General features: G+C 68.5%; 679 protein-coding genes, 1 tRNA gene and 3 pseudogenes (1 of these 683 cut by a window edge). 301 read left to right on the forward strand and 382 right to left on the reverse strand.

The annotated features are described in order from the left end of the window. The 3 genes from DAT35_RS05145 to DAT35_RS05155 all read left to right on the forward strand — a co-directional run. A protein-coding gene (locus DAT35_RS05145; RefSeq protein WP_108065783.1) for an Ig domain-containing protein crosses the window boundary here: on the forward strand, positions 1-284 show its 3' end. Its footprint begins 784 nt before the window's first position; only the last 284 of its 1068 coding nucleotides appear in the window; its start codon lies beyond the left edge, outside the window; its stop codon occupies positions 282-284. A 148-nt stretch (positions 285-432) separates the two neighbouring features. After that, positions 433-1065: a hypothetical protein gene (locus tag DAT35_RS05150; protein WP_146209571.1), complete on the forward strand. Its 633-nt coding sequence runs from the start codon at positions 433-435 to the stop codon at positions 1063-1065. Beyond that, positions 1062-2999: a S8 family serine peptidase gene (locus DAT35_RS05155; RefSeq protein WP_108065785.1), complete on the forward strand. Its 1938-nt coding sequence runs from the start codon at positions 1062-1064 to the stop codon at positions 2997-2999. Before DAT35_RS05150 ends, DAT35_RS05155 begins: the two co-directional genes overlap by 4 nt. A gap of 108 nt (positions 3000-3107) precedes the next feature. Here DAT35_RS05155 and DAT35_RS05160 read toward each other — a convergent pair whose 3' ends face one another. Together DAT35_RS05160 and DAT35_RS05165 are read right to left on the reverse strand one after the other, a co-directional pair. After that, entirely contained in the window at positions 3108-3377 is a 270-nt protein-coding gene (locus DAT35_RS05160; RefSeq protein WP_146209572.1) for a hypothetical protein, read from the reverse strand. Between the two features lie 89 nt (positions 3378-3466). Continuing rightward, positions 3467-4015, reverse strand: coding sequence for an LOG family protein (locus DAT35_RS05165; protein ID WP_108065787.1), 549 nt, complete (start codon positions 4013-4015; stop codon positions 3467-3469). Positions 4016-4176: 161 nt separating this feature from the next. Between DAT35_RS05165 and DAT35_RS05170 the strand changes: the two genes are divergently transcribed. Next, positions 4177-5577: a cytochrome P450 gene (locus tag DAT35_RS05170; protein ID WP_108065788.1), complete on the forward strand. Its 1401-nt coding sequence runs from the start codon at positions 4177-4179 to the stop codon at positions 5575-5577. 21 nt (positions 5578-5598) lie between these two features. Here the strand turns inward: DAT35_RS05170 and DAT35_RS05175 are convergent, their stop codons facing one another. The 3 genes from DAT35_RS05175 to DAT35_RS05185 form a co-directional block, all read right to left on the reverse strand. Then, the gene (locus DAT35_RS05175) at positions 5599-6531 is read right to left on the reverse strand and encodes a hypothetical protein (RefSeq protein WP_108065789.1); all 933 of its coding nucleotides are present in this window, start codon (positions 6529-6531) and stop codon (positions 5599-5601) included. A gap of 320 nt (positions 6532-6851) precedes the next feature. Continuing rightward, entirely contained in the window at positions 6852-8501 is a 1650-nt protein-coding gene (locus DAT35_RS05180) for a M55 family metallopeptidase (RefSeq protein ID WP_108065790.1), read from the reverse strand. 12 nt (positions 8502-8513) lie between these two features. Next, positions 8514-9815: a c-type cytochrome gene (locus DAT35_RS05185; RefSeq protein ID WP_108065791.1), complete on the reverse strand. Its 1302-nt coding sequence runs from the start codon at positions 9813-9815 to the stop codon at positions 8514-8516. A 278-nt stretch (positions 9816-10093) separates the two neighbouring features. Between DAT35_RS05185 and DAT35_RS05190 the strand changes: the two genes are divergently transcribed. After that, positions 10094-10762, forward strand: a complete 669-nt coding sequence (locus DAT35_RS05190; RefSeq protein WP_108065792.1) for a sterol desaturase family protein — start codon at positions 10094-10096, stop codon at positions 10760-10762. Between the two features lie 28 nt (positions 10763-10790). Here DAT35_RS05190 and DAT35_RS05195 read toward each other — a convergent pair whose 3' ends face one another. The 7 genes from DAT35_RS05195 to mmsA form a co-directional block, all read right to left on the reverse strand. After that, entirely contained in the window at positions 10791-11930 is a 1140-nt protein-coding gene (locus DAT35_RS05195) for a hypothetical protein (protein ID WP_108065793.1), read from the reverse strand. 294 nt (positions 11931-12224) lie between these two features. Then, a complete protein-coding gene (locus DAT35_RS05200) occupies positions 12225-12653 on the reverse strand; it encodes an imm11 family protein (RefSeq protein WP_369945114.1) in 429 nt (142 codons plus the stop codon). A 151-nt stretch (positions 12654-12804) separates the two neighbouring features. Then, positions 12805-14112: an AHH domain-containing protein gene (locus DAT35_RS05205; protein ID WP_108065794.1), complete on the reverse strand. Its 1308-nt coding sequence runs from the start codon at positions 14110-14112 to the stop codon at positions 12805-12807. 48 nt (positions 14113-14160) lie between these two features. Beyond that, on the reverse strand, positions 14161-14799 hold the full coding sequence (upp, locus tag DAT35_RS05210) for a uracil phosphoribosyltransferase (protein WP_108065795.1): 639 nt from the start codon (positions 14797-14799) through the stop codon (positions 14161-14163). A gap of 42 nt (positions 14800-14841) precedes the next feature. Continuing rightward, positions 14842-16032 (reverse strand): URC4/urg3 family protein, encoded by a 1191-nt coding sequence (locus tag DAT35_RS05215; protein ID WP_108065796.1) that lies wholly within the window; start codon positions 16030-16032, stop codon positions 14842-14844. Continuing rightward, positions 16025-17278, reverse strand: coding sequence for a GTP cyclohydrolase II (locus DAT35_RS05220; RefSeq protein ID WP_108065797.1), 1254 nt, complete (start codon positions 17276-17278; stop codon positions 16025-16027). Before DAT35_RS05220 ends, DAT35_RS05215 begins: the two co-directional genes overlap by 8 nt. 63 nt (positions 17279-17341) lie before the next feature. Next, positions 17342-18826, reverse strand: a complete 1485-nt coding sequence (mmsA, locus tag DAT35_RS05225; RefSeq protein ID WP_108065798.1) for a CoA-acylating methylmalonate-semialdehyde dehydrogenase — start codon at positions 18824-18826, stop codon at positions 17342-17344. A 398-nt stretch (positions 18827-19224) separates the two neighbouring features. Here mmsA and DAT35_RS05230 point away from each other — a divergent pair, with 398 nt between their 5' ends. From DAT35_RS05230 to DAT35_RS05240, 3 genes are all read left to right on the forward strand, one after another. Further along, positions 19225-20028 carry an endonuclease/exonuclease/phosphatase family protein gene (locus DAT35_RS05230; RefSeq protein ID WP_233261313.1) on the forward strand — a complete coding sequence of 268 codons (804 nt, stop codon included), beginning with the start codon at positions 19225-19227 and terminating at the stop codon, positions 20026-20028. A gap of 65 nt (positions 20029-20093) precedes the next feature. After that, positions 20094-21635, forward strand: a complete 1542-nt coding sequence (locus DAT35_RS05235) for an alpha/beta fold hydrolase (RefSeq protein WP_108065799.1) — start codon at positions 20094-20096, stop codon at positions 21633-21635. Positions 21636-21703: 68 nt separating this feature from the next. After that, on the forward strand, positions 21704-22246 hold the full coding sequence (locus tag DAT35_RS05240; RefSeq protein WP_108065800.1) for a hypothetical protein: 543 nt from the start codon (positions 21704-21706) through the stop codon (positions 22244-22246). Here the strand turns inward: DAT35_RS05240 and DAT35_RS05245 are convergent. From DAT35_RS05245 to DAT35_RS62060, 8 genes are all read right to left on the reverse strand, one after another. Next, positions 22221-24434, reverse strand: coding sequence for a CHASE domain-containing protein (locus tag DAT35_RS05245; RefSeq protein WP_158501558.1), 2214 nt, complete (start codon positions 24432-24434; stop codon positions 22221-22223). The genes DAT35_RS05240 and DAT35_RS05245 overlap by 26 nt on opposite strands. Positions 24435-24596: 162 nt before the next feature. After that, positions 24597-25775 carry a lipid-transfer protein gene (locus DAT35_RS05250; RefSeq protein ID WP_108065802.1) on the reverse strand — a complete coding sequence of 393 codons (1179 nt, stop codon included), beginning with the start codon at positions 25773-25775 and terminating at the stop codon, positions 24597-24599. A 47-nt stretch (positions 25776-25822) separates the two neighbouring features. Further along, a complete protein-coding gene (locus DAT35_RS05255; protein ID WP_108065803.1) occupies positions 25823-28402 on the reverse strand; it encodes a peroxisomal multifunctional enzyme type 2 in 2580 nt (859 codons plus the stop codon). A 156-nt stretch (positions 28403-28558) separates the two neighbouring features. Continuing rightward, positions 28559-29032 carry a YdeI/OmpD-associated family protein gene (locus DAT35_RS05260; RefSeq protein WP_158501559.1) on the reverse strand — a complete coding sequence of 158 codons (474 nt, stop codon included), beginning with the start codon at positions 29030-29032 and terminating at the stop codon, positions 28559-28561. A 231-nt stretch (positions 29033-29263) separates the two neighbouring features. Then, positions 29264-36337, reverse strand: a complete 7074-nt coding sequence (locus DAT35_RS05265) for a myxosortase-dependent M36 family metallopeptidase (protein WP_146209574.1) — start codon at positions 36335-36337, stop codon at positions 29264-29266. Between the two features lie 316 nt (positions 36338-36653). Next, positions 36654-37202, reverse strand: a complete 549-nt coding sequence (locus DAT35_RS05270) for a DUF2062 domain-containing protein (RefSeq protein ID WP_158501560.1) — start codon at positions 37200-37202, stop codon at positions 36654-36656. A 114-nt stretch (positions 37203-37316) separates the two neighbouring features. Continuing rightward, positions 37317-37703, reverse strand: a complete 387-nt coding sequence (locus DAT35_RS05275; RefSeq protein WP_108065807.1) for a hypothetical protein — start codon at positions 37701-37703, stop codon at positions 37317-37319. Positions 37704-37865: 162 nt separating this feature from the next. Continuing rightward, entirely contained in the window at positions 37866-39083 is a 1218-nt protein-coding gene (locus DAT35_RS62060; protein WP_304466045.1) for a metallophosphoesterase, read from the reverse strand. Between the two features lie 197 nt (positions 39084-39280). On the opposite strand from DAT35_RS62060, the gene DAT35_RS05285 reads away from it, so the two are divergent. Then, on the forward strand, positions 39281-39790 hold the full coding sequence (locus DAT35_RS05285) for a hypothetical protein (protein ID WP_108065809.1): 510 nt from the start codon (positions 39281-39283) through the stop codon (positions 39788-39790). Positions 39791-39800: 10 nt separating this feature from the next. Here the strand turns inward: DAT35_RS05285 and DAT35_RS05290 are convergent, their stop codons facing one another. The 3 genes from DAT35_RS05290 to DAT35_RS05300 all read right to left on the reverse strand — a co-directional run bounded on the left by DAT35_RS05290 (position 39801) and on the right by DAT35_RS05300 (position 42930). Next, positions 39801-40610: a hypothetical protein gene (locus tag DAT35_RS05290; RefSeq protein WP_108065810.1), complete on the reverse strand. Its 810-nt coding sequence runs from the start codon at positions 40608-40610 to the stop codon at positions 39801-39803. A 162-nt stretch (positions 40611-40772) separates the two neighbouring features. Next, the gene (locus DAT35_RS05295; protein WP_108065811.1) at positions 40773-41894 is read right to left on the reverse strand and encodes an MBL fold metallo-hydrolase; all 1122 of its coding nucleotides are present in this window, start codon (positions 41892-41894) and stop codon (positions 40773-40775) included. A gap of 100 nt (positions 41895-41994) precedes the next feature. After that, a complete protein-coding gene (locus DAT35_RS05300) occupies positions 41995-42930 on the reverse strand; it encodes a LysR family transcriptional regulator (RefSeq protein ID WP_108065812.1) in 936 nt (311 codons plus the stop codon). Positions 42931-43029: 99 nt separating this feature from the next. Here DAT35_RS05300 and DAT35_RS05305 point away from each other — a divergent pair, with 99 nt between their 5' ends. Next, on the forward strand, positions 43030-44055 hold the full coding sequence (locus DAT35_RS05305) for an NAD(P)-dependent alcohol dehydrogenase (RefSeq protein ID WP_108065813.1): 1026 nt from the start codon (positions 43030-43032) through the stop codon (positions 44053-44055). Between the two features lie 102 nt (positions 44056-44157). Here DAT35_RS05305 and DAT35_RS05310 read toward each other — a convergent pair whose 3' ends face one another. Next, complete coding sequence (locus DAT35_RS05310; RefSeq protein WP_108065814.1) at positions 44158-45276, reverse strand: 3-deoxy-7-phosphoheptulonate synthase; 1119 nt, start codon at positions 45274-45276, stop codon at positions 44158-44160. Positions 45277-45521: 245 nt separating this feature from the next. Next, positions 45522-46169 (reverse strand): TetR/AcrR family transcriptional regulator, encoded by a 648-nt coding sequence (locus DAT35_RS05315; RefSeq protein WP_108065815.1) that lies wholly within the window; start codon positions 46167-46169, stop codon positions 45522-45524. Positions 46170-46306: 137 nt separating this feature from the next. Between DAT35_RS05315 and DAT35_RS05320 the strand changes: the two genes are divergently transcribed. Beyond that, positions 46307-47317: an aromatic ring-hydroxylating dioxygenase subunit alpha gene (locus DAT35_RS05320; RefSeq protein ID WP_108065816.1), complete on the forward strand. Its 1011-nt coding sequence runs from the start codon at positions 46307-46309 to the stop codon at positions 47315-47317. A gap of 10 nt (positions 47318-47327) precedes the next feature. On the opposite strand, the gene DAT35_RS05325 is transcribed toward DAT35_RS05320, so the two are convergent. Continuing rightward, positions 47328-48410 carry an acyl-CoA dehydrogenase family protein gene (locus tag DAT35_RS05325; protein ID WP_108065817.1) on the reverse strand — a complete coding sequence of 361 codons (1083 nt, stop codon included), beginning with the start codon at positions 48408-48410 and terminating at the stop codon, positions 47328-47330. Positions 48411-48536: 126 nt separating this feature from the next. On the opposite strand from DAT35_RS05325, the gene DAT35_RS05330 reads away from it, so the two are divergent. Further along, positions 48537-49085, forward strand: a complete 549-nt coding sequence (locus tag DAT35_RS05330) for a hypothetical protein (RefSeq protein WP_146209576.1) — start codon at positions 48537-48539, stop codon at positions 49083-49085. Positions 49086-49091: 6 nt separating this feature from the next. On the opposite strand, the gene DAT35_RS05335 is transcribed toward DAT35_RS05330, so the two are convergent. Beyond that, a complete protein-coding gene (locus tag DAT35_RS05335) occupies positions 49092-49592 on the reverse strand; it encodes a hypothetical protein (RefSeq protein ID WP_108066406.1) in 501 nt (166 codons plus the stop codon). Between the two features lie 201 nt (positions 49593-49793). After that, positions 49794-50573: a class I SAM-dependent methyltransferase gene (locus DAT35_RS05345; protein ID WP_108065819.1), complete on the reverse strand. Its 780-nt coding sequence runs from the start codon at positions 50571-50573 to the stop codon at positions 49794-49796. A gap of 75 nt (positions 50574-50648) precedes the next feature. Between DAT35_RS05345 and DAT35_RS05350 the strand changes: the two genes are divergently transcribed. Further along, positions 50649-51944, forward strand: coding sequence for a citrate synthase family protein (locus DAT35_RS05350; RefSeq protein WP_108065820.1), 1296 nt, complete (start codon positions 50649-50651; stop codon positions 51942-51944). A 57-nt stretch (positions 51945-52001) separates the two neighbouring features. Here the strand turns inward: DAT35_RS05350 and DAT35_RS05355 are convergent, their stop codons facing one another. The 14 genes from DAT35_RS05355 to DAT35_RS05420 all read right to left on the reverse strand — a co-directional run bounded on the left by DAT35_RS05355 (position 52002) and on the right by DAT35_RS05420 (position 66917). Beyond that, positions 52002-52676, reverse strand: coding sequence for an HAD family phosphatase (locus DAT35_RS05355; protein ID WP_199242814.1), 675 nt, complete (start codon positions 52674-52676; stop codon positions 52002-52004). A gap of 75 nt (positions 52677-52751) precedes the next feature. Next, positions 52752-54362, reverse strand: a complete 1611-nt coding sequence (malQ, locus tag DAT35_RS05360) for a 4-alpha-glucanotransferase (protein WP_255415153.1) — start codon at positions 54360-54362, stop codon at positions 52752-52754. After that, entirely contained in the window at positions 54334-55701 is a 1368-nt protein-coding gene (locus DAT35_RS05365; protein WP_108065823.1) for an MATE family efflux transporter, read from the reverse strand. The genes malQ and DAT35_RS05365 overlap by 29 nt, the downstream gene beginning before the upstream one ends. 122 nt (positions 55702-55823) lie before the next feature. Beyond that, positions 55824-56768, reverse strand: a complete 945-nt coding sequence (locus DAT35_RS05370) for an extracellular solute-binding protein (protein ID WP_108065824.1) — start codon at positions 56766-56768, stop codon at positions 55824-55826. Positions 56769-56825: 57 nt separating this feature from the next. Beyond that, entirely contained in the window at positions 56826-57404 is a 579-nt protein-coding gene (gene nudK / locus DAT35_RS05375) for a GDP-mannose pyrophosphatase NudK (RefSeq protein WP_199242815.1), read from the reverse strand. 47 nt (positions 57405-57451) lie between these two features. Then, entirely contained in the window at positions 57452-58348 is an 897-nt protein-coding gene (mtnP, locus tag DAT35_RS05380) for an S-methyl-5'-thioadenosine phosphorylase (RefSeq protein WP_108065826.1), read from the reverse strand. Beyond that, complete coding sequence (locus tag DAT35_RS05385) at positions 58345-59466, reverse strand: fatty acid desaturase (RefSeq protein ID WP_108065827.1); 1122 nt, start codon at positions 59464-59466, stop codon at positions 58345-58347. The genes mtnP and DAT35_RS05385 overlap by 4 nt, the downstream gene beginning before the upstream one ends. Positions 59467-59468: 2 nt before the next feature. Beyond that, a complete protein-coding gene (locus tag DAT35_RS05390) occupies positions 59469-60182 on the reverse strand; it encodes an HAD family hydrolase (protein WP_108065828.1) in 714 nt (237 codons plus the stop codon). Continuing rightward, entirely contained in the window at positions 60175-61557 is a 1383-nt protein-coding gene (locus tag DAT35_RS05395; protein WP_108065829.1) for an NAD(P)/FAD-dependent oxidoreductase, read from the reverse strand. Before DAT35_RS05395 ends, DAT35_RS05390 begins: the two co-directional genes overlap by 8 nt. Continuing rightward, complete coding sequence (locus tag DAT35_RS05400; RefSeq protein ID WP_108065830.1) at positions 61547-62674, reverse strand: DegT/DnrJ/EryC1/StrS aminotransferase family protein; 1128 nt, start codon at positions 62672-62674, stop codon at positions 61547-61549. The genes DAT35_RS05395 and DAT35_RS05400 overlap by 11 nt, the downstream gene beginning before the upstream one ends. Continuing rightward, positions 62671-63150 carry an NUDIX hydrolase gene (locus DAT35_RS05405; protein ID WP_108065831.1) on the reverse strand — a complete coding sequence of 160 codons (480 nt, stop codon included), beginning with the start codon at positions 63148-63150 and terminating at the stop codon, positions 62671-62673. Before DAT35_RS05405 ends, DAT35_RS05400 begins: the two co-directional genes overlap by 4 nt. 15 nt (positions 63151-63165) lie before the next feature. Next, complete coding sequence (locus tag DAT35_RS05410; protein WP_108065832.1) at positions 63166-64272, reverse strand: DegT/DnrJ/EryC1/StrS aminotransferase family protein; 1107 nt, start codon at positions 64270-64272, stop codon at positions 63166-63168. Continuing rightward, positions 64265-65326 (reverse strand): Gfo/Idh/MocA family protein, encoded by a 1062-nt coding sequence (locus DAT35_RS05415; protein WP_108065833.1) that lies wholly within the window; start codon positions 65324-65326, stop codon positions 64265-64267. Before DAT35_RS05415 ends, DAT35_RS05410 begins: the two co-directional genes overlap by 8 nt. Positions 65327-65645: 319 nt before the next feature. Continuing rightward, positions 65646-66917, reverse strand: coding sequence for an IS3 family transposase (locus tag DAT35_RS05420; RefSeq protein ID WP_158501561.1), 1272 nt, complete (start codon positions 66915-66917; stop codon positions 65646-65648). 403 nt (positions 66918-67320) lie between these two features. On the opposite strand from DAT35_RS05420, the gene DAT35_RS05425 reads away from it, so the two are divergent. The 3 genes from DAT35_RS05425 to DAT35_RS05435 are packed head-to-tail and all read left to right on the forward strand — an operon-like array spanning position 67321 to position 69730. Then, complete coding sequence (locus tag DAT35_RS05425) at positions 67321-68541, forward strand: MFS transporter (protein WP_158501562.1); 1221 nt, start codon at positions 67321-67323, stop codon at positions 68539-68541. Positions 68542-68563: 22 nt separating this feature from the next. After that, entirely contained in the window at positions 68564-69403 is an 840-nt protein-coding gene (locus DAT35_RS05430; RefSeq protein ID WP_108065836.1) for a D-hexose-6-phosphate mutarotase, read from the forward strand. A 48-nt stretch (positions 69404-69451) separates the two neighbouring features. Continuing rightward, the gene (locus DAT35_RS05435; protein WP_108065837.1) at positions 69452-69730 is read left to right on the forward strand and encodes a hypothetical protein; all 279 of its coding nucleotides are present in this window, start codon (positions 69452-69454) and stop codon (positions 69728-69730) included. A gap of 85 nt (positions 69731-69815) precedes the next feature. Here the strand turns inward: DAT35_RS05435 and ychF are convergent, their stop codons facing one another. From ychF to DAT35_RS05475, 8 genes are all read right to left on the reverse strand, one after another. Beyond that, complete coding sequence (gene ychF, locus DAT35_RS05440) at positions 69816-70925, reverse strand: redox-regulated ATPase YchF (RefSeq protein WP_108065838.1); 1110 nt, start codon at positions 70923-70925, stop codon at positions 69816-69818. A 46-nt stretch (positions 70926-70971) separates the two neighbouring features. Continuing rightward, a complete protein-coding gene (gene atpF, locus DAT35_RS05445) occupies positions 70972-71511 on the reverse strand; it encodes a F0F1 ATP synthase subunit B (protein WP_108065839.1) in 540 nt (179 codons plus the stop codon). A 147-nt stretch (positions 71512-71658) separates the two neighbouring features. Then, a complete protein-coding gene (locus DAT35_RS05450; protein ID WP_108065840.1) occupies positions 71659-71886 on the reverse strand; it encodes an ATP synthase F0 subunit C in 228 nt (75 codons plus the stop codon). 144 nt (positions 71887-72030) lie between these two features. After that, positions 72031-73146 (reverse strand): F0F1 ATP synthase subunit A, encoded by a 1116-nt coding sequence (gene atpB, locus DAT35_RS05455; protein ID WP_108065841.1) that lies wholly within the window; start codon positions 73144-73146, stop codon positions 72031-72033. Next, on the reverse strand, positions 73146-73544 hold the full coding sequence (locus DAT35_RS05460) for a hypothetical protein (RefSeq protein ID WP_108065842.1): 399 nt from the start codon (positions 73542-73544) through the stop codon (positions 73146-73148). Before DAT35_RS05460 ends, atpB begins: the two co-directional genes overlap by 1 nt. Then, the gene (locus DAT35_RS05465; RefSeq protein WP_108065843.1) at positions 73541-73804 is read right to left on the reverse strand and encodes an AtpZ/AtpI family protein; all 264 of its coding nucleotides are present in this window, start codon (positions 73802-73804) and stop codon (positions 73541-73543) included. The genes DAT35_RS05460 and DAT35_RS05465 overlap by 4 nt, the downstream gene beginning before the upstream one ends. A gap of 145 nt (positions 73805-73949) precedes the next feature. Next, positions 73950-75356: a putative metal-binding motif-containing protein gene (locus DAT35_RS05470; protein WP_108065844.1), complete on the reverse strand. Its 1407-nt coding sequence runs from the start codon at positions 75354-75356 to the stop codon at positions 73950-73952. 5 nt (positions 75357-75361) lie between these two features. Then, positions 75362-76321, reverse strand: a complete 960-nt coding sequence (locus DAT35_RS05475) for a hypothetical protein (protein ID WP_146209577.1) — start codon at positions 76319-76321, stop codon at positions 75362-75364. 64 nt (positions 76322-76385) lie between these two features. Here DAT35_RS05475 and DAT35_RS05480 point away from each other — a divergent pair, with 64 nt between their 5' ends. Further along, positions 76386-77366 (forward strand): CPBP family intramembrane glutamic endopeptidase, encoded by a 981-nt coding sequence (locus DAT35_RS05480; RefSeq protein ID WP_108065846.1) that lies wholly within the window; start codon positions 76386-76388, stop codon positions 77364-77366. On the opposite strand, the gene DAT35_RS05485 is transcribed toward DAT35_RS05480, so the two are convergent. Further along, positions 77348-77866, reverse strand: coding sequence for a GNAT family N-acetyltransferase (locus DAT35_RS05485; RefSeq protein ID WP_158501563.1), 519 nt, complete (start codon positions 77864-77866; stop codon positions 77348-77350). The two genes, DAT35_RS05480 and DAT35_RS05485, sit on opposite strands and share 19 nt — an antisense overlap. 156 nt (positions 77867-78022) lie before the next feature. On the opposite strand from DAT35_RS05485, the gene DAT35_RS05490 reads away from it, so the two are divergent. The 4 genes from DAT35_RS05490 (at position 78023) to DAT35_RS05505 (ending at position 83468) form a co-directional block, all read left to right on the forward strand. After that, entirely contained in the window at positions 78023-78544 is a 522-nt protein-coding gene (locus DAT35_RS05490; RefSeq protein ID WP_108065848.1) for a YbhB/YbcL family Raf kinase inhibitor-like protein, read from the forward strand. A 58-nt stretch (positions 78545-78602) separates the two neighbouring features. Next, positions 78603-80744, forward strand: a complete 2142-nt coding sequence (locus DAT35_RS05495; RefSeq protein WP_233261315.1) for an ATP-binding protein — start codon at positions 78603-78605, stop codon at positions 80742-80744. Between the two features lie 229 nt (positions 80745-80973). Then, complete coding sequence (locus DAT35_RS05500) at positions 80974-82002, forward strand: hypothetical protein (RefSeq protein ID WP_108065849.1); 1029 nt, start codon at positions 80974-80976, stop codon at positions 82000-82002. Between the two features lie 35 nt (positions 82003-82037). After that, positions 82038-83468 (forward strand): hypothetical protein, encoded by a 1431-nt coding sequence (locus DAT35_RS05505; RefSeq protein WP_199242816.1) that lies wholly within the window; start codon positions 82038-82040, stop codon positions 83466-83468. 6 nt (positions 83469-83474) lie between these two features. Here the strand turns inward: DAT35_RS05505 and DAT35_RS05510 are convergent, their stop codons facing one another. Both DAT35_RS05510 and DAT35_RS58780 read right to left on the reverse strand, forming a co-directional pair. Further along, positions 83475-86018 (reverse strand): PAS domain-containing sensor histidine kinase, encoded by a 2544-nt coding sequence (locus DAT35_RS05510; protein ID WP_108065850.1) that lies wholly within the window; start codon positions 86016-86018, stop codon positions 83475-83477. Between the two features lie 131 nt (positions 86019-86149). Beyond that, a complete protein-coding gene (locus tag DAT35_RS58780; protein WP_158501564.1) occupies positions 86150-93616 on the reverse strand; it encodes a CARDB domain-containing protein in 7467 nt (2488 codons plus the stop codon). 189 nt (positions 93617-93805) lie between these two features. Here DAT35_RS58780 and DAT35_RS05560 point away from each other — a divergent pair, with 189 nt between their 5' ends. Continuing rightward, a complete protein-coding gene (locus DAT35_RS05560) occupies positions 93806-94279 on the forward strand; it encodes an ankyrin repeat domain-containing protein (protein WP_108065851.1) in 474 nt (157 codons plus the stop codon). A 213-nt stretch (positions 94280-94492) separates the two neighbouring features. Continuing rightward, on the forward strand, positions 94493-95047 hold the full coding sequence (locus DAT35_RS05565) for a DUF2378 family protein (RefSeq protein WP_108065852.1): 555 nt from the start codon (positions 94493-94495) through the stop codon (positions 95045-95047). Position 95048: 1 nt separating this feature from the next. On the opposite strand, the gene DAT35_RS05570 is transcribed toward DAT35_RS05565, so the two are convergent. From DAT35_RS05570 to DAT35_RS05580, 3 genes are all read right to left on the reverse strand, one after another. Then, positions 95049-95696, reverse strand: a complete 648-nt coding sequence (locus tag DAT35_RS05570; protein ID WP_108065853.1) for a cupin domain-containing protein — start codon at positions 95694-95696, stop codon at positions 95049-95051. A 4-nt stretch (positions 95697-95700) separates the two neighbouring features. After that, the gene (locus DAT35_RS05575; RefSeq protein WP_108065854.1) at positions 95701-96222 is read right to left on the reverse strand and encodes an RNA polymerase sigma factor; all 522 of its coding nucleotides are present in this window, start codon (positions 96220-96222) and stop codon (positions 95701-95703) included. Positions 96223-96380: 158 nt separating this feature from the next. After that, positions 96381-97322 carry a hypothetical protein gene (locus DAT35_RS05580; RefSeq protein ID WP_108065855.1) on the reverse strand — a complete coding sequence of 314 codons (942 nt, stop codon included), beginning with the start codon at positions 97320-97322 and terminating at the stop codon, positions 96381-96383. A gap of 162 nt (positions 97323-97484) precedes the next feature. Between DAT35_RS05580 and DAT35_RS05585 the strand changes: the two genes are divergently transcribed. Then, complete coding sequence (locus tag DAT35_RS05585) at positions 97485-97751, forward strand: hypothetical protein (RefSeq protein ID WP_146209578.1); 267 nt, start codon at positions 97485-97487, stop codon at positions 97749-97751. Between the two features lie 120 nt (positions 97752-97871). Beyond that, on the forward strand, positions 97872-98729 hold the full coding sequence (locus DAT35_RS05590; RefSeq protein ID WP_146209579.1) for a hypothetical protein: 858 nt from the start codon (positions 97872-97874) through the stop codon (positions 98727-98729). Between the two features lie 42 nt (positions 98730-98771). On the opposite strand, the gene DAT35_RS05595 is transcribed toward DAT35_RS05590, so the two are convergent. The 3 genes from DAT35_RS05595 to pip all read right to left on the reverse strand — a co-directional run bounded on the left by DAT35_RS05595 (position 98772) and on the right by pip (position 103151). Then, positions 98772-100643 (reverse strand): protein kinase, encoded by a 1872-nt coding sequence (locus tag DAT35_RS05595; RefSeq protein WP_108065858.1) that lies wholly within the window; start codon positions 100641-100643, stop codon positions 98772-98774. 122 nt (positions 100644-100765) lie between these two features. Continuing rightward, the gene (locus DAT35_RS05600; RefSeq protein ID WP_199242817.1) at positions 100766-102136 is read right to left on the reverse strand and encodes a right-handed parallel beta-helix repeat-containing protein; all 1371 of its coding nucleotides are present in this window, start codon (positions 102134-102136) and stop codon (positions 100766-100768) included. 55 nt (positions 102137-102191) lie between these two features. Continuing rightward, positions 102192-103151 (reverse strand): prolyl aminopeptidase, encoded by a 960-nt coding sequence (pip, locus tag DAT35_RS05605; RefSeq protein WP_108065859.1) that lies wholly within the window; start codon positions 103149-103151, stop codon positions 102192-102194. Positions 103152-103412: 261 nt separating this feature from the next. Between pip and DAT35_RS60505 the strand changes: the two genes are divergently transcribed. The 6 genes from DAT35_RS60505 to DAT35_RS05635 all read left to right on the forward strand — a co-directional run bounded on the left by DAT35_RS60505 (position 103413) and on the right by DAT35_RS05635 (position 109794). After that, positions 103413-105101: an ATP-binding cassette domain-containing protein gene (locus tag DAT35_RS60505; RefSeq protein ID WP_108065860.1), complete on the forward strand. Its 1689-nt coding sequence runs from the start codon at positions 103413-103415 to the stop codon at positions 105099-105101. Continuing rightward, a complete protein-coding gene (locus DAT35_RS05615; RefSeq protein ID WP_233261365.1) occupies positions 105007-105741 on the forward strand; it encodes an ABC transporter permease in 735 nt (244 codons plus the stop codon). The genes DAT35_RS60505 and DAT35_RS05615 overlap by 95 nt, the downstream gene beginning before the upstream one ends. A gap of 63 nt (positions 105742-105804) precedes the next feature. After that, a complete protein-coding gene (locus DAT35_RS05620; RefSeq protein ID WP_108065862.1) occupies positions 105805-106821 on the forward strand; it encodes an ABC transporter substrate-binding protein in 1017 nt (338 codons plus the stop codon). Between the two features lie 187 nt (positions 106822-107008). Beyond that, positions 107009-107470 (forward strand): STAS/SEC14 domain-containing protein, encoded by a 462-nt coding sequence (locus tag DAT35_RS05625; RefSeq protein ID WP_146209580.1) that lies wholly within the window; start codon positions 107009-107011, stop codon positions 107468-107470. Between the two features lie 25 nt (positions 107471-107495). Beyond that, positions 107496-107960, forward strand: coding sequence for a hypothetical protein (locus tag DAT35_RS05630; protein WP_108065864.1), 465 nt, complete (start codon positions 107496-107498; stop codon positions 107958-107960). A 133-nt stretch (positions 107961-108093) separates the two neighbouring features. Further along, a complete protein-coding gene (locus DAT35_RS05635) occupies positions 108094-109794 on the forward strand; it encodes a vanadium-dependent haloperoxidase (RefSeq protein WP_199242818.1) in 1701 nt (566 codons plus the stop codon). Positions 109795-109799: 5 nt separating this feature from the next. Here DAT35_RS05635 and DAT35_RS05640 read toward each other — a convergent pair whose 3' ends face one another. Further along, a complete protein-coding gene (locus DAT35_RS05640) occupies positions 109800-110108 on the reverse strand; it encodes a hypothetical protein (protein WP_108065865.1) in 309 nt (102 codons plus the stop codon). 246 nt (positions 110109-110354) lie between these two features. On the opposite strand from DAT35_RS05640, the gene DAT35_RS05645 reads away from it, so the two are divergent. The 3 genes from DAT35_RS05645 to DAT35_RS05655 all read left to right on the forward strand — a co-directional run bounded on the left by DAT35_RS05645 (position 110355) and on the right by DAT35_RS05655 (position 115252). Continuing rightward, positions 110355-111056: a hypothetical protein gene (locus tag DAT35_RS05645; RefSeq protein WP_146209581.1), complete on the forward strand. Its 702-nt coding sequence runs from the start codon at positions 110355-110357 to the stop codon at positions 111054-111056. A 91-nt stretch (positions 111057-111147) separates the two neighbouring features. Then, positions 111148-114279 carry an ABC transporter substrate-binding protein gene (locus tag DAT35_RS05650; protein ID WP_108066412.1) on the forward strand — a complete coding sequence of 1044 codons (3132 nt, stop codon included), beginning with the start codon at positions 111148-111150 and terminating at the stop codon, positions 114277-114279. A gap of 10 nt (positions 114280-114289) precedes the next feature. Next, a complete protein-coding gene (locus DAT35_RS05655; RefSeq protein WP_108065867.1) occupies positions 114290-115252 on the forward strand; it encodes a ketopantoate reductase family protein in 963 nt (320 codons plus the stop codon). Positions 115253-115330: 78 nt separating this feature from the next. On the opposite strand, the gene DAT35_RS05660 is transcribed toward DAT35_RS05655, so the two are convergent. Beyond that, on the reverse strand, positions 115331-117400 hold the full coding sequence (locus DAT35_RS05660; protein WP_108065868.1) for a lipoxygenase family protein: 2070 nt from the start codon (positions 117398-117400) through the stop codon (positions 115331-115333). 193 nt (positions 117401-117593) lie between these two features. Between DAT35_RS05660 and DAT35_RS05665 the strand changes: the two genes are divergently transcribed. Continuing rightward, positions 117594-118322, forward strand: coding sequence for a hypothetical protein (locus tag DAT35_RS05665; protein WP_233261316.1), 729 nt, complete (start codon positions 117594-117596; stop codon positions 118320-118322). Between the two features lie 93 nt (positions 118323-118415). Here the strand turns inward: DAT35_RS05665 and DAT35_RS05670 are convergent, their stop codons facing one another. Then, entirely contained in the window at positions 118416-118676 is a 261-nt protein-coding gene (locus tag DAT35_RS05670) for a hypothetical protein (protein WP_108065869.1), read from the reverse strand. A 38-nt stretch (positions 118677-118714) separates the two neighbouring features. After that, positions 118715-119560, reverse strand: coding sequence for a lipoxygenase family protein (locus DAT35_RS05675; RefSeq protein WP_233261317.1), 846 nt, complete (start codon positions 119558-119560; stop codon positions 118715-118717). 110 nt (positions 119561-119670) lie between these two features. Here DAT35_RS05675 and DAT35_RS59815 point away from each other — a divergent pair, with 110 nt between their 5' ends. From DAT35_RS59815 to DAT35_RS05710, 7 genes are all read left to right on the forward strand, one after another. Next, entirely contained in the window at positions 119671-120195 is a 525-nt protein-coding gene (locus DAT35_RS59815) for a hypothetical protein (RefSeq protein ID WP_108065871.1), read from the forward strand. Positions 120196-120432: 237 nt separating this feature from the next. Beyond that, positions 120433-121074, forward strand: a complete 642-nt coding sequence (locus tag DAT35_RS05685; protein WP_108065872.1) for a hypothetical protein — start codon at positions 120433-120435, stop codon at positions 121072-121074. A 44-nt stretch (positions 121075-121118) separates the two neighbouring features. Then, positions 121119-121724: an HD family hydrolase gene (locus DAT35_RS05690; RefSeq protein WP_108065873.1), complete on the forward strand. Its 606-nt coding sequence runs from the start codon at positions 121119-121121 to the stop codon at positions 121722-121724. Between the two features lie 50 nt (positions 121725-121774). Further along, positions 121775-123577, forward strand: coding sequence for an OPT family oligopeptide transporter (locus DAT35_RS05695; protein ID WP_158501566.1), 1803 nt, complete (start codon positions 121775-121777; stop codon positions 123575-123577). A gap of 5 nt (positions 123578-123582) precedes the next feature. After that, on the forward strand, positions 123583-127455 hold the full coding sequence (locus tag DAT35_RS05700; RefSeq protein WP_108065875.1) for a serine/threonine-protein kinase: 3873 nt from the start codon (positions 123583-123585) through the stop codon (positions 127453-127455). 144 nt (positions 127456-127599) lie between these two features. Continuing rightward, entirely contained in the window at positions 127600-128997 is a 1398-nt protein-coding gene (locus DAT35_RS05705; RefSeq protein WP_146209582.1) for a hypothetical protein, read from the forward strand. A gap of 15 nt (positions 128998-129012) precedes the next feature. Next, positions 129013-130401, forward strand: coding sequence for a serine/threonine-protein kinase (locus tag DAT35_RS05710; RefSeq protein ID WP_108065877.1), 1389 nt, complete (start codon positions 129013-129015; stop codon positions 130399-130401). Here DAT35_RS05710 and DAT35_RS05715 read toward each other — a convergent pair. Continuing rightward, positions 130391-131767, reverse strand: coding sequence for a sigma 54-interacting transcriptional regulator (locus tag DAT35_RS05715; protein WP_108065878.1), 1377 nt, complete (start codon positions 131765-131767; stop codon positions 130391-130393). The genes DAT35_RS05710 and DAT35_RS05715 overlap by 11 nt on opposite strands. Positions 131768-131882: 115 nt before the next feature. Between DAT35_RS05715 and DAT35_RS05720 the strand changes: the two genes are divergently transcribed. Then, positions 131883-132986 (forward strand): alpha/beta fold hydrolase, encoded by a 1104-nt coding sequence (locus DAT35_RS05720; protein WP_108065879.1) that lies wholly within the window; start codon positions 131883-131885, stop codon positions 132984-132986. Between the two features lie 11 nt (positions 132987-132997). Here the strand turns inward: DAT35_RS05720 and DAT35_RS05725 are convergent, their stop codons facing one another. Then, complete coding sequence (locus DAT35_RS05725) at positions 132998-133684, reverse strand: endonuclease V (RefSeq protein ID WP_108065880.1); 687 nt, start codon at positions 133682-133684, stop codon at positions 132998-133000. Positions 133685-133879: 195 nt separating this feature from the next. Here DAT35_RS05725 and DAT35_RS05730 point away from each other — a divergent pair, with 195 nt between their 5' ends. Then, positions 133880-134245 carry a hypothetical protein gene (locus tag DAT35_RS05730; protein ID WP_108065881.1) on the forward strand — a complete coding sequence of 122 codons (366 nt, stop codon included), beginning with the start codon at positions 133880-133882 and terminating at the stop codon, positions 134243-134245. Positions 134246-134299: 54 nt separating this feature from the next. Here the strand turns inward: DAT35_RS05730 and DAT35_RS05735 are convergent, their stop codons facing one another. From DAT35_RS05735 to DAT35_RS05745, 3 genes are all read right to left on the reverse strand, one after another. Next, positions 134300-134728: an imm11 family protein gene (locus DAT35_RS05735; protein ID WP_369945125.1), complete on the reverse strand. Its 429-nt coding sequence runs from the start codon at positions 134726-134728 to the stop codon at positions 134300-134302. 415 nt (positions 134729-135143) lie between these two features. Continuing rightward, positions 135144-135707, reverse strand: coding sequence for an imm11 family protein (locus DAT35_RS05740; RefSeq protein ID WP_199242819.1), 564 nt, complete (start codon positions 135705-135707; stop codon positions 135144-135146). A gap of 15 nt (positions 135708-135722) precedes the next feature. Continuing rightward, positions 135723-137024: an AHH domain-containing protein gene (locus DAT35_RS05745; RefSeq protein WP_108065882.1), complete on the reverse strand. Its 1302-nt coding sequence runs from the start codon at positions 137022-137024 to the stop codon at positions 135723-135725. A 175-nt stretch (positions 137025-137199) separates the two neighbouring features. On the opposite strand from DAT35_RS05745, the gene DAT35_RS05750 reads away from it, so the two are divergent. Continuing rightward, positions 137200-139581, forward strand: a complete 2382-nt coding sequence (locus tag DAT35_RS05750; protein ID WP_108065883.1) for an FdhF/YdeP family oxidoreductase — start codon at positions 137200-137202, stop codon at positions 139579-139581. 3 nt (positions 139582-139584) lie between these two features. On the opposite strand, the gene DAT35_RS05755 is transcribed toward DAT35_RS05750, so the two are convergent. After that, a complete protein-coding gene (locus DAT35_RS05755) occupies positions 139585-140340 on the reverse strand; it encodes a PP2C family serine/threonine-protein phosphatase (protein ID WP_158501567.1) in 756 nt (251 codons plus the stop codon). 146 nt (positions 140341-140486) lie between these two features. Next, entirely contained in the window at positions 140487-142199 is a 1713-nt protein-coding gene (locus DAT35_RS05760; RefSeq protein ID WP_108065885.1) for a dipeptidase, read from the reverse strand. Positions 142200-142338: 139 nt separating this feature from the next. On the opposite strand from DAT35_RS05760, the gene ligA reads away from it, so the two are divergent. After that, complete coding sequence (gene ligA, locus DAT35_RS05765; RefSeq protein ID WP_108065886.1) at positions 142339-144417, forward strand: NAD-dependent DNA ligase LigA; 2079 nt, start codon at positions 142339-142341, stop codon at positions 144415-144417. 33 nt (positions 144418-144450) lie between these two features. On the opposite strand, the gene DAT35_RS05770 is transcribed toward ligA, so the two are convergent. Together DAT35_RS05770 and DAT35_RS59820 are read right to left on the reverse strand one after the other, a co-directional pair. Further along, positions 144451-144912, reverse strand: coding sequence for a hypothetical protein (locus DAT35_RS05770; protein ID WP_108065887.1), 462 nt, complete (start codon positions 144910-144912; stop codon positions 144451-144453). Between the two features lie 100 nt (positions 144913-145012). Beyond that, complete coding sequence (locus DAT35_RS59820) at positions 145013-145357, reverse strand: hypothetical protein (RefSeq protein WP_199242820.1); 345 nt, start codon at positions 145355-145357, stop codon at positions 145013-145015. A 226-nt stretch (positions 145358-145583) separates the two neighbouring features. Between DAT35_RS59820 and DAT35_RS05780 the strand changes: the two genes are divergently transcribed. Further along, complete coding sequence (locus DAT35_RS05780) at positions 145584-147215, forward strand: fumarate hydratase (protein ID WP_108066416.1); 1632 nt, start codon at positions 145584-145586, stop codon at positions 147213-147215. 51 nt (positions 147216-147266) lie between these two features. Here the strand turns inward: DAT35_RS05780 and DAT35_RS05785 are convergent, their stop codons facing one another. The 10 genes from DAT35_RS05785 to DAT35_RS05825 form a co-directional block, all read right to left on the reverse strand. Next, complete coding sequence (locus tag DAT35_RS05785) at positions 147267-147662, reverse strand: hypothetical protein (RefSeq protein WP_108065888.1); 396 nt, start codon at positions 147660-147662, stop codon at positions 147267-147269. Between the two features lie 146 nt (positions 147663-147808). Continuing rightward, complete coding sequence (locus DAT35_RS05790) at positions 147809-149698, reverse strand: M4 family metallopeptidase (RefSeq protein WP_108065889.1); 1890 nt, start codon at positions 149696-149698, stop codon at positions 147809-147811. A gap of 509 nt (positions 149699-150207) precedes the next feature. Next, entirely contained in the window at positions 150208-150618 is a 411-nt protein-coding gene (locus tag DAT35_RS05795) for a helix-turn-helix transcriptional regulator (protein ID WP_108065890.1), read from the reverse strand. Next, positions 150615-151709: a protein kinase gene (locus DAT35_RS05800; protein ID WP_158501568.1), complete on the reverse strand. Its 1095-nt coding sequence runs from the start codon at positions 151707-151709 to the stop codon at positions 150615-150617. Before DAT35_RS05800 ends, DAT35_RS05795 begins: the two co-directional genes overlap by 4 nt. Positions 151710-152326: 617 nt before the next feature. Then, positions 152327-152491: a hypothetical protein gene (locus DAT35_RS58790; protein WP_158501569.1), complete on the reverse strand. Its 165-nt coding sequence runs from the start codon at positions 152489-152491 to the stop codon at positions 152327-152329. Between the two features lie 14 nt (positions 152492-152505). Further along, positions 152506-153354 (reverse strand): hypothetical protein, encoded by an 849-nt coding sequence (locus tag DAT35_RS60510; protein WP_233261318.1) that lies wholly within the window; start codon positions 153352-153354, stop codon positions 152506-152508. Next, positions 153351-154043 (reverse strand): hypothetical protein, encoded by a 693-nt coding sequence (locus tag DAT35_RS60515; protein WP_233261319.1) that lies wholly within the window; start codon positions 154041-154043, stop codon positions 153351-153353. Before DAT35_RS60515 ends, DAT35_RS60510 begins: the two co-directional genes overlap by 4 nt. Before the next feature lie 170 nt (positions 154044-154213). Continuing rightward, positions 154214-155140 carry a DUF2381 family protein gene (locus tag DAT35_RS05815; protein ID WP_146209584.1) on the reverse strand — a complete coding sequence of 309 codons (927 nt, stop codon included), beginning with the start codon at positions 155138-155140 and terminating at the stop codon, positions 154214-154216. Positions 155141-155254: 114 nt separating this feature from the next. Continuing rightward, on the reverse strand, positions 155255-155557 hold the full coding sequence (locus tag DAT35_RS05820; protein WP_108065893.1) for a hypothetical protein: 303 nt from the start codon (positions 155555-155557) through the stop codon (positions 155255-155257). A gap of 77 nt (positions 155558-155634) precedes the next feature. Continuing rightward, positions 155635-157077, reverse strand: a complete 1443-nt coding sequence (locus tag DAT35_RS05825) for a serine/threonine-protein kinase (RefSeq protein WP_108065894.1) — start codon at positions 157075-157077, stop codon at positions 155635-155637. A 390-nt stretch (positions 157078-157467) separates the two neighbouring features. On the opposite strand from DAT35_RS05825, the gene DAT35_RS05830 reads away from it, so the two are divergent. From DAT35_RS05830 to DAT35_RS05840, 3 genes are all read left to right on the forward strand, one after another. Continuing rightward, positions 157468-161238 (forward strand): hypothetical protein, encoded by a 3771-nt coding sequence (locus DAT35_RS05830; RefSeq protein ID WP_108065895.1) that lies wholly within the window; start codon positions 157468-157470, stop codon positions 161236-161238. Then, the gene (locus DAT35_RS05835; RefSeq protein ID WP_108065896.1) at positions 161235-162014 is read left to right on the forward strand and encodes a hypothetical protein; all 780 of its coding nucleotides are present in this window, start codon (positions 161235-161237) and stop codon (positions 162012-162014) included. The genes DAT35_RS05830 and DAT35_RS05835 overlap by 4 nt, the downstream gene beginning before the upstream one ends. Before the next feature lie 209 nt (positions 162015-162223). Then, positions 162224-163009, forward strand: coding sequence for a hypothetical protein (locus DAT35_RS05840; RefSeq protein ID WP_108065897.1), 786 nt, complete (start codon positions 162224-162226; stop codon positions 163007-163009). Between the two features lie 92 nt (positions 163010-163101). Here DAT35_RS05840 and DAT35_RS05845 read toward each other — a convergent pair whose 3' ends face one another. Both DAT35_RS05845 and hemL read right to left on the reverse strand, forming a co-directional pair. Further along, the gene (locus DAT35_RS05845) at positions 163102-164496 is read right to left on the reverse strand and encodes a serine/threonine-protein kinase (protein ID WP_233261320.1); all 1395 of its coding nucleotides are present in this window, start codon (positions 164494-164496) and stop codon (positions 163102-163104) included. Continuing rightward, a complete protein-coding gene (hemL, locus tag DAT35_RS05850; RefSeq protein WP_108065898.1) occupies positions 164480-165775 on the reverse strand; it encodes a glutamate-1-semialdehyde 2,1-aminomutase in 1296 nt (431 codons plus the stop codon). The genes DAT35_RS05845 and hemL overlap by 17 nt, the downstream gene beginning before the upstream one ends. A gap of 382 nt (positions 165776-166157) precedes the next feature. On the opposite strand from hemL, the gene DAT35_RS05855 reads away from it, so the two are divergent. Then, a complete protein-coding gene (locus DAT35_RS05855; protein WP_108065899.1) occupies positions 166158-167087 on the forward strand; it encodes a hypothetical protein in 930 nt (309 codons plus the stop codon). Here DAT35_RS05855 and DAT35_RS05860 read toward each other — a convergent pair. The 11 genes from DAT35_RS05860 to lspA (DAT35_RS05905) form a co-directional block, all read right to left on the reverse strand. Then, on the reverse strand, positions 167084-167527 hold the full coding sequence (locus tag DAT35_RS05860; protein ID WP_108065900.1) for an EVE domain-containing protein: 444 nt from the start codon (positions 167525-167527) through the stop codon (positions 167084-167086). The two genes, DAT35_RS05855 and DAT35_RS05860, sit on opposite strands and share 4 nt — an antisense overlap. Further along, the gene (locus DAT35_RS05865; protein WP_199242821.1) at positions 167524-167868 is read right to left on the reverse strand and encodes an antibiotic biosynthesis monooxygenase; all 345 of its coding nucleotides are present in this window, start codon (positions 167866-167868) and stop codon (positions 167524-167526) included. The genes DAT35_RS05860 and DAT35_RS05865 overlap by 4 nt, the downstream gene beginning before the upstream one ends. 53 nt (positions 167869-167921) lie before the next feature. Then, a complete protein-coding gene (locus DAT35_RS05870; RefSeq protein WP_108065901.1) occupies positions 167922-168431 on the reverse strand; it encodes a MarR family winged helix-turn-helix transcriptional regulator in 510 nt (169 codons plus the stop codon). Between the two features lie 96 nt (positions 168432-168527). Next, a complete protein-coding gene (locus DAT35_RS05875) occupies positions 168528-169463 on the reverse strand; it encodes a tetratricopeptide repeat protein (protein WP_108065902.1) in 936 nt (311 codons plus the stop codon). After that, positions 169463-169720, reverse strand: coding sequence for a hypothetical protein (locus DAT35_RS57985; protein ID WP_146209585.1), 258 nt, complete (start codon positions 169718-169720; stop codon positions 169463-169465). Before DAT35_RS57985 ends, DAT35_RS05875 begins: the two co-directional genes overlap by 1 nt. 107 nt (positions 169721-169827) lie before the next feature. Further along, positions 169828-170217, reverse strand: a complete 390-nt coding sequence (locus tag DAT35_RS05880) for a hypothetical protein (RefSeq protein WP_199242822.1) — start codon at positions 170215-170217, stop codon at positions 169828-169830. Between the two features lie 179 nt (positions 170218-170396). Further along, the gene (locus DAT35_RS05885; RefSeq protein ID WP_108065904.1) at positions 170397-170906 is read right to left on the reverse strand and encodes an HAD family hydrolase; all 510 of its coding nucleotides are present in this window, start codon (positions 170904-170906) and stop codon (positions 170397-170399) included. 11 nt (positions 170907-170917) lie between these two features. Continuing rightward, on the reverse strand, positions 170918-171991 hold the full coding sequence (locus DAT35_RS05890) for an MXAN_5187 C-terminal domain-containing protein (RefSeq protein ID WP_233261321.1): 1074 nt from the start codon (positions 171989-171991) through the stop codon (positions 170918-170920). A gap of 41 nt (positions 171992-172032) precedes the next feature. Next, entirely contained in the window at positions 172033-173349 is a 1317-nt protein-coding gene (locus DAT35_RS05895; RefSeq protein ID WP_108065905.1) for a prolipoprotein diacylglyceryl transferase, read from the reverse strand. Between the two features lie 112 nt (positions 173350-173461). Beyond that, positions 173462-174079, reverse strand: coding sequence for a signal peptidase II (gene lspA / locus DAT35_RS05900; RefSeq protein ID WP_108065906.1), 618 nt, complete (start codon positions 174077-174079; stop codon positions 173462-173464). Positions 174080-174089: 10 nt separating this feature from the next. Further along, the gene (gene lspA / locus DAT35_RS05905; RefSeq protein ID WP_108065907.1) at positions 174090-174710 is read right to left on the reverse strand and encodes a signal peptidase II; all 621 of its coding nucleotides are present in this window, start codon (positions 174708-174710) and stop codon (positions 174090-174092) included. A gap of 135 nt (positions 174711-174845) precedes the next feature. Here lspA (DAT35_RS05905) and DAT35_RS05910 point away from each other — a divergent pair, with 135 nt between their 5' ends. From DAT35_RS05910 to DAT35_RS05935, 6 genes are all read left to right on the forward strand, one after another. Beyond that, positions 174846-175193: a hypothetical protein gene (locus tag DAT35_RS05910; RefSeq protein WP_108065908.1), complete on the forward strand. Its 348-nt coding sequence runs from the start codon at positions 174846-174848 to the stop codon at positions 175191-175193. Between the two features lie 19 nt (positions 175194-175212). Further along, positions 175213-175965 (forward strand): Mut7-C RNAse domain-containing protein, encoded by a 753-nt coding sequence (locus tag DAT35_RS05915; protein WP_108065909.1) that lies wholly within the window; start codon positions 175213-175215, stop codon positions 175963-175965. Positions 175966-176123: 158 nt separating this feature from the next. Beyond that, positions 176124-181451, forward strand: coding sequence for an ATP-binding sensor histidine kinase (locus DAT35_RS05920; protein ID WP_108065910.1), 5328 nt, complete (start codon positions 176124-176126; stop codon positions 181449-181451). A 122-nt stretch (positions 181452-181573) separates the two neighbouring features. Beyond that, entirely contained in the window at positions 181574-182005 is a 432-nt protein-coding gene (locus DAT35_RS05925) for a CBS domain-containing protein (protein ID WP_108065911.1), read from the forward strand. Positions 182006-182100: 95 nt separating this feature from the next. Then, a complete protein-coding gene (locus DAT35_RS05930) occupies positions 182101-183600 on the forward strand; it encodes a glycosyltransferase family 39 protein (RefSeq protein WP_108065912.1) in 1500 nt (499 codons plus the stop codon). Between the two features lie 151 nt (positions 183601-183751). Further along, positions 183752-183928: a lmo0937 family membrane protein gene (locus tag DAT35_RS05935; protein WP_108066422.1), complete on the forward strand. Its 177-nt coding sequence runs from the start codon at positions 183752-183754 to the stop codon at positions 183926-183928. Positions 183929-183948: 20 nt separating this feature from the next. Here DAT35_RS05935 and DAT35_RS05940 read toward each other — a convergent pair whose 3' ends face one another. The 4 genes from DAT35_RS05940 to DAT35_RS05950 are packed head-to-tail and all read right to left on the reverse strand — an operon-like array spanning position 183949 to position 186367. Next, on the reverse strand, positions 183949-185424 hold the full coding sequence (locus DAT35_RS05940) for a PLP-dependent aminotransferase family protein (RefSeq protein WP_108065913.1): 1476 nt from the start codon (positions 185422-185424) through the stop codon (positions 183949-183951). Between the two features lie 11 nt (positions 185425-185435). After that, positions 185436-185612 carry a hypothetical protein gene (locus DAT35_RS58795; protein ID WP_158501570.1) on the reverse strand — a complete coding sequence of 59 codons (177 nt, stop codon included), beginning with the start codon at positions 185610-185612 and terminating at the stop codon, positions 185436-185438. Then, the gene (locus DAT35_RS05945; protein WP_108065914.1) at positions 185612-185872 is read right to left on the reverse strand and encodes a hypothetical protein; all 261 of its coding nucleotides are present in this window, start codon (positions 185870-185872) and stop codon (positions 185612-185614) included. Before DAT35_RS05945 ends, DAT35_RS58795 begins: the two co-directional genes overlap by 1 nt. 27 nt (positions 185873-185899) lie before the next feature. Then, positions 185900-186367, reverse strand: a complete 468-nt coding sequence (locus tag DAT35_RS05950) for a rhodanese-like domain-containing protein (RefSeq protein ID WP_108065915.1) — start codon at positions 186365-186367, stop codon at positions 185900-185902. A 233-nt stretch (positions 186368-186600) separates the two neighbouring features. Between DAT35_RS05950 and DAT35_RS05955 the strand changes: the two genes are divergently transcribed. Together DAT35_RS05955 and DAT35_RS05960 are read left to right on the forward strand one after the other, a co-directional pair. Continuing rightward, the gene (locus DAT35_RS05955) at positions 186601-187176 is read left to right on the forward strand and encodes a histidine phosphatase family protein (protein ID WP_108065916.1); all 576 of its coding nucleotides are present in this window, start codon (positions 186601-186603) and stop codon (positions 187174-187176) included. Positions 187177-187346: 170 nt separating this feature from the next. Next, complete coding sequence (locus tag DAT35_RS05960; RefSeq protein ID WP_108065917.1) at positions 187347-189362, forward strand: sulfatase-like hydrolase/transferase; 2016 nt, start codon at positions 187347-187349, stop codon at positions 189360-189362. Between the two features lie 115 nt (positions 189363-189477). On the opposite strand, the gene DAT35_RS05965 is transcribed toward DAT35_RS05960, so the two are convergent. The 8 genes from DAT35_RS05965 to DAT35_RS06000 form a co-directional block, all read right to left on the reverse strand. Then, complete coding sequence (locus DAT35_RS05965) at positions 189478-191874, reverse strand: glycosyl hydrolase family 18 protein (RefSeq protein ID WP_108065918.1); 2397 nt, start codon at positions 191872-191874, stop codon at positions 189478-189480. A 461-nt stretch (positions 191875-192335) separates the two neighbouring features. Beyond that, the gene (ileS, locus tag DAT35_RS05970; RefSeq protein ID WP_108065919.1) at positions 192336-195227 is read right to left on the reverse strand and encodes an isoleucine--tRNA ligase; all 2892 of its coding nucleotides are present in this window, start codon (positions 195225-195227) and stop codon (positions 192336-192338) included. Between the two features lie 120 nt (positions 195228-195347). After that, a complete protein-coding gene (locus DAT35_RS05975) occupies positions 195348-195623 on the reverse strand; it encodes a hypothetical protein (protein ID WP_146209586.1) in 276 nt (91 codons plus the stop codon). 68 nt (positions 195624-195691) lie between these two features. Next, a complete protein-coding gene (locus DAT35_RS58800) occupies positions 195692-196441 on the reverse strand; it encodes a hypothetical protein (protein WP_158501571.1) in 750 nt (249 codons plus the stop codon). After that, the gene (locus DAT35_RS05985; protein WP_108065921.1) at positions 196432-197388 is read right to left on the reverse strand and encodes a hypothetical protein; all 957 of its coding nucleotides are present in this window, start codon (positions 197386-197388) and stop codon (positions 196432-196434) included. Before DAT35_RS05985 ends, DAT35_RS58800 begins: the two co-directional genes overlap by 10 nt. Further along, positions 197382-198974, reverse strand: coding sequence for a pilus assembly protein TadG-related protein (locus DAT35_RS05990; protein WP_108065922.1), 1593 nt, complete (start codon positions 198972-198974; stop codon positions 197382-197384). The genes DAT35_RS05985 and DAT35_RS05990 overlap by 7 nt, the downstream gene beginning before the upstream one ends. Continuing rightward, complete coding sequence (locus DAT35_RS05995; protein WP_108065923.1) at positions 198974-199789, reverse strand: TadE/TadG family type IV pilus assembly protein; 816 nt, start codon at positions 199787-199789, stop codon at positions 198974-198976. The genes DAT35_RS05990 and DAT35_RS05995 overlap by 1 nt, the downstream gene beginning before the upstream one ends. Before the next feature lie 67 nt (positions 199790-199856). Beyond that, the gene (locus DAT35_RS06000; protein ID WP_108066423.1) at positions 199857-201305 is read right to left on the reverse strand and encodes a sigma 54-interacting transcriptional regulator; all 1449 of its coding nucleotides are present in this window, start codon (positions 201303-201305) and stop codon (positions 199857-199859) included. 69 nt (positions 201306-201374) lie between these two features. On the opposite strand from DAT35_RS06000, the gene DAT35_RS06005 reads away from it, so the two are divergent. The 4 genes from DAT35_RS06005 (at position 201375) to DAT35_RS06020 (ending at position 205664) form a co-directional block, all read left to right on the forward strand. After that, positions 201375-202394, forward strand: coding sequence for a RimK family alpha-L-glutamate ligase (locus tag DAT35_RS06005; protein WP_108065924.1), 1020 nt, complete (start codon positions 201375-201377; stop codon positions 202392-202394). 137 nt (positions 202395-202531) lie between these two features. Next, complete coding sequence (locus tag DAT35_RS06010; protein ID WP_108065925.1) at positions 202532-203203, forward strand: DsbA family protein; 672 nt, start codon at positions 202532-202534, stop codon at positions 203201-203203. 132 nt (positions 203204-203335) lie between these two features. Continuing rightward, positions 203336-204622 (forward strand): hypothetical protein, encoded by a 1287-nt coding sequence (locus DAT35_RS62065; protein WP_108065926.1) that lies wholly within the window; start codon positions 203336-203338, stop codon positions 204620-204622. A 184-nt stretch (positions 204623-204806) separates the two neighbouring features. After that, positions 204807-205664, forward strand: a complete 858-nt coding sequence (locus DAT35_RS06020; protein ID WP_108065927.1) for a hypothetical protein — start codon at positions 204807-204809, stop codon at positions 205662-205664. 2 nt (positions 205665-205666) lie between these two features. On the opposite strand, the gene DAT35_RS06025 is transcribed toward DAT35_RS06020, so the two are convergent. The 5 genes from DAT35_RS06025 to DAT35_RS06045 form a co-directional block, all read right to left on the reverse strand. Continuing rightward, positions 205667-206296 carry a hypothetical protein gene (locus tag DAT35_RS06025; RefSeq protein ID WP_146209587.1) on the reverse strand — a complete coding sequence of 210 codons (630 nt, stop codon included), beginning with the start codon at positions 206294-206296 and terminating at the stop codon, positions 205667-205669. Further along, entirely contained in the window at positions 206293-206808 is a 516-nt protein-coding gene (locus DAT35_RS06030) for a hypothetical protein (RefSeq protein WP_108065929.1), read from the reverse strand. Before DAT35_RS06030 ends, DAT35_RS06025 begins: the two co-directional genes overlap by 4 nt. Before the next feature lie 228 nt (positions 206809-207036). Then, positions 207037-208182, reverse strand: a complete 1146-nt coding sequence (locus DAT35_RS06035; RefSeq protein ID WP_199242823.1) for an LpqB family beta-propeller domain-containing protein — start codon at positions 208180-208182, stop codon at positions 207037-207039. Between the two features lie 12 nt (positions 208183-208194). After that, positions 208195-209802 (reverse strand): N-acetylmuramoyl-L-alanine amidase, encoded by a 1608-nt coding sequence (locus tag DAT35_RS06040; protein ID WP_108065930.1) that lies wholly within the window; start codon positions 209800-209802, stop codon positions 208195-208197. Positions 209803-210038: 236 nt separating this feature from the next. After that, on the reverse strand, positions 210039-211643 hold the full coding sequence (locus DAT35_RS06045; RefSeq protein WP_108065931.1) for an N-acetylmuramoyl-L-alanine amidase: 1605 nt from the start codon (positions 211641-211643) through the stop codon (positions 210039-210041). A 237-nt stretch (positions 211644-211880) separates the two neighbouring features. Between DAT35_RS06045 and DAT35_RS06050 the strand changes: the two genes are divergently transcribed. Further along, the gene (locus DAT35_RS06050) at positions 211881-212615 is read left to right on the forward strand and encodes a metallophosphoesterase (RefSeq protein WP_108065932.1); all 735 of its coding nucleotides are present in this window, start codon (positions 211881-211883) and stop codon (positions 212613-212615) included. Positions 212616-212654: 39 nt separating this feature from the next. On the opposite strand, the gene DAT35_RS06055 is transcribed toward DAT35_RS06050, so the two are convergent. From DAT35_RS06055 to DAT35_RS06065, 3 genes are all read right to left on the reverse strand, one after another. Next, positions 212655-214952 (reverse strand): HYR domain-containing protein, encoded by a 2298-nt coding sequence (locus DAT35_RS06055; protein ID WP_108065933.1) that lies wholly within the window; start codon positions 214950-214952, stop codon positions 212655-212657. A 252-nt stretch (positions 214953-215204) separates the two neighbouring features. After that, positions 215205-215948, reverse strand: a complete 744-nt coding sequence (locus DAT35_RS06060; RefSeq protein ID WP_108065934.1) for a hypothetical protein — start codon at positions 215946-215948, stop codon at positions 215205-215207. After that, on the reverse strand, positions 215945-217276 hold the full coding sequence (locus tag DAT35_RS06065; RefSeq protein WP_108065935.1) for an AAA family ATPase: 1332 nt from the start codon (positions 217274-217276) through the stop codon (positions 215945-215947). Before DAT35_RS06065 ends, DAT35_RS06060 begins: the two co-directional genes overlap by 4 nt. A gap of 184 nt (positions 217277-217460) precedes the next feature. Between DAT35_RS06065 and DAT35_RS06070 the strand changes: the two genes are divergently transcribed. After that, positions 217461-218312 (forward strand): class I SAM-dependent methyltransferase, encoded by an 852-nt coding sequence (locus tag DAT35_RS06070; RefSeq protein ID WP_108065936.1) that lies wholly within the window; start codon positions 217461-217463, stop codon positions 218310-218312. On the opposite strand, the gene DAT35_RS06075 is transcribed toward DAT35_RS06070, so the two are convergent. After that, complete coding sequence (locus DAT35_RS06075) at positions 218313-220229, reverse strand: potassium transporter Kup (RefSeq protein WP_108065937.1); 1917 nt, start codon at positions 220227-220229, stop codon at positions 218313-218315. It lies immediately after the preceding gene. Between the two features lie 296 nt (positions 220230-220525). Between DAT35_RS06075 and DAT35_RS06080 the strand changes: the two genes are divergently transcribed. Together DAT35_RS06080 and DAT35_RS06085 are read left to right on the forward strand one after the other, a co-directional pair. After that, a complete protein-coding gene (locus tag DAT35_RS06080) occupies positions 220526-223783 on the forward strand; it encodes a GAF domain-containing protein (RefSeq protein ID WP_199242824.1) in 3258 nt (1085 codons plus the stop codon). 111 nt (positions 223784-223894) lie between these two features. Next, positions 223895-224170, forward strand: a complete 276-nt coding sequence (locus tag DAT35_RS06085) for a DUF378 domain-containing protein (RefSeq protein ID WP_108065939.1) — start codon at positions 223895-223897, stop codon at positions 224168-224170. Between the two features lie 80 nt (positions 224171-224250). On the opposite strand, the gene hflX is transcribed toward DAT35_RS06085, so the two are convergent. Further along, a complete protein-coding gene (hflX, locus tag DAT35_RS06090; RefSeq protein WP_108065940.1) occupies positions 224251-225687 on the reverse strand; it encodes a GTPase HflX in 1437 nt (478 codons plus the stop codon). A 208-nt stretch (positions 225688-225895) separates the two neighbouring features. Between hflX and DAT35_RS06095 the strand changes: the two genes are divergently transcribed. Continuing rightward, entirely contained in the window at positions 225896-226804 is a 909-nt protein-coding gene (locus tag DAT35_RS06095; RefSeq protein WP_108065941.1) for an RluA family pseudouridine synthase, read from the forward strand. Positions 226805-227207: 403 nt separating this feature from the next. Next, positions 227208-228101, forward strand: coding sequence for an MliC family protein (locus tag DAT35_RS06100; RefSeq protein WP_108065942.1), 894 nt, complete (start codon positions 227208-227210; stop codon positions 228099-228101). Positions 228102-228288: 187 nt separating this feature from the next. Here the strand turns inward: DAT35_RS06100 and DAT35_RS06105 are convergent, their stop codons facing one another. Both DAT35_RS06105 and DAT35_RS06110 read right to left on the reverse strand, forming a co-directional pair. Then, a complete protein-coding gene (locus DAT35_RS06105) occupies positions 228289-229788 on the reverse strand; it encodes a heme peroxidase family protein (protein ID WP_108065943.1) in 1500 nt (499 codons plus the stop codon). 470 nt (positions 229789-230258) lie between these two features. After that, complete coding sequence (locus tag DAT35_RS06110; RefSeq protein WP_108065944.1) at positions 230259-230981, reverse strand: hypothetical protein; 723 nt, start codon at positions 230979-230981, stop codon at positions 230259-230261. Between the two features lie 203 nt (positions 230982-231184). Between DAT35_RS06110 and DAT35_RS06115 the strand changes: the two genes are divergently transcribed. From DAT35_RS06115 to DAT35_RS06125, 3 genes are all read left to right on the forward strand, one after another. After that, the gene (locus DAT35_RS06115; protein WP_108065945.1) at positions 231185-231544 is read left to right on the forward strand and encodes a hypothetical protein; all 360 of its coding nucleotides are present in this window, start codon (positions 231185-231187) and stop codon (positions 231542-231544) included. Between the two features lie 536 nt (positions 231545-232080). Beyond that, entirely contained in the window at positions 232081-233319 is a 1239-nt protein-coding gene (locus DAT35_RS06120; protein ID WP_108065946.1) for an AAA family ATPase, read from the forward strand. After that, positions 233316-233909, forward strand: coding sequence for a DUF4276 family protein (locus DAT35_RS06125; protein ID WP_108065947.1), 594 nt, complete (start codon positions 233316-233318; stop codon positions 233907-233909). The genes DAT35_RS06120 and DAT35_RS06125 overlap by 4 nt, the downstream gene beginning before the upstream one ends. A gap of 398 nt (positions 233910-234307) precedes the next feature. Here the strand turns inward: DAT35_RS06125 and mtnC are convergent, their stop codons facing one another. The 4 genes from mtnC to DAT35_RS06150 are packed head-to-tail and all read right to left on the reverse strand — an operon-like array spanning position 234308 to position 238201. Then, positions 234308-234985 carry an acireductone synthase gene (gene mtnC, locus DAT35_RS06135; protein WP_108065948.1) on the reverse strand — a complete coding sequence of 226 codons (678 nt, stop codon included), beginning with the start codon at positions 234983-234985 and terminating at the stop codon, positions 234308-234310. Positions 234986-234991: 6 nt separating this feature from the next. Further along, the gene (locus DAT35_RS06140; protein ID WP_108065949.1) at positions 234992-235534 is read right to left on the reverse strand and encodes an acireductone dioxygenase; all 543 of its coding nucleotides are present in this window, start codon (positions 235532-235534) and stop codon (positions 234992-234994) included. After that, positions 235531-236151 carry a methylthioribulose 1-phosphate dehydratase gene (locus tag DAT35_RS06145; protein ID WP_108065950.1) on the reverse strand — a complete coding sequence of 207 codons (621 nt, stop codon included), beginning with the start codon at positions 236149-236151 and terminating at the stop codon, positions 235531-235533. Before DAT35_RS06145 ends, DAT35_RS06140 begins: the two co-directional genes overlap by 4 nt. Positions 236152-236176: 25 nt before the next feature. Then, positions 236177-238201, reverse strand: a complete 2025-nt coding sequence (locus DAT35_RS06150) for an alpha/beta fold hydrolase (RefSeq protein ID WP_108065951.1) — start codon at positions 238199-238201, stop codon at positions 236177-236179. Between the two features lie 94 nt (positions 238202-238295). On the opposite strand from DAT35_RS06150, the gene DAT35_RS06155 reads away from it, so the two are divergent. Next, positions 238296-239033, forward strand: coding sequence for a 2OG-Fe dioxygenase family protein (locus DAT35_RS06155; protein ID WP_108065952.1), 738 nt, complete (start codon positions 238296-238298; stop codon positions 239031-239033). 45 nt (positions 239034-239078) lie between these two features. On the opposite strand, the gene trxA is transcribed toward DAT35_RS06155, so the two are convergent. From trxA to DAT35_RS06175, 4 genes are all read right to left on the reverse strand, one after another. Next, positions 239079-239480, reverse strand: coding sequence for a thioredoxin (gene trxA, locus DAT35_RS06160; RefSeq protein ID WP_108066425.1), 402 nt, complete (start codon positions 239478-239480; stop codon positions 239079-239081). Between the two features lie 168 nt (positions 239481-239648). Beyond that, on the reverse strand, positions 239649-243311 hold the full coding sequence (locus DAT35_RS06165) for a hypothetical protein (RefSeq protein WP_108065953.1): 3663 nt from the start codon (positions 243309-243311) through the stop codon (positions 239649-239651). Positions 243312-243389: 78 nt separating this feature from the next. Continuing rightward, positions 243390-243848 (reverse strand): group II truncated hemoglobin, encoded by a 459-nt coding sequence (locus DAT35_RS06170; RefSeq protein ID WP_108066426.1) that lies wholly within the window; start codon positions 243846-243848, stop codon positions 243390-243392. Positions 243849-243941: 93 nt separating this feature from the next. Further along, complete coding sequence (locus DAT35_RS06175; protein ID WP_108065954.1) at positions 243942-244829, reverse strand: 5'-3' exonuclease H3TH domain-containing protein; 888 nt, start codon at positions 244827-244829, stop codon at positions 243942-243944. Between the two features lie 129 nt (positions 244830-244958). Between DAT35_RS06175 and DAT35_RS06180 the strand changes: the two genes are divergently transcribed. Next, positions 244959-245543: a GNAT family N-acetyltransferase gene (locus tag DAT35_RS06180; RefSeq protein ID WP_108065955.1), complete on the forward strand. Its 585-nt coding sequence runs from the start codon at positions 244959-244961 to the stop codon at positions 245541-245543. Here DAT35_RS06180 and DAT35_RS06185 read toward each other — a convergent pair. From DAT35_RS06185 to DAT35_RS06195, 3 genes are all read right to left on the reverse strand, one after another. Further along, positions 245506-249099, reverse strand: a complete 3594-nt coding sequence (locus DAT35_RS06185) for a PAS domain S-box protein (protein WP_146209589.1) — start codon at positions 249097-249099, stop codon at positions 245506-245508. The genes DAT35_RS06180 and DAT35_RS06185 overlap by 38 nt on opposite strands. A 210-nt stretch (positions 249100-249309) precedes the next feature. After that, complete coding sequence (locus DAT35_RS06190; protein ID WP_108065957.1) at positions 249310-249909, reverse strand: TetR/AcrR family transcriptional regulator; 600 nt, start codon at positions 249907-249909, stop codon at positions 249310-249312. A 13-nt stretch (positions 249910-249922) separates the two neighbouring features. Beyond that, positions 249923-250447 carry a PaaI family thioesterase gene (locus tag DAT35_RS06195; RefSeq protein ID WP_108065958.1) on the reverse strand — a complete coding sequence of 175 codons (525 nt, stop codon included), beginning with the start codon at positions 250445-250447 and terminating at the stop codon, positions 249923-249925. 233 nt (positions 250448-250680) lie between these two features. Between DAT35_RS06195 and DAT35_RS06200 the strand changes: the two genes are divergently transcribed. Further along, positions 250681-251397 carry an SDR family NAD(P)-dependent oxidoreductase gene (locus tag DAT35_RS06200; protein ID WP_108065959.1) on the forward strand — a complete coding sequence of 239 codons (717 nt, stop codon included), beginning with the start codon at positions 250681-250683 and terminating at the stop codon, positions 251395-251397. Here DAT35_RS06200 and DAT35_RS06205 read toward each other — a convergent pair. The 5 genes from DAT35_RS06205 to DAT35_RS06225 all read right to left on the reverse strand — a co-directional run bounded on the left by DAT35_RS06205 (position 251394) and on the right by DAT35_RS06225 (position 255904). Beyond that, positions 251394-252149, reverse strand: a complete 756-nt coding sequence (locus tag DAT35_RS06205; RefSeq protein ID WP_108065960.1) for a DUF1338 domain-containing protein — start codon at positions 252147-252149, stop codon at positions 251394-251396. The two genes, DAT35_RS06200 and DAT35_RS06205, sit on opposite strands and share 4 nt — an antisense overlap. A 47-nt stretch (positions 252150-252196) precedes the next feature. Then, the gene (locus tag DAT35_RS06210) at positions 252197-253006 is read right to left on the reverse strand and encodes a hypothetical protein (protein WP_108065961.1); all 810 of its coding nucleotides are present in this window, start codon (positions 253004-253006) and stop codon (positions 252197-252199) included. Positions 253007-253014: 8 nt separating this feature from the next. Further along, positions 253015-254304, reverse strand: a complete 1290-nt coding sequence (locus DAT35_RS06215) for an AAA family ATPase (protein WP_108065962.1) — start codon at positions 254302-254304, stop codon at positions 253015-253017. 81 nt (positions 254305-254385) lie between these two features. Further along, positions 254386-255123 carry an alpha/beta fold hydrolase gene (locus DAT35_RS06220; RefSeq protein WP_108065963.1) on the reverse strand — a complete coding sequence of 246 codons (738 nt, stop codon included), beginning with the start codon at positions 255121-255123 and terminating at the stop codon, positions 254386-254388. A gap of 526 nt (positions 255124-255649) precedes the next feature. After that, positions 255650-255904 carry a GlsB/YeaQ/YmgE family stress response membrane protein gene (locus tag DAT35_RS06225; RefSeq protein WP_108066427.1) on the reverse strand — a complete coding sequence of 85 codons (255 nt, stop codon included), beginning with the start codon at positions 255902-255904 and terminating at the stop codon, positions 255650-255652. A gap of 202 nt (positions 255905-256106) precedes the next feature. On the opposite strand from DAT35_RS06225, the gene DAT35_RS06230 reads away from it, so the two are divergent. After that, entirely contained in the window at positions 256107-256361 is a 255-nt protein-coding gene (locus DAT35_RS06230) for a phage tail protein (protein WP_108065964.1), read from the forward strand. A 33-nt stretch (positions 256362-256394) separates the two neighbouring features. On the opposite strand, the gene DAT35_RS06235 is transcribed toward DAT35_RS06230, so the two are convergent. Both DAT35_RS06235 and bioA read right to left on the reverse strand, forming a co-directional pair. Beyond that, positions 256395-257528, reverse strand: coding sequence for an NIF family HAD-type phosphatase (locus DAT35_RS06235; RefSeq protein ID WP_108065965.1), 1134 nt, complete (start codon positions 257526-257528; stop codon positions 256395-256397). A gap of 59 nt (positions 257529-257587) precedes the next feature. Continuing rightward, positions 257588-258925, reverse strand: coding sequence for an adenosylmethionine--8-amino-7-oxononanoate transaminase (gene bioA, locus DAT35_RS06240; RefSeq protein ID WP_108065966.1), 1338 nt, complete (start codon positions 258923-258925; stop codon positions 257588-257590). Positions 258926-259093: 168 nt separating this feature from the next. Here bioA and DAT35_RS06245 point away from each other — a divergent pair, with 168 nt between their 5' ends. Together DAT35_RS06245 and DAT35_RS06250 are read left to right on the forward strand one after the other, a co-directional pair. Further along, positions 259094-260620: a hypothetical protein gene (locus DAT35_RS06245; RefSeq protein WP_108065967.1), complete on the forward strand. Its 1527-nt coding sequence runs from the start codon at positions 259094-259096 to the stop codon at positions 260618-260620. A 14-nt stretch (positions 260621-260634) separates the two neighbouring features. After that, positions 260635-261009, forward strand: coding sequence for a cytochrome c (locus tag DAT35_RS06250; RefSeq protein ID WP_158501572.1), 375 nt, complete (start codon positions 260635-260637; stop codon positions 261007-261009). 12 nt (positions 261010-261021) lie between these two features. On the opposite strand, the gene DAT35_RS06255 is transcribed toward DAT35_RS06250, so the two are convergent. Beyond that, entirely contained in the window at positions 261022-266442 is a 5421-nt protein-coding gene (locus tag DAT35_RS06255; RefSeq protein ID WP_108065969.1) for an AAA family ATPase, read from the reverse strand. A 130-nt stretch (positions 266443-266572) separates the two neighbouring features. On the opposite strand from DAT35_RS06255, the gene DAT35_RS06260 reads away from it, so the two are divergent. Beyond that, the gene (locus tag DAT35_RS06260; protein ID WP_108065970.1) at positions 266573-267775 is read left to right on the forward strand and encodes a GNAT family N-acetyltransferase; all 1203 of its coding nucleotides are present in this window, start codon (positions 266573-266575) and stop codon (positions 267773-267775) included. Between the two features lie 9 nt (positions 267776-267784). Here the strand turns inward: DAT35_RS06260 and DAT35_RS06265 are convergent, their stop codons facing one another. From DAT35_RS06265 to DAT35_RS57990, 3 genes are all read right to left on the reverse strand, one after another. Next, positions 267785-268426: a glutathione S-transferase family protein gene (locus tag DAT35_RS06265; protein ID WP_108065971.1), complete on the reverse strand. Its 642-nt coding sequence runs from the start codon at positions 268424-268426 to the stop codon at positions 267785-267787. Positions 268427-268494: 68 nt separating this feature from the next. Then, on the reverse strand, positions 268495-269037 hold the full coding sequence (locus DAT35_RS06270; protein WP_108065972.1) for a hypothetical protein: 543 nt from the start codon (positions 269035-269037) through the stop codon (positions 268495-268497). Positions 269038-269076: 39 nt separating this feature from the next. Then, a complete protein-coding gene (locus DAT35_RS57990; protein ID WP_146209591.1) occupies positions 269077-270060 on the reverse strand; it encodes a hypothetical protein in 984 nt (327 codons plus the stop codon). A gap of 269 nt (positions 270061-270329) precedes the next feature. Here DAT35_RS57990 and DAT35_RS06285 point away from each other — a divergent pair, with 269 nt between their 5' ends. Next, complete coding sequence (locus DAT35_RS06285; RefSeq protein ID WP_108065975.1) at positions 270330-271016, forward strand: suppressor of fused domain protein; 687 nt, start codon at positions 270330-270332, stop codon at positions 271014-271016. A gap of 71 nt (positions 271017-271087) precedes the next feature. On the opposite strand, the gene DAT35_RS06290 is transcribed toward DAT35_RS06285, so the two are convergent. The 3 genes from DAT35_RS06290 to DAT35_RS06300 all read right to left on the reverse strand — a co-directional run bounded on the left by DAT35_RS06290 (position 271088) and on the right by DAT35_RS06300 (position 274459). After that, positions 271088-272431, reverse strand: coding sequence for a Fic family protein (locus DAT35_RS06290; protein ID WP_108065976.1), 1344 nt, complete (start codon positions 272429-272431; stop codon positions 271088-271090). Positions 272432-272744: 313 nt separating this feature from the next. Next, the gene (locus DAT35_RS06295; protein ID WP_108065977.1) at positions 272745-273668 is read right to left on the reverse strand and encodes a neuraminidase; all 924 of its coding nucleotides are present in this window, start codon (positions 273666-273668) and stop codon (positions 272745-272747) included. Positions 273669-273718: 50 nt separating this feature from the next. Next, positions 273719-274459, reverse strand: coding sequence for a hypothetical protein (locus DAT35_RS06300; protein ID WP_108065978.1), 741 nt, complete (start codon positions 274457-274459; stop codon positions 273719-273721). A 307-nt stretch (positions 274460-274766) separates the two neighbouring features. Here DAT35_RS06300 and DAT35_RS06305 point away from each other — a divergent pair, with 307 nt between their 5' ends. The 3 genes from DAT35_RS06305 (at position 274767) to DAT35_RS06315 (ending at position 277235) form a co-directional block, all read left to right on the forward strand. Further along, positions 274767-275234, forward strand: a complete 468-nt coding sequence (locus DAT35_RS06305; RefSeq protein WP_108065979.1) for a ferritin-like domain-containing protein — start codon at positions 274767-274769, stop codon at positions 275232-275234. Between the two features lie 160 nt (positions 275235-275394). Continuing rightward, positions 275395-276468 carry an AmmeMemoRadiSam system radical SAM enzyme gene (amrS, locus tag DAT35_RS06310; RefSeq protein ID WP_108065980.1) on the forward strand — a complete coding sequence of 358 codons (1074 nt, stop codon included), beginning with the start codon at positions 275395-275397 and terminating at the stop codon, positions 276466-276468. Positions 276469-276617: 149 nt separating this feature from the next. Then, positions 276618-277235, forward strand: a complete 618-nt coding sequence (locus tag DAT35_RS06315) for a TIGR02265 family protein (protein WP_108065981.1) — start codon at positions 276618-276620, stop codon at positions 277233-277235. A gap of 50 nt (positions 277236-277285) precedes the next feature. On the opposite strand, the gene DAT35_RS06320 is transcribed toward DAT35_RS06315, so the two are convergent. Beyond that, positions 277286-278518, reverse strand: coding sequence for a cytochrome P450 (locus DAT35_RS06320; protein ID WP_108065982.1), 1233 nt, complete (start codon positions 278516-278518; stop codon positions 277286-277288). A 339-nt stretch (positions 278519-278857) separates the two neighbouring features. On the opposite strand from DAT35_RS06320, the gene DAT35_RS06325 reads away from it, so the two are divergent. The 7 genes from DAT35_RS06325 to DAT35_RS06350 all read left to right on the forward strand — a co-directional run bounded on the left by DAT35_RS06325 (position 278858) and on the right by DAT35_RS06350 (position 286264). After that, positions 278858-280273 (forward strand): prenyltransferase/squalene oxidase repeat-containing protein, encoded by a 1416-nt coding sequence (locus DAT35_RS06325; RefSeq protein ID WP_108065983.1) that lies wholly within the window; start codon positions 278858-278860, stop codon positions 280271-280273. A gap of 2 nt (positions 280274-280275) precedes the next feature. Further along, a complete protein-coding gene (locus DAT35_RS58805; protein WP_158501573.1) occupies positions 280276-281286 on the forward strand; it encodes a terpene synthase family protein in 1011 nt (336 codons plus the stop codon). A gap of 1 nt (position 281287) precedes the next feature. Further along, positions 281288-282658 (forward strand): cytochrome P450, encoded by a 1371-nt coding sequence (locus DAT35_RS06330; RefSeq protein WP_158501574.1) that lies wholly within the window; start codon positions 281288-281290, stop codon positions 282656-282658. 53 nt (positions 282659-282711) lie between these two features. Continuing rightward, positions 282712-283350: a response regulator transcription factor gene (locus DAT35_RS06335; RefSeq protein WP_108065985.1), complete on the forward strand. Its 639-nt coding sequence runs from the start codon at positions 282712-282714 to the stop codon at positions 283348-283350. Positions 283351-283458: 108 nt separating this feature from the next. After that, positions 283459-284355, forward strand: a complete 897-nt coding sequence (locus DAT35_RS06340) for a S1C family serine protease (RefSeq protein ID WP_108065986.1) — start codon at positions 283459-283461, stop codon at positions 284353-284355. A gap of 15 nt (positions 284356-284370) precedes the next feature. Then, positions 284371-285285 (forward strand): S1C family serine protease, encoded by a 915-nt coding sequence (locus DAT35_RS06345; protein ID WP_108065987.1) that lies wholly within the window; start codon positions 284371-284373, stop codon positions 285283-285285. 22 nt (positions 285286-285307) lie between these two features. Continuing rightward, complete coding sequence (locus DAT35_RS06350) at positions 285308-286264, forward strand: ketopantoate reductase family protein (protein WP_108065988.1); 957 nt, start codon at positions 285308-285310, stop codon at positions 286262-286264. Positions 286265-286862: 598 nt separating this feature from the next. On the opposite strand, the gene DAT35_RS06355 is transcribed toward DAT35_RS06350, so the two are convergent. Continuing rightward, positions 286863-287546 carry a Crp/Fnr family transcriptional regulator gene (locus tag DAT35_RS06355; protein ID WP_108065989.1) on the reverse strand — a complete coding sequence of 228 codons (684 nt, stop codon included), beginning with the start codon at positions 287544-287546 and terminating at the stop codon, positions 286863-286865. A 334-nt stretch (positions 287547-287880) separates the two neighbouring features. On the opposite strand from DAT35_RS06355, the gene DAT35_RS06360 reads away from it, so the two are divergent. The 7 genes from DAT35_RS06360 to DAT35_RS06390 all read left to right on the forward strand — a co-directional run bounded on the left by DAT35_RS06360 (position 287881) and on the right by DAT35_RS06390 (position 299074). After that, positions 287881-288378 carry a hypothetical protein gene (locus tag DAT35_RS06360; protein ID WP_108065990.1) on the forward strand — a complete coding sequence of 166 codons (498 nt, stop codon included), beginning with the start codon at positions 287881-287883 and terminating at the stop codon, positions 288376-288378. Between the two features lie 137 nt (positions 288379-288515). After that, a complete protein-coding gene (locus tag DAT35_RS06365; RefSeq protein ID WP_108065991.1) occupies positions 288516-289730 on the forward strand; it encodes a hypothetical protein in 1215 nt (404 codons plus the stop codon). After that, positions 289727-291685 (forward strand): serine/threonine-protein kinase, encoded by a 1959-nt coding sequence (locus tag DAT35_RS06370; RefSeq protein ID WP_108065992.1) that lies wholly within the window; start codon positions 289727-289729, stop codon positions 291683-291685. The genes DAT35_RS06365 and DAT35_RS06370 overlap by 4 nt, the downstream gene beginning before the upstream one ends. Positions 291686-291708: 23 nt before the next feature. After that, positions 291709-293241, forward strand: coding sequence for an Hsp70 family protein (locus DAT35_RS06375; RefSeq protein WP_108065993.1), 1533 nt, complete (start codon positions 291709-291711; stop codon positions 293239-293241). Between the two features lie 15 nt (positions 293242-293256). Further along, complete coding sequence (locus DAT35_RS06380) at positions 293257-294189, forward strand: DnaJ domain-containing protein (protein WP_108065994.1); 933 nt, start codon at positions 293257-293259, stop codon at positions 294187-294189. Positions 294190-294617: 428 nt separating this feature from the next. Beyond that, complete coding sequence (locus DAT35_RS06385) at positions 294618-297749, forward strand: TonB-dependent receptor (RefSeq protein ID WP_158501575.1); 3132 nt, start codon at positions 294618-294620, stop codon at positions 297747-297749. Positions 297750-297832: 83 nt separating this feature from the next. Further along, the gene (locus DAT35_RS06390) at positions 297833-299074 is read left to right on the forward strand and encodes a phosphatidylserine/phosphatidylglycerophosphate/cardiolipin synthase family protein (protein ID WP_146209592.1); all 1242 of its coding nucleotides are present in this window, start codon (positions 297833-297835) and stop codon (positions 299072-299074) included. A 41-nt stretch (positions 299075-299115) separates the two neighbouring features. On the opposite strand, the gene DAT35_RS06395 is transcribed toward DAT35_RS06390, so the two are convergent. Further along, a complete protein-coding gene (locus tag DAT35_RS06395) occupies positions 299116-299772 on the reverse strand; it encodes a 2-hydroxychromene-2-carboxylate isomerase (protein WP_108065997.1) in 657 nt (218 codons plus the stop codon). Between the two features lie 42 nt (positions 299773-299814). Continuing rightward, positions 299815-300672 carry a hypothetical protein gene (locus DAT35_RS06400; RefSeq protein ID WP_108065998.1) on the reverse strand — a complete coding sequence of 286 codons (858 nt, stop codon included), beginning with the start codon at positions 300670-300672 and terminating at the stop codon, positions 299815-299817. Between the two features lie 90 nt (positions 300673-300762). Here DAT35_RS06400 and DAT35_RS06405 point away from each other — a divergent pair, with 90 nt between their 5' ends. Beyond that, a complete protein-coding gene (locus tag DAT35_RS06405) occupies positions 300763-302175 on the forward strand; it encodes a DHA2 family efflux MFS transporter permease subunit (RefSeq protein ID WP_108065999.1) in 1413 nt (470 codons plus the stop codon). Between the two features lie 15 nt (positions 302176-302190). Here the strand turns inward: DAT35_RS06405 and DAT35_RS06410 are convergent, their stop codons facing one another. Further along, the gene (locus tag DAT35_RS06410; protein ID WP_146209593.1) at positions 302191-303204 is read right to left on the reverse strand and encodes a phosphatase PAP2 family protein; all 1014 of its coding nucleotides are present in this window, start codon (positions 303202-303204) and stop codon (positions 302191-302193) included. A 184-nt stretch (positions 303205-303388) separates the two neighbouring features. On the opposite strand from DAT35_RS06410, the gene DAT35_RS06415 reads away from it, so the two are divergent. Further along, the gene (locus tag DAT35_RS06415) at positions 303389-304033 is read left to right on the forward strand and encodes a TetR family transcriptional regulator (protein WP_108066001.1); all 645 of its coding nucleotides are present in this window, start codon (positions 303389-303391) and stop codon (positions 304031-304033) included. Positions 304034-304087: 54 nt separating this feature from the next. Here DAT35_RS06415 and DAT35_RS06420 read toward each other — a convergent pair whose 3' ends face one another. The 3 genes from DAT35_RS06420 to DAT35_RS06430 all read right to left on the reverse strand — a co-directional run bounded on the left by DAT35_RS06420 (position 304088) and on the right by DAT35_RS06430 (position 308719). Continuing rightward, complete coding sequence (locus DAT35_RS06420; RefSeq protein ID WP_108066002.1) at positions 304088-307036, reverse strand: DEAD/DEAH box helicase; 2949 nt, start codon at positions 307034-307036, stop codon at positions 304088-304090. Positions 307037-307137: 101 nt separating this feature from the next. Further along, a complete protein-coding gene (locus DAT35_RS06425; protein ID WP_146209594.1) occupies positions 307138-308067 on the reverse strand; it encodes a hypothetical protein in 930 nt (309 codons plus the stop codon). Between the two features lie 13 nt (positions 308068-308080). Then, complete coding sequence (locus DAT35_RS06430; RefSeq protein WP_108066004.1) at positions 308081-308719, reverse strand: hypothetical protein; 639 nt, start codon at positions 308717-308719, stop codon at positions 308081-308083. 389 nt (positions 308720-309108) lie between these two features. Here DAT35_RS06430 and DAT35_RS06435 point away from each other — a divergent pair, with 389 nt between their 5' ends. From DAT35_RS06435 to DAT35_RS06450, 4 genes are all read left to right on the forward strand, one after another. Beyond that, on the forward strand, positions 309109-310365 hold the full coding sequence (locus DAT35_RS06435; RefSeq protein ID WP_108066005.1) for an ATP-binding protein: 1257 nt from the start codon (positions 309109-309111) through the stop codon (positions 310363-310365). An 8-nt stretch (positions 310366-310373) separates the two neighbouring features. Beyond that, entirely contained in the window at positions 310374-312305 is a 1932-nt protein-coding gene (locus tag DAT35_RS06440) for a response regulator (protein ID WP_108066006.1), read from the forward strand. Positions 312306-312481: 176 nt separating this feature from the next. Beyond that, the gene (adh, locus tag DAT35_RS06445; protein ID WP_108066007.1) at positions 312482-314011 is read left to right on the forward strand and encodes an aldehyde dehydrogenase; all 1530 of its coding nucleotides are present in this window, start codon (positions 312482-312484) and stop codon (positions 314009-314011) included. A gap of 21 nt (positions 314012-314032) precedes the next feature. Then, positions 314033-314425 carry a DUF779 domain-containing protein gene (locus DAT35_RS06450; RefSeq protein WP_108066008.1) on the forward strand — a complete coding sequence of 131 codons (393 nt, stop codon included), beginning with the start codon at positions 314033-314035 and terminating at the stop codon, positions 314423-314425. Positions 314426-314537: 112 nt separating this feature from the next. On the opposite strand, the gene DAT35_RS06455 is transcribed toward DAT35_RS06450, so the two are convergent. From DAT35_RS06455 to DAT35_RS06465, 3 genes are all read right to left on the reverse strand, one after another. Continuing rightward, a complete protein-coding gene (locus DAT35_RS06455) occupies positions 314538-314972 on the reverse strand; it encodes a hypothetical protein (RefSeq protein ID WP_108066009.1) in 435 nt (144 codons plus the stop codon). Between the two features lie 185 nt (positions 314973-315157). Further along, positions 315158-316105: a hypothetical protein gene (locus DAT35_RS06460; RefSeq protein WP_146209595.1), complete on the reverse strand. Its 948-nt coding sequence runs from the start codon at positions 316103-316105 to the stop codon at positions 315158-315160. A 107-nt stretch (positions 316106-316212) separates the two neighbouring features. Then, positions 316213-316572 (reverse strand): DUF488 domain-containing protein, encoded by a 360-nt coding sequence (locus DAT35_RS06465; protein ID WP_108066011.1) that lies wholly within the window; start codon positions 316570-316572, stop codon positions 316213-316215. A 149-nt stretch (positions 316573-316721) separates the two neighbouring features. On the opposite strand from DAT35_RS06465, the gene DAT35_RS06470 reads away from it, so the two are divergent. The 5 genes from DAT35_RS06470 (at position 316722) to DAT35_RS06490 (ending at position 327424) form a co-directional block, all read left to right on the forward strand. Further along, positions 316722-318053: an amidohydrolase family protein gene (locus DAT35_RS06470; RefSeq protein ID WP_108066012.1), complete on the forward strand. Its 1332-nt coding sequence runs from the start codon at positions 316722-316724 to the stop codon at positions 318051-318053. A 470-nt stretch (positions 318054-318523) separates the two neighbouring features. After that, positions 318524-319744 (forward strand): MdtA/MuxA family multidrug efflux RND transporter periplasmic adaptor subunit, encoded by a 1221-nt coding sequence (locus DAT35_RS06475; protein WP_158501576.1) that lies wholly within the window; start codon positions 318524-318526, stop codon positions 319742-319744. Then, entirely contained in the window at positions 319745-322855 is a 3111-nt protein-coding gene (locus DAT35_RS06480; protein ID WP_108066014.1) for a multidrug efflux RND transporter permease subunit, read from the forward strand. It begins immediately after the preceding gene. Further along, on the forward strand, positions 322852-325950 hold the full coding sequence (locus DAT35_RS06485; RefSeq protein WP_108066015.1) for a multidrug efflux RND transporter permease subunit: 3099 nt from the start codon (positions 322852-322854) through the stop codon (positions 325948-325950). Before DAT35_RS06480 ends, DAT35_RS06485 begins: the two co-directional genes overlap by 4 nt. Beyond that, on the forward strand, positions 325901-327424 hold the full coding sequence (locus DAT35_RS06490; protein ID WP_199242825.1) for an efflux transporter outer membrane subunit: 1524 nt from the start codon (positions 325901-325903) through the stop codon (positions 327422-327424). The genes DAT35_RS06485 and DAT35_RS06490 overlap by 50 nt, the downstream gene beginning before the upstream one ends. A 4-nt stretch (positions 327425-327428) precedes the next feature. On the opposite strand, the gene DAT35_RS06495 is transcribed toward DAT35_RS06490, so the two are convergent. Further along, entirely contained in the window at positions 327429-328859 is a 1431-nt protein-coding gene (locus DAT35_RS06495) for a hypothetical protein (protein ID WP_108066017.1), read from the reverse strand. A 377-nt stretch (positions 328860-329236) separates the two neighbouring features. Here DAT35_RS06495 and DAT35_RS06500 point away from each other — a divergent pair, with 377 nt between their 5' ends. From DAT35_RS06500 to DAT35_RS06510, 3 genes are read left to right on the forward strand one after another with little or no spacing between them, the layout of a single operon-like run. Further along, a complete protein-coding gene (locus DAT35_RS06500) occupies positions 329237-330727 on the forward strand; it encodes a spermidine synthase (protein ID WP_108066018.1) in 1491 nt (496 codons plus the stop codon). Positions 330728-330741: 14 nt separating this feature from the next. Then, on the forward strand, positions 330742-331188 hold the full coding sequence (locus DAT35_RS06505; protein ID WP_233261322.1) for a hypothetical protein: 447 nt from the start codon (positions 330742-330744) through the stop codon (positions 331186-331188). Continuing rightward, positions 331185-331667, forward strand: coding sequence for a hypothetical protein (locus DAT35_RS06510; RefSeq protein WP_108066019.1), 483 nt, complete (start codon positions 331185-331187; stop codon positions 331665-331667). The genes DAT35_RS06505 and DAT35_RS06510 overlap by 4 nt, the downstream gene beginning before the upstream one ends. 35 nt (positions 331668-331702) lie before the next feature. On the opposite strand, the gene DAT35_RS06515 is transcribed toward DAT35_RS06510, so the two are convergent. The 4 genes from DAT35_RS06515 to DAT35_RS06530 all read right to left on the reverse strand — a co-directional run bounded on the left by DAT35_RS06515 (position 331703) and on the right by DAT35_RS06530 (position 335071). Then, positions 331703-332239 (reverse strand): hypothetical protein, encoded by a 537-nt coding sequence (locus DAT35_RS06515; RefSeq protein ID WP_108066020.1) that lies wholly within the window; start codon positions 332237-332239, stop codon positions 331703-331705. 125 nt (positions 332240-332364) lie between these two features. Further along, on the reverse strand, positions 332365-333654 hold the full coding sequence (locus DAT35_RS06520) for a hypothetical protein (RefSeq protein WP_146209596.1): 1290 nt from the start codon (positions 333652-333654) through the stop codon (positions 332365-332367). A 408-nt stretch (positions 333655-334062) separates the two neighbouring features. Beyond that, positions 334063-334470 carry a hypothetical protein gene (locus DAT35_RS06525; RefSeq protein WP_146209597.1) on the reverse strand — a complete coding sequence of 136 codons (408 nt, stop codon included), beginning with the start codon at positions 334468-334470 and terminating at the stop codon, positions 334063-334065. Between the two features lie 121 nt (positions 334471-334591). Then, positions 334592-335071, reverse strand: a complete 480-nt coding sequence (locus DAT35_RS06530) for a GNAT family N-acetyltransferase (protein ID WP_108066023.1) — start codon at positions 335069-335071, stop codon at positions 334592-334594. A 416-nt stretch (positions 335072-335487) separates the two neighbouring features. On the opposite strand from DAT35_RS06530, the gene DAT35_RS06535 reads away from it, so the two are divergent. After that, positions 335488-336981, forward strand: coding sequence for a sensor histidine kinase (locus DAT35_RS06535; RefSeq protein WP_233261323.1), 1494 nt, complete (start codon positions 335488-335490; stop codon positions 336979-336981). A gap of 58 nt (positions 336982-337039) precedes the next feature. Here the strand turns inward: DAT35_RS06535 and DAT35_RS06540 are convergent, their stop codons facing one another. Both DAT35_RS06540 and DAT35_RS06545 read right to left on the reverse strand, forming a co-directional pair. Further along, on the reverse strand, positions 337040-337627 hold the full coding sequence (locus tag DAT35_RS06540) for a thioredoxin family protein (protein ID WP_108066025.1): 588 nt from the start codon (positions 337625-337627) through the stop codon (positions 337040-337042). 47 nt (positions 337628-337674) lie between these two features. After that, positions 337675-339954, reverse strand: coding sequence for a protein-disulfide reductase DsbD (locus DAT35_RS06545; RefSeq protein ID WP_108066026.1), 2280 nt, complete (start codon positions 339952-339954; stop codon positions 337675-337677). 175 nt (positions 339955-340129) lie between these two features. On the opposite strand from DAT35_RS06545, the gene DAT35_RS06550 reads away from it, so the two are divergent. Further along, positions 340130-340318 carry a hypothetical protein gene (locus DAT35_RS06550; RefSeq protein WP_108066027.1) on the forward strand — a complete coding sequence of 63 codons (189 nt, stop codon included), beginning with the start codon at positions 340130-340132 and terminating at the stop codon, positions 340316-340318. 131 nt (positions 340319-340449) lie between these two features. Here the strand turns inward: DAT35_RS06550 and DAT35_RS06555 are convergent, their stop codons facing one another. From DAT35_RS06555 to DAT35_RS59825, 3 genes are all read right to left on the reverse strand, one after another. Then, positions 340450-341691, reverse strand: coding sequence for a VWA domain-containing protein (locus DAT35_RS06555; protein WP_108066028.1), 1242 nt, complete (start codon positions 341689-341691; stop codon positions 340450-340452). A 109-nt stretch (positions 341692-341800) separates the two neighbouring features. Next, positions 341801-343210 carry an AAA family ATPase gene (locus tag DAT35_RS06560; protein WP_108066029.1) on the reverse strand — a complete coding sequence of 470 codons (1410 nt, stop codon included), beginning with the start codon at positions 343208-343210 and terminating at the stop codon, positions 341801-341803. A 171-nt stretch (positions 343211-343381) separates the two neighbouring features. Further along, positions 343382-343543, reverse strand: coding sequence for a hypothetical protein (locus DAT35_RS59825; protein ID WP_199242826.1), 162 nt, complete (start codon positions 343541-343543; stop codon positions 343382-343384). Between the two features lie 570 nt (positions 343544-344113). Here DAT35_RS59825 and DAT35_RS06570 point away from each other — a divergent pair. Continuing rightward, on the forward strand, positions 344114-346309 hold the full coding sequence (locus DAT35_RS06570) for a (Fe-S)-binding protein (protein WP_108066030.1): 2196 nt from the start codon (positions 344114-344116) through the stop codon (positions 346307-346309). A gap of 112 nt (positions 346310-346421) precedes the next feature. Here the strand turns inward: DAT35_RS06570 and DAT35_RS06575 are convergent, their stop codons facing one another. The 4 genes from DAT35_RS06575 to DAT35_RS06590 form a co-directional block, all read right to left on the reverse strand. After that, positions 346422-347408, reverse strand: coding sequence for an LpqB family beta-propeller domain-containing protein (locus DAT35_RS06575; protein ID WP_108066031.1), 987 nt, complete (start codon positions 347406-347408; stop codon positions 346422-346424). A gap of 136 nt (positions 347409-347544) precedes the next feature. Further along, positions 347545-348072, reverse strand: a complete 528-nt coding sequence (locus tag DAT35_RS06580; protein WP_108066428.1) for a non-proteolytic archaemetzincin-like protein — start codon at positions 348070-348072, stop codon at positions 347545-347547. Between the two features lie 41 nt (positions 348073-348113). Continuing rightward, a tRNA-Gln gene (locus tag DAT35_RS06585) sits at positions 348114-348187 on the reverse strand. 130 nt (positions 348188-348317) lie between these two features. Continuing rightward, complete coding sequence (locus tag DAT35_RS06590; RefSeq protein ID WP_158501577.1) at positions 348318-350465, reverse strand: MASE1 domain-containing protein; 2148 nt, start codon at positions 350463-350465, stop codon at positions 348318-348320. Between the two features lie 74 nt (positions 350466-350539). Here DAT35_RS06590 and truB point away from each other — a divergent pair, with 74 nt between their 5' ends. Further along, positions 350540-351439 carry a tRNA pseudouridine(55) synthase TruB gene (gene truB, locus DAT35_RS06595; RefSeq protein ID WP_108066033.1) on the forward strand — a complete coding sequence of 300 codons (900 nt, stop codon included), beginning with the start codon at positions 350540-350542 and terminating at the stop codon, positions 351437-351439. A 30-nt stretch (positions 351440-351469) separates the two neighbouring features. Here the strand turns inward: truB and DAT35_RS06600 are convergent, their stop codons facing one another. Further along, positions 351470-355303, reverse strand: a complete 3834-nt coding sequence (locus DAT35_RS06600; protein WP_108066034.1) for a serine/threonine-protein kinase PknK — start codon at positions 355301-355303, stop codon at positions 351470-351472. A 298-nt stretch (positions 355304-355601) separates the two neighbouring features. On the opposite strand from DAT35_RS06600, the gene DAT35_RS06605 reads away from it, so the two are divergent. The 6 genes from DAT35_RS06605 to DAT35_RS06630 all read left to right on the forward strand — a co-directional run bounded on the left by DAT35_RS06605 (position 355602) and on the right by DAT35_RS06630 (position 362380). Further along, on the forward strand, positions 355602-356342 hold the full coding sequence (locus DAT35_RS06605) for an energy transducer TonB (RefSeq protein WP_108066035.1): 741 nt from the start codon (positions 355602-355604) through the stop codon (positions 356340-356342). A 38-nt stretch (positions 356343-356380) separates the two neighbouring features. Then, complete coding sequence (locus DAT35_RS06610; protein WP_108066036.1) at positions 356381-357136, forward strand: MotA/TolQ/ExbB proton channel family protein; 756 nt, start codon at positions 356381-356383, stop codon at positions 357134-357136. Further along, positions 357120-357530 carry a biopolymer transporter ExbD gene (locus DAT35_RS06615; protein WP_108066037.1) on the forward strand — a complete coding sequence of 137 codons (411 nt, stop codon included), beginning with the start codon at positions 357120-357122 and terminating at the stop codon, positions 357528-357530. The genes DAT35_RS06610 and DAT35_RS06615 overlap by 17 nt, the downstream gene beginning before the upstream one ends. A 12-nt stretch (positions 357531-357542) precedes the next feature. Continuing rightward, positions 357543-357983 carry a biopolymer transporter ExbD gene (locus tag DAT35_RS06620; RefSeq protein WP_108066038.1) on the forward strand — a complete coding sequence of 147 codons (441 nt, stop codon included), beginning with the start codon at positions 357543-357545 and terminating at the stop codon, positions 357981-357983. 98 nt (positions 357984-358081) lie between these two features. Next, entirely contained in the window at positions 358082-361027 is a 2946-nt protein-coding gene (locus DAT35_RS06625; RefSeq protein ID WP_108066039.1) for a TonB-dependent receptor, read from the forward strand. 27 nt (positions 361028-361054) lie between these two features. Beyond that, positions 361055-362380 carry a hypothetical protein gene (locus DAT35_RS06630; RefSeq protein ID WP_108066040.1) on the forward strand — a complete coding sequence of 442 codons (1326 nt, stop codon included), beginning with the start codon at positions 361055-361057 and terminating at the stop codon, positions 362378-362380. Between the two features lie 141 nt (positions 362381-362521). Here DAT35_RS06630 and DAT35_RS06635 read toward each other — a convergent pair whose 3' ends face one another. From DAT35_RS06635 to DAT35_RS06645, 3 genes are all read right to left on the reverse strand, one after another. Continuing rightward, positions 362522-363103, reverse strand: coding sequence for a hypothetical protein (locus tag DAT35_RS06635; protein ID WP_108066041.1), 582 nt, complete (start codon positions 363101-363103; stop codon positions 362522-362524). Next, positions 363100-364350 (reverse strand): AAA family ATPase, encoded by a 1251-nt coding sequence (locus DAT35_RS06640; RefSeq protein ID WP_108066042.1) that lies wholly within the window; start codon positions 364348-364350, stop codon positions 363100-363102. Before DAT35_RS06640 ends, DAT35_RS06635 begins: the two co-directional genes overlap by 4 nt. A gap of 142 nt (positions 364351-364492) precedes the next feature. After that, complete coding sequence (locus tag DAT35_RS06645; RefSeq protein ID WP_108066043.1) at positions 364493-365014, reverse strand: hypothetical protein; 522 nt, start codon at positions 365012-365014, stop codon at positions 364493-364495. Positions 365015-365271: 257 nt separating this feature from the next. Here DAT35_RS06645 and DAT35_RS06650 point away from each other — a divergent pair, with 257 nt between their 5' ends. After that, positions 365272-366081, forward strand: coding sequence for a hypothetical protein (locus DAT35_RS06650; protein WP_108066044.1), 810 nt, complete (start codon positions 365272-365274; stop codon positions 366079-366081). A 28-nt stretch (positions 366082-366109) separates the two neighbouring features. On the opposite strand, the gene DAT35_RS06655 is transcribed toward DAT35_RS06650, so the two are convergent. Both DAT35_RS06655 and DAT35_RS06660 read right to left on the reverse strand, forming a co-directional pair. Further along, the gene (locus DAT35_RS06655; protein WP_369945164.1) at positions 366110-367213 is read right to left on the reverse strand and encodes a metallophosphoesterase; all 1104 of its coding nucleotides are present in this window, start codon (positions 367211-367213) and stop codon (positions 366110-366112) included. Beyond that, entirely contained in the window at positions 367210-368400 is a 1191-nt protein-coding gene (locus DAT35_RS06660; RefSeq protein WP_108066045.1) for a hypothetical protein, read from the reverse strand. The genes DAT35_RS06655 and DAT35_RS06660 overlap by 4 nt, the downstream gene beginning before the upstream one ends. A 211-nt stretch (positions 368401-368611) precedes the next feature. Here DAT35_RS06660 and DAT35_RS06665 point away from each other — a divergent pair, with 211 nt between their 5' ends. Further along, entirely contained in the window at positions 368612-371335 is a 2724-nt protein-coding gene (locus tag DAT35_RS06665) for a protein kinase (protein ID WP_108066046.1), read from the forward strand. Positions 371336-371680: 345 nt separating this feature from the next. Here DAT35_RS06665 and DAT35_RS06670 read toward each other — a convergent pair whose 3' ends face one another. The 3 genes from DAT35_RS06670 to DAT35_RS06680 all read right to left on the reverse strand — a co-directional run bounded on the left by DAT35_RS06670 (position 371681) and on the right by DAT35_RS06680 (position 375944). Next, positions 371681-372688, reverse strand: a complete 1008-nt coding sequence (locus DAT35_RS06670; protein ID WP_108066047.1) for an NAD(P)-dependent alcohol dehydrogenase — start codon at positions 372686-372688, stop codon at positions 371681-371683. Between the two features lie 219 nt (positions 372689-372907). Continuing rightward, positions 372908-375361 (reverse strand): DNA topoisomerase (ATP-hydrolyzing) subunit B, encoded by a 2454-nt coding sequence (gene gyrB, locus DAT35_RS06675; protein WP_108066048.1) that lies wholly within the window; start codon positions 375359-375361, stop codon positions 372908-372910. Between the two features lie 124 nt (positions 375362-375485). Next, positions 375486-375944, reverse strand: coding sequence for a hypothetical protein (locus DAT35_RS06680; RefSeq protein WP_108066049.1), 459 nt, complete (start codon positions 375942-375944; stop codon positions 375486-375488). A 98-nt stretch (positions 375945-376042) separates the two neighbouring features. On the opposite strand from DAT35_RS06680, the gene DAT35_RS06685 reads away from it, so the two are divergent. After that, positions 376043-376804 carry a GNAT family N-acetyltransferase gene (locus tag DAT35_RS06685; protein ID WP_108066050.1) on the forward strand — a complete coding sequence of 254 codons (762 nt, stop codon included), beginning with the start codon at positions 376043-376045 and terminating at the stop codon, positions 376802-376804. Positions 376805-376808: 4 nt separating this feature from the next. Here DAT35_RS06685 and DAT35_RS06690 read toward each other — a convergent pair whose 3' ends face one another. The 4 genes from DAT35_RS06690 to DAT35_RS06705 are packed head-to-tail and all read right to left on the reverse strand — an operon-like array spanning position 376809 to position 380693. Next, positions 376809-377177, reverse strand: a complete 369-nt coding sequence (locus tag DAT35_RS06690) for a response regulator (protein WP_233261324.1) — start codon at positions 377175-377177, stop codon at positions 376809-376811. Beyond that, complete coding sequence (locus DAT35_RS06695; RefSeq protein WP_108066052.1) at positions 377177-378823, reverse strand: ATP-binding protein; 1647 nt, start codon at positions 378821-378823, stop codon at positions 377177-377179. Before DAT35_RS06695 ends, DAT35_RS06690 begins: the two co-directional genes overlap by 1 nt. Beyond that, entirely contained in the window at positions 378820-379272 is a 453-nt protein-coding gene (locus tag DAT35_RS06700) for a response regulator (protein ID WP_108066053.1), read from the reverse strand. Before DAT35_RS06700 ends, DAT35_RS06695 begins: the two co-directional genes overlap by 4 nt. Beyond that, complete coding sequence (locus tag DAT35_RS06705; protein WP_199242827.1) at positions 379269-380693, reverse strand: CHASE3 domain-containing protein; 1425 nt, start codon at positions 380691-380693, stop codon at positions 379269-379271. The genes DAT35_RS06700 and DAT35_RS06705 overlap by 4 nt, the downstream gene beginning before the upstream one ends. Before the next feature lie 319 nt (positions 380694-381012). On the opposite strand from DAT35_RS06705, the gene DAT35_RS06710 reads away from it, so the two are divergent. After that, positions 381013-383130 carry a serine/threonine-protein kinase gene (locus DAT35_RS06710; RefSeq protein WP_108066054.1) on the forward strand — a complete coding sequence of 706 codons (2118 nt, stop codon included), beginning with the start codon at positions 381013-381015 and terminating at the stop codon, positions 383128-383130. 737 nt (positions 383131-383867) lie between these two features. Here DAT35_RS06710 and DAT35_RS06720 read toward each other — a convergent pair. The 8 genes from DAT35_RS06720 to DAT35_RS06755 form a co-directional block, all read right to left on the reverse strand. Then, positions 383868-384338, reverse strand: coding sequence for an NUDIX hydrolase (locus DAT35_RS06720; RefSeq protein WP_108066056.1), 471 nt, complete (start codon positions 384336-384338; stop codon positions 383868-383870). A 22-nt stretch (positions 384339-384360) separates the two neighbouring features. Further along, entirely contained in the window at positions 384361-384831 is a 471-nt protein-coding gene (locus DAT35_RS06725) for an NUDIX hydrolase (protein WP_108066057.1), read from the reverse strand. 22 nt (positions 384832-384853) lie between these two features. Next, a complete protein-coding gene (locus DAT35_RS06730; RefSeq protein ID WP_108066058.1) occupies positions 384854-385321 on the reverse strand; it encodes an NUDIX hydrolase in 468 nt (155 codons plus the stop codon). Between the two features lie 21 nt (positions 385322-385342). After that, on the reverse strand, positions 385343-385813 hold the full coding sequence (locus tag DAT35_RS06735) for an NUDIX hydrolase (RefSeq protein ID WP_108066059.1): 471 nt from the start codon (positions 385811-385813) through the stop codon (positions 385343-385345). A 21-nt stretch (positions 385814-385834) separates the two neighbouring features. Then, complete coding sequence (locus DAT35_RS06740; protein ID WP_108066060.1) at positions 385835-386305, reverse strand: NUDIX hydrolase; 471 nt, start codon at positions 386303-386305, stop codon at positions 385835-385837. Between the two features lie 22 nt (positions 386306-386327). Continuing rightward, positions 386328-386798: an NUDIX hydrolase gene (locus tag DAT35_RS06745; RefSeq protein ID WP_108066061.1), complete on the reverse strand. Its 471-nt coding sequence runs from the start codon at positions 386796-386798 to the stop codon at positions 386328-386330. Continuing rightward, a complete protein-coding gene (locus DAT35_RS06750) occupies positions 386795-388303 on the reverse strand; it encodes a DUF2380 domain-containing protein (RefSeq protein WP_108066062.1) in 1509 nt (502 codons plus the stop codon). Before DAT35_RS06750 ends, DAT35_RS06745 begins: the two co-directional genes overlap by 4 nt. 190 nt (positions 388304-388493) lie before the next feature. Continuing rightward, positions 388494-389642 (reverse strand): alanine--glyoxylate aminotransferase family protein, encoded by a 1149-nt coding sequence (locus DAT35_RS06755; protein WP_108066431.1) that lies wholly within the window; start codon positions 389640-389642, stop codon positions 388494-388496. Between the two features lie 521 nt (positions 389643-390163). Here DAT35_RS06755 and DAT35_RS06760 point away from each other — a divergent pair. Together DAT35_RS06760 and DAT35_RS06765 are read left to right on the forward strand one after the other, a co-directional pair. Continuing rightward, on the forward strand, positions 390164-390550 hold the full coding sequence (locus DAT35_RS06760) for a VOC family protein (protein ID WP_108066063.1): 387 nt from the start codon (positions 390164-390166) through the stop codon (positions 390548-390550). A gap of 12 nt (positions 390551-390562) precedes the next feature. Next, entirely contained in the window at positions 390563-393286 is a 2724-nt protein-coding gene (locus DAT35_RS06765) for a M1 family metallopeptidase (protein ID WP_108066064.1), read from the forward strand. Between the two features lie 19 nt (positions 393287-393305). On the opposite strand, the gene DAT35_RS06770 is transcribed toward DAT35_RS06765, so the two are convergent. Next, positions 393306-396458, reverse strand: a complete 3153-nt coding sequence (locus DAT35_RS06770; protein WP_233261325.1) for an adenylate/guanylate cyclase domain-containing protein — start codon at positions 396456-396458, stop codon at positions 393306-393308. Between the two features lie 396 nt (positions 396459-396854). On the opposite strand from DAT35_RS06770, the gene DAT35_RS06775 reads away from it, so the two are divergent. Further along, positions 396855-397799 carry a hypothetical protein gene (locus DAT35_RS06775; protein WP_233261326.1) on the forward strand — a complete coding sequence of 315 codons (945 nt, stop codon included), beginning with the start codon at positions 396855-396857 and terminating at the stop codon, positions 397797-397799. Between the two features lie 36 nt (positions 397800-397835). Here DAT35_RS06775 and DAT35_RS06780 read toward each other — a convergent pair whose 3' ends face one another. The 4 genes from DAT35_RS06780 to gnd form a co-directional block, all read right to left on the reverse strand. Continuing rightward, entirely contained in the window at positions 397836-398579 is a 744-nt protein-coding gene (locus DAT35_RS06780; RefSeq protein ID WP_233261327.1) for a class I SAM-dependent methyltransferase, read from the reverse strand. Positions 398580-398655: 76 nt separating this feature from the next. After that, a complete protein-coding gene (locus DAT35_RS06785) occupies positions 398656-399237 on the reverse strand; it encodes an HdeD family acid-resistance protein (RefSeq protein ID WP_233261328.1) in 582 nt (193 codons plus the stop codon). A 75-nt stretch (positions 399238-399312) separates the two neighbouring features. Beyond that, complete coding sequence (zwf, locus tag DAT35_RS06790) at positions 399313-400788, reverse strand: glucose-6-phosphate dehydrogenase (RefSeq protein WP_108066067.1); 1476 nt, start codon at positions 400786-400788, stop codon at positions 399313-399315. Positions 400789-400791: 3 nt separating this feature from the next. After that, the gene (gnd, locus tag DAT35_RS06795; RefSeq protein ID WP_108066068.1) at positions 400792-401811 is read right to left on the reverse strand and encodes a phosphogluconate dehydrogenase (NAD(+)-dependent, decarboxylating); all 1020 of its coding nucleotides are present in this window, start codon (positions 401809-401811) and stop codon (positions 400792-400794) included. A 150-nt stretch (positions 401812-401961) separates the two neighbouring features. Between gnd and DAT35_RS06800 the strand changes: the two genes are divergently transcribed. Genes DAT35_RS06800 through DAT35_RS06810 form a run of 3 tightly spaced genes read left to right on the forward strand, consistent with a single transcriptional unit; the run spans position 401962 to position 405421 of the window. After that, the gene (locus tag DAT35_RS06800) at positions 401962-403893 is read left to right on the forward strand and encodes a glycoside hydrolase family 15 protein (protein ID WP_255415143.1); all 1932 of its coding nucleotides are present in this window, start codon (positions 401962-401964) and stop codon (positions 403891-403893) included. 48 nt (positions 403894-403941) lie between these two features. Continuing rightward, positions 403942-404637, forward strand: coding sequence for a TIGR02269 family lipoprotein (locus tag DAT35_RS06805; protein WP_108066070.1), 696 nt, complete (start codon positions 403942-403944; stop codon positions 404635-404637). 25 nt (positions 404638-404662) lie between these two features. Next, entirely contained in the window at positions 404663-405421 is a 759-nt protein-coding gene (locus DAT35_RS06810; protein WP_108066071.1) for a double-CXXCG motif protein, read from the forward strand. Between the two features lie 28 nt (positions 405422-405449). On the opposite strand, the gene DAT35_RS06815 is transcribed toward DAT35_RS06810, so the two are convergent. Beyond that, positions 405450-405980 (reverse strand): hypothetical protein, encoded by a 531-nt coding sequence (locus DAT35_RS06815; protein ID WP_108066072.1) that lies wholly within the window; start codon positions 405978-405980, stop codon positions 405450-405452. A 36-nt stretch (positions 405981-406016) separates the two neighbouring features. Further along, on the reverse strand, positions 406017-406787 hold the full coding sequence (locus DAT35_RS06820) for an SDR family NAD(P)-dependent oxidoreductase (RefSeq protein WP_108066073.1): 771 nt from the start codon (positions 406785-406787) through the stop codon (positions 406017-406019). Positions 406788-407137: 350 nt separating this feature from the next. On the opposite strand from DAT35_RS06820, the gene DAT35_RS06825 reads away from it, so the two are divergent. The 4 genes from DAT35_RS06825 (at position 407138) to DAT35_RS06840 (ending at position 410367) form a co-directional block, all read left to right on the forward strand. Next, positions 407138-408685, forward strand: coding sequence for an ELWxxDGT repeat protein (locus DAT35_RS06825; protein WP_158501578.1), 1548 nt, complete (start codon positions 407138-407140; stop codon positions 408683-408685). Positions 408686-408860: 175 nt separating this feature from the next. After that, positions 408861-409184: a hypothetical protein gene (locus DAT35_RS06830; protein WP_108066075.1), complete on the forward strand. Its 324-nt coding sequence runs from the start codon at positions 408861-408863 to the stop codon at positions 409182-409184. Positions 409185-409267: 83 nt separating this feature from the next. Beyond that, positions 409268-409510 carry a hypothetical protein gene (locus DAT35_RS06835; RefSeq protein WP_108066076.1) on the forward strand — a complete coding sequence of 81 codons (243 nt, stop codon included), beginning with the start codon at positions 409268-409270 and terminating at the stop codon, positions 409508-409510. Between the two features lie 152 nt (positions 409511-409662). After that, positions 409663-410367 carry a hydrolase gene (locus DAT35_RS06840; RefSeq protein WP_108066077.1) on the forward strand — a complete coding sequence of 235 codons (705 nt, stop codon included), beginning with the start codon at positions 409663-409665 and terminating at the stop codon, positions 410365-410367. A gap of 1 nt (position 410368) precedes the next feature. On the opposite strand, the gene DAT35_RS06845 is transcribed toward DAT35_RS06840, so the two are convergent. The 4 genes from DAT35_RS06845 to DAT35_RS06860 form a co-directional block, all read right to left on the reverse strand. After that, positions 410369-411604, reverse strand: a complete 1236-nt coding sequence (locus DAT35_RS06845) for an MlaD family protein (RefSeq protein WP_108066078.1) — start codon at positions 411602-411604, stop codon at positions 410369-410371. Next, entirely contained in the window at positions 411601-412422 is an 822-nt protein-coding gene (locus DAT35_RS06850) for an ABC transporter ATP-binding protein (protein ID WP_108066079.1), read from the reverse strand. Before DAT35_RS06850 ends, DAT35_RS06845 begins: the two co-directional genes overlap by 4 nt. Positions 412423-412429: 7 nt before the next feature. Continuing rightward, positions 412430-413167, reverse strand: coding sequence for an ABC transporter permease (locus tag DAT35_RS06855; protein ID WP_233261366.1), 738 nt, complete (start codon positions 413165-413167; stop codon positions 412430-412432). Between the two features lie 107 nt (positions 413168-413274). Next, positions 413275-413793, reverse strand: a complete 519-nt coding sequence (locus tag DAT35_RS06860; protein ID WP_199242844.1) for a hypothetical protein — start codon at positions 413791-413793, stop codon at positions 413275-413277. Positions 413794-413986: 193 nt separating this feature from the next. On the opposite strand from DAT35_RS06860, the gene DAT35_RS06865 reads away from it, so the two are divergent. Next, entirely contained in the window at positions 413987-414352 is a 366-nt protein-coding gene (locus DAT35_RS06865; RefSeq protein WP_108066082.1) for a hypothetical protein, read from the forward strand. Positions 414353-414422: 70 nt separating this feature from the next. On the opposite strand, the gene DAT35_RS06870 is transcribed toward DAT35_RS06865, so the two are convergent. Further along, positions 414423-414782: a hypothetical protein gene (locus DAT35_RS06870; RefSeq protein ID WP_108066083.1), complete on the reverse strand. Its 360-nt coding sequence runs from the start codon at positions 414780-414782 to the stop codon at positions 414423-414425. Between the two features lie 356 nt (positions 414783-415138). On the opposite strand from DAT35_RS06870, the gene DAT35_RS06875 reads away from it, so the two are divergent. Further along, complete coding sequence (locus DAT35_RS06875; protein ID WP_108066084.1) at positions 415139-415597, forward strand: DoxX family protein; 459 nt, start codon at positions 415139-415141, stop codon at positions 415595-415597. Positions 415598-415731: 134 nt separating this feature from the next. On the opposite strand, the gene DAT35_RS06880 is transcribed toward DAT35_RS06875, so the two are convergent. Together DAT35_RS06880 and DAT35_RS06885 are read right to left on the reverse strand one after the other, a co-directional pair. After that, entirely contained in the window at positions 415732-416703 is a 972-nt protein-coding gene (locus tag DAT35_RS06880) for a hypothetical protein (RefSeq protein WP_108066085.1), read from the reverse strand. A gap of 349 nt (positions 416704-417052) precedes the next feature. After that, positions 417053-417931 (reverse strand): LysR family transcriptional regulator, encoded by an 879-nt coding sequence (locus DAT35_RS06885; RefSeq protein ID WP_108066086.1) that lies wholly within the window; start codon positions 417929-417931, stop codon positions 417053-417055. Between the two features lie 111 nt (positions 417932-418042). Between DAT35_RS06885 and DAT35_RS06890 the strand changes: the two genes are divergently transcribed. From DAT35_RS06890 to DAT35_RS06900, 3 genes are read left to right on the forward strand one after another with little or no spacing between them, the layout of a single operon-like run. Beyond that, positions 418043-418342, forward strand: coding sequence for a YiaA/YiaB family inner membrane protein (locus tag DAT35_RS06890; protein ID WP_108066434.1), 300 nt, complete (start codon positions 418043-418045; stop codon positions 418340-418342). A 53-nt stretch (positions 418343-418395) separates the two neighbouring features. Further along, the gene (locus DAT35_RS06895) at positions 418396-419964 is read left to right on the forward strand and encodes an AAA family ATPase (RefSeq protein WP_108066087.1); all 1569 of its coding nucleotides are present in this window, start codon (positions 418396-418398) and stop codon (positions 419962-419964) included. 3 nt (positions 419965-419967) lie between these two features. Next, complete coding sequence (locus DAT35_RS06900) at positions 419968-420684, forward strand: hypothetical protein (protein ID WP_108066088.1); 717 nt, start codon at positions 419968-419970, stop codon at positions 420682-420684. 10 nt (positions 420685-420694) lie between these two features. On the opposite strand, the gene DAT35_RS06905 is transcribed toward DAT35_RS06900, so the two are convergent. From DAT35_RS06905 to DAT35_RS06920, 4 genes are all read right to left on the reverse strand, one after another. Next, entirely contained in the window at positions 420695-421159 is a 465-nt protein-coding gene (locus tag DAT35_RS06905; RefSeq protein ID WP_199242828.1) for a response regulator, read from the reverse strand. A 5-nt stretch (positions 421160-421164) separates the two neighbouring features. Beyond that, positions 421165-422430, reverse strand: a complete 1266-nt coding sequence (locus DAT35_RS06910; RefSeq protein WP_108066090.1) for an ATP-binding protein — start codon at positions 422428-422430, stop codon at positions 421165-421167. Between the two features lie 212 nt (positions 422431-422642). Then, positions 422643-423767, reverse strand: a complete 1125-nt coding sequence (locus DAT35_RS06915) for a DNA replication/repair protein RecF (protein ID WP_108066091.1) — start codon at positions 423765-423767, stop codon at positions 422643-422645. Positions 423768-423806: 39 nt separating this feature from the next. Then, a complete protein-coding gene (locus tag DAT35_RS06920) occupies positions 423807-425024 on the reverse strand; it encodes a hypothetical protein (protein ID WP_108066435.1) in 1218 nt (405 codons plus the stop codon). A 222-nt stretch (positions 425025-425246) separates the two neighbouring features. Between DAT35_RS06920 and DAT35_RS06925 the strand changes: the two genes are divergently transcribed. From DAT35_RS06925 to DAT35_RS06960, 8 genes are all read left to right on the forward strand, one after another. Beyond that, a complete protein-coding gene (locus tag DAT35_RS06925; protein WP_108066436.1) occupies positions 425247-425798 on the forward strand; it encodes a Uma2 family endonuclease in 552 nt (183 codons plus the stop codon). A 31-nt stretch (positions 425799-425829) separates the two neighbouring features. Further along, positions 425830-426768 (forward strand): LysR family transcriptional regulator, encoded by a 939-nt coding sequence (locus DAT35_RS06930; RefSeq protein WP_108066092.1) that lies wholly within the window; start codon positions 425830-425832, stop codon positions 426766-426768. 70 nt (positions 426769-426838) lie between these two features. After that, a complete protein-coding gene (locus tag DAT35_RS06935; protein ID WP_108066093.1) occupies positions 426839-428410 on the forward strand; it encodes an aromatic amino acid hydroxylase in 1572 nt (523 codons plus the stop codon). Between the two features lie 177 nt (positions 428411-428587). Continuing rightward, a complete protein-coding gene (locus tag DAT35_RS06940; protein ID WP_108066094.1) occupies positions 428588-430111 on the forward strand; it encodes an NAD(P)/FAD-dependent oxidoreductase in 1524 nt (507 codons plus the stop codon). Then, on the forward strand, positions 430104-431216 hold the full coding sequence (locus DAT35_RS06945) for an alpha/beta hydrolase (protein WP_108066095.1): 1113 nt from the start codon (positions 430104-430106) through the stop codon (positions 431214-431216). Before DAT35_RS06940 ends, DAT35_RS06945 begins: the two co-directional genes overlap by 8 nt. Next, complete coding sequence (locus DAT35_RS06950) at positions 431213-432061, forward strand: SDR family oxidoreductase (protein ID WP_108066096.1); 849 nt, start codon at positions 431213-431215, stop codon at positions 432059-432061. Before DAT35_RS06945 ends, DAT35_RS06950 begins: the two co-directional genes overlap by 4 nt. Then, positions 432058-432768, forward strand: coding sequence for a QsdR family transcriptional regulator (locus DAT35_RS58810; protein WP_158501579.1), 711 nt, complete (start codon positions 432058-432060; stop codon positions 432766-432768). The genes DAT35_RS06950 and DAT35_RS58810 overlap by 4 nt, the downstream gene beginning before the upstream one ends. Beyond that, positions 432765-433610, forward strand: coding sequence for a metal-dependent hydrolase (locus DAT35_RS06960; RefSeq protein ID WP_158501580.1), 846 nt, complete (start codon positions 432765-432767; stop codon positions 433608-433610). Before DAT35_RS58810 ends, DAT35_RS06960 begins: the two co-directional genes overlap by 4 nt. Here DAT35_RS06960 and DAT35_RS06965 read toward each other — a convergent pair. From DAT35_RS06965 to DAT35_RS58815, 3 genes are read right to left on the reverse strand one after another with little or no spacing between them, the layout of a single operon-like run. Then, positions 433599-434381: a DUF1571 domain-containing protein gene (locus tag DAT35_RS06965; protein ID WP_108066099.1), complete on the reverse strand. Its 783-nt coding sequence runs from the start codon at positions 434379-434381 to the stop codon at positions 433599-433601. The genes DAT35_RS06960 and DAT35_RS06965 overlap by 12 nt on opposite strands. Before the next feature lie 27 nt (positions 434382-434408). Beyond that, positions 434409-435824 carry an OmpP1/FadL family transporter gene (locus DAT35_RS06970; protein ID WP_158501581.1) on the reverse strand — a complete coding sequence of 472 codons (1416 nt, stop codon included), beginning with the start codon at positions 435822-435824 and terminating at the stop codon, positions 434409-434411. Continuing rightward, a complete protein-coding gene (locus tag DAT35_RS58815) occupies positions 435821-439663 on the reverse strand; it encodes a hypothetical protein (protein WP_158501582.1) in 3843 nt (1280 codons plus the stop codon). Before DAT35_RS58815 ends, DAT35_RS06970 begins: the two co-directional genes overlap by 4 nt. Before the next feature lie 215 nt (positions 439664-439878). Here DAT35_RS58815 and DAT35_RS06975 point away from each other — a divergent pair, with 215 nt between their 5' ends. The 4 genes from DAT35_RS06975 to DAT35_RS06990 all read left to right on the forward strand — a co-directional run bounded on the left by DAT35_RS06975 (position 439879) and on the right by DAT35_RS06990 (position 443759). Then, positions 439879-440649 (forward strand): MerR family transcriptional regulator, encoded by a 771-nt coding sequence (locus DAT35_RS06975; RefSeq protein ID WP_158501583.1) that lies wholly within the window; start codon positions 439879-439881, stop codon positions 440647-440649. A 172-nt stretch (positions 440650-440821) separates the two neighbouring features. Continuing rightward, positions 440822-441814, forward strand: coding sequence for a hypothetical protein (locus DAT35_RS06980; RefSeq protein ID WP_146209601.1), 993 nt, complete (start codon positions 440822-440824; stop codon positions 441812-441814). Between the two features lie 54 nt (positions 441815-441868). Beyond that, complete coding sequence (locus tag DAT35_RS06985) at positions 441869-442675, forward strand: hypothetical protein (protein ID WP_108066103.1); 807 nt, start codon at positions 441869-441871, stop codon at positions 442673-442675. Between the two features lie 10 nt (positions 442676-442685). Continuing rightward, complete coding sequence (locus DAT35_RS06990; RefSeq protein ID WP_255415144.1) at positions 442686-443759, forward strand: cysteine synthase A; 1074 nt, start codon at positions 442686-442688, stop codon at positions 443757-443759. Between the two features lie 42 nt (positions 443760-443801). On the opposite strand, the gene DAT35_RS06995 is transcribed toward DAT35_RS06990, so the two are convergent. Beyond that, a complete protein-coding gene (locus DAT35_RS06995; RefSeq protein ID WP_108066104.1) occupies positions 443802-444020 on the reverse strand; it encodes a hypothetical protein in 219 nt (72 codons plus the stop codon). Positions 444021-444432: 412 nt separating this feature from the next. Here DAT35_RS06995 and DAT35_RS07000 point away from each other — a divergent pair, with 412 nt between their 5' ends. After that, positions 444433-446166, forward strand: coding sequence for a hypothetical protein (locus DAT35_RS07000; protein WP_108066105.1), 1734 nt, complete (start codon positions 444433-444435; stop codon positions 446164-446166). A gap of 63 nt (positions 446167-446229) precedes the next feature. Here DAT35_RS07000 and DAT35_RS07005 read toward each other — a convergent pair whose 3' ends face one another. From DAT35_RS07005 to DAT35_RS07025, 5 genes are all read right to left on the reverse strand, one after another. Then, entirely contained in the window at positions 446230-447264 is a 1035-nt protein-coding gene (locus DAT35_RS07005) for an aldo/keto reductase (RefSeq protein ID WP_108066106.1), read from the reverse strand. Positions 447265-447434: 170 nt separating this feature from the next. Then, positions 447435-448124, reverse strand: a complete 690-nt coding sequence (locus DAT35_RS60525) for a protein-S-isoprenylcysteine O-methyltransferase (protein WP_233261329.1) — start codon at positions 448122-448124, stop codon at positions 447435-447437. Between the two features lie 308 nt (positions 448125-448432). Continuing rightward, positions 448433-449317 carry a sigma-70 family RNA polymerase sigma factor gene (locus tag DAT35_RS07015; protein WP_108066107.1) on the reverse strand — a complete coding sequence of 295 codons (885 nt, stop codon included), beginning with the start codon at positions 449315-449317 and terminating at the stop codon, positions 448433-448435. Next, positions 449317-449775: a carboxymuconolactone decarboxylase family protein gene (locus DAT35_RS07020; protein WP_108066108.1), complete on the reverse strand. Its 459-nt coding sequence runs from the start codon at positions 449773-449775 to the stop codon at positions 449317-449319. The genes DAT35_RS07015 and DAT35_RS07020 overlap by 1 nt, the downstream gene beginning before the upstream one ends. A gap of 142 nt (positions 449776-449917) precedes the next feature. Then, a complete protein-coding gene (locus DAT35_RS07025; protein WP_199242829.1) occupies positions 449918-451090 on the reverse strand; it encodes an aspartate aminotransferase family protein in 1173 nt (390 codons plus the stop codon). Between the two features lie 165 nt (positions 451091-451255). Here DAT35_RS07025 and DAT35_RS07030 point away from each other — a divergent pair, with 165 nt between their 5' ends. Together DAT35_RS07030 and DAT35_RS07035 are read left to right on the forward strand one after the other, a co-directional pair. After that, positions 451256-451507 (forward strand): hypothetical protein, encoded by a 252-nt coding sequence (locus DAT35_RS07030; protein WP_108066110.1) that lies wholly within the window; start codon positions 451256-451258, stop codon positions 451505-451507. 57 nt (positions 451508-451564) lie between these two features. Continuing rightward, complete coding sequence (locus DAT35_RS07035) at positions 451565-452275, forward strand: TetR/AcrR family transcriptional regulator (RefSeq protein WP_108066111.1); 711 nt, start codon at positions 451565-451567, stop codon at positions 452273-452275. Here the strand turns inward: DAT35_RS07035 and DAT35_RS07040 are convergent. From DAT35_RS07040 to dnaN, 4 genes are all read right to left on the reverse strand, one after another. Next, a complete protein-coding gene (locus DAT35_RS07040) occupies positions 452263-453144 on the reverse strand; it encodes a hypothetical protein (protein WP_108066112.1) in 882 nt (293 codons plus the stop codon). The genes DAT35_RS07035 and DAT35_RS07040 overlap by 13 nt on opposite strands. A 140-nt stretch (positions 453145-453284) precedes the next feature. Continuing rightward, positions 453285-456425 carry an ATP-binding protein gene (locus DAT35_RS07045; protein WP_108066113.1) on the reverse strand — a complete coding sequence of 1047 codons (3141 nt, stop codon included), beginning with the start codon at positions 456423-456425 and terminating at the stop codon, positions 453285-453287. A gap of 78 nt (positions 456426-456503) precedes the next feature. Continuing rightward, positions 456504-457616, reverse strand: coding sequence for a heparan-alpha-glucosaminide N-acetyltransferase domain-containing protein (locus DAT35_RS07050; protein ID WP_108066114.1), 1113 nt, complete (start codon positions 457614-457616; stop codon positions 456504-456506). A 28-nt stretch (positions 457617-457644) separates the two neighbouring features. After that, positions 457645-458751, reverse strand: coding sequence for a DNA polymerase III subunit beta (gene dnaN, locus DAT35_RS07055; RefSeq protein WP_108066115.1), 1107 nt, complete (start codon positions 458749-458751; stop codon positions 457645-457647). Positions 458752-459020: 269 nt separating this feature from the next. Between dnaN and msrB the strand changes: the two genes are divergently transcribed. The 7 genes from msrB (at position 459021) to DAT35_RS07090 (ending at position 468051) form a co-directional block, all read left to right on the forward strand. Continuing rightward, positions 459021-459458, forward strand: a complete 438-nt coding sequence (gene msrB, locus DAT35_RS07060; RefSeq protein WP_108066116.1) for a peptide-methionine (R)-S-oxide reductase MsrB — start codon at positions 459021-459023, stop codon at positions 459456-459458. A gap of 81 nt (positions 459459-459539) precedes the next feature. Next, positions 459540-460040, forward strand: coding sequence for a DUF6748 domain-containing protein (locus tag DAT35_RS07065; protein WP_108066117.1), 501 nt, complete (start codon positions 459540-459542; stop codon positions 460038-460040). Between the two features lie 116 nt (positions 460041-460156). Beyond that, on the forward strand, positions 460157-462403 hold the full coding sequence (locus DAT35_RS07070) for an invasin domain 3-containing protein (RefSeq protein WP_108066118.1): 2247 nt from the start codon (positions 460157-460159) through the stop codon (positions 462401-462403). Between the two features lie 15 nt (positions 462404-462418). Next, positions 462419-464431: a hypothetical protein gene (locus DAT35_RS07075; RefSeq protein ID WP_108066119.1), complete on the forward strand. Its 2013-nt coding sequence runs from the start codon at positions 462419-462421 to the stop codon at positions 464429-464431. A 10-nt stretch (positions 464432-464441) separates the two neighbouring features. Beyond that, positions 464442-466319 carry an ATP-binding protein gene (locus DAT35_RS07080; RefSeq protein WP_146209602.1) on the forward strand — a complete coding sequence of 626 codons (1878 nt, stop codon included), beginning with the start codon at positions 464442-464444 and terminating at the stop codon, positions 466317-466319. Between the two features lie 100 nt (positions 466320-466419). Further along, positions 466420-467160: a hypothetical protein gene (locus DAT35_RS07085; protein ID WP_233261330.1), complete on the forward strand. Its 741-nt coding sequence runs from the start codon at positions 466420-466422 to the stop codon at positions 467158-467160. An 87-nt stretch (positions 467161-467247) separates the two neighbouring features. After that, entirely contained in the window at positions 467248-468051 is an 804-nt protein-coding gene (locus DAT35_RS07090; protein WP_108066121.1) for a hypothetical protein, read from the forward strand. Between the two features lie 23 nt (positions 468052-468074). Here the strand turns inward: DAT35_RS07090 and DAT35_RS07095 are convergent, their stop codons facing one another. Beyond that, positions 468075-468470 (reverse strand): hypothetical protein, encoded by a 396-nt coding sequence (locus DAT35_RS07095; RefSeq protein WP_108066122.1) that lies wholly within the window; start codon positions 468468-468470, stop codon positions 468075-468077. 207 nt (positions 468471-468677) lie between these two features. On the opposite strand from DAT35_RS07095, the gene DAT35_RS07100 reads away from it, so the two are divergent. Then, complete coding sequence (locus tag DAT35_RS07100; RefSeq protein WP_108066123.1) at positions 468678-470033, forward strand: family 16 glycosylhydrolase; 1356 nt, start codon at positions 468678-468680, stop codon at positions 470031-470033. Between the two features lie 72 nt (positions 470034-470105). Here DAT35_RS07100 and DAT35_RS07105 read toward each other — a convergent pair whose 3' ends face one another. Then, the gene (locus DAT35_RS07105; RefSeq protein ID WP_108066124.1) at positions 470106-470525 is read right to left on the reverse strand and encodes a hypothetical protein; all 420 of its coding nucleotides are present in this window, start codon (positions 470523-470525) and stop codon (positions 470106-470108) included. Positions 470526-470731: 206 nt separating this feature from the next. After that, positions 470732-472201, reverse strand: coding sequence for a carbohydrate-binding protein (locus DAT35_RS07110; protein ID WP_158501584.1), 1470 nt, complete (start codon positions 472199-472201; stop codon positions 470732-470734). A 488-nt stretch (positions 472202-472689) separates the two neighbouring features. On the opposite strand from DAT35_RS07110, the gene DAT35_RS07115 reads away from it, so the two are divergent. Then, on the forward strand, positions 472690-474222 hold the full coding sequence (locus DAT35_RS07115) for a ricin-type beta-trefoil lectin domain protein (protein ID WP_108066126.1): 1533 nt from the start codon (positions 472690-472692) through the stop codon (positions 474220-474222). A 199-nt stretch (positions 474223-474421) separates the two neighbouring features. On the opposite strand, the gene DAT35_RS59830 is transcribed toward DAT35_RS07115, so the two are convergent. The 4 genes from DAT35_RS59830 to DAT35_RS07125 all read right to left on the reverse strand — a co-directional run bounded on the left by DAT35_RS59830 (position 474422) and on the right by DAT35_RS07125 (position 478101). Further along, a complete protein-coding gene (locus DAT35_RS59830; protein WP_199242830.1) occupies positions 474422-474574 on the reverse strand; it encodes a hypothetical protein in 153 nt (50 codons plus the stop codon). An 87-nt stretch (positions 474575-474661) separates the two neighbouring features. Beyond that, positions 474662-474805, reverse strand: coding sequence for a hypothetical protein (locus DAT35_RS58820; RefSeq protein WP_158501585.1), 144 nt, complete (start codon positions 474803-474805; stop codon positions 474662-474664). Between the two features lie 198 nt (positions 474806-475003). After that, positions 475004-477319 carry a caspase family protein gene (locus DAT35_RS61760; protein ID WP_108066127.1) on the reverse strand — a complete coding sequence of 772 codons (2316 nt, stop codon included), beginning with the start codon at positions 477317-477319 and terminating at the stop codon, positions 475004-475006. Beyond that, positions 477316-478101 carry an ActD-like protein gene (locus DAT35_RS07125; protein ID WP_108066128.1) on the reverse strand — a complete coding sequence of 262 codons (786 nt, stop codon included), beginning with the start codon at positions 478099-478101 and terminating at the stop codon, positions 477316-477318. Before DAT35_RS07125 ends, DAT35_RS61760 begins: the two co-directional genes overlap by 4 nt. Positions 478102-478319: 218 nt before the next feature. On the opposite strand from DAT35_RS07125, the gene DAT35_RS60535 reads away from it, so the two are divergent. The 4 genes from DAT35_RS60535 to DAT35_RS07135 all read left to right on the forward strand — a co-directional run bounded on the left by DAT35_RS60535 (position 478320) and on the right by DAT35_RS07135 (position 481235). Then, positions 478320-478583: a histidine kinase dimerization/phospho-acceptor domain-containing protein gene (locus tag DAT35_RS60535; RefSeq protein WP_233261331.1), complete on the forward strand. Its 264-nt coding sequence runs from the start codon at positions 478320-478322 to the stop codon at positions 478581-478583. A gap of 3 nt (positions 478584-478586) precedes the next feature. Then, the gene (locus DAT35_RS60540) at positions 478587-478727 is read left to right on the forward strand and encodes a hypothetical protein (RefSeq protein ID WP_233261332.1); all 141 of its coding nucleotides are present in this window, start codon (positions 478587-478589) and stop codon (positions 478725-478727) included. After that, entirely contained in the window at positions 478721-479008 is a 288-nt protein-coding gene (locus DAT35_RS60545) for a hypothetical protein (RefSeq protein ID WP_233261333.1), read from the forward strand. The genes DAT35_RS60540 and DAT35_RS60545 overlap by 7 nt, the downstream gene beginning before the upstream one ends. 541 nt (positions 479009-479549) lie before the next feature. Then, a complete protein-coding gene (locus tag DAT35_RS07135) occupies positions 479550-481235 on the forward strand; it encodes a methyl-accepting chemotaxis protein (protein ID WP_108066129.1) in 1686 nt (561 codons plus the stop codon). Positions 481236-481344: 109 nt separating this feature from the next. Here the strand turns inward: DAT35_RS07135 and DAT35_RS07140 are convergent, their stop codons facing one another. The 6 genes from DAT35_RS07140 to DAT35_RS07165 form a co-directional block, all read right to left on the reverse strand. Continuing rightward, the gene (locus DAT35_RS07140) at positions 481345-482100 is read right to left on the reverse strand and encodes an energy transducer TonB (RefSeq protein WP_108066130.1); all 756 of its coding nucleotides are present in this window, start codon (positions 482098-482100) and stop codon (positions 481345-481347) included. Between the two features lie 107 nt (positions 482101-482207). Further along, entirely contained in the window at positions 482208-486365 is a 4158-nt protein-coding gene (locus DAT35_RS07145) for a TIR domain-containing protein (protein WP_108066131.1), read from the reverse strand. 610 nt (positions 486366-486975) lie between these two features. Then, a complete protein-coding gene (locus DAT35_RS07150; protein WP_108066132.1) occupies positions 486976-487659 on the reverse strand; it encodes a hypothetical protein in 684 nt (227 codons plus the stop codon). 32 nt (positions 487660-487691) lie between these two features. Next, complete coding sequence (locus DAT35_RS07155; RefSeq protein ID WP_108066133.1) at positions 487692-490823, reverse strand: TonB-dependent receptor; 3132 nt, start codon at positions 490821-490823, stop codon at positions 487692-487694. A 125-nt stretch (positions 490824-490948) separates the two neighbouring features. Continuing rightward, the gene (locus tag DAT35_RS07160; protein ID WP_108066134.1) at positions 490949-492469 is read right to left on the reverse strand and encodes a long-chain fatty acid--CoA ligase; all 1521 of its coding nucleotides are present in this window, start codon (positions 492467-492469) and stop codon (positions 490949-490951) included. A gap of 29 nt (positions 492470-492498) precedes the next feature. Further along, a complete protein-coding gene (locus DAT35_RS07165; protein ID WP_108066135.1) occupies positions 492499-493716 on the reverse strand; it encodes a GAF domain-containing sensor histidine kinase in 1218 nt (405 codons plus the stop codon). A gap of 200 nt (positions 493717-493916) precedes the next feature. Between DAT35_RS07165 and DAT35_RS07170 the strand changes: the two genes are divergently transcribed. Further along, complete coding sequence (locus DAT35_RS07170; protein WP_233261334.1) at positions 493917-495263, forward strand: serine hydrolase; 1347 nt, start codon at positions 493917-493919, stop codon at positions 495261-495263. A gap of 9 nt (positions 495264-495272) precedes the next feature. Here the strand turns inward: DAT35_RS07170 and DAT35_RS07175 are convergent, their stop codons facing one another. Beyond that, positions 495273-496304 (reverse strand): medium chain dehydrogenase/reductase family protein, encoded by a 1032-nt coding sequence (locus DAT35_RS07175; protein WP_108066136.1) that lies wholly within the window; start codon positions 496302-496304, stop codon positions 495273-495275. Positions 496305-496341: 37 nt separating this feature from the next. Then, complete coding sequence (locus DAT35_RS07180; protein WP_108066137.1) at positions 496342-497256, reverse strand: hypothetical protein; 915 nt, start codon at positions 497254-497256, stop codon at positions 496342-496344. 158 nt (positions 497257-497414) lie between these two features. Between DAT35_RS07180 and DAT35_RS07185 the strand changes: the two genes are divergently transcribed. Next, positions 497415-499232 (forward strand): acyl-CoA dehydrogenase, encoded by a 1818-nt coding sequence (locus DAT35_RS07185; RefSeq protein ID WP_108066138.1) that lies wholly within the window; start codon positions 497415-497417, stop codon positions 499230-499232. 25 nt (positions 499233-499257) lie between these two features. On the opposite strand, the gene DAT35_RS07190 is transcribed toward DAT35_RS07185, so the two are convergent. Further along, positions 499258-500712 carry an ATP-binding protein gene (locus DAT35_RS07190; protein WP_158501586.1) on the reverse strand — a complete coding sequence of 485 codons (1455 nt, stop codon included), beginning with the start codon at positions 500710-500712 and terminating at the stop codon, positions 499258-499260. Between the two features lie 89 nt (positions 500713-500801). Then, complete coding sequence (locus tag DAT35_RS07195) at positions 500802-501362, reverse strand: hypothetical protein (RefSeq protein ID WP_108066140.1); 561 nt, start codon at positions 501360-501362, stop codon at positions 500802-500804. Between the two features lie 186 nt (positions 501363-501548). Here DAT35_RS07195 and DAT35_RS07200 point away from each other — a divergent pair, with 186 nt between their 5' ends. After that, positions 501549-503318 carry a family 43 glycosylhydrolase gene (locus DAT35_RS07200; RefSeq protein ID WP_233261335.1) on the forward strand — a complete coding sequence of 590 codons (1770 nt, stop codon included), beginning with the start codon at positions 501549-501551 and terminating at the stop codon, positions 503316-503318. A 12-nt stretch (positions 503319-503330) separates the two neighbouring features. On the opposite strand, the gene DAT35_RS07205 is transcribed toward DAT35_RS07200, so the two are convergent. The 3 genes from DAT35_RS07205 to DAT35_RS07215 form a co-directional block, all read right to left on the reverse strand. After that, entirely contained in the window at positions 503331-506057 is a 2727-nt protein-coding gene (locus DAT35_RS07205) for a beta-L-arabinofuranosidase domain-containing protein (RefSeq protein ID WP_108066141.1), read from the reverse strand. Between the two features lie 161 nt (positions 506058-506218). Beyond that, positions 506219-507460: an amidohydrolase family protein gene (locus DAT35_RS07210; protein WP_199242831.1), complete on the reverse strand. Its 1242-nt coding sequence runs from the start codon at positions 507458-507460 to the stop codon at positions 506219-506221. Positions 507461-507590: 130 nt separating this feature from the next. Further along, the gene (locus tag DAT35_RS07215; protein ID WP_108066143.1) at positions 507591-507782 is read right to left on the reverse strand and encodes a hypothetical protein; all 192 of its coding nucleotides are present in this window, start codon (positions 507780-507782) and stop codon (positions 507591-507593) included. Positions 507783-507974: 192 nt separating this feature from the next. Here DAT35_RS07215 and alr point away from each other — a divergent pair, with 192 nt between their 5' ends. Next, positions 507975-509180, forward strand: a complete 1206-nt coding sequence (alr, locus tag DAT35_RS07220) for an alanine racemase (RefSeq protein ID WP_108066144.1) — start codon at positions 507975-507977, stop codon at positions 509178-509180. Positions 509181-509184: 4 nt separating this feature from the next. On the opposite strand, the gene DAT35_RS57995 is transcribed toward alr, so the two are convergent. Continuing rightward, the gene (locus tag DAT35_RS57995; RefSeq protein ID WP_158501587.1) at positions 509185-509829 is read right to left on the reverse strand and encodes a hypothetical protein; all 645 of its coding nucleotides are present in this window, start codon (positions 509827-509829) and stop codon (positions 509185-509187) included. Here DAT35_RS57995 and DAT35_RS58000 point away from each other — a divergent pair. Then, on the forward strand, positions 509828-510148 hold the full coding sequence (locus DAT35_RS58000; protein WP_158501588.1) for a hypothetical protein: 321 nt from the start codon (positions 509828-509830) through the stop codon (positions 510146-510148). The genes DAT35_RS57995 and DAT35_RS58000 overlap by 2 nt on opposite strands. A gap of 495 nt (positions 510149-510643) precedes the next feature. Here the strand turns inward: DAT35_RS58000 and DAT35_RS07230 are convergent, their stop codons facing one another. Then, complete coding sequence (locus DAT35_RS07230; RefSeq protein ID WP_158501589.1) at positions 510644-511552, reverse strand: DUF2381 family protein; 909 nt, start codon at positions 511550-511552, stop codon at positions 510644-510646. A gap of 329 nt (positions 511553-511881) precedes the next feature. On the opposite strand from DAT35_RS07230, the gene DAT35_RS07235 reads away from it, so the two are divergent. Together DAT35_RS07235 and DAT35_RS07240 are read left to right on the forward strand one after the other, a co-directional pair. Continuing rightward, positions 511882-512934 carry an alpha/beta fold hydrolase gene (locus DAT35_RS07235; RefSeq protein WP_108066147.1) on the forward strand — a complete coding sequence of 351 codons (1053 nt, stop codon included), beginning with the start codon at positions 511882-511884 and terminating at the stop codon, positions 512932-512934. A 109-nt stretch (positions 512935-513043) separates the two neighbouring features. Then, positions 513044-514975, forward strand: coding sequence for a triacylglycerol lipase (locus DAT35_RS07240; protein ID WP_233261336.1), 1932 nt, complete (start codon positions 513044-513046; stop codon positions 514973-514975). Between the two features lie 359 nt (positions 514976-515334). On the opposite strand, the gene DAT35_RS07245 is transcribed toward DAT35_RS07240, so the two are convergent. Genes DAT35_RS07245 through DAT35_RS07255 form a run of 3 tightly spaced genes read right to left on the reverse strand, consistent with a single transcriptional unit; the run spans position 515335 to position 518609 of the window. Continuing rightward, on the reverse strand, positions 515335-516882 hold the full coding sequence (locus tag DAT35_RS07245; RefSeq protein WP_108066149.1) for a class I adenylate-forming enzyme family protein: 1548 nt from the start codon (positions 516880-516882) through the stop codon (positions 515335-515337). A 48-nt stretch (positions 516883-516930) separates the two neighbouring features. Then, positions 516931-517926 (reverse strand): 3-oxoacyl-ACP synthase III family protein, encoded by a 996-nt coding sequence (locus DAT35_RS07250; protein ID WP_108066150.1) that lies wholly within the window; start codon positions 517924-517926, stop codon positions 516931-516933. Continuing rightward, positions 517923-518609: a TetR/AcrR family transcriptional regulator gene (locus DAT35_RS07255; RefSeq protein ID WP_108066151.1), complete on the reverse strand. Its 687-nt coding sequence runs from the start codon at positions 518607-518609 to the stop codon at positions 517923-517925. Before DAT35_RS07255 ends, DAT35_RS07250 begins: the two co-directional genes overlap by 4 nt. 111 nt (positions 518610-518720) lie before the next feature. Here DAT35_RS07255 and DAT35_RS07260 point away from each other — a divergent pair, with 111 nt between their 5' ends. Continuing rightward, entirely contained in the window at positions 518721-519467 is a 747-nt protein-coding gene (locus DAT35_RS07260; RefSeq protein WP_108066152.1) for an SDR family oxidoreductase, read from the forward strand. 478 nt (positions 519468-519945) lie between these two features. On the opposite strand, the gene DAT35_RS07265 is transcribed toward DAT35_RS07260, so the two are convergent. Both DAT35_RS07265 and DAT35_RS07270 read right to left on the reverse strand, forming a co-directional pair. Further along, positions 519946-520344 (reverse strand): hypothetical protein, encoded by a 399-nt coding sequence (locus DAT35_RS07265; RefSeq protein ID WP_233261337.1) that lies wholly within the window; start codon positions 520342-520344, stop codon positions 519946-519948. Between the two features lie 55 nt (positions 520345-520399). After that, entirely contained in the window at positions 520400-521821 is a 1422-nt protein-coding gene (locus DAT35_RS07270) for a S8 family serine peptidase (protein WP_108066153.1), read from the reverse strand. A 449-nt stretch (positions 521822-522270) separates the two neighbouring features. On the opposite strand from DAT35_RS07270, the gene DAT35_RS07275 reads away from it, so the two are divergent. Together DAT35_RS07275 and DAT35_RS07280 are read left to right on the forward strand one after the other, a co-directional pair. After that, on the forward strand, positions 522271-523077 hold the full coding sequence (locus tag DAT35_RS07275; RefSeq protein WP_108066154.1) for a prolipoprotein diacylglyceryl transferase: 807 nt from the start codon (positions 522271-522273) through the stop codon (positions 523075-523077). 56 nt (positions 523078-523133) lie between these two features. Then, a complete protein-coding gene (locus DAT35_RS07280) occupies positions 523134-523709 on the forward strand; it encodes a class I SAM-dependent methyltransferase (RefSeq protein ID WP_233261338.1) in 576 nt (191 codons plus the stop codon). Positions 523710-523769: 60 nt separating this feature from the next. On the opposite strand, the gene DAT35_RS07285 is transcribed toward DAT35_RS07280, so the two are convergent. Beyond that, positions 523770-525062, reverse strand: coding sequence for an NAD(P)/FAD-dependent oxidoreductase (locus DAT35_RS07285; RefSeq protein WP_108066155.1), 1293 nt, complete (start codon positions 525060-525062; stop codon positions 523770-523772). 135 nt (positions 525063-525197) lie between these two features. Here DAT35_RS07285 and DAT35_RS07290 point away from each other — a divergent pair, with 135 nt between their 5' ends. Together DAT35_RS07290 and DAT35_RS07295 are read left to right on the forward strand one after the other, a co-directional pair. Next, complete coding sequence (locus DAT35_RS07290; protein ID WP_108066156.1) at positions 525198-526139, forward strand: alpha/beta fold hydrolase; 942 nt, start codon at positions 525198-525200, stop codon at positions 526137-526139. A 50-nt stretch (positions 526140-526189) separates the two neighbouring features. Continuing rightward, positions 526190-527473: an MFS transporter gene (locus DAT35_RS07295; protein ID WP_108066157.1), complete on the forward strand. Its 1284-nt coding sequence runs from the start codon at positions 526190-526192 to the stop codon at positions 527471-527473. A 31-nt stretch (positions 527474-527504) separates the two neighbouring features. On the opposite strand, the gene DAT35_RS07300 is transcribed toward DAT35_RS07295, so the two are convergent. The 4 genes from DAT35_RS07300 to DAT35_RS58825 all read right to left on the reverse strand — a co-directional run bounded on the left by DAT35_RS07300 (position 527505) and on the right by DAT35_RS58825 (position 530715). Beyond that, positions 527505-528119: a hypothetical protein gene (locus DAT35_RS07300; protein ID WP_108066158.1), complete on the reverse strand. Its 615-nt coding sequence runs from the start codon at positions 528117-528119 to the stop codon at positions 527505-527507. Positions 528120-528250: 131 nt separating this feature from the next. Further along, complete coding sequence (locus DAT35_RS07305) at positions 528251-529186, reverse strand: hypothetical protein (RefSeq protein ID WP_108066159.1); 936 nt, start codon at positions 529184-529186, stop codon at positions 528251-528253. 290 nt (positions 529187-529476) lie between these two features. Then, the gene (locus DAT35_RS07310) at positions 529477-530466 is read right to left on the reverse strand and encodes an NAD(P)H-quinone oxidoreductase (RefSeq protein WP_108066160.1); all 990 of its coding nucleotides are present in this window, start codon (positions 530464-530466) and stop codon (positions 529477-529479) included. 108 nt (positions 530467-530574) lie between these two features. Next, positions 530575-530715: a hypothetical protein gene (locus DAT35_RS58825; protein WP_158501590.1), complete on the reverse strand. Its 141-nt coding sequence runs from the start codon at positions 530713-530715 to the stop codon at positions 530575-530577. On the opposite strand from DAT35_RS58825, the gene DAT35_RS07315 reads away from it, so the two are divergent. Both DAT35_RS07315 and DAT35_RS07320 read left to right on the forward strand, forming a co-directional pair. Continuing rightward, the gene (locus DAT35_RS07315) at positions 530709-531341 is read left to right on the forward strand and encodes a hypothetical protein (protein WP_108066161.1); all 633 of its coding nucleotides are present in this window, start codon (positions 530709-530711) and stop codon (positions 531339-531341) included. The two genes, DAT35_RS58825 and DAT35_RS07315, sit on opposite strands and share 7 nt — an antisense overlap. 110 nt (positions 531342-531451) lie before the next feature. Beyond that, positions 531452-532747, forward strand: coding sequence for a DUF2254 domain-containing protein (locus DAT35_RS07320; protein ID WP_108066162.1), 1296 nt, complete (start codon positions 531452-531454; stop codon positions 532745-532747). 23 nt (positions 532748-532770) lie between these two features. On the opposite strand, the gene DAT35_RS07325 is transcribed toward DAT35_RS07320, so the two are convergent. Beyond that, positions 532771-533052, reverse strand: coding sequence for a rhodanese-like domain-containing protein (locus DAT35_RS07325; RefSeq protein WP_108066163.1), 282 nt, complete (start codon positions 533050-533052; stop codon positions 532771-532773). Between the two features lie 64 nt (positions 533053-533116). On the opposite strand from DAT35_RS07325, the gene DAT35_RS07330 reads away from it, so the two are divergent. The 6 genes from DAT35_RS07330 to DAT35_RS07355 all read left to right on the forward strand — a co-directional run bounded on the left by DAT35_RS07330 (position 533117) and on the right by DAT35_RS07355 (position 543594). Continuing rightward, a complete protein-coding gene (locus DAT35_RS07330) occupies positions 533117-533635 on the forward strand; it encodes a GreA/GreB family elongation factor (protein ID WP_108066164.1) in 519 nt (172 codons plus the stop codon). An 89-nt stretch (positions 533636-533724) separates the two neighbouring features. Next, entirely contained in the window at positions 533725-535395 is a 1671-nt protein-coding gene (locus DAT35_RS07335) for an ATP-binding protein (RefSeq protein ID WP_158501591.1), read from the forward strand. A 99-nt stretch (positions 535396-535494) separates the two neighbouring features. Next, the gene (locus DAT35_RS07340; RefSeq protein ID WP_108066166.1) at positions 535495-538002 is read left to right on the forward strand and encodes an ATP-binding protein; all 2508 of its coding nucleotides are present in this window, start codon (positions 535495-535497) and stop codon (positions 538000-538002) included. Between the two features lie 129 nt (positions 538003-538131). Further along, entirely contained in the window at positions 538132-540975 is a 2844-nt protein-coding gene (locus DAT35_RS07345; RefSeq protein WP_108066167.1) for a PAS domain S-box protein, read from the forward strand. Positions 540976-541080: 105 nt separating this feature from the next. Then, positions 541081-542484 carry a VWA domain-containing protein gene (locus DAT35_RS07350; RefSeq protein ID WP_108066168.1) on the forward strand — a complete coding sequence of 468 codons (1404 nt, stop codon included), beginning with the start codon at positions 541081-541083 and terminating at the stop codon, positions 542482-542484. A 12-nt stretch (positions 542485-542496) separates the two neighbouring features. After that, a complete protein-coding gene (locus tag DAT35_RS07355; RefSeq protein WP_108066169.1) occupies positions 542497-543594 on the forward strand; it encodes a hypothetical protein in 1098 nt (365 codons plus the stop codon). Between the two features lie 22 nt (positions 543595-543616). On the opposite strand, the gene DAT35_RS07360 is transcribed toward DAT35_RS07355, so the two are convergent. Beyond that, positions 543617-544357, reverse strand: a complete 741-nt coding sequence (locus tag DAT35_RS07360) for a hypothetical protein (RefSeq protein WP_108066170.1) — start codon at positions 544355-544357, stop codon at positions 543617-543619. A gap of 176 nt (positions 544358-544533) precedes the next feature. On the opposite strand from DAT35_RS07360, the gene DAT35_RS07365 reads away from it, so the two are divergent. Then, positions 544534-546237: a lamin tail domain-containing protein gene (locus DAT35_RS07365; RefSeq protein ID WP_369945191.1), complete on the forward strand. Its 1704-nt coding sequence runs from the start codon at positions 544534-544536 to the stop codon at positions 546235-546237. 113 nt (positions 546238-546350) lie between these two features. On the opposite strand, the gene DAT35_RS07370 is transcribed toward DAT35_RS07365, so the two are convergent. The 4 genes from DAT35_RS07370 to DAT35_RS07385 all read right to left on the reverse strand — a co-directional run bounded on the left by DAT35_RS07370 (position 546351) and on the right by DAT35_RS07385 (position 548673). Then, complete coding sequence (locus DAT35_RS07370) at positions 546351-546962, reverse strand: SRPBCC family protein (RefSeq protein WP_108066172.1); 612 nt, start codon at positions 546960-546962, stop codon at positions 546351-546353. 106 nt (positions 546963-547068) lie between these two features. Next, complete coding sequence (locus DAT35_RS07375; RefSeq protein ID WP_108066173.1) at positions 547069-547500, reverse strand: YciI family protein; 432 nt, start codon at positions 547498-547500, stop codon at positions 547069-547071. Positions 547501-547536: 36 nt separating this feature from the next. Continuing rightward, positions 547537-547962 (reverse strand): YciI family protein, encoded by a 426-nt coding sequence (locus DAT35_RS07380; RefSeq protein ID WP_108066174.1) that lies wholly within the window; start codon positions 547960-547962, stop codon positions 547537-547539. Between the two features lie 261 nt (positions 547963-548223). Further along, positions 548224-548673, reverse strand: a complete 450-nt coding sequence (locus DAT35_RS07385; RefSeq protein WP_108066175.1) for a hypothetical protein — start codon at positions 548671-548673, stop codon at positions 548224-548226. Positions 548674-548825: 152 nt separating this feature from the next. Here DAT35_RS07385 and DAT35_RS07390 point away from each other — a divergent pair, with 152 nt between their 5' ends. The 3 genes from DAT35_RS07390 to DAT35_RS60550 all read left to right on the forward strand — a co-directional run bounded on the left by DAT35_RS07390 (position 548826) and on the right by DAT35_RS60550 (position 550989). Further along, positions 548826-549614 carry a crotonase/enoyl-CoA hydratase family protein gene (locus DAT35_RS07390; protein ID WP_108066176.1) on the forward strand — a complete coding sequence of 263 codons (789 nt, stop codon included), beginning with the start codon at positions 548826-548828 and terminating at the stop codon, positions 549612-549614. Between the two features lie 132 nt (positions 549615-549746). Then, positions 549747-550310, forward strand: a complete 564-nt coding sequence (locus DAT35_RS07395) for a Wall-associated protein precursor (RefSeq protein ID WP_108066177.1) — start codon at positions 549747-549749, stop codon at positions 550308-550310. Further along, on the forward strand, positions 550300-550989 hold the full coding sequence (locus tag DAT35_RS60550; protein WP_233261340.1) for a hypothetical protein: 690 nt from the start codon (positions 550300-550302) through the stop codon (positions 550987-550989). The genes DAT35_RS07395 and DAT35_RS60550 overlap by 11 nt, the downstream gene beginning before the upstream one ends. A gap of 90 nt (positions 550990-551079) precedes the next feature. On the opposite strand, the gene DAT35_RS07405 is transcribed toward DAT35_RS60550, so the two are convergent. From DAT35_RS07405 to DAT35_RS07420, 4 genes are all read right to left on the reverse strand, one after another. Beyond that, entirely contained in the window at positions 551080-553359 is a 2280-nt protein-coding gene (locus DAT35_RS07405) for a hypothetical protein (protein ID WP_146209605.1), read from the reverse strand. Then, positions 553349-554005 (reverse strand): hypothetical protein, encoded by a 657-nt coding sequence (locus tag DAT35_RS07410; RefSeq protein ID WP_108066179.1) that lies wholly within the window; start codon positions 554003-554005, stop codon positions 553349-553351. Before DAT35_RS07410 ends, DAT35_RS07405 begins: the two co-directional genes overlap by 11 nt. Positions 554006-554177: 172 nt before the next feature. After that, positions 554178-554831 (reverse strand): response regulator transcription factor, encoded by a 654-nt coding sequence (locus tag DAT35_RS07415; protein WP_108066180.1) that lies wholly within the window; start codon positions 554829-554831, stop codon positions 554178-554180. Then, positions 554809-558153, reverse strand: coding sequence for a two-component regulator propeller domain-containing protein (locus DAT35_RS07420; protein ID WP_233261341.1), 3345 nt, complete (start codon positions 558151-558153; stop codon positions 554809-554811). Before DAT35_RS07420 ends, DAT35_RS07415 begins: the two co-directional genes overlap by 23 nt. Before the next feature lie 117 nt (positions 558154-558270). On the opposite strand from DAT35_RS07420, the gene DAT35_RS07425 reads away from it, so the two are divergent. Beyond that, positions 558271-559125, forward strand: a complete 855-nt coding sequence (locus DAT35_RS07425; RefSeq protein ID WP_108066181.1) for a hypothetical protein — start codon at positions 558271-558273, stop codon at positions 559123-559125. 15 nt (positions 559126-559140) lie between these two features. Here the strand turns inward: DAT35_RS07425 and DAT35_RS07430 are convergent, their stop codons facing one another. Beyond that, positions 559141-559509 carry a hypothetical protein gene (locus DAT35_RS07430; protein WP_108066182.1) on the reverse strand — a complete coding sequence of 123 codons (369 nt, stop codon included), beginning with the start codon at positions 559507-559509 and terminating at the stop codon, positions 559141-559143. A gap of 534 nt (positions 559510-560043) precedes the next feature. On the opposite strand from DAT35_RS07430, the gene DAT35_RS07435 reads away from it, so the two are divergent. The 3 genes from DAT35_RS07435 to DAT35_RS07445 all read left to right on the forward strand — a co-directional run bounded on the left by DAT35_RS07435 (position 560044) and on the right by DAT35_RS07445 (position 562481). Next, complete coding sequence (locus tag DAT35_RS07435; protein WP_108066445.1) at positions 560044-560976, forward strand: transposase; 933 nt, start codon at positions 560044-560046, stop codon at positions 560974-560976. 86 nt (positions 560977-561062) lie between these two features. Continuing rightward, positions 561063-561299, forward strand: coding sequence for a hypothetical protein (locus DAT35_RS07440; protein WP_108066183.1), 237 nt, complete (start codon positions 561063-561065; stop codon positions 561297-561299). A 243-nt stretch (positions 561300-561542) separates the two neighbouring features. Next, entirely contained in the window at positions 561543-562481 is a 939-nt protein-coding gene (locus DAT35_RS07445; RefSeq protein WP_108066184.1) for a DUF4382 domain-containing protein, read from the forward strand. 365 nt (positions 562482-562846) lie between these two features. On the opposite strand, the gene DAT35_RS07450 is transcribed toward DAT35_RS07445, so the two are convergent. From DAT35_RS07450 to DAT35_RS07465, 4 genes are all read right to left on the reverse strand, one after another. Beyond that, positions 562847-564037: a phage capsid protein gene (locus tag DAT35_RS07450; protein ID WP_108066185.1), complete on the reverse strand. Its 1191-nt coding sequence runs from the start codon at positions 564035-564037 to the stop codon at positions 562847-562849. Positions 564038-564181: 144 nt separating this feature from the next. Continuing rightward, positions 564182-565597: a cytochrome P450 gene (locus DAT35_RS07455; RefSeq protein WP_108066186.1), complete on the reverse strand. Its 1416-nt coding sequence runs from the start codon at positions 565595-565597 to the stop codon at positions 564182-564184. A 20-nt stretch (positions 565598-565617) separates the two neighbouring features. Continuing rightward, positions 565618-566241, reverse strand: a complete 624-nt coding sequence (locus DAT35_RS07460) for a MarR family winged helix-turn-helix transcriptional regulator (RefSeq protein WP_108066187.1) — start codon at positions 566239-566241, stop codon at positions 565618-565620. A 176-nt stretch (positions 566242-566417) separates the two neighbouring features. Next, on the reverse strand, positions 566418-566822 hold the full coding sequence (locus DAT35_RS07465; RefSeq protein WP_108066446.1) for a GFA family protein: 405 nt from the start codon (positions 566820-566822) through the stop codon (positions 566418-566420). Between the two features lie 151 nt (positions 566823-566973). Here DAT35_RS07465 and DAT35_RS07470 point away from each other — a divergent pair, with 151 nt between their 5' ends. The 6 genes and pseudogenes from DAT35_RS07470 to DAT35_RS62305 all read left to right on the forward strand — a co-directional run bounded on the left by DAT35_RS07470 (position 566974) and on the right by DAT35_RS62305 (position 574741). After that, positions 566974-567369, forward strand: a complete 396-nt coding sequence (locus DAT35_RS07470; protein ID WP_108066188.1) for a BlaI/MecI/CopY family transcriptional regulator — start codon at positions 566974-566976, stop codon at positions 567367-567369. Then, positions 567366-569468, forward strand: a complete 2103-nt coding sequence (locus DAT35_RS07475) for a M56 family metallopeptidase (RefSeq protein WP_108066189.1) — start codon at positions 567366-567368, stop codon at positions 569466-569468. The genes DAT35_RS07470 and DAT35_RS07475 overlap by 4 nt, the downstream gene beginning before the upstream one ends. Before the next feature lie 114 nt (positions 569469-569582). Beyond that, entirely contained in the window at positions 569583-570551 is a 969-nt protein-coding gene (locus DAT35_RS07480) for a 4-hydroxy-3-methylbut-2-enyl diphosphate reductase (protein ID WP_146209606.1), read from the forward strand. 36 nt (positions 570552-570587) lie between these two features. Continuing rightward, positions 570588-573158, forward strand: coding sequence for a DUF5916 domain-containing protein (locus DAT35_RS07485; RefSeq protein WP_108066191.1), 2571 nt, complete (start codon positions 570588-570590; stop codon positions 573156-573158). A gap of 88 nt (positions 573159-573246) precedes the next feature. Next, on the forward strand, positions 573247-573810 hold the full coding sequence (locus tag DAT35_RS07490; RefSeq protein WP_108066192.1) for a type IV toxin-antitoxin system AbiEi family antitoxin domain-containing protein: 564 nt from the start codon (positions 573247-573249) through the stop codon (positions 573808-573810). Positions 573811-573926: 116 nt separating this feature from the next. Next, positions 573927-574741: pseudogene (locus DAT35_RS62305) on the forward strand (nucleotidyl transferase AbiEii/AbiGii toxin family protein). 14 nt (positions 574742-574755) lie between these two features. On the opposite strand, the gene DAT35_RS07500 reads toward DAT35_RS62305, so the two are convergent. Beyond that, positions 574756-576438: a DUF885 domain-containing protein gene (locus tag DAT35_RS07500; RefSeq protein ID WP_233261344.1), complete on the reverse strand. Its 1683-nt coding sequence runs from the start codon at positions 576436-576438 to the stop codon at positions 574756-574758. 172 nt (positions 576439-576610) lie between these two features. On the opposite strand from DAT35_RS07500, the gene DAT35_RS07505 reads away from it, so the two are divergent. The 4 genes from DAT35_RS07505 to DAT35_RS07520 all read left to right on the forward strand — a co-directional run bounded on the left by DAT35_RS07505 (position 576611) and on the right by DAT35_RS07520 (position 583647). Continuing rightward, on the forward strand, positions 576611-578215 hold the full coding sequence (locus DAT35_RS07505; RefSeq protein ID WP_108066194.1) for a hypothetical protein: 1605 nt from the start codon (positions 576611-576613) through the stop codon (positions 578213-578215). Positions 578216-578321: 106 nt separating this feature from the next. After that, positions 578322-579977, forward strand: a complete 1656-nt coding sequence (locus DAT35_RS07510) for a hypothetical protein (RefSeq protein WP_146209608.1) — start codon at positions 578322-578324, stop codon at positions 579975-579977. Between the two features lie 125 nt (positions 579978-580102). Continuing rightward, entirely contained in the window at positions 580103-580648 is a 546-nt protein-coding gene (locus tag DAT35_RS07515; RefSeq protein WP_146209609.1) for a hypothetical protein, read from the forward strand. Between the two features lie 287 nt (positions 580649-580935). Further along, positions 580936-583647 (forward strand): AsmA family protein, encoded by a 2712-nt coding sequence (locus DAT35_RS07520; RefSeq protein WP_108066197.1) that lies wholly within the window; start codon positions 580936-580938, stop codon positions 583645-583647. A gap of 42 nt (positions 583648-583689) precedes the next feature. On the opposite strand, the gene DAT35_RS07525 is transcribed toward DAT35_RS07520, so the two are convergent. From DAT35_RS07525 to DAT35_RS58010, 8 genes are all read right to left on the reverse strand, one after another. Then, positions 583690-584331 carry a hypothetical protein gene (locus tag DAT35_RS07525; protein ID WP_146209610.1) on the reverse strand — a complete coding sequence of 214 codons (642 nt, stop codon included), beginning with the start codon at positions 584329-584331 and terminating at the stop codon, positions 583690-583692. A 243-nt stretch (positions 584332-584574) separates the two neighbouring features. After that, complete coding sequence (locus tag DAT35_RS07530; RefSeq protein WP_108066199.1) at positions 584575-585582, reverse strand: alpha/beta hydrolase; 1008 nt, start codon at positions 585580-585582, stop codon at positions 584575-584577. A gap of 63 nt (positions 585583-585645) precedes the next feature. Then, complete coding sequence (locus DAT35_RS07535) at positions 585646-586638, reverse strand: glutathione S-transferase family protein (protein WP_108066200.1); 993 nt, start codon at positions 586636-586638, stop codon at positions 585646-585648. A 203-nt stretch (positions 586639-586841) separates the two neighbouring features. Then, positions 586842-587114: a hypothetical protein gene (locus DAT35_RS58005; RefSeq protein ID WP_146209611.1), complete on the reverse strand. Its 273-nt coding sequence runs from the start codon at positions 587112-587114 to the stop codon at positions 586842-586844. A 473-nt stretch (positions 587115-587587) separates the two neighbouring features. Then, on the reverse strand, positions 587588-588718 hold the full coding sequence (locus DAT35_RS58830; protein WP_158501592.1) for a hypothetical protein: 1131 nt from the start codon (positions 588716-588718) through the stop codon (positions 587588-587590). A gap of 465 nt (positions 588719-589183) precedes the next feature. Continuing rightward, positions 589184-593356: a protein kinase gene (locus tag DAT35_RS07560; RefSeq protein WP_108066205.1), complete on the reverse strand. Its 4173-nt coding sequence runs from the start codon at positions 593354-593356 to the stop codon at positions 589184-589186. Positions 593357-593469: 113 nt separating this feature from the next. Beyond that, positions 593470-597594, reverse strand: a complete 4125-nt coding sequence (locus DAT35_RS07565; protein WP_108066206.1) for a protein kinase — start codon at positions 597592-597594, stop codon at positions 593470-593472. Between the two features lie 211 nt (positions 597595-597805). Then, the gene (locus tag DAT35_RS58010) at positions 597806-598330 is read right to left on the reverse strand and encodes a hypothetical protein (RefSeq protein WP_146209613.1); all 525 of its coding nucleotides are present in this window, start codon (positions 598328-598330) and stop codon (positions 597806-597808) included. Positions 598331-598348: 18 nt separating this feature from the next. Between DAT35_RS58010 and DAT35_RS58015 the strand changes: the two genes are divergently transcribed. After that, a complete protein-coding gene (locus DAT35_RS58015; RefSeq protein WP_146209614.1) occupies positions 598349-598753 on the forward strand; it encodes a hypothetical protein in 405 nt (134 codons plus the stop codon). A 224-nt stretch (positions 598754-598977) separates the two neighbouring features. Here DAT35_RS58015 and DAT35_RS07575 read toward each other — a convergent pair whose 3' ends face one another. Beyond that, positions 598978-603114 (reverse strand): protein kinase, encoded by a 4137-nt coding sequence (locus tag DAT35_RS07575; protein WP_108066208.1) that lies wholly within the window; start codon positions 603112-603114, stop codon positions 598978-598980. Between the two features lie 340 nt (positions 603115-603454). On the opposite strand from DAT35_RS07575, the gene DAT35_RS07580 reads away from it, so the two are divergent. The 8 genes from DAT35_RS07580 to DAT35_RS07615 all read left to right on the forward strand — a co-directional run bounded on the left by DAT35_RS07580 (position 603455) and on the right by DAT35_RS07615 (position 612034). Next, positions 603455-604732 (forward strand): FAD/NAD(P)-binding oxidoreductase, encoded by a 1278-nt coding sequence (locus DAT35_RS07580; RefSeq protein ID WP_108066209.1) that lies wholly within the window; start codon positions 603455-603457, stop codon positions 604730-604732. 103 nt (positions 604733-604835) lie between these two features. Further along, positions 604836-606191 (forward strand): sigma-54-dependent Fis family transcriptional regulator, encoded by a 1356-nt coding sequence (locus tag DAT35_RS07585; protein WP_108066210.1) that lies wholly within the window; start codon positions 604836-604838, stop codon positions 606189-606191. A gap of 155 nt (positions 606192-606346) precedes the next feature. Beyond that, positions 606347-607045, forward strand: coding sequence for an MBL fold metallo-hydrolase (locus tag DAT35_RS07590; RefSeq protein ID WP_108066211.1), 699 nt, complete (start codon positions 606347-606349; stop codon positions 607043-607045). A gap of 29 nt (positions 607046-607074) precedes the next feature. Beyond that, positions 607075-607695, forward strand: a complete 621-nt coding sequence (locus DAT35_RS07595; RefSeq protein ID WP_108066212.1) for a rhodanese-like domain-containing protein — start codon at positions 607075-607077, stop codon at positions 607693-607695. Then, positions 607692-608609 (forward strand): sulfite exporter TauE/SafE family protein, encoded by a 918-nt coding sequence (locus DAT35_RS07600; protein ID WP_108066213.1) that lies wholly within the window; start codon positions 607692-607694, stop codon positions 608607-608609. The genes DAT35_RS07595 and DAT35_RS07600 overlap by 4 nt, the downstream gene beginning before the upstream one ends. A 40-nt stretch (positions 608610-608649) precedes the next feature. Then, positions 608650-609465, forward strand: coding sequence for an AraC family transcriptional regulator (locus tag DAT35_RS07605; protein WP_108066214.1), 816 nt, complete (start codon positions 608650-608652; stop codon positions 609463-609465). Between the two features lie 34 nt (positions 609466-609499). Further along, positions 609500-609841, forward strand: coding sequence for a DUF3703 domain-containing protein (locus DAT35_RS07610; RefSeq protein ID WP_233261345.1), 342 nt, complete (start codon positions 609500-609502; stop codon positions 609839-609841). An 87-nt stretch (positions 609842-609928) separates the two neighbouring features. Beyond that, a complete protein-coding gene (locus tag DAT35_RS07615; RefSeq protein WP_108066216.1) occupies positions 609929-612034 on the forward strand; it encodes an ATP-binding protein in 2106 nt (701 codons plus the stop codon). Positions 612035-612048: 14 nt separating this feature from the next. Here the strand turns inward: DAT35_RS07615 and DAT35_RS07620 are convergent, their stop codons facing one another. Both DAT35_RS07620 and DAT35_RS07625 read right to left on the reverse strand, forming a co-directional pair. Further along, the gene (locus DAT35_RS07620) at positions 612049-613638 is read right to left on the reverse strand and encodes a methyl-accepting chemotaxis protein (RefSeq protein WP_108066217.1); all 1590 of its coding nucleotides are present in this window, start codon (positions 613636-613638) and stop codon (positions 612049-612051) included. Between the two features lie 254 nt (positions 613639-613892). Then, entirely contained in the window at positions 613893-614969 is a 1077-nt protein-coding gene (locus tag DAT35_RS07625) for a trans-acting enoyl reductase family protein (protein WP_108066218.1), read from the reverse strand. 295 nt (positions 614970-615264) lie between these two features. On the opposite strand from DAT35_RS07625, the gene DAT35_RS07630 reads away from it, so the two are divergent. The 4 genes from DAT35_RS07630 to DAT35_RS07645 all read left to right on the forward strand — a co-directional run bounded on the left by DAT35_RS07630 (position 615265) and on the right by DAT35_RS07645 (position 618348). Further along, entirely contained in the window at positions 615265-616005 is a 741-nt protein-coding gene (locus DAT35_RS07630) for a hypothetical protein (RefSeq protein ID WP_233261346.1), read from the forward strand. Between the two features lie 87 nt (positions 616006-616092). Next, entirely contained in the window at positions 616093-616899 is an 807-nt protein-coding gene (locus DAT35_RS07635) for a hypothetical protein (protein WP_108066219.1), read from the forward strand. Positions 616900-616941: 42 nt separating this feature from the next. Then, positions 616942-617487, forward strand: a complete 546-nt coding sequence (locus tag DAT35_RS07640; RefSeq protein WP_108066220.1) for a hypothetical protein — start codon at positions 616942-616944, stop codon at positions 617485-617487. Between the two features lie 132 nt (positions 617488-617619). After that, a complete protein-coding gene (locus DAT35_RS07645) occupies positions 617620-618348 on the forward strand; it encodes a GNAT family N-acetyltransferase (RefSeq protein ID WP_108066221.1) in 729 nt (242 codons plus the stop codon). 6 nt (positions 618349-618354) lie between these two features. Here DAT35_RS07645 and DAT35_RS07650 read toward each other — a convergent pair whose 3' ends face one another. Continuing rightward, a complete protein-coding gene (locus DAT35_RS07650; RefSeq protein WP_146209615.1) occupies positions 618355-618717 on the reverse strand; it encodes a hypothetical protein in 363 nt (120 codons plus the stop codon). Positions 618718-618889: 172 nt separating this feature from the next. Here DAT35_RS07650 and DAT35_RS07655 point away from each other — a divergent pair, with 172 nt between their 5' ends. Further along, a complete protein-coding gene (locus DAT35_RS07655; RefSeq protein WP_108066223.1) occupies positions 618890-620281 on the forward strand; it encodes a sigma-54 dependent transcriptional regulator in 1392 nt (463 codons plus the stop codon). Between the two features lie 25 nt (positions 620282-620306). On the opposite strand, the gene DAT35_RS07660 is transcribed toward DAT35_RS07655, so the two are convergent. The 13 genes from DAT35_RS07660 to DAT35_RS07720 form a co-directional block, all read right to left on the reverse strand. Next, positions 620307-620969 (reverse strand): DUF3575 domain-containing protein, encoded by a 663-nt coding sequence (locus DAT35_RS07660; RefSeq protein WP_158501593.1) that lies wholly within the window; start codon positions 620967-620969, stop codon positions 620307-620309. 201 nt (positions 620970-621170) lie between these two features. Beyond that, positions 621171-623036 (reverse strand): ATP-binding protein, encoded by a 1866-nt coding sequence (locus DAT35_RS07665; RefSeq protein ID WP_108066225.1) that lies wholly within the window; start codon positions 623034-623036, stop codon positions 621171-621173. Beyond that, positions 623033-624196: a sensor protein KdpD gene (locus tag DAT35_RS07670; RefSeq protein WP_108066226.1), complete on the reverse strand. Its 1164-nt coding sequence runs from the start codon at positions 624194-624196 to the stop codon at positions 623033-623035. The genes DAT35_RS07665 and DAT35_RS07670 overlap by 4 nt, the downstream gene beginning before the upstream one ends. 61 nt (positions 624197-624257) lie before the next feature. Then, on the reverse strand, positions 624258-624872 hold the full coding sequence (gene kdpC, locus DAT35_RS07675; protein ID WP_108066227.1) for a potassium-transporting ATPase subunit KdpC: 615 nt from the start codon (positions 624870-624872) through the stop codon (positions 624258-624260). A 15-nt stretch (positions 624873-624887) separates the two neighbouring features. Then, entirely contained in the window at positions 624888-626948 is a 2061-nt protein-coding gene (gene kdpB / locus DAT35_RS07680; RefSeq protein WP_108066228.1) for a potassium-transporting ATPase subunit KdpB, read from the reverse strand. A gap of 2 nt (positions 626949-626950) precedes the next feature. Further along, positions 626951-628672, reverse strand: coding sequence for a potassium-transporting ATPase subunit KdpA (gene kdpA / locus DAT35_RS07685; RefSeq protein WP_108066229.1), 1722 nt, complete (start codon positions 628670-628672; stop codon positions 626951-626953). Between the two features lie 9 nt (positions 628673-628681). Beyond that, the gene (kdpF, locus tag DAT35_RS07690; protein ID WP_108066230.1) at positions 628682-628771 is read right to left on the reverse strand and encodes a K(+)-transporting ATPase subunit F; all 90 of its coding nucleotides are present in this window, start codon (positions 628769-628771) and stop codon (positions 628682-628684) included. A 108-nt stretch (positions 628772-628879) separates the two neighbouring features. Beyond that, positions 628880-630040 (reverse strand): porin, encoded by a 1161-nt coding sequence (locus tag DAT35_RS07695; RefSeq protein ID WP_108066231.1) that lies wholly within the window; start codon positions 630038-630040, stop codon positions 628880-628882. Positions 630041-630248: 208 nt separating this feature from the next. Next, positions 630249-630758 carry a PTS sugar transporter subunit IIA gene (locus DAT35_RS07700; protein ID WP_108066232.1) on the reverse strand — a complete coding sequence of 170 codons (510 nt, stop codon included), beginning with the start codon at positions 630756-630758 and terminating at the stop codon, positions 630249-630251. Between the two features lie 12 nt (positions 630759-630770). After that, the gene (locus tag DAT35_RS07705) at positions 630771-631124 is read right to left on the reverse strand and encodes a hypothetical protein (RefSeq protein ID WP_108066233.1); all 354 of its coding nucleotides are present in this window, start codon (positions 631122-631124) and stop codon (positions 630771-630773) included. 231 nt (positions 631125-631355) lie between these two features. Further along, the gene (locus DAT35_RS07710) at positions 631356-631730 is read right to left on the reverse strand and encodes a hypothetical protein (protein ID WP_146209616.1); all 375 of its coding nucleotides are present in this window, start codon (positions 631728-631730) and stop codon (positions 631356-631358) included. Between the two features lie 179 nt (positions 631731-631909). Beyond that, positions 631910-632641 (reverse strand): M90 family metallopeptidase, encoded by a 732-nt coding sequence (locus tag DAT35_RS07715; RefSeq protein ID WP_108066235.1) that lies wholly within the window; start codon positions 632639-632641, stop codon positions 631910-631912. A gap of 54 nt (positions 632642-632695) precedes the next feature. Further along, on the reverse strand, positions 632696-633262 hold the full coding sequence (locus tag DAT35_RS07720) for a TetR/AcrR family transcriptional regulator (protein WP_108066236.1): 567 nt from the start codon (positions 633260-633262) through the stop codon (positions 632696-632698). 95 nt (positions 633263-633357) lie between these two features. Between DAT35_RS07720 and DAT35_RS07725 the strand changes: the two genes are divergently transcribed. The 3 genes from DAT35_RS07725 to DAT35_RS07735 are packed head-to-tail and all read left to right on the forward strand — an operon-like array spanning position 633358 to position 635526. Continuing rightward, positions 633358-634137 (forward strand): crotonase/enoyl-CoA hydratase family protein, encoded by a 780-nt coding sequence (locus tag DAT35_RS07725; RefSeq protein WP_108066237.1) that lies wholly within the window; start codon positions 633358-633360, stop codon positions 634135-634137. A 28-nt stretch (positions 634138-634165) separates the two neighbouring features. Then, entirely contained in the window at positions 634166-634657 is a 492-nt protein-coding gene (locus tag DAT35_RS07730; RefSeq protein ID WP_108066238.1) for a tautomerase enzyme, read from the forward strand. Continuing rightward, positions 634654-635526, forward strand: a complete 873-nt coding sequence (locus tag DAT35_RS07735) for an alpha/beta fold hydrolase (protein ID WP_108066239.1) — start codon at positions 634654-634656, stop codon at positions 635524-635526. Before DAT35_RS07730 ends, DAT35_RS07735 begins: the two co-directional genes overlap by 4 nt. Before the next feature lie 39 nt (positions 635527-635565). Here DAT35_RS07735 and DAT35_RS07740 read toward each other — a convergent pair whose 3' ends face one another. Genes DAT35_RS07740 through DAT35_RS07755 form a run of 4 tightly spaced genes read right to left on the reverse strand, consistent with a single transcriptional unit; the run spans position 635566 to position 638708 of the window. Then, complete coding sequence (locus DAT35_RS07740) at positions 635566-636144, reverse strand: imm11 family protein (RefSeq protein WP_233261347.1); 579 nt, start codon at positions 636142-636144, stop codon at positions 635566-635568. A gap of 27 nt (positions 636145-636171) precedes the next feature. Beyond that, a complete protein-coding gene (locus DAT35_RS07745; protein WP_233261348.1) occupies positions 636172-636747 on the reverse strand; it encodes an imm11 family protein in 576 nt (191 codons plus the stop codon). A 12-nt stretch (positions 636748-636759) separates the two neighbouring features. Continuing rightward, positions 636760-637338, reverse strand: a complete 579-nt coding sequence (locus tag DAT35_RS07750; protein ID WP_369945205.1) for an imm11 family protein — start codon at positions 637336-637338, stop codon at positions 636760-636762. Further along, entirely contained in the window at positions 637335-638708 is a 1374-nt protein-coding gene (locus DAT35_RS07755; RefSeq protein ID WP_108066240.1) for an AHH domain-containing protein, read from the reverse strand. The genes DAT35_RS07750 and DAT35_RS07755 overlap by 4 nt, the downstream gene beginning before the upstream one ends. A 218-nt stretch (positions 638709-638926) precedes the next feature. On the opposite strand from DAT35_RS07755, the gene DAT35_RS07760 reads away from it, so the two are divergent. Then, positions 638927-639847, forward strand: a complete 921-nt coding sequence (locus DAT35_RS07760; RefSeq protein ID WP_108066241.1) for a DMT family transporter — start codon at positions 638927-638929, stop codon at positions 639845-639847. 18 nt (positions 639848-639865) lie between these two features. Here the strand turns inward: DAT35_RS07760 and DAT35_RS07765 are convergent, their stop codons facing one another. From DAT35_RS07765 to DAT35_RS07780, 4 genes are all read right to left on the reverse strand, one after another. Continuing rightward, positions 639866-640408, reverse strand: a complete 543-nt coding sequence (locus tag DAT35_RS07765) for a DUF6232 family protein (RefSeq protein ID WP_108066242.1) — start codon at positions 640406-640408, stop codon at positions 639866-639868. After that, positions 640398-640787 (reverse strand): hypothetical protein, encoded by a 390-nt coding sequence (locus DAT35_RS07770; RefSeq protein ID WP_108066451.1) that lies wholly within the window; start codon positions 640785-640787, stop codon positions 640398-640400. The genes DAT35_RS07765 and DAT35_RS07770 overlap by 11 nt, the downstream gene beginning before the upstream one ends. 293 nt (positions 640788-641080) lie before the next feature. Beyond that, the gene (locus tag DAT35_RS07775; RefSeq protein ID WP_146209617.1) at positions 641081-643372 is read right to left on the reverse strand and encodes a right-handed parallel beta-helix repeat-containing protein; all 2292 of its coding nucleotides are present in this window, start codon (positions 643370-643372) and stop codon (positions 641081-641083) included. A gap of 81 nt (positions 643373-643453) precedes the next feature. Further along, positions 643454-643972, reverse strand: a complete 519-nt coding sequence (locus tag DAT35_RS07780; RefSeq protein WP_108066244.1) for a hypothetical protein — start codon at positions 643970-643972, stop codon at positions 643454-643456. Positions 643973-644086: 114 nt separating this feature from the next. On the opposite strand from DAT35_RS07780, the gene DAT35_RS07785 reads away from it, so the two are divergent. Beyond that, positions 644087-645463, forward strand: a complete 1377-nt coding sequence (locus tag DAT35_RS07785; RefSeq protein WP_108066245.1) for a hypothetical protein — start codon at positions 644087-644089, stop codon at positions 645461-645463. A 7-nt stretch (positions 645464-645470) separates the two neighbouring features. Here DAT35_RS07785 and DAT35_RS07790 read toward each other — a convergent pair whose 3' ends face one another. From DAT35_RS07790 to DAT35_RS07805, 4 genes are all read right to left on the reverse strand, one after another. Continuing rightward, complete coding sequence (locus DAT35_RS07790; RefSeq protein WP_146209618.1) at positions 645471-645770, reverse strand: hypothetical protein; 300 nt, start codon at positions 645768-645770, stop codon at positions 645471-645473. 150 nt (positions 645771-645920) lie between these two features. Next, entirely contained in the window at positions 645921-647273 is a 1353-nt protein-coding gene (locus DAT35_RS07795) for a VCBS repeat-containing protein (protein WP_158501594.1), read from the reverse strand. A 52-nt stretch (positions 647274-647325) separates the two neighbouring features. Continuing rightward, positions 647326-648696 carry a sigma-54 dependent transcriptional regulator gene (locus tag DAT35_RS07800; protein WP_108066248.1) on the reverse strand — a complete coding sequence of 457 codons (1371 nt, stop codon included), beginning with the start codon at positions 648694-648696 and terminating at the stop codon, positions 647326-647328. Beyond that, positions 648686-650803: a nitrogen regulation protein NR(II) gene (locus DAT35_RS07805; RefSeq protein ID WP_108066249.1), complete on the reverse strand. Its 2118-nt coding sequence runs from the start codon at positions 650801-650803 to the stop codon at positions 648686-648688. The genes DAT35_RS07800 and DAT35_RS07805 overlap by 11 nt, the downstream gene beginning before the upstream one ends. Before the next feature lie 233 nt (positions 650804-651036). On the opposite strand from DAT35_RS07805, the gene DAT35_RS07810 reads away from it, so the two are divergent. Both DAT35_RS07810 and DAT35_RS07815 read left to right on the forward strand, forming a co-directional pair. Further along, on the forward strand, positions 651037-652194 hold the full coding sequence (locus DAT35_RS07810; RefSeq protein ID WP_146209619.1) for a hypothetical protein: 1158 nt from the start codon (positions 651037-651039) through the stop codon (positions 652192-652194). Beyond that, on the forward strand, positions 652191-652625 hold the full coding sequence (locus DAT35_RS07815; protein WP_108066251.1) for a hypothetical protein: 435 nt from the start codon (positions 652191-652193) through the stop codon (positions 652623-652625). The genes DAT35_RS07810 and DAT35_RS07815 overlap by 4 nt, the downstream gene beginning before the upstream one ends. A gap of 148 nt (positions 652626-652773) precedes the next feature. Here DAT35_RS07815 and DAT35_RS07820 read toward each other — a convergent pair whose 3' ends face one another. Further along, complete coding sequence (locus DAT35_RS07820) at positions 652774-654063, reverse strand: serine hydrolase (RefSeq protein WP_158501595.1); 1290 nt, start codon at positions 654061-654063, stop codon at positions 652774-652776. A 129-nt stretch (positions 654064-654192) separates the two neighbouring features. Here DAT35_RS07820 and DAT35_RS07825 point away from each other — a divergent pair, with 129 nt between their 5' ends. From DAT35_RS07825 to DAT35_RS07845, 5 genes are all read left to right on the forward strand, one after another. Then, positions 654193-654663 carry a MarR family winged helix-turn-helix transcriptional regulator gene (locus DAT35_RS07825; protein ID WP_108066253.1) on the forward strand — a complete coding sequence of 157 codons (471 nt, stop codon included), beginning with the start codon at positions 654193-654195 and terminating at the stop codon, positions 654661-654663. Positions 654664-654667: 4 nt separating this feature from the next. Next, complete coding sequence (locus tag DAT35_RS07830; RefSeq protein ID WP_108066254.1) at positions 654668-655378, forward strand: hypothetical protein; 711 nt, start codon at positions 654668-654670, stop codon at positions 655376-655378. Between the two features lie 115 nt (positions 655379-655493). Further along, positions 655494-656828 carry an ATP-binding protein gene (locus DAT35_RS07835; protein ID WP_108066255.1) on the forward strand — a complete coding sequence of 445 codons (1335 nt, stop codon included), beginning with the start codon at positions 655494-655496 and terminating at the stop codon, positions 656826-656828. Then, positions 656818-657366 carry a response regulator transcription factor gene (locus DAT35_RS07840; RefSeq protein WP_108066256.1) on the forward strand — a complete coding sequence of 183 codons (549 nt, stop codon included), beginning with the start codon at positions 656818-656820 and terminating at the stop codon, positions 657364-657366. Before DAT35_RS07835 ends, DAT35_RS07840 begins: the two co-directional genes overlap by 11 nt. A gap of 141 nt (positions 657367-657507) precedes the next feature. Continuing rightward, positions 657508-657975 (forward strand): hypothetical protein, encoded by a 468-nt coding sequence (locus DAT35_RS07845; RefSeq protein WP_108066257.1) that lies wholly within the window; start codon positions 657508-657510, stop codon positions 657973-657975. 15 nt (positions 657976-657990) lie between these two features. Here the strand turns inward: DAT35_RS07845 and DAT35_RS07850 are convergent, their stop codons facing one another. The 4 genes from DAT35_RS07850 to DAT35_RS07865 all read right to left on the reverse strand — a co-directional run bounded on the left by DAT35_RS07850 (position 657991) and on the right by DAT35_RS07865 (position 660879). Beyond that, positions 657991-658716, reverse strand: coding sequence for a DJ-1/PfpI family protein (locus DAT35_RS07850; protein WP_108066258.1), 726 nt, complete (start codon positions 658714-658716; stop codon positions 657991-657993). A 245-nt stretch (positions 658717-658961) separates the two neighbouring features. Then, the gene (locus DAT35_RS07855; RefSeq protein WP_199242832.1) at positions 658962-659861 is read right to left on the reverse strand and encodes a hypothetical protein; all 900 of its coding nucleotides are present in this window, start codon (positions 659859-659861) and stop codon (positions 658962-658964) included. 102 nt (positions 659862-659963) lie between these two features. Further along, positions 659964-660371 (reverse strand): hypothetical protein, encoded by a 408-nt coding sequence (locus DAT35_RS07860; protein WP_108066259.1) that lies wholly within the window; start codon positions 660369-660371, stop codon positions 659964-659966. A gap of 10 nt (positions 660372-660381) precedes the next feature. Further along, positions 660382-660879 carry a helix-turn-helix domain-containing protein gene (locus DAT35_RS07865; protein ID WP_108066260.1) on the reverse strand — a complete coding sequence of 166 codons (498 nt, stop codon included), beginning with the start codon at positions 660877-660879 and terminating at the stop codon, positions 660382-660384. A 165-nt stretch (positions 660880-661044) separates the two neighbouring features. Here DAT35_RS07865 and DAT35_RS07870 point away from each other — a divergent pair, with 165 nt between their 5' ends. Continuing rightward, the gene (locus tag DAT35_RS07870; RefSeq protein WP_108066261.1) at positions 661045-661722 is read left to right on the forward strand and encodes a cytochrome b/b6 domain-containing protein; all 678 of its coding nucleotides are present in this window, start codon (positions 661045-661047) and stop codon (positions 661720-661722) included. Next, positions 661715-662425, forward strand: coding sequence for a molybdopterin-dependent oxidoreductase (locus DAT35_RS07875; RefSeq protein ID WP_108066262.1), 711 nt, complete (start codon positions 661715-661717; stop codon positions 662423-662425). Before DAT35_RS07870 ends, DAT35_RS07875 begins: the two co-directional genes overlap by 8 nt. A 1-nt stretch (position 662426) precedes the next feature. Here DAT35_RS07875 and DAT35_RS07880 read toward each other — a convergent pair whose 3' ends face one another. Both DAT35_RS07880 and DAT35_RS07885 read right to left on the reverse strand, forming a co-directional pair. After that, positions 662427-662849, reverse strand: a complete 423-nt coding sequence (locus DAT35_RS07880; RefSeq protein WP_108066263.1) for a hypothetical protein — start codon at positions 662847-662849, stop codon at positions 662427-662429. Positions 662850-662863: 14 nt separating this feature from the next. Further along, positions 662864-663646, reverse strand: coding sequence for an alpha/beta fold hydrolase (locus tag DAT35_RS07885; protein ID WP_108066264.1), 783 nt, complete (start codon positions 663644-663646; stop codon positions 662864-662866). A 512-nt stretch (positions 663647-664158) separates the two neighbouring features. On the opposite strand from DAT35_RS07885, the gene DAT35_RS07890 reads away from it, so the two are divergent. Continuing rightward, complete coding sequence (locus tag DAT35_RS07890) at positions 664159-666519, forward strand: isoamylase (RefSeq protein ID WP_108066265.1); 2361 nt, start codon at positions 664159-664161, stop codon at positions 666517-666519. 364 nt (positions 666520-666883) lie between these two features. Here the strand turns inward: DAT35_RS07890 and DAT35_RS07895 are convergent, their stop codons facing one another. Next, positions 666884-667339 (reverse strand): immunity 26/phosphotriesterase HocA family protein, encoded by a 456-nt coding sequence (locus DAT35_RS07895; RefSeq protein WP_108066266.1) that lies wholly within the window; start codon positions 667337-667339, stop codon positions 666884-666886. 3 nt (positions 667340-667342) lie between these two features. Further along, positions 667343-668221, reverse strand: a complete 879-nt coding sequence (locus tag DAT35_RS07900; RefSeq protein WP_146209620.1) for a hypothetical protein — start codon at positions 668219-668221, stop codon at positions 667343-667345. 606 nt (positions 668222-668827) lie between these two features. Between DAT35_RS07900 and DAT35_RS07910 the strand changes: the two genes are divergently transcribed. The 3 genes from DAT35_RS07910 to DAT35_RS07925 all read left to right on the forward strand — a co-directional run bounded on the left by DAT35_RS07910 (position 668828) and on the right by DAT35_RS07925 (position 671506). Next, the gene (locus tag DAT35_RS07910; RefSeq protein WP_233261350.1) at positions 668828-670228 is read left to right on the forward strand and encodes an AHH domain-containing protein; all 1401 of its coding nucleotides are present in this window, start codon (positions 668828-668830) and stop codon (positions 670226-670228) included. After that, positions 670225-670797, forward strand: coding sequence for an imm11 family protein (locus DAT35_RS07915; RefSeq protein WP_233261351.1), 573 nt, complete (start codon positions 670225-670227; stop codon positions 670795-670797). The genes DAT35_RS07910 and DAT35_RS07915 overlap by 4 nt, the downstream gene beginning before the upstream one ends. A 337-nt stretch (positions 670798-671134) precedes the next feature. After that, the gene (locus DAT35_RS07925; RefSeq protein WP_146209621.1) at positions 671135-671506 is read left to right on the forward strand and encodes a hypothetical protein; all 372 of its coding nucleotides are present in this window, start codon (positions 671135-671137) and stop codon (positions 671504-671506) included. An 86-nt stretch (positions 671507-671592) separates the two neighbouring features. On the opposite strand, the gene DAT35_RS58835 is transcribed toward DAT35_RS07925, so the two are convergent. The 3 genes from DAT35_RS58835 to DAT35_RS07935 all read right to left on the reverse strand — a co-directional run bounded on the left by DAT35_RS58835 (position 671593) and on the right by DAT35_RS07935 (position 674790). Further along, the gene (locus tag DAT35_RS58835) at positions 671593-671757 is read right to left on the reverse strand and encodes a hypothetical protein (RefSeq protein WP_158501596.1); all 165 of its coding nucleotides are present in this window, start codon (positions 671755-671757) and stop codon (positions 671593-671595) included. A 431-nt stretch (positions 671758-672188) separates the two neighbouring features. Next, the gene (locus tag DAT35_RS07930) at positions 672189-673595 is read right to left on the reverse strand and encodes a beta-xylosidase (protein WP_108066269.1); all 1407 of its coding nucleotides are present in this window, start codon (positions 673593-673595) and stop codon (positions 672189-672191) included. Between the two features lie 172 nt (positions 673596-673767). Beyond that, entirely contained in the window at positions 673768-674790 is a 1023-nt protein-coding gene (locus DAT35_RS07935) for an AraC family transcriptional regulator (protein ID WP_108066270.1), read from the reverse strand. A gap of 112 nt (positions 674791-674902) precedes the next feature. On the opposite strand from DAT35_RS07935, the gene DAT35_RS07940 reads away from it, so the two are divergent. The 4 genes from DAT35_RS07940 to DAT35_RS07955 all read left to right on the forward strand — a co-directional run bounded on the left by DAT35_RS07940 (position 674903) and on the right by DAT35_RS07955 (position 679001). Next, on the forward strand, positions 674903-675739 hold the full coding sequence (locus DAT35_RS07940; RefSeq protein ID WP_108066271.1) for an SDR family oxidoreductase: 837 nt from the start codon (positions 674903-674905) through the stop codon (positions 675737-675739). 18 nt (positions 675740-675757) lie between these two features. Continuing rightward, positions 675758-676057, forward strand: a complete 300-nt coding sequence (locus DAT35_RS07945; RefSeq protein ID WP_108066272.1) for an STAS domain-containing protein — start codon at positions 675758-675760, stop codon at positions 676055-676057. Positions 676058-676382: 325 nt separating this feature from the next. Beyond that, the gene (locus tag DAT35_RS07950) at positions 676383-677204 is read left to right on the forward strand and encodes a DUF2381 family protein (RefSeq protein WP_233261367.1); all 822 of its coding nucleotides are present in this window, start codon (positions 676383-676385) and stop codon (positions 677202-677204) included. 12 nt (positions 677205-677216) lie between these two features. Further along, positions 677217-679001: a serine/threonine-protein kinase gene (locus tag DAT35_RS07955; RefSeq protein ID WP_108066274.1), complete on the forward strand. Its 1785-nt coding sequence runs from the start codon at positions 677217-677219 to the stop codon at positions 678999-679001. On the opposite strand, the gene DAT35_RS58020 is transcribed toward DAT35_RS07955, so the two are convergent. The 5 genes from DAT35_RS58020 to DAT35_RS07975 form a co-directional block, all read right to left on the reverse strand. After that, positions 679002-679265 carry a hypothetical protein gene (locus DAT35_RS58020; RefSeq protein ID WP_146209622.1) on the reverse strand — a complete coding sequence of 88 codons (264 nt, stop codon included), beginning with the start codon at positions 679263-679265 and terminating at the stop codon, positions 679002-679004. A gap of 381 nt (positions 679266-679646) precedes the next feature. Continuing rightward, complete coding sequence (locus tag DAT35_RS07960; protein WP_108066275.1) at positions 679647-680138, reverse strand: hypothetical protein; 492 nt, start codon at positions 680136-680138, stop codon at positions 679647-679649. Positions 680139-680141: 3 nt separating this feature from the next. Beyond that, positions 680142-680513: a hypothetical protein gene (locus tag DAT35_RS07965; protein ID WP_108066276.1), complete on the reverse strand. Its 372-nt coding sequence runs from the start codon at positions 680511-680513 to the stop codon at positions 680142-680144. Between the two features lie 226 nt (positions 680514-680739). Continuing rightward, complete coding sequence (locus DAT35_RS07970; protein ID WP_108066277.1) at positions 680740-681693, reverse strand: hypothetical protein; 954 nt, start codon at positions 681691-681693, stop codon at positions 680740-680742. Positions 681694-681760: 67 nt separating this feature from the next. Then, on the reverse strand, positions 681761-683380 hold the full coding sequence (locus DAT35_RS07975) for a GMC family oxidoreductase (protein WP_158501597.1): 1620 nt from the start codon (positions 683378-683380) through the stop codon (positions 681761-681763). A 214-nt stretch (positions 683381-683594) separates the two neighbouring features. Here DAT35_RS07975 and DAT35_RS07980 point away from each other — a divergent pair, with 214 nt between their 5' ends. Then, positions 683595-684560 (forward strand): hypothetical protein, encoded by a 966-nt coding sequence (locus tag DAT35_RS07980; protein ID WP_108066279.1) that lies wholly within the window; start codon positions 683595-683597, stop codon positions 684558-684560. A 27-nt stretch (positions 684561-684587) separates the two neighbouring features. Continuing rightward, on the forward strand, positions 684588-684872 hold the full coding sequence (locus DAT35_RS07985; protein ID WP_108066280.1) for a hypothetical protein: 285 nt from the start codon (positions 684588-684590) through the stop codon (positions 684870-684872). 7 nt (positions 684873-684879) lie between these two features. Here DAT35_RS07985 and DAT35_RS07990 read toward each other — a convergent pair whose 3' ends face one another. Further along, on the reverse strand, positions 684880-686202 hold the full coding sequence (locus DAT35_RS07990) for a DUF4032 domain-containing protein (protein ID WP_108066281.1): 1323 nt from the start codon (positions 686200-686202) through the stop codon (positions 684880-684882). Positions 686203-686347: 145 nt separating this feature from the next. Between DAT35_RS07990 and DAT35_RS07995 the strand changes: the two genes are divergently transcribed. The 5 genes from DAT35_RS07995 (at position 686348) to DAT35_RS08015 (ending at position 692707) form a co-directional block, all read left to right on the forward strand. Continuing rightward, entirely contained in the window at positions 686348-687109 is a 762-nt protein-coding gene (locus DAT35_RS07995; protein ID WP_108066455.1) for an SDR family oxidoreductase, read from the forward strand. A 40-nt stretch (positions 687110-687149) separates the two neighbouring features. Continuing rightward, a complete protein-coding gene (locus DAT35_RS08000) occupies positions 687150-687881 on the forward strand; it encodes an SAM-dependent methyltransferase (protein WP_108066282.1) in 732 nt (243 codons plus the stop codon). Between the two features lie 248 nt (positions 687882-688129). Then, complete coding sequence (locus tag DAT35_RS08005) at positions 688130-689323, forward strand: serine/threonine-protein kinase (protein ID WP_255415149.1); 1194 nt, start codon at positions 688130-688132, stop codon at positions 689321-689323. Positions 689324-689398: 75 nt separating this feature from the next. Continuing rightward, positions 689399-690532 (forward strand): PEGA domain-containing protein, encoded by a 1134-nt coding sequence (locus DAT35_RS62070; protein WP_108066284.1) that lies wholly within the window; start codon positions 689399-689401, stop codon positions 690530-690532. A gap of 210 nt (positions 690533-690742) precedes the next feature. Further along, on the forward strand, positions 690743-692707 hold the full coding sequence (locus DAT35_RS08015) for a TonB-dependent siderophore receptor (protein WP_108066285.1): 1965 nt from the start codon (positions 690743-690745) through the stop codon (positions 692705-692707). Positions 692708-692797: 90 nt separating this feature from the next. On the opposite strand, the gene DAT35_RS08020 is transcribed toward DAT35_RS08015, so the two are convergent. The 5 genes from DAT35_RS08020 to DAT35_RS08040 form a co-directional block, all read right to left on the reverse strand. Beyond that, positions 692798-693637: an SDR family NAD(P)-dependent oxidoreductase gene (locus DAT35_RS08020; protein ID WP_108066286.1), complete on the reverse strand. Its 840-nt coding sequence runs from the start codon at positions 693635-693637 to the stop codon at positions 692798-692800. 92 nt (positions 693638-693729) lie between these two features. Continuing rightward, positions 693730-694968: a tetratricopeptide repeat protein gene (locus tag DAT35_RS08025; RefSeq protein ID WP_108066287.1), complete on the reverse strand. Its 1239-nt coding sequence runs from the start codon at positions 694966-694968 to the stop codon at positions 693730-693732. A 140-nt stretch (positions 694969-695108) separates the two neighbouring features. Further along, positions 695109-695981: an alpha/beta fold hydrolase gene (locus DAT35_RS08030; protein ID WP_108066288.1), complete on the reverse strand. Its 873-nt coding sequence runs from the start codon at positions 695979-695981 to the stop codon at positions 695109-695111. Next, entirely contained in the window at positions 695978-696880 is a 903-nt protein-coding gene (locus DAT35_RS08035) for a halocarboxylic acid dehydrogenase DehI family protein (protein ID WP_108066289.1), read from the reverse strand. The genes DAT35_RS08030 and DAT35_RS08035 overlap by 4 nt, the downstream gene beginning before the upstream one ends. A gap of 123 nt (positions 696881-697003) precedes the next feature. Continuing rightward, complete coding sequence (locus DAT35_RS08040) at positions 697004-697339, reverse strand: hypothetical protein (RefSeq protein ID WP_108066290.1); 336 nt, start codon at positions 697337-697339, stop codon at positions 697004-697006. Between the two features lie 443 nt (positions 697340-697782). On the opposite strand from DAT35_RS08040, the gene DAT35_RS08045 reads away from it, so the two are divergent. The 5 genes from DAT35_RS08045 (at position 697783) to DAT35_RS08065 (ending at position 701499) form a co-directional block, all read left to right on the forward strand. Further along, complete coding sequence (locus DAT35_RS08045) at positions 697783-698661, forward strand: Dyp-type peroxidase domain-containing protein (RefSeq protein WP_158501598.1); 879 nt, start codon at positions 697783-697785, stop codon at positions 698659-698661. After that, positions 698658-699017 carry a response regulator gene (locus DAT35_RS08050; RefSeq protein WP_108066292.1) on the forward strand — a complete coding sequence of 120 codons (360 nt, stop codon included), beginning with the start codon at positions 698658-698660 and terminating at the stop codon, positions 699015-699017. Before DAT35_RS08045 ends, DAT35_RS08050 begins: the two co-directional genes overlap by 4 nt. A gap of 75 nt (positions 699018-699092) precedes the next feature. Beyond that, the gene (locus DAT35_RS08055; protein WP_108066293.1) at positions 699093-699407 is read left to right on the forward strand and encodes a hypothetical protein; all 315 of its coding nucleotides are present in this window, start codon (positions 699093-699095) and stop codon (positions 699405-699407) included. 17 nt (positions 699408-699424) lie between these two features. Next, a complete protein-coding gene (locus DAT35_RS08060; protein WP_108066294.1) occupies positions 699425-700777 on the forward strand; it encodes a sensor histidine kinase in 1353 nt (450 codons plus the stop codon). Continuing rightward, a complete protein-coding gene (locus DAT35_RS08065) occupies positions 700774-701499 on the forward strand; it encodes a hypothetical protein (RefSeq protein ID WP_108066295.1) in 726 nt (241 codons plus the stop codon). Before DAT35_RS08060 ends, DAT35_RS08065 begins: the two co-directional genes overlap by 4 nt. A gap of 16 nt (positions 701500-701515) precedes the next feature. Here the strand turns inward: DAT35_RS08065 and DAT35_RS08070 are convergent, their stop codons facing one another. Beyond that, positions 701516-702229, reverse strand: coding sequence for an alpha/beta hydrolase (locus DAT35_RS08070; protein ID WP_199242833.1), 714 nt, complete (start codon positions 702227-702229; stop codon positions 701516-701518). Positions 702230-702541: 312 nt separating this feature from the next. Here DAT35_RS08070 and DAT35_RS62075 point away from each other — a divergent pair, with 312 nt between their 5' ends. Next, the gene (locus DAT35_RS62075) at positions 702542-703303 is read left to right on the forward strand and encodes a hypothetical protein (RefSeq protein WP_108066297.1); all 762 of its coding nucleotides are present in this window, start codon (positions 702542-702544) and stop codon (positions 703301-703303) included. 18 nt (positions 703304-703321) lie between these two features. On the opposite strand, the gene DAT35_RS08080 is transcribed toward DAT35_RS62075, so the two are convergent. Then, positions 703322-704728: a PLP-dependent aminotransferase family protein gene (locus DAT35_RS08080; RefSeq protein ID WP_108066298.1), complete on the reverse strand. Its 1407-nt coding sequence runs from the start codon at positions 704726-704728 to the stop codon at positions 703322-703324. Positions 704729-704830: 102 nt separating this feature from the next. Here DAT35_RS08080 and DAT35_RS08085 point away from each other — a divergent pair, with 102 nt between their 5' ends. Then, entirely contained in the window at positions 704831-706288 is a 1458-nt protein-coding gene (locus DAT35_RS08085) for a pyridoxal-dependent decarboxylase (RefSeq protein ID WP_108066299.1), read from the forward strand. Between the two features lie 60 nt (positions 706289-706348). On the opposite strand, the gene DAT35_RS08090 is transcribed toward DAT35_RS08085, so the two are convergent. After that, positions 706349-708277, reverse strand: coding sequence for a hypothetical protein (locus tag DAT35_RS08090; RefSeq protein WP_146209624.1), 1929 nt, complete (start codon positions 708275-708277; stop codon positions 706349-706351). Between the two features lie 431 nt (positions 708278-708708). Here DAT35_RS08090 and DAT35_RS08095 point away from each other — a divergent pair, with 431 nt between their 5' ends. Beyond that, positions 708709-709044, forward strand: coding sequence for a DUF4180 domain-containing protein (locus DAT35_RS08095; protein ID WP_108066301.1), 336 nt, complete (start codon positions 708709-708711; stop codon positions 709042-709044). Between the two features lie 54 nt (positions 709045-709098). Here the strand turns inward: DAT35_RS08095 and DAT35_RS08100 are convergent, their stop codons facing one another. The 4 genes from DAT35_RS08100 to DAT35_RS08115 are packed head-to-tail and all read right to left on the reverse strand — an operon-like array spanning position 709099 to position 715022. Next, positions 709099-712020 (reverse strand): Ig-like domain-containing protein, encoded by a 2922-nt coding sequence (locus DAT35_RS08100; RefSeq protein ID WP_146209625.1) that lies wholly within the window; start codon positions 712018-712020, stop codon positions 709099-709101. A 40-nt stretch (positions 712021-712060) separates the two neighbouring features. After that, positions 712061-713638 carry a caspase family protein gene (locus tag DAT35_RS08105; protein ID WP_199242834.1) on the reverse strand — a complete coding sequence of 526 codons (1578 nt, stop codon included), beginning with the start codon at positions 713636-713638 and terminating at the stop codon, positions 712061-712063. After that, positions 713638-714417 carry a hypothetical protein gene (locus DAT35_RS08110; RefSeq protein ID WP_108066303.1) on the reverse strand — a complete coding sequence of 260 codons (780 nt, stop codon included), beginning with the start codon at positions 714415-714417 and terminating at the stop codon, positions 713638-713640. Before DAT35_RS08110 ends, DAT35_RS08105 begins: the two co-directional genes overlap by 1 nt. Beyond that, on the reverse strand, positions 714414-715022 hold the full coding sequence (locus DAT35_RS08115; RefSeq protein WP_233261353.1) for an RNA polymerase sigma factor: 609 nt from the start codon (positions 715020-715022) through the stop codon (positions 714414-714416). The genes DAT35_RS08110 and DAT35_RS08115 overlap by 4 nt, the downstream gene beginning before the upstream one ends. A gap of 383 nt (positions 715023-715405) precedes the next feature. Here DAT35_RS08115 and DAT35_RS58840 point away from each other — a divergent pair, with 383 nt between their 5' ends. Next, complete coding sequence (locus DAT35_RS58840) at positions 715406-715549, forward strand: hypothetical protein (RefSeq protein ID WP_158501599.1); 144 nt, start codon at positions 715406-715408, stop codon at positions 715547-715549. 144 nt (positions 715550-715693) lie between these two features. On the opposite strand, the gene DAT35_RS08120 is transcribed toward DAT35_RS58840, so the two are convergent. After that, positions 715694-716554, reverse strand: coding sequence for a haloalkane dehalogenase (locus DAT35_RS08120; protein WP_199242835.1), 861 nt, complete (start codon positions 716552-716554; stop codon positions 715694-715696). Between the two features lie 166 nt (positions 716555-716720). Between DAT35_RS08120 and DAT35_RS08125 the strand changes: the two genes are divergently transcribed. The 3 genes from DAT35_RS08125 (at position 716721) to DAT35_RS08135 (ending at position 720122) form a co-directional block, all read left to right on the forward strand. Beyond that, positions 716721-717632, forward strand: a complete 912-nt coding sequence (locus DAT35_RS08125) for a LysR family transcriptional regulator (protein WP_108066305.1) — start codon at positions 716721-716723, stop codon at positions 717630-717632. Positions 717633-717779: 147 nt separating this feature from the next. After that, positions 717780-718862 (forward strand): SMI1/KNR4 family protein, encoded by a 1083-nt coding sequence (locus DAT35_RS08130; protein ID WP_108066306.1) that lies wholly within the window; start codon positions 717780-717782, stop codon positions 718860-718862. Between the two features lie 291 nt (positions 718863-719153). Beyond that, positions 719154-720122 carry a polysaccharide deacetylase family protein gene (locus DAT35_RS08135; RefSeq protein WP_108066307.1) on the forward strand — a complete coding sequence of 323 codons (969 nt, stop codon included), beginning with the start codon at positions 719154-719156 and terminating at the stop codon, positions 720120-720122. 204 nt (positions 720123-720326) lie between these two features. Here DAT35_RS08135 and DAT35_RS08140 read toward each other — a convergent pair whose 3' ends face one another. Continuing rightward, the gene (locus DAT35_RS08140; RefSeq protein WP_108066308.1) at positions 720327-721166 is read right to left on the reverse strand and encodes a dienelactone hydrolase family protein; all 840 of its coding nucleotides are present in this window, start codon (positions 721164-721166) and stop codon (positions 720327-720329) included. Positions 721167-721328: 162 nt separating this feature from the next. Between DAT35_RS08140 and DAT35_RS08145 the strand changes: the two genes are divergently transcribed. Beyond that, positions 721329-722909 carry a hypothetical protein gene (locus tag DAT35_RS08145; protein ID WP_108066309.1) on the forward strand — a complete coding sequence of 527 codons (1581 nt, stop codon included), beginning with the start codon at positions 721329-721331 and terminating at the stop codon, positions 722907-722909. A 25-nt stretch (positions 722910-722934) separates the two neighbouring features. Here the strand turns inward: DAT35_RS08145 and DAT35_RS08150 are convergent, their stop codons facing one another. Further along, on the reverse strand, positions 722935-724299 hold the full coding sequence (locus DAT35_RS08150; protein ID WP_108066310.1) for an MFS transporter: 1365 nt from the start codon (positions 724297-724299) through the stop codon (positions 722935-722937). Next, on the reverse strand, positions 724296-724841 hold the full coding sequence (locus tag DAT35_RS08155) for a hypothetical protein (protein WP_108066311.1): 546 nt from the start codon (positions 724839-724841) through the stop codon (positions 724296-724298). The genes DAT35_RS08150 and DAT35_RS08155 overlap by 4 nt, the downstream gene beginning before the upstream one ends. Before the next feature lie 144 nt (positions 724842-724985). On the opposite strand from DAT35_RS08155, the gene DAT35_RS08160 reads away from it, so the two are divergent. Continuing rightward, a complete protein-coding gene (locus tag DAT35_RS08160) occupies positions 724986-725909 on the forward strand; it encodes a LysR family transcriptional regulator (RefSeq protein WP_108066312.1) in 924 nt (307 codons plus the stop codon). Here DAT35_RS08160 and DAT35_RS62310 read toward each other — a convergent pair. Beyond that, positions 725906-726295 (reverse strand): hypothetical protein, encoded by a 390-nt coding sequence (locus tag DAT35_RS62310; RefSeq protein ID WP_199242836.1) that lies wholly within the window; start codon positions 726293-726295, stop codon positions 725906-725908. The two genes, DAT35_RS08160 and DAT35_RS62310, sit on opposite strands and share 4 nt — an antisense overlap. A 50-nt stretch (positions 726296-726345) precedes the next feature. On the opposite strand from DAT35_RS62310, the gene DAT35_RS08170 reads away from it, so the two are divergent. The 3 genes from DAT35_RS08170 to DAT35_RS08185 all read left to right on the forward strand — a co-directional run bounded on the left by DAT35_RS08170 (position 726346) and on the right by DAT35_RS08185 (position 732425). Next, the gene (locus DAT35_RS08170; RefSeq protein WP_233261354.1) at positions 726346-726621 is read left to right on the forward strand and encodes a transposase; all 276 of its coding nucleotides are present in this window, start codon (positions 726346-726348) and stop codon (positions 726619-726621) included. 432 nt (positions 726622-727053) lie between these two features. Then, positions 727054-731127, forward strand: coding sequence for a glycoside hydrolase family 19 protein (locus tag DAT35_RS08180; protein WP_146209626.1), 4074 nt, complete (start codon positions 727054-727056; stop codon positions 731125-731127). 2 nt (positions 731128-731129) lie between these two features. Then, positions 731130-732425: a sugar-binding protein gene (locus DAT35_RS08185; protein WP_108066315.1), complete on the forward strand. Its 1296-nt coding sequence runs from the start codon at positions 731130-731132 to the stop codon at positions 732423-732425. A gap of 65 nt (positions 732426-732490) precedes the next feature. Here the strand turns inward: DAT35_RS08185 and DAT35_RS62315 are convergent, their stop codons facing one another. Beyond that, positions 732491-732679: an SRPBCC domain-containing protein gene (locus DAT35_RS62315; protein ID WP_108066316.1), complete on the reverse strand. Its 189-nt coding sequence runs from the start codon at positions 732677-732679 to the stop codon at positions 732491-732493. Positions 732680-732684: 5 nt separating this feature from the next. Here DAT35_RS62315 and DAT35_RS60580 point away from each other — a divergent pair, with 5 nt between their 5' ends. Then, on the forward strand, positions 732685-733494 hold the full coding sequence (locus DAT35_RS60580) for a DUF4424 family protein (RefSeq protein WP_233261355.1): 810 nt from the start codon (positions 732685-732687) through the stop codon (positions 733492-733494). A gap of 126 nt (positions 733495-733620) precedes the next feature. Here DAT35_RS60580 and DAT35_RS08205 read toward each other — a convergent pair whose 3' ends face one another. Both DAT35_RS08205 and DAT35_RS08215 read right to left on the reverse strand, forming a co-directional pair. Continuing rightward, positions 733621-734433, reverse strand: coding sequence for a hypothetical protein (locus tag DAT35_RS08205; RefSeq protein ID WP_108066317.1), 813 nt, complete (start codon positions 734431-734433; stop codon positions 733621-733623). A 371-nt stretch (positions 734434-734804) separates the two neighbouring features. Then, complete coding sequence (locus DAT35_RS08215; RefSeq protein WP_108066319.1) at positions 734805-735296, reverse strand: hypothetical protein; 492 nt, start codon at positions 735294-735296, stop codon at positions 734805-734807. A 159-nt stretch (positions 735297-735455) separates the two neighbouring features. Between DAT35_RS08215 and DAT35_RS08220 the strand changes: the two genes are divergently transcribed. The 4 genes from DAT35_RS08220 to DAT35_RS08235 all read left to right on the forward strand — a co-directional run bounded on the left by DAT35_RS08220 (position 735456) and on the right by DAT35_RS08235 (position 748338). Continuing rightward, the gene (locus DAT35_RS08220; RefSeq protein WP_108066320.1) at positions 735456-738182 is read left to right on the forward strand and encodes a hypothetical protein; all 2727 of its coding nucleotides are present in this window, start codon (positions 735456-735458) and stop codon (positions 738180-738182) included. Positions 738183-738185: 3 nt separating this feature from the next. After that, positions 738186-744668: a HEAT repeat domain-containing protein gene (locus DAT35_RS08225; protein ID WP_108066321.1), complete on the forward strand. Its 6483-nt coding sequence runs from the start codon at positions 738186-738188 to the stop codon at positions 744666-744668. After that, entirely contained in the window at positions 744665-746509 is a 1845-nt protein-coding gene (locus tag DAT35_RS08230) for a hypothetical protein (protein ID WP_108066322.1), read from the forward strand. The genes DAT35_RS08225 and DAT35_RS08230 overlap by 4 nt, the downstream gene beginning before the upstream one ends. A 404-nt stretch (positions 746510-746913) precedes the next feature. Continuing rightward, positions 746914-748338, forward strand: a complete 1425-nt coding sequence (locus tag DAT35_RS08235; RefSeq protein ID WP_108066323.1) for a reverse transcriptase family protein — start codon at positions 746914-746916, stop codon at positions 748336-748338. A gap of 58 nt (positions 748339-748396) precedes the next feature. Here DAT35_RS08235 and DAT35_RS08240 read toward each other — a convergent pair whose 3' ends face one another. Then, on the reverse strand, positions 748397-749116 hold the full coding sequence (locus DAT35_RS08240; protein ID WP_199242837.1) for a hypothetical protein: 720 nt from the start codon (positions 749114-749116) through the stop codon (positions 748397-748399). A 59-nt stretch (positions 749117-749175) separates the two neighbouring features. Beyond that, complete coding sequence (locus DAT35_RS08245; protein ID WP_146209627.1) at positions 749176-749517, reverse strand: hypothetical protein; 342 nt, start codon at positions 749515-749517, stop codon at positions 749176-749178. A 175-nt stretch (positions 749518-749692) separates the two neighbouring features. On the opposite strand from DAT35_RS08245, the gene DAT35_RS08250 reads away from it, so the two are divergent. Next, positions 749693-751180, forward strand: coding sequence for a S28 family serine protease (locus tag DAT35_RS08250; protein ID WP_108066326.1), 1488 nt, complete (start codon positions 749693-749695; stop codon positions 751178-751180). A 231-nt stretch (positions 751181-751411) separates the two neighbouring features. On the opposite strand, the gene DAT35_RS08255 is transcribed toward DAT35_RS08250, so the two are convergent. Both DAT35_RS08255 and DAT35_RS58025 read right to left on the reverse strand, forming a co-directional pair. Continuing rightward, entirely contained in the window at positions 751412-752044 is a 633-nt protein-coding gene (locus DAT35_RS08255; RefSeq protein WP_108066327.1) for an ankyrin repeat domain-containing protein, read from the reverse strand. A 3-nt stretch (positions 752045-752047) separates the two neighbouring features. Beyond that, complete coding sequence (locus tag DAT35_RS58025; RefSeq protein ID WP_158501600.1) at positions 752048-752674, reverse strand: hypothetical protein; 627 nt, start codon at positions 752672-752674, stop codon at positions 752048-752050. Positions 752675-753233: 559 nt separating this feature from the next. On the opposite strand from DAT35_RS58025, the pseudogene DAT35_RS62320 reads away from it, so the two are divergent. Continuing rightward, positions 753234-753503, forward strand: a pseudogene (locus tag DAT35_RS62320) (hypothetical protein); the annotation flags it as partial. On the opposite strand, the gene acs reads toward DAT35_RS62320, so the two are convergent. From acs to DAT35_RS58030, 3 genes are all read right to left on the reverse strand, one after another. Beyond that, positions 753448-755367, reverse strand: a complete 1920-nt coding sequence (gene acs, locus DAT35_RS08270; protein ID WP_233261356.1) for an acetate--CoA ligase — start codon at positions 755365-755367, stop codon at positions 753448-753450. The pseudogene DAT35_RS62320 and the gene acs sit on opposite strands and share 56 nt — an antisense overlap. 147 nt (positions 755368-755514) lie before the next feature. Next, positions 755515-756138 carry a hypothetical protein gene (locus tag DAT35_RS08275; protein ID WP_108066331.1) on the reverse strand — a complete coding sequence of 208 codons (624 nt, stop codon included), beginning with the start codon at positions 756136-756138 and terminating at the stop codon, positions 755515-755517. 112 nt (positions 756139-756250) lie between these two features. After that, the gene (locus DAT35_RS58030; protein WP_146209630.1) at positions 756251-756433 is read right to left on the reverse strand and encodes a hypothetical protein; all 183 of its coding nucleotides are present in this window, start codon (positions 756431-756433) and stop codon (positions 756251-756253) included. Here DAT35_RS58030 and DAT35_RS08280 point away from each other — a divergent pair. Next, positions 756432-757247 carry a hypothetical protein gene (locus DAT35_RS08280; RefSeq protein ID WP_108066332.1) on the forward strand — a complete coding sequence of 272 codons (816 nt, stop codon included), beginning with the start codon at positions 756432-756434 and terminating at the stop codon, positions 757245-757247. The two genes, DAT35_RS58030 and DAT35_RS08280, sit on opposite strands and share 2 nt — an antisense overlap. Positions 757248-757482: 235 nt before the next feature. Here the strand turns inward: DAT35_RS08280 and DAT35_RS08285 are convergent, their stop codons facing one another. Next, the gene (locus tag DAT35_RS08285) at positions 757483-758367 is read right to left on the reverse strand and encodes a CPBP family intramembrane glutamic endopeptidase (RefSeq protein WP_108066333.1); all 885 of its coding nucleotides are present in this window, start codon (positions 758365-758367) and stop codon (positions 757483-757485) included. Positions 758368-758415: 48 nt separating this feature from the next. Further along, positions 758416-758934 (reverse strand): MarR family winged helix-turn-helix transcriptional regulator, encoded by a 519-nt coding sequence (locus DAT35_RS08290; RefSeq protein WP_108066334.1) that lies wholly within the window; start codon positions 758932-758934, stop codon positions 758416-758418. An 811-nt stretch (positions 758935-759745) separates the two neighbouring features. On the opposite strand from DAT35_RS08290, the gene DAT35_RS08295 reads away from it, so the two are divergent. The 4 genes from DAT35_RS08295 to DAT35_RS08310 all read left to right on the forward strand — a co-directional run bounded on the left by DAT35_RS08295 (position 759746) and on the right by DAT35_RS08310 (position 766526). Next, positions 759746-760810 carry a DUF4062 domain-containing protein gene (locus DAT35_RS08295; RefSeq protein WP_158501601.1) on the forward strand — a complete coding sequence of 355 codons (1065 nt, stop codon included), beginning with the start codon at positions 759746-759748 and terminating at the stop codon, positions 760808-760810. Further along, positions 760791-762344, forward strand: a complete 1554-nt coding sequence (locus DAT35_RS08300; protein ID WP_108066336.1) for a tetratricopeptide repeat protein — start codon at positions 760791-760793, stop codon at positions 762342-762344. Before DAT35_RS08295 ends, DAT35_RS08300 begins: the two co-directional genes overlap by 20 nt. Then, complete coding sequence (locus tag DAT35_RS08305) at positions 762341-764005, forward strand: hypothetical protein (RefSeq protein ID WP_108066337.1); 1665 nt, start codon at positions 762341-762343, stop codon at positions 764003-764005. The genes DAT35_RS08300 and DAT35_RS08305 overlap by 4 nt, the downstream gene beginning before the upstream one ends. 349 nt (positions 764006-764354) lie before the next feature. Next, a complete protein-coding gene (locus DAT35_RS08310) occupies positions 764355-766526 on the forward strand; it encodes a hypothetical protein (protein ID WP_146209631.1) in 2172 nt (723 codons plus the stop codon). A gap of 70 nt (positions 766527-766596) precedes the next feature. On the opposite strand, the gene wecB is transcribed toward DAT35_RS08310, so the two are convergent. Together wecB and DAT35_RS08320 are read right to left on the reverse strand one after the other, a co-directional pair. Beyond that, positions 766597-767805 (reverse strand): non-hydrolyzing UDP-N-acetylglucosamine 2-epimerase, encoded by a 1209-nt coding sequence (wecB, locus tag DAT35_RS08315; RefSeq protein WP_108066339.1) that lies wholly within the window; start codon positions 767803-767805, stop codon positions 766597-766599. 78 nt (positions 767806-767883) lie between these two features. Continuing rightward, positions 767884-769194, reverse strand: coding sequence for a glycosyltransferase family 2 protein (locus tag DAT35_RS08320; RefSeq protein ID WP_233261358.1), 1311 nt, complete (start codon positions 769192-769194; stop codon positions 767884-767886). A 193-nt stretch (positions 769195-769387) separates the two neighbouring features. Between DAT35_RS08320 and DAT35_RS08325 the strand changes: the two genes are divergently transcribed. Then, positions 769388-770200, forward strand: coding sequence for a hypothetical protein (locus tag DAT35_RS08325; protein WP_108066340.1), 813 nt, complete (start codon positions 769388-769390; stop codon positions 770198-770200). Between the two features lie 10 nt (positions 770201-770210). On the opposite strand, the gene DAT35_RS58035 is transcribed toward DAT35_RS08325, so the two are convergent. Both DAT35_RS58035 and DAT35_RS08335 read right to left on the reverse strand, forming a co-directional pair. Continuing rightward, complete coding sequence (locus tag DAT35_RS58035) at positions 770211-771107, reverse strand: hypothetical protein (protein ID WP_146209632.1); 897 nt, start codon at positions 771105-771107, stop codon at positions 770211-770213. Next, the gene (locus DAT35_RS08335; RefSeq protein ID WP_158501602.1) at positions 771104-772207 is read right to left on the reverse strand and encodes a hypothetical protein; all 1104 of its coding nucleotides are present in this window, start codon (positions 772205-772207) and stop codon (positions 771104-771106) included. Before DAT35_RS08335 ends, DAT35_RS58035 begins: the two co-directional genes overlap by 4 nt. A gap of 552 nt (positions 772208-772759) precedes the next feature. Between DAT35_RS08335 and DAT35_RS58845 the strand changes: the two genes are divergently transcribed. Both DAT35_RS58845 and DAT35_RS08345 read left to right on the forward strand, forming a co-directional pair. After that, positions 772760-774082 (forward strand): GON domain-containing protein, encoded by a 1323-nt coding sequence (locus DAT35_RS58845; RefSeq protein WP_158501603.1) that lies wholly within the window; start codon positions 772760-772762, stop codon positions 774080-774082. 173 nt (positions 774083-774255) lie between these two features. Next, positions 774256-775359: a kelch repeat-containing protein gene (locus DAT35_RS08345; RefSeq protein WP_108066344.1), complete on the forward strand. Its 1104-nt coding sequence runs from the start codon at positions 774256-774258 to the stop codon at positions 775357-775359. Positions 775360-775558: 199 nt separating this feature from the next. Here DAT35_RS08345 and DAT35_RS08350 read toward each other — a convergent pair whose 3' ends face one another. Next, entirely contained in the window at positions 775559-776362 is an 804-nt protein-coding gene (locus DAT35_RS08350; protein ID WP_108066345.1) for a hypothetical protein, read from the reverse strand. Positions 776363-776759: 397 nt separating this feature from the next. On the opposite strand from DAT35_RS08350, the gene DAT35_RS08355 reads away from it, so the two are divergent. After that, positions 776760-778064, forward strand: a complete 1305-nt coding sequence (locus DAT35_RS08355) for a phytochrome sensor protein (RefSeq protein ID WP_108066346.1) — start codon at positions 776760-776762, stop codon at positions 778062-778064. Positions 778065-778185: 121 nt separating this feature from the next. After that, complete coding sequence (locus DAT35_RS08360; protein ID WP_108066347.1) at positions 778186-778437, forward strand: hypothetical protein; 252 nt, start codon at positions 778186-778188, stop codon at positions 778435-778437. An 83-nt stretch (positions 778438-778520) separates the two neighbouring features. Here DAT35_RS08360 and DAT35_RS08365 read toward each other — a convergent pair whose 3' ends face one another. After that, the gene (locus DAT35_RS08365) at positions 778521-779846 is read right to left on the reverse strand and encodes a hypothetical protein (RefSeq protein WP_158501604.1); all 1326 of its coding nucleotides are present in this window, start codon (positions 779844-779846) and stop codon (positions 778521-778523) included. Next, positions 779810-780691 carry a hypothetical protein gene (locus DAT35_RS08370; RefSeq protein ID WP_108066349.1) on the reverse strand — a complete coding sequence of 294 codons (882 nt, stop codon included), beginning with the start codon at positions 780689-780691 and terminating at the stop codon, positions 779810-779812. Before DAT35_RS08370 ends, DAT35_RS08365 begins: the two co-directional genes overlap by 37 nt. A gap of 553 nt (positions 780692-781244) precedes the next feature. Here DAT35_RS08370 and DAT35_RS08375 point away from each other — a divergent pair. Continuing rightward, positions 781245-781466: a hypothetical protein gene (locus DAT35_RS08375; protein ID WP_108066350.1), complete on the forward strand. Its 222-nt coding sequence runs from the start codon at positions 781245-781247 to the stop codon at positions 781464-781466. 209 nt (positions 781467-781675) lie between these two features. Here the strand turns inward: DAT35_RS08375 and DAT35_RS08385 are convergent, their stop codons facing one another. Then, positions 781676-783577 (reverse strand): ATP-binding protein, encoded by a 1902-nt coding sequence (locus tag DAT35_RS08385; RefSeq protein WP_158501605.1) that lies wholly within the window; start codon positions 783575-783577, stop codon positions 781676-781678. Between the two features lie 645 nt (positions 783578-784222). On the opposite strand from DAT35_RS08385, the gene amrB reads away from it, so the two are divergent. Together amrB and DAT35_RS08395 are read left to right on the forward strand one after the other, a co-directional pair. Further along, positions 784223-784615, forward strand: a complete 393-nt coding sequence (gene amrB / locus DAT35_RS08390; protein WP_255415154.1) for an AmmeMemoRadiSam system protein B — start codon at positions 784223-784225, stop codon at positions 784613-784615. A 70-nt stretch (positions 784616-784685) separates the two neighbouring features. Beyond that, positions 784686-786698 (forward strand): SIR2 family protein, encoded by a 2013-nt coding sequence (locus DAT35_RS08395; RefSeq protein ID WP_108066354.1) that lies wholly within the window; start codon positions 784686-784688, stop codon positions 786696-786698. A 16-nt stretch (positions 786699-786714) separates the two neighbouring features. Here DAT35_RS08395 and DAT35_RS08400 read toward each other — a convergent pair. Beyond that, positions 786715-787510 (reverse strand): IS5 family transposase gene (locus DAT35_RS08400; RefSeq protein ID WP_199242838.1). Its coding sequence is split into 2 segments (ribosomal slippage): positions 786715-787183 and positions 787182-787510, totalling 798 coding nucleotides; the frame shifts between segments, so codons are not numbered across the junction. 735 nt (positions 787511-788245) lie between these two features. Next, positions 788246-789112: a hypothetical protein gene (locus DAT35_RS08410; RefSeq protein WP_108066357.1), complete on the reverse strand. Its 867-nt coding sequence runs from the start codon at positions 789110-789112 to the stop codon at positions 788246-788248. A gap of 419 nt (positions 789113-789531) precedes the next feature. Here DAT35_RS08410 and DAT35_RS58850 point away from each other — a divergent pair, with 419 nt between their 5' ends. From DAT35_RS58850 to DAT35_RS08445, 7 genes are all read left to right on the forward strand, one after another. Continuing rightward, a complete protein-coding gene (locus tag DAT35_RS58850; protein ID WP_108066358.1) occupies positions 789532-789786 on the forward strand; it encodes a hypothetical protein in 255 nt (84 codons plus the stop codon). Positions 789787-790543: 757 nt separating this feature from the next. Continuing rightward, the gene (locus DAT35_RS08420) at positions 790544-791035 is read left to right on the forward strand and encodes a hypothetical protein (protein ID WP_233261359.1); all 492 of its coding nucleotides are present in this window, start codon (positions 790544-790546) and stop codon (positions 791033-791035) included. A 135-nt stretch (positions 791036-791170) separates the two neighbouring features. Continuing rightward, the gene (locus DAT35_RS08425; RefSeq protein ID WP_108066359.1) at positions 791171-792511 is read left to right on the forward strand and encodes a cytochrome P450; all 1341 of its coding nucleotides are present in this window, start codon (positions 791171-791173) and stop codon (positions 792509-792511) included. Continuing rightward, complete coding sequence (locus tag DAT35_RS08430) at positions 792508-793134, forward strand: TetR/AcrR family transcriptional regulator (RefSeq protein ID WP_108066360.1); 627 nt, start codon at positions 792508-792510, stop codon at positions 793132-793134. The genes DAT35_RS08425 and DAT35_RS08430 overlap by 4 nt, the downstream gene beginning before the upstream one ends. A 138-nt stretch (positions 793135-793272) precedes the next feature. Next, positions 793273-797391, forward strand: coding sequence for an adenylate/guanylate cyclase domain-containing protein (locus tag DAT35_RS08435; RefSeq protein ID WP_108066361.1), 4119 nt, complete (start codon positions 793273-793275; stop codon positions 797389-797391). A gap of 92 nt (positions 797392-797483) precedes the next feature. Further along, positions 797484-798746 (forward strand): oxygenase MpaB family protein, encoded by a 1263-nt coding sequence (locus DAT35_RS08440; protein WP_158501607.1) that lies wholly within the window; start codon positions 797484-797486, stop codon positions 798744-798746. A 2-nt stretch (positions 798747-798748) separates the two neighbouring features. Continuing rightward, entirely contained in the window at positions 798749-799495 is a 747-nt protein-coding gene (locus tag DAT35_RS08445) for a hypothetical protein (protein ID WP_108066363.1), read from the forward strand. A gap of 7 nt (positions 799496-799502) precedes the next feature. Here DAT35_RS08445 and DAT35_RS08450 read toward each other — a convergent pair whose 3' ends face one another. The 6 genes from DAT35_RS08450 to DAT35_RS08475 all read right to left on the reverse strand — a co-directional run bounded on the left by DAT35_RS08450 (position 799503) and on the right by DAT35_RS08475 (position 808408). Further along, positions 799503-801608, reverse strand: a complete 2106-nt coding sequence (locus DAT35_RS08450; protein ID WP_233261360.1) for an alkaline phosphatase — start codon at positions 801606-801608, stop codon at positions 799503-799505. A 420-nt stretch (positions 801609-802028) separates the two neighbouring features. After that, positions 802029-802523: a GNAT family N-acetyltransferase gene (locus DAT35_RS08455; RefSeq protein WP_108066365.1), complete on the reverse strand. Its 495-nt coding sequence runs from the start codon at positions 802521-802523 to the stop codon at positions 802029-802031. A gap of 18 nt (positions 802524-802541) precedes the next feature. Beyond that, on the reverse strand, positions 802542-804713 hold the full coding sequence (locus DAT35_RS08460; protein ID WP_108066366.1) for a S9 family peptidase: 2172 nt from the start codon (positions 804711-804713) through the stop codon (positions 802542-802544). An 86-nt stretch (positions 804714-804799) separates the two neighbouring features. After that, positions 804800-806146 (reverse strand): ATP-binding protein, encoded by a 1347-nt coding sequence (locus DAT35_RS08465; protein ID WP_108066367.1) that lies wholly within the window; start codon positions 806144-806146, stop codon positions 804800-804802. After that, positions 806143-807966: an ATP-binding protein gene (locus DAT35_RS08470; protein ID WP_233261361.1), complete on the reverse strand. Its 1824-nt coding sequence runs from the start codon at positions 807964-807966 to the stop codon at positions 806143-806145. Before DAT35_RS08470 ends, DAT35_RS08465 begins: the two co-directional genes overlap by 4 nt. 223 nt (positions 807967-808189) lie before the next feature. Further along, entirely contained in the window at positions 808190-808408 is a 219-nt protein-coding gene (locus DAT35_RS08475; protein WP_108066368.1) for a DUF2378 family protein, read from the reverse strand. 151 nt (positions 808409-808559) lie between these two features. Between DAT35_RS08475 and DAT35_RS08480 the strand changes: the two genes are divergently transcribed. Next, the gene (locus DAT35_RS08480) at positions 808560-808886 is read left to right on the forward strand and encodes a ubiquitin carboxyl-terminal hydrolase 14 (RefSeq protein ID WP_108066369.1); all 327 of its coding nucleotides are present in this window, start codon (positions 808560-808562) and stop codon (positions 808884-808886) included. A 9-nt stretch (positions 808887-808895) separates the two neighbouring features. Here DAT35_RS08480 and DAT35_RS08485 read toward each other — a convergent pair whose 3' ends face one another. Then, complete coding sequence (locus DAT35_RS08485; RefSeq protein ID WP_108066370.1) at positions 808896-810143, reverse strand: triacylglycerol lipase; 1248 nt, start codon at positions 810141-810143, stop codon at positions 808896-808898. 278 nt (positions 810144-810421) lie between these two features. Between DAT35_RS08485 and DAT35_RS08490 the strand changes: the two genes are divergently transcribed. After that, complete coding sequence (locus DAT35_RS08490; protein ID WP_108066371.1) at positions 810422-810841, forward strand: M48 family metallopeptidase; 420 nt, start codon at positions 810422-810424, stop codon at positions 810839-810841. A 10-nt stretch (positions 810842-810851) separates the two neighbouring features. Here the strand turns inward: DAT35_RS08490 and DAT35_RS08495 are convergent, their stop codons facing one another. The 11 genes from DAT35_RS08495 to DAT35_RS08545 form a co-directional block, all read right to left on the reverse strand. Further along, complete coding sequence (locus tag DAT35_RS08495; RefSeq protein WP_108066372.1) at positions 810852-811715, reverse strand: N-acyl homoserine lactonase family protein; 864 nt, start codon at positions 811713-811715, stop codon at positions 810852-810854. A gap of 59 nt (positions 811716-811774) precedes the next feature. Next, complete coding sequence (locus tag DAT35_RS08500; RefSeq protein ID WP_108066373.1) at positions 811775-812353, reverse strand: TetR/AcrR family transcriptional regulator; 579 nt, start codon at positions 812351-812353, stop codon at positions 811775-811777. Between the two features lie 141 nt (positions 812354-812494). Further along, positions 812495-816529 carry a discoidin domain-containing protein gene (locus tag DAT35_RS08505; RefSeq protein WP_158501608.1) on the reverse strand — a complete coding sequence of 1345 codons (4035 nt, stop codon included), beginning with the start codon at positions 816527-816529 and terminating at the stop codon, positions 812495-812497. Between the two features lie 192 nt (positions 816530-816721). After that, positions 816722-817438, reverse strand: coding sequence for a double-CXXCG motif protein (locus DAT35_RS08510; RefSeq protein WP_108066375.1), 717 nt, complete (start codon positions 817436-817438; stop codon positions 816722-816724). Between the two features lie 16 nt (positions 817439-817454). Next, complete coding sequence (locus DAT35_RS08515; RefSeq protein ID WP_108066376.1) at positions 817455-818174, reverse strand: TIGR02269 family lipoprotein; 720 nt, start codon at positions 818172-818174, stop codon at positions 817455-817457. A 163-nt stretch (positions 818175-818337) separates the two neighbouring features. Further along, positions 818338-819102 carry a double-CXXCG motif protein gene (locus tag DAT35_RS08520; RefSeq protein WP_369945235.1) on the reverse strand — a complete coding sequence of 255 codons (765 nt, stop codon included), beginning with the start codon at positions 819100-819102 and terminating at the stop codon, positions 818338-818340. Further along, complete coding sequence (locus DAT35_RS08525) at positions 819071-819790, reverse strand: TIGR02269 family lipoprotein (protein ID WP_108066378.1); 720 nt, start codon at positions 819788-819790, stop codon at positions 819071-819073. The genes DAT35_RS08520 and DAT35_RS08525 overlap by 32 nt, the downstream gene beginning before the upstream one ends. Positions 819791-819870: 80 nt before the next feature. Then, positions 819871-820632 carry a double-CXXCG motif protein gene (locus DAT35_RS08530; protein ID WP_369945237.1) on the reverse strand — a complete coding sequence of 254 codons (762 nt, stop codon included), beginning with the start codon at positions 820630-820632 and terminating at the stop codon, positions 819871-819873. After that, positions 820601-821317 (reverse strand): TIGR02269 family lipoprotein, encoded by a 717-nt coding sequence (locus tag DAT35_RS08535; RefSeq protein WP_108066380.1) that lies wholly within the window; start codon positions 821315-821317, stop codon positions 820601-820603. Before DAT35_RS08535 ends, DAT35_RS08530 begins: the two co-directional genes overlap by 32 nt. A gap of 128 nt (positions 821318-821445) precedes the next feature. Continuing rightward, on the reverse strand, positions 821446-823737 hold the full coding sequence (locus tag DAT35_RS08540) for a DUF4157 domain-containing protein (protein WP_108066381.1): 2292 nt from the start codon (positions 823735-823737) through the stop codon (positions 821446-821448). A gap of 198 nt (positions 823738-823935) precedes the next feature. Continuing rightward, the gene (locus DAT35_RS08545; protein ID WP_108066382.1) at positions 823936-825435 is read right to left on the reverse strand and encodes an alpha/beta fold hydrolase; all 1500 of its coding nucleotides are present in this window, start codon (positions 825433-825435) and stop codon (positions 823936-823938) included. Positions 825436-825500: 65 nt separating this feature from the next. Between DAT35_RS08545 and DAT35_RS08550 the strand changes: the two genes are divergently transcribed. The 3 genes from DAT35_RS08550 to hutH all read left to right on the forward strand — a co-directional run bounded on the left by DAT35_RS08550 (position 825501) and on the right by hutH (position 829523). Next, positions 825501-826418 carry a LysR family transcriptional regulator gene (locus DAT35_RS08550; protein ID WP_108066383.1) on the forward strand — a complete coding sequence of 306 codons (918 nt, stop codon included), beginning with the start codon at positions 825501-825503 and terminating at the stop codon, positions 826416-826418. A 202-nt stretch (positions 826419-826620) separates the two neighbouring features. Beyond that, on the forward strand, positions 826621-827976 hold the full coding sequence (locus tag DAT35_RS08555; protein WP_108066384.1) for a class I adenylate-forming enzyme family protein: 1356 nt from the start codon (positions 826621-826623) through the stop codon (positions 827974-827976). Continuing rightward, complete coding sequence (gene hutH, locus DAT35_RS08560) at positions 827973-829523, forward strand: histidine ammonia-lyase (protein ID WP_158501609.1); 1551 nt, start codon at positions 827973-827975, stop codon at positions 829521-829523. The genes DAT35_RS08555 and hutH overlap by 4 nt, the downstream gene beginning before the upstream one ends. Here the strand turns inward: hutH and DAT35_RS08565 are convergent. After that, positions 829492-831486: a glycosyltransferase gene (locus tag DAT35_RS08565; protein WP_233261368.1), complete on the reverse strand. Its 1995-nt coding sequence runs from the start codon at positions 831484-831486 to the stop codon at positions 829492-829494. The two genes, hutH and DAT35_RS08565, sit on opposite strands and share 32 nt — an antisense overlap. Positions 831487-831610: 124 nt before the next feature. On the opposite strand from DAT35_RS08565, the gene DAT35_RS58040 reads away from it, so the two are divergent. The 3 genes and pseudogenes from DAT35_RS58040 to DAT35_RS59840 form a co-directional block, all read left to right on the forward strand. Next, on the forward strand, positions 831611-832798 hold the full coding sequence (locus DAT35_RS58040) for a DUF2062 domain-containing protein (RefSeq protein ID WP_158501611.1): 1188 nt from the start codon (positions 831611-831613) through the stop codon (positions 832796-832798). Then, the gene (locus tag DAT35_RS08580; RefSeq protein ID WP_108066387.1) at positions 832788-834002 is read left to right on the forward strand and encodes an NAD(P)/FAD-dependent oxidoreductase; all 1215 of its coding nucleotides are present in this window, start codon (positions 832788-832790) and stop codon (positions 834000-834002) included. The genes DAT35_RS58040 and DAT35_RS08580 overlap by 11 nt, the downstream gene beginning before the upstream one ends. A gap of 13 nt (positions 834003-834015) precedes the next feature. After that, a pseudogene (locus DAT35_RS59840) lies at positions 834016-835249 on the forward strand (hypothetical protein); the annotation flags it as partial.

Below are 835249 nucleotides of genomic sequence, written 5' to 3' on the forward strand. Positions count from 1 at the left end.
GACTCCAGCTCACCGCAGTCTCGTGCCCTACCCTGACCGTATGCATCCGCAGCAGCGCACTCCCCGATGGGCGCGTGGGCCAGGCCTTCGCCTATTCCCTCCAGGTCACTCCCAGCTCCGCCACCTGGAGCTTGGATGCGAGCAAGCTGCCACCGGGCATCACCCTGAATGGCAACGTCCTCTCCGGTACGCCCACGAAGACGGGCGTGTATGAATTCACTGTCACCGCAGCCGCGCTATTGAGCAGTAGTGATCAGAAGACCCTGACGCTGACCGTGTACTGAGCGCTCCGGCCGGACCGGGGGATCCACCCGCGGGACCCTCCCTCAATACCCCTCGTGGCATTGCTTCAGGAGGGGACACGCCATCGACACGCCACGTGAGCAGAGGAGGGGGGATTGGCGGAGCTGGCGGGCACTCGTCGCGGGACTGGTGGCGGCCGGAGCAGCGGTGGCGGGCATCACCCGGACCGAGCCCCCCTGCGCCTATGTGCTGCGCCAGGCCGGAGGCATCACCGTGGCCGCGCCCGCCGTCGTCATCCTCACCCCGCCCGAGGAGGCCCAGGAGCAGCCCATCCGGATCCGCCTCGATGCGGAGGGTCAGGTCGTCCAGGACTCGAGCGACGGGGGCCGCACCTGCGAGCACCTCGGGGTGAGCACGCCAGCCGTTTCCATCCGGCTCTCCACCTCGGCGTTCGCCATCCCGGGCGCCCTCGTGGCGACCCCCACCATCGCCATCCAACTCTCGGAGCACATCTGGAGCGCACCGGGACACGTCCTCCAGCTCCGAGGGGGAAGCCTCCTCCTGCCCGTGCAACGGTTGCAGGACGCAGCACCCCTGTCGCCCATCACCGAGCCGAGCCTCTTCGTCGACATCGACGGTGAGCTGCGGACGGCCCGCTTTCTCGTGCCCCGCGCGGAGTCAGAGACGCAATCCGGGTCTTTCCCGCCCATCCAGATTACGGGTGATCCAAATAAATCCGCCCGCATCAATCCCCAGGAGAAGGAGCGGTCCAGGTCGCCAGGCACTCCGAGCGCTCCACCATCCGCAGGGAGAAAGACATGACACCGCCGTTCAAGACGTTGGGCCTCGCCCTCACCACCACCGCGCTCATCACCGGTTGCGGCACGTCCGCGTCGGATGCGGGTAGTGCCCAGGACTCGACGGTGGAGGCCCATGCCACCCGAGCCGCGCTCCAGGGCAGCGGGAAGAAGCCCATCGTGGAGACCACCGCGGCCACCGCCGCCGCCCCGAGTGCCTGTACCGCGCTCTACGCCACCCCGCAGGCGCAGGCGGCCATCACCCAGGCCGTGGTGGACCCGGGGCTGACGTCCGACGGGATGGTGAAGACGCTCATCCTGTCCTTCAACACGCAGGAGGCGGTGGCGCCCGCGGTGGACCTGCTCAAGAGCACGCTCGGCCTGTCCCTGGGAGAGAAGCTCGGAGCGTTCAAGGCACTGCCCATGGTGGCGCTGAAGGTGCCCGTGACGCCGCTGCTGCTGAGCACGCTGCGCACCACGCTGCAGCCGCTGGGCCTGCTGTCCATCTACCAGGACCGGCCGCTGCACTACTTCCTGGACCAGAGCGTGCACTACATCCAGGCGGACACCGCGCGCACGGCCTTCAACGTCACGGGCGCGGGCGTGGGCGTGGGCATCATCGACTCGGGCGTGGACGGCACGCACGGGGACTTCCCCAACCTGGTGAAGAACGTGAAGGTGGTGGCCCCCATCGTCGACCTGGGCGTGAGCGGCGCGCTCTACGTGGACGTGCCCAACAGCGACCTCACTAGCGGCCACGGCACGCACGTGGCCAGCACCATCGGAGGCTCGGGCGCGAGGTCCGGCGGCAAGTACAAGGGCGTGGCCCCGGGCGCAAGCCTCATCGCCGTGGGCGCGGGCGAAGCCATCAGCATCCTCTACTCGCTCCAGGGCTTCGACTTCCTGCTCAACCCGGACATCCGCGAGACGTACAACGTCCGCGTCATCTCCAACTCGTGGGGCAGCAGCGGCAGCCACTTCGCGCCGTTCGACCCCATCAGCATCGCCTCCAAGCGCGCCTATGACGAGGGCATGGTGGTGGCGTTCGCCGCGGGCAATGACGGTCCCGGCGCGGACACGCTCAACCCCTACAGCGCCTCGCCGTGCGTCATCTCGGTGGCGGCGGGCGCGGCCAAGGACACCAGCGCGGCCACCAACCCGCTCATCACCAAGGGCGTACCGGGCCAGCTCGCCGACTTCTCCAGCCGCGGCATCCCCGGTGACGCCAACCACCACCCGGACATCACCCTGCCCGGCGTGGCCATCGTCGCGGCGCGCGCCACCACCGCCACCGTGGCCCAGCCCTACCTCGGCCTGGACGGCCTGCACCCCGAGCCCTTCTACGCGGCGCTGGATGGCACCTCCATGGCCACCCCGCACCTGAGCGGCCTCGTCGCGCTGATGCTCGAGGTCAACCCGGCGCTGAACCTGGACGGCGTGCTGGCGGCGCTGACGTCCACGGCCCGGCCCATCTACGAGCAGAACGCCACCACCGGCGCCACGCGCAAGCTCGAAACGTGGGAGGCAGGCGCGGGCTACGCGGACGCCTACGCCGCCGTGCGCGCCGCCTCCGAATCCGCCGGCACCCGCACCACCACCGTCACCACGGCCCTGCCCGGCTGGAGCGGCAACGTGGGCCTGACGGTGAAGGTGCCCATCCTGGACCTCTCGCTCGTCCAGGCCTCGCACGAGCACACCCTGTCCGTGCCCGCCGGCGCCAACGCCCTGCGCGTCACCACCTCCTGGGGCAACCCGGCGCTCGACCTGGACCTGTACGTGTATGACCCGAGCGGCAACCTGGTGGCCAGCGGCGGCACCGGCACCTCGGCCTCGGAGTCGGTGTCCATCCCCCGTCCGGTGGCGGGCACCTGGCGCGTGCAGCTCAAGGGCTACCTCAACACGCCCACCAGCTACACGGGCACCGCCGAGGTGGACAAGCTCGTCCCCGTCTCCCAGTAACGCGCGCTCCCAGCACTTCCAGCGCGCCGCCCACGGCGCCGGGCAGACCCCTCCCTCCCGGCGCCGTGGGTGCCTCTCTTTCGGCTCCCGAGCCTCGGCGGTGGCGGGTCAGACGCCGAAACAGTCGTCGATGCAGCTCTTGATCACCTCGGAGCACACGCGCGCCGAGACACAATCCGCGCACTCCTGTGCCTTGTCCGCGTGGTCCTTGTTGTCGTCGGACTTGTCCTGGCAATTGTCCGTGCACGAGTCCACGTCCAGGCCCGAAGTGAAACACTCCTGCGACCGCTCACAGACGACGCGACAGTCGCTCTTGCAGCCCCCCAGCATCAGCGAGAGGCCCACGGCTGCCACCAACGTCCAGGTACGACTCTTCATGCTGCCCTCCATCATGATGCAGTGCATCATGCACAGGGATGGGCATGTCGAGAACGAAGAAGATCTTCTGCTGGGGGCCCACCTCGCGCTCAGACCGGCCCCGGAGGCCCCGGGCGCACCGCGGACAAGAGGAATTCGCACACACGCTCCAGCGCCTGCGTGCGCTCGAGCTGCGGGGGGAAGGAGTGGAAGGCCTCGAGCGGACCCAGGAGGATGAGCGGCTTGTGGTAGCGCAGCGCGAGCACCGCCTCGGACACCGTGCCCGCCCCACCCGGCAACGCCACCAGCGCGTGCGCGGTGAGCACATTGAGGTGGTTGCGGCTCATCGGCTCCGTCCCCTGCTCTCCGCTCAGCGGCAGGTGTGTGAGGATGGGCACCTCCACCGCCGCGTTGGGGTAGCCGGGCTTCGGGCTCCATGCGCCGTCCACCACCGCCCCCGGCACGATGCCGAGCGACAGTCCCTCACGCCCCTCCACCGCCACGAAGGCCTCCGCCGCCGCCCGCATCACCCCGCCTCCCGCGCCCGTCAGCAGGTGGAAGCCCTGCTCCGCCACCCACCGCGCCAGGGGCTCCACCCACGCCCGGTGCTCCTCCCTCCCCGAGCCCAGGATGCCGATGATTTCACGTCGCGTATGCATGGCTTCGCTCCCGGCGCGGACGTATGGGAAAGGTGGCCCGCCCTGGCCCCCTGTCAGGGGAACGGGGATTCGCCACGTCCCGTCAGGCGGCCTCTGTACGCTGGCTCCTCCCTGTCGCGGCGTCCACAATGCCGCTGTCTTTTCGACCCTGCCTGGAAACCATGACGACCTCCGCACCGCTGCCCCCCATGCCCCCGGGCCACTGGCTCCTGGGCCACCTGCCCGAGCGCGCGAGTGATCCGCTCGGCCTGTACCTCAAGAGCCGCGAGCGGCTCGGGGACGTGGTGCGCTACCGCATGGGCTACGTCTTCGTGGAGCAGCTCACGCACCCGGACCACGTGAAGCACGTGCTCGCCGACGCGAACGCCCGCTACACGAAGGGCACCGTCTTCGACAAGACGCGCCCCCTGGTGGGCAATGGCCTGCTCACCGCCGAGGGCGACTTCTGGAAGCGTCAGCGCCGGCTCGCCCAGCCCGCCTTCCACCGCGAGCGCCTGGCCGCGCTCGGCACGATGATGACGGACACCATCTCCGAGACGCTCCAGGCCTGGGAGCCCTCGGTGAGCGGGGGCCGGCCGCTGCCCGTGTTCCAGGAGATGATGAAGCTGACCCTCACCGTGGCGGTGCGGGCGCTCTTCGGCGTGGACGTGGGCGAGCACACCCGCACCGTGGGCGAGGCCTTCACCACCGCGCTCGAGGTCACCAACGAGCGCATCATCTCTCCCCTGCCCTACCTGCCCTGGCTCTACCGGCTGCCCACGCGCAAGAACCGCGCGTTCCGCCGGGCGGTGGACACGCTGGACGCCATCGTGCGCGGCATCATCTCCCAGCGCCGCGCGAAGGGAGCCGGGGCGGCGGGGGGAGATCTGCTCGGCATGCTGATGGAGGCGAGCGACGCGGACACGGGCGACTGCTTCGATGACGCGCAGCTGCGCGACGAGGTGATGACGCTGCTCTTGGCCGGCCACGAGACGACGGCCACGTCGCTCGCGTGGACGTTCCACCTGCTGGAGCAGCACCCCGAGGTGGAGGCCCGGCTGTACGAGGAGGTGGACGCGGCGCTCGGAGGGCGGGTGCCCACGGTGGCGGATCTGCCGAAGCTGCGCTACGTGGGCTGCGTCTTCGAGGAGGCGATGCGGCTCTACCCGCCCATCTGGGCCATCCCGCGCGTGCCCCAGGAGGACGACGAGGTGGGCGGCTACCGGATTCCCAAGGGGGACATCGTCATCCTGGTGCCCTACGTCACCCACCGCCACCCGGACTTCTGGCCGGAGCCGGAGCGCTTCGACCCGACGCGCTTCCTGCCGGAGAACAGCAAGGACCGGCCCCGCTGGGCCTACCTGCCCTTCGGTGGCGGGCAGCGCCAGTGCATCGGCAACAACTTCGCGATGATGGAGGCGCAGCTCGCGCTCGCCATGGTGGCCCAGCGCTTCCGTCTGCGAGGGGTGCCGGGCGTGCCCGTGGAGCCCGAGCCCCACGTCAGCCTGCGGCCCAAGGGCCCCATGCCCATGCACGTGGAGCGCCGCGAGGAGACGGCCCGGGTACGGGCTCGCACGGCGTGAGCCCCGAAGGGGCTGGCGCGCTCAGGGGGCGGGGCTGCCGCAGTCCAGCAGGCAGCTGTCGGCGGTGATGCCCCAACCCGGACGCTCGCCCTGCTGGCACACGCCGTCGCCGCAGTGGTGGATGTCCTCGGCGCGCAGGCGGGTGGTGAGCGGCTTGTACTGCACGCCGTTGACGGTGCACTTCGTGTAGTACGTGCCGTTGGGGTCCAACGTGCAGGACTGCTCGCACTGGCCGATGCGCTTCACCTGCGTGCACTCCGCGTTGGAGAGCGCCCCGTAGCCCCGCAGGCCGCACGGGCGCGAGGTGCTCTCGTCCGCGGCCAGCGAGTTGCGGTCGTTGCCGGCGAAGAGCCCCTCGTTGGTGAAGACGTTGCCGAAGAAGCACGACTCGCGCTTGGGGTAGCTCGCCAGCTCGTCCGTGGTGAAGGAGATGTTGGCCCCGTTCGAGTCGCGTCCCAGCACGGAGATGGAGACGTGCAGCCCGTAGTTGTTGGCATGGGCCGCCAGGCACGCGGAGATGATCTGCTGCTCCACCACGGTGGCCGGAGCCCCGCCCGCCCAGGCCGGCGCCAGGCCCAGCCCGCCCTGCCAGGTGTAGAGAGCGCCCGTGGCCGGGTTGACGAAGCTCCGGGTCTCGTTGGCGCCCACCGCGCAGCGGACCATGTAGCGCATCAGTTGCTCATTGCCGGCCGGGTTGCTGTTGAACCAGTTGGCGAAGTCCGTGGTGGACAAGCCATTGAGCGACAAGCCATTGAGCGACAGGCCATTGAGCGACAAGCCATTGAGCGACAGGCCATTGAGCGACAGGCCATTGTTCTCCACGAGCGCCTGCTCCTGCGTGCGCGGCGCCAGGTCCTGCTCCTCGGCGGACAGCTCCTCGACTCCGCAACCCGTGGCACCCACCAGCGAGAGCGTCGACGCGAGCACCCACCGCACCACGCTCCGACCCGCCATACGCCCGGCCATCCCGTTCCGCAGACCTTCGAAAGACATAAAACCCATGGCTCACCTCTGGCTCGTGGCGACCTGGGGCTCACCAGGTGCCGAAAGTCAGGGTGGGGATGCACCGGGTTCCCTGCATGGGCCGGAAGTCGAGAAAAGCCGTAGAGGTCTGCCGCCCGACAAGCAGCCCGTATGGCGATCGACGTTCAGCTCATCCGGACGTGGGGCGCTCAACACCTCGCAGGCCCTACGCACATCCACCGACAGGCCCGCCGTGGAAAGTCATTTCCCCATCTGGGGAAGATGACGCCCCCACGGCTGTCATCCGGTCATCAGCGTGGGAAGAGTTGGCGCTCCTCGGCGCCCGAGAAAGCCAGGAGCGCGCCCGCGGTGGCATGCGCATCACCCAGGTCTCCCTCGGGCCCCTGGTGTTCAGCGAGCAGCGACAGGAGCACCGCGTGGGCCCCGCCTCCCGCCTCGCCCGCGCACTGGAGACAGAAGAGCAGTTCCGCCGCCAGGTCCACGTTGCCCTGCTCCACCACCCAGGGCGTGGCCACCAACAACTCCTCCGTCCACGCCGCCGCGCCCGGGTCGCTCGGGGGGAGGCGCAGGTAACGGGTATCCAACAGGTACAGGTGCGTGAGCCAGTAGAGGTCCACCAGACGCTCCGCGTCCCGGAAGGCCCGTTCGGGGATGGACAGACGCACGTCCAGGCCGCACGTGGCGGCCATCTCCCCCAGCAGCCACGCGTAGAGGCCATGGCCCTCGCCGTCGAGGTGCTCCAGGTAGGCCCGGAGGACGTAGGGCCCCAGCAAGGCATGGGGCAGACCCCGCTCGCGGCGCACGTACCAGGCGTCGACCCGGGCCATGCCCACGTCCGGAGGCAACCCGGCGGGGAGCTCCAGGGGCACCTCCGCGAGCGCGGCCACCGCCGCCTCCAGCGTGGGCCCCAGCTCCCGCCGTGAGAAGGACCCGGGCGCATGGCCCTCCAGCATGTGCAGCGTCAGCGCGCGCAGCGCCCGTGCCTCGTCGTCCGGGCCCTCCGTGAGAGACAGGAAGGCCCGCAGCGCGCGGTCCACCACCTCCGGCCTCGGGGAGGCCAGGTGCGCGGGAGGCCCCGGCAAGAGGAAGAGGGCCGAGGCGTCGCGGGTGAAGGCGGGACTGCCGGGGATGTCCGCCACCGCGTCCGCCAGTACCGCGCTCGCGGCCGACGCCGCGCGCAGGGCCCGCGTGTAGCGCTCGCGGAAGGTGCGCCCCTCCACCTCCACGCGGTAGCGGTCCACCCGCCGGGCCCCGGCCTCCGCGGCGAGCGCCGCCTGGTGCCCGCTCTTGAAGGTGAGGACGAGCGGCGCATCCGGGAGCGGCTCCACCTTCTGGCCCGGCAGCGCGGCGGCGCGGGTCAGCTCCGGCAGCACCGCTTCGGGAGCACGCGAATACGCCTGGGTGACGGAGAGGGCCACCTTGGTGCGCACGTAGCCCACGCGCCCACCGAGCCTCGCCTCCAGCACGTCATCGCCAGAGACGAACACCCCCGGCACTCCGGCCTCCGCCGCCAGCGCCAGCACGAGGTCCGCCTCCGACAGCTCGCGGCCGGCGCACGCCCACGCGCCCAACACATCCACGGTGTGCGCGCCGAAGCCCGCCGTGCCGGCAGACGCGTGCATGCCCACGCAGGCCACCGCCTGGACGTCCTCGAAGAACCGGGGCGCGTACGCGTCCTCCTCGAGGAAGCACGGCTCGGCGGCGGGGTGCAGCGCCTCGAGCACCAGGTTGGACTCACCGGAGCCGGACAGGTGGCTGTCGCTCACCCGCACCCGCTGGAAGCCCGCGGCGAGCAGCCCCTCCACCGCGGCATTCACCTCGGCCGTCATCAGGACCCGGGCTCGCTCATACTCGGCAGTCCCGGAGATGAGCGCGGCCACGGAGTCAACACCGGCCACGCCCTCGAGGTCCACGACGAGCAGCGCTCGACGCCCGTCCATGCGACGTGCCTCCTACTTGCCCGAGCTGGGACCGCCCGCCTTGATCCACTTCGCCAGCGCGAGCGCCGTGGGCTCGTCGACGAGTGAGGCATACGTGGGCATGGTGGTGCCGGGGACGAACTGCTCGGGGTTGCGGATCCACTTCGCCAGCTCCTGCTCGGACTTGCCGGCGGCCTTGGCGATGCGGTCGTGGTAGCGCGCGCCCGGGGCGTGGCACAGCGTGCAGCCCAACCGGGCGAAGAGGGCGGCGGGGTCCACATCCTTCTTGGGCTCGGCCTGCGCGAGCACGAGCTCCGCGAGCCGGGCGGGCGCCGAGGTACGCACGGGCGAGCCCGGCTCCAGAGCCTGCGTGGACGTGGAGGCCGGCACCACCCGGGCGGACGGAGCACCGGGCGCCGGGACGGAGTGGGGCCGGGCGCCGGGCACCTCGTGGCGACGCAGGGGCAGCGAGCGGAGGAATTCGTACATGGCCTGCATGTCCACATCATCCGCGCCGCGGTAGCGGGGCATGGGGTAGCGGACGATGGCACCGGGAGCGAGCCCGTCGCGCACGGCGCGGGTGAAGTCCTCGAGGCTCCAGCCCTGGAGGCCGGTGGCGTCGAAGGTGATGTTGGCGGAGCGGATGGGCTTGCCATCAGCGCCGAGGAACTCGCGGCCACCGGAGTAGCCCTTGGAGCCGTTGGCGGCCTCCGGGTCGAGGCTGTCCGTGTGACACCCGCCACAGTCGAGCACGCTCGCCATGTAGCGGCCGTACTCCACGGTGGGCCCCTTGGGAGGCACGGGCATGCCCGAGGCGGGATGGTCGGGCACACGGGTCACCAGACCGAAGGCCAGCCCGCCCAGGAAGGAGAAGTCCGTGCGGGGAGCCACGGTGGCATCGGGCTCGAAGAGCGGGTGCTGGGAGCGCATGAAGCCCAGCACGGCCGCGAGGTCCTTGTCGCCCATGATGGAGGAGGGCATGGGGATGAGACGCCCGTCGCGGCTGACGCCGTAGCGGATGACGCGGGCCAGCTCCTCGTCCTTCGCCGAGCCGATGCCGGTGGTGGGATGAGAGGTGAGGTTGGCGGTGTAGAGCGTACCGAGCCACCCGGGCGCGTCCTTCATGGGCGCCCCGGTGACGCGCTGGGAGTCGGGCCCACGGTGGCAGCCCTCGCAGGCGCCACGGAAGATGCTCTCGCCGCGCTTCAGCGCTTCGGGGGTGCGGTCCGCCTGGATGGGCGGATAGGCGGTATTGGCGACACTGGCGCACCCGGACAGCAGAGCGCTGCCCACCAGCAAGGTGCCATACACGGCGCTCAAGACTCGTCGGCGCATCCGTTCGCGACCTCCAGAGAAATCCAGAATGCCGCAACTCCTGGTTAAACGGTAGACACCGCCCGTCCGTTCCCTCCCCGGGCAGGCACGCCTGGAGCGTGGGGGAGGGAGCAGAAGTCCGGGGGTGGGAAGACCCGGAATTTTCGTGGAGCCCGCGTCTGGACCCGGGGGTATATAGGGGCCGCGGCGGCGTATCCGCCGTGTCCGTCAGGCAACGCCTCTGTTGCCCTTCCGGGGGCCGGCCCCGACCGACACCCCGCATCTAGGCTGGTACGGCCATGAAGACCCAGTACGAGCGCCATTCCTCCGCGCGGATGTTCGAGAACAACTTCCTCGAAGCCGCCTCGAAGATCCACCCTGTCGTTCCCTTCGTCTTCTACATCCCGATCATCACGGCCATGCTGGGCTGGGGGCTGTGGAGCGGGACGACGAGCCTGGGAAAGGCCGCCCTGTTCGCCCCGCTGGGGTACCTCACGTGGTGCTTCATGGAGTACACGCTGCACCGCAACCTCTTCCACTGGGAGGGGAACGGGCCGCTCACCCGGCGTTTCCACGCCATCATCCACGGCTACCACCACACGTACCCGGATGATCCGCAGCGGCTGGTGATGCCGCTGGGGGCGAGCATCCCGTTGGCCATCGTCATCGGCGGGCTGCTGTGGTGGGTGGGCCGGCCGGACGCCACGATTCCGTACTTCGTCGGCATCGTGACCGGCTACCTCGTCTACGACTACCTGCACTGGGCGGTGCACTACAAGAAGCCGTGGACCAACTGGGGCAAGGCGATGCGCTCGCACCACATGGCGCACCACTTCGCCTGCCCGGACAAGAACTTCGGAATCAGCCACCGGTGGATCGACGTCGTGATGGGCTCGATGCAGGTGCGCGGGCAGGCGGCGCGCGACGCGGCGACGAAGCAGGACACCGGCACTGACGCGGCGGAGTAGTCCCCACCGCGCCGCACCGGCGCCCATCTCACGGGTGCGAGGCCGGGGCCGCCCATTGCCAGGCGGTGCCCCGGTGCAGGGCGGCGTAGATGGAGTCGCGCAGCTCGTTGCACTCGGCGTGGGTCAACGAGCGGTCGAGCGCACGCAGCACCACGCGCAGCAGCACGTTCTTCTGCCCGGGTGAGATGCCGAGCCGCCGGACGGCGGTGGACGGCAGCACCTCGTAGGGCGTCTCCGAGAGCACCTCGACGGACTCCACCACCTCGGCGCGCGAGCCGAGCGCGGCGCGCACCGCGTCTCCGAGGTCTTCGGAGGTGGCATCACCCTCGAGCACCAGGGACAGGTCCCTGCGCACGGCGGGCATGGAGGAGACCTCGCGGTAGGGCTCCAGGTCGAGCAACTGCGAGGCGATGCGAGGCTCCTCGGCGCGCAGCAGGCGGATGTCGTCCAGGCCCTTGCGCAACATGAGGATGCGGTCCAGCCCGAGTCCCATGGCGAGCCCCGAGATGCGTGCCGTGTCGAGCCCGCTGTCCGCGAGCAACGCCGGGTGGGCCAGACCGCACTCGCCGATCTCCACCCACTCGTTGCCAGCGCGGACATCCATCTGGAGCCCGTCCGTGGTGTACGGGTGCTGGGAGGGAGAGGTGCGCAGGGGGAGCCCGGGGAGCAGGGTGTGGACCACGGTCTCCACCATGTGGAGCAGCTCCCTGACGCCGAGCGGCGCTCCATACCGGATGCGCCAGAGGTCCATCTGGTGGGGCTCGCCGGTGTGGAGCCGGTCGATGCAGTCGCGCCGGTAGACGAGCCCAGGACAAGCGAGCAACACATCTCCGGGAACCCGGGGAGAGGCGGCGAGCTGGCGCAACAGCAGGGGAATCATGGCCGAGGTCTGGGTGCGCAGCAGCGCGGTGTCACAGACGTAGCGGGTGTAGCGCGCATCGCGAGCGGCACCGTCGGGCGGATAGCGGAGCCGGTCGTAGTTGTCGGAGACGGAGACGATGGGGCTGCTCCGGTGCAGCCGCACGTCACAACGCCACGCCTGGCGGAGGGCCGCGAGCGCGTCGTCGACGAGGCGCTGCATGGCATGGGGGCCGGAGGAGGGGTCAGTCAGGTCACGGATGGACAGGGCACGGCGGACAGCGTCGGAGCTGAGGATACGGACGGACATGGAAGGGCTCTCTCGGAGTGGAGTGGAAGGAGACGACTCCAGGCAGCGCCTGGTGCTCGGAGACCCCCCGAACCCCTGGTCCAGGTGGGCGTCACGCCGAGAGGCGATCTGCCGAGGGAGAGAGCGGGCTAGCGACGCAGCACGGCCTCCCGGCACCTGGTGGGGCTCGGGGGGCGGCTAAATCGACGCTGGCACGTCAGGAGAACCATCGCTCAAAGAAGGTAAACGCAGTCCGGGCCGGATGCAATCCGGGACCTCACGAAAACCTCGGGAGCAGGAGGGCCGGCCGCCCGCTCACACCTCGACGAACCGCGCGCCGGTGAGACCTTCCGCCTCCATGGCCTGCTTGAGGTCCTCGGAGATGATGAGACCCAGGGACCAACCCCAGGTGCGGAAGATGCGCGCGTCCCCCACCTTGGACGGGTCGATGCGCATGCCTGCGACGGACCGGTACCGTCCCACCTTCTCCGGCTGACCATCCTCCGGCTGCCAGTACAGAGCCTCCTCGCACCGGGCGTCGTCGATGCAGCGGATGGTGCGCAGTGTGTTGAGGATGAAGAAAGACCCGGCGTGGCCCTCCACCTGAACGGGGATGAACTGCACGTCCTGGACACCCAGGCGCTCGAAGAGACGGACGAAGCGACCGTGGACCACGGGAATGGCAAAGGCGGCCCAGCAGAAATCCAGCTCATGCCCAGAAACATCGAGAGGAAACCGAGGCACGCACTCCAGTTCGAGACGCCTGCCCTTGAAGAACTGCCAAGGACTGATGTCTTCGCCCTTTTCGTCGATAGGGCCACCAAGATGCCACCGCCCTGGATGGTACCTGTCGTCCATCAAATCGTAGTACCTGGACATGTCGTCTGCTCCGGTATCAGTCCTGAGACTGCGTTGCCAACCGATGGAGCCGTGAGCCCGGAGTGCATACCTCTTCAGCGATTTTCCGGAGAGCCTCCGCCAGCTTGCTTCTACATTGAGAGACGGTTTCGCAGTCTTCAATCGCCGCGCTGAGCTTCCTGAATATCTCTCGATGATACACCTCGGGATGAGGACCTTTGTGTCCCTTGAGGTAGACGAGGTTCTCCGCCGCATCCAGGCTCATCCCCGCCTTCGCGAAGAGCCTCTTGAACAAGGGCGTCCAGGGTCCGCCGGTGACCGTCGAGACTTCGTTCTTGTTCGTGGCGAGGTGGTGCCAGTGGTAGCCGGCCTTTGTCTCGGAGCCATCTGTGCAGGCGCTGCCCACCGCAGCGGCCACTGTGCCCACCGCGACTCCCGTGACAATGACGGTGCCGTCGGCCGCCATCTGCACCGTCGTCGCGCCGCCCATCGCCATGCCTCCGGGCAACGAGAACCGGGGCGCACGCAGCAGCGCGCCAAGTCCTCCCGTGGGGACCTCTGGCAACCCCCTGGCCACTCCCATGCTGGCCACCAGCATCAGCACCCGAAGTCCTGTTCCTCCCATCGCCTTGCCAAAGCGCTCCGCCGCTGCTTCGAGCTCCTCCACCGTCCTCGCCGCCTCCACCTCCCGGTACAACTGCACACAGGCTCGCGCCAACCGGGTGAGCTCCAACACGCCTACCGCCAGCGACAGCCTGAGCGTGAGTGTCGCCACGAATGCCTTGCTGAAAATGGGCTCGGGCACCAGCCACGCCGCGAAGTAGACGAGCACCGACAGCGCCACGCTCGCGACGAAGATGCGCGAGTTGAAGAGCTCCCGCGCTGCTTCGCGCACGCCCTCGCCCATGTAGCGGTGCGAGAGCTTCAAGGCCATGAAGAGGCGGCTCGTCTCCAGTGACTGTGGCAGGGGCAGCAGCGGAGGGCCGTACCGGGAAACATACTCCTCCCTCAAACGCAGTTCCCACTCCGCCGGCTGGCCTTGTTGCCCCGTCCCTGTCGATGCCAGGACGAGCTGGAGCTGGGACTTCTCCCTCGGAGGCAGGGACTCGTACAGCATCGCGAGCACCGCCCGGGCCTCTTCCACCCGGAGCCGCTCCAGGTTCGGGTCGGAAGCCACCGGTTCGAAGGAGAGCCTCAGCGAACCACCGGGCAGCGCGCTCGTCCGCACCACCTTCGGCTCCGCTCGCGACTCACCCGGAGCAGCCACCTCCGACGACGTGGCGCACGAGACCGTCAGGACCCACGACAAGACCATGGCCGCGCGTGCCAGCACAGGAGCTCTCATGCGCCGGCAGCATGCCCGTCCCCGGGTGGTCCCACCACCGCACGCGCGCTACCGCGTGCCGAAGAGCCGATCGCCCGCGTCGCCCAGGCCCGGCAGGATGTAGCCGTGCTCGTTGAGCTTCTCGTCCACCGCGGCGGTGAAGACGTGCACGTCCGGGTGGTGCTCGCGCAGGTTGGCCAGGCCCTCGGGACATGCCAACAGACACACGAAGCGCAGGCTCCCGGGCTTGCTCCGCTTGATGCGGTTGAGCGCCGCCACCGCCGAGTTCCCCGTCGCCAGCATCGGGTCACAGACGATGACATCCCGGTCCGCCAGCTGGTTCGGCACCTTGTAGTAGTACTCCACCGCCGCCAGCGTCTTCGGATCCCTGTACAGACCGATGTGACCCACGCGGGCGCTCGGCACCAGGTGCAGCATGCCGTCCAGGATGCCCTGCCCCGCCCGGAGGATGGCCACCAGCACCAGCTTCTTTCCTTCCAGCACCGGTGCCTGCATCTCCATCAGCGGCGTCTCGATGGTCTCCTCGGTCAGCTTCAAGTCCCGCATCGCCTCGTAGGCGAGCAGCAGGGAGATCTCCTGCAACAGCGCGCGGAACGAGGCCGTGCTCGTGTCCTTGCGCCGCATCAGCGTCAGCTTGTGCTTCACCAGCGGGTGGTCCACCACGGTGCAGTTGTCCGAGTAGTTCACGCCTGCCTCCTCATTCCTTCGGCTCGAGTGAAAAGAAGACCCTCAAAACACCGTCCCATCGCTCTCGATGCGGATGGGCGGTGTGCCCCCCGGGCGCTTCTCCGCGGCGATGCGTCTGCCCGCGCTCCACGTCCCGCCCTGCAGCACCTTCGCCAGCGGAAGCTGCTCCGCCGTCATCCCCAGCCGCTCACGCACCCGCTTCGCCACCTCGTCCAGCAGCGCCACCGTCAGCGCCCGCCACTCGACGATGGGCTCCGCTCCCGGCGCATAGGCGTCCGTGAGCAGCCGCGCGTCCCTCGGCACCAGCACGCCCCCGTCCACCAGCAGGCCACCGTTGCGGTACTCGGGCAGCCCGGTGAGCGCGTCCAGGTCCGTCACGGTGATGCCGCCTTCCTCCAGCGGCTCCAGCAGCGAGTACGTCAGCCACTGGGACAACTTGTGGAAGGGAACCAGCGATTCCGGGCTGCCCTCGGGCCCCAGCGCGGAGTGCGTCCACACATCGCCCAGGTTCACGCCCTCCAGCGTGATGCGTCCCGGCCAGATGGGGCCGAGCGACTCCAGCACCCGCCCGAGCACCTCCGTGGCGGGCACGCGAGGCCCCTTCCCCACCAACCGGTCATACAGCGCCCCGGGCCTCGGCAGCGCCCGCCCCAGCCCGTGCAGCAGCGCGAGCCGCCCCTCCAGGCCCGCCAGCGGGTTGGACTCCGTCACCTGGAAGCCCCGCGCGAGCGCCTCGAGGCTCAACCGCCTCAACCCCTCGGCATCGGCCCGCAGCGGCTGGCTCGGGTCCGAAGAGAACGCTCCCGCGAGGAACATGCGGAAGCTGGCCACGGCCAGGCCCTCGGAGCGCGCATACGTTCCACCGCCGGGCTCCACGTACTTCCACGAGGGCCCACTGCCCGCATCCAGCAGCACGCTCGTGACGACCAGGTCCAGCTTCGCCCGGGCCCGCTCGGCGGGCGGCAGCGAGGCCAGACGCGCATCCAGCTCCGCGTTGCGCCGCACGCCGCCCACGTCGAAGTGACCCCAGCGGCTGTGCACCGGAATCTCCAGCGTGGGGTACGACGCCCGGGTGACGTCCAGCACGTAGTCCGCCAGGGCCGGCAGCCGCTCGAGGTCCACGCGGAAGTGCTTCAGCTTGCCCGCGAGCCCCAGCTCCAGCAGGGCCCGACAGCGCTCGCGGATGGCCCGAGTGCTGAGCAGGTACGCGACGGTCGAAGAGACCTCAGGCATCGAGCGCCCTGCCCTTCACCTCCACGAGCTCCTCCTTCGTGGCCACCTTGCCCGTGGTGAAATAGCCGGCGGCCTTCTTCGCCTCCATCTCCACCTTGGCGTCGGCGGGGACGAGCTCCTCCGGAATCGGCACGCGCTCGAGAATCTCGATGCCCGAGCGGACGATGGCGTCGTGCTTCATGTCGCTCATGGACACGAAGCGGTGGATGCGGGTGATGCCCAGCCAGTGCAGCGCGTCCGGCATCAGTTCCTGGAAGCGCATGTCCTGCACGCCGGCCACGCACTCGGTGCGGTGGAAGTAGGTGGCCGCCGAGTCCCCACCTTCCTGGCGCTTGCGCGCGTTGTACACGAGGAACTTCGTCACCTCGCCCAGCGCGCGGCCCTCCTTGCGCGAGTAGACGATGACACCCGCGCCGCCGTCCTGCGCCGTCTGGATGCACACCTCGATTCCGTGCGTGAGGTAGGGCCGGCACGTGCAGATATCGCTGCCGAACACGTCCGAGCCATTGCACTCGTCGTGCACGCGCACCGCCAGCGGGATGTCGGGGTTGGAGATGGTGTCCATGTCCCCGAAGAAGTAGAGGGTCAACCCGCCAATCGGCGGCAGGAACACCTCCAGGTCCGAGCGCGTAATGAGCTCGGGGAACATGCCGCCGGTCTGCTCGAAGAGCCCGCGGCGCAGCGCCGCCTCGGTGAGGCCGAAGCGCTTGGCGATGCCCGGCAGGTACCACACCGGCTCCACCGCGGCCTTCACCACGCTCACGTCGCCGTTGGCGCAGAGAATCCTGCCATCCGGCTTGAGGCGCCCGGCGGTGATGGCATCGCGCAGCTCGGGCATGTTGATGTGCGCGCGGGTGATGGCGATGGTGGGCCGGATGTCCATGCCCTGCTCCATGTGGGAGCGGAAGACCTGCGGCGCCACAGCGCCCCACGGGTCCATCGACACGATGCGATCCGGATCATTCCAGGCCTTGTGGGGGCCAATCTGGACGGCGGGCGCGGTGTTGGTGAGGTCCGCGCGGTGGTCCTGCGTGAGCTGTCCGGCGGCCACGGCAACGGCCCGGTAGATGGCATACGAGCCCGAGTGCGTGCCGATGACATTGCGGTGCGCGGGCTCGGTCAGCGTGGCGATGACGGGACCCCGGCGCGACGACTCGGAGTCTCCCCACTTGATGGGGATGACCTGGCCATCACTGTCCGGGTGAGAGGTGAGACGGATGTGGTTGACGGGCTTCTTGTCAGACATTGAGGCGCCCTCCTCGGAGTGCGCGCTACGGGGGAAAAAGAAAGAACGGGGGGAGGGAAAGCGTCAGCTCATCCAGCTGCCATCGGTGCGGGTGGTCCACTTCCGGGTGACCTTCTTGAGGTCCGTCCAGAAGCCGAGGCTGGCCACGCCCGTGATGTCGCCGTGGCCGAACTTGGACTCGCCGGTGCCGCCGAAGGAGAAGGGCTCTCGAGGCACGGGCACGCCCACGTTGACACCCACCATGCCCACGCGCGCCCCTTCCACCACGGCCTGTGCCACCGCGCCATTGGTGGTGAAGACAGACGCCGCGTTGCCATAGGGCGAGGCGTTCTCCACCTCGAGCGCCGCCGACAGCGTGGGCACGCGGATGATGGACATCACCGGGCCGAACAGCTCGCGCTGCGCCGCCTCCATGTCCGGGCGCACGTTGTCGAGAATCGTGGGTCCGAGCCAGTAGCCGCCCGCCCACTTCTCACCCACGGGCTTCTTCCCGCGCCCATCCAGCAACACCCGCGCTCCGGCCCGCTCCGCCGCGGCGATGGCTGTCTCCAGACGGTTGAGGCTCGCCCGGTCGATGATGGCGCCCATGCCCGGCCCCACCTCCAGCCGGGAAGCGCGCTCCACCAGCTGATCGACGATGTGCTGCACATTCCCCACCGCGAGCAGCACGCTGGCCGCCATACAGCGCTGGCCGGCGCACCCGGTGAAGGAGTCCATCACGGCCTGCGCGGTGAGGGCCTCGTCCGCATCGGGCACGACGATGAGGTGGTTCTTCGCCCCGCCGAGCGCCAGCACGCGCTTGCCCTGGGCACTGCCCTCCGAGTACACGCGCCGCGCCACGGCGGACGAGCCCACGAAGCCCACCGCGCGCACGTCCGGGTGGGCCACCAGCGCCTCCACCGTCTCGCGCCCGCCGTGCACCACGGAGAAGATGCCGCGCGGAATGCCCGCCTCCACCATGAGCTCGCCGAGCGCGCACGCGGTGAGGGGCACCTTCTCCGAAGGCTTGAGGATGAACGCATTGCCCACCGTCAGCGCGATGGGAATCATCCACATGGGCACCATGGCGGGGAAGTTGAACGGGGTAATCCCCGCCACCACGCCGAGCGGCTCGCGCCGGAACTCGCACGTGACGCCGCGGCTCACCTCCATCGCTCCGCCCACGTCGAGGTTCTGCAGCGAGAGCGCGAAGTCACACACCTCCAGGCCCTTGAGGAGACCCGCTCGCGCCTCGGCCACCGTCTTGCCGGCCTCGCTCGCGGCCAGATGAGACAGACGATCCAGGTTGGACTCGAGCAGCGCGCGGAAGCGGGCCATGAGCGTGGTGCGCTCGCGCAGGGGGGTGGCGCGCCAGCCGGGCGCGGCGGCCCGTGCGGCCTCCACCGCCTGGGCCACTCCCTCGGCGGGCGTCAGCGGCACGCGGCCGATGACGCCTCCGGTGTACGGGCTGTGCACATCGAGAAGAGAGGCATCTCGCGGGACGAGCCACTCTCCTCCCACGAGGTTTCGGCAGGTGGTAACGCTCTCGGGCAACTTGACAAAGGACACTCGCGCTCCCCCACGGTAACGACTGCGTCACGCGCAAGCATACCAAGCATTCTCAAGAACCCGGTAATCCCGTGGGAACGGAAGGAGGGGAAAAGTAGGTCTGTTTCCAGACACTTGCACCGTGCGACGCGGCGCGCAGTGACAAGGGCCTCGGACTGCTCGTAGCCGAAGAAGGCGCCCGCCAGGGGAAGGACCAGGCTGCCCATTCTCAGGACGCTTGCCGGGTTGTCGGGCACGTGCTCCGTCAGGAGGAACGTCTCCATCGACTGGAGTGCCCAGGCGCCTTCACCGCGTTTGCCGGGCCACACCTCCGAGTCCCCGCGACCACGGGCCTCGTCCCCCTCCAGCCACGTTCGCACCGCGAATCCCCTGGCCTCCGCCCTGCAACCAGACGGGGCATGCACGCCCCCCTGCTCGCGGTGCTCTCCCTCTTCTCCACCGGCGCGGACACCTCGCCTCCCCCTCCGGCCTTCAAGGCCATGACCTACAACGTCCTCTACGACGCACCCGCCGAGGACGTGGAGAAGTCGCTCGACGTCATCGAGAAGGAGAAGCCAGACATCCTCTGCCTTCGCGAGCTGACGCCGGGCTTCGCCAAGGCTTTCCGGAAGCGGCTCGGCAAGGAGTACCCGCACACCGTGCTCGCGCCACGCGGTGGCACCTGGGGCGTGGGCATCGCGAGCCGGCATCCCCTGCTCCGCACCGAGCGCTTTCCCGAAAAGCCCCACCGCCTGCCCGCCATGGAGGCCGACCTGAAGCTCGACGGGCGCGAGTTGAAGGTGGTGTGCGTGCACCTCATGGCGCCCGGGGCGAAGCACACCCGCTCAGAGAGTCTGCTCGAGTCCCTGGAGAAGAACGAGAAGCTGCGCGAGAAACAGAGCAAGGCGCTGATGTCGCGCTACGAGGACGAGAAGAAACCCCTCCTGCTCCTCGGGGACATGAACGAGGGCCGCCGGGCCCCCGCGATGAAGGCCTTCGCCGCCGCGGGCTTCGTCCACTCCTGTGACGGTCCCGTTACATCTTGTGGCAACACCTGGCCCGGCGCGAACACCGCCCTGCTCTCGGTGGTGGAGATCGACCACATTCTCGGGCGTGGGCTCACCTTCTCGGAGGCCCGGGTGCTCCGCTCGGGGGGCTCGGACCACTACCCCGTTCGCGCGCTCTTCAGCATCCAGCAGGACGCTGTCCCACGAAACAAGTGACACGCGCACGGGCGCGTGGTGTTCATCCCGCGCGGCGTCCTCGTTGCCTCTCCTGGAGACACCTCATGATCCCGAAGCCCTCTCGCCTGGCCGCATCGCTCGCCGCCGTGACGGCGCTCACCACCGGATGCAGTGGCAAGGAACCGCCTCCCGCTCCTCCTCCCGAGGTCTGCACCGGTACCACCGCGCTCGACGTGCTTCCGGGGACGTATCCGAATGCCTTGGAGCTGTCGGGCACTGGCGCACTCGAAGTGGCCATCCTCGGGGATGCCACGCTCGACGCTCGCACGGTGGATCCTTCCACCGCCTTCCTGTCCGACCCGGATGGCTCCGCCCCGAGCGTCTCCGCGGAAGCCACGCTCCGCGAGGAGGACGTGAACGGCGATGGTCAGGTGGATGCGGTGCTGCGCTTTCCCCTGCCCACGCTGGTGGAGCAGGGCGTCCTCCATGCCGAAGTGAGCCGCCTGAAGCTGGACGCGAAGACCCGCTCCGGCACCGAGATGAGTGGCTGCAACCGGGCACATGCCTCGGGCCACCTCCTCGCCCGGATGCCAGCCCCCACCGGCCCGTACGCCGTGGGCACCACCACCTTCGACTGGGTGGACCCCTCGCGTGACGAAACCTTCACCAAGGCCAAGAAGGACAAACGCGAGCTGATGGTGCGTGTGTGGTACCCCGCCTCGCCATCTTCCCGGGCCCAGCCCGCGCCCTACTTCCTCGTGCGCCGCGAGGGCATCGCGACACTGCAAGGCGGCGGCTTCGACATTCCACCCGGTCTGCTGGACTTCGTCCACGCGCACGCCGTAGCCGAGGCCCCACTCGCCGCGGGTGAGCGATTCCCCGTCATCCTCTTCTCGCCCGGCGCTGGCTACTCGCCCACCTTCTACACGTCGCTGCTGGAGGAGCTCGCCAGTCACGGCTACGTGGTGGTGGCCACCTCGCACACGTACACCACCGGCGCCGTCATCTTCCCCGACGGCCGCTATGCCCCCAACACCGAGGAGCCCACCGGTCTCTTCGGCACACCGTACTTCGACGTCCTGGTGGAGGACCTGCGCTTCGTCCTCTCCCAAGTGCGCGCGCTCGACGCGGAAGACGCCCAGGGCCGGTTCACCGGTCGGCTCGACCTGGAGCGGGTGGGCGTGTTCGGCCACTCCATCGGCGGCGCCGCGGCGACCCTCGTCTGCCAGCAGGACTCGAGCGTCCGCGCATGCTCCAACCTGGATGGCACATTCCAGGGCTCCTGGGAGAAAGGCATCACCCAGCCGTTCCTCCTGGTGCACACCCAATCCAACAAGGATGGAACCCATCGCTCCTTCATCAAGGACAGACGCGGCCCCGTCTACGAGGCCTCGGTCTCCCAGGCCGGACACCTCACCTTCTCGGACATGCCACTCCTCCAGGAGTTGATGAGCACCTACGACCCGAAGGTGACCGCCGACGCCCTCGACACGGGAACACTGGCGCCGGAGCGCGCCGCGGCCCTCACTCGCGCGTGGGTGCTCGCCTTCGCGGACGAGTCCGTGAAGAACAGCGGCGAGTCTCCACTGCTCCAGGGAGGCTCGGGGGACTACCCGGAAGTGACGCTGACGCGACATCCCCACTAGCCGAGCGGCCGGGCGGACAACCCTTGGGGTTGACCCTCGAGGACACTTGCCGCAAAACGTGAGGTGGGATGCGAACCACCTCCTTCCGAGCGCTCAAGTGGTGGCTGCTGGCCCTGGCCCCAGCCTTCGTGGCCGTGCTGGGAGTGGCAGTCCCATGGCTGCGGCGTGGGCACACACATTCCCCGAATCCGTACACGCTGGAGGTGGTGGTCCGTCACTCGGGACACGAGCACCGCGTGCCGCCCGGTGGACCCGTCCCTCCTGGAGAGAAGCTCGGCTTCCAGCTCTCCACGGAACGCTCGGGCTACTTCACGCTCCTCGAGGTGGGCTCGGTACTCGGGGTGACGCACGTGCTCCCCAAACGGCACGAGCCGTTGGCCATCCCCGCGGGCCGGGCGCAGAAGCTCAACGGAGACGTCCGCCTGGACGCGGCATTGGGCCCCGAGCGCTTCATCGCGCTCGTCTGCGACACGCCCCTTCCGGAGGAGCGGGCACGCGAGGCGGCCGAGCACGAGCTGACGGAGGCCAGCGGCAACCCGGCGCAGATGGGCCCCCTGGACGTGCCCTGCCAGCAGACCATGTTCCTCATCGAGAAGGTGGCTCCCCTGTGAGCCACTCCGGGCGGTAGCGCACCTCCACGGAAGGAGCGTCGGCCACCAGCGCGCGGACCCTGTCGAGCTCCACGGGCTTGACGAGGTGCGCGTCGAAGCCCGCCTCGCGCGAGCGCTGGCGATCCGTGGCCTGCCCGTAGCCGGTGATCGCCACCAACCGAAGGCCCTCGCCCCCCGGCCCTTGTCGGATCCGTCGCGCCACCTCGTACCCATCCAGCCCTGGCAGGCCGATGTCGAGGAAGACCACCTCGGGCTGGAGGGCCTCCATGCACTTGAGCGCCGTCGTGCCGTCGTGGACCACCGTCACATGGTGTCCATCCATCTCCAGCACCTCGCCGAGCAGCTCCGCGGCATCCACGTTGTCGTCCACCACGAGCACGCGGCGACCCTTCGAGGGCACCTCCTGCTCGGGCCGCACATCCTCCGTCACCACCGGGACACGCTCCTGGGTCAGCAACGGCAGGCGCACCGTGAAGACACTGCCCTGCCCCACCCCGCCGCTCTCCACCTCCACGCACCCGCCGTGCAGCTCCACCAGCCGCTTCACCAGCGTCAGCCCCAGGCCCAGGCCGCCCTGCGCCCGGTCGAGCGTGCGCGCCACCTGCATGAAGGGCTCGAAGAGGTGGGGCAGCGCCTCGGAGGGAATGCCCATGCCCGTGTCCGCCACCCGCACCACCGCCTCGTCCGCCTCGCGCGCCAGCGTCAGGGTGATGCGGCCCCCGGGCTCCGAGTACTTGGCCGCGTTGTGCAGCAGGTTGGTGAGCACCTGCTCGAGGCGCACCGGGTCCGCCTCGGCCCACAGCGGGCCGTCCGGGAGCTCCAGGCGCAGCGAGTGCCCACGCGACTCGGCGAAGGGCCGCGTCATCTCCAGCGCACGTCCCACCGCGGCCACCAGCTCCAGCGGACGCTTCTGGAGTTGAATCTTGCCTCGCGTCACCCGCGACACGTCGAGCAGGTCATCCACCAGGCGCCGCATGTGGTGCACCTGGCGCTCCACCACGTCACGCTCCCGGTGGGTGTCCTGGCCAGACTGCTCCTTGCGCTCCATGAGCTGGACGGCGGTGAGCACCGGCGCCAGGGGATTGCGCAACTCGTGGGCGAGCATGGCGAGGAAGTCATCCTTGCGCCGATCCGCTTCGCGCAGCTGTGCCTCCACACAGTCCCGCTCGGCGAGCGCCATGCGCAGCCCGTCCGCGCTCCGCTCCGCCTCCCCATACGCCCGCACCTGGGCGAGCGTCAGGAAGAAGAAGACCAGGCTCACCAGCGCGCCCACACACAGGACGGGCAGCACCGCCCTTCCGGAAGCCGTCTCGTCGAAGGCCGGCAACGAGGAGAAGGTGAGCGTCCAGGGATGCCCGGCCACGGTGAGCGTCTCGGTGGTGGTGAACAGGGGCGCGTGCGGCAGGGCTCCGATGTCATGCGAGCTGTGCATCAGATACTCGGGACCCACCGCCGAGCCGTCGTAGAGCTGGAAGGCCACACGTGGCTGACGCTCGGTGCCGAAGATGCTTCGCAGCAGGTCGCCCGTGCGGAAGGGGCTGTAGACGAAACCCACGAGCGACTCGCGCCGCTGCTCCTGCGTGGCCGGCACATGGCCGCCGCGGTAGACGGGCAGGTACAACAGGAAGCCGGCCTGCTTCTCGCCGTGGATCTCCTGCTTGAGTGTCACCTTCGCGCTGAGGGCGGGCAGTCCGGTGTCACGGGCGCGCTCCATGGCCTCGCGGCGGCGGGGCTCGGAGTTCATGTTGAAGCCCACGGCCGCGAGGTTCCTCTCATCGTGCGGCTCCAGGAGGACGACGGAGTAGATCTCATCATCGGTGCTGGGCGCTGGCCAGACGTGGAAGCCCGGCAGTCCCATCTTCGTCCGCGCCTGGCGCTCGAACTCGGGGAGCTGCGCGCGAGACAAGCGCTGGGTGAAGCCGATGCCCTGGATGCCCGGGTAGTGGGCCTGGACATCCAGGATCTGGACGAACGAGACGAACTCATCCGGCGTCACCTCCTGCTGGGTGGCGAACAGGCCCTCGGTCCCCTGAAGGAGCGCGATATAGGTATCCAACCGGTGCTGGATACGGTCCGAGGTCGCCTGCACCAGGTTCTCGAAACGAGCCTGGTCCCTCGCCCGTGCGTTGGCCTTCAGCAGCAGGCCCGCACACACGGTGAGTAGCAGCGAGAGGACGAGCACACTCACGGGCACGAGGTGCCGGGGGAATCGGATGAGATGAGGAGGGCGCAGGAGTTTCGTCACGAAAAGGGGAAGGAGCGCGGAGCCTGACCACAACCCATCAGAGGCCCCTGCTCCATCCCCGGACCCGCACTCCGCGAGCAGGAGGGCGAGCGCTCCACCCGCCGGCTAGTCGCGACGGTACATCGTCACCACGCACGCACCGCCGAGGCCCAGGTTGTGCTGCAGCGCCACGCGCGCCCCCTCGACCTGGCGCTGCTCGGCCTGCCCACGCAGCTGCCATACCAGCTCCGTGCACTGCGCCAGGCCCGTGGCCCCCAGCGGGTGTCCCTTGGACAGCAGGCCGCCCGAGGGGTTGGTGACGAACTTCCCGCCGAAGGTGTTGTCACCGTCCCAGATGAACTTCTCCGCCTCGCCCTCCTTGCACAGGCCGAGCGCCTCGTACGTGAGCAGTTCGTTGGCGGTGAAGCAGTCGTGCAGCTCGACGACATCCACGTCCTCGGGGCCGAGTCCGGACTTCTCGTACACCTGCTTCGCGGCGAGGGCGGCCATGTCGAAGCCGACCATCTTGATCATGCTGTCGCCGAAGCTGGAGGGCATGTCCGTGGTCATCGACTGGGCGGCGATGTACACGGGGTTGGAGTGGCCCAGCTTCCGAGCGAACTCATCCGAGCACACGATGGCCGCGGCGGCGCCGCACGTGGGCGGGCAGCACTGGAAGCGCGTGAGCGGATCAAACACCTCGTCCGAGGCGAGGATTTCCTCCACCGAGAGCGTCTGGGTGAAGAGCGCGTAGGGGTTCTTGCTGGCGTGCTTGCGGGCCTTCTCCGAGATTTTCGCGAAGGTCTCGCGCTTCGTGCCGTACTTCCAGCGGTACTCGCGGCCGGCGCCGCCGAACATCTGCGCGGCGAAGGGCGACTGGTTCATGCCCTGGGCGCGGTTCATCGTGTCCACGTGGCGCTCGAGCGGGTTGGCGCGGTCGTCGAACTTGGAGGCGAGCGCACCCTTCTCCATCTTCTCGAAGCCGAGCGCGAGCACGCACTCGGCCATGCCGCCCTCGACGGCCTGGCGCGCGAGGTAGAGCGCGGTGGAGCCGGTGGAGCAGTTGTTGTTGACGTTGAAGACGGGGATGCCGGTGAGGCCCACCGAGTAGACGGCGCGCTGGCCGCAGGTGCTGTCACCGAAGACATAGCCGGCATAGGCCTGCTGGATGTCGCCATAGGTGATGCCCGCGTCCTTGATGGCCGCCTGCGCCGCCTTGGTCGCCATCACGTCGTACTCCTCGCTGGCGCCCGGCTTGGCGAACTTCACCATCCCCACTCCGATGACATTGGCTCGACGTCCCATGGTTGCTCTCTCTTTCTCTTGGAGCGGTGTGATGACCCAGCAGTGGACTACAGGAGGAAGCGCACTCGCCTGGCGGCCAGCACATCCCCATCCACACGCAGCTTGCCCTGCATGTAGAGCCGCGTGACGGACTGAGGGTCCTGCTGCAAGGTGACCAGATCCTCGTCGGCGATGCGCACCGTGGTGTCGGGCTTCTCCACGGTCCCCTCGCGCACGCCCGGCGAGCCCTTGGCATCCACCACCCAAAAGCCCTTGGGCTCGGTGACGTGGAACTGGATGACGGCATCCACCTCGCGGGCCAGCTCGGGCTTCTGCGCCAGCCGCTCGCCGAGAGCCTTGAAGATGCCTGGAGCGCGGCCGTTGCCCACGCTCCCCCCGCTGCCCCCACTCGAGGCCGGAGCCGCGGATGCCTTCGCGGCGGGAGCGCCCTCAGCGGAGGGGCCCACCTTCGCGAGGAACCCGAGCTTCTGCGAGGCCATCACGTTGCCGGTAATCTTGAGCTTGCCGCCGAAGTAGAGCTTCTGCGGATCCGCCTTGCCGGAGGTCATCGCGAGGAAGTCCGCGTCGGTGAGCTCGAGCGTGCAGTCGGCCTTGCCCTGGGCGCCCTCCTGCACCGCGCCGGCGCCGTTCTTGAGATCCAACGTCCACGCGCTGTCCGGCTGGAGCAGCTTGAAGTGGTAGACATTGGCCACCTTGCCGACGAGCTCGGGGTGCTGAGCCACGTAGCCCCGGAGGGTCTCGAAGACGCGGGCGCTGGCGGAGCCACCACTGGACTGCGCGGGAGCACTCGCCTGCGCGGGAGCGGCGGGCTTCGCCTGGGAATTGGGTACTTCCTTGTGGAGCTCCACGACGGCATTGCTGATGACGACCTTGTCGCGCTCGACGACCTTGCAGCGGATGATGATGCGCTCGCCGTCCTTCCACATCTCGGTGCGGAGCGTCTCACCGGGCAGCACGCTGTCGGCGAAGCGCACGCGGATGCTCTTGAAGAGGCGCGGGTCGCCGTTGGCGAAGGCCTTGATGACGTGGCGGCCCACGTAGCCGAAGGTGCACAGGCCGTGGAGGATGGGCCTCTGGAAACCGAAGTTCTGGGCGAACTCCGGGTCGGCGTGCAGCGGGTTCCAGTCGCCGGACAGACGGTACAGGAGCGCCTGGTTCTCGTGCGTCTTCTCGGTGATGACGGCGTCGGGCTCGCGCTGCGGGGGAGCGATGTCCGTCGAAGGCCCTCGGTCTCCTCCCCAACCCCCGGCGCCGCGCACGAAGGTGGTGATCTCATTGCGCACGAGCGGCTCGCCCGTCTGCGCGTCGTAGCTGGTCACCTCGGTGACGACGAGCGCGTTCTTGCCCTTGTCGAAGATGTCCTTGATGCGGCCCTTGTGGCGCAACGAGGCCTTGGCGGGCAGCGGACGGAGCAGCTCGGTGTACTGCTCGCCGTGGAGGACGCGGTCCAGGCCGTAGTTGAGACCCGGGGCCTGCTTGCCCTCGGCCGCCAGCTTGAGGACGGTGTTGAGGGCGGGAATGACGCCGTAGGTGGGCAGCGGACGGAAGCCGTCGCCGTGGAGCTCGTAGACGTACTGGAGCTCCTTCGTGTCGAGCGGATCCTGCGCGGCGCCCACGCCCAGCGCGTAGAGCGAGAGGTCGCGCTCGTCATAGGACGAGGTTGCCTCGGGGAACTGGTAGCCGAGCGCGGCGTCGACGTCGATGAACTCGTTGCCGCCCTTGCTCTGGGAGGTGAGGTTGTCCATCACCGGCTGCATGCCGGCGGCCACGTCGGTGGGGTGGGTGGCGTCGGTGAAGTCGGTGACGGCCTCCCATGACTGCTGGACGGCCTCGGGGGTGATGGAGCGGCCGAGCTTGAAGACCTTGCCGCGGGTGCGCTCCCACCGGAGCTTCGCCATGAAACCGCCACCCACCTCGAACAGGGCGCCGGACTCCTGGCAGTCCTCGTGACAGAGCCAGGCGGCGAGCGGGCTGACGTACTCGGGCTTGAGCACGTCCACCACCTCCTTGGGCAGCACGGTCTCGGTCATGCGGCTGCCGGCGATGGGGGCGATGGCGTTGACGAGGATGTTCTTCTTGCGGCCCTCGATGGCGAGCGTGTTGGCGAAGCCCACCAGGCCCAGCTTGGCCATGCTGTAGTTGGCCTGCCCGAAGTTGCCGTAGATGCCGGCGGCCGAGGCCGTGAAGAGGACGCGGCCGTAGTTCTGGTCACGCAGGTGGGGCCAGGCGGCCTGGGTGACGCGGAAGGCGCCGAGCAGGTGGACGCGGTAGATGAGCTCCCAGTCCTGCTCGGTCATCTTCTGGAAGCTGGTGTCGCGGAGGATGCCGGCGTTGTTGATGACGATGTCCAGGCGCTTCCACGTGTCGAGCGCGCTCTGGACGATCTTCACGCCGTCCTCGACGGAGTCGTAGTTGGCGACGGCCTCGCCCCCGGCGGCCTTGATCTCCGCGACGACCTTGTCGGCGGCCTCGGAGCCACGGCCACCACCGGTGCTGGAACCCCCGAGGTCATTGATGACCACCTTCGCGCCACGGCTCGCGAGCAGCAGCGCATGCGAGCGGCCCAGGCCATTTCCGGCGCCAGTGACGATGGCGACCTTCCCGTCGAAACGAAGCTCGTTGCCCATTCGGTCTCCTTGCGGACCGGGAGCAGACGACGGGACGAGGACTTTGACAAGTGAGTCAATCGCCCCCTGACCCACCGATGGGAGATGGGGGGATGAGGGGATGACGCACCCTGGCGTGGACTCCGTGTGTGCCCCGCCGACGCAGGGAGAGAGGCCTCAGCCCTTGAGTCGCTTGCCCTCGGTGAGCATCACCACGGACTTCGCGGCGCGGGCCAGGCGCGTCTCGGGGCGTTTCGCCTCGCGGACGAAATCGGCGTACTCCCGCCGGTGCGAGTAGGACAGCGCCTCGAAGGCTCGGCGCGCGGCGGTGTTCTTCTTCAGCGCGGCCTGGAGCTCCTCTGGCACCTCGACGGTCCGCTCTTGCGTGTCGGGCTCCAGGGAGATCTCCAGCGTGTCGCCAGGAGACGCGCCTGCCTCTTTCTGAAGCGTCTTGTTCACCACGAGGAAGTGCGAGCCATCCCCCACGGGCATCGCCGAGCCTCGGAAGGGCACACCGTTGACCGTCCCCTTCACCGCCACCCGGGCCCTGCTTCCGAAGAGCTTCTCCACGTCGAACGGGATGCGGACCGTGGACCAGGTACCGGGAACCCCGCTGTGCTCGAGCTTCGCCTTGAACGCCTTGGGAGCCATGGCCGCGCAAGTTGACCCAGAAGCCGGTCCCAACGCCAGGGCACCCTCCTGCTTCCAACCCATCCACCTCAGAAGGAAGACATTCCCCGCAAACAGACCGGCGGCCGGCACCCAGGTGAAAGGGGGCCGGCCGCCGGAGCACGACAGTTCAGATTCCAGCCCGGTCCATCCAACAGTCCGGGCCGGCGGAGCCCTCCCCCTTCAGCACAGAAGGAGGAGGGCTTTCACATCTCAGTTCAGCCAGCGACGACGGCGCAGCAGGCTGACGAGCGCGAGGCCGAGCATTCCGACCGGCGCGCCAGCACCGGTGGAGGAGCAGCCTCCACCCTCGCCACCGCCACCGCCGCCACCACCGCCGTTGTCAGGCGTGGCCGTGGCTTCCACGACGGTGCTGTGCGAGGCGTGGTGGGAATCCGTCACGGTGAGACGGAAGGTGTACGTAGCAGCCTCGGACACGTCCACGCTCAGCACCGCCTGGGCGGCGTCGCCGAGCTCCAGGGCCGGACCGCCCGTCTGCTCCCACTTGTAGGTGAGCGCGTCACCATCCGCGTCGCTGGAGCCCGAGCCGTCGAGCGTCATCGACGTCTGCTTGCCAGAGAGGATGATGCGGGCCTTGGCCACCGGGGCATGGTTCTCACCACCACCGCCGCCGCCGTTGTCAGGCGTGGCCGTGGCCTCCACGGTGGTGCTGTGCGAAGCGCCATGGGCATCCGTCACGGTGAGACGGAAGCTGTACGTGGCGGCCGCGGACACGTCCGCGCTCAGCACCGCCTTGGTGGTGTCACCAAGCGCCAGAGCCGGACCACCCGTCTGCTCCCACTTGTAGGTGAGCGCGTCACCATCCGCATCGCTGGAGCCCGAGCCGTCGAGCGTCAGCGACGTCTGCTTGCCAGAGAGGATGATGCGAGCCTGGGCCACCGGGGCATGGTTCTCACCACCGCCGCCGCCGCCGTTGTCAGGCGTGGCCGTGGCCTCCACGGTGGTGCTGTGCGAGGCGCCATGGGCATCCGTCACGGTGAGACGGAAGCCATACGTGGCGGCCGCGGACACGTCCACGCTCAGCACCGCCCGGGTGGCGTCGCCGAGCGTCAGGGCCGGACCGCCCGTCTGCTCCCACTTGTAGGTGAGCGCGTCACCATCCGCGTCGCTGGAGCCCGAGCCGTCGAGCGTCAGCGACGTCTGCTTGCCAGAGAGGATGATGCGGGCCTGGGCCACCGGGGCATGGTTCTCACCACCACCGCCGCCGCCGTTGTCAGGCGTGGCCGTGGCTTCCACGGTGGTGCTGTTCGAGGCGCCATGGGAATCCGTCACGGTGAGACGGAAGCGATACGTGGCGGCCGCGGACACATCCACACTCAGCACGGCCTGGGTGTCGTCACCGAGCACCAGGGCCGGACCGCCCGTCTGCTCCCACTTGTAGGTGAGCGCGTCACCATCCTGATCGCTGGAAGCCGAGCCGTCGAGCGTCAGCGACGTCTGCTTGCCAGAGAGGAGGATGCGGGCCTGGGCCACCGGGGCATGGTTCTCACCACCAGGCGTGGCCGAGGCCTCCACGGTGGTGCTGTTCGTGGCGCCATGGGCATCCGTCACGGTGAGACGGAAGCCGTACGTGGCGGCCTCGGACACATCCACGCTCAGCACGGCCTGGGTGTCGTCGCCGAGCACCAGGGCCGGACCGCGCGTCTGCTCCCACTTATAGGTGAGCGCGTCACCATCCATATCGCTGGAAGCCGAGCCGTCGAGCGTCATCGACCGCTGCTTGCCAGAGAAGAGGATGCGGGCATGGGCCACCGGGGCATGGTTCTCACCACCAGGCGTGGCCGAGGCCTCCACGGTGGCGCTGTTCGTGGCGCCGTGAGCATCCGTCACAGTGAGACGGAAGCGGTACGTGGCGGCCGCGGGCAGGTCCACGCTCAGCACGGCATGGGTGTCGTCGCCGAGCACCAGGGCAGGACCACCCGTCTGCTCCCACTTGTAGGTGAGCGCATCGCCATCCGGATCGCTGGAAGCCGAGCCGTCGAGCGTCAGCGACGTCTGGTTGCCAGAGAGGATGATGCGGGCCTGGGCCACCGGGGCACGGTTGGAGGAGGGATCGGCGGGCGTGATGGAGACGTGCACCGTGGCGGCGCTGGAGAGCGAGCCGTCGCTCACCGACAGGCTGAAGACGAGCTCGGTGGCCGTCGTCACGTCGGGCGCGGTGAAGGACGGAGTGGCGGTAGTCGCCCCCGTCAGCGTCACCCACGGGCCACCCACCTGCGTCCACTGGTACGACAGGGTGTCGCCATCGATGTCCGCGCTCGCGGTGCCATCGAGGCTGACCGAGGTACCGGACCTGGCGGAGCTCGCGGAGCCCGCGTTGGCCGTGGGCGCGCGGTTGACCTGACGCACCGTCACCACCACGTCGTGGCTGGCGCTGGCGCTCCCGTCGCTCACCGTCACGCGGAAGGTGAGCTGGGTGTCGGCGCTCACCTCGCCGGCCACGAAGGTGGCCGTCGCGGAGTTCGCACCGTCGAGCGTGACCGGCGTGCCGGACACCTGCGTCCAGCTGTAGGTCAGGGCGTCACCGTCCGCATCCGAGGCAATGGCCACGAGGGAGGCGGTGCTCCGCTCGTCCACCGTCACGGGGGCCGCCGTCACCGACGGCGCGCGGTTCACGGGGTTGACCACCACGTTCACCGTGTCGCTGGTGCTCGCCTTGCCGTCGCTCACCGTCAGCACGAAGGAGAGCGTCTCGCCGGAGACCGTCTCCGGGGCGGTGAAGGTGGCGTGCAGCGTGGTGGCACCGGACAGCGCCACCGGGGTGCCGGACACCTGCGCCCAGGAGTAGCTGAGGGTGTCACCATCCGCGTCGCTCGCGGAGCCGTTCAGCGTGAAGGACTCACGCTCGTTCACGGCACCATCCAGGCCGGCGTTCACGGTGGGCGCGCGGTTGATCTCACGCACCGTGACCACCACGTCCTGGCTGGCGGTGGCCTTCCCGTCGCTCACCGTCACGCGGAAGGTGAGCACGGAGTCGGCGCTCACCTCGCCCGTCGAGAAGGAGGCGTTCGCGGTGTTGGCCCCCGAGAGCGTGACCGGCGTGCCGGACAGTTGCGTCCAGCTGTAGGTCAGGGCATCACCGTCCGCATCCGAGGCGATGGCCTTGAGGGTGGCGGTGCTCCGCTCGTCCACCGTCACGGACGAGGCCGTCACGATCGGCGCGCGGTTCACGTTGCGGATGACCACGTCCACCGTGTCGCTGGCGCTGGCGGAGCCATCGCTCACCGTCAGCCGGAAGGTGAGCGTCTCGTCGAGCGTCACCTCCGGGGCGATGAAGGTCGCGGTCGCGCTGTTGTAGTTGCGCAGAGCCACCGGCGTGCCGGACACCTGCGTCCAGAGGTAGCTGAGGGTGTCACCATCCGCGTCGCTGGCGGAGCCGGACAGCGTGACGTTGCTACGCTCGTCGACCGTGGCGTCCAGGCCCGCGTTCACGGTGGGCGCGCGGTTGACGTTCTTCACGTGCACGGTCACGGTGTCGCTGGCCGAGGCGGTGCCGTCGCTGACGGTCAGCTTCAGCACGACGTCGCTGTCGCTGGTCACGTTCGGAGCGGTGAAGAACGGCGTGAGCGTGCTGGCGCCGGACAGGGTCACCGCCGGGCCGGACACCTGCGTCCAGCTGTAGGTCAGCGTGTTCCCATCCGCGTCGGACGCGCTACCGGCGAGGTCCACCCGCGCGCGCTCGTCCGCCGTCACATCCGCGCCGGCGTTGGCCACGGGAGCGCGGTTGGAGCACACGTTGTCATCCGCGACGATGCTCGTGAACGGCTTGCTGGTGATGCCGGAGAAGGAAAGGTCGTCCAGCACCCAGCCCGTGAACGCGGCACCGTTGTCGGAGCCGATGCGGAAGCGGATCTGCACCGACTTGCCCGCGTAGGTGGTCCCCAGGTTCAGCGTCGTGGTGATGAAGGTGGGGAAGCCCGCGGTGGTGCCCACGAAGGCGCTGCGGCCCGCCAGCGGGTTCAGGTTGCCCGTGTACGCCAGCAGCGTGCCGGTGTAGGCGGAGCTGCCGATGTCCACCCACGTCGCGCCACCATCCTGGGTGAGCTCGATGACGGCGCCATCGTAGTTGCCGCCGGAATCGGCCTCGAAGTCATAGGCGTGCTTGAAGGTGATGATGAACGGCTCGGTGGTGCTCACGCTGAGCGCCGGGGTGGTGAGCCGGATGTCGCTCGGGCCACCCAGGTCCGGACCGAAGAAGGCCCGGTTGAGGGTGGAGGAGAACTGGACGATGTCGAAGTACCCTGCGGACAGCGTGCCGTCGTAGTCGGTGCTCCACGGCACCTGGTTGGCCTCCACGGTCTCCGTGGTGCTGGTCCCGGGCGCCTCGTCGTAGTTCGCCTTGAAGGACAGCGACTCGATCTTGTCACCGGCGGTCACCTGCTCGTCGTCACGCAGGGCCATGGTGAAGGTGAGGATCTGGCCCGTCGTCGCTCCGCGGAGCGTCACGGGCACGGACACCTCGGCGGCCCCGCCGACGGGGATCGCCGGGAAGCGCACGAAGCCACCGCCGCCCACCGTCACGCCGCGCGAGGAGGAGAGCACGGTGATGCTGGTGGCGCTGGCCGTCTTCGAGCCCGTGTTGCGCACGGTGATGCGCAGGCGGCCCGTCTCACCGTTGTCGAAGATGCCGTCCTTGTCGCAGGAGCCGGCCGGGAGGTCGTCAGCGAAGTAGGCGGAGACGAGCTCCACTTCCGCACCCACCGAGAAGCTCTCCACCACACCGGCGTGGTTGGTGGAGTACCGGTCGGGAGCCACCGCGCCCACACCCGCGCCGCGCCGGGCGAAGGCCGCCCAGAGACGCTCGCCGTCGGCCGGGTCGTTGGCGTAGGCCGCCGCGATGACCGCGTCACGCGCCTCCAGGAAGGTGGGCGCCGTGGGCGTCATCTTGTACCCGTTCACCACGTAGCTCTTCATGCGGTTCTGCGCCTCCTGGAACGGATGCGCACGCAGGAGCGACACGTAGCACTCCCACAGCATGGTGGCCCAGATCTCACCCGAGTTGTGGACCTCGGAGTTGACGCCACCCGGGGACGTGGGCGTGGAGGGCAGCGCCACGCCGTCGGTGATGTGGCGGAACATCAGGCCGTTCTTGGACAGGTCCGTCGAGTACGGCACGCGGCGGATGCCGAAGTACGAGGAGTCCGCGGAGATGCCACGCGTCGCGTACTCGGCCGCGGCGTAGACACCGTTCCAGTTCGCGTTGGACGGAACGTTGATGTCCTCCGCGCGCGTCATCATCAGCAGCGCGTTGAAGTCACCCCAGCCCTCGCCCATGGAGCGGCCCTGGTTGTTGACCAGACCGGCCGAGTTCTGGATGAGGCGGTTGCTGATGTAGTGACCCCACTCGTGCGCCACGATGGCGTTGTCCACCGTGCCGTCCAGGCTGAGGGTCGGCCCGCGGAACAGGCGCACGTTGAGCCCGGGGATGGTGGCGCGCAGCTTGTTGCCGTCCGTGAGCGTGATGCGCAGCGTGGGGATGGTGATGGTGGTGTCCGTGCCACCGATGTCCGCGACCGGTGCCACCACGTTGTCCGCGACGATGACGCCGACGGCGCCCGCCGCCTGCGCATTCGCCACCTTGATGGTGAAGGCGCACGTCCCACGGTCCACGATGGCGATCTTCCCGGCCACGTCCGCCGCGTTGGTCAGCGCGGTGCACGCGTCGGTGGTGGAGGGGCCGGAAGCATCGGCCGCGTCCTGGGCCACCACCACGTCAGCGGTGGTGTCGAAGGTCTGCGGACCGAAGCCGGAGGCAATACCCACCGCGTAGCTACCCGCGACGGAGCCGGGCGCGTTCGCCGTCAGGCTCGCGTTCCTCTTGCCGGAGAAGAGGTACATCTGCATGCGCGGGGGCGCGCCGTCCGCCGGCGTGGACATGTTGGCGTTGTTGGTGCCGCTATAGTCCTGAGCCTGGGCGCGGATGGCGTCGTTGCCCAGACCGCCGCGGCCGAAGTTGTCCAGCTGCGCGTTGCCGGAGGCCTCGTCGAAGCCGAAGTCGTAGAACCAGTCGTGCAGCCAGTTGTTCATGTAGAACAGGTGCGTGGTGGCTGCGGCGATCTGCTCCGCGTTGGCGTTCGGCTGGATGTCGAACAGCATGGTCCGGTCGAACACGCCCGGCGCGGTGACCGTGGGGCGGAGGTCGCCGGTGTTGTAGCCATCCGGCGCGGTGAGGTCCGCGTACGCGTCCACGTTGTTGCCGTTGGTCTCGGTGGCGCTCGCCGACAGCCAGGGATCGTTCTTGCTGAAGGGGGCGTTCTGGAGGGTGACCAGGGCGGGCGGCACGAACGCCGGGATGAAGCCGGTCGGCGAGCCCGTCGGGTGCGGCGTGGCAGTGTTGCCCGAGGGGCCGTCATGCGGGGTGTACGGAGGCGTGGAGTCCGCGAAGACGCGGTAGCTGAACTGCACGTCCGCCGTCAGGTTGTTGCGCATCAGCAGCCGGCCGTCGACCGCGGACACGACGTAGGAGTAGTAGTCCGACTCCCGGCTCTCCGGGCTCCCCGTGTTGAGCTCCACGTAGTACGCGGGCACCAGCGCGTTCGGCAGCGAGTAGAACACCTGCTTCACGCGCGCCGGGATGATCAGCCCCTGCGCCAGCGGGCGCGCGTACGAGGCCAGCTCGTAGTGCGTGTACTTGCTCCCGGCGTCCTGCTTCTCGTTCGCCTGCGTGAGCAGGCTCCCGTCCAGCATGTTGCCGGTCAGGTCCTGGTACGCCACGGCGATGGCCTGGGTCGCCGGCAACTGGAAGCGCATGCGCGCCGCGGGCAGCTCCGCGGACACGTGCTTGGAGAGCGTGCCGGAGATGGCTACCAGCTCATTGTCCCGGTTGAGCAGGAGGTGAAGCGACTGCCGGAAGACCTCGATACCTCCGGACTCCTGCGCGAGCGTGACTACCTTGACGCCCTGGCTGTTCTTGCTGACGCTCGTCACCCGCGCGCCCGCCGCCTCGAAGGAGCTCAGTCCGTAGAGGGAGGCCTGGTCGGCGATCTGCGCCAGCGCGGCCTGCTCCGGCGCCATGCGCGAGAACTTCGTCCGCAGCACGGCCGGTCCGCCGTTCTTGTTCACCCAGATGAACGTAGGTGAATCGGTCCGCTCGTCCCGGTGGGCAATGCGTGCCCCCTTCGCGTTCACGAGCTTGAAGCCCGCGGTCGCACGTCCCGCGGGCTTCGCATCCTGCAATGCATCGTAGTTCGGCAACGTCCGGGCCGTGGCGCCAGTACCCGACAACACCAGCGCCAGCCCCGACAATGTGGCAAACAGCCTTCTCACGTGGGGGAACTCCCTGTGGCAACAGCGGGGATGGGGTGGGAGACCCTCTCGTGGCCTGAAACGGTGACCCGGCTCATCGCCGGACGGCCACGCAGGTGACTCCCAAGTGACGAATTGTCACCCGGGCGGAAGTTTGTGCTCACATTGATGTAGGTTGAAAGGCGACACGTTCATTTCATGGCTCGCCGGAAACAGAAGCCATGGAACGGTCATTGACGGGCCTGCTGGCGCGCCTCCGCCCCCAGCACCCCGTCATGGAACGCGCGCACGGAGAGGGGGCTCTTCGGGAGCTCGTTGCACCTCTCCCACGCCAGCGCTACGCCTCGGGGGCCATCCTCAGTCCACGCGCCCTGCGGGCCCGGCGCTCCTGGCGGCGGGCCTGGTGGCGGGACACCATGCCGTAGGTGATGTGGTACCCGAGCCACGCGGTGGGTACGCCCAGCAGCACCCCGCCGATGACGAGACCAAGTCCCAGCTCGAGCGCGTCGGGGCCGGAGAAGGAGAGCGAGCCCAGGTCGAGGGCCGCGGCCCCAGCCTCCGCCTGCCGCGGGAGCGGCAGGAGCCGGTGCGCGATGGGGCGGCCAACGAGGTAGCACAGGCCGTACACGGGAGCGGCGGTGACGGGGTTGTTGAGCCACACGCCCGCGGCGGCGGCGACGCGCGAGAGCTGGAAGTGCGTCAGCCGGCGCAGCAGCTCGGCGATGACGAGGGCCAGGGGGAGCTGGAGACCCATGATGGGCAGCAGGGCGATGAACAGTCCGAGCGCCATGCCGCCGGCGATCTCAGCCGGGGCACCCGAGCCGCGCAGCAATCGCACGCGGACCCGGCGGAGCTTCCTCTTCGCGACCTTCCACCACGACGACACGGTGCACCACTCTTCGCTGGCCGAAATTCTTCGCAACCGGCGCCAGGATAATGCGAAGCCCACTCGTTCGCAGGGTGTCGTGAAGAAGCCCGGCCGCCCGCCTGCCACCATCCATCAGATGGCGTGCAGGGTGTTCGGAAAGGGGCGGAAGCCGAGCGCGGCCTCCACGAAGGCACGCAGCTCCCCGGCGGCCCACGGCGAGGCGAGCGCGAAGTGGATGATGCTGGCCTGGCTGAGGGTGGAGGCCTCCTCGGGGCGGAACTTGTTGGACAGGAGGATGCGAGGGCCCGGGTAGTCCCGCTCCACGAGGGTAGCGAGGAAGTCCGCCGCCCCCTTCGCGGCGGCCAGGCCCAGGTCGATGATGACGACGGCCGGAGCCGGCTGGACCTCGAGCAGGGGCAGGGCCAGGTCGAAGGTGTTGGCGGGGAGCAACTCGAAGCCCGGGGACAGCTCCCGGCGGGCGGCGTCACGCAGCGCGGGGGCGTCGGCCACGAAGAGCACGCGGATGCTCCCCGAGGTGGCCCGACCCTGGGAGCGTCCGTCACCTTGCGGCTGTCGGGAAGGGGGCTCGGAAGGCACGGACGCAGCGTACCGCCGGGGAAGAACGGTGGGCAATGAATCGCCCCTCGCAGCGACCGCCAGTAAACCCTGTGCGTACCCGAGCTACGCGCTCACGAGCGTCAGCTCGGTGATTTCGGGCGAGGGCCCCAGGCGCAGCGGCGGGCCCCAGTAGCCGGTGCCCCGGTTCGTGTAGACGCGCACCCCGGCGATGGTGGCCAGGCCCTGGATGACGGGCTGCTGCAGCTTCACGAAGGCCATGAAGGGGAACATCTGCCCACCGTGTGTGTGCCCGGAGAGCTGCAGGTCCACCCCCAGGCCCTTGGCCAGCACCGCCGCGCGAGGCTGATGCGCGAGCAACAAGCGAGGCACCTCCGCCGGAGCCCCCGCGAGCGCCACGTCCGGGCGGCACGCGTGCGACGGGTCCATCCTTCCTCCCTCCAGGTCCGTCACGCCCGCCACCGTCAGGCGCGAGCCCCCGCGCTCCACCACCCGGTGCGCGTTGAGCAGCACCGTGAGCCCCAGCCGAGCCACCTCGGCGGCCCAGGCGGCGCCCCCGTGGTAGTACTCGTGATTACCCGTGACGTAGTAGACGCCCAGCGGGGCGCGCAGGCCCGCCAGCGGAGCGACCTCGTCACGCAGCCGCGAGACGTTGCCGTCCACCAGGTCCCCCGTCACCGCCACGACGTCCGGCTTCAGGGCATTCACCTGGTCCACCACCCGCTGCATGAAGCTCCGGTCCAGGGTGGGACCGATGTGGATGTCCGAAATCTGCACCACCTTCATCCCCGACAGCCCCGGGCCCAGGCCCTTCACCGGAACCGTCACCCGCTCCACGCGAGCCGGGGCCCGCGCAGTGCGGAAGGCGAACAGCATCGCCGGTACCACCAGGCCCACCACCGCCAGCGCCTTGTCCCGCGCCAGCACGCCCGCCTCCGGCGCCGAGCCCACCAGCCGCCACCCCCACCCCACCACGTCCGCGAACACCGTGGCCGGCAACAGCAGCCCGAAGGCACCCATCCACAACATGCCGCCCCAGTGCAGCACCTGCTCCACCCACGAGTGCCGCATGCGCGTGGACGCCATGGCCGCCGGAATGGACGCGAAGCCGAGACCCAGCACCGCCCAGCCGAGCCCCGCCCACGGCTGTGCCAGGCCCGAGTCCGACACGAGCCTCACCCCGAGGTAGACATGCAGTGCCGCCACCAGGCCCACCACCATCGTCAGCGTCAGGATGACTCGCAGGAGCGGCCCCAGGGGAACCCTGCCCGGGCGGACGCCCCGCTGCTGCTCCACGTTCGTGCCCATGGACGGGGATGACACCTTGGCTGGCTCCTTCGCCGGAATGCCCCGGCGGGCTGGGTTCGAAGGCAGTACATAACGCCCTCACCCTCCGCCCGCCCGGCAACCGGGCGAACGCCCGCCATGCCCTCCTGCTGTCTACACACACGGGGGCCCTCCATCCCTATCCTCCCCGCATGAAGCCCTCCTACGCGAAGCCCCTCGGTCGAGCGCTCGGGATGGCCGCCCTGCTCCTCCTCGGGACGGCGACCGCACAGGGTGACGGCCAATACCTCTTCCTGCGCACCCCGAAGGCCGCCATCACGGCCCGGGTGAACGAGGACAGCGTCTCCGGCCCCGACGTGCAGCTCAACCGCGACGGCAAGACAGTGCGCGGGAGGGCCTTTGGCCAGACGGTGTTCCTCGGCCTCAACGGCCAGGAGCTGGGCGGCACCGTGGGCAGCGAGCTCACCCGGATGAGCTTCGAGGACAAGGGCGGTACCACCCGGGCGCGCGGCACCTTCTACGGCAGGCTCGCGGAGCTGAACCTCAGCCCCGAGTCGCTCACCGGCACCGTGGGCAGGTGCGGCTACGACCTGAAGGCCACCCAGGAGGGGTCCTATGTGGGCTCGCGCTCCTGCGGAGGCTCGCCGGAGCGGCCCGTGACGCTCGAAATTCCACCCGCGCTCGCGAAGCAGGGCACCGCGATGACGCTGGCCACGCTCGCGCTCATCCTGGGCACGCCCTGAACCCTCGGGTCTATTCGCAATACCTGGCCACCTGGTCGGCGGGGACCTCGTCAGGAGGGAGGAGTCCGAGGACCAGCTCGTTGTAACGGCTCTTCTCCAGCGGCGTGTTCTCCTTGGGGACCAGGGACGGAGAGTGAGCCGTTCGCAGGGCCTCGAAGAAACGACGGATGACGGCGCCCCCGGTCCTTCCGTACTCGCCGTACACCAGCGCCGTCTTCAATCCATGACACCCTCCCCTCCCGCCGGGTTCATCGAGGACCTGTGGGTAGGACTTGTAGAAATCGAAGTTCTCGCTCGCGTACGCACGGAACCGCTCTGACAGGCGGGTGGACCACTCGAAGCCGCTTGCCGCCGCGATCCGGTCTTCCAGCTCGGCCTCCACGGCATCCCACGAGGAGTGATGGTAGTTCTCCTCGTGCGGGACGCCCGCGCACCGGTAGAGCATGTGGAGCATCTCGTGGCTGTCATAGAGGGCCACCTCGATCGCATCCGGGTCGAACATGGCCTCGGCCTGCTCGAACAGGTAGTCGATGTGGCCCTCCTCCGTATAGGCAGCCGCCAGACCTCTGTCCTCCGGCCGGCGCTCCCGGAACGTGATGGCGATGCGCTCGTAGCACCGCCCGAGCTCCACCCCCGAGAGCTCCTCCAACGCGGGCAGGACATAGCGCCGCTGGTTCTCGACGAACGCCTCGCAAGCGGGCACCAGCCGTGCGTCCGGGAGCACGCTGCAATCTCCCTCCACCTGAACACTCGGGCCGCAGCCCACGAGCCCCACCGCGAGGAGGACTCCGAAGAGGGACATGCATGTCTTCTCGAACATGGCCGCGCGTCCAGCAACGGGTGTGCCACTCGCACGAGCGACTGGGACAGAGGAGGGAACGCGGCGCTCTGCCACGAGGGCGTCAGGCCAATCATGCAACTCCTTGCATGCCGCCATGACAAATTGGCAGGGAGCCGTGCGAGTTGTAGCGAGAACCTCTCTCTACGGAGTGGGCACGGGCATCACGGGGGCGGAGACGCCCACCACCGGAGGCACATCCCGCCCCTCGCCGAAGCCCAGCACCCACCACTCGGGCGCGTCCCGGCCCCGCTCCATCAGCGCACGCCCCAGGTCCTCCACCGGCTCTGCCTCACCATCGTCCGCGAGGTTGAAGGTGCCGTAGTGGATGGGGACGCTGTAGCGCGCGCCCAGGTCCACACTGGCCTGGACGGCCTCCTGCGGCGAGATGTGCACCGGGGACATGAACCACTCGGGCTTGTAGGCGCCGATGGGGAGCACCGCCAGACGGATGGGGCCGAAGCGCTCCCGGGCCTCGGCGAACTGCCGGCCCCAACCGGTGTCTCCCGCGAAGTACGTGGTGCCGTGCGGCCCTCGAAAGGCGTAGCCCGTCCACAGCGTCCCATTGCGGTCGAACAGACCCCGGTTGGAGAAGTGCTGGGTGCGTGCGCTCACCAGCGTCACCTCGGGACTCAGGGGAAACGCCTGCCACCAGTCCACCTCGGTGACGTGGCGCAGGCCCTCGCCCTCGAGGAAGACGCGGTTGCCCAGACCGGCGAAGACACGCACCTCGGGAAACTTCTCCTGGAGCCGCCGCAGGGTGGCCACGTCCATGTGGTCATAGTGGTTGTGGCTGAGCACCACCACGTCGATGGGCGGCAGGTCCTCGAAACGGATGCCGGGGGGCCGGACCCGCTTGGGGCCCGCGAAGGAGACCGGGCTGCAGCGCTCGCTGTAGATGGGGTCGGTGAGGATGTTGAGCCCGTCCAGTTGCAGCAACACCGTGGCGTGGTTGATGAACGTCACACGCAGGCCGCCGCGTCCCACGCGCTCGGGCGGTGGCGGACCATGCGGCACGTCGTTCCACTTCTTCCAGGGACCCGGCTCGCGGTGCAGCTGCCAGTCCAGGAAGCTGCCCTTCTGCTCGCGAGGCTCCAGGTTGACGAAGCGCTCGCCATCGAAGTGATCGCTCCGGGGCCCCTTCCAGGTGGGCGCGGAGAAGATGCACCCTCCCACGCCGACTCCGCTCACCGCGATGGCCAGCACTCCCATCAGGACGGTGAAAAGACGGCGCAGCGGACGTCTTGCCAGAAAGACCCTGTTCATCGTTCACCCATGTCGCGGCAGTCTCGAGTCTCCCTGAGATAGCGCCTCGCGAGGCGTTCAGCACGCGACTCTGCTCTCCACTGTCTCCGCCGCCGGGGATTCACCGCCCGGCCGGGCGCTGAGCCCGCGCCGCCTTCTGACGAAAGCCAGGGGACTGGAACAGTTCCGCGAGGAAGTCGAGGAAGGCGCTCGCCTTGGGGAGCAGGTGGCGGTTGCGCGGGTAGAGCGTGTGAATGGGCCAGCTCACCGAGGGGTAGGCGTCGAGCACGGTGACGAGGGTCCCCTTCTCGAGCGCATCGCGTACGAGGAAGTCGAAGAGCGCGACGATGCCCTTGCCAGCCACGGCGAGTTGGAAGAGCACATCGGAGTCGTTCGCATGGAAGGGGCCGTTGAGGTCCATGGAGCGGTAGGTCCCCTCCTCTTCGAGGAACTCGAAGTAGGCGGGCTGTCCATCCCGCAGGTAGCCGAGACAAGCATGATGCGTCAGCTCCCGGGGATGCTTCGGGACGCCATGCTTGCGGAGATAGGCCGGTGCGGCGCAATGGAGGATGCGGCTCTCGCCGAGCTTGCGGCTCATCAGGTTCGACTCGCCGAGCCTGCCAATCCGCACCAACACATCGAGCCCCTCGGCGATGGGGTCGACGAACTGGTCGCGGAGGGTGAGATCGAGCCGGACATCCGGACAGCGGTCGAGGAAGCGGGGGATGGCCGGAGCCAGGATGGCGCGCCCGAGCGCGATGGGCGCGTCGACGCGAAGCAGTCCCGAGGGCTTCTTGCCCGTGCGAGCCAGGACGTCCCGCGCCTCGTGGAGTTCCTGGAGGATGCGGACACACCGCTCGTGGAAGGCCTCGCCGTCGTGGGTGAGTCGCAGCGAGCGCGTGTTGCGCGCCAGGAGCGGCACCCCGAGCTCCTGCTCCAGCGCCGCGACACGGCGGCTCACCGCGGAGGGCGTCACGCCGAGGCGCCGGGCGGCTGCCGCGAAGCTGCCGGCCTCCACCGTCGTGGTCAGGAACTCGATGCTGTCGAGCATGGGCATGATTCGTTCCTTTTTCTCACGGTAGATGTTCTCCGAGCGGCTCTACCGGACAAATCCGCACGAATCTACCTTCCGTGGCGACCCAAGGAGGGCATCACCATGAAAGCTGTCGTCATCCGAAACCAGGGCAAGGGCCCAGAGGCCTGGAGACTCGTCGAGCGTCCCGATCCTACTCCCGGACCGGGACAGGTCCTGATTCGCGTCCGAGCCGCCTCACTGAACTACCGGGACCTGACGATCGCCCGGGGCGTCTACGGAGGGCCGTTGAAGCAGGACCTCATCCCGCTCGCGGACGGTGCGGGAGAGATTGTCGCGCTCGGGGCGGGCGTGAGCCGCTGGAAGGTGGGCGACCGCGTCTGCGGCTCCTACTTCCAGACCTGGCACGGAGGCCCCATGCGCGCGGAGTACTTCAACCACCAGCTCGGCGCGCTCTCCAACGACGGAATGCTGGCGCAGTACGCGGTGCTCTCGGAGGCGGGCGTGGTGCGAATCCCGCCGCACCTGTCCTACGACGAGGCGGCGACGCTTCCGTGCGCGGCGCTCACGGCGTGGCACGCGCTCTTCGAGGCCCCGGTCCGGCCGAAGCCGGGCGACACCGTCCTGGTCCAGGGAACGGGCGGAGTGTCGCTCTTCGCCGCGCAGTTCGCGAAGGCGGAGGGGCTCCGGGTGATTGCCACCTCGTCGAGCAACGAGAAGCTCGCGCGGCTGCGGAAGCTCGGCATCATCACCGACACCATCAACTACAAGGAGACCCCCGAGTGGCAGCAGGAAGTGCTGCGGCTCACCAATGGCGAGGGCGTGGACCACATCATCGAGGTGGGCGGTGGCGGCACGCTGAGCCGCTCCCTCCAAGCCGTGAGGTTTGGCGGGACGGTGAGTGTGATTGGCCTCCTGACGGGAGTCGGACGAGAGATCGATCCCCTGCCGGTCCTCTTCAGGGCCACCCGGCTCGAGGGCATCGTCGTCGGCTCGACCCACAGCTTCGAGAACATGAATCGCGCGATCGAACGGCTCGGCATCAGACCGGTGATTGACGAGGTCTTCCCGCTGGAGCGCGCGGGCGAGGCGCTGGCGAAGATGGACGCGGCCTCGCACTTCGGCAAGCTCGTCATCCGCGTGGAGTGAGCTCGGCCGGGCTTCGCGACTCCGTCCACCTGGCATGGATGTGCTGGTGGCCGGGGTACAGGCGGGCAGCTTCGTGCGCACCGCCGAGACCCTCGCCTCCAGTCAGCGCCGCCTCGCCTTCACCGCTTCGCTCAGCAACTTCAGCGTCTCGGAGGAGTCCTCCCAGCCGAGGCAGGCGTCGGTGATGCTCTTGCCGTATTCGAGCTTCGCCGGGTCATCCCTGCCAGGCGAGAACTTCTGCGCTCCGGCCACCAGATGGCTCTCCACCATGACGCCGAACACGCGCCGGCTACCACCGGCAATCTGCGACGCGAGGTCTCGCGCGACATCCATCTGCTTCTGGTACTGCTTGCTGCTGTTGGCATGCGAGCAGTCGACCATCAGCGTGGCCGGCAGTTTTGACGTCTCCAGGTCCTGACAGGCGGCCGCGACACTGGTGGCGTCGTAGTTCGGCGCCTTGCCTCCGCGCAGGATGACGTGGCAATCGGTGTTGCCCTTGGTCTCGACGATCGCCACCTGGCCGTTCTTGTGCACCGAGAGGAAGTGGTGCGGCTGTGCGGCCGCCTGGATCGCGTCGGTGGCGATCTTGATGTTGCCGTCAGTGCCGTTCTTGAAGCCGATCGGTGCCGAGATGCCCGAGGCCAGCTCGCGGTGCACCTGGCTCTCGGTGGTGCGGGCGCCAATCGCCCCCCATGAGATGAGGTCACCGATGTACTGCGGCGAGATGACGTCGAGGAACTCACTGCCCGCGGGCATGCCGAGCCGGTTGATCTCCAGCAGCAGGTGTCGAGCGATGCGCAAGCCTTCGTCGATGCGGTAGCTCTCGTCGAGGTAGGGATCGTTGATCAACCCCTTCCAGCCAACCGTCGTGCGCGGTTTCTCGAAGTACACGCGCATCACGAGTTCCAGCGAGTCGGCGTAGCGCTCGCGCTCCACCCGCAGCCGCTTCGCGTAGTCGAGCGCGGCCTGGGGGTCATGGATGGAGCACGGGCCCATGATGACCAGCAGGCGGTCGTCCGTCCCGGCCATGATGCGGCGGATGCGCTGGCGCGTGTCGCCAATCAGCGTTTCCATTGCCGTACCACGCACGGGGAAGAAGCGGATGAGGTGTTGGGGCGGTGGCAGCGGCGTCACGTCGCGGATCCTCTCGTCGTCCGTCTGGCTGGTCTTGTCGACGGGAGCGGACCAACCCTCGGCCGTGGGGGTGGACCTGGCATTCATCGGGAGCTCCTTCATTCGGGTTGCAGAGGTGATGGGCGGGTTTTTGGACAAAAAAAAACCGCCGGGCGGAGCCGGCGGTTTCGGGAGATCTGCTGCGCGCTTTGCCTACGCGTTCGCCTCTCCTCCGCCGGTGCGGTGCGAGAACCAGAACCACGTAAAGGCAAAGCGGAAGAAGCGCATGCGTTCCTTGTAGCACGGACGTCCGGCGCGGCGTCAAGCCAGCCCCCGGCGGCTCGGCGGCCTGCTCAGGCCCGGCGTGCGGGCCGCTCGGGGGACACGGCATGGGCTCGGAGGAACGTGTCCAGATGGTCCTCCAGGAAGCGCTCCACGTCCAACGGACGGCAGCGAGCGCCGGAGAGCTGCACCTGGTGCAGCAGCCCGAGCACCACCGGGCACACCAGCTCCAACGCGGCATGGCGCACGTCACAGCGCCGCAACTCCCCGTCCGCGATGTGGCGGGCCAGACGCGCCTCCGCCGCCTGCAACGTGGGCTCGAGCAACTCCTGCACGTACACCGGCCCGAGCGTCTCGTGGCCCACGCTCGCGGTGAGCCCGAAGGCGTGCGCCGCTCCCACACCCATGCGCCAGCCCACGAGGAGCGATTGGAGGAACCACTGGAGCGACTCGCGCACCGGGCCGTGGAACTCCGTGGCCGCGGCGAGCAGGTGCGGCAGACCCCGCCGGTGCATGTCCGCCATCACCTCCGCCAGCAGCGCCTCGCGCGAGCCGAAGTAGTGGCGCAACGTGGCCACGCTCACCCCGGCCACCTCGGCGAGCTCTCGGAAGCTCGTCTGGGCCCCGTCCGGCGCGAGCAGGCGTACGCGGACCGCCTCCAACAGACGCTCGCGCTCCTTCTCGTAGTCCGCGTTGCGGCTCCCCTTCACCCGGGCCATTCAGCTTGAATAACCCGCATGAGGTAGGAAATCCACCGCCACGCACTCCCTGCGCCCCCACCTCCGGCACTTCGACTTGAAATTGAATAGACCGACGTGAATATTCTATCCCGCGAGCGGTACATCGGGAGGAATTCATGCTGGACGGCTTCGCCAACGAGGGCTTCGCGGACGTGTGGACACCCGTGGCGATGTCCCGGGAAGTGGGCAAGGCGCCCCTCGGGCTGACGGTGGCCTCGGAGCGCATCGTGCTCTTCCGGGACAACGCGGGCCGGCTATCCGCGCTGCACGACCGATGCCCGCACCGGGGCGTGAAGCTGTCCCTGGGGAAGGTGGGCAAGGACGGGTGCTTGGAGTGCCCCTTCCACGGGTGGCGCTTCGCATCGGGCGGGGCCTGCACGCACATCCCGCTCAATCCCATGCCCGAGGAGAAGCGCAAGCGCTTCGCCGCCACCGCCTTTCCGGTACGCGAGCGCGGCGGCCTGATCTGGCTCTACACGCGTCCGGGCGCCGAAGCCCCCGACGAGCCAGCGGTGCCCTCCGTGATGGAGCAGGACGGCATTCACGTGTGGCACTACGCCGAGACGTGGAACGCGCACTGGACGCGGGCGATGGAGAACATGCTGGACTCACCGCACCTGCCCTACGTGCACCGGCGCAGCATCGGCGGGCCGATGTGGCGGCGGATGAAGCCGGACTCGAAGATGGAGATGGAGGTGCACCCCACGCCCACGGGCTTCCGCTCCGCGTGGAGCCTGGACGGAGGGCCCACGTCCGCGGCGCTCGAGTGGCTGCGCCCCAACGGCATGGCGCTGCACATCCCCATCCCGAATCGTATCATGCGCCTGCACATGTACTGCGTGCCGGAGGATGCGACCCACACGCGGATGGTGCTGGTGAGCACGCGCGACTTCCTGAAGCTCCAGCCGCTGGCGGCCCTGCTCGACCGCTACAACAAGCGCATCCTGCGCGAGGACCAGGCGGTGGTGGAGTCGAGCGACCCCATCGAGGCACCGCCGGTCTCCGAGGAACGCAGCGTGGCGACGGACCGAGCCACGCTGGCCTTCCGGCGCTGGTACCTGGAGCGCAAGAAGCGGAGCGAGCGAGAGGCCACCGCCAGCACCGAGACCACGCCGCTGGCGAGCTGAATGGCCCGTTTCAGGCCGGCGGACCCTGGAGCCCCAGCAGGGCCTTGCCGAGGAAGTCGCGGATGACCGCGGGGGACCAGGCCATCAGCGGGCCGCTCATGGCATCCCGGAGGTAGCGCTCGATGGGGCGGCTGCGGAGATAGCCCGAGCCTCCCGCCAACTCCAGAGCGGCGGTGGCGATGGCCACGGCCGCCTCATTGGCCACGACCTTGGCCTGCATCTGGAGGATGGGGAAATCCGGCTCGCGGCGGTCCGTGGCAACGGCCGAGCGCTGGGCCAGCGACCGGGCCGCTTCCAGGCGGATGCTCATGTCCGCCACCGCGAACTGTATCCACTGCATCTCGGCCAGGGGACGGTTGTCCGGGGGAAGCTTGCGCTCGCGCGCGTACTCGAGCGCGAAGGCCATGGCCGCCTCGGCGATGCCGAGGGAGATCCACGGCAGCCCCACGGCGATGGCATTGGGCTGGGTGGGATCCAACACCAGCCGCCGGGACTCCGGCAGCAGCGTGTCATGGAAGTGCACGAGCTGGCTCCGGGTGGCCCGCATGCCCATCGTGTCCCAGATGTCCTCCACCTGGATGGAGGCGTCCTTGTCGATGAGGAAGAAGGCGGGCTGCCCATCACAGACGGCGTTGGTGAGCAGGTAGCTGGCGTGCTCGCAGCCGGAGACGAAGCGCTTGGCTCCGGACAGGCGCCAGCCCCCCTCCACGCGGCGGGCCTCCTGGCGCGGCATGAGGAACATGTTGCCGCTGGTGGGCTCGGACAGGGCGTTGCCGAACCAGACGCCCCGGCGGAACTCGGCCGCGAAGAAGCCCACCTGCGCCGGGTCCGGCAGCGCCAGGAAGCCGCAACCCGAGCCCTGGTGCATCAGCCAGACCGTCCCGAACGAGGCATTGCCACGGGACAGGATGCTGACGATCCGCCCGAAGGTCTGCCACGAAGCGCCATCCAGCAGCGCCGTGTTCAGCGGAGAGCGGGTGATGAGCTCCCGCCCCTCCTCGGGGAACGACGTCTCCCGGTCATGTCTCGCGGCATGCTCCGCCAGCACGGCTTGAAGCCGCTCCGCCTCCGCCAAGAGGTCCGCATCCGTCATGGGTCTCGACTCCTGAGTCCTGATGTTTCAGGCAGTCTAGACCGAGCCCCTCCCTCGGGGGCAGAGGACCCGGGGCTCGCGGGGTGGAGCCCCGTTCGTCCTATGCTCCCGGCTGGAGGTGGCATCGTGGCGAAGTCGGAGGAGCGCCAGCTGAGGGATCTGCTCGAGACGACCCAGGCCGAGGTGAAGCGCCTCAAGGCCGAGCTGGCCGAGCGCGAGAAAGCAGGACCCGTGGAGGCACCGCCACGCGTGGACGCGAAGGAAGTCCAGGCGCTACGGGAAGAGGTGCGGGTGCTGCAACAGGAGAACACCGCCCTTCGCCTGACGCGCACGGAGAACGAGGCGCAGCTCACCGCGCTCAGGACCGAGCTGGACAAGACCCGGCGGGAGACCACCCGGGTGCGCGAGGAGGCCGCCCAGGCGCACAACGAGATAGAACAACTCGAGAAGCGGCTCGAGGCCACGTCCCAGGCACTGGCGAAGTCCAGGGCCAAGGTGCAACGGCTGAGCAGCACGCCGGCCAACAAACGCTCATTGTTGGAACGGATACGCGGACTCTTCGGGGGTGGGGGTGGTGGAGGGAAGGCGGAGGAGCTCGAGCTCGCACAGAAGGAGATCGCCCGGTTGAACCAGCAGCTCAGCCTGGCGCGATTCAATCGGAGGAAGGGACGCTGACAGGGCTCAGCGCTTCTCCGTCATGCGCTCCAGCACGTCGCGGTTCTGGGGCACGAAGAAGCGCTCGCGCAGGAGCTTCGGAAGCGCGCGCTTCTCCACGCACAGGAGCTGGAGTGCGTCATTCCACTCGCCGAGCACGGCGATGGCGCGCACATCGGGACTCTCGCGGTAGAGGTCATTGAGGTTGTGCACGAGCGCCGCGAGGTCCTCCACCTCCCAGCGCTCGGACGTCTCCCCGGCGAGGATGTGGAGCTCCAGCGTGGGGCGTTCACGCACGTCGACGACCTTGAAGCGCCGGGCCACCCCACCCATGGCTTGCGTGAGAGGCCCCACCAGCTCATCGGGCCGCACGCCGAACGACACGGCGAGGCCTCCCTCGAGCAGGCCGGCATCGCACAGGCGCAACAGGGAGACGTGAGGAGGCTCGGCGGGGTTGAGCACCTCCCGGGCCGCCTCCCGGTCCTTGAGGAGGCGCGAGCGTTCGAGAGGGTCGAGGAGGGAGGCCATGATGGGAGCAAGGGTGCCACGGCGCCGGACGCCGCGTGCATGAAACTCCACGGACTCCCCACTGCTCAACCTTCCTCGCCGTCCCATGATCACCGAGCCGCAGCGTGCCGGAGCCCTCGAGGATGAAGAGGGCCTCCTCGTTGGCGAGGTGGTAGTGGCGGGCCACGAGCACTTGCCTGGGAGAGCGCTCGGGCGGAGGTTCTACGGCCGGTGGGCGAGGAGGGCGAAGACGCGGTGGGGAACGGCGAGCGGATTCTGGGGGAAACGCTCGGCGAGGAGCGAGGCGAGCGCGGCATCGAAACGGGCCACCTGCTCGGCGCTCAGGGAAGCGCCCACCTTGGAGCTGGCCCGGACGCGGCCGCGCCAGGACTCATGGGTGTAAGAGGCGGCGACGTCGAAGGAGAAGCTCTCCAGGTCGACGAAACCCGCGCCAGCGACATCCTTGAACCAGGCCGGATAGACGCCGGTGCCGAAACCAAAGTGGACATAGGGTGGGACGGGGCCGGGATTGAATTCGTTGATGAGGTTCTCGGTGGCCTCGATGATGTTGCCGGGCAGGGACACCCAGTCGAAGTGGGCAATGACGAGCCTGCCACCGGGAACGAGCAACCGGGCGGCTTCTCGGGCGGCGGCCTCGCGGTCGAACCAGTGCCAGCACTGGCCAGCGATGACGAGGTCCGCCGAGCCGTCGGGCAACCCCGTGTTCTCCGCGGGGGCGCGCCGGAAGTCGATGGAGAGCCGCTCGTCGGCGGCGAGCCCGCGGGCGCCCTCGAGCATGGAGTCCGAGATGTCCAGAGCGGTGACCTGGCAGCCGTGCCGGGCGAGCCCTCGGGCGACGGTGCCGGTGCCGGTGCCCAGGTCCACGGCGCGCAGACCGGAGCGGAGGACGCCCTCGCGAGCGAGCCGCTCGAAGAACCGCTCCGGGAATCCCGCCCGGTGCTTCACGTAGTCATCCGCCGTCCGTCCGAAATCGACCTGCATGGTTGGCTGCTCCTCGCGTCTCATCTCGACGCGCCGTCGAGTCGAGTCGACAATGCACCCCGGGAGACACGGTGAATGGTTAAGGCGAGGGAGCCCAAGGCTCAATCTCGATTCGACAGTCGAGATGAGGAGCTGCTGTCGGCGGCGGAGGCGGCGGAGTTGCTGGGAGTGAAGCGGGCAACGCTCTACACGTACGTGAGCCGGGGCCTGGTGCGGTGCGTGCCCGAGCCGGGCTCGAAGGAGAACCGGTACGTCCGGGCGGACCTCGAGCGGCTGAAAACGAGACACGACGCACGGTCGGGGCACGCGGCGGTAGCGGCGGGAGCGCTGCGCTTTGGCGAGCCCGTCATCGACTCGGCGGTGTCGCGGGTGGGAGAAGAGGGGCTGGCCTACCGGGGCCATCCGGCGGTGCGGCTCGCGGTGGAAGGACGAAGCCTCGAGGACGTGGCGGAGCTGCTCTGGACGGGGGTACTGCCGGCCCAGCCGGTGCGGTGGCCCTCGCCGGAGCTGCCCCTCCAGCCCTCGGCGGTGGCGGAGTTGTTACCGAAGCGCTCGCCCCCGCTGTCTGTGCTGCTGGCGGTGGTGCCACTGATTGGAGCCTGGGACGAGGCGCGCTTCGCGGCTCCGGCGGAACAGGAGCGGCTGCGAGGCCAGCGCCTGCTGCGGCACCTGGCGGCCTGGGTGTGCGCGACGCACGCGCCCGCGCGAGTGGCCCGGGCGCTGAAGGAGGAAACCGTGGCGGCCTCGCTGGCGGTGGCCTGGGGAGCGACGGCGAAGCGAGCGCCGGAGATGCTGAACCGGGCCCTGGTGCTGTGCGCGGATCACGAGCTGAACGTGTCCACCTTCGCGGCACGGGTCACGGCGTCTTCGGGGGCGGACCTGTACGCGTGCGTGAGCGCGGCGCTGGCGGCGGTCTCGGGACCGAAGCACGGAGGCGCGTGCGATCGTGTCGAGGCACTGCTGCAGGAGGTGGGCAGGCCGGAGCGGGCGCGCACGGTGGTGCACGAACGGCTGCGGCGGGGCGAGACGGTGCCGGGCTTCGGGCACCGGCTGTATCCGGAGGGAGACCCACGCACGCCGCCGCTGCTGGAAGTGGCGTATGCATTCCGACCGGAAACGGTGGGTGTGCGAGTGCTGCGCGCGGTGGTGGAGACGATGCGGGAGGCGGGGCACCCGGGGCCAACGGTGGATTACGGACTGGTGGCGTTGGCATCGGCGCTGGAACTACCGGCGGGAGCGGCGGCGACGCTGTTCGCGGTAGGGCGCACGGCGGGCTGGGTGGCGCACGTGCTGGAGCAGCGAGAACAGGGCCACCTGCTACGCCCGAGGGCTCGCTACGTGGGAGCCCCCGTCATCCCGCCTACGAGCTGAGAGCGCGCAGCCTCGCCTCCCCCACTCCGCCCGAAGAACATCCCTGGCGTGCCGGATTCACACGCTCAATCTCTGGACCATCCAGTCCCGGACCTGACGGTCGTCGAAGTCCTTCACGCTCGCGACCGCTCCCGTCGCGATCAAGTCATCGTGACCAAGACTCGTGGCGATGCCGATCGTGGCGATGCCAGCGGCCGTCGCCGCACGAATACCGGATCTCGAGTCCTCGAACGCAAGCGATGACCCCGGATCGGCGCCCAGCGCGCGCAGACCCTCGAGATACGGCAGGGGATGTGGCTTGCCGTGCGCCAGTTCATCTCCAATCACCAGCGCGCGGAATCGCTTCCTCAAGCCAAGCGCGGAGAGGATCATCTCCGCATTGACGCGCGGCGCGTTGGTCACCGCGGCCATCGGTATTCCCGTCTGGTCCGCCGCATCGAGCAGCGCCATCAATCCAGGCAGCGGGTACAGAGTCTCGCCAGCGAGGTCACGGAACACCGCCTCCTTCTCGGCCATGATGGCGGCCTGCCGCGACGGCTCGACACCGGGCAGGAACCGAGCAGCGATATCCGAGTTCGGAAAGCCTTGCAGCTCCCGGCAGTATCGCTCCCGGTTCAACACGTGCCCGAAGGGCGACAAGACGTGGTTGAACGCGCGCATATGGAGCGCGTCCGTGTCGGTCAGCGTGCCATCAATGTCAAACAAGAGCGCAGCGCCGGGCTTCAATTTCATTCCAGTAGGATCCATGGTGAGGGCGAGCAGATTGCTGCGCGAGGAAGTTCAGACTGCGGGCGGTGGCGGCGTGACCTACGCCGCTGACTTGTCGCGGTGCTGCTGCCCCACCTCGGGCGCACGCCCGTAGGTGCGCGTGAGCGATTCGAGCTGCTCGCTCAACTCGTCCGTCAGCAACTCCCAGCGCAACCGCCAGCTCCAGTTCTCAGGACCCACCGTCCCCGGGCGGTTCATCCGCCCCTCTTCTCCCAGCCCCAGCACATCCTGCAGCGGAGCCAGCGCCCACTGGGCCACCGAGGACCACGCCACTCGCATCAGGTCCCAATGCACCCCACGAGGTCCTGTCGTACCGAGGTACTCCAGCACCGACTGTCCCACGGGCACCGTGAGGGAGCGGAACCACCCCAAGAGGGTCGAGGTGTCGTGAGTGCCCGTGTACATGATGAAACCAGGTTGGCACTTGAAGGGCAGATAGGCGTTGTCCGGGTTCCCATCGAACGCGAACTGCAGGATGAACATGCTGGGGAAGCCACACTCCTCCCGAAGCGCATGAACCTCTGGCGTGATGACGCCCACATCCTCCACGGTGATGGGCAGCTCCCCGAGCTGGCGGCACATGGACTCGAAGAAGTGCGCTCCAGGCCCCTTCTCCCACCGGCCCAGCTTGGGCGAGGGTGCCCCCGCCGGGATGACCCAGTAGGCCTCGAAGGCTCGAAAATGATCGATCCGCACGAAGTCGAACCGCCGGAAGCTCTGCTGCAACCGCTCCGCCCACCACCGGTAGTCATCCCGCGCGAGCCGCTGCCAGTCGTAGACCGGGTTGCCCCAGTGCTGCCCCTCCTCGGAGAAGAAATCAGGCGGTACCCCCGCCTCGACCGAGGGCCGCAGCGTGTCTGGCGTCAGCCGGAAATACTCTGGCCGGGCCCACACATCCGCGCTGTCATGGGACACGTAGATGGGCAGGTCCCCGAAGATGCGAACGCCTCGCTCGTTGGCATACCGCCTCAGGCGGTTCCACTGCCGGTCGAACTCGAACTGCAGGTATTGGTGGTGGAACACCGCGTCGGCCAGCCGGAGCTTCGCGGCCTCCAGTGCCGCGGGCTCCCTTCGCCGCAGCCCCTCCTCCCACTGGCTCCAGGCAACCCCCTGCTCCTCTCGCAGTGCCGTGAAGAGCGCGTAGTCCTCCAGCCAGGCGCGTGATGCCTCCTGGAATCGCGCGAACTCCTCCCGGAGCGCGGGGGATGCACGAGTGCGGAAGGCCCGGCTGGCCTGCGCGAGCAGTCGCTCCTTGAACTCGACGACGCGCGGGAAGTCGACTCGCTCCTCGGGGAACGCCGGCACTCCCTCCAGAGCGCTGGCATCCAGCAAGCCCTGCGCTTGAAGCTGTTCCAGACATAGGAGCAACGGGTTGCCAGCGAAGGCGGAGAACGATGAGTAGGGCGAGCACCAATCCCTGAGACTCGTGGGTCCAACCGGCAGGACCTGCCAGAGTTGCTGGCCACTGGCGGCGAGGAAGTCCACGAAGCGATGGGCTTGCGTGCCGAGATCGCCGATTCCGAAGCGGCCCGGCAGGGAGGAAAGATGAAGGATGATGCCCCCCATCCGGGGCTGGCGGCTCAACAGACGCATGGTGCATTCCTGGCGTGGGTCAGGTGTTTCAAAGAGAGGGGGCCAAGGCGGGCTCAGGCGTGGCCAGCACGTGGAACCAGCGCAGCGTGCGGTAACGGAAGAAGAGGAACGCCAACTTCACCACCTCCTCCGCGAGCCTGCCGATGAAGATGCCTGGCAGCCCCATGTCCAGCACGAAGGCCAGCAACCAGACCAGCGGCAGCCCCACCATGTAGACGGCAATGACATCCACGAACAGGATGAACCGCGTATCCCCTCCAGCCGGCAGCAGGCCATTGCCCAGAATCATGTTCAGGACCTTGGCGGGCTGGAAGAGGGCGTTGAGCATGATGCCGAGGATGGCGAGGCGCAGGGTCTCCTGGCTCACGGTCGGGTAGAAGAAGTGAACCCAAAGGCTCATCGAGGCCAGGACCGCACCAAAGAGAATGGAGGAGCCAAGGCCCAGGGTCATGACCTGCCGCGCCTTGGCCTTCATGTCGTCGAGCGCGCCCGCGCCCAGGGATTGTCCCACCAGGGTCAGCGCCGCGGCCGACAACCCGGAGGAGAACATGAGGAAGAGACCTTCCGTGGCGTTCACCATCTGCGTGGCCACGATGGCTGTCGTCCCCAGCCTCACACCGAGCAACGTGTAGCTGAGATTGCCCACCGCCCACAGGATCTGCGTCATCGCGATCGGAAGGGAGAGCTGGAGGAGCGTCGTCAGCATCAGCCGATCCGGCTCAACCCAATGCCGGAGCTGGAGGAAGGCACGTCCATTGAGAAGCAAGCGCCATGACAAGAAACCCAGACGCAGCACCTGTGACGTCACCGTGGCGCACGCGGCCCCGACCACCCCCAGCGCGGGGATCGGCCCGAGCCCAAACACCAACACGAGGTTGAGCAGGGTATTGCACACCACCACCATGAAGGTGATGAACATGGGCGTGCGCGCGTCCCCCAAGGAGCGCAGCGCCCCCACCATCACGGACCCCGTCACGGACAGCGGCAACGTCAGGGCGATGAGGCGGAAGAACTCACGCCCGCTCTCAGCCACGTCGGGCGCCGCGCCCAACAGCCGCAGCATCTGCTCCGGAAGCACAGCGGCCCCCAGCGCCAGGGGGACCGTCAAGAGCACCGAGACCTGGATCGCGCTCCCGATGGAGCGCGACACCCCCACGCCATCCTGACGCCCCTGGTTGCGCGCCACGAGGATGGCAGTGCCAGCACTGAGAGCTCCCAGCACCAACGTCACCACGAACATGAGGCTGTTCGTCAGTCCCACCGCCGCGAGCGGGGCCTCACCCATCTGGGCAATCACGATCTGGTCCACGAAACCCAGCCCCATCTGGAATACCGCCTCCAGACTGGCCGGCACCGCCAGAGCGAAAATCGCCTTACGAATCTCTCGTGTCTCCATGGCGGCGATCCTCAGGCTGCGTCAGGTGGAAGGGCAGTGCACCGCGTGCGCCACAGCGCAACCGGCACACTCGCGAGCGCGAGGGCCATGGGAGGCAAAGCAAGACACTTCATGGCTATTCCTCAAGAGGTTGATTGCATGACCACGTGCTGCCACATCTCACACACGCGCGCGCGTGAGGCGGCGGCCTGGACTGCGTTGATCGGACGGAGGGGCATCCCCTGCTCCATCGGCAAGGAATCCGCCAGATTCAACAATACCACCTTATGGTATTTACGATAGATGGCACAAGCCTCGGGGGTCATCATCCACTCCAGGGCCCTGGCGGCCGCTGGCTTACAGGAAGAACCCTCGCGCATCGCGAATCCTTCGGGTTCCGAGCCCGCGGCATCCGCCGGAATCACCATCTTGAACGGCAACCCCATCCTTGTCATCCGCTGCGCGGCGATGGTGACGGTGACTCCCACCGACGCTTCATTCGCCGCGACGGCGAGACAGGGAGCGAAGGCGGAGCGCTCGATTCGCGGACGGTTCGCCGCGATCCTGCTCATCACCTCCCAGGTCTTCGGCGCACCCGTCATCTGTATCATGGACGTCAGGTGAAGAAAGCCCGCGCCGGAATAGGCCGGGTCGGGCAGGACGAGCTCTCCGAGGTAGCGCGGGTCCGCCAGATCCTCCCAGCAGGTGGGCGTCGGGAGGCCACGCCGTGCCAGGCGCTCTTCATTGACACAGAATGCAGGCACGAACGCGGAGGGGCAGAACCAGCGCGCGTCGGGATCACGCGCCCATTCCGGCAGGCCAGACATCCACGCCGAGGGGAGGGGCGCGAACCACCCCCGCAGCTCGGGTGCCAGCATGGTCGTCAGTGCCCAGCCCAGGATGATGTCCCATTGGCCGTTGGGCCCTTCCGTCAGGAGCCTGTCCAGCAAGACCGCCGTGGACATGCGTTCAATCCGGATTCGAAGATCCGGATGCGCCGCCTCGATGCCCTGCGCATACTCGGCCAGCTCGTATTCCTCCATGGCGCTGTATGCAACCACGGTCTGCTTGGGATGGGTGTCTTTCATGAGAGTCCGTGATGACAGCGGCACCTGGCAGACCGACGCGCATGGAGATGCCCGTTGCTAGTCCAGGAGGCCCGCCAACTTGGCATGTTGCAACAGCATGATGGTCTTGCCGTCCATGATCTCACCGGTGGAGATCATGCGCAGGGCCTGCTCGAGCGGCAGCTCGAGCACCTCGATGTCCTCGCCGTCCGACTCCAGCCCGCCGCCCTCCCCCTTCTTGTCCCGGTCGGTGTACTCGCCCACGAAGAAGTGGAGGATCTCCGTGACGGAGCCGGGGCTCATGAAGGCCTCGAACACCTTCTTGACGTTGCCGATCAGAAACCCCGTCTCCTCCTCGGTCTCACGCTTGATACACGTCTCGGCGTCGTCGGTGCTCAGCAGGCCGGCACACGCCTCGATCAACATCCCGTGATGGCCGTTGACAAAGGCGGGAAACCGGAACTGCCGCGTGAGGATGACTGTCTTCTTCTCGCGGTTGTAGAGCAGGATGGTCGCACCATTGCCACGGTCATAGGTCTCACGGCTCACCGTCTGCCAGGACCCATTCTTGCGCTGGTAGTCGAAGGTCGTCTTCTTGAGGATGTACCAGTTGTCAGACAGAACGACGACGTCGCGGATTCGGATGCGATCCTTCATGCCCTCGCCACTCATTGAAGCTCTCTCAGTCTTGAAGGCAGGGGGCCTCAGCCTGCCTGATTGAGAATCCGAGGCACTACAAAGCCCAGGTTTCTCAGCATAACAGGGCTTCTGTGGGATGGCGAGGTCATAATGGCGGTGTCGAGCGCACGATTGCATCCACACGAGCACAGTTCCCGATGCCCCGAGAGCACAGCGCACGCCTTCTCCACCAGGGAGTTCGCCTGCCCCGCGATGCGTCCCATGCGCTCACTGACCAGGTCGGCGGTGACAGGCTCATGACTTTCGTACCAACAGTCATAGTCAGTGATCATCGCCACCAATGTGTAGCACATCTCCGCTTCGCGCGCCAATTTGGCTTCTGGCATGGCCGTCATCCCAATCACCGATCCCCCCCAACTCCTGTAGAGATTGGACTCGGCACGCGTCGAGAACTGCGGTCCCTCCATCACGACATATGTGCCACCGTTGACGGCCGGCAGCTTCAGCTCCGCGGCGACCCCCGCCACGAGCGTTCGCATGCGCTGACATGTCGGATCACCAAAAGGAACATGGCCGACGAGCCCGCGCCCGAAGAACGTCTTCTCCCGCTGAATGGTCCGGTCGATGAACTGGTCCACGAGCACGAACGTCCCGGGAGGACAGTCTTCGCGCAGGCTGCCGACAGCGCTCAGCGAGAGCAGCTGCGTGCATCCCACGTGCTTCAGCGCCGCGATGTTGGCACGGACGTTGATCTGCGCGGGGGGAATCTGGTGCCCCGGCCCATGTCGCTGCAGAAACGCGACCTGCGAGCGGCCGAGCGTCCCCAGGACAACCTCATCCGAGGGGCTGCCGAACGGAGTCTCCACCTTCACCCGCTCGACATTGGACAGGGCCAGCAGCTTGCTCAGCCCACTCCCGCCAATGATTCCAATGCGCGCCCCACCTGCTGTCGTTCCCATCATTGCTCCTCTTGGGTATAGAGAGACGATTCAAACCCTGTTTTTGTCACGAGGCGCTCCCTCAGTTCGGAGAGCGCGGATGGAATGCTGTCGCGGAAGAACAGCAGCCCCTGGCTCGCGTGCTCCGTGTAACGCGGCTCATCTACCTTCAAGACGCGATCGATCGCTGGCAGGTAGTTCCAGCGGACACCCGGGTAGAGCGAGTGCGCCAGGTGGTAGGCGTCAGACGTCGGGCAGATGAAGACGCGGACCAGCCAGCCGGTGAAGCCCGGGTAATCCGTGGGCCTGCACATCAGGAACTCCCGCGTCAGCCGATTCTCTGGCCAGCCGGAGACAAACCACCGGTGCTCCGTCAGGAGCGACACCCAGGCGAACAGGGAGTAGCTGGTCATCAGGGGCACGAGCCAACCCCAGGCCACCGCCTTCCATCCCGCGGTCCAGCCCAGCAGCGCGGTGAGCCCCAGGAGGGTCAGCGCCCGGGCGAGCGCCGTCGCGAAGCTGTGGTTGAGCAGGCTGTTGCGCATCATCGTCTTCAAGTTGACCATCAGGCCGGAGAACCTGAGCGGGTAGAGCATGCTCCAGAAGAACTGGGCCTGAGTCATGCCCGGATGCATGCCCCCATCGAAGACCCGCGCACGGTTGGGATCGAGTTTCTCGTGGTTGGGGTTGCGGTGATGCTGCTGGGTGTGGGTGATCTGCCGGCTATGCATGTCCCGCTTGAACGCGGGGAATTGATAGAAGATATCGGACAGCCACCACTGCCAGCCACGAGCGCGGCACAGGGCGAAATGCACCGCGTTGTGCCCAAACTCCTGGAGGGCGCGAAAGCGTCCGCCCACCCAGAGGGTCAAGGCCCCCCACGCCAGCGGATGGTCGATCATCTTCGCGAGCAGCACCGCGATATAGATATCGAGCCACGTCCACAAGAAAGGGAACGGAGCGAACCACTCGTCCAGGGGCGTGTACAGGTCCTCATGTTTCCCATCCTTCCTGGGACGAAGCCGCACGAGGCGCAGGATCCGATCCGGATCCCGATAGTAACCATACACGACCGCGCGAAGCAGAAGGTCCACGCACAGCAGCGCCACAGTCAAAGATGGTACCAGCTCAAGGGGAAGCATGATCACCTCTGCAATGTGTTATCGCCCACCGGGACCCGGACCCCATTCCGGACGACGGGCTGCCATGGCAGGCTTCCGAGCAACGCCCTGATTCCGGGCACCTTCGGAGAGGTGCATGACGCCAGGAGGGTTTCATCCTGATGCCCACACGACAGGATGCAACTGTTCCAACCCAGCGCCTCGGCGATCTCCACGTCGTGCGTGGTGTCTCCCAGGTAGAGGATCTGGTGCCCCGCCAACCCCAGTTTCTCGTTCAGCACGCGCCCCTCGGCGAGCTTGCTCGTCGCACGCTCGTCCCCGAGTCCGCACACGTGGGTGAAGTACCCGCTGAGCCCCTTGGCTTCAATCGTCTCGATCAGCGTGGGCCGATAGGACGCCGAGAGGATCGACAGACCGATGCCATTCTGGCGCAAGCAGTCCAGGAAATCGACCGCCCCATCGTTCAGATCGCAGTACCTGACGCGTGCATCGAAGAAAGACAGGTACTCCCGAATGACCTCGGCGAATGGGACCTGGCTCAGATCAAATCCCAGCGAGGCGTAGAAGTCCGAGATGGGGAACCGGAAGCGGGCACGGTAGTGCTCACGCGTGACGGCCGGGACCTGGAAGCGCGTGCACGCGTGGTTCACCCCCTTCACGGCCAGCTCCACGTCGTCGAGCAACGTGCCGTTCCAGTCCAAGACCACGTGGCGAACCTGGCTCCAGAGCTCACGCATGAGGCTTGCTCCTATCGCCGAATCTCGGACGCAACGAGTTCAACACGACACGAACGGCGATCTCCGGGCGGAAGAGCTCCTTGGGCGGGACCACCAGATTGATGACACCAACCTGGGTCTGCAGCGTCAGGCGGTGTGAGTTAGCCAGCGCGCTGACTCCCGCTCCGTACCAGTGCTGGAACTTCAGCCCCAGCGAGCGTTGGCCTTGCGTTTCAGGGAAACGCATGTCCTCCGCGACCGCCACGTTCCAGGCCGGCTCCATCGCCTTCGCCATCATCGATTGGATGACGCCAGTGGTGACCCGGCCCTGGAGCCAGTCCGAGACGCGCTGCTTCAGCACGTCCGCTTCCAGCGCGCAGATCGTCATGCCCTGGCTGTACAGCGGGTTCAGACTGCAGAGCGCATCGCCCATGACGAGCAGTCCCTGGGGCCACACCGGCAGCTCCTCGTAGTAGCGGCGCTGGCTCCCCGGAATCCCAAAGCACGCCACGTCCGACAGGGGCTCGGCCTCGCGGATGACCTCATGAATGTCCGGCGCCGGCAGCTTCCCGAGGAAGTTCAGGAACTCGTTCGGATCCGACTTGGGGAACTCGCCGAACCAACCACCGGTCGTCACCAGCCAACGGTCTCCTTCGATGGGGCTGATCACCCCCATCGAGCGATTCCGCGGGGACGTCGGCAACACGAGCATGACCTTCCACCGGTTGGCGAACTCGGGCCTCCGCCGGTAGATCCGGGAGGCATAGCCAAGACGGGTCTCGACGAGGACCTTTCTCACCTCACCCAGCTCCGCCTTGGCCAGCCACTCAGACATCCTCGAGCCGCGCCCACTGACGTCGACCACGAGATCGGCGGCGAGCTCCTTCACCGGGGCGGCCCCGTCCAGGAGCACCCCATGGACCTGGGGCAGCCCCTCATGGCGGCGGATCTGGAGGCCCTGCACACGCGTGTTGGAAACGACCGTGATCCGCTCATTCCTGCGGATCCGGTGCCGCACGAGGTTGTCGAGCAACCCCCGGCTGCAGTAGTGCGCGTCGATACCGGTCCGGAAGCGATACCTCCAGCTGCCCTGCTGGAAGCATTTGACGTCGTGCCCCTGATCCGCGCTCTCGGCGCCCGCTTGAGTCAGGTCGGCCAGCAATCCAGGGAAGAACTCCTCCATGAGTTGCTTGCCACGCAGCAGCAGCAGGTGGACGTGCTTCTCCTGTGGAACGCTGCGGCGGTCAACCACCTCATCTTCAAAGTTGTCTTTCTCGATGAGGGTGACGCGCTCGAACGCCGACGACAGCACCTGAGCGGCGATGCAGCCGCCGATACTGCCGCCGATCACCACCGCGTGCCTGGCGCCGGATGAGCCTGGAGCGCTAGCACTCATACGCGTTCACCGTTGAGATGATGTGTTGGAGATCCTCGAGAGACAGGTCCGAGTGGAGGGGAACCGTCGTCAGGGAGCGCAGCAGGGCCGCGGAGTTCTTGCAGTCCCGCTGATAGGCAGCCAGGAGCGGATACTCGTAGAGCGGCCGGTTGTCGTACTTCTTGATGTCGGAGGGGACTCCATGGGTATGCAGGTGCTCGACGAAGCGCCTGCCGTCTCCCCGGACGACCTGCAGGAGCAGCGCGTAGCCGTTGACCACCCCGCCCTCACAGATGGGCAGTTCCCTGACATGGGGGTTCTGGAGCCGCTCCAGGATGTACTGACGGTTCCGCGCACGGGTTTCCACGTGCCTGTCGAGCGCTTCCAACCGGGCGAGCCCCACGGCGGCCTGCAATCCGCCGAGTTTGTAGTTGAGTCCAAAATGGATGCCATCGAGATTCCCGAACCGGGTGTAGGCCCGCATCTTCGCGTCCCGGTCGGCGTCGTTGGTCATCACGAATCCACCCTCTCCGGTGGACATGAACTTACCTTCGTGGGTGCTGAAGCAGGCGATGTCGCCGTATTCCGCCAGCCACCTGCCATTCAGCCGGGTCATATGACAATGGGCCAGATCGAGGATCAGCGGCAGCCCATGAGCCCGTGCGATCTCTCGCAGCTCATCCGCCCGTGACGGGTAGCCCCACATGGGCACTTCGATGATGCCGCGCGTCCGTGGCGAGATGACCCGCGCCAGGTCGTCCGGATCCAGCCCGAAGTTGTGAGGGCGCACGTCGCAGAATACCGGCTTCAGCCCACGCGAGAGGATGGGCAGCACCGTGCAGATCGGGCAGGTCGGCGGGACGATGATCTCATCGCCCGGTTCCCACGTGATGCCGTCCAAGGCAACCGTCACCGCGGCGGCTCCAGAGGAGACCGCCAGCACATGACGCATCCCATACCGCTCCGCGAGCTTCCGCTCGTACCGCTCCACGATGGAGGAGGTTCCGGTCAGGCCCGTCTCCAGGGCCTGCCGCAAATACCTCTCATCGTCGGGATGACGATGACGGAAGGCATCGGTGATCTCCCGCGGCGGCCTGGCGTCCGGCGGGTACTTGGAGGCTTTGCCCGACCTGCTCATAGTGACCTCCAGATCGCATCATCCGCGAACACCCGCTGCAGCAAGACGCGGAAGTTGGGGAACAGCTTCAGGTCCGCGACCTCGTCCTTCCCGAAGAAGCGAGCAGCGTGAACTTCGCTGCTCGCCTTCAGGCTCGTGTCGAGAGGCACGCAGAGGTAGATCATGTCGATGTGGTAGTGCGGCCCCTTCGGGTCGTTGATGCGCTCACACAGAATCCGGTAGGGCGTATGCAGGACATGGACATCCGCCACCGGATCCGCCAACTCCACATCCAGAGAACCCAGGATCCTCGTTTGGATGCCAGTTTCCTCGAGAATTTCTCGCACCACGGCATCGTCCGGTGACTCGTTGGCTTCAACATGGCCACCGGGATACAGCCAGACGCCCAGCTTCTTGTGGTGCACCAACAGGAGCTTGCGCTCCGGGTGGAGCACGAAACCGGACGCCGTCAGTTGTTTCGGCAATCGAGGATCCATGAGCTTCAGGTCCGCCTATCCCTCTCGGTATGCGTTGATGAGCCCCGCCATGTAATCCATGTCCTTTTCAGTCAGGGCAGGATGGACGGGGATGGTGGTCATGGTGTTCAGCAGCCGCTCGCCATTCGGGCAGTTCCGACGGTACTGCGCGACCGCCGGGAACTCGTACAGGCACTTGCAGCCGTAGCGCTTGATGTCCGACGGCACGCCGTTCTCATCCAGGTAGTCAATGAAGCGGCGGTTGTTGGCGAAGCTCGTCCGGAGCGTGAGGAAGTAGTAGTTCGTCTTCCCGCCCGGGATCAGCGTGGACTCCCGCACCGAGGGGTGGGAGAGCTTGGACAAGAAGCGCTCCGCGTTCTTGCGGCGCGCCTCGAGCTGGCGATCGAGGTGCTGAAGGCGGCTGGTTCCAAGCGCGGCGGCGAGCGCCCCCAGCTTGAAGTTCAGGCCGAAATCGCGCCCGTTCAGGTTGCCGAACCGGCTGTAGTCCCGGCAGCGCTTGGCGAGATCATTGTTGTCCGTCAGGATGAAGCCGCCCTCTCCCGTGGCGAGGGGCTTGCGCTCATGGGTGCTGAAGCAGGACAGGTCTCCGTAGGCGGAGAGCGGGCGGCCATGCAGGGTCGAGCCGTGCGAGTGGGCGAGGTCGAGGATGAGCGGAACGCCGACCTTCCGAGCGATCTTCTGCAACTCATCGACCTGGGTCGGATAACCCCACATCGGGATGTCGATGATGGCCCGGGTCTTCGGGCTCAGCACCCGATCCAGATCCGCGGGATCCGCGCCGAACCCATCCACCCGGGTGTCGACGAAGACAGGCTTCGCGCCCGCCGCCATGATCGGATAGACGGTGCAGAGCGGGCAGGTGGGCGTCAACACCACCTCATCTCCCGGCTTCACGCCCGCGGCCTCGAGCGCCACGGAGATCGCCGCGCCGCCAGACGAGATGGCGATCGCGTTGCTGCTCGAGAAGTAGCGGCCCAGCGCGGCCTCGTACTCCGAGACCACATCGGACGTTCCCGACAGACCGCGGTCCAGGGAGGCGGTGACGATGGAGAGATCGTCATCGTAGCGGGAGCGGTACTTGTCGCTGATGACCTGCTTGGGCTGAGTAGAGGGATTAGGCATTGGTGGTGCTCCGGATCTTCTTCTCTTCGATGACGCGCAGTGCCGGCAACCCCGTGTCGCCAACCTGGACTTCTCCCGCGCACACCTGCTCGATCACCTGGTAGGTCGGAATCATGCTGACGAAGTCGGCTTCGAAGGACGTGCCGGTCCGGATGGCGTTGAAGAACCCCGTCAGCTCGCCGTTGTAGCCGCTGCGTGCGTAGCCGGAGTCCAGCGGGCTGGGCTGCCAGCTGTTGCGCCAGCGCTTGTCCCCGCCCACCACCCGCGTCGCGATCTCCGACTCGTGGAGCGTCATGTTCCAGAGGTTGTCGAGCGTGATCATCGAGGACTTCTCGCTGATCACCTTCATGTCGAACTCGAAGTACGGGAACATGCTGCCCGTCAGGATGGAAGCCGTCCGCCCGGAGGAGAACGTCACGTCGATGCGCGCGAGCATCGCGTCGGCGGCCTGCTGGACCGTGGAGTGAACGTCGGTCACCGAGTCCTTGCCGAAGACGGTCGTCAGGTCGATCGAATGGATGGTCTGGGCCAACAAGAACGAGCGGAGCGTCGAGGAGTGCCCCCACAACGGCGCGCGCGGCTTGTTCGCGTAGTGGTTGATCTGCACATGAGCCACCTGGCCGAACTTCTCGCTCGCGGCAATCTTGCGCAGCTGCTGGACAGGGCGGGCGAACCGGAAGTTGAGCCCCACGCCGGTGACCACCTTCTTCCGCGTCGCCGCGTCGATCATCTCCTTCAGCTCACCGAGCGTGAAGCACGGCGGCTTCTCCACGAAGACATGCACGCCACGCTCGATCGCCATCAGCGAGATGTCCCGGTGAGCCTGCGGGGGGCACGCAAGCACCAGCGCATCCAGACCCATGCAGCTCAACATCGTCGCCACATCCTTGAACACCTGGACGTCGCGCACATAGCTCCGCAATGTCTGCGCACGCTCGAAGTCCAGGTCACACCCCGCGACGATCTGTACATCGGGGATCTGCAAGAGAGATGGAAGGAGATTCTCTTTTGTCTGCGCCCCAATGCCGACCAAGCCGACACGAATCAAAGACATTTCTTACTTCTCCTGTTCACATCAAACAAATAAAGCCTCACCTGCCCCACGGCTCGCGAGGAAGGAAAGAGCCCTATTCGAAATGAATTCCGGGGGACACGCAGAGCAAGGTGCCAGCAACCGCACCCGCCCTACCTCTGTACCGGACTGATGTCCCGAAGACGGGCCGGTGCTCCGATCCAGTCTCCTGCAGAAGGAACATTCACTAGGCGACAACAATGCTGCCACCAGGGGTCGTCAACTCCTGGCAAAAGGTACGGTTCCTCCACTGAAGCGTCACCGCCGTGCGGGAGACGGTACGTGTCAAGGAACTTGTCGCTTACCGGGCAATAACCGCTTTTCGCTCTAGACGGTACGTGAGTGTCCTTAGCCATACCCGGGGAGCCTCGGGCGGCAGCCAGCAACGCAGACCGCGGGGCCATCGAACAGGTGAGTGCCTCCAGGCCCGCGCATAGACGGCGCGCCGCGCGGCCAGCACCGACTCCTCCCGTCCAAAATACCTGTCATTGGGAGAGACGAAGCCCAGGCTCCCATGAAGGTGCTCGCCGTTGTACCAGGAGACAAACCGAGCCACCCAGGCACGCGCGGCACTCAACGAGGCGAACGGTGTGGCGGGATAATTCGGATGACGCTTCAAGGTCCTGAAGAGTGCTTCGACATAGGGATTGTCGTTGCTGACCTGGGGACGGCTGAACGAGGGGGTGATTCCCAGCCCCCGGAGGGCACACAGCATCTCGGCACCTCGCATGGGCCGCCCATTGTCCGAGTGCAGCACGAGCCCCGCTGGCTTGATGCTGTTCTGCTCGCACGCCGTGCGGATGAACGTGGCCGCATGCTCCGCGCGTTCCTCCATGTGGACCTGCCAGCCCATGATGCGCCGACTGAAGACGTCCATCATCAAGTACAGATAGAGCGAGGACCCCTTCCTGAGACCCTTGAGGTACGTAATGTCCCAGCTCCAAATCTGGTTGGGGGCCGAGACAATCCGTTCCTGCCCTGGTCCTTTCAATGAGGGTGTGAATTTTTCAACCGGCGCGCGCTTCTGTAAGCGAAGAAGGCGGTACATGGTGGACTCCGAGGCCAGATAGATTCCCTGGTCCGCGAGTCTGGGGACGAGCTCCCGGGGGGAGAGCCCCTTGAAGGGAGGAGAGTGGAGCAGCTCCACCACGAGTTGGCGCTCCTCGTCGCTGAGCCGGTTGGTGGGACGGCGGCGCGCGTTGAGCCTTCCATCCTGGGCTCGCTCCGGTTGGCGCCAACGCTGGATGGTCCGCCCCGAGATTCCCAGCAGCCGGCAGGCCGAGGACTGCCTCGAGCCATCCATCACCGCCTCGGCCACCAGGCGGCACACCCGGAGCCGCACGTCCGAGTCGTGGAGCCTGCCTCTGCCTCCCAACACGAGCCCTTTGGATTTCTGGAGGAGCGCCACCAGCGCCTGCGCTTCCGCGAGCGCTTGTTCCTTGTGGCGCACCTCGCGTTCGAGCGCTTTGACGAGGTCGAGCGTGGTCCTCGCGTCGCGAGGCCGCCCATGCCGCACGCGAGGAGCTCTGATTTTGGAGCCCTCGGCTTGTTTCCGGCCGGCCTTGACTCTCATCCGTACCCTCTCCAGAATTGGCTTACCCCGTTTAAGTGGACAGCAACGGAGGATGCCAAATTCGAAGAGGATGGTAACCAAGGAGCAAGCGGCGAAAGAGCTTGCGGCAGCATACGTCCTGTGGCATCCGCGCGAAGAAAACATGGAAGAGGATGCGTGGGAGTCCAAGCAGCGGCTGCTCGAGGATGGGTCTGCCCGTCCGGCGGGAAGAGACGCCCCGGCTCACCGCAGTGGCTGCTGACGACCCAAGCCTGCTCCAGTCCTCCTCGAAAAATATCACAAGGTCGACGGCTTGAAGGGCGTCCATGTGTGAGGATGACGCCGTCGCTTCACGTCAGAAGATGTCTGAGGAATGTCCATGAACACGAAGGTGTCTTCAGCGCCAGGTGAGCCCACGAGCCAGGTGAATCTGTTCCGCCAGCCCAACGTGCAGTTGGTGTTTCTGGGCCGGTTGTCGGTCCTGATGGCGGATGTCATCCAGGACGTCTCCTTGATCTGGATCGTGTGGGAGCTGACGCACTCGTCAGCCGCCACCGCGGTCGCCAGCATGTCGAGCCGGATTCCGCTCTGGTTGTTCAGCCTGCCCGCCGGGTCCCATGCGGATTCCGCGCCGCCCCGGCGCACGATCATCGCCGCGAATCTCATCTGCGCCGTGCTCGCGTTGCTGTTGGTGGGCTTCGCGAACCTCGGCTGGATGAATGTGCCCCTGTTGTGCCTGGTCGCCTTCGCGATCTCCACCTGTCGAACCTTCGAGGCACCCAGTTTCTACTCGCTCGTGCGAGGACTCTCGCAAGAGGGGGTAGACACCCAACAACTCAATGGGGTCGCCGACACGGCGAAACGCACGGCACGCCTCACTGGGCCGCTGCTCGCGAACGCCCTGCGCAGTGTGATTCCGGTCTTCAACATCTATGCGTTCATCGGTCTGTTCTACGCGGGCATGGCCTACGCGGGACGCCAGCTCAACGTCCGGGAATTTCGAAGTGAGCGCAAGCAGCGCAAAGGGCTGGTCGCCGACCTGCGAGAGGCGATGGTGGTGATTCGCCAACAACCCACGCTGCAGTACATCATCCTGGCCGAGTGTCTCTTCAACGCGTCGTATGGGGCTTGCTATTATGTGTTCCTCCCGCGGCTGACCATGGACACCACGGGTGGAGGAACCGCGGGCCACGCCTCCGCGGTCACGGCCTTCGGACTCGGCGGTCTGGTGGCGGGCTTCTTCTCCACGCGCCTCAAGATGGGCAAGAACGCGCTGAACTTCGCGACGGTTGCGTGGATTGGAATCGGGGCCGCGTTCGGATTGATGTACTTCGCCACGACCTTGCCGATGATCGTGTTTCTGACGGCCCTGGCTGGTGCGGCGATGGCCATCCAGACCATCGCCTTGTGGAGCGGGCTCCATGCCGCATGCCCGCCCGAGCATTCAGGGCGTGTGTATTCGATCTGGCGCCTGGGTGCGGATACGGCGATCACCGTGAGCACGCTGATCGCGGGGGTGGTCGCCGACGCCTTTGGTCCCACCGTCCCGATTGGAGTCGTCGGAGTCTATGTCTTCTTCGCGATCCTCATCGCCCGCCGGTTCACACTGCACCGGAGCGTGGCGCCGGCTCCCACCCTGTCGTGATTGGAAGTGAGAACGAAAGCCCATGCACCCGAACGCTGACGCTTCAACCGATTCACTGTCCACGGTGACGGCCACCGATGGTGCGCGAATCCGGTTCTCCACACACGGCGGACAGATCTGCTCCTGGACGACCGCGGATGGCATCGAGCGGTTGTATTTGAGCCCACGGGCCGACCTGCAGGGCCCCGCCGCGATCCGTGGCGGCGTGCCCGTCATCTTCCCTCAGTTCGCGAATGAAGGGCCCCTGCCGAAACATGGGTTCGCCAGGTCGAGTCTCTGGCGGGTGTCGAGCAGTGAGACCCTTCCCTGTGGAAGTGGCTCGGTCGAGATGCGGTTGTCGGACGACGCGGCGACCCGGCAGGTCTGGCCCCATCCTTTCGAGCTCGTGTTGCGTGCCCGCTTCAAGGGCATGGAGCTGGACCTGTCCCTGGCCGTCATCAATACGGGGAGCGCGCCGTTCGACTTCACCTGTGCGTTGCATACCTATCTGGCCGCGAACGCGACCGAGGCCGTCATCCACGGCTTGCAGGGGCTTCACTACCTCGACTCCGCGGACCATCGCCGGATGGGTGTCCAGCAGGAGGAGCTCCTCCGCATTGATCGGGAGGTGGATCGGTTCTTCTTCGGACTGACCGGTCCCGTCGAGCTGCGAGGGGGCGCCACTTCGATCCGGGTGAAGCAGGAAGCGTTCGCCGATGTGGTGGTCTGGAACCCCTGGAGTGAGCTCGCCAGAAAGCTCGCCGACCTTCCCGATGACGGATTCAGACACTTTGTCTGTATCGAGTCCGGGACCGTGCAGCGCCCCGTCTCCCTCGCGCCTGGGAAAGAGTGGTTGGCCTCCCAGCACTTGCGAGTCGGCTGATACGACAATGCGCTGGACTCCGTCCCGCGCGCGCCTTACCGAGCAGCCATGAGCCCCTTCCTGCGCCTCCAGTTGGTGCTGCTGCTCGGCAACGTCGCCTTCATCGCCGCCTGGGCCGTGGCCCTCACCCGCCCCGCCGGCTGGCAGTGGATCGGCCTCCTGCTGCTCGCGTTCTTCGTCGTCGTGCGCGTGGGCGGCATGTGGCTCCGCGCCCGGAAGTACCCCGACGAGGCCGGCCGCTCCCGCCGCGCCGCCATCCTCTCCACCTTCGTCGCCGCGCTCGCCGTGGCCCTGTGGCTCTACACCGCCCTGCGCGGGCCAGCCTGAGCCCTCTGGCCCGCAAAGCAGAGAGGGTGCCCGGGACCTCTCGGTCCTCCTGGCACCCTCTCGGTGAGCAACAGCGCGCTGCCGGCTACACGTTGAAGCGGAAGTGCATGCAGTCGCCGTCCTGCACCACGTACTCCTTGCCTTCAATCCGCAGCAGGCCCTTCTCCTTCACCGCCGACTCGCTGCCCAGCTTGATGAGGTCTTCCCACCTCATCACCTCGGCCTTGATGAAGCCGCGCTCGAAGTCCGAGTGGATGACGCCCGCCGCCTGCGGCGCCTTGTCACCCTTGTGGATGGTCCACGCCCGGCACTCCTGCTCGCCCACCGTGAAGTACGTCTGCAGGCCCAGCAGCTTGTAGCCCTCGCGCACCACCTTGTGCAGACCCGGCTCGCTCAGCCCCGCGCTCTCCAGGAAGCCCGGACGCTCCTCCTCGGGCAGTTGCTGGATTTCGGCCTCCATCGCCGCCGCCAGCACCACCACGCCCGCCCCCTCCTTCGCCGCCATCTCCCGCACCGCATTCACGAACGCGTCAGCGTCTTCCTTCCCAATCTGCTTCTCGCTGATGTTCGCCACGTACAGCACCGGCTTGTCCGTCAGCAGGAACAGCTCGCGGATGGCCGCATGCTCCTCGGCCGTCAGCTTCTGCCCGCGCACCGTGATGCCCGAGTCCAGCCCGGCCTTCACCCGGTCCAGCAGCGCCAGCTCCGCCTTCGCCTCGTCGCCCGCCTTGCCGCCCATCTTGGCGTTCTTCTGCGCGCGCTCGCGGCGCTTCTCGACCGTCTCGAGGTCCTTCAGGCACAGCTCCGTGTCCACCACGTCCCGGTCCCGCACCGGGCTCACTCCGCCCTCCACGTGCGTGATGTTGTCGTCCTCGAAGCAGCGCAGCACGTGCAGCACCGCGTCCACCTGGCGGATGTTCGCCAGGAACTGGTTGCCCAGTCCCTCGCCCTTCGAGGCGCCACGCACCAGGCCCGCGATGTCCACGAACTCGAGCGAGGTGGGGATCTTCTTGAGCGGCTTCACCAGCGCCGTCAGCTTCTCCAGCCGCTCGTCCGGCACCGGCACCACGCCCACGTTCGGTTCGATGGTGCAGAACGGGTAGTTGGCCGCCTGGGCCCCCGCCGCCGAGAGTGCATTGAACAGGGTGGACTTGCCCACGTTGGGCAGACCGACGATGCCGATGGAAAGCGCCATATTGGGTTCCTGAACAGCGGAAGACGGACCCGGAAATCCGGGAGGACTACGCCCGGGTCTCGGGCGAGCCCTTGACCGGCAGGCCCTGCACGAACTGCTCCGCCAGGGCGCGGTGCTTGGTGTCGTCCAGGCGCTCGTTGAGCAGCTTGCCGGCGACCTCCATGGCCAGGTCCACCGCCATGGCCTTCACCTCGGCGATGGCCTTGGACTTCTGCTCCTGAATCTCACGCGTGGCGGAAGCCTTGAACTCCTCGGCCTCCTTGCGGCTCTTGGCCATCAGCTCCTCGCGGAACTTCTCCACCTCCTGCTGGTTGCGGCGGAGCATCTCCTGGGCCTCGCGGCGGGCCTCGGCGATGGCCGTCTTCTGCTCGGCGAGCAGCTTCTCGGCCTCGGCGCGCTCACGCTTGGCGGCCTCGATGGAGCTGGCGATCTGCTTCTCGCGCTCCTCCACCAGCGCCAGGATGGGGCCCCAGGCCTTCCAGCGCAGGATGACGGCTACGATGATGAAGGTGACGAGGGTCCAGAAGATGAGGCCCGGGCGGACCTCCACGAAGCTGCTGGCGGCGAGAACGTTGGGCAGGAGCATGGCGGCCTTCGCAGGTACGGCGTCAGGGTTGCGGCGGGTACGACGACAACGGGAACGGCTCTACATGTTGCAAGGGCCGGCGCCCCCCGCGTGAGCGAGCGAGCGCCGGACCCAGGGTCCTACTCGACGACGATGACCTGAGTCAGGTCACTTTGTGGCGAGCAGGATGCACACGACCAGCGCGAACAGCGTGGCGCCTTCGATGAGGGCCGCGGCGATGATCATGGTGGTGCGGATGTCACCGCCGGCGGCCGGCTGACGGCCCGTGGCGTCCATGGCGGCGGCGGCCAGCTTACCGATACCGAGGGCGGCGCCGATGATGGCGAGACCGGCACCGAGGCCGGCGGCGAGGAAGGCGAGAGCGACGTTGGTCATGGGAGTGCTTCTTCTTTCTTCGGAGGGGACCCACTTGTGGGGGGGTCGTTGCTGCCCTTTAGGACGACCTCCGGCGACCTTTCGAATCGCCGGGTACTCACCGGGGCCCCGGACGACAGGGCCCCGCTAACTCAATGAAGGACCTCAGCCGGCGACGTGGGCCTTGCCATGGTCGTGGCCGTGGCCCGTGTCCTTGTGGCCGTGCTCCTCGTCATGCCCGTGGCCGTGGTGGCCCATGGCCACGCTCATGCCGATGAAGAGCGCCGAGAGCATGGTGAAGACGTACGCCTGCACGAAGGCCACGAAGAGCTCCAGCAGGTAGATGCCCATGGCGAAGGGCACGCTCACCAGCGCCACCGCCGGGTTGCCGAGCATGAAGATGAGGCCCAGCAGGAAGAAGATGACGATGTGGCCCGCCAGCATGTTGGCGAACAGACGCATGGTGAGCGCGAAGGGCTTGGTGAACAGGCCCAGCACCTCCACCGGAATCATGATGGGCCACAGCAGCGGGTGCACGCCGCCGGTCAGGTGGGCCAGGTAGCCGCCGAAGCCCGCGGCACGGATGCCGGCAACCTGCGTGATGACGAAGGTGCACAGCGCCAGGCCGCACGTGACGGCGATGTTGCCCGTGGCGCTCGCCATCCAGGGGAACAGGCCCAGCAGGTTCATGAAAAGGATGAAGAAGAACGCCGTCAGCAGGTAGGGCGTGTAGCGCGGACCCTCCTCCTTGCCGATGTTCTTGATGGCCAGCTCGTCACGCACGAAGAGGACGAGCATCTCGAAGAGGTTGGCCGAGGCGCCACGGGGCACCAGCTTCGTCTTGTCCCGGTTGCTGAAGAGCAGCAGCGAGCCGATGAGCAGCACCGCCGCCAGCCACATCATCACCGTGTGCTTGGTGATGGACAGGTCCAGACAGCCCTCGGACCAGCCGGGGACGGCCATGCCGTGGCCCGTGTCCCGGGGCTCGCACGAGGCGCCCCCGCGGATGGGGATGCCGAACTGCGGCAGGTGGATGGCCTTGTGGTCGCTCCTGAGCGGGATCTCGATCTCGTACTCCGGCGAGTCGGAGACGTGGTGGAGGATGTAGGCCGCCACATTCTCCTCCTCCTTCTCCACGTGCTCCCCCGCCGCGGTGGCGTGCTCGACAGCCGCGCCGTGCTCACCACCGGTGGCCTCGGAGCCGTGCTCGTCCTGGACGGGGGCGGCGGCGAACGCCACGCCCGCCATCAGCCCGACGAGAAGAACCATTGCCTTGCGCATCACTCGTCTCCGCCCGCCGCGTCCCGGGACGCGGCCATCACGTAGCTCACTTCAATCCACTGCAGCACGAAGTAGGTGCCGAAGAACCCCGCCACGAACGCCACCGAGCCCAACCCTCGTTGCACCACCCACAGCAGCCCCACCACCACGGCCACCGCCCGCATCCCGAACACCACCCCCACCACCTTCAGCGCGGCATTCAAATCCCTGCTCACCGCCCGCCGCTTGAGCAGCAGCGCCACCACCCCCGTCACCGCCGCCAGCCCCACCCCGATGAACGCCGCCTGCCGGGACTCGGCCTCCCTCGGCAGGAAGGCCGCGAGCGCCAGTGCCACCCCCGTCACCCCCGCCGCCAGCCCGGCATGCTTCCGGAAGGCCTCCGCGCCATGCCCGCTCACGGCTTTCGCTTCCCCAACCGCGCCATCTCGCGGAGGAACCCGTAGAAGCCCACGGAGATCCCCGCCAGGCTCAGCCCCACCAACAGCCAGGGAGTCGTCCCCAGCCACTTGTCCAGGAAGTACCCGCCCAACACCCCCACCACCGCCCCGCCCACCAGCTTCCACACCGCGGAGATGTACGGTTCCGCCGCCCGCATCTGCCGGGCCGTGTCCGACAGCTCGCCGCCTTCCTTGTCCTCCCGGGGCTCCTTCTCCGCCATCGCCTCGACAACCCCCGGGAAAACCACGGGTTTGCTTTCCGACCACCCCGCCCTTCCTACGCGCGGGCGCCGCTTAGCATTGAAGGTGCGCGCCGCGCAACCCGTACGCTCCAGGGGGGGCCCTCCCTAGAAGGGGGGCAAATGCCTAGGGCAAGCCGAAGTCCGGTTGGAAATCCGCCTTGAAGCTCCCCGTGGAGCTGGCGGGCTGGACGAGCACCTCCACCCGCTTCACCTGGCGTAGCACCCCCTGGACATCCGGAGTGCTGTTGCTGCCCACCACCCAGGTGCCACCGTCCGGAGGCAGGGGGATGTTCTGCCGGATGAGCTCGGTCCCGGTCGAGTCGAGGATCGGCGAGACGGCCACCAGCCGCAGGAAGCCACCCGGCCCGCACAGGAGCACGATGGGCTGCCTGTGCTGCGCCCAACGGCTCAGCCCTCCATCCGGGTTGGTGGTGGTGCCCGCGTCGCTGGAGACGTCGACGAAGAGCTTGAGGTTGGTCATGGGACGCGAGAAGTCCCAGGTCCCGCCATCGCGCTCGGCCCAGAAGACATGGCTGGTGGCGCCCGAGCCCGTCCACGTACGGCCCGACACGGCGTCCGCCGGGGCGACGTTCCCGTAGGAGGAGTCCTTCAAGCACCCGCCCGGCACCCCCTGGAGGGCCGTGTCCAGGTGCCGGGCGCCGAACACCACCGAGGGGTCCGCGAAGAACTGGGCCGGACCCCCACAGTCGGGCTTCTCGTCCGTGGTGCCGTCGCAGTCGTCATCCTTCGCGTTGCACGTGTCGAGCGGCGCGGGAGTATTGACCTGGCGGCAGGTGTCCTTTCCGGCGACGCAGGCCCGGGCCCCCTCGGCGCACACGCCCAGCTTGCCGGGGACGGTGCACGCCTGGCCCGTCTCGGGGGTGTCGTCCGTCTGCTTGTTGCAGTCGTCATCCAGGCCGTTGCAGACCTCGAGGACACCCGGGTGGACAGCGCCGTTGGCCGGGCCGCAGTCATCCGGGTTGTCCACCCACCCCACCGGCCTCTGGCAGAACGTTCCCGGCTGCGCGGGGTCTCCGTAACCGTCGTTGTCGTCGTCGCGGTAGTAGATGCCTCCATCCAGCCCGTCGTCGGCGATTCCGTCGCAGTCGTTGTCGTAGCCGTCGCACTGCTCGGGAGCGCCCGGGAAGAAGAGCCGGCCTCCCGCGGTGGGGTTGTCGTTGCAGTCGTCACCGTTGGTGGCGGTCGGCACCGACTGCGGTGGCGTGCAGCGGTAGAGCGGCCGGGTGAGGTTGCCGTAGCCGTCCTCGTCCAGGTCCTCGAAGAAGAGCCGCGCCAGGCCGCCATCCAGGCAGGTGCCTCCATCCAGCACCCGGCCGGAACACACCGGGTCCTCCTTCTCGCGGCAGCACACCCCGTCGTCGCAGACGAAGCCGCCGTCACCGCAGTCTGAGGCCTCCTTGCAGGCGTAGTAGTCCCGCACCGAGGGAACCTCGTAGCAGGCGATGGCCACTGCAACACTCGCGCCGAGGGCGAGCAGGCCGAAACGGATGAGGCGGGGGGTTGGAGACATGGGCACTACTCGGACTGGGAGGAGAGGAGATCGAAGACGAAGAGGCCGGCGCCCACCGCAGCCAGGCCCGCGCCCACGCCGAGCAGCACGTTGCCCGTGCGCGCGTAGCGTCCGGCCTGGTCATAGGCGGGGCCCGCCGTGGTGAAGGCCGTGCAGTTGCGCTGGCCGCCCGCGCATGGCTCCAGCCCGGCCAAGGAGCCACGGGACAACCCGCCGGCCACCAACGAGCCCGCCACCGCCAGCGCCCCCACGCTGAAGGTGACGTAGGAGGCCGTGCGCAACCCCTTGCCGCGTGGGGCGGCCCGAGACGCTCCCGCCTCGGGCAGGAAGTCCGGCCTGGGCTCCAGGCGCAGGCGCATGCCCTCCGGAATCTGCTCGCGGGTCAGGGTCGCCTCCCCCGAGGGCTGCAACAGGTCCACCTCGTGCGGCCCCGCCGTCAGCGCCACCACCTCCCCCGGCTCGGCCATCCGCCCGTCCACGCGCAGCCGCGCCGTGCTCGGAGCCACCAGGCCACCCCAGCCCTTGCGCGCGAAGGATGGCACCAGTGCCGCCACCGCCGGCCGCAGCTCCTTCGCGAGCGCCGCCTGCGTGACTCCGCTCAGCGAGCGCCGCGCCACGGTCCCGCGCACCGTGTCCACCCACGCCACGTCCACGTCCATCGTCCCCTGGCGCCGCGGCACCACCACTCCCAGCACCAGCACGTGCTCCGTCCGAGCCTCCGCCGCCACCGCTCGCAGGCACGCGTCCTGTGCGCCACATCGGCCCGACAGCAGCCCCTCCGGAACCCGGGTGACACCCAGGCCCGTCAGCTCCCGGGCCAGCCCCTCGGCGAGGTCCAGCACCCGCCCCGCATCCGCCGCGCTCAGGCTGCCCCCATGCTGCAACCGCACCGCGAGCCGCTCCGCCGCTCCGGCGGGCAGGGACAACAAGGACATGACGAGGAACGGAGCCAGGAATTGCTTCACGGTGGGCACTGTAGCGCAGGTGTTCGGGTGTACCCACCCGGAGACACGTTAGGCTCGCCCCACCATGGACACGGCGTCGGACACGGCTTCGTCCCCACGGCTCGACGCGCGCGGCCTCGCCGCCTTCGTGGCCATCGCCTACGGCTTCTCCTGGCTCTGCGTCCTCGGCTACGTGCTGGCCTTCGGCACCCATCTGGACAAGTCGCCCATCGCGTTCAAGGTCATCGCCGGCCTGTCCATGTTCGGCCCCTCCGTGGCCACCTTCATCGTCGCTCGCAAGGTGTCTCCCCTGCCCTCCCTCAAGCGGGACACGGGCCTGGGACTCGGCCAGCACCGGCTGCGCTTCTTCCTCCTGGCCGTGCTGGGCACCCCCGGGGTGGTGCTCGGCGCCATTGCCCTCTCCGCCGTCTTCTACCCCAGCGCCCTGGACTTCTCCGGGCTCTCCGGCCTGCGCGCCCAGCTCGCGCAGCACTCTCCCCAGGCCGCGCAGGTCATCGACAAGCTCGGCGGGCCCCACGGGTTCCTCGTCATCCAGGTGGTGCAGGCCACGCTGCTGGGCCCCTTCCTCAACCTCCCCTTCACCTTCGGCGAGGAGTGGGGCTGGCGCGGCTACCTCCTCCCCCGGCTGCTGCCGCTCGGACAGTGGCGCGCGCTCGTGCTCGTCGGCGTCATCTGGGGCTTGTGGCACGCGCCCCTCATCCTGCTCGGCTACAACTACCCCCAGCACCCCGTGCTCGGCGTCCTCCTCTTCACCGTCGTCTGCGTGCTGCTCTCCCTCCTCCTCGGGTGGATGCGGCTGGCCACCGGCAGCATCTGGTCCGCGGTGCTAGCCCACGGCTCCCTCAATGGCCTGGGGCCCATCGCCCTCGAGCTCGGCTACGAGGGGAAACCGCCCGACACCGCGCTCGTCGGCATCACCGGCTGGCCCGGGTGGCTGCTGCTCGCCGCGCTCGTGGGTGTGCTCGTGCTCACCCGGCAGCTCCCGGTGCGCAACCCCGGTGACTCCCAGGGCACGCCCGGCACCGCTCACGCCTCCCAGACGTAGGCCACCTCCGCATAGGAGTGGCCGCCGAGCTCAATCCACTGCTCGCCCCCGAGCCGCCCCCCGAGCCGCTCGTAGAATCCCCGGGCCGCGGCGTTGTCCTTCAGCACCCACAGGATGAAGGGCACCAGCCCGTTCTCCCGCAGCCAGCCGGTGCCACGCTGGAACAGCGCCCGGCCCACGCCCCGCCGCTTCACCTCCTCCACCAGATAGATGGCGTACAGCTCACCCCGGTAGCCCGGAAGCGACTCGGGCGGGGGCCGGTTCTTCCCCACCGCGCACAGGCCCACGATGCGCCCGGTGTCCGGCTCCTCGGCGACGAACACCCCCGCGTCCGGGTCCGCCAGTCCCCGGCGCCACCCCGCGAGCCGCTCCTCGAAGTCGAGCCCCTCCAGGTACTCCTGGGGTAACAGGCCCCGGTAGCTGCTCCGCCAGCTCTCGAGGTGCACCCGGGTCATGCCCTCGGCATCCTCGAGGCCCGCGCGTCGGATGGTGATGTCCACGGAACCCTCCTCCTCACTTCCAGGGGAGACGGCCAGCGCAGCGCCCCGGGGGATGACCGCCGCCGCACCCACCCACCGGGCCCTCCTCGCCGCGAAGTCCCTCCGTCTCCAGCTTCCGACTTGGACCTCCTTCCACATCATCAAGAGGAGCACGCCATGCCACTCCAGCTCACCTCGGCCCGCTTCGAGAATGGTGGGCCCATCCCCATCGCCTATACCTGCGAGGGTGATGACCTGCCCCCGCCCCTCCACTGGGAGGGCGAGCCCGGGAACGCGAAGAGCTTCGCACTCGTAGTGGAAGACCCCGACGCGCCAGATCCGAAGCACCCCCAGAGGACCTGGGTGCATTGGGTGCTCTACAACGTGCCTCTCAACGTCCACGACATCCCCGAGTCCATGCTGGCCGACTCCCTCCCCGAGGGTGCCCGTCAGGGCCTCAACGACTGGGGGCGGCTGGGCTACGGAGGGCCCTGCCCCCCGATCGGCTGCCATCGCTACTTCTTCCGCCTGTTCGCCCTGGACACCGTGCTGCCAGACCTGGGACGCATCACCCGGAAGCAGCTCGACCAGGCCATGGCCGGCCACGTGCTCGCCCAGGCGGAGCTCATGGGCACCTACGAAAAGGTGCACCACCAACATGATCCCCACGAAAAGATGCATCCCCACTACCACCCCTGAATGAAGGGTCCGGGCCCGGCCGGGCAACCTCCGGGCCCTTCCCCCCGACGGGCCTGGGGTGACATCCTCGGTCCTCGTGACGACGCCCTACGGATCGGGGGGGGCCCCGTACCAGCACCTGGACACGCTGCCATTCGCACTGGCCGTCGTCCGAGACAGCCGCATCGTCCACGCCAACCCGGCGTTGCTCGAGCTGCTCGGCTTCACGCGCGAGCAGGTGGTGGGCAACTCCTTCGAGATGCTCTCGGTACACCCGCAGCCGCTCCTCGCCGAGCGGCACGCGCGCCTGCTGCGCGGCGAGCCGGTCCCCGACACCTATGAGATGGTGATGCGCACCGCCACCGGTGAGCGGCGCGTGGAGCTGACCCTGTCGGTGAGTGGGCCGGACACCTGGGTGCAGATGCGCGATCTCAGCGGCCGCGTCGTCCACCGCCAGTTGCTCCAGCGCATGGCCACGCTCGGCGCCTCGTTGCCCGGCATCCACACCGAGGACGAGGTGCTGCGCCGCGTCTTCGAGGGCCTGGCCGAGCTGGAGGTGTCCTATGGCTACCTCGTCCCGGACAATGAGCGGGTGTGGCTGGGCCATGCCTTCGTGGCCACCGGAACCGCCGCGGGCGAGACGCGCCTGGCCGGCCAGCACCTGGTGGATGTACCGGGCACCTGGTCCCCGATGATGGAGCAGGCCTGGCGCGAGGGCTCCGCCTACGGGGAGGACTTCGCCTGGGAGGCGGCCCGCTTCGTGGGACCCGAATGGGCCGAGCCGGTACGCAAGCACCTGCGGCGCGTGGAGCCCCTGCGCTCCATCTGCGTCCGCATCGACCTGGAGGGCGGCCCCCGGGCGCTCCTGGTGGTGGCCGCGGACTGGCTGCGCGAGGAGGAGCTGCCGTCGCTGCGCCTCTTCGCCGCGCAGGTGTCCGTCGCCCTTGAGTCCGCACGCACCATCTCCCGGCTGTCCACGCGCAACACCGCGCTCGCCGCGCTCAGCCGGCTGGCCGCCGTGGCCGCCACCGCGCCCGAGCCGCGCGCCTTCTTCGGGCCGGGCACGGAGGAAATCATCGGGCTGCTGCGCTGCTCCGCGGTGATTCTGCTGCTGCGCGCCGAAGGCTCCGATGTGCTGGAGCTGACATGGGCCCACGGCGCCAGCGAGGAGGCGTTGCGCCCCTTCCACCGGCTCCCCGTGCGCGGGAGCATGTCCGGCAAGGTGGTGGAGCTGGGCATGCCCATGGTGCTGCACGCCGATGACTTCCCCAACACAGTGCGCGAGCAACTGCGGCACCACGACCGGGGCTCCCTGGCCATGGTGCCCCTGCAGGCGCGCTCGCGCATGATTGGCACGCTCATCATCACCTTCCACCAGCACCGCCTGATGTCCGCCCTGGAGATGGAGACGCTCCAGGCCATGGGCTCCCACTTCGCCGCGGCCATCGAGTCCCACCGCCTCCTCCAGGAGGTGCGCGGGCGCGCCGAGGAGCTCGCCCGGCTCCACGCGGAGCTGAAGCTCGCTCAGCAGCAGGTGGTGGAGCACGAGCGACTGGCCGCACTCGGCGAGCTGTCCGCCGTGGTGGCCCACGAGGTGCGCAACCCCCTGGGCGCCATCTTCAACGCCGTGGCCACCCTGCGCCGCTTCGTCGAGCCCGCCGTCCCCGCCGCCACCCTGGTGGGCATCCTCGAGGAGGAGGCCAACCGCCTCAACCGGCTCGTGGATGATCTGCTCGACTTCGCCCGCCCCTCCTCGCCCCAGCCCCAGCCCATTCCGCTGGCGCGCCTGCTGGAGGAGGCCGTGCGCACGGCGACGAGCGGCCAGTCCCGCGTCCGTGTGGAGTGGATGCTGGAGGAGGACGTCCCCTCCGTGCCGGTGGACGAGCGGATGATGCGGCAGGCCTTCCTCAACCTCGCCCTCAACGCCGTGCAGGCCATGCCCCAGGGCGGCCTGCTGCGCGTCACCGCCCGCCGTTGCCCCGAGCGCCCCGGCGCCATCATCGAGTTCACCGACACCGGCCCCGGCATCCCCCCGGAGCTGCGCGAGCGCCTCTTCAAACCCTTCTTCACCACCAAGGCCACCGGCACCGGGCTCGGGCTCGCCATCGTCCAGCGCACCCTCAATGCCCACTCGGGCCACATCTCCATCGAGTCGCCTCCCGGTGGCGGCACCACCTTCCGGCTGGTGTTGCCGCTCGGCCCGGAGTTCGTGGCCGCGTAGGCAGGCGCTTGCCCTCTTGCCTGCCAGGGACTGATCACTTCCAATCCCTTGTCATGCCGGGGCTCCGCCCCTCCCTAGCCTTCCGAGCGGAGGCGGAGTAGAACCAAGCGACCCCCAGGTATCGTTCTGTGGCTCGGCGTGGCCGGCGTCTCGTCTCGCGGCCTGGGCGGATTGCATCGCGGAGCCGGACACCCCCCGAGCCCCATCCCGTCATTCGGGAGGTGTCGTGATGCGTCGTCTGCTCGCAGGGAGTGTCGCAGTATCCGCGCTGGCGTTGGCGGGAAGCGCCCAGGCCTCGGGGGAGTGTGGCTCGACGTCCGCCGGTTGGAACGCGCCCAACGGAGCGGTGGTGTTCGACCGGGGCCCCGGGCCCATCCGGGACGTGCTGGACGCCGTGGGCGAGTACCGCACGCACTCGATGCTCTCCCACGGCCCGGGAGCTGGCGTGTCGCACGCCACCATGCGGACACCGGACCAGGCCGACTGGCCCGGCGTCTGTACCAAGCCCATCGTCGGCAGCCAGATTCAGTACGGCCAGCCGGGCCTGGAGCAGGTCAACCAGGGCGGCATCTACATGTACATCTACGGGGACCCCGCCGCCGGCGCCGAGTGGACCGGCTGGCAGCAGGGAGACCCCGCCCAGGCGGCGCTGATCGGCGACTCCATCTGGTACAACCACCCCTACGTCAGCGACGTGTCCAAGTACGACTCGAGCCAGTACGTCGACCGGCCCGTCCGCAACGGCACCCGCATCAACTACTCGCTCTTCCAGTACCGGGACCTGCAGACCACCAACCAGATTCCGGGCGACGGCGTGAACAGCGGCATCGTCTGCTCCACCTTCATGGCCTACGCGCACAACTACGCGGGCCGCGGCGTGGTGACGCCCTACACGTACTCGCACGCGCAGATCGCCAACGCGTCCAACTCGCTCTACACGGGCGTCTACAACGAGTGCAAACAGTCGCTCGGCTGGTTCACCAACGCGCTGCTCACCGTGGCCTGCCCCTTCTACAACGTGTGCGGCAACGCCGGGAACCAGGTGGCCAACTGCATGTCCACCAACATGTGCGACACCAACGACAGCCGCTACTGGAAGAGCGTGCGCGATGACCCCAACTCCACCGCCCGGTCCATCAGCCCGGACCGCGTGGGCGGCTGGGGCGTGCACCCCACCAACAACACCATCTGGGGCCCGGACTACTCGCACCAGCTCCAGTGGAACTCGGGCGGCAACGTCTACGGCTGCTGGCAGTAACCCGTCCCGCTCAACCTGGAGAGGAGCCCCACGCGATGACGCCAACCCCCGAGAACCGTTCCCAGCGGCCCTGGCGATGGGTGCTGATGCTCGCACTCCTCGCCCTCGGGGGAGTCGTGGGCTGGCTCCTCTCCCGGCAGCCGCCGGCACCCGAGGCCCCCGTGGCGGCCCAGGTCCGCACGCGCACGCCTCCCTCCCAGGAGGACGCGCCCCCCCCGGCGCTCGCCGCCACCGCGCAGCCTCCCGAGGCCGCGCAGCCTGACGCCGCCGGGCCCGCCGCGCCCATCGTGGATGAGATTGTCGTGGAGAAGCCGGAGGTGTGCTCGGGCGAGGACAACCTCATCACCGTGCGCGCCCACACCCCGGACGGCAACGACGCGTACCTGCACTACACCGTGGGCGATGGCACCGGCCAGCGCATCCCCATCCGCGTCTGGCGCAACGACGCGGACGGCTCGTATGAGATTCCCCAGGTCACCGTCTTCACCAAGGACAACACCTCCGTCACCGTGCCCATCCCGGCCTACAAGGTGAAGGAGTGCGAGCCCGAGCGGCTCGTGCACGTGATGTCGCGGCGGATGCCCAACGCCGAGGACGACTTCGAGTTCCTCGCCAAGGTGGTGGAGCGGCCCGCCGCTCCCGGCAAGCCCGCGCCCAAGCCCTTCGTCCCCGCGCGCTACGTGTGGACGTTCGACGACGAGGCCCCGGAGACCACCCCGGGCCCCATCGTCTCGCACTCCCTGCTGGGCAACACGGGCGCCGCGAGCATGTACACCCAGCACCTCATCCGCGTGGACGTCTACGACGCCGCGGGCCGCAAGGAGACGGGCCGCTCCTCGCTCCAGGTGCTCAACACCTCCTTCGAGAACTTCGACAAGAAGGGCATCGTCACGATTGTCGCCGTGGGCACACCGCGCTTCCCCGTGGTCGACCCGGACGGCGTGGTGCGGCAGACGTTCCGCCTCTACCACCGCTTCCGCGGGCCGGTGCGCCTCACGAAGGTCACCACCGTCCGCGCATTCCGCGGCACCGACGAAGGGCCCCCTCAGCCCGAGCAGGTGGACGTCGCGTCGCTCCCCGTGAGCGAGGTGCCCGAGGGCAAGGGCACCGAGGTGAAGGTCTCCTTCGACACGAAGGCCGAGCCCGACGTCTTCGCCATCACCTACTCCCTGGAGGGGCTCAGCGCCGAGGGCCACCCGGCTCGCGGCACCTTCTCCGTCATGCGGCCGCCGCCCCGGCCCACCAAGGAGAACAGCACCCCCGTGAACGACCCCGTCCTGCTCGCCAAGATCAAACGCGCCCGCGAGCTGCTCAAGCAGGAGTACGTCACCGACGAGGACATCTTCCGCCTGGAGCGCGAGGGGAAGTTCGCGGACCTCAAGGTCGATGCCTCGCAGAAGCCCTCCGGCACCGTCGCTCCCGCCGGAGGACCCCTCAACGGGCGCCCGCGCAACCCCGGCAGGTAGGGCCGCTCACCCTCCGACGCCGGAATGGAGCGGAGCCCCCCTGGAGTTCCGGGGCAGACGCACGGTGAAGGTGGTGCCCTCCGCTTCGGTGGAGCGCACCTCGAGCGTGCCCTCATGGGCCTGGACGATCTGCCAGGCGATGAAGAGACCCAGACCCAGCCCGGACGTCGGATGTCCCTCCTTCGTGGCCCGCCGGAAGGGCTCGAAGATGTGCGGGAGCAGCTCCGCCGGAATGGGAGCGCCTTCGTTGTGGACCTCCACGCAGACGGTGTCCCCCTCGTCGCGCAGCACGAAGTCCACGGGGCGGTCCTCGGGACTGTAGTCCAGCGCGTTCTTGCCCAGGTTGCCCAGGAGTTGGGCGAGCCGGTCGGCATCCCACTCGCCCCGGCAGTCGCCTCGCATGCACAGCCGGAGCTCCCGCTGGGGATTGCCAGTCTCGAGCTCCTCCAGCACATGCTGGCAGATGTGGCGGAGGTTGGCCGGGCGAGGGTGGATGGGGATGCCCCCGCCCAACCGCCCCCGCGTGAAGTCGAGCAGGTCGGCAATCATCCGCTCCATGCGCCTGGCACTGGTGGCAATGCGGCGGACGCTCTTCTCGTGGTGCTCCACCACGCAATCCGAACGCATCAGCGCGTTGACGGACAGGAGGATGGCATTGAGTGGATTGCGCAAATCATGGGAGACGATGCCCAGGAAGCGCTCGCGAAACTCCGCCGTCCGCCGCAGCTCCTCCTCCACGCGCTTGACGTCGGTGATGTCGGTGTTGACGGCCACGGCACCCACGATGTCGTCCCCGATGCGGATGGGAGCGGCGGCGCAGCGCACCACCACGTCCCTCCCTGACTGGAGGTGACGCGAGCGCACTTCTTGAATGGTCGGTACCCCCCGGAAGGCGCGCATGAACGGCTCCTCTTCCGGCGTGAGCCGATGGTCGTCCTCGATGGAGCGGTTCTGGAGCCGCTCCGACAGGGTGGCCACGTTCTGGTTCAGATCCTCCAGCGATTGAAAGCCCAGCATCTCCAGCGCCGCGGCATTGGCCTGCTTGATGCCCGAGGCATCTCCCACGTACAGGGCATCCGGAATGCTCTGGAGGATGGCCTCGAGGACGGCCGAGTTGCGCGCCACCTCCTCCTCGACGCGCTTGCGCTCGGTGATGTCCAGCCCGGTGCCCAGCAAGCGCACGGGACGCCCCGAGCTATCGAAGTACACCTTCCCCTGCGCGCTCACCCACCGGACCCTTCCGTCCGCCGCGGGGACGGTGCGGTACTCGACGGCAATGGCCCCCGGGCTGCCCGGCGCCAGCACTTCCTGGACGAGCCGGTCCACGCGTGCGCGATCCTCGGGATGGATACGCGCGAGGAAGGTGTCGTAGGTGCCGGGGGCGTCTGCGGGTACCCCCAGGAGGGCGCGCGTATGCTCGTTGCAGACCACCTCGCCTGTCGTGAGGTTCATGTCCCACGTCCCCAACGCCATGGCCTGGGTGGCCAGGCGCAGCCGCTCCTCGGCAGCCCGGCGCTCCTCGGCGGCGAGTGCCTCGACCCGCCGGCGCGCCTGCACCAGCTCCGTCACGTCCGAGGCGACGACGATGACGGCCTCGACCTGGCCCTGGCCATCGCGCATGGGCTCGTAGACGAAGTTGAAGTACACATCCTCGATGGCGCCTCCTTCGAGGCGCGCCAGCCGAGAGGGCAGCTCCGTCCCGACGAACGGCACCCCGGTGGAGCGCACCCGCTCCAGCAGCTCCTCGAACCCCAGGCCCGCCGTCTCTGGCAGGGCGTCGAACAAGGGCTTGCCCAACAGCTGCTCGGGACGGCGGCCCCAGATGCGGCAAATCATGGGATTGGCCAGCTCGATGACGTAACGGGGTCCCCGGAAGATGGCGATGGCGGTGGGGGCCTGCATGAACAGTGAATGGAGCCATTCCCGCTGGCGCTCGGCTTCGGCGCGGGCCTGGGACACCATCACCAGGGACTCGTCGCGCACGCGCACCGCCTCACGGAGCTGCGTGCTGACGACCTTGAGCTCACGCGCTTCTTCGCTCTGGTGGGCCAGACGGAGGACGTCCGTCACGTCCTCCACTCGGTGGAGGAGGTAGCGCACCTCTCCCTCCGCGGAGAGAACAGGGATGTTGATGGGACTCCAGTACCGCTCCTCGAAAGCCCCCCCTTCGGCCACGGGACGCCGGACGTCATATTTCTGCACGGCCATGGTGTCCGCCGTACGAGTGGCCAGGGCCCGCTCGAGCGAGGCGCGCAGGTTGCGCACGCCGTCGGCGCCCGGATCCGCCGGGTTGTCGGGGAACACCTCGAAGAGGGCGCGGCCGAGGATGTCCTCGCGGGCCGTCATGGTGGCGCGCAGGTAGGCATCGCTCACCGCCACGATGGTGAAGTCCGCATCCGGCGTGAGGACGAGCACCGCGCCCGGGCTCTTCTCGAAGAGCTGCTGGAAGTCCGCGGCGGACGGGCTGGAGGGAGGGGACGGCTCGAACGGGTGGCCCGCCCAACGCCAGGCGTCCCTCGAGAACCGAGAGTCGATGACCCGTTCCTCCATGTACTCAACCCCCTGATGGGACGGCTGTCCCCTGCGCGTCCCCCAAGAACCATGGGAGTCAACAGTGGGACAGCCCCGGGGTCTTCCAGGAGAGAAGCCTCCTCCACGAAGGAGGAGGATCTCCCGGCGGACTACGGCTCCACCACCACGGTGTTACCCGCTCGCCCGTTGTTGCTCCAGGTGGACTCCTGCACGGAGCCACGCGGGTTGACGAAGGCGCCCAGCCGCCACGTTCCCACCGGCTGGAACAAGGAGGACACCGGCAGCGTGGTGCACTCGTCCGAGTTGAGGTAGCCCACGTCCACGCGGCCAAGGAACACGTCCGAGCCGGGCGAGGGGCCGCTCGGGATGATGACCTCGTCCTGGGAGAGGTACAGCTCCACCCGCGTGGGGCTGGACGACAGGTAGCCCTGGTTGCACACCGTGACGGACGCCTCGAGGGGCGCGTCCTGCCGCGTGCTCGCCGGGCCGGACACGCTCTGGACGACGAGGTCCGCCAGGCGGCCCACGCTGACCAGGTCCCCCGCGAGCCCGTTGTTGCTCTCGAGCAGCTCCAGCTGCTGGCCGGACGGATCCGCGAGTCCTCCCAGGTACCAGCCTCCCCAGGCCAGGGCGGAGGGCGCCCAGAGCGAGAACGGAATCGTCTGACACTCCTGGGGGAGCAACGTGCCCGTGGAGGCGCTGTCGAGGTGGACATCGCCCGGGAGGGTCCACCCCGAGAGGATGGATGTGTCCGACGAAAGGACGAGCTCCACGATCGTACTGCCCGGCACGTCTCCCTGGTTGCACACGGTCATGGACGCCTTGAAGGGCGTCCCCGCCAGGAGGCGCTTCGGTCCGGTCACCTTCGTGACGACGAAGTCCACACCGCTCCCCACGCTCACCTCGCGGCCCACGTACACGTTGTTGTCCTCGAAGAGCTCCGCCGTGTTGCCGCTCACGTCCACGAGGGCACCTACGCGCCAGGCGCCCTGCAGGTAGGGGACGTTCCCGGACAGCTGGACGGGAGTGCACTGCCCCGCCGGCAGGTAGGTGTACGCACCGGCGAGCCAGAAGTCCCCATCCGGTGGGAACGGCGAGGTGATGGTGCTGTCCTCGGAGAGCACGAGATCCACGTCCGAATAGGTGCTCTCGAAGCCCTGGTTGCAGACGGTCGCGGACACGGTGATGGGGGCCCCTGGCTGCAGGCGCTCCGGGACGGACACCTCCTGGATGACGAGGTCCGCCTGGTAGCCGAACGCCACCCGGCCACCCAGGAACGTGTTGTTGCTCGTGATGAGCTCCGGCGTCTGGATTCCGGCGCTGGTGATGGCCCCCAGGTGGTACAGCCCTTCGGACGCGTAGACCGCGGGTCTCAGCGACACGGTGTCGCACGCACCGGTATCCAGAAACAGGGAGGCGGAGCCCAGGTAGCGGTCATCACCCCCGGGCGAGCCTGGCGGGTCGATGGTGGTGTCCTTCGAGAGGACGAGCGACACGTCCCCACGCCCATACCCGCTCCCCTGGTTGCACACCGTGATGGACACGGGGAGGGACGTCCACGACCACGGCGCCGCGACCTCCGGCCCCGTCACCTTCGTGATGACGAAGTCCGGCCCGGAGCCGATGATGAACAGGCCGCGCACCCTCGCGTTGTTGTCATCGAGGAGCTCCTGCCTCTGGCCGCTCGGGTCGACGATGGCGCCCAGGTGATACACCCCCTCGGGCAGACCCTGGCTCTGGGCGGGCACGGACACCGCGACACACTGACCACGTGGCAGCAGGTCGATGGACGCACCGCCCAGCCAGAGGTCCCCACCCGGCTGGCCTGGGGGCGTGAGGACCTCGTCCTCGGAGAGCAACAGTTGCACGTCCGTGGTGGCGTCCTCGGTGCCCTGGTTGCACACCGTGACGAGGATCAGGAAGGAAGACCCTGCCTCCGCGCTCGCTGGCCCCGTCACCGCCTGGACGGTGAAGTCTGGCCGGTTGCCCAGGAGCATCGTGCCGCCCGCGTACGTGTTGTTGCTCTCGATGAGCTCCTGGACGGAGTGGGCCGGATCCACCACCGCGCCCAGGGTGTACTGCCCCTCGGGCAACACCCCGAAGACGGCCTGCACTGGCACCGTGGCGCAGTGGTCCGGCCCCGGAGCGCTTCCGATGAACAGGGAGCCCACGAGGACGTCATTGGACGACGGGCCCTGCCCGGTGATGACCGGGTCCGGCGACAGGAAGAGCTCCACCTCCGGGAAGCCCCACCCGGTGCCCTGGTTGCACACCGTGACGAATGCGGTGAAGGCGCCCTCCGTCCTCTGGGCGCCAGGCCCCGTCATCGCCGTGATGATGAAGTCCGGATCGTAGCCAATGCCCATCAACCCGCCCGCTCGCGCGTTGTTGCCTTCGAGGAGCTCCCGCACGCCATTGGAAGGATCCACGATGGCGCCCAGGTGGTACGCCCCCTCGGGCACGGAGGGAGTCTGGGCGGAGATGGACACCTGGGTACACTGGCCCGCGTCCAGGGGGCCCACGCTCGTGCCGCCCAGGAACGTGTCTCCGCCCATCCGTGGCCCCAGCGCGGTGATGACCTCATCCGCGGAGAGCAGGAAGGACACGTCCGAGGAGCCGCTCACCGTGCCCTGATTGCAGACGGTGGCGGAGGCGGTGAGGACCCAGCCCGGCTGACGGCTCGCGGGCCCTGTCACCTCCGTGACGACGAAGTCCGGCAACTGGCCGATTCCCATCGCGTCGCCCGCACGTGTGTTGTTGCGCTCGAGCAACTCGGGCTGGGCGTTGGTTGGATCGGCCACGGCCCCCAGGTGGTACTCCCCCTCGGGCACGGAGGGAGTCTGGACAGGCACCTGCAACGTGGCGCACTGCCCCGAAGCCAGCGTGCCGCCACTCGCGCTCCCGAGCACCCTGTCCCACTCCGCGAGCGGCGTGCCCGGAGCGACAATGGCCTCGTCCTGGGACAACACGAGAAGCACATCCGTGGAGCCACTCACCGTGCCCTGGTTGCACACCGTGGCCGAGGCCGTGAAGGCATCCCCCGGCTTCGCGCTCGCCGGCCCCGACACCGCCGTGATGACGAAGTCTGGCAGGCTGCCCAGCCCCACCTGCTCGCCCACGCGCGTGTTGTTGCCCGCGATGAGCTCCCAGTTGGGGGTGAACGGGTTGACGAGGACGCCCAGGTACCACGCGCCCTCCAGCGAGGTGCTGACCTCCATCGACAGGGGGAAGCACTGCCCCGGCTCCAGGTAGCCAAAGGAGTCGCTGCCAAGGAGCACGTCGCTCCCCTCCTGGATAGGTGACGGGAGGGAGATGTCCGCGTCGGCCGACAGCACGAACAGCACCTGTGCGCTGCCGATCCCCACCGTGCCCTGGTTGCACACCGTGGTGGACACACGGAACGGCTCTCCCGGACGAGCGGTCGCCGGGCCCGTCACGTCCCGGATGAACAGGTCTGGAGCGGCGCCGAAGCCCACCAGCTCCGAAAGGGCCGTGTTGTTGGACTCGAGGAGCTCGGGTAGTTGGTGGGAGGGATCCGCCATGGCGCCCAGGTAGAACGCGCCCTGGATCTCGGACGACAGGGCGGTGGACAGCAACTCCGTGGTGCACTGCCCGGGTGCGAGGGAGGGCGGGTACAGCACGCCGAGGAGCATGTCGCCCAACCCATCTGGCGAGATAATCGCATCGGGTGACAACACGATCGCCACGTCCGAGGTGCCCTCCTGGTTGCCCTGGTTGCACACCGTGGCGGACACAGTGAACGGGTTGCCCGGCCACACGCTCGCGGGCGCCGTCACCTCCCGGATGACGAGGTCCGGCCGCTCACCCACGCCCAGCGGCGCACCCACGTGCGTGTTGTTGCCCGGGATGAGCTCGCTCTGGGTGTGGTGCGGGTCCACGATGGCGCCCGGGTACCACATGCCCTCGAGCGCATTCGTGGCCTTCACGGACACCGTGGTGCACTGCCCCACGCCCAGCGTCCCCACGGACACGAGGCCCAGCGACTGGAGCTGGCCACCCGTCGGTTCCGCCGGAGACGGCTCGAGCGGCTCCGAGGAGAGGAGCAACTCCACGTCCGTGGAGCCACTCGCGGTGCCCTGGTTGCACACCGTGGCGGACACCGTGAAGGACTCCCCCGGCCTCGCATTCACCGGCCCCGTCACCCGCGTGACGATGAAGTCCGGCAGCTCGCCCAGACCGATCCGCTCGCCCACGCGCGAGTTGTTGGTCTCGATGAGCTCATAGTGGGGGATGGAGGAGGCGACGATGGCACCCAGGTACCAGGCCACTCCGGACAGAGGGGTGCTGGTCCGCGCCGACACCGTGGTGCACATTCCGGGAGTCAGCGTGCCCACGGACACGTTCGCGAGCGTGAGGTCGGTAGGCGCGAGCACCTCGTCCTCCGAGAGGAAGAAGGTCACCTCGGCGCCATCCTCCCAGGTGCCCTGGTTGCACACGGTGGCGGACACGGTGAAGGACTCCCCCGGCTTCGCGCTCGGCGGCCCGGCCACCTTCGTGATGATGAAGTCCGACCTGAAGCCGATGCCCATCTGGCTGCCCGCGTACGTGTTGTTGCGCTCGATGAGCTCGGCCTGGAGGTTGCCCGGATCCACGGCGGCGCCCAGGTACCAGGGCCCTTCGGCCAACCTGTAAGCAGAGGCCCACGCCGGCCGCGTGACGCACTGCCCGGGAGGAATCAGGCCCGTGAGCACCCGGCCCGCTTCGAAGTCCGGGCTCTCTTCGAACGCCGATGGCACGGAGATGACCGTGTCGGAGGACAGCATCAGCATGACCTCCGTGTCACCGGGCACGGTGCCCTGGTTGCACACGGTGACGAACGCCAGGAAGGGCTGGCTCAGCATCGCGCTCGGAACGCCCCGCACGGCCGTGACGACGAAGTCCGGCGCGTCCCCCACACTCATCACATTCCCCGCGGACGCGTTGTTGTTCTCGAGAAACTCGGCCTGGAGCTGACCCGGGTCGACGAAGGCCCCCAGACGGTACTCGCCCACCGGGAGATTCATGGCGACGGGTACGCTCAGCTGCGCCGTCACCTTGCCGCACTCCCCCGGCCCGAGCGTCCCCACCGAGGCGCCGCCGATGACCACATCCCCATCCGCCTCGGGCGTCCCCGGCACGGTGATGACCTCGTTCCGGGAGAGCAGGAGCGACACGTCCGTGCTTCCCGCGAGGTTGCCCGGGTTGCACACGGTGAACGAGGCGTTGAAGGTGTCACCCGGCCGCGCGCGCACGGGCCCCGACACGTCCTTGACGATGAAGTCCGGCCGGCTGCCGAGCCCCATCTGCCCATCCACACGGGTGTTGTTGGTCTCGATGAGCTCCGGCTGCGTGTCGAACCGGTCGGCGATGGCGCCCAGGTAGTACGTGCCCTCGGGGAGGAAGGCGCTGCCCTCCATCTGGACCTCGGAGCAAGCGCCGGGGAACAAGGTGCCCACGCTCGTCTCCTTCACGATGACCCGCGGCCCGCTCGGCGACGTCGAGCCGAGGTCCGCATCGGACGACAGCAGGAGCGACACGCTCGTTCCCCCGGGCATGGTGCCCTGGTTGCACACGGTGACGAGCGCCGAGAAGGCCTCCCCCGGCTTCACACCCAAGGGCCCCGACACCTTCGAGACGATGAAGTCCGGCCGGCTGCCCACGCCGATGAGCCCACCGTTGCGCACGTTGTTGCTCTCGACGAGCTCTTGCAAATCGTTGAGCGGATCCACGAGGGCCATGAGGAACCACGCCCCCTCATCCATATAGGCGACACTCGAGACCGTGACCGGCCCGCACTGGCCCGGATACAGGTCCCCCGTCTGCACGCGGCCCAGCTCCACATCCTTGTCCTGCGGCAGGAAGCCGGGAAGGGCGATCTCCGCATCGGGAGAGAGCACCAGGCTCACGGACGAACTGCCCGCGAGGTTCCCCTGGTTGCACACGGTGAGGGTCGCGGAGAACGCCTGTCCGCTCAGAACACTCGGAGGCGCGCTCACCGACTGGACGACGAAGTCCGGCCCCATCCCAATCCCCACGCTGTCTCCCGCCCGGGCGTTGTTGCTTTCGAACAGCTCGGCCCGGGCGTTGAGCGGATCCACGATGGCCCCCAGGCGGTACTCCCCATCTCCCTGCGAGTAGGGCAGGGACACCGGGCCCGAGATCGGGAGCGTCTGGCATTCGTCCGGCTTCAGCGACCGGGTGGATGCCTGGGCCAGGAGGACGTCCCCATCACCCGCCACCGGCGCCGCCGGGAGGATGACCGTGTCCTTGGAGAGGTAGAGCCCCACCTCCGCGCTCCCCTCCACCAGGCCCTGGTTGCACACCGTGACGGACGCGGAGAGAGCGCCTCCCAGCTTCGCGTAGGCCGGCCCGCTCACCCCGGTGACGACGAAGTCCGGCAGGTTGCCCACGCCAATCGTTCCGGCCACGGAGGTGTTGTTGCTCTCGACCAGCTCCACCACGACATTGGCGGAGTCCGCGACGGCGCCCAGGTAGAGCTCGCCCTGCAAGGTGGCAGGCACGCTGGCCGTCCACGTGAGCCCCCTGGAAGCGCAGGCTCCGGGTGGCAATATGCCCACGGAGACCCCACCCACGAGGAAGTCCTGGCTCATGGAAATGGTCGCATCCTTGGAGAGGAAGAACTCCACGGAGGTAGCGCTCGGGGCGACGGAAGTGCCCGGGTTGCATACCGTGACACCCAACTCCAGGGGCGAATTGAGCGCCACCTTCGTCTGGGACACCATGATCGGAGAGGAGATGGTCAGGTCGGGCCGGGAGCCCACGCCCAGGAGCGAGCCGAGCCCATTGTTGGTCTCGATGAGCTCCGGCCGCAGGTTGCCCCGGTCGGCATAGGCGCCCAGATACCAGGCCCCCGACGCGACCGAGGGAATGAGGCCCTGGAGGGACAGCGGAATGCACTGCCCCGGAAACAGCGTGCCCGTGGACACCGTGCTTCCCAAGGCAAGGTCCTGCGCCTCGGTGATGACCGCATCCGAGGACAGGAACAGCCCCACGCCCGCGCTATCGGGCAGGGTGCCCTGGTTGCACACCATGACGTTGGCCGTGAGCGTCTTGCCCACCAGCACGCTGGCGGGCCCGCTCACCGACTGGACGACGAAATCAGGCTGGGTGCCCACCCCCACCTGACCGCCCGCCAGGGTGTTGTTGCTCTCATTGAGCTCCGGGGTCGAGCCATTGCGATCGGCGATCGCTCCCAGATACCAAGCCCCCGTCACCTTGGCCGGGAGCATCAGCTCGCGCGTGGCGCATGCGCCGGGCACCAGCCAACCTGGCGAGAAACTCCCGATGGACGGGTCCTGCCCCGCGGCGATGAGCGCATCCTTCGACAGAACGAGCTCCACGGTGCCGGCGCTGCCGCTCTCGCTGCCCCGGTTGCACACCGTGGCGCTCACGCGGAACGCTTCCCCCCACCTCACACTGGCTGCCCCACCCACCACCTGCTTGATGAAGAAGTCCGGGCGGCCGCTCAACGCCTGCTCCACGGACTTCGGTGAGTCGCCTTCCGGCTCCGGCGCGTGGGCGCCTCCACATCCCATCGCTCCCATCCACACGCTCGCGGCTGCGAGCGCGGTGACTCGTATGCTGCTCCGGCTCATTTGGCTCTTCCCCCTCTGCGAGCACCCATCCGACAGCCGGGTGGGTGCATTCATGACATTGAAGTTTTACGCTCCAGGCCCGACCCGGCAGAGTCTCATCAGCAGGGTGACGGAGGTGTGACGGGCGAGGGAGCACCCGCGGTGGCGCGTCGAGAGGGAACACGCCATGCTTTTCCCCGGAGGTAGTTCATGTCTCTTTTCGAAGCCGTGGCGGCCGGGGACCTGGGCCGCGTGGAGGAGCTGCTCGCCGGTGGGGCGGATGCCAACCCCTTCGACGCCGAAGGCCGCACCCCGCTCATGGTCGCCGCCGAGAACGGCTCCGAAGCGCTCGTCCGGGCCCTGCTCGCGGGCGGCGCAGACCCCATCCTCACCGACCGGATGGGCGAGTCCGCCCTCACCAAGGCCGCCGCCCATGGTCACGGCCGGGTCGCCGCCCTCCTCTACCCCCACGCCTCCGAGGACGACCAGGCCATGGCCCGCACGCTCCTGAAGGTGGGCACGGACTTCTTCAACCTCCCACGCACCCAGCCCGAGCCCCCCGACGACTTCCGCCGCAAGCTCGCCTCGGCGGGCGCCTACATCGCCGGCAAGCTCGGTGACTCCTCGCCCACCGAGCGGCTCGAGCGCCTGCGCCGCGCGGAGAAGAACTCCAAGAAGCCCTGAACCCGGCGCCACTGGTTTGAGTGGAGTCAGGCCCCTGCGTCTGGTTTCAAACAGCGCATCCGCCGGGAGCTGAACACCGTCACCGGCCGGTTTCCTGCGCGTCACACCGCTCCGTGCGACACTCCCTACCTACTGTCCAGTGCGGACCTGTGTGCCGCACGGTGCCACTCGGCCCCTCCTGTGTGGGGGGCCCTCGCAGCCGGGGGGACATGCATGATGCTGGCGGATGAGCGTGTGGTGTTCGGCAACACCTTCGATGGACTCTTCCAGATTGCCCTCCACGGAAGGCTCTCCCCGGGAGCCCGGAGCGCGCTCAAGCGCATGGGGCTCTACGTCGACCAGCAGCCGCTCCCCTTCTACCCGGCGTCCATCTGGCGCCCCTCGCTCGACATCGTCGTGCGCGACCTCTTCCCGGAGCTGCACCTCGAGGAGGCCTACCGCCGGCTTGGCCAGAAGATGGTGACGGACGTGAGCGAGACGGTGCTCGGCCGCGGCATGCTGGCGGTGGGCCGGGCGCTGGGGCCGCGCCGCCTGCTGATGCGGATGAACCACAACTTCCGCAACGCCGACAACTACGTGCAGATGCAGCTCACCGAGCTGGCCCCCACCGCCTACGAGGTGCTCATCAACGAGACCCTGGGCATGCCCTCGTACTACCAGGGCATCATCGAAGCGGCCCTGGGAGCCGCCGGTGCGCGCGAGCCCCAGGTGCAGCGCATGCGGGTGGAGGGCAACAGCTGTACGTACCGCGTCGAGTGGCGCTCGTGAGCTAGTGGGGCAGGAGCGACGCGGCGCGTTGCACCATGCCTCGCCAGCCGGAGAACCGCACCGAGCCGTGCTCCTCGCGCACCAGCGTCCAGCACCCCTCCACGGGGTCCGCGGTGAGCTCGTGTCTGGAGCCCGCGGGCGCACTGCGCCAGTCTCCCTGCTCCAGGAAGCGCCCCCGGTCCCATACACCCCCGGCCAGGACGAGCGCCTCCTCCACGCCCCGGTGCGCGTGCCTCGGGAAACGGGCCCCCGCCTCCATGTGCACCAGGTAGAGCTCGCTCCGGCCCGGCTCGTCGCGCAGCAGGCGCACCATCCGGTGGCCCCGGCTCAGCGCCGAGTGCCAGCACCAGCGCTCCGGGGGCGGCAGCTCCGCCAGCAGCGAGGGCGGCAGCGGCAGGCCCGCCACCGGCCGCGGCGGCTCGTGATGGGAAGCCTCCTCCCAGATGCGGTCGAAGAGGCTCACCGGCACGGGCTCCTCGGGCATGGCCTCCAGCACGGCACCGCCGGGGGCACCCAGGCGCCCCACCTGGCGCGCGCAGTCGGGGCAGAAGGACAGGTGCGCCTCCACCAGGAGACGCAGGGGAACATCCGCGGCGCCCGTGGCGTACGCGAGCAACCGCTCGGACTGGGGATGGTTCACGGGATTCATGGTTTCACTCCGTCAGCAGGGCGCGCATGTGCAGCAGGGCCATCCGGACGCGCGACTTGAAGGTGCCCAGAGGGACGGCCAGCGCCACCGCCGCCTCCTCGTGGGTGTAGCCGCCCAGCACGGCCAGCTCGACTGCCTGGCGCTGCTCGGGGCTGAGCCCGTCCAGTGCGCGCTCCAGGCTCATCGACAGCTCGGGGTCCGCCTGGACGAAGTCATGCAGGGGGCGCTCCTCCTCCGAGGGCCCCGGCTCCTCGCCGGGCGTCCGGCGGCGCCACCGGTCCACCAGCTTGTTGCGCGCAATCATATACATCCACGCCAGGGGCGAGCCCTGCTCCGCCCGGTAGCTGGCGGCCTTCTGCCAGACGGACGTGAAGACGTCCTGCACCACGTCCTCAGCGAGCGAGCGGTCCCTCGTCACGCGCAGCACGTAGCCCAGCAGCCGGCCCGCGTGCCGCTCGTAGTAGGACCGGAAGGCCGCCTTGCTCCCCCCGGCGATGGCGCCAAGTAGCGCCCCATCCTCCTCCATGGCACCCACTCCTCCGGACGCACGCGCACCGCGCGCCGCCCGGGCCTATTCAGAGGCCAATACGGAGAAAGGGTGGGTTTGGATGAATCGAAACGACAAGGGGGAGGACGCCTGTCAGCGCCTCCCCCGAGGGACGGACAACCCGCCGTCGCGGATGCCTAGTCGTTGAAGCGGCCGGCGCGCGCCTCGTCGAAGGGCACGCGGTGCTTCAGATACATGTCCTGCAGGCTGTGGTTGCCAACGACGTTGAGACCACCATCACCGAAGCGGTGCACCACCGCGCCCTTGCCCGCGTCCTTCAGGAAGGCGAGCGGGTCCACGCTGCCGCCCAGGCCGGTGAAGGTGGGCACGATGTCCCGGTTGTTGACGTAGTGGACGTACTTGGGACCGTCCGGGTACTTCGTCGACGCCGCCCCGAAGGTCTCCACGCTCAACTTGCTCATCAGCTTCTCGGTATCGCCCTTGGACATCCCATCTTCGATGCGCAGCCTGCGCTCCACGTCGAAGAGGGCCCGCGCGGTGATGAGACCGCCCTGGCTGTAGCCCATCAACTGCACGTCACGGCCGGCCTTCAGCTCCGAGTAGAGGGTGTCCGCCAGCGTGTCCACCGCCGGGTTGGTGCCCTTGTCCAGCTTGTCCTTGACGCACTGCGCCAGGTCCGTGAAGAAGCCCTCGGTGGAGTTGTGGATGCCAACGGCCTTGGCGCCCGTCTTGTCCGCGATGGCCTGGAGGTCGCTCGACTGGCCCGCCTTATCCGTCATGATGCCGTTGAGGTAGATGACGGTCTTGGTGGGGTTGGGGTTGTTGCGCGGGGTGACGCCCGGAATCTGGCTCAGCGGAGTGCCCGGCGGGAAGGTCTGGCCCCCGGCGCCCACGAACTGGCCGTCAAACACCTTGTCCGAGGGCTTGCTGCCCCCCAACAGGCTCGCCGACACCTTGCGAGCGGGGCCCGAGTCGAAACCATCCGCGACCGGCTTCGCGCCCTGAGCCACCGCGTTCTTCACGGGGGTCGCCGCCGTCGTGGCGGGCTGCTGGGCCTTCTCGGTGGTCTGACGGCCCACCTGGGGGAGAGCGCTGCGGTTGCGGTCGATGGTGGTCATGGGGGCTCCTGCGGGGTCTTGTGGAAAATTCGTTGAATCATTGTCCCACGAAGCGGCGCGGAAGTTGCGTCCCCCCCCGCGTTTTTCCAGGCTGACCGGTGGATCAGCTCTCCAGGACGGCTGGAATCCCTACCCTTTCCACCTCCACGAAAAGAGGCATCCATGAGTACGAAGCGTCTGTGGTCACCGGTGTTGCTCCTGTCGGGCCTGCTGGCCCTGACGGCCTGCGGCAAGGCGGAGATCGGCGAGGAGTGCGACAAGACGGGCAGCACCGATGAGTGCGTCGACGGCGGCATCTGCGACACGCTCGGAGGCAGCAGCACCGGCCTGCAGTGTCTGAAGATCTGCACCCAGGACTCGGACTGTCCCTCCACCCAGGCCTGCACCGGCGTCAGCGGCAGCAACCAGAAGGCCTGTCACAACAAGTAGGCTCCGGGAGAGGAAGGCACTCGCGTCTGTCCGGTCCTTGATGCTCGCCTGCGAGGGGCTGGTGTTCTCTGCGCGTCCATGGCTTCTGGATAGCGTCGCGCGCAAGGGAGCCATCGTTACGTGAGAGCCAACCTCGGAAGGACCGCCGTTCAGGGCTTGCGGGTTCTCATCCTGGTCCTGGTGATTCCCTTCGCCGCGCGCGCCGCAGGCGAAGGGGAGATCCGAAACTACATCTTCTCGATCAGCCGCCTGTACGAGAGCCTCGATTACGAACTCGCGCTCAACCGGATCCAACTGGCCCGGCAGCTGCCTCGCGGAACAGACGAAGAGGTCACCCTCTCCCTCTACGAAGGCATCATCCTGTGCGAGATGGGCAAGCAGGAACCGGGGGCCACAGCCTTCAGAGCCGCTCTCTTCCTGCGGCCCGACGCGAAGCTCCCCGTGCTGGTCGCGCCCAAGGTCAAGGCGCTCTTCGACTCCGTGCGGAAGCACGTGAAGAGCGAAATGGATTCCCTTGGTGCACCGCGCGAAAAGGAGTTCCCGCCGAACAAGACCGACCCGGTGCAGAAGAATCCCTCCGCCCCCGCCCCAACCGGACCTGCTGAACGTCAGCAAGTGGATGCACCCCCCAAGGGGGCCGCCACCGCTGAATCCATTGATGCGGAACCACAGCAGAAGGAGCAGCAGCGGGAGGCGAAGCGGCGAGAGACAGAGCGCGACGAGTTGAAGAAGAAAAGACGCGCTGAACTGGATACGTCTATGTGCCAGCCTGTCGTTTGGAGCAACTGCGAACTGCTCATGCAGCGGCTCCGCTTTCTTCAAGAGGCATTCCTCGGCACGGCTCCGCCCTCCAGAGATCTTCCAATCAAGGAACTCAACAGGATTGGCCAGGAGATCCGAGCGGCACGCACCGGAGAGGAATTGAAGGAAGCCGCGCATGCCCTCGACTTCTGGGAGCAGCAGCACCTCCCCCAATGAGACAGCGCTTCCCGGGGTGACGGCGCGGGCTCCCCGTCCGCATCACTCCTCGAGAAGGTTGACCTTGACGACAGTCGTCTTGTCAGGCGTTACCTCGATGCTTCTGAACACCGTCTTCTGAATGCCCTTGTTGACGAGCTTCACGGTGTAGACCCCCACCGGCCACTCCACGGGCTCCATGGGCGTGTCGCCCAACTCCTTTCCATTCACGAAGACAGTGGCATAGGGCCGGACACGAAACTCGATTTTCCCCTTGAGGACGGGCTTGGAGGCGACCTGGGGAGGACTCTTCGGCTTCTTCGCGGGAACGCTGGGGCGGGGCGGGGGAACGGGTATGGGAGAACTTTCCGGAGGTGGGGCCTTCTGCTCCGCGGAGGAACCGCCCGGCGCTGGCGGTACGTCCTGGGACATAGCGGCAACGGAGCCAGCATCGGAATTGTCCTGAGGCCGCACTCCAGAACTGTCAGCGGGCAGCTCAGCAGGTGCTGAGGGGGAAGACCCGGTCGAAGGTGGAGTCACGCTCTGAGGCGTGGTCGACGGTGACGTCCCGCTTGGGGGCGTGGTCGACGGTGACGTCTCGGGCTGAGTCTTGCGCTGGGCCACGAGCGGCTCGGGCTGGGGCTCAGGCGCGGAGAAAGCCGTCCGCCGCAGCAGGAATCCCCCGCCCAGCGCGAGGAGCACGACCCCCACGAGGGCGGGGACCCACCTGCCTCGTCGCGGGTGAGTCTCCACGGGGCTCTCCTGCACGCGTGCTGGCACCTGCGCGGATGGAGGAGTCGCTCGCGGCGGCGGGCCGGCGTCCGGGACCGTCGCGAACTCGGAGAGAGCCTCGTGCGAGCCCTGCGTCGGGCCCTGGGGCCTGCGCGTCTTCACCGTCCCTGGCGCCTGGGCGGTCTCCACATCCGTCTTCGTACTGGAGGGTGCCGGAGTGTGGACGGGAGTGGCCGAGCGCTTCGGCCCACCAGGAGGAGTGCCCGGCTGGAGCATCGGCTGATCGGTGCCCGAGGCGACCTGAGCGATGAGCTGTGCGATCTGCTGCGTCGTCACGGGCTTGCCCGTGGAGAGGATGAAATCCTCCAGGTCCGACTGGAATGCGTGGCAGTCCGGGTAGCGCTGTTCACGGTCCTTGGCGAGCGCCCGGTCCAGGATGTGCCGCAAGGAGTCCGGCAGCTCCGGCCGGAGCTGTGCCGCGGGCGTCGGCGCCTGGGCAAGGATGGCCTGTATCAGGCCAACGTCGCTCTCCGACTCGATCGGCTTGTGGGCCGTGAGAAGCTCGTAGAGGACAACGCCGAGCGCGTACACGTCCGCCCGCCGGTCCAGGGACTCGGCACGAACCTGCTCGGGCGACATGTACGCCAGCTTGCCCTTGATGACGCCGCTGCGGGTCTTGTGGCTCTGACCGGCCGCCTTGGCGATGCCGAAATCCACCACCTTCACCGCGCCTTGCTTGGACAGCAGGATGTTGTCCGGGCTGATGTCGCGATGGATGAGCCCCAGCGCCTCTCCCGTCTCCGGGTCGATGAAGTCATGGGCGAAGGCCAGCCCCTCGCACGCATGGGTGATGAGCCGGGCACAGGCCGCCATCGGCAGGGACATGCCCTGCGCCGCGGCCCGCTTCACGAGCGTGCGCAGGTTGGGCCCGTCGATGTACTCCATGGCCAGGAAGTACGCCCCGTCGGCCTCTCCGAAATCGAAGATCTGCACGATGTGCGGGTGCGTGAGCTGAGCGGCCAGCTTCGCCTCGGAGAGGAACATCTCCACGAAGGCGGGCTCCTCGGCCAGATGCGGCAGGATGCGCTTGAGCACCAGTGTCTTCTCGAAGCCCATGGGGCCAGCGGCCTTGGCGAGGAACACCTCGGCCATGCCCCCAGTGGCGAGCTTGCGAATCAACTGGTACTTGCCGACTTGCTGCATCGCGAACCGTCTCCTCGAGCCGTGCCTGGCTCCCCCGTCAACGTACCACCGGCGAGCGCATACCGTTGCGCGGCGTGACGGTGGCATGACCCCAGGCCCAAGGGAACACCCAACCCGGCCTTTCAACGCGAGCGTCGCCGCGCCCCCATGACCGCCTGCAGCGCAATGAGCGCCAGCGCGCCCAATGCGCTCCCCGACGTGTTGCAGCCGCACCCCTTGTCGGACATCTCGCCGTCGCCGTCGCCGTCGCCAGGGCCCCCGTCGGGCATCCCCGCGTCGCCGGTCCCCGGACCCGCGTCCACGCCGATTCCAGCGTCCGGAGTTCCGCCGTCGTCGACGGGCCCGGGAAGGTTGCCGTACTCGAATGCACCCACGTCCAGCCCGCTGCCCATGGTCCGGCGCGGCTCACTCCCCAGCGGGTGGACATATTGGAACATGGGCGCGAGGAAATCCGCGCCGTCCGACCCTAGAGCCAGGCCCGCGTTGACGGCGGGCGAACCAGCCGTCAGGTGGTAGTCGAAGCCCGCCGGGTCGACCAGGCCTGGAGCGGAGGTGGCCAGATTCGAGCGCTCCGACACCGTGCCACTGATGGGCGTGCCCTTGCCAACGAACAGGTTGTTGGCGACGAGCCCCGATGGCGAGCCCGAGACGCGCACGAAGGTCGCGCCGGCCGTGCGGTCGTTCACGAAGGTGTTGTTGACGACGTACAGCTTCTGCACCGGGTTGCTCGCCCCCTCGGCCGCGAACGAGAGCAGGGTCGAGTTCTCCGCGGCGGTCCCCTGCTGAATCTGGTTGCCCAGCACCAGGGCATCTCCGCCATTGGGCAGTTCAATCTCGTAGCTGGGGTTTCCATCCTCATCGGTCAGCCGGTTGTAGAGGATGGACGTGCTGTACGCGCGGCTCTTCACCAGGTGCCCGGAACGGGCCGCGTGCGAGTAGCTGAAGCGCAACGTGAAGCTCCGCACGTGGTTGATGTACATGTTGTGCGACAGCCCATCTCCCGCACCGTTGTGGGCGAACTCCGACGACTCGATGAGGATGTCACTGTTGGCGCTATCCCCAGCGAGCACCCCGTTCTCGTTGTCATGGAAGAAGCAGTTGCGCACCGTGAGGCCCGCTCCCTCCTGACGGATACCCGCCCCGTTCTTGTCCGGAACACTCGCCCCCGAGAACTCGATGTTCTCGACGGTGGTGTTGCTCCCCTGAATCACCCAGATGGCCTTGCCATTGGAAATGGAGAGCCCCGCCGCGTCCAGGTGAGCCCGAGCACCCCCCACTCCGCGAATCGTGAGGTTGTTGGCCTTCCAGATCGCCACGTCCCGGTAGGTCCCCGCGGCGAGTTCGATGGTATCCCCGTCGCGCGCGGCGGCGGCGGCGGCACTCGGAGTGGTGTAGTCCTTTCCAGGTCCGACGCTGAGCGTGGTGGCGCTCGCGTATCCCGGAACCAAGAGAGGAATGAGCAGTGAGCCCGCAAGGAGAAGGGGATGGTTCATGAGGTGAAGATTCCCCTCCCCTGGCATCGCTTTTCCACTTTTTGTCGAGCGCCGTCTACCCGCGGAACCGGTCCGTGGCCTCCACGAGCGCGGCGGTGATGCCCGGCTCATAGGCCGAGTGCCCCGCATCCGGGATGATCTTCAGCTCCGCCTCCGGCCAGGCCTTGTGCAGGGCCCAGGCGCTCTGCACCGGACACGGGATGTCGTAGCGGCCCTGCACGATGACCCCGGGGATGTGGCGGATGCGCGGCACGTCCTCCAGGAGCTGGGTGTCGCTGCGCAGGAAGGCCCCGTTGATGAAGTAGTGGGCCTCGATGCGGGCGAAGGCGAGCGCGTACGTGTCCTCCCCGTAGTGCGCGACGAGGTCCGGGTTGGGGTGGAGGTAGCTCGTGCGGCCCTCCCAGATGCTCCAGGCCCGCGCCGCCTCCTGCCGCACCCGCGCGTCTCCGCTCATCAGCCGCTGGTGATAGGCCTTGAGCAGGTCCCCCCGCTCCTCGGGAGGAATGGGGGCGAGGAAGTCCTCCCAGGCATCCGGGAAGAGCGCGTGCGCGCCGTGCTGGTAGAACCAGTGAATCTCCTGCTTGCGCAGCAGGAAGATGCCGCGCAGCACCAGCTCGGTGACGCGCTCCGGGTGCTTCTGCGCGTAGGCCAGCGCGAGCGTGCTGCCCCACGAGCCGCCGAAGACCTGCCATCGCTCGATGCCCAGATGGCGGCGCAGCGTCTCCATGTCCTCCACCAGGTGCCAGGTGGTGTTCTCCTCCACGCTGGCGTGCGGCGTGCTCTTCCCACAGCCGCGCTGGTCGAACAGGACGATGCGGTACGCCGCCGGGTCGAAGAAGCGCCGCTGCTTGGGGTCCGTGCCACCCCCCGGGCCACCGTGAACGAAGACGACGGGCTTGCCCTTCGGGTTGCCGGACTCCTCGAAGTACACCTCGTGAAGCGCGGAGACGCGCAGACGGCCGGTGTTGTAGGGCTCGAGGGGGGGATAGAGGGTGCGAGGCGCGGCGAGGGACATGGGAAGCGCCTTCTACCACCCCCCTTGACAGGGATTGCCCACCTTCTGCTCGAAGCCGTGCATGGGCTTCCGCCAGGGGTGTCAATCCCTCCCGGATGCACCAGGAGGGTGCGGGCGGGCTGGCAATCGCCTCGCCCCCAGGTAGGGGACGGGCCCTTCTCCGGCGGCCTGCCCCTCCTTGGCGGTTGAGGGTAGCAGACACACCTTCATCAAGCCTCACCCCCGTCCGCAGGCCCAGACGAGGACGGAAGGAGAGCGACAATGGAACGCAGCCCACCGACCAGATTGCAGGCGATGGACGCTGCTCTCTCGTCCGAGCCCGACGCCTCCATCCCTCCCCGCGCGCTGTCCTTGCGGCAGTTCATCGTCCGACTGCGCGAGGCCTGTAACCGCGGCGGCCCGGCGGCCATCGAGGAGGTACTCCGGCAGGGCAGCCTGCACCGGCGCGCGGTGGAGCCCTACGCCCTGCTGCAGGAGGGGCGCTACACGCGCACGCTCGTGTACCGGGATGAGGACCTGGAGGTGCTCGTGTTGGGCTGGGGACGCCATGCGCGCGCGCCCATCCACGGGCACGACGGCCAGGAGTGCTTCCTGATGACGGTGGCCGGAGAGTTGGAGGTGGCCGACTACCGTCTGGTGGCGGGCGGGCAGGAGCCCGGGTACGCGCTCGTCGAGCGCATGGGCCCACGCCGCACGCTGCTGCCCGGTGCCATGGACCACCGCAGCCCCGAGGCGGAGCTGCACTCGGTGCGCACGGGGGCGCGCAGCGGCTTCGCCATCTCCCTGCACGTCTACTCACGCCCCATCGACGCCTGTCTGATCTTCGACTCCCGCCGCTCCAGTTGCGAGCTGCGCCAACTTCATTACGACCGTGTGATGCGCCTCGCCGACCCGACCTCCCAGCCCTCCTCCCCGTCCGAGCCGGCCAGCCGTCGCCCCGGACGCCTCACCCGCCTCTTCCGCAGCGTCTTCCGGCGCGTACGGGAGGTGAAGGAAACGGTGAAGGAGACGCTGGTCCCCGCCCGGGTGGCCGAGGACGCGGCGAAAATCGCCATCAAGCGGGTGGAGCACCGCTACGGCAACAAAGTGGTGGCGCTTCAAGACGTCAACCTCAACATCCGCTCCGGCGAGTTCGTCTGCCTTCTGGGGCCCTCGGGCTGCGGCAAGTCCACGCTGCTGTACGCGCTGGCGGGCCAGCTCGCCCCCACCGGGGGCCAGGTGCGCATCGACGGCAAGCCCATCGCCGGACCGGGACCGGACCGGCTGCTCATGTTCCAGGAGTCGGCGCTCTTCTCGTGGCTCACCGTGCGGCAGAACATCGAGTTCGTGCTCGCCGCCCGGGGCCTGTCCAAGACCGAGCGCACCCAGCGCACGCGCCGCTACATCCATTACGTGCAGCTGGACGGCTTCGAGGATGCGCTGCCCCACGAGCTGTCGGGCGGGATGAAGATGCGCACGGCGCTGGCGCGGGCCCTGGCGGTGGACTCGCCGGTGCTGCTGATGGACGAGCCCTTCGGCTCGCTGGACGCGCAGACACGCCTGAACATGCACGAGCTGCTGCAGCGCGTGTGGACGGAGACGCACAAGACGATCGTCTTCGTCACCCATGACGTGACCGAGGCGCTGATGCTGGCCAACCGGGTGGTGGTGATGGCGCCCCGGCCCGGCCGCATCCTGAGGGACCTCGAGGTGCGGCTGCCCATGCCGCGAGGCCCCGACGACGTGGCGCTGGTGGGGCTGGCGCGGCAGATCCGCTCCATGCTCCGCGAAAGCGAATCCCTGCGAGGGCCCGGGTCCGGCACCCGGGAGGAACGAGAGACACACCATGAAGGCGTGGCACCTGGGACAGAAGCTGCTGTTCCTCGCGGGGCTCCTGGCGACGTGGGCCCTGCTCGCCCGGTACGGACCGTGGCCCCACCACCTGTTCCCGGGCCCGAAGGCGGTCGCTGAGAGCCTCGCCGCCATGGTGGGCGATGGGCGGCTGTGGGCCGCCGTCACGCGCTCGCTGGGACGGCTCGCGCAGGGCTACTTCCTCTCCGTGCTCATCGGCGTGCCGCTCGGCCTCGCCATGGGACGGCTGCGTCCCGTGCGCCACCTGCTGCGCCCGCTGGTGGTGGGCCTGCAGGCGCTCCCCTCCATCTGCTGGCTGCCGCTGGCGCTCTTGTGGTTCGGCCTCACGGAGACGTCCATCATCTTCGTGGTGGTGATGGGCTCGGTGCTGGCCATCGCCATCGCGGTGGAGGACAGCATCATGGGAGTCGACCCCCTGCTGTTGCGCGTGTCCTCCACATACGGCATCCGCGGTGTGCGCTTCTACGGAGGCGTGCTGCTACCGGCGGCACTGCCCAGCATCATCACCGGGCTCAAGCTGGGGTGGAGCTTCGCCTGGAGGGCCCTCATGGCCGGCGAGCTGCTGTACGTGTCCGGCGGCCTGGGCCAACTGCTCACCATGGGCCGCGAGCTGATGGAGATTCCCCAGGTGGTGGCGGTGATGCTCTGCATCATCATCGTGGGCACCCTCATCGACCGCGTCCTCTTCCAGACGGTGGAGGTGCGCGTGCGCCGCCGCTGGGGACTGGCGACCAGCTGACAGCTCCCTCGTACCCGGGTCCATTGTGCGCCGAGCCCCGACCCGACCCACCCTGATTCACCTATGCGTTCGGGTTTCCTGGTAGCGGGGCTCGCCGCCCTCTGTCTGATGGTGGGCGGGTGCAAGAAGGAGCAGGGTGGGGAGCAGGGGGCGGCGAAGCAGGCCGCCACGAAGGAGAGCCCCCTCCGGGTGGGATTCTTCCCCAACATCACCCATGCCCAGGCCCTGGTGGGCAACGGCTCGGGCGCGTTCCAGCAGGCCGTGCCCGGCATCGAGCTGAAGATGTTCAACGCCGGGCCCGCGGCCATGGAGGCGCTCGCCTCCGGCTCACTTGATGCCTCGTACGTGGGCACGGGGCCCGCCATCAATACCTTCCTCAAGGCGGGGCGCGAGCTGCGCATCATCGCCGCGGCGGTGGACGGCGGCGCGGTGCTGGTGACGAAGACGGCGCGCACTCCCGCGGAGCTCAAGGGAAAGACACTGGCCAGCCCGCAGCTGGGCAACACCCAGGACATCGCGCTGCGCCACTGGCTGGCCCAGCAGGGCTTGAAGGTGGGGCAGGACGTCACCGTCACGCCGCTGTCCAACCCGGACATCCTCGGCCTCTTCCTCAATGGCAAGCTCGAAGGCGCCTGGGTGCCCGAGCCGTGGGGCGCGCGCATGGTGGCCGAGGGCGGTGGCCACATCCTCGTGGACGAGCGTGACCTGTGGCCGGAGCGGCGCTTCCACACCACGGTGCTCGTCACCACCGCGAAGACGCTGAAGGAGCGGCCCGAGCAGCTCAAGAAGCTGCTGCGCGCCCATGTGGAGCTCACCCGGCAGTGGCAGCAACAGCCCGACGCCTTCATCTCGCGCGTCAACGAGGCTTTCGGCAAGGTGACCGGGCACCCCATCTCCGAGCCCGTGCTCAAGGACGCCTTCTCCCGCCTGGAGCCCGCGTTGGAGGCGATGCCCGGCCAGCTCCAACAGGCCGCCGAGCATGCGAAACAGCTCGGCTTCGTCCCCAGCGCCGACCTGTCTGGACTGGTGGATACCTCGCTGCTCAAGGAAGTGATGGGTCAGGACGGGGGGCAGCCGTAAGGAAACCGCGCGGGCCTGAAGGGGCTCGTCTCCCCGCCTGCTGGGTATTCGAGCGGGATGGCACTCCTGTTCCGGGTGAGCCGGCACCCGTCATTCACGATTGACCCGGGACCCGCGAGGACAGTGCCCCGGAACAGGCGGAACGTGTATTGGCCCCCGGCTTGCTCCCGTGTGCCTCGGGGTCTCCATGTCGCCTGCCTCCATTCAGTTCGATGACTCGCTGTGGCCGCTGCTCATCATCCGGTTCGAAGGGACCACGACCATCCGGCAGTACGAGGAGTACCTCGCCCGGAGGACGAGCTACCTCGAGCGGGGCGAGCGCCATGTCGTCATCCTCGACCTGAGCCGGACGAGCGGCCTGGGCCCGCCCGAGCAGCGCCACCTGCAGGTGGACTGGATGAAGCGGCACGACGCGGCCCTGCGCGAGCTGGTGCTGGGCGCGGCCTTCGTCACCGACTCAGCGGCGGTCCGGCTGCTGATCAGCCTCGTGCTCCACCTCAAACCCCTCGCCTCGCCCCACGTGGCGGTGGCGAGCGTCCCCGAGGCGGTTGCATGGGTCGCGGACCGGCTGCGACAGTCTGGGCTCGAAGCGGAGGCCCACCACCTCCGCACTCACCGCGACCTGCTCCCCAGCAGACGCTCCGTGTGAGTGCTTCCGGCGCTTCCGGAACGCCATGCCCTCCGCCTCCCATTTCGAATTCGATGACTCGCAATGGCCCCTGCTCATCATCCGCATTCCGCGCACCCCCACCGCGGATGAGATGGAGGAGTACCTCGCGAGACGGCTCGAATACATGAAGCGGCATGAGCACCACGTCATCCTCTATGACACCCGCGAGCTTCGCCTGGCGTCCAACGCGATGAATCAGCGGCAGGTGGAGTGGCTGCGCAAACACGACGAGCTCATCCTGGAGACGCTGCTGGGCGCCGTCGTCATCATCACCTCACCCCTCAACCGGCTGACGGCGAGCGCCATCATGCATTTCAAGAAGCCCACCACTCCGTACTCCATCGCCTCCAGCATGCCCGACGCCGTGCGGTGGGCAGCGGACTGCCTGCAACAGGCGGGGTACTTCACCGAGGCGCATCGCATCCGCCAGCACTTCGCCTCGAGCGCGAGCGGGCAGAGCGGCGCGTAGCGCACGAACCCCCCGGCCCCTCGTCCGCAGAGAAGTCAGACGCGTCTCACAAAACCCGGAGCCGCCATCCACCTGGGTGGGAAGTGGCGGGAGCCCGACTCCCTCGGGCCGCGCTTCCCGTTGGGAGACAGCGATGAACGACCAAGACGCCATCACCCCCATCAGCCCCAAGGAGCGCCGCGAGAAGGCCGAGAAGATTCGCGAGAGGGCGACAGACATCTCGCAGAGCAAGCCGTTGCCCAAGCACATGAACAACGGCGAGGAAGAGAAGTACCTCGACAAGCTCCAATTCCCCGTCGCCAACTACACCAAGGGGTTGCCGCACGACGACAAGGGCGAGGTGAAGCGCTCGGACTACGAGAAGCTACGCGACGCGCTCCGCAAGGGCGGAGAGGACGACTTCGCGGACATCCCCCTCGACCCGAAGGCGGGCCGCAAGTACACCGCGCCGCAGACCGGTCTGGCGTTCGACCTGGAGGGCCCCGACGCCTGGGCACGCACCATCCCACCAGCGCCACTGGTCGACAGCCTGAAGAACGACACGGAGATGGTGGAGCTCTACTGGATGGCGCTGGTGCGCGACGTGCCCTTCATCGAGTACGGCTCGAATCCGGACGTGGCCGCCACCGCGGCGGAGCTCGACAAGCTGCGCAAGCAGGGCCTCCCCAAGGAGGATGTGCTCGACATGCCGCTGGCGAAGAACATCACCCCCGGCACCGTCTTCCGCGGCCTGACGGAGGGAGACCTGCGAGGCCCGTACGTCTCGCAGTTCCTGCTGCACGACCTCTCCTTCGGCGCGCTGACCATCAACGCGCAGCAGCGCGCCGCGAAGCCGGGCGTCGACTACATGACGACGTTCGACAAGTGGCTCACGGTCCAGCGCGGAGTCAACACGGCCCTGTCCGACGACGAGCGCCTGGAGGACCCCTCCGTGGGCAAGCGCTTCATCCGCAACATGCGGGACCTGGCGCGCTACGTCCACGTGGACCAGTTGCACGAGGCGTACTTCAACGCGGCGATCCTGCTGCTCGGTGCGAAGAACCTCCCGCTCGACGACGGCAACCCCTACGTGGGCAACAACCGGAGCGCGAAGAACCAGGAGGGCTTCGGCGTGTTCGGCGGACCGGCGCTGCTCGCGCTGCTCACGGAGGTGGCCACCCGGGCACTCAAGGCCGTGTGGTTCCAGAAGTGGTTCGTCCACCGCCGGCTACGCCCCGAGGAGTGGGGCGGCCGCATCGAGGCCTTCCGGAGTGGCCGCGTGGCGAACTACCCGGTGACGCAGCGGCTGCTGGGCTCCATGGCGCACCAGCGCATCCTGGCCAAGAACGGCACCTCGCTGCTGCCCCAGGCCTTCCCCGAGGGCAGCCCGATGCACCCGGCGTACGGCACGGGCCACGGCACCGTGGCGGGCGCGTGCGTCACCATCCTCAAGGCCTGGTTCAAGGGCGGCGAGCAGAAGCTGAAGGACCTGGTGGGGCCCGACGGCAAGACGCCCCTGATTCCCATCAAGGTGGCTTCCGCGGACGGCAAGTCGCTCGTGGACTACACCGGCGCGGACATCGGGGAGATCACCGTGGATGGCGAGCTCAACAAGCTCGCGGGCAACATCGCCACCGCGCGCAACGGCGCGGGCGTCCACTGGCGCAGCGACTACACCGCAGCCCTCCACCTCGGCGAGAGCATCGCGCTCGGCATCCTCCAGGAGCAGAGCATCCTCTACAACGAGAAGAACCACTTCACCGTGGTGGACTTCGATGGCAACCACCTGCGCATCGAGGACGGTGACATCAAGGTCACCTCCACCGCGAAGAAGATGGGGCTCGACGCGGCCTGAGCCTCTCAGGTCAGCTTGGGTGGGACGCGGTAGATCTCCTCCACGTCCTCGTGGTTGAAGAGACCCATGGCCTCGCGCTGCACGATGAGCGTCCACTTGCGGTACTCGGCATCGCGGCGCTTCTCGTTGTACTCGACAAGCTTCTTGTCGCGTGCGGGGCTCGGGGCCATGGACCGCACCTGCTGCCCGAGCTGCTGCAACTCGGCGAGCTGCCGCTCAATCCGATGCCCGAGCGCCTTGATGCTCGCGGCTGCCTCGGCACGCAGTTGAACTTCGATGGCGAGCGCACCACCGACGGGTCCCTTGCTCGACATAGGCCTTCGACCTCGTTCCGTGACTCGCCTGAAGAATAGGGAATGAACCGCCGAGGCGCTTGAACGGATGCGACACGTGGACACATGGCGCTGATGGAGCCCATGAGGCACCAGTCCCCGACCCACTTCCCTTCCGAGACACCCATGTCAGGGGCCCCTGCTCTGGAAACCACTTTCTGAGGGTCCCGGAATCCAGCCTCCGAGAGGAGCGCTCCCCAGGCACATCCATTGCTCCGGGCGGCGGGCATGCACGCACTGCTCACCGCACTGGTTCTCGCCGTGTCGCCGGATGTCCCCGTCACTCCGAATCCCGGCCCCAGCCAGGCCGCGGTCCCGCGCCGAAGCTTCTGGGTGCAACCCATCGGCACCGCCGTCATGGGGCTGGCGCTCCGGGAAGACTCCGCCCTCTATCTCCCGCTCGGGGCCAACCTGCCGCTGGGAGAGGACTCGAGCACGAGCCTCGGAATCGAGCTGACCGTGATGACGGGGGCCATGCGCGCCGCCTACGAGCACCAGGTCAGCAGCAACGGGGTGGTGCCGCGCTACTGGCGCGTGCTGGCCGCGGCCGGTCCCGTGTTCTCACTGTCGGGCAGACCGCTCTCGGGCCCCTTCGTGCAGCCGAAGCTGTTCACCAACGTCTCGTACGAGCCGGAGTACGACTCCGACGAAGCCAGACACACCGGGGGCACGAGCGTGGAGCTGCACCTGGGGCTGGACCTGGGGTGGCAGTTCACCGTCGGACCCGTGTACATCGCTCCCGTGCTCGGAGCGAGCGTGGGCTACGGCTTCAACCTGCCCGGCGGGGGCACCTCGACCCTGTCGGGCCGCCCCTCGTTCGAGCCCAGCCGCGTCCTGGCCCCGCGGTTCGTCGGCTTCGAAACAAAACGAGGCTCGTCGCCGGTGGTGGGCGCCAACCTCAACCTGCTGCGGGTGGGCGCGGTCTTCTGAGCGGCACGGCCCCTCGGTGTCCAGGCGCGTCTCCCTCGCGGATTTGGGGTTGGAAAGCGGGCGGGCTACCGTGCGGGCACCCCGCTCCCGCATGGCCGCCCAAAAGCACCTCTTCGTGTTCCCGCTCCTCGGAGGGCTCTCCGCCGCCCTCGTCGTCGGCGGGCTGCTCCAACTCGTCACCGGCCAGCCCCATGAGTGGCAAGGCTGGTCCGTGCTGCTCCTCGGCACGCCGCTGGTACTGCTGCTGCTGACCTACGCCATCCGGTACTTCTGGGAGGCGAACCCCCTCAAGGAGCGCACCCGCCTGCTCACCCGGCTGGCCGAGGGAGACCTCACCGCCACCGCCCACGAGGGAATGGCGGACGAGCTCGAGGTGCGGCGGCTGCTCCTGTCCCTGCGCCGCGCGCTCGGCCAGGTGCAACGGGTGACGGGCAACGTGCGCCGCACCTGCCAGGGTGTCTCCGAGGAGGTGCGCGTGCTGCTCGAGGCCGCGCGCCGTCAGGGCAGCGCCATGGAGCGCTCGCGCGAATCGGTGAATGGCATGAGCCAGAGCCTCCAGGCCGCGGGCAAGCGCGTGACGCAACTGGAGAGCTTCGCCCAGGAGACGAATGGCTCGCTGGTGGAGATGACCGAGCGGCTCGGACAGGTGGCCGAGGCGCTGCTCGCGTTGGACGAGTTCTCGCACCGCACCACCCAGCAGGTGCAGGCCATGAGCGAGCGGCTGCACCACATCGCCTCCTCGGGCGACGAGCTGGCACGCTTCGCCAGTGAGGCCGAGGCCTTCGTCCAGGTGGTGCAGACGGGCATCGATGCGGTGCGCCACCGCGCCTCGGAGACGAACCAACTGGCGCACGCGGTGACAGCCACCGCCGAGCGCGGCGAGGTGCTCGTCAACGACTGCGTCCAGGGCATGTACCGGGTGGAAGAGACGGTCCGCAAGACGGCGGAGCTGGTGGACTCACTCGGCGTGCGCTCCACACAGATTGGCCGCATCGTGGACGTCATCCAGGAGATCGCCGACCAGACGAACCTGCTGGCGCTCAACGCGGCCATCATCGCCGCACAGGCCGGAGAGCAGGGCCGGCCCTTTGGTGTGGTGGCGGACGAAATCCGCAACCTGGCCGAGCGCACCGCACGCTCCACGCGGGAGATCGTGACCATGGTGGGAGGTATCCGCCTGGAGGTGGACACGGCGGTGTGGCTGGTGAACGAGGGCCGCGAGAAGGCCGCCGCGGGCGTGCTGCTGGGAGACCGGGCCGCCGAGGCGCTGATGGAGATCCGCACCATCACCCAGCGCACATTCTCGGCGGTGGAGGCCACGCTGGCGGAGACGAAGCAACTGGAGGCGCAGGGCGCCACGGTGGTGGAGGCCAGCCGGCGGGTGGCTCGGCGCGTGGACGACGTGACCCAGGCGGCCATGGAGCAGGCGGGCCAGGGGCGCGAGCTGGTGCACCAGACGCAGCAGATGGCCCGGCTGGCACAGGAGGCCTCGCAGAAGGCGGAGGGCCAGGCACGCACGGGAAGGGACCTGTCCGGCGCGGTGGTGCGGTTGAGCTCGGCCATCGAGGAGATCCGCGCGGCGCACGACGTGTTGATGCGCGGGGACTCGGCCATTGGCGAGGAAGTGACGAAGGTGGGTGCGGACGCGCTCCAGGTCATCCGCATTGGCGACGGGTTGAGCCGGACCGTGGACCAACTGGCACACGAGGCGGCCAGCCTGGATGGCGAGGTGTTCCGCTTCCGGCTGCCCGTCGCGAAAGAGGGCGGCACGCTGCGCGCGGGCATCCACCAGACGGCGTACCTCAACGCGGTGGGCCGGTTGGATCCCCTCTTCGGCGTGGAAATCCAGCTCGTGGAGATGAGCTGCTGCGTCTTCAACAACCTGCTGCGGACCCAGGACGGCATGCTGGTGCCGGACCTGGCCGAGCATTGGGAGGCAGACCCCTCGGCACGCCGCTTCCGTTTCCAACTCCGCAAGGGAATCACCTTCCATGACGGGACGCCCCTGAAGGCCAGCGACGTGAAGCGCCACTTCGAGCGGCTGTTGGACCCGGCGACGAAGTCACCCGAGCGGGGCCTGCTGGAGGACGTGGCGGGCGCCAGGGCCTTCGCGGCGGGAGAGGTACACGAGGTGACGGGCATCGAGGTGTTGGATGACCTGGTGCTCGAAATCCACCTGGAGGAGCCCAAGGCCTTCTTCCCCTTCCTGCTGGCGCAGACCGCCGCGGGAGTGGCCCGGGTGGACACACAGGGCCGGGTGCTGGGCACGGGCCCCTTCCGGCAGGTGGAGTTCGACTCGGAGCGCATCGTGCTCGAGCGCAACCCCACCTATTGGCGCCAGGGGCAGCCCCTGTTGGACAGGCTCGAGTTCCACCTGCTGGGGTCGCGCGAGAAGGCCATCACGGCGCTGCGGGAGAGGACGGTGGACTTCGTCTCGTACCTGCATGCCTCGCACGCGCAGGTGCCCGAGCAGGAGGGCTTCCAGGTGGTGCCAGGCGTCACCCCGACCACGGCCTTGATGGGCTTCAACCTGCACGAGCCTCCGTTCAACGACGTGCGGGTCCGCAAGGCCCTGCGGGCCGGCCTGGACATCCAGGGGCTGGTGGAGCACTTCCACAAGGGCGCGCGCCTGGCCCGCACGGTGACCCCCCCGGAGCTGCTGGACGGTGAGAGCCCACTTCCCGTTCCCTATCTGGACATCGGTCTGTCCGAGCGGCTGCTGCGCGAGGCCGGGGTCCAGCGGGTGCCGGTGACGCTGTACCAGACCGAGGGACGCGACACGTCCGCCGAGGACGCCATCCTCTTCCGGCCGCTGATGGAGGCCGGACTGGTGGAGCTCAAGCACGTGCAGCTGAGCGCCGAGGAGTTCACCGCGCGGCGGCGCGAAGGGCGGCTGCCCATCTTCCGGATGCATTGGGTGGCCGACTATCCGGACCCGGACAACTTCCTCCACTTCCTGCTGAGCTCGCAATCCCAGACACTGTACGTGCTGCGCTATCGCAACGAGGAGCTGGACGCGCTCACGGCGGAGGCGCGCGTCACCATCGATCCCGAGCGGCGCAAGCAGCTCTACTGGCGCGCGGAGCGCATCGCCCACGAGGACTGCCCCCTCATCCCACTCTTCCACCCCCGCGTGCATGCCGCGGCGAGCTCGCGGGTGCAGGGATTGCGGCTGCACCAGACACCTCCACAAGTGCGCTTCGAGGAGCTGTGGCTGGAATAGAATCGTCCCCATGAGCGAGAACCCCAGGGTCCTGCTGGTCGGCGCGGGAGCCGTTGGCCAGGTGTTCGGGAAGTACCTCCAGGCGGCTGGCTGCGAGCTCTCCTTCCTCCTCAAGGACAGGTACGCGGAGGAGGCGCGCCGGGGCTACACCCTCTATGAGCTCAGCCTCCTCGAGCGCGGCTACGAGCCCGAGGCGTTCTCCGGCTTCGAGGTTCACCTCTCGATGCGGGAGGTGGCGGAGCAGCGCTGGGAGCAGGTCTGGCTCTGCGTCTCGTCGACGGCGCTGCGTGCGGGAGGCTGGGTGGGCGAGCTCGCCCGAGCCACGGGGGAGGCCACCTGGGTCATGCTCCAGCCCGCGCTCGATGACCGCGACTGGCTGCTGCAATGGGTGCCCGCGGAGCGGCTCGTCTCCGGAATGATTCCCTTCCTCAGCTTCCACGCGCCCTTGAAGCCCGGAGACCCGGTCCCCAAGCCGGGCACGGCCTTCTGGATGCCGCCGATGTCCCGAGGCCTGTTCAGCGGCCCCCCGGAGCGCCTCGAACAGGTCGTCCGAACCCTGCGCGCCGGCGGGTATCCCGCCAGCCGCACCCGGGATGTGTCACGCGCCGCGGCGATCCCCACCGCGGTGCTCACCGTCTTCGTGCAAGGATTGGAAGCAGCGGGCTGGAGCTTCGAGCGGTTCCGCCAGAGGGACTCGCTGGAGCGGGTCGTTCCCGCCGCGCGGGAGGCGGTCCAGATCGCGGCATGGCGCACGAAGTGCAGCCCCTCCGCCGTCCTGTCGCTCCTGCGCCCACTGCTGTTCAAGCTGCTCCTGCCGATCGCCTCGCGCGTCGCCCCCATCGACCTGGAGACCTATCTGAGGGTCCACTTCACCAAGGTCGGAGACCAGACCCGGGCGATAATGCGGACGTACGTGGACCTGGGCAGGAGCGCGGGACTGCCGGTCGAGCACCTCCAGTCCCTCTCCCGCTGAGGGGCTTGTCCGCGACTGCATCCCAGCCGGGCCACGAGCACCCACCGGCCTCGTGGCCCACGTGCTGGGAGCGGTGCCTCAGATGTTGATGCTCTGCGGAATCTCCGAGGGCAGCAACGTGCGGTACGGGATGCGGTGCAGGTTGCGCCGCGCGATGATCGACTCCGCCTCCTCGAGCCGCTGCTGGAAGGACTTCAAGGACGCACGCACGCGCGGGTCCTGGAAGTACGACGTGGCCGAGTAGCGGTCGTATGCCCCGAGCCGGGTGAAGTACAGCTTGCCCAGCAGCTCCATCAGGGTCTGCTGCATGAAGGACTGCTGCAGGGGCGGCATGTACGCCAGGAGTGCGTCGACGTTCGCCGGCTGGGACGCCAGCGCCGCGGTGGGCGCGGGAGCATACGCAGCCAGGGGCAGCGAGGGCGTATAGGACATGACGTACGACTGGGGGAAGTTCACCGTGGCGTGCTGCGCGCTGCCGGTGAAGATTATCATCGTCACCAAGTCAGCGAGGTAGGCGAGCGTGCGGATGGCGCCGTCCTGGCCGATATCCTGGAGCCCGCCGCCCTGCTCGGAGGTGAGCTCCGCCAGCCATGCCTGCAGCTCGTAGTCCTGCGCCACGTCCTCATCCGAGCCGTAGTAGAGCGACAGGTAGTCCACGACCCAGCCGTGGATGGAATCCCAGATGAGCTTGCCATCATCGCGGTAGGGGTAGTCTGGGAGCGCCTCGGCGTCGTCCACGCCGCGAGCGGCGAGCGAAAGCGGGAACAGTTCGTGGTTGAACTGGAAGCGCAGCACGGCGTCCACGGCGAGCTGCGTGGAGGCCTGGATGCTGCCCGGCAAAAGCCTGTCGACGAAGCCTTGGGGGGCGATGAGGGACTCGACCGCGGCGTTGTTGATGGCCAGCGTCCCCTGGAAGTGGGGCGTGAGCAGCACGTTGAGCGGGTGCTCCGGCGCGAGCTGCCGCGCGGTGGCCATGACGAAGGCCTCGACGAGCAGGTGGGTCAATCCCAGATGGCTGATCATCTCGTGGTAGTAGCCATCGGCCACCTGGACGAAGAGCCGGGCCACCTGCCAGCCCAGACCATCCTTGGGCGTGAAGATGGGATTGGAGGCGCCGGGCTGCTGCGTGCACTGGATGGCCACTGCCCGCAGCAGGCGATCCGGCGAGCCCGCCTTGGGCACCGCGAAGAGGGCCAGAGGCGAGGTGAAGTACTTCTGCGTCGGGTAGGTGCCCGCCTGCACGCCCTCGAGCACCTGGTAGTCCGCGAGGTACAACCGTCCTTCCTTGCCAGCCACCTCCAGGCTGTCGTCCTCGCCCATCACCAAGCGGTAGTGGGCATCCGTGACGGGGAAGCGCGAGTCCGGAGCCGTGATGCGCCGGATGACCACCGGGTTGGGACCGGCGACCCGCAGACGCGCGAACATCAGGTCATCCAGCGCCACGCCCGCATCCCGAGGGAGTGGGAGGAGCTGGAACTGCGCCTGGTACGAGGACAGGCCCGACGCCTGGCCGTAAAGGCCCACGTACCGCAGGAACAGCTCGAAGATTTCACTCACCAGGAAGTGGAGGAGCTCGCCGAGCGTGGACTTCAGGTTCTCACCAAACTGATCCAGCGACTCGGGGAGCGCCGGGTGGGCACCATGGATGTCGGATGGGGTGAGGTGACTCGCCGAGCCGCCCCCACTCCCACCCGGGCTGAACCGCGCCGTCACCGCGCCCACGGCGGCCTGAACGGTGCTCGCCACTTCGTGGGCCACCGAGGTGTTCTTCGCGGACAGGACGTGCGTCTGGTCGAAGATGCGCGACAGGTTCAGGTGGTGGGCCTTGAGCTGGAGGTAGGCCTCCTCGACCTTGGAGAGCTCCTCGTCCCCGACGCTCGATTCATTCGGCTGGTTCGACGGGCGTGCATCGAAGATGCGCGAGCCGATGGAGATGAGATTGGCGGTGATGCCCAGGGCCTGGTTCAGCGTCCCGAGGCCCCAGATGAAAGAGAAGTTCTGGCCCTTGGGAAGCGGCGCCTGCGCGACACCGAGCGGCTGGACGCGGGTGTCATGGTCGTAGATGTATTGACTCTGAAGAGTGCTCAGCTCCTGCTTCCGTTGCTGCTGCTGGGACGGCGAGTCCTTCTGGGGCAGCGAGGGAATCATTCGGAATTCCAGTGGGCGCTCGAGCGCCCGGAACGACGAGGTGAAGCCCCAGGAGAGTCAACGGCGCTGGGGCGCACGCATTGTGAAGCGCCGCGAGCCTGGGAAGCTAGTCCCCCCTTCCCAGAGTTGTGCTGGTGCCGGGGCCCAGGTAATAGGGCTCCACGAGCGCGAGGCAGCACATAGACTGGGCCCCATGAAGCAGCGACTTCTACCCCTGGTTCCGCTCCTGGTCGGCCTTGCGTGCTCATCGCCCAAGCCCATCGATCCCCGGGTCTGGCGGCCCACGTCCAACGATAGGGCGGAGTACATCCCGGGGCCTCTGAAGAGCTTTGGCTCGTTCGATAACCCCTCGGACGCACTGAAGGCGGCCTGCCCGCTGATCCTCTCGAAACCGAACGCGACCGTCGGCCACCTCCAGGAGAGAGACCCCGAGCTGGCCGTGCGAGTCGCCACCGAATACTGCGCCTGGCTCTACTACACCCCAGAGCACAAGTACGAGCTGAGCATGCTGACGGACCAGGAAGAGCCAGGCGATGCATTACATGGAACAGCCAGCTGCCTGCTCACTCCAAACGTAGATGACCCCCGATACCCGCCAGACGCCATCAAATACATCTTCTTCCTCCACAACCATCCCTTCGCAAGCGACCTCTCCGACAAAGACATCTATACAGCAGCGGCAATGGCCAACGCCCACGAACTGGTTGCAGAAGCTGGAACCAAGAAGATCCCCTTGTCCGCCATAGCATTCTTCTCGAACTCAAAAGACGAACAGCACCCCACATGTGATGGCTTTTATCAATACATCCCGGCGACGAGCGAATTGCTGAAATGGCTCAACGCCGAGGGGGACTGGCGGAAAGAGAAGATTGGCAGAGTCAACTGGATCAGCGCCACGAAATTCATCATCATGAAGGAGTGACATGTTCTCCAAGCGCAACTCTTTCGAGGACACGCCATGAAGATACGCTGGGTCTCCCTCGTCCTCGCCGTTTCGCTACTGGGGTGCGGATACCTACAGGGCCTGTTTTCTCATCGCGAGCCGGTGGAGGACGACAAGTCCATCCTCTTCCCAGAATTCTTCGCGCGTGCTCCTGTTGAGGTCGGTGCACATGGCGAGACATATGAACTGGACGGCGAAATGCTCCGAGCCCTTGTCATTGCCTCCAATGACTATACGCCCCCAGACGCCAAAAACCTGCCATGCGCCGACAGGCAGGAGGCACAGTTCTACCGGGTCATTCGCCAGGGAAACATCATCTTCGTCCTCATCCACGAAAACTTCACATACTGCGGTCGAAAATACCCAGTGCATCATTCCGGCATGAGGTATGCCATCAGTACCGACGGCCGGATTCTCCGACGACTCCTGGAAGAGCAACCCGATCGCCCCATCGAGCCGGAAACGCCAGATGACGGAGGCCGATGGATCAGCGCCGAACCCGGCGTCTCCTCTGAATTCGACGCCATCTGGAACCCGCCGCGGGACGGGGGAACCGTCCCTCCGGCCACAGACGGTGGATCGCCCATCCCAGATGGAGGCTCGTCCGGAGCAGACGCGGGATGACGGCTGGAGCCGATTCTCCAGATGGCGCGGTACGATGGCGGACCACGCAGACCAAGGCCGCTGCTCCCATCTCCCGCCTCCAGGGCCGGCGCACACTCCCGCTCATTGAGGCGTACTTCGAGCTCAACCACCTCAAGCAGCACGTTGAGCGGGTGCTCCGGCACAAGCTGCCGCACGGTGGCCATGACGAAGGCCTCGACCAGCAGGTGGGTCAGTCCCAGATGGCTGATCATCTCGTGGTAGTAGCCATCGGCCACCTGGACGAAGAGCCGGGCCACCTGCCAGCCCAGACCATCCTTGGGCGTGAAGATGGGATTGGAAGCACCGGGCTGCTGCGTGCACTGGATGGCCACTGCCCGCAGCAAGCGATCCGGCGAGCCCGCCTTGGGCACCGCGAAGAGAGCCAGAGGCGAGGTGAAGTACTTCTGCGTCGGGTAGGTGCCCGCCTGCGCGCCCTCGAGCACCTGGTAGTCCGCGAGGTACAGCCGTCCTTCCTTGCCAGCCACCTCCAGGCTGTCGTCCTCGCCCATCACCGAGCGGAACTGGGCCTCGGTGACGGGGAAGCGCGAGTCCGGAGCCGCAGGTTCACGCATTGTGAGGCGCAGCGAGCCCGGGAAGCTAGCCCCCCCTCTCCAGAGTTGCTGGTGCCGGGGCCCAGGTAATAGGGCTCCATGAGCGCGAGGCAGCACATAGACTGGGCCCCATGAAGCAGCGACTTCTACCCCTGGTTCCGCTCCTGGTCGGCCTTGCGTGCTCATCGCCCAAGCCCATCGATCCCCGGGTCTGGCGGCCCACGTCCAACGATAGGGCGGAGTACATCCCGGGGCCTCTGAAGAGCTTTGGCTCGTTCGATAACCCCTCGGACGCACTGAAGGCGGCCTGCCCGCTGATCCTCTCGAAGCCGAACGCGACCGTCGGCCACCTCCAGGAGAGAGACCCCGAGCTGGCCGTGCGAGTCGCCACCGAATACTGCGCCTGGCTCTACTACACCCCAGAGCACAAGTACGAGCTGAGCATGCTGACGGACGTGCCAGCACCAGGGAGCGCTCTGCAAGGAGAAGCAACCTGCCTGCTTCCTCCGAATGTGGACGACCCTCGATACGCGCCGAGCAGCATCAAATACATCATCCTCCTCCACAACCATCCTTTCTCGAGCGAGATCTCCAAACCGGACGTCAATTTCGCCATTGCCATGGCGAATGCACATGCACTGACTGCAGATGCGTGAGGTAGAACAATCCCTCTCTCTGTTGTCGCGTTCTTCTCCAATTCGAAAGACAGCCAGACCCCCACCTGCGATGGCTTCTACCAATACATTCCAGCAACCAGTGAGCTGCTGAAGTGGACAAACACGGCGGGCGAATGGGAGAAAGAGAAGATTGGCACGGTCAGATGGACCAGTGACAACGAGCCCGCCATCATCAGAGAATAGCACCTTCCTACCAAACTCTTTCGAGGACACCACATGAAGATACAAAGGGTTTCTCTCGTGCTCGCCGTCTCGCTCCTGGGATGCGGGTACCTGGGAAGCAGACTCCCTTTCCAGACACCGTCAGAAGACGACGAGTCCATTGCCTTTCCAGAATTCTTCGAACATGTTGCTGTCAAGGTCGGTGCGAAAGGTGAGCCGTACGAACTGGACGGCGAGATGCTCCGGGCCCTTGTCATTGCCTCCAATGATTATCTTCCCTCAGACGACAGGGACCTGCCTTGTCCGAGCAGGAAGGAAGCGTACGTCTACCGGGTCATCCGCCAGGGAAGCATCATCTTTGTCTTGATCAACTGGAACTACGCATATTGCGGCTACCAATACCCACCAGGGCTGGGCGAGGGCATGATGTACGCCATCAGTGCAGACGGCCGCATTCTCCGACGCCTTGTGGAGGGCACGCCCTCGGGCCCCATCGAGCCGGAAACGCCCGATGCCGGACGCCGACGGATCAAAGCCGAGCCCGGCGTCTCCTCTGAATTCGAAGCCATGTGGAACTCACGGCGGGACGGGGGAACTGCTCCCACACTCCCACTGTTCCCGCCCGCTCTACTTCCAGCCAAGGACGGCGGATCCGCTGTCCCGGATGGGGGTTCCTCCGGAGCAGATGCGGGATGACAGCTGGAGCCGCTTCTCCAGTTGGCGCGGTACGATGGTGGCCCATGCAGACCAAGGCCGCTGCTCCCATCTCCCTCCTCCAGGGTCGGCGCACCCTCCCGCTCATCGAGGCATACTTCGAGCTCAACCACCTCAAGCAGCTCTTCCGGCAGGGATGGTTGCGCGTCGGCCTCTCGCGCGAGCGGTGTGAGAGCGTCGCCGAGCACTCGTTCGGCGTGGCGCTGCTGTGCATGTTCCTCGCCGACAGCTACTTCCCCGAGGCGGATGTCACCAAGGTGGTGCGAATCGCGCTGCTGCACGACCTCGGCGAGGCCTATGCCGGAGACATCACCCCTCATGACAAGGTGAGCCGCGAGGAGAAGCTCCAACGCGAGCGCGAGGCCGTGGAGCGCATCCTCGCCAAGTTGCCCCGTGGCGCCGAGTACCTCGCGCTGTGGGAGGAGTATGAGCACGGCACCTCCTTCGAGGCCCGGCTCGTGCGCCAGGTGGACCGGTTGGAGATGGGCCTGCAAGCCACCGTCTACGAGCACCAGGGCGCGGGGGACCTCTCGCAGTTCTTCGCCTCCGTGCACAAGGCGCTCGAGACGCCCGAGCTGAAGGCGGTGCTCGCCGAGCTCGAGACGTTGCGCCCCGTACGACCTGGCGCATAGGGGTCACGTCGAAACACCCGCCCGTCCCGGGGTATCCTGGCGCCATGCGGGTGGGCGCTGCGAGAGACGAAGCCGAGGCGACACCAGTCACCTCCGAGACGAACACGCCACGAGCCGGTGTCCCCCCTCCGGCACTCACCTGGCGCGCGCTCGGGCTCGGCAGCCTCATCGGCGCGCTCATGTGTCTGTCCAACCTCTACGTGGGGTTGAAGACGGGCCTCGCATTCCCCGCCGCCCTCATCGCCTGTGTCGTCGGGCTCGGCGCGCAGCGGGCCCTCCTGCGGCTGAGTCCCTCGCGCTTCGGGCCCGCGCTCAGCCTCCAGGAGACGAGCGCCATGCAGTCGGCCGCCTCCTCGGCCGGCTACTCCACCGGGGGGACGATCGTCACCGCCAGCGTGGGCTACCTGCTGCTCGCCGGCCACCACCCCCCTGCCTGGGCCCTGCTGCTGTGGACGCTGCTCGGCTCGGCGCTCGGCGTCGTGCTCGCCCTGCCCATGCAGCGCGCCTTCATCCGCCGCGAGCCCCTGCCCTTTCCCTCGGGGATGGCCGCGGCCTCGGTGGCGCGCTCGTTCCACGCTGGAGACGAGGCGGGCCGGCGCGGGGCTCGGGCTCTCGGTGTGGGTGCGCTCGGGGCGGGGCTGCTGGCGTTCGCTCGCGACGGGCTCCAGTGGCTCCCCGCCACGCTCGCCCTGCCCGGGGCCCTGCTCGGCGTGCCCATGGCGAGCCTGTCCTTCTCCCTGGACCTGACGCTGATGCCGCTGGGCACCGGGGCGCTCGTGGGATTGCGTGTCGGGGCCTCGATGCTGCTCGGCGCGCTCGTGTGCTTCGGCGGGCTCGCGCCCTGGATGCACCAACACGGGCTGCTTGCTCAGACGGGATTCTTCGGCATCCTCGAGTGGAGCATGTGGCCCGGTGCGGCGCTGGTGACGAGCGCCTCCTTCACCCACCTCCTTCTCCAGCGCGGGCTGCTGCGCCGCACGTTCAGCGCGCTGTTCGGCGCGAGCAAGGCTCCAGACGAGGTGCCCGATGCCGCGGATGTACCCCGCTCGTGGTTCCTCGCCGGGACGGCGCTGCTCTCCCTGGGGCTCGTGACGGTGGGCGCGGTGGCCTTCGGCGTTCCGTTCCCGCTCGGGCTGCTGGGTGTGCTGCTCTCCTTCGCGCTCGCGGCGGTGGCCTGCCGGGCCACGGGTGAGACGGACATGACGCCCACGGGACCCCTGGGACAGGTGGCGCAGCTCGCCTTCGGCATCCTCATGCCAGGCAACACCCTGGCCAACACCCTCGCCGCGGGCCTCTCCGGCAACGTCGCCTCCGCCAGCGCGGACCTCCTCACCGATGTGAAGGCGGGTTACCTGCTCGGCGTTCAGCCCCGGCAGACCTTCCTGGCGCAGCTCTGGGGCTGCGTCGTCGGCTCGGCCCTCATCGTCCCCGTCTTCTACCTGCTGGTGCCGGACAGCTCGGCCATCTCCGAGGACCGCTTCCCCGCGCCCGCGGGATTCTTCGTGGCCGGAGTGGCACGCGTGCTCTCCGCGGGCCTGGGGAGCCTGTCGGAGCCGGCGCGCTGGGGCATCGGGGTGGGCGCACTCCTCGGCGTGGTGCTCGTGCTCCTCGAGCGTTTCGCCCCCGAGCCCACGCGGCGCTTCATCCCCTCGCCCATCGCCCTGGGGCTCGCCTTCGCGCTGCCGGCGTCCATGTCGCTGTCCATCTTCCTGGGCTCGGCGGCCGCGGCGCTCCTGGCCCGCGCGAAGCCGGCGTTCTCCGAGGCCATCACCGTGCCCCTGGCCTCGGGGCTCATCGCGGGAGAGAGCTTCGTGAGCCTCGTCGCCCTGCTCGTCCTCAGCGCGCCTTCCTGAAACCCATGCGCTGCCCCACCTGTCACCGCCGGCTCGGCCCGGGCGCGGCCTGTCCCCTGGATGGACCGTGCGCACCAGAGCCCTCCGACTCGCTGGTCCCGAGCGGAGCACCCCCGCGAGCCCCCGCGGGCTACACACTCGGAGCCCTGCTCGGAGCGGGGGGGGCGGGACAGGTATATGCCGCCCGCCGCGAGGTGGATGGCCGCACGGTGGCGCTCAAGCTCGGAGGCCCCGGCACCCGGGAGCGATTCCTGCGCGAGGCCGAGGCCCTCCAGCGTCTGGGCGCACCGGACGCCCCCGCGTTCATCGACGCGGGTGAGGTGGAGGAGCGCCCCTTCCTCGCCATGGAGCGGCTGGAGGGAGAGACGCTGGCCGAGTGGATGGCGCGTCAGCCCGGGAATGGAGCCGCGCGCCAGGAAGAGGCGCTCGGGTGGGCGCGGCAGGTGGGCGAAGTGCTCGGCCGCGTCCATGCCGCGGGGCTCGTCCACCGGGACCTCAAGCCGGAGAACATCTTCCTGCGCACCGGTGGCACGGTGGCCCTCCTGGACTTCGGTCTCGCCCGGGTCCATGAGGAAGCGGGCGCGCTGAGCCTGACCCGGGCCGGGCAGAAGCTCGGCACCGTGCATTACATGGCACCCGAGCAGTGCCAGGACGCACGCCACGCGGATGCTCGCGCGGATGTCTACGCGCTCGGGGTCATCCTCTTCGAGTTGCTCACAGGCCGCCCTCCCTTCATCGGAGAGGCCACGGACGTGGTCCGAGGGCACCTCACCCTGCGGCCTCCGCGCCCCTCCTCGCTCACGCCCCTGCCTCCAGACGTGGAGGCTCTCGTGCTCCGCTGTCTCGCCAAGGAGCCCCAGGCCCGCTTCGAGGACGGAGCCGCTCTGGTCCGCGCCCTTCGCGAGGTCGAGGAGGTGCTCGCGAGGGGTGAATCGCCTCGCATCGGGCCCGGACCGGTGGAGCCCGTGCCCTCCCCATCCGCCGGGCCCTCCGTCTCCAGCATCCGCCGCGTCGCGCTTCTCGCCGTGAGGCTGCGCACCACGGCCCGCGAAGTGCTCGAGCGAGTCTCCCCCGAGGGCGGTGCCCTGGGCCGACTCCAGGGAGAAGACTGCATCGTCACCTTCCACGAGCACCCCTCTCCCACGGTAGGCCTGCGCGCCGCGGTGCGTGCCGCGCGTGGCCTGCTGGGCGCGGGGCTCGTCCACGGCACGATGTTGCATGTCGCCGAGCTGCGGGTACGCCCCGGCCGCTCGGGGACCCGGCTCGTCGGTGCGGCGCTCGAGAGACCCGAGTCCTGGTGGGAGACTGGCTCGGAACCGGCCGTGCACCTGACGGCCGAGGCCGCCGCGCTCCTCTCGTCCCAGGAGGTGCTCACCTCCAGCCCTGGCCGCTTCACGCTCGCGGAGCGCGCTCCCCCCTCTGATTCGGACGAGGCTTCCCGGGAGACACCGCTTCCGTTGATGGGTCGCGAGGAGTTCCTGGCCGCGCTGTCCACGACCGCGCGCCAGTCGCTCACTGGACGGGTGCCGTGCCTCAGCCTCCTGGAGGGCGATCCGGGCCAGGGCAAGACGCGCCTGCTGGCCGCACTCGCCGACTCGCTCGCGGAGGAGCCGGTGCTCGTGCTGACGCTCCGGGCCCCGGCGCCCGACATCACCCAGGAGCCGCTCTCCATCCAACTCGAGCGCACACTCGAGGGGCTCGGTGTCACCCCATCTCCCATTCCGCGCGGCGGCGAGGCGGCGGTGAGACTCGGGACCTGGCTGAGGGCACTGGCCCGGGAGCGGCCCGTCGCACTCCTCATCGACGATGCGCACCAGACGGACGCCCTCTGTCTGGATGCACTGGAGCGCGCCACGCTCGGAGGTGAGCCGCTGCCGCTGTGGGTCTGCCTCGCCACGCCGCCGGAGCTGCGCATGTTGCGGCCCCACCTGGGTGAGCGCGCCGCTCGCACCACCCTGCACTCGGTGCCGCCGCTGTCCTCCTCCGCCGCGCGAGCGCTGCTGCGCGAGTTGCTGCGGCCCGTGGAGTTCATCGCCGAGCCGGTGCTCGCGCACCTCGAGGCCCTGGCGCAGGGCAACCCGCTGGCGCTCGTCGAGCTGGTGCGCGCCCTGCGCGAAACAGGTGCCGTGAGGCCCGATGCCCGGAGTGGAACCTGGGTGCTCGCCCCGGACGAACTGCCGCGCGACGCCATCACCACCCCCTTCGAGCGCGTGGTGCACCGCGTGCGCTCCACGCTGCCCCAAACCTCGCGCCTGCTGGCCTCGCTGTGCGCCGTACTGGGCGAAGCACTGTCCGTGGAGGAGGTGGAGGCGGCCCAGCACGCGCTGGAGCCAGCGGAGGAGCCGGCGCGGGAGCTCGCGGCGCTCGACGCGGGCTCGGGGCTGGAGCGCCTCACCCGCGCGGGCGTGCTCGAGGCCCTGGGCCACGGACGCTATGGTTTCCGCCACCGCCTGCTGCGAGACGCACTCAAGGCGGACACCTCGGCTCCCCTCCGGCGGGCCCTGCACCGGGCCGCCCTCCAGTCGCTCCTGGCGCGCGGAGCGGCACCGGAAGCCCCGGACCTCCCCGCCCCCCGGTTGCGGCGCCTGGCCGAGCACGCCGCCGCCTGCGGAGAGCACGGCCTCGCGAGCCGGGCCTTCCTCTCGTTGGGCGAGCGCGCCCGGGCCGCCCACCGGGACGTAGAGGCGGAGCAGGCCTACAGTGCCGCGCTCGCGCACCTGCCGGAAGAAGCCCACCCGCTGCGAGAGCAGGCCCTGGGCGGACGAGGCCGCGTACGCAGCCGCACCCAGCGCTTCCGCGAGGCCACCGAGGACCTGGCCGCCGCACGCGCGCTCGCCGATGCGCGGGGGGACGACGCGGCGGTGGTGGACCTGCTGCTCGCGGAGGCGACGCTGCACGACTGGCTGGAGCGGCCCGAGGACTCGCAGCGCGCCGCCGAGCAGGCCTTCCTCCGGGAGGACCGGCTCACCGACGCACGGCTGCGGCTGCGGTGCGCGCTGGCTCGGGGCCGGCACCACGCACGCGAGGGCCGGTGGCCCGAGGCGGTGGAGGTGCTCGTCCCCGCCGTCACCGAGTCCGAGCGGCTGGAAGACTTCGAGTCGGAGGCCATCGGCCGGCTGGTGCTCGGCGTGGCGCTCACCTTCCTTCAACGGGTGGACGAGGCGGCCGCGTGTTTCGAGCGGGTCATCTCCCGGGGACGGGAGCGGGGGGACCTGCTGCACGTGGGCACGGCGCACACCAACCGCGTGCTGCTGTGGTTGAGGCAGCAATCCGTGGAGCGGGCGCTGGAGGACCTGGAGCAGGCGGTGCGGGTGGCGCGCGAGCTGGGCCACGTGCAGCTCGAGCGGTGGGCCTCCTTCAACTTCGCCGAGGTGCTGCACTGGAGTGGCCGGGACGAGGAGGCCCTGCCCCATGCCCGGCGGGCCCAGGCGCTCGGCGAGCGCTTCTTCGGCGAGGCCCCGGTGGCCCTGGACGCGGTGCTCGTCGCCCGCATCGCCGCGGTGCTGGGTGACTCGGCCCTGGCGCGTGAGAGCCTCACGTGGGTGGAGCGCCGCGTCCCGCCCGAGCGCCAGGCGCCGGTGACACGCGTGCAGGTGCGCCTCGTCGAGCGGCTCCTGGCCCGCACCGGACATGCCCCCAGCCCGGAGGAGCTCACCGCCTGGCGGGTGCTCCTCGACGAGGCCGCGCCCGTGGCCTCGGATGACGAGGCCCTGGAGTTCCTCGTACAGGCCCTCGACACCGCCCTCGCCGCGGGCGACCCCGAACAGGCGCGGACGTGGTGGAACGAAGCCCGGCAGCGGGCTGCTGGAGCCCCCATCTGGGCCCCCCGCCTGGCCGCCCTGGAGACCCGGTTCGCTGCAGCCCCCGAGCGGTTGTGAACGGCCAGGCTACAACCGCGGCCGGGGGAGAACGGGGAGGCCACAACGGGGAGGCCACAAGAGAGGAAGGGCTCGCGGGTACCCTCCCATCGAAAGCCGTAGGCCTGGGATTTGCTGGAAGGCCGGGCACGCGGAGGAACACCCATGCCTGACATGAACACGACACCCTCTCTCGGCCGCCTGCTCGCGGCGCTCGCCCTGCTGGGGCTCACCTGGACCGGCGAGGCCCGCGCCGAACCCGACGACTCCGGCAGCGAAATCCGCTGGGGCAACGGAGGAAAGAAGGACGCCTTCCTCTACAACGCGCTCTCCACCAACCACCAGGCCAACCCCGTCATGGTGTCGGTGCCGCTCAAGGACGAGTACTACGCCTCGACGACGCCCGCGGTGGAGTTGCGCTACCAGCTCGAGGATCCGAACGCCCGGGAGTTCATGAAGTACCTCGTGTCCTGCGCGCTCGAGAAGGGCCAGACCTTGAGTTACAAGGACCGGCTCGGTGAAGCCCATACCTGGGAGGGAGCGATCGGCCTGTGCCCCGAGTGGGCCAAGGACAAGGCCTCGGAGTCCTGTCAGAAGTGGGTGTCCGCCTGCATCCTGGCGCGCGTCAATGCGTATGGCTATCGCGTGCAATTGATGATGCGGGGCGAACACCCGTCAGCCCCGGGCCTCACGCCCAGGCCCACGGTCATGACCGACCCCGTCCTGCGCTACACCCGGACCCGCGTCGAGAGCCTGCTGCGCTGCAACGCCGCAGCGCCGGGCGCGTCCCGCGACTGCGGCTACGAGTTGAGTCAAAGAGAGCCCCAGAATCCGCTGGCGGCGGGGAGCGTGGGGAGCTGCAAGCCCGGCATGGACGTGGAGCTGGGCGTCTCCGATTGGAGCGGTTCGAACATGGTGTTCCGGGTCTGCGAGGGACTCAGCGCCTGTGACTCGGCCTCCTCCCTGGCCGAGTCGGAAGACCCCTGGGGCCCTGCGCCCACCGCGCGGTTCTCCTGCCCCAGGACCGGGACCTTCAACGTCATGATGGCCCCCTATGACCCCAGGGCGGGATGGGGAGAACTGAAGCTCAAGTCCCTCACCTCCGCCGCCGAATATCCCGCGCCTGAACCGGAGGTCTTCAAGACTCGCGAAGGAGCCTTCTTCGGGACGCTCTTTGGACCCAACGCGGTGTCGCCCAAGCTCAACATCTATGTGGACGAGGGGGGCAACGTTCACCGGTCGGTCAATTACGTGCAGGGCTCCGTCTATCCAAAGATGTATGCATGCAATGACCCGATGTGGACGAACGCCGAGGCCTACACCACCAACCGGCTGTGCGCCCTGATGGGCCAGAACTGCATGGCGCAGCCGCTCGGCGACTGTGCCAATTTCGCCAAATGCAGCATGGCGAAAGACAACGACCACTACGCGTCGTGCGTGGGCGGAGATGGGAATACCTATCCAGAAGTCATCACGACGTTCCTCCACCGGCCCTGTGACGTCGTGCATGACCCGCAGGCCTGCGGGCACAAGTACTATCCCGCGCCTCCCGCCAACAAATAGGACCCCGAGAACCGGATGATACGCGAGCCCACTCCCCCAGGCGGAAGCCGTCCCCTGTCCCTCTACGGCGAGGAGCTCGCGCCGGGCGCGCGTGTCGGGGGGTTCAGCGTCGAGGAAGTATGGCACCGGGGCGTGGTGGCGGTGCTCTACCGGGCGAGGGACGAGCGGAGCGGGGCGCCGGTGGCGCTGAAGGTGATGCGGCCGCAGTACGCCTCGTCCGAGAGCGCGCTGCGCCGCTTCGACCAGGAGTGCCGGATGCTGGAGCAGCTCGCACACCCGAACCTCGTGCGGGTGTTGGAGTCGGGTGAGCTGCGCGATGGCCGGCCCTGGCTGGCGATGGAGTGGCTGGAGGGACGGGACCTGGAGGCCGAGCTGGCCGCGCGAGGCCCCTTCCCTCCCCGCGAGGCCCTCCGAATGCTCGAGCCAGTGGCCTCCGCGCTCGGGGCGGCGCACGCGCTCGGCATCGTGCACCGGGACATCAAGGCGCAGAACGTGATGGTGCGCCCGGGCGAGGGCGGAGCACCGCACGTCACGCTGGTGGACTTCGGCATCGCCAAACTGCTGGACCCGGGGCAGCGCAGCATCTCGCTGACGACGACCGGGGTGACGGTGGGGACACCGGTGGCGATGGCGCCCGAGCAGATTCTGCGGGGCCCGGTGGACGCGCGCACGGACCTCTACGGGCTCGGGGTGCTGCTCTACCAATTGCTCACCGGGCGGCTGCCTTTCCGCGCCAGCAGCCAGGCCGAGCTCGAGGAGCTCCACCTGCACGCGCCACCGCCCGCGCCCAGCCACATGGCCCCGGTGCCGGGCGCACTGGACGCCGTGGTGAAGCGGTGTCTGGCCAAGCGGCCCGAGGATCGCTACCCGGACACGGCGGCGCTGATGGAGGACCTGCGGCGTGCGATTGAACCGTCCGCGCCACCCGCGGGCCGGACACGGGGACTCGGACTCTACCTGTGCGCCCGCCCCAAGGCCGGTGAGGACGCGGACGACGCCACGCTCGATGCGCTCGACCGGGTACTCGACTCCGCGCGAGACGGGCTCACCCGGAGGGGGCTGGCCCTCATGGTGGAAGGAGCGGACTTCCTGTTGGCCGCCACGCCCCTGCCTCCGGATGCGCCGGCCGCTCGCGCACGGAGGCAGGAGGTGCTCGAGGCGCTCGGCATGCTGTGGCCCGAGCTGGAGCGCCTGGCGGCCGGAGCGAACCTCCACCTCGAGGCGATGCTCCACGTGGCCGAGGCGGTGGTGGAGCCAGGCCTGTCCGGAGAGCCGCGGGTGGTGGACGGGCCGCTGCTGCGCGAGGGCAAGTGGACCGCGGGCGTGGGGCGGGCGGGAGTGTTCGCCACCCACGAGGTGCTCGAAGGGCTCGCGCCCGGGCTGGCCGAGCCCGTCAGGGCTTGAGGTTGTGCCGGCGCATCAACCGGTAGAAATAGACGCGGTCCATCTGCGCCTCGGCGGCGGCCTGGGCCACCTTGCCCTGGTGCCGCTCCAACAGCGACTGGAGGTAGCGCCGCTCGAACTCGTCGATGGCGCGCCGCCGGGCCTCCGGGTAGGGCAGCGCCGAGAGCGAGGGCGGCACATCCCACGCGGTGCCCTCCTCCTCGCTCAGGGGCATGGCCTCCTCGAACACGAGGCAGCGCTCGAGGTAGTTGCGCAGCTCGCGCACGTTGCCGGGCCAGGCGAACTGTTGCAGCCGGGAGATGAACTCGGGGGTGCGCAGCGGCTCGAGCCGCTCCGGGTCCGCGCCCGCGCTGGTGAGGAGCTGCTCGGCGATGAGGGGGATGTCCTCGGGGCGCTCGCGCAGGGCGGGCAGGGAGATGCGCACCACCGCGAGCCGGAAGAAGAGGTCCGAGCGGAAGCGGCCCGCGTTCACCTCGGCGCGCAAGTCCCGGTGGGTGGCGGCGATGATGCGCACGTCCACCGGCACATGGGTGTTGGAGCCCACGCGGCGAATCTGCCGCTCCTCGAGCACGCGCAGCAGCTTGGCCTGGAGCTCCAGCGGTATCTCGCCAATCTCATCGAGGAAGACGGTACCGCCCTGGGCCTCCTCGAAGGCACCGATGCGCCGGGCGGCCGCGCCGGTGAAGGCGCCCTTCTCGTGGCCGAACAGCTCGCTCTCCAGGAGGTTGGCGGGAATGGCACCGCAGTCGACGATGAGAAAGGGCTTGTCGCGGCGGGCACTGGCCTGGTGGATGGCCTGGGCCGCCTGACTCTTGCCGGTGCCCGTCTCGCCCTCGAGCAGCACGGTGGCGTCGGTCCCGGCGGCGCGCTCCATGCGGGCGAAGCAGGCGCGCATGGCCACCGAGCTGCCCACCAGACCCCCGAGCCGCGTCGTCTCGGACAGGGAGAGCTTGTTGCGCTCGGGGCTGAAGTCGAAGCGCACGGTGGCTCGGCCCAGCCGCAGCAGACTGCCTCCGCGCAGGAAGCCCTCCACCACCTGCACCCCATCCACGATGACGCCGTTGAGGCTGTCGAGGTCGCGCACCCGCGCGCCGTCCTTGCCGATGCGCACCTCGCAATGGAAGCGCGACACCGTCTCATCCTCGAGCACCAGGTCATTGAGCGGGTGCGAGCCGATGGAGCAGCGATCCGCGCCGGACTCCCACACGCGGCCGGGTGCCGGGCCCTCGACGACGGTGAGGCGGAAGCGGCGCACCGAGGCGGGCTCCATCCCGCGCCGGACTCCATGAGGGCGGGTGACCTGAAGCCCACCCTCCGGGTTTTCCGCACCGGGTGCCTCTTCCTCCTTGCGGTCCGTCGCGCTCATCGGCGTCAAGGTACCACGGCCTCGCCTCTCGCTCCCTCTTCTGCCCCAGGTGCAAGCCAACAGCGGGATGGGACGGTCTGCTCCGTGACTAGCTTTGGAGCCGAGGAGGAGTGCCATGGAACGTTCGACCCGACGCATCCTCGCCGGGGCGGGAGTGGGACTGCCGCTCATGGCCCTGGGCGCCCGGCTGCTGACCCGTCGGGGCTCCACGCCCCCCATCCAGGATGAGTGGGGACGGCCCCAGCTCGAGGGCATCGCCTCGCTGGAACGCGTCCGGCTGGGAGGCGTGGACCAGTGGCTGCTGATGCGGGGGCGGAGCGTCCACAATCCGCTGCTGCTCTACCTGTCGGACGGACCCGGGTGCTCGGAGATGGCCTTCGTGCGCCGCTTCAACGCGCCCCTGGAGGAGCACTTCCTCGTCGTCCAGTGGGACCAGCGCGGCGCCGCCAGGTCTTACGCGGCCCTGAAGAGCCAGGACGAGCTCACGCTGGAGCAGTTCGTCTCGGATGCCAGCGAGCTGCTCGAGCTGCTGACCAGCCGCTTCTCGCAGGAGAAGGTGTTCCTCGTGGGCCATGGGTGGGGAAGCATCCTCGGGGTGCTGCTGGCCCAGCGCCGCCCCGAGCGGCTCCATGCCTATATCGGCACGGGCCAGCGGGTGAACTTCCTGGAGAACGACACCCTCAGCCACCTGCGCGCGTACGAGCTGGCGCTCCGGTACGGAGACACCCAGGCCATCGAGCGGCTGAAGCGCCTCGGCCCGCCGCCCTACACCGGCCCGGACATGACCCGGCGGTACCTGACCCTCGCGACGCTCGCGAGCCACCACACCGGCCGCAAGAACGCCTCCTCCGAGATGCTCTCCGCGCTGCTCAAGGCGCCCGAGTACTCGCTGCGCGACAAGGTGAACTTCTTCCGGGGGCCGTTGGCGACGTTCCCGAGGGTGTACCCCCAGCTGGCCGACCTGGACCTGGAAGCAGAGGTGCCCCGGCTGGAGGTGCCCGTGTGGTTCCTGCTCGGGCGCGAGGACTACGTGACGCCCTCGGAGATCGCCGCGCGCTACTTCGACAAGCTGGAGGCATCGCGCAAGACGCTCCTGTGGTTTGAGCACTCGGGACACTCCCCGCTCTTCGAGGAGCCGGAGAAGTTCAACGCCATCCTCGACCAGCAGGTGCGCGCCCTGCTGAGTGAGGAGAGGTCCGCGGAGGCCCTGCTCCACTGAGCGCCTCCGCGCTACGCGCGCCGGGCCGAGCGGCGCACGTCGTTCACCAGGCGGTGCGCATGGCGCGTCGTCTCGGGCTCGCGGTAGCGAGAGGTCATGCGCAGCACCAGCGCGACCGCGGTGGGCAGGTCCATCAGGTGCCCGGGTGACACGTAGACAGGCAATACGTTGCGGCGGGTGCGCACCGCCCGGCCGATCACCTCCCCCTCATCGAGGATGTCGACCACCGAGCCGCGCTCCGCGCCCAGCGGCCCGTGCCTGCCCACCAGGAGCGACTTGGCACACCCGATGGAGGGCACGCCGAACAGCAGCCCGCCATGACACGCGAGGCCGAAACGGCGGGGGTGCGCGGTCCCCTGCCCGTCGAAGATGAGCACGTCCGGCCGGACGTCCAGACGGGCCCAGGCCTCGGACAGCACCGGCAGCTCGCGGAAGGACAGCAGACCCGGCACATAGGGGAAGGTGAGCGATACCGCGGCACTCGCCTGGGCTACTGGCGCCAGCGTCCCCGCGTCCAGCACCACGAACCCTCCGTAGGCCGTGACATCCCCACGACCCATGGAGATGTCCGCGCCCGCCACCCGCTCCACCTTCAACCCGGGTGGCGGACGCAACACCAGACGCCCCCGCAGCTCGCGCTGAAGCGCCACCGCCTGCTTCGGTGACAGGTCCCATCGGTGCAGCGGCTCGAGTTCCATTCCATCTCCGAGGCAATGCGCGACCCTCTCTTCGAGGTCAACCGCGCCATATGACCTCGGAGATTATGTCGCCCGGAGGCCGGGGTACATCCAACTCGTCACGAAAGCGCGATTTCGCTGATACTGAGAGTGAACCCCTGGAAACGGTCCCCCGGCAGTGCGGGTCCAGACACGCCCAGATTCCCGGAGCACTCCATGAAGAACGTGAAGCCCGCCGTGCTGGCCGCTGTATTCGTGACGCTCGGACTGCTGAGCGGATGTGGCCCCGCCACCGCGCCGGAGACAGGCGCACCTGGGACACAGCCGGCCGTCGTGGGAGAGGTGTCGCAGCCCATCTGCGAGATGGCGGACTGCTTCACCGACAGCGATTGCCCGCCGTGTCCGGGCTCGAGCGTGAGCTGCAACGGAGGCGTGTGCGAGTCCACCCCGACTGGAGGCGGGGGCGGAGGGGGTGGTGGCGCCTACTGCGAAGGGGCGGACTGCATCGAGGACTCGGACTGCGTCGCTTACTGCCACGGCACGGCCTCTCCGTGGTGCAACAACGGCGTCTGCGCGCCCTGAGCTCCGTGGGGCAGAACAGGTGGCGGGGCCGCTGAGGCCCCGTCGTCTCCCGCCTCACACTTCGATGAAGCGCGTGCCGGTGATGCCTTCCTGCTCCATGGCCTGCTTGAGATCCTCGGAGACGATGAGGGCCACCGGCCAGCCCCAGGGGCGGAAGATACGGGCATCCCCTACCTTCGTAGGGTCGATGCGCATGCCCGCGACGACCCGGTACTCACCCACCTTCTCCGGCTGTCCATCCTCCGGCTTCCAGTACCGCACCTCCTCGCATCTGGCGTCGTCGATGCACCGGATGATTCGTAGGGGATTGAGGATGAAGTAGGGCTCCGGGTGGGCCTCTACTCGAGTTGGGATGAACTGCACTTCTCGGACACCCAACCTCTCGAAGAGCTGGATGAAGCGTTCGTTGACCACGAGGATGCTGAAGGCGGCCCAGCAGAAATCCAGCGAGAGACCGGGAATGTCGAGCGGAAATCGCGGCACGCATCCCAACTCCAGCACTCGCCCCTCCTCAAATTGCCAGGGGTCGAGTTCCTGCCCGTGCTCATCAACAGGGCATCCCAGATGCCACCGCGACTGGAGTCGCCTATCGTCCATCAGCTTGTAGTACCGGGGCATGAGCCTCACCCTCCATGAGTCCTATGTCTTCGTGGCCAGTCGGTGAAGCCGTGATCCGGGAGTGCATACCTCGTCCGCGAGATTCTTCAGGGCCTCCTGGAGACTGCTTTTACATTGCGACACCGTCCGGCATCTGCGAAAGCAGGAGGGACGGAGCACGACGCGCGGCCCATGCTGGCTACCATGGACTCGAAGCAGGCGCACAGATCCCAGTCGAGCTTGTGAAGTTGCGAGGGGGTCATCTCAATAGCGGGTCCCCGAGGCCCGTCGACCCCTCTCTTCACACTTCAATGAAGCGCGTGCCGGTGATGCCTTCCGCCTCCATGGCCTGCTTGATGTCCTCCGAGATGACAAGAGCCACTGTCCACCCCCAGGTGCGGAAGATACGGGCATCGCCCACCTTCGATGGATCGATGCGCATGCCCGAGACCACCCGATACTCCCCCATCTTCTCCGGTTGCTCGTCCTTGGGCTCCCAATACTCCGCCCGTCTGCTCCTGGCATCATCGATACACCGGATGATGCGCAGCGCGTTGAGGATGAAGTAGGGCCCTTGATGCCCTTCGACCTGGACAGGAATGAATTGTACATCCTGGACACCCAGCCGCTCGAAGAGTTGGACGACTCGCCCATGGACTACGGGAATGGCGAAGGCAGCCCAGCAATAGTCTAGAGAGTGTCCAGGGATGTCAGACAAGAACCGCGGAACGCATTCCAACTCGAGGAGCTTGCCCTTGAAGAATTGCCAGGGATCAACCTCTTGCCCATCCACATCCACGGGACTGCCCAGATGCCAGCGCCCAGGGTAGCGCCTGTCGTCCGCCAACTCGAAATACTTAGGCATACATCCGCTCCAGCATCAATCTTGAGACTTTGTCACCAACCGGTGAAGTTGCGACCCGGGGGTGCATGTTTCCTCCGCCAGCCTCTTGAGTGCCGCTATCAGCTTGGATCTACATTCAGCAACGGTTTTGCAGTCTGAAACTACCGCTCGGAGTATCCTGAAAACTTCATCATGGTACTCCTCGGGGTGGGGACCTTTGTGGCCTTTGAGGTAGACGAGGTTCTCCTTTGCATCCAGGCTCATCCCCGCCTTCGCGAAGATTGCCTCGAACAATGGCGTCCACGGGCCACCGTATCGATCAGAGAGCTCATTCTTGTTGGTGGCGAGGTGGTGCCACTGATGGCCCTCCTTGCTCTCGGTGCCATCGGTGCAGGCACTGCCCACCGCCGAAGCCGCCGCGCCCGCCGCCACTCCTGTCACGATGACGCTACCGTCGGCCGCCATCTGCACCGTCGTCGCGCCGCCCATCGACATCCCTCCGGGCAACGCGAACCGGGGTCCCTCCAACAACGCCCCGAGCCCTCCCTTGGGCACCTGCGGCAGCCCCTTCGCCACTCCCATGCTGGCCACCATCACCAGCACCCTCAGCCCCGCCCCTCCCACCGCCCTGCCGAAACGCTCCGCCACCGCCTCCAACTCCTCCACCGTCCTCGCCGCCCGCGCCTCCTGGTACAGCCTCGCGCACGCCCGTGCGAACTGATTGAGCTCCAGCACCCCCACCACCAGCGCCAGTCTCAACGTCAACGCCGTCACGAATGCCTTGCTGAAAATTGGCTCGGGCAACAGCCACGCCGAGAAATACACCAGCACTGACAACGCCACGCTCGTCAGGAACACGGGCGAGCGGAACATCTCCCGGGCCGCGTCCCGGACTCCCGCTCCCATGTAGCGGGGGGACAGTTTCAGCGCCAGGAAGACGGGGCTCTTCTCCAGTGACCCGGGCAGCGGCACCTCGGGCTCGCCGTAGCGGGCCACAAATTCCTCCCTCAGCCGCTGCTCCCACTCCTCGGGCTCCGCTCTCGTCGACGTCCTCACGACCCGGAAGCGGCGCCCCTCCTCTCGCGGAATGCTCTCGAGGAAGGCCCTGAGCAACGCCCGCGCCTCTTCCACCCGCAACTGCTCCAGGCCCGGATCAGGCGCCACCGGCTCGAAGGAGAGCCTCAGCGCCCCTCCAGGCAACTCACTCACCCCCACCGTCTTCGGCTCCGGCCGCGGGCGCACCTCCTCGTCGAGTGCGACTCGGGACGTACTGCACGAGGAAAGCACCACAAGGCACAGGGCCAGGACCAGGCGTGACAACCAGAGTGTTCTCGTCATGTCTCCTACCGTTGTCGGGTGGACTGGAGGGGGCGAGGCGGCGAGCGGCATCCAGGCCGCTCCGTCCTATTCCACCCCACGGCACGACCTCAACGACGACGCTCCCGCGCCCGAGAGGTAGACTCCTGCGGCCCGGCAGCCGCGGCCCCCTCCGCACCCGGGCCAGGAGGAAGTCATGGCGGAAGCAATGCGGCAGGAGCAGGCGGAGGCGGAGTCGGGCAAGGACGCTCCCGCCCGGTCCGACTCGCTCCCGAGCGCCCAGCCCCCCACCACGCCCGAGCCCCTGCGCATCGGCTCGCCCGCGACGTCCGCGGGGGGCGTGGCGGCGGTGGTGTCCGCGATGAAGCACGCCTGGGGCGAGATGGGGCCAGTGCGCGGCTCCCGGACGCTGTTGCAGGTGAACCAGAAGCACGGCTTCGACTGCCCGGGCTGCGCGTGGCCAGATCCCAAGCACCGCTCGGCCTTCGAGTTCTGCGAGAACGGCGCGAAGGCGGTGGCGGAGGAGGCCACCACGGCGCGCGTGACGCCGGACTTCTTCCGCCAGTGGAGCCTGATGGACCTGGCCGCGCAGACGGATCACTGGCTGGGCAAGCAGGGCCGGCTCACCCACCCCATGGTGCTGCGCGAGGGCGCCACGCACTACGCCACCCTCTCCTGGGACGAGGCCTTCACGCTCATCGCCCAGGAGCTGAACGCGCTCGGCTCGCCGGACGAGGCGTGCTTCTACACCTCGGGGCGCACGAGCAACGAGGCGGCCTTCCTCTACCAACTGTTCGTGCGGCAGTTCGGCACCAACAACCTGCCGGACTGCTCGAACATGTGCCACGAGTCGAGCGGCACCGCGCTGATGGAGACCATCGGCATCGGCAAGGGCACGGTGACGCTGGAGGACTTCGAGAAGGCCCAGCTCATCGTCGTCATCGGGCAGAACCCGGGCACCAACCACCCGCGCATGCTCACGGCGCTCGAGGCGGCGAAGCGCCAGGGCTGCCGCATCGTCAGCATCAACCCGCTGCCAGAGCCGGGCCTCCAGCGCTTCAAGCACCCCCAGGCGTTGCGCGGCGTCCTCGGCTCGGGCACGCCGCTGGCGGACCTGTTCCTCCAGGTGCGCATCAACGGCGACGTGGCGCTGCTCCAGGGGCTGGGCAAGGCGCTGCTGGAGCGCGAGGCGAAGCACCCGGGCACGGTGGTGGCCCGGGACTTCGTGGAAGGCAAGACGCTCGACTTCGAGGCCTACGCGACGAACCTCGGCACCGTGTCCTGGGCGGACGTGGTGGAGCAGAGCGGCATCTCCCGCGAACAGATTGAAACCACCGCGGAGTGGCTTGCGGGCACCGACCGCATCATCTGGTGCTGGGCGATGGGGCTCACCCAGCACCGCAACGCGGTGGGCAACATCCAGGAGATCGTCAATCTGACGCTCTTGCGCGGGAGCATCGGCAAGCCCGGGGCGGGCGTGTGCCCGGTACGAGGCCACAGCAACGTGCAGGGCGACCGGACCATGGGCATCTGGGAGAAGCCCCGGCCAGCGTTCCTGGACGCACTCTCACGAGAGTTCAGCTTCGAGCCGCCGCGCCACCACGGACTGGACACGGTGGGCGCCATCCAGGCCATGCACGAGGGCCGGGTGAAGGTCTTCTTCGCCATGGGAGGCAATTTCCTGTCGGCGACGCCGGACACGGAGCGCACCGCCGAGGCGCTGCGCCGCACGCGGCTCACGGTGCACGTGTCCACCAAGCTGAACCGGGCGCACCTCGTCACCGGGAAGCGGGCGCTCATCCTGCCGTGCCTCGGCCGCACCGAGAGCGATGTGCAGGTGGGGGGGCCGCAGTTCGTCACGGTGGAGAACTCGATGGGCGTGGTGCATGCCTCGCGAGGCACCCTTCCCCCCGCGTCGGAGCACCTGCTCTGCGAGCCCGCCATCGTGGCGAGGCTGGCGCGGGCGGTGCTCGGCTCGCGCGTCGCGGTGCGGTGGGAGTGGCTGGTGGAGAACTACGACCGGATCCGCGACCTCATCTCGCGAGTGGTACCGGGCTTCGAGGACTTCAACCGGCGGGTCCGCGAGCCGGGTGGCTTCGTCCTTCCCAACGGGCCTCGCGAGGGCCGCTTCACCACGCAGAGCGGCAAGGGCCACTTCACGGTGCACGAGATGTCACGGCTGAAGCTCGAGCCGGGGCAGCTCCTGATGATGACGATCCGGACTCACGACCAGTACAACACCACGGTGTACGGGCTGGACGACCGCTACCGGGGCATCCGAAGCGGGCGGCGCGTGGTGATGCTCAACGCCGAGGACATGAAGGAGTTGGGCGTGCAGGCCGGGCAGGTGGTGGATCTCACCAGCCACTTCGAGGGCCAGCGGCGCGTGGCGCACAGGTTCGTGGTGGTGGCGTATGACATTCCGCACCGGTGCGCGGCCACCTACTTCCCCGAGGCCAACGTCCTGGTGCCGCTCGACAGCTTCGCGGAGAAGAGCCGCACGCCGACCTCCAAGTCGGTCATCATCAGCCTCGCGTTGTCGAAGGAATCGCCCGCCCTGCCCGCCTCCGTCTCCTGACGGTCAGCCGTTCCCGAGCACCCGGACCACCACGCCCGTGATGTTGTCGGTGCCTCCACGGTTGTAGGCCTCGGCGACGAGCCGCTCGGCCATCTCCTGGGCCGAGCCGCCCTGCGCCAACAAGCGGACCATCAGGTCCGGAGGCACCGGCTCGTACAGGCCATCGCTGGCGAGGACCAGCACGTCCCCCGGCTGCACGGGCAGGCGGTTGCACTCGGCGTCGACGCTGGCCTCCATGCCCACGGCCCCCGTCAGTGAATTGCGGTGCATCACGGCGAAGGGGTTGGTCGTATCGAGCCCCGCCTCTTCCATCTCCGCCAGCACCGTGTGGTCCCGCGTGAGCCGCTGAAACACCCCGCCGCGCACCAGGAACGTGCGGCTGTCGCCGAGGTTGCACACCACCGCCTCTCCGTCCCCCAGCAACAGCGCGGTGATCGTCGAAGCCATCATGGACAGCCTGCCGCTCTGCTGTGCGCGGACGGCCCGGTGGGCCTGGTTCACTGCCTGGATGATGAGGCGCTCGGGCCCCCCGTCCGGCGCGTCTGGTACCGGAGAGGCAGGCTGCGGCTGGGCCACCTGGGAGGTCAGGAAATCAGCCACCGTGCTCAGCACGAGCTGACTGGCGACCTCACCGCCCTCATGCCCGCCCAAGCCATCCGCGACCGCGAAGAGGCCCAGCTCCGGCCGCTGGCAGAAGGAGTCCTCGTTGTTCGGACGGCGGCCCACGTGGGTGGCCGCCCCGCTGTCGGTTCGTGCCATGGCGCGCCCGGGAGATATCGAAGGAAAGATGCGCATCCCTCCGCGCGAGTCTCGACCGACGTGGCCACCGGGCCAAGGAGATAACGCCTCCCCGGCCTCCTGCCCCCCAGGCGCGGAGCCTCTCCGCACCCGGGGACTTCATGGCCTCACGGCGCCGGGGCGACCGTGGGCTTCTGCTCGGGCTTCTGTGCCGGCTTCACCTCGGCGGGCTTCGGCTCCGGCTTCGCCTCGGCGGGCTTCGGCTCGGCGGGCATGGCCAGGCGCGGACCATTGTCCTGGACGATGTGCCGGTACCAGGAGTCCGGGTACTTGGGATGGTTCACCTTGCCCATCTCGTCGCGCACGTTGCCGTCGATGTACTTCACGAGCAGCTGCTCGCCCAGCTTGCGCCAACGGCCGTGGACCTTGTCTCCCTGCTGCGCCGAGTACTCGGTGAGGTAGGTGCGCGCCTGCTCGGGCGAGCTCTTGTACAGCTCGAGCGCGGCCTTCTCGATGTCGGCCTGGTCGGCGAGGAACTGGCCTTCCAGCTCGCCCTGCGTCTTCTGGACGTCGACGATCATGTCGCTCCAGCGCGAGTACGCCTGGTTGGACACCCAGTTGAACACCCAGAAGGACGAGTCCCAGGAGAACTGGCCGCGGCTGGCCACGCCCTGGGCGAAGTTCTTCGGCGCGTGACGGATGCCCGCGTACATGGGCGTGTAGACGGTGGTGAACGTGTCATCCACGCCGAACCAGAGCAGCCCGCCGATGGGGTCCGGCATCCCGGAGCGCATCTGCGCCACGAAGGAGAAGCCCGTCTGCTGCGTGGAGATGGCGCGCTCGTGGACGTACTTCTTGCCATCCACCTCCCAGGTCATCGGGCGCCAGCGGTAGGGCACGGCATAGGGCCCGGCGCCCACGTCCTTGGACATGTCCAGCGGCGTGCCCTCGAAGTGGTCGCGCATCAGCCCCATCACGTCCTGCACGGCCAGCTTCTTGTCTGGCTTTACCCACAGGGGCAGGCGCTTGTTGGGAGAAGAGCCATCCGCGTACTCCACGCCGAGCCCGAGCGACGGTGCCGCGCGGCGGAAGATGCTCCACACGCGGCCCTCGGCGAAGCGCATGCCCTCGAAGTCGAGCGGGTGGTAGGTGTCGGCGAAGCTGAAGTCCTTGTCCGCCCCGGTAAACCAGCCCTTCTCACGCGCGAAGGAGATGACGTCCTTGGCGTAGAGGGCGTTCTCCGCGTCGTTGAGCGGGAACTGGCGGATGCGCGACTGGTTGGCGTGCGCGGAGATGTACCCATCGGGCAGCTTGCGGGCCACCCACACCGCGCCCTTCTGCCCCGTCCCCTTGCCGATCATCTCGAGGATCCACGCCTCCTTGGGGTCGGCGATGGAGAAGGACTCGCCGGTGGAGGCATAGCCATACTCGGTGACCAGGTCGGTCATGACCTTGATGGCCTCGCGAGCGGTCTTCGCGCGCTCCAGGGCGATGTAGATGAGCGAGCCGTAGTCGACGATGCCGGCGGGGCCCTCCAACTCCTTGCGTCCGGTGAAGGTGGACTCGCTGATGGAGAGCTGGTGCTCGTTCATGTTGCCCACCACCGAGTACGTGATGGGGGCTTCCTTGATGCGGCCGAGGAACTTGCCCGTGTCCCACTCGATGATGTCGCGCTGGGCGCCGGGCGGGTTGCGGCGGGCGGGGGTGTAGTACAGCTCGCCGTACAGCTCGTGTGAGTCCGCGGCGTAGGTGATGAGGGTGGAGCCGTCGGAGGTGGCGCCCTTGGAGACCAGCATGCTGGTACAGGCGAGCGCGGCGGGAGCGACCAGTCCCGCCGAGACGGCCAGGGCCGGGAGGAACTTCGAAAGGGGTCGGGTCATGGCGGCGGATGCTACCAGGGCCATTCCGGATGCACCCTTTTCGATTGCCGCTCCGTTGCCGCCCAGCGGGCAGGCAGGCGAGCGGCAGGTGCCTGGCGCGAGGCCACGGCCTTAGCTTGAGGGAAGGTCGGGTAGGCACATGCAACCTGGGCTTCCCACGGAGACACACCCCCTGCGGGGCGACGAGCGGCGGCGCGAGGTGGCCCAGCGCCGGGTCGAGGAGTTGCGCGATCTCATCAACACCCATGACTACCGCTACTACGTGCTCGACAGCCCCGAGGTGACGGACGCCGAGTATGACGCGCTGGTCCGTGAGCTGCGCGGACTGGAGACGGAGTTCCCCGAGCTCGTCATCCCGGACAGCCCCACCCAGCGTGTGGGCGGCAGACCGAGCGTGCTGTTCGCCCCGGTCCCCCACCAGGTGCCGATGCTCTCACTGGACAATGCCTTCTCCGCCGAGGAGCTCGCCGCCTGGGCCTCGCGCGTGGAGCGGCGCGTCAGGAGCTCGCCGGAATGCGTCTGCGAGCTGAAGATCGACGGCCTGGCCGTCTCCATCACCTACGAGAACGGCGTCCTGGTGCAGGCGGCGACCCGGGGAGATGGACAGGTGGGCGAGGACATCACCGCCAACGTCCGCACGCTGCGCTCGGTGCCCATGCGTCTGCGCGGCAAGGAGCTTCCCCGCGTGCTCGAGGTCCGGGGTGAAATCTATCTGCCCGTGAAGGCCTTCGAGCGCCTCAACCAGGAGCTGACGCAGCGCGGTGAGCGGCCCTTCGCCAACCCGCGCAACGCCGCGGCGGGGAGCCTCCGGCAGAAGAATCCGGCGGTGACGGCCTCGAGGCCGCTGCGGCTGTGGTGCTACGGGCTGGGATTCGCCGAGGGCGTCACGTTCTCGAGACACTCCGAGTCACTCGACTACCTCAAGCGCCTGGAGCTGCCGGTGAATCCGGCGGTGAAGCAGGTGCGTACGCTGAAACAAGCGCAGTCCTTCTGCGCGCACTGGCAGGAGCACCGCCACGACGTGGACTATGAAATCGACGGCGTGGTGGTGAAGGTAGACGCGCTCGAGTTGCAACGGGAGCTCGGGGAGACGAGCAGGGCGCCGCGCTGGGCCATCGCCTTCAAGTTCCCACCGGAGGAGCGGACCACCCGGGTGAAGGACATCGCGGTGAACACGGGCCGCACGGGCAGGGTGACGCCCTTCGCCGTGCTGGAGCCGGTGCGGGTCAGCGGCGCCACGGTGACGTACGCCACCCTTCACAACGAGGAGGAGGTGCACCGACGGGACGTGCGCGAGGGAGACACCGTCATCGTCCGGCGCGCCGGCGACGTCATCCCCGAGGTGGTGGGCCCCGTGCTCTCCAAGCGCCCGCCGGACACGCGCCCCTGGCGCTTCCCGAAGAAGTGTCCCTCGTGCGGCACGAAGCTCGTGCGCGAGGAGGGAGAGGCCGACTGGCGCTGTCCGAACCGGGTGGGCTGCCCCTCCCAGGCCATCGAGTGGCTCTTCCACTTCGCCTCGCGCGGCGCGATGGACATCGAGCATCTCGGGTACATCACCGGCACCCAACTGCTGGAGCGGGGCCAGGTGAAGGACCCGGCGGACGTCTTCTTCCTCACCGCGGAGGAGCTCGGGCAGCTCCCCAACTTCGGGGAGAAGTCCGTCCACAACCTGCTGTCCGCCATCGAGGCCGCACGGCACCGGCCCCTCTGGCGGCTGCTCGTGGGCCTCAACATCCGGCACGTGGGGCCGTTCGCCGCCCGGCTGCTGACCCAGGCCTTCCCATCGATGGATGCGCTGCGTCAGGCCTCGCTCGACGAGCTCCAGGGGGTGCAGGGGGTCGGGCCGCGCATCGCGCAGAGCCTCCACACCTGGCTCCAGCAGCCGGAGAACGTGCGGCTCATCGAGAAGCTGAGGCGCGCGGGCGTGCAGCTCCGGGAGGAAGCCCCGGCGCGACGGCCCACCACCAGAGGCCGCCTGTCCGGAAGGACCGTGGTCATCACGGGCGAGCTGGAGTCGATGAGCCGTGAGGAGGCCACGCACGCGGCCGAGGCCGCCGGGGCCCGCGTCACCTCCAGCGTGTCGAAGAGCACCTCCTTCGTGGTCGTCGGGAAGGACCCGGGCGCAACCAAGTACGACAAGGCCCGGGCACTCGGCATCGAGACCGTGGATGAGCGGGAGTTCCTCCGCCGTCTGGGCGAACGGCCCACCGTGCACTGAGCCCATGCCCGGGAAGCCCGCTTCGGGGGCGGCTCAGCCCGTGACTCGCTTCGCGAACAGCCCGAAGTGCGTCCGGACACGCTGGGCATCCAGCGCGAATCCCGCGCTCGCCAGGCGCTCCGCACACCAGCTCGCGGCCTCGGGCAGGGAACGGGCGGCATGGTACGGCATGTGAGCCTGGGAGAACTGGAGGACGATGCTCAGCGTCAGCCGCACGACGGGCGAGGTGATGATGAGGGCGCTGCCGAGCGAGAACTCCTTCATGGGCCCCGCGCGCTCCTTGAGCCAGTTGATCTGCCGCTGGCGCTGCTCGTTCGTCAGCACCCGGAAGCTCACCGTGTCGTAGATGAGCGTGTGCTTCTGCTTCCGCTCCAGGTAGGCCCCCCGCTTCGAGAGGTACTCCTCGAACTGCTGATTCGTCGGCGTGCCCGAGAACCTCACGACGAGCAGCGGCCACAACGAGTCATCGAAGGTGATGTGGCTGGTGGGCTCCATGCCTTACAGCCTGAAGTCGAAAACCCAGACAATCAAGAGGAACCTGATCATTCCACTGGGAGTAGATCGGCCCCCCGTGTCCCAGGCTTCGGCCCGTGGCTCACTTGCGCGGGGTGCGCAGGATGTCCTCCAGCCGCACGGAGTTGAACGCGGCCGAGTGGATTTCGGAGATGCTCCAGTCCTCCAGCGCCTCGGTGTCGATGAGCACCTGGGGCTTGGGCAGGAAGGCCTGGAAGCAGTCCTCGAGCCCCAGCTCCGCCGCGACTCGTCGGGCCTGCTCGGCGCCGTGGCGGCTCCACAGGTACAGGCCCGCCCCCTTCCGAGCGAGCTCGCGCACCCGGGCCACCAGCCGCTCGCGGGGGAGGGGCGCGCCGGCGGTACCGGACACCAGCGTGTCCTCGGCGTCGAGGTAGATGGCAGTGCAGGGAACGGCGGGGGTGCTCATGGCCGCGACACGATGGCACCACCGCGGACGCTGTCCAGCGCACCACCCCCGGCCGCTCCCAGGGCATCCGGGCGGCTCCCTCCACAATCGCTCGTTGCTCGCATGAGGTCAGGTTGTCGGCGTGTTTCCGGGAAGCTCCCCCGAGGGGAAGCTCCCTGCTGACAATCGGGGACTGGAGACCCAGACTCCCCCGTCCAGGTCCAGCCCACCGTTGGAGAAGGCCACGATGAACGACTTCCAGTTCCAGGACATGCTGCCGCTCGGCAAGGACGAGACGCCCTACCGGCTGCTCACGAAGGATTACGTCTCCACCTTCGAGGCCAACGGGAAGACCTTCCTCCAGGTCGCTCCCGAGGCGCTCACGCTCCTGACCCGCGAGGCCATGCGGGACATCTCGCACCTGCTGCGGCCCGGCCACCTGGGCCAGCTCGCCCGAATCCTCGAGGACCCCGAGGCCTCGGCCAACGACCGCTTCGTGGCGCTGGAGCTGCTCAAGAACGCCAACATCGCCGCGGGCGGCGTGCTGCCCTCCTGCCAGGACACCGGCACCGCCATCGTGATGGGCAAGAAGGGCCAGTATGTGATTACGGGCGGCGGAGACGAGGCGGCCATCTCGCGCGGCGTGTTCGACACGTACCGCACCGCCAACCTGCGCTATTCGCAGATGGCGCCGCTCGACATGTACAAAGAGGTCAACACCAACAACAACCTCCCGGCGCAGATCGAGCTCTACGCGACCGACGGCGACGCCTACAAGTTCCTCTTCATGGCCAAGGGAGGCGGCTCGGCCAACAAGAGCTACCTCTTCCAGGAGACGAAGGCGGTGCTCAACCCGCAGAGCCTCCTGAGCTTCCTCGAGTCCAAAATCCGCTCGCTGGGCACCGCGGCCTGCCCGCCGTACCACCTGGCCATCGTGGTGGGTGGCACCTCCGCCGAGTACGCGCTGAAGGTGGCCAAGTACGCCTCGGCCCGCTACCTGGACACGCTGCCCACCGAGGGCAACTCGCTCGGCCGGGGCTTCCGCGACGTGGGGCTGGAGCAGGAGGTGCTCAAGCTCACCCAGCGCACCGGCATCGGCGCCCAGTTCGGCGGCAAGTACTTCTGCCATGACGTGCGCGTCATCCGCCTGCCCCGCCACGGCGCCTCGTGCCCGGTGGCCATCGCCGTGTCCTGCTCGGCGGACCGCCAGGCGCTCGGAAAAATCACGAAGGACGGCGTCTTCCTGGAGCAGCTCGAGACCGACCCGGCGAAGTACCTGCCGGAAACGCAGGACTCGGCGCTGTCCGGCGAGGTGGTGAAGATCGACCTGAACCGCCCCATGGCGGACATCCGCGCCGAGCTGTCGCGCTACCCCATCAAGACGCGCCTGTCGCTCACGGGCCCCATGGTGGTGGCGCGCGACATCGCCCACGCCAAGCTCAAGGAGCGTCTGGACCGCGGCGAGGGCATGCCGCAGTACATGAAGGACTACATGGTCTACTACGCGGGCCCGGCGAAGACGCCCGAGGGGTACGCCTCGGGCTCGTTCGGTCCGACGACGGCGGGCCGCATGGACGCGTACGTGGACCAGTTCCAGGCGCAGGGCGGCAGCTACGTGATGCTGGCCAAGGGCAACCGCTCGCCGGCCGTCACCGAGGCCTGCAAGAAGCACGGCGGCTTCTACCTGGGCTCCATCGGCGGCCCGGCGGCCCGGCTCGCCAAGGACTGCATCAAGAAGGTGGAAGTGCTCGAGTACCCCGAGCTGGGCATGGAGGCCATCTGGAAGATCGACGTGGTGGACTTCCCGGCCTTCATCGTCGTGGATGACAAGGGCAACGACTTCTTCGCGGACATCAACAAGCCCTCGAAGAAGGCCTGAGCGCCCCGTTCCACGCGGGAGGCCCGGTGGCTCCGAGCCTCCCCCGCACGCTCAGTGCTTGAGCCCCGCCACGTGCGTGGTGGTGGGCAGGTTCTCCAGCCCATGGGCGAGCTGGAAGGTGTAGCGCACGCGGGGCGCCGACTTGAGGCCCCCGAGCACCTTGAAGAGGAAGTAGCCGCGCTCCACGTTGTCCGGGTCCGGCGTCACCTGCACCTGAAGCAGATCCGTGGTGTCGAGCACCATCTCTCCCACCAGCCGCTTGCCCAGGATGAGCTGCACCACGGGCGTGCCGTTCTCCTCCGCGAAGAGGACCCAGTGGAGCGCCTCGGCATCGTAGAGCCAGGTCTCCTCCGTGCCGACGCTGAGGATGCAGTTGGTGTGGTCCAGGACCCAGTCCCAGAAGCGGTCGAAGGGGAGCGTGGCTCCCATCTCGGTCTCAATCGCCATACCCCCTCACATAGCGCAGGTCGGGGGTCCGTGGGGAACTGCCCCGGCGTCCTACGCGATGCGGTGGCCCTGAAAGACGAGACCCCCGGGAGGCAGAAGCCTCCCAGGGGTCCGTTCAGCTCAACCTGTCTTCAACGTGCTCGGGACTAGTACGTGCCCTTGAGCGAGACGCCGGAGTAGGTGCTGTAGGCGTTCAGCATCACGTAGATACGGGTGGCCGCGGTCTTGGCGGCGATGCTGCACGACTCGGTGTTGCCGGACACGTAGGGACGGCAGTCGTACGAGGACGAGGTCGGCACCGCGCCCGCCTTCACGTACAGGTCCGCGTCACCCGTGCCGCCGCTGATGGCGAACGTGGACGCCTTGCTGGCCGGCACGTCCAGGTAGTAGTACGCCGCAGAACCCGTGGAGCCGGACAGGCCCGTCTTGGCCACGCCGTTGGTCAGCGCGGTGGCGACGATGGGCACGCCCACGCCGACCGCCTGCCAGGCCGCCGTCACCGCGGCCAGCTCCGCCGAGCCAGCGCCGTAGAGCGTCGTGGCGGCGCTCTCGGTGTAGGTCTTCGCCTGGGCGAAGGTGGTGCTGGGCGTCATCAGGTCCACGTTGGCCTTGTAGAAGATGGCGCCGGCCTTCTGCACGCCGATGCCCGTCACGCTCACGGTCGACTTGCTGCGCGGGTGCGTGCCGCCCTTGGAGAGCAGCGTGAAGGCCAGGTTGGCGATGCCCGAGCTGTAGTGCACGTCCTTGCTGCCAGCGCTGCTCGTCCAGAAGTCGAGCGAGGCGCCGTCCTTGGCGGGGTCGTACATGTAGCGGAGCGCGTCACCAGGGGTGGCCGGGGTCCAGATGTCGTCGCCGACCATGAACACCGCGTTGGTGGTGGCCCAGGTGCCCGAGGCGTAGCTCTCGCAGTAGGCGCCGAAGATGTCGCTCATCGCCTCGTTGAGGCCGCCGGACTCACCCGAGTAGGTGAGGTTGGACTCCTTCTCGGTCACGGCGTGGGTGAGCTCGTGCGTGGTCACGTCGGCGGACAGACCGAGCTGGGTGGAGTTCACGCCGTCGCCATCGCCGTACACCATCTGGGTGCCGTCCCAGTAGGCGTTCACGTAGTTGGTGCTGTAGTGCACCGTGCTGATGAGCGTGGCGCCCGCGTTGTCCAGCGAGTCGCGGCCGAAGTTGTTCTTGTAGCAGTCGTACGTGCCACCCAGCTTGAGGTAGTTCGTGTCGACGTGGTTGTCGCCCGTGGCGGCGCCGCCCTCGGAGCGCTTGAGCGTGCCCGGGGTGGTGGTGCCGTTGTTGGCGCTGTACACCTTGCGGTTGAGCGCGGTGTGGATCTTCGAGTTGCGCTCCAGCAGCGAGCCGTTCTGCGCGCTCACGTAGACCAGGTCGCGGATGGGAAGACCCTCACCCTCGCCCGTCACCGTCACCTCGTAGGCCAGCTTCAGCTTGCTGTCCTGAGAGGAGCGGATGTACACCAGACGCGACCCCTCGGAGGCGAGGTGGCGGCCCGTGGTGCCGTCCAGCGCGGCGACCACGGCGGCCTCGGCGGAGATGGTCGCCTTGGCGGGGGCAAGCTCACCATCGCGCGCCGTGCCGTTGGCGGCGGTGATGGTGCCGTTGGACGCCACGTGAACGATGAGCTCCTCGTTCACCACCGGCAGGCCGTTCTTCGTCTGGGCGTAGCGGATGTGGGTGACGCCCTGCTCGTCCACGCGCGAGCGCTTGGCCACGAGGTCGCTGGCCTGCAGGCGGAATACGGCGGCGATGCCCGGCAGCGCCTGGCTCAGGCCATCACGCCCGGCCGCGAGCCCCTGCACGGAGCTGGCGGTGCCGAGGTTGCCGGTGATCATGAAGGGAAGATCCTTCTCCGAGCCCGCGACCTGGGCGGAGGGCAGCGCCGCGAGCGCCGCCTGGATGTCGCCGAACGACTCGGCGGTGTCGATCTTCTGGGCCCCTTCGGGGAGTTGGGAGTTGTCGACCTCGCACGCGGCGAGGGGAAGCGCGAGCAGAGCAGCTGCAAGGAAACGCGTACGCATCACGGGGGGATACCTTCCTGTCCGGCCAACGGCGAGGTGCCGTGGGACGCCGAGCCATGGAGCAGGATTCAGGCCAAGCTGAAAAGCATTGAAATCCCTGCCTTCATGCCCCTTCCCCGTTTTGTCGTTGGAGCATGGATGTCACATGCGAGACGTCCCGGAATGTACTCCGGCTTTACACCCGGCTCGTCCAACCCGCTGATTTCCGTCGGATTCGCGATGCACTCGAGGGTGTCCTGTCTTGCGACAGCCCCCCCGGGGCCACTGTCTGAAATGACTCCAGGTCAGCTGTTTGAGCCTAGAGTGTTGGACCCGAAAGCGTTTGAGCCCGAATCATTACCTAGTATGAATTAAGAAATATGACTACGCAACATCCTGCCCCCTCCCAGGCGGCGGGAGCGGCGGCGGGAGCTGGTCCAGCAACCGCTCCAGCTCGAGGTGAGTGTTTCTCCTTGCGCGGCGGAGAAGAAGACCTGAACCACTTCACGGAGCCACCGGGGCTCGAGCACCTCTCACCTGGAGAGAGAGGAGCGCGAGGGCGGCCGCGCCGCGAACCGCTGGTTGCTCCGGGAGAACGCGTGGGCGACCTGCGCCACGGTCCTGAGCTGCTCGGGCGGAAGCCTTCGCAGGGTGCGGAGGAGCCGGCGCAGCGGAGGGGGCTCGCGCGGCCCGTGAGGAACGGAGGGCTTCGGCTCGGCGAGGCCCAGGACGGAATCCGAGGAGAGACCCAACGCCAGACAGAGCCGGCGGAGCGTGGGAACACTGGGAGACAACAGTCCGCGCTCGAGCCGCCCATACACCTCTGTCTGGATTCCGACGAGCTCGGCCACGTCCGCCTGGGTGAGTCCCGCGCGCCTCCGGGCGTCACGAGCGAGTCCTCCCAAGCTGGCGCGCAGCTCCCGTAGCACCTGGCCCTCGCTCATGAGGCCTCCTCCGCTCCCGGCAGGGCCCCCGGTTCCACGGTGCTGACGAGCGGCGCGTAGTGTTGACTCCGGTCGCGCAGGGCACGCATCTCCGCCACCGCTTCCTCCGGGCCGTAGTGCACCGGCTGGCCGTGGAGCCAGTCGCGCAGGTCATCCCGCATCCATGCGCCCCGCTGGTAGCGCCCGCCCGGGTCGAGCTGGAGGGCACGTCCCAGAATGGCCACCAGAGTGTCCGAGACCCCTCGCGCCGCCCGCCCCACCGCTTCCGGACCAAAGCCCTTGAGATGCCCGACCAACTCCTCGAGCGGCAGCCACGAGCTCCGCTCGGCCCGAAGGTCGCCACGAGCTCTCATGACCGCAGCGGGCACGTCGAACGGGTAGCGCCCCGTCAGCAATTCCAGCAGCACCATGCCCAGGGAGAAGAAGTCGCTCCGGAAGTCGAGCTGGCAATCCCTCACATACTCCGGAGCGGCATAGGCCAGCTCACCCCGGACGAGATTGGTCGTCGTCAGCCGCCGGCCCACCACGCGGGAAAACGTCACATCGAAGCCTGTCAGCTTCACCTCACCGCCCAGGCCCAGGCGGATGTTCTCCGGATGGACGCCGCGGTGGACGATACCGAGCCACTGGCCCTTCTCGTTCTGGAGGTGGTGGATGTAATCCAGCGCATCCGCCACCGCGGCCCCGACGAAACAAGCGAAGGCGGGCGACGGTGGCTGCCGCACGATGGCGGCGAACGAGAGCACGGATTGCAGGTCGAAGCCCGGGACGTACTCCGACACGACGAGGAGGACGTCCTCGTCCGAATGCACCAGCCAGACCCCTCCGACGTGGGGATGGCGCATGCGCACGGCGAGGCTCGCCCCATCCCAGGCCCGCTGCCGTAGAGGAGCATCCGGAGGGCCTTCCAGACAACGCACGAGGCAGAGCGCTCCGGCATGACCGCCCTCGAGGCATTGAGCGAGCAGCAGCGTCTCGACGGGCGCGGGCTCCTCCGGCATCGGCCTGCACAGGACGCGTTGCACTGTATAGGCCAGCTCTCCCACCAGGAAGGTGTCACCTGGAACCTTTCCTCTAAATACATACGGCACGGCCAGCCCCCAATCTGTGTCGAGGTGGAATCACGACGGGTTTGTTTGAGAGGACACGAGGGGCCAACGCCAGAAGCCGCCCTCGAATACGTGAGACATTACCCGAGACGCTCTCCGGAACGGAACGACCTGGAGAGTCACGAGGGGCTCCACGGGCGCCGCGCGTACTGTCAACGCGCTTTACAGCCAGGTGGTGGGCCCTGGCATTGCGCCAGGCGGGCGAGCACCGGGGGGAGCATGTTCGACATGAAGGAGCGTGGAAGCAGGACGAGGAGCACCTTGGGACTGGCGGGTTTTCTCCTGGTGCTCGTGGCGGCCCTCGGCGCCCAGACGGAGCCGCCCTCCTCCGCGCTCCCTGGACGTAAGCCGGACTCCAAGGAGCCCTGGGCGCGTGCAGCATCCCGCCAACCGCGTCTTCCTCAACACCGTCAGTCTCGCCGACATTGTGAAGGAGGGAACGTTGGGGGATCCCAAGCGTCTTTCAGCGCTCGTGAGGCTCTTGCGCCCGGACATCACCAATACCGGCGCCCTCATACCCGCTGAGGCTCGACTGCATGGATGAAGTACTCTCTCCCTCGCACCCGCTGCGCCAACCGGGAGGCCTCCCTACGGGAACGTCACTCCATCGAGCACCACGCCCCCCGGGCCTCGCTCTTCGTCGCCTCCAACTCCACGGTGATGCTCATGGACTCCCCCGGTGGGATGGGCTTCAGGGACCACACCGTCAGCTTCCACGGCTGTGACATGCGCACGCGGGCGCCGCGAACCTCACTCCGCATCATCGTGAACCGGGAGGCTACTCTTCCTCCCCATCATCCTCTTCCGCAACATCCCGGGCTGCCTCACGCTCGGCGGCCTTCTTCTTTATTTCTTCCCACTCCGTCAGGGTGGAAGCCACATGGTGAAGCGTGTGGCGCTTCAGCCTCTTGTGGTGCACAGCGAAGTAGTGCTCCCCGGCGATGGATACGAAGGTAAAGGGAGAGGCCGGGTGGCTTTCCAGCCATACCTCCGCTTCCGCGCGGGTCTTGAAGGATGGCGCCGTGGGAGGTATTCCCTCCGCAGCGAGCTCTCCTTCGAGGTAGGGCTCTATCAGGTAGCTGCGGCGCATGTAGCGAGCGTTGCTATCACGCCAATACACCATCTCGTAATACTCATCACCAATGAGTATATCCGCCGGGCTGGGTGGCTCTGCGCGGCCTTTCAGCCAAGCCTCCGCCTCCTCTCTCGTCGTGAAATGAGCAATGGCGATCGGAGCATACTCGAGGCGGTTTTCGATGTAGTCCTCGCAAGCATCGAGTTGTCCGGTGTCTGCGATGAAGTTGACCTGGCTGACGAGAACGCCCACGAGCTGCTTTTGCTCAGGCTCAGGTGTCTCGTCGAAAGCCTTCAGGAGAAGCTCCATGACCCTTCGCGAGAGCGAGTCCTGACGTGCATCGAGGGCGGTGCTCACGTAGGGGCGTGGCGCGGGAACGACTCCCTTGAGGTAGTCTTCAAACAGGTAGGCTTGGCCTGTCACGCTGATGAAATCCCTGTACTCGTTAACCCGAATCCAGAGCCGCTGTTCTTCTCTACCTTCGGATCGCGCTGCTTTCCACCGCGACCAAGCAAATTGTGCTGCGATTGCAAGGGGTTCATAGATGCTCACCGGATTGCCTCCGCGATGGAAGGGGCGGCGGGTAACCCCGGGGAGAGTTCCGCGACAAACACGAGCGGCATCAGGAGGAGAGAACCTCCGCCCGAGGCGGCGACCGCGGCAACGAAGGCGACTCCAGCGATGACAATAACAGTGCCCGCGAGAATCTCCTCGCGGTGAGACTTGATCCAATCAACTGCGGGCTCTATTGCATTGAACTCCGCAGCATATTCTTCGGCCCAACTGCCCCTTCCCTTATTGCACGTGACGGCCTGCTCCAGGCAACTCGTCGAACACCACCGCCACTTGGCTTCACGCCACGGCGTTGTCTTGACGTCATCATATACCAAGTGGCCGACCCTGAATGGCCTGCGGCTCGCGAGGCAGTCCTGCTCGCACTGCTTTCGCCGGCCTTCACAGTACGCCTCCAGTCCCGTCTCGGAGACGCGCACGATGCCTTGGTTCGAACTCATCGCGCGCAGGGCGTATTGGAACTTCGTCAGGTCGATGTCCTTGAGCGGCTTCCAGTCGTGCGTCACTTGCCCGTCCGGCATCTCCTGGATGAGAAGCGCGTACTTGGCCAAGTCGTGCGGGCCGGTGGGGCCCTGGGCCACAACCATAGGCCGGGTAGCACTACAGGAAACAAGGAGCAGGCTGAGGCTCGACGCCATGAGCTTCTGGGGGAACGTACTGGTGGTCATGTCAGGATTCTCGGTGTGGCGCACCGAGCACCCCCTCAAAGGGAGCGCATGGAGAGGGGAAGGGGCCAAGCCCCTGCTCTCCTTTCACATCACTCCCAGGCTGTCGAGGACCGAGTGCATGGACAGAGTGCTCGCTCCCTCGCAACCGCTGCGCCAGCCAAGAAACCTCCCTACGGGAACGTCACTCCATCGAGCACCACGCCCCCGGCTCCGCTCTCCGCTCCCCACAGCTTGAGCGTGAAGGTGCCCCGGGCCTCGCTCTTCATTGCCTCCAGCTCCACGGTGATGCTCCCGGACCTTCCCGGTGCGATGGGCTCCAGGGGCCACACCATCAGCCCCGCCAGTTCCTCGTGCCTGGCACCCACCAGCGCCGCCCCCGCCGGCGTCCACGCCACCGTTCCCAGGTTGAACAGCTCCACCTGCACGGCCACCCGTCCCCGCCCTTCAGGTCCGACGGCCCGATAGCTGGTGACCTTGCGCTTGTCGAGGACGTGTCCTGGACGCAAGGTGACGTTGCCGGTAATCACCTGGGCAACGATGCCCTTGTCACCCATCCACTCGTGGGCGATGAGGCCCGTGAGCCCACCCTGGCCGCTGCACTCGGATTGGAGACGCGCGTTCTCCTCCCGGCACTGCTGGGCCTCGGCACGCGCTTGCTGCTCTCCCTGCCGGTAGGAGGCCAGCGTGCGTGTCTGACGGGACACCATCACCTGCCTCTCGGCCCGCGACGGGTGCACCACCAGCAGGAAGGTGGCGCTCACCGGTGCCGCACCGTCCTCGAAGTAGACCGTCACCGGCACGCGCTCGCCATCGCGGAACTCCCCCACGGGAAGCAGCCCGAAGCCCGCCTCCCCCTCCAGCACCCGGAACCGCTGGCGTCCTGGCAATTCCACGCGAGCCACCTTCGCATCGAAGAAGAAGCTGATGCTGAGCTCCGGGCGCATGCACACCTCATATGCCTTGCCGGGGGCATCCGCCGTCAGCTCGATGTAGCGCGTGCCCACCTCGCAAGTGGGGAGCGGCGCCCGCTCGGTGGCATCGGCAGGTGCGGCGAGCACGGTCAGTCCCAGCAGGACGATCATCGGAGAGGCGAACACGGGGTAGAAACCTCCGGGGCGGGGAAGAGACCGCGAACGTCGCCTCTACCACACCTTCCTGCCCGGTCATGCGCGGGCCCAGGGTCCTTCGCCCCACCTGGAGCCCGGGTGCCCCTACTCGAAGCGATCGACTGTCATCACATCCGGCGAGGGGGTGACCCTGACCTCTCCACCGTCGGACCGGATATCCAGGCCACGCTCGAGCTGATGTTCAAATAGCTCCATGCAGACGGTGAATGTGTCCCCGTTGGGGGTGACAGCCTGGATGATGCGGCCGTAGACGCGCTTGTCTCCGAAGCAGAGCTGCCCGGAGAGACGGGTGCCGTGCGGCAGCACCGTTCGCCCGCCACGGCCGAACGCATCGGTATCCACAGCCCAGTCGACTGGCAGCTCAACCGAGAAGGGTCCTTCCTTCACGGGGACAGATCTTTGTGTCTTCCAACCGGGCAGGACAGCTCTTCCACCCACATCCCCAACGGGGAGGCCGAGCCGGCTCATGGTCTCGACGGCACCAGCCGGGCACGCCTGGGGCGCGGGCTCCTTGCGGACCTGGGCACCGGGACAGGCCATGTTGGCGGCGGCGGCCACGGCGAGCAGCGCATGGGCCCCGGTGGAGCCGTTTCCCTTCTCTCCTTCTCCGCCTGTGTACCGGGGACCTTCTTCTTCATGCGGGTTTCTCCCTTGCTGGGCGTCGCGCTGGCGACGGGGACGGGGGTTGCGACCCCTGGGGACTCAGCGCCCTCCCCACCTTCTGGCGGCTTCCACGGGGACGCCACTTCCTGGCCGGGCTCGGCCCACGTGGGCACCTCCCAGACCTCCCGCTCCACCGGGACGGGCTCCACCAGCCCTCGCACCAGCACCTCGGCGGGTGGCGTCCTCTCCGCCGCGAGCAGCCCCACTCCCGCCGCCACAAGCGCTCCCAGGCCCACCACCGCGAGCCCCACCCGGGCCCGCTTCCCTGTCCAGTCCATCTCCCGCCACGCCTGCCGCCACCGCGCCCACGTGCCACCCGCCTCCGTCTCCTCGCCGCCCTCCCGCAGGGGCACCTCCCACGCCGCGTCCGCGCCCCGCAGGGCCTCCTCGAGCGCGGCGCTCAATGCCTTCGCTTCCCGGAAGCGCGCCTCCGGCGTCTTCGCCAGCAGGCGCATGCACACCTCCGAGAGCACCCGGGGCACCCTCGGGTTGAGCACGTCCGGAGCGGCCGGCACCACGGTGAAGAGCTCCCGCATCAATCTGTCCTCCTCCGGCGAGTACGGCGTGCGGCCCGTCAGCAGCCGGTAGGAGATGACGCCCAGCGGGTACAGGTCGTCGGTGGCCGAGAAGCGGTAGCGCGGAGAGCCGGGTTCGCCCAGGTGGTCCTGCCAGAAGCGCACCGCCTCGGGAGTGCGGTACATCCACGAGCCCGGTGGCAGGGGCAGCCGGGTGATGCGCGGGGCCTCCGGGTAGGTGCCCACGCCGAAGTCCACCAGCACCGGCCTCCCGTCCGCCTGCCTCACCAGGATGTTGTCTTCCTTCACGTCCCGGTGCAGCACCCCCGCCGCGTGCGCCACCTCCAGCGCCCGGGAAATCCCCAGCAGCAGTCCGGCCACCTCCCGTGCGGTGCGCGAGGCCTCGCCCCACCTGTCCACCGGCTGACCGGGCACATACTCCGTGGCGAAGTACACCATTCCCTCGGCGGTGTCCGGCCATCGGCCGCACGAGTGGAAGCGCACCAGATTGGGGTGGTGCAGGTGCATGCGCAGGTGGATGGCGAGCTCCCGCTCGGCCCACGCCTTCCAGTCCGGGGACTCGGGGCGGATGAACTTGAGGGCGTAGTCACGTCTCCGCCAGCGCGCCCGGTAGACGGTGCCGTAGCCGCCCCGCCCCAGCAGCCCCTCGACGCGGAACGGCCCCACCCTGGCACCTGGGGACGGCAATTTGTACGAGGGCGGCCTCATGCTCTGGCGCTCGTGCGCGAAGGGGCTCCTGCATCCAGGCGGACCCCACTCCGGACGTGGGAGGGGTGGGCCCACCTTCGCGGTGGGATGCTACCACGAATGTCTGCCGTCCATGCCCGGTAGCGAAAGCACCGCTCGCGAATCTCCTGCGTCACACCCACCACGTCGTTGGGGCCCAGGTTGAGTTGTTCGTGGCCTATCCTTCAGGGTCGTTTCCAATCGGGGGAAAGGCACGACACATGGAGAAAAAGCACCGCGGTTCTGAGGTGGGGACGGGCGCGGTGACACGAGGAGTGGCATGGCCAGCGCGACGGCGAGGTTGGCCGAGCCGGGGGGCGGCGTGTGTGGCGGAGACCAGGGAGGTAGCCGAAGGAGCACAGGGGAGGGAACATGCGTGAAGCCACCTGTGCGAAGAGCATCCAGGCCCTCCTGGTGACGAGCTACCTTGTGGCCAGCATGAGTGCGGCCGGCGGCGAGTTGAGGAGAGAGGGTGTGACGCTCTCGGTGAAAGCGCATCCGCGAAAGGAAGCACTCAGCCCCCGCCCGGAAGACTGGCAGGAGGGAGTGCTCTCCCTGAGGGTGGTGGACCCGGGCCGCCTGGTGGTGAAGGCAGGCGATGACGTCATCGCCGCGGGCGCGCTGGGCTGGGGCGAAGACCGGCGGCTGAGGGTGGATCCTCTCGAGGACTACCCGTCCGAAGCCTTGCCCCGGGTGGTCAGCCGTGAGCCAGGGCGGGAGGAGGTGGAGGTAGCCGTCCCGGCGGGAGCTGGCGCCGGAGGGCTGCTCACCCTCACCTACGAATGGGATTGGGAGCACAAAGGCAAACCCGCCCTGGTGCGTGCCTGGCGCCTCCCCCCCATGGAGGACAACATCCCGCCAGAGTGGCTGGAGGATGAGCCGTCGGAGCCCGAGCGGGAGGGCACACCCGAGGACGAGGAGGACAGCGTGCTGGCCTTCCTCGCGCCCCAGCAGGCCCCGCTCCCCGTCCAGGTGGACCCGGAGCGTCCGGAGTTGCTCTGGGTTCCCGGGTACGCCTCTCGGGAGGAGCTCGCCTCGCGGCTCTTCGGGGATGCGTCCGCGGTGGGCACCTTCGACTTCGAGCCCCGCCCGGCGCCCCCCAACGCGGAAGGGGAGCCACACCAGTGTGTGCGCGTGCGCCATCCACCGGCCTTGCGACCCGAGCTCCTCGCCCAGGTGCGCGGCGCCCTGGACGAACGACTGAAAACGGATGACACGTGGAGCCGCGCCCAGCTCTCGGCGGAGTCCCTGGACAGGCCAGGGGCCGAAGCGCTCGTGGAGCGCGGCCTGCGCTGGTCTCAGCGCTCGGAGATTCCAGACGGCTCCGGCCAGAGCTACTTCGACAGCTACCTCCAGACACTGGCGCCCTGGCGGGACGCGAAGCCACACGGGTCCCTCGGGGACACGCTCGCCCAGGACTGGCACTTCCTGGGCGAGGCCTCCGAGCCCCTGCAGAAGGCCATCGCCCTGCGCTCCCGGCGCTGGAAGACGAGCTACACCGTCACGGATGACTCACCCATCCTCTCACCTGGAGACGTGGTGGGGCGCTTCTATTTCCCGGAAGGCTCCAGCGTCCAGGTGCAACTCCAGAAGCTGCTCCTCGAGGAGCGCTCCCTCGAGCGCGCCGAGCTCCGGCTGCGCAACCTTCCCCGAAGCGGCCCGCGCGTCATCATTCCCGGGGAGGATGGACGCTGGCGTGGTTACAGCGCCGACTTCCGCCTTGCTGCAGGGGCCCCCGAGCCGCTTGAGCACCCGGAGGGTGACTTCTACTGGTACTACCCCGGGACGCTCTTCATCCGCCCGGACGAATGGCGGCTGGGAATGGGAAGCGGCACGGGCGAGCTGTCGGCCCTGCGGCGGGCGATTCTCACGACAGCCCTGGCCACGGCCACACCGGAGGCGCCCGAGCCCCTCCTCGGGCTGGACTACGACGTGCTCTCCCTGCTCACCCGGGACGAGCGCCTGGGCGTCTTCGACACCGTCCTCGAGAGCGCAGCGCTCACATCCGACGGACTGGAGGAGAACGCTGTCCAACTGCTCGGGCGGGTGGTGCTGTCCATGCCCGCCGAGGAGTTTCCCACCCTGGAGCGCAAGCTCACCTCGGGCGGAGTGCTGGAAAAGCTGCTCGGCAGCAATGCGTCGCACAAGGTGCTGCTGGGGCAGGCCTTCACCCAGAAGGCGCTGGCCTCGTTTCCGCTCGTGCTCCGCTCGCTCGACGACCTGCCCACCTTCGACCTGGGACGCGAAGGCGAGACGACATACCTGTTGAACGTGTCCTCCGGGCTGGTGCCCTCGAAGCGGGTGGCGACGGAGGCGTGGGACGTGAAGAAGGGAGTGAGCCTGGAAGCAGAGCCCGCGCTGCCACGGGAGGCAGCAGGGGCCTCCCAGCGCATGGCCCTGTACTTCGAGCCGGTGAAGCACAGCTTCCAGGCCCGATACCTCTCCTCGACGGAACCGGACAAACGTAGCCGCGCCTTTCACCCGCTCGAGTGGGTGCGGGTGGAAGTCCACGGGCCACAGCCGAGCACCCAGCTCATGACAGCCATGGAGCTGGCCCTGCACTCCTCGCTGCCGGACGAAGCGCTTGTCTGGGCGGCGATGGGCCGCATCGGCGAGATGCACATGTTCTACCAAGCGGTGTCGGCATTGACGCGGGCTCCGCTGCTGACAGGCGTGCCGGCCACCGCCGCGGAAGGTGGCACCGTCGCCGCGGCGCAGCGGACGGCGGTACGTCAGTTCTTCGGCCGCATGGCATGGGTGACGACTCTGGCGGTGGTGGACACCTACCGCGACGAGTTGTCGCGGACGACAGAGGGACGGGCCTTCCTCGCGGTGCATGATTTGGCCATGGTGGCACTGGCCGGCAGGGACATCTACAAGCTCGCCACCTCGGGCATCTGGCGCGAGCTGGCGCTCCGGGGAGGGCTGGTGCTGAGCCAGTCTGGCGCACGGGCCTCGGCGGGATTGCGCGAGTCCGTGGAGTCCATACAGGCCCTGGCCAAGACGTTGGAGCGGATGCTCGCCGAGGGCAAGGCCGTTGCGACACCGGACGGACTGCGGTTTTCCCTCTCTGGCGGGGCCGAGGCCTTCAAGCAGGCCTTCTTCGCCATACGAGGGGAGATGGCCGCTGCACGGGCCCTCGGTGGCATTCGTGGCGCGGGGCTCGCGGCCCAGGAGGCCGAGAAGACGCTGGAAGCGCTGAAGCTGCTGGCGGCGGAGAGCCAGGAGATGGCGCTCGCCTACAACGCCGTGGCGAGGCGCGCGGCAGCCCTCCCGGCGGACAGGGCCCATGCCTACCTCGCCGCAGTGGAATCGCTTCGCACCTCCGCCCGCAGTGCGGCGAAGCCGACGCTACCAGGACTGCTGCACCGCTCAGGAGCACCGAGCCTGACGGATCCGCTCGCCTTCCTGAAGGAGGCCGAGTGGCTCGTCAGTCACCCGGAATTGGAAGCCGAGGCAGTGGCGGAGCTGGCGAGGAAAGCATGCAGGGGCCGTGTGGACCTGGGCTGGCTGCGCTCGATAGGGCTGACCATGGACTACCTCAACTTCATGGCCAGAAACGAGAAGACGGCTTGGAGACTGTTCCGACGCGCGGCGGCGGAACCGTGGAATCTAAAGGTGCAACTGCAGGCTCGCGAGCAACTACGAGGCATCGCGGTGGAGATGCTGACAGAACGCAATGCGCAGAAGCTCTTCCCGGGTTTCCGGCTAACCGGTCGGCAAGTAAAAATGAAAGCAGGGCACATCATCGACAACGTACTGACGGCGATGACGGGGTCAAAACTTCAACATGGAGTAGAAGTCAAAGGCTGGAACGAAAACCGATGGCGCAGGGCGCTTGACTCTTGGCTGACCCAAGAGGCTGGCATCAAGCTCAACGAGCAGCAGGCGGCGCTAGTAAAGCAACTCCAGCATCTGCTCAACCAACTCGCGGATGCGGCTAAGGCACCTCACGGACAACCGTTTCTCGTCAGTACAGACAATTTGAGCGGACCGACCAGGGCCAAGCTTTTGGACTTCCTCTTCAAACACTCGCCGGGTACAAAGCTCATTCAAGTAGAGGAGGCTCAAATACTGCAACAGACGAAGCAGTTGCGCGCAGCGCTCAAGCTCCCGGAGGACTTGTCCGGAGGTGCGCCATGAGCCGGTGGCCTCTCTGGGCGGTCCTGACCCCAGGCGATCCCGCCCGGCTGGAGAGCCGTGCCAGGGCCATCGTGATGACGGATTTGGATGAGGAGCTTGGAAAAGAGCCGCCCTTCGAGGTCATCCCGGGCAGTGACCGTTACCATGCCATCGTAGGGACGGACCCCAGCGACGTGGGCGCCGAGATGCAAATCGCTGAGGCCCTGTCGCTCGAATGTAATGAGCCCGTGTACTCGATTGAGCGCGCCAACGACCCGTGGACCGTCATGTCGTGGCGAAACGGCGCGCTAGATGTTGAGGAGGTGGACCCTGAATCACTGGCGGAGTCTCTCGGCTGTCCGCTGCCAGGCCATGAGGAGTCTTCGGACTCGCCCGCCAAGAAACCTCTGCGCAAAGTCGCATTGGTGGAAGGCGTCAGGGCGCAAGAGGCACCTCGCGTGCTGGAGGAGGCCGGCGACCCGTTTCCTCCGGGACACTACCGATTCGAGGACACCCCTCAGGGGCTCCGGATTTCCAGCGAAACAGGCAACATAGGCTTCGCTGACATCACGCTCTCAGAGCGACTTCCACATGTGACGGCCTATGGAGTAGTTGCCTCACCGAGCCTGGATATATTCTTTGTCAACGTCCTGCGCGGAGGAGAATGCATCGGCAACTTTGCGCTGCCGCCACGTGACGATTCTTTTGTGCCAGCTGTCAGTGACATCAAGGGAGAGAGTTCGCCGGAGCGGATTCTCGCGGCGTTGGGCATCCCCGCGGAGTGGTTCCGGAATTAATAAGGTATGCCGGGGTAGTCTCGCCCTGGGCACCCGCCACGCGGGAGTGGAGTAGGCCCCACCAAGCTCCACGCGCCGGGCGGCTCCGAATTCTCCAGGAAAGCGCACTGGGACGCAGCTCCGTCAGGTAGAAGGGCCAACATGCTGGAGGAAACGAAGCCGTTGCTCGCGGCACGTGAGCTGGCCGGGGTGCTGTCTGGAGGCGCGCCATGAGCCAGTGGCCCCTCTGGGCAGTTCTGGCTCCGGGCGAGCCTGCATGGCTGGAAAGCCGTGCCTATGCTGCATTGGGTCTAGAGAAAGGCGAGGAGGACGAAGAAGGGCCGCCCTTCGAGCTGAGCCTGGGAAGTGGCCGCTACCACGCCCTCGTGGGGACAAACCCCATCGACATCGGCGCCGAGATGCAAATCGCCGAGGTCCTGTCGCTCGAATGTGATGAGCCCGTGTACTCGATTGAGCGCGCCAACGACCCGTGGACCGTCATGTCGTGGCGAAAGGGTGCGCTCGATGTCGAGGAGGTGGATCCGGAAGCCCTGGCGGAGTCTCTCGGCTGTCCGCTGCCAGGCAGCGAGGAGTCTTCGGACTCGCCCCCGAGGAAGCCTCTGCGCAAAGTTGCCTTGGTGGAAGGAGTCCGGGCGCATGAGGCAAATCGCGTGCTGGAGAAGGATGATGGCGAGCCACTTGCCCCAGGGAGCTATCGCCTCGAGGACACCCCGAAAGGGCTCCTGATTGCCAGCGGAACAAGAGACATAGGTTACGCTGACCTGACTGTATCGGAACATTTTCCTCGAGCGCGCGTGTATGGAGTGATTGCTTCGCCGAGTTTGGACACGTTCTATGTCAGTGTGCTGCGGGGAGGAGAGTGCACTGGACAGTTCGCGCAGCCGCCTGATGAGTTTCCCCCTTTCCCGGTTGTCAGCGAAATCAAGGGCGAGCGCTCGCCCGAGCGGATTCTGGCGGCACTGGGCATCCCAGCGGAGTGGTTCCGGAATGAGTGAGGGGCACCGGGGCTGCCTCGCCCTGACTCTGGGTCTACTCGCGACTCATTCAATTGGAGGAGGCCCAAATGCATACACCACGGTCGCCCCCTTCACCCCAACAGCCACACCAGCAGGAAGCCCACCACGAGCGCGAGGAGGAACAGCCCGGCGGCAAGCCACCCCTTCCGAGATAGTCCGTGAACCGGAGCAGGCGCGCCCGCGTCACCCCCCTCGATGGCCCGCACCAGTGCGGACTCCGCGCCCGGTTGCGCCACCACGACCTCGCTGGTGATGTCCACGTCGAAGGCCACCCGCACCTCGCGCGAGACCACGGGCGGGGGCAGTGTCCTGGGAGAGACCGGCGGCTCCGGCTTAGCCTCCTCGGACACCAGCAGCACCTCCGCGGAAGGCACGAAGCCCGCGGGCGCATCGAGCGCCCGGTGCTCGAAAGCCAGCGCGGTGGGCGGCGCGAAGGTGGGCAGTTCCTTCTCGGAGATGGGGCGCTGGAGCGAAGTCTCGCCCCGCAGCAGCTCCGCGAGCACGCCATCCTCCACCGCCTTCTCCTTGGCGAACATCTGGCCCATCAGCCGCGCCAGCTCCGCATCCCCCACTCCAGGGGCGTACTTCTCCCGCAGGGCCCGGAGCGCCGCCCCGAGCGCCGCCGCATCCGGAAAGCGCTCCTCGGGCTCGGTGGCCAGCGCCTCGAGCACCACCGCGTCCACCTCCGGCGGCAGGCCCGTGCGGAACCGACCCGGCGGCTCCCACTTCGGGTACGCCGCGCGCTTCCAGCGCTCGACGACGTCTCCCTTCTGCGCCAGCGGTTGCCAGGAGAGCAGCTCCCAGAGCACCACGCCCGTCGCATACACGTCCGCCCGCCGGTCCACGTGCTTCTTGCGCGCATGCTCCGGCGCCATGTACGCGATGCTGCCCATCACCACGCTCGGCGCCGTCTGCGCCTGCTTCAGCGTGGACTGCGCCGCGCCGAAGTCGATGATTTTCACCTCGCCCGCGTAGGAGATGCACACGTTGGCCGGCGACAAGTCCCGGTGCACCAGGTGCAACGGCTGGCCCTGCTCGTCCGTCGCGTCGTGCGCATACGCGAGGCCCTGGCACATCCGCTCGCCGATGAGCAGCGCCAGCCCCACGGGCAGCACGTGCCCCCGGTTGCGCAGCCTCCACGCGAGCCGGTTGAGCGTCTTGCCCTCCACGTACTCCATGGCCAGGTAGAGCTCTCCGGCCACCTCGCCCATGGCCCACACCCGGGCGATGTTGGGATGGGACAGGCGCCGCACCACCCGCGCCTCGTCCCGGAAGCGGGCGAGGAACTGCGCGTTCCCCGCCAGCCCGGGCAGCACCTTCTTCACCACGCAGGCGCGGCCCGGCGCATCCTCGCGCGCCAGGAACACCTCCCCCATTCCCCCGAACCCGATGCGCCGCACCAGGGTGTAGGGACCGAAGGGGATGGGCCCCGGATTCGTGCCCTCCTGCTCAGGCCCCCTGGCCAAGCGCGCGGAACGCCTTGCGAGCCGCCCGGAGGATGTGCGTCACCTCGGGCTCGTTGATGGACAGCGACAGGAACGCCGCCTCGAACTGGCTCGGCGGCAGGTACACGCCCTCCTCCAGCATCTGGTGGAAGAAACGGCCGTAGCGCGCCGTGTCGCTCTTCTTCGCGCTCGGGTAGTCGTACACCGGGCCCTCGGTGAAGAAGACGGTGAACATGCTGCCCACGCGGTTGATGGTGACCGGGACGTTGGCCTCCTTCGCCTCCGCGCGCAGGCCCGCTTCAATCTCCCGGCCAATGAAGTCCAGCCGCTCGTACACGCCCGGCGCGCGCAGCGCCTGGAGGGCCACCAGTCCCGCGGCCACCGCCACCGGATTCCCCGACAGCGTGCCCGACTGGTACACCGGGCCCTCGGGCGCAATCTTCGACATGATGTCGCGCCGCCCACCGTAGGCCGCCAGCGGCATGCCCCCGCCCACCACCTTGCCGAAGGTGCTCAGGTCCGGACGCAGGCCGTACACCTCCTGCGCGCCACCCCGCGCCAGCCGGAAGCCCGTCATCACCTCGTCCAGCACGAGGAGCACTCCGTGCGCGCGGCACAGCGCCTGGAGGCCCTGGAGGTAGCCCTCCTCGGGGATGAGCACGCCCATGTTGCCCACCACCGGCTCGATGATGGCGCAGGCGATGTCCTTGGCCCGCTGCGCGAACAGCCGCTCCACCGCTCCGAGGTCGTTGTACGGCGCCGTCAGCGTGAGGCCCGCCACCTCCTTGGGCACGCCCGGCGAGTCCGGCAGCCCCAGCGTCTCCACGCCGCTGCCCGCCTTCACCAGGAAGGGGTCTCCCGCTCCGTGGAAGCAGCCCTCGAACTTGAGGATGTAGTCGCGGCCCGTGTAGCCACGCGCCAGCCGGATGGCCGCCACCGTGGCCTCCGTTCCGCTGCAGACCAGCCGCACCTTCTCCACGCTCGGCACCGTGGCGCAGATGAGCTCGGCGAACTGCACCTCAAGGTCCGTGGGCGCTCCGAAGGTGGTGCCCCGGCGCGCCGCCTCGGTGATGGCCGCCACCACGGGCGGGTACGCGTGGCCGAGGATGAGCGGACCCCAGCTCCCCACCAGGTCCACGTACCGATTGTCGTCCACGTCCGTCAGCCACGCACCCGAGCCTTCCTTGAAGAAGACGGGCTCACCGCCGACGCCCCGGAAGGCGCGCACCGGGGAGTTCACACCTCCGGGGATGCGCTCCTGCGCTCGGGAGAAGAGGGCCTTACTCTGCGAGTGGTTCATGTGCGCTCCATAGCACGCGGCGTGTGTGCCCACCGGTGGCCCCCATCTCGCCGCCGGCTGGCTGCTTGATTCCCGCGATGCATTCGTCTACACCGCGCCGCACTTTCAGGTTTTACGGCTTATCTGAGGGTGGGAGAACTTTCGCCGGGAGCGGTTTTATACGTTCTCGGGTCCGAAAGCATGCGGGGGCAGACCGGCAGTGGGTGGGCAGGGCGTCCAGAGGGCAAGCCGAGGTGCTCGACGAGGGCCGGAGTGGGGGGTATCCGGGGGGAAGACCCCCACTCCGGCCTCCTCCCAAGGGTGTCCCAAAGGGTGAGACGGTGAAGGCTCAGCGAACGCATCCGGCCCCCGCTCCCGCCGGGACGGGGTTAGGGTGGGGATCATGCTCCGCCTCACCCAGCGCCGGAAACTGACACTGCAGACTCCCGAGACTCCGGACGGCCATGCCCACGTGTCCGCCGCGAGCGGGCTCGTGCGCGCGGGACAATGGATTCACGTCGTCGCGGACGACTCGCTGTTCCTGGCCACCTTCCCGCTCGAGGGAGACGCCCCGGGACAACTCCTGCGCCTCTTCCCGGGCGAGCTGCCGCTGGAGCCCAAGGCCCGCAAGGCGCTCAAGCCAGACATGGAGGCGCTCTGCCTGCTCGGAGGCATCCAGGACGCACCGCATGGAGCCATGCTGGCGGTGCCCTCGGGGAGCACGTCGGTGCGGATGAAGGGCGCGCTGGTGCCGCTGGCGGCGGACGGGAGCATCGGTGGCGCGGTGCGCGAGGTGGACTTCACCAGCGTCTACGCACAGCTCACCCGCGAATTGGGTCCGCTCAACGTGGAGGGCGCCGCGGTGTCGGGCCCGCGCCTGCGCCTGCTCAACCGGGGCAACGGAGACCAGGGGACGGACGCGGTGGTGGACCTGGACGCGGGCCGGGTGCTGCGCGCGCTGGAGGCGGGCGAGCCCCTTCAACCCGACGTGGTGCGCACCGTGCGCCGCTGGGAGTTGGGCCGCTCGGGCAACGTGCGCCTGTCCTTCACGGACGCCGCGCCACTGCCGGATGGCCGCATCGTCTTCACCGCCTCCGCCGAGGACACCCGCGATGCCTACGCGGATGGCGCGGTGATGGGCTCGGCGGTGGGCGTGCTGGCGCCGGATGGCTCGCCGATGTTCCTCGATGGCGTGGACTTGAAGGTGAAGCTGGAAGGCGTGGATGCGCGGGTGGAGCGTGGCCGCATCCACCTGCTGCTCGTGGCGGATGCGGATGACCCCACCCAGGCCGCGCCCCTCTTCGAGACCGTGCTCGATGGAGTGCGGGCCTAGACAGGCGCGGGGAGTTGCTCGCCGCCCAGCATCTCCCGGGACAGCAACTGGAAGTCCGCCTCGGGCAGCTCGAAGTGGCCCCGGCGGAAGATGTAGCCCCAGCGCTGAACGTCCTGGATGAAGCTCAACCGCCCGAGCAACGGACGGATGGGCACCTCGCGGCATGGGAGGAAGGCGATCGCCCGGCGGAAGGGATTGAAGCCTCCCCCCATGTCCTGCTCCACCGGCGCGTCCACCACGCGGCCAATGGCCGTGAACGCCTGGCAGGGCTCCTCGCCCTCGAAGCGCAGGCGCGGCGAGTAGTAGAGCACCCAATCCCCCGGAGCCATGCGCCGCAGCGGCGCCGCCTTCCCGTGGCAGGCCTGTCCGAAACCGCCCTCCACGCCCTTGCGCACGTGGTCGCACGAGGCCACCGCCACCCAGTAGCGAGGTTTCCTCATGGCGCGCTCCGCTGGTGCGTGGAGACCACCTCGTAGAGGTGCGGCTCGAACTTCTCGACCAGCGCCGCCGCGGCCCGCATGTGCTCCTGCGCCCGGGGATTGCGCAGCATGGCCTCGAAGTGCTCGCGGCTCGCCCACTGCGCATAGTTGGCCACGCGGGTGCCATCCAGACCCCGGTGGATGTTCGCCGAGACGAACCCTGGCAGGTACCGCATCACCTGCTCCGTCGCCTCCTCCAGCACCTTCACCAGCTCGCCCTGCCGCTCGGGCGCCACGGTGAAGACGTTGATGAGGGTGCACACCGCGCTTCCCCGCTCGATTCTCGTGGCCATCGCTTCCATGTCATTAGGCTCCTAACCATCCATCCAAAAAAAGAGACTCCGGGGTCTCCCGCTCAGGTGTCCCTCACGTGGGGAATGCCGGCGGCGACCTTCGTGAGCAGAGCCTCGAGCTGCTCGCGCTCCTCGGAGGACAGGCCCCGCATCAGGGCCGCGGTGCGGCGGTAGTGGTCCGGCAGGGTGCCCTCCAACCGCTGGCGCCCCTTGGCGGACAGGCGCACCAGCGACATGCGGCCGTCCTCGGCGTGCGCCCTGCGCAAGATGAGACCCTCCTTCTCCAGCCCGTCCAGCAACCCGGTCATCGTCGGGCGGGTGACGCCCGTGCGCTCGGCCAGCTCGGCCGGACGCAGGCCCTCCTCCTCCCGCTGCAACTGCATGAGGACGATGAAGCGCGCCCGGGACAGGCCATGCCGGGCGAAGTGAGCTTCGTAGGCTGCCTCCACCTCCCCCGCGACATGCAGCAGGTGCAGGCACGTCTCCACAGCCGACCCGTCGGAGTCCGGGTAGCGCCCGGCCTCCTTCTGGAGGGTCTCGTGTCTCGGGAGTCGTTTCAGCTCGAGTGCCATGTCGTTAGGAACCTAACCACATCGGCACGCGCTGGCAACGAAAACATGAGAGGGGTCCGCGTTCAGGCGGGAGGGAAGCGGAGCGGAGGAAGAGCCTCAGTCGCCGTAGTCGCGCTTGGCCTCATCGGCCGAGCCGCCGACGGCTTCCACCGAGTTGCGGTGCTTGAGGTTGTGGTCGAAGGCCGACTTGCGGTCGAGCCCATCCGGCAGCGTCGCGGTGATGCGGCGGCGGGCCCGGGTGATGGCGTCCTGCACCATGGCCGGCTCCGGGTGGGTCTTCAGCGCCTGCACCCACGTCTCGATGGCCTTCTCGTTGTCCCCCGCCTCGGCCTTCAGCTTGCCCATCTCGAAGACGGCGTGCGGCGCCAGCTCCGAGTCCGGAAAGCGGGCGATGAGGTCCGCGTACGTGCGCGAGGCCTCCTGGCGGTAGCGCTGCACCTCGGGCGAGCCGGGCTGCGCCCCCAGCGCCTGCATGTGCAGCGCCTGGGCCTGCAGGTAGATGGCGTCGTCCACGAAGGCGCTGGTGGCGAAGCGCTCGGTCAGCTTGCGCGACTCCAGCACGCACTGCTGGTAGTCCTGCAGCTCGAAGTAGAGCTTGGCCACCTGGTAATGCAGCTCGGCGCCCTGGGGCGGGTTGCGCGCCAGTGCAGCGGTGAGCTGATCGATGGCGCCACGCAAATCCCGGAAGTGCACGCGCAGCAGCTCGGCGAGCACCACGCGGCCCTCCAGGGCCTCGGGAGACTCGGGGCACTGGGCGATGAGCTCCTTGTAGACGCTCGCGGCCTCCTTCACCTTGCGCAGCTCGAGCCAGTACACGTCGGCGGCACCCTTGAGGGCACGGGCCTTGAGCACCTGGGCCTGCGGGGTCTCATCCGTGCGCAGGGCGTCCAGCGCCTTGCGGTACTCCACCAGGGCCTCGTCGGGACGCTTCTCGAAGATGGCGTCGCGGGCGCGCTGCATGTGGTCGGTGGCGCTGTCCCGGGAGCAGCCCGGGGCGAGCGCGAGGGCCAGGACGAGCATCAAACGCCGCACTAGCAGGCCTCCGGGATGACGCGAACACACTCGGTGTTCAGGCAGCGGATGCACTCCTCCTGGGTGCCGGTGTCGCTGACGCACAGCGACACGCGCGAGGAGCGGGGACAATCCTCGGAGGCGACGCAACGGTAGACGGCGCCCTGGCCGTTCATCACCGGCTGAGGAGGGGGGGTACACTCCTCGGGAGGAGTGGCGTTACAGCCGGCGAGCCCGGCCGCGAAGGCGAGGACGAGTGCGACAATCCGGGTTCTCACGGGGCGGGAGTTGTAGCCGGATTTGGCACCTTCGTCACGGAAGCCGGCGCCCGCACGCCCGTCCGCTGTCCTTCGGGGCCGAAGTACATCCTGGAGGCCCGCGGTAGCTAGTTGTTGCTCAGCCGCTCCCGGCTGCCCGAGGTCAACACCGAGGAGTCCACCGACGCCATGCTGCGCCCCTTCTTGAGGCGCCGCGCCTTCTCCTGCTGGTGCTCCAGGTTCTTCGCCATCCCCATCAGGTGCTCGTCCGCCACGCGGCACTGGATGGCCGACACCTCCTGGTGCCTCCGCCCCAGCTCCGCCCACAGGTGCATCATCGACTGGTTACCCAGCAGCCGCGTCTCCACCTCATCGAGCGCCGCGTCCATGCGCTCGTCCTCGGCCTGGAGCTCCGCCAGACGTGCCTCCGCGTCCTCGGGGGGCGCCGCGCACCCGCTCGCCAGCCACAGCACCGCCGCCGCCAGCCCGAGCCCCTTGCGCCGCATCCCGCCTGCCATCGCCCACCTCGAAGTCCGGTGCATGTGCCAGTCCGCGTCCCCGAGCGCCCGGCAGGGGCTCGACGCGTGGGCAAACTAGGGAGCCCCCCCCACCGGGACAACCTCCCTCCAGAGCGGCTTGACGCCTCTCACGTGCAACGGCTTTCAACAGCCAACGTTTGGCTCGTCCTCCGGGGGCCTCAGGGCGCCGGCCGGTGACGGAGAATGAACTCACACACCTCGCGCGCCGCGCCGAAGCCCGCCGGCCGCTGCGCCACATAGTGCACTTGCGAACGCACCTCGTCCGGGGCCTCGGGGGGCGCCGCCGAGAACCCCACCGCCTTGAGCAGCGGCAGGTCCACCAGCTCGTCCCCCATGTACCCACACCGGTCCGCCGTCACCTTCAGGAGCTCCAGCAGCTTCTCGAAGTGCGCCACCTTGTCCTGGCTGCCGAAGTGCACGTGCTTGAGGCCCAGTGACTGCATCCGCATCTGCGCCGACAGGCTGTCGCCGCCGGAGATGGCCGCCACCTCCAGCCCCGCCTCCTGCAGCCGCTTGATGCCCATGCCGTCGCGCACGCTGTACATCTGCGTCCAGCCCGAGTTGGGCACCCAGAAGATGCGGCCGTCGGTGAGCGTGCCGTCGATGTCGAAAATCATCACCGACAGGCGGCCCACCCGCGCCTTGAGCGACTCCAGGTCCTGGTTCATCCGCGCACGCCCTACTTGGGCACGGCCTTGAGCACGGCCTTGCCGTCCTTGATGACGACCTTGAACTCCACCGACTTCGCGCCGTGCTGCTTCATCAGCTCCGGCACCTGCTTGCGCAGCGAGGCGGCGATGGAGTCGTAGCTCATCTTCGACGTGTCTTCCTTGTTGCGGCGCTTGGCGGCGACGTAGGCGTCATAGACACCCTTCAGCTTGTCGTCGGAGAGCTCGCTGGCGCTGGCCGCCGCGGGAGGACGCGCCGCCGCCGCGGGCTTGGGAGCGGCGGGAGGACGGGCCGCCGCCATGGGGGCCACGCGCGGCACCGCGGGCGCCACCACGGGCGCGACGGAGGGCACCAACGGAGCCACGGAGGGCACCAGTGGCGCCACGGAAGGAATGGATGGGACGGCCGTGCCCCGCGCCGGAGTCGCCACCATGGGGGCCACCGGCGGCACCAGCGGCGCCACCGACGGCACGGAGGGCGACATCAGCGGCGCCACCGACGGCACGCCCCGGAAGGGCACCGGCTCCATCGGCGCCATGGACGGCGGCGCGGATGGCTTGCCCACGGACGACAGCACCTCCTCCATGTCGAGATCTTCGTCCGACAGCTCCACCGGCCCCTGGGTGCGAGCCTTGTCGCCGGCCGGCTTCTGCTTGTCGGCCCGGCGCTTCGCCTTGGCGACGTCCCGCTTGTAGGTGCCGTTCTCGATCTCCTGAATCGTGCGCTGCCACAGCCGCTCGTAGGTGACGAACTTGCTGTGGATGGCCTGCACGCGGAACTTGGCCGCGGTGTTGCGCACGAAGCTGCTCTTGAGCCGCTCCAGCCGCTTCTTGAGGTCCTCGTACTGGCGCGTCGGCGGAAGCCGATCGATGCCCATGAAGTAGTGCTCGTAGGCCACCTTCAGGGCCGCGAGCTCGGACTCGATGGCATCGCACTCCTGGAAGGCCACCTCGCTGCCCGACTTCGCGGGCATGCCGGACTGCGTATCGCCCGTGGCCGAGGCCAGCCGGGCGGAGGACTTCGCGGAGGTACCGGCCTTCGCGGCCTGGTTCTTCGATGACGATTTCGAGGGCTCGTACGGCATGCGCCCTCAGAGTGTCCCCAAGACGCGCGCGCGGATCAACCTCATGCAGGGCTCGGTGTCGGCCCTACGCCAGCCGCCTCGCCCGCCCGGCGAATCCGCCGGTACAGCAAAGTGGCGCCAAAAGTGAACATGCACAGGGAGATGAACTGGCTGGTGGAGATGTTGAACCATGCCTCCAGGGGCACGGCGTCGGCCAGCCCCGAGGCGCCCAGCGACTGGAGCAGGCCGTGCAGGGTGCCGCGCTCGGTATCTCCGCGGAACAGCTCCACCGAGGTGCGCAACACCGCGTAGCACATCAACCACAGGGCGAAAATCTGCCCGTGGAAGCGCCGGAAACGCCGGGCGTACAGCAACACCAGGAAGAGGACGAGCTGGCCCACGGACTCGTAGATCTGCGTGGGGAACACCGGGAGCGTGGTGCCGTGCTGCGTCACCCACTCGGAGATGCGCACCGCGCCGGGGGCCGCGTGGTGGAGGATTTCACCGGTGGCCTCGACCACGTAGCGAGCGTCCTGGGCCTGCGACTGGAAGGCGAGGCTGGAGGTGCCCCCGAGCCGCCCGAAGATGTCCTTGGCCAGCCCGGAGCCGGGGAAGTGGGCCATGAAGCGCGAACCGGCGGAGGCAACGTCCCCCCAGCAGCAACCGGCGGAGAAGCACCCCAGGCGCCCCAGGCACTGGCCCAGCGACACCGTGGGGATGGCCAGGTCCGCCAGCCGCAGGAAGTCCATGTCGTTCTTGCGCGCGAAGTAGTACGCCGCCAGCGCCGCGCCGATGAGGCCACCGTAGAAGACGAGCCCGCCGCCCAGCGACAACACCTGCGTCCAGTCGCGGGCGTAGTCCTTCCAGTTGACAAGCACGAAGAGGACGCGGCTGCCCACCAGTCCGCCCACCAGCACGTAGAAGGCCAGGTCCATCACCGCCTCGCGCTTGCGAGGGCCCTCGACGTCCACCCACCGGCCGCCGCCCTGGGCGTCCGGCACCCACGCCAGCTTGCGCCACTCCTCCTGCGCCAGCCGCGACGCCACCGACACCGCGGTGATGAAGCCGCTGGCCAGCAGCACGCCGTAGGTGTGCACGGGGATGCCCTCGCCCTTGCCGTCCGGGATGGCACTCGAGGGCAGCGCATAGCGCAGGCCGAACCACGCCAGGAGCGCCGCGATGGCCCCGTAGCCGAGCGCACGCGACATCCGCTGCTCGGACGTAGGCGGCGCGGGCTTCTCGCCCGGAGCCTTGGGCGTGCCCTCGGCGTTACGCCAACCGTTGTAGGAGATATACGCCACCGCGGCGAGCGCCACCGCGTACAGGAGGACCTGGGACCACAGGGCCGTGAAGGTGAAATGGACGAGGACGGGAAGCATGGGCAGGACCGTGTACGAGCGCGAGGCCGTGCAGGTTACCCGTTCACGGCGCCTCGGGGGTGGGATGGGGCGGCCCCAGAGCCGGACCGCTGGGAGGGCGAGCGGCCCGCCGTCAGGAGCGGACCTCGGCCGACTTCTCCTCCTTGGGCGTCTCCTTGCGCACGAAGGCATCCACCAGGAGCAGCCCCACGCCCAGCACGATGGCCGAGTCCGCCACGTTGAAGGACGGCCAGGTGGCCTTGTCGTACCAGTGGGCCTCGAGGAAATCGATGACGAAGGCCCGGGCGAGCCGGTCGATGTAGTTGCCGATGGCCCCTCCGAGCACCAGGGGCAGGCCCCACAGCGCCCAGCGCTCCTTGGGGTCCTTCCCGCTCAGCCGGGTGAAGTACCAGGTGATGAGCACCACCGCGCCGATGCTCACCACGTGGAAGAGCGGCCCGCGCACGTTGGGCGGCAGGCTGCGGAACAGGCCCCAGGCCGCACCCGGGTTTTCCGCGTAGCGCAGGCGGAAGAAGGACGGGGAGACCTCGATGTAGCGCTTGGACCGGTAGTGCAGTCCGTCGAAGCCCTGGGGCGGGGGCTCGCCATACATCGCCGACAGCCGCTCGCCCAACGTGGGCCGGTCATCGAAGCGGGTGGTGAGCTCGCGGACGACGAGGTACTTCGTCCACTGGTCGAGAACGATGACGCCAAGCGCCACCGTCAGCAGGAGGAGGTATTTGCGGGGCACGGGTGGCGGCTTACACCACCTGCCCCCCCGGCGTCACGGATTCCACGGACCGGCGATCCCTCAGAGAGTCCAGCAGCAACAGACCCACTCCCACGCAGATGGCGGCGTCGGCCACGTTGAAGGTGGGCCAGCGCATGCCCGGCTGGTTGCGCCAGTGCCAATCGATGAAGTCGATGACGTAGCCGCGCAGGAGCCTGTCCAGGAAGTTGCCCAGCGCCCCACCCGCCACGAGCGCCAGCGCCCAGCGCACCATCCGCTGCTCCGGGGTGAGCCGCACGTACATGAAGAAGATGAAGCCGAGCGCCACCAGGCTCACCAGGTGGAAGAAGGGCCGGCGCACGGACTCGGACAGGCTGGCGAAGAGGCCCCAGGCCGCACCCGGGTTCTCGACGTAACGGAAGTGCCAGTAGTCCTCGATGAAACGGTAGGGCCGTGTGGACCTGCGGTGCGCCCCTTCCACGGGCGGGTCGTTGTCCAGGTTCTGCTCGGAGAAGAAGCCCTCCACCCGCGACAAGCCCGTCCGCCCATCGAGCGCCTCCGTCAGGTGGGCCACCGCCAGGTACTTGGTCACCTGGTCGGCGGCGAGGGTGGCGAGGCCCACGAGGATCAGAACGCGGAATCGGTGCACCATGGAACCCCCACCTCTACCTTGCCGGCTGGGAGCCTGACAACCCGGACAGGAATGCAACCGGGCAGTCAGCGGGTTGACTCGCTGGACGCCTCGAAGTGGGGCATGGTGGGGACAATGGAGACTGTTGAGCCGCCTGTGACACCGAATCCGAACGAGACCTCCGCTTCCCAGGCCGTGGCGGCGAAGCCCTCCCTCAAGGAGCGCTTCAAGGCGCTCATGGTGGACTATGGCCGGCTCGCCATCTGGGTCTACTTCGCCATCTTCTTCGCCTGCTGGATTGGCTTCAGCGTGGCCATCCGCCTGGGCTTCCAGGTCGAGGGCGCCGGCGGCACCTCGGGCACCATCGTCGGCGGCTACCTGGCCACCAAGCTCACCCAGCCGGTGCGCATCCTCGGCACGCTCGGCCTCACGCCGCCGCTGGAGCGGGTGCTGCGCGTCATCCCCAAGGTCCACCGCTTCCTGACGGGCCGCACGCCGTCATGACCCCCCGGCGGAACCCGGCATGCTCCAGGTGACGGTCCGCTTCTACGGCTCGCTCAACGACTTCCTCGCCCCCGAGCGCCGCGGCGTCGAGTTCGTCCACCCGCTCAACGGGCCTTGTTCGGTGAAAGACCTCATCGAATCGCTCGGCCCTCCCCACCCCGAGGTGGACGTGGTCCTGGTGGAGGGCCAACCGGTGGACTTCACGCACCGCGTCACGAATGGCCAGCGCGTGGCGGTCTACCCCGCGTTCTCCGCCCTCGACGTGACTGCACTGGTGCGCGTGGGGCCCCCTCCCCTTCCCGAGCCGCGCTTCCTGCTCGACGTGGGGCTCGGAAAGCTCTCGGGCCTGCTGCGCATGCTCGGCTTCGACACGCTGTGGCGCAACGACTACGCCGATGACGTGCTCGCCCGACTCTCGCGGGACGAGCAGCGCATCCTGCTCACCCGGGACATCGGCGTGCTCAAGCGCTCCGAGGTGGTGCACGGGTACTTCCCCCGCGAGACGGACCCCTCGCGGCAGCTCGTGGAGGTGGCGCGGCGCTTCCAACTCACCGCACACATGCACCCCTTCTCCCGGTGCCTCGAGTGCAACGCGCCCCTGGCTCCGGCCTCGCCCGAGGAGGTGCGCGGCCGCGTGCCCGAGCGCGTGCACGCCTCGTTCACCCGCTTCCACCAGTGCCCCGGCTGCAAGCGCGTCTTCTGGGCCGGCTCCCACCACGCGCGCATGCAGGCCCTCATCGACAAGCTGCGCGAGCTGGAGCAGCACCCGTAGCCTGTACGAGGTGTTTGACACCGCCGTACGAGGTGTCTGACACCACCGGCGGTGCGAGTACGAGGTGTTTGACACCTGGACCGCCTGGACCGGGCGTACGAGGTGTTTGACACCTACCGGAGCCCTCCGTATCGGGGAAGAGCGAGTCCCACCACCACATGATTGTCAGCGCCGCCTCCGCCACCAGCATCACGTCGCTCCACCTCCCCGGGTACAAGCTCCTGAGCCCCTTCCAGGAGACGCGCACCAACCTCCTCTACCGGGCGGTACGCGAGGCCGACGGGCTCCCGGTCATCGTCAAGACGCCGCGCTCCCGGAACCCCGGTCCGCGCGATCGCACCCGTTACCAGCGCGAGTACGAGCTCCTGCAGCGTCTGCGAGGCACCCCCGGAGTCATCACCGCCCACGCACTCGAGGTGCTCCACGAGCGGCCCATCCTCCTCCTGGAGGACGTGGGGGGCACGGCGCTCTCGGAGCAGGTGGGCCGTCCCCTCGAGCCTTCCCGCTTCCTCGAGCTGGCGCTCTCCCTCGCGGCCACCCTGGCGGAGGTCCACCGGCGCGGCGTCATCCACAAGGACATCAAGCCCTCAAACATCCTCGTGACGCCCTCGGGCAAGGCCTGGCTCATCGACTTCGGTATCGCCACCCTGCAGCGCGTGGAGCACGTGGAGGCGGTCCTCCAGCACCAGCTCGTCGAAGGCACTCCGGCGTACATGTCCCCGGAGCAGTCGGGGAGGATGAATCGCGCGGTGGACTACCGCACGGACTTCTACTCGCTGGGGGTCGCCTTCTACGAGGTGCTCACGGGGAGGCTGCCCTTCCAGGGGCAGGATGTCCTGGAGTGGTTCCACGCCCATCTGGCCCAGGTGCCCCTTCCTCCACACCAGGTGGAGCCATCCCTTCCGCCCGTGCTCTCGGCGGTGGTGATGAAGCTGTTGGCCAAGGGGGCCGAGGAGCGCTACCAGAGCGCCGAGGGGCTGCACGCGGACCTGGAGCGGTGCCAGGAGGCATTGCGGCGCGGCGAGCGGGAGTCCTTCCCCCTGGGTAGCCGGGACCTTCCCGCCCGCTTCCAGCTCCCCCAGCGCCTGTACGGCCGCGAGGCCCAGGTAAACACCCTGCTGGAGTCCTTCGAGCGGGTGGCTCGTACGCGGCGCACCGAGTGGGTGCTCGTACGGGGCTACTCCGGCATCGGCAAGTCCGCCGCCGTCCGCGAGCTACACCGCCCCGTGCTGCTGCGGCGCGGCTTCTTCCTCAGTGGCAAGTTCGACCAGCTCCAGCGCGACGTCCCCTACTCCACCCTGGCGCAGGCCATTCGTGAGCTGGTGCAGCAGCTCCTGGCCGGCAGCGACGAGGAAGTGGCGGCCTGGCGCCACCGGCTGCTGGAAGCGTGGGAGGGCAACGGCCAGGTGCTGGTGGACCTGGTGCCCCCGCTCGAGCGGGTCGCCGGCACACAGCCCCCCCTCCCCTCACTGCCTCCCGTCGAGGCACGCAACCGCTTCAACCGGGTCTTCCAGCGCTTCCTCGGCGTCTTCGCCACGCCCGAGCGCCCCCTCGTCCTCTTCCTGGATGACCTGCAGTGGGCGGACCTCGCCAGCCTCGAGCTCCTCCAGTACCTCGCCACGCACCCGGACAGTCCCCCCCTGCTGTTGATTGGAGCCTACCGGGACAACGAGGTGAGCCCGTCCCATCCGCTGACGCGGACCCTCTCTGAGGCGCGCAAGGCCGGAGCGAAGCTGGAGGACATCCACCTGGGGCCCCTGACGCTGGAGCAGACGCGGCAACTGGTGGCCGATACCCTGCCTGGTGCCAGCGCGGAGCTGGTGGCGCCACTGTCGTCGCTCGTCCAGGAGAAGACGGGGGGCAATCCCTTCTTCCTCCTGCAGTGGATGCAGACGCTCCACCAGGACGGACTGCTGGAGCGTGCATCGCGAGGCGGCTGGCGCTGGGACGCCGAGGGGGTACGGGCCCGAGGGTACTCGGACAACGTCATCGACTTCATGGCGGGTCGCCTGCAGCAATTGCCGGAGCGGACCCGGCAGCTGCTCCGTCTGGCGGCATGCGTGGGCAATGCCTTCTCCGTGCGGATGTTGTCCCTCCTCTCCGACCAGGAAGTCCCCCAGGTGGAGCAGGGCCTGGAGCCCGCGCTCCAGGAGGAGCTGCTGGTGCGGGTGGATGCCTGGCACTACCGCTTCCTGCATGACCGCATCCAACAGGCGGCCTACAGCCTCATCCCCGAGGAGGAGCGCAAGGCCGTCCACCTGCGCGTGGGCCGCCTGTTGCTGGAGAGCCTCTCACCAGAAGAGCTGCGCGAGCGCCTCTTCGATGTGGTGGCGCACCTCAACTCGGGCGTGGAGCTGATGACGGACGGCGCGGAGCGCTCCCGTCTGGCGCACCTGAACGCCGAGGCGGGCTGGAAGGCCAAGGTCTCCAATGCTCACCGCTCGGCCGTGAGCTGCTTCGCCATGGCCTTCTCCCTGCTGCCTGGCAATCCCTGGCAGACGGAGGGCGCGCTGGCCTTCAAGCTGCGCCTGGATCAAGCGAGCTGCGAGGTGATGTGCGGCAACACCGCCGAGGCGCGCCGGTTGTTGGAGGAGCTGCTGCCCCGGGCGAGCACGCGTGCGGAGATGGCGGCCGCCTATCACTTCAAGGGAGATCTGCTCGTCTTCTCCGGCGATGCCGAGGACGCCGTGGCCTGCCTGCTGGAGTGCCTGGAGAAGTTCGGCATGCCCCTGCCGCAGAACCCCTCGTGGGAGGAGGTGGTGGCCGCCCATGAGGAGGTGTGGTCGCTGCTGGGAGCGCGCCCCATCGAGAGCCTCCTCGAGCTGCCGGCCATGACGGACCCGGACATGAAGGCGGCCATGAGCGTGCTCGTGGCCCTGTTCGCGCCCGCGTTCTTCAGCCACAGGAACCTGCACGCCCTCCATCTCTGCCGGATGGCGACCCTCTGCATCCGCCATGGAAACGTGGACGCCTCCGCGCACGCGTATGCGTGGTTCGGATTCCTGAGCAGCAACGTCTTCAAGCGGTATCGCGAGGGACTGGCCTTCAGCGACATCGCCTGCCAGCTCGCCGAGCGCCAGGGCTTCTCCACCTACCACGCCGAGGCGCTCCACGCCCGGGCGATCAACGGGGTGTGGGTGAGCCCGTTCTCCGCCTCGCGGGAGTTCATCCACAGGGCCTTCGAGCAGTCGGTCCTGGCGGGAGACTTCCGCAATGCCTGCCTCTGCTTCAATCACATCACCCTGCTGCCGCTCGTCATGGGGCGCGAGCTGGCGGACGTGAAACAGGAGGCCCTGGCGGGCCACGACTTCGCCACCAAGGTGGGCTTCTGGGACGTGTCCCAGATGATGCTCGTCTTCCAGCGGTACGTGGAGCAGCTGCGGGGGCGCACCGACTCCTTCTCCACCCTGAACGGAGACGGGTTCGACGAGGCGGCCTTCGAAGCACGACTGGCCGCCGGGAGCCTGATTCCGCTGCGTTGCAGCTATGCCATCGTGAAGATGATGTCGCGCTTCATGTGCGGCGCATATGAAGAGGCGCGTCAGGCGGCCGAGGGCGCGGCGGACTTGCTCTGGTCCAACTTCGGCCAGCTCTACTATTACCTCTATCACCTGTACCGGGCACTGACCCTGGCGGCGTGTTGCCGGGACGCGCCAGCGCCGCGGCGGCGCGAATACCTGGAAGCCATCGAGCAGCACCACCAGCAGCTGGTGGAGTGGGCCGCGCACTGCCCGGAGAACTTCCGCGCGACCGAGAGATTGGTGTCCGCGGAGCTGGCGCGCCTGAACGGCCAACCGGAGAAGGCCCTCCGCACCTACGAGGAGGCCATCCAGTCCGCGCGCGAACAGGGCTCGCTCCAGAACGTGGCCCTGGCATGTGAGCTGGCCGCGCGCTTCTGGAAGGAGCGAGGGATGCCCACCACCGCCACCGTCTTCGCCCGAGAGGCCCGCGAGGCCTGGTGGCAGTGGGGAGCCGAGGGCAAGGCACGGCACATGGACGAGCAGTGGCCGTTCCTGGCCTCGCCGTCCACGAAGGACCAGAGCACCAGCACCCAGACGGACTCCAACCACCTGGATGCGCTCACGGTCATCAAGGCCCAGCAGGCCATCTCCAGTGAGATCGTCCTGGAGCGGTTGGTGGACACGCTCATGCGGGTGGCGTTGGAGAACGCCGGCGCCCAGCGAGGCGCGCTGCTCCTGCTGCGGCACGACACGCTGGAGGTGGCGGCCCACGCCGACACCACCCCGGGCCGGGGCTCGATACCGGACGAGGCCGCCCGGCCGTTGCCCTGGACGCTGCTCAACTACGTGCGGCGCTCGGGCGAGCACGTCCTCATCCATGACACCGCCCAGCCGCACCCCTTCTCCACCGACCCGTACTTCGCCCAGGCCCAGGGCTCGGCGCGCAGCCTGCTGTGCCTTCCCCTCGGGCGCCAGGAGAAGCTGGGCGGGCTGCTGTACCTGGAGAACGACCTCGCCACCGAGGCCTTCTCCCCGAACCGTATCGCCCTGCTGAAGCACATCGCCTCCCAGGCCTCCATCTCCATGGAGAACGCGCGCCTGTACACGGAGGTGCGGCGGGCCGAGACGGCCCTGCGCCAGTCCAATGATGAGCTGGAGCGGCGCGTGGAGGAGCGCACACGCGAGCTGAAGCAGGCCCAGGTCCACCTGGTGGAGACGGCGCGCGTGGTGGGCAAGGCGGAGATCGCCTCCAACATCCTCCACGAGGCGGGCAATGCCCTCACCAGCGTCGTGGTGGACACCGACCTGCTGCGCAGGGCGGTGGATGCCTCGCGCGTCGGCCGGGTGAAGCAGATATCGGAGCTGATGGAAGCACACCGCGGCGACATGGCGGACTTCCTCACCCGGGACCCGCGCGGCAGCCTCCTACCGGACTACCTCGCCGGCCTCGCCAGCGAGCTGCTCAACGAGCAGGCGGTGCTGAAACGAGGCATGGAGACCCTGGACGGACACGTGAACCGGGTGGCGACCATCATCCAGATGCAGCGGACCCACGCCAGGTCCACCCTGCTGACGGACGAGTACGACCTGAGCGGGCTGGTGGAGGAAGCCCTGCGCCTCCAGCAGGTGGCCCTGCAACACCTCCGCATCTCGGTGACGAAGGAGCTCGCCGAGCTGCCCAAGGTGAGGGTGGACAGGCACCGGGTGCTGCAGATCCTCACGAGTCTGATCAGCAATGCCCACAATGCCCTGAAGCCGGTCCCCGAGGGAGAGCGGCGCCTGTGGGTGCGGCTGGCCGCCGAGGGGAGCAAGGTCCGCATCCAGGTGGAGGACAACGGCGAGGGCCTGATGCCGGAAGTCCGCGAGCGCCTCTTCACGCAAGGCTTCAGCACGCACAAGGACGGCCATGGCATCGGCCTGCACAGCAGTGCGCTGGCGGCCCGGCTCCTGGGAGGACAACTGACGCTGGAGAGCGAAGGACCGGGCAAGGGAGCCATCGCCACGCTCGAGCTACCCCTCACCTAGCCCCTTCTCCGCCCCCTTCCTCCCCGAGCCCTCGACGGGTGCAACGCCCCTTCCGGATACCCACCGTAGGTGGAGCGAGATTCCACCCAGCAACCCCGGATCGGAGAAGGGAGCCAGCGGCCATGAAGACGCTCAAGGACGTAATGACGCAGGACGTGGAGGTGCTCGAGCCCGATGCCACCCTGAGGCAGGCCGCGGAGATGATGCGCCAGTTCAACATCGGGCCCGTGCCCATCTGCGAGGGCGGCAGGCTGGTGGGCATGGTGACAGACCGGGACATCGTGGTGCGTGGCCTCGCCCTGGGACACGATCCCAACACCTCGACGGTCTCCGCGGTGATGACCCGGGAAATCGAAGTCATCCACCAGGACGCCAGCTTGAAGGAGGCGGCGGCCCTGATGGCCGCCAATCAGATCCGCCGGCTGCCAGTAGTGGATGACGACGAGAATCTGGTCGGCATCCTGTCCCTGGCGGACCTCACGCGGGCGACGAGCGAGACCGCCTCGGGATGGACGCTGGAGGAGATCTCCAAGCCCTCGCAGCCGGCGTACTGACTCAGGCGCCACGGCTTGACGAGACAGCGAGCCACACCGGGCAGTTGACTCGGGTCCAGGGTTCATGAGGAAGCTGCGCTCCCCATTGGAGTCGCATGCAGCCTGAAGCTTCTTCCCTGCGGACCGGTGACCCCACCCTCGCCGCGAAGTCCCCCTGGGCCCGGCACCTGCCCGCCGCGGTGTGGGTCGTCGCGGCAGCCGTCGTTCTGCTCCTGGCGCCCTCGCTCACGGATCGCCTGGTGAACTGGCGTGAGTCCGACGTGCTGATGGTCGGCCGGAACTTCTGCCGCTCGGGCACCCCGCTGTGGCTCCCGCAGATCGACCAGGCGGGCGACGCCTCCGGCATCACCGGCATGGAGTTCCCCCTCCTCAACTTCATCGGAGGCCACCTCGCGTGTGGTGGCGCGGCCCAGGTCCTCGCGAGCCGTCTGCTCATCCTCGCCTTCGGGCTGCTCAGCCTCTTCAGCCTCGCGTCGCTGGCCAGACGCCACCTCGGGGCCGCTGGCGCATGGACCGCCATCGTCGGCTTCGCCTTCTCCCCCGTCGTCTTCTTCTACGCCCGGACGATCCAACCCGACGTCCCGTCCCTGGCGCTCGGCCTGCTCGCGCTCGACCTCTTCGATCGCTCCCTCCCCGCCGATGCGCCCACGCGCTGGCCGCTCTACTTCGGCTCCGCGGTGGCCATGGCACTCGGAGCGCTCATCAAGCTCCCCGTCATCGTGTATGGGTTGCCGCTGGTCGTCTGGCTTTTCCTCCGCCGGGGAAAGGCGGCACTTCGGCCTTCGGCCTACTGGCTCTACCTGCCCCTGTCCGTCCTGCCGCCCCTCGCGTGGTATGCGTATGCGAAAGCGCTCCAGGACCAGTACGGCATCCACTACTTCTACCTGGGCACCTCGTTCCCGGCACTGGTGGCGAGCTGGTTGGATCCCACCTTCTACAAGCGCATCTACGCGCAGCGCTTGTTCGACTCCTATGCGTGCCCGCTCATCTCGGCGCTCGGGGTCGGGTTCCTCCTCTTCCGGTGGCGTCAGACTCCTGGGTGGATTCGCGCCCTGGCCATCGCCGCCGTCATCTTCTTCTTCCTGGGGGGCGAATCGGCCGCGTGGCATACCTCGTACGGACTCGTGGCCGTTCCGGCGGTGGTGCTGAGCGCAGGGGCCGCGGTCGATGCGCTGCTCTCCCGAGCACGGCGTCCCATTTGGTTCCAGGTCGTGGCCGTGGGCCTGGTCCTCGTGGCCGCGTTCGGCCTCTGGCGGACCCGCTCCTGGTTCTCCCCCTCCAACGCCGCGGCCCCCTTCGAGGAAGCGAAGCAGCGGCTCGACGGGGTGCTCGAGACCGGGGCGCGAGTGCTCGTGCTCTCGGATGGCGATCCCAAGCTGCTCTGGTATCTCGACCGCAAGGGCTGGGTCGTCGGCGCGGACGTCGCCCGGCAGTGGTTCGGCGAAGAGCACTCACAGCCCCTCGCGGCCGCTGTCGACATGACGCGACTCAAAACTCCACAGCTGCGCGAGGCCGCACGCACCGTCCTGACGGAGCACGGCTTCACACCGCTCCTCGAGCACTCCCAGGTCGAGCTCTGGACCCGGGCCCGCTGAAGAGCCCCCCTACGGACTTCGGCCCCTGACCAGATGACCGAGCATCAGGCCGTCGGCCTGGCGCCCCCCGAGGCCGCCCGTGGCCGCGCTTGCCCGACGTGGACCAGACCCCCACCCTTGACGTGCAGGGTCCTGGAAGATGGAGGCGCGCATGAACGCGAAGTCATTGATGTCACTGGCGGCAGTGCTGTTCGTCGTGTGGCTGCTCGCGGTCGTCGCCTTCAAGGTGGCCGGGGCGCTCATCCACCTCCTGCTCATCGCGGCGGCAGTGCTCTTCATCGCCTCCCTGGTGATGAGCGCGGGAGGGCGCCGCCAGGCCCACCCCTGACAAGGGAGCATCCGCCAGAGTCAAAGCACCGACACCAGCGAGGCCGCCGCGGCCCGGAGCGCAGCAGGGCCTACGCCAGAAAACCCCAGCACGAGCCCGCTCGCACGCTTCCTCCCCAGGTAGTGCGCGGACAGGGGACGCGTATCCAGGCCACGGCCGGCGGCCCGCTCGACGAGGGCCACATCATCCCCGCGGCCCGCCAGCTTCACCGCGACATGCATCCCCGCTTCAACGGAGCCCACATGCTGGAACCTGTCCCCGGCGTGGCGGCGAAGCGCATCCAGCAGCGCCTCCCTCCGCTCGGCGTACAGCAACCGCATCTGCCGCAGGTGCGCCGTGAAGTGGCCGCGCTCCATGAAGTCGGCCATGGCGGCCTGAGACAACAGGGGCGTGTGGCCATCCGCCAGGGACTTGGCGCGGCGGAAGGGCTCGACGAGCGGCTCCGGCACTACGAGGTACGCCAGCCGCAGCGAGGGGAACATCACCTTGTTGAAGGTGCCCACGTACAGCACGCGCCCTGAATCATCCAATCCCTGCATGGCGGCGAGCGGCCGCGACGTGTAGCGGAACTCGCTGTCGTAGTCGTCCTCCACCACCCACGCGCCCGAGGCCCGAGCCCATTCCAGCAGTGCCAACCGGCGCGCGAAGCTCATCGTGAGGCCCAGCGGGTACTGGTACGACGGCGTCACATAGGCCAGCCGCGCCTTGGGAGCCCGCGTGAGGCCCGCGTCCACTCGCAGCCCCTCCTCATCCACCGGCACGGGGACGAGCCGGGCACCCACCGAGGAGAAGGCAGCGCGCGCTCCCAGATAGCCGGGCTCCTCCATCCACACCGCGTCACCCTCCTCCAGCAGCAGGCGAGACACGAGATCCAGCGCCTGCTGCGTGCTGGAGACGATGAGCACCTGTTGCCAGCCACAGCGCACCCCGCGCGATGCGCCCACGTACGCGGCCACCGCCTCGCGCAGAGGACGCCAACCGGCCTCCTCGCCGTAGGTCAGCAACCGCGTGCCGAGCTGTCGGCCCTGACGTTGGAGCGAGCGCCGCCAGAGGGACAGAGGGAAGGCATCCAGCGCGGGCATGCACGGGGTGAGAGGAAGGATGCCGGTGGGCTGATCCGGCAAGGTCAGCTCCGCGACCCGCCGAGCTCGTGCGCGCAGCGGCGGAGCGGGCGCGGGCCGACGAGTGGGCGCACGAGGCGAACCATGGGGAGGCCGGGCGTGCTCGGGCAGGGCCACCACGGAGCCAGAGCCCACGCGCCGCTCCAGCAGACCCTCCGCGTCGAGCTGCGAGAAGGCCAGCTCCACGGTATTGCGAGACACACCCAGGTCGGCCGCGAGCGCGCGAGTGGAGGGCAACCGGCTCCGGGCGGGCAGGACGCCCGTGAGGATGGCCTGGCGCAGCCGTTCGTAGAGCTGACGGTGCAGAGGACCCGGCTCGTGGCGCAGCCCCTGGAGCTGGGGCAGGAACAACGCGGCGGAGGCTCCTCGCGGCATGGGTGCGCAGCCTATCGCGCCCGGCCCAACGCCGCCGCCACGGCTGAAGCGAGTCGAGCCTCGGCGCCTGGATGGGTGCCCAGGTAGAGGACGGGCTCGATGAGCTCCAGTTCCATCAGGACGAACCGTCCATCCACCTCACATCCGTCGACCCGAGCGAAGACACACCCCTCGGGCGCGGACTCCATCACCCTCCGCGCGGCGGCGAGAACCTGGGGTGGTGGCACTTCTGGCGCGAGGCGTCCTCCGAACTGGGTCTGAACGCGGAAGTCTCCAGCCGCGGGCCGCTTTCGCACGGCGTGGCTGAATTCAAGTCATAGCGGGAGCGCAGGTGGGCGCGCAGCGCGTCGCGGTCCACCTCGGGGGCCACGGGCAGGTCGCGCAGCTCCAGGCGCAGCCGCTCACTCGCGAGCGCCACCTGCATCCAGGGGGACAGAGGAGGATTCATCGAGAGGACCTCGAGCGCGTAGGTGGCCTAGGTCTCGCCGGTCATACCAAAGACGGGGACACCGCGAGGGAACGTCCCTTCAGTGGGGAAACCCTCCTTCACCCAATACTCGATGCCGCCGATCAACTCCTTCACCCGGAAGCCCAGCGTGGCGAAACGGACCGCGGCCTTGGTGGCGCCGTTGCAGGCGGGGCTCCAGCAGTAGACGACGATGACGTCGTCCTTGGAGAGGGAGGCCGTCGTCTCGGCGTTCACGGTACGGCCCGGGATGTTGAGCGCACCGGGGATGTGCCGGCGCGCGTAGGCCTCGGGCGAGCGGGTGTCCACCACGACGAAGCCCTTGCGGCCGCGCTCCAGGTCGATCTTCAAATCTGCGGGGTCCGTCTCCACCGACAGCTTCGCGAGGAAGTGCTGCCGGGCGGCCTCGGGCGTGGCAGCAGGCGTTTCCAGGACAAAGGAGAAGTGTGGCTCGGTGGATGGGGACGCAGGACGCATGGAGTGGCTCCGTGACGAAAGGAACGAACGAACGCCACGAAGTATGGGTGCGAAGTGGTCCCCTCGAAAGAGCCATTCCCGTCCAGTAACAGGTACCATTTCCCGACGCGCCACGCGCATGCCCGCCCGAGATGTCCCCGTGCATGATGCGATGGAACCTCGGAGACAGCGTACGTTGCCGCCGCCGTTGAGCAACACTCGCGCTCCCCACCCCTCCTGCCAGGAGTCCTCACATGCGAACCGCCACTCCCCGCTTCCTGCTCTGGGTCTGTCTGCTGCCGCTGGCCGCCTGCACCGGCGCTCACTCCACGGGCCCGCGAGCCGAGCCCGAATCTCCGCCCAATGCGTCGACCGTCGTCCTGCTGGTCCGACACGGGGAGAAGGCCACGGACGGGGGAAATGACCCGGCCCTCACTCCCGCCGGACAGAAGCGCGCGGAGGCACTGCTCCAGGTGGCCGGGAGCGCCGGCGTGAACGCCATCTACGCCACGCAGTATCGCCGGACGCGAGAGACGGCCCAGCCGCTGGCGGACCACTTGGGAGTGCCGGTGACCGTGCGTGAGATTTCAGCGGGTGCGCAGGCGCATGCCGCGGATCTGACCCGAGAGCTCCTCACGCAACACCGCGGAGAGACCATCCTGGTGGTGGAGCACAGCAATACGCTCCCGTCCATCCTCGAGGCAATGGCCGGGGTCCGTGTTCAACCCATCTCCGATAACGAGTACGACCGTCTCTTCGTGGTGGTGGTTCCGCCGTCGGGGCCGGCCCGGCTCATCCAGTCGCGGTACGGCGAGCCCTCCGCCCCGTGAGGCGATTCAAGCAGGGCAGAGGCGCGGGTGCTGGAGAACCCGTGGGCCGCGCTGACCTTTCACAGCGGCACCTCCCAGCGCGTCAATGACATAGCAACGTGCGGAATGGCGCTGAGACCCACGGGGTCCTCGCGAGCCACGCGTCCCCTCGACAGGACTGGACCCTGCAGATGACACGTCCCAACCCTCCCAATTCCCGGCCCGCGCCCCGCAACCTGCTGGTCATCATGGTCGACCAGATGCGCTTCCCCCGCTTCCCCTATGGCGCGGAAGCGGGCTTCGCCGAGCCGCTCAAGGAGATCCTCGGTTTCCAGCCGCTGCGCGAGGACAACCCCTATGCCGGGCTGTTCCCCGGCTTCGTGAAGCTGCAACAGCACGGCGTCGTGCTGCGCAATCACACCATCGCTTCCTCGGCGTGCATCCCCAGCCGAGCGGCGCTCATGACGGGCCAGTACGGCACGCGCACCGGCGTGACCCAGACGGATGGCATCTTCAAGAGCGGCGATGCCACCTCCTTCCCGTGGCTGTCGCCGGACGGCATTCCCACGCTCGGCAACTGGTTCCGCGCCGCGGGCTACCGCACGCACTACTTCGGCAAGTGGCACGTCTCCAATCCGCCGGAGCACACGCTGGAGCGCTACGGCTTCGAGGACTGGGAGCTGAGCTACCCCGAGCCCCACGGCTCCAGCCCCAACAACCTGGGCTTCTACCGCGATTATGGCTGCGCGGACCTCGCCTGCACCTTCCTGCGGCGCAAGGCATTGGCCATCGAGGTGGACCGGGCCCAGGCCAACGCGGCTTCGGACGCTCCTCGTCAGCCGGCACCTCCCGCCGAGCAGGCCCCGTGGATGGCGGTGGTGTCCTTCGCCAACCCGCATGACATCGCCACCTACCCGGCCCTGCCGCGCGGGATGGACCCCAACGCACCGAAGGTGGGCCCGCTGACCATTCCCCAGAAGGGCTCGCTGTCCGGAGCGCCGCACGGCGGCACCTTCCGCATCCCCCTCAACCCCGCCGGCATCGACGCGAGCTGCGCCAAGGCGCCTCCCGCATCGGCCATGGCGCTCGGGCCGGACAAGCCTTCGTGCCAGCTCGACTACGCCTACAAGATGGGACTGTCGCTCGCGTCGAAGACGGGTGCCTCCGCGCTGGACAAGCTGGAGGCCGCGGGCAAGACGCCCGAGAATCCCTTCGCTGCCGCGCTCCGCTTCACGCTCGATTCCAACATCCCCTTCGCGCTCGCCCATGACCCGGAGGGCTCCGTCGCGGCCTTCGTGCAGTACTACGCCTACCTGCACCACGTGGTGGACCAGCACATCGCGCGGGTGCTCGAGACGCTCGAGGAGGTGGGCCTGCACGAGGACACCCTGGTCGTCTTCGTGTCGGACCACGGCGAGTACGGCGGCGTCCACGGCATGCTGATGGAGAAGTGGCACACGGCCTACCAGGAGGCGCTGCACGTGCCGGTCGTCTTCCGGCACTCCTCGCTCAACGGAGACACGGCGCCCCGCCAGGTCGACGAGCTCACGAGCCACGTGGACCTGCTGCCCACGCTCCTGGGAATCATGGGCGTGAAGGACGAGGCGCTGGAGAAGGCCCGCGAGGAACTGCGCCTGCGCCGCGTGGTGCCTCCGTTCGTGGGGGCGGACCTGTCCCCGGTGGTGCTCGGCGAGACGTCCGTGGTGCGCGAGCAGGATGGCTCGGAGCGCCAGGGCGTGCTCTTCGCCACCGATGACGAAATCACCCAGCCGCTGCAGGCGGATGGCGACCCGCACTCCGCCGACAACGAGAAGCACTACGCCTTCTTCTGCCGGGTGGTGGACGTGCTGCGCGCGGGAGGGGGCGAGGGCGTGCCGAAACACATGAAGGTGCCCCACGTGCCGCAGCTCGCACCGGGCCCGGTGCGCCAGCCGAACCACATCCGCTGCGTGCGCAGTGGCTCCTGGAAGCTGGCGCGCTACTTCGACCCGCGCGGCCTCGAGTCCGACGAGTGGGAGCTGTACGACCTGGGCGCGGACCCGCTGGAGAACCACAACCTGCTCGACGTGAAGGGGCCCTTCCCGAAGGTGGCGCGGACGGTGCCGCGCGCACGCCACGCGGAGGTGGAGGCCAAGGCCGTGGAGCTCGGCGCGCTGCTCTCGCGCTACGAGGAGGAGAAGCTCGCCCCCTGGCCCGAGACACGGTGACGCGGCACACGTGAGCCCCGGGGCCGAGCGCCTCGGCAAGACCCAGGAGGGCGATACCCAGGCGCTCGAGAACCCCGGTGGAGTGTGCCCCGCGTCAGCGCAACAGGCGCGGTGGCTACTTGATGCTCTGGTTGAGCTGCGCGCACTCCGCGGCGGTCACGTTCTCACCGCAGACCGCGATCTGGTCCTGCGGCTTCGCGTCCGACAGGCTGCTCCCCAGCGCGTTGCCGAGCACGTGATTGAGCGCGTTGAGGTTGTAGCCGTTGTCCTGTTCGATCTGCCACCCGAACACCCCGGCCAGGCCGTTCACCTTCGCGTAGGAAGCCTTCAACGCCACGGTGCGCGGCGTCTCGATAGTGATGAACGAACCGAGCGGGTGGACCAGATAGTCCGCGTTGGAGGCCTTGTCCGTGTAGAGGCGGTAGCCGTTCTTGGGCTTCAGGTCCTTGTCGAGGAAGTTCTGGTACAGGTCATAGCCCTCCACGACACCGGCCTCCCACGAGCCGACGCCGGCAATGCCCAGGACGAGCCCGACGCCGGTGGCGCTCAGGTTGCCGAAGGTGGAGCTCCCCCGCAGGCCGTTGGTGTACTCGGTGATGTCGCTGAGGTTGATGGCCTTGGCGCGGTGGTAGTTGGCAATGCCAATCATGATCTTGTTCGCCGGCGCCCCCTCCTGCTTCAGCGTCTGGACCGCCGCGTCCACGGAGAGGGGCGCAGTGTTCCCCTGGGCATCCCTGAAGTTGGGGTTGGTGAACAGCGGCGTGTGGTGGCTGAACTGACGCTCCCAGGCACCGGAGAAGTCGTACGTCATCAGGTACAGACGGTCGAGGTACTTGCTCGTCTCCGTCCAGTTGATGAGCCTCAGCTTGCTCGGGACCGCCGAGATGGCACTGGAGAGGCGGTACTGCTTGCCGGTCTTCCTGCTCAGCCAATCCAGGCCGGCGCGCAGGTCCTTCAGCAGTTGCAGGTAGTTCTGCGGGTCATCCGGGCGGGACATCCCGGGCACCGCGCCGTCAGCACCCGGGTACTCCCAGTCGATGTCGATGCCATCGAAGTCGAACTGCTCGAGGAAGCGGACCACCGAGTCCACGAACGCCTTGCGCCGCGTGGGGTCATACGCCATCCACGGGAAGCCCTCACTCAAGGTCCACCCGCCGACCGACAGGTCCAGCTTCAGGTGCGGATTCTCCTGGCGCAGCTTGTAGAGAACGCCGAACACGCCCGCCACGTCCTTCGGGTCGAGGTCATACATGGACTCGGTGCCCGTCACCTTGCCTCCGCTCTGGCCCGGCTGAACGCGCAGGAAGGCGGCCTCGAAGTCCGCGACAGCCATCGCACCGTCCGGCAGGTTGCTCTGCTTGCACGTGCGATTGACCGCCGCGGGCGCGGTGGTGGGGAAGCCCGGGTCCTGCGTGTTCTTCGCGGCCGGGTAGCAGATGCCCGCGAACCCGTAGACGAGCCGGTGCACGTTCTTCACCGGCAGCTTGTTGAAGTCGAAGCGGCGGCCATAGATGGCCCAGTCACCGAGATACTCGACAACCTCCTGTCCGGCGCTCAGCTGATACACGTTGTGCTGGAGTGGCAGGGTCCCGGGAGGAAGCTTGGAGACACGCGCGCCTGTGTCCGCGTCGAAGCCGGGGTGATTGCCACCCGGGTCCGTCGAGGGGTCGATGCCGCCCCGAGTGCCGCCGGTGCCGGTGCCGGAGACCGGGTGTGCCGCGCTGATGGGCCCCGAAGGCGTGGCGCTACCCGCGCGCGGGTTGCCCGTCACCACCGACGGCTGGCCGTAGTTGATGTTGTTGGGGATGGACACCGGGCACAGGTTGTCGTCCGGAACGCCAACGAGCTCCCACATGTTGTAGATGGTGTCGTCAGGCTTGATTCCGTGCACGTCGGCCAGAGCGCGGTAGGCCCTGCTGTTGTATCCGACGACCTTCCCCTTCGAATAAATCTTGGTGGCCACCCACGCAGGTGCGCAGAACGGCGTCGTGGGGCCGCCACCGCCTCCCGGGTCGGCCGGCGCCACCTTCCACAGAGTGGGGACGTTGGGCGGCTCCCAGCCCGGCAGGGAGGTGTGAGCGGAGATGCACTGGTACTTCACACCATTGTAGGAAACGACGTCGCCCACCGCGTATTGCTTGTTGGCGGCCCAAGGCGCGGCCGTGCTGGTGCCAGCATCCGTGCCACTGCCCACACCTCCGTCGGAGCCTCCTCCACCGGCATCTGCACCGCCACCGCAGCTACCTCCTGGCAGCCAGAGAGAGGCCGTATCCCTGGGGTTCCAGTTGGCCCCAGGGGCTGCGGTGTGAGCCACCCGAGCGGTGTACGTCGCGCCCAGGTAGGTCACCACCTGGCCGGCCGTGTAGCTCGTCCCTTCGGCCCACTCGGTACAGGCTACCGCCAGCGAGTGCTCGCTCTGCGCCAGCAGGGTGACATCACGCTCACCGCAAGCAGTTCCCAAAAGCAGAATGGCCGCCACCGTGGCGGACAGACCATACGCACGACGTCGCATAACACCCCCAAAATGCACGAGAAGGCGGGGGCGGGAGGCTCTCTCCACGTCCCCAGGATGTCTGGTCGAGCGGTCCTCATCGGGCCGCACCGCCAGGTTCATGCAAGCGGTCTGTTAGGAGATCGGTGGCCTATTTTTCGGGTCATCGCGGGCGGCCGCGCCCAATCTCGCGACGTAAAAGTTCCAGCCCGGTGAAGTAGAGGTGCGCGGTGCAGAACGACAGCAGACACCTCATCCCATCGGTGTGGCGGCTGTCCTCCGTTCGTGACAAACGCGCCAGCGCCAGCGCGCCGTGCGTTCCACAGCTGGATGAGAGAGTCCCCTCGTCTCAGAAATCACTAGCGCACGGAGTGCGCTGTTAGGGGGCCCCACCATGCCAACCGCAAAGGGATGCATGTGCCCGTGGGGGCCATGACCCTGACAATTGATGCCAGGGATTGGCACTCAGGGTTGGGGCGCTCTCAGCCCAGTGCGTCCTGGCACTTCTCGCAGACCGGGGCGCCAGCGGCGACCTTCTCCGAGTACGTCCAGCACCGCGGGCACTTCGCGCCCTTCGCCGGCAGCACCTCCGCCTTCACCTCCTCGCCCAGCGCCTGCGCCACGTTCAGCGCCTGCGCCTTCTCCCCCGCCGTGTCCGCCAGCTCCACCTGGCTCACGATGAGCAGCGACGGCAGCTCCGCCTCGTTCGCCTTCAGGAACTCGCGCGCCTTGCCGCTCGCGCTCAGCACCACCCTCGCCTCCAGCGACGCGCCGATCATCTTGTCCCGCCGCGCCGCCTCCAGCAGGCCCTGCACCGCGCTGCGCACCGCGAAGAGCTTCTCGTACCGCTCCGCCAGCGCCGCATCCACCTTCACCGCCGGCTCCGGGAAGTCCGTCAGGAGCACGCTCTCCGCCTTCTTCCCCGGCAGGTACTGCCACGCCTCCTCCGCCGTGAAACTCATCACCGGCGCCAGCAGTTGCAGCAGCACCGTCGCCACCTCGTGCAGCACCGTCTGCGCGCTGCGCCTCGCGTGGCCCGTCGCCTTCGTCGTGTACAGGCGGTCCTTCAGGATGTCGAAGTACACCGCCGACAGGTCCCCCGCGCAGAAGTCCACCACCGTCGCGTACACCAGGTGGAACTCGTAGGCCTCGTAGGCCTTCTTCACCCGCGCCACCACCTCCGCCAGCCGGCCCCGCGCCCAGCCGTCCAGCGGCAGCAGCTCGCCCGCCTTCACCTCGTCCTTCGCCGGGTCGAAGTCATACAGGTTGCTCAGCGCGTACCGGATGGTGTTGCGGATCTTCCGGTAGCCCTCGCTCAGGCCCTTCAGAATCTGATCCGACAGGCGCACGTCGTTGCGGTAGTCGCTGCTGGCCACCCACAGCCGCAGCACCTCGGCGCCGTACTGTTGGATCATCTTCTCCGGCGCCACCACGTTGCCCCGGCTCTTGGACATCTTCTCGCCCGCGCCGTCCACCACGAAGCCGTGTGTCAGGCACGCCTTGTACGGCGACATGTCGCGCGTCCCCACCGCCACCAGGATGGACGAGTGGAACCAGCCGCGGTGCTGATCGCTCCCCTCGAGGAACAGGTCCGCAGGAATCCGCTGCCGCCGCTCCGACACCGCGCTGAACGCGCATGCCGAGTCGAACCACACATCCAGGATGTCCGTCTCGCGGCGGAACTCCGTCTTGCCGCACTTCTGGCACTTGTAGCCCGCGGGGAGGAACTCCTTCACCGGCGTGCGGTACCACACGCCCGCGCCCTCCTTCTCCACCGCCGCCGCCACCTTCTCCATCAGCTCCGGGGAGATGACCGACTCCTCGCAGCCCTCGCAGTAGGCGATCGGGATGGGCACACCCCACGTGCGCTGGCGGCTGATGCACCAGTCCGGCCGCGTCTCCAGCATGCCCCGGATGCGGCTGTGCCCCCACGAGGGCACCCACTGCACTCGGTCCACCTCGTCCAGCACGCGCTGGCGGAACGTCTTCCCGCCCTCCATCGGCTTGTCCAGCGGGATGAACCACTGGTACGTCGCGCTGAGAATCACCGGGTTGTGGCAGCGCCAGCAGTGCGGGTAGCTGTGCTCGACCTTGTCTGTCTTGTCGTTGAGCAGCGCGCCCTTGTCCGCCAGCACGTCGATGATGGTGGGGTTGGCCTCGAAGACCTTCTTGCCCGCGAGCCATCCGCCCACGCTCTCGTCGTAGCGGCCGTCCTGGCGCACCGGGTTGTAGATGTCGAGCCCGTACTTCAGGCCCACCTCGTAGTCCTCCTGGCCGTGCCCCGGCGCCGTGTGCACCAGGCCCGTACCAGCCTCCAGCGTCACGTGCTCGCCCAGGATGATGCGGCCCTGGCGCTCATAGAAGACGTGCTGGTACGTGCAGCCTTCCAGCTCGTCGCCCCGCGCGTAGGCGAGGATGCGCTCGGGCTCCACCAGCGACGCCGCCGACACCTCACCGCCCGCCAGCTTCACGTTCTTCACCGCGAGCTCGTCCGCCTTCACCTCGGCCAGCACCCGGGGCAGCAGATCCTTCGCCACGCAGATGACGCGCTCGCCGAGCGCGTAGAACACGTACTCGTACTCGGCGTTCATCGCGATGGCCAGGTTGGCCGGCAGCGTCCATGGCGTCGTGGTCCAGATGACGAAGGAGACGCTCTTCCCCTTCAGCGCGGGCACCTTGTCGAACACCTCGGGGCCCGCGGGGAACGCCACGTACACCGACGGGCTCGCGTGGTCCTCGTACTCCACCTCGGCCTCGGCCAGCGCCGTCTGGTCGTAGAGGCAGAAGTACACCGGCTTCTTGCGCCGGTAGAGCATGTCCCGCTTCGCGAACGTGGCCAGCTCGCGAATCTCTTGCGCCTCGTAGGGGAAGTCGAGCGTGCGGTACGGGTGCTCCCAGTCCCCGAGGATGCCCAGGCGTTTGAACTCGGTGCGCTGGATGTCGATGAACTCCAGCGCGTACGCGCGGCACTGCTCCAGGAAGGCCTCCCGGTCCAGCGTGCGCTTGTCGATCTTCTTCTCCTTCAGCCGCTTCTCGACGGCCTGCTCGATGGGCAGACCGTGGGTGTCCCAGCCGGGGATGTAGTCGCACCGGCGGCCCGCGAGGTTGCGGTACTTCACGACGATGTCCTTGAGGACCTTGTTGAGCGCGTGGCCCGCATGGAGGTGGCCGTTGGCGTACGGGGGCCCGTCCGTCAGCACGAAGGGCTCGGCTCCCTGGCGCCGCTCGAGAATCTTCCCCCAGATGCCCTTCTCCGCCCACCAGCCGAGCATCTTCGGCTCGAGCTGGGCCAGGTTCCCCTTCATGGGGAAGTCCGTCTTCGGGAGATTGACCGAGTCCTTGTAGTCCTTGGGGGATGCGCCGGTGTCACTCATGACTTCCGGCCGTAACACGGGCCAGCAAGCCCTTCAATCCGAAGCAAAGCCGGAAGCCTCGCTGGAGACGATTCGCATCCCCCCGGGCGGGCACAGGGGCGAAAGCAGGCCTGCCTCGTGTTACTTGCGCTTCTTCCCGCCGGAGCCCGTCTTCCCACCACACTTCTTCTGGCAGGTCTCGAGCTGGGCGTTGTAGGCGTCCGAGCACCGCTCCGCGCACTTCTGGAAGGGGCGATCCTTGCTCGGGTTCTGCGTCGCCGGGCACCGATCCATGCACGCGGGCAGCGTCGCGGTGGCCTTCGTCTTACAGTCGAGCGCGCACGTCCCGTCCTGTGCCGCCGCCGGCAGGGCCAGCAGCACCACGCTCCACAGCAGCACCCTACCCAGTTGCCTCATGGCTCGTACCTTCCTCCCGGCCTGACCGGTTCCCTCGTCTTCACACCTGGAAGCACCTGGCACCGGACTCAGGGCTTGCCCGCCTCGGACCGGGCCGCCGGCTTTGAACGCTGGGCGGGCGTTGGGCCCTCGCGGACGTCTGGCGACAGCACGTCCTCGACGACGGTGCGGCGCAGGATGATGACCACCACCTTGCCCGGCGCGGCCTGGCGCAGCCCCACCCGGAGCTCCTCGCCCCGGCGGCGCCACGTCCCCGACTCGCTCTCGGCATAGCCCGCCGCGCTCAGCTCCTTCAGGTAGAAGTCCCGCACCTTCGTGGGGTCCGCCTCCGCCACGTACGTCATCGCGAGAGCGCCCTCCAGGTCGCTCTGCATCAGGTCCGTCCCCCCGGGGAAGACGGGCGCGAAGGCGGACTGCTCCTGCCGGGCTTCGGCCAGATTGGCCTCGCCCAACACCACGGTGGTGGTGCCATCCGGGTTGGGTTGCAGGACGAAGGTGTAGGAGATGAGCCGCTCCGTATCGAGCGCGGTGAGCTGCGGCTCCGCCAGCCACTGGGTGCGATGGGAGTCGGGCGGGATGTAGAGGCCAGCGGCCTGGAAGCGGTCCACCAGGTGCTGGAGGATGACCTGGGGTTTCTCGGCGCTCTTCACCGAGCGCAGCCGCACCGGGATGCCGTCGGCCCGCATCACCCCCGGCACCGCCACCGCCTCCAGCACGCGGGGCACATCCCAGGTGAACTCCGGCCGCTGCGCGGACGCGGAGCCCGCGCCACACAGCAGCGCCACTAGCAGCACACCCGCCCGAGCACTCAGTTGCACGTGGTCCCCAGGAAGCAGGTGCCGCGCCGGCTGAAGGAGGTGTCGTACTCCGTGGTGCGGCTCTTCTTGCCCGGCGTCGTCCGCCAGTTGTTCGGATCCCTGTCGCCGCCGCGCTCACTCTCCAGGAACTCGTTGTTCATGCCCCGGAAGCTCATCCAGAACCTGCCTGGATCAATGGGGGCCGTGCCGACAATGGTCTGCGCCAGCCTCTGAGAGGAACCATCCACCGTGTTGTGCTGGTCGTAGACCTCCTTGGCGGAGCGGTAATAGGGCGTGTTGTCGCAACCGGCTCCGTCCAGCACGAGACACTCCTGGGACTCGTCGCGGCCGGCCAGTCCCCAGTCATCCAAGAGGATGCCGAAACCTCCGGCGCAGTTGCCGCCCTTGGCGCGGCCCAGGCCGCACACGGGGATGACCCCCACGGCATAGTGGGGCACGTCGAAGAAGGACCCCGGCCCCTTGTCCAGGAAGCTGCGAGTGAGCGCCCGCGTGGGAGAGAGCACCGCGCGGGCGTTGCAGCTCATCCCTCCCACGTCCTTGTAGACCCGGCCCTGAGTGGAAGCGCTGGGCTTGAAGGAGATGCTCCCGGCGTCGCCACACGTGACCCTCAAGCCCTCGGCCGAGGTGAAGACCTGGACCACCTTCGCCCTGCCCTGCTTCGAGGTGCGCCCATCGAAGTCCTGGTAGCGCTCGGTGGCCTGCTGGCCCGGTTGGTCCGAGCTGATGAGGTTCTCGAGGGGAGTGAACTGCCTCGGCAGCTCATGCATCTTCGCGCTGGTGGTGTCCCACAGGGCGCTGGTGGAGGCCTCCTGCACCTTGAGGGACAGGTAGCCCACCTCGGCGAAGTGGATGCCGAAGATGAGGATGGTGACGAAGAGCAGCAGTCCGAGCGCCAGCTCCGTGGTGCCCTGACCGCGCTGGGAAGACCTGTCGCGGAGCCTCACCATCCCTCGTACCCCTCCCTCTTGAGCGCGCGGTAGGCGTCGGCGGAGAAGGGCGCCGCGGCATTGAGCGCCTGCGCCACGTCCCGCTGCTCCCCCTGTTCATCCACGTGGGCCGACACGAGCGTGGCCCGCCAGAAGGGATTGAGGAAGTTGGGCGGCTCCCGCCAGAAGTTGCCCTCGCGTTTGTAATAGGCGATGCCCGCCGAGAGCGCCGTGGCCTCGGAGATGTCGGTGCCACCGTTGGCCGGGGACAGCTGGATGCCGCGGTTGTCGAAGGTGGTGCCGGCCCTGCTCGGGGAGAAGCGGAAGCGGAAGAGGAGGTTCCACGGATCCGCCCGCTTGTCCGGGCGCTGCTTGTAGTCGCGCTGGATGACGGCGTAGTTCTTGGGCTGGCCCCAGTTGTCCGCGTCCCGCGTCACCAGCTTGTAGTTGTAATCCATGTGCGAGGGCCACATGCCGGGGCACTGCGTGCACGTGCCCATGGTGTGGATCTGCGCGTTCGTGTCGCTGCCCCCGGTCCACTGGTGCTCGTCCGAGGAGTCGCCCTGGTGGTTGCTGCGCACGTGCGCCCTGGCCCCGGACGACCCCGGCAGCACCGGCGGGCATGGCGCCTGGCCACGGGTGAAGAGGATGCTCACGGTGCCGTGATCGTCCCCCCACACCTCGGTGGCGTCGATGGACTGGGCCGAGTGTGTCATCCGCCCCTCGGCAGGGAAGTAGCCGCTGCCGGAGTTGGTGACGCTCGTGACGACGTCTCCCGAGGGCATGACGGTCTGCAGCTTCATCTGGATGAGCCCGCCCTGGCCGCGGCCGGTGACGAAGGCGTAGCCGCGGCTGCCCATGGCGGCATCGACGAAGTGCAGCTTGTGGCCCGCGTCGCGGCGGCTGCAGGCGGCGCCCTCGCCCGAGCAGCCCCACCCGCCTTCGAGCTCCCGCTTGTTGACCCCCACCTCGAGCGCCTTGAGCTCACCGCTGAACCGGGCTCCCTTGTCGGCCTCCTTGACGATGCTCTCGGCGAGCTTCGATTCGATCACGCTCTCGGTGAGCTGCTTGTAGACGTCCTGCTGCTCGGCCGAGATGGTGCCGATCTGCAGCTTCTTCGCCTCGAGGCCCGCCCGCTGATCCAGGCGGTTCCAGTTGTTCCGCAGCCGGCTGTCCGCCCGTCGCAGATCGCTCTGCGCGCGGCTGATGTCAGTCATGGCCTTGGTGGAGCACTGGCACAGCTTGACGCTCGCGGGATTGGGGAGTGGGCAGTTGGTCGCGGCGATCAGCGCGTACACGTCGAAGGGCTGGTCGTAGGCATTGACCGCGGCGTGGATGGAGGCGCGGTAGTAGCTGCTCCAGGAGATGAGGCTCTCCACGCCCGTCATGGCCACCATGTGCCCCATCAGCGCCCGGTTCATCAGCGAGATGGAGTTGAAGGCCCGCGCGGTGGCCACCGCGTTGGAGTAGGCGGCGGCGTCCGCCACCGTCTGCAGCTCCATCTTCTCCTTGGCCTTCATGCCAATGGAGAGGGTCATCGTCACCATCAGCACCAGCAGCAGGAGCGTGAGCGCGAACACCACCAGGGTCTGGCCACGACGTCTCATCACAGGCCCTCCGGAGTGGTGGCGCAGTTCTGCTGCTCGAAGAACGTCTTGCGCGGGGGAGTCATCATCCGCATGCCGTAGGTGGCCTGGATGGGGTAGACGTACTGGCCGGAGCCGACCCGGGAACTCAGCTCGCTGCGAATGAGCGGGTCCAGGTTGATGACGGTGCCGGAGCTCTTCTTCCAGCCCGCTGCCTTGTCGGCCGGGTTGAGCGGGTTGGCGGCGTCGTAGTTCTTCAACCCCAGGTGGGCGAGGAGCATCCGGCTGATGACCCAGTCCGCGAAGGGGATGCGCAGCCGGTACCAATAGATGAGGCGCACCTCCAGGCGCATGGCCTGGGAGCCGTTGCCCTTGGGAGAGTCGAAGTTCAGGTCCTCCTCGGAGTTCCAGGCGGAGGGGCGCGGGGACTCGCGCACCAGCCAGAAGATGGGCCCGTCGTGCTTGCCGTCCATCCCCTGGCCCTGCACGTAGCGCGGGTCCGGATTCCGAGGGTTGTTGCCGATGCGCGCCTTCCAGGCCTCGGCCAGCTTGTCCGCCGCGGAGCCACTGCCCCTGCCGCCCAGGTAGGGCGTCACGCTGGGCAGCAGCCCGGCCAGCGCCGCGTGCACCATGGGCACGCAGTTACCGTGGTTGCGGCTGCCGGCGCGCACCGCCTGGAAGGCCGCGTACTCGGCCATGATGCGGCCCTGCAGCATCATGAAGAGCTGCAGCGTCCCGAGCACGAGGAAGATGACCAACGGCAGCGTCAACGCCGCTTCCACTGCCGCCTGACCGGATTCGCGTCCCTGGGGGGGCTGGGACTCCTCGGTACTCATATTAGTGCCGTTGTCCCACTCTTCCCCCTGACTGTCCAATCGGTCAACTGGACGGCGACGCGTCGCGTCAACGCGGCTTCATGCCCTTGGCGTCGAGCTGGTACTTCTTCACCAGACGCTCGATGGACTTGCGGTGCAGGCCGCTCTCACGAGCAGCGCGGGAGAGGTTGCCCTCGCAGCGGGTGAGGACGCTGGTGACGTACTCGCGCTCGAAGTTCTCCAGCAACTGCTCCTTGGCGTCCTTGAAGGTGAGGTGCTCGTTGAAGGACAGCGGCCCCTCGCGCTCCTGGCCCCGAACGCGAGGGGGCAGGTGCTCGGGCATCACCGCCTCGCCGTCACTGAAGGCCAGCACGTGGGAGAGCACGTTCATCAGCTCGCGCACGTTGCCCGGCCATGCGTAGGCCATCAGCAGGGCCAGGGCCTCGGGGGAGATGTTCTTGCGGCCGTGCTGCGCCAACAGCTCCGGGTCCGCCAGCGCCCGCTTGAGGATCAGCGGAATGTCCTCGCGGCGCTCGCGCAGCGGCGGCAGCTGGAGGTTGATGACGGACAGGCGGAAGAAGAGGTCCTCGCGGAAGTTGCCCGCCGCTATCTCCTTCACCAGGTCGCGGTTGGTGGCGGCGATGACGCGGCAGTCCACCTCGATGATGTCGTTGCCGCCCACGCGCCGCACCTCGCGGTTCTCCAGCACGCGCAACAGCTTGGGCTGCAGGTCCAACCGCAGCTCGCCCAGCTCGTCCAGGAAGATGGTGCCCCCGTGCGCCCGCTCGAAGGCGCCCGGCCTCGCCGTCATCGCTCCCGTGAAGGCCCCCTTCTCGTGGCCGAACAGCTCGCTCTCGATGAGGTTGGGCGGAATGGCGCCGCAGTCCAGCACCACCATGGGCCCCTTCTTGCGCCCGCTCAGCTCGTGGATGGCCCTCGCCACCAGCTCCTTCCCCGTGCCCGTCTCCCCGCCGATGATGACGGAGATGTCCATGGGGGCGATCTTCTTGATGAGCGCGAACACCTGCCGCATCTTCACGCTCTGTCCCACCAGTCCGCACAGCTCGCCCTCGCGGTCCGGTTCAACCGTCACCTCCTCGTCGATGGGGGCGAAGGCGAGCGTGGAGGAGCCCGCGCGGATCTGCGAGCCGCTGGAGAGGTAGGCGCGCTCAATCCTCCGGCCATCCAGGAAGGTGCCGTTGGTGGAGTTGAGGTCCACCAGCAACCAGCCGCGCTCGGTGTTGATGATCTCGAAGTGGTGGCGGCTGGCGGTGCGGTCCTCGGCGAGCACCAGGTCGTTGGTGGGGTGGGCCCCACAGCGCAGGCGCTCCTTGTCGGACACCAGGGACTTGCCGTCGTCCGGCCCGGCCGTCACTTGAATCCGACACTTGCGCAGCTTGAGCGTGGCACGCGTCTCCAGCACCAGGACCTCGGTGCCGGAGCCGACTCCGCCCTCGGGGGGCGCGACGATGGAGTCGAGTCCGTTCTCCCCCGGATTGGTGAGGATATCGTCCGGATGTGGTTCAGGAGGGCTCATCATTTTCCGATGATAGCAAACACGGCCGACGCGGCCCGCCCCCGCTCGTGGTAGTGTCGCCCCCCTTCCATGCCCGCCAAGAAGGTCTCGTCCAAGAAGGCGCCCACCCGGGCCCGCCCGAAGGCCCCCGCGCGTCCCGTCGAGCCGCGGCCGCCCGAGGAGGTCCCGCCCCCGCCAGACTCCCGCCGCCCGAAGGCGAAGAAGACGGTGGTCATCCTCTCGCGCAAGCGCGCCCTGTACTCCACCCGGCGGCTGGTGGAAGCCATCAAGCAGCGCGGCCACCGGCCCCTGGTGCTGGACACCCTGCGCTGCACCATGGTGCTCGCCCCGGGCCAGCCGCGGATGCTCTACCGCGGGGTGGACATCAAGGGCGTGGACGTGGTGATTCCCCGCATTGGCGCCTCCATCACCGGCTACGGCCTGGCGGTGGTGAACCACTTCGAGATGATGGGAGTGCCGGTGCTCAACGGCTCCCTGGCCATCTCCCAGAGCCGCGACAAGCTGCGGGCGCTCCAGCTGTTGTGCCGCGCCGGGCTGGACGTGCCCCGGACGGTGATGGCGCACGACCGCAGCAACGTCCGCAAGCTCGTGGAGGAGGTGGGCGGGCTGCCGGTCATCATCAAGCTCTTGCGCGGCACCCAGGGAGTCGGGGTGATGATCGCCCACTCGCTCCAGGAGCTGCAGACCATCGTCAACACCTTCTGGGACCTGGGGCAGGAGGTGGTGCTCCAGGAGTTCGTCGCCGAGAGTAAAGGCCGGGACGTGCGCGCCCTGGTGGTGGGAGACACGGTGGTGGGCGCCATGCAGCGGCGGGCGAAGAAGGGTGAGTTCCGCTCCAACATCCACCGCGGCGGCGAGGGCCACCCGGTGGAGTTGCCTCCCGCATATATGGATGTGGCGGTGCGGGCCGCGCGCCTGCTCGGGCTGGAGATCGCCGGCGTGGACATGCTCGAGGGGCGCTCGGGGCCGCGGTTGATGGAGCTCAACTCCAGCCCCGGATTCGAGGGACTGGAGCAGGCGACGAAGCAGGACATCGCCGGGGCGATGATCGACCACGCCCTCACTCTCGGTGCGCGCCAGACGGTGTGACACGCGGGAGTGCCGCTCGCGGAGCAGGCGAGCGGACGAGCTTCTTGCCTGGCCCTCTTGGGAATGGGCTCATCTCCAAAGTGTCGGAGGGGATTGGCAGTGGGAGTGCGGCCTTCGTAATCTGTGTGCGCTCGCACATGAAGCTCCCGTCCAAGCCGCTGCAGATCACCGTCTACCAGGATGTGTTGTGCGCCTGGTGCTATCTGGCCGACCTGCGGCTGGAGTCCCTCAAGCAAGAGCTCGGAGATGCCATCCGATGGCGCGTGCGCCCCTACCCGTTGCGCCTGCAGGACAAGAGGCCCACGGAGAAGGAGCTGCGCGGGCTGACGGAGGAGGTACGCCGGGCCCAGCAGGAGCCGGAGCCGGTGGCCAAGCTGCTGACGACGGAGCTGTGGCAGGGCGGAGACGCACCGCGCTCCAGCATCCCCGCACTGGCGGCGCTCGAGGCGGCGCGGCTGCAGGGCCCGACGGCGAGGGCGTACCTCGCGCGAGCCATGCAGCGGGCGGCGCTGGAGCAGGGCGTCAACGTGACGCGCACGGATGTCATCTTCGAGCTGGCCAGCCGCGTGGGCCTGGACATGGGCCCCTTCTCGGCGGCGTACCACTCGGAGGACACGCGCAAGCTCATCCTCGACGAGCACCAGGTGGCGGCCAGCCGGGGCGTGCGCGGAGTCCCCACGCTCGTCATCGCCGGCCGGTGGATGGTGTGCGGTCTGCGCGAGGTGGCCGAGTACCGCCAGCACATCCTCACCTGCCTGGGCAAGCTGTACGCCCCCCGCTCCGGCTCATCCGAGCGCATGGTGCACTAGCCCTCAGGCCCGGAGACTCCACCCGCGCGGAAACAGGAGGTTGAATTTTCCTCCAGCTCCCCCGTCTGCTTGGGTGTCGTCGCCATGATGAAATGGGCGGGCCGGCCTTGCCTCCGGCCCCGGAGAAACTCCATGCGTCGCCTTCTCGTCCTCACCGTCCCGGCCGCCCTGATGATGGGGACCGGCTGTGTCGCCCACTACCACCAGCCGGGCTACTACTCCTCGAACACCACCACCACCTACGAGTACCGGTACTCGGGGCCGCACCCCGACGCATACGGAGGCTGGTGCACCGAGTCGTATAGCCATGTCCATGAGTATGCCCCCTCGGACATCAACACCTACACGTACTCCGACAACATCTACGTGTACCGGGGCCCGCGCGTCGTCTGGTACTTCGACTACCACCCGGTAGTCGGCGGCGGCACCTGCTACCTCCACGGCCGCCACAGCCACGACTACTTCCCGTACACGTACTCGGGCAGCACCTACAGCTGGGACCGGGGTCGCTCGGTGTACGTCTACAACAACTACCGGCCGCCTCCGCCGCCGTCCTCCAACAATGGTGGCTGGGGCAACTCGCACGACGCCTCGCCCATCGGTGGCGGCTATTCGAACCCGCCGCCTCCGCCCTCGAATGGGGGCAGCTGGGGCAACTCCAGCAGGCCGCCTCCTCCTCCGGGAACGGGCTACGGCTCGCGGCCCCCGACCAGCGGCGGCAACCCCAACGGTGGTTGGGGTAACTCGCAGCCTCCCCCCACCTCCGGTGGCGGCTGGGGCACCCCTCCTCCGGGCTCGAGCACCGGCTCGCAGCCCCCGACCAGCGGTGGTGGCTGGGGCAATCCGCCTCCGTCCAACCCGGGTGGCGGCAATGGCGGCCCGAACACGAGTCCTCCTGGACACCACGGCAACGGCGGCGGCTGGGGGAACAACGGTAGCGGCAATCCCGGTCGCGGCCATGATCGGGACCACGATGACGACGACAACTCGCCGCCTCCGTCCCGTGGCGGCGGCTGGGGGAACAACGGTGGTGGCAACAGCGGCGGCGGCAACAGCGGCGGCGGCAACACCACCCCGCCTCCTCCGCGTGGCAATGGAGGCGGCTGGGGGAACAACGGTGGCGGCAACAGCGGCGGCGGTAACAGCACCCCGCCGCCTCCTCCTCGCGACCAGGGCAACGGCGGCGGCTGGGGGAACAACGGTGGCGGCAACAACGGTGGCGGCAACAGCGGTGGCGGCAACAGCGGCGGCGGCTCACCTCCTCCGCGTGGCAATGGGGGCGGTTGGGGCAACGGTGGCGGCAACAGTGGTGGCGGTAACAGTGGTGGTGGCAACTCCACTCCTCCGCCCAACAACAACGGTGGTGGCAACAACGGTGGTGGCAACGGCAACGGAAATGGTTGGGGCCGTCGCCGGTAGAGCGTGACTTCACGTTGTTCGTGACTCGAGGGCCGCTCCCTTCCTCTCGCGAGGCAGGGGCGGCCCTTCGTGTTTTCCACCTGTGAGCACTCGGATGGCGGAGCGTTCCGTCATCCATGGGACGTCTGCGGCCCCAGGGTGGGATTGCCGACGCGCGGGAGCGTGAAGATCTTGGCGCGCAGACATGAAGCGTCCGAGTCTCGTCCTCTGCTGCGCTCTCCTCGGGCTCGTCCCCACTGCCTGTGGCCCGGGTTCTGATCCCGACCCCGGTGTCGATCGCAGTGACAGCTCGACGGTGGATCTCGACCACCTGACCATCACCGTCTCCGGCCGCGCCGAGGTCTTCCCCGAGGCCGCCCGCCTGCTCGACGCCCAGGGCCAGCCGGCGCCCACGCTCGACGGCGTCGCCCTCACCCTGGAGGAGCCCCTGCGTGTCGGCGTGAACGACGCGGACTCCATCCTCGGCCGGGGAGACATCGGCGCCGACGGAGCGTTCTCCGTGCCGGAGGTGCCGGTGCGCGACATCCACCTGAGCCTCGCCGCGAGCCTCGAGCTCGAGGGCTTCGTTCGCAGCTCCACCGTCGTCTTCGACACCGTCTTCACCCGCACCCGGCCGCGCACCGACATCATCGACGCCCGGGCCTGGGCGCTGCCCAACGCCTTCCACGACGCTCTCACCCGCGCTGTCGGCGAGATGGAGATCCGCGCCCATACCAGCGACCGGGCTCGCACCCTGCGCGAGGCCGGCTTCATCCTCGGCCGCGTCGTGGATGCCGCTGGCGCGCCCGTCGCGGGTGCCCGCGTCGTGCTCGACCGCGGAGATCTCGCCAACCGCATCTACTACCCCGCCCCAGACTTCCAGAGCGCCGACCAGACGGGGACCAGCGCCACCGGCCTCTTCCTCTACGTGCACTCCGGCGCGGAGGCGGAGACCTTCAGCCTCTCCATCCAGGGCACCCAGGACTACCTGCCGCGCAACGCGGGAGCCACTCCGGGCATGGGGCTCGTCCTCACCCTGTACCCGGGCAGCTACCCTCCGTAGCGTCACGGGACCGCGGAGTCCTGCTCCTCGAACAGCGGAGGTGCTCGTCCCACGAGCGCTTCCTGGAGGGCCCGGGCGAAGGCATCGAAGCTCGCGTCCCGGGTGCGGATCCGCTCGGGGTCGAGGTACCGCGCTACGCGTTTCTGCTCCCTGGGACCCCACTCACCGAGCAACTCCCGCAGCACCTCCTCGGGCCGGCCCCGCTCGTGCCACAGCTCTTCCGGGACGCGTGTCCCCGAGGCTCGCTCGAGGGCCTTCTCATCCGCGAGCACCCAGCGCTCGATGGAAGGCACCAAGGGAATCAGCGACACCTTGTCCTCGAGCCGCACCCGGACGAGAGGCTCCTGGAGCTCACTGGCCATCAAAGAGATGCGGCGTCTACTGGTGGAGCCCGTGTTGAAGAGGATGAAGAAGCGCTGGTAGTTCTTGGTGAGCAGCAACTCCACCAGGGAGAAGATCCCTTCGCGAGGAGTGTCCGCGAAACGGAGGGTCGCGAAACAGGGCTGAGATGCGAGGCGCTGCCGCGCAACCAGCTTCCACGCCAGCGCTTCCACGAACAGTTTCTCTTTGTCGCCATCGACGAGGAAGGCAATCTTCCGCTGCGCCGACTGCTTCAACGCTCTTCCCCTCATGAGTTCCCCCGGAAGTCCTTGATCGACCGATAGGTCGCATGACACTGCCCGTAGCTCGCCGCGTGCCAGAGCTTCACCTCGAGCACCTCGCGGAACGAGTGCGCGCGCAACAGGGCGTCGTCGAGATCGTGCTCGCTGAACAGCAGGGTGTTGATGCCCTTTCCCCAGGTCATGGCCTGAATGGCTCCCTTGCTGAACTCCGCTCCCAGGTAGAGGAAGACGCCCAGTGTCCCGGCCAGCTTCCCCTCGAGCTTGCCCCGGAACGCGAACACATCCCCCACCGACACCCGCTCCATCCACCGGGCTTCCAGCAGGAAGTGCCGATATCCGTCGGTGAAGGAGATGTCGATCTCCTCTCCGGGCGGACGGGTGTTGCGCCGTGGGCGCAAGGACTCGGACTCGAGCAACTCGTAGATGAGGGCCTCGAGCCGCCAGCCCCGCTCCTGCGCCTCCAGCCGGCCCCTCTTCAGCACCTCGTATTCCCGTCGCAGCTCCACCTTCCGGCGTCTCATGCCCCTCGCCTCCCGTCCCGGACAGGCCCCTGGCCTCTCCGTCACTGAACGTATTCAGTATAGTGGAGGCCCCTGACGTCTCAGGTCAGGCAGTCTGCGGTCTGGCGCCACGAATGGCAAGCCTGCCCCGGGGAGCTCCACGGAGCCCGTCACCCGGGTGTCGTCTCAGGTAGGGCAACCCGAGAGGGGAGATGATCTCAACCCCCCGCTCGCCCTGGGAATGATGGGTCAGTGACCCTCGGCCCGGGTCGCTCCCGCGGGAAGCGGCGCCTTGGGCACGAACCAGCGCGGCAACCAGTCCGCGCCCTTCGACTTCGTCAGCTGCGTCTGGCCGCTTCCATCCGCCCGCGACAGGAACAGCTCCACGTCTCCCGTGCGGTCCGATGCGAACACCAGGTACTTCCCATCCGGGCTCCACGCCGGCTGGTCATCCACGCTCTTCCCATCCGTCAGCGCCACCGCCTCCCCGCCCGCGACCTTCGCCACCCAGACGCGCGCCTTCCCGTTCTGCTCCTTCCCCTTCGCCACGAAGACCAGCGTCTGTCCGTCCGGGCTCCATGCCGGCTCCCGCTCCTCGCCCGTCGTCGCGCTCCCCGACACCGACTTCAGCCCCGTCCCGTCCGGCTTCACCACGAACACCCGCGTGCGCCCCTCGCGATCGCTCAGGAACGCAATCCACTTCCCGTCCGGGCTCCAGCGCGGCGCCATGTCCTCCCGGTAGAAGGCCGTCAACCGGCGCACGTCCGTCCCGTCCGCCTTCATCACGTAGATTTCCGGGTCCCCCTCGCGGCTGGACACGAACGCCACCTGCGTCCCGTCCGGTGACACACTCGGCTCGAAGTTGCCCTCGCGCGCCGTCGCCAGCCGCGTCACCTCCGCGCCCGCACGCGGCGCCTGCCGCACCACGTCGCTGAAGCCCTGCGCGTCCGACTCGGCCACGAACCAGGAACCGTCCGGTGACCAGCTCGGGTTGCGCGCCCGCGCCCGCGGCTCCGTCAGCATCACCACCGGGCCACCCTCCAGCGGCGCCAGCCGGAGCTGCTCCACGTGCAGCCCGCCCACCTCCGCCGCCGCCACCACCAACACCGCCGCGCCATCCGGAGACGGCGCGGCGGGATACTCGTCCTCGGGACCTCGCGTGAGCTGCGACTCCTCGCCCGTGGGCCGCACCAGCCAGACATCCTTCTGGGGCGCCCGCTCCGAGACGAAGGCGATGACTCCAGGCATCCCCCGCCGCTCTTCCGAGGAGAGGGGACCCGAGCCGGAGGCTCCGCCGCCACACATGCCGGCCTTGCACCCCATTCCGAGCAGGGCGAGCACGGCCAGCCGCCGCGCCCCACCCCGCCACGCCTGCTTCGCGAAGTCCCGAGTCATCACGTCACATCATTACCGTACGCGGATGGCGTCCGCGATGACCACGGAGCCCTCGGTCGTCCAGCGGCTGAGCTGCACCTTGTTCCAGCCGGCCGGGAAGCTCCACGTGCCCAGCGTGTTCCAGGCGCCGCCATTGGCCTGCTGGTTCGCGCTCACCGTGGCCAGCTTGTTGCCGTTGGCGTCCCAGATGATGAAGGGCGCCGTGGCCGAGCGGTTGGTGCCCGCCGTCCACCACGCGTCGATCGTCTTGCTGCCCGCCGCCGACATGTAGAAGTAGAACGTCGCCGGGTCGGAGATGGCCTGGGTGCTGGCGTAGAAGTAGCCCGAGCCGTAGTAGCCCGCCGTCGAGGACGTGGAGATCCACGAGTCAGACACCTCGATGTAGCCCTTGGAGGTGTCGTTGTTGGCGTTGTTGCTGTCGATGATCAGGCTGGAGCTGGTGGTGCCGCAGTAGCCCTGCACCTTGCTGATGTACGAGGACCACGGCCAGTTGGGACCCGGGTCCGTGCGGCTGGACGGCTGCAGCCGCCCGTGCGCCACGATGTGGTAGCTGTCACGCACCACGGTCCGGTCCTTCGAGATGTCGCACGTCAGCTTCGCCGACGCGTCGATCTGCCCGGCCGGGAAGGACGTCTGGCTGGCGTAGCCGCCGTGCTCGATGCCCACCGAGAAGTGGTTCACCGACACGGTGTTGAGGCCGCACATCACGTTGCCGTTGAGGCTGCAGTCATAGCTGGCCGCCACGTGCCAGGCGCGGTTCGCCTCGGCCACGAGCTGGGAGATCTCGCTGCCGCTCTCGTTCACCACGTAGTGCGCGCTGGCCTGGGCCGCGGTGTTGGTCAACCAACTCCAGCAGCTCGAGTAGCTGCCCTCACAGGTGTGGATGACGATGAGCTGGATGTCCGTGCCCGAGGGACGCGAGCCGTAGTTGGGCGAGGCGCGCCAGACGGACGCCGCGTAGTCCGGGCCCGCGGCCATCGCGTGCACGCTCGGCGAGGCGAACTGCGCCTGCACCTTCGTCGGCATCAGCGACACCGCCACCGCTCCGCCCGGCGTGCTCGCCACCGCTCCCTTGCGCAGCACGTCGTACACCTGGTTGTGGATGTACTGGGCCTGCGCCTCACTGTTGGTGATGCCGCTGAGCTTCGCGGCCGCAGGCGCCCATGCGCCCAGCTCCGCCCGGTCCACCTTCAGCTCGTCCGCGTACGAGGACAGCAGCGCCGCGGCTCCACGGATGTTGGCCAGCGGCTCGGTGCGTACCGCTTCCTCGGACACTCCGGCCAGACGTGCCGCCTCGGTCACGTTCGCGCCGCGCAGGGCCATCAGGCCGTACGCCGCCGGCATGCCCTCGAACTCCTGCTCGCCCTTCACCATCTCCCACCGGGTCTCGGTGTAGGCGATGGCCTTGAGCAGGTCCGCCGGAACCTTGAACTCGGCGGCGGCCTGGGCAAACGCACTGTCCAGCTCGTACGGGGTGCGCTCGGCCTCGCGCTGGGCGGGGGTACGCGAATCCTCGACGGCGGCGGGAGTCGTGGAGGGGGTGGGCTCCTGCGGACCACACGCAGTCAGCGAGAGCGCAGCAGCTGCGGCGGCCACCAACGGCTTACGGAACGGGTGCATGCACAGCACTCCTTGTGGGGGGGGATACCAAAAGGGCGGAGCAACAGCTCCGACCTTCTCCTCGTTTGGAGGGCCGACAAAATGCACTTTCCCGGACCCCTTGGGAAGCCCGTTTTTCTTGAAATTCCATACTGTTGGAAATGGTTCCGTGACGCGGACGTGACGCGGTCCACGGAGCAGGGCGAGCACGGTCAGTCGCCGCGGCCCACCCTGCCCCGGGTCAACACGTCAGGGGATCAGCGCACGCGGATGGCATCCGCGATGACCACCGAGCCCTCGGTGGTCCAGCGGCTGAGCTGCACCTTGTTCAAACCGGCCGGGAAGCTCCACGTGCCCAGCGTGTTCCAGGCGCCGCCATTGACCTGCTGGTTCACGCTCACCGTGGCCAGCTTGGTGCCGTTGACGTCTGAGATGATGAAGGGCGCCGTGGCCGAGCGGTTGGTGCCCGCCGTCCACCAGGCGTCGATCGTCTTGCTGCCCGCCACCGGCAGGTAGAAGTAGAACGTCGCCGGGTCGGAGATGGCCTGGGTGTTGGCGTAGTAGTAGTCCGAGCCGTAATAGCCCGACGTCGCGGACGCGGAGACCCAGTTGCCGGACACCTCGATGTAGCCCCTGGCGGTGTCATTGTTGGCGTTGTTGCTGTCGATGATGATGGGGTCGCCGCAGTAGCCCTTCACCTTGCTGATGTACGAGGACCACGGCCAGTTGGGACCCGGATCCGTGCGCGTCGCCGGCTGCAGGCGACCGTGCGCCACGATGTGGTAGCTGTCTCGCACGATGCCACGGTCCCTCGTGATGTCGCACGAGAGCTTCGCCGAGGCGTCGATCTGCCCCGTCGGGAAGGACGTCTGGCTGGCGAAGCCACCGTGCTCGATGCCCACCGCGAAGTGGTTCACCGACACCCCCTTCAGGTTACTCAACACACCGCCGTTGAGGCTGGGATCGTAGGTGGCGCCCACGTGCCAGGCGCGGTTCGCCTCGGCCACGAGCTGGGAGATCTCCGAGCCGTCCTCACTCACCACGTAGTGCGCACTCACGCCGGCGTCGGGGTTGATCAGCCAGCCCCAGCAGCTCGAGTACGTGCCCTCGCAGGTGTGGATGACGACGATCTGCACGCCGCCGGTGGAATCGGTGGGACGCGAGTTGAAGTTGGGCGAGGGGCGCCAGATGGCGGCGGCGTAGTCCGGGCCCGCGGCCATGGCATGCACGCTCGGCGAGGCGAACTGCGCCTGCACCCGCGTCGGCATCAGCGACACCGCCACCGCTCCCGCCGGCGTGCTCGCCACCGCTCCCTTGCGCAGCACGTCGTACACCTTGCTGTGGATGTACTCGGCCTGCGCCTCGCTGTTGGTGATGCCGCTGAGCTTCGCGGCCGCAGGCGCCCACGCGCCCAGTTCCGCCCGGTCCACCTTCAGCGCATCCGCGTACGAGGACAGCAGCGCCGCCGCGCCCCGGATGTTGGCCAGGAGCTCGGTACGAACCGCCTCCTCCGACACGCCAGCCAGGCGCGCGGCCTCGGCCACGTTGGCGCCACGCAGCGCCATCAGGCCGTACGCCGCCGGCATGCCCTCGAACTCCACCTCACCCTTCACCATCTCCCACCGCGTCTCGGTGAAGGAGATGGCCTTGAGCAGGTCCGCCGGAACCTTGAACTCGGCGGCGGCCTGGGCGAAGGCACTGTCCAGCTCGTACGGAGTGCGCTCGGCCTCGCGCTGGGCAGGGGTGCGCGAGTCCTCGACGGCGGCGGGAGTCGTGGAGGGGGTGGGCTCCTGCGGACCACACGCGGCCAGCGAGAGCGCGGCGGCTGCTGCGGCCACCAACGGCTTACGGAACGGGTGCATGCATGCACTCCTTGTAGGGGGGGGGAACGGCAGGTGAAGCGCAGGCTCCGCCCCTTCTGGGGGGAGCTTGCCCGACAAGATGCCTTTTCTTGTTGTACTTGAAAAGCCCGCCTATATTTGAATTCAAATAAAACGAGAAATTTAAGGAGAAAGCAGGCACCCAGACGGCCCGGGGACTGGCAGGCGGAGGGCCACGTCGAGGGCGACGCGGGAAGCGGGCTGGGTTAGGAGAGGGGGATGCGTCTCTTCGCCATCGGGGACACCCATCTGCCCTCCACGCGCAACAAGGACATGCACCGGTTCGGGTGGACCGAGCACCCGCTGCCGCTGCAGCGCGCCTGGGACGCGAAGGTGCGTCCCGAGGACGTGGTGCTGGTGGTGGGAGACATCTCGTGGGCCACGCGGCCCACGGAGGTGATGGACGATCTGAAGTGGCTGGACGAGCGGCCGGGCCGCAAGGTGCTGGTGCGCGGCAACCACGACTACTGGTGGGGAGACTCGGCGTCGAAGCTGCGCAAGCTGCTGGAGCCGTACAAGTCGCTGGAGGGCTTCCTGCACAACAGCGCGTTCGTCATCGGGCGGTGGGTGATCGCCGGCACGCGGCTGTGGACGGCGCCCGAGGCTCCGCCGATGCCGGGCGGGGAGATGGGGGACGAGACCGGAGACGCGGGGTACGTGGAGCGGGAGACGCGGCGGCTGACGACGTCCATCGCGGACGCGGAGAAGAAGGAGAAGGAGAGCGCCGAGCCGCTGACGCGCGTGGTGGCGGTGCACTTCCCGCCGATGTACGCCAACGAGAAGCCCACGGCGTTCCTGGGGCCCATCGAGGCGTTCAAGCCGAAGGTGTGCGTGTACGGGCACCTGCACGCCGGAGGCATCCCGGCCGGCTTCACGGGAGAGCGGGCCGGGATTCGCTACGTGCTGGCCTCGTGCGACGCGGCGGGCTTCTCGCCGGTGCTGCTCGACGAATGAGCCCGCCCGGGAGCTCGGCGCGGGGCTGAGTCTCCGGCCCTACTGCGCCAGGGAGATGGGCTTCCACTGAAGCCCACTGCCCTCCGGACGGCAGGAGCGCCAGACCTCGCCACTGTCGTGCACGGGAGCACTCCCATACGCCAGGGGCACCCCCACGGGGCACAGGCCCTGGGTGACATTGCCCGCTGCATCGCGCACCTCGAAGTGGAGCGTGTACGCGCGGCCATCCCCGGCGGCCGAGCGGTCCGCACGAACCTTCACCGTGGTGGCATCCACGAAGACGATGTCCGGCTCGGCGCCACTCTGGGCCTCGTCCGAGGAGACGCAGGAGATGGAGGCCGAGGCTCCCGTCTGCGTGAGGCCACCGCCGCACTGGTCATGCACCACGATGCAGTCCTCGAGGCGGATGGTGCGGTAGCGCTGGTCCGCGGGCCAGAGCGGCTCGGGCGGCGACAGGGTGACCACCGGAGGCGTCTGGTCCACCACGTTGATCGTGGTGGTGCACGACGATTCGTTCCCCGAGGTGTCCCGCGCGGTGTAGCGCACCACGTTGGAGCCGAGCGCGTACCAGTCCGCCATGGGGCCGGAGACCTGGGCCGCGGTGCAGGAATCGGTGGCGGTGGCCACGCCGGGGTCCACGTAGGCGGAGGCGCGGCCGGTGCACTCGGCGACGATGGGCGCGGGGCACTCGACGGAGGGCGGTTGCGTGTCCACCACCGTGACGGTGGGCGCACAGGTCGAGGTGTTGCCAGACGCGTCCACCGCCGAGTACGCGAGCTTGTGCGAGCCCAGCGGCAGCGCCATCGCATCGGGCTGCGTGACCGTGGCCGGGCCACAGTTGTCGGTGGCGGTGGCGGACGGCGGCGACACGAGGGCGAGGCCCTGGCCGGAGCACTCCACGCGGAAGTCCGCGGGGCACACGAGCGCGGGAGCCTCGCAATCACGCACCTTCACCTGGGACCAGCACGAGTCCTGCGTCTGGCCATCCGAGGCGGTGACACAGACGCCGTACTCTCCCGGGGCATACGGACCCTGCGGGTGCAGGTCCCACGAGACCGAGTCTCCATCCGGGTCCGTAGCGGTCGCCAGGTTGGTGACGGTGGCCACGCACACGCCCGGGTCCGTGCACACGGAGACATCGTGGCAGGTGGTCTGGGGCGCGCGGTTCTCCTTCTGGCACGAGGCGCTGCAACCATCCCCGCTCGTCTGGTTGCCGTCGTCACACGACTCGCCAGGGTCCACGCGGCCGTTGCCACACCGGCGCTCCAGCTTGCACGAGGCACTGCACCCATCTCCGTCCTTCACGTTCCCGTCGTCGCACGCCTCACCGGGGTCCACGGTCCCGTTGCCGCACACCTGGCAGTCCGTGTCCTGCCCATCCACCGCGCCGTCCCCGTCGTTGTCGATTCCGTCCGCGCAGTTCTCCGAGGTGAGGATGACGGCGGTACCTCCGAGCATCACCGGCCTGCCCGAGTGCGGGTTGTAGACCTCGTTGTTGTAGGCGAGCACGCGCAGCCCCGAGAAGCCCGCGGGCCCCGTGAAGACGTTGTGGAAGGACTTGTGACTGAGCTCGGAGGCGCTGATGGTGGGCGCGAACATGTGGAGCTCCGCGCTGGGCTCGGCGAAGTCGAACGTGACGTCCGCGGTGTCGAGCGGAAGGGGGAGGAAGCCCCAACCTCCGCGGACCTCGGCCTGCGTGAGCGCGATGAGCGAGCCCCCCTTCTCATTGATGAACCGCGCGAGGTCCCGCTGGCGCGTGTTGAGCGCGGAGATCTGCTGCTCGGTGAGGCCGCCCAGCGTGTGATGCTCCGCCGAGGGCAGGTAGACGAAGGCGAAGCGGTTGAAGTCCACCTTGGAGATGTCCTCGATCGAGCGCACATGGGTGACGCGCGCACCGGGGCCACCGTGGGTGGGCTCGTTCCAACCGTTGAAGGAGTTCAGCGCCTGCCCACCGTTGACGCCGATGGCGAGGATGCCCGTGCCTCTCGAGCGCGAGCGGGAGAGCGCGGCCCGGAAGAGCGAGGGATAGAGGCCGCCGCAGCGAGTCCCCTCGCAGTGCCACAAGTCATCGGCGTCATCGCCCGTCACGACGACGAAGCCGCCGCGGGCAGGACCTCCCGGAGGAGGCTCGGAGGAGGTGGGAATCCCGGGGGGAGGCCTGGACGAGGGTGGCTGGGTCTCCAGCACGGGCGCGGTCTCGTTCAGGGAGGGCGACTCCGAGTCCTCGTCGTAGCCGCCACAGCCTGACACGAGGCCGACGAGCGACAGGACGGACAGACACACACCGAAGCCACGAAGCGTGCTCGGCAAGCGAGCAGTCAGGCAGGTATCGCGCATGAAATTTCCCCAGCGAGGGCAACGCAGCACCCATGCTGGGCAAATCAGTAGTGATGCAGTGGCCTGCGCGAGGAGCGTGCAGGCGGTGCAATGTCCAGCGAGAGACCCCCTGACGTCCGCTCCACGACGAATGCGGCGGTGTCCCTGTCCACCAGTGACGTGGCCTCCGTCCTGGAGGGCTGTAGCACTGTCATCGGCGAACGGTTCTCACGTGGAGACAATCCGAAACGGCGCGAGAGCAGGCAGCCAGGCTCAGAGCCAGCCCCTGATGTCGGGGTACTTGTCGAGAACCGACAGACAGCGTTCATCAATGAACGTCGCCGCATACGGTCCCGACGCGATGTCGAGGAACCAGACGAAGACGCTGGCAAACGGAAAGCGGCAGAGGGTCCGCTGCGTCTCGATGGCACGCACCCAGTCTCTCCGTGAGCAGAGGTCGTCGTAACGCAGCAGGAGCGCCGGAAGGGTGTTCCATGCATCCTGGCGTCCCTTCTCCAGGATATCGCGCCCCAGCCCGAAGACCTCGATGCTCTTCTCGCCCTTGGGACTCTCCCGGCCCTCAATCGTCCTGGGGCGGTACTTGCCGGTCCTGACCGAGAGGACCAGATGCTCGCGAGGCTCCTCTACGGTGGGATCAATCAGAAGCGGAACCCCGGAGCCATCCAGGGGGAACTGCTCGCGCTTGTAGTTGCTGTTACAGCCGCTGCGCGCCAGCAGGTAGTTGGTCCAGGAAAAGGCCCGCTCGGGGAATCTCGACTTCGGCCAGAAGTGCTCGATGTCCGTGGCCGCGCTGTCCTCGCAGTACATGCAGCGCTGGCGCCCCGTCGCCATGGACTCAAGTGTCGCGCGAACCTCCTCGAACGCCTTTTTGTCCTGCAGCTTCCACAGGTGCTGCGCTTCTCTTTTTGGATCTGCAGCGGTACGCACCTGTTGCGTGCGCTCGTCGAGAAAGGCCATCGTCGACGTGCTCAGCGGCTCACGGTTCAACTTCTTCATTTGTCGAGCCCGAGCTTCCGCACCGCGCGATCCACGAGGGCACTCCCTGTGTTTGGGAGTTGCGCGGAGAGGCGGTCCAGTTCCTCGCGCTCCTCGGGGGTAGCTCCACCTTCGAGGACACGTGCCTCCAGTTGCGCCACGCGCTCGCGAAGCCGCTCGGACTCATCGGAGTGGACGTGCTCGAGCCCGAACAACTCGGTCAAGGCTGCCTCATCGACGGTGCCATTGACCACCGTCTTGTACAGCTCGTCGGAAACGTGCTCTGCAGTGCGGTCCTCGCCTGGGGCTGGGAGCCGGATGAGCCCCTTTGGGTCCGCAGCTTGGCAGACGAACGGGCTGTGCGTGGTGACGATGAATTGGATGTTCGGGAACCGGCTCTTGAACCAGAAACCGATGCGCCGCTGCCAGGAGAGATGCAGGTGTAGCTCAACCTCATCAATCAACACGACGCCAGGGTATGACACACACCATCTGCCATCTTGTTGAACCAGCTTGAATTCGCCATAGGTCGCATGGAGCTGGCGGGCGATGTCCATCACGAGAGCAACGACCGTCCGATAACCGTCGCTCATGTCGCGTAGAGGAAGAGACACTTGCCCCTGAGTCACCCACAACCCCTCGGAATCGACCTTGTCGACCTTCGTGGAATCAGGCAACAAACCATCGTTCAGCAACTTCAAGACCCCATCGAGAAGCTCCGCCGCTCCTTCACGCTTCTCCAGACGTCGCAGGTGTAACTCCTTGAGCCACTGGACGCTCTCGATGAGCGCGGAGTCTTCTCTGAAGAGATTTACCAGCCGAGTTACGGAAGGCGGACCTTGCATCAACCCCTGAACGTCAGAACCAGAGCCCGACAACCTTCGGTAAGGTCCATAACCAACCATGAACCATCCGACCGGGTTGATAGCCCAAGGACCACGCTCCTGAAGCTGAGGGCGGAGTTGGACTTTGCGCTCATCATCAAGCGCAAATAGCGCAGGCTCAGATCCACCAGCCATGCGGATCCATGCCAACCCCGTCCACATGCGCTCTTGGGGCACATCATTCGATCCGCTGAAGCGATCTGCTTCGTCAATAGCCAACTCTGTCGAGGCAATAGCCCCATCTTCTCCCTCACGGATCCACCCGACGAAGCTCCGCTGTAACCCACGCATAGCGCCAGGGCCCACAATCGTGAGGGCAATTGCCTTCAGGAGGGTGGACTTCCCGGAGCCATTGCGCCCAGCCAGCACTGTCCAACCCGCGTAGCGCCCATCGGGGCGCTGAAAGTCGATGCCAATATCAGGAAGCCCCCGAACGTCCTTGAGCAGTACTCTACAGATGTACATGCCGTCTGACCTTGGCCCTCTCTCTTACAATCCGCTCCGCACCTTGGGTGTTGTTCCATCCACCCGCCACGCTCGATCACCATCCATACCCCGTCCCCCGCTTTCTCGCACCTGTCCGTCAGGTCTCGGGATGCTGCCGCGTCACGGGGGCGGAACGCGCTGCCCTCCCCCGGAGACCCTCCCCATGCCGAAGAAGGAACTGCACGAGGCCAACCGCCTCTCCTGGAACGCCGCCACCCGCGCCCACAACAGTCACAAGGGCGACCAGGCCCGCTTCCTCCGCGAGGGCGGCTCCACCCTCTTCCCCGAGGAGCTCGAGCTGCTCGGTGAGTTGCGCGGACGCTCGCTCCTCCATCTCCAGTGCAACTCCGGCCAGGACACCCTCAGCCTCGCCGCCCTCGGCGCCCACGTCACCGGCGTGGACATCAGCGACGAGGCCATCGACTTCGCCCGCCGCCTGTCCGCCGGCTCCGGCCTCCCCGGCACCTTCGAGCGCGCCGACGTCTACGATTGGCTCGCCTCCGCCCCACCTGCCCGCTTCGACCTCGTCTTCAGCTCCTACGGCGCCATCTACTGGCTGTCCGACCTCGAGCCCTGGGCCGAGGGCATCTCGCGCGTCCTCAAGCCCGGTGGCCGCTTCGTCCTCGTCGAGTTCCACCCCGTCCTCTGGCTCTTCGACGAGAAGCTGCGCCTCACCTATCCCTATGGCGGCGGCCACCACGTCCCCGAGGCCGTCGGAGTGGGGGACTACGTCGCCCTCTCCGGCAAGGGAATCACACCCTGGGGCTACGAGGAGGGCGTGCGCGACTTCAACAACCCCCACCCGAGCCACGGCTTCCAGTGGGGACTGGGCGACATCATCAACCCCCTGCTGCGCCACGGGCTCACGCTCGAGCGGCTGGAGGAGTACTGCTACACCAACGGCTGGAACGGCCTCGAGGGCATGCGCGAGGCCCCCGGGCGCCGCTACCTGCTCCCCGAGGGCGTCCCCGAGCTGCCGTTGATGTACGGCCTGGCGGCGCGCAAGGCCGGGTGACTACAGCTCCACCTGCGCTCCCAGCTCCACCACCCGGTTGGGCGGAATCCGGAAGTACGACGTCGCGCTGCGCGCGTTGCGCGACATCCACGCGAACAGCGCCTCCCTCCACATCGCCATCCCCGGCTTCTTGCTCGGAATCAACGTCTCCCGCCCCAGGAAGAACGACGTCCCCATCAGGTTGAACTGCAACCCCTTCTCCCGGCCCCGCTTCAGGATGTCCGGAATGCTCGGGTTCTCCATGAAGCCGTAGCGGGCAATCACCCGCACGAAGCCCTCCTCCAGCTTGATGACCTCCACCCGGTCCTCCGCCGGCACGTGCGGCACCTCCTCCGAGGCGATCGTCAGCAGCATCACCTGCTCGTGCAGCACCTTGTTGTGCTTGAGGTTGTGCAGCAGCGCCGGCGGCGTGCCCTCGGGGCTCCCCGTCATGAAGATGGCCGTCCCGGGCACCCGCACCGGCGGATGGTTGCCGAAGCTCTCCAGCAAGTCCTTCAGCGGCATGGTGGTGGCCCGCAGCCGGCTCGCCAGGATGTCGCGGCCCCGCTTCCACGTCGTCATCAGCGTGAACACCACCACCGCCAGCAGCAGCGGGAACCAGCCTCCCGCGGCGACCTTCACCACGTTCGCCCCGAAGAAGCTCAGGTCCACCAGCGCGAAGAACCCCGCGATCGGCAGCGCCACCGCCCTCGACACGTTCCACCGCTCGCGCGCCACCACGTACGCCAGCCCCGTCGTAATCGCCATCGTCGACGTCACCGCGATGCCGTACGCCGACGCCAGGTTCGTGGACGACTTGAAGCCCAGCACCAGGCAGATGACGCCCACCAGCAGCGCCAGGTTCAGGCCCGGCAGGTAGATTTGCCCCCGCTCCTCCGCCGAGGTGTGCACCACCTCCAGGCGCGGGCTGTAGCCCAGTTGGATGGCCTGCTGCGTAATCGAGAACGCCCCCGAGATGAGCGCCTGCGAGGCGATGACCGTCGCCCCCGTGGACAGCGCCACCAGCGGGTAGAGCGCCCACTCCGGCGCCAGCAGGTAGAAGGGGTTGCGCGCCGCGCTCGGATCCCTCAGCAGCAGCGCCCCCTGCCCCATGTAGTTGAGCATCAGCGCCGGCAGCACCACCGTGAACCACGCCCACTTGATGGGCTTCCAGCCAAAGTGGCCCATGTCCGCGTAGAGCGCCTCGCCACCCGTCACCACCAGGAACACCCCGCCCAGCACCAGGAAGCCGTGCCAGTGGTTGTCCATGAAGAAGCGCACCGCCTGCATCGGCGAGAACGCCCACACCACCGCCGGGTACGTCACCATCTCCTTCACGCCCAGCGCCGCCAGCGTGATGAACCACACCAGCATGAACGGCCCGAAGATGGCGCCAATCCCCGCCGTCCCGTGCCGCTGAATCAGGAACAGGCCCAGCAGGATGAGGATGGTCAGCGGCTGGATGTAGCGCTCGAACAGCGGCGTGGCCACGCTCAGGCCCTCCACCGCGCTCAGCACCGAGATGGCCGGCGTAATCAACCCGTCCCCGTACAGCAGCGCCGCGCCGAAGATGCCCAGCGTTATCACCACCGGGCGCACCTTCACCTCCTCGCCTCGCTTGCGCTGCATCGCCAGCGCCATCAACGCGAGAATCCCGCCCTCGCCCCGGTTGTCCGCCCTCATCACGAACACCAGGTACTTCACCGACACCACGATGATGAGCGCCCAGAAGATGAGCGACAGCACCCCGAGCACGTTCTCATGCGTCGGCTGCACGCCGTGCTCTCCGGTGAAACACTCGCGCAGGGCGTACAGCGGGCTGGTTCCGATGTCTCCGTAGACGATGCCCAACGCTCCCAGCGCCATCGTGGCGACGCGTTTGTAGGGCTCCGTGGCTTCCGGAACAGCGGGGGTCGAGGGGGACGACGGTGCACTCATGGGCGCCTCCTCTAGCCCAACCCCGGCCCGGGAACAGCCCTTTGCCACCGTTCTGACACCCCGAATTCCTGGATTCCAGGTTCTCCCTGCAATATTATTCACTGCTCGTCACACCCGGGGAATACACCGGGTCCCACTTGCCCAATGGAGCTCAAACCATCTGGCGAGGGGAAAGAGCATCCGTCCGGAATCCATCGTTTACCCGGGCCTCTGGAGGTTGGCCGACCCCGTGGGGCCTCATCGGGTCACCTTTTCGTGCTCACATGCGCCGCCGGCAAGCGGCTGGCGGAGACCCATTGGGAGCAGGAGCCAGAGAGGCGCGCAGACAAGACGCCGGGGCGCCGGACGCCGAGCGGCTGACGCTCCTCGTCGAGGCGTCCCATCAGCTCGCCGACGCCGGCCTGGAGCCGCACGCCGTGCTGGAGCGCCTGTGTGGGCTGATGGTCCCCCGGCTGGGCACCACCTGCCACGTGCGCCTGCTGTCCGAGGACGGCCTCTGGCTCAACCCGGTGACATCGGCGCACACGGACCCACGGGAGCTCCCGCTGTTGCAGCGCCTGGCCACCCTGCCGCTGCGCGCGGACGAGGCCCCCCACGTGGGCGTCCTGCGCACCGGCCGTCCCATCCTGTGCACCCCGGCGGAGCTGACCCACGGTCAGAACCCGGCGCTGCCCGCCGAGCCGTCGCTCCGCATGGCGGAGCTCGCCACCGTGCACCTGCTGCTGCTGCCCCTGCGGGCGCGCCAGCGGCCCCTGGGCACGCTCGCCATCTTCCGAGGGCCGGACGTGCCGCCCTTCGAGAAGGCCGAGCAACTGCTGCTGCAGGAGCTGGCGGACCGGGCCGGGCTGGCGCTGGAGGTGGCCTCCGCCTACGAGGCCGAGCGCCGCGCCCGGCACGCGGCGGAGGTGGCCGCCGAGAGGCTCGCGCGCCTGCAGCGCGTCACCGAGGCCCTCAGCGAGGCCGTCACCCCCGCGAACGTGGCCCGCGTCGTCGTGGAGGAGATGAGCGCCGCCATCGGCGCGCAGCGGGCCATCGCCATCGCCCCGCGGGCGGATGAGCCCGGGCTGCTCGAGGTGCTGAGCCACCGGGGCATCGCGCCGTCGAGCCTGGCACGCTGGTCCCGGCTGCCCGCCACCGCTCCGGTGCCCGTGGCCAGGGCGTACCAGACGGGCGAGCCGCTGTGGCTGGAGTCGCGAGAGGCGCTCACCGCCTCGCGCCTGGAGTCCATTGTCTCGGACTCGGAGGTGACGCACGCCATGGTCGCCCTGCCACTGCGGGCGCGCGGGCGGACCCTGGGTGCCATCGGCTTCGGCTTCGAGGCGCCCCGGACCTTCGGCACGCACGAGCGCGGCCTGCTGCTGGACCTGGCGAGGCAGAGCGCCCAGGCGATGGAGCGCGCCTGGCTCTACGAGGCCGAGCAGCAGGCCCGCACCCGCGCCGAGCGCGTCGCCGCGCGCACCGCCCGCCTCCAGACGCTCAACGCCGCCCTCTCCCAGGCCCTCACCGCGCCGCGCGTGGCGGAGGTGGTCATCGACCAGGGCGTGGCGGTCATCGGCGCCGAGGTGGCCTGCCTGTGGATGGTGGACGAGTCCGGCGCCCACGCCCAGTTGCTGCGCAGCGTGGGGATCCCACCGGAGGTGACGGCGGTGGTGGGCACCCTGTCCTTCGGCAATGCCATGCCCCTGGACGACGTCATCCAGTCCGGACGGCCCGTGCTGCTCGAGTCGCGCGAGGAGATTGCCCGGCGCTACCCCGGGATGGACGCGCAGCTGCGCACGCTGGCGCCCACCGCGGCCCCGCTCGCCGTGGCGTGCCTGCCCCTGACAGTGGACGGGCACAACCTGGGCATGCTCGTCTTCGCCTTCGCCGGGGTGCACCGCTTCGACGACGACGAGCGCGTCTTCCTCACGCTGCTGGCCCACCATGCCTCCCAGGCGCTCGAGCGCGCGCGGCTCTTCGCCCAGGAGCGCAGTGCCCGCGAGGCGCTGCGCGACGCCCACCACACGCTGGAGGCCATCGTCCAGTCCTCGCCCACCGCCATCACCCTGGTGGAGCTGGACGGCCGGGTGCGCCTGTGGAACCCCGCCGCCGAGCGCATCTTCGGCTGGAAGGCCGAGGAGGTGCTCGGCCGCTTCATCCCCGTGGTCCCCGAGAACAGGCTGGGGGAGTTCCGCGACAACCTGGCACGCATCGCCCGGGGCGAGTCCATCCTCGGCATCGAAACGCGCCGCCACCGGCGCGACGGCACCACGCTCGACGTGGCCATGTGGGCCAGCGCGGTGAGCGTGGCCGGGGACCGGCGGCTGTGTCTCGCCGTGCAGGCGGACATCACCGAGCGCAAGCGCGTCGAGGCGGCCCTGCGATTCCTCGCGGAGGCCAGCAGCGTGCTCGCCAGCTCGCTGGACCATGAGGTGACGCTGGAGCGGGTGGCCCACCTGGCCGTCCCCACGTACGCGGATGGCTGCTACGTGTACCTGGTCGGTGACGCAGGCATGGTGAGCTGCGTGGCCACCGCCCGCGCCGCGGAGCAGCAGCAGTTGCCTCTGGAGCTGGGGCCGCTGGCACCGGGAGAGTCCGCGGTCTCGCGCGTCATCACCTCGGGGCAGCCGGAGCTGTGCGCGGACCGGGGCTCGCTCGCCTCTCTTCCGAAGCACCCGGGGCCCCTGCTGCCGTGCGAACTGGCCGCGCGCTCCTACCTGTGCGTGCCCCTGCTGGTGCGCGGACAGACCATTGGCGCACTGTCCTTCGTCTCCTCGCGGCACAGCTATGACATGCGGGACCTGGCGCTGGCGCAAGACCTGGCCCGGCACGCCGCCCTGGCCATCGACAACGCCCGCCTCTACCGCGAGGCCCGGGACGCCATCCGCCTGCGCGAGGAGTTCCTCTCCATCGCCAGCCACGAGCTGCGCACGCCCATCACCGCGCTCCTGCTCCAGGTGCAGGGGCTGCTCGGGGTGTGCGCGCGCAACCCCGACGGCGTTCCACCCCAACGGCTGCGCCGCGGCCTGGAGATGGTGGACCGGCAGGTGAAGCGGCAGATGCACCTGGTGAATGACCTGCTCGACGTGTCGCGGCTGGGCGCGGGCCGGCTCGAGCCGCGGCCGGAGCCATTGGACCTCGCCGCCCTGGTGCGCGAGGTGACGGAGCGGTTCGAGCAGGAGCTGGCGCGCACGGGCTCGCGCCTCACGCTGCACGCCCCGGCCCCGGTGCCCGGAAACTGGGACCGGATGAGGTTGGACCAGGCGGTGACGAACCTCGTCTCCAACGCGGTGAAGTACGGGCAGGGCAACCCCATCCACATCACCGTGGAGGCCGAGGGCGGATGTGCCCGCCTGGTCGTGCGCGACGCGGGCATTGGCATCGGGCCCGAGCACCTGGAGCGCGTCTTCGGCCGCTTCGAGCGCGCCGTGTCCGAGCGCCATTACGGGGGCTTCGGCCTGGGGTTGTGGATCGCCCGGCAGAGCATCGAGGCCATGGGCGGCCACATCACGGTGAGCAGCCAGCTGGGCGTGGGCTCCACCTTCCGCGTGGAGCTGCCCCGCGCGCTGGAGTGAGCCGGAGGGCAGCCGGCCAGCCGGGCCCGTCCCGGGCCGACCACCGGGCGAAACATTCCCGAGATGGCTCCTCCATCTAGGAGCAGACCTGAATCCGCGAAAGGAAGAGCCATGACAGCGAGAACGCAGTCGACCCTCAGCGCCTTCAGCAAGCTGCTCGCCGTGCTGGTCATCATCGGCGCCCTCAACTGGGGGCTCATCGGCCTCTTCAAATGGAACCTGGTGACCGCCCTCTTCGGGGAAACGAGCGCGTGCGGCCAGTGCCTCTACATCCTCGTGGGACTGGCCGGACTGGCACTCGCCTTCACCTTCCCGTGGAGGAACGAGCGGGTGGGACCCGGCACGGCGGAGCGGAGCCAGGACTCCCCCAGGGAAGTCCGCCCCTGACCTTCTTCAGACTCTGGTTGTGGGCCTTCAGGCGCGACAGTGGGCTTGATCCGGTTACGTGGACAGTTGGGTTATGCTGATCAGGCGCTCGCGAGCGCCCGGCGCAGCCGCGCGATTCCGCCGGGCAGGCCGCGCACGGTCATCCGCCGGCCCGTCTCGTCGTAGGCCTCCTTCACCACGCGCGCGTGCTCGAATACCTCGCCGAGCAGCGCCTGCCGCGCGTACGGGAGGACGAGCTCGTCCTCCACCATCAGTCCGTCGAAGTAGTCGATGATGTGCTGCCGCAGCGCCGCCACGTCCTCGGGCGCCTTCGCCGAGAGCTGGAGGGCATCCGGGAAGCGCGCGGTCAGCGCCGCCCGCTCCTCCGGGGCGACCTTGTCCATCTTGTTGAGCAGCAGCCGGCTCGGCACTGCGTCGGCGCCGATCTCCCGCAGCACCTCGAGCGTCACCTGCAGCTGGCTCTCGAAGGTGGGGTCGGACGCGTCCACCACATGCAGCAGCAGCGACGCCTCGAGCGCCTCGTCGAGCGTCGAGCGGAACGAGGCCACCAGGTCGTGCGGCAGCTTCTTGATGAAGCCCACCGTGTCCGAGATGAGCACCCGCGGCCGCGTCTCGGGATGCAGCGCGCGCACCGTGGTATCGAGCGTCGCGAACAGCTTGTCCGCCACCAGCACCTCGCTCCCGGTGAGCGCGCGCATCAGCGAGGACTTCCCCGCGTTGGTGTAGCCGACCAGCGCCACGCGCAGCTGGTCCCGCCGCGCGTGGCGCCGGTGGTCGTTGTCCTTCTGGATGACCGCGAGCGCCTCGCGCAGCTCCGCGATTCGGTCGCGGATCTTCCGGCGGTCGAGCTCGAGCTCCGACTCGCCCGCGCCCGGGCCCTGCTGGCGTCCGCCGCCCGAGGACTCGCGCATGCGCGGCGCGACGTAGCTCAGGCGGGCGATCTCCACCTGCAGCTTTGCCTCGCGGCTGCGCGCGTGGCGGTGGAAGATCTCCACGATGACGCCGGTGCGGTCGAGCACGCTCGCCGCCGTGGCGCGCTCCAGGTTGCGCGCCTGGCTCGGCGAGATGTCGTGGTCCACCACCACCACCGTGGCCTTCGGCGCGGCGTCCGCGGCGGCGTCGTCGGAGGGTGGCTCCTCGCCGCCCTCGCCCTCGTCCTCGTCCTCGGGGGCGTCCGCGCTCCCGTCTCGGGGCAGCTCCTCGTCCGCGGCCTCGCCCTCCTCCGCGTCCGCCCCCTCGAAGCGGGCGCGCGCCTTCGACTTCTTCGCCGCCACGCCGGAGGGGACCACCCCGGTGCCGCCCGTCAGCTTCGCGAGCTCCTTGAGCTTGCCGCTCCCCAGGACCGCCCCGCCGGCGAGCGCGCTGCGCTTCTGCGAGAGCGTCGCGACGACCTCGTAGCCGAGCGTGTGCACGAGCCTGCCGAGCTCCGCGAGACTGCCCGCGTGGTCCTCATCGGACACACCGGGGAGTTGGACGGCGACGAGGACGGCGCGGGGACGGGGGGCATTGGTTTCCACCGGCGGGTTGCTAACACGAACCCACCCGCACCGCCGCACCTGTCTCCCGGGCTCGCCGAGCAGGCAGGCCGCCTCGGTTCCCGCCGCTTCCAATCGCAGTGACTCTTCTTCGAGTGGGTGAAGGACCTGGAAGGTCCGCGCCCCGCGTGAGATGGTCCAGACCCCCGAGCGTGGCTCTCCAACCCGCTCTTCGAGAGGGGGTAGCGGCGTGGCTTTCAATAAGGGTTATGCCTACCGCGAGCAGCTGGGCACCCGGGCGCGGGGACAGAGCACGCTCTCCTATCTGGTCGCCACCTACCGGCACTCCCCGAGCGCGGTGTGGCGGGAGCGGCTCGCCCGGGGCGAGGTCCTGTTGGATGACCTCCCCGCGACGGGCGAGGAGCGGCTGAATGCCGGCCAGTGGCTCGTCTGGAACCGGCCTCCCTGGGAGGAGAAGGAGACGCCGCACGACTACTCGCTCGTGCACGAGGACGAGGCGATCCTGGCGGTCATCAAGCCGGGCGGCCTGCCCACGGTGCCGGGCGGAGGATTCCTCGAGAACACCCTGCTGCACCTCGTGCGGGAGCACTTCCCGGAGGCGAGCCCCCTGCATCGGCTGGGACGCGGCACCTCGGGCCTCGTGCTCTTCGCGCGCACGCACGACGCGGCGGCGAAACTGTCCCGCGCCTGGCGCGATCACGAGGTGGAGAAGCGCTACCGGGCCCTGTCGAGCCGCGTGGCCACCCAGGAGTGCTACGAGATCAACGTGCCCATTGGCGAGGCGGAGCATCCGGGCATGGGCATGGTGCCCATGGCGACTCCAGGCGGGAAGGCGTCCCGGAGCCTGGCGCGCGTGCTCCAGCGGCGCGCGGCGAGCACCCTCTTCGAGGTGGACATCCAGACGGGCCGCTCCCAACAGATCCGCATCCACCTGGCCTTCATCGGGCATCCGCTCGAAGGAGATCCCGTCTACACCGTGGGAGGTGTGCCGCGCGCCGAGCATCCGGGACTGCTCGGGGATATCGGCTACCTGCTGCACGCGGAGCGGCTGTGCTTCGTGCATCCGCTCACGGGAAAGCGCTTGGAGCTCCACGCCTCCATCCCGCGCGAGCTCCAGGTGGAGGAGAACGCGGGCTGAACGGGCGCGAGTACCGTGCGGCAGCGTGCAGGCGCCAGGGGAGCCCAACCCCTCTGTCCACTGGGTCGGGGCAAGCTCACCCAACACGGCGACCACCGCGAAACCCAGACACAGCATGAGCTTCTTGAGCATGAGGCCTCCTCGGAGCAGGAGTCCTGAATATGGCACACACTTCGAGTGAACTACCGAGCTCCTTCCACGGGCGTGAAGTCTTCATCATCATGCTCATGGAAAGTACCTACCGCTCTGTCAACGTGCCCCCCACCCCCACCCTCGTGCCCAAACAAGCGGGCGTGCAACTCATTGAGCCCCCCGCAAGGCGGGCCTGACGGCACTGGACGCCAAGAAGATCAACAAGCTTTATCAGTGCCCCTGACGAAGTGCCCGTGGGAGCATATGGATCGTGACCCACACAACGCCAACCCGAAGACCCTCGAGCAGACTCACCCCGGCCGCACTGGTGCTGGTGCTCGCGGGCTGTCAGCACGCACCGGAGTCCCAGGCCGTTCCATCGTCGCCAGCGCCTGCCGCGGCGGCGCCCGTGAACCCCGGGCCCGGCATCTGGACCTACGTCTGCGGAAACGGCGAGACGCTCCGGGCGGACTATCCGGGCGCCGACACCGCGGTGGTGGAGCGCGGTGGCCGGCTCCATCCGCTGAAGGCCGCGCGAGCCGCGAGCGGTGCGCGCTACACGGGCTCGGGCCTGCAATGGTGGACCCGGGGCTCCGAGGCCACCCTGAGCCAGCTGAAGCCCGGTGAGGAGCTCGCCAGCGACCCGGGCGTGGTGTGCCGGGTCTCCGTCGACGCACCCGTCTCGCCGCCACCGCCCGGGGCGCCCGGCGGGCTGCCGGACGATCGCACCCCGTTGTCGGAAGCACCCGCGGGGCCGAAGAGCCCGCAGGCCGCGGGCGATGTCGTGCAGACCTATTTCGCGCTGCTCGAAGCCGGGAAGTACGGCGACGCCTGGCGGCTCTGGTCGGATGGCGGAAAGGCCAGCCAACGCACGGAAGCCCAGTTCGCCGCCGACTTCGACCGTTACACCAGCTACCACGCCCAGGTCGGCGCGCCCGGCCGGCCCGAGGGAGCGGCGGGCTCGGTCTATGTCCAGGTCCCAGTGGTCATCTACGGGCGGTTCAAGGCCGGGAACGAGCTCCACCAGTCGGGAACGGTCACGCTCCGGCGCATCAACGACGTCCCCGGTTCGACGGAAGAGCAACGCCGCTGGCACATCACCCGGATCGAGCTCTCACCCGAGACACAAGGGCTGGGCGTGTCCGATACCCGGGGGCCGACCTGACGAAGCCGGAGGCGGAACGGAAGGCGAAGTCCTCGAAGCCCTTGGGCATCGCTCCCACCGGCCGCTGCACGGGCCGGGACAGCTGGGTGGCCAGCGCCGAGGGCGCACGCGTACACGACGGACTGCACCCGGCCGGGGCGCGATGGCGGCACCCGGCCGGGGTTCTTCACTCCACGACCGCCTCACCTCAGGGATTCAGGTTCTTCGGGTCGCTGATCGGCGCCAGGTCACCCACGAAGGAGAGCAGGTCCGTCATGGTGAAGTCGCCCGCCTTGGCCGCGGGCAGGGTGGGCGTCCACTGCGGATTGCTGGCCAGGAAGGAACTCGTGTCCAGCTCGAGCAGGCCCACGAAGACCTCGGACAGGATGCGGCTGCCCACGGGACCCAGGCGCTTGCTGCCCCCGCGCTGCTCGGCCTCCTTGAGGATGTAGTACCAGAGCGGAGTCTCGAGGTGCAGGTTGTTCTTGGCGGCCACCGCGCCATCGGGCCCCGTGGCGATGTCCTTGGGCGAGAGCGGCTGGATGCGCATGCGCCGCGCCACGTTCTGTCCCGAGGGCAGGCCGAGGCTGCGCCCGCGCTTCAGGTTGGCGATGGGCAGGTTGGTGCCCGGCAGCACGCCGTGGTCGGGAATCTCCGAGAGCGTCGGCGAGAGGAACGGGTCGAGCTTGCGGCTGAGGCCCGCCGTCACCCCATCGTTGGGGAACTTGAAGAACCGCCGCCAGTCGATGATCCAATCGCTGGGGATGGGCACACCAATGCCCGAGCGCCCGGAGAAGCGGAACAGCAACTGGAGCGTCGCCGGCACCTTCTTGCGCGGGCCGTCCTTGAAGGTGAAGACCTCGTTGTAGTCGTACGCCTCGCGCACCATGCTGTGCCCCAGGCGGTACGCGGCGGCGGAGAACTCCACCGGGATGAAGGCATCGCCCTCGGGGAGGTAGAACGACCGGCCCTTCTCGAGCACGTCGTCGAGCACGTCATCGTCCACCACGCGCCGCAGGAAGTCGTTCAGGACGATCCACTGGTAGTGCCAGATGACGAGCTTGCGGGCCTGCTCGAACAGGGTGAGCTGGGTGGCGGACGGGGGCGGCGCGATGGTGCCGGCCTTCAGCCCATCGACCACCTTGTTGTGGAAGCGGAGGAAGGCCAGGTGCAGCTGGGCGACGATGAGGTTCTCGTCGTTGCGAGGGTCTCCGATGATGGCCAGGTTCTGCGAGCCACGCGGCAGGTCGAACGGGAGCGCCGTCTTCACCTTCGGATCGCCGATGCCGGGAGTCGTGTTGGTGCGCCCGAGGACGAAGCGCGCCTCGTTGGGAGGGAGCTCGTAGAGATAGGGCTGATCGCCCGGCCCCCGGCCATAGACGCAGTCCAGGTCGAGCGCGGGGGTGCGGAAGTTGTGGAGGGCCAGCGGGTCGACCTGCACCTCCTGGATGGGCGTGGTGTCGAAGGTGATGTCGTGGTCGATGAACTGGCCCAGGTACGTGAAGCCCGCGGGGACGTCCTCGTTGTCACCCTTGGGGTCCGCCGGGGCGGGGTCCTTCATCGCCCGGCCGAGCTCCTCCAGCGCCGCCACCGGCGGCAGTAACGGTTGCAGCGACGGGAAGATCCTCCCGAACTTGCCCGAGGGGACAAACTGCCCCAACGGAGTCCCTTCTCCATTGCGAACCAGAAGACCATGAATGGACGGCATCGCTTTCCCTCCTGTGGGTACTGCGACCGGACAGACAGCGGTCGACGCGTCTGTGAGGGCGCGGGCCTGCCCCATGCTGGGTGGGAAGCTCGGAGAGCTGGCGGCCACGCGCGGCGCATGGATGAGCGCTCGGGCGATGGGCCACAATGTACGAAAGGGCACGTGTCCGGTAGCGCTCCAGCCACTCGGACCACGAGGTGATGCGGGAGGTGCGGCACCCGCCGGGAAGGCTCCTTACTCCTGTGTCAGAGTGCCGCCGACGGGACCGAGGTCGCGGTAGGCATCAAGGGCATTCAGGGCTGGGACTTCTGGTTCGACACCGCCGAGTTCTGCAAAAAGGCCCCGGAGAGCTTCGCGGCCATCGCCGACGAGTTCGACTTCTCTCGTCTCGACGACTGCACGCTACCGCCCTCTTCCGCCTCGCCGAGCGCCAGCTGGAAGAGGGTGCTGGCCGCGAGCTGCGCCGCCGGCTACTTCTGGGTCAACTCTTCCTTCGTGGAGACCTCCGCGAGGACGGCATCGAAATCCGGGGCGGTGAACTGAAGGTCATCCGTGGGGGTCCTTGCGAACCGTGGCAGGCAGCGCTCGAGCTCGTCGCGGAGTCCCTGGCGAACCGCGTCTTTACGCTTCACCGTTGCCTCGTCGGGTCTCGCGCCACTCCGCAACTCCGAGATATCGGTTCGAAGTCGTTGCACGTAACGCGCGGCGACCCTCTCGAATCTACCACCGAGGAGATACCGCTCTGACGCCATCAAGTTCCGTAGTGTCACGAATTCTTCCTTAAACGTCTCGTACCTGGACTTGAACGAGGCCTCCCTGGACTGGTCTGTCGCGTCCCCGCACTTCTCCAACAGCTCGGTCAGCAGAAGCTCCCCGGTAATCTCAACCTTGGATAGCGCAGAGAAAAACCGGTGATACGCGGCGATGCGGGCCTTCGCCAGCTCCGACGCAAGCGCCTGGTCCCGCTTGAAGATCTCCAGCCGCTGCTGAAGCCAGTAGCCCACGCCGGCCGCGGCGACGCCGAGGAAGAGCTTATCCAACACGGAGAGCAGTAGCTTCTCCAAGGACTCGGGCGACCGAGTCGCCACGTACCCCACCATGGCGATGAGAACGGCGAGGAGGAGGACGACGCCCAGGCCGACGAGAATCCTTCGGAGGTTGGCCCCTACTCGGAGTGATGCACTCTGAGCCATCCCCCGAGGCCAACACCCCGGGTCCGCGGCGCCTGCCACAACTCCTGCGCACGACGCCACCCCACCCGCGCGCTCGGGGAGCAGTCAGGTCCGGACGGCTGCGGCGCCCAGGGTTGAGGCGTGCGCAGGCGCGAAGCACGGTGAGGCGTGTGACGCGCTCCCTGCGCCCGCCTAGGCCCTTCGATGGGCTGGAGAATCACATCATGAACCTCAATTCCACCATGCCCCAGCCACTTACCCTGTCCTCCGGCCTCACGGTGTATCTCATCCTCTGTAGGTCCTTCGCCGTCCCCCTCCAGGGTGTCAACCCGACCGAGGCAGACATGGACGAGATCGACAGCATGCTGTCGGGTGGCATCACCTTCCTGCGCCCCCCTCAGGCCGAGGAAGCGATCCTGTCCACGAGCCGTGTCGCGCGAGTTCAAGTCTTCAAGGGCGCGGCGATGCTCTACCAGGGCAGCAACCCAAGGATGACGAACGCAGAGTCCCATGAACTCCGGCACATCATGCGCGGCCGCGGCATCCAAGCGAACTGGTGGTGCGAGAGCGACGACGAGCGGTGACATCCCCGGTTCCGGTCTCGCCACATCCTCGGAAGATGTGGCGACTACCCCATGCCAGGGGTGCTGCACCGCCGCTCCGGGAGAAGGGGCAGGAGGCGCCAGCCCGTGCGCAGCCGCGACGGGGTGGGTCAGTTGAAGGGCGGAGGAGTCTCCGGCGTGGAGACATTCTGGAGATGAGCCTGGGCCTGAAACTACCGGGGCCGGAAACCGCTGAGATTCCAGCAGCTTCCGGCCCCGATTGAAGTGTCCCCGACGGAATTGGAGCCCGTGGAAAAAGGGGGCCTAAACCCGCGACGGCACACGCCTTTCGAGAAGTCGCGAGTGAATCCGGGCACTTCGAGTCCACGAGGTTGTCCTCGCCAGTCGCCCGGAGCCCCCTCCTGTATCGGGGACATTTTGGAGATGGAATCAGAGGCGCACTGTACGACGGGAGTAGGGGCGGGGTTCCGCCGCTCATCAGGTGGAGAAGATGCGTTTTGCCCGCAAGCTTGCGGGCTGCGCACATTCATCTAGGCTCCCTCTTTTAGAGAGCCCTGATGCCATCGCCTGAGACTCCCGGGCAGACCTCCCTCTTCAAAGTGCCGGCGAAACGCGTCCCGTTTCTGACACGGGTACAGCTTCGCAACTACCGCAGCATCGAAGCCTGTGACGTGCGGCTCGGGCCCCTCACGTTTCTGGTGGGTCCCAACGGGTCTGGGAAGAGCAACTTCCTGGATGCACTGAGGCTCACCACGGATGCTCTCCGCACGTCACTTGATCACGCACTGCGTGATCGCGGAGGCGTGCATGAGGTTCGCCGGAAATCGAGCGGCCATCCCACACACTTCAGTATCCGACTCGATTTCCAACTCCCGGATGGCGAGTTGGGGCACTTTTCCTTCGAGGTCGGCGCACGCTCTCATGGTGACTATGCCGTCCAGAAAGAGGAGTGTGCAGTAGGGGGCGCGAAATACCTCGTTCGTAAAGGCCAGGTCGTCGTCAAGCCCACTGCCGTCGCGCCACCAGGCTCGGAAGACCGCCTTTATCTCGTCAACGCTGCGGGTCTGCCGGAGTTCCTCCCCGTGTTCGACGTACTCTCGAACATGGGGTTCTACAACCTGAACCCGGACAAGATTCGAGCGCTCCAGTCTCCTGACAAGGGCGAGCTGCTCGCACGTGATGGATTCAATCTATCGAGCGTGCTTGAGCGCCTGGAAACGCTGGATGACGGCAGCACGAAGCGGCGCATCGAGGAGTATCTCAGCCGCATCGTGCCTGGACTGGAACGCGTGGATCCCAAGCGCGTCGGGCACATGGAGACGCTGGAGTTCCGTCAGCAGGTCGAGGGGGCCAAGGTTCCCCTGCGTTTCCCGGCGATCAACATGTCTGACGGGACGCTGCGCGCGCTGGGTGTTCTCGTCGCACTCCTCCAGGCCCGGGTTGTGGATCGCGTGCGTGTGGTGGGTATCGAGGAGCCCGAGGTCGCGCTACATCCAGCGGCGGCAGGTATCCTGCGTGATGCGCTGCGTGATGGCTCAAGGCATGCGCAGGTAATCGTCACGAGCCATAGTCCCGATCTTCTTGACGCCTCCGATGTCTCCGCTGACGAAATCGTCTCGGTTCTGGCTGAGCAGGGGAAGACCCTCATTGCGCCACTCGACGAGGCCACGCGATCCACACTCAAGGATCGGCTCTACACGGCTGGCGAGCTGCTGAAGACGAATCAACTGACGCCCGATCTCAATCTGGTTCCCGAGCCCAAGCAGCTTCGCCTCTTCGAGCTGGAGACGGAATGAAAGTCGGGCTCATCGTCGAAGGCCATGGAGAGGTTCAGTCTGCCCCTCATCTCGTGCGGAGGATCCTACGAGAGCTGGCGCCGGAATTGAGTCCTTTCATTCTGCCTCCGCATCGTGTTTCCCGAGGGCAACTCACCAAGGAGGAGGGACTCAAGAACGCCATCGAGTTCATGGCGCGGAAGGTAGGGAACGAGGGGCGCATCCTTCTCCTTCTGGATGCCGATGATGATCTCCCCTGTGTACTAGGACCAAGACTCCTTGCCCTGGCGAGAGGATGTCGACCGGATCGCGATATCTCCGTGGTTGTCGCGAAGCGTGAGTACGAAGCATGGTTCCTCACGGCAGCGGAATCGCTTCGTGGCCGCCGGGGACTTCCAGAAGATCTTGCTCCGCCTGCTGCCCCCGAGACCATTCGCGACGCGAAGGGCTGGCTGAGCCAGCACATGTCAGATGGCTACAGAGAAACGATCGACCAGCCTGCGCTGACGAGCGTCTTCGATCTGACCACGGCGCGACGCGCGGACTCCTTCGACAAGCTTTTCCGCGAAGTCGGGCGGCTCTTCGGCCTCTCTGTTCCGCCCCGTTCGTAGGGCCGGACTCAAGGACGCGGGCCATCTTGGGCACTGGAGAGCACAAGCGCGCTGGCTTCGGCGCGCACAAGCAACCGCCACCTGATGGGCGAGCCCCCGCGAGGATGGGGCGCCAGTGTTCCAGCAGACGCTCCGCTCGTGGATGGCCGCTGAGCAGAAGCGGGCGGGGCTCAAGGTGACGGGGGCGCTTCACACTCTCCGCCACACGTTCTGTAGCCACCTCGCCATACAGGGCGTTCCGCCAGGAATTGGCAGGCCACCGGAGCCTCCGCACCACGATGCGGTACACGAACTTGGGGAAGGACGAGAAGCACCGCGCCATCCAGATGATGGAGGAGGGGCCGGAGGCCCCTGTCTCAGGTACTTGACATCTGGGGTCACCTCCAACGGGTGCCCCTCTACGGTTGAATCTTGTCGAAGCTGTGGGCCACCGGGTGGGGCCCCGGGTCGACGGCGGGCCCCTCACCCCGGACCAGACATCCGGTGCGCAGGCCCGACGCGGCGGCCGCATCGAGCTCCTCCCTCACATCCGAGAGGAAGAGGATCTCCGAGGCGGGCAGCCCCAGCTCGCGGACGATCGCCGCGTAGGAGGCCGCCTCCTTCTTGCCCCCGACGCGCGTGTCGAAGTAGTCGCTGAACAGGGGCGTCAGGTCGCCAAAGCGCGTGTGACCGAAGAGCAGCTTCTGCGCCTGCACCGAGCCCGAGGAATAGACATACAGACGCAGGCCTCGGGCATGCCACTCGCGCAGCCGGCGGGGCACGTCCTCGTAGACGTGGCCCTGGAAGTCACCCCGGCGGTAGCCCTCCTCCCACAGCAGACCCTGCAGTCCCTTGAGGGGCCCGAGCTTCCTGTCCTCTTCAATCCACCGCAGCAGCGTGCCCACCAGCCGCTCGTCGTCCGGATTCCCGCCGGCCACCTGACGGGCCTCGTCCAGCAGCTTGCGCACCTCGGGCTCCTGGCCGTGGGCACGCACGAAGCCGGGCAGATGGCTCGCCGAGTAGGGAAAGAGCACCTCCTTCACGAAGGACAGGCTGGAGGTGGTGCCCTCGATGTCGGTGAGGATGACCTGGACCATGTGCGGTTACTCGAACCGGGGGAAGCGCGAGGCGATGTCGCTGCCGGTGTGGTGGGCCACCCAGCCCTCGGTGTTGGTGAAGAGGCGGATGGCGGTGAAGCGCGGCTGCGGCCCCATGTCGAACCAGTGTGGCGTCCCATCCGGCACGCCGATGAGGTCCCCCTTCTCGCACAGGACGTTGAAGACTCGCCCACCCTTGTGGATGGAGAAGAGCCCCTGACCCTCGACGAAGAAGCGCACCTCGTCCTCGGTGTGGGTGTGCTCGTTGAGGAACTTGTTGCGCAGCGCCGCCTTGTCCGGATGGTCCGGCACCATGCTCAGCACGTCCGCCGTCTTGAAGCCCCGCTCCTGCTTCAGCCGCTCCACCGAGTCCCGGTAGGCCTCGAGGATCTCCGCCTGGCTCGCACCGGGCTTCAGCGGCTGGCGCGCCTCCCAGCGCTCGAAGCGGATGCCCACCGAGTCCAGCTCGCGCCGGATGGCATCGAAGTCCCGAGTGCGAATCTGATGACTCTGGCTCTCACCCTCGTTGAATACGGTCAGCTCGCTCATCTCGTCAGTCTCCTCATCTCCAGCTCGCACTGGAACAGGAACTCGAATGCTTCCATATGCCGCCGCGCATCCGCCACCGTCCGGCCCCAGGTGTAGAGGCCATGGCCCTCGATGAGATAGCCGTGAAGGCCGGGGTGCTCGGACATATGGGCGTCCACCCGGGCGGCGAGCCGGGGGATGTCCTGGTCGTTGGCGAAGATGGGCACCTCCACGCGCACCTCGTGGGTGTCCACGCCGGGAAGGGCCTTGAGGACCTCATACCCCTCGAGCACCAGCGCGCCGCGGCTCAAGCGCGACAGCAGCGTGGCCGTGAGCGAGTGCGTGTGCAGCACCGCCCCCACCGAGGGCTCCCTGCGGTAGAGTTGCAGGTGCAGCGCGGTCTCCGCCGAGGGCTTGCGGCCCGGCGAAAGCACCTCGCCCTCCAGCCCCATCAACAGGAAGCCGTCCGCGTCCAGCTCGCCCTTGTGGCGGCCGGAGGCGGTGATGACCAGATGGCTCTCGTCCAGACGCGCCGAGAAGTTGCCAGCCGTGGCCGGCACCCAACCGCGCTCGAAGAAGAGGCGGCCCGCGCGGATCAGCTCATCCACCCGGGCGTTGAGATCCTCTGTACGGTACATGACACCGCATTTTACACGGAGTCCGTCACGGACGTGAGCCACCGGCCGGCGCGGTGGGCGCGCCCAGGTACTTCTCCAGGAAGAGGAAGGTCGCCACGGTGATGGTGTCCCGGTTGGCCTTCTTGCCGAAGCCGTGGCCCTCGTCGAGCGCGAGCAGGTACCAGACGTCCGTGCCCCGGGCCCGCACCGCCTTCACGATCTGCTCCGCCTCGGACTGGGGCACGCGCGGGTCATTGGCGCCCTGCTGGACAAAGAGCGCCGCCTTGATGCGGTCCACCGAGTTGAGCGGGGAGATGCGCTCCTGCACCTTGCGCACCTCGGGGTCGCGCTCGTCACCGTACTCGGCGCGGCGCAGGTCACGGCGGTAGGCCTGGGTGTTCTGCAGGAACGTGGGCAGCGAGGAGATGCCCACCACGTCCACCGCGGCGCGGACCCGCTCCGGGAAGAACGCGGCGGTGGCCAGCACCATGTACCCACCATAGGAGCCGCCGTACACACCCACGCGCGAGGCGTCCAGCTCCGGCCGGGAGGAGATGTAGTCCAGCGAGGAACCGATGTCCGCGAGGCTCTGCTCGCGCTTCACCCCGTCATCCATGGCCCGGTACGCCTTGCCGTAGCCCTCCGAGCCGCGCACGTTGGGCACCAGCACCGCCATGCCCAGCTCCACCGCGAGGAACTGCGTGAAGGTGCTCAGGTTGGGACGGCTCTGTCCCTCGGGGCCACCGTGGAAGATGAGGACCACGGGCACCTTCCCCTCGCGCCCGCGCGGCAGGTAGAGGAACGCGGGCACCTGCACTCCGTCGGTGGACTTGTAGTGCACCAACTCGGGCTCCACGAAGGTGCTCGTGTCCAGGCCCCCTACCTCCGAGCGCGTCCAGCGGGTGCTCTTCTTGGTGCGCAGGTCGGCCTGGTAGACGTCCGTGGGCGACTTCGACGTGGAGATGGCGTAGGTGAGCACGTCCGAGCGGCCCCGCGGGAAGACGAGGTCCGTGATGACGCCGCGGGGCACCTCCACGGGAGAGAGCGCGCCGCGCTTCGTGTCCAGGAGGTACAGCTTGCCGTAGCCGTCCTCGTTCGTCTCCACGGCGAGCGTCTTCCCGTCCGGAGAGAGCGCGATGGACTCCACGTCCCAACGGAGCGAGCCCGTCAGGGACGGAGGCGCGGCGGTGTACGGCGCCTTGTCGAGGTCCAGCTTGTAGAGCGCAGCGAAGTCGCCGTAGCGGTCGGTGACCAGGAAGACGCTCTTCCCGTCCGGCGTGAGGACGGCACGGTTGACGCTGCCCTTGCCCTCCTTGGGGGTGAGCTGGCGGCGCTCGCCCGTCTTCACATCCACCACGTGCAGGTCGCTGTCATCCGCCGCGCGGAACTGCGTGACGAGCAGCTTGGAGCCATCGCGGGAGAAGCCGACCGGATACCAGGTGCCCTCGGACTCGGTGATGCGGCGGGCCTGCTTGGGGTTGTCGGTGGGCGCCACGTAGACATCCGTGTCCTTGCCGTTGCGGCCCGTTCCACCGTACGCGAGCCACCTGCCATCATCGGACACGGCGAGCTCCTCGTGGCGGCTCTTGCCGTCGGTGAGCAGCTCGGAGCGGCCGTTGCGCCGGTCCAGACGGTACACCTGGAAGAACTCGCCACCGCCCACGTCCTGCAGGAAAAAGAGGACGTTGGGGTCGGTGGGGAGGAAGCGCGCGGTGTTGATGGGCTCGGGCGTGAAGGTGAGCTGGAAGCGGGCGCCCATGGGCTGCTCCACCACATGGAGCTGGTTGGTGTCCGCGAAGCGGGTGGAGATGAGCACCTGCTTGCCGTCCTGGCTCACATCCATCAGGTTCGCCGAGCGCGACTCCAGATACTGGAGGACGCGCTTGCGCAGCTCGGGGGGAACCGCGGGGACGCCGCTGGCCAGGAGGTTCGGCTGTCCGGTCAGCGGGGCAATGCCCTGCACCGTGGAGGGAGCCGGGGAGGCGGGCTTCTCCGCGGCCTGTGCGAACACGGACGAGGCGGCGCCCGTCACCAGCGAGACGAGCAGAGGGGTGAGGGTTCGGAGGTTCATGGGGCGCGAACCCTAGCAAAGACGTGGACGCAGGCAGGCACACCCGCCCAGGATTACTTCTACCTGCGTTCTCGCATGTTCGAGACCTTCAACAATGAGCCTCTCGCCTCCCATCATTCCGCCATCCGAGGTCACCGCCGTCCTACGGGACCGTGGTTACGCCATCCTCAGCCGCACGGGTCTGTGCGAGCTGGTGGGCACCCGGGCCGCCGAGCTCGACGCCCTGCGTCCGACCTGGAACGACCTGCCGCCCGACACCTACCTGCGCGACGGAGGGCGCTATCGCTCGCGCCGGCACTCGTGCTTCGTCATCGAGGGCACGACGGTCACACAGGTGCCACACCGGGCGCACTGGCAGCCGGTCGAATACAACGCGCTCCACGGAGGGCTGGAGCGCTGGTTCGAGCCGGTGACGCCAGCGGTCGTCGAGCAGCCGGCCTGGCGGCAACTGCTGCGAGGTCTCGCCGCGTGCTGCTCGGCGCTGAAGGGGCCACGGACGTGGTACGTCGAGGCGCACCAGTTCCGCATCGACACGACGGACGGAATCGGCCGGCCAACGCCCGAGGGTGCGCACCGTGACGGAGTGGACTTCGTCGCCGTGCTGCTCGTCGGGCGCGAGGGCATCAAGGGTGGCGAGACGCGCGTCTTCGAGGCCGCCGGTCCGCACGGCATCCGCTTCACGCTGACCGAGCCGTGGTCGGCGCTGCTGCTCGATGACGAGCGGGTCATCCACGAGAGCACGCCGATCCAGCCGCTGGCCGAGCGGGGGTACCGGGACACGCTGGTGGTGACCTTCCGCGCGAAGGGATTCCAGGGGCCCACAAGTCCTTGAGGTCCAAGGGGCGCCCTCCGTGACAGTAGCCGCTCCTCCCTGTCCTCAGGTCTTGGGGGATTCAGCTTCAGGCTGCTGTTGCTGCTGGGCCTGACGCTCCACCAGCCGCTGACGGATCTCATTCATGTCCAGTGCGCGCACCTGGCGGATGAGATCCTCGAGCGCCTCCGCTGGCAAGGCCCCAGCCTGCTCGAAGAGCATGATGCCGTCGCGGAAGACCATCAACGTGGGGATGGACCGGATCGCGAATGCGCTGGCGAGCTCCGGTTCCTTGTCGGTGTCGATCTTCCCAAAGATGATGTCCGAGTGCTTCTCGCTGGCCTGCTCGAAAATCGGAGCGAAGGACCGGCACGGGGCACACCAGGCAGCCCACCAATCCAGGAGGACGATGCCCTCCTTGGAGACGGTGTCCTTGAAGTTGTCTTTGCCAATTTCGATGGTTGCCATGGCTCTCACCATGTGACTCCTCCACGGAGAGTGCCAGTGCACGCGAGCGCAGGCAGGGGCGCGCACCCGGGAGGGAGCCTTCAAGACGCGTGCGGGGCCGGGTGGGCCTGCCAGTCCCATCGCCCGGGAGGCGTGTGACCATGGACCCGCTCGGCCGATTGCCACTTCTCAGGCCGCGTCCGCGCCCTCTCGTGACGCCGTCTCTTTCGAGCCCTCGGGCTTCCAGGGCCAGGCCAGCGGAGCGATGCGCGCGTAGAGCAGGAACAGCGCCTCTCCGTCGGCGTACTCGCCACAGACGCGGCTGGCCTCGCTCAGCAGCAGCCCCGGCGACAACACCCGGCCGGACTTGCGCAGCTCGGGCCGCAGCGCCTCGGGCACGGCCGCGAGGATGCCCTCCTTGTTGAGCCGCTCGTCGTTGGCCTCCGCGCACAGCTCCAGGTGCCGAGCCAGCTCGGCCTTCAGCCTCGCGTCGTAGCCGAAGACGTACGAGCACATCTGGAACAGCTCCGAGCCCGCCTCCGTCATCAGGTCCGACTGCTCGCGAGCGAAGCCCGGCTCGCCCGCGGCCCGCCACAGGCAGTCCCACCGCGCCTGCGACGCATGACGCGCATACAGCGCCCGGGCCGTGAGGTAGCTCTGCATCGAGTCATGGAAGAAGCGCACGTGCGTGGGCACTGGCCCGGGCCGCGCGTCCGCGGACACCAGCAGCCCCGCGTCCAGCAGCATCCGTAGCTTCGGCTCGTCCGGGCTGTCGCGGAAGACGATGAGCCGGCTGCGGTGCTCCCAATAGCTGCCCAGGCAGAGCGTCTCCGCGAATGTCAGCAGCTCCGAAGTGGCCGCATCGTCCGGGTCCTTCTTCAGCAACCCCGCGAAGACAGCGCGGTAGAGGTTGATGACGCTGTCCACGTCGCTCCCGCCGAAGCGCAGCGCCAGGCGCACCAGGATGGGCACATAGGTCCCATCCGCCGCGCGCCCCCGGCAGATGCGCCGGGAGGACTCGGAGAGCACCGGGGGCTTGCCGTCCGGGCCCGGGTACGCCGCCTGGAAACGCACGAGCCCGGCCTCGTCCAACCGCTTCGGCTCCACCCCCATCCACCGGAGCGCATGGGACATCGCCGCCCGGTACGCCTCGTTGGGCCGGGCCGACAGCAGCACCGGCGCGTGCAGCCCCATCTCCCGCTCCAGGTAGCGGCGCAGCGCCTCCGGCTCCAGCTTCGACTCGGTGAGTCCGTCCAGCACGAGGAAGAAGTCCCCCGACTCCAGCAGCGCGTCCCGCAGCGCCTCGGGCAGCCCGAGGTCCTGCAACGCCTCCTTCGCGGCCGTCTCGAGGTCCTCCGCCGCCGGGTCGATGAAGACGGGCAGCGGCAATGCGGGCTGCTTCTCGAAGCGCTCCAGCGACAGCCGGACGAGCTGCCTCAACAGCGCGCTCTTCCCCCTGCCTCCCGCGCACTGGATGAGCAGGTGCGCGCGCCCGCGCGTGAGCAGCAGGCACAGCTCCTCGGCGGTGCGCTCCGAGGGCGAGGGCGGCACTCCAGGCCCGGAGTACTCGACGACGTTCGAGGAGAGCTCCACGAACACCTCGCCATTGGCCTGGGCGGAGGCGACATCCACCCGGCGGCGCACCTGCCGGACATGGGCGGCGAAGAAGCGGCGCCGGAACGAGGGCCAGCGCAACAGCGGCGCGGCGGCCCAGGAGAACGGGTGGGTGAAGACGAGCCGGCGGAACACGGCTGGCGACAACAGCCCCAGGCCGGCGCACAGCACCAGCTCGGCACACGTCACGGCCAGCACGGTGGGCAGGTGGATGCGCAGTCCGCCCAGCAGACCCATCAGCTCGCCACCGCCCGCGCCCACCAGGGAGGCGACATAGCCGAGGAGCGGCAACCACCGGCGGGGAGCGGCAGAGGGGCGCAGCAGCAACACGGGCAGGAGCAGCAACAGCGTCACCGCCAGACACGCGAGCGCGGTGCGCACCCAGACCCGGTCGAGCAGCGGCACGCCGAAAGGCACATGCTGGAAGGTGGCGGAGAGGCGGGAGCCGTTCTCCACCTCGTGCGCCACCACGGTGCGGTAGAGGTGCTCCGCGCTTCCCGGCGGCGCCATCCACTGGAAGAGGAGGCCCGAGGGCTCCGCCAGATGCCGGAGCCCCTGCCCCACCAGCTCGCCGCTCCCGTCCTCCGCGCGCAGCTCGAGCCGCAGCGTGCGTCCCGCGCCAGCCGCCTGTGCGAGCCCGGGCCAGTCGAGCTCCAACGATTCCAACGGCGCGCCCGCTTCGAGGCGGCCCCGGACCTGGACCTTCCCGCCCGCGTCGCGCTCGATGCCGGCTCCGCCCGCGAAGCCCACCGCCACGCGCCGCACCTCCGAGGCCGGCCCGTAGACGTAGCCGCGAGGAATGCCGGAGATCCAGAAGCGGCCGGTGCCCGGAATGGGGAGCACGTCGCCCATCGCCACGCCCTCGAGCACCGGAATGAGGGAGAGCCCCTCCGGCCCGAGCTCGAGCCGGTGCAGCCGCGTCCCGTCATCCGAGAGCAGCCACCCCCCGTGCGCGTCCCACGCCTTGGGCGTCGCGTCGCGCAGGCCCGTGGCCAGCGAGGCGCTCTCGGTGATGACCGTGCCCTTCACGGACAGCAGATGAACTCCATTGTCCCGGGTCACCGCCCACGCGCGCTCCGCCGAGAGCGGCAGGAGCCGGGCGCCTCCGAGCGCGAGCCCCTCCTCGCTGCGCGCGACCTCGTCCCCCCCATCGCCCAGGAGGTACACACGCTTGTCATCACTGACCCACACGTGCCCATCCGGCGAGTGCTCCAGAGTCGGCTTTCCCTCCACCTCCAGCCCCCGGCCCACCACCTTCCCGTCGTCGACGCCCACCAGCTTCAATGAGGGACCCGAGAACCCCGCGCCCCCCGGGCTCGAAGTCGGAGCCACCACCATCCAGAAGGAACTGCCGCCCCCGTGAGGGATGAGCCGCTGCACCACACCGGGGAGCGGAGCCGAGGTGGTCTTCGCGCCCTCCCGGCCCACGAGGACGAACTGCGAGCCAGACGTACCGGGCTGCTCCGCGAGCACCCAGGCCCGCTGGGGCCGCGCGGTGGGCACCAGACTGCTCACATCCTTCGCCCGCACCATGCTCGGCTTCTGAGGGGTGCTGGAGAAGGAACGTCCCCGCAGGTCCACCTGATAGAGGCTCTGGTCCAGCACGAGCCAACCCTGCTGGCCATCTCCCACGGGTATCGCCTTGCGCACGATGACGCCGGAGAGCGCGCTCGGGTCCACCCGGCCCACCTCGGAGCCCGCGGCATCGAAGACCCGGAGCTGCTTGTTGACCCCGGACACGACCCAGAGCCGCTCATGGCCCTCGGAGGGCACGAGCGTCAGTTGCTGAATGGGGTCCTGGAGCCGCTGCTCGCGGCCCTGGTGGTCCACCCCGTACACCTCGCTGATGTCGTCCACGATGGAGGGCACCTGCACGTGGACCCAGGCACGCTCGGGGTCCGCCGTGGGCACCACGTCCACCACCCGCGCGTCCTTGTCCTTGTCGCTGAAGCTCTTGGAGAGGAGCTCGCGCCCGTCCGCGTCCACGAGCCAGAGCCCGTCCCGGCCCGGCGTCCAGACCCAGGCATGGGAGCCATGTCCGCACGGCACCATGCGGCTGCCTCGGGGAATGGGCCGCAGCCAGTAGCCCTCCACCTGGGCCTCGACGGGCGGCGGTGGCGTATCACTCCGAGCACAGCCCGCCATGCCCTCGAGCAACAGGAGCACGGCGGTCGCGAGGAAGAATCCCGGGGGAATCAGGCTCCGCCGGGGAGACCGGGCACGGGAGGAGGTCATCATGGGAGGTGCACCGGCATTGTGACACAGGTGACCCCGATGGAGCTTTCCCCGCCGTGCGTCCAACCCCGGGGTGAGGCGTCAGCCCTCGACGTTGCGCAGGAAGTCGGCCACCTCGGCGAAACGCTTGTCGAGGAAGCGGCGCACGCCGCCCGTGACGTGCCGGGCCTCCATCGCCCGCTGCATGCTGCGCAGCCAGGCGTCGCGCATGGAGACATCCACGGGGACGTGACCATGGCGCATGCGCAGGCGCGGGTGGCCGTGCTTCTCGATGTAGTGCTGGGGCCCGCCGAGCCAGCCGATGAGGAAGAGGCCGAAGCGCTCGCGCATGCCGCGAGACACCTTGCCGTGCTCATCCAGCTCATGCAGGCGGGCGAGCGCTGGCTCGTTCGCGTCCATGGCGTCGTAGAAGGCCTCGGCCAGGGCGCGCACGCCCTCCTCTCCGCCGAGGCGGTGGAAGGGCATGTCCTCCATGGAGGGGACCCAGTCGTCGTCGGAGCCAGGAATGTTCAGCCCGATGGGCTTCATCTCGGTGGACATATCGGTGTTCAACCCCGAGCCCATCTGCGCCATTTCGAGGCCCCGTGCAACCACCGAGTGGCCACCGTGCGGGCCAGGCCCATGCCCCAGGTGTCAGCCCTCGTCCGCCGCCCAGCGCTTGGGGCGCGTCTTGAGCGTGGTGAGCCCCAGCGAGTCGCACAGGGCCAGGAAGCGCTTGCGGGGGACTCCGGCCCAGGCCAGGTCTTCCAGGGACTCGGCCAGCGGCGCGTTCGTCACCAGGGTGGCCAGTCTCCGGTACAGCAGCGCGTCCTCGCGGTTCTCGCGCAGGGTGGCCGCGAGCTTCTCCGCGCCACGCGGGCGCACCGTCCACGCACTCGCGTCGGCGGGAATCGCCTCCAGGTGGCCGTACGCGCAGAGCAGCGCCGACGCCCCCTTCTCACCAAAGCCGGGCAGGCCGGGGATGCCGTCCGCGTCATCGCCCACGAGCGCCAGCAGATCCGGCACGCTCACCGGGGGCACGCCCAGCTTCGCGCGCACCGCGTCCTCGTCCAATTCCTTCTGCTGCTTGCGGTCCACCTGCACCACCTTGCGGCCGCGCACGCACTGCCCGAGGTCCTTGTCCGGGGTGAGCAGCCGCACCTGCTCCACCTTCCCGGCCCAGCGCGAGGCGGCGGTGGCCAGCGCGTCATCCGCCTCGAAGTCCTTCATGGACCACACCGTGAGTCCGAGCGCCTGCATGGCGTCCTCGGCCAGGTCGAACTGCGCGTGCAGCTCGGGGGGGACGCCCTCGTCGGACTTGTAGCCGGCGAAGAGCGAGTTGCGGAACGAGCGGATGGGGTTGTCGAAGGCGAGGGCCACGTGCGTCACGGCCTCATCGGCGTCGTGCAGCAGGGCGAGCATCGAGGAGACGAGCCCCACCGTGGCCTTCACATCGCGGCCATCCGGCGCGGTGGCCCCGGGCCGGGGCGAGAAGTGGGCACGGTAGAGCTCATAGGTACCGTCGACGAGGTGCAGGCGCATGAGCCCTGTCTAATCCATTCCGGGCCTTCCAACCTCCACCAGTCAACGGGAGCGGCCCGGTCCCGTCGACCCACGACATCCCGGCGCCCGTTCGAGCCCCTGGACGCGCTAGCTTCCGGGCCGCACGTCATGCCCTCGGACACCCCACCGGTCCTGCTCACCACCTCGCGTCTGAACCTGGCCCTGCTGCCTCCGGAGGGCGCCGCGCGCGTGCTGGCCTACCACGAGGCCAACCGGGAGCACCTCGGCCCCGTCTCGCCCGCGCGCCCCGACAACTTCTTCACCGTCACCTGGTGGCGCTCGCGGCTGTCCCAGGACGCCGAGGACTGGCGGCGCGGCTTGGCCCTGCGCCTCTTCCTGCTGCCGCGCGAGTCCCCGCTTCCCTTCGCTCCGGTGCTCGGCAGCGTGTCCCTCACCGACATCCGCCGAGGGCCCCTCCAGTCTTGCGAGATGGGCTTCGGGCTCGACTTCCGCCACCAGGGCCAGGGGCTGATGAGCGAGGCCGTGCTCGCCGTGTGCGACTACGCCTTCGGCCCCCTGGGCCTGCACCGCATCCAGGCCAACCACCTGCCGGAGAACCACCGGAGCGCCGCCGTGCTGCGCCGCGTGGGCTTCTCCGTCGAGGGCCTCGCGCGGGAGCTCGTCCTCATCGACGGCCGCTGGCGCGACCATGTCCTCACCGCGAAGCTGGCGCCCCAGCCACCAGCAGGGTGAAGGAGAAGGTACTGCCCTTTCCGAGCTCGCTCTCCACCTGGACGCGCCCGCCGTGGGCCTCGACGATGCCCTTGGCGATGGTCAGTCCCAGCCCCGCGCCCTCCCTCGAGCCCTTCGCCTGCCAGTAGCGCTCGAAGAGGTGGGGCAGGAACTCCGGCTCGATACCCTTGCCCGTGTCGCTCACGAAGAAGCGCACCAGCTGTCCCTCGCGCCGGGCCCGCACGGTGATGCGCCCCCCGGCGGGCGTGTAGCGCACCGCGTTGCCGATGAGGTTGGAGAACACCTGCAGCACCCGGCTCCGGTCCGCCAGCACCGGCGGCACCGCCATCTCCACCTCGAGCTCCAGCCGCAATCCCCGAGCCTCCGCCAGCGGCCTGTGCAGCTCGACCACCTCGTCCATCAGCCCGCCCACGTCCTCGGGGTTGCGCTCCACCGCCACCCGCCCCGCCTCGAGCTTCGCCACCTCCAGCAAGTCCTGGATGAGGAGAACAGCCCGGTCCGCCGAGCGCCGGATGAGGTCCGCCTGCTTGCGCCATGACGCGGCCTCCGGGCCCTGGGGCAGGTGTTTGAGCAGGAAGGCCGCTCCCAGGGAGATGACGTTGAGGGGGTTGCGCAGGTCATGCGAGACGATGGCGAGCACCTCGTCGCGGGCGTGCGCGGTCTGCTGGGACTCCTTGTAGAGCCGCGCGTTGTCGATGGTGAGGGCGGCGCGAGCGGCCAGTCCCTCGGCGAGCGAGAGGTCCGCCGGGCCATAGTGCCGGCCCGACTCCCGGGTGGAGACGAAGACGAGGACCCCCAGCGTCCGTCCACGCGCCACCAGCGGGACGATCATCAACGAGTCCGGCGACAGCTCGCGGTATCGGACGAAGTGCTCCTCGTCCTCGGAGGCGGCGCGCAGCCAGGCATCCGTCACCTCGGAGACGAGCTCGGGCTCGCCGGTGCGCAGCACACTGGGCACGCCCACGACCGTGTGGGGATTGAGCTTCGTGCGGCCGACCTCGCGCAACACCGGCTCCCGGGTGGGGTCACGAGAAGCGATGGCCACCTGGCTCACCGAGTCCCCCTCCTGCATGGCCACGATGCAGGAGTCCGCCAAGCGAGGCACCACCAGCCGGGCGAGGCTGTGCAGCGTGGCCTCGTACTCCAGCGCGTCCACCAGCACCCGGCTGCTCTCGGAGAGGAACAGCTGCGACTCCTCGGCGCGTTTGCGGTCCGAGATGTCGCGGATGATGGTGGAGAGCATCGCCAACTGCCCTTCCGGCCCCCGGTGGGCGAGCAGCACCTGCGACACGGGCAGCTCGCGCCCATCCGGAGTGAGCAGTGCCGTCTCTCCGGCCCACACGCCCTCGCGCAGCGCGGTGGGCACGCCCTCGGCCAGCAGGCGCCTCGCGGCCCAGGTCGGGTGGGCCGAGGCGATGTTCCACGCGCTGGCGTCCTGTTCCTCCGCCAGTCCCACCATGTGCCGGCCGGAGCGGTTGAGGTAGAGGCCCCGTCCCTGGGCGTCCGTGCTGCCCACGAAGTCCGGGGTGGCCTCGATGATGGAGCTGAGCCGGCGGCGCGCCTCCTCCGCCCGCTTTCGCGCCGTCACCTCGCGCAGGTAGACGGAGACCCCATCCCCCGAAGGACTGGCGTGGCACTCGAACCAGGCCGAGAGCGGAGCGAGGTACAGCTCGCACTCGGAGGCCCCATGTCCCTCCAGCACCTGGCGTACCCCCCTGGCCAGCCCGGCCCACGCCTCCTCCGGCAACAGTCCCTCCAGGGGTTGACCCAGGAGCTGCTCCTGGGTGCGCCCCAGCACCTCGGCCGCGCGGCGGTTGACGAAGGTGAAGCACTGCTCGCGGTCCAGGGCGAAGAAGGCATCGGTGATGCTCTCCAGGATGGCCTCGATGCGCGCATGCGCCGCCTCGGCCGCGGTGCGCGCAGCCTCCTCCCGGACGAGCCGCAGCGCCGCCTCCTCCACGCGCTTGCGCTCGGTCACCTCGCGCGACACCCCCACCCAATGCGTCAGATCTCCCTCCTCGTCCTTCACGGGGACCAGGGAGTTCTCCGTCCAGAGGGTGGAGCCGTCCTTGCGGTAGGCGAGCAGCTCGATGCGGATGGGCTCCTGGCGTCTCAGGGCGTCACGCACGCACTCGACGGCCGCCGGATCCGTCGCCGGCCCCGTCAGCACCATCGTCTCCAACATCTGCAGTTCCTGGAGGCTGTAGCCCGTCATCCGCGAGAAGGCCTCGTTGGCGTAGAGGATGCGCCGGGTGAGGTGCCCATCCACCCGCTGGGGCTCGAGGATGATCACCCCATCGTAGGCGTGCACCACGATGGACTCGAAGAGGCGCAGCCGCTCCTCGGTGCGTTTGCGCTCGGTGATGTCCCGGAAGTAGATGGCGAGCCCCTCCTCGGAGGGGTAGACGTTCATCTCCACCCAGGTGTCCTTCGAGGGGTCATGCTCCTCGAAGCGCACGACCTGCTGCTCGGCGAAGGCCTTGCGGAAGTTCTGATCCGAACGCGAGCCCGTGAAGCGGGGGAACACCTCCAGGGGAGTCCGCCCGAGCATGTCCTCGCGGGAGTGGCGTGAGAGCTCCTCGGCCCGGCGGTTGACGTAGGTGTAGCGCCACGCGCGGTCCAGGGCGACGAAGGCGTCGGTGATGCTCTCCAGCATCCCTCGCACACGCCGTTCCACCTCCTCGGCCTGGGCGCGTGCGGCCTGCTCACGCAGGAGCTGGCGCTCGCGCTCGCCAGCGCGCAGCCGCTCGGTGATGTCGGAGAAGGTGACGACCACGCCGATGATGCGCCCGCCCTCCCGCACGGGGCTGCTGCGGTACTCCACCGGGAAACAGCTGCCGTCGCGCCGCCAGAACACCTCGCTCGCCGAGTGGTGGACCTGGCCATCCCGGAGCGCGGCGTACATCTGGCACTCGGAAGAGGGCATGGGCGTGCCATCCGGGTACGAGTGGTGGATGACCTCATGTTGCACCTGGCCGATGAGCTCCTCCGGCGCCCACCCCAGCATGCGCGACGCGGCCGGATTGACGAAGGTGGCGCGGCCCTCGGTGTCCAGGCCGCAGATGCCCTCGTCCGCGGAGGAGAGGATGAGCTCGCCCAGGTGACGCAGCAGGGCAATGCCGCCCTGCTCCTCGATGGGACGCAGGGAGCAGGAGAACCCCACCCGAGAGCCGTCCGCGTCGTGCAGCGCGGCGAGCACCTGCCGCACCAGGACGCGGGAACCATCGCGCCGCACGAACCAGCGCTCGACCTCGGCGCGGCCGTCCCGCTCGGCCCGGCGCAGGTCCCGCTCCGACTGCGAGTGTTCCTCGGGCAGGTAGAGGGTGGAGAGCGGCTCTCCGAGGAGGTCGACCTTCGCATGACCGGTGAGCTGCCCCGCCCCGGGGCTCCAGAGGAGGATGCGGCCCGCCACGTCCAGACCGGCGAGCGCGCCCCCATCCGCCTGCTCCAACATCAGCAGGGCGAGTCTGCTGCGCAGCCCGAACACCTCATCCGGGTACGGCTCGCTCCTCGGCGGCCCCGGCTCACCGGAAGCGGTGTGGACGGTTGGGGGCAAGCGGCTGGGCCCTCCTTTGGGACCGCGAGTCGGCCCCCGCCCGGCACACGGACAGGAGGCACGGGCCTCCAAGGTGTGTTGAGCACGCGTGGGCGAAGCGCAAGGAGGGCCCGGCCGGACGGACCCTGACTGGCGTGGTGGCGCGGGAACCCTGGGAGCGATCGGTGGCGGTAGCACGAGGCGCGCGCCCCCAATGCACGCACACCCACCCTAGCGGGAGCGGCGGGCCGGCTCCTGGGCTCCGGACAGGAGGAAGGCCCGTGCCGCCAGGAGCAGCTCATCGGACAGTGGCTGGGAGGCCGTGGCCCGCGCGAGCGTCAGCGCCCCGAAGCACAGCGCAATTGTCGCGAGGGCCCGCTGCCGGGCTGTCACGCCCTTCTCCGCCGCCAGCCGAGCCTCCGTCTCTCGCAGCAGGAGTTCCAGCTCCTCCACGAGAACGGCCTGTGTCTCGGGCGGCGCCCGTGTGAGGTCCGAGAGCAACGCCGGCACCGGACAGCCCACCGCGAGGTCGTCCCGGTGCTGGCGGCTCAGGTAGCGCCGGACGAAATGGCTCAACCACTCCGCGCCCTTCAACTCCTCGAGTCCACCGAGCCATCGCTCCCGCTGCTCGGCCAACACGGCCCGGAGCGTCTCGCCGAGCAGCGTCTCCTTCGAGGTGAAATGCGAATAGAAGCCGCCCACCGTCAGACCGGCCGCGCGCATGACCCGCTCCACGCTCGCGCCGCCGAAGCCCTCCTTGCGGAAGAGCTTGCCCGCGGCCTCGAGGATGCGGGCGTGGGTGGCCTGCTTGTGCTCCGGTCCGTACCGCATCGCGGTGCCGCTCCTATCCTTCCCGGCTCCCCGAGGAGGGCCGGAAGATCATGCACGTCGTCGTCCCGTGCGCGTACAGCTTCCCCGCAGCATCCGTCAGCCGGGCCTGCGCCGTCGCCACGCGCCCGCCCACGTGGATGACCTCTCCCGTGCACGTCAGCCGGCCCGTGTCCCGGGTGATGGCGCGCACGTAGTTCACGTGCAGCTCCAGCGTGGTGTAGCCCGCGCCCGCGGGCAGCACCGTGTGCACCGCGCACCCCAGCGCCGAGTCCATCACCGTCGCCGCCAGCCCGCCGTGCACCATCCCGATGGGGTTGTAGTGGTACTCCCCTGGCTGGACGGCGAAGACGGCCCGGCCCTCCTGCACCTCCACGGGCTCGAAGCCCATCAACGCCGCGATGGGCGGCCCGGGGATCTCCCCCGAGAAGATGCCTCGCAGGTACTCCAGCCCGCTGCGCTCCCGGGCCGCGGACAATCCCTCCTCCGGGTTCCTCCACGTCACGGTCCTCGTACGCTGCCCGATGTTCTCCTCGCCCATGGTGCTCCTCCTGAAAGGCGTATGTCCATCATGTCATCCCCTCCAGCCCCATAAGACTCAGAGGGAATGGGCCTTCCGCCTTCATATGATGAGCATAATCCCATGAGTGACGGCAAGCCCGTGACGCTCCCCCGCCCTCCGGGACGGCCTCCCGGCGAGAGCATCCACGTCCGGACAAAGGCACTCACGACCGATGGCGAGGAGCCCCCGCGCCCGTTACGCCACGGGCCCATATGGAGACACCGAAGGTAGCGGCAGTGGTGGGAGCAGGTCCGGGCCTGGGAGCGGCGCTGGCGCGTCGCTTCGCCCGGGAGGGATACGCGGTGGGCCTGTTCGCCCGGAGCGAATCGAACCTGCGCCAGGTGCAGCAGGAGATTGAGAAGGCAGGAGGACGCGCGGCCAGCTACGCGGCGGACGCGACGGACGAGGCCTCACTGAAGTCAGCCTTCGCCCGGCTGCGCGAGGAGCTCGGCGCGCCGGAGGTCTGTATCTACAACGCGGGGGCGTACGCGATGGGGGGCATCCAGGAGCTGACGCCGGAGCAGTTCGAGTCCTCGTGGAGGATTGGCTGCCTGGGCGGCTTCCTCATGGCGCGCGAGGTGGTGCCGGCGATGCTGGAGCGAGGGCGGGGCACGCTGCTGTTCACGGGAGCCACGGCGTCACTGCGAGGCGGAGCGCGGTTCGCGGGGTTCGCGGTGGGCAAGTTCGGGCTGAGGGCGCTGGCCCAATCGCTGGCACGGGAGCTGGGACCGCGAGGCATCCACGTGGCCCACGTGGTCATCGATGGGATGATCGACACGGCGCGGGTGAGGAGCATGGTGCCGGGGCGCGAGGCGTCGACGATGCTGTCGCCGGACGCCATCGCGGAGACGTACTGGCAGCTCCACCGCCAGGAGCCCTCGGCGTGGACGCAGGAGATGGATCTGCGCCCCGCGATGGAGAAGTTCTAGGCGCCCGGGCGCTTCGTCATGTCGAAGAGGGCGCGAGCCTGGGGGCCGAGGAAGCCATCGAAGCCGGGAGCGCGCTGGGCGATCTCGAAGTACGCGTAGGGCCAGCTGCGCGTGCGTCCGTCCTTCAGCTCGATGGTGAGGGGGGCGGCGCGGGTGGCCGTCTGGCGCAGGGGGCTGCCAGGGTCTCCCTCGATGTCGGCCTTCATGGGCACACCAGCCTCGAGCATGCGGCGCTGCCACACCTCCACGTCGTCCACGGAGCCGGTGAAGTGGTTCACCTTGCGGCCGAAGGCGAGCAGCCACGCGCCGTACTGGGACTCCTTCTCCAGGGCGAGCAGCGCCGGCTCCTCGGGCAGGGGCGGAGCACAGAACCAGTCGGCGAGCGCCGGGACGGAGTCAGGGGCCGGAGGATCCGCCGGAAGCGAGGAAAGGATGCGCTGGGCCTCGGCAGAGAGCTTGTCGGCGTGGAGCTCGGAGATGAAGACGCGAGGCAGCCCCGCCGGGTGGGACATGTGGATGGCGGAGAGGTGGGTATCCGGGAAGGTGTACTGGCCCGCGGGCTTCCAGCCGAAGCGCTCGAAGACGCGGGAGAAGAGCGAGATGCCTCCTCCAGGCCGGGCGAGGGAACGCAGCGCGATGTGGTCATTGCGGAAGCTGCCGCCGGAGAGCTGGGCGAAGGTGCGCGCATAGGGCACCTCGGCGGCGTAGCGCTCCCACAACAGGTCCAGGAGTCGGGTGGCGTCAGGGCTCATGGCGCGCAGTCATAGCCGGAAGGCGAGAGCCAGCCCAGGCTCCGGAACTACCAGCCCAGTGCCTCCGGTGCCTTTCGGAACAAGCCTCGAAGCTCGGGATGCTGCCGATGTTGCCTCTGCATCTCCTTCCACACCGTGAAGTGTGGCGCTCTCTGGATGGCATGGATGCATCGACTCAATGCATCATGGGAGACACTCTGCTCCCGCAGCGAGACGTATTCGCGGAGAAGAGCGCGATATCCAATGAAGGCGTTCTCACGCGCCTGGCGGAGGTGCTCGCGCGAATTGAGCCGGAGGAGCCGCAGCGTGTAGTCGGCTCGCGCATGGTTCTTCGTCCCCTTGTGGGCAATGGGCTCGAAGTAGAAGGTGTCCTGAAGTTCGAGCATCAGAAACGCCATCGGGTCTTCATGACGCGGATCGATGAGCGCCGGAGAGCCTTGGGGCGGAGGTCGGACAGGAGTCCCTCGCGGCCTGCTGACCTCCACGGGCTTGCGTGTTCCCCGAGGGAAGACAGCGAAACGGTTGTTCTTGGGCCCATTGCAGGAACCACAGGCATACAGGTAGTTGCGCCAGGCGAAGACCCGCTCGGGGTAGAGGTCCTTGGGCCAGATGTGCTCGACCTCGTCGGCCGCCGAATCTTCGCAATACCCACAGCGCTGGGCGCCCGAGCACATCACCGTCAGCGCGCTCCGCACTTCGGCGAAGGTCCTGTTCCCTGGCTTGTTGCGATGCTCGAAGCTTCGCTGCGCGGCTTCAACCCGGTCGGCGAACCTCGAATGTGCATCCACCTCGGCCTGCCAACGTTCGAGCTGATGCAGCACTGCGGTGGACAACGGAATGTCGGGCAACCGAATCACTCGGGGCCTCACACGTCCGAATCATGGACCGCCATGGACGAGGTGGGCAGGCTCGCACGGAGGGAAGTCTGCTCCTTGCGCTCAGCCGCACTCAGCCCTCGGCGTGTCTCCTTCAGATTCAGCTCCGCCAGCCGCCGAAGTCGCTGTTTCGAGCGCTCCGAGCGCGAGACGTCTTCGCCGAACAGCCCCGTACCGTAGGCATCGAGCACGTTGCCGAAAATGAGCCGGTCGAGTTCCAGGCCCGTCACCTGCCGTGCCTCTTCATCCGTACCGGGCCGGGGAAGCCGCCACACCGTCCCCACCTCCGCGGCCTGACAGACCAGGGGACTGTGGGTGGTGACGATGAACTGCATCCTGGGGAAGTGCTCGCGAAACCAGAGCCCCACCTTGCGCTGCCAGGTCGGATGCAGGTGCGCATCCACCTCGTCGATGAGCACCACGCCCGGCACATCCACCTTCGTGGGGTCCTTCGGATGGAACACACGCTTGGGTCCGTAGGTGGCCGCGAGCTGCCGGATGAGCTCGAAGGTCATGCTCAGGATGGAGCGATAACCATCGCTCAGCTCCTCCACGGGAATGCGATAACCATTGCCGTCCACAAAGAGCACTTCGCGCGAGGTAATCTTCTCCAATCGCGCCTGATGCGGCAGGAACCCCGGCTGATTGATGAACTCCTTCAGCGGGTCGAGCAGGTGCCCCTCCGCGTCCCCCTCGAGCTTTTTGAATTGTAATTGCTGAAGCCACCGCAGTCCCTCTGTCAGGGCGACGCTCTCATCGAAAACAGAGAGATGCCGGGCAAGCCGCGGATCCGTGGAGAAGAGCTTGTCGTAGTCCTCATCGCCACCGGTGAAGCGCCGGAAGGGACCATACGAGGCCGAGAACCAGCCGGTTCTCGCATTCCACGCATGGAACATACTCCTCGGGGTTATCTTCTCCCCCGCGCTGGGGAGCGCCATTGGCTGGGCTCCCAATCCAGGGCGCAGCATCAGGCAGAGCTCCTGCCTCGCAGCCCCCCGAGCTGTCTTTCCGAGCGTTCCGTCGACCCTCGGATCCAGCATCAACTGCAGCCGAATCACTCCCGGCTTGTCGCTCCGCAGCCATCGCGACCAATCCTGCCGGAGTGCACCGGATGCGAAGGGCCCCACGAACCCCAGCGCGATGGAGCGCAGTACCGAGGACTTCCCGGACCCGTTGTCCCCCAGGATGACGTGCCACCCCGGCGCGCTCTTGAGGGGAACCTCCCACTCCAGTTTCTGGATGGCGCGGATGTTCTCGATGACGAATCGCGTCAGGTACATGGCTCGACGTCCACCGTAACCCCATCCTCCGACTGGACCAACGAATCCGACCTGGTGGCAGATACACGCCGACGCCGTGCCCTACTTCCCGCGCCGCTGCGCGAAGAGCCAGGTACTCACCGCCTCGTCGAGGTACACCGTGTCCGAGAGCTCATGGCCCAGGCCGGGCAGCTCGGTATAGCGCACGGAGTGACTGCCCGCGGACTTGAGCAGCTCCAGCAGGGTGCGACTCTCGGAGACGGGAGCCACCGGATCGGCGTCCCCATGCCACATCCACAGGGGCAGGCCCTTGAGCTTCTCCACCACCGAGCGGTCCGGGTAGCGCCCGGACACGGCCACCAGCGCGGCGAAGCGCTCCGGGTAGCGCGCGGCCAGCTGCACCGCACCCCGAGCTCCCATGGACTGGCCCGTCAGGTACACCCGCGCCGGGTCACCGCCGTATTCCGCGAGGGTGCGCTCCAGGGCCGCGAGCGCGAAGTCGGCCACCTCCCCGCTCCACTCCCGCTCGGGAGGGCACTGGGGCAGCACCAGCACGGCCGGGTAGCGCTCGGGGTGCGCCCGGGCCGCCCCCGCCAGGCTCTGCGTCCTCGGCCGCAGCCCATCCGTGCCTCGCGAGTCCGCGCCGTGCAGCGACAGGATGACCGGCCAGGCCAGTCCCCTGCGGTAACCCGGTGGCAGGTACACGGAATAATTGTACGTCTCACTTCGCAGGGTGAGGGTCTTCGCCACGAACGTGCCGGGGAAGCCGCCCGGGAGCGCCTCCGCCTCCGGAGTCCCCGCCAACACCCACGCCACCAGCACCAACGTCACCGAGCCCATGGGCCTCCTCGCGTACCCGCATAGGTCCTGTCGCGGGATCGGGAAAGCCCGGAAACTACCCTTCCATCAGAGGAGACGGGACGTCCTCCTGGAGCACCAGGCGGCCAAGGGTTGCGTTTCCATCACCCGGCGCTTGCATCTGACCGCTCAGGTGGGAAACTGCGGCTGCGCGCGTCCTCGGGGTTCGACCTTGGAGGGGTTTTGCATCCCGAGGACGCGCGCAGTCTTCCGCAACCGGGTGCGACCGCGGATGTGCCTTGGAGGGGTTCTCCCGCGGGCGCTGGCTGCAGGGGTGGAACACGCCAGCCCCACCCAGCATTCGCGGGCGCACATACGGCAAAAACAAGGCGGAACGCCAGTCCCTGGCCCGCAAGACAATGAGCGCCACTTCACGGCGCCCATAAGTCTGACTGATGACACACGGCTGACACATGCAGCCTACACCATGGCGGGCTGTGTGCCTATCGGATTCTGCGGTGGGCTTCCCAGCGACTGAGAAGGCCCATGCCCTACCCGGGAGACCCGCCTAACGGCGGTCGGACATCATCCGTCCGATGGCGAGCAGCGCGATGGCGCCCACGATGGCACCGATGAAGCCGCTGGGCTGCAGCACGTGCCAGTTGCCGCCCCGGAGCACCGAGGCGAGGAAGCCGCCCATGAACGACCCGGCGACGCCCAGCAGGGTGGTGGAGATGAGACCCATGCCCTGCCGGCCGGGCATGACAGCGCGGGCAATCAACCCCGCGAAAAAACCGAAGACAATCCAGGTACACAGGCCCATCGCGCCCTCCGCGCTTGCGCTGGGGTGAGAGGTCCCAGTCTGCATGAACTACGTTCCGGGGCGAACACCATTGCGCTCCGGCCGGAAGACGCCGGGGAAACGGGGGCTGTGAAGCCATTCACACCTTTGGCGTGAACCCGTTCGCTCCGTCTGTCCGGCGGACATGGTCCTGTCGGGTCCAGGAAGTCCTGAGAACGCAGCCATGTCAGACCCCCTTATTGGTGAGATACGTATGTTCGCCGGCGGCTTCGAGCCCCGGGGATGGGCGCTGTGCGACGGCCGGCTGATGTCCATTTCACGGCACTCGGCCCTCTTCTCCGTCCTGGGTACTACCTACGGAGGCGATGGGATGACCACCTTCGCGCTGCCGGACTTGAGGGAGCGGGTGCCACACCCCTCCGGTCCCGGTCCGAGCTTCATCATCGCGCTCCAGGGAGACTTCCCCACCCGGCAATAGCAGCAGGTGGGGTGCTGCCCGGGCGCGAGCGGCTCAGTAGCGGGGATCGACGACCTGGGGATTGTGGCGGACGTAGTCGATGGCCCCCGCGGAGTCGAAGCCGCCGCTGTCGACGAGGAACCGCACGGTGACCTGCCCGAGCGAGGTGTAGGGCAGGAAGGCATCCACGAAATCGCCGCCGTGCGCTTCCTGGTAGCGGACCGAGTCCTCCAGCTCCTGCACGACGGTGGGCAGGGCCTGGTCGAAGGCACGGCGCAGCGCCGGGTCGCGGGTGGTGCAGTAGTGGTCGGCCTCGAACTTCTTGAGGATGCGGGCGTTGCGCATCTGGAAGAGGCGCGTGGGGTTGTCATCGACGATGACGACACGGCGCAGCGACTCGTCGAAGACGCGCAGGTCCTTGGACGGCTCGCGCACGGGGTTGCCCTTCTTGGGGTCGGCCACGCCCTCGGACTTCTCCTGCAGGATGAGGTGGCTGTTGGTCAGGATGCCCGCGATCGCCGGGTGCTCGGTGAGGGCGACCCCGTCGAGCTTCCACTGCGCGAGGTTCTCGAGGGTGGTCGTGTCCACGTTGGCGGAGAAGAGAACCACCGCGCCGCCGAGCGCCTGGATGCGCTCGAAGGCCTGCTTCCAGCCAGGGGTGAGCTTCAGGTACCGCACTCCGCTCTGAAGCGGGACGGCGACATCGTGGCAGCCCTCGCCCACCTGCGCGGGGTAGTACTGGTCGTAGAGCGTCTCGTCGAGATCGAACACGGCGATGAAGCGGGCCTTGCCGAGCTTCTCGGTCTGCAGGCGGCTCTCGAAGTCACCCCGGCGGACGCGCTCGAGCGCGATGTTGAATGCGGCCACCAGCTCGGGAGCCGGCTTGGAGCGGAGCTGGTCCCGGTAGTGGTTCTGCAGCTCGACGGCCTGGGCCCGCGTGAGCTGGAACCGCTCCATCAAGCGGCTGATGTTGAAGAAGCGGCGCTCCTCCTCGTTCGGGCCCGCGTACTTGTCGACCCAGTCGGGCAGCGGCGGGATGGTCAGCGACTCGAGCTCGGCACGCGACGCGATGCCTGTCGTGGTGGTGGCGGCGACGGTGGCGGGTGGCGAATCGGTCCGTTGGACGGAAGGGCTCGCGGCACAGCCGAGCACCGGCATGGCGAGCAGGAGCAGCGCGAAACGGGACATGGGGACTCCGGGGTCGAAAGCGTCGGACTGGTCCGACCATCGGACCAGTCGGGAAGAACTCAGGGCCGGGCGGCCGCCACCTCGCGAAGGCTGGCCTCCACACCCGCGAGCAGTTCGTCCAGCGCGGCATCCGGAATGTTGAGCGCGGGGGCGATGTACACCGTGTCCCCCATGGGGCGCAGGTACAGCCCGCGCCGCCTCGCCGCCTCGTACACGCGCCAGCCTCCTCGCGCCAGGTAGCCGCCACTGCCCAGGTCCACCGCGCCCACCATGCCGACGGCCCTCGGCCGCGTCACCCCGGGAATCGTGCGGGCCATGTGCTCGAAGGCGGCCTTCACCTTCGGCGCCTTGCGCGCCACCTGCCCCAGCACGTCCTCGTCCCGGTACACCGCGAGTACCTCGCGCGCCACCGCCGCGCCCAGTGGGTTCCCGCAGTACGAGTGTCCGTAGTACAGCGCCCGCTCGGAGCCGCCGCCGAATCCCGCGAAGATGCGCTCGGTGGCCAGAGTGACAGCGAAGGGCATCAGCCCTCCGGACAGCGCCTTCGCCAGGCACAGCAGGTCCGGCACCACTCCGGCCAGGTCGCACGCGAAGCGCGCTCCCGTGCGGCCCATCCCCGTGAAGACCTCGTCGGCGATGAGGAAGGTGTCCACCGCCCGCGTGGCCTCGCGCACCGCACGGACGAACTCGGGCGAGTACATGTGCATGCCCGCCGCGCCCTGAATCACGGGCTCGAGGATGACGGCGGCGATCTCATCCGGGTGCTCGCGCAGCGTGGCCTCCACCTGTGCGAAGGCGCGCTCCCAGCCCTCGGGGTCCGCGGGAGATGGTACGTGCACCACGTCGAAGAGCAGCGGCCCGAAGATGTCGCGGAACACCTCCACCCCGCCCACGCTGGTGGAGCCGATCGTCTCGCCGTGGAAGGCCCCCGAGAGCGTGATGAAGCGAGTGCGCTGGCGGCGGCCGTTCTGTGCCCAGTACTGCGCCACCATCTTGATGGCGACCTCCACCGCCGTGCTCCCGTTGTCCGTGTAGAAGACGCGCGAGAGCCGCTCTCCCTCCGCGAGATCCGCCCGCTCGGCGCCCGGGGCCATCGCGACCAGCTCCCGGGCCAGCCTCGCCGCCGGCTCGTGCGTCACGCCCGCGAGCGAGGTGTGCGGCAGGGCGCCGGCCTGCTCGGTGAGCGCGCGCACCAGCCGCGGGTGCCGGTGCCCCAGCGTGGACACCCACCACGAGCCGTTGGCGTCCAGGTAGCGAGTACCGTCCGCGTCGTAGAGGTAGGGCCCCTCGGCGCGGACCACCACCAGGGGGTTCGTCCTCGCGATGTACTCGTCCATCGCGGTGTACGGGTGCCACACGTGCCGCTTGTCCAGCGTGACGATGTCCTCGCGCTTCATCCGGGTCTCTCCTCCGATGCGCGGCCCTCCCTACCACGCGGCCAGCACCCGCGCTCCAGGAGGTTGCGCTCGGCCGCCCGCCCCGCCAGCGAACGCACACTCGGAGCACCCGGGGTGCGTGTGAAGCTTGCCGCTCACCCGAGCCCCGAAAGTAGAGTCGCCCCCCTCATGCTCGGCGCCTCACTCCGAAAACATGTCTGGCCCCTGCTCGCCGCGGGCGTGGCGTTGGCGCTCCTTCTGCCCCTGCTCGCCTCGCTGCTGGACCTGGGCTTCGTGGCCGATGACTTCGTCCACCTCGTGGAGGACCGTCTCCAGCCCTGGTACTTCTCCCAGGACCACCTCTACCGCCCCCTGCGCAACACCCTGTTCCGGGTGCTCCCGGAGCTGCTCGGCCTCGAGCCCGCGCCCTACCGTTTCCTGGTCATCTCCGGCTTCTTCACGTGCCTCGCCCTGCTCTTCACCTTCCTGCGGTTGCAGGGAGTGGGCTTCGCGGGTGCGCTGTCGGCCTGCGTGTTCGCGGCGCTCTACCCGCGCAACCAGCGCGTCCTGTTCTGGTTCGCGGCCTCTCAGGACATCGCGGCGGCCTGCGCGGTGTTGACGGCCCTCATCGGATGGACCCTGTTCCGGGTGCGCGGCTCACGGCTCGGGTATGGCGTGTCACTCCTCGCCTTCATGGTGGGCCTGGGCTTCAAGGAGCCCGCCATCGTCCTGCCCGCGCTCCTCGTCATCCTCGACTGCTGGCGCCAGGGCCTGTCCCGGAAGGTGGTGCTCGCTCCCGCGTTCTGGCGGCCCTACCTGGGCTTCCTGCCCCTCCTCGCGCTCTATGGGTCGTTCCTGTGGGTCTTCCGCGCCGGGCGCCTGCAGACGAACGATGAGCATGGCATCTACGGCTTCAGCTCCCTCCTCCAGTCCGTCCTGGCGCTCGCCCGCACCTGCATCAACCTGGTGCTGCCGTTCGCCCGGCCCCTGGCCCTCAGGGACATGTCCGCGCTCCATCTGGGCTGCGCCGCGCTCGTGCTGCTGGCGGTGGCCGCGCTGGCGCTCTGGACGCGGACGCGCCGATGGTGGTGGGTGACGGCCGCCTGGGTCGTCGTGGCCGCGCTCCCCACCAGCATCTTCGCCCGGACGAACAATGGAGATCAGTACCTGTTCCTCCCCATGCTGGGCCTCACCTTCGGACTGGCCATCAGCCTGGACGAGGTGTTCCGCTCGAAGACGTGGCAGCGGCCCGTGGCCTCCCTGCTGTTGATGGTCTACGCCTTCGCCGGCTCCCGCTACCTGGCCCGCGCCCAGGGAGAATGGAAGACCTCGGGAGAGACCATCCGGCGCACCCTGGAGTCCGCGCGAGCGCTGTCCCTTCCCAAGCAGGCCTCGTCCATCGTCGCCGTCAACATCCCCCACTCGCTCCCGGTCGGCGTGCCCATCATGAACAACGGGCTCAAGGGCGTGTTCATCACCGCCGGCTACCCGCGCTCCCTCTCCCTGGAGGTGAACCACCTCCAGCCCCGTGAGGACCCCGCTCAGAAGGAGTTCGTCCAGCGGCTCCTCGCCTGCCCCGCCGAGCCCGAGCGCCCCACCGGCCGGCGGACGCTCGTCTGGGTCGATGGGGTGTTGCAGGACCACTCGGGCCCCTGCGCCGAGCAGCTCATCGAAGGGGATGAGAAGACGCGTGCCCTGGCGTGGCTCAAACCGTGACAATGTTCTCCGGCATGTCTACCCCCCTGGCGCGCACCGCGCTCCTGTCGATGACCCTCGCCCTCTCCGCCTGCTCGGACAAGCAGGAGAAGGCGCCCTCCGCCCCCAACACGGCCGCAGTCTCGGCCAAGGAGGCCCGGCCTCCCGAGGAGCTCTTCGTCAGCCTGGGCTGCCGTAACTGCCATGGCCCGGGCAGCGCCTTCGCTCCCGCCCTCGAAGCCGTCCGCGGCAAGCCAGCGGAGGTCATCGCCATGTCCATCCTCGACATGCAGAAGGTCCGCCCCGGCTCGATGATGCCCAGCTACACCGGGCGCCTCTCCACGAACGAAGCGCTCGCGCTCGCCAACTGGATCAAGGCCGGCAACCCAACCGCCGCCAACTCCCCGTAGGCACCCGAGCGCCTAAGGCTCCTGCCCGGCGGGGAGCGACCCCACCAGGGGCAGCTCCAGGATGAAGCTCGCGCCCCGCCCACGTCCTTCACTGGCGGCGATCAGGCTCCCTCCCATCTCCTTGGCGGTGTTGGCCGCCCAGTGCAGGCCATAGCCCAGGCTCCCCTGGCGCGTGGTGAAGCCGTGGTTGAAGACGCGCTCCAGGTCTTCCGCGGCGATCCCCACGCCGTTGTCCCGCACCACCAGGAGGAAGCGCCCCGTTGGGCCCGGGCGGGCCTCGATGCGGATGCGCTTTTCGGCCTGTCCCGCATCCAACAGGGCCTGCTTCGCGTTGCTGATGAGGTTGACCAGGATGTGCAGCACCTTGTGCCGCTCGAGCGAGACGGTGGGCAGCCGCTCCATGTCGCGCTCGATGACCACCTGGTAGCGCTTGAGCGAGGACTGCTGCATGCGCAACGCGTCCTCGACGAGCGCCTCCACCTCCACCTGCTCCACCAGCCGGGGACCGTGGGCATACGCCTGTTGCGCCTGGATGGTCGCCCCGACCTGCATCAGGTTGGCCTTCATCGACCGCAGCTCCGCGAGCATCCGGTCCGAGTCCTGCCGCAGCTTGTCGCTCAGTTTGTCGAAGTACTCGGGGAGCAGCCGCCCCCGGGTGTCCTTCTCGATGAACCCGGCGAGGTCTCCCTCCGCGCCCGCGAGCATCTTCGCGCTCTTCTTCAATTGCTCCACGGGCAGATGGGACACCTGCCGGGTCAGCATCTCCGTGGTGACGACGAGCGACGTGAGGGAGTTGCCGATGTTGTGCAGCACCCCGCTGGCGATCTCCGCCATGCCCGCGCGGTGGGCCGCCTCGACGAGCTGCTTGTGGACCACCTCCAGCTCGCTCGTGCGCTCCTGGACACGCTGCTCCAGGCCCCCGTAGAGCGCCGCGTTCTCCAGCGAGAGCGCGACCTGGGAGGCGAGGATCGTCAGGGTCTGCAGGTGTCTGGAGGTGAAGGCGCCCCGGGCCAGGTTGTTCTCGAGGTAGACGACGAGCAGCAGCCGGCCCTGGTGGAAGATGGGCAGTGACAGGACGGAGCGGGGCGACCGGCGCTGGACGTAGGGGTCATCGGCCAGGGAGTCGTCGCGCGACAGGTCCTCCCGCAGGACGGGCTGCTGCGTCCGGATGGAGAGGCGGACGACCGAGGCCGGCACATCCTCGGAGCTGGCGGGCGTGCCGCTCTTGTACCGGCGGGTCTCCCCCGTGAGAGCCGTGTGCTCCATGACGAGGGAGAGCTGCTGCCGCTCCTCCCGCATGAGGACACAGCGCTGGGCCCCGGCGTTCTCGCAGAGGATGACCACCACCCGCTCCAGGAGCCGGTCCAGGTGCATCTCCGAGAAGAACACCCGTGAGGCCGCCAGGATGCTCTGTACATCCAGCAGCGCGAGGTCCGTCCGGAGCTCGCCCGGCGCTCGCGCCTCGAAGCCCGCGATGGGACGCACGGGCAGGCCCTGCCCGGAGTAACGAGCGCTGAGGTGACTCAGCAAGGCGTGCGCGCCCCAGCGCGCATGGGCGTCATACGCATCATGCAGGTGGGGCCGCGCGCGGTGCCCCAGGCCCCACTCGAGGAAGAAGCGAGCGGCCAGCTCGTGGGCGAGCGCCTCGTCGTTGAGATGGTCGTGCTCCCGGGCGAGCGCGATGGCCCGGTCATAATGCTCGAGGGCCTCGGCACGTGCGCCTCGCACCCGGCAGCGCTCGGCCTCCACGAGGTGGTAGGCGTGGAGGAAGTTCATGGGACCCGACCGGGCCCAGCGCTCCATCCGCTGTTGGTTCGCGGCGATCCGCTCCAGCGCCGCGCTCCGCCGCACCTCCTCGAGCTCGGGCAGCACGGCGAGCCGCGCCAGGGAGTCGAAGAAGAAGTAGCGGGGAACGAGGAGCTGGGCCGCCACCGTGGGCAGGTACGGCTCCGCCGCGTCGGCGCTCTCCACCGCCAGCCGATACTGCCCGAAGAGGTAGGCCAGCATCAGCTTGTTCACGTACGCGATGCAGATGGCGGTGCCGTCGTTGTCTCCCACGTAGCGCGGGAGCATCTCGTCCTCGTTCCAGACCTTCCCCACCAGACGCCAGGGTGTCTCCCCCTCGCCCGACAGGTTTAGCGCCGCCTGGTGGTACACCGAGTACTGTCTGAGCGTCACCGGGCGGTGGTGGTGCTCGAGCACCCCGCGGTACTCGTCCATCTCCGCGAGAAGAGGGCCCAGGGGCTTCCCCAGGATGAACGCGTGGTGGCAGTAGAAGTCCGCCGACCATCCCATGAACTCGAGGTCCCCCGTCTCGAGCCCGCTGGCATACGCGTCCAGCAGGGGCTTGAGCGTCTCCCGCACGTGGCGCTTCCAGTGGACCGTGTAGGAGTTGACCACGTAGAGCGTCTTCGACCGGGGCTCCCGGGCGTTGAAGCGCTCGAGGACCTTCAGCGCCAACTGGCCGGCCTGGTAGCCCGCGTCGAGCTCGTCGAATACCCCGCAGAGGATGAGCCCATACATCGCAAAGGTGAAGGCCGCGATGGGCGACATGCCATGCCGCGCGGTCAGCACGACGGTGCGGAAGACAATCAGTGGCAGTAGCGCGGGTCTCGTCTGATAGGCGGGCGGCACCATCAGCGTCAGGACGCGCACCGCCGCGAGGTACCCGGCATCCTCCATCCCAGGCAGTGAGATGAGCCGCTCCAGTGGGCCGTCGCCCACCGCTTCACGGACCTCCTCGAGCCCCCGCTGGATGTCCTCGGGCCGGGGCTCCGCCGGGAGCTCCACGCCCAGCTCCTTCAGCACGCGCAGCCCGGTCTCCAGCGCGAAGGCGAGCCGCTCCTGAGCGATGGCCACCTGGATGCGGATCTCATGCACCCGCACCCGCTCCAGCACCGTGCGCGCATGGGACAGCACGGCGTCCACCAACTCTTCCTGCCGCGCGAAGCGTTTGCTGAGCCAGGCCGCGCTCGCAGCCTCCTCGTGCAGCGCGAGCGTCAGCGCGTACTGCGACTCCCAGCTCCCCGGCGCCAGGAGCGACAACCCCACCTCCAGGTACTCCCGGGCCACGTCATACGCCGTCGACGCCAGGGCCCTCCTGCCGGCCCGCAGGTTCAGCAGCGCGAGCTCGTGGCGCTCCTCCTCGTCCTCCAGGAGCGCCGCGCACACGTTCAGGTGGTTGACGATGTCGAACAGGTGCTCTTCCCGCTCCCGCGGGGAGGCCGTCTCGTACAGGCGTCTGCCAATCTCCAGGTGGGTCCGCTGCCGGTCCGACTCCGGGATGAGCGAATAGGCCGCCTGCTGCACCCGGTCGTGCAGGAAGCGGTAGCGCGCCGGAAGGTGCTCCACGCCGGCCTCTCCGAGCCCCGAGGCGTCCTGGTAGAACTTGTAGACCTCCGACGTGGGCAGGAGCAGCCCCTCCTCCAGCGCGCGCCACAGCGCCGCCGCCGTGTCCGCCTCCGAGCGCCCGTACACCCGGGAGAGCGTCGCCAGCTCGAACCGGTTGCCGATGCACGCGGCGAGCTCGAGCACCTTGCGCGTCGCCTCCGGCAGGCGCTGGAGCTGGCTGGCCATGAACTCGACCACGTCCGAGGACACGGACAGGGCCCGCACCTGGGCCAGGTCGCACTGCCACATGTGCTCCGCGGCGTCGTAGCTCACCAGGCCCTGCTGGAAGAGGACCTTCAGGTACTGGGAGATGAAGAAGGGATTGCCCCGGGTCTTCTGGTAGACGAGCCCCGTCAGCGGCCAGGAGCGCACCAGCGGACACGACAGCGTATCCGCCACGAGCTCATTCACCGCGTCCTCCGGGAGCGGCCCCAGCGTCATCGGTTGGACCGTCGCTCCGGCCTTGCGGATCTCCTCCAGCGTCAACATGAGGGGATGGGCCGGAGTCACCTCGTTGTCCCGGTACGCGCCAATCACCAGCAGCCGCACGGAGCCCAGCTCCGTGGCCAGCAGGTGCAGCATCTTCAGCGACGCCGAGTCCGCCCACTGCAGGTCATCGAGGAACAGGACGAGCGGGTGCTCCTCCGTCGCGAACACGCGGATGAGCCGGCTGAAGAGCAGGTGGAAGCGCTGCTGCGCGGCGGCGGGCGCGAGCTCCGCCACCTCGGGCTGGGGTCCGATGAGGGACTCGAGCTCCGGCAGCACATCCACCAGCACCCGTCCCTCGTCGCCCAGGGCCGTCAGGAGCCGCTGCTTCCAGGCCTCGAGCCGCTCATCGCTCTGCGTCTGGAGTTGCCGCACCAGGCTGGAGAGGGCCTGCACCAGGGCCGAATACGGGATGCTCCGCCCGAGCTGGTCGAACTTGCCCGACACGAAGAAGCCCTTGGAGCGGACGACGGGCTTGTGGATTTCATTGACCACGGCCGTCTTGCCCACGCCCGAGAAGCCCGCCACCACCAGCAGCTCCATCCGCCCCTGGCACACCCGGTCGAACGCTTGCAGCAGCGTGCGCACCTCGTCCTGCCGGCCGTAGAGCTTCTCCGGGAGGTGGAATCGGTCCGACACGTCCCTCCGGGCCAGCTCGAACGCGGGGATGTTCGTCTGCTCCCGCAGCGCCTCGAGGCACGCGCGCAGGTCATGCCGGAGCCCATACGCGCTGGCGTAGCGCTCCTCGGCCGTCTTGGCCATCAGCTTGAGCACGATGCGCTCGACCATCTCCGGGATGGAGGGATTGAGCTCGCGCGGCGGAAGCGGTGGACGTGCGATGTGGCAGTGGGCGAGCTCCAGCGCGCTGGTGGCCTGGAAAGGCAGACAGCCCGTGAGCAGCTCGTAGAGCGTCACGCCCAGCGAGTAGAAGTCCGTGCGGTAATCGATGCCCCGGTTCATCCGCCCGGTCTGCTCGGGAGACATGTAGGCCAGCGAGCCCTCGAGCAGCTCCGGGCTCTCGAGCGCCTGCGTCTCCCGCGGCAGCAGCGACGCGATGCTGAAGTCCGTCAGCTTCACGTCCCGCGTCTCGGGGTGGATGAGGATGTTGTGGGGCTGGATGTCCTTGTGGATGACCCGGTGCTGGTAGAGCCCCTCCAGCGTCTCGGCCAGGGAGATGGCGATCTCCAGCACCTGCCGGGGGGTGAGCGGATGGGTCTCCCGGTAGTGGCTCAGCGAGACATACCCGCTGTCCGCCATGATGATGGCGAAGCCGTTGTGGCAGCGCTCGAGCGCCAGGGGGGTGACGACTCCCGGGAGCCGGAGGTCTCGGGCCAGCGAGTACTGATGGCGGAACTGGAGCAGCTCGGAGAACGAGGGCCGCTCCGCGCGCAGCAGCTTCAGGATGACAGGGGCCTCGTCGCCCGTCCGCTGTCCCCGGTAGAGCAGCGACCTCGCCCCCGCATAGAGCAGTGCACCGACCTGGTATCCAGGAACCGTGGGGACGAGTGCGGGTGGGGCTGCGGCGAGCCGGGACTGCCTCATGGAGGAATTGTCCATTGAACTCCTCGGTACGGCCAATCCGATTCAACACCCCGCCGGAGCTGCTGCATGCCCGGCACCTCGTCCCCCGGCTCGGCGGATGGGACACCAACACTGGCAGGAAGGAAGGTTGCACGGCGAGCGTCCCATGCCAGCGTTAGAAGGTGTCCCCGTGGCCTCCGACCTCCGTCTCCGCATCCTCGAGTCCATTACCGATGTCCCCGCCTCTTCCTGGGACGCCCTCACCGGACCCGATGCCCCTCCCTTCATCCTCCACGCATGGTTGTCCGCCATGGAGGAGAGCGGCAGTGCCCGGCCTGAAACGGGTTGGGAGCCCCAACACATAACGCTCTGGCGCGGAAAGAAACTCGTCGCCGCCTCGCCTGCCTACCGCAAGCACCACAGCATGGGCGAGTACATCTACGATTTTTCCTGGGCCGGTGCCGCCGAGCGTCTGGGCATCGAGTACTACCCCAAGCTCGTCGTCGGTGCCCCGCTCTCCCCCGCCACCAGCCCGCGCTTCCTCATCGCCCCAGGTGAGGATTTCCCCGTACTGCGCCTCGCCTTGATACAGGCCGCCGTGGAGAGCGCTCGGGAGGGGGGCTGCTCCTCCGTCCACTTCCTCTACCCCCGCGAGGACGAGGCGGACCTGCTCGAGGAGCAGGGCCTCGCCCGCCGCATCACCCTTCAGTTCCACTGGAAGAATCCGGGCTATCGCGGCTACGACGACTACCTGGCGCGCTTCGACTCCAAGCGCCGCTCCCAGCTCAAGCGCGAGCGCGGGGCCGCCGCCACCCAGGGCATCGTCATCCGCACCGTGCGTGGACAGGAGTTGAGCCCCGAGCACGCCCGGCGCGCCTTCCGCTTCTACGAGGCCACGTGCGAGACCCGCGGGCCCTGGGGCCAGGTGCAGCTCACCGAGGACTTCTTCCTGCGCGCGTTCCGTTCACTGCCGGACACCGTGGAGCTCGTGCAGGCCGAGCACCAGGGCAAGGTCATCGCCGGAGCCTTCAACCTCGCCACCCCCGAGCGCCTCTACGGCCGCTACTGGGGGTGCTTCGAGGAGCACCCCTTCCTGCACTTCCACGTGTGCCTGTACCACTCGGTGGACGAGTGCATCCAGACGGGCCGCAAGGTGTTCGAGCCCGGCGCGGGCGGCGAGCACAAGATTGCCCGCGGCTTCGAGCCCACCGCCGTGCACAGCGCGCACCTGCTCTTCGACGAGACGCTCGACAAGGCGGTGCGCGACTTCCTGCGCCGAGAGCACGCCCACCTGCGCCCCGCCATCGAGCAGGCCGAGGAGCTCGCCGGGCTCAAGCCCTGGCCGCTCCAGGGCCGTGCCACCGGTTGAGCGCGAGGGTCAGCCGGCCGCCAGCTCGGCTTCCTTCGCCTGCGCCCGCTTCATGGCGTCGCGCTCGACGAGCGCCGCGAGGTAACGCTTCACCGGCTCGTGCGCGGGCAGCTTGCCCCAGGAGTTCAGCCACTGCAGCATCGCGCCAATCATGATGTCCGCGGAGGAGAACTGGTCGCCCAGCAGCCACGGGCCCTTCTCCACCGCGCGGGAGATGCGGGCAATCGTCGCGTCGAACGAAGGCCAGCCGATGGCGCTCGGAGGCGGCTCGGCCTTCCGGGGAAACATGAGGTCGGCGAAGGAGGGCTCGAGCGCGGCCGCGCCGTAGGCCATCCACGTGGCGTACGCGGCCCGCTCGGGCGTGCCCACCGCCGGGGCGAGGCGCGCTTCCGGCAAGGTGTCGGCGATGTACGCGCAGATGGCCGCGCTCTCGGTGATGACCGCCGACCAGTCGCCGCGAGGGCCGCGGTCGACGAGGGCGGGCACCTTGCCGTCGGGATTCACGGCGAGGTAGGCGGGCGACTTGTGCGTCCCCTTCTGGAGGTCGTAGCGCACGAGCTCATAGGGAACGCGCGCCTCCTCGAGCAGCCAGAGGATGCGGAACGAGCGCGAACGCGGAGCGTAGTGGAGGACGAAGCGAGGCGTGGTCATGGCATCGCCCTCCTTAGCGGAAGTCCGGCGGGGACACCACCGGCGAGGTCACGTCGCGTACGGCCCGCTCAATAGCGAACGTCCAGGCTCGGCAGCAGCAGCCGCGCGTCGCCCAGGGGCCGCAACGACTGGCCCAAGTCCAGGTGCACCACCGCGTGGCCGCGCTCGGCGAGGTACGCCACCGGCGCCTCGAAGCGCAGCGGCGCCACCCGCGTGTCGATGACTCCACCGCCCGAGGCCTCCTCGTAGCCGCCGAAGTCGTCGAACTCCACCTCCACCCGCACCCGGTCCACGCCCTCGGGCACCAGGAAGAGGCCGAGCAGGTGCGCCTGCTCCGGCTGCGTGAGGTCCATCGGGAAGCGGGCCTTGAGGCGTACGGGCAGCGGCTGCCCCTCCACGGTGGAGATGGAGACGCGGCGCACCTGCACGAGCGCCGAGGCGTAACCGGGATTGTTCACCCCCTTGAGGCGCAGCTCGAAGCGCTGGCCCTGGGCATCCGCGGGGAAGTCCGGGCGCGGCCCCGGGGACTCTCGCATCCGCGACTCCCCGCCGCAGCCTCCGAGCACGAGGGCGGCCGTGCCCACCGTGAGCAACATCAGCAGCTTCTTCATGACGTGTGTTCTCCTGGAAGGTGTGTGAAGGAAACGGCGCTACGGACGGCCGGGCTCCGTCGGGTCGGCGGCGATGCTGGCGGCATGTGCTGGCGTGGCCCGCCCCGCGTCGAAGCCTCCAGGCAGCGGCTCACGCATGCCCGCCTCGTTGTGGCGCCGCAGCTCCGTGGCGAGCCGCTCCAGGCCCTCGTCCCCCGAGCCACCCCGCAGCGTGAGCAGGGCCTCATCGAGCGCCTGGCCCCGCTTCGCGCTGGCACCGAAGAGGCGCTCGTTGCAGGTGGACACCAGCGCCTCGCGTGCGAGCTCGAAACGCCGCGTGTCCTCCTCACCGCGCACCCCACCGCTGCTGTCGAGGCCGGGGCTGGCCCACAGCATGCCCAGCGCCTGCTCCAGCGACTCCACCCGCGCCACGCCCAGGTCGATGCGCCCCGGCGCCAGGCACTGCTGGAGCGCCTGCTCGTGCACCTTGAAGAAGCCCGCGTTGCGCGAGGCCCCCGGCGCCACGGGGTTCGGCGGCTCCACGCAGTCGGGGTCATCCGGCGGACAGGCCTGCTCGCAGTCCACGAAGGGCTCGCAGCAGGTGACTCGCGCGGCGCACTGCGTCTCGCCCAGGTCCCACTTCACCCGGAGCGCGCTGTCGAAGCTCGAGTCCGCCCTGCCATCACTGGCCGCCAGCGCCTGGCAGGCCTCGGGCGTGGCCAGCGTCAGCTCGAAGGTGGCCTCGCGCGTGCCCCCCACCCCGAGCGCCAGTGGCGTGGGGAACGGGTTGCCAGCGCCGTAGGGGGCCAGCAGCGGGTCCTCGATGAGGTTCGCCACGGACTCCGCCGTCGGGTGGACGTTGCGCAGCGTGTAATGGAAGCGCAGCGTGGCTGGAAACTTCGTCACCCGGGGTGCCTCACCCGGAGTCCCCTGCCCCTCGCCCTTCACCTGGACACGCTTCTCACAGGTGAACTCATGGGCTCCCGCCACCCCCGCCCCCCCCAGTACCGCGACCATGGCCGCGGCCTTCCATCCCCTCTGCATGTCGCTCCTCCCTGTGTGGACCCGAGCGCCCTGGCTGCTCGTCGCGCCGCTCCCCCTTCACGACCCATACCGGGCTCCGGACGACCCACTTCGTCCACCGGCGGGCGCCGGGTGGGTACAGCGTGCGACAGGGATGCCTGCCTGCCTGCCCGGGGCTGTGGAACGGCGCGCCATGGAGTGGGAAGGAGGTTGCCCACCATGGGACCGGACAGTTCCTCGCGAATGAAAAGTGAATCGCAGGGGAACAACCCTTAGAGTCTCTCCTAGCTATGAAAGCGCCTGAGACGGATGAGGCCTTCTGCCAGTGGTACGAGGACTGCTGGGCGGATCGGGACGAGGTGGAGTACCCCAAGCTCTTCGGGGTCATCAGCGAGGAGGTCTACACGCTGGAGCAGAGCGGTGCGTTGGAAGCCTGGCTGGAGAGTGATCTGGCCGAGGTGCAGGAGTTGGATCCCAACTGGGCGGGCATGGGCGTGCGGGTGTCGCCGCCGAGCCCCGAGTACCCCTACTGGACGTACGTGACGAGCGGGTTGTCCAACCCCATCACGGTGGCGCCGGGGCAGGACATCGCGGACGGAGCGCCGAGCGGCCTGGGCTACGAGATGGTCATCCACACGCCGGAGGAGGCGCAGTGGCCGGTGCTCCGGCTGCTGGACATGATGGCCTACAACCTGGTGTGCATGAGGGCGTTCGCGGTGGGGCACCGCTACCCGGTGGAGGGCACGCTGACGGGAGGAGAGTCGAAGCTCAACGGCTTCGTCTTCGTGACGGACCCCTCGCGGCCCTCGCACTTCCAGCTCGAGTCGGGGAAGGTGCAGTTGCTCACGCTGGTGGGCGTGACGAAGAACGAGATGGCCTTCTCGCGCTCCAACGGCATCGACCGGCTGATGAAGAAGCTGGTGGACGCGGGCTCCGGCTACATCACCCACCCGGCTCGAGAGCAGGTGCAGCTCTAGGCCCTGGCCGTTCACCCTCAACCCCCTCTCCTCCCCTGGAGAGGGGCGGAGTGCCGAGTCCCGGCAACCTGTCAGGGACTCCACTCCCGCAGCAGCCGCTCGAGGTCTGGAACGGGGTAGAAATGGAAGGCTCGCCCCACCTGCTTCTTTCGCAGGCAACCCGCCTTCTCCAGCTCGAGCAGATCCTGGCGAGCGGTCTCGTAGACAATGCCGTGCTCGCGGCGATAGGGCTCGATGGAGTACTGCGCTCCCGGGTGACGAAGCGCATGCGCCAGAAGCGCCCGCTGCCGATGATTGAAGTTCTCGCCAGCCCTCAGGAGCAACTCGACCTCCCGCAGTTCCTTGCTCTTGCGGTCGAGATACACGTAGAGGTCCTGCATTGCCCTTCGGATGACGTCCAGTTGGTGCAAGAGGAAGTAGGTGAGGTCGCTTCCGTCCGTCTCGGTGTACAGGAAGGCGCGGCTGTATTGGGTGGGTGCCTTCTGGATGATCCGGGAGATCGAGAGGAACTCCGCGATCCAATAGCCTTGCCGGATCATGCTCCAATAGAAGAGCGCACGCGCGGTACGGCCATTGCCGTCGACGAACGGGTGGTCGTAGGCGAGCATGAAGTGGAGCACGATGGCGCGAACGACCGGGTGGATGAAGGCATCCCCTGCGCTCTCATTCGCAAACGCGCAGAGCGCTTCGATTCGTGAGGGAAGCTCGCGCGCGTCGGGGGGAACGTGGAGGACTTGTCCCTTGCCGATCTCCTGCACCGTGACGGTTTCATCCGGGCACCGCAGCATTCCCGCCTCGCCAGGCTCCAAGGTGCCTTCGGTGATGACCTCGTGCAATTCCAGGAGGAAGGCCGCGGAGAGGGGCTCCTGAGCCTTCCTGCGAAGCAGCTCCATCGCCTGGAAGTTGTTGAAGATCATCCGCTCATCTCTCGTTCGCGGCTGCCGCCCGTTCAGGAGCATGTCCTTTGCGACATGACGGGTCGTCGAAGCTCCCTCCAACTGGCTGGAGGTAATCGCCTCCTCCATGAGCGAGCGGATGATGTACCGGTCTCGAACGTCCTTATTGGCCAACCGTGGGTCGGCCATCTCGAGTCGTCCGCCCATATCGCGGTCGATTTGATGCAACGCGAGGAGGAGGCCGTCGGTTCGCGCGAAGTGGAAGCTGCGCCCTGTGTTGTCAGCGAGGGGCAACCCGGTCCTGAGAACACCCCGGGCGAAGCTGATGCCAGCCCACCACTCCTCGGCTGTCAGCCCCTCTGGAGGACGGTGCCGTCGAAGCTCGTCCCAATGAAGGTACTGACCCTTGATCTCCGGCTTGAATCCCCACGAGAAGAAACGTCCGAAGCGCTCCGCACCCCCTTTGAGGATGGCTTGCAGGGCGGATTGGGGATCCGGAGGAGTCGAGGGAATCCGCACAGGAACTCCGAACTACTAATTCAGGAGCTACTAGTAGTTGAATGGTACTTTGGGGCTGAACCACCGCCACGTCCGACAACTACCAGTCTGGTCCAGATGAGGAGGTCCCTGGTAGTTCCCCAGGAGGGCGGCCCGCCTGCTCCTCGTGAGCGGACCCATCCAGGTTGGGAAGTGCAGAGAGGCGTCCCGGCAAGCAGGGGCCTGGAGCCCTGGTCTCCCGGCCAAGGCATCCGTCAGGACGAGTCGTCCAATGGGACGAGCACCTCGTCAGGCACAAGCCGCCCGGAAGAGCGGCGCTATCGCTAGGACTCGCTCACGCCACGCGGCCGTAGACGCCGCCGCGAATGTCCACGCCGAGGCCCCACCCGGAGCCCGCGATGTCCACCTGCGGCCCGAGCGGCAGCGAGTGACTGGACCACGTCCGCCCGCCGTCCTCGCTCACGTGGAGAGCCGGATCCGCGCCCTTGGAGGGGTCCGCGCCGCGGGTGAGGAGGCGCAGCACGCCCTCGGAGGCCATGAGGCGCAGCGGCTCACGGCCCGCCGGCAGCGGCTCCAGCCAGCGCACCTCGGAGCCCTGACGCTCGCCCACGCGGGCCTGTCCCTGCACCACCGCGGCCAGGAAGGCCCCGTCCACGTCCACCACTCGGGAAGCGCCCACGTCGAGCTGGCTCCAGGTGGCGCCCCCATCCGTGCTGACGGAGAGCCCCTTGCCCAGCAGCGCCACGCCGCCTTCCACGCGCCGCAGCCGCTCGGCGTGCGGGTTGCGCTCGCCCTCCAGCTCCAGCTCCGTCCACGTGGCGCCCCCATCCGTCGTGCGCCCCAGGAACCATGCGCCCAGCACCCAGATCTCCTGGTCGCTGACGGCCAGCACCTGACCGATGCTCGGGGCGCCCACGGGCCCGCGCGTCTGCCACTCGCGGCCACCATCCGAGGACACCAGCAGGTGGTAGTCCGAGCCCGAGCCCGAGGGCTTCAGCGTGGCGCCGATGGCCACGCCCACCGCCCCGTGGCTGTCCAGGGCCTGAATCCATCCCGGACCTTCCCAGGCCCTCGTCACGGACCCGGAGGCGACGCGGTACAGGTGGGCACGGCGCGCCTTCATCCGCTCCAGGAGGCTGCCACCGGGCGGCTCCGACAACGCGCCGATGAGCCCGTAGCCCTCGCGGCTCGCGGCCACCGCTCCGACCTTCAACCCCTCGGACAGCTCTCCCAGCCTCTCCCAGTCTTTCTCCGGCACGCGTCAACCTCGGAATGTCGATTGCGGGGGCGAAGATGCCAGCCCCGCCGCTACCAGGGAAGCGACAGGTGCGGCAGCTTGATGCGCGAGGGGAACTTCGGCGTGAGGTCGTGCACCAGTTCCTTGAAGGACTCCTTGGCCACGTTCACCGCGTCGCCCGGGTTCATCTTGCTGAGCGCGACGGCGACCTGCCTCAGGCCGTCCTTGGTGAACAGGTCCTTGAGGTCCGGCGTGGTGCCAATCTTCATCAGGTCCTGCGCCGGCAGCTTGTAGAGGCCGGAATTCACGTAGGCGTCCGGGTGCGCGTCGTAGGCGAACTTCTTGAAGGCCTCGGGGTCGCGCTCGAGCTGGGCGAAGCCCACCGGGTCCTCCATCCGCTTGGTCTCGATGGACTCCTGGAGCGCCTTGAGGGTGCGGTCACGCCACTCGAGGCCCTGGGGCGTCAGGTCCTTGGGCCCGAGGCTGGAGAAGCGGTCGCAGTACTTCTGCCCGTACTCCAGGTAGTACGCGGGCGGGGTCATCCCCGGGTTGCGGCGCACGAAGTCGTCGTAGCGCTTGCGGTAGTAGTCCTTGGTGCCGGTGGGAATCTCGGCGGGGAGGTTCTGCGCGGCGCTGCTGCGGCCGGGGGTGAGGGCCTTGGCCGTGGCGCGGGTGGACGTCTCGAAGACATCCGCGGAGCGGGCCGGGGCCGCTGGCGAGCGCACCGCGTTCTTCTGCGCGACCGTGGGCTTGGACTCGGTCTGGAGGGCCTGGGGGCGGACGGGGGGGCTACCCGGGCGGTCGATCCTCATTGATGTCTTTCCTCGCGATGCGCCCGGCGCCGAGAACCACGAGTCAGGCCAGGGGGGGCAAACGCGATTATCGCGAGGCACCTTCCAAAGTTTCCATCCACGTGCAGAAAATACCGCCAGTGCGATCTCCGGAGACCCCGGGTGTGGAAGCCCTCGTGGAAGCAACACCCAGCCTCCCCGCTCGCCGGGCGAGCCATCATCCAGGACGTAGGGAAGTGTCCTCCAGGACCGCTTGAGACCCCTCGCCCTCCTCCCCAGCTTTCGGCGGCGCGGAATCCACCGCGCGGATTTTCAGGAGGAGGACGGCATGGCGGCGATGGACCTGAACAGGATGCTCGAGCGGCTCAATGACCTCATCGCGTTGGATATCGACGCGGTGGGGGCCTACGAGGCGGCCATCAACCGTATCGACGTGGAGTCCCTGCGGATGAACCTGCGGGAGTTCCAGCAGGACCATGAGCGGCACATCCGGGAGCTGTCGCAGGTGGTGAAGACGCTGGGCGGCACGCCGAGGCAGAAGCCAGACATCAAGGGCTTCATCCTCAAGGGCTTCACGGCGGTGACGTCGATGATGGGCACCGAGGCGGCGCTCCAGGCGATGCGGGGCAACGAGAACCTCACCAACCGCACCTACCGCAATGCGCTGAACGAGGAATGGAGCGACGAGGCGCGCGCCATCATCGAGCGCAACTACTCGGACGAGCAGCGGCACCTGGCCTTCATCGAGAACGCACTGCGCAACCGCCCCTGGGAGCAGACCCCGGTGCAGCCGTAGGCCTCCTCGGGCCTCGAGGGCCGGAGCGGCCGGGTGGGTGGCCCTGGCCGCTCGACGGCCCGGCCCCGGTGGAGCGGGAGTGGACGGGACGGCGGTCCGCTCCCGCACGTGTTTCCTCTCTGTTGAGCGGCGGGCGATCCCCGCCCCACGGGAGGGAGACATGCAAGAGAGCGAATACCCCGCGCGCTGGTGGCACGCGCTGGAGGACGGGCGCATCCAGTGCGACCTGTGTCCGCGCGACTGCAAGCTGCACGAGGGCCAGCGGGGCATGTGCTTCGTGCGGCAGCGCACGGGCGACAGGATGGTGCTGACGACGCACGGGCGCTCGTCGGGGTTCTGCGTGGACCCCATCGAGAAGAAGCCCCTGGTGCACTTCCATCCGGGCAGCAGCGTGCTGTCCTTCGGGACGGCGGGGTGCAACCTGGCGTGCCGGTTCTGCCAGAACTGGGACATCTCCAAGTCGCGCGAGATGGACCGGCTCACCGATGAGGCGACGCCCGAGGCCATCGCCCGAGCGGCGGAGGTGTACGGGTGCCGGAGCGTGGCCTTCACGTACAACGACCCGGTCATCTTCGCCGAGTACGCCATGGACGTGGCGGACGCCTGCCATGCGCGAGACATCCAGACGGTGGCGGTGACGGCGGGCTACATGCGTGCCGAGCCGCGCCGCGAGTTCTACGCGAAGATGGATGCGGCGAACGTGGACCTGAAGGCGTTCACCGAGGAGTTCTACTTCCAGCTCACGGCCGCGCACCTGAAGCCCGTGCTGGAGACGCTCGAGTACCTCCACCACGAAACGAAGGTGTGGCTGGAGATCACGACGCTGCTGATCCCCGGGAAGAACGACTCGGACGCGGAAGTGGGGGCGATGAGCGAGTGGCTGATGAAGCACCTCGGCCCGGACGTGCCGCTGCACTTCACGGCGTTCCATCCGGACTACAAGCTGCAGGACATTCCGCCCACCCCGCCCGCGACGCTGCGGAGGGCGAGAGACATCGCGCGCAAGGTGGGGCTGCGGTACGTGTACACGGGCAACACGCACGATCCCACAGGCGAGACGACGCTGTGCCCGGACTGCGGCAGAGCACTCATCGTGAGGGACTGGCACGACATCCTACAGTACCAGCTCACGGCGGAGGGCACGTGTCCGGACTGCGGAGCGAAGGTGCCGGGCCACTTCGACGCGAAGCCGGGAGACTTCGGCCGGCGCCGACGCCCGGTGGCGGTGATGTAGGCCAAGGCCCTGTTGCCGTGGACTACCTCAAATGTTCCAATGATCTTCGCTTCGCCTGAGGAACCAGGATCCACTCCCGGCCACCCCTCCGCCACTGGTGCGGAACGGGCATCGGAGTCGCAACACCCCATTGGAGGGAGGTAGTACGAATGGGAGACCAGACTGTCGCTTGGGAATCCCTGGAGCTGGGTTCCAAGGAGGAACTGCAGTTCCGGCTGTCCTTCATCGAGCCGAGCAACGCCATCCGCGGAGTCTTCATCAAGGGCGTGCTGGAGGTGGTCCAGCAGATTGGCGGCAAGGCCGCGGTGGACCACTGCATGGAGGAGCTCGGAGAGACGGAGCTGCTGGACTTCTTCAACTACCCCATGGCCACGTTCATCCGGATGACCTACGCCGCAGCGCACTTCCTGAGCGACAGGTATGGGGGTTTCCAAGGCGCGATGTGGAAGATGGGGCACCAGGCGCTGAAGAACTTCGAAGCGTCCCCCGTGGGTAAGTCCATGTTGCTGATGGCCCACGGAAACCCCAAGCGCCTGCTCGACACCCTGCCGGCAACCACCCAGGCCATGACAGCCGGCGGAGAGAGCTCGGTGATGTCGACCGGCTCCAACAGCGGCGTCTACTCGGTGAAGCGCGATTTCACCCCCCCCGCCTATACGGAGGGGGCGATGCAGGCCTTGTTCGAAGCCACGAAGGCCCGGGGAGTGCAGGTCCACGCGAAGCGGACGGGGCCGTTCGACACGGACTACGAAATCTCCTGGGAGTGAGGGGGAGACGCCGGAGTCGACGGGAGCCATCACCCCGGCATCGAGAGGGCTCACCAGCGCACGTGCAGTGAGTCGAAGCCGCGGAAGAGGAAGTTGGGAGCCTTGGGCCGCGGCGGTTGCTCCTCGTCCAGACGCAGGCCGGGCATGCGCTGCAGGAGCTGCTCGAGGAGTGTCTGGATCTCCCGGCGAGCCATGTTGGCGCCCAGGCAGTTGTGCGGCCCGAAGCCAAAGGTCAGGTGCTTCTGCGGCCCGTCACTCCGAGTCACATCGAAACGATCCGGCTCGGAGAAGACCGAGGGGTCCCGGTTGGCCGCCGCCACGCAGAGGAACACCATGCTCCCCTGGGGAATCGTCCGGCCGTGCAGCTCGAAGGTCTCGGCTGCGAGCCGCAGGATGAAGGGCACGGAGGGGTTGAAGCGCAGCATCTCCTCCACGGCCGACTTCACCAGGTTGGGATCCTCCTGGAGCAGGCGGACCTGATCGGGGTGCTTCAGCAAATCGTGGAGGCCATTGCTGATCTGATCCGTGGCGGTGGTGTGCCCGGCGAAGAGCAGGAGGATGGCATTGGCCAACAACACCTCCTGGCTCGCCCCGGTCTCCTGCTGGGCGAGAATCATCCGGCTGAGCATGTCCGGGCCCGGAGCGTGACGGCGCTCCTCGATGATGGAGCCCAGGTACCCGGACAGCGCCCGGGTCGCCTCCTCGACCCGAAGGGCCAGGGCCTTCAGATCGGTGCCCGGTGAGAAATTGGAGAGGTCGACGAAGGGCTGCGCCCAGGTGATGAACCGCTCGCGATCCGGTGCGGGGATTCCAAGCATCTCGGAGATGACGAGCGGGGGCAGTTGGCAGGAGAGCTCCTTCACCACGTCCATGCGCCCCAGGGGCTGCACCCGGTCCACCAGCTCCGCCGTGATGCGGCGGACGGCCGGCAACATGGCCTCGAGCGCCTGGGGGGTGAAGCCCTGATTGGCCAGCCGACGGGCGCGGAAGTGCTCGGCGCCGTCCTTCATGGACATCTGCCCCTGAAGGAACTGCCGGAAGGCCGGGATGGCCTCCGGACCTACGTCGCGGAACTGGTACTCGTAGAGCTGTAGCCGATTGTTGCTCAGCCGCGGATCCCGGAAACAGGCCACCACGTCTTCGTAGCGGGAGATGAACCAGGCCTGCGCCAGGTCCGACCAGTGCACCGGGTCCTGGTCGCGCAGCTCCCGGTAGAGCGGGGCGGGATCAATCAGCTTCTCAGGACGGACGAGGTCGAGCGGGGCCTTCTGCGAGACAGTCATGCTTCTTCAGGGGAGCGCATCAAGTCAGGGGATTCGGGCCTGATGAGGGGAGGAAGCCTAGCCCCACCTCGCTCGATCTGTCCAAAGTGGGCCAGCGTACGAGGTGTTTGACACCCTCCCGCCCGGCGTACGAGGTGTTTGACACCCTCTCGGCCGTACGAGGTGTTTGACACCCTCCTCGACACCCTCCTTCGCCATGGGTTTTCCAAGGGAGTGGAGGTCGGAATGATCCGACGCTTGCGCTCACCAGGGTACTTCGATCAGATTGTAATATTCTAGTAGCACAGCAGGTCCAGAAGGGCCGTTGCCCGGAGGCCGGCTGCAGCATCAGGCGAACGAATGGTGAGAGAAGCAGTGAAGCTGTTGGAGGGATGCGGGACGAGTGCGGTGAGTGGCTCGCCCTATGACACGGCGTGGGTCTTGCGCAGCCGGCTGCTGGACGAGGGGGACGAGCACGGGCTGCTGCGGGAGCTGCTGCGGACCCAGAAGCCGGACGGAAGCTGGGGAGCAGGTGCGTTCCACATCCATGACCGGGTGGTGAACACGCTGTCGGTGGTGATCGCCCTGGCGGAAAGAGGCCTGGCCCGGGAAGCGAAGGAGAAGGGCAACGCCTTCCTCCAGCAGAACCTGGAGCGCCTGGGAGAGGGCGAGGTGGAGACCATCGGCTTCGAGCTGATCTTCCCCGCCCTGCTCGAAACGGCGCGAGGGCTCGGACTCGAGCTGCCCTATGACTGCCAGGCGGTGCATGAAGCCGAGGAGCTGGGACGCCGCAAGCGGGCGCTCATCCCTCCGGGCATCTTCGCCCGGCAATCGACGCTGACCCACTCCCTGGAGGCCTTCAGCGGCTATCCGGGCCAGGGCGTGTTCCCCAATGGCTCCCTGGGTGGCTCTCCGGCGGCGACAGCGAGCTTCCTGATGCGCCAGGGGACGCGCGAGGACAGCCTGCGCTACCTGCGGCAGTTCGAGCCGAGGGGCTGGAACGTCCCCAGCATCTACCCCTTCGAGATCTTCGAGTACGCGTGGGTCCTCTACAACTTCCTGCATGCGGGCCTGCTGGAGAAGGTGGATGCCCGCCCGGCGCTGGAGGTGTTGTGGCGCCACGTGCAGAGGTTCCGAGGAGCGAGCATCTCGGATGCCTTCCCGGTCATCGACGCGGACGACACGGCGGTGGCGTACATCGTGCTCAAGGAGGCCGGCTACCCGGTCCCGGCGTCGGTGCTGGAGCAGTTCGAGGAGAAGCAGTGGTTCCGCTGCTTCGAGCTGGAGCGCAACCCATCTCTCAGCGCCAACATCCATGTGCTGGAGGCGGTGCGGAGGACTCCGGACTACCCCCGGCGTCAGGAGGTGCTCGACAAGCTGCTCGGCTTCCTGCGCGGCCGGCAGCGCGAGGACGGCTCCTGGCTCGATAAGTGGCACATCAGCCCGTACTACTGCACGGGGCACGCCCTGCTGGCCATCGGTGGGCTGGACGAGGTGATGAGCCGCCGGGCGCTGGACTACCTCGTGCGGACCCAGAACGCGGATGGCGGCTGGGGGCGCGCCGGCAGCTCGGAAGAGGAGACCGCCTACGCACTCCAGGCGCTGGCGAGCAGGAATCGCTCGGGCACCTTCAACGTGCAGCTCGAGACGGGGCGAAACTACATGCGCGCGGGGGCCCGGCCGCCCCCGGAGCTCTGGGTGGACAAGGGGATGTACTGCCCGTTCACCGTGGTCGAATCCGCATGCTTCGTCTGGCGTGCCGGGAGCGTGAGGTGAACATGGCACGACGGTTCGATTGGCGGACGTACGTCCAGCAGAACAAACCCGGAACGGATTCAGCCCTTCAGGCGGCACGGCAGGCCGTGATGCTCGGCATGCTGCCCGGGCTCGAGGCCTGGTCCTCCCGCCATGGCCTCACCGCCTTCGGGAATCGGCTGAAGCCCGGCGCGTATTACGGCAGCGTCTCGATGCCGGAGGAGGTGGGGGCGCGGCTGATGGCCAGCTACTCCCTCTGGCTGTTCGCCCTGGACGCCTGCACCGACGAGAGCCCCTCGCTGGAGGCGCTGGAGGCACGCGCCCGGAAGCTCATCCCGCCCCTGGTGGGTCAGCCCCGAGGAGAGGCGGGAGCTGGCGAGCTGGAGGTCCGGCTGGCGGCGGCCTGGGAGGAGCTGCGCTCGGAGCTGCTGCGGCTGCGAGGGCCCGCGCTCGACGCGGCCTCCCTGGCCTTCAGCCTGAGCACCTTCGCCGCCGAGACCGCGGCCGTCGTCGGGGCGATGTGCTGGGAGCGCAACCAGAGTCTGCGCTACCTCGCGAGCACACAGCGTACCGCGCCCTTCGGATTGGACGAGTACCTCACCGTCTCGCGCTACTCCATCTGCGTGCGCTCGGCCGGCTCGCTGGCTCTCGCTTTCGAGCCCGCCCCGCTGGAGGCCTGGAGCCGGTGGCAGCGGGCCATGGACGCGGGGGCTCGCGTGCTGCGGCTCGTCAACGACATGGCCAACCTCCAGAAGGAGTTCGAGGAGGGCAAGCTCAACGCCGTCTCGCTCACCCTGCTGGGGCTGGGCTGGGATGGGCGGACGACGCCCCCCGCGGACAGCCCGCTGCTGGCCGAGGCGCTCTTCCAGGTCCGCAAGCGCCTGGCGGAGGAGCTGGACCGGTTCAGCGACGAGCTGCGCGAGCTGCCCTCGGAGGGGCCGCTGGCCACCAACGTCCAGGCCAGCGTGGCCTTCACCATCGCCATGTACCAGCACGGCGACTACGAGATTCCTCACGAGCACGGAGCCTTCTGACATGTCGAGCGCAACCCCCTCCGCCCCAGTGGCGAGCGGTACCATCAAGCAGATCAGCGGGCTGCCCCTGCTCGGCAATGCCCTCGAGTTCCAGAAGGATCGCCTGGCACTGCTGTGCCGCGTGGCGCGCGAGTGCGGGGAGATCGGCGGGTTCCGGCTCGGCCCGGTGCCGGTGGTGATGCCCAACTCGGCCGAGCTCATCGAGCAGTTGCTGATCGACAAGGGAGACGAAATCCACCGGGGGCGGTTCTTCGATGCGTTCATCCCCGTGCTGGGCACCCACTCCATCCTGACGCGGGATGGGGAGTACCACCGCCAGCAGCGCAAGCTGCACATGCCGGCCTTCGCGCCCCGACGCCTGCCGCGCTACGCCGAGGCGATGGTGCGCTGCACGCGACAGGTGCTGGACGGCCTCCAGGACGGGCAGGAGGTGGACATGGAGCACGTCATGGGACGGGTGGCCCGCCTCATCGCCGCCGCCACGCTCTTCAGCATCGACGAGGGCCCCCTCGTCTCCCACTTCCAGAAGGCGATCTCCGTGGTCGAGGCGTACGTCGCGCATGCGATGAGCAGCCTGGTGCAGATTCCCCTGAGCTGGCCGACGCCCGCGAACCAGCGTGCCCGGGCCGCCATCTCGGAGTTGCGGCGGCGCGCGGAGGAGATCGTCGCCGAGTACCGCAAGCACGGCGAGGACAAGGGGGACCTGCTGAGCATGCTCCTCCAGGCCCGGGACGAGAACGGGGAGGCCCTGAGCGACGAGCAGCTGCGGGATCACGCGGTGACCATCTACATCGCGGGTCAGGAGACCACGGCGGTCGCCCTGACGTGGATGGCCATCCTGCTCGCCTGGCACCCGGAGATCCAGGCGCGGGCCCGGCAACAGGTCGATGAGGTGCTCCAGGGGCGCGAGCCGACCGCCGAGGATCTACCCCGGCTCTCCTACCTGCTGCAGATCGTCAAGGAGACCCTCCGGCTCTACCCCCCCGCCGCGGCGATTGGCCGGGAGACGCTGGAGGAGGTGGAGCTCGGCGGGTACCGCCTGCCCGCGAAGCAGTTCATCATGATCAGCCCCTACACGCTCCACCGGGTGGCCCGGTACTACCCGGAGCCCGAGCGCTTCATCCCCGAGCGCTTCCGTCCCGAGGAGGAGAAGCAGCGGCCGCGCAACGCGTTCCTCCCGTTCGCCACGGGGGTGCACACGTGCATGGGCAACCACTTCGCCTTGATGGAGATGCAGCTGAGCCTGGCGAGCATGCTGCAGAAAATCCACTTCGAGCTGGTGCCGGGGCAGGACATCCGGCCGAAGCTGCTCATCACCGTGAAGGCCAGCTCCGCGCGGTTCATCATCCGGCACCGGACAGATGTGAGCTGAGCCCATGAGGCTCACCGGGCGAAGCGGATGGGTGCCCGTTAGGCATTGACGCTGTGCTGGACTCCGACGCCTCACCCGTCCGTCTCGCCCTGGTCGCCGAGGACCCGCTCGCCCGGGGTGCGCTCTCCCGAGCCCTCTCGGAGCAGGGGGGCGATCTCGCGGTCATCGCGTCAGGCACGCTCGCGGAGGTGGATGCCTCGCGCTCCGAGGCCGCTCCGGATGTCGTGCTGTGGGATGTGGGCCTGCACCCGGCCGAGCCCGGAGGAAGGCTCGATGCGCCCGACCTCGGGGCCCCCGTGCTCGCGCTCGTCCCGGATGAGTCCGCGGGAGAGGGCGCGCTCTCCGCGGGAGCCCGGGGCCTGCTCTTCCGGGACGTGGCTCCCGCACCGCTGCTCGCCGCGCTGCGGGCCGTGGCGCGAGGGCTCACCGTGTTCGACCCGGCCCTCGCCACGCTGCGAGCCACCCCGCGCGCCTCGACGCCCACCGTGACACCAGAGGGCCTCACGCCTCGGGAGCGGGAGGTGCTCGCGCTGCTCGCCGAGGGCCTGTCCAACAAGGCCATCGCCGACCGGCTCGACATCAGCGAGCACACCGCGAAGTTCCATGTGAACGCCGTGCTCGCCAAGCTCGGCGTGCAGCGGCGCACCGAGGCCGTCGTCCGGGCCGCGCGCATGGGACTCGTGACGCTCTGACCCGGATGGGGAGGGGACCTACCCATTCGGGCAGGTCGCGCCCCCTCCGTCTCGCCGATGTGCCGCCGGAGTGGGCCCTTTAGCTTTTACAGCGAAAGGAAACGCTCCATGTCCGCCGACCTCACCGCCTTCTCCGAGTCCCTCGCCTCCATCGTCGAGCGCATCGCCCCCAGCATCGTGCGAGTCGAAGCCCGCCGCCGCCATGGTGCCACCGGCATCGTCTGGGGCGCGGAGGGCCACATCCTCACCACCCACCACGCCATCGAGCAGGAGAGCGCCATCACTGTGGGCCTAGCCGATGGCCGCACCGCCTCGGCCGAGCTCATCGGGAGGGACCCATCCACGGACCTCGCACTCCTCAAGGCCGACCTGCCCGGCCTCACGCCGCTGGCGCCCGCGCCGCTCGAGGGTCTCAAGGTAGGCCACCTGGTGCTGGCCATCGGCCGTCCCGGGCGCACGGCGAGGGCCACGCTCGGCATCGTCAGCGCGTTCGGCGAGAGCTGGCGCACCTTCGCGGGAGGCCGCATCGACCGCTACCTGGAGACCGACGCGGACCTGCCTCCGGGATTCTCGGGAGGGGCGCTCGTGGACGCGCGGGGCCGCTTCCTCGGGCTGCTCACGGCGGCCCTGTCGCGCACCGCCGCGGTCGTCATTCCCGGGGAGACGCTCAACCGGGTCACCCAGGCGATCCGGCAGCACGGGGGTATCCGCCGGGGCTACCTCGGCGTGGGAGCGCATCCCGTGCGCCTGCCCCAGGGCCTCTGGGCGAAAGCCGGCAGCGAGGCGGGACTCATGCTGCTCACCATCGAGCCCGAGGGCCCCGCGGACAAGGCAGGCCTGACGCTGGGCGACGTGCTGGTGAGCCTCGGTGGCCAGCCGCTGCACAGCATCGAGGAGCTGCTCGGCTACCTCGGAGACGAGAAGGTAGGCACGCAGGTGCAGGCGAAGGTGCTGCGCGCGGGCGAGGTGCGCGAGGTGCCCATCTCCATTGGCAAGCGTTCGTGAAGGGAGGGTGAGACCATGAAGTTCCTCCAACAATTCTCCGACGAGCTCGAATCACTCGTATCGAAGGCGGGGCCGGCGGTGGTGGCGGTGCAGCACGCGCGGGGCCACGGCACGGGCCTCTTCCTCACGCCGGACGGCTATGTCCTCACCAACCGGCACGTGGTGCGCAGCCGGGGCCGGCTCACCCTGGAGCTGCACGATGGCAGCGAGGTGCGTGCCGAGCTCGTGGGCTCGGACCAGCCCACGGACCTGGCGGTGGTGCGCGCCGAGGAGGGCGCGAAGTTCCCCACGCTGCCGCTGGCGGATCCACACGACGTGCGCGTGGGACAACTGGTGATGGCCATCGGCAATCCCTTCCGCCTGGAGCAATCGGTGTCGATGGGCGTGGTGAGCGCCATCAACCGCACCCTGCCGCTGCCGGACGGAGTGATACTCGAGGGCCTGTTGCAGACGGACGCGGCCATCAACCCGGGCAACTCGGGTGGGCCGCTGCTCAACATGCACGGACAGGTGGTGGGCATCAACACGCTGGTGCTGCCATACGCGCAGGGCATCGGCTTCGCGGTGAGCGCCACCACGGCGGCCTGGGTGGCCAGCCTGCTCATCCAGCGAGGCAAGGTGGAGCGGCGCTTCCTCGGCATCGCCGCCACCGCCATCAACCTCCCGCCCCAGAGCGCGCAGGAAGCGGGCCAGCCGCGAGCGGTACGGGTCATGAAGGTGGGCGAGGGCACGCCCGCGGCCAGCGCGGGACTCGAGGCGGATGACCTGCTGCTGGGCATCGACGAGCGGCCCGTCACGAACGTGGACGACGTCCAGCGCCTGCTGGCGCTCGCCACCGAGCCCGAGGTGCGCCTCGAGGTGCTGCGCAAGGGCCGGCGCCGCACCCTGCACGCGCGCACCACGCCGCGCGAGCAGAGCAAGGCGGCGTGAGGCGCGGCTATGCTCCGGCCCCATGAGATTCGCCATCGTGGGTGCCGGGGCCGTGGGGGGCTACTTCGGCGCGAAGCTGGTGCAGGCGGGCCACGAGGTCACCTTCCTCGCGAGGGGCGCGCACCTGGAGGCGCTGCGCCAGAAGGGGCTGGAGGTGCGCGGTGCGGCCGGAGACGCGCGAGTCCCGGTCCGAGCGGAGTCGGACGCGGCCCGGGTGGGCCCAGTGGACGTGGTGCTGCTGGCGGTGAAGACGTACGACATCGCCGGGGCCCTGCCCGTGGTGAAGACGCTGGTGGCGGCGCCCGGCACACCGGCCCTGGGCGGAGCCACGGCGGTGGTGCTCACCCTGCAGAACGGCGTGGACAGCCCCGACGAGGTGGCCTCCGCCGTGGGCCGGGAGGCGGTGCTCGGTGGCTCGGCCTACATCTCCGCGGCCATCACCGAGCCCGGAGTCCTCACGCAGACCGGGACGCACCAGCGCATCACGCTCGGCGAGTTCTTCGGGGACACCACGCGAGTCTCCCCGCGCGTGGCCACCCTGCGCGACGCGCTCGCCGGGGCCGGCATCAACACGGACGCGGTGGCGGATGCCCGCGTTCCGCTCTGGGACAAGCTCGTCTTCCTGGCCCCTTTCGCCGGGCTGACCGGGGCCACCCGCCTGCCCATTGGCGTGTTGCGAACGTGTGCGCCCTCGCTCGACACCTATAAAGAGGCGGCCTCCGAGGTCATCCGGGTCGCCGCCGCCGAGGGTGTGACCGTCAAGCGCACTCCGGAGTCACTCGAGCGGGAGCTTCACGGACTGCCGCCCCAGACACGAGCCTCGCTGCTGGTGGACCTGGAGCAGGGCAAGCGCCTGGAGGTGGAGGCCCTGCTGGGCTCGGTGATGCGCCGGGGCCGGGCCGCGGGAGTGCCCACGCCGGTGCTGGCCACCCTGTACGGAGTGCTCTCCCCCTACGCGAGCGGACAGCCCCAGGGGTGACGGGCTCTCGAGCTCCCGCACGGCAGGTTCCCGATCCTCATCTCTGGAATCCGGGCTCAGCAACCCAACACGGGAATCCTCCCGAGACCCGGGCAGCCATCCAGCCCGCCGAGAGTGGAAAGCACCCCCGCTCCTGGTGTATCCATACCGCCCGCCGGACGAGCCGCCCGGATTCGAACCGCGCGCCGCCGTCCCCCGCCCCACGCACGAAATCCCCACCCGTGTCTGTGAACGGCTTCACACCCCCTGGGTGAGTCGATTCACAGCCCCGGAGGGCCCTGGAGGGGTATCACTCTTCTTGGGAACAGGGACTTGATTCCCGTTGAACCCGAACGCCGCATCCGAGGTGCGAGCGGAGTGATGTCAGGGCGAGGTTGCCGAAGGTCATGTCCTGAGGGGGGATGACCGAAAGCCTCGCCGGGGGGACTCCGCCCCGCTCCGCCTCGGAAAGGCACGTGAGGGCCGCGCCGGGGGGCGTGGCGCTCCACACGGGTTCCGGAGTTGGCGCTGGGGGGTGCCTTCTTCTTCGTCCCAGGTCCCAGCGGGCCAGGGGGCCGCGCCGGGGGGCGCGGCCTCCACCCCTGTTTTCCTTCCCTGCCTAGTCCACGTCGCGGCGCAGTCGCTCGAGGTCCAGGATGGTGATCTGCCCGTTCTCGTACGTGAGCACTCCCGCGCGGGCGTAGTCGCGCAGCCACTTGTTGACACTCTCGCGCGTCATCCCGCACAGGTTGGCCAGCTCCGCCTGGGTGAGCTGTTTGGGGATGACGACTCCGCCCCCGGGGACGGGCTGGCCCAGCTTCTTGGCCAGGTACAGCAACACCCGCGCCAGCCGCGCCCGCGCATCCAGGAAGGCCGAATCATGCACCAACTGGGTGACGCGCCTTACCATGCGGCTGAGCACCGCCAGCAGTCCCATGGCCACCTGCGGGCGCTCGCTCAGGAAGCGCCGGAAGTCCTCCTGGTGGAGGCTCAGCAGGTGCGTCTCCTCGCGCGCCACCGCGTCCGTCGAGCGGGGCTCCCCATCCAGCAGCGCCAGTTCCCCGAAGGATTCCCCCCGGCCCAGCAGCCCCAGGATGACCTCCTTGCCCTCCGACGAGCTCAGGCGGATGGCCACCTCTCCCTTGCGGACGATGAAGAGCGCCGTGCCCACATCTCCCTGGTGGAAGATGACCTCTCCCTTGTTGTAACGCCGCTGCTGCAGCAACCCCGACAGGTTTTCCAGGTCCTCGCTCGCGAGGTGCTCGAACATGGGGATTTGAGCCAGCAGCTGCGAGTACGACATGGGGGGGGCACCTCGGCGTCGAGACGGACGAAGCAGGCGAATGCCGGAAGTCTCCACCTCCTCGCGCCCTGGTCCAAACGTTATTCCTTTCTACTTCGGGTATGGGTGTCCCCTCGCCTGGACACCACTCGTGGAACACACCCTGGCCCCTGGGCGCATTGACCAGGAGTTCTGCTTGCGAAATGATGCATCGATGGTGTAACGCCGAGCCCAGCACGCGTGGATGCCACGGCGGCGTTCCTCGAAGCTCGACGAGCGCATGACCGCAGAGGCTCCCTCATCCGCCATGACGCCCCGCCCCCAGTGCCCACGATGTGGGACGGAGGTGCCGCTCGTGGGCCCGGGGACCCAGGTCATCCGCTGCGCGGGTTGTGGTGCCGCCCTCCAGGTGAGCGCGCGTCCGGTGGAGCCCCAGAAGACTCCCGACACGCCCGCGCCCCCGGCTGCCGAAGGAGGCGCACGTCCCCGCCGCCGTCCCGTGGTGGAGGTCTCCGGTCCCCGGCGCGCGGAGGCCCAGCCCCTCCAGACGTTCACGGTGGAACTCTCCCAATCGGATATCGACACGGGGGCGATCGGCCTGGAGGCCGAGCCCGCTCCCCCCGCCGCCGCGCCAGCCCCCGCGGCGGCCCCCGTCAGTGTCGAGACGCCCTGGTACGCCGAGGACATCGAGCGGCTGCCCGAGGCGAGCGTGAGCCTCGGACAGCTCGCGCTGGAAAACTTCGAGCCCTTCCCCCCGCTGTCGCTGCGGCCCGACCTCCCCCAGGGCTCGCGGACCGGGACAGCCGCGGCACGCCCGCCTGGTGTGCCCACGTCCCATTTGCAGGGGAAATGACAGCAATCCAGTAGGCTGGTGTTCTGACGGCCAGGCTTGTAACCCCATGAAGCCCGGCAAGGGGCCGGTGGGGTATCATGGCCAACGCGCGTGGTTGTGACGACGGCACGCATCGAGGAGGGAGTGGAGGAAGCGCGATGAGGAACGCAACCAGCATGGAGCCGCCGGCGGGCTCCTCGGCGGACCTCCAGGCGGCGCGGCAGGGCTGCATCGAGCTGGGGCGTCAGGCCGAGGGCATCGCCGAGCTGGTGCTCCCCCTGCTGCGCCAGGCGAGCCAGGAGCTCAGCCGCATGGAGGCGCAGCGCGACGAGCTGCGCAAGGCCGCCCGCGAGACCCCGCCCACCGTACTGCCCCGGCTGCTCGAGCGCATCGAGGAGCAGAGCCAGCACGTCAAACGTCTGGAGCGCGCCAGCCGCGGGCTCCGCGAGCTCGGCTCCGCGATCGGTGGATTGGGCGAGCAGTTCCAGAGCGGGCTCACGCGTCGCGACGAGGAGCTGCGCGAGCAGGAGGCCATCACCCGCGAGGAGAAGCGGATGTGGCTCCAGGAGCTCAACACACTGCGCGAGCAGGTGCGCGCCCAGGGCAGCCAGGAGAAGGACACGGGCCCCTCGGCCGCACTGCAGGAGGAGCTACAGCGGCTGCGCGCCGAGGCCGAGGCCATGCCCCGGCTGCGCGCCGAGAGGGATCGGCTCGCCCACCGCGTGGCCGAGCTGGAGAAGAACCTCACCACCCGGGAGCAGACGCTCACGGCCAAGGAGCAGACCATCGAGGACCTGCGCAGGATGATCGTCCTGCTCTCGGGGGACCCGGCCGCCTCCACCCCGTCCTCGCCCACCTCGCCCAAGCCCATTCCGCCTCCCGTCAGCGTCGCTCCGCTCGCATCCCCGGTGGCCCCGCCGAAACCCGCCCGGCCCACCGAGAAGCCACCGGACATCATGTTCGGCAGCAGCACCATGCAACTGGCCAACAGCCTGCTGGAGACGCTGGGCCCGTCCGAGGCCCCGGTCGGCCCGTCTCCGGTGACCCCTCCGCTCGGAATCCCCGAGCGCAAGGTGCCCAGCATGGAAATCATGCTCGGCCCCCTCGACGAGTTGGAGTCGCCGCGGCCCTCACTGCCACCGCCCATCCCCACCGTGCCGCCCGTGCCCGTGGTGTCCCCCTCGGCCGCCAAGGCCCCCATGCCCCGGGCGAGCGCGCGCGTCGCGCCCAAGGGCCCGGCCCTGACGCCCGCTCCGATCGCCGTCCCGCCCCGGCCTCCCCCCGAGCGCCCCGGCACCCTCGTCATCAGCGAGGACATGTTCAACGAGGTGCTCATCGAGGAGAATCCACCCAGGGGAGCCGGTAAGAAATGAGCGCGCCGTCCGAGCTCCCTACCCTGCCGGCCCGCTTCGGCCGTTATGTGCTGCTCAGCCACCTGGGCCGCGGCGGCATGGCGGATATCTTCCGGGGCATCGCGCTGGGTGCCGGCGGCTTCGCCAAGCCGATGGTCATCAAGCGCGTCCTGCCGGAGGCCACCCAGCAAGAGTCGGCGGTGCAGATGTTCATCGAGGAGGCGCGGCTGTCAGCGCTCCTCCAGCACATGAACATCGCGCAGATCTTCGACTTCGGAGAGCACCACGGCGAGTACTTCATCGCCATGGAGTTCATCCATGGCCGCGACCTGCATGACCTGATGCGGCGCGTGGGGACGAAGGGACAGGGGCTCCCCGTCCACATCGCCTGCTACATCGCCATGGAGGTGCTCAAGGGGCTGGACTACGCGCACCGGGCCCGCTCGGCGGCGGGCGAGCCGCTCCACCTGGTGCACCGCGACGTCAACCCCACCAACATCATCATCTCCTTCGAGGGAGAGGTGAAGCTGCTGGACTTCGGCGTGGCGCTGGTGGGCAATGCCGACAGCTCCAACAACGTGCGCGGCAAGCCAGGCTACATCCCTCCCGAGCAGCTCACCCGGAAGAAGGCGGACGGGCGCGGTGACATCTTCGCGCTCGGCATCACCCTCTACGAGATGCTGGCCCGCAGGCACGCCTTCAAGGCCGGCACGATGATGGACATCCTCAAGCAGACGGTGTCGCTGAAGGCCCGGCCGCTGCGGCTGCAGGACGCCGCCCCCTTCGTGCCCGAGGCGCTGTGCACGGTGGTCAACCGGTGCATCCTCGCCAACCCGGACGAGCGCTTCCAGACGGCCGCCGACGTGCTCGACGCCCTGGACGAGTTCCTGCTGTCCGCCGGCCTGCGCGTATCCCAGCGCGACCTGGCCGCGTTGATGGCCGCCTACTACGAGCCTGAGGTGCGCGCACCTCCCGTGCAGCCTCCCATCCCCGAGGGGATGCTGGCCCAGGAGCCGCCCCCCGCCCAGGCCACGACCGCCGCCACCTATACGGTGCGCGAGCCGGGCGGTGGCCTCTACCTCATGCGGCTGGGCGAGGCCGACGTGCAGCTCCTCTTCGCTTCCGGGAAGCTGTCGCCCGAGGCCCAGGTGTCCCAGTCCGGTGGGCCCTTCCTGGCCCCCTCGGCCTTCCCCCGCTTCAGCGCCGCGGCGGCCTCGGCCCGGGAGCGCCTCGAGGCCCGGCGCGCGAAGGCCTCCCCTCCGCGCTTCGCCGGCAACCTGACGCAGGTGCCTCCCCTGCGCATCATGGCGCGGCTCATGCTGGCCAGGGCCACCGGCCGGCTCCACTTCGAGCACAACCGCACCCACAAGGAGCTCTTCCTCAAGGCGGGGCAGATCATCGCGGTGCGCTCGAGCCTGGCCGCGGACCGCTTCGGGCCCTTCCTCCTCAACACGGGCAAGCTGTCGCAGGAGCAGTGGCAGCGGGCCGTGGAGCACACGCCCCCCTTCTCCGGCCGGCTGCTGGACGCGCTGCTCGCGGCACGGGTCCTCTCACCGGCGGAGCTGGCCGAGTGGACGCACGAGCACCGGCGCACCGTGGCGCTCAGCCTCCTGGGCTGGACGGCGGGCCGCTATGCCTTCTTCGAGCGCGAGGCCCCCATCACCGACGGCTCCGAGGAGCGGCTCGGCGGACTGGCCCTGCTCAACGAGGGCCTGCGCGCCCACTACCCGCTGGAGCGGCTGGTGCGCGAACAGGAGGCCCTGCGCCACAAGCCGCTCTTCCGCAACCTGGACGCCCCCGTGGCCGCCAGCGACCTGGCGCTCTCCGCCTCCGAGCTGCGCACGGCCTCCCTGCTCAACAAGCCGGGAAATACCCTGTCCGGCGCCCTTGCGGAACTCAAGCGTCCGGAGGATGAAGTAGCGCTGCGCCGTGTGGCGCTGCTCTTCACCGAGGTAGGGCTCCTGGCGGCGGCCTGAGGCACGCCAGGGGGAGGGGGTGTATGGGAATCGTTCTCGGAATCGACCTCGGCACGACGAACAGCTGCATGGCCGTCGTCGATCCATCCACCGGCCAGGCCCGCGTCCTTCCCAACCGCGAGGGCGAGCGCACCACACCCTCCGTCGTCGGCTTCGATGCCTCGGGCAAGGTAACGGTGGGCAGCACCGCGCACCGCCAGGCCGTGCTCCACCCGCGCGAAACCATCTTCGGCGTGAAGCGGCTCATCGGCCGGCGCTTCTCGGACCCCGCGGTGCAGAAGCTCATGAAGCTGCTGCCCTACGAGGTGGTGTCCGACCCCGCGGGCAACGCCGCGGTGCGCGTGCACGGCCAGGTGATGAGCCCGGCCGAGGTGTCCAGCCACGTGCTGCGCTGCCTCAAGGAGAGCGCCGAGGCCCAGCTCGGCCAGCCCGTGGAAGGCGCCGTCATCACCGTGCCCGCCTACTTCGACGAGGTGCAGCGCCAGGAGACGAAGGCCGCGGGCCAGCGCGCCGGGCTCACCGTGCACCGGCTCATCAACGAGCCCACCGCCGCCATGCTCGCCAGTCGCTTCGACGAGTCGCGCCCGGAAAACATCGCCGTGTTCGACCTGGGCGGCGGCACCTTCGACATCTCCCTGCTCCACGTGGAGGACGAGGTGGTGCAGGTGCTCTCCACCTGCGGCGACAACTTCCTGGGCGGCGACAACTTCGACGAGCTCGTGGTGGAGGCCCTGCGCCGCATCTTCCTCAAGCAGACCGGGGTGGACCTGACCGGCAACCCCGAGGCTCTCTGGCGCCTCAAGGACTCCGCCGAGTCCACCAAGCGCACCCTCTCCGAGCTGGACCAGACGTCCATCGACCTGGCCTACCTCGCCGCCACCCCCCAGGGGCCCCTGCACCTGTCCATCCCCTCCTTCTCGCGCACGCTCCTGGAGAACCTGGTGGCCCGGGAGCTGGAGCGGCTGCGTGCCCCCTGCGAGCAGGCGCTCCAGGACGCGGGCCTCACGGTGAAGGACATCCACCGCGTCATCCTCGTGGGCGGCATGACGCGCATGCCCGCGGTGCGCACCCGCGCGGAGCAGTACCTGGGCCACCCCGGCGAGCGCTCCGTCAATCCCGACGAGGCCGTGGCCATGGGCGCCGCGCTCGAGGCGGACATCGTCACCGGCACCTCGCCCGAAATGCCCAAGGTGCTGCTGCTGGACGTGCTCTCGCGCAGCCTGGGCATCCGCACCGAGGGCGGCCGCTTCAGCGTGCTCATCCCTCGCAACACCACCATCCCCGCGCGGGAGACGAAGGTCTTCGCCACCACCTTCGACCAGCAAACTCACGTGGACATCGAGGTCTATCAGGGCGAGGCTCCCACCGTGGACGGCAACCGCTACCTCGGAGAGCTCCAACTGGCCGGACTGCCCGCCGCGGCGGCCGGGTCCGTGCGGGTGGCCGTGGACTTCACCATCGACGCGGACGGCATCCTCCACGTCACCGCACGGGAGCCCGCCACCGGCCGCAAGGCCGAGGCCACGCTGCGCCCCCCCACCGCCTCCTCTCCTTGAGCGGAGGGTGCTCCCATGTCCCAGGACCCCTCCCCCTTCCACGACAAGAATCCCTTCGAGGTGCTCGGCTTGCTGGGCACGGAGGACCTGCCCGCCATCCGCAAGGCCTTCCTGCGCATCGCCGCGCAGACCCACCCGGACCGGCTCCGGATGAAGTCCCCGGAGGAGAAGGCCCAGTCCCTGGAGCTCTTCCTGCTCGCCAAGAAGGCCTTCGAGGTGCTCTCCGCGCCCGACAAGCGGCGCGAGTGGAGCGACCGGATGGCCCGCGCGAAGCCGGCCTCCACACCAGTCCCCTGGACCCCTCTTGCCCCGGTGACGCCGCCGCCCGAGGCCCCCAGTGCTCCGGCGCCGTCACGCCCGGGGCCCGCACTGACTCCCGTCCATGGCGCACCCATCGCGCGTCCGGGGCCCGCGCTGACTCCCATTCAGGGTGTGCCCGTCGCGCGTCCTGGGCCTGCGCTGACCCCCGTCCAGGGTGTACCCGTCGCGCGTCCGGGACCCGCCGTGACTCCCACGCACGCCGTCCCCACCGCCTCGCCGCCCCCGCGCCCCGGCCAGGCCATCGCCCCCGCCGCACCCCGCACGCCTTCCTCGCCGATGCCGCACATCGCCGAGCCGAAGCCGGCCGCCGCCCCCGCCTCGCGCGGAGGTCCCCTGCCCAATGCCATGGCGCTCCAGCTCTACAAACTCGGCATGCTGGCCATGGAGTCCGCGGACTACGCCAAGGCGCTCGACCTGTTCGCCAAGGCAGCCCGGGTGGCCCCCACGCCCCGCCACCAGGCCATGGAGTTGGTGAGCCGCGGCCACCAGTACCTCAGCACGCGATTCTATGATCGCGCCCGCGAGAGCTTCGAGCGCGCCCTCCAGCTGCTGCCCGAGTGCCGCGAGGCCAAGATGGGCCTCGAACACCTCGACAAGCAGTCCAGCCGCCCCCTCAAGGGACGCTAGCACCGCCCCACACCCCGGAGGAACTGGCTGTCCACACTGCCGGACGGGTCACCTGTGTGAACTCAACGTGAAAATGACCCCCCCGGTTGGAAAATGCTCTCAACTGTTGATACATCGGCGTTCCGGCAGTGGCCGCCGTTCGCTAGGCAACGTCCGTCGTGTCGCGAGCCCAACCCTTACTCTCCCCAGGGAGGTTCTCGTGCACGCGAACGCAGCAGAAGTGGACGCCCCCAGGAGTTGCAACCGACCATGACGGCTCCGCTGCAAATCCGCCGGTCTGCATCGCCGCCGACGGGTTCCTGCTCCCCATCCAGGCCTTGCGAGGTTTCATGACTCCTCTTCGTCCATCCCACCTCAGGCTAATCGTCCTCTTCCTTACGACCGTGCTCGCATCCGGGGCGCTGGCGCAAGGAGTCACGGGTTCGGCGGTGACCGGAACCATCACCGGCCAGGAGAATAAACCGCTCCCCGGCGTGGTGGTCCAACTGCGCAATGCAGCCACCGGAACCTCCTTCACGGCGGTGACTGGCTCGTCGGGAGCCTACCTCCTCGACAACATCCCCCCGGGAGGACCCTATATCCTCACGGCCGCCATCGATGGCTACTACGGGCACACCCGCACGGACATGCGGCTGGTGCTGGGCCAGCGCCTCACCATCAACCTGCAGTTGCAGCCCTTCGAGGAGTTCCAGGAGGAGATGGTGGTCCAGGCCCAGAAGGCCGATGAGCTCCAGGATCAGGGCCGCACCGGCCCCTCGACGACCATGGACTCCACGGAGATGGCCCGCCTGCCGCTCCAGGGACGCAATTTCACCGACCTCATCGCGACCACTCCGCAGGTGAGCGGCAACGCGATGGCCGGCCAGAACAACCGCTTCAACAACATCCAGATCGACGGCGCGGCCTATAATGACCTCTTCGGTCTGGCGAGCTCCGGCACGCCGGGCGGCCAGGCCAACGCCAAGCCCATCTCCATGGAGGCCATCCAGACCTTCGTGGTGCAGGTGTCCCCGTTCGACGTGCGCTACGGCAACTTCGCGGGCGGCATGGTGAACGCCGTCACCAAGAGCGGCACCAACGAGTTCCACGGCTCGCTCTTCGGCTACGGGCAGAACAAGAGCCTCGCCGGGTTCCAGAGCGACCCGACCTTCCTCGGCTACAGCATCTGGCAGTTTGGCGGCAGCCTGGGCGGCCCCATCGTGAAGGACAAGGCGCACTTCTTCATCGCCACCGACCTCCAGGAGCGCACGTCGGCATTCGGCAACCAGTTCCAGATCGGCGGCGTGGACGCGGAAGCCGACGCGACCCGCGCGGGCTTCACCCAGTCGGAGGCCGATCGCTTCACCCGCATCCTCGCCGACAAGTACGGCGTCACCAACGCGGGAAGCGCCCTGGGCACGAACCTGCGCAACCCGGACCGGAACATCTTCGCCAAGGTCAGCACGGGCGTCATCCCGAACAGCTACCTGGAGCTGTCGTACAACTTCGTGGGTGCCCTGCAGGACTCGCTGACCCGCGCGCCGACCTCTCCGGCCGTGACGGGCCGCATGCGCGACGGCTACCAGCTGTCGAACGCCGGCTTCGCCCAGACCACCACCACCCATACCGCCCGGGCCAAGCTCACCTCGACCTTCCTCGAGGGCCGGCTCTCCAACGAGTTCCTGGCGGGCTTCTCCATCATCCGCGACGCGCGAGATCCTGCCTCGAAGCTCCCGCTCATCCTGGTCAAGGCCGGCAAGCTCGGCGCGGCCGACTCGTGGTTGGCCGCGGGCGCCGAGCGCTTCTCCCAGCTCAACGAGCTGGACCAGGACATCTACCAGCTCCAGGACAGCTTGACCCTGGCGCTCGGTAGCCACCAGCTCACCGCCGGAACGAGCACCGAGTTCTTCAAGCTCCGCAACGCCTTCCTGCAGGCGGCCACCGGCGTCTGGACCTTCGACAGCCTGGACGACTTCGAGGCCGGAAATGCCAGCGCCTTCCAGCGCCGCTTCGGAGTCAGTGATAAGCAGGAGGCGGGCACGGCCGCGTTCACCGTGGTGCAGCCGGGCTTCTACCTGCAGGACAACTGGATGGTGTTCCGGGGCCTGACGCTCACTCCCGGTATCCGGCTCGACGTGCCGTTCCTGTCCAAGGCCAACACCAATCCCTCCCTCGTGAACAACGCCGCGCTCCCCATCGACACGAGCCAGGTGCCGAGCGGCAACATCCTCTGGTCGCCCCGGTTGGGCTTCAACTGGGACGTGGACAACACGGCCAACACCATCGTCCGCGGCGGACTCGGCATCTTCTCGGGCCGGCCGCCCTACGTGTGGGTGGCCAATGCGTACGGCGTCAACGGCCTGTCCCAGGTCGAGTTGACCTGCTCCCGGACGTCGGGGAGCAAGCAGGTGCCGGCCTTCACCGTCGACCCCAACGCCCAGCCCTATGACTGCGCCGGAGGGACCCAGACGCCCACCGCGCCCACCAACCAGGGTGAGATCGACTACTTCGACCCGAAGACCAAGTACCCGCAGAACTTCCGCGTGGCGCTCGGTGCGGACCGGCGCCTGCCCCTCGGAATCGTCGCCACCGCCGACGTGCTCTACACGGCGGACGTCAACGGCTGGTACACCACCGACGAGAACCTGGTGGCTCAGGGCCAGAACGGCGAGGGCCGCATGGTGTACGGCAACCTCGCGACGGGTGGCACGGCGAGCGCGCCCCGGCTCACCTCCACGCCGACCCGCGTCGATCCGACCAACCTCACCCAGGCCGTCAAGGTGTTCAACAAGAACGGCGGGCGGGTCCTCAACGCGACCCTCCAGCTGCGGAAGGAGATCCAGGACATCGTGGATGTCAGCGTGGCCTACAGCTACACCGACGCTCGGGACCGCATCTCGCTCACGAGCTCGCAGGCCCTCTCCAACTTCCAGTTCTCGCCCATCGACGGTGACATCCAGGACCGGTACCTCCGGCCGTCGGCGTTCGACCGCACCCACCGCATCACCCTCACCGCCATCGGGACGCTGCCCTACGGCTTCAACGCGGGCGTCATCTACACGGGCCAGTCGGGCCTGCCCTACACCTGGGTCGTCAACGGTGACGTCAACGCGGACGGCATCAGCGGCAACGACCTGGCGTTCATCCCGGCGAACGCCAGCCAGATCTCCCTCCAGGACCCCTCGCAGTACGAGGCCCTGAACAAGTTCATCGACAGCCAGGACTGCCTGCGGCAGGCCAAGGGCCGCCTCGTCCAGCGCGGCGAGTGCCGCAACCCGTGGCAGAACTTCCTCAACCTGCGGCTCGGCTGGAACTCGCCCGAGATCGCCAAGGGGCAGAGGCTGGAGATCCAGGCGGACATCTTCAACGTCCTGAACCTGGTCAACCCCAAGTGGGGCCTCTTCGAGCAGGCGGCGCAGTTCGAGACCCACTCCTCGCAGTTCCTGCGCGCGGTGGGTTACGACAAGGACAACAACCGTCCGATCTACGCCTTCACCGAGCCCACCGCGGTGACGAACACGGTGTACAGCCCCACCCTCTCGCGGTGGCGCATCCAGCTCGGCGCGAGGTACGTCTTCTAACCCGCGCCAAAGCCAGACACGGTTGAACCCGGGGCCCTCCGCGAGCAATCGCGGGGGGCCCTTGGCTTTTGTATACGGTGCGCATGTCCCTCCGACGCCCCGTCTTCCTCCTCCCCCTCGTGCTGTCCCTCGCGTGCGCCGCGCCCGCCCCGGCGGTGCGTGCCTCCGCCTCCGAGTCCGCTTCCGCCCCTGACCTGGTGCTCGTGGAGAGCAGCCCGGTGGAGACGACGCTGGACCACGCGGATGTTCCAGATGCCAAGGACGTGTGGCCGGAGATGATCCACGCCGCCACGCGGACGCTGGACATCGCCGAGTTCTACCTGAGCAACGCGCCGGGCAGCCGGCTGGAGCCGGTGGTGCAGGCCATCGAGGCGGCGGCGGACCGGGGCGTGAAGGTGCGGGTGCTCGCGGAGGAGAAGTTCTACAAGACGTACCCGGAGACGCTGGAGCGGCTGGCGAAGCGGCCGGGCATCGAGATGCGCCGGCTGGACACGGCGAAGTCGATGGGCGGGGTTCTGCACGCGAAGTACTTCGTGGTGGACGGGCGCGAGGCGTACCTGGGCAGCCAGAACTTCGACTGGCGCTCGCTGGAGCACATCCAGGAGCTCGGGCTGCGCATCCGGGTGCCCGAGGTGGTGCGCTCGCTGGTAGATGTCTTCGCGCTGGACTGGGAGCTGGCGGGTGGAGGCAAGGCCCAGGCCGCGACGACGACGGTGGGCGGCCCGTTCCCGGCGCACGTCTCGGGAGGCTCGGTGCGCGTGACGCCGGCGCTGAGCCCCCAGGGCTACCTGCCGGACCCGGCCACGTGGGACCTGCCCCGGTTGGTGAAGCTCATCGACGGGGCGAAGCGCTCGGTGCGGGTGCAGGTGCTCACGTACAAGGCGAAGGGACGGGACGGCAGCACCTTCCCCGAGCTGGAGGAGGCGCTGAAGCGGGCCGCAGCGCGCGGGGTGAAGGTGGAGCTGCTGGTGGCGGACTGGAGCAAGCGCAAGGGCACCATCGAGGGCCTGCAGGCACTGCATGCGCCGCCGGGGCTGACGGTGAAGCTGGTCACCATTCCGCAGTGGTCGGGCGGGTTCGTCCCGTTCGCGCGCGTGGTGCACGCGAAGTACATGGTGGTGGACGGCGAGCAGGCGTGGGTCGGCACGAGCAACTGGGAGCGCGACTACTTCACGCAGACCCGCAACGTGGGCGTCATCGTGGAGGGCGAGGCCTTCGCGCGCCAGCTCGAGCGTTTCTTCGCGGACAACTGGTCGAGCCCCTATGCAGTGGAGGTGGACCCGAAGGCCACCTACACCGCGCCGGACATCAGCGGCACGCCGTGACCCTCTCCCTCACCCCGGGAAGAGGGCCGAAGTGAGGGTCATCAAATCCGCGATGCGGCGACCGGCAGGTTCTTGAGGCGCTCCATTTCCTCGCGGGAGAGAGGATCCTCCCCGCGCAGGAAGCGCTCCAGGTGGCTCAGCGAGTCGACGCCGAAGAAGAGCTCCCCATCGGCCACAATCGTGGGGACACCGAAGCCATCCAGCGCGAGCAACTCCTCCGTGTTGCGACGCACCTGGTCCTTCACGGCGGGCGTCTGCGCGGCCGCGAGCACCGCTTGCGCATCGAGCCCCACCGAGGTCACGACCGCGCCCACGCGCTCCGGCTCCACCAAACCACCGCCCCCGGCCCACACCGCCGAGTAGAGCGCGGTGACGAGCCGGCGCCGGGCCTCCGCGTCCTGCACCGCGGCCGTCACCCGGAGCGCGAGCAACGGGTTGAAGGGGTGCGCCGCGGGCATGACGAAGGGCACCCCGAGCTCGTGGGCGATCCGCAGCGTGTGCTTGTAGATGTAGAACCGCTTCTGCCGGACCTCCGCGGGCCCCGTCGTCCCGAGCGCATTGAGCACACCCGCGAAGAGCACCGGCACGAGCTCCACGGAGCGGCCATGACGCTCGGCCAGCGCCGGGAGTTGCGTCCACGCGAGATACGCGTACGGCGAGATGTAGTCGAAGAAGAAGCGGAGCGGGGCACGGTTCATGGCGCCGACTCTACGCCGCCACCTCGCGGATGAGCACCCCGCTCAAGGGCCCGAAGCCTCCGGATCGCCGAGATAGGTGATGTGAGAGCCCTCCACCCGCCACAGCCCCCGCGTCGTCCTGATGACGAGGGGCAACTGATAGAGCTGGCTCACGAAGACGTGTGCCTCCGTGGGCGCCGGCGTGGCGAGGTGGTTGACGAAGATGCCCGCCACGCGTCTGTTGCCCCCACCTTCATCCCGCGCCGTCATGCACGACTGGGAGAGCGCGAAGCTCTCGCGCACCTGGGTTCCGTCCTCCGCGAGGAGCAGGCGATGATGTCCACCAATCACCCGCTCCGCGGCATCCACGGTCGCAGCCAGGAGGTACACGACCCAGCCCTGCTTCCCCAGGAGCTCGCCGGGCAGCACCACCGGGTTGTACCGGTTCGAGCACGCGCGAAAGCTCGAGCGCAGCGCCGTCTGGCGCGCCAGGAACATGGCCTGGCTCGTCGCGTCGGGCGGACGTGGAGGCTCCAGGGACTCCAACCGCTGCTGCTTCCTCACGTCCTTGCCGAGGTGCACCACGTGGAGCACGCGAGGTCCCTCGGGGAGCTCGCCGAGGAACTCTACCCGGAAGCCGTCCCCCTCTCGCAGGGTGACCCAACCGCGCACGCGCTCATCGAGCGGAATGACGCCCGCCTCGATGAGCACGTCGGTGGCCACCGCCGAGGCATCATCCACTTCGTAGAGGACGTCGCCGAGCTTCGCCGCCCGCTCCACCTCGGACTGGAGCTCCGCGGGAATGGGCTTCTCCGAGACCACTTCCTTCTGGGGTGCTGGAGTGCTCGGGCGGTGGGCACACCCGAGGGCGAGCAGGGCCATCGCGAGGAACGCCAGCAGGTAGCGAGAGAACACATGCATGGGGCGATTAGACGCCACCGCTGTGCACCCGCCAACTTCCAGCATTCACGAGCATGGCCACCGCGCAGGGGACCAGACAGGGTTGCACGCATGGCCCATGCTCTGGAGACCGTCGACTACTCGAGTGGCCGTGGCCGGGGAGTGCTCCTCGCGAGCGTGCTCGGCAGCAGCATGGCGTTCCTCGACTCCACCGCCGTCAACGTCGCGCTCCATGTGCTGGACGAGGAGCTCGGCGCCGGGCTGTCCGGCCTGCAGTGGACCGTGGATGCCTACCTCCTCACCCTGGGCGCCCTCGTCCTCACCGGGGGTGCGCTCGGGGACGCGTTCGGCCAGCGGCGCATCTTCCTCACCGGACTCGGCGCCTTCGCCGCGACCTCCATGCTGTGCGGGCTCGCGCCGAGCGTGGGCTTTCTCGCCGCCGCCCGCGCCGCCCAGGGGCTCGGTGCCGCACTGCTCGTCCCCACCAGCCTCGCCCTCCTGCGCACGTCCTTCTCCGAAAAGGACCGGGACCGCGCCGTCACCGCCTGGGCCGGTCTCTCCGGTGTCAGCACCGCCGTGGGACCCCTCCTCGGAGGGTGGCTCATCGGGCTCTGGTCGTGGCGCGCCGTCTTCTTCCTCAACCTGCCGCTCGCCGTGCTCTCCGCCTGGGCCGGCCGCCGCTTCGTCCCCGCCATCGCACCCGCTCGCTCCGCCCGCGAGCTGGACTACGGCGGCGCTCTGAGCGCCACGCTGGGGCTCGCGGGCATCGTCTTCGCCCTCATCGAAGGCCCCGTCCATGGCTGGTCCCCCCTGTCCCTCTCCGCGGGTGTCGGAGGAGTCCTCTCGCTCGGGCTCTTCGTCCTCCTCCAGGCCCGCGGCCGCCATCCCATGCTCCCCCTCTCCATCTTCCGCTCCCGCGCCTTCGCCGGCGCCAACATCACCACCCTCGCTGTGTACTTCGCGCTCGGTGGTGCCACCTTCTTCATCGTGCTCGCGCTCCAGCAGGAGGTGGGCTACTCGCCCCTGGAGGCCGGTGCCGCCCTGCTCCCCATCACGGCGCTGATGCTCCTGCTCTCCCCGTCCATGGGCGGACTCATGCAGCGGATGGGCGCACGCCTTCCCATGACGCTCGGGCCGCTCGTCTGCGCGGTGGGACTCCTCCTGTTCACCCGCATCGAACGCGGTGGGAGTTACGTGGGCTCCGTGCTCCCGGGTGCCGTGGGGCTGGGGCTCGGGCTCGTGCTCACCGTCGGGCCGCTCACCGCCACCGTGCTCGACAGCGTCCCCGGCAACCAGGCGGGTATCGCCTCGGGGTTCAACAACGCCGTCGCGCGCATCGCCGGATTGCTCGCCGTGGCGCTGCTGCCCGTGGCGAGTGGGCTCGCGACCCACCCCGGGATGGACTTCCTCGTGGGCGTGCACCGCGCGCTGTGGCTCTCCGCCGCGCTGTGCGGGGTGGGCGCGGTGTGCTCCTGGGTGTTCATCCCCGGAAGAAGGCACGGGGACACGTCGAGGCCCGGATGAGCGGAGGAGCCGCGCTCAAAAGCGGAAGCCGGCCGCCACCCCCGCGCCACCCGGTGTCACCATGGGCGACACCGACACCATCAGCAGCGGGCCGACCTTCGCGGGCGCCCCTCGGGAGGCGCGGTGGTGCACCACCCACTGGCCGATGGCGTACCCCATGGCCCCGCCCCAGACGACATCCGAGAGGAAGTGGTAGTCATCCATGACGATGGTGGCCGCGAAGAGGAGCCCGAAGGCGTGCAACGCCACCGCCAGCGGCAGGCTGTCCACGTACGCCGTCGCCACACCGAGTATCGCGTAGAGGCTGGCCGTGTGGCCCGAGGGCGTACCGGCCGGGAAGAGATTGAAGGACTCGGAGGGCCCGAGGATGCGGCCGAGCCCATCACCATCATTCGGCCCCTCGCGGCCCAGCAGCAGCTTGAAGGTGAGGTGATAGGCCTGGGTCACCGCGAAGGCCTCGACCACCAGCGCCGCGAACTGCACGGCCCGCGGTTGGTCCTGCACCAACCCCCAGGCGAGGATGCCGGCCACCGTGCCATAGATGGCCCCGTTCACGAGCACGTCGCCCACCGGCGTCCAGACCTTGAAATGATCCGGCCCGAGCTTGCGGTGGATGGCATCCTGGATGGTCGCATCGAGCGGATGGTCGAGCGGAAACATCAGCGCGCCCGTCATGAGCGTCACCAGGGAGAAGGCCGCCCAGTCGGGAGCCTCCCAGCGCGCCATTCCCGCTGGAATCGCGACGATGTCGGCGAGCACCCGCAGGGGGAGCACCATCCTGCCATAGCGGTACTCATCGCCCAGGAAGAGCCCCGGCCGGGTCCTGCTGTCCGACGTCTCCGGGATGAGTCCACCGGGGCCACCGCTTCCCTCGTGGTCCGGCGCCTGCTTCGACTCGGAGCTCGACTCGGAGGGGGGCGCCTCCTCCGGCGCGGGTTGCGCGTGCGCCAGGGGAGCCAGCAACACCAGGAGCAGGACCGCGGGGAGTCCAGCCAGCCGGGACAGCATTCCTCTTCGTGAAGCACTCACGGTGGGTACCTCTTCTGCTCACAGTCCGCGGCTCGCACACGCAGGTGCCGAGCGCGGCACGGAGTGGGTCTCCCCCCGGCAATTCTCCCGGTTCAACAGGCGTTGATATCCAGGTGCGTCGCTTACTAAAAGCGATGTAATAGGAAGTCAACAGCCGTTGAAAACGCGGAGAGAGCAAGGTCCAATGGCGTTACGCAGCAACCGGGTCAAACGGGTCGCCAAGACCCAGGGTGGGCGCAAGGGCCGTCCAGCGGGTTCCCCCCCCAACCGCGAGGCCATCCTGGCCGCGGCACGCGCGCAGTTCACCGAGCACGGGTACAACAACGCCACCATCCGGGGCATCGCCGCCGACGCGGGGGTGGATCCAGCGCTGGTCCTGCACTACTTCGAGTCGAAGGAGCGGCTCTTCTCCTCGGCGATGGAGCTGGCGATCGTCCCCACGGAGCTCATCCCGCAATTGATCGCGGAGGGAAGCACCCGCCTCGGGGAGCGACTCCTGCGCACGGTGCTCGCCTCCTGGGAGAAGAGCATCCACCCGGTCAATCCCATGGTGGCGCTGCTGCGCTCGGCTACCGGGCACGAGGCCGCCGTCCGGATGCTACGGGAGTACATCAACAAGGCCGTGTCCGGCCGCGTCACCACCGAGCTCGGAGTGTCCCAGCCGCGGTTGCGTGCCGCGCTCATCGGCTCCCAGCTCATCGGTCTGGCGATGGCCCGCTTCGTCCTGCAGATCGAGCCCCTCGCCAGTGCCGACACCGAGCTGCTCGTGGGCTGCTATGCCCCCGTCCTGCAGCGCTACCTCACCGGCCCCCTGCCCGGTGACGCCTGAATCCACCGCCTCCGCGAGCCTCCCGGTTGGGCTCCGGAAGGCCCGGCGCCCGGCTCAGGAGAAGAGCTCGAGCAGGTCGTCGCGGGTGATGGCCGTCGCGGCGGACGCCTCGCTCAGGGCCGCCTCGAAGAGGGCGCGCTTCTTCTCCTGAAGCCCGAGGATCCGCTCCTCCACCGTCCCCTGCGACACCAGCCGGTACACCATCACCGGGCGCTCCTGGCCGATGCGGTGGGCACGGTCCGCCGCCTGCGCCTCCGCGGCCGGGTTCCACCACGGGTCCATCAGGAACACGTGGTCCGCCGCGGTGAGGTTGAGGCCCGTGCCACCGGCCTTGAGGGACATCAACAGCACCGGCGCTCCCTCCGCCGTCTGGAAACGCGAGGTGATCTCCCCGCGATTGGGCGTCGAGCCATCCAGGCGCTCGAAGGCGATTCCGGCGGACTTCAGGTGCGGCTCGATGAGGTCGAGCAGTGACGTCCACTGCGAGAACACCAGGGCCTTGTGTCCCTCCGACACGGCGGTGCCGAGGGCATCCACGAGCGTCTGCACCTTCGACGACGAGCTGGCGTGCTGGCCGGGAACGAGCGCCGAATGGCAGGAGGCTTGGCGCAACCGGAGCAACGCCTCCAGCGCCTTCAGCACGCTGCCGCCCTCGTTCAACAGGGCGACCACCTCCGCGCGGGTCGCCGCCATCACCGCGTCGTAGACGGCGCGCTCGCGCTCATCCAACGACACGTGCATGACGGACTCGGTGCGCGGCGGCAGCTCGGGCGCGACATCCCGCTTGAGGCGCCGCAGGACGAAGGGCCGGATGCGCTTGCGCAACCGCTCGGCCGCCTCGGAGTTGCCCTCGGTGATGGGCCGGGCGAGCCGCTCCTCGAACTGTCTGCGTCCCCCGAGCAGGCCCGGGTTGGTGAAGTGCATCAGGCTCCAGAGCTCCTCCAGCCGGTTCTCGAGCGGCGTACCGCTCAAGGCCAGACGGAAGTTCGCCTTGAGCCCGAAGGCCGAGCGCGCGACCTGGCTGTCCGGGTTCTTGATGGCCTGGGCCTCGTCCAACACGAGCGCGTCCCAGGTGCGTGCCGAGAGCACGGCCGCGTCCAGGCGCAGGATGGCGTACGTGGTGAGCGTCACGTCAGCGGACTCATCCAGGGCACGGCCGGGCCCGTGGTACACGTTCATCTTGAGCGACGGACGGAAGCGCTTGAGCTCCGCGGCCCAGTTGGGAAGTACGCTGGTGGGGCAGACCACGAGCGAGCGCGGGCCGAGCACGCACAGCGTCTGGAGCGTCTTTCCGAGGCCCATGTCGTCGGCGAGGATGCCTCCGAGCCCCGCGCTCCGGAGGAAGCCGAGCCAGCTCACGCCCTGCTGCTGATAGTGGCGCAGCGTGGCGGAGAGGTCCCCGGGCAGAGTCGGAGGCGGAAGCTTCTCGAAGCCCTCGACGAGCGGCGCCAGCCGGTCGAGTCCCGGCGGAGGCGGCTGCTCGAGCGTCTCACACAGCGCGCTCAGCTCCGGCAGGGCGTGATTGGAGACACGACCATCCGCCTGGCGCGCGGCCAGGAGGTCCGCGACGCGCTGTCCATTCTTGTCCAGCCATGCCCGAGGCAGCGGAGCCCAACCGCCCCCATCCAGGGGAACGAGCCCCAACCCTTCCGTCCACGCGCGGATGACCGCCTCGGCGTCCACGGTCCGCGTCGTCGTGCCCTTCTCCCCTTCCACCTGGAACTCGAGCGTGAAGCGCACCTCGGGAACGCCGGGCCCGGTGCCAGTGGACTCCACCTTGAGCAGGGGCCGGAGCCGCACGTCCGGGCTCACCACGCCCGCCGCGTCACCGGAGAGGTCTCCCCGCCAGCGCCGGAGCTTGTCCGCCCAGCGCACCATCTCCTGGCCCTGCACCGTCAGCCGCCGGCCGGGCACCAGGTTCAGCTCGTCGCGCAGTTGGTGGATGAGGCGCTGCTCGGCCGGCTCGTCGCGCAGCGGTACGGCCCCGCGCAGGTAGACCATCCGGCCGTTGTCGATCCGCACCGACGGCGGCGCTCCATAGACGAGCGTGGGCAGGACGGACAGCCCCGACTCGAGCTGGTTGAGCTCCAGCAGGATGCGCGGCTTCAGCTCGCGGTCGAGCGGCGGCAGGCGCTTGCTGCGGACATCAATCGGCATGCGCCGGGCCAGATCCGGGAGCACCTTCGAGGAGATTTCACCCAGTTGCTCGGGAGAGAAGGTGCGGACGACCGGCAGGTTCTGGAGCCATGCTCCGGTCATCGAGGTCTCACCCAGGCGGGCCAGCGCATCACCGACCAGGGCGACGCCGGGGCTCACGACCTCGACGATGCGGGAGTCTCGCGTCACCGACACCACCAACTGCCCGCTCCGGTCCTCGACCACGGCGCGAGGAAGGATGACCTCCTCCGAGACGGCGACGGGCCGCCCATCGAGCAGGACGTTGCGCGCCTGCTGGAGGATCTGGAGCAGCGCATCCAGCCGCTCGGGAGGCAGCGCGCCCCGCGTGCGGCGCTCCAGGAGACGATCCGCGAGCAGGTCCGACTGCTCGACCTGGAGGTTCGCGGCCTGCGCCGGCTTCGCCATCACGGCGGTGAGGCTCTCGAGGGGCTCTTCCTTCCCGTCGGCATGCACGAGCGCACGGTGGAGCTCCAGCCCACCATCCAGGCGCGTGAACCGGTACACCACGCGGGACCACCGCTTCGAGGCCACCTCCAGTGGGGCGTCCTGCTTCTCCGCCTGCTGGAGGGTGATGGCGGCCGCGACGACGTGCTCGCACGGATCCACACGGCTGGGACAGTCACACTCCCAGGCGTCGTCATTGGGATAGAGGGTGACGGTGAGGGCGACCGGGCGTCCGGGGGCGCGCACCCTGAGCTCGATCTCCCCCGGCTTCTGGGACTGGAGCACCACGGCCCCGGCACGGGAGAGGTTCACCCCGGTGGACCAGATACCGGGGCGGGCTTCCTTTCGTACGGCTTCGAGCAGTTGAGCGGTCTCGGACATGGGAGAGGCGACTCCCTACGCTCCATGGGTGCGCCGCGCAACAGGTCAGCGCAAGCCCACTGTCAGCTCCACGAAGCAGGCGGGCGCGGGTCCGCTTCCCATCACTCCACGCCGAAGAACTGACCGTGATGGAGGACGACGGTGCACGAGCCTCCCGGCGCGAGCTGGTGCCACTGCGCTTCGCTCACCGGCGCGGAATACCCCAGCCCGCGCTCGTCCCGCAGGTGGAGGATGTACTTCGCGCTCTTCTCCGTCACCCGCTCGTCCGCCAGGACCTCCGGCCAGCGCGGAGTGAAGTCCTCCGGGCCCTGCGAGCTCTCCGTGAGAGTGCGGGTCGGACCCCACCGCTCGGTATCGACGGGCAACTCATCGCCCGGCTTGAGCTGCCGCCACCGCGACTCGTCCACCTCCAGGGACTGCTCGCCCTCCACGCCCTCCTCCACGTAGAGCACGCGGTACACCGCGCTCGAGGCCCCCTCCCGCTCCCCGGCCCCCAGGGACACCTTGGGCCAGGACGGCTCCCGGTCCTCGCGGTCCTTCCCCACGGCCTTCAGGACCCGGCCTTTCATCCAGACGTTGTACTCGTACTCGTAGGACGTGCGGGTGACGGGCACCTGGATGCAGTCCTTCTCCGCCTTCTTCTTGCGCTCGCGCTTCGAGCCCGCCTTGGTGCAGCTCTCGGTGGTCTCGCGCGAGACGCGCTTGCGGATCAGCTTCGCCCCATCGGGCAGGCTCGAGCCGGTGTCCCGCCCCCGCACCCGCTTCTCGATCTGGATGACCCGCTCCCAGGCGAACCCCCTCACGAGACGCTTGAAGCGCCGTTCGGTCTTCATCTCGCGCTTCCAGAACGCGCCGACCACCTTGACCGGGATGCGCGCTCTCTCCGGCGGCAACATCGAGCGGATGAGCATCGTCCCGGCGACCCCGCCGGAGATGACGAGCGCGGCGAGCAGCAGGCTGAGCAGCCACCCCTCGCGTCCCACTGAGTTGCCCTTCGTCCCGCGGTCCCGGGGCCCTTCCTGTATCGTCATGCTTCGACGCCTTTCAGAGATACTCGCGGAGTTCGCGCACGAGGAACGCGGCGTCCCGCTCACCGACGAAGACATCCCGGACGACACCCTTCCGGTCGATGAGGACGGAGACCGGACGCTGGACGGCATGGCCGCGCAGGAGCTCCGGCATCGACTCGAGCTCGAAGGTGCCGCGCACCACTGCCGGAGGCGGCGGGGGCCTGGCGAGCAACACGTCCCTCGGCTCATCCCAGAGCGTCAACACCGCGAGGTCCGTACCACCGAGCTCGGCCAGCACCTGCTCGAGGTCCTGCATCGGGTGGTTCGCATCCTCGTTCCAGCTCGCCCTGAACTGGAGGAGGACCACCTTGCCGGACCAGGTGTCGAGCGAGCCCTGCGCTCCACTCACCACATCCGCGAAACGCACGTCGAGCCGCTTGCCCACGGGCCCCGCGAGAACGGGCTCCAGCGCCGCCACCACTGAAGAGTACGTACTGACGCCGATGAGGCCTCCCAGCAACATCAGCCCACTCAGCGTGGAGTAGAGCAGTGTCGCCCGGACGTTCTTCCTGAGCACGCCGAACACCAGCACGAAGGGGCTGGAGACGATGAGCGTCCAGGAGATGAACCGGCCCCACCCGATGATGAGCTCGACGAAGGCGATGAGTTTCATGGGTCCCTGAATCCTACCGACTCCAGGCGCTCCAGCTCGATGCAACCTGCGAACGGCGCTGCGCTGTCTTCCCTCGTGGCGAAGTTGCCGGGGAGCTGTACGTCTTCACGCGAAGCACGAGGTCTCTCCGCTCACCGAGCAGGTACGGAGCGGGAAGTGCTCTCCATGCCTCCTCGCCACCATGTCGAGCGGGCACTTTCGAGAACGACTCGAACCCGTCCTTGCAAGCCCCTTTTGTTCAATCTGCCCTACACTTTACATCATCAACGGTCGTGCTACTTCTACTTCGAGGGAGATGTTCTCCTAGATGTGGCCCAGGGCCACACTGGAGGGTCTCTCGCCAGAGGGGACAGGATCTCGTGGAAAAGAGCCGGGGAAACGAGGCGGGCATGCGTCCGGAGGGCGAGGCCTCCGGCACTGCGTCGACCCAGGACACGACAGTCGCGCAGCTACTCGAGATGATTGCGAGGCTGGTGTCCCAGGATCCTCACGCCCGATGCCCCGTGGGCGGTGGACCGCTCGCTCCGGTGGCCGCGGCGCTCAATGACCTGTCCACGCACCTCTCCGCGGGCCGCATGAGCCTGGAAGAGGCCTTCGGCATCCGGGCGCTCGTCGAGCAGTCGCCGAACATCATGTTCACCTGCGACACCGACTCGCGCGTGCGCTACGTCAACTTCAGCGTGCCCGGCCAGCCCCTCTCGCAGGTGCTGGGCACCGACCTGTACCAGTGGATTGCCCCGGAGACGGCCCCGGTGGCTCGCCAGGTCATCCAGAAGGTGCTCGCCACGGGAGAGCCCGGCGCCTACGAGGCCAGGCCCTCCGTCACCACCGGCGCCGAGTGGTTCACCGCCAGGGTGACCCCCATCAAGGTGGGCCATCAGGTGGTCGGCTTCGCGGTCATCCTCACCGACATCTCCGACCTGAAGAAGACCCAGCTGAGCCTGGAGCAATCCAACCGCGAGCTGGAGAGCTTCGCCTACGTGGCCTCGCACGACCTGCAGGAGCCGCTGCGTAAAATCCAGACCTTCGGTGAGCGGCTGAAGTCGAAGTTCTCCGACCCGCTAGGCACCGAGGGCCGCGACTACATCGACCGGATGCAGAACGCCGCGGTGCGCATGCGCCGGCTCATCGACGACCTGCTCGCCTTCTCCCGCGTGTCCTCGCAGGGGCAGCCCTTCACCCCGGTGGACCTCTCCACCATCGCCCGCGAGGTGATGGCGGACCTGGAGATGGCGCTCGAGCAGGCGGGAGCGACCATCACGCTCGGGGAGCTGCCCGCGCTCGAGGCGGATCCCCTCCAGATGCGTCAGCTCCTGCAGAACCTGGTGGGCAATGCCCTCAAGTTCCGCCAGCCCGGCGTGCCGCCCTCCATCTCCATCCGCGGCACGGTGGATGCGCACACCCGCCAGTACGAGCTGGTGGTGGAGGACAACGGCATCGGCTTCGAGGAGAAGTACGTCGACCGCATCTTCAAGGTGTTCCAACGCCTGCACGGGCGCGAGCAGTACGAAGGCACGGGAATCGGCCTCGCCATCTGCCGGAAGATCGCCGAGCGGCATGGAGGGACCATCGGAGCGCGGAGCACACCGGGCAAGGGCTCGACCTTCACCATCACGCTGCCGCTCGAGCAGCGGACGGGCAAGTGAGGGAGCCCATGGAGAGGCTCGAGGCGGACACCCACCCCATCCAGGTGCTGCTCGTCGAGGACGACGAGGACGACTTCATACTGACCCGGGACTGCCTGCGCTCCATCGGGCCCAGGAGGGTGGAGCTCGAGTGGGTGGAGACCTGCGAGCAGGCCCTGGAGGCGCTGGAGTCCAGCCGCCATGACGTGTGCCTGCTGGACTACCGGCTCGGCGCGACGACGGGGCTCGAGCTGCTCCACCAGGCCCAGCAGCGCGGCTGGCGCGTCCCGTTCATCCTGCTGACCGGACAGGACGACGCCACCATCGACCACCTGGCGCAGCAGGCCGGGGCCGTCGATTTCCTCGAGAAGTCCCAGCTCTCTCCCACGGTTCTCGGACGCTCCATCCGCTACGCGCTCCAACACGCGCGCACGATGGAGGCGCTTCGCCGCTCCCAGGACAGCTTCCGCGAGCTCATCGAGCGGCTGCCCGATGGCATCGGCGTGCAGCGGGAGGACCGGCTCGTCTACGTCAACCCCGCGCTCGTCCACATGCTCGGGTGCACATCCGCCGACGAGCTCGTGGGGATGTCGGTCATGACGCTGGGGGAGGAGTTCCTGCAGGCGGAGGTGTGGGCCGCGCTCCAGGCCGAAATCTCCGAGTCGATCCGCACGAGAATGCCCATCCCCTCCCGCGAGCTGCGCATCATGCGCAGGACGGGCGGCCACGTGCCCGTGGAGCTCACCCAGGCGCCCCTGATGTTCGACGGCCAGCCGTGCATGCTCTGGAGCGTGCGCGACATGACCGAGCGCCGGCAGATGCATGCCCGGCTGCTGCACTCCGACCGCATGGCCTCGCTCGGGGTGCTCGCCGCGGGCGTCGCGCATGAGATCAACAACCCGCTCGCCTATACGCTCTCCAACCTCGAGTTCCTGGAGACGAACGTGCTCGCCCGGGCGGAGCTGCCCGACAGCACTCAGGGCGAGGTCAGCGGTCTGCTCTACGAGATCCGGATGGGGGCCATCCGGGTGCGCGACATCGTCAAGCAGTTGAAGTTGTTCTCGCGCATGGACGAGGACGCACCACCCGAGCCCGTGGACGTGCACCAGGTGCTCGGAACGGCCATCGGCATGGCCATGAACGAGCTCAAGCACCGCGCCCGGCTGGTGCGCGAGTACGGCGAGCCGCTCATGGCCCGGGCCCATGAGGGGCGGCTGGGACAGGTCATCCTCAACCTGCTCGTCAACGCCGCGCACGCCATCCCGGAAGGGGACGTGGAGCGCAATGAGATCCGCGTCGTCACGCGACGCGAGGGCTCGGACGTCATCATCGAAGTGCGGGACACGGGCGTGGGCATCGCCGAGGAGCACCTGGAGCGGGTGTTCGAGCCGTTCTTCACCACCAAGCCCGTCGGAGTGGGAACGGGGCTCGGCCTGTCCATCTGCCACGGCATCGTGACCGGCTTCGGTGGACGGATGAGCGTGGAGAGCCGCATCGGAAAGGGGAGCACCTTCCGGGTCATCCTAAAGGCGGCCACGGCCGCGCGGCCCGCCGAGGCCTCCAGACCCCAGGAGGAGCCCACGGCGGCGCGGCGGGGCCGTATCCTGGTGGTGGATGACGAGCCCATGATTGGCGTGGCCATCCGCCGCACGCTCCAGCGCGAGCACGAGGTCCTGACGCTGACGAGCGCGAAAGAGGCCCACGCGCGGCTCCTGGGCGGCGAGCACTTCGACGTCATCCTGTGCGACGTGATGATGCCGGAGATGAGCGGGGTGGAGCTGCATCAGGCGATCGCCAGCTGCTCACCCGAGCTGGCTGCGCGGATGGTGTTCCTGACCGGTGGCGCCTTCACCCCCAACGCCCGTGCGTTCCTGGCCGAGGTGAAGAACCACCGGGTCGACAAGCCGTTCTCCTCCGACGAGCTGCGCGAGCTGATGCGGACGCTGCTGGGGAGTCATTAGCTGGAGTGTGACGGGCGCGTAGCACCGTAAGCCCGGATGCTCGCTGCCCGAGCTGGCATGATCACTTTCCGACGTTCGCGTGTTCGTTTCCGACAATGACGCGGAGCGGCACCTGCCTATCGTCGGTGCCCTCTCCCCTGCCGTTGCCAGAAACATCCACCCAAGCCGAGGTCTGAATGTCGTCGACCATCTACGAAGCTCCGGGGCAGAAGGGCAGCAAGGTGCAGTACCTCCCCCGCTATGGGAACTACATCGGTGGTGAGTTCGTCCCGCCCGTGAAGGGGCAGTACTTCGAAAACATCACCCCCGTCACCGGCAAGCCGTTCTGTGAGGTGCCGCGCTCCACCGCGGAGGACATCGAGAAGGCACTCGACGCCGCGCACAAGGCCAAGGCCGCCTGGGGCCGCACGTCCCCCACCGCCCGCGCGGACATCCTCAACAAGATCGCCGACCGGATGCAGGCCAACCTGGAGATGCTCGCCGTCTCCGAGACGTGGGACAACGGCAAGCCCATCCGCGAGACGCTCGCCGCGGACCTGCCGCTGGCCATCGACCACTTCCGCTACTTCGCCGGCTGCCTGCGCGCCCAGGAGGGCAGCCTCGCCGAGCTCGACGAGCACACCGTCGCGTACCACTTCCACGAGCCGCTGGGCGTGGTGGCGCAAATCATCCCCTGGAACTTCCCGCTGCTGATGGCGGCGTGGAAGCTGGCGCCCGCGCTGGCCGCCGGCAACTGCGTGGTCATCAAGCCCGCCGAGCAGACCCCCGTCACCATCCTCAAGTTCGCGGAGCTGATTGGCGACCTGCTGCCCCCCGGCGTGCTCAACATCGTCAACGGCTTTGGCATCGAGGCCGGCAAGCCCCTGGCCAGCAACAAGCGCGTGGCCAAGGTGGCCTTCACCGGTGAGACGACGACGGGCCGCCTCATCATGCAGTACGCCTCGGAGAACCTCATCCCCGTGACGCTGGAGCTGGGCGGCAAGTCGCCCAACATCTTCTTCGCGGACGTGTTCTCGCAGAACGACGACTTCGCGCAGAAGGCGCTCGAGGGCTTCGCCATGTTCGCCCTCAACCAGGGCGAGGTGTGTACCTGCCCCTCGCGCGCCCTGGTGCAAGAGCGCTTCTACGAGGAGTTCATGCAGAAGGCCATCGAGCGGACGAAGCGCATCGTCCAGGGCAACCCGCTCGACACGGCGACGATGATTGGCGCGCAGGCGTCCAACGACCAGCTCGAGAAGATCCTCTCGTACATCGATGTGGGCCGGCAGGAGGGCGCGAAGGTGCTCACCGGCGGGCGGCGGGCGCACCTGTCCGGCGCGCTGGCCGAGGGCTACTACGTGGAGCCCACCATCTTCGAGGGCCACAACAAGATGCGCATCTTCCAGGAGGAGATCTTCGGCCCGGTGGTGTCGGTGACGAGGTTCAAGGACGCGGAGGACGCGCTGGCGATGGCCAACGAGACGCTGTACGGCCTGGGCGCGGGCGTGTGGTCGCGCGACACGCACACGGCGTACCGCATGGGCCGCGGCATCCAGGCGGGCCGCGTGTGGGTGAACTGCTACCACCTGTACCCGGCGCACGCGGCGTTCGGCGGCTACAAGCAGTCGGGCATCGGCCGCGAGACGCACAAGATGATGCTCTCGCACTACCAGCAGACGAAGAACATGCTGGTGAGCTACGACCCGAAGCCGATGGGCTTCTTCTAGTCTCGAGGTGAGGGACCACCGATGAGCGTCAAGCGCGTTGCCGTCACTCCCGCGGCCGAGACCCTGCTGCGCAAGCTGCAGGGGATTCACGGACCGCTGCTCTTCCACCAGTCGGGAGGGTGCTGCGACGGCAGCGCGCCCATGTGCTTCCCGAGGGGCGAGTTCAAGGTGGGCCAGGAGGACGTCTTCCTGGGCACCATCGTGGACACGCCCTTCTACATCAGCGGTCCCCAGTTCGAGTACTGGCAGCACACCCACCTGACGGTGGACGTGGTGAAGGGGCGAGGGAGCGGCTTCTCCGCGGAGGCGCCCGAGGGCGTGCGCTTCCTCATCCGCTCGCGCGTCTTCAACGACGAGGAGCACTACGCGCTCCAGAAGGCCGGCCCGCCCCCGCGCGGTCCCCAGCACGGCTGAGCCTGCTGGGACGCCGCGACTCAGTGGCGGTGCTTGCGGCGCTTCCCATTCTCCGGGTCAATGCACCCAAGGTCCTCCCCGCAGTCCACGGGCTGCGCTGGAGGCATGCACCTCAGCGCTTGTTCTTGGGCACGGTGGGAGGACGGAGAGGCTCACGTCTTGGCCGGTGGGGAATCTGCTCGCGAGGCAGTTCCTGGAACTCGATGGTGAGTCGTCCCGGCAGGGCCTCAAGAAGGTGGCTGGCATCAACATCCTTCCCGTAGAGCTCGAGCACGTCCCCCTTCGGAGGAATTTTCTCCATCTGGCTGGGGAGGAGAGAAAGGTTGGTCTCCCGCTCCAGCCTGTCCCATTCCTTCGCCAGGTCCTTCCAGGTGTGCTCAGCATTGGCCCTGTCATAGGGGCGGATGATCAACTTCCCCGAGCGAGGGAGTTTGAATTTCAGGGGCTGATCGACCAGCCCGGAAATGTCCCGCCCACAGTGCGTGCACCGCTCCTTGCTGTGCGAGCCATAGCCGCAATACTCACACAGGTACGGTCCTCCGCTCATGGGGCCTCCAACAGATGCGGTCGAGCCTTGCCGTAGCGCTTCAGTAGCCCCTGGTAGCTCATGTGCTCCAGGGTCTGAGGATCGAAGACGACGACGCGCCCAGCAGGTGTCACTCGGCCATATACCACATGGTTGTAGTGACCACCGGACCACCTCGTGAAGATGGCGTAGTGACCGGCAGGAGCTCAAGGCTCAAGAATCGCGACTCCTTCACGGCTGGCTTTCAATCCTGTCGCCCTCTCGATGTAACGCAGAGAATCTTCCGGGCTGAAAGCACGCGCCCTGCCAGTGTGGCCGAACAACCTCTCCAGGTCGTCCGCCGAGTGCTTGAAGTAGCCTTCCAGGCTGTTTCGAATGACCGAGGCCACACAGGCCGTGCAGTTGTCATCCCTCTCAGAGAGATTCCAGGGATTGACCTTTCCGCCCTGTACACCCTCTCGAGCGCCCACATGGGGCTCCGTGCGGCGCAGGGCCTCAGCCGCCGCATCGCCCGCGACCTCCCGCAGCTCCGTCTCACTCGCGACGTACCGAGGCCGTAGCCCCAGCGCCTTCGCATGGTCCACGACATCGTCGACCGTCCTCGCCCGACGCAGCAGGAAGGCCGCTCGCTTGAATGCCATCCCGCCCACCTTCACCACCACGTAGCCCCCCACCGGGATGGCCACCATGAGAACGAGGTCCTCCTCACTCGTGGGCACCCCCAGCATTCCGGCGAGGAGGAGCATGTTCTCCGCGGAGCGTCGTGACTCGCGCACACCCGCGTAGTTCAGCTTCCGCGCATAGACGCGCCCCTCGCTTCCCATCACCACCGGGTTCTGCTCCCGATGCAGTTCGTTCAGCGTACGCCGCAGGGTGGAGGCCAGGAGTTGGCGCTCCTGCGCTTCACGTTCCTCTGCATCGGAGTGCGCATCCACCCAGTCCAGGTTGTCCTGGAGGGCCGCCATGCGCTCTGGAGTCATCAACCCCGCCGAGTGCAGCCGTACCAGCTCGAAGTAGAGGTCCTCGGCCGAGGCCTCCGGCTCGATATCGGACACCTCCAAATCGGCACCTTGTCGGCGCGAAAGCTCACCCGTCGATTCACACGCGACGAGCATCACCAGCAGCCCGACGCAGATGAACTTCCCAAGAGCCATGAGGCACTCCTTCACGTTGGTAGTGCCTCATGAAACTCAACAGGCCTGACATCCATGGTTTCGCGGGAGGATGGGCGCGTGGGAATGCGCTCACCACGGAGGAGCGGCTACCCGCGCAACCTCTTCTCCAGCTCCTGCTTCAGCAGCAGCGCGCTGTTGTGCTCCTCGTCCTTCGAGGCGAAGACCAGCGTGACGGTGCCGTGCCGCGCCCGCTCGAGGAGCTTCATGAAGAGCGAGTGGGCGGGCTCCCGGGTCAGCTCGTGACGGTAGCGCTGCTGGAACTCCGTCCAGCGCTCCAGCTCGTGCCCATACCACTTGCGCAGCTCGGCACTGGGCGCGATGTCCTTGAGCCACTCATCGAGCACAAGCGCCTCCTTCTTCATCCCGCGAGGCCAGAGCCTCTCCACCAGGACCCGATAGCCATCCGCCTGGGAAGGTGGTTCGTAGGCGCGTTTCATGTGGACCATGGGGGTTCCCTCGGACACGGTGACCTCGCCAGTCCTGCTCCCTGCCACGGCGTATGTCAAGGCATCGTGCGCTCGCGGGAACTCACGACGCCCTCACGGGCGAACGGTAGGCTGCGCCCCCTTTGAATCCACCGGATGCAGGAGGGGTCGTGCGTTCCATCGTCGCCAGAAGCCTGTCACTGATCGCGCTCGTCGCGAGCACGAGCGCGGGTGCCCAGCAGGGCGCCCCGAGCACTCCACCCGGGCCTGTCGTCGTCCGTGCCTCGCGGATGCTCGACGTGCGCGGCGGCGGGTATGTGTCCAATCCCGTCATCATCATCGAGAACGGTCGCATCTCCTCGGTGGGCTCGGGGCTGGCGGTGCCCGAGGGTGCGAAGGTCATCGACCTCGGTGGCGCCACGGTGCTGCCGGGATTGATTGACGGCCATACCCACCTGATGGCGCGCTTCTCCGACTCGCCCACGGGCGATGAGTACGAGAAGGACCTGCTCACCAAGTCCCAGGCCTTCCGCACCCTCGAGGGCGCCGCCAACGCCCGGGCCACGCTGCGCGCCGGATACACCACCGTGCGCGACGTGGAGAACGAGGGCACCGGCTACGCGGACGTGGACCTGCGCAACGCCATCCGCCAGGGGCTCGTCGAGGGCCCTCGCATGCAGGTGGCGACCCGGGGCATCGCCGCCGTGGGCAACTACCACCCGTTCGGCATCTCCTCCGACCTGAAGGACTTTCCCTCCGGTGCGCAGATGATCAGCGGCGTCGAGGAGGCACGCCGCGCCGCGAGGGAGCAGCTCGCCCACGGCGCGGATCTCCTCAAGGTCTATGCCGACTGGCACCGCCCCACCCTCACCGTCGAGGAACTGCGCGTCATCATCGAGGAGGCGCACAAGGCCCGCCGCAAGGTCGCCGTCCACGCCACCTCGAGCGAGGGCATCCGCAACGCCCTGGAGGCCGGCGCGGACTCCATCGAGCACGGACATGAAGCGGACCGCGCCGCGCTCGACCTGCTCAAGAAGAAGGGCGCCTGGCTCGTGCCTACGCTCGGCATCCTGGAGACGCTCGCGGAGCAGGCCCCCAACGATGCGGTGCGCAGCAGCATCGAGTCCACGCTCCAGACCGCACGCGGGGTGGTGAAGCAGGCCCACGCGATGGGGGTGAAGATCGTCACGGGCTTCGATGCCAGCTCCCCCCGGGACCAGGGACGCAATGCCGTGGAGATCGCCGCGCTCCAGCATGCCGGACTCCCACCGCTGGAGGCCATCCGCGCCGCCACCTCGCGGGCCGCGGAGCTGCTCGGCCTCCAGGAGCACGTCGGCTCGCTGGAGAAGGGGCACTATGGAGACCTCATCGCCGTCTCCGGCGACCCGCTGAATGACGTGACGGAGCTCCAGCACGTGCGCTTCGTCATGAAGGGCGGAGAGGTCGTCCGCAACGACCTCTCCGTGCCTCCTCCAGCCCCATCCACTGGCAAGCAGAAGTAGGAGCCTCGGGCCCGTGGGCCCGGGCGTTGTGTCTTTCACGATCCCGAGTGTCGACCCTGGAGCGGAGAAACCGTCCCACGGTCGCACCCGGGTCACACCCCAGGCTGGGAATCGAAGCCTCGCGTTGTCAGGCGACACATCCTCGCCGACCGCATGACCGGTTCTGACCAGCACACACCAGGCGTTGAGCTGTCTCGGTTGCACGGCGGCCCGTGACAACCAGCTTTGCAGCGCGCCCGACCCTCCAACCCCTCGTTGCACCTGCCCGGTGGCACGGCGGCGCCCGGCTCCGCCTGCCTCGCTCCTCCCACCCTGCGCGTATGAACATGCCCCCCACCTCCGAGCCAACCGGGACCGAGCCCCACTCGACCGCCCCGACCGGCCCGGGCCGTCCGCCCGCGGGCACGGGAGGCGGTGGACCATCCGGCCCCGAGGGCCCACCGCCGAAGCAGTGGAGACGCCGGCGCTGGGTGTGGCTCGTCCTGTGCCTCATCGTGGTCGCCGCGGCGATCGCCTATGAGCGGCATCGCAACAACGTCGCCTCCGGAAATACGAGCGCGAGGCAAGGGGGACGCGGCCCGGCGCAAGGCCAGCAGCGTGCACAGCCCGTGGTAGCGGCCACCGCAGCGACCCACGACGTGCCCGTCTATCTCACCGGCCTCGGCTCGGTGACGCCCACCGACTCGGTCGTCGTGCGGTCCCGTGTCGACGGCCAGCTCATGCGCGTCATGTTCAAGGAGGGACAGCTCGTCGAAGCGGGCGACCTGCTGGCCGAGATCGATCCCCGGCCGTTCCGGGTCCAGCTCGAGCAGGCGCAAGGCCAGCTCTTCCGAGACGAAGCGCTGCTCGCGAACGCACGGGTGGATCTGCTGCGCTACCAGACGCTCTACGCGCAGGACTCGGTCGCCAAGCAGCAGCTCGATACGCAAGCCGCGCTCGTCCGGCAATATGAGGGGGTCGTGAAGACAGATCAGGCCGCGGTCGATTCCGCGAAACTGAACCTGATCTACACCCGCATCACCACCTCCGTCGGCGGCCGGGTCGGCCTGCGGCAGGTCGACCCAGGCAACATCGTGCACGCCACCGACACGAACGGCATCGTGATCGTCAACGCGTTGCAGCCCATCAACGTGGTCTTCTCCGTGCCGGAGGACCACGTCCCGGACATCCTGGCGAAGCTCGCGGCGGGCCAGACACTGAAGGCCGAGGCCTACGACCGCGCACGCAAGCAGCTGCTCGCGACCGGAACGCTCCTCACGCTCGACAACCAGATCGACTCGACGACAGGCACCATCAAGCTGAAGGCGTCCTTCCCAAACCATGACTTCAGGCTGTTCCCTCAACAGTTCGTCAACGCGCAGCTCCTGATCGACACGTTGCACGGCGCGACCATCATCCCCACCGCGGCCATCCAATACGGCGTGCAAGGCACGTTCGTCTACGTCATCAACGCCAACAAGACGGTTCACGTGCGGCCGGTGACGACGGGCCCCGCCTATGAAGACAACACCGTCGTACTGCGAGGGCTCGAGCCGGACGAACAGGTCGTCATCGAGGGCGCGGACAAGCTCACCGACGGTGCGTCCATCACCCTCTTGGGCCCCCACCAGGCCAGCCAGCCTCCAGGCGTGGGCGGCTCCGGTGCGGTGGATGGAGGACAGGGCGGCCCGCCGCGGGACGGAGGAATGTAGATGTCTGGCCCCTTCATCCTCCGGCCCATCGCCACGTCGCTGCTGATGCTGGCGCTCCTGCTCGCGGGCGCGTTCGCCTACCGGATGTTGCCCGTGTCCGCGCTGCCCCAGGTCGATTACCCGACCATCCAGATCGTGACGTTCTACCCGGGCGCGAGCCCCGACGTGATGGCCTCGTCGATCACCGCGCCGCTCGAGCGGCAGTTCGGACAGATGCCGGGCCTGAATCAGATGACGTCGTCCAGTTCGGGCGGAGCCTCGGTCATCACGCTCCAGTTCACGCTCTCCATGAGCCTCGATATCGCCGAGCAGGAGGTGCAGGCCGCCATCAACGCGGCGTCGAACCTGCTGCCGATCGATCTGCCGAACCCGCCCGTCTACAGCAAGGTCAACCCGGCCGATACGCCCATCATCACGCTCGCGCTCACCTCCGACACCCTGCCGCTGCCGCGGCTCGAGGACCTCGCCGACACGCGGCTCGCGCAGAAGATCTCCCAGTTGCCCGGCGTCGGCCTCGTCAGCATCAGCGGCGGTCAGCGGCCCGCCGTGAGGATTCAGGTGAACTCGACCGCGCTGTCCTCCCAGGGCCTCACGCTCGAGGACGTCCGCACCGCGGTCGGCGCGGCGAACGTGAACGCCCCCAAAGGCAGCTTCGATGGTCCCCGGCAGGCCTACACCATCAACGCGAACGACCAGCTCTCGGCCAGCACCGATTACACCCCGTTGATCATCGCGTACAGGAATGGCGCCCCCATCCGACTGGGCGACGTGGGAGCCGTGCTCGATGGTGCCGAGAATGTCAGGCAGGCCGCCTGGATGAACCAGCAGTCGGCCGTCATCCTCAACGTCCAGCGGCAACCGGGTGCGAACGTCATCCAGGTCGTGGACAGCGTGAAGAAGCTGCTGCCCCAATTGCAGTCCACGCTCCCCGCACCGGTGAAGGTGACCGTGCTGACCGACCGCACGACGACGATCCGCACGTCGGTCCAGGACATCCAATTCGAGCTGATGTTCTCGGTCGCGCTCGTCGTGCTGGTGATCTTCCTCTTCCTGCGGAACCTTCCCGCGACCTTCATCCCGAGCGTGGCGGTCCCCCTGTCACTCGTCGGCACCTTCGGCGCGATGTACCTGCTGGGCTTCTCGCTGAACAACCTCACGCTCATGGCGCTGACGATCGCAACGGGCTTCGTCGTCGATGACGCCATCGTGATGATCGAGAACATCACGCGCTACATCGAAGCGGGAGATCCACCCCTGGAGGCCGCGCTGAAGGGGTCGAAGCAGATTGGCTTCACCATCCTCTCGCTGACGGTCTCCCTGATCGCCGTGCTGATTCCATTGCTGTTCATGGGTGACGTGGTCGGACGCCTGTTCCGCGAGTTCGCCATCACCCTGGCCGTCACCATCCTGCTCTCCGCGTTCGTGTCGCTCACGTTGACACCGATGCTGTGCTCGCGGCTCCTCCGGCATCGCACGCCAGGCGAGATGAGCCGCTTCGAGCGGGTGGTCGGCGACACGTTCGGGCGGATCGTGGACCGCTATGACGTCGCATTGACGTGGGTGCTCGAGCACCGGGGCCTGACACTGCTCGTCGCCTTCGCGACGCTGCTGCTCACGGTGCTCCTGGCCTGGTTCATTCCGAAGGGCTTCTTCCCGGTACAGGACACCGGTGTGATCCAGGGGATCTCCAATGCACCGCCAGGAATCTCCTTCCCGGCCATGGTCGAGCGGCAGCAGGCGCTCGCGCGAGTCGTTCTCCAGGATCCGGCGGTCGAGAACCTGTCGTCGTTCATCGGCGTCGACGGCACGAACACCACGCTGAACAGCGGACGGATGCTGATCACCCTCAAGCCGCTCGGCGAGCGCGATGCATCGGCCATGGGGGTCATCCGCCGACTACAACCCAAGCTCGCCGAGGTGCCAGACATCACGCTGTTCCTGTCGCCGGTCCAGGACCTGACGATCAGCGTCCGCGTGAGCCGCACGCAGTACCAATACAGCTTGAGCTCGCCCGATGCGACCGAGGTCACAGAGTGGGCCGACAGACTGGTCGAGGAGCTGAAGAATCGGCCAGAGCTCACCGATGTCTCGAGCGATCTGCAGAACGGCGGCCTGCGGATGAACATCGACATCGACCGGAACGCCGCGTCGCGCCTCGGCATCACACCGCAGCAGATCGACAACGAGCTGTACAACGCGTTCGGCCAGCGGCAGGTGTCGACGATCTTCACCCAGCTCAATCAGTACCATGTCGTGCTCGAGGTCACGCCCGAGTTGCAACACACGACGCGGGCCCTGGACAGCATCTACCTCCCGTCGGCGAGTGGCGTCCCGACACCGCTGCTGACGGTCGCGCGCGTGTCCCGGGGAGTCGGCCCGCTCGTCATCAACCGGCAGGGGCAGTTCCCCGTTGCGACCGTGTCCTTCAACCTCGCGCCGGGCTCGTCGCTGTCCGATGTGGCGCGCGTGTTCACGCAGACCGAGCAACGCCTCGCGATGCCGGTCTCGGTGCAGACGTCGTTCGAGGGCACCGCGAAGACCTTCCAGGACTCGCTCGCGAACGAGGGCTTCCTCGTGCTGGCGGCGGTCGTCGTCGTCTACATCGTGCTCGGGGTGCTGTACGAGTCCTACGTCCACCCGCTCACCATCCTCTCGACACTGCCCTCCGCCACCCTGGGTGCATTGCTCGCGCTGCTGCTGTGCGGCTTCGACCTCGGGGTGATCGCGCTGATCGGCATCATCCTCCTCATCGGCATCGTGATGAAGAACGCGATCATGATGATCGACTTCGCACTCGAGGCCGAGCGGGTGCACGGCAAGACGCCGCGCGATGCCATCCATGAGGCGTGCCTGCTGCGTTTCAGGCCCATCCTGATGACGACGATGGCGTCGATGCTGGGTGCCGTTCCGCTCGCGCTCGGCACCGGAATGGGGTCCGAGCTGCGGCATCCGCTCGGGGTCGCCATCATCGGCGGGCTTGCCGTCAGCCAATTGCTGACCCTCTTCACGACGCCCGTCATCTACCTGGGCTTCGACACCCTGTCGCGCCAGCTCTCGGATTGGTATGGCCGGCACTTCGGACGGGCCCCGGCGAGCCAGGAGCCGTCATGAACCTGTCCGCGCCTTTCATCGGCCGCCCGATCGCCACCTCGCTCCTCGCGGCGGGCCTCGCGCTCTTCGGCGCGGTCGCCTTCAATCTGCTTCCCGTCGCGCCACTGCCCCAGGTCGAGTTCCCGACCATCATGGTGCAGGCGGGTCTTCCAGGCGCGAGCCCCGAAGTCATGGCCACGTCGGTCGCCACGCCGCTGGAGCGGCAACTGGGCCGCATCGCGGGCATCACCGAGATGACGTCGACCAGCAGCCTCGGCTCGACGAGCATCACCGTGCAGTTCGATTTGTCGCGAGACATCGACGGCGCCGCGCGCGACGTCCAGGCGGCCATCAACGCGGCTCGAGGCAACCTTCCCGCGAACCTCCCGAACAACCCGACCTACCGCAAGGTGAACCCGGCCGATGCGCCCATCATGATCATCGCGCTGACGTCGGATACCTATACGCGCGGGCAGATGTACGACATCGCGTCGACGTACCTGCAACAAAGGCTGGCGCAGACGGCCGGGGTCGGCCAGGTGACGGTGGGAGGCGGCGCGCTGCCCGCGGTACGGGCCGAGGTGAATCCGACCGCGCTCTCCAAATACGGGCTTGGCCTCGAGGCGGTACGCCTGGCGCTCTTCGCGCAGAACGCGAACCGGCCGAAGGGCCAGCTCGAGGACGGGCCGCGCACGTATGCGCTCTACGCGAATGACCAGCTCTTCAAGGCCTACCAGTACCAGCCGATCATCATCGGCTACAGGAACGGCGCGCCGGTCCAACTGCAGGATGTGGCGAGCGTCACCGACAGCGTCGAGGACGTCCACAACCTGGGCCTCGCGAACGGCAAGCAGGCGGTTCTGTTGATCGTCTTCAAGCAGCCCGGCGCGAACGTGATCGACACGGTCGACCAGATACGCGCGCTATTGCCCATGTTCGAGGAGTCCATCCCAGCCGGTATCGACCTGTCGGTCACGATGGACCGCACGACGACCATTCGCGCGTCGCTGCACGACGTCGAAATGACGCTGCTGTCCGCCATCGCCCTGGTGCTCTTCGTCGTGTACGCGTTCCTCGGCAGCGCACGGGCCACCTTGATTCCGAGCGTCGCGGTGCCGCTGTCGCTGCTCGGCACCTTCGCGGCCATGTATTTCCTCGACTATAGCCTCGACAACCTGTCGATGATGGCGTTGACGATCTCCACCGGCTTCGTCGTCGACGATGCGATCGTCGTGCTGGAAAACATCGAGCGGCACATCGAAGCGGGCATGAAGCCGATGCAGGCGGCCCTTCGCGGCTCACGAGAGGTCAGCTTCACGGTGGTGTCGATGAGCCTCTCGCTGATCGCCGTGTTCATCCCCATCCTCCTGATGGGCGGCATCGTCGGCCGGCTCTTCCATGAGTTCGCCGTCACCCTGTCGATGGCGATTCTCGTGTCGCTCGTGGTGTCGCTCACCGTCACCCCGGTGATGTGCTCGCGGCTCCTCCGCGCCCGAGACGAGGAGAAGCCTTCACGCTTCGGTGCGCGCCTCTTCGAGCGGCTGCGAGACGGCTATGGCAGGAGCCTCGGGTGGGCACTCCGGCACCCTGGCCTGCTGCTCCTGCTCACGCTCGCGACCGTGGCGTTGAACGCCTATCTCTACCTCCGCGTGCCGAAGGGCTTCTTTCCCCTCCAGGACACCGGCCGCCTCAACGCGACGATCCAGGCCCAGCAGGACATCTCGTTCACCCAGATGGCGCAGAAGCTGGAGGCCTACATGAAGCTCGTCCGCGAGGATCCCTCCGTCGAGGCCGTGTCCGGTTCCGTCGGCGGGCGCACGTCGAACTCGGGCTCGATGTTCATTTCGCTCAAGCCGCTCGCGGAGCGCAAGGAGGACGCCAGCGCGGTCATCAACCGGTTGCGCCGCAAACTCGCGGTGGTCCCGGGCGCCACACTGTATCTCCAGGCCTCGCAGGACCTGGTGATCGGCGGCCGGCAGGGCCCCGCACAATTCCAGTTCACCCTGGCGGCGGACAGCCTGACCGAGCTGAACACCTGGGCGCCCCTCGTGATGACGCGGATGCAACAGCTTCCGGGGATCGCCGACATCAACAGCGACCAGCTCAACCACGGCCTCGAGGCCTACGTGACGGTGGATCATGACACGGCAGCGCGCTTCGGCATCACGCCCCAACAGGTGGACAACGTCCTGTATGACGCCTTCGGCCAGCGGCAGGTGTCGACCATGTACACCGACCGGAACCAGTACCACGTGGTGATGGTCGTCGACAGACGCTTCTGGCAGCGGCCCGAGAGCCTGAATGACATCTACGTGGTGACACAGAGCGGCCAGCAGGTGCCCCTCTCGGCGTTCGCGCACTTCGCACCGGCGTCCACCCTGCTCTCGGTCAACCACCAGGGGCAATTTCCCTCGGCGACGCTGTCCTTCAACCTGCTGCCGGGCGTCGCGCTCGGTACGGCGGTGGACGAAGTCAACGCGGCGGTCCATCAAATGGGCCTGCCGGCCAATGTGCGCGGCAGGTTCACCGGCACCGCGCAGGCATTCCAGGCCTCCCTGGCGACGGAACCACTGTTGATCTCCGCCGCGTTGCTCGCGGTGTATATCGTGCTCGGAATTCTGTACGAGAGCACCCTCCACCCCATCACCATCCTGTCGACGCTGCCCTCGGCGGGTGTCGGTGCGCTGCTGGCACTGATGCTCTGCGGGCTGGAGCTGTCGATCATCGCGTTGATCGGCATCATCCTCTTGATTGGTATCGTCAAGAAGAACGCCATCATGATGATCGACTTCGCGATCGAGGTGGAGCGAAGCGAAGGCGTCAGCCCGCGTGAGGCTATTCATCGCGCGGCGCAACTGCGCCTTCGGCCCATCCTGATGACGACGATGGCCGCGCTGCTGGGTGCCCTGCCATTGGCGCTCGGTACGGGAGTCGGCTCCGAGCTGAGGAAGCCACTCGGAATTGCCATTGTCGGGGGATTGACCGTCAGCCAGTTGCTGAATCTCTACACCACTCCGGTGATCTACCTCACACTCGACCGCTTCGGCCTCTGGGTGCGACGGCATCGTGCGCGGCTCTTCCCCGGCCGGGCGTCGACGAGACCCACCGAGCGTTGACCCCGAGGAAGGCTCGATGATGATTCATCGCACCTCTTGCCATGACTCGCGAAACGCCAGTCGCCTGCCACTGCTCGCCGCGCTGATGCTCGCCAGCTGCGCGGTCGGCCCGGACTACGTGCGTCCGACCGTCGCGGTCCCCGAGCATTTCAAGGAAGCAGCCGAAGGGTGGAAGGTCGCCCAGCCGAGCGACAGGAAGGACCGCGGCGCCTGGTGGGAGAGCTTCCATGACCCGGAGCTGAATGCGCTCGAGGAGAAGGTCGCCACCTCGAATCAGACCGTCGCGGGCTTCGAGGCAGCCTACCAGCGGGCGCGGACCCTCGTCGCCCAGGCGCGCGCTTCGTTCTTCCCGACGATCGGAGTCTCCGCCTCGGCGAGACGATCGCGCGGAGCGGCGGCTGGCGGTGGTACGAGCACGGGTTCATCTCCCCCCCGAGACGATTTCAACGTGTCACTCGACGCGGCGTGGGAGCCCGACCTGTGGGGCCGCGTGCGCCGGCAGGTGAATGGCGCGAACGCGTCCGCGCAGGCCGCCGCCGACGACCTCGCGAATGCGAAGCTGTCCGCACAGGGGATGCTCGCGCAGAGTTACTTCCGGCTGCGCGCCCTCGACGCGGCACAGAAGCTGCTCGACGACACCGTCGCCGCGTATCAGAAGGCGCTCGAGCTGACCCAGAATCGTCATGCGCAGGGGGTGGTCTCCCGCGCGGATGTGCTCCAGGCCCAGACGCAATTGCTCTCGGCGCAAGCGGCCGCGTTCGACAACGGCATCGCGCGGGCGCAGCTCGAGCACGCCATCGCCGTGCTCGTGGGAGTGCCCGCGTCGATCTTCTCGCTTCCACGCAGGCCCCTCGACGCGACTCCTCCCGAGATTCCCGCGCAGCTTCCCTCGGCACTCCTCGAAAGGCGGCCCGATGTCGCGGCAGCCGAGCGCAGAGCCGCGGCGGCGAACGAGCAGATTGGCGTCGCGATGTCGGCGTTCTTTCCGTCCCTGATGCTGTCGGCGACGACCGGCTTGGAGAGCGCGGCGTTCGCGCAATGGTTCGCGGCGCCGGCACTGGTGTGGTCGCTCGGATCGCAACTGGCGGCGGTCCTCTTCGACGGCGGCCTCCGCGCCGCACAGACGGCGGAGGCGCGTGCGGCGTACGACCAGAGCGCCGCGGCCTATCGGCAAACGGTGCTGGCCGCGTTCCAGGACGTCGAGGACAACCTCGTGTCCTTGCGCATGCTCGAGAAGGAGGCCGACATCCAACAGCAGGCAGTGCGGACCGCCCACCAGGCACTCGAGATCGTCACGAATGAGTACAAGGCGGGCACGGCGACCTACCTCGATGTGATTGCCTCCCAGACGGTCGCGTTCTCCGCCGAGAACAGGCTGATCAACATCTCCAGCCAGCGGATGGTGTCCGCGGTCGGCCTCATCAAGGCGTTGGGGGGCGGGTGGAACGAAGGCGCCACCCGGCCCGGGAAGTGAGGCCTCAGAGCTTGTAGAAGCCGAGTCCCAACCACGGCACGGGGAGGACCGAGCCGTCCTGTTTCCCATCCGAGGTGGGCGGCACGTAGACCCAGAGCGCCGCCAGGTCGATGCGGACCCGCAGCCGGTCGAGGGCCAGGGGTCCGGCAGGCGAATCCGCGCCCAGCAGCCAGCGCACGCCCGTGGTGCCGAACGAGTCCTGGAAGGGCTTGCGCGGGAAGAACTCCATCCCGAGCTCGCTGTGGGGCCCGAGCACGTACTGCGCTCCGATGAAGGCCTGCACCTGAGTGGGGAAGCGAGGAAGCGTGGTGCTCCCGCCCCCGACGCCTCCGTTCCCATCGCTCCCATCCGTACCCGCGACGCCCACCGTGATGACGGCGTTCTGTCCAACGATGTGGTGGTTGTCGAGCACGTAGGCACCCGCGGTGAGATGGAAGTCCCCGAAGTGCTTCCCCGCCACGACGCTGAAGAGGTTGAACTGGAGGTTGGCTCCAGCGGCCCCCGCCGCCCCGGCGGCCCCCACGCCATTGCCGAGAATCACCAGCCCTCCGACGCCCACCGCTCCCGCGAAGAGGTTGAGGAAGTCATAGGAGGCGGCCAGGCCGGGCAGGTAGCGCGACTCATTGAGCAGCCTCACCTTGAGGCCCAGGTCGAAGGTGCCGAGCGCCCCGAGCGCCGCCCCGCCCGCGCCTCCCACCGCGTGGATCAGATAGAGCGGCGCGCCTCCCGCCAACGGGATGGGCAGGCCACCGGCCCACATGTCGAGCTGCACGCGCCGGCCCAGGCCCACGCCCAGACGGAAGAGCAGCACCTCGTCATTGCTCAGCACCACCTCGCCCGGCTCCAGCGTGAGGGGCGTGGGCGTGAAGAACATCCGCTCGTCCGCGGCACGGCGGTTGACGAAGTACCTGCTGCGAAAATCCATCTCCCGGCCGAGCGCCTCACCCGCCTCGAGACCCGCCTGTGACGCCAGCGCCGACGGCTCCCCCTCCGACTCCCATCGCACCAGGCCGAGCCGCTCCTCGCCCTCGGGCGCCAGCAGCAGCCCCTCGAGGGCCAGCCGCCCGCCCGACTTCCCGAGCCCCGCGAGCCCAAACGTCGTCCGCGCCTTCTCGGCGACCTGGTCGGTGGTCGTCGAGGAGGGAGCCTCGGTGGAGGTGGCCTCCACGACGCGTAGCTCGAGCCGCAGGGGCGCTCCACTCGCGCCCTCGGACACGCGGGTCCGGGTCTCCACCCCGCGCTGGAAGGACTCCTGGAGCTCCTTCCTCATCGCGTCGGTCACATCGCCCTTCACTTCGACCGCCACGCCGCGCGCCTCGTCATAGCGGCCGAGCGCGTCCACCTTCACCTGACGCACGCTGCCCAGCGCACAGCCAGTGAGCGGCAATGCGAGCCACGTGGCCAGCCAGCGCCAGTTCTTCGTTCCGGTCTTCACGTACTTCCCCCTCTCGCTCCTCGCGGGACAAGAGGGACATCCTGTTCCAGCGGCGAGCGGGGAGTCACCACCCCCCTCCTGCCCCGGGTGCCAATGCCTCACCAGGCGAAGCCCACCCCGTCGAGTCACGGTCCTCGGGAGCAGACGCTGACACGCGTGTCCTGGCTCCTCCTGTAGCGCGCCCAGGTTCCTTTCCCAGACATGACATGCGTGTCATGTCACGCCCCCCGGCCAGCTCAGGGTCGAGCTCCTGACGCAGCCCGACGAGAGCACCCCTCACATGGGTGATTTCCCTCGAAGACATCCGCGGTCCGCCCCACCTCCGGAAGAAGCCGGACAGGTGCGGAACGCGGATTGCTTTCGCCCGGCGGCACCCCATGAAGCCCTCGCTCACATGGTTGTCCTTCCTCACCGGCACCACCGTCATGGCCGCGGAGATGGCGGCCTCACGCCTGGTGGCGCCCTACTTCGGCAGCAGCACTCCCGTCTGGGCGGCGCTCATCTCCATCGTCCTGGGCGGCATGGCGCTCGGAGCCCATCTCGGTGGCCGCGCCGTGGACAGGTTGGGGCGGCTCGAGCCGCTGCTCGCCGCGCTCTGCGCCGTGGCGGCCCACCTCGCCCTGCTGCCCTTCCTCGCGCGAGTCCTGCTCCCCGGAGTCACCACCTCGGTGCTCGCCGGCCAGCCCCTCGCCGGAGTGGGCCGCGTCCTCCTCTTCACCCTCGCCGCGGTGCCTCCCTTGCTGGTGCTCGGCGCGGTGGGTCCCTTCCTGCTGCGCGTGGGGCTCGGGGGCGTACAGGGCGCTGGAGCACATGCGGGTTCCCTCTCGGCGGCCTCCACCACCGGCAGCATCGTGGGCACGCTCGTGGCCGCCTTCGCCGCGCTCCCGCTTCTGGGGACCGCCCGGACCATGGCCCTCTTCGCGCTGCTGCTGGGAGCCGTCGCCAGCCTCGGACTGCACTGGCGCTGGCGGCTCCTCGCGCTCTGTGTCCCGGCCCTGGCGCTCGCCCTCGGGCCGCTCGCCCTGCCCCATCACCCTCGCGCCCTCGAGGTCGCCGAGTCCCCCTACGCCTATGTGCAGGCCCTCGCGCATCCGGATGGCTCCCGTGAGCTCGTCTTCGACGAGGGCTTCGCCGTGCAGAGCCTCTGGAAGCCGGGCCAGCCGGTGAGCCAGGAGGTCTTCGCCCATTACATGCTCGTCCCCGCCATGGAGCGGGAGACGCCCCATGCGCCGCGCGTGCTGTTGCTCGGCCTGGGCGCGGGGACGAGCGCTCGGGGTCTGCTGGAGACGTACCCAGGAGCCCAGGTGGTAGGCGTCGAGTTGGATCCCGAGGTGGTGCGGCTGGCTCGCGCCCACTTCGCCCTGTCCCCCGAGGTGGAGGTGCACGTGGGCGATGCCCGCGCCTTCCTCGCCGGAGACACACGCCGCTACGACGCCATCATCGTCGATGCCTTCCGCTTCCCCTACGTCCCCTTCCACCTCACCACGCGTGAGTTCATGCAGGCGGTCGCCGAGCACCTCGCGCCCGGAGGCATCGCCTGCTTCAACGTGGGCCGCTACCTCGATGAGTACGCGGTGGTGGACGCGGTGGGAGCCACGCTGGCAACCGTCTTCCCCGAGGTGCGCGCCGCCGATGCTCGCAACCGCAGCAATACGCTCCTCTTCGCCGGGCCACCGGGGCTCGGCCGGCGGCTGGCCGCGAACATCCCCACGCTGCCCGAGCATCTGAGGGCCCTCGCCTTCCGCGTCTCCACCGAGCTGCGTCCGGTGCGGGCCGGAGCGCCCCTCTCCGATGACCACGCGCCGGTGGAGCTCCTCACCGACGGCATCCTGCTGCGCGCGATGCTGCGCGGAGGCGGACCCCTGTGAGGCGATTGCCCCCGATGCCCGAGTTCCTCGCGCCGCTGCCGCTCGCGGCCGTGGCCCTCATGGCCGTCAACGACCGCTGGCTCAAGCCCACCCTCCACAACGCGCTGACGGGCAAGCTGTCGGATGTCGCCATCTGCTTCTTCCTGCCGCTCTACCTCTCCGCCCTGCTCGCCCTGGTGACGCGCTGGCCGCGCTCCACCCGCCTGCACGTGGGCGCAGGGGTGTGCGCGCTCCTCTATACGGCGCTGAAGGTGTCTCCCCTCGCGGTGGAGCTCTTCTGCGCGGCGCTGCGGCAGGTGGGCACACCGCTGGGTCTGACGTCCTTCCGGGCCGTGGCCGACCCCACGGACCTCCTCACCCTGCCGCTCGTCTGGGCCGCGGTCCTCTACGGCCGCCAGCACACCGACTCGCGGCCTTCCCCTTCCCCCCAAGGCGCTCGCGCGCCAGGAGCCACGCCATGAAACACTTCGTGAAGAGCCTCGCCGCCGTCATCATCCTGGGAGTCACCGGATTCCTGCTCCTCGCCGACTCGGCCGAGTCGTGCCCCCATCCGAAGCGGAGCGCTCGCTTCACCGTCAGCGGCGCCTGCGGCCCGACCGGCACCCTTTCCATCACCGCGAACAAGGATGCGTGCGACTTCGACGTGTCCGGCGCGGAGGAGACCCAACTGCCCCCACGTGGGCGATACTTCTGGAGCGGCAACTCTCCCCCCGGCAAACCCACCTACGACCTCTACGAGGGGCATTGGACCCTCTACGAGAACCGCACCTACGCCGGCCCGTCCGATGGGGGCCCGGCACCGACCAGCGGCTATCGCGAGTGCATGGCCAGCCTCGAGAGCGACGTGCTGAAGCTGCGCTGCACGGAGAAGGCCGAGTACGCCTCGGAGCCCGAGCCCCGGGTGCTCTCCACCTGCGAGTCCGTGCTCACCCCGCAGTAGAAGGACGTCCATGCGGGCGGGAGGAGAGCTGCCCTTCAGGCCGACTTCACCCGGGCGAGCCAGTCCTGGTACTCGTCGCCCAGGTTCATGATGAAGTCGAAGCGCCCGGTGGTGATCATCTCGACCAGCCGCCGGTCGCGGGCGATGAGCTCGGGCACTCTGCTGGGGAAAAAAATATCGGGGACGCCGTCCGCCCGGTAACCCTCGTCCACTACCATGATGTCGATGTAGCGCGAGAGGGCGTCGAAGAAGCGATCCACGTCTGAGGCGACGGGCAGGACGTACCTGTCCATATAGGTCTCGAAGTAGATGACCGGTTGGCGGCCCTGCTCGTCGGCCAACCTCGGCACCACGGCGTAGTAGGCGGCGAGTCCGGGAATGCGACCGAAGGTGACGGAGGAGTGGAAGGGTTCCTCCTCGTCGCGAAATCCCTCGGTCGTCAGCACGATTCCGTTCACCTGGTCATCGACATGGTCGAGGAAGAGCTCCCCATGATGCTCCCCGCCAAACCTGGCTCCGCCCAGGCGCTTGTAGACGGCCGCGAGCACGGGATCGAAGGGATGGCCCGCCACGAGTTCTCCAGCCGAGGGTGGGGAGCGCCCCGGCGGCAGGATTTTCACGGGCAGCCCATGTTTCTTGTACACCTCTATCAGCCGATCGAGACCAGGTAGTGGAATATCTGCATTCATGGCCATGCTCATTTCAGGATGAGGTCTACGAGAACCTTCACCTCTTCGATTGCACCCGCCTCGGCCTCAGCAAGCGCGGACGCAGAGCGGCTTGCCTCATAGCGTTGGTTGAACCAGCGGCCAAAGTGCCTATCGACGATGGCAGCCACTTTTCGCACGTCCTCCGCAGTGGCCTTGCCTTTCGCCCGCCGGAATAACGTCCAGACCTTATTGACACTCTTGTGCACAGCAATGTGCACGCCCCAAAGGTTCTCCCGCGCGTTGATGTTCAATCGCTCGAAGAGATGGGCGTGCTCCAGGGGAATGCGATGATGCACGGGGTAGAACCTTCCCCCCTCATCGAGCAGGAGCTTCGCCATGTCAGGGTGGAATTTCTGGTAGAAATCATCCTGAGCCCACCGCCTGAGCTTGTTGAGTGCATCAGGATCCAGCTTGGTATCGAGGAGTTTCTCGAAGCGAGCCATGAGCTTGCTGAACTGCGCCTTCTCCGCGGCGGAGAGCCCCTGGCTCTGGGCCTTCATCCACAAACGCTGGAACTCCTCCCTCTCATACGGACGAACCCGGGCAAGGAAGGAACGGAACCAGGCCACCGTCTCCGAGCCCCCGCGAACCAGGATGGCCGCCAGCCTGGGCGCCACCGCCTCGAAGAGAACGATGCCACCCCGCAAAGCGAGGCTGCCGACGAACCAGGTGGCGATGAACTCGGCGCTGACGACCCCCGCCTCCTGGACGCTTGCCTTTGTCTCCTCCCTCCACTCGCGGAGGATGCGCTCGTAGAGTGCGTAGTGTTCTGCGACAAGGTCGGGCGGGGCCCGCGGCTCCGGGCGCAGCGTCTCGGCCTCCATCACGCGCCAGCGTGCGTTTCTCTCCGTCCGGTGATGGTCCGCCTCCAGCGTCAACCGCACCGTGCGCGGCCCGACGCCGGCGGTAAACGGGAGGAGCGCCTGGGTGATTTGCGAAACCAGGCCCGGTGATGGCAATCGGCTGGGAGAGCCGCCACGGGATTCGTAGCGCACGGTCGCCGCTCCCAGAATCTGGTCGTCATCCAGCATCACATCCGCCACCAGGGAAGCACCGCCGCCCTCGGGTACACGCAGGCCGCTGGCCAGTTGGGAAGCCACCGCCTGCGCCTGGGCGAGTATGTCCGCCGCCACCTCCGTGCGCCGCACCGGCAAGGTCTTGGCTTCCACGGGCCTGGCGTCATCCACGGCGGAGAAGGAATGCAGGCGCCAGCCCTGTCGCTCCCGGCGGAGGGTGAAGACAACCCCTCCCGTGCGCGTCCCCACGTAGGTGGGCATGTGGGCCTCGAGGCCAGGGACGAACGAGTCCACGCCTCCTGTCTGACTCGCGTCTCCGGCTCCTCGCTTCCAGGACAGCAGCGTCAGCGCGCCGTTCTGCACCCAGAAGTGGAAGGCCACCTCGCCCCCCGTCTCCCCCACGTGACTGGCCACGCCTTGCATACCCGCCACGGCCGCCGTGGCCTCGGCCCGCCGCGCTTCTTCGTCCTCCGCCTGACTGCGCGTCTCCCAGGGTGGACGCCGGTCACCTTCGCCCTCCTCCGGAAAGTCCTCCTCGATCCCCAAGCCGCCCGCTGAGCCCGCCGTCGCACACGCCTGGGTCAGCAGGAGCAGAAGGCACATCCACCCCCAGGATCGAACCCATCCAGCTCCCATGAGGGTGGACAAACTACCATGCGCCAGCGCGCTTCATCCGAGCTGCGTGAGCTTGTCTCGCAGCCCCAGCATGAGCGTCTCCACCTCGGGGTCGGGAGTGGATTTCCTGCGCCGAGCCTCCTCGAGCAGCGCGAGCGCATGATGTAGCCGGTGGTCGGCTCCCACGGTGTCCCCACGCTGCTGGAGGAGGTCCGCCTCCGCGCTCACCAGCTTCGCCAGCGCCTTGATCTTCTCCGCGTGCCCGAGCAACCCCGCCACCGAGCCCGCGTCGATGGTGATGAGCATCCGGTACTCCATGCCGAACAGCGACAGGCTCGTCTGCTGGATGAGCTCGAATGCCTCCTCCGGCTTCTTGCCCGCGCCCGCCCTCAGGATGGCCGCGAGCGCCGCGACCAACTGCTCGATCATCCTCGAGATGTAGTCATCGCGGATTCCAGCCATGGGCACACCGGTCCTTTCAGGAAGCCATCAGGAAGAGAAGGCTCCTCAACTTAAGCGGTGTTCCCACGTTCGCAAATCGGGTGAGGAAAAGAGCGTGGGAATGCGCGAGGGAAACGCCCCTTCATTCCGGCCACAGCGTCCACTCCATCGCCGTGGGGTTGGGCTTGAAGCCCATCGACTCATACAGCGGCCGGCCGTCCGGCGTGGCGTGCAGCAACAGCCGTCCCACGCCCAGTTCGCGAGCGAAGCGCACCAGCTCCGTGAACAGTGCCCGCGCGATGCCCCGCCCACGCCATCCGGGCTCCGTGTACATGTTGATGATGTAGGCCTCCAGGCCCACCGCGTTGCCCGGCATCGGCGGCCTCTCGAAGGGCACCAGGCCGCTGCAGGCCACCACCCGGCCCTCGGCCACGGCCACCCACGCGTGAAACTGGCCCGCGGGCAGCGCCCGCGCGAAGTAGCGCCGGTTGGCCTCGACCAGCGACTCCTCGTCCTCCAGCTTCTCCACCCCGCGCGTCGTGCGGTGCAGCGCCAGGCGGAGACGGATCAGCTCGTCCACGTCCTCCACGCTGGCCTTGCGAATGCTCCACCCTGCTTGCATGTGACTCGTGCCTCCGGGCTTCCAGGCTCTTGTACCTCACCCGACAGCCATGGCCAGCGGCACCCGATTCCGGGTCTTGCCACATGTATCAGCACCACTGCGTCTTCCTTCCATGACGCATTCCCTCGAGCGGCGCCGGACTGGAAGCCTCCGCCAGCTGAGCGCTCGACGGCCCTCATCCTCCCCTTGCATCCATGCGTCGTGTGAGCGCTCCACGCCATCCCAGCACGGATGCCCCCTGTGGCGGACGGGCGTGAGAATAAGGCCAACGCTCCAGGCAACCGGCCCTGATTATGTTTCATCAACCGGGACCGCCCACACCGTCCAGTAAGGTGGCACCTGAGATGCCAAGCACGTCCAACGAGGAGGCACGTTCCGCGAAGCCTGCCGCGCCAGTTCTTCCGGGAAGGAGTGCCGTGCGTTTCCTTCATTGGCTGGACGGCTTTCTTTCGAAGGACATGCGCCGGGCACCCCTCAATGAGTTGGGCCGCGCCCGGGTGGTGGCTGGCACGGCCGTCGCCCTCATCGTGCTCGCCGGCGTGGCCACGGTTGTCTTCCTGGTGGCGGGGATGCCCTGGAGCTATAGGGTGGCGGGCGTCGGCTCCATGACCGGCTATGCGGCAACGCTGTGGGGCTTGCGCAGGGTGTCCTCGACTCGCATCCCGGCGCTGCTCCTGAGCAGCATCATGGCTTCCGCGGTCATCCTGACCTCCCTTCACGCGAATGATCCCGACCTCGCCGCGAACGCGGCGATGATGTTGATCACCATCCTCACGGTGTACCTGCTGGGACCGCGGCTGTCGCTCGTCATCCTCGTTCCCGTGGTCGTGAGCGTCGGAGTCATCAGTCCACTCTGGAGCCAGCTCTTTGGCCCCAGGCCTCGAATCATCACCCCAGGCCACCAGTGGGTGATGAATACCGTGGCGACACTCGCCATCCTGTCGGGGTGGCTCGTCGGGTGGCTGTACAACGCCGCGCATGCCGCGACGCATGCCGCACTCGAGCGCGACATCAAGGCGCGGAAGGATGCCGAGGCCAAGCTGGGGGAGCTGCACCGCACCTTGCTGGACGTCTCGCGCCAGGCCGGGATGACGGAGATCGCCACGGGCGTGCTGCACAACGTGGGCAATACGCTCAACAGCGTCAACGTCTCGGTCACCGTCTTGACCGAGCGGCTGCGCGGCTCTCGGGTCTCGAGGCTGGTCCAGGCCACCGACATGCTGAGCGAACACTCCGCGGAGCTGGCGGCCTTCTTCACCTCCGACCCGCGCGGCACGCAGCTTCCGGCCTACCTGTGCGCCCTGTCGAAGCAGCTCGCCACGGAGCGTGAGGAGCTGCTGAACGAGATGCGAGTGCTGGGCGAGAGCGTCGAGCACATCAAGTCCATCGTCAGCATGCAGCAGCAGCACGCGCGGTACGGCGGCGTGGTGGAGCTCGTGCAGGTGCCTCAGCTCATCAACGACGCGCTGCGCCTGGACGCGGGCTCCCTCGAGCCGCTGGGCATCGAGGTGCGGCGCGAATACGCGGAGGTGCCTCCCATCGTGGTGGACCGGCACAAGCTGCTGCAGATCCTCCTCAACCTGCTGAGCAACGCGCGGCATGCGCTCCTGGACAGCCGAGCGCCGGACAAGCGTCTGACCATCCGCGTTGGACACGGCGCGGGAAGAAGGGACCAGCTGCGCATCGAGGTGGCGGATAACGGCGTGGGCATTGCTCCGGAGAACCTGACGCGCATGTTCTCCCAGGGCTTCACCACGAAGAAGCACGGCCACGGCTTTGGCCTGCACATCAGCGCCCTGTCGGCGACGGAGCTGGGCGGCCGGCTCTCCGCGACGAGCGCCGGGCCGCATCAGGGCTCCACCTTCACCATCGAGCTTCCCGTCGAAGGGCCTCCCGTGAGAGCGCCCTGAGAGAGGACTCCCCGGGGCCCTCACGTCCACAGGGACGCGAGGGCCTCACGGCGAGAGCCTAGCTCTTGTACTTCACCGAGCAGCCATACGACTCGGTGGTGGAGGCCGGCACCGGCTTGCCGGACAGGAGCGCGTCCACCGCCGTCTTCACGTAGTTGGTGGTGCCCTCCTTCTTGTTGCCGCGCGGGTCGTCGTCGATGGCGCCCGCGTAGCGCAGCACGCCCTGCTCATCGATGACGTACATGTGCGGCGTCGTCTTGGCGCCGTAGGACTTGCCCACCGTGCCGCTCGGGTCCTGCAGCACCGGGTAGCTGAAGCCCTTCTCCTTCTTCCAGGCCGCGGACTTGTCCGGCGTGTTGCTCGCGGTGGAGTCCACCGCCAGCCACACCACCTTCTTGGCGTCGAAGCCCGCCAGCGTCTTCTGCATGGTGTTGGCCGTGTAGTGGCGCTGCACGAAGGGGCAGCCGGGGTTGGTCCACTCGAGGACCACGATCTTTCCCTTGTACTGCGACAGCGAGTGCTCCTTGCCGGACTCGTCCTTCAGGGTGAAGGCCGGAGCGGGCTTGCCCACCTCGGCGGTATCGGCGGCGAGCGCCACCACGGGCAGCATCACGGCGAGGGCGACTGCGGTGAAGAACGGCTTCATTCGCTCAGCTCTCCTTGTGAGGGGTACTGCGGAAGAAACGCTCTGCGCTACGTCGCGTCGGCCACGCGCTTCGCCGCGCGGCGGACCGCGCCGATGACGGAGTCGGTGGTGAGGAGCTCCGGCAACACCTCGGGCTTGCCGGGCGAGGCGGGGCTCACCACCAGGTACATGGGGACTCCGGCACGACCGAACTCGGCCAGCTTCGCGCTGATGCGCGCGTCCCGTCGCGTCCAGTCCGCGACGAAGAAGGCCACCTTGTGCTCCGAGAAGGAGGCCCGCACGTCCTCACGTGTCAGCACGGTGCGCTCGTTGAACTTGCAGGTGAGGCACCAGTCCGCGGTGAAGTCGATGAAGACGGGCTGCCCCGCCTCCAGCGCCGCGGCCACCGCGGCCTCGTCCCACGGCTGCGCCTCGGCCACCGCCGAGGCCTTGCGGACCGCCGGCCCCGTCTCGTCGAAGCGCAGGGAGAAGAGGCCGCCCACGGCCAGCACGGCCACCACCGCCGCCACGCCCGCCGCCTTGCGCCCACCCGTGGCGCCTTGCGCCAGCCCGTACATCCACGAGCCCAGGCCCACCACCGCGAGGAAGGCGAGCAGCCGCGCCATGCCGTCCACGCCCGTGAGGCCACCCATCACCCACACCAGCCACACCGTGGTGCCCAGCAGCGCGAAGCCGAGCAGCTGCTTGCCGCGCTCCATCCACGCGCCCGGCTTGGGGAGGAACTTCGTGAGTCCGGGCACCAGCACCAGCAGGCAGAAGGGAAGCGACAGGCCGAGCCCCAGCATGAAGAAGGTGGCCAGCACCGTGGCCGGGCCCGCCGCGAGCGCGAAGCCCACCGCGGTGCCCAGGAGCGGCGCCGAGCAGGGCGTGGCCAGCACCACCGCCAGCACACCCTCGCCGGCGCTGCGGGCGAAGCCGTGGCTCGCGTCCACCTTCTCCACCAGGGCGGTGCCGTCCGTGCCCACGGTGAAGACGCCGAAGAGGTTGAGGGCGAAGGCCACCAGCACCGCGGCCACCGCGGCGACGAAGAGCGGCTCCTGGAACTGGAAGCCCCAACCCACGCTGTGTCCACCAGCGCGCAGGGTCAGCACCGCCACCGCCAGCGCCAGCAGCGAGCCCACGATGCCGCCCGCGTAGGCCAGCGCGTGCAGCGCCACCTTGCCGCGCTCGGCGTGCACCGTGCGGGTGAAGCCGTACGCCTTGAGGGCCAGCACCGGGAAGACGCACGGCATGAGGTTGAGCAGCGCGCCTCCGAGGAACGCGAAGAGGAGCACCAACCCCAGCGACAGCGACGACTCGGATGCCACGGCCGTGGCCACCGCCGGGGTGGGCTTTGGCGCGAGCACGGGGGCGGGCTTCACCTCCGGAGCGGCCGAGGCGGTGCCGGGAGCGGCGGCCGCCACGGGCGCGAGCGGCAGGTTCAACGTCAGCGAGGGGTGGCCCACGGCGGCCGGGCCCAGACGCAGCACGCCCACGAACCGGGGCTCCTGCGCGGGAACGTCCGGGGCCGCCGCGCCCTCCAGCTTGAAGGTGCCGGGCTTGCCATCCACGGGCGACAGGGCCAGGCGCGCGATGCCGTGGACGCGCTCGGGCACGAAGAAGTCCTTCTCCACCGCGGGCACCGGCTGGCCCTTCGGCCCCGTCACGGTGAGGGTGCCGGTGAAGGGCTTGCCGGCGGTGAGCGGCTTCGTGTCGAGCGCGAGCGTCACCGCGTAGCCGGCGCTCTCGGGCGTCACGGGCACACGCGCGCGGGTCGCATCGAAGAGGGGCGCGAACTCGGGGTCCGGCCGAGTCTCAGAGCCCAGCGGCACGTTGCGGGTGAGCATGAGCTGCGCGGGCAGGCAGCGCGTCTCGCACACGAGGATGTCCGCCGCGGCCGACAGCTGCGCCGAGCCCGTCAGCTTGTCGGACACATGGGCCTCGGCGAAGAGGAGCACCTCTTCCCCATAGCCGTAGGAGGTGATGAAGCCATCCGGGCTGCGGAAGGTGATGGGCGTGGGCCACTGCAGTTCCCCCACGGTGGTGCCCGGCGTGTCCCAGACGATCTCCGAGGCCAGCCCCGACTCGCCTGGATTCTTCCAGTAGATGTGCCAACCCGGGGCCATGCGGAAGCGCACGCCCACGCGGAAGGAGTCGCCCGGCTTCACCTGTGACACATCCGTCAGGAGGGCGGCTTCCACGCGCGGGTTGCCCTGATCCGGAGCGCCCGTGGACATCGCCGTGGCGGGCAGTTCCGCCCGGGCCAGGCCCGAGCCGAGGAAGAGACCCAGCACCGCGAAGAGAAGAAGTCCCCGCCCGCTCGAACGTCGTAGCCGCTGCTGCTTCATGCGCCTCCCGTTAACCCACCGGAGTGCCGACCGCCAGCCTCCAGGCCGTGGATTGGCGCCCATCAACCCTTCAGGCAGGCAGGCATTCCCGGGCGGCCCTCCCCGGTGGTGCGGGTAGTACGCGGCTGCCCATGCCCAGGTTACAGAGGGATGGAGGGAGCCCTGGTGGACGAGGGTGGAGCGGTTCCAGACCGCCCGGCTGCTCGCCGAACGGCTTGGGGCAGAGGACTTCGAGGCGCTCCGCCGGCTCCTTCAAGAAGCCCGGGTCGCGGCCACATTGGACGGGCCTCTCCCCGATGAGCGCACCCGGCAGTACCTCGACGCCGGTCTGGAGCACCAGGCCCGGTACGACTTCGGCCGATAGAGAAGGTGGGCATGCGCTATGAGCGCGACATCACCCACGCGGGCCTGCCGCACGTCCTCTTCCGCATCACCGCCACGGAGTGGAACCAAAACCCGCTGCGCGAGCGCTTCCCGCTCGTGTGGCCGTAGGCCTCAGTTCCCCGCCTTCCGCGAGGAAGGAGGCACGGGCTGGATGATGCTCAGTCCGGTGCGTGCGTCCGCTGCCCGCGCCCGCCGCACCAGCAGTGCCGGCAGCTCGCCCGCGCGCCGCGCCACCGCCAGCTTCAGGTCCGCCAGCCGCTCCACGTGGCGCTTCGCCGGCACCTCCTCCACCGCCAGCCGCACCAGCTCGTGCAGCGCTTCCTCCGCCTCGGTCAGCGACTTCTCCGCCGCCCCCGGGTTGCGCCGCATCAGCGCCTTCCACGCCGTGGACTCGGCCGCCACCAGGTCCAGCTCCACTCCCACCGCGCGGATGAAGCGGCCCTCGGGGCTGTCCGGCAGCACGCGCTGCACCGGCACCGACACCCGTCGCGTGTCCCCATTCTCCGTCCACGTCGTCGTCACCCCGAGCGACCAGTCCGCCAGCTCCAGGCGCCCCGTGAAGAGCGCCCGGCGCGCGAAGGCGTGCGACAGCGAGCCCAGTCCCGCGCTCAGCGAGTCCCCTTCCACTCGCGCCGGATAGCGGTGACGGCAGAGCAGCTCGGAGAAACCGCTGGGGCGCACGTACAGGCGCGCGTCCGTCCCCACCTCGCCAAAGAGCTCGGCCACCATCGCCGCGGCGGCCATCGGCAGGCCCTCGGCGTCATCCACGTGGGTGAAGCCCGTGCCCGACGGACCGGTCATCGCCTCCAATATCTCCGGCAGGTAGTGCCGCCCCAGTCCCAGCGCGTGCAACGTAATCCCCGACTCGGCCACCTTGGTGCCCAGCGTGCGGAAGTCCGCGAGCGAGCGCGGGCCCACCGAGGGCTCTCCATCCGTGAGCACCAGCATCTTCGGCCGCGCCCCCGGAATGAACAGCCGGCGCACGGCCGCCGCACCGGACTCCACCGCCTCGTGGAGCGCGGTGCCCTCACCGGCCTGCATGGCGGAGAGGCTCTCGGCGAGCTCGGTCCGCGCGTCGGCCTCCATGATACGCAGCGGAACGAGCTGCTCGGGGACTCCGTCGAAGGCGAGCAGCCCGAGGTAGTCCTTCGGCCCGGCGCGCTCGACGAGCAGTTGCGCGGCCTCCACCGCGGCGGACAGGGGCGCGCCCCGCATGGAGGCGCTCCGGTCCAGCACGAGGTTCACCGCCACGGGAGCACGGGGCGCATCCGACTCGGCCTCCACGGTGACGAGCAGATGTACATCCCGGCCGCGCTCACCATCACGCTCGACCGCCCAGGCCGTCAGCTTCATCGCTCCATCCTCCGTGCGGGGCACCCGTGCGGGCCCCGTGCGTTACCGCGTTCCCCCAGTATCGCCGACCTGACCCCGGCGGTCGCAACCCGGACGCCGCGCGAAGTCCTCATGATGACGAGTGGGTCTTCTCCGCCCCATCCAGCACCGCGCGCCCGTCCACCTTCCTCATCCAGGCCACCGCGTCGGGAGGCAGCCCGGCGAGCAGCCCGGGCGACTGCGTCACGACGAGCACCTGGGTCTCCGCCGAGGCCCCCCGGAGCAGCCTCGCGAGCCCCGGCAGCATGCGGGGGTGGAGTCCCAGCTCGGGCCCATCGAGGCCCATGAGCGGCGCCTTGAGAGGAGACAGGCACAGCGCCGCCAGGCAGAGGAAGCGCAGCGTCCCCTCCGACAAGTCCGCCAGCGGCAGCTCGTCCCTCACGCCGGCCTCGCGCCAGACGCCGAGCACCGTGCCCGGCCCGCCCCGGGGTTTCACCGAGAGCGACTGGAAGGACGGAAGGGCCTCGCGCAGGGACGCCTCGAGCTCGCGCCAGCGCTCGGGACACTCCACCATCAGGTGGAAGAGCACGGCGCTCAGGTTGGAGCCATCCGCCGCCAGCACGGGCTCGGGCTCCGAGGGGACGGGCCGCCGGAGCACGGCGCCTCGCGAGACGTCGAAGCCCGGGTAGAAGCGCCAGCCGGACACGAACGCGCGGAAGCTGGAGACGACGGGCGGGGCGGAGTCGAGCCCTCCGCGCAGCGCGAGCGAGTCCGGAGGCAACACGTGGGGCACCGTCAGCACGCGAGGCCTCGGGGGCTCCCAGGTCACGGTGCGGACCGTCCCCTGGCCGTTCTGGAAGTCGAGGAACGCGAACGCCTCCGTCTCCTGGCCACCCGCCCCCGTCTCCACGCAGGCCAGGCGCTCCGAAGTGACGCGGGGAGTGCCCGAAGGTCCCCCGAGGCTCACCGAGTACCGGAGGGCCCGGCCGGAGCCGCTCGAGACGCGCAGGGACAGGTGGAGGCGCTCGGGAAGGCGCGCCTCCCGCCCCGAGGGCAGCGGCTCCACCGCCGCGGAGGAGAGCAGGGCCAGACACTCGAGGAGCGAGGACTTGCCCGAGCCCGGCTCTCCGGTGAGCACGGACAGGGCGCCGGGCCGCACCTCGAGCCCCGCGAGCACCCGGTAGCCCTCCACGCGCAGCTGCGTGAGGCGCACGGGCGCTTCCAACGGACCCTGAGCGGCGAGCCGGGCGCGCACGGACGCGAAGGGCTCCGTCTCCAGCACGGAAGGCGCGAGCTGGATGGCGCCCACGAGGCCCGCGTCATCCCCGAAGAGGACCTCCGCGAGCTCCAGCGCCGAGGCGAACAGCTCCAGGGTGCGAGCCACCTCCGCCGCGGGCAGGCCCGACAGCTCGCCGAGTTCCTCGGCGCTCCACGCCTTGCCCCGGTTGCGCTGGAAGGCCGCCTTCAGCGCGGGCAGCAGCCGGTCGAAGCCCTCGAGCTCCTGCTCGGGAAGCTCCGTGACGAGCCGCCCTTCGGGCATTGCTCCACGGGCACTCGATTCACTCGGAAGACCCACGCGGGTGGGAGGATACACGCAGCGGCGGATTCCATCCCCGGAACGAGTGCCTTGCACCTGCTCGACGGGGAGACGCGCGCCTGCCGCGTCACACTGCCGCCCCCGCGCCACGACCCGGACGCGGGGGCCCGGACGTTACTCGGCGTCGTACCCACCGTAGGCGTCATCCGCGCCCCACAGCCGGCCACCCGTGGTGGTCCGCACCGGCATGATCGACCCCGAATCCTCGTCCTCGCCACCCGGGACGACGTACTCCAGCCCCTCATCATCCATGTACGTCGTTTCGTCGTGCTTCATGGCTCCTCCTGGACGCTCTCCGTGTTTCCCCGGGTCGCCGGCCGACTGGCTCGCCGCCCCCACGGGCGCCCCCCGCTCGGTCTCCTGGGGCCCACCCCATGTGGTGCCCCTTCCCAACCTCATTGACCGATTTACCAACCAGGGTGACCATTGTCGGGCCCGTTGTAAAGTCCTTGGTCATCCAAGGGGCCGGGACCGTCGGGTAGTGCACGCCTGCTTGCATTTACACAGGAGCTTGTGCTTGCCCGCCTCTTCCGAGCGCCGGGAGGACCGGGCGGGGTCTCCACACCCAGAGCCTCATGAAAGAGGCCGCCCGAGGGCCTACCGGGTCAGCGCCCAGAGCCCCCGCCGGGTCCGCCAGGAAACACGGTGGGCGAAGGTCCCGCCGTCCGCGTTCCACACTGCCCGGACGAACGGGCCGCGCCTGGAGTAGAACCCCCACCAACCCGGCCCGGACAGGTGCTTGATTCGGGAATCAACCTTGTTAGGGTTGCAGTGTTACAGCAATGCCGCAGCGCGGCAACCGGTCCTCCCCACCGCGCGGCCCTTCGCGAGGTTCACCGAACCGCCATGAGTCCCATCATCACAGGCCTCCTCCTCGCCGTCGGAGTCTCCGTCTTCGTCATGACCATGGCCGGACGCATTGGCGTCCTGCTGGCGATGAAGCCGGAGAACCGGCTGGACAACATCCCCCAGCGCACCGCCGCCCTGCTCCGCTTCGGCCTGGGGCAGAAACGCATGGTGGACCGGGAGGAGTTCACCCCGGGCCTCATGCACGTGTTCATCTTCGCGGCGTTCATGGTGCTGGCCGTGCGCACCATCATGATGTTCGTGATGGGCTTCTCCGGCACGGCCCTCACGGTGCTCACGGACCTGACCGACCCGTTCTGGGCGGACAAGACGGCGCTGCTCAACGTCTACCGGGTGTACCTGCTGGCGAAGGACGTGGTGGCGGCGGGCGCGGTGTTGGGCTGCGCGTACTTCGCGTACCTACGCGCCTCGGTGAAGCCGGACCGCATGAGCCCCTCGTGGGAGGCCTACCTCATCCTCGGCTTCATCTCCGGCCTGATGGTGACGGAGTTCCTCTTCGGCGGCAGCCACATGGTGCCCCGCGAGCAGACGATGCCGCTGGCCACGAGCAGCATCGTGTGGTGGGAGCCGGTCACCAGCGCGGTGGGCACGCTGATGAGGCCGCTGGGCTACACCCCGGCCCACGTGCTGGGCGTGGCGGGATTCTGGATCCACCTCTCCATCATCCTCGCGTTCCTCAACTTCCTGCCGCTGGGCAAGCACTTCCACGTCATCACGGGTCTGTTCAACGTCTTCTTCCAGCGCGTGGCGCCGGACCAGCGCACCACTCAGAGCGCGAAGCTGCCCACGCCCAACCTGGAGAAGGAGGAGTTCGGCACCGCGACGGTGAAGGACCTCACCTGGAAGCAGGGCCTGGACCTGTACTCGTGCACCGAGTGCGGCCGTTGCCAGACGCACTGCCCCACGTACATCACTGGCAAGCCGCTCACGCACAAGGGCGTGAACCAGGACCTGAAGCACTGGATTTGGGACCACGAGATGTGGGTGGAGGAGGGCCGAGGGCCCTCGGGCACGGTGGAGCCCCTGCCGGAAATCATCGGCAGCGCGCTGAAGGCGGAGACGGTGTGGGCCTGTACGAGCTGCGGCTGGTGCGAGACGGCCTGTCCGGTGTTCATCGAGAACGTGCCGCGCCTCATCGACATGCGCCGCTACCAGGTGCAGGTGAAGGCCGAGTTCCCGCCCGAAATCCAGCGCGTGTTCGAGGGGATTGAACGCCAGGGCAACCCCTGGGGCCTGGGCCAGGACCGGCGCGATGAGTGGGCCGAGGACCTCGCGCTGCCCACCTGGGGTGATGGCGGGACGTACGAGTACCTCTTCTTCGTGGGCTGCGCGGGCAGCTACGACGACAAGCAGAAGAAGGTGAGCCGGGCGCTGGTGAAGATTCTGCGCGAGGCCGGCGTGAGCTTCGCCACGCTGTCCAAGCAGGAGATGTGCAACGGCGACACGGCGCGCCGCCTGGGCAACGAGTACCTGTACCAGACGATGGCCAAGACGAACGTCGAGACGTGGAACTCGATGGGCGTGAAGGCGGTCATCACCCAGTGCCCGCACTGCTTCAACACCATCAAGAACGAGTACCCGGAGTTCGGCGGCGAGTACCGCGTCATCAACCACACGCAGCTCATCAACGAGCTGCTCAAGGAGAAGCGCATCAAGCTCTCCGCGGTGATGAACGAGAAGCTGACGTACCACGACCCGTGCTACCTGGGCCGGCACAACGGGGTGTACGACGCGCCTCGCGAGGTGCTGAAGGCGATTCCGGGGCTCGAGGTGGTGGAGATGCAGCGCAGCCAGCGCGAGGGCTTCTGCTGCGGCGCGGGCGGTGGGCGCATGTGGATGGAGGAGCACATCGGCACGCGCATCAACCACAACCGTCTGAACGAGGCGGCGCTGACGCTCAAGCACGCCGAGGACCCGAGCACGCCGTTCCCGGACGCGACGGACAAGAAGAAGCCGGGTCTGGTGGGCGAGTACAAGGAGCCGGGAGGCAAGGGCATCGTGGCGGTGGCCTGCCCGTTCTGCTCGACGATGCTCAAGGACGCGGTGAACGACACGGGCCGCGAGGAGCGCATCAAGGTGAAGGACATCACCGAGCTGGTCGCGGACGCCCTGGAAGTGAAGACGGGCACCGCCACGGTGGCGCCGAGCGCCGCGGTGAACGCCAAGCCCGAGTAGTCGGAAGCGGCACCGCTGTAGTCCCGGAGGCCCGGAGACCCGAAATGGGGGTCCCCGGGCCTTCGTTCATCAGGACAGGAGCACGAACCCGGTTCCCACCGGGCTCACACGCTCAGCCGCCGTAGGAGGGCTCCGCGGCCTTCGGCACGACGAGCACGAGGTTGCCCGAGCCGCGCACCGACGAGGCGCTCACGCGATAGATGTTGTCCGTGCCACCCTCGTTCGAGAGGAAGCCCAGCTCGGTGTTGCCGCGCCAGCTCGGATAGGTGTCATCCACCCCGAGCTTCCCCGTGACCTGTTTGATGTCGTAGACCTGCTGCTGGCCGTCGATCGTCCCCACGAAGATGCGCGAGCCACTGCTGGTGCGCGCATCGAAGGCCACCTTCGACCCATCCGGAGACACCGCGACTCGCGAGACCACCACCTGCGCCGTCCCATCGGCGCCCTGGACCTCGGCGACCACGTTGGCCAGACCATTCAGCACATTCACGTAGAGCAGGACCTCGAGCTGGTCCTTGGAGTAACGGCTCCCCGCGGCGATCAGACCCAACCCGTCCGCCGTGAAGGAGGTCGGGCCGAAGAAGTAGCCACCGCTGTTGGGGAGGAGTTGGAAGCCGGTGCCATCCGCGTTCACCCGCGCCAGCTGCGTGGAGGCGTTGCTCCTGTCCAGGGTGAAGACGATCGTCCGGCCATCCGGGCTGAAGGTGGGGTAGCGGAAGTTGGTGCAGCCCGAGCAGGCCGAGGTGCTCGTGCTGGAGAACACCGTGGAGGGCTGGCCCTGGCCGGTGGTGGGCACCACCTGCAGCTCGTTGACGGAGCCCACCCTGTGCACGAAGGCCACCTGCCGGCCATTGCGCGACACCGTGGGGGAGAACGCCCCGCCCTGCGTGGTGAGCTGCAGCGGCGAGTTCGGGTCCCCGCTGTCATCCACCGCGAACACGTTGCGCGTGCTGCTGCTGTCCCCGCGCACGAAGACGAAACCACGACTGAAGGCTCCACCTCCCGTACCGCCACCACCCAGATCGATTCCATCAATGGGCTCGCACCCCGCCACCACCGCCACCGCCGCCAGCCCGACAATCCGCGACAACGCCTTCATACGCTCGTGCTCCTGGTTCTTCCGGCCCCGAAGAAAGGCCCCCCATGGTCCGAGGGCGCTGCGCAGGGAGACGCCCCATGCGCGCGCGGCATTCAAGCACGAGTAGGTGGAGGGTGCGCGCCAGCGGCCGGCGCGGCTAGCGGTTGAGCTTGTTCAGCTCATTGCGGCAGTTGTTGCAGAGCGACATCTGCTTGCGATCACAGTCCTGCGGCGCCTGGGCGAAGAACATCACGCACCGGGCGTCCTCGCAGTAGGACAGCCCCAGCAGGTGCCCCGCCTGGTGGACGGCCTCCACCTGCAGCCGGCGCCGCAGCTGGTCTCCATCCACTCCCTGGCGCAGCCGGAACAGGCTCAGCACCGCGCTCCGGGACTCCCGGTCCGCCTCGCCCAGCACGAAGGGCGAATCCGGCACGAACAGGTCCACGTCCGTGATGCCCAGCACCATGGACGGCCCCGGCTCCAGCAGCGTCGCCAGCCGGCGCATGATGGCGTTGCAGTGGTACTGCCCCCGGTCCTTGTTGAAGGCGTATGCGGGCGTGGGGAGGGCCGTCTTGCTCACCACCGCTCGCAGGCCGAGCTGCAACGCGATGGGGTCCTCCAACTCCCGAAGGAGCGCCGGTGGCGGGCTACCTACGGAGACCAGCTGGAGAACCTTCTGCGGCAGCGGCATCGGCCCACCGTCCTTGGGCATCACGGGAAGAAGGGTGGCTGGGGCGCAAGGATTCGAACCTTGATAATCAGATTCAAAGTCTGACGTCCTGCCTTTAGACGACGCCCCAGCAAGAGCACACGGAGACAGCCCGTCCTTGGATTCTATGCCATCCAGTGGGGCTCGGAAACATTTCCGTGCATCGGTTGGCTGGAGGACAGCAAGGAGAGCTGGCGGGTAGGAGCCCGGCGCCCTGCTCTTTACGTCGGGTGTGAGTCGGCGGGGGTTCCGGCCCAGACCGGTGGGGCGGGCGCCAGCGAGGGGGCGTGGACGGAGGTCACCGGAGAGACGGGCAGCTCCAGGACGAAGGTGGCGCCCTCCCCTGGCTGGCTGGTGACCTGGATGGTGCCGCCATGGGCCTCGACGATCTCCCGGGCGAGGAAGAGGCCCAGCCCCAGACCTCCGTACTCCCTCGAGGACACCGCCCGCTCGAAGCGGCCGAAGATGCGCTCCAGCGCCTCCGGTGACACCCCGATGCCGTGGTCCGTCACCACCAGCCGGGCCCGGTCCTCCCGCCGCTCGACCCGGAGCTCGATGGGCCGGCCGGCGCCGAACTTCAGCGCGTTGCCCAGCAGGTGGGTGAGCGCCTGCTCCAACCGGGCACGGTCCCACAGGCCGTTGACGCGTTGCGGAACGAAGACGGACACCCCGCAGCCGGCTCGCTCCAGCTCCGCGGAGTAGCCGTCCACCACGTCCCGCACCAGCTCGCCCAGGTCCAACGGCTCGCGCTCCAGTTGCAACCGCCGGCCGGCGTTGAGGTTCCCCACGTCCAGGACGCCCTCCACCAGCCGCCCCAGGCGGGAGATCTGCCGGGCCGCCAATTGGAAGCGCGCGAGGAGCGGCTCGGGGTCGGGGAGCTGCCGCAGCGGACGCACGAGCCCCTGCATCTGCAGGTTGAGCGCGGTGAGCGGGGTGCGCAACTCGTGGGCGGCGATGGCGATGAACTCGTCACGCGCGTGGATGGCCGCCTGGAACTGACCCAGCAGGCGCGCGTTCTCCAGCGCGAGCGCACAGTGGTGGGCCACGTCCTCGGCGAAAGACTGCGCACGAGCGCGGAACCGGCGGGTGTGCCCGGCACGCACCAGGGCCATCCCCCCCAGCAGGCGGCCCTGGTGCTGGATGCGCGCCAGCACGAAGGACCCCTCCGGGTCCAGCCCTCGCCTCGAGGACTCCGACAGCCGGCTCAGCTCCCCGAGCAGACGGCCCTGCGCCTCCTCCGACACCCCCACCTTCACCAGAGAAGCGAACTGCCCGTCCTCGTCCGCCAGCCACACGACGAGGCCGGTGGCCAACTCCGGCACGACGAGCCGGACCACGCGCGGCAGGGTCTCCCGCGGATCCATCGGCTCGGCGAGCACCGCACCCGCCTCCGCCACCAGCCGCTGGGCCCGCTCCACCCGCCGGCGATCCTCGGTCATCACCGCCAGGAGGAGCGTGGACATGCTCGCCACGGCGAGGAAGATCTGCACCGCGAGCACGCGCTCCGGCAAGGTGCCGGGCAGCACCCCGAAGGGCCCTCGCTCGGCGGCGGTGTGCCCGATGGCGAACGCCCCCAGGACCAGCGTGGCGGTGGCCGCACCCCGAGGTCCCAGCCGCATCGCCGCCCAGAGGATGACGGGCAGGCACAGATAGGGCAGCGAGAGGAGGATGCCCTCGGGCAGGCGCAGCCCGAAGGCGATATGGGCCACGAGCGCCAGCAGCAGCATGGACCCGGCCAGTTCCACGGCCATGCCGGGCCGCCGGAGCCAGCCCTGCCCGGTCCCCCAGGTGAGCAACAGGGGCGCCACCAGCAATATCCCCAGCCCATCGGCGAGGTACCAGTTGAGCCAGCCCCGCCAGAAGTCGCCGACGCCCAGGCCCGAGGAGAAGAGCGCGACGGTCCCCATCCCCAGCGTGGCGCTGAGCAGGGGGCTGAGCAGTCCTCCCGCGACGACCAGCGCCACCACATCCCGGGGCCGGGAGAAGCCCACCGGCGTGTCCAACCAGCGCCGCATCAGCACCGCCCCCACCACTGATCTCAGGCCATTGCCCACGGCCCACAGGACGGCCATGTCCCAGGGGTCCCCGTAGGTGGGCGACAGAGAGAGCTCCGCGAGGAAGGCGGTGAGCAGGTACACGGGCCAGTGGCGCTTCTCCGCCCGGAGGAGGACGGCGAGCATCAACCCGCCCGGGAGCCACACCGTGGCGCCGTCCAGGGGCGGGAAGAGGAAGACCGCGCTGAGCGCCTTCAGTCCGCAGAAGGCCCCGAAGAGCAGGAGGGCGCGGGCCCACACGGACTCAAATGCCACGCGCGCCCGCCCCAGTCCCATCAAAGCCATCGAGTTGCCTTCGGAAATAAGGGTATGCATGAACAACATCCGCCAGTCCGCACGGCCTTCACCCGGGCGGATGTCAGCCGCTACACCCCCAAGGAATTCCACGCATGAAGCCCGGCATCTATCTGGTCCACAAACAGGTGGGAGCGACGAGCTTTTCCCTCGTGCGGGCACTGATGAGCGAGGTAGATGCCGCGGGCCTCACGCGCAAGCAACTCCCCGTCTGTCACGGCGGCACGCTCGACCCCTTCGCGGAGGGCCTGCTGCTGCTGCTGGCGGGCCCGGCCACGCACCTCATGGAATGCCTGCACGCCGTACCCAAGACATACGAGGCCGAGGTCGTCTGGGGCGTGGAGACGGACAACGGAGACCTGCTCGGCCAGGTCACCCACGAGGGAGATGCCACCCACCTCACGCCGGAGGCGCTGGACGCGGCGCTCGTGCCCTTCCTCGGCTGGACGGAGCAGGTGCCCCCCGCCACCAGCGCGAAGAAGGTGGGCGGCGAGCCGGCCTACAAGAAGGCCCACCGTGGCGAGGCAGTGGAGCTGCCTCCCTCGCGCGTCTACCTCCACGAGGCCCGCTGGCTCTCCCATGAGCTGCCCCACCGCAGCCGCCTGCGCCTCACCTGCCGCGGCGGCTACTACGTGCGTGCGCTCGCCCGAGACCTGGGACGGGCACTCGGATGCGGAGCCCACCTCGCCCGGCTGCACCGCACCGCCATCGGCCCGTGGGAGGACCCCGGTCCCGGACAGCGCCTCTGGCTCCACGGCGCCGAGCTGTTGCCCTGGTGCCCCTCCCGAGTCATCGCGGGCGACGAGGTGAACGACCTCAAGCACGGGCGCACCATTCCCCTCGGCGAGGTACGGCCTCCGGACTGGCGCCTGCCCGAGGGCTTTCCAGACCCCCAGGCCCCCGTGCGGGCCCTCCAGCGCGGCCGTCTGGTGGCCCTGCTGCACGAGCAGGACGGGCACCTGCGCACCGCCATGCACCTCTGGTCCGGGCTCTGAGGGTCCGGGCGCTGCGCCCTCGACACTCGCTCAGGGGAGGAGGGACTGACGGGCCTGGAGCGCCTCAGCCTCGCGCAGGAGACCGGCACAGCCCAGGCGCGTGAAGCCTTCCATCGCCTGCCTCAAGGACAGCTCTCGCTCGGGGCTCCCCGGGGCGGCGGCGCGCGCCAGCTCGAACCACGCCTGCGCCTCGTCGTAGGGCATGCCCATCTCCCGGGCCAGCTTCGCGCTGCGCTTCCACGCCGACCGGGCCCGCCACTTCTGGCCCGCCAGCCAGTACATCTTCCCGCTACAGCGCAGCGCCACCGCACGGGCCAGGGGAAACCGCGTCGCCAACGACGACAACCGCGCGCACGCCCGCCGGGCCTCCTCGGCCACGTGCGGCGTGGGCTGCCCGGACACCCGCTCCCGCTCCCACAGCGCCAGGTACACCCGCGCCGCGCCCTCGTAGCCGTGGCTCTCGGTGAACAGCATGGGCGGGTACTGCCGCGCCACCGCCATCACCTTGTCGGCCTCCTCGCGCGCCAGCTCCCACTCCTCGCGCTCCAGGTACGCCATCCCCAGCAGCCCGCCGTTGATGATGTGCGAGAGCGGATCATGCTTCCCCTTCAGCAGCCCGTCCGCCTCGCGCAAGAGCGGCATCGCCTCGTCCAGCCGGCCGAGCGCCAGTAGGCTGCGCGCCATCGTGTACGTGCTCCACACCTCATGCTGGAAGTGGCCGCGCTTCCGGGCCGACTCGCACACGTTGGCGAAGCGCGTCAGCGCCGCCTCGAAGCGGCCCGTGTAGTAGTCCACGTGCCCCAGCAGCACCTCGCTCAGCTCGAGCTCCCCCTTGTCCCCGAGCCGCAGCAGCACCTCCTGCGCCTCGCTCGACTTGCTCGCGGACAGGGTCCAGCGCGCGAAGCTCGCATGGAACATGGACTCGACGATGAGCCCGAAGGACGTGGCGCTCGGGTCCTCCACCAACTGCCCCTCGCCCTGGGCCCGGCGGAAGTAGGCGCGCGCCACGCGGTTGAGACGCCCCAACCCCGCGATGGAGCCGAGCTGCCCGTACAACCGCAGCACCGAGGAATCACGGCCCGCGCGCTCGGCCAGGTTCGCGGCCAGCAGCGCGGTGGCCATCATCCGCAGCGGGTCGTAGCGCCAGTAGTAGCACTCGGCCAGCCGGGTCGCCGCCAGCGCCGAGGCCGCCAGCAGCTCCCGCGTCTGCCGATCCTTCTCCGTCACCCAGCGCCGGGGCAACACCAGGTGCATCACCTGCCGCACCGTCTGCGCCAGGAGGAAGCGTCCCCATCCCCCATCCGTCACGGGCAGGGGCCGGCCCAGGTCCTCCATCGCCCTCAGACAGTGCGAGATGCAGGCCTCGAACTCGGACAGGCCGTGCATGGCCTCGCCCAGCAGCCGCTCCCAGCGCGCGCGCCGGGCCGCGTCCACGCGCACGCCCGTGTCCCGCCCGCGCTGCACATCCAGCTCCAGCGCCCGCCGCAGGTAGCCGGAGGCCTCCACGTTCGAGCCCGCCTTCAGCGCGTGGGCCCCTGCCTTCTCCAGGTACTCGAAGGTCCACACGTCGTCCTGGGCCTGCTCCCAGTGGTGCGCCAGCACCGGGTAGAGCGCCGGTGGCACCCCACCCCAGACATCGTTCGCCTCCAGCGCCAGGGCCGCCGCGCGGTGCAGGGGACGGCGCCGGTCGGGGAGGATGCTCTCGTAGGCAATCTCCCGCAGCTTGTCGTGGACGAAGCGCAGCCGCCCACCGCCCGCGTCCTCCAGCACGTGCCGGGCGCGCAGCTCCTCCAGGGCCTCCAGCTCCTGCAGGTCCTCCAGCCCGGCGGCCGCCGCCAGCACGTCCGCGTCCAGCTCGCGGCCCAGCACCGCCGCCATCTCCAGCAGACCGCGCGCCTGCGGACCCAGCCCGTCCAGCCGGCGGCCCACCAGGTCGTGCAGCGCCCCGGGCAGCGGCAGCGCCTCGTGCAGCCGCTCCATCGCGTCGTCGCCCGCGGCCACCTGCCACGTACCGAAGATGTCGCGGAAGAGCAGCCGCTCGTCGATGGCCGTGCGCAGGTACTCCGCCACGAAGAAGGGGTTGCCCGCCGAGCGCGTGGTGAGGAAGCGCACGAAGGAGGCCGGCGGCGAGGACATCGCCAGCATGTCCTCCACCATGCGCGCCACCATCGGCTCGTCCAGCTGTCCCAGCGCCCGGTGCGTCACCCCCGGGGAGGCGAGCAGCAGCCGCAGCGCCGAGTCCAGTTCCTCGGTGCGGTAGGTGCCCACCACCAGCACGTGCGACTCGCGGAGGAACCCGGCCTGCAGGAAGTCCAGCACGCCCAACGACAGCTCATCGGCCCACTGCAGGTCATCCATGACCAGCAGCACCGCGTCCTTCGCGGAGAAGGCGGCGAGCGTCTCGGCGAGGCAGCGCATGACGCGCTCACGCGCGGCCTGGGGCGGGAGCCGGGGAGGCTCGGGCCAGGCGTCCTGTCCGGGCAGGTCCGCCAGCGCGGGCTCGTAGAGGGCCAGCACCCGTCCGCGCTCGCCCAGCAGCCGATCCGTCTCCTCCTGTCCGAGCTGCCGGCACTCGTCGGCGATGGCCTGCAGCAGCGGCTTGAAGGCATGCAGCGGCTCGCCGTGCATCTGCTCGCCCGAACCGCCACCGGAGAGCGGGAGGCAACCGCCGGTGACGACATGGAACGCATGCCGGCTGGCGGCCACCGCGCACTCCATCACCAGGCGCGTCTTGCCCGCGCCGCTCTCGCCGCCGATGAGCAGGCACCCGCCCTGTCCCTCCCGAGAGCGCTCCAACCGCGTGTTCAACTCCGCGAGGAGCTGCTCGCGCCCCACGAACTCGGGCCGATAGAGGTACGGCCGCGGCGTCCGCGAGGGCGCCCGGGGCAGGTCCTCCGCCCCAAGCCCGGCCAGCACGACGCCCACGTCCGCTGCGTAGCCGATGCGCTCGCGAGGCACCTTCGCCAGCATGCGCAGCACCAGCGTATCCACGTCCGGCGGCACGCCGCGCACCCACCGCGACAGCGGGAAGGGCTTGTCCTGCAGGTGCCGCCGCAGCACCTCCCACCCCGAGCCGGGATAGGGCGGCTGCCCCACCATCAGCTCGTGGAGGATGCACCCCAGCGAGTAGAGGTCCGCCCTCGCGTCCACCAGCCCGCCCTTGATCTGCTCGGGGGCCATGTAGACGTAGGAGCCCTCCATGCTGCCGGAGACCTCGAGCGACTCGCGGCCGAGGTTGCCTCCCACGAGCGAGGCCAGCCCGAAGTCCACCAGCACCGGCGTGCCGTCCGGGCGGATGACGACGTTCTCCGGCTTGAGATCTCGGTGGACGATGCCCTCGCCGTGGAGGAAGGCCAACGAGGAGCACAGGCGGCGCGCCAGGGTGAGCACCTCGTCCAGCCGTAGCATCGCGGCGTCGCGCCGCTGCTCCTCCGGGGGCGGGCCGAACGCGCGGAACGAGATGTCCGGGGCCGCGCCCTTCGGGGGCTCGGACGTGGAGACCACCTGGGTGATGATCTCCGTCGTGGTGCCGGGAGTCCTCTTCCACAGCTCGTCGATGTAGCGCCGGAGGGTGAGCCCCTCGATGAACTCCATCGCGTACCAGGGGAGCCCCTCCTGCACGCCCTCGGCGAGCACGCGCACCACACCCGGATGCTGGATGCGCCGCAGCGCGTGGATCTCCCGGCGGATGCCGCGCAGCATAGGCGCCTCGGGCACCCGCACCGTCTTGAGAGCGGCCAGCTCTCCCGTCTCCTCATGACGGGCGCGGTACACCACTCCCATTCCTCCCGAGCTCAGCTTCCCCAGGAGACGGTAGGGACCGATGCTTCCCTGCTCCGCTGCGCGGAGCTCCGCGGCTGACATGGTGTGACCAGACTCGCACGGTTCAGTACGCCCCACCAAGCCAGCCCTCTCCCGAGAGCCCCGCCCGCCTGTCCGCCTGCTCACGAATGAGCACACGCGTGCGACTCGAAAGGTGGGCCCGCCCCACCTGCCGTGACACCTCCGTTACTTGGGACACAAACGTTGCAGATTCTCCGCGGGCTGTCACGTCGTGACAGTTCCTCGAGCGGCCCGCGAGGAAGCAGCGACAGCCGGCGAGGGGAATTGTTGCGGGGGCTGGACAGGGCCGAGACATGGCGCCGCTATACGGCGAGGCGTCATGTTCGAGACCTTCGACAGCGCCACCGATGTGCAGTCGGCCCGTCGGTTCGCGCTCTCCACCGTGGCGTCCCTCGGGGTGTGTGCCCTGCTGGGCCTGGGCGTAGTGGTGGTGGGCAGTCAGGTGCGGGAGGTCATCAAGGAGAAGCGGGTGGACGTGGTGTTCCGTCCGCCGCCTCCACCGGTGGCCGAGGTGAAGCCGCCACCGCCTCCACCGCCGCCGCCTCCTCCCAAGCCCAAGGCGAAGCCACCACCTCCCGCGCCCACCGTCGCGGCGCCCGCGGCCATGCTGGCGCCCAAGGAGATTCCGGTGGAGAAGCCACCCGAGGCGGATGCGGAGCACGCGGTGGCCGCCGCGCCGATCGCCGTGGGAGGCACGGGCCAGCTCGTGGCGGGCGCCATCGTCACGGGCGTGGACAGCCCGGGAGTGGCTGGAGGCATGCGGCGCGCCGCGCCCATCAACCTCCCCGAGGCCGCCACGCCACCCAGGGAGCTGGAGTCCAACGTCTCGCCCGAGTTCCCCTCCGACATGCGCGCGAAGGGGCAGGAGGGCATGGTCATCCTGAAGGTCGTCGTCGAGGTGGATGGCCACGTCAGCAACATCAAGGTGATGCGCGGCGAGGAGCCCTTCGTCAGCGCGGCCCTCGCCGCGGTGAAGACGTGGCGCTACGAGCCCGCGCTCGTCGACGGCCAGCCCACCGCCGTCTTCCGCATCGTGAAGATTCCCTTCCGTCTCAAGTAGGCGACAGCCCTCACCCACCCACTCACCGGAGCCCCTCGATGAACTTCAATCTGCTCGAGATCTACCAGCACATGGGCTTCTTCGCCCGGTGCATCGCCTACACGCTGGTCCTCTTCGCGCTGTCGTCGTTGATCGTCTTCTTCGAGCGACTCATCTTCTTCTTCCGCTCGAAGGCGGCGGACCGGAAGTTCGCGGCGCGCGCGGGCAAGCTGCTGGAGGCACAGCAGCATGAGCAGTTCGTCACCGAGGCCACGGCGGCCCGGGCGAGCAGCCTGGCGAAGCTGCTGGGCGGTGGCGTGAAGACGTACCTGAGCAAGAAGTCGGCGCCGCAGGGCAAGCTGGGCGCGGTGGAGCTGACGCGGCGGGAGATGGACCGGCTCTACGAGCGCGTCACCGCGGACGTGCGCCGGGGCATGAGCGTGCTGGCGTCGGTGGGCTCGGTGGCGCCGTTCGTGGGACTGCTCGGCACGGTGGTGGGCATCATCGAGTCCTTCGCCGGTATCGCGAAGACGGGCTCGGGAGGACTGGGCGCGGTGTCGGCGGGCATCTCCGAGGCGCTCGTGGTGACGGCGCTCGGCCTGCTGGTGGCCATCCCCGCGGTGCTGATGTTCAACCTTCTGTCCACCCGCGCGGACGCACTGCTGCTGTCGCTGGATCTGGCGCGCAAGGAGTTCATGGACCACCTGGAGGACGTGCACGGCGTGAGTGCACCGGCGGTGCGCGGCGAGGGCGCGGTGGCCCTGGACGTGGAGCGCGCCACGCGCAAGGAGGGCGTCGATGTCCGCCCGGCGTAGCTCGCTCACGCCGGAGATGAACGTGACGCCGCTGGTGGACGTGGTGCTCGTCCTCCTCATCATCTTCATGGTCGTCACGCCCCAGCTCGAGGCCGGTGCCGCGGTGGAGCTGCCAGCGGTGGTGAACCCGGACAAGGGCGAGGACAACTCGCTCACGCCGACCACGGTGAGCCTCACCGCGCAGGGGGCCTTCTTCCTGGACCGCAAGGAAGTGCCGCGCGAGCAGCTCGTCGAGCAACTCCGGGCCATCCACGAGAAGGACCCGGAGGCCCGCGTGGTGCTCAAGGCGGACCGGGCCGTGCGCTACGCCGAGGTGCGTACGGTCTTCAAGACGCTGCAGGACATCGGCTTTCCGGGCATCTCGCTGCAGGTGGTCGACCTGAAGAGGAACTAGGAGCGCACGGCCATGGCCTTTGATCTCGGTGGTGGCAAGGGAGGCATCCGCCCGGCGATGAACGTGACGCCGCTGGTGGACGTGGTGCTGGTGCTCCTCATCATCTTCATGGTCGTCACGCCGCTGATGACGAAGCAGATGTGGATGGACGTGCCGGGCAAGGCGGACGAGCAGACCGAAGTGGCTCCGCCTCCGCCGGGTGCGCTCCCTCCCGTGGTGCTCACCGTCACGAAGTCCGGCGCGGCGCAGATCAACCGCGAGGACGTGCCGCGAGACCAGCTCGTGGCGCGGCTGCAACGGATGCTCAACGCGCGCCCGGACAAGATCGTCTTCTTCGACGCGGAGAACGACGTGCCCTACGGCAGCGCGATGGAAGTGCTGGACATCGCGCGCGGTGGAAACCTCACCGTTGCAGTGGTTCCGGACGCCGTCGCCGAGCCCGCGGCTCCGTGACCTGAAGTCTGCCTTTCGGCCTCCAATCTTTCACATCTCATCCATTCAAACGCTACGGGCCTCGCGTTCTCTACGCGCGTCCGTCGGTGAGGAGTCCCGTGTTGTCTCTCCGCCCTGAATCCATTCGCGCCGCGCTCGCGGCGCTCGCACTGCTGGCCGCGCCGGTGATGGCGCAGACGCCCGCCACCGAGAGGACCGCTCCCTCCGAGAGCCCTGTTGTCTCCACTCCTTCCGCTCCCGCGGCCACCGGGCCCGCTACGCAGGAGTCTTCCTCCACCGCTCCCGTGGCGCAGGATGCGCCGGTGGCTGCTCCCGCCTCCGAGTCCTCCTCCGCCGAGGGCACCGGGGACGAGCTGATGGAGGACTCCGCCACTCCGCCTCCGGGCTTCACCGGCGTCTACGGCCAGGTGACCGACGCGCAGACGAAGGAGACGCTCATCGAGGCCACGGTGAAGGTCGTCACCGGCGCGCAGAAGAGCGTCCTCACGGACGTGGACGGCAACTACAAGCTGGCGCTGCCGCCCGGAAAGTATGACCTGCGCGTCTTCTATGACGTCTACGAGGGCCGCCGGATTACTGGTGTCATCGTGGAGCAGGGAAAGGCCACGAAGCTGGACGTGCAGTTGAGCGCCGACGCGGGCGCCGTGCAGGAAGTCGTCGTCGAGGCCCACGCGGATCGCCGTGCCGAGGGCGCGCTGCTCCAGGAGCGCAAGAAGGCCGCCGCGGTGTCCGACGCCATCAGCTCCCAGGAGATTTCGCGCACACCGGACTCGAGCGCCTCGGACGCGGTGAAGCGCGTGGTGAGCGCCACGGTGGTGGACGGGCGGTTCGTGCTGCTGCGCGGCCTGGGAGGCCGCTACTCGGTGACGCTGCTCAACGGCGCGCTGCTGCCCAGCCCCGAGCCGGATGAGCCCTCGGTGCCGCTCGACATCTTCCCCACGAACCTGCTCGCCAACCTCAACGTGGTGAAGAGCTACACGCCGGACCTGCCCGGCACCTTCGGCGGCGGCGCGCTGCTCATCGAGACCAACAGCTACCCGAGCAAGTTCGAGTTCAAGCCGCGCATCACGTTCGCCGGCAACACCGAGAGCACCTTCCGCCAGCGCAACACGCAGCCGGGCAGCTTCGCCGAGCTGCTCGGGTTCCCGGGAGCCGACCGCCGCCTGCCGTCCGAGGTCCCCACGAGCGGGCCGCTCAAGGCCGACCAGGCCGTGGATGCGGGCAGGGCCTTCCCGGACATCTGGAGCGCGCGCCGCCAGACGTCGCTGCCGGCCATCGGCCTGGGCGCGTCCATGGGAGACACGCTGCGCTTCGGCAACCAGCGCCTGGGCTACCTGGCCAGCGTCAACTACGGGCGCCGCGAGGGCGTGCAGCTCGCCGACACGCAGGACATGTTCGAGGAGAGCCAGGGCACCTTCAAGAGCAGCGATCCGGCGAAGACGGAGCTGGGCTCGGACGCGGTCAGCCTCAACGGCCTGGTGAACGCCAGCTACCAGTTCAGCCGCGACAACGAGCTCACCCTCTTCAGCCTCTACACCCGAGGCACCGAGAGCCGCACCCTCACCGTCGCCGGCTACAGCGAGAACGACGAGAGCAACTTCGAGGGCACGCGCCTGCAGTTCATCAGCCGCTCGCTGTCCTTCAACCAGCTCCGGGGCTTCCACCGCCTCTCCATCCTCAACGACGCCGAGGTGGACTGGCAGGCCAACTACTCGCGCGTGGACCGCAGCGAGCCGGACACGCGCGACACCACCTATTACATCCGCGATGGGGTGCGCATCTTCCGCGACCAGCCGGGCAGCGGTGACCGCTACTTCGCCGACCTGACGGAGCAGTCCACGGGCGCCACGCTCAACCTCACCGTCCCCTTCCAGGGTGTGAGGCTCAAGGTGGGTGGCCTCGGGCAGCTCTCCTTCCGCCACTTCGACTCCCGCCGCTTCCGCTTCGACTACCTCCCCGGCACCGGCAACCCGGACGCGGTGCGCCTGCCTCCCGAGGAGCTCTTCGCCTCGGACCTCATCGGCCGCAACGTGGGCGTCTTCGAGGACACGCGCCTCGAGGATGGTTACAACGCGTACCTCGGCATCTACTCCGGCTATGCCCTGGCGGACGCGCAGCCGCTGGAGAAGCTGCGCGTGGTGGCGGGCGCTCGCTACGAGGTGTCCCAGCAGAAGCTCACCGCGAAGAGCGACTACAACATCACCAGCGCGAAGCCGAAGGTGGGGGACAAGCTCTACTCGGACGTGCTGCCCACGGCGAACGTCGTCTACGCGCTGACGCCCGAGCTGAACCTGCGCCTGGGCTACAGCTACACCCTGGCGCGGCCCACCTTCCGCGAGTTGGCTCCGTTCTCCTTCTACGACCTGGTGCGCCGCCGCTCGGTGACGGGCAACGAGAACCTGGTGGAGACGCGGGTGCACAACGGCGACCTGCGCGCCGAGTGGTTCCCCGGCGAGAACGAGGTGCTCGCCGCCAGTGTCTTCGCCAAGAGCTTCAGCAACCCCATCGAGCGCGTCATCGCCACCGTGTCCGGCGGTGACATCACCTACAAGAACGCGGAGGGCGCCACCGCCTACGGCCTGGAACTGGAGGCGCGCACGTCCCTGGGCCGCCTGACGCCGGTGCTCAATGACTTCCGGCTCGCGGCCAACCTCACCCTCATCCGCTCCCAGGTGCTGCTGGGCGACGGGGCACAGGGCTCGGCCACCTCCACCGAGCGCCCGCTGCAGGGCCAGTCTCCGTACGTGGTCAACGTCAACCTCGGCTACGACCACAAGGAGACCGGCACCGAAGTGGCGCTGCTCTACAACGTCTACGGCGAGCGCATCAGCGAGGCCGGCATCACTCCGCTGCCCGACGTCTACGAGCGGCCCTTCCACCGCGTGGACGTGGCCGTGTCCCAGAAGCTCGCCGGCAACCTCCAGCTCAAGCTGACCGGCTCCAACCTCCTCAACTCGCCCGTCGTCCTGCGCCAGGGCGGGTTGGACCTCGTGAAGTACCGCCCCGGCATCTCCTTCTCCGCGCAACTTGGCTGGTCCCTGTAGTTCCTTCTCCGAAAGGAAGTCACCCTCATGAAGCAGCTCTGGAAGAAGTCCCTGGTGGTTGGCCTGGCCGCCGTGAGCGCCGCTGGCTGTGGCGAGCCGAAGGACGACAACACCACTCCTCCGCCCCAGGGTCAGACCATCGAGGTGGCGGCGAACATCACCGCCGACACCACCTGGGAGAGCGCCAACACGTACGTCCTCAAGCAGCACGTGTTCGTGGAGGGCGGCACGCTCACCATCCAGCCGGGAACCAAGGTGCTGGGCGAGACCGGTACCTCGCTGGTCATCACCCGCAACGCGAAGATCAACGCGGTGGGCACCAAGGACAAGCCCATCGTCTTCACCAGCTCCAAGGAGCCGGGCCAGCGCAAGTCGAGCGACTGGGGCGGCGTCATCCTGCTGGGCAAGGCGAAGCTCAACGTGCCGGACCAGTTCATCGAGGGATTCCCCACCGGTGACGAGCGGCTCAAGTACGGCGGTGGCGAGGCCAACGTGGGCGATGACACCCACGATTGCGGCAAGCTGAAGTACGCCCGCATCGAGTTCGCCGGCTTCAAGATCGCCACGGACAAGGAGATCAACAGCCTGACGCTGGGCGCCTGCGGCACGAAGACCGAGGTGGAGTACATCCAGACGCTGCGCGGCTCGGACGACGGCGTGGAGGTGTTCGGCGGCACCGTCAACCTCAAGCACATCCTCGTGTCGCTGGCCGAGGACGATGGCCTCGACTGGGACTTCGGCTATCGCGGCAAGGTGCAGTACCTGATCGTCCAGCAGGGCCCGGAGATCGGCAACAACGGCATCGAGGCGGACAACTACGAGAAGGGCAACGACAACCTGCCGCGCTCGGCGCCGGAGATCTGGAACGCGACCTTCATCGGCCGTGGTGCGGGTGGCGTCGAGAAGTCCATCGGCATGACGCTGCGCCGCGGCACCGCGGGCAAGCTGAACAACGTCATCGTCCAGGACTTCGCGGATGGCGCCATCGACATCAACGGCACCTCGTCGGCGCAGCAGTTCCGCGATGGAGCGCTCTCCATCAAGAACAGCCTGTTCTGGAACCTGAAGGGCAGCAACACCGCCCTGCCCGCCGAGACCGACAACGACGGTGGACTGGACGAGGCCGCGGAGCTGACGGCCAGCAGCACCAACAACCGCTTCGCGGACCCGAAGCTGGCGGCGGCGGCGAACGTCAAGGCGCCGAACTTCAAGCCGCAGGCGGAGTCGGCGGCGCTGCTGACCACCAATGCCGCCGTGCCTCCGACGGACGGATTCTTCGAGAAGGCGCAGTTCGTGGGTGCCATGGGCACCGATGACTGGACGGCCGGCTGGACGGCGTTCCCGGAGAACTGAATCGAGGTTGAGCGGTACCTGGAATGCCGTCCCTGGGGCTGACGGCCGGGGACGGCCGCATCGCCCGGAGGTGCGTTCTTCTGACGGAGGGGGCTCCGGGAGAAGACGTACCTTCGGGCGGTGTTTTTTGAAGCGTGGGGTCTACCGCGCTTCCTGGACGATCCCCTGACGAAGCAGCTCCTTCGCCAGGAAGGGGCAGTGTTTGCGAAGGTGGCGGAACGTCGTATCGCCGTCCTGCCAGGCCGAGTAATAGCCCTCCCTGGCCCGAACGAACTCATCATCGTTCAGGTCCAGCCGGTCAATGGTCCTCTGGACCTGGACACGCAGTGCCTCGGGCAGCCCTTCGCCCGGGATGACCTCGAGCGTGGATAACTCGAGCGCGAACCACTCGTCCCGCACCTCGAAAGGATCCAGCACGTCCTCGAGGTCGTTCTTGCGCGCGTTCATCCGCACACAGGCGAGCCGGTAGTTGCTCCACTCATAGGCCAGCTCGCGCCGCTTCGACTTGGGAAGAAGATGGTCGACGGAGAGCGCACCCGTGCCACGAGGAATGTGGAGGGAGGAATACGCACAGACGCCCTTGTACGCCTCCCAGAGGTGCGCCGCGCAATGACGCCAGAGCGGCCGAAGCTCACCCTCAGAGGATGCCAGCTCGGCCTGCCCTGGCTGGCGGACTTTCGCATCGAAGTCCGGCGGCTCGGGTTGGGGCTCGACGTGAATCAAGGCTCGATCCCCGCCGCCTCGGCACGCGCGAGCCAGCGCGGCCAGAACGGATCCGTATCCCTGAGGAGCCGGTACAAATCGTTGTGGATCCGCTTCACCTCCTCGATGGGGAGGTGGGGATCCTTGAGCGCGGCCCTGGCGCGAGTGATGGCCTCCTCGGCCTCCACGGAACGCGGCTCCTTGAGGTCGAAGACCTCGGAGGTGAGCCACGCGTTGGCGTCACCCCGAGGCCGCCAATCGGCCTTGGTGACCTTCACCTCGTTGCCAACGAGGTCGAACATGAAGAGCGCGTCCTGGTCCGGATCGAACTGGGGCTCCACCGAGGCGAGGACCAGGGGCGCGTGGGTGACGGCAATCACCTGGACCTTCACATCCGGGCGGAGCTCACGAACGACAGCCAAGAGCGAAGGCAGGATGAGCCGCTGCCAGCGGGGATGGAGGTGCGACTCCACCTCGTCGATGAGCAACACGATGTGATCTGTCGCTTTTCGTTGAAGCAACTCGGCGACCCGCCGGTGTTCCTCCCAGGCCCAGACGAGAAGGTAGGCGAGACCGACGATGCGCCGGATACCAGCGGACGCCTGGGTAATGGGAACGCTGCCATACGGCATCTCCAGCGTCGGAATGTCCCGGGCATCATCGACGCCCAGGCGGGTGGGCTCGCCGGGCTTCAACGTCTCAGCAGCATCCGGAGACAGCCGTGCCAGGACCTTGCACAAAAGCTCGAAGGACTCCGAGCGCCGCAGTTGCCAATAGACCCAATCCCGGATGAGCCCATTACACAAGACACGCCCGTCCTCCACCAACCCGTCCCAGAGCGAGTCCTGTGAGAAGTCGTAGAACCTTGGGCGACCCGCCCCCTCGTACGTGCGCAAGAAGTCATTCCGAACAGGGTCCCAGACGCGGAAGCCGCCATCGACACGAGCATGGAGGATGAGCGCGGAGTGGAGTGGCGCAGGTCGCTTGTAGCCGCCGACCGGGCGCCCATCCCCATGGACTGGGTACTCGAGCTCAGGCGTACGCCCCATCTCCGTCACAAGCGAGTAGGTGACCTTCCCCTGCCGCCCAGCTCTAGGCAAAGCAGGCACCGGATCCACTCCATTGTCGGTCAGCGCCCACCAGGCCAGTTCGAGCACGAAGCTCTTTCCCAGGCCGTTGTCGCCGGTCAGCAGGTTCAGGCGCGGCCCGAACGAGAACGAAAGCCGGGGACCGGGCCCCACTTCCTCCAGCTTCAGCTCACCGAGCATCCGAGTTCCTTCCTCCTCGCGAGGCCAGCAAGCGACTCCTCTTATTTGAGTTCCCGCGCCTCCATCAAAAATTAAGCGGGCCTGGAGCCTCCGAGGAGTTCCAGGCAGGACGGAGCGCGAGTACCTCGGGAATGCCTGGGCCTCAAGCCGCCGCGGGGCGGGCGGCGGGCACGGACGCCTCGGCCACCTCGGTGGCGCTGAGGGCCTCGGGCGAGCTCCCATCCGCGAACAGCGGGGCGCTCGGGCGGGACTTCGGCGGACGGCCCCGGCGGCGCGGCGCGGTCTCGTCGTTCTGCGCGGGCGCCTCGGCCACCACGCTTCCATCCGCACGCACCACCTTGCGCGCCGGCTTCGGCAGGCTGATCGCCTCCAGCTTCGTGCTCAGCTCCGCGTCCTCCTCGGCGAACACCCGCGCGTACGACAGCGCCCGCTGGCCCTTCTGCAACAGCGCCTCCTGGCTCTCCCCCAGCGCCTGGCGCGCCGCCTCCAGCGCCGCCTGCGCCTTCGCCACCGCCTCGGCCTGCGCCCTCACCCGGCCCGCGGCCTCCTCCAATACCTCCGCGTCCACGTCCGGGAACTTCACCTCGGACAGTTCCGTGGAGAACACCTCGAGCAGTGCCCGCATCGCGGGCGAGATGGGATCGTTTTCCGTCGCGTCGAACATGGGCAGGGACTCCCCTCCAGCGTGCAGCGTGGACCCATCATGTGCACAGATGTTCAGTACCTTTTCAAGGGGGTACGCTCCGAGGCCGATTTACCGGCCCCGCATCGCATTCGTGCCTCGCCCCGTCAGCGGCGCGACGCCCGGATGACTCCCCACATGTGGGCGTTGGACCCTACATCCCCGGTCGCATCGGCGTCGGAGCGGAACGGTAGACTTGCCGAGGTATCCGGACAGTCCAGCCCTAGGGGAGCGCGCGCATGCAGCAGGTGAACCTGGAGTTGCTCGCGGACGTGATTCAGTACCTCGCGGTGGTGCTCATCGGAGCGTTCATCGGGATTGGAGAGCTCATCTCCCGCTACAAAGACGATCCCTTCGAGGCCATCGCCAACCGGCATGCGGTCGTCTACACGCTGGTCAACGTGCTGGCCGCTGGCATGGCGCTGCTGGCCCTCAAGACGTTGTCGTGGGACCCCAACACGGCAGCACCGGGCACGGGCGTGGTGGGGGCCCTCACGGGCCACAGCGGGCAGGCGGCGACACGCATCGGCGAGGCGCTGCTCGCGGGCTTCGGCGCCATGAGCATCCTGCGCTCCTCGGCCTTCAACATGCAGGTGGGGAAGGAGACCATCGCCATCGGCCCGAGCGCGCTCCTCCAGGTCATCCTCACCGCGACGGACAGGGCGGTGGACCGGGCGCGCGCCACGGTCCGCGCCGAGCTGATGGCCAAGACGATGCAGGCCATCCCCTTCACGCAAATCCAGGAGTCGCTGCCCCAGCTCGCCTTCTCGATGATGCAGAACGTGACGCCCGAGGAGAAGGACGGCTTCGCCCGGGAGGTCGCGCTCATCCGGGAGAAGAGCATGGACGAGCAGACGAAGAGCATCTGCATGGGGCTGATGCTCAGCAACATCGTCGGGCAGGGCGTGGTGGACGCGGCCGTGACGGCGCTGCGCAAGACGCTGGAGGCGGGAGGAGACCCGAAGCTCGCCGCCGGCCGCGGGCGGGTGGAGCCTCCGCCTCCCGTGGAAGACAAGAAGGCGGGAGCGCCTCCCGCCGGGCCGAAGTGAGGCCTCTCGCGAGGCCTCCCCTGACGCGTCAGTCCACGCGCACCAGCGACACGGTGCGCACACCCGCGGACGGGTCCACCTCCACCGCGAGGAAGTGCCGGCCGATGCCGTCGAACTGCTCGGGGATGGCCCCGCCGCCTCCCGAGATGAACGCCGGAATCCCCGCGTTGGAGAACGAGTAGTACGAGTGCACGTGGCCGTAGAGCGTGAGGTCCAGCTTGCCTCGCGCCAGCTTCGCCAACAGTGCCGCCGCCTCGTTGCGGCTCGAGAAGGCGCCGTTGCGCACGCCGATGGGGTCCACCAGCGGGATGTGCGTCCCGAGGATATGGACCCCGTCGCGCGCCGACTCCAACCACCCGTCCAGTGCCTGCTCGGCCATCGGGTCCAACGTGCCGTTGCCCGAGTCGATCATCGTGAAGTGCACGCCCTGGAAGGTGAAGTGCAGGTTGCCTCGGCCGAAGTAGTCCTGGAAGCGCGGGTCCGGGTTGAGCAGCTCGTGGTTGCCCAGCGTGGCGAAGAGGGGGATGCGCGACTCCTGGAGGCGGGACTGGAACTCCTCCAGTTGCTCCACGGTGCCCCGCTGCGTCAGGTCCCCGGAGAAGAAGATGAAGCGCAGCGTGGGGTCCGCATTGATGCGCCGGTAGATGTCGCCCACGCGCGGCAGGGCCTCCTGCACGTCCGCCAGCGCCGCGAAGCGGAAGGGCATCGGCTGATCCCACAAGGGCGGCGCCACCGTCAGCCGGGCCTCCGCGCCCGCCGGCAGCCGCACCCGCCACATCTTCACCGTGGGCAGCGGTCCGGACAGGGGCTCCACCACCAGCGGCTCGTTGCCCACCAACGCCGTGAGCTCCGCGTCCGGCATGGCGTTGCGCACCACCACCGTCCACGTCTCATTGGCTCCGTCCTTGGACGCCGCGCGCACGCGGAAGGCCGGCGCCGAGCCCCACAGCGTCAGCGTGCCCGCCTCCACCTTGCGCACCACCGCCAGCCCGTCCTCCACGGAGAAGGCCACGCCGCTGGCCTCCACGCGCCCCACCTCCAGGTCCTTGAGCGCGCGCTCCTCGGCCGGCCGCATGCTGCAACCGCCCGCCAGCAGCGCGAGCGCCACGGCCCCCACGCGAACGTTCCTCACGACTCACCTCCCAATGCGTAGACGAGTGACAGCCGGCCCACCAGTGCCGAGCCCACCTGCATGTCCGCGGACACGCCCCACCGTTCGGTGAGGAGCATGCGCCCGCGCAACCCGAAGTACCCCGGCACCCCACCGCCCGCCTTGATGCCGCCCGGGAAGTCGTCCTTGCGGTGGTCGTAATAGAGGAGCGCCTCGCCCCGGAAGGGCCCGCCGCGCCCCAGGTACACGCCGAAGCCGAAGGTGTAGAGGAGCTGCTCGAAGAGGATGTCGTCCACCGGGCCCGAATAGGCGTAGCGCTGCATGGCGTAGCCCAGGCCCAGCTCCGCGAAGGAGCCGGCCATTTTCGGGCTGACACGCGCCATGTCGTAGCGGCCTCGCAGGAAGAGCTCGCCGCCGCCCAGGGTGAAGTCCTCGGTGGGGTAGCGGTGCACGAGCGCCGCGGCCTCCAGGTCCAACGCCGTGCCGTCCGCACCACCTCGCGCCGCCTCAGGCGCGCCCACCAGCCGGTACGCGCCGCCCACGCGCACGCGCAGGTTGCCATCGTCCGGCGACACCTTCGCTCCGGCCTCCAGCCGCACGCGCTCCAACCGAGCCAGCGCGCCCACCGACAGGAAGTGCCGGTACTCGAAGGCCGGATCCATCACGTGCTGGTAGCCCACCTCCAGCTCGAGCGGGGGCAGGCGCTGAGGCACCAGTCCGGGAGGGAACGCGGGCGACACCGCCGCGTAGAGGTTGGACAGCGTGGAGATGGAGAAGAGGCCTACGCCCGTCAACGTCACCGCGTACATCGGGCCGATGATTCGGCGCGAGGCCCCGGACAGCGCGATGGGCACTCCGCCCACGGCCAGCATCCCCAGGCCCGCGCCCTCCATGAGGAAGAGCCGCTTGGCCGTCCCGGTGTCCCCCTCGACGAGCGGCCCCAGTCCGTGCAGCAGCAGGCCGGGCACCACCGACACGGCCATGGGCAGCACCGCGAAGGAAGGCCGGGCCCCGGGCATCACCGGAGGCGTCCCCGCGAGCCCCCCGTCCACCCTCGGGGCCGGAAGGGGCTCCAGGGAGGCCGGTCCCGCCAGGACGGGCACGTCCCCGGCTTTCGCCTCCGCGGCCTCGGCCGAAACCTCGGATGACTGGGCCCAGACCGCGCCCGGCAGCAGAGCCAGAGCGAGCACCACCCACTTTCGCACCATTGTTTCCACCCCTTCTGCTCCAGGCGGCCCGGCCTTTCCGCCCGGCCCGGGCTCCCACCGGGCTCGATTCCAGGATAAAACGTTGGGTGCTGGATTCGCAGGCCCTCCTGCGGAGGCCATCACGCGCTCAACCCAGGGCCCCCCTTCCTGACTTCTGGACGAAGCGAGGTATGCTCCGCCTCTCGTCCTCTAAAACAACGCGACTCGCATCGTGGCCCCCAACGAAGCCCGGGAGTTTGGCAAATACGAACTGGTGTCGAAGCTCGCCGCGGGCGGGATGGCCGTCACCTATCGTGCGCGGATGAAGGGCGCGGCGGGGGTGACCAAGCCGGTGGTCATCAAGCAAATCCTCCCCCACTTCGCCGATGACCCGGCCTTCGTGGAGATGTTCGTCAGCGAGGCGCGCGTGGCCGCGGCGCTCACCCACGGCAACATCGCCCAGGTCTTCGACTTCGGAGAGATCGACGGCCAGTACTTCCTGGCCATGGAGTTCGTGCACGGCCAGCCCCTGTCCAAGCTGCTGCGCCGCGCGCTGAAGGCGGGGCTGCCGTCGCTGCCGCTGCCCCTGGCGCTCTACATCGGCACGCAGATCTGCGATGGGCTGGACTACGCGCACCGGCACGTGGGCGAGGACGGCCATCCCATGGGGCTCGTCCACCGCGACGTGTCCCCGGACAACGTGCTCATCTCCTACGAGGGCCAGGTCAAGGTCATCGACTTCGGCATCGCCAAGGCGACGAGCGTCGTGGAGGCGCGCACGTCGCCCGGCACGCTCAAGGGCAAGTTCCCGTACTTCTCCACCGAGCAGGCCCGGGGCGAGCAGGACCTGGACGCGCGCTCGGACATCTTCGCCGTGGGCGTGGTGCTCTACGAGATGCTCTGCGGCCGGCGCCCCTACGAGGGGGAGTTCGCCGCCGTGCTGCCGCGCATCATCGCGGGCGACTTTCCGCCGCCCTCGTCCCTCAACCCCGCCATCGACCCCGGGCTGGAATCGGTGATGTACACCGCGATGGCGCTGGACCGGGAGACGCGCTACCCCACCGCGCAGGCCTTCTCCGAGGCGCTGCGCGAGCAACTCTACTCGGCGTACCCGCGTTTCTCGCCCGCCATGCTGTCGCAGCTGCTGGGCCACCTCTTCGCCGAGGACCTCGCCGCCGAGGGCCGCCGAGTGGAGGTGACCCCCGGCTTCCTGGAGCAGCTCGCCGCATGGCAGTCGCAGACCGCCGGTGAGACCAGCGGCAGCCATCCACGGCCACCAGCCACGGGCCCGGGCTCGAGCAGCGGCCGCCCCAGCACCGGCTCCGGCGTGCGCGCCGTGCAGCGGCCGGGCAGTGATGGTGGCCGGCCGGTGAGTGGCTCGACGCCGCGTCCCGCCGCCCTCAGACCCTCCACCAACGGTGCCAGCGGACGGCCTCCCAGCGACGGGAGCGGGCGCACCCTCAGCTCCGCCTCCGGACGCCGGGTGACGTCGAGCACGGGCGTGCGCGCCCAGGCCGCGCCGTCCACCATGGCGGCGCCGCCGGAGCTGGGCGAGGAAGAGGCCCCCACGTCCGTGTCGGCACCGCCGGCCGGGGCGAGGGCCGCCGAGCCCGCGCACGACACGCCCGTCGAGGTGCCAGCCGTCTCCGTGCCCGCGAAGGTGACGGATCCCCTGCGCGCCCATCGCGAGACCCAGACCCGGGAGGAGCAGGAGCGCGCCGAGCGGCGCCAGCGGCTGGTGATGCTCATCAGCGTGCCCATCTTCGGGCTCACGCTGGTGCTCGGCGGCCTGCACTACTTCCTCGGTGGAAAGGGCGACTCGTCCCCGGTGGGCTCGCTGTGGCTCACGTCCGCGCCGGCCGGGGCCTCGGTGAAGCTCAACGGCAAGGACGTGCCCGGCGTCACGCCGCTCGTCGTGCCGAACGTCCCCCTGCACCAGGCCAACACCCTCGTCCTCACCCTGCCCGGCTACCGGCCGTGGACGAAGCGCTTCACCGCCAACACCGAAGCCGAGCCCCCTGTCCACGCGGAGCTCGAGCGCGCCGAGCCGGCCCCCACGGCGCCACCGGCTCCGCCCGCTCCCACCGCGGTCGTCACCCCGCCCGCTCTGGAGAAAACGGGTGATCCGCAGCCCGAGGCGGCGGCGGGCACCACGGCCGAGGCGGCAGCGGCGGCTCCCGCGCCCGAGGCGGCGGAGAAGCCGGGCACTCCGGCGGCACCGGACCCGAAGTACAACGTGGTGGACTACCCGACGCGGCTGTTCGTCCTGCGCCCCCAGTACAACGCGTTCCCGGTGGGCAGGTACTCCACCGCGTCGATCGAGCTCAATCCCGGCTCGAGCTACTCCATCAACACGGACGGGGGCGCCTCGGTGGGGGGACGCGGTGGGGCCTCGAGCACACTGGCCTACCTCGCCGAGGGGGACAACCTCGCCACGGATGACACCTTCGGGCTGATCGGCCCCTCCCCGCGCACCTTCAAGGGCGTGCGCCGGCTGTACGTCTTCCTGCTGGACGACGACCTGGCGGACAACAGCGGCTCGGTGCGTGTGCACCTGCGTCAATCCAAGTGGGTGGCCCCGCGCCAGCTCACCTTCGATGCCACCCATGACGCACTGGTGCTCCAGCCCGAACACCAGTTCGTGCTGCGCAGGCTCAATCCGGACGCCACCTACCTGCTCACCGTGCGCGACGACTTCGCGGAGCTGCGCTCGGGAGCCAACGGGCGTACACATCGGGTGCTGTGCGCGGAGAGCAGCACGAAGTCCGCCCGGCGCAACCACCGCCTCCTGGAGGCGGGGAAGCGCTATCAACTGACGGGCGCTGACACCCTGCGTTGCACCTTCCCGGACACCCGGGTGGAGGACAACCAGGGTGCGTTCGAGGTGGACATCGTGGATGTCACGGAGATGTCTCGCCGGGAGCGCGCGGCCGCCCTGCGCGGCGCATCTCGTTGACCCGCGCACACCTCCCGCGCTAGGTAATGGGGGAGCGGACGGTCAGGCGCCGAGCGCCTCCTCCGTCCTACCCATTCGTACTCCCCAGCCGGGCACCAGCAACCATCCCTCCCATGTCGGAGGCGATGCGTACCATGAGTTTCGTCGAGCCCACGTGGGTGGGCTCCAGGGAATACAACAGGTTCCTTCCGTAAGGGCTCAAGGGGGCCGCTGCTGTTCCGCGACCCGGCTCAACAAGGACGGGAAAGGCACGTGGGCGCGGAGCCGCTATCGGCACCGGGCCCACGGGTCTTTTAGGGGTCCGGAGGCCGCCCCAGGGAGCAGCCAGGCAGGGCCCCGGTGGGCTCACAGCTCCAGGACGGCGCGGTAGCGCACCTCATTGCGGGCCACGCGCCCGAGCGCGGCGTTGACGTCCTTGAGGGGGAAGGCCTCGGTGCGAGCGCGGACGCCATTGCGCGCGGCCACCTCCAGCATCTCGCGGAGCTGCCCCGGGCTGCCGATGGTGCTGCCGGTCACCTTCTTGTTGCCGCCCACGAGCGCGAAGCCGGGCAGCGAGAGGGCCGAGGGAGGCACCCCCACCAGGCACAGGGTGCCGCGCGGGCGCAGGGCCGACACGTAGTCCTTCCACGGCAGATCCGCGGCCACGGTGGAGAGGATGAAGTCGAAGGAGTTGCGCACCGCCTTGAGGGCCGAGGACTCACGGGTGGCGATGAAGCGGTGGGCGCCCATGGCGCGCGCCTCGGCCTCCTTGTCGGGCGAGGTGGAGAAAGCCGTCACCTCGGCGCCCATGGCGCGGGCGAATTGGAGGGCGAGGTGTCCCAGGCCGCCCACGCCGATGATGCCCACACGGGAGTGAGCGCCGACACCGGCCTCGCGCAGCGGTGTGTAGACGGTGATGCCGCCGCACAGCAGCGGGGCGGCGTCGCGCGAGGGAAGAGCCTCGGGGACGGGGATGGCGAAGCGGGCGCTCACGCGGATGCGATCCGCGAAGCCGCCGGGGCCGGGGGCACAGGTGGCTTGCAACTGGGCGCAGAGGTTCTCCTCGCCGCCCTCGCACCACTCGCAGGTGCCACAGCTGCCGGACTGCCAGCCCACGCCCACGCGCTGGCCCGGCACGAGGCCGCGCACCGCGGAGCCGGCTTCCGCCACGGTGCCGATGATTTCATGGCCGGGCACCAGCGGGTACCTGCTCATCTTCCAGTCGTCGTTCACCAGGTGCAAGTCACTGTGGCAGACGCCGCAGTGGGAGATGGCGATCTCCACATCACCGGAGCCGAGCGGCCTGGGCTGGAAGGAGAAGGGCTCGAGCGGCTTGCCCGCCGCGGGGGCGGCATAACCATGGAAGGCGGACATGGGGAACTCCTCGACGGGGTTCTCCGCGAGAGGGCGCGGAGAATGAAGCGCCCCTACCTACCACCGGGCCCGGATCAGCTCAGGAAAATCCCTGGCGCTCCGTGAGCCGCACGACGAAACAACGCCCGGTGGGCACACCGGTGCGCCAGCGGGAGGGAAACCCGCCGGGCGCCTCAATGAGCGCCACGCGAGCCCCCTCCTGCCAGCCAGGGCGCTGGCTCAGATGTCCAGGTTCTGCACGTCCAGCGCGTTGCGCTCGATGAACTCGCGCCGCGGCTCGACGGCCTCGCCCATGAGCAGCGAGAAGATCTCGTCGCTCTCCACGGCGTCCTCGATGCGCACCTGCAACAGCGTGCGGGTGGCCGGGTTCATCGTGGTCTCCCAGAGCTGCTCCGGGTTCATCTCGCCCAGACCCTTGTAGCGCTGCAGGCCCAGCCCCTTCTGCGCGTCCTTGCGCACCACGGCCAGCACCTCCTGCGCCGACAGCGCCATCACTTCGCCCTCGCCCACCTTCACCGTGTACGGCGCCCTGCCCAGCGCGCTGAACGCGTCCCTCAGGCCCACCAGCTCCTGGTACTCGGGCGACGACAGGAAGCCATGGTCGAACACCGTCTGGCGCAGGCCTCCGTTGATGTCCGTCTTCACCACCAGCTTGCGCGTGTGGTGCTCCGGATCCACCGGGAAGGAGACCTCGAAGCGGCCCAGCGTGTCCGGCATGCGCGCCTTCAGGTAGGCCGTCATCTTCTCCACCTGCTCGCGCAGCGCGGCCTCGTCGCTCAGCGTGCCCGCCTCCAGCCGGGTCGCCTGCACCAGCGCGTCCACCACCCGCGCGTCCCGCCGCGACGCCAGCTTCTCCAGGCGCTCCTCGTACGTAATCACCTTCTCCAGCAGCGTGCGCAGCTCCGAGCCGCCCAGCTCCCCCGTCGGCGTCATCACCCGCGAGTGCTCGGAGGCGATCCGCAGCAGGTAGTCGTTCAGCCCCCGCTCGTCCTTCACGTACATGTCCTTCTTGTTGCGCGTGACTTTGTAGAGCGGTGGCTGCGCGATGTAGAGGTAGCCGTTCTGGATGAGCTCCGGCATCTGCCGGTAGAAGAACGTGAGGAGCAGCGTGCGGATGTGGCTGCCGTCCACGTCGGCGTCCGTCATCAGGATGATGCGGTGGTAGCGCGCCTTCTCCCAGTTGTAGTCCTCGCGGCCGATCCCCGTACCCATCGCGGTGATGAGCGTCACGATCTCCGCGCTCGTGAGCATCTTCTCGAAGCGCGCCTTCTCCACGTTGAGAATCTTGCCGCGCAGCGGGAGGATGGCCTGGTTGCGCCGGTCCCGGCCCTGCTTGGCCGAGCCACCTGCGGAGTCACCCTCGACGATGTAGAGCTCGCTCTCGCTGGGGTCTCGGCTCTGGCAGTCGGCGAGCTTGCCCGGCAGCGAGCCGCCGTCCAGCACGCCCTTGCGCCGCACCGTCTCGCGCGCCTTGCGGGCGGCGATTCGCGCGCGCGTGGCATCGCCAATCTTCGCGACGATCTTCTTGCTGACGATCGGGTTCTCCTCGAGGAACGTGGCGAGCTGGTCGTTCACCATCTGCTCGACGAGGCCCTTGATTTCGCTGTTGCCCAGCTTCGTCTTCGTCTGCCCCTCGAACTGGGGGTTGGACAGCTTCACGGAGATGACGGCGGCGAGGCCCTCGCGAGCATCCTCACCCGTGGGCGTCTCCTTCAGGTCCTTCCACTGCCCGCCCTTCTCGGCGTAGCTGTTGAGCGTGCGCGTGAGCGCCGCCTTGAAGCCCGACAGGTGGCTGCCACCCTCGTGGGTGTTGATGTTGTTGGCGAAGGTGAAGATGCGCTCGTCGTAGCCATCGTTCCACTGCATGGCGATCTCCAGCGACACGCCCTCCTTCTCCGTGCGGAAGTGGATGGGCTTGTCGTGGAGCGCCTGCTTCGCCTTGTTGATGTACTCGACGAAGGAGACGATGCCGCCATCGAACTTGAAGTCGTGCTCCTTGCCGATGCGCATGTCCCGGATGATGATGCGCAGGCCGGCGTTGAGGAACGCGAGCTCGCGCATGCGCTGGCTGAGCGTCTCGAAGTTGAAGTCCACCGTCTCCATCACGGTGGTGTCCGGCTTGAACCAGATGAGCGTGCCGCGCTTGTCCGTCTCACCGACGACGGATGGCGCGCCATTGGACACGCCGCGCGCGTACGACTGCTCGAACACCTTGCCGCTGCGCTGGACGCGGACCTTGAACCACTCGGACAGGAAGTTGACGCAGGTGACGCCCACGCCGTGCAGGCCGCCGGACACCTTGTAGGCGCCGTTGCCGAACTTGCTGCCGGCGTGCAGCTCCGTGAGCACCACCTCGAGCGTGTCCTTGCCCTTGAACTTGGGATCCGGGTGCGGCCCCACGGGGATGCCTCGGCCGTTGTCCTGCACCGATAGCGAGCCATCCACATGGATGACCACCTCGATGTCCGTGCAGTGGCCCGCGAGGGCCTCGTCGACGGAGTTGTCCACCACCTCGTACACGAGCTTGTGCAGCCCGTACGTCATGGTGTCGCCGATGTACATGCCCGGGCGCTTCCGGACGGCCTCCAGGCCCTCCAGCTTCGTGATGGCACCGGTGTCGTAATCCGCGGGCGATGGCGCCGCGGCGGTGCCGGGGGCGGGGATGTTTTCCATGCGCTAGAAATCCTTGGGAAGACGCGTGGCTGGACCGGTGTGCCTACCACTTCGAGACACACCGAACAAGATTGTTGAGAACACGCAAGGCAGCGAAAAGATTCACGAAATACCCCGCGCGACGCTATGCGTCATAACGCGGTGCGGGCTTCCTTTCTTCCAGGGCGCTCGCCAGCTCGCCATAGGCCGCCCGCGAGGGGAAGAGATGACGGGTCACCAACACACGGCCGCCCTCGTCCAGGAACAGGCCGAGCACGTCTCCCTTACCTCCGAGCCGGCGAACGGAGTCGATCTGCCCCCAGGACAGCTGGAGCTGGCTGCCGGTGAAGGGGCGGGCCACCTGGACGCCCCGGGCGTTGAGGGTGACGCCCCAACCAGGACGCGGGCGCAACCGGTGCCAGGCGAAGACGAAGGCGAGCATCAATCCTCCGGTGAAGCCCGCTCGGACCACGGACAAGGGGGTGTTGCCCACGGCCCGGGCATCCGCCAGAGCCCAGGCGCTGAGGATGGCGAGCGCGCACGCCCCCACGAAGAGGGCCCGGCGCGTCGGACGAGGATCAAAGGCGAAGAAGCGAGGCTCCATGCGAGCAGCCGCACCCTAACCTCCTGGAGGGCCGGCCGGGGATTTTCCGCACGCCGGCTGTCCACCCGCGAGCGCCTGGAAGCGCCTACCCTGGCGCCATGACGGACGCTGAACTCAGCGCGCGCCTGCGCGCCAACATCCTGGGCTTCCGCACCGTGCAGGCATGCCACGGTCCGTTGCGGGTGTGGGAGCTGCCCGGGGTGCGGGCCTTCACCCTGCCCGGACATGCGAACAGCCTCTTCCAGCATCAGGTGCTGTACGAGGACGCCCGGGCGCTCGCCGAGGCCCTCGCGCCCCTGGAGGCGTGGTACCGCGAGCAGGGCGTGCGCGCCTGGCGCGTGCCCGTCTACCCGGGTGACGTGGCCGCGGAGGCCGAGCTGGCCCGCGCGGGATACCGCCCCGATGGCGTCCTCCCCGCAATGGGCCTCCCCCTGGCGCCCCCGCCTTCCCACCTCCCCGCGGGCACCACCCTGGAGCATCCGGAGCACCTGGACGAGCTGCTGACGCTCAACGGGCTCTTCTACGGCGAGGAGTCCGTCGTCCACCTCGAGGCGTGGCGCACGCGGATGCCCCCGGCCCACGTGCACGCCGTGATGGTGCGCGAGGCGGGCCGGGTGCTCGCCGCAGGCCTCACCTTCGAGCAGGAAGGCACCGCGGGCATCTACCTGGTGGCCACCCACCCCGAGGCGCGCCGCATGGGACTGGGCACCCGGGTGATGCAGGGCCTGCACGCGGACGCGCACGCCCGGGGCTGCACCGCCGTCGTCCTCCAGGCCTCGCCCATGGGACATGGCCTCTACCAGCGGCTCGGCTACCGGGACCTGGGCAGGTGGACCAACTGGGTGCGCCGCGCCGACTGAGGCCTCACTCGCGCAGCAGGTGCTGGCCCACCGTCTCCACCAGCACCTCCACGTCCACCGGCTTGCGCAGGTAGGCACACGCGCCCACCTCCCGCGCCACGGCGGCGTTGCTGGCCGAGGCGGAGAAGATGACCACGGGGATGTCCTTCCAGTCAGGCATCGCGTGCATCTCCTGGGCGAAGCCCTGGCCGTCCAGCACCGGCATCATCATGTCCAGCAGCACCAGGCCCGGCAGAGGCCGCGCCTGCGCGAGCACCTCCAGCGCCTCGCGGCCATTGCAGGCCCCCAGCACATTGAAGCCCGCGTCGCGCAGCACCTCCTCGAGCGCCTCGCGTAGGTCCGCGTCGTCGTCCACGACCAGCAGGGGGCGCATCACGCGGGCACCTCTGCCGCCGGCGAGGCGGCTCGCAGGGGCAACTCCAGGGTGAAGCGGGCACCACCGCCCGGGCGCTGCTCGGCCCACACCCGGCCCCCATGCGCCTCCGCCGCCCGGCGCGTCAGGTACAGCCCCAGCCCGAGCCCCCCGTAGGAGCGCGAGGACACCGCCCGTCCGAAGCGCTCGAAGATGCGCTCGAGCTGGTCCTCGGGAATCCCGATGCCCCGGTCCTCCACCACCACCCGCGCCACCTCCGCGCCCGGCACCACCCGCACCTCCACCGGCTGGTGCGGGCCGAACTTGAGCGCGTTGGACACCAGGCTGGACACCCCCTGCTCCACCCGCATCCGGTCCCACTGGCCCACCACGCCCGGGGCCACCTCCAGCTTCAGCGCGCAGCCCACGGCCTGGGCCTCCGCCTCGAAGCGCTCCAGCACCTCGCCCACCAGCTCGCCCAGGTCCACCCGCTCCAGCGACAGGGGCAGCCGGCCTGTGGACAGGCGCGACACGTCCAGCAGCGTCTCCACCAGCGTGCCCAGGCGCCGCACCTGGCGCAGGCCCCGCTCCAGCCGGCCCACCAGGTCCGAGGAGGACTCGCGCCGCGCCCGCTGCACGAGCGTGCCCAGCTGCAACCCCAGCGTGGTGAGCGGGGTGCGCAGCTCGTGGGCGGCCACGGCGAGGAACTCGTCGCGCAGGCGGATGGCCTCCTGGGCCTCGCGGTAGAGGCGCGCGTTCTCCAGCGCCAGGGCGGCGCGGCGCGCCAGCTCCTGGGCCACGGACAGGTCCACCGGGGTGAAGCCCTGCCGGCTCCCGGTGATGCCGAGCGTCATCACCCCCAGCCGCCTCGCGCGCCCCAGCAGGGGCACGTGGATGGCCGAGCGCAGCCCCATCCCCAGCAACGCGCGCAGGTGCTCCGGCGAGCGCGCCAGCACCTCCAGACGCGAGGAGGGAACGTCCGAAACCAGTTGCGACTCGCCGCTGCGCCACACGTACGCGGGGCCCGAGGCGGCGCCCGGGTCCAGCGGGAAGAGCCGGTCCGCCTCGAAGCCGCGCCGCACCCACTCGGGGTCCTCGTGCGCCAGCGCCGCCAGGCGCAGCGCCTTCCCATCCTCGGAGACGTAGACGGCACACCAGTCCGCCAGCTCCGGCACCGGCAGGTGCACCACGTGGTCCAGCGTCTCCTGGAAGTCCAGTGAGCGGGCCAGCACCTCGCTGGCGTTCGCCAGCAGGGCCCGGTCCCGCTCGCCCCGGGCGCGCTCGTGGCGGATGCGGGCCTCCTCCAGCTCGCGCGACACCGCGGCCGGCAGCCGGGTGAGCAGCGACTTGGGGAAGTAGTCGCGCGCCCCGGCCTTCATCACCTCCACGCCCTCCCACTCGCCCACGCTGCCGGAGACGACGATGACGGGGATGTCCAGGCCGCTGTCGTGCACCACGCCGAGCACCGCCGGAGCGTCGAAGCCGGGCAGACGATAGTCGGAGAGGATGATGTCCCAGGGCTCGTTGCGCAGCGCCGCGCGCAGCTCCTCGGCCGTCTGCACGCGGATGCTCTGCACCTCGAAGCCACCCCGGCGCAGCTCGCGCTCCACCAGGACCCGGTCATCCGGGTTGTCCTCCACCAGCAGGGCGCGCAGGGACCGGGTCATTCATACGCTCCCGGCTGCGGCACGCGGTTGAGCATCAGCCAGTAGACGCCGAGCTGACGCGCCGCCTCGACGAACTCGGTGTAGCTCACCGGCTTGCGCACGTAGCTGTTGCAGCCCTGGCTGTAGCTCTCCACCAGGTCCTTCTCCTCGTCCGAGGAGGTGAGGATGACCACGGGGAGGAAGCGGGTGCGTGGGTCGGCGCGAATCCGCTGCAGCACCTCGTGCCCGTCCAGGAGCGGCAGCTTGAGGTCCAACAGCACCAGGGAGGGCAGCGGCTCGCCGGCCCGGTGCGCATACGCGCCGCGAGCGAAGAGGTAGTCGAGCGCCTCCACGCCGTCCCCGGCCACATCCAGCGGCTGGGTGAGACCCGCGCGCTGGAAGGCACGCCGGGTGAGGTCCACGTCGTCGGGGTTGTCCTCCACGAGGAGAATGGAGCGCGGGTCCCTCATGGGAGTGCCTCCTGAAGGGAGAAACGGAAGGTGGCGCCCTCGCCCCGAGTGGACTGGGCCTCGATGACCCCACCGTGCCTGTGGACGATGCGCTGCACCGTGGCCAGGCCGATGCCCGTCCCTGGGTACTCGGTGGCCTTGTGCAGCCGCTGGAAGGGGCTGAAGAGCTTGCCCGCGTACGCCATGTCGAACCCCACGCCGTTGTCGCGGACAGCGTAGTGAGTCACCCCGCCGGCCGTCTCCGAGAAGAACTCGATGTGGGCCCCGGAGCGCTTGCTGGTGAACTTCCAGGCGTTGCCCAGCAGGTTCTCCAGCACCACCCGGAGCAGCCGCGGATCTCCCCGGGCGGAGAGTCCGGGCTGGATGGAGAACGTCGCGTCGCGCCCGGGGTCACGCTGGCGCAGCTCCTGGGCCACGGACGTGGCGAGCGCACTGAGGTCCACCGGCTCGCACTTCAGCTCGGCACGGCTGACGCGGGAGAGCCGCAACAGGTCGTCGATGAGCTGGCCCATGCGCGTGGCGGCCCCCTGCAGCCTCGTGAGCAGCTGGAGGCTGTCGGACGACATGCGCTCGCCCTCGTCCTCGCGAATCGCCTGGGCGAAACCATCGATGGCGCGCAGGGGGGAGCGCAGGTCATGGGAGACGGAGTAGCTGAAGGCCTCCAGCTCGCGGTTGGCGGCGGTGAGCTCGGCGGTGCGCTGGGCGACGCGGGACTCCAACCGGACCTCGCTGGCGCGCAGGGCGTCCGCCTGGGCACGAACCTGGGCCAGACTGGACTCATAGTCCTGGGACAGGGTGAGCAACTGACGGCGGCTGGACCAGGTCAGCAGCACGCCCACGGAGATCGCCCACAGCCCCCCCACGAGCAGCACGGTCCGGCCCGCCCGCCGGGCCTCCACATCCCGCTGGGTGGCGCGCTGGCGCTCCTCCAGGGCGATGGTGTCCAGGGTCTCCCGGACAGCATCCATCCGCACCTTGCCAACGCCCGAGCGCACCAGGACGAGCCACTCGCTCTTCTGCTCGAAGCGCGAGAGCATCTCCGTGGCCACCCGCTCCCACTCCCGCCAGCGCTCGCGCAGCTCCACCATCCAGACCCCCTGCAGGGGCTCACCCGCCAGACCCTGCTCCAGCTCCTCGATGGCCGCGGGGAGCCGTTGCCCGGCCGCATGGTAGGGCTCCAGGAAGACGGGCGCTCCGGTGAGGAGGTAGCCCCGCACGCCGGTCTCCCGGTCGATGAGCAACTGACGCACCCGCTCCACCTGGGTGAGGGTCGCCTGGGTGCGCCGCGCCTTTTCCTGGGAGTGCAGCAGGTTGCCCACCTCCCACAGGAGGATGACGGCCAGCAGGAGCAGCAGCGTCAACGGCAACAGGATGGCGCGCAGCAGCAGGCGGCGGAAGCGTCGAGGGTCGGTCGGAGGCATCGCGCGGGCCGGGGAGAGGGACACGTCCCCGTGAAGGTTGGGGGTGGAATCAGGCCCTTCAACCCGTGCCGCCGAGCCCGGGAACCGAGCAGGGGACGGAGGCTCGCCCGGCTCCAGGCGTCTGACCTCCCAGGAGCCCCCGGCCCGCGAGTCCACCTGACCTGAGCAGTAGCCCTCGGGGTGATTCCGTGAGTAGTGTCGCGCACCATGACTTGTCGACTCATGTGCGGGGCTCGCCAGCCCCAGGTGCTCCGCCACCCGCCTCGAAACAGACGACTCCCGAGGGCATCCGGCCCGCTCCAGCCAGGAGGAGCCACCCATGGCTGAGGACGCCCCGCGCCCGACCCGCTCCAGCCGCCCCGGCAACCGTCCGGGCGCGCGCCGGCAACCCCGGCCCGAGCTGACCGTGGGAGCCCAGGTGGCCGGCTACAGGGTGGAGACCCGGCTGGGAGCGGGGGGCTACGGCACGGTGTACCGGGCGCGCAGCGGCAGGAGCGTCGTCGCGCTGAAGCTGCTGGCCCTGGAGACCTCGGAGGGCTGGGAGGAGCGGGAGGTGGACGTGCTCCGCCGGCTGAAGCACCCCCACGTGGTGCGGCTGCTGGGCTACGTCGACTGGCCGGAGGACGAGCCCTCCTTCCGAGTCCTCCTCATGGAGCACGTGGACGGGCTGCCCGTGGACGAGTGGGCGCGTCAGTACAACCCGTCGGCGCTCGAGGTGGTGGAGCTGATGCTGCCCCTGCTGGAGGCGCTCGGCGCGGTACACGCCGCGGGCGTGGTGCACCGGGACGTGAAGATGAGCAACATCCTGGTGCGAACCTCGGACGGCCGGCCGGTGCTGGTGGACTTCGGAGCGGGGGCCTACCCGGGAGCGCCCACGCTGACCTCCTCGGGACTGCCGCCGGGCACCGCGGAGTACCGCAGCCCCGAGGCCTGGGACTACTTCCGGCGCCACGTGGGAGAGGACGGGGCGCGCTACCGGCCGATGCCCTCGGATGACCTGTGGGCAGTGGGCGTCCAACTCTACTGGCTGCTGACGGACCGGCTGCCGTTCACGGGCGGGGACTTTCTCGCGGTCGGCACGGCCGTGCTCAACAAGACCCCCGAGCCCCCGAGCCAGCACAACCCCCTGGCGCCCGAGGAGCTGGTCCGGGTGTGCCTGCGCATGCTGGAGAAGTCACCCGGGGCCCGGTACGCGGACGCGGACGAACTGCACGCGGAGCTGGCCGCGCTGAAGGCGAAGGCGGACGAGACGTGGCGCACGCCCCTGTTCGAGCCCCATGCCCCCCACAACGTCACCACCCGTCCGCAGGAACCCGAGGCGCAGGGGCAGGATCTGCCATTGCGGCTGGCGAGGCTCGCGAGGCAACAGCGGAGACGAGGCGCCGCGCCGAGGAAGGAGAAGACTCCCGCACCGGAGGACGCCCCTACGCCGGAGCAACCCCTCGCGCCAGAGCAGACCCCCGCGCCAGAACAAACTCCCGCGCTGGAGGGCAGCCCCCCCGGCCTCGAGCATGCTCCGCCTGCGGCCTCCATGCGCTCCGCGACACGGCGCCCGTGGTACCTGCCGGCGCTGGCGCTGGGATGCCTCGTCCTGACCCCGGTGCTGTGGCCGCACCTCTCGCGGATGACGGACATGTCCTCGAAGGTAGTACGTCCGACCCAACCTCCGATGTCACCCAAGCCCTTTCCCATACACTGGGACACTTTTGTCCGAGATGTCGCGTCCGCGCTGAAACAGCCTGATGGTGGTGAAGACGCGGCGCTCAACGGGAAAGTCCTTTCAGCGCCCGTCATCAACGCCAGACACAGCGAGGAAGACATGCGCGTGAAGAAGACTCCACAGAAGGACTCCCCCCCCACCCAGACCGAGAAGGCACCGCCGAAGGACAAGAGAATGCTTTGCCTGAGCCTCGCCGGCGCAGCCGCCGTCGCAGCTGGCTGCACCACGCCCTCGCTCGTCCAGAAGGCCTTCATCGACTACCACGACAGAGAGAAAGGGCCTCAGAAGAGAGCTGTGGAACTGGTGTTGGAATGCAAGCCCGAATGGGCCGAGAACATGAAGAAGAAGGGCATCCCCGTCGGGAGCGTCCACGACAACCCCTTCCACGAGATCATCAACAGAACAAATATGAAAAAGGAGCAGGCAGCGGTCGATCTGGACCAGACATCCCTTGAGCTCCAGACTCAATGGGGGTCATTGCCAGCCAATGGGTTCTTTGGCGGATCGAGCGTCGTCATTGGGAACCGCATCTACACCCGGTTTCACAATTTCGGCCACCCCAATCCGAAAGTCCCAACGCGCGACAAGCTGTGCGTGGAGGTCTGGCACAACGGTGAGCTCGGCGCTCCCTACCTGGGAGTGGATCCGCAAAGACCGAGGACGGGTGTCCTCTCTGTGCCCAACATCCAGCTGAAGGCCGTGGATAAGTTCCACTAGCCCACGCGCTCTCTGCTGGCAAACGGTCCGCACGTGATCCTCGCGCCCCTTCTGACCCTGGCCCTGCTTACGGGAAGTGCTCCCTCCCCGGGAGTGCATGCGTGTGAGCGAATCAGGCACCGCATCGAGCTGACTTCGAGCCCACCGCAGGAACCTCACGATGCCTGCGTCGGCGCGGAGCTTGCCTCCTCCCTGCCTTTGGCTCAACCCCTCCAGCCGGAAGCCATTGAGCCGCATCAAGCGGAACCCGCCTCCCCTCGAGAGAAACATCCTCCAGAGGGCGGCCTCACGGATATGGCTCTCTCAAAAATGACAGGCGAGAGTGATACCTCCGTCCGAGATCTCAGAGGACACGTCATATGGCTACCTGAATGGGGTGCTCTCTTGCGGCTCAACAGCTACCGGAGCACTCCGCCCAAGGACCCATCCAGAGTGCACGTGATGCTCCAGTTAGAGTGGGTTGCCCCTCGTACCAGCGCTTCATGGTCCGCTACACGAGCATCGTTGAAATGCTCTAGCGATGCCTACATCAAGGTTGACGTGTGGCAGGCTCCTGACTCTTCCGATGCCGATGTGCGCATCCTGATGGAGACCCATGTGGATGTTCGTGAGTTCTGCACCCCATATCAGCTCAGATTGGAAATGAGGGAGGGCACCAACGAGATGACCTTGACTCTCGATGACATCACGTTCCCCTGAGCATCTGCCGGACTGGCTCAAACCGTAGGCAGGGGGGGTCAGACTTCTTCGTCGGGCAAGAGCGTTAGCAGCAATTCGTCGTCAGGCCCGAGTGGGCGCCAACCAGGCGGCGGAGGCGTGGCGAGGAGCACGGCCCTGGCCTGCCTTACGCGTTCCTTATGCGTTTCTGGAGTGAAGGAAGTCCACAGGCCGAGAGCCTTGGCAACCTTGAAACGGATTGCGTCGTCCATCTCGGTCGGCCAACCGTCGGGGAGACTCTGGGACAGCTCGCGCACGAGCTGGCCGCGTACCAGTCGTGTGAGCCGATGGGTCCGCTCTGCCTCGTCAACCAGCACGCCAAACACCTGCGCCCCGGCGACGTCATCCTTGCCAAGCTCCTCGGGCAGCGCCACCAGCGAGGCGGTAGGGCGCGACTCGGCGAATGCAGTGACGGAATCGAAACCCCGTTCACGGACCCGCTCATATAGGCGGACCCTCCAATAGCCCTGCCAGGTACGTCCGTCGCTCATCGCCCTCTCCAGGGATGGGGGTTCAGACTTCCTCGTCAGGCAGGAGCGTGCGCAGCAGCTCGTCGTCGGGACCGAGCGGGCGCCACCCGGGCGGCGGCGGCGTGGCGAGGAGCGCATCACCGACTTGATCGGCGCGCTCCTCATGAGTTTCTGGGGTGTAGGTACTCCAACGGGCGAGTGCCACGGCGACCTTGAAGCGGTTTGCATCGTCAAGCACGGCCGGCCAGCCATTCGGGAGTGCTTCGGCCAGCTCGCGCACGAGTTGACTGCGCACCAAACGTATGATCCGACGACTCCGCTCCGCCTCAGCGACCAACCCGCTGAAAATCTGCACTGCGTTGATGTCATCCTCTCCAAGTTCTTCCGCCAGCGTCACCAGCGAGGCGGTAGGGCGCGCTTCGGCGAAGGCCGTGAGCGAATCATAACCGCGCTCGCGCACCCGCTCATACAGGCGGACCCTCCAGTTGCCCCGCCAGGTACGTCCCTCGTTCATCGCCCTCTCCAGGGGGTGAAGTTCAGACTTCCTCATCGGGCAAGAGAGTGCGGAGCAACTCGTCGTCGGGCCCGAGCGGGCGCCAACCTGGCGGCGGTGGTGTTGCGAGAAGCGCATCACCTACCCGATCGACGCACTCCTTGTGGGTCTCTGGGGTGAAGGCAAACCATAAGCCAAGTGCCTTGGCAACTTTGAAACGGTTTGCATCGTCCATCACGGCCGGCCAACCGTCAGGGAGACTCTGGGACAGCTGGCGCACGAACACATCGCGAACCAACCGTGAGACCTGCTTGCGCTGCTCCGCCTCGGCGAGCAACCCCCTCAACACTTGCACCCCTGCGATGTCCTTGCCTAGCTCCTCGGCCAGCACATACAGCGGAACTGCAGGGCGCGCCTCGGCGAAGGTCGTGAGCGAAGCGAAACCACGCTCGCGGACCCGCTCATACAGGCAGACCCTCCAGTTGCCCCGCCAGGTACGTCCGTCACTCATCGCCCTCTCCAAAGGTGGGGTTCAGACTTCCTCGTCGGGCAGGAGCGAGCGCAGCAACTCATCGTCAGGACCGAGCGGGCGCCACCCGGGCGGCGGCGGCGTGGCGAGGAGAGCATCACCGATCCGCCTTACGCGCTCCCTATGAGTCTCTGGAGTGTAGGAGGTCCACAAACCGAGCGTCCTGGCAACCTTGAAACGGTTAGCATCGTCCAGTACGGCCGGCCAGCCGTTGGGGAGACCTTCGGACAGTTCGCGCACGAGCTGGCCGCGCACCAAGCGTGTGAGCCGATGGCTCCGCTCCGCCTCGGCCACCAACCCACTGAACACCTGCACTGCGTTGACGTCGTCCTCGCCAAGCTCCTCGGCCAGCGCCACCAAAGAGGCGGTGGGGCGCGCATCAGCGAAGGCCGTGAGAGAATCATAACCTCGCTCGCGGGCCCGCTCATACAGGCGCACCTTCCAGTTGCCCTGCCAGGAACGTCCGTCAGTCACTTTCCTCTCCAGGGGTGAATTTCAGACTTCCTTATCAGGAAGGAGCGTTAACAGTAGCTCGTCGTCGGGGCCGAGTGGCCGCCAACCGGGCGGAGGCGGAGAAGCACGGAGCGCTGCCTTAGCCTGCTCGACGCGCTCCTGATGAGTTTCTGGGGTGAAGGTGCCCCAACGGGCAAGTGCATGAGCGACGTCGAACCTGTTGGCGTCGTCCAGCACGGCCGGCCAGCCGTTCGGGAGCTGCTCGGACAATTCGCGCACGAGTTGCCCGCGTACCAAACGCGTGACCCGGCGGCTTCGCTCCGCTTCGGCCACCAGTCCGCGGAACACCTGCACCCCGGCAACATCGTCCGGACCAAGCTCCTCGGCCAACGCCACCAGCGAAGCGGTGGGGCGCGCCTCAGCGAAGGCGGTGAGCGAATCGTAGCCGCGCTCGCGGACCCGCTCGTACAGGCGCACTACCCAGTTGCCCTCCCAGGAACGGTCCTCGCTCATTGTCCTCTCCAGGGGGTGAAGTTCAGACTTCCTCGTCGGGCAGGAGCGTGAGCAGCAGCTCATCGTCAGGCCCCAGCGGGCGCCACCCAGGTGGCGGCGGCGTGGCGAGGAGCGCATCGCCAACTTTATCGGCACGCTCCCTATGGGTTTCTGGGGTGTCGGCAAACCACGAGCCGAGCGCCTTGGCAACCTTGAAGCGGTTGGCGTCATCCAGTAAGGCCGGCCAGCCGTCGGGAAGACACTCGGACAGCTCGCGCACAAGCACATCGCGGACAAAGCGTGTGACCTGCTTGCGCTGCTCCGCCTCGGCGAGCAACCCGCTCAACACTTGCACCCCGACGACATCCTCCTCGCCAAGCTCCTCGGCCAGCGCCACCAGCGAGGCGGTGGGACGGGCGTTTGCGAAGGCGGTGAGCGAATCGTAACCGCGCTCACGAACCCGCTCATACAGGCGGACCCTCCAGTTGCCCCGCCAAGCCTGTCCGCCGCTCATTGCCCTCTCCAGCGAGTGAACTCCATCGGGATACCATAGCGCCGCATGCGATACGCGACGATGTCCAAGACCTCATTCCACGTCAGCATCCTGCCTGCCTTGGCCTCGGCTTGATATAGCGCATCCATGATCATCCGGTTCCATTCGCCGGGCCACATGCGACCCAGGCGCCAGTTACCGCCACCATGAATCGCCTCGTGGTGCGCCTGCTCCATCTCGACACAGAACTGGTGGATGTCCATCTCGCCGGTAAAACCACGCTTCTCGAACCACTCACGGAACTCTTGCGGCAGGACATGGTGCTGCGGTGGCTCGGCCATGCCCGCCCCCGCTCTTCCCGTCACTCGCATGCCCCGCACCTCGGGCCCATCGCCCAGCGCGTCGCGCACGCCCTGTGGAAGCTCGTCGTGTGCCTGCGCCATCAGCACCTGGCCGGCGTGTATCCGCACAGCGGCGCTCACGACGGGAATCGAGATGACTCCCGCCCGCACCAGCCGGCGCATCATCTCCACCCACTCGGCAGAGACGACAATCCGCGTCCCCATCATCACCCCGTCGGCGCCCACCACCAGTCCCACTCCCAGCGTGACGGGCGCTGCCGGTGGTAGCCGGGGCAGCGAAAACCTCATCGCCGATACCATGGTGGCCGTCTCCAAGAGCTGCGCCACCAGCACGGCCTTCTCGTACTGCTTCGCCGCCACTCGCACCGCCTCTCGGGTTGCGGCGAACTCTCCGGTGAGGTGCCCTATCAACGCGGGCAGATCGGCCGCCGCTGCCTCTACCTGCCCTGGCTCCCCGGAGGCCAGCGCCGTCATGGTTGGCTCGAGCATCATCCGCAAGCGCTCCATGTCCACGAACAGCCTCTCCACGCTGTAGTAGGGGCACTGCTCGAGCACGACGTCGGCGAGGTTGAGCAAGTCGACCCATACGGCGAGCAGGATGGAGCCCAACATGGCGGCCTCGAGCCTCGGGCCGCTCAGGCGCAGCAGGGCCAGCTGCATGTCCGGGTCATCCACCTCCGAGGCCGTGTTGGACAGCCGGGTGGCGGCAGCGAGCTCGGCGTCAATCCATCGCAGTTGACGTTCGCCTTGGACGACGGAGGAGATGAACAGGCCGTCGTGTCGACCGGCGATGCCCGACTTGCTGGCCTTGAGTCTGGAGAGCTCTCCCGAAATGCGGCGGGTGGAGCCCGACACTTCGAGAACAGCACCGAGGACCGCCTGACGGGCCAGTGTGACGCTCTGCCGCCCGGCCTCTGCGACGTCACGTTCCCCAGAGCCCGCCCCCGTCACGACCTCGCGGGAGCCCCGGCGACGGTGCAGCCTCTCCTCTACCTCGGGCTCCGACAGGGAGGAGGGTGATGGGGCGGCGAGAACGCGCGGAAGCTCCTCGCGCGGCGTGTAGCCCAGGTTTCTCCCCCGCTCCGGCGGTGGCGTCAACGATGCGCAGCCGGTGGTCAGCACGGCCATGATCAGCATCAACACCACCCACGGGTGTGTCCTCATCGTGCGCGCCTCCTGGAAACGCCCCCACGTGGAGGCATGACCAGGTAATACCCGCACAGTCCGACAAAAGAGGCCAAACCGGTGGTGAATGAGTGGCTTCGAGCCGAAGGCAATCGAGAGCCGCGAGGAGAACCCCAGCCCGGGGAAGCATCCGCTCCCCAGGCCAGACGCTTCTCCGGGCCAGCACGTCCTACTTCGCCGCGAGCAGCTCCGCCTGCGCGGCCGCCACCGCCACACCCGGCTCCGTACGATGGCCCGCCGCCACGAGCGCCCGCTCCACCGCGCCCACGGTGGCCAGCACATCGCCCGGGCCCACCACGTTCATGTGCCCAACGCGGAAGTAGCGCGTCTTGAGTTGCGGATGCAGTCCACCCGCCAGCACCACGCCCTGCTCCCGCGCACGGCCGAGCACCGCGGCGTCCAATCCCTCCGGGTAGTAGAGGGCACTGAGCGTATGGGCGGCCAGGGACTCGGACACCGGCAGCATCCGCAGCCCCAGCGCCCGCCACGCGGCGCGGAAGGCATGGGCCATCCGGCGATGCCTCGTGAAGCGCGCCTCCATCCCCTCGCGCAATATCTGTCCCAGGCTCACGTCCAGGGCGCACACCAGGTTGACGGGCGGCGTGGCGAAGTAGGCGGCCCGGCCGGCCTCATAGGCCTCCATGATGGGGAGCCACTCGCCGAAGTCCGCGTACAGCGAGCGCACCGGAGTCCGCCGGGCCTTCCACGCGGCCATGGCACGCGGGCTCACCGTAAGCAATGCCAGTCCCGGCGGCACGCCAATCGCCTTCTGGCTCGCGGTCAGGTACACGTCCGCGCCCCACGCCTCCTGGTGGAACGTCTCCCCCGCGGTGGCGCACACCCCGTCCACCACCGACAACACCCCGTGCCGGTCCGCGGCCTTCACCAGCGGCTCCACCGGCGCCAGCACCCCGGTGCTCGTGTCCACGTGGGTGACCGTCATCACCTTGAAGCGTCCACCCGCCAACACCTTCTCCACCTCCGCCACGTCCGGAGCCTCGCCCGGCGCGCACCGCGCCTGCACCACCTCCGCCCCGTAGCGCTCGAGCAGCGTGGCCATCCGGTCACTGAAATACCCGGTGTTCACCACCAGGGCTCGCTCGCCCGGCTCCACCAGGTTGGCCACCGCCAGCTCCATGGCCAGCGTGCCGCTGCCCGCCACCACGAAGGGCTGCGCCGAGGGCGCCAGGCACACCTCGCGCAACCGCTTCAGCGCCCGGCCGAAGACGGCGATGAACTCGGGGGCCACGTGGCTGGCCGTCTTCGCGCCCAGTACTCGCAGTACCTCCGGGTCGAACTCCACGGGGCCGGGAATCATCAGCAGATCTCGCTCGCTCACGCAGACTCCTCTCTCTCGATTGACGACACGGGGGCGTAGCGTAGCCCGGTCCGGGACTCCACGGCGGATTCAGTGGAAATGGAGTGTCAGGTCCGGCCAGGGTGCCGCGTCTCTTCATGCATAGGCGGCGGCGACGGCGGATTCGCCCGAGCCCCCGCGAACGATTTGAAACGTCCGTCCGGAGAGGTCATACACGCACCTCTGTTGGTTCGAATCCAACTCCCGGCACCATGCGCCGGGATAGCCAAATGGTAAAGGCACTCGACTCTTCATCGAGCATTTCGACGGCTTCCCCACTCGGGCGTTTCATCCCTTTCTGACAGCATTCGCGTCCGGCCGAAGCGGCCCTACAAGCCCATACTCTCGCGGCCGCCGGTTCGAATCCGGCCCTCCCGACTTCACACCGGGAGGTAGCTCAGGGGTAGAGCACGAGCTCCAAGACGGCTTCTTCACTCGGACGCAAACCTTCATCCCTCCGCATCCGGTAGCATGCGGGCCCCATGGCCCCTCCGGTTCGGATCCTGCGGCTGGACCACGTGCAGCTCACCATCCCCAAGGGAATGGAAGACGCGGCGCGTGCCTTCTACTGCGGTACCCTCGGCATGGCGGAGCGCGAGAAGCCGGACGCCCTCAAGGGGCGAGGAGGCTTCTGGCTCCAGCTCTCCGGCTTCCAGGTCCACATCGGCACCGAAGACGGAGTGGAGCGGTTGCGCACCAAGGCGCACCCCGCCTTCGAGGTGGAGGACCTCGATGCGGTGCGGCAAGTCCTCGAGCAGGCTGGCATCGCCACCGAGGACGGCGTCCCCATTCCCGGCATGCGCCGCTTCGAGTGCCGTGACCCGTTCGGCAACCGGCTGGAGTTTCTCCAGATGGAGCCGAGCAGGTAGCCTCCGCGCACCATGCGCTGGCCCCTCATCGTACTCGTCGCACTCGTCTCCCTCCGCTGTACCCACGCTCCCGAGGCCCCAGCGGCCACCCCGGCTCCCGCGCCGGTGGCCGCCACTCCGGACTGGCCCGAGCCCCAACCTCCCACGCTGCGTCTGCCCGACTCCGTACGGCCGGCGCGCTACGCGCTGGACCTGACGCTCCTGCCCGCCGAGCCCACCTATGCCGGCACCGTCACCATCGACGTGGAGGTCCGTGAGCCCGTGCGTCAGGTGTGGTTGCACGCGCAGGACCTCCAGGTGACCTACGCGGGCGTCCTCGCCGGAGGCCGCACGCTGGAGGCCAAGACCGTCACCGCCAGCGAAGGACGGCTCGGCCTGCTGCTCCCCGAGACGCTCGGGGCCGGCACGTATCAGCTCACCCTCGCCTTCATCGGCCGCGCGGACCGCGAGCGCAGCCAGGGCATCTACGCCGTGGAGGAAGGCGGTGAGTCCTACCTCTACACCTTCTTCGAGCCCATCGACGCGCGGCGCGCCTTCCCGTGCTTCGACGAGCCGGGCTTCAAGGTGCCCTGGCGTCTGCGCTTCACGGTGAAGCAGGAGCACGTGGCGCTCGCCAACCACGCCATCGTCTCCGAGGAGCCGCTCCCCGGCGGGCTCAAGCGCATCACCTTCGCCGAGAGCCGCCCCATGCCGAGCTACCTCGTGGCCTTCGTGGTCGGCCCCTTCGACCTGGTGGACGGCGGCCCCATCGGGCGCGCCCACGTTCCCCTGCGCTTCATCGTGCCCCACGGCCGCGGCGCCGAGACGGCCTACGCGGCCAGCGTCACCCCGCGCATCATCACCCTGCTCGAGGACTTCTTCGACCAGACCTATCCCTACGAGAAGCTCGACGTGGCCGTGGTCCCCCGCTACTGGGGCACCATGGAGCACCCGGGCATCGTCGCGCTCGGCCAGCCCCTCACCCTCATCCGCCCCGGCGAGGAGACGGTGCAGCGCCGCAAGAGCTACGCGAACATCGCCATCCACGAGCTGGGCCACTACTGGTTCGGCGACGTCGTCACCTGCCGGTGGTGGGACGACATCTGGCTCAACGAGTCCCTCACCTCCTGGCTCGACCAGAAGATCACCGACCGCTTCGACCCGGCGTGGAGCTTCGCGCTGGAGGGCCAGGCCCGCTCCGCCGCGTTCGCATTCGAGATGGACTCGCTCACCGCCACGCCGCCCGTGCGCAAGCCCATCGCCACCAACGACGACATCGTCGGCTCCTTCGATAATGGCACCACCTACGCCAAGGGTGCCTCGCTGCTGTCCATGCTCGAGGGCTGGCTCGGTGACGAGCGCGTGCGCGACATGCTGCGCATCCACGTGCGCAAGCACGCCTGGCAGGTGGCCACCTCGGATGACCTGCTCTCTACGATGAGCGAGTCGCTGGGGCCCGACGCGGCCCGTGTCTTCCGCGGCTACATCGACCAGCCGGGCGTGCCCCGCGTCTCCGCCGAGCTGCAGTGCAAGGCGGGCACCGCTCCGAGGCTGAAGCTCTCGCAGGAGCGCTTCCTCCCCGCCGGCTCCACGGGCACCACCACGCAGACGTGGAGCATTCCCGTGTGCGTGCGCGCGGGCAAGGGCAAGGACTCCACGCGCGCCTGCACGGTGCTCACCAGCGCCACGGGAGAGATGGAGCTGCCCCTCCAGGGCTGCCCCTCGTGGCTCCTCCTCAACGCGGGCGGCACCGGCTACTACCGTGTGGGCTACTCGCGCGAGCAGCTCGCGGGCCTGCTCTCCACTCCCCAGGGGACGCTGACGACCCCGGAGCGGCTCGCCTTCCTGGCCGACGTGAAGGCCGCCGTGGAGCGTGGAGACGTGCCGCTCGGCGAGGCCCTGAAGCTCGTGCCCGCCACCACCACGGACTCCAACCGGCTCATCCTCCAGCGAGGCGCCGAGTTCCTCTCCTCCATCCACCCGGAGCTGCTCCCCGAGGCCGACCGCGAGCGCTACCGGGCGTGGATCCGCGACCTCTATGGCCCTCGCGCCCGAGCCCTGGGCTGGACACCCAAGCCGGGCGAGGGCGATGACGTGAAGCAACTGCGCTCCCTCGTCGTCGGACGCGCGGCCTTCGCGGGAGACCCGGCCCTCAATCAGGAGGCGGCGCGGCTCGCGCGGGCCTGGCTCGCGGACCGCAAGTCCGTGAACCCCGAAGTCGTCTGGATGGCCATGCAGGTGGCGGCTCGCGGCGGCGACCGGGCCCTCTTCGACACGGTGCTCGCCCAGGCCCGCGCGGCGAAGGACCGCAACGAGCGCTCCCGGCTGCTCGCCATGCTGGGAGCCTTCCGCGACCCGGCGCTCGTGAAGGAGGCGCTCGCGCTGGTGGCCGGGGACGAGTTCGACGTGCGCGAGACGCGCTCCATCCTCGGCGTCACCTTCTTCACCCCCGAGTCACGCGCGCAGGCCTGGGACTTCTACAAGCAGCACTTCGACACGCTCGCCGGAAAGCTGCGCTCCGACGAGCTCAACGGAATCATCGCGATGGTGGGAGACCTCTGCGACGAGCAGCGGCGCACCGAGGCCGAGGCCCTGTTGAGCCCTCGCGTGGCGAAGATCGAAGGCGGGCCGCGCTCGCTCTCCCGCGCGCTCGAGTCCATCCGGCTGTGCATCGAGTCGGAGCGGCGCAACCAGCCGGGCGTGCTGGAGTTCCTCCGCACCCGCGGCAAGGCCGTGAGCAAGACCGCGCCGCGCTGAAGTCCCCGAGGGGCACCGCTCACGCCTGGGCGGTGTCCCCTCCCGCGCCCAGCACGCCCCGGCCGAGCACCCGGAGCGCCTCGCGCAAGTCGGACGAGGCCGCCTCCGCCGGAGCACTCCGCGCCCGCTCCACGCGCCGCCTCGCCTGCGAGAGCGACAGCAGCTCCGCCTCGCTCCCCGGAGTGGCCTTCGCCGCCTCGGCCAGGTCCAGCGAGGCCCTCAGCAGCGAGGACAGCTCGCGCAGCACCGTGTCCCCCGAAATCTCGGGAGAGACCTCCAGCGACGCGAAGCCCTCCCGCGCGGCCGTGAGCTCGCCGAGCGCCGCCTGCACCGAGGCCAGGTGCGCGGTGAAGCGCAGCGCGTGCCAGCGCGACACCCGGTCCAGGATGGAGATGGACTCCCCCAGGCACGTGCGCGCGGACCCGAGCGCTCCGAGCGCCACCAGGGCCCTTCCCAGCTCGCCCCGCGCGACGCCCTCGAGGATGCGCATGCCGAGCTGCCGGCCCATGCACACGGTGGCCTCCAGGTGCTCGCGCGCCTCGGCTGCCCTGCCCGCATCGAGCAGGAAGCAGCCCAGGTTCACCCGCGCCAACGCATGCCCCGCGCGATCTCCCACGCGGGAGGCCTTCTCCATCGCCTCCTCCAGCAGGACCACCGCCTCCGCCGTGCCTCCGCTCTCACCAATCGCCATGGCGTAGTTGGTGAGGAAGCCCACCTCGAACGCCACATCTCCCACGGCGCGGAACAGCTCCAGCGCGGTGCGCAGGTGAGGCAGCGCCGCTCCAGCACCGTGCCGCCCCAGCTCGAGAATCCCCAGGTTGCCCACCGCGTACGCATCCATCCACCGGTCCCCCACCGAGGGCAGCTCCTGGGCCTCCTTCACCAGCTCCCAGGCCGTGCCGATGTCCCCCTCGTCGCGGGCCACGATGCTCAGGTCCACCAGGACGCGCTTCTCCCGGTCCATCGCGCCCAGCTCGCTGAACGCGGAACGGGCCGCCTCCATGTCCCTCCAGGCGGCGGCGAGCTGGCCCGCGCCATGGTGTGTCCGGCCCCGCACCGCGAGCGCCTCGGCCCGCAGCAGCGGCTCCACGTCGACGGTGGCCGACAGCTCCAGCGCCCGGTCCAACCGAGACAGGGTGATGCCCACCGGGCCGCGGGCCGTCACGTCCGGCTCCAACGCCACCAGCGCGCCCAGCGCCCGCTCCAGGGAGCCCTCGGTGGCGGGCACCACCGCCAGCGCGTTGTCACACGCGGCCAGCAGGTTCTCCCGCTCCAGCGCGAGCCGGCGGAAGGCCAGCTCTCCGCCCTCCCCTCTCATGCGCGCGCTCAGCCTGCGGGCCAGCGCCAGGTAGCAGCCCGCGTGACGTGACGCCAGGATGGTCCCCTCGCCCCGCTCCGCCAGCCGCGAAGACGCGTACTGCCGGATGCTCTCGTACATGCCCAGCCGCAGCTCCCCGGAGAGCCCGTCGGGCGCGTAGGCCCGCAGCAACGACTTCGAGCGCAGCGAGTGGATGATCTCCATCACATCCGGCCCGCCGGGAGGAAACAGGAGCACCGCCTCGGCCGCCTCCAGGGAGAAGCCACCGCGAAACACCGAGCACTGCGCCAGCGCCGCGCGCTCCGCCGGCTCCAGCAGGTTCCACGACCAGTCGATGGCGCCCCACAGTGTGCTCTGCCGCGCGGAGCCGTCGCGCCGCCCTCCCCGCAGCAGCTCGAAGCGGCGGGACAGCCGCTCCTGGATTTGAGCCACTCCCAGCAGGTTGGTGCGCGCCGCCGCGAGCTCGATGGCCAGGGGGATGCCGTCCAGCTTGCGCACGATGTCCGCCACCAGCGGGGCCTCCGCGTCCGTCAGCTCGAAGCTCCCCCGCACCGCACGCGCCCGTTGGACGAACAGACGGACCGAGTCGCAGCGGACGAGCCGCTCCGCGTGCGTCTCTCCCTCCTCGGGCACCACCAGCGGCGCCAGGTCGATGACCCGCTCCTCGGGGAGCAGCAGCGCCTCGCGCGAGGTGACGAGGAACCGGGCCCGGGGAGCCAACGCGCGCCAGCGGCCCAACATGGCCGGCATGTGATGAACGACCTGCTCCACGTTGTCGAGGATGACCAGCACCTCTCCGCGCCCGGCCAGCACCCGGCCCAGCCGCTCCGTCGGCTTGTCCTCCCCGCTGCGGTTGAGTGCGACGCCCAGTGCCTGACCCACGGCGTGGCAGATGTCGTCCACCGTCGACGCGTCCGGCAGCTCGCACATCCACACCCCGCCCTCCCAGGTGCACGCCTCCAGCTCCAGGTTGCCGAAGCGGGTGGCCAGCCGGCTCTTCCCCATGCCCCCCGGCCCCAGCAGGGTGACGAGTCGTGCCCCCTCGCCGAAGCTGCGCCGCAGCAGCGCCAGCTCCTCCTGCCTCCCGACGAGCTCCCCCGACTCGCTCGGGACATGGCCGCGCCGCACCCGCTGCACCCGCAGCGCCTCGAACCGCCGCTCCGCCAGCGACGCGGGCAGCACCTCCACCAGCGTGATGGCCTCCTCGATTCCCTTGAGGTGGTACTCACCCATCGCCCGCACCACGGGCTGGCCCAACGACGCCACCTCTCCCTCCACGCGAGCCCAGGTCGGCCCACTCACCAGCACCTGCCCGCCGTGGCCCGCGGACGCCACGCGCGCCGCCACGTTCACCACCCGGCCGAAGTAGTCCACCTGGCCTGTCCGCTCGTCGAAACGGCACTCGGGCTCGCCCAGGTGCACTCCCATGCGCACCCGCAGGCCCCGGTACACCAGCCCGCCGCCCACGCTCCTCTCTTCCGCCGCCTCCGGCTCGACCAGGAGCCCCTCCGGCCAGGGCGCGATCAGCAACGCCTGCTGTACCGCCAGACACCAGCGCACGGCCTCCACCGCCGAGGTGAAGGCCACCATGAAAGCATCCCCCTGCGTCTTCACCTCGTAGCCGCCGTGCGCCTCCAGCAGGGAGCGCAGCACCTCGTCATGGAGTTCCAGCGCCCTCCTCATCTCGGCGCTGCACCGCTCCCACAGCCGCGTGGAGCCCTGCACGTCCGTGAAGACGAGTGCCACCGTCCCGGAGGGCGCCGCCGAGGTGGAGGTCCGCCGCCGCGAGGCTCCCCCCAAGCCGGGGCTCTCGGTGATACTGGCCGGTGAAAACATGCGCAGGACGCTCCCCATCTCCCGCTCTCCCTCTCCTGCGATCATGATGACCGTGTGGCCGTAATCTCGCGCCCCCCGTGTTCGGAATCCGTGCACCAGCACACGGAGCCACCTTCCGCGAGCCGACTCCCACTCCCCCGCACCTCCCACCCTCGGCCTGCCGCGCAGCGGACGCACTCCGGACTTGGTGTGTGTCATTCGACGCGACAAGCCAGAGCGTCCAATGCCTGACAACTCCACCGCGCGCTGTCCTCCACCCCACGCGACATTCGTCCACGGACAACGCTCCGGCCTGAACTGACTCCCAGTTCATGTGCGAATTACAGAAATAGCAGCACTTTCCTGTTGGGGCCCAATTCCGCATCCGAGCACTTCGGGACGATGCGACCACCCGAGGGCTCCGGGGGGAAGACCATGAAGAGCACCTCGTCCGCACACACCCACCATACCCGGCTCACGGCGCCCACCCTGCCGCTGCTCATTGGAGCACTGTTGCTCACCTCCACCGGGGGTTGCGAACCGGTGGAGGAGCCCGCGCAGACGCCACAGCCCATGGAGCTCGGCACGTCCATCCAGGGCCTCGAGAATGACAATGGCTTGACGAGCAATGGACTGACATTCAATGGGCTGGCCTTCAACGGACTGGCCTTCAATGGTCTGGCATTCAATGGCCTGGCCAGCAGTGCCTTCGCCTCCTGGTTCCAGCAGAACGCCATGACCACCAGTCTCTTCATGAAGTACCTGGTCCGTTGCGCCCTGCCGGCCGGGCAGTCGCGCACGTACTGGGATGGCTCCTCCAGCTATACATGGGCGGGGAGCCTGGGGTTGGCGCCGAACTGGGCGGGAGGCTCGCCGGCCACCGTGGCGGAGCAGCAGGTCGTCACCGCGTGCCTGGCGGCCCTCACCAACAAGTTCGGGCGCACGGTCGGCATCTCCGTCCTGGGAGCCAACGCCCAGGGACAGCTCATTCCCTATACGAACGCGGAACTATCGGACTACCCGCTGCGGGAGGCCTGCTTCTTCGGCAACATCTTCAACGATGATGGCCTCTTCGTCGGAAACGATCAGGCGCCCCTGACCCCCTCACAGAGCAGCCTCCGCGCCTGCGCACTCGAGGGAGGCGACGAGTGCCCGCCGCTCGTGCACATCGGCAGTTGTCAGGCGAGCTGCACGCTGGACCCCACGGGGACGTACTACACGCAGTGCACCCGCAACGGCAAAACCTACCGCCCCATCACCACCCGGCTGCGCGCCCAGGAAATCTACGCGTGCGGTGACGGCATCTGCCAGCCCACCGAGTCCTGTGGCAAAAGCAACCGCTACGACGACTGCGCACTGGATTGCGGCCCCTGCCGCTGAGCCCACGGGCCCGCGCGGCCAGGGGCACGGCACCGCTCACCGCCCGCCCTCGCCGAGCACGCGCAGCAGGTAGAAGACATATCCATAGGATGCGCCATGGCGCGCGAAGAGGGAGATCTCCCGCTCCGTCTCCTCGATGGCGGTGGCGAGGTCCACGTCCCGCTGGGCCCGCTCCCGGAGAGCGCTCATGCGCGCCTCCAGCGGATGGTAGTACTCGTCCCACCACGCCGAGGCCGGGAGCACGAAGGTATCCAGCACCTCGAAGCCGGCCTCGCGGGCCTTGGCGCTGTTGACGAAGAGAGAGCCCATGCGGGGATAGGCCTCGCGCCAGAAGTCAGCGGCCTCCGGGGGTGGCGAGTCCGTGAGCCACGTCGCCTCGGTGGCGGCGAGCAACCCCTCGGGGCGCAGCAGCGGACGCCAGCGCCGCAAGCCGTCGGACCAGCCCAGGATGTAGATGGAGCCCTCGGACCAGATGAGGTCCACGCTGCCCGGCTCGTCCTGGAGCGCCCCGAAGTCCGAGCACCGCGTGTGCACGAGGTGCCCGAGTCCCTGGGCCTGGGCCTCGGCCTCGAGCCGCTTCAGGTAGGGAGCGTTCGAGTCCACGGCGGTGATGGGGGTGCCGAGCTCCCGCGCCAACACGAGCGTCTGCCGTCCGGGACCACAGCCCAGGTCCAGCACCCGCGGGGACGTGGCCAGGAAGGGGCGCAGGCGGCCGAGTGCTTCACGGGTACAGGCGTCGCTCCCCGGCCCCTCGCGAGGCAGATCCGTATGCAACAACATGAAGGCGTCACCGAGCATGGCGGCAGCGTATGTCAGGTCCGCCCCGTCCCACCGGCGAACGTGCCTCTCCTCCTCCTCAAGCGGGGAGCTCTCGCACCACTTTGCGGACGGTGAGCGCGCCCGCCATCATGGCGATGCCACGGGAGAGAATCTCCACACCCACCAGGATGCCGGGGGCCCACAGCGAGGAGTAGGGCATCTGCGCGAAGATGATGACGCCCAGCGCCACCGACACGAGGCCGTAGGCGAAGTCCCAGCCCCACCCTTCATACCTGTCGGCGATCGACGTGATGCCCCGGAAGAGCCCGCTGGCGAAGAAGTACCCGCCAATCAACAGTGTCAGCGCCAACAGCCCGGCGCCAGGATTCATCAGCACCAGCGCGCCCACCACGGCGGACAGGATGCCCCCCAGCAGGAACATCAGGAAGGGACCGCTCTTCCGCACGCGGAAGGCGTGGATGACTTCGAAGATGCCTCCCACGAACAACATCGCCCCGTAGAAGACGGCCGTCGCGAGGCTGGTGAAGACAATCGAGGACAGCGCCACCACGCCGAGCAGGGTGATCAACAGCCCCATCACGAAGGGTCCACCCCACACATTGGATTTGAGATTCGTCCTACCACCGGTCGAACCAATATTGGAATCTGTGATTGCCATGACGGGTCTCTCCTGAAACCGGGTCGCCTCAGCACGAACCTGGGAGTGTCCAGGGGTCGCGACAAGCGTGGGCCGCTAATGGATGGCCGCCGGGCCGACACCCTGCACAGCCTCCTCCTGCCCGGCGCGCCGCAGCTCGTCGGGGTGAGCGGCGCGCGGCACCTCCGCCAGCCTCACGGGACTCAACACGGGGCGCCAGTGGCCGTGCGGGGCGATGAGGGTCTCGGCCTCGGGGGGGCCCCAGGTGCCGGGCTCGTATTCGTAGAGCGGGGAGGTGTTGCCCAGGAGGGGCTCCACCACCCGCCACGCCTCCTCCACCGTCTCCTGGCGAGCGAAGAGCGAGACGTCCCCCCGGATGGCGTCGCCAAGCAGCCGCGCATAGGGCTGCATCCTCGCCCCGGGAGACTGGATGGCCACCAGCTCCACGTCCTCGCCCCGCATGAGCCCGCCGGGCTTCTTGGCTCGCGCACCGATGGAGATGAGCACATCGGGGCCCAGGCGGAAGCGCACGAAGTTGGGCGCCAGGGAGGGCTCCTCGAAGATGGGCCGGGGCGGGTGGTAGAGCTCCACGAAGACCTCGGTGGCGTTGGAGGGCAGGAACTTGCCCGTACGGATGTAGAAGGGCACATCCGCCCAGCGCCACGAGTCGATGAACATCCGCACCGCGGCGAATGTCTCCACCTGGGAGGCGGGGGACACGCCAGGCTCCTTCCGGTAGCCGCGGTACTGGCCCCGCACCGCGGCGGCCGGGTCTATCGCGCGCATGGCCTTGAAGATGAGGGCCTTCTCGTCGCGCAGGCTCTCGGGGGCCTTGCAGAAGGGCGCGTCCATCGTCAGCAGCCCCACGATTTGAAGCAGATGGTTCTGCAACACGTCGCGGATGGCGCCCACCTCCTCGTAGAAGGCGCCGCGCCCCCGCACGCCGAAATGCTCGGACAGCGTCACCTGCACCATGCGCACGTGCTCCAGGTTCCAGATGGGCTCGAGGAAGACGTTGGCGAAGCGGAAGAAGAGCAGGTTCTGCACCGGCTCCTTCCCCAGGTAGTGGTCGATGCGGAAGATGGCGGACTCAGGCAGGAAGCGGTGCAGCAACGCATTGAGCGCTCGCGCCGAGGCGAGGTCCCTCCCGAAGGGCTTCTCCACCACCACCCGCGCCTGTGCCAGACAGTTGGACCAGGCGAGGTTCTCCACCACCGTGCCGAAGAGGCTCGGGGGAATGGCCAGGTAGTGCAGCGGGCGCTCCGCCCCATCGAGGGCCTCGTGGACCCGGGCGAAGGTGCTCGTGTCGCGATAGTCCCCGTCCACGTAGCGCAGCAATTGGCACAGGCGCCGGAAGGCCTCCGGGTCGAACTCGCCGGCCGCCTGGAGGCTCTCACGCGCCCGCTGGCGGAACCGCTCCAGTCCCCAGCCCGCGTTGGCCACGCCAATGATGGGGATGGACAGCCCCCCGCGGACCACCATGACCTGCAGGGCGGGGAATATCTGCTTGAACGCCAGGTCTCCGGTGGCACCGAAGAAGACGAGGGCATCCGACAAGGGAGCGTCGGCCATGGCTCACCCGCCTCCCTTCTTTTCCACGTGGCCACCAAACTGGAGGCGCATGGCGGACAGCACCCTGTCCGCGAAGTCGCTCGCCCCCCGGCTGCTGAAGCGCTGGTAGAGGGCACTGCCGAGCACGGGCGCTGGCACGCCCTCGTCGATGGCCGCCGCCAGCGTCCACCGCCCCTCTCCGGAGTCGGCGACGTGGCCGGTATACTCTTTCAACTCGGGGCTCTGCCGCAGGACCTCGGCGGTGAGGTCCAACAGCCAGGAGCCGATGACGCTGCCCCGCCGCCACAGCTCGGTCACCTCGGGCAGGTCGAACGTGTAGCGGTATTCCTCGGGGTTGCGCAGCGGCGCCGTCTCCGCGTCGGTGGCGTGCGGGCGCAGGCCGGCGTCCGCGTGGCACAGGATGTTGAGCCCCTCGGCGTAGGCCGCCATGAGGCCGTACTCGATGCCGTTGTGCACCATCTTCACGAAGTGGCCCGCCCCGTTCGGCCCGCAGTGCAGCCAGCCCTGCTCGGCGGGCGTTGGAGGACCCTCGCGGCCGGGCGTGCGCGGCGCGGCCTGGACTCCGGGCGCCAGCGTGGTGAAGACAGGCTCGAGCCGGAGCACGGACTCCCGCTCGCCACCCACCATCAGACAGTAGCCTCGCTCCACACCCCACACCCCTCCGCTCACTCCCACGTCCACATAGTGGAGGCCCCGCTGGCGCAGCTGTGCCGCGCGCCGCAGGTCGTCGCGGTGAGAGGAATTGCCGCCGTCGATGACGGTGTCACCGGCCTGAAGCAGAGGCACCAGCTTCTCGAGCGTGCCGTCCACCACGGCCGCCGGGAGCATCATCCACACCATGCGGGGGGCCGCGAGCTGGCGCACCAGCTCCTCGAGCGAGAAGGCACCCGCCGCGCCTGCCTTCTGGAGATCCTCCACCGCCTCGCGGCGCACGTCGGCGACGACGCAGCGGTGCCCTGCCCGGAGCAACCGGCGCACCATGGCGGCGCCCATCCGGCCGAGCCCGATCATTCCCAGCTCCATTCCCCTCATTCCTCTCCGGGGATGCGGCCGGCCCGCCCTTGTCCCGAGGGCGAACCGGGGAGGGCCCGGGTGCCCGTCCGGCCCTCCACCCCGTGCGCATGAGCGGCGCACCTGGGGTGTCGTTCTCAACCTGTGCACCAGGCAAGTGGCATGGCAGCACGAAGCACGCCGGGAACAAGCCGAGACCCGCGTGCCCCTGGCCGAGGATGGGACGGCCGAGCGGCCCCGGCTCGCCCGCTTGTCCTTCACCGTCTGGCGTCCCACCTTGCAGGGGCCATGTCCCGGCCCATCGAGGACTACGCTCTCATTGGAGACACCCAGACGGCCGCGCTGGTGAGCACGGAGGGTTCCATCGACTGGCTGTGCCTGCCGCGCTTCGACTCGGGCGCATGTTTCGCGGCGCTGCTCGGCGAACCGGAGCACGGCCGCTGGCTGCTGGCGCCCGCGGGAGGTCCCCCGCCCCAGGTGCGGCGACGCTACCGCGAGGGCACCCTCGTGCTGGAGACGGAGTTCACCACGCCGGAGGGTGTGGTCCGGGTGGTGGACTGCATGCCCCCGCGCGACCGCACGCCGGACGTCATCCGCGTGGTGGAGGGCGTGAAGGGACAGGTGCCCATGCACCTGGAGCTCATCATCCGCTTCGACTACGGCTCGGTGGTGCCCTGGGTCACCCGGGATGGCGCGGAGCTCCACGCGGTGGGAGGTCCGGACGCGCTCAGCCTCTACACCCCGGTCAAGATGCATGGGCGGCACCTCACCACCGTGGCGGACTTCACCGTCTCCGAGGGCCAACGGCTCCCCTTCATCCTGCGGTGGTATCCCTCCCACGAGTCACCACCGGCGCCCCTCGAGCCCATGATGGCACTGGCGGACACCGAGGCGTGGTGGCGCGAGTGGTCCAGCCGCTGCACCTATCAGGGCCCCTGGCGCGAGCCCGTGCTCACCTCGTTGATGACGCTCAAGGCCCTCACGTACGCGCCCACGGGAGGCATCGTGGCGGCGCCCACCACCTCGCTGCCCGAGCGGCTGGGGGGCGTGCGCAACTGGGACTACCGCTTCTGCTGGCTGCGCGACGCCACCTTCACCCTGTACGCCCTGCTGCTCAGCGGCTTTCACGAGGAGGCCAAGGCCTGGCGCGACTGGCTGCTGCGCTCCGTGGCCGGGGACCCCGCGAAGATTCAAATCATGTACGGCGTGGCCGGAGAGCGCCGCCTCACCGAGGCCTCCCTGGACTGGCTGCCGGGGTACGAGGGCTCAGGCCCGGTGCGCACGGGCAACGCCGCCTTCCGCCAGTTCCAGCTCGACGTCTTCGGCGAGCTGATGGATTCGCTGTTCCAGGCAAGACGCGCCGGGATTGCCGCCGAGCGCCATGCCTGGAGCATGACGCTGGTGCTGATGGACTTCCTGGAGGCCGTGTGGAAGCAGCCGGACGAGGGGCTATGGGAGGTGCGAGGCCCGAGGCAGCACTTCACCCACTCGAAGATGATGGCGTGGGTGGCCTTCGACAGGACGGTGAGGATGGTGGAGCGCTTCGGGAATACGGGGCCGGTGGAGCACTGGCGGAAGGCTCGCGACACCCTCCACGCGGAGATCTGCGAGCGGGCCTGGGACGCGCGGCGCGGCGCCTTCACGCAGGCCTATGGCTCATCGGTCCTGGACGCGAGCCTGCTGCTGATGCCACTCGTGGGCTTCCTGCCTCCAACGGATCCGCGAGTGGTGGGCACGGTGCACGCCATCGAGCGGGAGTTGATGCAGGACGGCCTCGTGCGGCGCTACCACACCCACGAGACGGAGGATGGACTGCCACCGGGCGAAGGCGCCTTCCTGGCCTGCACCTTCTGGCTCGCGGACAACTACGTCCTGCAAGGGCGGGTGGACGAGGCGAAGGCGCTCTTCCAGCACATGCTGGAGCTGCGCAACGACGTGGGCCTGCTGGCCGAGGAGTACGACCCGGTGGCGAAGCGCCAGTTGGGAAACTTCCCGCAGGCATTCTCCCACGTGGGTCTGGTCAACACGGCCTACAACCTCACCGAGCATCTCCCGAGCCCGGCCCTGCACCGGCAGGCCTCCAACGAAGAGTAGCGTCAGCGCGGTGAGGGTCCGGACCACGTCCGGAGTAGGATGGTCCGGATGAACCGTCCGAGCTTCAGGCGCGGATTCGCGCTCCTCTGCCTGTTGTTGAGTGCTTGTGCCTCCTCGACGTCCTCCGTGCGCGAGGACGGCGAGACACTCGATGCCGAGTCCTCGTGGGAGGAGGCCCGGGCAGACCCGAGCTGCGTGGTGCCGCTGTGCGACGAGGCGCGCTGTGCCGTGTGGCGCTGCCAGGACCTGGTCGAGGTGGAGGACGCTTCGACCGTGGTGTTGGCTCGTGGGCCCGTGGGTCTTCGTCCGCCCCTGGTGGGCAATCCCAGCCGCTGGTGGGGACGAACGCTGGCCGCTCCCACCTACGAAGAACCCGTCTTCGAGATTCCCTGGCACAACTGGAGGACACGCGAACAGTCCAAGGCCCCGAAGCACCCGCTCTCGTGCATGGGTCCGCCCGAACCGCTCGAGAAGCACCACATCTTCCCGCAGCAGGAACTCTTGGCCGAATGGTTCAAGGAGAAGAAGATCGATATCCACGCATTCACCATTCGCCTGCCCAGAGGCTTCCACCAGTGGCTGCACAGTGGAGGTCCTCAAGGTGGCCAGTGGAATGAGGCTTGGCGGCAATTCCAGAAGAAGTACCCTGACGCCAACGAAGAGAAGATCTGGAGATTCGCCTTCGAGCTCATGGATCGATTCGGAGTGAATGGCCTTCCACTCCTGCCCTACTACTGCCCCTGAAGAATGGGCCACGAAGAACTTACGTATGCGCTACTTCACCGTCGAAGAAGACAGAGCTTCGGGTTACACGGGCGACATTGACGGCTCGCACAAGTGGGGGCTGCCAGGGCTCGACACCTGCCCTGCCTGCAAGTCCACCTGGAGTGACAACTCCCGAGCGTACCCCTCGGTAGACTTGACCTCGGTAGCCGCCCTGGCCGACTTCGAGGAGGCCCGGGCCGAGCCCATCGAGGAGTACGAAAGAATGCGTGAGCTGGTACGCCCCCTGTGCCCCCCAGGGGCCCTGCTGGGACCGGGTACGGACCTGGGCCCATTCGTGGGCAGGGGCCAGGGCCGTTTCGGGCAGTTCGTGACTCCAGTTCCCTGGTTGCTTCTGGTCCGGCGAGAGGCACTCGAGAAGCTCCAGGCCGAGGGACTGCGAGGACTCAAGGGCTGCCCCACACAGATCCGCTTTCGACAGCGCAACGCTCCCGAGCTGCTCGAGTTGGAGATCCTTCCCACGGGCCGCTTGCACACCGACTGCCTGGCCCCAAACCGCGAACCTCGCTGCACTCGCTGCGGTCGCTTTGGTCTCGCCCTGCCCGATGAGCCCCTACTGGACGCCACCACGATTCCCAGTCACGTGGACGTGTTCCGCCTGGAGGACTTCTCCACCGTCATCGTCTGCACCGAGCGCTTCGTCAACGCCAGTCAGCGCCTGGGCCTGGACGGCGTGACCTTCCAGCCCCTGCCCGTCTCTGGCTCCACGGAGCAGGCCCGCACACCGGAGAGGCCCGCCTCATAGCGCGAAGGAAAGACGGGACGCAGTCCGCTCAGACGCGGAAGGGGCCGGAGTGGCCCTGCGGCCAGAGCACTCGAGGCTCCTCGCCCTCGCGAATGACGGCGATGAGGGCCCCCTCCAACACGTCCTCATCGTCGAGCGCCTCGACGACGGTGCGCACGGCGACCTCCGCGTCCATCACGTAGCAGAAGACGTTCATGCGCCCGGGCTGAGTCTCCCCGCCTTCCACCTCGCCATTGCCCGTCCAGCCCAGCACGTCCGTGAGCAATTCCTCCACGGCGTGGCGCTTCTCGAAGTCGTGCCCCGTTCCCTTGCCCTGCAGCGGGTACTGGATAACGAGCGGTGTCATCGCATCCGGGTCCGGCTCGTCGTAGCCCTGGTCCACCAGCGGCTCGGCCGCCTGGGCGATGGCCATGTCCGGGTCCTCGTCGGCGGGGAAGGGCTGCTCCTTCTCCTCTCCCTGCTCGCCGACGACGCCCCAATGCACGGTGACCTTGTCGCCGTGCACCCACGCCTCCCAGTAACGGAGCGTGTCGCCTTCCTTCTTGTAGAGCTTCAGCACGCGCGCACTCTACACGCGAGCCCGCGACAGCCCGAGTCAGAAGGCACGGCCCTGTCCACCATCCACCGGCACGGTGGCCCCCGTCACCCAGCGGGCCCGCTCCGAGCACAGGAAGACGACCACGTCGGCCACCTCCTCGGGGGTGCCGAAACGGCCCCAGGGCAGCGCCTCGCGCACCATCTTCTCCACCTTCTCCGGCGATGCCTGCCTCCGCCGGTCCCAACTGCCTCCGGGGAAGAGGATGGAGCCTGGGGCCACTCCGTTGACGCGGATGCGGTGGCGCGCCAGGTCGAGCGCCATCTCCTTGGTGAGCGCGGTGAGGCCCGCCTTGGCCGCCGTGTAGGGCGCGCTGGTGCCGTACTCGCGGCCGTAGATGGAGTTGATGTGCACGATGCAGCCTCCGCCCTTCGCCTTCATGACCTCCACCGCGTGCTGGCTGCACCACACGGCGGCCATGAGGTTGCGGTCGACCACATCCCGCCACTGCGCGGCCGTGGCCGCCTCGAACGAGCCCGCGCCTCCGCTGCCCCCCACGTTGTTGACGAGGATGTCCAACGCACCGAAGGCCCGCACCGCCGCATCCACCGCCGCCGCCGCGCCCTCAGGAGTGGCCACGTCTCCCGCCACGGTGACCACCTCGGCACCGGACGCGCGGAGCTCCGCCGCCGTCGCCTCCAGCCCCTCCGCCCCGCGAGCGCTCAGACACACCCGCACGCCCTCGCGAGCCAGCGCTGTGGCGATGGCCCGGCCGATGCCCCGGCTGCTGCCCGTGACGAGTGCCGCCTTGCCCTTGAGTTCCAGATCCATGCGTCGCTTTCTACCCTGGCGCCGCGCCGCGCGTGGACCCGCATCAGGGTGGAAGTATCTCCTGCCCGGGGTGGATGACTTCTCCCTCGACCTCAACGTGCGGTGCCGGAAACTCGCACGCATCCCCCGAACAATGGCCGGAGCGGGCGCCCTCGCCAGATTTGCCGCTCCGCGCGGAGCTCGCGCGGCGGAGGGGGAAACAGATGAACCGACGACATTGCTGGCTCCCGCTAGCAGGGGCCTGTGTGCTGTTCACCGCCTGCGGCCCGGCGGAGGCTCCAGAGGAAACGGTTTCAGAGGAAACGGACACTCGCGACACCGGGGAGACGTCCACGCCGGAGGAAGAGGTATTGCTCGAGGCGTCCCACGAGCATCCCGGGTGTGCGTGTCGGCCGCCCGTCCTGACCACGGACCTAACCCCGGGCCCCGAGGGCTCGAACGTCCGGATCATCTTCGACCTGGACGGGACGCCCCTGGTCAGCGTCGAAGACGCAGCCGGCGGCAATGCTCTGTGGAAGCTGGTGGAGCGCAGGGACGGGGGGTGCGAGGACTCCACCTGGGACGCGGTGCTCCTCAAGAGTGGCTTCACCGGGCTGCCGCTGTTCGTCGCCTTCGCCATCACGGACCGGACGCTCTACTTCGCCGCCGACGACGGGATTCACGGCGCCGAGCTGTGGAAGACCGATGGCACGCCCGAGGGCACGGTGCTGGTCAAGGACATCCAACCGGGTAGCGCCGAGTCACTGCCGCTGAACTTCCTCATCGTGGGCAGGACGCTCTACTTCACCGCCGACGATGGCGAACATGGCCGTGAGCTGTGGAAGAGCGATGGCACCGAGCGCGGCACCCGGCTCGTCGAGGACATCTCCCCCGGCCTCCCCGGCTCCGAGCCGCGGAACCTGACGAGGGCGAGCAACCAGCGCATCCTCTTCAACGCCGACGACGGCACCCATGGCCGCGAGCCGTGGAGGAGTGACGGCACTCCGGGCGGCACCCGGCTCGTCGAGGACATCTTCCCCGGCCTGCCCGGCTCCGAGCCAGGCCCACTGCTCGAGGTGAAGGACCACCGGTTCCTCTTCAGCGCCGACGATGGCACCCATGGCCGCGAGCTGTGGAGGACGGATGGCACGCCGGGAGGCACCCGGCTCGTCGAGGACATCCGTCCCGGCGCCCTGGGCTCGGACATCCCCACCAATCCCTTCACCGATCTGGCCGTCGTGGAGCGGAGACTCTACTTCTCGGCGGATGACGGCGAGCACGGTCCCGAGCTGTGGAAGAGCGACGGCACGCCGGGAGGCACCCGGCTCGTCGAGGACATCCGCCCGGGGCCCGAGGGCTCCAGTCCCGGCAACCTGAAACCGCTGGGTGAGAAGGTCTTCTTCTCGGCCGACGATGGCACGCACGGCCGCGAGCCCTGGCGCAGCGACGGCTCCTCGGGCGGCACCTTCCTGCTGGCGGATGTCTTCCCGGGGCCCGACACCTCATTTCCGAGCGGCTTCCCGGCGCGAGGAAAGGTCTACTTCTATGCCTTCAGTCCCGACTTCGGGCACGAGCTCTGGGTGACCAACGGTTCCCGCAGCGGGACACACATCGTGAAGGACATCCAGCCGGGCCCTGGCAATGCCTTCCCTGGAGATCCCAACGACCCCTACGCCGTGGGGAGCGGCCTCATTTTCCAGGCCACCGACGCAACCCATGGCGCGGAGCTGTGGTGGACCGACGGGACCGAGGAGGGAACAATGATGGCGGACATCTTCCCAGGATCGTCGAGCTCGGACCCGTTCAACTTCACGCGCGTCGGCCCATGGGTCTACTTCACGCCCAACGACGGCGTGCACGGCCGGGAGGTGTGGGCGCTGCCCGTGGCGTGCTTCCCAAATACCGGCGGCTCCCGATAACCCGCCGTTGAAGTGCCCAGGGAGCGGGCACCCCAACACCTGACGCATTGACCCCCCACCCCCCGGCCAGAGGACCACCGGGTGGGAGGGGGCTTCGCACCTTCATCACTCGTGGGATTGCCCGCCCCATCGCGGCGCCTCACCTTCGCGGCGAGGGGGGAGAGGAGCACGCGTCATGGCCACCGGCACCACCCGCCCCACCAGCTACTTCACCACCCGGATGTTGGTGGCCTATCTCATCGCCTACGCCATTGCCGCCGTGGGAATCGTGCTCGCGTTCGCGCTCTCCTCCGTGCCCTGGCTCGCATTCGGCATCTGGCTCGCGGCCAGCCTCACCGTGCTCCTCATCGACCGGTCGGTTGGCGAGCGGACGCCCAGGGGAGGGTACGAAGCCACGGAGAGCTTCGGCGCCATCTTCCATGGCAGTCCGGCGGCGCTCACCGTCATCGCCATCATGGGCGTGGCCGCACTGCTCGTCGCCTTCCTCGCGCACTGGTAGGAAGGATTCCCGTCACAACCGTGAGCAGCCCTCCTCTGTGTCTCTGTCTGTGATTGCAGACGCAACGAGACGGAGTGCGCGCCATGAATCCACCACCTGCTTCCAGCGGCAGGAGCCTCACGCTGTACGCCCTGGGCTACGCCCTCGCCATCCTCTCCGTCGTGCTCGACGTCCACGGCGGCGGAGTCCTCTTCGCGTTCCTCGGGCTGATGGGCTCCATCCTGCTGACCACCCTGCTGCTCTACCAGTTGGCCCGTGCGATGGCGTACAGCCCGATGGAGGAGCCCGCTCGCATGCCCTCCGGCAAGCAGCGCCCGCCCGCCTGAGCGCCGCGGCGAGCCTTGTGCCCGGATATTCCTCGGGAAGGGCGGTCTCCCCTCCTCCCTCTCCCGCCCGGAGAGGGGTCATCACCCGCTTGGATTGTGCGCCTCTTCCCGGATGACCACGCTCCACTCATGTCCGCCTTCTGGAGGAGCGCATGCTTCAGGTTTTTCAGCGGAGTGTCCTGCTCGCCGCCCCGGACCGGTTGCTGGAGGGCGATCTGGCCATCCCCGAGAGCGCCTCGGGCATCGCCATCTTCGCCCACGGCAGTAGCGCCCACTTCTACAACGCGCGCCACATGCACATCGCCGGCGCACTCAACCAGAAGGGCATCGCGACATTGATGCTCGACCTGCTCACCGTGGCGGAGGAGCTGAGCGCGGGCTACGAGCAGAACCCGCGCTTCGCCATCGACATGCTGGCCGGCCGCCTGCTCGCCGCCCGGGAATGGCTCCTGGGCGACCAGGAGCTGCGCTACCTCCCCGCCGGCTATGTCGGCTCCCACATCGGCGTCGGCGCCGCGTTCGTGGCCGCCGCCCGCCAGCCCGAGCGCATCGTCGCCCTCGTCTCCCCTGCGGGCCGGATGGACCTGGTCTCGGACATCCTCCCGCAGGTGCGAACGCCCACGCTCCTCATCGTCCCCGGCGATGACGTGGACAGCCTGCTCACCAACCAGAAGGCGCTCGACATGCTGCGCGGGGAGACGTCCCTGCGCATCGTCCCCCACGCCACCAGCCACTTCGACGAGCCGGGTACGCTCGACGACGCAGCCCGGCTCACCTGCGACTGGTTCACCCGCTACTTCCGCCAGGCCACGCAGATGAAATACGGCTGGGCGGATGCCCAGGGCCGCTGGGTGTGAATCAGGGGCCCTGGCTGGGAGGCACGGGCGGCGGAGGGGGCAGGACGGGGAGCGTCGTCCTGGAGTCTCCCGCGCCACCCACGCCGCGCACGTCCTCCTCCTGCTTCGGAGGCTCCAGCGGCCGACCCACGTATTGAACGTTGTCGTTGTTGCCGATGGCGAAGCGCACCAGTGCGCGCAGCACGCGGTTGCGCTTCACGTTGCCCACCACCTCGCGCAGGTCCTCGTACACCGTCGGGTCCCGGATGATGCCGCCCAACGAGCCCTCGCCGCTCGCCACCATGGACGTAATCCGCTTGATGTCCGCCGCGGCACTGCCCAGGTCCGACAGCATGGTGCCCGCGTTCCCGTACACCAACTGGTGCACCGCACCATCGGGGTTCTTCTTCGCGTCCTCGAGGATCCCGGAGAGCTGTTCCGCCGCTTCGCCCAGCTCCTTGAGCGATTGGGCCCCCTCCTGGCCGAAGATGAGCGCATGCGCCGTGCCGTCACCGTGGCGCACCTCGTCGAGCAGCGCATCCACGTGCCCCAACGCCTTGTCCATCCGCAAGGCCACGCTCGAGGTATTCGCCAGGAGCCGCCGCACCTCCCTGCCCGTCTGCTTGTCGTAGATGAGCGCGTGCAGGGCCCCGTCCCCCTTCTCCACTTCCCCGAGCAGCATCCGCAGGCTGCGCATGCTGGCGGCCAGGTCCTCGGCCACCTGGGGATTGGCATACGCATCCACCGCCTTGCGCACCGTGCGGCTCACCGCCACCGAGTCCTCCAGCACCTGTGCCGCGCCGCGCATCAGCGAGGACAGGTCTCCCCCCGGGGTGCTCGGAATCACTCCTCCCGGGGGCACCACGGGCTCCTCCATCGAGCCGACGGTGATGTCCACCGCCATGTCGCCCAGCACCCCCATGCTGGCCAGCCGCGCCACCGAGTCCCTCCGCACCCGCTGCGCGTACTCCGTGCTCAGACTCAGCTGGACCTCCAGGCGCTTCTCTCCGGGCTTGGACGGAAAGCGCACCCCGGAAACCTTGCCCACCTCCAGGCCCCCCAGCCACACCGGCGACTGCGGGGACAGTCCCTGGACGTTCTCGAAGTAGGTATTGTACGTCACCTCCTTCTCGAACAGGCGCGTCTCCTGCCCGATGAGGAAGACGATGAGGCCCGCCAGCGACAGCGCCAGGGCCACGAAGATGCCCACCCGCAACGCCAGGCGCTGCTCCTTCGACGTATTGCCGAAGAGACTCATGGCGCCACCTCCTCCCACGGCTGGAACTCGCCGCGCCGCGCATCCAGGAAGGCCCGCACCTCCGGCACCGTGGAGACCCGCATCTCCTCCGGCGCGCCCACCTGGACGATGCGCCGGTTGGCGAGCATGGCGATCCGGTCGGACACGGTGAAGGCACTCATCATGTCGTGGGTCACCACGATGGACGTGCACCCGAGCTGTTTCTGCATGGAACGAATCATCTGGTTGATGCTCTCGGTGGTGACGGGGTCCAACCCCGTGGTGGGCTCATCCCAGAGGATGACCTCCGGGTTCGTGGCGATGGCCCTCGCCAGGCCCACGCGCTTCTTCATTCCGCCGGACAGATCCGCGGGCCGCATCTCCTCGATGCCCGGCAGGTTCACGAGCGACAGCTTCTCGGCCACCCGCTCCCGAGTCTCCTCGGGCGACATGTCCGGGAAGTGCTCGCGCAGCGGATAGGCGATGTTCTCCCCCACCGTGAGCGAGTCGAACAACGCCGAGCCCTGGAAGACCATGGCCACGTGCCGGCGCACGTCGATGAAGTCCTCCTCGCGGAAGTCCGTGAGGTCCTGCTCCTCGAAGAGGATGCGGCCGGCGTCCGGCCTCAGCAACCCGATGAGGCACTTGAGCAGCACGCTCTTGCCGCTGCCCGAGCCGCCAATGACGGTGAGCGTCTCCCCCGCCGTCACGGAGAGCTGCAGGTCATCGAAGACGCGCTTGGGCCCGAAGGACTTCTGCAGGTGCTCGAAGCGGATGAGCTCCTCGCCGCGAGAGGGCGGGCGGAAGCGCAGGCGGGGCGTGGGGCGACGGAAGAGCATCTGGGGGTCACATGGTGATCTTGGTGATGAAGAAGTCGGCCAGCAGCACCGTGACGGAGGTGATGGCCACGGTCTGGGTGGTGGCGCGGCCCACGCCCTCGGTGCCCCCCTCGACGGTGAGCCCGCGGAAGCAGCCGACGATGCCGACGATGCCCCCGAAGACGAAGCCCTTGAAGACGCCGGAGAGGAAGTCGCTCATCAGCACGGTGTCGAGCGCGCCCTGGAAGAACTGGTTGAAGCTGATGCCATACTGGACATTCACCACGAGGGCGCCGGCCAGCATGCCCACGGTGTCCGCCAGCACGGTGAGCGCGGGCATGAGGACGAAGCAGGCCAGCACCCGGGGCACCACCAGCTTGCGCAGCGGGTCCGCCCCCAGGGCGCGGATGGCGTCCACCTGCTCGGTGACCGTCATGGAGCCCAGCTCGGCGGCGATGCCCGACCCCACGCGTGCCCCCACGGTGAGGGCGATGAGCACCGGGGACAACTCCCGGAACAGGGTGAGCACCACCACCCGGCCCACGGTGTACTGCACGCCGAAGCGCCCCAGGAAGAAGCCGAACTGCAGGGCGATGACGAGCCCGGCGAAGGTGGCCGTCAGCAGGGCGATGGACATGGAGCGCACGCCCAGCGCCTCCACCTGGTAGACGAACGCGGCGGGCGCATAGGGCGGACTCACCGCGCGCGCCATCACCTTGCCTGTCATCACCACGAGCGCGCCCAGCCGCTCCATCCGGGCCCGCATGCGCTCGCGGAGGGTGCCGCCCTCGGCACTGATGGCCCCCGCCTGGGAGGACTCCACCGGCCGGTGGTGGTGATGGGGATGAGAGGGATGCAGCCCGACGCCCGTCGTCATGAGGTGCGCTCCGAGTGGAAACCGCCCACCAGCGACTCGAAGTCCGCGACCCGGTCCTCGAAACGCCCCAGGGGCGCCACGTAGGTGAAGTCGTACACACAACCATCCTTCTTCATCACCAGGAGCAGCAGCTCCACGGGCACGCCGTCCAACTTGGCCTGGTAGTGCGAGCGCAGCGCCTCGCGCTCGTCCAGCACCACCGTCTGGTGCGCCACTTCCTGGCGCTCGGTGAAGCCGATGAGGAGGTGGCGGGTGAGCACATCGAGCGGAGCGTCCTTGCGCTCCTGACAGGTGGCGTTCACCGAGAGCGCGTGGCCGGTGTCCTCGGTGTACCAGGCGAGGTCATTGTTGGAGAGCTTCACCCGCTCCCAGACGGGCGGCAGCGCGCCGACGCGGTAGCGCACCCCGGGCTTGCTGAGCACGTGGTCCTCGAAGCGCACCCCTCGGTGGCAGCCCACGGCGGACGCAAGTAGCAAAGACAACGCGAAGACGTGACGAGTGGCTCCCAGCTCCATCGCCGCGAGGGTAGGCACCCGGGACAAGTCCTGTGAGTTCCAGGGGGGGATGAAAGGTTGACTTCCGGGCCACGCGAGGGGCGAGCGGGCGCGCCGTGCGCATGCCACGCCGAGCGTTCCTCCAATGGTGGACAGATGCGGATGTTAGGGCCTGAACCCTTGCCACTGGGAAACTCGGAGGAGGAGGCACCTCATGGACGGTGGGTTGGGACTGTTCGGATTGGGATTGTTCCTGCTGTCGATTGCCCTCCTGTATGCCCGGGAGGCATACGGGCTGGCATGGCTGCTCCTGGCGATGTCGCTCATCTCCATGGGCTTCGCCATGGCGGAGACGCCGCGGCGCCGGGAGGTGGCGCTGGGCATCGGAGCGGTGTGCATCGTGGCGGCGCTGGTGAGCCTGGCCACCGCGGTGACGTGGTGGTGGGTGGTGGCCACGGCGGTGTTTGGCGTGGCGTACCTGGTGCTGTGGGCGGAGTTCCGCTTCCCCTTCTTCCAGCACATCCCCCAGGAGGCCTCCGGGCCAGGCTCCTCCCCCGCGAGGCGCATGCGCCGACGGTGAGCGGAGAAAGACGACGGCCCGCCGTGGGAGTCCACGACGGGCCGGTGGGGAAGCGGGAAGTGCGCGGGGACTAGAGTTGGCCCTGCTGGTCGAGCACCCAGAGCGTGGCGGCCACGATGTCCGGGCAGTCGTAGACGCGCTGGGCGTCGCTCACGGTGGCCCAGGTGGAGCCGCCCTTGTAGATACGGCCGTTCTCGATGGTGGCCTGGGTGCTGCCACCCACCTCGACGGCGTAGTTGCCGCCGCGCTTGACGGCCTTGCCCCGGGAGCTGCCCCCCTTCTCGATGGTGACGTCCGCGCCCGAGGTGCGCACGGTGTAGTGGGTGCTGCCGCTCTTCTCCACCCGGTTGCCATGGCACTGGTACTCGGCGGCGAAGGCAGGTGCCGAGGCCAGGGCGAGCGCGGCGATCAGCATCGACATCTTGTTCACGGAACTCCTCCAGGGAATGGGACGCACGGTCCCGCGTGCATGGACCCAGCCTGACACCCCGGCCTGACATGCCGCGTCATGACCCAGAAACCTGACCTCGGGACGGAGCAACTCCACGTGAGAAGCCCCTTCACCGGGTGGCGAAGTCCTGGGAGGAAACATCACCCCCTGCCTGGTAGCAGCCGCCCCGACACCTCATCACGAGCGACGGTGCCTCCACGGCCTCTCCACAGCAGGAGGCTCACCGCGCTGACGGAGACGATTGTTCGGCATTCCGAACGATTCGTTCCCGCGTGTCGTCTTCTGCTTTTCGCGTCTCCGAAGCATTCAAAGAGCGTCAAGGAGGCAGCACAAACATGACGCTCGACGAACGGTTCGACAATCCTCGCCTGCGGGACGCAGGCGCCACCTTCCTGCGGCTCGGCCTGGGCCTGGTCTTCCTCGCACACGCCTTCGCCAAGCTCTTCCTCTTCACCCTGCCGGGCACCGTGCAGTTCTTCTCCGCGCACGGCTTCCCCGGCTGGACGGCCTACCCGGTGTTCGCGGCGGAGCTGCTCGGCGGCGCACTCCTCGTCCTCGGCATCCAGACACGCCTCGTGTCGCTCGTGCTCATCCCCGTCATGGTGGGCGCGCTGCTGGTGCACCTGCCCTCCGGGTGGATGTTCACGAACCCGGGTGGCGGCTGGGAGTACGTCGCCTTCCTCATCTCCGCGCTCGGCACGCAGGTCCTGCTCGGCGATGGGGCCTTCGCGCTCGGACGTGTCATCTCGCGTCGCTCGCCCAAGGCGCGGCTCGCCCACGCCGCCGGCGCGTAGGCTCGCGGTCCATTCCAGGGAGCATCCCCGGCAGATGCACACGGGCCCACGCCCCCGCAGCCCCCATCTCGGGAGGGTCGCGGAGGCGTGGGCCTGCATGGACTGAAGAGAGCCGTACCGCCCCTCCCGTCGGATCAGAGGTAATTGTGCAGCACCGTCCCGGAGCAGGTCAGGGAGCCGACATTCTGGACGGTGAGGACATACTCTCGCTCGGCGGTTCCGTCCGAATTGATCACCTGCCGATAGTGGGAGCCCGTCACCTCGAGCTGACAGGTGCTGCTACCGACGGCGCCAGCCGGAGACAGCCCCGTCGCGTAGACGCGGTCGAGCGGGTTGGCGTTGTTCCACGTCCAGGACTTGGACGTACCAGGGGTCAGGGAGCCGGTCGCCCAGGACGAGTTCGCGTTGGTGACCGTCACCAGCTGGATGTCACCCTGGCAGGCGATCGCGCCGACATTCGTCACCGTGAAGTGGAACTCCCGCTCTCCGCCCGGTTGCTGGATGTACCAGCTGCGGGTCACCTCGAGCTCGCAGGGAGTGGTGCTGGTCGACCCGGAGGGCGAGACGCCAACGAAATGCGAGGCCGTGAGGGGGTTGGCGTTGTTCCACGTCCAGCTCTTCGACGCGCCGACATCGATCCCACCCGTCGCCCAGGTATTGGAGCGATCCTGCCAACCGAGCAGGATGTTCGTACCGCAGGCGATACTGCCCGTGTTCTTGATGGTGAAGTGGAACTCGCGCTCCCCGCCGTATTGCTGGACGTCCCAGGAACGAGAGACCTCGAACTGGCACGCGCTCGTGGTGCTCGCGCCCGTTGGCGACAAGCCCACCTTGAAGGCGCCGGTGAGGCTGGAGTTGTTCCAGTACCAGTGCTGGGTGGCACCGGGCGAAACAGAGCCCGAGTACCACGACGACGTGAGCCCCATGAGGCCTGGGCTCAAGGCCATTCCCCTGACGCCCTCGACAGCCGCGGCCGCCCTGCCGTCGAGCGCAGCGGGGAGTGCTTCATCCTTGGAGTCGGCCTGCACCTCCCCTGGCTCCACTCCGCAGCCAGTGAGCAGCGTCGTCCCGAATGCAGCCAGCGCGGCGAGTTTGATGATCTTCATTGACGAGCCTTTTCGTTCTGCCGGATGGGTTTACGACACACCCGCGCAAGTCGGCTCCGGTAACCGACTGCTCGGACGAAACCTGTGATGGAGACGGACCTTTCGCGCTCCAGGTGCGCATTCCGGCCAGCACGAGCCCAGCGGGTGCACCAGACGGCGTCCACCTCATCGGCGGCCGGACGCAGCAGCCTCTAGAGCAACGAAGATGCCAACCCGCGGGGCGCGGAATCGGCCCGGAAATGGCGCGAGGAACGGCAAGGATTGCCGTTCCCCGGCGGCACCCGGCAATCCTTGCCGGCAACGGTTGCAAGCACGCGCGCCGCGAATGCGACGGGCACACGCTGGCATCTCACGGTTTCGGCGCGAGTCCCAACAGCGCATCGATGAGGGGGTTGCGCTGCTTGCCCTTGCGCCAGGCGGCGTAGATGGGGAACTCGCGGGCCGGCTCGGTGAGGGGTTGCGCCACCACGCCAGGGACCTTTGGCCCGCGAGGCAGCAGCGAGGCCAGCAGCGAATAGCCGAGCCCCGCGGCGACGAAGCCGAGGATGGTCTCGGACGAGTCCGCCGCGTACATCCGCTGAGGCACCACGCCGAAATGCGCGAGCGCCGCGAGCTGCAGGTCCCTCAACTGCGGGTCCGAGCTGTAGGTGATGAAGGGCTCGTCCCGGAAGAGGTCGGGGCTCACCGGACCCTTGCGTGCGAGCCGATGGTTGGACGGGAAGACGAGGAAGGGGCGCGTCTTCCCCACCTGCTGCGCCTCGAAGTCCGAAGGCACCTCGGGCAGGTGGTCCACCAGCAGGTCCGCCTCGCCCGAGCGCACGAGCGCCACCGCGGGCACCTTCGCCTCGAAGAGGGCCACCTCGATGTCGGGCCGTTGTCCCTGCAACCGCCGCAGCCAGGGCGGCAGCAGGTGGCGCAGCGTGTGTCCCGACGCGTGGATGCGCAGCCGCCCTCCCACCTCCCCCGTGCGCAACGAGCGCTCCAACGCGGGCAGTCCCTCGTAGAAGGACGCCACGTAGTCGTAGAGCACACGGCCCTGCGGCGTGAGCACGACGCGGTCCTTTCCCACCCGCTCGAAGAGGCGCACGCCCAGCTCGGACTCCAGCCGCTTCACCTGCTGGTGCACACCCGGCTGGGTGATGGGGTACGGGAATGCACGGGCCGCCCGCGCGTATCCCTCGCATCGCGCGACCCAGTAGAAGCCCTCGAGACGCTGGAGCTGAATCATATACTGGAGCTTATCGAAGGACGCTCCATTAGTTCCATGCGGTTTGCGAGGAACGAGGGCATCTTGTGTCCCGTCAACGCGCTTCCACACGCGCTTCCGAACGAGGCCACCATGTCCCGCCAGCCCAACACCACCGCCGTGCAGCCGACCCACAGTGGCGCCTGGGTCATCCAGTCGTGGCTGTCCTTCGCCCTGTCCATTGGCGTGACGGCCATCGGCATCTACCACCTGCCGGTGGACGGCTGGCAGAAGGCCTTCCTGGGCATGGGGCTGCTCTTCAGCATCGGCTCCACCTTCAGCCTGTCCAAGACGGTGCGCGACCAGGCCGAGCAGCAGCGCATCACCGCCCGTATCGACGAGGCTCGCGTCACCAAGCTGCTCGCCGAGGTGGACCCTGTCGTCCTCAAGTAGGCCCGCCTGCCCCCCTGGTGCGCGGGCTCCTCCCGGGCTGGTATACCCGCAGCATGGCGTCCAGCCCCGCGCTCCCCCGTCCCGGGTCTCCGTCCTCCTCCGCTCCGTGGCTGGAGGAGCTCGACATCCTCATCCGCGCCCGCTACCCCCTGCTCTACCTCGTGTCGTGGGAAGAGCACCGGCTCGACACCCTCCTCGCGGACATGGCCCGGGCCCACGGCAAGGCGCTCCTCACCTGGTCCGTCACCCGCGGCCTGCGTCACCAGGGCAACACCCGCGGCCCCGTCCTCCCCGAGGACACGCGCAACCCGCTCGAGGCCATCGCCGCCATCGAAAAGCTCAACGAGCCCTCGCTCGTCGTGCTCAAGGACTTCCATCCCTACCTCGAGGAGAAGTCCGTGGTGCGCGCCCTGCGCGAGCTCGCCCACTACCTCAAGAGCACCTTCACCACCGTCATCCTCCTGTCTCCCACGCTCACCATCCCCACCGAGCTGGAGAAGGAGGTGTCCGTGCTCGACGTCCCGCTGCCCGGCTTCCAGGAGCTGCTCAACCTGCTCAAGGAGATCGTCGCGGTGGTGCGCCGGAGCAACAAGGCCACCATCGAGCTGTCGCGTGAGAACGCCGCACAGCTCATCCAGGCGGCCCAGGGACTCACGCTGACCGAGGCGGAGAACGCCTTCGCCAAGGCCATCGCCTACGACGGCAGACTGGACGCCGCAGACATCCGCCGGGTGCAGGACGAGAAGCGCCAGGTCATCCGCAAGAGCGGGCTGCTCGAGTTCTACCCACCAGAGCAGGACCTGGGAAACGTGGGCGGTCTGCGGAATCTCAAACAGTGGCTCGACCGGCGCACCGCAGCCTTCGGTGAGCGCGCCCGCCAGTTCGGCCTGCCCGAGCCCCGGGGCCTGCTGATGCTCGGCGTGCAGGGCTGCGGCAAGAGCCTCACTTCGAAGGCCATCGCCGCACACTGGAACCTGCCCCTGCTGCGGCTCGACATGGGCCGCATCTTCAGCGGGCTGGTGGGCTCCTCCGAGGAGAACCTCCGCAAGGCCATCCGCGTCGCCGAGAGCATCGCCCCCGTGGTGCTCTGGGTGGATGAGATTGAGAAAGGCCTGTCCGGCGTGGCTTCCTCGGGCACGACGGATGGCGGCGTCACCGCGCGCGTCTTCGGCACGCTGCTCACCTGGCTCCAGGAGAAGACAGCCCCGGTGTTCGTGGTGGCCACCGCCAACCGGATTGAAGGCCTGCCTCCCGAGCTGCTGCGCAAGGGGCGCTTCGACGAGATCTTCTTCATCGACCTGCCGGAAGCCACCGAGCGCCGCGACATCTTCCACATCCACCTGCAACGGCGGAAGCGGGACCCGACCGCGTATGACCTGAGCGCGCTGGCCGAGCTGGCCGTGGACTTCAGCGGCGCGGAGATAGAGCAGGTCGTCATCGCCGCGCTCTACGAGGCCTTCGGAGAGGGAGTGGAGCTGGAGCAGCGCCACCTCACCCGGGCCATCCGGGAGACCTTCCCCATCGCCGTCACCATGCGGGATGAGATCCTCCGGCTGCGCGAGTGGGCCCGGGGACGCACGCGGCCCGCCTCATCGTCCCGAAGTGACGCGGAGAAGGAGTAGACGATGTCCTCCAACAAGTTCTCCCGCTTCCTGCACCTCGAGCGCTCGCGCGGCGACAAGACGCCCCCGGGAGGACAGGTGCGGCTGCAGGACGGCAACCGCTTCGAGTCCGTTGCGGGGCCCGGAGAGACACCCGCCTCGGTGTCCGTGCCCGAGGCCCACGTCGAGCGCTTCAAGCTCCACGGGCAGACACCGCTGGCGCTCGATGACACCTCCGCGCAGGCAGAGCACTTCCCGCGCTGCGTCCGGTGCCAGAGCGAGAACGGCCGCTTCACCCGGGAGTGCACGACGTGCGGCGCGGACCTCCAGGCGTCCGAGCAGCTCGCGTACAACGAGGAGCGTCAGCACGCCCAGGAGCAGGCCGAGCTCCAGCTCCGCGAGCAGATGGAGGCCGTCCAGAAGGCCCGCCAGCACACCGACGCCCAGCGGCTCGCCGAGCAGCAACGGTACATGGAGCAGCTCCACCAGGCGCTGGAGAAGGACCGCTCGTTCCTGAGCAGGCTCCAGCCCTTCGTCACCCCATCCATCGGCGTGGGGCTGCTGCGCCTCATCCCCCATCCGCTCGCGCGGTGGATGACCCTGGCGTGGGCCATCGGTCTGCCCGTGCTGCTCGTGCGCTTCGGCAACACGCCCCTCCGGTTGCTCGGGCTATACCTGGGGGTGCTCGTCTTCCTGAGCTTCATCCCCACCTCGCTCCTGACGGCGGGGCGGCGCTGGTGAGGAGCCCCGCTCAGGGCTCGTCGCCGTTGCGGACGCGGGGCAGCTCGACGAGCTGGAACCAGTGCTGGTCGAGCACCCGCACCACATCCACGAGCCCCTCGAAGGTCACCGGCTTGGTGATGAAGCAGTTGGCCCCCAGGTTGTAGCTGCGCAGGATGTCCTCCTCCGTCTTGGAGGTGGTCAAGACGACCACGGGGATGTGCCGGAGCGAGGGGTCGCTCTTGATCTCCTTCAACGCCTCGCGGCCATCCTTGCGGGGCATGTTCAGGTCCAGGAGGATCAACCCCGGGCGAGGCGAGTCCTTCGGGTTGGTATGGCGGCCACGGCGGTACAGGTAGTCGAGCAGTTCCTCTCCGTCCTCGACACACCGGAAGTCATTGGCGAGCCGGCTCTCCTCCAACGCGGAGCGGGCGAACTGCCGGTCATCCTCGTCATCATCGGCCATCAAGATGGTTACGGGTTTGCGTGGCTCCATGATGTCTACCTGCTCCTGGACTGCACCAGCGGCAGCCTGATGATGAACGTCGCACCATTTCCGGGGGAGCTGCGCGCGCCAATCGTCCCGCCGTGCCGCTCGACAATCTTGCGGCAGATGGCCAGGCCAATCCCTGTCCCCTCGTACTTTCCTCGCCCGTGCAGGCGCTGGAACACATCGAAGATGCGGTCGAGGTACTTCTCCTCGAAGCCGATGCCGTTGTCCGCCACCCGCAGCTCGCACCACCGGGTCGCCGCATCGACCGAGGCCTCGACGGAGATGACCGGAGCCACGTCGTCACGGCGGAATTTGAGGGCGTTGCTCATGAGGTTCTGGAACAACTGCCGCATCTGCGTGGGGTCCGCGTCGAGCGTGGGTAACTCGCCGAGCGTGACGGTCGCCCCCTGCCGCTCGATGGCCGTCTCGAGGTCCTCCTTCACCTCGCGAGCAACCCGGGCGAGGTCCACGGGGACGAAGGGCTGTGCCATCGACGTCACCCGGGAGAAGGAGAGCAGGTCGTCGATGAGGCTGCGCATGCGCGTCGCCGCCTGCAGCATCCGCTCGAGATAGCCGAGCCCCTCGGCCCCCATCGTGGCGGACGCCACCGTCTTCAGCCGCGCCCCGAAGGTCTGGATCTTCCGCAGCGGCTCCTGGAGATCATGCGAGGCCACGGAGGCGAAGCTCTCCAGCTCGCGGTTGGACTGTTCCAGACGGGCCTGGGTCTGCTTGAGGGCCGAGATGTCCGTCATGATCATCGTGAAGCCGATGACCTCGCCCCGGTCCTTGATGGGCCCGACCTGCACCATGTACCACGCGGGGCCAGTAGCCGTGGCGGACGGGGCGTCGAAGGACACGGTCTCGCCATTCTCCAACACCTTGCGGATATAGCCGCGAACCCGCTCCAGCTCCTCTGGAAGGACCCAATCGTAGACGCTCTTTCCAACCACCTCCGCGGGGGAGTAGCCCGGTGTGGTGTAGTTGAAGAAACGGACCTTCGCGTCGACGTCACACGCGAGCATCATGCTCGGCGACTGCTCGACCAGCGCCTGGATGCCAAAGGTCTCGCGATCCACCGTCCGGTGCGACTCGAGTTGCAGCGCCAGTTGGTTGAGCGCCGCGGCCATCGGCGCGAGCGGCCCCTCGCCTACCTGGCATCGGACGTGGGGCTCATTGGCCGCCAGCCGGGCGACCACCTGCAACAAATACTCGAGCGTCGTCTCGCCAGCCGCGGCCGTGCTGGAGGCCTCATCACCACTTCGGGAGCTCACCATGGCCCTCGACTCGCGCCCGGGAGAACCCTCTTGGACAGCGCTCTCTTGGGCGAACAACATGAAGGAAACTGAAACAACGGTGTAAGCAAAGTGATGACTTCGTTACCAACCCATCACCGTGGAAACACGTTCCACTCGCGGTGAGAGTCCCCCCGCCCAGCCAGGATTCATGATTGTCATTCAAACCGACGAGCCGTGCGCGCCAGGGAGGCCTACGCCGCTTCCCGCGTCAGCACCTCGCCTGCCCGGACGCTCAGCCACAGCGAGTCCTGCGCCGCCGCTCCGCGCACCAACGAGGCATCCGTCGTCGTGAGGAAGACCTGCGCGCCGCTCGCCGCCAGGTAGTTCATCAGGTAGGCATTGCGCTCCGGGTCCAGCTCGCTCGACACGTCGTCCAGCAGCAGCAGGGGGAGAAAGCCCATCGCCGTCTCGAGGTTCTCGATCTCGGCGATCTTCCACCCCAGCACGAGCGCCCGTTGCTGACCCTGGCTCGCATAGGCCCTCGCGCTGCGGCCTCCCAGCGTCACCGTCACGTCGTCCGTATGCGGGCCCACCGACGTGAAGCCGCGGTCCAGGTCCCTGCGCGAACGCGCCGTCAGCGCCTCCCGCAGCGCCACCGCCAGCGCCGCCTCGTCCGCCGCCGCGAAGTCCACGTCTCCCAGGTGCGCCGGGTGGTAGCCATACACCGCCGGCTCCGGCGTCCGGCCGATGGACGCGAATGTCGCCTGGGCCCTCGGCGCCAGCTCCGCCATCAGTGCCCGCCGCCTCGCGTACACCCGCGCGCCCGCCTTCGCGAGCGTCTCGTCGTAGGCCTCCAGGTACGCCGGCTCCACCGAGCCCTCGCGCAGCAGCCGGTTGCGGTTCTTCAGCGCCCGCCCGTACTCGCGGCTCTCGCGCAGGAACGCCGGGAAGCGGTTGAACACCGCCCGGTCCAGGAAGGCCCGCCTCGAGTCCGGCCCGCCCTTCACCACCTCCAGGTCGTCCGGAGTGAAGGCCACCACCGACACGCCCCCGAAGTACTCCTCCAGGCTCGACGCCTTCTTGCCGTCCACGAAGGCCTGCCGCACGCCCCCGGACACCTCGACGGAGATCTCCCGCTCCGCCCCCTTGAGCAGGAAACGGCCCGTCACCCGCGCCGAGGAAGCACCCCACCGCACGAGCTCCGACAGGCGGCCGGCCCGCAGCGGCTTGAGCGTCGCCAGGAAGTAGAGCCCCTCGAGCAGGTTCGTCTTCCCCTGGCCGTTCTGCCCCACGGCGATGGTCGCGTGCGGGCTCGGCGTCAGGGTGACCTGACCGAGGTTTCGGAAGTCCTGGGCCTGGAGAGCCAGCAAACGCACGGGAGGCCTTTCTCCCATCCGTTCACGCGAGCGTCCAGGTCAAAGGCCAGTCTGACCCGTTCGAGCCCGCCCGGCTGCCTCCCGGGCCCGCTGCACCAGCCCTGGCAGGTCATCTGGCTCACCGCCCACGTGTCCGGAGGGGAGCCCGGAGAGCGGCTCCCGAGCCGGGGAGAAGAGCCTCGCCGGTGTCTGCCCCTGGCCTCGCAGCCGGATGAAGAGGCGCAGCGACTCGCGCAGCAATTCCAGATCCGGGCCCGTCTCGGCCCTCGCGCGCTGGGCGGCCGCCCACAGCCGCACCCATGCGGCCTCCTCGTTCCACGGGCCCACGGGCCGCGCGTGGGACAGCGCCGCCAGCTCCGCCGCCATCTCCAGCAGGCCCGCCCGACCCTCGCTCAGGACCTCCGAGGCCGCCAGCCGCGCCTCCGCCGAGGAGTGCCGCGCCACGAGCCACCCCAGCAGATCCGGCCACTCCTCCTCGCGGACGGCCACGGGAGACAGGCGCGCTTCCATGAGCGTCTTCAGCCGTGCCCGCGCCAGGCCGTGCCAGAAGGACGCGTGCAGCAACAGCTCTGGCCCGCTGCGCGGTGGACGTACCGGCGCGCGCCTCGCCCGCTTGTCCAGGAAGGCCCTCACCCGGCCCGTGGCATCGAAGCGGTCCAGCCGGGCCCAGAGCGTCTCCAGCGCGGTGTCGGCCACCGGCAACGCCCGCCGGACCTCGTCCGCCTCCGCCGCGTCGAAGGGCAGCGAGCCCTCGGGGACCGGACGCTTGAAGATGCGCTCGAGGACCTCCGCCGCCGCACAGGCGGCCCGCAGCTCCGGAAGGTTGCGCGGCAGCATCTCCACCGCCTGGGCCCACAGGCGCCGCCCGAGCAGCGGCCCCGCGTCCAGCACCTCCTCCTCCAACAACAGCAGGGCCTCACCGAGGAGGGCGGGCTTCTTCTTCGCGATGAGCCGCCGCTCCACCGCCCACGTGACGGCGTTGCGCAACCGCTCCACCTCGGCCAGCAGCACCAGGGGCTCGGAGCCCTTCGGCCAGCCCTCGGCCGCCGCGCGCCGAGCCACCGACTCCAGCGTGGCATCCACCTGCGGCTGGGACAGTGCCACCTCGCGCAGCAGCTCGAGGTTGGCCCGCACCCGGTCCTTCCAGAAGAAGGCTCGCAGCAGCTTCTCCAGCGCCCGGTAGCGCAGGCGCGTGGCTTCGAGCAGATCCGCGCGCTCTTCGAGCCGCGCTCGCAAGGTGTCCGGAGGGGTGGCCACGGTGGCGTCCACTATAAGGGCACCCGGACGGCGTAGCAGGCCCCCGGTGGCCGCTCGGGACGACGAGTGAACGGTGGCGCCTCCGTGGCGCTCGACCTCCGGGCGTGCACATGGGAAGAACAGGACAGCCTGCGGCGATGGCGCCGTGGGCGAGATGTCGGACCCGGGCGACAGGTTCCAGGAATGGAACCTGTCGCTCGGATGGACGTGGATGAGATGGGGATGGGAAAGCGACCCGCTACCTACGCAGACCTGGAGGAGCTCCCCCCGAACATGGTGGGGGAGATCATCGATGGCGAGCTGTATGCGAGCCCCCGGCCGGCGATGCCCCACACGAAGATCACGACGGAGCTCGCCACGGAGTTGCTCGGTCCCTTTCATCGGGGAAGGGGCGGACCCGGAGGCTGGCGCATCTTCATCGAGCCCGAACTGCATCTACATGGGAACGTGCTGGTCCCAGACTTCGGAGGCTGGCGCCGGGAGCGCCTTCCGAAGGCGCTGAAAGGCGCGGCCGTCGCCGTGGCGCCCGACTGGGTATGCGAGATCCTCTCCCCATCCACGGAAGCGCGCGATCGCGCGAACAAGCTGCCGACCTACGCGAGCGAGGGTGTACGTCATGTGTGGCTCATCGACCCGGAACTCCACACGCTGGAGGTCTTCCGCCTGGAAGGCGCGCACTACGTGCTGCTCGCGACGTACATCGGTGACGCCCGGGTTCGCGCCGAGCCCTTCGAGGCCCTCGAGTTGGAGCTGAACGCACTCTGGGGAGAGTAACGCGCCCCCCTCGGTGTAAGGATGAGCCCCGATGCCCCCGCGCAAGCTCCCACGACACCTCGTCTGGCTCGAGTCCTTCGCGGCCGCCGTCGAGTCCGGCAGCATCGAAGGCGCCGCTGAACACCTCGACGTGGCCCGCTCCGTCGTCAGCGAGCACATCCGCGCCCTCGAGGAGGCCCTCGCCGACGGCCAGCCCCTGCTCGAGCGCGGCCCCGGCCGCCGCCTCCACCTCACCGCCCGAGGCGAGAAGCTCTACGAGGGCACCCAGACGCCCCTGCACCAGCTGGACCTCAAGCGACTGAGAGATCTCGCCAGCGCCGAGTCCAACCTCCGCCTGGGCCTCAACCCCACCCTCTCCCACTTCCTCCTCGCGGGCATCGCCGGAGACGTGGCCGGGGCCGGCATCCGGCTGGAGGTCAGCTTCGGCGGCACCTTCGAGCTCGTGCGCCAGGTGCAGACGCACCAGCTGGACCTCGCCGTGGACTTCACCCCGCTGCCTCCCCACCGGGGCGTCGAGGCCGAGTCCCTCCTGCACCTGCCCTTCGTGGTGCTCGCCGGCCCGGGGAACGAGCTGGCCTCCCACCACGCCACCCGCCGCGCGCTCCAGGTGCGCGACCTGGAGGGCCAGCCCTTCGTGGACTGGCAGCGAGAGGACCCCTACGGCAGCGCCAACACCGCCCGCTTCACCACCCATGACGTCACGGTGCGCGAGGTGTCCCGCGCGCAGAGCTTCCTGCACCTCTTCGACCTGCTGCGCGCCTACCGCGCCTGCGCCATCGCTCCCGACCTGCGGCTGCTGCGCTCCTTTCCCGAGGACCTCTGCGTCTGGGCCCTGCGCGAGGAGGACCCCCAGTCCGTCGAGGTGGTGGCCCTGCGTCCCACGGGCGGCCCCGCCTCCGAGGCGGCCCGGCTCGTCATTGGCGGACTGCGTCAAAGACTGACAGCGAGCAAACGACGGAAAAACGAATAAGACGTCGGTTTTTATCGGATTTCCGCCACCGGTCTCCGTGACTAGAATTTTGAGGAAACGGAGGAGAAGGATGACGCCCACGGATCGGACCATCGCCCGTCTGCCTGCCCATCTGCGTCGCTACGTCGTGAGCCAGGACTACGACGCCTACACGCCGAGGGATCAGGCGGTGTGGCGCCACATCCTCCGACAGCTGCGCAGTCATCTGGGCGACAAGGCGCACCCGGTCTACCTCGAGGGCCTGGAGGCCACGGGCATCGGGGTGGAGCGCATTCCCAGCCTGGACGAGATGAACGAGCAGCTGTCCAAGCTGGGCTGGGCGGCGGTGGGTGTGCGCGGCTTCATCCCGCCCGCGGTGTTCACCGAGCTCCAGACACTGGGCGTGCTGGCGATCGCCGCGGACATCCGCACCCACGAGCACATCCAGTACACGCCGGCACCGGACATCGTCCACGAGAGCGCCGGCCACGCGCCCATCATCGCCAACGCGCGCTATGCCGAGTACCTCAAGCGCTGCGGGCTGGTGGGCTTCAAGTCCATCTCCACCGAGGAGGACGAGGCCGTCTTCCAGGCCATCCGCAACCTCAGCGTGGTGAAGGAGGATCCCACCGCGACGCAGGAGGAGATCGCCCATGCCCAGGCGCGTCTGGAGGCCGCCAACCAGAGCCGCCGCTACGTCAGCGAGAGCACCCGCGCCTCGCGGCTCTACTGGTGGACGGCCGAGTACGGATTGATTGGGAGCGTGGAGAACCCGCGCATCTACGGTGCCGGTCTGCTCTCGAGCATCGGCGAGGCGAAGCACTGCCTCACCTCCGCGGTGAAGAAGGTGCCGCTGAGCATCCAGTGCGCGGACACCGAGTACGACATCACCCGCATGCAGCCCCAGCTCTTCGTGGCGCGGGACTTCGAGCACCTCTTCGAGGTGCTGGCGGACTTCGAGGCCACGCTCGCCTGGAAGCGTGGCGGCGATTTCGGCCTGAAGGAAGCCATTGAGGCGCGCACGGTGAACCACCTGGTGCTGTCCGATGGCCGGGAGATCACGGCCCGCGTGGTGGAGACCCTGCCCGGGACTCGTCCCGTGGCCGAGGGCCTCTCCACCGCACTGGTGCGCCTGGAAGGCCCGGTAATGGTGTCGCGCGCGGGCAAGGACGGAAGCAAGCCGTGGCCAGGCCTGGCGCTGGTGGCATTTGGCGCCGGGGAGCTGCCGGACCGGGGGCCCTTCAAGCTGGAGCTCGCCAGCGGTCTGAAGCTCCAGGGCTTCGCCGTGGGCGGAGGCGAGGTGCTCAACCTGCGCGGCGAGCTGAACGGCCGCCCGGTGAAGCTGCCCAACGTGGCGCAGCTCTTCCTCAGCGAGGGCCTGCCCTCGGTGGCCGGCGGCCCGGCGGATCCAGCCGCGTGGGACCGCTGGTTCGGCGAGCTCAACGCCTTCTCCGAGGGCGAGGGCGAGGCGAAGGCCCGTGCGAAGAAGGCCACGGCCCTGCACCCGTCGCTCGCGGCGCTCTACCGCGAGGTGCGCGCCATGCGCGAGTCGAAGTCCCTCCAGCCCGAGCGGTTGGAGCAGATCTCCCGCGCCGCCACCGACTTCTCGGACGACTGGCTCCTCAAGGTCGAGGTCGATGAGATGAAGAAGGCGCGCGCCTAGCGCTCCAACGAGAGCCACCTCCTTCGAGGCACCCAGGGCCTGATTCCCCCAGCGGGAGTCAGGCCCTTCTTCTTTTTCACCCATGCAACGGCTCGCGCAGATGCGTCATGCATGAGTCATATTTGCATTCTGACTCATGTCGCGCCATAATGCGCCCCCGTCCAGTCTGGAGGCCCGATGTCCCCTCGACGTCCACGGCACTTTCACGTCGCCATCGCCGGAAGCGGCTTCAGCGGCATTGGGATGGCCATCCGGCTCAAGCAGGAGGGAATCGAGGACTTCGTCATCCTCGAGCGCGCGCACGAGGTCGGCGGCGTCTGGCGGGACAACTCGTACCCGGGATGCGCGTGCGACGTGCAATCCCATCTCTATTCGTTCTCGTTCGCACCGAATCCGGGCTGGTCTCACGCCTACTCACCCCAGGCGGAGATCCACGCCTACCTGCGCGACTGCGCCAACAGGTTCGGGTTGCGGCCCCACCTCCGGTTCGGCCACGCCGTCCTCGAGGCCCGCTGGGATGACGGCTCGCAGTGCTGGTACATCGAGACCTCGGAGGGGTTCTTCACCGCGGACGTCTTCGTCTCCGCCGCGGGAGCCCTCAGCGACCCATCCATCCCTCACTTGCCGGGTCTCGAGAAGTTCCAGGGCAAGGTGATGCACTCGGCCCAATGGGACCACGCGCATGCCCTCGCCGGACGCAACGTCGCGGTCGTCGGGACGGGCGCCTCCGCCATCCAGTTCGTTCCGCGGATACAGCCCGACGTGGGCAGACTGTTCCTCCTGCAACGCACGCCGCCGTGGGTCCTCCCGCGCAGGGACTGGGCCATCGGTGAATGGCTGAAGTGGATGTTCCAGTGGGTGCCGGGAGCGCAGCGCCTCGCGCGTTGGTTCATCTACGTGGTTCGCGAGCTGTCCGTGCTCGCATTCATGAATCCGTGGCTCCTCCAGCTGGCCCAGCGGCTCGCGATGCGGCACCTGGAGCGCTCGGTTCCGGAGCCCTCGCTGCGCGCGAAGCTCACTCCCGATTACACGATGGGCTGCAAGCGCGTCCTCATCTCCGACGACTACCTCCCTTCGCTCACTCACGAGAACGTCGAAGTCATCACCGAGGGCATCCACGAGATACGGGAGCGCTCCGTCGTCCTGGCGGACGGCACCGAGCGCGAGATCGATACCCTCATCTTCGGCACTGGCTTCAAGGTGCAGGAGATACCGATCGCCCGCCACATCCGGGGACGAGACGGACGAACACTCGCGGAGGCATGGGGCGAGAGCATGAAGGCACACCTCGGCACCACGGTGTGCGGATTCCCCAACTTCTTCATGCTCCAGGGGCCCAATACCGGGCTTGGCCACACCTCGGTCATCCTGATGATCGAGAGCCAGATCGAGCATGTGCTCGGGGCGCTGCGCTACCTCGAAGGCCGGGAACTGGCCGCGGTGGAGCCGACCCTCGAAGCACAGACCGAGTTCGTCCGGCAGATCGATGCCCGGATGCGCGGAACCGTCTGGAACCAGGGCGGGTGCATGAGCTGGTACCTCGACGCCACGGGACGCAACTCCACCTTGTGGCCAGGGTCCACGCCCGCCTTCAAGCGCCGGGTGGAACGCTTCGAGCCCTCTGAGTATGTCGCCATCGCCCGCCACACCCAGCCGGTCGCGGTGAGCTCCGAGCAACCCAGGAGGATGGCCCATGCCTGACACTTCGCTCACACTCAAGGAGCGGCTCGAGCACCGCGTCGCACGCGCCCTCCTGAGCTTGCCGCCGCGCCTCCAGTGCTTCCTCTCGGGGAAGCCGCCGGTGGTGCGGGATGGCCTCACCCTGCACCCGGAGTTGCAGTTGCTGCTCGTGTTGCGAGAGCGCATGGGGGCCGTGGCCATGTCGGCACTGCCTCCGGTGGAGACGCGCCTCCGGGCACGCCGTGAGGCGCTGGTGCACAGGGGCGAACCGATCGAAGTGGGGGCGGTGCGCGAGCTGGTGCTGGAGACGCCGGCCGGTCCGCTCAAGGCACGCCACTACGCCCCGGTGAGCCGTGAGGCACCCAGGCCGCTGCTGGTGTTCTTCCACGGTGGCGGCTTCGTCCTGGGCGATCTGGATACTCACGACTCCGCCTGCCGGCTGCTGTGCCGTCACGCCGACCTGCACGTCCTGTCCGTCGAATACAGACTCGCGCCCGAGCACCCGTTCCCCGCAGGCCTGGAGGACGCGCTCGCCGCGTACGCATGGGCCTGCGCGCACGCGCAAGAACTGGGGGCGGATCCCTCACGGGTCGCGGTGGGCGGAGACAGCGCGGGCGGGAATCTCGCAGCCGTCATCTCCCAGCACGCCGTCCAGAACGGGCTCCCCGCTCCCGCGTTGCAGTTCCTGCTCTACCCAGCGGTGGACCGCACCGTGCACCGGGCGTCGCTGGACCACTTCGCCGAGGGCTTCTTCCTCACTCGGGCGGACATCGCGTGGTTCCAGAAGCAATACACCGGCGCCTCCGTCACCGGCCCGGACCCGAAGACGTCTCCAATGGTGAGCCGCGAGCTGTCTGGCCTGCCCCCCGCGCTGGTGGTCACCGCCGGGTTCGATCCGCTGCGCGACGAGGGCGAGGCCTACGCCCACGCGCTCCGGGAAGCCGGCACGCCGGTGACGCTGCGCCGCTTCGATGCCCTCATCCACGCGTTCGCCAACATGGTCGGCGTGAGCCCGGCCTGCCGCGACGCGGTGGTGGAGATGGCCTCGATGCTGCGTGAAATGCTCGACGAAGCCGCGAGCGGGAACGCCCGAAACGAAGTCCGCCGGATGGGAGCCAACTCATGAAGACGGTGAAGGGAAAGGTCGCGGCCATCACGGGCGCGGGTTCGGGAATCGGCCGCGCGACGGCGGAGCTGCTCGCACGCAACGGCAGCCACGTGGCCCTGTCCGACGTGAACGAGCAGGGACTCGCGGAGACGGCGGAGAAGTGCCGGGGCCTCGGCGTCGAGGTGCGCACGACGCGCGTGGATGTCGCGCAGCGCCAGGCGGTGCACGCCTGGGCCGACGACGTGGCGCGCGACCTGGGGGCCGTCCACATCATCATCAACAACGCTGGCGTCGCCCTGGGCGCCACCATCGAAGACACCCGCTACGAGGACTTCGAGTGGCTGATGAACATCAACTTCTGGGGCGTGGTGTACGGCACCAAGGCCTTCCTGCCCCACATCAAGGCCGCGGGCGAAGGCCACATCGTCAACGTATCCAGCGTCTTCGGTCTCATCGGCGTCCCGACACAGGGCGCCTACAACGCGGCGAAGTTCGCGGTGAAAGGCTTCACGGAAGCGCTGCGCCAGGAATTGGAAGTCGAGACCCGCACCATTGGCGTCACCTGTGTTCATCCTGGCGGCATCAAGACCAACATCGCCCGGAACGCGCGGATGACCGCGCGCAAGGGCTGGGTGGATGAGACATCCGGCGCGGACTTCGAGAAGGTCTTCTCCACCACTCCGGAAAAGGCCGCCGCCAACATCCTCTCCGCCATCCTCGCGAACCGGCGGCGCCAGCTCATTGGCGCCGATGCCGTCCTCATCGACCTCATGCAGCGCGTGATGCCTACCCTCTATCAGCGGCTGCTGGTGGCGGGGGCTCGGAGACGGCGGGAGAAGATGATGCTAGGCCCTACGGCATGAAACGCTCCCGAGAATCCGACCGCCCGGCCGCCCCACGGCGACCGAAACGCCCGAGCCGCACAACCCGACACACGGACGCGGAGCAGAGCGCTCCCGTCACCCCGCTCACCCGGAGGCTGGAAGCGCCTACGCGGGCCACTCCCCAGGAGTTGTTCGCCCTCGCGCTGGACTGGTGGATGAAGGGAGAGCGCTTCGACATCGGGCGCATGGCCCAGGAGCTGGGCGTCAGCCGGGCCACGGTGTTCCGGTGGGTCGGAACTCGCGAGCTGCTTTATGGCGAGGTCATCTCGGCGCAGTTCGAAGCCGCGATGGCCACCGCCCGAGACGAGGCGACGGGCGAAGGCGCCGAGCTCATCGCCAACATCGTCCAGCGGATGATCCACCTCATCGTGGAGAACGAGCCGCTCAAGAAGTTCGTACAGCAGGACGCCGAGTACGCCATGCGCATCCTGATGTCGAAGAGCAGTACCGTGGAGCAACGCAACACCGCATGCGTCCGCAAGGCGTTGGAGGACGGCGTGCGGGATGGCCACATCCGGCCCGAGATGGACCTGGATGCACTGGCCTTCGTGATCATCCGTATTGGCGAGTCATTCCTGTACCGCGATGCCATCACGGGAGATCCGCCAGACATCCAGTCGGCGATCACCGCGATCCGCATCCTGGTCACGGCGGAGAAACGCAACGAAAGGTGGACGATCCCATGACGACGACCGCGGCACTCATCAAGCGTGAAACACCGGAGGTGCGAGACCTCCGTTTCAACCTCTCCGATGTGCCGCGGTTCTGGCATGGCGAAAGACGGGCGGTCACGCTCTTCTTCGACAACCTGTCCATCTTCTTCCCAGCGGGCGAGCGCTTCTTCATGGCGAGCGTGAAGGCGTTCCGCAACCAGGTGACGGATCCGCAGCTCAAGAGCGAGGTGGATGCCTTCTGTGCGCAGGAGGGTCACCACAGCCGGGAGCACGTCCGGTACAACAAGATGATCGCCGCCAAGGGCTATCCGGTAGACGCCATGGAGCGGCGGGTGGAGTGGATCCTCCAGCGAGTGACGAAGTACGCGCCCAGGAAGCGGCAGCTCGCGGTCACCTGTGCGCTGGAGCACTTCACGGCGATGCTGGCGAGCCTCGTCCTCAAGGACCCGAAGATGTTGGAGAACGCCGAGCCCCGGATGGCCGAGCTCTGGCGCTGGCATTCCGCCGAGGAGACCGAGCACAAGGCCGTGGCGTTCGACGTCTACCGCGCCATCGGTGGCTCCTGGCTGATGCGATGCATCGTCATGTTCCTGACGACGCTGGTGTTCTGGGGCAAGGTCTACGAGCACCAGGTCCGGCTGATGCACGAGGAGAAGATCCTCTTCTCAGTGACCGAGTGGTTCAGCCTGGTGCGCTACCTGTTCATCCAGCCCGGAGGGATGCTCGGGCTCGTGGGGCCCTACCTGGACTACTACCGCCCCGGCTTCCACCCCTGGGAGCACGATAACTCCGAGATGCTCCAGCAGTGGAAGGCGGGGCTCACCGCGCCCCAGCCAGCCCGCTTACAGGGATGAGGGAGAGAAGTCGGCGTTGGAGACCGGCTGCACGTCCGTGAAGTCGAAGCGCTCCAACGCCCCGCGCGCATCGTCGATCTCCAGCGCAACCGGCAGGGCCAGCACCGGATCCATACAGATGCGCGCCCGCGTCGCATACAGGTGCTGTCCCCCGGGGGGCGCGGTGAAGGTGACGCAGTAGCGCCCCGCCGCGTCGATGCCCTCGTCCTTCCGGGCATATCCCCCCACCGCCTCGCCCTTGGCGAAGCAGTCCTCCAGGATGCCGATGATGGAGGTGAAGGCGAAGTCCGTGATGGGGTGGTTCGTGTCGCGGCGGGCCAGCCCACCGTTCATGTCGACCCACACCGCCCCGGCGAGGCCGAGGACGCCCGCCTCACGGGCGCGGATCTCGTTCTTCTTCACCGAGGAGTCGTAGATCACCTTGCGGCCCTTGGCGGGACCTTCCAGGACTTCCAGCCGCAGGGCCCGAGGCGACTGCCGGACCGCCAGCTTGATGGTCTGCGGCTTGTGCAGCTCGCCCGAGACCCGCTCGCGCTTCACCACGCGCGTCTCATAGGTGCCCAACTGGGCGGCGGAGACCTTCCCGGCCTCCAGGAGAGTCTTGGGCGACGCGGCCGCGAACAGCTCCGCCAGCGCTTCTTTCGAGAGCGTCTTCACGTGGGCGCGCCGCTCCGCCATCGGGAGCCGTGCGAGGGATGGAAGATCAGAAGAAGGAGCAGGGGTGGTCATCAGCAGACCCGCGAGCAAGGGGGTAAGAAGGGTTGGATTCATGGGGGATGGGCTCGAGTGGTTCGGGCATCAGAGCTGGTAGCGGAAGCCGAAGCCGAGAATGCTCGTCCGCACCTGATAGCTGCCTCCGTTGACAGGGGACACCGGGGCATCCTCGTCCGCCATCGGGTTGATGCGCGGTACCGCAGCCTCCGAGGGTGACACCTCGCGCTGCCCGCCAAAGGCCTGCGAATACACCGCGTCCAGCCGCAGCCTCTGCCCCAGCCGCAGGCCCAGGCCCACCGAGCCCGTCACCTTGTCCGTGTCCACTGTCAGCGGGGCCAGGTACGCGGCGGGAATCGCGCTCTGCTCGTAGCTGAGGCCCGCCCGCACCTCGACCGCGAACGAGCTGCCCACCGACAGGGAGTACTCGCCCCCCAGCCGGAACGACTGGCTGTCCTTGAACCGGCGGGGAATCGAGATGGTCGGCACGGTGAACGGACTCGGGATGCCCGACACGTCGTAGATGCGCACGTCCTCCGCCACGATGTCGATGGACTCGTGCGAGGACCACAGCTCGCGTGCATAGCCCAGCTCCACCCTCAGCGCCTCGAGCGGCCGCACCTCTATGCCCGCCCGGAGAATCGCCGGCAGCTTGAGCTTCAACCGCGCCGAGTCTCCTTCCTGCCGCGCCTGGTCGAACACCGCCGCGCTCGGCAGCCGCACCCGCACCGTGGCCGGCGCATCCAGCGTGTACCCGAGCTGTCCGCTCACTCCCACGCGCAGCCACTTCGCCGGACTCACAATCGCTCCGAAGCTCGCGCTCGGCGCCAGCAGTCCCGTGGCCTTCAACTCCGCCAGCGCGTCGTAGGACGGATCCTCCGGCGCCGAGAGCAACCGCTCCGGAGGGCTCGTGTTGAACACGGTCCGCGTCACGAAGTTGCCCGTCAGCACGTTCACTCCCGCGCCCAGTTGGAGGAAGTCGAAGGGCCGGTACGCCGCGGAGACTCCGGGAATGACCAGCAGCGAGCCCTCCAGCGAGACGAGCGAGTACCGGGACGGAGCGGGCGATCCGTCGTCCAGCGTCAGGGGATAGCTCATCACCGCCATCTGCGGCGCCAGCACGCCCGCGGCGACCACGAGCTGCTTGCGCTCACCGAAGACCCAGGAGCCCGCGATGGTGGGAATGGGCAGGAACTCGGACGAGCCGCTCACGGAAGGCAGCTCGCTCGTCTGCGTGGCTCCCGCGGAGTTCGTCACCAGCACCCGCCGCGTGAAGTCCGTGGAGAAGCGAACCCAGGAGCCGTCCAGCAGCACGCTCGAGCCCGCATCCACCAGGCCCGCCGGGTTGTACCAGAGCGCCCCCAGGTCATCCGCGCCGGCGACGAAGGCGCCTCCGCGCCCGAGTGAGCGGACACCGCGGTCTCCCACGTACAGGCCACTGGCGCTCGCGAGCAACGGGAAGACGAGGGCGGTCAACAGAAACAGGAACCTGGATGTCTTCACTTCGCACCTCCCGCCTTGTTCGCCACCACGTAGAACCGCTCCAGACCGTGCTCCGGATCCAACAGGAACGACACCAGCTCGTAGGAGATGCGCTGGTAGTCCTTCGCCGAGCGGGCCTCCGCCTGCCCCGGCACCACGCGCTGGACGTCCGCCACCGCCTCCGTGAGGACCTCCCACGGAGTCCGAGGCATCGCCTCGCCCGGAATCGCCGTGGGCGTCACCAGTCTGGCGAGCACTCCGGTCATCAACTCATGCGGGTCCATCTCCCGCGAGCACACCTGTGTCTTTCCGTCCTCCGCGTAGGCCTTGGCCGCCACCCGGCGCCCCAGCACCAGGGTCGCATCCACCAGGTCATCGGGCTTCAGCGCCTGCGCGAGCAGGTGCGCCAGCGGCGCGCGGTTCTTCCCCTCCGAGGCCAGCATCTGCACGGCGTCCACGCTCGTCCCGAGCAGTGCCGGCCAGTTCTCCTGAGAGCCGGAATTCAACAGGTAGCCCGCCAGCGCCTCCACCTGGGCCCACAGCGCCGGGTCCTGCCGTGCCGCATCCAGGAAGTCCCACGCCGTGGCGAACAACGGGCCGCCCAGCATGTCCCCGGCTTCCTGGGTCATCTCGTCCCGCATCCAGGTACATCGCGCATACGGAGGCGTGAACGAGTCCGGACAGCGCGCGTACAGTTCCGAGCGCAGCATGTCGATCGCCGGTGGGAGCAACCGCGTCGTCAGCGGGTTCGCGAACGTCGAGGTCTCTCGCTCACCCTGGACCGTGAGGAACTGGTCCGCCAGCCGAGAGAACGCGTCCTTCCAGGCCTCTCGCCGATCCGGCTCGCCAGGGTGCTCGGCCGCGTGACGGTCGAACGCGTCGTCCATCGCCGAGAGCGCATCGACTATCAGCGACAGCGGTGTCACCTGCTCCCGCGTCACTCCGTCCTGCCGCACATGCATGGTGCCGCCGTGCCGGTCCGTCAGGCCCACCGCCTCGGAGCGAGCCGGGTCGATGGCCGTCCGCAACAGCTCCGCCAGCACCTTCACGCCATCCCGCTTCTCAACCTGCTTGCACTGCTTCGTCTTCGCGTCCACGGCCGTGCAGTGCGGCACCTGGATGGCCTGGAGCTTCGGCACCAGCGCCTGGAGGCTCCCCACCGCGTCTCCCTTCAGGAGCTCCACGAGGAACGGCTCGAACCGCACCGCGCCCGCTCGCGAGCACTGCGACAGCGGGTCATCCGGGTTGCTCGACAGCTTGCACTCCTTCGCTGGAGCGCTGTCACTCATCCAGTGCCGGTACATCACGTCGAGCACCTTGATGAACAGGTCCTCCCGGTCGCGGTTCGTGAAGGCGAGCAGCAGAGGCCGCATCGCCTTGAAGAAGCCCTCCGTCTCCAGCATCAACAGCGTGTCCGGGTTGCGGCGAGGGAACCACTCGTCGTCCGCGCAGGTGCGCAGGCCGCGGACCTTCCCATCCGGTGCGGCATCCTCCGCGCCCGGGTCCGGATCGTTGATGACCCGCTCCGGACACACCGCGCTGCCAATGTTCGCGCCCTGCAGGTCCTTCAGGAAGCGATTGGTGATGTAGTTCTTCCCGCTCGAGGTGGGGCTGTCGTTCACCTGGTCGAACATGATCATCCGGTTGAGCCACTCGGTCTTCGGCCGGAAATCCTTGCTGTCACTCGCCGTCCAGAAGCCGGTGATGCCGCTGGACTGCTCCATCACGCTCACCGTCGTGGCACCGATGCCGAGGACTCCATTGCGGATGATGGACGGACGCATGTACAGCTTCGCCTTGCCCACCATGGATTGCAGGTAGAACACCGCCATGTTGTCGACCTTGAAGACCTCGCACTCCTTGTAGGTCCCCCCGAACAGCGGCAGGTCCAGGTTGCCCGCGATGGGCACCCCTCGCGCATGCACCACCGCGCCCGCCTTGTTGCAGAAGGTCACTCCGTTCGAGTCGTGCACGATGTTGATGAAGCGCTGCATCAGGCTCCGGTTCAACCCCGCGTCCGGCTGCGTCCGGTCCACCGGAGTGCGCGGGTTGCCGTTGTCCCCGACGGTCACGTTCTTCGGCGGCCCATTGAGCGAGTTCCGGTCGTAGTCGATGCGATCCCGGTTCGCCATGTAGCTCGCGAACGCCGGCGCCACTCCCGCCGAGTCCGGCTGCGCCAGCGCCTTCAGGATGTCCTCCAGCAACCCTGGCTCACGGGAGATCTCCACCAGCACATCCACCAGGTCGTCCCGCAGCGTGTTGCCTTCCTTCAGCTCCGCCTCCGGGTGCGCGTCCGCTGTGCGCAGGACGAACCGCAGCAGGCTCACCAGCCGCGCCACGTCTCCGGAGTAGTCCGACACCAGCGTGCGCCCCAGAACCAGCGTGTCGTCCGCGGACGGATGTCCCATCACCTGCCCACCCGCGTGCACCAGGTCCAGCAGCGGTGACTCCTCCGTGCGGAAGGCGTCGTATTTCACGGTGACGGGCGGATAGTCGTGGGTGCTCGACTTCGCACCGTCTCTCGGGCCCAGCACCACCGGCAGCCCGTCCAGCAACTGCATCACCGTGCTGCGCGGGTGCGCGCTATCCGAGGTGATCATCGGCCGCACCTCGGAGAGCACCTGCCCCAGCAGCGTGCGCCGGGCATCGACATAGGCATACAGCGGTGGGCCGCCCGGCTTGGAGAGCGCGCGGCCGTCGGCGTCCCGCGCCGCCGAGTCCGGTACGCCCGGCACGGGGAAGGGCGTGGGCACCGGCGCGCTGGAGCCCGGAACGAACCGGCCGAGTTCGTCCACATCCGGCACTCCATCCGCGTTCGCGTCCGAGAAGGGCAACCCCACCGAGGTCACCACCGCCACCCCACGCGCGTCACGCCGCGGGGCGAGCACCGGAGTCCCGGAGGGCGCGGGTCCCGCCTCGGTGAGCAGCAGGGTGGACAGGAACTCCGTGGCCGTGCGCGGGCGCGACAGCACGTCCCGCTGTGTCAGCCCGTCACGGGAGACCGACAACGGCGCGCGGGCCTGCCCCGGCTCCACGGTGCGCAGCTCATGGTGCGCCACTTCCAGCATCGACGTGAACGCGGTGCGCGCGGGCCCGGGCGAGGCGCTGGGAGCCATCACGCGCGTGGCGGTGTCCAGCACGCCCCGCATGCCCGAGTAGGTGAGCAGCGGTCTCAGCGCTCCGAGCGTCCGCTCCGGAGGCTGATAGCCCTGGCGCGCATCCAGCTCGGCCCAGGCCTGCGTGGCCTCGGGCGAGGACTCGAAGGCTTCCAGCCACTCACCCAGGGCCCTCGTCGTGTCCGGCAACGTGCCATCGCCATACATCGCCGTCATGCGCCCGAGGAGCGCCGCCAGTTCCGCGTGCAACCGGGCTCGCTCCGGGCTCGCCGGCTGACATGTCAGCGACGGGTCCGGATTGGACACGTCCCGCACTGGCACCTCCGAGTCCGGGAAGAGCGCATCCAGCGCGGCCACCACGCGCGGGCGCTGCCGGGCCAGCGCCGCCAACCGGGCCAGCGCCTCCGCCCGCTGCGCCTCCTGCGTGGCCACGCTCACGGACTGGCCAGAGGCGTCCACCGCTCCTTCGACCAGGGGAGGCAGACGCGTTGCGTCAACGCCTTGCGCGTATTGGCCATCCGGCCCGGAATGGCAGACACCGTGGAAGGAGGCTCCTGAGAGGTCCTCGGGCAGGAGCAGCGCGCCCATGCGGTCGCACAGGACGCCAAAGAAGTCCTCGCCCAGCGTAGCGGGCGGTGGGGGTTCGCGGGTGGTATCGAACTCGGAAGTCCCGCACGCGGCGCACACCAGCAGCAGGGCACACGCGCGCACGGACCACGACACTCCGGGGGAGAGCGGACGCATGGAATCTCGCGAAGCAGAAGGGGGCGCTGCGGGTTCGAAGAACTACCGGGCTGGTATCAAGTGTCCAGTGACACTTGACACTCTGTCAAGAAAAGGCAGACGCCCCCACTGGATTGTCGTCTGACCAAACTTTTGCCGTGCTCGTCACCCTCGACGGGCAGGTGCTAGCGTGGGGGAACCGGCCCGTAGCGCCGGTCTTGATGGGAGGTATCGACATGGCGGGGCGAGGCGAGCGGCGCCGACCCCAGGTGGCAGAGCGACGGGGACGGACGGCGGTGGACCGCTCCGCCTTCCCGTACCGGATGAAGGACCTGTGCGAGCGCGCGGGCCTGTCCCGGCAGGTGGTGCACTTCTACATCCAGCAGGGCCTGTTGCCGGAGGGGCAGAAGACGGGCCACAACATGGCCTTCTACGGCGAGCAGCACCTGAAGCGGCTCAAGCTCATCCGCCAGTTGCAGGAGGAGCGTTTCATGCCGCTCAAGGCCATCCGCGCCATGTTGGAGGAGCGCGACGACGCCTTCACCCCGAAGCAGCGCGAGCTGATCTCCGAGGTGCGTCAACGGCTGGGACCCACGATTGGAGTCGTCGGCCAGCCGGACACGGTGGGCGCGGCGGAGCTGCTGAAGGAGACGGGGGTGAGCCGCGCGGAGCTGGCGCGCATGGTGGAGATAGGGCTGCTGGTCACGCGCAAGCAGGACGGGCGCACGGTGCTGGCGAGCGACGACGCGTTCCTCGTGGAGCTGTGGGGCCAGCTCAAGAAGGCGGGCTTCACGGAAGCGCTGGGCTTCCAGGTGGACGACCTGCGCCTCTACACGAAGGCCATGTACTCGCTGTTCATGAACGAGGCGCAGCTGCTCAGCGACCGGCTCACCGGCCTGCCACCGGGCCAGGCGGCGGAGATGGTGGACCGGGCCCTGCCGCTCATCAACACGCTCCTCGTCCGCTACCACACCGCCCAGGTCCGTAACTTCCTGGCCGCGAACTGAAGGTTTCTGGCGCGGGCCTGCTCGAGCCAGACGGGGCTCGCGCTCCCTCGTCTTCTTCCCGGCCAGCAGGCCCAGTCCTCGGCTCTCCGCTCCCCAGGGGTTCGCGGGTTGCCCTCTATGCGATTGATACGGGTGGGCCAGTCTCCCTTCATCGGGTAGCTTGCTCCACGCCATGCAACCGACCCGCAGCCACATCCGCGTCCCGTCGCATGCCTACGTGGGCAGGGAACTCTCCCGTCTGGTGGGACTCGTGCTCGTCACCGCCCTGGCGGGACTCGCCTCCGCGGAGCCCCCCGCCATCCTGCCCCCACCGAACAGCGCGGCACCGGGCGGCCGCTCTTCCGCCTGCGAAAACCTCAGAACCCAGGCCCTGCAGGGCTACAAGGTGCCCGGCCGGAAACCTGACTCCCAGGTCCCCTGGGAGTTTTTCCTCGGCAATGCCTCGCACCGGCTCATTGCGTATATCTACCGCACGAGGCACCCGACAAACGATGTCTTCTACAACAAGACCTCCATCAAGCTCATCCTTGACAGAAGAGGCATCGGCGACTCGTCACTCCTGCCCGAAAACGAACAGAAGATGTGTCCGGACATCGCCGATATCACCTTACGCAGCGTCTTCGAAATCAAACCCCATAACGAAAAAGGGCGCCAGGACGGCATGCGGAAGCTTCAAACATACCTCCTCGCGCTGAACCGCACCGTGCCACCCAACAACAGGTTCTCAGGTGGCAAAGAGTTCGAAGGTGAGATTCTGATCCAGTTCGCCCAGGGGCAGTACATCTGGCGTCTGGAGTGGTGTACCACCACACCTGGAGTCACCCAGTATCGTTGGACTCGCAGCCAGGAGCGCTTCGACTCGAATGAGGCCGCGTACCAGGCTGAGCAATGGGTGGAGATTTCCGAGCAGGAACTGAAGCAGTACGGCGGATGGGTATCCCAGGCAGTCGAGGAAGGGGTTGAACGGCGTGAGAGGCTCGCCACGATCAGCGGGGCCATCGGCGTAGCTATCGACATCGTAGGTGAGGTCGCGATGATCGTCATCTCCACCGCAGCCCCCGGTGAGCGCGGCGCCGCTCAGCCGGGAGGAAAAGTCCTCCCTTTCCCCTCAAAGCCCTTGCCCACCGAGCCCCCTGCGCAACTGCCTCGAGCATCGGGCATGTGACTCTTCCAGCTGCGCAACCTGGCACGAAACGGTCGAACCGAGAGAGCCCACACCATGGACACCCTCCAGACAGCCACGCTCCAACTGCCGTCCTTCCTTTACGGCCCCTACATCGCCATCAAGAGCAAGACAAAGGCAGAGGGGCGCCGTTGCGCAAAGCAGTATGAGCTCAGCGGCACCTTTCCCCAGCCACGTGAACTGCGGACGGTCGCCCCCGGCGATGTGGTGTTTACACACGAAGTCGTCGATTTCCAAGACGAGCTCCCAGCCTGGCGGCTTTACGCGTATTGGGAAGCGATCACGAGCATGTGCGATTCACTGAAGAAGAGTTATCGCCACATCAAAAACACGCATGAGACGTTCTTTCGTGAAACGGCATGGGGCGCACTGTTCTTCGCTCTTTCTGGAGCAGCCCCGGAAAGCGCGGAGCTCACCGCGCTGCGCCTCCAGGCCGTGCTTCGCTTCTGGGACTCGCTCCAACACGGGCGCTACCTCTACAAGACGTTGAATACGTTCATGACCCTGGAGGAGCTCATGACCGCCGCTTGCGGTTGGGCCATGGACGCCTGGTGCCCCAAGGGGGGTAGCTCCGTCCGTTCACGTTTCGAAGTAGCCTCGGAGCGCATGGCTCAAGCGACCAGAGAGGAGAGTATCGAGGCCATCCTCCGTCAGTTGCCCCATATCCTCCCGTTCGCTGATCGCAAGCTACTCAACCACCCGGAAGTGGTGATGGATCCCTCCTCCTGGCGTGAGCACCTCTCCACTCTGGATGCCGCGGAGTTCGAGCGCATCTCCGGGGTACGCCCGGGAGAGGTGCTTGGCAGGCTGTATGTGTGGGACAAGGAACTCGACATACACTAGAGGCCGTTGAATGAGCGCCATGCACCTCCATAACGACATCATCTCCGCCATCGGCAACACGCCCCTCATCAAGCTCCGGCGTGCCTCCGAGCTCACGGGCTGCACCATCCTCGGCAAGGCCGAGTTCCTCAACCCCGGCCAGTCCGTCAAGGACCGCGCCGCCCTCTTCATCATCCGTGACGCCATCTCCCGCGGCCTCCTGCGCCCCGGCGGCGTCATCGTCGAGGGCACCGCCGGCAACACCGGCATCGGGCTCGCGCTCGTGGGCAATGCCCTCGGCTACCGCACCGTCATCGTCATCCCCGACACCCAGAGCCAGGAGAAGAAGGACATGCTCCGGCTCATGGGCGCCGAGCTCCTCGAGGTCCCCGCCGTCCCCTACAAGGAGCCCAACAACTACGTGAAGGTCTCCGGCCGCCTCGCCGAGGCCCTCAACTCCCGCGAGCCCCACGGCGCCATCTGGGCCAACCAGTTCGACAACGTCGCCAACCGTCAGGCCCACCTGGAGGCCACCGGCCCCGAAATCTGGGAGCAGACCCAGGGCCGCGTCGATGGGTTCATCTGCGCGGTCGGCTCCGGCGGCACGCTCGCCGGTGTCGGCATGGCCCTCAAGGCGCGCAACCCCAACGTCGTCATCGGGCTCGCTGACCCCCTCGGCGCCGCGCTCTACCACTGGTACGCCCACGGCGAGCTCAAGTCCGAGGGCTCTTCCATCACCGAGGGCATCGGCCAGGGCCGCATCACCGCCAACCTCGAGGGCGCTCCCGTCGACGAGGCCTTCCAGATTCCCGACTCCGAGGCCCTCCCCCTCCTCTTCGAGCTGCTCGAGCACGAGGGCCTGTGCCTCGGCGGCTCCAGCGCCGTCAACGTCGCGGGCGCCATCCGCCTCGCCCGGAAGCTCGGGCCGGGGCACACCATCGTCACCGTGCTGTGCGACTCGGGCAACCGCTACGCGAGCAAGCTCTTCAACCCCGCCTTCCTCCGCTCCAAGGGTCTGCCCGTCCCTCGCTGGCTGGAGCGCGGCCCCGATGCCCCCTCGGCGAGCTCGCTCCTGAGCGAGGTGCTCCTCGCCAAGGCCTCCTGAGCCGGAGCCGTCGCGTCGGGGCCTCTCGCTCCGCCGTGCCGGTTATCTCCGCCGGGGTTCGCGGCGCCTGCGTCTCTGGCGCTGCTCGCGTCTCAGCCGGAGCTCGCGTGGAAGGCTGGGGGCCCCCTCCTCGAGGGCACTGCGACCCATCGCCTCCCATTCCTCCTGGACCTCCCGGTCCTCGTAGGGCTCGTGGAGGTGGCCGTCCGCCTTGTCCACGGACGCGAAGAGCGCCGCTGGGACGTAGTTCTCCTCATCCATTCCTCCTGGCCCGGTTCCGTTCCTCGCGGATCCCTCCACAAGAGAAGGTCGAGCACGGACGGATCGCTCCCCGGGGGCAACAGTCCCAGGAGTGCGTCCTCGTCCGTGTCCCTCTCGCAACCGGAAGAGATGTAGAGGTCGAAGGGCTCGTCCATGGCTTCGGGGCCGCATTCTCGCAGCTCGTCCCCGGCGTCATCACCTCGAGCCTTCCAGCCCAGCATCCCGTTCCCGAGAGGCTCAGCCCCCGCGACAAGGGGATGGGCCATCTCGCGTCGAAGCCGCGAGCCCCGCCAAGTCCCCAGTTCTTTTGTCCATCACAAATCGCTCCAAGGGCATCCATCCAACAGGTCTTTGCTCATCAATCCTGTTGCCATGAATCCGCGTCTTTCTCGCTCTCAAGGAGTGATTCGCCATGTTCAGAAGGTTGTCGCCGTCGAAATTCCGGCTCCTGCTTCCCGTCGTCGTCACCTCGATGCTCACGGTCTGCGGCATCGAACCGACAGCACTGGCGGAGGAGGCGACCCAGGCACCTGGCGCCTCGAAGCAGGCCTCCACTCCGGACGGGCTCGCCGAGGATCCCGCCGATACCCAGGCCGCCGCGTCCCATGGCACCTGGGTCTTCCGGCAGTCGGAGATCACTGGCGGAGGCCTCGTCACGGAGATCGCCGTGAGCCCCTGGACGAGCGGCCACGCCACGGTGGGAGGCGACTCGTGGGGCCTCTACAACACGCGCACTTCGGGCAACCAGTGGCTGCCCGCCATGAAGAGCTCGCCCGGCAACCCCATGACCGGTGAACAGGGCACTTCGTATTATTCAGGGCTCGCCTACTCGAAGAACCCCCACCAGAAGAACGTTGTCTATGGGTTGCTCGGCCGGTGTGGAGGCAAGCCCGGGGAGGGCGGCTTCATCGCGGTCGAAGGCGACACGGTCCTGCGCTTCAACCCGAACGGCCCCAAGGGCACCGAGTCCCACTGCAAGCGGCAACACCACCCCCGCCCCACGGGCAACCGCATCGTCGTGGACTGGGATGCCACCGCGAGCAAGGAATACATCTATGCGGCCGGAGGCAATGGTACCGGGCTCTGGCGTTCCCAGAACGGCGGGGCGGATTGGGTGAACATCGGCCTCGCCAAGAAGAACGAGAAGCCCGTCATCACCGGCATGGCGCTCGTTCCCGGGGACAATGACAGCATCGTCGTCACCACGCGGACCTCCACCATTTACGTCGTGTCCAACATCCGCTCAGCGGCCACGGGCGACGCCAAGGTGCAGACCGTCGACCTCGGCAAAACGCTGGCCGGGCTGCAGTTCGAGGAGGTGACCGATATCGGCGGCACCCTCTACGCCGCGGCTCGCTCCCACGGGATCTATACGTCGAAAGATGGCATCCACTGGAGCCCCACGCGCGGCACCATCCCCTCCACCGTCAATGTGGTGACCGTGGGTGGGAACAGCTCAGGCTCCCTCGTCTTCGCCGGCTGCGTCGCCGATAAAGCCACGCCCCACTGCATCTACCGGACGAAAGATGGCGGCGGCTCGTGGGCTCCTGTCGCCGACAACCCGGACTTCACCGAGTGGGGCTCGAACCAGAAGTGGTGGCACTCGAACCTCGCCTCCGCGATGATCAACGGCCACAGCTACGTCACCTCGCAGATCGCCGTCGACAAGAACGGCACCACCGTCTACGTCGCCGGCCGCGCGGGCGTCTGGAAGTCCGAGCACAGCGGCGACTCGTGGCGGCCCGCCGTCGTGGGACTCGGCGGAACCATGCACCACTTCGTCGAATGGGATGGCACCTTCATCGAGACCGATGACGTGGACTTCTATTGCGAGAAGAGCACCCCCGCGGACCGCTTCCTCGTGTCCAGCGGCATCCAGAATCCTCCCAAAGGGGGGTGCCCGGCCATTGATGCGGGCCCCACCAAATCTCTGACGACGACCTTCAACAACGGCGCCACCACCGTCACGGTCGTGCCTCCCTCCGCCGATGGCACTCCGTCCAAGTTCCTCGTGAATGGCAAGGACGAGGCCACCGACTGGTTCCGCGCCCAGGTCATCCGGCCCTCCGATGTGCTGTTCCACGATGGAACCCTCTACATCGCCCAGTTCGGCGGCGGGCTCGTCGTCGGCCATCAGAAGCAGTAGGTGAGAACCCCGTGAAGGTGTCAAACACTTCGTACCCGGCTCGGTCGCGAGCACGGCGCGGAATCAAGAATTCAGGAAGGTATTGTTCTCGCCGAACCGTTGATGGTGCCAGTAGGGATAGGCAGGGGGCGTGGCGCTCGCCGCGTCGAGCTTCGCCACCTGCTTCGAGGTGAGGTTCCAGCCGATCGCGCCCAGGTTCTGGCGCAGTTGCTCCTCGTTGCGTGCGCCGATGATGACGTTGGCGACCGTCGGCCGCTGCAGCAGCCAGTTGATGGCCACCTGCGGCACCGTCTTGCCGGTCTCCGCCGCCACCTCGTCGAGCGCATCCACGACCCGGTAGAGGTGCTCCTCGGGGATCTGGGGGCCGCCCGCGGCCGTCTGGGAGTTCTGGAGCCGGGTGCCCTCGGGCAGGGGCTGGCCGCGGCGGATCTTCCCCGTCAACCGGCCCCAACCCAGCGGGCTCCAGGCGAGCGCGCTGACCTTCTGGTCCAGCCCCAGCGGCATCAGCTCCCACTCGTAGTCGCGCCCGACGAGCGAGTAGTACGCCTGGTGGGCCACGTAGCGAGCGAGGTTGTGGCGCTCCGACACGGCCAGCGACTTCATCAGGTGCCAGCCCGGGAAGTTCGAGCAGCCGAGGTAGCGGATCTTCCCGGCGCGCACGAGGTCGTCGAGCGTGTTGAGTGTCTCCTCGACGGGGGTGATGGGATCGAAGCCGTGGAGCTGGAAGAGGTCGATGTAGTCGGTGCCCAGGCGGCGAAGGCTCGCCTCGACCGTGCGGATCAGGTGGTAGCGCGACGAACCCGCGTCGTTGGGACCCGGGCCCGCGCGGAGGGTGGCCTTGGTGGAGATGATGACCCGCTCGCGGCGGCCCTTGATCGCCTGGCCGAGAATCTCCTCGGCCATTCCGCCCGAGTACACGTCGGCCGAGTCGAACATGTTCAGCCCGGTGTCGAGGGAGATGTCGACGAGCCTGGTGGCCTCTTTCACGTCGCTGCTGCCAAAGCCCTTGAAGAACTCGTTGGAGCCACCGAACGTCCCCGTGCCGAGGCTGAGGACGGGAACCTTGAAGCCCGAAGCGCCGAGTTGTCTGTATTCCATGGAGTAGACCTGCTTGTTTGGAGCCCGCGTTCGTGCGGAGCGGCCCCCAAGCTACCCAAGCGAACGGGGAAGACTCCATGCTCGGGCGATTTGCCCAAGAACAGCGCGGGAGACCGGCGAGCCCTGTTCCCCATGGGTCGACTCGGTGGAGGCCAGGTCGCCCTTGCCCCTCACCTCCCGAGCCGGGGCAGCAGCCGTCCGGTGCGCGCGGCGTATTCGTCATAGGCCGCGCCGAAGCGGCTCCGCATCATGGCCTCCTCACGTGGCGTGCGCAGGAACCACATCGCGGCGAACGCCGGCACGATGAGGGCGCCGCCAATCCAGTTGTGGACGAGCAGCGGCTGGGCCAGCGTCGACATCCAGATGGCGGCGTACATGGGATGGCGCACGCGCGCGTAGACGCCATTCGTGATGAGCCCATGGTCCTCGCGCACCTCGAGCCCGGGGCTCCAGTTGCGCCCCAGGTCGGCGTGCGAGCGCCAGAACAACCACAGGAACGGCACCTGGATGCCCGCCCCCACCGCCGTCGCCCAGTCCGGCAGCGTGTAGTCAGCGAAGGAGAACCACCGCGTCGCCACCTGCACGAGCGGCAGCACCATCATGGCCAGGAACATGCCGGTCAGCAGCACCTGCTCGATGGGGTCGTTGCGGCTGTCGATGATCTGGTTCGTCCGGTTGCGCAGGGTGTGCGGCACGCGGATGACGTACATGAGCGCCACCACCACCAGCCATACCAGCGCGCCCCACCCGGACTCCCGCCACCTCGCTACCGCCGCTACCAGCAGCGCCATGCCCGCAAGCATCGGCAGCACGGCCGGCAGGCTGGTCATCAAGGAACGTCGTGGAGTGGTCTCGGTCATGACTCCCCCTGGGAACTCGGTGTAACCACCACTGTAATCAATAATGATTATCAGAATCAACTTCATTCGAACCCAAACCCAGGAGGGTGGCGAGCCGCTCGATGGAGGAGCCCTGGAAGAAGGCCGACAGGGGCGAGCAGCGAGCCTGGTCTCGACTCGAAGGCCACCGCAGAGCGCAGGGTGTTGAGCCCAAGGCTTCGGTGAGGGCATCGGCTGGGCTCCGGCCCTCCTGCTTCCGTCAGGCCCCTGCTTCTCCTCTCCTGCCCCTCCCCCTCTCTCCTTCGCCCCAACCGGGACCGCCCTCCCGGTCAGTGGACGGGGCCACCCGCCAGGTGGCGCAGCTTGTCCGGATTGCGCACCACGAAGATCGCGGTGACCTTGCCGTCCTCGATCTGCAGGGCGGTGGTCTGCAAGGTGTCGCCGGGCTCGATGGTGACGAACCCGGGCAGCCCATTGATGAAGCCGTAGCGCACGAGCCGCGAGCCCTGCTTCTCCAGGATGCGCGCGAGCCCCGCGTGCAGCTCCATGACCTTGTCGATGCCGATGATCGGCGCCATCGCCGCAGGCTTCTTGCCACCGCCGTCGGCGTGAACGGTCACATCGGCGGCCAGCAGGGATTGCAGCGTCTGCATGTCGCCGCTCCGCGACGCCGCGAAGAAGGCCGAGGCAATCTCCAGACCCCGCTCCTGGGACATCTGGAAACGCGGGCGATCGGCATGCACGTGGGTGCGGGCACGACTCGCGAGCTGGCGGCAGGCCGCCGGCTCACGCCCGAGGGTCTCGGCGATCTCCTCGAAGCCCACGCCGAATACGTCGTGCAGCAGGAAGGCAGCGCGCTCCAATGGAGACAGCCGCTCCAGCGCCATCATCAGCGGCAGGGTGATGTCGTCGAGCTCCGGGTCGTCATCCGCCTTGGCCACCACCGGCTCGGGCAGCCACGGCCCGACGTAGGTTTCCCGCTGCCTCCGGGCCGACTTCAGGACGTCCAGGCACAGCCGCGTCACGACGCGGCGCAGGAAGCCTTCCGGCTCGAGCACCGCGTCGCGATCGGTCGCGAGCCAGCGGATGAAGGCCTCCTGCACCACGTCCTCGGCGTCCGCCACCGACCCCAGCATCCGATAGGCGACGCGGACCAGCTTGGGCCGCAGGGGGTCGAAGGTGGCCGCGGCGTCCTGTTCGGATGCGGGTGCCATCAGGCCGCCTTCCTCTCGGTGCCAACCGGGTGGCTCAGACGGAAGCCAACGCCGAACCGGTTGAAGCTGTTGATGACGTTGATCAGCAAGGTGAGCTTCACCTGCTCCTCCTCCGTGAACTGCGCCTTGAGCGCCTGGTAGGCCTCATCGGGCGCATGGGTCTGGGCCAACAGGGTCAGGGCGTCCGTCCAGCCGAGCGCCGCGCGTTCACGCTCGGTGTAGAGCGGCGACTCCCGCCAGGCGTCGAGCAGGTAGAGGCGCTCCTCCGTTTCACCCTGCTTGCGGGCCTCCTGGGTGTGCATGTGCAGGCAGATGGCGCAGCCGTTGAGCTGCGAGGCGCGGATCTTCACCAGCTCCATCAGGCTCGGCTCCAGGCCGTTCTGGACCACCGTGGTCCCGAAGTCGATCAGGGGCTTCAGCAGGGCGGCGTTGGCGAAGGGGTTCAGTCTCGGGGTCATGTTCGTTTTCCTCGTCAGGAGATGACTTCCGAGCCCAGGACGAGGCTTCCCGCCGAATGTGACATGGGCATTTCGGCCAGGATTAACGCGCCCGCACAAACCGGGCTGGTGCCTCCAGCCCGGTTGCCCGTTCCCGGGGGGTTCAGCCCTGTGCGCGGTGGGCCGCCGCCAGCTTCTCGAGCAGCTCGTCCACCTGCACCGCGGTGATGATGAGCGACGGCGCGATGCGCAGCGTGTTGTTGCCCGCCACCCCGACGACGAGCCCCTGTGCGAGGGCGGCCTTCACCAGCTCGGCGGGAGGCCGCTGGAGCTGGACGCCCACGAGGAGCCCCTTGCCGCGCACCTCATGGGTGGGACCGAAGATGCGGCGCAGGCCCTCCATGAGCTGAAGGCCTCGCTCCACCACGTTGCCCACGAAGCCCGGCGAGGTGACTTCCTTCATCACCGTCAGCCCCGCCGCGCACGCGAAGGGATTGCCTCCGAAGGTGGTGCCGTGCAGGCCCGGCGTCATCAGCGCGGCCACGGGCTCGGTCGCGAGCACGGCGCCAATGGGGATGCCTCCACCGAGTCCCTTCGCCAGGGACATCACGTCCGGGGTGATGCCTTCATGCTGATGGCAGAACATCCGTCCGGTGCGGCCAATCCCCGTCTGGATTTCATCCGCCACCATGAGGGCCTGGTGGCGCGTGCACAACTCCCGGACCCGGGCCAGGAATCCCGGAGGAGGCACGTGCACGCCGCTCTCGCCCTGGATGGGCTCGAGGAACACACCGGCCACGTCATCCTTCATGGCGGCGGCGAGTGCGTCCGCGTCACCGAAGGGAACGAAGTCCGTGGGAGGCAGGGGCTCGAAGGGCGCGCGGTAGGAGGGCGTGTGCGTGATGCTGAGGGAGCCGAGCGTGCGCCCGTGGAAGCTCCCCTCGAAGGCGATGATGCGGCGCTTGCGGCCCTCATGCGCCACGTTGCCCCACAGGCGCACGAGCTTGTAGGCCGCCTCGTTGGCCTCCGTCCCCGAGTTGCAGAACAGCATCCGTCCCGGAAACGCCTCGGGGACGATGCGCGCCGCCAGTTCCTCCTGTCCGAGCTGCCCGTAGTGGTTCGAGGTGTGGATCAACGTCGCGGCCTGCCGCGACAGCGTCTCCACGAGTTTCGGGTGCGAGTGCCCCAGGGTGCACACCGCCACGCCGGCGAAGGCATCGAGGTACTCACGGCCCGCGCCGTCGTACAGGTAGCAGCCATTGCCACGGACGAAGCTCACGTCCTGGCGGCGGTAGTTCTGGATGAGGAAGGAAGTGGAAGCAGTGGGGCTGTTCAATTCGGTGTGTCCCTCATGACAGGCCATGGGAAAGGGGCGGCCCGTGGCTCGCGTCCCTACCATGCGTGACCCCGAGTGACGAGCCCCACGGCCCGGCGGGCTGCCTCGCGTGCGGCGGCATGGGATAGTGCCCCCTTCGCGGCCCTGGACCGGAGGGAACCTGCCATGGATATCAAGAGCCCTCGGCTTCTCTACCTCAAGGCCTTCTTGTTCGTGCTCCTGGGGCTGCTGGCCTCGAGCCTGCTCCTCGTGGAGAACCCGAGCCTGAGGACCGCCGTGCTGCTGGCGGTGGCCGTCTGGGCTTTCTCCCGGGCGTACTACTTCGCTTTCTACGTCATCCAGCACTACATCGATGGCAGCTACCGGTTCTCCGGACTGGGCTCGTTCCTCCAGTACCTCTTCCGAAAGAAGTCATAGCGGGCACCGGGAGGCGCGCCGGACTCCCTCTGGTGTGGTAGTGCCCCGGCTCCATTCATGCGGCACAAGGACACGAGCGGTGACAAAGAGGTGACGGGGCGCGGGCCACGCGGCGGAGGCAAGGCCGCGGCGCTGGAGCCACGCGAGCGCATCCGCCGGGAGGCCACGCGCCTCATCGCCCTGCGAGGCTTCGGCGCCATCTCCGTCAACGACGTGGCCCAGGCCGTGGGCATCAGCAAGCAGGCCCTGCTCTACCACTACCCCTCCCGCGAGGCGCTGCACGACGCGGTCCTCGACTCCCTCATCGAGCACTCCAACCGCCACCTCCTGGTCCTCGTCGGGGCCTTCACCGGAAGGGGCGAGGAGCGGCTGGAGCGGGCGATGGCGCAGATCCGCGAGTTCTTCGACGCGGACCCCGATGCCGCCCGCGTCATCCTGCGCGAGCTGCTGGACGGGGAACGCGAGCACGTGACGCGCCTGCTCCGGGGCGTGGAGCCGTGGCTGCGCCTCATGGCGGATGCGCTGCGCCAGGGACAGCAGGAGGGCCGGGTCCGCCAGGAGCTGGACCCCGAGGCCGCGGTCGCCCACGTGGGCACGCTGCTGCTCACCACCTTCGCGCTGCTGCCCATGATGGGTTGGACCGGGGCGAGCGACGCGGAGTGGCGCGAGCGGCGGCTCGGGGAGGTGGTGCGCCTCATCGAGCGCTATCTCTTCACCGACGCCGACCCCCAGCGTCCCCGCCCGAGCCCCCGCCGTCAGACGAAGTAGGAGCGGCGCAGCACCTCCTCGGGAAGCTGGTGCAGGTCGAAGGTGTCCAGCTTCCGCAATTCGTTCTCATCCATGCCGAGCGCCCTGTACTCCGGGGTGGAGCCCATCACGCCCCGCAGCACCACGCCCGCCAGGTGGCGCGCCGTGCTCAATCCCACCGGGCCCACCGCCATGCGGTTGAAGGCGACGTGGCCCACCTCGTCCACCAGGATTTCGATGAGCCGCTGCTCCATGGACTCGCGCACCGCGGGCTCGTCCCGGAAGATCTCCCCCACCCGGCGCAGCATCCAGTTGAAGCTGAAGACGCCGGAGACCTCCGCGGCCAGCAGCACCGGGTGGAAGAAGAGGCCCGGCGCGTGCACCAGGGTGCCGATGAGCAGCCGCAGTGGCAGCGGCGGCCTCCACGCGCCTTCCACCTCCACCCCGAAGTGCTGCGTGGCGCCGATGAGGATGCGCGTGTGGTACGTCTCCTCGTAGGCCACCAGCCGCTCCACCTGGTGGAAGAGCTCCGGCGCGTCGTGCCGTTGATGGCGCTCGCGGGTGAGCACCTCCACCCCGTAGGCCTCGCCCGCGTTCGCCTTCACGAAGGTCAGCAGCGCCACCATCGGCGGCGTCAGCCCTCGCACCGCGTCGAAGCTCTCATAGGCCCGGTTGAAGCCCTCTCCGTCCACCGGCCCCGTGAAGCGTCCCTCCCATCCCGCCGCCTCGCGCAGCCACTCCTCGCGCCGGGAGAAGCCCGTGGTGAAGTCCATCGTGCCGTTGCGGCGCTCGAGGAACTCCCGGTAGGCGCGCAGCAGGTCCTCGCGCGGGGAGCCAGCCACGGGTTCATAGAAGCTGGGACGCAGGGCGGTGGGGGCGATGCCATTCATGACACACCTCGAGGGAAGGACTCTTACCAATTGGTCAGTCCTTCCTTTCCTCATGGCAAGGGCTTCGTCCAGGCCCCCGCGCCCCAACGGTGGAAAACCGATGCTCGGAGTGTGTTGCAGCGGACGGCCCGCGCCCTCGCTCAGGCCGCCGACGCCTCCTGCTCGGCCTGGGTGAGCGGCAGCCGCACCCGGAAGCACGCGCCCCGCGGCACGGACGCGTCCAGCTCGAGCGTCCCCCCGTGGTTCTCCGCGACAATCTGCCGGCAGATGGCCAGCCCCAGTCCCGAGCCCTTCCCCACGTCCTTCGTGGAGAAGAAGGGCTCGAAGATCTTCGCCCTCAGCTCCAGCGGGATGCCCGGGCCATCATCGGCCACCGTGACCTCGACCATGTCGTCCCGGACGGCCGTGCTCACCCGCACCTCTCCCTCATTCCCCATCGCGTCCAGGGAGTTGCGCAGCAGGTTCAGCAGCACCTGCCCCAACTGCCCCTTGTGGAAGGCGAAGCGCGGCACCGCCCCGTACCGCACCTCCACCCTCGCGCTCTGGGGCAGCGAGCGCCGGAGCAGCTCGACCGTCTCCTGGACCGTCTGGTTGAGGTCATCGGGCTCGAGGCGCGGGCGCTCGCCGCGCAGGAACGCGCGCAAATCCGCCTGGATGGAGCGGATGCGCTCCGTGGCGTACCGCATCGCCTCCAGCGCCTCGGGCGTGTCCTGGAGCAGGAAGTCGACGTCCCATTCCTTCCACAGCCGCTCGACGAGCTGCGCGTCCTCGGGGTGGCCCGCGAGCAGCTCACGGCACATCCGCAGCACATCCGCCAGCTGCTCGAAGTACTCGCGCACCGGCGGCAGGTTGTTGTGGATGGCGGTGAGCGGATTGTTGATTTCGTGCGACAGCCTCGCCAGCAGCTGGCCCATCGCGGAGAGCTTTTCCGCCTGGATGACCCGCTCGCGCGCCTGCTCGAGCTCCACGGTGCGGGCCGCCACCACGCGCTCCAACTCGGTGTTCCTGCGCCGCAGGGCGAGCCCCCTCCAGCGCACCACGCCCGCCACCGCGCCCCCCAGGACCAGCACGCCCAGGGCCCTCGCCCACCAGGCCGCCCACCACGGCGGATGCACCACCAGGGAGAGCCCCGCCACGGGACCCCAGGGCCCCTGGCCGTTGCGAGCGTGCACCTCCAGGCGGTAGTGCCCGGGCGGGAGCACGCTGTAGCGCGCCGAGCGCCCATGCGCGACGTGCCAGTCGTCCAGCCCCACCAAGCGCGCCTCGTGCACCACCTGCGTCTCGTCGACAATGCCCAGGTCGGCGAACTGGACCTCCAGCGTCGCCTCGTCGTGCCAGGCCTCGAGCCGCTCGGCGGGGGGCTGGGCCCACGCGTGCGTCCCGAGGGTGAGGTCCATCAGGACCACGCGCGGCGGAGCAGCCGGGCCGGTGTAGCGGTTGCTCTCGAAGCGGCCGAGGCCCGTCGAGGTGCCCACCCACACGGTGCCGTCCGCGTCCGCCAGGAAGGAGTTGCCACTGCAGTCGTCGCCCGGAGCGCCCCCTGCCGCGCCGAAGTGCTCGAGCAATTCGTCTCCCTGGAGCACGTCCACCCCGGCCCCGGTCCCCACCCAGAGGCGGCCCGACGCGTCCTCGCCGAGATGGTAGACGACTCCGCTGTGGAGTCCCTTGTTCCGGTCCAGGTGGACCAGGCCGGAGAGGCGCCCCTCCTGGTAGGAGAAACAGCTCAGGCCGATGGGCTCCGTATAGGACACGCACACCCGGCCGTCGCGCCGGGCCACGAGGTAGCGGACGCGGTCATCCCGCAGGCCATCCGCGGCACCCAGGCGCCGGAACACGCCGCCCTCGCGCACGTAGAGCCCGTCGCCCGCGGCCCACAACCGCCCGGCACCGTCCCTCGTCAGGCCCATGAAGGGCGCATTCCGGCTGGGAGGCAGCACCAGCTCGAAGGACCACTCCTCTCCAGCGCGCACCCCGCGCAGCAGGCCGCCCCCGCCGGCGGCCCACAACGTGCCATCGGACTCCCACACCAGCCCGGCGGTGGAGCGCGCCGGGTAGCCTTGCGCCTCGCCGAATGTCTTCAGCTTCCCGCTCCAGGGCTCGTAGCGGTGGAGCCCGGCCGGGCTGCCCGCGGCCCACACGGCGCCCTCCCCATCCACCCTCACGGCCTTGAGCGAATAGCCGCGCAGCCCGGGCACGGGGACCCACGCCCCGGACGTGCCGCTCGCGAGCCCCGCATCGGTGCCGACCCACATCGTCCCATCGGGACCCCGAGTCAGGCCCCAGATGAAACTCGATGGCAATCCGGAACTGGCGTCGTGGAGGGTCCACAGGCCGCGGCCCAGGGAGCGGTGGACGCCCAGGCTGGCTATCCAGAGCGACCCCTCCCTGTCATCCAGGACGTCCTGCATCCGCGCCGCCTGCTCGGAGAGGCCCAACCGGAGGAAGCCCGCGCGCTCGCCCTCCACCTCGAGAATGCCGCGGTAGGTCGGTATCAGGAGCTGTCCCCGGCTCCCCACGCGCAGCCGACGCCCCGCGGCCACCGCGCCCTTGAGGAGCTGGGAGCGATCCTCGAAGGGCGCGCCGTCCCGGGGTTGCATGACGAGCCGCCCCTCCCCGCTCAGCCACAGGCGGCCCTGCCCGTCCCGCACGAGGGTGGAGAGGGGACTTCCCGGCCCCGGCACCTCGCGCACCTGCCAGCGCCCCCTCTTGTCGAGACTCAGCAGGCTCGAGCGCGAAACCACCTGGAGCGTGCCCGAGGCATCCACCCAGAGCGCCGTGACCACTCCCCCCGGCCACCCGGGCACCAGGTGGAAACGCCCCGGCTCCGTCTCGATGAACAGGCCCTGCTCCGTCCCCGCCAGCATCCGCTTGCTGGAGTCCAGGCGGATGCGCCACACCTGAGCGGGGACTCCGTTCATGGGCACGGCGACGAAGCGGCCCCCGTCCCAGCGGACCACGCCCCCCTGGGTCGCCAGCAGCAGCCGGCCCTGGGCGTCCACGGTCGCGTCATTCACGGACACCGACGGCAGGCCGGCTTCCAGGCCGAAGCGCTCGAAGCGCTTGCCATCGAAGCGGTACACCGCGTCCACGGCGCCCCCCCAGACGAATCCGTCCCCGTCCTGCTGGAGCCAGAGCATGCCTGGGTTCTCGAGGCCCGACTCCGTGCCATAGCTCCGGAACCGGATGAGCCCCGAAGGCTCATCGCCTCGCGCCGCGCTCCCCACCAGCAAGGCGAGCAGGCCCAGGGTCAGGAGCAGGGTGTTGCGATACGACGACGGCATGGCTCCTGGGGACTCGCGCAAACGGTGGGACACAGGCAAGGAGCGTCCCAGTATACGAGAAGGAAGGGGTCGCCCGCTTCAGCCAGAGACAGGCGGCTCGGACACGAGCGCCGCCGAAGCGGACGCACCCGCCCCGCGCTCCCGTGCGCGCCATCGGCTGTACCGCTTTTTCGCTGGCAGTGCGATCAGGAGCGACAGCGCCAGGACGGACAGTGCAAGCCCGAGCGCGGGCAGCACCTCCTGCGAGCGCCCCAGCCGCCCCGCCAGGCCCGCGAAGGTGGACCAGCCGTAGGCCAGGGGCAGGTGCACCACGTAGACCCAGAGCGACGCGCGCCCCACCGGGCCCAGCAGCCCGTCCAGCCGCGAAGGCAGCAGCATCGCGAGTCCCGCCACCACCGCGAGCAGCCCCACCCGCCACACCACCAGCGCCAGGTCGCTCGACCTCGGGTCCCCGCCCCACAGCGCCATCACCGCGAGCAGCCCCGTGCCCGGCCCCATCAGGCACAGCCAGTGCGGCACCCGCTTCACCCCCGCGAGCCCCAGCCCCGTGAGGCCTCCCACGAAGAAGTACGCCGCCCACGGGAAGAGCGGGAAGTTGGAGGCGCGGCCCACCAGCACCAGTTCCAGCACCAGGGGCCACCCACCCGCCTCCACCGACGCGCGCAACCCCGGGCTCACCAGGGGGAAGAGCACCGCGAGCAGCGCCAGCGCTCCCATGCGCGCCACCCGGGCCTTGAGCAGCGCCAGCACGCTCGCGCCCATCAGCAGCGCCCCCGCCACCCCGTGCAGCGCATCGAAGGCGAGGAAGTGCCGCCACACCTCCACGTCCCCGGCGAACAGCGCCGGCAGCCCCCAACCGGGCCAACGTAACAGGTAGCCCCAGCCGAGCAGCAACCCCACCCGCGGCACGTACCGGCGCAGCACGCCCGGGCCCCATGCGCCCGTGCGCTGCACCGTCGTCGCGAAGGCCCAGCCCGCCACGAAGAGGAACAGCGGCGCCGTCACGGCCCGCATGGACCAGTACGCCAGCATGCCCGTCCCATCGCGCGCCTCGTCCGTCAGCACCGCATCCAGCGTGTGGCCCATCACCATGGCGATGACGGCCACCGCCCGCGCACGGTCCAGGCCCGTGTTGCGCGGGCTCGGTACCGGGGCGGGCGGCGGTGCAGCAGAGGCCTGCTGGGGACTCATTTCCTCGGGGACGAACCGACGGCCACGCTCAGACGCGCATCGGCATCACCACGGCGGTGAAGCTCCGGTCCCCCGGCGCATGCAGCACGCCCGGGCTGTGCTCGTCACCCAGCTCGAAGGCCACCTCGTCCGTGTCCGTCACCGTGAGCACGTCGATCAGGTAGCGCGCGTTGAAGCCGATGGTGATGGACGTGCCCCGGTATGCGATGTCCAGCGCGTCCTTGGCCTCGCCCAGGTCCGGGTTGTTCGCGGTGATGAGCAGCTGGTTCTCCGCCAGGCCAATCCGCACCGCGTAGCTCTTGTCCGCGCTCAACAGCGCGATGCGCTTGAGGCCCTCGAGCAGCCGCGTCTTGGGCACCAGCACCGCCTTCTCCCCCTCCTTGGGGATGACGCGCTGGTACTCGGGGAACTGCCCGTCGATGAGCCGCATCACCATGGTGAGGCCCGTCTTCTTGAAGAGCGCCGAGTTCTCCGCGAACCCCAGGTGGCACTCCGCGTCCGGCGCCTCGTCCAACAGCCGCTTGAGCTCCAGCAGGCCCTTGCGCGGGATGATGACGCCGCTCTTGAGCTTGAAGTCCCCCTGCAACTCGCGCTCGATGAGCGAGAGCCGGTGGCCGTCCGTGGCCACCATGCGCACCTTGCCGCCCGCCTGCGGCTCGAAGAAGACGCCGTTGAGGATGTAGCGCGTCTCGTCCGTGGAGATGGCGAACTGCGTCTTCTTGATCATCTCCAGCAGCGTGTTGCCCATCACCTGCACCAGCGGCGCGCTCTCCTCGCGCGGCAGCTTCGGGTACTCCTCGGGCGCCGTGCCGACGATCTTGAAGTGCGCCGAGCCGCTCGTAATCTCCACGTAGTTGTTCGCCAGCTTCTTGAGCGTGACGTGGGCGTCCGGCAGGTTCTGGACGATGTCGAAGACGTACTTGGCGCTCAGCGTGACGGCGCCCGGCTTCACCACCTCGGCCGGGTGCTCGGAGACGATTCCAATCTCCAGATCGAACGCCGTGACGGTCACCCCCGTCTTGTGCGCCGTGACGAGCACGTTGGCGAGGATGGGCATCGTCGTCTTGCGCTCCACGATGCCCTGGGCGCGGTAGAGGGCCTTCTTCAGCTCGTCGGCGGCGATGCGGAATTCCATCTCGGGGGGTCCTTGAACAACCAGGGGTACAGGAAAGAATGGCGGCTGCACGGCCGCCCGTGGCGGATGTAGCCCGGGGGGGCACAGCCGTCAACGAACCTGACGTCTGCGGTCATGCTCTCTCGCCGGGCACACGGGGAAACGGGGACTTGGACCATCTCCCCGGGCCCTGGCACACAGGTAGCACATCCGCCTACCGACCAGACGGCCGGTCCCTGCTTCTGGCGAGCCCCGCACACATACCTAAGGAGGGTCGCGGAGGAAGCGTCATGCACGACAGGGTCTACAAGACCGACGAGGAGTGGCGGACGCAGCTCACCTCGGAGCAGTACCAGGTCATGCGCGAGAAGAGCACCGAGCCGCCCTTCACTGGGGCCCTCTGGGACCACCACGGCAAGGGCTTCTACTGCTGCGCCGGCTGCGGTGAGATCCTGTTCTCCTCGCGGGCGAGGTTCAACCCGGGCACGGGTTGGCTCAGCTTCTGGGCCCCCGTCAACGAGAGCCACGTCGCCCACCACGACGACCACACCCTGCGGCAGAACCGGGAGGAGATTTCCTGCTACCGCTGCGGCTGCCACATCGGCCACGTCTACTTCGATGGGCCGGCACCCACCGGGCTGCGCTACTCCATCAACTCGGCCGCCCTGCTCTTCGAGCCCGAGGAACAGGCCATCGAGGAGGGGGTCGGCGCGCCGCCCTACGAATAACCCGGGCTCCGCCCGCACTGGGAAGTGGCATCCCCCCCGGGAGACAGCGAGACTGCCGCCTCCCTACCCGGAGCCCGACCCATGATCCTGCGTCAGCCCCTGCTCACCGCCGCCCTCACCCTGGGCCTGCTCGTCGGCTGCAGCAACCGCAGCAGTCCCGAGCCCCGGCCCGCCGAGTCCGGCGGCACACCCACCACCCCCATGGAAACTCCCCCTGCCAACAAGCCCCTGCCGTCTTCCGCCGCTAACACCGAGGCCCCGTCGGGCGGCACCGCCGCTCCCTCCGCCGATCGCGGCCCCGCCGTCTTCTACGTGAGGGACAGCGGCGTGCGCTGCATGGCCGCCCCCTGCCCGTCCTATATCGCCACCCGCGTGGATCGCCCCGGCGAGGACGGGCTCAAGGTCACCGACGTCGACCTGTCCGCGCTCAACCTCTCCGATGAGAAGCGCAACTCCATCATCGAGGGCACCCACATGGGCTCCGGCATCAAGGTGGAGGCCACCGTGGAGACCGTGCCCAACGCGGGCCCCGCCGGCGCCGCCACCGTGTTGCGCGTGCAGAAGGTGGTCGACAGCAAGTAGCTCCGCCGTCCCACACCGGGGGACCTCGTCCCCCGGGCCGCACCCGAGCCATCCCGCGTCCTCCCGGAAGCAGTATCCTGCCGCCCTCCCGATTCACCGGCAGGAGCGCTTCCACCATGATGGGGCCAGTGGACCTCCCCCCCCAGTCCGCGTGCGCGGCCAGATGGCTCCTCGGAATGCTGGCCCTGCCATGCATCCTGGTTGCCGGTATCGCCCATGCGGCCGCCCCCACACGGTTGGAGGCCTCGCCACGCCAGCTCCTCTCCGGACGCGACACCCGCTCCACCCTCACCGTCTCCGGACTCCCCGCTGACGCGCGCCTCGCGTGCAGCGCGGGCCGTGTCCTCCCGCTCCGGCGCTCGGCCCCCGACACGCTCCAGGCCACCTTCGTCCCGCCCCGCACCGAGGTGCTCGCACCCATCCTCTGCGCCGCGGTGTCCCCTTCCTCGGGCGCCCACGCCACCGTGGTGCTCGAGGTGCAGCGCCGTCAGGTGTTGCCACTCACCGGCCTGCCGCCCCTCGGCCGCGTGGAGGTCCGCATCGGCGAGGCCCTCTACGGCCCCGTCCGCGCCAATGCCACCGGACAGGCCGAGGTGCCCGTGCTCCTCACCCCCACCCTCGCGCAGGCCACCGTGTCGGCCACCGCGCCCGGCCAGCCACCCCAGCAGCGGAGCCTGCCACTGCCCGTGTCCTCCAGGCCCGGAGTGCTCCTGCTCGCCGAGGGCTCCTCCGTCGAGGCCGACGGTGTGCGCGGCGTGCGCGTCTGGGCCTTCGCCATCGACGGGCGCGGCGAGCCGCTGGAGGCTCCTCCCTCCTTCTCTCGCACCGGAGGCACCTTCGAGCCCCAGCGCGTGGCCCCGGGCGTCCACGTGGGCACCTTCGTTCCCACGCCCCGGGCCGCTCCGGGAGAGGCCGTGCTCACCGCCCTCACGGGCACCGGTGAGTCCTCCAGCGTCCGCGTAGCGCTGCGGGCCGGAGTGAAGCCCGTGCTCCGCGTGGAGGCCGCCTCGCCCGAGCTGCTCGCGGATGGGGCCTCCGGCACGGACATCACCGTGAGCGTCCGCGATGCGCAGGGGCGCGCGCTGCCCGGTCAGCCCGTCCGGCTCCAGGCCACGCGCGGCGAGGTGGCGCCCCTCCAGGACCGGGGAGATGGCACCTACCTCGCGCGCTACCGCGCCCCCATCGGCGGAGGCGAGGAGCGGCTCACCGCCCTGCTCGAGGGCGCGCCTCCGGCCTCGCTCGCCCTGAAGCTGCGCCCGCCGCCCCGTCTCACGCTGGAGGCGAGCACGCACGAGTTGCCCGCGGATGGTGTCACACGACTCGTGCTCCAGCTCACGGCCCGCGACACGCGGGGAGCGCTGGCACCGGATGGGACGGAGATCTCCCTCACCACCACGCTGGGCCTGGTGCCCGCCTCCGCGCGCACGCGCGACGGCCGTGCCACCGTCGAGTGGGTGTCCGGCCACCAGGCCGGCGAGGCCCTCATCGAAGCCCGGTGGGAAGACGCAAGCAGCCGCGTCTCCGTGCGGCTCGTCCCCGGCGCCGCCGCCCGCCTGCGCGTGCGCACCGAGGAGCGCGAGGTGCTCTGCGGTGGCACGGACAGCGCGCAGGTCCACCTGCTCGTCCAGGACGCGTACGGCAACCCGCTGGATGGCGTGCCCATCACCTTGAGCGCCGCGGGCACCCAGGCCGAGCGCGGGCACTTCGAGCGCGTGGCGGCGCTCGGTGGCGGCGAGTTCGTCACCCGCTTCCATCCCCCCGCCCGGTGCGAGGGCGGCGTGGCCACCCTGCTCGCCGCGGCGGGCGACGCCCGAGGCGATGCCCGGCTCACCCTCACCTCTCGCATGCCCCGGGGACTCACCGTGCGGCTCGGCGCACAGAGCAACCTCGGCCGGCTGGTGCAGCCCACGTTCGAGTTGGAGGGGGACGTGCGCCCCTATGCACTCGGTGAGCGGCTCGCCGCCAGTGCCTCCCTGCAGGTGGCCTGGGGCCGGCTCTCCCTGCGCGGCGAGAGCGCGACACACGAGCCCTTCGACCTGACCGGTACGGCCCTCACCACCACCGTGTCCGCCGGCGCGCGCTGGCTCGTGCCCCTCACCGGCTCGCTGTCCGCCTATGCCGGTGCCGGGCTGGACGCGCACCTCACCCGCTTCGACTGGCGCATCAGCCTGGACCAGGGCCTCCAGCGCCAGCTCTCCCTCGCGTTCGGCGGACACGCGCGGCTCGGACTGACCTGGTCGTTCGGGCCCGGAGAGCTCGTGCTGCAGGGACGCTACGGGCTCGCCCGGCTCCCCGACAGCGGTACCTTTCAAGGCTCCATCGGCGGGCTCTCCGCCTCGCTCGGCTACCGCTTCCCGCTGTGACGAAAGGAGGCTCGGATGCGCTCGCGTCTCGTGGATGGCTCATCGCTCCCGTACCCGCCCGGCATGCTCCGGCTGACCGTGCTCCTGGCCTGCGCACTCTCCTGCGCCCCCATCCAGGACACGCCGCGCCTGGACAGGGTGTCCCCGAACAGCGCGCTGTACGGCTCGCCCGAGCACCTGCTGCTCAACGGCTCCTTCGCGCCGGACCTCGCGGTGGACCTGGGCTCGGACACGCCTCCCTCGCTGGAGAACCGCTTCGAGGTACGCATCGGCTCCGAGCGCGCCTACGGCGTGCGCTTCCTCTCCCGTGACTCGCTCGAGGCCGTGGCGCCCACCACCCTGCCTCCGGGCCGCCACGACATCACCGTCACCGATGCCCAGGGCCACTCTTCCACCCTGCCCGGAGCCTTCGAGGTCATCGACCGCGATGTGCACCGCCTCGTCTTCGTCACCTCGATGCGCTCGGCCCACCCCGGCGAGTGGTCCGAACCCATCCGCATCGAGCTGAGAGACCCCTCGGGCCAGCCCGCCCCCACCTCCACCCCCCGCACCGTGCGCGTCACCAGTGACTCCAGCACTGGCCGCTTCGCCTGGCTCGGCCACGAGCAGGAGGCCCAGGCCGCGCTGGAGGTGACGCTCGCCCCGGGGGAGTCGGGGTTGGACATCGAATACCAGGACTCCACGCCCGGCTATCACACGCTGGAGTCCAGCAGCCGCGAGCTTCCCCCCATCACCCAGACGGTGGCCGTGGGACGGCTCGGCCCGCCCACCGCGGTGCGCTTCACCTGGGTGCCCTCCTCGCCCCTGGTGGCCGGAGAGCCCGTGGCGATCGCCCTGGAGGTGCTGGACTCCAGTGGCGGCCCCGCCTCCATGCCGGCCACGGGCATCCAGCTCGAGCTGAGCACCAACTCGCCGGCGGGAGGCCTGGCCGTGAGCGGCTCCGAGCCCTACCACCCGGCCCTCTCCCTCATCCTCCAGGCCTCGCAGGGCCGCCTGCCCCTGCTCTACCGGGACATGCGCAGCGCGACGCAGGTGCGGCTGTCGGCCCGAGCCATCAACCGGGACACGCTCACCGCGCTCGAGTCCGATGAAATCAGCCTCGTGGTGGAGCCCGGCCCCACCCGCCGCTTCGAGGTGCTGCGCGCCGGCACCCGGCCCCTGCAGGTGGGCATCCCCGAGCGCTTCCTCGTCCAGGCGCTCGATGCCTTTGGCAACCTCACGCCGTACACCGGGCCGGTGCTGCTGGACACCGTCCCCACCGACCCGGACTTCTCTCCCGGCCGCATCGAGCTCGCCGAGGGCGAGGCGTCCTTCTACGCGGAGTTCACCCGGGTGCAGACGGTGTCCGTGGTGGCGACGGATCCCAACGCGGCCACCGTGAGCGGCACCTCCGATGCGCTGCTCGTCCGCCCGGGCCCACCCGACCACCTGGCGGTGTCCGCCGTGCCCGGGCCCCAGGTGGCCGGTACGTCCTTCGAGCTCACCCTCGAGGCGCTGGACCGCTTCGGCAACCGCTCGGACATGCCCGTGTCCCTGAGGCTCTCCGCCTCCGGAGTCCCTGACAGCGCGCTGAGCCCCACCACCAGCGGCACCTTCACGGGGGCCCTCACCCTCCCGGTGACCATCACCGCGGCGGTGGAGGAGACGCACCTGGAGATCACCGGTGGAAACTCCGAGGCACCGGATGCGCTCCACGCCACCACCGGAGGCTTCGAGGTACGCCCCGGCACCACCCAGCGCTTCGTGGTGGAGGACACGCCGGAGGCGAAGACGGTGGGCGTCCCCTTCCGCGTGCGCATCCGAGCGGTGGACACCTATGGCAACACCACCCGGGACGTGCACGACCTGATGCTCGGCGCCGAGGGCGTCCACGCCCACCTCTTCACCCCCTCCGACTTCGCCGGCTTCCAGGGCCAGGCGGACGTGGCGATCACCATCTCGCAGGCCATCTCCAGCACGCGGGTGACCGTCCTCTCCGGCACCACCAGGGGACAACAGGCGGGCACGTTCGCCGTCAACGCTCTATAGGCCCGTGCCCATGAGAATCCGCTCCCAGCTGCTGCTGCTGCTGCTCGCCATCGCCGCGGTGCCCACCGTGGCGACGGGACTGCTGGCGTGGCGTGGCGCGGAGCGGGCCCTCGCGGAGGCGGTGACGGAACAACACCGGCGCACCGCGCGCGCCGAGGCCGAGCACGCCGCCACCTACGTCCTCTCGCTGGCCACGGAGCTGGGCAGCGCGCTGCTCCACCAGGACCCCACCGCGCTCGGCCCCTCCGAGGCCCAGGAGTTCCTCACCCGCGTCTTCCTGCGGCGCGACCGCATCGCGCAGGTGGGACTCTTCGACGGGCGGACCCACCTGGTGGCCTCCGTCTTCGTGGATGACCCCGAGGCGTTCGCGCGACAGGAGCCCCAGTTCCGCCGGCACGACACCGTCGCCGCCGAGGAGGTGGAGGACTTCCAGCGCCGGGCCGCGGAGCTGCTTTCGCGGATGGACCCGGGCCGCGCGTACGCCGTCTCCGCGCCCTACCTCACCACCGTGCGCCACCGGCCTGCGGTGGTGGTGGCGGCACTCGCACCCGGGACGCGAGGCGGGGGGCTCGCCGCCGAGCTGGGCCTGGAGGAGCTCTCCCAGCATCTGACCACCGGGGGCGAGGGCCTCGAGCGCGTCTTCCTGCTGGATGCTCAAGGCCGACTGGTGCTGGACGGAGCACCCGGGCAGGCCCACTCCGAGGAGGACTTCTCCGCGAAACTGCCTGGAGCGAGGGGCGCGAGACAACCGGGACTGGGCCACTACGAGGAGGACGGCCACGCGTGGCTGGCGGCCTACAGCCCGGTGCCGGAGCTGGGCTGGGTGGCGGTGGTGACCCGCCCGCGCGAGGCCGCATTCGCACCGCTCCACGCCCTGGGCCGGAGCACCTTCGAGGTCCTGGGACTCACCCTGGTGGGAGTCCTGCTGCTGACGCCACTGCTGGCCCGAGCCATGGCCCGCCCCATCGCCCGGCTGGCCGAGGGCGCGCGCGAGCTGGCGCGGGGAAACCTCGGCCACCGGCTCACCCTCAAGCGCCGGGACGAGCTGGGAGACCTGGCGCGCGCATTCAACGACATGGGGCACGCGCTGGAGGTGGCGCACCGCGAGCTGCTGGGCTTCAACGAGCAGCTCGCGGCCCAGGTGGAGGAACGCACCCGCGAGCTGCAACAGACGCAGGCCCAGCTCTCGCGCAGCCAACGCCTGGCGGCCATGGGAGACCTGGCGGCCGGCATGGCGCACGAGATGAACAACCCGCTCGCCGCCATCCTGGGCAACGTGCAGCTGATGCTGATGGACCTGCCGGAGGACGACCCCTCGCGCCGGATGCTCTCCACGGTCCACCAGCAGGCCCAGCGCATCGCCACCATCGTCCGCGAGCTGCAATTGCTCTCCGAACGCCAGCAATTGGGCCGCCATCCCCTGGACCTGCACCGGATGCTGCACCGGGTGCTGGATTCGCGCGGGGCGGAGCTGACGCAGGCGGGGGTGCGAGTGGACTGCCACTTCCACCCCGGAGAGGTGAAGGTGCTCGGCGACACGCAGGCGCTGGGAGATGTCTTCGCCCGGCTGCTGACCAACGCCCTCACGGCATTGAAGGACCGGCCGGAGCGCACCCTCACGGTCGCCACCCACGTGGTGGACACGCAGGTGGTCCGGGTGGAGATGCGCGACACGGGCCGGGGCATTCCCCGCGAGCATTTGGAGCGCATCTTCAATCCCTTCTTCACCACCAAGCAGCAGTGGACCGGGAAGGGCCTGTCACTGGCCATCTGCCACCGGGTCATCGAGAACCACGGCGGCTCCATCACCCTCCAGAGCGACGAGGGAATGGGCACCACCGTGACGCTCATGCTGCCCGCCGCCCCCGTGCAAGGCCCTCTGGTGTGAGCACGGCACTCCCGGTGACAATGATTGCCACGGCCTCGATTGCCCTGGAAATCAATCACCAGCCCAACTTCAATCATTTACTTGGAGATACATGGTGGACATGAAGAAGCGTGGATGCAGGACAAGAAGCATCTGGAGGTTGGCGGGTCTTCTCCTGGGGCTCGTGGCGCTCTGCGCCCAGGCGGAGCCGCCCTCCTTCACGCTCCCTGGCCGTAAGCCGGACTCCAAGGAGCCTTGGGGCGCTTTTCTTGGCAAGGCCGCACATGTGGCCATTGGCCTTGAGTACCGCGTGCAGCACCCCGCCAACGCCGTCTTCCTCAACACCGTCGACCTCTTCAGCATTGTGGAGGAAGGGAAGTTGGGGGACCCCGAGCGTCTTCCGGCGTTCGTGAGGCGCTTGCGCCCGGACATCACTGATACCCGCCGCCTCGTGCTCTTCGAGCTCAAGCCGGACAATGAGGAGTCGCGCAGGGAAGGGAGAGAACAGGCAGGGCGCTACCTGGCGGCGCTCAATGACGCTGTCGAGCCTGACAAGAAGCTCGTGGGAGGCACCGGCTTCGAGGGGTCGCTCTTCCTCGACTTCGAGAACGGGGGAGCACTCTGGCAGTTGTCCTGGCGCACGCCAGAGCCCGGAGTGACTGTGTACCGCTGGAGCTACCGGCGCAAGAAGCCCGGTGCTTCCTGGAAGGAGCGGGCGGCCCAGAAGGAAGAGGAGTTGCCCAGGGAAGAGATTGATCAACACGGTAAGTTGGCCGAGCCGGCGATCCGGGCTGCGTATGACAAGGGCGAACGACCCGAGGGCTTCCAGGGCCAGGTCTACCTGCCTGTGGACTGCCGCTGAGAGGGAGGCAGGCGCCTGCCTCCCTCAGAGCGCGCGAAGTGCCTGGCGCTTGAGGAGCGTCTGACCGCTGTGGTAGGGCGAAAAGCCATGACCACGGAACAGTCCCCTGTGCTCGAGTTTCCAGCGTGGCTCTACGGCACCATCGCCGCCATTCGCCGCAAGGCGAGAGCCGAGGGACGCTGGTGGGCCCGGGAGTACATCAAGACCGGTGTCTTTCCCCAACCCCGGCAGATGCGCCAAGTGCCGTCCTGCGAGGTGCTGGTGATGCACTCGGGGGCCGAAGGTTTCGACTGGGCCAGCCCGCGCTGGCGGATGCACATGTTCAGCGCCGTCTTCATGGACTTGAATGAAGGTGTCCCGAAGGAGGAGCATCAACGCATGAGGAAGGCCTTCGAGTCCTTCTGCCTGAGCACTCCTTGGGGGGCGCTCTGCCATGCCGTGTCCCCCCCCCCGCTGCGGAGCGCGGAGCGCATGGCGAACCGGCTCGCCTCGGTGCTCCGCTTCTGGGACGTGCTCCAGGGCCCTCGCTACGCGTTCTGGCCCGGTAAGAAGTACACGCTGGAAGAGCTCATGGATGATATCTACCGCAAGACCTTGGAGGCATGGTGCCCCGGAGGCCCTGCCTCGGTCCGCGAGCACATGGCCCTGACGGTGGAGCGCATGGCTCGCGCTACCCGCGAGGACTGCCTGGAGGCCGTGCTTCGATTGATGCCTGTCCTGGTGGAGGTGGACCCTGAATTCAAGCACCGCGAGGAGCTCAGCGACCCGGGCTTCCTACGCGAGCGCCTCTCCGCGCTTTCGTCGGAGAGGTTCGAGGATATCTCAAGCGCCTACAAATACACGGTGACCATACAATTGGCTGACTGGGATAGGGAGTTGGGGCGGCATTAGACGCCGCTCTTTCATGCCTGGGATTACTCCCCACGCTGCTGGCGCTCGTGGAGGACCTCGACATAGTCGCGCAGCATGCGGAAGGCGTCGCTGTCGTAGTGCAGGGAACTGCTGGACGTGGCGTGCTCGTCCAAGGCGAACAGGGAGACCGTGAGGGCACGCCAGCCCTCGAGCATCTCCGCGTAGCGGTGCTGTTCGAGCAGGGCACGGAACTCCTTCACGGCGGGGTGGTCCTCGTGGCGAGTCAAGGAGCCCCAGTTCAACGCGCGGGAGAGGATCTCCCCCGTGCCGAGCAGGCGCAGCTGCTCCTTGTGACGACGGCTGGCCTCCTTCTCCCTACGCCAGAGGAAGACGGAGAACACAATCCACCCGACAAGGAACACCCCTCCCAGCAACCCGACCAGCGTGCAGATCCGCATCCCGTAGGGTTACCTGAAACCCGAGCGCGAGGCTCCCTCCGAGACGTGCTCCATGGCTCCCCTCGCACGTCCGCTGAAGTCAGCGAGCGCGCCTCCGACGGGAAGCGCGGAATCAGGGATAAAACCTGGATTTCAAGCTATCCAGCGATTACTCTTCTGGCACGGATGATGCAATGTCGCCCACCTGCATCACACACAGGAGAGAACATGAATCGTCGCAACTTCACCTCGAGCATCGTGGCCATGGGCTGCCTCACCGTCCTCCACGGATGCGTGATGGACGCCTCGGAGCCCGAGGCCGACGCACTTGGGAACCACGAGCAGGCGGAGCTGGGCTACAACCCGGGAGCGGGCTGGAACCTCGCGTGGTCGGACGAGTTCGATGGGACCAGCCTCAACACGGGCAACTGGAACGTCCTGACGAGCAACTACGACCCGGTCACCAACAACTGCAACTTCGGCACGGGCGAGCTGGAGTATCCCCGGGCACAGAACGTCACCGTGAGCGGAGGCAAGCTCATCCTCACCGCCGAGCGCACGAGCGACAACCCGGTGGACTCGCGGTGTACCGGCTACGGTGCGCGCTCGTTCTACTCGGGCCGCATCCACACCAAGGGCAAGGTGGAGAAGCGGTACGGCAAGATTGTCGCCAGCATCAAGGTCCCCTCCGGGTATGGCATGTGGCCGGCGTTCTGGACGCTCGGCGCCAACATCTCCACCACCCCGTGGCCCGCCTGCGGGGAGATCGACATCCTGGAGTGGAACTCCAATGACCCCACCTGGATGAAGAGCGCCACGCACTGGTCCACCGGCGCGCAGGCGGACTGGGGCACCGGCGCCAGCGGGAACTACAACCTCGCCGACTCGTTCCACACCTACGAGGTGGAATGGACCGCCAGCAGCATGGTGTTCCGGCTGGACGGCAACATCGTGGCCAACAGCACGTACTACCACAACGAGACCGAGTTCCAGCAGCCCCACTACATCCTGCTGAACCTGGCGCTGGGTGGGAACTGGTACGGCAACCCGAGCCCCGCCAGCATCGCCCTGCCCTCGGGCACGAAGAAGACGATGGAAGTGGAGTGGGTGCGCTGGTACCAGCAGGGCAGCTCGACGGGCGTCTCGCTCACCAACCCGGGCTTCGAGTCCGGAATGACGGGCTGGACCAACTGGAGCCCCAACGGCACCGAGGCCGCGGGCTTCTCCGAGACGTACAACGGAGGCCACGCGGGCTCCTACCACCTGACGCACTATAACAACGCCTCGCCCTTCGAGGTGTGGACGTACCAGACGAAGAGCGGGCTGGCCTCGGGCAACTACAAGGTCCGCGCGTGGGTGCGAAAGGGCGGCGCCTATGACATCGCGCGCCTCCAGGCCAAGACGTGCGCCTCCTGCGCGCCCGTCTACACGGACCTGGGCACGTACGGCAGCTGGACCCTGGTGGAGACGCCCGCCATCTCCGTCACCGGTGGCTACCTGGAACTGGGCTTCCACACCCGGCTCAGCGCGGGCAACTCGGCCAACTACATCCACATGGATGACGTGGAGCTGATCCGCCTCTAAGCCGCAAAGGGGCACAGCCAGGCTCCAGCATCAGCGACAACTCGCGCGCTGATGCTGGAGCAGGTGCCGCACTCAGAAGACGCAGGCGTGCCCCGTGGTGTTGCAGTACCCCTGCTTTCCGCTGCAGACACAGTCCGCGTCATCGCTGCAGCGGCGCGCCGGGCACGTCGGACCACCACCACCGCCGCCACCACCACCGCCGCCGCCACCACCCGGGTACGTGTACTTGCACCCGTTCGAGACGCAGGTCACGGACGACGCGCTGGGGCATGCATCCCAACAGTCATCTTCGGAGGAACAGCGGACGGCCAAACAGACAAGCCCCGCGACGGACTCGTCCTGGCTCACCTCGGCGCTGAACTGCTCGTCACTGGAATACGAGGCCTCCTCGGACCGCGGCTCGCTGGAAGCAGCGGGCTCGGCGGAGACGGCGGCGGTGAAGGACAACAGGAGGGCGAGGCTCCACGGCAGATAACGGCGATGGGATGACATCTCGGGGAACTCCTTTCGATTCCCGTGACTCCCGCGCGACGGTGCGCGGGAGCTCGCGGGGATGGCAAGAGTAACACGGTTGCCTCGCCGGAAGGCTTCATGGAAGGTCCTGAAGAGAGAAAGTCTGTTCTGGAAAAGAAATGCGCCCGGCCAGCGGGAAGCAGGGCCGGGCGCGGAGTTGTCACGGGAGACGGCTGCGCCGAGGCTCAGCCCGCCGGGCAGAACGTCACGTTGAGCTGCTGCCCGCCGGTGCAGGTGTAGAAGCCGGCCTGGTTGGCCGCCATCGGGTAATCGTCATAGGGGAACGAGTACACGGCGCCGCACTGGTCGTGGACCCACTTCGCGTACAGGTTGTAGGGCTTCCCGGTGTTGTAGTACTGCGACACGGTGGTGCTGTCGGGCGCGTCCACCATTCCGCGGGTCAGCGCCGCGCACCACTTCGCGCTCTGGTCGAAGAACGGCGCGGAGCACGCGTACACCTGCGGCGTCTTCGCCGTCCCCGGGTTGCAGACGCCAGGGTACTTGCTGGCGCAGCGGGCAATCTCACCATCCAGCCGCGAACAGACGGTCCCACGGCGCGAATCGCTCGCATACTCCCCGTCGAGGCAGAAAGAGCGCGGGGCGAGGCAGATGGTCCCACCGCCCATGGTGTAGCGCAGGCTGTCCGGACACTGGGTGTCGATGGCCGACTGCATGGCGCTCGCGGTCTTGTTGCACTGCACCTGCACACAGCTCGAGCCGGTGCCCACGCCGGTGATCTGCATGGGCAGACCCACGTGGTCCACGTACGTGAGGTTGTAGTGCAGGAGCTGCGAGCCACCACTGGGCTTCTCCAGCGTGAACTCGGCCTTCTCCAGCTCGCGGGGCGAGGTCGGCGACGGCAGGACCTTGTATGCGCTCACGCGGCCGCTGGGGTAGTTCTCCGGCGTCGCATAGGTGTAGCTCTGGCCCGATGCCAGGGTGCGGTAGATGGTCTTGCCCGCTGAGTCCCGCTCGAGCCCGACGTCCCCCACGCCCGTCAGCGCCACGCTGAGGGTGAAGGGGCACTTGTTCGTCACCTTCATGGGAATGGTGCCCGGGGGATTCGTCGGAGGCGGATTGGACTCCCCGGTGTCGTACAGCTCGAACCAGTCGAGCTTGAACAGCCAGTCGCCACCCGTCGCCACGCCCTTGAGGTACAGCGAGTGGGTGCCGGAGATCTCCGTGATGCTGACGGTGCGGGTGATGAAGCTGTTCCAGTCAGTGCCGGTGGCGGAAGGGAGGTCCACCGTCCCCACCTTCGTGCCAGAGCCCACCGCATCGGCCCAGATCTCCGCCTTGCCGCCCCCATACGGGGCCGCGATGCGGAACTGCATCTGATCCGCACCGGTGAAGTTCACCGATGGGTAGTGGATCTGCTCGTTGACCTGGAAGCCCGCGACGGACTGCCCCTCGCCGCCGCCCTCGTTGAAGACTCCGCCGGGCGTCGTGCCGCTGGCCGACCAGTTCTCCGCCTGGATCCGGCTCCCGACGATGACCGGCTGCGCCGCCCCCGCCAGGGAGCTGTCTTCAACGGTCTCGCTCGCGCTGCCACAGGCCACACCCGTGGCCATCATCCAGCCCGCGGCGCCCACGCACCACGCGGTCTTCCAACTCCGCCGCACGACTTCCCGCTTCTGCATCTTGGTGATTGGCATGTTGTTGCTCTCTGCTCCTTGCTCAGTGGCACCCCTGCGTGGGGCACCCCCTGCGAACGCCATGAAGCAACATCCCGACCACCCTCCTCACCTCCTTGTTTTCCTCGTTGTCCACGCATTCCCAGTAAGTTCCGTTTATATCAGTTCCGCTAAGGTATGCCAGAGCAATGCCTCACAAGGCCTGGGCGAGGATTGGCCATGACGCACCGAGACATGAAATGGCCCAGATGATGACTCGAGTCACCAGGAGGAGGGACGCCATCGAGGAAGCACCCCCTGGTGACAGGAGTCACCAAGGGATGACCGGAGTCACCAGGGTCCCTGCCCCAAGCCATCCTCCGAAACATCTGGAAGCGCATGTTTATTGGCTCTTTCCGGCAAGACGGGTTCCTTCTCAGACACGCTCGGCCACGGAGCTCCTGGCATGGCTCCTGCTTTGGGCCTCGCTCCGTCTCTCAAAGGCAACCACCCACAAAGGAATGCTCTCGATGATTCGAAAACTCAGCACGCTCTCGACCGTGACGGCGCTGTTCGCCGGACTTGCCCTCCCCGTGGTTCCGGACACCGCCGTGGCCGCCCCCGCCCAGGAGGCCGTTCGCGTACCGGACGCGTCGCCGGAGCTCCTCTCCGCGATGCAGCGTGACTTCGGGCTCACCGCGGAGCAGGCCCGCCGCCGGATGACCTCCGAAGCGGTGGCCGCACGTCTCGAGAAGAGGTTGAGCGAGGACCTGGGCGCCACCTTCGGCGGAGCATGGATGAGCGAGGATGGCAGCAAGCTCGTCGTCGGCGTCACCGACGCGGCGAGCGCCGAGTATGTGCGCGGACTTGGGGCCGAGCCCCGGCGGGTCACCCGGAGCGCACGGCAGCTCGACCAGGTGAAGTCGGCGCTGGACCGCAACGCCCGCCGTGCCGGCAGGACCGTCCACGCCTGGTACGTCGACGTCGCCACCAACAGCGTCGTCGTGCTCGCCCAGGACAAGGCCCTGTCGGGTGCCCGGGACTTCGTCGCCGCCAGCGGCACCACCGACGGTTCCGTGCGCGTGGTGGCCTCGGCCGAGGAGCCCCGCCCGCTGTATGACCTGCGCGGCGGTGATGCGTACTACCCCGGCCCCTATCGCTGCTCCATCGGCTTCTCCGTCAGCGGCGGCTTCGTCACCGCGGGCCACTGTGGCGGCGTCGGCACCACCACCAACGGCGTCAACGGCGCGGCCCAGGGCACCGTGCGCGGCTCGACCTTCCCCGGCAACGACTACGCCTGGGTCCAGGTCAACTCCTCCTGGGCCTCCCAGCCCTGGGTGAACAACTACGCGGGCGGCAATGTCAGCGTCGCCGGCTCCGCGGAGGCCGCGGTGGGCAGCTCCATCTGTCGCTCGGGCTCCACCACGGGCTGGCGGTGCGGTGTCATCCAGGCCAAGAACGTGACCGTCAACTACTCCAACGGCCCCGTCTACGGTCTCACCCAGACCAACGCCTGCGCCGAGGGCGGTGACTCCGGCGGCTCGTGGATCTCCGGCGACCAGGCGCAGGGCGTGACCTCGGGCGGCTCGGGCAACTGCACCTCCGGGGGCACCACGTTCTTCCAGCCGCTCAACCCCATCCTGTCTGTCTATGGGCTCTCGCTCACGACGACGGGCGGCGGTGGCCGGGCCATCGTCTCGAACTTCAACGGCAAGTGCATCGACGTGCCCAATTCGAACGGCGTCGACGGCGCCCAGCTCCAGATGTGGGACTGCAACGGCACCAACGCCCAGAAGTGGACCTTCTACTCCGACGGCACCGTCCGCGCGTTCGGCCTGTGCATGGACGTGGCCTGGGGCTCCACGGCCAACGGCGCCGCCATCCAGCTCGCCAACTGCAATGGCACCGGCGCCCAGAAGTTCGTGCTGAGCGGCGCGGGCGACCTCGTCAATGTCCAGGCCAACAAGTGCGTGGACATCAAGGACTGGAACTCGGCCAGCGGCGCCCGGCTCCACACCTGGGAGTGCTCCGGCGGCTCGAACCAGAAGTGGTACCTCCGCTAGGCAACGCGTCCCCTCGTCCGGGCATGGCCGGTGTGGCCGTGTCCGGGCCGTGGTCCGGATGAAAGTGTGGCAGCCCTCATGCCGCGCTTTCGTGGGCCCGTCTTCCGAGGGACTGACGGTGGGGCTCTTCCGGCCGCGCGGCTAGCGGCCTCGGGCCCATCCGGGCGACCCACCGCCGCCCCTCCTGGCGAGGAGCCGTCTACTTGTCCGTCTTGGGAGCCGCGGCGTTCGCGTCCTTCGGGTTCTCTTCCTTGAGCGTGCCCAGCTTCGAGCTCCACCACTCCGGGCACAGCAGCAGGAAGACGCCGCCAAACGCCAGCATTCCCAGCAGCGACACCATCAGCACTTCCATTCAAGCCTCCGCGCCGCCTCGCATCGAGACGGCCAAATACATCTCCAACAACGGGAACTCGTCGGGAAATCGTCGATCACGCGCCATTCATGGGGGCGCTTCAGGTGGCGAGGGCCCGGCGCGCGTCCGCGCGGGGTGACTGGCTCCGAAGCCCGCCGAGCAGGTGAGCGGCCCGGCGGACGCGATGGCGTGCACGCCGTGCCGGAGCAACTCGGTCTGGATGAGCATCATGCCGTTTGCCTCCAGCTCGACCGATGGGATTTCCCGGGAGCCTGGGCCGCGAACAGGAGCCACCCGGGGCGTCCTACGGATCGGCAGGAAGTGCCGGAACCGCCATCGGAACGCCAAGTGGCTGCAACGGCTGTCACTGTGGCAGGAGTTCGAGCCGGGTGTCAAAGAGCTCGAAGGACTCGAACCTCCGCCTGCTGATTAGAGCCGCAAGCCAATCTGCACGCCGGGCCAGTACTGCATCGTCGAGGTGTCGCTCATGCGATGCTCCCGCAACGGCAACGTGCTGAGCTTGTAGCGCTCCGCCTCGCTCCAGGCGAAGTAGACGTTGTACGTGGGCCCGCCGAAAAGGGCGAACCGGTCGAAGAGCTGCACCCCGAGCATCACGCGCGCCTGCGACAGCAGGTTGGTGCTACCCCCGAACGGGTCCCTCACAGGGTGCACCGTGCTGGCCGCCAGGTCCCCGTCCAGCCACAGGCGATCGCCCCACAGCGGCATGTGGAGCCCCAGCCCCAGGCCGAGGTTGAAGCGCTGCATCCGGTCGTCCGGCCCGATGCCTCCCAGCAGCGTCGTGTACATGTACTTGCCGCCAAACTTCACGCCGAAGTTCACGAGCTGGATGTCGCTCGACCAGAACTCCACGTGGAACTGCCCCTTCTTCTCGAAGGAGAGCAGTCCGATCGGCGCGCCCTTCACCTCCTCGGCGATGTTCACCAGGCCGAGCTGCACGCCCGACACCACTCCGGCCACGTTGACGAGGCCCATCTGCAGACCCGTCACGTCCCCGCCTATGTTCACCAGCGCCGCCTGAAGGCCCGTCACGCCGTTGGCGCGGTTGAGCCCCGACGAAAACTGCACGCCCCTCAGCGAGCCCCCCGCCACGTTCAGAGCCGCCGCGGCCTGAAGGCCCAGGAAGTCTCCCCGCGCCACGTTGAAGCCCGCGGATGACTGGAGGCCCTCGAAGCTCCCGCCCGCCACGTTCGCTCCCGCCGCGAGCTGCACGCCCCACACCGAGCCCGTCGCCACGTTCGCTCCCGCCGCCATCTGCCCCACCCGCACGTCCCCGCCCGCAACGTTCAGGCCCGCCGCCATCTGCATCCCCTCCATCCCCCCGCGCGTGACGTTCCCCGCCACCGACGCCAGCACCCCGCTCGCGCGCCCGCCCACCACGTTGATGCCCGTCGACAGCAGCACCCCGTGGGCCTCCTCGTCGTACCAGTTCGCCAACAGCGACGCCGCGACACCCCGCACCGCGGCACCGCCATTCGCCAGGCCCAACGCCAGCTGGTTCTCCACCCGCTGGCCGGGTGCCCGCAGCGCGTTGGTACTCAGCGGTGGAACCAGGCTCACCGCCACCGGCACCCGCGTGCGTCCCGCCCCGGCCTCCACCAGAGCCCTGGACGCCTCGACGCCCATCGCGGCCCCCGGAGCCGCCGCCGCGACCTCCGCCACCGGTGCATTCCCGCGCGACACGGTGGCCTCCAGTGCCACCGCCTGGAAGTTCGTCGGCGCCAGCGGCGTGCGCTGGCCCTCCACCAGTGAGAACGAGGCCTCCGAGGCCCCGCTGTCCAGCTCGCGCCGCACGTGGTAGCGCCCGGGCGCCAGTCCCAGCTCCGTGGGCCTCCCCGGCAGCTTCTGCAGCTCCACCACCAGCGTGCCCGCCTCGTCTCGCACGAAGAGCCGGCCCTCCAGCGCATCCGTGAGGTACAGCCCCGCCGACGTGGCCCGCAGGTCCGTCATCACCAGGTCGCCCGAGCCCGCCAGTTCGATGTCATACGCGGGGTGCTGCGCGCCGCCGCGCGTCTTCTCCGTGCGGGCCAGCGTCTCGTGGAAGGCGAACTGGTAGGCCTCGTTCAGCGTGACGCGCCCGTCCCGGGTCGCATCCGCCGCGCCGCGCAGGCCCGAGAGCAGGTGGTGGGTGAAGTACGAGCCGCCCAGCCGGTCACTCTCCTGCGAGGCCTCGTCCTCGCTCGAGGAGGTGAGGATGGCGTGGCCCCGCACCTTGTTGCCCGTGTCCACGAGGAAGGCGGGCCGCCGCGTGCCACCCTTCGCGCGCGCGAAGGCGCCCGAGGCGCAGCTGTCCAGCACGGCGATGCGCACGTCCGCGGGCAGGCTCTCCAGGGCGCGGCGCAGCTCGCCGTAGTCCAGCCGCTCGCCCTTGAGCAGCAGGCCCTCCTCGTCCGAATGCCCCGAGTAGTAGACGAGCACCTCCACGCGCGAGGCCCCGGACGCCCGCGCCGCCTCGGTGCGCGAGCGCAGCTCCCCGAGCGCCGCCAGCAGCTCCGCGCGCCCCGACTCCACCAGCAGGCGCCGATCCCCAGCCGCCACGCCGCCCAGCTCGCCCAGCACCTTGTCGAAGGACTTCGCGTCCGACACGGCGTAGCGCAGGCGCACGCGCTCGGGTCCACCGTCGTTGACGCCCACCAGCAGCGCGAGCCGCCGCACCGTGCCCGTCTCCGCGGCGGCGGGAGTGGCGAGCAGGAGGCTCAGGAGGACGAAGGCTCTCGAAACGCTCATGGCGAGGTCTTCTCCAGCAAAAAGGAGGTCTGCGTGTATCGCGAAGGCAGGGGCAGGGGCGAGTTCCGCGCCTCGGGATGCCCCGCGAGCGACCGGGCGGCGGCGAGCACCTCGTCCAGGGCGAAGGGAGTCTCGGCGGTGACGAGGAAGAAGCGCTCGAAGCCGGGGGCGTCGTCCAGGGCGTAGGCGCCGGGCAGCGCGTGGGTGCCCGAGGGCGCGAGCGGCACCGAGGTGGCGCCGGACTCGGGGGCGTGCAGGGTGAGGGTGCCTCGCCCGTCCACGGAGAGGATGACCCCCTGGGCCCGGCCCGCGGCCACATAGGCCAGCTGCACCACGTCCCCGGGGGCCGCGCGTGTCCCCTCCGCGAGCGGCTCGGCGGCATCCTGGTGCTGGCGGTAGAGGGTGAGCCGGGGCTCCAGGCCCTTGATGCGCGTCAGCTCCGTCTCCGGGCCCACCGGGGCGGGGACCTGGGGCCGCACGAGGACGACGAGCGCCGCGGCCGCGAGCGCCGGCACGAGGGTGAGGACGGGAAGAAAGCCCCGGGCCGGGAGCATCCCCCGGGCTCGCGAAACCCGGGCCCGCGAGCCCACCCGGTGGGCCACCTCGGCGGGAGGGTGCCGGGCCAGGCAGGCGGCGGTGTCGGCCTCGAGCGCGGAGAGCCTCGCGGCGCCGTCCGGCTCCTGGAGGAGGCGGGCACGCGCGGCGGCGAGCTCCTCGGGGGGCAGCTCACCCAGGGCGATCCGTTCGAGCAGCCAGTCGGGAGTGCGAGTGGGGGGACGCATGATGCCTCCTGCGAGGAAGGGAACACCGGCCCCCTGCCGGACTGTCACCCGCCTTCTTCCATCCGCTCTCTTTTTCTCACCGTACCCTCCTGCCCGGACTCCGGGTGAGCCGGCGGGGCACCTCCGCTCACCTGGTGTTGTGGGGTTGTGGACTTCACGAGGAGTCCCAAGGCTTCTGCCTTCAAGGAAAGAACCGAGGCAAGAACCGACCCCAGCAGGTGCGGGGACTGGAGGTCGGCGCGGATGCCTACCTCACCGAGCCCTTCGAGAGCGAGGGGCTCATCGCCACGGTGCGCTCGCTGCTGCGCATGTGGCGCGCGGAGCAGGAGCTGCGCCGGCGCACGGAGCTCCTGACGAAAGCGGACCGGCGCAAGGACCTGTTCCTGGCCATGCTCGCGCACGAGCTGCGCAACCCCCTGGCCGCCATCACCACCGTCGCGGGCATCCTTGAGCGCCGGATGCCGGCGGACCCCAAGGACTAGCGGATGCGCTCCATCATCCAGCGCCAGACGAACCACCTGGCGCGGCAGGTGGACGACCTGCTGGACGTGCGCCGGCTGACGCGCGGCAAGGTGGAGCTGTGTCAGACGCGGATGGACCTGAGGGGGTGCTGGAGCAGGTGCTGACGACGTTCCGCCCGCTGGCGGAGGGCCGCCACCTGGAGCTGGAGTCGCACCTGCCAGCGGAGCCACTGTGGATGGAGGCGGACAAGACGCGGCTGGAGCAGGTCTTCACCAACCTGCTGGACAACGCGACGAAGTATACGGACGCGGGCGGCACCATCTCCGTGTGGGCGGAGCTCTCTCAAAAGGAATCTGCACCTGGTGAAGCCGGTGGCTCCCGACGAGCTGAACCGTCTGCTCTCGGAGCTGTAGTCGTCCGGACAACCGCTCCGCCCATTGGGTGACGAGTCGCGAATTCCCCGTTCAACCCCCTTCGCACCGCGACGCGCCATAGGCACATTGGGGCCATCAGGACGAGGCCAACTGCGGTTCTGACCCACCGTCCCGGGCGCGAATCCGGGACTGTGGGATGGGGAGAGTTACGCGATCAGCACGGGGGTGTGGTCGTGAAGGCGATGAGCGTCTGTCTGGCGGTCGTAGCGGGCATTCTCACGAGTGCCCCGGTGGCGGTGGTGACGTCGCCATCCACCGAGCAGGCCCGGCTGGGAGCGGGCTGCGAGCCGGGCTCGAGGGACTGCGGAACCGCGAACCGGCACCAGGACGAAACGGCCCCGCGCGTGTCGGCTCCGGACAGCCATCCCTGTGATTGGGTGGAGACGTGCCAATTGCCCTGCGGTCGCGAGGGCGGCGAGTGCTGCCACGCCGAGTGGGACTGTCCGCCGGACGCGACCCTGCCCCGGTGTTGCGCCTCCGGGCACTCGGGGGCTGGGATGTCCGGAACGTGGGCTCCTGAACATTCCTCCGGTTTGCCCTAGGCTTGGGGGAATGGCGTTCAGGTTCGGACGAAGGCGCAGCCTGCTGACGAAGTTCTACGTGGCACTCCTGATCGCCGTCCTCCCGCTCTTGCTGTTGCAACGGTGGTACGTGTTGCCGGCCATCCGGCGGCAGCTGCGCGAGGATCGGATCCACGCGATGCGCCAGCTGGTGGAGACGGGCCACGGCATCCTCCAGGCGTACGAGGCGCGGGTGCGCGCGGGCGAGCTGTCCCCCGAGGAGGCGCGCCGGGCGGCGGCGGCGCTGCTGGAGGGCCTGCGCTACTCGAACGCCGAGTACTACTGGATCAACGACCTGGACACGCGGCTGGTGATGCACCCCTTCCTCCCGGAGCGCCTCGGCGAGGACATGACGGAGTACCAGGACGTGGCGGGCAAGCGGGTGTTCGTGGACATCGCGGCGCTGGCACGCCAACAGGGAGAGGGCGCGGTGGAGTACCTGGCGACGCGCCCGCACGAGTCCCAGCCGATACCGAAGGTGTCCTACGTGAAGCTGTTCGCGCCGTGGGGGTGGGTGCTGGGAACGGGCGCGTACGTGGAGGACATCGAGCTGGAAGTGGCGGAGGTCGAGCAGCGGCTGTGGGTGGCGCTGCTCCTGGGCGTGGCGCTGGCGGGGCTCGCGGGGGTGTACTTCTCGCGGCGGGTGCTGGCGCCGGTGCGCTCCCTGGTGGACGCAGCGGAACGGGTGGCGCGGGGAGACCTGCACGTGGCGGTGGTGACGCCCTCGCACGACGAGGTGGGAGACCTGGGCCGGGCCTTCAACACCATGGTGGCGAACGTGCAGCGGATGCTGCGGGAGATGGGAGAGGTGTCGAGGGCGACGGAGACGGACGCGAGGCACATCCACCGCTCGACGGACGGATTGAGGCGGGCGGCGCAGGACCAGTCGCGCTCGCTGCAGAGCATGACGGACGCGGTAATGGGGATGACCCAGGAACTCGCGATGGGGGCGCACCAGGCGGAGCTGACGGCACAGACGGCGGAAGCGAACGAGCGTTCGGCGCGCGAGGGTGGCGCGATGGTGAGGGGGACTGGGGAGAAGATGAAGGAGATTGCCCGGGTGGTGGAGCGCTCGGCGCGGACGGTGGACCGGCTGACGGAGTGGAGCGCGGAGGTGGAGCGGGCGGTGGAGCTCATCTCGGACGTGGCGGACCAGACACGGGTGCTGGCGGTGAACACATCCATCGAGGCCATGCGCGCGGGAGAGCACGGAAAGGGCTTCGCGGTGGTGGCGCAGGAGGTGCGCACGCTGGCGGAGCAGGCGCGGGCGGCGGCGGCGCGAATCCGCACGCTGATGAAGGAAAGCCAGACGGAGACGGAGGCGGCGTCGGTGCAGATGCGCCAGGTCCGGGCACGGGTGAGCGAGGGACTGGCGCTCTCGGCGGAGACAGGAAAGGCGCTGGAACGGATTGTCTCGGGGGCGGAGGAGATCCAACGCAGGGTGAAGGACATGGCACGAGCACACGCCACGCAGGCGGAGACGGGCGAGGCCCTCACGCTGCGAATCCACGCCCTGTCGAACCAGGCGGTGGAGTCGGCGGTGGGAGTGGCTCAAATCATGAAGGCGGTGGAGGACCTGGAAGCACGTGCATGCCAGTTGCGAGAGCTGGTGACGTACTTCCACGAGGAGAAACCCGCTCAGTTGGGACGCGTGCAGGAGAGACCGCCCCCCGCGTAGTGCATTCAGTCCAGACCGGCATCCACCCAGAAAGAGGGACGGACCCGCCCACCGTCTCAAAGAAAATGCAGAAAAGACCGGCCCCTCCTCGCGAGAGGCTGAAAACCCCTCACGGCGAGTGGGGCAGGCTCAACCGGATGTTGAAGGTGTAGTCCACCTGGATGGGATGGCCCTCCAGCGTCACGGGTTGGTAGCGCGAGGCATACAGGGCATCCAGCACGGCCTGCTCCATGTGCGGCTGGGGCTTGATGATGCGGCACCGCTCGACCTTGCCCTCGGTGGTGATGACGCACTTGACGATCATCAGGCCCTCGACGCGGGCCGCGAGCGCCTCGCGGGTGTACTGGGGTTGCGGACCCGAAAGCTTCTTCGGGCGAGTCATTCCCGCGCTGAACGAGGGCACGCCCGTTCCCGTACCTCCCACCTGCCCACCGAGCGCCCCGCCAATCACACCACCCACCACGCCACCAATCTCACCGCCGGACACGCCGCCCTCCACCCCACCCTCCACGCCCCCCTCCACCTCCGTGCGAGGCTCCTCTTCCTCCGTGTCCGTTGGAGCAAGCTTCATCTCGGACGGCTTCTCCTGGGGGAACTGCCTGGGCTGGGCGATGACGTCTGGCTTCTTCGCCACCGGCTTCCGGGTGGGCGTCTTCTTGTGCGCCGGGGGCGGAGGCGGGGCGGCCATGGGCGGCCCGCGGGTCTCCAGAAGCGTCACCCTCAATGCCTTCTCCTCCTGGGGGGAACGCGAGGAGAACCAGACAACGAGGACGAGCACCCCGGCGTGCAGGACGATCGAAATCAAGACGCCCAGGCCCATGCGAGACCTGGGACCTTGTCCGCGGTCAAGGACAGACTCGAACATACTCTTCATAGGATGGAGGCCAGCGAGTCCCGCTGTGAGCCCGGCGAGAAGTGCATGCAGGGGAAACACCCGGCGCACACGGCGCCAGGCTGTCTCCCCGCTGCCCCCTACCTGCTCTTCGAGGCCGTGAGCGCCTTCGGCACCGTGAGCCGCCATTCGCTCGTACTTCCGCTGGTGAGGCATTTGCGCTTCTGGTGGAAGTAGAGCACGCGCTCCTCGCAGGTCAGCTCCCGCCCGGCGTTCCAGTGCGAGAGCTGGTCCTTGATGGGCTCCCACAGCTGGTGCATCCAGATGCGGATCGTGCCGTTCCCATCGGCGGTGAAGAGGTGAGAGCCATCGGTGCTGAGACGGGCTCCCTGGAGCAGGCTGGCCTCCCCGAAGGGCCTCGAGAGGAGCTGCCCGGAGGCCGCATCCCAGAGGCATGGGGTGTCATCCGAGTGGGTGGTGATGATGTGCGTGCCGTCGGCGAACAGCGCACGCAACACCAGACCGGAGTGTCCCGAGAGGGTGACGAGCAGCCTGCCCGAGGTCGCGTCCCAGACGCGCGCCGTGCCGTCCTGACTGGCGGTGACGACACGCGTGCCGTCGGGGCTGAAGTCCGCATCCGACACCAGGCCGGTGTGTCCCGAGAGAGTGACGAGCAGCCTGCCCGAGGTCGCGTCCCAGACGCGCGCCGTGCCGTCCATGTGGGCGGTGGCGACGCGCGCTCCGTCGGGGCTGAACCGGGCGTTCCATACCTCTCCCGCGAGCCCCGAGAGGGTGACGAGCCGCCTGCCCGTGGCCGCGTCCCAGACGCGCGCCGTGCCATCCAGGCTGGCGGTGACGATGCGCGCTCCGTCGGGGCTGAACCGGGCATTCCACACCGCCTGGGTGTGCCCCAAGAGGGTGGCGAGGAGCCTGCCCGAGGCGACGTCCCAGAGGCGCACCGTGTCATCATGGCTGGTGGTGACGACGCGCGTCCCGTCGGGACTGAAGGTCACGCTCAACACGGGGCCGGTATGCCCCGAGAGGGAGACGAGGAGCCTACCCGAGGCCGTATCCCAGATGCGTGCCGTGCCATCGTCGCTGGCGGTGACGGCGCGCGCGCTATGGGAGTCGAAGTCCACCACCGTGCCAGGCAGGGTGGTGGATACCTTTCCCGAGGCATTCCAGAGGCGTGCCGTGCCGTCGAAGCTGTAGGTCACGACGGACATGCCATCGGGGCTGAAGGAGGCGCCCTGCACCGCGTCGGTGTGCCCCGAGAAGATGGTGAGCAGCTGTCCGGACGCCACATCCCAGAGGCGCGCCGTCCCATCCTTGCTGGCGGTGACGACGCGCGCTCCATCGGGGCGGAAAGCCGCCTTCACCACGGGACCCGTGTGCCCCACCAAGGTCGCGAGGTGCTCGCCGGAGACCGCGTCCCACAGGCGCGCCGTGCCGTCCTGGCTGGCGGTGAGGATGCGCGTGCCGTCGGGGCTGAAGGAGGCGCCCTGCACCGCGCCGGTGTGTCCCAAGAGGGTGGCGAGGAGCCTGCCGGAGGCCGCGTCCCACAGGCGCGCCGTGCTGTCCTGACCGGCGGTGACGACGCGTGTGCCCTCGGGGTTGAACCGGGCATCGAGCACCGCGCCCCTGTGTCCCGAGAGGGTGACGAGGACGTGGCCGGAGCGCGCATCGCGGATGCGCACCGTGCCATCCCTGCTGGCGGTGATGGCGCGAATGCCGTCAGGGCTGAACATGGCGAACCCCACCTGCTCGGGACTCCTCGCGAGAAGGAGGAGGGGCCTGCCGGAGGCCGCATCCCAGGTGCGCACCGTGCCGTCACGGCTCAGGGTGATGACGCGCGTGCCGTCGGGGCTGAACCGGGCATCCCAGACAACATCGGTGTGCCCCGAGAGAGTAACGAGGAGTCTGCCAGAGGCCGCGTCCCAAATGCGCGCCGTGCCATCCTGGCTGGCGGTGACGACGCGTGAGCCCTCGGTGTCGAAGCGGACACTCCCCACCGCGCCGGTGTGTCCCCTCAAGGTGACCAGGGGCCTGCCCGAGGCCGCGTCCCAGATGCGCGCCGTGCCATCGCTACCGGCCGCGAGGATGCGCGAACCATCGGGATGGAACATGGCCTGGCTGAAGAGCTTGGTGGTGTCTCGCACGACCAGCAGGGCCGGCTCGAGTTGCCACGCGGACAACGCACTCGCCACGTGCTCCGTCGGTGCGATGCGGTAGGCCTGCTGGATGAGGAGGAGGCTGCGCTGTGGATCCTCCTTGAGCCCGAGCAAGGCATTGGCCGTCAGCGCTCGCGACAGGGCCATGTCCCGCTCCTGCCGCGCCTTCGCCCAGAAGGCGAGCACGCCGGCCGAGCCCGCCAGGAGCACCAGCACCAGGACGCGCAGCCGCTGCGTCGCCCTCCGGGCCACCCGCGCGCGTGCCGCCTCGGCCCGTCTCCCCGCCTCGGCCACCCGGGCGAGCTGCTGCGTGCGCTCGAGTTCCTCCTGATGACGGCGCTTCTCCGCGCGCTCCTCCTCGTCGCGCCGCGCCACGCTCGCATCCAGGAAGGCCCGCTCCCCATCGTTCAGGGGCCCGGGCTTCCCCAAGAAGCACTCCTCGGCTTCCAGCAGACGCGAGCCGGTGTACAGGTAGCTGGCGTCATGGTGGTGCTCCATCCACTCATGGGTGGCCTCCGTCAGCCGGCGGTGGATGCCCAGCACCCGGCGGTTCTCGTCCAGCCACCCGCGCAGGGTGGACCACGTCTGGATGAGGACCTCGTGCGCCACCTCCACGGTATCGCCGTGGACGACGATGAGCCGGGCCTCGGGCCCCGACAGCGCATGGAGGACATGCTCGACCTCGGTGGCGTCCACCCCGGGGAAGCTCAGCTCGTCGAGGAGGATGCGCCGCCGCGTATCCGGAGTGCCCTCGCCCAGCGCCGTCAGCCGCAGGAAGAGCCGCTTCGCGATCTCCCGCCGCGGGGGGCTCAGCTTCTCGTAGCAGCACTGCGCGCGCCGCTGGAGCGCTCCCGCCACGCCCCCACTCGCCTCGTAGGCGGCCAGGGTCAACCAGGCGCCACTGCGCGCCCGCCACAGCTCGTAGAGGGCGTGTTCGAGCAGGGGCAGCGAGCCGGGCTCCTGGGACACGTCCTTCAGGATGGCGCTCACCAGCCCCCGCTCCAGGAAGGCCCCCACCGCCTGCGCGGGCCGGAGGATGGCGTCCCGGAGGGCCTCCGGGCCCATGTTCCCCAGCAACACCTCGCGGTCCTGCAGCAGCGCCCGCAGCGTGGGGATGCGCAGGCAGCGCTCGAAGAAGTCCGCGCGCAGGGTGACGATGACCCGGATGGCGCCGCCTCCCCACTCGACGGCGTCCCGTACGTTGGCGAGGAAGTCCGTCGCCGATGGCGAGAGGTTTCCATCCGGGGCATAGGTGAAGAGCTCCTCGAGCTGATCCACCACGAGGAGGAAGGTGCCCGGTCGTTCGGCCGTCAGGGTCGACACCGCCGTCCGGAAGGCCTGTCTGTCCGAGGCGAGCCGCTCGTGGAGCGCCTCGGCGGTGGCCAGGCGGGCCTCGGGAGACCCCAGCGTCGCGAGCTGGTCCGCGAGCGCCCGGAGGGGACGGTCTCCCGGGGTCATCGTCCGGACGTGCAGCGGTGCGTCGTCGCCCATTCCGGAGGACTCGAGGCGAGGGAGGACTCCGCCGAGCACCAGCGAGGACTTGCCCACCCCCGAGGCGCCCACCACCGCGAGGAAGGGGGCTTGGCGCAGCCTGGCGAGCACGGTCTCGATTTCCGGTTCGCGGCCACAGAAGAACCGGGCGTGCCGCTTGCCGAAGGGCAGCAGACCCCGGTAGGGGGCCGGCTCGTCCGGGAGCTGGAAGGTGTCGTGCTCGGGGGCCTGGCCCTTGATTCCCGCCACCAGCCGCGCGAAGGCGGCGGCATCATCCAGCCCCGCCCGGAAGTCCACCCAGGTGCGCTGGGCCAGGAAGCCCGTGACATCCTCGGCCTTCGCACCGGGGAGGAGCACGGGAAGGACGCGGTACTCGTCGCGAGTCCTCACCGCGTTCGCGAGCGCGACCCGCACCTCCTCGTTGCTCCAGGGCGCGACCCCCGAGGGACCGAAGAAGACGGCCACCGCCTGGCTTTTCGCCAGTGCCTCCTCCAGGCGGGGCTGCCACAGGGTTCCTGGCACCAGCTGCCACTTGTCCAGGAAAGGCCGCAGCCCGGCCTCGGATTTCAGACGCCCGGCGAGGGCCTCGACAGAAGCCCTGTCTCGGCTGCTATAGGAAAGGAATACATCGAACATCCCCCACCCGCGCTACACAACTCCAACCGTGTCAGAGTGGCCGTCCGGCCGATGTGATCGCCGTCCGGCTCAGGGCGCCTGCGAAGGGATGGACCGCTGGGCTGCATCGTTCCCCGCATCCATACGGCGAATCGTGAAGTCAAATCCTCTCCTGGCCAGCAGCCCCGCTACCAGGCCCTGTACTACCAATACCGCCGCTGCGCGAAGCACCTGCTGCGGAGGCGGCGGATGGAAGGGAGGAGGCGGCGGTGGCCAAGGAGGAATCGGCCCTTCCGGGCCGGGGTCGAATACTGGCCCCCATCCCCCCCCGCGCAACCTCGACGCTTGAAGGACCGACCTCAAGCCCCGGGTCTCCGACTTCGACTTCCGCTTCTCGAGGAGTGATGCCAGGAGGCCGACGAGCGCCTCGCTGATGAGCCCCCCTATGAGCCAAGGGGCCGCGCTCCCGCCTTTTCGCGAGCCCAGGTCGAGAGAGAAATGGGTGAGTACCTGCATGGCTCATCTCCTGTGAGATTTCGCCTTGAAGGTGTCTACGGGCCGCATCCTCTTTCAAGAGAGGAAAAGGGAAATGGCGCGCTGGCTCTTGTTCTCCCGGGTGGGCAGAGGGCTGCTATGGCGCGGGGGCGCTCCGCAAGGACGGTGGGCGCTGCGCCGGGACGCAGCGCAGCAGGCTGGGATCGCAGGTGACGGCGAAGCTGCGGGGGATGCTCGCGGATTGCTGGCAGAGGTTGTCGTCTGGCTCTTGGGGTGAGTCCCTGCTCGCACAGGGGATGTTCCCGGGCATCATCGCCCAGGCCTCGTACCGGGCGGTGCACCCATCCGCCGTGTACTCCAGGTCCGCGATCAATTGCGTCCCCGGCACCTCCGGCAGCACCACGAGCCGGACGTTGCTCCAATGATAGACGGCATCGGCGGGAAGCAACTGCTTCGGGTCCTTCGGCACGTGCTTCTCCGCGACCGAGAGGGAGGAGACGGTACAGAAGCCGTCCGCATCCGCCTGCGTCGGCAGCGCGCCGAGCGCGTACGGCGGGTGGGAGGGATCCCGCTCATCCGTGGGATCCATGGCATTGAGCGTCCGGGGTTTGAGGGCGAGGAGTGGCTCTCCCGAGGGCTGGGGATACCTCTGGATGCCGAGCGGCTCACCCGGGAGCCCGGGGCAGGTGTTCGTACCCACGGGTTTGTAGGTGACCACCCACTCGAGGCCCTGGATGGGGCAGTCCAGGGAGGGCTGCCGTGTGTCACAGGACGCGACGAGGGCGGCGGCCGTCATCGAACCCAGCAGGTGTCGGCGCATGCGCGCTCTTCTCCTGTCAGCCCCTCGTCCCGCTAGAAGGACAGCCGGGCGGCGAATCGGAAGGAGCGTGGCAATTGGTAGGTGATGGGCTTGCCAAAATTCTTGTTGAGTGCTTCAGGCCCGAGCGGCTCGCCATTCGGGCGCCGCAGCTCCGGCAGATCCTCGGGCGTCCCGTTCTGGATGGGGACGACCACCACGAACGTGTACTCCTGGTCGTAGGCGGTGGCCGCCTGGAAGTTGAAGAGGTTGAACACGTCCACACCGACCGAGGCGGTCAGGTTCTTCGTCAGCTTGTAGGTGACGGCCAGGCGGGTATCGATGCGGTGAGCCCAGGGCAGGCGTCCGGCGGAGCCGCGTGGAAGGATGAAGAGCTCGCGCCGACCATACACCTCGTCCGCCCCCAGATAGTTATAGGGCGTCCCCGAGGCGCCGACATAGGAGAGGCCGAGCTGGAGGCTCAGGTCCGGTTCGAGCACGAGCTCCCAGGCGGCAAACGTTCGAATCAGGTGCGTGCGATCCGCGGGCAGCGGGCCCTCGCGGTTGATGGTCAGCGAAGGCACGTCGAAGTCGGTGGTGTGGTTCGGACTTAGCCGACCGGTCTCGCTGCGGAACAGGCCCTCGTAGTTGCCGCGCAGGGAGGAGAGCGTGTAGCTCACCTGGAGCAGCCAGTGCTCGGCGAAGGTCCGCTGGAGGAAGACGGTTCCCGCGTCGTAGGTCCGCGTGGCCTTCGGGAAATCCTGCCCCAGGCCATATCCCGGATTGCCGATGAAGAACGTCCTCGCCCCGTCCCGGCTCATGTCCTCTACGACCTGGTGGAGGGAGCGCCGCGTATAGGTGAGGCCGAGGCGGAGGTGGGCGAAGAGCTCGTACTCCCCACCAACCACCCACTCATCGGTGGATTGAGGCTGGAGGTCCGGGTCCACGAGGCGGCTGCTCCCCCCCATCACCCGCCACATCCGGCTGGGATCGAGGGGGGACGTCACTTCCTGGTAGGGCAGCCGCGCACGGTCCGAGGAGCACGCCTCCCGTTGCTGGGGATCCAACGGATGGCAGACCTCGGCGCTCTTGCGCGAGAGCACCTGGGGCTGGCTCGGGAAGGCGGTGTCGATGAGGTCCAGCGGGATGTTCTCGAAATAGCGCGCGTAGTTGGCGAAGAACCGGGCCCGGCCGGAGCGGGTGGGGTCGACGATGAAGCCCAGCCGGGGTGACCACTGGTGGGCGAGCACCAGCGCGAGTTGCTCCCCCCCCCACATCCACTGGGTGTCGTAACGCAGGCCCAGGTTGAAGGTGACGAGGTCGTGCACGTTCCAGCTGTCCTGAACGAAGGCGCCGAGGGATTGGGAGCTGGAGAGGGAGCGATAGGAGTCGAGCAGGTTCGCCTGATCGGGGCCGCTCAGGTAGCCGAACTGGGAGGCGTCCTCGAAGTAGTCACCTGCCGCCGACTCGCGCATCAGGCTACCGCCGCTCACGGCCCGGAGGTGGTCGTAGCGCATCCACTCGGCGTCCAGGCCCGTCTTGAGCACGTGCGGGCCCGCGGCCCTCACCAGTAGCGTGCCGATGAGCCTCCCCTGGTACCGGTCCAGCTCACGCTCCTCCAGGACGCTCGGGCCGCCGGTGCGGTAGTCGAAGACCGGGCAGAGCCGCGCCGCCTGCTCCGGAGTCGCGCCACAGACGGACGGGTCCGGCAGCGGCTCGAAATCAAGGAGGGAGTGCGCGTACGGCCTCGTCCGTTGCCAGCTGACATGGGAGATGTCCGACAGCCCTTCCCTGCTGCCCGCCCGCGTGCCATCCGAGGCCCGCACGGCGCTGCCCTGGTGGTGCCAACCCAGCGTGGCGTCCAGGAGCAGGTGTTTGTCGAAGAACGAGGAGGAGCCCTTGAGCCCCAGGTCCAGACCGTTCCTGGGGCGCTGGGTGCTCAGGGCCTCGGGCGCGCCCTGGATGACCACCACTTCCGGAGAACCGATGTCCGTGAGCAGGGAGAAGCGCCCCGGGCCGCCCGAGGTGCTGGGAGTGCCCACCACCGAGAGCACCACGGTGTGGTTCTGGCTCACCTGGTACGTGAGCTTGCCGATGTATTGGAGGCTGCGTTGATCCGCGAAGAAGTGCTGCTGCGTCCCCTCGATGCGCTGCGTCTGGATGAAGCCGTCCTCGTCCACCACCGGTCTCCCGCTCTCGTCGAGCACCCGCACGTGGAGGTTGCGTTCGAGCTGGTACCGGGTGAACGCGGGCGCGATGCCCATGTAGAACCAGAGCTTGTCCCGCAGGAGGGGACCTCCCAACTCGGCGCCGAAGTCCCCCAGGTTCCACAGGTCGCTCCGGCCGGAGATGGTGCCCACCTGCGCCTGGATCTCCTTGCCCTGGGCGGCGAGCGCCCCCGGCGCGAAGTTGCCGAAGACCGAGCCGTGCAATTCATTGGAGCCGGACTTCGTCACCACCTCGACCACGCCTCCCGTGGTGCGGCCGTACTCGGGCAGGTAGCCGCTGGTGAGGACATTCACTTCCTGGACGAACTCGACGCTCAGCGGTGTGCCGTTGACCCCGGTGCTGGGATCGTTCACCGAGACGCCATCGATGAGGTACTGGTTCTCCGGGGAGGTGGCACCGTTGAGGGAGGTGCCGTAGAAGTCCCTGCGCGCACCGGGCGCCAGCTCCACCAATGACTCGAAGGAGCGCTCCGCGGCGTTCTTGCCGCCGGGCGCGATGACGACGACGTCGCGGATGAGCTCCTCGTCGATGTTCAGTCCGGTGGTGGTGGAGCCCACGTCGATGGTGGGGGGGTGCCCCACTACGACAATCTCCTCGGTCAAGGCCGACTCGGGGAGCAGCTCCACGTTCACCCGCACCGCATAGCCCTGCCGGAGGGTGATTCCGTCGCGCGAGAAGGGCCGGTACGCCTCCTTGTCGAACGTCAGCGTGTACACACCAGAGGGCAGCTGCGGGATGCGGTACTGGCCGGCTTCGTCGGTGACGGCCACCTTCTCCCCTTGGAGATTGGGGGAACGGGCAGTCACCACCACGTCCGGGACCGGCTGCTTCGTCGAGGCGTCGATGATGGTGCCGAACAGCACCGAAGCGCCCTGGGCCAGGGCCACGCTTCCCATCAGACAGGAGACCAGCACCAGGCTCCGCGAAACAACAGTGACGGCCTGATGGGAACCGTGCATGGGCTCTTCCTCCCCTGGGGAGAGGTTCGTGACGGAAGAGCCTCAGTAAGCGCCATTCAGGGCCCGGGCATCCATCGCCCCCACGGCAGACCGGGAGGTTGACCCGCCGACGTCCTGCTCCCGCCTCAACCCGGTGTGCCGTGACTGGCCGTGAGCGAACGCCGGTCCACCTTGCCAGCACTGGTGCGCACCAGGGCCTCGAGGAACCGCACGGAGCGCGGCTGCTTGTAGCGGGCGAGCCGGCCCTGGCAGAACTCGAGCAGCTTCGCCTCGGTGAGGTCCGCGCCGGGGCGGCCCACCACGAGGGCCCGGGGCACCTCGCCCCACTTGGGGTCCGGCACGCCAATCACACACACCTCGGCGACCTCGGGGTGCGCGGCGAGCACGTTCTCCACCTCGGAAGGGTAGATGTTCTCTCCGCCGGAGATGATGAGGTCCTTGCTGCGGCCGACGATGGTGAAGTACCCCTCCGCGTCGCGCCGGGCGAGGTCTCCGGTGTGGAGCCAGCCGCCCGCGAAGGTCTTCGCCGTCTCCTCGGGGCGGCGCCAGTAGCCGGCGCACAGGTGGGGCCCGCGCAGCAGCAGCTCGCCCTCCTCGACATCACCCTCGATGCGGGCCTCCACGTGGAACAGGGGCACGCCGACACACCCGGGCTTGCGGCGGGCGTCCTCGGGGGGAAGCCAGAAGTTGTTGGGCCCGGCCTCGGTAAGGCCATAGCCCGTCTTGAAGTCCACGCCGCGAGCGAAGAAGCGCTCGAAGACGGGCTGGGGACACGGGGCACCGCCGCTGATGAGGAGCTTGAGGCGGGAGAAGTCCACCGAGTCGAAGCGCGGGTGGCGCTGCATCTCGATGAACATGGTGGGCACGCCGAAGAAGAGGTTGATGGCGCCGCGGTGGATGAGGTCGAAGACCTGATCGATGGAGAAGGAGCGGGCGACAACGCTGGTGCCGCCCACGTAGACCAGCGGCAGGGTGAAGACGTTGAGGCCTCCGGTGTGGAACAGGGGCGCGTTGAGGAGCGCGGTGTCGTCGGCGGTGAGGCCCCAGCTCACGACGGTGTTGGCGGCGTTCGCGGTGATGGAGCGGTGCGTGAGGATGGCGGCCTTGGGGATGCCGGTGCTGCCTCCGGTGTAGCAGAGCACCCACGGGTCCTCGGGCTCGACATCCACGGGGGGCAGCGGCGCGTCCGAGAGGGAATCCCGGTGGCTGAACGGAATGTCCCCAGGCTCATGAGTGGACGAGTCCTCCAGGTGGACGAAGTGCCGCACCGCGCGAGCGAGCGGGCGGACGGCCTGGACCTGGGACTGGAAGTCGGAGCCATGGACGAGGACGGCGGGCTCGGCGTCGGCAAGGAGGGCGGAGAGCTCGGTGGGGCTCAGGCGCCAGTTGAGGGGCTGGAGGATGGCTCCGAGCTTGCCGCAGGCGAAGACCAGGTCGAGGAACTCGGTGCAGTTCATCGCGAGCACGGCGACGCGGTCACCGCGGCGGACTCCGAGGACATCCCGCAACAACCGGGCAGTGCGATTGGCGGAGGCGTTCCACTCGCGCCAGGAGACGCGGCGGTCACCGCGGAGGGAGTCGATGAGGGCGGTGCGCTCGGGAGCAAGCGCGGCCCTGCGGGCAAGCCAGTCGTGGACGATGGGCATGGACGAGGACCATCATAATGCGGACCTCGTCAGCCGGCGCAGACCATCCGTGAATCGCGCTCGTCCTGGTCCACCTGACGCAGGGTGAACGTGAAGGTCGTTCCCGATTCCTCCGACGAGAACACCTCGATCGTCCCGCCATGGGCCCTGGCGATCTCCGACACGATGTACAGCCCGAGCCCCAGTCCGGTGCGCGGATGGCCGGTGGGCCCACGCCGATAGGGGCGGAAGAGAAGCGGAATCGTCTCGGGAGGGATCGGCTCGCCGCGGTTGGTCACGGACAGCACCAGACGGGCCTCCGTGCACCGGAGCGACACCTCCACTGGCGTCCCGGCAGCCCCATGCTCGAGCGCATTCGCCAGTAGGTTCGACAGCAGCTGTCCGATGCGCTCGCGGTCACAGCGGACCCCCGTGCACTCGTCGGTGGAGAACCGGATGACACGCTCGGGGTGCGCGCTCTCCAGCTCCGAGACGATGTGCCGGAGCGAGACCGCCAGGTCGTCGACTCTCGAGACCGATAGAGCGATGCCCCCTCCCAGCTTCGCCCGGGCGAAATCCATGACGCCGTCGACGAGCCTCGACATCCGCCGGCTGCTCTCGCGGATCCGCCGGACGATCTTGAGCTCCCGCTCGGGAAGCTGACTGCGCGTCAACATCTCCGCGCCCATGATCACGGAAGAGAGCGGATTGCGGAGGTCATGGCCGAGCACGGCGATGAACTGTTCGCGCAGCTCAGCGGCCTCCTGTTCGCTCACCAACTGCTCGCGGGTCTTGTTCTGGCGTTCCTCCGCGTCGAGCTGAAGAGAGATGAGGTTGGCGAAGAGCTTCATCATCGCGACGGTCTTCGGCTCCTTGAGCTGCGTGGGCCGCGGATCCAACGCGCAGAGGTTCCCGAAGTACTCGCCGTTCTTCAAGAAGATCGGCACCGCGATGTAACTCTCGAAGCCGTAATGCTTCGGAGTCGGATGCGTGCAGTAATGCGGATCCTGGCTGGCGTGGTTGATGATGAGGGGCTTGAGGGAGTCGCGGACCACGCCGCACAACGTCGTCGCGACGTCGAGGTTGTCGCCGAGCTTCACGCCCATACCGAACTCATCGTGCACCGCACACGCGGTCCAGGTCTCCCGGGTGACACGCGCGATGACGGAGAAGCGCAGGCCCGTGGTCTCCGTCACGACACGAAGGATGGTGGGCACGGCCTCGAGCCGTGAAATCGCCTCTACGTCGGATTCGATTGACCGGACCATGTGAGCACAAACGGGGAGACATGACCGGAGACAGACCCATCACCCCTGCTTGGCTCAACGCGCGGACGTCAGCTGAAAGTCTCGTCCCGGCGGCGGTTCAGGGGGACGGGAGCACGAATGGTTGGACGCCTGACACAGCCCACCTTGCAGCTGGAAGAGACCGCGAGGTACTTCGTCGCCCTCCCTCTCCGAGAGCCTCGATGCGACTCCTCCCGCTCTGCCTCGCCCTGCTGCTCGCCACGGCCGCCACGGCCGCCTCCCCCACCCTCTCGCCCACTCGCTCGAGGGCTCTGGAGACGGAGCTGCTGCGAGCGGTGCGCGAGGTGGGTTTCGACCAGGTGCGCGACTGGAGACACAGGGGAGAGCGCATCCGGCACATGCCGAACGTGGACGTCGCGGTCATCGAACTGGACGCGGAGGGGCGGCCGGTGGCAGCGGCGAACGTGCTGGTGTCGAGAGACCATCCAAAGGGCCGGGCCGTCGCCATCGATGGGGAGACCCTGGGAGCACGAACGGTCCGCTTCACGAAGTGGGACCTGGACCGCTGGGATGACAAGAAGGGCTGGTCGGACGCACCAGCCGGGGACGACCTGGCGCCCGGGCGCGAGCAGGCGCCGCTGCGCTTCATGGCGCCCTACCCGGCGTCGCTGTTCAAGATTCTCATCGCGTACCGGGTGATGAAGCTGGTGGACCGGGGGGAGCTGACGCTGGACACGCCGTACCGCTTCCTACGGGACACGGTGGACAAGGGTGAGCGCCCGCTGCGGGGCTGGCTGGAGCCGATGATCGTCGAGTCGGACAACGGCTCGACGGAGGCGCTGGTGAAGCTGCTGCACGAGCGGGGAGCGATGGAGGGGCTGAACGCGGAGTACGCGGCGCTCGGACTGGAGACGCTGCAGGTGAACGGGACGTCGCCGGTGACGGGGAGGAACTGGCAGCCGGGGAGCATCCACATGACGGCGCTGGACACGGCGAAGCTGTTCCTGCTCATCAACGGAGGGCCCGGGGTGCTGTGGAGGACGCGGGAGGGCCGAGCGGTGACGGCGGCCGAGCTGTCGGAACCAGCGCGAGGCTTCCTGAAGAAGCTGCTGGCGGACCAGGGGTACGCGGAGGGACTGAGCTCGACGCTGGTGTGTGGAGACCCGAACGTGAGGCCCGGAATCCCCACGGCGGTGCCGGCGAGGTGGCTGGCGGCGGACGGGACGGCGACGGTGGGGACGACGGCATTCAAGCGGGACACGCGGCCGTGCAACGCGGCGGCGGAGGTGGAGTTCCTGCACAAGACGGGGCAGACGGAGAACTACGGGAGCGACGCGGGAATCGTGCGGACGCTGCCGGGGAAGGAGCCGAGGCACTACGTCATCGCGTTCCTGTCGAACCTGGGCTACCGCTACTACGACGAGGGAGTAGCGGGGACAGCGGACTTCGAGGACGAGGAGAACGGCTTTCCCGGGACGGTGACGGCGATCGGCTTCACGCAGAGCATCGCGGAGCTGGGCCGCCGGGTGGACGAGACCCTGAAGCAGCGGGGCCTCGTGAAGCGGTAGCTCCGCCCCTCAAGGCACCAGCACGAGCTTGCCCACGGTGGAGCCGGACTCCAGCGCGCGGTGCGCGTCGGCCACGCGCTCAAACGGGAAGCGCGTGACGGCGAGCGGGGTGATGCGGCCCTCGTCCACCCACCCGAGCAACCGCCCCATGGCCTCCGCGAGCACGTCCTTCCGCTCGAAGAGGTAGGAGAGATTGAAGGCGAGCACGCTCGTGTTGTCGTTGGTGAGCTGGAGCGGGTCGAAGCGCGGCGTGCGCAGGAAGTCCACGGCGAGCTTCACCCAGTTCGGCCGTCCTCCCGCGCGCGGCAACATGGAGTGGAAGCCGTAGATGACGAGCTTGCCGGGCCGGGCGAGGTGCCGGTAGCTCTCGCGCAGCGTGGAGACTCCGTTGGCGTCGAGCACCACGTCATAGCCCCGGGGAGAGGCCTGCTCGGCGGCGCGCCAGAGGTCCTCGCGGCTCTTGTCGATGACGACCTCCGCGCCGAGCGCCCGCGCGGCCTCCACCTTGTGGCTGGAGCCCACCACGCCCACGGTGCGGCACCCCGCGATGCGCCCCAGTTGCAGCAGCGCCCCTCCTACCCCGCCCGCGGCCGAGTGCACGAGCAACGTGCTCCCCGGGCGCGGGTGGGCCAGCTCGAGGAGCGCGTAGTACGCCGTGAGGAAGACGGAGGGAAACCCGGCGGCCTGGGCCATGTCGAAGCGCGCGGGCACGGGGAACACCTGGTGCCGGGGCACGGCGACGTGGGTGGAATAACCCCCGAAGCGCGTGACGCCGAACACCCTGGCACCCGGAGCGAGGTCCGTGACGGAGGCGCCCACCGCGGACACGGTGCCGGCGAACTCGAAGCCGGGGGTGATGGGCCAGCCCACGTACTCCTTCGCCGAGGCGTACAGGCCCATGCGGATGACGCAGTCGGCGTAGTTGACGCCGATGGCCTCGGTGGTGACGACGACCTCCTCGGGAGCGGGAGTGGGGTCGGGCTGCGTCTCGAGCTTCAGCCGGTCGTAACCGCCGGCACGGGGGATGACCACCTTGCGCATGGCCCTGACATACCCCCTCTCCCGGGTGCGATGCCCATCAACCCTGAGCTCCCGGCCCTCCCTCGTCGTCGAACGGGAGCGCCAGGGATGAGGAGGCCTCGGCCTTCTGTGACTCGGTCTGTTGAGCCGGAGCGGCCACCTCCTCCGCGGTGATCACCGAAGGCTCGCTCGCGGCGGCCTCCGCACCACCCGGGCTCACGGCCTCGGGCGCCGACTCGGGAGCGAGGTGGGCGATGTCATCGAGGCTCGCGACGAACGCGTTCGCGTCGGGGTCCTCGAAGTCCGCCCCACCCTCCTCCAGGTTCGCGATGTCATCGAGGCTCGCGACGAACGCATCCGCGCCCGGATCGCTGTAGGCCTCCTCGGCGTCGTCGAGCCCGTCCAGCGCGTCGGCCTCCATCTGGAGCGCGGAGAGCTCCGCCTCCATCCAATTCTCCTCCACGCCCCCCGCCCCGGCCCCGCCCTCCACGGAGGCCGCCGCGGCCTGCTCCCGTGCGGCCCGCTCCGCCTCGGCCTGCTCCAGCGCGGCCCGTTCCGCCGCGGCGCGCTCCGCCCGGGACACCGACTCGTACACATTGGCCCGGGCCAGCTGCGCGAGCGAGACGGCCGGCTTGTCCCCACCGGCCCCGGCGCCCGGGAGCGCCTCCTTCCCGGCCGCGCCGCCCTTCAGATCCACGAGCTCATCCCGTGGGGCGGCCTCGTAACCATCGGTGAGCATCAGCTTCGAGCGCAGCTCCTCGACCTGCTGCTCCCGCTGCGCGCGCTCGGCCTCGAGGGCCTCCAGCTCGGCCTGGTGCCGGGCATTCAAGGCCTCCAGGGCCTGCTCCTCGGTCATCAGCTCCGTATCCTCGGTGCCGGCATGCTTCTCGACCGCATGGATGCGCCGCTGGGCCTCGATGAGGCTGGCGGTCTGGACGGAAGGGTGGAAGCCACCAATCCTTCGGATGCTCATGGAAGGCCCTCTCTGGACGCACGGCAGGTGCTTCGTCCTGGGATTGTCGCAGCAAGGCGGCCAGGGTTGCGAGCCCCCCCGAAAAACGTGGGAGAACGGGCCCGTCACACGCAGTAGCCTGCACCTCCACCCGCCAAACCCGTACCGCCGGAGTCCGAATGTCATCCGCGCCCAGCCACTACAAGCACAACCTGCGCGACCTGTCCTTCAACCTCTTCGAGTTCCTGGACATCGGCCGGGCCTCGCTGGGCAAGGCGCCCTTCGGGGACTTCGACGAGACGGCGGCGCGGCAGACGCTGGAGACGTTCGCCGAGGTCTGCCTCAAGGAGATGTCCCCGAGCTTCGCCGAATCCGAGCACAACCCGCCCCGGCTGGAGAACGGCACGGTGAAGCTGCCCCCGGGCATCCTGAAGGCGCTGGCGGCCTACCACGACTCGGGGATGAGCCAGCTGGAACTGCCGGTACACCTGGGGGGCATGGGGGCTCCGCCCTCGCTGGGGTGGGCCGCCTTCGAGCTGATTGCGGGCGCCAACCCGGCGGTGGCCTTCTACACACTGGGCGGCATCCTCGCGCGCGTCATCGACCGGCTGGGCACGGACTCCCAGAAGAAGCGCTACCTGCCGGCGATGATGGAGCGGCGCTGGGTGGGCACCATGGTGCTCACCGAGCCGGACGCGGGCAGCGACGTGGGCGCGGCGCGCACCAAGGCCCGCCACGTGGGCGGTGACGTCTGGGAAATCGAGGGCGTCAAACGCTTCATCACCAGCGCCGAGTCGGACCACACGGAGAACATCGTCCACATGGTGCTCGCGCGGCCCGAGGGCGCGGGCCCGGGCACCAAGGGCCTCTCGCTCTTCATCGTCCCCAAGCTCTGGGTGGAAGAGGGCGGGAAGCTGGGCGAGCGCAACGGCGTGGTGTGCACGAAGATTGAAGAGAAGATGGGGCTGAAGGGCTCGGTGACGTGCGAGCTGACCTTCGGCGATGGCAAGCCCGCGCGGGGCCTGCTGCTGGGCGAGGTACACGACGGCATCCGGCAGATGTTCCACATCATCGAGCAGGCGCGCATGGCGGTGGGCATCAAGTCCATGGCCACGCTGTCCACGGCGTACCTCAACGCGCTGGAGTTCGCGAAGGAGCGCAAGCAGGGCGCGGACCTGATGAACGCGCGTGACGCCAAGGCCCCGCGCGTCACCATCCTCCACCACCCGGACGTGCGGCGGATGCTGATGTCGCTCAAGGCGCACGCCGAGGGCATGCGGGCACTCGCCCTCTACACCGCCTTCATCCAGGACCAGGTGGAGCTCAAGGGCGGGCACCGCGCGCTGGAGGCCGCCGAGTACGACTCGCTCAATGACCTGCTGCTGCCGATGGTGAAGGGCTACTGCTCGGAGAAGGCGTACGAGCTGCTGGGCGTGGCGCTGCAGTGCTTCGGGGGCTCGGGGTACCTCAAGGACTACCCGTTGGAGCAGTACCTCCGGGACCAGAAGATCGACACGCTCTACGAGGGCACCACGCACATCCAGGCGTTGGATCTGCTGATGCGCAAGGTGGCGCGCGATGGAGGGGCCACGCTGCAAGGGCTGCTCGGGCAGGTGCGCGCGCTGGCGGAGTCGGACGCGGGCGGCAAGGAACTGGAGGCCGAGCGCGCGGCACTGGGCAAAGGACTCTCCGACGTGGAGACGATGCTGGGCACGCTGATGGGGAAGCTGGGCGAGTCCGTCTACCACGTGGGTCTTCAGGGCAACCGGGTGCTGCTGGCGCTGGCGGACCTGATCATCGGCTGGCTGCTGGTGCGGCACGCGGTGGTGGCGCTGGAGCGGGTGAAGGACAACCCGGGCGACAAGGCCTTCTACGCGGGCAAGCTGGCCAGCGCGCGCTGGTTCTGCCACGAGGTGCTGCCGGGACTGGCCCATGCCGCGCGCATGGTGGAGCAGAGCACGTTGGACTTGATGGAGGTGCCCGAAGAGTCCTTCTAAGCCCTCGGGGCGTCCTCCGGGCGCATCACACCGGCGGACCGGCCCTGGGGAGCTGCAAATGAAAGGTCGAGCCCTTCCCCACGGCGCTCTCCACCCAGAGGGTTCCGCCGTGGGCCAGGACGATCTGCCGAGCGATCCACAGCCCCAGGCCGAGCCCTCCGTAGTGCCTTTCCGGCACGGCCCGTTCAAACCGCTCGAAGATGCGGGTCAGGGCCTCGGGAGAGATGCCGATGCCCTGGTCACTCACCTCCAGCTTCGCCCGCTCCTCGTCACAATCCACCTTCACCTCGATGGGCTTGCCTTCGCCGAACTTGATGGCGTTGGACAGGAGGTTGAGGAGGACCTGCTCCAAGCGTGACGCGTCCCATCGCCCCACCGCGGGCCCGCGTGTCTCCAGGACGAGCTTCGAGCCCGACCGGGCGGCCCTCGCTTCATCCTGGGCCACCACCCTGCGCGCGAGATCCTCCAGGTCGACACGCTCCAGGTGCAACTCGGGCCCGCGGGTGGCGAGCCGCGAGACATCCAGGAGCTCATTGATGAGCGCGCCCAACCTCCTGGACTGCGTCTCGGCGAGGTTCAGTTGGGCGAGCGCCTTGCCACCATGGATGCTGACGAGTTCCTGGTGGCGGAGGCCGCGCAGACCCTGCTGGAGGGAGAGCTGGAGCGAGGTCAGCGGGGTCTTCAGCTCATGGGAGGCCACCGCGAGGAAGACATCCCGGGCCCGGATCGCCTCCTGGGCCTGCTGGTAGAGCCGGACCCGTTCCTCCTCGGCCCGCTTGTTCTCGGTGATGTCCTGGAACACGGAGATGAAACACTCGATGCCGCCGGCCGGGTTGCGCATCGCGACCGAGGAGAGATTGGCCCAGACGACGGCTCCATCCTTGCGGACGTACCGCTTCTCCCAGGTCCTGGCGGGCGCTCCGGGCTCCTCCAGCAGCCGCTTCTGGACCAGACTGGTGGCCAGATCCTCGGGGAAGGTGATGCGGTCCCAGGTCAGCTCCCGGAGCTCCTCGGCGGTGTAGCCCAGGATGGCGCACAGCTTCGGGTTGACCAGCGCGAACCGCCCGTCCCGCGCCACCTGCGCAATGCCGACACTGGCCTGCTCGAAGATGATCCGGAACCGCTCTTCGCTCTCGCGGAGCGAGTCCTCCGCGCGTTGCCGTTCCGCGAGCAGCCGGGCGAAAGAGCGCGCCAGACGGCCAATCTCATCCCCGCGCTCCAGGTCGATGGGAGCCTGCTTCCCCGCCAGGAGGGATTCGGCGTATTGCTGAAGCTCCAGCAGGGGCCGGATGAGCAACTGGGCGAGCCCTCCGACGCACAGCAACGCGAGGACGAGCTCGAGGCTCAAGAACAGGGATGGGAGGCTTATTCCCGAGGGATTCTGGCCGCCGTGCCGGGCGATCTCCATCGAGGACAGGGCAATCAGCGGAAGCAGCCCGACGAGCGATAGCCCGAGGAGCAACTTGAGCCGGATGGCCATGTTCTCCAGCCATCGCCGGAACACACTCCCCCAGGCGGCGGACGGGGGGCGTCCGCGAGGAGGGATGTCCGCGAGTGGGTGCGGCTCTTTCATAGCCAGTAGCCACGGACCAGCAGATCCGCATCCTCCCACAAGGGCGTGAGCACCCGGAGTGTCGGCACCCCCAAGAGGAGAGAGGAGAACGTGTTGGCCAGGGCCCAGACGCTCGCCAGCCGGGGGAAGTCCCGGAGGAAGTCCGCCTCTCCAGAGAGCACCAACGCCGTCACGCCCAACAGGGCGCCCATGGCGCTCGGCACGGCGGCCCCCCAGAGCGCATAGAAGGCCAGCCCCCTCCTCCCCGGGATGCGGGGCGACATATGGAAGTGGCGAAAGGCCAGTGCGGGAATGAGCCCCTGGACGAAGTTGGCGGGGATGAAGCCGAGGACGTGCACCGCGCCGCCCCCGGAGAGCAGGTTGACGAAGATGGGGAAGATGGCACCCGCCAACACCCCCCAACCGCCAAACCAGATGCCGCCGACGACCTGCACCATGATGCCGGGCCAGAACTGGCTGATTCCCGAGCCGATGGGCAGTGAGAAGGTGCCCAGGGTCCCCAAAAGGGTACCCGCCAGGAGCAGGCCCAGCATGATGACGAGGAACCTCGGTTTCATCACACCCGTACTAAATGGGGACCCCCCCGCGAGGATTCCAATCGACGTGCGTGAGGGAGCCTGCGGAGCGGCCCGATGAGCGAGCGGTCCACCGACTCCCAAGCGCGGGAAGTTTTGACAGGCTTAGACCTGAAAATGGTGTAAATCCTCCAAATCCCGATTCAGGGAATCAATCGAGAGGACACCATGCGTCCAGCGTTGCAACGGCTCTCACTTCCACTCCTCGCCCTCGCTGCGGTCATCGGGTGCGCTGGCGCGGAGGACGCCAGCCCCGGGTCCGTCCCGAGCAGCGAGACTTCGAGCTCACCGCTGGCCGCGGGCGTCTGTGCCGGAGTCACCTGCAGCGGTCACGGCGTCTGCAAGGACAGCTCCGGCAGTGCGGTGTGCGTCTGTGACGAGGGCTTCGAAGGACCGGGATGCGCCACGCGCGGCGCCAACTTCTATGCGCGCACGCTGCTCGTCCCGGGCATGGCGGACCCGGACATCTACAAGGAGAACGACGATCTGTTCTTCCTCTCAGGCACCGGAAACGGGGCGTCGGTGCCCATCTACGAGAGCAATGACCTCACGAGCTTCCGCTACAAGCTCGGCTACGATCCCTCCGCGGTCGATCCAACCTACGACTACTGCTGGCTCTGGGCGCCGGATCTCACCAAATCCAACGGGGTCTACACGCTCACCTTCTCGGCCCACCGCGTTCCCAATGGCGCGGCGTGCCCGCCCTCGGGTCAGGAGGTGACGACCTTCACGGCCTCGGCGCCCGACCTGAACCTCCGCTTCGGCGTGCCCCAGCCCATCAACCCGAACACGACCTATCCGCGCAGCACCACCGGCACGGCCTGTGTTCCGGAGGGGTGCAACCGGACCGTCCGCATCGACTCGGCCACCTACGAGGACACGACGGGCCGCTGGTTCTTCTACGTCTGGTTCGATCGGGGCAACAACATCTCCTCGTTCAACACGGCCGCCCCTGGCACCGTCTACAACCACGCGGGCCCGGCGCTCTACAGCCTCCCCAGCCGGGAGGAGGGCATCAACGAGGCTCCCGAGCTCTTCAAGCGCAACGGCCTCTACTACCTGCTCTTCAGCAGCGGCTGGTACAACAGCCAGTACGCCATGAACTACATCATGGCGGACTCCGTCCCCCAGCTCACCCGGGCACGCGCGGTGCGGCCGCTCTCCCAGGCGATGCGCAACGCCTCCGGGGCACTCATCCAGAGCCATGGCCACAACGTGGTGGTGGAGCGCCGCGGCGAGTACTTCAACATCTTCCACGTCGGGGCCTTCGAGCCCGCGGGCACCTTCACCTCGCGCAGCACCTACAAGCAGCGCATCGCCTTCAAGCCCGACGGCTCGATGAACTCGCTCAACCAGGTCAACATCCGCTGGACCCAGCTGGCGGGCTACAGCTACTCGCTCGACGTCGTCCTGCGCGATGGAACGGTGCTCGGGCCGTGCATGGCCGTTGGCCTCCTCGGGAGCGCGAACAAGACCATCTTCAACGGCGTGTGCCCCAGCGCGGGCAGCCGCATGGTGAACAAGGGAGACATCGCTGCCTTCCGCATCTACTACTCGAACAACAACACCTGGGGGCCCCACGTCGAGAAGGCCTACGACGGCGTCTCCGACGACGTCTTCCTGGAGCTCCCCGGTGGCACCACGCCCTTCGTGGACCTGAGCTGGAGCGAGGAGGAGACGGGCGCCCAGTACTCCATCGACATCCAGCGGCGTGACACAGGGGCCTGGATTGGCCCCTGCATCGGCGTCAACTCCGTCAATCGCAGCCTCGCGTGGACCTACAGCGGACGCTGCGACACGCCGGGCATCAATGTGCCCATCTCCAACATCAGCACCTTCCGCATCTGCACGGCGATGGGAGGGGACTGGGCCCACGCGCGCTGCGGCTCCACGCCCTACGATGGCAAGGGCATGGATGTGTCCATCGTGATTCCCTGAGCGGCACGCGCCTCACAAGAAGCGCCAGAGATGGTCGGCAGTGCCGCTGTCGCGGTACTGCACGACCCGGGCGCTGTTCGCGGTGGACATCTGGTCCACGCCGAGCACCTTGAGGCTGTTCTTGTTCTCGATGCGCACCCAGCCATCGGAGCCGTAGCGCAACCGCCAGAGGTGGTCGGCGGTGCCAGTGTCACCGAACTGGACGACCTGCGCGCTGTCCGCGGTGGACATGCCATCCACTCCGAGCACCTTGCCACTGTGGACATTGCGGATGCGGAACCACCCGGAGGCGTCGGGCAGGAACTGCCACAGATGGTCCTCGGTGCCGTTGTCCTCGTATTGCACCACGATGGCGCTGTCGGCCGTGGACATGCCGTCCACGCCGAGCACCTTGCCGCTGTTGCGGTTCTGGATGCGGACGGTCCCATCGGGAATCAGCCGCCAGAGGTGGTCGGCGGTGCCGGTGTCGCCGAACTGGACGACCTGCGCGCTGTCGGCGGTGGACATGCCGGCCACTCCGAGCACTTTGCCACTGTTGAGGTTCTGGATGCGCGCGGTGCCATCCCCGTTGTCGAGGAGCTTCCACAGGTGGTCCGCGGTGCCATTGTCCTCGTACTGCACCACGATGGCGCTGTCGGCGGTGGACATGCCATCCACCCCGAGCAACTTGCCGCTGTTCTGATTGACGATCTTGTAGTTCCCACTGCCGTCGGGGACGAGGCGCCAGCGGTGGTCGGCGGTGCCGTTGTCGGCGTACTGCACGACCCGAGCGCTATTCGCGGTGGACATCTGGTCCACGCCGAGCACCTTGCCACTGTTGAGGTTTTGGATCCGGAACCAGCCCGAGCGCGGCCCGTTGAGGCTCCAGTAGACCGTGTAGCGCTGGTGGTGGGTGTCGTAGAACGGCAGCAGGTCGACGGAGGCGCCATCGGCGGTGGCGGTGAAGCGCAGGGGCGTGCCGGTCGAGCTCACCGAGCCCGCCACGAGCGCCGGGGGACTGCTGCCCAGGTCCCGGGTGCCGTAGGCGCCGGCGAGCAGCACCGGGCCATAGAGGATCCCCGCCAGGAAGGCATCGTCCGGGGCGGACTCGAGCCGCACCGACATGGGCAACGTGAGCGTGACCGTGTCCCCGTTGCTCCAGGTGCGGTCAATGGTCGCGTAGGTGCCCGGCGAGGCGGCTACGTTCTGGGTGACACCATTCACCGCGATGCGGGCGTTCGACGTCCAGGAGGGGATGCGCAGCTTCAGCGCGATGTGCCCGGAGCCACCGATGGTGAGCGTGATGGTGTCGCTCACCGGGAACGAGGTCGTCTGCCCCACCGTGAGGCCCCGGCCGGTCCAGGTGAGGTCTGACGGGATGTAGAGGTTGACGTAGAGCGTCTCGCCGGACTGGAAGTAGATGGAGTCCGCGAGCTTGGTGTGGCTCTCCCATCCGGTGTTCACACAACACCAGAAGGTGTCGTAGTCGTTGCTGTATTCCTTGATGGCACCGGGACGCAGCGGAACGGAGTAGCAGACGAAACCGTGCTCGCTGTTCGGGTCCTGCTGACCGAGGATCTGGTTGTAGAGCGCGCGCTCGTAATAATCCATGTACTCGGCGCGCCCGGGGTCGAGGAAGAACAGCCCCCGGGTGAGCTTGAGCATGTTGTAGACGTTGCAGGTCTCGCACGTCTTGTCGGACAGCTGGCTGGCGATGGCTCGAGGCGTCTGGAAGAACTCGTAGTTGCTGTTGCCGCCGTTGACGTAGGTGTGGTCGTGGACGACGAAGTTCCAGAAGTTCTCGGTGATGGTGCGGTAGCGCTGCTCGCCGGTGGCGTAGTACTCGCGCAGCGCACCGTTGAGCTTGCCGAGCTGGGTATTGGCATGCAGCCCGGCGAGCCGGTCCTGGTTGGCGGCGAGCGGGTCGAAGACCACGGCATGCTCGAACCGCCGGGCCACGGTCATCCACCGGTTGTCATTGGTGACCTGGGACAGCAGGGCCAGGGCGTCGTTCATGCCGCCATATTCCGTCTGGAGCACCTGCTGCATCTGGGCATAGCTGAGCCGGGCGGTGCGCCAGTCAATCCACTCGGCCAGACGGAGCGCGACGGTGAGCGCCTGGGCATTGCCGGTGGCCACGTGGTGCTGCACGAGCCCTTGCAGGGTCTTGTGGATCACGTACCAGGGAACGCCCACGTAGCCCTGGCCGGCCTCCAGCTGGTCGAAGAAGCTCTCCGGGAAGGCGGAGAGGTACCCCGCGTGATACCCGGCGGCCGGGGCGGCGTCCTGGATCTTCGCCAGCTCACCAACGATGTAGTCGGCCTTTGTGCGGTACTGGGTATCGCCGGTCGCCAGCCAGGCCTGGTGGAGTCCGATGAGGAAATGGCCGATGGCCTGTCCACGGAAGGCACCATCCGGGCTCTCCCAGCCGCCCACCTGCTGGGCCGAGCCGGTGGAGAGCCCGACGTTGCGCCGCCAGGTCCAGAGCAGCCGGTCCGCGTCGAGGAACCGCAGGTAGCTCAGCATCCGGTTCTGGTTGTCCAGGAACCGGCCGGGGCGCAGGCGCACCTGGTTGAGCGGAAACGGCGAGACGGTGACGCCCGCATCCGGCCGGGTCGCCGCCTCGGCCGAGGCGAAGAACCGCGTGAAGGCGCCACTGGCGGCGATACCCGTGAGGGCACCGGCCGTGCGCAGGAAGCCGCGCCGGGACAGTCCGGCGCCGGCTCGGGGAGGGTGGACAGACGGGTGACGTGAGCGCATGGGCTATTCCCTGGCGGAGGAGGAAATGAAGACAGAATGCCGCTATTACTCGAATAGCAGCTTTTCCTCATCTGAGCCAGGGTTCACCCGGTGTTGCCAATCCAAGACAGTCAGCGCGGATGTCTCCGTGGGTCTTGGAAAGAAAGGCTCACGGTACGAATCTACCGCCGATGAACGGTGCCGCCCTTCATGACGAAGCGCACGCGGCGCAGCGAGGAGATGTCTCGAGTGGGGTCCCCCTCCACGGCCACGAGGTCCGCGAGCAGCCCCTCCTTCACCTGGCCGATGCGGTCCTCCATGTGGAGCATGCGGGCATTGACGGAGGTGGCGGCCTTCAGCGCCTGCACGGGCGTCATGCCGTAGGCGACCAGCATCTCCAGCTCGCGGGCATTGTCCCCGTGGGCGAAGACTCCCACGTCGCTGCCGTTGCAGATGGGGACGTTGGCGGCGAGGGCGGCGCGGAAGCTGGCGCGCTTCTGCTGGATGGCGGGAGGCTCGGGGTCGGTGCCCTTCTTCCAACCCCCGTACTGGTAGATGGCGTCCCCGGCAGCGAGCGTGGGGCATAGGAAGACACCGCGCTCGGCCATGAGCTTGAAGACCTCGGGGGTGCCATTGTCACCGTGCTCGATGGTCTCCGCGCCGGCGAGCACGGCGCGACGCATGCCCTCGGGGGTGCTGGTGTGGACCACGACGGGGCGGCCACCATCGCGAGCCGTCTGGACGATGAGCTTCATCTCCTCGAGGGAGAAGGTGGGGAGCGCCTCGCCCTTGGGCCCCCAGCGGTAATCGCCGTAGACCTTGATCCAATCCGCGCCCTTGCCCATCTGGCCGCGGACGACGCGGATGAGCGCATCGACACCATCGGCCTCCTCGGCGCCCTGGGGGACCTCCCACTCGGGGGCGAAACCCTTGGGGGCATAGGAGCCGGTGGCGACGATGGCGCGGGTGGTGGCGAGCACGCGCGGCCCGGGGATGATGCCCTGCTGGATGGCCTGCTTGAGCCCCACATCGGCGTCGGCGGCGCCCTCGGTGCCGAGATCTCTCACGGTGGTGAAGCCAGCGAGCAGCGTGTCACGGGCGTGGTTGGTGGCGCGGGCGACCCGGAGCGCGAGCGGCTCGCGGAGCACCTGATCATTCCAGGAGGTCTCGTTGTAGGGGTGGAGTAGCAGGTGCGAATGCCCCTCGATGAGACCGGGAAGGAGGGTGGTGTCGGGCAGGTCGATGACCTCGGCGTCGGCCGGGGCCTTCACCTGGGCGGCGGGCCCGGCGGCGGCGATGCGGTCTCCGCGGACGAGCACGACCCAGCCCTCCTGGAGCTTCGCGGAGACGCCATCGAAGACGCGGGCGGGGCGCAGGAGGAACGAGGTCGTGGGAGCCGGTGCAGGAGTCTGGGCGGATGCCATGGGAGGCACGGCACAGAGCAGCGCGACGAGAAGAGCGAGCAGGTGGCGCATGGTGGGCAGGGGGATGGAGGAGGCCAGCGACCTATCACAGGTCCGTCTCTCCCCTCTCCCTCCGGGCGAGCCCACGGGCTCACTCGTCCTCTTCGACCGCCGCCGCGTCCTGGCTGAAGGGAAGGGCACACACTTCGGAGCGCCGCGGTTCCTCGAGCGCCCTGTCACGCTCCAGGCGGGTGGACGCATCGGGGGATTCGGCGGCGGAGCGCCGCGAGTCATCCTCGGAGTGCCTGCGGAAACGCGAGGAGAGCTTCTGCCTGATGCTCATAGTGACCTCCTGCCGGAGAGAATGCGCACGTCCAGACGTCCGGAGGTGAACCGTGGGGACCCCTCCCGCGCGAAGCCACATGCGCTCCCATGCCCGGCCGCTTGGATGGTGCGTGCAAAGCGGCACGCTTTGGCGCAGAACCTCCTTCCAACACAGCGCGCCAGAGTGGCGCGAAGGACGGTCAGGCAGAAGATGCACGAGGTGACTGCGGGAGCATCCGGGCGGGTGGCGTCGTGGCTGGAGCTGTCGGCGGGAGCGCTCGCCGCGAACGTGGCCACGTTGCGCAAGCTGTCCACGGACACGGGGGGCCCCAAGGCCCTGGGCGCGGTGTTGAAGGGCAACGCGTACGGCCACGGCCTGACACAGATGTTGCCGCTGGTGCACCCGCTGGTGGACATCCTGTACTTCATCACGCCGGGGGACGCGCTTTCGGTGCGGGCGCTCGAGCAGTCGCGGGGCCTGGAGCGCAAGCAGGTGCTGGTCCTCGGTGCCGCGGACGCGGAGGAGGCGGTGGCGCTGGCGAGGGCGGGAGTGGACGTGGTGGTGGGGGACGGCTCGTGGAAGGACACGGTGGCGGAGCTGCGCCGCGCGAAGCTGGAGCATCCGCTGCGGGTGCACGTGCACGTGGACACGGGGCTGGGCCGCGAGGGCTTCACACCAGGGCAGATCGCCGGGGGTGAGCTGGACTTCCTGCGCGACGCGGCGGACGTGCTCCAGGTGGCGGGAGTGCTGAGCCACTTCGCCAACACCGAGGACGTGACGGAGCAGACGTATGCCGAGTCCCAGCTCGACATCTTCGAGGGTGGGGTGATGGCGTTGCGCGCGAGCGTGCCGGTGCACGAGCCCTTGCAGCGGCACATGGCGGCGAGCGCGGCGACACTGGTGTTGCCCAGGGCGAACTACGACGCGCAGCGGGTGGGAATCTCTCTGTATGGCCTGTGGCCGTCGACGGAGACGCGGCTGTCGACGCGGCTGGTGTTCGGCCGGGTGCCGGAGCTGAGGCCGGTGCTGTCCTGGCGAAGCCCGAGCCAGACGGTGAAGTGGCTGCCGGCGGGGAGCTACGTGGGCTACGGGTGCACGTACCGGTGCCCCGAAGCAACGCGCGTGGCGGTGCTGCCGGTGGGCTACTTCGATGGCTATCCGCGGTTGCTGTCGGGGAAGGCGCACGTGCTGGTGAACGGGCGGCGCTGCCCGGTGCTGGGGCGCGTGATGATGAACCACATCATCGTGGACGTAACGCGAGCCACCCACGACGAGCGCCCCCTGACGGCGACGCTGCTCGGCAGGGATGGCGACGAGCACCTGCACGCGGAGAACCTGGCGGACTGGGCGCAGACCATCCACTACGAGCTCACGGCCCGGCTGGGAGCCCACCTGCGCCGGGTCGTGGTCCCCTGAACGCCTAGCGGCTCAACTCGGGGCTGCACCCGAACGCGGACATGTCCTCGGTGACGGTGGAGCAAGACCACCCGGGGCCGCAGGCCTTGCCATCCATCGGGTCGCACTTGCGAAAGCAGGTGCTGATGGTCGGGCTCCCCATGCCGCATACCTCGCTGGCTGAACACGAATCCGCGAACATCGGGTTGCAGACCTTCGCGCACCAGAAGACGGCGCGGCCCCGGGACATGCGCATGTTGCAGCGCTCGCCCTCGGGGCACGGGGTGTCGCGGCAGTCCCCCTGGGAGTCCACGAGACATTGATACTGGTCCTCCCGGACACGTGAGCAGTGCTGCCCGTCGGGACAACCCCGCTGCTGACAGTCCGGGAAACACCCCGGGCCGTCGAGGTCCTCGGTACAGACGGTCCCCGCGGGACACCCCACGCTCCCATCGAGTGTGCACGCGGTGGAGCACACCTGGTTGACGCACCGAAGACCCTCGCGGCAGGAGCCCTCGGAGGAGATGGGAAGGGAGTCACAGGGCTCGCCCTCGCCGCGCACGCCATCGAGGAGACAGCGGCGGACGATGGTGCCAGTGGCTCCGGTAGTGACGGCACGACACTCGAAGCCGGGGAGACAGTGCGCGTCCTCTTCACACTCGGAGGCCATGCACTCGAAGCGGCGCGTGTCGCGGTTGGCCACACACCCCTGCCCGGCCGGACAGTCCCCATCGGTGCGGCAGCTTCCGCACTCGATTCCCTCGCCCGAACGGGTACAGCGCATCGCCGAGGCCGGGAGCCCATCCGGCGAGCGCTCCTGCGAGGGGAGGGATAATACGGTGACGGAAGGAGGCGCGGAGGACGCGGAGGGCGGCTCGGGGGCGGGCTCCTCGGAGCGGGAGCGGCGCTGCATCCACGCGGGGACGGCCACCACGAGACGAGACGCGGAAGAGGCCGCGAAGCTCGCATCCAACACCGAGGCCCCTTGAAGAAGGGCTCGGGGCCGGGGCCGGTCCTGGAAGGCCCGGGGTGACTCGGAAGGGGAGTCCCTGTTTCCTAAAGCGGGTGAGGCGGTGGCGAGCTGCCAGAGGAACACCGCCACCCCACCCAACGCGAACGCGAACGCGGCCCGCTTCGGACGTGTCCTGTCACGCCGCATGTGCTGCGCCTCTCATGTCATCCCCTCGTGACGATGGGTATCCCCATCCACGGTGCGATGAGCCCCTGGGGAGGCCCCTTCGCACCAGCATTCACGTCCAGACCCTCACCCGTCAGCAAGCATGGGCATCACAACACATGATGTAGCCCCCATCCCCGGCGCACCCGCAAGGCGAGCACGACCAGCACTCCTTGTTCATCGCATAGGCGGCTCCACCGACAAGAGCGATTGCAGAGCCGATGATCAACATCCAACGCCGCCAGTGGGTCTTCGTGTTCGTTTTCATGACGTCCTCCTCCGGGCACACGACTGCAACCAAGGCCGCTCACAACGCGACGCCCACCGGTGGTGCCAGGGAGGCTCCACTCCGCCCACGCAGCTCCAACTCGAACCGGGCCTGTCCGTCCCGGGGCAGGGCCCGGGTGACGATGACGAGCCACCCCCACCCACCGGGCGGGAGCGACACGGGCCCCATGCGGATGGCCAGCACCTCCACCTCCTGTCCTCCATCCGCTTGACGCACTCGGACGTCGCCGGGCTCCCAGGGCCGCAGCAGGTCCGGATTCCTCACGCGCACCACGAAGCCGGACAGCGCTCCGGCATGAAACAGGCGCCGCCCCATCTCGAGCCCCGTGCCCTCGTGCCAGGCCGTTGGCGCCACGTCCGGGGACACGGCCTCCGAGCGCGCGGCGAGCACCAGCATGGACTCCGCGAGCCGGCCCGCGTGGCCCTCGCCCCGGCGGAAGCGTGGGTGCTCGGGCCACTGCACGCTCCCGGCCCGCAGCTCCCGTACGCGCTCGCGCCACACCGCGGACACGAGCGCCGGCACCTCACCGGAGGACGGAGCCGGGCCGGGCCGGGAGACGCGCACCTGCACGTCCACCTCGGTGGCACTGGTGGCCAGCGCGAAGGGCACCTGCGTCCCATCCGCCAGCACGACATGCAGTGTCACCTGCTCGCTCTCGGAGAGTTCCTCGCGTGGGGTGACGACGAGGAAGCCATTGCCCAACAGCAGGGGCTCAAAGCGCCCGCGCTCGTCCTCCAAGCGCGTGCGTGCCGCGTCCACGGCGGTGTCGAAGCGGATCCGCGTCGCCGTCCTGGCGGCCACGCGTACCTCCTCGACCCGACCCGACACCGTGACAGCGCGCAACCTGGGCTTACGAAACCCCGGCCGCGCCTCCTCTCCCGCCGCGGAGACACGCATGGCCAGGAACAGCATGACGCAGAGAGTCATCTCTGCGATTCCTGACCTCATGCGTCACCCAACCTATGCAGCAAGGCGACATGTGGGGAGGGCTGAAGTCGGTCTTTCGTATACCCGCAGACTCGGACTGAGGGACGGGGAGCGCGTGCAAACCGTCACAATCACGCATTGCGTCAAGAATCAGCGAGCCGGGACGGAGCGGTGAAAATGGAAAGGGATTGTTTGACCGGACCGAAAGGCCTGCGATATCCAATCTGACACATGAATCAGTCGTCATCTTCGCGGTTGGGGGGGCGACTCGTGTTCATCCAGCGGGGCCTGAGGCCTCGCGCAGTCACAACCCGCAAGGAGGGGCGTAGATGACCGACAAGGCCCGAGTCGTGGAGACCCGCAACATCCAGACGAAGCGCCTCACCGTGCACGCGCGCATGGCCGGAGAGGGATTTCCGGTGGTGCTGGTGCATGGCAACTGCTCGTCCTCCGCCTTCTTCGACACGCTGCTCACGCGACTTCCCAAGGGGCTGCGCGGCATCGCCCCGGACCTGAGGGGCTACGGGGACACGGAGCCCAAGCCCATCGACGCCACGCGCGGCATGCGCGACCACAGCGACGACGTGGCGTCGCTGCTGGACACGCTGGGCATCTCGCGAGCGCTCTTCGTGGCCCACTCCGCGGGCGCGGGCGTGGTGATGCAGCTGGCCATCGACCATCCGGAGCGCGTGGCCGGACTGGTGCTGGAGGCGCCCGTCTCCCCGTATGGCTTTGGCGGCACGAAAGACGCGGACGGTACGCCCTGTTGGCCGGACTTCGCGGGCTCGGGCGGCGGCACCGCCAACCCCGACTTCGTGCAGCGCCTGGCGAAGAAGGACCGCTCGACGGAGGCCCAGACGTCTCCGCGCAACGTGATGAATGGCTGCTACGTGAAGCCGCCCTTCAAGTCGGCCAACGAGGAGATGCTGCTGGACTCGGTGCTCTCCACGCGCGTGGGGGACGCGCACTACCCCGGCACCTTCGAGAAGAGCCCCCACTGGCCGGGCGTGGCTCCGGGCACCACGGGGATGAACAACTCCTTCGCGCCCAAGTACTTCAACCTGAGCGCGTTCGCCTCCATCCCCCAGAAGCCGGACGTGCTGTGGATTCGCGGCGCGGATGACGTCATCGTCTCCGACACCTCGCTCTTCGACTTCGGCTACCTCGGCAAGCTGGGCGCCATCCCCGGCTGGCCCGGCGAGGACAAGTACCCGCCGCAGCCCATGATTCTGCAGACGCGCAAGCTCTTCGAGCGCTACGCGGCCAACGGCGGCCGCTTCAGCGAGGAGGTGCTCCCGGACACGGGCCACAGCCCGCACGTGGAGAAGCCCCAGGAGTTCGAGCGGCTCGCCTTCGCATTCCTCCAGGAGCACGCGCGCTGAATCTCTTCCCGGGCGCGCCAGCCCCGCGCGGGCGCGCCCTCCCCGTCTCTCCCCACAAACGTCGTACGAAGAACTCCCTTGATGGGATGGAGGTCGTATGAAGACGTCGTTGAAGTTATCACTCGCGGCGGCGGCGATGCTGTCCGCGCCTCTGGCTGGAGCCGCGCTGCCCACGGACCTAGCGCCCTATTTCGACACCAACTCGGCGCCGACCAACGACTACCGGGTCGTCGGTGCGTACAAGCCCCCGAGCTGGTCCTGGGGTGAGATCGAGCTGCTCGAGGGCAAGCAGCTCTACCGCAGCGAGTACTACAACCGCCGGACGGAGAAGCTGCGCGACCAGGACACGTTCCAGTCCTCGAGCTACCCGGTGCGGACGTACTTTGGTTCGCTCAACCAGCAGCTCGTGAACGCGTTCAACCTCTATTACAACAACAGCTGTGCCACGACGGCGGGGAGCACGTGTCCGGTGCCGGGCCCCACCCGTCCCGAGGCGCGCTTCGTGCTGCTGCACAAGGGCCCGAAGACGGCGGCGCGTACGTGTAACGTGAACCTGACGCCCACGCTGCTGGTGCACGGCGCCATCCAGGACGGCAACGTGTGGATGTTCCCCAACGGCAACGACGGGACGGGCAGCGCGTACGGCGGGGCCTCGCAGGTGACGGGCTTCGTGCAGGACCTGGAGAGCAAGAACCGCTGCGTCTACGCCGTCACGTTCGGCAGCTTCCACGGGGACAACTTCAACCAGGCCATCAACGTGGCGAACGCGGTGAAGCGCATCAAGGCGCTGCACCCGGGCGTGGCGCGGGTGGACGTGGTGGCGTGGAGCAAGGGCGTGCTGTCGGTGGACGCGTGGCTGAGCAACGCGCCCAACTGGACGGGCTTCAGCACCACGCGCTTCTTCGAGCGGATGGCGGCGGAGCAGGCCAAGGCGGTGCCGGCGTATGACGACTCGGTGCGCGTGTACGTGGCGCTGTCGGGCCCGCACAAGGGCATCGACCTGAACTTCCGCCACCCCATCCACACGCTGACCATCGCGAGCACCGAAGCCAACGCGCCGGTGGGCCGCGGCCCCATGCCGTGGACGTACTTCTCCGCCTTCCAGTGCGTGAACTGGGGTCCGGACGTGCCCTGGTACGACAACCCCTACGCGAAGAGCGTGTGCGCGAGCTCGGGCGGCACGTGGCCGGACTACTTCCGCCGCATCTACGTCTCCAACATCTCCAGCCTGGACTCCACGGGCAAGCCCGTCTCCGGCGGCCTGCTGAAGACGCTGAACGTGAACCAGGGCGTGCTCTCGAGCTCGTTCAGCTTCGACGAGTACAACATGAGCCTCTTTGGCAGCGTGGATGACAGCGGCAAGTACGTGAACGCGTACGTGGGCCAGCTCCAGACGGCGGACGACCTGCGCGGCACGTACCCCATCCCGGACCGCAGCGCATCCAGCTGGTCCAGCGTGGACCCGGACGAGAACCGGTACTTCCCGTGGTTGAGCCAGAAGCTGGTCTACAACCCGTACAACCCGTTCGTCGCGGCGGGCTACCTGGACAACACCCATACGCAGTGCAAGTCGACGGCGTTCGACCCGGTGGGCAGCCCCTGCTACGCGTACCACGCGTACAACACGAACCAGAACCGCGAGGCCTACGACGCGCTGGGCTACGGCAAGTACCGCATCATCAACGGCCTGGGCATCGCGGCGGCCAAGGAGATGGGTGGCAAGTTCATCACCCGGCTGTCCGAGCGGGGCCTGGACTCGCGGCTGCCCTCGCTCTACGTGCTCTACGGAACCACGTACGGGGCGAGCACGGACGCGCGCTACGAGACGGACGGAATGACGTGCCCCACCTGCGCGACGAACGGTGACGGCGTGCTGTTCAACTCGAGCATCGCGGCGGTGGACCAGCTGACCCAGGGCTGGACGTCCACGAAGAAGACGGCGGACTCGAAGCTGGAGGGCATGGCCTACGGCCACCTGGAGATGGGCATCACCCCGGCCGTGTGGAACAAGATGACGACCCACTTCACCTCGCGCGACTAGCGAGCGGGCGGTGTGAATCAAAAGGCGGATGCCGGCACGTACCGGCATCCGCCTTCTTCATTTCAGGAGACCCGCCAAGCCCGGTTTCGAGCAACTGGTCCGATGGCAGGGTTGGTCGGAACAGCGGATTGAGCCTGAGCGGCTGGAGGGCATGGCGAATGCCCTTCTCTCTGCCAAGACTGGGGGCTTCCTCGCTCGGCCGCCACTCCCTATCTGTTCTGACCAACCCTGTGGTCGGACCAGTTGATGAAAAGTGCGGCAGGGAGGTCTCTCGGTATGAGGTCGAGGCATGCATATGCGGAGCGAGTGCTCCGGCATTGCTGGTAGCCTCTGACAGGACTGACTTCGAGTGGCTGGGCTCAGCTCTTGTCGGCCGCGATGGCCCGCTCGCGCAGCTCGCGCTTGAGGATCTTCCCCGCCGCGGACACGGGCAGGGACTGCACCAGCTCCACCTGCTTGGGCACCTTGTAGCGGGCCACCCGGCCGCGCAGGTGCTCCAGCAGCGCCTCGCCCGAGGCCGACGCACTGGGCTTGAGCACCACGAAGGCACGCCCCACCTCGCCCCATTTCGCGTCCGGCACGCCCACCACCGCACAGGCCTGCACGGCGGGGTGCTCGTAGAGCGCCGTCTCCAGCTCGAGCGGGTACACGTTCTCTCCGCCGGAGATGAACATGTCCTTCTTGCGCCCGTTGATGAAGTAGAAGCCGTCCGCGTCGCGGTGCGCCAGGTCGCCCGTGTGGAACCAGCCATCCTTGTCGATGGCCTCGGCGGTGGCCTCCGCATTCTCGAAGTAGCCCGAGCTCATGGAGGGGCCCTTGAGGATGAGCTCTCCCGTGGCGCCCTCGGGTACGTCGCGGCCATCGTCATCCACCAGCCGCGCATCGATGAAGTAGTTGGGCCGGCCGATGGAGCCCGCCTTGGACACGGCGAACTCGGGGCCCATGCTGAAGATGCCAGGCCCGAACTCGGTCATGCCGAAGCCCTGCTTGAAGGGCACCTTGTGGACGGCCTGCCACGCCTGCAGCAGCGGCACCGGCAGCGGTGCGCCTCCGCTCGTCACGAAGCGCACGCTGGAGAGGTCCGCCGAGCGGAACCTCGGCGAGTCATACATCTGCTGGTACTGCGTGGGCACGGCGAAGAAGAGCGTCACCTTCTCGCGTTCCACCAGCCGCAGCATCTCATCGGCGTCCCAGCGGCGCATGAGCACCACGGTGCCTCCGCAGGTGAGCAGGGGCACCGTGTACACGAGCAGTCCGCCCGTGTGGAACAGCGGCGTGTGCGTCACCGTGATGTCTCCGGGCCGCACCTCGTGGATGAGCGTGTTGAGCGTGTTCCACGCCACCATGCGGTAGCTGACACGGGCGCCCTTGGACTTGCCCGTGGTGCCGCCGGTGAAGAGCAGGCAGATGATGTCCTCCTCTCCCACCTGCGCGTTCGCCACCTTCGAGGCGGACACGTGCGCGAGCGGCTCGGCGTACGGGCGGCTCTCGGGCAGTCCCTGTCCCTCCAGGTGGACGAGCTTCAGCGTCTCCCCCATCTGCCGGCGGACCACCCCAACGCTCTCGCGGAAGTCGTCGCTGAAGAAGAGCACGCGCGGGCCGGTGTCGCGCACCAGCTCCGTCAGCTCCTGGGCATGCAGGCGCCAGTTGAAGGGGACGAAAACAGCGCCCAGCTTGCCGCAGGCGAAGAAGACATCCAGGTACTCGACACCGTTGTGGGCCACGATGCCCACCCGGTCTCCCCGGGACACGCCGGCCACGTCGCGCAGCCAGCCCGCGAGCGCCTCGGCGCGTGCATTCATCGCCCGGTAGGTGAAGCGGCCGGACTCTCCCTTGGCCACATCCACCACCGCGGTGTGCTCGGGCCAATAGGTGGCCCCCCGGCCCATCCAGTCGCCGATGAACATGCTCTGTCCCCTCCCCTGCGTGCGAAACAGCTCAGGCTGCGAAACAGCTCAGGCGGTCCAGCGGTACAGCGCCGAGGCCATGGCCAGGCCACCGCCGCTGGCGCACAGGGCCACCAGGTCGCCCTTCTTCACCTTGCCCTGCACCACCGCGTCATCCAGCGTCATGGGGATGCAGGCCGAGCCCGTGTAGCCCCACTTGTCCATCGTCCAGTGCGTCTTGGACATGGGCTGCTCGAGCACCTTCATGGTGGACTCGATGGTGCGCAGGTTGAGCTGGGTGAAGACGAACTGATCCACGTCGTTCATCGTCAGCTTCGCCCGCTCCAGCAGCTGCTTGAGCAGCATGGGCCAGCGCTCAGTGTTGAAGGTGGCGGGGAACTTGCGCACGAACTGCACCGCGGGCTTGCCGTTGGTGAGCGCCACCGTCTCCGCCGTGGCCGGCCGGTACGTGCCACCCGTATAGACGCCCAGCGCGTCGTGGTACTCGCCCGCCGCGAGCAGCTTCGCGCCCATGAAGCCCGGCTTGTCACCGGCACCCAGCACCACCGCGCCCGCGCCGTCCGCGAAGAGCGTGCAGGTCTTCTTGTCCTTCCAGTTGATGTACCGGGTCATCCCGTACGCGCCCACCACCAGCACGCGCTTGTAGCTGTCGTCCGCGGCGATCGTCTTGCTCGCCACGTCCAGCGCCGTCACCCAGCCCGCGCACGCGCAGTTGAGGTCGTACGTGCCCGCGTTGCTCGCGCCCAGCTTCGCCTGCACCACCGAGGCCGTCGCCGGGCTCAGGTAGTCCGGCGTGTCCGTGGCGATGACGATGAGATCCAGCTCGCCCGGCTTCACGCCCGCGCGCTCCATCGCCTGCTTCGCGGCGTTCACGCACAGGTCACTCGTCACCTGGTTGTCCGCCATCAGGTGGCGCTGCTTGATGCCCACGTTCTGCTGAAGCCACTCGTCCACCGGCTCACCGATGATGCGCTCCACATCGGCGTTGGTGAGGACCTTCTCGGGGACGTAGCGGCCGGTGGCCAGGATGTTGGCGTATCTCATCGGTTCGTCTTGCTCCGCGGAGCGCGCGTCTTGCGCGGCCCCTTCTTGCTGCCGGTGTCGGCCCCGGCCGGACGCGCGTCCATGCCGTGGCGGATGAAGTCCATCGCGGTGTCCAGCACGTGCTCCAGGCCGCCCTCGCCCTGCCACAGCACCCAGCGCATGCCCAGGAAGTCACTCAGGCCCATCAGGCAGTAGGCCAGCGCCTCCGGGTCCATGCGCCGTACCTCGCCCTCGTCCATGGCGCGCTCGAGCCCCAACACGTAGCCCCGCGCGAAGCGGTCGTAGTAGCGCCGGTAGCACGCCTCGTCGACGAACTCCGCCTGCCTCACAATCCGATACAGGTTGCGGTGTTGGCCCACGAACTGGAAGAAGGTGCGCAGGCCCTCGCGCTCCACCTGGATGCGGTCCTCGCACTTCGCCACCGCCTCGGAGATGAGCCGGCGCAGCCGCGCTCCCAGCTCGTCCACCACCTCCACGAAGATGGACTGCTTGTCCGGGAAGTAGACGTAGAAAGTTCCGAGCGCTACCTCCGCCTCGCGGGTAATATCCGCGATGGAGGCATGCTCGTACCCCTTCTCTCCGAAGACGGCTTCCGCCGCCTGCAGCAGGCGCTGGCGCGTACGCTGCCCTCGCGGGGTCGCTGGAACGATGCGCGCGGCTGGCGAAGTTGAAGACCGATTCATCTTTCAACCTTGCGTAACACTCCCCTCGCGGTATTGTCAAAAACTGTCATCACAGCCGCTGGCGCACGCGCATGCAACGCATTGCGTCAGTCAGTCACGAGAGGTAACCGCATGCAGCTCAAGGACTTGAAGGTCATCGTCACGGGCGGCGCCCAGGGCATGGGCGCTCACTTCGCCACGCGTCTGCACGAGGCCGGCGCCCAGGTCGCCGTGGGCGACGTGAACGAGGAGCGCCTTGCCGCGCTGCCCGCTGGCATCCACCGCCGCCGCCTGGACGTGTCCAAGGAGGAGGAGTGTATCTCCTTCGTGCAGTGGGCCCACGAGTCCATGGGCGGTCTCAACGGCCTCATCAACAACGCGGGGATTCTGCGCGACTCGCTGCTGGTGAAGAAGGACAAGGCCACCGGTGAAGTGAAGAAGCTGTCCACCGCGGACTGGAACGCCGTCATCGGCGTCAACCTCACCGGCGCCACCTTCATGGTGCGCGAGGTGGTGGCGAAGATGGTGCAGACGGATCAGCGCCCCGGTGTCATCGTCAACATGAGCTCCATCGCCCGGCACGGCAACCGTGGGCAGAGCAACTACGTGTCCGCCAAGGCCGCGCTGGCCGCCAACACCTTCACCTGGGCGCGCGAGTTCGCCTCCTTCGGCATCCGCGTGGGCGCCGTGGCCCCGGGCATGGTGGAGACGCCGATGACCCAGGGTATGAACCAGAAGGCCCGCGACGCGCTGGTGGCCAACATCCCCGTGGGCCGCATCGGCCTGCCCGAGGACCTGTGGCTCGCGGTGAAGTTCGTCCTCGAGTGCGACTACTTCAACGGCCGCACCATCGACGTGGACGGCGGCCTCAACATGTAATCCAGGCGACAGGGGCCCTCACGGCCCTGCACGCCAACCAACGGGCCGGTGCGGAGGCGTCAGACCCTTCCGCCCGGCCCGTTCGTTTAAAGGGCATGGCGACGCTCGGAACCCAGATAGCGGCGGCGCTCGGCAGGCAGGCGGGCAACCCATCGGGCCTCCTCTCCCACAGCGGGAAAGAGGGCGGACATGGGTTCGCGCCCGGGGGGCCGGACAAAAACGGAGCAAGGTGGGACTTCTTCGCGCGGCCGCAAGCGCAACAGGCGTTCAGGGGGTTGCCGCTGGGAAGTCAAGTGAGTAAATCATTTCCAGTCGGGAATAGACGGGACGCCAGGAAGGTCGAGCATGGCAGGCGAGGGCCCCCACCCAGGAGGCGGCCCCCGAAGGCCGAGAGCCGGGCGAACCCACCGAAGCACGGGAATCCCGACTGCGAGGGGAACCTCAAGCCCCGCTCAGATGTCGAATCTGAGGGGCTGGCTCAGGTGTACATCTCGAGGCCAGCAGTGCGGCCGGCGTCGAACAGCGGCGAGCGCTGGAGCTGCTCCAACACCCGAGGCGTGCAGTAGAGCGTCACCATGGGCACGGAGCCGGGCTCGCTGATCCACCTGACTGCGCCCATGAGTTGCTGGGCCTGCAGGAAGTTCATCACCGAGTCGCGGAACTGCTTGCTCAGCTCACACGCGGTCTTGTGGATGAGCGAGCGATCACGCTGGACGGACGGCTGCCAGGCCGCCTCGGGCTCTTCCCGAGGCATGACGATCGCCTCGATCCACCCCTGCGCACTCTCCACCCGGGAGCCCGGGAGGGGAGTGACCGCGGAGATCTTCGGAAATCGGCCGGAGGCCCGGCGCGGCGATGTGGCTGTCTTCCTGCTCATCCGACTTCCTCCCGCAGGCCCGGCGCTCGACTGGCGCCGGCCCTGGTAGCCGCCATCACTTATAAACCGCCAGACCCCTACCGATTCGTCCGGCAGACGTCTTGGGCAGCTTCAGCGCATTGTCCAGAATCAAATCCCTGACTTCAGGTGCCGTCAAGTCCGGGGAACGGCAGCGATATAGCGCGGCAAGACCTGCGACGTAAGGGGCGGCCATGCTCGTTCCGCTCATTCGTTCATAGAACGCCTGGTTGTTACACCTTCGTTCTGTGCTCGAGTAAACGTTCACGCCATAACCCATCACGTCGGGAACAGATCGCTGATTCACCACGCCGCTGGCCGAGAAACTGGCCACGCGCCTCGAGAAGTCGACCGCCCCCACGGCCAGGGCCTCCGGGAAGGCCGCTGGGTAGCCTGCCGTCCCAGCGCCTCCGTTGCCGGCCGCCACCACCGGCAGCACGTTGGAGTCCATCAGCCGACGCACCAGCGTCTGCAGCGCCCGGATGTTCAGCCGGTACTCCATGTCGCTGACACCTTGAGGCGGCTGCACGGGGAACCCCAGGGACATGTTCACCACCGCGGGACGGGTGGCGTTCTCGGGACGTGAGAATTGGTGTAGCAGCCATTCCATGCCGGCGGCTACACGCCCCAGGCTGGTCCGTATGGTTTCGGACTCGATGACGGAGGCGACGTAGAGGTCCACCTCCGGAGCGACGCCGTGGTACTGGCCGGCGGCGATACCGCACACGTGGGTGCCGTGGCCGTCCGGGTCGAAGCCGCGCACGTCCCGCGCCGGGTTCTGCGGCGAGTTGGGGAAGAGCGAGACGTAGCGGAACTGGATGAGGCGGTCCTGATGCTCGGGGTGGTCCGCGTCCACGCCGGTGTCGAGGATGCCGAGCATCACGCCCGCGCCCTTGATGCCCTGGGCATGGGCGGCGTTGACGCCGCACTCCTCGGGCCACTCGCGGTTGACGAGCGAGGACAGGCCTCGGTTGCGAGGGCCGAGCTGGCCCGCGGACACCGGACCCGGGAAGGTGAGCTGCACCGTGTCCGGGATGAACTCGAAGTCGCGGCCGAGCTCCTCCTTGGCGATGCGCTCGGCGCTCTCCGAGTTGAAGTGCGCCATGGTGGCGCCAATGAGCGGCATGTGGCGGTAGGTGCCCACGTCCGAGGCGGTAGTGGACGCGGGCTCCGTCACCGGGCCCTCGGTGGCCACCAGCTGGAGCTCGTTCTTGCGGCCCCGGCCCTTCGCCGTCTTCTTCTTGGGCGGGGTGGGGGGAGTGCTTACCTCGGGCAGACGCCCGGGCAGTGTGGCGGAGCGCAACCCGAGGCTCCGCAGCATGTCCGGGGCCCGCCCGCTGATCATGAACTGAAGGGCGGTGGTGCGCTGCAACACGCGCTCTCCCTGCTCCGTGCCCCGCACGCCGGGCTTGGCGCGGGTCTCGATCGACTCCTTCGGAACCAGGAGATAGGACTTCATGGTGGGTTCGCTCCTTTACAGAATACCGACTTCACTCACTGCGCGCGCGAGACCGAGGGTGGGCGCCGGCCGCGCCCGGGCGGTAGGGGTGGGACCGCGTCGTCGTGCACACCATCGGCTCACAGTGTGACTAGAACGGCCCCCCCTGACATGGCCCGCGGCAATCCCCGCACTGGACGTCGTGGGCTCCCCTGGGCGTTCCAGGGGTTGATTTCCCAACGAACGAAACCGGAAAGCATTCACAGGTAGGAAGCGTAATACGAATCGTGACAGGTCAGAAAATAGCGGCCTGGCCGCACCCAGGCCCGAAAACCGGCCTGAGAAGCACCGGTCACCCGCCTGCCTGCCCCTCAGATGCTCCTGGGGAAGGCGCTCCCCCCATGATTTGTTCGCCACCTTGGCGGCAAGGCGGACTATGGCTGTGAGCCATCCGCTCGCCGGAGAGACTCGTGATTCCCTACCTGCACGTCCCCCCCATCAAGCTCGGCCCCCTCACCATCGAGCCCTTCGGCATCTTCGTGGCGCTCGGCATCCTCCTCGCCGCCCGGCTCCTGGCCCGGCAGGCCGAGCGTGAAGGCCTCGATTCCACGCCCCTTCAGGACTACGCCCCGTGGGGTGTGGGCGTGGGTGTCGTCGTCGGCCACCTGTTCCACCTCTTCGCCTACCACCCCGAGGAGCTCTCCAAGAGCCCGTTCCAGATTGTGAAGGTGTGGGATGGGCTGTCGTCCTTCGGCGGACTGATTGGCGGCATCCTCGCCGCCGTCGTCTTCTTCCGGATGCGCAAGCTGCGCTTCCGCGACTACGCCGACGCCTTCGCCCTGTCCGTGGCCCCCGGTTGGGCCGTCGCCCGGCTCGGCTGCTTCGCCGTCCATGACCACCCCGGCGTCCACACTGACTTCTTCCTCGCGGTCAACTTCCCCGGCGGGCCCCGCCACGACCTGGGCATGTATGACGCCCTGTTCCTCTTCGCCATCACCGGCGTCCTGTGGGCCCTGCGCAACGCCGGCAAGCTGCGGGGGAAGCTGCTCCCCCTGCTCTCCATCCTCTACGCCTTCGGCCGCTTCTTCTTCGATTCGCTGCGCGCCACTGACCTGTCCTATGTCGATGCGCGCTACTTCGGCCTGACGCCCGCCCAGTATGGGTGCTTCGCCCTCATCGCCTTCGGCCTCTATGGCCTCGTGAAGTGGCAGGCCCCCGCCAAGAAGGTCCCGTCCGAAGCCGGCTCGGGCAGCAGCGTTCAAGCCCAGGCCCGGTAGAAAAACCCAGAGGCCGAGGCCCCCTCTCCCGGCGGGAGGGGGCGGGAGGGTGTGATGTGAGCAACGTCCGGGCACTCTTCTACGACGCCGTCATGATTCCCGCCGGATGGCTCGGGCTCGACCGCGTCCGGCGCCGGCTCGTCGAGGGACTCTCCGGACGCGTGCTCGAGGTCGGCGTTGGCACCGGGTTGCTCCCCTACCCGCCCACCGTCTCCTCCGCCGTCGCCATCGACATCGACTCCCAGTTGCTCGCCAGCGCCCGCCTCCGCCACCCCGGCGTCACCCTCTTGCAGGCCGATGTCCAGCAGCTCCCCTTCCCCGACGCGTCCTTCGACGCCGTCGTCGCCTGCCTCGTCTTCTGCACCGTCGAGGACCCCGCCCGCGGTCTCGCGGAACTCCACCGCGTCCTCCGCCCCGGCGGCCAGCTGCGACTGCTCGAGCACGTCCGCTCGCCGCACCCCACCGTCGCCTGCATCCAGGACCGGCTCACCCCCGCCTGGAGCCACCTCGCCATGGGGTGTCAGCTCAACCGCGACACAATCCCTCTCGTCGAAGCATCCGGCTTCCGCATCACCCACCGCACCCAGCGGCTGCGCGAGCTCCTCGAGGAGCTCGTCGCCGTTCCCGTGTGACTGGCCGGGAGCCTTTCACGCATGAATGGGGGTGGTGCGCAGGCCCGCGAGCTTGCGCCTTCACGCCGCTCGCGCGCCCACCTCTCTGCTCAACAGCCGGGCCACCGACTCGGCGCTCGCCAGCGAGGCGTCCGCCAGCATCCCCTCCGGCCCCACCCAGTCTCCCACCACGTACAGGCCTCCCAGGTGCGCCACCTCGGGCCCCGGCCTCCCCTTCAGGCCCTTCTTCTTTGTCGGCAGGGCGTTCATCACCGTCAGCCCCGGCAGGAAGCGCCTCGTCACCACGTGCTCCCGCCACCCCGGCTGCACCAGGTCCAGCACCTCCTCCAGCTCCTGCTCGCTCGCCTCCGCCTCCCCCGCTCCGAGGTACTTCGCCACGTGCACCACCGAGCCCCCCTCCGGCGCCAGCCTCGCCCACTCTGAGTGCACCGACGCGTACCACGGACGATCCATCCCGAGCGTGAACAGCGTCCTCGGCCTCGGCAGCCTCGACAGTCCCACATCCAGCGACGCCGCCTTCACCGGCACCGCATCCTCCGCCCAGCCCGCCAGCACCGCGTCCCCCGGCACCAGCGCCGCCACGTCCCTCGGCGCCCCCGCCACCACCACCACCCCCACCTCGTACTCCGTTCCGTCCGCCAGTCGCAGCCCTCGCACCCTCGGGCGCTCCCCTCGCTCGTCCCACTCCAGCGACTCCACCTTCGCCGACGTCTCCACCTCCACTCCCGCTCCACTCGCTGCCGCCGCGAGCGCCTTCACCAGCCCGCTCCAGCCCCCATCCAGGTACCTCACGCCCTTCCTCGCCCTCTGGAACTGCGACAGCGCCGCGTCCGCCCCCAGCGCCTCCGCGTCCGCGCAGTACGTCGACACCCGGAAGAAGGCCGCCATCACCTCGCGCACCTCCGTCCTCGAAACGTGGGCGTTCAGCCACTCGCGCAGGCTCGTGCCCTCCAGCCGCGAGGCGTCCACGCGCATCACGCTCGTCATCACCCGCCCGAACTCCAGCTTGCCCGCCGCTCTCAGCAGATCCGTCGTCAGCAGCGACACCGTTCCCGCGGGCAGGGTGTGCAGCCTCCCCCTCCTCAACGCGAAGCTGCCCTCCCCTCGAGGAATCCGCCCTGGCATCGGCACGCCCAGCCGCCCCAGCACCCTCACCGCCGGGCCTCCCTGGTAGAGCGCGTGCGGCCCCAGGTTGAAGTGGTAGCCCTCCACCTCCGTCGTGTGCGCTCGGCCCCCCAGCTGCTTCGACTTCTCGAACAGCGTCACCCGCCTGCCCCCTCGCGCTAGCAGCGCCGCCACCGCCAGTCCGCCCAGACCTCCTCCCACCACCGCTACATCCGTCGTCTTCTTCATGGTCCGTCCCTTTTCCGAGCCCCTCCTCTTCAGGCTTAACGGGACCACGACCGGGAATTTCAAAAGGCGACAGGGCCCTGTGTCAGGGGCCTTCGTTAGGGTCCCCCCACTCACTTCCTCGAGGGGGTTCTCCACATGAAAGCCCACGCCTACCTGCTCCTCGCCTCCACCGCGCTCGGGGCCTGCGGCGCTCCCGCCGACCCGGCTCCCACCGCGCCAGTCACCACCGAGGCCCTCGCCTCCGAAGCCCTCGCCTCCGAGTCCTCCGACTCCCTCCACCACGGCACCGTCCAGCTCTCCACCGGCGTCCAGCTCCACTACGTCGAGCAGGGCCGCTCGCACGGTCCCGTCCTCGTCCTCCTCCACGGCTACACGGACTCGTACCTCTCCTTCGACCGCGTCCTTCCCCTCCTGCCTCGCTCCCTCCACGTCTACGCGCTCGACCAGCGCGGCCATGGCGACTCGTCCCGCCCCTCCTGCTGCTACTCGCAGTCCGACTTCGCCGCCGATGTCGCCGCCTTCCTCGACTCCCAGGGCATCCAGCGCGCCGTCCTCGCCGGCCACTCCATGGGCAGCTTCATCGCCCAGCAGGTCGCCCTCGAGTACCCCGAGCGCGTCGAGGCCCTCGTCCTCATCGGCTCGGCGCCCACCGTCCACGGCAACCCCGTCGCCACGGACCTGATGGCCTACGTCGACACCCTCTCCGACCCCATCGACCCCGCCTTCGTCCGCGACTTCCAGGCCAGCACCTTCTACCGCCCCATTCCTCCCTCCTTCCTCGACACCGCCGTCTCCGAGAGCCTCAAAGTCCCCGCCCGCGTCTGGCAGGCCGCCTTCGCAGGCCTCATCGCCGAGGACCACTCCGCCCGCCTGGGTGACATCTCCGTTCCCACGCTCGTCGTCGGTGGCGACCAGGACGGCTTCTTCTCCGTCCCCGAGCAGCAGGCCCTCGTCGACGCGCTGCCCCATGGCTCCTTCGCGCTCTACACCGAGACCGGCCACGCCCCCCACGTCGAGCAGCCCCACCGCTTCGTCCACGATGTGAAGCGGTTCCTGCGCGAAGTGCACCGCGAGTAGTGCCGTGCGCCGCTAGTGGGCAAGCACCCCCACGGCTATGCTCCGGCCCCATGTCCTTCAAGACCAGCTACAAGGTCGGGCTCGCCCTTCTCCTCTGCTACCTCGTCGCCTGGCTGGACCGGATGGCCATCAACATGACCATCCCGCTCATCCGCGAGGAGCTCCACGTGGGGCCGGAGCGCATCGGGTGGATCCTCAGCGCCTTCTTCCTGGGGTACTCGCTCTTCCAGATTCCCGGCGGCATGCTCGCCGACCGGATCGGCCCTCGGAAGGTCATCCTCGCCGCCCTCGCCTGGTGGTCCGTGTTCACCGCGCTCACCGGCGCCGTGGGCGGCCTCGCCAGCATGCTCGCGGTGCGCTTCCTCTTCGGCGTCGGTGAGGGCGTCTTCCCCGCCGCCGTCTGGAAGGTCATCGGCAACTGGTACTCGAAGAAGAACCGCGGCACCGCCAACGCCGCCATCCTCTCCTCCATCGCCTTCGGGCCCGCGCTCTCCTCGCTGCTGCTCGCCTGGCTCCTGCCCATCCTCGGGTGGCGCACCAGCTTCTATCTGCTCGGCGTCGCCGGCGTCGTCTGCGTGCTGATGGCCTGGCTCTTCATCACCAACTCCATCCACGAGAACCCCCAGGTCTCCCGCGAGGAGCTCGAGGAGTTCGAGCGCGACTCCCGCTCCCAGGCCGCCACCGCCGAGCAGACTCTGGAGAAGGCCAGCTTCGGCCAGCTCCTGCGCTCCCCCGCCATCTGGGTGCTCTTCTTCGTCGCCCTCATCTACAACCTCACCATGTACGGCTGGCTCAACTGGCTGCCTACCTACCTGCTCGAGGTGAAGAAGCTCTCCCTCACCAAGACCGGCCTCGTCGGCGCGCTCCCGTTCTTCTTCGGGGGTCTCGGCTGCATGCTCGCCGGTTACGTGTCCGACCGTTGGTTCCGTGGCCGCCGCAAGTACCTCGTGTTCGGCTGCCAGGCGCTCGGCGGCGTCTGCCTCTACCTGTTCACGCAGATCGACGCGCCCATCCCCTACATGATTGCCCAGTGCATCGCCGGCTTCCTGCTCTTCATGGCCGCGGGCGCCATCTGGGCCCTGCCGATGATTCTCGTCCCCCCCAAGCTCATGGGCTCGGGCGCCGGCTTCATCAACACCGGCGGGCAGATTGGCGGGTTCGTCACCAACATCCTCATCGGCTACGTCATCAAGTGGAACAACAACGACGCCGCCGCCGGCTTCCATGTCATGCTCGGCGCGCTCGTGGTCGCGGCGCTCCTCGTGCTCGTGGGCATCCGCGAGCAGCCCGCCTCCGCTCCCGCCAAGCCGTCCACGGAGCCCGCGCTGTCCTGAGACTCGCGGCCCGAGGCGCTCGCCGAGGGCCTCACGTGGGCGGAACCAGCAGCCGCTCCACTTCCTCGCCGCGCGCTTGCGGCGAGCCCTCTTCACTGGCCAGCAGCATGCTCCGGGCGATGGGCTGGAAACGTTGCCACTCGGCGCCCAGGTCCACCCCTTCCTTCCGCAACGCCGACACCTCTTCGGCGAGAGGAAAGAGGCTGGAGTCTCCCGGCTTCTCGAAATAGCGGCGGCATAGCAGTACCCACGCGCGCACGAGGAGAGGCCAGCGCTCCGTGGGCTCTTGCCGCAGCCATCGCAGCAGGGTCAGGGCTCCCGTCCATTCGGATCCGACCATCCACCCGGACAGCGCCTTGGAGAGCCTGGGAACCTTCCCCTTCTCCGCGTTGCGGACCAGCTCCGCTTCATCCAACGCCAACGCGGCCCACTCGCCGGCAACCTGCTGGAGGTTCCCGATGCCGAGCGGAAAGACCTCGGCCCAGAAGATGCGCTCGAGGGTGGGCTCGTCGTACCCGGACCGGGCGCACGTCAACGCCAACGACGGGACGAACTCACGTACCTCCGTGTCGAGGAACAGGTCGCTCATCGCGCCCCACAGCGGGCGGCGGCGTTCGAGCTCGGAGCGTGAGAGGCCGGAACTCATTCTGGCGCGCCATTGAAGCCCGGCGCCGGCCTCCCGTCACAAGGCGTACCCTCCGGGGGGACGGGCACTTCATCCAGTTCAGCACCCGCCACGACCCCGTGTTCACCGCGCTCGACTGAGCGGGTCCTGCGTCAGTCCGACTCGCGCCCGAACTTGCGCCAGTTGGAGCCACCGCCCGAACCATCGCCGAGCACATCGGCGCTCTGCTTGTTCTTGTTGGCCAGGTCCTGCTCGGACGTGGTCGCGGCCGCGGCCGAGTTGCCCACAATCATCATTCCACCGGACTGGTGCGTGTTGCGCCCGGTGTCGATGGCGTTGGCCAGCTCCTCGGGCTTCACGTAGTAGCTGGAGCCGTTGCCTGGATCCTTCACCTGGTAGCGGCCCTTGTCGTCCATGCCGTCGACGAGCACCCAGTGCGACTTGCCCGCCGGCTGGGAGGTGCCCCCGGCGATCTTGTTGGAGTCCACCATGAGGGTGGCCTTGTCGCCATTGCGCAGGGCCCCATCCAGCGCGTCCTTGTCGAAGTTGGAGGTGCTCTTCTTCACCTCGATCTTCTCGGCGGCCAGCATGTCGCCCATCTGGTCCGGACGGGTGCCGTCGGCGCTACCAAACCGCGACTTCAGGTTGTTCATCGTGTCCGCAGACCCCGCGCCCGCCACCTGCTCCTTGCCCTGCTTGGCGCCCTTGAGCATGGTCACCACCGCCTCGCCGCAGTTGGCGTCCTCGGTCTGCTGGAGCACCGGGGTGTCGGAGGCCCATCCGCCCTTCTGGAGCTGATCGCCCGCCACGACGTTCTGCTGCTCGTTGATGGTGTTGCTCAGGTCCTTCACACTGTCGAGGACCACCGCGGCCTGCGCATCCACCCCGGGGGCCTGAACTCCCCCGCCGTACTTCGCCACCCAGTCGCGCTGGGCCGACAGCGCTTGCTCGTAGCTGTCGGCGAACTGCTGAAGGGCCTGGGTGGACTGCTCCGGCACCGCGGGTACAGGCTGCTTCGCCGCCGGCGCCGTGGTCTCCTGCAACCGTGACAGGGTTGCACCGACATTGGAGTTGATCTTCAGGCTCATCTGCGCAGTCTCCCAGCCGGGGAATAGGGTTTGCCCCGCGCTTTCATGTATCGCCGTGAGTCACGAAAAGTTTCCTCTTCCGGGCGAACTATTTTGTGCCGAAACGAGCAGGTCATGACCAGGTCCTTGAAATTCTACAACTAAGGTCAGGTCCGCCAAGCCGAGAAGAAGGGACTCACGGGGATGTCGGGGATATACACTGGTGACAGGGGCCCAAACAAGGAAACCGCTTTCACCAGGGTTCCCCGCCAGGCCCCGGTTCACAACAGGGGCCGAGCAGGGGCCGTGGATCACTCCCAGCGAAGGACGAGCTTACCCACGGTCTCATTGCGAGCCATCCGCGTGAGCGCTTCGCGGGCCTCGCGCATGGGGTAGACGGCATCGACCACGGGCGTGAGCGCCCCGGAGCGGAACAGGGGAAGGAGGCTCCTCTCCGCGGCCAGGGTGAGGGCCATCTTCTCCTCGGGGGGCCGGCTGCGGAGCACGGTGCCGGTGAGGTGGAGGCGACGGACGAGGATGACGTCCAGCTCCGCGGAGGCCTCCCGGCCGGCCACGAGGCCCACCAGCAGTACCCGTCCCTGGAGGGCCATGGCGCGGAGCGTCTCGGGCAGGTAGTTCCCGCCGACCAGGTCCAACGCGAGGTCCGCCCCGCGTCCCCCCGTGGCCTCCCGGACGGCGTCCGCGAAGCGGGGCGGCGAGGTGTCGCACAGCACCGTCCTGCCCACGCCCCAGGCGGAGGCACGGGAGAGCTTCTCCGCGTTGCGCCCCGTTCCGATGGTCTGGGCCCCCACGGCGCGGCAGAGCTGCACGGCGGCGGAGCCCACGCCGCTGGCCACGGCGTGGATGAGCACGGACTCGCCCATGCGCAGCCCTCCCTGGAGCACGAGCGCGTCGAAGGCGGTGAGGTACGCCTCGGGGAGCGCGGCGGCCTGGGAGGTGTCGAGGTTCTCCGGCACCGGGAGGGCCTCACGTTCGTGGGTGATGAGCTGCTCGGAGAAGGCACCTCCGCCCACCAGCCCCATCACCCGGTCGCCCACCTTGAAGCGGCGCACGAGCGGGCCCGTGGCGAGCACCTCTCCCGCGTACTCGAGTCCGGGGACATCGGCGGGGACGCCCGGGGGAGCGGCGTACGCACCGTGAATCTGGAGAAGGTCCGCGCGATTGATGGCAGTGGCGTGCACGCGCACGAGGAGGTCCCAGGGGCCGGGGGTTGGCGCGGGACGCTCGTCGAACTCGAGCACTTCGGGACCGCCGGGGCGGGTGATGCGGAGAACCTTCATGAAGGGCACCTCGGAGGGGAGATGGCGATGGGCTGCACAGCGTAGGCGGTCGAAGCATCCGCGGGCAGGGAGATACCACCTGGAGAGCCCCGCCCGGGGACTCGCGCCTCACCGGACGTCCGCGAGGAAACCGTCCAGCGCGGCGTTCAGCTTGGGGCCGTTGTAGCGGAACAACCGGGAGAAGCGCGGCTGACGTGACAGCCGGGGGGCTGTAGAACGGCGCAGGTGCGCCCGGAGGTGATGTGACACGAGGGCTGGGAGTCATCCGAGCGGGCAGCGTGCTCGCGCTGGCCTGTCTGGGCCTGGCCTGCTGGCTGTATGAGGTGCTGGCGGTGCGCGGTTGGGACGGTCTGGCCTGGCTGTATCCCTTTCCCCTCTCCGCCATCCCCGCCTGCTTGTTCGTGGCCCTCGCTTCGTGGCTCCCCGTATGCGGGCAGGGCACCTCGTCCCGCTGGAAGGTGGGGCTCTACCTGGTGCTGGCCTGGAGCGTGGCCCTGGGCTCGTTCACCCTCGCGCGTGACGCCGTGTTCGGACTCCTTGGCTCGAGGACGATGGGCATGTCCGCCGAGGAGATGCGGACCTACCATCTGACGCAGCTCGGCTGGCTCTTCGCCGCGCTGGTCCTGGCCAGCGTTGGGATGGGAGTGGGCCTGCGGTGGCTCGGCTTCCCCGTCCGGCGCCGCACCGTGTTGCTCCTCGCGCTCGCGCTGGTGGCGGTGCCGCCAGCCAGCCTGCTCACCCTCCAGGTGGTGCCAGCCCTCCATGGCCAGAGAGACTTCATCCACGCGGTGAAGATGGGCTACCCGGTGTTCTGGACGGTCCTTCTGGTCGCGGGCGCGGTGGCCCTGGGCCGGCAGCCAGTCCACGGCCGATAGCGCGGGCCGCACGGCTGGAGCGCTGACGGGCCCTCCGCGAGCACCGTTCCCATCCCGGGCAGGCGCTCCCACCTTCTCCTGGGGCGGGACATTCCCCGGGAGCGAGACCCATGCGACGTGTCCTCCGGTTTCGCGCCGCCGAGTGGTGGCGCACCAACCTGTGGCTCATCCCACTGCTGTGCTCCGTGCTGGCCGCGATCCTCGAACGAAACATGGTCAGGCTGGACCAGTCGCTCCAGGTGCCCGAGGCGCTCAGCTTCAGCGAGGGCTCCTCCCTTCAACTGCTCGCGGTCGGCGTGGGGGCGATGATCAGCCTGCTCGGGATCGTCTTCGCGTTCTTCGTGCTCGTGCTCCAGGCAGCGACCGGCCAGCTCTCCCCTCGCATCCTCTCTATCTGGTACCGGGATCGCCCCTTGAAGGCGACGCTGGGCATCATCGCCGCCGCGCTCGTCTACAACTTCCTCCTGATGACCCGGCAGCGGGCGGGCTTCGTCCCGAACCTCTCCATCCTCGTGGGGGCCCTGTTGGTGGTGGCCAGCATCGTGGCGTTCCTCGGGTTCCTCCAACACGTCGTCCGCAACCTCCGCCCCGTCGCCATGGCCGACATCATCACGGACAAGGGATTGCAAGCCATCCAGCAGCAGTCCCGACCCTGGAACGACAAGGCCCCGGTCTCCACCCCCATCACGGCGGACGACGAGGTGGTGCGTCTGCCTTCCCAGGTGGTGACGTACTCCGGCCCGGGCCGGGTATTGGGAGGGCTCGATACCGAGGGGCTCGTGGCCGACGCCCGGCGCGCGGACTGCATCCTCGTGCTCTCCGTGGCGGTGGGAGACTACGTGCACCCTGGTACCCCGCTCGCCCGTGTGTACGGCGCGCGGGCCTCCCTGTCCGAGAAGACACTCCTCCGCCGGCTGGTCCTCGGCAGGGAGCGGCAGCTCAAGCTGGATCCTCTCTTCTCCCTCCGCCTGCTGGTGGACATCGCCATCCGCGCGCTCTCCCCCAGCATCAATGATCCCACCACGGCCGTGGAGATGCTCGATCGCCTCGGGACGCTGCTGCACATGGCGGCCCACCGGCACCTGGGAATGGGAGCCCTCCGCGACGAGAACGGACATCTGCGGCTCCTCCTCCTCGAGCCCCGATGGGAGGACTTCGTGACACTCGGAGTCACGGAGATCCGCCACTACGGCCAGGACGCCCCTCAGGTCACACGCCGGTTGCACGCGCTGCTGCGAGACCTGGAGGAGGAGGTGCCCCCCGAGCGCAGACCCGCCCTCGAGCATGAGCTCGAGCTGCTCGCCGGAAGCGCCAACACCGGCGAGGACGCGGACCTGTCGCGAGAGGAGGATCCTCAGGGATTTGGCCCGTCCCGCTCACCCTCCGTGCCGCCCTCCCTCCATTGAGCCGCGGGTCGGCGCGGGGACGGCTACCAGTTGTTCACCGACTTCAGGTCGAAGATGTCCGCGAAGCCGTGGGCGCGGAGGATCTCCGCCGCCCTCGCGCTGCGGCCTCCCGCCTGGCAGTACACCACCACCTTCGTCCCCGGCGGGCCCACCTCCTTCACCCGCTGCGGCAGCTCCTGCACCGGGATGTTGCGCGCCGCCTCCGGGTGCCCTCCCCGGTACTCCTCCGGCGTGCGCACGTCCAACAGCACCCAACCCTGCCCCACCAGCTCCCGGGCCTTCTCCGACAGTTCTTTCGGCGTCATGTGCGCCGAACTGTAGCCGGAAACTGGAGCCCTCGTGCCGGGACGCTACAGTCCTGTCGCACCCATGCCACTGTTGGACAAGAACGAGCTGCTCGACCAGCTCGCCGACCGTCTCCGCCAGAGCGACAAAGTCGCCCACCGCGCCGAGCTCGAGGCCCGCGAGGCCGCTCGCACGCTCGCCACCGAGTCAGAGAAGAAGGAGGACGGGCGCGCCGTCATCGAGTACGGCAGCCTCGCCACCGGCCAGGCCCAGCGCGCCCGCCGCGTCCAGGAGGACCTCAAGGCCCTCTCCGACTTCCAGGAGACCGGCCTCCCCCGCTTCCCGCGCAAGAGCCCCGTGGCCCTCGGCGCCATCATCGACGTGTCCACCGAGGACGACGACGGTTTCTCCGAGCGCACCTTCTTCCTGCTCCCCGTGGGCGCCGGCACCGAGCTCACCGGCCCCGGCGGCGATGGCTTCCTCTCCGTCATCACCCCCGCCTCCCCCGTGGGCCGTGCGCTCCTGGGACGTCGTGCGGGTGACACCATCGAGGTCACCCTGGCCGGCGAGGTACGCGAGTGGACGGTCCTCGAGGTGGTCTGAGGCCCTCGACTTGATCACCGCCATACATCCCTCCACGCTTAATGGGTAAAGCGGGGCGCTGGGGGGTCCTGCGCCAGAGGAGATGCGCCATGCCCACGCTCCGTGGAGCCACGAAGAGCGTCCTTCCGGAAGAACCGGAGGAGGCCCACCGCGCGCCCTCGTCCCAGGACGAGTGGGAGTTCGCCGCATACCACCCCGATGGCTACATGGCCGTCTCCGCCGTGCGCAATGACTCCGGCGAGCTGGTGGACTTCCGCTGGGTGTACGCCAACCCCGCCGCGGAGGCCATGATGGGCATGAGCCTGGCCTTCGTGCTGGGCCGAGGCATTGTCGAGCTGCTCCCCGACGCGCGCTCGCGCGGCATCCACGCCCACTTCGTGCGCGCGGCGGAGACCGGGGAGCCCTACGTGGACGAGGTGTACTTCCCCCTCGCCAACCGCGAGCGCTGGTTCCGCCTGGTGGCCCTCAAGCGAGGGGATGGGCTCTCCATCTGGTTCAACGACATCACCCGCCGCAAGCGCGAGGAGATGGAGACGAGCTTCCTGGCCGAGGCCAGCCACCTGCTCACCGCCTCGCTGGACGTGGAGGCCGCGCTGCACGAGCTGGCCCGCCGCTGCGTGCCCACGCTCGGGGATGCGTGCGTGCTGCAGGTGATGGACAGCCGCGGCCAGCCGCTCCTGCTCGAGACGGTGGCCACCGAGCCCGCCCAGGAGGCGCTGCTCGCCGAGGTGGTGCGGCGCTACTCCCAGGACAGCGACGAGCCCGGACTGGTGGGGCTGCTGCTGCCCCAGGAAACGCCGCAGCTGCTGCCCGAGGTGACGACGCCCCTGCTCAAGTCCCTCACCCGCGACGCCGAGCACCTGCGGCTCATGCGCGTGCTGGGGCCTCGCTCGCTGCTCGCCGTGCCCCTGCGCGCGCGCGGCCGCACCCTGGGCGCGCTCGTCCTCTTCACCTTCTCCGAGCGCTCCCACGAGCCGGATGACCTGCGCTTCGCCGAGGACCTGGGAGACCGCGTCGCCCTCTCCGTGGACAACATCCTGCTCTTCCGCGAGGCCCGGCAGGCCGTGGCCCAGCGCGACGAGTTCTTCACCGTGGCCGCCCACGAGCTGCGCACCCCCACCACTTCCCTCAAGCTCAACGTGCAGTCACTGCTGCGCGGCGCCCGCCGCGGCGAAACCGGCCCGATGCCTCCCGCCCTCATGGGCAAGCTGGAGAACATCGACCGCAACGCCGGCCGCCTCAACGCGCTCGTCAACGAGCTGCTCGACGTCACCCGCATCCACGCCGGACGGCTGCGCATGGACCTGGAGGAGGTGGACCTCAGCGCGCTCGTCCAGGACGTGGCCGCCCGCTACGAGCTGCCCGCCACCCAGGCCGAGAGCCCCATCCACCTGGAGCTCGCCGGCCCCGCCGTGGGCACCTGGGACAGGCTCCGGCTGGAGCAGGTGGTGACGAACCTGCTCTCCAACGCGCTCAAGTACGGCGCCGGCAAGCCCGTGTCCCTGCGCGTGGAGGCGAGCGCGGGGCTGGTCCGCCTGGTGGTGCGCGACGAGGGCATCGGCATCTCCCCGGAGAGCCTGCCCCGCCTCTTCGGCCGCTTCGAGCGCGCCGTGTCCGACCGCCACTACGGCGGCCTCGGCCTGGGCCTCTACATCACCCGGCAGATTGTCGAGGCCCTGGGCGGGACCGTGTACGTGCGCAGCGCTCCCGGCGCCGGCGCCACCTTCACCGTCGAGTTGCCTCGCCAGGCCAACACCTGACGCGTACTCTGCTTGCCTACACCCGCGCCTGTCAGACGATGGACGATCCACACACCGGTGGTGGATTTGCTCCGGACAAGCTGATTGGAAGGGACTGACATGGAAGCAGAGCCTGCGCGCACTCCATCGATGCCCCTCACCTGGCCTGCCGCGATGTTCGGACTCATGTTCGGCGTGGCGATGACGTACGCGCCATACGAGTTCCACGCCGCCTACTTCCGACCGCTCTACCCGTACGTGCGCCCCATGGGGGTGGCATTCCTGGCGAGCAGCATCGTGCTGCTGGCCACCATGCTCTACCGCCATGCCCCGCGCTGGCTGGACGTACTGGGGCGCGTGGGCTTCGGCGCCGTCACCGGCCTCTATTGGTGGATGCTCAACGTGCGCACCGGGAGCCTCACCGGTGCCATCCTCTACCCGCTGCTTCTGGCGGGCGTGGCGCTGGAGACGTCCCCCTCCTGGCGCAAGCGCGAGGTGTTCCGCGGCGTCGTGGCGCTGGTGGCGCTCAGCTTCGGCCTGCTCATGCTGGTGGCTCGCGAGCACTTCCCCCCCGTCTTCCACGCCTCGCTGTCGCCCCTGTTGGTGCCCCTGGGGCTCGTCTTCCTGGGCTGCGGCGCGGGGCTGCTGGCCCCCCTCGATTCGCGCTGGCCCCCGCTGCCCCGCGTCCTCTTCGGCCTGCTGGCGGTGGCCTTCGCCCTGCACTCCTGGGGACTGAGCCGCATCGGCATGGGGCCGGCCGCCACCGTCTACGTCATCTTCACCCTGTCGTGCGCCGCCGCCTCCGTCGGCTTCCGCCCCCGCGCCCCGCACACCGTGGGCTTCAAGCTGCTGCGCGGACTTGCCTTCGCAGGCCTCGTCCCCCTGCTCGCCCTGGGAGGACTCGCCGCCCGGCTCGCCCAGGGCGCCATCGAGCGCCAGGTGCGCGACGACACCGTGCGCGCCGCCGCCGGCGAGGCCGACTTCCTCGTGCGCTACCTCGACGACGCACGCGAGTCCCTCCAACTGCTGCTCGAGTCCCCCGGCTTCCGCTCCGCCTTCCTCTCCCGGGACCGCAAGCTGCTGGAGCTCTACCTGCGCAACCTCCCCGCCCAGGCGCGCGCCTTCGACGCCGCGCTCGCCGTGGACAAGGAGGGCGCGGGGCTCGCCGCCTCCTACGGCAAGGAGGACCTGGGCAGCTTCTCCCACCGCGACTTCCACGGCGGCGTGCTGAGCACCGGCGCCCCCTACGTCTCCCGTCCCTATATCAGCCAGCTCGGCCTGCCCCACGTGGCCGTGGCCCTGCCCTTCAAACATGACGGCAAGCTGGAGGGCATGCTCGTGGGCCTGCTGTCCCTGGAGCGTCTGTCCGCGGCGGTGACGCCCGCGGCCCAGCGCTTCCGCGTCCAGGTGCTCGACAGGCGCGGCCTGCTGCTGCTGCGCGACACCCAGCCCGGCGCCCCCCTGCTCAGCGAGGCCCACCTGCCCGGCGCCCTGCGCCTGCACCTGTCCAGCAACGACGAGGGCGTGGTGGAGACGTTCGGCCCGGAGGACCAACGCATTCTCCTGGCCGCGGACGCCCCCGTGCCCGGCACCGAGTGGAGCGTCGTCGTCACCCAGGACATGGGCGTGGCCTACCGCGCCATCACCCGCACCAGCGTGGCCTTCATCGCCCTGCTCGCGCTCGGCGTGGTGCTCATGCTGGCCCTCTCCCAGTTCGTCGCCCGCGACATCATCCGCCGCCTGGAGACACTGGTGGAGGCCACCGCCGCCATCGGCCGGGGCGAGCTGTCCCGCCGCGTGCCCGAGGAGGAGAACGACGAGCTGGGCGGGCTGTGCCGCGGCTTCAACGAGATGGCCTCTCGCACGGAGGCCGCCCAGGCCGAGCTGCGCGAAGCCGTGCGCCTGCGCGAGGAGTTCCTCTCCGTCGCCAGCCACGAGCTGCGCACCCCCCTCACCCCCCTCAAGGGCTTCGCCGCCCTCACCCTCAGCCGCATGGAGCGCGGCGGTGACTTCCCCGAGCGCGAGCGCACCCTCAAGGCCCTGCGCTCCATGGCCCGGCAGACAGACCGGCTCACCCGCCTGGTGGATGACCTGCTGGACACCTCGCGGATTCAGGCCGGCCGCTTCGAGCTGGAGCGCGCCCGGGTGGACCTGGTCCCCCTGGTGCGCGAGGTCATCGAGCGCTTCGAGCTGCGCGGCGACGACGGGCTGCGCTTCCTCCTCGAGGCCCCCGAGGTGCCCGTGGAGGGCATCTGGGACGGCCCTCGGCTGGAGCAGGTGGTGACGAACCTGCTCTCCAATGCCGTGCGCTACTCCCCCCACGGCGGCAGCGTGCGCGTCAGCTTCCACCTCACCCCCGAGGCGGTGGAGTTGCGCGTTCGTGACGAAGGCATCGGCATCCCCTCCGAGAGCATCGCCCTCCTCTTCCAGCCCTTCGCCCGCGCCTCCAACGCCACCGCGCGGCACTTCGGAGGGCTCGGCCTGGGGCTATTCATCTGCCGTGAAATCATCCAGCGTCACGGCGGCGCCATCTGGGCGGAGAGCCCCGGCGCCCAGCTGGGCAGCTGCTTCCACGTCCGCCTCCCCCGCGAGCTGCCCGCCCCCTCCACCGCGGCCGCCACCGCGTAGGGGCCGGGAAGCGGGAATACCTGTTTACTTGGAGGCTGATGCAGAAGGGTGTAGGGCACGGTATCGTAATTCTCCAGCAAGGCGGTTTCCTGGGACGCCCCCGCCCGAGGAACCGGAGCCCCCGCCCTCATGCACCCGAAGCCCCAGCCGACCGACACACCTCCTGCCCCGCACGAGCAGCGCTTTCAGCTGGTCGTCGAGACCCTGAGAGAGGTGGTGTTCCAGCTCGACACGCAGGGCCGCTTCACCTACCTGAATCCGGCGTGGACGGAGCTGACGGGCTTCCCGGTCCCCGAGTGTCTGGGCCAGCGGAGCATGGACTACGTCCACCCGGGCGACCAGGAGCTGAGCCTGGAGCTGGGCCGGGAGCTGGTGGCGCGCCACCAGGAGAGCAGCAAGCACGAGATGCGCTACCTCACCCGGGACGGGGGCTTCCGGTGGGTGGAGGTCTACGTGCGCCTGCTGCTGGCCGAGGATGGCTCCTACGCGGGGACGTGCGGCACCATCAACGACATCACCGAGCGGCGGCGGGCGATGGAAGCGCTGGCCCGGCGCGAGCGCTACCTCACCGCACTGGTGGAGATTCAGCAGCGACTGCTGGCGACCTCGTCCTCGGAGAACCTCTTCGCGCGGCTGATGGCGCCGCTGGGAGAGGCCTCGGGAGCCAGCCGCGCCTACGTCTTCGAGGCGCACCGCTCGCCGGACGGCAACCAGCTCTTCAGTCAGCGCGCGGAGTGGTGCGCCCCCGGAGTGCAGCCGGAGCTCGACAACCCGCTGCTGCAGAACATGCAGGTGGAGCAGCAGACGCCCCACCTGTACGAGCGGCTGTCGCGAGGGCAGGTCCTCTCCGGGCTGGTGAAGAACTTCCCACCGGAGGAGCGGGAGATACTGGAGTCCCAGAACATCCTCTCCCTGCTGGCGCTGCCACTGTGGGTGCACGGCACGCTGGCGGGCTTCATCGGCTTCGACAACTGCGCCGAGGAGCGCGAGTGGGACAAGCTGGAGGTGGACCTGCTGTGGGCGGCGGCCGGGGCCATCGCGCTGGCCATGGAGCAGCGCCAGTCCGCTCGGGCGCTGCGTGAGCGGGAGCTGCGCTTCCGGCGCGTGGCGGAGAATGCCTCGGACGTGCTGTACCGCTACCAGCTGGCGGGCACGCGCAGCTTCGCCTTCGTGAGCGGCGTGGTGACGAAGAACCTGGGCTTCACCCCGGAAGAGCACTACCGGGACCCCGAGCTGTGGCACCGCCAGGTGCACCCGGAGGACCTGGAGGTGCTGGAGCAATTGCTGCTCGAGCCCGAGAAGCAGGACACGCCCGTGGTGGTGCGCTTCCAGCGGCGGGACGGGCGCACGGTGTGGCTGCAGCACGTGGTGACGCCGGTGCTGGACGCCTCGGGGCTGTGCGTGGCGGTGGAGGGCATCGCCCGGGACATCACCGAGCGCCGCCAGTTCGAGGAGGCCCTCAAGCTGTCCGAGGCCAGCTTCCGCATCCTCCTGGAGAGCGTGCCGGAGCCCGCGGCCATCCAGCGCGACGGGCGCATCATCTACGCCAACACCTCGCTGGTGTCCGCGCTGGGCTTCCGCAGCCCGCGGGACGTGATGGGAAGGCTCCTGCAGGAGTTCCTCCTGGACGAGCCGCCCACCCCCGAGGGCTCGGTGTCGCTGGTGACGGGCGAGCGGCGTCTGCGGCGGCAGGACGGGAAGGTGCGGGTGGCGGAGTTCGCCTCGCTGCCGCTGCTCTTCGACGGACAGCCGGCCGTGGTGTCCATCGCACGGGACGTCACCGAGCAGCGCCAGTTGCAGTCGCGCCTGTCGCTGGCGGACCGCATGGCCTCCATGGGCACGCTGGCCGCGGGCATCGCCCACGAAATCAACAACCCGCTGGCCTTCGTCATCTCCAACCTGGGCTTCCTCCTGGACGAGACGCGCCGCATGCCTTCGGTCCTGCCACCGGGAGGGATTGCCGCCCGGCCGGAGGTGGACGAGTGGCGCGCGGTGCTGATGGAGGCACGCGAGGGCGCCGAGCGCGTGCGGCAGATCGTCCGCCAGCTCAAGACCTTCTCCCGGCCGGACGAGGAGCGGGTGGAGCCGGTGGACGTGCACGCGGTGCTGGACTCGGCGGTGATGCTGGCCGCCAACGAAATCAAGCACCGCGCGAAGCTCAAGCGCGAGTACGGGCAGATTCCCCCCGTCCGGGGCAACGAGGGCCGGCTGTGCCAGGTGTTCCTCAACCTGGTGGTGAACGCGTCGCAGGCCATCCCCGAGGGCGCGGCGGAGCAGAACGAAATCCGCCTGGTGACGCGCATGGGCTCGGAGGGGCGGGTGGTGGTGGAGGTGCAGGACACGGGCTCCGGCATCCCCGCCGAGGCGCTCGGGCGCATCTTCGATCCCTTCTACACGACGAAGCCCGTGGGGGTGGGCACGGGCCTGGGCCTGTCCATCTGCCACGGCATCATCACCAGCCTGGGCGGAGACATCTCAGTGGAGAGCGAGCCGGGCCGGGGCACCACGATGCGGGTGGTGCTGCGCGCGGCCGAGGAGGGCTTCCGGCTGGAGAAGCCGGCGCCGGCTCCCGTCGTGGCCCCGAGCGCGCGGCGCGGGCGGGTGCTCATCGTGGACGACGAGCCCGCCGTCGGAAAGGCCCTGCGGCGCATCCTGCGCGAGCACGACGTGGAGCTGGCCACCAGCGGGCGGCAGGCGCTGGAGAAGCTGTCGGCGGACACCCGGTTCCACGCCGTCCTGTGCGACGTGATGATGCCGGACCTGGGAGGCAAGGACCTGTACGAGGCCGTACAGCAGGGCGGCTCGGGGCTGGAGCAGCGCTTCGTCTTCGTCTCGGGAGGTGCCTTCACCCAGGGGGCGAGGGACTTCCTGGCTCGGGTGCCCAACCCCACGCTGGAGAAGCCCTTCGACGAGACCGCGGTGCGGCGCGTGGTGCGCGACCTGGTGATGAACCACACGCTGCCAGGGAACTGACGGCATCGGTCGGTTGTCGGACCCTCCTCCGGGTGACGGATGGGGGAGACGGAATGCCCGGGTAGGCTGCGTTCCCGATTTCCCCCCGCTTCCCGAGGCCTCCCGATGAACCGGACACACCTGCTGCTGGCCACCGCCGCGCTGCTCGCCCTCGGGGCGGCCGTGGTGGGACTGCCCCGCCAGAAGGACACCAGCCACACCGTGGCCCGGCCCGGCGAGGCACCCACGGGCGTGGTGCTGCAACCCGTCACGGTGAATGCGGGCGCGCTGACCCTGGAGGGCAAGCTGTCCGGGGCGTACCTGATGGCCGGGCCGAGCGAGGCCTACGCCGCACTGACGGTGCGCGCGCACAAGTCCCGCCAGGAGAAGCGGATGCCGGTGAGCCTGGCGCTGGTCATCGACCGTTCGGGCTCCATGCGCGGGCAGAAGCTGGCGGATGCGAAACAGGCGGCGCGGATGCTCGTGCAGCACCTGGGCGCCGAGGACCGGCTGGCGCTGGTGCACTACGGCACGGACGTGAGCGTCTTCCCGAGCCAGCAGGTGTCAGAGGATTCGCGCCAGGAGATGCTGGCCTTCGTGGACGGCATCGAGGACGAGGGCTCCACCAACATCAGCGGCGGCCTGGAGGCGGCGGCCCAGGCGCTGCGGCCGTACGTGAAGGCCTACCGGACGAGCCGCATCCTCCTGCTGAGCGACGGGGCGCCCACCGAGGGGCTCGTCGAGGACAGCGAGCTGCGGCGGCTGGCGGGCAACTACCAGCGCGAGGGGATGACGGTGAGCGCGCTCGGGGTGGGCGAGGAGATCAACGAGCGGCTGATGCGGGGCATGGCCGAGCAGGGAGGCGGCTTCTACGGCTACATCCAGAACTCGGAGAAGCTGGCGGACATCTTCCAGCGCGAGTTGGAGCAGGCGGCGGGGACACTGGCGCGCGGGGTGGAGCTGCGGCTGGAGCTGCCCGAGGGGGTGACGGACGCGGAGGTGCTGGGGGTGTCGGCGCGGCGCGAGGGCCGCACGGTGGTGGTGCCCCTGTACGACCTGGCGGGCGGGCAGGAGGCGCGGGTGGTGGTGAAGCTGACGCTGGCCCTGGAGACCACGGCGGAGGAGCGCGGGGTGCTGGGCTCGCGGCTGCGGTACTGGGACGTGGAGGCCGCGCGGCAGGTGGAGGTGGAAGTAGGCCTCGCAGCGAAGGTGACGGAGGACGAGGAGTTGGTGCGGACGAACCTGGACCAGGAGGTGCGGGTGTACGCGGTGAGGGCCTTGGGGGCGCAGCAGATGCAGGCGGCGGCCGAGGAGATGAAGCGGGGCAACCGGGAGCGGGCGCTGGGCCTGCTGGACAACACACGTCGCCTGTTCGGCACCTCGGCGGAGGCGCTCGCGGGTGAACTTGCGGAGGTGGACCAGACCCGGGCAGCCTATCTCAACGCGCAGGATGAAACCTCCGTGAGGCGTGAGGCGTTACAGCTTCATCGCAAGTCGTTGAAGACCTTCGGACAGAACAACGCCTATTAGGAAAGGCCGGCCATGCCCCTGTCGGTACAGCTCCAGGAACGCGAGGACTTCGAGGTGCGCACGCTGCGTGCGCTGGGTGGCGGAGCGGCCGTGGGCCTGGCGGTGGCGGCGGCGTCGCGGATGCACCTGCACCTGGACATGACCTTCTTCGCGGTGGCGGGGGCGGCGGTGGCCAGCGCGCGGGCGGACTGGAAGGTGCGACTGGGGATGCTGGTGGGCCTGCCGGTGCTGCTGAACATCCCCGAGGTGCTCAACGTGCCCACGCCGCTGTCCGAGGCATGCATGGGGACGCTGGCGGCCGGAGTGGTGGGCTTGGTGGGGACAAGGTGGAAGCCGAAACCGCTGCAGGTGCTGGCCGGAGCGGTGGGCGCGGGGATGATGGTGCCGCTGGGGCTGTACGTGAAGACGGTGATGGACGCGCGGTTCTTCGACGGGCGCCTGGGGGCGGTGGGAGCGGTGGTGGGCCTCGCGGCGGTGGCGCTCTTCTGGAGCGTGGGCACGCTGGCGGCGCACGTGCGGGTGCACGGCAACGCGGTGGAGGCGCGAGGCACGGCGCTGGAGAAGCAGCTCTCGGGCGAGGCCCAGGGCCTGGTGTCCCGCGCGGTGACGCTCTACGGACAGTGCCAGAAGGAAGCGGCGAGGCTGACGGCGGGACCGGGGAAGACGGAGCTGGTGGGCGTGCTGGAGAAGATGGCGCGCGAGGTGTTCTCCCTGGCGGAGTCGCACGCGCAGCTGGAGGCGCAGCTGCGCGCGGTGCAGCAGGGGGACGTGGACGCGCAGGTGCAGGAGCTCCGGGCGAAGGCGGCGGCGACGACGGACGCGGTGGCGCGGCGGCAGCTCGAGCTGGCGGCCTCGTCGCTGGGCGAGGAGCTGAACCACCTGGACATTCTGGGGCGCAAGCGGGAGCGGATGCTGGCGCAGTTGCACGCGCAGGTGGCGCTGCTGGAGCGGGCTCGGGTGTCACTGGTGGGCGTGCAGGGAGGCGATGTGGCCTCGAAGGGCGAGCAGGCGGCGCAGCTCGCGCGCAAGCTGGCGGCGCTGGGCCAGGAAGACTCGAGCGCACCGGCGGCTCCCGCCCCGCTGCCCGAATCCACCAAGGTGTTGGGCTGAGCGTCCTCCCCGCTCAGTCGTCTCAGTCGTCCAGGTCCTTGGGGCTCCGCAGGAACAGAGAGCTCGCCAGCAGCAGGACGCTCGTGGACAGAAGGGTGGACACCGCCACCGGGGACTCCTTGGCCAGGTACAGCGCCCACGAGAGCAACAGACCCAGCACCCCCATCAACCCGAGTGCCCCGTTGCTGAGTGTCTTCAGCCACCCGAGCCGATACCGCTCCGCCAGAGCCGACAGGAGCACTGGCAGCAACATCACCCCCGAGAGAATCCCCATCACATCGAGGCGATTGAGCAACCACCTCGGGTCGTGCAGTGCGACGGCGACGAGCGGCGCGAGGGCCCCCATCGCGCCCAGTCCCAAGCCCCAGCGCGACATGCGGGACAGCACCCGGGGCGCATTCCCGCGCATCCGGGACAGCACCTCCGGCGGAACCTCGAGCGCGTAGGGGAAGCCCAGCGCCAGGAGCGCCTCCAGCGCCGCGGGACGCACCTCGCGCCCGTCCCCGCCGGTGAGCGCCCCCAGTGCCTCGTCCTGAAGCAGCCGCAGCAGCTGATCCGCCCGCTCGCGCGTGGACTCCCCCTCCACCAGCGGCCCCGACAGCCCCGCCAGCAGCGACTCCACGTCCTCTCGCGTCACGCCCGGCGAGCTCACGATCTCCACCCACTCGCGCAGCGTGAGCTTCTTCGTCGCGGGCTCAACGAACGCGAGCTCCGGCAGGGCACTCTCCTCGGAGGAGGGGTGGACGTCTCGGATTTGCTCCATGATTGTCACATCCTACCATTCCCCTGTTTCCGAATATTTCCGCCGGAAACAGCGCGGGTCCTCTCGGCGATAACCCTACGCGGAGAAGCAGGCTCCGCCCCGCTTCCCAGGAGACGTGGTGTCTCTTCGACTCCCCCACCGCTCCGGCTCCCGGGGCAGGACCTGACCGCATGCACATGACAGAAGCCTCTTCGAGCTTCACACGCCTCGACCGCCGTCTTCTGGCGGCCGTGCTCTCCCTGACACTCGCGGCCTGTGGTGGCGTGCCCGAGGACACGGTGGGCGAGGACACCCAGGTCACCCAGGAGGCCGAGCTCGCCAGCGTCCGGCTGCGCCTGGTGGCCGCCAACATCACCAGCGGCAACGCCCAGAGCTACGACCCGGGCGAGGGCACCCGCATCTTCCAGGGCCTCAAGCCAGACGTGGTGATGATCCAGGAGTTCAACTACGGCGACAACTCGGCGACCGCCATCCGCAGCTTCGTGAACACGGCGTTCGGCACGAGCTACTCGTACTACCGCGAGAGCGGCGCGCAGATCCCCAACGGCATCATCAGCCGCTATCCCATCCTCGCCTCGGGCGAGTGGGACGACACGCAGGTCACCAACCGGGACTTCGCGTGGGCGCGCATCGATATTCCTGGTTCCAAGGACCTCTGGGTCGTGAGCGTGCACCTGCTCACCAGCAGCAGCAGCGTCCGCAACACCGAGGCCACCAACCTGGTCAGCTTCATCAAGGCCAACATCCCCACCGGGGACTACCTGGCCATCGGCGGTGACTTCAACTCCGACAGCCGCTCGGAGAGCCTCTTCAGCACCTTCAGCCAGGTGGTGTCCACGAGCAGCCCCTACCCGGCGGACCGGAACGGCAACACCAACACCAACGCGGCCCGGGCCAAGCCGTATGACCATGTCCTCGTCGACAGCGATCTGCTCGCCTACCAGACGTCGGTGGTCATCGGCTCCAGCTCGTTCTCCGGCGGCCTGGTGGCGGACACCCGCGTGTACTCGCCCATCTCCGAGCTCTCCCCGGCGCTGAGCGCCGACAGCGGCGCCACCAACATGCAGCACATGGCCATCGTGAAGGACTTCCTCATCCCGGGTGACTCCACCACCACGAGCGTCACGGTGACCTCGCCCAATGGCGGCGAGAGCTGGGTGGCCGGCAGCTCGCACAGCATCACCTGGACGTCCTCGGGCGTGACGAACGTGAAGCTCGAGTACACGCTCAATGGCTCCACCTGGACGACCCTCACCTCCAGCACCTCGGCCTCCACCGGCAGCTACACCTGGACGGTGCCGAGCAGCGCCACCACCACCGCGCAGGTGCGCGTGAGCGATGCCTCCAACTCCGCCACCACCGACTCCAGCAATGCGTCCTTCACCATCACCACCTCCGGCGGTGGCGGCGCCGCGAACGTGTTCATCAATGAGATCCTCGCCAACGAGGCGGGCTCGGACGTGAACGGCGAGTTCGTCGAGCTCGTCAACTCGGGAGGCACCGCCGCGGACCTCTCCGGCTGGACGGTGTCCGACAGCACGGGCGTGAAACACACCTTCGCGAGCGGCACCACCCTGGCCGCCGGCGCGGCGATCGCCGTGTTCGGTGGCTCCTCGGGGATTCCCTCGGGAGTGACCAACGCGGTGGCCGCCACCACCGGGACGCTCGCCCTGGGCAACAGCGGCGACACCGTGACGCTGAAGAACTCGGCGGGCACGACGGTGGACACCACCACCTATTCCTCGACGCTCGCCGGCACCGACGGCGTGTCGATGAACCGCAGCCCGGACGCCACCAGCGGCGCCACCTTCGTGCTGCACACCACGCTGTCGAGCCTGTCCTCCTCGCCGGGCAAGCGCGTCAGCGGCTCCGCGTTCTGAGCACTCGCTGACGAGGTCTCCGTCCGGCCGGTGTCAGGGGTTCCCCACCGGCCGGGCGGGGCGCGCGGCTCGACACGCACGCGCCCCGATGAGCCCGAGCCGCCGTCCTCCGGCTAATCCACCGTGTTGCCCACCACCGGTGCGGCCGGAGCAGCGGCCGCCGCGGCCTGCGCGGCCTTCGCCTCGGCGAGCTTCTTCGCCTCGGACTCGGAGAGGTTCTTCAGCGTGACGAGCCCCTTCTCGAAATCCGAGCCCACCATCTTGTCCATGTTCATGAACACGGAGATGGCCTTGCCGATGAAGCCGTTCTCGCCGGTCATCGTCCACGTGACCGTGGTGTCTTTCCCGGCCTGCTTGAACTGAAAGACCGCCTCGTTGAGGGCCTCGAACGGCTTGAAGAACTCGAGCTTGAGGGTGAGCTGCTCGGGCCGGTTGAGCGAGAGGATGGTCATCTTGCCATCGCCAGCCTGGCCGCCAGCCCAGGCGAGCGAGTGGCCCACCGCGGCGGGCGTACCGTCGAAGGTGTCCTTCCGGGCGGGATCGGGCGCCATGAACGGCGACCACGCCTCCATCTTGCGGAAGTCGGCCACCAGCGCGAACACCACGTCGGCCGGCGCGCTCACCGTGATGGAGCGCTCGACCTTGAAGGTGGCCGGACGCGTCGCGACGAAGCCGAGGAACGCGACGAGGACAACGACGGCACCGATCAGGATTTTCTTGAACATGCGGGACCCCTCAATTTGTTTGTGTTGGGAGCCGGGCTTCCGGCTTTCCTCACGCGTCGATCGGGACTTCGCGAAATCGACACGTCGAATCTTTTTTCCGGCACCGTTACGACTTCGAGAACGCCGCGCTCCACGTCGGCGCCGCCTCGGCGATGAGCTCCCGGAGCCGCAACGGGAGGTCATTGGCCCCCGTCAGCGGGCGAATCTCGAGCACCTCGTCGCCCCCCGGACCCTTGGGGCAACGCAGAGCCCATTCGATCGCCTCTTCCCTCGACTTCACGTCGATCAGCCAGAAGCCGGCGATCAGCTCCTTCGTCTCGGCGAAGGGCCCGTCCACCACGGTGCGCTTCTCTCGGGACAGCTTGACGTGCGCGCTCTTCGCGTTGGGATTGAGCCCCTCGGACGCGACCAGCACTCCGGCCTTGTGCATCTCCTCGTTGTATTTCATGTACGCGGTGAAGAGCTTCTCGTCGAAGGGCGCCTCCGCCTCCACCTTCGCGTCGCTGGAGGGGGGCGCCGGAATCAGCAGGAATCGCATCGGGATGTTTCCTTCCAGGGTGTGGAGCAAGTCGTCTCAGTTCTTCGCGGCCACCTGCTGGCGCAGGCGCTCCTCCTGCTCGCGCAGTTCGGGCGTGAACTCGGCCCCGAAGTCCTCCGCCTCGGCGACCTGACGGATCTCAATCTCCGACTCGCCGTTCATGGGGTTGGGGCAGCGCTTGACCCACTCGATCGCCTCTTCCTTCGACTTCACCTGGAACAACCAGAAGCCGGCGATCAGCTCCTTCGTCTCGGCGAAGGGCCCGTCCACCACGGTCCGCTTCGTTCCGGAGAACTTCACCCGCACGCCCTTCGAGCTCGGGAGGAGCCCCTCACCCGCCAGGAGCACGCCGGCCTTCACCAGCTCCTCGTTGTACTTCCCCATCTCAGTGAGGAACTTCTCGTCCGGAAGAACACCCGCTTCCGAGTTCTTGTCGGCCTTCACAATCACCATGAACCGCATCGTCGTGACTCCTTCCAGGTTCGCGTTCGCAGCCTGCGTCCCAGGCTTCAATGAGTCGTCGAACGAGGGTCGGAGAGATCGACACGGCCGCTCATTATTTTTGGGCTGTCGCCAAGTGCGCGAAATGACGGGCCTTTACGTCTGGCCGCGCGCCCTGTCGCTCCGAGGGAAGCGCCTGAATTTCTCGGGCCGGCCCAGGCGGGTGTCGAGCCAGGACGGCCCGCGCCTCCACGCGGGCTCGTCTCGGCTCCAGGCTCGCGCTCAGGGCGACAGGTCCTCGTCACGGATGCGCAGGGTGTGATGGGTGGTTCCGAGGTAACGCGAGTCCTTGCGCTCGCTGACCCAGGCCTCGTCGCGAATCGGCTCCTGCAGGTAGACCCTCCCGCCGGTGTCCACCCGGTAGAGCGCCAGCGACTCGAAGGTATCCGTGGGCCTGGGATTCACGCCGAAGATGCTGTCGGAGAGGAGCTCCTTCACCGTGCCACTCGGGACGGAACCCACATTCTGGGTTTCGCTGCCGAGTTGAACGGTGGTCTTCCACTCGACGCGCAGCACATGGCTTGACTGGTTGTCCAGGAAGTAGGTCGCGGCGCCTACCTCTTCGTGGACGACATTGTCCGAGCCACCACAACCCAAGGACAGGACGACGGGACACAGCAGGAGAATCTGGCGGAGGTTCATGACCGTGCCTTGCAGCAAGGAGTGCGCCACGGGAGCACCGAGGAACAGGCCTCGCGCGCGGCGGTGGGGCGTGTTGGAAATGCGAGGGGACCTGACACTCCCGCCCTGGAGGGAGGAGGAGACCCGCCCGCTCCTTGGCGCTTCGGGAGAAGATGGCTCCCTTCGCCCGACCCGGGAGACCCATGGAAACGACCGACCCCCGCATTACCCTCGACGTGCGTGGTCCCCTCGCCCTCATCGGCATCAACCGCCCCGAGAAACGCAACGCCTTCGACCTCGCGATGCTCCGGGCCTTGTCCACGGCGATGACCCACGCGGACCGTCACCCCGACGTGCGCTGCATGGTCGTCTTCGCCGAGGGCGAGCATTTCTCCGCCGGCCTGGACCTGGCCAACGTCGCGCCCGCGCTCTCCAGCGGAGAGCCGCTCTACCCCGAGGGCTCCATCGACCCGTGGGCCATCCAGGGCGCGGTGCGCACCAAGCCGCTCGTCGTCGCGGTGCAGGGCCTGTGCCTCACACTCTCCATCGAGCTCATCCTCGCCGCGGACATCACCGTGGCCGCGGACAACGCCCGCTTCGGACAGATTGAAATCAAGCGCGGCATCTTCCCCTTCGGTGGCGCCACCCTGCGCTTCCCCCAGGTGGCCGGATGGGGCAACGCCATGCGCTGGCTGCTCACCGGAGACGAGTTCGACGCCCGCGAGGCCCACCGCATCGGGCTCGTCCAGGAGGTCGTCCCGCCCGGCAAGCAGCTCGAGCGCGCCCTGGCCCTCGCGGAGACAGTGGCGAAGCAGGCGCCCCTGGGCGTTCAGGCGACACTGGCCTCGGCCCGGCTGGCGCTGACCCAGGGCCCCGAAGCCGCCGCGCGAGCCCTGCTGCCCAAGCTGCTCGAGCTCGCCGTCTCGGAGGATGCGCGCGAGGGCGTCCTCTCCTTCATCGAGCGCCGCGAGGCCCGCTTCACCGGCCGCTGAGGGCGGAGCACCCGCTGGACTCACTCCCGACGCCCATGGATACCCGGACGACGTCCTTCTTCACACGTCCGGGTGGAACGGGCGTAGTACAGCGAAGGGGGCTGGATCGACTGAGGCTGAAGGAGAAAACCCATGCTCTCGAGTTTGCTGTGGGTGTTGCTAACGCAAATCGTTGCGTGCACGCCTGGTGAGACGTCGCTGGTGTGCAACTGCAAGGCGGGCATGGTGAGTGCCTGCGTGGCGCTCGTTGGTGAGGACGCGCTGAAGGCCGAGCAGGTGTTGGACGAGGTGCAGGAGGGTCTGGAGCAAGCCTCGCAGATGGCGGGCAAGGCGGACGAGAAGAAGCAGCAGCAACTCCAGTCAGCGGCGGAGTCCTTGTCCCAGTCGCTGGGGTCCTCTGAGCCTCCCCAGTGCAAAGGACAGGATCACCACCCCATCTCCCGGCCCATCGCCAAGAGGCTTTCGAGGCACACCACGCTCAAGGGGCTCTACAAACCTCGGGATCCGCGCTTCGTGACTCGGGCCAAGGACGAGCAGTCACATTGCGGCTACCAGCAGTGGCACCGCGATGTAGACCGGGAGGTCATCGACTGGCTCGACAGGAACTCCAAGGCGACGCCCGAGCAGTTCATGGACAAGTTGCGCGAGATCTACAGCCGCCCTGAGATGAGAGCGAGATTCCCCGATGGACTCTGAAACGTCTACCGCCCCGCGTTTCTTCGTCCTGACCGAGGGCGCCATCGGGTCTCGGTACGATACTGCCGTCGACACCGTCGAGCCCGACAATGTCTCGGAGGATGCGCCTCGCTGTTCTCGGTGTGGTGACACGGTTGGCGCGCTGCGCTGGCTCCCTCCCTACCGGGTCGAGTTGGAACTACACGGAGAGGAACTCGGGGACTTCATCCGAGTCCCTGGATACGAGCGGCTCATCTCCGAGCGGTTCGCGGAGGCCTTCCGAGCCGAGGGGCTCACCGGGCTGGAGGGTTTCCATCCTGTAGAGGTCGTTCGGGTGCGCGGCATGAAGAAGAGGCCACGCAAGCCCCTCACCGTGCCTCGCTACAACGTCGTCTGGCCCTGCTTCGGCCGGGGGGCGGTGGACCTGGTGCTCAACCGGGTACGCTTCTCCAAGCCCCCCACCTGCACCGAGTGCCGCTCGACGGGAATCGACGCCATCCATGGCTTTGTCCTGGAACCGGGTACCTGGGGCGGAGAGGACATCTTCCGCCCTCGGGGCATGCAGGGAGACATTGTCGTCTCCGAGCGCTTCAAGGACTTCGTCGAGCGCCACGGGTTCACGAACATGGTGCTCACCCCCACCGAGCAGTACGTGTGGGACCCCTCCAAGCTCGGGCCCGCCCCCCTACCCACCGCCTGAACGACTGACGGCGCAACGAAAACAACGAGGGAGGACGACGCCGGAGCGCCGCCCTCCCCTCGTGTACCCCTGCTCCAGAGTGCCGCTACGTCACGGGAGCACGTACTCGCAGCGGCCCGGGAGGGCGCCCTTCGCGAGCTGCTCGTTCATCCCGTGCGGGAAGCTGACTTCCTTCGTCTTCGGCTTCGACCCCTTCGGGTTCACACACACCGCCACCTTCTTGAGCGTCACCGCCCAGCCCTGCACGCCGAGCGGCCCGAAACCCCAGCCGGTGATGACCTTGCCGTTCGCGCTCATCGCCATGGGCGTGCCGAGGTCCCACTGCTCGACCCCGAACATGCCCTGCTTGAGAAGGAAGTCGCCGAAGTTCACCATGCCCAGCTCCCGCGTCCACAGGAACGGCTCGCGCTGCATGAAGAAGCCCGAGTAGCCCAGGATGACCGAGCCGTCGTCCGACACCACGCTCGCGCCCGCCTGGTTGAAGTAGTCCGGCAGGCCGGGGACGGGAAGCTTCCCGAGCAGCTCCAGGCCCCTGCGATCGTCCCAGCGCCACGCACCGCCATCCGGCGCGCCCAGCCCGGCGATGACGGAGCCGTCCGCACTGACATCCCCCGCCTCACCGACGAGGACGTCCGGGTCCATCAGGTACTGCCGGCCGTGCTCCCAGTAGACGCCGATGCGGCCGGGGTACTGCTCGTTGAGGTCGTTCCACCCGACCACCACGCGGCCGTCCTCGTTGGTCGCGTTCGCCCGCGTCCAGGGCCCCAGGCCCCCGAGGTCCTCCAGCCCGCGCCGGGCCGTCCAGCGGAAGGCGAACGGCGAGCTGCAGCCCTCCGGGCCGTACGCCAGGCCCACCACCGCCTCGCCGTCTCCCGAGAGGTCGAAGGGGCTGGTCTCCACCCCGTCGCACGAGCCCACCAGGCCCTTGCGCACCGGGAGCGCCTTCCAGGACTCGCCTCCGGTCCAGAAGCCCGTGCGGATGATTCCATCCTCGCCGGTGAAGCTGCCGGAGATGACTCGGCCGCTCTTGTCCACCTTCGCGTTGCCGTTGCCACCGAGCACCGTGAAGCCGTCCTTCTCCGTCCACCGCCAGCTCGGCGCGTCCTGCCCCGCGAAGCCGCCGACGATGACCTTGCCATTGGCCGACACGCTGGAGGGCTGGGTGCTGCCCACCGGAATGGCGAAGAAGTTGTCGTCCGCCTCGGCCACGTTGAAGAGGATGTCCGCGATGATGGGCGAGCCCGCCGCCGCCGAGAGCGCCGAGTAGGCGCAGCGGTCGTCCGTCTCCGAGTGACCCGACTCGCCCGCGCCGTTGTAGAACTCCTCTCCACCGGGCAGCGGCGAGGGAGGCGTGGAGAAGCCGCCCTGCACGATGCCGTCCACGTACACCACGTAGCGAGCCCCCGGCGTCAGGCCGTTGAGGGTGTAGCTGCCATCCGGCGTGGTGGACTCGCCCTGGCTGTAATCACCGGACAGCGCGGACACCGCGTCGGCGTAGGGGTTGTCGACGTTGCGCGCGATGACGTTGATGCCGCTCAGGGGCGTGGTGCCATCCGTCAGCAGGATGCGGCCGCGGATGGTGCCTCGGCTCCCGGGCCAGCCGGCCGCGGGGTAGAGGTTGGACAGCGAGGCCACGTCGTCCGGGTGCTCCACCGTGGACTGCGCCTCGCCCGTCTCCGACGGGCTGATGAACGGATACATCGTCTCGATGTCGTTCAGGGTGATGGGCGTCGAGTACGGCAGTTCGCAGCGCTCCGGGCCGGCCGCGTCACCGTAGAAGGCGATGGCGCCGTTCGTCTGCGAGTGGGCCAGGTTGATGGAGTGGCCGAACTCGTGCGTGAAGACGGCCGCGAACCCCGCGCCCTGGGTGTCCGAGGGGTCCACCGCGGCGCCATTCACCACCACCCAGCTCTCGGTGATGGTCGCTCCGTCGGACCACTCGGGGCTGGCGATGCCGAGCACTCCGTCGGGTGCGCCGAAGAAGTCGCGGATGATGGACCCGTCATCGTCGTACATGACGTGGATGCCACCGCCGTTGAAGGTACCGACGATCTGATCCGCGTTCGCCCCGGTGATGTCCGGCAACCCCAGGCGGGCGAAGTCCCCCACCACGGTGGCCGTGAAGTCCGAGGTGGGCACCTTCGTCCACTGGCCGAACGCGAAGGCCGTGAGCCCATCCGCGGTCTCGTTGCTCAGCACGCCCATGGGGCCCAGATCCGTGTACACCTGCACGGGGACGCCGTTGGGCCAGGCGAAGGGGATGTGGCGATCCGGGTCAGCCACGTAGAGCGGGCCGCTGGCGTGGGCCAGCGTGGCCGTGGTGAGCACCGCGGCGGCTCCGAGACGGAGGAAGCGAGTCCTAGCGCACATTCTTCATCCTCCCCTGGCTCACCCAGTTCTCCTTCACCGCGCGGCGCACCAGGCCGAGGAAGGCTTCGGCATCCACGGCGCCCCGCTTCGTCGCCAGCATCGAGGCCTCCTCCTGCTTCAGGAGGCTCGGGGACACAATCACGCCGTCGAACAGGCCCTCGTTGTCCGCCGCGTTGAGCACCCGGTTGTTGGAGATGCGCAGCTTGCCCTGCTGCAGGCCCACCGTCGTCTGCAGGCCCGTGATGCGCGCGGGCGCGTAGAGGAACATCACCACCCGCTCGTCCTTCACGTAGCGCGACCAGCCATCCGGAGTGACGGCCATCAACGTACGACCGTTCGACATCTTCCTCGGCGCCCGCAGGCCGAACTGGCGGAAGGTGTACGTCCCGCCCTCGTGCTTCCCGCGAAGCTTCTCATCCACGCGCAGCGTCACCTCGGTGTACGGCACTCCGCGCGCATCGATGCCGTCGGTGATGTTCTGCACGGCGCCCACGAGGATGCTGTCCGACTCCTGGATGAGCTCCACCAGGTTGCGCTTGCGCGCCGACGAGGCGGAGGCATCCACCGAGAACAGCAGGCACGCCAGCAGCACGAGCACTCCGCGCCACGAGCCTCGGCCCGCCGGGCTCCACTCCGGATACGACATGTCGACCTCCCAGACTTCAGTGAGTGCCCCGGCACACGTCTTCCGGAGCACGTCGCCGAGGGTAGAGACCGCCGGGAGGTGCCACCATCGGGGACTCCCTGAGACGCACTCAGGGAATCCCCGAGCAGATGGAAAAGCTCAGAAGATGAGAAGACTTGGGAGATGAGAAGGCTCAGGTGGATTCGCTCGGCACCAGCCCGTGGCGCATGGCCAGGCGGACGAGCGCGGGCACGTCGTAGATGCCCAGGCGCTCCATGAGCTGGGCCCGGTGCGTCTCCACCGTCTTGACGCTCACGCCGAGCCGCGCGGCGATGCCTCGCGTCCCGTGTCCCTCCGCGATGAGCTGGAGGATTTCGCGCTGGCGGGGGGTGAGCAAGTCCAGCTCGTTCGAGGTAGGCGCTCCCTCGCCGGTGCGCAGGAAGCCCGCCACCACCGCCCCGGAGATGGCGGGGCTGAGGTACGTGCGCCCCTGGTGGACCGACTCCAGCGCCATCTTGAGCTCGTCCACCGCGGAGTCCTTCACGAGGTAGCCAGCCACACCCGCGCGCAGCGCCTGGGCGACGTACTCCGTGGCGGTGTGCATGGAGAGGATGAGCACCCGTGTGGCGGGGCTCAGGGGCGCCAGGCGCCGCGCCACTTCGATACCGTTGAGCCCCGGCAGGGAGATGTCCAGCAGCAGCACGTCCGGCCGCAGGCGCTCGGCCAGCTCGAGCACCTCCTGGCCATCTCCGCTCTCCGCCAGCACGGACACGTCCGGCAGGGACTCCAGCAGGGCCCGCAACCCCGCTCGCACCAGCTTGTGGTCATCCGCCAGCAGTACGCGCACCGTGCTCCTCCTCGTTGGCGAGTGGCACCTCGGCCACGATGCACGTCCCCTCGCCAGGGCGGGACGTCACCTCGAAACGGCCGCCCAGGTCCCTCACCCGCTCCTGCATGCTGAACAGCCCGAAGCCTCGGGAGGTGCCGCCCACCAGTACCGCTTCGGGCGTGAAACCCTTCCCGTCGTCACGCACTTCCAGCCGGACGGCCGCTCCGGCGGGCTCCACCCGGACGTCGATGCGCCGCGCCCCCGCGTGCCGCAGCACGTTGGTGACCGCCTCCTGGATGACCCGGAACAGGACGATCTCCCTCTCCGCCCCGAGCACCGGCAGGTCCGGCGCCGCGTCGAAGCCGAGCTCGACGCCCCCGCGCTGTCCCACGCCTCGCAGGTAGCTCTCCAGGGCCGGCACGAGGCCAATCTCGTCGAGCAGCGGCGGACGGAGGTCGATGGAGAGCGCTCGCACCTGACCGATGAGCCGGTCCACCAATCCAATCGTCTCGGCGAGGCGGTCCGCCCCCGGGCCGGCGGCACGCTGCGCGGCGGTCACGAGGCCCAGGTTGATCTTCACGGCCGTGAGCGCCTGGCCGAACTCGTCGTGCAGCTCCCGGGAGAGGTGCTTGCGCTCCTCCTCCTTCGCCGCCTCCAGCCGCATCGTCAGGCGGCGCAAGCGGGCGAAGGCCTCGCGCTGGCTGTCACGACTGGAGCGGGCCTCCTTGAGCGCCTGCTCCCGCTCCGCCTGGAGCGCCCGGAGCGCCTGGTTGCGCCGCTGCAGCGCCCGCGTCCGCAAGCCCAGGCCCGCGACCACCCCGAGCAGGACCAGCACCAGCGCGCCAATGCGGACCTCGGCACGCCGCCAGAACGGGGGAGCGACATGCAGCGCGAGCGGAGGCGTCTCGCTCCAGTCCCGTCCCGGAGCGCGTCCCCGGATGCTCAACTGGTAGTCACCGGGCGGCAGCGCGTGGAAGGTGAGCTGGCTGCGCGACCCGAGTGGCAGCCAGGCACTATCGGCCGTGAGCCGGTAGGCGTACTCCGCATCGCCCCGGCTGAAGTCGAGCACGGCGAACTCCAGCGAGAAGGGCTGCGCCCAGGGCACCTCCAGGGACGTCAGCTCCCACACGGGACGGTCGGGCGGCGCCTCCATGCCCTCGATGGAGGTGATGAGGATGGGGGGCGTGGGGCCTCGCTGGGGCCGGACGGAGGGGTCCAACGCGACGACGCCCTTCACGGTGCCCCAGTAGAGCCGCCCCCCGTCGAGCGCGACGGCCTTGGGATTGAAGGCGACCGTCGGCAGCCCGTCGGAGGCAGCGTAGTTCTCGAAATGCTCTGACACCTCGTCGAAGCGCGAGAGCCCCGCGCGCGTCGACACCCACAGCGCCCCGTCCGGCGAGCGCGCGAGCGCCATCACATGGTCGTCGATGAGGCCCTCGCCGCGAGTCCAACGCTCCAGCCCCGAGATGGCTCCTCGTGCGTCGAGCACGACGCGCTGGAGCCCCCCACCCACGGTGCCAATCCACACGGCGCCAGAGGGGTCCTCCAGCAGCGAGCTGACGTGGTGGTGGCTGAGCCCCGGCGAGCCGCCTGGGACGAGGCACGTACAGTCCAGGGACGCCCCCTCCACCGTGCAGACGCCGGCCCCTCCCGAGCGCGTGCCCACCCAGAGCCGCCCGCGACGGTCCTCCATCAGCACCGTGATGAAGTCATCGGGGAGCGAGCGAGGATTCGCGGCGGAGTGACGGAAGACGATGAAGTCATCGGTCTCCGGCTGGTAGCGATAGAGGCCGCCCCCTCCAGCGCCCAGCCACACGCGGCCTCTGGCGTCCTGGAGCAGCGAGTAGACGAAGCCCGGCGCCCGGCCCTCTCCCTGGCCCAGTCCCCGGAGATAGAGCCGGAAGTCGCCGGTGACCGGATCGAAGCGCCATGCGCCATCGGAGATGCCGCCCCAGAGAGGGCCCTCGCGGGTGCGCAGCAGGGAGAGGACACCATTCACGTTCACCGCCTCGTGAGAGGGCAGGACCAGCTGCTCCACCGCACCCGTGGCCACGGTCAGTCTCGCCACGCCGTCGCCGTAGTGGCCCAGGAGCAGGCGCCCGTCACCATCGGGCAGCACTGCGTAGATGTCCCCGTGTGCCAGGGCGTTCGCGGCCTCCGAGCCCACCGTGTCGACGCGGTGGAGGACCGGCGGATGGAGGGAGGCCCGGAACAGCCCCGCGCCGAAGGTGCCGACGAACAAGCCCCGCTGTGCGTCCAGCGCCATCGCCCCCTGGTCGATGTGCTGCCCCCCCGCGCCCTCGACGGGGATCGACTCCACGGCCAGCCGCCCGGTCGCCGTGTCCAGGCGGTACAGGCCCGCGCCGTAGGTGCCAATCCAGAGCGTCCCCGCTCCATCCGGCTTCAGCTCGGTGACGTTGAGGAGCGCCGCGGAGAGCTCCGGCGGCGAGAGCACCACGCGGCTCAGGTGCGTGGCGCCAGGCGTCCACCGGTAGAGACCCTCCCGCGCGCCGACCCAGAGCCCACCTCCTTCGGCGGGCGCGAGGCTGAAGACGTCCTGGGCGGCGAGCCCTCCTGACTCCGCGGGAACACGCTCGAAGAAGGGCTCGCCCGCGCGCCGCCGGAACAGGCCCCGGCCGACGGTGCCGGCCCAGAGCGTCCCGGAGTCCTCACGGTGCAGCACCATGACGAACTCGTCCCCGCCCCCGGGCAGCAGCGGGGTCCGCGAGGCATGGCCGGTCGCCGGGTCCAGCAGGCAGAGCCCGGTCGCCGTCCCCACCCACAGCCGCCCCCCCTCCGCGTCCGCGAGCGCGAAGACCCCGCCATCGTTGATGCTCGCTGGATCCGCGGGGTCGTGGCGGAAGTGCTGGAACGACCAGCGCGCCCGGTCGAGCAGGTTCAGCCCCCCCGTGTTCGTCCCCACCCACAGCCGGCCCAGCGCATCCTCATGGAGCATCCGGATGGCACTGCTCGACAGGGAGTCGGGGTGGCCCACCTCGTGCTGGAACTTGCGGAAGCGCTGGCCGTCATGGAGGTAGAGCGCCTCGAGCGTTCCAATCCACAGCAGCCCCACACGGTCGCGGAACACCTCGGTGATCATCTCCGCATCGAAGGAGCGGGAGACACCCACCTCGCGGAAGTCGAGCCGCGGCGCACCGGACGAAGCGCCCGTCAAGAGCAGCAGGAGCAGGGTGCTCCCGAGGAGTCTGACCACACCACGCGAGACAGCGGACACCCCTGGCACCGTACCAGCAGTCCCCCACGGGACGAGCCCCGCGGACCTGGGCGCGCCCGCCTCCAGGTGCCTGCCCGGGTGCTCGGCCCATCGTCGGGTTCCCATCAACGCAGGGCCGCAGGTCCGTTGGACAGCGCACACCCGCCCTCCGGGAGCAGGTGCCGTGCCGGAAGGGCGGACCCATCGTGCGCAGCCCAGGTTGCTTGCTTCCCAGGAGATGTCATGGGCACCCGGTCCCTGCCCCAGTTCCCCGCCCTCTCGAGCCCTCCTCCCGCGGAGCCCTCCACCGACACGGCGCTCGTGGCCCGGGTCGAACCGGCCCCGAGCGGCTCCCCTCTGTTGTTCTCAGGTCTCGCGAGTGTGGTCCTCGGAGTGATGAGGAGCCTCGGGATGGCCGTGAGGTGTCTCGCCTTCGGGATTGGGGGGCTTCTCGTGGGGAGGTTCGCGAGGGGCAGCAACCACCTGCGCCGGGCGGTGATGACGCTCGTGCGATTGCCCCTGGACGTGATGCTGAGCCTCGGGGGACGGCTGCTGAGCGGAGCCCAGACGCTGCTCGGCGTGGAGCCCGTGGGGTGCCGGCTCGCCGCGAAGCAGCTCACCGAGCTGCGCAAGGTGTTCGGTGACGGCCTCGACTACGAACGGGTGCGCCTCAAGGTCGGAAGGCTGGGCCTGCTCGCGCTCGCCGGCCGCCCGTTCGCGCTCGGCAACACGCTCTATGTGCCGCGGGACCTTCCCCGGAAGGAATCGGGGGCGGGCCAGCTCCCCATGCACCTGCTGATGCGGGGCATGGGGCACATCTGGCAATACCAGACGGGTGGCACGGACCACGTGTGCGAGACATTGTGGGCTCGGGGATTCGGAGACGGCGCGGACTGGCGCACGGCGCTGGACGAGGACCGGAGCTGGCGCGAGCTGGACCCCGAACAGCAGGCCCGATTCCTCCAGGTGGCCTATGCGCGCTCCGGCTACTTCCTGGCACCGGGCCAGCGGTTCGTCGATGAGGACACCGGCGTGGACTACACGCGGCAGCTCGAGGCCGCGCTCGAGCAGGTCCGCACGAGGCGGGGAGCACCGTAGTCCCCGCGGTCCTCGCTACTTCGAAGGCCGGGGCCGGCTCGAGTCCTCGCCCTTGCCGCGAAGCTCGGGGCCGAGCGGCTTCACCGCTCGCAGGCGGGCCTTGGCCGTCAGCTTCGTGATGAGCTTGCCGGCCTTGCCCTCGTCCTCCTCATGCAGGCGCCGGTCGATGCGCTGGGTGATGTCCTCCCGGACGCGGCGGGCCTCGGCGAGCGCGGCTTCGATCTGCTCTCTCACCTGCACCGCGTGCTCGTCCAGAGCGGTGCGGCTGTACGCGGCGGTGTCCCGGCGCACCGCGAGGCGCCCCGCGGCCCCACCTGTCGTCCGGCGACGCCTCACCACCGTCCGCTTTGGCTGCCCCGTTCCTTCCTTGCGCTTGTCCGCCATCCGAGCCTCCTGCTGAACACACCAACCTCCCCGGAAGGTGGGGCGTGCACCCATGGGCTGGAAGTCCCCCTCCCGGTGCAGGCCCGGTGCAGCCAGGCAGACAATCGGCTCGTGTGCCCCCTGAATGGTGTCCCTGAATGGTGTCAAAGGACTCGCCTGCCTCCTAAATGGTGTCAAAGGACTCGCCCCCGTCGATGGTGGTCCGTCGATGGTGTCAAAGGACTCGCCCGCCTGAATGGTGTCCGCCGATGGTGTCGAGAATGGCTGTGTCAAAGGTCTCGCCGCCGAGAATGGCAGAATGGCTGTGTCAAAGGTCTCGCCGCCTGCCCCGGAGGTGTCAAAGGACTCGCCCGAGGATGGCTCGCCCGCCCGCCCGCCCGGATTGGTGTCAAAGGATTCGCACGCGAACGGGATTCGGGCGGCTCCTTGGCGAGACAGGTGCCGCCACCAGAAGCCTAGTCCTTCTGCCTACTTGAGGCTGGCCTACGGGGTGCAGAGTGCCCTGTGAGTAACTGCGGTGTGCAGGGGGAGGGGATGGGCTGGCCGCTGAGGATGTTCCAGGAGGAGGGCTACTACTTCGTCACGTCCAGGTGCTTTCAAGGGCGGCTACTGCTGAGACCCAGCCAGGAGGTGAACGAGGTGGTGGGAGGCGTACTGGCACGGGCCGTGTTGCAGAGCGCTGGCACCGTGCGGCTGCATGCCTTCACCTTCGCCTCCAACCACTTCCATCTGCTGGTATGGGCTCGGGGGGCCGCACTCGCATCCTTCATGCAGTACTTGCGCGCCAACCTCTCCAGGAAGGTCGGACGGTTGGTGGACTGGAGTGGCAGCTTCTGGGAACGGCGCTACTCAGCAGAGCCCGTACTGGACGACACAGCACTGGTGGGGCGGCTGCGTTACGTGCTGGCCCACGGGGTAAAGGAGGGCCTCGTGGAGAGAAGTGCCGAATGGCCGGGCCTCACCTGCCTGCCTCAGTTGCTGGGGCCTGCGCGGCGGCTGTTCCGGTGGTTCAACTGGACGAAGCGCTGGAGCAAACGGGGAAGCACGAACATGGCGGCAGGGACGGGGCGCTTCGCGGAGGAATGGGCCGAGCCCGTGGAGTTGGAAGTGGCACCATTGCCATGCTGGGAGGGCTTGGGAGAAGAGCAGAAGCAGCGAGCGGTGCGAGGGCTCGTGGAGGAGGAGGAAGCCGTGGCTCGAGCACGGAGCAAGCCTGTCTTGGGCGCGCAGGCCGTGCAGGCGCAGCACCCGCATACCCGGCCCGAGCGTCTCAAACGCAGCCCTCGGCCCATGGGGCATGCGTCCACGAGCCAAGCTCTACGGGAACTGCGCGAGCAGTACCGTGCCTTCGTCGCAGCGTTCCGAAAGGCCGCAGCGCAGTGGATGCAGGGGGACTTCTCGGCCCGTTTTCCCCCCTTCTCCTTCCCGCCGCGTGTCCAATCGGTTCGCGCCGCTCGACCTTTTTGACCCCCTTCCCGCAACCTTCGCGACGCAGGCGGGTTCATGGGTGAGGCGTGAACCTCACGCATCACCCACTACCTCAGGAGTCCAACATGCGCCGCCCCCTCATCGCCGCCACCGTCGCTTTCTTCCTCGGCTGTGCCGCCAACCACGCCTATGCCGAGCGCCAGCCCCATATGCGGGACGCCCTGAGCCACCTGGAGCAAGCGCTCGGAGAGCTGAAGAACGCCACGGCCGACAAAGGCGGCCACCGAGTCAAGGCCATCAGCCTCACCGAGCAGGCGATCAGCGAGGTCCGGGAAGGCATCCAGTTCGACAACCGCCACTGAGCGCGTACGAGCACGCCAGGCTCCCTGGCGGAGGGAACCGCAGACAAGCCCCACTTCGGGTGGACACCTTCCGGGGATGGAGTCAAAGGTTTCGAAATCGGTTCGTGTCGCTCGACTTCTTTGACACCTATCCCGGACACCTATCCCGCCCGTGGCCGAAGCGCTCGCATCAGGGTCTTTGAGGAGAACGCACGTGAGCGGTCGGGCTCATGTCGCTGTCTCTCGAACCCAGAGCATCCCTCCATGAAGCACATCCAGTTCCTGGCGCTCGGTCTCTTCGCGCTCGCCTTTGGCCTCGTCATCACCTCCTGCGGTGAACTTGGCGAGAGCCGCGTCACCATCAAGCTCACCGACGCCCCCGGCGACTTCAAATCGGCCGTCGTCACCATCTCGGAAGTCTATCTCCAGGGTGACGGGGGCAAGCTGGTCCTCCGCGACACGCCGGTGACCACCAACCTGGTGACCCTGGCCAACGACACTGCGGACCTCGTCAAGGACGCCGTCGTCCCGGCGGGCACCTACAAGGAGCTGCGCTTCGTCATCTCGGGCGCCTACATCGAGGTCGAGCAGGCCGACGGCAGCTCGCTCATCTACGCCACCTCCAACGATTACGCGGGGCTGCCCGCGGGCGCCAAGGTCACCGGCAACCTGCAGACACCGAGCTACAACTCCTCGGGGCTGAAGGTGAAGTTCGACGGCGACGTAGAGGTCTCCGGCGAGCAGAAGGTCATCCTGGTGGACTTCGACGTGTCCCAGAGCTTCGGCAAGGAGCGCGGCCAGGGCGATAAGTGGGTGATGAAGCCGGTCGTCAAGGGCGCGGACATCACCCTCAGCGGCAGTGTGACCGTCACCCTTACCAAGGACGCGACCGTCACCCTGCCCACCGTCGACGGCAAGGCGGTGACGCTGGCGGACTTCAAGGCCACGCTCAAGAGCACCGAGACCAGCGCAGATGGAGCCTCTGCACCTGCCGCCGAGGAGATCGCCCTGACCGACACCAACGGCGATGGCGTGTTCGAGGCACAGTTCAAGTTCCTCGTCCCCGGCAGCTACGAGATCAACTTCACCGCCCCCGCGGGCGTGAGCTTCACGACCAACCCGGCTGTGCCGGCCCCCGTCTCCATCGGCTCGGGCCAGGAGCAGAAGCAGGCATTCACCCTCAAGTCGGCCTCCGCTCTTTAGCGCCATAACGCGGGGATGGGGGAATGGTGTCGGGGGGATGGCGGAGATGGTGTCCGGAGATGGCATCGGAGATGGTATCAAAGGAATCAAACCCAGCCTTCCTCCCCTCTCATTCCCTCCGCGCGTCCAATCGGTTCTCGTCGCTCGACTTCTTTGACACCCGTCGCTCGACGAGACGCGACTTCTTTGACACCGGCACGGTGGTCGCCACGACTTCTTTGACACCTGTCCCGGGCCGGGCGACTTCTTTGACACCGGCACGGGCCACGACTTCTTTGACACCTGTCCCGGGCACGGGCGACTTCTTTGACACCGGCACGGGGCGACTTCTTTGACACCGGCACGGTGACACCGGCACGGTGCGCTCAGCGCAGCAGGACGCGGCTCGTGCCGAGCGCGTCGATCACCGCGATGACGTCATTGGGCGCGCGCTCGAAGAGGCCGGGCGTGTAGTTGCGCGAGGTAGCGGTCCACACGGGGCTCGTACCGGACCAGGTCTCGAAGTTGGTGGTCGTGCTCACGTAGCCGACGTGGCAGTTGCGCTGGTCGACGGGGGCGCTCGAGGAGTCGGGCGCCCCCGCCTTGTCCTCGTCGGTGCAGAACGCGACGCCCACGGGCCCGTTGCCCACGCGGATGGCGAAGGGCACGTAGGCGTTGTAGCGCCGCCCGGAGCCAGGGTCGACCCGCGACGCGTAGACAGTGCGGCGCAGGGATTCGTCCCAGGTCCTGCCTCCGTCCCACGACTGGACGGCGTTGATGACATTGGCGTGGGCGCCGCCGGTGGCGAAGGGCTCGACGCCCTCGACGACGGCCATGAGACGGTCCCCTCCGAGCTGCACGACGGTGGCCATGCCTTCGCGGTTGAGCGCGCCAGCGCGCTTGTCCCAGGAGACGGCCACGACGCCATACGCGTCCCAAGCCCCGGTGGTGCCACGCCGTCCCTGCATGGCGATCCACTGGTGGCCGGGGTAGCCGAGCTGCGCGGCGAGCAGCTCGGAGTCGTAATAGACCTGGAGGTCCCCGTTCGCGCGCTGGAAGAGGAACGGCGCTCCCACGAAGCGGGGGGTCGGCCCGACGACGGTGCTGTCGTAGACCCAGCCGTCGCCATCGTTGTCGCTGCGAGTGACGGTGATGCGCCACTGGCCGCTGGAGAACTCGCGGAAGGCGCAGAAGACGGTGTGAGAGCCCGGGATGGCGAGCATCGTCACGTCGCCGAACTCCACGTTCGGGTTGTTGGCGACCGAGCCGTGGACGTACCAGCTCGCGCCATTGTCGCGGCTCGCCCAGACCGTGATGCCGTGGCCCGTGCTCGCCCCGCCCAGCAAGAGTCCATCGGAGCGGCGAGTAATGGTGCGGATCGGCGCGCCACCGCTGGCCATCAACACCCGCCAGCCCCCGCCGGGCAGCGCCGCTTCATTCCGCGCGAGGGTCTCGGTGCTATCGGGAAGTTCCTCGGGCACGCATGCGGAGAGCGGCACGGAGAGGAGGGCCAGCGCCATCAGGAGCCGGCGATGGAGGCTGGAGGCAGGGCGGCGCGTCAGGGAGGTCGCGGTCATGGCCTCCAGCGTGCCGGGAGAGCCATCCAGGAATCAAGAGATTAAGCAGCAAAACGCGCAAATCACCCAATCACTGACGAACCCGGCCAGGGCGAGCGTCTCCGGCACATCGACCAGGGACGCCGCCCGCGGCCGGGGAGCCGGCTAGAACAGGACGGGAATCCGCTGGAACCCTCTCAGCCCGGAGCCGGTGCCCCACTGCAGTTCCTCGGCGGGAACGGCCAGCCGCAGCTTCGGGAAGCGCTGGAACAGGGACTCGAAGGCGAGCTGCGCCTCGATACGGGCCAGCGGCGCCCCGATGCAGACGTGGATGCCCTTGCCGAAGGCGATGTTCCGGTGGGCATCGGGACGGGTGATGTCGAACGTGTCCGGATGGGAGAAGCGCTCGGGGTCCCGGTTGGCCGAGGCGAGTCCCACCGACACGTTCTCCCCCTTGGGGATGTGCGTTCCGCCCAGTTCGAGTTCCTCCATCACGATGCGGGGCGTGCTGATGTAGTCGACCGGTCCCCAGTAGCGCAGCGTCTCCTCGACCATCCCCTTGGACAGCGCGGTGGGCTCCGCCAGGAAGCGGGCGTGCTGCTCCGGGTGGGTCAGGAGCGCGACGATGCCATTGCCAATCAGGTTGACGGTCGTCACATGCCCGGCGAAGAACAGGATGAACACCATCGACACCATCTCCTGGTGGCTCAGGGTGTCGCCGTCCTCCTGGACGTGGAGCATCTGGCTGATCATGTCCTCGGCCGGCTCACGCCGCTTGCGCTCGAACAGACCGTCCAGGTACTGGGAGAACGCCCGCAGTCCGGCGCGCACCCCCTCCTCCCTCATCGCGTCCTTGCGGTCGGAGCGCAGGAGGGCCTCCGCCCATCCATGGACCTTCTGGCGATCCTCCACCGGGATGCCGAGCATGTCGCTGATGACCGTGACGGGTAGCGGGTACGCGAAGGCCTCGATGAGGTCCATCTGGCGCTCGGGCGCGGACTCACCGTGCTCAACCGCCTTCCGCTCGGCGGCGTCGAGCAACGCATCGACGATGCGCTGGACGCGCGGCTTGAGCACCTCCATGGCGCGAGCGGTGAAGTTGGGCTGGACCAGCTTGCGCAGCCGCGTGTGGTCGGGCGGGTCGAGCATCAGGATACTGTGCGCGATGGGCCGGAACTCCTCGGGCATGGAGGACTCCATCTGCATGCGCTGCTCGGGCGTCATCGCCGAGCGGAAGTCGGACGAGAGGCGCTCGTCGAGAAGCGCGGACACGGCCTCGTCGTACTGGGTCACGAAGAGCCGCTCACGCCCAGGAACCCTGCCGGACTCGCGAGCCCGGGAGCCCACTGGATGAGACCCATCCACGATGCCGCGGCCGAAGGGGCAGCGCACCACGGGCGCCGTGGCCCGCAGGTCCGCATAGGTGGCGTGGGCGGTGGCCAGGAACTCCGGGCTCTCCCTGTCCAGGACCACGGAGTCCACCATCGGGGCTTCCCGGAGGGCCCTCGCGGGGCAGGTTCCGCCCTCGCCCGGCACTGCCATCACTGACTGCTTCTGCGCGTCCGCGGTGTTCGTCGTCATTGCGTCCTCCGTCCTTCGCGTCATTTGCGGCCACTCTTCACGGGCGTCCCCCGCCGCCGATTGGATGTCTTGGGAGCCCGGCCCCCGTTTGCCTTTCGGGAGCTCCGGGCTCGTGGGGAGGCCGGGCGCTGCTCTTCGGAGGCAAGGTCCCACTCCGCCTCGTCCTCCGGACCACTCGCCGGGGCCGTGGGAGTGAGCTTCTCCAGCGCGCCGAGCGAACGCTCCAGGAGGTCCAGCGCGCGGCCCAGCTCCTTCAGCTCCGAGGAGGAGGCACTCGCGAACTGGGCGGCCATCTGCTGGGCCAGCGCCTGCCGGACCTCCTGTCCCACCGCCAATCCGCTCTCCGTCAGCACCATGCGCAGGCGCCGCCGGTCGTCGGGCTCGGTCTCGCGCCGCACATAGCCGCGCCGCTCCAAGCGGTCGAGCAGACCGGTGATGACGGCCGGAGTGACCAGCATCCGCCGCGCCAGTTGCCCGGGCGAGGAGATGCCGTCCCGGATGGAATAGAGCACGGTGAGCTGGCGCAGGCTCAGCTCCCCGCCGAGGTGGTTGGCCTGCACGCTCGCCGCGGCCCACCGGTGGAAGCGGGGAAGCAACCGAAGCGCGCGCAGCGCGTAGTCGATGGTTGGGTCGCTCCTGGTCATCGTTTCCACTCCTGACTCGCGGCCATGCGGGCCGGATTCTTTTCCTTGGTAAACGGTATGCGAAGCAAACAATCATGTAAACCCGCGAGCGTATCCTGCACGCACACACCTCCGGGCCTCTTGGTGCGCACGGAGGCAACAGGAGGCCTGGACGGTTGGATGGACTCCAGCGCGGGTCAGAGGTGGCGGGTTTCCGCGGGAGGCGACTCCCAGTGGTCGTGCCTGCCGTCCTCGTAGCGGACCGGCGCTTGCGCCAATTCCTCGACCGGGGCGTCGTCCAGACACATGACATTAACGGCGTAGAACACCCCTCCGAGCGCGTCCAGGTAGCCTCGCCCGAACGGCTTCACGCCACAGCGGCGGCAGAAGAGGTGGTGGATGGAGTGGCTGCCGAACTGGTAGTCCGACAGAGCGTCCGCTCCGCTCAGCAGCCGGAACTCGCCGGCCTTGACGATGGCCTTCCAGAACCTCGTCTTGGCGCAAATGGAACAGTTGCACCGGCTCGTCCCCTGGGCCAGGTCGAGCTCACATTCGAAGCGGACAGCGCCGCAATGGCAGCTCCCCTGGTAGTTCCTCTTCATCCGGCCCTCATGCCAGAGCGCGCCGCCTCCTTCGCGCGCCGTCTCTCGCCCCTGCTCTCCACCCGACATCCGCCTCATCTACGAAGGCCTTCGTTGACATCTACGAATCCCTTCGTATACTTTCCTCAGTAGGCTGACGGGAGGGAGCGCAATGAGTGAACAGAAGCTGCCGCGTCCAACGGACTCGGAGCTGGGCATCCTGCAGGTGTTGTGGGAGCGAGGCCCGAGCACGGTGCGAGAGGTGCACGAGGCCCTGAACAAGGGCACGGAGGGCACCGGCTACACCACGGTCCTCAAGTTGATGCAGATCATGACGGACAAGGGGCTCGTGCAGCGCGACGAGTCCCAGCGGGCGCACGTGTACACGGCGCGAGCCACGCAGCAGAAGACGCAGCGGCAGCTCGTGACAGACTTGCTGGACCGGGCTTTCGGCGGCTCGCCGACGCAACTCGCGATGCAGGCGCTGTCGACGAAGAGGGCCTCGGCGGAGGAGCTCGCCGAGCTGCGCAAGCTGCTGGACACGCTCGAGGAGGAGGAGACGCCATGAACGGAACCCTGTTGCAGTCCCTGGGCTGGGCGTTGCTGCACCTGCTGTGGCAGGGCGCGCTGGTGGCGGTGGCGCTGGGAGTGGCCCTGCGCGTGCTCGATCGCCGCGCGGCCTCCGTGCGCTACCTGCTGGCCTGTGGCGCACTGGCACTGATGCTCGTGCTGCCCGCGCTCACCGTCTGGCGCACCTATGCCACGCAGCCCGAGCCGCTCCCGCGGTCCCCTGCCCCGGCGCGGACGCACACGCCCGTGGCGATGGCGGCTCCGGTGGCACCGCTCGCACAGTCGGAGGTGCTCTCCCGTGAGACCCCGAATGACTCCGCTTCCACGCCCGTGCTGGAGCAGACGCTGGCCCTGATGGGCGAACACATGCACTGGCTGGTGCTCGCGTGGGGGCTGGGCGTGGCGCTGTCCTCGCTGCGGCTGCTCTCGGGGTGGCTGAAGCTGCGCCGCCTGGTGCGTGAGGCCGAGCCCGCGCCCGCCGAATGGCAGCAGGCGCTGGAGCGGCTGTCCCTGCGCCTGGGCATGACGCGCCCGGTGCGGCTGCTGCGCTCGGCGGCGCTGGACGTGCCGGCGGCGGTGGGCTGGCTGCGGCCGGTGGTGCTGCTGCCCGTGACGGCGCTCACCGGGCTGTCGGCGCGGCAGCTCGAGATGGTGCTGGCGCACGAGCTGGCCCACATCCGCCGCTACGACTTCGCGGTGAACATGGTGCAGACGCTGGTGGAGACGCTCCTCTTCTACCACCCGGCGGTGTGGTGGATGTCGCGCGTCATCCGCGCCGAGCGCGAGCACTGCTGCGACGACATCGCCGTGGGCACGAGCGGCAACGCCGTCTCCTACGCCCGCGCCCTCACCGCGCTCGAGGCCCTGCGCGCGATGCCCCTGGGGAGCACGAGCCCAGCGATGTCCGCGCTCGGTGGCTCGCTCACGGACCGCGTCCGCCGGCTGGTGGGTGCGCCCGCGGCGCGCTGCTCCTCGCGATGGGTGGCGGGTGCCTCGGTCGTCACGCTGATGAGCGGCGTGGCGGTGGCAGCCCCCCTGGCGGCCCTCGTCCTCCCCGAGCGCACCACCGCGACGGCCGAGGTTCCGGCCTCCCCCGCTCCGGTGAGCGCTCCGTCCTCAGCCGGGCTCTCCGTGAGCGTCCCGGGTGCCGCTCCGCAAGTGGCGCAGGCCCTGGCTCCCGTGGCCCGGGATCTGGCCATGACCGTGGCGTCGAGCGTCGTGACCTCGCTGACTTCCGGTGACTCGCTGACGAACCCCCTCCTCGCCCAGGCTCCGGTGCCCGTACCCGTTCCGGTGCCCGTGCCGAAGCTGACGATCGCCAGCAACCCGAACCCGAATCCCAACCCGAACCCGAATCCCGATTCGGACTACGACGAGGACGAGGACACGACCCGCGTGGGTACGAAGCCGCTCTCGGTGGATCAGCTCGTCGCGCTCAAGGTGGCCGGCATCTCGCCCGAGCGCATCAAGGAAGTGGAGTCGCTCGGCTACGAGCCCACGGTGGGCAACCTGGTGCAGTTCGGCCACGCCGGGGTGTCGCCCGAGTTCGTGAAGGAGATGACGGGCGTGCTGGGCCGCAAGCCCACCGCCGAGGAGCTGGTGGAGATGAAGCACCTGGGCGTGACGCCCGAGCGCGTGAAGGCGCTCGCGGCGGCCGGGTACGGCAAGCTCTCCGCGGACGAGCTCACGCAGGCGATGGCGCTCGGCGTGGACGAGCGCTTCATCAACGATCTCCGCTCCGCCGGCTACGACAAGCTGAGCTTCGAAGACCTCGTGGAGCTGCGCGCCCTCGGCGTGAATGGACAGTTCATCCAGGCGATGAAGGCCGCGGGCTACGACAAGCTCTCCGGGGAGGACCTGGGGCAGTTCAAGGCGCTCGGCGTGTCCCCGGAGTACCTGCGCACGCTGCGCGAGTCCGGGCTGGACAAGCTCCCCGCGGAAGAAGTGGTGCAGCTGCGTGCCCTCGGCGTGGACGCGGACTTCATCCGCAAGCTGCGCGACGAGGGGCTCGACAAGCTCTCGGTGGACGAGCTGGTCCGCCTGAAGACCAGCGGCGTGGACGCGGACTTCATCCGCGCGCTGCGCAAGAAGCAGTAACCGGCAGTCCCCTTCCCCTCACCTCCCACGAGCCCACGGCCGCGCTCCCCGCGCGCGCCGCTGGGCCCTCTTTTGCCCGAAACATCCCGAAGTGACTCCGAAGGAATCCGAACCATGAGAACTCCCAGGATGCCGTACCCGCTCTTCGCCGCCGTGCTGCTGTGGACCGTCTCCGCGCTGGCCGCTGCGCCGTACACCGGCACGTGGACTGCCAGGCCGCTCGAGGACGGACTGATGATGAACTTCCAGGTCAAGGAGAACGGCCAGATGGGCCTCACCCTGCCCCGCTCGGCCCTCCAGGGGCTGAACACCGCGGATGGCTCGGACACGAAGTTCCAGCTCGTGCGCGAGGCGGGCACCGTGAGCTTCGAGGGCCGCTTCGCCAACAGTGAGGGCGCGGGCCACTACCAGTTCGAGCCCAACGCCACCTGGCGCCAGGAGATGGCGAAGCTCGGCTACACGGAGGTCACCCTGGAGGAGCAGTTCCATTTCGCCCTCTTCGACATGACCCCGGCGCGGGTGAAGGCGCTGGCGGAGCTCGGCTACACGAAGATTCCGCACGACGAGCTGCTCCAGGTGGCCATCTTCCAGGTGACGCCTGAGCACATCCGTGCCATGAAGGCGGCCGGCTACGACAAGCTCACGCTGGAGGAGCTCATCCAGTCGCGCATCCACAAGGTGACGCCGGAGCACGTCCGCGAGCTCGCCGAGCTGGGCTTGCGCAAGCTGGACTTCGACGACCTGGTGGCCACGCGCATCCACGGTGTCACCGCGCAGTTCATCCGCGAGGCGAAGGGCCTGGGCCTCGGGGAGCTCTCCCTGGAGAACCTGGTGGCCATGCGCATCCACGGCGTCACCCCGGACTTCATCCGCGAGGTCAAGGGCCTGGGTTTCGCCAGGCCCACCCTGGACGAGCTCGTGTCCATGCGCATCCACGGCGTCACCCCTGCGTATGTCCGGGAGATCCGAGAGGCCGGCTATCCGAACGTGACCATCGAGCAACTCGTGCAGATGCGCATTCACGCAATCGACGGGAGCTACGTCCGTTCCCTCTCCAGGAATAAGAACGCGAGCAAGCAGTAGTACAGGGCCAAAGACCACGAGAGGGGGGTCTTTCACATGCTGCGTGAGTGGATTCTGACGGCGGGAGTCGTGTGGGCAGCAACGGCCTCCGCCGCCGTCGAGGGACCTGGCCGCAACCAGTTCCTCCGCGCGGCGCGGGCGAGCGGCCCGGTGGCGGTGGACGGCCGGCTCGACGAGGACGCGTGGGCGAAGGCCCCCGTCTTCGATGGCTTCGTTCAGCGCTTCCCGGAAGCGGGCAAGGACCCCAGCGAGCGCACCGAGCTGCGCGTCCTCTACGATGATCGCAACGTCTACATCGCCGTCACCTGCCACGACTCCCAGCCGGCGCTCATCAACCGCAACCTGGGGCGCCGGGACAGCGACCTGTACTCGGACCGGGTGAAGGTGCTGCTGGACACGACGCACGACCACCGCACGGCGTACGTCTTCACGGTGAACGCGGGTGGAGTGCTGTCGGACGGCCTGTACTACGACGACCGGAACTACACCTCGGACTGGGACGGGGTGTGGGACGCGGCGGTGGACAGCACCCAGGAGGGGTGGGTGGCGGAGTTCGCCATTCCCCTGTCGCTGCTGCGCTTCCCCGAGACGCCGGTGCAGACGTGGGGCTTCTCGGTGCGCCGGGACATCGCCCGCCGCAACGAGGAGCTGGAGACGGTGCTCAACCCGCGCACCAGCAACGCGGTGGTGTCGCGCCTGGGGCACCTGACGGGACTGGAGGAGCTGCGTCCGCAGCGGGCGGTGGAGCTGGTGCCCTACCTGGCGGCGCGCACGGTGGCCCGGCCGCAGTTCTCGGACGAGGCGAGGCCCTGGCCGCGGCTGGTGGACCCGTCGCTGGACCTGGGGTTGGACTTCCGCGCGGCCCTCACCAGCAACCTGGCACTGACGGCCACGCTCAACCCGGACTTCGGCCAGGTGGAGGCGGACCAGCTCATCCTCAACCTGTCCACCTTCGAGGCCTTCTTCCCGGAGAAGCGCACCTTCTTCACGCAGGGCCTGGAGCTCTTCAACCCGGTGGGCGGACAGGGGATGCCGCAGACGCTCTTCTACTCGCGGCGCATCGGACTGGAGACGCCCATCCTCGGGGCGACGAAGCTGACGGGCACGGTGGTCCCGGGCGTGGAGGTGGGCGTGCTGGACGCGGTCGTCACCGGACCGTGGAAGCGGGACGTGGACGAGGAGCGGCCGGACCGGACCGTGGGCATGTACCTGAATCGGCCGCTGCACGTGGGGCCCAACAACGCGCTGCCCACGGACCCGGCGGTGCCCATGAACTACCTGGCGGCGGTGGTGCGCGGGAAGGTGGGCGAGGGCTCGCGCGTGGGCGGCATGGTGACGATGGCCACGCCCCTCGTCAGTGGCTGCACGCGGGAGGACGCGGAGCTCGATGAGGAGCTGCAACCGGCCCCGTGCCTGGCGCGGGGTGGCAATGCCGCGGCGGTGGACTTCGACCTGAAGACGGCGGACGGGGTGTACGGGGTGATGGGGCAGGTGGAGGGCTCACAGACGGTGGGCGGCCTGCCCGAGCGCACCCTGCGGGATGGCACCGTGCTGCGCCAGGGAGACACGGGGTATGGCGGCTACGTGCGCGCGGGGAAGTACGGCGGCGAGGGCTTCCGTTGGGACGTGGGCTATGACTTCACCTCGCCCCGGCTGGACCTGAACCCCAGCGGCTTCCTGCGCACACAGAACGAGCACGCGCCCCGCGTCGGGCTGCGCTACCAGCGCCCCAACGGCATGGGGCCGCTGAAGGCCTACTTCGCCAACCTGTCCGGAGGCACGCGGTGGACGACGGACGGACGGGGCATCAACCGGGGAAGCTGGATCAACTTCAACACGAGCGTGCAGCTGCCGAGCTTCGACGCCATCGGCATGGAGGCGGGCGTGGACTTCGGCGGCTGGGACGTGCGCGCGGTGAAGGGCTCGGGCGTGCCGCTGGAGAACACGAACTCGGCCTTCGTGGACATCTTCGGGGACACCAACCCGAACCGGCCGGTGTCGGCGGGAGGCTACGTCTCGTTGGGGCGCCATACCCAGGCGGCGGGCCCGGTGGACCCGGCATGGGGCTGGACGGTGAACCTGTACGGGACGGCGAGGCCGCACCCGGCGCTGGAGACGCGGCTCGAGCTGCTCCTGGACCGCACCCCCACGGGGCCGCGCTACATCGACGACCTGGGCGACAACCGCTTCCTGCTGAGCCCGCTGCTATCGGACACACTGTCGCTGACGCTGCGGCAACAGTGGGTGGTGACACCGAAGCTGACGCTGCAGGCGTATGCGCAGCTCTTCACGTCGTATGGCGCCTACGGCACGTACTACGAGGGCGTGTCGGACGCGAGGCACACGCCCATCCGCTTCGCCAGCCTGACGCCGGTGGAGCATGAGAACACGGACGACTTCCACGACGTGGCGCTGAACCTGAACGTGGTGCTGCGCTGGGAGTACCGGCTGGGCTCGACGCTGTACGTGGTGTACACGCGCGGGCAGCAGCGCTACCCGGTAGCGGACGGCGTGCGGCCGCCGCACACGCTGATGCCGCAGGGCCTGATGGCGGGCGCGGCCAATGACGCGCTGATGGTGAAGTGGAGCTGGTACTGGGGCGTGTGAGCCCTCGGGAAGGGCACACTCGCCCGCCTGTCCCCTCTCCGACGTCTGGCTTCGTGCACGAATGTTAAATCGGGTTTAACATTCGTGCATGCAGGTGAATCGCCCGGACGCGCCCAGCTGGAGTCGAATCTACGAGGTGGCCGCTGGCCAGGGTGGCTACATCACCACGCAGCAGGCACAGGAGGCCGGCTACTCGCTGCCACTCCTGACCCACCATGTGAAGCAGGGACGACTGCAGCGAGTCCGTCGCGGTGTCTACCGTCTCACCCACTACCCTGCTGGAGAGCACGAGGACCTCATCGTGCTCTGGCTCTGGAGCGAGCAGGCGGGTGTCTTCAGTCACGAGACTGCGCTCTTGCTCCACGATCTCTCGGACGCCCTGCCTGCGGTGTATCACCTCACTCTGCCAGCGGCATGGTCACATCGACGGCTGCGCGTCCCCGAAGGCGTACGGCTGTACTACGCAGACGTCGGCGAAACCGAGCGAACCTGGGTGGGCGGAGTTCCCATTACCTCGCCCCTGCGCACACTCGTGGATTGCATGGCCGCCCATGTGTCTCCCGAGTTCATCCACACGGCTCGCAGGCAGCTCCTCCGGCGGGGTCTCGCCAGTGCAGCGGAGCTGAAGAACATGAAAGGTCATTCCCATTGAGGTGACCTCATGAGTAACCTGCGGGCGTGAGTTCCCATCCATACCGGACCTCCGCGGCCTTCAAACAGGCGCTCGAAGCACGCCTGCGCGCCGCGGCCGCATCCAGCGGAATGCCCATGAATCGGCTCCGCCAGCGACTCATCTTCGACCGCTTTCTCGTACGCGTGTTCGCCATCCTGGGTGAGAACACCCCGCTCAAAGGAGGCATTGCCCTCGAACTGCGCCTCTCTCGAGCACGAACCACCAAGGATGTGGATCTGCGCTGCACCGGGAAGCCGGATGCTTTGTTGGGACAACTCCAAGCCGCGGGGAGAACACCAGCGGAGGAGCCGCTCTTCTTCGAGGTGAGCGCTGGTCCTCAGGGCGACATCATCAACGGCGAAGGAGTGGTCTACGAAGGCCGCCGCTTCCGCGTGCACACCCGGCTGGATGGTCGCCCCTACGGGGAGCCCTTCGGCGTAGATGCCGCGTTTGGAGACGTGCTGGTGGGCACCCCCGAAACCATCGAGGGCAGTGATTTCCTCTCCTTCGCGGGCGTCCCCCGGTCGCGGCTGCGCATCTACCCGCGCGAATCCCACGTCGCCGAAAAGCTGCACGCCTACACGCTCCCGCGAGAACGAGAGAACGAGAGAACTCGAGAGTGAAGGACCTGCCCGACCTCGCACTCCTGGCCCAGACGGGCACCTTCGACAGAAGGCTCCTGCGCTCGGCGCTCGAAGAGACGTTCTCCTTCCGCCGCTCGCATCCTCTGCCGAACGCAGTCCCTCCCCCGCCCTCCTCCTGGAGTCCTATCTACGAGCGCATGGCTCGAAACGATGGACTGCCCTGGACCACACTCGCGGACGTCTACCGCGCCGCGAGCACATTCCTCGACCCCATCCTGGGCAGCGGAGGGGAGACGTGGAAGCCCGACCGTTGGACTTGGGAGTGAGGCCCCCCTCGCTCCTACTCCAGCGAGGGACCGGTGTCCCCGGGCATCAGGGCCTGCCGCGCGAGCGACACGGGCAGTCCGAGCCTCAGGAACCGGTCATGGAAGTCTCGCAGCGAGAACTTCTGTCCTCGTGCCTCCAGGTAGCGCTTGTAGTCCTCGCGCAGCTTGAGGATCTGCATCCGCCCCAGCGCGTAATAGAGATACGTCGGGTTGAACGTGCCGCGCTGTACCTCTCGCAATGCCGGGAAGGGCTCGAAGTACGCAATCTCCGCGTACCGTTTCGCCGCCCCTTCCACCGACTCGCCAAACGCGTGCATCGACAGGCCCGCGTGCCACCGCGCATGCCTCTGCAGCGCCCGCCTCAACTGCCCCAACCTCACCGACGGGTCTCCCCCTCCAAAGCCCTCGTCCACCATCATCTGCTCCACGTAGTGCGCCCAGCCCTCCACCAGTGATGCCGGCGAGAACACCTTGCGCACCTCCGTGGGTATCTGGGCCTCGTACAGCAACTGCACGAAGTGCCCCGGCATCGCCTCGTGCACCGTGACTCCCAGCAGCCCCGCGTGGTTGAAGTACGTCAGGTGCTGCGCCTTCTGCTCCGCCGTCCACCCCGGCTCCACGTTGGTGATGTTGTAGAAGGCCTCCGTCGCCCGCGTCTCAAACGGCCCCGGTGTGTCCATCGATGCGAAGCCCATCCGCGCGTACAGCGGCGTCTCGCGCACCATCGGCAACCGCTCTGATGGCAGCGTCATCAGCCCCTTCTCCAACACGAACCGCTGGCACTCCTCCAATTGCTTGCGCGCCGTCGGAATGAGCTCCTCCGCCGTCGGATGGTCGTGCACCAGCGCGTCCATCACCGCCACCGGAGACTTCGTCGCGTCCACCCGCGCAGCCTCCGCCGCCACCCTCGTCTGATACTCCCGGATGGCCCGCTCGTTGATGTCCCGAAGCTGCCCGGCCGTCAGCTCCACGTGCTCCTCCAGCGCCAGCTTCCGCTCGAAGAGCACCCGCCCCAGCCGGAAGTCTCCGTTCGCCTTCGGCAACAGCTCCTGCTCCTGCCACCGCGCGAAGCCCTCCACCTCGGCCGTGGCCTTCGTCAACGCGGCGGAGAGCTCCTGGCGCAGCGCCGCGTCCACCCGCGACAGCCCCTGTGCCTCCAGCGCCTTCGGCAGGTCCGAGCGCAGGAAGCCCACCGTGCCTCGTGTGTCTCGCAAGGCCTGCTCGGCCCACGGCCTCGGCACGTCGCGCAGGTTGGCCTTCGCCGCCGCCACCACCTCCGCTATCCGCTCCATCCTCGCCATCAGGCTCCGCACCCGCTCCTCCACCGGTGCGAACTCGCGCTGCGACAGCGACGAGAGGCCACTCGCGATGGTGCTGTTGTAGAGCATCGGGTTGCGCTGCCAACCCCGCTCCTCCTCCAACTCCAGCAGCTCCGCGCGGATGGCATTCTCCAGGATGCGCACGTCGAACACCGCGTCCCCGGTGAGCGCCCCCCGGTCCAGCTTCTCCAGCCGCGCGAGCCACCCGTGCAGCTCCCCGGCCCTGCGCTGGAAGGCTCCGGCCGACATGTCCGGCAACCGCGTGTCGTGCTGGTGCAGGCCCAGGTTCGTCGAGCGGACCGGGTGGGCGGCGTAGTACCCGTCGAGGTACTCGCGGGCGAAGCGGGCGTACTCGGCATCTGCGGGAGTGGAGGCCATGGCGGACGCGGAAGCCGCCGCTCCAGCTCCCGAACGCGAAGCGCACGCGGGAGTCAGGAGCAGGGCGGCACAGCAGAGGGTGGTACGAAGAATCACGGCGACTCGCGACGAGGGGTGGAGCCCGCAGTGTCGATCTCCCTCGTGCGGCGGGGAAGCCCCCTGGAGTGAAGCAATGCTTGCGGATGACGTGCCTCCTCCCTCAGCCTCCACCGCCATGCACATTCGCGCGCTGCTCGCGTCCGCCCTCCTCCTGCCCGCCTGCTCGGCGCAGAAGGCCTCGCTCACGCCCACTCCGGAGCCCACGTCCACGTCACCCGCGGCGCCTCCAACCGGCCTCCAGCGCGAGGGAGGCCCTTTCGGCACGCCCCACCCCTTCGTCTTCCAGGCCGCCGCCAGGGATGGGCGCTGGGTCGTCGCCTGCCAGGCCCGCGAGGACACGAATGGCGATGGCAAGCTCGAGGTCCTCTACGGCATGCATGGAGACACCCGGGGTGACGAGCTCGTGCCCTACCTGTTCCTCGAACCCGGCGCGGGCGAGCGCTTCGAGGACTTCCTCACCGCGGACCCGACCGGCCGCTACCTCGTCGTCGTGCGCGATGGCTCGCTCCGGCTATTCGACTCGTACAAGCGCACCGACACCGAGCTGGCCGCGCCAGGCGCCTTCCCCGACAGCAATGCCCCTGGCACGGCCCTGCCCGTGTCCTTCTCACCCGATGGCAAGCGCCTGCTCCAGGTGGTGTTGAACGGGCCGGACAAGAAAGCCTCGGCCGTCCTCATCCACCTGGAGGATGGAAGCAGGCAGGAGATTCCGCACGGTCCCGACGAGCTGGGGCAAGCCGTGCTCCAGCCGGACGGCCGGTGGGTGAAGTTCGGCGTGCTCACACAGGACAGCGATGGCGATGGGAAGCTGGCGTGGCCCCAGATCAACACGTCGCTCTCGCCGCGGCGCTGCCGGGGTCCCATCCTCTCGTATAGCCGGTATGGCATCACCGGGGACAAGCCCACCTTCGTGCTGCGCCGGGTGAACGGAGGTCCGATCGTCCCGGCGGACGACATGCTCGTGCTCGTGGGCAACTTCCTGCTGAAGCGCGGCGCCCAGGGCGAGCTGTCCGCCGAGGATGCCTCGGGCCAGCGCACCGAGTGGGTCCCCGCGAGCTGCGGAGCCCGCATCATCCACGTGGACACCGAGCACGAGCAGCTCCTGGTGGCCTGCACCGCGCAGGGCAACGCGCTCGAGCTGCACGGCGCCCGGGTGCACCAGTCGCTCGGGTTGTCCGTCGAGCCGCCCAGAAGGGAAGACCTCTCCGGCGAGCCCACCCGGCTCTATCCGGTCACTCCCTCTGCTCCGGCTGGAGGCGCGCCGTCCCCGCTGAAGCAGACCCTGGTGGACCTCGAGACACGCACCCTGCACCCGGTCCCCGTACCAGGGGAGGTGCACTACACCGACGGGACTCGCGTCCTGGTGGTGCAGTCCTCCGAGACCAGCCAGGCCAAGACACTGTGGTTCCTGGACACCGCCACCGGAGAGCAGCGCGAGCTCGGTTCGCTCCCGCCGGAGGGCTATGGAATCGAGGCCGCGGGGAACTTCGTCTCCATCCTGGGCGTGCTGGTGGACCTGGGCACCGGACGGATCCTCGGCCCGGTCGATGAATCCCTCGAGATTCTCGACACCCAGGGGCGCACGTTGAGCGCCGGGAACAAGATGGGGCGGCAGGCGCCCCTCGGACCCGTCCAGTGGATACCGGCCGTGAAGCTCGCGCCCGCGCCCGCGAAGTGACGTGGCAACGAGGCCTCGTCGAGCAGAGGACTTCTGACGGCGAAGATGGGCATATCATCGGCTCCTGCGTGAGCCCTGATAGGCTCGCGCCAACATGAGACGGGGAATGGCTCGACCCGCAGGGTGGATATGCCTCCTGGCCCTGATGCTCCAGGCCTGCGCGACTACAGGAACACTGGATGAGCTCGAAGCCGAGGAGGCGCCTCCAGCGGAGGAAGAGAGGAGGGACCTGCCTCCACCGTGGGAAATGCGCACCGCGGAGACGGACGAAGACGCACGCCGGGCCGAGGCCGCGGCGGCCCTGTCGGGCATGAGCGGAGTGGCCAGCCATGTGGAGGCGGCAGGGACCGAGCTGGCCTTCCGCTTCTGGGCACAGAACGGTGTACTGACGCTGCTGTCCTGGAAGCGAGGTGCCGGAGGAGCGGACCTCGCGGGGAAGGTGGACTCGTTCGTCCCGGGCTTCGAGCTCAACCTTCTCACCTACGTGGGGGCTCGCACGGGAGAGGTTGTTCTCACCTTGCGTCAGGAGCGGAGGGGCTGGGGGCTGCGGTCCCTCACCACCATGGAGGGTTCCAGACCCCTGGAGGCCAGGACGTTGCCGGTGCGGCGCACGGGTGTGACGGCGGACACCCTCACCCAGGCGCATGCCGTGGCCGCCCAGCTGACCCGAGGACTGCGGGTCCCTGAAGGAGGCCGTGCCACTGCATCGGCAGATGTCCTGTTGGATGACGACCGGGTTCTCGGGGCAACGCTCGTTCGCTACGAGTCCCAGGGGGGCTCTCCTGCCCGCGAGCCCTCACCGGACCTGGTCGCGCATCTCACCCAGGCGCTCCTGCCCTTCACCCACGGCATCGGGCCGCGCACGGTCCGGCTGACTCTGGAGGCGGAGCATCGCCGGGCCGAGCGCCATGCACGTTGGCGTGTGATGGAGGCCGGGACGCTACGCCCGGACTTGCCGGCCCCACCCGACCTCGTCGCCGAGCACTACGCGCTCTACGAGCGCATCCTTCGCGAGTGGAGGGAGGAGACGAAGGACTCCTTCATCCAGGCGGGGGTCACCAGCACGGAGTTCCTCGCCACCTGGTTCATCAGTGGCCTCGCGCTGCGGGGTGGCCACGTGCTCTTCGAGGCGGTAGCCCCCAGGCTGGCGCCCATCCTGGCGCGAGGAGGCGCGGAGACGGTGGCCTGGTTCCGCTCCTTCCTCGCCCGGATACGCCCGGCGGAGCGGGAGCAGTTCCATCGCTTGTGGACCAAGGCCCAGACGCAGGGACTCTCGACCGCGGAGAAGGAGCAACTCCGCAAGCTCTTGGCCCGCTTCGAGAAGCTCCTCGAAACCAAACTGGACGACTATGCAAGTGGGGAACTCAGGCAGATAGCTCACAATGATTTCTACAGGAAGTTCCATACCGACCTTGCGAAAATCCTGATGGATGAGCGGGGATGGCTTTATCCCGTGCATCATCGCATTCCCCTCGAGCACGCCCATCTCTTCGAGCGGTTGAACATCAACGCGCGGGAGAACCTGTGTGGGGTGCACAAGTTCGTGCACGGGAAAATCAACAACATCTGGACGTCTTTCCGGCGGGCCAAGGGCAAGGCCACCGCGGAAGACGTGCGAAAAGTGGCAGCCATCATCGACCGGCACTTTGGCCGCTGGTTCAACCAACGATATGAGGCGGGTAGCTCCGCATCCGCACTTGCCAGAGCCGAGGCGGATGCACTCGAAGAAGTGAAGATTCTCGTAGACCTCATCCTGAGATGAGCATGGCCATGAATGCAGATATTCCACTACCTGGTCTCGACCGGCTGATGGAGGTGTACCGGAAGCACGGGCTGCCCATGAAAGTCCTGCCACCAGGGCACTCTCCCCCCTCGGCTGGAGAACTCGTGGCGGGCCATCCCTTCGATCCCGTGCTCGCGGCCGTCTACAGGCGCCTTGGCGGTGCTGATTTCGGATTCCTGGATGAATTCAACGGAGAGTTCTCCCTCAACCCGGTCAATGATCAACTCAACGGAATCGTCCTGGACACCGAGGGATTTGGACGCCCGGAGGAGCCCTGGCACTCCTCTGTCTTCTTCGGGGGCCCCCCCGGGTTCGCCTACTACTACGCCGTGGTGCCGAGGCTGGCCGACGAGCGGGGCCGCCAGCCCGTCATCTACATCGATGGCTACATGAACTATGTCCTGCCCATCGCATCCAGCGTCGATCGCTTCTTCGACGCTCTCTCCCACTACATCGACATGCTCGTGGTGGACCAGGGCATCCTGTTCGATGGCATGCGAGGCATCCAGTTTCCGGGGAGCGTGCCCGAGCTCATCGCCCGTGACCGCCGGCTGGTCGAGATGATCGTCACCGGGCGCTTCGACTTCATCATGAACCTGGGCGACGAGGGCCAGTACCAGGACTGGCTCGCCCAGGTGAAGTCGGCCTGAGGGAGAAGCTCCCACCCCAAGGAAGGGCCAGCGGAGCGGGATCCCCATGGCACACGGAGCCCGCCGCCCGGGGGGCGGCCGGACGGGCATGGTCCGTGGGGCCGGAGTGCATATCCGCAAGCCACTGCCCGTCCAAGCCCGTGAATGCCATCTTGAACATCCAGTGCCGAGCCCCCGTGCACGAGGAACGTGCGGGAGGAGTCCTCCTGGGCTAAGGGTTCCCCTGCCTGCCAGCCCGGGCACCGCGCAACCCCCCGAGGCCCGCTCCCTGGAGGAGGTACCAAGAGATGTCCGAACAGCAGCCCAAGAAGAAGCGCTGGCCCTACGTCGTGGGCGGCATCGTCCTGTTCCTGGTGATTGTCGTGGCCGTCGCCCTGTGGCGGCTCGATGCCTTCCTGCTCCAGCGCGCCCGCACCGAGGCCGCGCAGCTCTCACAGACGCTCGGCCGGCCCGTGGAGATTGGTGGCGTCAGCACGCAGCTCATTCCCCATGTGGGCGCCGAGGTGGAGAACGTAGTGGTGGGCGCCGCCGAGGGTGAGCAGGTGCCCCTCGCCGAGCTGAAGAGGGTCGACGTGGCCGTGGCGCTCTGGCCCGCGCTGACCTCGCGCGGCAAGGACATCCAGGTGCAGAACGTCGAGGTCTCCGGGCTCACCGTCAACGTCGTCCGGCTGCCGGATGGCACCACCAATGTCACCCGGCTGCAGGAGAAGCTCGCCCAGCAACAGCCGAAGGAGGAGGAGCCCCCCGCCGAGCAGAAACCTCCTACGGACCTGTCGGCGGTGCGCGTGGACCGGGCGGCGCTCACCGACGCCACCATCCGCTTCATCGACCGCAGCCAGGCGCAGGCGCGCGAGCTGGCCATCTCCGACCTCGACGTGGAGGTGAAGGACCTGCGCGCGGGCAAGCCGCTGGAGGTGGTGCTCCACGCCGCGGTGCTTGCGCAGCAGCAGAACTTCCACCTCACCGTGCAGACGGCGCCCCTGCCGGCCTCGCTCACCCCGGTGCCCGAGCGCGTGGTGCTCAAGTCCGAGCCCATCGACCTCACGCCGCTGGGGCCCTTCCTCGGCCCGGAGGTGGGACTGCAGGCGGGCACGCTGCGCGCGGACTGGACAATGGACCTGGGCGCGGCGGTGCCCGGCGGCGTCGGCCCCACGAAGCTCCAGGGCGGCCTGCGCGCACAGGGCCTGCGCTTCACCGGAGCCGAGGGCGGCAAGGCGCTCGACGTGGTGCTGGACACCGACGTGACGGGCGACATGAAGACGGGAGACCTGTCGCTGCAGAAGCTGCTGCTGGAGCTCGGCCCGGCCCGGCTCACCGGCAAGGGCCAGGTGAAGGGGCTGCTCACCGAGACGCCCTCGGTGCAGGACTTCGAGCTGGTGGGCCAGAACCTGGACCCGGCCGCGCTGGCCGCGTACTACCCGCCGCTGCGCAAGTCGCTGGCCCAGCAGGTGTCGGGCCCTATCGGACTGGTGGTGCGGGGCGGCGGCACGCAACAGGCGCAGGCGCTGACGGCGGACGTGGACCTGACGCCCGTGCGGCTGCGCATCCCCGAGCAGCTCGCCAAGGAGGCGGGCACGCCCATGCGGCTGACGGCCCGGCTCACCGGCGCGGCGGCCAGCGGAGGCCCGCTGCGCTTCGACGCGAAGGCGGACCTGGCGGGCGTGGACATGCGGCCGGGGCTGCTGCTGGACAAGCGACCGGGACAGACCTTCACGGTGGACACAGCGGGCACGTACCAGCCCGCGAGCGCCAAGGCGCCCCTGAAGGTGGACCTGAGCCGGCTGAACGTGGCGCTGCTCGACTCCACGATGTCCGGCACGGCGTCGGTGGCGCTGGCGGGCCAGGGCGCGAAGAAGACGACGGCGTTCTCCCTGGCGCTCAAGAGCCCTCGGCTCAACGTGGACGAGCTGTTGATGACGGATGAGGAAATCGCGGCCGTGACCGGGAGTCCGCCCCAGAAGGAAAAGCCCCAGAAGGAGGAGCCCAACAACCCCAATCGCTTCAACGGCATGCGCGGGGACATGCTCTTCGAGATCGGCGCGCTGCGGATGAACGAGATGGACCTGTCCAACATGGTGGCCGAGCTGAAGATGGTGGACGACCTCGTCACGGTGGAGCGCTTCACCACGGGCGTGTACGGCGGCACGGTGTCGGCGGGAGGGAGCTCGGTGCGGCTGGGGCCCGAGTCATCGCAGCGGCCCTTCGAGCTGAAGGCGGAGGTGCGCGGCATGGACGTGGCGCAGGCGCTGTCCAAGCGGGTGCCGCGCAAGGTGCTGGAGGGGAAGTTCGACGGCCAGATGAACCTGTCGGGCGTGGGCTACGAGACGAAGAGCCTGCAGGAGCGGCTCGCCGGAGCCATCCAGGGCAACCTGCTGGGCGGCGTGTTCTCCGGCATGGACATCCCGGCGGCGGTGTCCGGGCCGCTGGTGAAGGCGCTGCCGTTCACGGGCAAGGCGCTGGACAGTGAGGGCATGACGCGGCTGGCGGATCAGCTGCCGTTCGGACTGACCATCAAGAATGGCGTGGCACAGCTCTCCAAGCCGATCACCTGGACGCGGCCGGAGGCGGCGATGAGCTTCGATGGTGGCATCCGGCTGGACGGGACGCTGGACCTGGCGGGGACGGTGAACCTCGGGCCGCCGCTCATCCAGAAGATCACCCTGGGCCGGGTGAAGCCGACCGAGCCCCTCCCGCTGGCGCTGAAGCTGACGGGCAAGGCGTGGAGCCCGGAAGTGACGGGGCTGGATGTGAAGCCGGCGGCGCTGGCGCTCGCGAAGATGGCGGCGTCGAGCGCGGCGACGGAGCTGCTGGGCGAGAAGGGCAAGGAGGTGGGGAAGATCATCAACGGCGGCACGGACGCGGCGAAGCAGGCCGCGCAGGCCGAGGCGGACAAGCGCCGGAAGGAAGCCGAGGAGCGGGCGAAGCAGGAAGCAGAGGCCGCGCGCAAGAAGGCCGAAGAGGAGGCGAAGAAGCGCCTCAAGGGTCTCTTCGGCCGCTGACCGGTGAGGGAGCCCGCCTCCGCGTCTCCCCCTGGGCTTGGATCACGAAGCCGCGGGGGAGAGGCGCGTGGTGTGCACTCCCGGAGCCACGGGCCCGCGTTGCCGCAGCAGGAACTGCCGGATGGCCTCGGTCTTCGGCGAGCCCTGGAGGAACACGTCCAGCGGCTCGTCGCACAGCAGGCCCACGTTGAGCACGTGCTTGCAGTAGCCCCAGTGCCCCGTGTCCCAGTACGAGATGCGCTCGTTGTACACGCAGCGCCCCCACTCGCCCGGGGCCAGGCGGAACAGCTCCTCGTGCTTCTCGCCCCGCGACAGACCGCTCCACTCGAGCCGCCCCGGCATCCCCATCTGGCCGTAGTCCAACAGCACCCGGACTCCCTCGTCCGAACGCTCGACACGGAAGGCCTCCAGCTCGGCGTGCGTCCTGCCCTTGCGCACCTCCGTCCATTCCCGGGGCAGGAACCGCCGCTGCTCGGAGAAGTACACGTGGTGCAGCAGGAAGGCCGCGTCCCCCGCGTTGCTCCACGCGTCCGGGAGCACCAGGGCCATGGGCGTGGCATTGCGCTGCTGCGCCCCCGGGCCTCCCCGTGACTCCTTCGTCCACTCGGTCGTGAGCAATTGGAGGAACAGTCCGGAGACTCGCGTGTCCGGTCGGGGAGTGCGTCTGCTTCGATGCCGGGCCATGATGTTGCTCCCAGACGGGGCGCGTACTCGGAAACCAACGAGAGGCCCCCAGCCCTCGTGCTTCCCCGGGGACCTACCCACCCGGCCCTCCCATGTAGGACGCAGGTATATCCGTAACACTTGTATTCCCGGCAATCCCTCCCGTTCACTCCCGGACACAGGGGGTACTCAGTGTCGGGGAACCAACACTGTGCACGCCCGGTTCAGGACATCGCGGGCTACCGACGGGCCTCCACCGTCCCTTCAGGCCAGGGAGGACTGCCGTGGCTCCGCCTTCCCGAGGAGGCCCTGGATGTGCTCGCAGAGCTTCGCGGTGCCGCGCACGGCCTCGGGGAAGCCCTCGCCGAAGGTCTGGAAGTTGTGGACCATCTCCGGCCACACCTCCAGGTGCACCTCCACCCCGGCGGCACGTGCCTTCTCGGTGATGCGGACTCCGTCGTCGTGCTGCAGCTCCGCGCTGCCCACGTGGACGAACAGCGGAGGCAGCCCACTCAGGTCCGCGTGGAGCGGCGAGGCGAGCGGCGCCCTCGCGTCGGCGGTGCCAAGGTACCACTTCGCCCAATGCAGCAGCATGGCTCTGTCGCCCCAGTCGTAGCGGGCGTTGCGCTCGACGCTCTCACCGCGGCATTCGAGGTCCACCCAGGGCGCGATGACCACGGCCCCCGCCGGTAGCGGCGTGCCCTCGTCACGCAGGGCCACCAGCGCCGCGATGGCCAGTCCTCCACCCGCCGAGTCCCCCGAGAACACCACCTGCTCCGGCCGGACCCCGGTGGACAGCAGCCAGCGGTATGCGGCCAGCGTGTCCTCCACCGGCGCGGGGAAGGGGTGCTCGGGTGCCAGCCGGTAGTTGAGGCCCAACACCTTCGCCCCCGTGCCGAGCGCGATGCGCGCGATGAGATCCCCATGCGTGCGCGTGGAGCCGAAGACGTAGGAGCCACCGTGCAGGTACAGCACCACGCCGCCGCTGGCGCCCTCGCGGGGGATGAACCATTCGGCGGGGACTCCACCCGCGGACACCTGCTCGCGGCGCACGCGCTCGAGCGCTCGCGAGGGCAGAGTCATCGCCTCCATCTCCGCGCGCTGTGTAACCGCGTCGAGATGGATGATGCGCTCGTTGGTGGCCTTCATGAAGGCCACGGTGGCCTCGAACTTGAAGCTCCACCCGGGCCGCAGTGGCCCCCGCTTCGCGCGCCGGATGCCCGTGGTGATGCCCGTGCCGATCAACGCCGGCAGGAGGGTGAAGAGTCCCATGTGCGTTCCCCCTGGTGCTCGCACTGTGCACCAGGAGGAGGAGCGGGAGGAAGGAGGCGGGACTCAGTGCCGCGTGATGCCCGGAGCGGGGGCCAGCATGCGAGGGCCCAGCCGGTCACGGTCGTGCGGTGCGAGCAGGTCCATCTGCGGCCCCATCGGCACGATGCGCGAGGGATTCACCGAGTCCTGGCTCCAGTAGTAGTGCACCTTGATGTGGTCGACGTTGGTCGTCTCCGCGAAGCCCGGCGTCTGGTACAGGTCCAGCAGGTAGTTCCACAGGTTGGGGTAGTCCTGCAGCCGCGACAGGTTGCACTTGAAATGCGCGTAGTAGACGAGGTCGAAGCGCACCAGCGTCGTGTAGAAGCAGAGGTCCGCCTCGGTGAGCACGTCTCCGCACAGATAGCGCCGCCGGTCGAGCACCTGCTCCCAATACTCCAGCGCGGTGAACAGCTCGCGGCACGCCAGCTCGTAGGCACCCTGGCTCGTCGCGAAGCCCGCCTTGTACACGCCATTGTTCACCGGCTCGTAGAGCGCGTCGATCGTCTCGTCCACCTCTGCGTGCAGTTCCTCGGGCCAGAGCGTCACCGGGTGCTCGGCGAACGCGTCGAACTCGGTGTCCAGCATCCGCAGGAGCTCGCGCGACTCGTTGTTGACGATGGTCCGCTCCTTCGCGTCCCACAGGATGGGCACCGTCACCCGCCCCGAGTAGTGCGGATCCGCCCGCAGGTAGACATCCCGCAGGTAGCGCGCCCCGTTGAGCTTGTCCTCGTCCGAGCGCGGATAGCCTCCGAAGCCCCACCCGTTGCGCCCCATGCGCGGGTCCACCACCGTGAGGCCCACCGCCTTCTCCAGTCCCTTCAGCTTGCGAATGAGCAGCGTGCGCGACGCCCACGGACAGGCATAGGACACATAGAGATGGTAGCGGCCCGCTTCCGCCGGGAAGAGCCCTTCACCGCTCGCGGAGACCCTGTCATGGAAGCGCGTTCGCGGACGCACGAAGCGTCCGGCCTCGTCCGGGGCGTACCAGTCCGTACGCCACTCTCCGTCCACCAGCATTCCCAAGAGAGCTCACCTCCAATGGGTGAACACTCCGCATGCCGCGCTCGGAGGACAACCACCTGGGCTTGCGGATGGACTGGTGCGAACCCGCCCGGTTGGCCCCCCTCGCGCCGAGCGCACCGGGTAATCACGGGCTCGGCTGACAGGCTGCCTGGTAGAACGCCCTGATGCGCTCGAGGAGCGCACCCAGGGGACGTGCGTCAGAGGCGCTCCCGGGCCTGGGCCAGGGTGTACTCCGCATGCGTGGCGACGACCGGACCTGTCTTCTCCACCAGCCACGCGGGTGCGCCCTCCGGCAGGTAGAAGTCCTCCTCGAAGGGCGACAGCCCCAGGTGGCGCAGGTAGTCCTTGAGCATGTCGAACGTGAACCGGTCCCTCACCCGGCGCGCCTGGTACTGCTCCAGCTTCTCGAAGGGAAAGGGCTCACCGGACTGGTCGAAGACCCAGTGGCCCCCGTCATTGGATGCACTCACGACCCGCACGTAGTTAAGCCAGTCCGTCCGGTGTGGGCCGTACACCTCGAGCATCACGGCTCCATAGCGACCTTCACCCTTACGGTAGGTGTGAGGGACCGCGACCACACGCAGGCCCCGACAGCCCACGGTCCTGGCCATGTAGGCCATGGGGCTCGCGGCATCGGTCCCAGTCCACCCGTTGTCGACGTACGCCGTCCAGGGGCTGCGTGTGGGAATGAAGAGGTCCCGCCGCGTCTCCCCACCAGTCAAGGGCAGCAGACTGGAGAGGGCCTGCTCCAGGGTGCCCGAAACGGGGCGCACCTCCACGGAGATGCCACGGGGCGCCATCAGCCTTCCCTGCCATGCCGCGAAGGCGCGGGCAGCGTGCTCCGCAGCGGTCTCCAGGAATCCCATCGTCGAAGTGACAGGCGCCCAGCGGTCATCCAGGAGCAGTCCCTTCATATTCTCAGTCATCGGGTGAGCCTTGCCCGTCAGGGCACAATGAGGAGGAGGGTCTCCGCATCCGGGTCGTTGGACGTGGTGCGCGACTGGTGGCCAGGGCCACGGCCCGACGTGGGCGTGTCGTACTCCACATGGTAGCGGCGGCCGTTATAGTCGAACTGCAGGTCCGGTCGATTGGTTCCTACGCGCTGGCCGTTGTCCAGCTTGAGCTGCTGCTGATTCACCCGAATGTTCCTGGCACCTATGTCCTGCAGGTATTCGATGTCCGCCTGGACCTGCGCATTCTGGGTGGGGCTGGAGCCAATTGGCCGTTTCGTCGACAGTTCCCCAGGCACTTTCGGGCTGACTGCGACATCCTGAGGCAGACGTGGGCCAGGAACTACCAGCCGTGTCGGGTTGTTGCCAGCGAGCGCCTGGACCAGGCCCGGCGATGGCGCGGGTGCTGCTGGCACCGGAGCGGGTGCTGCTGGCGCGGGAGCGGGCGCTGCTGGCGCGGGAACGGGTTCCGGAGCGGGTTCAGTGGCTCGCGACACCGGCTGTCGCGGCGCCGGAGCTTCGCCCCCGAGTCCCTCCTGCCGGGAAAGCGAACGGAGTGCTGGCTCCGAGCCCACCCGAACCACGCGCGAGAACACTCCCTGCAGGACCTTGGTTCCCGTCAGTCCCAACAACAGGACCTTCAGTTCGCGCTGGACCGCCTCCGCCAGGTGCTGCCGCACCTCGAGCATCGTCCGGGCGATATGAGGGGTCGTGGCCGGAGAGATGAGGGTGGGAACGATGAGCGCCCCTCCCGCTCCGCGGTACCAGGCGTACCTCGCGCGTCCTGAGCTGGAGGCATTGGCTGCCACGTCCGCGAGGGCTGTGTCCCGGTCCGGGAAGATGGCTGCATTCAGCGGCTCCGCGCTCGTGAGTCTCAGGTCGACATGGGTCTCCGGGACGAGGACGGGCAGCGGCAATCCCTCGCAATAGAGGAGATACCCTCCCGCGGTGATGCCAAAGCCCACGGCCGTCACTCGGAGGTCGACGAAATCCGGATGCGCTCGGGGGTCTCCCAACTGAGAGGCCCGGGGCAATTCGATGCCGAGCTGGCGCAGTTCCTCTGCCTGTTGAGGCGTGGGGACCTCGAGATCGACCTCGACGGCCTGCGGCCCGGCTCGTGCCACGCCAGGGAAATCCTGAGCTGCGACAGGACTCTTCTGCCCATACCACCGAGGCCCGCCCAGGGAGGGCGTCGCGGCACATCCCGTGAGCAACAACACGAGTGCAAGCCCACCCAACCGATGGAGCCCCCGCACCGTGGAACGGCGACGTGTGACGAGGGGCGTGGTTCGAGGAACGTGCGCGGAGTCCACGGTGGGTCGCATGAAGCAACGATGCAAGACCGGCGTGGAGTCCAGAAGGATGTGAGAGGTCAATGGCAGCAGGCCCAGCAACGGTGGTGAGTGTGTAACTCCGCGCTCTCCCCAAGGGCGACCGTGGCTGCCGTGAGTTCCGCCAGCAGCGCCCGAGCCTCCTAGAGGTCCGTGCACTCACCGCCCGCAGCGAGCCGGGCACACGCCCGCTCCAGCATCCGCCGCGACTCCTCCGGACGACCCATGTCCCGCAGCAGACGGCACAGGCTCACCGTCTCACTCCAAGCGGCCAGGAAGCTCCTTCAGCAGTCGCCGAGCCTCCTCCGCACTCCCCATCTCCCGCAGCTGGCGGCACAGGCTCTCGGTCGTGCGCAGCTCCACCGTGAACTCGTCCAGCAGGGTTCTCGCCTCCCGAAGGTCGAGCATGTCGACGTCCGCGTCGAACCGGGCACAGGCTCGCGCCAGGAGGCGACAGGCTTCCTCCATCCCTCCCTCGTCCCGCAGCAGACGGCACAGGCTCACCGTCGCGCGCAGCTCGAAGAGTCCCGCTCCCTGCCTGCGGGCGACCGCGATGGCGCGGATGAAGCAGGACTTCGCCTCGCGCTCCCTCCTCGCTGCCCACAACAGCTCTCCGTGAAGGCGGTGCAGCTCCGCCTCGCAGCTGCGCTCCCCCGTGGCCTCCCCGAAGCCCAGGGCCTCGTTCACCACGTTCAATCCCTCCTGGATGTGCCCCTGCTCGAGGTGGATGCTCGCGAGCAGGAGGCAGCGATAGGGGACTCCGACACGAAGCCCCCGACTCCACTCGCGCCTGCTCGCCTGCTGGATGAGGGCGAGCCCCTCACGAGGTCGCCCCAGCCTGGCCAGACACCATCCCCGGATGAGCGTCGGCCAGGACATCCACAGCCCATGGTCGGATTCGTGGCAGAGCGCGATGAGCTGCTCCGCCCACTTCAGCGCCTCCTGGACCTCGCCACGAATCTGACAGGACAGGGACGCATACGACAGCACATAGGCCGTGGTCTGGGGATGATCCACGCGCTCGGCCAGCGCCAGTGCCTCCCGGCCATACCCCATGGCCCTCCCGGGCTGGCCGAGCAGGGAGCAGATCGCAGAGGAGAGGGCCAGCGCCGCCGTTCTCGGCTCGAGGCCATGTCGAAGGGCCAATCGCCGCGGGTGTTCGGACTCCAGGGGCATGGTGGCCACCGCCCGCTCGACGTGCTCTCCAGCGGCCCGCACCCGGCCCGCCGTCAAGAGGCTGATGGCCATCATCCGGTGGCCCACGGAGCGCAGTTCCGGACTGTGCTGCCGCATGCCCAGGCTCACGAGCATCCCCGCCAGCTCGAACATCCGCTCGAGCTCCACCCGCGCGTAGAAGTAGACGAACATCCCCAGGGAGCACAGCTCCGCTTGCGGCTGCTCCTCTCCCACCTGGGAGAAGAGCTCGCGCATCCGGGAGGAGAGTCGCTCCATCTCGGGCGAGCCATAGCCATGCAGGTGGGCAGTCGGAATGCTCAGGACGCTCGAGAGCTGCAACTCCGCGCCGAGGCGCTGGCGGGCATCCTTCAATCCAGGCAGGAGCTTCAACGCCGCAGTGAGATGACTCACCGCTTCCTGCATGGACGAGCGGTGGTTGGCGAGCTGCCCGGCCAGGAGCCAGTAGCGGATGGCCGGCTCGGCCTGCCCCGCTTCCGTATGGTGTTGCGCGAGAATCTCCGGCTTCGACGCCACCCGCTCTGCGAAGCGTTCCTCCAGCACCCGCGCGATACGCCCGTGGTGCCGCCTCCGCTCACCGCGCGGCAGGGACTGATACGCCGCCTCCTGGATGAGCGCGTGCCGGAACAGGTACCCGGGTCCCCACGTGGCCCCCGTGTCCTCCTGTAGCAGCCCCGCCTCCACCAGGCCGGCGAGCTCCCGCTCCAGCACCGCGTCCTCCACGTCCATCAGCGCGGAGATGAGGACGCGCGGGAAGTCACGCCCCAACACCGCGCACAGCTGCGCCAGCGCCTTCTGGCGCGACGGCAGCAGGTCCAACCTCGCCAACAACAACTCCCGCAGGGTGACCGGGATGGACGCCGCCCCCCCCTCCAGCACCATGCACGTCATCTCCTCGATGAAGAGCGGGATGCCATCCGTCCTGTGCACCAGCCGCTGGAGCAGCGCCTCCGGCAGCTCACGGCCCCCGGCCACCTCCTTCACCAGCGCCGCGGCGAGTCCGGCCGGCAGCCGCTCCAACGCGAGCGTGTGGAACCAGGGCCATCGCCCCCAGTCCGGTAGGAACTCCGGGCGGGCGCTCAGGGCGACGAGGAACCTCGCCTTCCCCACGCGCTCCAGGAGGAAGCCCAGGAACTCCAGGTGGGTGGAGTCGGCCCAGTGCAGGTCCTCGACGATCAGGAGCACCGGCGCCTCATGCCGGGCCCTGTGCAGGAGGATGCGCGCCAGCGTCTCGAAGATTCGCTCCTTGCGCTGCTCGTGCGTGAGCTGGAACACCGGTGAGTCTTCCGGGATGGGCAGGGACAGGAGCAGCCCCATCAGGTGCATGTCCTCCAGGGACAGCCCCATCTCCCGGAGCTGTGCCTTCAATACCCGCAGACGCTGGGAAGGGGTCTGTTCCGGGAGGAAGCGGACCACGTCCCGCAGCAGCGCCACCGCCGGATGCACGGCCTGGGTACTGAACCGGAACCAGCACTGGACCCGGAGCCGCAGGGCCGGCTCCGAAGCCACCCGCTCGCACAACTCCTGGAGGAGACGGGACTTGCCAATGCCCGCCTCGCCACTCATCAGGACGAAGGCTCCCTGCCCGCCTCGAGCCCGCTCCCAGAGAGAGAGGAGCCGCTCCAACTCGCGCTCGCGCCCCACCAGCGGCGAGAGACGTCCGGTCACCAGCGTCCGCTCGAACCGGGAGCCACTCTCGCGCTCGCGCAGCACACGATGGGATTCCAGGCACATGCTCCCGGAAAGCCCCTCGAAGGTGCGGGACCCGAGCGACTCCGTGTGGAAGGCACCGCGCACCAGCTTCCACGGCGCATCGTCCATCACCACGCTCCCGGGCTCGGCCTGCCGCGCGAGCCACGCGGCCACCTTGGGGGCCTCGCCCAGGAGGAACAGCGAACCTCCGCGCGAGTCCGACCCATGCCCCCCCACCGCCATCAATTCCGTGTGGATGCCGCCCCGCCCGGACAGCTCGGAGAGGACCCGATGCGGCAGCCGGCGGCGCAGCGACTCTCCCAGGCCCTGGGTGAGCTGGAACCCCGCCCGCACCGCGCGCTCCGCGTCATCCTCCCGCCCCTGGAGCCAGCCGAAGCACGCAAGCACCTCGCCCCCGATGGCCAAGGCCACGCAGCCTCCATGCCGCTCGATGACCTCCGCGCAGGTCTCGTGGAAGGCAGCCTCCAGCTCGACCATTTCGTCGGCGTCCAGCGGAGCATCCCTCCCGGTGCGCACCGCGAGCGCGACCGCGACCAGTGTCACCTGCCGACGCTGGGGCATGGCACTCCGCGGTACCTCGGCCATGGGCCGGAGCCGCGCCCGCACCTCGAGCAACTCCTCCCGCAGCTCCAGCGCCGAGCGGAAGCGCCGGGCCGGGTCCTTGGCCAGCGCGGTGGCCAGCAACGCCTCCACCTCCCGAGGGACCTCCGGGTAGCGCGTGCGCACGGGAAGCACGGGTTCGGAGGAGGTCGCCCAGGACTGCTGCTCGTCGCGCCGGCTCCCAGGACACGGAGTCCTGCCGGTGAGCATCTCGTACAACACAACCCCCGCCGCCCATACGTCCGTGCGAGCGTCCTGAGACTCCCCCCGCCACTGCTCGGGCGCCATGTAGGCCGGCGTTCCCGCCAGGGGCAGGCGCCGCGCGGGGCCAGCACTGGCCGCCATGAGCTGGGACACGCCGAAGTCCAGCAGCTTCACCGTCCCCTGCCGGGTGAGGAAGACGTTGGCTGGCTTGAGATCGCGGTGCACCAGGCCCCGCTCGTGCGCGTGCGCCAGCCCCACGCTGATGCCGTCCAGCACCTCCAACGCGCGCTGGACGTCCAGCCGCCCCCGCTTCAGCAGTGCGGCGAGCGACTCCCCCTCCAGGCACTCCATCACCAGGAACGGGATGCCCGGCATGTCGGGGAGGACCTTCCATTCGGCGACGTCGAAGATGCGGACGATGTTCTCGTGGTCCAACCGGGCCACCGCCCGGGCCTCGCGCAGCACCTCCTCGCTGCACACGCGAGGCACGAGGAACTTGAGCGCCACCTCGCGATGCAGCGTCTCGTCCCGGGCCCGGAACACCTGTCCCATCCCGCCACCGCCCATCCACTCGAGAATCTCGTACCGCTCGCCATCCCGCCCCCCGAGCCGCTCCCCGGAGATGGGCAGCACCCGCAACGGCTCCGTCCCGAGCACCTCCTCCATGAACAAGTCCCAGGACCCAGGCTCCGCGCTCACCTCATGGGCATCCTCGCGCATCCCCGCTCCCTCGTCGTGGCCCTCCCCGCCTCAGGGATGGAGCGGCCCCAGGGGAGTCGTGACCGGGGCCTGCCCCGCCGACCTGCTCGGCCCGGGAGCATCCAGGGGAACCCTCATCCCAGTCCGCTCACGGAGGGAGAGGGAACGGCCACGGTCTCCGTGAGCTCCGCCAGCAATGCCCGCGCCTCCTGGAGGTCCGTCCACTCACCGTCCGCCGCGAACCGGGCACACGCCCGCTCCAGTATCCGCCGCGCCGCCTCTGGACGGCCCATGTCCCGCAGCAGATGGCACAGGCTCACCGTCGCGCGCAGCTCGAAGAGGACGGCCCCCTGCTCGCGGGCAAGGGTGATGGCGCGGATGAAGCCATACCTCGCGTCCCGCTCCCGTCCCAGCCGCCGCAGACACTCGCCTCGCATACGGTGCAACTCGGCGGCGACGTCGCGCTCACCCGTCATCGCGCTCCGGGCCAGCCCTTCATGAACCGCCGCCAGGGCTTCCCGGACCTGACCCAGCTTCAGGAGGATCTTCGCCAGTAGGGACTGGTTGACGGGAACAGTCACGAGAATACCGGTCTTCCGCCAGAGCCCGAGCTCATGCCGCACGAGCTCGAGGCCCTCGAGCGGCCGGCCCAGCTCGGACAATGCCCAGCCTCGAAGAACCGCGGCCCATGTGCGCCACACCACGAAGCCACGCTCCCTGGCGAGCGCGAGCACCTGGTCCGCCAGCGGCAACGTCTCGGGGACCTCCCGGCGAAGGGCACAAGCCATGGCCGCATAGACTTGTGTGAAGGCGGTGGTATGGGGATGACCCACGCGCCCGGCCAACTCCAGCGCCTCCCGGCCACACCGCCGCGACTGCTCCATCTGGCCCAGGAACGCGTGCACGATGGCTCCACTGGCCAACGCCGTCGTCTGGGGGTCGACCCCGTATTGCGCGGCCAATGCCCGGTGCTCCTCGAGCGTGAAGTCCGCGCAGTCCAGAGCGAGCTCCAGGTGATGCAAGGCATCGCACGCCCGTCCCCGGTCGAGATGAAGGCCCGCCAGGAGCCGGTAGCCCAGGACCCGAAGCCCCCGATGGTCGTGGCGCACAGCCACGTCCACGAGCCACTCCGCCTGCTCCTGGGCCTGTTGGAATTCAGCTCGCACGATGTAATAGGCAAAAGGTGACCACCAGGCCAGCTCGAGCCCCGGCAATGCCTCGCCCACCTGGAAGATAAGCATCCGGATGCGGGCATACATCCGCTCGACCTCGGGCGCGAAATTGCCATACAGATGCACCATCGCCATCCCCAGGGACATGCGGATGCGCAGCTCCATCTGGAGGCGTTGCTGTTCATCCGCCAGGACAGGCAACAGCTCCAGAGCCCGGAACAGATGACTCACGGCCTCGGGGTAATCTTGACGCTCGAGGGCAAGCCGTCCGGCCTTCTCCCAATAACCGATTGCGGGCGCGTGCTCCCCCGCTTGTGTGAGGTGGCACGCGAGCCCCTCGGGCCGCCTCTCGACCACCTCGGGGAGGCGCTCGGCCAGGACCCGGGCAATGCGCCGGTGGTGGTGCATCCGCGTCCTCCGGGACAGGGACTGGTACGCCACCTCCTGGAAGAGCGCGTGCCGGAACTGGTACCCGGGCATTCCATACCGCTCCTGCTCCTGAAGCAGTCCCGCCTCCATCAGCCCGGCCAGATCTCGACGGAAGGCGGTCTCCTCGCGCTCCGACACCGCCATCAGCAACGCGAGACAGCAAGCCCGCCCCACCACCGCGCACAGCTGCGCCAGGGCCTTCTGTCGCGAGGGCAGCATGTCCAGCCGGGCCAACAACAGCTCGTGCAGGGTGAGCGGAATGGACGCCGCCGCCCCGCCCTCCAACACCATGCGCGTCATCTCCTCGATGAAGAGGGGAATCCCATCCGTCTTCTCCACCAGTGCACGGACCGTCTCCTGCGGGAGCTCGTCGTCCCGGGCCACTTCCCGCACCAGGCTCGAGGCGGACCCGGCGGACAGACGCTCCAACACGAGCCGGTGGAACCAGGTGCGCCGGGGCCAGTCCGGCTGGAACTCCGGGCGGGCGCTGAGGACGATGAGCAACCCCGCGCTCGCGGCCCGCTCCAGGAGCAGGCCCAGCCACTCCAGCAGGGTGGAGTCGGCCCAGTGCAGATCCTCCACCACCAGGAGCCTGGACAGGTCATTGCAAGAACAGCGTGCGAGGACGCACACCAGGAACTCGAAGGTCTTCTCCCGGCGCCGCTCGGGCGTGAGCCGCAGGACCGGGGAGTCCTCGGGAACGGGCAGGCCCAGCAGCAGTTCCAGCAGGTGCGTGCACTCCTGGGGCACGCCCGTCCCTCGCAGATGCGCCTCCAGCTTCTCCAGGCGCAGCGGAGCAGGATCCTCCGGGCGGATGCCCACCACCGTCTGAAGTATCTCGATGATCGGGTGCAGGGCGTCGGCGCTGAACCGGGACCAGCACTGCACGCGGATGGGAGTGGACGCCCCCTCCACCCGCTCACAGAGCGCCTCGATGAGGCGGGACTTGCCAATGCCCGCCTCTCCGCTCACCAGCACGACGGCCCCCTGTCCCCGCCGCGCCTGCTCCCACAGCTCCAGGAGCCGCCCCAGCTCGCGCTCCCGTCCCACCAGTGGCGAGAGACGCTCCGCCACATGGGCCCGCTCGAACCGCGAGGCCGACTCCCGCTCGCCCAGCACGCGGTGGGCCTCCAGGCTCACGCTTCCCGACAGTCCCTCGAAGGTGTGGGACCCGAGCGGCTCGGCCTGGAAGGAGCCGCGCACGAGCTTCCAGGTCCCCTCGCTGATGAGCACCTCACCCGGCCCGGTTCGCCCTGCGAGCCACGCGGCCACCTTGGGCGCCTCGCCCTGGAGCCGAGTCCCCACCGCCATCAACTCCGTGTGGATGCCGCTCCGCACAGACAGCCCGGAGAGGGACAGGGATGGCAACTTGCGTTGAAGCGTCTCCTTCAGCCCACGGGTGAGCTGCAGCCCCGCGCGCACCGCGCGCTCCGAGTCGTCCTCCCTCCCTTGCGTCCAACCGAAGCACGCGAGCACCTCTCCGCCCATGGACAGGACCACAGAGCCACCGTGCCGCTCGATGACCTCGACGCACGCCTCGTGGAAGGCCAATTCCAGCTCGCCCATGTCCTCGGTATCGAGCGGCACTCCATTCCCGGCGAGCCCTGCGAGCTGACAGGACACCAGCGTCACCTGCCGCCGCTGGGGCTCTGCGGTGGGTCCTCGCATCTCGCGCCCGGATTCGAAGAGACGCCCACGCAGCTCGCGCACCTCCTCCCGCAGCTCCAGCGCCGAGGAGAAACGCCGGGCCGGCTCCTTCGCCAGTGCCGTGGCCAGCAGCGCCTCCACCTGCCGGGGCACCTCCGGGTGGCGCATGCGGATGGGTGGAGCCGGCTCCGGGGAAGTCACCCGCCCGCTCAGCTCCGCCAGCGAGGCCCCCTGGAAGGGCGGCTCCCCGGTGAGCAGCTCGTGCAGCACCACGCCAGCCGCCCAGATATCGGTACGCGCATCCTGCGCTTCTCCCCGCCATTGCTCCGGCGCCATGTAGGCCGGCGTGCCTCCACCCAGCTGGAGCGTGGAGCGGACCGGCTCCTCGGCGAGATGGGACAGGCCGAAGTCCAGCAGCTTCACACTGCCCTCCCGGGTGAGGAAGACGTTGCCGGGCTTGAGGTCGCGGTGGACGATGCCTCGCTCGTGCGCGTGCGCCAGGCCCGCGGCAATGGCCTCGAGAATCTCCAACGCACGCCGGAGCCCAGGACGCTCTCGCCTCAGCAGCCCGGCGAGCGTCTCTCCCTCCAGGAGTTCCATCACCAGGAAGGGCACCTGGGTGTGCCCGGATGGGGGGCTCCACTGCGCCACGTCGAAGATTCGGACGATGTTCTCGTGGTCCAGCCGCGCCACCGCCCTCGCCTCGGCGAGTGTCAGCGCCTCGAATCCCTTGCGAGGCAGCAGGAACTTCAGTGCCACCTCACGCTGCAACGTCGCGTCCCGTGCGCGGAACACCTGCCCCATTCCGCCCTGCCCCATCTGCTGGAGGATGTGGAAGCGCTGTCCCTCCGGGCCTCCGAGCCGCTGCCCGGGGACGGGCAACCGTGACGACGGCCCAGCCTGGAGAACCTCCTTCAGGAAGGAGTCGCCGAAATCCGTCCCCTCGGAAGCCTCACTCGCACGCGTGGAAGGCCACGCCTGCCCATCCTCCTGTGGAGCATCCCTGCGCATCTCGCCTCTCCAAGCCGCATCCACGGGTCACACCTCTCCTCGGAGAAGGAGCGTGTGCCATCGAGATGTGAGGGAGCCGGAGGGCCGTGCGCGGCAGGTGCAGTCCGTCCACCGGAGAGGCGTGGGAGCCCCTCACTGCCCGCTGATGTCCTCCAGCTCACGAATGAAACACCGTGAAACACGCTTGTGCAGGATGGCGCAGTTGCAGCGCTCAGTGGAGGTTGCGCAACACCCGGGCCGCGTCATGGAAGACCTTGGCGAGGACCGGGTACTCTGGAGCGTGCGCCTCGAGAAATGCCGCATCTTCAGGACGCCCGGCGATTTCCAGCACGGAGGCAGCCTGAGGGGAGGCGTTTGGGAAGGTTGCCGTGATCATCCTCCGGGCTGCCGTACGGAGCGACTCCCGAGCCGTCTGGGGGAACGAGACGAAGAGGCGCTCCCGGTGCCGGAGAAGGAGCCTGAAGAGGTTGTCGTAGAAGTAGAGCGCTTCACGATCTTGCATCAAGAGCTGTTCGCTCAGGGGCTCGGCTGCGGAAATAAATGCGGGAAGTACCGGCACCAGTGTGTCTGGAACATCCTCCGCGAGCACTGCGAGGGCCCGGGTCTTGTGGCAAAGGGAGACCGTGGGGTCACGCGCCCAGGCAGCCAACTCCACGGGTGACTTCTCCAGCAACACCCACAACCCGTGCAAGCCATGGGGCTCGGGCAGGGAGAGCGTCTCCAGGCTTCGCCGCACGGAAGGGAGCAAATCCGGGTGCCGCTGTTTCCAGAGGACACACGCCAACTCATTCACCTCCGAGCGCTCCGGCGTGCCACGCGCAAGCCGCTCCAGCCTGCGAACGAGGCCTGCTCGTGCGATGCCGCCCTTGATGCGCCCGAGCGCCTGGGTGATATCCTCAATGACGGCCGCACCGTCATGGTCCCCTCGAGACTCCTCAATGGCGAGCTGCTGTTCGAGCCGCCTGGCGCTGGCAACTCCGCCGAGCTCGCCCAGGCCGAAGGCGGCGGCCTGCCGCACCAGCGAATCGGCATCCGCCAGCATCACCTCCAGGACTGCCCGTACCTGCCGAGGCCCAGCGCCAAGCTGAGGGATGAGCGAGCGGGCTCCAGCCTCGTCACCCTCTTTGACGGCCTGAACCAGTTGCGCGCGAATCTGTGACACACCCATTTTGGAGACCATCGCTCGCCCTTGCTCGTGCCTACGGATAGCTCACCCCTGGGGGGACGTACCGCCTGAGCAGTGTTCCGTCGAGCAGGTAGAGTTCATGAGAGGAGAGCGATTCGCACCGCCAAAGCAAGTTTGCTCATGCGCCCGAGCATGCCCGACTTCCAACCTCGTATGGCCCGGCCATGGTGCGATGACGCCCACTGCATGGAGCGTTTCTAGAGTGACCCCGCGCTCTCCTTGAGGGGCACGACCGTGGCTGTCGTGAGCTCTTCCAGCAGCGCCCGCGCCTCCTGGAGATCCGTCCACTCACCACCCGCAGCGAACCGGGCACACGCCCGCTCCAGCATCCGCCGCGCCGCCTCCGGACGGCCCATGTCCCGCAGCAGATGGCACAGGCTCACCGTCGCGAGCAGCTCGAACAGGGCGGCTCCCTGCTCGCGGGCAAGGGTGATGGCGCGGATGAAGCCATACCTCGCGTCCCGCTCCCTTCCCAGCCGCCGCAGGCACTCGCCCCGGAGACGGTGCAGCTCGGCGGCGACGTCGCGATCACCCGTCATCGCGCCCCAGGCCAGCCCTTCATGAACCGCCGCCAGGGCTTCCCGGACCTGTCCTAACTTCAGGTGGACTTCCGCGAGCAGGCTCAGCCTGTAGGGTGTGTGAGGCGTGCCGGCACGAATGCCGAGGGCCCGCCAGTGCTCGAACTCCTGCCGCATGAGCGCGAGACCCTCATGCGGTTGCCCCAGCTCGGACAGGGCCCAGGCCCGGACGAGTGCCGCCCACGAGTGCCACATCACGAAGCTGCGCTCGCTGGAAAGCGCCATGGCCTTCTCCGCCAGCTCCATGGCTTCCGGTACATCACCGCGGATGGCGCAGGCCACGGCAACGCAGACCTGCGTCAACGCCAGGGTGTGAGGATGACCGACGCGCTCGGCCAGCTCCAATGCATCCCGAGCCCACCGCCGGGAGGCATCCATCTGGCCCAGGAATACCTGCACGATGGCACCATGGGCCAGTGCCGCCGTCCTGGGCTCGATCCAATAGTTCACGGCGATCGCTCGATACTCCTCGAGTGGGGGCTCCGGGCCGCCCAGGATGCACTCCAGCTCTTGCACGGATTCCCGCAACCGCCCCCAGCAGAAGAGCAGGACCGCATTCATACGATGGCCCAGGTTGAGCAGCCCCAGCCGCCCGTGGCGCCGCCCCAGGTCCACGAGCCGCTCCGCCAGCTCCTTCGCCTGGGAGTACTCGGAGCGCGCGAAGCAATAGACGAAGAGACCCCAGAAGCACAGGTCGAGCCGCGGCAACGCCTCGCCCACTCGGGGGATGAGCTCCCAGACGCGGGCGAACATCCGCTCCGTCTCGGGCACGTCGTAGCGCTGCACCTGCAGCATCGAAAGGCCCAGGGCCATGCGCAGCTCCAACTCCCGCTGGAGGCGCAGCTGTGCATCCGCCAGGACAGGCAACAGCTCCAACGCCCGGGTCAGATGACTCATCGCCTCGGCGTTGTCTTGACGCTCGAGGGCAAGCCGTCCAGCCTTCTCCCAATAATCGATGGCGGGCGCGTGCTCCCCCGCTTCCGTGAGGTAGTACGCGAGCACCTCGGGCGCCCCCTCCACCACCTGGGGAAGATGCTCGGCCAATACCCGGGCAATGCGCCGGTGGTGGTGCATCCGCGTCCTCCGGGACAGGGACTGGTACGCCACCTCCTGGAAGAGCGCGTGCCGGAACTGGTACCCGGGCATCCCATACCGCTCCTGCTCCTGGAGCAACCCCGCGTCCATCAGCCCGGCCAGATCTCGCCGGAGGGGGGCATCCTCTCGCTCCGACACCGCCGCCAGCATATGGAGACAGAAGGCCCGCCCCACCACTGCGCCCAGCTGAGCCAGGGCTTTCTGGCGCGAGGGCAGCATGTCCAGCCGGGCCAGCAGCAGCTCGTGCAGGGTGAGCGGGATGGGCGCCGCCGTCCCGCCCTCCAGCACCATGCGCGTCATCTCCTCGATGAAGAGGGGAATCCCATCCGTCTTCTCCACCAGCGTCTGGACCGTCTCCTCCGGAAGCTCGCGGCCCCGGGCCACCTCCCGCACCAGGCTCGTGGCGGACCCGGCGGACAGACGCTCCAACACGAGCCGGTGAAACCACACGTACCGGGGCCAGTCCGGCTGGAACTCCGGGCGGGCACTGAGGACGATGAGGACCCTGGCACTCTCCATCCGCTCCAGGAGGAAGCCCAGGAGCTCCAGCAGGGTGGAGTCGGCCCAATGCAGGTCCTCGATGACCAGGAGCTCTGGCGACTCCTCACAAGGGCAGTGCACGAGGACGTGCGCCAGGGACTCGAAGGTCTTCTCCTTGCGCCGCTCGGGCGTGAGCTGGAGCACCGGTGAGTCCTCGGGAACGGGCAGGGCCAGCAGGAGACCCAGCAGATGCGTGTCCTCCTGGGACAGGCCCATCCTCCGCAACCGCTCCTCCAACTTCTCCAGGCGCAGTGGGGGAGGATCCTCCAGGTTGGAGCCCACCACCTTCTGGAGCATCTCGATGATCGGATGCAGCTCGCGGGCGCTGAACCTGGACCAGCACTGCACCTGAATCAGGTGGGCCGACTCCGAGGCCATCCGCTCGCACAGCGCCTCGATGAGGCGAGACTTGCCGATACCCGCTTCGCCATTCACCAGGACGAAGGAGCCCTTTCCTCGCCGAGCCTGCGCCCAGCATTCCAGAAGCAGCCCCAGTTCGCGCTCCCGTCCCACCAGCGGCGAGAGACGCTCCGCCACATGGGCCCGCTCGAACCGCGAGGCAGACTCCCGCTCGCGCAGTACCTGGTGGGCCTCCATGCTCACGCGCCCCAAGAGCCCCTCGAAAACCTGGGAACCGAGCGGCTCGGCCAGGAAGGAGCCACGCACGAGCTGCCACGTCCCGTCGCTGATCACCACACCGCCAGAGCTACCCCACCGCGCGAGCCACGCGGCCACCTTGGGCGCCTCGCCCTGGAGCCGAGCCCCCACCGCCATCAACTCCGTATGCACGCCGCTCCGCACGGACAGCCCAGCGAGGACCAGGTGCGGCAACCTGCGTTGGAGCATCTCCTCCAGTCCACGGGTGAGCTGCAGCCCCGCTCGCACCGCGCGCTCCGAGTCGTCCTCCCTCCCCTGCATCCAGCCGAAGCACGCGAGCACCTCTCCGCCCATGGACAGGGCCACGGAGCCACCGTGCCGCTCGATGACCTCCACACAGGCCTCGTGGAAGGCCAGCTCCAGCTCGCCCAGGTCCTCGGTATCGAACGGCGCTCCGCTCCCGGCGAGCCCTGCGAGCTGACAGGACACCAGCGTCACCTGCCGCCGCTGGGGCTCGGCGGTGGGCCTCCATCCCTCGCACCCGGCGCCGAAGAGACGCCCGCGCAGCTCGCGCACCTCCTCCCGCAGCTCCAGCGCCGAGGAGAAACGCCGGGCCGGCTCCTTGGCCAGCGCCGTGGCCAGCAGCGCATCCACCTGCCGCGGCACCTCCGGGTGGCGCACGCGGATGGGTGGAGCCGGCTCCGGGGAAGTCACCCGCTCGCTCAGCTCCGCCAGCGAGGCCCCCTGGAAGGGCGGCTCCCCGGTGAGCAGCTCGTGCAGCACCACTCCGGCCGCCCATATGTCGGTACGCGCATCCTGCGCTTCTCCCCGCCACTGCTCCGGCGCCATGTAGGCCGGCGTGCCTCCGCCCAGCTGGAGCGCGGAGCGGACCGGCTCCTCGGCGAGATGGGACAGGCCGAAGTCCAGCAGCTTCACACTGCCCTCCCGGGTGAGGAAGACGTTGCCGGGCTTGAGGTCGCGGTGGACGATGCCTCGCTCGTGCGCGTGCGCCAGGCCCGCGGCAATGGCCTCGAGAATCTCCAACGCACGCCGGAGCCCAGGACGCTCTCGCCTCAGCAGCCCGGCGAGCGTCTCTCCCTCTAGGAGCTCCATCACCAGGAAGGGCACCTGGGTGTGCCCGGGTGTGGGGCTCCACTGCGCCACGTCGAAGATGCGGACGATGTTCTCGTGGTCCAGCCGCGCCACCGCCCTCGCCTCGGCGAGTGTCAGCTCCTCGAATCCCTTGCGAGGCAGCAGAAACTTCAGTGCCACCTCGCGCTGCAACGTCGCGTCCTGTGCGCGAAACACCTGCCCCATTCCGCCCTGCCCCATCTGCTGGAGGATGTGGAAGCGCTGGCCCTCTGGGCCCCCGAGCCGCTGACCGGGAACTGGCAACCGTGACGACGGCCCGGCCCGGAGCACCTCCTTCAGGAAGGAGTCGCCGAAGTCCATCCCCTCGGAAGACTCACGCGCACGCGTGGGTGGCCCCGCCTGCCCGTCCTCCTGTGGAGCATCCCTGCGCATCTCGCCTCTCCAAGCCGCATCCACGGGTCACACCTCTCCCCGGAGAAGGAGGGTGTGACATCGAGACGTGAGGGAGCCGGAGGGCCGTGCGAGGCAGGTGCGGTCCGCCCACCGGAGGTGCGTGGAGGCCCCTCACTGCCCGCTGATGTCCTCCAGCTCACGGATGAAACACCGTGAAACACTTTCGAGGACCTCTGACCGCTGCACGACCTCGCGAGAGCCGGGTATCCGACGCTGGCACGCCGTCTGCAAAAACACCCAGGAAGTCCACCTGCCGCCCATGAGAGGGAGTCAGGTGTTTCACGAAACATGGGCAGCCCCTCCGGGGCAGGAGACCAAGATGAGCGAAGCGGTGACCGAGCAGGTCTGCAAGGATCCGGTGATGGTGCCGGTGGCACGGGTACCAGGCACCGAGCGGCACCGGGTCGTCATCATCGGCGGGGGCACGGCGGGAATCAGCGTGGCGGCCCGGCTGGCGCACGCGGGGCAGAAGGACGTGGCCATCCTCGAGCCCAGCGCGCACCACTACTACCAGCCGCTCTGGACCCTGGTGGGTGCCGGCGAGGCCCGCGTCGAGGACACCATCCGCGACGAGGCCCGCTACATCCCTCGGGGCGTGACGTGGCTCCAGGACTGGGCGGAGGAGGTGGACCCCGTAGCCCGCGTGGTGAGCACCCGGGGCGGCAAGCGCATCGGGTACGACTACCTCGTGGTGGCGCCCGGCATCCAGCTCGACTGGGACAAGGTGAAGGGCCTGCGCGAGGCGCTCGAGCAGCGGCCCAACGTCTCCAGCAACTACGACGTGCGCTACGCGCCCAAGACGTGGGAGATGATTCGTGCCTTCCAGGGAGGCACCGCCCTCTTCACCCACCCGGCCACGCCGGTGAAGTGCGCGGGCGCGCCGCAGAAAATCATGTACCTGGCCTCGGACCACTTCCGGAAGCGAGGCATCCAGGACGCGTCCCATGTCGTCTTCGCCTCCGCCGGCAAGGCCATCTTCGGGGTGAAGGAGTACGCCACGGTGCTGGAGCAGGTGGTGCAGCGCTACGGCATCGACACGCGCTTCCAGCACAACCTCACCGAGGTGCGCGGAGACAAGAACGAGGCCGTCTTCACGCGCACGCTGGCGGACGGGGCCACCGAGGAGGTGGTCATCCCCTACGGCATCCTCCACGTGTGCCCGCCGCAGAGCGCGCCGGACTTCATCAAGCGCAGCCCGCTGGCCTGGCAGGACGGAGGCACCCGGGGCTGGGTGAAGGCGAACAAGCACACGCTGCAGCACCCGGACTACCCCGAGGTGTTCGCGCTGGGGGATGCGTCGGACCTGCCCACCTCGCGCACCGGCGCCGCCATCCGCAAGCAGGCCCCCGTGCTGGTGGAGAACCTGCTCGCCGTGATGGCCGGCCGCGCGCCCACCGCGAAGTACGACGGCTATGCGTCCTGCCCGCTCACCACCGGCTACGGCAAGCTGCTGCTCGCCGAGTTCGACTACGACGGCAAGCCCACCCCCAGCTTCCCTGTCATCGACACCCTCAAGGAGCGCCGTGACATGTGGCTGCTCAAGAAGTACGGCCTGCCACAGCTCTACTGGAAGTTGATGTTGCGCGGGCGGGCCTGAGCCCTCCAAAACAGGGAGCCCTGCCGGGCCCGGTTTCGCGCGACTGGTCCGATGGTCGGACCAGTTGGTGAAAAACGCGGCCGGGAGAGGCTATGCCTGCCCCATGCCCGCCTCGCGCGCCACGCCGTCCGCCGACTCCCCGCTCGTGCTCCCCGCCCTGGAGGCCCTCGCGGGCCCCGTCCTCCTCATCGACGCCCAGCAGCGGGTGACGGTCGCCACCCCCGAGGCGCAGGCACGTCTGGGCTCCGCCGCCGTCCGGCCGGGAACACCGCTGGCGGAGGCGCTCCCGCTGACCGAGGGCACCCGGGGGCTCGAGGCGCTGCTCTTCCAGGGACGCCAGGTGGAGGCCCCCCTGCATACCGGTGGGCGCGTGCACGTGATGCAGGTGCGGGCGCTCGCCCTGTCCCAGGGAGCGAGGCGGCTCGGGTGGGTGGTGCTGCTCGGCGCGGAGACGGAGACGGAGGGCTCGGAGGAGAACGACGCCGAGGAGACCTTTCACGGCATGTGGACGCGGGACGCGGGGATGAAGCGCCTGTTCCGCATCGTGGAGAAGGTGGCGCGCACCGAGTCCAGCGTGCTGGTGCGCGGCGAGTCCGGCACGGGCAAGGAGCTGGTGGCCAACGCGCTGCACGCCATCTCCGAGCGGCGCAAGGGCCCCTTCCGCGCCATCAACTGCGCCGCCCTGCCCCCCAGCCTGCTGGAGAGCGAGCTGTTCGGCCACGTGCGAGGGGCCTTCACCGGAGCGGTGCGCGACAGCCCGGGCCACTTCCGGCTCGCCGACAAGGGCACGCTCTTCCTGGACGAGGTGGGGGACATGCCGTTGGAGCTCCAGGGCAAGCTGCTGCGGGTGCTGGAGACGCACACCGTCATCCCCGTGGGCGGCCGCGCGCCGGTGCCGGTGAACGTGCGCATCGTCGCCGCCACCCACCGGCCGCTGCGGCGAGAGGTGGAGGCGGGCCGCTTCCGCGCGGACCTCATGTACCGGCTGCGCGTGGTGCCCCTCTTCCTGCCAAGCCTGCGCGAGCGCCGCGGAGACATCCTCCCCCTGGCCCGGCGTTTCCTCGACGAGCTGGAGCAGAGTGGCACCCGGCGCGTGGAGCGCTTCTCCCCGGGCGCGCGGAGGCTGCTGGAGTCCCACGGCTGGCCGGGCAACGTGCGCGAGCTGCGCAACGTGATGGAGTACGCCTACGTCATCGGCGAGGGCCCCGTGCTGCACGAGGCCGACCTGCCTCCCGAGTTCTCCGAGCCGCGCCCGCCACCGGCCCCCAGCGAGCCGGCCCGGCGCACACCACCCCCCGAGTTCCCGAGCTCCGCCGGAGAGGACCACGACCCGGCCACGCTGCGAGCCGCCCTGGCCCGAGCGGGAGGCAACCGCACGGAGGCTGCCCGGATGCTGGGCATCAGCCGCGTCACCCTGTGGCGCCGCCTCCGGGCCGCTGGAAACACCGGGAAACGGTAGTCCGTTTCAGATTGTTTCACCGTGTTTCACGCAACGTTTCAACTCCCGCCCTTGCCCCTCGGGTGAGGGTCCCCGCCCCCAGGTTCCACTCGGGGCGACCCGGCGCGTCACGAGGCTCGATTCTCCTGGCACGGGGCTCGCAAAGAACCCCCTCGATGATCTTCCGACAGCTCTTCGACCAAGAGACGTGGACCTACACCTACCTCATCGCCGACGAGGCGACGCGTGAAGCGGCGCTCATCGACCCCGTGGACGAGCAGGTGGAACGAGACCTGAGTGTGGTGAAGGAGCTGGGCCTGACACTGAAGCTGGTGCTCGAGACGCACGTGCACGCGGACCACGTCACGGGCGCGGGCCGCCTGCGCGAGCAGACCGGAGCCCGGGTGGGGGCGAGCCCCTCGGGTGCACCGTGTGTGGACCGGCAGGTGAAGGATGGCGAGGTGCTCGCGCTGGGTGGCCTGCGCATCCAGGTCATCGCCACGCCGGGCCATACCGACGACAGCCTGAGCTACCTGGTGGACCGCAAGCTCTTCACGGGTGACGCGCTGCTCATCCGAGCCTGTGGCCGCACCGACTTCCAGAATGGCGACGCCGGCCAGCTCTACGACTCCATCACCGGCAGGCTCTTCACGCTGCCGGACGAGACCGAGGTGTACCCGGGCCACGACTACGCGGGCCTGACGATGAGCACCATCGGCGAGGAGAAGCAGCACAACCCGAGGCTGGCCGGCAAGAGCCGCGAGTGGTTCATCGAGTTCATGAACAACCGCAAGCTGGCGCCGCCCAAGAAGTTGGACATCGCGGTGCCCGCCAACCGCGCCTGCGGCAAGCCCATCGCCCAGGCCCAGTCCTGAAGCCACCGGAACACGGGAGGGGACACACCATGAGCGCACTGTACGAGAAGGGCACGCCGCGAGCGGAGGGCTACCGGGACGTGGAGGTGAGCGCCCTGGCCGTGGCGTTGGACTCAGCCTGGCGGGTGGATGTGCGGGAGCCCGCCGAGTTCGACGGACTCCTCGGCCACATCGCGGGCACGGAGCTCGTTCCGCTGCGCACGGTGGAAACGGCCGCCGAGCGCTGGCCCCGGGACGCGGAGTTGGTGCTGGTGTGCCGCTCTGGAGGCCGCTCGGGCAAGGCGGCCGCGCAGCTCGCGAGCAAGGGCTTCTCCCGGGTGATGAACCTGCGCGGAGGCATGCTCGCGTGGAACGAGGCGGGCCTGCCCGTGGTGCGTGCGGCGCCCGCGCCCCGGCTGGGCGTGACGGACGTGCTCGAGGAGCTGCTCTCCCGGACGCGGGAACTCGGCGGCGGAGTGCCAGCCCCGGCCCTGCACGGGGTGTTGAAGGCCCACGATGGCCCGCCCACGCATGCGCAGGTGCTCTCCCTGCTCGAGCTGCTGCAGGCCGCCGGACAGATGGCGGCGAAGGACGCGGGTGCCTTCGAGCGGGTGCTGCGTGAGTGCAGGGACCTGCTCGCCGTGACCCAGCCGGAGGCGCGCGCCGGATGATGATGGTGCTCGGCATCGCCGCCTCGCTGCTCATCGGGGTGTCGCTGGGGCTGCTCGGCGGCGGCGGCTCCATCCTCACCGTTCCCCTGCTGGTCTACGTCCTCGGTGTCGAGCCGAAGACGGCCATCGCCATGTCGCTGCTGGTGGTGGGAATCACCAGCGCCTCGGCCGCCGTGGTGCATGCGCGCGCGGGCCGGGTGCGCTGGCGCACCGCCTTCATCTTCGGCGCGGGAGGCATGTCCGGCGCCTTCCTCGGCGGACGGGTGGCCCGGCTCCTCCCACCGGAGATGTTGTTGCTGCTCTTCTCCGCCGTCATGGTGGCCGCGGCCGTGGCCATGCTCCGACGCAAGGAAGCCCCGGCCACGCCCCCGGGCACGCAGGAGCCCGTCCCGCAGCCCGTGCACCTCCCCGTCCCGCGCGTGCTGGTCCAGGGTGTGGGTGTGGGCGTGCTGTCGGGGCTCGTGGGCGCGGGAGGCGGCTTCCTCATCGTGCCCGCGCTCGTGCTGGTGGGGCTGCCCACCCAGGTCGCCATGGGCACCTCGCTGGTGGTCATCTCGCTCCAGTGCGGCGCGGGGCTGCTCGGGCACCTGGGCCACGTCCAACTGCCGTGGGCCCTCACCTCCGCCGTGCTGGGCACCGCCGTCGGAGGCAGCTTCCTCGGTGGGCGCCTCGCGAGCCGCGTCTCTCCGGCCACGCTGCGCAAGGGCTTCGGCGTGTTCGTGCTCGGCATCGCCTGCTTCATGCTCGCGTCGCAACTGCCTCCCTCCGTGAAGGAGCGCATCGCTCCGCTGCTTGCCACCTCGTGGCCATGGCTGGGACTCGTGGGTGTGGTGGGAGCCATCGCGCTGCCCTTCGCGCTGCTGTTCCGAAACTCCCGGAGTGGCGCCCGGATGCGCGGGAGCGAGGCGGAGTAGCACCTCCCCCACGGGCGGACGGTTGCGATAGAAGAGCACCGTGGCCGCGACCCGCACGTGGAGAGGGCGTCTCTTCTTCGGGCCCGGGCGCCTGCTCTACGCGGGGCCCGTGGGCGAGACGCGGCTGCATGCCCACCACAGCTTCCAACTGGTGCTCTCCCTCGGCGAGCCCGTCGTCCTGGGAGACTCCCACCAGCGGACCCGGGCCTGCCAGGCGGCCATCATTCCTCCCGATGTCGGGCACGCCGTGGTGGGTATGGCCAGCGCCGCGGTGCTGCTGCACGCATCTCCCGATGACCTCGCCGGACGAAGCCTCCGGGCGCTCGGCACCACTGGGGAGGGCGTGGAGGACTGGCGGCGCGCGGGCGAACACCTCCTCTCCCTCACCTCGGCCGCGCTGCCCCGGAGCTGGCACGAGGCCGAGTCGCTCACCCAGGCGATGCTCGCCGCACTGCGGGTGGACACCGTGAGCCCACGGCCCGCGCACCCGGCGGTGAAGCGTCTGCTCCGCCTGCTACCGGAGTCGCTCGATGGCGACGTGCGCCTCGAAACGCTCGCCCACCAACTGGGGCTCTCCGCCAGCCGGCTGTCCCATCTCTTCAGTGCCGAGGTCGGCCTCCCACTCCGGCCCTACATCCTGTGGCTGAGGCTTCACCGCGCCGCCGAGCACCTGCGCGCGGGGGCGCCTCTCACCTCGGCGGCGCATGCCGCGGGCTTCACCGACAGTGCCCATCTGAGCCACGTCTTCCGCCGCATGTTCGGGCTCTCCCCCTCGGAAATCGCGGGCGTGGTCGAGTGGGTCCTCCCTCCTCGGGATAGCGGGTTCTTACAAGCGCGGGGCGCCCCGCTCGCGTGAAGGTGGCGCGGTCAACGAGGAGGAAGACATGCCGATGAAGCCGAAACTGCGGGCCGCCTTCGAGGCCGAGCTGCGCCAGGCCACTGATGCCGAGCAGGGCGGTGAGCTGCCGCGTGCGTGGCGGCACCTGGAGCGGGCCCACATCCTGAGCCAGGCATACGCCGGGCCCCACGTCCGGGTGCATGGTCTCATGTTCGCTTTCGGGTGGCGGCGAGGGGACGTGCGCGAGGTGCTCGGTCAGCTGGCGAGAATCCTGGTGGCGGGGCCCGGCTCGTGGCTCGGCAGGGCACCGCTCGGCAACACCGGGGGCGCCAACGTGGGCATCCTCACGCCCATGCCCATCCCCGAGGACCTCGCGGCCCTGCTTGAGCGCTGAGGCAGCAACCCCACCGGGGGAACGGGCAGGCGAGGGGTGAGGAATCAACAAGCCCCCGGCGGTGCGGAGCGTTCTCATCTTAGGGCCATGACGCGGCGTGATCTCGAGACGCAGGGGAGAACGCGCCTCTGCGACTTCGTGCGGGAGAATCAGGCCCGCATCCTGGCGGAGTGGGAACAGGAGGCCCGTGCCCAAACCTGCCCCCAGTGCCATTCCCAGCCAGGCCTCCTCGAGCACGTGTCGGAGTTGCTCGCGCTCGTGTCGAACGCAGTGGAGGCGGCCCACCCCGGCGAACACCCGGCATGGGAGGAGATGCCAGAGACGCATGCGCTGGAGCGGCTGGAGCTGGGCTACGAGCTGGAAGAGGTCGCCCGCGCGAACGCCCTGCTGCGCGAGTGCATCCTCCGCCTCTACGAGGCCCACACGGAGCGGGTCGGGGTGGAAGCGCTGACGGTCCTGAGGGAGGTGCGGCGCTTCAACCAGACGTTCGACGAAGCCGTGTCCCTCACGATGTGCGGCTACGCACGGATGCGCGAACAGCAGGTGAGGAGGGAGAGCGAGCGGATGCTGGAGCGCCTGCGGCTCCAGGAGTCTCGGACGGCACGGCTTCAGGAGGTGACGGCCGCTCTGTCCCGGGCGCTCACCGCCGACGCGGTGGCCCAGGTGGTGGTGGAGAAGGCCGTGCGGGCCCTGGAAGCCACGGGTGGCTCCATGGGCCTGCTGTCGGAGGACGGACAGCATTTCGAGATGAGAGCCGCCACGGGTTACTCCCGGGAGATGCTGCATGGCTGGGAACGCTTCCCGGCGGACTCACCGATGATGTTCCGCGAGGCGGTGCGCACCGGCGGCCTCGTCCTCCATGAGACGAAGGAGTCCTTCCTCGCCGACTATCCCCAATGGGCGGAGGACCCGGCCGTGAAGAGCCACAACGCCTTCGCCACCCTGCCCCTCCTCGTGGAAGGCCGGACGCTCGGAGCCCTGGGGCTGACCTTCCGTGAACGACGCTCCTTCAGCAAGGAGGAGCGGGACTTCATGCTCGTGCTCGCCGGACAGTGCGCCCAGGCGCTGGAGCGCGGACGCCTCTATGACGCCGAGCAGCAGGCGCGCGCCGAGTCGCAGCTGGCCCTGGCGCGGCTCAACCTGTTGATGGACACGGCGCCGGTGGGGCTCGGCTTCTGGGACAAGGAGATGCGCTACGTGCGTCTCAACGAACGGCTGGCGGAGATGAACGGAGTCTCCGTGGCCGCGCACCTCGGGCGCAGCGTGAGAGAGGTGCTTCCGGAGCTCGCGGACACCATCGAATCCTTCTTCCGCGAGATACTGAGGACGGGCCGGGCCCTGGTGGACCTGGAGGTGAAGGGGGAGACACCCGCGGCCCCGGGCATCCAGCGCTACTGGCTGGTGAGCTACTACCCGACGCGGGACGTGGATGGCACCCTGCTCGGGCTGGCGGGGGTGGTGTTGGAGATCACCGACCGCAAGCGCGCCGAGGAGGAGCTGCGCCGGGCGGCGGAGTTCCGCGAGCGGCTGCTCGGCATCGTCAGTCACGACCTGCGCAACCCGCTCAACGCCATCCTGCTGTCCTCCAACGCGCTCATCCGCTCCGAGGGCATCCCCGAGCCCCAGATGAAGTCCGTCCGGCGCATCATCACCAGCGCCGAGCGGATGGCGCGGATGATCGCCGACCTGCTCGACTTCACACGCGGGCGGCTGGGCGGAGGCATCCCCGTCGCGCCCCGGCCCGTCAACCTGCGCCTCCTGTGCCGTCAGGTGCTGGAGGAGTTGGAGGCCGGCAATCCCGGGCGGCTCCTGCGGATGGAGGCACAGGGGAACCTCCAGGGAGAGTGGGATCCAGATCGGCTCTCCCAGGTGCTCGGCAACCTGGGCGGCAACGCGCTCGCCTACAGCTTCGAGGACGCGTCCGTGGACGTCGTGCTCCACGATGAAGGAGAGGCCGTCCTCATCGAGGTGCACAACCAGGGCAGGCCCATCCCGGAGGAGCTGCTCCCCCGCATCTTCGAGCCCTTCCGGCGGGCCACGGAGGACTCCGCCGGACAGCACGCCTCCGGGCTGGGGCTGGGGCTCTACATCTCCCGGCAGATCGTCCAGTCGCATGGAGGAACGCTCGACGTGCGCTCCTCCAAAGAGGAGGGCACCACCTTCATCGTACGGCTCCCCCGGCAGCCCCGTTGAGACGGGCGGGGAGACTACACGCGGAAGCTGGCGGCCACCTGCTTGAGCCGCTCCAGTGACGTGTTCACCTGCACCACCGCCTCCTCCGCGTTCATCGTCGACTCGACCACGTCGCCCATCATCTGCGACAGCGTCGTCATCACCTCGGTCATCTGCGCGATGCCCGTGTTCTGCTGCGTCACCGAGGCGACGATCTGCTTCGCCGCCTGGCTGCTCTCGTGCACCACCGTGGTGATTTCCCGCAGCCGGTCCGCCGACGTCAACACCTGGGTGATGCCCGCCTCCATCTGCTGACTGTCCTGCTCGGCGACGGACACCGCCCGGCGGATGGCGTGGTTGATCTCCAGCAATATCTTCCCGATGCGCTGCGTGCTCTGCACCGACTGGCCGCTCAGCGCCCGCATCTCCCGCGCCACCACCGCGAAGCCCCGCCCCTCCTCGCCCGCCCGCGCCGCTTCGATGGAGGCGTTGAGCGCCAACACGTTCGACTGGTCCGCCAGGTCGCGCACACTGCCGATGATTTCCCCCGCCCGCGCCGCCTGCTCGGACAGGTGCGCCACGCTGCGCATCAGCGTCTCCACCCGCGCCCGGAGCTTCTGCAGCCCCTGGGCGCTGCTCTCGATGGAGTTGCGCCCGGACATGCTGAATGCGTCCGCCTGCGCCGCCACCCTCAGCACCATCTCCGCCCGGCTCGCCGCCAGGTTCGACGTCTGGGCAATCTCGCTGATCGTCGAGCCCGCTTCGGACAGGCTGCGCGACTGGTGGCTGAGGAACGCGAGCTGCCGCTGGCTGGCCTCGGTGAGCCGCCCCGCCGCTTGCGTCAGCTCGTCCACCGTGCCCTGCAACGTCACCGGCACGGTGCGTAGCCGCGCCACCAGCGCCTCGATGCCCCGCGCCAGTTGCCCGAGCTCGTCCCGCGAGTCCACGTCGATGCGCTGCGTGAGGTCTCCCTCGGTGGCGATGCGCGTGGTCACCTGTGTGAGCCGGGTGAGCGGCCCCACCACGCCCTGCACCAGCCAGGACGAGAGCACCCCCAGCGCGAAGATGCACATCACCACCAGGGTGATGACCCACTGCTGCCGCCACCGCTGCAACATGCGCATGTCGCCGAAGGACTGCTCCAGCCCGGCCTGGGCCCACTCGCCCGAGCCGCGCAGCAGCAACTGCAACGTCCCATAGCGCTCGAGCGCCTGCGCGAAGGCCGCCTGCGCGCCCGGCTCCTGCCGTACCGCCAGCTCCAGGGCGAGCTGCCCCTGGGTCCAAAACGCCTCGAAGGACTCGCGCAACGACTGGAGCCGCGAGTCCTCCATCACCGGGTTGTTCTCCCCGCGCGCCAGCTCCTCCTCGAAGTCCTTCGCCAGCTCCTGGAGTTGCGCCACGCGGGTCGCGTCTCGCGACTGGCACGCATCCCACAGGTTCCACTTCAGAGAGGACGCCATCGAGTCCAGACTCCGAATCGAGGCGAGCGCCGGCGTGTACCCCTCGACGATGCGCGTGCTCAACCTCGAGGCGTCCCGGCCCACCACCACGGACAGCAGGAGGATGGCCAGGAGGAAGATGGTGGCCACCACCGGCAGGAGCGTGACCTTCTGCTTGAACGTCATCGTCCCCGCCTCCCGCCGACGACTCCGCCGGGGAGGACTCGCTCGACCGGGGGCGCGCAACGCCTGGACATGGCTCTCCTTACCTCCGCGGGCCGGGGCGACTCCGCACGCGAATCACGGGCGGCGGGGTCCGCCGCGCGGGGGCATCAGGATAGCGGATGCGCTCCCCCGGCGCTCAGCCCCCCTCGTGCCCCACTGGCACCTGGGCGGGGGTGCCCCTCCTGGCCGCCCGCTTGTTGGGTAGCCGACCTCCGCTACGAGGCCAGGTCTTCGCGGCGCACCCCCTCGATGGAGAGGACGAAGTCCGCGCCGAAAGCCTGGGCAGGGGTGAAGGCGCCCCGCCGCTCGCCCGCCAACACCTGCTCCACCGCGAGCACGGTGGCCTTCGCGGTGAAGGCATAGGCCTCGGGCGTCTCCAACCCCGCCGCCGCGCGCCGCCCGTCCGGAGCACGCGCCTCGGCCCAGACGTGGCAGCGGCCCGTCTGGCGCAGGGCCTCGTCGGGCCCCCGTACGCGGGCCTCGACGAGCTTCGAGAGCCGATCGCGCACCGCGTCCACGGCCAGTAGCCGCTGGAGGACGGGGAAGGTGACGCGCAGCAGCGGGGCCACGGCCGCCGGTTGGGCCACGTAGGTGGTGATGTTGGGGATGCCGGTGGAGTGCCAGGCCGTCTCCAGGTCGCCCCAGGGAATGGGCATGACGGAGCGCTCCTTGTCGGAGAAGCGCACCCGCCGAGCACCCTTGCCGACGGGCCATGGCCGCAGCTGGCCTCCACGGCGCACGAAACCACCGGAGGGCAGTCCCTCCAGCGCGGACTTGGTGGTGCCGGCGCTGAGCTGGGCATCCGAGGCGATGGCCAGGTCCAGCTCGTGCGCGCCGGGCACCTTGTCCGCGACGTAGCGGGCGAGACAGTCGGTGGGCACCACGTCGAAGCCCACGCCGGACATGAGCACGATGCCACGCCCCCGGGCCTCGGCGTCATGGCGAAAGGTGTTCTCGAAGACGGGAATCTCGCCGGTGATGTCCAGGTAGTGCGCACCGGCGGAGAGACAGGCCTGCACCATGGGCTCGCTGGTGTGGACGAAGGGACCGGCGGCATGCACCACGAGCGGTAGTCCATCCAGGGCGGACACCAGACCGCGAGCGTCATCGAGCCCCACCGCGACCAGGTCCAACCCGAGCCGCGCGGCCAGGGGCGCGAGCTTCTCGCGCGAGCGGCCCGCCAGCACGGGCTTGTGGCCACGGCGCACCGCCTCCTCGGCGATGAGGACACCGGTGTAGCCGGTGGCACCGTACAGCAACCAACGGGGAGCGGAGTTCGTCGAAGGATTCACGGGCGCACCCTATGCCGGAGACCGCGCGGAGTCAGCCCTCCACCGTTGGCCTTCACGGTCACAGATGCATCGAGTTCACTCCCGCCATTGCACGCAACCTGTCCCACTCCACATCGGACACACCGCGCTCCGCACCTCCAGCCCACGCATGACTGGCACAGGCAGCGGGGGCCTATGGACCTGGGAGAATCCCTTCTCATTGACGACGCTCAATCACAAACATATAAATTCATGGTTTTACAGGGCCCGGCTCCTGGCCGTTCCGACCCCCATCACCCGAAGGAGCATGTTGGACATGAAAGAGCGTGGAAGCAGGACGAAGAGCACCTTGGGGCTGGCGGGTCTTCTCCTGGTGCTCGTGGCGCTCTGCGCCCAGGCGGAGCCACCCTCCTCCAAGCTCCCTGGCCGTACGCCGGACTCCAAGGAGCCCTGGGGCGCTTTTCTTGGCAAGGCAGCACATTTCGCCATTGGCAGAGCATACAGCGTGCAGCACCCCTCCAACGTGGTCTTCCTCGACACCGTCAACCTCTACAAAATTGTGGAGGAAGGGAAGTTGGGGGACCCCGAGCGTCTTCCACGGTTCGTGAGGCTCTTGCGCCCGGACATTACCGATACCGACGCCCTCGTGCTCTTCGAGCTCAAGCCGGACAATGAGGAGTCGCGCAGGGAAGGGAGGGAACAGGCGGGACGCTACCTGGCGGTGCTGAATGAGGCCGTCGAACCTGACAAAAAGCTCGCGGGAGGCACCGGCTTCGAGGGGTCACTCTTCCTCGAATTCGAGAACGGGGGAGCACTCTGGCAGTTGTCCTGGCGCACGCCAGAGCCCGGAGTGACGCTGTACCGCTGGAGCTACCGGCGCAAGAAGCCCGATGCTTCCTGGGAGGAGCGGGCGGCCCAGCAGGAAGAGGAGTTGCCCAGGAAAGAGATAGCGCAGCACGGTGAGTTGGCCGAGCAGGCGATCCGGGCTGCGTATGACAAGAGCGAATGGCCCAAGGGCTTCCAGGGCCAGGTCTACCTGCCTGTGGACTGCCGCTGAGCGAGAGAGAGACGCCTGTCGCCCTCGGAGCGAGCGAAGTGCCTGGCGCTTGAGGAGCGTCTGACCGCTATGGTAGGGCAAAAAGCCATGACCCCGGACCAGTCCTCTGTGCTCGAGTTTCCAGCGTGGCTCTACGACACCATCGCTGCCATCCGCCGCAAGGCGAGAGCCGAGGGACGCTGGTGGGCCCGGGAGTACCGCAAGACCGGTGCCTTTCCCCTGCCCCGGCAGATGCGTCAGGTGCCGCCCGGCGAGGTGCTGGTGATGCACTCGGCGGCCGAAGATTTCGACGGGTCCCGCCCGCGCTGGCGGATGCACATGTTCGGCGACGTCTTCATGGACTTGAATGAAGGCGTCCCGAAGGAGGAGCGTCAACGCATGAGGGACGCCTTCGAGTCCTTCTGCCTGGGCACCCCTTGGGGCGCCCTCCATTACACCGTGTCTCCGTCCCCGCCGCGGAGCGCGGAGCGCGTGGCGAACCGGCTCGCCTCGGTGCTCCGCTTCTGGGACGTGCTTCAGGGCCCTCGCTATGTGTACAGACTGCCCGGCACCCACCACACAATCGATGGCCTCATGGAGTACATCTACCGCAAGACCCTGGAGGCTTGGTGCCCCGGAGGCCCTGCCTCGGTCCGCGAGCACATGGCCCTGACGGTGGAGCGCATGGCTCGTGCGACCCGAGAGGACTGCCTGGAGGCCGTGCTCCGAGTGATGCCTGTCGTGGTGGAGGCAAACACCGATCTCAAACACCGCGAGGCGCTCAGTGACCCGGACTTCCTGCGCGAACGCCTCTCCGCGCTTCCTCCGGAGGACTTCGAGGATATCTCCAGCGCCGACAGATACGCGGTGAACGGGCAGTTGTATGTCTGGGACAGGGAGTTGGGGCGGCATTAGCATCAAACGATTGGGACGTCGGCTTGCCTCGAATAAGACTGAATGAACCGCGCCGCGTTGACCGAGCGACTGATCGACCTGGCTGGCCCATTGGGGCCGCTTGGGACAGATGAAGAGCGGGACAAGATCCGCCAGGAGCTGCTGGGTGGAGCACCCATCACCACTGCCGCCGCCATTCTCGACGCCGTGGCAGCCCAGCCGGAGCTTCCGGTCAATGTCTCTCGAGAGGACTTCGAGTTCGCAGCAACCGAGTTGTTGGCCGAGCTCGGCGAGCAGCCAGGGGTTGTGGACCATCTCCTTCGCAGATGGGGGGAGCCCCCCATACGTGTCGCAATACTGGATGCGCTGGCTTTACTGGCTGCCCGGACCGCGGCACCCGCGTTGGCCGCACTCGCGCGAGCCCAGATTCCACACGCATCGCTCGACACCCGGGAACTGGTCAGCCTGGTCTCCGCGCTCGGCTGCGTGGGAGGCGAGAAGGCACTCGCGGCGGTTGAGGAGCTCCGCGCCCGTGGCAACTGGCCAGCGGAGGTCTCTCGTGAGTTGGAGATTGCCCTTGAAGCGCTCACCGGGCGACAGCCCCGATAGTGCGACACGTGTCCCGGCCCCTCAGGCCGGGTGGCCGGAGCCCTGTCCGAGCACCGCCGCAATGCTGGGCAGTGGGAAGTCATGTACGGTTCCACGCGCATCGGGCTCCCGAGTCGGGTAAGGACAGGGGCCATGAGTGAGACGAAGCCCGTGGCGCGCAGGAAGAAGAAGGACCAGCTGGAGGTGCGCGTGCGGCGCATCCACCGCCGCGACCTCAACCGGGCCTGGGAATTCCTCAAGCTCGTCTTCCGCGACGTCAACCGCGAGACGGTCGAGTACCAGCGGCCCCGCTCCAAGCGGCGCTTCCTCGAGGTGTATTCCTCGGAGTGGATAGAGCAGCTCGTCTACGAGGTGAACGGGGAAATCGTCGGCTACTCCGAGTGCGCCTTCGAGGCCACCGGTGACGACAACTGGGTCAACCCGCGCTGGTTCGAGAAGCGGGGCATGCGGCCCCTCTTCGTCGAGGAGCTCGCCGTGCACCCGGACTACCAGGGCCGGGGTGTGGGCAGCTTCATCATGGAGCAGCTCCAGCACCTGGCGCGCACCCGCGGCTGCACCCACCTGGTGCTCGAGGTGGCCGAGAACAACGAGTCCGCGCTCTCGTGGTACCGCACCCGCAACTTCTACAAGCTGGACGCCGCCATCTTCCTCGCCCAGAAGGTACCCGGAGAGCCGGACCTGCTGCCCCCGCGCCGGCTCAAGACCCGCCCCGCCCACGCCAATGGGGGCACTCCCACCACCGGCCTCATGCCCGAGGAGGTCAGCGGCCCCGCGCTCGTCGCCAAGAAGCCCCGGGCCCGGAAGAAGGCGGCCAGCGCCCCCTCCAAGAGCGCACCCGCGCAGAAGCCGGAGCCGGAGTAGCCCCGCTCAGCGCGTCGCACCCCCGAGGTACCGGGACACCTGCTCCTGGCAGGCTCCCACACACTCGGGGAACTGCCGCAGGAAGCGCGCCTGCCGGCGGCAGTCGGACGAGAGGGCGAATCCCGGGTCCTCTCCGCACAGGGACTCGAAGCTCGCGAGACTCTGCTGGAAGACGGCCGCCCGCTTCTCCGGCGCCATGTCCAGGATGGCCCGCCGCTCGGCCCCCTGCATCCACAGCATGCCGGCCACCAGCAGCAGCACCGCCATCACCACCACCATCGCCACCCGGACGCGGAGCCTCGACTTCCGCGCTTCCTGCTCGTCCAGGTCGAGCCATGGCTCGCCCGGGCTCATCGCTCGTGTCGCCATGCCCTACAGATGGGTCCCCCTTCCCTCCCGCGCTACCCTTCGTGCGAACCTGCAACCCGGGCCCCCGGGACATCGTGCAGGATGCAACCCCGGACGAGCCCCGGAGCCGCGTTTCCCCTCTGGAGGCTCCCGCCGCCCGGAATGGCGCGCGGCCTGCACTTAGGATGAAGGCATGGAGACCGGACCTGTCGCGCCCGTGGTGGAGCCCCGCCCGATGCGGGTGCTGGTGGTGGACGACGAGCGGAACATCCGCACCACGCTGCGCATGTGCCTGGAAGGGCTCGGCTGTGAGGTGCGCGAGGCCGCCACGCCCGACGCCGCGCTCGCCGCGCTCGCCCAGTCCCCGGCCGACCTCGCCTTCGTGGACCTGCGCCTGGGCACCTCGAGCGGGTTGGACCTGCTGCCCCGCCTGCTCGCCGAGTCCCCCACCCTGGATGTCGTCCTCATCACCGCCTACGCCACCTTCGACACCGCCGTGGAGGCGGTGAAGCGCGGCGCGCGCGACTACCTGCCCAAGCCCTTCACTCCGGCGCAGATACGGCACTTCGTGGAGAAGACGCGGGCGCACCGGGAGCTGAGCTCGCAGCTGGGCAACCTGGAGGGACAGCTCGCGCAGTCCGTGCCCGAGGCCACGCTGGAGACGGCCTCGCCGGCGATGCATGCGGCGATCGCGCTCGTCACCCGGGCGGCGGCCTCGGACGCGGCGGTGCTGCTGCGCGGGGAGAGCGGGACGGGCAAGGGGGTGCTCGCTCGGGCGCTGCACTCCATGAGCGCGCGGCGCCGACGGCAATTCGTCACCGTCAACTGCCCCACCCTCTCCGAGCAGCTCCTGTCGAGCGAGCTCTTCGGCCACGTGCGTGGGGCCTTCACGGGCGCGGTGAGGGACCAACCGGGCCGGGTGGAGCAGGCCGAGGGCGGCACGCTCTTCCTGGACGAGGTGGCGGAGATGAGCCCCGGGCTGCAGGCGCAGCTCTTGCGATTCCTCCAGGAGAAGCAGTTCGAGCGCCTGGGCGAGGGGCGGACGCGGCGGGCGGACGTGCGGGTGGTGGCGGCCACGAACCGGGACCTGGAGAAGGACGTGACCGAGGGCCACTTCCGGGAGGACCTGCTCTACCGGCTCAACGTCATCGAGGTGAAGCTGCCGGCGCTGCGAGAGCGGCCCGAGGACATCCTCCCGCTGGCGAGGCGCTTCGTGGCCTTCTTCGCGAAGGCGGCGCAGAGGCCACCGCCGGAGCTGTCGCCCGCGACGGAGAAGATGCTGCTGGCGTACCCGTGGCCGGGCAACGTGCGCGAGCTGCGCAACGCGATGGAGCGGGCGCTCATTGTGTGGCCGGCGGAGGTGCTGGAGCCGCAGGCGTTCCCAGACCGGATCGCCGCGGCGACGGGCTCGGTGGTGGCGCTGGGAGGGCCGCACACGCTGGAGGAGGTGGAGCGCGAGCACATCCTCCGGGTGATGGCGAGCGCCCCGACGCTGGACGAGGCCGCGCACATCCTCGGCATCGACGCGTCCACGCTGTGGCGCAAGCGCAAGAAGTACGAGTCCACCCCCGGCGGCACGGGCTGAGCCGCCAGGTGCGCACGCCGCTCCCTCAGAACGCCCAGCCCAGACCGACCGTCATGCGAGGGACCAGCGCCCAGGTGCGGCGAACGAGAACAAAGGATGCCTGTGCTCCAGAAGATGGGCCGAAGGGCGTGTCGGTGGTGGAGAGTGCCGCGAGGCCCGCTCCCACCTGCACGGTCAGACCGGGGGACAGGATGGCGGTGTAGCCCGCGCGCACGCTGCCTCCGTACTGGAGCGTCCGCCAACCCATTTCAACGGTCTGGTACTGGTAAAACTCGCCGAGTCCGAGGACCTGGTTCACGGTGACGTGGTGGGTGACCGACATCTCGAGGTGCGGCCCTACCCAGAAACCCTCGGGAGCGCGGCCAGCGAGATAGACATGCAGGCCCGGATCCACTCCCACGCCCCAGCGCCGGGTGGAGAAGCCGGGCTCTTCGGGGCCGCCATACCGATTCTCGTCGAAGTACACCGTGCCCTGCACCGACCCCGAGATCGCCACGTGCGTGCCCACCGCGTGCTCCACACCGGCTCCCAACAAGCCTGTCCCGCCATAGAGCATCGGCTGCGCCATCACCACCGTGCGCCGCTCCGCTGCTGACTCCACCTGCGGCTCCTCGGCCCGGCCCGTCAACGGCACCAACGCCACACCCACTCCAGCAGCCCAAGCGCCCCATCGCATCCACATCTTCATGACTGTCATTCCCTCCCATTCGCCGTCCGGCCGACGGCGCGCCCAGGAGGTTTGCAGCGCGCATGCCATCTGAAGCGTCAGAGGGAGGAACACGCAACGTGGGGCCCTCGGCTGACAGATTGGCCCGCGCATTCCCCAGACACGCACGACAATCTGTCTCTCTCATGACGGGCAGCGGGGCGCCCGTGGCGAAAGCAACGCTCAGGTCGCCGGGCCGATCTCGGGCCGCTCGCGCGCCTGTTCTCCCTCCTGCGGAAGGGTGAACCAGAACGTGCTCCCCAGGCCGGGTTCACTCGCCAGTCCCATCTCCCCACCGTGCGCCTGGACGATCTCCTGCGCGATGGACAACCCCAGCCCCGCGCCACCCGTGCTCGCGCCGGGCACCCGGTAGAACTTCTCGAAGATGCGATGCTGGTGCTCCGGGGCGATGCCCTCCCCCGTGTCCGCCACCTCGAAGCGCACCCGCTCGCCGTCGCGCCGGGCGCTCACCTTCACGTCGCCCCCATGCGAGGTGTGTCTCACCGCGTTGGCCACCAGGTTGGACAGCACCAATTGCAACCGCTCCGGGTCCGCCTCCACCTGCTCCAGCCCCGGCTCCAGCTCCGACGACAGCCGCACGCCCCGCTCGTCCGCCGCCACCCGGTGCGGGGCGAGCGCCGCCTCCAGCACCGCCTCAGACGACACCGGCCGCACCTCCAGCACCATGCGCCCCGCCTGCAACTTCGACAGGTCCAACAGGTCGTCCACAATGCCCTGCAATCGCTCGCAGTCCTCGCGGGCCGCGTACAGCAGGTCCGCCTGCTTCTCCGTGATGGGCCCCGCCACTCCCTCCACGCACAGGTGGATGGCCATGCGCAGCGACGTGAGCGGCGTGCGGAACTCGTGCGCCACCGTGGCCACCAGGTCGTTCTTCAGCTCGTCGAAGCGGCGCAGCCGTGTCACGTCCTGGAGGAGGACCGTCGCGCCCACCACGCCCCCGCCCTCGCCATAGACGGGGCTGCCTCGCGGCAGCAGCCAGCGGTCCCCCTCCGCGCTCTCCGCACGCACCGCCTCCTCGTAGCCACGCGGCAGGTACGGCCCCTTGCCTCCCAACACGTGCGCGCGCACCCGCTCCAGCACCTCGCGCACCTCGGGCGCCACCTGGCCCAACGGGCCCCCGCCGCCCTCCAATGACAACCGCAGCACCTCCTCGGCCGCGCGGTTGACGTTGAGCACGCCTCCGTCCACGCCGAACACCACCACCGGATCCGGCAGGCTGTCGATCGCCGCCTGCGAGGAGGACTGGGCCTGGAGCAGCTCGCCCAGCGAGCTCTGCCGGTAGCGTTGCAGCGCCTCGGCCATGGCGTTGAAGTCCCGGGCGAGCTGGGCGATCTCATCGCGGCCCTCCACCACCGCACGGGCGGCCAGGTCTCCCTGCCCCAACCGCTGCACCGCCTGCGAGAGCACGGACACCGGCCGCAGCGTCCGCTGCGTCAGCGACGCCGAGGCGAGCAGGCCTCCCACCAGCGCCACCACCACCGCCGTCACCATGAGCGTGTTCACCCGCCGGCTCTGCCGCTGCAGGGCGTCGCTCTTGCGCACCATCGCATCCTGGTTGAGCGCCAGAATCTCCTGCGTGGCCGCCTTGGCTTCCTGGAACTCCGGCGCCAGCGTGTCGAAGTACGCCGCTCGCGCCCGCTCGGACGAGTCCATCGCCAGGAAGGACTCGAAGCCGGAGCGGTAACGCTTCCAGGCCTCGCGCAGCCTCCGGGTGGCCTCACCCTCGCCCGGCTCGGTGATGTTGCCCTCCTGCACCTTCAACTCCATCTCGAGCGGCTGGACGTGCGCGTTCACCTGCTCCAGGCCCCGCTGCCGCTCGCCCGCGACGATGAAGAGGGAGGCGCTGTCCAGACGCTCCAGGTGCTCGATGATGCGCTGCATGGCCAGCACGCTGCGGTAGTTGTCCGCGAGGATCTCCTGCCCCGCGCGTCCCAACCGGCCGAGCGTATTCACCCCCAACACCCCCAGCAGCAGCAGCGCGAGCGCCAACGGAATCTGGGCCCACAGCAGCTTGTCGCGCAGCTTCATGGCCGGCGCTCCTCTTGCGGCGCCTCGAAGGACACCACGTGGATGTCGAAGCCCTCGCCCTCGCGCAGGAGCCGCACGTCCGAGGCCCGCCCCACCAGGCGCTTCCACCACGGCTGCTGGGAGCGCCCGACGATGATGTGACCCACCCCGTGCGAGCGGGCGAAGTCCAGCAGCGCCCCCACCGGATCCCTCCCCTTGAGCCGCACCACCTCGGCGCCCAGCTCGCGGGCCAGCTCGATGTTGGCCAGCAGGTGGCGCTGCGCCTCGGCGTCGATGAGGTGCGGGGCCTCGCCGGGCGTCTCCACGTAGACGACGAACCAGTCCGTGTTGAGCCGGCCGGCCATGCGCGAGCCGCGGCGCAGGAGCGTGGCCGCGTGCGGCGGGTTGCTGGAGAGCGCCACCATCACCCGGCCCCAGCCGCCACCCTTCTGCTGCGGCTCCTCGCCCGGACGGGCACGCGTGCCCGTGGCCCGGTCCAGGCTCTCAGCCACCTCGCGCAGCGCCAGCTCCCGCAGGGTGGAGAGGTTCTCCTGCCGAAAGAAGCTCTCCAGCGCGCTCTGCACCTTGTCCTGCGCGTAGATTTTTCCCGTCTTCAACCGCTCGTGCAGGTCCTCCACCGCCAGGTCCAGGTTCACCACCTGATCGGCGCTCTTGAGGAAGCTGTCGGGAATCGTCTCGCGCACGCGGATGCCCGTGGCGCGCTCGATGAGGTCATTGAGGCTCTCCAGGTGCTGCACATTGAAGGCGCCAATGACGTTGATGCCCGCGGCGAGCAGCTCCTCCACGTCCTGGTAGCGTCTGTGATTGCGGGCCAGCGGGACATTGGTGTGGGCCAGCTCGTCCACCACGGCCACCTGGGGCTTGCGCGCCAGCACCCCGTCCAGGTCCATCTCCTCCACGGAGACGTCGCGGTACCGGTAGACCTTGCGCGGCACCAGCTCCAGCCCCGCCACGAGCGCCTGCGTGTCGGCGCGGCCATGTGTCTCGATGAAGCCGAGCACCACGTCCACCCCACGCTTCTTCAGCGCATGGGACTCCTCGAGCATGCGGTAGGTCTTGCCCACGCCGGCGGCGAAGCCGATGTACAGCTTCAACCGCCCGCGCCGGCCTCGCTCCACCAGCTCGAGGAAGTCCTCCGCCCGGGTGCGTCGTGCGCTCATCGCGTGGCTCTACTCCGGGGGTGGGCCCGCTCGCAACGCCGCCGTGCCTCCGGGACGAGGCTCATCGCGCCCCCGAGGCCGTCTGCGGCTGCGGCGGGAGGCGGCCGAACTGACGATCCAACGCCAGGTTCAGCAGGAGCACGTTGACGCGCGGCTCGCCGAGCACGCCGAGGGTCCGGCCCTCCGCGTTGGCGTCCACCACGGCCTGGATGCGCTCGGGGGCCACGCCGCGAGCCCGGGCGATGCGGGGCACCTGCCAGTGCGCGGCCTCCGGAGACAGGTGGGGATCCAACCCGGAGCCGGAGGTGGTGACGAGCTCGGCGGGCACGGGACCGGGGGCGTCGGGGTTCTCCTGGCGCAGGCGCTCGGCGTCGGCCTGGGCCCGGTCCCTCAGCTTCTGGGCGGTGGGGCCCAGGTTGCTGCCGCTGGAGGCGGTGGCGTCATGGCCGTTGCCGGCGGCGGACGGACGAGGCTGGAAGTAGCCGGCCTGGGAGAAACCCTGGCTGATGAGGGCGCTGCCCACCACCTGGCCGCGCTCATCGGTGACGAGCGAGCCATCGGCCTCGTGGGGGAAGAGGAGCTGCGCCGCGCCGGTGATGGCCAGCGGGTAGAGGATGCCGGTGAGCGCCAGGGTGACGAGGCAGGCGCGCAGGGCGGTGACGAGTGCGGAGACCATGGAACAATTCCTTTCTCAAGCCAGCCCGACGGCGGTGAGCACCACGTCGATGGCCTTGATGCCGATGAAGGGGACGATGACGCCGCCCACGCCGTAGATGAGGAGGCTGCGCCGCAGGAGCGCCGCCGCGCCCAGGGGCCGGTAGCGCACGCCACGCAGCGCCAGCGGGATGAGCGCGATGATGATGAGCGCGTTGAAGATGACCGCGGAGAGGATGGCGCTGTAGGGCGAGGACAGACCCATGATGTTGAGCGGGGCGATCTGCGGGAACACCCCCATGAAGAGCGCGGGGAGGATGGCGAAGTACTTGGCCACGTCGTTGGCGATGGAGAACGTGGTGAGCGTGCCGCGCGTCATGAGCAGCTGCTTGCCCACCTCCACCACCTCGAGCAGCTTGGTGGGGTTGGAGTCCAGGTCCACCATGTTGCCGGCCTCCTTGGCGGCCTGGGTGCCGGTGTTCATCGCCACGCCCACGTCCGCCTGAGCGAGCGCGGGCGCGTCGTTGGTGCCATCGCCCGTCATGGCCACCAGCTTGCCCTTGGCCTGCTCGGCGCGGATGAGCTCCATCTTCGCCTCGGGAGTGGCCTCGGCGAGGAAGTCATCCACACCGGCCTCGCGGGCGATGGCCGCCGCCGTGCGCGGGTTGTCACCGGTAATCATCACTGTGCGGATGCCCATGGCGCGGAAGCGGTCGAAGCGCTCCTTGATGCCGCCCTTCACCACGTCCTTGAGGTGGATGATGCCCAGCACGCGCGCCCCGTCGGCCACCGCCAGCGGTGTGCCGCCCTGGTCTCCGATGCGCGCCGCCGTCTGCCGGAGGTCCGGCGGGACAGCGCCGCCCTGGGCCTCCACGTGCTTGATGACGGCGTCCACCGCACCCTTGCGGATGCTGCGCGGATAGGGGTCCACGAGGTCGCAGCCGCTCATGCGCGTCTGCGCGGTGAAGGGAACGAAGGTGGCCTGGTGCGCCTGGAGCTCGCGAGGGCGCATCTTGTACGTGTCCTTCACCAGCACGACGATGGAGCGGCCCTCGGGCGTCTCGTCCGCGAGGCTCGCGAGCTGCGAGGCCTCGGCCAGGTCCTCCATCCGCACGCCCGGCATGGGCAGCAGCTCCGTGGCCATGCGATTGCCCAGGGTGATGGTGCCCGTCTTGTCCAGGAGCAGCGTGTCCACGTCACCCGCCGCCTCCACCGCGCGGCCACTCATGGCCAGCACGTTCTTGCGCAGGAGCCGGTCCATCCCCGCGATGCCAATGGCGGACAGCAGGCCGCCAATCGTCGTGGGAATCAGGCACACCAGCAGCGCCACCACCGCCGTGCCCGACAGGTTCACCCCCGAGTAGAGCGCCATCGGCACCAGCGTCACGCACGCCAGCAGGAAGACGATGGTGAGACCCACCAGGAGGATGTGCAGGGCAATCTCGTTGGGCGTCTTCTGCCGCGCGGCGCCCTCGACGAGGCCAATCATCCGGTCCAGGAAGGACTCGCCCGGATCCGCGGTGATGCGCACCACGATGCGGTCGGAGAGCACCTTGGTGCCGCCCGTGACGGACGAGCGGTCGCCGCCGGACTCGCGGATGACGGGAGCGGACTCGCCGGTGATGGCGGACTCGTCCACGCTGGCGATGCCCGACACCACCTCGCCGTCGCCGGGGATGATGTCGCCCGCCTCGCAGACGACCTCGTGCCCCTTGCGCAGGCTGGGAGCGGCCACGCGCTCCTCGCGCCCGTCCACCAGGCGCCGGGCCAGGGTGTCCTTGCGCATCTTGCGCAGCGTGCTCGCCTGGGCCTTGCCACGGCCCTCGGCCACCGCCTCGGCGAAGTTGGCGAAGAGGACGGTGAACCACAGCCACAGCGTCACCAGCACGGTGAACCACACCGGCGTGGCCGCCGGCCCCGGCGTCACGAGGTCGCGCACCACCAGCACGGTGGTGAGCAGGCTGCCCGCCCACACCACGAACATCACCGGGTTGCGAGCCACATCCCGAGGGTCCAGTTTGCGCAGGCTGTCCACCAGCGCCTGTTTGACGAGCGCGGGCTCGAAGAGGGACGCGGGCTTGGAAGAAGGGGAAGCCATGGTCAGAACACCTTTCCGGACCGCGCGAGGAAGTGCTCGACGATGGGTCCGAGGGAGAGGGCGGGGAAGAAGGTGAGCGCGCCGACGATGACGACCACGCTCACCAGCAGGCCCGTGAAGATGGCGCCATTGGTGGGGAAGGTGCCGAGGCCCGGAGCCACCACCTTCTTGCCCACCATGGAGCCGGCGATGGCCAGCACCGGGACAATCATCAGGAAGCGCCCGGCGAGCATGGCCATGCCCAAGGAGATGTTCCAGAAGGGCGTGTTGGCGTTGAGGCCGGCGAAGGCGCTGCCGTTGTTGCCCGTGCCGCTGGTGTACGCGTAGAGAATCTCGGACAGGCCGTGAGGCCCCGCGTTGTTGAGCGAAGACACGCCCTGGGGAATCACCGCCGCCACCGCGCCCAGTCCGAGGATGACGAGCGGGAAGATGAGCACGTACAGCATGGCGAGCTTCATCTCCTTCGCCTCAATCTTCTTGCCGAGGTACTCGGGCGTACGGCCCACCATGAGGCCGGCGATGAAGACAGAGAGCACCACCATGACGAGGATGCCGTAGAGGCCGGCGCCCACGCCGCCGAAGATGACCTCGCCGAGCTGGATGTTGACCAGGGGCACCAGGCCACCGAGCGCGGTGAAACTGTCATGCATGGCATTGACCGCGCCGCACGAGGCATCCGTGGTGACGGTGGCGAAGAGCGCCGAGGCGGAGATGCCGAAGCGCGCCTCCTTGCCCTCCATGTTCCCGTCCTGCGCCACCTGGGCGGCGGCCACGGCGGGGTTGGCCTGGGACTCGGCGGCGTAGGCGGCGGCCACGCCCACGAAGAAGAGGATGCTCATGGCCGCGAAGAGGGCCCAGCCCTGCTTCGTGTCCCCGGCCATCTTCCCGTACGTGTACGTGAGGGCCGCGGGGATGGCGAAGATGGAGAGCATCTGCACCAGGTTGGTGAGCGGCGTGGGGTTCTCGAAGGGGTGGGCGCTGTTGGCGTTGAAGAAGCCGCCGCCATTGGTGCCCAGCATCTTGATGGCCTCCTGGGACGCCACCGGGCCCATGGCCAACGTCTGCTTCACGCCCTCGAGCGTGGTCAGCTCACGGTAGGGCGCGAAGTTCTGCAGCACCCCCTGCGACACCAGGAAGAGCGCGTAGACGACGCACAGGGGCAGCAGCACGTAGAGGGTGGCGCGGACGAGGTCCACCCAGAAGTTGCCGAGCGTCTTCTGCCCCTCGGGCCCGGGGCGCCGGGTGAAGCCGCGCGCGAGCGCCAGCGCCACACCGAGGCCCACCGCAGCGGAGATGAAGTTGTGCCAGGCCAACCCCGCCATCTGGGTGAGGTAGCTCATCGTCGACTCACCGGCATAGGACTGCCAGTTGGTGTTGGTGGTGAAGCTGGCCGCGGTGTTGAAGGCGAGCTCCGGTCCCACCGCCGGAAGGCCCTGCGGGTTGAGCGGCAGCACGTGCTGCAACCGCTGGATGCCGTAGGTGATGAGCATGCTGAAGAAGCTGAAGGCCAGCAGCGCGAGCGCGTACTGCCCCCACGTCTGCTCGCGCAGCGCCTCCCTGCCGCCGCACAGCCGCAGCAGGAAGCGCTCCACGGGCCCGAGCACCTTCGGCAGGGGCTGGGTGGGCCCCTCGAAGACCTGGAAGAGGTAGAGGCCCAGCGGCTTCGTCACCGCGAGCACCAGCCCGGAGAAGAGGAGTATCTGCAACCAACCGATGAGCGTCATGGCGGGTCCCTAGAAGCGCTCCGGACGGAGCAGGGCGTAGACGAGGTAGACGGAGAGCAGCACCGCGAGCGCGGCGCCGGCGACGTATTCGAAGGTCATGGGATGTCTTCCGGGTCAGAGGCGCTCGCAGCCGTGGGTGTAGGCCCACGAGAGCGCGAAGAAACCGACGGTCACGAGCACGAGGACGAGGTCCATGGAGGCTCCTGGTTAGAAGTACGCGGTGGCTCCACCCACCACGAGGGTCTGGTTGCGGCGCGGGACGGGGGTGCCCTCGGCGGTCGTCTCGGAACCGCCAAAGACATCCGCGGTGGAGCGGTCATGCCGAGCCTCCAGCTTGAGGACGAGGTGCTCGGCGGGCTTCACCTCGAGGGTGACGGTGCCCTCCACCAGCCGTTGGGCCGTGCCGCTGATGAGGCCGTCCCGGTCATGGAAGACCTCCGCGCGGGCGGCCACCGCCACCGGCTTTGCAATCTGCACACGGGCGTTGAGGCCGGCTGCGTACCAGAGCGCCGCGTCCTGTCCGGGCCGGTGCTGGGTGCCCACGTCCGTGGTGCCCGAGACACTGAAGGCATCCGTCACCTTGTAGGTGGCCACCAGGTCGCCGAAGAGGCGCAGGCCCGTGGCATCTCCCGAGCCCTCCTCGCCGATGAAGGTATTGAAGGAGGCGGAGAGCCGGTCCCCCGAGTACGCCACCTGCGTGCCCAGCGCCTTGCCCCGGTTGTTCTCTCCAATCGTCTGCCAGCCATTGAGCAGGTGGAGCTGCGCGCTCCACGCGTCGGAGAACTTCCAGGTGCCCTTGAGACCCGTCTGGTAATAGGGCGACAGCTCGCCCATCCACGAGCGGGTGTACGTCCAGTTGGCCTGCGACTGGAACGTCTCCAGGCCGATGTGGCTCGGGTAGACGCCGGCCTCCAGCGTGAGCGGCCCGTGCGCGTAGGACAGCGAGGCCTGCTGGAGGTAGCGCCACACCTGGGGCCCGATGGCGGTACCCACCGGCTCGGCCGCGTGCACCACCTCCATCGCGGTGCCAATGCCCACCAGCACGTGCAGGCCCACCGGCGCCGGGTCCAGGCTCAGACCCAGACTGGCCAGGTTGATGGAAAACGCGTTGTCGCGCTTGCCGGTGGTGCCGGTGCCGGGGATGAAGTTGGCGCCATCCGCCGGCCGGTTGAAGTTGTAGCCGTAATAGAAGTCGACTCCGCCCTCGGGCTTCAGCCGCGAGACGAGCGACTCGAGCGGGGAGGAAGAGGGCTCCTCCTCGGCCTCAGCGGCGGGCGGTGACGCGGGCTCCGAGGAGGAGGGCTCGGCCGGAGCCGCCTGGGCGAGCAGCAGGGAAGAAAGCAGGGCTGGAAGTTCGCAAGGGGACATAGCGTGTCCCCTTCCCCAGAGCAGCCGCCGTACCACCCGCGACCCGGGCCAGGGTCAGCGATTCCGCCCGGTTGCATACGCCCTCCCCTCCCCGCGGTTGCAAACTGCACGCTGCCCGCCCCCCGCGCCGTGCTCCTTGAAAGGCGTACACCGCCCCACCCTGGGCAATCTCTTGAGCCGGGTGAAGGCGAGCAGTCGAGCGAGCGGCTCAGGGACCGCCCGCCGGCACATGGATGTCGTGCCGGGACTGCTGGCTGGCGAGGTAGGCGTCCTCGGCCTGCACGAGGAGCGCGCGGATGGCGGCTGTGGAGGGAGCCTCCACCAAGGCCTGCCGCAGGCGGACGTCTCGCAGCAGCGCCGCGATGCGCGCGAGCACACTCAGGTGCGTGCCGGGTGCGTGCGTGGGTGAGACGAGCGTCACGAAGAGGTGCACCGGCCTGCCGTCCCGAGCGCCGAAGTCCACTCCCTCACGGTCCACGGCGACACAGGCGGTGATGTGCCGCATCCGATCGAACCGGCAGTGGGGGATGGCCACCCCGTCACCGATGGCGGTGCTGGAGATGCGCTCGCGGGCCACGAGCTCCTTCTCGAGCTGCTCGCTCGGGGCCCGCGTCGTCGCCGCGAGCACCCCCGCCAGCTCGTGCAACACCTCGTCCCTGTCCCGGGCCTTCAGGTCCGCGACGATGCAATCCTCCGACAGGAAATCGGTGAAGCGCATCCCACACCTCCCTCAGAGCGCGGGAGCCACCCGCTCCCGTCCGGAGAGCACGATGCATGCGGCGAGCACGCGCACGCTGAAGGCGTCCCGCTCCGCATCCTCGAAGGCCCGAGCGAGCGCCGCTGGATCATCATCCAGGAAGAGGGTGGAACCGAGCCGATCGAACATGTGCGCGAGCAGCTCCCTGCAGCAGGTGCAACGCCGGGCGCTCTCCAGCACATGCTCAGCCCGGTGGCGCGCATCGGCAAGTCCCCCCGCGCCCAGGAGGCGGACAGCCCTGGGCATGTTGTCCGCTGGCGCACCGGCCCGGACCTCCGACGAGATGGGGAGCAAGCGCAGCAACCCCGCGAACGATGGAATCCTCATGAGTTCCTCCAACGCGGGGCGGCATGCCCCGGCATCCCGAGGACAGGGCATCGGCCGTGCCAGGAGCCGGGTCCGCCAACCCCGCGACGCCTGGAGCATTCGCCGTGGCCTCGCGGCGCCCATCGTTCGTTCTGCAAGGAGACGCCTTGCAGGATGCGGCGCGCCCTCCCCTCATGCCCCGCCTGCCCGTCTGGACTCACAGCAGTCGCGGTGGGCTGGGACCCGGCACGCTCAGCGCGTCCCGGATGGAAGGAAGGGAGCGAGCCGCTCGCGGCAGGCATCCTGGCACTCGGGGAAGAGCCGGAGGAAGCGGGCCTGCTCGCGGCATGAGGGAAGGAGCCTGGGGTCCGTCCCCCGCAAGCAGAGGGTCTCGAACGACTGCCAGGTCTTGTCGAAGAGTACGGCTCGGGCCGGTGGCTCCATGGCCTCCAGGGCGCGCTGCTCCGCGGTGAGTGCCCATATCACGAAGGTGACCAGGAGGAGCCCCAGGGCCACCAGCACCGGCAGCTCACGCCGCCAGGGGCGGGACAGTGTCTCGTGCTCCCCGGGAGGCGGGCGCGCCTCGGGCTCCGGGTCGACGAGAGGAGAGTGGGGAGGAAAAGGCATGGGGTTCATCGCGTGCGCTCGCTCGGGGAGAGACCCCTCCCCATGGCAAGCCACGCGCCATCCACGAGGACTCTCGCTCCCGAGGGAGGAAGGAGCGCGCGAGGCACGGGGACCTTGCAGGTCGCAAGGTGTGCCCGGTTTTCAACCCGCATGTGGCACGGACGCACGCCGCTCGCGGCTCACCGGCCGAGCGCCGGGTCCCAGCCATAGAAGCGCTTGAGCTCCTCGTAGAGGTCCGGCGTCTTCTCACGCATCTGGAGGGGCTTCTCGAAGAAGGACTCGGTGGCCACGGCGAAGAACTCGGCCTCGTTGACGCCGCCGTAGTCGTCGAGCACCTGACGCTCGAGCCGCTGGCCCTGGCGCAGCTTCAGGAAGTGTTCGCCCATCACCGAGGCCCAGGCCCGGTAATGCGAGTAGCGGCGCAACTGCGGCGTACCATCGAAGGCCCCGTCCTCCCGGTCGAGCACGTGGGCGAACTCGTGCGTGGCGGTGGAGTGGCCGTCGTGCGGGTTGCTCAACCCCGCGAGGACGGACTGCCACGAGAGGATGACGGTGCCCCAGTTCTTCGCCTCGCCGAGCACCACGCCCGTCCTGTCTGGAATGAGGAAGGCATCCGGGTAGACGATGACCTCGCGCAGCCGGTCGTAATACGAGAGGTCCAGGTGGACCACCAGACGCACCGCCGTGGCCGAGACGACGGCGCGCACCTCGTCGGTGATGGAGAACCCACCGGCCCCGATGAACTCCTTCTCCCAGGCGAAGACCTTGAGCTGCTCGAGGAAGCGCTCACGCAACTCTGGCGCGAGCTCCCGGAAGAAGGGGACGCGCTGCTCCAGGTAGCCGAGCCACTCGGGAGGGAACGGGCGGCGCAGCAGACGGCGGCGGTGCAGGGCGCGGAAGAGGCCGGACATGGACGCGAGGGTAGCCCCAGAGCCAATGCCGCCCCAACTTCCTGTCCCAGCCAGTCATTGCCGCTTGCTCGATGCGTTCGCTTGAAGCGCTGAAGTGATGAGCGCGCGTGTGGACTCGAGCACAGAGAGCGCGCTCGCGTCGTCCGGCAGCGCTCGGGCCAGTGCCACAGCCCCGAGCGCGGCCGCGAGGACACCCAGCGCTTCGTCGTGGCTCCCGATCTTCTCGCCGAGAGCGCGAGCGACTCCCTCGAGTCCAGCCTCGAACGCCTGCCGGACCTTCTCGTCGCTGCGCCCCACCTCGGACGTGATCGCAGGAAGCGCGCAGCCCGCAGCGGGGTTGCGTACATGCGCGAGACTGAGATAGCGCGCGAGCGCCTCGTCCAACGTCACGTTCGCCGAAAGAAAGCGCCGTGCACTCGTCCCCAGCTCTTCGCGAAGGACAGTGCAAAGGAAGTCCTGCTTCGACTCGAAGTGCGTGTACAGCGCGGCACCGCTGAGCCCGACGCTGCGGGCGATGCCGTCGACTCCAGCCCCTTGTACTCCACGCTCTTTCACGTGGCGGCCGCCCTCGGCGATGAGGCGTTGTCTGATCTCCTCGGCGTGTTCTTTCCGATACCTCATGCGACCAGCTTGACATCAAGCCCGGCGAATGACAAACGGTCGTTAGCTTAACGACCGTTTAGCCATCGCCTGTCCGCACCCGCTGGAGGCTCTGCATGTCCACGCTCGTCACCGAAGAGACGGATGGATTCGTTCGGAAGATTGGCTTGAACCGCCCCGACAAGCGCAATGCGATGAACATCGCGCTCATCGAACAGCTCTCTGCCGCGTTCGCGCGCGCCGAAGCCGACGAAGCGATTCGAGTGATGCTGCTGTACGCGCACGGGCCGGTGTTCACCGCGGGCCTGGACCTCATGGATGTCTTTCCGCGTCTCGGCGAAGCGGATTCGCTGTTCCGCTCGGCGGGGCTCGACCCCTGGGGAACCCATGGGCCGGTGCGCACCAAGCCGCTCATCGTTGCGGTGCATGGCAAGTGCCTCACGCTGGGGATCGAACTGATGCTCGCCGGCGACATCACCGTCGCCTCGGAAGACGCCACGTTCGAGCAGATTGAGATAGACCGAGGCATCTTCCCGTTCGGCGGCGGCACGGCGCGCTGGATCCAGACGACGGGCTGGGGAAACGCGATGCAGTACCTCCTCACGGGCGATGCGCTGGACGCACGTGAGGCGCATCGCCTGGGCCTCGTTCAGCGTGTCGTGGCGCGCGACGCGCTCATGGACACAGCGATGGGCATCGCCACCCGCGTTGCATCGAAGGCGCCTCTCGCCATCAAGGCGACGCTCGAGAGCGCACGAACCGCGGTGCTCGACGGGGAGCGCGCTGCCGCCGCGAAGCTGCTGCCTGCCATCATGCAACTCGCCGTGACCGAGGATGCGCGGGAGGCCCTCATGGCATTCATGGAACGACGCCCGGCGACCTTCCACGGCCGTTGACTGTTCCTCGCGACGAAAGAAGACACCCATGACTGTCATCACAGTCACCACCCCGGTCGGGCGCCTGTCCCAGGCGCAACGCCGCGTGCTCGCTGAGACACTGACGGATGCGGTGCTCGAACCGGAAGTCGGTCAGCTCGCCCCTGCTGCCCGCGTGGGCTTCCAGGTCCATTTCGTCGAGCGGAGCCTCGACACCATCGCCATCGGCGGCAAGCTGCTCGCGGACTACTCGCCCGCACCGGACGTGATGACGGTCGGCATCGTGGTGATGAACGCAGCCTGGCCGCCGGACGTGCGCCAGCGCGTGATCGAGAACGTCCTGCGGCGTCTCGCCGACGCGTGCGGAATGCAGGCTCCTTCGCCGACCTGGTGGGTTCAGTTCCAGGTCATCGACGAAGGGAGCTGGGGCTCTCGCGGGAGCACGATGTCCATCCTCGACCTGCTCGAGACGGGCGTGTTCTCCCCCGAGCGGGCCGCGGAAATCCGAGCGGTGCTCGCGCGAGCAGGAGTCCCCCGGTGAAGAGGGAGCTGCCCCGTGGCGAACGGACGACGCTCCTCGCATCGGACGGCTATTCGCTCACCGCGACGCGATTCGGAGCGGGCTCTCCACTCCGCGGCCACATCGTCGTGGCCGGCGCGACCGGCGTTCCGCAGACGTTCTACGCGCGCTTCGCCGGGTACGCGGCAAGCCGTGGTTTCACCACGCTCACGTTCGACTATCGCGGCATCGGACAGTCGAAGCCTGCATCTCTCGCTGGCTTTGACGCGTCGTTCGTGGACTGGGCGCGGCGCGATCTCGCGGCGGCTGTGGAGATGATGGCCGACGACACGGTCCCGCTCTTCGTCGTCGGCCACTCGTTCGGTGGGCATGCGATCGGACTGCTCCCGAACGGGGACGACGTCGCCGGACATTACGTCTTCGCCGCGGGCGCGGGGTGGCACGGCTGGATGACGCCGCTCGAGCGAGTGCGCGTGCAGTTGCTCTGGAACATCATCCTCCCGCCATTCGTGCGCTGGAAGGGATACATGCCGTGGAGCCTGCTCGGCATGGGCGAGGATCTACCGCTCGGCGTGTACCTCCAATGGCGGCGCTGGTGCCGGTATCCGCGCTACTTCCTCGACGATCCGACCGCGGCGGAGCTGCGGGAGCTGTGCACGCGAGTGCGTGCTCCGATCGTCGCAGCAAACGCCCTGGATGACGCGTGGGCGCCACCGCGCTCGCGCGACGCGTTTCTCCTCAACGCCTATCGAAACGCCGACGTCGACCGTATCGACATCGATCCGCACGAGTTTGGACCGATCGGGCACATGGGCTACTTCCGGCAAAACGCACGCCCCCTCTGGGATCGCGTGCTCGACTGGTTCGCGGAGCGCCACAAAGAAGGGTGAGCGTTGTCGAGCTCCAGCAACCCTGGTCTCGAGGGTCGCTCAGACTTCCGAGAACCGGGTGCCCGTGATGCCCTCGCGCTCCATGGCCAACTTGACGTGTTCGGAAACGACGAGGGACACCGACCAGCCCCAGAGACGGAAGACGTTGGCGTCCCCCACCTTCGCCGGGTCGATCTTCAGTCCGGTGATATCCCGGTACTGGCCTTCCTTGTCGGGGCGGTTGTCCTCGGGGAGCCAATAGAGCACCTCCTCGCATCGGGCGTCGTCGATGCAACGGATGATTTGCAGCGCATTGAGGATGAAGTAGGGCTCGGTGAAGCCCTCCACGCGGGTCGGGATGAATTGAACCTCCTGGTCGAGGCCCAGCCGCTCGAAGAGAGAAACGACGCGACCATGAACCAGCGGTACCGTCAGGCCGGTCAGGGTGAAATCGAGGGCACGACCCGGGTGGCTCAAATGAAGGAGGGGTGCCGCCTCCAGCTTGACGAGCACACCATCCTTGAATTGCCAGGGGTCTATCTCCCGCCCCGTTTCATCCACATCCGGAGTGCGTAAATGCCACCGCCCGGGAATGTGCAGGTCGTCCCACAACTCGAAATATCTTCTTGGTGCACTCATGGGCTCTTCGTGAGGAGCAAGGGTAGCTCAGACCTCCGAGAACCGGGTGCCGGTAATACCCTCACTCTCCATGGCCATCTTGACGCGCTCGGAAACGATGAGGACGACCGTCCAACCCCAGGGGCGGAAGATGTTGGCGTCCCCCACCTTCGCTGGGTCGATCTTCAATCCCGCGACATTCCGGTACTGACCTTCCTTGTCCGGACGGTTGTCCTCGGGAAGCCAGTAGAGCACTTCCTCGCACCGGGCATCGTCGATGCAGCGGATGGACCGCAGGGCATTGAGGATGAAGTAGGGCCCTGCTTGGCCCTCCACCACGGCAGGAATGAGTTGCGCCTCTGGCTCAAGTCCCAAACGCTCGAGAAGCGTGACGACCCGGCCATTGACGACAGGAATCGAAAAGGAAGCAAGAGTGAAGTCGAGCGGGATGCCCGATGGATTCACAGGGAAGTGAATCACGCGACTGGGCTCAAGAGCGACTCCCTCAGTGAATAGCCAAGGCTCGATGAAGTGTCCCTGCTCATCAACGGGGCTCCGCAAATGCCAGCGGCCTGGAATGCGCATGTCATCCCGCAGCGCGAAATACTGGTGTTGAGCGGTCATGGCTTTCGTAGCTCAGACCTCCGAGAACCGGGTGCCAGTGATGCCCTCGCTCTCCATGGCCAACTTGACGCGCTCTGAAACGATGAGGACGACCGTCCAACCCCAGAGACGGAAGACGTTGGCGTCCCCCACTTTCTCCGGGTCGATCTTCAGTCCGGTGATATCCCGGTACTGACCTTCCTTGTCCGGACGGTTGTCCTCGGGAAGCCAGTAGAGCACCTCCTCGCATCGGGCGTCGTCAATGCAACGGATGATTTGGAGCGCATTGAGGATGAAGTAGGGCTCGGTGAAGCCCTCCACGCGCGTCGGGATGAATTGAACCTCCTGGTCGAGGCCCAGCCGCTCGAAGAGCGAAACAACGCGGCCATGAACCAGCGGTACCGTCAGGCCGGTCAGGGTGAAATCGAGGGCATGACCCGGGCGGCTCAAATGAAGGAGGGGTGCCGCCTCCAGCTTGACGAGCACACCATCCTTGAATTGCCAGGGGTCTATCTCCCGCCCCGTTTCATCCACATCCGGAATGCTCAAATGCCACCGCCCGGGGATGTGCAGGTCGTCCCGTAGAACGAAATACCTTTTTGGTTCTTTCATAGCTGTTTCGTAAGGAGCTTGTTGAGCGTCGACCCGGGTTTGCAAATATCGGCAGCAATCTTGTCGAGTTCCGCGATGAGCCTGGCTCGGCACTCGGCTTGAACTCGGCATCTCCCAAGTGCTGTTTCCAAGCGATCGCTAACCTTCTCATGGTACTCCTCGGGATGGGGTCCCACATGACCGATGAGATAGACGATGTTCGCGGGATCGTTGAGGCGCATCCCCGCTCGCGCGAAGACTTTTTCGAACAAGGGAGTCCAGGGGCCGCCACGGACTTCTGCCGTGTCGTTCTTGTCGGTGGCGATGTGGTGGCCCTTCGCATCCCCCTTGTTGGACTCGTCCCGGCAGGCCCCCGTCGTCCGTGAAGCAGCCACCGCTGCGGAGGCCGCCGCGGCTGTCGTATTCGCGGACACGCCCATGAGCACTACCGTGCCTTCCGCCACGCTCACCTGCGCACGAGTCCCCGCCCCCACCACGAAACCTCCCCGCCCGCCCCCTCCTGCGAATGCGAAGCGAGGCGGCGAAAAGCGCGCCCACATTCCTCCCTGGGGCACCTCCGGCAGGCCCCTGGCCAGCTTCGCTCCCGCCACCGTCACCAGCACCCGCAGCCCCACGCCCCCCATCGCTTTCCCGAAGCGCTCGGACGCAGCCTCCAACTGCTCCTGCGTCGTCGCCGCTTCTGCCTCCCGGTACAGGTTCAGGCAGGCCATCCCCACCGTGTAGAGCTCCGCCGCCGTGTACGTCATCAACAGCCCGACGGTGACCGCCGCAGCCAATGCCTTGGAGAAAACTGGCTCAGGTGCGGCCCACGCCATCATGTAGAGCATCATGGACAGCGCCATCGAATACGCGACAGTGGGTGAGCCGAGCAGCTCGATGGCTGCCTCGCGCACCCCCTGGTGCATGTAGCGCGGCGACAGCTTGAGTGCCTGGAACCACCGGCTGTCTTCCAGGGAGTGTGTCCGCGGCGCGGAGGATGAGCCGAAGAGCTCCTCGTAACCCGCGCGCAGTTTCCTCTCCAGCTCCGAGGGCAGCGTGCTCCCCGGTGGCCCGCAGCCCGGACCTCCCGAGAACAGACACGCCCACACGACCCTCGAGTCGGGCGACCCCGACAACCCGGGTGTCTGTAATGCCGCCTCCATGGCCTCCACGAACGCGCGGGCGTCCTCCACGCTGAGCCGGGCCAGGGCCGGATCTGGCGGCAGTCGCTTGAAGGTGAGCTCGAGTCCACTCCCGTCTGTCGGGCCGTGGTGCTCACTCACCGTGACGGTCTCCAGCGCCGGGAGGCGTGCTCCGCTCTCAGGCGAGGCTGCTCTGACGCAGAGTGACACCAGCAGCAGGTAGAGGGCGAAAACAACGCGCGAAGTCATGCCGATCCACTCTACCCAGCTCACGAGGGCCAGCAACAGGCGAAGACGGGCCGTGCGCAGGCCGCACGGCCGGGCGGGGAATGGGCATGCCCTTCCTACCTCGGGCGCTCGTCTTCCTCTGCCGCCGTGGTATCCGTGCCGCCGTTCAAGCGGCTGGGCCTGGGGCCAGGGCGGGCTACCTCCCCCCTGGCGGGCGCGGTCATCTCTGGAGCCGGGCCATGAGCGAGCGGCGGGGTGCCGATGCATTCTCCTTTCAACTGATGGTCGCCCTCTGCGCGACCTGGGGATTGCAGCAGGTGGCCATCAAACTGGCGGCGGCGGACATCGCGCCGATCATGCAGGCGTCCGCGCGCTCGGGCATCGCCGCGCTGCTGGTGGCCCTGCTGATGTTCTGGCGCGGTGGCTGGGAGGGACTGCGCCAGGGCACCCTGCCCGCGGGCCTGCTGACCGGGGTGCTGTTCGCCCTGGAGTTCCTGCTGATCGCCCTCGGGCTGGGATACACCACCGCCGGGCATATCTCGGTGTTTCTCTACACCTCGCCCATCTTCTCCGCCCTGGGGTTGCACCTGCTGTTGCCCGGCGAGCGCCTGCACCGTCTGCAATGGCTGGGGATCGGCCTGTGCTTCGCCGGCATCGCGGTGGCGTTTGGTGGCGGCGTGTCCTTGGCCAGGTTGGACTCACGGATGCTGCTGGGGGATGCCCTCGGGCTCATGGCGGGCATGGCCTGGGGTGCCACCACCGTGGTGATACGTGCGTCGAAGCTGTCCGAGGCACCGCCGAGCCTGACCTTGTTCTACCAGCTCGCGGCCGCCTTCGTGCTGTTGCTGCTGATCGCCGTCGCGACCGGCCAGGCGCACCGGGTGGAACTGACTCCGCTGGCGGTGGGCAGCGTGCTGTTCCAGGGCGTGGTGGTGTCCTTCATCAGCTATCTCATCTGGTTCTGGCTGCTGCGCCGTTATCTGGCTTCGCACCTGGCGGTGTTCTCGTTCATGACTCCGCTGTTCGGCGTGACCCTGGGTGTGCTGATCCTCGATGAGCCCTTGTCCTTGAACTTCATCGGGGGCGCCGTGCTGGTGCTGTTGGGGATTACCCTGGTGAGTGGCGACGCCTGGTTCCGCCGATGGCTTCAGTCGCGCTGAGTCGACCTCGAGCACGCCTCAGCGCACGAGGGCCAGCCGGCGGGCCGGCACTCCGGGCGAGGGAGTCACGGGCGTTGGCTCGGGGCGCTTCAGCACCTCGCCGAGCGCGTCCACCACGCGGGCGAAAAACTGATGGTCATGGCTGCACAGCACCTGGCGCTCGCCCTCGGCGGTGCGCACGGTGAGCCAGTAGGTGTCCGCCGCCACCACCAGCCGCACGATGGAGGCGAAGACGAGCACCGTGGCCACCACCAGCGCAGCCGTCACCCGGAACGAGCCCGGCTGCAGCAGCAACGCCGGCACCACCACCGCCGCCCCCGCTCCGAGCAGCAGCGGCAGCTTGAGACCCGGAGCCTCGTGCCGCGTGCCGAAACCGCGCAGCTCCTCCAACCGCCATGAGCGGCCCCGCACCTCCAGCCGCTCGCTGGTGAGCAGGAAGCCCTCGGCCGACACCAGCACCCGCTCGCCCGCGGGGGTACATGGCTCCGGCGCCAGAGAGGGAACCAACCTCAGCACGGGCCTCGCTCGCGACTGCGCCACTGGCCAGGACTCACGCTCCATCTTCGTGCCTCCCGCGTTCACCACGCATCCCCAGAGCGTCCGACACGCTCCGCAGCAGTCCCTTCAACAACTCCAGCGGCGTGCCCAGCGCGTAGCAGCCCCGCGCGCCCAGACTCATCGCCAGGCGCCGCAACCGCTCATCCTCGAAGGGCAACAACACGAAGACAGGAGCCTGACCCGCCGCATTCCCGGCCGCCTGCAACACCCGCGAAACACTGTCCTCGCGCTGCACCAGCGCGAGCACCACGTCCGGACGCTGCGCGCCACCGAAAGGACGCAAGGCGATGCCCATGTCGCTCAGCACGTCTCGCAACAGCGAGCTCAGCGACTCGTCCGCGTCTGGCGCGAGGATGACGCAGCACGGCAAGGGGTGGCGCATGGAGGCTCCGTCCGCGCTTCCATGCATCAGCAAGCCACATGCCCGTAACCGCTCCCTCGGAGGCGACTCCGACGCACCGCGGCACAACGTGGCAGCGTGCAAGACCCCCTGGCGGATTGCCACTCAGGTGCCGGACTCGAAGGATTTCCGGAGGGTAGCGATCGGCAGGAACATGCGCTGCGGCCAGTCCGGACGCCAGCCAGGCCAGCCCGAGCAAGCGGGGCCGCCAGCAGGTTCGGTGGGCGATCGGCCGCGAAGACCCCATGGGCTCCCGTCCGGAGCTCGTCAGGGGCTCAGTGGATGGTCTGGCCCTGCGTGGCCGTGGTCAGGCTGCCGCCGGACACCGTCACGGTCGCCACGCCCGGCTGCGAGGACTTGAAATAGAAGGTGGCCTCGGCCTGCGGTTTCGACAGGTCCACGGTGGTGATGGCGGCGCCGGAGCAACCCGAGTCGGCGTGGAAGGTGACACCGGAAGCCGCCGGGCCCGAGGCCGTCAGGGTGAACGGCCCCGCCGAGGGCACGAGGTTGCCGACCGGGTCCTGGCTCTGCACGGAGACCTTGCCGGAGCAGGAGCCCATCGCGAGGTCATACCCGGGCGTGAGGATCGACAGCTTCGCCGCCGGCCGGGTGGTGTACACGTCCACGGCGAGCGTGTGGTCGGGCGTCGTGGAGGGGTCGTAGCCCGTCCCGGAGATCTGGTTCGTGGAGATGACGCTCCCCGTCCCGTAGTAGTCCGAGATGGCGGCCTGGTAGGCCGGATTGGTCTCCGCATCGTTGCGGAGCTCGTTGTGGGTGATTCGTGTGCGCGCTTTGGTGTCGGGCGGGTCGCCCGTGTCCTGGAAGAGGTAGATGCCGACGTCGTTGTCCGTGAGGGTGTTGCCCTCGATGGAGAGCCCCGTGACGAGCGGCTTGCCGGTCCCTCCCGTGACCAGGACCCCTGCGCCCACGGCATCGGCCTTGACATAGGCGTTCCCCGAGACGGTGTTCCTCGTGACGCTCCCCGTGGCTCCGTCGCTGACCTGGATGCCATTGCGAGCGATATGGTTCACCGGCCCCCCACCCTCCACCGTGTTGCTGTCGATCGTCACCCCCACGGCGCCAATGGCCAGGATGCCGCGCTTCTGGTAGCCCGAGACGCGGTTGCGCAGCACGTCCACCCGGAAGGGGCCTCGGCTCGTGTCATCGTTGCGCACCTCGATGCCAATGCCTTCCTGGCAGCCGCTCGTGGTCAACCCCTTGTTGATGTCGTTCACCGTGGTGTCCACGACCTCTCCCGAGGCCCCCTCGAGCAGGATGCCGCGAAGCCTCGCCGGAGCGGATTCACAGACATCCTTCAACCCGCTCGTGGTGACGGTCATGGAGCGCACGCGTGCGGTGCCTCCTCGGTTGCGGACGATGGCCCCGGTGAAGTGGCCAGCCGGAGGGTCCACCGCCGTGATGGAGTGGCCCTGGCCATCGAAGGTGTAGCCGTCCGGGATGAACAGCGACGTGTCCGTGGTGCAATCCGCCGGGAGCGAGAGGCGCCCGTCCTCGAGCGAGAAGAGGCACGCGGGCCGCGTGCAGGCGGGGCCCGTCCAGGTGACCGGCAAGGTGCGTGAGTCGCTGAGCCCCGCCGAATTGGTGACGGTGACCGTCACCGAGGGCGTCACGTCCGCGGGCAGACAGGAGGGAGATACCCAGAGGACATCGCTGTGCACGGCGCTGCTCACCGGCGTGCTCACGGTGCCGGCACTCGCGGTCCACGCGAAGGACAGGGCCCCGCGCGAAACCGTGGCGGTGGCCCCCAGTTGCAACACATCCCCTGGCCCCACGGACGCGGGCGACGCGGAGACCACCTCGATGGCGGGAGGCGTCGCGGGGTGCTCGCGATAGACGGCTCGCACAGGTGCCTCGCGCGAGCTCTGGGACTGGACGTTGAGGGTGAGCTCCAGCGACACCGCGGCGCCGCTCGAGTCGGTGACGGTCACCGTGAGCGTCTGCGGCCCCTCGACCTCGGGCGCCGTCCACACTTCCGAGGCGGAGTGGGTGTCCTTCAAGAAGCCGCTGGTGGCCTCCCACGAAAAGGAGAAGGCATCGCCCAGGTTCGCGTCATGGGCCTGAGCGTGGAACGAGACTTCCCCCCCCGGCTCGATCGTATCCGTCGAAGCCACGAGCGCGTCGATGAAGGGCGCGACATTGCCGGTGGGCGCCGGCGGGGAGGGCTCACGCGCGGTGAGGAGGACGAGCGCCGTGCGCGAATACGGGATGGACACCTCCGAGGCCCGCGCCAGGAAGCGTCGGGCGCCCGAGCCCTCGGCGTCGAACGTATAGCCGTCCACCGCCCGGAGCTGGTCGATCCACCCGCTCCACTGCCCACCCGAGTCGAGCAAGGGCTCGGAGCGGGACTCGCTCTGGGGCCTGGACGAGGTCACCGTCACCCGGTCCACCCCCGCCGTGGACAGCGCCGGCGGGACGACGATGACGAACCGGGCCGAGCCGAGCGGTTCATACGTGACGGGGAGATGGCCTTCCTCGGTGCAGCCCATCCCCGCCAGTGTCAGGCCCACGACGAGGAGCGCCAGGTGCTTCGCATCCACTCGGCTCATGGTCACGCGACTCCCATTCCAGACATGGAACAGGCGTCACGATACCGGCGGCTCCCCGCCCCTCAAACAAAGGTGCACGGCTCAGCGGGGCCGAGTGACCAACTCTGGACGTCCGATGGGACTCACTCCCCGAGCCAGGAGCTGCCTCGCGGCCAGGACGGACACGCAGTCATCCGTGCTGTGGATGTCTCCGTAGAAGGTGAGCAGCGTGGCCGGCTCCACCACGCGCACATCCCCCACACCCACCGAGGGGACGTGCCTCACGAACACATCCAGGATGACCTTGGCCCCCTCGACGTACTTCGCGTAGCGGTAGAAATGTGTGGAGGTAGCGTCGAAGCGGCTCCAGATGCGGTGGAAGCCCCGGTCCGTGAGCAGCTGGACCAGTTCGGGGAAGCGCTCGGGCTCCACGAAGAGGTCCACGTCCTTGTGGTCGTGGAAGATCTTCAGCTCCTCGTGAGGCGGGGCCATGAAGTGCCAGGCCCACCCACCGGAGAGGGTGACCAGCGGGGCGAGCGCTCGCAGCTCGGTCTCTGCGATGCGGATGCGGTCGAGGTTCCAGGGCTCGTCCGCCCGCTTGGGGTTGCGTGGGTCTCCCATGACGTCTCCTCCAGAGGGGCGCGCAGAGGACGCGACCGCTCCCACGAAGCTGACGACCTGGACTTAGATGGGAGGCGCGGGGGACACCTGCACTCGCTGGCCTGGTACCTGGGGATGGTGGGCCTCTTCGGGGCGCTGCTGCGGCGCTTGCTGCCGGGGGCGCTCGGGGCACTCGCGCTGTTCCTCTTCGCCATCGATGGCGCGCACTTCATGGTCGCGGGGTGGATCGCCAACCGCAACGCGCTGGTGGCCGCCGTGCCCGCGCTGTTCGGCCTGTGGATGCACCTCGAGTGGCGCGAGGCGCACCGGCCGAGGGCCCTCCCCCTGTCCGTGGCCGGGCTCGCCATGGGCCTGCTCGGCGGAGAGACCGCGCTGGGCGTCTTCGCCTACGTGCTGGCCTACGAGCTGCTGGGAGACCGGGGCAGCGTGAAGGAGCGGCTGCGCGCCATCGCCCCGGCGGTGCTGCTCGGGCTCGTCTACGTCGGGGTGTACAAGCTGCGCGGCTATGGCTCCTACGGCTCCGGCTCCTACGTGGACCCCGTGGGCGAGCCCCTGCACTACCTCGGAGCCGCGGTGGTGAGGGTGCCGGTGCTGCTCGGTGGGCTGGTGCTGGAATTGCCCGCGGACCTCTGGCTGCTCGCGCAGGCCCGTCCCGTGCTGGTGGGCGGGGGGCTCGTGGGGCTCGGACTGCTCGTGCTCCTGGTGCGCGCCGCATGGCCGTCCCTCGCCGAGGAGGAGCGCCGGCACTGCCGCTGGCTCTTCCTCGGCGCGGCGTTGTCCCTGCTGCCCGTGGCCGCCACCTTCCCCGCCAACCGCCTGTTGCTCGTTCCCGGCCTGGGCGGCTCGGTGGCCGTGGCGGTGGTGCTCGTGTACGCGTGGCGCTCGCGGGCGCGCGGCTGGCGTCCCCGAGGCGTAGCGGTGGGAGCCGGGGTGCTCGCGCTCGCGCACCTCGTGCTCGCTCCCCTCCTCTGGCCGCTGATGACGCTCGCCTTCCTGCAACTGCAGACCCAGACGGAGCCAGTCCTCCAGACGCTGGAGCACGAACTGGACTACCGGCGCCTCCCCGAGCAGCGCGTGGTGGCCCTGACCATGCCGGCTCCGGCCGTCGGACTCTATGTGCCGATGGTGCTGGCCACGCGCGGCATGCCGAAGCCACGCGCCTGGTGGCACCTCTCCCTGTCTCCGGAGCCGCATGTGCTCACCCGCACGGGGCCGGACTCCCTCGAGCTCTCGCTCACCCGGGGCCACTTCCTCACCAGCGAATTCGAGAGGGTGTTCCGCGGCCCGAGCCATCCGCTGCGCCAGGGCGCGCAGGTGAAGCTCAACGGGATGACCGTGACGGTGTTGGAGGCGGAGGACCAGGGCCCCACGCGACTCGGCTTCACGTTCGACCGGCCGCTCGAGGACCCTTCCTTCGTCTTCCTGCGCTGGACGGATGGCGCGATGCACCCCGTCCCCCCACCGCCCGTAGGCGAGCGCCTCTCCCTCTGAGCCGCGCTCAGTTCCTGCCGGAGGTGCCGCCGAACAGCTCCTTCATCATCTCCTGTTGCTCCTCGAGGTAGTGGGGCGAGTGGGTGTCTACCTGGAAGAGGAAGACGGACTCCCGGCCGCAGTCGTCACAGGAGACCTCCAGCCTGTCCAGCTTCAGATGCTCGGGCAGACCAGGGCTGGCGCTCACGGATTGATTCACCAGGGACCATCCGCCGCCACACCCGCACAGGTTGTCCCGGAGCCAGGCGTACTCCTCGGACACGGCCGCCACGGGAATGAGCCCCGGCGCTTCACGGGGAGCAGCCACGGACCGCTCCCTCACTCCGCCTTCACCCTTTCCAAACAGCCGCGAGAGAAAACCCATGGGTGGCCCCCCTTCTCCTGGACTGCGAGTCCGGACCAGGAGGCTAGCCGAAGAGGGCCACCCCAGGCACTCCACGCCCCGCCGTTCCGAGGCCTAGCGGCAGATACCCCACAACATCTGGATGCCGCTGCGGGTGAGGACGGCCAGGTCCTGGGCCTTGTCATTGTCGAAGTCCGACACGGTCAGCCCCTGGAGTCCCAGGTCCTGGGGCCACGCGGTGAGCAGCACTTGCGATGCGAAGGTCCCACCCGGCTGACCGAGCAGCAGGCTCACCTGGTTGCCCGTGGTGCTCATGACGAGCAGGTCCGGCACGGTGTCCCGGTTGATGTCCGCGAGCACCAGCCGCGAGGGCGCCTTCCCCACGGCATACGCGGCCGGCGGGGTGACGAAGGTGCCATCGCCCCTGCCACTGAACACGAGCACCTGGTTGCGGCTCGCATCGGCGACCACCAGGTCCATCCACGCGTCCTTGTCGAGCTTCGCCGCCACGAGACCTCGGGGCGTGCCACCCGTGGCCGTGAGGCGCTGCTCCTGGAACGTGCCGCCCTTGTTCAGCAGCACGCCCACCGACTGGCACGTGGCGTCCGGCGACACACCACAGGTGGCCTCGTGGGAGACGGCGATGTCCTGCGTGCCATCGCCATCGAAGTCCGCCACCGCCATCGCGTAGGGAGTCGAGGCCGCGGGGTAGTGGACCGCGGTCTCCAGCGAGCCGCTGCTGTTCACCTTGTACACGGAGAGCTTCTGGTCCGCGCCGCGCAGGAGGGCGACGCTGCGGCCTCCCCCGCCGAAGTCCGCCACCGCCAGGTCGTTGAGGTTCAGACCGGGGGCCGCGTAGGAGACAGGCGCCTGGAAGCTGGCGTTGCCCTTGGAGCGGTACACCGCGAGCGTGGAGTCACCGCTGTTGGCGACGAGCACATCCAGCTTCGCATCCCCGTCGAGATCCGCGAGCGTCACCGCCGTGGGGTCCTTGCCCGCGGTCCACAGGCTGGGCTTCTGGAAGAGGCCCGTGCCCCGGTTCAACAGGACGGCCACCGACTTGCCATCGTTGTTCGCCGTGACGATGTCGGCCCTGCCATCATCGTTGACGTCTCCGACGGCCACGGCCTTCGGGTCTCCCGGGAACGCGTACTGCACCGGGGCCAGGAAGCCGCAGTTGCCCGTGCAGTTGACGCCACCATCCTCGCAGGCTCCCGCACACGTGCCGGAACCCAGGTTACAGGAGGGCTTCGCCGCGTAGGTCGTCCCATCGCTGGGAATCACGAGCCCTCCATCCGTGCCCCCATCTGGCTTGTTGTTGCTACCACCCGTACCCGGCGGCAGGGGACTTCCTCCGCCCGGCTCAGGGGGCAGAGGGTCCTCCTTGCCGCAGGCGGTCGACAGCACGAGCACCGCGCTCAGTACGCCGAGCAGAACTCGAGACGTGGCGTTTCCTGTCAGGGACACGTTGAGAACCTCCAAAGAAGAGAGGCTCCCACTGTTACCACCGCGCCAGCGGCTATGCGCTGTTTCCACTCCGCTCGCGCTCGCGGCGGTGGATGGTGGAAACGTCAATGCCGAGGATTTCCGCTGCCCTGGTCTTGTTGCCACCGCATTGCGCCACCACGTAGGCAATGTACTCGCCCTCGAGCTGGCGCAGCGGAACCAGGCGGGCCTGGGCACGTGACAGGGGATGGGTGTCCGCGGTCACACCGGGGGCGTGGAGCTGGAGCGTGGGCAGGTCCACCGTCTCCTGCACGGTGACGACGGCGAGGCGCTCGACGAGGTTCTCCAGCTCGCGCACGTTGCCGGGCCACGGAGCAGCGGCGAGCGCGGCGAGGGCCTCGGGAGAGAAGCCGGTGAGGCGGGCGCGGGGATTGCGCTTGCGCGACCAGGCGACGAAGTGCTCCACCAGGAGGGGGATGTCCTCGCGCCGCTCGCGCAGGGGAGGCACGAAGAGGGGCAGCACGTTGAGCCGGTAGAAGAGGTCCTGGCGGAACCGGCCCTCGCGCACGCGCGCCTCGAGTTCCTGGTGCGTGGCGGCCACCACGCGCACGTCCACCTTGCGAGAGGCGTCCGCACCCACCGCGCGCACCTCGCCGTCCTCCAGCACGCGCAGCAGCTTGGCCTGGAGCTCGGGCGCCATGTCGCCAATCTCGTCGAGGAAGAGCGTGCCGCCGTCCGCCTCCAGGAAGAGGCCACGCCGGGGCGTGGTGGCACCGGTGAAGCTGCCCTTCACGTGGCCGAACAGCTCGCTCTCCAGCAGCGCATTGGGGATGGCCGTGCAGTTCACCGCCACGAAGGGACCGGCCTTGCGCGGGCCCTCGAAGTGCAGCGCGCGGGCCACCAGCTCCTTGCCCGAGCCGCTCTCGCCGCGCACCAGTACCGGCGCGGGGGCGTGCGCCACGCGCTCGATGAGCTCGTACAGGGCGCGCATGGGGGCGCTGCGGCCAATCAGCGCCGCGTAGGACGAGCGGTCTCCCACCGCCTGGCGCAGGGCCCGGTTCTCCTCGCGCAGCCGGCGCTCGGCGATGGCGCGCTGCACGTACAGCAGCACCTCGTCCAGACGGAAGGGCTTGGTGAAGTAGTGCGTGGCGCCGCGCCGCATGGCCTCCACCGCGTTCTCCACCCCGCCGAACGCCGTCATGATGAGCACGGGCAGCGTGGGGTCCACCTCGCGCACCGTGGCCAACACGTCGAAGCCGTCCACCTGCTCCATGCGCAGGTCGCACACCACCGCGTCCAGCACGCGCCCGCGCACCACGGCGAGCGCCTCCTGCCCGCTGGTGGCCACGTCCACCGTGTAGCCCGCATCCGTGAGGTGGTCGGCCAGGAGCCGCGCCATCTCCACGTGGTCATCCACCACCAGCACTCGTCCTTCAGACGGCATGTCGCTCCTCGCTCGGCGCGAGCGTGGCGGGCCACCACAACGTCACGCACGTGCCCTGGCCGGGCTCACTCTCCAGCTCGATGCGGCCTCCGTGGTTGCGCACGATCTGCGCCACCATCGTCAGGCCCAGCCCCGTGCCCTGGCCTCGCTTCTTCGTGGTGAAGAACGGGTCGAAGACGCGGTTGAGGCTCTCCGGCGGGATGCCACACCCATCGTCCCTCACCGTCACCCGCACCCCACTCAACGCACCCGGCTCGCCCGGCGCTTCCACATGGGCGGCCAGGCGCACCGTGCCCCCGGGCTCGCACGCATCGCACGCGTTGAGGGCCAGGTTGAGCACCACCTGCTGCAACTGGTCCGGGTCCGCCGACAGCGCGGGCAGCCCCTCGGGCACCTCCAGCTCCACCTTCACCTTGCGCCGCTCCGCCTCGCCATGCAGCAGCTCCTGCGCGCCTCGCAGCAACGGCCCCAGCGCCACCTCCCGCACCAGCGCCGGCTGCACCCGGGAGAAGTCCAGCAACTGGCGGATGGTGCGGCTCACCCGGTCGATCTGCTCGATGATGACCTGGACGCCCGCGGCCTGCGCATGCTGCGCGCCCAGCTTGCCCAGCACGTACTCGGCCCGGCCGCGCACCACGCCCAGCGGAGTGCCAATCTCATGCGCGATGCCGGCGGCGAGGATGCCCACCGTGGCCAGCTTCTCCGCGCGCAACAGCTGCGACTCGAGCGCGTGCACGTTGCTCAGGTCCTCCACCACGAGCAGCACGCGTACCTCGGCGTCCAGCTGCTCCAGGGGCACGGCGTGGACGCGGTACTGGCCCTCGGCGCCAAAGAGGGGCAGCGGCTCGCCATGCAGGCTGAGGACGCGCCCGGAGGTACACGCGCCCTCCACCAGCGAGGCGAGCCGGTCCACCACGGCGGCGGGCGCGTTCGGGAAGGCCTCGGGGAGCGAGGCGCCCACGGCGGTGGGAGGCAGCCGCTCGCGCAGGGCCTGGTTGACGGCGGTGATGCGCCCGGCGGCCGAGAGCGCGAGGACGCCCGTGGGGATGTTGTCGAGAATCTTCTGCGTCTTCTCATGCAGATGGGCCAGCCGGTCCGCGTGACGGCGGCTCTCCTGCAGGGCGACGGCGCGCCGCGAGGCGACGATGACGTAGGCACCGAAGACGACGAGGAAGAAGGTCACCAGGATGGCGCCGAGCGCCACACGGAGGATGACGCCGCGCTCGTGGGCCCGCAGCTCCTCGGTGGTGGCGAGCGTGGCCACGGCCCAGTGGACGCCCCCGCGCATGCGGATGGGGGTATAGGCGGCGATGGCATCGGCCGCCCCCAGACCCAACCGTGCCGCCTCGCCCTCGGGGATGCGGACGGCACCGCGCTCACCCGCGCGCATGTGCCCCACCAGCTCCGCGAAGGCCGGAATGCTGCCCGCCTCCGCGTCGAGCCGCTTGTACCAATCCATGAGGGTGGTGTCGCTGGCCGGGGTGGGAACGCCGTGCGCGCCGATGAGGAGCAGCTTCGCCTCCGGCTCCGTGGAGATGAGCTTCAGGGGCGCGAAGAAGGGCTCGGTGTCCACCAGCACTGCAAGCGCCCCCCCAGGCCCATCCTCCGCCGGCGCGTAGGCCGTGGCGAAGACGCGATACCAGCCGCCGGGCGCGGCGGCCACGGGCGGCGAGGTGAGGATGTCCCCGGGCGTCCGGGTGAGCGCCTCGCGCCCCGCCTCCGTGAGGACGGTGCCCACGGCCCCTCGGACGACAGCCGGGCCGGCGCGGCGGTCCATGATGGTGAAGCGCTGCGCTCCCTCCGAGTCCAGGACGACGATGGCCTTGTACTGCCCCACCACCTCGAGCAGGGCGAGCAATTCACGCCGGTGCTCGGTGACAGAGCCGGGACGGGAGAGCAGCTCCCCGGCGAAGCGGAGGTCATCGGCCGCATCGTCGAGCGCATCGGCGACCTCGCGGGCCGCCGCATCCACCTGGGCCTTGCGGTCCGCGGCGAACTGCTCCACCAGCGCGGCGCGGTCGCGGCGGATGAGGTGCACCACGCCCACCACCACGCTCGCGAGCGCGATGCACAGCAGGAGCACGGAGGCGAGGGCGTTGCGGTTCATGGGGGCTGGACGGGGCAGTGTAGCCCGAGGCTTCGGACCTGGCGGGAATGGATTCAGGCACCCGACCCATCCTGACCGCCCGACAGGCGGGCACGCGCGCCCGACCACCATCGTGGGTCATGCTCGGTGGACCGCGAGATGCGACGCAACAGCCCATGCGGCCACCTCGATGTCCCGAAGCCGTCAGACCCAGGAAGTCTCATGAGGCACTCCGAACGTGACAGGAGATGCCCATGCCTTTGTGGAAGTACTCTCTTGCATTGCTTCTGGCCGCTGCCCTCTCCGGGTGTGGCTCGGCGGATAGGTCCGTGCGTCCCGATGACGCCTCGGCCAGGGTGTACGAAGCCGAAGCGGACGCCTCCCCGGAGGAGCTCTACTTCGAGCTGGTGCGCTTGCACTCAGCCGGACTGCTGGAACCGGGGCGCATGGACGCCATCCGCCGCACTCTGGACGAGTTGGACGGACGCTACGAGGAAGGTACCGAGGCCCACCACGAGCAGATGCGCGTCGCATTGGCCTCCGCCCTCCGCCGCGCGCTGCGGGACATGCGCCGGGGCGAAGACGCAGCCGTAGCGGAAGCCTGGTACGAGGGCCACGCCTATGCCGGAAAGCTGTACCGGGCAGGGGTACGCGAAGCGGAGCGCCACGCCGAGAACACCCTCCTCATCGCCGGCATGATGGGAGTGCCCACCAGCGAGGAGGACCTCGTCCTCATGGTGGCCATTCCCGTCGGCGGCTACGTGGTGGTGAAGGTGGGAGGCATGGCCCTCAAGCATGCCGCCTTCCTGATGCGCAAGCTGCGCTCGGTGGATGACGTGGTGGACCGCGCGAAGGCGCTGGGCCTCCGGGTGAAGTACGCCGCCGATGAAGCCGAGCTGCGACGGGTCGCTGGCGATGAAGCAGCCGAGACCGCCCTGCGCACAGAGCTCCACGTCGGCACCAATGACGAGCCCTTCGTCGGCAAGAAGAACCCCTGGAATCCCTCCAATCGGAAGGACAACTGCACGGCCTGCGTGGCCACTGTCATCCACAACAGCCTGGAGGGATACTTCGAGCATTCAGCCGATGAACTGGAGCGGCTCTTCGGATATGCGGGACGTGAGCGCCAATTCAACCCGGAGAAGTCCTTGCGCTACATCGAAAAAGCCACGGGCCTCAAGGCGAGTTCCAAGCCCGTGGCAATGATTGGAGGCCGGGCTCCCGTCGGCCACTATGCCGTCTTCACTCACTGGAGGGAGGGCAACTATCATCATGTCGTTTACGGGCGAGTGACGCCCACCGGGCGGGTCATCATCTTCGATCCACAGTCCATGACCCACATGAGCTATGCGCAGATGCTGAAGGAGGCTGGAGGCAGAGCAATGCCGTATCTCCTGGAGGCGACGGAATGAGCGATGAACAATTCTTCTGCGAGTACTGCGGCTACTACTCGGACAGCAATGAGCGCTGTACCCATTGCGGAAAGGACATCGCCGACCTCTTCACGAATCCGTCCGGATTCCGCATCCCCCTGATGGGCAAGCTGCTCATCCGCCCCTACGACAGGGCTGATGCCGAGCGCACCTGGACGGCGCTCGCCGAGGTATGGGGCAAGCTGGAACGGGAGACCAACCTCGGCCTGCTTCCCAGCCAGATGAAGAAATTCCCGCCGCCAGGAGACGTCATCGAACTCTACGGCTCCGACTTCGAGGCCAGCATCTTGAGGGATGAGTTACCCGGACGGCTGGTCATCGAATTCCAGGAATTGCCCCGGGAGCAAATACCCCACCGGCCGAAGTACCAGCTTCCCCGCCCGCCCACCGTTCCCCGGAACAAGCGCTGACACCGAGTAATCGGAAGGTGTCAGACTCGACTTTCGCCATTTTGGGCGCCCCCGAGGGAAGAGATTGGAACCGCAGCGGGGCTTTCCGGGCAACCGACTGGATGTGGGCGCTCGGGCGACCGTCCGGCAGCCAGACCGAGCGAGGAAGTCATCGTATGAGCGTTGGCGACGCGTCCACCCTCCCACCACCCTCGGACTCGCAGGGCGGGTGGGGCTCCTCCAGTGCCTGGGGCGACTTCAGCTCGGGCCGGTCATACGGGATGTAAGCGTTCCAGAACCACGGCATGCACGTGGGCCCCAACAGCGCGTCCACCAGGTACTTGAAGAGGCTATCGCCATTCGAGCTGTTGGCGAGGAGCAGGAGGGCGTGGCGCCCCTGGTCGAACGACACCGCATAATTGCGCCACCCGTCCTCGTGCCCCTCCTTGAAGTAGGCCTTCCCGTGGGGCGATTCGAACAGCCCCCAGCCGAGCCCGTAGGCCAGCCCGATGGCCCGGTTGTCCTCCGTCGTCCGCTCCGACGTCGTCGGGAACTGCTGGACGGAGTGGATGGGCACTTGCGCGCGGAGCATCTCCTCCCGCGAGGCCCGGGAGAGCCCCTCGCCCCGCAGCACGCCCGCGAGGAAGCGCGCGTAATCCGTCACGGTCGTGTCCATCGAGCCCGCCGCACGGACGCTCTGCCGGCGCTTGTGGCCGAGCGGCTTGCCCTCCTCGTCGTACCCGACCGCGAAGTCCGTGGCGAAGTCCTCGCGCCACGTCATGCTCGTGCGGGTCATCCCAAAGCGGTCGAAGACGCGGGCCTGCATCAGTGCGCCAACCTCCTGCCCGGTGGCCTGCTCCACCACGAGCTGGAGCAGGTTGATGCCTTCTCCGGAATAGCTGTATCGGCGCCCGGGCTCGAACAGGATTTCCAGCTTCCCTTCGGGGTGGGTGAGGCGCCAGTTCGGCAGTCCGCTCGTATGGCTGAGCAACATGCGCGGCGTGATCAGCCGCCAGCGTGGGTCTGCCGCCAGGTCCTTGTACTTCTCGTACTCGGGCAGTGGCTTGTCGAGCCAGGTGGAGATGGGCCGATCCAGCTCGAGCGCCCCCTCCTGGACGAGCTGCATGACCATGTAGGCGAAGGCTGCCTTGGTCAGTGATGCCCCATACATGACGGTGGAAGTCGTCAGGGGCTGCCGCTCGGCGGTGTCCTTCAGGCCATAGGCCTTCAGGTGGACAATCTGGCCGTCCTGGATGAGCGCCACCGCGAGCCCCGGGACCTTCGCCGCGGCCATCAACCGCTCGACGTGCTGGTCCACCTGCTCGGAAGAAAGCCGGCGGCCATCGAGCCGGCGAACCCCGCTCATCCCCGCGCCGGCACAGCCGGCCAGTCCCAGACAGGAGAGTACGGCGAGGCACACGCCCATCCCGGTTTTGACGCGCCTGCTCCAGCGGCCCATCGTTGCTCCTTGGCATGCGGCACGCATCAGGCGGCCGCCATCATGACAACGGTCGAGACCGCGCCCGATTGCAGGAATGGAGGGTTCGCATCATTTGACAGGAACCTGTCATCATGACAGGTTCCTGTCATGTCGAAGCTGACGCCGTCGGCGCTGTCGTTCAGCGAGCTCCTCATCGAGGTGTTCCACATCAACGGGCTCGCGCTCGCGGCGGGTGAAGTGCTCAGCAACCCGTCGGGGCTGACCAGCGCGCGGTGGCAGGTGCTCGGCGTGGTCGACCACGGTCCGGAGCCGGTCGCCAGTGTCGCTCGGACCATGGGGCTGACGCGCCAGAGCGTGCAGCTCACCGCGGACTCCCTGGAGCGCGACGGCTTCATCGAGTACGTGGACAACCCGCACCACCGCCGCGCCAAGCTCATCGCAATCACCGAGTCCGGACGCAGGGCGCTGCGCGAGGTCGAGGCGCGCCACGCGGCCTGGGCGACCCGGCTCGGCAAAGGCATCGATCTCGCGACGCTGCGTGCCACCGTGGAGGGCCTTCGGCGGGCGCGAGAAGTCCTCGAACAGGACGCCGCAACCCCAGACCCACGAAAGGAGTGAGCCCATGTCGATGACCATCCCCGTGCTGCCGTGCGCCTCGATGCCCGAGACGTTGGCGTTCTACCGGACCCTCGGCTTCGAGGTCACCCATGAGCAGACGAGCCCCAACGTGTACGCGGCGACCCGCCGCGGCGATGTCCACCTGCACTTCATGGGGCTCAAGGGGCTCGAGCCCTCCGAGTCGTACAGCACTTGCCTGGTGATCGTCCCAGAGGTCGAGCAACTCCATCAGACCTTCGTCGACGGCCTGCGCCAGACGTACGGCAAGGTCCCGGTCTCCGGCTTCCCGCGCATCACCCGCATGAAGAAGGGCCAGAGCCGCTTCACCGTGGTGGACGTCGCCGGCAACTCGGTCATCTACATCCGCCAGGACGCGCCGGACGATTATGACGAAGGCGCCTCGGACAACCCGTCGCAGACCCGGCTCGGCAAGGCGCTGCGCGCCGCGGCGCGCCTGCGCGATTTCAAGAACGACGACGCCGCGGCCGCCAAGGTCCTCGATGTGGCGCTGAAGAAGGAGGCCGGTGCTGCGTTCGAACGTGCGCGCGTGCTCGTCGCGCGAGCCGAGCTCGCTGTGGCCATGGATGACTCGGCCCGCGAGACAAGCGCGCGCGCGGAGATTGCCGCACTGGTGCTCAGCGACGACGAGCGGGCACGGATCGATGAGGAGCTCGAGGCCATCGGTGCCCTCCAGCGTCGCGTCGAAGGTGTCTGATCGGCCTGCGTCAGCGGCCCGCCTCCGCTCCTGTGCATGTGTGAGGCCCCGTGCGTCAACTTGACGCATGTGCCTCGGGGAGAGGCTCGCGCTATTCAGGGCCGGAGTGTCCAGCATGCCGACCCATGCCCAGACGGCCCCGCCAGGAGCTCCGCGGTACGGAGAGCCCCCGCGTTTCTCCTTCGTCCGGGGCGTGGCGGAGCGATTGTCCTCCCGCGCGATCGCGCTCGCCTGGCTGGTGCGGCTGCGGTGGCACGCAGTCGCCGGCCAGGCCTTGACGGTGGCCGTCGTCACGTGGGGGCTCGGACTGAAGCTTCCGGTGATGGCACTCCTGGCCCTCATCGTGATGACCGCGCTGTCCAACGCGCTCCTTGCCGTCTGGCTGCGCCGGGCCCCGGAGGTCCGTCCCGCAGTACTCGGAGGCGTGCTCGCGTTCGACACCGCCATCCTGACGGGCCTGCTCGCGCTCTCGGGTGGACCGGCCAATCCCTTTGGCATGCTCTACCTCGTCCAGGTCACGATCGCCGCGCTCGTGCTCGGTCCGCGCTGGACGGTGCTCGTCGTGCTGCTCTCCACCCTGGGGTACTCGAGCCTCTTCGCCGTCCACGTCCCCCTCCCGGAGGCCGCACGGGCCCACGGGCTGCACGGCATGTGGATCGCCTTCGCCCTCACGACCCTGCTCATCGCCTTCGTCGTGGCACGAGTATCCGCGGCGCTGCGAGATCGCCAGCGGGCGCTCGGCCGTGCGCAGCAGCTCACGGCGCGCGCCGAGAAGCTCGCCTCCCTGAGCACGCTCGCCGCTGGCGCGGCCCATGAGCTGGGCACTCCCCTGGGCACCATCGCCATCGCGGCCAACGAGCTGGAGACGCTCATCCTGGAGTCCCCCCAGGAGGCCCTCGAGGATGCCCGCCTCATCCGGGATGAGGTCGAGCGATGCCGGGACATCCTGGAGCGCATGAGCGCACGGGCTGGACAGACGCTCGGAGAGATTCCAGAGCAGACGACGGCCGGCGCCATCCTCGAGAGGCTGCGGGAGCAGCTCGAGGCCACGGACCTCGTCCGCCTCCGGCTCGACGCGGCACCGGATGTGACCCTCCGCTGTCCCATCCGGGGGCTCGTCCAGGTCCTGGCGAACCTCGTGCACAACGCACTCCAGGCGAGCGAGGCCACCCGGTCGGCCGTGACCGTGTCGGCGCGCGCAGACGCCACGCGGGTGTGCTTCCTCATCGAGGACCACGGACCCGGCATCCCGCGCGAGCTCCTGCCGCGCCTGGGGGAGCCGTTCTTCACCACCAAGCCCCCGGGCCAGGGAATGGGACTGGGCCTCTTCCTCAGTCACGCCTTCGCCGAGCTGTGCGGGGGCCGGCTCGAGCTCGTCTCCGAGGAAGGAAGGGGAACGCGCGTGACGTTGGAGCTGCCACGCCGGGTGGAGGTGACCCATGGGCGGTGAGACCCCCTCCGTCGTCCTCCTCGTCGATGATGATGGAATCCATCGCGAGCGGCTGGGGCGGGCGTTCGAGCGGCGCGGCTTCCGGGTCTACGGCGCATCGGATGCGAGGGGAGCGCTCGCAGGAGCCCGCGAGCTGGGCCCCAGCCATGCGGTCGTCGACCTGCGCCTGCCCGATGGCTCCGGACTGGAGGTGGTGCGCGAGCTCAAGGCGCTCGACGAGCGGATGTGCATCGTGGTGCTCACCGGCTACGGCAGCATCGCCACCGCGGTGGAGGCCGTGCGGCGCGGGGCCACGCACTACCTCTCCAAGCCCGCCGACGTGGACGACATCCTGCTGGCCTTCGCCGGGTCCACCATCGCGGCGGGCGAGCAGGCCGCGCTCACCCACCAGGTCCCCTCCCTCGCACGGGCGGAGTGGGAGCACATCCAACGGGTGCTCGCGGACTGTGGGGGCAACATCTCCCAGGCCGCGCGCCTGCTGCGCATCCAGCGCCGGAGCCTTCAGCGCAAGCTCGCCAAGCATCCCGTATCCCGGTGAGGCCCGTCCCGGAGAGCGGGTGGGGGTGCGTCACCAAGACGCACGAGGCGCTCCGCGTGTGGCTTTAGGGTGTCTCCCCAGGGTGGCCATGCGCATGGGCGCCCTGCTGTTCGCCAGAATCCCTCGGAGACGGTGAAAGACATGCTCTATCAGTGGGTCCTCTTCCTTCATTCCTGGCTGCGCTGGGGCGTGGTGCTCCTCGGCGCGCTCACGCTCGGGCGGGCGTTGCAGGGTTGGGCGCGCTGCCGGGATTGGACGCGGACGGATCGGCGCGTGCAGCAACTCTTCGTCGCCGTGCTCGACAGCCAGGTGATGCTCGGGCTGGTGCTCTACTTCGCGCTCAGCCCGCTGACGCCCACGTCCCTGGACGGGTTGCGAGCGGCCATGTCCATCTCCGTCCTTCGCTTCTTCGGCATCGAGCATGCGTTCGCGATGGTGCTGGCGCTCATCGTCGCGCACGGGGCCTCCATCGCGAGCCGCCGGGCCGAGGACTCCACGGCCCGGCACCGCCGGTGGCTGGTCGGATTGCTCATCGCGCTCCTCCTCATCGCGGTGGGAATCCCCTGGCCCGCTCTGCCCTATGGGAGACCGCTGGTGAGGACGTTCTGAAGGGCCCCACAGGGCTCAGTTGCTCGTGGCGCGATTCACTTCCTGAGCGGTTTGCAGCATCCGCTGATTCAACGTCCCGAGAAGGCTCGAGACCTGCTTCACGATCCTGGGCTCGGCGGTTCTTGGAGTTCCCGCGTCGAAGGGAGGCTCAGGGTCGTATTCCATCGCGAGCTGCGTGGCCTTCGCGGCGTCTTCTCCGCGCAACCGGGCCAGGAGCACCAGCCCGAAATCGATGCCCGCCGTCACGCCTCCGCCCGAGAGCCGGTTGCGATCGGCCACCACGCGCGCCTGGACAGCCTCTGCTCCAAATGCCGGAAGAAGCTCGTGCAGGGCCCAATGCGTCGTGGACCTGTACCCGCGCAGGAGACCCGCCGCCCCCAGGATGAGCGAGCCCGAGCACACGGACGTCACGTACCTGGCCCGAGCAGCCCGCTCCTTCAGGAACTGGAGGAGCTCCTTGTCCTCCATGGCCTCGGCCGTGCCCAGACCACCAGGGACGAACAGGATGTCCAGGTCGTCCGGGCAGTCGGCGAAGGTCGTGGTCGGTTGGATGCCGATCCCCGAGTCGGTGGAGACCGTGTCGAGCGTCTTCCAGACGAGGTGGGTCTTGCCGTGCATCCCCAGCACGGCTTGAGGACCGGCCAGATCCAGGAGGGTGAAGCCCGGATAGAGCACCATTCCGATCTGGAGCGGCGGCTGCTGCGGGTCGAACGTCAGCTCAGGATTCTTTGTATTCGTCATCGGTCGTTCCCAATCCTCGAAGGTCCTTCCACGGTGGGTGGAGTCCGCACTGGATGAAAGGAATTGCACCCATGCGTGCGGCGCTCCTGGGAAGACACCTTAACGACACGCATGGAGCACTTCGTGCGTCTTGGTGACGCACCCCCACCCTCTCGCCGATACAGAGAAAGGACTACGTCGCGGCGGGGAGACAGGACACCGCCAGGGGCACTCCGAGCGCTGGGCGGGCCCAGGAACGCCTGGCATCAGTCGACGCGCGTCCACTTCTGCCCATTGAAGGCCATGAGGTCCTTGGCACCGAACGACCACAGGACGCCGTCCGCCACGCTCAGGTGGTAGCAGGTCTCCGGGGCGTCATCGCCGAAATGGATCGGCGTCAGGCGGTCTCCTGACAATGTAAAGAGTTGGCGGTGCGTCGACAGGTAGAGCCGGTCGCCGTACCAGGCCATGTCTTGGATGTCCTCCCTCGGGCCGTCATGTTCGACGACCTCCCAACGGGCGTCTCTGCCTCTGAGCAATAGCCCCTGGCGCCCCGTGGCGTAGACATGGCCATCGCCGGCACAAAGCACGCGGGTCAGGACGACATCGACCGGGCTTTGCTGCTGCGTCCATACGCTGCCGTCGAAATGCCAGATCTCCCCATCCCAACCGACCGCGTAGAGGTTGGATTCGGAGAAGCCGTCGATCGATTCGAACCCCTTCACTTCGCCCGCCACCGGCTGGAGCTGCGGGTCCAGGCAGGTCCAGAGGTTCTCGCCGTCCCGGCGGTAGACCTGGCGGCCCATGCCGACGGCGAAGGTGCGCCGGCCAATGGTGCGAACCTGGCGCAGATGGCCTCGCTTCGAGGGGTCGCTCTGGGCGGTCCCGATCTTCTCATCGCGCTCTTGCCCGCTGCCGAACAACTTCACGTCGCCGTAGGGCGAGATCGCGATCATCTGCTCTACCGGATGCACGCTGATGGCCACACTGCTCGTTGGCCATGTCACGGCACCGATGTATCCCAGGTTTCCCCGATCGATTTCATGAAAATGCGAGTGCTCGATCGAGCGCGGGACATTGTCGTCCTGCGAGACGGTATAGGCGAGGTCGTGGTAACGAACGCTGCCCGACACATAGGTGTGCCTGCTACTGAGGTCTAAAGGCATCTATCGATTCCAATTCACTATCGTCGGCTGCTGGGGTGTTGGACGTCAGCCCCCTCCCAGCGTACCCCAAGTGGGCCGCTCGAATGGGCCGGGGGACGTCCACTACGTCGCGGCGGGGTGACAGGACACCGCCAGGGGCACTCCGAGCGCGGCGATCTCCGTGAGCTCCTCGGGAGAGAGCGCGAAGTCACACTGCCGTTCGTAGGCGACGACCAGGTAGAGCGAGGCCACGGTGGCTCCCAGGGCCCGGAGCTCCGGCAGCCGCGCCCTCAATGCTCGCAGCGGCTCGAGGGACGAGGCACCCGGCTCCAGGTCATCGTCGAGCAGCACCAGCATGGCGCTCCCGTACGGCAGCGGCTTGTCCTCGTAGCGCCCCGAGGGAGCCACCTCTCCGGGCTCGTTCTTGTCCACCAGGACGAGCCCGGTGCGCGCCTCGGCGAGCGACGGAGAGAAGGAGTCGCCCTGGAGGAGGAGGTACAGGAAGCGCCGGGTCGTGGCCTGCGGGCTCATGCCTGTCACTTCACCCCACGTCCACCACGAGCGCCAGCGGTGTGCCCCGCCGCACGAGGAGCAGCGGGACGGCCTCCGCCACCGGGAGCCGCGAGGTCGCCGCCAGCAGGCCCCAGGGCTCTCCCTGCATGAAGGAGAGCACCTGCGGCTGTAGGGGATGGCCCTGGACCGAGGCTGAGGCCCGCGAGGTCGTGCGTGCACGCGAGACACCGGAGCGCGCGGGACGCTTCCGGCGAGGAGGCCGGGAAGCCCGCTCCACGGCTCGCGCGCACTCGGGGCCCAGCAGCGCATCCAGGGAGAGGCACAGGGCATGGCTGAGCTCGCGCAGGGTTCTCACGCCGGGAGACAGGAGTCCGTTCTCGAGGCGCTTGTACGCCGAGAGGCCCAGGCCGAGACGCCGAGCCATCTCCGCCTGGGTGAGCGCCGCGCTCCGGCGGGCGGTGCGGAGGGTCCCCCGGAGGGCCTGGGCCAATTGTTTCCGGACCTCGGGAGGTAGGTGACTTGGCATGGTGGCCGTCACTCTATCTACCCGGGACGTCAAGTCAACCCGCGCGGTCACTTCTCGCTCTCCCACCGTTTCAAGTCATGTGGCGCGGGCTGTCGCATAGAGGACGCACGTCACGGCCGCGGCGTCCGAAACCGTGCGCCTGCCCCGGGAGGCACGAGCGCGGCAGTGGCCACGCATGCTCGGCTCTCCGCCGTGCCTCAAACCCCGCGTCCACAACCCGGGCCCATCCGCCTCGTGCACTGGGCCAACGTGCCCCTGCTGGCCGTCATGGCGATGAGTGGCCTGCAGATTCTCGTCGCCTATCCCATGATGGGTCCGCAGGGAGAGCCCTACAGCTGGTACCCCGTCCAGGGGACGCCCCCTCCCGCGTGGGCCCGGTTGGGCGCATGGCTCGCGGGCGCGCGGCACTGGCACTTCGCCTTCGCCTGGTTCTTCGTCCTCAACGGCCTCGTCTACGTGGCGTATCTGCTCGGCAGCGGCGAGTGGCGCAGGCGCCTCTTCCTCCCGAGGCGGGACGCCCGCAACGCGCTGCACATGGCCGCGTACTACCTCCGGCTGCGCAAGGAGGCCCCGCCGCAGGACCCGTACAACGGCCTGCAACGCTTCGCGTACACGGGCGTGCTGGCGCTGGCGTTCGTCGAGGTGCTCTCCGGGCTCACCCTCTACAAGCCCGTGCAGTTGCACGGACTCACCTGGCTCTTCGGGGGCTACGACCCGGCGCGCGCGGTGCACCTGCTCGTGCTCGCGCTGCTGGCCCTCTTCACCGTGGGGCACGTGGTGCTGGTGCTGCTCCACCCCCGCGCGCTGGCGGAAATGGTGACAGGAGGCAAGCGGCATGAGTGACACGCCAGGCGGCAGGATCCTCACCCGGCGCAAGCTGCTGCTCGGCACGACGGCGGCCGCGGCCCTGGGCGCCTGCGACAGCAGCCGGCCCCACCAGGGATTCCTGGGCACCATGGAGCGCTTCAACCTGCGCTTCCAGGCGGCGCTCTTCGACCCGGAGCGGCTCGCGCCCGAGGAGCCCGAGGAGGCGCTCACCCGGCCCGGCGCCTTCCCGCAGTACTTCGTCTCGAGCGAGATGCCACGGGCTCCGGCCGGCTGGGCACTGAAGGTCGGCGGGCTGGTGAAGCAGCCGCGAGTGCTCTCGCTGGACGACCTCTACCTCCTGCCGCGCACGGACTACCGCATCCGCCACCACTGCGTGGAGGGCTGGAGCGCGGTGGCCGCGTGGCACGGGGTGCGGGTGAGCGAGCTGGCGAAGCTCGTGGGAGCGGATCCACGTGCCCGCTTCGTGGAGTTCCGCTCGTTCGACTCGGGCTATTACTCGTCCTGGGACGGCCCGAGCGCCTTCCACCCGCAGACGATCCTCGCCTACGGGATGAACGGCGGGCCGCTGCCACCCGAGCACGGAGCCCCCCTGCGCCTCTACTCGGCGGTGAAGCTCGGCTACAAGATGGTGAAGTACCTCACCGAGGTGAACTTCCTCCCGGAGCCCACGGGGGGCTACTGGGAGGACCGCGGCTACGAGTGGTTCGCCGGGGTGTGACTCAGACCGCCTTCTTGCCCGTGGACGGAGACTTGCCTCCCACCCCCGAGGCCCGGTCCGCCAACAGCGCCTTGAGGGCCTCGTCGCGCGACTTGTAGACGTTCACCGCCGCGCCGTTGATGACGCCGCTGGTGCTGACGAACATCTTCGTCATCTCGTCGCCGCCGTAGCGGAAGGAGCGCTTGGTGTAGCGCGCCAGCACCTCGGTGCGCTCGCGCCCGAAGACGCGGCCCGCCGTGTACTTGACCACCAACCCGTCCAGGTTGATGAGCAGGTCCACCTTCGAGGGGTAGCGCGACAGGAACCCCTCCACCTCGGTGCGCCAGCGCGCCACGTCCAGTGCGTTGTTGAGGATGCAGTCCTCGAAGGTCGCCGTGACGACGTCGTGCGCCTCGTCGTAGTCGAAGGACATTCTCCAGGCCATGGGGATGCCTCCTACTACCGGCCGAGGCCGGCAAGGAAGGACGTAAGGAGTGCGGCCGTCTCCGCGGGCCGCTCCACCTGCGGGTAATGCCCCGGCCCCGGCAGGTACGCCAGGCGGGCGCCCTTGATGAGGTTGACCACCCTCTCGCGCAGGAAGGCCGGCGGCAGGAACGGATCATCCGTGGCCACCACCAGCGTGGGCGCGGTGATGGAGGCCAGCTTCGCCTCGAAGCCACCGCCCGTCCACGCATCGAAGCAGCCCTTGATGGACGCCTCCGCCACCGCGCCACCCACCTTCAGCAGCCGCTCCAACGACGCCTCCGGGAGCTGCAGGCACGCCAGGCCGAGGATGGTCTTCTGCTTCTGCCTGTCCCCCGCGGAGGTGCGGAACAACCCCGCCGCATCCGGCGGCAGCGGCAGGCCCGAGGCGGGCACCGTGTTGAGCACCACCAGCCCCTCCACGCGCTCGCCCTCCTGCGCGGCCACCCACTGCGCAATCTGGCCGCCCATGCTGTGGCCCACCACGGTGAAGCGCTTGAGGCCCGCGTGGTCCGCCACCGCGAGCACGTCCCGCACGAGCTGCTCCAGCGTGTAGCCGCCCGCCGGCGCCCCGGACTCACCCGAGCCGCGCAGGTCCGGAATCACCAGCCGCAGACCCGTGGTGTCCAGCTTGTCCACGAACTCGTCGAACACCGCCCCTGACATCATCCATCCGTGGACGAGCAGCACGTTGCGAGGCCCGTTTCCGATGACGCGGTAGTGGATGGGCGTCTGATCGCTGGAAGCAACAGTTGGCATGTGAAGATCTCCTCCTTGAGGGAAATCCGCGGAGGGGGGAGCCGCGGCGAGGGACTGCTCTAGGGGGCGCGGATGCTACGCGAGGTCTTCGCCAACAGTGTAGCCCGACTACCATGTGAAGTCGTCAACCCGGGGTCCTACGTGCCCTGACACCGTGCGACATGAAGCGTGTGGGATGGAGCTCAAAGAGGGGGGGGACGCATCCACGGGGCTCCAGGCCCGCGCACCAGGCCCGCGCACCTGCGGCTCACGGCCGCGAGCTTCCAGGTGGAGGTGCTCGCCCCGGCGAAGCCCGTGCCCATGGCCCTCGCGAACTGACACGGCGCGGCATGTTCGCGGCTCCGGACATCTCCGTCTCTGCTCAATAACACTCAGAGTGCCGGAGTCAGGGGGAGTCCGGTTCACCCCGGATTGACTCACAGGTCAGAGCGATGGTGGAAGTTGAAGGAGACGGGTAGGCGCGGGCCCGCCTGTCTGCCCATTCCCCCCCACACCGCGCCGGGAGTCACTCCATGAAGCTTGCTGCCGGAAACCGCCGCCCGTGGCGGGCCCTGCTCACCGCGGGCCTCTTCGCCACCCCGTTCCTCTCCTGTGGCCCCTCACCGGAAGCCGGCGTCCGCGCCATCGAGGGAAGCCAGGAAGCCGTGGGCGACACGCAGCAGGGCGCCATCTCCTGGACGCTCGGTGCCCAGTACGACGCGACGAAGGCCAACATCACCTTCAGCGTCTATTCGTCGCGCGCCACCCGCATCGATGTCTACCTCTACAAGGGACCCTTCGACACGACGGAGTACTTGAAATACCAGCTGACCCGGACGGGCGACGTGTGGTCGGTCAAGGTCCCCGTCAGCGCGTTCGGCACCGGCACGGTGTACTACGGCTATCGCGCCTGGGGCCCCAACTGGCCCTACAGCAGCAGCTGGACCCCGGGCTCCAGCACGGGCTTCATCTCCGACGTCGACACCAACGGCAACCGCTTCAACCCGAACAAGCTGCTGCTCGACCCCTACGCGCTGGAAATCAGCCACGACCCGACCAACGCCACCAACACGAACGGCACGATCTACGCCTCCGGCGCCACGTACCGGAACCTGGACAGCGGCTCCAAGGCGCCCAAGGGCATCGTCCTGGCGGCGGACACCACCAGCTTCGGCACCAAGCCCACGCGCGCACTCAAGGATGACGTCATCTACGAGGTGCACGTGCGCGGCCTCACCCAGGGCGACACGAGCATCACCTCCTGCCGGGGCACCTACGCGGGCGCGGCGCAGAAAGCCGCGTCGCTGGCGGCGCTCGGCGTCACCGCGGTGGAGTTCCTCCCGGTGCAGGAGACGGACAACGACGACAACGACGTCGACCCCAACAGCCCCACGGATGACAACTACTGGGGGTACATGACGCTGAACTACTTCGCGCCGGACCGCCGCTACGCCTGCGACAGAACGCCGGGCGGCCCCACGAAGGAGTTCAAGGCCATGGTGAAGGCCTTCCACGACAACGGCATCAAGGTCTTCATCGACGTGGTCTACAACCACACCGGCGAGGGCGGCGCGTGGAGCGCCACGGACAAGACCACGTACAACGTCTTCTCGTTCCGCGGCCTGGACAACCCCACGTACTACAGCCTGACCAGCGACATGCAGAACAGCTGGGACAACACGGGCGTGGGCGGCAACTTCAACACCCGCAACACGACGGCCCAGAACCTCATCATCCACTCGCTGAAGTACTGGAAGGACGAGCTGGGCGTGGATGGGTTCCGCTTCGACCTGGCCTCGGTGCTCGGCAACACCTGCGAGCATGGCTGCTACAACTACGACAAGACGACTGCTGGGACGGCGCTCAACGGCATCTGGAACAACCTGTCGCCGCGTCCCGCGGGCGGTGGCTCTGGCGCGGACCTCATCGCCGAGCCATGGGCCATTGGTGGCAACAGCTACCAGGTGGGCAACTTCCCCAGCGGCTGGGCCGAGTGGAACGGCTACTACCGCGACACGTTCCGCAAGGACCAGAACCAGATGGGCGTGGCGACGGTGACGCCGGGCGACCTGGCCACGCGCTTCGCGGGCTCCTCGGACCTGTACTCGGATGACGGCCGCAAGCCGTACAACTCCATCAACTTCATGGTGGCCCACGACGGCTTCACCCTGAAGGACCTCTACACCTGCAACAGCAAGAACAACCAACAGCCCTGGCCCTTGGGCCCGTCCGACGGCGGCGAGGACAACAACCTCAGCTGGGACCAGGGGGGCGTGGCGGCGGACCAGCGCAGGGCGGCGCGCAACGGAATCGCCTTCCTGATGCTGAGCGCGGGCACGCCGATGATCACGGGGGGAGACGAGTTCCTGCGCAGCCAGGCCTGCAACAACAACGCATACAACCTGGACTCGAGCGCCAACTGGCTGAACTACGGGCTGAACGCGGACCAGACGGACTTCAAGACGTTCACCCAGCGGCTCATCGCCTTCCGCAAGGCACACCCGGCGCTGCGTCCCGCCAACTTCTTCAGTCCCGTGGACAACAACGGCAACGTGATGGAGCAGATGCGCTGGTTCCAGCCGAGCGGCGCCGTGGCCGACTCCACGTACATGGGCAATGGCAACAACCACGCGCTGGCCTTCCGCATCGACGGCACCGAGTTCGGTGACACGGCCGCCGCCATCTACGTGGCCTACAACGGCTGGAGCGGCGCGGTGGACTTCAAGCTGCCCTGGCCCTTCAATGGCAAGCAGTGGTACCGCGTGACGGACACCTGCAACTGGGCCGAGGGCGCCAACCAGGTGGCCAGCCCCGGCACCGAGGCGGCCATCGGCGGCGAGAACACCAACTACAACGTGTGCGCCCGCGGTCTGATCGTCCTCATCGCCAAATAGAGTTCAGCAAGGGAGAGCTGGACATTCGCGGGGCGCGGTGCCTGGACGGGCCGCGCCCCGCGGTGTTTCCAGGGCCCGGCACCCGGCCCGTCCCGCGCCCCCAAGCAAGGGTTGTCACGAACGCTCGGGGACCCGGTCTTCAGGGCATGATTTCGAAACGGGAACAGCGAGACGTCGTGGTGATCGGCGATCGGGGAGATGACGTGTTCGGCTCGGTCGATTGCAAGCCGCTCTTCAGCGCCCGCGGGTCGGGCTTTGAGGCGGGAGCGGCGTTGGCGCCGACGACGTGGCGAGGAAGTGCTCGGTCAGCGCATTCGAGCGAGGTTTGGCCAGGACCTGGATAGGGAGCGAGCAGGAGGCTCCCCTACTTGAGGCGGACTTTGTGCCGCTCCGCCGTGGCGTTGGGCCGTCCCATGAAGGTGTCGAGAAGGCGCTCCTCCACACCCACCTCTTCCCAAACAGAGGCGCGCTCAAGCCCGATGCACTCTTGCGGTTCCGCACGTCTCTCATTGCCGGCGGTGTCGAAGATCAAGCAGTCGCGGAAGTTTCCCCGGTCCTGCATGAACTGAACGATGGGTTGAGAAAACCGCTCTTCCAGCTTCCTCCTCCCGATGACTTCCCACCCCCTCTCGTCCATATGGCGGACAGCCACCTTGAAAAGGATGGGCATGGAGGCAATCCGGTCCAAGTCTGAATCCGGAGTGCCGGTCCTATAATCGTAATAGGCTTCATGCGGCATGTTCAGCACCCGGCCGTAGCCAAAGGAGCCGTCTGCGAGCGGAATTCTCAAGAACGACCCGGGTTTGTAAAGGCGCGGCATCTGCTAATATCCCGTGTATGGGTGAAGGAGGCCCCACAACTCCGTGGCGGCATCGTGAAACCGTCGGCCTCGCGGATTGTCCTTCGCCACGCCGCGTACGGCATTCTCGGTGCGATAGGGCTCTCCGGTGTCGGAGCGGGCGCCTCCCAGGGAATCAATCAACTGCTGCTCTCTCCCGCGAATCCGCCAATACGCGACGTCATCATATCTCCGGCCATAGTCAATAGCGCTCCCAACATCGAACCTATCCACTTCCGCATCGGCAAACGCAGCGTTCTCCGGCTCGGCGCGCTCATCCATGTGATGGTTTTTATCGCGAAGGAGAATGGCCACTATCGCTTGAAGTGCGAGGGACCGGGTGAGATCAACGATCATGCTGGTCCGCCCCGCGTAGAAGCGGTGGGTTGTCTTGTTGAGCTTCGTGGAGGTGACGTAGATGCGTCCCAGCCGTTTCTTGTCACTCTTGTCGGGCTCTGGCTTGGGCGCCACGCCAGGAGAAGCCTGGGTCGGGTATTGACCTTGGACCCAGCCCTTCACATCGCCGAAGTGCGTACCGTAGTACTCGTCCGCGATGTCGATGGGAGTCTTCTCCCCATTCGCGGCCGCTCTGGCCGTCAACACCAGCAGGCCACTGCCGACCGCCGCCGCCACCGCGCCGCCCACCACCACCACATCTCCCGCCGCGCCGCCAGCCCCGACCTCCGCACCCGGGCCGCCCTCGGGCACGAGCCGGAGCACACCGCGGGGGACGCCATCTCCCAGGCCCTCGCCGGACAGCCCCTCCAGGGGAGGTGCCGAGAGAGGGGTGAGCGGCTCCACGGGAGCAGCACCCGCCGTCGCCGCCACCAGCACTATCCGCATCCCCGCCTGCGGAGCAGTCACCGCCTCCCTCCGTGCTCCGGCAGCACCGTCACGACGCGGGATATAGACGCAGCGCTGGGGCGGCTCCGGGGTACTACGGATGCTCCGAGCCGTGCCGCTACACCCCAACACCACCATGCACAGCAGCACCACCCACCCTCGCGGCACGCAGCGCCTCCGGGCGTTGGCCCTGCTGGGAAGAGTTCGAGTTTACAAGCGGGGCGCGCGTTCCTGTCAACATGAGGTCCTGGGGCAAAGGCTCTACGGTGGTCTTACCGGTGGAAGCGCACTCACCAAGAATTCCAGGCGGCGGATTCGATTCCCGCCGCCTCCACTCTGTACCTCCTGGAAAGGACGCGGCTTTCCGGGAGGCCGAATCGAATCCTCTGACACCTTCGAGAGACACCTTCGAGAGCGTGACGTTCCCATAGATGGTGGACCGGAAGAATCTCCTCCCGCTGTCACGTACGCCAGCACCTGCCGCCTTCCTCCACACCTCGCGCAGACGAACACGTCGAAGTCGAACGTCCTGTCCTGGAAAATGGGGCTTGCCTCCCTACCTCATGGGGGGTGGACAATCACCGGCTCACGCTCCTGGAGTGCTCCGAGGGGCAGGAGGAGCCGGTCATGCGTCAGCTTGTCACCCACGCCCTGTGCCTGGTGCTGATACCGATGTTGGCTCGAGGCGCTCCTGCCGGCCGAACACTCGAGCCTGTCGAAGTGCGAGAGTACGACGGCGGCTGGGGGCGTAAAGGGGTCCAGCTCATCTTCAAGCGACTCCCGCCCGACCGCGAGCAGGGGGCGCTGACCCGGGAGGACGGGCAAGCCATCCGTGCGGCCTTCGAAGAGGTATACGGCAAGCAGGAGCCACTCCCTCCGCCACGGTACCCCGGCGGGACGAGGCTCGCGAGTGTGGGGACGCAATATGTCAGCATGGCCCCTCCAGAGTGGCAGGAGAAGATTCGCAAGGACTATGAAGCGCTTTACAGGAAGGAGCCGTCTGCCCTCTCATTGCCAATCAACCTGGAAAACAGCCGCTTCTTCCAGGCGCTGAGGCTCTCCCCTCAATATATGGGAGAGGGCGCACGCGAGGCGGCCATGGAGCTGTTCAGCTCGCCCGCATTTATCGTATCCATGGCCGCCTCAATGACTTTGTATCTCGCGGCGCTCGCGGCACCTGAGCCCCTTCTGAGTAAGGGTTTTGTGGCGGCTGTCTCGCTATGGCTCCTGGTCACCTATGGCGCTACGGAAATCATGAACGTAGCGATGGCGGTCAAGAAGCTGTACCAGGAGGCCGAGGCGGCGCAGAACTTCGAGCAACTGGACAAAGCCGCCCAGAACTTTGGCCCGAAGATAGGCGGCACGGCGCTGAGAGTCCTTGTGACGGTAGCTCTGGGGCGGCTGGCGGGGAAGCTGCCACAGGTGCCCAAGGCGCCGGGGGGAGGTGGTCTGTGGACAAGGCTCGGCATGCCCCGGTACGCGCTGACGAGAAATGTCACACTGCAGGGGGCACCGGTCGTGCAGGGAGCCGGTGCGCAGGTGACGGTCGTGGTCGGAGAGGCAGCGGCTGCAGAGACCTCCGTGGCAAACGGGACGGTCCTGCTGATGGGGGCTCTGCTGGGCACAGAGGCCTCCGCGGCCAAGGCAGCCATCAAGGCGGCCCGGACAACGGGAGGCTGCCGGGAAGACAACAGCAAGGGAGATGCTCCAGAACACCACATTGCCACCGACAAGAATGGCAAGGCCGAAGTCAGAGGCGGCCCCTGGACACCACTGTTTGAGCCTCTCTTCGAACGAGCCGGCATGAGCCTCAATGATCCAGCGAACAAGCTCTTTGTTATTGACCATAAGGGGCCTCACCCCGAGCAGTACCATCAAGAGGTTTATGATCGTCTGAATGACGCAACCAAGCTGTGCGCAGGGCCAGACGAATGCAGGCGCAAGCTTACCCATGCGCTTGACGAAATTGCGGGCGACATCTGCCGGTCTGGCTCAAGACTCAATAAACTCGCTACAAAGAAGCCATGAGCACTCAGGATAGATATTTCCGTCTGGCGGGCGATGTACACATTCCGGGGCGCTGGTATGTCCAAGGCCCATGGGACGCTGAGGGAAGGAGGATTATTCCCGGGCGGCTACAAGAGGGAAAGGCTTTGAGCTTGGACTGGATGCCCTTCTTCTCTGTGCGTTACCCCGGGCAGGCACTCGATTATACAGAAACAGAGGCCACTGTCGTTGTAAGCCATCGCTTTGTATCCCTGTGCGAGCAGCTAGGCATTCAGAACAACGTGCAGTTCATCCCGGCGCGAGTGGAGAACCAGTCTGAGCGGTATTTCATTCTCAACACACTCCATATCATCAGGTGTATTGATGAGGCTCGATGCGAGGAGGTTACATTTTGGGAGCCCAGGCATGGAGAGCCAGAAAGGGTGGGCGAATACCGGAACGTCGCCGGTCTGAGGATAGACCCGACGAAGGTAGGCGGCGTTAATATCTTCCGTCCTTGGGGCTGGACGGTGGTGCTGATCGTCTCCGAGCGCGTCAAGCTAGCCATGGAGGAAGAAGGCCTCACCGGTGCCAAGTTCATCGAAGTGTGACTGGGGGCCTTCCGCTCGTCGCCTCCTGTGGGAGACGCTCCTGTGCCGGTAGCGCCACTCCGGAACTTGGGTTCCCCCTGCGCACGCACAGCGACCGTGGGGGCGGACACCCCGTGGTAGCGCACCAGAAGTGCTCCAATCTCGCGCGAACCCCAGCGGGGCAGGCGAACACGTCCAATGCAAACGTGCAGCGTAGCAGCCCCGCCCGGTCTACTCGCGGCCTCCTCACCTTCTTCGGCTCCTCCATCGTCGCTGCCAGCGACTGGCTCTCCTCCTCCGCCCTCGGCCCCGGCTTGACGGGAAGCGTCCCTGCCGCCAGAAGTAGTCATGAGCGGTGGTGCAGATAATGAACTCAGGGCCGGCAATGGATATGTTTAGAGAGTTCGCTGGTGTGAGGTATGAGGAGTCTGCGGATCTCTGGGTCGCGGAGGTTCATTCGGGAGGAAGGAGGGTGTTCCACGGCGACTATGGCGATCCCGAAATAGCGGCCGCAGGCCGGGAAATTGCCATTCTTGTCCATAAGTGGGAGGCGGTCAGGAACTTTCCAGAGGAGGACTTGCCGCAGCTGTGTGTGCGGTTTTCGGAGGGGCTGAAGTACAGCTTGAAGGCTCAAACCAAGGACTGGCACCAGTGGGTATTGAACCTCGGGCTTCAGCCAGATGAGTTCCTCCGACTGGCCGGGTTGGAGTTGCCGACGGCCCGAGCGTGACTTCAACACCGGGGAGCAGGACAGCCCGCGCGTCCAGGCCCAGGTGTTCGGGCAGGCTAACGATTCACGAAGCTCAGGAAGGAAGGCTACTTCGTGGGCTTGACGGACAGGCCCATCTCCTTGAGCTCCTTGAGGTGGGAACTGGGCCCGGTGCAGTGCGCCTTCAGCTGCCCCTCCTTGCTGTTGCGAGTCACGTCGACGGAATAAGTGTCGTAGTCCGGACCGATGACCACCAGGTAGCCACGTGGCACCTCTCGCTGCTCGGTAACGTTCCCCTTCGGGCGCCCAGGGGGCGCAGCGCGAGGGCGGCCTTATCCAGGCTGGTGTCGGGCGTGAGCTCGTCCAGCGTCACCACCTTGATGGTGGCATTGAGCTTCACGGAGTCCGCGGAGAGGAGCGTGGCGTAGGACGTACTCCACTCGTCCCGCTTTCCGTAACCGCCCCGGGCACCTTGCTCGTGAAGCCCTTCGGGTCTGACCACTCCACCGCTGGGGTGCTTCTTCCCGCGGTGGACCTACTCGTTCCAGCTCACGCAGGAGGCACCGTAGGCCCCGTTGCCGCGGGGGGAGGAGGAAAGCCGCTCCACCCCCCGGCCCGGTTGTTCGTCGAGCTGCTCCAGCGGGACCGTCACGAAGGGCCGCACGGCTCTACTACCGCGGGCACCTCGCCCAAGGCTCCGTCCCTACTTCAAGCAGTAGAGGCTCGGGCCGCGGGCATAGCTGTCCCACTGGCTGGTGCCGATACTGGTGAGGACCGAGTTGTTGTGCTGCACGGCCTCGATGCAGCTCACCGGCCACAGCCGCCCGTCATCCATGAGGAAGGCACCCGGACGCCCTGTCGCCACATACACCGTATTGCCGGAGAACAGCGAGGCGCCGTAGGGGATGCGATGGTAGATGTCGGACGAGACGCTGATGGAGTTGCGGGACAGGTCGGCCGCGGGGGCGGCCAGCGCGAACTGGAGCCGCAGCCCGTCGCGCACGAGCATCATCGGCAGGCCCGGGGTGCCGAGCAGGTAGCCCTCGTACACGCGCCCGACGGGGATCTGATCGCAGGTGCGCCCCGTCAGCAGGTCCACGCCCACGTGCGCCAGGTCCCACGTCCCCGGCTGGCCGGGAGTTCCCACCGAGCGCAGGATGTCGATGGGCACCGTGCCGCACGTGGACGTCGGAATGGCATGCTTGTCCGGGCGGGACACGATGGACGTGCCCTCGGTCCAGCTCCCGGCGAGGTCGAAGCGGTCCACCAGCCCGTTCAGGGTGTTGTTGTAGAGCAGCACGGTGAAGCTGTTGTGGTTGCCGCTGGACATGGCCACCGCGAAGGTGTCGTTGGTGTCGATGTACTGCCAATCCACGGAGAACGCGGCGAGCAGCGAGTGGCGCGTGTGGTTCGCCGAGGTCATCGGCGCGAAGCCCGAGGCGGTGAGCTCCTCGACACCTGACTGGAAGGTGGGGTCCGCCGAGCGCAGCACGAACTGACCGCCGCCGTTCGCATCCACGCCATAGCCGGTGGTGTCCGTGTAGATGAGATGGAACTTCCCGTTGACGTACGTGACGCTCGGCTGCCCCGCGCCGTACGGGTTGGACACGGTGCGGTAATCGCGCGCGGGCGTGAGGATGGGGTTGCCGCCGTTGAGGCGCGTCCAGTTGAGCCCGTCCGGGCTGGACGCCACGCCAATCATCGTCGTGCCGGTGCCATCGCCGTAGCCGCCGTAATACATGTAGTACGTACCGTCGACCCGGATGACGGACGGGTCACACGTGTGCGCGCCGTCGAACTGCGCGCTGTTGCCCGTGGGGCGGAACACCACGTCGTAGCTGTTGGCCGTGGTGGAGCCCCGCGCGTGCCACGGGCCACTCAGGCTGTTCGCTTCGGCGTAGAGGATGTAATCGCCCGCGACGCCGCCGCACCACCACATGCGGTAGACGCCATCCTTCATCACGCTGGGCACGTAGTCATACGGCGTGCGCGTGAGCACCGGCGTATCGCCGCCACGATAGTTGGCGAGGGTGGCCGCGTGGGCCACCGGTGGTGCCAGACCCTTGAGCAGAATGGTCAGGCCGAGCAGCAGAAGGGATTGTCGGAACATGAGAAATCCTTTTCAAGGAAGCAAGACTTCAAGCGATATGGCATGCGGGTGTTGTCCGCAGTTTTGCGCATATCATCGAGACCCTCTGTCTTTGCGCTGATGGACACACGAAATGTCATCCGTGTAGCAATTGCGAGCGATCGAGCTTGCGGTGGCCGAGAGCAGGGCCTCCTCAGGACGCGCCCGCTCGGGCTGACGAACGCTTCTTCCTCGCGGCCCTGCGGTACTCGAGTGGAGTCACCCCTTCCCAGCGCTTGAAGGCACGATGGAAGGCACTGGAGTCTGAGAAACCGAGCAGGAAGGAGATCTCGGCGACCTCCATGTCCGTGCGAGCCAACTGCTCACGCGCCAGCTCCCAGCGCACCTCTCCCAACAGCGCGACGAACGAGGTGCCCGCCTCGGAGAGCCGGCGCTGCAAGCTGCGCCCACTCGTCCCGAGCGCCTGAGCGACGGCCTCCATGGAGGGCTCGTCTCCGGCGAGCATGCGTCGGAGCGCCGCGCGCACCTGCTCCGCGACGTCCTGGCTGCCGCTCTCCACGAGGAGCTGTTCCGCGCGCGGCCCGATCAACCCGGCCAACTCGGAGTTGCTGCTCGCCAGAGGACGGGCCAGATCGAGCGCGGAGAACACGAGCGCATCGCTCTCCTGGCCATGGTGGATGGGCGCCTTGAAGAAGGACTCCAGGAGAGACTGATACGCGGGAACGGGTCCCCGGAGGTCCACCCGTTGGGGGATGACCTGGGTGCGCGTCATCCTCCGGGCGAACGCCAGCAGGAACACCATCTCCATCTCGGCGCGCATCCGCGCGGTGGGCCCCTCCGGCCGCGCCAGGTAAACCTGCACGCGCGTGGAGTCCCTTCCGGGAGCGAGCCCGATGATGTCCAGGGCCAACAGCCGTTTGTAACGCTCGACGCGAGTCAACGCGACGCCCAGGGTGGGCGCGGCCATGGCGGCCAGCCCCACCACGCCGAAAAGCTCTGGCCGCACATCCATGGCCATTTTCAGCCTGGCCTCATCGGACCCCACCACCGGGAGCGCCAGGTCGAGGAAGGCATCCATCTGGGCCGGGGTGAGTCTCGCGGAAGCCGAGACAGCGCCGACCTTCCGCGCCAGGGACTCCACCTGCACACCGGCCTCCGCCAGCAGGGCGAGCAGGCCGCGAGGCAGTGACAGGGTCCGGGTGGCGCCAGGTGGCATCGCGGGTCAGTCGATTGGCGCCCACGGTCAGGGGTGGACCGGCGCCGAGTGGTACTTACTCCATGACACGACGCCGCACCCCGCGGCGCCTGATCACCGAGGAGAGACTACCATGGCCCCCATCGCGCTCGTCACCGGCACGTCCACAGGTATCGGATTGAGCACGGCCGTCCAGCTGGCGAAGGCCGGCTTCGAGGTCATCGCCACGCTCCGCAACCCGGAGAAGGCCGAGCATCTGCGCGCCCGCGCCGCCGCGGAGGGCGTCCAGCTGGACATCCGCGCGCTGGATGTGGAGAGCGACGAGTCCGTGCGCCAGTGCGTGCAGGGAGTGCTCCAGCGCCACGGCCGCATCGACGTGCTGGTGAACAACGCGGGAGCGGGCTTCCGTGGCTCCATGGAGCAGACGTCTCCGGAGGCGCTGCGACGCACGATGGAGGTGAACTTCTTCGGCGTGTGGCGGGTGACGCAGGCGGTGTTCCCGGTGATGCGAGAGCAGCGCTCGGGCCGGGTCATCTCGGTGAGCAGCCTCGGAGGGCTCATCGGGCAACCCTTCAATGACGCGTACTGCGCCGCCAAGTTCGCGGTGGAAGGCTTCATGGAGAGCCTGGCTCCGGTGGCGGAGAAGCTGGGCATCCACATCTCGCTCATCGAGCCGGGTCCGGTCAGCACGGAGTTCGTGAACAACGTGCTGGCGGCGAACGACGGCATGACGGGAGAGCTGGGCCCCTACCGGCCCCTGCTCGAGGGCTACATGTCCCGCCTGAAGGGCCGCTACGACGGGGCGCAGACGGGGGACGACGTGGCGAAGATCATCGTCGAGGTCGCGACCACCGCCCAGCCGCACCTGCGCTACCTCACTTCGGACGCCCTCCGGGGCATCGCGCGCCACAAGTACGCGGATGTGACGGGTGACGGCGTCCTGGCACTCACCCGCACGGTGATCGGCTGAGAGAGGTTCGAGGGTGCCATGAAGCTTACGCGAACAGACCATGGTGATGAGACGACCATCGTGGTTGAGGGGACTCTCGACATAACCACCGCGCAGGAGTTCAGGGACATGGCGGACAAGGTCACCGCGGACAACCGGAAGAAGGTCGTGCTCGAGACGTCCGCGCTCCATCTGATTGATAGCTCGGGGGTTGCCGTCATCATGTCACTGTACAAGCGGGTCCAGACCTATGAGGGAGAGTTGACCATCTCGGGACTGCAGGATCAGCCGCGCCAAATCTTCCGACTGCTCCGTCTGGACAAGGTCTTCTCCATCTGACCTTCCCCTGAGAGGGGAGTGCGAGCCGACCATGGGTTGGAACCGGTGGGTGCGTCATGGAGGGGCTCCATGGAAGCCCACGCGACTCGCTGTCCGTCAGGAGCAGCGTCGTGCCCGCCCGAAGATGTGCTGGCCGCCTTCGCCGCGGTTGAGGGAGACCCTCTGGGTCGGGCCGGGCGGACAGCCCCCGTGAACTCGGCTCCAACGTCAGGAGTTGAAGGGGGCAACTGGCTGTCCTGGTCCTGGGTGCGACATCTGCTAGGGTGAACTCCGGAGGTATCCCACCCTGACACGACTCCTACCGTGGCTACCGCTCGTTCTCCTCCTGACGGGGAGGGCGGCAGCAGCCCAGACTCAGCCCCCGGCCCGCGAGCAGCAGCAGCGGCAAGTCGTCGTCCCCAGCAGCCCGGACGAGCCGGTGCCAGAGGTGCGGGTGGCGGCCAACACCCTCACCCTCTTCCGTTTCGGGTCCCTCATCGACAAGGCCTCGGTGGAGGTGGAGGGGCGGGCGACGCGCTTCCACTTCGTGGACGTGGGTGAGCGCCTCGTTGCCCTCGAACTTGCCGTGGAGCCAGGCCCCGGAGAGCGGCTCATTGTGCGAGTGCGCTACAGGGACGGCGCCTCGCCGGCGTACGCCACCTTCGCACTCGTCTCCCACCCCACGTTGGTGGACACCCTGGTGGAGGTGATGCGCCGCCCGCGCACGCCAGAGGTGCTGGAGGCGAAACTGGCCCAATACGAGGCGAATGGGCCCGCGATGCTGGTGCTGTCGGGACAGTTGGACAGAGAGGGCGTCCAAGCCACCGAGTTTCAGGCGGTGATTTCCTCAACGAACAAGAGCGGCCTTACCTCGGGCATGGGCATGGGCTACCGGGCGCCCCGCTGGATGGTGGTGGCCGTCCCCATCAACAATCTCCCCGGCCAGAAGCCCTGGGCACCCGGTTCCGCGCGCCTCTTCAGCGCGGAGGGCACTCCACTGCGGGTGCGCCTGGTACAACTCCAGGAGAAGTCGCAACTCCAGCCTGGCGAGTCCGGGCTCGTCGTGGTGCAAGCGGACGCCCCCATGTCCGGCAAGGCCCCTTTCCGACTGGAACTGCTGGATACGGAAGGTGGTCGGTTGCTGTCCATCCATAACGTGGCACTCTAGGAGGACGGCCCCATGACGGAAGCCCTGCACCCAGAGCACCTCAAGAGTGGCGACATGGTGGGACCCTGGCGCATTGTCCAGGTGCTGGGCCGTGGAGGCTCCTCCCGCGTCTTCAAGGTGGAGCGGAAGAGGAAAATCTACTCCCTGAAGATGGGGCTGTGCCCCCTGTCCGACATCCGGGAAGAGCTCTCGGAGGACGAGTACGTGGAGGAGCGGAGCGCCTACCGGCAACTCGCGCGCGAGGCGGCGGCCCTCTTCACCTACTCCTCCCACCCCAACCTGCTGTGCGTGTACGCGGTGGACTTCTGGCCCGACCCCAGCAAGGGCTACCCCTTCATCGTCACTGACTACGTGGACGGGGACGACTGGCACCGGTCGCGCTGGCGCAAGCCTTTTCACGCCGCCGGCCTGGTGGACACCTTCAGCGACGTGGTGCGCACCGTGGACGCCCTGCACAAGCGCGGCGTGTACCACCGGGACTTGAAGGCGGAGAACATCCTCATCCGCCGCACGGACGGCCGCCCCTTCCTCATTGATTTCGGCACGGTCCGCCTGCCCGGAGCCTTCACGAAGACGATGGGGGTGCCCGATGGCGCGCTGCACCTGCTGCCGCCCGAGCTCCTGGCCTACACGCGCTCCGGGGCGTTGGGGCGGGGAGAGCCTTTCCAAGGAGGCGTGCCCGCAGACCTGTACGCCCTGGGGGTGCTGCTCTACCAGGGCCTCACGGACCTGCACCCCTTCAACCCGGAGCTGCCGGACAAGCAATTGGTGGCGGCCATCGCCACCGTTGTCCCCGTCGCGCCCCACGTCCTCAACCCACGGGCGCCGCGCTCCCTGAGCGACATCGCCCTGAAGCTGCTGGAGAAGAAGCCCGAGGAGCGCTACCCCAACACCCAGGCGCTGCTCCATGCGTTGGCGGAGGCCGCCGAGCAGGAGAAGGCATCCCCCGCCTGGAAGGTACCCCTCACCCTTCCGGAGAAGAGCGTGACGGAGGCGCCGCCCGAGCAGGAGCCGGGGGTCGAGCACCCGCGAGCAGCGCCCGAGGTCGAGGAGGCGCAGCCGCAGGAAGAGGCCCCAGGAGAGAAGGCTGCTGGCCCCACAGCGCGCAGCTCGCGGAGGAGGTTGCTCCTCACCACACTGGCCTGCGTTCTCCTCGTGGGTGCCATCGGCCTGCTCATCGGACGAGCCCTGCTCGAGCCCTCACCCGCGGCGCATGGTGCGTCCGCCACTGACCAGAGAGGAACCCCGCCCGTGTCTACCACCCCCCAGGATTCCGCCACTCCCATTCGCGGCATTTCGTTCTCGAGCCTCCTTGCCGCATGGCTGTGCGCCGCAACCGGTCTCGGCTGCCCTGCCGCCCAGGTCAAACCAGAGCCAGCGGAATGCCCCGAGGACGCCCAGCACGCCATGTTTGAGGAGTTGAGGCTGACTCGGGGCAGTTACCTCGCGGCCATCCTCGACATCAACCAGCCTGGTGACAACAGCGAGGAGGGCACCTATCGGGACGGCCCCATTGTTGGGCGCGTAGTGCAGTACGTCAACACGGACCCGGCGTTACCGGTGGGCACCTTGCTTTACGGCCAGCTCTGGACGGGCCCGGGCTTCCACGACAAGATCGGGAGGGAGGCAGTCCACGGCCGCTACACTCAGGCCCTGTTGCCGGATGGTCGCAAGGTGCCGGTGTGCATCGTCGTGGGCGGGACTGATGGACGCTGGGCCAAGTTGCCCGGCTCGAAGGCCGACGCTGCTGTGCTACGGCGTGTGGTTCCAGTGAGCGCTGTCTCGCCCTGGCCCTGATCAGAGCGGAGCAGGTGCCACTGACTCGAGCAGGAGCTGGTCCTTGAACCAGTAGGGCTGGAAGCCACCCGGGGCCGTCGTCTCGACGACGTAGACGTACTCGTACCGGATCCAATGCCACTCCATGGCCAGCACGCAACGTACCCGCTCCGGCCTGCCCTTCAGCCGCACCACGTCACCGACCGCCAGCGCCGGCCGGTCTCCCGCCCCCGGTTCACGAGGCGTGCGGCTCTCTCTTCTGGGAAATTGCTTCCACCACGCCATGGCGTGTCCCCCTACGCCAACCCCGCACCATGCTACCGGAGACACACGGCGACGCGTACCGCCCGCCCGGTGTCAGAGGATTCGTACGCTGCAGACCCCCGAATCGAATCCTCTGACACCTTCGAGGCCTTCGAGGGTGCTCTAGGCGGCCTGATCAAGGAGGTGGCCTGAGGTAGGATGTCATGAGGGAGACGGCTAGTACCTCCTCGCCCCGCCACGGGTCCTGGCGAGCACGTGCGGCCAATCCCGCCGTGTGTCCCAAGCCCGTTGCACTGCCCCCTGCACCGGCGCGGCGCTCGGCCTTGCTCACTCCGGCTGCGGCCCTCCTCGACCCCTTTGCACCAACCCTCCCCCTCAACAAGGCCCTCATTCCGCCATGCGCTAACACCATTCGCCATGCTCGTTCAGGCCAATGGGCCAGTAGGGCATGCACGTCACCAGCGTGACGTAGTCCTGCTTGCCGGCATCGATCAGCCATTTCAGCAGCACGACCTCCGGCGCGATGCGACGGCTGAGCGGGAAGCTCTTGTTGATGCGGTCGCAGCGCAGCCAGAAATGACGGATGAACCAGACGAACTCCGGCGCGGAGGCCGGCCCGGCCGGGCGGTGCTCGAATGCGACGTCCACCGCCTCTTCGCGGGTCCGCTCCCCGGATAGAGCAGCGGCGATGCAGCCCTTCCACCAGCGATCGCAGTGCGGATAGAAGAACTGAAACCCCTCGACATAGTGCTCGAAGAGCTTCTGGAGTTGCTCATCGGCGTCATCCACTCGCCCGCGATAGTCCGATACAGGCGTGCCCCCTTGGATGTCCTTCGGTGCGCTCATGAGCCGGTACACGCCCCTGTCCACGTTGTGCACGACGTCGAGCGGCATGGATCAGCACTCCTCCCCGTCCGGATTGAAGGCGATGGGGATATAGACGAAGCCCTGCATGAGCTCGAAAAGATCGGGCGCGACCGTCGTGAGGTCGTTCACGAGAAGATCGATTGGCTGCACCCGCGACACGAACGCCGTACGGTCGTTGAGTTCCTGGAGCGCGAAGTAGTACTGGCGGAATATCGCGATGACCCGGGGATGCGCGGCCGGTCCCGCCGGCCACCTGCGGTGAAAGTCCGTCATCGCCTCGGTAGGAACCGGTTCCGTCCACGAGTACGGGCAGTGGTCGTTCCACCAGCGGACGATGGCCGGCACCGCGCCGCGCAGCGCATCGATGTATTCGCCGCGGAGTTGCTTGTATGGGTCATTCATGCGTTCGTGTCTGCTGAGTTGAGACGCATCGTGCCGATGATGCATCGCCCCTCCGCGAGGGGTCAGGGCGTGCGGTCGTCGGCCGGGTGCTTGAAGGTTTCCTTCGTGTAGCCGCCGGTCTTCGGGTCGAGCATATAGCGGAGGACGAGCGCGGGGGTTCCGAGTCGTAGCCAAATCGAATCCTCTGACACCTTCGAGGAATCCTCTGACACCTTCGCGGGGACACCTAACCCCGGCCCCAGTGCCAGGAGAAGTTCACCCAGGGCACCGGGAGGTAGAGGCCTCGCGTGTAGGCGGCACCGATATCCACCGCCCAGCGCTCGCCGAGAACCCGCAGCGCGAGCGAGTTGAGAAACACGGGCTCCGACCCCATCATCCCCAAGAGCACCCAGTTCTCGGTGACGCCGGCCAGCCCCTTGGACAGGCGGAGGCCGCCGCTGAGCGAGCCGGCGTAGAAATGCGCCACCGAGGAGAGCCCGCTCGAGGTGAGCTCGAAGGGCACTCCCGCGCTCAAGGTGACATGCGCGTCAGGAGTGCCATAGGTGGCCGCTCCATAGATGAGCCCGAGGCCCGAGGGCGCGAGGGGCATCACGGCCGACTCCACGCCCACGGCCAGGTGGAGGCGCTCCGTGAACGAGGCCCCCACCTTCACTCCGAACGCCACGTTGATCATCCGCTTGTCCAACACCCACATGGGCAGTGCGGAGCCGACCGTCAGCGTGAGGTGGTCGGTCACTCCCAGCGACACCATGGAGAGGAAGAGCTCCCGCTGGCTGAAGAAGCCCTCGCCGCCGCGCAGCATCAGCGCGCTGTTGCCGAAGAGGTAGCGGGTGCGGGCGGGATCGGTGAAGCGCACCGAGCCCCCTTGCGTCACCCGGGCGTCCTGCGCCACCTCCACGCGCTCCACCGCCTCGGGTGGAAGCGTCATCCGCACGCCTCCCGCCACCTCCAGCACCACGCCATCCGCGTCATGGCGCACCACCCGCCCGAGCAGCTCCTGCCCGTCCTTCAGCTTCACCCGTGACAGTGCTGTCTCGGTGGCGGGCGAGGATTCGGCCGCTTGTGTCTCCTCGGAAGGAGCGATGGCGGCGGTCTCGGGAGAAGCGGGCCCCTCCTCGGGCCGGGCAGCGCGGGCCACGGAAGCGAGCAGCAACAGGGCAGCAATGAGTGTGCGGTGCATGGTCCCCCTCTGGGATTGTGGGGACGCCGCCACTGCACGCACCGGGCCAGACGCGGAGGGAGGAGGCTCAGGCCTTCTCGAGGATGAGCCGTCCGCAGCGGTCGCCGACCATCATCGCGGGCGCATTGGTGTTGCCCGAGGTGACGAAAGGAATGATGGCTGCGCTCGCCAGCCGCAGGCCCTGGACACCTCGCACGCGCAGCTGCGGATCCACCACGGCCAGCTCATCCGTGCCCATCTTGCACGTCCCCACCGAGTGGAAGTCGGACTCGGTATACTGGCGGAGGGCCTCCACCAGTTGCGTATCCGTGACGGTGTCGGGGCCCGGCGTGTGCTCCACCTCCTCCACCCAGTCGCGCAGGCCCGGAGACCCGAGGAGCTGGCGGATGAGCTTGTAGCCCTCGAGTTGGTTGGCGATGTCCTCGTCCGTGCTCAGGAAGTTCGGATCGATGATGGGGGCGTCCCGGAAGTCCGCCGAGCGCAGCTTCACGGTGCCGCGGCTCGTCGGATGCAGGTTGATGAGACCCAGCGCGAGCGCCTCGGAGGGATAGGAGCCCCAGCCGTAGCGCATGTAATACGACTGGACCTGGAACTTCGGAGACCCCGAGCGGGGCCCGTTGCCGGCGAAGACGTTCACGTCCATGGTGGTGGTGTGGGAGGCAGGCTCGGGCTGCCGCAGCTTGCGCACCGCCACCGAGACCAGGTGGTCATGCAGGTTCTTCCCCACGCCCGGCACGTGGGCCACCACGGGAATGCCGTGGGCCCCGAGCTCCTCCGAAGCGCCGATGCCCGAGAGCATCAGCAGCTGGGGCGTCTGGATGGTGCCGGTGCAGACAATGACCTCGCGCCGGGCCTTCACGGACATCTCCCCGCCCTGCTGGTCGATGATGACGCGGTCGAGCTTCTTCGAACCATCGAAGGAGAGGCGCTTCACCCAGGCATTCATCATGAGCGTGAGCCGGGGGTTGGCCAGGTGCTGCGAGACGAAGGTGGAGAAGGCATCCTGGCGAATGCCGCCCTCCGCCACGTTGAGCTGGCTATAGGTGGCGCCCAGCTGGTTGTCGCCGTTGTAGTCCTCGTTGAAGGGGTAGCCGAGGTTGACGGCGGCCTGGACGACGGCCTGGGACAACGAGTGACGGGAGGTCAGGGCGTTCGAGGGGCGGATCGGCCCGCTCAGGGCCTGGAAGGAGGGCAGGACGCTGGCGAAGTCCCAGCCGGAGCACCCGGCCGCGGCCCACCCGTCGTAGTCGGCCCGGTTGCCACGAACCCAGACCATGCCGTTGATGGAGCTGCTACCGCCGGCCACCCGGCCACAGGAGTAGGACTGGGCCCTGCCCTTCAACGCCGCCTGCGGCTCGGACTTGAAGGCCCAGTCGGTCTCGGCGCCCGGCTGGGTCAGCCGGTAGGACTGGGTGAAGTCTCGGATTTCCTCGCGGTCGTTCGTGCCTCCCGCCTCGATGAGCAGAACGCGCGCGTCCGAGTCCGTGAGGAGCCGGGCGGCCAACGTACAGCCCGAGGAGCCGGCACCGATGATGATGTAGTCGTACTCGGTGGAGTCCGAGCAGCCGATGAGCGTGGGCATGGCGAGCGCCGCGCCCGAAAGGCCCAGCAGCTTCAGCAGGTCTCGGCGGGAGTACCGGCCGGCCGCCGCCGTCTGGAGGAGCCCTTTCATGTCGGGGGACTTCATGTTCCTACTCATATGAGTTCAACCTTTCTGGGAGACGTGGAGTCGGAGAGCCAGGAAGAGCACCGCGGCGCGCACCGGGACGGAGGTGCGCGGGCCATGCCCCCCCAGCCACGGAAGTACCATCACGCACCGGCCGAGACGATGACTCTCGCTGCTTCTGCCGCTGACCGGCTGCGAATGCTAGACTTGGTGCCCCCTCCGCTGGAGATGCCCGATGTACACCTGCCCGAGCTGTCACCAACAGTTCGTCGTCGATGCATTCCTCGTAGGCACCCAGGAGCTCACCAAGGCATGTCCTCGCTGCAACAAGGGCAGCAAGGCGAGCGTCTTCGTTGGCGAGAAGGGAGGGGTGTCCAAGGCTCGCACGAACCTGGAGAAGTTCGCGAACGACATCGGCGGCACCCTCGTCACCTGGATCGGCCAGGGAGACAATCCGGGGCAACTCCTCAACGAGAAGCTCGTCCAGATCTCCGAGAAGGAGGGCCGCATCGACGAGCTCGGCTACCCCGATGCGCTGGGTGGAGTGTGCAACGCCATCGTCACCGAGTTCCTCCGCGTCCTGCTCACCGGTGGTTCGATCGCCGGCTTTCACCAGGACATGGAGTTCATCACCGACGTCTACCGCCAGCTGCAGACCGACTTCGCGAACACCATGCGCGAGTACCAACTGGCGGCGAAGCTGGCGCAGAAGAACGCCAGGTTGTACGAGAAGTACGAGGCACTCCTCTCCACTGGCGGAGCGGCGACCCCCGCCATCGAGGACTTCTGGAGGTCCGAGCGTGACCGGGCCTACCGGAGCGTGACCGACAACAGCAACAAGGTCCAACGGCTGGCGAGCCTGCTCTATACGACCCGGAACCTGCAACTCTCCGGCATCGACTACACCATGGTCCAGAAGAACAAGGCCCTGGACGAGACCATCATCATCAAAGCGGTGTCGGAGCCCGGGTGCTACCTGTTCGGTCTTCAGGGTGCCAGGGCGGGACACGCGGTGGGGATCTCAACGACGAAGAATTTTTTCGCCGACGACCTCCTGCTGTTCATCGATCCCAACACCGGCGTCTTCGCCTTCCGCGACCGCAACGCGTTCTCCTTCTTCATCACCACCTACTGGAAGAAGATGCTCAAGAGCGACTACAGCACCGGAACGATCTGCAAGTACACGAAGAGGAAGAAATAGCACCGTCCACAAACCCAGGAGTCTGACATGAAGACCAAGACGACAATCGCAGGGCTGATGATGGCAGTGGGACTGCTGGCAACCGGATGCGGCGGGGCTGTCACCGCCGTGGATGAACAGTCCAATCTCGCGACGCGCAAGGACGAGCTGCCGTCGTGCTGGGGAGAAGCCTACGAGCACATCTCCTATAGCGAACCCGAGCTCATCAACGCGATCGGAGGGTGGCACTGCATCTGCGGGAGTCAGGCCATCGTCTATGGAAGATGGCAGAGCCCTTATTACACGGAGACCGAACCCCAAACGTGCCAATAGCAGGCAATCAAGGCAGGGGCGCACCCTTCGGAGTGGGTGGAGGAGTCTCGGCCCGTGAATCCTCCAGGGTGTCCTCGGTGGTCAGCGGGACACTCGCCGAGCGCAGCAATGCCAACGCGGGCTGCTCGCGTCGCAGCGCCACGTAGCCCTTCACCGCCACCGCCAGGCCCACGTCCTTCTTCGCCCGCTCCGACAGGAACCACTTGTGCTCCAGCACCTGGCAGTAGAGCTCGGCCTCGTCCGTCGCTGGCCCGAGCTCCTTCTGCAGCCGGTTCAGCGTCGGCCGGAAGCGCTCGTCCAGCCAGCGGAACGCCGCCACGCTCAAGGCCACGCTCCGATTCACCTCGCGCGTCAGCGTGGCCTTCATCTCGCGAATCTCGTTGAGCAGCAGCCCCGCCTGCCGCTCCTCGGCCACCACCCCCGTCAGGTTGTGGAGCTGGTGCCGGTGGTACTCGCGATCCGTCACGATGGTCCTCATCCGCAGCTGGCTCCCGTCCCCGCTCGCCACCAAGTCCACCTCCCCCACCGAGAAGCCCAGCTCGTTCAGCGCCCGGATGCGCTCGTGGATGCGGTAGCTCTCTCGCGGTGAGATGGAGATCTCCTTGTTGATCTCCGACCACAGCCGCTCGTAGCGCTGACGGATGCTCGGAGCCGTCGCGTACACGTCGAGCGTCGCGGGCAGCTCCACCATCGCCGCCACGTCCGCCAGCCCCCCGGTGACGTTCTCCTCCATGATCATCAGGTCCAGCTCGCGCTGGCCGTCGGAGAGCTTCGCGTGCAGCTCGGAGGTCTCCGCGTCCACCGCGTACGCCTGGAGCTCGCCCGCGTCCCGTCGGAACAGGACGTTGGACAGGGAGCAGTCGCCCCAGAAGAAGCCTCCCACGTGCAGCCGCACCAGCAGGCTCGCCATCGCGTCCAGCAGCCGCTCGCGGTAGCGCTCCAGGCCCTTGTTCATGAAGAGCACCCGGTAGGGCAGCGACGAGGGCAGGTACTGGGTGATGAGCACGCCCAGCTCCTCCCCGTGCTCGTCCTGGGCCCGCACCCGCGCGAACCCCACCGCCGTCACCGCCGGCAGCCGGCGCTCCTCCAGCCCCCGCAGCACCTCGTACTCGCGCTGGCCCACGGGGACGGGCATCTCCTTGAGCGCGTAGATGTCCGCGCCATAGCTGACGAAGACGACCGTGTGCCGCGACAAACCCTTGGGGACCTCCACCAGGCGGGAGCACACCTTCGGGGTCCACTCCTCCAGCGGCAGGTGCCACGGCAGGTCCAGGAAGTCCGGGTGGCCCTGGCGCAGGTGCAGCGCGGTCAGCCCACGAGGTGGCGTCATGGGCGCCATCCTACCGCCTGCCACCTCGGGCGTGGATGGCCCGGCCTCCCGCCCGCGTGTCCGCTTCTCAGTATCATTCATGAAACAGTCCCCGCACCTCCAGCGGGCGTGCACTCCCCCGGCGCCTCAATACAATCCGCGCCCCATGCAAACCCTTCAAGGATGGACGGCCCTCGTCACCGGGGCCAGTTCCGGAATCGGCGAGGCCTGTGCCCTCGCTCTCTCGCAGGCTGGCGCGCGGCTCGTGCTGGCGGGGCGCCGGAGCGACCGGCTCGAGGCCCTGGCCGCGAAGCTCCAGACTCCCTCCCACCCACTCATCCTCGACGTGCGCTCACGCCAGGACGTCGAGGCCTCGCTCGCCGCGCTGCCCCCCGACTTCGCCAACGTGGACGTGCTCGTCAACAACGCCGGCCTCGGTCTGGGGCTCGAGCCCGCCCACGAGGCCTCGCTCGACGACTGGGAGACGATGATCGACACCAACTGCAAGGGGCTCGTCTACGTCACGCGCACCCTGCTGCCGGGCATGGTGCGCCGCAACCGCGGCCACGTGGTGAACCTCGGTTCCATCGCCGCCACCTACCCCTACCCCGGTGGCAACGTCTACGGCGCCACCAAGGCCTTCGTGCACCAGTTCTCCCAGAACCTGAAGGCGGACCTCGTGGGCACGCGCGTGCGGGTCACCGATGTGCAGCCCGGCATGGTCGAAACCGAGTTCTCGGTCGTGCGCTTCAAGGGCGATGCCCAGCGCGCGAACAAGGTCTACGAGGGCATGGAGCCGCTCACCGCCGCCGACATCGCGGACATCGTCCTGTGGACGGTCACCCGCCCCGCCCATGTGAACATCAACGTGGTCGAGGTCATGCCGGCGGACCAGGGCTTCGGCCCCTTCGCCGTCAAGCGCCGCTGACTGTTCTTTCCCCAGGCCGCGTGATAGCCGGATGCGCGGAATGGTCTCGGACGAGCATCGCGTGGAGCAAGCACCCCCTCAGGGGAAGAGGACGGTTCACTGCGCGGACGCCCTGGCGTGGTTGGAGGCCCAGGGTGTGCTCGCCGGGTGCTCGCTCATCACCTCCATGCCCGACGTGTCCGAGTTCCCATCGTTCACGCTCGCCGAGTGGAAGGACTGGTTCGTCCGCACCGCCTCGCTCGTCCTGTCTCGCTGCCCCGACGACGGCGTCACCATCTTCTTCCAGACGGACATCAAGAAGGATGGGACCTGGGTCGACAAGGGCTACCTCATCCAGAAGGCCGCCGAACAGCTGGGGCACTCGCTGCTGTGGCACAAGGTTGTCTGCCGTGCTCCCCCCGGCGGTGTCACCTTCGGACGGCCCGCGTATTCGCACATGCTGTGCTTCTCGCGAGGCCTCCGCGCCGACCTCTCGAAGTCCACCGCCGATGTGCTCCCCCAGGCCGGCGAGGTGACGTGGACCCGCGGCATGGGCGTCCAGGCGTGTCTCGTCGCCTGCCGCTACGTGCTCGACAACACCCCCACCCGCACCATCGTCGACCCCTTCTGCGGCCATGGCACCGTGCTCGCCGTCGCCAATGACCTCGGGCTGGATGCCGTGGGCGTCGAGCTCAGCCGCAAGCGCGCCCGCAAGGCCCGCGCCCTGCGCATGCCGCTCGGCGACTCCGCGCCCGGCTCCGAGCCCGACTCCGAGCCCGACCGCGAGCCCTAGGGCGATCAGGCCCTCGCGCCCATTTCCTCCATTTCAGTCATTCTCACAAAGAGAGAAATCATCTCGCTTTGGGCTCCAATGACATGCGGAGGGCCCTGATCCCAGGAACAGGGAATAACCGGCGCTAATCTTGTGGGAGCTGGACAGCGCCTATATCCTACCGGACTTTCCAAGCTCATCAGATCTTGAGGCCAGCTGTGGACAGGCTCAACGCGTCACCAGCGTCATCCCCATCTCCCGGAGAAGAGGTGTACTTCGGGAAATACCGTCTTCTCCAGCAGCTCGCGTCTGGAGGAATGGCGCACATCTTCCTGGCCTCCATCGATGGTCCTGATGGCTTCTCCAAGACGTGCGTCATCAAGCGAATCCTCCCGGAGTACGCGAGCCTGGAGGCCTTCAGCCGGATGTTCGCCGACGAGGCGAAGGTCGCCGCGCTGCTGACCCACCCGAACATCGTCCAGGTCTTCGACTTCGGGAAGATCGACGGGCAGTACTACCTCGCCATGGAGTGGATTCAGGGCGCGGCGCTGGACCGGGTGCTGCGGCATGCGTGGAGCGCGTCGTTCCCGCTGGGCACGCGCGTGGCCGTGGACGTGGGCATCGCGGTGGCCAGCGCACTGTCCTACGCCCATGCCAAGACGCTGCCGGATGGGACGCCGCTGCGCCTGGTGCACCGCGACATCACCCCGGGCAACATCCTGGTGTCGCGCGACGGCATCATCAAGCTGGCGGACTTCGGCATCGTCAAGAGCACCGTCAACCTCGAGCGCACCGTCGCCGGCGTGGTGAAGGGCAAGTACGCGTACATGTCCCCGGAGCAGATCTCCAACCGGGAGTTGGATCATCGCTCGGATCTCTTCTCGCTCGGCATCGTCCTGTACGAGGCCGCCACCGGGCGCCGCCTGTACAAGCGCGACACCATCGAGGCCACCATCCTGGCCGCCTCGCATGCGGAGGTGCCCCCACCGTCCGAGGTGGTCCCGGGCTTCCCTCCCGCCCTGGAGCGCATCATCCTCCAGTTGCTCGCGAAGGACCCCAACGCCCGCTACCAGAGCGCTCGCGAGGTCCACGAGGACCTGGAGCGCTTCCGCGCGGCGCAGAACTGGACGTCGAGCGGCCGGGAGCTCGCCACGCTGATGGCGACGCTGTTCCCGCCCGACAAGGCGGGCCGCCACTCGACTGCCGTCCCCGTAGTCGGCTCGTTGGCCGGAAGCGGGGTGGGGACGGGCCGGACGCCGAGCGGCGTCTCGGACTCCAAGCCGAAAACCTTGCCGAAGCCCCTGCCGGTGGACCTCGAGGAAGAGGGAACCACCCCGGCCACGAGCATCGAGGGTGGCAGCGCCCCGCAGCGCACGGAGCCGGAAGGGATTCCGTGGGGGATCGCCGCGGCCGCGGGTGTCGCGGCCATTGGAAGCGCCCTGTTCTGGTACTTCGTCGCCTGAGAGGCAACGGCCGTGGCCCCGCTCGAAGCGAGGCGCCGCGGCGGAGTTGCCTCCCAGAGCGGGAGTGAGACGTTGATGAAACAGAAAACGTGGATCGTCGTCATTCTGCTGGGCACCGTCGCCATCAATGCCGTGGCGTACATGGTGATTCGCGGCCGGCGCACTCCGGCTTCCGTGGAGGCCCCGCCCCTCGCCGCCAATTCCGCCAGCGCGACTCCGGTCCCCGTTGCGCCCCCCCAACCCGCCGCGCCGACTCCGACTCCGGCCGAGGAAGCCGCCAAGGCCGCCGCCGCGGAAGAGGCCAACGCTGGACTCGCCCGCGCCCGGCGGGCCGCGGGCCTCGCCGCCCTGGAGGATCGCGACTACAGCAAGGCCGTGGCCGAGTTCACCGAGGCGCTGAGTCTGCGCAAGGACAAGGGAGACCTCGTGGAGCTGCTGCGCATCGCGTCGGATCTCCAGACGCGCGAGCACTCCAAGCCGCGCGATGAGCCAGCGAAGCCGCAGCCCGAGCCCACGCCCGCGGCCAAGCCGGCGGCGAAGGCCAAACCCGTCCGGGTGGCCATGCGCACGCGGGCCACCAAGGAGGAGCCTCCGGAGGCCGCCGAGACGACTCGCAACGGATTGCTGCTCGTGACGTCGACGCCCCCGGGCCTGGTGGTGCTGGTGGATGGAAAGACCATGGACCTCACCCCCGCGCGCCTGACCGTGCGGGCAGGAACGCACCGGGTGGCGCTCGCGCAGGGAGACAAACGGTTGTTCGAGGACACGGTGGAGGTGGCCGAGGACGCGGTCCGGTCGATCAACCGTGACCTGACGGCGGAGCTCGCCCCGCCGAGCGCTCCTCCACCGGCGCCCACCCGGTCGGCGCCCGAGCCCACCACCGCCGCGCCCGCCGTGGCCGCGCCCGCGCAGGCCTCGCCGAGCCCCGCGGCCACCACCACCGCGGCGCCCGAGCCCCGCGCCGAATCGCCAGCTCCCGTCGCGGCTCGCCCCGCGGCGGCCACAGGAAAGGGCGACCTGGATGTCTCGTCTCCCTCCATCTACGGCGAGGTGTGGATCAACAACCGGCCCTATGGCTTCCCGCCCGTCACGGCCCGGGACATCCCGGCGGGCCAGGCCCGTGTGGAGATCCGCGTCAATGGCGAGGTGAAACGGCGGATGACCGTCGAGGTCGAGCCGGGCCGCCGCGCCAGCGTCCGCGTTCGCTGAGGCGTCCACCGCGCGCGCCGGAAACTTCCGCGTGCGGTGAGCGCCAGTACACTGTTCGTCCGCGTGCTGGACCCTCGAGAGGCCGGCGCGCTCCCATGCAGAGAGGTCCGAATGCATCGCAACCGCCGGTTGCCTGGCAGTATTTTCTCATTGGTCTTCCTCCTCCTGTGCGCGGGCCCCACCCGAGCACAGACCGCCTCACCATCCGCCATGGCACCGGCGGCCACGCAGGACAAGCCGGTGGAGGAGGCGCAGGGCACGACCGAGGCCATCGGTGACGAGGAGGTGCATAGCCAGGTCGCATCGTTCGCCATCACCAAGCTCCATGACTCGCCTGCGGTCGTCACCGCCGTGACGGCTGACGAGATTCGCGGCTCCGGCGCGCGGGACTTGATGGACGTGCTGTTGATGGTGCCGGGCTTCTTCTTCGGCGCGGACGTGCAGGGCGCCATCGGGCCCGGCTTCCGCGGACTGTGGGGGCAGGAAGGCAAGGTGCTCCTGCTCATCGACGGCAAGGAGATGAACGAGCAGCTCTACTCGACGTTCCAGCTCGGCCACGAGTTCCCCATCGAGCTCATCGAGCGCATCGAGGTGGTGCGTGGACCCGGCTCGGTCATCTACGGCGGCAACGCCGAGCTCGCCGTGGTCAACGTCGTCACGCGAGGCATCCAGGGCAGCACGGACCTGATGGTGTCGGGCACGTATGGCGAGTATTCGACCGTCAACGGGCGGCGGAGCCTGACCGTCTCCGGGCGCAAGGTCTTCGAGAGCGCGCCGGGACTGAGCGTCTTCGCCTCGGCGTCGGTGGGCCAGGGCCAGCGGAGCGATGCCGTCTTCCAGGACTTCTACGGCAACTCGGTGGGCATGGCAGGAAAGACGAACCTCAATCCCATCACGGCCCAGGCGGGCGTGGGCTACCGCGACCTGCAACTGAGCATGCTGTACCAGCGCTACGCCACCACGGCCGTCGTCGCCTTCGACGAGGTGCTGCCGGCTCCGGCCCCCACGAACTTCGACTCGTTCCACGCCGAGCTCACCGACCGGTTCCGTCCGAGCGACCGGCTGGAGATCATCCCCCGCATCAACCTCACCCTCCAGGAGCCGTACCGCGACGCGGACCCCAACTCGGCGTTCTATTACGACAAGCAGGTGCGGCGTCTGCGAGGCCGCCTGGTCGCGCGCTGGGCTCCCTTCGACATCCTCCAGCTCACCGGCGGCGCGGACGTGGCCTTCGACCAGGGCGTGCTTCAAGGCCCTGCGGGGGTGGGTCTGCAGACCGCTTTCGGGGAAGGGCTCGACCGGGTCTCCTACCAGAACGTCGCGGGCTTCATCGAGGCGTTCTCCGAGAACCCCATCGTCACCGTCGTGGCCGGTGCCCGCTACGAGCGGCACAGCGCGTTCGGTGACTCCTTCGTGCCGCGTCTGGTGTTGCTCCGGTCGTTCGGACCCTTCAGCGGCAAGGCGCTCTTCAGCCGCGCATTCCGCGCTCCCGGCGTGGAGAACATCAGCCTCGGAGCCAATGTCCGGCCCGAGCGCACCACCGTCTTCGAGCTGGAGGGAAGCCTGCGGCTCGGCGAGGGACACGCGTTGAGCGTGAATGCCTTCGACGTGGGTGTGGCGGACCCCATCATCTACTCCTACGACGCCGAGACGAACTCCGAGGCCTACCGGAACCTGGGGCGTCTGGGCAGCCGCGGTATCGAGGTCGACTACCACCTGCGCGGAAGCTGGGGACGCGTGGCGCTCGGCTATTCGTTCTACACCCCGTCCGGCCGCAATGACGTGGAGGACTACCTGGTACCCGGACGCACGGATGCCTTCACGGGTCTGCCGACGCACAAGGCCACGCTCTCGGGCAACGTGAAGCTGCTGCCGTGGCTCTCGGTGAGCCCCACGGCCGTCCTGGTGGGCCAGCGCTATGCCGTCAGCGCGCCGGACGATGCGGGTGTGTCCACGGTGCAGACGCTGCCGACCCAGCTGCTCCTCAACCTGTTCGTGCACGCCCAGAACGTGGGCACGCAAGGGTTGGACATCGGAGCGGGCGTCTACAACCTGCTGGGGACCGACTTCCGGGTCGCGCAGCCCTACAACGGCGGCCAGGCCCCGATGCCCGTGTTCAGCCGCGAGTTCCTCGTGCGCATCACCTACCTCCTGGACCCCGGCCTGACCGAGTAGTCCACCCGGCCCACCGCACGCAGGTGAATGAGAGATTCACCTGCGTCCAGTCGTGACAGATAGGCGTCAGGGCGCGGAGCCATTGCCGCGCTACCGCCTCCTCGCGAGCCGCTCGAGCACGTGCTTTTGTATGAGGTTTCCGCCTCGTACGAAGACCTCGGGCGACAGGCGCTTCAGCCTCCACGCCCACCGGCCACTCGCCATCGGCAGCACGTAGAACGCGCCGTGCTCGACTCCGCGCACGCAGTCGCGCGCTACGTCGTCCGCTTCCACCGCCGCGCCTTCCACCAGCGTCGACGCCAGCTCCTTGAGCCGCCTCCCCGCCTCGTCCTCCACGATGTGCGCCGACGCCGCGATGTTCGTCCGGAAGAACATCGGACAGGCCACCGACACCCCGATGCCGGCCTCCTTCAGCTCCGCCAGCAGCGTCTCCGACAACGCCACCACCGCCGCCTTCGACACGTTGTAGGGCGCCAGGTACGGCGCCGACAGCAGCCCCGCCGCCGAGGCAATGTTCAGGATGTGTCCCCTCCCCTGCTCGCGCAGCAGCGGCACGAAGTAGTGGCACCCGTGGATGACTCCCCACAGGTTCACGTCCAGCACGAACTTCCACTCCGCCAGCGGCAGCTTTCCCACCTCGCCCGCGCCCGCCACGCCCGCGTTGTTCACCAGCAGGTCCACCCCGCCGAACGCCGCCCGGCTCTCCCTCGCCAGCGCCTCCACCTGCTCCGGCTTCGTGACGTCACAGCGCACCACTCGCGCCTCGCCGCCCTCCCGCTCCACTCCGCGCGCCGTCTCCCGCGCCGCGTCCTCGTTCACGTCCGACACCACCACCCGTCCCCGCCGACGCGCCAGCTCCACGCTCAGCGCTCGCCCCAGTCCGCTGCCCGCTCCGGTGATGACCACTCGGGGACGCTCGGGAAGGCCCATCTCGTCGATTCCTCCGCTCCAGGCGTCATGCCCGCGCGAGTGGAGTATGCCCTCCCCCCGGCCCGCCCCCGAGCGTCACGTCCGGCACATGTTCACTCCGAACGGCAGGACAGCTCGCTCGCGCGGGGCGCCAGTCCGCGCACCAGCGTGCAACTCGCCGCGTCTCCTTCCAGACAGGCCCGCTGGAGGAGCTGCATTCCCTCCGTGGCCTCGTTCCCGAAGGAGGGCTGGCTGACCAGGAGCGTTCCAATCACCCCGCAGGCCGCGGCGGCTCCCCCACCGCACTGCTTCCAGGCCGCACGGGAGATGTCCTCCAGGAACTCGCAGGCTTTCGCCTCTCCGAACCGGCACGCGCGCTTCAGCAGCCCCGGCATCTCGAGCGACGTCGCGGAATCCCGCGGCTGGTGCCGGAGCGCATCGTAGAGCGCGAGACACCCCACCGCCGCGCCCCGGTCGCACGCCTGACGGAAGAGCGCCTGTTGCGCGGCATCGTCCTTCACGCGCCCTTGGTGTTCCTGGTTCTCGAGCACGAGGAGCCGGCACGCCTCCGAGGAGCCGAGTGCACACCCGCGAGAGAAGAGGTCTTCGGCGCGCGTGGCGTCCCCGGCCTCTCCTGGCTGGAGGGACAGCACCGCCTGGTTCGCGCACGCCGTGCCATTGCCCGCGTCGCAGGCGCGTGCGTAGAGCTCGAAGGCCTTGCCGATGTCCTGGGAGACGCCCAGTCCCGCGTGGAACGCGTCACCCAGGAGTTGGCAGGAGAGGCCGTCTCCCGCGTCGCAGCCGCGCTGCTCGAACAGGGCAATCCATTCCGGCTCCGGAGCGGCGCCCCGCTGACGCGCATCCGCCGTGAGCCCGAGCGCGGCGATTCCACACGCGGCCCGCGGGTACTTGTCACACGCCTCCTGGAGCTCGGCCCGTCCCGCGGCTTCGTCCCGAGCCACCCCTTCGCCCAGGAGCGTCGAGAGCCCATGCCGGGCGCACCCCTCGCCATCCCCCTGGTCACAGGCCCTCCGGAACAGAGAGCGCGCGGTGTCTCCCTTCTCCATCCGTCCGAGCTCGGTGCAGCCCTCACCCACGCCCAGGGAGCAGGCGCTCTGGGCGATCTCGGCCCGCTTTTGCAGCTCGCACGCCGACGTGGGAAGGACGCCCTTCAGCTCCGCCAGGGCATCCCGGCAGCTCGAGGCGTCCGAGCAGGCCTGCTTCGGCGCCGCATCCTCCGGGGTACTCGCCGGGTGGGTCGCCCCGCTGGAGGTGCCGCAACCCGCGAGGACGAACAGACCCCAGACCAGAGCGCTCCCCAGCAGGGGCGCGTGGATTCGAGGTGGTTTCACAGGACCTCCTTGGCGGCGGGGACGGCGGCCGGCCCTCACGCCGCCCCCGCACACTCGACAGAGTGGACTTCACACCTTGAGAATCTCTTACGGCCCTCTTTCGAGCTCATTGCTCGTTCATGACGAAAGATGACGGGCCTTCACATCAATGGGGCGCCTGCTCCCTCCAGCTCCGGCCGAGCCTCCATTCCAAGGAACTCGTACAGCGCCGTCATCACCGCGTGAGGCTGGTCCCACATGAGGAAGTGCCTCGCACGCTCCACCCGGACCAGCCTCGCTCCCGGAATCTCCCACGCCAGCCGCGCTCCCCACTTCACCGGCAGAATGGTGTCGTCCACGCCCCACACCACCCGCGTGGGCACCGCCACGTGCGACAGCTTCGGCACCAGCTCCTGTGTCTGATTGGTGTTCAGCGCCACCGCGTCGCGCACCAGGGACGTCTCCCCCACGTCCGTCGCGTACGGCTCCAACAGCCCCTCCACCACTCCCTCCGGCGGCGTCTCCGCGAAGCCCGCCCGCTTCAGGGCCACCTTCAACGTCCGATGCACCGCCTGCGCCGACAGCCTCCGCGCGACGCCCGGGTGGCCCAACTGCACCATCAGCTCGAGGGGCCACGCGTCGAAGCAGACGCTGTTCATCAGGCACAGCCTCGACACCCGCCGCGGGAAGCGGAGCGCCAGGTGTTGCGCCACGCCTCCGCCCACGTCGTGCCCCACCACCAGCGCGTTCTCCACGCCCAGCTGGTCCATCCACGCATCCAACGCCTCCGCCTGCCGGGCGATGGACCGGTCGAAGCAGTCCCTCCGGTCCGAGTACCCATACCCCAGCAGGTCCGGAATCAGCACCCGGTGGGTCATGGAGAGCGCCGGCAGCAGCCCGCTCCACAGGAAGCCCCACGTGGGGATTCCATGCAGGAGCACCATCGACTCGCCCCGCCCCTGGTCCACGTAGCTGATGAACCGGTGGCCCAATTCCACCACCCGCTGCCTCGATTGATAGTCGCGCCAGTTCATCGCAACTCCTCCGCCGCCACGAAGTCCGGCACCAGCCGAGGCTCCGCCGGGAAGGGCACCCGCCGCTCCAGGTCCCCCGCGTCCGTCACCTGCGCCGCCATCCCGAGCACCAGCACCGGCAACCGCCACTCGCACTGGTCCGTCACCCGCAGGATGGCCTCCGCGTCCTCGTGCAGTACGTCCAGACGCTCCCTCGACAGCGCCACCTCGTACGGCAGCTCCCTCGCCAGCCTCCGGGATGTGACCAGCAATGCATCACAGGCCCGCGCCCACTCCGAGCTCTTCATCCGCGGCCCCAGCCGCTCCCACACCGCCTCCAGGTACTCCGGCCACAGCGCCAGCCCCCGGTAGTCCCCCGGCAGCGACGGCGGCCCCACCGTCTCGAGGATGTCCTTGAAGAGGCTCCGCAGCCGTGCGTCGTCCGGCCGCTCCGGCACCCACTCCATCGCCATCATCCGCGCCGGAGCCCCCCGCTCCACCCGCTCCGCGCTCCCCAGCGGCTGAAGCGCTCCCACGGCCTCGTCCTGCAACGCCAGCTTCACCGCCGAGGTGAACACCAGCATCTTCGGATTCAGGTAGTGGTACAGCGCCAGGGCCCCTCGCAGTTGGTAGCGCTGGCTCTCCCCCAGCGAGACCGCGTCCCACGCGCCCAGCCGCTCGAAGCGCTCCGCCGCCTCCACCGACTGCGCGCGCACCTCGTCCGCCGCCGACTCGAATGCCCGCGTCTCCGCGTTCGGCCCCATCGCCTCCCACATCCCCACCAGGAAGCGCTCGAAGCCCGCCCACGTGAGCACCGTCACGTCCAGCCCCGTCACCCGCAGCGTCTGCCTCATCTCGTAGAGGACCCGCTCCACCTCTCCGTGCGCCTCGCGCTCGCTCACCTGCCTGGGCCTGGCCATGGACACACCTCCTCCGGTCGGAAGATGGGGTCCTCGTCACGGGCGGACAGAGAATGCACGGTGGGTGGGTTGCTCCCCGGCACGCCGGGCGACGGGGCCCTGTTCCGCTTCCAGGGCGGAGGCTCAGGCGAGCTGGAGCTGCATCCTGGACAGCCGGCGCTTCGGCTTGCGGCGGATGAAGCGGTTCGCGTCCCCGCGCCGGTAGCAGGTGACGAGCCGCTCCTCGTCGCTCAGCAGGAGGATCCACCCACGCGCCTGTCTCGCCAACGCCGAGTCCCTCCAGGTGACCGGCAAATCCCTCTCCAGCACCGTGACATGCGTCATCCCGCTGGCCCGCGCCCGGACGCCGAACTCGAGGATGAAGTCGAGCACGTCGTCGCGGAGCTGCCGGAGCGCACTGCGCTCGAGGAAGTGGTCGGTGAGGGAGAACACGCGGGACATGGGGACCGGACGGCACATGGCGGGGACCTCCTGGTGCGCTCCTCCCTCTACACATGCCGTTCCAACCCGCTCCCGCTCCGGATTCCGGGGACTTGGGCCGGCCCCACCCCTGTCAGCAAGGGACAATCCGTCAATCGCCCCACGGGCCATGTGACAGCGCGGCGCGCGAGCCCGAGCCTCAGGAGAGGACCCCACCGCTCCCGAGTGAAACGGCGGCGGAGATGCCAGGCGGGAGGGGCGGTGCCAGAGAAGAAGTATCACCCTTCAGAGCGTCCCCTCGTGGACAACCCATCAGGGTTCCCCGCCGTTGGCGCGACGCGAAAACGACATTCCACCCGTATGCCGTTTGACTTCACGTGACCCGCCGGGTTCTGCTCCACTTCACGCGGCGGATGAGCAATCTCCGCCAACAAGAAAGCCCTTACACCGGAACATCGGTACGAGGGTGGGGGGAGACAGCGATGCAACCACAGGAAGGGCTCTTCCATTCGCCTGGCGCTTTCAGTGGTGTTGCCGTTCTCCGGCTCAGCCGCAGCGTGGCCCTCCCGCAGTTGCGCGAAGTGGTGTCCTCCATCCATGAAGAGCTGAGCACCACCCAAGGCCTGAACCTGGTGCTCGGACTGGAGCCCGCGCTGCTGCCCGAGGTGCCCGTGCGCCCCGCGCTGCTGCCTCGCGAGGGCCCCACCGCGCGCTTTCCCTCCTCCCAGTCCCATGTGCTCGTGCACGTGAGCACGGGCAACCGCGAGCTGCTGCTGGAGTCCCTGCGGCGCGTCCTCGCGCTCTCCAAGGGGGTGCTCTCCCTGGAGGAGGAGTTGCTCGGCGGCCGAATCGGCGAGGGACGCGATGCCTTCGGCTTCCGCGATGGCCTGCTGCGCCCCACCCGCGAGCACGTGCGGCACGCCGCCATCGTGCCCTCGGGTCCCCTGGCTGGAGCTTCGTGGCTGCTCTACCTGCGCTTCCAGCAGGACCTGGAGCGCTTCGGCCGCCTCCAGCCCCGGGCCCAGGCGAACGTGGTGGGCCGCACCCGCGACGGCGAGCTCGTCGTGGATGCGCCCGCCGAAGCCCACATCCTCCGCGCACGCGCGTCCGGCGCCGGGGAGAACCATCTCCTCATCCGCCGCGGCTTCCCCTTCCGTCAGGGCGGCGAGGAGGGCCTGGCCTTCGTGGCCGCCGCAGCGGATCCGGACTCCTACGCGCGCTCGCTGGACTCGCTGCTGGGCACCGGAGGCCAGACTCCGGATGCCCTGCTGCGCTACGCCACCGCGGTGGGCGGCGGCCTGTACCTCGCGCCTCCCCGCGGCTGGTTCCACACCGTCTCCCTCCAGGAGGCCCTCTCATGAAGGTCCTGGTGCTGGACTGCGATGCCCGTGTCTCGCGCGGGCTGGAGCGCACGCTGCGGGTGCTCGGCCACGAGGTGCGCTGCCCCGGCTCCGCCGCCGAGGCCCGTGCCACCTTGGAGGGGGACCCCGCCGTGGACATCATCCTCGCGGCCCAGCACCTCAACGAGGGCGAGACGGGCACCGGCTTCCTGCGCTGGGCCGAGGCCCATGTGCCGCTCGCCCGCCGCGTGCTCATCTCGGGCACGCACTGCCCTCCGGACTTCGTCGAACAGCCCGGCATGCAGTGGTTCCAGGCCAAGCCCTTCGGGCGCCAGGAGTTGGAGGCGCTGCTCTCCACGCTCCCCACGAGCCCGTGAAACGTCCCCCCCCACACAGCCCCCGATTCACGCAGACAACAGTCCGGCATCCGTGCCGGCGGAGGAAACGCAGCAATGAGCTACAACGACATCCGTGGTCCTCGTGTGGTGGGGTTGACCGTGGCTTCTTCGCTGGGCGAGTACCTGATGCGCATCCAGGAATTGGGAGCCGTGGAGGGCCCCGACGGCGAGCTGCGCATCAGCCCCGAGGTGATGCCCATCCTGGAAGCCATCCACCAGGTGCTGGCCGGCGGCACGGTGGAGGTGAACGTCACACACCGGGGCAATCCAGACATCTTCAATGAGCTGAACCGCCGCGTGCAGCAGGTGGGCAAGGAGGCCAACTCCATCAACAAGGCGGCGGGCTTCTACCTGACCGCCACCCTCTGAGCCCACCACGACCCTCTATGAGCCTTCCCGTTCGCTGGCGCCGACTCGTCCATGACGCCTTCAAGCACTGGGTGCGCTCGCAGGACACCCAGGAGGTGCTGGCCGCCGCGTCGCCGCAGGCCTGGCTGAGCTCCGCGCTCGTCATCCCCGCGGTGCTCGCGCTGGCAACCTGGGCTCCCGGCGCGGAGCGCTTCTTCGGCCTGTCCTTCGGCAGGGCCATGGCCTGTCTGGCACCGGGCCTGGTGCTGGGCATCGGCTTCGCCCTGCTGCACCGGGGGCGCCAACGCATCGAGACGTGGGGCTGGCTGTACCTGGTGACGGGGACGGCGGCCCTGCAGTTCTTCCTGGCGGCGTTGATGGCCCTGGCGGTGATGCCCGGAGCCCTGGTGTTCGCGGCGGTGCTGCTCTTCACCACCGGCTACCACGGCCGGCTGCACCGCGTGGCGCCGACCCAGCCCTTCCTCGCGCTGGGCACCGCGGTGGCGCTGGGGCTGGCGGCGCTGCTGGTCCGCACCGAGGCCCATGTGGCCCTCTTCGCCGTCATGGCGCCGCTGGCCATCATGCTGGAGCTGTACACGGGCACCTTCGCCCTGAAGCACGACCAGGCCCGCGCCGAGGCCGAGCAACTGCGCGCCGCCGTGCAGGCGCAGATGCTGGAGCAGCAGGAGCGCGACGTGGGCCGGCTGTCCCAGGCCATGGTGCAAATCCTCGGCTACAACCATGACATCAACAACGCGTTGATGAGCGTGAGCGCCGCGGCGGACGTGCTCTCCGTCATGGGCGTGCAGCGCAATGCCCTGCCCCGCGCCGAGTTCGAGGAACTGGTGCGCGAGGTCAACGAGGGCCTGGCGCGCATCCGCGAGATGGTGATGGAGATCCGCCAGAAGGGGCGGCGCTCGGTGAGCAGCGATCCGGAGAACGTGCACATCGTCCCGGTGCTGGAGTCGGTGCGCACGAGCCTGGGCTGGCGCTTCCCGGAGGTGCGCATCCAGGTGAAGGTGGAGGAGCAGGCGTCCCACGCCCTGGTGCGAGGGGGCATCACCACGCTGAGGCGGGTGGTGGAGAACCTGGTGCTCAACGCGTGCGAGGGAGACGGCAAGCGGGGAGCCGCGGAGGTGGACATCCTCGCGCGCCCCGAGCCGTACAGCGGGCGGTTGGAGCTGCTCATCGCCGACGACGGCCCGGGCTTCCCGGCGGAGAGGCTGAATGCCCCCATCGAGGGCCTGTCCACCACGAAGCCCAACGGCACGGGCCTGGGCCTCTACACCTCCGAGTGCCTCATCCGCGCGAGCGGCGGCACGCTGGAGCGCAACAACCGGTCTACGGGAGGGGCGCAGCTGCGCATCCTCCTGCCGCGGGAAGTGAGATGAGCGCGGGCGCCGTCTTCCAGGAGGCCCTGCGCGCGCTGCGCCAGCACGGGCTCCCGGAGGAGGCCGAGCGGGACATCCTGGCGGCGCTGGAGGCAGGCCGGCCCGGGCCGCTGGCACTGCTGTACGCGGCGGGAACGGAGGCAGGGCTCGGGCGCGAAGTGCTGCTGCGGCGCGCGGCGGGCCTCTTCTTCTGCGCGTGCGCGGCCAACCTGGCGGACGACCTGGCGGATGGCGAGTGCACGTACCTCGCGAGGCCCCAGCGGGAGGGGCCCGGGGTGCAGTTCGCGTTGCAGTCGCTGTGCTTCGCCACGCTGGCACGGGCGGAGCTGCCGGCGCCGGTGCTGACGGAGGCGGCGGGAGCGATGGTGACGGCGGCGGGGTTGCAGGCGCTCGAGGTGCGCACGGACACGTGGACGGCGCCGCGTTTCAAACAGGTGGCCGAGGGAATCGCCGGAGCGCAGTGGGCGCTGTACCTGCGGGTGCTGTGGGAGGGCACGGCGCTGGCGGAGCGGGCCGAGGCGGCGGGGCGAAACCTGGGCGTGGCGGCGCACGTGGCCGAGGACATCCGCTCGGGGGACGCGCGCTTCCACGGCATGTCCGAGCAGGACCGGCGCGAGGTGGTGTCCTGGGCGAGGGCGGCGGCCGAGGCGGTGCGCCAGGAAGGACTCCAGTGCCTGGACGCCGTGCTGCGCACCGTGGAGCCGGTGCTGGCCTCGGTGTAGTCCGAGGCTCGCCCTTCTACCGTGTGGTGAACCAGGCCAGCGCCTCGCGAGCGATCTCGGGAGGAATGGTGTGTGGCCCGTCGAACTCGCGGTAATGCACCGCGTAGCCCGCCTCCTCCACCAGCGGGAGGATGCTCCGGCTGCACGGCTCGATGTGCAGCACCTCGTCCTCCACCCCATGGCTGAGGAAGACTTTCGGCTCGCCACTCCGTGATGCCAGGGTCAGGAAGCCCGGCGAGAACGCCACCACGTGGGTGAACAGGACCCCATTGGTGAGGCCCAGTGACAGGGCATACGACGCTCCGTCCGAGAAGCCCTCGAGCGCGATGCGCCCCGGGTCCACGGCATAGCGCTCGAAGACATACGCCAGCGACTGGTCGATGAAGGACACGTCCGGCCCATACCCGTCCTCGAGGATGAGATCCCACGACGCTCCCCGGGAGTCCGGCGCGAGCAGGATGAGGCCCACCTCGTCCGCGAGCGTCCGCCATGGGCTCAAGGCGTGGCGTGCGTTGTCCCCCGCTCCGTGGAGCATCACCGCCAGGGGCGCGGGACAGTCCGCCCGGTACTCCCTGGGCACGTAGAGCAGCCCGTCGCGACTGCCCCCGAAGCCCAGCGGCCACAAGCCCCGCTCCGGCGCCTCCATCCTGGGGCGATACGGGCGCGCACGCAGCCATCCTTCCTTCGTCTCATCGCACAGGGTCTGCGCTTGTACTCCCGCTCTGGCCATGTCCCTCGCTTCCTTCGCGAAGAGTAATTCCACCCGCGCGCAGCGGCACGCCGGTCCATGCGGCTCCGCCCGCGGGTGGTTGAAAGAAGCACCGCTGCACTTCATGCAGCCAGAGTGAATCCTTGAAAACCGAGCACACGGCACACGTCTCGTACCGTGCGCCGGGGATGACCGTGGCCGAGCGAACAGGCGGCCACCGGCCCCGGAAAAAAGAGGTCAGCGCACCCGGAATGCGCACTTCCGCTGGCTCGCAGCATGGTGCATTTTGGAGGGCCCCCCGCCGCTCCGAGCGGCGACATCCAGGAGCCCTGCATGTCTCGCGCACTCACCCTGGTGAGCCTCCTGCTCGTTTCCCTCCCTGTGCAGGCACAGGAAGGCCCTCTTCCCACGGCGGATGCCGAGGCGCTCGCGCGGCGGCTCGGTGAGACGACGTGGGGCATGGAGGAGCTGCTCGCCGGCAAGGTGGAGGAGATGACCATCACCCTGCGCGTGGAGGAACTCGACAGGGACGGCAACGTGAAGCACACCCAGGAGCGGGTGGACCGGCTCCGGGTGAAGGACGGCCAGCAGCACCGGGAGATCCTCCAGGCGCGCAAGGACGGCCAGGACGCCACCGAGGCCATGCGCAAGGACCTCGAGGAGCGCCAGCGCAAGGGCGAGGGCCGGGCGGAGTTCAACTCGGTAAACCTACCCTTCGCGGCCTCGTACCTGGGGCAGCACCGCTTCTCCCTGGCGGGCCCGGACCCCAAGGACCCCAGCCGGTTGCGCCTGCGCTTCGAGCCACGTGCCGACAAGGCCCCCTCCGTCCACAAGGGCGAGGCGCTCGTGGACCCGAGCACCGGCCAGCTCATCCGGCTGAACTACAGCCCCACGGAGCTGCCGAACATGGCGGACCGGGTGGATGTGCGCATGGACTTCCGCCCCCAGCCCGGCGTGGGTCAGGTGCTCGACACCCTCCACGTGGACGCCGAGGGCGGCCTGCTCTTCTACCGCAAGCACCTGCGCATCACCGCGCGCTACTCCAACCTGGTGCCCGCGGGCGGCGCCTCGAAGACCTCGACGTCCACACCGTGACGAGCGCAGGGAGGGGTCTCAGAGAGGGTGTGCCAGCTCGGCCAACCGGAGCAGCCCCCGCTCGAGCGGTGCGGTCCAGCGGTTTCCGCAGTTGAGTCGGATGTAGTTCCGGTATGCGCCGCTGGCGGAGAAGAGAATGCCCGGGGAGATGGAGATGCCCTCCTCCAGCGCCCGGCGGTACAGCTCCACGGAATCCACTCGCTTCGGCAGCTCCACCCAGAGCACGAATCCCCCTCGGGGCTGGGTGAGCCGCGTGCCCTCGGGGAAGCTGGACAGGATGAGCCTCGAGAAACGCTCCACCTGTAGCGAGCAGTGCAGCCGGAGATCCCCGAGGTGCCGCTCGTAATCCCTCGAGGCCAGGTAGCTCGCCATCACGTGTTGCGCGAGCGAGCCGGAGCCCATCGTCGAGGAGAGCTGAAGCGCCTTCACCTTCTCGAGGTACCGGCCCGGCGCGAGCCACCCCACCCGGAGTCCCGGCGAGACGGTCTTGGAGAAGGAGGAGCAGGTCAGCACGCGCCCCCGCGTGTCGAACGCCCTCAGCGGCTTCGGGCGGCTGCCCTGGAACGACAGCTCCGCATAGATGTCGTCCTCGATGAGCGGGACGTCGTGCCGGGCGAAGAGCTCGACGAGCGCGGCCTTCTTCTCGTCGCTCATCAGCGCCCCCATGGGGTTGCTGAAGTTGGGGATGAAGATACCCGCGGAGATGTCGAACTTCCGGAGTGCCTCCTCCACCCGCTCCAGAGCGACGCCATCGGTCGAGTGCGCGGGCACTTCGATGACCCGGAGCTGGAGCTGCTGGAGCGCCTGGAGGATGCCGAAGTACTGGGGTGACTCGATGAGGACCGTGTCGCCCGGCGAGCAGGTCGACCGCAGCGCCAGCCCGAGGGCCTCCATCGCGCCGTTGGTCGCGACGAGCCCGGTGGGCTCCACGAAGCAGCCGAACCGCTCGAGCCGGCGGGAGATCTGCCGGCGGTACTCGAAGCAGCCCGGTGGCAACTCATACGTGCCCACCAGACGCGGCTGCTCCCGGACCACGCGGCGCGTGAACCGGTTGATGGCTTCACAGGGGTAGAGCTCCGACGCGAGGCAGGCGGCGCCCAGTTGAATCCACCCCTGTTCCTTCGCCGACTCGAAGACACTCGAGACCATCTCCGGAACGGAGATCTCCTTCGGGAGGGACAGACGCAGTCTCGGCGTCGTGACTGCGGACGCCGTGCGCGGGCCCAGCACGTAGAAACCGGACTGCGGCTTCGCGACGATGAGGCCCCGGTCCTCGAGGAGCTCGAATGCGCGGACCACCGTGTTCAGTCCCACCTTCTTGCGGCGGCTCATCTCGCGGACGGAGTCGAGCCGTTCCCCGGGCCCGACCAGGCCGCTGGAGATCTGCACTTCGAGCTCGGCGGCCAGGCGCTCGTATTTCTTCATGGCTCTCTGAACTGTATCCCACGAAACCCGGATTTCTGCCTCTGTATCCCTCACGGGGGTGCCACTACCTTGCCCGCGGCTGTGAGCCCCTCAGGAGACAACGTGAACCTGGACTTCGATCTGCAACGCTTCCGCCGGCTGCTGGAGCTCTCCAGTGAGCAGGTGCTCTCGCTGTACGGGTCACTCGGCGAGAGAAAGGTCACCCACGCCAGTGGCCCCCAGGTGATTGCAGACAGGTTCTCAGAGCCGCTCCCCATCGAGGGACGGGAGCCCGAGGAGCTCCTCGCGAAGGAGGTCCCGTTCATCTTCGGGCACTCGACGCTCAACATCAGCCCGAGGTTCTTCGCCTACGTGATGTCCGGAGGCAGCCAGGTCGGAATCCTCGCCGAGCTCCTCGGCGCCGCGCTGAACGTGAACCATGCGAAGTGGCACCTCGCCTCCGCGGCGGCGGAGATTGAGCGCGCGGTCATCCGGTGGTTGTCGGAGTTCATCGGCTACCGCACCGGCGCGGGGGGCGCGCTGGTGAGCGGAGGCAGCGAAGCGAACCTGTACTGTCTCCGTGTCGCGAGGGACGAGAAAGCGCCGGGTGTGCGCGAGGACGGATGCCGCTCCGCTCGGCCCCTGACCCTCTACGCGTCGGCCGAGACGCACTCCTGCATCAACAAGTCCGTGGAGATGCTCGGGATTGGCAGCCGGCACCTGCGGAAGATCCCGGTCGATTCCCGCTTCCGGGTCGACGTGCGGAAGCTGGAGGAACACATCGCCCAGGACCTGAAGGCGGGGATGCAGCCCTTCTGCATTGTCGGCAACGCGGGAACCGTCAACTCAGGGGCGGTGGACGACCTCGACGCGCTGGCGGACGTGGCCTCGAGGTACGGGCTCTGGTTCCACGTGGATGGTGCCTATGGAGCCGCCGCGGCGGCGGTGGACGCAACGAGCGAGATGTTCCGGGGACTCGAGAGGGCGGACTCGATCGCCCTGGATCCGCACAAGTGGCTCCAGGTGCCGTTCGAGGCCGGCTGCGCACTGGTCAGGGACTGGGCCAGCATCCGGAACTCCTTCAGCTACGCCGCGCCCTACCTGCGAGCGACGAGCGACAACGCGGAGAGATGGGATTGGATGGGCCACACGTTCCAACTGTCACGCGGCTTCCGCGCGCTCAAGGTCTGGATGCAGTTCCAGGTCTATGGAAGCCGGAAGCTCAAGGCGGTGATCGAGGAGAACGTGTCGCTCATGCATCGGCTGGGGGCGGAGATCGACCAGGCACGAGACTTCGAGCGGATGGCGCCCGTGCCACTGTCCATCGTGTGTTTCCGATACGTCCCCGCGCAGGGGCCCTCGTTGGCCGACGACGAGCTGGACCGGCTGAATGACCGGATCCTCGAGGAGTGCGAACGGCGCGGGGAGTTCTTCCTGACCGGAACGAAGCTGAACGGCCGCACGGCCCTTCGGGCGTGCCTCATCAACCACCGCACGACCGAGGCCGAGACGCTGGGCCTGCTCGCCCACCTCCGCTCGCTGGGGGAGGAGCTCACGGGCGTCGCGGGCGTTCGGCCGTAGCCTCCCGGCGACCAGACGGTGCGCACGGGAGGCCCGAGTCCAGAGCCGGAGTGACTGCGGTCAGTCGTTCCGGTTCTGCGCGGTGATGTCACCCGGGAGCGGGGTGTCGCGGTTCGAGCCCATCCGCAACCGCGCCATGGCATCCCCCATCCAGTTGGGGTCGTCCGAGTACTGCGTCAGGGCATTGGCGACGTCACCCGGGTTCTGGGCCTTGGCCAGGGCGTCGATGAACGCATCGCCCCGGTTCATGGTCCGCCAACCGGTGGAGGAGAGCTGGTCCATCTTCGCCACGTAGTCGCGGGCGCGCTGGGACAGCTGCGTCATCTGGTCCGGGGTGAACGTCAGCTTGATGTCGTTCTCCTTGTCGAACTCGTGCTGATCGACCTTGTAGGCCTGGGCGTAGAGCTCCTCGACGTCGCCCTCCATGCCCTTCATGAACAGGGAGAACTTCTGCTTCGAGTAGTCCTCCTTGCCATTGGCGTCGATGTGGCGCTCGTAGTTGAGCTCGTGTCCGTTGGAGCGCTTGAGATCCAGCGTGGCGTCCTTCGAGCCGTCCGGGTGGGTCGTCTCGACGATGGAGGAGTTGCTCTCGGGGACGACGTCCACGGACCCCTTGAGGGGCCCCAGCGCAGCCTCCAGCGTGGACTTCGAGCTGAGGTCCAGCTTCTCGACCTTCGCCGCGCCGGAGACGCCGTTTCCATCCTTGAAGGGGAGCTCACCCGAGCTGGCGTACTTGTCGAAGGCGGCGCGTCCGTCCTTGTTGGAGAGGTCGAACTCTGCGGTGCGGAGCTTGTAGTGGGTCATCGACGTCGTTCCCGTGAGGGAGACCGAGGCCGGCCCCACGCCGACGCTGACCGAGAGCCCGCTCTCGAGCAGCTCCGTGGGACCGCCTGTCACCTTGACCTTGTCGCCATCGCGCTCGGTCTGGATGGACATGCCCTTGCCACTCTTGTGCTCCTCGCCCAGGCCCAGCTCCACCTTGAGCGCCTCGACGCTGGCCTCGCCGGACCAGCCCTTGAGCTGGGAGGACTCCATCGTCACCGAGGCCTTGTCCGGCACCGTCTCCGGCTTGAGCGGGTGCGGAGGCGGAATCTCGCCCCGCTTGAGCCGCTCGAAGTCCTCGTCCTTCATCTTCACTTCGTACGTCTGGGACTTCCCCGTCGAGACCCCGCCGCCGACGCTCACCTTCTTCATGTCCAGCGAGCCGGAGGCCGACGCCTCCATCTCGGCGGTGAGCTTCACCGTCGTGTAGCCGTCCTTCTTCTCCACCTCCTTCTCGAGCGTGCTGCTGAACTCGACCGAGACGGGCCCCGCCTGGCCCGGGACGTTCACCTCGTACGGCGTGGCGGTGGCGGCGTTGGGCGCGTTCGACGGCACGCCCGGGTCCGCGACCATCATCTGCTGGAGCTCGGGGGACACCTTCGCGTCGGAGAGCGCCTTGGCGCGCTCGGGAGAGCCCGCCTCGGTGGAGAACACCTTCGCGGCCGTCGTCCCGGGAATCGAGCCCGCCTCGCTGTAGTGCGGCTGCTCCTTGAGGTACGACTTCATGTCGTCGTAGCTCTTGCCGCTGCTCGGGTCGAGCACGCGCTCGCCCTGGCGCACCACCACGTGGCCCGTCTGGCCCTCGGCACCGGCGCGCGAGTCCTTGAGGAACACCAGCTCCGAGCGGCTCTGCAGCTCGGGCGAGCTCTTGTTCACCCAGTCCGCCGCCTTGTCGAGGCAGTTGACCTTGCCGTCCTTGCTGTTCTCGGTGAACAGCGACGAGGCGGGCGCGCCGCCCTGGCCGTCCAGGCGCAACGTGTTCTTCTGGCCCGCCGGCTCGAAGGACGACCGCTGAGCCTCCGCCGCACGCCGCGCGGCCTCCGCCGCCGCCTGAGCCTCCGCCGCACGCCGCGCTGCCGCCTCCGCCGCACGCTGCGCCGCCGCCTCCGCTGCACGCTGTGCTGCCACCTCTGCTGCTCTACTGTCACCCACGCGTCCGACGCCCATGGTGCCTCCTCGCACTCGAAGCGATATGGATTGCTGCGAACCTGACTTGATTTCGTATTGTCGGCAGCCGGGATTTCGAGTTGCTTGATTCCTCTCAATCCCAAACGGCCCACCCGGCCAAAGACAATACAACCCCATACACCCGCGCCCAGGGCCTTCCGGGGGCACGAGCGCTCGGTGCATGGGGCCGTAGTGGGGGCCTCGATTCCAGGACACACGCTGGGCCCGGGTGGCGCATTTCGGCCGGGATTATTCCCGGGCCGCGCGCCAACCCCTTGGAATCAGGCCACTTTCCCCAAGACCCAGGCGGCGTACGAAGTGTCTGACACCTCCGGAGGCTCATGCATATCGACCCCCGCGCCCATGCTCCCGGTCAGGCAGACTCCTCTGGTGCGGTCCTTGCGCAAGACCCGTAGCCGAGAGGAAGAACCATGAATGACGAACGCAGAGTCCTCGTTGCCTCCGAAGCAGGCATCTCCATCCGAACCGTCCGGGACGTGACCGACGCCATCGGCGCATGCTTCGGGGCGGAGGGAATCCTCTTCACCGAGGAGGACCTCGCTCCGGAGTTCTTCAACCTTCGCAGTGGGCTGGCGGGCGAGTTTCTTCAGAAGTTCGTGAACTACCGGCTGCGCGTGGCGCTCGTCGTGCCCCACCCGGAAGCCCACGGCGAGCGCTTCAAGGAACTTGCCTACGAACATCGAACGCACCCGCTGGTGCGATTCGTTCATTCCCGGGCGGAAGCCGAAGCCTGGCTCCGTGCCTGACACGTCGGTCCGTCTGCATGGCGCGCGGCTTCAGGCCCCCGTCCGTCCCCCGTGTCAGCGGAAGATGCGCAGGGCGCTGGGGTACTCGCCGTTGGAGTCGACGTGCCGCCAGGTGAGGGTGACGAGGCCGTCAGGCTGGCCGTCGGCGGCCTCCAGGTGCACGTACGAGCTCGGGTCCACCTCGAGCAACCGCACCTCGCCCCAGCCGGTCCCCGCGCGGAAGCGCTGCGCCCAGATGCCCGCGCGCCAGTAGCTGCTCTGGAAGCCCTGGGAGTAGGGGCCGTAGTGGGCATCCCAGAACACCCAGGCCTCGCCCGGGGCGGCCGTGGTCAGCTTCACGCTGTAGGTGCCGAACACCGTCGGGACGGTCACGGTGCTCGACTCCCAGGTACCGCCGGGCGCCCGGTGGCCCACCCACACGGCGGTGCTCCCCGACCCGGTGCCGCCAATCACGGTGTCACCCTCGGGCTCGAGCAGGACGCTCAACTGCTCGAACTCGCGCGGCGCCACCAGCTCCGCGGCCTGCAAGCCCCCCGCGGCTGGGTCGAACCGGCGCAGGGAGGTCCCGGACACGCCGCTGTAGGCGACCCAGCCGCTCCCATGGCGCGTAGTCCCCAGCCGCAGCGCGCCCGTCGCCCCCTCCGCGGGGTCCGACATGGCCCCCCAACCCACGCCCGGCACGAGGGTCCGCGCGCTGTAGCCGCGCTTGTCGTTCCCCAGGTCCTCGCTCCACACCAGGAGCACCTGTCCCCCAGCCGTGAGCGCCCCCTCGAGCCGGGTGTTCGGGGCCACGTTCGCGAGGGTCTCCGAGGTCTCCACGGGGTCGGCTGCCGGCACGCGCGCGCACCACACGCGCTCGATGTCATCCGTGTGCAAGCTGACCCAGCACGCGGTCACGTCCCCGCCCTCGTCGAGCGCCACGGCGACCTGGCCGGTGGGGCTTCCAAGCACGGTGAGTGCGAGCGGCTCGGTCCACGCGCCCGTCCGCGAGTCGAAGCGGACCAGCCGCACCGGGTCCACGCCGACGCTCTCCGTCCACACCACAGCGGCGTCGCCGCGTGCGTTCACCGCGAGCCGCGGCACGCCGTTGTACGCGGCACCCGAGGTGAGCTCGTGCGGCGTGCCCCAGGACGTGCCGTCCCCGGCGCTCGCACGCCGCGCCATCTTCACGCGCACGGGCGCGTACGAGCTGCTGCTCGTCCCCTGGTAGTCGAGCGCGAAGGTGAACCCCTGCTCGTCGTGCGCGAGGTACCGCGGGCCGAACGACAGCTCCTCGCGTGCCCGCCAGCCGGGGGCGCCCGAGGCATGCACGAAGGCGCCGGTCACGGCCACGCAGCCGGACACGTTGCCCACGCCGTCCACCGTGTGCGCGGAGTAGCGCGTCGTGGTCTCGGCCGAGGCCTCCAGCGGGGCCTCGAACCAGGTGGGGTCGGCCGCGGTGGGACCGCGCACCGCGACGACCTCGGCCATCACGGGCCCCTTGCACCCCGTCTGGGAGAAGACCTGTACGCGCGCGTCGAGCGGAGCCGTGCCGAACACACTCACCCGGGTCTCGACCGCCGAGGGCGAGGGAGCCGCGAGCCGTAGCTGTGCAGGCGGTGGGGGCGGGGTGGCGTCGTACACGTAGCGCAGCGAGGCAACATACCGACCCTCGTTGTTGAGCCTGTCTCTCGCGTGCACGAAGAGGGTGCACGCGTCGGCTGGCAACGAGAGTTCGATGCGAAAGGTCCCATCCATGTCCGCCCAGCCAGAGCCGAGCGTCTGGCCGTTGCCTATTCCGCACTCGCTGCCCTCGACGGACACATACGCGTACGGCTCGGTGAGACCCGTCAGCGTCGGCGCGCGGGTCACGTTGTTGGGCGAGGCGGGTGAGGTGGCCAGCTGCGAGACGGTGGGCGGCAGGTCATCGTGGACGTAGTTGCCGATCCACGCGCACTCCGAGACATTGTGCGCCGGGTCCTCCGCATTGACCGAAACCTGGGTGGTGGCGTTGCTCGCCGCCAGGACGGAGAATGACCACCATCCGTCCGATGGAACGACGCCGCTGTCCGACGGGTCTCCGGAGCACGTGGCGTTCAGCCACAGCCTCACGGTGGTGCCGGGCTCCGCCAGGCCGCTGAAGCCCAACGACCGGCTCGTTCCCGTATTGGGCTGCGAGGAGAGCTCCTCGGGGGCGGCGGGCGCCACGTCGTCGTGCGCGTAGCTCGCCGCCACCCCGAAACACGCGCCCTCATTGCCGGCCGCGTCCGTGGCGCGCACGTTCCATCGGGAGAGCTGGTTGGCCAGCGCCTCGGCGACGAAGCTGAAGTCGCCGGCCGCGCTCGCGGCCAGCTCCGCGAGGGGTGTTCCCTCGCAGCGCTCCCCCGCGAAGAGGCTCACGCGCGCCGCCCCCTCGGTCGTTCCCCGGAGCGTGACGGACGTGGCTCTTCCAGTGGGGGCGCCCTCCCGGCTCCAGGCCGACACCACCGGGCTCACGTCATCGTGGTCCACCCAGAGCGCCGACCCATTGCAGGGCGAGGTATTGCCCGCCGCGTCGCGCGCGTTCGCGCTGATGGCGGTGCGCGCGTTGGCCATGACGGTGACGGTCAGCTCGAAGCGCCCTTGTGCGTCCGCGGAGCCCGTCTTCTCCGCGGCGCCGGCGCAGTTGGCGTTGAGGTACACCGACACGGTCGAGTTCGCCTCGGCCGCGCCCTTGATGGTCATGGCCCGCTGGCGCGTGAGCAGTCCGGTCTGCGACCCGGTCAGCTGCGGCATGGCGGGCGCCGTGGTGTCGCGCGGCGTGTTGGGTGTCGGCGTGTCGGGCCCGGCGCAGGACTGGCTCTCGGGTACGCACTGGTTGGCGCAGCAGGTCCAGCCCTCGGAGCAAGGGCAGGGCCGGTTGCCCTCGGGCAGTTCTTTGGCGCAGCCTGCGGCGGTCGTCGCGAGGGCGGCGCACAGCGCCAGCCACAGCATGGGTCGGAGGTGGTTTCGGGTCATGTCGAGGGAGAAACGCCGCTCGGCATGACGGTGGACGAACTCACCATTGCCCGGTGAGGGAGAGGGCGCCCACGCCGGGGCCCACGGTAACGCTGGGCAGCGGGGTGGTGGCAGGCGCGCCCGACCCCAGGAGCAGCACCCCGCCGAGGACGCTCGCCGCCAACCCCACGCCACCGAGCACCACCGTGGCGGTGTTGACGGCGCGGATGTGGGCATTCTGCTCGGCCACCATTGACTGGGAGGCGGTGGACGGCAGCTTGTGGGCGAGCCCCTGCGCGTACACGGAGGTGCCCACCACCCCCACGAGCGAGGCACCGCCCACCACGAGCGCCACCACGCCGCCCTCGAAGCGGGCGTCCGGGCCAGTCTCGGCGGGGCCGGCAGGGGATGGCACGCGCGGCGCCATGGGCGGGGGTGGCAACTTCAAACGCGCCACCTCGTCCGGGCCGAAGGGCAGAGTAAACAGGCGGGTGAAGGACTCGTGCGCGGCGCCGCGCCAGGCGACCTGCGGAGGTCGAGGCTCGAGCGCGGCGAGCTCCACCACGCCGTCCCCCGCCGGCAGCCGGTACTCCTGCTCGTGCTCGCCCACGTGCCGCAGGAAGAGGAGACCGGTGGGACCCGGCCGCACCAGGTGCACCGGCTGGCCGGGGGCGGAGTGGAACTCGGCAAGCCGCACGCCATTGCCGTCCTCGAGCTGGTAGTGGCCGCCGAGCGCGCCTTCCACCTCGAGCCGGCGGCCGAGTCCCGGCCGCAGGTCGAGCAGCACATCACCGCCGGCGGGCGGCCGCGCGTGGACCTGCGGGCGGAAGCGCTCATTGGGGATGGCGGCGTTGGCCTGCGCCACGAACGCGGCCACCTCGCGATAGGACACGCGCCCGTCGTGGTCCGCGTCCGCCGCGCCCATCAGCGCCGAGCGCACCTCGTGGTGGAAGATGCCGGCCTGCACGCCCTCCCACTCGTGGCTCTCGCGCGCGGACGAGGTGGACAGCAGCAGCCCCACGTTGGCCGCGCCAGCCAGGCCCGGCGGCACGGCGAATCCGCTGAGGGCCCGGCGCTCGCCACCGGGGCCGCGGCCGTAGGCCAGGTAGTACGAGTCGCACGCGTCCACGATGACGTGCACGCGGCTGGCGCCCACGGGCTCCACCACGTCGCGCATGAGCTCGCGGCCGGTCAGCGGCCCGTCCTCCAGGCTCACCGAGCCCACCCCGTCGCGCAGCGCACCGTGGCCCGCGTAGACCACGTACAGCTCGGCGGCCACGCCCCGCGCGCGCGCCTGGGCGATGTCGTGCGCGAGCTGGCGCACCTGGGCGCGCAGGGTGGGCAACGTGGGCTCGAGCGCCTCGGCCGCCGCCTGCGGGTGCAGCCTTCGCGTGTTGTCGTCGAGGCGCGAGAGCAGATAGGTGCGCGCGCCCAGCAGGCGGAACAGGTCCAGGTAGCGCGCGGCGTCGTCGTCCGCGAAGCGCAGGGGCTGTTGGTCGTGGTCGTAGCTGCGGTTGACGCCGAGGATGAGCGCGAAGCTGGCCACGCGCGGCGCCTCGCCCTCGGCGGGCGGGGGCGGAGGCGGCTGCGCGCGGGCGAGGGCGGCCACCAGGACCAGGGCGAGGGCCAGCGAGCGCATCACGGTTGGACCTGGAGGGGGATGCGGGTCAGGTGCTCGTCCTCGCCGGCGAGCGGTGCCTGCCGGGCGAGCCGCGCTTCCACCTCGTGTACGGAGAGGGGGGCGCGGGTGAAGAGCGCATGGAGGACGAGCGGCCCCGGGGGCAGCGGGTGGCGGATGGCGTCGGGCAGCTCGAGGGGGTGCTCGCCCTGCCGCGCGGGCACCGAGGTGGGCGAGTGGTCCGGGTCCGTCCAGCTCGGGTAGTACCAGTACACTTGGCCGGCCGCGTCGGTGGCGAAGACCATGAGGAAGGGCAGCCCGTCCGGGTTTCGATAGGCGAAGGCGAGCTCGTCGTCGGCGCGCACGCTCCCATCGGCGGGCTCGGCGTTGCCGTCGCGTACCCGGTACACCTCGAGCGCGGACGGCGGCCCGGCAACCGGGCTGTGGGCCTCGGTGCCGCCGCGCGGGGTAAAGCCCTCATCGGCCGTGGGCGGGACGCCCAGCCGCGGCACGAGCACCAGCGCGACGACGCCCAGCGCGAGCGTGAGGCCGAGCGGCACGGGCCAGGTGCGGGCGCGCGGCGCGGCGGCGAGCCCGAGCCCACGCGCGAGCCGCTCCCGGGCGTCGGGGATGGAGCGGTCCACCTCGGCGAGCAGCAGGTGCCGCTCATAGCGGGCGCGGCAGGTGGCGCACCCGGGCAGGTGCTCGCGCAGCGCGCGCTCGTCTCGAGGGGGCAGGCCACGGCGGCCGAAGTGCGCGTCCACCAGGCGCGTCGAGTCACAGGCAGAGGCGGAGCTCATGGGCCCTCCGAGGCCAGGAAGTACTTCTTGAGCAGGTGCCGCACGCGCAGCTCCTGGTAGGCGAGCGTGGTGCGGCTCAGACCGAGCTCGGCGGCGGCCTCGCGCTGGCTCAGGCCGCGCAGGAAGATGGCCTCGAACACGGGCCTCCATTTGGCGGGCAGCCGCTCGCTGCGGAAACGCTCCACCAGCCGCTGCGCCTCGAGCCGGCGCTCGAGCCGCTCCGCGTCCGGCCCGCTGAACGCCCCGCTCGCCTCATCCGCGAAGCGCGCCACCACGGCGCTCTCGCGGGCGCGCGAGCGGACGAAGTCGAGCGCCTGCCGCCGCGCCACCACGCTCAGCCACGCCTCCAGCGAGCCGCCCTGGAACCCCGAGCGCATGGACGGTTGAGACACGAGGCGCAGGAAGACGTCGTGGACCACCGTCTCGCGGTCCGCCCCGGTCAGCACCGAGCCCACCGCGCGCGACACCGCGTCGAAGTGGGCCTGGTAGCACTCGCCGAGCAGCGCGGGTTCTCCCGCGTGGAAGCGGGCGAGCCAGTCGGGCGGCGTGGCATCGGGAGCGAGCGCGGTCGGACGCATCGGGCTGGGGCGGAATGCGGAAATCACTCTAGAGCCCACAACGCCGCGGGCCCGCCCGGTGGACGAAAGTTTCTTTCGGGAACGCAGCCCGGTGTCTAACGCATCCCGCCACGCACAGGAAAGATGGGCCCCCTTTGGGCACACGCCTGCCCAGGCCACCCTTCCCCGTACGAAATGTCCCGTACGAAGTGTCGTACGAAGTGTCTGACACCTTCGCCGTACGAAGTGTCTGACACCTTCGCCGTACGAAGTGTCTGACACCTTCGCGTGCCTTCGCGTGACACCTTCGCGTACGAAGTGTCTGACACCTTCGCGGGGGCCCGTACGAAGCGTCTGACACTTGGCGAGACCACTTGTACGAAACGTCTGTACGAAACGTCTGACACCTTCGAAGGCGCGACTCCGTCCCGGTGGAGAGCCACTTCGAGCACACCGAGACGGTGGAGCTCGATACTCCCGAGGAAGGCATCTCCGGCACGGGTGTTGCTCTGGCCGCCCGGCGCGGACAGGACGGGCAGGGACAGAGGGAGGAGTGGGCGGTGGCGTTGCGGTGAGGCGGGTCCGCGGGCGATGGGCCGGTGAGGGCGAGGTGGATGGGGCGGGGGGTTCTCGCGAATTTCCCCGCGGATGGGAGGTGGTGCCTTCACCGGCCTGGAGCTTCTGGAGCAACCTTTCTCTGACACCTTCGTCGGCACGAGTCACGGGTGGACGGGATGGCGGTCGAGCCAGCGGGCGATGGTCTGGCCGATGTCGTCGGGCAGATCCTCGCTGGCGTGGTGGCCGGCCGGGCCGAGCGCCACCACCTCGAGTGCGGCGAACGTGTTGCGCGCCCACTCGACGATGGCCGGGGAGCCGAGCGGCGTCGGGCTGTCGAAGGTGAGCAACAGCTTGGGCACCGACGGCGACGCCGCCATCCAGTCGACGTAGCGGTCCACCACCGCCATCACCTCGGCCGGCTGGTTCTCGATGGGAATCTCGCGCGGCCACGCCAGCACCGGGCGCCGCGACGCCGGGTCGGGGTAAGGCGCGTAGTACACAGCGGCCTCGGCCTCGGTGAGGCCTCGCTTGACGCCGGCGCCCAGCGAGCGGACCAGGAACTGGTTCTGCTCCAGCACCAGGGTCTCGCCCACGCCGGGGGTGCGCAGCTTCTTGAACAGCTCGGCGCCCTGCGGCGGGTAGTCGCTCCACTTGAGCGAGCGGAAGAAGGTCTCGAACACGACCAGGCCGCGCACGCGCTCGGGGTGGCGGGTGGCCCAATCCATGGCCAGCGAGCCGCCCCAGTCGTAGCCGACGAGCACGACGTCGTGCAGCTCGAGGGCGTCGAACCATGCGTCGAGGTAGCGGGCGTGGTCGGCGAAGCGGTAGGCGATGTCGGGCTTGCCCGAGTCACCCATGCCAATCAGGTCGGGCGCCAGCACGCGGTGGTTGCCGGCGAGGTGGGGGATGACGTTGCGCCAGACATAGGACGAGGTCGGGTTGCCGTGGAGCAGGACCACGGTGGGGCCATGGCCGGCTTCGCGGTAGGACATGTGGGAATCGAGGACTTTGATGTCACGCATGGAGGTCTCCGGAGGTAGGGGGGCGGGCGGGGTCGCCGCACGCAGACAGGCCGCGAGGGCGACCGGGAGGAGCAAGGGGAACAGCTGCATCGTGCGCATGACCACACCATGGGGCCGACCATCATTTTCGGCCAGTGAGGATTCATGACATGTATCCTCACCAACCGTGAGCCTTGCTGCCCTCGACCTCAACCTGCTCCTGGTGCTCGACACCGTGCTCGCCGAACGCAGCGTGGTGCGAGCCGCCCGCCGCCTCCACGTCACGCCATCGGCCATCAGCAATTCGCTGGCCCGCTTGCGTGCCTCGCTCGGCGACCCACTGATCACCCGCAGCGGCCGAGGCATCGTGCCCACCCCTCGCGCCGCCGAGCTGGCACCGGCGCTGGCCCGCGCCCTGCGCGACCTCGACCACGCCGTGCACGGCACCGCCTTCGATCCCACCACCACCACCCGCCAGTTCTCGCTCGCCATCGCCGACGCCGGCCAGGTGGTGCGGCTGCCTCGCCTCGCCACGCTGATGGCCGCCGAGATGCCGCGTGCCAGCCTGCGGGTGGTCGGCATCGACACCCTGCTCACCGGCGGCGGCCTGGCCAGCACCGAGGTCGACGTCGCGGTCGCGGTAGGCGAAAAGGGCCCCGGCATGCACCTCGAGCCGCTGTACCGCGAGCGCACCGTGCTGGTGGCGCGCCGCGATCATCCCCTGGCCGGAGACCGCATCTCCAAGAGCGTGCTGGCCGACCTGCGCCACGTCGAGGTGCAGGTGGCGCCCGGTAAGGGCTACCGGGAGCTGCCCGGCGCCTATGCCCGCCTCGGCATCACCCGTGACATCGCGTTGATCGTGCCGAACTTCAGCGCCGCCGCCGCGGTGGTCGCCGGCACGGACCTGGTCGCAACCCTTCCCGCCTCGCTCGTCGCCCGCCTCGGCCCGCGGCTCGGCCTGCGCACCGTGCAGAGCCCGGTGCCGCCGCTCACCCTCACCATCAACCTGTGGTGGCACGAGCGCACCGACGCCGACCCGGCGATGATCGCTTTCCGCGACCTCATCCGGCGCGCCGGTGCCCGCAGCCAGACTCATTGATGAGCCTGTTGTCCTTTGCGGGGTCCGCCATGGCGATGAAGGCCCGTACGAAGTGCCTGACACCTTCGGCGGCGCAAGCACGGGCACACTCGCCTGCCACGCTGAAACGAGCACTCGCCGAAGGAGGAGCGTGTAGATTCCGGCGCAATGACGAGCGACCAGCGCCCCAAGGGCGTGCCTCCCGAAGCGACCTTTGATGCCGACGCCAACCTATGGCGAGACGGCGGCCCGAACGACGCGCGTGAGCGCCTGTGGATCCATCCATCGGGCCTCTTGCTGCTCGACGCCACACGCAAGGATGGCAAGCTCGACGGCGAGATCAAGTGGTCGCTCGGCATCCACCAGATGTCCGAGCATGCACCACGCGAGGCCATGCAGGCTGCGCTCGGTCTGCCAAAAGGACCGACCAGCACGATGATCGCAACGTTCGCGGACGGCGCGCTGGTCGAGGTGCGCTTCCGTGTCGGCTTCGACTTCCCGGACACGCTGCGGGTCGAGCTCCGTGACGGCGTGCTCGACGGCGTCGTCGAGTGGGTCATCGGGCCGGCCAACGGTGCGCTGTTCGAGCACGCCAGCACCACGCTGCTGCCCAAGGTCTTCAAGGTTCCCAAGCCGTGGCCCCACCGCCTGACGGCTGTCTTCGTCAAGGGCAAGCTGAAGAGCACGACGTTCTTTGCCAAGGACGGCACGCCCCTCGACGCGAGTCCGACCAAGGTCACCGAGTGGGGAGAGACCGTCGAGGCGAATACCCTCACCGGCTACATCGAGCGCGGCGACTTCGCGGCGGACGCGGCGCGCTTCTTCCCGAAGGAGCGCCGCGTGTCGAAACCCAGCAGCGAGAAGGTTCGCCTCGTGCCTGCGGGTCGCGCGCTCGACGACGCGGTGACCGGCGGTGGCGTGCCGTCGATGACCGTCGCGTTCGACTTCGACAGCTATGGCTTCGACTGCAAGAAGGAGGAGCTGTACGGAGCAAACGACGACAAGTACGTCGGCATTGCGAGTGACGGCTCCGGCGAGATGTTTCTCCTCGATGTCACCACGGGAGAAGTCGTCCGCTACGCGCACGAGGAAGGCTCCGTCGCGCCGGCATTCACGTCACTCGATGAGCTCGCCTTTTCACTCCTCCGCGTCGAGGCGGCCGCCAAGAAGCTGATCCCGAAGGCAAAGCTCTCGGCGCTGTTCAAGAAGCTCGGCCTCACGACGGCCGGCGCTCTGTTGAAGGAATACTGACGTCGAGGCTGCACGCGCGGGTGCTCTCCGAACAGGCGCCTGCGCAGCTCCTCGGCGATGACCACCGACGGGTTGGAGAGGAAGCTCACGCCGAGCACCAGGGCCTCTTGTTCTTCGAGGAGATGAGCGGACTTCAGCGCGCTCCGCGAGCTGGCACGGGTGGGTGCGCAGCACCGGTGCCTCCCTCTCGGGGCTCATCGAAACGCAGAGCGTGAGCCTCTATGCTTCCGGCGGCAGGGAAGGCCCGCGTCTCCGGCGGAGCTTTTGAATCCTTGCACAAGGAGCAACATCATGGATTGGAAACACATCACCCACGTCGTGTCCGCAGCGGCTTCGTTCCTGGCGATGGTCACCGCGCCTCTTTCTGCCCAGGCGCTGCCGAACAATGCTCAGGTTCCGGTGCTGTATTACCACTCGCATCAAACGGGCGGAGCTGGCATTCCCTGCACGTATGCGAATACCGCTGCGATCGCGCTGGAGCAGGACCTGCAGACGATCCGTGCCGCCGGGTTCACGGTCGTCCCTCTCTATTGGGTCGCCGAGTGGGCTCGCGGCCTACGCGATGGCAGCACCCTGCCCAATAAAGTGGTCGCCATCAGCTTCGACGATGGCGCCGACTATGACTGGGTCGACTGGGCCCATCCCAACTGTGGCACCTTGAAGAGCTTCAGGCGCGTCCTCCAGGAGTTCAAGGCGAATACACCGGGACTCCCGTGGTACTCGCCCCATGCATCCTCCTTCGTCATCGCTTCGCCCGTCGCCCGCAGCGTGATGTCCTACGCGACGGGGCTGCCGATGGGAGACTGGTGGTGGGCCGAGGCGCAAAACTCGGGAATCATGGAGGTCTACAACCACTCAACCGACCACGACAATAGCCATATCCAGGGCTCCTACTGGGACTATGCCCTCAGCACCTATATACCGGTGATGGGTGCTCCGGGCAGGGACAACTTCTACCGGATGACGAGCGATGCACAGGCATTCACCGAGGTCGCCAGCGCCGCTGCGTACATCCAGGGGAAGATAGGGGTGTGGCCCGACCTGTTTGCATATCCCAATGGCCTCGGCGCGCCCGGCAGCTTCATCCACAACTGGATGCTCGGGCACGTTGGCCAGCACCAGACGTTGGCTGCATTCTGTGCGAACAACGCCTACGTGAGCAGGAATTCGCCGCCGTACTGCATGCCGCGGTTCGGCCATCCTTCTGCCTGGCCCAACATCTGGTCACTTCAGACCATCCTGCTCGGCTCGGGCCAGTGAACCCGGCCCCGCTGCTGCTCCAGTCGAAGCAGTGACGCCATGTCGGGTGGCGGCCTCCCTCTTCATGTACCGATGACACTTGGCTCCCGGGAAACCGTGGGGCACCCATCGAGAGAGGGAGGCGTGCGGTCATGTCGCGGTACGAAGTGCCGGTACGAAGTGCCTGACACCTTCGTCGCGCAAGGCCCTGGCGGCTCTGGCCGGTCAGCCCGCGAGCAGCCGGGTTCGGAACAACGTGAGCACCTGCTCGAGCGCCGCGTGAGTGGGCTCGCCCGGGGCATCGACGAAGTCGACGGTGAGCACGCCGTGGTGTACCGGAAGCGGCCCCTCGGGATGACCGTCCGCCTGTGCGAGCTCGACGGCCACGAACCCCTCGCCGAGCCGCTCCCGGAGGAAGTCGAAGCGCTCATCGGGGACGAATGGGTCTCCCTTGAAGCGCAGGCCGAGCACCCTCAGTCCCTCGGCGGCGCAGCGGCCAGCGACGGCCTCGAGCGTGGCAGGCTCGCAGTCGATCGACCGCCGTTGCCGCTTCGTGAATGCGAGGGGGAGCGAGGGCTGTGACAGCACCGGGGCGAGTACCCGCGGATCGACGGCCATGGCGAGCGCGAAGCCGCCCGTGAAGCACATTCCCACCACGCCGACTCCCGGCCCCCCGCAGCGTCCATGCTCCTGCGCGGCGAGTGCCCGCAACCACGTGACGATGGGGGAGGAGCGGCCCGTGGCGAGGACCGTGAACTCCCGGCTGATACAGGCCCGCGCCATCGTCGAGAGTCCATAGAGCACCGTACCCACGCCCCCGACGAGCGGGTCACGCCCGGCGGTGCCGAAGAGGTCGGGCAGGACCGCGGTGCAGCCCAGCGCGACCACCCGGTCCGCGAACCCCAGTAATTGGGGAGAGATACCCGGCATATCGGCCATGACCAACACTGCCGGCCCATGACCCTTGCGGAAGACGTCGTGCGAGACGCCCTCGTGGATGAAGACCTCTCGCATGAAGGTGCTCAGGTCTCCCGCGGGTGCGCGGGGCTTCCCGGTGGTGTGCATGGGAGGACCGCACCACGCTCACGCGCGCCGAGTCCAGTCCGTGGACCGGCGATTGCGCCCCCATGGACAAGTCCCCGGGCGAAGGCCGTACGAAGTGCCTGACACCTTCGCCGCGAGCTCAACTGCAGCGCGGCCGCCGCGTGCGGCCAGTTCCTCGCGCTGTTGACCGATGGGCACGTCGCGTTCTTCGACTCCGAACTGCGCGAGGTTGAGCGCTTCAAGGCTCCGGGCAAGAGCCTCACCCCCTGGGGCGACGGCGTGCTGATCAGCGACGAGCGCTCATGGGTGATGTGCAAGCCAGGCGGCGTCGCGTGGACATGGAACGCTCCATCCAGCACCGCCAAGCCCTATGTGATTGGGACGCGCGCGGTCGTTGGCTCGTGGGAAACGCCCAAGGCGTGGGTGCTGGACTCGGGCAGTGGCAAGCTTGCCGAGCTCGGATTGCCCGGCTACTTGACCGGCGCCTGCGCGCTCGGTGGTGGCATCGTCGCCAGCGCGAGCTCGGGACACGCCGCGCTGTGGTGGCAGGCAGAGACCGGGGTGGTCGAGCTTGAACACGACTACAACCCGCAAGTGCTGGGGGCGGTGGCGCAGGGGGCGGCTACCGCAGAGAAGAACATGCTCTACCTCTGGAGCGCCAGCACCGATGGACCCGAGGCGCCTCCAGTGGAGACGAATCTGCCGCTCGGGGTGCCCATTGTCGTGGGCGGCTGCGGTGTAGTGCTCTCGGCGCACGGGCGCTTCGCTTCGCGAGGGCGAGACTTCAAGGGTCGCGCGCAGCGCATCGATCGCCAGCACGCGAGGTGGCGCCCTGCGGTCTCGGCCGATGTGGCGCACACGCTGATCGACTCGCTCGTGCAGCGGCGCACCGACGGCGAACTGCCGGCGGCGGATGAACCTCTTGATGACCCACGTCAGGAACTGCCGCTGCAAGCACGTGCACTCTTTGCGCAGGAGACGCTCGACGAGGAGTTGCGCAGAACCGCCGAGTGGAGGCGCAACGCGTTCTTCTCCGAGCTGGGACAGGCAGTCGGGGTCTCCGCGCGCACGCTGCTCGCCGCTGTGCGTGCCGGCCGTTTTCCGCTCGAGCCGCCACGCACCATCGCCCGCTGGGAATACCTCGGCGCGTTCGAAACCGACGGCAAGGTGACGGTCAGCGATCCTTGCTACAGGAATCGCAAGCCCCACCCCGCCGATGCCGTGCTGCCGCTGTCGCTGAAGCTCAAGGTGCGCCCAGGACGCTGGCATCTCTATCTGCGCCCGGGCACCGCTGACGATGCTGGATACACGGCTGAGCTCGCAACGATTCACGAGGACGGTTTCGACGTTTTTGCAACCACGGAGCTCGGCACGATCGGCATCGACAGTGGCATGGCAGGAGTCTTCGACGCACGCTGCCCCGAATGGGTCGAGAGCGGCGAAGAGGGAGTGCGCGCGGGCCGCAGTGGTGTCGCCCATACAGGGCAGGGTGATGGCTTCTACCCGGTGTTCGGCGGAGAAGTGGGCGGAGAGGTGGTGAAGCTTCGCATCCACTTCCTGTCCCCTCCGGAGCCCAGCATCGACTCGACGTTTGCTTCGCGCGGCAGCACGAGGAAGTACTCGGCGAAGGGGCATTTCGAGCTCGGCGATACCATCGAGCACCCCACCTTCGGCATTGGCACAGTGGTCGGCAAACGCGACAAGAAGATCGAGGTGCAGTTCGCCGACCAGATACGCGTGCTCGTCGCCGCAGGGAAGCCGTAAGACCAGGCACCGCTCTCGTGGATGCTCACGATCCGCCGCGCCCGGCGCTGACCAGACCGGCCGCCAGGGCCAGCACGGCCCCGATCCCCAGGCCGATCCGCGGCGCCGCGTCGACCGGCGCCAGGGCGAAGAGCAGGGTCATGACGACCGCGCCCAAAGTCTGGCCCGCCAGCCGGGCCGTTCCCTGCAGGCCGCCCGCCGCGCCGCTGCGCTCGCGCGGGGCCGCCAGGAACATGTTGCGGTTATTGGGCGTCTGGAAGAGGCCGAAGCCCAGGCCGCACAGCATGACGATCGGGACCAGCGGCCGCGGATCGCCCCTCAGCGGCCAGAGCGCGGCGGCCGCCAGCCCTGTCGAAAGGCACGCGCCACCCGCCGCGCACAGCCAGCCCGTCGGAACGCGGTTGGCCAGGCGTCCCGCGATCGGAGCCGCGACGGCCACGGTCAGCGGCCAGGGCGTGATGTAGAGCCCGGTCGCCAGGGCGCCACGCCCCAAGGCGTGCTGCAGGTAGAAGGGCAGCGCCACCATGCCGGCCGCCTGCCCCGCGAAACAGCAGACCGAGGCGATCACCGACAGGCGAAACGACGCCGCGCGGAGCAGGTCGAGCGGGATCAGCGGCGCGCTCCTGGGCGCTTCCCGCCGGACCAGGGCCGCCAGGCCGAGGACGGCCGCGACCAGCAGGGCGACGGCCAGCGCCGGCCGCTCCGGCGCCAGCTCGGCGCCGACGACCAGCGCCGCGAAGCCGCCGGCGTTCAGGGCCACGCTCAGCAGGTCCAGCGGCCGCCCCGTGCCGGCCACGCGCGGCAGCGCCCGGCCGGCGAGCGCCACCACCGCCACGCCGAGGGGCAGGTTCACGGCGAACAGCCAGGGCCAGCTTCCGACCGACAAGATCGCCGCCCCGACCGTCGGGCCGGCCGCCGAGGACAGGGCGACGGTCAGGGCGTTCCAGCCGATGGCCGCGCCCAGTTGCCCGTGCGGGACGGTGAAGCGCAGCAGGGCGACGCCCAACGCCATGACACCGGCTCCGCCCAGGCCCTGGAGGAAGCGGGCCGCGACCAGCCACGCCAGGGACGGCGCCAGGGCGCACAGCGCCGAGGCGGCCGTGAAGAGCGCGACGCCGCCGGTGAACACCCGGCGATAGCCCAGGCTCTCCCCCAGCGCGGCGCAGGGCAGCAGGGCCATCACCAGCGCCGTCTGATAGGCGATGACGACCCGTACCGACAGGGCGGGCGTCACCTGCAGCGACCGCGCGATCGTCGGCAGCGCCACGTTGGCGACGGCCGCGTTCAGCACCACCATCCCCATGGCGGCCAGCACGGCGGCGATCGCGGCCGCGCGCCAGACGCCCTGCGGCTCGGCGTCCGCCTCGGCCTGGGCGGGAAGCGCGGTCATGCCGCCCCCACGGTCCAGACGCCGTCGCGCTCGACGTAGCGGGTCACCCGGCCCTCTTCCCGATCCTCCTTGCGCAGGTCGCGTTCGGTGAAGCGGTACACCAGCGCCGGCCCGGTCACGCACAGCGTGTCGTGGATGTCGCCGGGCAGGTAGACCTTGACCTCGCCGGGGCGCACCAGGGTGGCGTCGCGCTTCACCAGCCGAGGCCGGCCGTCCGGATCCTCGACCCGGGCGTAGGTCCCCATTTCGACCTCCCCCCGCTGGATCGCGTAGATCACCCAGCCCCGCCCGTGGTCGTGCGGCGGCCGGTAGAGGCCGGCCTGCTCGGCGTGCGCCAGGAGCACGAACCCGTGCTCGCGGTCCCGGTACAGCTCCCGGCTGGCGGGAGCGTCCTCGTGCAGCGACGCCAGCCAGGCTTCCGAGGCGGGAGCCCGCAGAAGCTCTTCCAGAAGCCGGCGGCAGTCCGCCACCACCTCGGTGGACAGCGGCCCCCAGGCCGCCTGCACGCCGTCGACAAACGCTTCGAGAGAATTGTGCGCCATCGTTCTTCCCTTCGGTTCGGGACCGTCCGTCCCAGATTTCGAGCCGAAGGTAGCCAGCGGCCTGGCATGGCGGAACGCGCACCGATCGCACTGTATTCGTGCGCCTGACGCCACATCAGAACCAGGTCGCGCTAGGGTCGGAGCATGTCGACGCCCGATCTGAACCTGCTGGTCACCCTCGACGTGCTGCTGTCCGAGGGCAGCGTCGCGCGCGCCGCCCGACGGCTGCGGCTCAGCCCCTCGGCCATGAGCCGAGCCCTGGCGCGCCTGCGGGAGACGACCGGCGACCCGCTGCTGGTCCGGGCCGGGCGCGGCCTCGTGCCCACGCCCCGGGCGCTGGAGCTGCGCGAGCGCGTCAACCAACTGGTGCAGGACGCCGAGGCGGTCCTGCGCCCCGTCAACGGGCTCGACCTCGACACGCTGGTCCGGACCTTCACGCTACGCGCCAGCGAGGGCTTCGTGGAGAGCTTCGGGGCCGACCTCGTCGCCCGGGTTGCCCGGGACGCGCCCGGCGTGCGCCTGCGCTTCGTGCAGAAGGCGGACAAGGACAGCGCCTCGCTCCGCGACGGGAGCGTCGACCTGGAAACCGGCGTGGTGGGCAAGACGACGGGTCCGGAGGTGCGGGCCCAGGCGCTGTTTCGCGACCGCTTCGTCGGGGTCGTGCGGCCGGGCCACCCGCTGACCAAGGGCAAGCTCACGCCCGCGCGCTACGCCGCCGGCCGGCACGTCTTCGTCTCGCGGCGAGGCCTCGACCATGGCCCGATCGACGAGGCCCTGAAGCCGCTGGGGCTGCGGCGGGACGTCGCCGTCATCGTCGGCGGCTTTTCCGCCGCCCTGGCGCTGGCGCGCGCCTCCGACCTGATCGCCAGCGTGCCCGAGCGGCACACCGAAAGCCTGCGCGCCGGCCTGCGCAGTTTCGCCCTACCCTTCCCCGCGCCGGAGGTCACGGTGTCGCTGCTCTGGCATCCGAGGCAGGAGGGCGACCCCGCCCATCGCTGGATGCGCCGTTGCGTGCAGGAGGCGTGCGGGCGTCCCTCGGCCCGCGAAGACGGCGGCGAGGAAGCCTAGAAGCCGTCCTCTTCCAGGCTGGCCAGACGAGCGGCCTGGTCCTCGGCGATCAGCGGGTTGATCACGTCGTCCAGGGCTTCGCCCTCGATCACCTTGGCCAGGTTGTAGAGGGTCAGGTTGATCCGGTGGTCGGTCACCCGGCCCTGCGGGAAGTTGTAGGTGCGGATGCGCTCGGAACGGTCGCCGCTGCCGACCTGGCTCTTGCGGGCCTCGGCGCGGGCGCGGTTCTGGTGCTGCGACTTCTCCGAGCTCGTCGCGCATAGAGGGATGGGGGCCCTGTTGAGGGGGAGGGAGGGTGCAGAGGGGCCGAGGAGGGCCGCTGACAGGGGCCGCCCGAGCAGTGAGCCCGGTCGGTGGAGAGGCCGCGCAGCCCGCTTGGGGTACACGCCTGCCCAGGCCGCCCTCCCATGGGGTGCGCGGTAGGGGACTGGGCCTGTTGGCTCTGTGGCGGCGTAAGCCTCAACACCACGCGGCGTGGCTGGACGTCCGACCTCCTCCCCGCAAGCAGCCCCGGTGCGCCTTGCTGGAGGGCTTCTCCCTGCACGCCAACACGCACCTGCATGCCCACGACAGGCAGGGGCTAGAGCGGCTGTGCCGCTACGAGGCGCGCGGCGCGCTGGCGCTAGAGCGTTTGTCGCGAGCGGAGGATGGCCGCATTGCCTGGCGGATGAAGCGCTGTAAGCCTCCGATGATGGCCGACACCCTGGGCTGAATCGGAGGCTTACTGCGCAACTACCTGGCGCAGACGGCCATCAAGCGCGCCCAGGCCGGCGACTTCCGCGAGGTGGACCGCCTGCGCGCGCTCCTCGAGGACCCCTTCTCCGAGCACCCCGAGCACGAGGCCTCCGCCCAGCCTCCGCCCACCTGGGGCCGCCACCTCGTGGTGAGCTGCAGTTCCTGGGCGGAGCAGCGGCCCACGCAGGAGGATCCACCCTCTGCCAGCCTCTCACCGTGCGGAACCTCCTCGCTCCCCCAACGGTTTGGGGCACACCCGGAGCAGGTGCGGTGACGGAAAGCCGCTTCCGGGAATATGCTGACAAGGCATCTGCCTACGTCGGTTGAAGGTTCCCGGACCTCGTCATCCTCGTGGCAGGTACGCCGTCTCGCGTCGCCGAGAGCAGAAAGAGGGGGGATAGCCGTGGACGTGAACTTTCCTATTGAAGGAGTGACATCCGAGGACCCGCTCTTCAGCGGCAACGAGACGGGGCCTGATGGCTTCTTCCCCGTGGGTGATAACGGCTTCTGGCACGGGGGCGTACACCTTCGTACCGAGAAACCCCTCATCGCCATACGGGACGGCGTCCTCGTTGCCTACCGTATCAACAAGGATCCACTCGTGGCGGAGGTCGGTGGAGCCAAGATGGAGTACTCCAGCGGCTTCGTACTGCTCCGCCACGAGGTGCAGACGCCGCTGGGCCACAAGGCGACCTTCTACTCGCTGCTGATGCACGTGCTCCCCTGGGCCGCCTATCGCAACAATCCCGCCCTGCTTCCCCCGCGTTTTCTCGCCGAGCGACACCCGAAGAAGATCAAGACGGATCGAGACGGCCGTGGCGTCAACGTCCGGAGCGACGCCTCGTCGTCGATCCTCGTGGGAGTCATCCCTCGGGGCGCGCTGGTCGTTCCGGTTCCGGGGGCCGCACCGGCGGGACACTGGACGACCACTCGGGAGTCCAGAGGCTTCGTGAAGGTCCGCTGGAACGGGCTCGAGGGCTGGGCGAAGATCGACCGGAGCAACTCGCGCGAAGAGCGAGCCTCGACGCAATGGATTGCCACCGCGCTCATTCCGGTCTGGCGTGCCGATGACGCCAGTCAGAAAGTGGGAGACATCCCGGCGAATGCGATGTTCCAAGCATCCCGGGAGAGCCCTTCTCATGCTTCCTGGAGCCGGCACGTCCGGAAGGACGCGCTCTTCAAGGTGGCCTACGGCGCCATCCAGGGCTATGCGGACCTGAAGGACGCGGCCCTGGCGGCGAACATCCGGCTCACCGGTGGCGATGATGCGCCCGCGGACAGGGCGAAGCTGGGGCTCGCGGTCCGGGAGAAGGGCAACAATGACGCCCCCGTCCTCCGCATCCTCCCCAAGGGAGAGTTCCCCCGATTCAAGGATCCGCTCGCCGTCAAGCGGCCCGACCGGAAGTTCTACGAGCTGGAGGATGGCGGCTTCATCTTCGTGGACGAAACGACGATGGAGCTCGATTGGGCCATCATCGAGCCCGAGAAGTTCGACGACGTGGTCGTACCGTCGAGGGCCGTCGAGCTCGAGCGCGGCACTCCACTCGGCTACGCCGGCACATTCCTGCGCGAGTTCGACGAAGCGCCCGCGCCCCCTGCCCCGTCGGCGAACAACCTCGCCCACTTCGAGCTCTTCACCACCGATCCCGAGTTCGCGAAGAATCCCCACAACGAGCACTGGTTCGGAACGAAGTTCCGGCTCCCTGCCGGCACCACCTTCAAGCTCCGCCAGAGCGCTCCCGGCGCCCTGCATCCCAAGGTCGTCGTGGACCTCCGGGCCAAGGACGCGATGCAATTGGTCCGGCAGAACCCGGGGTCCGGGCACGCGCGGTACTTCCGACATGAGGTCGTCGGCTGGAAACGCATCAGCGAGCTCGGGGAGTTCTTCGACAAGGGGTATACGCTCCAAGAGCCCCCGGGTCCGCTGCTCGAAGAAGCCCCAGCCTGCTGGTGCAAGGAGCCCGAGGTGGCAACCCTGGACCCGCGAGCGGGCCGCGGCGATTACCTTGAGGAGGTGACCACGAGAGACGTCGGAGAGACATACAAGAACGTCCGCTACCAGAAGACGGAAGGCACGAAGAGAACCGTCATCGACGGGTGGGCACGGGAGCATGAGCTCGGCGACTTCTATGCGCAGGCGTACTGCCCGGCGGATGCCGTCCCCTCCGCGGTCGCCCGCAAACCCACCGACTGGATCACCCCCCCAGCAGCGGCCGACGTCGTCGTGCTCGACGCCGGACGGTATGTCCGGCACGACGCCGAGCAGCAGATTCCCGAGGTCTTCCGCAAGGTCCGCCTCAACAGGGAGACCGGGTGGACACCGAAGTCACTCCTGGGGAGCCTCGATCCCCTCAAGCACGTCTACAAATCCGCCTCGGCCGTGCCCTTTCTCCCCGCGGCCCCCACCACTCTCGAGGAAATGCGAACGGGCCGCACCGTGCCCGCCGGCTCGGAGTTCGAGGACGCGGGTGAGGAGACCACGTCGAACGAGGCGTGGGTTCAGGTGACCTTCCGCAACGCAGCCGCGGCGGAGGTCGCGGCCTGGGCGAGGAAGGCCGAATTGGGCCCAGCGCTGAGAAATCAGTTCGTGCTCACCCGTGCGCTCCAGACGCTCTTGAGCAAAAAGCCGCGCAAGGACTCGGACACGGAGAAGGAGAAGGACATCCTTCGCATCGATGCGGCAGCCGGCACAGCGCTCCAGTACCTCGGAAACGACGGCGTGGCGACACGCGAGTACAAGAAGGTCCGGAAACATGGGACTGACATCGTGGGCTGGAAGGCAACCCGCGAGCTGAGGAAACACGCCCTCCCCGCCCCCACTCATTTCCGACTCGAAGCCGACCTGTCGAGCCTGCTCCGCGCGGAACCCCGACAGATAGAGCTCGCCGCACCGGCGGGTGCCGAGGTCAACATGACGCAGGAGGCCACGATTGCCGGGACTCCGTACCTGCAGATCTCCCATCACGGCAATAGCGGCTGGTGGCCCAAGGCGGAGTTGGGCGAAGTGCGCGCGGGCAAGTGCACCCTTGCCTCGGAGCGCCGATGGGTCCTCCGGGACAGACCCGCGGACCCACCCGAGGAGGTGAAGATCACGGCGAAGCGAGGCGACGCCGTGATTGTCGAGAAACAGGCCGGAGCCTTCGCGAGGCTCAAGGTCATTGTCACCGAGGACGCGGAGCGCTGCCATGGTTGGTACACGGCCGCGGACTTCAAGGTCATCCGCAAAGCCTCGGTGGAAACGCGGAAGGCCCTGACGGAAGCGCTGACGGATGATCCCGACAGCGCGTTCACCGTCAACGCGGGCGTGAACACCTCACCCATTGAGTTCGAGGCGACGACCGTGCCCGCGGTCTGCACCCAGAAAGGAGAGGGTTGGCACGAGGTTGAGTACGACCCCGGCAAGCGCGGATGGATCAACCTCCACATCAACTCGGCCGATCGCAAGTTCGTGTACCCCGGTGTCACCGCGGTCTCCGCCTACGATTGGGAGGGCTGGCAGAAGCTCGAGGAGGAGGGCGCCGAGGCCCGCTTCAGCGACGACGGCCTGTGTGATGTGCCGACGCTCATGAACCTCCTCGAGAAGGATGAGCGTGGGGCCGCGAGGGACGGAGAGGCCACCAAGAAGGGCTTCCCCACGCCCAGGGCCATCAAGAAGGCGCTCACCGATGAGAAGGTCAAAGGAAAGCTTCGCAAGCTCATCTGCCAGCACCCCAGCGAGTGGGCCTCCGGGGGAGACTGGGAGCGGAAGTTCAATCGGTTGAAGGCATCGCCCTGGCTCCTGGATGATGCCGACTACCAAGCGACGCTGGACTACATCAAGAAGCTCGAGTTCTGGAGTGCGGCCTTCGCGGGGGACCGAACGGCCCCCTCTTCCCCGAAGGTCTGGCACTGGCACCCCATCAATGTGCTCGCGCAGTGGAGAAAGATGCGCGGGGTCACCGCGGACCAACTCAAACGGATCATCCCGAGGGCGACCAATGCCAATATCGCCAGGTACATCGGCTGGCTCAATGTGACGATGGAGCGCTACGAGCTCAACACGCCCCTCCTCCAGGCACATTTCCTGGCGCAGCTCGCACATGAGAGCGCATCGCTCCGGTGTGCGGTGGAGGATGCGTCCGGAGAGCTGTATGAGGCCCGCTTCGACCTGAACAATGTCCGGCCCGACGACGGGAAGAAGTTCAAGGGACGTGGACTGATCCAACTGACAGGTCGATTCAACTACTCGAAGTATGGGGCCTACATCGGCGAGGACCTGACCGCGGACCCGTCGCGCGTGGCCACCGATCCGCAGCTGGCGTGCGATGCTGCGGGATGGTTCTGGCGCTACAATGACAACAAGGATCTGAACACGATCGCAACCCGCGCCGATGATGAGTGCGTCAAAGACGTGACCCACGTGATCAATGGTGGCGAGAACGGCCTGAGCGAGCGGCTGGAATTCTTCTACAACGCCAAGCGTGTCCTGATCGACTGGAGCTGACCATGCGAGGCGTACTCAGATACCTGCTGCCGGTGCTCTTGTTCGGTTTGTCTCCCGCCTCGGCGTCAGGAGGCCGTGCACCGAAACTCCCTCCCCAGGACGAGGTCGTCGAGTGTGCGAAGGGAACAGGGCTGGATCTCGACGGAGATGGGATACCGGACCTCGCCTGCGTCACTCGCCGGGGAGACGAGGATCCGCAGCGCGCCGTCGTGGTGCTCAGCAGCGCTCCGGCCGGCGCACCTCCCGCCCTCGATGCTCCCATCCTCCATTGCCCGTACTGTGGCGGGACAATGCCCATCCAACTCGAACTGATGGCGGACGCAGGTCCTCCGGCCGTCTTCAAAGTCAGTGAGAGCGGCGGCAGTAGAACGACCTGGACATACGAGTACCGCTTCGAGCGAGCCGGGTCACGCTTCCTGCTGGTGCGCGAGCAGAAGGGAATCCTCGACCGCACCTCCGAAGTGGGGGGAGAGCTCATCACGGACTACAAGAACGGCGTCGGCGATTCGTCGCGAACGGTCTCTCGCGATGGTGATTCAGGGGGACAGTGGGCGGAGTTCTTCAATGTCTACGCGATGCCCCGGAAGGGCTCGATCAAGCTCGATGGGAATGGTCGGGAGGCCGCCTGGCGGCAGGCACCGCAACTCCCCGTGGGAAGAGCACGCCACATCCTCCTCCAGCGGAGCATCGTCGAGACGGACGCGGATCTCTCCTACTCCGTGCGTGCGCTGTGGGATGACGGCTTCCTGTATCTGTTGATCGAGCTCACCGACGATGTCGTCGTGCTCGCGCCCCCAGGGAAGAACGGCGTCCGCTACGACCATGTGGAGCTCTGGCTGGATCGCGCGGGCCCAACATGGGACGGAGAGCTCACACCGCGCCTGGAACCCGATCCGGAGAAGACCTTTCAGCTGGGCCTGGTGCCCATCCGGGGAACCAACAAGGTGCAGGTGTTGCGCTGGTTCCCGGACGAGGGCGACCTGCCGGAGGTGACGGCCGCCTGGCGCAAGACCGCGACCGGCTACACGATCGAAGCCCGTTTTCCGCTCGAACTCATCGGCGCGTCGGAAAACTACGCGGACGAGTTCGATGATCGCGACATTCGCAAGGGACTCGTCAACCTGACGGTCGTCGCCTCGGATGCGGATGACCCGGCGGCACCCCGGCAGGAGTCGATGATCGCCACGTCGCGCCTCGAGCACCGCGGAGCCCCCTTCGAGATGGGGCTCCTCCATCTGATGAAGTCCACGACTCCAGACAAGGTGGACGGCGGAGGCGGAGCCAGCGCCTCTCGTTGAGACGGTTGCAGTTCCTGAGCCGGCCCCTCTACCTCCAACGGCTCCACGCCGGAGGTGTCCAACCTCTATGTCCGGGGTCTCAGCACCCCGGCGAGCCCTTCCAGGATCATCGTCCAGCCCTTGGGCACCTCGTTCTTCCACTCCTCCGGCACGCCGGACTGGGTCAGGCTGAGCTCGCAGCCGGTGGCCGTGGGCGTAATCTCGATGGTGACGGTGCTGAAGGCCGGGTCGAACTTCGGCTTGCCTCCAGGGATTCTCCATGAAACGTCTGCTGTCGCTGGCCCTCCTGTGCCTTGTTCCCCTGCCCGCCTTCGCCAACAGCTCCACCGCGGGCTACTCCAACGAGGGGCTCAAGCTCCTCAAGTCCGAGAACATCCGCATGGCGAGCGAGGATCTCTTCGTGTCGACGAAGCGCATCCGCGTGCGCTACACCTTCGAGAACCTGACGCCCAAGCCCATCAAGACCCTGGTCGCCTTCCCCTTTCCCGACGTGGATCTGCTGGCGGACACGGACGTGTCCGAGGTCTCCGAATTCACGCTCACCATCGGGGGCAAGCACCAGACGACACGGCGCGAGACGGTCTACACGGTGCAGGGCAAGAAGTACCGCGACAAGGACCAGGCCCGGAAGCTCATCGAATCGGAGCAGGCCCGACGTGATGGAGGCGAGGAGCCCACCGAGGGCTTCACGGCCAGCGAGCAGCATACCGAAGTCCGCTGGAGGGTCACACTGCGGGCACATGCGGCCCAACCGGAGGTAGCAGCGGAGGTGGTGAGAGCCTGGGAGGAGGAAGGAGGCACGCAGTCGGCCTTCATGCGCAAGCACGGGTTGCCGCGCGAGAGGCTGCGCTTCTGGACGCGGAGGCAAGAAGGGAAGGAGGGTACGCGCACGGCCATGTCCTTCGTGCCCGTGGAGGTGGCGCCCGCCGAGCGGGGCGAGGCGGGGCGGGTGCGTGAAGAGGCGGTGCAGGTGGAGGTGGGAGGGGTGCGCGTGCGAGTGGAGGCGGGAGCCAGCCAGGAGCTGGTGGAGCGGGTGCTGCGCGCGGTGAAGGAGGTGCAGGGGTGCTGAAGCTACCGGAGGGGGTGAGAATCTGGGTGGCGACGGAGCCGTGCGACATGCGCAAGCAGGCCGACGGGCTGTACGATGTGCCTGACACCTCCGCCGGGTGGCGGCTCGGCTCCTTCGTCCGCGGGCTCACGGGTGGAGGGCTTGCGGCTCACGCGGCTTGCGCGAGCGCGCCGAGACCGGCACGTAGCACTTTCCCTGGTACTCGGCGTAGTTCTCCCCGCAGGGCGGACGCTTGGCGAGCTCCAACCAGCAGCCACCGTTGAGTTCCACCTCGTCCAGGTTGGGCTTGCATGGCGCCTTCGCCTGGTCGCTGAAAGGCTTGTCCGGCAAGGGATAGGCGATGGCCGCCGGGCCCATGTCGCCCGTGTCCACCATCGTGGGTGCACGAGTCGCCTCCACGGCTCGCACCGCCATTGCGGCGGCCTCGTGCCGTGCGCCCCGTTCGAGCTCGGTGTAGGCCCGCCAGTGCGCCACCACCAGGTACAGCACCATGGCCAGGACGCTCAGCTCGAGTCTGTACTCCACCCCCAGCCCCAACGCCCGGCGCGCGCCCGCGGCCCACCGCTTCAGCCGTCCCTGCGGCTGTTGCATCAGGTGGCCACGCGCTTCGTCGCTCCACTCCATCCGCTCCACCATGCGGGTGAGCACCTTGAGCATCCCCGCCAGCACCACCAGCCTGCCCGTGGCCGGCGCCTTCTCCATCTGCAGAGCTACGTACAGCGGCCGGGTCTCGACTGTGACACGCACCCGGCAGTCCTCCTCGGTATCCCCGTCCACCGACGGTCCCGGCAGCAGCACCAGCGCGGGCGCATCCGTGTGCACGTTGCGCGCCTCGTAGAGCCGGCCCAGGTCCCCCATCTCCGGGTCCTCGCGCCTGAGCCTCCTGCCGATCCGGAACGGTCCCAGCCGTCCGTCCTTCCCGCGCTTTGCGTCCGTCATGCGTGTGCCTCCTCTCGTCCCTCTTGTACACATCCCATGCGGGCGCGTCCTCCCATCCACCCGGTGGAGCCCACGCATCGTCCTCGCCACATCCACACGGCTTGCGGAGATGACCTATCATGTCACGTTGACCTTAACCATTCCTGAGGTCAGGATGCTCCGGGCATGAGCGGGCCGAAGCGCAGAGCCACCTACGAAGACATGGAGACGGTTCCCCCCAACTGTGTGGGGGAGATCGTCGATGGTGAGTTGTACGTGAGCCCTCGCCCAGCCTCGCCCCATGGCCGGGCCGCCTCTCGACTCGGAATGCTGTTGGGAGGCCCTTTCGATCTGGGCGAGAAGCGATGATGCTCATCCATTGGTGAACCGGACTACCATCCCCAGTCGATCCTGATCTCCGCGTCGCCCGAACACTCGGGCACGGGAACGTGCACGTCGGCATCGGCCACCAGCCGGCCTTGAATCCAGTCCCACGTCGAGCAGAGTGAACGCCGGGACTCCAGCTGCTCGCGGGAGAGACCCCGCGTGTACGCCGGCTGGGCGAGCTCCTCCGAGAGGGTTGTTGCTCGTGCATGCAGCTCGTTGGCGGCGCGTGCGAGGCGTGCGGCATGCATCCGGCACCGGAGCTGCGCGAATCGCTCATAGGCCGCGTGGCATTCCTCGACGTGCAACAGGAGCTGCTGCAGGGTCTCGAGCGTTTCATCCGAGAAGCTGACGCGGGCGAAGGTATTCGGCTCCGTGGCCAATTCAGTGGCCATCTCGAGCAACCGCGCCAGCGAGGACCATGCGAGCCATGCCGTACGGTTCACGCTCTCGACATGCACGTGCACGACCCACTTCGGCTGGATGTCCTTCGAGTTCATGGCGCGCAGGCTGGAACCCTACCCGCTGCGGGCTCGGAAGAAACGCAAGGGTCGAGGGTGGGCTCCGCCGTCAAGTCCCTGGATGCGCCCCGCTACCCCTCCTGATGCCGTTTCACCCTCGCCGTTCGACTGTCCACTTGTGGTAAACCCGTCCGCCCGATGGCCACGAGCGACGAGCTGACGGCAGCAGACCTGGAGCGGTTGTCACGCGCGGAAGCGCCCGACCTCGCGGAGGCCGTTCTGGCCTTCCTCGAGCAGCCCGACAAGGAGCCCGAGAAGCTCCCCCAGGGCGCCCTCGCCTTCGACGGGCTCCTCAACCTCCTGCGCCAGTCCCAGGCCCGCCGCTCCGCCGAGGCCCGTCACACCGGCGCCCGCGACGCCTGGCAGCGCTACCTCGCCCAGAAGGACGTCCCGCTCCCCGCGCGCTTCGCCCTCGCCGACCTGCTCGTCTCCCTCTACGAGCGCAATACCAACTCCTCCCGCGCCGCCCTCTTCGAGCTCGCCCGCCGCGCCGACCTCCGCTTCGGTCTCTGGGGCGGTCTCAAGCGCATCTACAAGCTCGCCGAGGAGCGCCACGACGCCGAGATGTTCGGCGTCCTCGCCTGGCGCTTCGACACCGAGCGCTCCGACTCCTACCGCTCCCGCGACGTCTCCAAGGGCACCCTCACCTACCTCCAGCGCCGCGCCTGGCGCTACCTGCGCCACCTCGGCCAGGCCGTCCCCGAGCTCTACCCCCAGTTCGCCGTCGAGGTCCTCCGCCACTACGGCTCCGATACCTCGTGGCGCTCGTGCTGGGTCTCCAACCACGTCTGGGCCCACGAGACGGACAACTACTCCGCCAACTCCTTCCCCATCGAGCCCCCCAGCGACATGGTGAAGAAGCGCGCCTTCACCGACGCCTGGAAGCGCTCGCCCGATGCGCTCATGCGGTTGCTCGACACCTGTCAGTCGGACCCCGCCGCCCGCTTCGCCATCCAGGGTCTGCGCAAGGACTTCCCCGACACCCTGCGCAGCAACGTCACCCCCGCCTGGCTGGACAGGCTCGCCCGCCGCCCGCTCGCCAGCGCCCACGACTTCCTCGTCGAAACCCTCCAGGGCTCGCCCGAGTTCCACCAGGGCAAGCTGCGCGAGCTCGGGCTCCACGACGCCGTGCTCGCGCTGCTCGTGTCCCCCAGCAACAAGGCCCGCGCCTACGCCATCGAGTATGCCCGCGCCCACGCGCAGGACCTCCCCGCCGAGCGTCTCGCCGAGCTGCTCGAGGCGGACCACTCGGACGTGAATGCCTTCGCCGCCGCCGTGCTCGAGAAGCGCAACCCGCGCGAGCTCGGCCCGGACTTCCTCGGCCGGCTGCTCCTCTTCAAGCAGACCGCGAAGTTCGCCGCCAAGGCGCTCGAGCAGAGCTTCGACCGCGCCGAGCTCACCCAGAAGTTCCTCTTCGACATGCTCCTCAACGGCGAGGACGACCAGTCCGAGTGGGCGACGAAGTACCTCAAGTCCAAGTACGGCAAGGGCGAGCTGCCCGTGTCCTTCTGGAAGTCCCTGCTCGATGACGAGCGGCTGGGCTCGTACGGCGGCGACGTGGAGGAGCTGGCCCTCGACTCCCTCGAGGTCTTCAAGCCCGCAGACATCGGCGCCGACTGGCTGCTCGACCGCACCATCCACCCGAGCTTCGGAGACACCGTCGCCAACTGGCTCACCGAGGCGGATGCGCTGCCCGGGCTCGACGTGGAGCGCGTGAAGGGGCTCGTCTTCAACGCGAAGTACCGCGGGGTGGCGCTCAAGCTGCTCGGCAACCGCAAGCTCTTCGCCCCGCGCGACGTGGGGATTGCGTGGTTGCTGGCGCTCGCCCGGCGCGCGGACCCCACGCTGCACCAGTTCGCCCACCGCTACCTGCTGGAGAACGTGGTGCCCGCGGACTTCAGCGAGTCCGGTGACGCCAACGCGGGCCTCGAGCGCCTCTTCGACCTGGCGCTCGGCGCGAAGCAGCCCGCCCCCGTGCGTGCCTTCGCCCAGACGTACCTGCGCTGCCACCACCCCGTCATCGGCCCCGAGCAGCCCGAGTCCAAGTCCTACCAGCTCAAGCCCAAGGCGCCTCGCAACGCGTACACCCCCGAGCGCCTCTGGCCCGCGCTCTTCGATGCCCGCGACGACGTGCGCCACTTCGCCCTCGCGGTCACCCGCGTGGAGCTGCGCGCCTGGGGCTGGCACACCCGCGTGTACGAGCTCGCCGAGGCCAATGCGAAGGAAGTGCGCAACCTCGCCTATGACGCCCTGCTCGACGCGGGCGAGGAGGGCGCCGACAAGCGCCGCACCCTCACTCCCGACGAGTTGGATCCCGTGAAGGTGTTCACGCTCACCGAGAGCACCAAGCGCTCCACCCGCGAGGTGGCCGTGGAGCTCATCCGCCGCCACTACGCGCGCCTGGGTGGGCCCGAGCGCCTCGCGTGGTTGATGGAGAGCGCCGACCGCGAAGTGGGCCTGTTCGCCATCCGCCTCCTCTGGGAGAAGCACCGCCCGCTGCACCTTCCGGAGGGGTGGAAGCCCTCGGGCGCCACGGCGTCTCCGGTGGGCGCCACCGAGCGCTTCGCCAACGTGGAGGCGCTGCGCACCTTCCTGCGCCGCATGCTGTTTGGTCTGCCCCCGGGGCGCTCCAAGGAGGGCCGCGAGGGCAATGTGGTGCGGAGGGTTTCTGCCAGCGAGGCCAAGCGCCGCGTGATTGAGCTGGTGAGGGATTTGGGACTGGAAGACGAGAGCTTCGCCCGCGTCGTGGCCCCCGTGCTCGGTGAGTTCACCGGCTCGCTGGCCAAGGGCGAGTGGCAGAGCTGCCTGGCATCGCTGGTGAAGCTGCGCGCGGCGCACCCCGGCGTGGAACTCGGAGGATTCTGACGTATGGCTTCACTCGCCATCGGCAATTACGAGAAGGTCCGCGCGCTCGCGGCCAATGCGCGTCTGTTGCTCGTCGGAGGTGCTCGCGCCTCCGCCACCAGCCGCCTTACCGCCTTCGAGCCCTCCACCAACAAGGTGGCCTGGAGCGTGGAGCTGCCTGCCGCCGTGCTGGGGCTCGCCCTCGCCGGGGAGAGCTGGGTCGCCGCCTGCGCGGATGGTGCCGTGCGCATCGGCGCGCTCGGTGATGGAGCCGTGCAGCGCGAGGTGAAGGACGCCCACCGTGGCGCCTGCACCGCCATCGCCGTGAGCCCGGATGGTACCCGCGCCTTCACCGTGGGCACGGATGGTTTTCTGCGAGGCTGGGAGCTCGCCAAGGGCAAGCGCGTGCACGAGTGGCAGGCCTCGCCCCAGGCCCTGCGCACCGTCGCCGTGGACCCCTCCGGCACCTATGCCGCGTGCGGTGGTGATGACTCGGTGGTGCGCTCCTTCACGCTCGCCAACGGGGCCCGCCGCGACATGCCGGGCCACGAGGGCGCGGTGCGGGCGCTCGCCTTCACCCCTCGCGACGGACGTCTCGTGTCCGCCGGCGACGATGGCAAGCTGCGCATCTGGTACCTCGTCGGCGCCGTCGAGTGCGAGGTGCGTGGCGACAAGGACTCCGGCCATGCCGGCGCCGTGCTCGCCCTTCTCTTCCCGCCCACGCCCACTCCCGAGCGCGGGGAAGAGGCCTCGGATCGCATCTTCTCCTCGGGTGACGACGGCAAGGTGAAGGCGTGGCGCCTGGACGAGCGCCGCAAGCCGCGCACGCTCGACTGCGGCAGCAAGCCCGTACACACCCTCGCCTTCGCTCCGCCAGTGAGCGCGCGGCAGGCCAAGGTGCAGCTCGGCTTCGTCTACGCGGGCGGCGAGGACCGCACGGTGCGCCGCTTTGAGCTGGACACCGAGGGCAAGCCCTCCACCGACGCCACGGCCTTCGCCCACGGCTTCGACCTCCTGGAGGAGTCCCGCCGCGGCAACCGCCCCAAGCGCGAGGCCGCCGTCCGCGAGGCCGCCGCGCTCGAGGAGTCCGAGGCGCTCGACTTCGTCCTCGCGCTGCTCTCCTCGGACCGCGAGCAAGAGGTGCGCAAGCTGGCCGCCGAGGAACTGGGCCGGCTCGGCCGCACCGGGGCCCGCGCGAAGCTGCGCGAGAGGCTGGATGACGACAACACGCTGGTGCGCGTCGCCGCGCTGGCGGCCCTGACCGCGCTGGAGAAGGAGTCCCCGCTCGCCGCTCCTCGCGCCGCGCTGGACTCGCGCTACTCGGACACGTGCATCGCCGGATTGCGCCAGTTGGCCTCGCTCGCGGGAGTCTCGCCGCTGGTGCCGGGCCTCATCGCCAGCAAGCTGACGGACTCGGACGCCAGCGTGGGCCTCACCGCGCTGGATGTGCTGGTGGAGGTGTTCCCCAAGGGCAGCACCGAGCCCCTGAAGACCGCGTTCGAGCGCGGCCCCGCCCACTTGCGCACCGAGGTGCTCATCCGTGCCGCCAGCGCCGGTTGGTTGGGCTCTCCGCAGTTGCAGCCCCTGGTGGCGCGTGCGCTCGATGACTCGGACGCCGAGGTGCGCCGCATGGCCTTCACCGTGCGCGTGCTCGAGCGCAGGCCGCTCGCCCACGTGCTGGAGGAGAAGGACGAGGACTTCTCCCGCGCAGCCCTCGACGTCGCCCGGCGCCTCGCCCGCCGCGCCCGTCCCACCGATGACGAGGCCCGCGCCGCTCGTGACGCGATGCCCTCCATCGGCAAGGCCGGAGAGGCCCTCTCCGAGGCCAGCCTGGAGCCGCTGCTCGCCGCCATGGCCTGCCGCACTCCGGACACCGCCGTGCGGGGAGCTCGGGGACTCGCGCAGCTCGGGGATGCCCGGGCGCTCGGCGCGCTGCTGCAGCTCTCCCGCGAGCCCGATGCCGCCATCCGCCGCCAGGCCGCCGATGCCCTCCGCGCCCTCCAGGACGCCCGCGCCCGCGAGCGCCTCGTGTGGATGCTGGATGATGAGAACGTCGACGTGCGCGCCACCGCCCTCGACGCGGTCGTGACGCTCGACACCGAGGCGCCCCTCTCCAGCGCCGAGGCTGCCCTGCGCTCGGCCTTCGAGGACGTACGCGTCCGGGGCCTCGACCGGCTCGTGAAGCTCCCGGGCAAGCGCTCCGAGGCCTCCGTTCACCTGCTCGGTGATGCGCTCGAGGACGAGTCCGCCAAGGTGCGCGACGAGGCCTTCCGCACCCTCTGGGCCTGGAACGAGAAGAACCCCCAGGAGGCGCTGGACCGCGCGCTCTCCGGCCGCTTCCCGGACCTGCGCCGCCGCGCCGTGGACGAGCTCGCCGCCCGCATCAAGGAAGACTGGGCGCTCGAGCGGCTGAAGAAGACCGTGGGCGACCGCGACGCCGGTGTGGCCCAGGCCGCCTATGAGGCGTGGGTGAAGCACGTGGGCAAGGAGAAGGCGGAGCCGCATCTGGCCGCCGTGGACACCGCCCACGCCTCGCTGCGCGCCCTGGCCGCGAAGAACTCCACCCAGGCCCCCGCCGAGACGATGCGCTCGCCGCTCCTCAAGCTGCTGCTGTCCGAGGAGCCCCAGGTCTACATCGCCGCCATCGAGGCGCTCGACAAGCTCATCAAGGACGAGAACGGCCCCCTGCTCGCGGGCCTCGGCTCCGGAGAGCTGCCCCTCAAGGTGCGCGCGGCCGAGCTGCTCGCCGCCCGCGGCGCCGAGGACATCATCGAGCCGATGCGCAACCTCCTCACCGACAAGGAGCTGCAGCGCATCTACCCGCCGGCCTTCCTCGAGCCGCTGCGCCACCGCGCGGCCACGGCCCTGGCCACGCTCGGCTCCCGCCGGCTGCTGTCCTTCTTCGCCACCACCCTGCTCAAGGACGACGCCAGCGGGGTGCGCGAGCAGGGCGCCCGGGGCCTCGCCACCGCCAGCCGCCGGGGCGACGAGGGCTACCTGCTGGACGCGCTCGGGCACGCGGACGTCGCCGTGCGCTCGTGGGCCGCGGATGGCCTGTCGCGCCTCGGAGACATCCGCGCCCTGCCCGTCCTCACCGGCAACCTGCGCCACGAGCACCAGCCCATCCGCATCGGCGCCATCCTCTCCTTCGCGGCGCTCGGGCCGGAGGGGGACAGCGGCCTGCTGCACGGCCTCGAGGACAAGTCCCGCGAGGTGCAGGAGACCGTCTTCGCCATCGTCCTCGCACGCGACTTGCGCGCCTCGCGCCGGGGCGAGCCACCCGACCTGCTCACCAGCGCCCTCTCCAGCGCACGGCCCGAGGTGCGCTACGCCGCCGCCCGCGCCCTGGAGCTGCGCACCGAGACGGAGGCCTCGAACACCCACCTGGTCGAGGTGCTGCAGCCGCCCCGCCCCGAGAAGGCCGGCGACATGAAGGACTGGCCCGACGAGGACGAGCGCGCCCGCCGCATGGTGGGGCTCGCCGAGGCGCTCGCCAGCGACGTGCCCGAGCAGCGCTACGCCGCGGCCCAGGTGCTGCAACTGCGCCACAAGCCGCTCGACTACTTCCGCGAGGCCTCGAAGGTGGCCCGCCCGCGCTCGCTCGAGGCGCCCTGGAAGCCCGAGACGTCCCCCGTGGCCCAGGCCCGGCCCGTGGAGCCGGAGCAGAAGCCCGCTCGCAACTGGCTGCGCCGCCTCTTCTCCTCCGCCACCGGCAAGGTCACCTCCACCGAGCCCTCGGCCGAGGCGCTCGTCTCCGCCGAGAAGCAGCACCTGCGCCGGCTCGCCTTCGGCGCGTACGTGGGCCTCCTGCGCCAGGTGTCCTCGGGTGACGACGAGGGCCACCGCGTGCGCCGCGACGCCGTGGACCGCGTGGTGAAGCTCACCCAGGAGGGCCATGCCGGCACTCCCGCCGCCGTCGCCGCCCTGCTGCGTGCCCTCGAGGATCCGCACCAACTCGTGCGCAAGGCGGCCCTCGCGGGACTCAAGGAGCTGTTCCCCGCGGGCTCGGAGGAGCCGCTGTCGCTCGCCCTGGCCTCGCTCTCGCCGGACGTGGCCCGCGCCGCGCTGGACGAGCTCGCCGCCCGGGGGGAGTCCGCCAAGGGCCGCATCGCCGCCGCGCTCAACTCGCCCCTGGCCGACGTGCGCAAGTACGCCTTCGAGCTCCTCGAGCGCCTCAGTCCTCCGGGCAGCTTGGAGCCCCTGCTGGCCGCGCTCGGCAGCGAGCACGCGGACCTGCGCATCGGCGTCATCGAGCGCCTCGCCGGAGCCAACGACCCGCGCGTCACCGAGGCCCTCGGCCGCGCCGCCGGCAGCGAGCACGAGGACCTGCGCCTGCGCGCCGCCGAGCTGCTCGCCTGGCGCCAGGACGACCGGGCCGTGGAGGTGCTCGCCGCCTTCCTGCGCTCGGAGAACGCCGCCGCCGTGAAGCGCGCGCAGGAGGCGCTGGCCCGGCTCGGCTCGGCCGCCGCGGTGGGAGCACTCGCCGCCCGGCTGCGCACCTCGACGGAGATGAATGAGCGCCTCGCCCTGGTGAAGGCCCTCGGCCGCACCCGTCGGCCCGAGGCCGTGGAAGCCCTGGCGCGGCAGCTCGATGACGAAGCCGCCACCGTGCGCCACGCCTGCGTGGGTGCCGCCATGGACGTGGCCACCCCGCTCGAGAAAGACGAGAAGGGCGAGCGCAAGCGCGACGCGGCCCTGGCGATGCGCTTCCTCCGCGCGGCGGTGCGCAGCGCGGACCCGATGGTGCGCAAGGCCGCCGCCGCCGAGCTGGAGCAGGGTGACGACGTGGGCCAGGACGAGCTGCTCGCCGGCCTCTTCGCGGACCGGGACGTAACGGTGCGCATGGAGTCGGTGGCGCGCTACGCCTCGCGCGTCGTGAACAAGGGCGCGAAGGTAGAGCCGCTGGAGGAGGTGCTGCGCGGCGGTGCCCGCGAGCTGATGCTCCCCGCCGCCGAGGGCGTGGCCTTCCGGGGCCGCACGAGCGCCCTGCGCCCGCTGCTGCTGTACGTGCGCGCGGGCGAGGAGGGCGATCGCGAGCGGGCGCTGCTGGCCCTGGGAACACTGGGTGACGCGCGGGCCCTGTCCGAGCTGGAGGAGGTGGCGGCCGGTGGCACGCCCGAGGCCCCGGTGGAGACGAGCATGGTGGCCGCGGCGCTCGAGGGCCTGGGCCGGCTCGCCCCGAAGCTGCCCGAGGGAGAGGATCGGCGCCGCGTCGAGGAGAAGGTGGAGCTCGCCGCGCTGGAGGGCAAGGACAGCGAGCTGCAGAAGGCGGGCGTCCGGGGTCTGCGCTTCATCGGCGGCGAGCGGGCACGCTCCCGGCTGGAGACGCTCCTGCGCGACGACGACATCGACAACGAGGTGCGCCTCACCGCGGCCCAGGAGCTGGGCAAGCTGGGAGACACGGCGGCCGAGAGCGCGCTGGCCTCGGTGCTGGACGACTGGGATGACGAGCTGCGCCAGGAGGCGCGCAAGGCGCTCGACGCGCTCTTCCCCAAGGACCGCGTCCGGGTGGAGTTCCTCGCCGTGGCGAGCGACCAGGAGGACATCTCCGAGCCCGCCGCCAGCTACCTGGCCACCGAGGCGGACCCGATGCAGCTCCTGCCGCGTCTGGCCACGCTGGACAAGGAGGAGCTGCGGCAGAGGCTGCGTCGCGGACTGGTGCGGCGCGCGTCGTTGCCCGCGGGTGCGCTGGCGATGCTGCTCGGCCACGAGAAGCCCGCCGCGCGAGAGGAAGCCGCGTGGCTGGTGGGCGCGCGCACGGGTGAGCAGGACACCACCCGCGTCTGGTCCACGGAGGACCGCGCCATGCTGGGCCGCGCCATCGCCACCGCCGAGCGCCGCACCGCCTCCGAGTGGGCCTCCACGCCCGCTCCCAAGCGCGAGCCCCTGGCCAACGCCTGGGCCCGGCTGCTGTGGGCGGGCTCGCGGCTGGGCGTGACGGAGCTGGCCAAGGCCGCCAAGGACATCCTCCAGGGCGGTGAGGCCAAGGCTCCTGCCGGAGTGCGCCTCGAAGCGGCCCGGGCGCTGGGCCGGCTGAACACGGCCCCCGAGGCCCTGCGTGCCGCGCTGTCCGACCCGGACGCCGAGGTGCGCGAGGCGGCCACCACCGCCCTGGCCACCATCTCCCCCGAGCGCGCCGCCGAGTGGGCGCTCGCGGTGCAGCCGTTCGACCCGGTGGCCACGGGCCCCGCGGGAGGAACGGTGCGCAGCGCGAAGCAGCTCGCCACCTCCGAGGCCCGCCGCATGGCTCTGCCCTCGGTGCTCGCCGGCAAGGAACTGGAGCCGCTGCGCCCGCTGACCACCCACAAGGACGAGCAGGTGCGGCAGGATGCGTGGGCCGCACTGGGCCGCCTGGGCGGAACCGAGGCCGCGGAAGTGCTGCGCGGCCAGGCCTTCGACAAGTCTCAATCCGTGGAGCTGCGGAAGGCCGCCTACCGCGCCCACAAACGTGCACTCCGCGCCGCCGAGCGCGCCCGGAAGGACCGGAAGGAAGGGAGCCCGTCGTGAGCACCGCCACCCACCACGCCGTCGAGCTGCGCTACGCCACCACGAGTGACGTGGACGCAGGAGCCAACGCCTCGCGCGTCCTGCTGGCCCTGGAGGGCTCTCGGGGCACCGTGGGCGTTCGCGGCCGGGTGCGCGAGCCCGCCCTCTTCCGCGACGCGCTCGCCGCCACCCTCGGCATCCTCGCCAGTGACTTGCGCTACCGGGGCAAGGACCGCACCGCGTACCTCGCCTACCTGATGAAGCAGGGCAAGCGCGCCACCGCGCAAATCTGGGAGGCGCAGAAGGCCTTCCTGGATCAATCCCTGGAGGGCGAGAAGAAGGCGGACGCGGTGCTGGACCCCGTCCTCACCGTGGACCCGGACCAGGTGTCGCTGGAGGTGTTCTCCCGCGACGAGAGCGCGTATGCGCGCCTGTCCTTCGACAACTCGCTCTTCGAGGGCCGCGAGGCCGCGCACGGCTCCACCTTCCTGGACGTGCCGGCGGACCTGCTGGCCAAGGTGGACCGGCTGCGCACCTACGTGCCGGTGGGGCTGGAGGCGCACGTGGCCCTGCCCGCCCCGAGCGCCGAGGCCCGGGCCCCTCGCAACGTGGAGGTGCCCCATGCCTGGCTGCGCGGCTTCCTCCAGGTGCAGTCCGCCGCCACGCTGCCCGCGAGCACCTGCACGCTGGCGCCGATCGACCTGTACAACCTGCTCTTCGCGCTGCGCACCCGGAAGGCGAAGAAGGCGCCGCGAGCGCTGCGCTTCGAGCTCGTCCCCGGTGCACAGCCGAGACTGGTGCTGGAGCCGTGGGAGCTGGTGCTCGAGTGCCACGGGCCGAAGTACCAGGGCAGCGCCCCCGCGGTGGTGCGCACCTTCGGACGGCAGAGACTGGCGGCGCTCGCGAGGCTGCTGCCCCATGCGCAGGGCGTGCGCGTGCAGATGCTCGGGCCGGGCCTGCCGGTGTTCTGGGTCATCGACCTGGGCCCGGCCACGCTGACGCTGGCGCTCACCGGGTGGACGGAGAGCGGCTGGTCCAGCGCGGCGGCCTTCGATGCGCTCATGCCCCGGGCGGTGCCGGACGGACTCGCGGAGAAGCTGCGTACCCGGCTGCGCAAGGAGGGGCCAAAAACATTCGAGGAGCTGGCCTCGGGCACGGACTCGCCGAAGGACGCGGTGCGCGGAGCGCTGCAGCTCGAGTGCCTGCGCGGGCGCGTCCTCTATGACATCGCGAAGGGCACCTACCGGCCGCGCGAGCTTCTCTCCACGCCGGTGGACGAGGCCGTCATCCGCTACGGCAACGAGCGCGAGGAGCGGGCGCACCGGCTGCTGGGCGATGGCGGCCCGGGAGCGGGCGAGGTGAAGCTCACCAAGGTGCACGACGTGGTGGGCGTGGGCACGAGGCTGAGCGGCGAGGTGGTGGACCGCGAGGCGGTGCGCAGCTTCTTCCCCGGCTTCCTGTTGGATCTGGAGGGCCGGGTGCGCGAGGCGAACTGCGGCTGCCCGCACTACCGGCGCTCGGGGCTGCGCGAGGGCCCATGCGAGCACATGATTGCGCTGCGGCTGGCGTACGCGCGGCAGAGGGCGCAGGAGGAGGCACTGCGTCAGACGCCGAAGGGCCGGGCGCTCATCCGCGCGGAGACGCGCTCGTACGTGCGGCGCGACGAGTCGGGCCAGGAGCAGGTGTACCGGGTGTCGCTGGACGGCAAGCTGGTGTCCGTCGAGTGGGGCCCGCGCCTGGGCGAGCAGCGCCACCAGCGGCTGTGGTTCGACACGGACTCGGAGGCGCGCACGGCCTATTTCTCGCGCCTGGAATCACTTACCGCTGAGGGCTTCATCGACTCGGCAAACGGGATGGTGTAGAAATCCCAACGTCATCCGGCCGCGCCACTTGCGGCCGGGAGGGGTGGACGCGACGAAGCACGGCAGACGCGCCAGGTAGCGCGAGTGGTCGAGAGAGGTCCGGAAAGCATCAGCCTTCGCGCCTCGAGCGCGGGAGCGGCGCTGCGCCGCTCTGGAAGCAATGCAGGACACTCTCCGCAAGGTAGCCTGTTCTTGGCTCTCTCCCGGTAGAGGGGTGTAGCCCCCTCGGGGAGCGGAGCCAACGACGCAACCGCCGTTTCCCCAAGGGGGCTACACCCCTCTACCGGGGAGAGCCGGTGAGGCTACCGTGCCCCAGGTGAGCAGGTGGTGGTTCCAGGCCTCTCTCGACCGCTCGCGCAGCCCCGTCCCCCCATGACGACTCCTCGCCTTACCGAGGTGCCGCGATGACCGCGAAGCTCGAGACGTTCGTCCCCGCCGGAGCGCCCGTGGTGGTGCCTGCCCCCGCTCCCGTGCCCGCCTCCGCCAACGTCGTGGCGCAGCGCGAGGTGAACCTGCGCGAGGAGCAGGCGCGGCTGGCGCGCTGGAAGGCGATTGAAGAGGCCGGCGGCCAGGAGGCGTGGGTCGAGGCCGAGCTGAAGACCAAGGGGCTCGCGCCCGAGCACGAGGACGTCAGCGGTCTCTCGGAAAAGGAGAAGACGGCCTGGAAGGAGAAGAAGAAGGCCGAGGCCGCCGAGCGCCGGGCACTGAAGCGGCTGGCGTGGGAGGCGTGGCGCACCGCGCACATCAACCACCTGGGCGCGGGGGTGCACTGGGAGGAGACGGGAGGCCCGGACAAGTTCGACCTGAAGGACCGCGAGGAGCGGGCGAAGGCGAACGGGCTGCCGGAGCTGGAGTCGGCGCAGTCGCTGGCGAAGGCGCTGGGGCTGAGCGTGGCGAGGCTGCGCTGGTTCAGCTACCACCGGGAGGTGGACACGGGGACGCACTACCGGAGCTGGGAGATTCCCAAGCGGGACGGTGGGAAGCGGACCATCACCTCGCCGAAGAAGGAGCTGAAGGAGGCGCAGCGCTGGGTGCTGGCGAACGTGGTCGAGCGGCTGCCAGTGCACGGGGCGGCGCACGGCTTCGTGGCGGGACGTTCCATCGTCACCAACGCGCTGGCGCACAAGAGCGCGGACGTGGTGGTGAAGATGGACATCAAGGACTTCTTCCCCTCGGTGACGTGGCAGCGGGTGAAGGGACTGCTGCGCAAGGGAGGGCTGACGGAGGGCACGGCGACGCTGCTGGCGCTGATGGCCACGGAGGCGCCGCGCGAGGTGGTGCAGTTCCGAGGCAAGACGCTGTACGTGGCGAAGGGACCGCGAGCGCTGCCGCAGGGAGCGCCGACGTCGCCGGGAATCACGAATGCGCTGTGCCTGCGCCTGGACAAGCGGCTGTCGGCGCTGTCGAGGCGGCTGGGCTTCGCCTACACGCGCTACGCGGATGACATGACGTTCTCCTGGAGGCGCAGCCGGGGGAAGACGGAAGCGCCGGTGTCGGTGCTGATTTCCCGGGTGGAGAAGGTGCTGGAGGCGGAAGGCTTCCGGGTGCACCCGGACAAGACGCGGGTGATGCGTCCGGGGAGCCGGCAGGTGGTGACGGGGCTGGTGGTGAACGAGGCGCCGAAGGGCCAGCCGGGAGCGCGAGTACCGCGCGAGGTGATGCGCCAGCTGCGAGCGGCGCTGCACAACCGGGAGAAGGGCAAGCCGGGCCAGGAGGGCGAGACGCTCGAGCAGCTCAAGGGCCTGGCCGCCTTCATCCACATGACGGACCCGGCGAAGGGCCGCGCGTTCCTGGACCGCATCGCCGTGCTGGAGAAGCGTCAGGGATAATCCGAGCAGGATTGTCCCTCAACGTCGCGCAGTGCCCCGGGGAAGTGACCGGGTGGCACTAGTAGCGTGCATGGGCGAATGTCTCCATTCGACTGTTCAGCAGGTCATTGGCAAAGCCACGCACGATGAGGGCTTCCAAGTCTCCTATCATGCCGTCATCAATGCAATACGCACTGAAGTACGCGGCCAGCTCGTGCAGGTAGAGGTGCTGCTGGTATGGCTGTCGATGTTGCTTGTGTTGGGGCTTGAAGATCTGATTGCGACTGGGATGGTCGACCCGGAAGAACATCTGGGTTCCGCGCTCGCGATTGAATGCGTTGTTTATCTCCTTCCAGAGGGTCTGCCTCCTGGCCTTTCCAGCATAGAGCGCGCGCCCGCCCGAGTCGTAGAAGATATATATCCCATAGGTTGAATCCAATTCCTTCCGGAGCCCTTTCAAGTAGGTCGAGTCTCCAGCACGAAAGATTTCGTATCGGGAGTTCCGCGCTGAAGTGGCGCACTGGAGTTTGAAGTGCTCGACGACGGGCTTGATGGTGTGGTGCTGGGCGTGCTGGATCGCTGCAGCCTGGGCCTTGAGCAGGAGACGAGCCAATTGGAGAGGCGTCAGGCGCTTGCGCGTTTTCGTCCAGTTGTTCAGCGTATTGGCAGTAATGCCAAGTTTCTTTGCCAGTTCAATCTGGGAATCGGTCCCTAATTTTGCCTTAAGAGCTGCGAGCAGTTCGTGGGCTTTCATTTCCTGTCGATGATACACCTCCTGGGTCAGGAATTCCTCACCCAATCTCCGACTCGCACCGCGGACATCAGGTGATGCGCGAGCGCATCCCCGAGGTCCACGAGTCAGTGCACGGGCTCCAGCGCGAGCTCCACCCCCTCGGGCTTCTCGAAAACAACGAAGCCGTTGGCCTTCGCCCGCTGCAACGTGAGCGCGTAGAGCGCGGCGCTCCCCGAGTCCTTCTCCGCCTTGCCCTTGAGCTGTCCGAGCCGCTCCTGCCACCACTCCCGCGTGTGGCCCGCTCGCAGCTCGACCACGTCGGACGGTCCCGCGGCCCGCGATGACGCCAGCGTGGCGTCTCCCATGAACACAGCCGATACGCCCGCCGTCGCCTCATCCGCGCTCAGCCCGCCCTCGCTCCACTGCTTCACCACCTTCCCACCTGGCTTGTGGCCTGGAGGTCTCACGACGCCTTCCCTCTCGCCACGACGGAGCCGACGCGCATTGACGGCTCGTCGTACGCGACACAACTGAAACTTCCGCCCGGCAACTATCACCACCGGTTTGCAATGAGGCCGTCCTCCCGACGTTCAACTCGCATCCGGAATCTTCCGGAGCATTCGAACAAGGATTCTCACAACCATGCGGAAGCTCTTTCGACGTCCGTTCACCGCACTGACGTGTGCGATTGCATTGGGACTCCAGGCCTGTGGCGAGGGTCTGCCGCTCGAACAGCGAGAGGCGCCGTGGGTGGAGACCACCGCCCCGGCCGCCCTGGTACAGCCGTCCACCGCCGAGGAGACGGACATCCTGGTCGCGCTGCAGTCCATCCCCGGCCTCGCGGTGGTGCGGGAAGGCACGACGCGCATCCCCGGCACGCGCTTCTTCGTCCTCACCTATGACCAGCCGGCGGACCACCGGCATCCCGAGGGCCAGCGCTTCCAGCAGCGCATGACCCTGCTCCACCGCACCACGCAGGCGCCCATGGTGCTGGCCACCACGGGCTACGGCATCGGCACGAGCGCCGGACAGTTCGAGCCCACCGCGCTGCTCCAGGCCAACCAGCTCCTCGTCGAGCACCGCTTCTTCGGCCCCTCCACGCCCTCGCCAGCCAACTGGGAGCACCTCACGCTGGAGCAGGCCGCGGCGGACCACCACCGCATCGTGGCCGCCTTCAAGTCCCTCTACGGCGCGAAGTGGGTGAGCACCGGTGGCAGCAAGGGAGGCATGGCGTCCCTCTACCACCGCGCCCTCTACCCGAACGACGTGGACGCCACCGTGGCCTACGTGGCGCCCAGCAGCCACGGCCCGCAGGACCCGCGCTACATCCACTTCCTCAGCCGCGTGGGTGACGCCGACTGCCGCGAGCGCATCCGCGACTTCCAGCGGGACGCGCTGTCGCGGCGCGAGGAATTGGTGCCGGCGCTCGCCCTCGAGGCGGCGGCCCAGGGCCTGTCGCTCGACTTCCTCGGCGCGGACAAGGCCTTCGAGTTCATGGTGCTCGAACTGCCCTTCTCCTTCTGGCAGTACGGCGACCCCGCGACGTGCCCCACCATCCCCGAGCCCGGCGCGCGAACGGAGGGGATGCTGAGCGCGCTCGATGCCTTCGTCGGCGTCCTCTCCTTCAGCGACCTCGCCATCAACTACTACGCGCCCTACTACTTCCAGGCGGGCACGCAACTCGGCAACTACCGCTCCGATGAGCGGCACCTGCACGGCCTGGTGCGCTACCCCCGGCAGTACGCGCCGGCCAGCCTCGTGCCCTTCTCCATCGAGCCCTACGGCTTCGACCACGGCTCCATTCCCCGCATCGAGGCGTGGGTGAAGAACCGCGGCGAGCGCATCCTCCTCGTCTACGGACAGCTCGACCCCTGGTCCACCAACGCCTTCGACGTGCGCGAGCGCAATGATTCGTACCGCTTCTTTGTGCCCGGCGGAAACCACGGCTCCTCCATCTTCCAGCTCCCCGAGGCCGAGCGCACCGTGGCCCTGGAGCGGCTGTCCGCGTGGATGGGCCTCCCTCCCGCCGAGTCCGGCCGCGTCGCGATGAAGGCTTCCGCCCTGGCCTCCGGCGAGGAGCCCGTACAGTCGCTCGCCTTCGACCGCCGCCGTCCTCCGCCGCAGGAGTAGCCGTCCCGAAACCTCTCCTTCCGCGAACACCTGAGGAGCGAGACATTCTGGAGATGCGCTGGAACCTGAAAGCACCGGGGCCGGAACTTGAACGGCATCCGCGACGCGATGCCGGAGGAGCATCGAGACCTCGTGCGGTCCCTGTATGGTAAGAGTTTGAGCGCGTCCAAGTGCGCGGGGTTGTCCAGGTCGAGCAGCGCGGCCGTCAGCCCGCGGCACGCGCCCTCCATTCTACAACGGCATGCGGTCCTTCGATCCTCCGAGCAGTTCGAACGCGGCGTCCCATGTCTGGGAATCGGATTCAGCGCGCGGCGGCAGGCGGTAGTGGGCGGGTCGGCCGTCCTCGTCCGGAGCCCTAGGATCGGCGCCCGCGTCGAGAAGCAGCTTGATCATCGGAAGGTCCAGCCGACGTGCCGCATGCCCGAGCGCGGTGTATCCGGTCAGCCCGCCCCAGTCGTTGATCGTCCGAGCCGCCCCCGCGCCCAGGAGGAGAAAGGCGATGCCCAGATCGCCCACGCCCGCGGCCGCCCGCAGTGGCGTGTCCCCTTCGCTGCTACGCACGTTGGGATCAGCCCCCGCCTTCAGAAGCGCTTCGACTGCCCCCTGCTGACCTTCGAAGACCGCCACCAACAAGGGGGTCACGTCCCGCCCGACGTTCCATGCGTTGACGTCCGCGCCGTGCTCAAGGAGCGCCATGAGCACGTCGAGCCCGCCTCGCTCTGCGAGTTCGTTGATGGCCACATGCAGCGGACGCAAACCCGGCCACTGCGCCTGCGGCTCGTTCGGATCGGCACCACCGGCCAGCAGCGCCTTGACCCGGGACGCATCGTGCAGTTCGATCGCTGCGAAGAGTTCTTTCGACATGGCTCACAGCTCCGCCATCGGATGACCAGGGGCGCAATTCTGGTCTTCAAGCATCCTGGTATTCGCGAAGGCCTTCTCTACTTCGGTAATTGCGTTCTCATGGCTCGGGTCGGGATTACCTCCAAAGCATTCTTTTTGAATCTGCCACCGCTTCTCCAGGAGCTTTTTCTGAGCTTCAAGACGCTGCCGGATCCTAGAGCACGGCACCTTGGCCATCTTCTTTTCGTTCCATGATCCGGGCGACTTCGGATCGAGGGGTGGAACTGACCGGGTGAGCAGCTCCTTCTCCTCCTGAAGCTCGTCGAGCCGGCTGTTCTTGCAGGTCTGAGCCGCGTGGCGGGGGACCCGGTCGTACTCCTCCACGCTGGAGTAGTTCCTCCCCGTCGCCGGATTGGTCTTTTTCCGCCAATGGGTGGGAGCTGTGACCGCCGCAACCGGGTCCGAATCAACGTCCGGCACGACCTCCTCTGCTTCCTGACGCTCAAATTCCTCCATGAACCGCCTCGACTCCTCCGCTACGTCCAGCAGCCGCGCCTCGTACTCCCGCTGAGCGTCGACCCACTCCGGGCGGCGGTCTATCTCCGCTGGGGCGGTGCTGGAGGGATAGAGCAGGACGAGGACCGCGAGCAACGGGCCCACACGGGGGAGCGTTTCAGCGACCGTCCTGGCGCGTCCAGCCAACGCGACCCCCTCCGCTCCCCTCGACACCTCGGCAGCTTGCCCGCTCGTCTTCCCGGCTCTGGAGAATCGCTCAAAAGCTCGCTCCGCTGCGGTGAGCCTTCCGTCCAACGCTTCCCATTGACGCGGCTCCAGGTCCGTGCGCGCTCGAAAGAGCAGTGCCCTGGCCTGCTCCAGGTCCGCCTTTCTAATCCGCGACTGTTGATGCACCGGGTCCATCGGCGCGGACACGAGCCGGATGCTCGGTCCCGAGGGACGAGTCGGGACGAAGGCGTGATGCCTTGGCATCGACAGCGGGGCGGGCGCACTCGCGCAGGCGGAGAGAAAAAGCAGAAGTGCGATGCACGCTCGGAAGCGCATGGCTATGTCTTCCAACAAATTCAGGACCTGAAGGGTCCTGGTGAGGCCATTCGGAGTATGGTGCGCAATCTGACAGTGAGGGGTTCCAGGGGGGCCGGGGCGCAGGAAGGGTGTCAGACAATTCGTAGGCACTGTTTGATACCTTCCCCAGGCGGGCACACAGCTCGGCAGCTACCGCTCCGACGAGCGGCACCTGCACGGCCTGCTGCACTACCCCCGGCAGTACGCGCCGGCCAGCCTCGTGCCCTTCTCCATCGAGCCCTACGGCTTCGACCACGGCTCCATTCCCCGCATCGAGGCGTGGGTGAAGAACCGCGGCGAGCGCATCCTCCTCGTCTACGGACAGCTCGACCCCTGGTCCACCACTAGTCCGCCAGTGTCGACAGGTCGCCCGGATCCTGGCCCATCTCCACCGCCTTGAGGTAGCGCCGCACAATCTTCCCGGAGCGGGTCTTCGGGAGCGATGTCCGGATGTCGATGTCGGACGGGGTCGCGATGGGGCCGAGATCCTGCCGCACATGGTCGCGCAGCGACGCGAGAAGGCTGGGGCTCTGGGTGATGCCGCTGCGCAGAACGACGAATGCCTTGATGCGCTCGCCCTTGAGCGGATCCGGCAGGCCCACGACGGCGCTCTCGGCGACAGCGGGGTGGCGGAGCAGTGAGGACTCCACGTCCGCCGTCCCGATGCGATGGCCGGCCACGTTCATCACGTCGTCGGCGCGGCCGAGCACCGCGAAATAGCCGTCCGCGTCCTTCACGGCGATGTCTCCCGCCGTGTAGACGCCCGGAATCTGCGTCCAGTACTTCTCGTAACGGGCGTGGTCGTTCCACACGGTCCGGAGCATGTACGGCACCGGCTTCTTGATGACGAGCAGGCCACCGTACCCGTCCAGTACGGGCTTGCCGTCCGGATCCACGATGGCGGCCTCGACGCCGGGCAGGGGCTTGCCGACCTTGCCCGGGCGCGCGTCGAAGGTGGGGAGCGTCCCGAGCACCGGTGCCGCAATCTCGGTCTGCCAGAAGTTGTCCACCACCAGGCCGCCCGACTGGCCGACGAGGTGGGTCTGCGCCCAGTGGTGCGCCTCGGGGTTGAGTGGCTCGCCCGCGCAGGCGACGAGCCGGAGCTTCTTCAGGTCATAGCGCGCCGGCGCCTCCCCGCCATGGCTCATCCACATGCGCACCGCGGTGGGCGCAGTGAACATCACGTTGATGCCGTACCGCTCGCACAGCTCCCAGGTGACATCAGGCGAGGGGTAGTCGGGGACGCCCTCGCGGCAGAACACCGTCGCGCCGATGGAGAGCGGCCCATACACGATGAAGGAGTGCCCGACGATCCATCCGATGTCGGAGGTCGACCAGTAGATGTCACGGTCGCCAATCTGGAAGAAGGCTCGCGCGAGGTAGGTCGTGCCGACGAGGTACCCGCCATTCGTGTGGACGACGCCCTTGGGCTTTCCGGTCGTGCCGGAGGTGTAGAGGATGAAGAGCGGATCCTCCGAGTCCATGGGCTCGGGTGGGCAGTGGATGGCGCTCCCGCCCTGCACGTCGTAGAAGTCGTGCTCGCGCTCCGACTCGAAGGTGAACGGCGCGTCGCCCGGGCGAGAGCCACGGCGGTGCACGATGACGTGCTCGACCGAGTAGAGGTCGCGGATGGCTTCGTCGACAGTGGGCTTGAGGGGCAGCTTCTTCCCGCGGCGGTACGCGAAGTCCGCGCAGATGACGACCTTGGCGCCACAGTCCTCGACGCGGCTGCGGAGCGCCTGCGTCCCCATGCCGGCGAATACCACCGAGTGGATGGCGCCAATGCGCGCACAGGCGAGCATCGAGATGATGCCCTCGGGGGTGAGCGGCATGTAGATGATGACGCGCTCGCCCTTCTTCACGCCGAGCTTCTTGAGCGCGTTCGCGAACCGGTTCACCTCCCGGTAGAGCCGGTTGTACGTGTACGTCTGCTCCTCGCCGTCCTCGCCCACCCAGATGAGCGCGGCCTTGAGACGCTTGTCACCGAGCGCGTGGCGGTCAATGCAGTTGACCGTCGCGTTCAGTTTGCCGCCAAGGAACCACTGGTGACGCGGCAGGTCGAAGCGGAAGACCTCATCGAACGGCCGCATCCATTCGATGAGCTTCGCCTTCTCGCGCCAGAATCCCTCGGGATCCTGGGTGGCGTGTTGACGCTCGATGGCGTCGTTCGGCAGCTGCGCCTGCTGGGCGAGCCACACTGGAGCCGCGATGATGCGCTCGTCCTTGGAGAGCGCGCTGACCGCGGCGCGCTGGGCTTCAGTCAAGTCGGGGAGTTTCTCGTGAGCCATACGACGCCTTTCCGATCGCGAGGGGGGTAACCATCGCGCAGGTGGGTGTCAGACGAACGAGGTGGGGGGAGAACACATGCTACCCGAACCGGGGGGCCGGTGGGCAAGTGCGGACGACTCGGTTCAGCGCGTGGACTTCGGCGCGTGAAGCCGTAGCAGCAGCGCGCGCAGGGGGCTGTCGCCCACCATGGGCCCGAGCGTGTGGAGGCGATGGGTCACCGCGTGGGCCTGGTCGATGAGCTCCTGGCCGAAGCGCTCGTCCTGGCCCGAGCGCCTCCAGACGCGCAGCCCCCAGCGCAAGCGCTCGCCGTGGGCCCGCGCCTCCACGAGCTGGGGGAGGAGCTCGCTGGCGCCGTGCCCCTGCACCAGCGTCCGCTCGGCGTGCCGCGCGCAGAGCCCCACGATGGAGCCCAGGAACGTCATCAGCCCGAGCACGTCGCGCACCACGCCACTGTGCTCGGAGAGCTGGGTGAGGAACGCGGCGCCCCCGAGCAGCGGCAGGAGCTGTCCGGCGAACTGGAAGTGCTGCGACCACGAGGCCTTCCACCGCAGCGTCTCCAGCCACGTGTCGGAGCGGGACAGGGTCGCCTCAAGCAGCTCCTCCGCCGCGCGGACCCGCTCGAGCGGCGTGTCGGCGCCCTCGGCTCCGTCCACGGGACTGGCCTCGCGTGACGATAGGCCGCGCGGGGTCTTCGGGATGGAGAAACGCTCTCCCTCCCAGGCGGTGAAGAACCCGGGGCTTCCCATGTCTCTTGGCTCGATCACGCAGCCACCTCCGCGTCGGACTTCCCATGAAGATGGAGTCGCGCTCGCGTGCTGTGATGGGCCCGACGGTGGCTCGCCCGGCCGTCCGCGTCACTCAGTGCGTGGTGCGCTTCACCGGACGGGCGTTTTCCCGCGGGCCGGACAGCACGTCACCGGGCGGGCAATCAGGCACGCGCGGAGGGTTGTCCGGTACACGGGAGGTGGCGAGCGGCTCCCCCAAGAGAGCGCAGAGGAGGGGAAGCGTGGCACCCGAGGCCGCGGTAAGATGACGCTCCATGGGAACTTTCCTGGTGTATCTTGTGCTTACGATTCCTCCGTTGGTTTCGAGCCAGGTGAACTCCGGGGTGACTGCGGTGTCGGGTGCAGTCGAAATCAGGTCGCTTTCGCTGCTGGGCGTCGATGTGAATCGCGGCCTCGTTGGCGTCAAAGTCGTTTCGACCGCTAAAGCATACACGGAGACGGATGGCTCGAGCGTTGGAGAAGAACGCTTCGCGCCCACGCGCTGCCACTACGCAGGCATGAACAAGACGCCGTTCGACGGCGTGATGCTCGCACTCCTGCACGCTGGAGCGGACGACGAAGCGTCGTGGGTAATCTATGAGCCCGCGTACGATGAATCGCGTTGTACGGCGCCTGCCGTCTCCAAGGCGCGCCTCGCCCAAGCCAAGGCTGCGTTTGCTAAAGCGAACATCACCATGGACCAAAAGGTCGAGTTCGCGGCAACGCCGGACGCCAAAGGGCAATTGTCCCTGAAGATCGGCGACCGCACGGTCGTGGTTCAGACGAGCAAGAAAACCGACGATTGCGACGCCGAGGCGGATCCAGCGAAGGTCAAGGCGTCGCGCTGCGCCGAAGGATTCGATCGTATCCTCACCGTGACTTTTGCAGTCGACGGTCAGCCGTTTTACCAGAGCTGGGACAGCTACACGGCCGCCTATGCAGGCAGTGCTGAGCTCGAAGTGCTAGGCGCGTTCGTGAGTGGCACGAAGGTTCTCTTCCTCCAGCGTTTGACGACCGCAAGCGGCATGCAGGGCCCATCTTCGGCGCAAACCACCATCAGTGTCTCGCCGGTCTTCGACTTCGCCAAATGAAGCGAGTGCTCGTTGTGTTCGCTAGAGCGACGCTCGTCACTGCACTGATGTTTTGGTCGATACAGCATGAGAACGCGCGTCACAGCTGTATATCGTCGTGACGCGGCGGGGCTTCCCTCCGTCCCCACGGCCCAGATGTCCTGGGAGGTGGCACAGCCCCCCACCCAGGGAGGCCCGTGACGCGGCGCTCAAGACGGGGGAGGTGGGACGGAATGCCCCGGAGCAACGACCGCTCTCAGGCGACCGCCTCGACCCCCGCGCTCGACCGGCGCTCCGCAGGATGAGTGCTGCTGCCCTTCCAGCGCATCAGTGCGACGACCGCCAGTCCCAGAAGCACGACGCTGACGACGGACGCTTCCAGGCCAAAGCCGCCGCCCGTGAGCCATTCCGGGCCACCGTGGTAGACCGGCGTCCACCATCCTTTTGATTCGTTGCCGCTCACGGCGAATCCCAGGCTGCCCATCGCCCAGTTCCACCCCATGTGCACGCCGACCGGAAGCGCGAGGCTGCCCGTGCGCAGGTAACAAAGGCCCAGCATCAACCCCGCCAGAAAGATGTTGAGCATCGCCAGCACCACCGTGCTTCCGCTCATGCCGGGACCAAACGGGTGGGCCAGGCAGAAGGTCACGGCGATCACGAGCTGCGCCCAGACCGGACCGATGCCCTTGATCGCCCGTTGGAACGCATAGCCATGAAATATCGTCTCCTCGAAGAGCGCCACCGCCAGCATCGTCCAAGCATTCTTCAGGAACAGGGTCGCGTAGACATCCGCTGTCCGCACCAGATGAAAGCCGTCGGCCAGCCAGACGACGACGGCCGTCAGTCCAAGGATGCCGGCACCCCCCACCCATCCGAGGCCGAAGTCACGGACGGAACGCCGGCCGACCGTCAGTCCCAGGGAGGCAAGGGGCAGACCCTCGAGACGCAGGCAGATCCAGCTCGCGAGGAATGCGCCGAGGAAGGCAAGGTGCGGCTCCGGCACGAACCGTCTGAACGTGTCCGGCAACGTTCTGCGGGCGAAGATCAGGCCCACGACCATCACGGCCATCAGCGCGAAGAAACCGATGGCTTTCCAGCCGTTGCGCAGACGCTTGTCACCGTCGAAAAAGAAAAACCGCATGGTGATTCCTCTCTGGGTCCGAATCGAAAAGGCCGAGGTGTTGCCAGGTCACGGGCGATGACTCGATGAGCGCCTGCGTCCGTTGCCCGCGCTCTTTCCTTCTTTCGACAGCCGCGCACGTGCCTCGGCAATGCGCTCGCCGAACGACTTCGCCTCGAGCGCCTCGATGGCACTTTCGAGGATTCGCGAGAGGGGCATGGGCAGCTCGGCATCCAGACTGGCCGCGGCGCTCGCGGTGGCTTGCCAGTGCATCTGCAACCGGGGCAATAGCTCGCGCCCCGCGTCGGTGAGGCGGATCAAGCGCTGGCGTCCATCGACCGGTCCCGGTTCCGAGGACACCAGCCCTTCCTTGACCATGAGCGCGAGCGTCTGTGTCACCGCGGGCTGCGTGATGCCGGAGGCCTCGGCAATCTGGCCGATCGTCAAGGGCTCTCGCTGCATCAAGGTGCGTATCACGGGTGTGTAGCGCGGTCGGTAGGGAAGCCCTTCTGCCTCGTAGGCCTGACCCACTGCCCCATCAAGCAGGTCGATCAGGTGCCGCAACTGCGTTCCGAGTCCCCGGTGCATGGGGTAGATATATAAGCACTAATACAAATAGCCAGGAAAAAGGGCTCCGGATGAGCGGCTCCCACCCCGCCAGCGGGCCAAACCAGGCCCGCCGCGAGCGCAGCCTCTCCTCACCCCTTCATGTTCGAGCCGAGCTGGGACGAAGGGTGCGGCACGGCGAAGCCCTGATCGATGACGGACAGGCTCCCCTCGAAGTCGAGAGCGCTCGCGTCGAAGGGCGCGGTGGATGTGTTCGCCTGCGTGCGGTGTGCAGGCAGGCGGCGAGTTGCCCCAGAAGCCCACGCCCCTTGCCGCCCCCCCTCCCAGGTGGGCCGCTTGGGCCGGCGTGTGCATGAAGAGGGCTGCACCTCCTCTCCTCCGGCCCGGCTCTCGGCCCGGGTGGCGCCCGTTGGCGACCCTTCCCTCCCCCTCGGCTCCTGCCTTTTCCCTCAACAGAGCCCCCATCCGTCTATGTGCAACGTCATCTCGAACCCCGGGTTCCACGCGGCAGTTTCAATCGTCGATCAATTGGTAAGCCGAGGTCCAAAAATCGTGAGTGACGTTGGGAATACGCAGCCAATGAGCCGGGAATCCGGAAGAACAAGCGCCGCGGCGGGAGTGTTCCTGGCGGGGAGGTCGTTGTGGGGCGGAGCGCCCCCGCTGCGTCAGGAGTGGGATGCAACCCCGCACTTCCTCCGCCCTGGGAAGCAGATGCATCGCTGGCCGTCCGCTTGATGTGCCGTTCGGCAAGTCCAGATTTGTTTGGATCTGGAAGGCCAGCCGCGGGCGCGGCGGACACAGGGTGAGCAGGCGAGCCACGGAGGGACTGCCGGTGGGCATCCGAAAGGCCGCGATGGTGAGCAGCACCGTGAGGGATCTGGCCGAGCATCGCGACGCCGTGCTCCAGGCGTGTCTCGAGGTGGGCGTGTTCCCCAGGATGATGGAGTACCTGCCGGCGAGCGATGCCGAGGCGGTAAGCGTCTCGACGGAGATGGTCGACCAGTCGGAGCTGTACATCGGCGTCTTCGCGCACCGCTACGGCTACGTGCCTCCGGGCGGCACTCGCTCCGTCACGGAGATGGAGTACGAGCGTGCCGTGCAGCGCGGCATCCCGCGGCTGATCTTCCTGATGAGCGACGACTACCGCGGGCTGCGGGCGAGCGACATCGAAACAGGAGCCGGCGCGGAGCGTCTGAAGGCACTCAAGTCGCGGCTGCAGACCGAGCGCGTGGTCAAGTACTTCACGTCGCCGGAGAATCTCCGCGCGAACGTGGTCGAGGCCCTCGTGAAGTACGTGACGACGGCCGAGCGTGCGCCCCCGGGACCATCCGCCAGTCTCTCCGACCTGAACGTCAGCTCGCTCGACTCGCCCCGCCGGCGCACCCCGCTCGACGGCCATCCGGTGCTCGCCCCGCCGGGTGGGCCGCCCCAGCTCTTCACCGGCGGCGTCCACGTCTCGTTCACCCTGGCGCACAACGGCGAGGGCAAGCACTCCATCAATCTGCACGCGACGGAGCTCGAGGTCGTGCGATTCACTCCCGGCCGGCGTCCGGAGTACGCGTACGAAATCGAGGGCGCGCGCCTGATCGGAGCCGGAGTCGCACAACCTCACGTCTTTACCGTCCTGGTCTTCGGCAACCGCGTCATGCCGGCGCGGTGGGTCATCGACGCCAAGCGGGGCACCTTTCGCGAGGCGAAGAGCGCGAACTTCTTCGACACCGACGACCCCCGCATCCTCACCTTCCCCGCCGGCGGAGCGGACATCGAGGAGCTCAAGGGGACCGTGATGACGTGCGAGCAGGGCCTGTACGAGCTGCGGTTCGTCTTCCACTACAGCGTGGCCGGCGTGGACCGGCAGCGGACCTCGGAGGTGGCCCATGTCTACTCCGACGAGTGAGTACCTGAGTGGCCTCGCCATCCCCACTCCGCCGCGGCGCGACGGGCGGCCACAGCGGGACCCACGGCTCGAGCAACTCGCGGGCTCCATCCTCGCCTTCGAGGCCCTCTCCCAAGGCCTCATGGATTACGCCGGTGACGCGCAAGACCCGAGGCCCTTGCGGCCGCGGAGCCTCTATGACCTCAAGAAGTGGAGCGCCGACTACTTCCCCTACGCGCGCTACCGCGGGGCATTTCCCGACACGACGATCTATCTCGCGTTCTGTAGCGATCGGGCGAAGCTGCCGCTCGACCAGGCCGTGCCGGTCCCTCGCGAGGACCTCTGGTGGCTCGCCGCCTCGAGTGACACGCTGCTCGTCTCTGACCGCCTCACCCACCACTACACAGCCGTGTGGTACGTGGACGAGGACGAGGGCCGCATCCACCTGCTCGACCCGTGGCCCGACCGGATCTTCCTCAAGAAAGGGCTCAACGCCGCCGGAGTGGAGGCACGCATCGAGCCGGTCACGAGCGACGCCAAGCACAGGCGCATCAGCATCACACGCGAGGAGTTCCTGCGAGTCGCCGTGGGCCTGATCACGCGCGATACGCCGGAGCTGATCGAGGACTACCTGGCCGCGCGATCCGGCGGGTGCAAGCGGTTCGACGTGCGACTGGCCTTCGGCCTCGCGCTGATGGACGCGGAGCAGTATGCGCTCGCCCGGTTCGCGACAGTGCACCTGGAGGCGGCCCTGCGCCTGGCCGAGGCGGCGGGACAGGCCGAGAGAGCACAGGACGCGGCAGCGCGACTCCATGTCGCCCTCGTCTCCGCCATCCACTACCAGCGCTGGTCGAAGGACGACCTCGCCCCGAAGCCGTTCGAGGACGCACTGCGCCACCTCACGGCACGCTACGGGGAGGATCGCCTGCTCGCTGCGGCGTGGCTTCGAGAGCTGTGCAGCATTGGCCACGCCGCCGGCATCTCGCGGGACCATGACGCGGCGCTCCACTTTCTCGAGGTCGCGGTCTCCCGCTTCCCGGACGAGGAAGAGCCGTACCGGCTGCGGGCGAAGGTCCGAATGCTCATCGGGGACCCCGATGGCGCGCTCGACGACGCCACCAGGGCACTCGCGCTCAATGCAGCCAGCATTCGAGCGCTGGAGGCACGGAGGGACAGCTGGCATCCGGACGACCGCTTCAGCCGCGACGACGACCAAGCGAGAATCGGCGGCCTGCAGGAGCGCCGGTTCGATGAGCTCGACATGCGCGCCGCCGCGCTCATCGCTCTCCGGCGCCTCGTGGACGCACGTGCGGCAGCCGAGGAACTGGTGGCCCACGCACCGACGAGCTCCGACGGTTACGCGAAGCTGGCCGGGATCGAGCAACTCCTGGGCAACGACGCCGCGGCGGCAAACCACCTGCGCGAAGCGCGCGAGCGGGAGCAGAGCCCGCGACAGCGCGCGCGGCTCGACGCGCTGCTCGCGTCGCTCCAGGCTCCACCCGCCGTTGCCCCCAAGGCCGAAGCACCCAGCGCCAGCTCGGAGGTGCACCCATGAACACCCAGACGTCAGCCGACGAGCACCTGCACGCCGGCCAGGACGCGCTTCGGCGCGCCGTGTCGGCGCACGACGCCGCCGGGCTCCGTTTCGAGGACGTGCCGTACGACCCTGCCCTGCTGCTGCTCGCGCGCGAGCACTTCGAGGCCGCCTCGTCGCTGTTCGACACCGAGGGTCGCGCCACGGACGAGGCACGGGCCCGGCTCGGCGCGGCGGAGGTGTGGCTCAAGATGGCACCGAGTGCGGAGACGTCCACCGCCGCCGAGGCGAGCAGCCGCGCGGCCCTCGCGCTCCTCGATACGGTGACCGACTGGGCGATGAGCATCGACGCGTACCTCCTGCTGGCTGAGGCGATGGCGCCCCCGCTCGAGCACCTCGCGGACGGCGCCGAGAAGGAAGGCCGCATCGACCAAGCGCTCGGCGTACTTCGAGCGGCCGAGTACCTCGCCAGTCAGGAGCCGGATGCGTTCGCGAGGGCGCGCGTGAGCGCGCTGCTCTCGCGCGTGCTCGGCGAGCGCTTCCGAGGCGACCGGGACTCCAATCTGCTGGACGCGATCCGCGCGGGCCAGCGGGCACTCCCGGCACTGCGCGAGCGGCAACGGGAGTCACCCCTGAGCTACCCCGCGCTCCTCGCGCACCTCGGCAACTGCTTCATGAAGCTCGATGGGCCCCGGGAGCGCTGGCTCGCCGAGGGACTCGCCGCCTACCGCGACGGCCTGGCCGCCGCGGACCCGCGGCTCGCGCCACGGCTGCACCACCACCTCGGCGCGCACGTGACGATGGCCGAGTCGCTCATCGCCGCGCACGACGAGTCGCTTCCCGAGAAGGAGATGATGGGGCGCTTCGGTGCGCGGGTACAGGCGGCGCTCGATACGGGCGACATCGACGCCGCGGAGGAGGCGGCGCTGGAGACGCTGCGGTGGGCGTGGTCGCTGCGGCAGGCTCCCAACATCTGGGTGGGCGAGGCCCACAAGCTCCTCGGCAGCCTGTTGCTCCACCACGGCGACGTCGGCGGGGCGCAGAACCACTTCTATTGCGCGACAGTGGTGCTGTCCGCCGCAGCGGAGACGGGCGGGCCGCGCGAGGCGGCGCTCCTTGGCGGCGCCGAGCAACTCCTCGCGAGCGCGATGGACCGGCTGGGGCAGTCGGCGCTCACGGCACAGCTCACCGCACAGGCCCGGAGGGCCCTCGCCGCGGCCCGCTCGAGCTTGGAAGAGGGAATGCAACTCCTGGCCCGCGACCCAGCCGCGGCGCACGCGCACTTCGACCGGGCGCTCTCCCTCTATCCCCGAGACCCGCTCGCCCTGTTCTATCGTGGCGCCGCGGCGATGGGGCAATCGGCATTCGGCGCCGCGCTGCGCGACTTCGACGCCGTGCTCCACCTGCAGCCGTTGAACGTGGCGGCACTGTACAACCGCGCGCTCCTGCGAGCACAGCGCGGCGACGACGAGGGCGCGGTGGCAGACCTCGACAACCTCATCACCCGGTCACCCGGGATGACGGTCGCCTACTGGCAGCGCGCTGCGTGCCTCGAGCGCCTCGGCAGGGCCCAGGGCGCGGCGGCGGATCTGGAGCGCGTGCTGGGTGAGGTGTCGGACGCACAGGAGCGCGCGGCGATCGAAGCCCGCCTCGGTCGACTGCGAGGGGGCGGCGGGCGGTGAGACGGGAGCGGAGGAGACGAGCGTGGCGCCTGAAGCAGTGGCGAGGCAGGAAGCCAGGAAGGAGCGGCCAGCGCGAGCTGCGCGACACCTTCACCCGCCAGGACACCGCATTGTCCGAGGTCTTCCCCTGGGGGTGAGAAGGGCCTGAGCGGGCGTCCTTGTATGCCAGCGCACAGGATGCACGAAGGTGCCAGTGCACTCGGTGGAAACCCGCGCGTATAAGCCGCGTGAACACAAGCGGTACCAAAGGGAGGCTCCAGCTCGCCCTTCGAACTCGTTGGCCTCTCCCGCTGTGTGTGTTCAGCCGAAATTGGGGGGTCCAACCATGCATACCGAATATTCAAGACAAATGGCCGGCGCATCCGAGCCATCGGGGTGGCGTCGTTCATGGAGCGCGGCGCCGCTCGCGCTCGTACTGTTCGCCGGCATCGCCCATGCAATCACTCCGGCGAAACTCGCGTTGTTGCTGCCAGACACGAGCCCCACCGCGCTCCAGCAGCCGGAGATCGCCGCGTGGATTGATGCGGTGAAGGAAGAGGGCTATGCGCTCACGGTCTACAGCAACGCACAGTTCCTCGAAGACGGAGGGAGCGCCCGGCTCAAGTATCGTGGCATCATCGTTCCGGACCAGTCGCAGGTGCGGATGAGCGACGAGCTGGTCGCGGCGTTGAAGCGATACACGAGCGGCGGCGGCCAGTTGATGCTCGTCTACGACGCGGGCGCGCTCACGAGCACCGGGTTCTACTCCATACCGAAGTCGCGTTTCTCCGACATGGTCGGCGTCGATTATGTGCTCTACGACGAGCTGCGGGACTTCACGATCGGCCTGGGACCTGCCGTCGGCAAGCTCCGTGTGATGCGCGCGCTGGACATCCCGCCCGGCAAGTCCTTGGGGTACTCGCCGGAACTGTTGGCGGACTCGAGAATCGCCAGCTCGCGCGGCATCGTGTCGTTCCTGCCCTCGGGCCCGACCAACGTGGGCGGGCTCATCGGCCACGACCATGAAATCTATGCCAACATCCGCCCCACGCCACGGGGCCCTGTCATGGGCAGCTCGGGCCTGCCGTTGGCGACGCGGCACGCGACCGCGGTGGAGGCGAACCCGGTGCGGGGCGCCACTCCGATGAAGCCCACCCCGGCGCCACCGCTCGATCCGGACGACTCCTATCTGGCGAAGGTCGAGCCCGACTACGAAACACCGCATACGGCCGTGAATTACGGGTACAACGTCGTGTCGTATCCATCGTATGTCACACGGGGCTCGTTCGACGGCGAACCGCTGCTGACCTCGCCCTATCACGGGCTGATGGCGGGTACGCGCAACTACGGCGCGGGCCGCGTGCTGTTCGTGAACATGCCGTTGGTCTACCTGAAACTGCGAACCGATGGCATGCCGATGCACGGATTCATCGACTACTTCTCGCGACGCATGCTGAACCTGCCCCAGCTCACATCGGTCCCCGATGGTACGGCCGGGCTGATCCTGAACTGGCACCTGGACTCGAAGGAAGCACAGGCGCCGACGCAGCAATTGAAGGACATGGGCGTCTGGAAGAGCGGCCCGTTCTCCATCCACATGACCGCGGGTCCGGACACGGTGAACTTCGGCGATGGCGACGGATGGGATTTACCGAACAACAGCGTCGCTCAACGGTTCCTGCGGGAGTTCGTCGCGAGCGGTCATGAAGTGGGCAGCCACGGCGGATGGATTCACGACTATTACGGCTTCAACGCCAGCGAGACGAACGGGGAGACCTTCCAACAGTACCTGGCCCTGAACGACGACGCGGTGACCGCGGTGATCGGCCGCCCGAGCCGCGAATACTCCGCGCCCCTGGGCAACAACCCACTCTGGGCCGTCAGCTGGCTCGAGAACAAAGGCATCACCGCGTTCTACTTCCTCGGGCACACCGGCATGGCGCCGACCCGCTCTTGGCGAAATGGCACGCTCACCCACCCGTCCATCTGGACCATTCCGCTGACGACCTACGGGACGACCGCGACCTTCGAGGACTGGCAGGAGCAGAAGGTGCCAAAGGAGATCATCCGGAAATGGCACGAGGCGCTGATCGCCTTCGCCATCAACAACCGTACGACGCGCCTCATCTACGCGCACCCGCCGGGCGCGGTACTCTGGCCGGACGTGCTCAAGCATCTCCTCGACTCCGCTGAGCGGCAGAGCAAGCACCAGCAGTTCCGGTGGTACACGATGGCGCGCATCGCGCAGTTCATGAGCGACCGGCGAGACGTCACCTGGAGCGTGGATGCGTCACCCACCGGCGCGGTGCGGGTGACCGCGTCGCATCCGAGCAGCCTGGCCGGGATGACGTGGTGCTACAGGAAGTCCGCCTACACGAAGCCGCGCCTGCTCAGCGGAAAGGCGCGCATCGCCGATTCCGACACCGACTGGGTGGTGCGGGCGGAAGCGGGCAGCGGCCTCCAGTTCGAGGCGGCTCCCCGCCTCGGTGTACAGGACGACGACCCCAGCTGGAGGGACAACGGTCACTCCGCGACGCCGTGAATCGGGCTTCCCCACGGACCTGGCACCCGCGACCGGGTGCCAGGAACACCGGGGTGCCACACGTGCTCCGTCAGAGACGTACCTCGTGCGCAGCGAGCTCATCCAGCCTCCTGGTACGGCGGCGCGGCGTCTCGTCCTTTCGCACGGACTCGCTCACCCGCTCGGCGGGTGACTGCCAGGGCGCGGGGGACTCGCCCAGGAGGTGGCTGACGATGCGCTCGGCGGCGCGGCCATCTCCATAGGGATTGATGGCCCGTGCCATGTGCTCCTGCTCCTCGGGCTCGCAGAGCAACGTGGTGACGGCCTGCTCGATGCGCTCGGGGTCGGTGCCGACCAGCCGCACCGTGCCGGCCTCGACGGCCTCGGGCCGCTCGGTGACGTTGCGGAGCACCAGCACCGGTTTGCCCAGTGCCGGCGCCTCCTCCTGGATGCCGCCGGAGTCGGTGATGATGAGCTCCGCCTGTTTCATGAGGGCCACGAATGCGTGGTACGGCTGGGGCTCAATGAGGTGGATGCGCGCATGCCCTCCGAGGAGGCGGTGCGCCGGCTCCTGGACATGGGGGTTGGGGTGCACCGGGTACACCACCTCGACGTCCGGGAAGCGCTCCACGATGCGCCGCAAGGCCAGGAAGGTGGCCTCCAGGGGCGCGCCGAAGCTCTCGCGGCGATGCGCGGTGAGCAGGATGGGCCGGTGTCCGGCGGGCACCCGCACCCGGGCATCCTCGGGGCACACTCGCGCGCTCATCTGGAGGAGGGCGTCGATGGCGGTGTTCCCGGTGACGAGGATGCTCTCCGGCGCGACCCGCTCCGAGAGGAGGTTGGCCCGGGAGCGCGGCGTGGGCGCGAAGTGGAGGCTGCCCATCTGGGCGATGAACGCCCGGTTCGTCTCCTCGGGGAAGGGCTGGCGGCGATCATGGGTGCGCAGCCCCGCCTCCACGTGACCCACGGGGACATCCCGGTAGAACGCGGCCAGCGCGGTGGCGAACGCGGTGGTGGTATCGCCGTGCACCAGGACGAGGTCGGGCTTCTCCCGCTCGAGCACGCCGCCCATGGACATGAGGATGCGCGCGGTCAGTTCCTCCAGGCGCTGGCCGGGACGCATCAGGTCCAGGTCGATGTCCACGGGGATGCCGAACAACTCGTTCACCTGGTCGAGCATCGCGCGATGCTGGGCCGTCACGCAGATGCGTTGCTCCACCCCCCGGCGACGCAACTCAGAAACGACCGGAGCCATCTTGATGGCTTCTGGCCGGGTTCCAAACACAGTCAATACGCGCATGGTTCTTCTGCCCCCCGTGGGCTGCTTGAAGCGACAACGTTTCCGCGGCCCCGCTCGTCCGGGCTCACGGCGCCATCCTCATGGGGCCGACGAGCGCGAGGCACTGAGTGTGACCTGGGCTGGCTGCGCCTCGGGCCCGGTCTGGCTGAACACCGCGTCGCCGTCCACCGCGTGCACCTGCTCGATGGAGACGGAGCGCGTGTGCTCGGTGTGTACCCACTCCTTGTTGCGGCTCTTCATCATTCCCAAGAGGGTGATGGGGAGCCACGTCACCGCGAAGAGGAGGGAGCAGGCGTAGTTCAAATACAGCCGCGCGCGCACGCCCTCCAGGTACATGGCGAGCATCGGGTACACCCCGTACGCGCAGAGCAGGAGGGCCCATGCGTGGAGCGGCATGGAGAAGGGGGGGGCAAGCTCCTGGGGTTGAGACAGCAAGCAGGCGCCGAGCACCAGGGCGAGGCCCACCAGGGTGCCCACCACCGCCAGCGCCGGCTGGATGCAATACAAGGCCCCGTCGAACTGCGCCAGACTGTGGTTCAGCAAGGCGCGCTTGAACAACGGGAGGGCGTAGCGCCGGGCCACGTCCCAGTGGCCCTGCATCCAGCGGACACGCTGCCGCCACGACTGGCGCAGGGTCAGCGGCTTCTCGTCGTACGTCACCGCCTCGTGGGCCCAGCCCACCCGGAAGCCCTCCAGGAGCAGCCGCATCTGCAACTCCAGGTCATCGGTGAGGCAGGTGGGGTCCGGCTCGTACTGGCGCAGCAGCTCACGACGCACGCAGTAGCCGGTACCCCCCAACGCATTGCTGAGCCCGAGCCGCGAGCGCGCGAGCTGCCAGAGGCGGTTGGAAATCCAATACGCGGCGGAGATGGCCTTCGTCACCCAGGTGTCGGAGGGGTTCTTCGTGTCCAGGTAGCCCTGGATGATTCGCTCCCCCTGGGCGAGCCGGGTATTCATCACCTGGAGGAAGTTGCGGCTCGCCACGTTGTCGGCATCGAAGACACAGTAGGCGTCTGGCTGGTATTGGCGCTCCACCTGATCTCGCGCCCAGACGAGGGCATGTCCCTTGCCGCGCAGCTCGGAGTCGAAGCGCTCGAGGGCCTCGTCCGCGCCCGCCGTCCGGGCCACGGCCGCGGTGTCATCCGTGCAGTTGTCCGCGATGACGAAGATGCGGAACAGCTCGCGGGGATAGTCCTGTGCGAGCAGCGAACGGATGTTCTCCACGATGACCCGGGCCTCGTTGTGGGCCGGGACGAGCACCGCGAAGGTGTGGCGCGGGGGGCTCGGGGGGGTTGGCCTGGGTTTCGCCAGACCCGCCAATGCCAGAATGAAATTGTATGCCGCGAGAAGGAAGAGAATGAGCGCGACCGCGGTCAGGAGCATCATCATGGCTTTGAGGGAGGACTTCCGCTTTTCGAGAAGCGGGGTGGCGAGGTGCAACTGGTGTCCGCAGGCCTGCTTAATCTGATACGCCTGGAAGAGTGGCGCTCACCAGTACCCTTGGGTAGGACCAAGCGTATGGCGGAGAACGGCGGCCCGCGCGGCGGATGGGTGGAGCCCTCCAGGTGCTTAATGTCGAGGCATGACACCGCTCCTCGTCCTTCTCGTCCTCACCCAGGCGCCGCCCGAGAAGGGCACGGGCCCACAAGGGACCGAACCCGTGGAGCCGTGGGTGCACGTCCAGCTCGAGCAGGGCTTCGAGCAGTACGAGGAGGACGGCCGTCTCTTCCTGAACACCCGCTTGGGCGCGGACTTCAAGGCCAGTCAGCGGGTGTGGCTGCGCACCGACATCTCCCGCGTCGAGAAGTTCGGCAAGTCGGGGTTCGGCACGAGCCTGCTGGCGGACATCCGTGTGGGCGAGACGCTGCGGCTGCTCCCGGGCGTCTCCCTGGGAGACGCGGACGTGCTCGCCGTGGCCACCGCCGGAGTGGGCGCGCTGTACTCCGGGTTGGACCTGTGGCCGGGTTTCGTGCTCACCGGCTGGCTCTCCCTGTACGCGTTCGCGGACAGCCGCGCCGTCGCCACCACCCTGGGGCTCATGCAGTACTACAAACGGTTCTGGCTCCAATACGACCTCCGGTACATGCAGGTGCTGAATGCCCGGGCCTCTGGCTTTTCGAGCTCGCTCAACCTGGGCGCCCGGTTCACCGAGCCGGTGCGGTTCGAGCTGAGCGTGGGCGCGAGCGGGGGCTACGACGCGTACCTCGCGCCCTACATCGCTCCGGACACCCGGGTGGAGCTTCGCGGCATCAATGCCAACGCACACCTCCGGCTCTGGGTGCTGCGCCATGCGGGCATCCAGACATCTGTCTGGACTGGGACGCAGTGGTGGAAGTCAGGCGCTCACGCCTTCACCTGGCAGGGCATGAGCGTGGGGCTGTGGATGGAGCAGTAGCGGAACGAGGTCAGAAGGAGACCGCCAGCCCCAACTCCCAGCCGGGCGAGAGCGCGGGCCGGGGCTGGGAGGGCTCGAACCGCCGGCCCAGCAGGGTCCGCACCTGGACCGCCAGCTCCGGAATCACCGGGACCTCGAGCAGCAAGGAGAGCTCCTCGCGAACCCAGCGGGGGCCGTGCAAGGTATCTGGCGGCTCCTCGGCACGAAGCGCCCGGGTGGCCACGAGGACGCCCTGGGAGCTCGCCCAGCCGAGCTGAAGCAGGTGCGAGGAGCCCTCCAGGCGGACCCGTGTCCACCGCAGCCGGTAGTCATAGCGCAGGGTGAAGGCGCCATACTGGAGCAGCGTCGCCGCACCCATCACCCCATGGGACGCGGAGGACAGGCGCGCCCCGGCCGCGGGACCGGCGAGGAGGGTGAGCGAGCCGAGCCGCCAGGCCCCCATCGCCGTCAGCTCCGCGCCGAGGCCCTCACGGCCGAGCACTTCCCTGTCCAGACTGCCTTCCAGCAGCAGCCCCGGCGCGCTCCGCCAGCTCCCCGCGACCCGGAGCCCGTACACTTCGGGAGACTCGCGGCGGTGGTACACCTCGACGCTCCACCCCAGCCGTGGGGAGGGGCGTCCGCTCAGGCCCGCGCTCCACCGGGCCTGTTTCCCCAGGGTTCCCAGCGACAACGCCCCCCGGAAGGTGTCCGGTGTGGGCCAGCGGGGCGCGATGACGGGGAGCATCTCGGCCGCGGCGGCGTCCTGGGCGGGCAGGGACGGGTCGGCCGCGGGCACATCGCCCTCGGTGGGCAGCTCGTCCGGCCGAGGCATCCGCCGCAGCTCCTCGGGCGTGAGCTCCCGGGCTTCGACTCGAGGCGCCACCCACAGCCCCGCCATCAGCAACAGGCTCGCGGTGATTCGAGTCATCTCGCGCTCTGGACGAAGTCGTGCACGGCCCACAGCCCGGTGAGGGTGGCCAGCTTGGGCTCGACCGGCATCCCGTCATCGGCTCGCACGCCCCAGTACCAGCCCCCGGTCTCGGGATCCTGCAGCCGTTCCAGGAGCCGGTTGCACTGCGCCACGAGCTCGTCGTCGCCCGCCGCCGTCGCGAGGGCGCGCAGCATCCCCGTGCAGACCACGTCGTAGTAGAGGGGATCCTGCTTCAAGAACCGGTCGCGACCCGTCGCCATGCCGAGGTAGCCGGGAACGGCGCCGGACCGGTGCTGGATGAACTTCAAGACGGGCAGCGCCCGCTCCAACTCGCCCAGCCGGACGAAGCCCAGGGCCGCGCGCAGGAGGTTGTCTCCAATGAGCGTCTCGTCGGAGTAGGGCTTCCAGTTCTCCACCGCGTACGGCGTGGGAGGGAAGCCCGGCTCATAGTGGTCCATGATGGCCCCCGAAGGGGTGACGGCCAGCCGATAGAAGGCCACCGCCTTGTGGAAGCGCTCCTCCATCTTGGGTGACTTGATGAGGGCCGCCACATCGGCGAGCGCCTTGAGCCACAGCAGCTCCACCTTGGTGTGGATGGAATTCACCAACGCACCCTTGTCGTGGATGCAGAGCATCGGGGCGCCGTGGTCTTCCTGCCACACGCCCTGGCGCACCCCGTTCATCAGCGAGAGGACCACGAAGGTGCAGGCACCGGCGGCCCCGCTGGCGAAGCGGATGTCCCCGGTGGCGAGGAACAGCCGATGAAGGGCGGTGGCGGCGAGGAGGTTGTCGCCCGCGTAGAAGGCCTCTCCCCTGACCAGTGCGCTCGCCGGGAGCGTCACCTCGGAAGGCATTCCGCCCCGCAGGTGCTTGGGGCCATTCTGGGGAACCTGGCACCGGAGCAGGGCCTCGCCGCAGCGCAGCGCCAGCTCGGGCCGGCCCGTGTCCAGCAGGTAGAGGCAGACCTTGGCGGTCACCGCGAGGGACAGCAGGGTGGGCCCCGTGGCCGGGTTGTCGTAGTAGTAGACGAACCCATCGCCCGGGCCTCGCTCGACGAACATCCGGCCCAGCAACCAGCGATCGAATCTCTCCTGCATGGGGCTCCGTGGCAATGGCGTGGGAGGACGCGGGGCGGTGGTGGGCCCAAGGCTTTCCCCCCGGGTGCTCCGCCTCATGCACGACGAGGCCGCGAGTGCCGCGGCTCCGGTGATGATGGCGCGCCGGGAGAGAGTGCGCGGTGCCTCCGGCTGTTGCTTCAGATGATTCATGCTCCCCCCACTTCAGAGCGCGGCGCCTCAAGCCTTAAGCACGCACGCCCCGGCTGTCACGCGAGCGCGTCCCCTTCGTCATGGAAGGCAACGAAACAGGCCTGGCAAAACTCTCGGAATGGGAGGGGCGCTGTTCGGAAGGGGACGCCGGCCGGCAAGCCGGGCGGCCCCTCTCAGCTCACAAGGGTGGGCCTGCTCCGGGTGCCTCTGGAGCCGCGACGTTTCGCGAATGTCGGCGACATGTCGCCGACAGCCGTTCCCCCCTCTCGGACCCGTCCCCAAGGGGGTTCTCCTCGGAAGAGCCTCATGGGCGTGCTGGCACGCAGCGTGCTCAAGGACCCCCCGAGCTCATTCGAGACTCCCAAAACTCGAGGTCCCACCGTGTACATCCCCCATTGGAAGAAGTTGATGTTCGCCGCCAGCCTCGCCGTCCTCCCGGCCTGCGGGATGGAGGCGCCGGACCCCACGCAACTGAGCCAGACGCGGGCCGGGCTCGACGCACTTGCCCCGGCGAGCTGCCAGGACATCAAAAACGCCCAGCCCTCCGCGGCGGATGGTGCATACGTGCTGTTCGTCGGCGGCGATAGGTCCAAGCCCTGGTCGGCCTGGTGCCACGACATGGCGGGCACTCCCACGGAGTACCTGTCGCTGTCTTCGACGGGCCCCTCGCTCAACTTCTCCCAGTACACCGCGGGCTACAACAACGGTGGGGGCACCAATGTGCGGACCCTCTTCACCAAGGTTCGCGTCGACCCCTCCACCCTGCGCGTGAGCACCGGCGACCGGACCTTCTCCTCCTCCTCCGGGCTGCTCTGGCACGGGGATGCCGTCACCTCGATGGCCTATGCCGCGGCGATGAATTGCGACTTCGGCAATCCCGGACTGGGCAACGTGGACCTGCGGGGCACTCCCTTCTCGGTGGCGCCTGGCGAGTTCGTGGCGGTCGGCTATTACGCCTCGGGCGGGGCCACCTACAGCGCGAACAACCAGGTGGTGGACCTGTGGAACCGGGGGGAGTGCGGCTGGATGTCGGTGCAGGGCGCCGACCACCCCTTCAACGGCCGCGGCGCCCAGCTCCAGCTCGAGTACAGGCGGAGCACCCCGGCGAGTTGCCAGGAGCTCAAGACCGCCCATCCCTCCGCGACGGATGGTGCGTACGTGTTGTACGTCAACGGTGATGAGTCCAAGCCCTGGACAGCTTGGTGCCACGACATGGCGGGCACCCCCGCGGAGTACCTGTCGCTGTCTTCGACGGGCCCCTCGCTCAACTTCTCCCAGTACACCGCGGGCTACAACAACGGTGGGGGCACCAATGTGCGGACCCTCTTCACCAAGGTTCGCGTCGACCCCTCCACCCTGCGCGTGAGCACCGGCGACCGGACCTTCTCCTCCTCCTCCGGGCTGCTCTGGCACGGGGATGCCGTCACCTCGATGGCCTATGCCGCGGCGATGAATTGCGACTTCGGCAATCCCGGACTGGGCAACGTGGACCTGCGGGGCACTCCCTTCTCGGTGGCGCCTGGCGAGTTCGTGGCGGTCGGCTATTACGCCTCGGGCGGGGCCACCTACAGCGCGAACAACCAGGTGGTGGACCTGTGGAACCGGGGGGAGTGCGGCTGGATGTCGGTGCAGGGCGCCGACCACCCCTTCAACGGCCGCGGCGCTCAGCTCCAGCTCCAGTACGCGCCGCCTCCCGCGCAATAGGCCGCTGGCAGCTTCACTTCCAGCGCCTCCAACATCGACCACGCGATGTAGACGCGTCCTCCCCATGCTGGTGCAGCGCCATCGGGTGCCGCGCCTGCTGGAAGGTAGTCCGAAGCCCCCCAGAGCAACCGGGTTCGGAGCTCTGGTGCCAGCAGCCCGAAAGGAACAGGTTCATGCACAAGAAGCGTTGTCTGTATTTGCTCGTGGCGGGGTTCGTGTCTTTCGCGTCCGGCTGTCAGCCCGAGGAGCCCTCGGCGTCCGAGACCCCTTCCCTGGAGACCCGCTCGGCTCCACTCGAGGGAGTGGTGGGCACCTGGAGCACCAATGCCCCCCAGCTGACGGGCACGGGTTGGCGCACGGCGACGCTCCTCGACTCGGGCCTGGTGCTGTCGGTGCGCGACGGCTCGACAGGACTGTACAACCCGTACTCGGACACGTGGCGCAGCCTGGTGGGCCCGTACCTCTTCGGGCGCATCCGCGGCACCGTGACCCGGCTGCCCTCGGGCAAGGTGCTCCTGGCCGGTGGCACCCTGTCGTCCGGCAACCAGAACCAGGCGATGCTGTTCGACCCAGCCACGGAGAGCTGGAGCGATACGGGTTCCATGGCCACGGGCCGCGTCGATCACACGGCGACGCTGCTCGACTCGAACCTGGTGCTGGTGGTGGGTGGCAGTTACAACCTGCGCGGTCAAACGGCGCTCGCGGAGCTCTACGACCCCACCACGGGCACGTGGAGCAGCGCGGGGGTCCTTCCCGAGGAGCTCTCCATGCATACGGCGACCCAGCTCTACTCCGGCGAGGTCCTGGTGACGGGCGGCACCCACTTCGATATCTGGAACCATCCCTTCAGCAACCCGCGCAGCGCGGCGTACGTATTCCAGCCGGCCACGAAGACGTGGACGCCCGCGGGCAACATGTCGAGGACGCGCATGGGCCACGTCGCCGTCCGGCTCTACTCGGGCAACGTGCTGGTCGCCGGCGGCACGGCGGACGCGAACGACACATCCTCCGACGTGTACAACCCGTACAGCCGCCAGTGGCTCCCGGGCCCATCCCTCCCCATCCCCGGCCCCTACGTCAGCGCGACGCTGCTCTACTCGGGTGAGGTGCTGGTGCTCAACAGCTCCGGGCAGGGAGCGCTGTATGACGCGTCGGCGAACGCGTGGCGCCTCGCGGCTTCCGCCCAGCAGGTGCGCGGTGACTTCGTCACCGTGATGCTGCAGACGGGCCATGTGCTGGCATTGGGAGATGGCGCGGTGGAGCGGTACACGCGCTGACACGGAGCAGCAGGGCGTCCGCGGAGCGAGCCGACCACCGACATGGACAGCGCATGCTCGACGCCTGCCCGCTCCATCGGGGACCAATGGCCCTCCAGGGTGTCCAGCGGCGGCTGGAGGGGCCCCCAGCGGCCGCGAGCGTTTCTCGCCCATTCGGCCTTCGGTTCTCACCCGCGAACCCTGAGCGTTGTCTCCTCTGCTACGGCTCGAGCGACTGGGGCGGCGGCTTCGCGCTGTAGGCGGCCAGGTAGCACTTGCCCTGGTACTCGTAGAGCGCGTCCGGGCATGGGGCCTTCAGCTCGTGAGCAGCCCAGCAGGCTCCGTTGATCTCCACCTCGACGTAGCGGGTGCAGGGAGGGCGCTTCTGGCCTTTGAGGGGCTCGCGCGGCAGCGGACGGGCGACGACCATGGGCTCCCCACCGTCCAGGGCGTCCGCGAGAAAACCGCTGCCGAGATCATCACCCGGCGTCCCACCGGCCACCTGTGCATCGTCGCTCGTGAGCACGGGCGGGGTGTCCGCCAGGGGCCCCGAGCCGCTCGGCGGTGGGAACCCGGAGACCAGGCGCACCAGCGCGAAGAGCACGGCGAACACCGCCGCGGCGGCACTCGCCAGACCGAGGCCCTGGCGCCAGAGGGGGCGGGGCTCCTCGGGCTCAGCGAGGGCATCGGTCATGCGCCGTACACTCTCGTGCACCTCCTCGAGCGTGCACAACAGCGACTCCACCGATTGCCTGTCGGCGGCCACGGACCAGGGCGTCTGCTCCACCACCATGGCAACGTACTTCTCCGAGGCCGAGGCACTGAGGTGCACCCGCCAGTCCTTCTGGGGAACCTTGTCCTCCTCGGCGGGCTTGAGCACCAGGGCCGTGGCCCCGCTCTCCTCGTGCGTGGCCCGATAGAGCTCACCCTGACTGCCAGGGGACTGCGGCACCTGCTCCTTGAGCTGATACGGCCCCAGCTGCTCCAATTCCTCGCCGCTCGCCCCGTTCTTCTTGTCGTCCATGCGCGCTCCTCGCTGGCCTCCTCGCCCGCCAGAGGCCTGGTGCACTTGTTCGCATGGAGCCGGGCCCCTGCTCCAGGAGCTACCCGGTGCCTCATGGGCCGTCCTACCCCTCAGGTGCATGGATTTTCGACCCGGGACGACGCGCCACGGGGCCATGTCCTGGAATCGAGACGTGGCCATGGGGAACGACAAATGTAGCGGGTGCGCGTGCGCACCAGCGCCTCACGCACCGCCAGCTGCGCCTTCATGTGCCTCCTGGCGTCCGAAGTGCGGTGCGCCCGCCGGTACGCTCGCTTGCCGACTCGCGGGCGGTCATGGAGCGGAGGGCTCCGGGTTCCCTGTGTTGTTGAGCCCATGACCGGCGCAAATTCGTGCGCGGACTGGAGGACTGGAGCCAATGCTTATCCACCCCCTGGGCACACGAGAAAGAGGGTCAACCACCGAATCCACCCGACGAGCGTGGGAGCGCTACGTCTCCACGGGCCTCCTCGACGGCTCGCTGCTTCGCGAGCCCGTGCTCCGGGCCTGGGAGCGCTCACATGAGCTGGGGGTGAACCCCAAGGCGCTGCAACCGGAGCAGCTCTCGGTGCTGGACACCGAGCGGCTCCTCGAGCAGCAGCAGGCGTTCATCACTGCTGCCCGGCCATACATGGAAGCCCTCTCCAGGGCCGTGGGGCTCGAGCGCCATGCAGTCTCGCTCGCCGACTCCCACGCGGTCGTGCTCTGCTTCGTGGGGGACGAGGCGACCGTAAACGGACCCAAGTGGCTGCCAGGTCCAGGGTCCCTCTTGTCGGAGGAGCTGTGTGGCACCAATGGCCTGGCGACCCCGCTGGCGATGCATGGCTACTTCGAGGCGGTGGGGCCCGAGCACTTCATCAGTCTCTTCCATCTCTACACCGGTCAGGGCATCCCCATCCGGGACGCAAGGGGCGGGGTGGCCGGAGCACTCTGCGTCGGGATTCAACGGCTGGCGGCCTCGAGCCAGCTTCGCGACATGCTGCTCTGCGCGGCCCATGGCATTGAGGCGGAGTTGTTCCTGCACCAGCTCGAGAGTGACATCCGCCAGGTGCTGGCCGCTCCCGGAGACGAGCAGCCCCTCTGCGTGTTGCACCAGGAGGTGAACCGGCTGAGGCAATCCTCACGCGAGGGGTTTCGGATGGCCGCCCGTCAGGGCACGGCAAGCCGTTTCGAGTATGCCCTCCGCCTGATGCAGCTGGCCGAGGAGACCGCTCAGCACATCCGCCACCGGGCGCTCCTCTGGCGTACCCTGGCCTCCTTGGAGGTGGGGCAGCTCCGCCCGATTGCGCTCACCGAGCTGGTGCGGGAGCTGAGCGAGCTGCTCCGGCAAGAGGCTTTCCGCCAGCGAGTCGAGCTGGTCTTCTGCGAGCAGGAGCCGGTGCACGTCCAGGCCGACGCCCTCGTGCTCTCGCGCCAATTGCTCCACGCCGCTCTGCAAGCCCTGGCGCTGGCCGGACCTGGAGGCGCGGTTCGCATCGACGTACGCTTCGACAGCCATCTGTTCGCGGGGAAGGCTACCTTCCTCCCCTTCCCGGCCCCCGAGCAAGCACAGCTGGCCCCGCTACCGCAGAGTGTGACGAGCCCAGCCCTCAGACTCGGAGAGGAGCGTGAGCCACTGCTCTGGCGCTTGCCCGTCCTGGAGTCGGCACCTCACCAGGCGCGCCCGGCGTCAGAACTCGTGTGAACATTGCATCCAGCAGTACGCCTCGGAAAGACGTCTGACCGCCGAATTCCCGTGCTACTGGGAATTCCGCTGACTGGCCGCCAGACTGCGCTCCTCACCCGCTGCACCGAAGGAGTCGGTCATGAAGAAGCTGCTGATGGGGCTGGTCGCGCTGGGCATTCCGGGGCTGCTGTTCGCGGGCAACCTGATGTACACGCCCGAGGCGGAGGCGGAGGCGCTCCCGCTCGGTCCGGAGGCCTGCACGTACACGTACTACGAGGACGAGACGTATACGAACGTGGTGCTGGTGCTGAACTGCTCCTGCTCGAATCCCGCGTGTTACAGCACCGAGGACGTCACGCCATTCTACACCGCGGACTGCTACGCGTGCTGAGCTGAGGAGCCGGATGGGAGGCTGCGGATGTCTCCCATCCGGGATGTATCAGTACGCGGCCCCCTGGGGCTGGCCATGTCCCGTCACTGCTTTGGGGACGAGCTGCTCTTGCCACAAGCCGCCGTGAATCCGTGGCGGCACGCGAGGGTCCTGAAGACGTCGATCGCCGACGGGGGGAGTTCGTCAGGACCGTGGCCGGCCTCGAGGAGATCCGCGGCGCGGGCACAGCCCTCACCGTTCTCGAGGTCGCAGGCTTGAGAGTAGAAAAGGGCCGCGCCGCGGAGGGCGTCTTCGTCCGGCTCCGGGGATGTACGGGCGCCGTCTTCCTCGAGTCGCCCGAGCTCGAGGCACGCGGCACCGTCCTTCCGCTGAGAGCACGCTTCGATGAGTCGCGCGGAGTGAAGGGAGGCGCAGCTCTTCTTGTCACCCGTCGCGCACGCCGTCTCCAAGGCCGTTTCGACCAGTCGCGCCCATTCTTCTTCGCCAACGATGGGCAGTTGCAAACCGGGCAACTCGCACTCTTTCTTGTCGGTCGCCGTTGTGCAGCCCTTCGCCAGGAGTTGTCCTGCTTCGGTGGCGAGCGCTTTGGCGCGGGCGGCGTCGCCGCCGGGGCTCAGGGAGGAGCTCCACAGTGCCGCCGCGGCCATGCACGCCCACGGTCGACCCGCGTGACATGACGCCTCCAGCGTGCCACGTGCCCGAGTCAGCGCCGGGTCGTTGACCTGGCCCCGCTCGCTGAGCCCATGGAAGCTCCAGATGCCTGTTTGCACTTCGCGAATGTCTCGAGACGCGCAGAGATTGGCGGCGTGGTCCCCCGCGCGCGCGGCGAACCATTGTACCTCATTCGGGTCCGCCTTCTTCTCGGTCAACATGGCGGTGGCATCGGAGCAGACCTCGGGGTGCTTCTCGCAACCGGGCCGCATGAGCTGGGCCGCCCGCTCGATGTTCTTGGGGAGTGGATCCTCGGACAGGTATTCGGACCCGAGCTCGTAACAGCCGCGCGCCGAGCCGTCGCGACACGCGCGTGCATAGGCGGGGATGCGCATGAGCTGCTTGATGGTGCCGAGTGAGGCCCTCTCCCACGAATCCGCGGCACGGACACACGCGTCGGCATCACCGCCATCGCACGCGAGCGTGCACTCGGCGACATCGGCGCATGGCGTGGCGATGGGGAATGGGACCGCCGCCCGCGCGGTGGGGGCGGATGGGACGGCCGGTGCGTGCGCGCATCCGAGCGACACGAATACAGAAGCCAGCGCCAGCGAGAGGAAGGACGAACGCATGTTCCCGCGCTCAGGAGATGGATGAGGCATGGCTCGGACAATACGCGAGCAGGGAAACAGGCGGAATGGAGATTTCTCCATCCTCGGGCTCAGGCAGGCCAGAACTTGCGACAACTCACCGTCCATTCGGCGTATCGCGGCCGACCGGACATCCACGACTTGTATTCGTAATCATGGCGAGTCCGCTGCTGGAAGTAGAAGGCCCATTTACGCTGCTCGCGCACACCGAATACCGTGCCGAATTGCAGCAGCTCGTCCTGGTCCACCTTCCAGAAGGAGCGGAAGGCATTGGCCTTGACGTGGTACCACTTCCTGCCGTCCACCCCGTGTTTCTGTCGGAGCTTCGCGAGGCCCGCGTCGTTCAGCATGTCGGGCATGTAGTCCTTCATCGTGGCCGAGGCCATGCCCTCCATGGACACCCCGAGGGCTTGATTGGTCGACTCGAAGCGGGAATTCATCGTCTGGATCTTTTCCTCCTGCGCTGCCGCCTTGTCATCCCAATCGGCGCCAACCTCATTTGCGTTCAGGTGATACACCGTGGGCGACGCGGGATCGCCCGCTACGAAGATGGAGCACCCCCGCAGGGCAGCGGTGATGAAATAGTTCGCATGGCTTTTCAACTGCACGCAATGCGTGCTGTTGTAGTCCCAGTGCAGATAGTAGATGTTGAATGACTGCGCGACCACGGGATGACCGAGCGCCAGGGCCAACAGGTTCCGGTCGCCGTTGTAGACGAAGGTATTGCCGGGCTCTTGGATGGGAAACCGGGTTACCGGCGTGCTGGCGGCGTCCAACAACACGCTACTGAGGACGCAATCCTGGGGCTGGTAGATGTACGCATGGTCCCTGCCGACGAGGACCCTCTTCTCCGAGGGCGGCGGCTCAATACCCTGCGTGGGTGCTGGATAGAGCGCCTGGGTCGATGCCTTCTTGACCAGATCCCGGGGGGTGTAGAGAACGATGGGGGGCATGGGATTCTTTCGAAAACGCGTGGACCCTCAACGGTGCCCGGGAATTCTACCAGAACCCAAGCCCATGGCCGCGGGAAGGGCGTCAGACAATTCGTAGGAGGCATCACCCCTGACAGGCCTGAGCCTCATCGTTCGGCGGCTCCGTCGGGAGAAACTCGGATAAGGTGCGCCGTCTCACTCAACCCACCCGAGGTGTCCCTTGAAGCGTTCCTTCTTTGCGGTAGCGGTCCTGTTCAGTGTCTCCCTCCTGGGCTGTGGAGGGTCCGACGTCGAGGTTCAGTCCGAGGAGCCCGCGACGGCCTCCGTGGAGTCCGCGCTCTGCTCCTCCGGAACGCCGGCTTGCGAGCAACTCGACCTGACCCAGTGCCCCAAAAGCGGTTTGAAGACGAACTGCTGCGCGTTCGGGAACACCTATTCGTGTTCCTGCGCCGCCGGCGTCTGGGCGTGCCCCTGAGGTCTGCTGCCCCGGCACACGGAAGCCCCCTCCGGCAGGTCGACTTCAACAACAGCTCGAACGTGGGTGTTCCCAACGTCGTGCTGGCGAACGGCTTTCATGGACCCCGGCCTGTACGAGTTCTGGCGCCACATGTTCGAGCCGCGTGACCGCGAGGCGCAGCTCGACTCGTGGGGGCTGCACCGCCTGTCCACCGCCCGGGCGCACCTCCCGTACCGCCCCTTCACCAGCCCTCCTCCGCCCGCCGTCACGCATTGCCCGGCGACGAGGGCGGATGCTCGGGCGATGACGAAGAAGGCGAGCTGGACGACTGCGGCGTGAATGATGGACGTCTCGAACTCGCCGGCATGATGCCCCGAGCACTCTGGCCTGACGCCGTGCGCCTTGCTCGCTCCCTGGAAGACGCGCGCCAGCTGTTCATGTACACCCGCTCGAACCCATGCTGCTTGCAGGAGACGAGCAGGTCCGTGAGGACGGCGCTCAACGTGGCGGTGGTGCTCGGAGCCTGAGCGGGCGCCGAGAGCACTGCCTCACGTTGACGGCACGGATGAAGCGCGTGCACGCGCATTGGCTGGAGTGCCCGCCCCGGCCGCCCTTGGCGACCCGACGGAGCGTGAGTACCGTGGAAGCTCCACGATGAACGTCGCCCCGGCTCCAGGAGCACTCCTGACCTGGACCCGGCCCCCGTGAGCTTCGACGATCTGCCGGACCCGACAGAGGCTCAGCCCGAGCCCTCCGAAGTTCCGCGAGGACACGACGTGGCCAAAGCGCTCGAAGATGAGCAGCTGGGCCTCCGGCTCGATCCCGATGCCGTGGTCCTGGACGGATAGCTGGATGCTGCCGAGGCCTCGCTTGAGGGTGATCTCAATGGGTTTGCCCTCACCAAACTTGAGAGCGTTGGAGAGCAGGTGCACCACCATCTGCTCGAGCCGAACCCGATCCCACATGCCGACGACGCTCTCGAGGTTCGCTGTGATCGCCCCGCTGCGCGCGTCGATCTCCGGCCGAAGCTGTCGAAGCGCCGACTGAACCACCTGGGCGAGGTCGACGGGCTCCCGCTGGAGTGTGAGGCCTTCCGCCTGGAACTGCGCCACCTCGAACATGGCCTCCATCAGCTTGTTCAGTCTCTGCACGTGGCGAATGATGCGGGTCGCCAGTTCCTTCTGCCTTTCCCGGGAGAGCGTTCGATCGGACCCCGAAATGGCCGCCACCAGGCGCTGCGTGACCAACTGGAGCACCGTCAAGGGCGTCTTCAGTTCATGGGATGCCAGCGTGAGAAAGTCGTCGCGCAGCGTCAGCGCGTCATGGAGCGCCTGGGCCCGACGGTCCAGGCGCCACGCCATCATCAGTGCGCCGCCGACAGCGAGCAGGAGCAGCCCGAGCACGAGCGCCTGGGCATCTCTCAAGGGTTGAAACGCCTCCGCGACGTCGATCTCTGTCGCCAGCCCCATTCCCAGGTCGTCGTCCCAGATCCACGAGCCCACGACCGGGACGCCACGATAGTCGTTATAGCCCGTGAGATTGTTGCCGGCATTGCCGGTGAGCGCGCTGGCGGCCATCCGGGTGAGTGGCTGTTGGATCCTCGGACGGGTCGGCACGCCACCCTGGGTGAGGTCCGCCCCCGGATCCCGCAACTCGATATTCAGGATGGAGTTCTCACCTGGGTCGAGCAGGCCCACCTCCTGGAGCTGAGCCTCGAATCGGCTGCTGGTGACCATCTGCCCGCTCCGGTTGAAGGCGTAGGTCTCCCCCGTTCCACCGGTGCGGCCCAGGTGGACGACCCGGCTGAACTCCCGCTCGGGAGCCAGCCGGAACACCAGCACGGCGATGACGGAGCCCTGGGCCCCACGGATGGGTGCCGCGACAAACATGATGGGATGCGCCAGGCGCGACCCGGTGTGCGTGGGGACAGAGACGAGCGATCGGTGGGGGGAGTCCATCTGAGGCTTCCCCTTGAGAGCTCCGTCGATCAGTGCGGGGTCGAGCTGGAGGAGCAACTTCAGCCCAACGGCGGCGTCGAGATCCGAGGCGAGTGTCGTCCCGTCCGGCGCGATCACGGCGTAGCCAGAGTAGTCGTGGAGTTGCACCACCGGCAGGAGGATCTGTCGGATCTGCGCCGCGACCGGGCTGGATTTCAAGGGCTCGCTCTCCCGAGGGACGTCCAGCTGAGCCTCCACGGCCTGGCGCAGCTGCTCGGACTGGGCCCAGGAAGCCACGTCCGCCTTCCTGTCCTCGGCCCAGAGCAGAAGCCCTTCGTGGGAGAGGGAGACCACCGCCCCCAGCGTGTCCTGGAGGTTGCGGCGGTAGAACAGCTCGACTCGCTGGAGCGTCCACCACGCGGCCAACCCAATGGGGACGAGAAACGCGAGCAGGAGGAAGACCGTCTTCTGTCGCCGCCCGCCACGGCTCCGCTCTGCCGCAGGCAGGAACATCTTCATTGTCTCCTCGTTTCGCGAATGCCTTGCTGATTCAAGATAGGCACGGGGAGCGGCCCGGCCCCCGCCAGGCGCCACCTGCCGCGCGATGCTCCATTCGAGGGGTGGGGGGGATGGCCCTCTCGCCACCTGCTCAGCCGCCAGGCTGAGCTTGGCGACGCGCCTGACTGGCTCCACCACCAGGTCCAGACGACGAAGAACACCTTCTCCGCCGACCTCCTGCTCCCAACACCAGCGTATTCGCCTTCCGCGACCGCCCACTCGAAGGTTCAGAGGATCCGATTCGGGGCCTGCCGCTTATCGAGGAGGGCATCACTGGCAACGAGTCGGCCCTCCTCCAGTGCAAGGAGGCGCTCCGCGGTTGCGATGCGCTGTACGAATTCTCTGACACCGGGCGGGCACCGGCCTGGAGCTCTGCTCGGGCGGCCCCCTTCATCGGCCCTCCTCATCCCCTCCCCTCCATCCCTCACCCTCTACACGGCCTCTCTTCCGCCTATGCGCCGCCGCATCCTTGGTGCCAGGCACAAGTGCATTGACCGCTGGGTGGAGGAGAGGTTCTCGGGGCCAGCTGAGCAGGCAGCGTAGGCGGTCCCAGGTGCTCCAAAATCGCTGGCACCCTACCGGGGGCCGTCAAGTACGCCTATTGCCGTTCCTCAAGCGCGTGCTGGGAGGTTCACAGTGCTACCGCTGGTGGTGGGCAGCGCGCGCGGCGAGGAGGCGGCGGAGGTGCTCGACGCGCTTTGGGTGCCAGACGTGCTGCCTGTCGTCTCGTCGGACCTGTCGCACGACCTGCCTTACGAGAAGGCGCGGGAGGTGGACCACGAGACGGCGGAGCGGGAACTCATGCTGAAGGGGCCGCTGGATGCGGGGAGCGTCTGCGGCGCGGCGGTGGTCAGCGGGCTACTGCTAGCGGCGCGGAAGCGAGGCCTACGTCCGGAGTTGCTGGACCTGCGTAACTCGGACGATAACGCAGGTGGTCGGGACGAAGTGGTGGGTACGGGCATTCGCGTTCTACTCGCTGGGTGGGGGCGGTAGCACGAAGGCGTGAGGCTTGTCCGGTAAGTGCGCGCTCCGTTGAGTTACACTGCATGGTGGGGAGCCACTGTTGAAGACACCACGAACCTGGACTATCGAGATCGTCCGCGCCAAGGATGCTGGCAACGCGTACGCCTTCGCCTACGAGCGGCAGGACTACGTGTTCGTCGGCAACCACGCCTATGGGAATGCGGAGTTCCCATGGGATGACGAGGTGCTGTCAGCACTGATGCAGCTCCAGCAGGTGCGGGCGCAATCCGAGGTGGTACGGCGCCTCGGGAAGAAGCTCCTTCGCTTCTTGCAGGCTGGCATGCCCGCGACTGAAGGATGGGGCGCTCTTGAAGTAGCCATCCGCCAAGCGAAGGAGGAAGGTCGGCCTCTCCATCTGGTCTTCCGGTTCGGCGCCGCCGAACTCTATAGTCTGCCATGGGAATTGGTCGCTCTCCCGTCCACAGGAGAGTACCTGGGTGAGGTGCCATGGTGCATCATCCACTATGAGTGGCCAGGGGTCTCTGTCGCGCCCACCGCTACCGTTCCCAGGTTGAAGCCAAGTCGGCTTCTGTTTGGCTGGTCCAGCGCGGGTGGTTTGACTCCAGCCATCGCGCACCTGCACGCTCTCGAAGAAGCAGCGCTCCGCGGCGCGTTCGAGTTCGATGCGCAGCATGACACCATCCCTCGACTCTCGGCTTCTGCAATGCAGGACGCGCTCCACCGGGCCGTTGGGGAAGGGCGGCCCTTCACGGCAATCCACCTCCTGTGTCACGGAGTCCAGGATGCAAGCGGCAACTATGGGCTGCTCTGGGATGAGTCGTCCATGGGAGGCGAGGGGGCGCACATCGACTCAGAAAAGTTCACCAGATTGCTGCGCCCCTACACGGACTCGATACGGCTGGTGGTTCTGTGCGCCTGCCACAGCGGCCACACGGGCCCGCCGGGCAACGTTCTTGGAAGCGTGGCGCAAGCAACTCATCGCATCGGCGTGCGAGCAGTGCTTGCCTCCCGCCTGCCTCTGTCCGTGAAGGGCTCAATCCAGTTTACCGAGTCCTTCTATAGAACATGGGACGGGAGTGACTCCGTGCAACCGGCGTTGGCTGCCGTAAGGACCGCACTGCTCCATACGAGCAAGCACGACTGGGCCTCGATTCAGCTCTTCGCTGCACATGTAGAGCCTGACAAAGCAGCACCGGCAACTGGTGTGGCTCCGAAGGTGGCGCACGCTTCGCCCGTTCCGTCAGCCCTCCCCGGTGTGTCCCTGCCAAAGCCTGTTCTCGAGGCCTATCGCTCCAACACGCTCGCGCTGTTCATCGGCTCCGGCCTCTCACTGGGTCACGACGTGAAGGGTGGCTTGCCAACGTGGACGCAAATTCCCGAGCGGCTACTAGACGTCTGTGGGCATCTTGGCACTCTCGACGAGCCGACGATCCAGCACTGGCGCAATTTGTTCAAGAGACGCATGCAGCTTGAGCTCATGCTCGCGCAGCTTGGCGCCCTGCGTACTGCCTTGGGAAGCGACTATCCGAAGGCCATCGACGCCATTTTCCGTCCCTCGGACATTGCCCCAGGATCAGCACATCAGGCCGTAGCCCGATTGGGCGTCCGCGCAATCCTGACTACGAATTACGACTCCCTCATTGAAGACGCTGGAGGAACACCTCGCAGGTACGTCTATACCTGGAAGGACTCCGACAAGACACTCAGGGATCTGGAGTCCGAGCGTAACATTCTGCTCAAGGTCCACGGAACGGCGGAGCATTACGACAGCGTGGTCATGACCGAACGCGAGTACCACGAAGCCCACTCTAATACTTCGTACCAGAAGGTGCTGGACCATCTGCTTCAGCGCTACACGTTCCTCTTCATTGGCTATGGGTTGAATGATCCATTGGATCTTGATCTGGCACTCAAGGGTAATGCCGACGCCTTCAAATCCGCTTCTCGTCGCCACTATGCGGTGATGAAGGACCCAAGTGACAATGACCGAGACCGTTACGAGCGCGAGTACAATGTCCGAGTCATTCCCTATAGTGACCACGCGCAGATCCCGGCCATCCTGGAGCAGCTCCGGCGCACTGCTGGGAGTTGAAAGCTCCTAACAAAAGTCAGGTTTGAAGGCGGCGGAAAAGCATCAGACAGCAGCCCAAAACGAGGAGGCTGAAGTAAATGTCGTCCCGCCGCTCGTCGCGCACGCGCAGGCGTCGCTTCTGGTTCTTCCAGTCGTTCGTCCGCTCTACCACCCAGCGATGCCGTCCCAATCGCTGCTTCGATTCGATTCCCGGCCGTGCAATGCGCGGAACGATGCCTCGTCGGCGCAGTTCCTGTCGGTTTCTTCGAGAAGAGTACGCCTTGTCGGCGTGCAACTTGGCGGGCCGGTGGCGCGGAGGACCGCGAGGCTGCTTCACATCCGGAATGGCGTCCAGCAGGGGGAACAGTTCGTGGATGTCATGAACGTTGGCTCCCGTCAGGCTCTCGGCCAGCGGCAAGCCCTTTCTGTCGACGAGAAGATGATGCTTGCTACCCGCCTTCGCTCTGTCCGTCGGGTTCTTGCCCGTATGGACCCCCCTTTGAAGCTCGGACCGTCGAGGAATCGATCGAGGTGCGGCTGAAATCCACCAAGCCCTTCTCCCCCAATTCATCGAGCAGGGTACGTTGGAGCTTCTCGAACACTCCAGCCTGCGTCCACTGTTCCAGTCGCCTCCAGGCTGTCATTCCCGACAGTCCGAACTGCTTCTGCGGAAGCATCTCCCAGGGGATACCCGTCCTGAGTACAAAAATGATGGCCTCTAACGCGACCCTGTCATCGGCGCGTGGCCGACCAGGCTTCTTCTTCTTCTTGGGGACTGGAAGCAGCGGAGCCAGTCGCTCCCACAATGCGTCCGGTACCAGTTCGCGGGCCATGCGCCACGGTGTTCATGGCGCACTCATTCGTCCACCCTACCGCCCGCTCTCGAACCTTACTTTTGTTAGGAGCTTTAAGGCGGAAGTGACCAGGGCCCGGGTTCCGAAAGGACCCGGGCTTTGGTCTTTCCGCAGGAGTTGCGCATGGTCCGATTCGTTGTTGCCTCTGCCGCCCTCAACGGGCGTGCCGCAAGGGCGAAGGCCTACAGGTACCAAATCCAACTGAGCGTCACCAGCACGACGAGGGCCATGGTGGGGTCCGCCCCAAGGAGAAACTGCGCGCGAGGGGTGACGGCGACGCTCCACTGGTCTCCCGCCGCCCACCTCAGGCCCACCACAGGCGAGAGGACAAGGTTGAGCCGGTTGACGTCCGCGAGTTGGACGCCGTAGTCCACCGCTGCGGACGGAGGACTGGCGATGCGGCGCCCGTCGCATCGGAGGCCTGTAGCTGTTAGAAAGATCCCGACACGACACCGAGCAATGGCTCCGGCAGATGCGCAGGGCTTTCTCGTAGGACAGGCTACAACAGCCCGCCTGCGCGGTGAGAACCCGAGGCTCTACCTGCTGCGCGCCGCGCTTACCACCATCGAGAACCCCGACACTGTCACGCTCCCGGCCAGCTCCGACTGACGCCGCCACTCCTTGCTGTCATCGTCCGGCGAATTCATCCCGCCCCGTCCAGACGGCGCGCGGCGAGCCATTACGAGAGTACGACCACGGAGGTCTTAAGAACGACTATCGCAACCGCGTCACGAACTCGTGGAAGAACGCCACTTTGGAGTCGTTGTCCGAGGTACGGATGCCATCGCAAATCCAACGGCGTATGTTCATAATCTTCCGAGTCGAGCGCACATACACGGTCGCAAAGGCAACAGCCCCGACACCGAAGACCCGGTGGCCTGCGGAGTGGTTCCTGACCCACCGGTCCACTTCGCCGTTCGCGCTCAGCTCAGCCACTCGTTGAAACAGCGTCCGGCTAACGTTCTCGTACTCTTCGAGGTTCTCGATCTGGTACAGGCCCTCATGAAGACCCAGGGCCAACGTGAGGTCAACGATTAGGAATCCGTCTAGGTCCTGACCGGCAATCTGCCCGACGCCTTCCTCGATTCGCTCTTGGAGCCTGCGGACTGACCGAGGCCGCTTGGCGGCACAGCCGTACTTGGCCCCACCAACCGTCAGCAGCACGTCCGGCTCTTCAAGTTCGACCCCGTAGCCAGCGTTCTTCGCGACAGCGGCGACGTACAGTTCTAAGAGCTTCGCTCGTGGCCGGTCGTCTTCTCCTCCAGCAACGACCCCGCCTTTCAGAGCCAACTCGAAATGCGGCGCCCGCCAGTTCGGGACCTCAGGCGGCCTGTTTAGCGCCTCGAACGTGTCTGCAAGCAGCCCCCCGTCCATCCTTGCTGCCGCGAGCCTCTCTATCTCGACCGGGTCCTGTAAGGGGCTCGTTCGGGCCTCGAACTGCTCAAGGTCCCGTATGTACTGGTGGATCCTCCCAGCCTTGTTGATGCGCAGGCCATGCCGCTCAAGGTCAGCGACTATGGATTGGAGGCGTTGCACCAGAACCTGGTTGTCCTCGGCCTTGGCGGTCGTGAAGTTCTGCACTTGCCTCTGCTGATGAAGAGGCGGCCCACGTACTTGGACTACTCCGTGGTTCCGATCCGCCACTGCCTGAGCAGCACGACTACGGGCATGCTTCTCCTCGCGCTTCCGCTTGCGATCTCGCCGCCTTTTAGAGCCGATGGACACGGCCGAGATGATATCCCCGCCGCACAGCGGTCGTTAAATCGAGAGGACGTCGCGATGTGCCCCGCGCAGCGAAGGGCGCCCTGCGCCGCTACCATCAGCCACTGAGGTACAGGTGGTGATGTCCGAAGGCGCAGGCCCCCTCGCTCCTTCTCACCTACAGTCCGATTCCCCTCGGAGGAGCCCCTCAAAAAAATGGGTAAGGTCGAAGTAGGAACCGTTTGACACCTTCCCCAGGTTAAGGTGCGCCGTCTCACTCAATCCACTCGAGGTGTCCCGTGAAGCGTTCCTTCTTTGCGGTAGCGGTCCTGTTCAGTGTCTCCCTCCTGGGCTGTGGAGGGTCCGACATCGAGGTTCAGTCCGAGGAGCCCGCGACGGCCTCCGTGGAGTCCGCGCTCTGCTCCTCCGGAACGCCGGCTTGCGAGCAACTCGACCTGACCCAGTGCCCCAAGAGCGGTTTGAAGACGAACTGCTGCGCGTTCGGGAACACCTATTCGTGTTCCTGCTTCGCCGGCGTCTGGGCGTGCCCCTGAGGTCTGCTGCCCCGGCACACGGAAGCCCCCTCCGGCAGGTCGACTTCAGCCCGCGGGATGGGGCACGCGATTCCATGTGCCGTCGTGCCCCCGCTCGCGGCGGCGCTCCTGAGCCACATCGCCCTTCGCCGGCTGAGGTCCCCGGTCCGATCAACAGTCACGAGTCGAACGCATCGGCCGGTCAATCCACCCTCCGACTCCCAAGGCCTCTAGACTCTCCTCATGGAGGTCTGAGAATGCGTGGGAGCCCGGTCCTTTGGATGGTGGTCTCGTGGTGCCCGCTCCTGTTCGCATGCGCAACAGTGCAGCCCTCGGCGCCGCAGGAGCCAACGCAGTCTCGGGCTCGTTACGAGCAGAGTCTGGACTCGGCCACGAACGCATGCCGCGAGAACCCCGCCTACTGCGCCACGATGGCCGGCGAAGAGACAGTCGTTCCGGTCTCGCCTCCTGTCATCCGAGTGGTTCCTCCCACAACGAGCGAAGCAAACACGGAGGTGCCCACCCAAGAGGTATCGGAAAGTGCCTCGCCCGACGCGTCCGATTCGGATGAATCAGAGGACCGGGTTCCCACAGAAGATGAGCGGCGGCGAAGACGCGACCTGTGCAGGGACTACTACGACCGATGCATCCAGGCACGCGGCGGCACGCCAGGACGTAAGTACAACGAGACCCAATGCCTGGCTTGCTATGACTACTGCTACCGGAGAGGCTTCTGGCCCGCTCGGGTCAATGGCAAGATCTGCCGGGGAACATGAGCATGAGTCGTAAACGGCAGGCATGGTGGCGCTCGGTCGCGTCGCGGAGGGACCAACTCCTTCAGGAGCTATTCAAGGCCAGGGCACCCTTCCCTGAGCTCGAGCGCGCGCTCCTGGTCCAGGAGAAACAGTTCCTGCGCGAAGCCCGCACGGAGACCGAGCGCAGGCTCATCCGGGCGCGCACCTCCCGAACCCTGTTCACCGAAGCCTTCGCCTTCGGCCTTCCCTGGAAGGAGTTCGGACGCGTGCTGCGCCGGTTCCAGCGGGTGGGCCTCTTCGATTCGGACGATCGCGTGCACGCGGCCTGCCTCTACGTCCAGTCCCTGGACCTGTTCCCGGAAAGAGCCCGTGAGGCCTGGGCCATGCTCGACGATGCCGAGCGCAAGACGAAGGCCCTGCGCCGCCGGAATCCCCTCCGCGACGAGAACCTGGAGGCCATCGCCCACACGAGGCAGGTGGCCCGGGTGCGCGGACCCGAATCACACGAGCGCTAGAACCAGGCACTCCGGCGCAAGCCAACAGCCAGCCTCCTCTCACTGCGTGCACCCTCGAGCTCGGGTTGCAGGAAACTCTGGAAACGCTTAGAGTTTCCTCAGTTTCCGCCGCTCGCATCCCCGAGAGGACGTGCCATGTCCACCCTGCCGCTGCCGCCTGGGCCCCGCTACCTCAAGCCCTTGCAGACGTTCCGCTTCCTCAAGGACGCCTCGGCTTTCTTCACCGACTGCCGCACGCGCTATGGAGACCCCTTCACCGCGCCGCTGCCGGTGGGCGATGTGGTCGTCACCGGAGACCCCGAGGGCATCCGCGACATCTTCAGCGCGGACCCGGCCCTCTTCGAGCCGCTGGGCCACCTCGTCCTCGCACCCGCCCTGGGGGAGAATTCGCTGCTCCTCATGGGCGGGCAGCGCCACAAGCGGGAGCGCAAGCTGCTCATGCCTCCCTTCCACGGCGAGCGCATGCGCGCCTACGGGCTGCTGATGCGCGACATCACCCTGCGCGCCGCCGAAAGTCTGCGCCCCGGCGGCACCTTCCGCGCGCAGGACGTCACCCAGTCCATCTCCCTGGATGTCATCATCCGCGCCATCTTCGGCATCGATGAGCCCGAGCGCATGCGGCGCTACCGCGAGGTGCTGACGGCCTATATCGAGTCCTACACGCCCCTGCTGATGGCGGCGACGCCCCTGCGGCGCTCGTTCGGCGGCGTGGGGCCCTGGGCGCGCTTCCAGCGCCACGTGGCGGAGCTGGACCAACTCCTCTCGGAGGAGCTCGCCACCCGGCGCGGGCACGAGGAGGGCCACATCGACATCCTCAGCCTGCTGCTCAACGCGCGGGACGAGGAAGGCCAGCCCATGACGGACGCGGAGCTCAAGGACGAGCTGCGCACCCTGCTGCTCGCCGGCCATGAGACCACGGCCATTGGCCTGGCCTGGGCGCTGCACCACCTGCACCACCACCCCGAGACGCTCCAGCGGCTGGTGGAGGAGCTGGCCCCGCTCGGCGCGCTGCCCGAGCCGGAGGCGCTCGTGAAGCTGCCGTACCTGGGCGCGGTGTGCGACGAGGCCCTGCGCCTGCACCCCGTCCTCGCGGTGGTGGGCCGCCGCACCGTGGCCCCCTTCACCCTGCGCGGACACGAGCTGCCCGCGGGCACCGGTATCATGGCCGCCATCTGCGTGGTGCACCTCGACCCGGCGCTCTACCCCGAGCCCGAGCGCTTCCGTCCCGAGCGCTTCCTCGAGCGCAAGTTCTCGCCCTTCGAGTACCTGCCCTTCGGTGGCGGAGCGCGGCGCTGCATTGGAGCGGCCTTCGCACAGTACGAGATGCGCATCGCCCTGGGCACGCTGCTGGCCGCGCACCGCTTCTCGCTCGCGAGCGACACGCCCGAGCGCCCGGTGCGCCGCAACATCGCGCTGGGCCCCGAGGGCGGCGCGCAGCTGGTGTATGAAGGGCCGCGTCACGGAGCCCTCGCATGACGGAAGCGGACGATGCGCGCGCTCGCATCCTGGAGAAGGCGGTGGAGTTCTTCTTCACCCACGGCTACTCGCGGGTGACGATGGATGAGATCGCCACCGAGCTGCGGATGAGCAAGAAGACGCTCTACCGTCACTTCTCCAGCAAGGAGGCGCTGGGCGAGGCGGCCATCGCCTCCAGCATCTCCCAGCTCGGCGAGGAGCTCTCGTCCATCCTGAAGAACGAGCGGCTGGACTTCGGCGAGCGCATCCAGGGCTTCGCGAAGGTGTTGGCGGGCCGCTATGGGCGCGCTGCCGTGGTGTTGAGGGACCTGCAGCGGGACGCTCCCGCGCTGTGGCAGCGGCTGCTGGAGCTGCGGCGCGAGTCGGTGCAGACCCGCTTCGGCCAGCTCTTCGCCGAGGGAGTGAAGGCCGGCGCCGTCCGCGCGGACGTGGAGCCGCGCCTGGTCATCCGCATGATGCTCACCCTGGTGGACCAGGTGCTGCGGCCGGACGTGCTGGCGGAGCTGGGCATGACGGCCGAGCAGGTCTTCCCCCGCATGCTGGGGGTGATCCTCGACGGCATCCGCACGGGGCGTGAAGCGCCCTCGCGCCCCACCGGGAAACCGCGCGGCCCGCGGGCGTAGGGCCCCCGAGACCACCGGGCTCGCCTGCCTGCCTGCTCGCTGTGACGAGTCGTGAGGGTGGCTGGAGCAGCAGCCATCTGCTACGAAGGGCAGCACTCCCGCCCCGGTCTACCCCCTCCCGGTGGTGGTGGGCCCGGCATGAGTTCCCCTTCGAGGCTGCACGCACTGGCGGCGTTCCTGCCCGGCTCGCTGGTGCGCGCCCTCCTGGAGGATGAAGCGCGCCCGCGAGAAGGAGCCTGGAGCGAGCAGCAGGGCGCGGTCCTCTTCGCCGACCTGACGGGTTTCACCGCCCTGGCCGAGGCGTTGGAGCAGAGCGGCCCTTCCGGCGCCGAGCGCCTGCGCGGCATCCTCGACACGTGTTTCTCCCGGCTCATCGACACCATCAGCGCCCATGGCGGTGACGTGCTGCGCTTCGCCGGGGACGCACTGCTGGCGCTGTGGCCGGTGGAGCCGTCTGGCGAGCTGTCACGCGCGGTGAAACTGGCGTCCCGGTGTGCCCAGGCGGCCCAGTCCCTCCTGGACGGAAGCGAGCCGGTGGACGGAGTGCGGCTGCGGCTGAAGGTGGGCATTGGCGCCGGGACGGTGCGGCTGTCCGACGTGGGTGGAGAGAAGGGACGCTGGGACTTCCTGGCCTCGGGCGAGCCGCTCATGGAGATGGCCCAGGCGGAGCACGCGGCACAGCCGGGGGAGATCATCCTCGGCCCGAGCGCCTGGCATCTGCTGGGGACGGCCCAGGGCGAGCCCCGGGGCACGGCGGGCTGGAAGCTGGTGGGCATGCAGCCCGTACCGCTGCCGGACGTGCGCCCGCCGGAGCCGAAGCCGGAGCTGGAGCCGGCACTGCGCGCCTACCTGCCCATGGTGGTGACACACCGGTTGGAGGCGGGACACGACCAGTGGCTGTCCGAGTTCCGCACCGTCACGGTGCTGTTCATCAACCTGGGTGCGAGGGAGCTCGCCGCCGGCCAGCGGCCCGAGGAGCTACAGCGCGCGGTGCGCACGCTCCAGACGGTGCTCTTCCGCTACGAGGGCAACGCCAACCAGGTGGTGGTGGATGACAAGGGCGTGGTGATGGTGGCGGCCTTCGGGCTGCCGCCGCTGTCGCACGAGGATGACGCGGCGCGGGCGGTACAGACGACGTTGGATTTGCGGGTGGCGCTGAGGGCGCAGGGAGTGCACTACAGCATGGGCCTGGCCACGGGACGCGTCTTCTGCGGGACCTCGGGCGGGGCCACGCGGCGCGAATACGTGATGGTGGGCCACACGGTGAACCTGGCCGCGCGGCTGATGCAGGCGGCGGTGGATGACGTGCTGTGCGATGCCACCACGCTGCGCCAGGCCTCCACACGGCTGCGCTTCGAGACGCTCGCGCCGCTGCGGATGAAAGGGATTACGCACCCGGTGCCAGTCTTCCGTCCCGAGGAGAGCACCCCGGGTACGGAGACCGGAGCCCGGGGAGCACGGGTGGTGGGCCGCCAGCAGGAGCGCACGCGGCTGGCATCGCTGGTGCGGACGCTGGCGGAGCGGGGCGTGGGCGGCACCGTGCTCCTCGAGGGCGAGGCCGGCATCGGCAAGTCCGTGCTGGTGGACGAGGTGCTGCAACGGGCACGGACCTCGGAACTGTCCACGGCGCTGGGCGCGGGCACGGCGGTGGAGCGCACCTCGGCCTGGCACGCGTGGCGTTCCGTGCTCTCGCGGCTGCTGGGACTGGACGGACTGCCGGACGCGGCCGCCCGCACCGCGCACCTGCTGGAGCGGCTGCGCGCCCGGCCCGAGCGCGAGACCTGGGCGCCGCTGCTCGGCGGGGTGCTGCCGGTGGAAGTGCCGGAGAACGAGGTGGTGCGCAACATGTCCGCGGGCCTGCGCGGCGCCAACACGCGCGAGCTGCTGGTGCAGCTGCTCGACGAGGCCACGGCGGAGCGCCCGCGGCTGGTGGTGCTCGAGGACGCGCACTGGATGGACTCGTCTTCCTGGGAGCTGGCGCTGGCGGTGCAGCGGCGGGTGAAGCGGCTGCTGCTGGTGCTCTCCCTGCGCCCTCCGGGCGAGTCCGCCCCTCCCGAGTACCGCTCGGTGCGCGACGCGCCCGGCACGGTGCTCCTGCCCCTGGAGCGGATGCCGCATGAGGACGTGCAGACGCTGGTGCGCCAGCGGCTCGGCGTGCGCCACCTTCCCGCCCAGGTGGCCGCCTTCATCCGAGACCGCGCCGAGGGCCACCCCTTCTTCAGCGAGGAGCTGGCGTGCGCCCTGCGCGACGCGGGCTACCTCGTCATCGAGCGCGACGAGTGCCGGCTGGTGGGGCGCGCGATGGAGAAGATGGGCCTGGACCTGCCCGGCACCATCCAGGGCCTGCTCACCAGCCGCATCGATCGGCTCACACCCCAGCAGCAGCTCACCCTGAAGGTGGCGAGCGTGCTCGGCCGCACCTTCTCCTTCGAGCTGCTGCGGGCCGTGCACCCGGTGGAGCGGGACCGGGCCACGCTGCCAGAGCAGCTCGCCGCGCTGGAACAACTGGGCCTGGTGCAGCACGAGGACGACGCCCGGGGGGGCGCGATGTATGCCTTCAAGCACGTGCTCGTGCAGGAGGCGGCCTACCACCTGATGGCTTTCTCCCAGCGCCGGGAGCTGCACCGGGCCGTGGCGCTCCTTCACGAGCGAGAGCAGGAGGAGCGGGGCGAGCAGCTCCAGCCGCTGCTGGCGCACCACTGGCGCATGGCGGAGGAGCCCGAGCGGGCGCTGGAGCACCTGGAGAAGGCCGCGGAGGCCACCTTCTCGCGAGGGGCACACGCGGAGACCATCGCCCTGCTCAAGCGGGCCCTGGAGCTGTCCACGAGTGGCCCCGAGCCCGTGGACGAGCTGCGCCGGGCCCGGTGGAACGCGCGGCTCGGCAACGCTTACTACATCCTCGGGGAGGCGGAGCTCTGCCGGACGCACTGCGAGAACGCCCTGCAACTGCTCGGACTGTCGATGCCGTCCTCACGGGTGGGCTGGGGCAGCCGGCTGGCGTGGGAGCTGGTGCGGCACGCGTCGCGCATGACGCTGGGGCGCTGGCTGCCGGAGCCGGGGACGCCCGAGGAACGGGAGCGGCTGGCGATCGCCGCGAGCGTCTTCAGCACCCTCTCCGAGCAGAGCTTCTTCGCGGACCGGATGCTGGAGCACATGGCCGCCAACTTCGCCGCCGTCAACCACGCGGAGGCGGCGCGCGACTACACGCCGGCGGCGATTGCATACAACGCGGTGGGCTACATGGCGGGCCTGGGCCGGATGCACGGGCTGGCGGACCGGTACTTCCGCCGGGTGAGCGCCGCGGGTGACGCCTGCCCGCCCATCACCGACATCGTCCATGGCGCCTACCAGCTGACCTTCGGGCGCTGGGAGGAGGGCCTGGACCAGGTGGAGAAGGGCATCGCCGCGGCCAGCCGCATCAACGACCGCGCCACCATGTGCACGGGCCTGGAGGTGCTGGGCATGGGGCTGGAGATGGCGCGCGAGCCGGGCGCGGCGCAATACGTGCGCGAGTCCATGCTGCGGGTGGCGAACGAGGCCTCCAACGCCGTCAACATGATGTGGGCCCTGACGGAGATGGCCTCCACGCTGATGCAGCTCGCGCGGCTGGACGAAGCGGTGGAGCGGTTGCGGGAGGCGGAGGTGCTGCTGCCGTGGGCGGACCCGCTCGCCGTGCTGCGCTACCACTGCAACGCAGCGCTGGTGGCGCGGCGCACGGGAGCGAACACCCAGCTCGTCGTGCACGCACGCGAGGCCCTGCGCATGCTGCGCGGACGCCCGCTGGTGGTGTGGTCCGACCTCACGTCCCTCACCGCGCTGGCGCAGGCGTGCCTGGAGCTCTGGGAGGAGTCACGCGGCGCGGGAGACACCGCGGAGGCCGAGCCCCGAGCCCTGGCCGCCACGTCCATCCGGGCGCTGCGCAAGGCGAGCCGGCTCTACCCCACCGCCCTCAGCCGCACTGCACGCCTGGAGGGAACCCAGGCCTGGCTGGAGGGCCGCACCGAGCGCGCCCAACTGCTGTGGCAGCGGGCCATCGACGACGCGCGCATCTACCGCATGCCCACCGACGAGGGGCTCGCCCATTACGAGCTGGCCCGCACCGCCCCCGCGCCCAGCGGCACCCGCTCCATCCACCTGACACGGGCCCGCCGCATCTTCGAGCGCCTGGGTGCTACGGGTGCGTTACAGACACTCGACGCATTGGAGCGGTCCGAGCAGCCCCAACCTGAGACGGCACCCAAATCCTCGGCGGTGTGAAGGGCTTCACAGCATCTCGGAATGCGCCGCCTACAATGACAGGCCAGCGGGAGGGGGGAGCGTTCCAAATCGTCCCGCGGGAGCGACACATCATGCCGTCGAGCCTTTGGACTCACGATTTCCTGAATGAGATGCGGTCGAAGATGGATCCGCTCGCCGATGCCGTCGTCGAAAGACTGTTCACCGAGGGAAAGGTGGATGGCATCAACCGGCTGATGCGGACCCTCGTCGAGAACGACGACCTGCCCGCCAGCCAGCTACCACCCTACGTGATGGAGTACCTGGCCCGAACGCAGGCCTCCGTGCCGAAGCTGGACCCGGAGAAGCTGCGCCAGGGCCAGGAAATCTTCGACCTGTTCGGACCCGAGGTGATGATGATCCTCGGCTTCTACTCGCTGCCGGCGTCCTACGCGGCGCGCAAGGGAGTGCAGGTGCTCTACCGCACCGGCTTCCTGCAGAAGCGTCCGGTGCGGCGCGTCTTCGAGACGGCCCAGATGGTGGTGGACGTGATGACCGAGGGAGGCATGGAGCCGGACGGCCGGGGCGTGCGCACCACGCAGAAGGTGCGGCTGATGCACGCGGCCATCCGGTACATGATCCGCCACGACACGCGCCACCCCTGGGATGCGCAGGAGCTGGGCCAGCCCATCAACCAGGAGGACATGGCGGGCACGCTGATGACGTTCGCCTACGTGGTGCTGGAGGGCATGAAGGCGCTGCGCATCGACCTCACCCCGGAGCAACAGGAGGCGTGGCTCTACGCGTGGCTGGCGGTGGGACGCATCCTCGGCGTGGACGAGCGGCTGATGCCCACCAACGTGGAGGAGGCGCGGCAGCTCACCCTGCTCATCCGCCAGCGGCAGGTGGCGTTCTCGCAGGAGGGCGTGGCGATGACGGCAGCCCTCATCGAGGGCATGCAGGCGCTCACGCCGGACATCCTGGATGGGCTGCCGGCGAGCATGATCCACTTCTTCCTGGACCAGGACCAGTGGCAGGGGCTGAACGTGGCGGACATGCTGCAGGTGCCCAAGCCGGACTGGACGGCCATCATCCCGCAGGCGGTGAAGTACGTGTGCGAGGTGACGGACTGGGTGGGTGACAACACCTTCCTGGCGGCGAAGCTGCTGCGCTTCATCAGCAAGGACATCGTCGAGGGAATGCTGCTGGTGGAGCGCGGAGGCCAGCGCACGCCCTTCTACATCCCGGACCACCTGCAGGACCGGTGGCGCATCAAGCCGGGCACCCGGGCTGCGAACTCCCGGCGCAGGAGCGAGACCGAGGCCGCCAACCTGGCGGCAGCCGCCCAGTTGCAGAGCGCCGCCGGGCAGAACGACTCCAGCAGGAAGGTGGCCTGAACATGCATCCGACCTTTTCCTTCGAGCAGGTTCGCGGTGGGCCTTTCGACCCGTTCGCGTGGTTCAACATCATCGGCGAGATTGGCTGCGTCTTCTGGATACTCGCCTACGTCTTCATCATCCGGCAGAGCTTCAAGGACAAGTCCTACGGCCTGCCGATGGTGGCCATCTGCATGAACCTGGCGTGGGAGTTCCTGGCCTCGTGGGTCATCCCCAATCCGGTGCCGCTCTGGCACTTCTTCGACCGGGTGTGGTTCTTCGTGGACCTGGTCATCGTCTACCAGATGCTGCGCTACGGCCGGGAGCTGCAGACGATTCCGGAGATTCAGCGCAACTTCTACGGGGTGGTCGCCGGCACGGCGATGCTGTCGGCGTTCGGCCTGTATGCCTTCTACGTCCAGTACCACGACATGCTGGGGCTGATGGGCGCGTTCATGGTGAACCTCGTCATGAGCGTGACGTTCATCTTCTTCGCCTTCTCGCGCCGGCACCAGGACGGGCGTGGGCTGTCGGTGCCCGCGGCGTGGTGCAAGATGCTGGGCACGCTGGGCACCTCCATCGAGTGCCACTACGTGATTGGCATGACACAGGACTGGCTGGGCGGGCTGAACTTCCTCACCTTCCTGTGCCTCTCCATCTTCCTGTTCGACTGCCTCTACATCTACGTGGTGACGAAGGCGGCGAGGGCGGCGGCGAAGGAGCCGGAGCTCGAGGTGCGGCAGGAGCAACCGGCCCTGGTGGCGGCCTGAGCGAGGCTCACGCCACGTCGATGGAACCGGGCCGGACCCGGAAGTCGAGGCGGGAGAAGAGCCCCGCGAGCTCCTCGGGCCGGTCCGCGTAGTCCTCCCCGATATGGGCGCTGGGGATAAGGTGGTACGAGGCCCGCGCCTCCTCGGACCCCACCTCCACCACCGTGAAGCCATGACGGTCGGTGTCCACGAAGGCGATGCCGGGATTGGCCTCGCGGAAGGTGGCCTCCATCTCCGTGACGACGTAGCGGTAGACGGCCGTGCCGGGAGGGAAGCCCGCAGCCGCCACCTCCGTACCGGCCTCCTCCTTGACGGCCGTCGAGGAGATGGCGGGCGCGGTGAGCGCGGGCACTCCGGACTCCACCGACGCGAAGGAGGCATGGATGTCTCCCGCGACGACGAGGACCCGGCCCCCGGCGCGGTCTCGCAGCGCGGTGAACAGCTCGCGCCGCTTGTCGGGGAAGCCGTCCCACTGGTCCACGTCGTAGTAGTAACGGTTGCGTACCGACGCCGGCTCGACGTCCGTCTTGGCCCGCAGGTCCCAGATCATCGACGTGGGTGACACCGAGCTCACCACCACCTTCCACGTCTCGGAGCCCTGTGCCGACTCCAGCAGCGCGGCCTCCTGCGTCTCACCCAGCGCGTCCTCGGCCTTGTGCCCGGAAGTGGCGTAGCGCCAGGCCGCGTACACGTCAAAGGTGTCCTTGATGACGACGTAGCGCGAGCCCACACGGGTGAACAGGTCCGTCTTGCCCATGTGCACGAAGGCCAGCCCGCGCGGCTTGCCCGCAGGGTCGATGGGGCCTGCCCCCGGCTGCGCCGCCGCCACCAGCACCGGGTTGACGTAGGCCAGCGCGAGGAGGCCCGTCACGGCCGCCGCGGCCCGAGCCGCCGCATCCGCCGACGTCAACCCGGCCGACACCGCGAGCTGCACATACGCCCCTTGCAGCACGGCCTTCTGGGGCGGGAACTCGTCGATGTTCACGTACGCGAAGGTATCCGCCGCGAAGGCGGTGGTGAGGCCCAGCGAGGCCAGCACCGCCGCGTCCATGGCGACCGTGGCGGGATAGGCACCCTCGGGGATGAGATGGTCCGGCCGGTAGGTGCGGTAATCGGCGACGAACAGCCGCAGGAGGCTCCCGAAGGCGAAGTCGCGCCAGATGCGGGTATCCGGGTAGCGCGGCACGCTGTCCACGTCGATGGCCCCCGGGGGCGCGTCGGTGGTGTCGATGGGCAGATACTCGAAGAAGGCCAGCTCCGCGTTGCGACGGCGGTCGGGCTCGTACTCGTCGGTGCGCCCGTTGGTGTACGTGGCGTGCGCGTCCCAGCAGTCGTCGGAGAACTCGTGGTCATCCCAGGTGAGGATGAAGGGGTAGCGCTCGTGCACCTGCTGGAGGAAGGAGTCGGAGCGGTAGGTGCGATAGAGGTCGCGATAGTTGGACACCGAGTTGGCAACCAACTCCGAGTGCCCTCCGCCCAGGTCTCGCGGCATGGCGGAGCCCGGGTCGGTAAAGCTCACGTTGCGAGCGGGGTCGGGCGAGGGAACGGCCGACGAGTCGGACTCGTAGATGTAGTCGCCGATGAAGAGGACGAAGTCGAGGTCCTCGTCGAGCTGCATCAGGCGATGCCAGGTGTTGTAGTAGCGCCCACGGAAATCCTGGCAATTGGCCACGACGAAGCGAACAGGCACGTCGTCGTCCGAGGCGGGCGCGGTGCGGGTCTGACCCGTCCTCGAGACCAGAAGCTTGCCCTTCCGCTCGAGGACGAAGCGGTAGAAGTAGCGGGTCCGAGGCTGAAGGTTCGTCACCTTCACCTTGAGGATGTGGTCATGCGCGGACGCGGCGTGCAGCCCATCCAGCACCAGCACGCGATCCGTGAAGTGCTCGTCCCTGGCGACCTGGAGGGAGAGCACAAGCTCCGTGTCCGGGCTCTCGGGGTCCACCGCACGAGTCCACAGCACCACACTGCTCGAGCGCGGGTCTCCCGAAGCCACCGACTGGGGAAAGTAGACGTGCCCATCGTCCACATCGTCATCGTGACAACCGAGGGCAGTACTCGCCGCCACCGCGACGATGCACTTCAAGATGGTGCGGCGGTTCAGGGACTGGGACAAGGAACGCCTCCGCGTCGACCCGGGCCAGGACGGACCCGGGAGACAGGAGGCTACGGAGCGAGCACGGACATGCATCTCCGACTCCGGGGCAGCGTGTCTCCCGCTCGCCATGCCAGGGCCGGGAGCGTCCACTTCCCGGCACGACACTCGGGGCCATGCTCCGCCCCGAGGCGCTCGCCAGGGCAGGCGTGAGCCCCAAGCGCCCACCTCCCGGGCGCACTCCGCATCGACTGGTCCGACCACAGGGTTGGTCAGAACAGATAGGGAGTGGCGGCCGAGCGAGGAAGCCCCCAGTCTTGGCAGAGAGAAGGGCATTCGCCATGCCCTCCAGCCGCTCAGGCTCAATCCGCTGTTCCGACCAACCCTGCCATCGGACCAGTTGCGGGAAAACGCGCCCGGAGGGTCCCTCGCCTTCGAGGCTCAATCCGTCTCGGAGTCCTTCAGCTCGCGCGTCATCTCCACCATGGTGGTGCGCCAGCCGAGCCGCGCGAAGAGCCGCTGCGCCGCATCGTTCTTCGCCGCCGTCATCAACATCACGCGAGGCACGCCCTGGGCCCGCAGCCGCCGAATCATCTCCTCGGCGAGCTGCGCGCCCACGCCACTCCCCCGCTCCGACTCGTCCACCCAGACGTCATGCAGCTCGCCGTGCTCGTCGCGCAGCGCGTTCCAGTCACGCGCTTCCACGGTGGCATAGGCGTAACCCACCACCCGTCCGTCCCGCTCCGCCACCAGCACCACCGCGCCCTGGCGCTTCAGCTCCCGCGACAGCCACCAGCGGTAGCCGGACTCCAGGTCCTCCTCGGGCGTCATGAAGCGCTCGGGGTCGTAAGAGTGGTGCAGGCGGACGAGCGCCGCGCCCATGCGTCCCAGCGCGGGCGCGTCCTCGGTTCGAGCAGGCCGGATGGTGAGGGTCATGTCAGGCGTCCTCCGGGGTTACTGCTCCACGCCGAGCTGCGTGAGCATGAAGGCCTGATCGAAGGCGATCTCCTTCAGCCGGTCATACCGTCCGGACGCTCCGCCGTGCCCTGCGTTCATGTTGATTTGAAACAGCAGCGGGTTCTTGTCCGTCTTCAGCGCGCGCAGCTTCGCCACCCACTTGGCCGGCTCCCAGTACATCACCTGGCTGTCATTGAAGCTCGTCTTCACCAGCATCGTCGGATAGGCCTTCGCCGCGACGTTGGTATAGGGGCAGTACTGCCGCATGTACTCGTAGTCCTCCTTCACCTGCGGGTTGCCCCACTCCTCGAACTCGCCCACGGTGAGCGGCAGGCTCGCGTCCGACATGGTGTTGAGCACGTCCACGAAGGGCACGTGCGCCACTACCACCTTGAAGAGGTCCGGGCGCAGGTTCGTCACCGCACCCATCAGCAGACCGCCCGCGCTCCCACCCTGGATGGCCAGCCGCTCCTTCGAGGTGTAGCCCTGGGCGATGAGCCCCTCGGCCGCGGCGATGAAGTCCGTGAAGGTATTCATCTTGTGGCGCATGCGGCCCGCGTCGTGCCACGGCTTGCCCAGGTCGCTCCCGCCGCGAATCTGCGCGACGGCCACCACCACGCCCCGGTCCAGCAGCGACACGTCGTTGGAGTTGAACCCCAGGAAGGCCGAGTTGCCGTAGGCGCCGTAGCCCCTGAGCATCAGCGGCGCGCTCCCGTCCTTCTTCAGCTCCTTGCGGTACACCAGGTTCACCGGCACCTTCGCGCCGTCCTTCGCCTCCACCATCACCCGCTCCGTCTGGTAGCGCGAGGCGTCATAGCCTCCCAGCACCGGCCGCTGCTTGAGCAGCTTCCGCTCGCGGCTCGCCATGTCGTAGTCGTAGACGGACGGCGACGTGACGGGCGACTGGTAGCTGATGCGCAGCACCTTCGTGTCCCACTCCTCGTTCATCTCCGGGTACACGGCGTATACCTGCTCGGGGAAGGCCATCCGGTGCGTGGCGCGCGTCTTCAGGTCCGTCAGCGCAATCTGCTGCAACCCGGCCTCGCGCTCGTACACCACCAGGTGGTTCTTGAAGAGGGCGATGTGCTCCAGCAGCACCGACTCGCGGTGGGGAATGAGCTCCTTCCAGTTCGCGCGGCCCGGCGACTTCACCGGCGCGGTGACGACGCGGAAGTTGCGGCCTCCCGAGTTGGTGCGGATGTAGAAGAGGTCTCCCCGGTGGTCCACGAAGTACTGGTGCTCCTGCTCACGCGGCGCCACCACCACCGGGGCCGCCGTGGGCTTGCCAGCCGGCAGTACCCGCACCTCGCTCGTGGTGTGGCTCTCCGACGGGATGAAGAGGTACTCGCCCGAGCGCGAGCGGTACGCCTGCAGCACGAAGCGCTCGTCCTTCTCCTCGTACACGAGCACGTCCTCGGAGGACGGTGTGCCGAGCGCGTGCCGCCACAGCTTCGAGGGCCGCTTGGTCGCGTCCTCGGTGACGTAGAAGAGGGTGCGGTTGTCCGCGGCCCACGCCACCGACGTCACCTTCTCCATCCGCTCCACGCCGAGCTTGCCCGTGCGCAGGTCCTTCACCTGGAGCGTGTACTGGCGGAAGCCCGTCCCATCCAACGAGTACGCCAGCAGGTTGCCGTCGTCACTCACCTCGGCCTCGCCCAGTCCGAGGAAGGGCTGGCCCTCGGCGAGCACGTTGAGGTCCAGCATCACCTCCTCGGGCGCCTCCAGGTTGCCCTTCTTCCGGCAGAGGATGGGGTACTGCTTCCCCTCCTCCGTGCGCGAGTAATAGAAGAAGCCCCCCTTGCGGTAGGGCACGCTCAGGTCCGTCTGCTGGATGCGGCCGAGCATCTCCTCGTACAGCTTCTGGCGCAGGGCCTCGGTGGGCTTCATCACCTCGGCGGTGTAGGCGGCCTCGGCCTCGAGGTACGCGCGCACCTCGGGGCTCTCCTTCTCGCGCAGCCAGTAGTAGTCGTCCTGCCGCGTGTCCCCGTGCTGGGTGACGGGGTGCGGGACACGCCTGGCCACCGGAGGCACCGGGCCCGAGGGCGCGGGCGCGGCGGCCACCTCGGGAGCGGGCGCGGGCGGAGTGGCCGGCGTGGGCGGAGTGGTGGAACAGGCCACGAGCGCGAGCAGCGCGGCCAGGGACGGAGACAAGAGGCGCAGGGGACGCATGAAGCTCCTGGGGTAAGGAACACAAACCCCGCTCGAGGCGGGGTGCCTCGGCGGGGTAGCTCAAAGCATGGAGGATGGAAAGAAACCTACGGGCCCGACGCCGAGGCCGCGACGTCCGGCAGCTTCGGCAGCTTCACCCGGAAGGTGGCGCCCTCGCCCGGCGTGCTGTCCACCTCGATGGCGCCGCCGAGCCCCGACACGATGCCGTAGCAGATGGACAGGCCCAGGCCCGTGCCCGTCCCCGGCGGCTTGGTGGTGAAGAACGGGTCGAAAATGCGGCCCAGGTGCTCCTTGGCGATGCCCACCCCGTTGTCCTTCACCTCCACCACCACCCAGCCGTCCTCGCGCTGACGCGCGCTGACACTCACCCGCGGCTCGGCCGCCCCCTGCACCGCGTACCCCGCGTTGTTCAGCAGGCCCAGGAAGACCTGCTCCAATCCCTGCTCGCTGCCCTGCACGGGAGGCACGTCCTGGTAGTCCCGCACCACCTGCGCCTTGGGCCCCAGGTTGTAGCTGGCTCCGGACAGCGCATGGTCCAGCACCTCGCGCAGGTCCACCCGCGTCGGCGTCTGCGAGTCCAGCCTCGAGAAGAGCCGGAAGTCATTGACGATGCGCAGAATCCGCTCGGCGCCAATCAGCGCGTCCGAGCACACCTCGCGCAGCTCGCCCGGGTCCACCGGCCTGCCCCCCTTCGCCTGGTCATCCAGCTCCGCGCGGATGAAGCCCACGCTCGCCATGATGACGCTCAGGGGGTTGTTGATTTCGTGCGCCAGTCCCGCCGACAGCCGCCCGAGCGCCTCCAGCCGCTGGGCCTGCACCAGGCGCACCTCCAGCTTCGCCCGGTCCTCCATCTCCTTGCGCAGCCGGTCGTTGGCCACCGCCAGCTCGCGCGTCCACTCCTCCACCTCGCGCGACAGGTCCTCCAGCCGCCGGTGGCTCTGACGCAACAGCTCCCACTTCTCCGTGAGCGCGTGCGCCAGCTGCCGCACCTCGATGTTGTCGAAGGGCTTGCGCAGAATCAGCAGGCGCTGGCTGATGCCCAGCCGCTGCGTCATCTCCTCCCACGAGTAGTCGGAGTAGGCCGAGCAGAGCACCACCTGCAGGTCCTCGTCCTCCTTCCACAGCCGCTGGGCCGTCTCCACGCCGTCGATGCCCGGCGGCATGCGGATGTCCACGAAGGCCAGCGCGTACGGCCGACCCGCCGCCACCGCCTCCTTCACCCGATGGATGCCCTCCTCGCCCTGGTAGGCCGAGTCCACCTCGAAGCCCGCGTCCACGGGCGCGGACGCGGCCCCTCCAAAAAGCGCGGCCTCCATGGCGTCCAGCGCCGTGCTGGCCGGGGGGGCGCACAGAATCTTGCGGAAGTCCTGGTGGATGGCCTGGTTGTCGTCCACCACGAGAATCCGGCGGTTGGCTGCGGTCGGGGCGCTCATGCCCTGCTCTCCTCGCCCGAGATGGGCAAATCTATCGTGAAGGTAGCACCCTGGCCGCGTCCTTCGCTCGAACATGAGAGGAACGCGTCCATCTCCGCCGCCGCCAGTGCGCTGATGTGTAGGCCGAACCCGTGTCCGTCCTTCTTCGTGGTAAAGCCCTGGGTGAACAGCCGGGGGGCGTCCTCCTGGGAGATACCCACCCCATTGTCCGCCACCGCGATGCGCAGCCGCTCGGCGGCCGGCCGCTCCACCCGGATGGTGAGCAGCTTGTCCGCCCGCCCGCTCTCCAGGAGCGCGTGCCGCGCGTTGCTCATCAGGTTGAGCAGGATTTGAAGCAGCTTGTGCCTGTCCACCCGGATCAGCGGCCCCTCGGTGTACTCGCGCTTCACCTGGATGCCCAGGCGCTCGAAGGACACCGCGTGAAGCCGCAGCGCATCATCCAGCAGCGACGTCACCTCCAGCCGCTCCACCACTCCCGAGAAGCGCGCGTGCTCCTGCTGCATGCTCACCACGCTCTTGATGTGCTCCACGCTCTTCTGCAGCGTGCGCACCTCGTCCAGCAGCTCCGCCTGCTCGCTGGTGAGCTGGGTGGTGAGCGCCCGCAGGTAGCTCGGCAGCTGCCGGCCCCGCGCGTCCGCCGTGAAGAAGGCCCCCAGGTCCTCCGTGTGCTCGCCCATCAGGTCCGTGGCCTTCTGCAGGCTCGCCAGCCTCGACTGGTGCAGCCGCTCGGACAGGACGTTGACGGAGACATTCACGCTGTTGAGCGCGTTGCCCACGTTGTGCAGCACGCCGGTGGCCATCTCCGCCATGCCGGCCTGGCGCGACACGTCCAGCAGGCTGCGGTGCATCTCCCCCAGCCGCGCCTCGGCCTCCTTGCGGTCCGTGATGTCCCGGCCGAACACCGTCATCCCCACCACGCGGCCCGCCGCGTCCAGTACCGGGTTGACGGAGATGTCCAGCACCCGGGGCCGCTTGAGCCGAGAGGGCGAGGCCTCGAAGCGCACGCGCTTGCCAGCGAGCACCTGCGCGGTGCACTCCCGCCAGCGCCGACGGAAGGACTCCGGGGCGTTGGACGGGAAGAGCTCCGCCCCGGGCTCGAGCTCCACGCCGATGAGCTCCCGGTACATCTCCTCGAGCGCCGGGTTGGCCGCGATGAGCCGGCCCTCGGTGTCCACGGAGCACACCACGTCCTCCGTGTTCTCCAACAGGCTCGACAGCTTGCGCTCGTGGTCCCTCAACGTGCGCAGCGCCCGCTCGAGCGCGTGGTTCGAATGCTCCCTCGCCACGATGAGCAGCCAGCTCAACGCCCACCCGGTCAGGATGAAGAGCGCGGCGAAGAGGCTGCGCATCCAGGTGGCACTGTCCGCATGGTGCGCCAGCGGCAACACCAGCCCCACGCACAGGCTGGCGAGCGCGGCGAAGACGAAGCCCAGGCGTGGCCCCAACAGGTAGACGGCCAGCATGGGGATGAGCATGCAGCTGGCATGCGTCCCCGCGCTCGCGTTGCGCACGAGCAGCGCGGACACCACGAAGCTCGCCGTCAGCAGCGTGCACAGCAGCAGCGCCGGAATCCGCGAGGAGTTCCCCCGGCCCAGCAGCCACAACGAGACCGCGTAGCCCACCGCGCACACTCCGCCCACCGCCCCGAACATCCGGGGAGAGGACAGGACCGGCACATAGAGGAGGAACAGCACGTCGCACAACAGCAGCACGCCATTGGCGGCCACCAGCAACCGGCCTCGCCCGAGCTCCTCCGCGGAGCCATGACGCAGCCGCTCGGAGAGGAAGGTGTCCAGCCGTGCCAGCAGCCAGGCCGCCACGCTCGCGCGTGCGCTCCCCTGCCCCGGTGGCTCCGAACCCCCACCTCCTTGAGCTCCAACAACCCTGGTGGACATGCTCGACATGAAACGGGCGCCCCTGCCCGGCCCTTGCGGCGCGAGTATGCCCGAAACCCGGCGAGCGCCGCAGAGTGGAGCAAGTAACCGTGTGACGGAAAGAATCCGCTCGCCGAGTCCCCTGCTACCCATGTGGGTAGACTTCGCCTCAGACTCCCGCGCGCGATTCCTCCCACTCCACGTGAAGCCGAGCCCCCTGGCCCTCGCGCGACACCACCCGCGTGCGCACCCGCTGGCCCCCCGCCAGGGCCACGCACGCCTCGATGAAGCCCTGGTAATAGGAGGGCCGATCGCGGTGGGCGACAGCTCCGTGAGGCGCGCCTCCACGGAGTTGTCCGCGCTGCGCATGGCGGTGATGAATGGCCAACGGTCTCCAGCCCCTGGGAGCACGAGGCTGTTCACTGGAGGACGAGGGCCCGGGCACGAAGGGAGGGATTGCCCGGCCGCCCGCTGCCCGGGTGAGTCCCGAGGGCCGGCGCGCGGTGTGCGTACCCTGGAGAGAGAGAGGAGAACTCACCATGGAGACGTCTGGCTGTACGCACCTCGACACCCTGCGCGACGTCCGTCCGAGCACCACCGCTGGATGCGAGGACTGTCTGCGCATCGGCGGCCGCTGGGTGCACCTGCGCCTGTGCCTGGAATGTGGGCACGTGGGCTGCTGCGACTCCTCACCCAACCGTCATGCCACCCGGCACTTCCACGCCACCCAGCACCCCGTCATCCGCTCCTTCGAGCCGGGCGAGGACTGGGGCTGGTGCTACGTGGACGAGGTGATGATCGAAGGGGAGGAGCTCCGGCCCCTCAAGCCCTCCCCCGCCCCCGCGGGCCAGCCCCCACCGGCGTGAGCACCCGGCTCAGGGATGGGCCTCGCTCTGCACCCCAGAGGCGGCCGGGCGGCGCGGCGTGCGGCCGGACTCATGGTAGGCGCGCCCCTCCGTGAAGGAGGCGATGCGCGTCCACAGCTCGGCGAAGGCCAGCGCGTCGAAGCCCGAGGACGAGTTGAGCAAATCATAGCGCTTGAAGGTGCCGTGAAAGCCCCCGGCGCTGTCCGCCTGGAAGTGGCCGATGACGTCCGCGTGGTCCGCGTCGACGAGGTAGCTCGAGGCCGTGTCGGGCCATACCTGGGAGACGGTGTTCACGAGCCCATCGTTGTCGGCCAGCGAGAGCATGCGCGCGGAGCGGGGCTCCATCAGCTTCTGCACGGCCTGCGGCAGGCCCAGGCGCGAATCCGGGGACTCGGCCGTGAAGGCGTAGAGCCGGTTGAAGAGGTCCAACCACCGCCCCGACTTGGGCCGCGCCACGGTGACGATGGAGGCGTAGCGGATGCCGTGCCCGGTGAGGAAGCGCCGCTCGCCCTCGGGGTCGCCCTCGTGCGCGGGGCTGGGAGGCGCGTTCCCGAGTCGCACCGGGCTGAGATCGCTGAGGGCCGAGGTGTCGCAGGCCATGTTCAGCAACCAGCGCAGCAGCTCGAAGTACCCGGCGCGGGCCAGCGCGCTCGGGTAGGCGTTGTGCGAGTAGCAGGCCTGCAGCGTGTCGAGGATCGCGTCGATCCAGTTGGCGGACTCCTGGCGCTTGTTCCGGAAGAGGACATAGCGGAGCAGCCGGCCACTCTGTGCCGTGCCGCGCTCGCGAAGCCCGCGCGCGCTCTCGTAGAGGGCTCGCAGGAGGGGACGGACGAGCAGGGTGCGGACCATCGGCTGGTTCAGCCGGCGCACCAGGTTCGTGCCGCGCTGGGGCGTGGAGAGGAATTGCACCGAGCGGATGCGGCCGAGCACCTGCAACGCGGAGTCCCCGCCGGCCGGGCCCTTGCCCTCCAGCTCCCGGTAATTCAGCAGGAGCTGGCGCAGGTCGAGCCCGCCGGTGGAGTGCCCCACGAGGTGGACCTCATCTCCCGCGCGGATCTCCTTGCGCCGCCAGCGCTCGTCGAGGAAGGAGAGGAGCTGCTCGGCGCGGGTGCGAACGCTGGCCGTGGGCAGGTTGGGAAAGTAGTGCAGGACGAGCGATGTCCGCTCCAACACACGGGTCACACCTTCGTAGTAGCGCAGGGTGCCGAGGGCATCGAACCCGCCGAAGCCCGGAACGAGCACGAGATGTCGGTTCATCGGAGACCACCTCAAGGAGTCGCGCCCCGACGCGGGGCAGCGGGCCAGCAAGGCCAGTCAAGAGGAAGGGGACGCTCGCGACAATCACCCCCGGGTCCCGCGCAACGTCCATCGCCCCACGCGAGAACTCGAGATGTGAACACCTGAACGCCTCGCATCCAGGACCCACGCCTCCACGGCGCCTGGGGCGCATGTGGGAGCGCGTCCGCCAATCCGGAGCACGTGCGCAGGGCATGCGACTACCCGCCCTCCCCCGAGTGGTCTAGAACCCAACATGCATGCATGACGCTCGACACGAGACCATCGCCGAGCTGTGCGCCATGGGCGAGGAGCTCGTGCGGCGGAAGGAGCTCGCGTCCGCGTTGCTGAAGTTCCGCGAGGCCCTCGCGCTCATCCCCCGGCCCGTCGAGGAGCACGACGAGGCGCTCGAGATATTGCGCGCCATCGGAGACACCTGCTTCCGGCTGGGGAGGTTCAGCGAGGGGAAGTACGCCTTGCAGGGCGCGGTGCGCAGCTCCGGGGGCCTGGGCTCGCCCTTCATCCACCTGAGGCTCGGGCAGTGCGAGCTGGAACTCGGCAACCGGGAGCGCGCGGAGGAAGAGCTCTCCCGGGCCTTGCAGGGCGGAGGCGAGGCACTCTTCTCGGGAGAAGCTCCCAAGTACCTCGCGTTCGTGAAGTCCCTGAAGCAGACCGGGTGACCCCGAGGCCTCACTCCAGGAAGGCCGGGAAGCGCGGCAGCGCCGAGACATCCTCCGGCGCATGCTGCACCACGAAGCGGCCATGGGTGTCCTCGACCCACGTGCGGATCCGCTCGATGGAGCGAAGGGTGTCCTCCCGGCTGTCATTGAAGGGCGGGACGCGCTGGCGCAGCCAGTTCTCGCGCGTGTGGCAGAGATCGCCCGAGAGCACCACCGTCCCCGAGTGCCGGAGCTGGACCGCGAGGCTCTGATGTCCGGGTGTATGGCCGGGAGTCCGGAGGATGCGCACCGAGCCATCGCCGAAGACATCCGTATCGCCCTCGAGCAACCAGGTCTTCACCGAGCGATAGGCGGAGAACGTCGCCGGGACCACGCCGAGGGGCGTCGGCGTCTGGAGGGCCCAGTCGAGCTCCCGCCGGTTGAGGATCCACGTCGACGCGGTGAAGGCGTTCGCGTTGCCCGCATGGTCCGCGTGCAGATGCGAGAAGGCCACATAGCGCACGTCCTCGGGCGAGAGGCCGAGCGCGCCCAACTGCGCGCGGAGCGGTGTGCGGACGCGGGCGCGATTGCCAACGGGGTCGAGGCCGCCGTCCGGCGACTCGGCGATGGAGTCACTCAGCCCCGTGTCCCACAGCAGGAGGCCCTGGGGGTGCCGGATGAGAAAGCACGACACGGCGAGCTCTCCGGACACACCGTTGTACTCTGGCGTATCCGCGAAGAGCCCCATGTCCTTGATGTCGAAGTGCCCGCAGTCGAGCGCGTAGAGCCGCACCTCGGGAGGGCTGGTGGATGGGCGTGGAGCTCCTCCGATGCACGAGGCCTCGAGCAGCAGGAACAGGAATGCAACGGTGAACACGGGATGCGAACGGGTCATATCTTTCTCAAACATTTCTCGGCGCCCCGGCGCTCACTCTTCCGGGAGGGCCTCGTGCACTAGAACGACCGGAGCACCATCTCCACGACCCGGTCGAGCCTGCTGGAGTCCTCGGCCGTCTTGCCCAGCACGCGCAGCCCGTTGATGGCGTTCAACAGGAAGCTCGCGACCGAGCGAGGCTCCAGGCCTGGCTCGAGCTCGCCCGAGCGCTGGCCTTCCTGAATCACCGCCTCGAGCGCGTCCTCCAGACGATCGAACGTGCGCGCCACCAGCTTCGTCGCGGTCTCGTCGCGCCCCGCGAGCTCGATGGCCGTATTGGTGATGAGACATCCGCGACGCTGAGGATCGTTGAGGTCCGACTCGATGAGCATGCGCAGCAACCGGCGCACCCGCTCCTTGACCGGACCCGGCTGCTCGAGGAACTCGATGGCCTTGATTGCCTCCAGGTCGTGATAGCGGCGCAACACGAGCTCGAAGAGCGCATGTTTGCTCTTGAAGGCGTTGTAGAGACTGCCTCGCCCAATGCCCATCCGCTCGCCCAGCTGCTGGGGCGAGGTGGTGGCGTAGCCCTGGGTCCAGAACAGCTCCATGGCTTCTCCCACGGCGGCGTCTGGATCGAACTCCTTGGAGCGAGGCATGCCCTGTTCCTAACCATTCTGTACTTCCAGGTCAAGAATAGTTTCGAACGGTCGTTCGGCAAACACCCGCCCCGGAAAAACCTCCCGTCCCCCGGCTCCGCCCGCGAGGCACATGCCCCACGGGCGGGCCGGTGCGCCCCACTACTTGTCGCGCGGCAGCACGGGTTCGAGCTCCCAGATGTTCCAGTTGTTGTAGCTGTGGTACGCGCGATCCCTCAGCCCATCGAGGTCACTGCGAGGGGTGTTGGGGTTGATGGGCTCCTTCACGTCTCCTGCCGAGGCGATCATACCTCCCACCGGAAGGGTGGAAGTGATGCCAGCGACCGGATCCGCCTGGTTGTTGCGGTAGTAGATGTCCCAACCGGAGCCGGCCACGAAGTACCGCTCGCAGGGTCCCCCGTACGTGCCACACCCCACCTGCGGAGTGCCGTAGAACCAGCCGTGCCCGGCGGAGTAGTTGCGGATGAGCGCCTCGCCCACCACGCTGCCGGCGCTGTGCGCGATGATGTTGGTGTTGGCGTTGGTGCCGTGGCCCACCGTGTTGATGAAGTGGTTGCGCGCGTTGGCCGCGTCCGTGTTGACAGCGCCCAAGTCGAACAACCCCGGCGTGGAGCCGATTCCTCCGTACGTCTGCCGGGAGCCCACCACGACACTGCCCAACGGGATGCCCAGCGGGAAGCCGCTCATGTCGAAGGGGCCGTTGCCCGTGCCGATGATGGCGAGCACGTTCGGGTCGCTCTGCGGCATCAGCCCCGGAGAGAACTGCCACGTCGTCTTCTCGGAGCCAGCCGTCGTCATCGTCGCGGGCCTGGCGCCGATGCCCACCACGCGCGCGACCAGGGGAGCGCTGAAGGGGCCCTTGGGCGTACTCCACGGCCAGTCCTTGGGCCGCGCGTCATCGAACCAGCTGTCGATCTTCAGCAGGTAGAAGCCCGTCTTGAAGTACCACTGCATGCTGGGGACATTGAGCAGGTAGACGTTGTCCCCGAAGGAGGCCGCCGCGACCTTCTGCTGGAGCTCCGCGTTCACCGAGTCCCTGTCCGTGCCGAACAGCCACTGCTCCGCGTTGTGGCGCAGGTTGACCGGCTGGGGAGGCGCGGAGGTTCCGCCGCTCCCCGTATAGACGGTGGTGGTGTACCCGCCCCCATCTGAAGGGACGCGGTCCCCGAGGCACCCGAAGAAGGGAGTGCCCGAAGCGTCCTGGGTGAAGAGGGTGAGCAGGCCCTGGACGGGGCAGGTGTGGCCTCCACCCCAGGCCGGAGGAGGCGGAGGAGGAGGAGGCGGCGGCGAGTAGGTGGGGAAGCAGTCCGTGTCGGGCCTGCCGTAGGGGTTGCTCACCGCCTTGACGCAGTCACGCGGCGTGTCGCCAAAGGGGTGCGGCAGGAGGCTCTTCTGCGGCGAGCCATCCTGGAAGTAGCAGGAGGAGGCGCGCATGAAGTCCTGACGGAAGGTGCGCTGCGGATGGGTGAGGCAGTAGGCACCCCACTCGTCATGGCCGGCGTAGCTCAGCTCCTCCTGCAGCGGCCAGCCGATGTTCTCGCCCCAGCCGTTGGGCGCGCGCGGACCCCCCTTCGACAGCCACAGGCTGTCGCGCACGAGGAAGGTGCCATAGGCGGAGCTGGCAATGGCCGAGCGCCGGCCCCGGTCCCAGAAGGACTGCATGCGGCCGCCCTCGGGCTCGGGGAACACCTGCTCGTCGCCCAGCGGGAAGCCCAGCTCGCCCGTGACGCCGCCGGACAGCGCCCAGCGGTTGTACAGGGCACCCGCCTTCACCGCGAAGGTGCCGAAGGTGGAGCTGTAGACGTCGCCGTTGACGAAGCGCTGGTAGCTGCCTCCCGCCACCGTCATCACGTCCGAGGTGGCCCGCCCCATGACGGCCAGCCCGCCCGCCCGCGTCCACGCCGCGTAGAAGGCATCGGTGACGAGGAGGGTGCTCCCCGTGGAAGAGGTCTGGATGAAGCCGCCCGCGAAGGTCTGCAGGGTGTAGCCGTCCCCGGAAGCCACCGCGTCGGACGTGGGGTGGCCCAGCGGACCGTCCGCGCCACATGTGGAGGTGCCCGGTATGCAGGTGGCCAGCCATTTGGACAGGACGGGCTCGCCCACCGCGTACGCGGGCTTGCCGGGCGCCGCGGAGATGCGGCCGGTTCCGAAGAGGAGCTGGTCTCCGCCATCGGCCGTGGGCAGCGTGTCCGAGACGGGACAGCCCAGCCACGAGAGCTGCCGCCCCATCAGGTTCCACTTGTGGAGGATGGGGGCGCGCACGCGGCGCAGGGCGTAGGCGGGGCACACATCCTCGAAGCCCAGGCCACCGCGGGCCTGCACATCGGAGAACACGAGGTAGTCCGCGTACGAGCCCCCCTTGCGCATCGCCTCCGGGACGTAGGCGGGCTTGAAGAAGCTGTTGAAGGCCGTGGTGCCCTGGGACAAGTCCACGGAGAGGTTGTTCGCCCAGCTCCCACCCCCATCCGGGCTGAGGGTGACGAGGTCCGTTCGGCCATCCCCGTTGAAGTCGCCCACGGTGGTCAGGTACAGGGCGTTGGCTCCGCCGTTGCGCATGTGCTGGGGCGTGACGCTCGCCCAGAGCTCGCTGACGAAGCCCGTGCCCGAGGAGCGCTCCACCGAGAGCCAGCTCGCCCACCCTCCAGCGGCATTGGGGGAGATCGTCGCCAGATCGCTGCGCCCGTCACCGTCGAAGTCGCCCACGAAGACGTTGTAGAGGGCGCCGGAGCCACCGTTGCGCATGTGGAAGGGCGTGTTGGCGGGCCACCATTGGGTGGTGAAGCCGCTGCCCGTGGAGAGGTCCACGAGGATGTTGTTGCTCCAGGCGCCCGTGGCGTCCCGGCTGAGCGTGGCCACGTCGCTGCGGCCGTCCCCGTTGAAGTCGCCGACGAAGGACTCGTAGGTGGCGTTGGCTCCGCCCTCGCGCATGCGCAGCGGAGTGGGCGTCAGCCACATGGCGCTGGAGAAACCCGCACCGGTGGAGAGATCCATGGACACCCAGTCGCGCCAGCCGCCGCCCCCGTTGGGGCTGAGGGTGACGAGGTCCGTGCGGCCATCCCCGTTGAAGTCGCCGGAGAGTGTCTTGTAGACGGCCGTGCCGCCATTGCGCATGTGGAGGGGCGTGTTGCTCGCCCACTGGGCGGAGCTGAAGCTCATGTAGCCGCGGGAGAGCTCCATGGACAGCCAGCTCGCCCACCCGCCACCGCCGTTGGGTGAGAGCGTCGCCAGATCATCGCGCCCGTCACCATCGAAGTCTCCGGCGAACGTCCGGTAGACGGCCGAGCCACCATTGCGCATGTGAAAGGGCGTGTTGGCGGGGGCCTTGCTCGTCCAGTGGGTGAGCGAGTCGACGAGGTTGACGTCGATATGAGTGGCCCACGTCCCGGCGGCGTTGGAGCTCAGGGCCGCCAGGTCGCTGCGCTGGTCGCCATCGAAATCGCCACGGACCATGGCGTAGTGGGCCGCGCCCCCCTCCCGGAAGTGGCGCACGGTCTCCGGGTACCCGTCGAAGCGGTCGAAGCCGTTGGCGACGACGTTGCTCAGGGGCAGGAGCTCATAGCTGGTGTCCTGCCAAGAAGAGACCGCATTGGGGCTCCACGTGCTGATGTCGCTCCTGCCGTCGAAGTCGAGGTCCATGCGGTGGGCAGGCTGGCCAAACACCTGCACCTCGGCGAGGGACAGGTAGTTGGTCCCACGCAGTTGCACACGCACGAAGCGCCCCTTCGTCTGGTAGAACGAGGCGGTGGTGGGGCTGCCGCCCACGCCCGAGACCAGGTATGCCTTGACGCCGGGCTGCCCCTTCGTCACCTCGGGATCATTGGACGTGAAGGCCACCGTCGAGACGAAGACATAGAAGTTCTGCAGCCGCTCGGCGCAGCAATCCGTGCGGTTCCACACCCGCACCTCGGTGATGTCGTAGGTGTCGCCCAGGTCCACCTGCCACCAGGCCGCCGCGTCATTGTTGGTATGGGTGACGGAACCCGCGCCCAGTTGGCCCTCGGTGTTGCCATCCACGGCACGGGACGCGGGCGCTGTCCCATAGGTGCTCGACTGCGTGGCGGGCTTGCCGCGCGCCACCTCCCGTCCCCACGCGAGCGCCTCGCCGGGCAGAATCCCCGCCAGGAGTATGAAGGTCGCTCCCGCCAGCCAGGCCGCGCCCCCCAGGACCCGGTACATGCTTCCCCCTCGTTCTCGGTACATGAATCCCCTCTGATGTCGACAGAGCTCCTACCCAGGGGCTCCGGGCCGCGACAGGGCAGCCATGACTGCTGACAGGGGGTGCCTCCAGATGTCGCACCGAAAAACGCTTCAGGGGTTCGCGCTCTGGGCACGCGGGAGGGCTGCCGGCCGTCAAAGCCGGCGAGAGCGTCACTTCGTGGGCAGGGGGAGGAAGGCCACCCCATCGAGTCCCAGGCGCTGGCAGGCCTCGACGAAGCGCTCGGTGCAGACAACGACGGTGGGGAAGTCGTCCAACCGGAAGACGTCCAGGTGCTCGGGGAGGGAGGCCGCGTCCAGCAGGAGGGGCTTGGGCAAGCGGATGCCAAGGCGACTACAACGAGGACACGGAGGCTTGCGATTGGGGGGGAGGCAATCCGGGTGTGCACGGCCCACGGGGAGAAGTTCCAGCTCAAGCAACTCAGGTGATGTGCGCTGGCGGAAGCGCAGTTGGGTAGGACAGCCCTTGAGCCCTCTCAGACCCTCGGCCTGGAGCCTCTCGAGCACCTCGCGCTGCACCAGCGGCCACCAGGAGACAGTGAGCACGAATGGCCCGAAGCGGCCCTGGGCCTTGCCCACGAGTGGTCCGAAGCCCGCCCCGGGCTCCAACACAGCACCCGGTGGAAGGAGCGGGCGAACCAGCTCGCACATCCTTTCATACTCCTCAATGGGCTCGGGCCGAGCCTCCTCGAAGTCGGCCAGAGCGGCCACCGGGGTCAGGTCCACCGCAGGGTACACTTTGGCACCGCCACTCCACGTGGTCTTGCAAGCAGGGCAGTTGAGAAGTCCCGGAAGACCCCACTTGTGCGCGGCATCAATGAAGCCGGTGTAACCCGCGGACCTGTCTCCCTCGATTTCGAAATACCGCATTCGAGTGCTCCTCGGCTCAATCCTGGCAGTAGTAGGGCACGAGTGGACCATTCACTTTGAACAAAAACATCAGCTCGAACGCGAACTGCCAGATTTCCTGTGGGTCGGCTCCAAAATTTTCCTTTTGGAACCGCCGCCAGGCTTCATTCCACTGGCCGCCCGCAGGTCCGCCACTGTGCAGCCTCCGGTGAAAGCTCTGGGGAAGGCTGATGGTGAAGGCATGAATGTCGATTCCCTTGTCCTTGAACCATAGGGCCAGGTCCCAGGCCTGCGGGAAGATGTGGTGCTTCTCGAGAGGCTCGCGGGGCAGCATGCACCCCAGCGGGTGTTTGCGCTGCCGCGCGCGCTCTCCTCGCTCCTTCCAGTTGTGCCAGGGGATTTCGAAGACGGGTTCTTCGTAGGTGGGCGCTGCCACGTTGCGTCCCCACCACCGCCCGGGGTTGCCCACCAGCGGAGGCCGCATCGCCTGGGGCATCGGCCCTCGCGCCAGCACCACCGTCGGAGAGGAGTCCTCCTCCGCAGCAGAGGACTCCACTTCCACCACGTCCCGGCAGCGCCAGAGGGCACAGCGCTCGCCCTCGCACAGCGGCACCACGCAGCTCGGGTCCTCTCGGGCCTCTTCCCATGAGGACACGACCTCAGGGGCTTCGTCGTCCTCGCGCACCCCTGTCGTCGACGTGGCACATGCGGCCAGCAGCACTCCCAGGAGCGCGAGCCATCGGCTGGAGGTTCGCATGCGCGCGACGATACGTCAGGTCACATCCCTGGGGTCAACTCACAAAGTCCACTGCCTCCCATACTCGCTCACGAGCCACGTTCACCATGTCCAAGGGTTCGCGCTCAGTCAGCACCGTTCCGACCAGTGGCTCGGTACCAGCCTCAGCCCAGACACGCTTCACTCACTTCGTGGGCAGGGGGAGGAAGGCCACCCCATCGAGTCCCAGGCGCTGGCAGGCCTCGACGAAGCGCTCGGTGCAGACGACGACGGTGGAGAAGTCCTCCAGCCGGAAGACGTCCAGGTGCTCGGGGAGGGTGGCGGCATCCAGCAGGAGGGACTTGGGCAGGGTGAGGGCAAGACGGCCACAGCGCTGGCAGGGAGGCTTGCGATGGGGAGGAAGGCACTCGGGGTGCGCGCGGCCCACGGGGAGCAGTTCCAGCTCGAGCAACTCAGGTGATGCGCGCTGGCGGAAGCGCAGTTGAGTGGGACAGCCCTTGAGTCCTCTCAGGCCCTCGGCCTGGAGCTTCTCGAGCACCTCGCGCTGCACCAGCGGCCACCAGGAGATGGTGAGCACGAACGGCCCGAAGCGGCCCTGGGCCTTGCCCACGAGTGGTCCGAAGCCCACACCGGGTTCCAACACTGCACCCGGTGGAAGGAGCGGGCGAACCAGCTCGCACCTCCTTTCATACTCTTCAATGGGCTCGGGCCAAGCATCCTCGAAATCTGTCAGGGATGCGACCGGGGTTAGATCCACTGAGGGATATGCTCTGGAGTTGTCACCCCAGGTGACCTTGCACGCAGGGCAATCCTGGAGACCTGGAAGCTTCCACTTGTGCGCGGCGTCAATGACCCCCGTGTAACCCGCGGACCTGTCTTCCTTGACTCTGAAATACCGCATGCAGGTGCTCCTCGGCTCAATCCTGGCAATAGGGGACGAGTGGTCCATTCACTTTGAATAGGAACATCAGCTCAAACGCAAACTGCCAGATTTCTTGGGGGCCAGCTCTACCGTTGTTCTCCTTGAACTGCCGCCAGGCTTCATTCCACTGGCCTCCAGAGGGCCCGCCGCTGTGCAGCCTCCGGTGGAAGCTCTGGGGAAGACTGATGGTGTAGGCGTGGATGTCGATACCCCTGCTGCTGAACCATTCGGCCAGCTTTTCCTGCTGCGGGAAGATGTGGTGCTTCTCGAGAGGCTCCGGCGGCAGCATGCACCCCAGCGGGTGTTTGCGCTGCCGCGCGCGCTCTCCTCGCTCCCTCCAGTTGTGCCAGGGGATTTCGAAGACGGGTTCTTCGTAGGTGGGCGCTGCCACGTTGCGTCCCCACCACCGCCCGGGGTTGCCCACCAGCGGAGGCCGCATCGCCTGGGGCATCGGCCCTCGCGCCAGCACCACCGTCGGAGAGGTGCCCTCCTCCACAGAAGAGGACTCCACTTCCACCACGTCCCGGCAACGCCAGAGGGCACAGCGCTCGCCCTCGCACAGCGGTACCACGCAGCTCGGGTCTTCTCGGGCCTCTTCCCACGAGGACACCACCTCGGGAGCTTCGCCGTCCTCGCGCACCCCTGCCGTCGACGTGGCACATGCGGCCAGTAGCAGCACTCCCAGGAGCGCGAGCCATCTGATGGCGGTTCCCATTCGCGCGACAATACGTCAGACCTCCTTCCTGGAGTTGATTGACCGACGCACCTGCCCCCCCCCCCACGCCGAGCGGGTTGTCACTTCGTGGGCAGGGGGAGGAAGACCACCCCATCGAGTCCCAGGCGCTGGCAGGCCTCGACGAAGCGCTCGGTGCAGACAATGACGGTGGAGAAGTCCTCCAGCCGGAAGACGTCCAGGTGCTCGGGGAGGGTGGCGGCGTCCAACAGGAGGGGCTTGGGCAGGGTGAGGGCAAGGCGGCCACAGCGAGAGCAGGGAGGCTTGCGATTGGGAGGAAGGCACTCGGGGTGCGCGCAGCCCACGGGGAGCAGTTCCAGCTCGAGCAACTCAGGAGATGCACGCTGGCGGAAGCGCAGTTGGGTGGGACAGCCCTTGAGTCCTCTCAGGCCCTCGGCCTGGAGCTTCTCGAGCACCTCGCGCTGCACCAGCAGCCACCAGCCAAAGGGAAACACAAGCGGTCCGAAGCGGCCCTGGGCCTTGCCCACGAGTGGTCCGAAGCCCGCCCCGGGCTCCAACACAGCACCCGGGGGGAGTAGCGGGCGAACCAGCTCGCACATCCTTTCATACTCCTCGATGGGCTCGGGCCGAGCCTCCTCGAAGTCGGCCAGAGCGGCCACCGGGGTCAGGTCCACCGAAGGGTACACTTTGGCACCACCACTCCAAGTGGCCTTGCAAGCAGGGCAGTTGAGAAGTCCCGGAAGGCCCCTCTTGTGCGCGGCGTCAACGACCCCTGTGTAAGTGGACCTGTCTTCCTTGACTCTGAAATACCGCATGCAGGTGCTCCTCGGCTCAATCCTGGCAATAGGGGACGAGTGGGCCATTCACGTTGAACAGGAACATGAGCTCGAACGCGAACTGCCACATCTCCTCGGCGCTAGCATTGAAATTGCCCTCCTTGAACTGCCGCCAGGCTTCATTCCACTGGCCTCCCGCAGGTCCGCCACTGTGAATCCTCCGATGGAAGCTCCTCGGAAGACTGATGGTGAAGGCATGAATGTCAATACCCTTTCTCTTGAACCATAGGGCCAGCTCTTCCTGCTGCGGGAAGATGTGGTGCTTCTCGAGAGGCTCGGGCGGCAGCATGCACCCCAGCGGGTGTTTGCGCTGCCGCGCACGCTCTTCACGCTCCTTCCAGTTGTGCCAGGGGATTTCGAAGATGGGCTCTTCGTAGGTGGGCGCTGCCACAGTGCGTCCCCACCACCTCCCGGGGTTGCCCACCAGCGGAGGCCGCATCGCCTGGGGCATCGGCCCTCGCGCCAGCACCACCGTCGGAGAGGTGTCCTCCTCCGCAGCAGAGGACTCCACTTCCACCACGTCCCGGCAGCGCCAGAGGGCACAGCGCTCGCCCTCGCACAGCGGTACCACGCAGCTCGGGTCCTCTCGGGCCTCTTCCCATGAGGACACAACCTCGGGCGCTTCGTCGTCCTCGCGCACCCCTGTCGTCGACGTAGCACACGCGGCGAGCAGCACTCCCAGGAGCGCGAGCCATCGGCTGGAGGTTCGCATGCGCGAGACGATATGTCAGGTCACCTCCCTGGGGTCAACTCACAGAGTCCACTGCCTCCCAGGCCCGCTCACCCAACCGGTCTCGGAAGCAGCGCTGCGTCTCAGGTGCCCTGGCTCGAAGCGGAAGCCTACCGCCCTCTCTTGGAGCGTTTCTTCCTGGCCTGGTTCTGGGCCTGGGGTGGGTTCGGCGCGTTCTGGCTGTTGAGCTTGTTGAGCCGTCTCTTCAACCAGGCCCTGGCATCCTTTTGCGACTGGGCGTCGGCGATGGACTCCTCGACGACCCGATGTCCCTGGGGCCGGGTGCTGTCATAGCGGTGCGTCCGTCCTTGCTTCTCGAGCCGATCCATCCTCTCGGTGAGACGCGTGTCTTCGTCCTTGCCACCCTGGGTGGGCTGTAATGCGAAGCTCTTGGCGAGCGGGGCCTGCGGGACCGCGTCCTTCTCGGCGTCGAAGCCCCCAGCCTTGTTCTTGCGCTGGTACTTCGTCGCGCCACCCCCATCGAGCACCTTCTTGTGGCTCACAGGCACCGGGGTCTGAGACGTGTAGCCAAGCTTGAGCGCGGTCTCGCCCGGGTTCAGTTTGGCCGGCGCCTGTTGCGGATAGGCCGTGTGCACGGAGAACCCGCCCCGATTCGCATCGCCCTGGAGGATGACGTGCGCGCTCTGCTGGTCGGTGTGCGCCGTGATGCCGGTGACTCGCGTGCTCAGGTCCGGGCCGGTGAGCGCCGCCCCCTTCGTGAGCTTCGCGCCTTTGTACATGTAGCTCGTGCCGAACCCGCCCTCGAAGAGCGGCTTCCCGGCCGTGCCCTGGGGCTTCGGAAGATTGACGTCGGCGTCATACTGCTTCTGTTTGTGGAGCGTGACGTCCTGCTTGTGCTGTGTCGTCGTCGACGGCGCGACCGTCTCATCGAGCTCGTCATGCGAGTGTTCCACGGTCTGGGTCGGCGCGGCCGGCCGATTCCAGGCCTGCGCGAGCGTCTCCTCGATGGCGTAGAGGTTCGCTTCGTGGCTGGAGAATCCACCCGAGGCCATGCCGCCCGCCTCATCGTCTCCGACCTGGCTGTAGTTCGGGAGGTCTACCGTGCCTACTCCGGGGCCTCCGGTGACCTGGGTGGTCGTCGCGGGCGCGGGTGTCGGCTTCCTGTCGGGCACGACGCCAGCCGCGATCCGGGAGAGCTGATCCGCCTTGGAAATCTGTGCACCGTGGCGCCCGTAGAAGTGCGAGAGCTTCGGGTGCACGTTCTCGCTGGTGGCCAGTTTCTCGGCGTCCCCGCCCACCTTCATGAGCGCCTCGTGGGTCGCGTTCAGGCTCTCGTGAGGCTTCAGCGCGTTGTTGTTCTTCTTTCCCTTCTCATACAGCGCATCGGCGACGTAGCTCTGGTTGGTGGCGACCTCCATCCGCCGGAGGATCTCCCCCATCTTCGCGTTCTTCACCTTCTCATCCGGTCCGCCCGCTCGCTTCTTCGCCAACGGATGCGCGGCCTGCCGCTCCTTCGCGGTCAGGTCCTTGGGAGTCAATCCCCGCAGCCGGTTGAACCACCGGTTCTTCACTGCCGCGTTCTGGCCCTCCGTCACCTGCGCCTTCGTCACGAAGGCATCCGCGCCCCCCAGCTTGGAGGCCCTCCCCGAGCTCACGAGATGCTCGGAGAGCTGTTTGTTGAGGAAGTTGTTGGAATTGCCTCGCACCTTGCTGGGCCTGGCCTTGTTCCAGCCCGGTATCTTCCCGGTTCGCAGGTTCTCCAACTCCGCCGCCCGCTCCTGCTTCTGCTGGGCGAGGAAGTTGTCCTTGATGAGCGCCCCCTTCGCGTCGGCTTCGTTTTCGAAGTCGACGAATTTTCCATGTTTGAGTCCGTACCCCTGGATGACAGGCGTGGCGGAGGGGCCGGGTGGGGAGTGCGCACCCGTCACGGCGGGAGCCTCGGTGGAAGCGCCTCGCATGGCACTGGCACCGAGCCTGTCCGCCTCGCCCTCCAGCCCGGAGTCGAGGTTCAGCGACGCGCCTCCAGCCTGGGTGGTTGGCCTCACACGCCCCTGCTTCTGCTGCACGACGTGCCACGCCTCGTGAGGCAGATGCCGCTCCTGGCCCGGTCCCACGTGAATCTCCGTGCCCGCCGTGTACGCCGACGCCCGCAGCCCGGCGGGAAGCGAGGAGTTGTAGTGGACCCGCACGTCATCCATGGCCATGCCGGAGAGGCGCTCGATCCCCGCCTTCAGCTCATCCGGCAGGCCCCGACTTCCGCTGGATGACACCGACGCTCGCGCCGCCCGGAGGGGGATGTGCTCGAAGTGGTGACCCTGCTGGCCGGCGCTCGGGCCGGGTGCGCTGGCACCGAGCACCTCCTGGATTGAGGACGGCTCGGCGGCGGAAGGAGCCAGACGGCTTCGAGCGGAGGGCTTCGGCTTGTGGTCGTGATGGCTCATGGCTCACACCGGGCGACAAGGCCCCCGCAAGGACGCTCGTGGGGGAACAGGCCAACGGCACGACTCTAGTTCCGGAGAACCGCGCGGCAAACCGCACCCGAGCGCCCGCTCCTGGAGGTTGGGGTGACGGACTCCAAGAGAGGGAGGGAGCTCCCCGCGATTGTGACCTCCAGGATGGGTGCTCCGCAGCAGGGTCCCTCAGGGGCGCGGAGCAGGTTGCGCGCTCAAACTGAAGTCGGCTCCTCTCAGCTTGAGCGCACACGTCGTGGGAAGTGTGCTCGTGGGGTCTCGGAGGAACGCGGTGGTGATTTCCCTTCCGCAACGATTGAAGCCCGCGCCGTGGCTGAGCCCACGCATCTCCACGAACGAGGCATTGGGCAGGGTCTCCAGGAGCTGCCGTCCCCATTCCGGTGGCGTGTCCGGATCGAACTCGCCCGCGTAGATGAGCGTGGGAATGTCGCTGCGGACGGGCTCCTTGACCTCGGCTGGAGCGGGGGCGACGTTCCACACGCGGCAGACCTCGGTGGGGACGGTGCGCCCGTCGAGCCCACCCAGTCCCATCGTGGGCGAGAGCTGCGCGGCCGCGCGGGCCACGTTCTCGAAGGGGTTCTCCTCCGCGCACGTCACGGACATGCGCAGGCCCCAGGTATACGTGGATGGACCCTGGTTGTCCTTCACGAGCGCGGCCAGCTCCTCGAGTTGGCCCGTGGCGGCCCGGCTGATGATTCGGGGCAGGAGGGGAATCGTGTCGCGCCGATGCAGGCCCAGGTAGAGGGCATCGGCCACCTGCGCGCCGCGAACCTCCAACGGCCGCCCCCCGGTGGCGGCGGCGTCCAGCCCCAGCTGGAGGGGACGGGCGTCCGCGCTGGAGATGAGCCGGGCGAACTGCGCGCGCAGGTTGGGATAGGCCGCGCCACACGCCCGGTCCGCTGCGCACCCATCGAACACGACATTCAAGGCCCGCTGCACGTTCGCCGCGCCGAACTCGTCGAAGACGACATCGGGCGGAAACACCGAGTCCAGGATGACGCTCTTGATGCCAGCCGGGTGGAGCCGCATGACGGCCAGCATCAACCGTGTGCTGTACGAAAGGCCGTGGAGGTTCCACTTCGCGTAGCCGAGTGCCTTTCGGAGGTCCTCGAGGTCATGCGCGATGGCGTCCGTGGTGTAGCCATCCAGGTCCACGCCCGAGGCGGTCAGCGTCGCCCGGCAGCGCCTGGCCGCGCCCACCATGGCATCCACGAACTTCTGGCCTCGCAGCCGGCCCGCCGTCGCCTCCGCGATGAGGGCGTTGACCTCGGGGCATTCGAGCGAGGGCCGCGCGTGCTTCCCCCCTCGAGGCTCCATGAGGATGAAGTCGCGCTCGTCGAGAAGCGGGATGGACTTGCCGGAGCGCTGGTTGTCGACCGCGCTGACGCCGGGGCCTCCCGGCATGAACAGGAGCGGCTCGGCGGGCTTCTCCGCCCGGCTCCGGAGGATCATCACCGGCAGTCGGATCATCCGTGTGTCGGCCTTGCTCCGGTTCTCGGGCACCACCAGCAACCCACAATCGATGCGCTCATCCTTCGCCACATCGTCGTTGCAGGGGGTGCGCTCGAAGTGGCTCGTCTCGGTGGTGGCCCGGGGCTCCGGGGCGGGTGGCGCGCTCGCGGTGGACATGGACAGCATCAACAGGGCGGACGTGAGGGCGTGGACCATGGGGAAAGTTTGAACGAGCGCGCGCGACGGGGTCCAATATCGGCTTTGCTCGCTGTGATAACGAAATGCGCTCAATCCCCCTCGATTCCCGCCGCCTCACGTACTTCATCGCCGTCGCGGAGTCGCTGCACTTCCGCAAGGCCGCCGAGCGGCTGCGGCTGGCCCAGCCCGCGCTCAGTCAGCAGATACGCCGTCTGGAGGAAGAGCTCGGCTGTCAGTTGTTGAAGCGCGACCGGCGGCGCGTGGAGCTGACTCCCGCGGGAGTCGCGCTGCTCGACACGGGCCGCCGCGCGCTGGTGCAGATGGCACACGCCGCCGAGGCCGCGCAGCGCACCGCCGCCAACCAGGTGGCCCTGCTCCGTGTGGGCTTCCTGAGCCCGGCGGCCTTCGCGCTCGTCCCGGATGTCCTTCGCCGCCTGCGCCTCGAGCATCCGTACGTCCACCTCGTGCTCCGGGAGGCGGACAGCGTGACGCTGCTGGAAGAGGTGCGGCTGGGACAGCTCGACGTGGCCTTCGTCCGAGGGCCCATTCCCACGCCGGGCATCCGCGTGGACACGCTGTACGAGGAGCCGCTCGTCGTCGTGCTCCCGTCCGGCCATCGGTTCGCCCGGCGCGCGCGGGTGCCCCTCGCGGCGCTCGCCGATGAGTCCTTCATTGGTTATCCCCGGGACCCCGTGCCGCCGCTGCACGATGCGATGATGGAGATGTGTGGGGCCGCCGGGTTCTCGCCGTCCTTCGTCACGGAAGCGACCGAGTGGTACACCATCGTCAGTCTGGTCGCGGCGGGGATCGGCCTCGCCATCCTTCCCGAGTCCGTCCGGACCTTCACGCGCCGGGGTGTCGTCTACCGTCCGCTCGCGGGCGAGCAGCGCCATGTGGCGCTGACCATCGCGAGGCCGCTCGCGCCCCCCGGGCCGGCCCTGCGCGCCTGCCTTCACATCGTCTCTCAGGTGACGGGCGTCCGGCTCTCGGAGCGCACCTGAGCGCGAGGCTTCAATCATTTCCTTCTTGCGAGGGCCGGGGTAAGGGGTTGTACGCGGGCGACCCCGCTCCAGTAACCAAGCGAGGGAGCCTCCCTCCGGGTGCACGTTCTGAGGCCTGGATCCTTGCCTCCCCGATGCTGTATCCCTCCGTTTCTCGCGCAGCACGAAACGGCTGCGCTCATCAAGGGACTCCGGCCTGGCCATGAGCACGGGTGATTGGCGCCACACACAGGGACTCGCGGCAAGGGATGCTCGGCGTACCACGGGCGCGAGCCTCTTCGAGCGGCTCGCCTCCCTGCCCTCCCTCTCCGTGCTCACCTCCGAGGGCGCCCCCGTGGGCGACCTGCGAGACCGCGCCCACGCGCTCGCCCGGAAGTTGCGCGAGGCTGGGCTGGAGCCGGGTGCGCGGGTGGTCGTCGTGCTGCCCAATGGTCCTGACTTCGTGGTGGGTCTTCTCGCCTGTCTCCAGGCCTCGGTGACCTTCGTCCCGGTGAACCCGAGCCTTCCCCCGGAGGAGCGCAACCGCCGGCTCGAGGCCATCGGCGCCGCCGCGGTGCTGACTCCGGGCGACACGCTCCAGCTCGTGCCAACGCGGCAGGGGCACACGTCCTCGGCCCAGGGCGCTCCCGCGGTGATTCTCTTCACGAGCGGCAGCATGGGGAGCGGCCGGCCCGTGGGCCTCTCCGAGCAGGCCCTCCTGCACGTGGTCGACACGCATCACCAGGTGCTCGCGTATGCGCCGGACACCCGTGTCATCGGCTATCTGCCGTGGAGCCACGCCTTCGGGTTCACCCTCGAGCTGTTGATGGGGTTGCTGTACGCCGGCCCGCTGCGCTCCGTCCCGCCCGACGCCTTCCCGGGAGTCTTCGCGAGCACCCCCTCGGACTTCCTCCTCTCCGTTCCTCGGATGCTCGAGCGGCTGGGGGATGCGGAGCTCCAGCGGCTGCGCGGGGGCGTCGTCGGAGGCGCTCCCGTTCGCGGTGAGCTGCGCAAGCGGCTGGGCAAGACGCGCCTTCGCATCGGTTACGGGCAGACCGAGTGTGGGCCAGGCGCCTCCCTGGGCGAGCCCGGTGAGTGGGCGCATGACGACTTCCTGGGCAGGCCCGTGGGCTGTGAGATGGTGCTCCGGGACTCCTCCGAGGAGGGACACCAGGAACTGCTCCTGCGTGGGCCCAACCTCGCCATGGGTTATGTGGCGCCCGATCGCATCGAGCCGCTCGCGCTCGACGCGGGATGGTTGGTGACGGGGGACCTCGCGAAGACCGTCGACGGCGGCTTCGTCTCCCAGGGGCGCCGGGACGAGCTCTTCAAGCTCGACAACGGCCGCATGGTGAATCCCGTCCCGCTCGAGCTGCCCTACGACGGCCGCATCCTGCTCATCGGCTCCGGCGGCAGGGCGGTGCAGCCGCTCGCCCGCGGCGAGCTCCCCGCGAACTTCTCGCTTCCCGTGCCCCACCTGCCTCCCCGGCTGATGCCCGACTCCTTCTGGAGCGCGTGCACCACGCCCACCGGAAAGGTGTCGCGCCGACGCGCTCAGCAGCTCTTCGAGGATTCATGATTCATCCCAGCATTCATCCCGCCACTCCCGATGCGCCCTCTCCCCTGATCATCGATCGCAAGCGCAAGCTCACTCCGGAAGATCTCGAGGCCGCGGCCTTCCCGCTCCGGATCGCCCTGTCCGACACCGCTCGCGAGGCAGTGAACCGCTGCGCGGCCTTCGTGAAGGAGCAGAACGCCGCGGGGACTCCCATCTACGGAATGTCCACCGGCTTCGGTCCGCTGGTGGCCTTTGGCGCGGCGCCGGATCCGGTGGACCAGGGGTATGGGTTGCTCAATCACCTGCGCTCGGGACAGGGCGAGGTGCTCGCTCCCTCCATCGCCCGGGCGATGCTCCTGGCCCGGGTGTGGTCCCTCTCCCAGGGTCACTCGGGCGTGAGCCTCCGTGTCGTCGAGGGCCTCTGTGCCGCGCTTGAGACGCCGTTCGCCCCCGCGGTGCCCGAGTGGGGCACGGTGGGCGCCAGTGGTGACCTGACTCCGCTCGCGCATGCGGCGGGCGCGCTCCGTGGCGAGGGCGAGGCCTTCTGGGAGGAGGAGCGCCTGCCCGCGGCCGAGGCGCTGCGCCGCGGCGGGCTGAAGCCTCTCGAGCTCCAGGGGCGTGATGCGCTCGGGCTGGTGAACGGGACGTCGCTCACGGCCGCAGCCGCCGCCCTCGCCGTCCGCTCCGCCCGGCGCGCCATCTCGCTGTCCCTGGACCTGGCGGCCCTGCTGGCGGAGTCGCTCGGCGCGGCGGGCACGTTCACCTCGCCGGAGCTGCTCGCCGCCTCGGGCCACCCGTCCGCCGAGAGCATCGCCCTCCAGCTCCAGGAGCGCCTCAAGGGCTCCACCGCCCACGCCGGCCGCCCGCTCCAGGAGGCCTACAGCATCCGCTGCACGCCGCAGCTCGTGGGCGCGGTGGAGGCCACCGTCCAGCACGTCGAGCAGGTGGTGACGTCCGACCTCAACGGCGTGAGTGACAACCCCCTCTTCTTCCCCGAGCAGGGCAAGGTCATCCACGGCGGCAACTTCTTCGGCCAGCAGGTCGCCTTCGCCGCCGATGCGCTCAACCTCGCGCTCACCCAGCTCGCCAACCTCGCCGAGCGTCAGCTCGACCTGATGATGGATCCGAACCGCAACGGGGGCCTGCCGCTGCTGCTCTCGGCCAGGCCGGGTGCTCAGTCCGGACTCGCCGGCGTCAACCTCGCGGCCACGGCCATCGTCGCGTCCATGCGCCGCTACGCCACGCCCGCCAGCATCCAGTCCCTGCCCACCAACGGGCACAACCAGGACGTGGTCCCCTTCGGCACCCAGGCCGCGCTCGAGGCGCTCCGGCAGAGCGCACGGTTGAGCCTCGTGCAGGCCTCGCTGGCGCTCGCGCTCCGTCAGGCCAGCTACCTGGGCGCGCGCAAGCCCACCTCCGCTTCCGGCTCGGCGCTGCTCGAGTTCCTCTCCAGCGTGGTGGCGCCCGTGGATCCGGACCGGCCGCTCGGCGACTGCGTGCGCCGCCTGGCCACCCACCTCCACCACCGCAGCGACGTCAGCTCGCGGCGGGCGGCTTCGCGCTCTTGACCGGGAGCGTGGGGCCCGCGTCCCAGAAGTCGTAGAAGTTGAACCACTGGTAGGGGAACTCGCGCGCCAGCGACTCGAGCTGGCGCACGTACTGCTCCACCCACTCCCGGAGCTGCGTGTCGCGATCCCTCCCGCGCTCGAAGCGCAGGCGCAGCGGCGGCTGGGCGAAGAAGCGGTACGTGGCCGGCCCGAGCTGGATGGAGAAGGTGGCGATCAACGGCGCCCCGCTCACCGCCGCCAGCATGAAGGGCCCCACCGGGAACGAGGCCTCCCGTCCGAGGAAGGGCACTCGCGCCACGTGCCGGTCCACGGAGCGGTCTCCCTGGATGGCCAGCAGCGTCCCCTCGCGCAGGGCGCGGATCATCTCCAGCGAGGAGAGCATCTCATCACCACCCACGGCGATGACCCGGGGACCCGGGCCGTGGGCCTTCTTCACGTAGCGCGCGATGCGCTCCTGCTCGCCCTGGAAGGCCACGATGGCGAGATTCACGTCGCCACCCCGCCCGCCGCGGAGCAGTCCACCCGCGACGTCCCAGTTGCCCATGTGCGCCGTCAGGAGGATGCCGCCACGGCCCTCGGCCGCCGCGTTGCGGATGTAATCCAGGCCGATCTCCTCGACGCGGAAGACGCTCGGGCCGCGCGTGGCGAGCAGGGCCCGGTCCACCAGCGTGCGCGCGAAGGTGAGGATGTGCTGATAGGTGCGTGCGAACCTGCGGAATCCCCTCGCGGGCCCGATCGCCCGGTCGAGGAACTGCATCGAGGCGTTCCGCGCCGTCCTGGCGCCGAGGACGAAGTAGAAGGCCACCGGGTAGAGCGCCCAGTACGCGGCGGAAATGCCGAACACCCGCGTCACCTGGTAGAAGAACCAGTGGCCCAGGACGCCGCCGCGGCTCTGGCCCGTCCACCGGGACGGTGCGCGCGGGCGAGTCATGGCCTCGTACACGCCGAGCGCCAGCAGCGCGCCCACGACGATCCCCGCGGACGGAAGTGGAGCGAGACCCCGGCCCCGCAACGACTGGAAGGCCCAGGCCGAGGCGAGCGCGGGCACCGCACCCAGGCCCGCGAGGGCGCACGCGAACGCGGCGAGCACCAACCACCAGGGGCTGCTCATCAGCAGGACGGGGAGGATGCCGGCGATGGCCGCCAGGGTGCGCCACACGGGGCCCTCGCCCCCAAGCCAGGCCCAGCGCCGCAGCCGGAAGAGTGACAGCCCGGGCTGGTGCGGGAGGCCGCGCAGCCGAGGCGCCAGCGGCAGGGGCAGCAACAGCCGCAGGCACGTCAGCGTGTTGAGGAGCGAGATGCGCGCGTTGTCCAGGAATGGACGGAAGTGGCTGATGCGGTCCTTCGGGTAGATGACCCCGATGGGAACCGAGCGCAGCGGCAGGCCCGCCCACGCCGCCTGGAGGAGGATCTCCACCTCGAAGTCATAGCGCCGGTTGAGCGTGCGAAGCTTGAGGGTCTCGGGAAGCGGGTAGGCGCGGAAGCCGGACTGGCTGTCGTCCACGCGCGCCCCCGCCTCGAACCACACCCAGAAGTTGGAGAACTTGCGGCCAAACTCGCTGGAGGACGGAGCTCCGGCGGCAATCAGGTCCCTCGCGCCGATGACCAGGGACCCCGGGTCCTCGCGGGTGGCCGCCGCGACCTTGGGCAGGTCCTCCGGCAGATGCTGCCCGTCCGCATCGAGCGCGATGGCATAGCGGAAACCCCTGCGGCCCGCCTCCTCCAGGAGCCTGCGGAGCGCCGCGCCCTTCCCCTGGTTGGTGGGCTGCCGGAGGACGATGGCGCCGGCCTTCTCGGCCTCGTCACCGGAACCATCCGTGGAGCCATCGTCACAGACGAGCACCGTCGAGGCGTGCTCCAGGGCTCCCCGGACCACGGCCCCCACGGTGCGCCCGTGGTTGAAGACGGGGATGACCGCGCAGGCGCCAGCCTGGTCGCAGCTTCGCTGAGGGGATTGCACCATCACGGAGCAGGGCTCTTGCCCGATGGCCCCCCGCCCGTCAACAACCAGCCGAGCGGCGAGGGCCCCTCGGCGATGTACGGGTTTGCCCTTGCATCCGGAGCCTCCGAGCGATGACGCTCGCCTCATGAATCCTAGCGGCCCGGTGGTGTCGCCACCGTCCTCCGCCTCGTCGAGATGGCGCGGGAAGCTCCTGGCACTCCTGAGGCCCCTGCGTGAGCAGATTGAATCCGTCAAGCGCGAGCACGCGAGTCCGAGGCGGCTCGGCGTGGCGGTCGCCGTGGGCGTGCTGGTGGGCAGCAGCCCCTTCCTGGGCTTCCAGGTCCTGATGGCCATCGCGCTGGCGACGGTCTTCCGGCTCAACCGCATCGCCGTCCTACTGGGCCTGCAGATCTCCATGCCGCCCATCACGCCGTTCCTGCTCTTCCTCAACGCCCAGGTCGGCGCGCGGCTGCTGGAGGGGCGCTGGTTGCCGCTCTCGCTCGAGGCCTTCCGCGCCGTCCCTGCCAAACAGGTCGCAGCGGACCTCTTCCTGGATCTACTCGTCGGCGGGCTCCTCGTGGGAGGCGTCCTCGCGGCGGGCCTGGGGTGGATGACGGCGTACCTCCTCCAACGGCAACGGACGCGCGGCTCGCTGAGCGACCTCTTCACCCCCGAGCAGTGGGCGCAGCTCCAGGGCCGCCTGGAGGGACTCCCCCGCGCCTGGCGCAAGTACGCGCTCTGGAAGATGCGGTTGGATCCGGTCTACAAGCTCATCCTCCCGGAGCTCCCGGAGGACGCCGAGCTGCTGGACCTCGGGTCCGGAATGGGCCTCCTGCCCCTGCTGCTCTCCGTGCGCTCCCCGCGCAGCAGCGTCCGCGCGGTGGAGTGGGACGAGCGCAAGGTCCGCATGGCCCACCAGCTCCTGGAGGGCCTCCCCGCGGTACGTGTCGAGGCGGGGGATGCCAGCAAATGCCCGCTCGGCACTCCCAACGCGGTGGCCCTGCTCGATGTCCTCCACTACTCCCCCATCGCCCAGCAGCAGGAGTGGCTGCTGCGCTGCGCCGAGGCGCTCCGGCCCGGCGGGCTGCTGCTCGTCCGGGAGCTCGAGCCCAAACAGTCCCGGTGGCCACTGGCCCCCGTGCTCGAGCGGCTCGCGGTCCGCCTGGGGTGGAACCGGGGCGCATCCGTCCACGCCTGGTCGCCATCTGAGATGGCCCGGATGTTGACACCGCTAGGCTTTACAGCCGAACTTCGCCCGGCCGGCTCCGGCGTATTCAGCGCGAACACACTGCTCATCGCGCGTAAGGCTTCGCAAACACAACATGGACACTGACGTATTGGTCATTGGCGCAGGTCCCGCGGGAAGCGTCGCGGGTTCGCTGCTCGCGAAACAGGGACACCGGGTGATCTGCCTGGAGGCGGGCACGTTCCCCCGCTTCCAGATTGGCGAGTCCCTGCTGCCCCGCTGCAACGACATCCTCGAGGAGGCGGGTCTGCTGGAGGCGGTCGTTGGCCGCCGCTACCAGCCCAAGAACGCGGCGGTGTTCCTCCAGGGCCACGAGCGCGAGCGCTTCTGCTTCGCCGAGGTCTTCCCCGGCCAGCGCACGCAGACGTTCCAGGTCCCACGCAGCGATTTTGATCAGACGCTGGCTACCGCGGCCCGCGCCAAGGGCGTGGACATCCGCTTCAACCAGCGCGTGGACGCCGCCGAGTTCGGCCCGGGCGAGGCGCGTATCACCGCCACGGACCTGGAGAGCAACGAGACGTACCACCTGCGCTCCCGCTACGTCATCGACGCCAGCGGCTACGGGCGCGTCCTGCCCCGCCTGCTGAAGCTGGAGAAGCCGTCCGTCCTGGACCCGCGCGTCGCCATCTTCACCTGGGTGGAAGGCGACAAGCGGCCGGCGGACGACCTCGAGGGCGACATCTGGATCTGCCTGCACCCGCGCGGGGCGTGGATCTGGATCATCCCCTTCTCCAACGGCCGGACGTCGGTCGGCGTGGTGATGGAGCGCTCGCTGTACGAGAGCGTGTCGGGATGTGACCGCGACCGGCTCTTCGCCCTGCTGCGCGAGGACCCGAACGCGTGGGCGCGCCTGCAGCACGCCGCGCCCGTCCTCAAGACGGTGAAGCTCGAGTCCTGGTCCGCGGCGGTCGAACGGCTGCACGGCCCCGGCTGGGTGCTCACCGGCAACGCCGCCGAGTTCCTGGACCCCGTGTTCTCCTCGGGCGTCACGCTGGCGCTGGAGTCCTCGAGCCACGCGGCCCGGCTCATCCACCGCTCGCTGAAGGGTGAGACGGTCGACTGGGACGCCGAGTACAGCGCGGTGGTCCTCAAGGCGGTCAACGTGTTCAAGGCCTTCGTGCGGTCGTGGTACGCGGCGGAGCTGCCGCGGGTGCTGCTGCACCCGGGCAAGAGCGTGGCCATCAAGCGCGCCATCACGGCCATCCTCGGCGGCTACGTGCTGGACACGAACAACCCGTTCGTCCGCGACGCGGACGGCACGCTGAACGCCCTGCTGAAGCTGGCGAAGTAGGACGGGGATTTCGGTGAGCCTGTCAGGGGGGGCAGGTTTTCGCGCTGAGGACCGGGCGTATACGTGGGCGGTGCTACTGCTGGGGGCTGCGCTGCTCACCACCGGGTGCGTCACGCTGGCGCCGCAACCCGGCCAGGGCGGCCCCCAGGGCCCGCTTGCCCTTTCCACGTTGCGGGAAACGGCAGCCGGTACGCCCCCACTCGAAGCACCCGCCTCTCTTACTTCCACCGAGCCGGATAGGCAGGAGCGGCTGCACCGCCGCCAGAGCACCCGTGGACTGGGCTCGGACGTCGCCATGGCGAGCGCGGGGACGACGACCCAAGGCCCTCCTACCTGCGGAGGCAAGGCGGTGCCCCCGGACTGGCCCGACTTCTCCTCCGGCGACGGGGAGGCGCTGCTTGCCCCCTTCCTCACGTGCGCCTCGCCCGCCGAGTTCGTCGCGTTGCAGCAGCGCGTGGACATGCCCCGGCTGGTGGAGGCGTTGGACGACTGGCACGCGGTGCTGCTGGGCGCCCTGGGGCCCGTGCGCGAAGACGCCGCCCACATCCTCCAGCGCAAGCGGGCCTCCTTCCTCCTCACCGCCAGCGAGCGCTACGGCCTCATCCACGCCGAGGTGTTCGCCCTCTTCGTCCTGCACTCGGCCCATGACGACGAAGTGGACGAGGTGCTGCGGCTGCTGGCCCGGGACAAACTGTTGGGACAGACGCTGGCCCTCATGCCGTCGGTGCTCGAGGAGTTGGAGCGGCGGGGAATGCCGCTGTCGCGCTATCCGGAGCGGGCCGAGCAGGCCAGTGATGCGCTGCGGGGCATGGGCCGCGCCGCCAGGGATGTGCTCTCCACGAGCCCGGGGAGCGACAGCTCCCGCTACACGGAGATGACCGCGCGGCGGGCGCAATTGCCACCGGCCTACCAGCAGGCCAGTGAGAAAGTGGAGCAGGCCCTGGCGCTGCGGCACTTCGCCCCGGGCAGCGTAGCGCTGGGCACCTTCGACTCCATGACGTTTGGAGTGCCGCTGGGCTCCTACTACCTGCTGGCGGGCTCGGGCCATGGATTGCACTCGCTGACGCAGGGCCAGTATGAGCAGGCCGCGCGCGAGCTGGCGCCCGCGTTGCTGCTGGGGGCCCTGTATGCCGGAGGCAAGGGCCTGCGCTCCTCGTCCGGGGCTCGAGGTGCTTCGGGCGCCGGACTCGAAGGTGCGCGAGGGTTGGGGCTGGCGGAGACGGTGCGGCAGTTGGAAGCACGGCTGG

This window comes from Vitiosangium sp. GDMCC 1.1324, from assembly GCF_003044305.1.
Lineage (GTDB): Bacteria > Myxococcota > Myxococcia > Myxococcales > Myxococcaceae > Archangium.

Excerpts from the sequence above, each read along its gene's own strand:
- DAT35_RS05155 (WP_108065785.1), top strand. The coding sequence starts at position 1,062 with ATGACACCGCCGTTCAAGACGTTGGGCCTCGCCCTCACCACCACCGCG.
- DAT35_RS05160 (WP_146209572.1), bottom strand. The coding sequence starts at position 3,377 with ATGAAGAGTCGTACCTGGACGTTGGTGGCAGCCGTGGGCCTCTCGCTG.
- DAT35_RS05165 (WP_108065787.1), bottom strand. The coding sequence starts at position 4,015 with ATGCATACGCGACGTGAAATCATCGGCATCCTGGGCTCGGGGAGGGAG.
- DAT35_RS05170 (WP_108065788.1), top strand. The coding sequence starts at position 4,177 with ATGACGACCTCCGCACCGCTGCCCCCCATGCCCCCGGGCCACTGGCTC.
- DAT35_RS05175 (WP_108065789.1), bottom strand. The coding sequence starts at position 6,531 with ATGGCGGGTCGGAGCGTGGTGCGGTGGGTGCTCGCGTCGACGCTCTCG.
- DAT35_RS05180 (WP_108065790.1), bottom strand. The coding sequence starts at position 8,501 with ATGGACGGGCGTCGAGCGCTGCTCGTCGTGGACCTCGAGGGCGTGGCC.
- DAT35_RS05185 (WP_108065791.1), bottom strand. The coding sequence starts at position 9,815 with ATGCGCCGACGAGTCTTGAGCGCCGTGTATGGCACCTTGCTGGTGGGC.
- DAT35_RS05190 (WP_108065792.1), top strand. The coding sequence starts at position 10,094 with ATGAAGACCCAGTACGAGCGCCATTCCTCCGCGCGGATGTTCGAGAAC.
- DAT35_RS05195 (WP_108065793.1), bottom strand. The coding sequence starts at position 11,930 with ATGTCCGTCCGTATCCTCAGCTCCGACGCTGTCCGCCGTGCCCTGTCC.
- DAT35_RS05205 (WP_108065794.1), bottom strand. The coding sequence starts at position 14,112 with ATGAGAGCTCCTGTGCTGGCACGCGCGGCCATGGTCTTGTCGTGGGTC.
- DAT35_RS05215 (WP_108065796.1), bottom strand. The coding sequence starts at position 16,032 with ATGCCTGAGGTCTCTTCGACCGTCGCGTACCTGCTCAGCACTCGGGCC.
- DAT35_RS05220 (WP_108065797.1), bottom strand. The coding sequence starts at position 17,278 with ATGTCTGACAAGAAGCCCGTCAACCACATCCGTCTCACCTCTCACCCG.
- DAT35_RS05230 (WP_233261313.1), top strand. The coding sequence starts at position 19,225 with ATGCACGCCCCCCTGCTCGCGGTGCTCTCCCTCTTCTCCACCGGCGCG.
- DAT35_RS05235 (WP_108065799.1), top strand. The coding sequence starts at position 20,094 with ATGATCCCGAAGCCCTCTCGCCTGGCCGCATCGCTCGCCGCCGTGACG.
- DAT35_RS05240 (WP_108065800.1), top strand. The coding sequence starts at position 21,704 with ATGCGAACCACCTCCTTCCGAGCGCTCAAGTGGTGGCTGCTGGCCCTG.
- DAT35_RS05250 (WP_108065802.1), bottom strand. The coding sequence starts at position 25,775 with ATGGGACGTCGAGCCAATGTCATCGGAGTGGGGATGGTGAAGTTCGCC.
- DAT35_RS05255 (WP_108065803.1), bottom strand. The coding sequence starts at position 28,402 with ATGGGCAACGAGCTTCGTTTCGACGGGAAGGTCGCCATCGTCACTGGC.
- DAT35_RS05260 (WP_158501559.1), bottom strand. The coding sequence starts at position 29,032 with ATGGCTCCCAAGGCGTTCAAGGCGAAGCTCGAGCACAGCGGGGTTCCC.
- DAT35_RS05285 (WP_108065809.1), top strand. The coding sequence starts at position 39,281 with ATGGCCGCCCTGCTCCTCCTCGGGACGGCGACCGCACAGGGTGACGGC.
- DAT35_RS05290 (WP_108065810.1), bottom strand. The coding sequence starts at position 40,610 with ATGTTCGAGAAGACATGCATGTCCCTCTTCGGAGTCCTCCTCGCGGTG.
- DAT35_RS05295 (WP_108065811.1), bottom strand. The coding sequence starts at position 41,894 with ATGAACAGGGTCTTTCTGGCAAGACGTCCGCTGCGCCGTCTTTTCACC.
- DAT35_RS05300 (WP_108065812.1), bottom strand. The coding sequence starts at position 42,930 with ATGCCCATGCTCGACAGCATCGAGTTCCTGACCACGACGGTGGAGGCC.
- DAT35_RS05305 (WP_108065813.1), top strand. The coding sequence starts at position 43,030 with ATGAAAGCTGTCGTCATCCGAAACCAGGGCAAGGGCCCAGAGGCCTGG.
- DAT35_RS05310 (WP_108065814.1), bottom strand. The coding sequence starts at position 45,276 with ATGAATGCCAGGTCCACCCCCACGGCCGAGGGTTGGTCCGCTCCCGTC.
- DAT35_RS05315 (WP_108065815.1), bottom strand. The coding sequence starts at position 46,169 with ATGGCCCGGGTGAAGGGGAGCCGCAACGCGGACTACGAGAAGGAGCGC.
- DAT35_RS05320 (WP_108065816.1), top strand. The coding sequence starts at position 46,307 with ATGCTGGACGGCTTCGCCAACGAGGGCTTCGCGGACGTGTGGACACCC.
- DAT35_RS05325 (WP_108065817.1), bottom strand. The coding sequence starts at position 48,410 with ATGACGGATGCGGACCTCTTGGCGGAGGCGGAGCGGCTTCAAGCCGTG.
- DAT35_RS05335 (WP_108066406.1), bottom strand. The coding sequence starts at position 49,592 with ATGGCCTCCCTCCTCGACCCTCTCGAACGCTCGCGCCTCCTCAAGGAC.
- DAT35_RS05345 (WP_108065819.1), bottom strand. The coding sequence starts at position 50,573 with ATGCAGGTCGATTTCGGACGGACGGCGGATGACTACGTGAAGCACCGG.
- DAT35_RS05350 (WP_108065820.1), top strand. The coding sequence starts at position 50,649 with ATGGTTAAGGCGAGGGAGCCCAAGGCTCAATCTCGATTCGACAGTCGA.
- DAT35_RS05355 (WP_199242814.1), bottom strand. The coding sequence starts at position 52,676 with ATGAAATTGAAGCCCGGCGCTGCGCTCTTGTTTGACATTGATGGCACG.
- DAT35_RS05365 (WP_108065823.1), bottom strand. The coding sequence starts at position 55,701 with ATGGAGACACGAGAGATTCGTAAGGCGATTTTCGCTCTGGCGGTGCCG.
- DAT35_RS05370 (WP_108065824.1), bottom strand. The coding sequence starts at position 56,768 with ATGAAAGACACCCATCCCAAGCAGACCGTGGTTGCATACAGCGCCATG.
- nudK (WP_199242815.1), bottom strand. The coding sequence starts at position 57,404 with ATGAAGGATCGCATCCGAATCCGCGACGTCGTCGTTCTGTCTGACAAC.
- mtnP (WP_108065826.1), bottom strand. The coding sequence starts at position 58,348 with ATGATGGGAACGACAGCAGGTGGGGCGCGCATTGGAATCATTGGCGGG.
- DAT35_RS05385 (WP_108065827.1), bottom strand. The coding sequence starts at position 59,466 with ATGCTTCCCCTTGAGCTGGTACCATCTTTGACTGTGGCGCTGCTGTGC.
- DAT35_RS05390 (WP_108065828.1), bottom strand. The coding sequence starts at position 60,182 with ATGCGTGAGCTCTGGAGCCAGGTTCGCCACGTGGTCTTGGACTGGAAC.
- DAT35_RS05395 (WP_108065829.1), bottom strand. The coding sequence starts at position 61,557 with ATGAGTGCTAGCGCTCCAGGCTCATCCGGCGCCAGGCACGCGGTGGTG.
- DAT35_RS05400 (WP_108065830.1), bottom strand. The coding sequence starts at position 62,674 with ATGAGCAGGTCGGGCAAAGCCTCCAAGTACCCGCCGGACGCCAGGCCG.
- DAT35_RS05405 (WP_108065831.1), bottom strand. The coding sequence starts at position 63,150 with ATGGATCCTCGATTGCCGAAACAACTGACGGCGTCCGGTTTCGTGCTC.
- DAT35_RS05410 (WP_108065832.1), bottom strand. The coding sequence starts at position 64,272 with ATGCCTAATCCCTCTACTCAGCCCAAGCAGGTCATCAGCGACAAGTAC.
- DAT35_RS05415 (WP_108065833.1), bottom strand. The coding sequence starts at position 65,326 with ATGTCTTTGATTCGTGTCGGCTTGGTCGGCATTGGGGCGCAGACAAAA.
- DAT35_RS05420 (WP_158501561.1), bottom strand. The coding sequence starts at position 66,917 with ATGAGAGTCAAGGCCGGCCGGAAACAAGCCGAGGGCTCCAAAATCAGA.
- DAT35_RS05430 (WP_108065836.1), top strand. The coding sequence starts at position 68,564 with ATGCACCCGAACGCTGACGCTTCAACCGATTCACTGTCCACGGTGACG.
- DAT35_RS05435 (WP_108065837.1), top strand. The coding sequence starts at position 69,452 with ATGAGCCCCTTCCTGCGCCTCCAGTTGGTGCTGCTGCTCGGCAACGTC.
- ychF (WP_108065838.1), bottom strand. The coding sequence starts at position 70,925 with ATGGCGCTTTCCATCGGCATCGTCGGTCTGCCCAACGTGGGCAAGTCC.
- atpF (WP_108065839.1), bottom strand. The coding sequence starts at position 71,511 with ATGCTCCTGCCCAACGTTCTCGCCGCCAGCAGCTTCGTGGAGGTCCGC.
- DAT35_RS05450 (WP_108065840.1), bottom strand. The coding sequence starts at position 71,886 with ATGACCAACGTCGCTCTCGCCTTCCTCGCCGCCGGCCTCGGTGCCGGT.
- atpB (WP_108065841.1), bottom strand. The coding sequence starts at position 73,146 with ATGCGCAAGGCAATGGTTCTTCTCGTCGGGCTGATGGCGGGCGTGGCG.
- DAT35_RS05465 (WP_108065843.1), bottom strand. The coding sequence starts at position 73,804 with ATGGCGGAGAAGGAGCCCCGGGAGGACAAGGAAGGCGGCGAGCTGTCG.
- DAT35_RS05470 (WP_108065844.1), bottom strand. The coding sequence starts at position 75,356 with ATGTCTCCAACCCCCCGCCTCATCCGTTTCGGCCTGCTCGCCCTCGGC.
- DAT35_RS05480 (WP_108065846.1), top strand. The coding sequence starts at position 76,386 with ATGGACACGGCGTCGGACACGGCTTCGTCCCCACGGCTCGACGCGCGC.
- DAT35_RS05490 (WP_108065848.1), top strand. The coding sequence starts at position 78,023 with ATGCCACTCCAGCTCACCTCGGCCCGCTTCGAGAATGGTGGGCCCATC.
- DAT35_RS05500 (WP_108065849.1), top strand. The coding sequence starts at position 80,974 with ATGCGTCGTCTGCTCGCAGGGAGTGTCGCAGTATCCGCGCTGGCGTTG.
- DAT35_RS05505 (WP_199242816.1), top strand. The coding sequence starts at position 82,038 with ATGACGCCAACCCCCGAGAACCGTTCCCAGCGGCCCTGGCGATGGGTG.
- DAT35_RS05510 (WP_108065850.1), bottom strand. The coding sequence starts at position 86,018 with ATGGAGGAACGGGTCATCGACTCTCGGTTCTCGAGGGACGCCTGGCGT.
- DAT35_RS58780 (WP_158501564.1), bottom strand. The coding sequence starts at position 93,616 with ATGAGCCGGAGCAGCATACGAGTCACCGCGCTCGCAGCCGCGAGCGTG.
- DAT35_RS05560 (WP_108065851.1), top strand. The coding sequence starts at position 93,806 with ATGTCTCTTTTCGAAGCCGTGGCGGCCGGGGACCTGGGCCGCGTGGAG.
- DAT35_RS05565 (WP_108065852.1), top strand. The coding sequence starts at position 94,493 with ATGATGCTGGCGGATGAGCGTGTGGTGTTCGGCAACACCTTCGATGGA.
- DAT35_RS05570 (WP_108065853.1), bottom strand. The coding sequence starts at position 95,696 with ATGAATCCCGTGAACCATCCCCAGTCCGAGCGGTTGCTCGCGTACGCC.
- DAT35_RS05575 (WP_108065854.1), bottom strand. The coding sequence starts at position 96,222 with ATGGAGGAGGATGGGGCGCTACTTGGCGCCATCGCCGGGGGGAGCAAG.
- DAT35_RS05580 (WP_108065855.1), bottom strand. The coding sequence starts at position 97,322 with ATGACCACCATCGACCGCAACCGCAGCGCTCTCCCCCAGGTGGGCCGT.
- DAT35_RS05585 (WP_146209578.1), top strand. The coding sequence starts at position 97,485 with ATGAGTACGAAGCGTCTGTGGTCACCGGTGTTGCTCCTGTCGGGCCTG.
- DAT35_RS05595 (WP_108065858.1), bottom strand. The coding sequence starts at position 100,643 with ATGCAGCAAGTCGGCAAGTACCAGTTGATTCGCAAGCTCGCCACTGGG.
- DAT35_RS05600 (WP_199242817.1), bottom strand. The coding sequence starts at position 102,136 with ATGAACCATCCCCTTCTCCTTGCGGGCTCACTGCTCATTCCTCTCTTG.
- pip (WP_108065859.1), bottom strand. The coding sequence starts at position 103,151 with ATGTCCCTCGCCGCGCCTCGCACCCTCTATCCCCCCCTCGAGCCCTAC.
- DAT35_RS60505 (WP_108065860.1), top strand. The coding sequence starts at position 103,413 with ATGGAACGCAGCCCACCGACCAGATTGCAGGCGATGGACGCTGCTCTC.
- DAT35_RS05620 (WP_108065862.1), top strand. The coding sequence starts at position 105,805 with ATGCGTTCGGGTTTCCTGGTAGCGGGGCTCGCCGCCCTCTGTCTGATG.
- DAT35_RS05625 (WP_146209580.1), top strand. The coding sequence starts at position 107,009 with ATGTCGCCTGCCTCCATTCAGTTCGATGACTCGCTGTGGCCGCTGCTC.
- DAT35_RS05630 (WP_108065864.1), top strand. The coding sequence starts at position 107,496 with ATGCCCTCCGCCTCCCATTTCGAATTCGATGACTCGCAATGGCCCCTG.
- DAT35_RS05635 (WP_199242818.1), top strand. The coding sequence starts at position 108,094 with ATGAACGACCAAGACGCCATCACCCCCATCAGCCCCAAGGAGCGCCGC.
- DAT35_RS05640 (WP_108065865.1), bottom strand. The coding sequence starts at position 110,108 with ATGTCGAGCAAGGGACCCGTCGGTGGTGCGCTCGCCATCGAAGTTCAA.
- DAT35_RS05645 (WP_146209581.1), top strand. The coding sequence starts at position 110,355 with ATGCACGCACTGCTCACCGCACTGGTTCTCGCCGTGTCGCCGGATGTC.
- DAT35_RS05650 (WP_108066412.1), top strand. The coding sequence starts at position 111,148 with ATGGCCGCCCAAAAGCACCTCTTCGTGTTCCCGCTCCTCGGAGGGCTC.
- DAT35_RS05655 (WP_108065867.1), top strand. The coding sequence starts at position 114,290 with ATGAGCGAGAACCCCAGGGTCCTGCTGGTCGGCGCGGGAGCCGTTGGC.
- DAT35_RS05660 (WP_108065868.1), bottom strand. The coding sequence starts at position 117,400 with ATGATTCCCTCGCTGCCCCAGAAGGACTCGCCGTCCCAGCAGCAGCAA.
- DAT35_RS05665 (WP_233261316.1), top strand. The coding sequence starts at position 117,594 with ATGAAGCAGCGACTTCTACCCCTGGTTCCGCTCCTGGTCGGCCTTGCG.
- DAT35_RS05675 (WP_233261317.1), bottom strand. The coding sequence starts at position 119,560 with ATGCGTGAACCTGCGGCTCCGGACTCGCGCTTCCCCGTCACCGAGGCC.
- DAT35_RS59815 (WP_108065871.1), top strand. The coding sequence starts at position 119,671 with ATGAAGCAGCGACTTCTACCCCTGGTTCCGCTCCTGGTCGGCCTTGCG.
- DAT35_RS05685 (WP_108065872.1), top strand. The coding sequence starts at position 120,433 with ATGAAGATACAAAGGGTTTCTCTCGTGCTCGCCGTCTCGCTCCTGGGA.
- DAT35_RS05690 (WP_108065873.1), top strand. The coding sequence starts at position 121,119 with ATGCAGACCAAGGCCGCTGCTCCCATCTCCCTCCTCCAGGGTCGGCGC.
- DAT35_RS05700 (WP_108065875.1), top strand. The coding sequence starts at position 123,583 with ATGCGCTGCCCCACCTGTCACCGCCGGCTCGGCCCGGGCGCGGCCTGT.
- DAT35_RS05705 (WP_146209582.1), top strand. The coding sequence starts at position 127,600 with ATGCCTGACATGAACACGACACCCTCTCTCGGCCGCCTGCTCGCGGCG.
- DAT35_RS05710 (WP_108065877.1), top strand. The coding sequence starts at position 129,013 with ATGATACGCGAGCCCACTCCCCCAGGCGGAAGCCGTCCCCTGTCCCTC.
- DAT35_RS05715 (WP_108065878.1), bottom strand. The coding sequence starts at position 131,767 with ATGAGCGCGACGGACCGCAAGGAGGAAGAGGCACCCGGTGCGGAAAAC.
- DAT35_RS05720 (WP_108065879.1), top strand. The coding sequence starts at position 131,883 with ATGGAACGTTCGACCCGACGCATCCTCGCCGGGGCGGGAGTGGGACTG.
- DAT35_RS05725 (WP_108065880.1), bottom strand. The coding sequence starts at position 133,684 with ATGGAACTCGAGCCGCTGCACCGATGGGACCTGTCACCGAAGCAGGCG.
- DAT35_RS05730 (WP_108065881.1), top strand. The coding sequence starts at position 133,880 with ATGAAGAACGTGAAGCCCGCCGTGCTGGCCGCTGTATTCGTGACGCTC.
- DAT35_RS05740 (WP_199242819.1), bottom strand. The coding sequence starts at position 135,707 with ATGCCTAAGTATTTCGAGTTGGCGGACGACAGGCGCTACCCTGGGCGC.
- DAT35_RS05745 (WP_108065882.1), bottom strand. The coding sequence starts at position 137,024 with ATGACGAGAACACTCTGGTTGTCACGCCTGGTCCTGGCCCTGTGCCTT.
- DAT35_RS05750 (WP_108065883.1), top strand. The coding sequence starts at position 137,200 with ATGGCGGAAGCAATGCGGCAGGAGCAGGCGGAGGCGGAGTCGGGCAAG.
- DAT35_RS05755 (WP_158501567.1), bottom strand. The coding sequence starts at position 140,340 with ATGGCACGAACCGACAGCGGGGCGGCCACCCACGTGGGCCGCCGTCCG.
- DAT35_RS05760 (WP_108065885.1), bottom strand. The coding sequence starts at position 142,199 with ATGACCCGACCCCTTTCGAAGTTCCTCCCGGCCCTGGCCGTCTCGGCG.
- ligA (WP_108065886.1), top strand. The coding sequence starts at position 142,339 with ATGCAACCTGGGCTTCCCACGGAGACACACCCCCTGCGGGGCGACGAG.
- DAT35_RS05770 (WP_108065887.1), bottom strand. The coding sequence starts at position 144,912 with ATGGAGCCCACCAGCCACATCACCTTCGATGACTCGTTGTGGCCGCTG.
- DAT35_RS59820 (WP_199242820.1), bottom strand. The coding sequence starts at position 145,357 with ATGAGCACCCCCGCCGTTCCCTGCACTGCCATCTACCTCGACGCCGAG.
- DAT35_RS05780 (WP_108066416.1), top strand. The coding sequence starts at position 145,584 with ATGAACGACTTCCAGTTCCAGGACATGCTGCCGCTCGGCAAGGACGAG.
- DAT35_RS05785 (WP_108065888.1), bottom strand. The coding sequence starts at position 147,662 with ATGGCGATTGAGACCGAGATGGGAGCCACGCTCCCCTTCGACCGCTTC.
- DAT35_RS05795 (WP_108065890.1), bottom strand. The coding sequence starts at position 150,618 with ATGAGCGAGGGCCAGGTGCTACGGGAGCTGCGCGCCAGCTTGGGAGGA.
- DAT35_RS58790 (WP_158501569.1), bottom strand. The coding sequence starts at position 152,491 with ATGATGCGGAGTGAGGTTCGCGGCGCCCGCGTGCGCATGTCACAGCCG.
- DAT35_RS60515 (WP_233261319.1), bottom strand. The coding sequence starts at position 154,043 with ATGACCACCAGTACGTTCCCCCAGAAGCTCATGGCGTCGAGCCTCAGC.
- DAT35_RS05825 (WP_108065894.1), bottom strand. The coding sequence starts at position 157,077 with ATGAGGCCGCCCTCGTACAAATTGCCGTCCCCAGGTGCCAGGGTGGGG.
- DAT35_RS05830 (WP_108065895.1), top strand. The coding sequence starts at position 157,468 with ATGCGTGAAGCCACCTGTGCGAAGAGCATCCAGGCCCTCCTGGTGACG.
- DAT35_RS05835 (WP_108065896.1), top strand. The coding sequence starts at position 161,235 with ATGAGCCGGTGGCCTCTCTGGGCGGTCCTGACCCCAGGCGATCCCGCC.
- DAT35_RS05840 (WP_108065897.1), top strand. The coding sequence starts at position 162,224 with ATGAGCCAGTGGCCCCTCTGGGCAGTTCTGGCTCCGGGCGAGCCTGCA.
- hemL (WP_108065898.1), bottom strand. The coding sequence starts at position 165,775 with ATGAACCACTCGCAGAGTAAGGCCCTCTTCTCCCGAGCGCAGGAGCGC.
- DAT35_RS05855 (WP_108065899.1), top strand. The coding sequence starts at position 166,158 with ATGCTCCGCCTCACCCAGCGCCGGAAACTGACACTGCAGACTCCCGAG.
- DAT35_RS05860 (WP_108065900.1), bottom strand. The coding sequence starts at position 167,527 with ATGAGGAAACCTCGCTACTGGGTGGCGGTGGCCTCGTGCGACCACGTG.
- DAT35_RS05865 (WP_199242821.1), bottom strand. The coding sequence starts at position 167,868 with ATGGAAGCGATGGCCACGAGAATCGAGCGGGGAAGCGCGGTGTGCACC.
- DAT35_RS05870 (WP_108065901.1), bottom strand. The coding sequence starts at position 168,431 with ATGGCACTCGAGCTGAAACGACTCCCGAGACACGAGACCCTCCAGAAG.
- DAT35_RS05880 (WP_199242822.1), bottom strand. The coding sequence starts at position 170,217 with ATGGCAGGCGGGATGCGGCGCAAGGGGCTCGGGCTGGCGGCGGCGGTG.
- DAT35_RS05885 (WP_108065904.1), bottom strand. The coding sequence starts at position 170,906 with ATGAACCAGGACCTGGAGTCGCTCAAGGCGCGGGTGGGCCGCCTGTCG.
- DAT35_RS05890 (WP_233261321.1), bottom strand. The coding sequence starts at position 171,991 with ATGCCGTACGAGCCCTCGAAATCGTCATCGAAGAACCAGGCCGCGAAG.
- DAT35_RS05895 (WP_108065905.1), bottom strand. The coding sequence starts at position 173,349 with ATGCTTCCCGTCCTCGTCCATTTCACCTTCACGGCCCTGTGGTCCCAG.
- lspA (WP_108065907.1), bottom strand. The coding sequence starts at position 174,710 with ATGGTGCACCGATTCCGCGTTCTGATCCTCGTGGGCCTCGCCACCCTC.
- DAT35_RS05915 (WP_108065909.1), top strand. The coding sequence starts at position 175,213 with ATGCTCCAGGTGACGGTCCGCTTCTACGGCTCGCTCAACGACTTCCTC.
- DAT35_RS05920 (WP_108065910.1), top strand. The coding sequence starts at position 176,124 with ATGATTGTCAGCGCCGCCTCCGCCACCAGCATCACGTCGCTCCACCTC.
- DAT35_RS05925 (WP_108065911.1), top strand. The coding sequence starts at position 181,574 with ATGAAGACGCTCAAGGACGTAATGACGCAGGACGTGGAGGTGCTCGAG.
- DAT35_RS05930 (WP_108065912.1), top strand. The coding sequence starts at position 182,101 with ATGCAGCCTGAAGCTTCTTCCCTGCGGACCGGTGACCCCACCCTCGCC.
- DAT35_RS05935 (WP_108066422.1), top strand. The coding sequence starts at position 183,752 with ATGAACGCGAAGTCATTGATGTCACTGGCGGCAGTGCTGTTCGTCGTG.
- DAT35_RS05940 (WP_108065913.1), bottom strand. The coding sequence starts at position 185,424 with ATGCCGCGAGGAGCCTCCGCCGCGTTGTTCCTGCCCCAGCTCCAGGGG.
- DAT35_RS58795 (WP_158501570.1), bottom strand. The coding sequence starts at position 185,612 with ATGGAGTCCGCGCCCGAGGGGTGTGTCTTCGCTCGGGTCGACGGATGT.
- DAT35_RS05945 (WP_108065914.1), bottom strand. The coding sequence starts at position 185,872 with ATGAATCCTCCTCTGTCCCCCTGGATGCAGGTGGCGCTCGCGAGTGAG.
- DAT35_RS05950 (WP_108065915.1), bottom strand. The coding sequence starts at position 186,367 with ATGCGTCCTGCGTCCCCATCCACCGAGCCACACTTCTCCTTTGTCCTG.
- DAT35_RS05955 (WP_108065916.1), top strand. The coding sequence starts at position 186,601 with ATGCGAACCGCCACTCCCCGCTTCCTGCTCTGGGTCTGTCTGCTGCCG.
- DAT35_RS05960 (WP_108065917.1), top strand. The coding sequence starts at position 187,347 with ATGACACGTCCCAACCCTCCCAATTCCCGGCCCGCGCCCCGCAACCTG.
- DAT35_RS05965 (WP_108065918.1), bottom strand. The coding sequence starts at position 191,874 with ATGCGACGTCGTGCGTATGGTCTGTCCGCCACGGTGGCGGCCATTCTG.
- ileS (WP_108065919.1), bottom strand. The coding sequence starts at position 195,227 with ATGAGTGACACCGGCGCATCCCCCAAGGACTACAAGGACTCGGTCAAT.
- DAT35_RS05975 (WP_146209586.1), bottom strand. The coding sequence starts at position 195,623 with ATGAGGCAACTGGGTAGGGTGCTGCTGTGGAGCGTGGTGCTGCTGGCC.
- DAT35_RS05985 (WP_108065921.1), bottom strand. The coding sequence starts at position 197,388 with ATGGTGAGGCTCCGCGACAGGTCTTCCCAGCGCGGTCAGGGCACCACG.
- DAT35_RS05990 (WP_108065922.1), bottom strand. The coding sequence starts at position 198,974 with ATGAGACGTCGTGGCCAGACCCTGGTGGTGTTCGCGCTCACGCTCCTG.
- DAT35_RS05995 (WP_108065923.1), bottom strand. The coding sequence starts at position 199,789 with ATGAGTACCGAGGAGTCCCAGCCCCCCCAGGGACGCGAATCCGGTCAG.
- DAT35_RS06000 (WP_108066423.1), bottom strand. The coding sequence starts at position 201,305 with ATGAGCCCTCCTGAACCACATCCGGACGATATCCTCACCAATCCGGGG.
- DAT35_RS06005 (WP_108065924.1), top strand. The coding sequence starts at position 201,375 with ATGCCCGCCAAGAAGGTCTCGTCCAAGAAGGCGCCCACCCGGGCCCGC.
- DAT35_RS06010 (WP_108065925.1), top strand. The coding sequence starts at position 202,532 with ATGAAGCTCCCGTCCAAGCCGCTGCAGATCACCGTCTACCAGGATGTG.
- DAT35_RS62065 (WP_108065926.1), top strand. The coding sequence starts at position 203,336 with ATGCGTCGCCTTCTCGTCCTCACCGTCCCGGCCGCCCTGATGATGGGG.
- DAT35_RS06020 (WP_108065927.1), top strand. The coding sequence starts at position 204,807 with ATGAAGCGTCCGAGTCTCGTCCTCTGCTGCGCTCTCCTCGGGCTCGTC.
- DAT35_RS06025 (WP_146209587.1), bottom strand. The coding sequence starts at position 206,296 with ATGAGGGGAAGAGCGTTGAAGCAGTCGGCGCAGCGGAAGATTGCCTTC.
- DAT35_RS06030 (WP_108065929.1), bottom strand. The coding sequence starts at position 206,808 with ATGAGACGCCGGAAGGTGGAGCTGCGACGGGAATACGAGGTGCTGAAG.
- DAT35_RS06035 (WP_199242823.1), bottom strand. The coding sequence starts at position 208,182 with ATGACTCGGGACTTCGCGAAGCAGGCGTGGCGGGGTGGGGCGCGGCGG.
- DAT35_RS06040 (WP_108065930.1), bottom strand. The coding sequence starts at position 209,802 with ATGCACCCGTTCCGTAAGCCGTTGGTGGCCGCCGCAGCTGCTGCGCTC.
- DAT35_RS06045 (WP_108065931.1), bottom strand. The coding sequence starts at position 211,643 with ATGCACCCGTTCCGTAAGCCGTTGGTGGCCGCAGCAGCCGCCGCGCTC.
- DAT35_RS06050 (WP_108065932.1), top strand. The coding sequence starts at position 211,881 with ATGCGTCTCTTCGCCATCGGGGACACCCATCTGCCCTCCACGCGCAAC.
- DAT35_RS06055 (WP_108065933.1), bottom strand. The coding sequence starts at position 214,952 with ATGCGCGATACCTGCCTGACTGCTCGCTTGCCGAGCACGCTTCGTGGC.
- DAT35_RS06060 (WP_108065934.1), bottom strand. The coding sequence starts at position 215,948 with ATGAAGAAGTTGAACCGTGAGCCGCTGAGCACGTCGACGATGGCCTTT.
- DAT35_RS06065 (WP_108065935.1), bottom strand. The coding sequence starts at position 217,276 with ATGTACATCTGTAGAGTACTGCTCAAGGACGTTCGGGGGCTTCCTGAT.
- DAT35_RS06070 (WP_108065936.1), top strand. The coding sequence starts at position 217,461 with ATGCCGAAGAAGGAACTGCACGAGGCCAACCGCCTCTCCTGGAACGCC.
- DAT35_RS06075 (WP_108065937.1), bottom strand. The coding sequence starts at position 220,229 with ATGAGTGCACCGTCGTCCCCCTCGACCCCCGCTGTTCCGGAAGCCACG.
- DAT35_RS06085 (WP_108065939.1), top strand. The coding sequence starts at position 223,895 with ATGACAGCGAGAACGCAGTCGACCCTCAGCGCCTTCAGCAAGCTGCTC.
- DAT35_RS06105 (WP_108065943.1), bottom strand. The coding sequence starts at position 229,788 with ATGCCGTCCATTCATGGTCTTCTGGTTCGCAATGGAGAAGGGACTCCG.
- DAT35_RS06110 (WP_108065944.1), bottom strand. The coding sequence starts at position 230,981 with ATGGCTCAGAGTGCATCACTCCGAGTAGGGGCCAACCTCCGAAGGATT.
- DAT35_RS06115 (WP_108065945.1), top strand. The coding sequence starts at position 231,185 with ATGAACCTCAATTCCACCATGCCCCAGCCACTTACCCTGTCCTCCGGC.
- DAT35_RS06120 (WP_108065946.1), top strand. The coding sequence starts at position 232,081 with ATGCCATCGCCTGAGACTCCCGGGCAGACCTCCCTCTTCAAAGTGCCG.
- DAT35_RS06125 (WP_108065947.1), top strand. The coding sequence starts at position 233,316 with ATGAAAGTCGGGCTCATCGTCGAAGGCCATGGAGAGGTTCAGTCTGCC.
- mtnC (WP_108065948.1), bottom strand. The coding sequence starts at position 234,985 with ATGGTCCAGGTCATCCTCACCGACATCGAGGGCACCACCTCCAGCCTG.
- DAT35_RS06140 (WP_108065949.1), bottom strand. The coding sequence starts at position 235,534 with ATGAGCGAGCTGACCGTATTCAACGAGGGTGAGAGCCAGAGTCATCAG.
- DAT35_RS06145 (WP_108065950.1), bottom strand. The coding sequence starts at position 236,151 with ATGTACCGTACAGAGGATCTCAACGCCCGGGTGGATGAGCTGATCCGC.
- DAT35_RS06150 (WP_108065951.1), bottom strand. The coding sequence starts at position 238,201 with ATGAACCTCCGAACCCTCACCCCTCTGCTCGTCTCGCTGGTGACGGGC.
- DAT35_RS06155 (WP_108065952.1), top strand. The coding sequence starts at position 238,296 with ATGAGCCTCTCGCCTCCCATCATTCCGCCATCCGAGGTCACCGCCGTC.
- trxA (WP_108066425.1), bottom strand. The coding sequence starts at position 239,480 with ATGGCAACCATCGAAATTGGCAAAGACAACTTCAAGGACACCGTCTCC.
- DAT35_RS06165 (WP_108065953.1), bottom strand. The coding sequence starts at position 243,311 with ATGATGACCTCCTCCCGTGCCCGGTCTCCCCGGCGGAGCCTGATTCCC.
- DAT35_RS06170 (WP_108066426.1), bottom strand. The coding sequence starts at position 243,848 with ATGTCCACCGAGATGAAGCCCATCGGGCTGAACATTCCTGGCTCCGAC.
- DAT35_RS06175 (WP_108065954.1), bottom strand. The coding sequence starts at position 244,829 with ATGCGCCTGCACCTCGTCGACGGTACCTATGAGCTCTACCGTGCCCAC.
- DAT35_RS06180 (WP_108065955.1), top strand. The coding sequence starts at position 244,959 with ATGCCCTCGGACACCCCACCGGTCCTGCTCACCACCTCGCGTCTGAAC.
- DAT35_RS06190 (WP_108065957.1), bottom strand. The coding sequence starts at position 249,909 with ATGCGGTACGGACCGGAGCACAAGCAGGCCACCCACGCCCGCATCCTC.
- DAT35_RS06195 (WP_108065958.1), bottom strand. The coding sequence starts at position 250,447 with ATGGGCGAGGAGAACATCGGGCAGCGTACGAGGACCGTGACGTGGAGG.
- DAT35_RS06200 (WP_108065959.1), top strand. The coding sequence starts at position 250,681 with ATGGAGACACCGAAGGTAGCGGCAGTGGTGGGAGCAGGTCCGGGCCTG.
- DAT35_RS06205 (WP_108065960.1), bottom strand. The coding sequence starts at position 252,149 with ATGAGCCCTGACGCCACCCGACTCCTGGACCTGTTGTGGGAGCGCTAC.
- DAT35_RS06215 (WP_108065962.1), bottom strand. The coding sequence starts at position 254,304 with ATGTACCTGACGCGATTCGTCATCGAGAACATCCGCGCCATCCAGAAA.
- DAT35_RS06220 (WP_108065963.1), bottom strand. The coding sequence starts at position 255,123 with ATGGGCTCGGTGACGTTGGTGCTGGTGGCGTGGGTGTTGGCGGGGACT.
- DAT35_RS06225 (WP_108066427.1), bottom strand. The coding sequence starts at position 255,904 with ATGGGCCTGTGTACCTGGATTGTCTTCGGTTTTTTCGCGGGGTTGATT.
- DAT35_RS06230 (WP_108065964.1), top strand. The coding sequence starts at position 256,107 with ATGTCAGACCCCCTTATTGGTGAGATACGTATGTTCGCCGGCGGCTTC.
- DAT35_RS06235 (WP_108065965.1), bottom strand. The coding sequence starts at position 257,528 with ATGTCCCGTTTCGCGCTGCTCCTGCTCGCCATGCCGGTGCTCGGCTGT.
- bioA (WP_108065966.1), bottom strand. The coding sequence starts at position 258,925 with ATGAAGCGCGAGGACATCGTCACGCTGGACAAGCGGCACGTGTGGCAC.
- DAT35_RS06245 (WP_108065967.1), top strand. The coding sequence starts at position 259,094 with ATGCTCGGCGCCTCACTCCGAAAACATGTCTGGCCCCTGCTCGCCGCG.
- DAT35_RS06250 (WP_158501572.1), top strand. The coding sequence starts at position 260,635 with ATGTCTACCCCCCTGGCGCGCACCGCGCTCCTGTCGATGACCCTCGCC.
- DAT35_RS06255 (WP_108065969.1), bottom strand. The coding sequence starts at position 266,442 with ATGGACAATTCCTCCATGAGGCAGTCCCGGCTCGCCGCAGCCCCACCC.
- DAT35_RS06260 (WP_108065970.1), top strand. The coding sequence starts at position 266,573 with ATGCCAGCGTTAGAAGGTGTCCCCGTGGCCTCCGACCTCCGTCTCCGC.
- DAT35_RS06265 (WP_108065971.1), bottom strand. The coding sequence starts at position 268,426 with ATGACCACGCCTCGCTTCGTCCTCCACTACGCTCCGCGTTCGCGCTCG.
- DAT35_RS06270 (WP_108065972.1), bottom strand. The coding sequence starts at position 269,037 with ATGAAGAAGCTGCTGATGTTGCTCACGGTGGGCACGGCCGCCCTCGTG.
- DAT35_RS57990 (WP_146209591.1), bottom strand. The coding sequence starts at position 270,060 with ATGCAGAGGGGATGGAAGGCCGCGGCCATGGTCGCGGTACTGGGGGGG.
- DAT35_RS06285 (WP_108065975.1), top strand. The coding sequence starts at position 270,330 with ATGAAAGCGCCTGAGACGGATGAGGCCTTCTGCCAGTGGTACGAGGAC.
- DAT35_RS06300 (WP_108065978.1), bottom strand. The coding sequence starts at position 274,459 with ATGAGGATCGACCGCCCGGGTAGCCCCCCCGTCCGCCCCCAGGCCCTC.
- DAT35_RS06305 (WP_108065979.1), top strand. The coding sequence starts at position 274,767 with ATGGCGGCGATGGACCTGAACAGGATGCTCGAGCGGCTCAATGACCTC.
- amrS (WP_108065980.1), top strand. The coding sequence starts at position 275,395 with ATGCAAGAGAGCGAATACCCCGCGCGCTGGTGGCACGCGCTGGAGGAC.
- DAT35_RS06315 (WP_108065981.1), top strand. The coding sequence starts at position 276,618 with ATGGGAGACCAGACTGTCGCTTGGGAATCCCTGGAGCTGGGTTCCAAG.
- DAT35_RS06320 (WP_108065982.1), bottom strand. The coding sequence starts at position 278,518 with ATGACTGTCTCGCAGAAGGCCCCGCTCGACCTCGTCCGTCCTGAGAAG.
- DAT35_RS06325 (WP_108065983.1), top strand. The coding sequence starts at position 278,858 with ATGGTGAGAGAAGCAGTGAAGCTGTTGGAGGGATGCGGGACGAGTGCG.
- DAT35_RS58805 (WP_158501573.1), top strand. The coding sequence starts at position 280,276 with ATGGCACGACGGTTCGATTGGCGGACGTACGTCCAGCAGAACAAACCC.
- DAT35_RS06330 (WP_158501574.1), top strand. The coding sequence starts at position 281,288 with ATGTCGAGCGCAACCCCCTCCGCCCCAGTGGCGAGCGGTACCATCAAG.
- DAT35_RS06340 (WP_108065986.1), top strand. The coding sequence starts at position 283,459 with ATGTCCGCCGACCTCACCGCCTTCTCCGAGTCCCTCGCCTCCATCGTC.
- DAT35_RS06345 (WP_108065987.1), top strand. The coding sequence starts at position 284,371 with ATGAAGTTCCTCCAACAATTCTCCGACGAGCTCGAATCACTCGTATCG.
- DAT35_RS06350 (WP_108065988.1), top strand. The coding sequence starts at position 285,308 with ATGAGATTCGCCATCGTGGGTGCCGGGGCCGTGGGGGGCTACTTCGGC.
- DAT35_RS06355 (WP_108065989.1), bottom strand. The coding sequence starts at position 287,546 with ATGTCGTACTCGCAGCTGCTGGCTCAAATCCCCATGTTCGAGCACCTC.
- DAT35_RS06365 (WP_108065991.1), top strand. The coding sequence starts at position 288,516 with ATGAGGAACGCAACCAGCATGGAGCCGCCGGCGGGCTCCTCGGCGGAC.
- DAT35_RS06370 (WP_108065992.1), top strand. The coding sequence starts at position 289,727 with ATGAGCGCGCCGTCCGAGCTCCCTACCCTGCCGGCCCGCTTCGGCCGT.
- DAT35_RS06375 (WP_108065993.1), top strand. The coding sequence starts at position 291,709 with ATGGGAATCGTTCTCGGAATCGACCTCGGCACGACGAACAGCTGCATG.
- DAT35_RS06380 (WP_108065994.1), top strand. The coding sequence starts at position 293,257 with ATGTCCCAGGACCCCTCCCCCTTCCACGACAAGAATCCCTTCGAGGTG.
- DAT35_RS06390 (WP_146209592.1), top strand. The coding sequence starts at position 297,833 with ATGTCCCTCCGACGCCCCGTCTTCCTCCTCCCCCTCGTGCTGTCCCTC.
- DAT35_RS06395 (WP_108065997.1), bottom strand. The coding sequence starts at position 299,772 with ATGAACCGTGCCCCGCTCCGCTTCTTCTTCGACTACATCTCGCCGTAC.
- DAT35_RS06400 (WP_108065998.1), bottom strand. The coding sequence starts at position 300,672 with ATGCATGTGTTCTCTCGCTACCTGCTGGCGTTCCTCGCGATGGCCCTG.
- DAT35_RS06405 (WP_108065999.1), top strand. The coding sequence starts at position 300,763 with ATGGCCCATGCTCTGGAGACCGTCGACTACTCGAGTGGCCGTGGCCGG.
- DAT35_RS06415 (WP_108066001.1), top strand. The coding sequence starts at position 303,389 with ATGGCGTTACGCAGCAACCGGGTCAAACGGGTCGCCAAGACCCAGGGT.
- DAT35_RS06420 (WP_108066002.1), bottom strand. The coding sequence starts at position 307,036 with ATGTCCGAGACCGCTCAACTGCTCGAAGCCGTACGAAAGGAAGCCCGC.
- DAT35_RS06425 (WP_146209594.1), bottom strand. The coding sequence starts at position 308,067 with ATGACGATACAGGAAGGGCCCCGGGACCGCGGGACGAAGGGCAACTCA.
- DAT35_RS06430 (WP_108066004.1), bottom strand. The coding sequence starts at position 308,719 with ATGAAACTCATCGCCTTCGTCGAGCTCATCATCGGGTGGGGCCGGTTC.
- DAT35_RS06435 (WP_108066005.1), top strand. The coding sequence starts at position 309,109 with ATGCGTCCGGAGGGCGAGGCCTCCGGCACTGCGTCGACCCAGGACACG.
- DAT35_RS06440 (WP_108066006.1), top strand. The coding sequence starts at position 310,374 with ATGGAGAGGCTCGAGGCGGACACCCACCCCATCCAGGTGCTGCTCGTC.
- adh (WP_108066007.1), top strand. The coding sequence starts at position 312,482 with ATGTCGTCGACCATCTACGAAGCTCCGGGGCAGAAGGGCAGCAAGGTG.
- DAT35_RS06450 (WP_108066008.1), top strand. The coding sequence starts at position 314,033 with ATGAGCGTCAAGCGCGTTGCCGTCACTCCCGCGGCCGAGACCCTGCTG.
- DAT35_RS06455 (WP_108066009.1), bottom strand. The coding sequence starts at position 314,972 with ATGAGCGGAGGACCGTACCTGTGTGAGTATTGCGGCTATGGCTCGCAC.
- DAT35_RS06460 (WP_146209595.1), bottom strand. The coding sequence starts at position 316,105 with ATGGCTCTTGGGAAGTTCATCTGCGTCGGGCTGCTGGTGATGCTCGTC.
- DAT35_RS06465 (WP_108066011.1), bottom strand. The coding sequence starts at position 316,572 with ATGGTCCACATGAAACGCGCCTACGAACCACCTTCCCAGGCGGATGGC.
- DAT35_RS06480 (WP_108066014.1), top strand. The coding sequence starts at position 319,745 with ATGTCTGGCCCCTTCATCCTCCGGCCCATCGCCACGTCGCTGCTGATG.
- DAT35_RS06485 (WP_108066015.1), top strand. The coding sequence starts at position 322,852 with ATGAACCTGTCCGCGCCTTTCATCGGCCGCCCGATCGCCACCTCGCTC.
- DAT35_RS06500 (WP_108066018.1), top strand. The coding sequence starts at position 329,237 with ATGAAGCCCTCGCTCACATGGTTGTCCTTCCTCACCGGCACCACCGTC.
- DAT35_RS06505 (WP_233261322.1), top strand. The coding sequence starts at position 330,742 with ATGCCCGAGTTCCTCGCGCCGCTGCCGCTCGCGGCCGTGGCCCTCATG.
- DAT35_RS06510 (WP_108066019.1), top strand. The coding sequence starts at position 331,185 with ATGAAACACTTCGTGAAGAGCCTCGCCGCCGTCATCATCCTGGGAGTC.
- DAT35_RS06520 (WP_146209596.1), bottom strand. The coding sequence starts at position 333,654 with ATGCCCACCTACGTGGGGACGCGCACGGGAGGGGTTGTCTTCACCCTC.
- DAT35_RS06525 (WP_146209597.1), bottom strand. The coding sequence starts at position 334,470 with ATGGCTGGAATCCGCGATGACTACATCTCGAGGATGATCGAGCAGTTG.
- DAT35_RS06530 (WP_108066023.1), bottom strand. The coding sequence starts at position 335,071 with ATGCAAGCAGGGTGGAGCATTCGCAAGGCCAGCGTGGAGGACGTGGAC.
- DAT35_RS06540 (WP_108066025.1), bottom strand. The coding sequence starts at position 337,627 with ATGAAGCCGTTCTTCACCGCAGTCGCCCTCGCCGTGATGCTGCCCGTG.
- DAT35_RS06545 (WP_108066026.1), bottom strand. The coding sequence starts at position 339,954 with ATGAAGCAGCAGCGGCTACGACGTTCGAGCGGGCGGGGACTTCTTCTC.
- DAT35_RS06555 (WP_108066028.1), bottom strand. The coding sequence starts at position 341,691 with ATGAAGCTGACGGCCTGGGCGGTCGAGCGTGATGGTGAGCGCGGCCGG.
- DAT35_RS06560 (WP_108066029.1), bottom strand. The coding sequence starts at position 343,210 with ATGCCCGAAGGGCGGCTCGTCACGGAGCTTCCCGAGCAGGAGCTCGAG.
- DAT35_RS59825 (WP_199242826.1), bottom strand. The coding sequence starts at position 343,543 with ATGAAGCACGACGAAACGACGTACATGGATGATGAGGGGCTGGAGTAC.
- DAT35_RS06570 (WP_108066030.1), top strand. The coding sequence starts at position 344,114 with ATGAGTCCCATCATCACAGGCCTCCTCCTCGCCGTCGGAGTCTCCGTC.
- DAT35_RS06575 (WP_108066031.1), bottom strand. The coding sequence starts at position 347,408 with ATGAAGGCGTTGTCGCGGATTGTCGGGCTGGCGGCGGTGGCGGTGGTG.
- DAT35_RS06590 (WP_158501577.1), bottom strand. The coding sequence starts at position 350,465 with ATGCATACCCTTATTTCCGAAGGCAACTCGATGGCTTTGATGGGACTG.
- truB (WP_108066033.1), top strand. The coding sequence starts at position 350,540 with ATGAAGCCCGGCATCTATCTGGTCCACAAACAGGTGGGAGCGACGAGC.
- DAT35_RS06600 (WP_108066034.1), bottom strand. The coding sequence starts at position 355,303 with ATGTCAGCCGCGGAGCTCCGCGCAGCGGAGCAGGGAAGCATCGGTCCC.
- DAT35_RS06605 (WP_108066035.1), top strand. The coding sequence starts at position 355,602 with ATGTTCGAGACCTTCGACAGCGCCACCGATGTGCAGTCGGCCCGTCGG.
- DAT35_RS06610 (WP_108066036.1), top strand. The coding sequence starts at position 356,381 with ATGAACTTCAATCTGCTCGAGATCTACCAGCACATGGGCTTCTTCGCC.
- DAT35_RS06615 (WP_108066037.1), top strand. The coding sequence starts at position 357,120 with ATGTCCGCCCGGCGTAGCTCGCTCACGCCGGAGATGAACGTGACGCCG.
- DAT35_RS06620 (WP_108066038.1), top strand. The coding sequence starts at position 357,543 with ATGGCCTTTGATCTCGGTGGTGGCAAGGGAGGCATCCGCCCGGCGATG.
- DAT35_RS06630 (WP_108066040.1), top strand. The coding sequence starts at position 361,055 with ATGAAGCAGCTCTGGAAGAAGTCCCTGGTGGTTGGCCTGGCCGCCGTG.
- DAT35_RS06640 (WP_108066042.1), bottom strand. The coding sequence starts at position 364,350 with ATGCTCGGTGAGCTGAAGCTGGAGGAAGTGGGGCCCGGTCCCCGGCTT.
- DAT35_RS06645 (WP_108066043.1), bottom strand. The coding sequence starts at position 365,014 with ATGTTCGACGCGACGGAAAACGATCCCATCTCGCCCGCGATGCGGGCA.
- DAT35_RS06650 (WP_108066044.1), top strand. The coding sequence starts at position 365,272 with ATGCAGCAGGTGAACCTGGAGTTGCTCGCGGACGTGATTCAGTACCTC.
- DAT35_RS06660 (WP_108066045.1), bottom strand. The coding sequence starts at position 368,400 with ATGGTGCGAAAGTGGGTGGTGCTCGCTCTGGCTCTGCTGCCGGGCGCG.
- DAT35_RS06670 (WP_108066047.1), bottom strand. The coding sequence starts at position 372,688 with ATGTCCGCCTTCCATGGTTATGCCGCCCCCGCGGCGGGCAAGCCGCTC.
- gyrB (WP_108066048.1), bottom strand. The coding sequence starts at position 375,361 with ATGGAAAACATCCCCGCCCCCGGCACCGCCGCGGCGCCATCGCCCGCG.
- DAT35_RS06680 (WP_108066049.1), bottom strand. The coding sequence starts at position 375,944 with ATGGAGCCTCGCTTCTTCGCCTTTGATCCTCGTCCGACGCGCCGGGCC.
- DAT35_RS06685 (WP_108066050.1), top strand. The coding sequence starts at position 376,043 with ATGACGGACGCTGAACTCAGCGCGCGCCTGCGCGCCAACATCCTGGGC.
- DAT35_RS06690 (WP_233261324.1), bottom strand. The coding sequence starts at position 377,177 with ATGCGCCCCCTGCTGGTCGTGGACGACGACGCGGACCTACGCGAGGCG.
- DAT35_RS06695 (WP_108066052.1), bottom strand. The coding sequence starts at position 378,823 with ATGACCCGGTCCCTGCGCGCCCTGCTGGTGGAGGACAACCCGGATGAC.
- DAT35_RS06700 (WP_108066053.1), bottom strand. The coding sequence starts at position 379,272 with ATGAGGGACCCGCGCTCCATTCTCCTCGTGGAGGACAACCCCGACGAC.
- DAT35_RS06705 (WP_199242827.1), bottom strand. The coding sequence starts at position 380,693 with ATGCCTCCGACCGACCCTCGACGCTTCCGCCGCCTGCTGCTGCGCGCC.
- DAT35_RS06710 (WP_108066054.1), top strand. The coding sequence starts at position 381,013 with ATGGCTGAGGACGCCCCGCGCCCGACCCGCTCCAGCCGCCCCGGCAAC.
- DAT35_RS06720 (WP_108066056.1), bottom strand. The coding sequence starts at position 384,338 with ATGAGCGACGGACGTACCTGGCAGGGCTATTGGAGGGTCCGCCTATAT.
- DAT35_RS06725 (WP_108066057.1), bottom strand. The coding sequence starts at position 384,831 with ATGAACGAGGGACGTACCTGGCGGGGCAACTGGAGGGTCCGCCTGTAT.
- DAT35_RS06730 (WP_108066058.1), bottom strand. The coding sequence starts at position 385,321 with ATGAGTGACGGACGTACCTGGCGGGGCAACTGGAGGGTCTGCCTGTAT.
- DAT35_RS06740 (WP_108066060.1), bottom strand. The coding sequence starts at position 386,305 with ATGAGCGAGGACCGTTCCTGGGAGGGCAACTGGGTAGTGCGCCTGTAC.
- DAT35_RS06745 (WP_108066061.1), bottom strand. The coding sequence starts at position 386,798 with ATGAGCGGCGGACAGGCTTGGCGGGGCAACTGGAGGGTCCGCCTGTAT.
- DAT35_RS06750 (WP_108066062.1), bottom strand. The coding sequence starts at position 388,303 with ATGAGGACACACCCGTGGGTGGTGTTGATGCTGATCATGGCCGTGCTG.
- DAT35_RS06755 (WP_108066431.1), bottom strand. The coding sequence starts at position 389,642 with ATGATTCCCGGCCCCGTGGAGTTCGACCCGGAGGTACTGCGAGTACTG.
- DAT35_RS06760 (WP_108066063.1), top strand. The coding sequence starts at position 390,164 with ATGGCCCCTCCGGTTCGGATCCTGCGGCTGGACCACGTGCAGCTCACC.
- DAT35_RS06765 (WP_108066064.1), top strand. The coding sequence starts at position 390,563 with ATGCGCTGGCCCCTCATCGTACTCGTCGCACTCGTCTCCCTCCGCTGT.
- DAT35_RS06770 (WP_233261325.1), bottom strand. The coding sequence starts at position 396,458 with ATGGGGAGCGTCCTGCGCATGTTTTCACCGGCCAGTATCACCGAGAGC.
- DAT35_RS06775 (WP_233261326.1), top strand. The coding sequence starts at position 396,855 with ATGAAGAGCACCTCGTCCGCACACACCCACCATACCCGGCTCACGGCG.
- DAT35_RS06780 (WP_233261327.1), bottom strand. The coding sequence starts at position 398,579 with ATGTTGTTGCATACGGATCTGCCTCGCGAGGGGCCGGGGAGCGACGCC.
- DAT35_RS06785 (WP_233261328.1), bottom strand. The coding sequence starts at position 399,237 with ATGGCAATCACAGATTCCAATATTGGTTCGACCGGTGGTAGGACGAAT.
- zwf (WP_108066067.1), bottom strand. The coding sequence starts at position 400,788 with ATGGCCGACGCTCCCTTGTCGGATGCCCTCGTCTTCTTCGGTGCCACC.
- gnd (WP_108066068.1), bottom strand. The coding sequence starts at position 401,811 with ATGGAGCTGGGAATGATCGGGCTCGGCCGGATGGGCGCCGCCATGGTG.
- DAT35_RS06800 (WP_255415143.1), top strand. The coding sequence starts at position 401,962 with ATGGCAGCACGAAGCACGCCGGGAACAAGCCGAGACCCGCGTGCCCCT.
- DAT35_RS06805 (WP_108066070.1), top strand. The coding sequence starts at position 403,942 with ATGAACCGTCCGAGCTTCAGGCGCGGATTCGCGCTCCTCTGCCTGTTG.
- DAT35_RS06810 (WP_108066071.1), top strand. The coding sequence starts at position 404,663 with ATGCGCTACTTCACCGTCGAAGAAGACAGAGCTTCGGGTTACACGGGC.
- DAT35_RS06820 (WP_108066073.1), bottom strand. The coding sequence starts at position 406,787 with ATGGATCTGGAACTCAAGGGCAAGGCGGCACTCGTCACGGGCAGCAGC.
- DAT35_RS06830 (WP_108066075.1), top strand. The coding sequence starts at position 408,861 with ATGGCCACCGGCACCACCCGCCCCACCAGCTACTTCACCACCCGGATG.
- DAT35_RS06835 (WP_108066076.1), top strand. The coding sequence starts at position 409,268 with ATGAATCCACCACCTGCTTCCAGCGGCAGGAGCCTCACGCTGTACGCC.
- DAT35_RS06840 (WP_108066077.1), top strand. The coding sequence starts at position 409,663 with ATGCTTCAGGTTTTTCAGCGGAGTGTCCTGCTCGCCGCCCCGGACCGG.
- DAT35_RS06845 (WP_108066078.1), bottom strand. The coding sequence starts at position 411,604 with ATGAGTCTCTTCGGCAATACGTCGAAGGAGCAGCGCCTGGCGTTGCGG.
- DAT35_RS06850 (WP_108066079.1), bottom strand. The coding sequence starts at position 412,422 with ATGCTCTTCCGTCGCCCCACGCCCCGCCTGCGCTTCCGCCCGCCCTCT.
- DAT35_RS06855 (WP_233261366.1), bottom strand. The coding sequence starts at position 413,167 with ATGCGGGCCCGGATGGAGCGGCTGGGCGCGCTCGTGGTGATGACAGGC.
- DAT35_RS06860 (WP_199242844.1), bottom strand. The coding sequence starts at position 413,793 with ATGGAGCTGGGAGCCACTCGTCACGTCTTCGCGTTGTCTTTGCTACTT.
- DAT35_RS06865 (WP_108066082.1), top strand. The coding sequence starts at position 413,987 with ATGGACGGTGGGTTGGGACTGTTCGGATTGGGATTGTTCCTGCTGTCG.
- DAT35_RS06875 (WP_108066084.1), top strand. The coding sequence starts at position 415,139 with ATGACGCTCGACGAACGGTTCGACAATCCTCGCCTGCGGGACGCAGGC.
- DAT35_RS06880 (WP_108066085.1), bottom strand. The coding sequence starts at position 416,703 with ATGAAGATCATCAAACTCGCCGCGCTGGCTGCATTCGGGACGACGCTG.
- DAT35_RS06885 (WP_108066086.1), bottom strand. The coding sequence starts at position 417,931 with ATGATTCAGCTCCAGCGTCTCGAGGGCTTCTACTGGGTCGCGCGATGC.
- DAT35_RS06890 (WP_108066434.1), top strand. The coding sequence starts at position 418,043 with ATGTCCCGCCAGCCCAACACCACCGCCGTGCAGCCGACCCACAGTGGC.
- DAT35_RS06895 (WP_108066087.1), top strand. The coding sequence starts at position 418,396 with ATGGCGTCCAGCCCCGCGCTCCCCCGTCCCGGGTCTCCGTCCTCCTCC.
- DAT35_RS06900 (WP_108066088.1), top strand. The coding sequence starts at position 419,968 with ATGTCCTCCAACAAGTTCTCCCGCTTCCTGCACCTCGAGCGCTCGCGC.
- DAT35_RS06905 (WP_199242828.1), bottom strand. The coding sequence starts at position 421,159 with ATGGAGCCACGCAAACCCGTAACCATCTTGATGGCCGATGATGACGAG.
- DAT35_RS06910 (WP_108066090.1), bottom strand. The coding sequence starts at position 422,430 with ATGGTGAGCTCCCGAAGTGGTGATGAGGCCTCCAGCACGGCCGCGGCT.
- DAT35_RS06925 (WP_108066436.1), top strand. The coding sequence starts at position 425,247 with ATGGGAAAGCGACCCGCTACCTACGCAGACCTGGAGGAGCTCCCCCCG.
- DAT35_RS06930 (WP_108066092.1), top strand. The coding sequence starts at position 425,830 with ATGCCCCCGCGCAAGCTCCCACGACACCTCGTCTGGCTCGAGTCCTTC.
- DAT35_RS06935 (WP_108066093.1), top strand. The coding sequence starts at position 426,839 with ATGACGCCCACGGATCGGACCATCGCCCGTCTGCCTGCCCATCTGCGT.
- DAT35_RS06940 (WP_108066094.1), top strand. The coding sequence starts at position 428,588 with ATGTCCCCTCGACGTCCACGGCACTTTCACGTCGCCATCGCCGGAAGC.
- DAT35_RS06945 (WP_108066095.1), top strand. The coding sequence starts at position 430,104 with ATGCCTGACACTTCGCTCACACTCAAGGAGCGGCTCGAGCACCGCGTC.
- DAT35_RS06950 (WP_108066096.1), top strand. The coding sequence starts at position 431,213 with ATGAAGACGGTGAAGGGAAAGGTCGCGGCCATCACGGGCGCGGGTTCG.
- DAT35_RS58810 (WP_158501579.1), top strand. The coding sequence starts at position 432,058 with ATGAAACGCTCCCGAGAATCCGACCGCCCGGCCGCCCCACGGCGACCG.
- DAT35_RS06960 (WP_158501580.1), top strand. The coding sequence starts at position 432,765 with ATGACGACGACCGCGGCACTCATCAAGCGTGAAACACCGGAGGTGCGA.
- DAT35_RS06965 (WP_108066099.1), bottom strand. The coding sequence starts at position 434,381 with ATGAATCCAACCCTTCTTACCCCCTTGCTCGCGGGTCTGCTGATGACC.
- DAT35_RS58815 (WP_158501582.1), bottom strand. The coding sequence starts at position 439,663 with ATGCGTCCGCTCTCCCCCGGAGTGTCGTGGTCCGTGCGCGCGTGTGCC.
- DAT35_RS06975 (WP_158501583.1), top strand. The coding sequence starts at position 439,879 with ATGGCGGGGCGAGGCGAGCGGCGCCGACCCCAGGTGGCAGAGCGACGG.
- DAT35_RS06980 (WP_146209601.1), top strand. The coding sequence starts at position 440,822 with ATGCAACCGACCCGCAGCCACATCCGCGTCCCGTCGCATGCCTACGTG.
- DAT35_RS06985 (WP_108066103.1), top strand. The coding sequence starts at position 441,869 with ATGGACACCCTCCAGACAGCCACGCTCCAACTGCCGTCCTTCCTTTAC.
- DAT35_RS06990 (WP_255415144.1), top strand. The coding sequence starts at position 442,686 with ATGAGCGCCATGCACCTCCATAACGACATCATCTCCGCCATCGGCAAC.
- DAT35_RS06995 (WP_108066104.1), bottom strand. The coding sequence starts at position 444,020 with ATGGATGAGGAGAACTACGTCCCAGCGGCGCTCTTCGCGTCCGTGGAC.
- DAT35_RS07000 (WP_108066105.1), top strand. The coding sequence starts at position 444,433 with ATGTTCAGAAGGTTGTCGCCGTCGAAATTCCGGCTCCTGCTTCCCGTC.
- DAT35_RS07005 (WP_108066106.1), bottom strand. The coding sequence starts at position 447,264 with ATGGAATACAGACAACTCGGCGCTTCGGGCTTCAAGGTTCCCGTCCTC.
- DAT35_RS60525 (WP_233261329.1), bottom strand. The coding sequence starts at position 448,124 with ATGACCGAGACCACTCCACGACGTTCCTTGATGACCAGCCTGCCGGCC.
- DAT35_RS07015 (WP_108066107.1), bottom strand. The coding sequence starts at position 449,317 with ATGGCACCCGCATCCGAACAGGACGCCGCGGCCACCTTCGACCCCCTG.
- DAT35_RS07020 (WP_108066108.1), bottom strand. The coding sequence starts at position 449,775 with ATGACCCCGAGACTGAACCCCTTCGCCAACGCCGCCCTGCTGAAGCCC.
- DAT35_RS07030 (WP_108066110.1), top strand. The coding sequence starts at position 451,256 with ATGGATATCAAGAGCCCTCGGCTTCTCTACCTCAAGGCCTTCTTGTTC.
- DAT35_RS07035 (WP_108066111.1), top strand. The coding sequence starts at position 451,565 with ATGCGGCACAAGGACACGAGCGGTGACAAAGAGGTGACGGGGCGCGGG.
- DAT35_RS07040 (WP_108066112.1), bottom strand. The coding sequence starts at position 453,144 with ATGAATGGCATCGCCCCCACCGCCCTGCGTCCCAGCTTCTATGAACCC.
- DAT35_RS07045 (WP_108066113.1), bottom strand. The coding sequence starts at position 456,425 with ATGCCGTCGTCGTATCGCAACACCCTGCTCCTGACCCTGGGCCTGCTC.
- DAT35_RS07050 (WP_108066114.1), bottom strand. The coding sequence starts at position 457,616 with ATGAGTCCCCAGCAGGCCTCTGCTGCACCGCCGCCCGCCCCGGTACCG.
- dnaN (WP_108066115.1), bottom strand. The coding sequence starts at position 458,751 with ATGGAATTCCGCATCGCCGCCGACGAGCTGAAGAAGGCCCTCTACCGC.
- msrB (WP_108066116.1), top strand. The coding sequence starts at position 459,021 with ATGCACGACAGGGTCTACAAGACCGACGAGGAGTGGCGGACGCAGCTC.
- DAT35_RS07065 (WP_108066117.1), top strand. The coding sequence starts at position 459,540 with ATGATCCTGCGTCAGCCCCTGCTCACCGCCGCCCTCACCCTGGGCCTG.
- DAT35_RS07070 (WP_108066118.1), top strand. The coding sequence starts at position 460,157 with ATGATGGGGCCAGTGGACCTCCCCCCCCAGTCCGCGTGCGCGGCCAGA.
- DAT35_RS07075 (WP_108066119.1), top strand. The coding sequence starts at position 462,419 with ATGCGCTCGCGTCTCGTGGATGGCTCATCGCTCCCGTACCCGCCCGGC.
- DAT35_RS07080 (WP_146209602.1), top strand. The coding sequence starts at position 464,442 with ATGAGAATCCGCTCCCAGCTGCTGCTGCTGCTGCTCGCCATCGCCGCG.
- DAT35_RS07085 (WP_233261330.1), top strand. The coding sequence starts at position 466,420 with ATGAAGAAGCGTGGATGCAGGACAAGAAGCATCTGGAGGTTGGCGGGT.
- DAT35_RS07090 (WP_108066121.1), top strand. The coding sequence starts at position 467,248 with ATGACCACGGAACAGTCCCCTGTGCTCGAGTTTCCAGCGTGGCTCTAC.
- DAT35_RS07095 (WP_108066122.1), bottom strand. The coding sequence starts at position 468,470 with ATGCGGATCTGCACGCTGGTCGGGTTGCTGGGAGGGGTGTTCCTTGTC.
- DAT35_RS07100 (WP_108066123.1), top strand. The coding sequence starts at position 468,678 with ATGAATCGTCGCAACTTCACCTCGAGCATCGTGGCCATGGGCTGCCTC.
- DAT35_RS07105 (WP_108066124.1), bottom strand. The coding sequence starts at position 470,525 with ATGTCATCCCATCGCCGTTATCTGCCGTGGAGCCTCGCCCTCCTGTTG.
- DAT35_RS07110 (WP_158501584.1), bottom strand. The coding sequence starts at position 472,201 with ATGCCAATCACCAAGATGCAGAAGCGGGAAGTCGTGCGGCGGAGTTGG.
- DAT35_RS07115 (WP_108066126.1), top strand. The coding sequence starts at position 472,690 with ATGATTCGAAAACTCAGCACGCTCTCGACCGTGACGGCGCTGTTCGCC.
- DAT35_RS59830 (WP_199242830.1), bottom strand. The coding sequence starts at position 474,574 with ATGGAAGTGCTGATGGTGTCGCTGCTGGGAATGCTGGCGTTTGGCGGC.
- DAT35_RS58820 (WP_158501585.1), bottom strand. The coding sequence starts at position 474,805 with ATGATGCTCATCCAGACCGAGTTGCTCCGGCACGGCGTGCACGCCATC.
- DAT35_RS61760 (WP_108066127.1), bottom strand. The coding sequence starts at position 477,319 with ATGAGCGTTTCGAGAGCCTTCGTCCTCCTGAGCCTCCTGCTCGCCACT.
- DAT35_RS07125 (WP_108066128.1), bottom strand. The coding sequence starts at position 478,101 with ATGCGTCCCCCCACTCGCACTCCCGACTGGCTGCTCGAACGGATCGCC.
- DAT35_RS60540 (WP_233261332.1), top strand. The coding sequence starts at position 478,587 with ATGCGCTCCATCATCCAGCGCCAGACGAACCACCTGGCGCGGCAGGTG.
- DAT35_RS07135 (WP_108066129.1), top strand. The coding sequence starts at position 479,550 with ATGGCGTTCAGGTTCGGACGAAGGCGCAGCCTGCTGACGAAGTTCTAC.
- DAT35_RS07140 (WP_108066130.1), bottom strand. The coding sequence starts at position 482,100 with ATGTTCGAGTCTGTCCTTGACCGCGGACAAGGTCCCAGGTCTCGCATG.
- DAT35_RS07145 (WP_108066131.1), bottom strand. The coding sequence starts at position 486,365 with ATGTTCGATGTATTCCTTTCCTATAGCAGCCGAGACAGGGCTTCTGTC.
- DAT35_RS07150 (WP_108066132.1), bottom strand. The coding sequence starts at position 487,659 with ATGCGCCGACACCTGCTGGGTTCGATGACGGCCGCCGCCCTCGTCGCG.
- DAT35_RS07155 (WP_108066133.1), bottom strand. The coding sequence starts at position 490,823 with ATGCACGGTTCCCATCAGGCCGTCACTGTTGTTTCGCGGAGCCTGGTG.
- DAT35_RS07160 (WP_108066134.1), bottom strand. The coding sequence starts at position 492,469 with ATGCCCATCGTCCACGACTGGCTTGCCCGCAGGGCCGCGCTTGCTCCC.
- DAT35_RS07165 (WP_108066135.1), bottom strand. The coding sequence starts at position 493,716 with ATGGTCCGGTCAATCGAATCCGACGTAGAGGCGATTTCACGGCTCGAG.
- DAT35_RS07170 (WP_233261334.1), top strand. The coding sequence starts at position 493,917 with ATGCGACTCCTCCCGCTCTGCCTCGCCCTGCTGCTCGCCACGGCCGCC.
- DAT35_RS07175 (WP_108066136.1), bottom strand. The coding sequence starts at position 496,304 with ATGCGCAAGGTGGTCATCCCCCGTGCCGGCGGTTACGACCGGCTGAAG.
- DAT35_RS07180 (WP_108066137.1), bottom strand. The coding sequence starts at position 497,256 with ATGAGCATCCGAAGGATTGGTGGCTTCCACCCTTCCGTCCAGACCGCC.
- DAT35_RS07185 (WP_108066138.1), top strand. The coding sequence starts at position 497,415 with ATGTCATCCGCGCCCAGCCACTACAAGCACAACCTGCGCGACCTGTCC.
- DAT35_RS07190 (WP_158501586.1), bottom strand. The coding sequence starts at position 500,712 with ATGGCCATCCGGCTCAAGTTGCTCCTCGGGCTATCGCTCGTCGGGCTG.
- DAT35_RS07195 (WP_108066140.1), bottom strand. The coding sequence starts at position 501,362 with ATGAAACCGAGGTTCCTCGTCATCATGCTGGGCCTGCTCCTGGCGGGT.
- DAT35_RS07200 (WP_233261335.1), top strand. The coding sequence starts at position 501,549 with ATGCGTCCAGCGTTGCAACGGCTCTCACTTCCACTCCTCGCCCTCGCT.
- DAT35_RS07205 (WP_108066141.1), bottom strand. The coding sequence starts at position 506,057 with ATGCGCTCACGTCACCCGTCTGTCCACCCTCCCCGAGCCGGCGCCGGA.
- DAT35_RS07210 (WP_199242831.1), bottom strand. The coding sequence starts at position 507,460 with ATGGCATCCGCCCAGACTCCTGCACCGGCTCCCACGACCTCGTTCCTC.
- DAT35_RS07215 (WP_108066143.1), bottom strand. The coding sequence starts at position 507,782 with ATGAGCATCAGGCAGAAGCTCTCCTCGCGTTTCCGCAGGCACTCCGAG.
- alr (WP_108066144.1), top strand. The coding sequence starts at position 507,975 with ATGCACGAGGTGACTGCGGGAGCATCCGGGCGGGTGGCGTCGTGGCTG.
- DAT35_RS58000 (WP_158501588.1), top strand. The coding sequence starts at position 509,828 with ATGCACTCGAAGCGGCGCGTGTCGCGGTTGGCCACACACCCCTGCCCG.
- DAT35_RS57995 (WP_158501587.1), bottom strand. The coding sequence starts at position 509,829 with ATGGCCTCCGAGTGTGAAGAGGACGCGCACTGTCTCCCCGGCTTCGAG.
- DAT35_RS07230 (WP_158501589.1), bottom strand. The coding sequence starts at position 511,552 with ATGACTCTCTGCGTCATGCTGTTCCTGGCCATGCGTGTCTCCGCGGCG.
- DAT35_RS07235 (WP_108066147.1), top strand. The coding sequence starts at position 511,882 with ATGACCGACAAGGCCCGAGTCGTGGAGACCCGCAACATCCAGACGAAG.
- DAT35_RS07245 (WP_108066149.1), bottom strand. The coding sequence starts at position 516,882 with ATGTTCATCGGCGACTGGATGGGCCGGGGGGCCACCTATTGGCCCGAG.
- DAT35_RS07250 (WP_108066150.1), bottom strand. The coding sequence starts at position 517,926 with ATGAGATACGCCAACATCCTGGCCACCGGCCGCTACGTCCCCGAGAAG.
- DAT35_RS07255 (WP_108066151.1), bottom strand. The coding sequence starts at position 518,609 with ATGAATCGGTCTTCAACTTCGCCAGCCGCGCGCATCGTTCCAGCGACC.
- DAT35_RS07260 (WP_108066152.1), top strand. The coding sequence starts at position 518,721 with ATGCAGCTCAAGGACTTGAAGGTCATCGTCACGGGCGGCGCCCAGGGC.
- DAT35_RS07265 (WP_233261337.1), bottom strand. The coding sequence starts at position 520,344 with ATGAGCAGGAAGACAGCCACATCGCCGCGCCGGGCCTCCGGCCGATTT.
- DAT35_RS07270 (WP_108066153.1), bottom strand. The coding sequence starts at position 521,821 with ATGAAGTCCTATCTCCTGGTTCCGAAGGAGTCGATCGAGACCCGCGCC.
- DAT35_RS07285 (WP_108066155.1), bottom strand. The coding sequence starts at position 525,062 with ATGAAGAAGACGACGGATGTAGCGGTGGTGGGAGGAGGTCTGGGCGGA.
- DAT35_RS07290 (WP_108066156.1), top strand. The coding sequence starts at position 525,198 with ATGAAAGCCCACGCCTACCTGCTCCTCGCCTCCACCGCGCTCGGGGCC.
- DAT35_RS07295 (WP_108066157.1), top strand. The coding sequence starts at position 526,190 with ATGTCCTTCAAGACCAGCTACAAGGTCGGGCTCGCCCTTCTCCTCTGC.
- DAT35_RS07300 (WP_108066158.1), bottom strand. The coding sequence starts at position 528,119 with ATGAGTTCCGGCCTCTCACGCTCCGAGCTCGAACGCCGCCGCCCGCTG.
- DAT35_RS07305 (WP_108066159.1), bottom strand. The coding sequence starts at position 529,186 with ATGAGCCTGAAGATCAACTCCAATGTCGGTGCAACCCTGTCACGGTTG.
- DAT35_RS07310 (WP_108066160.1), bottom strand. The coding sequence starts at position 530,466 with ATGAAGGTTCTCCGCATCACCCGCCCCGGCGGTCCCGAAGTGCTCGAG.
- DAT35_RS07320 (WP_108066162.1), top strand. The coding sequence starts at position 531,452 with ATGCGACGTGTCCTCCGGTTTCGCGCCGCCGAGTGGTGGCGCACCAAC.
- DAT35_RS07325 (WP_108066163.1), bottom strand. The coding sequence starts at position 533,052 with ATGACGCCGAAAGAACTGTCGGAGAAGGCCCGGGAGCTGGTGGGGCAG.
- DAT35_RS07330 (WP_108066164.1), top strand. The coding sequence starts at position 533,117 with ATGCCACTGTTGGACAAGAACGAGCTGCTCGACCAGCTCGCCGACCGT.
- DAT35_RS07335 (WP_158501591.1), top strand. The coding sequence starts at position 533,725 with ATGCCCACGCTCCGTGGAGCCACGAAGAGCGTCCTTCCGGAAGAACCG.
- DAT35_RS07340 (WP_108066166.1), top strand. The coding sequence starts at position 535,495 with ATGGAAGCAGAGCCTGCGCGCACTCCATCGATGCCCCTCACCTGGCCT.
- DAT35_RS07345 (WP_108066167.1), top strand. The coding sequence starts at position 538,132 with ATGCACCCGAAGCCCCAGCCGACCGACACACCTCCTGCCCCGCACGAG.
- DAT35_RS07350 (WP_108066168.1), top strand. The coding sequence starts at position 541,081 with ATGAACCGGACACACCTGCTGCTGGCCACCGCCGCGCTGCTCGCCCTC.
- DAT35_RS07355 (WP_108066169.1), top strand. The coding sequence starts at position 542,497 with ATGCCCCTGTCGGTACAGCTCCAGGAACGCGAGGACTTCGAGGTGCGC.
- DAT35_RS07360 (WP_108066170.1), bottom strand. The coding sequence starts at position 544,357 with ATGGAGCAAATCCGAGACGTCCACCCCTCCTCCGAGGAGAGTGCCCTG.
- DAT35_RS07365 (WP_369945191.1), top strand. The coding sequence starts at position 544,534 with ATGACAGAAGCCTCTTCGAGCTTCACACGCCTCGACCGCCGTCTTCTG.
- DAT35_RS07370 (WP_108066172.1), bottom strand. The coding sequence starts at position 546,962 with ATGTTCAAGAAAATCCTGATCGGTGCCGTCGTTGTCCTCGTCGCGTTC.
- DAT35_RS07375 (WP_108066173.1), bottom strand. The coding sequence starts at position 547,500 with ATGCGATTCCTGCTGATTCCGGCGCCCCCCTCCAGCGACGCGAAGGTG.
- DAT35_RS07380 (WP_108066174.1), bottom strand. The coding sequence starts at position 547,962 with ATGCGGTTCATGGTGATTGTGAAGGCCGACAAGAACTCGGAAGCGGGT.
- DAT35_RS07390 (WP_108066176.1), top strand. The coding sequence starts at position 548,826 with ATGGAAACGACCGACCCCCGCATTACCCTCGACGTGCGTGGTCCCCTC.
- DAT35_RS07395 (WP_108066177.1), top strand. The coding sequence starts at position 549,747 with ATGCTCTCGAGTTTGCTGTGGGTGTTGCTAACGCAAATCGTTGCGTGC.
- DAT35_RS60550 (WP_233261340.1), top strand. The coding sequence starts at position 550,300 with ATGGACTCTGAAACGTCTACCGCCCCGCGTTTCTTCGTCCTGACCGAG.
- DAT35_RS07405 (WP_146209605.1), bottom strand. The coding sequence starts at position 553,359 with ATGTGCGCTAGGACTCGCTTCCTCCGTCTCGGAGCCGCCGCGGTGCTC.
- DAT35_RS07410 (WP_108066179.1), bottom strand. The coding sequence starts at position 554,005 with ATGTCGTATCCGGAGTGGAGCCCGGCGGGCCGAGGCTCGTGGCGCGGA.
- DAT35_RS07420 (WP_233261341.1), bottom strand. The coding sequence starts at position 558,153 with ATGGGAACCCGACGATGGGCCGAGCACCCGGGCAGGCACCTGGAGGCG.
- DAT35_RS07425 (WP_108066181.1), top strand. The coding sequence starts at position 558,271 with ATGGGCACCCGGTCCCTGCCCCAGTTCCCCGCCCTCTCGAGCCCTCCT.
- DAT35_RS07430 (WP_108066182.1), bottom strand. The coding sequence starts at position 559,509 with ATGGCGGACAAGCGCAAGGAAGGAACGGGGCAGCCAAAGCGGACGGTG.
- DAT35_RS07435 (WP_108066445.1), top strand. The coding sequence starts at position 560,044 with ATGGGCTGGCCGCTGAGGATGTTCCAGGAGGAGGGCTACTACTTCGTC.
- DAT35_RS07440 (WP_108066183.1), top strand. The coding sequence starts at position 561,063 with ATGCGCCGCCCCCTCATCGCCGCCACCGTCGCTTTCTTCCTCGGCTGT.
- DAT35_RS07445 (WP_108066184.1), top strand. The coding sequence starts at position 561,543 with ATGAAGCACATCCAGTTCCTGGCGCTCGGTCTCTTCGCGCTCGCCTTT.
- DAT35_RS07450 (WP_108066185.1), bottom strand. The coding sequence starts at position 564,037 with ATGACCGCGACCTCCCTGACGCGCCGCCCTGCCTCCAGCCTCCATCGC.
- DAT35_RS07455 (WP_108066186.1), bottom strand. The coding sequence starts at position 565,597 with ATGACGACGAACACCGCGGACGCGCAGAAGCAGTCAGTGATGGCAGTG.
- DAT35_RS07460 (WP_108066187.1), bottom strand. The coding sequence starts at position 566,241 with ATGACCAGGAGCGACCCAACCATCGACTACGCGCTGCGCGCGCTTCGG.
- DAT35_RS07465 (WP_108066446.1), bottom strand. The coding sequence starts at position 566,822 with ATGAAGAGGAACTACCAGGGGAGCTGCCATTGCGGCGCTGTCCGCTTC.
- DAT35_RS07470 (WP_108066188.1), top strand. The coding sequence starts at position 566,974 with ATGAGTGAACAGAAGCTGCCGCGTCCAACGGACTCGGAGCTGGGCATC.
- DAT35_RS07475 (WP_108066189.1), top strand. The coding sequence starts at position 567,366 with ATGAACGGAACCCTGTTGCAGTCCCTGGGCTGGGCGTTGCTGCACCTG.
- DAT35_RS07480 (WP_146209606.1), top strand. The coding sequence starts at position 569,583 with ATGAGAACTCCCAGGATGCCGTACCCGCTCTTCGCCGCCGTGCTGCTG.
- DAT35_RS07485 (WP_108066191.1), top strand. The coding sequence starts at position 570,588 with ATGCTGCGTGAGTGGATTCTGACGGCGGGAGTCGTGTGGGCAGCAACG.
- DAT35_RS07490 (WP_108066192.1), top strand. The coding sequence starts at position 573,247 with ATGCAGGTGAATCGCCCGGACGCGCCCAGCTGGAGTCGAATCTACGAG.
- DAT35_RS07500 (WP_233261344.1), bottom strand. The coding sequence starts at position 576,438 with ATGGCCTCCACTCCCGCAGATGCCGAGTACGCCCGCTTCGCCCGCGAG.
- DAT35_RS07505 (WP_108066194.1), top strand. The coding sequence starts at position 576,611 with ATGCTTGCGGATGACGTGCCTCCTCCCTCAGCCTCCACCGCCATGCAC.
- DAT35_RS07510 (WP_146209608.1), top strand. The coding sequence starts at position 578,322 with ATGGCTCGACCCGCAGGGTGGATATGCCTCCTGGCCCTGATGCTCCAG.
- DAT35_RS07520 (WP_108066197.1), top strand. The coding sequence starts at position 580,936 with ATGTCCGAACAGCAGCCCAAGAAGAAGCGCTGGCCCTACGTCGTGGGC.
- DAT35_RS07525 (WP_146209610.1), bottom strand. The coding sequence starts at position 584,331 with ATGGCCCGGCATCGAAGCAGACGCACTCCCCGACCGGACACGCGAGTC.
- DAT35_RS07530 (WP_108066199.1), bottom strand. The coding sequence starts at position 585,582 with ATGGGACTCTTCACCCTCCTGCCGGCGTTGATCGGCACGGGCATCACC.
- DAT35_RS07535 (WP_108066200.1), bottom strand. The coding sequence starts at position 586,638 with ATGCTGGTGGACGGAGAGTGGCGTACGGACTGGTACGCCCCGGACGAG.
- DAT35_RS07560 (WP_108066205.1), bottom strand. The coding sequence starts at position 593,356 with ATGCGCGAGGATGCCCATGAGGTGAGCGCGGAGCCTGGGTCCTGGGAC.
- DAT35_RS07565 (WP_108066206.1), bottom strand. The coding sequence starts at position 597,594 with ATGCGCAGGGATGCTCCACAGGAGGATGGGCAGGCGTGGCCTTCCACG.
- DAT35_RS07575 (WP_108066208.1), bottom strand. The coding sequence starts at position 603,114 with ATGCGCAGGGATGCTCCACAGGAGGACGGGCAGGCGGGGCCACCCACG.
- DAT35_RS07580 (WP_108066209.1), top strand. The coding sequence starts at position 603,455 with ATGAGCGAAGCGGTGACCGAGCAGGTCTGCAAGGATCCGGTGATGGTG.
- DAT35_RS07585 (WP_108066210.1), top strand. The coding sequence starts at position 604,836 with ATGCCCGCCTCGCGCGCCACGCCGTCCGCCGACTCCCCGCTCGTGCTC.
- DAT35_RS07590 (WP_108066211.1), top strand. The coding sequence starts at position 606,347 with ATGATCTTCCGACAGCTCTTCGACCAAGAGACGTGGACCTACACCTAC.
- DAT35_RS07595 (WP_108066212.1), top strand. The coding sequence starts at position 607,075 with ATGAGCGCACTGTACGAGAAGGGCACGCCGCGAGCGGAGGGCTACCGG.
- DAT35_RS07600 (WP_108066213.1), top strand. The coding sequence starts at position 607,692 with ATGATGATGGTGCTCGGCATCGCCGCCTCGCTGCTCATCGGGGTGTCG.
- DAT35_RS07610 (WP_233261345.1), top strand. The coding sequence starts at position 609,500 with ATGAAGCCGAAACTGCGGGCCGCCTTCGAGGCCGAGCTGCGCCAGGCC.
- DAT35_RS07615 (WP_108066216.1), top strand. The coding sequence starts at position 609,929 with ATGACGCGGCGTGATCTCGAGACGCAGGGGAGAACGCGCCTCTGCGAC.
- DAT35_RS07620 (WP_108066217.1), bottom strand. The coding sequence starts at position 613,638 with ATGACGTTCAAGCAGAAGGTCACGCTCCTGCCGGTGGTGGCCACCATC.
- DAT35_RS07630 (WP_233261346.1), top strand. The coding sequence starts at position 615,265 with ATGAAAGAGCGTGGAAGCAGGACGAAGAGCACCTTGGGGCTGGCGGGT.
- DAT35_RS07635 (WP_108066219.1), top strand. The coding sequence starts at position 616,093 with ATGACCCCGGACCAGTCCTCTGTGCTCGAGTTTCCAGCGTGGCTCTAC.
- DAT35_RS07640 (WP_108066220.1), top strand. The coding sequence starts at position 616,942 with ATGAACCGCGCCGCGTTGACCGAGCGACTGATCGACCTGGCTGGCCCA.
- DAT35_RS07645 (WP_108066221.1), top strand. The coding sequence starts at position 617,620 with ATGAGTGAGACGAAGCCCGTGGCGCGCAGGAAGAAGAAGGACCAGCTG.
- DAT35_RS07650 (WP_146209615.1), bottom strand. The coding sequence starts at position 618,717 with ATGGCGACACGAGCGATGAGCCCGGGCGAGCCATGGCTCGACCTGGAC.
- DAT35_RS07655 (WP_108066223.1), top strand. The coding sequence starts at position 618,890 with ATGGAGACCGGACCTGTCGCGCCCGTGGTGGAGCCCCGCCCGATGCGG.
- DAT35_RS07660 (WP_158501593.1), bottom strand. The coding sequence starts at position 620,969 with ATGAAGATGTGGATGCGATGGGGCGCTTGGGCTGCTGGAGTGGGTGTG.
- DAT35_RS07665 (WP_108066225.1), bottom strand. The coding sequence starts at position 623,036 with ATGAAGCTGCGCGACAAGCTGCTGTGGGCCCAGATTCCGTTGGCGCTC.
- DAT35_RS07670 (WP_108066226.1), bottom strand. The coding sequence starts at position 624,196 with ATGAGCGCACGACGCACCCGGGCGGAGGACTTCCTCGAGCTGGTGGAG.
- kdpC (WP_108066227.1), bottom strand. The coding sequence starts at position 624,872 with ATGGTCTCCGCACTCGTCACCGCCCTGCGCGCCTGCCTCGTCACCCTG.
- kdpB (WP_108066228.1), bottom strand. The coding sequence starts at position 626,948 with ATGGCTTCCCCTTCTTCCAAGCCCGCGTCCCTCTTCGAGCCCGCGCTC.
- kdpA (WP_108066229.1), bottom strand. The coding sequence starts at position 628,672 with ATGACGCTCATCGGTTGGTTGCAGATACTCCTCTTCTCCGGGCTGGTG.
- kdpF (WP_108066230.1), bottom strand. The coding sequence starts at position 628,771 with ATGACCTTCGAATACGTCGCCGGCGCCGCGCTCGCGGTGCTGCTCTCC.
- DAT35_RS07695 (WP_108066231.1), bottom strand. The coding sequence starts at position 630,040 with ATGTCCCCTTGCGAACTTCCAGCCCTGCTTTCTTCCCTGCTGCTCGCC.
- DAT35_RS07700 (WP_108066232.1), bottom strand. The coding sequence starts at position 630,758 with ATGCGCTTCACCGATTTCCTGTCGGAGGATTGCATCGTCGCGGACCTG.
- DAT35_RS07705 (WP_108066233.1), bottom strand. The coding sequence starts at position 631,124 with ATGAGGATTCCATCGTTCGCGGGGTTGCTGCGCTTGCTCCCCATCTCG.
- DAT35_RS07710 (WP_146209616.1), bottom strand. The coding sequence starts at position 631,730 with ATGCCTTTTCCTCCCCACTCTCCTCTCGTCGACCCGGAGCCCGAGGCG.
- DAT35_RS07715 (WP_108066235.1), bottom strand. The coding sequence starts at position 632,641 with ATGTCCGGCCTCTTCCGCGCCCTGCACCGCCGCCGTCTGCTGCGCCGC.
- DAT35_RS07720 (WP_108066236.1), bottom strand. The coding sequence starts at position 633,262 with ATGAGGTATCGGAAAGAACACGCCGAGGAGATCAGACAACGCCTCATC.
- DAT35_RS07725 (WP_108066237.1), top strand. The coding sequence starts at position 633,358 with ATGTCCACGCTCGTCACCGAAGAGACGGATGGATTCGTTCGGAAGATT.
- DAT35_RS07730 (WP_108066238.1), top strand. The coding sequence starts at position 634,166 with ATGACTGTCATCACAGTCACCACCCCGGTCGGGCGCCTGTCCCAGGCG.
- DAT35_RS07740 (WP_233261347.1), bottom strand. The coding sequence starts at position 636,144 with ATGAGTGCACCAAGAAGATATTTCGAGTTGTGGGACGACCTGCACATT.
- DAT35_RS07745 (WP_233261348.1), bottom strand. The coding sequence starts at position 636,747 with ATGACCGCTCAACACCAGTATTTCGCGCTGCGGGATGACATGCGCATT.
- DAT35_RS07750 (WP_369945205.1), bottom strand. The coding sequence starts at position 637,338 with ATGAAAGAACCAAAAAGGTATTTCGTTCTACGGGACGACCTGCACATC.
- DAT35_RS07755 (WP_108066240.1), bottom strand. The coding sequence starts at position 638,708 with ATGACTTCGCGCGTTGTTTTCGCCCTCTACCTGCTGCTGGTGTCACTC.
- DAT35_RS07760 (WP_108066241.1), top strand. The coding sequence starts at position 638,927 with ATGAGCGAGCGGCGGGGTGCCGATGCATTCTCCTTTCAACTGATGGTC.
- DAT35_RS07765 (WP_108066242.1), bottom strand. The coding sequence starts at position 640,408 with ATGGAGCGTGAGTCCTGGCCAGTGGCGCAGTCGCGAGCGAGGCCCGTG.
- DAT35_RS07770 (WP_108066451.1), bottom strand. The coding sequence starts at position 640,787 with ATGCGCCACCCCTTGCCGTGCTGCGTCATCCTCGCGCCAGACGCGGAC.
- DAT35_RS07775 (WP_146209617.1), bottom strand. The coding sequence starts at position 643,372 with ATGAGCCGAGTGGATGCGAAGCACCTGGCGCTCCTCGTCGTGGGCCTG.
- DAT35_RS07780 (WP_108066244.1), bottom strand. The coding sequence starts at position 643,972 with ATGGGAGACCCACGCAACCCCAAGCGGGCGGACGAGCCCTGGAACCTC.
- DAT35_RS07785 (WP_108066245.1), top strand. The coding sequence starts at position 644,087 with ATGGTGGGCCTCTTCGGGGCGCTGCTGCGGCGCTTGCTGCCGGGGGCG.
- DAT35_RS07800 (WP_108066248.1), bottom strand. The coding sequence starts at position 648,696 with ATGCCGTCTGAAGGACGAGTGCTGGTGGTGGATGACCACGTGGAGATG.
- DAT35_RS07805 (WP_108066249.1), bottom strand. The coding sequence starts at position 650,803 with ATGAACCGCAACGCCCTCGCCTCCGTGCTCCTGCTGTGCATCGCGCTC.
- DAT35_RS07810 (WP_146209619.1), top strand. The coding sequence starts at position 651,037 with ATGCCTTTGTGGAAGTACTCTCTTGCATTGCTTCTGGCCGCTGCCCTC.
- DAT35_RS07815 (WP_108066251.1), top strand. The coding sequence starts at position 652,191 with ATGAGCGATGAACAATTCTTCTGCGAGTACTGCGGCTACTACTCGGAC.
- DAT35_RS07820 (WP_158501595.1), bottom strand. The coding sequence starts at position 654,063 with ATGGGCCGCTGGAGCAGGCGCGTCAAAACCGGGATGGGCGTGTGCCTC.
- DAT35_RS07825 (WP_108066253.1), top strand. The coding sequence starts at position 654,193 with ATGTCGAAGCTGACGCCGTCGGCGCTGTCGTTCAGCGAGCTCCTCATC.
- DAT35_RS07830 (WP_108066254.1), top strand. The coding sequence starts at position 654,668 with ATGTCGATGACCATCCCCGTGCTGCCGTGCGCCTCGATGCCCGAGACG.
- DAT35_RS07835 (WP_108066255.1), top strand. The coding sequence starts at position 655,494 with ATGCCGACCCATGCCCAGACGGCCCCGCCAGGAGCTCCGCGGTACGGA.
- DAT35_RS07840 (WP_108066256.1), top strand. The coding sequence starts at position 656,818 with ATGGGCGGTGAGACCCCCTCCGTCGTCCTCCTCGTCGATGATGATGGA.
- DAT35_RS07845 (WP_108066257.1), top strand. The coding sequence starts at position 657,508 with ATGCTCTATCAGTGGGTCCTCTTCCTTCATTCCTGGCTGCGCTGGGGC.
- DAT35_RS07850 (WP_108066258.1), bottom strand. The coding sequence starts at position 658,716 with ATGACGAATACAAAGAATCCTGAGCTGACGTTCGACCCGCAGCAGCCG.
- DAT35_RS07855 (WP_199242832.1), bottom strand. The coding sequence starts at position 659,861 with ATGCCTTTAGACCTCAGTAGCAGGCACACCTATGTGTCGGGCAGCGTT.
- DAT35_RS07860 (WP_108066259.1), bottom strand. The coding sequence starts at position 660,371 with ATGAGCCCGCAGGCCACGACCCGGCGCTTCCTGTACCTCCTCCTCCAG.
- DAT35_RS07865 (WP_108066260.1), bottom strand. The coding sequence starts at position 660,879 with ATGCCAAGTCACCTACCTCCCGAGGTCCGGAAACAATTGGCCCAGGCC.
- DAT35_RS07875 (WP_108066262.1), top strand. The coding sequence starts at position 661,715 with ATGAGTGACACGCCAGGCGGCAGGATCCTCACCCGGCGCAAGCTGCTG.
- DAT35_RS07880 (WP_108066263.1), bottom strand. The coding sequence starts at position 662,849 with ATGGCCTGGAGAATGTCCTTCGACTACGACGAGGCGCACGACGTCGTC.
- DAT35_RS07885 (WP_108066264.1), bottom strand. The coding sequence starts at position 663,646 with ATGCCAACTGTTGCTTCCAGCGATCAGACGCCCATCCACTACCGCGTC.
- DAT35_RS07890 (WP_108066265.1), top strand. The coding sequence starts at position 664,159 with ATGAAGCTTGCTGCCGGAAACCGCCGCCCGTGGCGGGCCCTGCTCACC.
- DAT35_RS07895 (WP_108066266.1), bottom strand. The coding sequence starts at position 667,339 with ATGCCGCGCCTTTACAAACCCGGGTCGTTCTTGAGAATTCCGCTCGCA.
- DAT35_RS07910 (WP_233261350.1), top strand. The coding sequence starts at position 668,828 with ATGCGTCAGCTTGTCACCCACGCCCTGTGCCTGGTGCTGATACCGATG.
- DAT35_RS07915 (WP_233261351.1), top strand. The coding sequence starts at position 670,225 with ATGAGCACTCAGGATAGATATTTCCGTCTGGCGGGCGATGTACACATT.
- DAT35_RS07930 (WP_108066269.1), bottom strand. The coding sequence starts at position 673,595 with ATGTTCCGACAATCCCTTCTGCTGCTCGGCCTGACCATTCTGCTCAAG.
- DAT35_RS07935 (WP_108066270.1), bottom strand. The coding sequence starts at position 674,790 with ATGCCACCTGGCGCCACCCGGACCCTGTCACTGCCTCGCGGCCTGCTC.
- DAT35_RS07940 (WP_108066271.1), top strand. The coding sequence starts at position 674,903 with ATGGCCCCCATCGCGCTCGTCACCGGCACGTCCACAGGTATCGGATTG.
- DAT35_RS07945 (WP_108066272.1), top strand. The coding sequence starts at position 675,758 with ATGAAGCTTACGCGAACAGACCATGGTGATGAGACGACCATCGTGGTT.
- DAT35_RS07955 (WP_108066274.1), top strand. The coding sequence starts at position 677,217 with ATGACGGAAGCCCTGCACCCAGAGCACCTCAAGAGTGGCGACATGGTG.
- DAT35_RS58020 (WP_146209622.1), bottom strand. The coding sequence starts at position 679,265 with ATGGCGTGGTGGAAGCAATTTCCCAGAAGAGAGAGCCGCACGCCTCGT.
- DAT35_RS07960 (WP_108066275.1), bottom strand. The coding sequence starts at position 680,138 with ATGCCGCTCGACGTCGTGCACAACGTGGACAGGGGCGTGTACCGGCTC.
- DAT35_RS07965 (WP_108066276.1), bottom strand. The coding sequence starts at position 680,513 with ATGAATGACCCATACAAGCAACTCCGCGGCGAATACATCGATGCGCTG.
- DAT35_RS07970 (WP_108066277.1), bottom strand. The coding sequence starts at position 681,693 with ATGCACCGCACACTCATTGCTGCCCTGTTGCTGCTCGCTTCCGTGGCC.
- DAT35_RS07975 (WP_158501597.1), bottom strand. The coding sequence starts at position 683,380 with ATGAAGTCCCCCGACATGAAAGGGCTCCTCCAGACGGCGGCGGCCGGC.
- DAT35_RS07980 (WP_108066279.1), top strand. The coding sequence starts at position 683,595 with ATGTACACCTGCCCGAGCTGTCACCAACAGTTCGTCGTCGATGCATTC.
- DAT35_RS07985 (WP_108066280.1), top strand. The coding sequence starts at position 684,588 with ATGAAGACCAAGACGACAATCGCAGGGCTGATGATGGCAGTGGGACTG.
- DAT35_RS07990 (WP_108066281.1), bottom strand. The coding sequence starts at position 686,202 with ATGACGCCACCTCGTGGGCTGACCGCGCTGCACCTGCGCCAGGGCCAC.
- DAT35_RS07995 (WP_108066455.1), top strand. The coding sequence starts at position 686,348 with ATGCAAACCCTTCAAGGATGGACGGCCCTCGTCACCGGGGCCAGTTCC.
- DAT35_RS08000 (WP_108066282.1), top strand. The coding sequence starts at position 687,150 with ATGGTCTCGGACGAGCATCGCGTGGAGCAAGCACCCCCTCAGGGGAAG.
- DAT35_RS62070 (WP_108066284.1), top strand. The coding sequence starts at position 689,399 with ATGAAACAGAAAACGTGGATCGTCGTCATTCTGCTGGGCACCGTCGCC.
- DAT35_RS08015 (WP_108066285.1), top strand. The coding sequence starts at position 690,743 with ATGGCACCGGCGGCCACGCAGGACAAGCCGGTGGAGGAGGCGCAGGGC.
- DAT35_RS08020 (WP_108066286.1), bottom strand. The coding sequence starts at position 693,637 with ATGGGCCTTCCCGAGCGTCCCCGAGTGGTCATCACCGGAGCGGGCAGC.
- DAT35_RS08030 (WP_108066288.1), bottom strand. The coding sequence starts at position 695,981 with ATGAACTGGCGCGACTATCAATCGAGGCAGCGGGTGGTGGAATTGGGC.
- DAT35_RS08035 (WP_108066289.1), bottom strand. The coding sequence starts at position 696,880 with ATGGCCAGGCCCAGGCAGGTGAGCGAGCGCGAGGCGCACGGAGAGGTG.
- DAT35_RS08040 (WP_108066290.1), bottom strand. The coding sequence starts at position 697,339 with ATGTGCCGTCCGGTCCCCATGTCCCGCGTGTTCTCCCTCACCGACCAC.
- DAT35_RS08045 (WP_158501598.1), top strand. The coding sequence starts at position 697,783 with ATGCAACCACAGGAAGGGCTCTTCCATTCGCCTGGCGCTTTCAGTGGT.
- DAT35_RS08050 (WP_108066292.1), top strand. The coding sequence starts at position 698,658 with ATGAAGGTCCTGGTGCTGGACTGCGATGCCCGTGTCTCGCGCGGGCTG.
- DAT35_RS08055 (WP_108066293.1), top strand. The coding sequence starts at position 699,093 with ATGAGCTACAACGACATCCGTGGTCCTCGTGTGGTGGGGTTGACCGTG.
- DAT35_RS08060 (WP_108066294.1), top strand. The coding sequence starts at position 699,425 with ATGAGCCTTCCCGTTCGCTGGCGCCGACTCGTCCATGACGCCTTCAAG.
- DAT35_RS08065 (WP_108066295.1), top strand. The coding sequence starts at position 700,774 with ATGAGCGCGGGCGCCGTCTTCCAGGAGGCCCTGCGCGCGCTGCGCCAG.
- DAT35_RS08070 (WP_199242833.1), bottom strand. The coding sequence starts at position 702,229 with ATGGCCAGAGCGGGAGTACAAGCGCAGACCCTGTGCGATGAGACGAAG.
- DAT35_RS62075 (WP_108066297.1), top strand. The coding sequence starts at position 702,542 with ATGTCTCGCGCACTCACCCTGGTGAGCCTCCTGCTCGTTTCCCTCCCT.
- DAT35_RS08080 (WP_108066298.1), bottom strand. The coding sequence starts at position 704,728 with ATGAAGAAATACGAGCGCCTGGCCGCCGAGCTCGAAGTGCAGATCTCC.
- DAT35_RS08090 (WP_146209624.1), bottom strand. The coding sequence starts at position 708,277 with ATGGGCGTCGGACGCGTGGGTGACAGTAGAGCAGCAGAGGTGGCAGCA.
- DAT35_RS08095 (WP_108066301.1), top strand. The coding sequence starts at position 708,709 with ATGAATGACGAACGCAGAGTCCTCGTTGCCTCCGAAGCAGGCATCTCC.
- DAT35_RS08100 (WP_146209625.1), bottom strand. The coding sequence starts at position 712,020 with ATGACCCGAAACCACCTCCGACCCATGCTGTGGCTGGCGCTGTGCGCC.
- DAT35_RS08105 (WP_199242834.1), bottom strand. The coding sequence starts at position 713,638 with ATGCGCTCGCTGGCCCTCGCCCTGGTCCTGGTGGCCGCCCTCGCCCGC.
- DAT35_RS08110 (WP_108066303.1), bottom strand. The coding sequence starts at position 714,417 with ATGAGCTCCGCCTCTGCCTGTGACTCGACGCGCCTGGTGGACGCGCAC.
- DAT35_RS08120 (WP_199242835.1), bottom strand. The coding sequence starts at position 716,554 with ATGCGTGACATCAAAGTCCTCGATTCCCACATGTCCTACCGCGAAGCC.
- DAT35_RS08130 (WP_108066306.1), top strand. The coding sequence starts at position 717,780 with ATGACGAGCGACCAGCGCCCCAAGGGCGTGCCTCCCGAAGCGACCTTT.
- DAT35_RS08135 (WP_108066307.1), top strand. The coding sequence starts at position 719,154 with ATGGATTGGAAACACATCACCCACGTCGTGTCCGCAGCGGCTTCGTTC.
- DAT35_RS08140 (WP_108066308.1), bottom strand. The coding sequence starts at position 721,166 with ATGCACACCACCGGGAAGCCCCGCGCACCCGCGGGAGACCTGAGCACC.
- DAT35_RS08150 (WP_108066310.1), bottom strand. The coding sequence starts at position 724,299 with ATGACCGCGCTTCCCGCCCAGGCCGAGGCGGACGCCGAGCCGCAGGGC.
- DAT35_RS08155 (WP_108066311.1), bottom strand. The coding sequence starts at position 724,841 with ATGGCGCACAATTCTCTCGAAGCGTTTGTCGACGGCGTGCAGGCGGCC.
- DAT35_RS08160 (WP_108066312.1), top strand. The coding sequence starts at position 724,986 with ATGTCGACGCCCGATCTGAACCTGCTGGTCACCCTCGACGTGCTGCTG.
- DAT35_RS08185 (WP_108066315.1), top strand. The coding sequence starts at position 731,130 with ATGCGAGGCGTACTCAGATACCTGCTGCCGGTGCTCTTGTTCGGTTTG.
- DAT35_RS60580 (WP_233261355.1), top strand. The coding sequence starts at position 732,685 with ATGAAACGTCTGCTGTCGCTGGCCCTCCTGTGCCTTGTTCCCCTGCCC.
- DAT35_RS08205 (WP_108066317.1), bottom strand. The coding sequence starts at position 734,433 with ATGACGGACGCAAAGCGCGGGAAGGACGGACGGCTGGGACCGTTCCGG.
- DAT35_RS08215 (WP_108066319.1), bottom strand. The coding sequence starts at position 735,296 with ATGAACTCGAAGGACATCCAGCCGAAGTGGGTCGTGCACGTGCATGTC.
- DAT35_RS08220 (WP_108066320.1), top strand. The coding sequence starts at position 735,456 with ATGGCCACGAGCGACGAGCTGACGGCAGCAGACCTGGAGCGGTTGTCA.
- DAT35_RS08225 (WP_108066321.1), top strand. The coding sequence starts at position 738,186 with ATGGCTTCACTCGCCATCGGCAATTACGAGAAGGTCCGCGCGCTCGCG.
- DAT35_RS08235 (WP_108066323.1), top strand. The coding sequence starts at position 746,914 with ATGACCGCGAAGCTCGAGACGTTCGTCCCCGCCGGAGCGCCCGTGGTG.
- DAT35_RS08250 (WP_108066326.1), top strand. The coding sequence starts at position 749,693 with ATGCGGAAGCTCTTTCGACGTCCGTTCACCGCACTGACGTGTGCGATT.
- DAT35_RS08255 (WP_108066327.1), bottom strand. The coding sequence starts at position 752,044 with ATGTCGAAAGAACTCTTCGCAGCGATCGAACTGCACGATGCGTCCCGG.
- DAT35_RS08275 (WP_108066331.1), bottom strand. The coding sequence starts at position 756,138 with ATGGGAAGCCCCGGGTTCTTCACCGCCTGGGAGGGAGAGCGTTTCTCC.
- DAT35_RS08280 (WP_108066332.1), top strand. The coding sequence starts at position 756,432 with ATGGGAACTTTCCTGGTGTATCTTGTGCTTACGATTCCTCCGTTGGTT.
- DAT35_RS58030 (WP_146209630.1), bottom strand. The coding sequence starts at position 756,433 with ATGGAGCGTCATCTTACCGCGGCCTCGGGTGCCACGCTTCCCCTCCTC.
- DAT35_RS08285 (WP_108066333.1), bottom strand. The coding sequence starts at position 758,367 with ATGCGGTTTTTCTTTTTCGACGGTGACAAGCGTCTGCGCAACGGCTGG.
- DAT35_RS08290 (WP_108066334.1), bottom strand. The coding sequence starts at position 758,934 with ATGCACCGGGGACTCGGAACGCAGTTGCGGCACCTGATCGACCTGCTT.
- DAT35_RS08300 (WP_108066336.1), top strand. The coding sequence starts at position 760,791 with ATGTCTACTCCGACGAGTGAGTACCTGAGTGGCCTCGCCATCCCCACT.
- DAT35_RS08305 (WP_108066337.1), top strand. The coding sequence starts at position 762,341 with ATGAACACCCAGACGTCAGCCGACGAGCACCTGCACGCCGGCCAGGAC.
- DAT35_RS08310 (WP_146209631.1), top strand. The coding sequence starts at position 764,355 with ATGGCCGGCGCATCCGAGCCATCGGGGTGGCGTCGTTCATGGAGCGCG.
- wecB (WP_108066339.1), bottom strand. The coding sequence starts at position 767,805 with ATGCGCGTATTGACTGTGTTTGGAACCCGGCCAGAAGCCATCAAGATG.
- DAT35_RS08320 (WP_233261358.1), bottom strand. The coding sequence starts at position 769,194 with ATGATGATGCTCCTGACCGCGGTCGCGCTCATTCTCTTCCTTCTCGCG.
- DAT35_RS08325 (WP_108066340.1), top strand. The coding sequence starts at position 769,388 with ATGACACCGCTCCTCGTCCTTCTCGTCCTCACCCAGGCGCCGCCCGAG.
- DAT35_RS58035 (WP_146209632.1), bottom strand. The coding sequence starts at position 771,107 with ATGACTCGAATCACCGCGAGCCTGTTGCTGATGGCGGGGCTGTGGGTG.
- DAT35_RS08335 (WP_158501602.1), bottom strand. The coding sequence starts at position 772,207 with ATGCAGGAGAGATTCGATCGCTGGTTGCTGGGCCGGATGTTCGTCGAG.
- DAT35_RS08345 (WP_108066344.1), top strand. The coding sequence starts at position 774,256 with ATGCACAAGAAGCGTTGTCTGTATTTGCTCGTGGCGGGGTTCGTGTCT.
- DAT35_RS08350 (WP_108066345.1), bottom strand. The coding sequence starts at position 776,362 with ATGGACGACAAGAAGAACGGGGCGAGCGGCGAGGAATTGGAGCAGCTG.
- DAT35_RS08355 (WP_108066346.1), top strand. The coding sequence starts at position 776,760 with ATGCTTATCCACCCCCTGGGCACACGAGAAAGAGGGTCAACCACCGAA.
- DAT35_RS08360 (WP_108066347.1), top strand. The coding sequence starts at position 778,186 with ATGAAGAAGCTGCTGATGGGGCTGGTCGCGCTGGGCATTCCGGGGCTG.
- DAT35_RS08365 (WP_158501604.1), bottom strand. The coding sequence starts at position 779,846 with ATGGACGGTGAGTTGTCGCAAGTTCTGGCCTGCCTGAGCCCGAGGATG.
- DAT35_RS08370 (WP_108066349.1), bottom strand. The coding sequence starts at position 780,691 with ATGCCCCCCATCGTTCTCTACACCCCCCGGGATCTGGTCAAGAAGGCA.
- DAT35_RS08375 (WP_108066350.1), top strand. The coding sequence starts at position 781,245 with ATGGACCCCGGCCTGTACGAGTTCTGGCGCCACATGTTCGAGCCGCGT.
- DAT35_RS08385 (WP_158501605.1), bottom strand. The coding sequence starts at position 783,577 with ATGTTCCTGCCTGCGGCAGAGCGGAGCCGTGGCGGGCGGCGACAGAAG.
- DAT35_RS08420 (WP_233261359.1), top strand. The coding sequence starts at position 790,544 with ATGAGTCGTAAACGGCAGGCATGGTGGCGCTCGGTCGCGTCGCGGAGG.
- DAT35_RS08425 (WP_108066359.1), top strand. The coding sequence starts at position 791,171 with ATGTCCACCCTGCCGCTGCCGCCTGGGCCCCGCTACCTCAAGCCCTTG.
- DAT35_RS08430 (WP_108066360.1), top strand. The coding sequence starts at position 792,508 with ATGACGGAAGCGGACGATGCGCGCGCTCGCATCCTGGAGAAGGCGGTG.
- DAT35_RS08435 (WP_108066361.1), top strand. The coding sequence starts at position 793,273 with ATGAGTTCCCCTTCGAGGCTGCACGCACTGGCGGCGTTCCTGCCCGGC.
- DAT35_RS08440 (WP_158501607.1), top strand. The coding sequence starts at position 797,484 with ATGCCGTCGAGCCTTTGGACTCACGATTTCCTGAATGAGATGCGGTCG.
- DAT35_RS08445 (WP_108066363.1), top strand. The coding sequence starts at position 798,749 with ATGCATCCGACCTTTTCCTTCGAGCAGGTTCGCGGTGGGCCTTTCGAC.
- DAT35_RS08455 (WP_108066365.1), bottom strand. The coding sequence starts at position 802,523 with ATGACCCTCACCATCCGGCCTGCTCGAACCGAGGACGCGCCCGCGCTG.
- DAT35_RS08460 (WP_108066366.1), bottom strand. The coding sequence starts at position 804,713 with ATGCGTCCCCTGCGCCTCTTGTCTCCGTCCCTGGCCGCGCTGCTCGCG.
- DAT35_RS08465 (WP_108066367.1), bottom strand. The coding sequence starts at position 806,146 with ATGAGCGCCCCGACCGCAGCCAACCGCCGGATTCTCGTGGTGGACGAC.
- DAT35_RS08480 (WP_108066369.1), top strand. The coding sequence starts at position 808,560 with ATGGAGACGTCTGGCTGTACGCACCTCGACACCCTGCGCGACGTCCGT.
- DAT35_RS08485 (WP_108066370.1), bottom strand. The coding sequence starts at position 810,143 with ATGAACCGACATCTCGTGCTCGTTCCGGGCTTCGGCGGGTTCGATGCC.
- DAT35_RS08490 (WP_108066371.1), top strand. The coding sequence starts at position 810,422 with ATGCATGACGCTCGACACGAGACCATCGCCGAGCTGTGCGCCATGGGC.
- DAT35_RS08495 (WP_108066372.1), bottom strand. The coding sequence starts at position 811,715 with ATGACCCGTTCGCATCCCGTGTTCACCGTTGCATTCCTGTTCCTGCTG.
- DAT35_RS08500 (WP_108066373.1), bottom strand. The coding sequence starts at position 812,353 with ATGCCTCGCTCCAAGGAGTTCGATCCAGACGCCGCCGTGGGAGAAGCC.
- DAT35_RS08505 (WP_158501608.1), bottom strand. The coding sequence starts at position 816,529 with ATGTACCGGGTCCTGGGGGGCGCGGCCTGGCTGGCGGGAGCGACCTTC.
- DAT35_RS08510 (WP_108066375.1), bottom strand. The coding sequence starts at position 817,438 with ATGCGGTATTTCGAAATCGAGGGAGACAGGTCCGCGGGTTACACCGGC.
- DAT35_RS08515 (WP_108066376.1), bottom strand. The coding sequence starts at position 818,174 with ATGCGAACCTCCAGCCGATGGCTCGCGCTCCTGGGAGTGCTGCTGGCC.
- DAT35_RS08520 (WP_369945235.1), bottom strand. The coding sequence starts at position 819,102 with ATGGACCACTCGTCCCCTATTGCCAGGATTGAGCCGAGGAGCACCTGC.
- DAT35_RS08525 (WP_108066378.1), bottom strand. The coding sequence starts at position 819,790 with ATGGGAACCGCCATCAGATGGCTCGCGCTCCTGGGAGTGCTGCTACTG.
- DAT35_RS08530 (WP_369945237.1), bottom strand. The coding sequence starts at position 820,632 with ATGGCCCACTCGTCCCCTATTGCCAGGATTGAGCCGAGGAGCACCTGC.
- DAT35_RS08535 (WP_108066380.1), bottom strand. The coding sequence starts at position 821,317 with ATGCGAACCTCCAGCCGATGGCTCGCGCTCCTGGGAGTGCTGCTCGCC.
- DAT35_RS08540 (WP_108066381.1), bottom strand. The coding sequence starts at position 823,737 with ATGAGCCATCACGACCACAAGCCGAAGCCCTCCGCTCGAAGCCGTCTG.
- DAT35_RS08545 (WP_108066382.1), bottom strand. The coding sequence starts at position 825,435 with ATGGTCCACGCCCTCACGTCCGCCCTGTTGATGCTGTCCATGTCCACC.
- DAT35_RS08550 (WP_108066383.1), top strand. The coding sequence starts at position 825,501 with ATGCGCTCAATCCCCCTCGATTCCCGCCGCCTCACGTACTTCATCGCC.
- DAT35_RS08555 (WP_108066384.1), top strand. The coding sequence starts at position 826,621 with ATGAGCACGGGTGATTGGCGCCACACACAGGGACTCGCGGCAAGGGAT.
- hutH (WP_158501609.1), top strand. The coding sequence starts at position 827,973 with ATGATTCATCCCAGCATTCATCCCGCCACTCCCGATGCGCCCTCTCCC.
- DAT35_RS08565 (WP_233261368.1), bottom strand. The coding sequence starts at position 831,486 with ATGGTGCAATCCCCTCAGCGAAGCTGCGACCAGGCTGGCGCCTGCGCG.
- DAT35_RS58040 (WP_158501611.1), top strand. The coding sequence starts at position 831,611 with ATGAATCCTAGCGGCCCGGTGGTGTCGCCACCGTCCTCCGCCTCGTCG.
- DAT35_RS08580 (WP_108066387.1), top strand. The coding sequence starts at position 832,788 with ATGGACACTGACGTATTGGTCATTGGCGCAGGTCCCGCGGGAAGCGTC.